General features: G+C 71.1%; 626 protein-coding genes, 7 tRNA genes, 4 pseudogenes and 2 riboswitches. Of the genes and pseudogenes, 292 read left to right on the forward strand and 345 right to left on the reverse strand.

Annotated features, from left to right (window positions below; all coding sequences use genetic code 11):
• The 4 genes from ACBJ59_RS15795 to ACBJ59_RS15810 all read right to left on the reverse strand — a co-directional run.
• Nucleotides 1-452 (reverse strand): ATP-binding cassette domain-containing protein (locus tag ACBJ59_RS15795; protein WP_375110954.1); only part of this gene is annotated, 452 nt, incomplete at its 3' end.
• Nucleotides 452-853 carry a DUF1048 domain-containing protein gene (locus ACBJ59_RS15800; RefSeq protein WP_375110955.1) on the reverse strand — a complete coding sequence of 134 codons (402 nt, stop codon included), beginning with the start codon at nt 851-853 and terminating at the stop codon, nt 452-454. The genes ACBJ59_RS15795 and ACBJ59_RS15800, both read right to left, overlap by 1 nt.
• Nucleotides 854-855: 2 nt before the next feature.
• Nucleotides 856-1,185 (reverse strand): PadR family transcriptional regulator, encoded by a 330-nt coding sequence (locus ACBJ59_RS15805; protein WP_375110956.1) that lies wholly within the window; start codon nt 1,183-1,185, stop codon nt 856-858.
• Nucleotides 1,186-1,482: 297 nt separating this feature from the next.
• Nucleotides 1,483-2,346, reverse strand: a complete 864-nt coding sequence (locus ACBJ59_RS15810; protein ID WP_375110957.1) for an alpha/beta fold hydrolase — start codon at nt 2,344-2,346, stop codon at nt 1,483-1,485.
• 330 nt (nt 2,347-2,676) lie between these two features.
• Here ACBJ59_RS15810 and ACBJ59_RS15815 point away from each other — a divergent pair, with 330 nt between their 5' ends.
• From ACBJ59_RS15815 to ACBJ59_RS15825, 3 genes are read left to right on the forward strand one after another with little or no spacing between them, the layout of a single operon-like run.
• Nucleotides 2,677-3,609 carry a patatin-like phospholipase family protein gene (locus ACBJ59_RS15815; protein WP_375110958.1) on the forward strand — a complete coding sequence of 311 codons (933 nt, stop codon included), beginning with the start codon at nt 2,677-2,679 and terminating at the stop codon, nt 3,607-3,609.
• The gene (locus ACBJ59_RS15820; RefSeq protein ID WP_375110959.1) at nt 3,606-4,829 is read left to right on the forward strand and encodes a macrolide family glycosyltransferase; all 1,224 of its coding nucleotides are present in this window, start codon (nt 3,606-3,608) and stop codon (nt 4,827-4,829) included. The genes ACBJ59_RS15815 and ACBJ59_RS15820 overlap by 4 nt, the downstream gene beginning before the upstream one ends.
• 3 nt (nt 4,830-4,832) lie before the next feature.
• Complete coding sequence (locus ACBJ59_RS15825; protein ID WP_375110961.1) at nt 4,833-5,327, forward strand: hypothetical protein; 495 nt, start codon at nt 4,833-4,835, stop codon at nt 5,325-5,327.
• A gap of 920 nt (nt 5,328-6,247) precedes the next feature.
• Here ACBJ59_RS15825 and ACBJ59_RS15830 read toward each other — a convergent pair.
• Both ACBJ59_RS15830 and ACBJ59_RS15835 read right to left on the reverse strand, forming a co-directional pair.
• Nucleotides 6,248-7,567, reverse strand: a complete 1,320-nt coding sequence (locus ACBJ59_RS15830) for an MFS transporter (protein ID WP_375110962.1) — start codon at nt 7,565-7,567, stop codon at nt 6,248-6,250.
• 179 nt (nt 7,568-7,746) lie between these two features.
• Nucleotides 7,747-10,500 carry an AAA family ATPase gene (locus ACBJ59_RS15835; RefSeq protein WP_375110963.1) on the reverse strand — a complete coding sequence of 918 codons (2,754 nt, stop codon included), beginning with the start codon at nt 10,498-10,500 and terminating at the stop codon, nt 7,747-7,749.
• A 260-nt stretch (nt 10,501-10,760) separates the two neighbouring features.
• Between ACBJ59_RS15835 and ACBJ59_RS15840 the strand changes: the two genes are divergently transcribed.
• A complete protein-coding gene (locus tag ACBJ59_RS15840; protein WP_375110964.1) occupies nt 10,761-13,541 on the forward strand; it encodes an AAA family ATPase in 2,781 nt (926 codons plus the stop codon).
• Between the two features lie 98 nt (nt 13,542-13,639).
• Here ACBJ59_RS15840 and ACBJ59_RS15845 read toward each other — a convergent pair whose 3' ends face one another.
• The 10 genes from ACBJ59_RS15845 to ACBJ59_RS15890 form a co-directional block, all read right to left on the reverse strand.
• Complete coding sequence (locus ACBJ59_RS15845) at nt 13,640-16,471, reverse strand: TIM-barrel domain-containing protein (RefSeq protein ID WP_375110965.1); 2,832 nt, start codon at nt 16,469-16,471, stop codon at nt 13,640-13,642.
• Entirely contained in the window at nt 16,468-19,740 is a 3,273-nt protein-coding gene (locus tag ACBJ59_RS15850) for a TIM-barrel domain-containing protein (RefSeq protein ID WP_375110966.1), read from the reverse strand. The genes ACBJ59_RS15845 and ACBJ59_RS15850 overlap by 4 nt, the downstream gene beginning before the upstream one ends.
• 30 nt (nt 19,741-19,770) lie before the next feature.
• On the reverse strand, nt 19,771-22,092 hold the full coding sequence (locus ACBJ59_RS15855) for a TIM-barrel domain-containing protein (protein ID WP_375110967.1): 2,322 nt from the start codon (nt 22,090-22,092) through the stop codon (nt 19,771-19,773).
• On the reverse strand, nt 22,089-23,204 hold the full coding sequence (locus tag ACBJ59_RS15860) for a glycoside hydrolase family 15 protein (protein WP_375110968.1): 1,116 nt from the start codon (nt 23,202-23,204) through the stop codon (nt 22,089-22,091). Before ACBJ59_RS15860 ends, ACBJ59_RS15855 begins: the two co-directional genes overlap by 4 nt.
• Before the next feature lie 36 nt (nt 23,205-23,240).
• Nucleotides 23,241-24,506, reverse strand: a complete 1,266-nt coding sequence (locus ACBJ59_RS15865; protein WP_375110969.1) for an ABC transporter substrate-binding protein — start codon at nt 24,504-24,506, stop codon at nt 23,241-23,243.
• Between the two features lie 12 nt (nt 24,507-24,518).
• Complete coding sequence (locus ACBJ59_RS15870) at nt 24,519-25,325, reverse strand: carbohydrate ABC transporter permease (RefSeq protein WP_364132028.1); 807 nt, start codon at nt 25,323-25,325, stop codon at nt 24,519-24,521.
• Nucleotides 25,318-26,259 (reverse strand): carbohydrate ABC transporter permease, encoded by a 942-nt coding sequence (locus tag ACBJ59_RS15875; RefSeq protein ID WP_375110970.1) that lies wholly within the window; start codon nt 26,257-26,259, stop codon nt 25,318-25,320. Before ACBJ59_RS15875 ends, ACBJ59_RS15870 begins: the two co-directional genes overlap by 8 nt.
• A gap of 40 nt (nt 26,260-26,299) precedes the next feature.
• Nucleotides 26,300-27,649 carry an ROK family protein gene (locus ACBJ59_RS15880; protein ID WP_375110971.1) on the reverse strand — a complete coding sequence of 450 codons (1,350 nt, stop codon included), beginning with the start codon at nt 27,647-27,649 and terminating at the stop codon, nt 26,300-26,302.
• 120 nt (nt 27,650-27,769) lie between these two features.
• Entirely contained in the window at nt 27,770-28,423 is a 654-nt protein-coding gene (locus tag ACBJ59_RS15885) for a response regulator transcription factor (protein ID WP_364132032.1), read from the reverse strand.
• Entirely contained in the window at nt 28,401-29,606 is a 1,206-nt protein-coding gene (locus ACBJ59_RS15890; RefSeq protein WP_375110972.1) for a sensor histidine kinase, read from the reverse strand. The genes ACBJ59_RS15885 and ACBJ59_RS15890 overlap by 23 nt, the downstream gene beginning before the upstream one ends.
• Before the next feature lie 167 nt (nt 29,607-29,773).
• Here ACBJ59_RS15890 and ACBJ59_RS15895 point away from each other — a divergent pair, with 167 nt between their 5' ends.
• Nucleotides 29,774-31,639: a serine hydrolase domain-containing protein gene (locus ACBJ59_RS15895; RefSeq protein ID WP_375110974.1), complete on the forward strand. Its 1,866-nt coding sequence runs from the start codon at nt 29,774-29,776 to the stop codon at nt 31,637-31,639.
• 18 nt (nt 31,640-31,657) lie between these two features.
• Here the strand turns inward: ACBJ59_RS15895 and ACBJ59_RS15900 are convergent, their stop codons facing one another.
• From ACBJ59_RS15900 to ACBJ59_RS15910, 3 genes are all read right to left on the reverse strand, one after another.
• Nucleotides 31,658-32,476 carry a transglutaminase domain-containing protein gene (locus tag ACBJ59_RS15900; protein WP_375110976.1) on the reverse strand — a complete coding sequence of 273 codons (819 nt, stop codon included), beginning with the start codon at nt 32,474-32,476 and terminating at the stop codon, nt 31,658-31,660.
• Between the two features lie 99 nt (nt 32,477-32,575).
• Complete coding sequence (locus ACBJ59_RS15905) at nt 32,576-32,896, reverse strand: multidrug efflux SMR transporter (RefSeq protein ID WP_364132038.1); 321 nt, start codon at nt 32,894-32,896, stop codon at nt 32,576-32,578.
• 41 nt (nt 32,897-32,937) lie between these two features.
• Nucleotides 32,938-33,282 (reverse strand): DMT family transporter, encoded by a 345-nt coding sequence (locus ACBJ59_RS15910; protein WP_375110977.1) that lies wholly within the window; start codon nt 33,280-33,282, stop codon nt 32,938-32,940.
• 108 nt (nt 33,283-33,390) lie between these two features.
• On the opposite strand from ACBJ59_RS15910, the gene ACBJ59_RS15915 reads away from it, so the two are divergent.
• Entirely contained in the window at nt 33,391-33,852 is a 462-nt protein-coding gene (locus tag ACBJ59_RS15915) for a MarR family winged helix-turn-helix transcriptional regulator (protein ID WP_375110978.1), read from the forward strand.
• A 9-nt stretch (nt 33,853-33,861) separates the two neighbouring features.
• Here the strand turns inward: ACBJ59_RS15915 and ACBJ59_RS15920 are convergent, their stop codons facing one another.
• Both ACBJ59_RS15920 and ACBJ59_RS15925 read right to left on the reverse strand, forming a co-directional pair.
• Nucleotides 33,862-34,512, reverse strand: a complete 651-nt coding sequence (locus ACBJ59_RS15920; protein WP_375110980.1) for a response regulator — start codon at nt 34,510-34,512, stop codon at nt 33,862-33,864.
• A complete protein-coding gene (locus ACBJ59_RS15925) occupies nt 34,509-35,618 on the reverse strand; it encodes a sensor histidine kinase (RefSeq protein WP_375110981.1) in 1,110 nt (369 codons plus the stop codon). The genes ACBJ59_RS15920 and ACBJ59_RS15925 overlap by 4 nt, the downstream gene beginning before the upstream one ends.
• 112 nt (nt 35,619-35,730) lie before the next feature.
• Between ACBJ59_RS15925 and ACBJ59_RS15930 the strand changes: the two genes are divergently transcribed.
• The 8 genes from ACBJ59_RS15930 (at nt 35,731) to ACBJ59_RS15965 (ending at nt 42,085) form a co-directional block, all read left to right on the forward strand.
• Complete coding sequence (locus ACBJ59_RS15930) at nt 35,731-36,729, forward strand: ABC transporter ATP-binding protein (protein ID WP_375110982.1); 999 nt, start codon at nt 35,731-35,733, stop codon at nt 36,727-36,729.
• Nucleotides 36,726-37,490, forward strand: a complete 765-nt coding sequence (locus ACBJ59_RS15935) for an ABC transporter permease (RefSeq protein ID WP_375110983.1) — start codon at nt 36,726-36,728, stop codon at nt 37,488-37,490. The genes ACBJ59_RS15930 and ACBJ59_RS15935 overlap by 4 nt, the downstream gene beginning before the upstream one ends.
• A gap of 112 nt (nt 37,491-37,602) precedes the next feature.
• Complete coding sequence (locus tag ACBJ59_RS15940; protein ID WP_375110984.1) at nt 37,603-38,121, forward strand: MauE/DoxX family redox-associated membrane protein; 519 nt, start codon at nt 37,603-37,605, stop codon at nt 38,119-38,121.
• Complete coding sequence (locus ACBJ59_RS15945) at nt 38,121-38,669, forward strand: TlpA family protein disulfide reductase (protein WP_375110985.1); 549 nt, start codon at nt 38,121-38,123, stop codon at nt 38,667-38,669. Before ACBJ59_RS15940 ends, ACBJ59_RS15945 begins: the two co-directional genes overlap by 1 nt.
• Nucleotides 38,666-40,477 (forward strand): ABC transporter ATP-binding protein, encoded by a 1,812-nt coding sequence (locus ACBJ59_RS15950; protein ID WP_375110986.1) that lies wholly within the window; start codon nt 38,666-38,668, stop codon nt 40,475-40,477. Before ACBJ59_RS15945 ends, ACBJ59_RS15950 begins: the two co-directional genes overlap by 4 nt.
• A gap of 5 nt (nt 40,478-40,482) precedes the next feature.
• Nucleotides 40,483-40,926 carry a S26 family signal peptidase gene (locus tag ACBJ59_RS15955; protein ID WP_375110988.1) on the forward strand — a complete coding sequence of 148 codons (444 nt, stop codon included), beginning with the start codon at nt 40,483-40,485 and terminating at the stop codon, nt 40,924-40,926.
• Nucleotides 40,927-40,967: 41 nt separating this feature from the next.
• Nucleotides 40,968-41,198, forward strand: coding sequence for a hypothetical protein (locus tag ACBJ59_RS15960; protein WP_375110989.1), 231 nt, complete (start codon nt 40,968-40,970; stop codon nt 41,196-41,198).
• A 152-nt stretch (nt 41,199-41,350) separates the two neighbouring features.
• Nucleotides 41,351-42,085 carry a BTAD domain-containing putative transcriptional regulator gene (locus tag ACBJ59_RS15965; RefSeq protein ID WP_375110990.1) on the forward strand — a complete coding sequence of 245 codons (735 nt, stop codon included), beginning with the start codon at nt 41,351-41,353 and terminating at the stop codon, nt 42,083-42,085.
• Nucleotides 42,086-42,138: 53 nt separating this feature from the next.
• On the opposite strand, the gene ACBJ59_RS15970 is transcribed toward ACBJ59_RS15965, so the two are convergent.
• Genes ACBJ59_RS15970 through ACBJ59_RS16000 form a run of 7 tightly spaced genes read right to left on the reverse strand, consistent with a single transcriptional unit; the run spans nt 42,139 to nt 50,707 of the window.
• Nucleotides 42,139-42,324, reverse strand: a complete 186-nt coding sequence (locus ACBJ59_RS15970) for a hypothetical protein (protein WP_364132054.1) — start codon at nt 42,322-42,324, stop codon at nt 42,139-42,141.
• Nucleotides 42,325-42,348: 24 nt separating this feature from the next.
• On the reverse strand, nt 42,349-42,510 hold the full coding sequence (locus ACBJ59_RS15975) for a hypothetical protein (RefSeq protein ID WP_375110991.1): 162 nt from the start codon (nt 42,508-42,510) through the stop codon (nt 42,349-42,351).
• A 30-nt stretch (nt 42,511-42,540) separates the two neighbouring features.
• Nucleotides 42,541-44,379, reverse strand: a complete 1,839-nt coding sequence (locus ACBJ59_RS15980) for an ABC transporter ATP-binding protein (RefSeq protein WP_375110992.1) — start codon at nt 44,377-44,379, stop codon at nt 42,541-42,543.
• A complete protein-coding gene (locus ACBJ59_RS15985; RefSeq protein ID WP_375110993.1) occupies nt 44,369-44,800 on the reverse strand; it encodes a S26 family signal peptidase in 432 nt (143 codons plus the stop codon). Before ACBJ59_RS15985 ends, ACBJ59_RS15980 begins: the two co-directional genes overlap by 11 nt.
• Nucleotides 44,797-45,021: a hypothetical protein gene (locus ACBJ59_RS15990; protein WP_375110994.1), complete on the reverse strand. Its 225-nt coding sequence runs from the start codon at nt 45,019-45,021 to the stop codon at nt 44,797-44,799. The genes ACBJ59_RS15985 and ACBJ59_RS15990 overlap by 4 nt, the downstream gene beginning before the upstream one ends.
• 59 nt (nt 45,022-45,080) lie before the next feature.
• Nucleotides 45,081-47,663: an FtsX-like permease family protein gene (locus tag ACBJ59_RS15995; RefSeq protein WP_375110995.1), complete on the reverse strand. Its 2,583-nt coding sequence runs from the start codon at nt 47,661-47,663 to the stop codon at nt 45,081-45,083.
• A complete protein-coding gene (locus ACBJ59_RS16000; RefSeq protein ID WP_375110996.1) occupies nt 47,660-50,707 on the reverse strand; it encodes an FtsX-like permease family protein in 3,048 nt (1,015 codons plus the stop codon). Before ACBJ59_RS16000 ends, ACBJ59_RS15995 begins: the two co-directional genes overlap by 4 nt.
• 242 nt (nt 50,708-50,949) lie before the next feature.
• Here ACBJ59_RS16000 and ACBJ59_RS16005 point away from each other — a divergent pair, with 242 nt between their 5' ends.
• Together ACBJ59_RS16005 and ACBJ59_RS16010 are read left to right on the forward strand one after the other, a co-directional pair.
• Nucleotides 50,950-51,612: a TetR/AcrR family transcriptional regulator gene (locus tag ACBJ59_RS16005; RefSeq protein WP_375110998.1), complete on the forward strand. Its 663-nt coding sequence runs from the start codon at nt 50,950-50,952 to the stop codon at nt 51,610-51,612.
• 263 nt (nt 51,613-51,875) lie between these two features.
• Nucleotides 51,876-53,837 (forward strand): helix-turn-helix domain-containing protein, encoded by a 1,962-nt coding sequence (locus ACBJ59_RS16010; RefSeq protein ID WP_375111000.1) that lies wholly within the window; start codon nt 51,876-51,878, stop codon nt 53,835-53,837.
• Here the strand turns inward: ACBJ59_RS16010 and ACBJ59_RS16015 are convergent.
• From ACBJ59_RS16015 to ACBJ59_RS16035, 5 genes are read right to left on the reverse strand one after another with little or no spacing between them, the layout of a single operon-like run.
• On the reverse strand, nt 53,749-54,798 hold the full coding sequence (locus ACBJ59_RS16015; protein WP_375111002.1) for a branched-chain amino acid ABC transporter permease: 1,050 nt from the start codon (nt 54,796-54,798) through the stop codon (nt 53,749-53,751). The genes ACBJ59_RS16010 and ACBJ59_RS16015 overlap by 89 nt on opposite strands.
• Nucleotides 54,795-55,658 (reverse strand): branched-chain amino acid ABC transporter permease, encoded by an 864-nt coding sequence (locus ACBJ59_RS16020; protein WP_375111003.1) that lies wholly within the window; start codon nt 55,656-55,658, stop codon nt 54,795-54,797. The genes ACBJ59_RS16015 and ACBJ59_RS16020 overlap by 4 nt, the downstream gene beginning before the upstream one ends.
• Nucleotides 55,659-55,667: 9 nt before the next feature.
• Nucleotides 55,668-56,909, reverse strand: coding sequence for an ABC transporter substrate-binding protein (locus tag ACBJ59_RS16025; protein WP_375111004.1), 1,242 nt, complete (start codon nt 56,907-56,909; stop codon nt 55,668-55,670).
• Between the two features lie 59 nt (nt 56,910-56,968).
• Nucleotides 56,969-57,682, reverse strand: a complete 714-nt coding sequence (locus ACBJ59_RS16030; protein ID WP_375111005.1) for an ABC transporter ATP-binding protein — start codon at nt 57,680-57,682, stop codon at nt 56,969-56,971.
• The gene (locus tag ACBJ59_RS16035) at nt 57,669-58,466 is read right to left on the reverse strand and encodes an ABC transporter ATP-binding protein (RefSeq protein ID WP_375111006.1); all 798 of its coding nucleotides are present in this window, start codon (nt 58,464-58,466) and stop codon (nt 57,669-57,671) included. Before ACBJ59_RS16035 ends, ACBJ59_RS16030 begins: the two co-directional genes overlap by 14 nt.
• 300 nt (nt 58,467-58,766) lie before the next feature.
• Between ACBJ59_RS16035 and ACBJ59_RS16040 the strand changes: the two genes are divergently transcribed.
• On the forward strand, nt 58,767-60,146 hold the full coding sequence (locus tag ACBJ59_RS16040; RefSeq protein WP_375111007.1) for a tannase/feruloyl esterase family alpha/beta hydrolase: 1,380 nt from the start codon (nt 58,767-58,769) through the stop codon (nt 60,144-60,146).
• On the opposite strand, the gene ACBJ59_RS16045 is transcribed toward ACBJ59_RS16040, so the two are convergent.
• Entirely contained in the window at nt 60,139-61,035 is an 897-nt protein-coding gene (locus ACBJ59_RS16045; RefSeq protein ID WP_375111008.1) for a LysR family transcriptional regulator, read from the reverse strand. The genes ACBJ59_RS16040 and ACBJ59_RS16045 overlap by 8 nt on opposite strands.
• 110 nt (nt 61,036-61,145) lie before the next feature.
• On the opposite strand from ACBJ59_RS16045, the gene ACBJ59_RS16050 reads away from it, so the two are divergent.
• Together ACBJ59_RS16050 and ACBJ59_RS16055 are read left to right on the forward strand one after the other, a co-directional pair.
• Entirely contained in the window at nt 61,146-62,333 is a 1,188-nt protein-coding gene (locus ACBJ59_RS16050; protein ID WP_375111009.1) for a CaiB/BaiF CoA transferase family protein, read from the forward strand.
• A gap of 18 nt (nt 62,334-62,351) precedes the next feature.
• The gene (locus ACBJ59_RS16055) at nt 62,352-63,845 is read left to right on the forward strand and encodes an SLC13 family permease (RefSeq protein WP_375111011.1); all 1,494 of its coding nucleotides are present in this window, start codon (nt 62,352-62,354) and stop codon (nt 63,843-63,845) included.
• 624 nt (nt 63,846-64,469) lie between these two features.
• Here ACBJ59_RS16055 and ACBJ59_RS16060 read toward each other — a convergent pair.
• The 4 genes from ACBJ59_RS16060 to ACBJ59_RS16075 form a co-directional block, all read right to left on the reverse strand.
• Complete coding sequence (locus ACBJ59_RS16060) at nt 64,470-64,940, reverse strand: hypothetical protein (RefSeq protein WP_375111012.1); 471 nt, start codon at nt 64,938-64,940, stop codon at nt 64,470-64,472.
• A 263-nt stretch (nt 64,941-65,203) separates the two neighbouring features.
• Nucleotides 65,204-65,611, reverse strand: coding sequence for a hypothetical protein (locus tag ACBJ59_RS16065; protein WP_375111014.1), 408 nt, complete (start codon nt 65,609-65,611; stop codon nt 65,204-65,206).
• Between the two features lie 140 nt (nt 65,612-65,751).
• Complete coding sequence (locus ACBJ59_RS16070; RefSeq protein WP_375111513.1) at nt 65,752-66,981, reverse strand: serine hydrolase domain-containing protein; 1,230 nt, start codon at nt 66,979-66,981, stop codon at nt 65,752-65,754.
• Nucleotides 66,982-67,713: 732 nt separating this feature from the next.
• Complete coding sequence (locus ACBJ59_RS16075) at nt 67,714-68,160, reverse strand: Clp protease N-terminal domain-containing protein (RefSeq protein ID WP_375111015.1); 447 nt, start codon at nt 68,158-68,160, stop codon at nt 67,714-67,716.
• Between the two features lie 258 nt (nt 68,161-68,418).
• On the opposite strand from ACBJ59_RS16075, the gene ACBJ59_RS16080 reads away from it, so the two are divergent.
• Nucleotides 68,419-69,165, forward strand: a complete 747-nt coding sequence (locus ACBJ59_RS16080; RefSeq protein ID WP_375111017.1) for a phosphotransferase family protein — start codon at nt 68,419-68,421, stop codon at nt 69,163-69,165.
• A gap of 161 nt (nt 69,166-69,326) precedes the next feature.
• On the opposite strand, the gene ACBJ59_RS16085 is transcribed toward ACBJ59_RS16080, so the two are convergent.
• From ACBJ59_RS16085 to ACBJ59_RS16105, 5 genes are all read right to left on the reverse strand, one after another.
• On the reverse strand, nt 69,327-70,346 hold the full coding sequence (locus tag ACBJ59_RS16085; RefSeq protein ID WP_375111018.1) for an NADPH:quinone reductase: 1,020 nt from the start codon (nt 70,344-70,346) through the stop codon (nt 69,327-69,329).
• A gap of 92 nt (nt 70,347-70,438) precedes the next feature.
• A complete protein-coding gene (locus ACBJ59_RS16090; RefSeq protein ID WP_375111020.1) occupies nt 70,439-71,332 on the reverse strand; it encodes an aldo/keto reductase in 894 nt (297 codons plus the stop codon).
• Nucleotides 71,329-71,886, reverse strand: a complete 558-nt coding sequence (locus tag ACBJ59_RS16095; RefSeq protein WP_375111022.1) for a TetR/AcrR family transcriptional regulator — start codon at nt 71,884-71,886, stop codon at nt 71,329-71,331. The genes ACBJ59_RS16090 and ACBJ59_RS16095 overlap by 4 nt, the downstream gene beginning before the upstream one ends.
• A 174-nt stretch (nt 71,887-72,060) precedes the next feature.
• Nucleotides 72,061-73,044, reverse strand: a complete 984-nt coding sequence (locus ACBJ59_RS16100; RefSeq protein ID WP_375111023.1) for an alpha/beta hydrolase — start codon at nt 73,042-73,044, stop codon at nt 72,061-72,063.
• A 115-nt stretch (nt 73,045-73,159) separates the two neighbouring features.
• Nucleotides 73,160-74,059 carry a LysR family transcriptional regulator gene (locus ACBJ59_RS16105; RefSeq protein WP_375111024.1) on the reverse strand — a complete coding sequence of 300 codons (900 nt, stop codon included), beginning with the start codon at nt 74,057-74,059 and terminating at the stop codon, nt 73,160-73,162.
• A 161-nt stretch (nt 74,060-74,220) separates the two neighbouring features.
• Between ACBJ59_RS16105 and ACBJ59_RS16110 the strand changes: the two genes are divergently transcribed.
• The 3 genes from ACBJ59_RS16110 to ACBJ59_RS16120 are packed head-to-tail and all read left to right on the forward strand — an operon-like array spanning nt 74,221 to nt 79,060.
• Nucleotides 74,221-75,345, forward strand: coding sequence for a tartrate dehydrogenase (locus ACBJ59_RS16110; RefSeq protein WP_375111026.1), 1,125 nt, complete (start codon nt 74,221-74,223; stop codon nt 75,343-75,345).
• A complete protein-coding gene (locus ACBJ59_RS16115; RefSeq protein WP_375111028.1) occupies nt 75,342-76,997 on the forward strand; it encodes a hydantoinase B/oxoprolinase family protein in 1,656 nt (551 codons plus the stop codon). Before ACBJ59_RS16110 ends, ACBJ59_RS16115 begins: the two co-directional genes overlap by 4 nt.
• Nucleotides 76,994-79,060, forward strand: coding sequence for a hydantoinase/oxoprolinase family protein (locus tag ACBJ59_RS16120; RefSeq protein ID WP_375111029.1), 2,067 nt, complete (start codon nt 76,994-76,996; stop codon nt 79,058-79,060). The genes ACBJ59_RS16115 and ACBJ59_RS16120 overlap by 4 nt, the downstream gene beginning before the upstream one ends.
• Nucleotides 79,061-79,084: 24 nt before the next feature.
• Here the strand turns inward: ACBJ59_RS16120 and ACBJ59_RS16125 are convergent, their stop codons facing one another.
• A complete protein-coding gene (locus tag ACBJ59_RS16125; RefSeq protein WP_375111030.1) occupies nt 79,085-79,828 on the reverse strand; it encodes a GntR family transcriptional regulator in 744 nt (247 codons plus the stop codon).
• A 110-nt stretch (nt 79,829-79,938) separates the two neighbouring features.
• On the opposite strand from ACBJ59_RS16125, the gene ACBJ59_RS16130 reads away from it, so the two are divergent.
• From ACBJ59_RS16130 to ACBJ59_RS16155, 6 genes are read left to right on the forward strand one after another with little or no spacing between them, the layout of a single operon-like run.
• Entirely contained in the window at nt 79,939-81,219 is a 1,281-nt protein-coding gene (locus ACBJ59_RS16130; protein ID WP_375111031.1) for an MFS transporter, read from the forward strand.
• Nucleotides 81,216-82,166 carry a phosphoglycerate dehydrogenase gene (locus ACBJ59_RS16135; RefSeq protein WP_375111032.1) on the forward strand — a complete coding sequence of 317 codons (951 nt, stop codon included), beginning with the start codon at nt 81,216-81,218 and terminating at the stop codon, nt 82,164-82,166. The genes ACBJ59_RS16130 and ACBJ59_RS16135 overlap by 4 nt, the downstream gene beginning before the upstream one ends.
• Before the next feature lie 19 nt (nt 82,167-82,185).
• Nucleotides 82,186-83,568, forward strand: a complete 1,383-nt coding sequence (locus tag ACBJ59_RS16140; RefSeq protein WP_375111033.1) for an acyclic terpene utilization AtuA family protein — start codon at nt 82,186-82,188, stop codon at nt 83,566-83,568.
• Nucleotides 83,561-83,896: a DUF4387 domain-containing protein gene (locus tag ACBJ59_RS16145; protein ID WP_375111034.1), complete on the forward strand. Its 336-nt coding sequence runs from the start codon at nt 83,561-83,563 to the stop codon at nt 83,894-83,896. Before ACBJ59_RS16140 ends, ACBJ59_RS16145 begins: the two co-directional genes overlap by 8 nt.
• Complete coding sequence (locus ACBJ59_RS16150; protein ID WP_375111035.1) at nt 83,886-85,265, forward strand: MmgE/PrpD family protein; 1,380 nt, start codon at nt 83,886-83,888, stop codon at nt 85,263-85,265. The genes ACBJ59_RS16145 and ACBJ59_RS16150 overlap by 11 nt, the downstream gene beginning before the upstream one ends.
• A 39-nt stretch (nt 85,266-85,304) precedes the next feature.
• Nucleotides 85,305-86,201 (forward strand): hypothetical protein, encoded by an 897-nt coding sequence (locus tag ACBJ59_RS16155; RefSeq protein WP_375111036.1) that lies wholly within the window; start codon nt 85,305-85,307, stop codon nt 86,199-86,201.
• An 81-nt stretch (nt 86,202-86,282) separates the two neighbouring features.
• Here the strand turns inward: ACBJ59_RS16155 and ACBJ59_RS16160 are convergent, their stop codons facing one another.
• Nucleotides 86,283-87,020 (reverse strand): SDR family oxidoreductase, encoded by a 738-nt coding sequence (locus tag ACBJ59_RS16160; RefSeq protein ID WP_375111037.1) that lies wholly within the window; start codon nt 87,018-87,020, stop codon nt 86,283-86,285.
• 92 nt (nt 87,021-87,112) lie between these two features.
• Here ACBJ59_RS16160 and ACBJ59_RS16165 point away from each other — a divergent pair, with 92 nt between their 5' ends.
• Entirely contained in the window at nt 87,113-87,976 is an 864-nt protein-coding gene (locus tag ACBJ59_RS16165) for a LysR family transcriptional regulator (protein ID WP_375111038.1), read from the forward strand.
• A 446-nt stretch (nt 87,977-88,422) separates the two neighbouring features.
• On the opposite strand, the gene ACBJ59_RS16170 is transcribed toward ACBJ59_RS16165, so the two are convergent.
• Nucleotides 88,423-89,124, reverse strand: a complete 702-nt coding sequence (locus ACBJ59_RS16170) for a TetR family transcriptional regulator (protein WP_375111039.1) — start codon at nt 89,122-89,124, stop codon at nt 88,423-88,425.
• 78 nt (nt 89,125-89,202) lie between these two features.
• Here ACBJ59_RS16170 and ACBJ59_RS16175 point away from each other — a divergent pair, with 78 nt between their 5' ends.
• Together ACBJ59_RS16175 and ACBJ59_RS16180 are read left to right on the forward strand one after the other, a co-directional pair.
• Entirely contained in the window at nt 89,203-90,090 is an 888-nt protein-coding gene (locus ACBJ59_RS16175; RefSeq protein ID WP_375111040.1) for an alpha/beta hydrolase, read from the forward strand.
• 108 nt (nt 90,091-90,198) lie between these two features.
• Entirely contained in the window at nt 90,199-90,699 is a 501-nt protein-coding gene (locus ACBJ59_RS16180) for a hypothetical protein (RefSeq protein ID WP_375111041.1), read from the forward strand.
• Nucleotides 90,700-90,912: 213 nt separating this feature from the next.
• On the opposite strand, the gene ACBJ59_RS16185 is transcribed toward ACBJ59_RS16180, so the two are convergent.
• Nucleotides 90,913-91,326, reverse strand: coding sequence for a DUF6223 family protein (locus ACBJ59_RS16185; protein ID WP_375111042.1), 414 nt, complete (start codon nt 91,324-91,326; stop codon nt 90,913-90,915).
• A 111-nt stretch (nt 91,327-91,437) separates the two neighbouring features.
• Complete coding sequence (locus ACBJ59_RS16190) at nt 91,438-91,839, reverse strand: DUF6223 family protein (RefSeq protein ID WP_375111043.1); 402 nt, start codon at nt 91,837-91,839, stop codon at nt 91,438-91,440.
• Nucleotides 91,840-92,113: 274 nt separating this feature from the next.
• On the opposite strand from ACBJ59_RS16190, the gene ACBJ59_RS16195 reads away from it, so the two are divergent.
• The 5 genes from ACBJ59_RS16195 (at nt 92,114) to ACBJ59_RS16215 (ending at nt 96,889) form a co-directional block, all read left to right on the forward strand.
• Nucleotides 92,114-93,364: a sensor histidine kinase gene (locus ACBJ59_RS16195; RefSeq protein WP_375111044.1), complete on the forward strand. Its 1,251-nt coding sequence runs from the start codon at nt 92,114-92,116 to the stop codon at nt 93,362-93,364.
• Nucleotides 93,361-94,059, forward strand: coding sequence for a response regulator (locus ACBJ59_RS16200; protein ID WP_375111045.1), 699 nt, complete (start codon nt 93,361-93,363; stop codon nt 94,057-94,059). The genes ACBJ59_RS16195 and ACBJ59_RS16200 overlap by 4 nt, the downstream gene beginning before the upstream one ends.
• A 376-nt stretch (nt 94,060-94,435) precedes the next feature.
• Entirely contained in the window at nt 94,436-94,564 is a 129-nt protein-coding gene (locus ACBJ59_RS16205; RefSeq protein ID WP_375111046.1) for a hypothetical protein, read from the forward strand.
• On the forward strand, nt 94,561-95,814 hold the full coding sequence (locus tag ACBJ59_RS16210) for an MFS transporter (RefSeq protein WP_375111047.1): 1,254 nt from the start codon (nt 94,561-94,563) through the stop codon (nt 95,812-95,814). The genes ACBJ59_RS16205 and ACBJ59_RS16210 overlap by 4 nt, the downstream gene beginning before the upstream one ends.
• A gap of 73 nt (nt 95,815-95,887) precedes the next feature.
• On the forward strand, nt 95,888-96,889 hold the full coding sequence (locus tag ACBJ59_RS16215) for a magnesium and cobalt transport protein CorA (RefSeq protein ID WP_375111048.1): 1,002 nt from the start codon (nt 95,888-95,890) through the stop codon (nt 96,887-96,889).
• Between the two features lie 133 nt (nt 96,890-97,022).
• Here the strand turns inward: ACBJ59_RS16215 and ACBJ59_RS16220 are convergent, their stop codons facing one another.
• Nucleotides 97,023-97,997: a VWA domain-containing protein gene (locus ACBJ59_RS16220; protein ID WP_375111049.1), complete on the reverse strand. Its 975-nt coding sequence runs from the start codon at nt 97,995-97,997 to the stop codon at nt 97,023-97,025.
• Nucleotides 97,998-98,351: 354 nt separating this feature from the next.
• Between ACBJ59_RS16220 and corA the strand changes: the two genes are divergently transcribed.
• Nucleotides 98,352-99,506, forward strand: a complete 1,155-nt coding sequence (corA, locus tag ACBJ59_RS16225; protein ID WP_375111514.1) for a magnesium/cobalt transporter CorA — start codon at nt 98,352-98,354, stop codon at nt 99,504-99,506.
• A 37-nt stretch (nt 99,507-99,543) separates the two neighbouring features.
• On the opposite strand, the gene ACBJ59_RS16230 is transcribed toward corA, so the two are convergent.
• The 5 genes from ACBJ59_RS16230 to ACBJ59_RS16250 all read right to left on the reverse strand — a co-directional run bounded on the left by ACBJ59_RS16230 (nt 99,544) and on the right by ACBJ59_RS16250 (nt 109,874).
• Entirely contained in the window at nt 99,544-101,586 is a 2,043-nt protein-coding gene (locus tag ACBJ59_RS16230; protein WP_375111050.1) for a SpoIIE family protein phosphatase, read from the reverse strand.
• A gap of 298 nt (nt 101,587-101,884) precedes the next feature.
• Nucleotides 101,885-104,281: a DUF4132 domain-containing protein gene (locus ACBJ59_RS16235; RefSeq protein WP_375111051.1), complete on the reverse strand. Its 2,397-nt coding sequence runs from the start codon at nt 104,279-104,281 to the stop codon at nt 101,885-101,887.
• 255 nt (nt 104,282-104,536) lie between these two features.
• Complete coding sequence (locus tag ACBJ59_RS16240; protein ID WP_375111052.1) at nt 104,537-105,469, reverse strand: zinc-binding dehydrogenase; 933 nt, start codon at nt 105,467-105,469, stop codon at nt 104,537-104,539.
• 319 nt (nt 105,470-105,788) lie between these two features.
• On the reverse strand, nt 105,789-108,353 hold the full coding sequence (locus ACBJ59_RS16245; RefSeq protein ID WP_375111053.1) for a LuxR C-terminal-related transcriptional regulator: 2,565 nt from the start codon (nt 108,351-108,353) through the stop codon (nt 105,789-105,791).
• A 345-nt stretch (nt 108,354-108,698) separates the two neighbouring features.
• Nucleotides 108,699-109,874 carry a cytochrome P450 gene (locus tag ACBJ59_RS16250; RefSeq protein WP_375111054.1) on the reverse strand — a complete coding sequence of 392 codons (1,176 nt, stop codon included), beginning with the start codon at nt 109,872-109,874 and terminating at the stop codon, nt 108,699-108,701.
• Between the two features lie 97 nt (nt 109,875-109,971).
• Here ACBJ59_RS16250 and ACBJ59_RS16255 point away from each other — a divergent pair, with 97 nt between their 5' ends.
• The 3 genes from ACBJ59_RS16255 to ACBJ59_RS16265 all read left to right on the forward strand — a co-directional run bounded on the left by ACBJ59_RS16255 (nt 109,972) and on the right by ACBJ59_RS16265 (nt 112,372).
• Nucleotides 109,972-110,649: a TetR family transcriptional regulator gene (locus ACBJ59_RS16255; RefSeq protein WP_375111055.1), complete on the forward strand. Its 678-nt coding sequence runs from the start codon at nt 109,972-109,974 to the stop codon at nt 110,647-110,649.
• 349 nt (nt 110,650-110,998) lie between these two features.
• Nucleotides 110,999-111,562 (forward strand): dihydrofolate reductase family protein, encoded by a 564-nt coding sequence (locus ACBJ59_RS16260; protein WP_375111056.1) that lies wholly within the window; start codon nt 110,999-111,001, stop codon nt 111,560-111,562.
• A gap of 330 nt (nt 111,563-111,892) precedes the next feature.
• Nucleotides 111,893-112,372, forward strand: a complete 480-nt coding sequence (locus tag ACBJ59_RS16265) for an ester cyclase (protein ID WP_375111057.1) — start codon at nt 111,893-111,895, stop codon at nt 112,370-112,372.
• A gap of 44 nt (nt 112,373-112,416) precedes the next feature.
• On the opposite strand, the gene ACBJ59_RS16270 is transcribed toward ACBJ59_RS16265, so the two are convergent.
• A complete protein-coding gene (locus ACBJ59_RS16270; RefSeq protein ID WP_375111058.1) occupies nt 112,417-112,932 on the reverse strand; it encodes a hypothetical protein in 516 nt (171 codons plus the stop codon).
• A 348-nt stretch (nt 112,933-113,280) separates the two neighbouring features.
• Between ACBJ59_RS16270 and ACBJ59_RS16275 the strand changes: the two genes are divergently transcribed.
• The 5 genes from ACBJ59_RS16275 (at nt 113,281) to ACBJ59_RS16295 (ending at nt 115,369) form a co-directional block, all read left to right on the forward strand.
• Nucleotides 113,281-113,484, forward strand: coding sequence for a hypothetical protein (locus ACBJ59_RS16275; RefSeq protein ID WP_375111059.1), 204 nt, complete (start codon nt 113,281-113,283; stop codon nt 113,482-113,484).
• A 32-nt stretch (nt 113,485-113,516) separates the two neighbouring features.
• Nucleotides 113,517-113,723, forward strand: coding sequence for a hypothetical protein (locus ACBJ59_RS16280; RefSeq protein ID WP_375111060.1), 207 nt, complete (start codon nt 113,517-113,519; stop codon nt 113,721-113,723).
• 264 nt (nt 113,724-113,987) lie between these two features.
• Nucleotides 113,988-114,251 carry a hypothetical protein gene (locus ACBJ59_RS16285; protein WP_375111061.1) on the forward strand — a complete coding sequence of 88 codons (264 nt, stop codon included), beginning with the start codon at nt 113,988-113,990 and terminating at the stop codon, nt 114,249-114,251.
• 116 nt (nt 114,252-114,367) lie between these two features.
• The gene (locus ACBJ59_RS16290; protein WP_375111062.1) at nt 114,368-114,832 is read left to right on the forward strand and encodes a winged helix-turn-helix domain-containing protein; all 465 of its coding nucleotides are present in this window, start codon (nt 114,368-114,370) and stop codon (nt 114,830-114,832) included.
• A 264-nt stretch (nt 114,833-115,096) separates the two neighbouring features.
• The gene (locus tag ACBJ59_RS16295; protein WP_375111063.1) at nt 115,097-115,369 is read left to right on the forward strand and encodes a transposase; all 273 of its coding nucleotides are present in this window, start codon (nt 115,097-115,099) and stop codon (nt 115,367-115,369) included.
• A 299-nt stretch (nt 115,370-115,668) separates the two neighbouring features.
• On the opposite strand, the gene ACBJ59_RS16300 is transcribed toward ACBJ59_RS16295, so the two are convergent.
• From ACBJ59_RS16300 to ACBJ59_RS16320, 5 genes are all read right to left on the reverse strand, one after another.
• Nucleotides 115,669-116,649 carry a CU044_5270 family protein gene (locus ACBJ59_RS16300; RefSeq protein WP_375111064.1) on the reverse strand — a complete coding sequence of 327 codons (981 nt, stop codon included), beginning with the start codon at nt 116,647-116,649 and terminating at the stop codon, nt 115,669-115,671.
• Nucleotides 116,642-117,232 carry an RNA polymerase sigma factor gene (locus tag ACBJ59_RS16305; RefSeq protein ID WP_375111065.1) on the reverse strand — a complete coding sequence of 197 codons (591 nt, stop codon included), beginning with the start codon at nt 117,230-117,232 and terminating at the stop codon, nt 116,642-116,644. The genes ACBJ59_RS16300 and ACBJ59_RS16305 overlap by 8 nt, the downstream gene beginning before the upstream one ends.
• Before the next feature lie 191 nt (nt 117,233-117,423).
• Nucleotides 117,424-117,789 (reverse strand): helix-turn-helix domain-containing protein, encoded by a 366-nt coding sequence (locus ACBJ59_RS16310; RefSeq protein WP_375111066.1) that lies wholly within the window; start codon nt 117,787-117,789, stop codon nt 117,424-117,426.
• A gap of 48 nt (nt 117,790-117,837) precedes the next feature.
• Nucleotides 117,838-119,016 (reverse strand): hypothetical protein, encoded by a 1,179-nt coding sequence (locus ACBJ59_RS16315; RefSeq protein ID WP_375111067.1) that lies wholly within the window; start codon nt 119,014-119,016, stop codon nt 117,838-117,840.
• Nucleotides 119,009-119,512 carry a SigE family RNA polymerase sigma factor gene (locus tag ACBJ59_RS16320; protein WP_375111068.1) on the reverse strand — a complete coding sequence of 168 codons (504 nt, stop codon included), beginning with the start codon at nt 119,510-119,512 and terminating at the stop codon, nt 119,009-119,011. The genes ACBJ59_RS16315 and ACBJ59_RS16320 overlap by 8 nt, the downstream gene beginning before the upstream one ends.
• A 328-nt stretch (nt 119,513-119,840) precedes the next feature.
• Here ACBJ59_RS16320 and ACBJ59_RS16325 point away from each other — a divergent pair, with 328 nt between their 5' ends.
• From ACBJ59_RS16325 to ACBJ59_RS16350, 6 genes are all read left to right on the forward strand, one after another.
• Nucleotides 119,841-120,452, forward strand: coding sequence for a hypothetical protein (locus ACBJ59_RS16325; protein ID WP_375111069.1), 612 nt, complete (start codon nt 119,841-119,843; stop codon nt 120,450-120,452).
• Nucleotides 120,453-120,465: 13 nt separating this feature from the next.
• A complete protein-coding gene (locus ACBJ59_RS16330) occupies nt 120,466-121,017 on the forward strand; it encodes a MauE/DoxX family redox-associated membrane protein (protein WP_375111515.1) in 552 nt (183 codons plus the stop codon).
• Nucleotides 121,014-121,529, forward strand: a complete 516-nt coding sequence (locus tag ACBJ59_RS16335) for a TlpA family protein disulfide reductase (protein WP_375111070.1) — start codon at nt 121,014-121,016, stop codon at nt 121,527-121,529. Before ACBJ59_RS16330 ends, ACBJ59_RS16335 begins: the two co-directional genes overlap by 4 nt.
• A 142-nt stretch (nt 121,530-121,671) precedes the next feature.
• Nucleotides 121,672-122,061, forward strand: coding sequence for a hypothetical protein (locus ACBJ59_RS16340; protein ID WP_375111071.1), 390 nt, complete (start codon nt 121,672-121,674; stop codon nt 122,059-122,061).
• A gap of 21 nt (nt 122,062-122,082) precedes the next feature.
• Nucleotides 122,083-122,244, forward strand: a complete 162-nt coding sequence (locus tag ACBJ59_RS16345) for a hypothetical protein (RefSeq protein WP_375111072.1) — start codon at nt 122,083-122,085, stop codon at nt 122,242-122,244.
• An 18-nt stretch (nt 122,245-122,262) separates the two neighbouring features.
• Nucleotides 122,263-122,853, forward strand: coding sequence for a hypothetical protein (locus ACBJ59_RS16350; RefSeq protein ID WP_375111073.1), 591 nt, complete (start codon nt 122,263-122,265; stop codon nt 122,851-122,853).
• A 604-nt stretch (nt 122,854-123,457) separates the two neighbouring features.
• Here the strand turns inward: ACBJ59_RS16350 and ACBJ59_RS16355 are convergent.
• Nucleotides 123,458-124,231: a maleylpyruvate isomerase N-terminal domain-containing protein gene (locus tag ACBJ59_RS16355; RefSeq protein WP_375111074.1), complete on the reverse strand. Its 774-nt coding sequence runs from the start codon at nt 124,229-124,231 to the stop codon at nt 123,458-123,460.
• A gap of 132 nt (nt 124,232-124,363) precedes the next feature.
• Entirely contained in the window at nt 124,364-124,525 is a 162-nt protein-coding gene (locus tag ACBJ59_RS16360; RefSeq protein WP_375111075.1) for a hypothetical protein, read from the reverse strand.
• A gap of 129 nt (nt 124,526-124,654) precedes the next feature.
• On the opposite strand from ACBJ59_RS16360, the gene ACBJ59_RS16365 reads away from it, so the two are divergent.
• From ACBJ59_RS16365 to ACBJ59_RS16380, 4 genes are read left to right on the forward strand one after another with little or no spacing between them, the layout of a single operon-like run.
• Nucleotides 124,655-125,686: a tyrosine-type recombinase/integrase gene (locus ACBJ59_RS16365; RefSeq protein WP_375111076.1), complete on the forward strand. Its 1,032-nt coding sequence runs from the start codon at nt 124,655-124,657 to the stop codon at nt 125,684-125,686.
• Between the two features lie 25 nt (nt 125,687-125,711).
• Complete coding sequence (locus ACBJ59_RS16370) at nt 125,712-126,020, forward strand: helix-turn-helix domain-containing protein (RefSeq protein ID WP_375111077.1); 309 nt, start codon at nt 125,712-125,714, stop codon at nt 126,018-126,020.
• Between the two features lie 9 nt (nt 126,021-126,029).
• Nucleotides 126,030-127,661, forward strand: coding sequence for a tyrosine-type recombinase/integrase (locus ACBJ59_RS16375; RefSeq protein WP_375111078.1), 1,632 nt, complete (start codon nt 126,030-126,032; stop codon nt 127,659-127,661).
• Nucleotides 127,662-127,689: 28 nt separating this feature from the next.
• Nucleotides 127,690-128,169, forward strand: a complete 480-nt coding sequence (locus ACBJ59_RS16380; protein ID WP_375111079.1) for a DUF6228 family protein — start codon at nt 127,690-127,692, stop codon at nt 128,167-128,169.
• Here the strand turns inward: ACBJ59_RS16380 and ACBJ59_RS16385 are convergent.
• From ACBJ59_RS16385 to ACBJ59_RS16395, 3 genes are all read right to left on the reverse strand, one after another.
• Entirely contained in the window at nt 128,066-128,776 is a 711-nt protein-coding gene (locus tag ACBJ59_RS16385) for an ATP-binding protein (protein WP_375111516.1), read from the reverse strand. The two genes, ACBJ59_RS16380 and ACBJ59_RS16385, sit on opposite strands and share 104 nt — an antisense overlap.
• Nucleotides 128,777-128,838: 62 nt before the next feature.
• Complete coding sequence (locus tag ACBJ59_RS16390; RefSeq protein WP_375111080.1) at nt 128,839-129,924, reverse strand: hypothetical protein; 1,086 nt, start codon at nt 129,922-129,924, stop codon at nt 128,839-128,841.
• A gap of 570 nt (nt 129,925-130,494) precedes the next feature.
• On the reverse strand, nt 130,495-130,926 hold the full coding sequence (locus tag ACBJ59_RS16395; RefSeq protein ID WP_375111081.1) for a hypothetical protein: 432 nt from the start codon (nt 130,924-130,926) through the stop codon (nt 130,495-130,497).
• Between ACBJ59_RS16395 and ACBJ59_RS16400 the strand changes: the two genes are divergently transcribed.
• Nucleotides 130,925-131,314 (forward strand): hypothetical protein, encoded by a 390-nt coding sequence (locus ACBJ59_RS16400; RefSeq protein WP_375111082.1) that lies wholly within the window; start codon nt 130,925-130,927, stop codon nt 131,312-131,314. The genes ACBJ59_RS16395 and ACBJ59_RS16400 overlap by 2 nt on opposite strands.
• A gap of 88 nt (nt 131,315-131,402) precedes the next feature.
• On the opposite strand, the gene ACBJ59_RS16405 is transcribed toward ACBJ59_RS16400, so the two are convergent.
• Nucleotides 131,403-132,674: an MFS transporter gene (locus tag ACBJ59_RS16405; RefSeq protein ID WP_375111083.1), complete on the reverse strand. Its 1,272-nt coding sequence runs from the start codon at nt 132,672-132,674 to the stop codon at nt 131,403-131,405.
• Nucleotides 132,675-133,434: 760 nt separating this feature from the next.
• Here ACBJ59_RS16405 and ACBJ59_RS16410 point away from each other — a divergent pair.
• Both ACBJ59_RS16410 and ACBJ59_RS16415 read left to right on the forward strand, forming a co-directional pair.
• Nucleotides 133,435-134,037, forward strand: a complete 603-nt coding sequence (locus ACBJ59_RS16410; RefSeq protein ID WP_375111084.1) for an integrase core domain-containing protein — start codon at nt 133,435-133,437, stop codon at nt 134,035-134,037.
• Nucleotides 134,038-134,154: 117 nt separating this feature from the next.
• A complete protein-coding gene (locus ACBJ59_RS16415; RefSeq protein ID WP_375111085.1) occupies nt 134,155-134,361 on the forward strand; it encodes a hypothetical protein in 207 nt (68 codons plus the stop codon).
• Between the two features lie 573 nt (nt 134,362-134,934).
• On the opposite strand, the gene ACBJ59_RS16420 is transcribed toward ACBJ59_RS16415, so the two are convergent.
• The 3 genes and pseudogenes from ACBJ59_RS16420 to ACBJ59_RS16430 form a co-directional block, all read right to left on the reverse strand.
• Nucleotides 134,935-135,606, reverse strand: coding sequence for a hypothetical protein (locus ACBJ59_RS16420; protein WP_375111086.1), 672 nt, complete (start codon nt 135,604-135,606; stop codon nt 134,935-134,937).
• Nucleotides 135,607-136,702: 1,096 nt separating this feature from the next.
• A pseudogene (locus tag ACBJ59_RS16425) lies at nt 136,703-137,540 on the reverse strand (transposase family protein).
• A gap of 173 nt (nt 137,541-137,713) precedes the next feature.
• Nucleotides 137,714-137,961 (reverse strand): annotated as a pseudogene (locus ACBJ59_RS16430) (transposase family protein); the annotation flags it as partial.
• 257 nt (nt 137,962-138,218) lie between these two features.
• Between ACBJ59_RS16430 and ACBJ59_RS16435 the strand changes: the two are divergent.
• The 3 genes from ACBJ59_RS16435 (at nt 138,219) to ACBJ59_RS16445 (ending at nt 139,882) form a co-directional block, all read left to right on the forward strand.
• Nucleotides 138,219-139,148 (forward strand): hypothetical protein, encoded by a 930-nt coding sequence (locus ACBJ59_RS16435; RefSeq protein ID WP_375111087.1) that lies wholly within the window; start codon nt 138,219-138,221, stop codon nt 139,146-139,148.
• Nucleotides 139,079-139,513: an integrase core domain-containing protein gene (locus tag ACBJ59_RS16440; protein WP_375111088.1), complete on the forward strand. Its 435-nt coding sequence runs from the start codon at nt 139,079-139,081 to the stop codon at nt 139,511-139,513. Before ACBJ59_RS16435 ends, ACBJ59_RS16440 begins: the two co-directional genes overlap by 70 nt.
• 174 nt (nt 139,514-139,687) lie before the next feature.
• Nucleotides 139,688-139,882 (forward strand): hypothetical protein, encoded by a 195-nt coding sequence (locus ACBJ59_RS16445; RefSeq protein WP_375111089.1) that lies wholly within the window; start codon nt 139,688-139,690, stop codon nt 139,880-139,882.
• A 67-nt stretch (nt 139,883-139,949) separates the two neighbouring features.
• Here the strand turns inward: ACBJ59_RS16445 and ACBJ59_RS16450 are convergent, their stop codons facing one another.
• The 8 genes from ACBJ59_RS16450 to ACBJ59_RS16485 all read right to left on the reverse strand — a co-directional run bounded on the left by ACBJ59_RS16450 (nt 139,950) and on the right by ACBJ59_RS16485 (nt 148,692).
• On the reverse strand, nt 139,950-141,170 hold the full coding sequence (locus ACBJ59_RS16450; RefSeq protein ID WP_375111090.1) for a cytochrome P450: 1,221 nt from the start codon (nt 141,168-141,170) through the stop codon (nt 139,950-139,952).
• On the reverse strand, nt 141,074-142,399 hold the full coding sequence (locus ACBJ59_RS16455) for a cytochrome P450 (RefSeq protein ID WP_375111091.1): 1,326 nt from the start codon (nt 142,397-142,399) through the stop codon (nt 141,074-141,076). Before ACBJ59_RS16455 ends, ACBJ59_RS16450 begins: the two co-directional genes overlap by 97 nt.
• On the reverse strand, nt 142,396-142,974 hold the full coding sequence (locus tag ACBJ59_RS16460) for an ATP/GTP-binding protein (RefSeq protein ID WP_345575686.1): 579 nt from the start codon (nt 142,972-142,974) through the stop codon (nt 142,396-142,398). Before ACBJ59_RS16460 ends, ACBJ59_RS16455 begins: the two co-directional genes overlap by 4 nt.
• Complete coding sequence (locus ACBJ59_RS16465) at nt 142,955-143,305, reverse strand: DUF742 domain-containing protein (RefSeq protein ID WP_357892710.1); 351 nt, start codon at nt 143,303-143,305, stop codon at nt 142,955-142,957. Before ACBJ59_RS16465 ends, ACBJ59_RS16460 begins: the two co-directional genes overlap by 20 nt.
• Complete coding sequence (locus ACBJ59_RS16470) at nt 143,302-143,757, reverse strand: roadblock/LC7 domain-containing protein (RefSeq protein ID WP_357892712.1); 456 nt, start codon at nt 143,755-143,757, stop codon at nt 143,302-143,304. Before ACBJ59_RS16470 ends, ACBJ59_RS16465 begins: the two co-directional genes overlap by 4 nt.
• A 7-nt stretch (nt 143,758-143,764) precedes the next feature.
• A complete protein-coding gene (locus ACBJ59_RS16475; RefSeq protein ID WP_375111092.1) occupies nt 143,765-145,426 on the reverse strand; it encodes a hypothetical protein in 1,662 nt (553 codons plus the stop codon).
• Between the two features lie 364 nt (nt 145,427-145,790).
• A complete protein-coding gene (locus ACBJ59_RS16480; protein WP_375111093.1) occupies nt 145,791-146,510 on the reverse strand; it encodes a hypothetical protein in 720 nt (239 codons plus the stop codon).
• Between the two features lie 244 nt (nt 146,511-146,754).
• Nucleotides 146,755-148,692 (reverse strand): BTAD domain-containing putative transcriptional regulator, encoded by a 1,938-nt coding sequence (locus ACBJ59_RS16485; RefSeq protein ID WP_375111094.1) that lies wholly within the window; start codon nt 148,690-148,692, stop codon nt 146,755-146,757.
• A gap of 341 nt (nt 148,693-149,033) precedes the next feature.
• Between ACBJ59_RS16485 and ACBJ59_RS16490 the strand changes: the two genes are divergently transcribed.
• Nucleotides 149,034-152,192, forward strand: a complete 3,159-nt coding sequence (locus ACBJ59_RS16490) for a BTAD domain-containing putative transcriptional regulator (RefSeq protein ID WP_375111095.1) — start codon at nt 149,034-149,036, stop codon at nt 152,190-152,192.
• 145 nt (nt 152,193-152,337) lie between these two features.
• A complete protein-coding gene (locus ACBJ59_RS16495; protein WP_375111096.1) occupies nt 152,338-153,177 on the forward strand; it encodes a response regulator transcription factor in 840 nt (279 codons plus the stop codon).
• On the opposite strand, the gene ACBJ59_RS16500 is transcribed toward ACBJ59_RS16495, so the two are convergent.
• From ACBJ59_RS16500 to ACBJ59_RS16545, 10 genes are all read right to left on the reverse strand, one after another.
• Nucleotides 153,119-153,907 carry a thioesterase II family protein gene (locus tag ACBJ59_RS16500; protein ID WP_375111097.1) on the reverse strand — a complete coding sequence of 263 codons (789 nt, stop codon included), beginning with the start codon at nt 153,905-153,907 and terminating at the stop codon, nt 153,119-153,121. The two genes, ACBJ59_RS16495 and ACBJ59_RS16500, sit on opposite strands and share 59 nt — an antisense overlap.
• Nucleotides 153,908-153,976: 69 nt before the next feature.
• Complete coding sequence (locus ACBJ59_RS16505; protein ID WP_375111098.1) at nt 153,977-155,125, reverse strand: FAD-dependent oxidoreductase; 1,149 nt, start codon at nt 155,123-155,125, stop codon at nt 153,977-153,979.
• Nucleotides 155,126-155,848 carry a leucyl/phenylalanyl-tRNA--protein transferase gene (gene aat, locus ACBJ59_RS16510; protein WP_375111099.1) on the reverse strand — a complete coding sequence of 241 codons (723 nt, stop codon included), beginning with the start codon at nt 155,846-155,848 and terminating at the stop codon, nt 155,126-155,128.
• Nucleotides 155,829-156,071: an MbtH family protein gene (locus tag ACBJ59_RS16515; RefSeq protein ID WP_375111100.1), complete on the reverse strand. Its 243-nt coding sequence runs from the start codon at nt 156,069-156,071 to the stop codon at nt 155,829-155,831. Before ACBJ59_RS16515 ends, aat begins: the two co-directional genes overlap by 20 nt.
• Nucleotides 156,068-159,961 (reverse strand): amino acid adenylation domain-containing protein, encoded by a 3,894-nt coding sequence (locus tag ACBJ59_RS16520; RefSeq protein ID WP_375111101.1) that lies wholly within the window; start codon nt 159,959-159,961, stop codon nt 156,068-156,070. The genes ACBJ59_RS16515 and ACBJ59_RS16520 overlap by 4 nt, the downstream gene beginning before the upstream one ends.
• A 19-nt stretch (nt 159,962-159,980) precedes the next feature.
• Entirely contained in the window at nt 159,981-160,931 is a 951-nt protein-coding gene (locus tag ACBJ59_RS16525) for a TauD/TfdA family dioxygenase (RefSeq protein WP_375111102.1), read from the reverse strand.
• A gap of 62 nt (nt 160,932-160,993) precedes the next feature.
• Nucleotides 160,994-162,268: an MFS transporter gene (locus tag ACBJ59_RS16530; protein ID WP_375111103.1), complete on the reverse strand. Its 1,275-nt coding sequence runs from the start codon at nt 162,266-162,268 to the stop codon at nt 160,994-160,996.
• Nucleotides 162,265-168,681 (reverse strand): amino acid adenylation domain-containing protein, encoded by a 6,417-nt coding sequence (locus ACBJ59_RS16535; RefSeq protein ID WP_375111104.1) that lies wholly within the window; start codon nt 168,679-168,681, stop codon nt 162,265-162,267. The genes ACBJ59_RS16530 and ACBJ59_RS16535 overlap by 4 nt, the downstream gene beginning before the upstream one ends.
• A gap of 46 nt (nt 168,682-168,727) precedes the next feature.
• A complete protein-coding gene (locus tag ACBJ59_RS16540; RefSeq protein WP_375111105.1) occupies nt 168,728-170,365 on the reverse strand; it encodes a PhpK family radical SAM P-methyltransferase in 1,638 nt (545 codons plus the stop codon).
• A 234-nt stretch (nt 170,366-170,599) separates the two neighbouring features.
• Nucleotides 170,600-171,865: a cytochrome P450 gene (locus tag ACBJ59_RS16545; RefSeq protein ID WP_375111106.1), complete on the reverse strand. Its 1,266-nt coding sequence runs from the start codon at nt 171,863-171,865 to the stop codon at nt 170,600-170,602.
• Nucleotides 171,866-172,121: 256 nt separating this feature from the next.
• Between ACBJ59_RS16545 and ACBJ59_RS16550 the strand changes: the two genes are divergently transcribed.
• The 5 genes from ACBJ59_RS16550 to ACBJ59_RS16570 all read left to right on the forward strand — a co-directional run bounded on the left by ACBJ59_RS16550 (nt 172,122) and on the right by ACBJ59_RS16570 (nt 178,224).
• A complete protein-coding gene (locus tag ACBJ59_RS16550) occupies nt 172,122-172,787 on the forward strand; it encodes a hypothetical protein (protein ID WP_375111107.1) in 666 nt (221 codons plus the stop codon).
• Entirely contained in the window at nt 172,697-174,487 is a 1,791-nt protein-coding gene (locus ACBJ59_RS16555; RefSeq protein ID WP_375111108.1) for an amino acid adenylation domain-containing protein, read from the forward strand. Before ACBJ59_RS16550 ends, ACBJ59_RS16555 begins: the two co-directional genes overlap by 91 nt.
• Nucleotide 174,488: 1 nt before the next feature.
• On the forward strand, nt 174,489-176,015 hold the full coding sequence (locus ACBJ59_RS16560) for a tryptophan 7-halogenase (protein WP_375111109.1): 1,527 nt from the start codon (nt 174,489-174,491) through the stop codon (nt 176,013-176,015).
• A 152-nt stretch (nt 176,016-176,167) separates the two neighbouring features.
• Entirely contained in the window at nt 176,168-177,421 is a 1,254-nt protein-coding gene (locus ACBJ59_RS16565) for a cation:proton antiporter (RefSeq protein WP_375111110.1), read from the forward strand.
• 311 nt (nt 177,422-177,732) lie between these two features.
• A complete protein-coding gene (locus tag ACBJ59_RS16570; RefSeq protein ID WP_375111111.1) occupies nt 177,733-178,224 on the forward strand; it encodes a hypothetical protein in 492 nt (163 codons plus the stop codon).
• Nucleotides 178,225-178,455: 231 nt separating this feature from the next.
• Here the strand turns inward: ACBJ59_RS16570 and ACBJ59_RS16575 are convergent, their stop codons facing one another.
• Both ACBJ59_RS16575 and ACBJ59_RS16580 read right to left on the reverse strand, forming a co-directional pair.
• Entirely contained in the window at nt 178,456-178,836 is a 381-nt protein-coding gene (locus ACBJ59_RS16575; RefSeq protein ID WP_375111112.1) for a hypothetical protein, read from the reverse strand.
• On the reverse strand, nt 178,833-179,282 hold the full coding sequence (locus ACBJ59_RS16580) for a hypothetical protein (RefSeq protein ID WP_375111113.1): 450 nt from the start codon (nt 179,280-179,282) through the stop codon (nt 178,833-178,835). The genes ACBJ59_RS16575 and ACBJ59_RS16580 overlap by 4 nt, the downstream gene beginning before the upstream one ends.
• On the opposite strand from ACBJ59_RS16580, the gene ACBJ59_RS16585 reads away from it, so the two are divergent.
• On the forward strand, nt 179,277-179,609 hold the full coding sequence (locus tag ACBJ59_RS16585; RefSeq protein WP_375111114.1) for an IS3 family transposase: 333 nt from the start codon (nt 179,277-179,279) through the stop codon (nt 179,607-179,609). The genes ACBJ59_RS16580 and ACBJ59_RS16585 overlap by 6 nt on opposite strands.
• A 354-nt stretch (nt 179,610-179,963) precedes the next feature.
• On the opposite strand, the gene ACBJ59_RS16590 is transcribed toward ACBJ59_RS16585, so the two are convergent.
• The 5 genes from ACBJ59_RS16590 to ACBJ59_RS16610 form a co-directional block, all read right to left on the reverse strand.
• Nucleotides 179,964-183,401, reverse strand: coding sequence for an alginate lyase family protein (locus ACBJ59_RS16590; RefSeq protein ID WP_375111115.1), 3,438 nt, complete (start codon nt 183,399-183,401; stop codon nt 179,964-179,966).
• An 87-nt stretch (nt 183,402-183,488) separates the two neighbouring features.
• Nucleotides 183,489-185,111, reverse strand: a complete 1,623-nt coding sequence (locus tag ACBJ59_RS16595) for an extracellular solute-binding protein (protein ID WP_375111116.1) — start codon at nt 185,109-185,111, stop codon at nt 183,489-183,491.
• Between the two features lie 30 nt (nt 185,112-185,141).
• The gene (locus tag ACBJ59_RS16600; protein WP_375111117.1) at nt 185,142-186,011 is read right to left on the reverse strand and encodes a carbohydrate ABC transporter permease; all 870 of its coding nucleotides are present in this window, start codon (nt 186,009-186,011) and stop codon (nt 185,142-185,144) included.
• Between the two features lie 98 nt (nt 186,012-186,109).
• Nucleotides 186,110-187,021 carry an ABC transporter permease gene (locus tag ACBJ59_RS16605; protein WP_375111118.1) on the reverse strand — a complete coding sequence of 304 codons (912 nt, stop codon included), beginning with the start codon at nt 187,019-187,021 and terminating at the stop codon, nt 186,110-186,112.
• The gene (locus tag ACBJ59_RS16610) at nt 187,014-188,303 is read right to left on the reverse strand and encodes a polysaccharide pyruvyl transferase family protein (protein ID WP_375111119.1); all 1,290 of its coding nucleotides are present in this window, start codon (nt 188,301-188,303) and stop codon (nt 187,014-187,016) included. The genes ACBJ59_RS16605 and ACBJ59_RS16610 overlap by 8 nt, the downstream gene beginning before the upstream one ends.
• Before the next feature lie 79 nt (nt 188,304-188,382).
• On the opposite strand from ACBJ59_RS16610, the gene ACBJ59_RS16615 reads away from it, so the two are divergent.
• Nucleotides 188,383-189,387, forward strand: coding sequence for a LacI family DNA-binding transcriptional regulator (locus ACBJ59_RS16615; protein ID WP_375111120.1), 1,005 nt, complete (start codon nt 188,383-188,385; stop codon nt 189,385-189,387).
• Between the two features lie 313 nt (nt 189,388-189,700).
• The gene (locus tag ACBJ59_RS16620) at nt 189,701-190,789 is read left to right on the forward strand and encodes an integrase core domain-containing protein (protein ID WP_375111121.1); all 1,089 of its coding nucleotides are present in this window, start codon (nt 189,701-189,703) and stop codon (nt 190,787-190,789) included.
• A 737-nt stretch (nt 190,790-191,526) separates the two neighbouring features.
• Here ACBJ59_RS16620 and ACBJ59_RS16625 read toward each other — a convergent pair.
• Together ACBJ59_RS16625 and ACBJ59_RS16630 are read right to left on the reverse strand one after the other, a co-directional pair.
• Nucleotides 191,527-191,847: a GYD domain-containing protein gene (locus ACBJ59_RS16625; RefSeq protein WP_375111122.1), complete on the reverse strand. Its 321-nt coding sequence runs from the start codon at nt 191,845-191,847 to the stop codon at nt 191,527-191,529.
• Between the two features lie 124 nt (nt 191,848-191,971).
• A complete protein-coding gene (locus ACBJ59_RS16630; protein ID WP_375111123.1) occupies nt 191,972-192,508 on the reverse strand; it encodes a DUF2750 domain-containing protein in 537 nt (178 codons plus the stop codon).
• 381 nt (nt 192,509-192,889) lie between these two features.
• On the opposite strand from ACBJ59_RS16630, the gene ACBJ59_RS16635 reads away from it, so the two are divergent.
• Nucleotides 192,890-193,630, forward strand: a complete 741-nt coding sequence (locus ACBJ59_RS16635; RefSeq protein ID WP_375111124.1) for a tyrosine-type recombinase/integrase — start codon at nt 192,890-192,892, stop codon at nt 193,628-193,630.
• Between the two features lie 221 nt (nt 193,631-193,851).
• Here ACBJ59_RS16635 and ACBJ59_RS16640 read toward each other — a convergent pair.
• Nucleotides 193,852-193,925 (reverse strand) — tRNA-Arg (locus ACBJ59_RS16640).
• 223 nt (nt 193,926-194,148) lie between these two features.
• On the reverse strand, nt 194,149-194,451 hold the full coding sequence (locus ACBJ59_RS16645) for a hypothetical protein (RefSeq protein ID WP_375111125.1): 303 nt from the start codon (nt 194,449-194,451) through the stop codon (nt 194,149-194,151).
• Nucleotides 194,452-194,836: 385 nt separating this feature from the next.
• Here ACBJ59_RS16645 and ACBJ59_RS16650 point away from each other — a divergent pair, with 385 nt between their 5' ends.
• Nucleotides 194,837-195,634: an aminoglycoside phosphotransferase family protein gene (locus ACBJ59_RS16650; protein WP_375111126.1), complete on the forward strand. Its 798-nt coding sequence runs from the start codon at nt 194,837-194,839 to the stop codon at nt 195,632-195,634.
• Nucleotides 195,618-196,571: a cobalamin biosynthesis protein gene (locus tag ACBJ59_RS16655; protein ID WP_375111127.1), complete on the forward strand. Its 954-nt coding sequence runs from the start codon at nt 195,618-195,620 to the stop codon at nt 196,569-196,571. Before ACBJ59_RS16650 ends, ACBJ59_RS16655 begins: the two co-directional genes overlap by 17 nt.
• 150 nt (nt 196,572-196,721) lie before the next feature.
• Here ACBJ59_RS16655 and ACBJ59_RS16660 read toward each other — a convergent pair whose 3' ends face one another.
• From ACBJ59_RS16660 to ACBJ59_RS16680, 5 genes are all read right to left on the reverse strand, one after another.
• The gene (locus tag ACBJ59_RS16660) at nt 196,722-196,955 is read right to left on the reverse strand and encodes a hypothetical protein (protein WP_364129087.1); all 234 of its coding nucleotides are present in this window, start codon (nt 196,953-196,955) and stop codon (nt 196,722-196,724) included.
• 92 nt (nt 196,956-197,047) lie between these two features.
• Nucleotides 197,048-197,845: an exodeoxyribonuclease III gene (locus ACBJ59_RS16665; RefSeq protein ID WP_375111128.1), complete on the reverse strand. Its 798-nt coding sequence runs from the start codon at nt 197,843-197,845 to the stop codon at nt 197,048-197,050.
• Nucleotides 197,846-197,849: 4 nt separating this feature from the next.
• Complete coding sequence (locus tag ACBJ59_RS16670) at nt 197,850-199,001, reverse strand: serpin family protein (protein ID WP_375111129.1); 1,152 nt, start codon at nt 198,999-199,001, stop codon at nt 197,850-197,852.
• 190 nt (nt 199,002-199,191) lie between these two features.
• On the reverse strand, nt 199,192-200,163 hold the full coding sequence (locus tag ACBJ59_RS16675) for an inositol-3-phosphate synthase (RefSeq protein ID WP_375111130.1): 972 nt from the start codon (nt 200,161-200,163) through the stop codon (nt 199,192-199,194).
• Between the two features lie 19 nt (nt 200,164-200,182).
• The gene (locus ACBJ59_RS16680) at nt 200,183-200,809 is read right to left on the reverse strand and encodes a hypothetical protein (protein ID WP_375111517.1); all 627 of its coding nucleotides are present in this window, start codon (nt 200,807-200,809) and stop codon (nt 200,183-200,185) included.
• A gap of 21 nt (nt 200,810-200,830) precedes the next feature.
• Between ACBJ59_RS16680 and ACBJ59_RS16685 the strand changes: the two genes are divergently transcribed.
• The gene (locus ACBJ59_RS16685; protein ID WP_364129233.1) at nt 200,831-201,007 is read left to right on the forward strand and encodes a hypothetical protein; all 177 of its coding nucleotides are present in this window, start codon (nt 200,831-200,833) and stop codon (nt 201,005-201,007) included.
• On the opposite strand, the gene ACBJ59_RS16690 is transcribed toward ACBJ59_RS16685, so the two are convergent.
• Nucleotides 200,983-202,542, reverse strand: a complete 1,560-nt coding sequence (locus ACBJ59_RS16690) for an ABC transporter substrate-binding protein (protein WP_375111131.1) — start codon at nt 202,540-202,542, stop codon at nt 200,983-200,985. The genes ACBJ59_RS16685 and ACBJ59_RS16690 overlap by 25 nt on opposite strands.
• 172 nt (nt 202,543-202,714) lie before the next feature.
• On the opposite strand from ACBJ59_RS16690, the gene ACBJ59_RS16695 reads away from it, so the two are divergent.
• Nucleotides 202,715-204,610, forward strand: coding sequence for a nitrate- and nitrite sensing domain-containing protein (locus ACBJ59_RS16695; protein WP_375111132.1), 1,896 nt, complete (start codon nt 202,715-202,717; stop codon nt 204,608-204,610).
• Entirely contained in the window at nt 204,603-204,959 is a 357-nt protein-coding gene (locus tag ACBJ59_RS16700) for a DUF742 domain-containing protein (protein WP_375111133.1), read from the forward strand. The genes ACBJ59_RS16695 and ACBJ59_RS16700 overlap by 8 nt, the downstream gene beginning before the upstream one ends.
• On the opposite strand, the gene ACBJ59_RS16705 is transcribed toward ACBJ59_RS16700, so the two are convergent.
• A complete protein-coding gene (locus ACBJ59_RS16705; RefSeq protein ID WP_375111134.1) occupies nt 204,937-206,331 on the reverse strand; it encodes an MFS transporter in 1,395 nt (464 codons plus the stop codon). The two genes, ACBJ59_RS16700 and ACBJ59_RS16705, sit on opposite strands and share 23 nt — an antisense overlap.
• Nucleotides 206,332-206,403: 72 nt before the next feature.
• On the opposite strand from ACBJ59_RS16705, the gene ACBJ59_RS16710 reads away from it, so the two are divergent.
• Nucleotides 206,404-206,871 carry a MarR family winged helix-turn-helix transcriptional regulator gene (locus ACBJ59_RS16710; protein WP_375111135.1) on the forward strand — a complete coding sequence of 156 codons (468 nt, stop codon included), beginning with the start codon at nt 206,404-206,406 and terminating at the stop codon, nt 206,869-206,871.
• A 60-nt stretch (nt 206,872-206,931) separates the two neighbouring features.
• On the opposite strand, the gene ACBJ59_RS16715 is transcribed toward ACBJ59_RS16710, so the two are convergent.
• The 7 genes from ACBJ59_RS16715 to ACBJ59_RS16745 are packed head-to-tail and all read right to left on the reverse strand — an operon-like array spanning nt 206,932 to nt 214,802.
• Nucleotides 206,932-207,816, reverse strand: coding sequence for an ABC transporter ATP-binding protein (locus ACBJ59_RS16715; protein WP_375111136.1), 885 nt, complete (start codon nt 207,814-207,816; stop codon nt 206,932-206,934).
• Entirely contained in the window at nt 207,813-208,613 is an 801-nt protein-coding gene (locus tag ACBJ59_RS16720) for an ATP-binding cassette domain-containing protein (RefSeq protein ID WP_375111137.1), read from the reverse strand. Before ACBJ59_RS16720 ends, ACBJ59_RS16715 begins: the two co-directional genes overlap by 4 nt.
• Entirely contained in the window at nt 208,610-209,473 is an 864-nt protein-coding gene (locus tag ACBJ59_RS16725; RefSeq protein WP_375111138.1) for an ABC transporter permease, read from the reverse strand. The genes ACBJ59_RS16720 and ACBJ59_RS16725 overlap by 4 nt, the downstream gene beginning before the upstream one ends.
• A complete protein-coding gene (locus tag ACBJ59_RS16730; RefSeq protein ID WP_375111139.1) occupies nt 209,470-210,486 on the reverse strand; it encodes an ABC transporter permease in 1,017 nt (338 codons plus the stop codon). Before ACBJ59_RS16730 ends, ACBJ59_RS16725 begins: the two co-directional genes overlap by 4 nt.
• A 3-nt stretch (nt 210,487-210,489) precedes the next feature.
• Nucleotides 210,490-212,106 carry an ABC transporter substrate-binding protein gene (locus tag ACBJ59_RS16735; RefSeq protein ID WP_375111140.1) on the reverse strand — a complete coding sequence of 539 codons (1,617 nt, stop codon included), beginning with the start codon at nt 212,104-212,106 and terminating at the stop codon, nt 210,490-210,492.
• A gap of 22 nt (nt 212,107-212,128) precedes the next feature.
• Nucleotides 212,129-213,739, reverse strand: a complete 1,611-nt coding sequence (locus ACBJ59_RS16740) for a hydantoinase/oxoprolinase N-terminal domain-containing protein (RefSeq protein WP_375111141.1) — start codon at nt 213,737-213,739, stop codon at nt 212,129-212,131.
• Nucleotides 213,732-214,802, reverse strand: coding sequence for a DUF917 domain-containing protein (locus ACBJ59_RS16745; RefSeq protein WP_375111142.1), 1,071 nt, complete (start codon nt 214,800-214,802; stop codon nt 213,732-213,734). The genes ACBJ59_RS16740 and ACBJ59_RS16745 overlap by 8 nt, the downstream gene beginning before the upstream one ends.
• Nucleotides 214,803-214,946: 144 nt before the next feature.
• On the opposite strand from ACBJ59_RS16745, the gene ACBJ59_RS16750 reads away from it, so the two are divergent.
• The 4 genes from ACBJ59_RS16750 to ACBJ59_RS16765 all read left to right on the forward strand — a co-directional run bounded on the left by ACBJ59_RS16750 (nt 214,947) and on the right by ACBJ59_RS16765 (nt 220,958).
• Nucleotides 214,947-215,381, forward strand: coding sequence for an RpiB/LacA/LacB family sugar-phosphate isomerase (locus ACBJ59_RS16750; RefSeq protein WP_375111143.1), 435 nt, complete (start codon nt 214,947-214,949; stop codon nt 215,379-215,381).
• Nucleotides 215,382-215,459: 78 nt separating this feature from the next.
• Complete coding sequence (locus ACBJ59_RS16755; protein WP_375111144.1) at nt 215,460-216,698, forward strand: amidohydrolase; 1,239 nt, start codon at nt 215,460-215,462, stop codon at nt 216,696-216,698.
• A gap of 27 nt (nt 216,699-216,725) precedes the next feature.
• A complete protein-coding gene (locus ACBJ59_RS16760) occupies nt 216,726-219,251 on the forward strand; it encodes a Tex family protein (protein ID WP_375111145.1) in 2,526 nt (841 codons plus the stop codon).
• A gap of 675 nt (nt 219,252-219,926) precedes the next feature.
• Nucleotides 219,927-220,958, forward strand: a complete 1,032-nt coding sequence (locus ACBJ59_RS16765) for a hypothetical protein (RefSeq protein ID WP_375111146.1) — start codon at nt 219,927-219,929, stop codon at nt 220,956-220,958.
• Here the strand turns inward: ACBJ59_RS16765 and ACBJ59_RS16770 are convergent.
• Nucleotides 220,955-221,659 (reverse strand): TetR/AcrR family transcriptional regulator, encoded by a 705-nt coding sequence (locus tag ACBJ59_RS16770; RefSeq protein ID WP_375111147.1) that lies wholly within the window; start codon nt 221,657-221,659, stop codon nt 220,955-220,957. The two genes, ACBJ59_RS16765 and ACBJ59_RS16770, sit on opposite strands and share 4 nt — an antisense overlap.
• Nucleotides 221,660-221,761: 102 nt before the next feature.
• On the opposite strand from ACBJ59_RS16770, the gene ACBJ59_RS16775 reads away from it, so the two are divergent.
• The 3 genes from ACBJ59_RS16775 to ACBJ59_RS16785 all read left to right on the forward strand — a co-directional run bounded on the left by ACBJ59_RS16775 (nt 221,762) and on the right by ACBJ59_RS16785 (nt 224,878).
• Nucleotides 221,762-222,982, forward strand: coding sequence for a saccharopine dehydrogenase family protein (locus tag ACBJ59_RS16775; RefSeq protein ID WP_375111148.1), 1,221 nt, complete (start codon nt 221,762-221,764; stop codon nt 222,980-222,982).
• Nucleotides 222,983-223,058: 76 nt separating this feature from the next.
• Nucleotides 223,059-224,708: a dihydroxy-acid dehydratase gene (ilvD, locus tag ACBJ59_RS16780; RefSeq protein WP_375111149.1), complete on the forward strand. Its 1,650-nt coding sequence runs from the start codon at nt 223,059-223,061 to the stop codon at nt 224,706-224,708.
• A 32-nt stretch (nt 224,709-224,740) separates the two neighbouring features.
• Nucleotides 224,741-224,878 (forward strand): hypothetical protein, encoded by a 138-nt coding sequence (locus ACBJ59_RS16785; protein ID WP_375111150.1) that lies wholly within the window; start codon nt 224,741-224,743, stop codon nt 224,876-224,878.
• 176 nt (nt 224,879-225,054) lie between these two features.
• Here the strand turns inward: ACBJ59_RS16785 and ACBJ59_RS16790 are convergent, their stop codons facing one another.
• From ACBJ59_RS16790 to ACBJ59_RS16820, 7 genes are all read right to left on the reverse strand, one after another.
• Nucleotides 225,055-225,948: an RNA polymerase sigma factor RpoD/SigA gene (locus ACBJ59_RS16790; RefSeq protein WP_375111151.1), complete on the reverse strand. Its 894-nt coding sequence runs from the start codon at nt 225,946-225,948 to the stop codon at nt 225,055-225,057.
• A gap of 9 nt (nt 225,949-225,957) precedes the next feature.
• On the reverse strand, nt 225,958-226,344 hold the full coding sequence (locus ACBJ59_RS16795; protein ID WP_364115673.1) for an STAS domain-containing protein: 387 nt from the start codon (nt 226,342-226,344) through the stop codon (nt 225,958-225,960).
• A gap of 41 nt (nt 226,345-226,385) precedes the next feature.
• Nucleotides 226,386-227,363: a phosphotriesterase gene (locus ACBJ59_RS16800; protein ID WP_375111152.1), complete on the reverse strand. Its 978-nt coding sequence runs from the start codon at nt 227,361-227,363 to the stop codon at nt 226,386-226,388.
• A 58-nt stretch (nt 227,364-227,421) separates the two neighbouring features.
• Nucleotides 227,422-228,831, reverse strand: coding sequence for a methionine--tRNA ligase (metG, locus tag ACBJ59_RS16805; protein ID WP_375111153.1), 1,410 nt, complete (start codon nt 228,829-228,831; stop codon nt 227,422-227,424).
• Nucleotides 228,832-228,942: 111 nt separating this feature from the next.
• Nucleotides 228,943-230,220, reverse strand: coding sequence for an APC family permease (locus tag ACBJ59_RS16810; protein ID WP_375111518.1), 1,278 nt, complete (start codon nt 230,218-230,220; stop codon nt 228,943-228,945).
• 67 nt (nt 230,221-230,287) lie between these two features.
• Nucleotides 230,288-230,749, reverse strand: coding sequence for a universal stress protein (locus ACBJ59_RS16815; protein ID WP_375111154.1), 462 nt, complete (start codon nt 230,747-230,749; stop codon nt 230,288-230,290).
• Nucleotides 230,750-230,824: 75 nt separating this feature from the next.
• Nucleotides 230,825-231,445: a DUF998 domain-containing protein gene (locus tag ACBJ59_RS16820; protein WP_364115659.1), complete on the reverse strand. Its 621-nt coding sequence runs from the start codon at nt 231,443-231,445 to the stop codon at nt 230,825-230,827.
• 214 nt (nt 231,446-231,659) lie between these two features.
• Between ACBJ59_RS16820 and ACBJ59_RS16825 the strand changes: the two genes are divergently transcribed.
• Nucleotides 231,660-232,010, forward strand: coding sequence for a MerR family transcriptional regulator (locus tag ACBJ59_RS16825; RefSeq protein WP_375111155.1), 351 nt, complete (start codon nt 231,660-231,662; stop codon nt 232,008-232,010).
• Nucleotides 232,007-232,981 (forward strand): aldo/keto reductase, encoded by a 975-nt coding sequence (locus ACBJ59_RS16830; RefSeq protein ID WP_375111156.1) that lies wholly within the window; start codon nt 232,007-232,009, stop codon nt 232,979-232,981. The genes ACBJ59_RS16825 and ACBJ59_RS16830 overlap by 4 nt, the downstream gene beginning before the upstream one ends.
• A gap of 4 nt (nt 232,982-232,985) precedes the next feature.
• On the opposite strand, the gene ACBJ59_RS16835 is transcribed toward ACBJ59_RS16830, so the two are convergent.
• Nucleotides 232,986-233,918, reverse strand: a complete 933-nt coding sequence (locus ACBJ59_RS16835; RefSeq protein ID WP_375111157.1) for an anti-sigma factor RsbA family regulatory protein — start codon at nt 233,916-233,918, stop codon at nt 232,986-232,988.
• A gap of 181 nt (nt 233,919-234,099) precedes the next feature.
• Between ACBJ59_RS16835 and ACBJ59_RS16840 the strand changes: the two genes are divergently transcribed.
• Complete coding sequence (locus ACBJ59_RS16840; protein ID WP_375111158.1) at nt 234,100-234,654, forward strand: DUF1707 domain-containing protein; 555 nt, start codon at nt 234,100-234,102, stop codon at nt 234,652-234,654.
• On the opposite strand, the gene ACBJ59_RS16845 is transcribed toward ACBJ59_RS16840, so the two are convergent.
• Together ACBJ59_RS16845 and ACBJ59_RS16850 are read right to left on the reverse strand one after the other, a co-directional pair.
• Entirely contained in the window at nt 234,624-235,736 is a 1,113-nt protein-coding gene (locus ACBJ59_RS16845; RefSeq protein WP_375111159.1) for an SRPBCC family protein, read from the reverse strand. The two genes, ACBJ59_RS16840 and ACBJ59_RS16845, sit on opposite strands and share 31 nt — an antisense overlap.
• Before the next feature lie 62 nt (nt 235,737-235,798).
• Nucleotides 235,799-236,890 (reverse strand): FAD-dependent oxidoreductase, encoded by a 1,092-nt coding sequence (locus ACBJ59_RS16850; RefSeq protein WP_375111160.1) that lies wholly within the window; start codon nt 236,888-236,890, stop codon nt 235,799-235,801.
• A 50-nt stretch (nt 236,891-236,940) separates the two neighbouring features.
• Here ACBJ59_RS16850 and ACBJ59_RS16855 point away from each other — a divergent pair, with 50 nt between their 5' ends.
• The 3 genes from ACBJ59_RS16855 (at nt 236,941) to ACBJ59_RS16865 (ending at nt 239,526) form a co-directional block, all read left to right on the forward strand.
• Complete coding sequence (locus ACBJ59_RS16855; protein WP_375111161.1) at nt 236,941-237,504, forward strand: TetR-like C-terminal domain-containing protein; 564 nt, start codon at nt 236,941-236,943, stop codon at nt 237,502-237,504.
• Between the two features lie 89 nt (nt 237,505-237,593).
• The gene (locus ACBJ59_RS16860; protein ID WP_375111162.1) at nt 237,594-237,968 is read left to right on the forward strand and encodes a hypothetical protein; all 375 of its coding nucleotides are present in this window, start codon (nt 237,594-237,596) and stop codon (nt 237,966-237,968) included.
• A 91-nt stretch (nt 237,969-238,059) separates the two neighbouring features.
• The gene (locus tag ACBJ59_RS16865) at nt 238,060-239,526 is read left to right on the forward strand and encodes a DUF2079 domain-containing protein (RefSeq protein ID WP_375111163.1); all 1,467 of its coding nucleotides are present in this window, start codon (nt 238,060-238,062) and stop codon (nt 239,524-239,526) included.
• On the opposite strand, the gene ACBJ59_RS16870 is transcribed toward ACBJ59_RS16865, so the two are convergent.
• The gene (locus ACBJ59_RS16870; protein ID WP_375111164.1) at nt 239,502-240,605 is read right to left on the reverse strand and encodes a glycosyltransferase; all 1,104 of its coding nucleotides are present in this window, start codon (nt 240,603-240,605) and stop codon (nt 239,502-239,504) included. The two genes, ACBJ59_RS16865 and ACBJ59_RS16870, sit on opposite strands and share 25 nt — an antisense overlap.
• Nucleotides 240,606-240,643: 38 nt before the next feature.
• Between ACBJ59_RS16870 and ACBJ59_RS16875 the strand changes: the two genes are divergently transcribed.
• The 3 genes from ACBJ59_RS16875 (at nt 240,644) to ACBJ59_RS16885 (ending at nt 246,066) form a co-directional block, all read left to right on the forward strand.
• Nucleotides 240,644-241,462 (forward strand): PIG-L deacetylase family protein, encoded by an 819-nt coding sequence (locus ACBJ59_RS16875; RefSeq protein WP_375111165.1) that lies wholly within the window; start codon nt 240,644-240,646, stop codon nt 241,460-241,462.
• 50 nt (nt 241,463-241,512) lie between these two features.
• Nucleotides 241,513-242,568, forward strand: coding sequence for a YbhN family protein (locus ACBJ59_RS16880; protein WP_375111166.1), 1,056 nt, complete (start codon nt 241,513-241,515; stop codon nt 242,566-242,568).
• A gap of 81 nt (nt 242,569-242,649) precedes the next feature.
• A complete protein-coding gene (locus ACBJ59_RS16885) occupies nt 242,650-246,066 on the forward strand; it encodes a BTAD domain-containing putative transcriptional regulator (RefSeq protein WP_375111167.1) in 3,417 nt (1,138 codons plus the stop codon).
• Here ACBJ59_RS16885 and ACBJ59_RS16890 read toward each other — a convergent pair.
• Nucleotides 246,035-246,550 carry a hypothetical protein gene (locus tag ACBJ59_RS16890; protein ID WP_375111168.1) on the reverse strand — a complete coding sequence of 172 codons (516 nt, stop codon included), beginning with the start codon at nt 246,548-246,550 and terminating at the stop codon, nt 246,035-246,037. The genes ACBJ59_RS16885 and ACBJ59_RS16890 overlap by 32 nt on opposite strands.
• Before the next feature lie 158 nt (nt 246,551-246,708).
• On the opposite strand from ACBJ59_RS16890, the gene ACBJ59_RS16895 reads away from it, so the two are divergent.
• A complete protein-coding gene (locus tag ACBJ59_RS16895) occupies nt 246,709-247,248 on the forward strand; it encodes a DedA family protein (protein WP_375111169.1) in 540 nt (179 codons plus the stop codon).
• Here the strand turns inward: ACBJ59_RS16895 and ACBJ59_RS16900 are convergent.
• Nucleotides 247,245-247,466 (reverse strand): YegP family protein, encoded by a 222-nt coding sequence (locus ACBJ59_RS16900; protein WP_375111170.1) that lies wholly within the window; start codon nt 247,464-247,466, stop codon nt 247,245-247,247. The two genes, ACBJ59_RS16895 and ACBJ59_RS16900, sit on opposite strands and share 4 nt — an antisense overlap.
• 132 nt (nt 247,467-247,598) lie before the next feature.
• Here ACBJ59_RS16900 and ACBJ59_RS16905 point away from each other — a divergent pair, with 132 nt between their 5' ends.
• Nucleotides 247,599-248,420 carry a serine hydrolase gene (locus tag ACBJ59_RS16905; protein ID WP_364115613.1) on the forward strand — a complete coding sequence of 274 codons (822 nt, stop codon included), beginning with the start codon at nt 247,599-247,601 and terminating at the stop codon, nt 248,418-248,420.
• Nucleotides 248,421-248,434: 14 nt separating this feature from the next.
• Here ACBJ59_RS16905 and ACBJ59_RS16910 read toward each other — a convergent pair whose 3' ends face one another.
• Together ACBJ59_RS16910 and ACBJ59_RS16915 are read right to left on the reverse strand one after the other, a co-directional pair.
• Nucleotides 248,435-248,971, reverse strand: coding sequence for a hypothetical protein (locus tag ACBJ59_RS16910; protein ID WP_375111171.1), 537 nt, complete (start codon nt 248,969-248,971; stop codon nt 248,435-248,437).
• Nucleotides 248,972-249,031: 60 nt separating this feature from the next.
• Nucleotides 249,032-249,211 carry a hypothetical protein gene (locus ACBJ59_RS16915; RefSeq protein ID WP_364115608.1) on the reverse strand — a complete coding sequence of 60 codons (180 nt, stop codon included), beginning with the start codon at nt 249,209-249,211 and terminating at the stop codon, nt 249,032-249,034.
• 72 nt (nt 249,212-249,283) lie between these two features.
• Between ACBJ59_RS16915 and ACBJ59_RS16920 the strand changes: the two genes are divergently transcribed.
• On the forward strand, nt 249,284-250,348 hold the full coding sequence (locus ACBJ59_RS16920; RefSeq protein ID WP_375111172.1) for a LacI family DNA-binding transcriptional regulator: 1,065 nt from the start codon (nt 249,284-249,286) through the stop codon (nt 250,346-250,348).
• A 105-nt stretch (nt 250,349-250,453) separates the two neighbouring features.
• A complete protein-coding gene (locus ACBJ59_RS16925; protein WP_375111173.1) occupies nt 250,454-250,750 on the forward strand; it encodes a hypothetical protein in 297 nt (98 codons plus the stop codon).
• A 3-nt stretch (nt 250,751-250,753) separates the two neighbouring features.
• On the opposite strand, the gene ACBJ59_RS16930 is transcribed toward ACBJ59_RS16925, so the two are convergent.
• The 4 genes from ACBJ59_RS16930 to ACBJ59_RS16945 form a co-directional block, all read right to left on the reverse strand.
• A complete protein-coding gene (locus tag ACBJ59_RS16930; RefSeq protein ID WP_375111174.1) occupies nt 250,754-251,101 on the reverse strand; it encodes an oxidoreductase in 348 nt (115 codons plus the stop codon).
• A gap of 13 nt (nt 251,102-251,114) precedes the next feature.
• Nucleotides 251,115-251,363, reverse strand: a complete 249-nt coding sequence (locus ACBJ59_RS16935; RefSeq protein ID WP_364115600.1) for a DUF4235 domain-containing protein — start codon at nt 251,361-251,363, stop codon at nt 251,115-251,117.
• A gap of 86 nt (nt 251,364-251,449) precedes the next feature.
• The gene (locus tag ACBJ59_RS16940) at nt 251,450-252,265 is read right to left on the reverse strand and encodes a TrmH family RNA methyltransferase (RefSeq protein ID WP_375111175.1); all 816 of its coding nucleotides are present in this window, start codon (nt 252,263-252,265) and stop codon (nt 251,450-251,452) included.
• Nucleotides 252,258-253,028 (reverse strand): DUF4184 family protein, encoded by a 771-nt coding sequence (locus ACBJ59_RS16945; RefSeq protein ID WP_375111176.1) that lies wholly within the window; start codon nt 253,026-253,028, stop codon nt 252,258-252,260. The genes ACBJ59_RS16940 and ACBJ59_RS16945 overlap by 8 nt, the downstream gene beginning before the upstream one ends.
• Nucleotides 253,029-253,169: 141 nt before the next feature.
• Here ACBJ59_RS16945 and ACBJ59_RS16950 point away from each other — a divergent pair, with 141 nt between their 5' ends.
• The 12 genes from ACBJ59_RS16950 (at nt 253,170) to ACBJ59_RS17005 (ending at nt 268,910) form a co-directional block, all read left to right on the forward strand.
• Nucleotides 253,170-253,808: a hypothetical protein gene (locus ACBJ59_RS16950; protein WP_375111177.1), complete on the forward strand. Its 639-nt coding sequence runs from the start codon at nt 253,170-253,172 to the stop codon at nt 253,806-253,808.
• Nucleotides 253,809-254,033: 225 nt separating this feature from the next.
• The gene (locus ACBJ59_RS16955) at nt 254,034-255,716 is read left to right on the forward strand and encodes a substrate-binding domain-containing protein (protein WP_375111178.1); all 1,683 of its coding nucleotides are present in this window, start codon (nt 254,034-254,036) and stop codon (nt 255,714-255,716) included.
• 108 nt (nt 255,717-255,824) lie between these two features.
• Nucleotides 255,825-257,390, forward strand: a complete 1,566-nt coding sequence (locus tag ACBJ59_RS16960) for a sigma-70 family RNA polymerase sigma factor (protein ID WP_375111179.1) — start codon at nt 255,825-255,827, stop codon at nt 257,388-257,390.
• Nucleotides 257,391-257,683: 293 nt separating this feature from the next.
• Nucleotides 257,684-258,055, forward strand: coding sequence for a hypothetical protein (locus ACBJ59_RS16965; protein WP_364115582.1), 372 nt, complete (start codon nt 257,684-257,686; stop codon nt 258,053-258,055).
• Nucleotides 258,052-259,182 (forward strand): GNAT family N-acetyltransferase, encoded by a 1,131-nt coding sequence (locus tag ACBJ59_RS16970; protein ID WP_375111180.1) that lies wholly within the window; start codon nt 258,052-258,054, stop codon nt 259,180-259,182. The genes ACBJ59_RS16965 and ACBJ59_RS16970 overlap by 4 nt, the downstream gene beginning before the upstream one ends.
• Nucleotides 259,183-259,331: 149 nt before the next feature.
• Nucleotides 259,332-260,165: a glycosyltransferase family 2 protein gene (locus tag ACBJ59_RS16975; RefSeq protein WP_375111181.1), complete on the forward strand. Its 834-nt coding sequence runs from the start codon at nt 259,332-259,334 to the stop codon at nt 260,163-260,165.
• A gap of 11 nt (nt 260,166-260,176) precedes the next feature.
• Complete coding sequence (locus ACBJ59_RS16980) at nt 260,177-261,118, forward strand: glycosyltransferase family 2 protein (RefSeq protein ID WP_375111182.1); 942 nt, start codon at nt 260,177-260,179, stop codon at nt 261,116-261,118.
• Nucleotides 261,115-261,918, forward strand: a complete 804-nt coding sequence (locus tag ACBJ59_RS16985) for a polysaccharide deacetylase family protein (protein ID WP_375111183.1) — start codon at nt 261,115-261,117, stop codon at nt 261,916-261,918. The genes ACBJ59_RS16980 and ACBJ59_RS16985 overlap by 4 nt, the downstream gene beginning before the upstream one ends.
• Entirely contained in the window at nt 261,911-263,227 is a 1,317-nt protein-coding gene (locus tag ACBJ59_RS16990; protein ID WP_375111184.1) for a lipopolysaccharide biosynthesis protein, read from the forward strand. The genes ACBJ59_RS16985 and ACBJ59_RS16990 overlap by 8 nt, the downstream gene beginning before the upstream one ends.
• A gap of 1,631 nt (nt 263,228-264,858) precedes the next feature.
• Entirely contained in the window at nt 264,859-266,994 is a 2,136-nt protein-coding gene (locus ACBJ59_RS16995) for a hypothetical protein (protein ID WP_375111185.1), read from the forward strand.
• A gap of 42 nt (nt 266,995-267,036) precedes the next feature.
• Complete coding sequence (locus ACBJ59_RS17000; RefSeq protein WP_375111186.1) at nt 267,037-268,239, forward strand: DUF418 domain-containing protein; 1,203 nt, start codon at nt 267,037-267,039, stop codon at nt 268,237-268,239.
• A gap of 38 nt (nt 268,240-268,277) precedes the next feature.
• Nucleotides 268,278-268,910 carry a GNAT family N-acetyltransferase gene (locus tag ACBJ59_RS17005; RefSeq protein WP_375111187.1) on the forward strand — a complete coding sequence of 211 codons (633 nt, stop codon included), beginning with the start codon at nt 268,278-268,280 and terminating at the stop codon, nt 268,908-268,910.
• A 5-nt stretch (nt 268,911-268,915) separates the two neighbouring features.
• Here the strand turns inward: ACBJ59_RS17005 and ACBJ59_RS17010 are convergent, their stop codons facing one another.
• The gene (locus ACBJ59_RS17010; protein WP_375111188.1) at nt 268,916-269,551 is read right to left on the reverse strand and encodes a uridine kinase; all 636 of its coding nucleotides are present in this window, start codon (nt 269,549-269,551) and stop codon (nt 268,916-268,918) included.
• A 196-nt stretch (nt 269,552-269,747) separates the two neighbouring features.
• On the opposite strand from ACBJ59_RS17010, the gene ACBJ59_RS17015 reads away from it, so the two are divergent.
• Together ACBJ59_RS17015 and ACBJ59_RS17020 are read left to right on the forward strand one after the other, a co-directional pair.
• Nucleotides 269,748-270,620, forward strand: a complete 873-nt coding sequence (locus ACBJ59_RS17015; RefSeq protein WP_375111189.1) for an alpha/beta hydrolase — start codon at nt 269,748-269,750, stop codon at nt 270,618-270,620.
• Complete coding sequence (locus ACBJ59_RS17020) at nt 270,613-271,722, forward strand: acyltransferase (protein ID WP_375111190.1); 1,110 nt, start codon at nt 270,613-270,615, stop codon at nt 271,720-271,722. Before ACBJ59_RS17015 ends, ACBJ59_RS17020 begins: the two co-directional genes overlap by 8 nt.
• Here the strand turns inward: ACBJ59_RS17020 and ACBJ59_RS17025 are convergent.
• From ACBJ59_RS17025 to ACBJ59_RS17035, 3 genes are all read right to left on the reverse strand, one after another.
• Nucleotides 271,694-272,998, reverse strand: a complete 1,305-nt coding sequence (locus ACBJ59_RS17025) for a xylan 1,4-beta-xylosidase (protein WP_375111191.1) — start codon at nt 272,996-272,998, stop codon at nt 271,694-271,696. The two genes, ACBJ59_RS17020 and ACBJ59_RS17025, sit on opposite strands and share 29 nt — an antisense overlap.
• 214 nt (nt 272,999-273,212) lie before the next feature.
• On the reverse strand, nt 273,213-273,965 hold the full coding sequence (locus tag ACBJ59_RS17030; protein ID WP_375111192.1) for an SDR family oxidoreductase: 753 nt from the start codon (nt 273,963-273,965) through the stop codon (nt 273,213-273,215).
• Nucleotides 273,966-274,006: 41 nt separating this feature from the next.
• Entirely contained in the window at nt 274,007-275,032 is a 1,026-nt protein-coding gene (locus tag ACBJ59_RS17035) for a phosphotransferase family protein (RefSeq protein WP_364115541.1), read from the reverse strand.
• Between the two features lie 202 nt (nt 275,033-275,234).
• Between ACBJ59_RS17035 and ACBJ59_RS17040 the strand changes: the two genes are divergently transcribed.
• Nucleotides 275,235-276,272, forward strand: a complete 1,038-nt coding sequence (locus ACBJ59_RS17040) for a GNAT family N-acetyltransferase (RefSeq protein ID WP_375111193.1) — start codon at nt 275,235-275,237, stop codon at nt 276,270-276,272.
• Complete coding sequence (locus tag ACBJ59_RS17045; protein WP_375111194.1) at nt 276,269-277,393, forward strand: DegT/DnrJ/EryC1/StrS family aminotransferase; 1,125 nt, start codon at nt 276,269-276,271, stop codon at nt 277,391-277,393. Before ACBJ59_RS17040 ends, ACBJ59_RS17045 begins: the two co-directional genes overlap by 4 nt.
• On the opposite strand, the gene ACBJ59_RS17050 is transcribed toward ACBJ59_RS17045, so the two are convergent.
• A complete protein-coding gene (locus tag ACBJ59_RS17050) occupies nt 277,329-278,750 on the reverse strand; it encodes a PLP-dependent aminotransferase family protein (protein WP_375111195.1) in 1,422 nt (473 codons plus the stop codon). The genes ACBJ59_RS17045 and ACBJ59_RS17050 overlap by 65 nt on opposite strands.
• 71 nt (nt 278,751-278,821) lie before the next feature.
• Between ACBJ59_RS17050 and ACBJ59_RS17055 the strand changes: the two genes are divergently transcribed.
• The 8 genes from ACBJ59_RS17055 (at nt 278,822) to ACBJ59_RS17090 (ending at nt 287,406) form a co-directional block, all read left to right on the forward strand.
• Nucleotides 278,822-279,460: a pyridoxamine 5'-phosphate oxidase family protein gene (locus tag ACBJ59_RS17055; RefSeq protein WP_375111196.1), complete on the forward strand. Its 639-nt coding sequence runs from the start codon at nt 278,822-278,824 to the stop codon at nt 279,458-279,460.
• An 85-nt stretch (nt 279,461-279,545) separates the two neighbouring features.
• Nucleotides 279,546-281,903 (forward strand): protein kinase, encoded by a 2,358-nt coding sequence (locus ACBJ59_RS17060; RefSeq protein ID WP_375111197.1) that lies wholly within the window; start codon nt 279,546-279,548, stop codon nt 281,901-281,903.
• A 108-nt stretch (nt 281,904-282,011) separates the two neighbouring features.
• Nucleotides 282,012-283,676, forward strand: coding sequence for a protein kinase (locus tag ACBJ59_RS17065; protein WP_375111198.1), 1,665 nt, complete (start codon nt 282,012-282,014; stop codon nt 283,674-283,676).
• 22 nt (nt 283,677-283,698) lie between these two features.
• The gene (locus ACBJ59_RS17070; RefSeq protein ID WP_375111199.1) at nt 283,699-285,057 is read left to right on the forward strand and encodes a hypothetical protein; all 1,359 of its coding nucleotides are present in this window, start codon (nt 283,699-283,701) and stop codon (nt 285,055-285,057) included.
• A gap of 49 nt (nt 285,058-285,106) precedes the next feature.
• Entirely contained in the window at nt 285,107-286,219 is a 1,113-nt protein-coding gene (locus tag ACBJ59_RS17075) for a DUF2510 domain-containing protein (RefSeq protein ID WP_375111200.1), read from the forward strand.
• A gap of 68 nt (nt 286,220-286,287) precedes the next feature.
• A complete protein-coding gene (orn, locus tag ACBJ59_RS17080) occupies nt 286,288-286,881 on the forward strand; it encodes an oligoribonuclease (protein WP_364115515.1) in 594 nt (197 codons plus the stop codon).
• A 68-nt stretch (nt 286,882-286,949) separates the two neighbouring features.
• Nucleotides 286,950-287,025 (forward strand) — tRNA-His (locus tag ACBJ59_RS17085).
• A 186-nt stretch (nt 287,026-287,211) separates the two neighbouring features.
• On the forward strand, nt 287,212-287,406 hold the full coding sequence (locus ACBJ59_RS17090) for a LuxR C-terminal-related transcriptional regulator (protein ID WP_345388833.1): 195 nt from the start codon (nt 287,212-287,214) through the stop codon (nt 287,404-287,406).
• 54 nt (nt 287,407-287,460) lie between these two features.
• Here the strand turns inward: ACBJ59_RS17090 and ACBJ59_RS17095 are convergent, their stop codons facing one another.
• Entirely contained in the window at nt 287,461-288,132 is a 672-nt protein-coding gene (locus ACBJ59_RS17095) for a helix-turn-helix domain-containing protein (RefSeq protein ID WP_375111201.1), read from the reverse strand.
• Nucleotides 288,133-288,294: 162 nt separating this feature from the next.
• Here ACBJ59_RS17095 and ACBJ59_RS17100 point away from each other — a divergent pair, with 162 nt between their 5' ends.
• Nucleotides 288,295-289,515, forward strand: coding sequence for an NAD(P)/FAD-dependent oxidoreductase (locus ACBJ59_RS17100; protein ID WP_375111202.1), 1,221 nt, complete (start codon nt 288,295-288,297; stop codon nt 289,513-289,515).
• Nucleotides 289,516-289,532: 17 nt separating this feature from the next.
• On the opposite strand, the gene lat is transcribed toward ACBJ59_RS17100, so the two are convergent.
• From lat to ACBJ59_RS17120, 4 genes are all read right to left on the reverse strand, one after another.
• A complete protein-coding gene (lat, locus tag ACBJ59_RS17105) occupies nt 289,533-290,801 on the reverse strand; it encodes an L-lysine 6-transaminase (RefSeq protein WP_375111203.1) in 1,269 nt (422 codons plus the stop codon).
• 63 nt (nt 290,802-290,864) lie between these two features.
• On the reverse strand, nt 290,865-291,407 hold the full coding sequence (locus ACBJ59_RS17110; RefSeq protein WP_375111204.1) for an HdeD family acid-resistance protein: 543 nt from the start codon (nt 291,405-291,407) through the stop codon (nt 290,865-290,867).
• A 69-nt stretch (nt 291,408-291,476) separates the two neighbouring features.
• Entirely contained in the window at nt 291,477-292,124 is a 648-nt protein-coding gene (locus tag ACBJ59_RS17115) for a hemolysin III family protein (protein WP_375111205.1), read from the reverse strand.
• Between the two features lie 54 nt (nt 292,125-292,178).
• Nucleotides 292,179-293,639, reverse strand: coding sequence for a penicillin-binding transpeptidase domain-containing protein (locus ACBJ59_RS17120; protein ID WP_375111206.1), 1,461 nt, complete (start codon nt 293,637-293,639; stop codon nt 292,179-292,181).
• Between the two features lie 123 nt (nt 293,640-293,762).
• On the opposite strand from ACBJ59_RS17120, the gene ACBJ59_RS17125 reads away from it, so the two are divergent.
• The 3 genes from ACBJ59_RS17125 to ACBJ59_RS17135 all read left to right on the forward strand — a co-directional run bounded on the left by ACBJ59_RS17125 (nt 293,763) and on the right by ACBJ59_RS17135 (nt 296,035).
• Nucleotides 293,763-294,584 carry a fused MFS/spermidine synthase gene (locus ACBJ59_RS17125; RefSeq protein ID WP_364115702.1) on the forward strand — a complete coding sequence of 274 codons (822 nt, stop codon included), beginning with the start codon at nt 293,763-293,765 and terminating at the stop codon, nt 294,582-294,584.
• Between the two features lie 93 nt (nt 294,585-294,677).
• Entirely contained in the window at nt 294,678-295,442 is a 765-nt protein-coding gene (locus ACBJ59_RS17130) for a MerR family transcriptional regulator (RefSeq protein WP_375111207.1), read from the forward strand.
• A gap of 44 nt (nt 295,443-295,486) precedes the next feature.
• Nucleotides 295,487-296,035 (forward strand): hypothetical protein, encoded by a 549-nt coding sequence (locus ACBJ59_RS17135; RefSeq protein ID WP_375111208.1) that lies wholly within the window; start codon nt 295,487-295,489, stop codon nt 296,033-296,035.
• A gap of 13 nt (nt 296,036-296,048) precedes the next feature.
• Here the strand turns inward: ACBJ59_RS17135 and ACBJ59_RS17140 are convergent, their stop codons facing one another.
• Nucleotides 296,049-297,032, reverse strand: coding sequence for a helix-turn-helix domain-containing protein (locus ACBJ59_RS17140; protein WP_375111209.1), 984 nt, complete (start codon nt 297,030-297,032; stop codon nt 296,049-296,051).
• A 52-nt stretch (nt 297,033-297,084) separates the two neighbouring features.
• Between ACBJ59_RS17140 and ACBJ59_RS17145 the strand changes: the two genes are divergently transcribed.
• Nucleotides 297,085-297,486: a cupin domain-containing protein gene (locus ACBJ59_RS17145; protein ID WP_375111210.1), complete on the forward strand. Its 402-nt coding sequence runs from the start codon at nt 297,085-297,087 to the stop codon at nt 297,484-297,486.
• 15 nt (nt 297,487-297,501) lie between these two features.
• Here ACBJ59_RS17145 and ACBJ59_RS17150 read toward each other — a convergent pair whose 3' ends face one another.
• Entirely contained in the window at nt 297,502-298,182 is a 681-nt protein-coding gene (locus ACBJ59_RS17150; RefSeq protein ID WP_375111211.1) for a DUF4097 family beta strand repeat-containing protein, read from the reverse strand.
• Nucleotides 298,183-298,400: 218 nt separating this feature from the next.
• Here ACBJ59_RS17150 and ACBJ59_RS17155 point away from each other — a divergent pair, with 218 nt between their 5' ends.
• Genes ACBJ59_RS17155 through ACBJ59_RS17170 form a run of 4 tightly spaced genes read left to right on the forward strand, consistent with a single transcriptional unit; the run spans nt 298,401 to nt 301,427 of the window.
• Nucleotides 298,401-299,351, forward strand: coding sequence for an SPFH domain-containing protein (locus ACBJ59_RS17155; RefSeq protein ID WP_375111212.1), 951 nt, complete (start codon nt 298,401-298,403; stop codon nt 299,349-299,351).
• A 4-nt stretch (nt 299,352-299,355) separates the two neighbouring features.
• Nucleotides 299,356-299,613 (forward strand): hypothetical protein, encoded by a 258-nt coding sequence (locus ACBJ59_RS17160; RefSeq protein ID WP_375111213.1) that lies wholly within the window; start codon nt 299,356-299,358, stop codon nt 299,611-299,613.
• Nucleotides 299,588-300,238 carry a GPP34 family phosphoprotein gene (locus ACBJ59_RS17165; protein ID WP_375111214.1) on the forward strand — a complete coding sequence of 217 codons (651 nt, stop codon included), beginning with the start codon at nt 299,588-299,590 and terminating at the stop codon, nt 300,236-300,238. Before ACBJ59_RS17160 ends, ACBJ59_RS17165 begins: the two co-directional genes overlap by 26 nt.
• A 37-nt stretch (nt 300,239-300,275) precedes the next feature.
• Entirely contained in the window at nt 300,276-301,427 is a 1,152-nt protein-coding gene (locus tag ACBJ59_RS17170) for a DUF418 domain-containing protein (protein ID WP_375111215.1), read from the forward strand.
• Nucleotide 301,428: 1 nt separating this feature from the next.
• On the opposite strand, the gene ACBJ59_RS17175 is transcribed toward ACBJ59_RS17170, so the two are convergent.
• Both ACBJ59_RS17175 and ACBJ59_RS17180 read right to left on the reverse strand, forming a co-directional pair.
• The gene (locus ACBJ59_RS17175) at nt 301,429-302,103 is read right to left on the reverse strand and encodes a response regulator (protein ID WP_375111216.1); all 675 of its coding nucleotides are present in this window, start codon (nt 302,101-302,103) and stop codon (nt 301,429-301,431) included.
• On the reverse strand, nt 302,096-303,832 hold the full coding sequence (locus tag ACBJ59_RS17180; RefSeq protein WP_375111217.1) for a sensor histidine kinase: 1,737 nt from the start codon (nt 303,830-303,832) through the stop codon (nt 302,096-302,098). The genes ACBJ59_RS17175 and ACBJ59_RS17180 overlap by 8 nt, the downstream gene beginning before the upstream one ends.
• Before the next feature lie 161 nt (nt 303,833-303,993).
• On the opposite strand from ACBJ59_RS17180, the gene ACBJ59_RS17185 reads away from it, so the two are divergent.
• The 5 genes from ACBJ59_RS17185 to ACBJ59_RS17205 all read left to right on the forward strand — a co-directional run bounded on the left by ACBJ59_RS17185 (nt 303,994) and on the right by ACBJ59_RS17205 (nt 308,793).
• Complete coding sequence (locus ACBJ59_RS17185; protein ID WP_375111218.1) at nt 303,994-305,340, forward strand: serine hydrolase; 1,347 nt, start codon at nt 303,994-303,996, stop codon at nt 305,338-305,340.
• A gap of 63 nt (nt 305,341-305,403) precedes the next feature.
• Nucleotides 305,404-306,873 (forward strand): ATP-binding protein, encoded by a 1,470-nt coding sequence (locus tag ACBJ59_RS17190; protein ID WP_375111219.1) that lies wholly within the window; start codon nt 305,404-305,406, stop codon nt 306,871-306,873.
• 66 nt (nt 306,874-306,939) lie between these two features.
• A complete protein-coding gene (locus tag ACBJ59_RS17195) occupies nt 306,940-307,908 on the forward strand; it encodes a pirin family protein (RefSeq protein WP_375111220.1) in 969 nt (322 codons plus the stop codon).
• A gap of 119 nt (nt 307,909-308,027) precedes the next feature.
• Complete coding sequence (locus tag ACBJ59_RS17200; RefSeq protein ID WP_375111221.1) at nt 308,028-308,543, forward strand: MarR family winged helix-turn-helix transcriptional regulator; 516 nt, start codon at nt 308,028-308,030, stop codon at nt 308,541-308,543.
• Nucleotides 308,544-308,622: 79 nt separating this feature from the next.
• Entirely contained in the window at nt 308,623-308,793 is a 171-nt protein-coding gene (locus tag ACBJ59_RS17205; RefSeq protein ID WP_375111222.1) for a hypothetical protein, read from the forward strand.
• Here the strand turns inward: ACBJ59_RS17205 and ACBJ59_RS17210 are convergent.
• The 4 genes from ACBJ59_RS17210 to ACBJ59_RS17225 form a co-directional block, all read right to left on the reverse strand.
• Nucleotides 308,786-309,115 (reverse strand): hypothetical protein, encoded by a 330-nt coding sequence (locus tag ACBJ59_RS17210; protein ID WP_375111223.1) that lies wholly within the window; start codon nt 309,113-309,115, stop codon nt 308,786-308,788. The two genes, ACBJ59_RS17205 and ACBJ59_RS17210, sit on opposite strands and share 8 nt — an antisense overlap.
• Nucleotides 309,112-310,221, reverse strand: a complete 1,110-nt coding sequence (locus tag ACBJ59_RS17215; protein ID WP_375111224.1) for a low temperature requirement protein A — start codon at nt 310,219-310,221, stop codon at nt 309,112-309,114. The genes ACBJ59_RS17210 and ACBJ59_RS17215 overlap by 4 nt, the downstream gene beginning before the upstream one ends.
• 60 nt (nt 310,222-310,281) lie before the next feature.
• Entirely contained in the window at nt 310,282-310,833 is a 552-nt protein-coding gene (locus tag ACBJ59_RS17220) for a hypothetical protein (RefSeq protein WP_375111225.1), read from the reverse strand.
• 93 nt (nt 310,834-310,926) lie between these two features.
• Nucleotides 310,927-311,202 (reverse strand): 4a-hydroxytetrahydrobiopterin dehydratase, encoded by a 276-nt coding sequence (locus ACBJ59_RS17225; protein WP_375111226.1) that lies wholly within the window; start codon nt 311,200-311,202, stop codon nt 310,927-310,929.
• A gap of 83 nt (nt 311,203-311,285) precedes the next feature.
• On the opposite strand from ACBJ59_RS17225, the gene ACBJ59_RS17230 reads away from it, so the two are divergent.
• Nucleotides 311,286-312,518 (forward strand): alkyl sulfatase dimerization domain-containing protein, encoded by a 1,233-nt coding sequence (locus tag ACBJ59_RS17230; protein ID WP_375111227.1) that lies wholly within the window; start codon nt 311,286-311,288, stop codon nt 312,516-312,518.
• A 3-nt stretch (nt 312,519-312,521) separates the two neighbouring features.
• Here ACBJ59_RS17230 and ACBJ59_RS17235 read toward each other — a convergent pair whose 3' ends face one another.
• The 4 genes from ACBJ59_RS17235 to ACBJ59_RS17250 all read right to left on the reverse strand — a co-directional run bounded on the left by ACBJ59_RS17235 (nt 312,522) and on the right by ACBJ59_RS17250 (nt 316,180).
• Nucleotides 312,522-313,412, reverse strand: coding sequence for a hypothetical protein (locus tag ACBJ59_RS17235; protein ID WP_375111228.1), 891 nt, complete (start codon nt 313,410-313,412; stop codon nt 312,522-312,524).
• Nucleotides 313,409-313,951, reverse strand: coding sequence for an RNA polymerase sigma factor (locus ACBJ59_RS17240; RefSeq protein WP_375111229.1), 543 nt, complete (start codon nt 313,949-313,951; stop codon nt 313,409-313,411). The genes ACBJ59_RS17235 and ACBJ59_RS17240 overlap by 4 nt, the downstream gene beginning before the upstream one ends.
• Before the next feature lie 67 nt (nt 313,952-314,018).
• Nucleotides 314,019-315,236: an aminotransferase class III-fold pyridoxal phosphate-dependent enzyme gene (locus tag ACBJ59_RS17245; protein ID WP_375111230.1), complete on the reverse strand. Its 1,218-nt coding sequence runs from the start codon at nt 315,234-315,236 to the stop codon at nt 314,019-314,021.
• Nucleotides 315,237-315,247: 11 nt separating this feature from the next.
• Entirely contained in the window at nt 315,248-316,180 is a 933-nt protein-coding gene (locus tag ACBJ59_RS17250) for a carbohydrate kinase family protein (protein ID WP_375111231.1), read from the reverse strand.
• A 46-nt stretch (nt 316,181-316,226) separates the two neighbouring features.
• On the opposite strand from ACBJ59_RS17250, the gene ACBJ59_RS17255 reads away from it, so the two are divergent.
• Both ACBJ59_RS17255 and ACBJ59_RS17260 read left to right on the forward strand, forming a co-directional pair.
• Nucleotides 316,227-316,811, forward strand: coding sequence for a TetR/AcrR family transcriptional regulator (locus ACBJ59_RS17255; protein WP_364115430.1), 585 nt, complete (start codon nt 316,227-316,229; stop codon nt 316,809-316,811).
• A gap of 19 nt (nt 316,812-316,830) precedes the next feature.
• Entirely contained in the window at nt 316,831-317,463 is a 633-nt protein-coding gene (locus tag ACBJ59_RS17260; protein ID WP_375111232.1) for a class II aldolase/adducin family protein, read from the forward strand.
• Here ACBJ59_RS17260 and ACBJ59_RS17265 read toward each other — a convergent pair.
• Nucleotides 317,458-319,026 (reverse strand): DUF885 domain-containing protein, encoded by a 1,569-nt coding sequence (locus tag ACBJ59_RS17265; RefSeq protein ID WP_375111233.1) that lies wholly within the window; start codon nt 319,024-319,026, stop codon nt 317,458-317,460. The two genes, ACBJ59_RS17260 and ACBJ59_RS17265, sit on opposite strands and share 6 nt — an antisense overlap.
• Nucleotides 319,027-319,048: 22 nt before the next feature.
• Between ACBJ59_RS17265 and ACBJ59_RS17270 the strand changes: the two genes are divergently transcribed.
• Nucleotides 319,049-320,257, forward strand: a complete 1,209-nt coding sequence (locus ACBJ59_RS17270; protein ID WP_375111234.1) for a DUF4032 domain-containing protein — start codon at nt 319,049-319,051, stop codon at nt 320,255-320,257.
• On the opposite strand, the gene ACBJ59_RS17275 is transcribed toward ACBJ59_RS17270, so the two are convergent.
• On the reverse strand, nt 320,251-320,853 hold the full coding sequence (locus tag ACBJ59_RS17275; protein WP_364115420.1) for an NAD(P)H-binding protein: 603 nt from the start codon (nt 320,851-320,853) through the stop codon (nt 320,251-320,253). The two genes, ACBJ59_RS17270 and ACBJ59_RS17275, sit on opposite strands and share 7 nt — an antisense overlap.
• Before the next feature lie 54 nt (nt 320,854-320,907).
• Here ACBJ59_RS17275 and ACBJ59_RS17280 point away from each other — a divergent pair, with 54 nt between their 5' ends.
• The 5 genes from ACBJ59_RS17280 (at nt 320,908) to ACBJ59_RS17300 (ending at nt 323,388) form a co-directional block, all read left to right on the forward strand.
• Nucleotides 320,908-321,258 (forward strand): winged helix-turn-helix transcriptional regulator, encoded by a 351-nt coding sequence (locus tag ACBJ59_RS17280; RefSeq protein WP_375111235.1) that lies wholly within the window; start codon nt 320,908-320,910, stop codon nt 321,256-321,258.
• Between the two features lie 137 nt (nt 321,259-321,395).
• On the forward strand, nt 321,396-321,770 hold the full coding sequence (locus tag ACBJ59_RS17285; RefSeq protein ID WP_375111236.1) for a roadblock/LC7 domain-containing protein: 375 nt from the start codon (nt 321,396-321,398) through the stop codon (nt 321,768-321,770).
• A gap of 3 nt (nt 321,771-321,773) precedes the next feature.
• On the forward strand, nt 321,774-322,583 hold the full coding sequence (locus ACBJ59_RS17290) for a hypothetical protein (protein ID WP_375111237.1): 810 nt from the start codon (nt 321,774-321,776) through the stop codon (nt 322,581-322,583).
• Nucleotides 322,584-322,612: 29 nt separating this feature from the next.
• Nucleotides 322,613-322,987 carry a roadblock/LC7 domain-containing protein gene (locus tag ACBJ59_RS17295; RefSeq protein ID WP_375111238.1) on the forward strand — a complete coding sequence of 125 codons (375 nt, stop codon included), beginning with the start codon at nt 322,613-322,615 and terminating at the stop codon, nt 322,985-322,987.
• Nucleotides 322,988-323,016: 29 nt separating this feature from the next.
• Complete coding sequence (locus ACBJ59_RS17300) at nt 323,017-323,388, forward strand: hypothetical protein (protein WP_375111239.1); 372 nt, start codon at nt 323,017-323,019, stop codon at nt 323,386-323,388.
• 49 nt (nt 323,389-323,437) lie between these two features.
• Here the strand turns inward: ACBJ59_RS17300 and ACBJ59_RS17305 are convergent, their stop codons facing one another.
• The 4 genes from ACBJ59_RS17305 to ACBJ59_RS17320 all read right to left on the reverse strand — a co-directional run bounded on the left by ACBJ59_RS17305 (nt 323,438) and on the right by ACBJ59_RS17320 (nt 327,114).
• Entirely contained in the window at nt 323,438-324,283 is an 846-nt protein-coding gene (locus ACBJ59_RS17305; RefSeq protein ID WP_375111240.1) for an alpha/beta fold hydrolase, read from the reverse strand.
• Between the two features lie 37 nt (nt 324,284-324,320).
• Nucleotides 324,321-324,932 carry a hypothetical protein gene (locus ACBJ59_RS17310; protein ID WP_375111241.1) on the reverse strand — a complete coding sequence of 204 codons (612 nt, stop codon included), beginning with the start codon at nt 324,930-324,932 and terminating at the stop codon, nt 324,321-324,323.
• Nucleotides 324,933-325,117: 185 nt separating this feature from the next.
• Nucleotides 325,118-325,252, reverse strand: a riboswitch (cyclic di-AMP (ydaO/yuaA leader).
• Between the two features lie 161 nt (nt 325,253-325,413).
• Nucleotides 325,414-325,614, reverse strand: a complete 201-nt coding sequence (locus ACBJ59_RS17315; protein WP_364115399.1) for a DUF5302 domain-containing protein — start codon at nt 325,612-325,614, stop codon at nt 325,414-325,416.
• Between the two features lie 48 nt (nt 325,615-325,662).
• Nucleotides 325,663-327,114, reverse strand: coding sequence for an MDR family MFS transporter (locus ACBJ59_RS17320; RefSeq protein WP_375111242.1), 1,452 nt, complete (start codon nt 327,112-327,114; stop codon nt 325,663-325,665).
• Nucleotides 327,115-327,170: 56 nt separating this feature from the next.
• On the opposite strand from ACBJ59_RS17320, the gene ACBJ59_RS17325 reads away from it, so the two are divergent.
• The 4 genes from ACBJ59_RS17325 (at nt 327,171) to ACBJ59_RS17340 (ending at nt 329,805) form a co-directional block, all read left to right on the forward strand.
• Nucleotides 327,171-327,665: a PadR family transcriptional regulator gene (locus tag ACBJ59_RS17325; RefSeq protein WP_375111243.1), complete on the forward strand. Its 495-nt coding sequence runs from the start codon at nt 327,171-327,173 to the stop codon at nt 327,663-327,665.
• Between the two features lie 72 nt (nt 327,666-327,737).
• Complete coding sequence (locus tag ACBJ59_RS17330) at nt 327,738-328,721, forward strand: rod shape-determining protein (RefSeq protein ID WP_375111244.1); 984 nt, start codon at nt 327,738-327,740, stop codon at nt 328,719-328,721.
• The gene (locus ACBJ59_RS17335) at nt 328,718-329,296 is read left to right on the forward strand and encodes a DUF421 domain-containing protein (protein WP_375111245.1); all 579 of its coding nucleotides are present in this window, start codon (nt 328,718-328,720) and stop codon (nt 329,294-329,296) included. The genes ACBJ59_RS17330 and ACBJ59_RS17335 overlap by 4 nt, the downstream gene beginning before the upstream one ends.
• The gene (locus ACBJ59_RS17340; RefSeq protein ID WP_364115389.1) at nt 329,293-329,805 is read left to right on the forward strand and encodes a VOC family protein; all 513 of its coding nucleotides are present in this window, start codon (nt 329,293-329,295) and stop codon (nt 329,803-329,805) included. The genes ACBJ59_RS17335 and ACBJ59_RS17340 overlap by 4 nt, the downstream gene beginning before the upstream one ends.
• A 28-nt stretch (nt 329,806-329,833) precedes the next feature.
• Here the strand turns inward: ACBJ59_RS17340 and ACBJ59_RS17345 are convergent, their stop codons facing one another.
• Nucleotides 329,834-330,124 (reverse strand): hypothetical protein, encoded by a 291-nt coding sequence (locus ACBJ59_RS17345; RefSeq protein ID WP_375111246.1) that lies wholly within the window; start codon nt 330,122-330,124, stop codon nt 329,834-329,836.
• Nucleotides 330,125-330,184: 60 nt separating this feature from the next.
• Between ACBJ59_RS17345 and ACBJ59_RS17350 the strand changes: the two genes are divergently transcribed.
• Nucleotides 330,185-330,829: a TetR/AcrR family transcriptional regulator gene (locus ACBJ59_RS17350; RefSeq protein WP_375111247.1), complete on the forward strand. Its 645-nt coding sequence runs from the start codon at nt 330,185-330,187 to the stop codon at nt 330,827-330,829.
• Here the strand turns inward: ACBJ59_RS17350 and ACBJ59_RS17355 are convergent.
• Nucleotides 330,823-331,149 (reverse strand): STAS domain-containing protein, encoded by a 327-nt coding sequence (locus ACBJ59_RS17355; protein WP_375111248.1) that lies wholly within the window; start codon nt 331,147-331,149, stop codon nt 330,823-330,825. The two genes, ACBJ59_RS17350 and ACBJ59_RS17355, sit on opposite strands and share 7 nt — an antisense overlap.
• 155 nt (nt 331,150-331,304) lie before the next feature.
• On the opposite strand from ACBJ59_RS17355, the gene ACBJ59_RS17360 reads away from it, so the two are divergent.
• On the forward strand, nt 331,305-331,745 hold the full coding sequence (locus ACBJ59_RS17360; RefSeq protein ID WP_375111249.1) for a hypothetical protein: 441 nt from the start codon (nt 331,305-331,307) through the stop codon (nt 331,743-331,745).
• Nucleotides 331,746-331,758: 13 nt separating this feature from the next.
• Here the strand turns inward: ACBJ59_RS17360 and ACBJ59_RS17365 are convergent, their stop codons facing one another.
• The 4 genes from ACBJ59_RS17365 to ACBJ59_RS17380 are packed head-to-tail and all read right to left on the reverse strand — an operon-like array spanning nt 331,759 to nt 335,376.
• Nucleotides 331,759-332,979, reverse strand: coding sequence for an ABC transporter permease (locus ACBJ59_RS17365; RefSeq protein ID WP_375111250.1), 1,221 nt, complete (start codon nt 332,977-332,979; stop codon nt 331,759-331,761).
• Nucleotides 332,979-333,704, reverse strand: a complete 726-nt coding sequence (locus tag ACBJ59_RS17370) for an ABC transporter ATP-binding protein (RefSeq protein ID WP_375111251.1) — start codon at nt 333,702-333,704, stop codon at nt 332,979-332,981. Before ACBJ59_RS17370 ends, ACBJ59_RS17365 begins: the two co-directional genes overlap by 1 nt.
• Nucleotides 333,701-334,846: an efflux RND transporter periplasmic adaptor subunit gene (locus tag ACBJ59_RS17375; RefSeq protein WP_375111252.1), complete on the reverse strand. Its 1,146-nt coding sequence runs from the start codon at nt 334,844-334,846 to the stop codon at nt 333,701-333,703. The genes ACBJ59_RS17370 and ACBJ59_RS17375 overlap by 4 nt, the downstream gene beginning before the upstream one ends.
• On the reverse strand, nt 334,846-335,376 hold the full coding sequence (locus ACBJ59_RS17380) for a hypothetical protein (protein ID WP_375111253.1): 531 nt from the start codon (nt 335,374-335,376) through the stop codon (nt 334,846-334,848). The genes ACBJ59_RS17375 and ACBJ59_RS17380 overlap by 1 nt, the downstream gene beginning before the upstream one ends.
• Before the next feature lie 163 nt (nt 335,377-335,539).
• On the opposite strand from ACBJ59_RS17380, the gene ACBJ59_RS17385 reads away from it, so the two are divergent.
• Both ACBJ59_RS17385 and ACBJ59_RS17390 read left to right on the forward strand, forming a co-directional pair.
• The gene (locus ACBJ59_RS17385; protein ID WP_375111254.1) at nt 335,540-336,196 is read left to right on the forward strand and encodes a response regulator transcription factor; all 657 of its coding nucleotides are present in this window, start codon (nt 335,540-335,542) and stop codon (nt 336,194-336,196) included.
• Entirely contained in the window at nt 336,193-337,410 is a 1,218-nt protein-coding gene (locus ACBJ59_RS17390) for a sensor histidine kinase (RefSeq protein WP_375111255.1), read from the forward strand. Before ACBJ59_RS17385 ends, ACBJ59_RS17390 begins: the two co-directional genes overlap by 4 nt.
• On the opposite strand, the gene ACBJ59_RS17395 is transcribed toward ACBJ59_RS17390, so the two are convergent.
• The 4 genes from ACBJ59_RS17395 to ACBJ59_RS17410 form a co-directional block, all read right to left on the reverse strand.
• Nucleotides 337,404-337,550: a hypothetical protein gene (locus ACBJ59_RS17395; RefSeq protein WP_375111256.1), complete on the reverse strand. Its 147-nt coding sequence runs from the start codon at nt 337,548-337,550 to the stop codon at nt 337,404-337,406. The genes ACBJ59_RS17390 and ACBJ59_RS17395 overlap by 7 nt on opposite strands.
• Before the next feature lie 50 nt (nt 337,551-337,600).
• Nucleotides 337,601-338,944 carry an MFS transporter gene (locus ACBJ59_RS17400; RefSeq protein WP_375111257.1) on the reverse strand — a complete coding sequence of 448 codons (1,344 nt, stop codon included), beginning with the start codon at nt 338,942-338,944 and terminating at the stop codon, nt 337,601-337,603.
• 241 nt (nt 338,945-339,185) lie between these two features.
• A complete protein-coding gene (locus ACBJ59_RS17405) occupies nt 339,186-339,365 on the reverse strand; it encodes an SEC-C metal-binding domain-containing protein (protein WP_375111519.1) in 180 nt (59 codons plus the stop codon).
• Between the two features lie 143 nt (nt 339,366-339,508).
• Nucleotides 339,509-340,204, reverse strand: coding sequence for a class I SAM-dependent methyltransferase (locus ACBJ59_RS17410; protein ID WP_375111258.1), 696 nt, complete (start codon nt 340,202-340,204; stop codon nt 339,509-339,511).
• A 123-nt stretch (nt 340,205-340,327) separates the two neighbouring features.
• Between ACBJ59_RS17410 and ACBJ59_RS17415 the strand changes: the two genes are divergently transcribed.
• From ACBJ59_RS17415 to ACBJ59_RS17430, 4 genes and pseudogenes are all read left to right on the forward strand, one after another.
• On the forward strand, nt 340,328-341,905 hold the full coding sequence (locus ACBJ59_RS17415; protein ID WP_375111259.1) for a serine/threonine-protein kinase: 1,578 nt from the start codon (nt 340,328-340,330) through the stop codon (nt 341,903-341,905).
• Complete coding sequence (locus ACBJ59_RS17420; RefSeq protein ID WP_375111260.1) at nt 341,902-343,359, forward strand: serine/threonine-protein kinase; 1,458 nt, start codon at nt 341,902-341,904, stop codon at nt 343,357-343,359. The genes ACBJ59_RS17415 and ACBJ59_RS17420 overlap by 4 nt, the downstream gene beginning before the upstream one ends.
• A 75-nt stretch (nt 343,360-343,434) precedes the next feature.
• Complete coding sequence (locus ACBJ59_RS17425; RefSeq protein ID WP_375111261.1) at nt 343,435-343,860, forward strand: VOC family protein; 426 nt, start codon at nt 343,435-343,437, stop codon at nt 343,858-343,860.
• A 44-nt stretch (nt 343,861-343,904) separates the two neighbouring features.
• Nucleotides 343,905-344,615 (forward strand): annotated as a pseudogene (locus ACBJ59_RS17430) (NADPH-dependent F420 reductase); the annotation flags it as partial.
• 115 nt (nt 344,616-344,730) lie between these two features.
• On the opposite strand, the gene ACBJ59_RS17435 reads toward ACBJ59_RS17430, so the two are convergent.
• On the reverse strand, nt 344,731-345,567 hold the full coding sequence (locus ACBJ59_RS17435) for an SDR family oxidoreductase (protein WP_364115353.1): 837 nt from the start codon (nt 345,565-345,567) through the stop codon (nt 344,731-344,733).
• Between the two features lie 60 nt (nt 345,568-345,627).
• On the opposite strand from ACBJ59_RS17435, the gene ACBJ59_RS17440 reads away from it, so the two are divergent.
• Nucleotides 345,628-347,205, forward strand: a complete 1,578-nt coding sequence (locus ACBJ59_RS17440) for an SMI1/KNR4 family protein (protein WP_375111262.1) — start codon at nt 345,628-345,630, stop codon at nt 347,203-347,205.
• On the opposite strand, the gene ACBJ59_RS17445 is transcribed toward ACBJ59_RS17440, so the two are convergent.
• The gene (locus tag ACBJ59_RS17445) at nt 347,200-347,625 is read right to left on the reverse strand and encodes a RidA family protein (RefSeq protein ID WP_375111263.1); all 426 of its coding nucleotides are present in this window, start codon (nt 347,623-347,625) and stop codon (nt 347,200-347,202) included. The genes ACBJ59_RS17440 and ACBJ59_RS17445 overlap by 6 nt on opposite strands.
• A gap of 97 nt (nt 347,626-347,722) precedes the next feature.
• Here ACBJ59_RS17445 and ACBJ59_RS17450 point away from each other — a divergent pair, with 97 nt between their 5' ends.
• Nucleotides 347,723-348,496, forward strand: a complete 774-nt coding sequence (locus tag ACBJ59_RS17450; RefSeq protein ID WP_375111264.1) for a hypothetical protein — start codon at nt 347,723-347,725, stop codon at nt 348,494-348,496.
• 30 nt (nt 348,497-348,526) lie between these two features.
• Here the strand turns inward: ACBJ59_RS17450 and ACBJ59_RS17455 are convergent, their stop codons facing one another.
• Entirely contained in the window at nt 348,527-348,919 is a 393-nt protein-coding gene (locus ACBJ59_RS17455; protein ID WP_375111265.1) for a hypothetical protein, read from the reverse strand.
• A gap of 222 nt (nt 348,920-349,141) precedes the next feature.
• Nucleotides 349,142-349,215, reverse strand: a tRNA-Lys gene (locus ACBJ59_RS17460).
• A 100-nt stretch (nt 349,216-349,315) separates the two neighbouring features.
• Between ACBJ59_RS17460 and ACBJ59_RS17465 the strand changes: the two genes are divergently transcribed.
• Both ACBJ59_RS17465 and ACBJ59_RS17470 read left to right on the forward strand, forming a co-directional pair.
• Nucleotides 349,316-350,155: a MoxR family ATPase gene (locus ACBJ59_RS17465; protein ID WP_364115341.1), complete on the forward strand. Its 840-nt coding sequence runs from the start codon at nt 349,316-349,318 to the stop codon at nt 350,153-350,155.
• The gene (locus ACBJ59_RS17470; protein ID WP_375111266.1) at nt 350,148-351,521 is read left to right on the forward strand and encodes a VWA domain-containing protein; all 1,374 of its coding nucleotides are present in this window, start codon (nt 350,148-350,150) and stop codon (nt 351,519-351,521) included. Before ACBJ59_RS17465 ends, ACBJ59_RS17470 begins: the two co-directional genes overlap by 8 nt.
• A 57-nt stretch (nt 351,522-351,578) precedes the next feature.
• On the opposite strand, the gene ACBJ59_RS17475 is transcribed toward ACBJ59_RS17470, so the two are convergent.
• Nucleotides 351,579-352,346: a nuclease-related domain-containing protein gene (locus tag ACBJ59_RS17475; RefSeq protein ID WP_364115337.1), complete on the reverse strand. Its 768-nt coding sequence runs from the start codon at nt 352,344-352,346 to the stop codon at nt 351,579-351,581.
• A 173-nt stretch (nt 352,347-352,519) separates the two neighbouring features.
• Here ACBJ59_RS17475 and ACBJ59_RS17480 point away from each other — a divergent pair, with 173 nt between their 5' ends.
• The gene (locus ACBJ59_RS17480) at nt 352,520-353,110 is read left to right on the forward strand and encodes a TetR/AcrR family transcriptional regulator (protein ID WP_364115335.1); all 591 of its coding nucleotides are present in this window, start codon (nt 352,520-352,522) and stop codon (nt 353,108-353,110) included.
• On the opposite strand, the gene ACBJ59_RS17485 is transcribed toward ACBJ59_RS17480, so the two are convergent.
• From ACBJ59_RS17485 to ACBJ59_RS17495, 3 genes are read right to left on the reverse strand one after another with little or no spacing between them, the layout of a single operon-like run.
• Nucleotides 353,081-354,133 carry an acyl-CoA dehydrogenase family protein gene (locus ACBJ59_RS17485; RefSeq protein WP_375111267.1) on the reverse strand — a complete coding sequence of 351 codons (1,053 nt, stop codon included), beginning with the start codon at nt 354,131-354,133 and terminating at the stop codon, nt 353,081-353,083. The two genes, ACBJ59_RS17480 and ACBJ59_RS17485, sit on opposite strands and share 30 nt — an antisense overlap.
• On the reverse strand, nt 354,130-355,293 hold the full coding sequence (locus ACBJ59_RS17490; protein ID WP_375111268.1) for an acyl-CoA dehydrogenase family protein: 1,164 nt from the start codon (nt 355,291-355,293) through the stop codon (nt 354,130-354,132). The genes ACBJ59_RS17485 and ACBJ59_RS17490 overlap by 4 nt, the downstream gene beginning before the upstream one ends.
• Nucleotides 355,290-356,492 carry an acyl-CoA dehydrogenase family protein gene (locus tag ACBJ59_RS17495; protein WP_375111269.1) on the reverse strand — a complete coding sequence of 401 codons (1,203 nt, stop codon included), beginning with the start codon at nt 356,490-356,492 and terminating at the stop codon, nt 355,290-355,292. Before ACBJ59_RS17495 ends, ACBJ59_RS17490 begins: the two co-directional genes overlap by 4 nt.
• Nucleotides 356,493-356,618: 126 nt before the next feature.
• Between ACBJ59_RS17495 and ACBJ59_RS17500 the strand changes: the two genes are divergently transcribed.
• Genes ACBJ59_RS17500 through ACBJ59_RS17510 form a run of 3 tightly spaced genes read left to right on the forward strand, consistent with a single transcriptional unit; the run spans nt 356,619 to nt 360,261 of the window.
• On the forward strand, nt 356,619-357,209 hold the full coding sequence (locus tag ACBJ59_RS17500; protein ID WP_375111270.1) for a GNAT family N-acetyltransferase: 591 nt from the start codon (nt 356,619-356,621) through the stop codon (nt 357,207-357,209).
• 21 nt (nt 357,210-357,230) lie between these two features.
• Nucleotides 357,231-359,621: a hypothetical protein gene (locus tag ACBJ59_RS17505; protein WP_375111271.1), complete on the forward strand. Its 2,391-nt coding sequence runs from the start codon at nt 357,231-357,233 to the stop codon at nt 359,619-359,621.
• A gap of 22 nt (nt 359,622-359,643) precedes the next feature.
• Nucleotides 359,644-360,261, forward strand: a complete 618-nt coding sequence (locus ACBJ59_RS17510) for a VOC family protein (RefSeq protein WP_375111272.1) — start codon at nt 359,644-359,646, stop codon at nt 360,259-360,261.
• Between the two features lie 94 nt (nt 360,262-360,355).
• Here the strand turns inward: ACBJ59_RS17510 and ACBJ59_RS17515 are convergent, their stop codons facing one another.
• Nucleotides 360,356-360,958 carry a TetR/AcrR family transcriptional regulator gene (locus ACBJ59_RS17515; RefSeq protein ID WP_375111273.1) on the reverse strand — a complete coding sequence of 201 codons (603 nt, stop codon included), beginning with the start codon at nt 360,956-360,958 and terminating at the stop codon, nt 360,356-360,358.
• Nucleotides 360,959-361,042: 84 nt separating this feature from the next.
• Here ACBJ59_RS17515 and ACBJ59_RS17520 point away from each other — a divergent pair, with 84 nt between their 5' ends.
• Nucleotides 361,043-362,179 (forward strand): FAD-dependent monooxygenase, encoded by a 1,137-nt coding sequence (locus ACBJ59_RS17520; RefSeq protein WP_375111274.1) that lies wholly within the window; start codon nt 361,043-361,045, stop codon nt 362,177-362,179.
• On the opposite strand, the gene ACBJ59_RS17525 is transcribed toward ACBJ59_RS17520, so the two are convergent.
• The 3 genes from ACBJ59_RS17525 to ACBJ59_RS17535 form a co-directional block, all read right to left on the reverse strand.
• Nucleotides 362,106-363,071 (reverse strand): DMT family transporter, encoded by a 966-nt coding sequence (locus ACBJ59_RS17525; protein ID WP_375111275.1) that lies wholly within the window; start codon nt 363,069-363,071, stop codon nt 362,106-362,108. The two genes, ACBJ59_RS17520 and ACBJ59_RS17525, sit on opposite strands and share 74 nt — an antisense overlap.
• A 177-nt stretch (nt 363,072-363,248) precedes the next feature.
• The gene (locus ACBJ59_RS17530) at nt 363,249-363,623 is read right to left on the reverse strand and encodes a VOC family protein (protein ID WP_375111276.1); all 375 of its coding nucleotides are present in this window, start codon (nt 363,621-363,623) and stop codon (nt 363,249-363,251) included.
• 95 nt (nt 363,624-363,718) lie between these two features.
• On the reverse strand, nt 363,719-364,063 hold the full coding sequence (locus tag ACBJ59_RS17535; protein WP_364115313.1) for a PRC-barrel domain containing protein: 345 nt from the start codon (nt 364,061-364,063) through the stop codon (nt 363,719-363,721).
• A gap of 149 nt (nt 364,064-364,212) precedes the next feature.
• Between ACBJ59_RS17535 and ACBJ59_RS17540 the strand changes: the two genes are divergently transcribed.
• The 4 genes from ACBJ59_RS17540 (at nt 364,213) to secA2 (ending at nt 369,635) form a co-directional block, all read left to right on the forward strand.
• Nucleotides 364,213-365,292, forward strand: a complete 1,080-nt coding sequence (locus ACBJ59_RS17540; RefSeq protein ID WP_375111277.1) for an acyltransferase family protein — start codon at nt 364,213-364,215, stop codon at nt 365,290-365,292.
• 90 nt (nt 365,293-365,382) lie between these two features.
• A complete protein-coding gene (locus ACBJ59_RS17545) occupies nt 365,383-366,198 on the forward strand; it encodes an SAM-dependent methyltransferase (RefSeq protein ID WP_375111278.1) in 816 nt (271 codons plus the stop codon).
• A gap of 178 nt (nt 366,199-366,376) precedes the next feature.
• Nucleotides 366,377-367,312: a DMT family transporter gene (locus ACBJ59_RS17550; protein ID WP_375111279.1), complete on the forward strand. Its 936-nt coding sequence runs from the start codon at nt 366,377-366,379 to the stop codon at nt 367,310-367,312.
• Nucleotides 367,313-367,454: 142 nt separating this feature from the next.
• Nucleotides 367,455-369,635: an accessory Sec system translocase SecA2 gene (gene secA2, locus ACBJ59_RS17555; RefSeq protein ID WP_375111280.1), complete on the forward strand. Its 2,181-nt coding sequence runs from the start codon at nt 367,455-367,457 to the stop codon at nt 369,633-369,635.
• Nucleotides 369,636-369,643: 8 nt separating this feature from the next.
• On the opposite strand, the gene ACBJ59_RS17560 is transcribed toward secA2, so the two are convergent.
• A complete protein-coding gene (locus tag ACBJ59_RS17560; protein ID WP_364115303.1) occupies nt 369,644-370,240 on the reverse strand; it encodes a nucleotidyltransferase in 597 nt (198 codons plus the stop codon).
• A 70-nt stretch (nt 370,241-370,310) separates the two neighbouring features.
• Here ACBJ59_RS17560 and ACBJ59_RS17565 point away from each other — a divergent pair, with 70 nt between their 5' ends.
• Nucleotides 370,311-370,796, forward strand: coding sequence for a DUF1360 domain-containing protein (locus tag ACBJ59_RS17565; protein ID WP_375111281.1), 486 nt, complete (start codon nt 370,311-370,313; stop codon nt 370,794-370,796).
• A gap of 7 nt (nt 370,797-370,803) precedes the next feature.
• Here the strand turns inward: ACBJ59_RS17565 and ACBJ59_RS17570 are convergent, their stop codons facing one another.
• Nucleotides 370,804-371,757, reverse strand: a complete 954-nt coding sequence (locus ACBJ59_RS17570; protein WP_375111282.1) for a TIGR03557 family F420-dependent LLM class oxidoreductase — start codon at nt 371,755-371,757, stop codon at nt 370,804-370,806.
• Nucleotides 371,758-371,828: 71 nt separating this feature from the next.
• Here ACBJ59_RS17570 and ACBJ59_RS17575 point away from each other — a divergent pair, with 71 nt between their 5' ends.
• A complete protein-coding gene (locus ACBJ59_RS17575) occupies nt 371,829-371,978 on the forward strand; it encodes a GPGG-motif small membrane protein (RefSeq protein WP_165959640.1) in 150 nt (49 codons plus the stop codon).
• 134 nt (nt 371,979-372,112) lie between these two features.
• Nucleotides 372,113-373,894 (forward strand): PP2C family protein-serine/threonine phosphatase, encoded by a 1,782-nt coding sequence (locus ACBJ59_RS17580; protein ID WP_375111283.1) that lies wholly within the window; start codon nt 372,113-372,115, stop codon nt 373,892-373,894.
• Between the two features lie 22 nt (nt 373,895-373,916).
• Here the strand turns inward: ACBJ59_RS17580 and ACBJ59_RS17585 are convergent, their stop codons facing one another.
• The 3 genes from ACBJ59_RS17585 to ACBJ59_RS17595 are packed head-to-tail and all read right to left on the reverse strand — an operon-like array spanning nt 373,917 to nt 376,002.
• Complete coding sequence (locus tag ACBJ59_RS17585) at nt 373,917-374,672, reverse strand: metallophosphoesterase (RefSeq protein ID WP_375111284.1); 756 nt, start codon at nt 374,670-374,672, stop codon at nt 373,917-373,919.
• Nucleotides 374,656-374,904, reverse strand: a complete 249-nt coding sequence (locus ACBJ59_RS17590) for a BON domain-containing protein (protein ID WP_364115293.1) — start codon at nt 374,902-374,904, stop codon at nt 374,656-374,658. The genes ACBJ59_RS17585 and ACBJ59_RS17590 overlap by 17 nt, the downstream gene beginning before the upstream one ends.
• A gap of 45 nt (nt 374,905-374,949) precedes the next feature.
• Nucleotides 374,950-376,002, reverse strand: a complete 1,053-nt coding sequence (locus ACBJ59_RS17595; protein ID WP_375111285.1) for a DNA topoisomerase IB — start codon at nt 376,000-376,002, stop codon at nt 374,950-374,952.
• A gap of 54 nt (nt 376,003-376,056) precedes the next feature.
• Between ACBJ59_RS17595 and ACBJ59_RS17600 the strand changes: the two genes are divergently transcribed.
• The 3 genes from ACBJ59_RS17600 (at nt 376,057) to ACBJ59_RS17610 (ending at nt 379,244) form a co-directional block, all read left to right on the forward strand.
• The gene (locus tag ACBJ59_RS17600) at nt 376,057-376,314 is read left to right on the forward strand and encodes a hypothetical protein (RefSeq protein ID WP_375111286.1); all 258 of its coding nucleotides are present in this window, start codon (nt 376,057-376,059) and stop codon (nt 376,312-376,314) included.
• Nucleotides 376,315-376,321: 7 nt separating this feature from the next.
• Nucleotides 376,322-377,335 (forward strand): SDR family oxidoreductase, encoded by a 1,014-nt coding sequence (locus tag ACBJ59_RS17605; protein WP_375111287.1) that lies wholly within the window; start codon nt 376,322-376,324, stop codon nt 377,333-377,335.
• 79 nt (nt 377,336-377,414) lie between these two features.
• A complete protein-coding gene (locus ACBJ59_RS17610; RefSeq protein WP_375111288.1) occupies nt 377,415-379,244 on the forward strand; it encodes a transketolase in 1,830 nt (609 codons plus the stop codon).
• Between the two features lie 195 nt (nt 379,245-379,439).
• Here the strand turns inward: ACBJ59_RS17610 and ACBJ59_RS17615 are convergent, their stop codons facing one another.
• Both ACBJ59_RS17615 and ACBJ59_RS17620 read right to left on the reverse strand, forming a co-directional pair.
• Nucleotides 379,440-379,823 (reverse strand): ChaB family protein, encoded by a 384-nt coding sequence (locus ACBJ59_RS17615; RefSeq protein WP_364115283.1) that lies wholly within the window; start codon nt 379,821-379,823, stop codon nt 379,440-379,442.
• A gap of 13 nt (nt 379,824-379,836) precedes the next feature.
• Complete coding sequence (locus tag ACBJ59_RS17620) at nt 379,837-380,118, reverse strand: hypothetical protein (protein WP_364115281.1); 282 nt, start codon at nt 380,116-380,118, stop codon at nt 379,837-379,839.
• Between the two features lie 62 nt (nt 380,119-380,180).
• Between ACBJ59_RS17620 and ACBJ59_RS17625 the strand changes: the two genes are divergently transcribed.
• The 3 genes from ACBJ59_RS17625 to ACBJ59_RS17635 all read left to right on the forward strand — a co-directional run bounded on the left by ACBJ59_RS17625 (nt 380,181) and on the right by ACBJ59_RS17635 (nt 385,353).
• Nucleotides 380,181-380,666 (forward strand): shikimate kinase, encoded by a 486-nt coding sequence (locus tag ACBJ59_RS17625; protein ID WP_375111520.1) that lies wholly within the window; start codon nt 380,181-380,183, stop codon nt 380,664-380,666.
• A gap of 12 nt (nt 380,667-380,678) precedes the next feature.
• Nucleotides 380,679-381,233 (forward strand): GNAT family N-acetyltransferase, encoded by a 555-nt coding sequence (locus ACBJ59_RS17630; protein ID WP_375111289.1) that lies wholly within the window; start codon nt 380,679-380,681, stop codon nt 381,231-381,233.
• Between the two features lie 97 nt (nt 381,234-381,330).
• Nucleotides 381,331-385,353 (forward strand): protein kinase, encoded by a 4,023-nt coding sequence (locus tag ACBJ59_RS17635; RefSeq protein ID WP_375111290.1) that lies wholly within the window; start codon nt 381,331-381,333, stop codon nt 385,351-385,353.
• Between the two features lie 11 nt (nt 385,354-385,364).
• Here ACBJ59_RS17635 and ACBJ59_RS17640 read toward each other — a convergent pair whose 3' ends face one another.
• The 4 genes from ACBJ59_RS17640 to ACBJ59_RS17655 form a co-directional block, all read right to left on the reverse strand.
• Entirely contained in the window at nt 385,365-387,308 is a 1,944-nt protein-coding gene (locus tag ACBJ59_RS17640) for a serine/threonine-protein kinase (protein WP_375111291.1), read from the reverse strand.
• Between the two features lie 48 nt (nt 387,309-387,356).
• Nucleotides 387,357-388,358, reverse strand: coding sequence for a hydroxyacid dehydrogenase (locus ACBJ59_RS17645; protein ID WP_375111292.1), 1,002 nt, complete (start codon nt 388,356-388,358; stop codon nt 387,357-387,359).
• A gap of 46 nt (nt 388,359-388,404) precedes the next feature.
• Nucleotides 388,405-389,436 (reverse strand): substrate-binding domain-containing protein, encoded by a 1,032-nt coding sequence (locus ACBJ59_RS17650; RefSeq protein ID WP_375111293.1) that lies wholly within the window; start codon nt 389,434-389,436, stop codon nt 388,405-388,407.
• A gap of 84 nt (nt 389,437-389,520) precedes the next feature.
• Nucleotides 389,521-393,024 (reverse strand): AAA family ATPase, encoded by a 3,504-nt coding sequence (locus tag ACBJ59_RS17655; protein WP_375111294.1) that lies wholly within the window; start codon nt 393,022-393,024, stop codon nt 389,521-389,523.
• Nucleotides 393,025-393,234: 210 nt separating this feature from the next.
• Here ACBJ59_RS17655 and ACBJ59_RS17660 point away from each other — a divergent pair, with 210 nt between their 5' ends.
• The 6 genes from ACBJ59_RS17660 (at nt 393,235) to ACBJ59_RS17685 (ending at nt 399,131) form a co-directional block, all read left to right on the forward strand.
• On the forward strand, nt 393,235-394,230 hold the full coding sequence (locus ACBJ59_RS17660) for a hypothetical protein (protein ID WP_375111295.1): 996 nt from the start codon (nt 393,235-393,237) through the stop codon (nt 394,228-394,230).
• Nucleotides 394,230-395,780, forward strand: a complete 1,551-nt coding sequence (locus ACBJ59_RS17665; protein ID WP_375111296.1) for a clostripain-related cysteine peptidase — start codon at nt 394,230-394,232, stop codon at nt 395,778-395,780. Before ACBJ59_RS17660 ends, ACBJ59_RS17665 begins: the two co-directional genes overlap by 1 nt.
• An 82-nt stretch (nt 395,781-395,862) precedes the next feature.
• Nucleotides 395,863-396,975, forward strand: coding sequence for a winged helix DNA-binding domain-containing protein (locus ACBJ59_RS17670; protein ID WP_375111297.1), 1,113 nt, complete (start codon nt 395,863-395,865; stop codon nt 396,973-396,975).
• A 127-nt stretch (nt 396,976-397,102) separates the two neighbouring features.
• Entirely contained in the window at nt 397,103-397,813 is a 711-nt protein-coding gene (locus tag ACBJ59_RS17675) for an IclR family transcriptional regulator (RefSeq protein ID WP_375111298.1), read from the forward strand.
• A complete protein-coding gene (locus ACBJ59_RS17680) occupies nt 397,810-398,766 on the forward strand; it encodes a sugar kinase (RefSeq protein ID WP_375111299.1) in 957 nt (318 codons plus the stop codon). The genes ACBJ59_RS17675 and ACBJ59_RS17680 overlap by 4 nt, the downstream gene beginning before the upstream one ends.
• Nucleotides 398,767-398,861: 95 nt before the next feature.
• On the forward strand, nt 398,862-399,131 hold the full coding sequence (locus ACBJ59_RS17685) for a DUF1876 domain-containing protein (protein WP_375111300.1): 270 nt from the start codon (nt 398,862-398,864) through the stop codon (nt 399,129-399,131).
• Here ACBJ59_RS17685 and ACBJ59_RS17690 read toward each other — a convergent pair.
• From ACBJ59_RS17690 to ACBJ59_RS17710, 5 genes are read right to left on the reverse strand one after another with little or no spacing between them, the layout of a single operon-like run.
• A complete protein-coding gene (locus ACBJ59_RS17690) occupies nt 399,123-400,055 on the reverse strand; it encodes a dihydrodipicolinate synthase family protein (RefSeq protein WP_375111301.1) in 933 nt (310 codons plus the stop codon). The genes ACBJ59_RS17685 and ACBJ59_RS17690 overlap by 9 nt on opposite strands.
• Nucleotides 400,052-401,041 (reverse strand): oligopeptide/dipeptide ABC transporter ATP-binding protein, encoded by a 990-nt coding sequence (locus ACBJ59_RS17695; protein ID WP_375111302.1) that lies wholly within the window; start codon nt 401,039-401,041, stop codon nt 400,052-400,054. The genes ACBJ59_RS17690 and ACBJ59_RS17695 overlap by 4 nt, the downstream gene beginning before the upstream one ends.
• A complete protein-coding gene (locus ACBJ59_RS17700) occupies nt 401,034-403,001 on the reverse strand; it encodes a dipeptide/oligopeptide/nickel ABC transporter permease/ATP-binding protein (protein WP_375111303.1) in 1,968 nt (655 codons plus the stop codon). The genes ACBJ59_RS17695 and ACBJ59_RS17700 overlap by 8 nt, the downstream gene beginning before the upstream one ends.
• Nucleotides 402,998-403,957: an ABC transporter permease gene (locus ACBJ59_RS17705; protein ID WP_375111304.1), complete on the reverse strand. Its 960-nt coding sequence runs from the start codon at nt 403,955-403,957 to the stop codon at nt 402,998-403,000. Before ACBJ59_RS17705 ends, ACBJ59_RS17700 begins: the two co-directional genes overlap by 4 nt.
• Entirely contained in the window at nt 403,954-405,558 is a 1,605-nt protein-coding gene (locus ACBJ59_RS17710) for an ABC transporter substrate-binding protein (protein ID WP_375111305.1), read from the reverse strand. Before ACBJ59_RS17710 ends, ACBJ59_RS17705 begins: the two co-directional genes overlap by 4 nt.
• 136 nt (nt 405,559-405,694) lie before the next feature.
• Between ACBJ59_RS17710 and ACBJ59_RS17715 the strand changes: the two genes are divergently transcribed.
• Nucleotides 405,695-406,405, forward strand: coding sequence for a FadR/GntR family transcriptional regulator (locus ACBJ59_RS17715; protein WP_375111306.1), 711 nt, complete (start codon nt 405,695-405,697; stop codon nt 406,403-406,405).
• Here the strand turns inward: ACBJ59_RS17715 and ACBJ59_RS17720 are convergent.
• Complete coding sequence (locus ACBJ59_RS17720; RefSeq protein ID WP_375111307.1) at nt 406,402-406,983, reverse strand: HD domain-containing protein; 582 nt, start codon at nt 406,981-406,983, stop codon at nt 406,402-406,404. The genes ACBJ59_RS17715 and ACBJ59_RS17720 overlap by 4 nt on opposite strands.
• A gap of 50 nt (nt 406,984-407,033) precedes the next feature.
• On the opposite strand from ACBJ59_RS17720, the gene ACBJ59_RS17725 reads away from it, so the two are divergent.
• The 3 genes from ACBJ59_RS17725 (at nt 407,034) to ACBJ59_RS17735 (ending at nt 408,774) form a co-directional block, all read left to right on the forward strand.
• Nucleotides 407,034-407,900, forward strand: coding sequence for a DUF4429 domain-containing protein (locus ACBJ59_RS17725; RefSeq protein ID WP_375111308.1), 867 nt, complete (start codon nt 407,034-407,036; stop codon nt 407,898-407,900).
• A gap of 31 nt (nt 407,901-407,931) precedes the next feature.
• Entirely contained in the window at nt 407,932-408,360 is a 429-nt protein-coding gene (locus ACBJ59_RS17730) for a nucleoside deaminase (RefSeq protein ID WP_375111309.1), read from the forward strand.
• Between the two features lie 81 nt (nt 408,361-408,441).
• Entirely contained in the window at nt 408,442-408,774 is a 333-nt protein-coding gene (locus ACBJ59_RS17735; protein WP_375111310.1) for a hypothetical protein, read from the forward strand.
• Nucleotides 408,775-408,822: 48 nt separating this feature from the next.
• Here the strand turns inward: ACBJ59_RS17735 and ACBJ59_RS17740 are convergent.
• From ACBJ59_RS17740 to ACBJ59_RS17750, 3 genes are all read right to left on the reverse strand, one after another.
• A tRNA-Lys gene (locus ACBJ59_RS17740) sits at nt 408,823-408,899 on the reverse strand.
• Between the two features lie 45 nt (nt 408,900-408,944).
• Nucleotides 408,945-409,871 (reverse strand): nucleoside hydrolase, encoded by a 927-nt coding sequence (locus ACBJ59_RS17745; protein WP_375111311.1) that lies wholly within the window; start codon nt 409,869-409,871, stop codon nt 408,945-408,947.
• Between the two features lie 248 nt (nt 409,872-410,119).
• The gene (locus ACBJ59_RS17750; protein ID WP_375111312.1) at nt 410,120-410,512 is read right to left on the reverse strand and encodes an OsmC family protein; all 393 of its coding nucleotides are present in this window, start codon (nt 410,510-410,512) and stop codon (nt 410,120-410,122) included.
• A 51-nt stretch (nt 410,513-410,563) separates the two neighbouring features.
• Here ACBJ59_RS17750 and ACBJ59_RS17755 point away from each other — a divergent pair, with 51 nt between their 5' ends.
• Both ACBJ59_RS17755 and ACBJ59_RS17760 read left to right on the forward strand, forming a co-directional pair.
• Nucleotides 410,564-411,265 carry a hypothetical protein gene (locus tag ACBJ59_RS17755; RefSeq protein ID WP_375111313.1) on the forward strand — a complete coding sequence of 234 codons (702 nt, stop codon included), beginning with the start codon at nt 410,564-410,566 and terminating at the stop codon, nt 411,263-411,265.
• Nucleotides 411,266-411,334: 69 nt separating this feature from the next.
• On the forward strand, nt 411,335-412,168 hold the full coding sequence (locus ACBJ59_RS17760; RefSeq protein ID WP_375111314.1) for an FAD:protein FMN transferase: 834 nt from the start codon (nt 411,335-411,337) through the stop codon (nt 412,166-412,168).
• A gap of 235 nt (nt 412,169-412,403) precedes the next feature.
• On the opposite strand, the gene ACBJ59_RS17765 is transcribed toward ACBJ59_RS17760, so the two are convergent.
• Nucleotides 412,404-412,685 (reverse strand): hypothetical protein, encoded by a 282-nt coding sequence (locus ACBJ59_RS17765; protein ID WP_364115227.1) that lies wholly within the window; start codon nt 412,683-412,685, stop codon nt 412,404-412,406.
• A gap of 134 nt (nt 412,686-412,819) precedes the next feature.
• Between ACBJ59_RS17765 and ACBJ59_RS17770 the strand changes: the two genes are divergently transcribed.
• Together ACBJ59_RS17770 and ACBJ59_RS17775 are read left to right on the forward strand one after the other, a co-directional pair.
• The gene (locus ACBJ59_RS17770) at nt 412,820-413,200 is read left to right on the forward strand and encodes a phage holin family protein (protein WP_364115225.1); all 381 of its coding nucleotides are present in this window, start codon (nt 412,820-412,822) and stop codon (nt 413,198-413,200) included.
• Nucleotides 413,201-413,209: 9 nt separating this feature from the next.
• Nucleotides 413,210-414,550, forward strand: coding sequence for an aromatic amino acid ammonia-lyase (locus tag ACBJ59_RS17775; RefSeq protein ID WP_375111315.1), 1,341 nt, complete (start codon nt 413,210-413,212; stop codon nt 414,548-414,550).
• Here ACBJ59_RS17775 and ACBJ59_RS17780 read toward each other — a convergent pair.
• On the reverse strand, nt 414,545-415,534 hold the full coding sequence (locus ACBJ59_RS17780; RefSeq protein ID WP_375111316.1) for a LacI family DNA-binding transcriptional regulator: 990 nt from the start codon (nt 415,532-415,534) through the stop codon (nt 414,545-414,547). The genes ACBJ59_RS17775 and ACBJ59_RS17780 overlap by 6 nt on opposite strands.
• Nucleotides 415,535-415,775: 241 nt before the next feature.
• On the opposite strand from ACBJ59_RS17780, the gene ACBJ59_RS17785 reads away from it, so the two are divergent.
• Together ACBJ59_RS17785 and ACBJ59_RS17790 are read left to right on the forward strand one after the other, a co-directional pair.
• Entirely contained in the window at nt 415,776-416,717 is a 942-nt protein-coding gene (locus ACBJ59_RS17785; RefSeq protein WP_375111317.1) for an amidohydrolase, read from the forward strand.
• A 20-nt stretch (nt 416,718-416,737) separates the two neighbouring features.
• Nucleotides 416,738-417,280: a cysteine dioxygenase family protein gene (locus tag ACBJ59_RS17790; protein ID WP_375111318.1), complete on the forward strand. Its 543-nt coding sequence runs from the start codon at nt 416,738-416,740 to the stop codon at nt 417,278-417,280.
• Here the strand turns inward: ACBJ59_RS17790 and ACBJ59_RS17795 are convergent.
• Both ACBJ59_RS17795 and ACBJ59_RS17800 read right to left on the reverse strand, forming a co-directional pair.
• On the reverse strand, nt 417,249-417,917 hold the full coding sequence (locus tag ACBJ59_RS17795) for a hypothetical protein (RefSeq protein WP_375111319.1): 669 nt from the start codon (nt 417,915-417,917) through the stop codon (nt 417,249-417,251). The two genes, ACBJ59_RS17790 and ACBJ59_RS17795, sit on opposite strands and share 32 nt — an antisense overlap.
• Nucleotides 417,918-417,936: 19 nt before the next feature.
• Complete coding sequence (locus ACBJ59_RS17800; RefSeq protein ID WP_375111320.1) at nt 417,937-419,109, reverse strand: CynX/NimT family MFS transporter; 1,173 nt, start codon at nt 419,107-419,109, stop codon at nt 417,937-417,939.
• 68 nt (nt 419,110-419,177) lie between these two features.
• On the opposite strand from ACBJ59_RS17800, the gene ACBJ59_RS17805 reads away from it, so the two are divergent.
• Nucleotides 419,178-420,161, forward strand: a complete 984-nt coding sequence (locus ACBJ59_RS17805; RefSeq protein WP_375111321.1) for a LacI family DNA-binding transcriptional regulator — start codon at nt 419,178-419,180, stop codon at nt 420,159-420,161.
• Here the strand turns inward: ACBJ59_RS17805 and ACBJ59_RS17810 are convergent.
• The gene (locus ACBJ59_RS17810) at nt 420,158-421,357 is read right to left on the reverse strand and encodes an MFS transporter (RefSeq protein WP_375111322.1); all 1,200 of its coding nucleotides are present in this window, start codon (nt 421,355-421,357) and stop codon (nt 420,158-420,160) included. The genes ACBJ59_RS17805 and ACBJ59_RS17810 overlap by 4 nt on opposite strands.
• 59 nt (nt 421,358-421,416) lie before the next feature.
• On the opposite strand from ACBJ59_RS17810, the gene ACBJ59_RS17815 reads away from it, so the two are divergent.
• The 9 genes from ACBJ59_RS17815 (at nt 421,417) to ACBJ59_RS17855 (ending at nt 431,250) form a co-directional block, all read left to right on the forward strand.
• A complete protein-coding gene (locus tag ACBJ59_RS17815) occupies nt 421,417-422,394 on the forward strand; it encodes a DUF5937 family protein (protein WP_375111323.1) in 978 nt (325 codons plus the stop codon).
• Between the two features lie 124 nt (nt 422,395-422,518).
• Nucleotides 422,519-423,484: a sugar-binding transcriptional regulator gene (locus tag ACBJ59_RS17820; protein ID WP_375111324.1), complete on the forward strand. Its 966-nt coding sequence runs from the start codon at nt 422,519-422,521 to the stop codon at nt 423,482-423,484.
• Between the two features lie 131 nt (nt 423,485-423,615).
• Nucleotides 423,616-424,713, forward strand: coding sequence for a sugar ABC transporter substrate-binding protein (locus ACBJ59_RS17825; protein ID WP_375111325.1), 1,098 nt, complete (start codon nt 423,616-423,618; stop codon nt 424,711-424,713).
• Nucleotides 424,713-425,480, forward strand: a complete 768-nt coding sequence (locus tag ACBJ59_RS17830; RefSeq protein ID WP_375111326.1) for an ATP-binding cassette domain-containing protein — start codon at nt 424,713-424,715, stop codon at nt 425,478-425,480. The genes ACBJ59_RS17825 and ACBJ59_RS17830 overlap by 1 nt, the downstream gene beginning before the upstream one ends.
• 5 nt (nt 425,481-425,485) lie before the next feature.
• Entirely contained in the window at nt 425,486-426,709 is a 1,224-nt protein-coding gene (locus tag ACBJ59_RS17835) for a sugar ABC transporter permease (RefSeq protein WP_375111521.1), read from the forward strand.
• On the forward strand, nt 426,709-428,184 hold the full coding sequence (locus ACBJ59_RS17840) for an FGGY family carbohydrate kinase (RefSeq protein WP_375111327.1): 1,476 nt from the start codon (nt 426,709-426,711) through the stop codon (nt 428,182-428,184). Before ACBJ59_RS17835 ends, ACBJ59_RS17840 begins: the two co-directional genes overlap by 1 nt.
• On the forward strand, nt 428,181-429,629 hold the full coding sequence (locus ACBJ59_RS17845) for an FGGY-family carbohydrate kinase (protein ID WP_375111328.1): 1,449 nt from the start codon (nt 428,181-428,183) through the stop codon (nt 429,627-429,629). The genes ACBJ59_RS17840 and ACBJ59_RS17845 overlap by 4 nt, the downstream gene beginning before the upstream one ends.
• The gene (locus ACBJ59_RS17850; protein ID WP_375111329.1) at nt 429,626-430,249 is read left to right on the forward strand and encodes a histidine phosphatase family protein; all 624 of its coding nucleotides are present in this window, start codon (nt 429,626-429,628) and stop codon (nt 430,247-430,249) included. The genes ACBJ59_RS17845 and ACBJ59_RS17850 overlap by 4 nt, the downstream gene beginning before the upstream one ends.
• Entirely contained in the window at nt 430,246-431,250 is a 1,005-nt protein-coding gene (locus ACBJ59_RS17855) for a 2-hydroxyacid dehydrogenase (RefSeq protein WP_375111330.1), read from the forward strand. The genes ACBJ59_RS17850 and ACBJ59_RS17855 overlap by 4 nt, the downstream gene beginning before the upstream one ends.
• Here ACBJ59_RS17855 and ACBJ59_RS17860 read toward each other — a convergent pair.
• The 5 genes from ACBJ59_RS17860 to ACBJ59_RS17880 all read right to left on the reverse strand — a co-directional run bounded on the left by ACBJ59_RS17860 (nt 431,240) and on the right by ACBJ59_RS17880 (nt 437,964).
• Complete coding sequence (locus ACBJ59_RS17860) at nt 431,240-432,100, reverse strand: carbohydrate ABC transporter permease (protein WP_375111331.1); 861 nt, start codon at nt 432,098-432,100, stop codon at nt 431,240-431,242. The genes ACBJ59_RS17855 and ACBJ59_RS17860 overlap by 11 nt on opposite strands.
• A complete protein-coding gene (locus ACBJ59_RS17865; protein WP_364115191.1) occupies nt 432,097-432,984 on the reverse strand; it encodes a sugar ABC transporter permease in 888 nt (295 codons plus the stop codon). The genes ACBJ59_RS17860 and ACBJ59_RS17865 overlap by 4 nt, the downstream gene beginning before the upstream one ends.
• Nucleotides 432,985-433,048: 64 nt before the next feature.
• Nucleotides 433,049-434,350, reverse strand: a complete 1,302-nt coding sequence (locus ACBJ59_RS17870) for an ABC transporter substrate-binding protein (RefSeq protein ID WP_375111332.1) — start codon at nt 434,348-434,350, stop codon at nt 433,049-433,051.
• 154 nt (nt 434,351-434,504) lie between these two features.
• Entirely contained in the window at nt 434,505-435,278 is a 774-nt protein-coding gene (locus tag ACBJ59_RS17875) for an AMP-binding protein (RefSeq protein WP_364115187.1), read from the reverse strand.
• A 331-nt stretch (nt 435,279-435,609) separates the two neighbouring features.
• Nucleotides 435,610-437,964 (reverse strand): LuxR C-terminal-related transcriptional regulator, encoded by a 2,355-nt coding sequence (locus ACBJ59_RS17880; protein ID WP_375111333.1) that lies wholly within the window; start codon nt 437,962-437,964, stop codon nt 435,610-435,612.
• Nucleotides 437,965-438,047: 83 nt separating this feature from the next.
• Here ACBJ59_RS17880 and ACBJ59_RS17885 point away from each other — a divergent pair, with 83 nt between their 5' ends.
• Nucleotides 438,048-439,910: an ABC transporter ATP-binding protein gene (locus ACBJ59_RS17885; RefSeq protein WP_375111334.1), complete on the forward strand. Its 1,863-nt coding sequence runs from the start codon at nt 438,048-438,050 to the stop codon at nt 439,908-439,910.
• A 4-nt stretch (nt 439,911-439,914) separates the two neighbouring features.
• On the opposite strand, the gene ACBJ59_RS17890 is transcribed toward ACBJ59_RS17885, so the two are convergent.
• Both ACBJ59_RS17890 and ACBJ59_RS17895 read right to left on the reverse strand, forming a co-directional pair.
• Complete coding sequence (locus ACBJ59_RS17890) at nt 439,915-441,366, reverse strand: penicillin-binding transpeptidase domain-containing protein (protein ID WP_375111335.1); 1,452 nt, start codon at nt 441,364-441,366, stop codon at nt 439,915-439,917.
• 36 nt (nt 441,367-441,402) lie between these two features.
• Nucleotides 441,403-441,756: a MerR family transcriptional regulator gene (locus ACBJ59_RS17895; protein WP_375111336.1), complete on the reverse strand. Its 354-nt coding sequence runs from the start codon at nt 441,754-441,756 to the stop codon at nt 441,403-441,405.
• A 96-nt stretch (nt 441,757-441,852) separates the two neighbouring features.
• Between ACBJ59_RS17895 and ACBJ59_RS17900 the strand changes: the two genes are divergently transcribed.
• Nucleotides 441,853-442,776, forward strand: a complete 924-nt coding sequence (locus ACBJ59_RS17900; RefSeq protein ID WP_375111337.1) for an aldo/keto reductase — start codon at nt 441,853-441,855, stop codon at nt 442,774-442,776.
• 46 nt (nt 442,777-442,822) lie between these two features.
• Here the strand turns inward: ACBJ59_RS17900 and ACBJ59_RS17905 are convergent, their stop codons facing one another.
• The gene (locus ACBJ59_RS17905) at nt 442,823-443,461 is read right to left on the reverse strand and encodes a TetR family transcriptional regulator (RefSeq protein ID WP_375111338.1); all 639 of its coding nucleotides are present in this window, start codon (nt 443,459-443,461) and stop codon (nt 442,823-442,825) included.
• Between the two features lie 91 nt (nt 443,462-443,552).
• Between ACBJ59_RS17905 and ACBJ59_RS17910 the strand changes: the two genes are divergently transcribed.
• Nucleotides 443,553-444,866 (forward strand): GH1 family beta-glucosidase, encoded by a 1,314-nt coding sequence (locus ACBJ59_RS17910; RefSeq protein WP_375111339.1) that lies wholly within the window; start codon nt 443,553-443,555, stop codon nt 444,864-444,866.
• Here the strand turns inward: ACBJ59_RS17910 and ACBJ59_RS17915 are convergent.
• Nucleotides 444,848-445,744, reverse strand: coding sequence for a coiled-coil domain-containing protein (locus ACBJ59_RS17915; RefSeq protein ID WP_375111340.1), 897 nt, complete (start codon nt 445,742-445,744; stop codon nt 444,848-444,850). The two genes, ACBJ59_RS17910 and ACBJ59_RS17915, sit on opposite strands and share 19 nt — an antisense overlap.
• 202 nt (nt 445,745-445,946) lie before the next feature.
• Here ACBJ59_RS17915 and ACBJ59_RS17920 point away from each other — a divergent pair, with 202 nt between their 5' ends.
• Nucleotides 445,947-448,970: a M14 family zinc carboxypeptidase gene (locus ACBJ59_RS17920; protein ID WP_375111341.1), complete on the forward strand. Its 3,024-nt coding sequence runs from the start codon at nt 445,947-445,949 to the stop codon at nt 448,968-448,970.
• Between the two features lie 143 nt (nt 448,971-449,113).
• Nucleotides 449,114-450,547 (forward strand): aldehyde dehydrogenase, encoded by a 1,434-nt coding sequence (locus tag ACBJ59_RS17925; RefSeq protein WP_375111342.1) that lies wholly within the window; start codon nt 449,114-449,116, stop codon nt 450,545-450,547.
• Nucleotides 450,548-450,784: 237 nt separating this feature from the next.
• On the opposite strand, the gene ACBJ59_RS17930 is transcribed toward ACBJ59_RS17925, so the two are convergent.
• The 5 genes from ACBJ59_RS17930 to ACBJ59_RS17950 form a co-directional block, all read right to left on the reverse strand.
• Entirely contained in the window at nt 450,785-451,522 is a 738-nt protein-coding gene (locus ACBJ59_RS17930; RefSeq protein ID WP_375111343.1) for an alpha/beta hydrolase, read from the reverse strand.
• A 37-nt stretch (nt 451,523-451,559) separates the two neighbouring features.
• Nucleotides 451,560-453,986 carry a LuxR C-terminal-related transcriptional regulator gene (locus ACBJ59_RS17935; RefSeq protein WP_375111344.1) on the reverse strand — a complete coding sequence of 809 codons (2,427 nt, stop codon included), beginning with the start codon at nt 453,984-453,986 and terminating at the stop codon, nt 451,560-451,562.
• Between the two features lie 88 nt (nt 453,987-454,074).
• Nucleotides 454,075-454,455 carry an AMP-binding protein gene (locus ACBJ59_RS17940; RefSeq protein WP_375111345.1) on the reverse strand — a complete coding sequence of 127 codons (381 nt, stop codon included), beginning with the start codon at nt 454,453-454,455 and terminating at the stop codon, nt 454,075-454,077.
• Nucleotides 454,456-454,533: 78 nt separating this feature from the next.
• Complete coding sequence (locus tag ACBJ59_RS17945) at nt 454,534-456,948, reverse strand: LuxR C-terminal-related transcriptional regulator (protein ID WP_375111346.1); 2,415 nt, start codon at nt 456,946-456,948, stop codon at nt 454,534-454,536.
• A 52-nt stretch (nt 456,949-457,000) separates the two neighbouring features.
• The gene (locus ACBJ59_RS17950) at nt 457,001-457,744 is read right to left on the reverse strand and encodes an AMP-binding protein (protein WP_375111347.1); all 744 of its coding nucleotides are present in this window, start codon (nt 457,742-457,744) and stop codon (nt 457,001-457,003) included.
• Between the two features lie 248 nt (nt 457,745-457,992).
• Here ACBJ59_RS17950 and typA point away from each other — a divergent pair, with 248 nt between their 5' ends.
• Complete coding sequence (gene typA, locus ACBJ59_RS17955; RefSeq protein WP_375111348.1) at nt 457,993-459,843, forward strand: translational GTPase TypA; 1,851 nt, start codon at nt 457,993-457,995, stop codon at nt 459,841-459,843.
• A 231-nt stretch (nt 459,844-460,074) separates the two neighbouring features.
• Nucleotides 460,075-462,588: a hypothetical protein gene (locus tag ACBJ59_RS17960; protein ID WP_375111349.1), complete on the forward strand. Its 2,514-nt coding sequence runs from the start codon at nt 460,075-460,077 to the stop codon at nt 462,586-462,588.
• A 61-nt stretch (nt 462,589-462,649) separates the two neighbouring features.
• Here ACBJ59_RS17960 and ACBJ59_RS17965 read toward each other — a convergent pair whose 3' ends face one another.
• From ACBJ59_RS17965 to ACBJ59_RS17975, 3 genes are read right to left on the reverse strand one after another with little or no spacing between them, the layout of a single operon-like run.
• Complete coding sequence (locus ACBJ59_RS17965; RefSeq protein ID WP_375111350.1) at nt 462,650-463,300, reverse strand: DUF2461 domain-containing protein; 651 nt, start codon at nt 463,298-463,300, stop codon at nt 462,650-462,652.
• 42 nt (nt 463,301-463,342) lie between these two features.
• A complete protein-coding gene (locus ACBJ59_RS17970) occupies nt 463,343-464,137 on the reverse strand; it encodes a polysaccharide deacetylase family protein (protein ID WP_375111351.1) in 795 nt (264 codons plus the stop codon).
• A 30-nt stretch (nt 464,138-464,167) separates the two neighbouring features.
• On the reverse strand, nt 464,168-464,473 hold the full coding sequence (locus tag ACBJ59_RS17975) for a hypothetical protein (protein ID WP_375111352.1): 306 nt from the start codon (nt 464,471-464,473) through the stop codon (nt 464,168-464,170).
• A gap of 334 nt (nt 464,474-464,807) precedes the next feature.
• Here ACBJ59_RS17975 and ACBJ59_RS17980 point away from each other — a divergent pair, with 334 nt between their 5' ends.
• Nucleotides 464,808-465,716 carry an anti-sigma factor RsbA family regulatory protein gene (locus ACBJ59_RS17980; protein ID WP_375111353.1) on the forward strand — a complete coding sequence of 303 codons (909 nt, stop codon included), beginning with the start codon at nt 464,808-464,810 and terminating at the stop codon, nt 465,714-465,716.
• Here the strand turns inward: ACBJ59_RS17980 and ACBJ59_RS17985 are convergent.
• Nucleotides 465,713-466,297, reverse strand: a complete 585-nt coding sequence (locus ACBJ59_RS17985) for a sigma-70 family RNA polymerase sigma factor (protein WP_364118007.1) — start codon at nt 466,295-466,297, stop codon at nt 465,713-465,715. The two genes, ACBJ59_RS17980 and ACBJ59_RS17985, sit on opposite strands and share 4 nt — an antisense overlap.
• Before the next feature lie 248 nt (nt 466,298-466,545).
• Here ACBJ59_RS17985 and ACBJ59_RS17990 point away from each other — a divergent pair, with 248 nt between their 5' ends.
• Nucleotides 466,546-467,619, forward strand: coding sequence for a PLP-dependent cysteine synthase family protein (locus ACBJ59_RS17990; protein WP_375111354.1), 1,074 nt, complete (start codon nt 466,546-466,548; stop codon nt 467,617-467,619).
• Here the strand turns inward: ACBJ59_RS17990 and ACBJ59_RS17995 are convergent.
• Nucleotides 467,616-468,593 (reverse strand): ABC transporter substrate-binding protein, encoded by a 978-nt coding sequence (locus tag ACBJ59_RS17995; protein WP_375111355.1) that lies wholly within the window; start codon nt 468,591-468,593, stop codon nt 467,616-467,618. The two genes, ACBJ59_RS17990 and ACBJ59_RS17995, sit on opposite strands and share 4 nt — an antisense overlap.
• 101 nt (nt 468,594-468,694) lie before the next feature.
• On the opposite strand from ACBJ59_RS17995, the gene ACBJ59_RS18000 reads away from it, so the two are divergent.
• From ACBJ59_RS18000 to ACBJ59_RS18010, 3 genes are read left to right on the forward strand one after another with little or no spacing between them, the layout of a single operon-like run.
• A complete protein-coding gene (locus tag ACBJ59_RS18000) occupies nt 468,695-469,729 on the forward strand; it encodes a FecCD family ABC transporter permease (RefSeq protein ID WP_375111356.1) in 1,035 nt (344 codons plus the stop codon).
• On the forward strand, nt 469,729-470,772 hold the full coding sequence (locus tag ACBJ59_RS18005; RefSeq protein WP_375111357.1) for a FecCD family ABC transporter permease: 1,044 nt from the start codon (nt 469,729-469,731) through the stop codon (nt 470,770-470,772). Before ACBJ59_RS18000 ends, ACBJ59_RS18005 begins: the two co-directional genes overlap by 1 nt.
• Complete coding sequence (locus tag ACBJ59_RS18010) at nt 470,769-471,560, forward strand: ABC transporter ATP-binding protein (protein WP_375111358.1); 792 nt, start codon at nt 470,769-470,771, stop codon at nt 471,558-471,560. Before ACBJ59_RS18005 ends, ACBJ59_RS18010 begins: the two co-directional genes overlap by 4 nt.
• 64 nt (nt 471,561-471,624) lie before the next feature.
• Here ACBJ59_RS18010 and ACBJ59_RS18015 read toward each other — a convergent pair whose 3' ends face one another.
• The 6 genes from ACBJ59_RS18015 to ACBJ59_RS18040 all read right to left on the reverse strand — a co-directional run bounded on the left by ACBJ59_RS18015 (nt 471,625) and on the right by ACBJ59_RS18040 (nt 480,267).
• On the reverse strand, nt 471,625-473,301 hold the full coding sequence (locus ACBJ59_RS18015) for a tetratricopeptide repeat protein (protein ID WP_375111359.1): 1,677 nt from the start codon (nt 473,299-473,301) through the stop codon (nt 471,625-471,627).
• A gap of 267 nt (nt 473,302-473,568) precedes the next feature.
• Nucleotides 473,569-474,744, reverse strand: a complete 1,176-nt coding sequence (ftsY, locus tag ACBJ59_RS18020) for a signal recognition particle-docking protein FtsY (protein ID WP_375111360.1) — start codon at nt 474,742-474,744, stop codon at nt 473,569-473,571.
• A gap of 53 nt (nt 474,745-474,797) precedes the next feature.
• A complete protein-coding gene (smc, locus tag ACBJ59_RS18025; protein WP_375111361.1) occupies nt 474,798-478,511 on the reverse strand; it encodes a chromosome segregation protein SMC in 3,714 nt (1,237 codons plus the stop codon).
• Between the two features lie 168 nt (nt 478,512-478,679).
• On the reverse strand, nt 478,680-478,874 hold the full coding sequence (locus tag ACBJ59_RS18030) for a hypothetical protein (RefSeq protein WP_090938435.1): 195 nt from the start codon (nt 478,872-478,874) through the stop codon (nt 478,680-478,682).
• Between the two features lie 190 nt (nt 478,875-479,064).
• Nucleotides 479,065-479,355 carry an acylphosphatase gene (locus tag ACBJ59_RS18035; RefSeq protein WP_364117990.1) on the reverse strand — a complete coding sequence of 97 codons (291 nt, stop codon included), beginning with the start codon at nt 479,353-479,355 and terminating at the stop codon, nt 479,065-479,067.
• A gap of 9 nt (nt 479,356-479,364) precedes the next feature.
• On the reverse strand, nt 479,365-480,267 hold the full coding sequence (locus ACBJ59_RS18040) for a LysR family transcriptional regulator (protein WP_375111362.1): 903 nt from the start codon (nt 480,265-480,267) through the stop codon (nt 479,365-479,367).
• A gap of 93 nt (nt 480,268-480,360) precedes the next feature.
• On the opposite strand from ACBJ59_RS18040, the gene ACBJ59_RS18045 reads away from it, so the two are divergent.
• Nucleotides 480,361-481,536, forward strand: a complete 1,176-nt coding sequence (locus ACBJ59_RS18045) for an MFS transporter (protein WP_375111363.1) — start codon at nt 480,361-480,363, stop codon at nt 481,534-481,536.
• Here ACBJ59_RS18045 and mutM read toward each other — a convergent pair.
• The 8 genes from mutM to ACBJ59_RS18085 all read right to left on the reverse strand — a co-directional run bounded on the left by mutM (nt 481,484) and on the right by ACBJ59_RS18085 (nt 489,508).
• Entirely contained in the window at nt 481,484-482,329 is an 846-nt protein-coding gene (gene mutM / locus ACBJ59_RS18050) for a bifunctional DNA-formamidopyrimidine glycosylase/DNA-(apurinic or apyrimidinic site) lyase (RefSeq protein ID WP_375111364.1), read from the reverse strand. The genes ACBJ59_RS18045 and mutM overlap by 53 nt on opposite strands.
• 212 nt (nt 482,330-482,541) lie before the next feature.
• Nucleotides 482,542-483,261, reverse strand: coding sequence for a ribonuclease III (rnc, locus tag ACBJ59_RS18055; protein ID WP_364118032.1), 720 nt, complete (start codon nt 483,259-483,261; stop codon nt 482,542-482,544).
• A 211-nt stretch (nt 483,262-483,472) separates the two neighbouring features.
• Entirely contained in the window at nt 483,473-483,652 is a 180-nt protein-coding gene (rpmF, locus tag ACBJ59_RS18060) for a 50S ribosomal protein L32 (protein ID WP_033409409.1), read from the reverse strand.
• A 1-nt stretch (nt 483,653) separates the two neighbouring features.
• Entirely contained in the window at nt 483,654-484,223 is a 570-nt protein-coding gene (locus tag ACBJ59_RS18065) for a DUF177 domain-containing protein (protein ID WP_375111365.1), read from the reverse strand.
• Between the two features lie 54 nt (nt 484,224-484,277).
• The gene (gene coaD, locus ACBJ59_RS18070) at nt 484,278-484,754 is read right to left on the reverse strand and encodes a pantetheine-phosphate adenylyltransferase (RefSeq protein ID WP_364117981.1); all 477 of its coding nucleotides are present in this window, start codon (nt 484,752-484,754) and stop codon (nt 484,278-484,280) included.
• Nucleotides 484,755-484,768: 14 nt separating this feature from the next.
• Entirely contained in the window at nt 484,769-485,335 is a 567-nt protein-coding gene (gene rsmD / locus ACBJ59_RS18075; protein ID WP_375111366.1) for a 16S rRNA (guanine(966)-N(2))-methyltransferase RsmD, read from the reverse strand.
• Nucleotides 485,336-485,654: 319 nt separating this feature from the next.
• Complete coding sequence (recG, locus tag ACBJ59_RS18080; protein WP_375111367.1) at nt 485,655-487,841, reverse strand: ATP-dependent DNA helicase RecG; 2,187 nt, start codon at nt 487,839-487,841, stop codon at nt 485,655-485,657.
• A gap of 122 nt (nt 487,842-487,963) precedes the next feature.
• Nucleotides 487,964-489,508: a DAK2 domain-containing protein gene (locus ACBJ59_RS18085; RefSeq protein ID WP_375111368.1), complete on the reverse strand. Its 1,545-nt coding sequence runs from the start codon at nt 489,506-489,508 to the stop codon at nt 487,964-487,966.
• A 243-nt stretch (nt 489,509-489,751) separates the two neighbouring features.
• Here ACBJ59_RS18085 and rpmB point away from each other — a divergent pair, with 243 nt between their 5' ends.
• Nucleotides 489,752-489,937, forward strand: a complete 186-nt coding sequence (gene rpmB, locus ACBJ59_RS18090) for a 50S ribosomal protein L28 (protein WP_043618345.1) — start codon at nt 489,752-489,754, stop codon at nt 489,935-489,937.
• 177 nt (nt 489,938-490,114) lie between these two features.
• Here rpmB and thiD read toward each other — a convergent pair whose 3' ends face one another.
• The 3 genes from thiD to ACBJ59_RS18105 all read right to left on the reverse strand — a co-directional run bounded on the left by thiD (nt 490,115) and on the right by ACBJ59_RS18105 (nt 493,793).
• Complete coding sequence (gene thiD, locus ACBJ59_RS18095; RefSeq protein WP_375111369.1) at nt 490,115-490,918, reverse strand: bifunctional hydroxymethylpyrimidine kinase/phosphomethylpyrimidine kinase; 804 nt, start codon at nt 490,916-490,918, stop codon at nt 490,115-490,117.
• 8 nt (nt 490,919-490,926) lie between these two features.
• On the reverse strand, nt 490,927-492,555 hold the full coding sequence (locus ACBJ59_RS18100) for a hypothetical protein (protein WP_375111370.1): 1,629 nt from the start codon (nt 492,553-492,555) through the stop codon (nt 490,927-490,929).
• Nucleotides 492,556-492,824: 269 nt separating this feature from the next.
• Complete coding sequence (locus ACBJ59_RS18105; RefSeq protein ID WP_375111371.1) at nt 492,825-493,793, reverse strand: thiamine-phosphate kinase; 969 nt, start codon at nt 493,791-493,793, stop codon at nt 492,825-492,827.
• A gap of 47 nt (nt 493,794-493,840) precedes the next feature.
• On the opposite strand from ACBJ59_RS18105, the gene ACBJ59_RS18110 reads away from it, so the two are divergent.
• A complete protein-coding gene (locus tag ACBJ59_RS18110; RefSeq protein ID WP_106249262.1) occupies nt 493,841-494,074 on the forward strand; it encodes an Lrp/AsnC family transcriptional regulator in 234 nt (77 codons plus the stop codon).
• 13 nt (nt 494,075-494,087) lie between these two features.
• Nucleotides 494,088-494,519 carry a DUF3515 family protein gene (locus tag ACBJ59_RS18115; protein ID WP_364117968.1) on the forward strand — a complete coding sequence of 144 codons (432 nt, stop codon included), beginning with the start codon at nt 494,088-494,090 and terminating at the stop codon, nt 494,517-494,519.
• Here ACBJ59_RS18115 and ACBJ59_RS18120 read toward each other — a convergent pair.
• The 3 genes from ACBJ59_RS18120 to ACBJ59_RS18130 form a co-directional block, all read right to left on the reverse strand.
• Nucleotides 494,502-495,596, reverse strand: a complete 1,095-nt coding sequence (locus tag ACBJ59_RS18120; protein ID WP_364117966.1) for a D-alanine--D-alanine ligase family protein — start codon at nt 495,594-495,596, stop codon at nt 494,502-494,504. The two genes, ACBJ59_RS18115 and ACBJ59_RS18120, sit on opposite strands and share 18 nt — an antisense overlap.
• A gap of 65 nt (nt 495,597-495,661) precedes the next feature.
• Nucleotides 495,662-496,672 (reverse strand): NAD(P)H-dependent glycerol-3-phosphate dehydrogenase, encoded by a 1,011-nt coding sequence (locus tag ACBJ59_RS18125; protein ID WP_364117964.1) that lies wholly within the window; start codon nt 496,670-496,672, stop codon nt 495,662-495,664.
• A gap of 4 nt (nt 496,673-496,676) precedes the next feature.
• A complete protein-coding gene (locus ACBJ59_RS18130; RefSeq protein WP_375111372.1) occupies nt 496,677-497,336 on the reverse strand; it encodes a lysophospholipid acyltransferase family protein in 660 nt (219 codons plus the stop codon).
• A 130-nt stretch (nt 497,337-497,466) separates the two neighbouring features.
• Here ACBJ59_RS18130 and cofC point away from each other — a divergent pair, with 130 nt between their 5' ends.
• Entirely contained in the window at nt 497,467-498,102 is a 636-nt protein-coding gene (gene cofC / locus ACBJ59_RS18135) for a 2-phospho-L-lactate guanylyltransferase (protein WP_375111373.1), read from the forward strand.
• A gap of 3 nt (nt 498,103-498,105) precedes the next feature.
• Here the strand turns inward: cofC and ACBJ59_RS18140 are convergent, their stop codons facing one another.
• Together ACBJ59_RS18140 and ACBJ59_RS18145 are read right to left on the reverse strand one after the other, a co-directional pair.
• A complete protein-coding gene (locus tag ACBJ59_RS18140; RefSeq protein ID WP_375111374.1) occupies nt 498,106-498,273 on the reverse strand; it encodes a hypothetical protein in 168 nt (55 codons plus the stop codon).
• Nucleotides 498,261-499,313: an MFS transporter gene (locus ACBJ59_RS18145; RefSeq protein ID WP_375111375.1), complete on the reverse strand. Its 1,053-nt coding sequence runs from the start codon at nt 499,311-499,313 to the stop codon at nt 498,261-498,263. The genes ACBJ59_RS18140 and ACBJ59_RS18145 overlap by 13 nt, the downstream gene beginning before the upstream one ends.
• A gap of 53 nt (nt 499,314-499,366) precedes the next feature.
• On the opposite strand from ACBJ59_RS18145, the gene ACBJ59_RS18150 reads away from it, so the two are divergent.
• Nucleotides 499,367-499,573: a hypothetical protein gene (locus ACBJ59_RS18150; protein ID WP_375111376.1), complete on the forward strand. Its 207-nt coding sequence runs from the start codon at nt 499,367-499,369 to the stop codon at nt 499,571-499,573.
• 47 nt (nt 499,574-499,620) lie between these two features.
• Here the strand turns inward: ACBJ59_RS18150 and ACBJ59_RS18155 are convergent, their stop codons facing one another.
• The 4 genes from ACBJ59_RS18155 to leuC all read right to left on the reverse strand — a co-directional run bounded on the left by ACBJ59_RS18155 (nt 499,621) and on the right by leuC (nt 502,287).
• Entirely contained in the window at nt 499,621-499,920 is a 300-nt protein-coding gene (locus ACBJ59_RS18155) for an HU family DNA-binding protein (protein WP_355428372.1), read from the reverse strand.
• Nucleotides 499,921-500,019: 99 nt separating this feature from the next.
• A complete protein-coding gene (locus ACBJ59_RS18160) occupies nt 500,020-500,259 on the reverse strand; it encodes a hypothetical protein (protein ID WP_364117955.1) in 240 nt (79 codons plus the stop codon).
• Complete coding sequence (leuD, locus tag ACBJ59_RS18165; protein WP_375111377.1) at nt 500,238-500,825, reverse strand: 3-isopropylmalate dehydratase small subunit; 588 nt, start codon at nt 500,823-500,825, stop codon at nt 500,238-500,240. Before leuD ends, ACBJ59_RS18160 begins: the two co-directional genes overlap by 22 nt.
• A gap of 76 nt (nt 500,826-500,901) precedes the next feature.
• On the reverse strand, nt 500,902-502,287 hold the full coding sequence (gene leuC / locus ACBJ59_RS18170; RefSeq protein ID WP_375111378.1) for a 3-isopropylmalate dehydratase large subunit: 1,386 nt from the start codon (nt 502,285-502,287) through the stop codon (nt 500,902-500,904).
• Between the two features lie 62 nt (nt 502,288-502,349).
• On the opposite strand from leuC, the gene ACBJ59_RS18175 reads away from it, so the two are divergent.
• Together ACBJ59_RS18175 and ACBJ59_RS18180 are read left to right on the forward strand one after the other, a co-directional pair.
• The gene (locus tag ACBJ59_RS18175; RefSeq protein ID WP_043618626.1) at nt 502,350-503,066 is read left to right on the forward strand and encodes an IclR family transcriptional regulator; all 717 of its coding nucleotides are present in this window, start codon (nt 502,350-502,352) and stop codon (nt 503,064-503,066) included.
• A 58-nt stretch (nt 503,067-503,124) separates the two neighbouring features.
• Nucleotides 503,125-504,834: a hypothetical protein gene (locus ACBJ59_RS18180; protein ID WP_375111379.1), complete on the forward strand. Its 1,710-nt coding sequence runs from the start codon at nt 503,125-503,127 to the stop codon at nt 504,832-504,834.
• Nucleotides 504,835-505,225: 391 nt separating this feature from the next.
• Here the strand turns inward: ACBJ59_RS18180 and ACBJ59_RS18185 are convergent.
• The 5 genes from ACBJ59_RS18185 to ACBJ59_RS18205 all read right to left on the reverse strand — a co-directional run bounded on the left by ACBJ59_RS18185 (nt 505,226) and on the right by ACBJ59_RS18205 (nt 508,311).
• Nucleotides 505,226-505,298 (reverse strand) — tRNA-Glu (locus ACBJ59_RS18185).
• A gap of 18 nt (nt 505,299-505,316) precedes the next feature.
• Nucleotides 505,317-505,392, reverse strand: a tRNA-Glu gene (locus ACBJ59_RS18190).
• Nucleotides 505,393-505,473: 81 nt separating this feature from the next.
• Nucleotides 505,474-506,052 (reverse strand): hypothetical protein, encoded by a 579-nt coding sequence (locus ACBJ59_RS18195; protein WP_375111380.1) that lies wholly within the window; start codon nt 506,050-506,052, stop codon nt 505,474-505,476.
• 238 nt (nt 506,053-506,290) lie between these two features.
• Complete coding sequence (locus ACBJ59_RS18200) at nt 506,291-506,905, reverse strand: response regulator transcription factor (RefSeq protein WP_364117945.1); 615 nt, start codon at nt 506,903-506,905, stop codon at nt 506,291-506,293.
• A gap of 107 nt (nt 506,906-507,012) precedes the next feature.
• On the reverse strand, nt 507,013-508,311 hold the full coding sequence (locus ACBJ59_RS18205; RefSeq protein ID WP_375111381.1) for a sensor histidine kinase: 1,299 nt from the start codon (nt 508,309-508,311) through the stop codon (nt 507,013-507,015).
• 109 nt (nt 508,312-508,420) lie between these two features.
• On the opposite strand from ACBJ59_RS18205, the gene ACBJ59_RS18210 reads away from it, so the two are divergent.
• Nucleotides 508,421-509,365 (forward strand): alpha/beta hydrolase, encoded by a 945-nt coding sequence (locus ACBJ59_RS18210; RefSeq protein ID WP_375111382.1) that lies wholly within the window; start codon nt 508,421-508,423, stop codon nt 509,363-509,365.
• A 38-nt stretch (nt 509,366-509,403) separates the two neighbouring features.
• On the opposite strand, the gene ACBJ59_RS18215 is transcribed toward ACBJ59_RS18210, so the two are convergent.
• Nucleotides 509,404-509,475: transfer RNA gene (locus ACBJ59_RS18215), tRNA-Gln, on the reverse strand.
• 165 nt (nt 509,476-509,640) lie between these two features.
• On the opposite strand from ACBJ59_RS18215, the gene ACBJ59_RS18220 reads away from it, so the two are divergent.
• Nucleotides 509,641-511,611, forward strand: a complete 1,971-nt coding sequence (locus ACBJ59_RS18220) for a M3 family metallopeptidase (protein WP_375111383.1) — start codon at nt 509,641-509,643, stop codon at nt 511,609-511,611.
• Nucleotides 511,612-511,645: 34 nt separating this feature from the next.
• On the opposite strand, the gene ACBJ59_RS18225 is transcribed toward ACBJ59_RS18220, so the two are convergent.
• From ACBJ59_RS18225 to ACBJ59_RS18240, 4 genes are read right to left on the reverse strand one after another with little or no spacing between them, the layout of a single operon-like run.
• On the reverse strand, nt 511,646-512,329 hold the full coding sequence (locus ACBJ59_RS18225) for a hydroxylase (RefSeq protein WP_375111384.1): 684 nt from the start codon (nt 512,327-512,329) through the stop codon (nt 511,646-511,648).
• Nucleotides 512,260-512,484, reverse strand: a complete 225-nt coding sequence (locus tag ACBJ59_RS18230; protein WP_375111385.1) for an NmrA family NAD(P)-binding protein — start codon at nt 512,482-512,484, stop codon at nt 512,260-512,262. Before ACBJ59_RS18230 ends, ACBJ59_RS18225 begins: the two co-directional genes overlap by 70 nt.
• A gap of 40 nt (nt 512,485-512,524) precedes the next feature.
• The gene (gene gltX, locus ACBJ59_RS18235) at nt 512,525-513,898 is read right to left on the reverse strand and encodes a glutamate--tRNA ligase (RefSeq protein WP_375111386.1); all 1,374 of its coding nucleotides are present in this window, start codon (nt 513,896-513,898) and stop codon (nt 512,525-512,527) included.
• The gene (locus tag ACBJ59_RS18240) at nt 513,891-514,667 is read right to left on the reverse strand and encodes a fumarylacetoacetate hydrolase family protein (RefSeq protein ID WP_375111387.1); all 777 of its coding nucleotides are present in this window, start codon (nt 514,665-514,667) and stop codon (nt 513,891-513,893) included. Before ACBJ59_RS18240 ends, gltX begins: the two co-directional genes overlap by 8 nt.
• A 180-nt stretch (nt 514,668-514,847) precedes the next feature.
• Between ACBJ59_RS18240 and ACBJ59_RS18245 the strand changes: the two genes are divergently transcribed.
• The 7 genes from ACBJ59_RS18245 (at nt 514,848) to ACBJ59_RS18275 (ending at nt 517,951) form a co-directional block, all read left to right on the forward strand.
• Nucleotides 514,848-515,354 (forward strand): Asp23/Gls24 family envelope stress response protein, encoded by a 507-nt coding sequence (locus tag ACBJ59_RS18245; protein ID WP_375111388.1) that lies wholly within the window; start codon nt 514,848-514,850, stop codon nt 515,352-515,354.
• 146 nt (nt 515,355-515,500) lie between these two features.
• Nucleotides 515,501-515,794: a hypothetical protein gene (locus tag ACBJ59_RS18250; RefSeq protein WP_375111389.1), complete on the forward strand. Its 294-nt coding sequence runs from the start codon at nt 515,501-515,503 to the stop codon at nt 515,792-515,794.
• A complete protein-coding gene (locus ACBJ59_RS18255; RefSeq protein WP_364117929.1) occupies nt 515,791-515,979 on the forward strand; it encodes a hypothetical protein in 189 nt (62 codons plus the stop codon). The genes ACBJ59_RS18250 and ACBJ59_RS18255 overlap by 4 nt, the downstream gene beginning before the upstream one ends.
• Nucleotides 515,976-516,374 carry an Asp23/Gls24 family envelope stress response protein gene (locus ACBJ59_RS18260; RefSeq protein WP_375111390.1) on the forward strand — a complete coding sequence of 133 codons (399 nt, stop codon included), beginning with the start codon at nt 515,976-515,978 and terminating at the stop codon, nt 516,372-516,374. Before ACBJ59_RS18255 ends, ACBJ59_RS18260 begins: the two co-directional genes overlap by 4 nt.
• Nucleotides 516,371-517,006, forward strand: a complete 636-nt coding sequence (locus ACBJ59_RS18265) for a DUF6286 domain-containing protein (RefSeq protein ID WP_375111391.1) — start codon at nt 516,371-516,373, stop codon at nt 517,004-517,006. The genes ACBJ59_RS18260 and ACBJ59_RS18265 overlap by 4 nt, the downstream gene beginning before the upstream one ends.
• Entirely contained in the window at nt 517,003-517,590 is a 588-nt protein-coding gene (locus tag ACBJ59_RS18270) for an alkaline shock response membrane anchor protein AmaP (RefSeq protein WP_375111392.1), read from the forward strand. The genes ACBJ59_RS18265 and ACBJ59_RS18270 overlap by 4 nt, the downstream gene beginning before the upstream one ends.
• A 16-nt stretch (nt 517,591-517,606) precedes the next feature.
• Nucleotides 517,607-517,951 (forward strand): antibiotic biosynthesis monooxygenase, encoded by a 345-nt coding sequence (locus ACBJ59_RS18275; protein ID WP_364117921.1) that lies wholly within the window; start codon nt 517,607-517,609, stop codon nt 517,949-517,951.
• 5 nt (nt 517,952-517,956) lie between these two features.
• Here ACBJ59_RS18275 and ACBJ59_RS18280 read toward each other — a convergent pair whose 3' ends face one another.
• On the reverse strand, nt 517,957-518,553 hold the full coding sequence (locus ACBJ59_RS18280) for an HD domain-containing protein (protein ID WP_375111393.1): 597 nt from the start codon (nt 518,551-518,553) through the stop codon (nt 517,957-517,959).
• A 151-nt stretch (nt 518,554-518,704) separates the two neighbouring features.
• On the opposite strand from ACBJ59_RS18280, the gene ACBJ59_RS18285 reads away from it, so the two are divergent.
• Nucleotides 518,705-520,333, forward strand: coding sequence for a heparinase II/III family protein (locus ACBJ59_RS18285; protein ID WP_375111394.1), 1,629 nt, complete (start codon nt 518,705-518,707; stop codon nt 520,331-520,333).
• Here the strand turns inward: ACBJ59_RS18285 and cimA are convergent.
• Together cimA and ACBJ59_RS18295 are read right to left on the reverse strand one after the other, a co-directional pair.
• A complete protein-coding gene (gene cimA / locus ACBJ59_RS18290) occupies nt 520,330-521,907 on the reverse strand; it encodes a citramalate synthase (RefSeq protein ID WP_375111395.1) in 1,578 nt (525 codons plus the stop codon). The two genes, ACBJ59_RS18285 and cimA, sit on opposite strands and share 4 nt — an antisense overlap.
• A 222-nt stretch (nt 521,908-522,129) precedes the next feature.
• On the reverse strand, nt 522,130-522,777 hold the full coding sequence (locus ACBJ59_RS18295) for a DsbA family protein (protein WP_375111396.1): 648 nt from the start codon (nt 522,775-522,777) through the stop codon (nt 522,130-522,132).
• A 59-nt stretch (nt 522,778-522,836) separates the two neighbouring features.
• On the opposite strand from ACBJ59_RS18295, the gene ACBJ59_RS18300 reads away from it, so the two are divergent.
• A complete protein-coding gene (locus ACBJ59_RS18300; RefSeq protein ID WP_375111397.1) occupies nt 522,837-523,481 on the forward strand; it encodes an O-methyltransferase in 645 nt (214 codons plus the stop codon).
• Nucleotides 523,482-523,523: 42 nt separating this feature from the next.
• Here ACBJ59_RS18300 and ACBJ59_RS18305 read toward each other — a convergent pair whose 3' ends face one another.
• Together ACBJ59_RS18305 and ACBJ59_RS18310 are read right to left on the reverse strand one after the other, a co-directional pair.
• Nucleotides 523,524-524,621, reverse strand: coding sequence for a branched-chain amino acid aminotransferase (locus ACBJ59_RS18305; RefSeq protein WP_375111398.1), 1,098 nt, complete (start codon nt 524,619-524,621; stop codon nt 523,524-523,526).
• A gap of 249 nt (nt 524,622-524,870) precedes the next feature.
• Nucleotides 524,871-525,917 carry a 3-isopropylmalate dehydrogenase gene (locus ACBJ59_RS18310; protein ID WP_375111399.1) on the reverse strand — a complete coding sequence of 349 codons (1,047 nt, stop codon included), beginning with the start codon at nt 525,915-525,917 and terminating at the stop codon, nt 524,871-524,873.
• A gap of 99 nt (nt 525,918-526,016) precedes the next feature.
• A riboswitch (cyclic di-AMP (ydaO/yuaA leader) is annotated at nt 526,017-526,158 on the forward strand.
• Between the two features lie 198 nt (nt 526,159-526,356).
• Between ACBJ59_RS18310 and ACBJ59_RS18315 the strand changes: the two genes are divergently transcribed.
• Nucleotides 526,357-526,761, forward strand: a complete 405-nt coding sequence (locus ACBJ59_RS18315; RefSeq protein WP_375111400.1) for a C40 family peptidase — start codon at nt 526,357-526,359, stop codon at nt 526,759-526,761.
• 72 nt (nt 526,762-526,833) lie between these two features.
• Here ACBJ59_RS18315 and ACBJ59_RS18320 read toward each other — a convergent pair whose 3' ends face one another.
• The gene (locus ACBJ59_RS18320) at nt 526,834-527,223 is read right to left on the reverse strand and encodes an SSI family serine proteinase inhibitor (RefSeq protein ID WP_375111401.1); all 390 of its coding nucleotides are present in this window, start codon (nt 527,221-527,223) and stop codon (nt 526,834-526,836) included.
• A 420-nt stretch (nt 527,224-527,643) separates the two neighbouring features.
• Between ACBJ59_RS18320 and ACBJ59_RS18325 the strand changes: the two genes are divergently transcribed.
• Nucleotides 527,644-527,766 (forward strand): hypothetical protein, encoded by a 123-nt coding sequence (locus tag ACBJ59_RS18325; protein WP_375111402.1) that lies wholly within the window; start codon nt 527,644-527,646, stop codon nt 527,764-527,766.
• A 427-nt stretch (nt 527,767-528,193) separates the two neighbouring features.
• Here ACBJ59_RS18325 and serA read toward each other — a convergent pair whose 3' ends face one another.
• Entirely contained in the window at nt 528,194-529,783 is a 1,590-nt protein-coding gene (serA, locus tag ACBJ59_RS18330) for a phosphoglycerate dehydrogenase (protein WP_375111403.1), read from the reverse strand.
• Between the two features lie 241 nt (nt 529,784-530,024).
• Between serA and ACBJ59_RS18335 the strand changes: the two genes are divergently transcribed.
• From ACBJ59_RS18335 to ACBJ59_RS18355, 5 genes are all read left to right on the forward strand, one after another.
• Nucleotides 530,025-530,879 carry a hypothetical protein gene (locus ACBJ59_RS18335; protein ID WP_364117899.1) on the forward strand — a complete coding sequence of 285 codons (855 nt, stop codon included), beginning with the start codon at nt 530,025-530,027 and terminating at the stop codon, nt 530,877-530,879.
• 59 nt (nt 530,880-530,938) lie between these two features.
• Complete coding sequence (locus ACBJ59_RS18340) at nt 530,939-532,300, forward strand: MFS transporter (protein ID WP_375111404.1); 1,362 nt, start codon at nt 530,939-530,941, stop codon at nt 532,298-532,300.
• Between the two features lie 103 nt (nt 532,301-532,403).
• On the forward strand, nt 532,404-532,952 hold the full coding sequence (locus tag ACBJ59_RS18345; protein ID WP_364117896.1) for a DUF1707 and FHA domain-containing protein: 549 nt from the start codon (nt 532,404-532,406) through the stop codon (nt 532,950-532,952).
• Between the two features lie 99 nt (nt 532,953-533,051).
• Nucleotides 533,052-534,599, forward strand: coding sequence for a D-alanyl-D-alanine carboxypeptidase/D-alanyl-D-alanine-endopeptidase (dacB, locus tag ACBJ59_RS18350; protein WP_375111405.1), 1,548 nt, complete (start codon nt 533,052-533,054; stop codon nt 534,597-534,599).
• Nucleotides 534,600-534,734: 135 nt separating this feature from the next.
• Nucleotides 534,735-535,625, forward strand: coding sequence for a CAP domain-containing protein (locus ACBJ59_RS18355; protein WP_375111406.1), 891 nt, complete (start codon nt 534,735-534,737; stop codon nt 535,623-535,625).
• A 349-nt stretch (nt 535,626-535,974) separates the two neighbouring features.
• On the opposite strand, the gene ACBJ59_RS18360 is transcribed toward ACBJ59_RS18355, so the two are convergent.
• From ACBJ59_RS18360 to ACBJ59_RS18420, 13 genes are all read right to left on the reverse strand, one after another.
• A complete protein-coding gene (locus tag ACBJ59_RS18360; protein ID WP_375111407.1) occupies nt 535,975-536,901 on the reverse strand; it encodes a hypothetical protein in 927 nt (308 codons plus the stop codon).
• A 39-nt stretch (nt 536,902-536,940) separates the two neighbouring features.
• The gene (locus tag ACBJ59_RS18365; protein ID WP_375111408.1) at nt 536,941-537,342 is read right to left on the reverse strand and encodes an ABC transporter permease; all 402 of its coding nucleotides are present in this window, start codon (nt 537,340-537,342) and stop codon (nt 536,941-536,943) included.
• A 151-nt stretch (nt 537,343-537,493) separates the two neighbouring features.
• On the reverse strand, nt 537,494-537,775 hold the full coding sequence (locus ACBJ59_RS18370) for a hypothetical protein (RefSeq protein ID WP_375111409.1): 282 nt from the start codon (nt 537,773-537,775) through the stop codon (nt 537,494-537,496).
• Between the two features lie 261 nt (nt 537,776-538,036).
• A complete protein-coding gene (locus ACBJ59_RS18375; RefSeq protein WP_364117886.1) occupies nt 538,037-538,318 on the reverse strand; it encodes a hypothetical protein in 282 nt (93 codons plus the stop codon).
• A 397-nt stretch (nt 538,319-538,715) separates the two neighbouring features.
• Nucleotides 538,716-539,483, reverse strand: coding sequence for a type I methionyl aminopeptidase (map, locus tag ACBJ59_RS18380; protein ID WP_375111410.1), 768 nt, complete (start codon nt 539,481-539,483; stop codon nt 538,716-538,718).
• Between the two features lie 63 nt (nt 539,484-539,546).
• A complete protein-coding gene (locus ACBJ59_RS18385; protein WP_375111411.1) occupies nt 539,547-540,275 on the reverse strand; it encodes a siderophore-interacting protein in 729 nt (242 codons plus the stop codon).
• Nucleotides 540,272-540,784: a PadR family transcriptional regulator gene (locus ACBJ59_RS18390; RefSeq protein ID WP_375111412.1), complete on the reverse strand. Its 513-nt coding sequence runs from the start codon at nt 540,782-540,784 to the stop codon at nt 540,272-540,274. The genes ACBJ59_RS18385 and ACBJ59_RS18390 overlap by 4 nt, the downstream gene beginning before the upstream one ends.
• 213 nt (nt 540,785-540,997) lie before the next feature.
• A complete protein-coding gene (locus tag ACBJ59_RS18395) occupies nt 540,998-541,975 on the reverse strand; it encodes an NAD(P)-dependent alcohol dehydrogenase (RefSeq protein WP_375111413.1) in 978 nt (325 codons plus the stop codon).
• 160 nt (nt 541,976-542,135) lie between these two features.
• Nucleotides 542,136-543,119 carry a ketol-acid reductoisomerase gene (ilvC, locus tag ACBJ59_RS18400; RefSeq protein ID WP_375111522.1) on the reverse strand — a complete coding sequence of 328 codons (984 nt, stop codon included), beginning with the start codon at nt 543,117-543,119 and terminating at the stop codon, nt 542,136-542,138.
• Between the two features lie 23 nt (nt 543,120-543,142).
• Complete coding sequence (ilvN, locus tag ACBJ59_RS18405) at nt 543,143-543,667, reverse strand: acetolactate synthase small subunit (RefSeq protein WP_364117873.1); 525 nt, start codon at nt 543,665-543,667, stop codon at nt 543,143-543,145.
• Nucleotides 543,660-545,399 (reverse strand): acetolactate synthase large subunit, encoded by a 1,740-nt coding sequence (locus ACBJ59_RS18410; protein WP_375111414.1) that lies wholly within the window; start codon nt 545,397-545,399, stop codon nt 543,660-543,662. The genes ilvN and ACBJ59_RS18410 overlap by 8 nt, the downstream gene beginning before the upstream one ends.
• A 204-nt stretch (nt 545,400-545,603) precedes the next feature.
• Entirely contained in the window at nt 545,604-548,222 is a 2,619-nt protein-coding gene (locus ACBJ59_RS18415; RefSeq protein ID WP_375111415.1) for a putative bifunctional diguanylate cyclase/phosphodiesterase, read from the reverse strand.
• Nucleotides 548,223-548,458: 236 nt separating this feature from the next.
• Nucleotides 548,459-549,367, reverse strand: coding sequence for a 2-hydroxyacid dehydrogenase (locus ACBJ59_RS18420; RefSeq protein ID WP_375111416.1), 909 nt, complete (start codon nt 549,365-549,367; stop codon nt 548,459-548,461).
• A gap of 38 nt (nt 549,368-549,405) precedes the next feature.
• On the opposite strand from ACBJ59_RS18420, the gene ACBJ59_RS18425 reads away from it, so the two are divergent.
• Nucleotides 549,406-550,476, forward strand: a complete 1,071-nt coding sequence (locus ACBJ59_RS18425; protein WP_375111417.1) for a PQQ-dependent sugar dehydrogenase — start codon at nt 549,406-549,408, stop codon at nt 550,474-550,476.
• Between the two features lie 211 nt (nt 550,477-550,687).
• Here ACBJ59_RS18425 and ACBJ59_RS18430 read toward each other — a convergent pair whose 3' ends face one another.
• The 3 genes from ACBJ59_RS18430 to ACBJ59_RS18440 all read right to left on the reverse strand — a co-directional run bounded on the left by ACBJ59_RS18430 (nt 550,688) and on the right by ACBJ59_RS18440 (nt 555,014).
• On the reverse strand, nt 550,688-552,694 hold the full coding sequence (locus tag ACBJ59_RS18430; RefSeq protein ID WP_375111418.1) for a VanW family protein: 2,007 nt from the start codon (nt 552,692-552,694) through the stop codon (nt 550,688-550,690).
• A gap of 92 nt (nt 552,695-552,786) precedes the next feature.
• Nucleotides 552,787-553,443, reverse strand: a complete 657-nt coding sequence (locus ACBJ59_RS18435; protein ID WP_375111419.1) for a response regulator — start codon at nt 553,441-553,443, stop codon at nt 552,787-552,789.
• Nucleotides 553,440-555,014, reverse strand: coding sequence for an ATP-binding protein (locus tag ACBJ59_RS18440; RefSeq protein ID WP_375111420.1), 1,575 nt, complete (start codon nt 555,012-555,014; stop codon nt 553,440-553,442). Before ACBJ59_RS18440 ends, ACBJ59_RS18435 begins: the two co-directional genes overlap by 4 nt.
• A gap of 136 nt (nt 555,015-555,150) precedes the next feature.
• Between ACBJ59_RS18440 and ACBJ59_RS18445 the strand changes: the two genes are divergently transcribed.
• The 3 genes from ACBJ59_RS18445 to ACBJ59_RS18455 are packed head-to-tail and all read left to right on the forward strand — an operon-like array spanning nt 555,151 to nt 558,114.
• Nucleotides 555,151-556,116 (forward strand): tripartite tricarboxylate transporter substrate binding protein, encoded by a 966-nt coding sequence (locus tag ACBJ59_RS18445; protein WP_364117859.1) that lies wholly within the window; start codon nt 555,151-555,153, stop codon nt 556,114-556,116.
• Nucleotides 556,116-556,601, forward strand: a complete 486-nt coding sequence (locus tag ACBJ59_RS18450; protein WP_375111421.1) for a tripartite tricarboxylate transporter TctB family protein — start codon at nt 556,116-556,118, stop codon at nt 556,599-556,601. The genes ACBJ59_RS18445 and ACBJ59_RS18450 overlap by 1 nt, the downstream gene beginning before the upstream one ends.
• A gap of 1 nt (nt 556,602) precedes the next feature.
• Nucleotides 556,603-558,114: a tripartite tricarboxylate transporter permease gene (locus ACBJ59_RS18455; protein WP_375111422.1), complete on the forward strand. Its 1,512-nt coding sequence runs from the start codon at nt 556,603-556,605 to the stop codon at nt 558,112-558,114.
• Nucleotides 558,115-558,206: 92 nt separating this feature from the next.
• On the opposite strand, the gene gatB is transcribed toward ACBJ59_RS18455, so the two are convergent.
• The 7 genes from gatB to ACBJ59_RS18490 form a co-directional block, all read right to left on the reverse strand.
• The gene (gene gatB / locus ACBJ59_RS18460) at nt 558,207-559,712 is read right to left on the reverse strand and encodes an Asp-tRNA(Asn)/Glu-tRNA(Gln) amidotransferase subunit GatB (protein ID WP_375111423.1); all 1,506 of its coding nucleotides are present in this window, start codon (nt 559,710-559,712) and stop codon (nt 558,207-558,209) included.
• Between the two features lie 55 nt (nt 559,713-559,767).
• Complete coding sequence (gene gatA / locus ACBJ59_RS18465; protein WP_375111424.1) at nt 559,768-561,264, reverse strand: Asp-tRNA(Asn)/Glu-tRNA(Gln) amidotransferase subunit GatA; 1,497 nt, start codon at nt 561,262-561,264, stop codon at nt 559,768-559,770.
• Nucleotides 561,261-561,560, reverse strand: a complete 300-nt coding sequence (gatC, locus tag ACBJ59_RS18470; protein ID WP_364117850.1) for an Asp-tRNA(Asn)/Glu-tRNA(Gln) amidotransferase subunit GatC — start codon at nt 561,558-561,560, stop codon at nt 561,261-561,263. The genes gatA and gatC overlap by 4 nt, the downstream gene beginning before the upstream one ends.
• 97 nt (nt 561,561-561,657) lie before the next feature.
• Nucleotides 561,658-563,097, reverse strand: a complete 1,440-nt coding sequence (locus tag ACBJ59_RS18475; RefSeq protein WP_375111425.1) for an ATP-binding protein — start codon at nt 563,095-563,097, stop codon at nt 561,658-561,660.
• An 83-nt stretch (nt 563,098-563,180) separates the two neighbouring features.
• The gene (locus ACBJ59_RS18480) at nt 563,181-565,247 is read right to left on the reverse strand and encodes a putative bifunctional diguanylate cyclase/phosphodiesterase (protein ID WP_375111426.1); all 2,067 of its coding nucleotides are present in this window, start codon (nt 565,245-565,247) and stop codon (nt 563,181-563,183) included.
• Nucleotides 565,248-565,501: 254 nt separating this feature from the next.
• Nucleotides 565,502-567,691 carry an NAD-dependent DNA ligase LigA gene (ligA, locus tag ACBJ59_RS18485; protein WP_375111427.1) on the reverse strand — a complete coding sequence of 730 codons (2,190 nt, stop codon included), beginning with the start codon at nt 567,689-567,691 and terminating at the stop codon, nt 565,502-565,504.
• A 64-nt stretch (nt 567,692-567,755) separates the two neighbouring features.
• Nucleotides 567,756-568,748 carry a methionine synthase gene (locus tag ACBJ59_RS18490; RefSeq protein ID WP_375111428.1) on the reverse strand — a complete coding sequence of 331 codons (993 nt, stop codon included), beginning with the start codon at nt 568,746-568,748 and terminating at the stop codon, nt 567,756-567,758.
• Nucleotides 568,749-568,772: 24 nt separating this feature from the next.
• On the opposite strand from ACBJ59_RS18490, the gene ACBJ59_RS18495 reads away from it, so the two are divergent.
• The gene (locus tag ACBJ59_RS18495; protein WP_375111429.1) at nt 568,773-569,405 is read left to right on the forward strand and encodes an MBL fold metallo-hydrolase; all 633 of its coding nucleotides are present in this window, start codon (nt 568,773-568,775) and stop codon (nt 569,403-569,405) included.
• A gap of 28 nt (nt 569,406-569,433) precedes the next feature.
• Here the strand turns inward: ACBJ59_RS18495 and mnmA are convergent, their stop codons facing one another.
• Complete coding sequence (gene mnmA / locus ACBJ59_RS18500) at nt 569,434-570,552, reverse strand: tRNA 2-thiouridine(34) synthase MnmA (RefSeq protein ID WP_375111430.1); 1,119 nt, start codon at nt 570,550-570,552, stop codon at nt 569,434-569,436.
• A 66-nt stretch (nt 570,553-570,618) separates the two neighbouring features.
• On the opposite strand from mnmA, the gene ACBJ59_RS18505 reads away from it, so the two are divergent.
• On the forward strand, nt 570,619-571,671 hold the full coding sequence (locus ACBJ59_RS18505) for a DUF695 domain-containing protein (RefSeq protein ID WP_375111431.1): 1,053 nt from the start codon (nt 570,619-570,621) through the stop codon (nt 571,669-571,671).
• Nucleotides 571,672-571,767: 96 nt separating this feature from the next.
• Here the strand turns inward: ACBJ59_RS18505 and ACBJ59_RS18510 are convergent, their stop codons facing one another.
• On the reverse strand, nt 571,768-572,931 hold the full coding sequence (locus ACBJ59_RS18510; protein ID WP_375111432.1) for a cysteine desulfurase family protein: 1,164 nt from the start codon (nt 572,929-572,931) through the stop codon (nt 571,768-571,770).
• A gap of 54 nt (nt 572,932-572,985) precedes the next feature.
• Here ACBJ59_RS18510 and ACBJ59_RS18515 point away from each other — a divergent pair, with 54 nt between their 5' ends.
• The 7 genes from ACBJ59_RS18515 (at nt 572,986) to ACBJ59_RS18545 (ending at nt 579,418) form a co-directional block, all read left to right on the forward strand.
• Nucleotides 572,986-573,501 (forward strand): TetR/AcrR family transcriptional regulator, encoded by a 516-nt coding sequence (locus tag ACBJ59_RS18515; protein ID WP_364117832.1) that lies wholly within the window; start codon nt 572,986-572,988, stop codon nt 573,499-573,501.
• Nucleotides 573,502-573,700: 199 nt separating this feature from the next.
• Nucleotides 573,701-574,888 (forward strand): MFS transporter, encoded by a 1,188-nt coding sequence (locus tag ACBJ59_RS18520; RefSeq protein ID WP_375111433.1) that lies wholly within the window; start codon nt 573,701-573,703, stop codon nt 574,886-574,888.
• A gap of 12 nt (nt 574,889-574,900) precedes the next feature.
• Nucleotides 574,901-575,398 (forward strand): HIT family protein, encoded by a 498-nt coding sequence (locus ACBJ59_RS18525; protein ID WP_375111434.1) that lies wholly within the window; start codon nt 574,901-574,903, stop codon nt 575,396-575,398.
• Nucleotides 575,399-575,516: 118 nt separating this feature from the next.
• Complete coding sequence (locus tag ACBJ59_RS18530) at nt 575,517-576,416, forward strand: ABC transporter ATP-binding protein (RefSeq protein ID WP_375111435.1); 900 nt, start codon at nt 575,517-575,519, stop codon at nt 576,414-576,416.
• Nucleotides 576,413-577,177 carry a hypothetical protein gene (locus ACBJ59_RS18535; protein ID WP_375111436.1) on the forward strand — a complete coding sequence of 255 codons (765 nt, stop codon included), beginning with the start codon at nt 576,413-576,415 and terminating at the stop codon, nt 577,175-577,177. The genes ACBJ59_RS18530 and ACBJ59_RS18535 overlap by 4 nt, the downstream gene beginning before the upstream one ends.
• Nucleotides 577,178-577,214: 37 nt before the next feature.
• A complete protein-coding gene (locus tag ACBJ59_RS18540) occupies nt 577,215-577,919 on the forward strand; it encodes a response regulator transcription factor (protein WP_375111523.1) in 705 nt (234 codons plus the stop codon).
• Nucleotides 577,916-579,418: an ATP-binding protein gene (locus tag ACBJ59_RS18545; protein ID WP_375111437.1), complete on the forward strand. Its 1,503-nt coding sequence runs from the start codon at nt 577,916-577,918 to the stop codon at nt 579,416-579,418. Before ACBJ59_RS18540 ends, ACBJ59_RS18545 begins: the two co-directional genes overlap by 4 nt.
• 122 nt (nt 579,419-579,540) lie before the next feature.
• On the opposite strand, the gene ACBJ59_RS18550 is transcribed toward ACBJ59_RS18545, so the two are convergent.
• The 12 genes from ACBJ59_RS18550 to ACBJ59_RS18605 all read right to left on the reverse strand — a co-directional run bounded on the left by ACBJ59_RS18550 (nt 579,541) and on the right by ACBJ59_RS18605 (nt 592,861).
• Nucleotides 579,541-580,494 carry an electron transfer flavoprotein subunit alpha/FixB family protein gene (locus tag ACBJ59_RS18550; protein WP_375111438.1) on the reverse strand — a complete coding sequence of 318 codons (954 nt, stop codon included), beginning with the start codon at nt 580,492-580,494 and terminating at the stop codon, nt 579,541-579,543.
• Nucleotides 580,495-580,513: 19 nt separating this feature from the next.
• Nucleotides 580,514-581,293, reverse strand: coding sequence for an electron transfer flavoprotein subunit beta/FixA family protein (locus tag ACBJ59_RS18555; protein ID WP_375111439.1), 780 nt, complete (start codon nt 581,291-581,293; stop codon nt 580,514-580,516).
• A gap of 240 nt (nt 581,294-581,533) precedes the next feature.
• On the reverse strand, nt 581,534-582,748 hold the full coding sequence (locus ACBJ59_RS18560; RefSeq protein ID WP_375111440.1) for a serine/threonine-protein kinase: 1,215 nt from the start codon (nt 582,746-582,748) through the stop codon (nt 581,534-581,536).
• 36 nt (nt 582,749-582,784) lie between these two features.
• The gene (locus ACBJ59_RS18565; RefSeq protein WP_375111441.1) at nt 582,785-584,581 is read right to left on the reverse strand and encodes a serine/threonine-protein kinase; all 1,797 of its coding nucleotides are present in this window, start codon (nt 584,579-584,581) and stop codon (nt 582,785-582,787) included.
• Between the two features lie 16 nt (nt 584,582-584,597).
• Entirely contained in the window at nt 584,598-586,610 is a 2,013-nt protein-coding gene (locus ACBJ59_RS18570; protein WP_375111442.1) for a serine/threonine-protein kinase, read from the reverse strand.
• Between the two features lie 132 nt (nt 586,611-586,742).
• The gene (locus tag ACBJ59_RS18575; protein WP_375111443.1) at nt 586,743-587,255 is read right to left on the reverse strand and encodes a YbaK/EbsC family protein; all 513 of its coding nucleotides are present in this window, start codon (nt 587,253-587,255) and stop codon (nt 586,743-586,745) included.
• A gap of 61 nt (nt 587,256-587,316) precedes the next feature.
• The gene (locus ACBJ59_RS18580) at nt 587,317-588,870 is read right to left on the reverse strand and encodes a flavin monoamine oxidase family protein (RefSeq protein ID WP_375111444.1); all 1,554 of its coding nucleotides are present in this window, start codon (nt 588,868-588,870) and stop codon (nt 587,317-587,319) included.
• Nucleotides 588,863-589,705, reverse strand: a complete 843-nt coding sequence (locus ACBJ59_RS18585) for a M55 family metallopeptidase (protein WP_375111445.1) — start codon at nt 589,703-589,705, stop codon at nt 588,863-588,865. Before ACBJ59_RS18585 ends, ACBJ59_RS18580 begins: the two co-directional genes overlap by 8 nt.
• A 31-nt stretch (nt 589,706-589,736) precedes the next feature.
• Complete coding sequence (locus ACBJ59_RS18590) at nt 589,737-590,945, reverse strand: DUF6395 domain-containing protein (protein ID WP_375111446.1); 1,209 nt, start codon at nt 590,943-590,945, stop codon at nt 589,737-589,739.
• A complete protein-coding gene (locus ACBJ59_RS18595; RefSeq protein ID WP_375111447.1) occupies nt 590,936-591,298 on the reverse strand; it encodes a hypothetical protein in 363 nt (120 codons plus the stop codon). The genes ACBJ59_RS18590 and ACBJ59_RS18595 overlap by 10 nt, the downstream gene beginning before the upstream one ends.
• 99 nt (nt 591,299-591,397) lie before the next feature.
• Complete coding sequence (locus ACBJ59_RS18600) at nt 591,398-592,171, reverse strand: enoyl-CoA hydratase/isomerase family protein (RefSeq protein ID WP_375111448.1); 774 nt, start codon at nt 592,169-592,171, stop codon at nt 591,398-591,400.
• A 33-nt stretch (nt 592,172-592,204) separates the two neighbouring features.
• On the reverse strand, nt 592,205-592,861 hold the full coding sequence (locus ACBJ59_RS18605; protein ID WP_375111449.1) for an endonuclease: 657 nt from the start codon (nt 592,859-592,861) through the stop codon (nt 592,205-592,207).
• Nucleotides 592,862-592,997: 136 nt separating this feature from the next.
• Between ACBJ59_RS18605 and ACBJ59_RS18610 the strand changes: the two genes are divergently transcribed.
• The gene (locus ACBJ59_RS18610; RefSeq protein ID WP_364117798.1) at nt 592,998-593,282 is read left to right on the forward strand and encodes a Fe-S cluster assembly protein HesB; all 285 of its coding nucleotides are present in this window, start codon (nt 592,998-593,000) and stop codon (nt 593,280-593,282) included.
• A gap of 50 nt (nt 593,283-593,332) precedes the next feature.
• Here the strand turns inward: ACBJ59_RS18610 and ACBJ59_RS18615 are convergent, their stop codons facing one another.
• Nucleotides 593,333-594,022 carry a rhodanese-like domain-containing protein gene (locus tag ACBJ59_RS18615; protein WP_375111450.1) on the reverse strand — a complete coding sequence of 230 codons (690 nt, stop codon included), beginning with the start codon at nt 594,020-594,022 and terminating at the stop codon, nt 593,333-593,335.
• 82 nt (nt 594,023-594,104) lie between these two features.
• Here ACBJ59_RS18615 and ACBJ59_RS18620 point away from each other — a divergent pair, with 82 nt between their 5' ends.
• Entirely contained in the window at nt 594,105-596,120 is a 2,016-nt protein-coding gene (locus ACBJ59_RS18620) for a CehA/McbA family metallohydrolase (protein ID WP_375111451.1), read from the forward strand.
• Between the two features lie 75 nt (nt 596,121-596,195).
• Here the strand turns inward: ACBJ59_RS18620 and ACBJ59_RS18625 are convergent, their stop codons facing one another.
• Complete coding sequence (locus ACBJ59_RS18625) at nt 596,196-596,630, reverse strand: PaaI family thioesterase (RefSeq protein ID WP_375111452.1); 435 nt, start codon at nt 596,628-596,630, stop codon at nt 596,196-596,198.
• Nucleotides 596,631-596,910: 280 nt separating this feature from the next.
• Between ACBJ59_RS18625 and ACBJ59_RS18630 the strand changes: the two genes are divergently transcribed.
• Nucleotides 596,911-597,567 (forward strand): TetR/AcrR family transcriptional regulator, encoded by a 657-nt coding sequence (locus tag ACBJ59_RS18630; protein ID WP_375111453.1) that lies wholly within the window; start codon nt 596,911-596,913, stop codon nt 597,565-597,567.
• Between the two features lie 97 nt (nt 597,568-597,664).
• On the opposite strand, the gene ACBJ59_RS18635 is transcribed toward ACBJ59_RS18630, so the two are convergent.
• The 4 genes from ACBJ59_RS18635 to ACBJ59_RS18650 form a co-directional block, all read right to left on the reverse strand.
• Nucleotides 597,665-597,949: a hypothetical protein gene (locus tag ACBJ59_RS18635; RefSeq protein ID WP_375111454.1), complete on the reverse strand. Its 285-nt coding sequence runs from the start codon at nt 597,947-597,949 to the stop codon at nt 597,665-597,667.
• Nucleotides 597,946-598,611: an HNH endonuclease family protein gene (locus ACBJ59_RS18640; protein WP_375111455.1), complete on the reverse strand. Its 666-nt coding sequence runs from the start codon at nt 598,609-598,611 to the stop codon at nt 597,946-597,948. Before ACBJ59_RS18640 ends, ACBJ59_RS18635 begins: the two co-directional genes overlap by 4 nt.
• Before the next feature lie 74 nt (nt 598,612-598,685).
• On the reverse strand, nt 598,686-599,570 hold the full coding sequence (locus tag ACBJ59_RS18645; RefSeq protein ID WP_375111524.1) for a 2-hydroxy-3-oxopropionate reductase: 885 nt from the start codon (nt 599,568-599,570) through the stop codon (nt 598,686-598,688).
• 28 nt (nt 599,571-599,598) lie between these two features.
• The gene (locus ACBJ59_RS18650) at nt 599,599-600,405 is read right to left on the reverse strand and encodes a hydroxypyruvate isomerase family protein (RefSeq protein WP_375111456.1); all 807 of its coding nucleotides are present in this window, start codon (nt 600,403-600,405) and stop codon (nt 599,599-599,601) included.
• A gap of 162 nt (nt 600,406-600,567) precedes the next feature.
• On the opposite strand from ACBJ59_RS18650, the gene ACBJ59_RS18655 reads away from it, so the two are divergent.
• The gene (locus ACBJ59_RS18655; protein ID WP_364117779.1) at nt 600,568-601,323 is read left to right on the forward strand and encodes a hypothetical protein; all 756 of its coding nucleotides are present in this window, start codon (nt 600,568-600,570) and stop codon (nt 601,321-601,323) included.
• On the forward strand, nt 601,316-602,458 hold the full coding sequence (locus tag ACBJ59_RS18660; RefSeq protein ID WP_364117777.1) for an XRE family transcriptional regulator: 1,143 nt from the start codon (nt 601,316-601,318) through the stop codon (nt 602,456-602,458). The genes ACBJ59_RS18655 and ACBJ59_RS18660 overlap by 8 nt, the downstream gene beginning before the upstream one ends.
• A gap of 141 nt (nt 602,459-602,599) precedes the next feature.
• Here ACBJ59_RS18660 and ACBJ59_RS18665 read toward each other — a convergent pair whose 3' ends face one another.
• From ACBJ59_RS18665 to ACBJ59_RS18675, 3 genes and pseudogenes are all read right to left on the reverse strand, one after another.
• Nucleotides 602,600-602,779, reverse strand: coding sequence for a hypothetical protein (locus ACBJ59_RS18665; RefSeq protein ID WP_375111457.1), 180 nt, complete (start codon nt 602,777-602,779; stop codon nt 602,600-602,602).
• Nucleotides 602,719-602,952 (reverse strand): annotated as a pseudogene (locus tag ACBJ59_RS18670) (Rrf2 family transcriptional regulator); the annotation flags it as partial. The pseudogene ACBJ59_RS18670 and the gene ACBJ59_RS18665, both read right to left, overlap by 61 nt.
• An 18-nt stretch (nt 602,953-602,970) precedes the next feature.
• Entirely contained in the window at nt 602,971-604,035 is a 1,065-nt protein-coding gene (locus tag ACBJ59_RS18675) for a serine hydrolase domain-containing protein (protein ID WP_375111458.1), read from the reverse strand.
• Nucleotides 604,036-604,265: 230 nt separating this feature from the next.
• On the opposite strand from ACBJ59_RS18675, the gene ACBJ59_RS18680 reads away from it, so the two are divergent.
• The 5 genes from ACBJ59_RS18680 to ACBJ59_RS18700 all read left to right on the forward strand — a co-directional run bounded on the left by ACBJ59_RS18680 (nt 604,266) and on the right by ACBJ59_RS18700 (nt 611,646).
• On the forward strand, nt 604,266-604,988 hold the full coding sequence (locus tag ACBJ59_RS18680; RefSeq protein ID WP_375111459.1) for a helix-turn-helix domain-containing protein: 723 nt from the start codon (nt 604,266-604,268) through the stop codon (nt 604,986-604,988).
• 99 nt (nt 604,989-605,087) lie between these two features.
• Nucleotides 605,088-606,065: a zinc-binding dehydrogenase gene (locus ACBJ59_RS18685; RefSeq protein WP_375111460.1), complete on the forward strand. Its 978-nt coding sequence runs from the start codon at nt 605,088-605,090 to the stop codon at nt 606,063-606,065.
• Nucleotides 606,066-606,112: 47 nt separating this feature from the next.
• A complete protein-coding gene (locus ACBJ59_RS18690; protein WP_375111461.1) occupies nt 606,113-607,858 on the forward strand; it encodes an ABC transporter transmembrane domain-containing protein in 1,746 nt (581 codons plus the stop codon).
• A complete protein-coding gene (locus ACBJ59_RS18695; protein ID WP_375111462.1) occupies nt 607,855-609,645 on the forward strand; it encodes an ABC transporter ATP-binding protein in 1,791 nt (596 codons plus the stop codon). Before ACBJ59_RS18690 ends, ACBJ59_RS18695 begins: the two co-directional genes overlap by 4 nt.
• 87 nt (nt 609,646-609,732) lie before the next feature.
• Nucleotides 609,733-611,646, forward strand: a complete 1,914-nt coding sequence (locus ACBJ59_RS18700) for an N-acetylmuramoyl-L-alanine amidase (RefSeq protein ID WP_375111463.1) — start codon at nt 609,733-609,735, stop codon at nt 611,644-611,646.
• Here the strand turns inward: ACBJ59_RS18700 and ACBJ59_RS18705 are convergent.
• Nucleotides 611,609-612,505, reverse strand: a complete 897-nt coding sequence (locus tag ACBJ59_RS18705; RefSeq protein WP_375111464.1) for a MurR/RpiR family transcriptional regulator — start codon at nt 612,503-612,505, stop codon at nt 611,609-611,611. The two genes, ACBJ59_RS18700 and ACBJ59_RS18705, sit on opposite strands and share 38 nt — an antisense overlap.
• A 21-nt stretch (nt 612,506-612,526) precedes the next feature.
• The gene (gene glgP, locus ACBJ59_RS18710) at nt 612,527-615,109 is read right to left on the reverse strand and encodes an alpha-glucan family phosphorylase (protein WP_375111465.1); all 2,583 of its coding nucleotides are present in this window, start codon (nt 615,107-615,109) and stop codon (nt 612,527-612,529) included.
• Nucleotides 615,110-615,353: 244 nt separating this feature from the next.
• On the opposite strand from glgP, the gene ACBJ59_RS18715 reads away from it, so the two are divergent.
• The 3 genes from ACBJ59_RS18715 to ACBJ59_RS18725 all read left to right on the forward strand — a co-directional run bounded on the left by ACBJ59_RS18715 (nt 615,354) and on the right by ACBJ59_RS18725 (nt 620,569).
• The gene (locus tag ACBJ59_RS18715) at nt 615,354-617,462 is read left to right on the forward strand and encodes an alpha-1,4-glucan--maltose-1-phosphate maltosyltransferase (protein WP_375111466.1); all 2,109 of its coding nucleotides are present in this window, start codon (nt 615,354-615,356) and stop codon (nt 617,460-617,462) included.
• Between the two features lie 71 nt (nt 617,463-617,533).
• Entirely contained in the window at nt 617,534-619,234 is a 1,701-nt protein-coding gene (treS, locus tag ACBJ59_RS18720; RefSeq protein WP_375111467.1) for a maltose alpha-D-glucosyltransferase, read from the forward strand.
• 3 nt (nt 619,235-619,237) lie between these two features.
• Nucleotides 619,238-620,569 carry an aminoglycoside phosphotransferase gene (locus ACBJ59_RS18725; RefSeq protein WP_375111468.1) on the forward strand — a complete coding sequence of 444 codons (1,332 nt, stop codon included), beginning with the start codon at nt 619,238-619,240 and terminating at the stop codon, nt 620,567-620,569.
• A 27-nt stretch (nt 620,570-620,596) separates the two neighbouring features.
• On the opposite strand, the gene ACBJ59_RS18730 is transcribed toward ACBJ59_RS18725, so the two are convergent.
• Nucleotides 620,597-621,463 carry an NAD(P)-dependent oxidoreductase gene (locus tag ACBJ59_RS18730; protein ID WP_375111469.1) on the reverse strand — a complete coding sequence of 289 codons (867 nt, stop codon included), beginning with the start codon at nt 621,461-621,463 and terminating at the stop codon, nt 620,597-620,599.
• Between the two features lie 77 nt (nt 621,464-621,540).
• On the opposite strand from ACBJ59_RS18730, the gene ACBJ59_RS18735 reads away from it, so the two are divergent.
• On the forward strand, nt 621,541-624,696 hold the full coding sequence (locus ACBJ59_RS18735) for a BTAD domain-containing putative transcriptional regulator (RefSeq protein ID WP_375111470.1): 3,156 nt from the start codon (nt 621,541-621,543) through the stop codon (nt 624,694-624,696).
• Here ACBJ59_RS18735 and ACBJ59_RS18740 read toward each other — a convergent pair.
• Entirely contained in the window at nt 624,681-624,983 is a 303-nt protein-coding gene (locus tag ACBJ59_RS18740; protein ID WP_375111471.1) for a DUF4328 domain-containing protein, read from the reverse strand. The two genes, ACBJ59_RS18735 and ACBJ59_RS18740, sit on opposite strands and share 16 nt — an antisense overlap.
• Here ACBJ59_RS18740 and ACBJ59_RS18745 point away from each other — a divergent pair.
• The 4 genes from ACBJ59_RS18745 to ACBJ59_RS18760 all read left to right on the forward strand — a co-directional run bounded on the left by ACBJ59_RS18745 (nt 624,973) and on the right by ACBJ59_RS18760 (nt 631,162).
• Entirely contained in the window at nt 624,973-625,251 is a 279-nt protein-coding gene (locus ACBJ59_RS18745) for a hypothetical protein (RefSeq protein WP_375111472.1), read from the forward strand. The genes ACBJ59_RS18740 and ACBJ59_RS18745 overlap by 11 nt on opposite strands.
• 68 nt (nt 625,252-625,319) lie before the next feature.
• Entirely contained in the window at nt 625,320-627,482 is a 2,163-nt protein-coding gene (gene glgB / locus ACBJ59_RS18750; RefSeq protein ID WP_375111473.1) for a 1,4-alpha-glucan branching protein GlgB, read from the forward strand.
• 99 nt (nt 627,483-627,581) lie between these two features.
• Entirely contained in the window at nt 627,582-629,576 is a 1,995-nt protein-coding gene (locus tag ACBJ59_RS18755; protein ID WP_375111474.1) for a S8 family serine peptidase, read from the forward strand.
• A gap of 194 nt (nt 629,577-629,770) precedes the next feature.
• Nucleotides 629,771-631,162: a S8 family serine peptidase gene (locus ACBJ59_RS18760; protein ID WP_375111475.1), complete on the forward strand. Its 1,392-nt coding sequence runs from the start codon at nt 629,771-629,773 to the stop codon at nt 631,160-631,162.
• 144 nt (nt 631,163-631,306) lie between these two features.
• Here ACBJ59_RS18760 and ACBJ59_RS18765 read toward each other — a convergent pair whose 3' ends face one another.
• The 3 genes from ACBJ59_RS18765 to ACBJ59_RS18775 form a co-directional block, all read right to left on the reverse strand.
• Complete coding sequence (locus tag ACBJ59_RS18765) at nt 631,307-631,480, reverse strand: hypothetical protein (RefSeq protein WP_375111476.1); 174 nt, start codon at nt 631,478-631,480, stop codon at nt 631,307-631,309.
• A gap of 86 nt (nt 631,481-631,566) precedes the next feature.
• A complete protein-coding gene (locus tag ACBJ59_RS18770) occupies nt 631,567-631,938 on the reverse strand; it encodes a hypothetical protein (protein ID WP_375111477.1) in 372 nt (123 codons plus the stop codon).
• Between the two features lie 58 nt (nt 631,939-631,996).
• Nucleotides 631,997-632,386 (reverse strand): hypothetical protein, encoded by a 390-nt coding sequence (locus ACBJ59_RS18775; protein WP_375111478.1) that lies wholly within the window; start codon nt 632,384-632,386, stop codon nt 631,997-631,999.
• A 388-nt stretch (nt 632,387-632,774) separates the two neighbouring features.
• Here ACBJ59_RS18775 and ACBJ59_RS18780 point away from each other — a divergent pair, with 388 nt between their 5' ends.
• Nucleotides 632,775-634,130, forward strand: a complete 1,356-nt coding sequence (locus ACBJ59_RS18780) for a S8 family serine peptidase (protein ID WP_375111479.1) — start codon at nt 632,775-632,777, stop codon at nt 634,128-634,130.
• 71 nt (nt 634,131-634,201) lie between these two features.
• Here ACBJ59_RS18780 and ACBJ59_RS18785 read toward each other — a convergent pair whose 3' ends face one another.
• The gene (locus ACBJ59_RS18785) at nt 634,202-634,939 is read right to left on the reverse strand and encodes a dienelactone hydrolase family protein (RefSeq protein ID WP_375111480.1); all 738 of its coding nucleotides are present in this window, start codon (nt 634,937-634,939) and stop codon (nt 634,202-634,204) included.
• A gap of 329 nt (nt 634,940-635,268) precedes the next feature.
• On the opposite strand from ACBJ59_RS18785, the gene ACBJ59_RS18790 reads away from it, so the two are divergent.
• Both ACBJ59_RS18790 and ACBJ59_RS18795 read left to right on the forward strand, forming a co-directional pair.
• A complete protein-coding gene (locus ACBJ59_RS18790) occupies nt 635,269-636,426 on the forward strand; it encodes a sensor histidine kinase (protein WP_375111481.1) in 1,158 nt (385 codons plus the stop codon).
• A 119-nt stretch (nt 636,427-636,545) separates the two neighbouring features.
• Nucleotides 636,546-637,190, forward strand: coding sequence for a response regulator (locus tag ACBJ59_RS18795; protein ID WP_375111525.1), 645 nt, complete (start codon nt 636,546-636,548; stop codon nt 637,188-637,190).
• On the opposite strand, the gene ACBJ59_RS18800 is transcribed toward ACBJ59_RS18795, so the two are convergent.
• Nucleotides 637,080-637,943 carry a DUF2306 domain-containing protein gene (locus ACBJ59_RS18800; RefSeq protein ID WP_375111482.1) on the reverse strand — a complete coding sequence of 288 codons (864 nt, stop codon included), beginning with the start codon at nt 637,941-637,943 and terminating at the stop codon, nt 637,080-637,082. The genes ACBJ59_RS18795 and ACBJ59_RS18800 overlap by 111 nt on opposite strands.
• A 181-nt stretch (nt 637,944-638,124) precedes the next feature.
• Here ACBJ59_RS18800 and ACBJ59_RS18805 point away from each other — a divergent pair, with 181 nt between their 5' ends.
• The gene (locus ACBJ59_RS18805; RefSeq protein ID WP_375111483.1) at nt 638,125-639,114 is read left to right on the forward strand and encodes an NAD(P)-dependent alcohol dehydrogenase; all 990 of its coding nucleotides are present in this window, start codon (nt 638,125-638,127) and stop codon (nt 639,112-639,114) included.
• Here ACBJ59_RS18805 and ACBJ59_RS18810 read toward each other — a convergent pair.
• Nucleotides 639,104-640,555, reverse strand: a complete 1,452-nt coding sequence (locus tag ACBJ59_RS18810; RefSeq protein ID WP_375111484.1) for an ATP-binding protein — start codon at nt 640,553-640,555, stop codon at nt 639,104-639,106. The two genes, ACBJ59_RS18805 and ACBJ59_RS18810, sit on opposite strands and share 11 nt — an antisense overlap.
• A gap of 84 nt (nt 640,556-640,639) precedes the next feature.
• Between ACBJ59_RS18810 and sppA the strand changes: the two genes are divergently transcribed.
• Nucleotides 640,640-642,337, forward strand: a complete 1,698-nt coding sequence (gene sppA, locus ACBJ59_RS18815) for a signal peptide peptidase SppA (RefSeq protein ID WP_375111485.1) — start codon at nt 640,640-640,642, stop codon at nt 642,335-642,337.
• A 24-nt stretch (nt 642,338-642,361) separates the two neighbouring features.
• Here the strand turns inward: sppA and ACBJ59_RS18820 are convergent, their stop codons facing one another.
• The 5 genes from ACBJ59_RS18820 to ACBJ59_RS18840 all read right to left on the reverse strand — a co-directional run bounded on the left by ACBJ59_RS18820 (nt 642,362) and on the right by ACBJ59_RS18840 (nt 646,316).
• Nucleotides 642,362-642,850, reverse strand: a complete 489-nt coding sequence (locus ACBJ59_RS18820) for a flavin reductase family protein (RefSeq protein WP_375111486.1) — start codon at nt 642,848-642,850, stop codon at nt 642,362-642,364.
• Nucleotides 642,851-642,926: 76 nt separating this feature from the next.
• Nucleotides 642,927-643,856 (reverse strand): ABC transporter substrate-binding protein, encoded by a 930-nt coding sequence (locus ACBJ59_RS18825; protein WP_375111487.1) that lies wholly within the window; start codon nt 643,854-643,856, stop codon nt 642,927-642,929.
• A 39-nt stretch (nt 643,857-643,895) separates the two neighbouring features.
• Nucleotides 643,896-644,588, reverse strand: a complete 693-nt coding sequence (locus ACBJ59_RS18830; protein WP_364117729.1) for an ABC transporter permease — start codon at nt 644,586-644,588, stop codon at nt 643,896-643,898.
• Nucleotides 644,585-645,265, reverse strand: a complete 681-nt coding sequence (locus tag ACBJ59_RS18835; RefSeq protein ID WP_375111488.1) for an ABC transporter permease — start codon at nt 645,263-645,265, stop codon at nt 644,585-644,587. Before ACBJ59_RS18835 ends, ACBJ59_RS18830 begins: the two co-directional genes overlap by 4 nt.
• Entirely contained in the window at nt 645,258-646,316 is a 1,059-nt protein-coding gene (locus ACBJ59_RS18840) for an ABC transporter ATP-binding protein (RefSeq protein ID WP_375111489.1), read from the reverse strand. Before ACBJ59_RS18840 ends, ACBJ59_RS18835 begins: the two co-directional genes overlap by 8 nt.
• Nucleotides 646,317-646,621: 305 nt before the next feature.
• On the opposite strand from ACBJ59_RS18840, the gene ACBJ59_RS18845 reads away from it, so the two are divergent.
• Nucleotides 646,622-648,145: a hypothetical protein gene (locus ACBJ59_RS18845; protein ID WP_375111490.1), complete on the forward strand. Its 1,524-nt coding sequence runs from the start codon at nt 646,622-646,624 to the stop codon at nt 648,143-648,145.
• 132 nt (nt 648,146-648,277) lie between these two features.
• The gene (locus ACBJ59_RS18850; RefSeq protein WP_375111491.1) at nt 648,278-648,724 is read left to right on the forward strand and encodes a carboxymuconolactone decarboxylase family protein; all 447 of its coding nucleotides are present in this window, start codon (nt 648,278-648,280) and stop codon (nt 648,722-648,724) included.
• Between the two features lie 3 nt (nt 648,725-648,727).
• Here the strand turns inward: ACBJ59_RS18850 and ACBJ59_RS18855 are convergent, their stop codons facing one another.
• Genes ACBJ59_RS18855 through ACBJ59_RS18880 form a run of 6 tightly spaced genes read right to left on the reverse strand, consistent with a single transcriptional unit; the run spans nt 648,728 to nt 655,052 of the window.
• Nucleotides 648,728-649,891, reverse strand: a complete 1,164-nt coding sequence (locus ACBJ59_RS18855) for a lipid-transfer protein (protein WP_375111492.1) — start codon at nt 649,889-649,891, stop codon at nt 648,728-648,730.
• Complete coding sequence (locus tag ACBJ59_RS18860) at nt 649,891-650,274, reverse strand: MaoC/PaaZ C-terminal domain-containing protein (protein ID WP_375111493.1); 384 nt, start codon at nt 650,272-650,274, stop codon at nt 649,891-649,893. The genes ACBJ59_RS18855 and ACBJ59_RS18860 overlap by 1 nt, the downstream gene beginning before the upstream one ends.
• Nucleotides 650,271-651,236 (reverse strand): bifunctional MaoC family dehydratase N-terminal/OB-fold nucleic acid binding domain-containing protein, encoded by a 966-nt coding sequence (locus ACBJ59_RS18865; RefSeq protein ID WP_375111494.1) that lies wholly within the window; start codon nt 651,234-651,236, stop codon nt 650,271-650,273. The genes ACBJ59_RS18860 and ACBJ59_RS18865 overlap by 4 nt, the downstream gene beginning before the upstream one ends.
• Nucleotides 651,233-652,387, reverse strand: a complete 1,155-nt coding sequence (locus tag ACBJ59_RS18870; protein ID WP_375111495.1) for an acyl-CoA dehydrogenase family protein — start codon at nt 652,385-652,387, stop codon at nt 651,233-651,235. Before ACBJ59_RS18870 ends, ACBJ59_RS18865 begins: the two co-directional genes overlap by 4 nt.
• Nucleotides 652,387-653,454 (reverse strand): acyl-CoA dehydrogenase family protein, encoded by a 1,068-nt coding sequence (locus ACBJ59_RS18875; RefSeq protein WP_375111496.1) that lies wholly within the window; start codon nt 653,452-653,454, stop codon nt 652,387-652,389. Before ACBJ59_RS18875 ends, ACBJ59_RS18870 begins: the two co-directional genes overlap by 1 nt.
• A complete protein-coding gene (locus ACBJ59_RS18880; RefSeq protein WP_375111497.1) occupies nt 653,454-655,052 on the reverse strand; it encodes an AMP-binding protein in 1,599 nt (532 codons plus the stop codon). The genes ACBJ59_RS18875 and ACBJ59_RS18880 overlap by 1 nt, the downstream gene beginning before the upstream one ends.
• Nucleotides 655,053-655,239: 187 nt before the next feature.
• Between ACBJ59_RS18880 and ACBJ59_RS18885 the strand changes: the two genes are divergently transcribed.
• The 8 genes from ACBJ59_RS18885 (at nt 655,240) to ACBJ59_RS18920 (ending at nt 663,331) form a co-directional block, all read left to right on the forward strand.
• The gene (locus ACBJ59_RS18885; protein ID WP_375111498.1) at nt 655,240-655,890 is read left to right on the forward strand and encodes a TetR family transcriptional regulator; all 651 of its coding nucleotides are present in this window, start codon (nt 655,240-655,242) and stop codon (nt 655,888-655,890) included.
• A 77-nt stretch (nt 655,891-655,967) separates the two neighbouring features.
• Nucleotides 655,968-656,909, forward strand: a complete 942-nt coding sequence (locus tag ACBJ59_RS18890) for an NADP-dependent oxidoreductase (protein WP_375111526.1) — start codon at nt 655,968-655,970, stop codon at nt 656,907-656,909.
• Nucleotides 656,910-657,010: 101 nt separating this feature from the next.
• On the forward strand, nt 657,011-658,000 hold the full coding sequence (locus ACBJ59_RS18895) for a sigma-70 family RNA polymerase sigma factor (protein ID WP_375111499.1): 990 nt from the start codon (nt 657,011-657,013) through the stop codon (nt 657,998-658,000).
• 42 nt (nt 658,001-658,042) lie between these two features.
• On the forward strand, nt 658,043-659,158 hold the full coding sequence (locus ACBJ59_RS18900; protein ID WP_364126017.1) for a steroid 3-ketoacyl-CoA thiolase: 1,116 nt from the start codon (nt 658,043-658,045) through the stop codon (nt 659,156-659,158).
• Nucleotides 659,159-659,201: 43 nt separating this feature from the next.
• Nucleotides 659,202-660,224 (forward strand): MBL fold metallo-hydrolase, encoded by a 1,023-nt coding sequence (locus tag ACBJ59_RS18905; RefSeq protein ID WP_375111500.1) that lies wholly within the window; start codon nt 659,202-659,204, stop codon nt 660,222-660,224.
• Nucleotides 660,225-660,249: 25 nt separating this feature from the next.
• Entirely contained in the window at nt 660,250-660,930 is a 681-nt protein-coding gene (locus ACBJ59_RS18910) for a FadR/GntR family transcriptional regulator (protein WP_375111501.1), read from the forward strand.
• Nucleotides 660,931-661,024: 94 nt separating this feature from the next.
• On the forward strand, nt 661,025-661,972 hold the full coding sequence (locus tag ACBJ59_RS18915) for a DNA polymerase ligase N-terminal domain-containing protein (protein WP_375111502.1): 948 nt from the start codon (nt 661,025-661,027) through the stop codon (nt 661,970-661,972).
• Nucleotides 661,973-662,074: 102 nt separating this feature from the next.
• Nucleotides 662,075-663,331 (forward strand): ATP-binding protein, encoded by a 1,257-nt coding sequence (locus tag ACBJ59_RS18920; protein ID WP_375111503.1) that lies wholly within the window; start codon nt 662,075-662,077, stop codon nt 663,329-663,331.
• 48 nt (nt 663,332-663,379) lie between these two features.
• Here ACBJ59_RS18920 and ACBJ59_RS18925 read toward each other — a convergent pair whose 3' ends face one another.
• From ACBJ59_RS18925 to ACBJ59_RS18960, 8 genes are read right to left on the reverse strand one after another with little or no spacing between them, the layout of a single operon-like run.
• Entirely contained in the window at nt 663,380-664,504 is a 1,125-nt protein-coding gene (locus ACBJ59_RS18925; RefSeq protein ID WP_375111504.1) for an aldo/keto reductase, read from the reverse strand.
• Complete coding sequence (locus ACBJ59_RS18930) at nt 664,504-665,493, reverse strand: ABC transporter permease (protein ID WP_375111505.1); 990 nt, start codon at nt 665,491-665,493, stop codon at nt 664,504-664,506. The genes ACBJ59_RS18925 and ACBJ59_RS18930 overlap by 1 nt, the downstream gene beginning before the upstream one ends.
• On the reverse strand, nt 665,490-666,968 hold the full coding sequence (locus ACBJ59_RS18935) for a sugar ABC transporter ATP-binding protein (RefSeq protein ID WP_375111506.1): 1,479 nt from the start codon (nt 666,966-666,968) through the stop codon (nt 665,490-665,492). The genes ACBJ59_RS18930 and ACBJ59_RS18935 overlap by 4 nt, the downstream gene beginning before the upstream one ends.
• Complete coding sequence (locus tag ACBJ59_RS18940; protein ID WP_364125998.1) at nt 666,968-667,990, reverse strand: sugar ABC transporter substrate-binding protein; 1,023 nt, start codon at nt 667,988-667,990, stop codon at nt 666,968-666,970. Before ACBJ59_RS18940 ends, ACBJ59_RS18935 begins: the two co-directional genes overlap by 1 nt.
• Before the next feature lie 7 nt (nt 667,991-667,997).
• The gene (locus ACBJ59_RS18945) at nt 667,998-668,741 is read right to left on the reverse strand and encodes an SDR family NAD(P)-dependent oxidoreductase (RefSeq protein WP_375111507.1); all 744 of its coding nucleotides are present in this window, start codon (nt 668,739-668,741) and stop codon (nt 667,998-668,000) included.
• 31 nt (nt 668,742-668,772) lie between these two features.
• The gene (locus tag ACBJ59_RS18950) at nt 668,773-668,997 is read right to left on the reverse strand and encodes a hypothetical protein (RefSeq protein ID WP_375111508.1); all 225 of its coding nucleotides are present in this window, start codon (nt 668,995-668,997) and stop codon (nt 668,773-668,775) included.
• A gap of 33 nt (nt 668,998-669,030) precedes the next feature.
• Nucleotides 669,031-670,332 (reverse strand): enolase C-terminal domain-like protein, encoded by a 1,302-nt coding sequence (locus ACBJ59_RS18955; RefSeq protein ID WP_375111509.1) that lies wholly within the window; start codon nt 670,330-670,332, stop codon nt 669,031-669,033.
• The gene (locus tag ACBJ59_RS18960) at nt 670,329-671,126 is read right to left on the reverse strand and encodes a fumarylacetoacetate hydrolase family protein (protein ID WP_375111527.1); all 798 of its coding nucleotides are present in this window, start codon (nt 671,124-671,126) and stop codon (nt 670,329-670,331) included. Before ACBJ59_RS18960 ends, ACBJ59_RS18955 begins: the two co-directional genes overlap by 4 nt.
• Nucleotides 671,127-671,563: 437 nt before the next feature.
• Between ACBJ59_RS18960 and ACBJ59_RS18965 the strand changes: the two genes are divergently transcribed.
• Both ACBJ59_RS18965 and ACBJ59_RS18970 read left to right on the forward strand, forming a co-directional pair.
• On the forward strand, nt 671,564-672,748 hold the full coding sequence (locus ACBJ59_RS18965) for a cytochrome P450 (RefSeq protein ID WP_375111510.1): 1,185 nt from the start codon (nt 671,564-671,566) through the stop codon (nt 672,746-672,748).
• 313 nt (nt 672,749-673,061) lie between these two features.
• The gene (locus ACBJ59_RS18970; RefSeq protein ID WP_375111511.1) at nt 673,062-673,358 is read left to right on the forward strand and encodes a hypothetical protein; all 297 of its coding nucleotides are present in this window, start codon (nt 673,062-673,064) and stop codon (nt 673,356-673,358) included.
• 83 nt (nt 673,359-673,441) lie between these two features.
• Here the strand turns inward: ACBJ59_RS18970 and ACBJ59_RS18975 are convergent, their stop codons facing one another.
• Nucleotides 673,442-674,278, reverse strand: a complete 837-nt coding sequence (locus ACBJ59_RS18975; RefSeq protein WP_375111512.1) for a DUF559 domain-containing protein — start codon at nt 674,276-674,278, stop codon at nt 673,442-673,444.
• Nucleotides 674,279-674,380 lie beyond the last annotated feature (102 nt).

The raw sequence follows: 674,380 nt of genomic DNA on the forward strand, positions 1-674,380 counted from the left end.
ATCAGGCTCATCGCGATGTCCAGCCGGCGCCGCATGCCGCCCGAATACGTCGCCACCTTCCGCCCGCCGGCATCGGTCAGCGAGAACCGGCGCAGCAGCTCATCGGCGACCTGGCCGGGATTGTTCAGGTGCCGCAGCCGGGCCACCAGCACCAGGTTCTCCCGCCCGCTGAGGATCTCGTCCACGGCGGCGAACTGCCCGGTCAGGCTGATCGACTCACGCACGTCCGCCGCCTGCCCGGCCACGTCGAAACCGTTCACGCGGGCCGTGCCCGCGTCGGCCTTGAGCAGCGTGGACAGGATCTTCACCACCGTGGTCTTACCCGCCCCGTTCGAGCCGAGCAGCGCGAAGATGCTGCCCCGCGCCACGGTGAAGTCCACCCCGCGCAGCACCCGCAGCGTCTTGTACGCCTTCTCCAGGCCCTGCACCTGAATCACGTGCTGTGTCGTCATCAGAGTCTCCTGTCCTCTTCGCCCGCGGCGCGCGCGATGGCGTCGGTGTAGCGGTTGCGCTCGCGGGTCCTGTACTGGCCGAGCGGGTAGTTGGCCATGAACGCCTCGACGAACTCCACGGGGTCCTCGCCGAAGATGTCCCGGATCGGGGTCCCGTCCGCCGCGCCCTGCTCGAACAGGTCGGCGAGATCCTCGTACATCACCATCGCGCCGGCGCCGTCCGCCGGCCCGAAGTGCATCAGGTAGCGCTCCAGCGCTTCGACCGCCGTGCGGTAGTTCTCGGGAAGCGCTCTGGTGCGCGCCTTGTACCGCCGCCAGCGCTTCTTGTCCTCCAGCGGCCCGGTGACCACCTCCAGGTACTGCCGGTAGCGGCCTTTGGGCTCGTTCGGCTCTGTGGCCATGTCTAGTTGCCTCCTTCGCGGAGCTGCTGGAGCCGTTCGGTGAGGAAGCTCCAGGTCCTCCAGAACTCGTCGAGATCCGCCCGCCCGCGTGCGTTCAGGGAGTACACCTTGCGCGGCGGCCCCTTCTCCGACGGGACCTTCTCCACGTCGACCAGGCCGCGCCGCTCGACGCGGACCAGCAGCGCGTAGATGGTGCCTTCCGCGATGTCGGAGAAGCCCCGATCCCGCAGCCACGCCGTGATCTCGTAGCCGTACGCGGGCCGGCCGGCCAGGAACGCCAGGACGATGCCCTCCAGCGTCCCCTTGAGCATCTCGGTCAGCTGCCTGCCCACGGAACACCCCCTCAGCTACTTGGTGTCGCTGACTACCGGTACAAAGTAACACCGACTACTGGTACATAGCAACGTTGAATAGCTGAGGTACCACCCGGAACCGCACATCCTGACCGCCCATGGCATCCACCATCGCCGACCACCCTGATACCGGGCTGTCGCCGTGCTGACACGGCCGCTGACACGGCGACCGGCAGCACGAAATCGAGGCGCGGCATCTGCCGCGCCTCGATCTCGTGCTGCCACGAACCGCCAGGGCACCGACCCGCGACGGTCGATGTCCCGGCCGGGATCCTGCTACTGAGCGGTCGCCCTCGCGGCCTGCTCGATCACGTTCGTGACGGTCCTGGGATCCGTCATCAGGCCGACATGCCCGGCGTCGTACTCGGTGATGGTGGAGCCGGCCCGCTTGGCCATGGCCCGCTGGGCGCTGCGCGGGATGATCAGGTCCTTGGTGCCGATCACGCTCCAGGACGGGATCGTCCGCCAGGCGGGGGTGCCGGACGGCTCGTTCAGTGCCCCGACCGTGGCCGGTCGCTGGGTGGCCGCCACCAGCGCCTTGTCATCGGGGCTCAGCCCGCTCGCGAACGACGTCAGGACCGTCGACTTCTTGAGGTACAGATCGGTGTCCGCGGTGGGCGGAAGGGCGGGGGGAACGAGGTCGAACACCGTCGTCGGGTCCGGGGCCGACAGGGCGGAGTCCGGCCCCGCGAGTGCGGTCGCGGACTCGCCGGCGTCGGGGGCGAAGGCGTTGACGTAGACGAGTGCCTTGATGTCGGGGTTCCCGGTGGCCGCGTTGGTGATCACGGCCCCGCCGTAGGAGTGGCCGACGAGGACGATCGGTCCCGTCAGCGTTTCCAGGAAGGCCCTCACGGACGCGGCGTCACCCGACAACGATCGCAGCGGGTTGGCGAGCGCCCGAACCGTGTATCCGTCGTCCTGGAGCCTGGCGACCACTCGGCTCCAACTCGAGGCGTCCGCCCAGGCACCGTGCACGAGCACGATGGTGGGCTTCGCCGTACGCGACCGGCTGTCCTGGGCGGCGGCGCTCTGCGCCGGGTTGAGGCTCGCCAGGATGAGGGCGACCGCGGTAAGGAGGGGCACCGCGGTGACGGGCCATCTCATGGTGTGGCGGGCCGCCTGAGCAAGGGGACTGACCATGGTTCTGTCCTGTTCTACGTGGGATGAGCGGCCCCGGCGTACGGGAGAGCGGAGACGGTGCGCGCCGGAGCCGCAGCCGAGCGCGTGATGCTCGACCCGTGTCCTAAGACCGGACACCGGCCCGCCGTGTGACGCCCGGCCCCAGACCGCCCACGAAGCCGCGCGGGGTGTCACATGTCCGGTGGCTGTCCTGTCTTAGGTGAGGCACCTATCCGATTCAGCGCGCTGGTGAGAAGGGCGGGTCATGTGGGTGGCACATCGCCGGAGATCGGCCTCCTCGGCTTTCCACGGTTCTTGGCCGGATGGCCGCGGCCACGGGAGGCGCAGGCCATGACACGCGATGAGGGGATGCACGCGCCCTCGTCGGACCGACCGGAATCGGCGGGCCTGGGCGCCCTGCCCCGCCCCGTGGCGGCGGTGATCGGCGGCGGGGGCGTGCTCGGGGCCGCTCAGGTCGGCATCGGGTACGCGTTGGAGCAGCGCGGGTTCGTCCCGGACATGATCATCGGAACCTCGGTCGGGGCCCTCAACGGCGCGATCGTGGCCGCCCACCCCGGCACGGCGGCGTCGCGGCTGGACCACGTGTGGACCCGCGTCCGCCGCCGCGAGGTGTATCCGCTCGACTTCCTGTCCTCGCGGGCCAGCATCGTCGCCGATCGCGGCCTGCGCAGGCTGATCGCCCGGGCCGAGCTGCCGCGGCGCATCGAGCAGCTGGAGATTCCCTTCACCGCGGTGGCCACGGATCTGGCCACCGGCACCGAGGCGTTGCTCAGCGAGGGAGACCTGGAGTCCGCGCTGCTGGCCAGCGCGGCCATTCCGGGGGTCCTGCCCCCGGTGGATCGGGACGGCCGGACGTTGATCGACGGCGGGGTGATCGCCTATGTCCCCGTACGGGCGGCGCAGGAGGCGGGGGCGGCCAGCGTGGTGGTGCTGTCGGCCGGGCCGGAATGGCCGCTGAGCCCGGCCCTGCCGCCCCGGCGGGCCGACGCGGTCGCCGCCAGGGCGGCGCTGCTGCTGGGACACCGTCAGATCGAGCGCGATCTGCGCGAGGTGTCCACCCGGATCCCGACCGTCGTGCTGCCGACCGGCATCAAGACCTGGCCCGCTCCGTGGGACTTCCGCCAGTCCCAGCGGCTGATCATCACCGCCGCCCACGCGGCGGGCCGCTTTCTCGACGGGCTGCGCGTCAACGGGCCCGGCCTCTACGGGGTGAACGGTGCCTCGGCCGGCCTGCCCGCCCCGGCAGCGGGGGCCGGCCGATGAGCACCGTCGCGTTCCTCAGCATCCCGATGCACGGGCACATCAACCCGACGCTGCCGGTCGTGGCCGAGCTCGTCCGGCGCGGTCACGCCGTCACCTACCACATCTCCGCCGAGTTCTCGGCGGAGATCGCGGCCACCGGCGCGACCGTGCGCCTCTACCCCGAGGCCGACCGGCCGCTCGCCGATCCGCCGATGCCGGTCACGATGCTGGAGGGGATCGCGCGCACCACCGTCGGCCTGCTGCCTCAGGTGCTCGCCGAGCTGCGCGACATCCGGCCCGACCTGATCGTGCACGACTCGGCCTGCCTCTGGGCCGCGGTCGCCGCCCGCGAGCTCGGCGTGCCCGCGGTATCGCTGTTCACCACGTTCGCGTACAACCGGCATGCGCCCAGCCCCACCCGCGTCTCGTGGAAGCTGCTGGCCCAGGCGGCGGCCCATCCCCGCAACACCCGCGACTACCTGCGGTGGCGGCGCAGCCTGCGGCGCCGCTACGACACCCGCGGACTGCCGCGGTTCGATTTCCCGAACGTACGCCAGCCGCTCAACCTGGTCTTCACCTCACGCGACTTCCAGCCCGGCGCCGGCACCCTCGGCGAGTCGTTCCGGTTCGTCGGCCCCAGCCTGGGCTCCCGCCCGCCCGACCCGTCGTTCCCGCTCGATCGCCTGCGGACCCCCGTGCTGTACGCCTCGCTGGGCACGGTGTTCAACGCGGGCCCGCAACTGCTGCGCAACTTCGTCACCGGTCTCGCCCCGCTGGGCGGCACCGTGATCGTCTCCACCGGGGAGACCGATCCGGCCGCGCTGGATCCGCTGCCGGACAACGTGATCGCGCGCCGCTTCGTCCCGCAGAACGAGGTGCTGGCCCGGGCCGCGCTGTTCGTCACGCACGGCGGCATGAACAGCGTCAACGAGGCCATGTACGCCGGTGTCCCGATGCTGGTGATCCCCCAGGGCGCGGATCAGCCGCTCGTGGCCCGCCGGATCGTCCAGCTCGGCGCGGGCCTGTCGATCAGCCCCCGGGACGCCGGCCCGGGAATCGTGCGAGCCCTGGCCCGGCGCCTGCTCGACGAGCCGCGCTTCATGGCCGCGGCGGACCGCCTGCAGGTCGCCCAGCGCGACGCCGGCGGCTACGCGCGCGCCGCCGACGAGCTCGAGCGCTACCTGCACCGCAGCGGCCGGGCCGACCGGCCGGCCCCGGCGGATTCGCCGCAGGAGCGGTGAGCGATGTCACCCCTCGTGATCATCCTGCTGCTGCTGGCCGGGCTGTCCGAGGCCATCGGACGGCTCCTGCCCCTGATCGCCCGCCGGCCCCGCACGTCGCGGCCCCAGCTGATCCCGCTCCTGCTGATCGGCGCCGTCGTCGAGGGCTCGGTGTTCGCGCTGTGGCCGCTGACCGCGTGGACGCTCGCCGAGCTGATGCTGTCCGCGCCCCTGTCCGGCGGCGCCGCGTTCACCTGGACACCCGACCTGGTCGTTCCACTGCTGCTCGCCGCCGTCCTCGCGTTCCCGCTGCTCGGGCCGCTGCTGCACCTGCTGCTGCTCGTGGCGGTCGGCGCCGGCCTGGTGGCCCCGCTCGCCGCGGCGACGGGGCTGGGCTGGTGGGCCGCCGCGGGCTGCGTGGCCGTCGCCGGATTCGGGCTCGGCATCGCCGTCGAGGTGGTCCGTCGCCTGGTGGTGCAGATCAGCGCCATCACCGGGATGCGGGAGCCGGTCACATGACGGAGTTCCCGCTCCTGGTCCTGGTGCTCGGCCCGGTCCTGCTCGCCGAGGCGCTGCTCGCCCGGTACGAGGTGCTGGCGTACGCCGCCGGCTGGCGGGCTCCCACCACCGAGCTCCCGCAGGGCATGCCCTATGCCCGCGGTGCGGACCCGGACCGCCCGCCGGCGGCGTACCTGGTGTATCTGGACGGCATCGGCAAACGCCGCTTCCGCGACACCCGCGACGGGGGCAAGCTGGTCGAGGCCCTGATCGCCGGGGCGCCGGAGCTGCGGGCGCTGGGGCAGGTGCAGCCCTACTCCCCGGTGGCCGCCCCGCTGGTCAACCGGCCCGTGTGGGAGTGGCTCCGCCACCACATCGAGCTGCTGCTGTTCCTGCACAACGTCGTGCAGATCTTCGTCGCCGCCGACCACCGGTACCGTCCGCTGTACAACCGCGCCGTGGGCGTCCAGATCGCCGACCAGCTGCGCCGGGCCGGCTACCGGCCCGGCAGCGGCATACCCGTGGTGCTGCTCAGCTACAGCGGCGGCGCGCAGGTCGCCATCGGCGCGGTCGCCGAGCTGCACGCCCGGTTGCGTGCCCCGCTGCTGCTGATCACTCTCGGTGGGTTCCACAACGGCGCCAACGATCTCACCCACGCCGACCACCTGTACCAGCTCACCAGTGACCACGACTGGATCGAGCGGGTGTGCACCTGGCTCTTCCCTCAGCGCTGGCAGCTGTTCCGCCGCAGCGCGTGGAACAGGGCCCGCCGCGACGGGAGAATCACCACGCGGTCGCTCGACCCGGCCACCCACGTCGGCCGGCACAGCTACATCAGCCCGGAGGCGCGACTGCCCGACGGCCGCAGCCACCTGGACCGCACCACCGACACCGTGATCGCCCTCATCCGCGCCCACTGCGGAGCCCGGAACGCGGCCCGGTCAAGGACTGGTCAGAGCGGTTCGCGCGGCGGCGGGGTGCCGATCGTGCCCGGCGCGGCGGGCGAGCGCGAGCACGCAGCCGAGCGTGAGGACGAGCAGGGCGATGTAGTACCCCACGACCGGCCAGTGGCTGCCGCCGCCGCTGATCAGCAGCCACTGGGCGACCAGCGGGGTGGAACCCCCGATGATCGTGCTGCAGAGCTGGTAGGCGACGGAGATGCCGGTGTAGCGGACGCGTACGGGGAACGCCTGGGCCAGGAAGCCGGCGAGCAACGCGTAGTACGAGGCCCCGGTGACCACGCTGAGCGCGAGCGCGACCCCGATCAGGAATCCGTCCCGGGTCGTGATGAGCAGGAACATCGGGACGGCGACCAGGATGTTCGCGGTCAGGGCGCCCGCCATGACGCGTACGGCGCCGGCCCTGCGGGCGATGAGGGCGGCGACAGGCTGCCAGAGGAACTGCAGGACGAAGGTGACCAGCAGGATGTCCAGCATCATCTGCCGGGGAATGCCGAGGTCGGTGGTGGCCCACGACACGAGGAACGTGTTCGTGAAGTAGGCCGCGGAGATCCCCAGCGCGCTCGCCCCGATGCCGAGCGCGACCAGCGGCCACGCCGTCCGGAACAACGTCACGAGAGGCAGCCGGACGGCCGGCTCCGCCTCGCGAGCCGCGCGGAACTCGGCGGACTCGTGCACCGTGATCCGGATCACCAGTCCGATCACCACGAGGAGCGCTGACAGCAGGAACGGCACGCGCCAGCCCCACTGCAGGAAGGCGTCGTCGGGCATCCGCCCCACCACGAGGAAGGCCAGGGTGGCCAGGATGGCGCCGGCGGGCGAGCCCTGCTGCACCCACGCGCCGGCCATGCCGCGGCGGCCCTGGGCGGCGTTCTCGGTGGCCATCAGGACGGCCCCGCCCCATTCGCCGCCCACCGCGATGCCCTGCAGCGCGCGAAGCAGGACGAGCAGCAGCGGCGCCGTGTACCCGATGGACGCGTACGTGGGCAGGACGCCGATCAGCGTGGTGGCCGATCCCATCAGGATCAGCGTGACGACCAGGACGTTCTTGCGCCCAATGCGGTCACCGAGGTGCCCGAACACGATGCCGCCGAGCGGACGGGTCAGGAAGCCGACCCAGAACGTGGCGAACGCCGCCAGCGTCCCGGTTCCGCTGTCGGCCTCGGGGAAGAACAGGGTGCCGAAGACCAGGGCCGAAGCGGTGCCGTAGATGAAGAAGTCGTACCACTCGACCGCCGTGCCGATGAACGAGGCGATCGTGGCGCGTCGGCTCTGACGCGAAGCGAGCGTGCCGTCGGGCATGGGAGGGATCCTTCTGAGGAGGGCAGGGGGGAACACCGGGCGCGGCAGGTGCGAGCACGTCCATGGTGTCGACGCGCTCCCCCGGAGCACGGCAGCCTGACCGGTCTGTGCGGTCTGCATAGTCTGCGCGACCCCAAGCGACACAGTCCAGTACCTGTCGCACCCGGGGATCCCGGACGTCAGGTCGCGGCCACGACGTCCTCCAGCAACGACGTGCGGATCTGCTTGCGGGACACGATGCCGAGCTTCACGAACACCTTGCGCAAGTGCCATTCGACCGTGTGCGGGCTGATGAACAGCTGGGAGCCGATCTCGAGGTTCGTCAGCCCGTCACCGGCCAGGCGGGCGATCTGCGCCTCCTGAGCGGTCAACGTGGTGCCCACCCGGGCGGAGCGCCTGCCCGCCTTCTCGCCCGTCCCCTGCAGCTCACGGCAGGCACGTTTCGTGAACCCCTCGGCGCCCATCTGGCAGAACATCTCATACGCGCTGCCCAGCTGCTCGCGCGCGTCGGCCCGGCGGTTCTCCCGGCGCAGCCACTCACCGTAGAGCAGCCGGGCGCGGGCGTGGGCGATCCGGACCTCGGTGCGGCCGAGCCGCTCGATCGCCTCCTGGTACAGCGCCTCGGCGGCAGGTCCCTCGCTCACCTGGGCCCGCACGCTCGCGGACGTGCCCAGGGCCCAGTCGGTGCCACTGGCCCGGGCCAGCTCGTCGAGCCGCTCGGCGGCCTGGGCCGCGCGGGCCGGTCTTCCGCTCCGGGTCGCGGCCTCGACGAGCTCGACCAAGGACCTGATGAACGCTCCCCCGAGCTCCTGCGGGTGCTCGCAACCTCGCTCGGCCGCGGCGTACGCCTCCTCGTAGCGGCCCAGGCCGTTGCTGAGCACCGCGGTCGCCCACTGGGTGGCGGTCGCCACCTTGCCCTCCCCGCGCAGGGCGGTCTCTCGCGTGACCGCCTCGATCGCCTGCCGCGTCGCGATCTCCCGGCCCCGCCACGGCTCGAACACCAGGGCCGCGTACTGGGCCAGGAAGCGGCTGCCCGTCACCTCACCGATCGCCTGCGCCTCGGCGACCAGCGCGTCGGCGTCGGCGAACTCGCCGGCGAGGGCCCGGTTCGACACGCGCAGCAGGAGAGCCGACGGCAGCACCGACAGCGTCCCCGTCTCGCGGGCCAGGTCGACCAGCCGGGCCGAGAGCACCGACCAGCTGTCGAAGTCCCAGACGTTGTGGGCCAGGCGGCAGGCGAACGGGAGCCAGCCCAGCCCCTCTTCCCGGGAGACCTCGTCGGTACGGAAAGCCTCAAGAGCCCGCAGCGCCACCGGCACGCCCGCCGCGTAACCGTCAGTGGCGACCAGGGCCAGGGCGTTCAGGAGCAGGTCGGCCCGCTCCGGCGCGGGTCCGGGAGGCGCGGCCAGGGTCGCCCTGGCGACGTCCGCCAAGCGCGGGCCGTCCGGCAGGCGGCCGGCCGTGATGACCGCGAGCAGCGCGTCGCGGTAGGACTCGCGGGCCAGCCCCGGGTCCAGCGGCTCGAGCCGCCCGGCCGCTTCGAGCAGCAGCGGCAGGGCGGTACTGGCGCTGGTGGAGGCGAACATGATCTGACCGCGCAGGAGGTGGGCACTGGCACGTTCGCGCTCGTCCAGGGGGCTGAGCGTCGCCGCGTCGAGGAGTCCGAGCGCGGCGTCGTACCCGCCGGCCCGGTACTTGGCCCGGGCCGCCGCCAGCGTCCTGCCACCGCGGCGGGCGGGATCGGGGGTGAGCTGGGCCGCCCGTTCCAGGAACGTCGCCGCCGCCGCGACGCCGCTGCGGGCCTGCGCCCGCTCGGCCGAGCGGGCCAGCTCGGCGGCCACCGTCTCGTCGGGACCGGCGGTGGCGTTGGCCAGGTGCCACGCCCGGCGTTCGGGGTCGGCCCGCGGATCCGTCGCGTCCGCCAGCGCCTGGTGCACGCGCTGACGGTCTTCCGGCGTCGCCGCCCGGTAGGCGGCCGAACGCACCAGCGGATGGAGGAAGCGGACCCGGGTCCCGATGGTGATCAGCCCCGCCGACTCGGCCGGCGCGGCGGCGCTCTCCTCGATGCCCAGTGTCTCGACGGCCCTGGCCAGCAGGGTCACGTCGCCCACGGGCTCGGCCGCCGCGACCAGCAGCAGCTGCCGTGTCCGGGCCGGCAACGACTCGACCTGGCGCAGGAAGCTCAGCTCGATCCGGCCGGCCGATGGTGCGTCGGGCCGGCCGTACCCGGCGGCCAGCTCCGCCGGCGCCAAGCCACGGGGCAACTCCAGCAGGGCCAGCGGGTTGCCCTGCGACTCGGCGACGATCCGGTCCCTGACCCGCCCGTCCAGCCGCCCGGGAGTCACGGAGTCGAGCAGGGCGCGGGCGTCGCCGTCGCTCAGCCGCCCCACCTCGAGCTGCGGCAGCCCCGCCAGCACCTGCCGCAGGCCGGGCTCGCGCACCGCGATCACCAGCCCGATCCGCTCGGCGAGCAGGCGACGCGCGACGAACGCCAGGGCCTGCGCCGAGACCGGGTCCAGCCGCTGGGCGTCATCGATCAGGCAGACCAGCGGCTCCTTCTCGGCCACGTCGGCGAGCAGGCTGAGCACCGCCAGCCCGACCAGGAAACGGTCCGGCGGCGAGCCCGCGCTCAGCCCGAACGCCGTCTCCAGCGCGTCGCGCCGCGGCTTCGGCAGGCGATGGAGGCGGTCGAGGAACGGGGCACAGAGCTGGTGCAACCCGCTGAAGGCCAGCTCCATCTCCGACTCCACGCCCGCCGCCAGGGCGACCCGGCAGCCGGCCGCGCTGCCCCGCGTGTACTCCAGCAGCGCCGTCTTCCCGATGCCGGCCTCGCCCCGCAACACCAGGACCGCACTTGAGCTGCGCCCGGCCTGCACCGTGGCCACGAGCTGATCCAGCCTCTCGCACTCGAACTTCCGGCCATACAGCCGCACCTGGGTTCACCCCTCCCTCGGCCCGCCGTCGGACGCCCACCGCCGACACCATGTACTGTGGCCGGGCAGGTGCCGCGCTCGCCTCGGGGTGACCCTGGTCCGATCCCTAGTGGGCACTGGGGCACCCCCCAGGGATACCGGCCGGCGCGCTGAAACTCGTGTCCCCTGACCGGATCGTCCGCACCGCGTCCACGTGATGCATAATTGCGACAGCCCAAAATGACCGGGTCTGGCCCACTTGACCTGCGCGGTGGTGGTGAATGTCGAGCAGCGCTCCTCGACACGAGCTGCTTGGCCGGCGTGACGAGTGCGAGACGCTCGACCGGTTGCTCGCGGGCGCCAGGGCGGGCGAGAGCCAGGTCATGGTGCTGCGCGGCGAGGCGGGGGTCGGCAAGTCCGCGCTGGTGGACTACCTGGTGGCGAACGCGACGGAGTGCCAGACCCTGCGCGCCGCCGGCGTCGAGTCGGAGATGGAGCTGGCGTTCGCCGGGCTGCACCAGCTGTGCCTCCCGCTGATGGGGCAGATCGACCGCCTCCCCGGCCCGCAGCGCGATGCCCTGGCCGTCGCGTTCGGCCTCAGCGCGGGCAGCGTGCCGGACCGTTTCCTGGTCGGGTTGGCGGTGCTCAGCCTGCTGGCCGAGGCGGCGGAGGAGCAGCCGCTCGTCTGCGTGGTGGACGACGCGCAGTGGCTCGACCAGGTCTCCGCGCAGACGCTGGCCTTCGTCGCGCGCCGGCTGCTCGCCGAGCGGGTGGCGCTGGTGTTCGCGGTGCGGGTGCCGACGCCCGGTCCGGGCGCTGACCGGTTCCGGGGGCTGCGGGAGCTGGCGGTCCGGGGGCTGCGCGACGACGACGCGCGGGCGCTGCTGGACGCGGTGGTCCCCGGGCGGCTGGACGTGCGGGTCAGGGACCGGATCGTCGCCGAGACGCGCGGTAACCCGCTGGCCCTGCTGGAGTTGCCGCGCGGGCTGACGGTGGCCGAGCTGGCCGGTGGGTTCGGGTGGCCCGACGCGCGGCCGCTGGCGAGTCAGATCGAGCAGAGTTTCGTGCGGCGTATCGGGGCGCTGCCGGGTGCGGCGCAACGGCTGCTGCTGGCGGCGGCCGCCGAGCCGGTGGGGGACGTCCTGCTGTTGCGGCGGGTGGCCGAGCGGCTCGGCATCGGGACGGACGCCGCGACGGCGGCCGAGGCGGCGGGCCTGATCGAGTTCGGCACGCTGGCGCGGTTCCGTCATCCGCTGGTGCGCTCGGCGGCTTACCGGGCGGCGGATCCCGGAGAACGCCAGGACGTGCATCGTGCGCTGGCCGAGGCCACCGATCCCGAGTCCGATCCGGATCGCCGGGCCTGGCATCGCGCTCACGCGGCGGTCGAACCCGACGAGGCCGTGGCCGGTGAGCTGGAGCGCTCGGCCGACCGGGCCCAGGCGCGCGGCGGTGTCGCGGCGGCGGCCGCGTTCCTGAAGCGGGCGACCGAGCTGACGCCCGATCCGGCCAGGCGCGGCGCGAGGGCGGTGGCCGCGGCGCAGGCCACCTTCGAGGCCGGGGCCCCGGACGCGGCGCTCGACCTCCTCGTCGCCGCGGAGCTGTGCCCGCTGGACGAGCTCCAGCACGGGCGGCTGGCCCGCCTCCGCACCCAGATCGTCTTCGCGCGCAGGCGCGGCGGCGAGGCGGTGCCGTTGCTGCTCGACGCGGCCGACCGGCTGGAGCGGGTGGACGAGGGACAGGCGCGCGAGGCGTACCTCGAAGCCATCGGATCAGCGGTCTTCGCCGGCCGGCTGGGCGAACGCGGTGCACTCCGGAAGGTGGCCGAGGCCGCCCGCGCCGCACCGCCGGGACCGCGACCACCGCGGCCGGCCGACGCACTTCTCGACGGCCTGGCGACACGCTTCGCCGAGGGCTACGTCGAAGGGGCGCCGCTGTTGAAGCGCGCGCTGCGGGCGTTCCGGAAGGAGGCCGGGAACAACGGGGACGACGTCATGCGCTGGCTCTGGCTGACCTGGCTGGTCGCCGGTGACATGTGGGACGACGAGGCGTGGCACGAACTGACCACGCACGCGGTCCGGACGGCTCGCGAGACCGGCGCGCTCAACTTCCTCCCCCTGTCCCTCACCTACCGCGCGGCCGTGCACGTGCACGCCGGGGAGTTCGACGCGGCCGCGACGCTGGTCGAGGAGTCCACCGCGATCTTGAAGGTGACCGGTAACGCGTACCTCGGTTACGCCTCGATGCTGCTCCTCATCATGCGTGGCGAGGATGCCCAGGCGTGGACAGTGCTCGACGCCCGTGCCGAGTGGGCGTCGAGCAGCTGGGGTGAGGGGCGATCGATCGGGGGGCGGCACTACATGAACGCGGTGCTGTACAACAGTCTCGGTCAGTACGAGGCCGCCCTGGCCAGTGCGGAAGGGGCGTGCGAGCACGAGGATCTGGGGGTCTACGGTTTCTCCCTCGTCGAGCTCGTCGAGGCGGCCGCCCGCTCCGACGCCCCGGAATCGGCCGCGACCGCCCTGCGGCAGATCGAGGAACGAGCCACCGCCAGCGGCACGAATTGGGCCCTCGGCCTGCTGGCCCGCTCGAGGGCGCTGCTGTCCGGCGGCCAGGCCGCCGAGCCGCTGTACCGCGACGCCATCGAGCGCCTCCAGCGCAGCCGGAGCACCGTTGACCTCGCCCGCGCCCACCTGGTGTACGGCGAGTGGCTGCGTCGCGAGAACCGGCGCGTGGACGCGCGCGAGCACCTGCGCATCGCCCATGAGATGCTGCAGCGGTTCGGCGCCAAGGCCTTCGCCGAGCGCGCCGGTCGCGAGCTCCTGGCCACCGGCGAGACCGTCCGCAAGCGCACCGCCGACTCACCGGACCGGCTCACCGCTCAGGAGGGCCAGATCGCCCGCCTGGCCCGGGCCGGCCTGTCGAACTCCGAGATCGCCGCCCAGTTGTTCCTCAGCCCGCGCACCGTCGAGTACCACCTGGGCAAGGTGTTCACCAAGCTCGCCATCACCTCCCGTCATCAACTCCCGCAGGCCCTGCCCGACCAGGACCAGAACCGTCCGTGAGCCCGGGGAGCACGTCATCCGGCTTTCACGGCGTTCCCGGCGGGTGCCCGCGCTGGGGCCGGGACGGCGTGACCGCCGCCCCGGCCCGTCGCGAGGCGTCAGAACGTGCCGGTCGTGGTGCCGGCGCTGCCGCTCGCCGGGGTCGTGAGCACGGTGTTGCCGCCCGGCTGCCACTGGTCGGCGGTGTCGGGGAAGTTCGCCTCCTGCCGCTTGACGCACTTCCACTCGATCGTGGTGTTGGGCGGGAGCTTGCCGATCGTGCCCGTCCAGGTCGGGTAGGCGGTCGGCGACAGCTTGACGGCGCCGGCCACCGACCACGCTCCGAGCTGGGGCGCGCCGCCGACCGCGTAGACCGACTGGCCGGGCGTGGTGGTGCCGTTGTGGCAGGTGAACGTGGCCGACACCGGCGCCTGGCCGAGCGTGAACGCGAACGTCTTGGCCGTCGTGACGGCCGTGCCCGCCGACTTGGCGACGACGAGGTTGCCGCCCGCGTTGTACCAGCCGCTGGCGGCCGCGTCGAAGGCGGCCTTGGTGGCGTGCTGGGTCAGCGGGCTGCCGTTCAGCGTGACGGCCGAGGCCTGGGTGTCGGTGACGAGCTCGACGACGTTCTGCCTGCTGCCCGGAGCGCCGGTGTAGGTGCCGCTGGAGGCGGCCACCGTGACGGTCGCCGTGCCGCCGGTGAGCTGCTGGCTGATCTGCGTCGTCCGGACGGCGCCGGACCGGTACCCCGTCGAGGCCCCGTCGTCCTCGTAGAGCGTGAAGCTCGTGGCCGCGGCGTCGGGGTGGACGCGGGCGATCAGCTCGTTCCTGGTGGTGGCGTCGGTTCGCCTGCCCACGACGTTCATGGTCTTGTCGTCCACGTGCATCTTGGGCAGGATCGCGCCCGCCCGGGCGAAGGCCGGCAGCCGGAAGACGCCGTTCACCCACAGCGGCCGGTCGGTGAACCACTGGCCGGTGCTGGTCAGCTTCTCGCCCGTGGCGTAGTCGTACCAGGTGCCGGCGGGGAGGTAGACGTCCCGCGCGCGCTCGCCCGCACCCGCCACCACCCCGACCAGCAGGTCGCGGCCGATGAGCTTCTCGTGGCCGGCCTCGCGCAGGTTCGGGTCGTTCTGGTAGTAGTACGCCGGCGGCGGCACGACGGGCTCGCCGAACCGGTGGGCCCGGTGGGCCAGCGAGTAGTAGTAGGGCGCCAGCTCGTAGCGCTGCCGGAGGTTGGCGAGGTTGCTGGCGGTATGCCCGATCTTGTCGGGTGAGGTCTGCGCGCAGTTGCACAGGTTCTCGGTGTGCGGGCGCACCGGCACCTCGAACCACGCGCCGTTGGCGAACCACTGCGTGTAGAGCTCGTTCAGGTCGGAGTCGAGCATCTCCCGGCGGAAGCCGCCGATGTCGGAGCCGTAGTAGTCGATACCCGACATCGACATGTGCAGCTGCGCGTTCTGCTGCTGGGCGAGCGCGGTCAGCTTGGAGCCGATGTCGGCCGACCACATGGCCACGCCGTGCCGCTGCATGCCCGCCGCGCCGGAGCGGGCCAGCATGAACGGGCGCTTGGTGCCGGAGCTGTAGCCGCGGGCGATGCTCTCGGCCCACTTGAGGTTGTAGACGTTGTGGTAGTCGGCGTGGGCGTGCTTGCCGGGCAGCACGCCGGAGGTCCAGTCGCCGGCGTCGTACATCTCCGGCTCGCCGAGGTCGAGCCAGTGGCCCTGCACCCCGGCGTCCACCAGCGGCCGGCGCTTGACGGCGTGCCAGTGGTCGCCCGCGGCGTCCTGGGTCCAGTCGATCATGCCGCCCCGGCCCCACCAGTCGTTGGTGGTCAGGTAAACGGGCGCGCAGGCCGCGCACCCCGCCCGCACGAGATACCCGCGGGAGGCCAGGTCGGCGTGCTCGGGCAGGTTCCTGCCGACGTAGGACTCCTCGATCGTCATCAGGCCGACGCCCTTGTTCGCCTGGAAGTCGGCGATGGTGGCCGACGGGTTGGGGAAGGCGGCGGTGTCCCAGGTGAGGGAACCCATCCTGGTGTTGTCGGAGCCGGCCGTCACCCCGCCGAACCACGGCAGGTCGAGGACGAAGCCGTCCACCGGGAACTTCGCCGCGCGCAGCCCCGAGAGCCGGTTGTCGATCTCGGCCCAGTTGTCGTAGCCGAACTCCGACACCCACAGGCCGAACGCCTTCTTCGGCGGCACCGGCGGCCGGCCCGTCAGCTCCATGTAGTCCTTGCGCAGGTCGGGGAGGTCCGGCCCGGTCATGGTGTACCACCTGAGCTGGTCGCCCCAGGTGTCGACCGTCCACGGGTCGCCGGTCAGGTTCCACTCCTGCTTGTAGACCTGGTCGAGCAGCAGGCCGTAGTTGAGGTTCGCGCCTCCGACCGCGAAGAGGACGGGGATCTGGGCGTTGCCCACCGGGCCGTTGTCGCCGTCGTACACCATGGCGTTGCCGTACAGGCCGCCCGGGGTGCGGCTGCGGCCCACCCAGTCGCCGTCGGCGCTGCCGCCCGTGAAGAACTGCTCCCCCAGCCCGTACGCGTGCTGGATCGAGCCCTTGCTGATCGACAGGCCCTTCCACGCCTGGGCCAGGTTGCGCGGGCACGCCTCGTACAGCAGCCGGGCCGGGTCGGACACCTTCACGCACAGCGTGCCGGCCGTCACCTCGACCTTCATGGCCGCCGTGGTGAGGGTGTTGCCCGACTGGTTGAAGGTGGAAGGCCCGGTGTAGTCGGTCTTGGCCACCTGCGGCGTGGTGAAGAGGGGCGAGCCGGTGCCCGGGGACGTGCCGCCGGCCAGCTCGAAGTGCACCAGGTCGTCGTCCAGGAACTCGACGATCAGGTAGGTGGAGCCGCTGGTGAACTGCACCCGCTGGACCGCCGCCACGGCGGGCGGCGCGACCAGCAGGGGCAGGAACAGGGCGGTCAGCAGGACGATCGCACGTGTTGTCATGGCCGGGCCACCACCAGGTTGTCGAGGTTGATCCCACCGGTGTTCGAGGCGTCGTACGCGATCTTGACGGTGTGGGCGCCCGTGGTGAGCGAGGTGGTCAGCGCGGCCGTGCCCCAGGTGTCCCAGTTGGCGAGGGCGGGCAGCGAGAGCGTGCCCGCGGCGACGCCGTCCACGTAGACCGTCCGGGTGGCGGCCACCGTGCTGGAGTAGCGGAACCTGAGCTGATGGCTGCCCGCCGCGTCCGCCTTGACGTGGAACGTCACCGCGTCCCCGGAGGTGGCGAACCCGTCGGTGAAGCCGGTTCCGGTGTAGCCGGCGTGGTCGGTGTTGGTGGAGGTGCCGGTGCCGGTGGCGAACTCGGACTCGTAGGCCGCCTTGTCCACGCCGTTGAGCGTGACGGTGCGGCCGGCCGCGGCGCTCGCCAGCTTGACGTGGGTGAGCTGCTGCACCGGGTCCCACCACCAGCCCTCGGACGCGGCCTTGAGGTCGGCGAGGCTCGCCCGGGCGGTCGCGCCGGTCACCGACGCCGGCTTCGTGCTCGCGACCTGCAGCGTGCTGGTCGTGATGAGCGCGGGCACGGTGACGGCCACCGTGTGAGCGGCCCAGTTCTCGGCCGAGGTGATCGTGCGGGTGGCGTTCGCGGAGTCCTCGAAGTAGGCGTACGACGTCGAGCCCGAGGGATAGATGCGGAAGGTCAGGTTCGGGTAGGTGTCCACGCTGTTGCCGATCTCGCCGCCGAGCTGGTAGTCGGCGTTGAGGTTGAGCGGGACGATCGCGCCCGGCCTGGCGTAGACCGGGATGGTGTCCAGGCCGGCGTTGTAGGTCTTGGTGCCGGGCCCGGTGAAGCGGCCCCCGTTCCACAGGTCGTACCACTCGCCCGCGAGCAGGTAGACGTTCTTGGCGGTGGCGCCCTGCGTGGTGATCGGCGCCACGAGGAACTGCGACCCGAACAGGTACTGCTGGTCGTGCCCCGCCGCCGCCGCGTCGCCGGGGAAGGCGAAGCTCATGGCCCGCATCATCGGCACGCCCGTCGTGGAGCCGGCCCTGGCCTCGGTGTAGAGGTACGGGATGAGGTTCATCCGCACGTTGGCGAACTTGCGGAAGGTGGGCACCACGCTCGTGTTCCCGGTGCGGGCCTGTACGTTCCACGGCGTACGGGCCTCCGAGACGCCGGGGTTGGCCTTCTCCGAGTGGTACTGCATGATCGGCGAGAACGTGGCCTGCGCCGTCGAGCGCAGGTAGAGCTCGGCGCCGGGGAAGTCGCCGGTGAAGCCCGCCAGGTCCCACGCCGTGTACGGCACGCCCGACTGCCCCGCGCTGAGCTGGGCCCGCACGGCCTCCTGGAAGGCGGAGAAGCTGGAGTTCTGGTCACCCGCCCAGAAGATCGACGTGGTCTGGGCGCCGGTCGTGCCCGCCCGGCTGAAGATCGTGCCGCCGGGCTTCTTGCCCTTGACGTAGGTGTTGTAGGCGCCGGTGTAGCTGTTGGGGTAGGCGTTGTGCATCTCGTCGCCCTTGCGGCCGTCGGCGAACTGCACGCCCCTGCCGAAGACGGCCTCGCTGCCGTCGGTCTTGAAGCCGTCCACGCCGACCTCGTCGATGAGGTAGTCGCGCTTGCTCATCCACCAGTTCGTCGCGGCCGCGCTGGTGAAGTCGGGGATCATGCTGTCGCCGAACCACTGGCCGGTCGGGATACGGTAGGGGCCGTTGGCCGCGTTCTTGGCGACGTATCCCTGCGCCTGCGCGTACGCCTTGTCGTTGAGGTGCTGCTGCGGCGCGGTGGGCGGGTTGGTGTCGAAGTTCTCCTTGAGCACGGGGATCTGCCAGAGGATCATCCTGATCCCCTTGCTGTGGGCATTGGCGACCATGGCCTTCGGGTCCTGCCACGCGCTGCCCGCCGGGAACGTCAGGTCCCCGTACGCCGGCTTGCCACTGCCGGGCTTGGCCGTGTACGTGGCGCCGTGCCAGAGGTAGAACGTGGCCTCGTCGCTCCACTGCTCCAGCACCATCGCGGTGTGCGGGATCTTGTACGTCTCCACGTTCGCCAGCTCGGCGTTCACCTCGGCCTGGGTGTTCCACTCGTTGGCCGACATCCACACCCCGAACGCCCACTTCGGCGGGAGCTGGGGCCGCCCGGTGACCGCCGTGTAGTCGTCCACGATCTCTGCCGGGGTGCCGGCGAAGAAGTGGTAGTCGAGCGTCGAGTTCAGCCCGCCGCCGGTGTCCACGGTGAAGCCGGCCAGGTCGTTCAGGTGCGTGCCGAGATTGAAGCTCGCGTAGCGGGTGCCGGTGACGTGCACGCCGTACCCGGCCGAGTTCAGGAAGAACGGCACGCTCAGGTAGGTGCGCCGGGTGGCGCCCTGGTCCCGGTACTGGTTGTAGACGTAGTTGTGCACGTCGGTGCCGCGCTGGTCGAGCCGGTCGTAGCGCTCGCCGAAGCCTTCGAAGCGCTCGCCGGGCGGCGACAGGAAGTGGTCCTCGATCTTCGTGATCGTGGTGGCGCCGTCGCTGGCCCAGCCGATGTTGCGGAACGTGGCGGGGTCGTACTGGCGGGTGATCAGGGTCGTGCCGTCGCCCTTGTAGACCGCCAGCCGGTACGGCGACTTCTGGATCTTGAGGACGAGCGAGCTGGTGGAGATCGTCAACGTGCTCGCGGAGTTCGTCACCGTGTAGCCGGAGACGCCGGAGATGTTGAGGCCGGATCCGCTGGGGGCGATCTGCGTGCGGAACCGGTCGAGCGCGGGGAAGGCGAAGCGGATCTTCGGCGTGAAGCTCCCCGCGCTGTCACCGGTCGTGACGTCCACCGACGTGCCGTTGTTCACGAACCCGGTCACGTTCGTCACCGTGCTCCACGAGGTGACCGTGAACGCGAACGGCCCGACGCTCTTCTGGCCGCCCCCGTTCACGTCGGCGTTGACCGTGTAGGAGATCTTGTCGCCCCGGGCGAACGTGCCGAGGTTGATCCTCCAGTAGCTGTTGTTGCCGCTGTTGTGGTCCCACGCGGCGCCCACCGGGGTCTGGCCGATCCCGTTCCTGGTCCAGGTGACCCAGACGGTCTGGCCGGGCTCGATCGGCCAGGTCGTCGCGTTGATCTGAACCGGCTCACCGGCCATCGGGTCGCGCGGGACCCGTTCGGTGGGCTCGCTGGAGTAGAGGTCGTCGATTCCGGTCGGGTTGTGGTGGATGCCGTCCAGGGCGTAGGCGGGGACGGACACCAGGGAGGTGAGCAGGACGAGCGCCGTGACGGTGGCGACCGACCGTAACCAACTCATCGGGGTGTGCTCCTCTCAAGCAGCGACCACTCAGTCGGTGAACACGGGGGACAGACGGGTCCAGTGCTCCGCCGCGCACAACACGGGCGGGCGGTCGAGGGGTGCGGACAGGCTCACCGTCCGCCCGCCGGCCAGCTCGCGCCCGGTCCAGACGTCGACCCAGCCGCCCTCCCTACCGGGGAGGTAGACGGACGTCTCGGTGATACCGGGCTCGGTCACGGGCGCGACCAGCAGCGCGTCGCCGAGCTGGTACTGCAGCGGGTGCCGCCACACCTCCGGGTCGTCCGGATGGTCGAAGAACAGGCCGCGCATCAGCGGCGCCCCGCCGGCCGTCGCCGCCCGCGCCTGCTCGGCCAGGTACGGCACCAGCCGCTCCCGCAGCTCGGCCAGCCGCCGGAACACCGGGATCACCCGCTCGTCCCCGGTCTGGGCGGCCACGTTCCAGGGCGTGCGATCCCTGATGGGCGTGCGGTGGTGGTTGAACTCGGAGTGGTACTGCATGATCGGCATGAACGCCGAGGCCCCCGCCGCCCGCAGGTAGAGCTCGGCGTCCGGCACGGACCCCGAGAAGCCGGCCAGGTCCCACCCCCAATAGACGATCCCGCAGGCCGAGGCCGTGATCCCGGCCCGGATCGAGGAGCGGAACGCCTCCCAGGTCGAGTCCTCGTCCCCCGCCCAGAAGGCGCCGTGCGGCTGCGAGCCCGCGAACCCGGCCCGGCTGAACGTCACCGGCGCCTTGCCGCAGGCGCGCAGCAGGTCGCCGAACGCCCGGGCGTAGTGCACGGGGAACAGCCCGTTGCCCGCCGCGCCGTCGCGCCCGTCGGCGTAGCGCAGGTCGTGGCCCCAGGCGTGCTCGCCGCCGTCGGTCTTGAACCCGTCCACGCCGACCTCCTCGACCAGGTAGCGGCGCTTGGCCGTCCACCAGTGGCGGACCTCCAGGGAGGACAGGTCGGGCATGAGCGCCAGCGGGAACCACCAGCCCCGGTTGCGGTAAGGGCGGCCGTCGGCCTCGCGCACGCCGTACCCGCGTTCGACGAGCTGCCGGGCGTCCACGGCGGCCTGATGGCGGGGGTGGGGGCGCATCTTCTGCAGCGGGATCTGCCAGAGCAGCACCTTGACGTCCCTGCGGTGCAGCTCGTCCACCATGCCCTTGGGATCCGGCCACGGCCCGTCGGCGGGGAAGGTGTAGTCGGCCAGCCGGTGGGGCTCCTCCGACGGCTCGTACTCGGCCCCGCGGAACGCCGTGAACGTCGTCTCGTCGCTCCACGCCTCGATGACCAGCGCGCCCACCGGGATGCCGTGCTCGCGGTGCCGGTCCATCTCGGCCAGCACGCGCTCCTGGGTGTTCCACTCGTTGCCGCTGGCCCACAGCCGGAACACCCACGACGGCAGCTCGGCCGGACGCCCCACGTCGTCGAGGAAGGCGCCCAGCACGTCCGCCGGGCGCTCGCCGTCGTAGAAGCGCACGCCCAGCTCGCCGTCCGGGCCGGTCTCGGCCTCGACCACGATCCGGCCGGGCCGCGACGCGCCGACGTCGTACCAGGTGCGCCGCGAGGTCCGGACGTGCCAGCCCCAGCTCGCCGGGCCGCCCACCACCATGGCGTACGGCATCGGCAGGTACGTGCGCCCGTGCCGGCCCTGCGCCTTGTACTGCTCGAAGACCACCGCGTCGAGGGCGCGGCCCCGCTGGTCCACGGCGTCGAACCGCTCGCCGAAGCCCACCACGTGCTCCTGCGGCCCCAGCGCCAGCTCGAAGCGCACCCGCAGCGGGCCGTCACCGTCGGAGAGCCAGCGCACGCTGCCCGGCACGACCCGGTCGGCACCCGTGACCTCCAGCTTGCCGCCCGCGCCGGACCAGCTCGCCGCCGTCACCTCGAACCACCGGGTGGCACGGGTCGCGCCGTCGGCCGTGGTCGCCCGGAAACGGTAGGTGTAGCGGCTGCCGGCACGCAGGGACGGGGTGCGCACGCTCCAGGCACCGGCGGCGGCGCGGGCGGCGCGCGCCTGGGCGGCGGCCAGGTGCCCGCCGTCCGCCGCCCCGGCAGCGCCAGTTCTCTCTGTGCCGGTCGTTTCTGGGCCGGTCGCTTCCGGGCCGACCCCTTCTGGGCCGGTCGCTTCCGCCGTGCCGGTCACGTCCGCCGTGCCGGCCGGCGACGGGTCGTCCGGCCTGGCCAGGGACAGCTCGGCGGGCGCGGCCCCGTCCACGGACCAGTCGCACACGACGGAGACGACCCGCGCCGACGCGCGCACGCGCAGCTCCACGCTCTCGCCGTCCAGCGGCCTGGCCGGGACGCGCTGGTCCTCCGTCTCCGCGTACGGGTGCCCCGAGCCATGGGGACGGTGCCGGATCACGCCGTCACCCCCAGCTCGTCGGCGAGAATCAGGTACATGCCGTGCGACCACAGCAGCGGCGTGGCCACCGGCCCCCACCGGTCCAGCCACTCCTGCCGCCGGTCGGGTGCCAGCAGCAGGTCGGACACCTGCTCGGGCAGGTCGCCGTCGGACGTCGCCTGCGCCGCCATCCACTCCAGGTAACGCACGGCCTCCTCCCGCCGCCCGGCGCGGGCGTGGTTCCAGCCGAGGAACCCGGCCAGCAGCAGCCACCGCCCGCCGCCGTAGAAGGTGTCGGCGAGATAGCGGTACACGCCGCCGTCGCGGGCGAGCTGCCGCTCGACCTCGGCGACCGTGGCCTCGCCGACCGGATGCCCGGCCGGGTACAGCCCGAACGGCTCGACGCAGGCCAGCAGGCTGCCGTCCACCGCGTCGCTGCCGAGCCACTTGCGCAGGTGCCCTTCCCCGCCGGCCCCTTCCCCGCCGGCCCCCTCCGCGCTGACGCCCTCGCGCGCCACGAGCCCGGCGATGCCCTCGGCGGCCTCGACCGCCGCCGCCGACTCCGCCGCGCTCAGCACGCCGAGCGCGACGGCGGCCCGCAGGCCCGCGTGGATCGAGCCGAGCGTCGCCACGTGGCGGTGCTCGACGTGCTCCTCCCACCAGTCGTAGCAGGGCACGTGCCAGAACGCGGTCAGGTAGCGGGCCGCCGTCCTGACGCCCTTCTCTACGCCGGGCACCGCCCTGCCGTGCCGGACGACGTGCTCGCGCAGCGCCCAGAGCCACGTGCCGTACCCGTCGAGCTGGAAGTCCCACCAGTCGTCGTCGCCGTCCACGCCGTCCAGCGTGAACCGGGTCGGCAACATCTCGGCAGCCGTGACCGCCTCGCCGCGCCCCGCGCGGGACACCAGCACGTCCACCTGGCCCGCGCGGTCACCGACCACCCGGGCGCACCACGCGTGGAAGGCGTCCGCGCCGGCCACGTCGCCGTGCCTGCTCACCCCCTCGGCGATGAACGCGCCGTCGCGCAGCCACGAGTAGCCGCGGTAGGCGGAGAAGGTGGGCGAGGCCGGGTAGGCCCCTGACGGTGCCTGCAAACTCTTGATCACGTCGAGGCTGTGCGCGACGAGGGACAACGAATCTCTCCTGAGTGCGTAGAAAAGAGGGAACGGCTAGCCGAGCAGCGCGTCGACTTCGGTGGCGGCCGCCTTGAGCGCGTCCGCCACACTCTTGCGCCCGGCCGCGGCCTCGCCGATCTCCTTGGTCACCGCGTCCTGCATCTCCTGCTGGCGCTTGATCACCGGGGGTAGGGCGATGGACTTGAGCGAGTCGAAGACCGCCTGCCGGTTGGCCGGCTTCGGATCCTTGAGGTAGCCGGACAGCACCTGCTGGTCGGAGATCGGCGGCAGCTCCCACGACGACTGGATGCGGGTGGTGGCCGCGGTGCCGGACGCGGACAGGAACCGGGCCCAGGCCCAGGCCTCCTTGCCGTGCTTGGTGGTCGAGGAGGCCGCCACCGCGTTGTGGAAGACCGCGCTGGCCTTGGCCGAGTCACCCGGCTCGACGACGACGTCCCACTCGAAGGGCACGTCCTTCAGGCCGGCGAACTGCCAGATGCCGTTGTGCCACATGGCGAGCTTGCCGGACTTGAAGAGGTTGGTGTCGTAGTCGGCCGTGCCGCCGATCTCAGCCTCGGTCGGCATCGTCTTGCCCACCTTGGACACCAGCCAATTGGCGGCCTTGACGCCCTGCGGGCTGTTGAAGGCCGACTTCTTGCCGTCGGCCGACAGGAACTCGCCGCCCGCCTGCTTGAGCGTCTTGTAGAACTCGAAGAACTGCACCGGCTGGAAGTCGCCGTACACGCCCTTCTTCTTGTCGGTCAGCTTCTCGGCGGCCGCCTGCTCGTCCTCCCACGTCCAGTCCGCCGTCGGGACGGGCACGCCGGCCTTGTCGAACAGGTCCTTGTTGTAGAAGAGCACGACCGTGGAGAACGAGGCGGGCAGCGCGTACTGCTTGCCGTCCCGCTTGAAGGCGTTGAGGGATTCCTGGGCGTACACCGAGGTGTCGACGTCGCCCGCCACCGTGCCGAGGTCCAGCAGGGAGCCGGCGCTGGCGTAGGTGACGAAGTTCTCGTAGTTGAGCTCGAACGTGTCGGGCGCGGTGCCGCCGGCGATGCTGGTCTGCAGCTTGGTGAAGTACTGGTCGAAGGGCGCGGTCTCGACGACCACGTCCACGTTCGGGTTCTCCTTCTCGAAGGCCTTCTCGATCGTGTCGAGGTCCTTCACGTGGTCGGGCGCGGCGGAGAAGGTGAAGTACCGCAAGGTCACCTTGCCGCCGGCCTCGGCGGTGGTGCCCCTGGTGGCCGAGCCCTGCGAGCAGGCGGTGGCGAGCAACGCGGCCGCCGCCACGGCGCCGGCGATCTTGATGTGTCGTGACATGGGGGGATTCCTTTACTTGAGCCCGCTCTGCGCGACGCTGGCGATGACGTGCTTCTGCGCGAAGACGTACAGGATGAGGATCGGGACGACGCTGACGACCGAGCCCGCCATCACCACGTCCCACTGCGTGGTGAACTGGCCGTGCAGGGTCGCCAGGCCCAGCGGCAGGGTCATGAACTCCGGCGACTTGATGATGATCAGCGGCCAGAGATAGCTGTTCCAGCTCGCCATGAAGCCGAAGATGGCGAACGTGGCCAGGGCCGGGCGGATCAGCGGCAGCACCACGTACAGGAAGATGCGGAAGTGCCCGGCACCGTCGAGCACGGCCGCCTCGTCGAACTCGCGGGGCACCTGGTTGATGGCCTGCCGCAGCAGGAACACGCCGAACGCCGAGGCGATCGTCGGCGCGAGCAGCGCGAAATACGTGTCGACCAGGTTGAACGTACGCATCTCGATGAACAGCGGCACGACCAGCACCGGCAGCGGCATCATCAGCGTCGCGAGGTAGACCGCGAACAACGCGCCCCGTCCGGGGAAGGGCAGCCTGGCGAACGCGTAGGCCGCCATCGCGCTGGTGACGAGCTGCAACGTGGTGGAGGCGGCGCCGATCCAGGCGCTGTTGAGCACGATCCGCCAGAACGGCAGCGTCTCCAGCAGCCGCCCGTACGCGTCGAGGCTCGCGCCCTCGGGGGTGAAGTCGGGCGGTACGGACAACACGGCGTCGCTCGGCGTGATCGAGGTGATCACCGCCCAGGCGAACGGGAACAACATGACCACCGCGCCGATCCCCACCAGCAGGGCACGCAGGACCTTACCCATAGGTCACCCACCGCCTCTGGCCCCGGATCTGCACGATCGTGACGAGCAGCACGAGCGCGAACAGCAGCCACGACAGCGCCGAGGCGGCACCCGCCCGGCCGTAGCGGAAGGTGAGGTCGTAGATCTGCGAGACCACCACCTGCGTCGCGCCGCCCGGCCCGCCGCCCGTCATGATCTGGACCTGGTCGAACACCTGGAAGCCGTTGATCAGCGAGATCACCACCACGAAGAAGGTCGAGGGCGACAGCAGCGGCAGCGTGATGTGCCGGAACCTGCGCCAGGCCGTCGCGCCGTCCACCATGGCGGCCTCCTGGTACTCCCGGGGGATCGCCTGCAGCCCGGCCAGCAGGATGATCATCACGAACCCCAGGTCCTTCCAGGCCGAGGCGAGGATGATCGACGGCATCGCCCAGTCGGGATCGGTCCACCAGCCGGGCCCGCTCACGCCCACCAGGCCGAGCGCCCAGTTGACGATGCCGCTGGCCGGGTTGAGCAGCCACTTCCACATCAGCGCGACGACCACCCAGCTCGTGATCACCGGCAGGAAGTACACGCCGCGCAGCAGGCCGCGCGCGGGCATCACCCGGTTGAGCAGCACCGCGAGGCCCAGGCCACCGAGGTAGACCAGCGGCAGGTAACCGGCGATGAAGTACAGCGTGTGCAGGAACGCGGCCCGGGTGTCGGGGTCGCCGATGAGCTCGACGTAGTTGCCGAGGCCCACCCAGCGCATCTCGGTGATGAGATCCCACTCGTGCAGGCTGGTCCAGAAGGAGGCGACCATCGGGATCAGCGTGTAGAGGATCAGCGGCACCAGGCTCGGCAGCAGGAACAGCGCGACCGTGCCGGCGTAGCGCCACCCGCCGCGCCGCTTCGGTCGCGCGTGGGTGACCGGCGCCTTGGGCGCGGCCTCGGGCAGGACCTGCCGGACGCTCACGACCCGGCTCCGATCAGGCGGGCGCGAATCGAGAGGGCGCTCATGACGAGGCCCCGATCAGGCGGGCGCGGACCAGGCGGCCCTGCTCACCCGCCGCTCCGGCGGAGTCGAACGGGGTGGCCAGCACGAGGGCCGCCGCCCCCTGCGCCCAGCTCGTGTCGTCCCAGCTCTCCACCTCCACGGAGATGTCACGCCGCCCCGGGTACAGCTGCGCGCGCAGGGCCGGCTCGAAGCCGGTCCGCCACAGCGGCCAGTCGGCCGTGCCCTCGCCCAGCACCACCACGACCTCCGGGTCCACCACGTTGATCAGCCCCGCCGTGGCCCGGCCCAGGATCGTCCCGGCCTCGGCGAACACCTCCCGGGCGGCCACGTCACCGCCCGCCGCGGCCCGGCCCAGCGCGGCCACCGCGCCGAGCGGGTCACGCGCGTCCGCCTCCGCCCGGTCCGCGTCCCGCCGGCCGTCCCCCGGCCCCTGCTCCGCACCCGGCCGGCCGTCCCCCGACCCCGGTCCCGCGCCCGGTCGGCCGGCCCCTGAGCCGCGTTCCGCGCCCGGCCGGCCGGCCCCCTGGGTCAGGGCCTCCCTGGCGCGGGCGGTGGCCAGCAGGCCGGCCGAGCCGACGAACGCCTCCAGGCACCCCCGGGCACCGCACCCGCAGGGCGGCCCCTCGGGGTCCACCTGCAGGTGGCCGAACTCGCCCGCGCCGCCCCGCGCGCCCCGGTAGACCCGGCCGTCGGCGACGATCGCCGCGCCGACGCCGCGCCCGATCGTCAGCACGAGGAAGTCGCTGTGCGTACGCCCCCGGCCGTACAGGCGCTCGGCCGCGGCCAGCGCGTTCACGTCGTTCTCGACCAGGACGGGCAGGTTGAGCCGGCGGCGCAGCCGCTCGCCCACCGGCATGGCCTGCCAGCCGAGCGTCGGCGCGTTGACGGTGCCGACAGCCTGGTCGTCCACGCTCCCCGGCACCCCGACCCCCACGCCCAGCAGCGGCGGCACCCCGGAGATCTCGCGGACCACGGACTCCACCGCGTCCGCCAGGTGCTCCAGCGCATCGGGCGCCGCCGGGTCGTGGGGTCTCTCCCAGGAGCCGAGCACCTCGCCGTCGAGCCGTACGTCCACCAGCACCAGGTGGTCGGCCGTCACCTTCACCCCGAGCGCCCGCCCGGCGCTGCCCACCAGCCCGAGCCGCTGGGCCGGACGGCCGCCGCGGGACGGCTTCAGGTCCAGCTCCTCCAGCATTCCGTGCCCGATGAGCTCCTTGGTGAGTTGCGTGACGGTGGCGGGGCTGAGATCGAGCCCGCGGGCTATCTCGCTGCGGCTCAGCGGGCCGCCCGTGCCCAGGAGGGCGAGGATTGCCGTTCTGGTGAGGTCGCCGCGGTCCGTGCCTGCCATATGAGAGGACTTTCTTTAGACATAAAGTTAGTGGTGAAGATACTGAGGCCCGGCCATCCTCCTGTCAAGAGTCCGAAACCTCCCCGAAACCGAAAGCCCGCCGACGGGGAGCGGGACCGGTCAGTCCACCAGGCCGGCGCGGTAGGCGGCGATGGCCACCTGGACCCGGTTGGTGACGCCGAGCTTGTCGAACAGGTGGGAGATGTGGCTTTTGACGGTCGCCTCGCTCATGTGCAGGCTGACCGCGATCTCGGTGTTGGAGCGGCCGAGTCCGACCTCGGTGAGCACCTCACGCTCGCGGCGGGTGAGGGTCTCCAGACGGGCGAGCGCGTCCCGGCGCCGCCGGATCGGCGCGTCGGTGGTGACCCGCTGGATCAGCCGCCGGGTCACCCGCGGGGACAGCATCGAGTCGCCACCATGCGCCAGGCGTACGGCGTGGATCAGGTCGTGCGGCGACGTGTCCTTGAGCAGGAACCCGCAGGCCCCGGCCTCCAGCGCGCTGAAGACGTGCTCGTCGCTGTCGAACGTGGTGAGGATCACGACCGCGGGCGGCCGGGCGAGCCGGCGGATGGCCTCGGTGGCGGCGAGGCCGTCGGACCGCGGCATCCTGATGTCCATCAGGACCACGTCCGGCCCGAGGCGGCGCACGGCGTCGATCGCCTGGTCCCCGTCCTCGGCCTCCCCCACGACCTCCAGGTCGGGCGCGGAGTCGAAGATGAACCGCAGTCCGGCGCGGATCAGCGACTCGTCATCAACCAGCAGCGTCCTGATCATGTGTTTCCCTCGCGGAGGCATTCCACGGCAACCGGCCCTCGAGGCGCCAGCCTCCCGCATCGTCGGGCGCGCCGCGTACCGTTCCGCCGATCAGCCGGAACCGTTCGGCCAGGCCCACGAGCCCGGCACCGGCCCCGCTCCCGGCCCCTGCCCCTGCCCCTGCCCCGGCCCCGGCCCCGGCCCCGGACGGACGTGCACCGGGCCGGCGCGATCGCTCGTTGACGACCGTGATCGTGACGCCGTCCTTCGGGCTCCCCGCGACCGAGACGGTGACGGGCGCTCCGGAGGCGTGCTTGTGCGCGTTGGTCAGCCCTTCCTGGACGAGCCGGTAGGCGGCCCGGGCCGTCGCCACCGGCAAAGCGCCGAGGTCGCTGATGTCGCCGCGCAGCGTGACGGCGTTGCCGGCCGACGCCCAGGACCGCACCAGCCGCCGTAGGTCGGGGCCCCGGTCGTCGTGTCCGGCACGCAGCACGCCCACGATCTTCCGCAGTTCCTCCAGGGACTCCTGCGCGGTGACCCGGATCAGTAACGCCTCCCGCTCGATCCGCGCCGGTTCCGCGCCGGCGTTGACCTCCAGTCCGCCGGCGTGCAACGAGATGAGGGTGATCTTGTGTGCGAGCACGTCGTGCATCTCCCGTGCGATCCGGCCGCGCTCGGCGGCCTTCGCATGTTCGTCGCGCAGGAGCCGTTCGGCCTCGGCGCGCTCCGCGCGTTCCCGCAGCGATCGGGTGAGCTCGCGGCGGGTGGCGGCGTACCCGCCGGTCACCAGCACGGCACCGGTGGCGGCGAGCGCGGGGACCAGCGCGTCCGCGCTGAATTTGCCGTCGTCGACCCACTGCTGTGCGACGAACCCCGCCACGCCGATGCTCGCCAGTGCCGCGAACCGCGGGCCCAACCGCGCCCCGGCGCCGGAGAACAGGCCGATCAGCAGCGGCCCGGGGTTGCCCGACAGCGCGTACGCACCCGCCCCGACGGCGGCGACCGCGGTGGGCCACCGCTCGCGGAACCACACGGAACCCGAGGCGACCAGCCCGGAGACGGCGATGACCGCGCCCGGCAGCGGCGCCCACGGCGTCTTGACCGCCATGGCCGTCAGGATCAGGCAGAACGCCACGGCGACCGAGCTGATCGCGTTCGGGCCGAGTGTGATGATCCGTCGTAGCACGCCCCGGTACGACACCATCGATCCAGCGTAGCCAGGGTGGCATCGCGTCACCTCAGACGAGCGTTGGTGTCAGCTGTCCGGAAATCTCCGACTTTAGTGTGATGCAGCCCTAGCCGTGATGGCGATGCGGCCGTGGCCACACAGGCCGCACCGTTGATGACCCCGACAAGGTCAGGAGTCACGCCGTGTGGCCGTTCACTCTCCCGCGTCTGCTGCTCGTCGTCGCCCTGGTGCTCGCAGCCGTCTGGCCGCCCATCCCCGCTTCGGCGACGCCGGCGCGCATTCCCGACACCCGTGAGCTCACGGACTTCTTCGACGCCGCGATGGCGAGCGGGCTGTCGGCCAACCACGTGCCGGGCGCGGTGGTCTCGGTGGTGGGCGCCGGAAGGACACTCTTCAGCAAGGGGTACGGCCTGGCCGACCTCGAGCACCGGACGCCGTTCGACCCCGGCACCTCGTTGGTGCGGATCGCCTCGATCACCAAGCTGTTCACCTGGACCGCAGTGATGCAGCAGGTGCAGTCGGGACGGCTGGACCTGCACGCTGACGTGAACCGCTATCTCCCCGCCTTCCGCGTCCCAGCGACGTACCCCCAGCCGATCACGCTGGAGCACTTGATGGACCACACAGCCGGGTTCGAGGACCGCACCATCGGCGTGGGCGCGCGGCGCAGGGCCGACGTTCCGCCCCTGGGCACGTACCTCGCCGAGAACATGCCGGCGCGGATTCGCCCGCCCGGGGAGGTGTCGGCCTATTCGAACTATGGCGCGGCGCTGGCCGGACACATCGTGGCGCAGGTGAGCGGGCAGCCGTACGACCAGTACGTACAGGAGCACATCCTCGACCCACTCGGCATGCGGCACACCACCGCCGCCGAGCCCGTCCCGGCCCCCTTGGCCGCCGGCCTGGCCCGCAGCTACGCCCACGAAGAAGGGACGTACCAGCGCAAGCCCTTCGTCTTCGACAACCTCCCGCCCGACGGATCGATCAGCGCCACCGCGAACGACATGGCCCGCTTCATGATCGCTCATCTGTCCGGCAGGCCCCTCCTCGACCAGCCCACCGCCCGTCTCATGCACCAGCGGTCCTTCGCCGCCGACCCCCGCATCGACGGGTACGCCCACGGGTTCAAGGAGCAGACCCTCAACGGGCATCGCGTGATCATGCACGACGGCAGCTGGGAAGGCTTCCAGAGCGTGCTGCTGCTCGTGCCCGACGCCGGCCTCGGCCTGTTCGTCTCCACGAACAGCGTCGGCGGCATCGATGCCGTCACACGACTCATTCCCGCCTTCTTCGCCCGTTTCCTCCCCGGCGACCGCGCTGCGCCCTCCGCCCCTCCCGGCAGGACGGGCACGCCCGTAGCGGGCTTCTACAAGCCGGCCCGAACCGTCGAGTCGACCATCGAGAGGGTGCTCACCCTCACCAACTCCTCCCGGCTGCGGGTCGAGGACGGCGGGAGGATCGCCTTCAAGGGCGCGACATGGCGCCCCTTGGGACCGGGGCTCTACCAGCAGGACGGCGGCTCCCAGCGACTGGCGTTCGTCACGAACGGCGCCGGGGTCACGTACGCGGCCACCGACGGTCCCGCCTACGAGCTCATCCCCTGGTGGGACACCCCTCCGGTCAATCTCGCCATGGTGCTGCTGTTCGCCGTCACCGCCCTGACGGGCGTGCTCGGCCTGCCGCTGGCCGCCGGGGTCCGGCGACTGCGGAAACGCCCCTCGCGGACGCCTCGCGCCTGGCGGGCCGGCCGCCTCCTCTCCGGCCTGGCCGGCGCCGTCGGGCTGGCGTTCGTCGTCATGTTCGCGCTGACGCTGACCGGCGACACCAGCATCCTGTACGGCGTGCCGCCGACGCTCCGGGCCCTGCTGCTGCTTCCCCCGCTGCTCCTCGCCCTCACCGTCGCCGCGATCACCACCACCGTGATCGGCTGGAGGCAGCGGCACGTCGGCGTGCTGGCCCGCGTCCACCAGGTGACCCTCCTGGCCGGGCTGCTGCTCCTCGTCTGGTTCTGCCAGCACTGGAACCTGCTCGGCTGGCGATTCGGCTGACCCACGGGGCCGGCGCCGCTATCGGATCCCGTCGGGGACCTGGAGCTCCGCGCTGCGGTAGAGGCGGTCGACGGCGTCCGGGGCGTCGGCCGCGCAGACGGCCGCCACCTCGTCGATCAGCAGATCGTAGTCGGGGCCGGTCTTGCCCTCGTAGGAGGCGGTCATGCGGCCCCACTCGTCCCAGGGCAGTGTCTCCATCGTCGCCAGCGCGGCCAGGTCGCGAATCGCGTTGCCGCGGATCTCGGCCACGCCCCACGCGTGCGTCGTGCCCAGCACCCCGAACGTGTCCGGGTCCACCGCTCCCTTCCGGTAGAGGGACCAGGCCTCGCCGCCGGTGAGGAACTCGCCCGGCGCCAGGTCCTCGGGCCGCGCGACCGGGTGCTCGTCGATGATCTGGCTGTCGATGCGCACCCAGCGCCCCTCGCCGGCGGACCGGTATTCGGTGATCCAGTGGTCGACGCTCTTTCCTGGGGCAAAGTAGGTGCTGAAGCCCGCCCGCGCCCGGGCCTGGATGCCGCGCAGGCGGAGCAGGGCGACGCTCAGCGCGGCGAAGTGGCGGCAGGTGCCCACCACCCGCAGGTGCGGCGGGCGGGGCACGTCGAGTGGCGCCGGGTCGAGCCGGGTGAGCGCGCGGACGATGGCGCTCGCGGGCCGCAGGTTCTTTTCCGCCATGCGATCCTCGGGGAGCTCCAGCATGGCGGTCTCTCCGGGATGGACGACGAGCCCGCGCACCGCCCGGCAGATCTCCACCGGATCGGACGGCAAGGCCTCGGCCAGCGGTAACTGGTCGGCGTCGAGCGTGGTGAAGATCCCGGGACGCGCGTAGTCGATCGGCATGGCGGCAGCCTAACCAGGCTCACCGACAAGATGCCTGCCGCGCCTGGCCAGGCCGGGTGGGACGGTACCCGGCGACCGGCGCGGCCCGGCCATCGCGGATCAGATCCCCGCGGCGATCTTGAGGAGGGCGACGCCACCGATGATCGCGGCGAACGAGCCGAGCTTGGCGGGGGTGATCTTCTCCTTGTAGATGAGGGCGCCGAGGATGACCGTGCCGATGGAGCCGACGCCGGTCCAGATGGTGTAGCCGACGCCGACGTCCAGCGTCTTGAGCGCCAGGCTCAGGGTGAAGATGCCACCGGCGGCCGACAGCAGCGTGAAGACCGACGGCCAGAGGCGGGTGAAGCCCTTGGTGGCGTTGGTGCCGAGGGCGAAGCCGATCTCGAAGACGATCGCGATGGAGAGGTAGATCCAGGCCATGATGACGTTTCCTTCAGGCGCGAAGTGACAGAGCAGGGTGTTCAGGCCGCGGACGGCTTCTCGGAGGCCAGGCGGTCGGAGAGCTTGAGGCCCAGCACGCCGCCGATGATCAGGACGAAGGCCAGCGCCTTCCAGATGGTGATCTCCTCGCCGAAGATCACGGAGCCGAGCACGACCGTGCCGACCGAGCCGATGCCGGTCCAGATGGTGTAGCCGACGCCGACGTCCAGCGTCTTGAGCGCCAGGCTCAGGAAAAAGATCCCGCCGGCCGCCGCGGCGGCCGTGAGCAGGGACGGCCCCAGCTGGGTGAAGCCCTCGGTGGCGTTGGTGGCCAGGGCGAAGACGACTTCGAAGACGGCCGCTATGAGCAGGTAGATCCAGGCCACTGGGACACTCCTATTTGTATGTATGTGCAAGCTGTTTTCTCGGGAAGGAATGTTGCATGTACATGTATACTTCTGTCAAGCCGGTCCCCGTACGCACGAAGAGGTTCCATGACTCCCGCAGCCCCCGCCCCGGTCCCGGCGCCACCCGTCTCGGACATCGCCGCGACCTGGCAGCGCATCCTCCTCCTGCACGCCCACGTGGAGAGCAAGCTCGCCACCGCGCTGCAGCGACGGCACGGCATCGGCCTGTCCGAGTTCCGCGCGCTCGGCCACCTCGCCGCCTCCCCCACCAACGAGCTGCGCATGCAGGAGCTGGCCGACAAAGTCGGGCTCAACCAGAGCTCGGTGACCCGCCTGGTGTCGCGGCTGAACGCGGCGGACTTCGCCTACCGGGATCTGTGCCCGGACGACAAGCGCGGCGTCTACACGGTCATCACCGAGACGGGCCGGGCCAGATACGCCGAGGCGAACCGCACCTACGAGGAGACGCTGAACGCCGCCTTGGAGGAGGCGGGACAGGCGGACCCGCGACTCGCCGCCGCCCTTGCGGCGCTGGGCGCCGCGCGCTGAGAGAGCGCGTCAGCCCAGCACGTTCTCGTGCAGGGCCCGTAACACGGCGTTGGTGCGGTCGCGGGCGCCGAGTTTGAGGAGGACGGTCGAGACGTGGTTCTTGACCGTGCCCTCGGCGAGGAACAGAGCGCGGGCGATCTCGCGGTTGCTGTAGCCCTCGGCGACCAGCCGGAGCACCTCCAGCTCCCGTTCCGTGAGCGGCTGGATCGGGGCAAGGCCGGTGTCGGCCGGGGGGCGGCGGCGGTGGACGGCGCGGAGGAGGCGGTCGGTGATCGACGGGGAGATCAGGGTGCCGCCGTCGGCCAGGACCCGGATGGCGTGGGTGAGCTGTTCCAGGGTGACGTCCTTGAGGAGATAGCCGCAGGCACCCGCGCGCATCGCGTCGAGGACCAGGGTGTCGTTGTCGAACGTGGTCAGGACGAGGACCGGGGGCGCGTCCGCGGTGCCGTCGTGCAGGGCGGTGAGGGCCCAGATGCCGTCGTGGCGCGGCATGCGCAGGTCGAGGAGGACGACGTCGGGGGTGTGCTCGGCGATGGCCGCCAGCGCCGTCATGCCGTCGTCGGCCTCCCCCACCACCTCGATGTCGTCGGTGAGGTCGAGCAGGCTGCGGATGCCCTGCCGGACGAGAGTCTGGTCGTCGACCACGAGCACGCGGATCATGGCACGGGCATCCGGGCGGTGACGCGGAAGCCGTCGCTGCCGTCGAGCCGTACGTCACCGCCGACCGCGGCGATCCGCTCCGTCAGGCCGCACAGGCCGTTGCCGGGCCTGATCTCGTACGTGCCGCGGCCGTCGTCGACGGAGGTGAGCCGCAGGGTGCGATCCGGAGCGGTCTCGATGCGGATCCGCAGGCGGGTCGCGTCCGCGTGGCGGATGGTGTTGGTGACGATCTCCTGGACGACGCGGGTCAGCGTCATGGTCAGCTCTTCGGTGGTGTGCACGTCCTCGTCGACGTGGACGCTGATGTCGAGGCCGGGGATGTCGTGCACCACGGCGGTCAGGGACTCGCGCAGGTCCGGCGCGTCGGTGCGGAGCCGGCCGACGGTCTGCCGTACGTCGCCGAGCAGGTCCCTGACCACCCGGTTCGCGCGCTCGATGTGCTCGCGCGCGGCGGGGCCGTCGTGGTGCCGGGCGACCTCCAGTTCGAGGGTGAGCGCCGTGAGCTGGTGGCCGATGAGGTCGTGGAGTTCGCGGGCGATGCGCAGGCGCTCGTGGGCGCGGGTGGAGTCGGCGAGCACGACGCTGGCCGCGCGCAGGTCGACGTGCGCCTCGGCGAGCTCGCGGCGCATCCGCTGCTCCCGGATGATCGTGACCGTGCTCAGCAGCGTCGCCGACTGGATCAGCAGGTAGAGAGTCGCGCCGAGGAGCACCCCGGTCGCGGTGGCCTCGGTGCGGCTCGCGGCCAGGCCGATCACGAGGGTGTTGAGGGCGATCACCACCGGCCCGGCCCACCACGGCAGGACGTACGCGCTCAGAGCCGCGGTGAAGACCAGCAGGATCGGCAGCCATCCGGCACCGGGAGCCGCCAGGACCGTGAGCCAGCTCAGGGCCACGGCCGCGCCGTAGGAGATCCGCGCCGGCCACCGACGGCTCTCCACGCTGAAGGCGGCGACCAGCAAGGTGGCCAGCAGCCCGGCGAACAGCACGGCCCACAGGGCGCGGGGGATGGCGGTCTCGGTCCCGCCGAGCAGCGTCGGCGTCCCCACCGCGACGCACATCAGGAGCACCGCCAGACCCGCCCAGGTGTCCGGCCCGATTCGCCGCATGAAATCACTCTAATCGGGCGGTGGACGGCGCCGGGGGTGCCGAAAGTCATGGGTGCGCGGGCTGACGATCGGCACAGGCTCCGGTGGCCCGCCCGCTCCTAACGTCGGGGACATGCCTGGGACATCACTGGCCGTCGAAGCGGACGGCCTGCACAAGCGCTACCGCTCGAAGGTCGCCGTCGACGAGGTCAGCCTGTCGATCCCCACCGGCGAGATCTTCGGCATCCTCGGACGGAACGGGGCCGGCAAGACGACCACCGTCGAGTTGGTCGCCGGCCTCCGGCGGCCCGACCGGGGCACCGTCCGCGTGCTCGGCCTGGACGCGCGACGCGACCGGGCCCGGCTGCGGCAACTCCTCGGGGTGCAACTGCAGGAGAGCCATCTGCACGCCGCGCTCACGGTCACCGAACTGGTCCGCCTGTACGGGACCTTCTACCGCGACCCGCTGGACTCCGGCGAGCTCATCGAGTCGGTCGGCCTGACCGGCTCCCGCGACGTCCGCTTCCAGAACCTCTCCGGCGGCCAGCAGCAGCGGCTGTCCATCGCGCTGGCCCTGGTGGGGCGGCCCCGGGTGGTGATCCTCGACGAGCTCACGACCGGGCTCGACCCGCAGGCGCGCCGCCAGATGTGGTCGACCGTCGAGCGCCTGCGTGACGGCGGCGTGACCGTGCTGCTCGTCAGTCACGCGATGGAGGAGGTCGAGCGGCTGTGCGACCGGGTCGCGCTGCTCGACGCGGGGCGGGTCGTCGCCCTGGACTCGCCCTCGGGGCTCGTCCGCCGGGCCGGGTTCGCCCAGCGGGTCACCTTCGTGGCGGCGGAGCCCGTACCGGAGGGGCTGCTGGAAGGGTTGGACGAGGTCGAGCGGGTGCGCGCCGACGGCGGCCGGGTCGTGGTCGAGGGCCGCGGCGACCTGCTCCAGGCCGTGAGCGTGGCGCTCGTACGCGCCGGCGTCGTGGTGACCGAGACGCGGGGCGAGCGCGCGAGCCTGGACGACGCCTTCGTCGCCCTGACCGGACGCCGCCTGGACAACGACCGCCACGACGACGACCGCGACGACGACGGGCGCATCGACGACGGGCGGCAGGACGACGAGAAGGAGGCGCTTCGATGACGGACATCGCCGTGCACCGCCCCGGGCTCCGGTCCTGGGCCGCGATGCTGACCTGCGAGCTGAAGATGGTCGTCCGCGACACCGCCGGGCTGATCGTGCCGATCGGCCTGCCCATGCTCATCCTGGTGATGAACGCGTCGGCGGCCGGCAATGAGGTCGTCGCGAACGGCCGGACGGCGCTCGACGTCCACGTGCTGCCGCTGGTGTTCACGATGGTGGTGGCCACGACCGGCATCGTGAACATGCCGTCCTTCCTGGCCTACTACCGCCGCAGCGGGATCCTGCGGCGGCTCGCGGTGACACCGGCCTCGCCCGCGATGGTCCTCGTCGCGCAGGTGACCGTGGGCGTGCTGCAGACGGGCCTGGGCATCGCGGCCGCGTGGCTCCTGGCGATGGTGGCGTTCGGGGCGAAGCCGCCGGTGAACGCCGGCGCGGCGATCGGCGTCCTCGCGCTGTCCACGGCCACGATGTACGCCGTCGGGATGATCGTCGCCGCGCTCGCGCCCACCCCGAACTCCGCCGTGGCGATCGGCCTGGCGCTGTTCTTCGCGCTCGGCGCCCTCGGCGGCATGTTCGGCGGCCGCGGCAGCCTTCCCGACGTGGTCGCGTCGGTGGGCGCCTGGCTGCCGTTCGGCGCCTCGGTCCAGGCCATGTCGGCCACCTGGGTGGGCGCGCCCGTGCCACCCGCCCACCTGATCGGCCTGGTCGTGAGCCTGCTGCTCGGCGGTGTCGTCGCGGCCGCCTGTTTCCGGTGGGACTAGCCGGCGGGCCGGCCGGACACGACCAGCCGGCCGCCGGTCGTCGGCACGCGCCGCAGGCGGCGCTACCGGCGCGCTATCGCCGGGCTAACCGGCCGGAAGAGCATCTGGGGTCATGGTTCACGTGCTGGTGGCGAGCCAAGCCCTGCTCGCCACGGTCTTCGTCGTCTCCGCGTACTCGAAACTGCGCAGCCGTGCCGCACTACGGTCTTTCGCCGCCACCCTGCGATCGCTGCCCGGCCCGGCCCGGTTCCCGGCTGCTGGGGCGACGGCGGCCATGGAGGTCGTCGCCGCGGTGACCTTGATCGTGTTTCCATCTGTGGGGCTGGCCGCCGGCGGGGTGCTGCTGATCGCGTTCTCCACGTGGATCGCTGTTTCCCTTCGCCGGGGGCAGCGCGAGGCATGCCAGTGCTTCGGCGCGTCCGTGACCCCGCTCGGCCCGGTGCATCTGGTCCGCAACGGGCTTCTGCTGCTCGTTGTCGCGCTGGGTTCGGTGGCGCTGATGTTTCCCGGCGGCCCGGCAACCGTGGCCGGCCTCGCCCTGGCGGTGCCGGTCGGGCTGGTCGCCGCCATTCTCCTGATCGTCTTTGACGACATCGCCGATTTGTTCATGGAAGCTTCGGGGAGTGCGTGATGCCGTATCTGATCGTTGCCGTCGTCCTGGTCGGCGTGCTGTGCCTGCTGAACCTCCTGCTGACGGTCGGAGTGATCCGCCGGCTGCGGAAGCAGGCCGCGTCAGCGGCATCCCTGCCTCCCATGGAGGACGGGCTCGCCGTCGGGGAGGAGATCCCGGAGTTCGCCGCCACGACCACCGATGGCGAGCCGATCTCCGATGAGCTGATCGACGGGCCCGCCCTGATCGGCTTCTTCTCCCCGTCCTGCGAGCCCTGCAGGGAACTGATGCCGCGCTTCATCGAGCACGCCCGCCGTACCCCGGCCGCCGTGCTCGCCGTCGTCGTCACCGACAGCGACAGCGACAGCGACAGCGACAGCGACAGCGACCAGGAGGCCGTCGCCGACGTCGAACGCCTCGCCGAGGTGGCACGGGTCGTGGTCGAGGCGCCTCATGGCGCCATTCAGGGCGCCTTCCGGGTCGCCGGCTATCCGACCGTCTTCGAGATCGGTGCGGACCGCAGGGTCGCCGACAACAATCCCGTGTTGCCCGCCACGGTCCGCGCATGATCGGAACGGCGAGGGCCGCCGCGGGGGTCGCCCTGCGCGCGGCCCCGGGGCTGATGGCGGTCTATGTCCTGGTGATGATCGTTGAGGCGATCGCGCCGATCGCGGTGGCGTGGCTGACCAAGCTGGTGGTCGACTCCCTGGCGGGACAGGGATCGGCGGCCGAGCTGAGCACCCTCGCGGTGGGGCTGGCCGCCGCGGGCATCCTGCTGACGGTGCTGCCCCAGCTCATGCAGTACCTCAACAGCGAGATGGGCAGGCGGTTCACCACCCAGACCACCACCCAGCTGTTCTCCGCGACGCTGCGGTTCGCCGGGCTGCGACGGTTCGAGGACCCCAGCTTCCACGACCAGCTGCGGTTGGCGAAGAACAGCCTGTCGACGGGACAGGAGGTCGTCACCGGATGCCTGGCGGTGGCGAGCGCGGTGATCACGCTGGCCGGAATGGTCGGCTCCCTCCTGATGGTCAGTCCGGTCCTCACGGGGATCGTCCTGGCGACCGGGGTTCCCGCGCTGGTGGCGCAGTTGCGGCTGTCGCATCGTCGCGCCGCGATGATGTGGGACATCGGCCCGGCCGAACGACGCCAGATGTTCTACGGCGACCTGCTCACCACGATCGCGGCGGCGAAGGAGATCCGGCTGTTCAACAGCGGCCGCTTCCTGCGAGGCCGCATGATGACCGAGTTGCGCACGTCCAACGCCGCGCGCCGCCGGATGGACCTCAAGGAACTGTCCGTCGAGGGCCTGCTGACGCTGCTGGGCTCCGTGGTCGCGGGCGGCGGGCTGATCTGGGCCGTCATCTCCGCCGGCTCCGGCGCGTTGAGCATCGGCGACGTGTCCCTGCTGATCGCCGCCATCGCCGCGGTCCAGGCCGCCCTCAACGGGCTGATCATCGGTATCGCCACTCTCCACCAGGATCTGCTCATGTTCGGCCATTACGTGGCCGTGACCTCGGCCGAACCCGACCTGCCCATCCCCGCCGAGCCCGCGCCCCTGCCCCGGCTGCGCCACGGCATCCAGCTGACCAACGTGTGGTTCCGCTACAGCGAGGATCATCCCTGGATCCTGCGCGGCCTGAACCTGTTCATCCCGGCCGCCGCGTCGGTCGCCGTCGTCGGCCTGAACGGGGCCGGCAAGTCCACCCTCGTCAAGCTCCTGTGCCGGTTCTACGACCCGCAGCACGGCAGCATCACGTGGGACGGCGTCGACATCCGTGACGTGCACCCCGATGATCTGCGGCACCGCATCAGCGGGGTGTTCCAGGACCACATGGCCTACGACATGTCCGCGGCCGACAACGTCTCCATCGGCTTCGTCCCCGCCCGCGAGGACGAAACCCGCATCCGCGGGGCCGCTCACGAGGCCGGGATCGACGACAAGCTCTCCTCCCTTCCTCGCGGGTACGACACCCTGTTGACGCGGACGTTCTTCAGCGAGGACGACAAGGACGACCCCGACACCGGTGTCGTGCTCAGCGGGGGGCAATGGCAGCGCACGGCCCTGGCCCGCGCGATGTTCCGCGGTCACCGCGACCTCGTGATCCTCGACGAGCCCTCCGCCGGGCTCGACCCCGAGGCCGAGGCCGACGTGCACTCCCGGACCCGGCGCCGCCGGCACGGCGCCACCAGCCTGCTCATCTCTCACCGGCTCAACACCGTGCGCGACGCCGACCTCATCATCGTTCTGGAGGACGGCGCCATCCGGGAAGCCGGAAGGCACGACGCTCTCATGGCCGCCCGCGGCCCCTACGCACGGCTCTTCAACCTCCAGGCGACCGGGTACCGCGAGCCGGAAGAGGCGGTGACCCTGTGAGGTGGGTGCTGCTCGCCGCGAGCTGCGCGCTGGCCCTGTTGATCGTGCGGCTGCGCGCGACGTATTCCGTGATCCGGGTCGACGGCGACAGCATGGCCCCCACGTTGACCGACGGAGACCGGCTGCTGGCCCGGCGCGTGACCGCGTCGGCTCTCCGACGCGGTCAGATCGCGGTGGTCCGCGCACCACGATTCGTCGGCGTGACCTTCCTCGTCAAGCGGATCGCCGGATTGCCGGGCGATCCTGTTCCGCCCTCGGTGGCACCGGTGGTGGCCGAAGATCGGGTCCCCGTCGGAAATGTCGTCCTGCTCGGCGACAACAGCGAGGGCAGCTACGACTCGCGGGACCACGGCTACTTTCCGCTCGCCGACATTCATGCCATCACTCGCCGAAGGCTGTCCCCTGGATATGCGGGGCTGTCAGTAAAGGAGACGGCACAGATCAACTGACCGAGTTTCCGAGACCGTGAACGAAGAAATGGAAGAAAAGCGTGAAGATCATAACCGGGCTCGCGGACGTCGCCCTGTCCCTGGTCCTGCCCGAGGACTCTGCCGGCGCCGTCATCAAGTGCTACAACCGACCCATTGGCGGCTACTGGTGGGGGCGGTGCTATTACAACCCCGCCTGCGGCAGCAGGTCGATGAAGGACAAGTACGCGTGCAACTGGGGGCCGGGCAGCACCTTCGGGGTGCGGACCACTCTCGAGCGCAGATGTTGCTAGCCGCGTAGCGACCACACCGGGGCCGGACAGTTCCCTTCAACAGGAGCTTGTCCGGCCCTTTCATGTGCGCAGCTGCTGTACGCCGCCTGCCATACCTGGAACATACCGGCGATCAGCACAATGTCGATCGGAGGTGCACGATGTTCCAACTGTTGGGACGCTTGGCGGTGGTCGACGGCGGGGGCCGCGCGATCAACGTCCGAGCCGCGAAGCAGCAGGCGATCCTCGCCGTTCTCATGCTGCGTCCGGGCGGAGTGGTCAGCGTGGATCGGCTGATGACGGAGCTCTGGCCGGACGAGCCGCCGGCGACGGCGAGAGCGAGTCTGCAGACGTACGTCTACCGCCTGCGACGCACTCTGGCGCCGCTGGCCGCCCACGGCGTCGACCTGACCACTCTCGGGAACGGCTACACCCTGGTCGTCCCGGACCGGGCGGTGGACATCAGGGCCTTCGAGCAGCGCTTCACCCGGGGATCGCAGGCGCTGACCGCGGGCAGTCCGGCGATGGCGGCCGGGCTGCTGCGGGAGGCGCTGGACATGTGGCACGGCCCGCTGGCGCCGGAGATCGACGTCGAGACCGTCCGCTGCGAGCGCCGCCGCCTGGACGCGATGCACCTGACCGCATCCGAGCTCTGGGTGGAGGCCGAACTGCGGCTCGGCCTCCACACCGGGGTCATCCCGGAGCTGGAGCGCCTCGTCGAGGCCCACCCCTTCCGCGAATCCCTGTGGGAGATGCTGCTGCGTGCCCTGGCCGGGCGCGGCCGCCGGGCCGAAGCGCTCGCCGCCTACCGGCGCATGCGTGACATCCTCAGCACGGAGCTCGGCATCGAGCCGGCCGACCACCTACGCCGGCAGCATCAGGAGATACTCCGAGGCGCGTCGCTCTAGCAAAGAAAGTGCCCTCTGGCCGGCGCCGGCCAGAGGGCTATCCCTTTACCTACCTAGGCGCACTGCTTTTTCCAGTAGGGCGAGCAGTCGCTCCTCCAGCACTTGAAGTAGGCACAACAAATGCTGCCGGTGCAGGTTGTGTGGTCGAGAATGCAACGTGCGGTGCACGCGGCCTGCGCATCGCCGGCCGGTACGACGAAGGCGACGATCCGGTCCGCCAAGGCAGTGATGGATTTCACGTGTCTCACCTTCTCTCCGCCCGGTTATTCGCACATGGTGACCGTGCGATAGGTGCAGTCCCTGTTGTAGCACCGCATCTTGTAGCACCCGGTGTTCGGGTCGTAGCTGATCTGCACGCACCTCGGGACGCACGCGGCGTCAGCCTTGACCGTGGGAATCAACCGGTCGATGAGCTTGTCCAGCATTCCGTTTCACCTCCTTTCCTGTCTCGGGGTTCAGTGGGCGCGGATTTCACGGGGAGTTGTCTCGTGATATCCGCGGGCTTGTAGACGGAAGAGACGGGCGTAGGTGCCGTCCACCGCCATGAGTTCGTCGTGGCTCCCCCGCTCGGCGACGACCCCGTCCTTCAGGACGACGATCAGGTCGGCGTCCCGCACCGTGTTCAGCCGGTGGGAGATGAGCAGGCTCGTCTGGCCGGAGCGGTGGTGGCGCATCCGGGCGTGCACGTCGGCCTCGGCTTCGGGGTCGAGACCCGAGCTCGGCTCGTCGAGGATCATCAGGTCCCGTCCGTCGCGGAGGAAGGCTCTGGCCAGGGCGGTTCGCTGCCACTGGCCGCCGGAGAGCACGACGCCGGTCGAGGAGTCCTCGCGGTCCTCCTCGCTGGTGAACATCCGGGTGAGCAGCGTGTCGTAGCCGCGGGGAAGGAACGCCAGCAGCTCGTCCACCCCGGCCTTCCGCGCGGCGGCGCGGATCCGGTCCAGGTCGTCACGGGCACCGACGTCTCCCACGCCGATGTTGTCGCGGGCGGAGAAGTCGTAGGCCATGTGGTCCTGGAAGACGCCGCTGATCCGCTCCCGCAGCGCCTCCGGCCGGACCTCGCGCAGGTCGGCCCCGTCCCAGAGGATCGCTCCCCGGCTCGGGTCGTAGAACCGGCAGAGCAGCTTGACCAGCGTGCTCTTGCCCGCGCCGTTGAGCCCGACCAGTGCCACGGCCGCGCCGTACGGGACGAGCAGGTCGACGCCGCGCAGGATCCAGGGATGGTCGTCGCTGTACCGGAACCACACGTCGCGCAGTTCGATCCCCCGGCGCAGCGGCGGCAGCGGCGCGGGGCCGGGCGGCACGACGAGGTCGGGCTCGGCCCTGACCACCGCCACGTAGTGGCCGAAGAGCCGCAGGTTGTGATCGGTGATCGCGATGCCGTTGACCAGGGTGTCGAGCCCGCCCTGGACGGCGACGACGGCGACGGTGAACATCGACACGTCCCCGACGGTGAGCATGCCGGTCCGGGCCGCGGCGATGGCCCAGACGAGCCCGCCACCGGCCACCACGGCGGACAGCAGGGCGAGCGCCCCCTCCGCCGACAGCTCCTTGCGGTCCATCCGCCGCTTGGCCGCCTGAGCCGTCGACAGCTCCGCCATGAGGCGGCCGCGCAGGAATCCGCCCAGGTTGAAGAGCCTGATCTCCTTGGCCGCCTCGATCGTGCCGAGCAGGGTGCTGTAGAAGAGCTGCCGTCTTTCCGCGGGGCCGATCTCCCACATCATGGTCGTGCGCCGGCGGGACAGCTTCAGCTGCGCGATGAGTGCCGGCACGGCGGCGCACAGCACGATCAGCGTCATGGCCGGGCTGATCACCAGCATGGACCCGACGAAGCCGATCACGGTGACAGCGGAGCGGACCAGGCCGAATGCCTCGGTGACGATGCTGTCCGCCCTGGACGTCCCCTCCTGGGCCAGGCGCAGCCGGTCGAGGAAGCGGGGGTCCTCGAAGGGCCGGAGCCCGGGAAATCGTGCCGTGGCCGCGAAGAGCCGGTCCGTCGTGGTGGCCGCCATGGCGCGGCTGATCTCGCTGCCGAGGTACCGCGAGGCGTGCGGCAGGATCGCGGCGGCGACACCGGTACCGGCCAGCCCGGCGGCCAGGCCCAGCAGCTCCGGCAGGGAGGCCGTCCCGGTGAGGCCGTCGATGACCAGCTTGGTCAGCCAGGCCACCGCGACCGGCGTCGTGGCCGTGCCCAGCAGGGTGAGCGCATACCCGATCATGGGACCGGCGGCGCCGCTCCAGCAGATGGCCGCCGCCGCACGCGCGGAAGCGGTCAGGCGCACCCCGTCAACGGCCATGCTGCCGCTCCAGCTTCCTGACGGTGACGGCTTGGAGGTCGCCGGCGTGGAAGAAGCCGTGCTCGCGGGAGTCGAAGCTGACCTCGGTGTTGTCACCGATCAGGACGAACCTGCCGGCCGGGACGACGTCGTCGGCGACGACCCTCCGTACCCGCTCCGGGACCGGATCGCCGGGCAGGGCGGCGACACGTTTGATCAGGAAGTCGCCGCCGATTGGGTGCGGGCTCGAGACGACGGCGATCTGCCCCTTGCGCAGCGCCGCCAGGTCCGTGCGCCGGGCCAGCAGCCGGTCCCCATGGGTCAGCGCCGGGGCCATGCTGTCGCCGCTGACGCGGATCACCAGGTACGTCGCGCGCAGCCGTACGGCCAGCAGGGCCAGACCCGCGAGCCCGCCCGCCGCCGCGAGGAACGCCGGCCTCACGACGCCTTGACCTCGGCGGGCAGGGTGTGCGGCAGGGTGTGCGGCATGGTGTGGCCGCCGCTGACGACCGTGTCCCCGGCGTCGATCGTGACGACCGTCGGGTACGCGTCGACCTTGGGCGCGAACGGGAGCAGGCCCGCGCGGCTGCGCGGCCTGGCGAACGCGGCATCGGCGAGCACTGCCCCGACAGGGACGCGGCACGCGACGATCAGGAGATCCACGTCCTGGATATTTCGTGATCCCGCTAGCCCTGCCCTCGCGCGCCGCTAGCCCGGCCGGGTCAGGGGTCGCCCACGCGGAGGGCGGCGTCGAGGTTGCGGCGGCGGCTCATGGCCGTGTGCACGTACGCCCCGAACACGGCGCACAGGCCCAGCCCGGCCGCCAGCGCCACGGGCGCGAGCAGGCCCGGCGTGTGATCGGCCACGGGCAGGCCACCGGCGAATGCGGACATGTCCACACCTGGCCCGAGCGCGGCCGGCAGGCCCATGCCCAGGGCCATGCCCACCGGCGCCGTGACGAGGACGACGGGCAGCAGCTCCAGCAGGGTCAGCCGCCGGGCCTGCCGGTCGGACAGCCCGAGCGTACGCAGGAGCGAGACCGCCCTGGCCCGCCCGTCCGCCCCGGCGGCCAGCGACAGGACGATCGCGACCAGTGCGTACGCACCCAGCGCCACCATCACCACGACCATCGTCGTGCGGACCGTTCCGGTGAGCGGGTCTGCCCGGATGGCCGCCAGCGCCGCCTCCTGCGTCTCGACGGTGGCCGACGGGACCAGCCGCGCCAGCTCGGCGGGCGGGATGTCGCCCTTGATGAGCAACGTGTTGGCCGCGGGCCAGGGCAACACCTCCTGCGGCACGAGGAGGAACTGCCCGCTGGAGTAGAACCCGGGCACCGCGTCGATCACGCCCTGGGCGGTGAGCCGTACCGGTGACAACCACCTGATCTCGAAGGCACCCCGGCTGCCCAGCGCGGGCGAGACCAGCGCGGACGTGCCTCCGGACAGCGCGGGCAGGCTGATGGGCGCGTCCTCGTTGACCCGCCGCCACTGCGCTAGGTCCACGGCGACGGCGTACGGCCACTCCCCCGTGGCCCCGATCTGCACCCGGCCCGTCAGTGCGAGCGCCACCTTCTCGACGCCGGGGGTTCGGCGGACCCGCTCGATGGCGTCGGGCGGGATGTTCGCGACCGACGTCAGCTTGATCGGCGCACCCACCTTCTGCCAGGACGCCAGCCGCTGCGTGGTGGTGATCCCGTCGTGGACCACCGCGGCGAACACCGACAGGCTCAGCGCGGGCAGCAGGATCAGCACCGGCAGCGCGCCCACGGACCGCTCCCTGGCAGCCCTGGTCAGCCCCAGGAACGGCACGGCCGCCCGCCCCCGAGCGGCCAGCCGGACGAGCAGCCGCAGCGGGTACGGGTAGCACCGCAGGGTGATCAGCGCGGCCGCGAGCGTCAGCGCGACCGGGATCAGCAGCAGGAACGGATCCTGCTGCGCGGTGCCGGACGGCCCCCGGGCCCGCAGCAGGTACGCCCCAGCCGACGCGAGCACGACGACCAGCGCCTCCACCGTCACCCGCCGCGCGGACGGCCGGACGGTGACCAGATCGGCACGGCGCTCCCGCAGCGGCGTGCGATGCGCGAGCACCAGGCGCACCACGGCGGAGGCCACGGCGATGACGACCACGACCGCCGGTCCGAGGTGCACGATCGGCAGCACGGGCCCCGGCAGGAGGAACGACAGGGCGTACCCGGCAAGGGCCGCGGGCCCCACCGTGAGCGCGGTCAGCGCGGCCCCGGCCGCCACCACCTGCCACAGCGCGGCGCCGCGCGCCCGTGCCAGGGCCAGCGTGCGCTCCATCCGGTCGGTCAGCAGCCGCCCGGCCAGCGCGATCACGCCGAGCGCGACCGCGAACAGGCCGCCGAGCACCAGGTACATGACGGTCTGCGCGGCGGACAGCACGGCCAGGAAACCGGCGAGCAACTGGGGCAGCCCGGTGACCATGCGGTAGCCGGTGGTGCCCGTCCCCTGGACGTCCACCTGCCGCTGGAACTCGGCGACCGCGGCTTCGACGTCCGGCACCTCCAGGGCGCTCGCGGCCCGCCCGTCGAGGGGGAGGACCCAGCGGTAGGTCAGGGTACGGGCCTTGTTGGTCAGCGCGCTCAGCCCGTCGTCCGACATCAGCGTCGTGGTGTGGAGCTCCTCCGGCCCGTCCGTCGGCACGACCCTGGTGACGTGCAGGACGTCGGCGTCGTGGCTCCAGGAGCGGTCGGCCGGGTCCTTGGCCCGGAAGACGCCGACGATCTTGGCGGCGGTGTGCACGCTCTCGCCGAGCATCCTGGTCTGGCCGACGCGCAGCCCCATCCGGGCCACGGCCTCCTCCACGACGCCCACCTCGATGACCGGGATCGTCGCCCCCCGGTACCGCATGGTGGACGGCTCGCCGGGCGCGCGGCCCCGCACCCAGTCCACGCGCCGGGCGGCGTCGGACAGCCAGCCGAGATTGACGAAGGTCCGGATCCCGCTCGTCCCGCCGGCGGGCGTGCGGTAAGTCTTGGCGCTGAGGTGGCCGCCGGGCCCGATCAGGGGCCGCAGCGCCGCCGGGATGAGCCGGCGCCAGTGGAGGTCGCCGCTCTCGAACTCCGCGCGTGAGTGCAGCTCACCGGCGGGCAGGGCCGGATCCCCGGCGACGGTCAGGTCGGTCCGCACCGCCTCGGCCTCGGTCAGCGACCGGCGCAGCGCGTCGTCGAACGACGCCTGCATCGTCCTGGGCAGCCCGGCGACGAGCAGGCAGGCGACCGCCGTCAGCACGACGAGCAGCGCCGACGTACCCGCGTGCGCCCGGACGCCCAGGGGGATTCTCACCGTTCCTCCATGGTCTGCCCCCGCCACATGCGCCGGGCCAGCCCGGCGACGATCGCGACCAGCACCGCCGTCACCAGGGCCAGCATCGCGGCCACGGCCGCCCACGGGAGGTGGAACAGCACGCCGGGCGTGACCGCCGACGCCTGCCCGGTCAGTACGACCCGCGGGACCACCAGGTTCCCGACCACCACGGCGAGCCCGGTGCCGGACGCGAGCGACAGCCCGATGACGAACGCCTGCTCCGTGGCCAGCATCCCGAACACCTGGCGGGAGCCGGCGCCCAGCGCCCGCAGCACGGCGAACTCGGCCCGCCGCTCCCGCGCCGCGACCACGGCGTTCACCAGGAACCCGAGCACCGCGAACCCCAACGCCGCGGCGAACCCCAGCGTCAGCCCGCCCTGCAGCGCGGCGGCCAGCGGATCGTCGCGCAGTTCGGCCGCCAGCTCCCGCCGGTCCACCGTGGTCACGTCCCATTGGGGGTTGCGGCGGAGGATCTCCCGCGCGGGCGCGGAGTCGGCGGTGGCGAGCCACCATTCGGTGGCGGGCCGGGACGGCTGCGCCGCGGCCAGCTCGTGCGCCTGCAGCGTCTCCCAGTCGGCGAGCACGGCCTGCTGGTCCGGGGCGCTCGTGGGCATGCTCGTCACGATGCCCACCACCTCGATCCGCAGGACCCGGCCGGCGAAGCGGACGGACCCGCCCTGCCCGACGTCCAGCTCGAGAGCGGCGGCCAGGCCGGAGGTGACCACCACGGGCAGCGGCCGGTGCTCCCGCGACGGCCCGAAGGCGATCACGCCACGCGGATGAGCGACGGCCCCGGCCACCGGCACGTCCCGGCCGTCCGCGCTCAGCCCGGTCAACCTCAGCCCGGTCGACCCCAGGCCGGGCTGCTCGCCCGCCACGAGGCCGCGTACCGACAGCGGATAGGCGATCGTGCCGGCCCGTCCGGCCAGCGGAGCCAGGTCGAGCCCGATCCGGTTGCCGCCCTCCCGCAGCTCGCCGAGCGGCAGGTCGCGCCACACGCCCAGCGCGTCGGACAGCACCAGCCGGGCCGGCACGGCGGCGGGTGAATCGGCCCGCACGGTGAGGGCACGCGGCCGTCCGGGCAGCTCCAGCCGGCCCGCCCGGTCGCCGGCGAGGGCCACGGACAGCTGCGCGACCGTCCGCGCCGACAGGTCGGGGCGCAGGCGGAACAGCTCGCCGAACCGGCTCGCGTCCAGGGCGAGAAGCAGCGCGCTCTCGCCGCCCACCTCGGTCGGTGCCCGGAAGGCGGGCGAGGCGGCGGTGACGCCGGGCAGCGCCGTGAACGCCGTGCCGCGGCCGAGCACCCCCAGCTCGGGCCCCTCGGACGGCCCCGACAGGCGCAGGTCGGCCGCCGCCTGGTGATCGGCCTGATCGCGTTGCGAGGCCTGCCAGGTGGAGGTGGTGGCCATGGAGACGACGCCGATCGCGATGGCCAGGGTCAGCAGCAGCGCGGGGCCGGCGTACTTGAGCGGCCGCCTGCTGACCTGCCAGGCGCCCAGCGCGGGGGCGAGGGTGGGCCGGTGCGAGGTCAGCCGCTCGGCCATCCGCGACACGCGCGGCACCAGCCGCAGCCCCAGCAGGCCGCCCGCGAGCAGGGCCAGGGCCGGGCCGGAGATGATCAGCGGGTCGATGCCGAGCCCGCCCGCCGCCGTCGCGGTGACCGGCGCGCCGTAGCGCTGGAGCTGCCAGATCGCCAGGGCGGCCACCGCCAGCAGCGCCAGGTCCGCGCCCGCCCCCTGGACCAGGCCGCGCCGGCCGCCACGGCCGCGCGCCGACTGCTCCTCCACGTACGTGCGCCGCGCGCCCGCCACGGCCGGCAGCGCCAGCAGGACGGCCGCGGCCAGCGCCACCCCGAACGAGACCAGGAACGTCCCCACGTCCGTCACCGGCGTCAGCCGCACCCCCGAGGACCTGATCCAGGGCAGCAGGCTGATCAGAGCGAGCACCGGCGGCCCCAGGAACGGCGCCACGACCGCGCACGGGACCGCGACCAGCAGCGCCTCGCCGCCCGCCAGCGCCGCCAGCCGAGCCGTGCCCGCGCCGCGCGAGCGCAGCAGCGCCATCTCCATGCGGCGGTGGTCGGCCAGCAGCCGAGCGGTGAGCATCAGCGCGTACCCGGCCAGCACCAGCAGTTGCAGCACCGGGATCAGCATGGTCGAGCGGGCCACCAGGGACGCGGTGTCGAGCTGGGTGAGGAGCTCGGGCAGGTCGCCGGCGGTCAGGCAGGTCGCGCAGCCGGCCGCCGACAGCCGTTCGCCCACCCGGCCGGCGGCCTCCGCCAGCGGGCGCAGCCGCTCGGGCGTCAGCGCGCCGAGATCCGGCTCGGCCGCCCAGACGGCCCTGACGCTGGTGGCGAAGCGCGCGACGAACGTCTCCTGCGCCACCATCAGGGGCCCGTACGTGGTGTACTCGCCGCGCTCCATGCCCCGGCTCAGCAACTCCTCACCGGCCCACCGCTCGCCCACGGGGTCGTCGAGCCGGAAGACGCCGACGACGCGGACCCGGACCGGGCGCCCGTCGAGCCGGGCCTTCGTGACGAACTCCCCGCCGAGCTCGAACCCGGTGGCCGCGGCCGCCGACTCCGAGATCGCCGCCTCCACGGCCTGCCCGCCGGTCCGCGGCCACCTGCCCTCGACCGGCCGGGCGTGCCGGTCGAGCCCGTCGTGGCTGCCGAACCGCAGCAGCTCGGGCAGTTCCTTGCCGTCCTGCCCCGGCATGACGTACGAGTCCGAACGCAGGCTGGTGGTGACGGCCGGCGGCGCTCCATAGGTGGCGGCGAGCTCGTCGCGCACCATCCGGTCGTACCGCGGGAAGGTCGTGGCGTCGACCTGGGCGCTGATGGTGGTGGTCGTCTGGCGGTACGAGGCCGTCTCCATCGCCCTGCGCACCCCCGCGCCGGCGATGGCGGAGGCGTACATCGTCAGCGCCACCAGCGTGGTCGTCGCCAGCAGGATCGACCCGAACGCGGCCAGGAGGAGCAACGGCTCGTCAAGGGCCCGCTTGACGACCAGCGGCACCCGCATTCCTTCCCTCCTTCCCCCGCTGATTAGACCTTCGGCGGCGGGCAGGGTCGCGGCAAGGGCGGTGACGCACCTGATACGCGCATGTGATCACCGGTGGCCGATGACTAAGCGCATAGTCAGCCTTAGAATGCGAGTACCAAGACTCGCGGCGGGCCACCGATCATCGTGGCCGGCATGTCCGGTGGGCAGCGCGGGCGGCATCGAGACCACGCACTCGGAGTCGGAGGGGGCGAGGATCGCGGATGGCCCGACGGCAGGCCCGATTCACCGCGCAGGACCTGGCGGACGATTCCCGGCTGCGGGACCACTCTCCCGATCTGTGGAGAGAGGACCTGGGGGAGGTGCAGCGCCGGCTGCTGTCGTCGGCGGTCCGCTGCTTCGCCGCGAACGGATTCCACGCCACGACCACGCGCGACATCGCCGAGTGCGTCGGGCTCAGCCCGGCCGCCCTCTACGTCCACTTCCCGTCGAAGGAACTGGTCCTGTTCGAGATCATCCGGGCCGGCCATGAGCGGGTGCTGGCGCATGTCCGCGATCCGTCCATCCTGGCCCTGGACGGTTCGGCGGAGCGGCTGCGCGCCATCGTCTCGGCGTACACCGTGTGGCACGCCCGCCACCACGTGACCGCGCGGGTCTGCCAGATGGAGCTGAACGGTCTCACGCCCGAGCACTACGGCGAGATCGTGGAGCTGCGCCACCAGACCAACGGGTACTTCAGGGGCGCGGTCGCGCGCGGGGTGGCCGACGGGGCGTTCGCGAAGGTCGACGTCAAGCGGGTCACGCGCGCGATGTTGTCGCTGACCATCGACCTGGTGCGCTGGTACCGGCTCGATGGTCCCGACTCCCCCGAGCAGCTCGGCGAGTTCTACGCCGACCTCGCGCTGAAGCTGCTCGCCCCCGTCTAGGACGCGGCGGGCGGGCAGTCCGAGCCCCGTCACCGGTTGACAAGCGACCGCTCACAGCCTGACTATGCGCTTAGTAACCTCGGCGGACTCCGATCAGACCCCTGCCCGTTGTGCTCTGGAGGCCCCATTGCATGCCCTGACGCAGGACCTGACCACCACCTCATGCGGACGGCCTGCCGTTCCTCGTCCGCATGCGTGACCATGCCGTGCCCGCGCCCCGAACCGCAGGAGCGCCGACCCACCGCACATGGACGGATGCACCGATGACCGTGCGATCACCCCTCACATCGTGCAACGTCTTCCTCGATCTGCTGGCCCGCGAGGCCGCGCCCGTCGAGTTCGAGGAGCCGGTGGTCTCGGCCCGCGCGGCGGGCGCGGCACCCGAGACGCTGGCGCAGCTGGAGGCCGCCAAGCTCGCGGCGCTGCGGGTGAGCGCCGGCATGCGGCGGCAGGCCCGCCGCGAGGCCGAGCTGACCGCGCTGTTCGACCTGGCCGGCGACCTGGCCGCGCTCCGCGACCTGGACGCGATCCTGGAGGCGGTCGTGCGCCGGGCCCGGCGGCTGCTGAACGCCGACATCGCGTACGTGACGCTGAACGACGACGAGCGCGGCGAGACCCGCATGCGGATGACCGACGGATCGATCTCGGCGGCCTTCCGGCGGCTGCGGATCCCGCTGGGCGACGGGCTGGGCGGGCTGGTGGCGCAGACGGCGATGCCGTACAGCACCGACCACTACGCGGCGGACCCGCAGTTCCGGCACCGCGCCCACATCGACGCGGCGGTGGCCGAGGAGGCGCTGGTGTCGATCCTGGGCGTGCCGATGCGGCTGGGCAGCCGGGTGATCGGCGTGCTGTACGCGGCCAACCGCAGCGAGCGGCCGTTCGCCCCGGAGAAGGCGGTGCTGCTGGGCTCGCTGGCGGCGCACGCGGCCCTGGCCGTCGACAACGCGCGGCTGCTGGCTCGGACCCGCACGGCGCTGGAGGAACTGGACGCGGTCAACGGGCGGATCCGGGCGCGCGGCGCGGCGATCGAGCGGGCCGCCCAGGCGCACGACCGGATGACCGCCCTGGTCGTCAGGGGCGGGGACGCCGGTGACGTGGCCGCGGTGGTCACCGAGGTGCTGGGCGGAACGCTGCACGTCCTTGACGCGGACGGCCGCTGCCTGGCCACGTCGGGCGACCAGGTGCCGCTCGCCGAGGACGAGATCTCCGCCGTCATGGCCGTCGCCGGTGCCGTCCACAACCGGGGCGGCACGACCCGGCACGGCGACCTGTGGATCTCGCCGGTCGCGACCCCCGGCGAGGTGCTCGGCACGCTGGTGTTACGCACCGCGGCGGAGCTCGGCGACGCCGACCGGCGCATCCTGGAACGCGCCGCGCTGGTCACCGCGCTGCTGTTGCTGCTGCGGTCCAGCGCGGCCGAGGCCGAGGCACGAGTGCAGGGCGAGCTGCTGGACGACCTGCTGGACGGCAGAGCGGACGGCAGGGTGGACGGCAGGGCGGACGGCAGGGCGGACGGCAGGGCGGACGGATCCGCGGCGCTGGAGGCGCGGATGCGCCGGGCGAATCTGGAGGCGGATGCCCCTTACGTGGTGCTGTCGGCCCGGTACGCCTCGCCCAGGCATCGCGGGCGTGCCGCGTTCTGGGCGGCCTCGCACGCGGCGGCGGCACACGGGCTGGCGGCGGCCCGCGGTGAGGAGATCGTCCTGCTGCTGCCGGGGGACGTGCCGGGCGAGACCGCGCGCCGGGTCGCCAAGGAGCTGGGCGCGGCGCTGGCGGCGCCCGTGACCGTCGGCGCGGCCGGGCCGATCCGCGATCTCACCCGCGATCTCACCGGGGTCCCCGCCGCGCACCGGGAGGCGCGGCGCTGCGCCGACACGCTGCTGGCCCTCGACCGGCTGGACGACGGCGCCGACGCCCGCGAGCTCGGATTCGTCGGCCTGCTGATCGGCACCCACCGCGACGCCCGCGGTTTCCTGGACTCGACGCTGGGCCCGGTGCTCGACTACGACGCCCGCCGCGGCACGTCCCTGGTCAGGACGCTGGAGACGTACTTCAGCAGCAGGTGCGGGCCGTCCAGGACCGCCGAGCGCCTGCACGTGCACATCAACACCGTCCACCAGCGGCTGCATCGCGTCAGTCGCCTGCTGGGTGCGGACTGGCAGGAGCCCGAGCGTGCTCTGGAGATCCAGCTGGCTCTCCGCCTGCACCGTCTGCGGGGCTGAGCGGCGGACGCGCCGCGCGCCGGGAGGCCGCCAGGTGGCGGGCCGTTCCCCAGATGCCGCGGCGGAACAGCAGCACGATCACGATGAAGATCGTGCCCGTGACGATCCCGATCCCCTCGAACCCGGCGGTCGCCAGGAAGTCCTGGAGCTGGACGACCAGGCCGGCGCCGATGGCCCCGCCCCACAGCGTGCCGATGCCGCCGAGGATGACCATCATCACGACCTGCCCGGAGGTGGTCCAGTAGAGCCCGTCGAGCGAGGCGAAGCCGTGGCCGATGGCGAAGACGCCCCCGGCCGTCCCGGACAGCGCGGCGGACAGGACGAAGGCCAGCAGCCGGTAGCGCTCGACGGGGTAGCCGAGGGCACGCGCGCGGGCCGGGTTGTCCCGGATCGACACCAGCACCCGGCCGAACGGCGAGCGGACGATCCGCCAGGCGGCGAACAGCCCGGCCAGCACGAACGGCAGGCCCGCGTAGTAGAAGAAGAACGGGTCGGACAGGTCGAGGCCGAACAGCTCGCGGGGGATGCCCTGCAGCCCGTTCTCCCCGCCGGTGACGTCCCGCCACTGGTTGGCCACGAAATAGATCATCTGGGCGAAGGCCAGGGTGACCATCGCGAAGTAGATCCCGGTCAGCCGTACCGACAGCAGGCCGATCGGCAGCGCCAGCAGCGCCGCGAACACCGCGCCGCCGACGATCGCGACAGGGAACGGCACCCCGCCGTGCAGCACGATCAGGCCGGTGCAGTACGCCGACCCGCCCCAGAACGCGGCGTGCCCGAACGACAGCAGGCCGGTGAAACCCAGCAGCAGGTCCACCGCCGCGGCGAACAGCGCCCAGCAGGCGATGTCCAGCGCGACCGGCGGGTAGACCAGCCACGGCAGCACGAGGGCGGCGAGGAGCCCGAGCACCAGGAGCACGATCCCGCCCCGACCCGAGCGGGCCAGCCTGGACAAGATCACCGGTACGCCTCCTCACGTCCGAACAGCCCGGCCGGGCGCCACAGCAGCACGGCGGCCATCAGGATGAACACCGTGATCTGGGAGAGCGCGGGCACGTACAGGTTGCCCAGCGCCGACACCAGCCCGACGGCGAACCCCGCGGCGACCGAGCCGAACACCGAGCCAAGGCCCCCGATCACCACCACGGCGAAGACGGTGATGATCAGGTCGGCGCCCATCAGCGGGTTGACCGCGCGCATCGGCGCGGCCAGCACCCCGGCGAACGCGGCCAGCGCGATCCCGAAGCCGAACACCGGGGTCACCCAGCGGCCGACGTCGATGCCCAGCGCCCGGGTCAGCTCGGGCCGCTCGGTCGCGGCTCTGACGATCATCCCGATCCGGGTCCGGGTGAGCACCACCCACACCGCGACGCACATCAGGACCGACACCGCCAGCACGAACACCTGGTAGGCCGGGTAGGTGAACAGCCCGAGGTCGACCGTGCCGGCCAGCTCGGGCGGCCGGGGGTAGGGCTGGGAGTTGACCCCGTACTCCCGCCGCACCAGGTCCTGCAGGATCAGCGCCAGCCCGAAGGTGAACAGGAAGTTGTAGAGCGGGTCGAGCGGCGTCAGCCGCCGGACGAACAGCCGCTCCAGGACGGCGCCCGCCACGCCCAGCAGCATCGGGACCAGCGCCAGTGACACCCAGAAGTTCAGGTCGAACGCGTCGAGCGCGATGAACGCCCCGAAGGCGCCGAGCATGTAGAACGCGCCGTGGGCGAGGTTGACCACGCCGAGCATGCCGAAGATGACGGCCAGGCCGAGGGCGAGCAGGGCGTAGAACGCCCCGCCCACCAGTCCGTTGAACGCTTGCTGGAGCACTCCGGCCGCCTACAGCCTGCACGCCGGGTCGGGCTGCGGCTGGAACGCCTCCGCGGCCGGGATCGTCTTGAGGACCTTCTCGTAGTCGTACGGCTCCTTGACCTCGCTGGACGGCTTGACCTGCGCCAGGTACGCGTCGTGCAGCAGCAGGTGGTCCTGGGCGCGGATGGTGCCGTTGCGGACGAACATGTCCTCGACCGCGTGGCCCTCCAGCTGCGCGACCACCTTGTCGGAGTTGTCGGTGCCGGCGCGCTGCACGGCCTCCAGGTACTGCAGGCCGGCCGAGTAGTTGGCGGCCATGTTGGAGGTCGGCCGCTTGCCCGTCTTCGCCTGGAACCTGTCGGCCCAGGCCCGGGTCTGCTCGTCGAAGTTCCAGGACCACATGGTGGTGTAGCGGGTGCCGGCCAGGGCGTCGGGCCCGAGCGAGTGGATGTCGCTGAGCGCCAGCAGCCCGAGCGCGAGCTGCACGCCCTTGTCGCGCAGCTTGTACTCGTTGTACTGCTTCACCAGGTTGACCAGGTCACCGCCGGCGTGCATGGTGCCGAGCACCTGCGGTTTGGGATCGAGGCCGGGCGCCTTGAGCAGGAACGTGGAGAAGTTGTCGTTGGGGAACGGGGTCGGGTCGGCCTCGACCACCGCGCCGCCGGCCGCCTGGATCGCCGTGCTGAAGGTCTTGTTCATGTCCTGCCCGAACGCGTAGTCGGGGTAGACGATGTACCAGTTGCTGGCGCCGGACCTGGTCACCTCCGTGCCGGTGCCGTGGGCCAGCATGTAGCTGTTGTAGCCGTAGTGGAAGGTGTACTTGTTGCACGCCTTGCCCTCCAGCTCGGTGCTGGCGGCGCCGACGTCGATGAACACCTTCTTCTTGTTCTTGGCGACGGTTGCGACGGCGAGCGCGGCGGACGAGGTGGGCACGTCCAGGATCACGTCGGCGTGCTCGCGGTCGTAGAGCTCCTGCGCCTTGGAGTTGGCGATCTCGGGCTTGTTCTGGTGGTCGGCGGCCACCACCTCGACCTTCTTGGCCACCGCCTTGTCGCCGTACTTGGCCCGGTAGTCGTCCACCGCCATCCTGACGGCCTCGACCGTGCTGCGGCCCGAGGTGTCGGCGTAGATGCCCGACTGGTCGTTCAGCACGGCCAGCACCACCCCGCCGTCACTGATCGCTCCCCCGCCGCCGCCCGGCCCGCCCCCGCATCCGGCCAGCAGCAGCCCCGCGGCGGCCAGCCCGCCGCTCCAGCCCGTGATTCTCATTACGGCATCTCCTCTGTTCCCGGGGCGCTCGGCCGTTCTGTCGCTGGGGGTGGCGGTCGTCAGATTCCGAGGTATTCGAGCAGTTGGTGCTCGCGTTCGCGTACCTGGTCGCGGTCCAGCGATTCGACGATCCGCCCCTCGGCGAGCAGGTAGTGGCGGTCGGCGACGGCGGCGGCGAAGTGCACGTTCTGCTCCACCAGCAGCACCGTCGTCCCCGCCGCCCGCACCTCGCGCAGGATCTCGCCGATCCGCTGGACGAACAGCGGCGACAGGCCCTCGGTGGGCTCGTCGCACAGCAGCAGCCGGGCGCCCGTCCGCAGCACCCGGGCGAGCACGAGCATCTGCTGCTCGCCGCCCGACAGCGTCGTCCCCGGCGACCGGCGCCGCTCCTTCAGGTGCGGGAACGTCTCGTACACGCGCTCCAGCGACCACGGCTCAGGGCCGCCTCCGGCCTTCCCCACCGGCGCGAGCGTGAGGTTCTCCTCCACCGACAGGGTGGCGAAGATGCCGCGGTCGTCCGGAACGTAACCGAGCCCGCGGCGGGCCCTGGCGTGCGGGGGGAGCCCGGTGATGTCGCCGTCGGACAGGGAGATCGTGCCCGCGGTTCTGCCGTACGCGCCGTGCAGGCCCATCAGGCAGCGCAGCAGCGTGGTCTTGCCCGCGCCGTTGCGGCCGACCAGCGTGACGATCTCGCCCTCGTCGACCCGCATCGACACCTCGCGCAGCGCCTGCGCCTCGCCGTACCAGGCGGACAGCCCGTCAACGCGCAACATCGGAGTCCCCCAGGTAGGCGGTGATGACGCGGGGGTCGCGGCGGATCTCGGCGTAGCGCCCCTCGACCAGCACCTTGCCGTGCTGCAGCACGGTCACCCGGTCGGCGAGGCTGGCGACCACGTTCATGTTGTGCTCGACCATGACCACGGTGCGGCCCGCGCGGATCGCGCGTACGAGCTCGATGGTGCGCTCCACGTCCTCCGCGCCCATCCCGGCCGTCGGCTCGTCGAGCAGCAGCACCCTGGGGTCCAGCGCCAGGGCGAGCGCCAGCTCCAGCGCCCGCTTGCGCCCGTACGACAGCGAGCCCGCCGGCACGTCACCGTGGCCGGCCAGCCCGACCCGGGCGAGAAGTTCCGCGGCGGGCGCGGTGAAGTGGGCCAGCGCCCGGTCAGAGCGCCAGAACCGCCAGCCCAGACCGGTCGGGCTCGCCAGCGCCAGCTCCACGTGCTGGAGCGGGGTCAGCTCGGCGAACAGGCTGGTGATCTGGAACGAGCGCGCCAGGCCCAGACGGCTGATCGCCTCGGGGCTGCGCCCGACCAGCTCCCTCCGGCCGTCGATCACGACGCTGCCGGCGGTCGGTCTCAGGAAGCCCGTGAGCAGGTTGAACAGGGTGGTCTTGCCGGCGCCGTTGGGTCCTACCAGAGCGTGCACGCTGCCCTCGGCCACGTCCAGGTCGACGCCGTCCACGGCCCGGAAGCCGCGGAACTCCCTGACCAGCCCCCGCGCCCGCAGGACGGGGACGGATCCGGCATCGTGCGGGCCTGCCGTGGGACCTCCTCCCATGCACCCTCCTCACGCATCACAAGGTGACCCGGGACACCGTGAACGCTAGGTGGCGGCCCGGACGGCGGACCAGGTGACGTGCCTCCACATTCCGGCGGCCCGATATGCGATGGCACACACCGAATCCGCGATCGGACGTCCCCATGACGCTTCGGGCCGGGCCGGAAGACTCGTCGGCTGGAAAGCGGTGGATGTCGTGTCCACAGGTCGCCGGCGAACAGTGGCGAGCGCATACGTCGCCGTGCCGGACGCCGTCGATCACCATGGCGTCCACCACGGCCTGACCGATGGGAGTCGCACATGCCCCTTCTTCTTCGCAGATCCGCTGTCCTCTCGGCCCTGCTGGCGTCACTCCTGGCCTTCCCCCTGGCGCCGGTGGCCTCAGCCGCGCCGGCGGACGCCCGCTGCGCCCGCATCGGCAAGATCCACGTACCGGGCGCGCAGCACCAGGTCGCCGCCTGCCTGGACGATCTGACCACCGCCGGCACGTCCGCCTCAGGGCACACCGATCCGGCCGACTGGGCGGGGCTGCACTCGGCGGCCACCCGCAACCCGAGCGGCGTGCCGGGGATCCAGATCGACGGCTACTTCCAGGACACCTCCACCGCCAACCCCACCCACGGCTGGAACCACGACTCCCAGTTCGTGATCCGGCTCCCCGAGAAATGGAACGGCGGCCTGGTGATCGCCGGGGCGCCGGGGAACCGCCGCCAGTACGCCAACGACTTCACCATCTCCGACTGGGTGCTGGCCAAGGGCTACGCCTACGCCTCGACCGACAAGGGCAACGTCGACCTGCAGTTCTACAGGGACGGCAGGCGGCCGGGCGACGCCATCCTCGAGTGGTACCACCGGATGACCCAGGTCACCGTCGCCGCCAGGACGACCGTCGCCCGCCACTACGGCAGGAAGCTCCACAAGACGTACGCGATGGGCATCTCCAACGGCGGCCAGCTGGTGCGCTGGGCGCTGGAGAACCACCCCGAGCTGTACGACGGCGGCGTCGACTCGGAAGGCACGTTCTGGCCGCCGGACAACCGGCCGAACGCGCTGACCTACCTGCCGGTGGCGCTGCGCGAGTACCCCAAGTACGCCGCGACCGGCGACCGGGAGGCGCACGCCGCGATGCTCCGGGCCGGCTTCGCCCCCGGCTCGGAGTTCCTGTGGGACTTCAACTACCGCATCCTCTGGGACGGCACGCAGCGCCGGTACCGCGAGGAGGTCGACCCGGACTTCGACGGCGACCTGGACGCGGGCATCCCGTACTGCCAGAGCGGCACGCCCGGCTGCGACGCCGACTACGACTACTACGCGCGCCCGAAGAGCGTGCACCAGGCGGTGCGGCGGGCCTCGCACACCGGCCGCATCGGCAAGCCGCTGATCACCGTGCAGGGGACGCTGGACACCCTGCTGCCGATCAAGGTCCACGGCGACGCGTACGCCGCGTCGGTGCGTGCGCAGGGGATGGCCGCGCGGCACCGCTACTACCGGATCGAGGGCGCCTCCCACCTCGACCTCGAATACGACATGTTCCCTGACCGGATGCGGCCCCTGCTCCCCTGCATGCGCACGGCGTTCGAGGCCCTCGAACGCTGGTCGTCCGGGCAGCAGCCCCCGCCCAGTGCCACGATCCCCCGCCAGACCGCCGGCGACGTGGCCAACACCTGCGCCATCAGCTGACGGCCGCACCGCCGGCCAGCTCGCCGGCCCGGGCGCGGATGAGCCGCCGGACGATGAGTGCGGACGGCGAGGGCCGGCTGTCCTGACGCTGCGTCAGGCACAGGTGGACGGGGTCCGCGTCGGACAAGGGAAGCCAGACCACATCGGCGATGTCGGCCGAGGTGTCGAACCGGGCGAGGATGCCGACCCCGGCACCTTGGCCGACCATCACCTTGACGGTCCGCGCCGACATGGCCTGCACGACGACGTCGGGGGCCGCCACGTGCCGGTGCAGCGTCTCCCACAGCACCGTGCCCGCCCGCATGGTGACGATCGGCCAGGTCTCGAGATCACGCCACTGGATGTGGTCCCGCCCGGCCAGTGGATGGTCCGTACGCGCGTACGCCCCGACGGGGGCGGAGATGAGCGGTATCCGGCGCAGCCCCGGCGCGGCCGGGCTCGACGGCATGGTCACCACCCCGAAGTCCAGCGCGCCGTCGAGCACGGCGGCCTCGATGGCGGCCGACGCCCCTTCCCGGACCGCGAACCGCAGCCCGGGATGATATTGGCGCAACCGGCCCACGACCGGCGCGATGATGGTCTCCACGGTCACCGTGACGCCGCCGATCTGCACCCGCCCCCGATACGCGCCGCTCGACTCCATCGCCGACTCGCGCACCGCCTCCTCGGCCGCCACCAGCCGGCGCAGCGGCTCGATCAGGGCCTGGCCCGCCGGTGTCGGGCGCACGCCGTGCCGGCTGCGGGTGAGCAGGACGACGTCGAGCTCCTCCTCCAGCAGCGCGATCTGCTGCCCGACGGTGGGCTGGCTGACACCGCACCGGGCCGCCGCCCCACGCAGCGAACCCGCCTCGACCGAGGCCAGAAAGTACCGCGCCCGTTCCACCCGCATCGCGCCACCATAAAGGCAGAACCTTTCACCTGTGAACTGCTTCCACGTCTTCCCGTCGCTCCGACGGCGCGGAATCGTGACCGGTGGTGTCGAGGTGAAAGGAATACCAAGTGTCTGACCGCCCGCTCAGCGGTGTGCGAGTCCTGGACGTGTCGACGATCCTGGCCGGGCCCCTGGCGTCCGCGCTGCTCGGCGAGTTCGGCGCCGAGGTGATCAAGGTCGAGCATCCAGTCACGGGTGACCCGGCGCGCCACTACCCGCCGCTGGAGGACGGCGAGTCGGCCGCCTGGTCGATGATCGGCCGCGGCAAGCGGAGCGTCACCATCGACCTGCACCACGCCGAGGCGGCCCAGCTGGTCGGCCGGCTGGCCGCGGCCGTGGACATCGTGGTGACCAACTTCCGCCCGGCGACGTTGCGCCGGTTCCGCATCGACTTCGACGACCTGCGGGCGTACCGGCCGGATCTGGTGATGATCCAGGTGAGCGCGTTCGGCCGCACCGGCCCCTACGCCGACCGCCCCGGCTTCGCCCGCGTCGCGGAGGCCTTCGCGGGCCTCACCCACCGCACCGGCACCCCCGAGGGGCCGCCGGTGTTCGCCGGCTATCCCGTGGCCGACGGTGTCACCGGCATCTACGCCGCCTTCGCGGCCATGCTCGCGCTGCGCCAGCGAGACCGCACCGGACAGGCCCAGCTGGCCGACATCCCCCTCTACGAGCCGTTGCTGCGGATGATGGAGGACTTCATCGTCGAGTACGGCGCGTCCGGCGAGACCCGCGAGCGCCAGGGCAACCGCAACCCGCACATCAGCCCCAACGACCTCTACCGCACCCGCGACGGCCGCTGGCTGGCCCTGCCCGCCTCCACCGAGCAGATGTGGCGCCGCCTGGTCAAGGTGATGGACGCGGGCGACCTCGCCGTCCACGACTCCATGACCGCCCGGCTGGAGCACCGCGAGGAGATCGAGGCGCGGGTCGCCGCCTTCGTCGCGGCACACGACCTCGAACCGCTGATGTCGCTGCTCCACGACGCCGGAGTGGCCGCCGGGCCGGTGAACTCGGCGGCCGACATCTGCGCCGACCCGCACATCCGCGCCCGCGGCTCGGTGGTGGAGGTGCCGGACGGCAGGACCGGCCGCCCACGGCTCATGCAGGCTCCGGCCGGGCGCTTCTCCGGGTTCGACGCCACGATCGGCGGTGCCGCGCCGGCCCTCGGCGAGCACACCGCCGACGTACTGCGGGACCTCGCCGGGCTCGCCGAGCCGGAGATCCATGACCTGCGCCACCGAGGAGTGGTCTGACCCGGAAAGAGCGTGCTCATGACCATGGCAACCCTGTCCATCATCGTGCTGGCCGTCCTGCTCGCGGCGACCCTGATCCCCGGCTTCGACCTCGGCCTCGGCGCCCTGGCGGCGGCGTTCCTGCTCGGGCTCGCCGCCGGCGTCCCGACGAACGACGTGACGGCGTTCTTCCCGGCCGACTTCTTCGTGCTCATCGTCGGGGTGACGGCCCTGTTCGCCGTCGCCCAGCTCAACGGGACCCTCGACTGGCTACTCGACCTGCTGCTCCGGCTGGCCGGCGGCCGGCTCGTCCTGATCGCCCTGGCGCCGTTCGCCATCGGCGCCGTACTGACCGCGGCCGGCACCCTGCCCGCGGCCGCGACCGCCATCGTCTCCCCCATCGCCCTCGGCTTCGCCGCCCGGTACCGGATCTCCCCCATGATCGCCGCCGTCCTGGGCGTCACCGGTATCATCAGCGGGCTGCTCTCGCCGCTCGCCGTCTACGGCGTCACCGCCCGCGAGCTGGGCACCAAGCTCGACCTCGGCCTGCCCGGCTCGGCCCCGGTGACCTTCCTGGTCGGCGGGCTGCTCGCCGGGCTGGTCGTGTGCGCGGGCTGCCTGGCCGTCGGTCGGTTGAACGGCGGCATCCCTCGCGGCCGCGCCGCCACCCCGGCCGATTCCCCGGCACCCCCGTCCAGCACCACCGCACCAGCCAGCCCCGCCTCCGACCCCACACCCGCGTTCAGCCCCGGCCCCGCCCCCGCGTTCAGCCCGGCTTCCGCCCCCGACCCCGCACCCGCCTCCGACCCCGTTCCCGCGTCCGACCCCGTTCCCGCGTCCGACGCCACCGCCGGCACCGCCAGCACCGTCGGTGCCAGGACGGCAACGGCCGACCTCGCCGACTCGTCCGACCGGGCCGACCCGGCCGCGCCCGCGGCAGGGGCGCAGCGCCCCGGAGCACGCGCCTTCACGCTGCTCTGCATGGCCGCCGTCGTCATCCTGTCCGTCGGCTTCGACATGAACGTCGGCTATCTCGGCCTGACCGCGGCGCTGATCCTGCAACTGGCCTTCCGGCTGCCGCTCGGCGCCATCGTGTCCAGGATCCCGTGGAACGTGGTCCTGCTGATCGGCGGCCTGCTGACCTACGTGGGCCTGATGCAGCACCTGGGCGCGTTCAAGCAGATCAGCGAGCTCCTCGGGGTGGCGGGCTCGCCGCTGCTCAGCCTGCTGGTGCTGTGCTACGTCGCCGGCATCACCTCCTTCGCCGCCAGTTCCATCGCGGTGTTCGCGACCGTCATGCCCCTCCTGCCGCCACTGGTGGCCGCCGGCGTCTCCCCGGTCGGCGGCGTGCTCGCCCTGGCCCTGGCCTCGGTGCTGGTCGACCTCAACCCGCTCGGCATCACCGGCGGCCTCATCCTCGGCGCCGCCGAGCCCTCGGCCAGATCCCGCCTGTTCCGCCAGTTGCTCATCTACGGCCTGATCTCGATCGTCGTCGCCCCCGTCCTGACCTGGGCCGCCTTCGGCTGGTGGTGAACCGGCAGGGACAGAAGGCAGGCGTACGGCCTTCAGACGGTGCAATCGGCCCCAGGCGACGTACGCGCCCGTCAGGGAAACCGCCCTTACGTAAAGCGCCGTTATTGGACGGCGAATAAAAAGCAACTTCGCAAATCGAGCATCGACCGGCTCAAGAACTTCCGGGCGTGGCAATCCGATACGGCAAGCGTGCCTACATCTTTCCCGGGCTTTCTCAAGCGCTTTGAGCACTCATTTGAGTCAGCGTAGGAGCCATGGCGTTCACCGCAGTTCACGACGAGATTTAAATCGGTACAGGTCGTTCCAGTGCCCGCCCCGACGGCGGCTTACGCCGCTCCTACTCGGTGCTCGTCAAGTCACCCCGTCCCTCACTGACGATGTACGGCCGGGCGCCGTCGCGGTCGTAAGCCTCGTAAACGACGCCCTGCCCCCCTGCCCCAGGCGGCGAATGGTTCGGCCGCCCACCTGGTCGCTCCTCACCTGCCGTCGAGCTGAACCCGGGCCGGCGCTCCGACCGAGCACGCGCAAGATCGAGTCGACCAACAGTTGGATTTCCTGCCGCTCAACCAGGAGGATCCGATCGGCTTGCGGCCCTGCTCATCGCGATCTTCCGGGAGACACGGCTCAGTAGTCGGCGACCGTGATCTTCACGCGGACGGAGCCGTCGTTGTCGCGCAGGCAACCGTCGGCGTCGTTGACGCGCAGCTCGAGGAAGCCTGCCTGGCGCGCCTGGATCAAAGCACTCCTGCCGACCTTGTAGTGGGCGCCGTTGATCTTCGCGATCATCGAGCCGTACGGGTGCCTGTTGAGGATCTTGCACCCCTGGTAGATCCTGCGGTCGATGTGCCTGGCGTAGCCGGCCGAGGACACGTAGGGGAACTTGCGGTAGTCGACCGTCCACCGGCCGGTGACGTAGTGGATCCGTACCATGTCGCCTGGCTCGACGTACACGCCCGCGTGCTGCCAGCCGCTCTCCGAGTTGATCCATTTGCTTTTGCCGTAGGACGACGTGGCCGAGGCAGGCGAGGCGCCGGCGAGGACGCAACTGCCGGCGGTGAGTGTGGCGAGGAACAGGGTGGTCAGCTTCGATCGCATCTGTGGATGCCCTTCCGGAGTCTGTTTTTATGTTCCTTGTACATTTGGGTTGGATAGCGCCAGGGGAAGGAAGGTTCGCGGCCTTACGATCTTTTTTCCGCCGCCGCTCACGTGTACCCCGCCTCGAAAGTCATTCGGATCAGATCTCACCAGGACAATGAGGTCCTGGCGCGGGAAGATGCGTTAAGCGGCTGATCCCAAAAAGGTGACCTGCGCCCGGCGCAGGCCACCCTCCAGCGAAAGCCGCGCCGGCCGGCATCCCGTCAAGCGGCGTCGAGCGCTTCGGTGATCTTGCGGCTCATGTCCGTCACGGTGGGCCTTGGCCGGCCCTGGTGGGTGCGGGCGGACGCTTCGACGGCGACGAGGACGGTGCGGCGGAAGTTGTCGGCCTCTTCCGGGGCCTGCTCCTTGAGCAGGGCCATGGCCGCGGTCAGGGCCGGCAACACCTGGTCGGCGATGGCGGCTACGGACTTGCTGTCCAGCTTCAGTTCCTTGGGGTACGTGGCGAGCACGTGCCCGACCAGCCCGGTCGCGGAGGACAGGGCGATGGAGCCCTCGGTGGCGGCCTTGTGGGGCGAGCCGGCGGCATCGGCGGCGGACATCAGCGTGACGGCGCCGTACGCGGCGGTGCGCAGGGTGAGCTTGTCCTGGTCGGTGAGGGTGACGGACATGGTCGTGTGCTCCTTGATCGTGTTCTGACGTTCGATGGATCGGATGAGGGGTGGAACGCGGTCCTGGTGGGTGCCAGGGGTGTCTGGATGGCTGAGGCGGGGGTCGCCGAGGGAGTCCCGCCCTCGGCGGCCCACCGGAGTCAGTCGTCGATGGCCTGGTAGAGAGTGGTCCAGAAGTCGTTCATCAGGTGCGCCGGGTTCGGCACGGTGTAGCCGAGCTGGCAGAGCAGGATGCCGGTGAGCTGGTTGGCCGGGTCGGCGTAGGCCGAGGTGCCGCTGCCGCCGTCCCAGCCGAACTGGCCGATGGGGGCGTAGTCGCCGCGGTAGGTGCGGACCGCCATGCCGTAGCCCCAGCCGCCGTGCTGGCCCTGGCCGAAGGAGATGTGCACGTTGTCGGTGGCCATGGCGTGGCGGGCGGCCTGCTGCTCGGGCGTGAGCCGGTTGGTGGTCATCAGCTCGACGGCGGACCGGGACAGGATCCGCCTGCCCTGGTGGGTGCCGCCGTTGAGCAGCATCCGGAAGTAGGCGTGGTAGTCGTCGGCCGTGGAGACCAGCCCGCCACCGCCGCCCTGGAACGCCGGCGGCCGGCTCCAGCGTCCGCCCTTGGCCTCGTCCCAGACCAGGAACTCGCCGGTGGCCGGGTCGGGCGCGTACAGGGTGGGCAGCCGGTCGATCTTGTCAGCGGGCACGTGGAAGCCGGTGTCCTTCATACCGAGGGGCTCGAAGATGCGCTCGCGCAGGAACTCCTCGAACGACTGGCCGGTGACCCGGGCCACCAGCACGCCTACCAGGTCGTTGCTGAGGTGGTACTGCCAGCGCTCCCCGGGCTGGTACTGCAGCGGCAGCTCGCCCAGGCGGCGGATCCACTCGTCCGGCCCGGGCTGCGGCTCCGGTCCCGAGGGAGTGAGGTTCTGCTCGAAGATCGCGTTCATGATCGGGGTGCCCAGCGATGTCATGTCCATGCCGAGCCCGAAGGTGGAGGCCAGCACATCCCGTACGGTGATCGGCCGGCGCGCCGGCGCGGTGTCGTCCAGCGGGGCGTCGGGCCGCGTCAGCACCTGACGGTTGGCCAGTTCCGGCAGCCACGCATCCACCACGTCGTCCAGCCGCAGCCGGCACTCGTCCAGCAACACCATCGCCGCCGCCATCGACAGCGGCTTGGACGTGGAGGCCATCCGGAAGATCGTGTCCCGGCGCATCGGCGCGCCACCGTCGTGCCGCATCGTGCCGAGCGCCTCGACGTGCGTCCGGCCGCCCCGGCTGACCAGGGCGACCAGCCCGGGGATCTTCCCGGACTCGACATGCCGCGCCAGCACCTCACGCAGCCTGCGCAGCCCCGCTGCGGAGAAGCCGCTGTCGCTGTGTTCCATCATGAATCTCCTTGCCGACAGTGTTCGATCTTGCGAAAACCGCGTCCCGGTGCGCCGTTCATGGGTGTCCATGAGCGGCGCGTGCGGGCCGGGGGTGAGCTCGGCGTGGCCCGGTTCGCGACCCGAGGCCGGGAGCGGTGGGCCTTGCATGGGGTCAACCATCGCCGAACGCTCTGATACCGGGCTGTCGCCGTCCTGACACCGCCGCTGACACGACCCCTGCGGGCGATGACGTTGCCGGGGTATGGGGGCGGCGCTGCTGTCGGCTCGGATCCGGGGGCCGAGGAAGAGGCGCCCGCGCGTGCGCGCGCCGCCCGCTACTTCACCCGGCCTGACATCGCATCCGTCCATGCGCGGCGCCCCTCCGGCGCGATGGGCGCTGATCTGGTGCACAGCCGTCGAGAGCAACCTCATCCGGGCTCGCGCTCGCCCGGGTTCAGGCTCACTCGACACATCGGCCCCGTGGAGGTGGTCAGGCCGGTCGTCGTCTTCCCCGGGCCCACCCGGACCGGCCCTGAACGGTCACCGGCCCGCACCTGCAGCGAGATCGCGCGGGCCGTCCACGTCGACCCCCACGTTGCGGTGCCGCGCGCCTCGAAGGCTGCTGGGAATGGTCGGCGATTCCCTCGCGCCATCGGTCCCTCAACCGGGGGGTACCGCCGACCGACGTGGCGGCAGCCGCCTCACATCAGTGAACTTCTGATCGATTCCGGAGCTGACACTTCCGAGCGCCTATTTGGCCACGTACTGCTGGACGAGCTCGTCTGTGGCCCGCGCGACATGGTCGAGGTCGGCCCCGAGCGTGACCAGCACCTGGGCCGCCGCACTCGCACGATCGCGGACGAGCCCGAGCAGGAGGTGCTCGGTCCCGATGTAGTCGAGGCCGCGCTGCAAGGACTCCTGGTCCGCCGACTGGAGGACTTCGCCGGCCGACGGGGTGAACGGAAGGTGCCCCGACGCAGCGGTCTGGCCTCGGCCCTGGCTCTCCTCAACCTGACGGCGAACGCCGTCAAGGCTCAGGCCCAGGTTCTTGAGAACCGTGGCGCCCACGCCCCCATCCTCGCGGATCAGACCGAGGAGAACATGCTCGGTACCGATGTAGTCGTGGTTGAGCATCCTGGCCTCGTCCTGGGACAGGACGACCACACGCCGCGCCCGGTCGGTCAACTTATGGAACATCCCGCAGCTCCTCGCAAAGCAGTTGGTCAGGCCGATGACTTGGTTTCATCGATACGCATGCTAGGGAGCGACCGACAAATGATCAAAGTTCGCTGTTGCTCGCGGGTGGAGCTGCCGGTGACCGAGTGTTGGCGCCGGTGTTCGGGATCGAGCCGGGTGATCCGCGATCGGGCTCAGCGGTCGGTGGGCAGCGGGACGCGGTCAGCCGCGCGGGCGCACGCGATAAACCAGGCGACGTCATTGGTCGCTCCCGCGATAATGGCCGACGTGAAGCAGGTCGAGGTCGTCGTCGCCCATCACGAGTGCGCGACCCTGCGCGTCGGCGACGTGTTCCTGAAGGTCGACGCTGATCAGACGCGCACCGACGTCGAGGTCGAGGCGATGGCCATGGCGCCGGTCCCGACACCGGAGGTCCTGTGGCGGAAGCCGCCCGTGCTCGCGCTCGCCGCCCTCCGAGGGACGGCGCTCGGCCGCCTCGGCAAGCCGTCGATCGCGTCGCCGGCGGCGTGGGCCGCGGCGGGTGCCGCCGCACGGATGCTGCACGACGCGCCGCTGCCGCCATGGCCCGGTCGGAGCATCGACGAGATCGCATCGCGCCTCGACGGCGAATGCGAGTGGCTCATTACGAACGGCGTCCTTCCCACCGACCTGGTCACGCGCAACCGCCGGATTGCCGAGGCCGCGCTCCGGCCGTGGACACCGGTGTTCACGCACGGCGACCTTCAGGTCAGCCACGTGTTCGTCGACGGTGACGAGATCACCGGCGTGATCGACTGGTCCGAGGCGGCCCAGGGCGACGCCCTGCACGATCTCGCCATCTTGACGCTCGGTCACGAGGAGCACCTTGGCGACGTCGTCGCCGGCTACGGCACCCACGTCGACCTCGACGTGATCCGCGCGTGGTGGTCGTTGCGAAGCCTGCTGGCGATCCGCTGGCTGGTCGAGCACGGCTTCGACCCGTTCCTGCCCGGCTGCGAGGTCGACGTGCTGAGAGCCCGGATGTGAGGCTGCACGAGCCCGACGGGCGCCTCAGCCGAGGACCAGCGACTGCGCCGGGTTGGCGGAGCGTACGAGCACGCACCGAGCACGTCCGCGACCACTGCTCCCTTCGGCGCGCGCAGAGTCCCCAGGACGGCCGCGGCGTTCGTACGGTGGCCGACCGGACGCTACGACGTGACGTCCACCACGACCTTGCCGACCGCGCCGCTCTCCACCGCGCGATGCGCGTCGGCGGTGCGCTCGAGCGGAAAGCGGATCAGCGGCAGGCCGTGCTCCTCGCCGACCGGCAGCGCGCCGGCGCGGACGGCGGCGGCGACGTCCTCGACGGCCGCGGCGCGCGCCTCCGGACCGACCGTGTAGAGCACCAGGAACTGCAAGCGTGTGTTCAGCACCATGTTCTGGAGCACGTCCAGTTCGACCGGCTTGCCGCCGTCGTTGGCGTAGGTCGAGATCGTGCCGCGCGTCCGCAGCACGGCGAGGTCGAGTGCGAGGTTCGCGCCCAGCGCCACCTCGGCGACGATGTCGACGCCATGCGGGGCGATCCTGCGGATCTCAGCGGCCGGGTCGCCCTCGCGATAGTTGATCACGTGATGGGCCCCGGCGGCGGTGGCCAGCCGGGCTTTCCCCGGGCTGCTGATGGTGCTGATCACGGTGGCGCCGGCCCATCGGGCGAGCTGGATCACCGCGTGCCCGACCGCTCCGGCCCCGCCCGCGGCGAGCACCACTTTGCCGTCGAGCGCCCCGGGCCGCAGCCGGCCCGGGCCGTCCTCGGCGACCGTGAGCGCGCGGTGAGCGGTGAGCGCGGGGACGCCGAGTGAGGCGCCGACGTCGAAGCCGGCCTCGTCGGGCAGCGGCACGGCCTGTTCGGCGGGCACGACGGTGAACTCGGCGGCAGTACCGGTGGGCCGCCCGGCGGCGGCCATGAACAGCCAGACCCGCTGACCGACCCGGCTCCGGTCGATCCCCTCACCGACGGCGTCGATCGTGCCGGCGCCGTCGAGGTGCGGGGTGACCTCGGGGAAGTGCTTGGGATGGGAGGCGCCGGAGCGGGCCTGCCAGTCGGTTGGATTGACCCCGGAGACGGCGACCCGGACCCGGACCTCGCCGGGGCCGGGCGCGGGCAGGTCACGGTCGACAAGCTGGAGAACGTCGGGGGCGCCGTTGTCGCGGTAGATGATGGCCTTCATGATCCGTCCTTTTGGCCTGGTGGAGCGGGGCCTCCCGGCACGGCCCGGCGTTCCGTCAGGGTGTGTGGTGGGCCGGGTCGCGTTGGTTCCGGTCAGCCGAGAGGGACCTCGTTGGAGCGGGACTCGATGGCATCGAGGGTGGCGAGGGTCGCGGCGTCGAAGGCGATCTCGCTGACCGCCATGTTGGCCTCCAGGTGGGCGGGGTCGGCGGTGCCGGGGATGAGCAGTACGTTCGGGGCGTGGTGCAGCAGCCAGGCGAGGCCGACCTGGGAGGGCGTGACGCCCAGGGCCCTGGCCACGGCGTGCACCGCCGGCTCGTCGCCCGCCTTGGGCAGGCCCGGGAAGGCCCCGCCGAGCGGGAAGAACGGCACCCAGGCGATGCCCTCGGCCGCGCACAGCCGCAGCAGCTCCTCGTCGTCGCGGGAGACGAGACTGTACGCGTTCTGCACGCAGACGATGCCGGCCGGCAGGGCGCGGCGCAGGCCGTCGAGGGTGACGCTGCTCAGGCCGATCGCGCCGATCTTGCCCTCGTCACGCAGGGCGATCATCATCGCGAGCTGGTCGTCGAGGTCGACGACCTGGTCGCCCTCGGGACGCAGCCCCGGGCCGGTGTCCAGGCGGCGGAGGTTGACGACCGCGAGGCGGTCGACGCCGAGGCTGCGCAGGTTGTCCTCGACACTGGCGCGCAGCTGCTCGGGCCGCTGTGCCGGACGCAGCGGCGCGCGCCCGCCGGGGTCGGGGTCAGCGCCGACCTTCGTGACGACCAGGACGTCGTCCTCGGGACGCAGTGCCTCGCGGATCACGTCGTTGGCGAAACCGAAACCATAGAACTCGGCGGTGTCCACGTGGTCGACGCCCAGCTCGACCGCGCGGCGCAGCAGCGCGACGGCCTCCTCGCGGCGATCGTGCAGGCGCTCGAGCTGCAGCGCGCCGTACCCGATCCGGTGAACGGAGCGGTCGGCGAACGACGCGGTCGCGGTGGTCATGACGCTGTCTCCTCGGTCGATGATCGCAAGGCGATGTACAGCAGTTCGGCCTGGTAGAGCGCCATGAGCCGGTGGGCGATCGGGGCGGCGCGCTCCCGGGCCGCGGCCGGCTCGTGGCGCTCGACCTTGACGAGCCAGGCCGTGACGCAGTCGTGCAGCATCGCGCGCATCCGCTCGGTCATGTCGACGACGATGTCGCGGACGTCCGGGTCGGTGGTCGCCTCAGCCCAGGTCTGCACGCCGACCCGGGCCTCGGCGGGGTCGACCGCGGCGATCAGGCGGGAGAGCAGCTCGTCAGGGCCGGGCGGGGCGTCGCCCGCGGCGTACTCGCCGAGGACGTCGGCGCGCTTGGCGAGCACCTCGCGGGCGGCGGCCCGGACCAGGTCGGCCTTGTCGCGGTAGTGCGCGTAGATCGAGCCGGCCGAGAGGCCGGACTCGGCGGTGATGTCGGCGATCGAGGTCCGCTTCAGGCCGTTACGACCGAAGCAGCGTACGGCGGCCTCGGCGATCTGGGCACGCCGGAGTTCCTTGCGCGCGTCGGTGAGCCGCGGCACCACACCTCCACAAAGAGAATGACGGTTCTGCTTGCGGAGCACACTAAAAGAATGCTCGTTCTTTTTGTGTGGAGCGCCCCGAACAGGCCAGGTCGTGGCGACCTGTCCGGGATGGAACCTCGGCGCGCCGGCTGACCGAGCGCCGCACGAGCTGGAGCGCCTACCGGACCGGCGTCATCGGGGTGGCTCTTCGCCGCAGAGCGCTCGGCGGAGGGCATCGTGCCGGTAGCCGCGGACTCGAACGCTCAGCCCGGCGTCGGGCGCGAGGGTTTCACCGCCGTGGATGCCGCCTGGATAGACGTGCAGTTCGACGGGCACGCCGGCCCAGGACAGCCGGCGTGCGTAATCGATCGCCTCGTCGCGCAACAGGTCGAGGTCGCCGACGTCGACGTACGCCGGCGGCAGGCCGGAGAGATCGCCGGCGCGCGCCGGCGCGGCGTACGGCGGCACCCGGTCTGTGCCGAAGTCCTCGCCGAGCAGCGCCCGCCAGGCCTGGATGTTGGCCTCACGACTCCACGCGCCGAAGCCGGTGTTGGCCGTGGCCGAAGGGGTCGACGACAGGTCGTCCAGCATGGGGGACACCAGCATCTGGTGGGCGATGGCCGGGCTGCCGCGGTCGCGGGACAGCAACGCCACCGCCGCGGCCAGCCCGCCGCCCGCGCTCGTCCCGTAGAGACCGATCCGGCCGGGGTCGATCCCGAGCTCGCGGTGCCGGTCCGCGACCGCCACGAGTCCGGCGTAGCAGTCGTCCAGCGCCGCGGGGTACGGGTTCTCCGGTGCCAGCCGGTACTCGACCGAGACGACGACGAGGCCGGTCGCCCGGGCCAGCCCGACGGCCTTCGCCTGATCGCCGTCGACGCTGCCCGCCACCATGCCGCCACCGTGAACGTAGTAGACGCAGGGCGACTGCCGGGTGCTCGCGTGCGGTCGGTACACGCGCACCAGCACGGGCACCGCCACACCATGAGTGATCGGCAGGTCGTACACCTCGATGTCGTCGGGCACGGCAGGGGCGGCTCGCAGGGCGGACAACTCGGCCTGCCGCCTGCGTCGCTCGGGAATGTCGCTGACACCGCTCAGACCTTGGGGACCGACCAGCCGCAGGTACTGATCGAGGCGCGCGCGGACCTGGGGATCGATGCGCTCGGTGATGTCCACGGTAGGCAACCTAGGAATCGGGTGGCGGTTGGACAACGCCGTCGACGGCAAAGCGACCTTTCTCCACGGGAAAGCGCCGTCCCACCGGAGCCGGCGATCCCGTCCGGCGATCCGGTCAGGCGATCCGGTCAGGCAGGCGTGCGGCCAGATGGTCGACCAGCTCGCTGATCCGTCGGGGCACGTGGACGTCGTCGGACAGGAGCGCGTAGATGTCGGCAGGCGGCGTCGGCACCCCGGGCAGCACGCGCACCAGGGCCCCGCTCTCGAGGTGAGACCGGATCTGCCACTCCGACCGCATGATCACCCCGCGGCCCTGCAGCGCCCAGTCGGTCACGATGTCCCCGTCGTTGCTGGACAGGCGGCCGTGCACGCGTATCTGGCGCGGGTTCCCGGCGTCGCCGAAGCGCCACAGGGCGAAGTCGCCCTCGTTCTCGCGGAGCACGATGCAGTCGTGGTCGGCCAGGTCCTCCACGCGTTCGGGCCTTCCGCTCCGTTCCAGGTAGGAGGGTGCGGCGCAGGGAACGCGGCGGTTCGCCGCCAGCCGGCGCATCCGCAGGGAGGAGTCCGGGGGCGTGCCGACGTGGACGGCCAGGTCGAACTCGCGGCGGTGCGGCCGCAGGGGCAGCGCCGTCGTGCGCAGCTGGATGCTCAGCCGGGGGTGCCGGGCGGTGAACTCGCCGAGCAGCGGCGCCACGTGCGCGCGTCCGAGGCCCAGGGTCGCCTGGACCACGACGGAGCCCCGCAGGTCGCCGGAGCGATGCGTGACCAGGTCCTCGAGTTCGCGGACCTGGTCGAGGATCGTCTCCAGGCGCGCGGCGTAGACCTCCCCCTCGGGGGTCAGCGCGAGCCGGCGCGGGCCGCGGTGCACCAGACGTACGTCGAGCCGGCGTTCCAGGGCGCTGAGGCGCTTGCTGACGACAGGCAGGGAGCAGTCCAGCTCGCGGGCGGCCGCCGTGAGCGTTTCGCTGGAGGCGACCACCTGGAAGAAGTGGAGGTCGTCCATCGAGGTGGTCATCGCGTCGTACCGCGGCGGGATTGGCGCCGGCGTCTTTCCATGAGCGAAAGGATAGGTTGCTCCAGGCGTTCTTGTTGCGGCGTTTCCCGCCGACGAAGGTGGAGGCGCACCCGCCGGCCGGACCGGGTGCGCGCACTGTCGACGAGGCCGGAGGAGCGCCTGTGTCCCACCGTCACCGCATCGCGGTCATCCCGGGCGACGGCATCGGAGGTGAGGTCGTCCCGGAAGGGCTGCGGTGCCTGCGGGCCGCCGCGGAGGCCCATGGATTCGAGCTGGAAACCGTCGAGTTCGGGTTCGCCTGCGCCGACTACTGGGTGCGGCACGGCGAGATGCTGCCACCGGACTGGCGGGAGGTGCTCGGCGGCTTCGACGCGATCTTCTTCGGCGCGGTCGGGTGGCCCGAGGTCGTGCCCGACCACGTGTCGCTGTGGGGCAGCCTGCTGAAGTTCCGCCGCGAGTTCGACCAGTACGTCAACCTGCGTCCGGTACGGCTGCTGCGCGGGGTGCGCAGCCCGCTGCGCGACCACGAGCCGGGCGACATCGACTTCCTGGTCGTCCGCGAGAACACCGAGGGCGAGTACTCCGACATCGGGGGCCGGATCTTCGAGGGCACCGACCGCGAGACGGTCGTGCAGGAGACCGTGATGACCCGAACCGGGGTGGACCGGGTGCTGCGGTACGCGTTCGAGCTGGCCGGCTCGCGGCCACGCAGGCACCTGACGTGGGCGACCAAGAGCAACGGCATCTCCATCACGATGCCGTACTGGGACGAGCGCGCGGCCGCGATGGCGGAGCGGTACCCGGACGTGGTCGCGGACAAGGACCACATCGACATCCTCGCGGCCAAGTTCGTCCTGCGCCCCGAGCAGTACGACGTCGTCGTCGCCAGCAATCTCTTCGGCGACATCCTCTCCGACCTCGGGCCGGCGTGCGCGGGGACGATCGGGATCGCCCCGAGCGCCAACATCAACCCGGACCGCACCTGGCCCAGCCTGTTCGAGCCGGTGCACGGCTCGGCTCCCGACATCGCCGGACGCGGGATCGCCAACCCGGTCGGTCAGATCTGGAGCGGCGCCATGATGCTCGACCACCTGGAAGAGCCCGCCGCGGCGGCGCGGATCGTGGCCGCGATCGAGACCGTGCTCGACGAGCGGCCGGAGGTGCTCACTCCCGACCTCGGCGGCTCCGGGACGACCGCGGGTCTCGGCACGGCGATCGCCGCCGAGATCGCGACCGGGGCAGCCGGGCGACGCGGTTCGCGGCCGAAGGCGACCACGACGTCATGACACCATCCTTCTCCGACCCGATCGGCCTGGAAGTGCGGTGGGACCGGCTCGCCGCCGCGACCGACGAGGCCGCCTCGACAATGCTGCGCACGGCCTTCTCGACCATCATCCGCGAGTCCAACGACTACACCGTCGTCCTGATGGACCGCCAGGGACGCACCATGGCGGAGTCGCGCGCCGGCATCCCCGGTTTCGCGGCCCTGATGAGCTCCCTCTGCGCCGTGGTGCTGGACAGGTTCCCGGCCCGGGAATGGCGAGACGGCGACTGCGTCATCACCAACGACCCATGGATCGCGACGGGGCACCTGCCCGACATCGCCATGATCACCCCGATCTTCCACAGAGGCGCGCTCGTCGGCTTCGCCGGGACCGCGGCGCATTCCCCCGACATCGGCGGCACGCCGTCCATGGGAGCCACCGAGCTGATCTCGGAGGGCATCCTGATCCCGCCGTTGCGGCTGTTCCGGGCCGGCGGGGTGGAGCAGGGGGTCAAGGACCTCCTGCTGGCCAACGTCCGCCTCGCCGACCAGCTGTGGGGGGACCTGGAGGCGCAGGCCGCCGCGCACGCGGTGTGCCGGCGGCGGGCGCGGGAGTTCCTCGACGACTTCGGCGAGCCGGACTTCGAGCGGTTCGCCGCCGAGGTGCACGCGCTGGCCGATGCCGCGCTGCGGGCGGCGATCCGCGACCTGCCGGACGGCGTGTACCGGGCGGGCGTCGACGCCGACGGTGTCGAGGGGCACCCGACGCACATCGAGTGCGCGGTCACGGTGAGCGGGGACCGGATCGGGATCGACTACGCCGGGAGCTCGGCCCAGGTGCCGTACTCGACCAACTCCACGCTGAACTACACGCGCGCGTACTCGATGTATCCGCTGAAGATCCTGCTCGATCCGGCCACGCGGACGAACTGGGGCTCTTACCAGGCGATCACCGTGACCGCTCCGGCGGGCACGATCGTCAATCCCACGTTTCCCGCGCCGGTCGTGGCGCGCCACCTGACCGGGCACCTGCTCTCGTGCGCGATCTACCAGGCGCTCGCGCCGGTGCTGCCCGACCGGGTCATCGCCGACAGCGGCGGGGCGCCCGCGCTCCGCGTCCGATTCGCCGGTGTCGACGACGACGGTCGCCCCTTCTCGCAGATGCTGTTCGCCAACGCCGGCATGGGGGCCTCCAGGGACAAGGACGGGCTTTCGACCACCGCGTTCCCGACCAACTCCGGGAGCGGGAGCGTCGAGGCGATCGAGGTCGCCTCTCCCCTGCGGTTCGTGCGCAAGGAGCTCCGGGCTGACTCGGGCGGTCGCGGGCGGCGCCGCGGCGGGCTGGGGCAGGACATCGAGGTGCACAACCCGACCCGTCGTCCGGTGCAGATGGTGCTGCTGGGGGATCGCGAGCGGCACCCGGCCCTCGGGCTCGCCGGAGGGGAGCCGGGGGCGACGGCGTACGCGGTGCTGGACACCGGCGAACGCCTGTCCCTGAAGTCGATCTCCCAGCTGGCCCCGGGTTCCTCGGTGGTCATCTCGTTCCCCGGCGGCGGAGGGTTCGGTGCGCCGGAGGAGCGGGAGCCGCACCTGGCCGTGGCCGACGAGCTGGGTGGCTATGTCCGTCCACCTGCGGTGGGACGGGAACAGACGGGTGAGGAGTCTCATCGATGAGTCGTACGGTCCGGATCGGGGTGGACGTCGGTGGCACGTTCACCGACCTGCTGCTGCACGATCCGGCACGCAACCTGACATGGCCCGGCAAACTGCCCTCCACGCCGCACGCCCCCAACGAGGCGATCACCGCGGGCATCGCGCGTCTGCTGGCGGAGACCGCCACGCCGGCCGGTGACGTCGCCGGGGTGGTGCACGGCACGACCCTGGTGACCAACACGCTGCTCGAGCGCACCGGCGCCGTCGTGGGACTGCTCACCACCAGGGGTTTCCGCGACACCCTGGAGATGGCCCGGGAGATCCGGTTCGACACCACCGACCTCCTCGCCCGCCCGGCCGATCCGCTGGTCCCGCGGCACCTCTGCCGCGGGGTGCGGGGGCGCATCGCCGCCGACGGCACCGAACTGGAGCCGCTGGACGAGGCCGAGGTGCTCGCGCAGGTGCGGGAGCTCCTCGATCGAGGCGTCGAAGCGGTGGCGGTGGCCCTGCTGCACTCCTACCGCGACGACAAGCACGAACGGCGGGTGCAGGAGCTGCTCGCGAGGGAACACCCGGCGCTGCCGGTCACCGTCTCCAGCGCGGTCGCTCCCGTGATCGGCGAGTACGAACGGGCGAGCACCGCATGCCTCAACGCCTACGTGCAGCCCCTGGTGGTGCGCTACCTCGACGCGCTGCGTGGCGACCTGCTCGCGATGGGCATTGGCGCGCCGCTGCACGTCATGCTGTCCGGAGGCGGGGTCACCTCCTTGGAGGAGGCGAAGGCGTTCCCCTTCCGCCTGCTCGAGTCCGGTCCGGCCGCGGGTGCGATCGCCGCTGCCGCCGTGGCACGCCGGCTGGGTGAGCCGGATGTCGTCTCGTTCGACATGGGCGGCACCACGGCCAAGATCGCGATCGTCGGCGGCGGTGAGCCTCGCCGCAAGCACGACTTCGAGGCGGGCCGCGTCGACAAGTTCAAGCCGGGCTCGGGCCTGCCGTTCAGGCTGACCGTCGTCGACATGATCGAGATCGGCTCGGGTGGCGGCTCGATCGCGGCGCCGGACCCGCTGGGGTTGCTCAAGGTCGGCCCGCGCAGCGCCGGGTCCGTGCCGGGGCCCGTCGCCTACGGCAGGGGCGGGGACCATCCGACCGTCACGGACGCGGATCTCGTGCTCGGCTATCTCGATCCGGCCGCCTTCCTCGGCGGGGAGATGGTGCTGCGGACCGCCGAGGTCCACAAGGCGGTGGACCGGGAGGTGGCGGGGCCACTCGGCCTCGACCGGGTCGGCGCCGCGTCGGGCATCGTCGAGGTGGCCACCGCGAGCATGGCGGCCGCCGCCCGGATGCACCTGTCCGAGCACGGCAGGGACCCCGCCGACTTCGCCCTCGTCGCGTTCGGCGGGGCCGGCCCGGTGCACGCGTACGGTCTGGCCAAGCAGCTGAAGATGTCACGGGTCATCGTCCCGATGCGCGCCGGCGTCATGTCCGCCTACGGGTTCCTCGTCGCCGCACCCACCGTGGACCAGGCGCGCAGCCTGCCCTCGGCCCTCGCCGGCGTCGAGTGGGACCGCGTCGCCGCCGTCTATGACGAGATGGCCGCGCACGCCACCGCGGTGCTGCGACCGGACCGTCCCGATCTGGTGCGGATCCGGCGGTCAGTCGACATGCGGTACGTGGGGCAGGGGTTCGAGATCGAGATCGGGCTCCCCGGGACGGACGTCGCCCGCACCGACGTCGAACGCCTCCACCGGGCCTTCGAAGAGACCTACCGCGCGACGTTCGGTCGCTCCCTCGACGGACCCGCGGAAGTCGTCAACTGGCGGCTTTCGGCACAGCTGCCCGGCCACGACATCCCCATGGGATGCGCGCCCGTGGCCGGCGACCCCCGGCGCGGGGTACGCGAGGTGTGGCTCCCCGGGCACGGCCGGCTCCGGGCGACGGTCTGGGACCGGTACCGCCTGCGACCGGGAATGGAGATCACGGGACCGGCGGTCTTCGAGGAGCGCGAGTCCTCGTGCTGTTTCGGACCGGAGTGCCGCATCCGGGTCGACCGCGATCTGACGCTCCTCGTCGACCTCGCGCGCTGACCTCGAGCGGCCGGGCATGGTCCTTCAGAACCGGGCGGCGGAGGCCGCCGCGGGTGTCGTGGGCGCGGCGAGCAGGTCCCCGAGCCCGCCACGGGCGTCCTCGATCACGAGCGCCTCGGCCGCCGCCGAGTCACGCGCCCGCAACGCCCGGACGAGCGCCCGATGGCTCGTGTAGCGGTGCAGGCCGAACTCGGCGTCGTGGCTGATCCGTTCGATCAGCCTGGCCCGGCGCTCCGGCCACGAGAACACCCGGGTCTGGTCGAGCAGCCGCACGAGGACCGGGTTGCCGGCGCAGGACTCGACGACCTCGTTGAAGCGCTGCATGGCGTCGAGCAGCCGGCCGAGGTGCCGCGACAGCTCCTGCCCGGCCTTCTGCCGCTGCTTGATGAGGATCAGCAGGTCGTCGGCCTCGTCGAGGATGGCGTCGAGCTGGTCCAGCTGCTCCGGGGACGCGTGCCGGGCGGCGAAGCGGGCCACCATCCCGCGCAGGGCCACCTCGACCTCGGCGAGGTCCTGGATGGCGACGTCGCCGAACGTGGCCACCTGCACCGTCCTCGGCCCCGTCCGTTCGAGCAGGCCGTCCTGCTCCAGGCGCCGGATGGCCTCGCGCACCGGCGTCGGGCTGACCGACAACCGCTCGGCGAGCCCCCGTTCGGTGACCTTCTGCCCGGGACGTAGCTCCCCGATCGTGATCGCGTCGCGGATGGCGCGGTACGCGCGGTCGGCCAGGGTGCCGGCCGTCAGGCCCCTCAACGTCTCATCCGCCATGCGATCAGTCTAACTGCCATGGCAAAGCTAACTTGAGACTATTGACCGTCTTGCTATAGCAACCGTAGCGTTGTGCTCGCCACAACGGCGAAGTGAAGGGAAGGTGTCCAATGTCCACGACGATGAGCGGGCAGCCCACGCGAGCGGGACGCATCACCTTCCTCGTCTCCCTGGCGGTCTTCGCGCAGGAGTCGACGTGGAACCTCTACGACTCGCAGGTGCCGCCGTTGCTCCGCGAGCACATCGGCAGTGCCGCGCTCATCGGCCTGCTCATGGGGATGGACAACCTGCTCGGCATCTTCATCCAGCCGTGGATGGGCAACCGGTCGGACAACACCCGCACCTCGTGGGGAAGACGTATCCCGTACCTCGTCGTCGGGATGCCGCTGGCGGCGCTGCTGTTCCTCGTCATCCCGCATGCCGCGGCCTCGTTACCCCTGCTGATCCTGGTGATGTTCGCCTACGCGCTGGTCGCGAACTCGTTCAAGCCCATCGCCGAGTCCCTGCTCCCGGACTTCATCCCGCCGCAGCGCCGGAGCCGGGCCAACGCGGCGGTCAAGATCGCGTCGAGCCTCACGGTGATGGTCGCGGCGCTGATCAGCATCTTCCTGATCGACGACTTCCCGAGATTGTCGTTCGCGATTCCCGCGGTCCTGATGGTGGCGTCCGTGGCCCTGCTCGCCGCGAAGCTGCGGGACAGCCGGTCCCCGGCCTACCGGACGGCACTCGAGGAGGACCGCGAGCGGCAGGGTACGGCGGCGGCGAACGTGCGGGTGCGGGTGCGGGACGTCGTGCTCGACATCGTGCGGGATCCGAACCGCAGCAGGTTGCTGCTCATCGTGGCCATCCTCCTCTTCGGCGGTGCGTGGGCCGCCTCCCGGGCCCTCATGACGCCGTACGGCATGGAGGTGCTGGACCTGTCCCGCGGCGAAGCGGGCGGGCTGACCCTGCCCAGCGGGGTGGCCTTCATCGTGGCGGCCTACCCGGTGGCGATGCTCGCGGAGCGCTTCGGCCGGCTGCGCGTGATGATGGCCGGGATGGCGGTGTTCGCGGCCGGCCTGGTGCTCGGCACCGTGGTGCAGACGCCCACCGGCGCGGTGGTCGGCCTGTGCGTCGCGGCGGCGGGCGCGTCCTCGTTCCTGGTCAACGCGGTCGTCGTCCTGTGGAACCTCGCCCCGTCCGACGGAGTGGTCGGGACCTATACCGGTCTCTACACCGTCGGATGGGTGGGCGGCGGCTTCCTCGGGCCGGCGGTGGTCGGCGGCATGGTCGACCTGACGAGCTGGTCCCTGCTGCTGGTCCACGTCGCGATCATCGCGGTCGTCGCCGTGCTGACGGTCGCGCGCGTCAGCGCCCTGCAACGACGCTCCTCCTCCGGACGTGTGCTGTGACGGCGACCCGCGTGCTGATCACCACGGACTACCTCCGCCCCGGCGACGAGGTCGACGAGTTCCTGAGACTCTCCGGGCTGGAGACCGTGCACCTGCCCATGGTCGGCCGGCGCGACCCCGAACAGCTCGTGGCGGCGCTCGCCGGGATCGACGCCGCGCTGGTGGCCAACGAACCGCTGACGGCCGACGTCCTCGCCCGCGCGCCGAGGCTGAGGGTCATCGTGCGGACAGGCGTGGGCTACGACTCGGTCGACGTGGCCGCCGCGGCCCGGCTGGGGATCAGCGTGAGCAACCTGCCCGGCATCAACGCCAACGCCGTCGCCGAGTACACCATGGGTCTGTTGCTCGCGGGCGCCCGACGCCTCGTGCAGTCCGCACACGGTGTGGCCCGGGGGGCCTGGCCGCGCGAGGACGGACGTGAACTGCGCGGGTCGACCCTCGGGCTCATCGGCTACGGCGCGTCGGCGCGGGCGGTGGTGCCGCTGGCTCGCGCCTTCGGCATGAACGTGGTCTGCTCCACCGGCGTGCCGGCCCGGCTGCGCAGCGATCCGTCGGTCGCATTCGTCGACCTGGCCGAGCTGCTGGCCACCGCCGACTACGTCTCGGTGCACACCTCGCTCACGGAGCGGACCCGAGGCCTGCTCGGCGAGTCGGCGTTCAAGCGGATGAAGCCGACCGCGCTGCTGGTCAACACCGCGCGTGGTCCCATCGTCGACGAGGACGCGCTCGTCGCGGCCGTACGGGCGGGACAGATCGCGGGCGCCGCGCTCGACGTCGTGAGCGAGGAGCCGCTTCCGCCCGGCAGCCCGTTGCGCGGCGTCGACGGCATCGTCGTCTACTCCCACATGGCCGGGCAGACCGCCGAAGCACGAGCCGCCGCGGGGCTCAGAGGGGCCGAGGAACTCGTGGCGGCGCTCGAAGGCCGAGCACGGTTCCCGGTGAACTGACACCGAGAGAAAGAGGGACATGGACAGCGAACCCGTCAAGCCGGTCCGGGTCCTGTCGCCGAGCGGCATGCTCGGCGCGGGCTGGGACCACGCGACGATCGAGCGCGGCATCGCCCTGGGTGCCGACGTCATCAGCATCGACGCCGGGTCGACGGACTCCGGCCCCTACTACCTCGGCTCCGCGACCCCCAAGACGACGGCCAAGGCGGTGGCACGCGACCTGCGCAGCCTGCTGACGGCCGCGTCCGGAGCGGGCATACCCGTGATCGTGGGCTCCTGCGGTACGAGCGGGACCGACAGCGGCGTCGACTGGGTCGCCGGGATCGCGGCCGAGGTGATGGCGCAGGAGGGCCTGGACCTGAAGGTCGCCCGGATCTACAGCGAGCAGGACGCGACCCGGTTGAAGGAGCACCTCGACGCGGGCCGGATCCACCCGCTGCCCCCGTTGGGACAGCTGCGCGCCGAGACCCTCGAGAGCTGCACCCACATCGTCGGCGCGATGGGCCACGAACCGATCGTCGAGGCACTCCGGGCCGGTGCCCAGGTCGTGCTCGCCGGCCGTGCCACCGACACGGCGGTGGCCGCCGCCTACCCGCTCATGAAGGGGCTGCCCGCCGGGCCGACGTGGCACGCCGCCAAGATCGTCGAGTGCGGCGGTCAGTGCACCGGCAACCCGCGCGCGGGCGGCGTCCTCGCCACCATCGACGCCGACGGCTTCACCATCGAACCGCTCGACCCCGCGGTGTCGTGCACGCCGATCTCGGTGGCCGCCCACATGCTCTACGAGACCGCGAACCCGTTCGAGATGCGGGAGCCCGACGGCACCCTCGACGTCCGGGACGCGCGCTACACCGCGGTCGACGACCGGATCGTCCGCGTCGAGGGGTCGCGGTTCCACGTCGCCGACCAGTACACGATCAAGCTGGAGGGCGCCCGGATCACCGGCTACGAGACCATGTCGTTCACCGCGATCCGGGACCCCCTCATCCTCGCCGACATCGACGCCTGGGCGGACCTGATGCGCACGATGATCAAGCGGCGGGTGGGCCAGACGCTGGAGCTGGCGGACCACGAGTACGCCTTCGACCTGCGCCTCTACGGCCACAACGCGGTGCTGGGCGACCTCGAGCCCGAGACCGGGCCGCCGCGGGAGGTGGGCGTGATGCTGCTGGTCAACGCGCCCGACCAGGCGACGGCCACGGCGATCGCCAAGGTCGCCAACCCGCTGATGCTGCACCTGCCGACGCCGGCGATGGACTACCTGCCGAGCCTGGCGTTCGCGTCCTCGCCGGCCGAGGTCGAGCGCGGCGCGGCGTACGAGTTCGTGCTGAACCATGTCGTCGACTGCGCCGACCCGACGAGCCTGTTCCGCATCGAGACGGGAGACGACGCCGATGCCTGAGACCACCCTGGCGGACCTCGCCCACGAGGTCCGGTCCAAGAACGCGGGCCCGTTCTGGGTCACCATGGAGCTCTTCATGCGCGACGCCGACGGCTACCGGATCGCCGCGGACGAGTCCTTCCTGAACGAGCGCGTGATCGCCGAGCTCTACCGGGTCGAGGAGAGCACGGTCCAGATGTTCCGGATCCCGTCGCTGAACGTCGTGAAGATCTCCTTCCCGCGTCCCATCAGCCAGGGATCGCTCCGGGACCGCGACATGCACGCCGGCCAGCACCACGTCCCTCTCGCGCGCATGCCGATCAGGCGGCCGGCCGACCATGATCGCTGACGACCTCGGCACCTGGGCGGCCGCGCTGCGGTTCGACGACCTCAGCGAGCACGCGGTCCACACGGTCCGGCAACGCCTGGTCGACACCCTCGGCTGCGGGCTCGGCGCGTTCGACGCCGAGCCCGGCCGGGCGGCGCGACGTCTAGCACGCGCCCTTCCCCCGGGCCCGTCGACGGTACTGGGCACGAGAAACACCGCCACCGCGGACGTCGCCACGTTCGTCAACGGGACGATGGTGCGCCACCTGGACTTCAACGACGGCTACCTCGGGCTCGAGCCGGGACATCCCAGCGACAACATCGCGGCGTGCCTGGCGGTCGCCGAGGCCGAAGGGCGCTCCGGCCGGGACCTCGTCACCGCCATCGCGCTCGCCTACGAGGTACAGGTCCGGTTGCAGGACGCCGCGAACCTCTACCGCCGCGGCTGGGACCACGTGAACTACGTGCTCGTGTCCGCCACGCTCGCCGCGGGCAAGCTCATGGGCCTGGAGGCGCGGCAGCTCACCCAGGCGGTCAACATCGCCCTGAACGGGCACATCGCGATGCGCCAGGTCCGGGCAGGCGAACTGTCGTCGTGGAAGGGTTCCTCCGCGCCGAACGCCGCCCGGAACGGTGTCTTCTCCGCCTGGCTGGCCAGGGAGGGGTTCACCGGCCCCGCACCTATCTTCGAGGGCGAAATGGGGTTCATGCGGCAGGTGAGCGACTCCTTCGTGCTGGAGCCACTGGAGTTCCCCCGCACCCCCGGCAGCACGTACGCCGTGTCCCGGACGCTCACCAAACTGCTGCCGACCAACGGTGAGATGCAGACCGCGGTGTGGGCGGCGCTCGACCTGCGCGAGAAGATCGCCGACCTCGCCGAGATCGACCGCGTCGTCGTCGACACCACGCACATCGGCTGGACGATCCTGGGCAAGGACCCGGAGAAGTGGCGCCCCACCACGCGCGAGACCGCCGACCACAGCCTCCCGTACACGGTGGCCCGCGTGCTCGTCGACGGGGAGCTGACGGCGTCCTCGTACGAACCGGACGCGCTCGCCGACCCCGCCGTCGCGGCGTTGATGGCCCGCGTCGAGGTTCGCGAGGACCCGGTTCTCACGGCGATGCTGCCGACCCGCATCCCCAATCGGGTCACCGTCCGCCTCAGGTCCGGTGAAGAGCTCGTCCGCGAGGTCCACGACGCCCCCGGTGGCCACCGGACCCCGATGACCGACGAGCAGTTCGCGAAGAAGTTCGTGGCCCTGGTGGAACCGCTGACGACGGCAGCGCGGTGCGGCCGGATGCTCGACGAGATCTGGAACGTCGACCTGGCGCCGACCGTCACCACCCTCATGCGGGCCCTGGTCGTCGACGACGAGCCCGATGGCGGATGAGCCCGCCTGCTCTCGCCTCGATCCGAAAGGGGAGCTCTCGTGATCCGTCTCGCGGACCTGCCTGCCGCACACCCCGGCCGCCGGCTGCTGACCGGCCGTACCCCGTTCTTCGCCGCGCCGGCCGAACCGCGCTGCGGCTACTGCGCCTACGTCCCCAGGACCTGGACTCCCGATGCCCGGATGCCGGTGCTGGTGGCCGTGCACGGCACCGGGCGCAACGTCGGCGCGTTGCGGGAGGGACTCATCCCCTTTGCCGACCGGCACGATGTCATCGTCGTGGCACCGCTGTTCCCGGCCGGCATCGACGATCCGGACGACGTGCACAACTACAAGAGCATCGACGCCCACGGCATCCGGTTCGACCTGGTGCTGCTCGATGTCCTGGAGCAGGTCCGGGTCCGGTGGAACGCGCGGGTGGACACGGTGATGCTGTGCGGGCACTCCGGCGGTGGCCAGTTCGCCCACCGGTTCCTCTACCTCCACCCGGAGCGGCTCGCCGCCGTCGCGGTGAGCGCGCCGGGCAGCGTGACCCTGCTCGACCACTCGCTCGCCTGGCCGGCCGGCATCGGCGACACCCGGGAGCGATTCGGGATCCCGGTCGACCCCGCCGCGGTCGCCCGGGTGCCGGTGCTGCTGGTCATCGGCGGTGACGACGACGGGCGGGCCGACCTGGCCGCCATGGGTCATCCCGGCCGCAGCCGGCCGGAGGAGCTCGACCGCCTGGGCGGGAGCCTGGCACGGCACCGAACCACCGTCCGGAAGGTCGAGGTGCCGAAGGTGGGCCACGATGCCGCGGGAACGCAACCGCCGATCATCGACTTCTTCGACGACCTGCTCACCGGCCACGCCGACTCCGGGATGCGGTCGGAAGCCCGTTCGCCCGGGCGCGACGCGCCGCCGGCACAACAGCGCACCCCGGTCCACCGCGAGCGGTGAACTCGAAGACGCCCCCGGCCGAGGCGACGGCGCTGACGGCGGAGCTCACGTTTCGCTGATCGTGTCGCCGCAGGTTCGGGGTCACCAGGGGATGACGCCGTCGTCCTCGAAGAACGAACCGGTCGGGCCGCCGTCGGGCAGCGTGGCGAGCCGGATCGCTGTGGCTGCGCCCTGTTCGGGCGTGCGGGGTCCTTGGAAGCCGGTGAAGTCGGTCGCGACCAGGCCCGGGCAGGCGGCGTTGATCAGGATGCCGGTATCGGCGAACTGCCGGGCGTACTGCACGGTGACGGCGTTGAGGAACGACTTCGACGGCGAGTAGGCCGCCATGACAGGGCCGATCTCGATGTCCGGGTCCGCCTGCCGGGTCAGGGACGCGACGCTGCTGGAGACGTTGACGATGCGTGGCGAGGCCGAGCGCCGCAGCAGCGGCAGCATCGCGTTGGTCACCCGGATGACACCGATGACGTTGGTCTCCACGACCGTGCGGACCACGTCGAGGTCGAGCGTGGTCGGGTCCTGCACCCACCCCGGACCCACCTCTCCCGAGATGCCGGCGTTGTTGACCAGGGCGTCCAGGCGCCCGGCCTGCCGTTCGACCAGTTCCGCGGCATCGGTGACGCTTCGGTCGCCGGTCACGTCCAGCGGCACCCCGAACGCGTTCACCCCGCCGGCGCGCAGCTTCTCGACGGCGGTCTCGAGCCGGGCCCCGTCTCGGGCTCCCACGCCCACGCGGTATCCGAGGGCGCCCAGCCCGGCCGCGATCGCGTAGCCAATCCCCTTGTTCGCGCCGGTCACCAGCGCGATCCTCGTTTCGCTCATGCCGTTGATGTTCGCTGCCGGACGAGCGGGGCAGCCAACACCGATCCGGTGCCCTGTCATACCCGGTAGGTATCACTGGCTATGCTGTGGCCGTGGACACCTTGGAGACCCGCGAGCTGAGGTACTTCATGGCCGTCGCCGAGGAGCTGCACTTCGGCCGCGCCGCCGAGCGCCTCGGCATGGCCCAGCCGCCGCTGTCCCGGGCGATCCAGCAGCTCGAGCGGCGCCTCGGCGTCTCCCTGCTCGAACGCAACCGCCGCGGCGTCTCCCTGACCGGCGCCGGGGAGGTGCTGCTGCACGAGGGCCGCGCGGCCCTCGACGCGACCACCGCTGCCGCTCGCCGCACCCGTCGCGCCGGTGGCGCTGACCGTTCGGGCAGCCCCCGCCATCGCCTGGTCCTGGCGGTGAAGGCCGCCGGGTCTCACGAGCTGCTGCGGAAGATCCTCGACGCCTACGCGGCCGAGCCCGACGCCGCCGAGATCGAGGTGCTGCCGTGCGGCATCTGTGAGCAGGAAGAGCTGCTGCGCGACGGCCGCGCCGACGTGGCGCTCATGCACGCGCCGTACAACTCCCTCGCCGGGTTCGACAGCGAGGAGCTGATGACCGAGGGGCAGATCGCCATCCTGCCCGCCCGGCACCCGCTCGCCGCGCGCAGGACGTTGTCCCTGGCCGACGTCAGCGACGTCCCCGACCTTCCGCTCGCCCGCTGGCCCCACCACGGCACCTACCCACCCGGCCCGGGCCCCGAGGTCCACGACCAGACGCAACTGGCCCAGCTGATCGCCCTCGGACGCACCGTGGCCGTCCTCCCCGACTCCGCCCGCGCCTGGCTGTGGGCCGAGCACACCGCCGTCCCCTTGACCGACGCGCCCCCCGTCGTCACCCACATCGCCTGGCCCGCGCACAGCCGCTCCCTCGCCCTCGCCGGACTGATCCGCACGGCCACACAGCTATGACCCTCTCTTGCCGTTCATACTGGAACGCACCTCCAAGAGCGGTCTCTTAGTGGTCCGGCTCGCCTGCTGTACCCGGCTCGTGCCACGGGCGGCCGTTCCGATGTTCCTGCGGGAGGGGTCACTCGGCCTCCGGCTGGTCGTCAAGGGGTTCAAGCCCTCCCCTCACCGCCGCCATGGTCGCGCCCGGCACGCCCTGACCCGCGAACCACCGCGTGGAAGACGCCGCGGCGGGCGCCGGGCGGTTGAGGCCGGGCGGGCCAGAACTCGTGAATCAGAGGTCGCGCGGCGAGACGGTCTCCATGGCCCGCTTCTAGCGATCTCGGAGGGGGTGGTCAGGATCATCGCCCGTGGTCGGGCTCGGAACCCGGCGCGATCTCGATGGCGTGGGTGGCCATGGCCAAGGCCGAGATCGGCGCGCGCCATCTCAGAATCAAATCTCACTAACATTAGTTTTTGAGATGGCGATAGATGGTCGCTCTGGAGACCTCGAAACGGGCGGCTAGCTCTTCGGCGCTGCGGCCCGCGGCGTACAGGGAGCGTGCCTGGGCGATCTGTTCTTCGGCCAGAAGGGCTCGTCGTCCGCCGTTGCGTCCCCGGGCGCGGCCACGCGCGCGGGGCGCGGCCGGTTCGTTCAGCAGCGCCCTGGCGCCGTCCAGGATCAGGCCGCGCAGCCGTTCGGCCGGCTCGTCCCGGAACAGCACCACCGGATCGGCCAGCCCGGCGACCACCTGGCAGGCGCGCACCCGCTGCTCGAGCCCGCCGCCCGGACCGGCCACCAGGTCGTTGGCCAGGGCGATCGCGGTGCGGAAGCGGTCGGCGATCGGCGCCTGTACAAGAAGCGTCATGTCCTTGACCAGCATGGTGAGCGTCTGACGGTGGCGCAGGTGCACGTCGACATAGCCCTCGATCGCCCGCCACCGCACCTCCTCAACGCTGTCGCACGACTCGGCCCGGGCCAGTACCGCCTCCAGTTCGTCCAGCAGCGGCAGGGTGAGCCGGCGGAGGATCTCCTCCTTGGAGTCGAAGTGGTAGTAGAGGGCGGCCTTGGTGATGCCCACCTCGTCGGCGATGGCCTGCATGGAGGTGGCGCGGTAGCCGCGGGCGGCGAACAGGGCACGCGCCGCCTCCAGGATCCGCTCGGATGTCATGGATCTCACTTACCTGCGGTCAGTTTCTTCGCTAGAGTACTTACCGGCAGTCAGTCTATTGCCGCAGGGATGATCTGTATGCGAACCAAGGTGTCCTTCACCGCTGACGGCGTCCGCTGCGCCGGCTACCTCTACCTGCCCGCCGGGTCCGGACGGGTGCCGTGCGTGGTGCTCTGCCACGGCTTCAGCGGGACGATGGACCGGCTCTTCGACTACGCCGAGCGCTTCGCCGCCGAGGGCTTCGCGGCACTGGTCTTCGACTACCGAAGCTTCGGCGAGAGCGACGGCGAGCCCCGCCAGGTCCCCGACATCGACGGCCAGCTCGTCGATGTCCGCGCCGCCGTGGCCTTCGCCCGGCGGCACGAGCGGGTCGACCCCGGCAGGGTGCTGCTGTGGGGCAACTCGCTGGGCGGCGCGCACGCCATCACCGTGGCCGCGAGCGATCCCCGGATCGCCGTCGTGGTGGCGCAGATCCCGTTCAACGGATTCCCGAAGAAGGTGGAGGGACGCTCGACCGGTGAGACGCTGCGGCTGCTGGGGGCGATCGTCTGGGACGCGCTACGCGGCAAGCTGGGCCTGCGGCCGTACTACATCCCCATGGTGGGACGGCCGGGAGAGCTCGCCGTCACCGCGACTCCCGAGGCCGACCAGCACATCCAGACCCTGACCGGCGGGCAGACGACGTTGTGGCGCAACAGCGTCGCGCCCAGAGGGCTGCTGCAGATGATGCGCTACCGGCCCGCCGAGGCCGCGGCCCGCCTGGCCTGCCCGCTGCTGGTCTGCGTCGCGGCCGAGGACCGGGAGACGCCGCTGGAGACCACCCGGGTGCTGGCCGACCGCGCGCCGCGCGGCGAGCTGCGTGTCTACCCCGGCAGCCACTTCACCTTCTACACCGACCCCAGCTTCCGGGATCGTGTGGTCGCCGACCAGATCGCCTTCTACCGCCAGACTTCCGCGACCGTGTGACGGAGGACGCCAGTGAGCGAAAAGGATCATGGCCGCCGAAAGTAAGCGTCTCGGAACCCGCATCGAGCGCTTGATGCAAAATGACAAGTACTTGCTATCGTCCGTCAAGTGAACCACGCAAGTACGGCAGCACACGTCGAACTCGCCGGCGAACTCCTCCGGCTGGTCGAAACCCGGGTCGTCGACCCGCTGGAGATCCTTCTCGAGTCGGATGACCAGGTCCGGCCGATACGGGAACGGCTGCGCACCGAGGCCGAGGTGTGGGCGGCACAGCTGCTCGGCCCGGACGACGCCCTCGCGGTCCGTACGTCGGCGCGCCTGATCGCGGCGGCCTTCCCCGGCGACGGGCCGTTCGACCCGCCGGAGGCGTGGTGGCGTTCGGCCTTCGGGCAGGCCGTCGCCCGCCGCGTGGGCCACCCGGGGGCGGTCGCCGTGTCGTACGCCACGGCCGCGGCCATGCTCGGCATCACCCGCCAGGGGGTTCACGACCTCGTCAAGCGCGCCAAGCTCGTACGCCATCCCGACGGCGGGGTGACCACCGAGTCCGTACGCGCCCGGCTCAACCAACCGAAGGAGCAGCGTGCCCCCTCAGGACATCACCCTCGCTGACCACGTCATCCCGCCCGCGGCCCGCGACCACGGCGGCGCCGGCTCCGCCGTACTGCGCCTGCATGGGTTGGGCGGGCGCTCGAAGCGCGGGACACCCTCGCACCGCTCCAGGCCCGAAGGCACCGGATCGTCACCGTCGACCTGCGCGACCTCGCCGAGCTGAACGCCCGGTTCCCCGCGGAAGGGTGAGCAAGCGCAGGCCGGCCCCTGGCGTCAGGCGGTGCGGCGGGAGCGGGCCAGAGCCAGCCCACCGGCGACCATGGCGATCGGCCCGACCACCAGGTCCACGTAGCCCCCGACGATTCCGTAGCCGGCGCCGGGACCGCCCTCGGCGGCGGCCACGACCAGCCCGCCGATGACCGTGCAGGCCAGCCCCGCCGCCAGGGCCACGACGGCTCCCCTCCTCCCCCCGTTGCCGATACGGCCGGCGGAGCGGGCCAGAGCCAGGCCGCCGATGACGACGCCGGCCAGCCCCAGCAGCGCGGCCACCGCGGACCACAGACGCCCGGCGGTCAAGGCGTAGGCACCGACAGGCTGGGCCACAACGTGCGCGGCTGCCGGTGTGGCGAGCCCCACGATTCCTGCGAGGGCGGCCGCGGCGGTGGTCAGCAGGTTACGGACGGACATGGGGATCCCTTCTGTAGAGCTGTCTGCCTGTACGCACACACGTACAAGATCACGAGAGGATCGAGGGGTACGGTCATCGGGGCCTCGATCGCGCGCTTGGATTCGCTGCGGTCAGCCGCTCGGCTCGGTGCGCCGGGAGCGAGCCAGAGCCAGCCCGCCGAGAACCGCACCGACCAGCCCGAGCATCAGGGCCAAGGCTGCCCCGAAGACTCCGTTGCCGGTGCCGAGACCGCCGTCGGCGACAGCCAGTTTCACCGCGCCGTTGAGCCCGCCGGTCAGCGCCACCACCAGGGCCACGACGGCTGCCCTCCGCCCGCCGTCGCCGACACGACGGACTGAGCGCAGCGCCAGCCAGCCGATGGCCACGCCGCCCAGCGCCACCAGTGCGGCCACGCTGGCCCAGATCCGCTCAGGGGTTCCGAGGAACGTGTCGACACCCTGGCCCGCGCATTCCGCCGCCGACGTACACACGGGCGAGGCCGCCTGTGCGGCAATCACATACAGGACGGACATTGAGCTTCCTTTCGGTCGCATGACGGGCGTCGGCAGCGTGTGCAGCGCGGTGACTCGGCCGATGCCGGCCGAGGTGCCGGTGACGAGCGCGAGCGCCTGGGAGGGGTTTCACGAATCGATCGTCGCGCCGTCGAGGCGGCCACGGCCTCCGGCAGCGGACGGCAGCGTCTACGCAGCTCCGCGTACACGGTTCGTGCCTCGGTACGCCCGTCGTCGTAGGCGGCCGCGCGTCTGGGCGGAGTGTTCTCGCGGGCGGCAACCGTAGGATCGCGGCATGGAACACCGCGTGGTGTCGTTGCGCCTGCCCGCGCCGGCGCAGGACCTGTTGCTCGCGCTCTTCATCACCGTGATGCAGGTTCAGGGCACGATAGTCCGCAATGCCGGCGAGGTGGTGCAGCGTCCCCTTACCGACCTCGGGAACCTGGGATATGTCCTGCTGGTCGTGAGTGGCGTGGTCGTTGTCGCCCGCCGCCGGTGGCCGGTTCCGGTGTTCGTCGTCACCGCGCTCACCAGCCTGGTGTACTACGGCCTCGACTTCCCGGACGGGCCCGGTTGGCTCGGGCTCTTCGTCGCCCTGTACGCCGTCGCCGCCTACGGTGACGGGCGCCGGTCGCTGGTGATCGCGGGCGTGGGCACCACGATGCTCGCCATCGCCTGGCTGGTCGCCGCGGCCGACATCGAGCCACGCGCCGCCATCGGCTGGGTGTTCTTCCGGATCGGCGCGTCGGTCATGAGCGCGGCCCTCGGCGAGTCGGTGCGGTCCCGGCAGGTCATCGCGGCCGAAGCGCAGGAGCGCGCCGCGCTGGCCGAACGGACCCGCGAGGAGGAGGCGCGGGCGCGGGTGGACGCCGAACGGCTCCGGATCGCGCGCGAGGTCCACGACACCGTCGCGCACGCCATAGCGATCATCAACGTCCAGTCCGGCGTCACCGCGCACGTGCTCGACAAGCGGCCCGAGGTGGCACGCGAGGCGCTGCGGGCCATCGAGCAGACCAGTTCCCGGGCGCTGCAGGAGATGCGGGCCATCCTCGGGGTGCTCCGTGACGACGACGGTGACGGCGGGCGCGTGCCGTACCCCGGGCTGGGGCAGATCGACGAACTGGCCGCCAAGGCACGCGAGGCGGGACTCGACATCCAGCTAGAGGAGACGCCGCCCCCGACCCCGCTGCCGAGCGCGGTGGGAAGTGCCGCGTACCGGATTGTTCAGGAATCGATCACCAACGTGGTCCGCCACGTCGGCCCGACTCGGGTGACGGTCGCGCTCAACCCCGGACTCGAGGCCTTGGAGATCCGCGTGACCGATGAGGGCCGCCGTGCCGCCCCAGTTCATGGCCCCGCGGTCCCGCGCCCACCGGCCCCGCATCCGGCCGGCGCCGGCGGCTCGGCCAAGCCCGGTCGCGGCATCCTCGGAATGCGCGAGCGCTGTCAACTGCTGGGCGGAGAGCTCGACGCCGGGCCGCTCGCGGGTGGCGGGTTCGAGGTCAAGGCACGACTGCCCCTCGCGCCGACCGGGGTGCGCCTGTGAACGCGGCGGTCGCGTCACCGCTGACCAACGCGCCGATCAAGGTGCTGGTCGCGGACGATGAGCGTCTCGTACGTTCCGGGTTCAAGGTCCTGCTCGACCTCGAGGACGACATCACGGTGGTGGGAGAAGCCACCAACGGCGCCGAAGCCGTCGAGCGGGCCCGCGCCACCCGCCCCGACGTCGTCCTCATGGACATCCGCATGCCCAAGCTGGACGGGATCCAAGCCACCGCCCAGATCGCCGGGACGCGCGGGCTGGAGCAGGTCCGAGTCCTCATCCTCACCACCTACGACACCGACGAGTACGTCTTCGACGCCTTGCAGGCCGGTGCCAGCGGCTTCCTGCTCAAGGACGCCGGGCCGGCCGAGCTCCTGCAGGCCATCCGGGTGATCGCCGCCGGAGACGCGCTGCTCGCGCCGCGGATCACCCGACGCCTCATCGGCCAGTTCACCGCGCGCCGAACAGCCGCCCGGGACGCGGACGAGCGGCTCGCGGTGCTGACCGAGCGCGAGCGCGAAGTGCTGGCCCTGGTGGGACAGGGCCTGAGCAACCACGAGATCGGTGCCGAGTTGTTTCTCAGCCCGGCCACCGCGCGCACCCATGTCAGCCGCGCGATGACGAAACTGGGTGCGCGCGACCGTGCGCAACTGGTCGTCATCGCGTACCGAACCGGACTGGTCAGCCCTGCGACGTAAGGCAGGGGCCGCTTCGAGCCCCCACCGACGGCTGGTGGGCTCATCAGCGACTACCAGCGGGCCGGCTTCTGAGCCGAGCTCAGGGCCGCTGCCGGAACGGGGCCGGCGTGGCGCGCACGAGGTCGGCGGCGCCCCAGCCGGGGTCGAACTGGGCGCCGGGGGTGCCCCGCGGTCGCGGCGCAGCACCGGGTAGGCTACGGCAGCCGGCGGACCGGGACGGTGGTGGACCGGTTCTGGCTGGACGGCCCGCTGAGGAGCTCAGCGGTGGAACAGGCCGGGTTCATGGAGCGGCCGGCCACCCTGCGCCCGCCCGCCTCGCGCGCGCACCAGCGCGCCGTCCCGCGACCTGATCGAGCAGGAGAAGAAGGACGGGTACGTGCTGTACGCCAAGTCAGGCCGGCAGAACGCCCTCGGCCCCGGCACGGGCTGGCGGGCCGGGTGGGTCGAGCGCGCCACGCTCGCGCGTGAACCGCTGCACCGGCTGAACGTCCCGCCCACGGCGTGAGCGTTTCCCACAAGGACCCCTCCGACCACGGCGACCGTCGCACGGTCGCCGTGGTCGTCGCCATCCAGGCGGCCATCTCGCTGGGCTACTTCGCGGCGATGACGCACGTCGTCATACACCTCAGAGTCGACCTGGGGTTGGCCGCCGGGCTGATCGGCCTGGTGCTGGCGCTGCGCAATCTCGTGCAGCACACGCTCTCCCTGCCGGTCGGCGCGCTGGTGGACGTGCTCGGCCCGGTGCGGATCGGAATGGTGGCGTGCCTGCTGCGCGCGGCCGGGTTCGCGCTGCTGGGCACCGTGTCCTCCCTGCCCTGGCTGGTCGTCGCGGCGGTGTTGCTGGGCACGGGCGGGGCGCTGTTCCATCCGGCGGCGCAGTCGCTGCTGGCCGGGCTCGCCGAACGGCGAAGGGCGCGCGGATACGCGGCGTACGCCATGACGTTGCAGGTCGCGGCGGTGCTCGGCCCGGTCCTTGGGCTGGCGCTGCTGAGCGTCGGCTACTGGCTGGTGGCGCTGACGGCGGCGGCGCTGTGGGCCGGCGCGGCGTTCCTGTTCTCACTGGTGCGGCACGTCCCGCGCGTCCGGGTCGGGAGCGGGGTCGTCTCCGGGGTGCGAACGGTCCTGCGGGATCGGGTCTTCCTCTGGTTCGCGGCCGTGTCGACGCCCGCGGTGCTGCTGACGGACCAGTCATCGGTGGTGGTGCCGCTCGGCGGCGTGGACGCGGGGCCGGTGACCGTGTTCTCCTGCGTGCTCGCCATGGTGTCGGCGGCGGTCCAGCCGTGGTACGCGGTGCCCGGCCGCGCCGACCGGCCCCGCGTGCTGCGCGTGGGGCTGTTGTTGGCCGCGGGCGGCCATCTGCTGCTGGCGGCCGGCGCGGGCGGCGGGTTGACGGGCCTGGTGGTGGTGGCCGTGTTGCACGGGCTCGCCGACGGCCTGCTGCAACCGGCGGTGTTCCAGACGATCGCCCGGCTCGCTCCGCCGGCGCGTTTCGGGGCTTACCTGGGCGTGCAGACGTTCCTCTCGGGTCTGTTCGCGTTCGCCGGCGGCATTGCCGTGGGCTGGTCGTTCGACCGGGGGCCGAGCGGGGCGACGGCGGCGCTGGTCGTTCTGGCGTTGACCGGTTGTGCCGCGGCGGCCTGCACCCGCTCGCTCCCCGGGCAGGGGGCCGACGCCCGGGGCGTGGGGCAGGCGGTCAAGAGCGACAGCGGCTCATCCGGTTCCCAGGAGCACCAGCAGCCGGCCGAATCCCGGTGACGCCGAGGCTGATGGGCCGGGACGGTGGCCACATTGCGCGAGGCAGATGGGAGGGTTGTTCGGATACGCGAGAATGCCCGGTGTGATTGTGAACAAGGCGATCTACTGCAACGGCGTGCGTGAGACCATCAGCGGCGACATCAGCGATGCCTTCAACGCGGCTCGGGCCAGGGGCGACTGCTTCCTGTGGATCGGCCTGCACGAACCCACGCAGGAGGAGTTCGATCTGATCACCAGCGAGGTGAAGCTGCATCCGCTGGCGGTGGAGGACGCCATCCATGCCCATCAGCGGCCCAAGCTCGAACGCTACGACGACACCCTGTTCGTGGTGCTCAAGCCCCTGATGTACGTGGAAGAGACCTCCGACATCGAGGTCGGCGAGATCAACATGTTCCTGGGCGACGACTTCTTCATCAGCGTCCGCCACGGGCAGGCCAACCCGCTGAGCGGGGTGCGCAGGCGCGTCGAATCCGATCCCGACCTGCTGGCGGCCGGTCCGGCCGGGGTGCTGTACGCGGTCTGCGACCAGGTCGTCGACACCTACTCCCAGGTCTCCCACGAGGTCGAGCACGATCTCATCGCGCTCGAACGCCGCGTCTTCAGCGGCGAGAACACCGATGTCACCGCCGACATCTACTCCCTCAAGCGCGAGGTCCTGGAGTTCCGGGCCGCCCAGGACCCGCTCGTACCGGTCCTGGAGGAGATCGTCAAAGGCCGGGTGGCATTGTGCGCCGGCACCCGCGACCAGTTCCGCGATGTCCTGGACCACCTGCTCCGCGTGGACGCCCAGGTCGACGAGCACAACGAGCTGCTCACCAGCGCCTTGAGCGCCCACCTGGCCCTGGTCGGCCGTGAGCAGAGCACGGTGGCCATGCAGCAGAACGCCGACATGCGCAAGATCTCGTCATGGGCCGCCCTCATCGCCGTCCCCACCATGATCGCCGGCATCTACGGCATGAACTTCGACTACATGCCCGAACTGCACTGGCTGCTCGGCTACCCCTTAAGTCTCACCGTCATGGTCATCGCCGTGCTCATCGTCCACCGGCTGCTGCGAAAGAGCGGATGGCTATGAGAACGCCCAATCTCCCCCGCAGACCCTCCCCGAGCAGACTTGTTCTTGCCGCGGTCGTCGCCTGGATCGTCCTGTTGACCGTCATCATCCTGCTCGATCCCCACGGCTCCGGCCCGTGAGTCCGCACCCGCTGTCAGCCACCGCGGGCAGGGCGGCGTGACCAGGCCGGCTTGATCGGGGCCAGCAACGACAGGCCGGCCAGCGCGAACGCCGGCACGAGCGCCCAGCGCAGCACCACGGACCCGACTTCCTGCGTTCTGGCCATGGTGCCGAGCGAACTGCCGATGCTGCGGTACACCTCGTCCAGCGAGTCGGCCGTCTGAGCGTCGTAGGTCCGCCCGGCGGTGCCCTCGGCCAGGGTGCGCAGCGTTTCGGTGTTCGGCGGGACCGGCAGTTGGCGGCCGTCGATCTCCACGGTGCCGTTCGGGGTGCCGAAGGCGATGGTGGAGACCGGCACCTTGCTCCGGGCGGCGTCCTGGGCGGCCTCCGGCACCGTCCGGCCCGCGGTGTTGTCGCCGTCCGACAGCAGCACGATGGCCGCCGGCGGCGGGTCGCTGGCCGCCTGCTGGTCGAAGGAACGGATGGCGTCCAAACTGGAGAAGACCGCCTCGCCGATGGCGGTGCCCGACGCGGGCTGGAGCGTCTCGATGGCCTGAGCCACCGCCTCGTGGTTCACCGTGGGCGAGACCACCACGGCCGCCGATCGGGCGAAGGACACCAGGGCCACGTTGAAGCGCTCAGGCAGGCTGGTGATGAACGTCTTCGCCGAGGACTTGGCCGCCTGCAACCGGGACGGCGGGATGTCGGTCGCCACCATGGACAGCGACACGTCGATCGCCACCACGATGGTGGCCCGGTCCCGGGGCACGAGAACCGTGGCGGTCGGGCGCGCGGCGGCCACGACGAGCAGCCCCATCACCAGCGCGAACAGCCCCGCGGCGACGTGCCGCGACCAGGTCGCCCGGTTCGGTGCCACCAGGTCCAGCAATCTCAGGTTCGTGTAGCGCGCGGCGTAACGCGGCCGAAGGAGCTGCACGACGAAGTATCCGGCCACGGCGGCGGCCAGGACCACGAACAACCACAACCATCCGGCGGCCTGAAAGCTCATCCTGCCTCCCCGCGGACAGCACCGGCGCCCCGGAGCGGCGCCCGCGGCCTGACTTCTCCTCGGCGCGCCCGTCACATGCGGACATCCGCAGGTCTACCCCCGGCCGGCGGACACATGCGCCGCATGAGACATGTCTGCCGGTACGAAGGAGTGTGCGGTATCTTGAGCAGGTTCTTCCGGATACCGCCGGGACCGGCGGCCAAGGGCGAGGAGGTGAGGCTGCATGAGCAGTCAACCTCCCAGTCCGGCTCGCTGAGCGTCTCATCCCTTTCTGACCAGCGCCGCTCTGCGGCTCGTTCGGCTGTGCCGCCGTGCTGGTGACCCTTGAGGTGTCTCCGGAGGTCCCCCATGATGATGTCCGATTGGCGTTCGCGCGTCCTGCGCCCGGTCCGGCGAACCGAATCAGCAACGGCCAAGGAGCGGGAGCCCTCCCCCGAGCAGTCGATGGACCCGCGTGGCCACCGCCCCGTACGGTCGGCCGACGGCCAGGTCGTGGATGCCGCTCTCTACCGGCACGGCAAGCGCCTGGACAGCCCGTCCACCCCCACCGAAGTCCGCGCGCGCCTGAGCGAGCAGTCCGGCGGCATGGGCTGGATCGGTCTCTACCAGCCCGACGAGGCACACCTCGCCGCGCTCGGCGAGGAGTTCGGGCTGCACGAGCTGGCCATCGAGGACGCCATCGTGGCCCACCAACGTCCCAAACTGGAACGCTACGGCGACACCCTGTTCGTCGTGCTCCGCGCCGCCCGCTACGACGACGACGCCGAACAGGTCGAGTTCGGCGAGATCCACCTGTTCGTCGGCCCCGACTTCGTGCTCACCGTCCGGCACGGCAACGCGCCCCCGCTGCATCCGGTACGCGAACGCATGGAAGCCGACCCGGAGCTTCTGGCCCGCGGCTCCGAAGCCGTCCTGTACGCCGTGCTCGACCACGTCGTCGACGGCTACGCCCCCGTCATCGCCGGGCTGCAGAACGACATCGACGAGATCGAGACCCAGGTTTTCGGCGGCGACCCCGGCGTGTCCAGGCGCATCTACGAACTGTCCCGTGAAGTGATCGAGTTCCAGCGCGCCACCCGTCCCCTGCTGGTCATCCTGAACAGCCTGACCGCGGGCTTCGACAAGTACGGCACCGAGGAGGAGCTCCAGCGTTACCTGCGCGACGTCGCCGACCATGCGACCACCGTGGCCGAGCGCGTGGACGGCTTTCGCCAGATGCTCGCCGACATCCTCACCGTCAACGCCACCCTCGTCTCCCAGGCGCAGAACGAGGAGATCAAGCACATGACGGAGGCCAGCCTCGCCCAGAACGAGGAGATCAAGAAGATCTCCTCCTGGGCGGCGATCCTGTTCGCCCCCACCCTCATCGGCACCGTCTACGGCATGAACTTCGAAGCCCCCGGCATGCCCGAACTCCGCTGGCCCTACGGCTACCCCTTCGCTCTCGGCCTGATGGCCCTGACCTGCCTGGGCCTGTACCTGATCTTCAAGCGCCGGGACTGGCTCTGACCGCACCTCCCAGGCAGCATGTCCTCCGAGGAGATCCTCACGGTCTCGGCAGGCGGAGCGCTATCACCGCGATGTCGTCCAGCCCGCTGGTCGGGAGCCCGCTGACCACTGTGTCGCAGAACCTGTCCGCCGGCTCGTCGGCGACCGACTCCGCCAGGCTGCGCAGCCGTTCGAGGCCACGGTCGAGATGCTCGCCCGGCCGCTCGACGAGGCCGTCGGTGTACAGCAGGAGCGTGCTGCCCGGCGGCAACGGCTCCACCTGCGAGACGCGCGCCCCCTGATGGGGGAGGCCCAGCAACGGGCTGACGGCGCCCTCCAGGAAACGTCCCCGGCCTTCGGCGGTGACCAGCAGCGGCGGCGGATGACCGGCCGCCGCGTACCACAGCCGGTAACCGCCGTCGGACTCCTCCACGCGGGCGTACACGCACGTGGCGGTGACGTCGTCCGCCAGCGACTCCATCGCGATGTTGAGCCGGGTGAGGATCTCCCCCGGCGGTTCGCAACGATCCATCGCCAGCGCGCGCAGCATGTTCCGCAGCTGGCTCATCGCGACGGCGGCGCTCAGATCGTGGCCGGCCACATCGCCGATCACCAGGACCGGGACACCGTCGGGCAGGACGAAGGAGTCGTACCAGTCGCCGCCCACCTCCGCCGCCGCCGGGCTCGCCCGGTAGCGGGCCACGATCTGCAGACCGGGCAGGCGTGGTGGCTCGGCGAGCAGGCTGTACTGCAGGGCGAGCGCGATCTGCTGTGCGCGCTGGAAGCGGATGGCCCTGCTCAGGGCGTCATGGGCGTGGTCGAACATGCGGTTCAGCAGGCTGATGTCGGCTTGGCTGATCGGCGGGCGGTCGCCGCACGTCACCACGCAGACCACGGCGGGCACCGCACCGTCGACCACGACCGGCAGGACCAGCGCGCTGTTGGCGTCGTTCGTCGTCAGCCACGGCAGCGTGCCCGTGGGGACGAGCGCCGGTGGCGGCGAGCCGGCGGGGAACCGCTTCAGCAGGGGCCGCCGCCGCCGTACGGCCTTGACGAAGGCGTTGCCGGCGGGAAGCTGCTCCTCGCTGTAGGGCGGCAGCCGCTTCAGGCCGGGGCGCGCGGCGGTGGCCAGCCGCTCGATGACGAACGGAGCGCCGCCATGGCGCTCGTCGGTCAGGTCGGTGACCAGATAGACACCGCAACCGTCGCCCAGTTCCGGCACGATGACGTCGGCCAGCGCGCCGAGCATCTCCTCCAGGCTGTGCAACTGCGTCGTGACGGCGGCGGCACGGTCGAGCAGGCGCTGGCGCCGCTGCTCCTGCCACTGCTGCTCGACGTCGGTGGACGTGCCCACCCACTCCACCACCTGGCCGTCCACGCAGATCGGCACCGCGCGGAGCTGGAAGTGCCGGTAACCGCCGTCGACGGTGCGCAGCCGGTAGACGTGCTCCCACATCTCGGTGGTCTCGGCGACCGCCCGTGACCAGGACTCCACGGTGGCCGGTCGATCATCAGGGTGGACCGCCCGCAGCCAGCCCTGCCCGCGGTAACTCTCCCACGGCTGCCCGGTCACCCGCTCCCAGCTGGGGCTCGGCTCGGACACGTAGCCTTCCCTGCTGGTCACCCAGAAGATGTCCGCGCTGACGCGCATCAGGCTCTCGTAGCGCCGCAGGATGCGGTGGCGCTCCTCGGCGTTGGCCGTCAGCCGGTGCGCGGCGGTGGTCTGCTCGGTCACGTCCATCACCACCACGAGCACCCCGTGGTCGCCGGGCCCGAAGACGACCAGCGACAGGCTGAAGGTGAAGAACCGCTCCCCCAGGTCCCGGCGGCCGCGTATCGGCACCGCCGGCTCGGCCGTGCTGATGACCGGCTCGCCGGTGGCGTACACCTGGTCGAAGAGCGGAAGGTAGTGCGGCAGCACGGATTCGGAGAAGGCCTCCTCGACGGACACCCCGCCCCCGGGATCGCTGACCAGCGACTGGTACACGGCATTGCTGTAGATCAGCCGGTGCCCCGAACCCCGGGTCACCGCCACCCCCACCGGCGCGGGATCCAGCATCTCGAACGACAGCCCGCTGCTTCCGCGATCTACGACATCCATCGTGACCTCCCCCGACGGTCACAAGCACCCTCAGCCCTACCCATGGATGGCAGAGCACGAACTCGACCTCGCCTTCAGCGCGCTGTCTTCGAGGTGGCCAGGGCGCCCCCTCCCGGCCCGATCACGGATCCCGAGCGAATCACCGACCTGAACGTACGCCGACGAGACCGGCTCGGCGGCGTACTCCACGCGTGTTCACATGCCGCTTCCCGCACCACTACGCCGAACACGACGGAGGGCTTCGGGCCGAAGTGGTCGCGCGACCGGGACCGCGCCTCCACCCTCGAAGGCAGCGGGCCTAGGTGGTCACGAGCTGGCGGGTGATGCTGGGATCGCTGATCCTGGTGTCGTCCGCCAGCAGGAACGCCTTCGACAGGATGACCGACAGCATCCCGCCGTCCTCCTCGAACGGCAGGAACACCGATGCGGCGGAGCGGTCGCGGCCGGGGACGATGCACAGGTAGGCGTCGTTCGGCTCCATCAGGATGTTGCCCGACCCCAGATGAATCCGATAGGTACGCAGTTTCCCGCGCACGCGCAGGAACCGGTCGGTCAGCTCCGCCCGGTCGGCGATCTTCAGCCGGGGCAGCAGCCGGGCCAGCGCGTCACGCCGCGTGCGAGCGGTCTCGCTCAGTTCGCCGAACCCGTACGAATGCCAGTAGCCGTCGTACCCGACCGCCGCCTGCTGGTCGAGCCCCAGGGACCCGACCCCCACGGCGAGGTCGGCGTCGCGCAGCAGCTCCGACAACACCAGCGGCGGCACTTCGGTGAGCGGCGCGTCGCCGGGCAGATCCGCGCGGCGGAACCGGATCGCGTCGGTGGCGGCGCAGGAGGCCGTGCCCCAGGCGTCCTGTTGGGGGTCGGAGGCGACCTGCATGCCCCAGCTCGCCTGCCAGCCGGCGAGCGTCTTGACGGCCGCCCCTACGTCGCCGCCGCACTCGTAGTCCCAGTGACCGATCGACAGCCCGCTCCAGCCGCGCTGTTCCAGCAGGGCCTTGGCCTGCCCGTAGCGCACGAAGTGACCCTTGAACCGGTCGGAGTGGGTGCGGGTGCGCTCCTCGGCCGGGGTGAGCAGGTAGACCTCGCGGAACGCCTGCTTGAACGGCTGCCTGATCCCCCGCTCCAGCAGGTGGTCGCGCCAGCCGCGCACCCCCTCGGCGCTCTCCTGGACAGGGTGCCACAACCGGACGGGCGTGTCGGCGCCCGGACGCACGGATCTGCCGCTCGCGCCGGCCAGTGCCCAGCCGCCGCCGCTCCTGACCGGCAGCCCGGCGAACCCGTCGGGGAGCCGCCAGATGAGGGCGCGGGTGTAGGGGCCGGTGACGGGATGGTCGAAGAAGTATCGCTCGGCCTCCTGCCAGGGCAGCTCCCGTTCGACGATGAGCATCTGCTCCAGGCGCAGCCGCTCGGCGGCCTGCGTACGTTTGAGGTCTTTCAGCGTGGCCTTGAGATCGGCGAGCACGGGATCCTTGCGGATGGACTGGGGCGCCGTCTTGACGACGCGCCCGGACGCGTTGACGAACCGCAGCACCGGCCCGTCGACGTCGAGCCGGACGACGCAGTCGCCGGCCTGCTCCTCCCGGACCCCGTCGGGGCCGAGCCCGAAGGCCGGGACCGTCCGGTCGACGAGCTGTTCGTGGCTCAGCCCCTCTTGCACGGCCACCGCGTCGAGGGCATCGGCCGCCTTCGCCAGCAGGGCCGGTCGGCGCAGCTTGGCTCGCACGCGCGCGAGCACGCCGACCGTGTCGAGGCCGCCCCGCTCGGCCAGCACGTTCAGTGCGGCGTTGGCCAGTCGCTCGTTGCGGCAGACGGCGGCGCCGCCGGTGCCGTTGCGCCCGATGCCGCAGTTGATGGCGACGTCGCCGAGCAGCGTGGACACCCAGGGCGCGTCGATCACCTCGCAGGTCCACAGCATGCCGCGCAGCGGGAGAGCGGTGTGGCAGGCGAGGAAGACCCTGCCGCCGGGCTCGCGGCTCTCGCGGTGGGTGGCCAAGCGGGAGAGGATCTCGCGCAGCACCGCCACGCCGTCGTCGGTGAGCAGCATGCGGACCTTGGCGAGCCAGGGCTCGCTCGGCCTGTTGGCCTTGGCCTTGCGCCAGTGTTTCAGCAGGGGCAGCACGGCGGGGTGAGCCAGCCGGGCGGCGTATTTCCCTGCCATGGCGCGGGCGATGGGGTCGCCGTCCCAGACCAGGCTGCGCACGACCCCGGCCGGCCCGTGCTCCGGGGGCTCGGTCAGGACCCGCTCCAGGTCCTTGCGTAACGCGGCCCGGCCGGGGCTGCGGTGGGCCGGGTGCCACGGCGGCGCGTCACCAAGGATCTGACGGCGCTCGGGGTGTCCGAGCGTCGCGATGGCGGCCAGCGGAATCCGGTACACCTCGGCGTGCCCGGTGTGACCGGAACTCGACAGCGCGTCGGCGATCTCCCACAGAGAGCGCGTGTCCTCGAACGTCCAGGGGATGTCGCCGCCGGCCACCTCGCGCACCAGCCGGAGCACCTCCTCGGGGTGCTCGTGGCCGCCCTTGTCGCCCAGGCTGAGCCGCAGTTGCGCCCATAGGCCGAACGCCCTGCGCCCGGCCTCGTCGGTGCCGGGCCGCCCGCCCGCGTCGTAGCGGGCGAACAGCGCACGCGGCAGCCCCTCGAGGCGGTAGTTGAGCAGGTGGCTCTGGGACCGGGGAAAGTTGTCGAGGACGCCCATGTCAGCCTCCGGCCCTCGGCACGAGGCGGACGAGCTCGCGCGCCGGGCTCGCGCCGGGCCGAGCGGGAGGCGGGATCTGGACTGAGCACCTGCCGGCAGCGCTCTCGTCTCTGAAGATGGCCGTGGCCATGGGGGGGCTCCATCGTCGTCGGTCGGTCAACGTGACAGGCCATAGGTATCAACGGGCACCGACAATCAGCCTCACTCGCGGAGCCGACCAAGATTTTTTCCGTTCCCGGACACCTGACCCGGTGATCAGGGCTCGACGACCACCTTGATCGCGCCGGCGCCGCGGTCGGCCGCGACGCGGAACGCTTCCCGAGCCTCCTGGATCGGGAACCGATGCGTGATGATCGTCCGCGCGATATCGGGCTTCTTGGCCAGCATCGACGCCACTTCCTCGACTTCGCGGACCCCCTCGTGCCTGCCGTAGGCGATGCTGTTGACGTAGGTCAGCTCCTTGACCAGGCTCTGGGTCCCCGGGATCGGCAGCGTCGTCCGGTACACGCCCAATGCGACGATCCGGCCTCCCGGACGTGCCGCGTCCGCGGACCGAGCCAGGCTCGACTCGCTGCCGGCCGCATCGATCACCACGTCGTAGGTCCCCTCCGGCCGCCCTAATCCAAGTCGCTCGGCGGCGGTCAGCTGATGGTTGTGCCGGGTGTCCACATCGGCGTCCAATCCTTGATACTGGGCTGCCGCACCTGTCAGGAGCCCGATCGACCCCCCGCCGACCACGAGAATGCGCTCTCCTGGTTGCGCCTGCGCGCGGCGCAACGCGTGCCAGGCGACGGCGCCGGGTTCGATCAGGCACGCGTCCTTCACGTCCAGCTGCGGGGGCAGGGCCAGCAAGGTGTATTCCGGCACCACGACCGCCTCGGCAAGGCCGCCGTCCCGGTACATCCCGAGGTTCCCGTGGCCGGCCTCGGTGCACCGCTGTGGATTACCGGCACGGCATTCCGCGCATTCCCCGCCGTAAATGGTCGGTTCGACGAAATAGGCGTTGCCGGTGTCATCCACTCCGGCGAATTCATGGCCGTAGACGAAGCTGGTGACGCCGAGGTTGGCGAACATGACGTCGGTGCCGCAGATCCCGGCGGCGGCGACCGACAGCCGTACCCCCGCTCCACCAGGTTCATCGACCTCGACGGTGCGGATTCCGTCATCGGTGTTCACTACCGCGAACATGTTGCGTCTCCCCGCTCTTCAACCACCGTCTCGGTTCTCCTGCTTCAACCTGGCGGGTGACAGGGTGAGGGGACGTCACCTCATCAGGGTGATCAGCCCGAGCTGCGCACCGCGCGGCTGGTGGCCACCGCGGCGACCTCCAAGGTCCTGAGCGCGCGCACGATCGACACCGTGCGCCCGCGCAACATCTTCGACGAGCTCGGCATCACCTCCCGCCGACAGCTCGGCGACCTGCGGCTTCCCTCACCCCAACCGGCGTGCGCCACACCCCCGAGAGACGGTCGAGTCGAACGTCCGGCTCCGTAAGGAACTGCCCGGGTCAGCGGCGGCGAGCGAGCGGTGCGAGCAGGCCAAGGGCGCGGGCACGGGTGACCGCCTCGGCCCGGCGGTTGATGCCGAGCTTGCGGTAGAGGTTGCGCGTGTGGGTCTTGACGGTGTTCGGCGAGAGGGACAGTTCGTCGGCGATCTCCGGTGCCGACAGATTGGTCGGCAGGTACCGCAGCACACGGATCTCGCTGTCGCTGAGCGGCTCGAGCGGCGGCGGAGGCGCGGTCCGCCCGGGAGCGGGGCTCCTTCCGGCGAGCAGGCTCTGGATCTCGGCGATGAGGGAGGCGTGCCGGGTGCGGTGTGCGCTGTGCCTGCTGAGCAGGTGCTGCGTCGGCTGCAGCAAGAACCAGATCAACACGCCGCCCGGTTCGGCCAGATCGAGAGCGCGTTCGAGGGCGCGCTCGGCGGCGCCGGGGTCGCCGAGCGCGTCCCTGGCGATCGCCTCCAGCAGGAACGCCTGTTCCAGCCAGTCCGGCCAGGGCACCGATGCGGAACCGTCCAGGACCGGCGCCAGGGCGTCGGTCGCGGCCCGTGGGTCGGCCTGGGTGAGCCGCAGCATCGCCAGCGCTATCCGCATCTCCCCGCGGTCGCGATCGTGCTGGTCCAGGTCGGCGAGGGCCTGGGCGGCGCGCCTGGTCTCGCCGGAACGCACGAGAACCTGAAGCCGGAACGCGTGCATCGCCATGCCCATCGGATTTGGCGCGGCCAGCAGTTCGGACAGCGGCTCGGCCGCGTGGAAAGCGGCCAGTGCCTCGACGTGCCGGCCGCGTGCCATCTCCAGCATCGCGCGGACCAGGCAGATCCCTATCCCGGCCAGGGGCTGGGCGTTGGCCACGAGGGTGCGTTCGGCGCGCTGGACCCAGGCTTCCGACTCGTCCAGCCGTCCTTGCCAGACCCGTACCGCCCCGAGCGTCATGTATGCCACCCCAGCGGCCGGCTCCTCGGTCCAGCCGTGCCGCCGGGCCAGGTCCACCGCCTGCATTCCGTGGTCGGCCGCCTGCTCGAAGGAGAGGAAGAACTCGTTGGCCGCCTGGTAGGCGAGGCTGCTGAACTCCAGGTACGGTCGCCGGATTCGCCGGGCCAGCGCGCGGCTCAGTTCAAGGTCCCGTCGTGCCTGCGCGAATTCGGCCATCCAGTACTCGGTGCTGTCCAAGCTGATCAACGCGAGCGCGCGCAGCTCCTCGCCGAGCCCGGGCCGCATCTCGTTGCGCGCCGCGGCCATCTCCTGCAGGTTTCGTGCCTGCTCGGCCGCCGCCGGCAGGTCCGCGCGCCGGCGGGCCAGCATCAGCCGGACGATCCCGAGCACGAGACGCGCGTGTTCGCGCCGTTCGGCGGGCACGGCCGGGAAGTTCCGCTCCGCCAGGCCGAGATGTCGCTGCGCGGCCTCCACCGATCCGTGCGCGAGTTCCTCCGCGGCGAACAGGGCCGCGAGTTCGCCGTCGGTCGCCACCACATCGTCGGGGAATCCCTTGAGCAGGTCGCGAGTGGTGGCGGCCTGACCGTCGAGGCACAGGACGGGCCAGTGGTCGGCGAGCTGCCGGGCGGCCAGGTTCCAGTCGTGGGCGGCCTGGCTGTGCCGGATCGCGCCAACCGGGTGCCCGTGCGCGGCGAGCCATCCGGCGGCCGTCCGATGCAGTGCGGTGAGTTCACCCGGCGCGGTGCGGCGCAACTCCAGCCGCAGCAGGTCGGTGAACAGCCGGTGGTAGCGGAACCACGACCGTGTCGCGTCCAGGCAGACCACGAACGCGTTCGCCTGCTCCAGGTCCTGCAGGATGCGCTCCCCGCCGCTGCCACCGGTGAGCAGGTCGGCGAGCTCGCCGTTCACCTGCTCCAGGACGGACGTCCGCAGCAGCAGCTCCCGCACCTGGCCGCTCTGCCGCTCCAGCACCTCGGCCAGCAGGTACTCGGCCACCGTCCGCTCGCTCCCGGAGAACTCGGCCACGAACCGCTCCGGAGCCTGATGTCCGGCCAGTGACAACGCCGCCAGGCGCAGCCCCGCCACCCAGCCCTCGGTGCGCTCCAGCAGCAGCGTCAGCGCGGGCTCGGGCAGCCGCACCCCGGCGCCGTCCAACAGCTCCCGCGCCTCCTCCAGCGTGAAGCGCAGATCGGCCGTCCTGATCTCGGTCAGTTCGCCGTCCAGCCGCAGGCGATGCAATCCCAGCCGCACGTTCTGCCGGGTGAGGAGAACGAACCGCAACGCGGACGGTGCCCGCATCACCAGCAGCTCAAGTTGCCGGCGCACCTCTGCCGAGCCCAGCTCGTGCACGTCATCGATCACGAGCCAGGTCCGGTCCGCCAAGGGCGCCAGGTCGGTCAGCAGCCGCTCCACGATTCCCCAGCCGTCCAGATCGGGTGCCGCCGTCAGTGCCCGCACCAGCGCCGACCCCGGAACCGTCCCACGCAGCGCGTCGAGCACCGACAGCCAGAACCGCTGCGGGTCACCTTCGTCGTGTCCGACCGCCACCCAGGCGACCCGCTCGTCGATGCTCGCTTCATCGATCCACGACTGGACCAGGACCGTCTTCCCGCTACCGGCCGGCGCCGCTATCACGGTCACCCGACCTGCGGCTGCCAGCCGTCCGAACAAGACCGGTCGCGGCACGAATCCACCCAGGCGAACGCGGGGGACCCCGTCGTCAGGTCGCATAGCCCAGATCTAATCACCCGGATGAGGTGATGTTCCCTCACCTCTTCTGTTGCGCACTTTCAAGATCGCGACGCGACGTCCCGCCCCGAACCCGATCACCGGTCCGGCCGCAACCGTCGTCCTGAACGTACGCCGACCGGTCGTCATGAGCCGGCGTCCGGTCACGGCCACCCGAGCGGAGGTCCTCATGGGCGGTGGGATGGCCACTGGATCGTGCTGCGGCACGACCTGGCCCGCGGCGCCATCCACGGTCTTTCACATGGTCGGGTCCCAGGTGACGGGCAGCCCGTACAACCCGTAGATCAACATGTCGTCGCGCAGCGGAACCTCCCCTTCCGGTACGGCGAGCCGCAACGTGGGGAACCTGTCGAACAACGCCGGCAGTGCCACCTCCATCTCCACCCTCGCGAGCTGCTGCCCCAGGCACTGGTGGATGCCGTGCCCGAAGGCCACGTGCCCGGAAGCCGACCTGTGCAGGTCGAGTGTGTCCGGCTCGGCGAAGTGCTGGGGGTCGCGGTTGGCGGCGGGGATCGAGACGGTGACCGACTGGCCCGCCTTGATCTGGACCCCGCCGAGCTCGAGGTCCTCCAGGGCGGCGCGCACGCCGGCGGGGATGATGCTCAGATATCTGAGCAGTTCCTCGATGGCGCCGCGCCGGCGCAGGGCGGGAATCTGGTCGCGGTGGCTCATGAGAGCGTAGGCGCCCAGGCTGATCATGTTGGCTGTGGTGTCGAGTCCCGCGCCTACCAGGATGAACCCGATGGTGGCCAGCTCGTCGTCGGTGAGGTCGGAGCTGCCGGCCAGGCCGCTGAGCAGGTCGTCGGTGGGATTGGCGCGTTTGGCGTGGATCAGCTCGGCCACGTACCCGCGTAGGGACATGAAGGTGGCGGCTTTGTCTTCCGGCGAGACGTCCATGCGTCCCAGGACGGCCATTTCATCGTAGAACCGGCTCCTGTCGCCGTCGGGCACCCCGAGCAGTTCGCACATCACCTGGCCGGGGATGGGCACGGCGAACGCCTGGACGAGATCCACGGGCGGGCCCTGCTCCTGCATGGCGTCCAGCCGCTCTGCGGTGACCTGTTCGATCCTTTCGGTGAGCCGGCGCATCCGGCGGACGGTGAACTGGCCGGTCAGCAGCTGCCGGTAGCGGGTGTGCTCCGGCGGGTCCATCGCGGTGAAGGCCCCCGGCGGCGCCGGTTGCGGCTTGTCGCTGATGCCCACTCCTGTCAGCGGGTTGTGGAGAAGCTCGGCCTTGTGGCTGAGGCGCGGGTCGGACAGCACCTCACGGACCAGGGCATGGCTGGTCACCAGCCAGCCCTCGTGTCCGTCTGGATAGGTCAGTGGGGAGACGGGTTGCTCGGCGCGCAGGCGCGCGAGCTCCGGTGCCGGGTCGAAGGGGCAGCCGGCCTGGCGTTGTGTCAGCAAGGACATCTGTTCGCCTCTCTTTGATGCCTTCACTTCCGAGATAACACCACTATGAGTAAAAGTACAACTTATGTAAGTTTAGTGATGATGTAAGATGTCGCCCATGGAGGACGGCAGGCGCGAGCGCAAGAAGCGCCAGACCAGGAAGTTGCTCGTCGACACCGCGTTCAGGCTGTTCGCCGAGCAGGGTTACGAGCGCACCACGATCGCGCAGATCGCCGCCGCGGCCGACGTGGCGATGAAGACCTTCTTCAACTACTTCCCGAGCAAGGAGGACGTCGTCTTCGGCAACGCGGGCTCCTACGTGGAGGCGGCGCGGCGGCTGATCGCCCAGCGCGAGCCTGACGAGAGCGTTCCCGACCTGCTGATACGGCTGTACGACGGGGAAATCGTCAACTACTTGACCGAGGGGCCCACGGCAGGCGACGTCGAGCGGATGGAGGTCTACAAGCACATGGTGATGACCGTGCCCGCCGTGCAGGCCAAGGGGCTGCAAGTGCTTTTCGACATCCAACGGGGGATGGCTGAGGCGCTGGTCGAGGCGTACCCTGACGAGCTCGACCCGATCAGCGCGGCGGCAGCGGTCGGCTCGATGATCGGCGCGGCGCAGGCAGCGGCGATGGCCAGCTACGAGCGGTCCGGCCCCGTGGAGCAGGAGCAGCTCAAGGCGGCCAGACGCGGCCTCGACCTGGCGATGAAAGGGCTCAACACACTAGGCCGTGGCCTCGTACGACCAGTGAAACCGTCTGCACCGCTTCCTCCCTCCTCGCAGGGTGCTTGATCTGCGGTTTCGACCTTCAGCGCCCGTGGGTGCAAGATCGTGATCGAGCGCTCCTGACGGCGCCGGCCCGCTTCCTCCCGATGGATCGTTGACGTTGCGAACGCATCCCGCGCTCGTGCCGAAACAGGCCGGCTCCCCGCCGCCTCGTGATGGAGGTGGCGACGCGGCGCGTTCACATTCTGGCAACCGGTCAATTGACCGGGCACCGATGACTTCCGGGCGGCATTGGCGTCTAAAGCCCTGGCGACAGGCCACGGCCGCCGCGGCCACGCGAGCCCTGCGGCACGGGACACGCACGTCCCCCAGCAAGCACGGTCCCCAGACGATCCGAGACCACGGAGATTCGATCATGCGGAAACTGATAGCGACGGTGTTCAACTACTCCCTCGACGGCCTGCTCGCCGACGAGGGCACCGAGTTCTGGAAGTTCTGCTTCGACCTGCCCGAGAATCGTCAGCCCGACGACCCGGCGCACCTCGACTTCCTCCAGAGCGCCTACGCGCACATCATGGGCCGCACCGCCTACGAGGGCATCGCCGAGGGCATGACAACCTCCACCGACCACCCGTTCGCCGACATCCTGACCGCCGCGCGCAAGGTCGTCTTCTCCCGGACCCTGAAGACAGCCGACTGGGCCAACACCACCATCGCCGCCGGTGACACGACAGAAGAGATCGACAAGCTCCGGCAGGGCGGCGACGGCCACATCGTGGTCTGGGGCGGCGTCAGCCTCTGGCGGTCACTCATGCGACTCGACCTGATCGACGAGCTCCAGCTGAGCATGTTCCCTTACGTCGCGGGCGAGGGCACCCGGCTGTTCGACGGCGTCCCCAAGTCCTACCAGCTCGACCTGGTCTCCAGCACCGCCTCCAGCAACGGGATCATGTATCTGCAGTACCGGAGACCCCTGTGACCCAGCGGCCGGCATGCACGACGAGCACCGGTCAGACGACCGCCGCCACCTGTCCGAGGAGTCCACGACCCCACTCGAACCGACCAGCGGTACCGGCGGCATCGCCGCGATCGACAGCGCTCCTGCTTCTCACCGACATTCCGGGGCCGCCTGGCTCCCCGAAGCGGTGACACCTCCCGGCGGACGCCGCGCCGGGGCCTGCCCTCCCTCAGCTCACCGTCTGCCCCGCGCTCACAGGCGGCTTCAGGAAACCAAGCCCATTCCAGCCGATGAGGGGCCGGTGACGAGCCGTTGGCCCTGGGCTGTCCCGGCCTCGATACGCTGCGTGGAATGGAACAGGCGCCGCAATCGACGCACGCGGTCGTGCACCGGCTGCTCGACGCTGCCAACGCCCATGATCTCGATGCGGTGTTGCGGTGTTACGCGCCGGGCGCGGTCGTGGTGGGACCTGAGATGGAGGCGGCCGGCCCCGAGGAGATCGGCTCCTACTACACGCAGATGTGGGACGGCTTTCCCGACCTGCGCTTCACACAGTGGGAGACGATCACTGTCCGGGACACGATCGCGACCGAGCTGACGGCGGCCGGGACACACACCGGCCCGTACCTGGTGGCCGGAGGCGACGTCCTGGCCCCGACTGGCCGTCACGTCAGCGTACGGGTCTGCTGGTTCTGGCACCTGCGCGACGGCCTCGTCTCCAGCCAGCGCTTCTACTACGACCAGCTCGAGATCTACGCGCAGCTCGGCCTGCGGACACCCTTGTCCTTCGGAGCCGGCGGCGTCGAGAACGGCGCCGAAGGCAGGCAGTGATCAGACTGCCGTTCTGGACGGCCCGCGTTCCGCGCCGAATCGGCTCAGGCCCGGGGAATCGCCACCGTCTTGCTCCGGCTCGCGGGCAGTACGGCCGTCAATACCGCGAGGACACCGCAAAGACCGATCACCCCGGTGACTGGTTGCCAGGGTACGTCGATCGCCACGGGCCCGGACAGTTGCGCAGACCAGCAGAGCCCAACTCGCCGGCCTCGACCTGACCTGACCTGACGATCACCTCGTCGCCCGCCGAGATGCGTATGTGCAGGACAGGGCCAGGCGGCGCGGCGATCCACCAACCAGGGCTGGCGCGGCGCAAGGACCGCGAGCGCCCGATCCTGCTCAGAGAGCGGTACGCGAGTTGATGCCCCTTTGATCGCTTGCGCCGGATGGGGAGGGCTGGTCATGGGTTCGTTGCCGGGCAATGGACCCGGCTCAATCTCCACCGGAATGCCCAGGCTGACCAGGCGTTTGAGCTTGGCGCGGGCGTCCTCGAAGTTCTTACGCTCCAGGGCCGAGCAGAGATCCCGCGCTCGTGTGGGCCGGCCGGTGCCGGTCATAGGGCGAGAATCTGCTGGTAGCCGGGATGGCCGCATGCGGTGAGCACTGGCTCGATCAACGCCCATCGCTCATCGGACAAGTCGCTCGCGTACGGCTTGCGCTCACTCACCCGGCTACCCCAGCACATTCGGCCCGCCCGTGCTCGATCCATGCGGCGACTTGCAGCACTTGGCAGGTGTCCGGATCACGAGCGCCACCATCTGAGCGGTCGCTCAAATCGAAGCGCCGGAATTTCAGCGTGTCGAGCGAACCCACCGATCACAGGCGGTGACTGCATATTCGAACCCCACTGGGCTGCCGCACGGAACCCCGGTGACGAGCCGCTGGACGCGGCGTAGCGTCAATACGTGGAAGAGGACTCTGAAGCGCGCCGCCTCCTCTATGACGTGCAAGGCGCCTACGCGCACGTGAACTCCGCACGCGATCTGGACGGCATGCTGCGGGCCGTGACCCGGCTGAGGAGGCAAGCACGGTTCGCCTCGTGGAAGTTGAGGAGGTTACGGCGCCTGCGCAGGGCTGCGGCGCGGAAGGCCGCTCAGCAGGGGCAGTGACGAGTCGGCCACCCCCGGCGTAACGTCAGGTCGTGGATGAAGAATCCGAGATCAAAACCGCCATGATGGGGCTGCGTTTCGCGATCGACCGGCTAACGCCCGGCATGGGCGTCAGCGACCTGCTGATCGCTGTCGCCAACATCGAGGCAGCGGCCAAGGACGCACAGAAGAACCTGCGGGACATCAGCACCCAGCGGGCCATTGACGACATCAACCGGGGCAAGAAGCCCTTCCTCTGACTTGCCTGGTGGCTGTGAGACTGTTTCGACGAGCAGCGCGCGAGCATCGCCGAGATCCTCCGCCCGTCATGGACGCCGCCCTGACTTTGGAGGCGTCGAGGACTTGGACGTGGCGTTGCAGAGGGTCCGGCAGGTGGAGGTCGCCGTCGGCTTGGCCATGGACCTACTGATGCGGAACAGGAACGCCCTGCGCCGTGAGCTCCTGGACAGCATCCTGATCCCTGTCCCGCGCGAAAACACGGTTCCGTACTGTGAGCTGGGGTTTTGCTGCGCGATCAGAACGGCGGCTGCCACCATCGCAGGGTGTTGTTGTCATCGGTCTACCGGTTGGTGAGGGGCTTGTTCGGCCTGCTGGCGGTGCTGGTCCGCGCTGATCTATCCAAGGACGTTGAGCTGCTGGTGCTCCGTCACGAGAGTCAGGTGCTGCGCCGCCAGCTCGGTGACCGGCTGCGGTGGGGTCACCTCGACCGGGTCTGGCTTGCGACATTGTCGAGGCTGGTTACACAGATTGAATGCGTAGAGTCTTAACCTCGTGACGGATCGCTTCGGGTGAGGTCCGACCGGAGCATGCGGTATGGGCAAAAGGGTGGGTACACGCCTGCGGAGCAGGAGCGGCGCGAGCGTGTGCGGCTGCAGGTGGCCGAGTGGTTCGAGGCCGGGGAGTCGACCAGGGCGTCGCGGTGCGGTTGCGGGTGCATGAGCGGTCGGTGACGCGGTGGCGGAAGGCCTGGTTGGAGGGCGGCACGTCGGCGTTGCTGTCGAAGGGGCCGGTCTCGGTGGAGAAGTTGTCGGCCCGGCAGTGGGCGCGGCTGGATGCCGAGCTCAAGCGTGGGCCGCTGGCCTGGGGCTACGTCGAGGATCAGTGCTGGACGCTGGGCCGGGTCAAGACGCTGATCGGGCGGCTGTTCCACATCGGTTACACCATCGAGGGGGTGGGCAAGCTGCTGCATCGCCACGGCTGGTCGGTACAGATGCCGGCCCGGCGCGCTCTGGAGCGGGACGAGGAGGCCATCGCGCTGTGGAAGGCCGAGGTGTGGCCGGCGGCAAAACCACCGCGGCGGACCTGGGTGCCTACCTCTGCTTCGAAGACGAAGCCGGGCAGGGACTGAGGCCGCCGAAGGGACGCACCTGGGCGCCGGTCGGTGCCCATCCGGTGGTGACGGTACGCGTCAGAGGCTCCGGCCGGATCAACATGGCCGGCGTCGTCTGCTTCCGCGACGGTGAACGACCGCACCTGTTCTACAAGCTGCACATCTACCACGGCCGCAAGGGCGAGCCCAAGACGTTCTCCTGGATCGACTACCGGGACCTGATCGTGGCCACCGACCAGCAGCTCGGCGCACCACTTGTAATGGTGCTGGGACAACCTCAACGTGCACCTGGCCGGACAGTTGGCCGACTTCGCCGCCGAGCACACCGACTGGCTGCGCATCGTCCAGCTCCCCACCTACGCACCCGAACTCAATCCGGCCGAGGGCGTGTGGTCGCTACTCCGCCGCTCCCTGACCCACTTCGCCGTCACCGACCTGCCCGGCCTGGCGCGGATCATCAAACGCAAGCTGAAGAAGATCCAGTACCGGCCCCACTTGCTCACCGGCTGCCTGACCCAGACCGGCCTCACCCTCGATACCCCGACAAAACCATGACCGACTCTACGAATTCCACCTGTGTAGCATCTCCGGCATCGTGCGGCAGCAGATCGCTGAAGGCCGGCAGATCGCCTCCGGCCGGCTCTGCCAGCTCGCCCCCTTCCTACGCGCCCACATCAGCCGCTTCGGCGCCTACGCCACCGACAACCTGTGCTGCCGGCCCGACCCGCTCGACCCCCTCCTGAAGGAGGGGTCGACTTCACCGACGTCGGCATGGACGCCTGATCGTCAGCGACCCGGGAACGACATGATCAAGGACGTGGTGCCGTCGGTCTTCACGCCCGCGCGATGGGCGCTCAGCTCCGCTGGCCGGGACGGTCGACGATCACCGATGCCAATAGGGCTGTGCTCCACACCGCTCCCTTGCGGGCGAGGGGTTCCGTCATGCCGGGCCGCACCTCATCCTGCAGCCAGACTGTCCGGCTACCCAGATAGCGGTAGGTAGCGGGGTCCAAAATCTCATATTTGCGGTAAGGCCATGCATCACCGGCTAGCTCCCGCCAGACGCCCAGCCCGCTGCGGCCGGCGGCGTCGCTCACGCCCTGCTCGATCCGGACGCCGGGAATGAGAGCGAGAGCGCGGAACATGGCCGCCTCCAGCCGCGGTGGCATCGAACCGTACCTGCTCAGGTAGAGCATGATCACGTTATACGCCCGAACATCGGCGGGCACGACGGTCTTGGGAACCCCCTCCTCACGGGCTCCCTTGATCCAATGGCGGTCCCCCGTGACCTTGGCCAGCAGTTTCCTCGGGTCGGTCGGCAGCTCGCGCAGCTTGGCGTCGTACTTCTGCGGCGACAGGTCGTCGTCGCCGGAATCCAGGGGATTGCCCTCAGGGCCGACGTGCAGTTTTCCGTCCTCACCGAAATTAGCGGCCTGCATGCCGTCATAGCGCGTCCAGTGCTCACGAGTCTCGATCGTGTCCGAGTTCGGTTGCTTGTCCAGGGTCTTGGTGTAGTGCCACTGCGTCGGCAGCGGCACCGGGGTGCTCTCGCGCCTGCTTGCCACCTCGGCGGCGCGGGCCAGCACCACATCGGAGTCAAGTTGGACGACCGAGGGTGTAGCCGCCGGCTCCTGAGCGGGAGGTTGCGGCCGAAAAGTCGCCACGGCGACCGCGGCGGCGGCCCCCAACGCCCCAACCACGAGCAGGCGACGCCCCAGTGCCCGCCTGCGCCCCCGCATCCGCTTCAGCAGCCGCCGCCGCTCCGGAATGATCCAGTCCTGGCCGGGCTCGGGCACCTCGGCGCGCCACTCGCGCAACGATCGCAGCTCATCCATCCGAAGACTCCTTTCGCGTCATCGCGGGGTCTGATCCACCGAGCGCCTGGCGTGTCCTGGTCCGGGCCCGGTTCAGGCGGGATCTGACGGTGCCGACCGGAATGTCCAGCGCACGGGCCACGTCCTCGTACGACATATCGGCCCAGGCCACGAGTAACAACACCTCCCGGTCCCCGGGTGACAGGTGCATCAGAGCCGCCGCCAGCCCGGCCTGCTGCGCGGCGACCCGGTCGTCGACGCACTCGGCATACGGCTCGACGATCTCGTCGACGCCGCTGCGGACCAGCGCCCGGTAGAAGCGGATCTCCACCCGCCGATGCCGGCTGACGAGCCGGGCGGCGATGCCGTACAGCCAGGGCCGCGCGTCAGGACGGCTCAGGTCGTAGCGGCCGCGACGCCGGAAAGCGGCCAAGAACGCGTCGGAGACGATGTCGTCGGCCAGGGACGGGCCCAGCCTCCGGGCCACATAGCGCCGCAACGCGGGTGCGTGCCTCTCGAACAGGTCGGCGAAGGCCTCCGGATCGCGCTCCGAGCGCCGTATCAGCTCGGCGTCATCGGCCCTGCCGGATTCGTTGGCGATCACATGCTGCTCCCGTCCCTACGCGTCGATTCGCCAGCTTTCGCCCGGACGGCCGACGCGAGTTCACGTTATGAGATGTGATCTGCGTCACCTTGCGATGGATCGCGGTAAAGGAGGATGCGCCGATGCCCGTCAGCCCGGACCCAACCTCCTTGAGAACCTCACCCACCGGATCACTTTTACTGAAGACAGCTTCAACCCCCTAGGGGTATCAAGCCCGGTCGGGCCGGAGCGTGAAGACGTTGTCGGGGGCGGCAGCCTCGTTCCCAGCGTTCGTGCAGGTAGGGAAGAAAAGCATCGAGGATCGTCTGACGTTGTGCGCGCTCGTCGCTGATCAGTTCGTCGGCGCCGGCGGCGGTAGCGTAGCGACGCAGAGTCTTGCGAGAGAGTTGCAGCGCACGGCCGATCTGAGTGATGGTCATCCCCTGCGAGCGGAGCTGGTGAATCTCAGCGTGCCGCGCCCTGGTCCGAGCCGCCGAAGCCCCTTCCTCGCGGGCCGGCTCCGACGCCTCGGCAGGCGGTTCGGTTGTCTCGGGCTTGGCCGGTTCGCGCAGATGCACACGGTTTTGAGAGACCGCCCGCCGCAGCGCTCGCCCCGGTGCTCACGGCTACCCGGCCACGCGGGCCAGCGAGTACGCATCGCGCTCGCGCCACAGCAGCCACCCGTCGGCGGCGTAGGCCTCGGCGGCCAGCCGGACCGTGTCGCCGGTGCGCAGGTCGTACACCAGGGCCGCGTAGTGGCTCGGGTCGGTCTCCGCGGGCCTGGCCGCCAGCACGACCAGTCGGCCGCCGACCGTCAGGTCGGTGGCCTGCGCCGCGAGCGCGCTGTCGAGCGAGACCTGCCGGCGCTCCCGCCCGGCCAGCACCGTGAGAACCCGCCCCGCGACCCAGGTCACCGTGTCTCCTGCGGCGGCGAAGATCACGGGCCGGTCCTCGACGGAACCGTCCGGCAGCTCCGCCACCGTGCTCTCCGCGCCGCCACCGCGCACGTCGACCCGCAGCAACCGGCGGCCGTCGGCCACGTAGGCGTAGGGATGGGAAAAGGCAACCGCACGGCCGGACCGGCGGAGTTCGCGCGGCTCCCCGGCGCATCCGGTCGCTGCCCGCACCACGTCGGTCTCGTCGGTCCACACAAGCACGTCGCCGGAGATCCGGATCGGGTGCGGCCAGCCCTTCGTGACTCCGGTCGTGCCCACCTGGCGCGGTGTGGAGCCGCTCTGGACGCACATCAACTGGTAGTCGTAGGCGCCGCCGCGCGGCTCCGCCCAGGCGTGCAACTCGCTTCCCGCCGCCCGGGCCCAGGACTGCGGCGCGGTGGCGGCGGCGACCGCCGGGACGGGGTCGGAGGGCGTCGCGAGCCACAGGCGGTCGTCCGTGGCCCGGTACGGATCCGCGTCGAACCCCGTGCCGCCGAGCACCGTTCCCATCTCTCCCAGGGCGTCTACACGGAAGTAGCGGCCGTCGCGGGTGCGCACCGGGATGCGGGCGGGCGGGTCCGGGCGCAGGAAGGCGTGCAACTCCTTCGGCGCGTCGGGTGCGATGAGCCCCGGGGGCTCGGTCGGAGTCCGTACGGCGGCGATTTCGTCGGGCTCCGTACGCGGGGCGAGAGAGGGGAGCAGAACCGCGGCCACCAGGAGTGCCGCCGCACCGGCGAGGATCCCGTACCGCCGGCTCCGGCGCCGCGCGGCCGCGGCGGCGATGATCCTGGCGTGCAGGCCGGGTGACGGGGACGCGTCGCCCGTCATCGCCTCGAACCGCTCCCTCAGCCCGTACGGGTTCTCATCCATGACGTTCCTCCTCGTCGGCCAGTGCGGCGCGCAGCTTGGCGAGCCCGCGCGCGGCCTGGCTCTTCACGGTTCCCTGCGAGCAGCCGAGCGCCTGGGCGATCTCCCTCTCGGTGAGCTGCTCGACGTATCTGAGGAAGATGACCGCCCGCATGCGCGGCGGCAGCAGCGCGAGGACACGATCGACGCCGTCCATGCCGGGCAGTCGGGCGAAGGACGGGTCGTCCACGGCCCGCTCGGGCAGCTCGGCCACAGTGATCTCTCGACGGCCTCGGCGCCAGCGGTTGCTCATGATGTTCGTCATGATCGTGCGGACGTAGCGCTCGGGGTCGTCCTTGCGGCGCACCCGCCACCAGGCCGCGCCGGTGCGCGTCAGCGCCTCTTGGACCAGGTCCTCGGCGTCGCGGGCGTCAACGGCGAGGACGAGCGCATAGCGGAACAGCGCCGGCAGCCGGTGTTTCACGAACTCGCCGAATTGCAGTCTTTCAGAGTCGTCCATCCTTCCTCCGCCTCCTAAGGACACCTGGTGCCCGGAAGAGGTTGCATGGGCGCCGAGAATATTCGGGCGACATTACCGCATGAAATTCCACCGTCGCTCTACGTTTCAGATCTTGGCTACATTGCTCCAGCATATTGCCGTCCTGATAGAACGCCATTATGTTGGAGCGATCAGACCCGCAGCTTGCCGATCGAGGTACAGCCATGGCAGTGGTCGCACAGCAAGAAGTCGTACACAGACTGCTCGACGGAAATCGCGTCGCATTGTCCGGAGAAGTGGATCTCTCGCGGCCTTACAGCTCGGTAATTGAATTTCCATTGACGGTCATGTGCATGAGTTCACGGCTTCGACCGCCGGCTTCGCCCGTTCTTATGCGGTCCAGGCCGGGGTCAAGGGGTTCGACGAGACGTTCTCGACGCAGGGCGGGCAACTGTCGGTCGGCCGTCTGGACATGTCCCAGTCGGCCGTCCCGCCCCCGGACGGGTTCCCGCGGATTCCCGAGATCTATGTGGCAGTCGTCTGGGAGGGGCAGCGCTCCTCTCTCTACACCCGGCTGTACAACACAGGCACCGCGCAGGCCGTGGCCCTGATCGAGGCCCTGGAGATCACCGAGCACGCCGACGGGCTCTCCGTCGCGCCCCGGCCGGGCACGGGCGGCGCATACAACGCCCAGGCCGTGGCGCTCAAGGAGGTTCCCTCGGTCGGGCTGCTGGAGATCGCCCTGCTGACGAAGGAGATGTCGCGCAGGGTCCCGCCCTGGGCGGGCACGCGGACAGCGGCCGGCGCGGAGCTGTTCCGCGACACGCTGTCGGACGGCAAGCCCTACTACGTGCTGGTCACGGACTCGGCGATGGCCACGGTGATCCCTGACCCCGACGGCAAGAACGTGGCCGGGCTCGCGGAAGGACTCGATCGGCTGACCCTCCGGGCCCCGGGCTAGCTCCGTGCAGGCGATGCTGGCCGGCACCGTGGTGTCGGCCGTCACCCTGATACTGGCCATCTCCCTGGTCCAGCACCTGATGAGACCGTCGGAACTGCTGCGCGCGCTCAGGGCGCAGGCCGTGATCCCGTCTTCCGTCGCGCCGCTCGCCGCCGCGGCGCTGGTGCTGTCCGAAGGTTGCTGGGCATTCCTGCTCGCCGCCGGGCTGGTCCGGCCGGAGGCGGGCTGGCTGATGCGTCCCGCTTTGGTGGGCTGCGCGGTCCAGCTGGCGGGGTATGCCGCGTACCTGTTGTCACTGCTCAGGAGATATCCCACGCGGGAGATCCCGTGCGGGTGCTCGGGCGGCGACGTTCCGGTCTCGCGGTGGGTGGTCTACCGGGCGGCGAGTGTCTCCCTGCTGGCGGCGGTGGGCGCGACCTGGGCAGGGGAGATCGTCCGGCCCGTCGCCGACGTACGGTTCTGGGTCCCGGCAGCGGCGGGGCTCACCTTCGCCCTGCTGCTCTGGCACCTTCCGATGGCCATGGCCGATCCCCTGCGTCGGAATGAGGAGGCATTGGTACCGTGAGTTTCGAGTTGACGGCACTGCTGGTGACGTGGGTGGCCATCGCGCTGCTCAGCCTGGTGGTGGCCGGCCTGATCCGGCAGGTGCACGCCCTCACGACAGGTCCGCGCACTCGGGAAACCGGTACGCCGGTCGGCTCCGTCGCGCCGGAGATCGACCGGATCGCGCCTGGCAGGGACGGGACTGTGCTGCTGTTGTTCCTCACCGACAGTTGCCCGAGCTGCGCCTTGATTTTGGACGAGGCGTCCCGTGCGGTGCGCGAAAACATCGTACGCCCCGAGCTTTTGCACGCAATATTTCCCGGTGAGGCGCGCGACGGCGTGACTCTGCCGAATGTACACGCCGGCGAATCCGACCTCTTCCCGCAATATCGCATCACCACCGCTCCTTTCGCGGTGGCGGTGGACGCGGACGGGCACGTACGGGCCTCAGAACCGGTCGGCTCCCCGGCCGCATTCGAGGCGATGCTGTCGAAAATCGCACAGCCCACCCTTACCCGGGACCGAACAATCTGATCGGAGTCGTGAAATGCTCGACCTGGAGAACACGCCTCCCCTGCGCGGGCCGCGCCCGGACGGATCGACGCGGGTAAGACGTCCGGTCCCGAAATTCCCCGGCATCCCCGTGCACCTGACTCGCCGGTCCATTCTGGGCGGAATGCTGGTCGCGGGTTCGGCCATCGGGGTCACGGTCCTGGGCATCTTCCCGCCGGCGCGCAAGGCGCTCGCCGACGGCTACGACATCAAGGGCCTGCCGTGCCCCTCGTACGCGGCTGACCACAACTGCTCGCCCGGCTGCGGCCCGAGCGAGACGTGCGCTCTGACCGGCTGGTGCTGCTCCTCCTCCGGCTATCACCGGGGCGACGCGGAATACCGGCTGCGGCCGAACCAGTGCTTCGGCGGCACGGCGGACGGCTGGCTGTGGCGCTACACCAGCTCGTGCGGCGGCTGCTCCGCCGTCACCTTCCGATGCCACGACGGCTACACGGTCACCTGGGCCGGGCCGTGGGTGAAGACCATCTGCCGTTACCGGACCGCGTGCGGCTGACCTCGGGACGAGGCCACTGCGATGCCCGCCCCCACCAGGGTCCGCAGCACTGTCACCGATCCCCTGCTGGCAGCCGCCGCCCTGGCGATGCTGGCGATCGCCGCCGCCGCGCTCCAGCAGAGCGTGCTGTGCTGGGCGGCGGTCGGAGCCATGGCCGGCTACTCGCTGTCCGGTTCGGTTTGAGCGCGTAACAGCAACTTCGTGTTGTTCTCGCCAGGTTGGCGAGCACTGACAAGCCAGGGAGCAGTCCTGGCCGCCTTCACCGCAGGGCTGGTCCTCGGCGGCGTCACCAGCGCCGGCGTTCTATGGCTGCTGTCCGGCCTGACGGCTCCCGTCCCCGACGTCTGGAGGCACCCTCTCATCGTCGGCGTCGCGGTGCTGGGCGTGCTGAACGAGACGCGGATCGTCCGGCTGCCGCTTCCGCAGAACGCCCGGCAGATCCCGCAGGACGTGCTGCGCCGCCGTGCCCGGCTGGGTGCCGCGCAGTTCGGCTTCGAACTCGGCACGGGGGTGCGCACGTACGTGTCCACGACTGCGCCATACGTGGTCGCGGCCGGCCTGCTGCTCAGCCATCCCACCCTGTCGGCGGCGCTCCTGACGGGCGCGGGCTTCGGCCTTGGGCGCGCGCTGACAGCCGTCCTGAGTTACCTCGCGCGAGACGCGGGCTGGGACGCGAGGATGCTCGCCAGGCTGCGGACGATCGCGATCGGCGGCTCCGCTGTCATCTTGGCCGCCCTGGTAGCGCTGGCTGTGCTGGCTTTGCTGGCTGTGCGCGCGACAGGTCGGCTCTGATGACAGGTGCCGGCAACTGGACGCGATCCCGCGCCGTTTCCTGGGTGCATCTGCTTCGACGGCTGGGAGCGGGTCTCGGCGGGCGATGACGGGAAGGAGATCACTTTCGAACGCGGGTCCCCCACGCTGCGAGGGAGATGGCTTTCCGGTTCTGTCGCTCAGGTGATCCGATGGTCTGCAGGCCGAGGAAGGCCGGCCCCCAGGCGCCCGCTCGGGCGCCGGTGGTTTCACGAACGAGTTTTGGGACCGCGATTCGTATGAGTTTTGGTACCAGTTCGCGATCTTCGAGATCGGTTCGGCGAACGAATTCCGGTGCCAGTCCTCAAGGGCACCAGGTCTCTCGCCAGTTGGTGTGTAGCTCATGGGTAAGGCGAGGCCGCCGAGGAGGTGCCGGGTATTGATCGCGTGGGCTCGCTTGACGCCTGCAGCGCGCCGCTCGGCTCGAAGGCGACTTCATCAGCAGGCTGATCGTCAGCGGTCGTGTCGGGGCGCTTGGCTATCAGCGCTCGTCTAATCGAGCCGGGCAACGATCACGGAATTGAGCCACCCGACGTCGTCCGTCCGTCCGCATAATCTGTTCCATGATGCGTCACAAGTGCGCGTTTTACGCGTTCGGGTCCCAGTTTGCGAGCTGCTCCATCGGCTCGGTGTCGCCGCTGGTCTCCAGACCGTCGAGCGGGACGCGCTCGTAGAAGTAGAGGACCAGTTCGCTCGCTGCGCCTCGCATCGCCATGTCGCCCGGCTCCGCGTCAGCGGCGAGGTCGTCGCAGCGGACGCCGTCGGCGTTGAGGGTCAGGCGCCAGGAGCGGCCCTCGGTCGTGTGCAGGTCGATGGTCGCCGGCTTGAACGGCCAAGGGACGGTCGTCGCCGCGACGGTCGTCAGGAACTCGTCGACCCCCTCGACCGCGACGTCCGTCGGCAGCGGCTGTGCGGCCCCCTGGGTGAGCTGGGCGTCGTGGGTGTGGACGGCGATCTCCTGGATCTGGTGCCGGGCCACGGCTCCGCTGGTCTCCGGGGCCTGCGAGCGACCCCACCAGGTCCAGCAGCCGCGGTCCGGGCCGGCCTCGCGCATCGCGTCGAGCATGAGCTCGGTCGACTCGGCGAGCCAGGCGTCCAGGGCTTCGCGATCGCGGGGCGCGGTCGGGGCGCCCTTCGGGTCCGTCCTCGCCGGGGGCTCAGCGCCCGGGCCCGCCGCGACGATGGCGGCCTGGCGGCGGCGGCCGTCGCCGAGGTGCTGCGCCAGTTCGCGCAGCGTCCAGCCCGGGCAGGTCGGGACCTGGACGTCAAGGTCGGGGGCGGACGCGATCGCGGCGCGGAACGCCGCCGAGCGGTCTTCGATCAGCCGCAGGACCTCGGGGAACTCCAAGATGTTTTGCACCTCGGTTGTCTATCACGGCGCTCCGGCCGCCAGGTACCTGGCCACGGTGTTATGCGCCACGCCCAGGCTGTTGGCGGTCTCTCTGACGGAACGGCGTGACGAGGTTATGGGTCATGGATGGATAGCCAATGGTCAGGCTGTGTCGCCGGTCTGTGTCTTGGCTCGGCCGTGGGCCATGCGATAGAAGCTGGTTTCGGTCTCGATGATGGTGGCGTTGAAGGTGAGCCGGTCGACGATGGCGGCGCAGAGGCGGGGTCCGGTGAAGGTCTTGGTCCAGCCATCTGGGGCTGGCACATGTTCGTTGTGGCGGATCTTCCCTGCTGCCTGGGTGTATGGGGTTCTTCCTCGTTTCCAGGATCTTTGAGGTGTAAGGGTCGTATGTTAGGCAGCACCTTAATCCTTCAGGTGTGAGGAAGGTGTGCCGTGGGCTCGTCGCGGTTCCGTGTGGTGGAGGGCGGTGCGGTCCCGGCCGCGCCGTTGGCGACGGATCCGTGGGAGTACCAGGCCGAGTGCGTTGAAGCGTTCGTGGCGTCGTGGCGGGCTCGCGGGTTCAGCCCTGTGACGATCGATAACGACATCGGCCTGCTGGACCGGACGTTGCGGGCGCTGGGCCGGCCGGCGTGGGAGGTGACCCCGGAGGACATCGACCGGGTCGTCGGTGACCTTGCTGTGCTCGGCCAGGCGTCGTCGACGCGTCGGGAGTATGTGCAGATCTTCAAGGGGTTCCACCGGTTTTTGCAGGTCCGCAAGGCGGTGGAGATCGAGGCCGCGTTCGGGGTGCGGCTGGTGTGCCCGGTGGATGAGTTCAACGCCTCCCGCCATGTCGGCGACGATTCTCCGGCTGAGCTTCCGCCGCCGACTCCGGAGCGGGTGGAGGAGTTCTTTGACTTCCTGAAGACCAGGATCGCCACCGCCCGCAAGTACGCACCCGCGGCCCGCGATTACGCGTTGTTCCGGACGCTTTATCACGCTGGTTTGCGGTCGGAGGAGTCCGCGCTGCTGGACCAGCCGGACGTGCATTTCAACCGCGGCCCGTTCGGCAAGCTGCATGTCCGATTCGGGAAGGGTGCCCGAACGTCGGGGCCGCGGCCGCGGTGGGTGCCGATGCTGGACGGCCTGGACCTGGTGCTGCGCTGGTTCCTCGATGATGTTCGGGGCCGTTTCCCGGACTCGCCGGTGCTGTTCGCCGACGAGTCGGGCGGCAGCCTGCATCCGGGGACGATCCGGAACCGGCTGCGGTATCTGATGCAGATAGAAGGCCGCCCTCCCGTCGAGAGGTTCAGTCCGCACGCGCTGCGGCGGGCATGCGCGACTCACAACTATGAGCGAGGCGTGGATCTGGTGGCGATCCAGCAGCTCCTTGGGCATTGGACCGTCAGTTCGACGATGCGGTATGTCCCCCGTCCGCGACGTTCATCGAGGACGCCTATCGGCGCGCAGTCACCAGCACGTTGAGCGAGCTCACCGAGGAGGGTCCGGCGTGAACATCCGGTGGAAGCTGCGGATGGCCGCGGCGCAGCGCGAGGTATGGACCGGCAGCCAACTGCGGCGGCTGCTGGCCGAAAAAGCTGGCCTGGAGATGTCGGCCGCGTCGGTGTCGGCGCTGTTCACCAAGGAGCCATCCCAGGTGAAGCTGTCGACCCTCGCCGCGTTGTGCACCGCCCTGGACTGCACTCCCAACGACCTGTTCGAAGTCGACACCACCCCAGTCGAGCAGCCTGCCCGGCCACCGCAGCCTGTCCAGGAGAAGAAGACCGCCTCCGGCGGCCGGTCGATGCCGCCCCTGTGACGGCCGAGGATGGGCAAGCGACAACGGGACTGCGTCACCTGCGGTGCGCCGGTCGGCTATCTGAACCGGGAACACTGCTGCCTGTGCTGGCGGCGCCTCAAGGAGCAGGAAGCGAAGGCGTCCTGCCCGGGCTGCGGCAAGCAGCGGATCCTGGAGTCCGAGACCGGCAAATGCGTGCTGTGCTCGCGCGTCTGTCTCCAGTGCGGGCACCCCGTCCGGAAGGCCGACGAGACGGCGTGCCGCGACTGTCGGCGCAAGACCCGTCAGGAGGCCGCCAAGCAGGACTGCCCGCGGTGCGGGCGTCCGGGGCTGCTGCGCGAGACGACCGGCTGGTGCGGGCCCTGCTCCCGGCCCCGCCCGAGCAAACAGCCGCCGCGCATCTGCCGAGCATGCGGCCAGCTTCGCAAGCACGGTGGCCTAGGCCTGTGCAGCGCCTGCGTTCAAAAGCACCCCGACCGAGCGTTCATCCGAGGCGCGGGGATCGCCGCCCGTCTGGGCGACCCGCCCGTGTGGTTTGAGGGGTTCGTCACGTATCTGGCTGCCCGCCACGGCCCAGCGCGAGCCTGCACGATGCTCACCGAGCTGGGGCGGATCCTGGAAGACCCGAACCCCAACCACCCGCAGGCCGTCCTGGACAGATCACGCCGCCCGGGCCGATCGATGGGGTCGCTGGCCCGAGCTCTCGAAGGGTTCTTCACCAGTCAGGGCCTGGCATTGCCCACCGACCAGGCCGAGCGGTTGGCCGCCGGGAGACGACACCGTCGCGTCACCGCGGTCCCCGAACCGCTGCGTTCGGCTGCCGCGGCGTTCTGCGACCACCTGCTCCGCTCACGTGAACGCGCCCTTCGCGCCGACACCCGGCCCCGCACCGACGTGACCATCGAAGCCGCCCTAGCCACCATCCGCGACCTCGGCCAGTTCCTCGCCGCCGAACGGGGCAAGCTCGACTGGGCCGTTGTCGACGTCCACGACGTCGAGGCATTCCTCGCTATCCTGCCCAAAGCACGAAAACGACGACTCACCGTGCTCCGCCAGTTCTTCGCCTTCGCCCGCCGTCGGCGAATCGTCCTGGTCAACCCCACCACTGGCTTGACCGCCAAACAGCCCAGCGGGTTCATCGGGCAGACGCTCGGCCTCGACCAGCAGCGCGCCTTGTTCCGCCGATGGACCAGCAGCGATGACGCCCATCCCCACGAGGCGCTCCTGGGCATCCTCGGGCTCATCCACGGCCTGTCGAGCCTCGAAGTCCGCAACCTCAAGATCGACGACGTCGATCACGCATACCGCGCCATCCATGTCGCGGGCAGGCCTCGCCCTATCCCGCTCGACCCCGCAAGCTCGGACGTCGTCCAACGATGCCTCGGCCACCGACGAACACAAGCCACCGCCAACCCGCACCTCATGGTCACCCGCGGCACCAAAGCCGGCACCCGGTCAGCCTCGGGAGCATATGTCAGCCACGTCCTGGACCCCTGCGGCGTCCCGCCCCGCATACTCCGCAGCACCCGCCTGGTCGACCTCGTCAACACCCTCGACCCCAAAGTCGTCGCCGCCGCGTTCGGGATGACCGCCGAAAGCGTCATGATCTATCTCGCTGACCAGGTCGACGCAGGGCGCCTGCCGCCCGGCAACACCCGCTGAGCCGACCGGCCCTGACTATCCTGCTCACGTGGACCACAAAGATCACGATGAACAGGCCAGGTCGCCCGACGTGCTGGTTCGCTGCTCGCAAGACCCCGATCTCCTCATTCGGCTCAGCAACAGGCAGTTCATCGATAGCGACGAGACCGTCTTCTCCATCGAGGCCAAGGCCGACGGACTGCGCGCGGCGATCCCCGACGTGACCGTCGCGATCTGGGACGGCGCCGGCGACCTGGCCGCCTTCCTGCAACAGCTCGCCGACGACTTCCGCGGATGGCCCGGAAAGCGCACTTGGCATACCAACCAGCTCACGCTCGAAGCCGACTTCCACTCCGGCGGTCACGTCGAGCTGACCTGGAAACTCCGCCCCTGGTCCTCACGGCAAGCAGCATGGGAGACCTCCATCACCACCTGGATCGAGGGTGGGCACCAACTGACCGCCCTGGCCTCTGACGTCCAGGCATTCCTCGCCCGGCCCCGAAACCCGTGCAGTTTCGGTGGCACCTGACACACGTTCGCGCGAACATATGCGCTTTGCCGAAGCTCTCGTTGGAGGCGATAGCGACACTGGCGGTTTCCTCGCGATCGGTAGGTACCTGAAACAGCAGGTCAGCGCCGCGTTTGTCGAGCTCCATGTAGCCTAGTTCATCGATGCAGAGAAGATCGAAGTGCCGGTAGCGGGCGATGGTCTTGTTGAGGATCAGTTCGTCGGCGGCTTCGACGAGCTCGTTGACGAGCTTGGCGGCCAGCACGTACTTGACCCGGTATTCGGCCATCGCGGCTTCGGCACCCAGGGCGATGAGCAGGTGTGACTTGCCGGTTCCTGAATCGCCGATGAGGCAGAGCGGGTGCCCGTTCTTGACCCATTCGCATTTGGCGAGGGTGTGGATGACCGCGGGCGGGATGCTGCGGTTGGCGTCGAAGTCGAAGCCCGACAGCCATTTTTGACGCGGGAACCCGGCGGCTTTGATGCGCCGCTCGGAACGGCGCCGCTGGCGATCGTCGCATTCGGCCATTAGCAGCTCGGCAAGGAAGCCGCGGTAGGTGAGCTGTTCGCGTTCGGCGGCGTCGGCGGTGGGGATGAATTGGCCGCGAATGGTGGGCAGTCGCAGCAGTCAGCAGGCCTGGTCGATGGCTGTCTCGGCGGCGGGCTCGGTCAGGCCTCGTTGGCGGGTGGTCATGATGCGTCTCCCTGGCTGGTGGCAGGTGGTGCAAGAGCACGTCGGCTGGGCAGAAGCCCGTCGTAGGCGGCCACCGAGGGCAGCGGTCGGGTGTCGACCGGCAGCGTGGCCAGCCGCCGCTGAGTCAAGGAGGCGATGTCCTCGGGCAGCTGCACCGGCGTTCCGATCGGGCGGGGCCCGGGATCGGCGGTGGTGGGCTGTGGGTCGCTGTGGGCGGCCTTGCGAGCTTCGACGGCGACCGCGTCCGCGGTCATCGCGACGACCTTCAACGCCGTCGCGATCCCGGCGACGACGTGCTCGTGGGCCATGCTGCGGTGCAGGAGCAGCACCTCGATCAGGGCGCGGGTGCCGGAGGTGTCGCCGTGCGCTTCGCGCACAGCCGCCCACCAGGCGTCGTGCACGGGGGTGAAATTGCCGCCTTGACGGGCCTGATCCAGCGCGGTGGCCCCAGGCAGCGCGCCCGGCTTGCGCAGGAGCACCTCCAGGAAGTGGTCCAGCTCCAGGCGGGAACCGGTCTTGGCGATCAGCCGTTCATGCCGGGCGACCTCCACCGCCTTGTGGTAGATGACCAGGTGGGAGGCGTGTAGGAGCGCTCGGACCGGGTGGCCGATCAGCCGGACCGGCACCGAGTATCGGACGGAACGGACGGTGATCTGCGAGCGGCCATCCACACGCAGGTGGAAGACCCGGCCGGTCTCGAAGTGCTCTTCGGGCAGCGGCTGCAGCAACGGCTGCTCGGTGGCGAAGTCCTCACCGACGGTCCGGATCCGAGACCCGATCCTGCGCTGGTCGTCTTCTCGATCCCATTGCTCGATCGTGGCGTTCAGCTCCGCCAGTGAATCGACGCGCGGGACTGGGACCAGGCGATTGTGATGAAACCGGCCGACCTCGCCCTCCACCCCGCCCTTCTCGTGGGCGCCGTCCTTGCCCGGCCGGCAATGGAAGGCGTCCAGGCCGTAGTGCGAACGGAAGGCCACCCATCGCTGGTTCTCCACCCGTGCTCGGGCAAAGCCAACCACCTGGGCGACCGCGGCCTTCAGATTGTCGTAGCGGACCTTGCCGGACGGCACCCCGCCCAGCACGCTGAGAGCATGCGCGTGCCCCTCGAAGAAGGCCTCCTGACCGCAGATGCGGTGACGCGGTGCACCGCCTTACCCGAGTACGACATCCGGAACACGAACAGGTAGCAGGCGGTCCGCACCCCGGCAAGATCGACCCACACGTCTCCGAAGTCGACCTCGGCCTCGACTCCCGGCTTGTGGATCTGGTCGATCGGCACTTCCGGCAGAGGGCCACGACCCGCCTCCTGCAAGATCACGGCTGGGGCCACGCCGACGTCAACGCCTCAGTCACCATCCGGCGATGCACCCCATATTTGGCGGCCAACGCCCGCTGCGACAGCCCCTCCAGCCGAGAGTCTCTCCGGATCGCGGCGAACAACTCCACCTTGGTCATCCGCACCGCATGCGCCCCCTCACGCCTCAGAGCACACCGAGCGTCTCACTACAACTCGGGCAGTGGCACCAAAACTCGCTGAACCGTCACCACCCGGCTACACGCTGGTACCAAGACTCACGCGGCACTGGTACCGAAACTCACGCGTAGAACCAGGCGCGGAACAGCGCGCCTGCCGGAAATTACATCCGCCCAGGTCATGACTCTGCGAGGGCTTCGCGGGGCGTATGCGAGCTCCGGTCACCCGTGAGACGGAAGCGCGTACGGCAGGATGATCCGCTGCGCTCCTTCGCCTGGCCGACCTCACCGTCACCAACGCGTTCGCCGCGCTGCGGTTGCTCCCCATGGGCGCTCGGGACAAGGACGTGGAGATCCTCGTCCTGCGTCACCGGATCGCCGTCCTTGAACGTCAATTCGGCGCTGACACCAGAGTGCGATTCGCGCCCGAGGACCGGGCCTTCCTCGCCGCTCTTCTGACGTCGCTGCCTCGCGAGGTTCTGCGCCGGCTGCGGCTTCTCATCCGGCCGGACACTGCCCTGCGCTGGCACCGCGACCTGCTGCGAGGGCGTCACGCCCGTACCGGCTCGGCGGCATCCTCCACGAGTACTCGCAAGCGGCTTGACCTGCATGGATGTGATTTTCGGCAGGCGCAAAGCTCCCGAGCCAATCGTGGACGGCAACACGATCTCTTACCGGGACGCGGTGGCCAAGGGTGCCGACCTGGTGCTCACCGCCCGCCCGAACGGGTTCACCCAGGACGTGGTGCTGCGTGCCCGCCCTCAGGGCCTGGTCAAGGTCAGCCTGCCCGTCACCCTGCCTGAGTCAGAAACGCCTCAGCATCAGGGACGAGAGTGCTGCCGGCCACAGGCGATCGGCTGGTTCGTAGCGCACCCGTGGGACCTGACGGCGCAGGACCGCGTTCTCGTGCCTGAGCACCAGCAGGTCCGCCTTCGTAGAGACCTCGCTCCGCGAGTCAGCCGCTCACCGACCTGGGGAGCACCCGATCCCACATGGTGAAGGCCGGCGCTGGCGATGATTCGTGTTCCTGAGCCCCTCAGACACGGAACCATCGCCGGAGCCGGAAAGCCTCGCTGAAGGGAGCCAACTACTTGCCCTCTCTGGGCAGCACCATCCTGGACGAGTCGACCAGGAGGAGGCCGGCGATCCCGGCGATCGGGAGCAGGGTGAGCTGCCAGAGGCCGGCGCCGTCCCAGCCGAGCGCGCCCACCAGGCGGGCGAACAGCAGCCCGGAGAAGGCGGCGGCGACGTAGTACGTGAGGATGAACAGGCCGGCGCCGCGGCCGACGTGGTGCGGGCGGACGGCCCGCTGCATGGCCGTGCTGCAGTTGGTGAACAGGAAACCGCTGGCGAACGTGCCCAGCAGGAACGACAGCAGGTACTGGGCGGGGGCCGAGGTGGCGATCTGGTACATCAGGTACGCGGTGACGCCGGTGGCGACCATGGCGAACATCAGCAGGCGGGCCTGGTTGTACCGGTCGCCGAGCCAGCCGGCCGGCAGGGCCATCATGGCGCCGAGGCCGCCCATGGACACGGCGAACGCGGCCTGGTCGGGTGCGAAGCCGAGCGCCTCGCGCAGGAACGTCGGGTAGAGGCCGAGGTAGCCGTAGAAGACCAGGCCGGAGACGGCGCAGGCGATGCCGATGCCGAGCGTGTTGCGGTTGTACGGGGACGCCGGCACGTGCTCGTACGACGCCCCGGTCGTTTCCGTGGCGGTGCCGGTGACCGCCTCGGTCATCCTGCGTGACACCGTCGCCGCGATGAGCAGGCTCATGACCAGGCCGACGGCGGCGAACAGGAAGAACGGCGCCCGCCAGGTCCCCCAGCTCGCGGCGAGCCCGTTGCCGAAGAGCGGGCCGAGGAAGACGCCGAGGCCGAAGGCCACGCCGACGACGCCGGCGGCCAGCGCGCGGCGGTGGAAGAAGAACGCGCCGAGCACGGCGTACATGGCGGTGGCCTGGATGCCCTCGCCGACGCCGGAGACCAGTCGGTAGATGCTCATGTCGACGAATCCCACGGCCAGCGGGATGGCGAGGGTGCCGAGCGAGTAGACGAGCACGCTGACGACGACGATGGCCTTGCGGGAGAGCCGGTCAGACAGGTAGCCGGCCGGCGGTCCGGCGAGGGCGAGGCCGAGGGTGAAGCCGGTGGCCAGGAGTCCGCTCTGTTCGAGGGAGAAGCCGAGCTCGTTCCGGATCTCGGGCAGGAGGGGGTAGAAGATCTGCCGGTCCATCGCGTTGAGCATGTACGAGGCGCACAGGACCGCGAAGCCGATCGCGACGGAGGTCTTCGTCAGCTGGTCGGAGTTGGAGTTCGTACGGGCGCCTCCGCCCTCGGGCCGCTCGGTGGCGCTGCTCATCAGATGGCTCCTCTGTGGCGCAGGGGGGTGAACTCATGTCCGGCTCACATCTATCGGACAATCGTCCGTAGAGCGGTCGTCATGAATTGGCCTCAGAATGATGCGTGGTGCGGCACCTGTCAAGGGGGTGCTGGGGCTCGTGAGGGGAGCGGGGAAGCAAGCGCGGACGGATGTCCGTCCCGTGGCTAGGGCGAGGGCGGGAAGGGGGCGGCCATGGCGACGCGCGGGCGGGAACCGGCTGGTCCCGCCCCCGCGACAGGTCGAGGGATGAGCGCTACAGCTCCGAATGGTCGAGGAAGTGAGCGCTACACCTCCGACGCGAGCTCGCGCGTGTGGATGACGAATATTGTGTCGCCTCATGCGACCTGGGCGTATTCGTGTAGGAGGCCGCCGAGCCGGTCTCGTCGGGAGACTTCGATGTCGGCGTCGACCGGATCGGGTAGCGCCTGCAGCGGGTTGGCCTGCTTCAGGGTCCGATGCGGACGATGCCCATTGAAGTAGGTCTCCTACTCAGCAAGGACCTTGCGCAGGTGGCGTTCGTTCATGATGAGGATCCGGTCGAGTAGTTCGCGGCGTACTCTGCCCTGTCCCGCTCGAAAACACGGCTTCGTGCTCTGAACTGGGTCGAGCCCCACACGCTGGGGCCACCGGCGTATCCACGGTGAACTGACCCGCCTCGGCCACAAGATCTCGGCTTCCACCGTGTGGAACATCCTGAACCGGCCGGGATCGACCCCGCTCCGCGCCGCAGCGGGCCGACGTGGAAGCAGTTCCTGACAGCCAGGCCGAGCACATCATCGCCGTCGACTTCCTGCATGTGGACACCGTCAACCTCACACGCCTGTACGCCCTGATCACGCTCGAACACGGCAGCCGCCACACCCACCTGCTCGGCGTCACCACCAACCCCACCGGCCCATGGACCGCCCAGGCTGCCCGCAACATCCTGATGAACACCGACACCGACACCGACACCGACACGACAAAGCTGAAGTTCCTGATCCGCGACCGCGGCGGCCAACTCACCGATGCCTTCGACGCCGTCTTCGCCGACGCCGCCCTGCGCGTCATCAAGAGCCCACCGCAGGCCCCGAAATTGAACGCACACCGCGAAAGGATCATCGGCACCCTACGCCGCGAACTCCTGGACAGAGTGCTCATCCTCAACAAGCAGCATCTGCGCCGAACTCTCACCCGCTACCTGGCGCACTACAACACGGCCCGACCTCACCGCGGCTTGGGGCAGTTGTCCCCAGCGCAAGCCGAAACACGCCCACCAACCCCCATCGACCTGGCCGACCACCGAGTCCACCGCAGAGCCATCCTCGGCGGCCTCATCAACGAGTACCGAATCGCCAGCTGATCAGATGGCCAGCTGACACACCCGAGAAGCGGCAGGTCAGACACCGCACCCTATTTATGAGCCCCACAGGGTCTGCGCAACCTGCCCAGCAAGGACTGGACTGTCCACGCCGGCTGGATGCTGGCCGCCAACCTCGGCCACGACCTGGACTGCTGGCTGCGCCTGCTCACCCTGCACGACCAGCCCAGACTGGACCGCGCCGAGCCGGACACCATGCGCTACCGGCTCTACCACCCGCCCGCCCGGCTGGCCGCTCACTCCCGCCGCCGCCACTTGCGCATCGACCGCACCCGGCCCTGGGCCGGGACGTCCGTCCTGGCCTGACAGCGCCTCACCGACCTGCCCGCTCTCACCTGAGAGTCGGACCCGACCACGACGATCCAGGAAGGAGCCTCCTCCGGGCCCGTGGAACCCGGCGCCCCCGCAGCGTCATGCGACGGCCCGTCCCAACCGCATCGGGGACATTACGGGCGAACCGCGGAGCAGCTCACGCAACTCAACCAGCTGAAGAATCGAGGCTGGCAGGAGGGGAAACGGGCGCCAGGCCGTCTACGGGATCACCGGAAAAGGGTCGCACACACTTCCGGAAGCTCCTCAGTGGATCCAGAAAGGGTGTCAGATCTGGCCCGAGTCGCCAGCTTTTCTGAAGCCATAGAACGCACAGCTCGGTATTAAGACTGCGAAAGCGATATCGCTAAAGGTCGCAGGATGCGCGGGGCCCTGTGTCGCTACTAGTCTCGATCGAAGCCTTCGAGGGGCGATCTACATCGTGATCTGCCTTCTCCATTCTGGGGTTTGCAGCCGAGAGACGGCGTACCGCCCCTCGGCGCCCTTCCTGGCTGCCGTGGCTGTTGTGGCTTGGCGTTGTTTGGCATCTCACTGGTTACCTGCTCGCGCTTACTCCAAGGCCGAGCGTTGGTCGCTCAGCACCCACAAGAACTCCCAGAGCGCCAGCAAGCACACTGTCACGAGCCCCGATACCTTGATGACCATAAGGATGTTGAACGAACTGGGCGGGCTCTGGAGCACGTCCCATAAGAATGCGATGACCACCGTGACTGCGCTGACGATGGGGCCGAGAAGCTCGTCTGCGTTGCTGATGCCGAACACCCACCGCAGGCAATACCACTGCATCGAGCATTGGAAGAGGAATGCCCACAGGTATATGATGATCCCGATGAACGGGATCATCATGATCTCCCATCCGTAGTCACGCCAGATCACGTAAAGAATGGCGGTGATCATCAGGCTCACCATCGATCGCCCGAGTGTGAATGCTATGCCGTCCTGCTGCTCGTGTGGTAGCACCTGGCGACGTGTGCTGATCCAGTAGCTGATTACGGTGGCGAACGTGACGAAGGCGCCGGCGACCATGCTGATGTAGCCGTTCTGCGCAAAGTAGTTGATGAGGTAGAACGGGTTCTGGGGATCCGGGGGCAGAAGGAAGATGATGAAGAGGGCGCCGACTCGCGCTCGCGTGTCAGAGAGCAGTTGGAATGGCCGGGCCCAGTTCGCCGCTTTCGGCTTGAAGATGATCCTGGCGAGGACGAAGGGGAATAGGTAGCGCATCTGCGACCATCCTGGCTGGGGGATTTCAGAAGAACTCTTCCCAGTTGCGCGCTACTTGCAAGGTGCTTACCGTCGGCGCCCAGTTTCCTCGGTTGTGAGGCGAAGATCGGGCAAGGCATGTCGTTCGCGCATCTGTCCAGGTAAAAACGCACTCTCGCGGGCGCGATGGACACCAGTGGTCCATCGCCAAGGAAGCACCGGTTGAAGTCGGAGGTCCGGGCTGAACATGATCAGCTGTCCTGGCTCACTCTGGCGGTCGTTGAGAAGTCCAATCTCTTTGCAGGAGGGTGGATACCCTCCTGCTTCCGCTTTGAGAGTCAATCCACTCCCATGTGGCAAGGACGGTATGCGGGATCTTCCGAGTCAGAGTGAGGCGGTAGGTCTCGACTGTGCATACCTTGCTCTTTTTCACGGTTTCAATGAGAACGAGCTCGACATTGTTACGCGACAGTTGGCCGAACGTTCCCTGGCAGGGAACTTCACTGATAGGGGAAGCATCCCTTCCGGTGACCACTCCATCTGGGCCTTCGCGCAGTCGCAACAAGATATGCATGGGCTGTGCGTCGGCACGCTTGACCGTTCCTTTCCATGAGCCGGACCAATGGCCCATGACTATTTCAGCTTGCCGGGCTTCCCAATTCGCTTGACTGGCGGCTTCCTGGCAAGAATAGGCCAGGTAGAGTAGCGCGCCGAGTATGGCGAGCAGAGCGACGCAGCCGATGGCGCCGCAACCCGAATCGTTTGACTCGCCCGAGTTCTGTAACTGTGGTTGTCGATCTGAATTGAGGACGGGATTGTCGGACCACCCTACGGGAAGCCCTTGAGGAGTGAGGTCTCGTGGATCTATCGGCATATCGCCACACCTCGTCTGCGCACTCAGAGCTACAAAGTCGGTGGTCCCTGGAAAATTTGCGGAAGACTCCGTGGCTAGGTTGGAGGCCCACCGCCGACCACGCTACGCGGCATCGTCCATGAAATCCAGAACAGCCTCTCTTGTCGCGATGACCGCTACCAGGATTAGCATTATTTTCGTGCGGGGAAGATGAGGAAATTGAGGATGGTGAGTCGGTTTCTCCTGCCATTCACTGAGGTGATCTCAGCGAATTTCGGGTAGCCAGTTGTGCTCGAAATGAGTCAGGACAAGGGCTGCTCGGGCAATGTCGCCGATAGCGCTGGGGCTGGCGGTGATGTGCTGGAGGATCCGCCAGCGGCCTTTGAGCAGGGCGAACCCGCGTTCCCCGAGACAACGCAGGTCACGCAGGAGTTGGTTGTAGGTGCGATTGTCCGGGCTGAGGATCTGGTTTTCCTGAGGTTGCTTGATCGGGGTGTGAACGCCGATGCCTGCACCGTCGTAGCCGCCGTCGGCCAGCGTGAGCAGGCCGCGGACGGCAGCGGCGTACAGTGCGCCCAGAACGTGCGTGCGGGCGGCGGTCAGATCGTGTACCGAGCCGGGTTCGACGCCGGAGACCCAGAGCGGAAGGCCGCTGGGTGCCGACAGTGCTTGCAGATTGCCGGCGTGCTGGTGAGCTTTGCCGGAGTACCAGGCGTCGATTGGCTCGCGCTTGATGCTCAGGATCTGCTCGGCGCAGCGGTCGATGGCGATCAGGGTGCCGTCCAGGATTACATACGCCAGCCCGTCGGCTTTGGCGCGGTCAAGAGCCTCCTGTAGGTTTGGGGGCTTGAGCTGCGAGGACGTCGATTCCTTCGTCGATGTAGCGATAGGCGGTGGCCCGGGATACGCGATGATCGCGGCCGAGCTTGGGGATGTCGTGCTCACCGCGGAACCAGCGCAGAACCATCACCGCGTGCCAGAACGGGGTCAGCGCTCGGCTGCCTTTGGGAGTGCCGCGCCGACGGCGTTCGGCGTACAGCAGTCGGGCGACGTGGCGAACGAGTGCACGGGAGACGTCGAGCGTGGCACGATGAGCAATCACGTGGAGCCTTCTGGCCGATGGGGATTCTTGTGGTGAGAACTCATCTACCGGAGGCTCCACGTCTGTCTCCGGCCTTCGACGACTTCTCCCGAAAGGCCCGAAACGCCACCACGAGCGTCCCAAAAATCCCAATCATCCCGATTATTCTTTGAGATCACCTCACTGAGTGCTTTTCATCCCGCCTCGCGGAGCTGAAGAACGAAGATCGCTTTGACGAACTGACTTGCGAGAGTGGGCAGCAGCGGAGTTTGCGCGGGATACGCCAAGTCTTCAGCTGCGCATTGGCCCGTCCGCCCGGTCCGCGGAGCTTGGCGTGGGCAGCGTTGACGGCCTTCTGTGAGGCGGGCTTGTAGCGGCCCTTGTAGGGCACGCGTACGTGCTCGCCAGCACCGACGTAGCCCTTGTCGGCGAGGGTGACCAGTGCGCCTGCCGAAAACTCCATCCACGCAGTTCAAGCCGCATGTGAGTAATCGTGAAGGACGCCGCCGAGAGGGTTTCGTCGGCGTACGTTCAGGTAGATGATTCGCCCGCGATCGGTGATCGGGTTCGGGGCGGAACGTAGCGGGGCGGCTTGGTTCAGGGCTTGATGGGCTCGGTGCTGGTTGTAGAAGCGTTCGTGCTCGCGCAGGGCATGCCGCAGGTGGTGTTCGTTCCATACGGGCAGCGGTCGAGGAGTTCGTGGCGGCACGACTGCACCCATCGCTTCATGATCGAGTTCTTCCGCGGCACCTGGATACCGGTGATTATGGTCTTGATGCTGGCCTCGGCGACCTCGTCCATGAGGGTGGGGAACTTCCCATCCCTGTCCCGCTCGGAAATCCGGTTTCGTACTGTGAGCTGGGATTTTGCTGCGCGCTCGGAACGGCTGCTGCGACCATCCCAAGGGTGTTGTTATCGCTTGCCTACCAGTTGATGAGGGGCCTGTTCAACCTGCTGACAGTACTGGTCCGCGCTGACCTGTCCAAGGACGTTGAGCTGCTGGTGCTCCGTCACGAGAACCAGGTGCTCCGCCGTCAGCTCGGCGGCCGGCCGCAGTGGGGTCACTCCGACCGGCCCTGGCTGGCGGCGTTATCGCGGCTGGTCCACCGCCGCCAGTGGGCGGAGATGTTCCCGGTCACCCCGGCGACGATCCTGCGTTGGCATCGTAGCCTCGTGGCGCGTAAGTGGACCTTGACGGACAGGAGGCGCCCGGGACGGCCAGGCACCCGCCCGCCGGTCAAGGCACTGATTACTCGGATGGCGCGGGAGAACCCGACCTGGGGACATCGGAGGATCCAAGGGGAATTGGCTCGCCTGGGCTACCCGATCGCGGCCTCCACGGTGTGGGAGATCCGGCACGCCGCCGGCATCGATCCCGCGCCGGGCCGGGCCGGGCCGACTTGGCGGCAGTTCCTGACCGCCCAAGCCCACGCGATCATCGCCTGCGACTTCCTGATGGTCGAGACGCTGCTGCTCAAGCGGCTGTATGTGCTGGTCTTCATCGAGCACGGCACCCGGCGACTGCACCTGGCCGGAGTAACCGCACACCCGACCGGAGCATGGACCGTGCAGCAAGCCGCAACCTGGCCAGGAACCTGGATGCCCGCATCGCCGGGCTGCGGTCCCTGATCCACGATCGAGACCCGCTCTACACCTCCGCATTTCGGGAGGTCTTCAAAGCCGAAGGGCTGCGGATGGTCACAACGCTGCCGCGGACGCCGAGGATGAACGCCAGCTGCGAGCGCGTCATCAGCACCCTGCGCCGCGAACTCCTGGACCGGATCCTGATCCTTGATGAACGCCATCTGGCACTCGTGCTCCAGGCGTATCTGATCCATTACAACGGGCACAGGCCGCACCAATCGCGGTACCAGCGTCCCCCGAACGTCACAACGCAGCCCGCCCGCGACGTTACCGAACTCAACGACCTGCGATCCATCCGCCGAAAACCCGTCGTCACCGGCATGATCAGCGAATACCAACCCGCCGCTTAACCGCAGCTCAGACCCCGTAACTCAATATTCGAGCGGCACAACCTCCGGCTGCCCGCCGGGCTGGCCCCGGCCGAGGCGCTGACGCTGCAGATCACGGTCCAGACGGCCTTCCTGGTCCTCGGGACGATCGTCGCGGGCCCGCTCGCGGACCGGCTGAACCGGCACAAGCTGTTCGTGCTCATCTCCTCGCTGATGGTCACCGTGTCGGTCGCGCTGCCGCTGGTCTCACCGACCTGGCCCGTCCAGCTGGCCGGCGCCGTCATCGGCGGGGTGGGCTTCGGCGCCTGTCTCTCCGTCGACCAGGCACTGGTCACGCTGGTCCTGCTCTCGCTCGTCGGAGCGCTCATCCGGGTGCGGAGCGGCCGGTAGGACCCCGTTCGCACCACCTCCTTCGCGCCGAAGTCACGCGGAGGAGGTGGCGCGTCGCGGGTGAAGGTCAGCGGTGCAGCGTGAGCGGCAGGCTGCTCCACCCGTGCGCGATGAACGACGGCACGTGTCCCACCTCGCTCGCGTCCACGGCCAGCTGAAGGTCAGGGAACCGGGCGAACAGGGCGGGCAGGGCGGCCAGCGCCTCCTGGCGGGCGAGCGGAGCCCCGATGCAGCGGTGCACGCCGATGCCGAAGGCCAGGTGCTCGGCGCTCTGCCTGGTCGGGTCGAACCGGTCGGCGTCCTCGCCGTGCTGGTCGGGGTCGTGCCCAGCCGCCAGGTAGCTGGTGATGATCGCGTCGCCCGCCTCGATCCGGACGCCGCCGATCTCGATCGGCTCGATGGCGAAGCGCAGCGGCAGGTTGGCGATCGACGGCGCCCAGCGCAGCGTCTCCTCGATCACCGCGTCCCAGGAGATCTCCCCGGCCAGCACCCGGCGGAGGTGGTCCGGATGGGTGAGCAGGGCGTGCACGGCATTGCCGATCAGGTTGACCGTGGTCTCGTGCCCGGCCGCGATCAGCAGCAGCAGGGTGTCGCACAGCTCGGTCTCGCTGAGCGAGTCACCGCTGTCACGGACGTTGATCAGCTCGGTGGTCAGGTCGTCACCCTGGTGCTCGCGCTTGTAGGCGACCAGGGCGGGCAGCACCGTGGCGATCTTGGCGGCCGTGGCCGCCGCCTGCTCCGGGGTGGCGGTGGTGTCCATGATGGCCTCCATGACCTGGGCCATCTCCTCCCGCATGTGCGCGGGAACGCCGAACAGCTCGCAGATCACCCGCATCGGCAGCGGGTGGGCGTAGGCGGCGCGCAGGTCGACGGGCTGACCGGGCGGCTGCGCGGCCATCGCGTCCAGCAACTCCGCGATGATCTGCTCGACGATCGGCTGCATGGCCTTGCTGCGGCGCGCGGTGAAGCTGGGGGCGATCAGCTTGCGCAGCCGGCGGTGTTCGTCGCCGTACGCGCTCAGCATGTTGGACACGCCGATCCAGGTGATGATCCAGGACCAGCCCGGCGTGGCGAACGCCCGCTCCAGCTGCCCCCAGTGCCGCTTGTCCTTGCTCACCCGTGGATCGAGGATGAGCTGCTTGAGCAGGTCGTGCCTGGTGACCGCCCAGGCCGGGATGCCTCCGGCGAGCTCTACGAGGACCAGGGGGCCGAGGTCGCGTAGTCGCCGGACCTCCCCTGGGAGGTCGGTGCCGAAGGGGTCGAGGACGACGGGGGCTGAACTGCCCAAGGGGATTCTCCTGGCTGATCAGGTCGAATGGGAGTGAAACGCACCGGCAGATGTGCCAGCGCGCGGTGGAACGGGCCCGGCCGCCACGAGAGCTCCTCGCGCGGCACGGTCAGTTCCAGGTCACACAGGTGAGAGGTCAGGCGCTCGATCGCGGTCATCGCGATGATCATGGCCGGGTCGCTGGCCGGGCAGCGGTGCGCCCCGGCGCCGAAGCCCAGGTACGCGCCGCCGTCGGAACGCAGCTCCTCGGGCACGTTGGTGGGCTCGGTGTTGGCCGCGGCGTAGGAGACGAGGACCAGTTCGGCCGGCTGGATCCAGGTGCCGTGGAAGTGCACGGGCTGACGGACGAAATAGGGCCCGTAGTTCGACATGGCGGGCTCGGCGCGCAGGGCTTCCATCAGGGCGTCGTACGTGCCGAGCGCGCCGTTGGTCAGCGAGCTGTAGTAGCGGTCGTCGCTGACCATCCGGGAGATCGTGTTGGAGATCAGGTTGGCCGTGGGCTCGTACGCGGCGGCCATCACGAGCACGAGGGTCTCGGCCAGCTCGTTGGGCTGGAGCGCGGCCGGATGGTCGATGAACCACGACGTCAGGTCGTCGCCCCGCTGGGCGTGCTTGGACTGGACCAGCTCGCCGATGTAGCGGCTGAACGCGTCGCTGCCCCGCTTGCCCCTCTCGCCGTCGGCCTCCATCAGGTCCGCCATGGCCTTGATCAGGCCGGCGCTGTCGGAGTCGGGCCGGCCGAAGAGCGAGTTGAAGATGCGGGCCGGGATCGGCTGGGCGAACTCGGAGACCAGGTCCGCCTCGCCCTTCGCGGCGAACTGGCTGATCAACGAGTCCGACGCCTCGATCACCATCTGGCGCAGCTTGTGCGGCTGGACCAGGTCGAAGCAGTCGGAGATCACCTTACGGAACCGGGCGTGCTCGGCCCCGTCCGACATCAGCGCGTTCGGCCGGTAGCCGAGCATGGCGACGGGTCCCGCGGCCTCGGGGGTGTCGGGGACCCGCGCCTGCCAGGCACTGCCGTTCTTGATCCAGACGCCGCCGACGTTGGTGAGCACGTCGAGCGCGGCCTGGTAGCCGATCACCAGGTGGGCCTCGATGCCGGGGGCGATCTCCACGGGCGCGACCGCGCCGTGCCGCCGGCGCAGCTCCGCGTAGACGGCCTGCGGGTCCCTGGCGTACTCCGGCCCGTAGAGGCGGCCCGCGTCGGGCATGTAGCGCAGAGTCATGACAGCACCAGCTCTCTGATGTGCTCCACCAGCGCGATCAGCGAGGCACGGGCGGAGACGGGGTCACGTGCGTCGCACACCACCAGCGGCGTGCTCGGCTGGAGGTCCAGCGCCTGGCGCAGGGCGTCCGGCGGGTAGTCCGGCGAGTCGGGGAAGTGGTTGACGGCCACCGCGTAACGCAGGCCGGCACTCTCCACCAGGTCGAGGACGGCGAAGCTGTCGTCGATCCTGCGGGTGTCGGCCAGCACCAGGACCCCCAGCGCGCCACGGACCAGCTCGTTCCACAAGACCTGGAACCGGGTCTGCCCCGGCGCGCCGAACAGGTACAGCACCACCCCGGGCATGGTGAGGCGGCCGAAGTCGATCGCGGTGGTCGTGGTCGTCTTCTCGTTCACCCCGGTGAGGTCGTCCACCAGCGTGCCCGCCTGGGTGAGCACCTCCTCGGTGTTGAGGGGCTTGATCTCCGAGAGAGCGTCCACCAGGGTCGTCTTGCCCACGCCGAACGGCCCGGCGATGACCAGCTTGACCGGTATGTGTTCGGTACTGATACGGCTTTCAGAGAGCGCGGAGGCCACTGAGCACCAACTCCAAGATCTCAATGTCGGGCAGGTCGGTGGCTGGCGGATCGCGGGTCAGCAGCGTTCCGCTTCCGACCAGCCCGGCGACCAGCAACCGCACCACGCAGTACGGCAGGCCCAGGTGCGCGGCGCACTCGTACACCGACAGCGGCCCGTCCCGCAGCAGAGTCAGCAGATGGGACCCCGGGGGGTCGAGCCCGTGGGTGGCGGCGTCGGGCGCGATGTAGACCAGGGTCGTGCGCTCGACGTGGATGTGCTCGGGTACGGTCAGTCGCGCGGCGGCCATGTAGTCAGGGACGACCCGCCGCCGTTGTCGTCCGGAGGTCATGCCCGGACGCCTGGCGCCCTGGCCGCGCTGGCCTCGTCGAGAGCCTTGATCAGTTTCTGCACCTGGAGCTGCACCTCGTAGGCCAGCGTGCCGATGTTGACGCCGCCGGTGGCGGCGACCACGATGGCGGCGCGGTCGCCGGCCGGGGCGACGTAGTAGTAGCCGTTGCCGGCGGAGATGACGATGTCCACCACCTCGTCGTCGGCGCCGTTGCTGAGGCCCGCGCACAGGGCTCGCGCGGCCCCGAGCACGGAGCTGGTCATGGCGGCGGCCCGCTCGCCGCTCTCGGTGGTCACGTTGGCCGAGCCGCCGAGGATCAGCCCGTCACGGCTCAGCACCACGCCGCTGGCGACACCGGGCAGCGCGAGCAGGGGTGAAAGGACCCAGGACACGTCGAGGGGCAACGGGCGACCCTTGGCCTGAACCCGGCCGGAAGCGCTGTGAGCGTCCATGGAACGGTCATTTCCCTTCGGTTGCGTCGTGCTGCTCGGTGGGGAGCGCTTCGCGGCGGCCCGCTTCGGCTCCGACCTGGAAGTCGCCCCATCGTTTCTGGGCCTCTTCCGGGGTGGTGAGCAACCTGCCGCCCGTACCGCCGGAACCGCTGCCCGTGGTGGCCGGCGGAGGGCTGGTGTCACGCGGCTGCTGGCGGCGGCGCTGTGGCAGCGGCGCCAGTTCCTCCGCCGACCGCTGCAGGGGCGCCGTGACGGGCTGAGGCCGTGCCGAAGAGGTGGCCGGCTCGGGCCGTGCGGCTGAGGTGGCCGGCTCGGGCCGTGCGGCTGAGGTGGCCGGCTCAGGCCGGGGGGCAGGGGCGACCGGCTCGGGCCGGGGGGCCGCCGTCGGCTCCCGACGGGCGGTGGGAACGGACACGGGCTCCGGCCGGGCGGCCATGGCGGCGGGAATGGGATCCCGGCGGATGGCCGTGGCGGCGGTCGGGGCGGCCGCGCGCACCGGCTCGGGCGCGAGCACCGACGGCCGGCTGTCCTCCGGCATCTCCACCAGCAGCGCGGTGGGGATGTTCAGCACGGCTTGCACCCCGCCGAAGGCGCTCTTCTTGACCGTGACCTGCATGCCGTAGTGCGCGACCTGGCGGCCGATCGCCGCCCAGCCGGTGCGGGGCGGGTTGCCCAGGTCGACCAGGCGGACCGGATGGTTGCCGCTGAGCAGGCGGCTCGCGCGGGCGTACTGGTCCTCGTTGAGGCCGACGCCGGCGTCGTCGATGACGATGGCGGCGCCGTTGTTGGTCTCGTGCACGGCGATGGTCACCTTGAGCGTGCCGTGGGAGTGGTGCACCGCGTTGGCCAGCAGCTCGGCGGTGATGAACAGGATCGACTCCGCGGCGCGGGCGGCGACCCCGATCCGGCGGCGCAGGTGGTTGGCCGGGCCCTCGATGCGCAGCTCGAAGTTCTCCACCCGCGAGACGGCGCCCACCACCAGGTCCACCAGGTAGGTGTCGTCACGCGACAGGCCGGGGGTGGCGCCGCAGGCGATGCCGGTGACCTGCATCCGGCGGATGATCAGCTCGTTGAACATGTCGAGTCCCAGCACCTCGCGCAGCAGCGCCGTGTGCTCGTCGCCGCTGTAACGCTGCTGCACGCCGGCGAGCAGGTCCTGGGCGCGCAGGGCCTGGCTCTGCACGCGGGACATGGCGCCTCTGATGACGGCCTGGGCGCTCTCGTCGATGCGTTCGGCCTCCTCGCGGATGCCCCGGGTGAGGGCGTCGAGGACGGCGCGGTGCTGCCGGTCGATGTCCGTGCCGGCGAGCGCCTGGTTCTGCATGCCGGGCACGATCACGTGCGGGGCGCGCAGGTGGGACAGCAGGGCGGGGATCCGCTTGTTGATCAGATGGTCGGTCTCGGCGCGTACGAGGTCGTGCTGGGCGCGGGCGTCGCGCACCTGGTCCGCGTTCTCCTGGACCTTGCGCTCCGCCTGAAGCAGGCGCTGGCTCCAGGCACTGGACTCTCGGGTCAGGTGGTCCTGTACCTGACGGTTCTGCGCGAGTTGCCCGCGGGCCTGGGCGAGCTGGCCGCGTACACGCAGGTAGAGGATCAGGACGCCCGCGAGGGCGAGCACGAGGACGGCGATGCCGATCACCGTCGGGACGCTGAAGGAGTCTGGCGGCATGAAAGTCCTGGGGTCGGGGGGAGTCGTCGGGATCTGTCGACCGCCGCGAAAGGCACGCGCTAGCGGTGAGTGCCGGTCCCGTCTGGTGGCCGGTCGGGGCCGCGCCGATCTGGCGCGTGCCTTTCCGCGTCGTCGGCGTCGCCGGAAGCCTGGTGCGGCTCTGCCCGGTGCGGCTTCGCCTGGTACGGCTCCGCCTGGCGTGGCTCTGCCTGATACGGCTGTGCCTGATACGGCTCTGCCTGAGGCATCGCGAGGCCGAACGACGACATGGGAATCCTCGTCTCACTAGAACGACGGCCCAATCGGGTGACCAGTATTCCGCTTAAGTCGCGTTAGTCAACTGTGTGTAGTTCCGTCACTCCGCTCACAGCACCTCAGCGGACGGGTGCGGCGCTCCGCCCCGCATGCGCCGCCCGCTCACGACCTGCGCCTCCTCGCCAGGCGGGCACGACCGGACGTCAACTGCCAACCTGACCGAATGTTGTGGCACCAGTTCGCGAGACCCGCCGCGGAAGACGCCCTCGGGGCCGTGCGCCGCCGGCGCCGCCGCGATCGCGCCGTGCGGAGTGGCGTCGTCGGGCAGCCGGAGGTGACGCTCGTCCGGCTCGTCGCCAGCGAGCACCACCAGCATCACCAGCACCAGGCCCACCATGAAGGCGATATAGTTCGGGGAGTCCGTCCCCCGGTCCGCCGGCAGCGTCGCGCCGATGGCGCCGACCACGAGCAGCATGAGCACAGTGACCACGAGCATCAGGCAGCCGAGCTTGCCCCTGCCCTGCCGGAGCGCGGCGGAACGCACGTCGAAGGCGGTCCCGTCGGGCGGCTGCCGGACCACCCGCACCGCGACCGTGGGCAGGCTCCACCGCTGCACCTCACCGCGACTGAGCAGCACCCCGGCGAGGATCCCGCGGCCGAGCAGTGCGGTGACGCGGTCGATGGCCGAGGCGTAGGCGCGGTGGGTGTTCGGGTTGGCCGTGCGCGGGATCGCCAGGAAGGCGTCGGCGGCCTCGGCGAGGGTGATGTAACCGCCGCGCAGGGGAGCGACCTTCGGCGCCGAGCCGATGCCGGCCTGTGGGTGCAACATTGTGTCGCCTCATGCGACCTGCGCGTACTCATGCAGGAGGCCGCCGAGCCGGTCTCGTCGGGAGACCTCGATGTCAGCGTCGACTGGATCGGGCAGCGCCCGCAGTGGGCTGGCCCGCTTCAGAGCTCGGTGCGGACGATGCAGATTGAAGTAGGTCTCGTACTCGGCGAGGACCTTACTCGAGGCAGATCTTGTGCGAGCTGCAAAGGGCCTTCGACGAGGCGCCTCTCCGCCCTGGGCCCGGCTATGTGCTGCAAGTAATGCCGGCCCTGGAACCCCACAGGCTCCCGGCCCACCGATCCGCCTCCTCGTCCTCTTCGAAGGCACGTTCCCAGGCGTAGGCACGAACGAGGTCGTCCATGCGATAACACGGCCAGCCGGTCTCGTCCAGGCCCGCTGAGCCGATCATGTGCAAGCCCATCAGGTCGTCCACGATGAAGGCGCCGCGATCGGCGACCGCCGTGCGATCGCCGGACCGGCGCCGTCCGCCGTCGGCAGTGCCGGCGTTCGCCGTAACCTCCTGGGGCGCTGCGGCGCCGAAAGCCCAGACAGGGACGTCCCCCAGGGGGAGCATACTGACCTTGCGGAGCGCGCGCCGGGAGTCGGGTGGTAACGCACGGTACGACAGACCGATGCTGGCGCGTACGTCGAGATCTCCGCTGGCGAGCAGGTCCAGCCGCCGGTTCGAGCCCGCCAGCTCCGCCGCCACCGCTGCCAGCCGGCGTTCCGGGCGAGTCTGGATGCGGCTCGCCACGGCGCGCACGGCCAGCGGGAGCCCCGCGCTGTACCGGACAATGTCAGCGGCCTGCGCCGGCTCGCACGCCAGCCGCTCCACGCCGATGACGGATCCGAGCAGGCGCAGCGCCTCGTCGTCAGAGAACGAACCCAGCGCCAGCCGGTGAGCCCCCTCCAGGCCGGACAGCGGGCGACGGCTGGTGATCAGCACCGCGCTGCCGGCGCCGGGAAGCAACGGCCGCACCTGCGCCTCGTCCGCCGCGTCGTCGAGCACGAACAGATAGCGGCGATCGACCGTGAGAGACCTCAGCAGTGCTGAGCGCTCATCGATGTCGCGGGGAAGGGCGCCGCGCGGCACGCCCAGAGCCCGCAGCAACTGCCCCATGGCGTCCGCCGGGGTTCTCGGGGCCGAGAGCCCGGCCAGGTGCAGGTAGAGCTGTCCGTGCGGGAACGCGGCTCGAAGCCTGTGCGCGACGTGGACGGCGACTGCCGTCTTGCCGGCACCGGCCGCGCCGGACAGGACGACCATGGCACGCCCGCCGCTGGGCCCGCCCCTCTGGCACTGCTGTTCCAGCTCGGCGATGGCGTCCTCACGACCGGTCAGGTCGGGAATGCCGGCGGGCAGGGTGCAGGGCGGCGGCGACGCCGGCCTGAGGCCGGCCGCGGACCGCGGTCGCGCCACTGATGGGCGGGCCCTCTGGAGTGATGCGGGGCTCACAGCCGGTGCCGCTCCCCCGTCAAGCTCTCCACGCAGCACCGACTGATAGATGGAGCACAGCTCCGATCCCGGCTCTGTGCCCAGTTCCTCGACGAGCCGTCGCCTGGTCGTCGCGAAGACTTCCAGGGCTTCGGCGTTACGTCCGGCCGCGTGCAGCGCACGCATCAGACCCGCGGCCAGCGGCTCCGCCAGCGGGTACTCGCTGATCAGCGCATGCACCTGGGGGATGACCCTTTCGTGGTTGCCCAGATCCACTTCGAGCCGGGCCCAGGCCACCACGGCTTCCACCCGGTAGAGACCGAAGTGTGCCCGGGCCCATTCGGCCCACGCGCCGTCCACACCTTCCAGCAGGCGTCCCCGCCACAGGCCAAGCGCCTCACGCAGCAGCGCCACTCTCGCCCTGTCGTCGAGGCTCTTGTCCAGCGCCAGCTCAGCCAGCCGGCGGAAGCGCAGCAGGTCGACCCGGTCAGGATCGACGTCGAGGAGATACCCGCCCGCGTGGCGCTCCAAGCTCATCCGGACGCCGTCGGCCTTCTCCGCCGCGGTCAACAAGCGGCGGATTCGCGTGATGTGGGCGTACACGGCACTGCGCGCTTCTGCCGGTATGAACTCGCCCCACACCCTGCCCACGAGGGTGGGCACCGATACCGGCCGGCCGGCATCCACGGCCAGCGCCGCCCAGACGGCACGCCGCTGCGGTGGACCGAGATCGATGACCTGGTCACGCATCCTCAGCTCTACCGACCCGAGTAACCGAAGTTCCGCCACGCCACCTCCGGACGAGTCCGTTCAGCCGATCCCCTGCCGTCGTGTTCCTGCGCCTCCGGGTGGGGCGAGCCGGGGCGGACGCGCGTTCCTCTCGGTGAGGCGTCGTTTTGATCGCGCGTCTTATGAGATACCGGTCAGGGCGCAATCGGCAGTCCTATTTCGAGGCGTCCTATTTCTAGGACCGGTCTCCGGGCATGGCCGATGTGCTCGCCGAGTGGCGGGACGAGACCGCCGTACGGGGTGCGCCGGGCACCTTCGCCGACTTGACACACGCCCTCTCCGTGAGCGCCTAGTGTTGGATCATGGCAACGTACGTCCGGTCCTTTCGCGTCCTGGGAGCGGTCACGGTGACGGTCGAGGGAGTGGAGGCTTCCCTCCCGTCACAACAGGCCATGGTGCTGGCAGTGCTGCTCCTGAACGCCAACAAAGTGGTGCCGGTCGATCACCTCGCGCACGTCCTCTGGAGCGACTCGCTTCCCGGCAGCCACCGATCCCGGATCCGCATGCTGGTCTCGAAGCTGCGGGCGGCCTGCCACGCCGGTCCCGACGAGCTGATCGTGACACGCCACTCCGGCTACCTCCTGCACCTGCGGCCCGACCAGCTCGACTCCGACCTGTTCGCCGACCTCGTCCGGCAGGCGCGTGCCGCGGCGACGGACGACCGTCGCGAGGAGGCCGTCGCCTTGTACGGCAAGGCACTGTCCCTCTGGTCCGCCCCGCCGTTCCCGGGCATCGATCACCCCTCTGCCGAAGCCGCGAAGGCCCGCCTCGAAGAACTCCACATCGCGGCCATCGAAGAGCGCGCCGAGGAACTCCTGGCGCTCGGGCGAGCGGCGGAGGTCGCCGGCGACCTGAGCGAGGTCGTGGTGAACAATCCGCTACGCGAGCGCACGCACGGCCAGCTCATGCGAGCCCTGTCCGCCACCGACCGGACCGCCGAGGCCGTGGAGCTCTACCATCAGTTACGTCTGCGCCTGCGCGAGGAGCTCGGCCTGGAACCGGCGGCGCCGTTACGCGAGCTGTACGACCGGCTGATCAAGGGAAAGCGGCAGGCAGGCCCGCGGCACCTGCCGCCGGCCACGGGCAGGTTGATCGGCAGGCATGCCGAGCTCGGCAGGATCACCGCGGCCTGCCAGGGGCCGGTCAGGACCGTGACCGTCGTGGGGCCGGCCGGCGTCGGCAAGACCAGCCTGGCCCTGCGGTGGGCGCACGAGCACGCGGCTGACTTCCCTGACGGGCAGCTCTTCCTCGACCTTCGCGGATTCCAGCGCAATCCGAAGACCACCGACCCGCTCACCCGCCTCCTGTGCGCCCTCGGCCACGCGCCGAGGGACGTGCCCGAGGACCTGGATGCTCGCCTGTCCCTCTACCGGTCCTCGCTCGCCGGACGTCGCATGCTCATCGTTCTGGACGACGCCGTCGACGCCGCGCAGGTGCGTCCGCTCCTTCCGGGTGAACCGCACTGCCTCACCCTCGTGACCAGTCGCGACCGCCTCAGCGGCCTCATCGCGCGCGACGGAGCCGAACGCATCACGCTCGACGTCCTCTCCCTGGAGGACTGCCTCGCGCTGCTCGCCAGCTCGACCGGAGAGCGCAGGACCGCGGCCGAGCCGGAGGCCGCAGCCCAGCTCGTCCGCTTGTGCGGACGCCTGCCGCTCGCACTCCGGATCGCGGGAGTCCTCCTGTCCGACCATCCGAACTGGACGATCGACGACTTCGTGACGCGGCTGGCCGACCATGGACGGCTTGCCGGGCTGCGCATCGAGGGGGACGACGGGGTGGCCGTGCGGCAAGCGCTCGAACAGTCGTACGCCGTGCTGGCGCCCCCGGCGCGCCGGATGTTCCGGCTGATCAACCTGATCCCCGGAGAGGGCATCACCGTCGGAGCCGCGGCCGCGCTCGCGGACGTGGGCAAGGACGAGGCGGAGGACCTGCTCAGCGAGCTCGCCCGCGTCCATCTCGCGACCGAGACCGGCGTCGGCCGCTTCGCCTGCCACGACCTGCTCGCCGAGCTCGCGGGCGAGTTCAACGCCGCCGGCGACCCCGCCGAGCGAGAGGCGGCCGCCGACAGGCTGATGAACTACTACCTGCACAGCATCGCCGCTGTCGCGGGACTGGCGTACAACCGCCCCGTCGACCTGCTCACGGAGCCGTCCGCCGTGGCGCCGGAGGTCTTCGCTTCGCGGGAGGAGGCGGAGGCGTGGATCACGGCTGAGTGGGAGAGCGTGATGGCGGCGGCGGAACACGCTGCCCGTCACGGGCTGGCGGGTATGGCGTGGCGACTGGCCCACGCGCTGCGCATCGTTCTCTACCGGCGGCGCTGGATGCTCCCGTGGCTGCACCTGGCGCGTCTCGGGCTGGAGGCGGCCCGGCGGGACGGCAGCCTCGTGGGGCAGGCGGCGATGCACCTGTCGCTGGGGCTGGCGCACTACTGCACCGGCGACTACTTGCTGTCGGCCAAGGACCTGGAGAAGGCTGCGGCGCTGTGTCGTCGCGCCCAGTGGCTGAGCGGGGAGGCCGACGCCCTGCGCGCCCTCGGCTCCGCCCTGGCCATGCCCGGCCGCCACCGGGCGGCCGTGGGCAGGACCCGTCAGGCGTTGAAGATCTACGAGTCGATCGGCGACCGCGACCGGGCGGCCTCCAGCATCAACAATCTCGCCTATATGCTGCGTCACCTCGGCCGGCTGGGGACGGCGGAGGAATATCTGGAGCGCGCGCGAACCATGATGGCCGAGACGGAGAGCGCGGAGTTGCACATCCTGACGCTGGCCGGGCTCGGTCTGGTCAGGCAGGAGCAGGGCCGGCTCGGCGAGGCGATGAGCGTTCTCAGCCACGCGCTGCGGCTGGCCCGAGCGGCCAAGGTGCGCTACGGCCAGGTGGCCGTGCTGGACTCGGTTGCCGCCGTGTACAGCGACGCCGGGCGTGACGAGGACGCGCTGGCCGCCCGGCAGCAGATGCTCGACCTCGCCGTGAGCATCGGCGACCACGGCTATGAGATCCTCGCGCTCATCGGCCTGGCGCGGGCCGAGATCCGGTTGGAGCGGCCGGTCACCTTCCAGCTCCACGTCGCGAGCCGGGAAGCGGAGAGCATCGGACACCGCCAGGGCTGCGTGGAGGCCGCGCTGGGCTCGTCGGAGCTGGCCATGCGCGAGGGACGGCTCGAAGAGGCCCGCGCATACGCCGGATCCGCGCTGGAATGGGCGACGGCGGGATACAGCCCGGGCATCGGCAAGGCGGAGGTCGCTCTGGCCGTGGCCGATCTCGGCCTGGCGGAGCTCGAGCGGTGCACGAAACATTGCGAACGGGCCCTGCGCGCCTTCGGCAGGACCGGTCAACGCCTGGGCTACGCCCGCGCACTGGACGTTCTGGGACAGGCACGCGAGCGGAGCGGCGACGAGCGCGGGGCGCGGTCGGCCCGGCGGCGGGCACAGGTCGTCATGAACGGCATCAGCCTCCTGTAAGGACCCTGAAGGCACCGGCGAGCGCCGTCCATGCCGGAGGCGTTCGCGGTACCGGCTCACCTGCCGAGACGTCGTGACCCTCCTGGAGCATGCGCCCGGGATGCGCTGCGTATGCGCCCGGGCAGAAAAATGATCGGCCGTGTAGGTGCAGTCGCTCGGCTCGGTCTGCTCACTGGCCGGAACCGGTCCGGCTCGCCTGCGTCGCCCTGGAACGACAAGAGCTGACGCGACTGAACAGGGGGCCACCCGGATGTATCCGCCCAGCGGCCGAGTTCCTGCCACGGTGCTCGCCAATATCGTGATCGACGAGTCCATCGCCATGCGCGGGGCCATAGCCTCGGCGGCTGAAACGCCCGGCATCGTCCTGCGCACCTTCACCAGCTTCGACAGCGCGTTCACGAGCCTGACCGGCGACGGGAGCAGATTTCCCGGAGTCGTCGTGCTGAATCCGCTCGGTCTCACCCGTCATACAGAGCGGGTGAGAGCGCTGTGCGACCGCCTCCACGTACTGGCGTTCTGCCCGCCGGTCAACGCGTCGGATCTCTTCCGCCTGATCAAGCTGGGTGTGGCCGGGCTGGTCGACTGGTCCTCACCGCCGCGGATGCTCATCGAGGCGCTGGAGGTGCTCTCGTGGGGCGGTTCCTACATGTCACAAACGCCGGTCGTGAAGCCGTCACACTCGCCTCACGGCAGTTCCCGAGTTCCCCACGACGCCCAGTCGCTGACCTCCCGGGAGCTCGACGTCCTCGGCCTCCTGGCGCAGGGGATGACGCACAAGGAGATCGCGCGGTCGCTCAGCCTGTCGAAGACCACCGTGGACACGTACGTGCAGCGCATCCGCCGCAAGCTCAAGGTCGGGAATAAGGCGCAGCTCACGCTGGCCGCGTACACCATGGGGCTGCTCAAGCCCGGTCAAGACCCTGACGTCACATCGCACGAGACGCCCCGGCAGGAGCCGCGTCCGGGCTGCCCAGCGCCGATCTGATGATGTCGAGCACCGCCTGCCGTTGCGTGTCCAGGTAGAAGTGCTCGCCGGGCAGCAGGTGAGTCTGCACCCTCGCACGTGACAGCTCGGCCCAGGCGGCGAGCCGTCGAGGATCCACCAGTGGATCCTCGCGACCCGCCAGGGCCGTTATCGGCACAGGCAGCGGCGGCCGCGAGCGATACCGGTAGGCTGCCGCCGCCGCGAAGTCGGCTCGAATCGTGGGCAGGAACAGGGACAGCACCTCGACGTGCCGGCGCTCTTGCGAAGAGATCCCGCCCAGCCGCAGGACGTACTCCAGCAGCTCGGGATCGGGCAGTTCGTGCACCTCGGCGGGGGCCGGCGCCCGGTGATGTGCCGCTTCCAGCCCGGAGACGAACAGCTCCGCCGGAGGACGTCCCCGCCGTACCAGCTCATGCGCGACCTCGAACGACAGCAGTGCCCCCAGGCTGTGGCCGAAGAGCGCGAACGGCCGATCGGCGCGCTCCAGCAACGGTCCGGTCACCTGCTCCACGAACAGCTCGACGGTCGGCAGCGGACGCTCGCCGATCCGGTTCTCCCGGCCGGGCAGTTGTACGGCGATCACTTCGAAGGCCGGGCCCAGCGCTGCCTGCCAGTTCCGGTACGCCGACGCGCCCATGCCCGCGGCCGGGAGGCAGAACAACTGCACGCGGGCATCCGTCAGGTCATCGTGCGACTGGAACCAGCGCGCATCCGCAACGCCTTCACTCATGGTCAAGCTCCTACGTCTCTCAGAGTGCACGCAGCCCGAGATCATGCGGTGAACGATCACCGGGTTCTGCTACGGCACCGCCAGCAGGGGGCCGTAGAGGCGCCGATACCAGGCGGACGCGTCCACCGGCGGCTTGATCGGTGCAGAGTCATCGAGCCCTTCCGGTCCAGGCACCCGGCGTGCGGCCACTGCCTCCATCAGCGTCACCTGCTGGGTCGCGATCGCTTGGAAGGCGTTCACGCGAGCCTGCCGGCGCCGTTCGAAGGCGGCCAGGGCCTCAGGACGGCAGCCATGTGTGCCGATCTCCTCACCGAGCACGGCCGCGTCCTCGACGGCCAGACCGCCGCCTTGAGTCGTCGCAGGGGACACCGCGTGCGCCGCATCCCCGATGAGAACCACGCGACCGGCCACGAATCGGCTGGTGGTCAGCGCGAAGGCGGACCGGGTCACCAACTGCTCGTCCAGGCGCATGGAATCCACGAATCGGCGCACCTCGCCCGGCATGTCGCCGCACCCGTTGCGCAGGACTTCGAGCGGATCGGGGAGCTCGGAGCGCAGGGGCTCGGAGGCCGCGATCTGGAAGAAGACGGCCATCCGTCCCTGACCGATCGGCATGAGGCCGAACGTGTGCGGGCCATGCCGCCACGTGCGCCATTCCGCGGAGGAGGACGGTGTCAGGGGTAGCACCGTCGTTCGGATGAACGTGTGCCCGGTGAACCTCGGCTGGGCATCCGGATCGACCATGTGCCGTGTCCACGAGTTGATCCCATCGGCTCCGACGACCACCTGATAGGTCTCGCTGTCCCCGGTATTGAAGGTGACACGCACTCCCTCCGGCTCCTGTATCAGCTTCAGGGGTGCCGTCGACCAGTGGATCGTGTCGGGGTCGAGCTGGGAGAGCAAGAGCTTTCCCAGCGTCCGGCGGTGGACGGCCAGGGGAAGCTCCGGCCAGACGCTCTTCCATTCCACTACGGTCTCGCTGCCGTCACGATCCATCGCGACGTTCCGCTCAATACGGCTTCCCTGTTGATCCAGAGCCCCGCGCAGGTGGTCCAGGCAGGCGAGCGCGTTGGGATGCAGCACGATGCCGGCGGTAGGAACGCGAAGCGCCTCCGCCTGCTCGACGACTTGTACGGACACGCCGCGTCGCTGCAACTCCCCCGCCACGGAGAGCCCGGCGATGCCGGCGCCGACTACGAGTACCTCAGGCGGCTTCATCTACACCCCTTTCATGGCCTGCGCCGACAGCGGAGAGCTCCCTTCCGGCCGGTCGAAGAGGACCAGCCGGCGTGCTTGCTCCTGTTCGAGCAGATCCAGATACCGTTCCCTGGCCATGACCCGGGCGCCGAGCCGGTCGAACAACGGGGAGGTCTGCTGCAAGTCGACCCACCGAGCTCCGCCGGCGGCCAGGTGGTCGACCAGATGCAGGAAGGCGAGCTTGGATGCGTCCGGCCTCCGGTAGAACATGCTCTCTGCCGCGAACACGCCACCGCAGTCCACGCCGAGCACGCCCCCGACCAGCTCACCGCCGTCCCAGGCCTCCACGCTGTGCGCCCTGCCCGCGGCGTGGAGACGCCGGTACCCCTCGGCCAGGTCATCCGTGATCCAGGTCGGCCGGCCGCCCGGCCGGCTCGCACGGGCGCACCCGTCCACGACCCCGGCGAAATCGCGGTCGATCGTCAGGGCATAGGGTCGCCGGCTCGCCAAGGTGCGCAGGGACCGTGGCAGATGCAGCCGATCGAACTCCAGGACCGCCCGGTCCTTGGGGCACAGCCAGACCAGAGTCGGCGGATCGCCCATCATGAACGGAAAAATCCCCTTCTGATACGCGACCACAAGGTTGTCCACGATCAGTTCACCACCGACCGCAACGGCGGAGAGGGCGGAGTTGCGGGGGTCGGCGAATTCGATCCGGCTCCGGCTATCTGCTGAGACCTGCATCGTTGTGCTCTCCCTGCGGGTCATCCATCCGCAAGCGCAGGCTCAAGGGCCGCATGTCCGTCCACAGCTCGGTGATGTAGTCCAGACAGTCGCCTTTCGGTCCGGTCTTGCCCACCGGCCGCCAGCCGCCGGGCAACTCCTGCTGGGCGGGCCAGATCGAGTACTGCTCCTCGTGGTTGACGACCACCTGATAGATCTGGCTCTGCGCGTGCGCGTCCGTCATGGCGCGTTTACCTCCAGTCGGTCCATTGAGTGATCGAGGAAAGCGGTGAGGCGCTCGGCCACCTGTTCGGCCAGGTCCGCGCGCAACATCGTGTGGTGGTCGCTCGGTACGGACCCCACCTCGACGAGATCCCCGTACAGTGCCGCCCAGCCCAGGGTGTCGTCCAGCTCGGGCCACAGCGGATCCTTCTCGGCCTTGATCAGCAGCACGGGGAACCGTGCCACGGCGGCCGGCTGACCGCGCCGGATGTACTCATCCGCGGCGCGCAGATTGTGCCCGTAGACGGCGAGAAGCCGCGCCAGGCGTTCGCTGCCCGCGTCCACCGGAAGGACACCGGCCTGCCGGGCCCGCTCGAGAAGGTGCGCGAAGCGGCCCTCGCTGTCCATGGCCGGGAGCTTCGCCCCGTCCAGGACGAGCTGGTAGTGCCACGCGAACCGGGCCAGCAGCTCGAGCTCCTCGTCCGCGTCCTCGCCGGCGTCCGTCTGGACCTCGACCGTCTCGTCCGACAGCGACTCGGACGGCGCGGCGCTGTCCAGGACGACGAGTGCCGCCACCGTCTCTCCCTGGCGTACGAGTTGCTGAGCCACCTCATGGGCGATGATGCCGCCCAGACACCAGCCGCCGATCAGATAGGGCCCGACCGGCTGCTGCGCTCGGATCTCCTGCGCGTAGGTCCGTGCCATCTCCTCGAGGCCGGCGGGCATCGAGCCGTTCGGCCGCAGTCCTGCGGCCTCGATCCCGGCCAGCCGACGTCCGGGCTCCATGGCTCGGGCCAGTTCGGTGTACGCCAGCACGCCACCACCGCCCGCGTGCACGCAGAAGAAGGGAGCCGGCGAATCGGCCTGATGACCCGGCGGCGCATCGCCGACCGACCGCTCCTGGATCCGGCAGGCCAGTGCCTCCACGGTGCTGGCCTCGAGCAGAGCCGAGAGCGGGAGGTTGGCGCCCGTGCCCTTCTCGATCTCCGACATCAGCCGGATCGCCAGCAACGAGTTGCCGCCGCTGCGGAAGAAGTCGTCGGTCACGCCGATGGCGGGTTGGCCGAGGACGTCGCGCCAGATGCGCAGCAGGCTCCGTTCCGTGGCGTCCGCCGGTTCACGACCGGCGCCAGAGCCCGTCACCGGTGCCGGCAGCGCGGCTCGGTCGACCTTTCCGTTCGCCGTGAGTGGGAGCCGGCCGAGCACGACGACATCGGACGGCTGCATGTAGACAGGCAGTCGTGCGGCCAGGTGGGTGCGCAGGTCGTCCACATCCAGCGGCCCGTCGCCCGACGTGACGTAGAGGACCGTGCCGGTGTGACCCTCACGCGGATCCAGCACGGCCACACACTGACGGGCGCCGACGTACTGCGCGGCGACCGCCTCGATCTCGCCGAGTTCCACCCGATACCCGGAGACCTTGACCTGCCCGTCCTCGCGCCCGACGAAATGGAGCTCGCCGGAGGGCAGCCTTCGGGCCAGGTCTCCCGTGCGATACAGCCTCCCGCCCGCCGCCGTGCCGTACGGATCGGGCAGGAACCGTTCCGCGGTCAGGCCGGGACGGTTGTGGTAGCCGTGCGCCACGCCTGTTCCGCCGATGAGGACCTCGCCGGTGACCCACGCCGGCACCTCGTGCATCGCGGGGTCCACCACGTAGACGGCGGCGCCGCCGAGGGGTCCGCCGATCGGCGCCGTGGCGAGCCGCTCATCCAGCGGGCCCGGCGCGACCCGGTGATAGGTGGCGCCGACCGTGGTCTCGGTCGGCCCGTAGTGGTTGATCACCTCGCACGGGGGGTCCAGGGCTCGGATGCCGTCGAGCAACTCGCGGTCGAGCGCCTCGCCGCCGGTGATCAGGTAGCGGCGAGGCATGAGGGTCGCCGGCGACCAGGACGCGTGCATGAGCGCCCTCAGATGAGACGGAACGATCTTCAGGACGTCGACGGCGTTGTCGCGGATGAGACGCCCGAGCCGGTCGGCATCGGTCATCTCGTCCCGGGTGGCGATGATGAGCCGGCCGCCGGTGCACAGCGGGGGGAAGAGCACCGAGTTGCCGAGGTCCGCGGCGAAGGTCGAAACGTGACAGTAGGTCAACGGCTCCTCGAGTTCGAGGGTGTCCACCAGACCTGTCACATAGTCGGTCAGACTCGGCTGCCCGACCAGCACGCCCTTGGGGGAACCGGTGGTACCCGAGGTGTACATCACGTACGCGGTATCGGCCGGGACCACTGTCCGTGCCTCGATCGCGTCGCCGAGCTGTTTGCAGCCACCGGACCGCAGCACGATCGCGGGCAGATCCGCTGGGATGCGGGACGACCACTCGACGTCGGTGAGCACTGCGCAGGCGGCGCTGTCGTCGAGGAGGAACCTGATCCGTTCGTTGGGAAGTGCGGTGTCGATGACGGTGTACGCGGCGCCAGCCCGGAGGCAGGCCACAATCGCCGCCACCAACGCGGGTCCCCGTTCGAGCAGCACCGCGACAACCGTGCCGGGCGCCGCGCCGAGCCGCCTCAGCGTTTCCGCCGCGCTGCCCGACCACCGGTCCAGGTCGCCGAATGTGAGCCGCTCGGCGGCGTGCTCGACCGCGGTCGAGGCCGGCCGGCGGCGGGCGGCCTCGGCGAAACGGTCCCCGATGCTCGCTCGCCTGGCCACCGAGGCGGTCGGGCGGCATCCGCCCGCCTGCGACACGGCCATCAGGCGCAGCTCGCCGATCGGCCGCCCAGGGTCGGCCACCATCTCGCTCAACAGCACGTTCAACGCCGCCACCAGGCCGGACGCGTCCTCCGAACGCACCCGGCCGGCGTCGTACTCGACGAACGCCTCCACCGTGTCCTCGGTACGCAGGCAACGCAGCCGGATCTCGAACAGATCCGTGGCATCGTCGATGTGTCGGATCGCGAAGGTGCATCCGTGTCCGGCGGCCAGCGCGGGCATCACGTGGTAGTCGAAGCCGACGTCGAGTTCGGCTGTGGAGTCCGGCCGGAACCCGGCCCACATCTCGCGGGTGAAGTAGTCCTGGTACTCGGCTCCTTCCGCATCGGCGTTGGCGACCCTGCGGATCACGTCGTCGGCCGTCGCGTCAGCCGACAGCGTCACAGCCATGGGCACATAACGCGTGAAAGCCCCTATCGCATCTTCCAGAGAAGCGTGCCGCCGACCGGGGTGTGCCACGGCGAGGAGCGACTCCTCCTGCCGGCCGTATCGGTACAGGAGGATGGACCACGCGGCCAGCAGCAGCGATCGCGCATCATGTTCCGGGGAGTTCGTGATGGTCGCGACGCGAAGCCGCTCCGGCTCGAAGGTACGTCGGCCGCCGTGGTCGCCCCGCTCACGGAACGGCAGCCGTATCGGGAGCCCCGGGCCCGCGGCCAGCCGCCGCCAGTAGTCCCGGCCGGCTGCGGTGTCGTCGGCGTGCAGGAGCTCGTTCAGCCACTCGGCCAGGTCAGCGTACTGTGGTGCGTCGCTGTTGGCCGAGGTGTCGCCGTCACGATATCGGCGTGCGATCTCGGCCGCGACCCGCGTGATGCCCGAGAAGTCGAGGCTCGGCCCGGGCCCGTGCAGCCGCAGCAGGTGCACCTCCTCGCCCTCCGCGATCAGGCTCGCCTGCAGGGGCTGTTCGATGGCCGCCATGTCGAGCGGTCCGGGTGAGCCGGGGCCGCTGTCCAGCGCGAACGGCTTCGATGCTCCGATGACCTGGACCGGGGCGTCGAGACCAGCGACCCGCCTGTACGTCGTACGCAGGATCTCATGGCCTGCCGTGAGCGCCCCGATCACGTCCTGTAGCCGCGTCGCGTCGACTGCACCGCGGATCTCGAGGTCGCACAGCCAGCGCCAAGGTGTACCGTCCACGGTGTGCCGCGCCAGCCACGCACGCCGCTGCTGCGGCGACAGGGCGAATCCGGTGTCGGTGCTCATCCCTACTCCCTACGACGATCTAGTTTTCGCTGGTCATGCCGGACATCGCGACCAGCACGCGGCGGCTGCCGCCGTACGGTCGACGTCCGTGCGCGACGAGCATGTTGTCGACGATCAACACGTCACCAGCCACCCAGTCGAAGGAGCGCGTCTCTGCTTCGTAGGCCCGGCGGACCTCGTCCATCTCCGCGTCGCCGATCGGAGTGCCGTCGCCGTAGCACACGTCCCGGCTCAGCCCGATGTCGGATGACAGCAGCGATTCCCGGACGCTCCGCGGCAGGGTGGACGGATGGAACATGTGAGCCTGGTTGAACCAGACCCGTTCGCCGGTCACAGGGTGCTCTGCCACGGCCTGGCAGACCTGGGTGGTACGCAGGGTGTCGTTCGGTCCCCACTCGGCCCGGATCCCGTTGCCGGCGCAGAAGCGCTCCACCGCGTCGCGATCCGTGGTCTCGAACGCCTGCTGCCATGCCAGGCCGACGCCCAGCCCGAACTCACGTGTGTACGTAACACCGTGCCGCTCGAACCGCTCCCGCGACTGCGCGGAGATGCGCTCCAGCACCCTCCTGCTGTCGGCCAGGGGCGTCTGCCCTCCGTGGCCGGCCGGCACCAGACAGCAGAACCACAGCTTGGCCGGCCACGCGCTGGCGTACGACAACTCGTTGTGCTGCGCGATGGTCTGATCCGCTGGGTACTCGGTGGAGGTGTAGACCTTGTCGAGCTCCCGGGTCCGCGGTGTGCCCCCGTACACGTAGTCCAGCAGGTCGTCGGCGTCGACGGCCACGACCTCGGCGAAGTCCTCGGCGGTCCCGACCGCGAATCCCCGGCACAGGACCGCCCCGGTCTGGTGCAGATGGGTCTGGACGGCCGCGGTGTTCGACCTCAGCCAATCGCCCAGCTTGAGTCCGGAATGCCGTGCGGTCACCACGACCGGCTCGGCTGGTCGCGCGGACGGCGTGAGGTCGGTCAAGTCGGCGAGGGTGGCTCCAACCGCGCGGCGCCGGCTCACCCCGGGCGCAGGAATTGCGTCTGTCATGCTGCACCAGTCCTTTCCATATGCGACATTCGCCTGATCGGCGACAGCCACAACACCGCCAGCGGAAGCAACAGACCGATCCCCGCGACCAGCACGCTCCCCCTGAGGCTCAGGGCCGTCGCGAGCAACCCGCCCAGCAGGGCTCCGATGGGGATCGAGCTCCAGATGAAGAACCGCATCGTCGCATTCGTCCGGGCCAGCAGCTGCTGGGGCGTGACCACCTGCCGGACAGTGATCGCCGCGACGTTGAACACCGGCCCACCGAGCACGTACACGAAGTAGCCGGCGATCAGGACTGCCGGGCCGGCGAACGCCCCGTGAGGAGCCACGGCGGCGATGAGCACGCCGACCGCCACCGCGGCACCACCGAGAACGAAGGCGCGGCCGAGGCCCGCTCGTTCGATGAGGCGACCTGCCACCACGGAGCCGAGCACCCCGCCCACTCCTCCGGCTGCGAGCACCAGGCCGACCGTGGCCGGCGCCATGCCCAGAGTGTTGATCATGTAGAGGTGCTGGATCGCGAGGAAGACGAAGGCGAACAGGTTCATGAGGCAGGCCGCCACCGCGTTCCACAGCAGCAAGGGCGTGCACACCACGAACGTCAGGCCCTCACGGATCTGCCGCACCAGCGAGGCGGGTTCGTCCTGCTCAGCGGTCACGGCCGGCCGAACCGGACGCACCCTCAGCATCAGCAGGCCGGACACGGCGAAGGCTAGCGCGTCGGCGAGCAGGGCGAACGGCGCCGAGAGCACCTGGACGAGAAGTCCTCCGAGCCCGGGCCCGAGCACATCCGCACCCGAGTGTCCCGCCTCGAGTTTGCCGTTGCCGTCCGCGAGCCGGTCCGGCGGCAGGAGCACGGGAAGGACGGACAGCCCGGCGACATCGCTGAATACGCTCAGCGCACCGACCAGTATCGCGATCACGTACAGGTGGCCGATGGTGAGCAGACCCAGCGCCGCCGCAAGGGGCACTGTGAGGATGAGGACTGCACGAAGCACCGCCGAGGCCACCAGAACTCGGCGCAGGTCCCAGCGGTCGATGAGGGCTCCGGCCGGGAGTGACAGCAGGACGAACGGGACCCGCTCCAACGCGGCCAGCAGGCCGACCTCGAACGCGCTGGCGTGCAGGAAGGCCACCGCGGTCAACGGCAGCGCCACCATCGTCACCTGCGTGCCGAGGAACGACGCTGCCTGAGAGCCCCAGAAGGAGGTGAACGAGGCCTGCCGCCAGAGTGATCTCTGCCTCTCCCGGCCCGCATCCGCCATGGTCATAGCGCGCCTCCGGCTGCTGAGACGGGAGAGCGCTTGGCCAACACCCGATCCAGCTTCGCGCGGCCGGCATCGTCCAGCAGGACGCGCTGGCTCGCCCGCCGCTTGGCCAGAGCGTCGTCGACCAACACTTTCAGTTCGCCGACGGTCGCCGTCTCCGAGGCGATGGCGTGGAGGATGCACTCGAACTCCACAGCGATCTCCTCCACCGTGGCCGGGTCGAAGAGATCCGCCTTGTAGAGGATCTCGCCGCGCAGACCGCGGCTCTCCGGCCAGAGGTCGAACTGGATCTCATAGTGAATCGGCCAGTCGAAGACCTCTGTGTACGCCGCCTCCAAGCCTGCCAGCGCCGGCTCGGCACCGGCGATGTTGATGAAATCGAGCCATGCCTGGACCAGCGGCGGACGGGCCGGACCGCGCTCCGCACGGGCCGCGTCGATGAGCCATTCGAAGGGAACATCCTGGTGGGCGAACGCCTCCAGCATGGTGTCCCGAGTGGCGCGCAGGAACTCCACCAACGTCATGTCAGCGGCCGTCCGACTGCGGATGACCAGCGTGTTGACGAACAATCCGATCAACGGCTGCAGCTCTGTCCGCGTGCGGCTGGCGATCGGCGTACCAATCAGGAGGTCATCTTGTCCCGTCCGGCCATGCAGGGTGAGCGCGTACCCGGCCAGCGCGACCATGAACAAGGTCGCTCCTTCCCGGTGCGCCAGCTCTTCCAGCGCGCGGGTGATCGATTCCTCGATGCGGAAGGCGACGCAGCCTCCGGTGAAGGTCTGCGTCGAAGGCCGCGGTCGATCCGTCCGCAGCTGGAGCTCGGTGGGAGCGCCGGCCAACTGCCGTTCCCAATAGGCCAGTCGCTGCGAGGCGTGCTCCGGCGTAAGCCACCTCCGCTGCCACGCGGCGTGATCGACGTACTGCACCGACAGCTCGGGTACGGCCCGATCACCGCTGTACAGCGCGCCGACCTCCTCGACCAGCAACCCCAGTGACGAACCGTCCGAGACCAGGTGATGAACGGTCAGCACCAGGAGGTGATCCGTCGGGCCGAGTACGTAGAGCACGGCGCGCAGCAGCGGCCCGCGCTCCAGATCGAACGGCCGGCAGGCGTCCTGCCCGGCCCTCGCGCGCGCCTGGTCCTCACGGAGGGCCTCCGGCCCGTCGGACACGTCCACGATCTGCAAGGGCACGGAGATCTCCGGCAACACGCGCTGGATGGGCGGATCTGTCGTGGGAAAGACGGTACGCAAGGCTCCGTGGCGGGCCACCACGGACTGCACAGCGCGCTCCAGCCGATCCGCGTCGAGCCTGCCGCTCAGGCGCAGGCCGATGGGGATGTTGTACACCGCCGTGCCCGGATGCCACTGCTCCATCAGCCACATGCCCTCTTGGTCGTAGGACAGGGGTGCCTGGGACGCACCGGTGGCGGCCAGTTCGGGCAGTGCCGACGTGACCGAGCCCTTGGCCTTCTCCTCCTCGATCTTGGCTGCCAGGGCGGCCACCGTGGACTCCTGGAAGATCACCGGCAGGGAGAGATCGACCCGGAAGGCGTCGTTCAGGCGGGCAACCGCCTCCGTCGCGAGCAGCGATTGGCCGCCGAGGGCGAAGAAGTTGTCGTGCAGGCCGATCCGGTCGACGCCCAGCACCCGGCCCCATACCTCCGCGACGGTTCGTTCCGTCCCGCTGATCGGCGCGGCCCCTTCGGTGACCGCCAGATCCTCCTGGCCCGGCGCCGGCAGCGCCGAACGGTCGACCTTCCCGTTGGCCGTCAAGGGGAAGCCCGGCACGCGTACGAACGCCGCGGGCACCATGTACTCCGGCAAGCTCCCCTGGACCAGGGCGCGCAGCTCCGCCGGCGAGGCCGCCTCCCGGGCCGCCGACCGTACGTAGGCGACCAGCCGACGATCGCCCGGCCGGTCTTCGCGCACCATCACCAGGCACTCGGCCACCCCCGGATGGCTCGCGACCACGGCCTCGATCTCGCCCGGCTCCACCCGGAAGCCGCGGATCTTGACCTGCTCGTCGAGCCGGCCGACGAATTCCAGGACACCGTCCGGGCGCCACACGCACCGGTCACCCGAGCGGTACAACCGCTCGCCGGAGCCGCCGAAGGGGTCGGGCACGAACCGTTCCGCCGTCAGGCGCGGCTGGCCCACGTACCCTCGAGCCAGCCCTGACCCACCGATCAGCAGCTCTCCCGGCACTCCGACCGGGACCTGGCGCAGGTTCTCGTCCACCACGTGGACCCGCACCCCGCCGATCGGCACGCCGATCGGCACCACGCCGTCCCCGTCGGCACCCGCATCCACCTCACCGACGACCGCCGTGATGGTCGCCTCTGTCGGACCGTAGACGTTGAGGTGGCGGGCCTTGGGGAAGACCGACCGGGAACGGACGGCGTCCGCACGGGTCATCTGCTCGCCGCCCACGATGACCAGCCCGATGTGGTCGGGGCGCGACTCCGGAGAGGACTCGAGCAGGCCGACCAGGCCCTGCCAATGGGACGGCGTCAGATGCAGGACGGTTATGCCGTGGTAGTCGATGCGCCGGACCAGATCGCCGGGCGACCATCGATCGTCGCCGCGCAACACCAGGGTGGCCCCACAGGCGAAGGTGGTGAACACCTGCTCCAGCGACACGTCGAAGCCCTGCGCCAGGAAGTGCAGCACCCGGTCGCGTGGTTCGAAGGCGTAGACCTCCCGCATGGCCGCGGTGTGATCGTCCAGCGACCGCCTGGACACGGCCACGCCCTTGGGCCGGCCGGTCGAACCGGAGGTGAAGATGATGTACGCCGTCTCGTCGGGATGGCCGGCCGTCGCGGGATCGGTCAGGGGCAGGCTCCCGTCGTCCCGGACGTCGTCGAGGTGCAGAGCAGGGATCTCGGCGGTCATCGCCGGGGGAAGCTCATCGTCCGTGACCACGAGCGACGCCCGCGCGGTGGACAGCATGTACGCCAGCCGTTCGGTGGGCAGCTCCGGATCCAGGGGGAGATAACCGGCACCGGCCTTGAACACGGCCAGCATGCCGACGACGAGGTCCGGCGAGCGGCGGACACAGACGCCGACCGTGTCCGTGGGCCTGATCCCGCGCCTGCGCAGAGCATGGGCCAACTGGTTGGCTCGCTCGTTGAGCTCGCGATAGCTGAGCGAGTCCTCCTCGCACACGACCGCGGTCGCCTCGGGGCGGGCGGCCGCTTGGAGCTCGAATCGCCGATGTACGAACCCGCACCCGTCAGGGAGACGCGGGGCCGTCCCCTGCGCGAGGAGCTGCTCGTGGTGCTCCGGCGCCAGGACGGAGACCTTGGCCAGCGGAAGCTCCGGATCCCGCGCCATCGTCCGCAGGACGGTCCGGAGAGCGGCGGCGAACTGGGCGATCAGCCGCTCGTCGAACAGATCCTTCGCATAGAGGATGCGTCCGCGCATTCCACTCGCGTTCTCCATGAACTCGACCGTCAGGTCGAACGGAGCGATCTCGACCGGGACGTCGTACTCCTCCACCTGCAGCCCAGGCAGGTCCGGGGTGGGCTGGGCCGGGTTCTCCAGGACGCACATGAGCTGGAAGAGCGGGGTCCTGCTCGGATCCCGATCGATGGACAGCTCCTCCACGAGCTTGTCGAAGGGCAGTTCCGCGTGGTCGTAGGCGGACAGGGAGGTCGCCCGCGTCTGCCGCAGCAGGTCCGCGACGGTCAGGTCCTGCTCGACGGTCAACCGGATGACGAGGGTGTTGACGAAGAACCCCAGGAGATCCTCCAGCTCGCCGCGGTCGCGGCCGGCGATCGCGGTGCCGAAGGCCACGTCGCTCCGGCCGGTGTAGCGGGACAGCGTCAGACCGACGGCGGACATCAGAACCATGTGCAGAGTCGCGCCGTGCCGCTGGGCGAGATCCTTGAGAGCGTGGAGGAATTCGGGCTCCAGCCGGAAGTCGTGGCTCATGCCTCGCGTGGATCGCACCGGTGGCCGGGGGCGGGAAGGCCGCACCTCCGCCGCCTCGTATCCGGCCAGCTGGGTACGCCAGTACTCGAGGTGGCGCTCGGGTTCGTCGCCGGCCATCCACTGCTGTTGCCAGGCGGCGTAATCGGCGTACTGGAGCTCGGGCCTGCGCGGATCCGGCGTCTGTCCCTCCAGGCGTGACCTGTAGATCGCGGACAGCTCGTCGAGCAGCTTCCCCAGCGACCACCAGTCCGTCACGATGTGATGCTGCGCGATCGTGATGATCCACTCGGCCGGGCCCAGCCGGATGGCCAGGACGCGCAGCAGCGGAGGCCTGCCGATGTCGAAGGGGCGGGCCATGAACTCCTTGACCCGCCGCTTGGCCTCCTGTTCTCGGGTCGGCACCTTGCCGAGCCACCGCAGGTCCACCGGCTCCCAGGGCACCTGCGCCTGGTCCACCACGTGCAGCGCGGGACGGCCCTGCGCCTGGAGGAACCCGGTACGCAGCACGTCGTGCCGCTCGATCACCGTGTTCAGGGCGTCTTTCAGCAGATCCTCACGCAGCTCACCCCGGATGCGGAACGAGACGGACACGTTGTACTGGCCGTTCTCCTGCTCGTACCGGTCCAGGAACCACAGGCGTTGCTGGGCGTAGGACAGCCGGCCGTCCTGGTTGCGGACATCCGCGACGGCCAGGGTCTTCCCGGCGTTCTCGACACCGACCAGCGCTGCGAAGTCCCGCAACCTCGGCGCTTCGAAGATCGAGGACAGGGGGATCGCGGTGCCGTACGCGCGGCGGACGTCGGAAAGGACCCGGGTCGCGGCGATGGAGTCGCCTCCCAGGGCGAAGAAGTCGTCGTGCGAACCGACGCGATCCACGCCCAGCACCCGCCTCCAGGTCTCCGCGACGCTCCGCTCCACCTCACTGACCGGCTCAGCGCTCTCCGAGACCGCCAGGTCCTCCTGCCGAGGCGCCGGCAGAGCCGGCCGATCGACCTTCCCGTTCGCGGTCAGCGGGAAGCTCGGGACGCGTACGAACGCCACCGGCACCATGTGCTCCGGCAAGCTCCCCTGCGCCAGGTCACGCAGCTCCACCGGCGACACCGGCTCCCCGCCACCGGCCACCGGCCGCACGTAGGCCACCAGGCGGCGCTCACCCGGCCGGTCCTCACGGGCTGTCACCAGGCACTCGGCCACTCCCGGATGGCGCGCGAGCACGGCCTCGACCTCACCGGGCTCCACCCTGAAGCCGCGGATCTTGACCTGCTCGTCGACCCGCCCGAGGAATTCCAGAACGCCGTCCGCACGCTGCACGCACCGATCACCCGATCGGTACAACCGCTCACCACGACCGCCGAACGGATCCGGCACGAACCGCTCCGCCGTCAAACCCGGCTGACCCGCATACCCTCGCGCCAGCCCTCCGCCACCGATCAGCAACTCCCCCGGCGTCCCGGCAGGGACCGGACGCAGGTCCTCGTCCACGACATGAACCCGGACCCCGTCCACCGGCACCCCGATCGGCACCGTCCCGTCCTCATCAGGGGCCGGTCCCACCACACCCGCCACCGCGGTGATCGTCGTCTCCGTCGGGCCGTAGGCGTTCATGATCCGGGCGCCTTCCGGCAGGAACCGGCGCCAGGCGCGGACGTCGCCCGGTCTGACGGCGTCACCGCCGAGCAGCAGCAGACGGACGGAGTCCAGCGTCCCCTCGACGTCGCTCTCCAGGAGGTGCTGGGCGTATCCGGGCAGCAGGTCCATCACCGTGGGCCGGGTCCGCCTGATCTTCTCGATCAGCTCTGACGCGCCCCACCGGCCGACCGGCACCACGACGCTCGCTCCGCGGACGAGCGGAGTGAGGCTCTGCTCAATGGCGACGTCGACCCCGGGGCGGGCGGCCTGCAGTACGCGGTCGGCCGCCGAGAGCTCATACCGGCCGGCGATGGCGGAGACATGGCTGGAGATGGACCGGCGGCTTACGCCGACCGCCTTCGGCCGCCCGGTCGAGCCACTGGTATAGATGACGTACGCCAGCTGCTCGGGGAACACGACCGGCTGCGGCCGAAGAGCCTCGGCGTCACCCCGCACGGACTGCGAGACCGGGACGGCGCTGACGTCGCTGAGAGGGAGTGCGGCGTGCCCTTCGGGCACGATGGCGACGCGTACCCCCGCGCCCACGAGCAGGTCCGTCTTCCTGCGCTCCGGCTGTTGCGGATCGACAGGCAGGAACGCGCCGCCACTCTTGAGTACGGCGAGATACGCGACGAGGAGATCGGCGGCAGGCTCCAGAATGGTCGCGACGACGGAATCCGTCCCTGCCCCGGCCGCGATGAGGGCATGGGCCAGGCGATTGGCCCGGAGGTCCAGCTCCCGGTAGCTCAACACCTGATCACCGTGGACCACCGCAGGCGCGTCCGGGGCGACATCGACGCTCCGCTCGAACTGGCCGACGATGTCGATGACGTCTGCGTTCTCGATGACCATCAAGCCTCTCCTGTTTCAACCGGCGACGGACGACGGGGTTCCTTGCCTAAGCGGTGATCGCCCCAGGAAGGGGAGCACGGTCGGCGCCGTTCGGCTCGAAGGTGGCACTCTCGATCAGCCGGTTCACCGCGGCGGCGCTGACGTCCACCGGGGTCGAGCGTCCGACGTTCTCCGCGACTGCGGCGTTGAAGGCACGCACGTACTGCTTGACCTGGTCGAGAGCCATTCCTCTGCGCATCAGGTAGAAGACGCTCCACAGCTCGAATCCGCTCTGCGGCAGCCAGATGGACTCGCGCGTGTTCAGGAACATGTCATCGATCACGTCGGCGGCCTGGCCGGCGGTCATCGTCCGGTGTCGCCAGTTGAACATCGAGCCGGACACGTCGAACTCAGCGCGCCGTTCCCAGATGGGCGTGATCGGGTCGGCGTACCAAAGTTGCGGCCGGAAGAAGTCCGGCTGGGCCTCGGCCAGCAGGCTGCGCGTCTCGTCCACGGTTTCCCTGGTCTCGCCGGGAAAGCCGATGATGAGATTGGCGTGCGTGACGATGCCGACCTGCCGCAGCCGCGGGATCGCCCGGAGATAGTCACGCCGGCGCGCGGTCTTGTTCATCGCCTTGAGCATCTGGTCCGAGCCGGATTCCACCCCGAGGAAAACTCCTTCGCAGCCCGCCTCGGCCATCAACTCGATCGTCTCGTCATCACCGTGGTCGCTGCGATAGAACGAGTTCCACCGGAATCCGTAGTTCTTCCGGATCATCATCCGGAGTATTTCTTTGAAGCGCACCTTCGGCACGTTGACCGTGTCGTCGATGATGGTGAGATTCGTGACCGACGTGTGCTCGCGGATCCGGTCGAGTTCCAGCTCCACCAGCTCGGTCTGGAGATAGACGTATTTGCCGGAGCGCGCGGGGAACCCACAGAACGAGCAGGAGAAGGGGCAGGACTTCGCGGTGCGCAGCGTGACGAAGTTCCCCAGCGGGCTGAACAAGCTGTAGTCCACCATGTTCTGCTCGAGCGGGTTCCGCTCGATCTCCTCGTCGTTGAAGACCCATTCCCCGTTCTCACGGAAGATGACGTTCGGGATCCCGCGCAGCGACTTGCCCTCCCGGAGCGCGGCCAGCACGTTCACCAGCGTGTTCTCGCCTTCGCTGCTGACCACGTAGACATCTGCGCCGACCAGGTTCAGCACCTGGCTGAAGGCGGGGCGTGAACTCTGCCGTGCGTAGTTGGCCACGAACGGGCCACCGACGATCACCTTCGTCTTGGGGCTGTGCTCACGGACGAACCGCACGACCTCGACAGCGGGATCCGGCATGACGTACAGAGTCGTGGTGACCGCCACGGAGAGCGGCTCGTCGGCGAGCACGGCCGCGAACCGTTCCTTCTCGTCCTGGAACAGGTTGACGTAATCGAAGGAATAGCCGTGCCGGTGCAGGAAGGAACCGAGATAGGTGATGGTGGGCCACAACATCTCGAGATTGTGGTAGCGGCGGTCGTCACCGTACCCGTCCACCACGCGTTGCCGGGTGAGAAAGTCCAGGGCCCGGGTGGGCACGCCTTCCCACTGCATGAAGGCGAGCGACAAATCGCGGTACGCGCCCGAGTCACGACCCATTCCCGCGACCATCTCGACCTGCGTCGGAAAGTCACCGTCGTTGTGTCCGACGATTACGCAGTCCAACATCACAGCCTCCTCCGAGTCACACAACCCCTGAGACCGCAACTGGCCGAAGTTGGCGAGGTATACGTGACCGACACGGATTGGTTACGGCGATCATTGCGGTGTCGTAAGTGCGACGCAATCCGGAGCGAACCAGATACGCGACCCTTGACAAGCCCCGCGCTTTTGCCGTAATGAAATCAACCACTTGCTCAGGCTCCGGCGAGATCCGCTCGGTATTTCCGCACGCTGCCGCCTTCAGCCCCGTTCACGCTCGTCCGGGGCGTCCTTCCGCCAGACCACGCTGCAGGGCAGAGACATGAAGCCGCGCTGGTGCGCCGAGTGCACACGCCGGGAGCCGGCCATGTCGAGGTCGTACTCGGCCACATGCCGGGCGACCTCCTCCAGCACGGTCGGTATCTCCAGCGTCGACAGGGCGGCACCGAGACAGAAATGAGGGCCGGCGCCGAAGCTGATCATTTTTCGCGTGTCGCGGTCGAGGTCGAAGCGGTCCGGGTCGTCGAACACTCGGTGGTCGCGGTTGCCGGAGGCGTGCAGAAGCACCACGCGGCTTCCTGCCGGGACGGTCGTGCCGTGCAGCACGAGGTCACGGGTCGTGGTCCGTGAGGTCATCTGGCTGGAGGAGTCGAATCGCAGCGTCTCACTCGTCCAGTCCCTGAACCGACCGGCGAGTCCGGCTCTCTGCACGCCGGGCACCCGCCAGCCGTGATACCAGGCATTGCCCACGAGCTTGCTGGTCGACTCGTTCCCGCCGCTGACGATGAGGAAGATGAAGGCGATGATCTCTTCGTCCCTGACCGGCCTGCCCTTGATCTCTGCTTGGGTGAGCATCGAGATGAGGTTGTCGCCAGGACGGCGGCGCATGTCGGCGACCAGCTCCTTGTAGTAGGTGCCCAGCCGGAAGGCGGCGGCGAGATTCGCTGGCGTCCGTTCGTCCGAGTCGTGCTTGCGGGTGTTGAGCAAGTCGGAGTCCTGCCGGATGGTGTCCCAGTCCGATTCCGGGATGCCGAGCATCTCGCAGACGCCGTCGGTGGACACAGGGGTGGCCAGGTCGGCGGCGAAGTCGAAGGTGTCCCTGTCGAGCAGGGGCCGCAGCCGTCTCCGGGTGAGCTCTCGGATGCGCGGCTCGCGCCGGACGACGGCGCGCGGCGAGAACACCCGCTGGATCAGGCCGCGTACGACGGTGTGATCCGGCGGATCGAGGGCGAGGAAGAAGACGTTCTTGTACGCCTGTGGCCCCGACATGGTCGGCTCCAGCGATATCCCGTCGCGGTTGGTGAACGTGGCCGGGTCGCGCATCGCGGCCAGAACGTCGGCATGCCGGGACAGCGCGAAGAAGTCACGCTCCTCGTTCCGGTAGACGGGGGCGTGTTCCCGCATCCAGGCGTAGAAGGGGTAGGGGTCCTCCTGCACCTGGTACGAGAAGGGATCGTACGGGCCGGGCAGAGCCTCGGCCGCCCAGGGGTCACTCGCGGCGGCACCGCGCGCACCATGCATCGACATTCGCCGAGTGTCCCGGCACCGTCTGGTCGGCAACCTTGTCAGAACCTTGCGAACCTGTCGCCCGACGACAAGATCGCGATCAGGCCGTGCGCGCGAGACTTCGGGGCAACCGATGGACGGAGGAGGGGTTGTGCCCGCGGTCGTTACTGTCCAGGCGCCGAGGAACGAAGACGGCAAGCCAGGACAAATAGATCTCCACAATGGCGAATCAGGGACCTTTGGCACCTGCGCATGTGGGCAGTGCAGTCTCGATCTGGTGCTCGCCCCGCAGGAGATCTGGTTCTCCGGGGAGATCACAGCCACTGACGGCCACTGGCTGCTGACGAACTACTGCCCGAGCGAGGCTCTGCTGGTGGAGAACCTCGAGAACTGTTACGAATACCTGACTGTCGGCCCAGGCCGGCACCAGACTCCTGTGCCGTTCGAGCTGTGCCGGGTCAGTGTCGCCGAGCACACCCATGGCCCGCATCTCACGGTGTTCGGTCCGGAGCCGAAACACGCGAAGGCCCGGTCGGCGCCATGCACGGCCGTACCAGAGGCGCAACCGGCACTCAACCGGCAGTCCACGTATTTCGCTGTGTTGTGGACACTTTGTGAACCCCGTCTGCGTGGCTCGAGCTGCTGCCCGCTGCCCACCTCGGGACAGATCGCACGCCGACTCGGAAACATGACCGCCCGCGCCGTCAACGCTCACATCGAGTATCTGATCAGCAAACTGGGACTGGCCCCAGGCTGCGGCCGCGAGGCGCTGGTCGAAACCGCCATCCGGCATTGCATGGTCTCACTCGATGGCCAGCCGACGAGATGGTCAACGCCCAGGAGGGAAGACCTTTGCAGTACGCCAGCCAATGCATCCACGACCTTGTCTCCAGCGCGGCACGGCGACAGGGCAACGCCCCGGCCGTGGTGTCGGAAGGGCTGACGCTCACCTACGCCGAGCTCGACCAGCGCGCCAACGCCCTCGCGGGCGAACTGCAGAAGCGCGACGTCGGGCCCGAGGTCCTGGTCGGCGTGCACATGCCCAAGTCGTTGGCCATGGTCGTCGGCATCCTGGCCGTCCTGAAGGCCGGTGGCGCATATGTGCCCATGGACCCGGCGGCCCCGGCCGATCGCCTGTCGGACGCACCCGTGCGGCTGGTGCTGAGCCAGCGCGCTCTGGCCCAGCAGCCGATGATCGCGGGAGCCCAGGTGCTGCACCTGGATGGCGACTGGGATCTGACCACCGGTCAGCCCGAATTCGTCCCCTCGCAGCCGGCCGGCCCCGACAACCTCGCATACGTGATCTACACCTCCGGATCGACCGGCCGCCCCAAGGGGGTCGCCGTGACGCACCGATCCCTTGTCGGCTCGACGCTCGCCCGGCACGCCTGGTACCAGCCGCCCCAGGCCTTCCTGCTCCTGTCCGCGATGGCCTTCGACAGCGCCGTTGCGGGGATCTTCGGCACGCTGAGCCGCGGTGGCGCGCTGCACCTGCCCCCGCCCGGCGCGGAATCCGATCTGGCCATGATCGGCCGACTCGTCCAACGCGACGGCATCGACACGATCCTGACCCTGCCCTCGCTGCTCGAGCTGCTGTTGGACACCGCGGCGCCTGAAGCACTCGCCTCGTTGCGCACCGTCACGGTGGCCGGCGAACGCTGCCCGCCCGGCCTTCCCGCGAAATGCCGGTCCCGTTTGCCCTCGGCCGACCTTTACAACGAGTACGGCCCCACCGAGGCCACCGTGTGGAGCACGGTCTGGCGGGCCTCCGGGAAGGGCCTTCCTGAGGGTGGGACCGTGCCGATCGGGCGTCCCGTCGACGGCATCCGGGTCAGCGTGGTGGACGCGACCGGCGCGCTCGTACCCGACGGGACGCCCGGCGAACTCTGTCTCGGAGGCACCGGCCTGGCCCGCGGCTACTACGCGCGGCCGGACCTGACGGCGGCCGCCTTCGAACCTGACCCGACGGGACCGCCGGGTGCGCGCCGGTACCGCACCGGCGACCTCGTCCATCGCCGGGAGGATGGCGACCTGGAGTTCCTCGGGCGGATGGATCGTCAGGTGAAGATCCGCGGCTATCGGGTCGAACCAGACGAGATCGAAGCCGCGATGCAGCGGCATCCGAGCGTCCGGCAGGCCGCCCTGGTGACGTCGGCCGGGACCGGTGAGGCCACGCTCGTGGCGTTCGTCGCGGGTCCGTCCGTCGACCTGGCCGGCTTGCGGGCCTTCCTCGGCGAGACACTGCCAACGTACATGGTGCCGGGCGAGATCCGCGAGATGGACCGACTGCCGCTCACCCCCAACGGCAAGGTCGACCTGCGCGCGCTGGAGACGCTCCTCAGCACTCCTGCCGACGTCCCCGCCGCCGACGCACCGCGTGGTGCCGTCGAACAGGTCGTCGCGGCGGTCTGGTGCGAGATCCTCGGCCTCCCCTGCATCGAGCGCGATCGCAGCTTCCTCGAGATCGGCGGATCGCTCGCCGTCGCGCGCGTCGCGCTGCGGCTCTCCCAAGTGTTCGGCGGGCATGTGCCGCTGCTGTGGGTCTACGAGGCGGAGACGGTCGAGCAACTGGCCAAGTGGCTGGAAGTCAATGTCGCGGACGCCTCGACGACAGCAGAGGCACACTACCGAAAGGCTGAATGACATGAGCGGGACGACAGATCAGCAGTTCGACGTCGTCGTCGTAGGCGGCGGACCGGGCGGATCCACCACCGCCACTCTCGTGGCCAAGGCGGGACACCGGGTGCTCCTGCTGGAGAAGGAGCGTTTCCCTCGCTACCAGATCGGCGAGTCGCTCCTGCCGTCCACGGTGCACGGCGTGTGCGCGATGCTCGGCGTGACCGAGGAGCTGGAAGCGGCCGGCTTCCCCGTCAAGCGCGGCGGTACGTTCCGCTGGGGCAGTAACCCCGATCCCTGGACGTTCACCTTCGCGTTGTCCCGCAAACTGGCCGGGCCGACGTCGACCGCCTACCAGGTCGATCGCGAGCGCTTCGACTCGATCCTGCTCGGCAACGCCCGCCGCAACGGCGTCGACGTGCGGGAGGAACACGAGGTCGTGGCGCTGGAGGAGGAGGACGGCCGGGTCTGTGGGGTGCGGTTCCGGGATGCGGCCGGCGCGGAGCACATCGTACGGTCTCGTTACGTCGTCATCGCCGCAGGCAACACCGACGGGTTGTACAAGAGAGTCGGCACGAGGGAGCTGTCCCCCTTCTTCCAGAACGTCGCCCTGTTCGGCTACTACGAGGGAGGCAAGCGGCTGCCGGCGCCGAACGAGGGCAACATCCTGTGCGCCGCGTTCGCCGACGGCTGGTTCTGGTACATCCCGCTCTCCGACACGCTCACCAGCGTCGGAGCGGTCATCTCACGCGACCGGATCGAGGTGATCCAGCGCGGCCAGGAAGCCGCCATGGCGCAGTTCATCGCATCATGTCCGCTGATCTGCGACTACTTGTCCGACGCGCGCCGCGTGACCGAGGGCATGTACGGCAAGCTGCGCGTCCGCAAGGACTACTCGTACTGCAACACCTCGTTCTGGCGACCCGGCGTCGCGCTGGTCGGTGACGCGGCCTGCTTCATCGATCCCGTCTTCTCCACCGGCGTGCATCTGGCCACCTACAGCGGCGTCCTCGCCGCCCGATCGATCAACACGCGGCTCGACGGCGAGCTGACCGAGGAGGCCTGCTTCACCGAGTTCGAGAACCGCTACCGGCGCGAGTACAACCTCTTCTACCAGTTCCTCCAGTCGATGTACGAACTGAATCGCGACGAGGCGTCGTACTTCTGGGAGGCCCGCAAGCTGCTCGGCACCGAGCAGAGCGACGCCCAGGCGTTCGTCGACCTGGTGGCGGGCATCTCGGGCCCCGACCGGGAGCTCTTCGAGACCACGGGCCGGCATCCCACGAGCCAGTTCGGCGCGGCGCTCGCGCAGGCGTCGCGCCCGGAGGTGATGGACGACGGCGACATCGTCTTCCAGGGCACCGGCACCCGGCTCCTCGGCGCCGTCCTGAACGAGGCGACCGACCTCCAGGTCCGCGCGGCGATGGCCGACACACCGGAGCTGCTGCCGGAGCCGCGCCCGCAGTTCGCCGGCGGCCTGGTCCCGTCGCTCGATGGACTGTACTGGCGGAATCCGACCACGGTCGACGCGGCGGCGCAGCCCGCCGCCCGCTGAGCGGACAGCCGCGGCGCGGGTTCCGCGGGCCCCGCTGCGGCGACCTCGCCCCGTGAAAGGCGCGGGCCCGTGGAATCGGCGTCCCGCCCTGGTGCAACGATCCTCTGCCTTCCGACGGCCACGCGCCGAGAACGGGCTCTGCCATACCTCCCATGCATATTCTGCTGCTGGATCTCGCGCTGATCCTGGCACTGGCGAAGGTCATGGGCGCGCTCGCCCAGCGGCTCGGCCAGCCCGCCGTCGTCGGCGAGATCGTCGCCGGTGTCGTCCTCGGTCCCACGCTGCTCAGCCCCGCCCTCACCGCCGCGATCTTCCCCGGGGAGGTCCGGCCGGTGTTGAACGCGCTCGCCCAGGTCGGGGTGGCACTCTTCATGTTCGTCGTCGGCACTGAGCTGGACCTCGGCACCATGAAGGGCGGTGGGCGGTTGACGGTGTGGACCTCACTCTTCGCGACCGCGGTGCCGCTGGCGCTGGGCGGCCTGCTGGCCGCGACACTCCTGTCCGGATATCAGAGGGGTCCTTCCGCCGGGTTCGTCCTGTTCTTCGCGGTGGCGATGTCGGTGACCGCCTTCCCCGTCCTGGCCCGGATCATCGCTGACCGAGGCATGACCGGCACCCGGATGGGATCCACCGCGCTGACCTGCGCGGCCGTCTGCGACCTGCTGGCCTGGTCGCTGCTCGCGCTCGTGGTCGCGCACGTCACGGGCGCCCGGTTCCAGTGGTGGCTCCTGCTGCTGGTGCCGTACGTCGTCGTGATGGTCACGATCGTACGGCCGCTGTTGCGCCGGGCGAGCGAGTTCTGCCCGCGCGGCGAGCCGGCGGGAGGATTCTTCTTCGCCGTCGTGCTGGGCGGGCTCCTCGTGTCGGCCGCCTTCACGGAGTGGCTCGGGCTGCACTACATCTTCGGGGCGTTCCTCTTCGGCGCCCTCCTGCCCAGAGGCGCGGGCGATCAGGTGCGCAAAGGCATGATCCGGCAGGTGGAGCCGCTGTGCGCGACGCTTCTGCTTCCCGTCTATTTCGTGATGGCGGGACTCAAGATCGACCTGTCCGGGCTGACCGTGACCCAGCTCGCGGAGCTGGCTCTCATCCTGGCCACGGCTGTGATCGCCAAGTTCGGCGGCACGTACGCCGGTGCTCGCATCGGCGGCCTGGACCGGCGTGGGGCGATCACTCTCGGCGCACTGCTGAACACGCGCGGCCTGACGGAACTCGTCGTGCTCGGCGTCGGCCTGGAGCTCGGCGTGCTGGACGACCGGCTCTACTCCCTCATGGTGGTGATGGCCGTCGTCACCACCGTGCTCGCCGGGCCTCTGCTGAGCCGGCTGCACCCGCCGTCCGCGAAGCCGGAGCCGGAGCCGGAACGCACCGCCGTCTCCCGTACCGGCGCTGACACCCGCGCCGGATAAGACTGGACGCACCGTCGGATGGGACGGCACGGTCAGGCGTCCCGCGGCTCGATGGTGCGCTCGGCAACCACCGCGTTCACGCTGTTCGGCGATGGAGGGGCCTGGACAGAACGAGGCTGGGGTGAGCGTCCGATCAGGACCGCGCCTGCATCTCAGCCACCAGACGCCCGGCACAAGGCCGCTCCCCAGCCGGGCATGTGTGGCCGGATGTTGGCGCGGATGCGGGCGCGACGGTTGCGCAACGTCGCACGACACGATCGAAGCGTCGTCGGGCGGAAGAGCGCCGCCCCGGATGCGAGGAGTGATGCGGAATGTCTGCTGCGATTCTCAAGAAGGTACGCGGCCGGCGAGCGATCTGGGTGGCGGCGGTGGCTACGCTCGCCGGAATCGGCTTGACGGTCCCGGCGTCCGCCGCGGTACCGCCTGAAGTGATCATCGCCGACACCTTCGCCACACGTACGGCGACGGGCGCCGCGAACATCTTCTTCGACTTCGCCGTCCCGGCCGGCAGCTGGACCGCCGAGGCCACGCTCACGGGCCGCAACAACACGGCCGTGGCATCCGGCCTGGCCTGCACGCTGCTGATCATCAGCGAGAGCAGCACCAACAACAGCCGCACGGTCGCCTCTTTGGGCCCCAACGGCCAGCTCGCCAGCCTGGCAGCGGTCACGGCGCGCACCGTGAGCACCTCCGGGACCGTGCGGTTGTCGTGCAACGCGACCACGACCTCGAACATCTCGGTGTTCAACGTGAGCATCATGGCGACGCGCGTCAACTCCCTGACCCGCGTGAACCTCGGCTGAGCTCACGGCGGCCCGGTGGCTCCAGCGCCCGTGAGCGAGCGCCGGGCCACGTCATGACAGGGACAGCGATGTCCCTGAGGTGACCTGGGCGGTGCGGTTCCGCGTCGTTCGCGCTCGATGGGGAGGAGCGACGGATCCTCGCCACATCAGATGAGAACGTGCCACATGCTTCGCCAGATCGCCTGAGAACTCGCCACTCCGGCGGAGAACCCACAGCCGGGGCGGCGGAGGTCACGACGGTGACGGTACGCCGAGGCCGGGCTGGTCCGCAGTGTCAATAGTGAAACGGCGTAACTGCCAATCGTCGCCGAGACGCTGACCTGCGGTAGCCGACGCCACCGCGGCGGCCGCGAAGGCCTCGCCGGTGCCGAGCTCGGCACCGTGGTGCCCGCGTTGAACTGGGGTGACGCTTATTGACACCGTCACGGGGTTGTCGTGCTGGGGTACCACGATGACTCGCCGTGGATGGAGCGGCTGGATACGTCCGGTTCCCCACCCGGTCACCGTGCGGCCGGCCAGGTCCTCGACGGCGGCCGCCGCGGCGGCCTGGGCGCCGCGCACGTTCCGCGCGGCGATCGTACCGAGGAAGCCGAACCCGTCCACCTCGATCACGCCGTCCGGGCCCTGCAGGCTCCACTCCCCGTCCTCCCGCGCCACAGGCACAGGTCGCTGTCGTCCCAGTCCCGCCCCGCGGGCCCGGGGACGGCCACGCCGGCCAGGACGTCTGGCCGGACGTCCTGGACGTCTGCGGGGACGTCCTCGCCATCCTGGGTGCCGGCCTCGCGGTCGCGGGCGGCCTGCAGGAGGCGGGCGTGACGGCGCTGAGCGGCGCGGCGATCACCCACCCGCAGCACGGGTGCCAGGGCCTTCCAGGTGACGTCGGCGTCGCGGGCGGCGGCGATCAGGTCGGGCTCGACGTCGGTCAGCCAGTCGCGCAGATCGGCCGGCAGGGTCAGCGCGGCCAGGGCCTCATCGCCGGGCGGCCGGGTGTCGTCGAACCGGTACGGAGCGGTCAGGTTGCGGACGTTGGTGATCTTCCTGGCGTCGTGCGCGTGCACCCGTTCATCAAGGCGGAGAAGCAGGGCGGTCACAGCGTCAAGCGGGCGTGTGAGCTGCTGGGGGTCTCCCGTGCCGCCTTCCATGCACGCCGCGACGCCGCTCCCGGGCTGCGTGCGATGCGCGATGCCGAGCTGGCCGGGCAGATCGCCGAGGTGCACGCGCGCTCGCAGGGCGGTTACGGCGCGCCGCGAGTGCACGCGCAGTTGCAGCGGGACGGGCAGCGGTGCGGCCGGCGGAGGGTGGCCCGGCTGATGCGCGTCCTGGGCCTGGCCGGGCGGTATCGGCGCCGCCGGCGGCAGACCGGGTTTGAGCAATCGCTCAGGTAGTGATCGAAGGATCGATAAAAGTACCTGGTCAGAGCGATGGCGCAATTTTCGGCACCCACAGCATCTTCACACCGTGCTGGACGAATACGCCCATCATTACAATCGTCACCGGCCCGCTGCCGGCGGGTCGGATCGAGCGTCGCGTAGTTCTCGGCGGGCTGATCAACGAGGCGCCGTCACGAATAAGCAGGTCAGCGCCATGGGCCTGGTTTTGACACCCATCAGGCTACGGATGGTGGGAACAACGCACAGCTCCTTCGTAATCGGGCTGAGTGGGAAAGGCCTTGCCGTGCCGGCGGTGGGGTTGGTGGGCCGCCCATACATACGGCGCCCACCAACCCTCATGCTTTGCCGCTATATGCCAGTTCCGTCGTTGTGGTTCGGGCGGTGGCTGGCGCCAGGAGCAATTGGCCGGAGGCGCTCCCGCCCGCAGGACTGAGCGACAGTGACGTTCTCGAACGAGCTCTCCGTGGATGCGTAAAGCCCGACGCCGCCGCTGCGGACAACGGTGTCGCGACCCTTCAGGACCTGAACGCCGTTCAACGTCACGGTGATGCGGTCGCCGTGAATCGCCGCACCCAGTCGCACGGGACCTGTCAACGGGTTGCTGATGGATGCCGTGGCCACTGTGACGGGACCCGACGCGTGAGCCTCGCGGATGATGCTCGCGTACTGGGTTCCGTTGCCCGTCTTGCCGACGTGGATCCGATACCCGTACGCGTCCGTGGTGTCTCGCAGCGAGACTCCTGCGTTACCGACGGATCCGTCGATCGTGACCGTGGTCTCCACGACATAGTCGCACGCCTCGGAGAAGCGCGACGGCAGTGTCGAGTCGGCCAGTACGTGCGCCCGGCCACCGGCAGGCGGCGTGAGGTGCAACTTGCCCGAGGCGACGGACACAGACCCTGTTATTCCTCGCCAACCGGCCTGATCGAGCCCTTCCCTGATCACGATGTTGTCGAAGGTCGCGGCCCGCCGATGCGTAAAGGCGGCGGCACCACCCGTCGGCAGCTGTCCGTCGTCCGCGGAGATCGACGTATCGCCGACTTTGGCGCTCAGATGCCTCCCGATCGCGGATACGACCAGCTTGTGCGGGACGTTGGCGCCGATCGGCAGTGCGGTCTCCGCGAGAACCGTGGTCGTCGAGTTGTATATCTTCACGAGCTGCAGCGTCGCTCCCGACGTGGAGTTGAGCACTTCGGCCCGGTAGTAGTTGCGGGAATCGTGGTAGCGGAACGCGAGACCGGTACGGGCCGTCGTCTGGCCGCGTACCCCGGGAACGATGTCCGCGGCCATGACCACGTCATCGGGTACGTCCTGCAGCGCCGCGAACGACACCATGTCCGCAGTCGAGGTCTGTGCCAGCTGCGTGTCCGGCTGTGCGCCGGTGAGCGCCCAGGTCCCCTGGACCGGCGCCCAGCCGCCAAAGGATCCGTTGAAGTCATAGACGTCACGGTCCAGGCCGGCATCGTCGAACTCGTCGTTGAGCACGGGTGCCGGGGCAAAGTGTTCCTCGACCGACACGGTGATGAGGTTGCCCGCGCGGGTGAACGCGATCGGGGTGTCGTTCACCGTCACCGCGTTCGCGTTCGGCGCGTTGATGGAGAGCGTGCCGGTGAACGGGTCCCCAAGCGAGATCCGGGCGGTCGAGCCGCGCAGTTTCACACTGACATCGGACACCGGTGCGGATGCGCTGATAACGGTGTTGTCTTGGTCGATCAGCGACGACCCTCGGGTCAGCGCGTACCTGGTAAGCCCGCCGCCCGAAGCACGCTCGAGGTACGCGGTCTCGGCGTTGGTCGTGGCGGCCCCGAACGCCCTCGACGAGGGAGTCGCCTCGCGCGAAAGGTAGAAGCGTCCGGTCGCGTCCGGCAGGGCGATCTCCATCGCCGTCGCCACGGAGTGACTCACCCCGGGCATGGCGATGCGCTTCGCCGTCACCGAGGGCGCCGCGCCGGCCTTGCCGGGAACCACGACCGTGTCCAGTCCCGTCGGCCCGGTGGAGGACCAGTCGTACGACAGGTAGTCGACGTCGGTGAGTACCTGCTCGCCGACGCGTACGGCGCCATCCTCGTGGACCCTGGGGGTTACCGCGGCGCCGGCCGTTGCCACCGGGATGAGCTGCACGCCGGCAACGGGTGCGGCTCCGGGCACGGTGTCGAACCCGACCGTGGCGACCTTCGTGGTCGGATTGACGGTCACCGGATCACCGGGGAAGTGCCAGAGCTGCCGGTAGTTGTGCGCGGCGGTGTCACCGGTGAGGTCGTCGGAGACCACCCAGAAGCCGGGCTTGACGAAGTAGACCGCGCGATCGTGCGCGACCGGCCGGTAGCCCATCGCCGCACCGCGGTAGATGTCGAGGCCCGCGTTCGAGCGCCACAGCGACGTTGTGCGGGGGACGCCGGCGGTCTGCGGGAGTCCGTCGACCTCGATGGTGTTGTGCGCCTCGGTCGTGCGGCGCATCCAGTCGTTCGTCGGAGTCGCGCTGTAGTCCCCCACCCCGGAGTCGACGATCAGCGGACGCCCGTACGCCGCCATCACCAGGCTGAGGTCGTCCGGATGCCGATGCGAGGCAGTGTAACTGGAACTCTGGTTGTTGATCAGCATGTACCGGGCATAGGCGTCCCACCCGGAACGCTGAACCGCGAAGCTGATCGGAAACACCGTGGACGACAGCGTCGGGGCGGTCCCCTCCGTTCGGCCGGAGGCGACCCAGGTGAAATCGGGCCAGGAGTTGCGTACACCGCTCCTGCGAATGGCCGACGTACCCGCGTAGTTGTTCGGCGTGTCGCCAATCGCCGCGGGTTCAAGATTCGGCTGACGGGTCGCGAACAGCGAATCCGCGATCCAGTCCGCCGCCTGGACGAGATAATCGGGAACGGTTCGCCCGTTGGCATTCGCGACTGCTATGACGGAGTTGAGCATATCCGCCACGTATGCCTGATAGTTGAACGCCGGCTCGCGGTACACACCGTCGCCCTTCAGGTACGCGCGCAGGAACCGCTCGGCCGAGCGCACCGCGAACCACTCCCAGCCAGGCGATGACGAGAACTCGGGCAGAAACACGGCTGCCGCGTGGACGGAGCGGGCCATCGACACGTACCAGTTGTTTCCGACATGTATCTGCATCACGCCGACGAGGAAGTCCGTCGTGGCGTGCACGCCGGACAGGTACGCCACGAGATCGCTCGCGTCGATGCCAGGATCGGTCCGGAACACGGAAAACGCGCTGACCAGCTGGGCGAGCCGCTTGGCTGCCGACAGGTTGCGGCCCTGCGGCCAGCTCTGATTGTCGGCGAAGAAGTCCAGCGAGATGTCCATCCACGCCGCCGCGTACGCCGCACGCTTTGCCGGGTCACTCTCGGACACGTAAGCGAATGCCAGTTTGGGCATGAACGTGAAGTCGCTCATCAAAGTCTGCGCGCTGCCCGGGGTGGTCTGCGTCCCACCCCAAAGGTCCTGCCAGTCGATGTCGATCCGCTGCTCGGCGCTGTTGTAGAAGTTGCGGGTCTCGGAGCCGAACCGGAAGATCCCCGCCGCGAGCTCGTCGGGGCCCGAGTCGCCACCGCCCAGGCCCTCGGCCGGAGCCGGGTACTGGACGTCGGCGCGGCCCGCGTAATACACCTTGAGCTCCCTCGCGGCGCCCGCTTCATCACCGGCGGCCAGCTTGGCCGCCACCGCGCCGAGCCCCGGGCGCGTCAGGTCGAGCAGCCCGCCGAGATCCGACATGTCGGCGACGGCGGCACTGCCCGGCGACAGCACCGCCGCCACCAGAGCCAGCACGACCGCCACACGGGCCCGACCACGCGTGTACCAACGTAACTTGCTCCGTCTCACTGTCTTCTCCCTAACCCCGTGAGAGTGTCGGCTGAGTCCACCTCAACCACCCGCCTGCTCCTCGTACTCGGCCTTGATCTTGTTGCCCACCCGGTCCATGAACTTCTTGATGGCCGGCTGCCACGCCGAGACGGGCTTGTTCCCCAGCTGGATCTCCAGCAGCACCGAGTCCAGCTCCTGCTGCTCGCTGGCAGCCTTGCTGGCGGCGGTCTCCGAGTACAGCCCGAGGGTCGGGTCCGCGACGGCAAGCGGGACGCCGGCGACCTGGTGGTCGTGCTGGTCCTGTACGGCCTGGCGGTTGCCCGGCTCGTAGATGACGGGCGATGCTTCGGCGAGGTACCGCACCGGCAGGAATACCTGGCTGCGCCCGCCCTCGGTGAGGGTCGGGTCGGAGCCGTTGCGGGTGAACGTCTGGCCCTCGACGCCGTACCGGAGGGACAGGTACTCGCTGCTGCCGAAGGGTGAGCACAACCAGTCGAGGACCTTGAGGATCTGCTTGATCCGGTCGGCGTTGTCGGTCTTGGCTACAGCGGTGAAGCTGGACAGGGTCGGGCCGGGCGTGCGTACCTGCGTCCCTGTGCCGTCGCGGGTGGGCGAGAGCATGCCGGTCAGGCGGAAGCCGGGCACGTCTTTCGCCTGGCCGTAAAACTTGCCCCACCCGGCGTACCCGCCGATGGTGAACGCGGTCGTGCCGGCCAGCATCCACGCGTTGCGCTTCGTGTTGGGCGCGCCCGCGTGGTCGGGATGTATCACCCCCGACTTCACCAGCTCGACCGTGTCCTCGAGGGCCTGCATGAACTGCGGTGTCGTCCCGGAGTAGGTGAAGACGCCACCTTCGGCCCGCCAGGCGCCGGCGCCGCCGGGCCAGTTGCCGGTGATCCCGTTCATCTCAAGGATCGTGTTGAACGGGATCTGTCCGAACGCCCACCGACCGGCCCGCTCGTCGGTCAGCGCGACCGCCATCTCCTTGAACTCGGCCCACGAATCGGGCTGGAGGCTGAGTCCTGCCCTGGCCAGCAGGTCGGCCCGGGTGTACAGCACGGTGCCGATCCGTGCCCGCGGCACGGGGATGCCCCAGATCCGCTGGTCGTAGACGGTGCTGCGCCAGGCATCGGTGGGCAGGGCGGCGAGGTTCGGGTAGGCGAGGACCGCGTCCCCGGACAGATACTCGGTGAGGTCGGTGAATGCCGCCTTCAGCATGGCCGGCATCTGCTGGACAACGCCCTGGATAGCCACAATGTCGGGCAGATCGCCACCGGCGATGGTCGTGGCGACCTTGCTCTTGTAGTCGGTCGAGGGGACGTACGTGATCTTCAGTTCGGTGCCGAGTTTGCTGTTGAGGTTCTGCCAGTAGGGGTTCGAGCCGAGCGCGGGGGCGATCGGGTCGTAGGTGTAGGTCAGTGCCGTGATGGCTTCGCCCTGCACCGGTTGTGATGCGGCGCTGGAGGCGGTCGGGTAGGTGAAGTATCCCGGCGACACCCCGGCCGGCTCGGCGGCCAGGTCGGGCGTGGCCGCGGTGACGGGCTTGTAGGTGGGCAGCTTGACCGACCCGGTCGAGCTGTTCGGCGAACTCGGGCTGCCGTCGCCGCAGGCCCCGAGCAGCGGGGCCAGCCCCGTTGCCGCGCCGAGTGCCAGGACGTGGCGGCGGCTGAAGGTGGGTGCCATGACGTCTCCTTGCCACGCGTGGACGACCGGTCAGCCCTTGACGGCGCCGACCATGAGTCCCTTGGCGAAGTGCTTTTGGATGAAGGGGTAGATGAACAGGATGGGCAGGACGGAGATGACGAGAATCGCCATCTGGACGGAGATCTGTGGTGGCAGGTTCTCCAGGTTCGAGCTGAGCTGGTCGGACCCGATCGGGGTGTTGTTGACGACGTAGGTGCGCAGCACCAGTTGCAGCGGCCACTTTTCCGACGACTGGAGGTACAACATCGCGGAGAAGAAGGCGTTCCAGTACGCCACTGCGTAGAACAGCCCGATCACGGCGACGACCGCCTTCGACAGTGGCAGGACGATCCGCAGCAGGATGCGCATCTCCCCGGCACCGTCCATATAGGCGCTTTCCCGCAGCTCGCGTGGGATTTCCTGGAAGAACGCGCGCATGACGATGACGTTGAACGCGTTCACCAGCACCGGCAGGATCAGTGCCAGGTAGCTGTCCAGCAGGCCAAGCTGTTTGACCGCCAGGTACATCGGGATGATGCCCGGGTTGAACAGCAGGGTGAACACCGTCATCAGCAGGATCGGCTTTTGCAGCAACGAACCTGGCCGCGACAGCGCGTACGCCAGAGCGATCGTGGTGATGAGGCTGAGTGCCGTGCCGACCACGGTGATGCCGGCGCTCACCAGCAGCGCACGGGTGACGATTCCTCCGGACAGGACGGCCCGGTAGGAGTCCAGCGTCGGTTCGTTCGTCCACAGCACGAAGCCGCCCGCCCTGTTGATCTCCTCCGGGGAGGCGATGCTGGTCATGAGCACCGCCCAGAACGGAACCAGAACCGCCAGGCAGCCCAGGCCGAGCACGAGTCCCCGCGCACCGAACCCCAGCTTGCTGGGCTCGCCCATCCAGACCGGACGCTGGCTGCGGCCCGAGCGTGGCCGCCGCGGCCCTGTGCCCGCGGCGGGGCGCGCCACGGACACCGCAGTCGGCACAGGTCGGCTCGTCACTTGGCGTACACCCCCTGCTCGCCCAGGGCGTGGGCCAACCGGTTGGCGCCGAGCACGAGCGCGACACCGACAATGCCTTTGATCAGCCCCACCGCGGCCGCGGTGCCCCAGTCGCCACCGACGATCCCGTGGTTGTAGACGTAGGTGTCGAGTACTTCGCTGGCACCGGCACCGACTTGTGCCTGCTGCAGGATGATCTGCTCGAACCCGACGGACAGCGAGTCACCGAGCCGCAGAATCAGCAGCAGGACGATCACCGGGCGGATGTAGGGCAGGGTCACGTGCCACAGGCGGCGAGCTGCCGAGGCGCCGTCCACCACCGCGGCCTCCATCTGCGCCGGATCCACTCTGGACAGTGCGGCGAGGAAGATGATCGTCGACCAGCCGGTGTCCTTCCAGATCACCTGTGATGTGATCATGAGTTTGAACAACTCGGGTACGCCCACGATGTGGAACGTGGACAGGTCGGCCGAGCGCAGCCAGGCGTTGAGCATCCCGCCGTTGCCGAACATCTGCTGGAACAGGGCGACCACGATGACCCAGGACAGGAAGTGCGGCATGTAGAGGATCGACTGGGTGAGGCGTTTGAGCCGTTCGCTGATGGTCGCGTTCAGGATCAACGCGAGGCAGATCGGCAGCGGGAACACGAAGACCACCTGGATCAGCGTGATGATCAGTGTGTTGACGAGTGCGTTGAGGAACACCGGGTCGCCGGTGAGCACCGGCTCGAAGTTGTCCAGCCCGACGTACGGGCTGTGCCAGATTCCGAGGAACGGCTGGAAGTCCTGGAACGCGATGACGTTCCCGCCGAGCGGCAGATAGTGGAACAGCAGCAGCGCCGTGACCCCGGGAAGCGCCAGCAGCAGCAGGACCCGGTCGCGCCGCCAGCGGTCGCGCAGGCTACGCATCGCCGGTCTCCACCGGTGCAGGCAGGCCGATGGGCCGGCCCGCGACGCAGGCTTGCACCGCCGCCCGCAGCCGGTCGTCGGCATTGGCCGCGACCCTCCTGCTCCGGGCGACCGCGGGCGCCGGGTCGGTGGCGATGTCGGTGACCGCCGCGACGACCGTCGCCGCGGCACGATGGTCGAGCTCGATCACCAGGTCTGGGGCGCCGAGGTCGGCGAACATCTGAGATTTCGTGGTCTCGGTCGGCTGCCGAAGGTAGACGGTCGGGATCGCATGTCGTGCGGCCAGGATCGGCGAATGACACTCCATGCTGACCACCAGCGACGAGACGGCGTAGACCCCGGTCGCCTCCTCCAGCGGCCAGTACCGGTCCAGGAGCCGGACCTGACCGAGCGTCTGTGGACTGAGCAGGCTGGGAAGCTGCTCGTGAGCGAGCTCGACGGCATAGCTCATCTCGGGCACCACGACGGCCGGCAGGCCGCTGACGCGTACCCAGGTCTCGATCGCCGCCGCCAGCACCGCCAGGTCGTGCGTCACGGTGGCCCGGTTGACCGCGTCGCGCCGCATCTGCTCGCGGGTCGGTTCCGTGCCGTAGATCTTCGCATAGGGGGCGTAGCGCAGCCGCGGAACGAAACAGGCGAACCGACCGGGCTGCAGGCCGAAACCCTCCAGCAGGCGAGCGGCGGCGGCGGCGTCAGTGTGGTCGAACGCGAACGTGCCATCCGGCCCGAAGGCGAGGTCGGGCCCGGTTATCTTCTGGCCGCGCAGGGTGGCCAGGGTCAGCGTTTCGCGGCAGTACACGAAGTCGGCGCTGTCGAAACGGTCCTTGACGTCGTCCTCGAGATAGGACGGTGGGAGCAGATCGACCATCTGTGCCAGCTCCGGCAGCGTCGCCATGGTCGGTGGGCACAGCGGATCCACGGTGACCCCGAAGTACCCGTACGGGCGGCCCACGTGCTCGCGCCACCAATCGATCTCGGTGCTCTGGAAGGCGTCGGCGCCCGATCCGTGCATCAGGACGTCCGCGCCGTCGATGGCGGCGGCCAACTCCGGGGTGCTCGGCCCGTCCCCGCCGAGAGTGCCATCGACGACGCGCACGTCGGGAAACGCGTGCCGCAGCATGGATCGTTCGCGCTCCTCCAGCCGCACCGGCCAGAGGATGACCTCGACCTCGGGGGCGAACCGCTGAAACGCCCGCACCACGCCAGGAGAGTGAGCCACGTCGCCGATGTTCACCGTCGCCCAGGAGGACCGCAGGAGGACGGTGCGACGTGTCGATGTCATATGTGCTCCTTGTTGACGTAACGTTAATTCAAAATAGGGATGGTGAGACGTTACGTCAAGAACCGAGTAGGCTTGCACCATGGCAACGCAACGTGACGTCGCACGGGCGGCTGGGGTGTCGCTCGCCGTGGTGTCGGCGGTGGTCAACGGCACGAGCCACACCCGGATGAGGGAATCCACCCGCACCCGGGTGCTCCAGGCGATGCAGCAATTGGGCTACCAGCCGAACCAGACGGCGCGCTCGCTGCGGCTCAACCAAACCGACATGATCGCGATGATCCTCAACAAGATCGACAACCCGGTCTACGGACCGCTGCGGCATGGGGTCCACGAGGCGGCGGCGGAGCACGGCGCGACGGTCCTGCTGGGCGATGCCGAGACGATGCGCTCCGGCAGCCAGTTCCTGACCCGGCTGCTCAGCCAGGGCACGGTCGACGGTATCTTGATCCGCGGCGAAGGGCTGCTGGACGACGACGCGATGGCCGAACTCCGCTCCCACCCCAAGCCGATCCTCGTCCTGGAACATGCACTGGACCATCCCTGGATCGACGTAGACGATCGCCGCGCGGGCGAGATCGCGACGCGGTTCCTGGTCAACCTCAGCCACCGCCACATCGTCTTCGTCGGGGGTTCGGGATACCTTTCCCAGCAGCGCTACCTGGGCTACCAGCAGGCGATGGACGCCGCCGGCCTGACACCGGCTCCGCACCTGGACACCGGGTTCGGCGAGCAGGCCGGCGCCGACGGGCTCCGGCAGGCCATGCAGGCGCCAACCGCGCCGACCGCCATCGTCGTCAACAACATCATGAGCGCGGTCGGGGTCCTGGCCGCCGCACGCGACCTCGGCATCACCATCCCCGACCAGCTGTCGGTGGTCGGCATCCACGACGTCGACCTGATGCAACACCTGCGCCCGGCCGTCACCGCGGTCCGGATGCCCATGTACCAACTCGGCCGGGCCGGCGTCGAGGCGCTTTACGACCTGATCGCGGGGCGGCCAAGCGCAGGCGGTGTCATCACCGACCCCGAACCCGAACTGGTGATCCGTGACTCAGCGACCGCTCTGACCCGGATCCGCGATTAGCGTTCGCATGATCGCCCGCGGCTCATATCGATTGTCGTCAGCCTATGTGATGGGGCCCGGCTGGCTATGATCGGTGGCGCTGTAACTGCGGGCATGCTGCTGCAGGGGTGAGGTGCCCAGAAGATTCCGGACAGTCGGCTACATAAGCTGACGGAAGTCTGGAAGAGGTAGGTACGTGACGAGGCGTCGTAGGCAGTTCTCGCCGGAGTTCAAGGAAGAAGCCGTCCGCCGGGTGGCGCTCGAAAATACGGTTCGTGCTTCTCTGAACTGGGGATTGCCGCATGATCAAGGCAACGGCTGCGATCATCGCTAGGTGTTGCCGTCGCTTGTCTACCAGGCGGCAAAGGGCTTGTTCGGCCTGCTGACGGTGCCGGCCCGCTCCGATCTGTCCAAAGATGTTGAGGTACTGGTGCTCCGTCACGAGAACCAGGTCCTCCGCCGTCAGCTCGACAGCCGGCCTCGGTGGGGTGGCGCCGACCGGCTCTGGCTTGCGGCGTTGTCGCGCCTGATCCACCGCCGCCGGTGGGCGGAGGTGTTCCCGGTCACCCCGGCGACGATCCTGCGTTGGCATCGCAGTCTCGTGGCACGTAAGTGGACCTTCACGGACAGGCGGCGTCCGGGACGGCCCTGCACCCGCCGACCGGTCAAGGCGCTGATTGTGCGGATGGCGCGGGAGAACCCGACCTGGGGCCACCGGAGAACCCAAGGCGAGTTGGCCCGGCCGGGCTACCCGATCGCGGTCTCCACGGTGTGGGAGATCCTGCACACCGCCGGTATCGATCCGGCACCCCGCCGAGCCGGGCCGACCTGGCGGCAGTTCCTGACCGCTCACGCCCACGCGATCCTCGCCTGTGACTTCCTCGTGGTCGGGACGATCATGCTCAAGCGGCTCCACGTGCTGATCTTTATCGAGCACGGCACCCGACGCCTGCACCTGGCCGGAGCAACCGCACACCCGACCGGAGCATGGACGGCCCAGCAAGCCCGCAACCTGGCGATGGACCTGGGCGACCGCATCACCCGGCTACGGTTCCCGATCCACGATCGGGATCCGCTCTTCACCTCGGCGTCCAGGGAGGTCTTCACAGCTGAAGGGCTGCAGATCATCACCACGCTGCCGCGGACACCGAGGATGAACGCCATCTGCGAGCGCGTCATCGGCACGCTGCGCCGTGAACTCCTGGACCGGATCCTGATCCTCAACGAACGCCACCTGGCCCGCGTGCTCCAGAAGTATCTGATCCACTACAACCGGCACCGGCCGCACCAGTCCCGGCAGCAACGTCCCCCGGCTATCGCAGCTCAGCCCGCTCACGACGTGACCGACCTCAACGGCCAGCGGATCGTCCGCCGACAACCCGTCGTTGCCGGCATGATCAACGAATACCACCACGCCGCTTAACCGCAGCTCAGAACCCGTAACTCAATATTCGAGCGGCACAGGCCTCCCGCTGCCTACGGGCCAACGGGGCCGATCATGCAAAAGACCGGGTCAACCCGTAGATTAAGCCTGGTCTCGATTGCGCGCCCTGCAGGATTCGAACCTGCGACCGTCGGATTAGGAGTGGAGCGACAGTAAGAATGAGCATGTGGCTCTGACCTCAGAGGATGAGCCCTGTGTGCTGCGGGTACGCGAAGATCGTTCCGCATATGGTCCGGATCTTGATAGCCCCCTCAGGTCTCCGCCATCCGAATGCCGACGGTTTTACAGCGGATCAACGGTTCAACCGAGCAACATCCCCTGAGCTGCGTGTACGGTTCCCACCTCCTACCCAACACCTAAGATCATCCCGCACATATACCGGATCTTGGTTCTCACTGAGACCCAAGAACCGAAGCGCATCCAGAGGCGGCGCACAAGAGGCGGGCGCATGCCCGAGGGTGCCGTGTACGGCGGCCAGCCGGCCAAGTTGGGCAACCTCTTCCGATGGAGCGATTATCGCCCATCGTCCTGACTGGAGGGGTGAGCTGGTCTTCCGATCTGTGGCTGTCCGCCGCCGACACGCAGTCGCCAACTTCCGGGCCGCAGTCGCGTACGGCGCCGGGCTACCCGGCTACCCAAGCAAAGACGAGATCCGGCGCGATCTCACTGGCAAGGACCTGGCCTGCCGGTGTGTGCACCCCGCAATCACCCGGCGGTCACGCGCCAGGAGCCCGGTATGCCACCTCCATCCGCGCGGCATCGTCGATCTCCTCTGGCGTCAGCAGGACAGCCGTCTTCGTTCGTACCGCCCCAGACGCCGATATTGTGAGACTCACAGCGGCCGAAGCCGCATTGCTCGGCAGGTCGACGATCACATATGTGTCTGCCTCGCCGAACGCGAAATACATCTGCTCGACCCGGCCGCCGACGCTTTCCGCCATGCGCTCCACCGCTTGCCGGCGTCCGGTGCCGCCATCTTGCAACACTCCTTTGAGGCCGTCTGCGGTGTAGGTCGCCTGAATCAGGTACTTGGGCATGGTCGAGTCCCTCTTCTCGTCTCGCCACCCTGTGCTGGGGCGGCATTACGGTCACGGGGTCGAAGTTCTCGGCTCAGGGTGACGGTAATCCCCCCCGCTGTACTGGTTTTCCCCTGTCGCAGTCTTACGCTGCGAAGCCCGCAGCGGTTTTACAGCTCGTAGCTGTTCCGGCTGATAGTTGGCCTCCGACCTGCAGCGGGGCAGCATCCCGCCCGCCTCGATGCCCAAGATCATTGCACGCATATGGCACAGCGCTCGCGGGGGAAGCACGTGGTACTCCCCCGACCTGCTTGATCTTGAACGGTTGCAGTTCCCTGTGCGGCTTCGAGCCGGGCGATGACGTGATCCACCTCGAAGTCCCAGCCCACCGCTCGCCCCCCGACCAGTTAATCCCAATCAGCAGGCCATCCCTCTTGAGACCAGGGAGCCACTCGCGCATCCAGTCGTCGACGTCGATCTCTCTGGGCTCCATAGCGGCATAAGCGGGAGCCGTCCGGATGATCTTTTCCACTCGGGAAAGCGAAGACCAGAACGGCATGCTCCGTCGTCCGCTCGAAGTCATCGGAGCCGGACAGCCGTTCTCATCTTGAACTGTCCACACTGTGCGGTGGGGTGCGACATCGCGAAAGAACGCCGCCGCCTGCGCCCCGCTCTGACTCATGCCGACACGGTATCTACAGAGGAAGTCGCGTGGAACGCACGCCCCCGTCCCCTGATCATCCCGCCGAGCAGGGCTGCCGTGCCGGGAGCAGACCGCAACCACGTCACTCAGTGAGCCGTGCTGAGGAACGAAGCACGGATCGTCGATCGCCCCCAGAACCTACGGCGACCGACCATGCAGTGGCGATCGTAGGGCTGCATGTGTCTGGCGGCGCGGCAACCCCGGTCGGTGCGTTCGGATTGGTACGGCGGGGCCGTCGCACGGTGGCCGGCCCGGTGTCCCGCCGCCGTCCGGGACCGGCCCCCAGGCCGCACGCCCGGACGGCGGGCGGGCGGAGGGCCGGGGGTACGGCGGCGCGCCGCGCCGCCGCTTGAGTACGCCGTGGAGCTGGAAGAGCTTTCGACAAATCCGCTGCACAAGGTCAAGTTCCGCAAGGCCAAGGTGAGCGGCGAGATCGATCGGCGCTCGGTGGTCAGCCCCAGGCAGGCGCGTGAACTGCTCACCGCGGTGACCTACGTCGGGCGGTCGCGCGGGCCGATGCTGGCCGCCATGTTCGCCTGCATGTACTTCGGCGGTCTTCGCCCGGCAGAGGCTGCGGGACTGCGGCAGAAGGACTGCCGGCGTCCAGAGAAGGGCTGGGGGCTGCTGACGCTGGAGAAGACCAGGCCACAGAGCAACAGGCGGTTCACCGACTCGGGGCAGGCCCACGACGAACGCGGGCTGAAGCATCGGGACCTGAAGCACACGCGCACTGTGCCCATCCCGCCCGAGCTGGTGGCCATCCTCCGGGATCACATCGCGGCGTTCGGAGTCGGCGAGGATGGCCGGCTCTTCCGTACGCGCACGGGCGGCGTGATCTCGGGTTCGGCGTACGCGAAGGTCTGGCAGGAAGCCCGGACGTATGCCTTCACCCCCGACCAGGTCGCCTCTCCCCTGGCGGGCAGACCGTACGACCTCCGGCACGCGGCCGTCTCGCTCTGGCTCAACGCGGGCGTGCACGCCCCAGAGGCGGCCGAGAGAGCGGGACACGGCGTGGACGTGATGCTCCGCGTCTACGCCAAGTGCATCGACGGCCAACAGGAGATCGCCAACCGGCGGATCCTGGAAGCACTCTCGGCGTGACTCGCGAGCTACGGCAGGACCCCGGGACACCTCGGGGTCCTTTCGCCGTTCCGGGCCTCAAACTCCCGTGCCGACCTGGGAAAACGTGGCGGCGAGCATTCCGCGTATGTTCCGCGAGCAGTGGCACAGGGCTGCTTTCGGCGGCCTCCCCCTGCGTACGGCGCAACCGGGGCGATCATGCAGAAGACCAGGTCAACCCGCGGATTGCCTGGTCTCGATTGCGCGCCCTGCAGGATTCGAACCTGCGACCGTCGGATTAGAAGTCCGGTGCTCTATCCAGCTGAGCTAAGGGCGCTCCCGCCTTATTGTGCATGATCCGGCGACATGTCACGCACACGTTTTCCCCGTGTCAGCCTGTCAACCCGGTCACACCCCACATGAACAGCGTCCCCAGCACGGTAGCTGACCGCGTCCAGCCCGTGGCGTGTCTCGGCGTGTGGGTCTCAGGGAGGATATCGGACGTGGCCAAGTAGAGGAGGAAACCGGAGAAAAGCCCGAGGTACGCCCCCAGGACTCCGTCAGGGATGGTGGGGAGGGCGGTGAGGGTGGCTCCCGTGACCGGGGGCGAGGGGGTGCAGGGTCAGGAGGGTGAGGGCGCGGCGGCGGGCGTTGCCGTACAGGGACGTGATCGTGTACGTGTTGTAGCCGTCCGTGAAATCGTGAGCGATTACTCCGATCGCCACCGCCGCGGCCAGCGGCGCGTCCGTCTGGTAGGCGGCGCCGATGACGGTTCCGTTCAGGAGGCTGTGGATGATCAGGGCCGAGCCGGTGGTGAGGCCGACGCCGGCTCGGGAGTGGCGGTGGGCGGCGTGCATGCCCATCGAGCGCCCACGATGTGAATGCCCAGGAACGCCAGTGCGACCATGAGCATGGGCAGGAGGTACGCCGTGCACCCAGGGTGAGGCGAGGGGCAGGGCAAGGCCGGGCCGAGAGCCAGGGCGAGGGCGAGAGAGAGTCAGGGCGAGGGCTTCGGGGAGGGGCCCCAAGGCGACCACGCGCAGCATCATGCCGGCCGCGTACCCCAAGGCGAGGTGGCGGCGCGTGCCGACGCGGTCGGTGACCAGCGCCCGCCGAGCAGCGTCATGAGGAACGCCGCCGGCGACAGCAGATCGGCATGAATCGCCAGGCCGGCGGGCCGGAGGCGCGGTTCTCTGGTTGGAAAAAGGCGGGGCGGGGGTGGGGCAAACAGGTCTAAGCTGTCTTGGCATGTTCGCGACGCTCCTGCATGAGATTCCGCTGCAGGGCGGGGACGTGACAGACGGGGTGGTGCGCGTCGGAGACACCGTGCGCAGACCGGCCAGTACGTCGACACCCGCCGTGCACGCCCTGCTCAGACACCTGGAAGCGGCCGGGTTCGACGGTGCTCCCAGGGTGATCGGCACGGACGAGCTCGGTCGCGAGATCCTCACCTTCCTCCCGGGTACGACCGGGCTCCGGCTCGAGACGGTGACCGATGAGGCGCTGGCCGGGCTGGCCGGGTTGCTGCGCCGGTATCACGATGCGACGGCCGGGTTCCCGCTGACGCGGGAGGGGTGGGAAGGCGGGTCGAATGACGACCGAGCGCCGGAAGTGATCGGGCATTGTGATTTAACGCCGGAAAACGTGATCTTTCGGGTCCAGGGGCGCCACTCCCCCACCCCGTACGCGATGATCGACTTTGATCTGGCCCGTCCGACGACCCGGCTCTTCGACATCGTCACCACCCTCCGCCACTGGGCCCCCATCTCCGACCCCGTCGACCGCGCCCCGCTCCTCCGTACCGTCGACGTGGGCGCCCGTCTGCGCCTGTTCTGCGACGTGTACGGGGTGCCGCCCCGCGAGCGCCGCCGCCTCCTCGAGCTGGCCAGGCTGCGCTTCCACCGCTCCTACACCGTCATGCGCACCCGCGCCACGGCCGGCGGCAACTGGGCGAAGATGTGGGCGGGCGGCGCCGGCGAACGCATCCGCCGTGCCGGCGCCTGGCTGGACGTGCACGAAGATGAGCTTCATGCCCATCTGGTATGACCCCCTGGGGCTCGCCCTCGGCGTGGCCCTCGACCGGCTCCTCGCCGACCCGCAGAGCTCCGCCCACCCCGTCGCGCTGTTCGGGCGCGCCGCGGGCAGGCTGGAGAAGTCCCTGTACGCCGACGGCAGGCCATCTGGCGTGCTGCACGTGGCCGTGTGCGTCGGCGGCGTGGCCGCGCTCGGCGTGCTGGCCGTGCGGAAGGCCGGCAACCCCGTCGCCCGTACGGCGATGACGGCCGTGGCCACCTGGGCCGTGCTCGGCGGCACCACGCTCGCCCGCGAGGGCGACCACATGGCCGACGCCCTCGAACACGACGACCTGGAACGCGCCAGGGCGCGCCTCCCCCACCTCTGCGGCCGGGATCCCCGCCATCTGGAGGCGCCCGAGCTGGCACGGGCCACGGTGGAGTCGCTGGCCGAGAACACCTCGGACGCCGTCGTGGCACCGCTGTTCTGGGGTGCGGTGGCGGGGGTGCCGGGGTTGCTGGCGTACCGGGCGATCAACACGCTGGACGCGATGATCGGGCACCGCTCCCCCCGCTACGAGCGTTTCGGCTGGGCGGCCGCGCGGCTCGACGACGTGGCGAACTACGTACCGGCGCGGGTGACCGGCGTGCTCACCGTCCTGACCGGGCCGGATCCGGAGCGGGCGCGGGCCGTGCTGCGCAGGGACGGGCACCGGCACCCCAGCCCGAACGCCGGCCGGTGCGAGTCCGCGTTCGCCGGCGCGCTCGGGGTGACGCTGGGCGGGCGGAACGTCTATGGCGGACGGACCGAGGAGCGGCCCACGATGGGCGATGGGCCCAGGCCGGACGTCAAGGACATCCGGCGTGCCGTCCGCCTGACCCGCGCGGTGAGCCTGGCCGCGGCCGGCGCGGCCGTCGCGACCGCCTGGGCGCTCCGGGCTCTCCGTGGTACGGCGGCGGCTTCCCGATGATCCGTCGCAAGGGACGGCAGTAGGCCATGGGAGCGCGGCGGCCGGCTGACTCGGGCTCATGGGCCGACCCCCGGCTGACGCGGGCCGCCCCGTCACCGTACGCGGCGCGAGTGAGGACTCCCTCGCAAGGTCCTCCTCACCGCCCCGGCCTCACATGACCCGGTTCAGGTTGAGCACGAGCCAGACCACGAACACCGCGACCAGGGTGATCCCGATCATCGACTTCGCGGCGTTGTGGGCGACTTCTTTCCTGGCCGTGACCTGCCTGGCGCTCTGCTTCCACACCTGACGCATGAGGATCATGGTCTGGAAGCGCCGCCCCAGGGCGAACACGGCGAGCCCGATGATGATGAACAGGATGACGCGGCCGTCGGCAGGTTCCACGGGAATCCCCCCTGTGGTCCTCGAAGCTACCCAATGCCCCCCGAATGGCTGAGAACACAGAATACGCGCACGACAGCGGTTTGTGACGGTAATTATGGCTCCAGGTCCACCACGATCGGCGCGTGATCGGACGGGCCTTTCCCTTTGCGGGCCTCGCGATCGACGTACGCCGACCGCACCCGCCCCGCCACGTCCGCGCTCGCGTACACCAGGTCGATCCGCATGCCCTTGTTCTGGTGGAACATCCCGGCCCGATAGTCCCAGTACGTGAACGGATGCGGCCCCTTCATCGGCGTCGGCACCACGTCCACCAGCCCGAGAGCGCGCAGGTCGGCCAGCGCCTGCCGCTCGGCGGGCGTGACGTGGGTGGCGCCGACGAACAGGGTGGGATCCCAGACGTCGGCGTCGGTGGGCGCCACGTTGTAGTCCCCGCACGCCACCACCGGCCCGGCGGCCAGCTCGGCGGCGAGGGCGTCACGGAGCGCGGCGAACCAGTCGAGCTTGTAGGCGTAGTGGGGCGAGTCGACCGTGCGGCCGTTGGGCGCGTACAGGGACCACACCCGCATCCCGCCGCAGGTCGCGCCGAGCGCGCGGGCCTCGGGACGGGCCGCGCCGATCCCGTCGAGCTCCCCGAAGCCGGGCTCGCCGGGGAAGCTCGGCGTCACGTCCGACAGCCCGGCCTTGGACAGCAGCGCGACGCCGTTCCAGCGGCCGTCGCCGTGGGCCGCGACCATGTAGCCCAGCGCGCCCACCTCCGCGACGGGGAACGCCTCCGCGGGACACTTCGTCTCCTGCAGGCAGACGATGTCGGGCTCGATCTCGGCCAGCCATTCGAGCAGGCGGGGCAGGCGGGCCTTGACCGAGTTCACGTTCCAGGTTGCCAGGCGCATTCCCCTAGCCTGCCACCGGCTCCGCCGGTTGAGGGTCCGCGACCCAGCCCGCGGTCAGGATCAGGCCGGTACGCCGCTCGGCCGCGAGGAAGCCGAACGGCCGGTCGAACACGACGTGCACGTGCCTGGCCCGGTACGGCAGGCGCGGTATCCCCCCGCCCACGGCGCCGAAGGCCGTGATGGTGGCCGACTCGAACCCGGTGGCGCTGAAGTCGGCCACGGTGACCTGCGCGGCGTCTTCGATCGCCAGCGGCTCGGGGCTGATGCCCGGGAAGTGGCCGCGGTTCGTGTCGGTGACCGTGGCCAGGCCGAAGACCTCGGGCAGGCTCAGCAGGTCGTGCCTGGCGGAGATGGTGAAGCGGGGCACGGTGACCTTCAGCCGGTCGCCGGGCTCGGAGGCAGGCTCGCGGACGACGGTCACCCCGGGGCCCTCCTCCGGAGGCATGACAACGGGCCGGCCGCCGTCCAGGACGCCGATGCCGCCGGCGAGCACCTCGCCGGGCGCGTCCCGCTCCCCGAGCACGAGGTGCATGTCGATGCCGCCCGTGCCCATCACGCGCAGCATCGTGAGCGGCCCCGACGGCGTGGCGACGACCCTCAGCCGGTCGACCACCGACGTGCTGCGGTACAGCATCGCCACCTCCGTCCCCGCCCAGGGCCCGCTCCAGAACGTCCCGACCCCGGCCTGGAACGGCCGAAGCCACGCCGTCCTGACGGTGAGCGCGCCGGCCAGCACCAGCTCCGTGTCCTCGGTGACCTCGACCGGCATGGCGGGGACGAGCCCGCCGGTCCGCTCCGCCGCCCAGGCGTCGAGCCGGAGCTGGTCCACGGCCGGGTCACCGGACAGCTCGCCGCGCAGCCCGTCGGGCAGGGCGGACAGCCAGGACGGGTTCAGCCGTAACGAGCGGGCGAACCACAGCCCGACGGCCGAGCTGACGGCCGGCCCGGTCAGGCTCCGCAGTACGCCCGCCGCCGCCTGGGCGGCACGGCCGGCGTCGATGCCGATGGCTTCCTGCAACTCCGCCCGCCCGGGCCCGTCGGCGGCGGAGGCGAGGTACGCCAGCAGCGGCCACACCCCCGCCCCCGACATGACGACCGATTCGCCCGAGCAGGCCGCCGCCCACCGGGCGGTCAACGCGTTCACCGGATTTCGCATCCGCCCAGCATCCCGCAAGAAATCCGCCCAGCATCCCGCAAGGAAGCACGGTCAGCATCCCGCAAGGAAGCGCGGTCAGCATCCTGCAAGGAAGCGCGGTCAGCGACCGGGTCCACGCGGCGCCGCCCGTCGCGCACCTCGACCGGGCCGGGTGCGCGGATGTCCACCGCGGCCGTGCATGCATGAGGCGTCAGACCGCCTTCATCAGCGCGCCGGACACCTCCTCCAGCAGCCCGCCGACGCCCCGGTCCATGGCCGCCCTGGCCTGCCGGGCGGCGTCCAGGGCGTTGCCGGCGGCGCTGGGCGAGTCCTCCACGACCATGCGCAGCTCCAGCTCCAGCGGGGAGCCGCCGAACCCCTCCCCCGCCAGCCGGATGTAGGCGATCTTGCGGTCCTCCATGAAGGGCATGTACTGGGCGCCGACGTGCGTGGACATCCCGCCACCCGTCGCCTTCGTGGCCTTCTTGCTCTTCATCCGGTCGGCGTCCTCCAGGTTGACGAAGTCCATGTTGCCGCCGCCGAGCAGCTGGTAGCCGTCGGCGAGCCGGACGCCGCTCCCGGTCAGCGCCTCGACCAGCGCACGCTGCACCAGCGTCGCCCCGAACGAGCTCTTCAGGTCGTCGCCCACCAGCGGTAGCCCGGCCTCGGCGAAGCGGCGCCGCCATTCGGCGGAGCGGGCGAGTACGGCGGGCATGCAGTTCACGAAGGCGCAGCCGGCCTCGATGGCGGCCTCGGCGTACAGCTCGCTGGCCCGCTGGGCGCCGGCCGGCAGGAAGTTCAGCACGACGTGGCTCTCCGTGGCCCTCAGGTGGGCGGCGACCTCGGCGGGCGTCGAATCGCCCCGCGGGTCGATCGCCCCGGCCGAGCCGGGGCCCACGCCGTCGGCCAGGATGCCGTCCGCGACGGGCACCCCCAGGTGAGGTACGCCGGCGAACCTGCGCGCGTTGTTGGGCGCGGTCCAGATGGCCTCCGACAGGTCCCGGCCGAGCTTGCCCGCGCCGACGTCGAAGGCGGCGGTGAAGCGCACCTGGGCGATCGCGTAGCCGGCGCAGACCGGGTGGCTCAGCCCGGGGGCGTCGCCGTCACGGTAGTACTCGACGCCCTGCACCAGGGAGGACGCGCAGTTGCCGACACCGACCACGGCGACGTTCACAGAAGTCATGCCCGAATTAGATCCCGGATCAGACCCGGCGCGTGCGCTCGACCCCCACGGTGATCTCGTTGCCGAGCCGGCGACCCAAGAGGAGCTCCAGGTCGTCGCCGCTCCAGAACCTGCCCGGGTCGTACCAGTTGGGGCGGCGCCCGGCGGGGAGCAGCCCCATCTCCTCGTAGGTGACGGCCACGACCTCTGCGCAGTAGGCGCTCTCCAGCGTCTGCTCCTTGCGGTTCCTGCGCGGGACGCGCCCCTTGGCCCAGCGGGCCGCCAGCCGGGCGGTGGAGGGGAACGGGGTGCCGTCGAGCCTGGCCACCGTGCGCAGGGCGGCGTCCTCCATCTCCTGCGTGGCCTCCGGCTCCAGCTGGCGCAGCCAGGGGCGCTGGTCGTAGCGGTCGGCCCACGTCGTCACCGCCGCGCGCAGATCGTGCAGCTGCACCCCGCGGTGGTGCGTGCCCGCCCACAGGTCGGGCAGCGACTTGCCCAGCTCGGCGTGCCACATCATGGGTGGCAGGTCCTCGATCACGATGGCCATGCCCACGTGGTTGACCGGGCTGTTGGTCATCGTCTGGATGGCGCGGTCGGGCACGGAACGCCCGCGGAACACCCACAGGTCGCCGGTCCTCGTCACCTTCACGGCCTCGTCGAGAGTCAGCACAGGGCTAGCCTAGGCAACATGCGCTGGTGGAAGATGCTCGGTCTGGCGGGAATCATGGGAGTGGCGGCCACGGGGGTGGTGATCGCGCGCGCCGAGCGGCGCCGCCGGGCCTACACCCCGGAGGAGATCAGGTCGCGGCTGCGCGAACGCGTCGGCGAGCAGCAGGACGATCACGCCGAGGGCCGCAGGTCGTAGACGAACACCACGTCGGGGTAGGCGGGGTTGTCGTCGTAGCCCTGGATGCCGCCGAGATAGGCCCGCTGCGACTTGGCCACCCACGGCAGCGCGGCGGCCGCCCGCTGGTCGATCACCCGGGTCGTGGCCCGCTCGTAGGCCTGCTGCGCCGTGGGCTTGTCGGTCACGGTCAGCTCCGGCACCGGGTCGAGCAGCGCGTCGAGGCCCTGGTCCTTCAGGTACGACAGGTTGAACACGGGCGGATCCGCGCTGCGGAAGACCTGGCCGAAGTAGGAGTAGCCGTCGGCGTAGTCGGGCCACCAGTACATGACGAAGATGTCCTGGCCGCGCTTCTTGCCCAGCTCCCACTGCGCGTTCCAGGGCATCGCCCTGGCCTCCAGGGTGACGTTGAGCGTGCGCAGCGTCGCCCGTAGCCGCCTGACGAGCACCTCCTGGTCGGCCTCGCCCTCGGCGTAGGTCAGGCGAAGGCGCAGCGGCCGGCCGCCGGGCCCGTAGCCCGCCAGCCGCAGCAGCCGGGAGGACACCGCCAGGTCCTGCTTCGGCACGTCGTCGGGCACGTGGCCGAGCAGCCCCTCCGGGATGACACCGCTGGCCGGCATGACGGAGCCCTTGAGCGCCTTGACCAGGCCCCGGTAGTCGACGGCCCGCTGCACCGCCTTGCGCACCCGTACGTCCTTCATCGGCCCGGCGGCCGTGTTGAAGAGCATCATCGCCGTCGTGAACGACGGCCGGTCGGACGTGCGCAGGCCGGGCGCGGCCGAGGCCAGCGCGAACAGCTTCGGGTCGAGCCGGTTCACGAAGCTCGCCTCGCCGCGCTGCAACATCCGGTACGCCCGCTCCCGGTCGGGCACGGCCCGGTACTTGATCGTGTTGTAGTGCGGCCGCCGCCAGCCACCCCAGTACCGGTCGTACGCCTTGAGCGTGAGCTCGTCCTCCTTGCCCTTGTCCCACTTCACCACCGTGTACGGCCCCGACCCCGCGTCCCTGCCCTCCTGGAACCACTTCCCCAGGTCAGGGGCCGCCTTGGTGTCGTAGATGTAGGCCGCGTACCCGGCGGAGGCCACCAGGTCCAGCGGGACCGGGTACTTCAGCGCGAACGTCACCGTGCGCGGCCCCTCGACCCTGATGGAGGAGACGGCGTCCCAGATGTAGGAGGCGCCGGTCCTGGCCTGCATGGTGCGCTCGATCGACGCCTTGACCGCCTCGCCGTCCAGCGGCCGGCCGGTGTGGAACGTCACGCCGGGACGCAGGCTGAACGTCCAGGTCCGGCCGTCGGCCGACGACCGCCACGACGTGGCCAGCCGGGGCACGGACTTCTTGGTGACCGGGTTCCAGAGCGTGAGGGTCTCGTACACGTTCTGGAAGGCGATGATCTCGTTGGAGTAGGAGCGGCTGGGGTCCCACTCGGTGACGACGTCGGTGTTCTTGACGTAGACGAACGGCGACTCCCCCGAGGGAGCCTGCTGTACCTCCGCAGGCGCCGAGCAGGCCGCGAGGAGGACCAGCGCGGCGGCCGCTGCGAGTCGACGGCGCAACGCGTCTCCCTCTGTCGCCGATGTATCCGGGAAACCTACTCCAAGATCAAGCCGAGGAGCGCCCAGGTGTCCAAAAGTCCCGAAAAATTGGGCATTTTGGTGATCGAATTGCTATCCTCGGGGCTTGTCCCGTCCGGGGTTGCCAGCAGGGGACCGACCGGAGTGAGGTGCCATGGGTCGTAGCCGAACGATCCGCATGAAGATCATCGGACTACTACTGGTGCCGCTGGCCTCCATGGTGGTGTTGTGGGGGGTCATCACCGCCGTCACCGCAAGCGAGAGCTTGGAGCTCCGTCAATACAAGACGGACTGGACGAACCTCCGTCTTCCCGCGTACAAACTGATCAGCGAGATCCAGCGTGAACGTCTAATCTCGGCCAGACTCCTGCGTAACACGGCGGACAAGACCGCGGTGGCCACGCAGCGCACCCGCACCGATGCCGCAAGTGACGCGTTCAGGCAGCTCTCCAGCAACTCCAAGGACAGATCGGAAGAGATCCGCACACAGGTGGACGCGGTGTACACAGCAATCGACAGGCTCGACGCGGTCCGAGGTGAGATCGACGCGGGCCTGTCCGACCGTCTGCACTCCGTCGAGACCTACAGCTCGATCATCGACACCCTGTTCGGCCTGCACCGGCGGGTCGCGCTGATCGACGATATCCCGATCTACGAGCAGTCCCGCGTGGTCATCGACATGGGCTACGCCAAGGAGTTGCTGACCAGGGAGCAGGCCATCGGGCTCGGCGCGCTGACCGCCGCGGAGCGCAGGCTGTTCACCCGGCTGGCCGGGAACCGGCGCTTCCTCCTCGACCAGGGCCTGGCCGAGCTCGACCCGGTCCTGCGCGACCCCCAGGTCGCCCTCATCACCTCCCCCGCCTACCAGCGGATGCGGATGTTGGAGGACCAGATCATCGCCGGCGGCATGCCGCAGGGCTGGCTCACCATCACCGAGGCGCTGGCCAAGTCGTTCAACGAGGCCCAGATGCGGGCCAGCACGATACTGAACGAGCGCGCCGACCCGGTGGCCGACGAGGTGCTGTCCAGGGCGTTCCTGCTGGCGGGCACGGCCCTGGGGCTGGTGATCGTGTCGATCGCGTTCTCGCTGCGGATGGGCGGCCGGCTGTCGAAGGAGCTCGGCGCGCTCCGGCTGACCGCCCTGGAGGTGGCGCAGGAACGGCTGCCGCACGTGGTCGCCAAGCTGCGCAAGGGCGAGACGGTCGACCTGCCGGAGCTGTCGGTGGCCAGCACCACGGTCGAGATCGACGACGTGGGCCAGGCGTTCTCCACCGTGCAGCAGACGGCGGTGGAGGCCGCGGTCGGCCAGGCGCAGCTCAGCGAGGGCGTCGGACACGTCTTCCGCAACCTGGCCAGGCGCAGCCAGACCCTGCTGCACCGCCAGCGCATCCAGCTGGCCGACATGCAGCACCGGGCCACCGACCCCGAGGCGCTGGACGACCTGTTCAAGCTCGACCACCTCACCACCCGCATGCGCCGCCACGCCGAGGGCCTGATCATCCTGTCGGGCGCGACGCCGGGACGCGGCTGGAGCCGGCCGGTGCCGCTGCTGGACGTGGCCCGCGGCGCCGCGGCCGAGGTGGAGGACTACCAGCGGGTCGTCGTCGAGCCCATGTCCGGCCAGCGCCTGGCCGGGACCGTGGTCGGTGACGTGATCCACCTCATCGCCGAACTGATCGAGAACGCCACCGTCTACTCCCCCGCGCACACCTCGGTCATCGTGCGCGGCGAGGCGGCGGCCCGCGGCTTCGCCTTCGAGGTCGAGGACCGCGGGTTCGGGATGAGCGCAGAGGAGCTGGCCGACTACAACGAGCGGCTGGCCAGCCCGCCGGAGTTCGACCTGGCCGACAGCGACCGGCTCGGCCTTTTCGTCGTCTCCCGCCTGGCCGCCAGGCATGACATCCGCGTGACGTTGCGCGGTTCACCATATGGAGGGACCACCGCGATCGTGTTGATCCCGGAAGAGCACGTGGCCGCACCCGAGGCCGAGGCTCAGAGCCCGGCTCCGAAGGAGCCCGATCGCCCCATGCGGGTGGTGCGAAGTGAGTGAAGAGCGCTGGCTGGACGAGGACGCCGGTCCGATCGTCCCCGCCTACCTGCTGACCAGGGGCCGTACGGTGCCCGCGAGCGAGGCCATCGACCTCATCGCGGTGATCATCACGGCCGGTGGCCTGACGCCGCCGCGCGGCCTCGACCCCGAGCATCTGATCATCCTGCAGAAGTGCACCCAGCCCACCCGGCTCGTGGACGTCGCGGCCGAGCTGAACCTGCCGATCGGCGTGGTCCGGGTGCTGGTCGGCGACCTGCACGCCCAGCAACTCGTACAGGTGGAGCTGCCGCCGCCCGCCCCGGACGCCAAGGTGCTGCTGGAAGTGATCAGCGGGCTGAAGGCGCTGTGACGACCCGGCGATTGAGATATCCGAACACGGCCGCGAACAGCGCGGCGATGACGCCCGCCCCGGCGGCTGTCCCGAAGACCCACTGGTAGCCGCCGGCGCCGGGCGCGGCCGCCAGGATGGCCGCGATCGCGGCGCCGGCCGTGCTGCCGCCCACGATGCGCACGAGCGCGTTCACCCCCGCGGCCAGGGCCGTCTTGTCCGGGGCCACGTGCTCGACGGCCATGGTGCCCAGCGCCGCGTAGCTGACGCCGAGGCCGATGCCCATGAGCGAGGACGCCACGTACAGGTGCGCGGGGGCGTCGTTCTCGATCACCAGCCACGCCGCGGCCAGACCCGTGATGAGCGAACCCGCCGCCACGGCGGACGAGGCCGGGAAGCGGCGCATGATCCGGCCCGCGAAGAGCGAGATCACCAGCATGAACAGCGTGCTCGGCAGCAGGTAGAACCCGACCTCCAGGGTGGTGGCGGAGAAGCCCACCGGCGCCTGGGCGAAGCTGGACATGCCGGTCAGCAGGGTGAAGAAGGTGAAACCGAGCAGCATCGAGGACACCGTCGCCCCGACCGTGCCCCGGTGCACCAGCATCGCCATCTCCACCAGCGGCTCGGCCACCCGGCGCTCGACCAGCACCCAGATCACCGCCAGCACGACCGCCGCGCCGAGCAGCCCGAGCACGCCCGGCGAGGCCCAGCCCCAGGAGCCGCCCTCGCTGATGGCCAGCAGGAGGGCGACCAGCCACGCGGTCAGCAATGCGGCCCCGAGAAGGTCGGGGCGGCCCTTGACCGGCGGGGCGGCGTCATGGACGAGGAAGGCCACGACGATCGCGGCCACCAGCGAGACGCCGCCGGTGATCCAGAACACCAGGTGGAAGTCGCCGGAGGCGAGCCCGGCCAGGATCATGCCGCCGCCGCTGCCGAAGCCCATCGTGGCGCTCAGCACGCCGATGCCGGTGGCGAGCTGGTTCCTGGGCAGAGTGTCGCGCACCACCCCGATCGACAGGGGAACGAGCGCGGCCACGAAGCCCTGCAGCACGCGTGCCACGATCAACCAGGTCAGCGAGGTCGCCAGGGCGGCCATGACGGAGCCGATCACCAGGAGGGCCAGGGCGCCGAGGATCATGGGGCGCCTGCCGTACATGTCGCCGAAACGCGACAACAACGGCGTGGACACCGCGCCGACCAGGAGGCTCAGCGTGAGGGTCCACGACACGGCGGTCAAGGAGGTGTTCAGCTCCCGTTGCAGCACCGGAAGCAACGGGACCACCGCGGTGTTCTGCAAGGCGGCGATGGAGGCGGCGAAGGCCAGGGAGACCACTGCGGGCCAGGGGTTCTTGCTCGACGTCTCGCGCGACGCGGGCGCGACGACTGTCGCCATGTCGGCTCCTTTGGATAACTTAGGTAAGTAACAGGGCACGATAATACATACGTAAGTTAGGTAAGCAAACGGATGGACGAAGATCTCAACTCGACGGTGGCCGCCTTTCGCAGGCTCGTGACCACGATCAACCGCGGCAAGACGCACGAGCGGCTGACCGAGGCCGCGGGCGTCCGGCTGGACCGCCCGGACGTCCAGATCCTCGTCCACCTGCTGGACGCCGGTGAGCCGCGCAGGATCGGCGTGATCGCCGAGAACCTGCAGGTGGAGAGCCCGCACGTGACGCGGCACGTGGCCGCGCTGGAGCAGCGCGGCCTGCTCGAGCGCGTACGCGACCCCGACGACGGCCGGGCCTGGCAGATCGTGCTCACCGAGGAGGGGGCCGAGGTGGCGAGCCGGTGCCGCCGGGTCACCACCGAGTGGTTCGAGGGCGCCCTGGCCGACTGGTCCGCGGCGGACCGGGCGGAGCTGTCGCGGCTGATGGGCAAGCTCTCGGACGACCTGTGCGAGCACATGAGGGCCCGCCTCGTCATCAAGTGAGCGGGGTCATCAAGTGAGCGGGATCGTCACGGGGGCGGCGTCGTCACGTGGGCGGGGTCGTCACGTGCGCAGGACGTCCTCCGCGCGGTGGCAGGCCACCTGACGGTCTCCCACGTCCCGCAGCGCGGGCGGCCGCTCGCACTCCGGCACGGCCAGCGGGCAGCGCAGCCGGTACGCGCAGCCGGTCGCCGCGGGCACGGCCTCCGTCCGGCCCCTGGCCTCGGGCGGGGCGCCGCCCAGCTTCGGCACGGCGTCGCGCAGGGCCCGCGTGTAGGGGTGTGCGGGGTTGTCCAGGAGGCCGGAGGTGGGGCCCGACTCGACGACGCGGCCGGCGAAGAGCACGTGCGAGGTGCGGCAGAGCCGCTCCACGACGGCCAGGTTGTGGGTGATGAGCAGGCGCTCGGTGTCCAGGGAGGCCAGCAGGTCGAGGATCCTGGCCTGGACGGTGACGTCGAGCGCGCTCGTGGGCTCGTCCAGGATGAGCAGGCGGGGGTCCACGGCCAGGGCGCGGGCGATCACCACGCGCTGGCGCTGGCCGCCCGAGAGCTGGTGGGGGCGGCGGGTGGCCAGGTCGGGGTCGAGGCCGACCTGTTCGAGCAGCTCCTTGACGCGGGGGCGGGCGGCGCGCGGGAGGGCCTCGGCTATGGAGGTGCCGACGCGCATCCTGGGGTCGAGGGCCTCGGCCTGGAAGACGGGCTGGACGTCCTTGCGGAACTTCCGCATGTCCGTCTTTTTGAGGGTTTGGTCGCCGTACCAGATATTTCCGGACATGGGGGTGAGGAGGCCCAGGAACGCGCGCGCCAGCGTCGTCTTGCCCGAGCCGCTCTCCCCGATCAGGCCCACGCCGCCCTCGGTGATGTCCAGGCTGACGTCGTGGACGACCGGGCGGCGGGCGTACCCGAGTGTCACCCGCTCGGCCCTCAGCAGCGCCTCCGGCTGGGTCACGGCAGTGCCTCCAGGAGCTCACGGGTGTAGGGATGGGCGGGCTCGGCCAGTACGGCGGCGGCGGGACCCGACTCCACCACCGCGCCGTCCTTCATGACGAGCACCCGGTCGGCGATCGTCGAGACCAGGGCCAGGTCGTGGGAGACCAGCAGGAGCGCCAGGCCCCGCTCCTCCCGCAGCCTGCGCAGCACGCCGACCACCTCGGCCTGTACGGTCACGTCGAGCGCGCTGGTGGGCTCGTCGGCCAGGATCACCTCGGCGCCCAGGGCGATGGCCAGCGCGATGGCGAAGCGCTGGGCCTGGCCGCCGGAGATCTCGTGGGGATAGCGGCGCAGGATCTCGCGGTCGAGCATGACCGCCTCCACGGCCTCCGCCACGGCCCGCTCCACGCCGGGCCTGCCGTGCAGCTTGAGCGCCCGGCGCATCAGGACGCCCAGGCGGGTGGCGGGGCTGAGCGCGGCCTGCGGCGACTGCATCACCAGCGCCACCCTGGCGCCCCGGATCTCGCGGAGCGCGCGCGGCGAGGCCGTGAGCACCTCCACCCCGCACACCCTGATGTGTCCCGAAATTTCGGCATCCTGGGTCAGGCCCAGGAGCGAGAGCAGCGTCGTGGACTTGCCCGACCCGCTCTCCCCCACGATCGCCACGCACTCCCCCGGGCCCACGTCCAGCTCCGGCACGTCCGCGACCAGCCGCCCGCCGTAGCTCACCCGCAGATCGCGCACCTCGATCAATTGACCGCCCTCGTGCTCATGGTCGCGACCGCTTCGGCGCTCGCCGGCTCCTTCGTCGCTCACTTCCGCCGAGCTCCTTCGCTCCGGGGATCCAGCGCGCTGCGCAGCCCCTCACCCAGCACGTTGAACGCGAACGCCGTCACCAGGATCGCCAGCCCGGGGAAGGTCACCACCCACCAGTTCGTGGTGAACAGCGACTGCCCCTGCTGCACCATCAGCCCCCATTCCGCCGTCGGCTCCTGCGCGCCCAGCCCCAGGTACGACAGCGCCGCCGAGGTCAGGATCACCCCGCCCGCGTCCAGCGAGAGCTGGACCAGGACCGGAGTGAGCGAGTTGGGCAGCACGTGCCGCAGGATGATCAGCGGCGCCGGCACGCCGAGGCACCGGGCGGCGTCCACGTAGCTGCGGGTGGAGATCGAGGCGGCCACGGACGCGGCCAGCCGCGTGTACCAGGGCCACCAGGTCACCGCGATGGCCAGGATCACGGTGTTCACGCTGGGCTGCAGCACGACGGCCAGCGCCAGCGACAGCAGCAGCGCGGGGAAGGCCAGGAACACGTCCGTCACCCGCATGATCACGTCCCTGACCCAGCCGCCCGCGTACCCGGCGACCACGCCGAGCGTGACCCCGACCACGGCCGAGACGGCCAGCACGGCCACCGCGATGAACAGCGAGGTGCGCCCGCCGTACAGGATCCTGGTGAGCACGTCCCGCCCGACCTGGTCGGTGCCGAACCAGTGCGCGCCGCTCGGCGGCAGCAGCCGCTCCAGCGGCCTGGGGTCGTCCATCGGGTACGGCGCCAGCCACGGTGCCAGGATCGCCGCCAGCACGATGAGCACGATGAGCACCGCGCCCAGGGCGGCGAAGCGGTCGGGGATCCGCGGCAGGGTCCGGCGCAGCGGCGCGGGTCGCACGTCGGTCATCGGGCCCTCGCCCGGGGGTCGACGAAACCCTGGAGGATGTCCACGACCAGATTCGCCAGCACGTACACCAGGGCGACCAGCAGCGTGACGCCCGCGATGGCGGGGGTGTCCAGCGAGCGGATCGACTCGGCGGCGTAGCGGCCCAGGCCCGGCCAGTTGAAGACGGCCTCGACGAGGAAGCCGTTGACGATCGCGTACGCGAAGACCAGCGCGATCAGCGACAGGACCGGGTTCAGCGCCGGCCTCAGGGCGAACCTGGTCAGGATGGCCGTCTCGCCGAAGCCGAGCGCGCGCTCCAGCCGGGCGTGGTCCTGGCCGGACTCCTCGATGAGCGCCGCCCTGGCCATCTGGGCGATGACGCCGGCGGGGTAGGCGGCCACGACGAGGGCCGGCAGGACGAGGTGTTCGAGGGTGCTGGTGAAGATGGGCCAGTTGCCGGTGATGAGGGCGTCGACGACGGTGATGTTCGTCCAGAGGGTGAGGGGGCTGGTGGTGTCGAGGGCGGAGTCGTATTCACCGGCGATCGGGAACCAGCCGAGGTTGCTGGCGAAGACCGTCTGCAGGGCCAGGGCCAGCCAGAAGACCGGTACAGAGACGGCCAGCATGCTGCCGAACCGTACCCCGAAGTCCGGAAATCTCGTCTTGTAGCGGGCGGCGAGCACGCCGAGCGGGATGCCCACGACGACCGCGATCACCAGCGCCGCCCCGACCAGCTCCAGCGAGGCCGGGAAGGCGAGGTAGAGGTCGTCGCGCACGGGCTGCCGGGTGCGCAGGCTGACTCCCCAGTCACCGGTGACCAGGTCGCGCACGTAGTTGAGCAGCTGCACCGGCAGCGGATCGTCCAGCCCGAACCGCGCGCGGGCCGCGGCCAGCTGCTCGGGCGTGGCCTTCGGCCCGGCGAACGCGACCGCCGGATCGCCGGGCACCAGCCGCATGACCACGAACGTGAGCACGACCACGCCGGCCACGACCAGGAGGGCCTGGCCGAGCCGGCGGGCCAGATAACGCGCCATTGGCTAGCTTGCGCGCTTGAGGTCGTAGAAGAAGACCACGTTGGGATAGGCGGGGTTGTCCGCGTAGCCCTGGACGTCCGAGGAGAGGGCGCGCTGATACTTCTGCACGTACGGCACCGCCACCGCCGCCTCCTCCTGGATGATCTTCTGCTGCAGCTCCTTGTACTGCTGGTCGGCCGCGAGCTGGTCCGTGGCCGTCAGCTCGGGCAGCTTGTCGATGGCCGCGTCGACGCCGGGGTTCTTGAGGTAGGACAGGTTGAACTGCGGCTTGTCGGCGCTCTTGAACACGTTGAGGAACCAGGAGTAGGCGTCCGGATAGTCCGGGTACCAGTACATGACGAAGATGTCCTGGCCCTGCTTCTTGCCCAGGTCCCACTGCGCGCTCCAGGTCATGGGCTTGGCCTGCAACGTCACGTTGAGCTTGTTCAGTGCCGAGCTGAGCAGCGTGACCAGCAGCTTCTGGTCCTCGTCGCCCTGGCCGTAGGTCAGGGTCAGCTTGAGCTCGGGGTTGTCGGGGCCGTACCCGGCCTCGGCCAGCAGCTCCTGCGCCCGGGCCAGGTCCTGCTTGGGCTCCATGCCGGAGGCGTGGCCGAGCAGGCCCTGCGGCACCAGGCCGCTGGCCTTCTGTCCCGAGCCCTCCAGCGCCGCCGCCAGGCCGTCGTAGTCGATCGCGAGCTGCAGCGCCTGCCGCACCTTGACGTCCTTGGTCGGGCCCGCGGCCGTGTTGAACAGCACCAGCAGGTTCTGGAACGACGGCGACTGCGTGGTCTGCACGGTCCCCGTCGTCCCGGCCTGGGCGAACAGCTGCGGGTTCAGGCGCTCGACGAAGTTCACCTCACCCTTCTGCAGGAGCTGCCAGGCGGTGGTGATCTCGGGTGTGACGCGGAAGGCGACCTTCTTGTACTGCTCCGGCTTCCAGCCGCCCCAGTAGTCCTCGTACGCCTTCAGCGTGAGCTCGGTCTCCTTGCCCTTCTGCCAGGAGTCGATCGTGTACGGGCCGGTGCCGGCGGTCTTCTTGCCGTCGGCGTCCACCGCGTCCACGTCGTAGATCCAGGCGGCGTAGCCGGAGGAGGCGACCAGGTCGAGCGGGGCGGCATACTTGAGCGTGAACTTCAGCGTGCTCGCGTCCACGGCCTCGATCGAGTTCACCGGGTCCCAGATGTAGGCCGCGCCGCCCTTCTTCTCGATCGTCCGCTCGATGGCCTTCTTGGCCGCCTCGGCGTCCATCGTGGCCCCCGAGTGGAACTTCACGCCCTGCCGGAGCTTGAACGTCCACTCCTTGCCGTCCGCCGCCGACGTCCATTCGGTGGCCAGGCGCGGCATGGCCTTCTTGGCCTCGGAGTCGTACCTGGTGAGGCCCTCGTAGATGTTCGACAGGGCGACGATCTCGTTGGAGTAGGAGGTCGCCGGGTCCCAGTCGGTGACGACGTCGAGGTTCGGCGCGTAGACGAACGTGCTGTCGTTCACCTGCCCGGTGGCCTGGTTCGCCGGGCTGCCGCCGCTCGCCTGGGGCTGCGGGGTGCCACCGGCGCCGCGCACCTGTCCGCCCGCGCACGCGGATGCGGTCAGGGCCAGCGCGCCGGCGACACCGGCGACGAGCAGACGCTTGTGCCAGCGCATGGTGGGGGGTCCTTTCGATGTGTCACCGGGCGAGGGGTCCGGCTGCTTTGACGTGTACCCGCACGGCGGGCTCGGAGAGGTAGCTCAGCGGCACCTCGAGGAGGTCCACGATCTCGACGCCGGAGGGATCCGCCCCCGCCGCCACGGCTCGCGCCCGCGCCTCCTCCTTGGCGCTTTCGATCGCTTGTGACCGGCTTTCTCCTGCAGGCAAGATCGTATCGACTCTGCCGCTCGCGAGTGCGATGGCGGCGCCCACGGCGTTGGCCACCTCGGCGTGCTCCGGCCGGATCACCCTGCTCACGCCGGGGATGTGATCAGGCAGCAGGAACGCCCCGCCACCCACCGCCACCAGGGGACGGTCGGCCCGGCCGAGCGTCATCCGGTCCACGGCGTCGATGACCATCTCGTCCGCCAGGGTGACCGCGCTTTCCAGAATGTCGCCGATTCTTTCCGACATGTCACCCACCTCCCCGGGCGTGTGCTCACGGGGGTCCTGCCCGCCGGTCCCGAGCGCCAGGATGGCCGCCCGCAGGCTCTCGCGCCAGCCCTCGGCCCCGGGCGGGATCCGGCCGGCCGCCACGGCCGCGTCCGTCATCGTCGCCGTCGCCCCGCCGAAGACCAGCGCCTCCTGAGCGATCCGGTAGCCGACCGAGTCGGGCCCGACGCCGCCGCCCCGCACCACGGTCCCGCCGCCGAGCGCGATGGCCAGGATGTCGGGCATGCGGAAGTTGGTCAGCACCCCGCCGATCTCGACCGCCGCCGCCGACTCCCTCGGGAAACCCCCGGCCAGCACCCCCAGATCGGTGGAGGTGCCGCCCACGTCCACCACGACCGCGTCCGCCACGCCGGACAGGTACGCGGCGCCGCGCAGGGAGTTCGCCGGCCCGGACCCGATCGTGGAGACCGGCAGGCGCGCGGCGTGCTCCAGGGTCATGAGCGTGCCGTCGTTCTGCGCCAGGTACGGCCGCGCGCCGAGCCCCCGCTCGGCCAGCGCCGTGACCAGGGCACCGGTGACGTGGGCGGCCACGCCGTACAGGGCGGCGTTCAGCACGGTCGCGTTCTCGCGTTCGAGCAGGCCGAGGGAGCCGATCTCGTGGCTCATCGACACCGGCAGGCCGTACTCGGCCCTGACCAGCTCCTCGACCGCCTGCTCGTGCTCGCCGCCGGCCGGGCTGAACACGCTGGTGACGGCCACCGCGTCGGCCTGCACGCCGTCCAGGAACCGGCGCACGGCGCCCAGGTCCAGCGGGCTGATCTCGCGGCCGTCCACGTAGTGGCCGCCGGGCACGATCGCCTCGCCCGCCGAGACGGCCTTGCGCAGCTCGGCGGGCCAGTCGGAGAGCGGCGGCACGGCGGTGGTGGCGGGCGCGCCCAGCCGCAGCACGGCGACCCGGCCGAGCCCGCGCCGCTCGAGGATCGCGTTCGTGGCGTGCGTGGTGCCCAGCATGACGCGGCCGACGCCGGTCCTGTCCCCCACCTGGGCGAGTACGGCGTCCAGGGCGGCCCGCAGGCCACCGGTCACGTCGGAGGTGGTCGGCCGCTTGGCCTTGGCGATCACCCGGCCGCCGGCGTCGAGCACCACCGCGTCGGTGTTCGTGCCGCCGACGTCGATCCCGATTCGCAGGTCAGCCACGCGCCATCAGCTCCTCGACGGGTACGTAGTCCAGGTCGTATCCGAACGCCCTCGGCCCGGCCGTCTCCAGGCCCTTGGGGGTGCGCCAGAGCGCGTCGCAGGGCCAGGCGAGCACCGTGACGCGCTGGCCGTACCTGAGGGCCTCGGTCTGGATCGCGGCGGCGGTCTCGGTGTCCACGACGGTGATGAGGTCGGGGACCATGGCGCGGACCCGGTCCTCCTCGACGGCGACCAGGTTCTCGTTCTGCAGCTCCAGCGTGAGGCGACGGCCCCGGTCAGCGCCGGTGCCCTCGATCGTGGCCGTTCCCCGTACGAACCCGCCCGTGGTGCGCCGCTCCACGTCGGTCAGCTTGCCGGTGATCAGCCTGGCGGCGCCGAGCCGGTCCTGGAGAGCGCCGAGCGGGTCCGCCGTGCCCTCGGTGGCGCGGCCGATCTCCAGGGCGCGGGTGACCGTACCCTCGATGACCGCGCCTCTGGCCCGTTCGGCGGTGAGCACGTAGTCGGCCATCAGCGCGTGCGACCCGGCCGCCACGCAGACGGCGCGGGCCAGGCGCTCCGACCAGAGCCCGTCGATCGGGCGGATGGTCACCACGTTGCCCGCGACGTCGGACATGACCACGAGGTCGGCGGGGAGCCCCGCCACGTACATCGAGACCATCTGGACCTCGGGGAAGGCCCGTCCCATGCCGTCAGCGTCGAGCAGCGGCAGCCCCAGCTGGGCGGCCCAGGCGACGGGCGCGACCCCGTTGGCGCCCCCGATCTCGGAGGACATGATCGCGCTCGGCGGCCGGCCGAAGATCCGCTCGACCTCCTCGGCGATGCGTTTGGGCTCGTCCTCGCCGTGGATCATCTCGTGGCTGACGGTGGGCGCCCCGATGCCGGACAGCGGCACGACCAGCGCGTCACCGGGCAGATCGCCCAGCTCCACCAGCGGCACCGGGCCGTGCTCGCGAATCGCCCGCACGGCGGCCAGCGATCCCGTACGCACGTCGCCCCCGCCACCGGTGCCCAGAACGGCACATCCCCGGGCGAGGGCCGAAATGTCATTTACGTCAATACTCATATGGCGCCACAACCAAGCACATACCAGCCCCTCGCGCCAGTCCCACCCTCCCTCCCGCCCCCACCGCGACCGCGGAGAGAGCTTGAGGGAGGCCGATCGGCCGGGCCAGGTGGTAGATGTGAAGGAGATCGACCGGGAGGGCACATGCGGATTTCGGTGGCCGCCGACAGCAGGGACGGGGTGGCCGAGCGGGTCGTGTCGGAGCTGCGCAGGCGGGGGCACGAGGTCGTGACCCACGGCGCGCTCAACGACGACGAGCGGGACGACTGGGCGTGGGCCTCGGAGCTGGCCGCCAGGGACGTGAGCGAGGGGCGCGCGGAGCAGGCGGTCGTCTGCTGCTGGACCGGGACGGGCGCGTCGATCGCGGCGAACAAGGTCCCCGGGGTGCGCGCGGCCCTGTGCGTGGACGCGTACACCGCCGACGGGGCCCGCAAGTGGAACGACGCCAACGTGCTGGCCCTCAGCCTCCGCCTCACGTCGGACGTGGTGCTGGACGAGATCCTGGACGCCTGGCTGGCGGGCCGGCCGAGCACGGATGACGCGGACGTCGCGAACGTCACCCACCTCAGTGACATTTGACCGCCTCGCGGCTGTTGTTCCAGAACCGTCACAGCGGAGGCGAGGAAATCGTCGGTCGCGCCCTTTAGGGTGCTGGGCATGACCGACGTGCTGCTCCGCGGCGGACTGCCCTGGAGACCCGGACCACCCGCCGCCCAGGGCCCGGCGGCACCCGCCGCCCAGCAGCGGCGGCCGCCCGCGACCCCGGAGCCGGGCGCGCCCGCCGACATCCTGGTCCGCGACGGGCGCATCGACCGGATCGCGCCGGGCATCGAGGCACCGCCCGACGCCCTGGTCATCGACGTGGCGGGGCAGCTCGTCCTGCCCGGCCTCGTCGAGGCGCACTGCCATCTCGACAAGACCCTCCACGGCGGGCCGTGGGTGCCCCACTCCGCCGACGACACGCTCGCCGGCCGCATCGGCAACGACCTGGGCCGCCGGGCGGAGCTGGGGGTGCCGAGCGTGGCGCGGATCGGCGCGCTGCTGGAGCAGATGAGCGCGGCGGGCACGACCCACGTCCGCACCCACACCGACATCGACCCGGCCGTCGGGCTGCGGGGGGTGGAGGCCGTGCGCGAGGCCGCGGCCGGCTCCCCCGTCGACGTGCGCCAGGTCGCCTTCCCCCAGCACGGCGTGCTCACCAACCCGGGCACGGCCGAGCTGCTGGAGGCGGCGCTGAAGAGCGGGGTCGAGGCGGTGGGCGGCCTCGACCCGGCGGGCATCGACCGCGACCCGGTGCGCCATCTCGACCTGATCTTCGGCCTGGCCGGGAGCTACGGCACGCATCTCGATCTCCACCTGCACGACGGCGGCTCGCTGGGCGGGTGGGAGCTGGAGCTGATCATCGAGCGCACCAGGGCGCTCGGGCTGGGCGGCCGGGTGGCGGTCAGCCACGCCTACGCGCTGGGCCAGCTCGACGAGGCCTACCAGGACCGGCTGATCCAGGGCTTCGCCGAGGCGGGCGTGGCGGTGGTGACCGCCGCCGTCTACAGCTTCCCCGTGCCTCCGATCAAGCGGATGCGGGCCGCGGGGGTCACCGTCGCCTGCGGGCACGACGGCATCCGCGACCTCTGGGGCCCGTACGGCAGCGGCGACATGCTGGAGCGGGCGATGCACGTCGCCTACCGCAGCACCTTCCGCAGGGACGAGGACATCGAGCTGGCGCTGGAGGCGGCCACCCACGGCGGGGCGCGGGCGCTGGGGCTGGAGGGCTACGGCCTGGCCCCGGGCAACCGGGCCGACCTGGTCGTGGTCCCCGCCGGTGGGCCGGCGGAGGCGGTGGTCGTTCACCCTGCGCGCACTCTGGTCATGAAGGACGGCGTCGTCCTGCACAATTGACCGGCGGGACCATCGAAAGGCAGGCAAGTGCTCTCTATTCACCAGCGGATCGCGGCAGAGCTCGACGTACGCGACGGGCAGGTGCAGGCAGCCGTCGATCTGCTCGACGGCGGCGCCACCGTGCCGTTCATCGCCCGATACCGCAAAGAGGCCACCGGCGCCCTCGACGACGCGCAACTGCGCACGCTGGAGGAGCGGCTGCGCTACCTGCGGGAGCTGGAGGAGCGCAGGACGGCGATCCTGGAGTCCATCGAGTCCCAGGGCAAGCTCACCGACGAGCTGCGCGAGCAGATCATGGCGGCCGAGACCAAGGCCAGGCTCGAGGACATCTACCTGCCCTACAAGCCCAAGCGGCGCACCAAGGCGCAGATCGCCCGCGAGCTGGGCCTGGAGCCGCTGGCCGACCAGCTCCTCAGCGACCCCACGCTCGACCCCACGGCGACGGCCGAGGGCTTCGTCACGGAGGGCGTCGCCGACGCGGGCGCGGCCCTCGAAGGGGCCAGGGCGATCCTGATCGAGCGCTTCGCCGAGGACGCCGACCTCATCGGCGGGCTGCGCGAGCAGCTCTGGAGCCGCGGGCGGCTGGTGTCGAAGGTCCGGGAGGGCAAGGAGGAGGCGGGGGCCAAGTTCTCCGACTACTTCGAGTTCGGCGAGCCGTTCACGAAGCTGCCCTCGCATCGGATCCTGGCCATGTTCAGGGGCGAGAAGGAGGAGATCCTCTCCGTCACCCTGGAGCCCGACGACAGCCCCGACTACGAGTTCCGCATCGCCTCCCGGTTCGGCGTCTCCGACCAGGGCCGCCCGGCCGACAAGTGGCTGGGCGAGACCGTGCGCTGGGCCTGGCGCACCCGCATCCTCGTGCACCTCGGCATCGACCTGCGGATGCGGCTGTGGCAGACGGCCGAGGAGGAGGCGGTGCGGGTGTTCGCGGCCAACCTGCGCGACCTGCTGCTCGCCGCCCCGGCCGGCACCCGGCCCACGATGGGCCTCGACCCGGGCCTGCGCACCGGTGTGAAGGTCGCCGTGGTGGACGCCACGGGCAAGGTCGTGGAGACCGCGACCATCTACCCCCACGAGCCCAAGCGGCAGTGGGCCCAGTCGCTGGCCGTGCTGGGCGCGCTCGCGCAGCGGCACGGCGTCGAGCTGATCGCCATCGGCAACGGCACGGCCTCCCGCGAGACCGACAAGCTGGCCGGCGAGCTGGTCGAGCACATGCCGTCGATCACCAAGATCGTCGTTTCCGAGGCCGGCGCCTCGGTCTACTCGGCCTCTCCCTACGCCTCCCAGGAGTTGCCCGAGCTCGACGTGTCGCTGCGCGGGGCGGTCTCCATCGCCCGGCGGCTGCAGGACCCGCTGGCCGAGCTGGTCAAGATCGACCCCAAGTCGATCGGCGTCGGCCAATACCAGCACGACCTGGCCGAGTCCAAGCTCTCCCGCTCGCTCGACGCGGTCGTCGAAGACTGCGTCAACGCGGTGGGGGTCGACGTCAACACGGCTTCGGCACCCCTGCTCACCCGCGTGTCGGGCATCGGCGCCACGCTGGCGGAGAGCATCGTCCGCCACCGCGACTCCAACGGCCCCTTCCGCACGCGTTCCGCGCTGAAGAGCGTGCCCCGGCTCGGCCCCAAGGCGTTCGAGCAGTGCGCGGGCTTCCTGCGCATCCCGGGCGGCGACGACCCGCTCGACGTGTCGAGCGTGCACCCGGAGTCCTACCCGGTGGTCCGGCGCATCCTGACCTCGGCCAAGACGGACCTCAAGTCGCTGATCGGCAACACCGCGGCGCTGCGCTCCCTCAAGCCGCAGGACTTCACCGACGAGACGTTCGGCCTGCCTACGGTCACCGACATCCTGCGCGAGCTGGAGAAGCCGGGCCGCGACCCGCGTCCCGCCTTCAAGACCGCCACCTTCAAGGAGGGCGTGGAGAAGATCTCCGACCTGACGCCCGGCATGATCCTGGAGGGCGTGGTCACGAACGTGGCCGCGTTCGGCGCGTTCGTGGACGTCGGCGTGCACCAGGACGGCCTGGTGCACGTGTCGGCCATGTCGCGCAACTACGTCAAGGATCCGCGTGACGTGGTCAAGCCGGGTGACATCGTCCGCGTGAAGGTCCTCGACGTCGACATCCCGCGCAAGCGCATCTCCCTGACCCTGCGCCTGGAGGACGAGACGACCGCCCAGCCCGGCGGCGAGTCCCCCCGCCGCGGCGCCGGCCGCCAGGCAGGCAACCGCGGGGACAGCCCTCGGGGCGACGGCCAGCAGCCCCGCGGCCAGGGCGCCCGCGGCGAAGGCGGCCGCACCGGCGGCGGCCGGGGCGAAGGCCAGCGTGGTGACGGCCAGCGCGGCGACGGGGCTCGGGGCGACGGGGCTCGGGGTGACGGCGGCCGCGGTAACGGCGGCCGCGGCCGGGGTGACGGCCAGCGCGGCGGGGACGCCGCCCAGCGTGGCCGCGGCGACGGGCAGCGCGGCGGCCAGCGCCGCCAGGACCGCCCCGCTCCGACGGGCGCGATGGCCGAGGCCCTCAGGAAGGCGGGCCTGGGCGGCGACAACCGATAGCACCGAAAGCGCGGCCCGGTCCGCCCCATCCGCCGGACCGGGCCGCTCCAGTCGGTGGACCGGGCCGCTCCATGCGCGCCAGCCCGCGGACCGCGTCTGCCCCAGTAAGCGCGCCAGCCCGCGAGCTCGCCGAGGAGGCGGCGCACCAGCCCAGGGACCGACCCACCGGACCTGACCCACCGCAACCGGCGCCCCAGCTCGCGGATCGAGCCAGCGGACCTGACCCATCGCAACCAGTGCTCCAGCGCTCCAGCTCCCAGCCCACGGGCTGAGCCCGTCACGTCCCACCCTCAACAGCCGGTGCACCAGATCCACGGGCCGAGCCGTCATGTCCCGCCCTCAACAGCCCGTGCTTCGGCGCGCCGGGCCCCGACCGCGACGCAGTCGGGGCCGCCAGGAAGACGACAAGCGCGCAGCGGGCGCGACGGCCACCCAGCTGGGCCCGGCGGGCAGGCGGGTGCTCCGTCAGGGAAGCCCCGCGCGCCGAGAACTCGCCCCCATGGGCACCGGGCCCGTACGTGTGCCGCGCCGACAACCACGGGCGGGCCCTCGTCATACGCCGGGCGTGCAGCGCTCGGCGCGACCCGAAGCCCCACGCCACGCCCCACGTCTGGAGGACCGACGCCATGCAGCGCCTCCCACTGCGCTGATCCCTCCTGGCGATACGGTCTAAGGGTGAGTACGACTGCGTTCGACACGGCGATCACTCAGGCCCGAGACCTGCTCAGGTGGCGTTCCCCGCTGCGGACGGAGCTCTGGGCCGCCCGGCTGGCGGCGGAGCTGGAGGCGGCCGGGGAGACGGAGGCGTTCCTGCGGCGGGCGGAGGAAGACGGGCGTCAGGAAGCGCGCCTCGCCCTCACCGCCCTGGCGGCGGTCGGCGCACTGGACGCACGAGACGCAGCGGCCCGGGAGCCCGAAGAACTGGCCCCGGAGTCCGGCGTACCGGCCCCGGACTCCGGAACACCGACGCCGGGGGCCGGGGAGGTGCTCGGGTGGATGCGGCGGATGGGCCGGGTGGTGTGCGAGGGGGCCTGGTACGGCAAGGCCGACCCCTACGGTGAGCAGGTCCTGGCGGTTCTGGCCTTCCGTTACGAGAACGGCAAGGAGCCCCACATCCTCGTCATCGGCATCGACCAGCCCCAGGGCGGCCTCGCCGTCGACGGCCTGGTGGAGGAGCTGAAGTTCCTCGACGACCTGGGCCTGCGGGAGGCGGAGCCGGGGGTGGTCGGGGGCCGGATCCTGGACGCGTTCGAGCTGGGCGAGACGGTCATGGGAGCGGCCGTGGCGGAGACGCTGCCCGCGATCCGCCCGCTGGCCGTCGCCCGCGCCCGGACCGTCCCCGGCCTCGTACGCGGCGCCCCCGACGAGACGCTGACCGAGTTCGAGGACGTGCCGGACCTGCCGGGGGCGCGGGAGGCGTTCGGGAAGCTGGCCGAGTTCGTCGGGAACCGGCCGCTGTGGTGGAGCCCGGGAAGGGTGCGGCAGTTCCTGACGTCGTGGCTGCCCCGCGAGGCGATCCTGTCGGAGGAGGCGATCGCCGCGATGCCCGAGGTGGTCCGGGCCTGGAGCCGCTACCGGGGCGACCAGCCGGCGGTGCTGCGCCAGATCGACGAGGACGCGCCCCGCCTGCCCGCGCTCATGGCCGACGACTCGCTGGCCGGGCTCGGCAAGCGGCTGGCCCGGAACCTCCCGGCCGACGACGCCTAGATCGCCCGGGCGAGCTGCGCCGACACGCTGGACAGCAGCATGTCGAGCGCCGTCGGGTACGCGCTGTCGTTCATCCGGGCGACCAGCAGCGGCGCCGTGGCCGCGATGTTGGGGTGCGTGCTGGCCGGCAGCCGCGCGTACGTGTCGCGCCACACCTCCTCGTCGGCCTCCCGCGCCGCCTTCGGCAGGGCCAGCGTGGCCGCGTCGAGGATGGCGAAGGCCAGGCTCTGGTCGATGAAGGCGTGGTAGATCCGTACGGCGTCGGCGTCGGCGAACCCCGCCCCGCGCACGATCCCGAGGATCGTCTCGTCGCCGGCCACCTCGTTCGGCCGCCCCGTGACCCGGCTGGCGGTGAGCACGGCGGCCTGCGGGTGGGCCAGGTACGCGTGGTGGATGCGCAGGCCGAGATCCCGCAGGTCGCCCCGCCAGTCCCCGCTGGGCCGCCAGTCCGCCATCGCGTGCCGGAACAGCTCGTCGGCGATCGCCAGGATGAGGTCGTCCATGCCCCGGAAGTACCGGTAGATCGTGCTCGCGTCGGCGCCGAGCGCGAGGCCGAGGCGGCGGGCGGTCAGCCCGGCGGCCCCGTGCTCGCGCAACATCCGCAGCGCGGTCTCCACGATGAGCCGGTGCGTCAGGACCTGCCCCTGTTTGGTGGGACGCCGCCGCCGGCGTGCCGCCTCCGCCACCACCCGCTTGGCCATGCAGCTCGCTCCTTATGCCAACGCCATTGACGTTGATGAGCCTACGGGCGTTTGATGAACGACAACAACCCCCCAAAAGCTGTCAAAAGGGGATTTATCGTCATGCGTATCCTTCTTGTGGGAGCCGGCGGCGTGGGAACCGCCATCACCCGGATCGCCGCCCGCCGCCCGTTCTTCGAGCACATGGTGGTCGCCGACTACGACCTTCCCCGCGCCAAGGCGGCCGTCGCCGCGCTGGGCGAGTCCGCCGGCCGGTTCACCCCGGTCAAGGTCGACGCCGCCGACGCCGGGGCCGTCGCCGAGTTGCTGGCCGAGCACCGCTGCGACGTCCTGCTCAACGCCACCGACCCGCGTTTCGTGCTGCCGCTGTTCGACGCGGCGCTCACGGCGGGGGCCGACTACCTCGACATGGCCATGTCCATGTCCAAGCCGCACCCCGACCGCCCGTACGAGGAGGTGGGCGTCATGCTGGGCGACGAGCAGTTCGCCCGCGCGCCCGAGTGGGCCGCGAAGGACAGGCTGGCGCTGGTCGGCATGGGCGTGGAGCCCGGCCTGGCCGACGTCTTCGCCCGCTACGCCGCCGACGAGCTGTTCGACGAGATCGAGGAGATCGGCATCAGGGACGGCGCGAACCTCACCGTCGACGGCTACGACTTCGCCCCCTCCTTCTCCATCTGGACCACCATCGAGGAGTGCCTCAACCCGCCGCTCATCTACGAGAAGGCCCGCGGCTGGTACACCACGGAGCCGTTCAGCGAGCCCGAGATCTTCGACTTCCCCGACGGGATCGGCCCCGTGGAGTGCGTGAACGTCGAGCACGAGGAGGTCGTGCTCGTGCCCCGCTGGATCCCGGCGCAGCGGGTGACGTTCAAGTACGGCCTCGGCGAGGAGTTCATCGGCACCCTGAAGACCCTGCACGCGCTGGGCGTCGACCGCACCGAGCCGGTCGCGGTCAGGACCGACCAGGGCACCGCCCGGGTGTCCCCGCGTGACGTGGTCGCCGCCGTGCTGCCCGACCCGGCCGAGCTCGGCGACCGCATGCACGGCAAGACCTGCGCCGGCACCTGGGTGAAGGGCGTCAAGGACGGGCAGGCGCGCGAGGTGTACCTCTACCACGTGGTGGACAACCAGTGGTCGATGCGCGAGTACGGCTCCCAGGCCGTGGTCTGGCAGACCGCGGTCAACCCGGTGATCGCCCTGGAGCTGCTGGCGAGCGGGGCCTGGACGGGCGCGGGCGTGCTGGGGCCGGAGGCGTTCGAGCCGCGGCCGTTCCTGGACCTCCTGGTCGAGTACGGCTCACCGTGGGGCATGCGCGAGCAGTGAGGGGGGCCGGGGACCACCGGTGAAACCGGGCACTGGATCATTGAGGTGCCGAGAACCGTACATCGGAGGAATCCCTTTGAGCATCGCCGACGATCCCGACCGCGCACCGGCCCGCTCCCATCTGTACGCCATGGGCATGTCGGAGGAGGAGATGCGCCGCCCTGTGGTCGGCATCGCCTCCACCTGGACCGGCACCATGCCGTGCAACCTGACCCACCGCGAGTTGGCCGCCCACGTGGCCGAGGGGGTGCGGGCGGCGGGCGGCCTGCCGATGGAGTTCAACACCATCGCGGTGTCCGACAACCTCACCATGCACACGCCCGGCATGCGCACGTCACTGATCAGCCGTGAGGTCATCGCCGACTCGATCGAGCTCATGGGCCGCGCGCACGGGTTCGACGCGCTGGTGGCGATCGTCGGCTGCGACAAGACCGTGCCCGCCGCGATCATGGCGCTGGCTCGGCTGGACGTGCCGTCGGTGGTCCTCTACAGCGGCAGCATGATGCCCGGCCGCTGGCGCGGGCGCGACGTCACCATCCAGGACATGTGGGAGGCGCTCGGCGAGCGCGAGGTCGGCCGGATGGACCAGGCCGACCTGGACGACCTGGCCAGGCACGCCTGCCCGGGCGCCGGCACCTGCGCCGCCCAGTACACCGCCAACACCATGGGCGCGGTCGCCGACTTCCTCGGCCTGGCGCCGTTCGGCGTGGGCGACATCCCGGCGGTGGCGGAGGAGAAGAACGCCGCGGCCCGGCGCGTGGGCGAGATCGCCATGGAGGCGCTGGCCCGCGACGCCCGCCCCTCGCGCGTGCTCACCGAGGACGCCCTGCACAACGCGATCGTGTCGGTGGCGGCCATGGGCGGCTCCACGAACGCCGTCCTGCACCTGCTGGCCATCGCCCGCGAGGCGGGGCTGCCCCTGGAGATCGACCGGATCGGCGAGGTCTGCCGCGAGGTCCCGATCATCACCGGGCTCAAGCCCAGCGGCGGCGACCACACGGCGCTCGACCTGTGGCGGGCCGGCGGCACCTCGCTGGTGGTGCGCCGCCTGCTGGAGGCGGGGCTGCTGCGCGAGAACGTCACGCTGGTGGACGGCCGCACCCTCGCCGGCGTGGCGGCGGACGCGCGGGAGACGCCCGGCCAGCGGGTGGTGGCGAGCGCGGCGGAGCCGTTCAAGCGGCGCGGCGCGCTGGCCATCCTGCGCGGCTCGCTCGCGCCCGACGGCTGCGTGCTCAAGCTGGGCGGCAAGGACGACTTCCGCCACGAGGGACCGGCCAGGGTGTTCGACTCGGAGAACGACTGCTACGTCGCCATCCAGGAGGGCCGGATCGTGGCCGGCGACGTCATCGTGGTCCGGTACGAGGGCCCGGCGGGCGGCCCCGGCATGCGCGAGATGCTCTCGATCACCGGCCCCCTCGTCGGCCGGGGGCTCGGCTCCTCGGTGGCACTGGTCACCGACGGCCGCTTCAGCGGGGTCTCGCACGGGCTGGTGATCGGGCACGTGGCGCCGGAGGCGTACCACGGCGGGCCGATCGCGCTGGTGCACGACGGCGACACGGTGGTGATCGACAGCGCGGCCGGAACCCTCGACCTGCTGGTGCCGGAGGCGGAGCTGGCCCGCCGTCGGGCCGCGTGGCGCCGCCCGGACCGGGCGGTGGAGCGGGGGGTGCTGACCAAGTACGTGGCCACGGTCGGCTCCGCCGCCGACGGCGCGGTCACGGCCTGAGGCCCTGGATCGGACAGGTCGCGGGGACGGCTATGCTGCGCAGTGACGTTTCCCGTGCCCCTCACCTGAAGGAGACCTGCGCGATGTACAAGGAGTTCGCTGTCGAGGCCGTGATGTGGGTCGTCCCGGTCGTGGTGCTGATCGGGGTAGCGCTCCTCGTCACCGCGTGAGCGTCAGGGGCCGAGCCACGGCACGGCCCCTGCCCGCATCTCACCGGTAATGCCTGCATGGTGAACGGCCGGTAGCGGCCCTCTGGCAGGACCTCCCAGGTCCCGTGTCGCGCGTCTCCCGCCACCGGCCGTTCGGGGAGATCCAATCCCGTCCCCTGTTTCGGCGCCGTTTCCGTTCACGAAGCCCACGCCAGCAGTGGCCCCCCTTGCCTGAGCCGTCTCAACGCCTGCTTCTCCAGCTGCCGGATCCGCTCCCTGGTGAGACCGAGCTGCTCCGCGATCTCGGTGTAGCTCTGCGCCCGGTGACCGGCCAGGCCGTACCGGAGCCTGATCACGAACGCCTCCCGCGGCGGCAGCGTCGTGACCACCTGGTTCAGCTCGGCACTGAGGGCGCGGAGCTCCGTGAGCTCCTGCACCTGCAGCCCGTCCTCGTCGGCGATCAGGTCGCCCATCCGGCCCTCGCCGTGCTCCCCCACCGGGATGTCCAGGCTGACCATCTCCTGGCCGAGCCGGCGTAACGCCGAGACCTGCTGAGGCGACCGCTCGGCCGCCTCGCCCAGCTCGGCGTCCGTCGGCTCGCGGCCCAGCTCGGCGGCGAGCTGCCGCTCGACCCGGATGAGCCGGGACAGCTCCTCCGCGACGTGGATCGGCAACCGCACAGTACGGCTCTTGTCGTGGATGCCGCGCTCGATGGCCTGCCGGATCCACCACATCCCGTACGTGGAGAACTTGTATCCCCGCGTGTAGTCGAACTTCTCGACCGCCCTGATCAGTCCGAGATTCCCCTCCTGGATGATGTCGAGCAGCGGCAGCCCCCGGTAGGAGTAGCGCCTGGCGGCGGCCACCACCAGCCGGAGGTTGGACCTGATCAGCAGGTCCTTGGCGCGCCGCCCGTCGAGTGCGACGCGTTCGAGTTCTGGCGTGCCCTCACCACGCTCGATCAGATGGCCCGCGTACAGGCCTGCCTCGATCCGCCGGGCGAGATCCACTTCGTCCGCGGCGGAGAGCAAGGGGGTCTTTCCGATCTGTTCGAGGTACGTACCGAGCAGATCGGGCTCATCGGCCGACATGCACGGGGACTACCCGGTAAACGGCGGCGAATTCCCCGGTTCGTTGAGTTCTGCGATGGCCAGCTCGGCCGTGGTGCGGATATCGAAGAACTTGTCCAGCGCCGTGATCGCGAACAGGTGCTTGCACCGGCCGTTGAGCCCGGACAGCAGCAGCCGCCCGCCGGAGGCGGTGACCGCCTTGTGCAGGTAGACCAGCACCGACAGGCCGGAGGAGTCGCAGACGCTGACCGCCTGCATGTCGATGACGAGCATCGGCGGCTGGGTGAGGTCGAGCGCCTTGGTGACGCGGTCGCGGACCTCCGCGGCGGAGCCGAAGTCGAAGTCCCCCGTCAGCCGCGCGATGACGCAGGGTCCCTGGAGCCCGAGGCTTATCGACAAGGCCTGCTCCGAAGTCACCCAGCTCCACCTACCCGCGTTGCTCACCCGATCCAACTACTTTACGAGAAGTAGCGCTTCGGGTTGAACACCAGCATCTGCTCAATCTGGTCATCGGTCACACCCGAGTCCAGCAGTGCGGCCAAGACATCGTCGTGAATGTGATCGTAGCGCCAGTTCGGCGCCAGCGTGCTTCGGGTCTCGTCCCAGGCACCGCCGAAATAGTCCATGAAGCAGGCCGTGTCGTGGCTCAGCACCATGCGATCGGCGTATCCCCGCTGGCAGAGCGCCGCGATCGTGGCCACGCGCTGCGCGGTCGGGTTGTAGACGTCCAGACCGAAACGGTCCATCCCGAGGATGGCGCCGGTGTCGGCCAGGCGCATGAGGTAGTCGAGGTCGTTGCTGTCGCCCGCGTGCCCGACGACCACCTTCGTGAGGTCGACCCCCTCCTTGGCGAACAGGTCGAGCGCGACGATCCCGCTGTTCTCCAGGGCGTTCGTGTGGACGGTGATCGGCGCGCCCGTCCGTACGTGCGCCCGCGCGACCGACCGGCAGATGCGCTCGACGCCGGGCGTGAGCGCCTTCGTCTCGACCGCGCACTTGAGGAAGGCCGCCTTCACCCCGGTGTCGGCGATGCCCTCGGTCAGGTCGCGGACGAAGTCGTCGATCATCGGGTCCGGGCCGTCGATGATCAGCCCGGGCCCGCGGAAGTTGTAGGTGTGGGGCATCTCCAGGTAGGCGTAGATGCCGGTGGCGACGATGATGTTGAGGCCGGGCACCTGCTCGGCGACCCGCTGGACGCGCGGGATGTGCCGGCCCAGCCCCCACACCGTCGGGTCGACGATCGTCCGCACGCCCTTCGCGGTCACCGCGTCGAGCTTGGTGACCGCGTCCGCCACCCGGTGTTCCTCGTCCCACCAGGCACCCTTGCCGTAGTTCTCCAGGTGCTCGGTGGCCACCACGAAGACGTGCTCGTGCATCAGCGTCTGCCCGAGCTCGTCGACGTCCACGGGGCCGCGAAGGGTCTCGACGGTGGGCATCCACGCCTCCATACCGGTCGGTCTGTCGGGCCAACCTAGGCGCCCGCACGAACCCCCGTCAACCGGCGCGCCGTGGGAGGAGCCGGGGAAACAGCGGCGCGGGCCGCGACAACCGCTCCCCGCCCACCGCCGCCGCCACGCGCGCCGCCGCCGTCGGCAGAAAGGGCTCCAGCTGTACGGCCAGCGCCCGGCAGGCGTGCACCAGCCTGCCCAGCGACGCCTCCTGCTCCCGTCGCGGCTGCTGCCACGGCCGGGTCCGCTCGATGTGCTTGTTGGCCGCCTCGACGATCTCCCACACGGCCAGCGCCGCCCGCCGGAAGTCGAAGGCCGCCAGCGCCTCGTCCACCCGAACCTCCACCAGCGGCTCACCGGCGGGCGGCACGTGGCCGTCCAGGAAGCGGCAGACCATGGTGGCGACCCGGTTGACCAGGTTCCCCAGGCCGTTGGCGAGGTCCTCGTCGTACCGGGCGACCAGCCGCGCCTCGGTGAAGTCGGCGTCGCCCACGCGCGGCACCTCGCGCAGCAGCCACCACCGCACGGCGTCGACCCCGTACGCGGCCACGAGCGCCGCCGGGTCGGCGCTGTTCCCCGACGACTTGCTGATCTTGCGCCCGCCGGCGGTGAGGTAGTCGTGCACGAAGATCGACGTGGGCAGCGGCCGCCCGGCGGACAGCAGCATCGCCGGCCAGTACACCGCGTGGAACCGGATCACCCCCTTGCCCATGAGGTGCACCTTGGCCGGCTCGCGGACCCACCAGCGCTCGTAGCCGCCGCCGTCGAGCGCGGTGACGTAGTTGGCCAGCGCGTCCCACCACACGTAGACCACCTGGTCGGGGTCGCCGGGCACCGGGATCCCCCACCCCCTGGCCCTCGTGGCCGACCGGGAGACGCTGATGTCGTCCAGCCCCGCCCCGACGAAGGCCAGCACCTCGTTGCGCCGCGCGGCGGGCTCGATCGTCAGCCGCCCGCTCCCGATGAGGTCGAGCAGCTCCTCCTGGTAGCGGGAGAGCCGGAAGAACCAGTTCTCCTCCGACACCCGCTGCAGCGGCGCCTCGTGCCCGTCCGGGCAGGGGCCCTCCGGGTAGAACTGCTCGCAGCCCACGCAGTAGAGCCCCTCGTAGTGGCGCTGGTAGAGGTCGTGCGCGGTCTCCCGCCAGATCCGCTCGACCCCGGCGCGGTGGCCGGGATGGGCGCTGGTCCTGACGAAGGAGTCGAAGGACAGGTCCAGCGTCCCCCGCAGCGCCTCGAACTCGGCCGCGTTCCGGTCCACCAGCTCCCGCACCGGCACGCCCTCGGCCTCGGCGGCCAGCACGTTCTTCAGCGAGTTGTCGTCGGTGCCGGTCTGGAACCGTACGGGCTCGCCGCGCCGCCGGTGGTGCCTGGCCAGCACGTCGGCCTGGACGAGCTCCAGCGCGAACCCGAGATGGGGCCGGGCGTTGACGTAGGGGATGGTCGTCGTGATGTACATCGGATGCCTCCCGAGGGGCCCCGGACACGACGAGAGGCCCCGGCTAGCAGGGCCTCAACGTGGACGTGCCGAGTGAAACCCCCTAGGGGGCCATCATCGCCAGGCACGTCGTCATGCGCCCATCGTACGCCTCCGGACCAGATAGATCACCACTCCGGCCGCGAACACCGCCAGCCCCGCCACCACCGACGCCACCGGCAGCGTGGCCGCCAGCAGCAGGCACAGCGCCAGCCCGATCACCGGGACGGCGCGGTGCGGCGCGCCCTCGTCGCGGCGCAGCGTGAACGCGCTGGCATTGGCGATGGCGTAGTAGACCAGCACGCCGAACGAGGAGAACCCGATCGCCTCCCGCAGGTCGGCCACGAGCAGCAGGACGATCACGGCGCCGCCGACCGCGAGCTCCGCCCGCCTGGGCACCTGTCGCACCGGGTCCACGACGGCCAGCACGCCCGGCAGGTCCCGCTCGCGCGACATGGCCAGCACCGTGCGGGAGACGCCGAGCAGCAGCGCCAGCAGCGCGCCGAGCGCCGCCACCGCGGCCCCGGCGCCCACCACGGGCGCCAGCCAGCCGAACCCCGCCTCGCCGACCACGTCGGCCAGCGGCGCCTTGGCCGTGGCGAGCAGCTCGGGCTTGAGCGCGCGCAGCGCGGCCAGGGCGACCAGCGTGTAGACGACGAGCGTGATGCCGAGCGCGATGCTGACGGCCCGGGGAATGGTGCGGGCGGGGTCGCGCACCTCCTCGCCGAGGGTGGCGATCCTGGCATATCCGGCGAAGGCGAAGAACAGCAGCCCGGCTCCCTGCAACACCCCCCACATGTCGTACGACTGCGCGGGGGCCGCCACGTACGTGACGAACGACACCCTGTCATCGCCGAACAACCCGGCCACGATCACCACGGCCAGCACGGCCAGCACGAAGGCCACGATCACCCGGGCCAGGCCCGCCGAGCGCTGCACCCCGAACAGGTTGAGCAGCGTCAGCGCGGCCACCGCGGCGACGGCCAGCGGCCGCTCCAGCCCGGGCAGGACGTAGGCGCCGAACGTGAGGGCCATGGCCGCGCAGGAGGCGGTCTTGCCGACCGTGAAGCCCCAGCCCGCCAGGTAACCCCACAGCGGGCCGAGCCGCCGCCGGCCGTAGACGTATGTGCCGCCCGACTCGGGATAGAGGGCGGCCAGGCGGGCCGAGGAGGTGGCGTTGCAGTAGGCCACGACCGCGGCGAGGGCGAGCGACAGCAGCAGCCAGTGGCCCGCGGCCGCGGCGGCGGGGGCGAAGGCGGCGAACACCCCCGCGCCGATCATCGCGCTCAGCCCCACGACCACCGCGTCGGTGGTCCCCAGCCGCCGCGCCAGCTCCTCCGGCAACGCTTCCGCCCCCTCTCGCACACCCAGGAGGCACCCACTCTGCCGCACGCGGCCGACAGCCCGCACCAACGGCCAGGTGAACGCTCGGGTGGAGCTACTCGGCGCGCTTCTCCGGGGCGGGGACCACCAGGACCGGCCGGTGCGCGTGGTGCAGCACCCGGTCCGACGTGCTGCCGAGCAGCAGCGAGCGCACCCCGCCCAGCCCTCTGGTGCCTGTCACGATGAGCTCGGCCGCCAGCTCGTCGGCCACGTCCACGATCGTCGACCAGACGGCCACGGAGTCCACGTCGCAGCGGGGCGTCGCGTCCAGGCCCTCCTGCCGGGCCAGCTCCGCGCCGTGCTGGGCCAGCTCCCGCATCGCCTGCCCGATCGCCTCGTCCTCGACTCCCGACTGGTCGATGGCCACCATGAGCCCGGCCGAGGCCCTGGTCGAGGTCATCGCCACCCGCTCCCACACCGTCAGCACGACCGCGGGCCTGCCGCGGAACATCCGGCCCGCGAAGGCGATCGCGGCCTTGGCGTCGTCGGAACCGTCGTACGCGATCAGAATCGTCATCTCAGCCACTCCCAAGAGGTAGGGGTAGGGGACCTACCTCTTTCCTGAGCAGCGGGTTTCACGCCTGGCGACGCGTCAGGCCAGGGCCGGCGCCACGCCCCGCCGGGCCGACGGCCTGAGCATCGACAGCCCGGCCAGCGCCAGCACGCCCAGCTCGGTGACGACCACGGCCCGCTGGGTCAGGCCCGCCGGGATGTCGTCGTTGGTCAGGGGGATGCCGAACATGCGCACCACGTACGGGATCACGACCAGCAGCAGCGCGCCCAGGGCCAGCCCGCTGAGGATCCGCACCGCCTTCGCGTACCGGATCCGGGCCCTGGCCAGCAGCAGCCCCGCCACCGGCATCACCAGGAAGGCGGCGAAGGCGGCGTAGCGGTGGATGCCGCCCGACATCGACAGCGGCACCCCGGGACGGTCGGTGGGGAAGGCCCCGATCAGGAACATGCTCACCCCCCACGCCAGCAGCAGCGCGACGATCCAGCGGCTCATGCCGGCCCGGCGCAGCGCCTCGGCGATCAGCGCGGAGCCCACGGCGAACAACGTCAGCGAGGCGGGCAGCAGCCAGCCGGCCGACTGCCAGACGTACTCGCTGATCACACTGTGCAACGGGTCCAGGTCCGATCCGGCGTGCAAAGTGAGCATGGCGCCGGTGCCGGCGCCGATGGCCGCGAACCCACTGACGAGCAATTCCTTCATGCCTCAAAGCTCGTGGAACGCGAGCTTTGCGAACATCGGAGATCGGCCCGAACCGGCCCTGAAGGAACCCCTAATACCTTGGTCTGGGACTTCCCTGAGATGGGCCGCCCACCTGCGCGTTCGTGACCCTGGGTAGGGTCTGCCCCCTCAGGGTGGGGGTGGTGGGCCGCCCCGGATTTGACTTAGAGCGCACTCGAAGGGTGAACCTGGACGCATGACGATCCAGGAGGCCGCGCAGCGGTCGGGCCTGAGCGCTCACACGCTGCGCTACTACGAGCGTATCGGGCTCATCCACTCCGTCGGCCGCAACAGCAGCGGGCACCGCGACTACGCCGAGAGCGACCTCCGGTGGCTGGACTTCCTCACCAAGCTGCGCACGACCGGCATGCCGATCGCCGACATGTGCCGCTACGCGGAGCTGCGGCGCAAGGGCGAGGAGACCTCGGACGAGCGCCGGGAGATGCTGGAGCTGCACCGGGAGCGCGTCCGGTCCAGGATCGCCGAGCTCACCCAGGACCTGAAGGTGCTGGACACGAAGATCGACTCGTACAGGGGGCTTTCATGAACAGGCGCACGCTGGGCAAGGACGGGCTCCAGGTCTCGGCTCTCGGTCTCGGCTGCATGGGCATGTCCGAGTTCTACGGCCAGGGCGACGAGAAGGAATCTATCGCCGTCATTCACCGCGCCCTCGACCTTGGCATGAATTTTCTGGACACCGCTGACATGTACGGCAAGGGGGCCAACGAGGAGCTGGTCGGCCGGGCCATCAAGGACCGCCGCGGCGAGGTGGTGCTGGCCACCAAGTTCGGCATCAAGCGCGAGGGCGGCACCCGTACGGTCGAGAACAGCCCCGAGTACATCAGGGCCGCCTGCGACGCCTCCCTCCGGCGCCTCGGCGTGGACCACATCGACCTCTACTACATGCACCGCCGCAACCCCGACGTGCCCGTCGAGGAGTCGGTCGGGGCCATGGCGGAGCTGGTCCGCGCCGGCAAGGTGGGCCACCTCGGCCTGTCGGAGGTGAGCGCGGACACCCTGCGGAGGGCCTCCTCCGTGCACCCGATCGCGGCCCTGCAGAGCGAGTACTCGCTGTTCACCAGGGGTCTGGAGGCGGAGATCCGGCCGGCGGCCAGGGAGCTGGGGATCGGGCTGGTCGCGTACTCGCCGATCAGCCGCGGCCTGCTCTCGGCCACGATGCCGAGCGCCGAGGAGCTGCCCGCCGACGACTTCCGGCGCCACATGCCGCGCAACACGGGCGAGAACGCCGAGCACAACAGGGCGCTGGCGGCCGAGGTGAAGAAGGTCGCCAACGACGCCAGCCTCACGGCGGCCCAGATCTCCCTGGCCTGGCTGCTGGCCCAGGGCGAGGACATCGTGCCGATCCCGGGCACGAAGCGGCTGAAATATCTGGAGGAGAACGCCGCCGCGGCCGACGTGACGCTGACGCCGGAACAGCTCGACGCGCTGGTGACCGCCGTGCCCGCGGACGCCGTGCGCGGGCCCCGCTACCCCAGCATGGGAGAGGTCGAGCTCTGACCGCTCACCGCTCGTGCCGGTGGGCGTCGAAGTAGACGCGGATCGAGGTCGTGCCGGCCCGGGTGTGGATGCGTACGAGATCGCTGAGGAGGTTGACGATCAGCAGGCCGCGCGAGCCCGCGTCGCGCGGATCGACCGGCCTGCGGCCCACCAGCGGGTCGGTGATGTGGCCGGAGTCGCTGATCTCGCAGACCAGCCGGCTGCCCTCGGCCCACACCCGGAGCAGGCCCGACCCGCCGCCGTGATCGAGGCTGTTGGCGCCGAGCTCGGCCACCGCCAGCCGGATGTCGTCGAGGCGGTCACCGTCGAACCCCATCACGGCGGCCTCCTGGGCCGCCAGGATCCGCACCGCCGACAGGTTGGTGTGGTCGAAGCGCAGCGAGACGCTCTTCTCCGGCTCGTCGAGCGGCCGGTTGTGCCCGTCGACCACCAGCTCGGGCGCGTAGTCGGCGCTCGCCCACTCCCCCGAGACGTCGCGTAGCACGGGATGGGTCCGCGCCGCCTCGCCGATGACCTCCGCGGTCAGGTTCACGGCGTCGTACGGGCACAGGATCGTCACCCTCCGGCCGGTGAACGACAGGTTGATCAGCGCCTCGTGCTGGGCGCAGGCGGGATATTCGGTCGCGGTGCGGCCGGGCCAGATCGGCTCGCCGATGATCCGCACGTGGTGGTCGGGATGCCGGTCGGCGAAGGCGCGCAGCACGCCGGGGATGATCCGCCCGGGGTTGCGCCCGGCCTCCGTCATGTCGAGCAGGAGCACGTCACCGGCCGCCCGGCCGAGCGCGGCCGCGATCAGCGCCAGATTCGCGCCGGGGACGGCGACCGCGACGGGCTCGCCCGCGGCCAGCCCCGCGCGGATGAATGCCGTGGTGGCAGCCACGTATTCCCGGTCGCCCCGATAGAAGAGCGCCGGGTGAACGAACGGTTCTGCCAGCATCAGCCCTCACGCTACCCAAGGACGATGACTTCAAGGCAATCCTCTGGGTACCTAATATGTTGTGAAGAGAGTCCAGGTCATCCGCCGCCCCCGCCCCGGACCCCGTCAGATCCCGCTCGATCTCCGCACGCCTTCCGGCCGCCGCCTCCCGTTCTGAGCGCCACGAACCTATGCTCAGGACATGTCGGAATTGCAGATGCGGGTCTCCGAGGAGGACCGGGAGCGCACCGCGCAGCAGCTGCAGCGCGCGTTCGCCGAGGGCCGCCTCAACCAGCTGGAGCTCGAGGACCGGCTCGAGATCGCCCTGACCGCGAAGACCTACGGCGACCTGCTGGGCCTCATCGACGACCTGCCTGTTGATCAGGCCCAGGTCAACGACGTGGTCGAGCTGGAGTCCAAGAACGGCAACCTCAAACGCTCGGGCGACTGGGCCGTGCCCAGGAAGCTGCGGGTGAGCTCCAAATACGGCAGCGTCGAGCTCGACCTGTCCGAGGCCGTCGTCTCCCATCCGGTCGTCGACATCGAGCTCGACCTCACCTACGGCTCCGCCAAGATCATCCTGCCCGAGGGCGCGGTGGCGAACGTGGACGCGTTCCAGAGCGACTGGGGCAGCACCACCACCTCGGACGTGCCGAGCAGGCCGCGGCCCGGCGCCGTCAACGTGGTGATCAGCGGGCGGGCGAAATACGGCGGGCTCACCGTGCGCTACCCGCGCAAGCGCTGGTTCACCCACTGATGGAACAGGGAGATGTGGTGCTCGCTGGGCACGAGCACCCCGCCCTCCCGGTAGGCCCGTGACGACATGCCCGGCTGGGTCCGCTCGCAGGCGTCGAAGTCCTGCTCGTTGACCCGGTGGAACAGCTCGACCGACAGCGACACGTCGGCCCCCGAGGCGACCACGTCGGGGTGGTAGAGCCAGTCGCACTCCACCACGGTCCGGTCCACGGCCATGGGGAACATCCGGTGCAGGATCACGTGGTCGGGCACCAGGTTGACGAACACCTGGGGCTTGACGGTGATCGCGTAGTAGCGGCGGTCCTGGTCCTGGGACACGTCGGGCAGCCTGCCGAACCCGGGGCTGCCGTCCACCGTGAACCCCTCGGCCCGCTCGGCGAACTCGGCGCCGTGGCCGACGTAGTACTGCGCCGCGTACCCGCCCGCGAACTCCGGCAGCACGGCGGTCAGCTCCGGGTGGATGGTCGCGCAGTGGTAGCACTCCATGAAGTTCTCGACGAGCAGCTTCCAGTTGGCCTTGACGTCGTAGACGATGCGGCGGCCGAGGGCCAGCTCGTCCACGTGGTAGTGCTCGATGGCGGCGGGGTCGCCGAGGCGCTCGGTGGCCGCGTACGTCACGCTCTCCTCGAACGAGGGCGGCTCCGCGGCCAGGCACACCCAGGCGTAGCCGAGCCACTCGCGCAGGTGCACGGGGACCAGCCCGTGCTCCACGCGGTCGATGTCCGGCATCTTGGCAAGGTTGGGCGCGGCGGCCAGCCGGCCGTCGAGGTCGTAGGACCAGGCGTGGTACGCGCACCTGATCGTCCTCCTGACCTCGCCCGCCTCCTCCAGGCACAACCGGGCGCCACGGTGCCGGCAGACGTTGAGGAAGGCCCGCAGGCGGCCGTCGCGCCCGCGCACGACGATCACGCTCTCCCTGCCGATCTGGACCGTCCTGAACGCGCCCGGCTTCGGCACGTCCCCGGCCCTGACCGCGCAGAACCAGAGGGTTTCGAAGATCTTGGCCTGTTCCTCGGCGAAGATCTCCGGGTCGGTGTAGGAGCGGCCGGGAAGGGTGGAGATCAAGCTCGACGTGGTGGTCAACCGACACCCCTTGTTGCGTATTACGCACCGAGTTGCTCTATATGCGACATCGTCAGACGGCCTCAGGGGGCTGTCAAGAGGTAGTTGCTGTACCGGCGGAGCATGGCGGCGTACATCTTGCTCATGGGCCCGTCGGGCAGCAGCCCCGCGATCGGCCGCTGCATGTCGGTGAGCTCGGTCCCGGCCAGCCGGGACGGCCGGCGGGCCACCTTCGACCGGGCGCGCTCGTAAGCCCGCAGGTCGCCGATCGACCGGCAGAGCAGCCAGGCGTCCTCCAGCGCCTGGTTGGCGCCCTGGGCCATGGTGGGCGGCATGGTGTGCGCGGAGTCGCCGGCCAGCGTGGTCGGGCCCTTGCCCCAGACGGCGGGGATCGGCTGCCGGTGGTGCGGGAAGAAGTCGACGTCCGTGAGCGTGTCCAGGATGCCGCGCACCGGCTCCGCCCAGCCGCCGAACCGCTCGCGCAGCCGGTCGACCACGTCCGGGTCGTCGGCCCAGAACGGCCGGCCGGGAGCCGACCTGACGTCGAACCACCACAGCAGCCGCCCCCGGCCCGCCGGGATCAGCCCGCACAGGCCCTTCCCGCCGGCGATCATCACGGCCCTGCGCTCCTCGGTCAGCGCGGTGGGCATGGTCGTGAACCCCTGCCAGGTGACGAACGGGCTCAGCCGGGCCCGGTCGTCGCCCCACAGGGCCGCGCGCACCACGGAGCGGCGGCCGTCGGCGCCCACGAGCACGTCGCCCCGCACCGTACGGCCGTCGGCCAGGCGCACCTCGGCCCGCTCGGGCACCACGTGCTCGACCCGCGCCCCGTACGTCACCGGCACGCCGTCGGCGAGCAGCTCGACCAGCTCGTGCCGGGCCACGTGCACGACCGGGTGGCCGTAGCGGCGCTCGGCCACGGTCAGGTCCAGGGTGAGCAGCCGCCGCCCGTCGGCGGCCCACGACTCCAGGGTCTCCAGCCGGCGCCCGACGCCGGTGTAGTCGGCCTTGAGGTCCTCCAGGATGCCCGTGCTGCCGGGCCAGAGCGTGACGGAGCCACCGGCCGTACGCAGCTCGGGTGCCTCCTCGTACACCTCGGCCTCGTGGCCCGCGTTGAGCAGGCCGCGCGCCAGGGCGAGCCCCGCGACGCCCGCGCCGACGACGATTACTCTCATTACGACCCCTGATATTGAGACTCGGGATATCAGATACTAGGAGTATCACAATGTCTGCGCGCGGCCGCAAGCCCGACCCCACGGTGGACCACCGCATCAGGCAGGCCGCGGCCGGGCTGGTGCTGTCCCACGGCCTCGACTTCACCATGGACGACGTCGCCGCAGCCGCGGGCGTGGGCCGGGCGAGCGTGTTCCGCCGATACGGCAGCAAACGCGACATGCTGCTGGAAACCCTCGGTGGCATCATGAACACGCACGTCGCCATCCCCGACACCGGCTCGCTGGAGGGCGACCTGCGCGTGGTGGTCGCCGACACGCTCGCCCTCTGGCACGTCCCGGGGGTGTCCCGCATGGCCAAACAGGTGTACGCCGAGGCCGGCCGGGACCCCGCGGTCGCCGAGATCATCCGCACCAGCATGCGCACCCGGATGGAACGGTCGTGGGTCGTCTACGAGCGCGCGATCGAGCGCGGCGAATTGCCCCCTAATGCAGACCTATGGCTACTCACGGATATGTTCGCCGGTTTCGTTGCCTACCGGGGGCTCCTGGATCTTCCGCTGCCGGAACCGGAAGAGATTGTGCAGGTCCTGCTGCACGGCTTTACGCCGGCTTGATACCCGTGGTGTTACTGGGGTGCAAGCGACGGTCAAGTTGAGGCCCATAATGTTCCCTTCGTTCGCTAAACCTACGAAGGGCACGGAACATGACACCCCCTCGTCGTCGCCTGGCCGTCGCGGCCGCGACGCTGACTCTTGCCGTCCTCACCACCGCCTGTGGTGCGATCGGCCAGGCCGTTGACTGCAACACCGCCGCAACCGAGGCGAGCAAGATCGCGACCGATTGGAGCACCGCGGTCACCAAGGACGCCGGCGACACCAAGGCCGTGCAGACGGCGTCGAAGACGGCGGCCGACAAGACGAAGGAGCTCGCGGGCAAGTACGACGGCGAAGTCGCCGCCGCGCTGAACGACCTCGCCGACGGCTTCGCGTCCATGGAGGGTGGGGACCTCAGCAGCGTGAGCGAGTTCAGCGGCAAGGTGAACGGCTTCACCAGCAAGATCACTTCCGCCTGCTCCTAGTGAGCCCGCGGTCGCCGTCGCCACCTGTGGGGGGCAGGCTGGGGCGGCGGCCGCGTCACGTCCGGGCGGAGTCGTTCTAGTCTTGCTGCCCGTGACGGGTGAGACGATTGTGGCGCGCGCGGGGGTGGGCGCCGGCGCCTCTCCATGGCGGATCCTCTCCGGCCACCGCGTACGCGTGGGAGCGATCGCGCTCCTCGCCGCGGTGGCCTACGCCGTGCTTGGCCTGGTCAGGCTGGGCACCTTCCGGGCCACCTCCTTCGACCTGGTGATCCTCGACCAGGCCGTGCGCAACTACGCGAGCCTCCGCCCGCCGCACGTCCCCGTGCTGGGCATGTTCCACGGGCGCGGCATGGACTACCTCCAGCTCGCCGACCACTTCTCCCCCGTCTACGCGCTGCTGGCCCCGCTCTACTGGATCCACGACGGGCCCGCCTCGCTGATCGTCGCGCAGGCGGTGCTGTTCGCCGCCGCGATCCCGTTCCTGTGGCGGTTCACCCGGCGCGTGCTGGGGGTCGTGCCCGCCTATCTCGTCTCCGTGGCGTACGCGCTGTCGTGGCCGATCGCGCAGGCGGCCGCGTTCGACGCGCACGAGGTCATGTTCGTCCCCCTGCTCACCGCGATCATGATCGAGCGCTACCACGCGGGCCGCGTCCGGGCGGCGTTCCTGGCCATGCTGGTGCTCCTGCTGGTCAAGGAGGACATGGGGCTGATGGTGATCGGGGCCGGGTTGTGCCTGATCGTCATCGGCGACCGCCTGCGCGGCCTGATCACCGTGACGTTCGGACTCGGCACCGTCCTGCTCGTGCGCGGGCTGCTGGTCTCCGCCTTCGGCGGCGATCCGAAGGACTTCTGGGCCTACGGCCACCTCGGTCCCGACGTGCCGGGGGCGATCCTGGCGATGCTGCGCGACCCGGTCGCCGCCGTGCTGCTGCCGTTCGGCGAGGAGGCCAAGGTCGACACGCTGTTCCTGCTGGTGTGGCCGACGCTGCTGCTGTGCCTGCTCTCGCCGCTGTCGCTGATGGCGCTGCCGCACGTGCTGGAGCGCATGTTGTCCGACCGCGCCCAGTGGTGGCAGTCCGACTTCCAGTACAGCGCCTTCACGGTGATCATCCTCTTCTGCGCGGGCGTGGACGGGCTGGCCCGGCTGCTGCGCCGGATCAGGCGGCCGGACGACGCCTCGCTCAAGCTGGCCTGGTCGGCGGCGGCGCTCGCGATCGCGATCACGCTGGTGCCGAGGTTCGCGCTCGACCAGCTCTACCATCCGGCCTTCTACCGGGAGCCCAAGGCCGCCGCCGCGGCCGAGGCGGTCGCGAAGGTGCCCGCCGGGGTGACCGTCGAGGCCGCCAACTCCCTCGGGCCCGCGCTCACCGGCAAGGCCACCGTCCTGCTGTGGACCGGTCAGTCGCACGGCTCGCCGTGGGTGGTGGCGGACGTCGCGCGCGTGGAGTTCCCGTTCGGCTCCCCCGCCGATCAGCTCGCCAAGGTGGCGGAGCTGCGGCTGCGGGGATATGTGACGGTGTTCGAGCGCGACGGCTATGTGGTGCTGCGCCGCGGCTGACCCTCGCGGGCCTGCGCGTACGCCCGGTCGAACCCGTCCAGCACCGCGGGCCACGAGCCCGCGCCCGGCGGTGTGCTCCTGTTGTGCGCGGCGATCGACTCGCGCAGCTCCGTCTCCACGCACAACCGCGCCACCGCCCGCGCCAGGTCGCCGAGCGTGCGGCCGAGCAGGCCCTCGGTGCCGTCCTTGACGAAGTCGGCGACCCCGCTCTGCGTCCTGGCCACCACCGGCAGGCCCGCGGCCCGCGCTTCGAGCGCCGCGATGCCGAACGACTCGCGCGGCGCGGGCGCCACGAACACGTCGGCCGACTCCAGCACCTTGGCGATCTGCTCGCGGGTGTAGCGGCCGGGCAGCGAGACCCAGCCGGCCATGCCGTGCCGGGCCAGGAACCGCGCCATCTGCCCCCGAGCCGGCCCGTCGCCGACGATCGTGGCCCGGACGGGGATCTCGGCGGGCACGCGGGCGCGGACCGCCTGGAGCAGCTTCAGCAGCCGCAGCGGCTGCTTGCGCGGGGCCAGCCGGCCCACGGCCACGATGTGCACCTCGGCGCGCCGGTCGGGCGTGCCGGGAGGCGGCGCCCAGCCCGACAGGTCGAGGCCGTTGGAGACCACCCGCACCGGGATCTCCGGCCCGGCCACGCGGCGGATCGGCGCCGCGGCGGCGTTGCTGACCGTGGTGCCCACCAGCCGCCAGCGCTGCCAGCCGAACACCAGCCGCAACAGGCGGTAGATCCCGCGCGTCACCGGGTCCCACATGCTGTGCACGGTCACCACGCAGGGCACTCCCGCCCGGAACGCGGCGCGCACGCCCATCCACGCGAACGGCGAGACCGCCCCGGTGTGGACGTGCACCACGTCGGGACGCGCCGAGGTGATCCAGCGCGTGAGATGGCCCACTCCGAACGGGTGCACCGGCAGGTCGAACGGCATCTTCGCGACGATCCTCCGCACCCCGGGCAGCGGCTCCCCCCTGGTCGCGGTGGCCACGGACACCTCGTGTCCGGCCTCCCGCTGCATGCGCACGAGATCGGCCACCTGGACCTCGATCCCTCCGAGTCGAGGCAGGTAACAGTCACTCACGTGAAAGATCCGCACCCCTCCCAGACTAATCTGGGCGTGTGCCTCCACGTACCGCTGTCTTCTTCCACGCCCATCCCGACGACGAGGCCCTGCTGACGGCCGGCACCATGGCGATGCTCGCGGCCGAGGGACACCGCGTGGTGCTCGTGGTGGCCACCGCCGGCGAGCGCGGCCTGGCCGAGATGGAGCCGGGCGAGGCGCTGGGCGAGACCCGGCTCAAGGAGCTGTACGAGTCGGCCGCGCTGCTCGGCTGCGCCCGCGTCGAGTGCCTCGGCTACGGCGACTCGGGGCTGAGCCCCAAGGGCGGGGTCGCGGACGAGCGGCCCGACAACGCCTTCATCGACGCCGACACCGAGGAGGCCGCCAAGGCGCTGGCCGCGATCCTCCAGGAGGAGGAGGCCGAGCTCCTGGCGATCTACGATCCGGCGGGCGGCTACGGGCATCCCGACCACGTGCAGGTGCACCGGGTGGGCAAGCGGGCGGCGAAGATCGCGGGCACGGAGATCGTCCTGGAGGCGACGGTCAACCGCGACCCGCTGGTCAGGCTGCTGAAGCTGGCGGGCCGGTTCTACCGGTTCCCGCCGGAGTTCGACGTACGGACGTTCGAGAGCGCGTACTCGTCGGGTGAGACGATCACCCACCGGGTCAATGTCCGGAAATATACGAAACAGAAGCGGGCCTCGATGGCCGCGCACGCCTCCCAGGCCAGCGGCGGTGACAGCGACCGCACGCTCGCCGTCATGCTGAAGGTCCCCCGCCCCCTCTATCGCTTCGTCTTCGGCACCGAATGGTACGTCCGCCGCGACCTGCCCCCCGGCGCCCGGCTGACTCATCCCTTCGACCGGTGGCCCAAGTAATACTTCAGGACGACGAGGCCGCCCGCCGCAACCCGGCAGACTGGACTCCGATGAAGAACAAGTGGCTCCAGATCGCTCTTTCCGTGCTGTCGCTCGGCCTGGCCGTGCTGCTCGTGATCTACCTCCCGCAGATCGTGCGCTCGCTCACCGGCAAGCAGGTCTCCTGGGCGGGGATCGGCGCCTCGTTCGCCACGCTCGACGCGGGCGAGATCGCGCTGATGGCCGCGGTGTGGCTGCTGAGCCTGCTGGCGTACACGTTCGTGCTCACCAACTCCCTGCCCGGCCTGAACAACCTGCAGGGCCTGACGCTCAACGCGGCGGGCAGCGCGGTGAGCAACCTGCTGCCGTTCGGCGGGGCCGTGGGCGTGGCGCTGTCGTTCGCCATGACCAGGGGCTGGGGCTTCGGCAACCGGGCGATCGTGGTGATGACGCTGGTCAGCGGGATCTGGAACACGTTGTTCAGGTTCGTCCTGCCGGCCGTCGGCATCATCGCGCTGCTGATGGCGGGCCAGGCGCCCAACGCGACCGTGGCCAACGCCGGCTGGACGGGCGCGATCTCCATCCTCCTGCTCTGCGCGATCGTGGCCGCGGCCCTCTACTGGCAGCGCGCCGCCGACGTGCTCGGGCGGGCGCTCGACGGCCTCACCCGGCTGCTGCGGCTGAAGGTGCGGCCTTCCGGGGCGTTCCACCGGCTGCGCGCCGACACCGCGAGCGTCGTCAGGAGCCGGTGGCCCGGGCTGTCGCTCGGCATGGTGTTCTTCCTCGGCTTCCAGTGGGCGATCATGGCCGTCTGCATGCAGGCCACCGGCGCCTGGCCGGGCCTGGCCGAGTCGATCGCCGTCTTCGCCCTCTCCAGGATCCTGACCAGCGCGCTGATCACGCCCAGCGGCGCGGGGATCATGGAGACCGGCGTGGCCGCCTTGCTCATCGCCTTCGGCGTGGCGGAGACTCCGGCGATAGCCACCGCATTGCTTTTCGGCTTCTGGACTTACACTATCGAGATCCCGTTCGGCGGCCTGGCACTGGGCGCATGGGCGCTCCTGCGCAGGCGCAACGGCCGGAACGCCGGCGCGGAGCCCCCGTCCGCGATCTCGAAGGCCACCTAGTGACAATCCCAAACCCATCTCGTGCTAATCAACCACGGGCCTTGTGCGTGATTCGCAGGCCCGCATAGCGTGGCGGCTGACATGGTGGCGTTCCGAGTTCTGGGGCCAGTCGAGGCGTACGAACACGACGACGAACTCGACCTCGGCGGGTTGCGGCAGCGGGCCGTCCTCGCCCGGCTTCTCGTGGCCAGAGGTCAGGTCGTGCCCGTTGACACACTTCTTTACGATCTGTGGGACGACGACGCGGCAAAGGGCGCGCAGTCGGGGCTGCAGGTCTACATCTCGCGCCTGCGCCGGGTGCTGGAGCCCGGCCGCCCGCGTGGCGGCCCCAACCGGCTGCTGGTGACGGTCGCGTCCGGCTACGCCCTGCGCGTGGCCTCCGACCAGGTCGATGCGCTCAGGTTCGAGCAACTCGTCCGCGCGGCCGGCGAGCACCTCGAGGAGGGCGACCCGCAGTCCGCCCGCGGCCGCCTGGAGAAGGCGCTGGGGTTGTGGCGCGGCACGCCCTACTCCGACTTCGCCGACCAGGCGTGGGCCGAGGCCGAGGTCAACCGGCTGACCGAGCTGCGCCTCGTGGCGCGCGAGCGGCACTCCGACACTGGGTTGCGGCTCGGCCTGCACGCCGAGACCGTCCCCGATCTGGAGGCGCTCACCACCGAGCACCCGCTGCGCGAGGAGGGCTGGCGGCTGCTGGCGCTCGGCCTCTACCGCTGCGGCCGCCAGGGCGACGCGCTGGCCGCCCTGCGCCGGGCCAGGAACATCCTGGCCGACGAGCTCGGCATCGACCCGGGGCCCGCCCTGCGCAAGCTGGAGTCCGACATCCTGGCCCAGGCGCCCGAGCTGGAGCTGGCGCCGCCGCCCGCGCGCGCCCCGAGGTCCTCCGCGCCGGTCACCGACACCTGGCCGCCGAGACCGGCCACCCCCGTCGAGCCGCCGCCGCTGGAGCCCGAGCCGTTCGTCGGCCGTGACGCCGAGCTGTCCAGGCTGACCAATGCGGCCTCGCGCACGGGCAGGTTCCAGGTGGCGATCGTGACCGGGGTCGCCGGCGCGGGCAAGACCACGCTGCTGCGCCAGCTGGAGAGCAGGCTCGGCACCGACGGCTGGATCACCGCCTCGGGCGCCTGCCCCGACTCCAGCGCCACCCCGCCCGGCTGGGCCTGGGTGGAGATCCTGCGCACGCTCGTCGGCATGACCGGCGCGGGCGAATACGCCCAGCTCCTGGCGCCGCTGCTGGACGACGCGGCGCCCGATCCCGACGAGGACGAGGTGTCGGGCGGGTTCCGGCTGCACCGCGCGGTCGGCGGCTATCTCGCCGGGGTGGCGCGGCGCTCGCCGGTGCTGCTGACGCTGGAGGACCTGCACTGGGCCGACGACCAGACGCTCGCCCTGCTGCGGGCGCTGCCGAGCCTGCTGGCCACCAGCCGGGTGCTGCTCGTGGTGACGTGCAGGGAGAGCGAGCTCGACGACCGCCAGTCCGACGTGCTGGCCGCGCTGGCCCGGCTGGGGCCGCTGCGGGTGGGCCTGTCGGGGCTGGACCCGAAGGCCGTGGCCGAGCTGGTCAAGGCGACCTGCGTACGCGAGATCGACGAGGACGCGGTCGAGTCGATCGTCGAGCGCACCGGCGGCAACCCGTTCTTCGTCCGCGAGACCGTGCGCCTGCTCGACTCCGAGGGCGCGGCCGACCGGGCCAGCGCGACGGAGGTGCTCTCGCAGGTGCCCTCCGGCGTGCGTGACGTGCTGCGGCGGCGCATCTCGCGGCTGCCCGCCAGGGCGCAGCAGATCCTGCTGCAGGCCGCGGTGATCGGCCGTGACGTCGACCTCGACGTGCTGGTCGCCGTGGCGGTGGACGAGGAGGCGGTGATCGAGGCCGTCGAGGCGGCGCTGCTGGCCGGGCTGGTGACCGAGCCGGGGCCCGGGCTGCTGCGGTTCGACCACGACCTGGTCCGCGACACGATCTACTCCGACGCCTCCAGGCTGCGCCGCACCAGGCTGCACGCGGCCGTGGCGGCGGTCATCGAGCAGCGCACGCCGTCCGACGTGGCGGCGCTGGCCCATCACTACTTCCAGGCCGACGCGTCCGACAAGTCCGTCCACTACGCGGGGCTGGCGGCCGAGCAGGCCGAGCGGCGCTTCGCCCACCGCGAGGCGGCCACGCTGTGGGAGCAGGCCATCGCCGCCTTCGACCGCTCGCGGGGCGAGGAGCCCCGCAAGGACGAGCACAGCGGCGAGCAGCGGCCGGAGCGCGCCAAGGAGCGGCTGCGGCTCCTGCTGCGCCAGATCCGCGCGCTGGCGCTGTGCGGCGACATGCACGCCGCCCGGCTGCTGCGGCGCCAGGCCATGGACGCCGCGCTGCCGCTGGGCGACCTGGAGATCACCGCGAAGGTGGCGGCGTCGCTGGCCGTGCCGCACAAGGGCATGGCGCGCGACTTCACCCGCACCGCGTGGGAGATCGTCGACGTCACCGAGCGGGCGCTCATAGAGCTGCCGGCGGGCGAGCAGCGGCTGCGGGCCAGCCTGCTGACCACGCTGGCCCTGGAGCTGGAGGGCTCCTCCTCGCCCGAGCGGGGGCGGCAGGCGTCGCTGGAGGCGCTGGAGCTGGCCCGGCAGAGCGGCGATCCGGCGCTGATCGCGGCGGCGCTGAGCGGGCGGCTGCGGCAGTCCTACGACATCCCCGCCGTGGACACGCGCGAGAGCATCGGCAGGGAGCTGCTGGAGGTGGCCCAGCGCTCGGGGCAGATGGCCACGCAGGCGCTGGCCCACCTGGTGCTGCTGGAGTGCGCGGCGGCCAGGGGCGAGTTCGCGGTGGCCGACGAGCACGCGGCGGCGGCCGACCAGCTGGCCAAGCAGTACGACCTGTCGGCGCCCGCCGCGGTCGTCGTCTGGTACGCCGGCCAGCGGCTCATGATCGCCGGCGACTACGAGGGCGCCGAGCGGGCCTACGGCGAGGCGGCCAGGATGACCGCGCGGGTGGGCATGCTGGAGGGCCGCCAGGACCTGCCGCTGATCACGACGTTCTGCCTGCACCTGGTGGCGGGCCGGGCGGCCGAGACGGTGGACCTGCTGGCCGATGCCCACATGCGCGGCGCCAAGTGGACGCTCGACGCCTACGCGCTGGCCCTGGCCTCGGCCGGGCACCTCAACGACGCCAAGGCCGTGGCCGCCACCCGCCCGCCGGTGCGCCCCGACTTCCTGTACGAGCTGGCGATGACCTGGCGCGCGCTGGCCGGCATGCTGCTCGACGACCGGGAGCGGATGGTCGACTGCTACGACAAGCTCAAGCCGTTCGCCGACCGGGTGGCGGGCGCGGGCACCGGCGTGGTGGCGCTGTGGCCGGTGGCGCTGACGCTCGGCGACCTGGCCATCCGTCTGGGGCAGCCCGACGCGGCGCGCGAGCACTACAAGAAGGCCCTGGAGGTGGCCGAGCGGGTGGGCGTGCCGCGCTGGGTGGAGGCGGCGCGGCAGTCGGTCAGCAGCTCACTTGGAAACGGTCGCTCTTGACGGTCTTGGCGCCCTCGGCCGACAGCTCGATCCGGTACCAACCGGGGTTGCCGGAGATCTGGGGGCGCCACTCGACGGCGCGCTGGGCGCCGGCGAAGCCGTCGTAGTCGACGACATAGGTGCGCCAGGTCTTGCCGGCGGAGCTCCAGCGGGCGAGTCGCCAGTGGTAGAGCACGGTCGCGTCGGGGTCGGGGCTGATGAGCAGGCTGCGGGCGACGTACGACCTGGCGCAACCGGCGGCGCCGTCGACCAGCGCGTTCACGGTGACCTTGCCTGCCTGGGCCGCGGTGGTGACCTCCTCGGCCGGGGCGGCGATGGGCACCTCGCGGGCCGACAGGGTGATCGGGGTGGGACCGGGCGCGGAGCTGGCGTTACTGTAGGCGGAGAAGCCGACGTACGCGCTGGTGAAAGCAAGGGCCGCCACGAACAGCTTGGCGGCGTTCGCGGTCCCGCTGGCGAGGACGGCTGCGCTTCTGGTCGGCATCTTCAACACCCCTTTTGGTTCACTCATAGAGTGGAGCCGGGTGGTTGAGTGCGGGTTGTCGACTGGTTGCACCTTTTACGAGGGGGCTTGCAAGCCGGTGTGGCACGAACTTGCACCTTGAACTAAGGTAAGGCTGACCTAAGGTTTGTGGAGGGGTGGTGGGCCTGCGGATGTGGCATGCGACGATCGCCGTCCCCGCTCCCACGGAGCCGTTCTTCCTCGGCATGCCGTACTGGCTGGTGGGGGCCATCCTGATCCTGGCCCTTTTCGGGGCCTTCCAGGTGTACTACTGGGTCGGGCGCAAGCTGGGCGAGAAGCTCTACGAATCACGCATCGGCGTCAAGCTGGGCCGCAAGCGGATCGCCAAGATCGAGCACGTCGTCGAGCGGTGGGGCGCGCTGGCCGTCTACGGGTGCTTCTGGGTGCCCATGCTGCGCCACACGCTGCCCTGGGTCGCGGGGGCGCTGCGGGTGTCCTACCCCTGGTACGTGGTCGCCAGCGCGCTGGGCTGCCTGACCTGGGCGCCGATGTGGTGGTTCGGCCTCACGGCGCTCGTGTGGGGCTGGCTGGAGCTGGCGGCGCGCTCGCCCGCCACGGCGGCGGTCGCGGCGGTGCTGGCCGTCGGGCTCGTGGGCTGGCTCACGGTCCGGCGCAGGCGCAGGCGGCGCGCCACCGAGGACGAGGCGCTGGTCTCCTAGGCGCCGTGCCCGCTCTGGTCGTCGATGGTGGCCTCCGGAGCGTTCCTGCGTACGGTCTCGATGCCGTTCACGCAGGCCACCTTGCTCGGGAAGCCCTCCCCGACCGCGAGCGTCTGCCCGTTGTTCGCGACGAGCGCAAACCGGTATCCGCCCCGCTCGTCCTCGCTGATCACGAACCGTCCCGCCGCCGTCACCGTGCTTGTCACTACGTTGGTCACTACGCTGTCACCCGCCCCGCCATGTCCGATCTATGAATGATTTACCCCCATCTGATGATGCTGTATGGCGCGGTTAGGCAAACGAACCCTTGATCTCCTGCCAACATGATTGGCATGCGTATTGGGCGTTTGATGAGCTCTGCCGTAGTCGCCTTGGTTGTGGGGTTCTCGTCCCCTGCCCAGGCCGCCGCGGACGCTCCGGCCGTGGGGGCCAAGGAGGCGTACGTCGTCGACTCGGGCGGAACGGTCCACTTCGGCAAGCGGGAGACCAGGCGGGTGCCGGTGGCCAGCCTGGTCAAGATCATGACCGCGTACGTCGTGCTCCGGGAGGCCCGGCTGAGCGACACGATCACGATCACCGCGACGGACGTCAAGTACGCCGCCCGCGGCGGCGCCGCCACGGCCGGGCTGCGGAAGGGCGAGCGGTTCACGGTCAGGGACCTGCTGTACGCCCTCATGCTCCCCTCGGGCGCCGACGCCGCCAACGCGCTGGCCCGGCACTACGGCCCCGGAAAGACGGCCTTCATCGCCAAGATGAACCGCACCGCCCGCTCCCTCGGCCTCACCGACACCCGTTACACCAACGCGGACGGCATGCCCACGCCGGGCAACGGCGGCTACTCCACGGCCGTCGACCAGGCCAAGCTGGCGCTGCTGGCGCTGCAGAACAGCACGTTCACCACCGTGGTCGGGAGCGAGGTGCACAAGGTGGGCAAGACGGCCGTGCACCGGTCGCACACCTGGCGCAACACGAACAAGCTGCTCACGCGGGCCGACGAGGTGCTGGGCGTGAAGACCGGCTACACGAACGCGGCCGGGTACTGCCTGCTGTTCGCGGGCGAGCGGAACGGCCTGCGGGTCGTGGGCGTGCTGCTGGGCGACCAGAACGAGCGCCGTTTCTCCACGGCCGAGCGGCTGCTCGACTACGCGGGCGAGCAGATCGCCCTGGGCTGATCAGCGGCCCAAGCTCAGGAGAAGGTGATGCGGCCGCTGCCCGGCAGGGCTCCCATGCCCCGGGTGGCGCAGCCGAGGATGGCGGTGGCCGGGGTGATGCCGCCGCGGACGCGCTCGCCGGGGAGCAGGCCCGCGGTGACGGTGCCGTTCAGCAGCGTGTCGGCCGGATGCTGGGCCACGAGACGGTCCGCCCTGATCCGCACCCTGGAGGTGCCGACGGGGCGGCCGGCCAGGCCGAACCAGGTGATGACGGCGCTGCCCCGGACCCGGCGGGCACTGGCACAGGAGGCCTGCGCGGTGGCCCGCACGCTGACCCAGCCCGAGCTCAGGAACGTGGCCGAGCCGTCGGGCGAGGTGCACCCGGTGAGCTCCAGGTTGCCGCGCGCCGCCACGTGCCGCGGCGTCAGCCCGACCCCGGGCGTGAAGGTCAGCGGCCGGCTGGAGGGGGTAGAGACGGCGCAGGTCAGCGCGGCGGTCCGGGCCGGAGCCGGGCCCAGGGGCCCCAGGGGCCCCGCCACGGCGGCGGCTGCGACGATCCAGGCCAGGTTCATGGTGCCCCCTCCAGCCTTGCGCTGGTCACCTCGGTAATCGGTCGGTCACATTCTGCATCATCAGACGGGCCGGCAGGCCGGATCCAGCCGGTCGGCCGTCCACCTGAGCGAGTGCGCCAGCCGCACCCGCACCCTGGCCGCCGGCCGGTGCGCGCGCCGCGGCGCACCCGGCAGGGCCTCTTCCAGGGACTCGCGGTATCCCATCGCCGTCTGGTGGGCGAGGACTTGCAGGGCGTCCATGACTCCTCCTTAATCAATTAAGAACTTAATTGATTAAGAACATCGGGTCAAGGCGTTCGATACGGTTGGACGATGGCCAAGGTCACGCTCCAGACGATCGCCGACCGCCTCGGCGTGTCCCGGGCCACCGTGTCCTACGCCTTCTCCCGCCCCGACCAGCTCAGCGACGGGCTGCGGCGGCGGATCCTGGAGGTGGCCGACGAGCTCGGCTACGCGGGGCCCAACCCGACCGCGCGCTCGCTGCGGCTCGGCCGGGCGGGGGCGCTCGGGCTGCTGTTCAGCGAGACGCTGGCCTACGCGTTCGCCGACCCGTACGCGATCGGGTTCTTCCAGGGGCTGGCCACCGCGGCCGAGGACGCCGGCGTGGGGCTGCTGATCCTGCCGCTGCCGCACGGCGACCGGCGCAGCGACACCGTCAGGGACGCCGTGGTCGACGCGTTCTGCGTGATGTCGCTGCCGGACGGGCATCCGGCCCTGGCGGAGGTGCTCGGCAGGAAGCTGCCGGTCGTGGTGGTGGACGAGCCGTACGTGCCGGGGCACCCGTTCCTCGGGATCGACGAGCCGGCGGCCGCGGCCACGGCGGCGAGGCACGTGCTGGAGCTGGGGCACCGGCGGATCGGCGTGGCCATGGTCGGGCTGCACGACGACGGCCACACCGGCTGGGCCGACCCGGCGCGGCAGGAGGGCGCGGTGTTCGAGGCCATGCGGCGGCGGCGCGGCGGCTACCAGCTGGCCTGCGAGGAGGCCGGCATCGACTGGGCCGGGGTGCCGTTCTACGAGGTGGCGCGCAACTCGCGCGAGGCCGGGCGGCGGGCCGGGCACGCGCTGCTGGGCCGGCAGCCGCGGCCGACCGCGATCCTGACCAACACCGACGTGCTGGCGCTCGGCGTCCTCGACGCCGCCGCCGACCTGGGGCTGGCGGTGCCCGGGGAGCTGTCGGTGATGGGCTTCTCCGACAGCGCGGCCGAGGAGGCGGGGCTCACCACGATCCGGCAGGCCAAGCAGGAGATGGGAGCGGCGGCGGGTCGGCTGCTCCTGTCGGGGGGCGCGGCCGGGCCCGAGCGGCTGCTCTTCCCGTACGAGCTGGTCGTTCGCGCCTCCACTGCCGCACCGCCGCTACGGCCTGACCGCCCCTGACGCGGGCTGCGCCGCGAGCGCTCGGTGAAATCCCGGCGAATTCCGGCCCCTCCTTCGTTTCCGCAGGTAGGGTGAGGCCGAAACCCCTCCACTAAGGACAACGTCATGGCGGAATTCTTCGAGGTCCGCACGACGATCGAGAGCCGTGAGAGGGCGGCCGGGCTCGCGCACGGCATCCTCCTCGCGGGTCTCGCCACGTCGATCGACATCGCCGAAGTCCCCCACCCGGCGCCCCACCGCGACGACACCGCCTGGCAGCTCACGCTCATCACGACGGAGCGGCAGGTGTGCACCCTGGAGCGGCACATCAGGGAGACCGGCGAGGAGACGCCCATCGACAGCGAGCCTGTCACGCACGACATCGACCGCTATCCCGACTGGCTCACCGACGACCGGCCCTGACCCCTACTCCCACCCCCAGCGGGGCACCTCCCGCAGGGGGTGGAGCTGGTCGTCGGTCTCGGCGTGGGAGTTCTGCATCGCCACCTGCGTGCCGAACTCCACGTGCGAGCGCAGGGCCGCCCGGAACGGCTCGTCGCCGGGCAGCCCCGCCAGGTCGGCGGCCGCCATGTACAGCTCGACGAACCGCAGGCGCTGCTCCTCGTTGATCTTCAAGCCCCGGTGGGCGTCGATGAGCAGCGGGAACCCGCCCATCTCCGTGGAGAAGGTGTCGGGACCGCCGAACGTCTCCGCCGTGAAGGCGGCCAGGTTGCCGACGTGGGACGGTTTGCCCGCACCGAAGAGCGGCCCCACAGGCGTACCAGGCCTATCTTCGGCCCCTGCGCTGGAAGGTCTGGGCGCCCGTGCGGTGCACGGCGGCCTTGACCAGGCCGAAGACCGCGCCCTGCACGGCTGCGGCGACGAGGACCTCGGTCCAGCCCCGCTCCAGGTCGTCGGCGTCGGGGGCGTCGTCCTGGCCGGAGGCCAGCTTCCACACCCGCTTGAAGAGCGCTGCCGCCAATGCGCCGCTCAGCAGGCTCATCCCCAGCGATGCGGCTTTCTCTACGGGCTGCATCCCATCTCCTTACGATGACGTGGTGTCTGCCCGTTGCCCCGTGGCACGCTCTTAAACTCCCACGGCGCCCTTCCCGGCCCGGCCGGCTACGAGGCCGCCTCCCGCATCAGGCCATGGCAGGCGATCGCCGCGGCCGCCACCACGTTCAGGGAGTCGACCCCGGCCGTCATCGCCTTTGCGCTCATCGGGATGCACACCGTCAGATCGGCCTCCTCCAGCCAGCGGGACGACAGCCCATCCCCCTCGGCGCCGAGCAGCAACGCCACCCGCTCCGCGAACTCGACCTCGTCCATGGGGGTGGCCGCCTGGTCGGGGGTCAGGGCCAGCGTCTGGAAGCCCGCCGACCGCAACTGCGACAGCCCCTCGAACCAGTCGTCCATGCGCGCGTACGGGATCGAGAACACCGCCCCCATCGAGACCTTCACCGCCCTGCGGTAGAGCGGGTCGGCGCAGCGGGGCGACAGGACGACGCCGTCCACCCCGAGCGCGGCGGCCGACCTGAAGATCGCCCCGACGTTGGAGTGGTCGACGAGATCCTCCAGGACCAGGAGGCGCCGGGCGCCGCCCTTCAGCAGGGTCTCCACGGCGGGCAGCGGCAGGCGTTCCATCGAGGCCAGCGCCCCGCGATGCACCTGGAAGCCCGCGATGCCGGTCATGACCTCGTCGCTTACCACGTAGACCGTCGCGCCGCCGAGGACGTCCTCCAGGGAGGCCAGCCAGCGCGGGGTGGTCAGGACCGAGCGGATCGGGTAGCCGACGCCGACGGCCCGCCTGATCACCTTCTCCCCCTCCGCCAGGAACAGGCCGCGCTCGGCCTCGAGGCTCTTGCGCAGCTCCACGTCCCTGAGCCGGGTGTAGTCGGAAAGGCGCGGGTCGTCGGGACCGGTTACGTACTCAAGCACGTTCCGATACTGCCATGCGCCGCCTGACCTGCCAGACCACCGAGTAGCAGGCCAGGACCAGGCACAGGCCGATCACCGTGCCCGCGCCCGTCTTGGTGATCACGCTGGCGATCCCGAACTTCGGGTTCGGCTCGTCCACGAGGGGCCACAGGAGGGCGCCGGCCAGGATGCCGGCGGCGGCGGCCGCGATGACGGCCAGGCGGGCGCGGGGCGAGGTGCGCAACCGCTCCGGTACGGGCGCCGCCGCCATCCTGGACAGCCCGCGCCACCCCCACCACACGACCACGGCCAGCCCGATCACGGACGAGGTGTACTGCAGCAGGCGGAAGAGACGGATCACCCCGAAGACGGAGACGGACAACCAGGGACCCCATTCCGCGGGTCCCGTGGAGTGGGTGAAGGAGTCCCACGTCACGTGGGTGGCGGCGCCGATCACAGCTCCGGCGGCCATGGGCAGGAATCGCAGCCGGTCGGGGACGAGGCGGGCGGCGCGGCCCGCCAGCGGGGGCGGGAGCAGCGCGATCAGCGGGTCGCGCAGGACGGCGTGGAAGAGGGGCAGCAGGATCAGGACCGCGAGCGGGTCGATCGTCACGACGCCCAGCCAGGAGTGCCAGTTGGTGTAGTCGGGCAGGAACGGCAGGAAGATCGGCAGGTCCGGCACCATGGCGCCCAGCGCCAGCGCCCATGGGTCGACGAAGCGGCGTACCCGCTGCGACGAGACGAGCGGCAGCACGGCGGCGATATGGCTGGGCGTGAACGGCACGACGACTCCCCCTGGTCGATCAAGGATCATTATGCGGCCGAAGCTTGACACTCCTTTGCCGTCGCCATTCGCGGTCACGATCCGTAGTGGGTACGGTACGTATCGCTGTCGACGGCCGGATAGCCGGGGGTTCGGGGGTTCATGGTGCCTGATCAGCGGATTCAGGAGCATCCGGCCGCGTCAGCCGAATGGCTGCGTGCCGCGCGCGCCGCTCGTTCGCTCTCCGTGGCCACGCTGGTCTGGCTGGGCGTGGAAAGCACGCTCGGCCTGGCCGCGGGCCTGGCCGCGCACTCGGTCGCGCTCATCGGATGGGGCCTGTCCGCGATCGTGGAGGCGGCGGCCAGCCTGATCGTGGTGTGGCGGTTCACCGGCGCCCGCACGTTGTCCGCCAGCGCCGAGAGCACCGCGCGGCGGGCGGTGGCGGTGAGCTTCTGGCTGCTGGCCCCCTATCTCGTCATCCACGTGGCGCACGACCTGGACGCGGGGCATCGGGCGGAGCCCAGCGTGCTGGGGATCGTGGTGACGGCGTTCAGCCTGGTCAGCATGCCGATTCTGGGCGCGGCCAAGCGCCGGCTGGGGGCGCGGCTGGCGTCGGCGGCGACCTCCGGCGAGGGCACGCAGAACCTGCTCTGCGGGGCCATGGCGGCCGGTGTGCTGGCCGGTTTGTGGCTCAACACCATGGGATGGTGGTGGGTGGATCCGGCGGTGGCGGTGGCACTCGCTATGGTGGCTGTACGCGAGGGAAAGCGCGCCTGGCACGGTCACGCATGTTGCCATTGACCGCCACAGTGGGTAATCGCCGCATCAAAAGGGCTGTTTTGCCACACTGACCGCACCGAGTATCGTTCCCGGAGTATTGCGGAGCATCTCCCGCTAGGGTCTCCGGAAGGTCTCAAGCACACCTAAGAGGACATCGTGGGGCGACACCGCACAGACGAGCTCGACGGCGGATACAGAGCGAACGAACCCCCACCGCGCAGGCGGTCCAGGGGCGGTCGCGGCAGAGTGCTCGTACCGCTGGCCGGGGCCGTTGCCCTGGCCGTGCTCCTCGGTGTGGCCGCGTTCGTCATCTTCAACCGCGACCACGACTGCTCGGGCGGCAAGCTGCCGCTGCGCGTGGTCGCCACCCCCGACATCCAGCCCGCGCTCAACAAGATCGCCGGTAATTACAACAAGGCCATGCACTCGATCGACAGCAAGTGCGTCGAGGTGACGGTGGCCAAGGAGGCGGCGGCCAGGACCGCGAACGCGCTGGCGGCGGGCAAGGTGAGCGCCGACTTCTGGGTGGCCGACTCCAGCCTGCTCATGGAGAGCATGCGCCAGACCCCGGCGGGCGAAGCGCTCCCGCAGGTGGAGGGCTCGATCGCGAACTCCCCCGTGGTGCTGGCGGCGGCCAAGTCGGCCGCGTCGAAGCTGTCCGGGACGCTGCAGCCGAGCTGGGCCGCCATGATCGCCGCGGCGAACGTGGCCAACGTGGACGGCCCCGGCCGGAAGGTCCGCGTGCTCGCCCTCGACCCGCAGAAGAACTCGGCCGGCCTGGCGGCGCTGCTGGCCGCGGCCGGCACGGCCAAGGAGGCGGGCCAGGACAAGGCGCTCGTGGGCGCGCTGAAGGAACTGTCGGGCCAGCTCGCGTCCGACTCGACGGCGCTGCTGGCCAGCCTCACCGTCAAGTCCGGCAGCAAGGTGCCGGTCGGCGTCACCTCCGAGCAGGCCATCTACGCGCACAACACGAAGAAGCCGGAGTCCCCGGTCGTCGCCCTCTATCCCAAGGAGGGCACGCTCAGCCTGGACTACCCCGTCACGATCCTGGCCAAGGACCCCCAGGTGCTGAAGGCGGCGGCGGACTTCAAGCAGGACCTCGCCACCGAGTCGGCCAAGAAGACCCTGCGGGACGCCGGCTTCCGCAGCACGGACGGCAAGGCCGGTGACGCCCTCTCGGAGGCCAAGGGCTTCACCCCCGAGACCCCGGCCGCGCTGGACCCGCCGGACGGCGCGACCGTGACGCGGATGGTGCAGACCTGGACCCGGCTGAACCTCGGCACCCGCCTGCTCACCCTGCTCGACGTCTCGGGAACGATGGCGTTGCCCGTGCCCGGCACGAACATGACCCGCATGCAGGCCATCAACAAGATCGCCACCGAGGGCCTCGGGCTCTTCCCCGCCGGGTCCGAGATGGGCCTGTGGTCGTTCTCCACGCATCTGGACGGCCAGGGCAAGGACTGGAAGGAGCTCGTCTCCGTCGGGCCGCTCGCCGAGTCGCTCGACGGCGCGCTGCGCAAGGAGGTGCTGGTCAGGACGTTCGCCCAGCTCCGGGCCAGGTCCACCGGCGACACCGGGCTGAACGACACGATCAAGGCGGCGTACGGGCAGCTCACCAAGACCTACCAGCAGGACAAGGTCAACACGCTGCTGATCCTCACCGACGGCGCGGGCAACGACGATCCGGACGGCGGCGTCGGCAACGCCGAGATCGTCCAGTACCTCAAGAAGACCTACAACCCGAAGCGGCCCATCAGCATCCTGCTCATCGCCTTCGGCCCGGACGCCAAGAAGGGCAAGCAGCAGATGGAGACGCTGGCCAAGGCCACGGGCGGCGAGGCGTACATCGCCGAGAACGTCCTGCAGGTCCGCGACTTCTTCCTGCAGGGCATGGAACGCCGCCTCTGCACACCCAACTGCGACGGGTGATCCCGCGCTCCCCATGCCTGTTGGGCATGGGGGGCGAACCTGGCCGATCGAGGCCGCGTCCTCTCCGCGTGGGGCTTGAGTGCCCGTCCAACCTGCGGGAGGGAATCCGTGCCTGGATGGCCGACCATCGATCGCGCCGGGGATCAGGAGCTGGTTGAGGCTCTGCTGCGCGCGGACACCGATGCTCCCGCCAAGCTCTACGACTCCTACGCCGAGCGGCTGTACGACTACGCGGTCTCCCTGGCCGAGGAGGGAGACCTGGCCGCGGACGCCGTGCACGACGCGCTGGTCACCGCGCAGGGGTGCGTCGAGCGGCTCAGGGAACCGGCCAGGCTGCGGGCCTGGCTGTACGCGCTGACCCGGTTCCAGGTACGCGCCCGGCTGGCGCGCCGCCCCGGCACCCCCGCCGGGGGCCTGCCGCTGCCCGAGGTCGACGGACACGACGACCCCGAACTGGCCGACCTGGTGCACGAGACGCTGGGTGAGCTGAGCAGGGGCGAGCGCGAGGTGCTGGAGCTGTCGCTGCGCCACGGCCTGACCCCGTCGGAGGTCGGGGCGGTGCTCGGGCTGACCTCCCGGCAGTCGGCGGCCCGGCTCGGCCGGGCCCGTGACCAGCTGGAGAACGCCGCCGCGGCCGTGGTGCTGGCCAGGATCGGCCGGGCGCACTGCCCGGACCTGTCGGCGATGGTGGACTCCTGGGAGGGGCCGCTCACCCCGCTGCTGCGGCGGCGGCTGTCCGGGCACATCAGCGGGTGCGAGGTGTGCACCGAGGGGCGGCACCGGCAGGTCTCGGCGGGGCGGCTGCTCGACATGGTGCCGGTGGCGTACCCGGCGATCTCGCTGCGCCGCCGGGTGATCGACACCTGCGTCAACCCCGAGTTGGACCAGACCCGCGTGCTGATCACCGATCGCGGGGACAGCTTCGACCGGACGGGATTCCCCGTGGCCGTCGAGCACGGCCGCTCGCGCCGGCGCCGGCCGCGCCGGCTGGCGCCGCTCATGCTGGCGGGCGTGTGCCTGCTGGCCGCGACGGGCGCCATGGTCGTGATCAACGGCCAGGGCGCCTCCGACACCACCACGCTGCGGCCGGCCCCCTCCCCCACGCTCCCGGTGGAGGAGGACCCCACCCCGGAGCCGGTGATCGTGGAGGACGAGCTCACCCCCTCCCCGACGCCGACGCCGAGCCGCACGCCCTCGGCCAGGACCACGCCGAGCCAGCCGCCGACCGCCTCGCGGCCGAGCACCCGGCCCGCCACCCGTGCTGCCACCCGCCCGACGCCGGGGCGCAGGCCCGCCCCCGGTGCCCGGCTCGGCGCCTCGTGCCCGCAGTCGATCAGCGGCGTGGCGAAGATCGGGCTCAGCGCCCGCAACGCCGCGGTCTCCTGGGTGGCAACGGCCTCGCAGGGGCTGGACGTGTTCCCGGCGAGCGGGTCGGTCAAGGCCGGCGGCTCCGTGTCGATCTGGGTGACGGTCGTCGAGCCGAACGACTCCGGCAGCGGCCGCGTCTCCTTCACCTCGAACGGCGGCACCGCGACCTGCTCGCTGTCCTGGCAGGGTGACGGCCCCCGGATCCCCGATTCGCCGACCGACGAGCCGCCGGCCACCGAGGAGCCGACCCAGACGCCGAGCTCCGGGGTCGCGACCTCGTCCGAGGAAGAGCCCGCGGCCGAGTGAAGTGGCCAAGATCACGTCAACTCGCAATAGATCCACAGATTTAGACGACAAACAGGGATAAATCGGACCCTGACTCGTAGATCCCCGGCTACATAGGGCATTCTGGTGTGCTTGGGGACCGTTCGGGGTTGGCGATTACTTGACCGTGTGTTGAAAGTCACACGAGAAAACTCCGCCTGCCGGTAAACCGGAGCGCGTCGCCAAGCGTCGGCATTGACGTGTCCAGGCACGGATTGGTCCCATGAACTGGATCAACCGTGCTTTAACCAGGAAGAGCAGGAGAGAAGAAGGAGATGCTGAAGCAGCACCGCAGAGCGCTGGCCTGGCTGGTCGCGCTCGCCTGCATCGCAGGGGCGGTCGTCGCGCTGTTCGATATCGAGACACCGCTGCGCCCGTTCTTGATCTCCTTGTTCCTTCTCGTCGTTCCAGGGGCGGCGGTGGTGGGACTGTTGCGTGATCGTGACCCCCTGGCCGCCCTATCCGTAGGAGCTGCGGCAAGTCTCGTGCTCAACGTGCTCCTCGCCGAGGCCATGTTGCTCTTCAACGCGTGGTCGCCACGAGCCGGTGTCGCGACTGTCGCCGTGCTCGGCGGGTTCATGTACGTGCTTCGGGTCTTGTACCGGGGGAAGAGCATGCAGACCGAACAGGGGGCCAGGGCAAGGTGAACATCCAGGTAGTTCGGCCAGGAGAGCTCGGGGACTCCGAGCGGGCACGATGGCGGGAGCTGCAGAAGGCTGACCGCAGTCTGGACAACCCGTTCCTGTCGGTCGAGTTCGCGGTGGCGATGGACCGCTTGCGTGACTACGTGAGGGTGGCGGTCATCTCCGACGGGGGCGGCATCGCGGGATTCTTCCCGTACGAGCGGCACAGCTTCGGCATCGGCAAACCGCTCGGCGGCTTCCTCACTACGTGTCACGGTTTGATCTCAGTTCCGGACCTGAAGCTCGACGCCAAGGCCCTGCTGCGCGCGTGCAAGCTCAGCGTGTTCGACTTCGATCACCTGGTCGCGGGGCAGCCGACGTTCGCCCCGTACGAGGCCGACGTCCGGCCCGCGCCGGTCATGGACTTCACCGCCGGCTTCGAGGCGTGGATCGAGCAGGTCAAGGCCAACTCGCCGAAGAACCTCAAGACCGTCCGCTACAAGGAGCGCAAGCTCGGCCGCGAGCACGGCGAGCTGCGCCTCGAGTGGTCCTCGCCCGACCCCGAGGTCCTGCGCACCCTGCTGGCCTGGAAGTCGGACCAGTACCGCAGGACCGGCCGGGTGGACAGGTTCGCGCAGCCGTGGATCGTCGAACTGACGGACATGATGCATGCCGAAAACTCATCGGACTTCGCGGGTGTCCTGACCATGCTTTATGCCGGGGACGTACCGGTCGCTGGGCATTTCGGCCTCCGTACGGCGACCACGCTTGTAGGGTGGTTCCCCGCCTACGACACCGAGTTCGGCCGCTACTCGCCGGGCATCGTCCACCACCTCCAGATGGCCGAGGCCGCCGCGAACGCGGGCCTGCACATGGTGGACATGGGCAAGGGCGGCAAGGAGTACAAGGACTGGCTCAAGAGCGGGGTCCTGTACGTCGCCGAAGGCCGTATCTCGCGACCGTCCCCCACGGCGGCGGTTCACTGGATGGGCCGAACTCCTTTCAACAAAGCCCGAACAATTGTCATGGATCGGCCGTCTCTTTATAGAGCGGCCGACCGTGTCCTGAAGGGCTTCGGTCGGGTGCGCACCTCGATGCAACAGCAGGAGTCACCCAACGCAGTAACCCAGGAACCGACGGGAGCGCGCTGAGCGCCCCCGAATACCCCCCGGCAGCAGCACCAACCCTCACTCTCCAAGGACCCTTCGATGCACCGTTCGCCGGTTTCGCCATTCCCGCAGCACCCGGGGGTGGTCCCGTCCGGTTCGCAGCGCGGGGTCCCGGAAGGATTTTCCTCGCCATGAGTCCCGAGATAACCAAGCACAACGGCAAGGTCCACTCCTCGCCTCTCCGCTCGATGCCGCCGCCCTCGAGCTTCACCCCGGTGACCCCGCACCTGGCCATCTCACCGACGGTCAGCGTGGTCGTGCCGGCGATGAACGAGGCGGAGAACCTGCCGCACGTCTTCGCCACCATCCCGCAGTGGGTCGATGAGATCGTGCTCGTGGACGGCAACTCCGTCGACGACACGGTCGCCGTGGCCAAGCGGCTGCGGCCGAACGTGAAAGTGGTGATGCAGACCGGCAAGGGCAAGGGTGACGCCCTTGCCGCCGGCTTCGCCGCGTGCACCAGTGACATCATCGTGATGATCGACGCCGACGGGTCGACCGACGGCCGCGAGATCATCAACTTCGTGGGCGCGCTGGTGACCGGCGCCGACTTCGTCAAGGGCTCGCGCTACGCCGCCGGCGGCGGCAGCGACGACCTGACGATCAACCGGCGTCTTGGCAACAAGGTCCTGACCGGCATCGTCAACGTGATGTACCGCACCCAGTACACCGACCTGTGCTACGGCTACAACGCCTTCTGGGCGCGCCACCTGGACGTGCTCGACCTCGACTGCGACGGCTTCGAGGTGGAGACGCTGATGAACGTGCGCGCCGCCAAGGCCGGGTTGAAGGTGCACGAGGTGCCGAGCCACGAGCGTAACCGCATCCACGGCGAGAGCAATCTTCACGTCGTACGAGATGGCTTCCGCGTGCTCAAGACCATCCTGAAGGAGTGGCGTCGCCAGCCCACTCAGCCTCAGCCTGAGCCCGCTGCCACTCCTGCCGCTGACCGAGGCGTCGCTTAAGAAGGAACGTTGTGAACACGTCTGTTGTCATCTGCGTCTACACCGAGGAACGGTGGGAGGACATCAGGCAGGCTGTCGAGTCGGTCGAGAACCAGACGCGCCCGGCACACGAGCTGATCCTGGTGGTCGACCACAACCCCGACCTGCATCTCAAGCTCAAGCACGAGTACCCGCAGGCCATCGTGGTGGAGAACACGCACGAGCAAGGGTTGTCCGGCGGCAAGAACACCGGTGTGGCCACGGCCAACGGTGAGATCGTCGCGTTCCTCGACGACGACGCGGTCGCCGACGCGGGGTGGCTGGAGGCTTTGGAGGAGGGCTTCCAGGAACCCGGCGTGGTGGGCGTGGGCGGCCGTACCGACCCCCTGTGGGCGTCGGCGAAGCGGCCGCGGTGGTTCCCGTACGAGTTCGACTGGACGGTCGGCTGCACCTACCGCGGCATGCCCGCGGTCAGGGCGCCGATCCGCAACGTGATGGGCGGCAACGCCGCCTTCCTGCGGGACGCCGTGTCCGAGGTGGGCGGCTTCCACAGCGGCATCGGGCGCAGTGTCCAGGGGCGCAAGTCGCGCCCGCTCGGGTGCGAGGAGACCGAGTTCTGCATCAGGCTGAGCCAGCGCAGGCCGGGCTCGGTCATGCTGTTCGAGCCGCGCGCGGTGATCGGGCACAAGGTGTCCAGGCAGCGCGAGCGGTTCGCCTACTTCAGGTCCAGGTGCTACGCCGAGGGCCTGTCGAAGGCCCTGGTGACGCGCGAGGTCGGCACGCAGGACGGGCTGTCCAGCGAGCGGGCGCACGCGATGAAGACGCTGCCGCTCGGCGCGCTGCGCGGCGTCCGGGAGGCCCTGAGGGGTGACGTGGGCGGGCTCGGCAGGGCGGCCGCGATCGTGATCGGGCTGGCCTGGACGACCTGGGGTTACGTCGTCGGTTCCGTACGGCTGAAGGTGGCACGATCATGATTCGCGTACCGATCCTGATGTACCACTCGGTCACCGACAACCCCAACGACGAGACGCGCCCGCACGCGGTGCGGCCCTCCGACCTGGCCGAGCAGCTCGCGTACCTGTCGGAGAGCGGCTTCACCCCGCTCACGCTCGGCGACCTGGTGGCCTCGCTCAACAAGAACAACGGGCGCTCGGTGCCGGCCAAGCCGATCGTGGTGACGTTCGACGACGGCTACGCCGACTTCCACAGCCACGCGCTGCCCCTGCTCGAGCGCTACAACTTCCCGGCCACGGTCTTCCTGACCAGCGGCTGGGTCTCCGACGCCGGCAAGGACGCCGCGGGCCGGCCGCTGGACGGCATGCTGTCCTGGGGCCAGGCCCGCGAGGCCGCCCAGACCGGCATCGAGATCGGCGGCCACAGCCACAGCCACCCCCAGCTCGACCAGCTCCGCACCGAGGAGCTGCGGCAGGAGCTGCGCAGGAACAAGGGCCTGCTGGAGGAGAAGATCGGCGCGCCGGTCGCCACCATGGCCTATCCCTACGGTTACTCCAGCGCCCGCGTACGCCACGAAGTACGCAAGGCCGGATATTTCGCGGCTTGTGCCGTCAGCAACACGATCGCCGCGGACCGGCACGACATGCTCGCCATCCCCCGGTTGACGGTCGGCAAGGGCACGACCATCAACATGTTCAAGCGCGCCGTCGAAGGCAACGCCGTACCTCTCATCTACCTGCGCGAGCGCATCCTCACCAAGGGGTACGCGGTCGTGCGCAGGACGAGGTACGGGCTGCAGCGGGTGCGCGGAAATGTCTAGCGTCTGGGGGAAAGTCCTACGCGACCTGCGTAACCCGCTGTTCCGCCAGGGCTACGCGCTCATGTCGAACACCGTGATCACCGGTGTGCTCGGCATGGGCTACTGGTTGCTGGCCGCCCACTACTACTCGCCCGAGGAGTTCGGCCGGGGGCAGGCGGTCATCACGGCGATGCGGCTGTTCGCGTCGCTGACGGCGCTGGGGTTCGTGGGCGCGCTGGCCCGGTTCCTGCCGGTGGCCGGCCGCCGCACGCCTGAGCTCATCCTGCGCGGGTACGGCCTGGCCGCCGCCACGGGCGGGGTCGCGGCGCTCGGCTTCCTGCTGACGCTGCCCATGTGGGGGAAGACGTACTCGGTGCTGGCCGGGTTCGGGCCCGGGCTGTTCTTCCTGGCGTCCGTGGTGGTGTGGGCCGTGTTCACGCTGCAGGACGTGGTGCTGACCGGGCTGCGGCGGGCCACCTTCGTGCCGCTGAACAACCTGATCTTCGGCCTGGTCAAGATGGGCCTGCTGGTCGCCCTGGCGGGCGCGCTGCCCACGGGCGGCGTCTTCGTCTCGTGGGTGATCCCCACCGCGCTCGCGCTGATCCCGGTCAACTGGCTGATCTTCGGCGTGGTCGTGCCCCGGCACCTCAAGCACGCCGCCCCGGTGCAGGAGCCGCCCCGGCTGCGCGAGATCGGCCGCTTCCTGGCCGGCGACTTCCCGGGCACGCTGTCGATCCTGGCGATCGTCTACCTGGTGCCCGTGGTGATCGCCACGCAGGTGGGCGAGGCCACGTTCGGGCGCTTCTCGATGGCCCACACGCTGGCCAGCATGATCGAGCTGCTGGCGATGAACATGGCGGTGTCGCTGACCGTCGAGGGCTCCTTCGACCGGGGCAGCCTGGCCCACAACTGCCGGCGGGCGCTGCGGCGGGCGTTCATGATCGTCACTCCGATCATCGTGGTGGTCTTCCTCGGGGCGCCGCTGATCCTGCGCATCTTCGGGTCCGAGTTCGCCGAGGAGGGCACGATGCTGCTGCGGCTGATGTCGCTGGCGGTGCTGCCCCGGGTGCTGATCGAGGTCTATCTGAGCGCGCTGCGGGCGCAGAGCCAGGCGCGGCTGCTGGCGATCGTGCAGATCGGCCTGGCGGTGCTGGTGCTGGTGTCCACGGTGGCACTGTTCCCTCGCTTCGGGGTGAACGCCGTCGGGTACGGGCTGCTGCTCAGCGAGGTGCTCGTCGCAATTTTGATCTTTGGAAATCTACGTAAAATTCTCAGAACCGGCGAAACTGGTAGGTCGGCTGTCACCCAGGGGTCGTCCGGGGCCGCATGATGGTCAACGTGAGGCAACGGGACGGCGATGGCATGACAACGGGGATCACCGGCTCCTCGGACGTGCGTGGGGACAAGGAGGAGTCAGACGTGCCCTTCGATCCGGAAGCTACGGGAGTCATCCCGAAGCTGACGTTCGAGACCCCGCCCTCGGGCGAGGGTTCCGGCTCGGCTGAGGACTCCGCGAAGAGCGCCGCCGAGGAGGGTGCCCCCGAGGAGGGTGCTGAGCCGAACGCGGACACGACCACCGCGTTCCGGCTCCCCGTACACATCGGGCACCCGCCCACGGTGGAGGAGGCGGACGCCGCGTCCGCCGGGACGGTGTCCACCCCCGTCCAGCGGGACGAGGACGCCTCGGCCGCCCCGGAGACGGCTCCCACCAACCCCGGCCTGCGCTCCCAGCCCGCCAGTGGCCCCCAGCCTGCCAGTGGCCCCCAGCCGGGCCCGGGCCCCCGCCCTCAGCCCGCCGGGGGCCCCCAGCCGAGCGATGGCCCGCGCTCTCAGCCAGCCGGCGGCCCTCAGCCCGCTGGTGAGGCGCGGCCCGGGGCGGCGGCCGGTGCGAAGCCGGGTGCCACCGGTGCGAAGCCGGATGCGAGGTCTGGTGCGACGTCCGGGCCGGCTGCCGGGACGTCCGGCACGGGCACGTCTGGCGCGCCTTCGGCGACGGGCTCGTCGGGTGACGCTTCCCCGACGGGAGCGGTGGCGGCCGGGGCGGTGAGCGCGGCATCCCCCGCCGACGCACCCGCCAAGGGGTCTGGGCCCGCCAAGGGGCCTGGACCCGCCAAGGAACCTGGGCCCGCCAAGGAACCTGGGCCCGCCAAGAAGCCGTCCGCAGCCGGACAGCCCGCGAAGGGGTCGTCCGACGCGGCGTCGTCTCGCGGTGCTTCCCCCGTTTCGGGGACCCAGCCCATGACTTCGGCCGCGCCATCCGGCTCGGCCTCCACCGGCGCGCCACCCGCGGGTGAGCGACCGGCAGGCGAGCGACCGGCAGGCGGGCAGCCCGCCGGCGGGCCGTCCAGCGGTACGGCACCGGCCGGAGGGCGGCCAGGCGGCGGGCCGTCCGGCGGTGCGGCGTCGACGGGAGCACCTTCTCGCGGTGCGGGATCGGCAGGGGCCACGGGCACCGAAGCGCCGGCCGCCGGAGGACCGGCGCCCGCGGGCGGGTCGTCCAAGGGTGCGGCGGACACCGGGGCATCGGCTGGCCGGCCGGGCGCTGGCGGGGCGGCTTCGGAGCGGACGCCCGCCGTTGGGGCGGGCGCGGGAACGCAGCCCATGGAGACGCACGGTGCTGGAGCACCGACCAAGGGGACGTCAGGCACCGCAAGGCCCGCCGCTGGTGGGTCCGCGACCCCAGGGACGGCCGCAGGAAGGCCCACCACCGGAAGCCCCGCGGCCGGAGGTCCTGCCGCTGGAGGTCCCGCCGGTGGAGGTCCTGGCGGTGGCGGGACGGCTGCTGGAGGGGCCGGGGGTGGGGCTTCGGGAGGGGCGCGGGGGCTGGGGAGCCTTGTGCAGCCGCCGCCTGCGCCGGCCCAAGGGGTCGGGGTGCCGTTGCGGGCCCCCGGCGGGCCGCAACCCGGCGCGCGGCCTCAGCCGCAGAAGGCGGCGGGGAAGCCGCGTGGCCTAGGTGCTCGCGTGGGGCAGCTGGTCTCCAGCGCGCCCACATGGCTGCCCGTGCTGCTGGTCCTCGAGGGCCTGCTCATGTACATCCTCGCCCTCAAGGTCCCCCCGGGCCCCCTGCGCGGCGTGGATCCGGCCGAGATCGACGGCCTCGGGCTGATCTCGGCGCTCCCGGCCACCGCGTTCATCGCCATCCTGATCATGATCGTGTCGTTCTTCATCACGGTCACCCAGAGCACCGATCGCAAGTTCCTGCTGCTGTTCCAGATCGCCGCGATCACCTTCGCCCTGCACGGCGCGGGTGCGCTGGTGGCCGAGGAGCCGCGGTTCCCGACCGCGTACATCCATGCCGGTTTCGTGGAGTTCATCGGCAGGACCGGCGAGACGGCGATCAACATCGACGCCCGCATGGGCTGGCCGGGCTTCTTCGCGTTGTTCGCGTTCGTGACCAAGGCCGCCGGCATCACCGACATGACGACGATCCTGCAGTGGACGCCGCTCCTGTCGAACCTGCTCTACCTGCTCCCCTTCGTGCTGATCCTGCGCCAGGTGGTGGCCACCACGCGGGCGCGGTGGTTCGCGGCGCTGCTGTTCGTGCTGGTGCAGTGGATCGGGCAGGACTACTTCTCGCCCCAGGGATTCACCTTCGCCCTCTATCTGGCGTTCGTGGCGATCCTGTTGCGATGGTTCGGGCGGGTGGAGCCGCGTACGAAGCCGGTCCCGCCCAAGGGCCTGCGCAAGCTGCTCGGCAAGCTGGACGCGATGACGCCGGGCGAGCTGGCCAACACCGGGACGTTCCGGGCCGACAAGCTGCTCATGCTGATGATGCTGGTGGCGCTGTTCGTGGCGTCGGTGGCCTCGCACCAGATCACGCCGTTCATGATGCTCGGCGTGGTGACGGCGTTCCTGATCTTCCGGCGGACCACGCTCACGTGGGCGCTGCCGTTCTTTCTCGGCCTGATGGTGCTGGCCTGGATCAGCTACATGACGGTGGGCTTCTGGGCCAGCCAGATCGACACGATCTTCGGCGGCCTGGGCAACATCCTGCAGAACCTGCGCAGCAACACCGGCGACCGGATCGAGGGCAGCGACCCCGCGCACGCGATGGTGCTGCAGGCTCGCCTGGGCATCCTCGCGGTGATCCTGGCCTGCGCGGCGGCCGGGCTGTTCCGGCGGTTGCGGCGCGGGGTGTTCGACCGCTCGGCGCTGATCCTGCTGTGCGTGCCGGTGCTGGCGCTGGGGCTGCAGAGCTACGGCGGCGAGATCGGGCTGCGGATCTACATGTTCGCGCTGCCCGGGGCGTGCCTGCTGGCCGCGTACGCGTTCTTCCCCAACCTGCCCGCCGACAGCGCGGACGTGCGCGAGGAGACCGTGCCGCTGCGCAAGCGGAACGTGCGGTTCAACCCCGAGCTCACGAAGAAGGTCTCGCTGGTGCTCGCGGCGTGCTTCGCGGTCATGTTCGCGATGGCGTTCCTGGTGGCCAGGTACGGCAACGAGAAGTTCGAGCGGGTCACCAGCGGCGAGGTGGCCGCCCTGCACTACGTCTACGACCACGACAAGCCCAGCGCCCGGGTGCTCTACCTGGTGCCCAAGGAGGGGCCGGAGGTCACCCCGACGCTGCCGTGGGGCGAGCGGGACGTCGAGCGGGTCAGCTTCGGCACGCAGGCGCTGGTGTTCAAGGACCCCACGCAGATCGCCAAGGCGGTGCAGAAGCTCAAGGAGCAGCCGCGGAACTCGTACCTGATGGTGAGCCGCGGCCAGGTGAGCTACCTGCAGCTCAACGAGGGTTATCCGGCCGACTGGGGCGAGAGGTTCCGTGCGGCGCTGGACAAGTCGCCGGATCTGAAGCGGGTCTTCTCCAACGAGGACGCGGCGCTCTACACCTGGAAGACGTTCGTCAGGGGCACCGAGATCCCGGAGCCGAACCCGTACAAGGGGCGCGGCGACCCCACCTCGCCCTGGACCCCGGTGGGCATCGGGGCGCTGGGGGTGACCTGGGTGGCGCTCTTCGGCTACGAGATCATCCGGCTCAACGGCCCGAACCGGGCGCCCAAGGCCCGCAGGCGCCTGTTGTTCCTGGCGGTGCCGGCCTTCGTGGTGGCGCTGGCGGTGATCATCGAGCGGTTCATCTATATCGCGCAAAATAACTGAATTCACAGGAAACACTCAGCTTGTGCGGGATGATGTCCTCCGATGAGGGCACAGCAGACACATCCCGCCAGGCCGGACACACGACTCACGGCAGCGAGAATCGCCTCCGTCGACGCCTTACGGGGTTTCTCGCTGCTGGGCATCCTCGTCGTGAACATCGCCTTCCTGGCCTCCGGCTACCGGATGGCCGGGATGGCGGAGCCCGCCTTCGACTCGTCCCTGGACTGGGGCGTGCGGTGGGTCGTGACGCTGTTCCTGGAGAACAAGTTCTACCTGCTGTTCTCGTTCCTGTTCGGCTACAGCTTCACGCTGCAGGTCGACTCGGCCAGGCGGCAGGGGCGGCCGTTCGTGCCGATGTTCCTGCGCCGGCTGGCGGGGTTGTTCCTGCTCGGGCTGGCGCACGCGGTGCTGCTGTTCCCCGGCGACATCCTGACGACCTACGCGGCCGTGGGGCTGGCCCTGCTGATCTTCCGCGCGATCCGGCCGCGGACGGCGGTGCTGCCGGCCGTCGCGCTGACGCTGCTGCTGGCGCTCGGTTTCGTGCTGCTGGCGGTGCTGGCCTCGGCGGGACTGGACATGTCCGGCCGGTTGGCGGACGAGTCGGCGCAGGTCGCCGCGTCGAACTCGGCCCTGGGCGGCGGGTTCTGGCAGATCGTCTCCGAGCACCTCAGGAAGCTGTCGCTGATCATCGTGGCGCGGGTGTTCTTCCAGGGGCCGGCGGTGCTGGCGGCGTGCCTGGTCGGGCTGGCGGTCGGCAAGCTGGGCGTGCTGCGCGACGTGGCGGCGTACACGGGGACGCTGCGCAGGCTGCAGTGGATCGGGTTCCCGGTCGGGCTGGCGGGCGCGTTCTTCTACACGCTGTCGGCGTGGACCGGCTCGGTGCACAAGTTCTGGGGCGAGGCGGTGGACCTGGTGACGGCTCCGCTGCTGGCGGCGGCGTACGCGGCCACGTTCCTGCGGGTGCTGCCGTACGCGCCGCGGGTGGCGCGGGCACTGGCCGCGCCCGGCCGGATGGCGCTGTCGAACTACCTGGCACAGTCGCTGATCTGCGCGCTGATCTTCACCGGATACGGGCTGGCGCTGCTGGACCGGGTCAGCCCGCCGCTGGAGGTGCTGATCGCGCTCGGCATCTTCGCCGCCCAGGTCCTCTACAGCCGCCGATGGCTCAAGCGGCACCGGTACGGCCCCGTGGAGTGGTTGCTGCGCTTCCTGACCTACTGGCGCAGGCCGGCGGCCGGTAAATGAGGTGAGACCGGCGGCGGGCATCGGAACAATGGACTGGTATGCGCCACTTGCCCGTGCTCGACCTGCGCCTGACCACGCCCCGCCTGGAGCTGCGGCTGCCCACCCTCGACGACCTCGACGAGCTGGCCGACCGGGCCCTGGAAGGCGTCCACGACCCCGAGCGGATGCCGTTCGGCGTGCCGTGGACCGACGTGCCCGCGGCGCAGCTGCCGGGTGACGTCATCCGCTACCAGCTCGGGGTGATCGCGCGGTGGCGGGCCGAGCAGTGGTGCTGCAACTTCGTGGTCGTCCACGAGGGGCGGGTGATCGGGGCCCAGGACCTGTCGGCGCACCAGTTCGCGGTCACCCGCGAGGTGCACACGGGCTCCTGGCTGGGCCGCGCCCACCAGGGCAAGGGGCTGGGCACGGAGATGCGCGCCGCCGTGCTGCACCTGGCCTTCGCGGGGCTGGGTGCCCTGACGGCGATCTCCAGCGCCTTCCTGGACAACCCCGCCTCGCTGGGCGTCTCGCGCAAGCTCGGCTACCGGCCCAACGGGGTCTCGGTCCACGAGATACGCGGGCGGCGGGCCGAGCAGCAGCAGCTCCGGCTCGACCGCGCCGGCTTCACCGCTCCCGTCCCGGTCGAGATCCACGGCCTGGAGCCGTGCCTGCCGCACTTCGGGCTGGCCTGAGGTCCTCAGGGCTTGAGGAGGCGGGGCGCGGCGAACGTGGTGTTGTCGATGATCGCGTCCATCCGCCCGATCGGGTCCGCCTCGCGCAGATAGACGCGCTCGGCCACCAGGTACCGGTCGCGGTGGACGGACTCGGCGTCCGAACCGGCCCAGTCCTGGTCGCGGGCGGCGCCCCGGCGTACCGACAGCTCGGCGTCCACCTCCAGCCAGATCCGGAAGTCCCAGTAGCCGTCGATCTCGGGACGGAACGCGAACACCCCGTCCACGATCAGCACCGAGTCCGGGGCCAGCGGCGTCGTGGTCGCCGAGTGGTCGACCTGCGTCAGCGGGTCGATGGAGCACAGCGCGCAGGACGTGGCCTCCGGCGAGCGGCCGGGCGCCAGCAGCAGGCGCTCGACCGACTCGTAGTCGTAGGCGTTGCGGTAGTAGCCCTCGCCCGACTCGCGGTCGTACAGGTGCCGGTCCTTCCAGGGCCGCTTGAAGTCGTCCAGGGTGGCGCGGAGCACGGGCCGGCCCGACGCGGCGATCCGCGCGGCCAGCTCGTGCCCGAAGCTGGTCTTGCCCGCGGCGGTGAACCCGTCGATGCCGACGAGCAGCCGCCCGGCACCGCCGTCCAGGACGCGGCCGGCGAGCTCCGCCACGAGCGCGGTGCGCTCCGCGGAGGCGGCGGGAGGACACGGCTGCCGCCACGTCGAGACCGAACAGTACACTTGTGCCGAAGAAGGACCCACGCGCACAACCTATCCAGGGGTCGACCCCGTCATACTCCGGGGTTACACCGCAGGTCCACTCTCCGGTGGGACGCCGGTTACGGGGTGCCGTCCATACGTTCGGCACATGCCTTTCCGCCCGTTTCGCGCCCTGCTCACCGCGCTCGTCGCCACCTCGGTGGCCGCGCCGATGTCGAGCTCGGAGGTCCCGGCCCCCGCGCCGGTCCGGCCGCCGGAGGGTCTGACCGAGGCCCGGTACGCCGCCGTCCGCCAGGACATCCGCGCCGCCGGGCGGATGGCCGCCGAGCACGGCCACGCGCGCCGGGCGCAGGCGCTGCGCGCCATGGCGGATCCGGCCCGCCGCTTCCTGTTCTTCGACGGCCGCGACGGCGGCAGGACCGCGGAGGTCTTCGGCGACCTGGCCGGGGCCGAGCGGGTCGCCGTGCTCGTGCCCGGCTCGGACACCGGCCTCGACCGGTACGCCCGGTTCCGCGCCGGCGCGCAGGCCCTCCATCGGGAGCTGGGCGGCCGGGCCGCCGTCGTCGCCTGGCTGGGCTACAGGACACCGGAGACGCTCGGCGCCGCCGTCCTCTCCACGCACCGCGCCGACGAGGCCGTGCCCCCGTTGCGGGCGCTCGTACGGGAGCTGGGCCCCGCCCGGGTCTCCCTGCTGTGCCACTCCTACGGCGCGGTCGTCTGCGGCCGGGCCGCCCCCGGGCTGGGCCCAGTGGCGAACATCGTCCTGTACGGCGGCGCGGGCACCGGCACCACGACCCCGCTCCGCACGTCCGCCCCCGTCTGGGCCGCCCGCGCGAGCGGCGACTGGATCGCCTACGTGCCGCACGTGCACTTCCTGGCCCTGGGACCCGGCCTGGACCCGCTCTCGCCGGAGTCCGGCACCCGGACCTTCCCGGCGGGCGACGGAGGCCACAGCGACTATCTGAGGCCCGGCTCCCTGCCCCTGCGCAACATCGCCGCGATCGTCACCGGCCATGCGTGACCTCCTCGACCGGATCGACGCGGCCACCCCGGCCGGCCGCGACCGGGGGCTGGACGGGCTGCGCGCCCTGGCAGTCCTGGGCGTGGTGCTCGGCCACTGGCTGGTGACGGCCCTGGTGGTCGACAGCGGCACGGTGCGCGCGGCCAGCCCGCTGCGTGAGCTGCCCCGGCTCGCCCCGGTCTCCTGGCTGTTCCAGACGCTGGCGGTGTTCTTCCTGGTGGGCGGGCTGGTCGCGGCGCGCGGCCGGGCCGGCTCGGACGGGGGCTACCGGAGGTGGCTCGGCGGGCGGCTGGCCAGGCTGTTCAGCCCGGTCGCCGCCGTGCTGGCGGTGTGGGTGGTGATCGCGGTGGCGATGCTCGCCGCCGGCGCGGGGCCGGACACCGTGCGCACGCTGGCCGAGCTGGTGTGGTCGCCGCTGTGGTTCCTGCTGGTCTTCGCGGTGCTGACGGCGGCGACCCCGGTGGCCGCCCGGCTGCACCCGGCCTGGCCGCTGGCCGCCGTGGCGGTCGTGGACCTCCTCAGGTACGGCCTGGGCGGCCCCGCCTGGCTCGGCTGGGCGAACGTCCTGGCCGGGTGGCTGGTGCCGTACTGCCTGGGCGCCGCCTGGGGCCGCGACGGCGGCCCGCCGGGGCGCGGGACGGGATGGGCGCTGCTGCTCGGCGGCATGGCCGCCACCGCGGCGCTGGTTCTGTGGGCCGGTTACCCGGCGGCCATGGTGGGCGTGCCCGGCGCGGAGATCTCGAACCTCGACCCGCCCACGCTCGCGGCCGTCACCTTCGGCCTGGCCCAGTGCGGGGCGGCGGTGCTGCTGCTCGGCCCCCTGCGCCGGGCCCTGCGGCGGCCCGCGGTCTGGGCCGCCGTGGCACTGGTCAACCTCTCGGCGATCACGATCTTCCTCTGGCACCAGACGGCGATGATCGCGGTCACCGCCCTCGGCCTGCTCGGCGGCCGGGCGCTCACCGGGCTGCACACCGCTCCGGACTCCGCCGTCTGGGTGCTGGCCCGCCTGGCCTGGCTGCCGGCGTTCTGCGTGGCTCTGGCGGCCTGCTGGGCGGCCTTCCGCGGGTACGAGGTCAGGCGCCGCCGCGCCCGGACCACTTGATCTCGTACGGCGCCAGGGTGACCTGCCGCCCGTCCACGGTGGCCGTGACGTCGCGGTCGGAGGTGTTCACCATCACGACCTGGCGCTCCTGCCCCATCGCCTTGATCTTCGGGTCGGAGGACTCCACCTCCTGCACCTGCACCCCGGCCGGGAACCACTTGGTGAAGCCGCTGAGCAGCCCCGCCATCGGCAGCTCGCCGCCGACCTTGGGCGACCAGAGGCAGCCGGGGCAGTCACCCTCGTCCTTCAGCTGCGGGTTCCAGTAGAGGGCGGTGTTGACCCCGCTCTTGGCGAACTCCATCAGCGCGGTCGCCTGCACGGCCGTCCGCTTCTCCTCGGTCCACTGGGAGTTCTCGGGCTCGACGTACCATTCGGCCCACCACACCGGCAGGTCGTCGCTCTTCTGCCGCAACCAGGTGGTGATGGCGCTGAACTTGGCCTGGGCGGCGAAGTCGTTGGGCACGTTGCCCTTGTCGTTCGTCATGGAGGCGCCGTCGACGACGATGAAGTCCGCGCCCTTCTTGTTGTCGATCCAGTACTGGATGGCGTCCAGCGCGCGCTGGTCGATCGTCCCCCACGGCCCGCTCAGGTCGGACGGCCCGCCGCGCGCGTTGCTCTCGACCGGGATGTACGGCCCACCGACCTGGATGTCCTTGTTGACCTTCTTCAACGCCGTGTAGACCTTGTTGTACATCTCGGTGTAACCCTCGGCGTCCCACCGGTTGGTCGTCGGGTCCCAGAAGCCCTTGAACTCGTTCCACACCATGTAGTGCTTGACCGTCGGGTACTGCTTGGCCACCCGCGTCGCGAGCTTCGCGAAGTCGTCGAAGTGCTCCTTCTCGGGGGCGACCGTGTGGTTCTTGCTCCAGTCCGTACGCCCGGCCTGCCCGCCCTTCATCCAGTCGGGCGCGCAGCAGAGCGTGATCACCGGCACGGCCCGCGTGTCCGCCATGAACGTCAGCCGCCGGTCCAGGTCACGGAAGTTGAACTGCCCGGGGCTGGGCTCCGGGTTGCCGACGCCCCATCCCATGATGTGCTGGTTCTGCAGCATCGGGACCCGGCCGAGCACGCCCTTGGCCTCCTCCACGACCTGCTGCGGCTCGTTGTCCGCGCTGTACTGCGTGTGCGTGATGCCCCAGCGCGGCCAGTTCGACAGCGCGGGCGGCTCCTCCAGCTTGGGCGCGGGCTGGGTGGGCACCGTCGTGGCCACGTCGCTGCCCTTGAACTCGCTGCGGGCCTGGGTGCGGATCGCGGCGTAGACCATGATGCCCGCCACCAGAACGACCGCGAGAATCCCTGCTCCAAGTGCGATCGGCCATGGCGATCGCCTGCGCGCGTGTCGGCCGTCGGTCGGAATCACTGGACGCTCCTCATCCTCGCGAGACGTGTGAAGGGGGGATCACGAACTTACAAGGTTCGCCAACGTGCAAGGGCTGGGCAGAAGCCCAGCCCTTATTACGCTAATCGTCCCGCTTGCAAGCCACTTGCCGTCAATCTGCAGCTGGCGGCCGCTGTCCCCCCGCGGGACCGGGCACCCCGGCGTAGCGGTAAGGCACGGGTTGCCGGCCCGGCTGCACGATGAGGAGCGTGCCGGGAGTCTCGGAGTAGAAGGCGGATTCGACGGCGGCGGCCACGTCCTCGGCCGTCAGCAGGGGGAAGCCCGCGTTGACGAACATCTCCCGTGCCTCGGCCACCAGGGGCGTGTCGGTGAAGCCGGGGCAGACCGCGCCGATGCGGATGTTGTCGGCGGACAAAGGCTCGGCCAGCGCCCTGACCAGACCCACGACGGCATGCTTGGTCATCGTGTAGATGGGGTCGCCGGCGAAGCCGACGAGCCCGGCCAGCGACGCGGTGACCACGATCGCCCCGCCGCCGGAGCGGACGAGCAGCGGGACGCTGGCGCGCACGCCGAACACGACGCCGTCCATGTTGACCCCGACCACCTGGCGGTAGCGCGCGAGGTCGAAGTCCGCCAGGTCCACCCGCCCGGTGATGCCGGCGTTGAGGTGGACCAGGTCGAGCCGCCCGTAACGCCGCTCGGCCAGCGCGACGGCCTCCAGCGAGGCCTCCTCCGTGCTGACGTCGGCGGCCAGCCAGGCGCCGTCCACCTCCTTGGCCAGCCGCTCCGCGCCCTCACCGTCGAGGTCGACGAGGACGCACTTGACGCCGCCCGTCGACAGGCGCCGGGCCACGGCGGCCCCGATGCCGCTCGCCGCTCCGGTGATCAGTGCAACTGTGCTCATAGCGCTCCTTACGGGGGGGTCGATCCCGTGGTCGAGGCGGTTCAGGGCTGGTCGAGCATGCGATGCGCGCGGGAGATCAGGGTGGGTACGGCGGAGCCGATGCGGTCGAATCCCTCTCCGACGGTCTTACCCTGCCGGAAGCGGGCGTGGATACCCTCCACGATGACCGCCAGCTTGAAGTTACCGAAGGCCACATAGAACCCGAGGTCTGAGATATCCCGGCCTGACACCTTGGTGTAGTGGCTCGCGAACTCGGCGGCGTTCATGAACCCGGGCGCCACCGTCACGTCACCGGCCACCGGGATCGCCGCCCGCTCGTCGTCCCCGCGATCGTGCCAGTAGGTGAGCGTGAGCCCCAGGTCGGCCAGCGGGTCCCCGAGCGTGGACATCTCCCAGTCCACCACGGCCGCGATCTCCAGGTTCCCGAGCCGCAGCAGCGTGTTGTCCAGCCGGTAGTCGCCGTGCACCAGCGTGCCGGCGGCCTCGGCGGGCAGCCGCTCGCGCAGGCGCTCCACGAGCCGGTAGTAGTCGGGCAGGTCGGCCGTCTTCGACCGCTCCCACTGCTGGCACCACCGGTCGAGCTGCCTGGCCATGTAGCCCTCCGGCCGCCCGAAGTCGGCCAGCCCCACCTCGCGGTAGTCGACCGCGTGAATCGCGGCCAGCACCTCGGCCAGCCGCTCCGACAGCCGCCGGGTCTGCTCGGGCGTCGGGTCGCCGAGCTGCTCCCTCGTCCGCACGGCCGCGCCGTCCACGTACCCCATGAGATAGAACGGCGCCCCGATCACGTCCTCGTCGGCGCAGAACGCGACGGGCTCGGGCACCGGCACGGGCGTCGGCGCGAGCGCCGAGATGACCCGCCACTCGCGCCGCATGTCGTGGGCGGTGGGGAGCACGTGACCGAGCGGCGGCCGGCGCAGCACCAGCCGGGGGCCGGCCGTCTCGACCAGGTAGGTCAGGTTCGACCTGCCGCCCGAGATCAGCGAGACGGACAGGGGCTCGCCGGCGTCGGGGACGTTCCGGCCCATCCACGCGACCAGGCTGGGGTGGTCGATGCCAGGTACGGTCATGGACACACATTAGAACGTCACTCGGTCCTGAACACCAGCTGGGAGTTCTGTAACGTTCCCAGAGCTGCGGCTATGGCATCCGGCGAGATCCTTTACCCTGTCAGTACACCCCTGGCCACGTTGCTGGACAGAGAGTGCTTGCTGACAGTAGGAGCCCATGCGCGTCACCCTTGCCCTACCTCGTGAACTGGGCCGATCCGAAGTGAGCCGATGGCGCGCCCTGCAGGAAGCCGACGCCGCCTTCGACAATCCCTTCCTGTCACCAGAATTCACCCTCACGGTGGGCGAACTCCGAGATGTCGTACGCGTCGCCGTCCTCCACGACGGTCCGGAAATCGTGGGCTTCTTCCCCTTCGAGCGGCATCCGATGGGCATCGGCAAGCCGGTCGCCGCCGGGCTGACGGACGCGCAGGGGCTGGTGTACGTCAAGGACCTCGAGATCGACCCGAAGCGGCTGATCAAGGCGTGCGGGCTGTCGGTCTACGAGTTCGACCACCTCGTGTCCGGGCAGCCGCTGCTGAGCTGCCGTGACGAGAAGCACCCGTCGCCGATCATCGACCTGCGTGACGGCTGGGAGCGCTACACGGAGACGCTCAGGCGACACTCCGGCAAGACCTACAAGTCCACCCTGGCCAAGTCGCGCAAGCTGCAGCGCGAGGCGGGGCCGATGCGCCACGACTACGCGACCACCGACCTGGCGCCGCTGCGCACGCTGCTGGGCTGGAAGACCGACCAATACCGCCGCACCGGCCGCACCGACAGGTTCGCGCACCAGTGGATCGTGGAGCTGGTGGAGCGGCTGCTGGCCACCCAGTCCGAGAGCTTCGCCGGGGTGCTGGACATGGTCTACGTGGGCGACCGGCCGGTGGCCGGGCACTTCGGGCTGCGCACGCGCACGACGCTGGCCGGCTGGTTCCCCGCCTACGACACCCACTTCGCGAAATACTCCCCCGGCCTCATCCACCATCTGGCGATGGCCGAGCGGGCCGCCGAGTCCGGCATCGCGATCATCGACATGGGCCGGGGCCAGAAGGAGTACAAGGACAAGCTCAAGAACGGCGAGCTGGAGGTGGCCGAGGGCCGGGTGGCCCGGGTCGGCGCGGCGGCGGGCGTCCACTGGATGATGCGGGTGCCGGTCCGCAAAACTCGGGCAACCGTGATGGCCAATCCGTTGTTGCTCAAAACTGCTGACAAGGCATTGAAAACATACGGAAGACTGCGTACTGTCCTACAAGGGTGAAACGCATCGCAGAGCGCACGGGCCGTCACTGCCTGTCGCTACCGTCCAACCGGCTCGGCCTCTACCTGGCACTACGCCACTGGTGCCCGCCGGGTCAGCGGCTGCTGATGTCCCCGATCTCGGCCGACGAGATCCTCTTCCTCGTGCTGGCGGCCGGGCTGCGCCCGGTGATCGCCCCGCTGTCCCCCCGTGACGGCAACATCGACGTCTCGCGGGTCGACCTCGCCGCGGTGGACGCGGTCCTGACGACCAACCTGTACGGCCTGCCCGACGACGCCCCCGCCTTGGGCGGGAAGACGCTGATCGAGGACGTGGCGCACGCGATGGAGACCGACCTCGGCGGACGGCCGCTGGGGACCTTCGGCCGGGCCGGGGTCTTCAGCCTGTCCAAGCACCCGGGCGCCGGCTCGGGCGGCGTGCTGGCCGTCGAGGACGAATCCGACCTGAAGGCCCTGACCCGGGCCCGCGACGAGCTGCTGACCCGGGGCTCGCTGCGGGCCGACCTGATGAGCGTCGCGACCTCCATGGCCCGCCAGGCGGCGCTGAAGCTCGACCTCGTACGCCCCGCGCTCAGGCTCACGCGCCGCCTCGGCCTGCAGGAGGAGCGCGAGGGCTTCCGGATCGCCCTCGACCCGGAGAGGCTGGAGCTCGCGCTCAAGCAGGTTCCCGCGCTGCCGCCCTTCGACCCCTGGGTACGCGCCGACCTCCACCGCTACCGCGCCCGCCGGGGCCGCCTGGTGCGCTGCTACCAGCGCCGGCGCCTGACCACCGTCCCCGGCGACCGGGCGCGCCGGCTGGCGGGCGTGCAGCGCCTGGCCGAACTGCCCACGGTCGCGCCGGCCGTGCTCGACGACCTCTCCCGGCCGCTGTTCCGGGTGCCGCTGCTGGTGCGCGACCGGGACGCGGCCATCGCCGAACTGGAGCGGAACGGGGTCTCGACGGGCTACCTGTACGACCCGCCGTACGACGACTACGCCCCCGCCTTCGCCGAGCCCTCCCCCGACCCGCGCCCGGCGCGCTGGTGGGCCCGCCATGTGCTCCCGGTGGACCCGATGTTCACCGCCCGCTCGCTGCCCGTGCTGCGCCGCCTGGAGCCGCCCCGGACCGGGCCGTACGGATGAGCCCGGCCAGAGTCCGGCAGCCGCGCCGGATGTCGGGCAGGGAGGCGGAGCCGTACCCGATCACCACGCCGTGCAGGCTCAGGTCGCCGTGATGGTGGCGGCCGGTGGAGTCGAGCAGGACGCCGCGCTCCCTGGCCCGCTCGACCAGGCCGGGCACCACGGCGGCGGGCAGCTCGGCCAGGACGTGCAGCCCGGCCGTGTCACCGCGCAGGCGGCAGACCGGGCCGAGGATCTCGACGACGGCGGCGCGGCGGCGGGCATATTCCAGGCGCATCCGGCGCAGGTGCCGGTCGATGTCGCCGCGCTCCAGCAGGGTGGCCACGGCCTGCTGCACGGGGCCGCTGGTGCGGTCGCCCACCGCGCGGCGCAGGCCGGCGATCCGGCCCAGCAGCCCGGGCTCGCCGACCAGCCAGCCCACGCCCACGTCCGGCGCGAGGATCTTGGACAGCGTGCCGAGCAGCACCACCCGGGAGGGGTCGAGGCCGTAGAGCGCGGGCAGCGGGGCGACGTCGTAGCGGAACTCGGCGTCGTAGTCGTCCTCCACGATCGTCGCGCCCGTGGCCCCGGCCCAGGCCAGCAACCGCTCCCTGCGCGGGATCGGCAGCCGGCCGCCCAGCGGGTACTGGTGGGCGGGCGTGGTGTAGAGCACGCGCAGGTCGCCGGGGAGGCCGTCGACGATCACGCCGTCCGCGTCCACCGGGCACGGCACCACCTCGGCGCCCCTGGCCGCGAACACCGTGCGTGCCACGTGGTAGCCGGGATCCTCCACCCCGGCCCTGGCACCGGGGCCGAGCAGGGCCAGCGCGCACAGGTCGAGGCCGTTGCCGGTGCCCCGGGTGACCAGGATGTTCTCCGGGCCGACGGCCATGCCCCGGGCGCGCCTGAGGTGGTCGGCGAGCAGCTCGCGCAGGTGCGGCAGGCCGTACGGGTCGGGTGAGTCGCCGGGCGGCAGGTCGGCGGCCCGGCGCCAGGCCCGCTTCCACGCCGCGCGGTCGTAGTCGCGCACCCAGGGCTGGCCGGGCCGCAGGTCGATCCAGTCGGCCGGGGGCGGCGGCGGGGCGGGGACGTACGCGCTCTCCCTGGGCGGCCTGGGCGTCGCCTCCATCTCGGCCACGAACGTGCCCGAGCCGTGCCGCCCGTCCAGCCAGCCCTCCGCGTAGAGCTGCTGGTACGCCTCCGTCACCACGGTCCTGCTCACCGCGAGCTGGGCGGCCAGGGCCCGGGTGGAGGGCAGCCGCTCGCCGGGGGCCAGCGTGCCGTCCAGCATGGCGTGGCGCAGCCAGCCGGCGAGCTGCGTGGTGAGCGGTTCGGCCGTATCCCGCGACAGGGACACCGGCAGGTCAACATGGGTGCGCACGAAAGTGGTCTCTATGAAGGGGCTGGTAGTGGCCCTACAGGATAGGTCCACTTCGTCGTTACGGTCGAATCATGCTCTCCACCACACCGCGCACCACCCTGGGCCGCGAGAAGCAGCGCGGCAGCACCGACAGGAACGACCTCTACGAGGTGCTCGACACCGGCCTCATCTGCCACCTGGGTGTGGTCGTGAACGGCCACCCCATGGTCGTCCCCACCGGCTACGGGCGCGTCGGCGAGACCCTCTACCTGCACGGCTCCACCGGCGCGACGTCGCTGCGCGCCGGCGACGGCACGGACGTCTGCGTGACGGTCACGCACCTGGACGGCATCGTGCTGGCCCGCTCGATCTTCCACCACTCCGTCAACTACCGCTCGGCGATCATCTACGGCCCGGCCCGGCTGGTGACGGACCCCGACGAGCGCATGGAGGGGCTGCGGGCCCTGGCCGAGCAGCTCGCGCCGGGCCAGTGGGACTACGTGCGCAAGCCGTCGCGCAAGGAGCTGGCCGCCACGGCCGTGCTGGCGCTGTCGCTGGAGGAGGCATCGGTCAAGATGCGGCACGGCGGGCCGAAGGACGAGGAGGAGGACTACGACCTGCCGGTGTGGGCCGGCGTGCTGCCCCTGGTCACGTCGTGGGGCGCGCCCGAGCCCGATTCGGTGCTCCCAGAAGGTATCGACGCGCCTGTTCACATCCTCCATCGGGAGTAGTTCCATGAATCCGGAACCACCTGGAAAACCCGACTCCTTGATCGCACGTCTCATCAGGTGGGCCGGCTCCTGATGGGAGAGGCATATGGAGTGGAGCGCTCCCGGTTATACAGAGATCAAGCAGCTCGGGACGGGCGCCAGCGGGCGCGTGACGATGGCTGTGCACGACGGGACCGGCGTCAAGGTCGCGATCAAGTACTTGTCCGAGGAACTGCGGCACGATCCCTCCGCCCTGGCCAGGTTCCAGTCGGAGGCACGGCTGCTGACCACGTTGCGCGATCCGAACATCGCCACGATGTGGGAGTACATCCAGGAGGCCGGTGGCGCGGCCATCGTGATGGAGCTGGTCAACGGCGTCTCACTGCGCGCGCTGCTGCGCGAGAACGGCACGACCGAGCCCGAGGCCGCCCTGGTCGTGCTCAAGGGCTCGCTGCTGGGCCTGGCGAAGGCGCACCAGCTCGGGCTGGTGCACCGGGACTACAAGCCCGAGAACGTGCTCGTACGCGACGACGGGATCAGCAAGCTCGTCGACTTCGGCATCGCGGTACGGCAGGGCACGACCGCGCACCCCGAGGGCACGCCTCCCTACATGGCGCCCGAGCTGTGGGAGGGGCTGCCGGCCTCGCCCGCGACCGACGTGTACGCGGCCACGGCCGTCTTCTTCGAGTGCCTGACCGGGCACCGGCCGTACCGGTCCACCGAGCCGAGCGTCCTGGGTTACCAGCACGTGCACGCCCCGGTGCCCTTCCACGACGCGCCCGAGCCGGTGCGCGAGCTGGTGCGGCGCGGGCTGGCCAAGGACCCTGCGCGGCGGCCGGAGAGCGCGCCGGCGTTCGTGGCGGAGCTGGAGGCCGTGGCGCGCGCGGCGTACGGGGAGGACTGGGAGGAGCGGGGCAGGCGGCGGCTGGCCGCGCTCGTGGCCCTGCTCGCCCTGCTGCTGCCCACGCCGCAGCCGGCCCCGCCCGAGGTGAGCACGTCACTGGCCAGGACGGTGTTCCGCGGGCTGCGCTCGAACGCGCGGCGGGTGGCGATGGGCGGCGCGCTGACCGCGGCGGCGGCCGTGGCGGTGGTGGTCGTGCTGGTCAACCGGCAGCCGCCGCCGGAGCAGGCGTTCGGGGCGGCGGCGGCCGTACCGCCGAGCGAGATCACGACGGCGCCGGTCTCCGGCCCGCCGACCACACCCGAGTCACCGCCCGAATCCACGCCCGAATCCACGCCCGGATCCACACCGGAGAGCACGCCGGAGACCGAGCCCGGGACCACGCCGCAGGTAGTGCCGCAGAGCTCTCCCGAGGCCACCGAACCCGAGGCCGAGCCCGAGACCACCGAGCCCGGCGAGCGCCCCGCGACCTCGAAACCCCCGGCCACCACCAAGAGCCCCACCCCGACCAGGACCCCCACCGCCAAGACGCCGACGCCGACCCCCACTCCCACACCCACACCCACACCCACGCCGACCCTGACGCGGACGATCACGGACGAGCCGCCGCCACCGGTCACCTCGGTCCTCGCGGTGAGCGTGGGCGACATCACGATCGGCGCGGACGCGGTCGCCCGCAGCACGGTCACCCTGCGCACGAGCGGCACCGACGCCGTCACCGCCACCGCGACCTGGGCGGCCCCGGGCGCCGACGGCCGCACCCAGCGCGTACGGCTGAGCGGCGCCAGGACCTACACCCGCACGCTGACCTGGTCCATGGGCGAGCGCCCGTGCGGCAGGACGGTCACGCTGACCGTCACCACCTCCCCCGCGGCCTCCGGCGGCGCCAGGACGGCGTCCCTGTCCGTGCCACCCTGTCCGACCAGGGTGACCGGCCTGAACGTCAGTCTCGACCTGCCCGCCGCGCCCGGCCGCACCGCCACCGCCCGGGTCAGGGTCACCGCGAGCGGCACCGGGGACATCCCCGTCCGGGCCCGGTTCACGGTCGACGGCGAGGCGGTCGGCACGCGTACCACGAACCTGTCCGGCCGGACCTCCTACAGCGAGTCGTTCGCCCACACCTTCAGGGCCCGCCCCTGCGGGTCGACGCTGTCGGTGCAGGTGAGCGCGGGCGGCAGGACCGACACCGCGCGGACCTCGGTGCCCTGCCCGCCGCAGGTGCGGCAGGTCTCGATCGTCGAGGCGGGCGCGGGGGCCGGGATCGTCGCGCAGGTCAGGGTGAGCACGGCGAACACCCAGCCGGTACGGCTCACCGTGCGGTTCGCGGCCGGCGAGGGCGGGGACACGCAGACGGTGACCCTGTCCGGCGAGACCTCCTACAGCCAGAACTTCGCCTACCGCGAGAAGCTGCCCTGCGGCACGAAGTGGTCCGTGACGGCCTCCACCGACCCGGCGGCGGCCAACGGGAGCGACAGCCGCAGCGGCAGCACCCCCGCGTGCCAGGAGGAGGAACCGCCGCCGAAGGAGACGCCGAGCCCTGACTCGCCCGGCACTGTTGAGTGACATTTATCCGCATGTCGGGATATCAGTAGCGGGAAAGCGGTTCCCTCTGGTTAAGCTACGGACCGTTTGATGAGGGTGGGGGCCCACTGAACTCCAGAGGAGACCGTTATGTACGGTGATGGGCCATGGGGGGTCCCCGGCTACACCGAGATCCGCGAGCTGGGCTCGGGTGCGGCCGGTCGGGTGGTCCTGGCCAGGCGCGACTACGACGGCGTCGAGGTGGCCATCAAATATCTCAGTGACGAGCTGAGATCCGATGTCGGGTTCGTCGCCCGGTTCCGGCACGAGGCGCGGTTACTGGGCACGCTCCAGAGCGCGTACCACGCCCGGCTGATCGACTACGTCGAGGCCGGGCAGGGCGCGGCGATCGTCATGGAGCTGATCAACGGCGTCTCGCTGCGCGAGCTCCTCAGGTCCGAGGGGCCCACCGGCCCCGAGGCGGCGCTGGCCGTGCTCAAGGGCTCGCTCCAGGGCCTGGCCTCGGCGCACGCGATCGGGGTCGTGCACCGCGACTTCAAGCCCGAGAACGTCATGGTGCAGGGCGACGGCACCAGCAAGCTCGTGGACTTCGGCATCGCGGTCCGGGCGGGCGAGGGCGCCAGTGCCGCGGGCACACCGCCGTACATGGCGCCCGAGCAGTGGTCGGGCGGGCCCGCCGGACCCGCGACCGACGTGTACGCGGCCACCGTCGTGTTCTTCGAGTGCCTGACGGGCATGCGCCCCTTCCGCTCCCCCAACCTGGCGGCGCTGGCCCGCCAGCACCAGAGCACGCCCCCGCCCGTGGAGGAGGTGCCCGCGCCGCTGCAGGGGCTGGTCCAGCGCGGCCTGGCCAAGGACCCGGCCGAGCGCCCGCCGTCGGCGGAGGCGTTCCTGACCGAGCTGGAGGCCGTCGCGGCCGAGGCGTACGGCCCGGACTGGGAGGAGCGCGGGCGCCGCCGCCTGGCGGCCCTCGCCGGCCTGCTGGTGCTGCTCTTCCCGAGCGCGCTCGACGAGCCGGCCCAGACGGAGACGGCGCTCGCCGAGACCCGCTTCAAGGAGCCGTCGCGCATCCTGAGCAGGCTGCCCGCCAAGCTCACCATCGGCGCCGTCTCCGTGGGCGTGCTGGTCGCCGCCGTCGTGATCATCGCCAGCTCGGGACCGGACGAGCCGGAGCTGGCGGCGCAGACCAGCCAGGTCACGCCGACCACGGCGGTGCCCGCCACGCCCGAGCCCGTGGACCCCACGGAGGAGGAGCCTGAGCCCACCCTCGACGAGACCACGCCGGAGCCCACCCCGACGGCCACGGACAGCGACGCGCCCCCGGCCGTCCAGCCCACGGGCACCCAGCCCACCAAGACGAAGACGCCCACGCCCACCCCGGTCAAGACGCCGCCCAAGACCAAGAAGCCCACACCGACCCCCACTGCCACGCCGACCCCTGACCCGCAGACCAGCGGCAAGATCGGCGAGCCCGAGGGCGACGACCCGCCCGCCACTCCCACCCCGACCCCTACCGCCACGCGCCCTCCGACCCGCCCGCCGGCCACGGTCACGGCCTCGCCGACCCGTGGCGAGCCGACCCCCAGCGGCAGCGAAGGGCCGGGCAGCGACCAGCCGACCCTGAGCGAGCAGCCGACTGGCGGGGAGCCGACGCAGGAGGGTCCACCGAGGCTCGACGCCGTGGGAAAGGCCCAAGCCGCACTGGTTGCCCTCGGCCTGATGACGACGGGCGCACTACCCGTCACACTTGCGGTGAAGCGCCGTATGGCGGGACGGCACAGAAGGAAGCGCTGAACGCGCCGGGGGGCAGACGGCGATGAACAACCCTGTGAACGGTATCGCCGGATTCCGGCTCACCGAGCACACCTGGATGACCGAACTCGGCAACTGGATCGACGCCATCTCACCTGACGGGCGCAGGGCGGGGGCGCTGCTCTTCGATCCCAAGATCGTCGGCCTGCCCGGCGTGCGCGACCGCGTCGTGCAGGCGGTCATGACCGACCAGCGGCTGGTGCTGGCCGGGCTCACCGGGCTGATCCCGGTGGCCGACGTGGTGGCGGCGGGCGACCAGGTCTGGCTGCTGACCGCGCAGGCGGTCAGCCCCACCCTGGCCGACCTGCTCGCCGCCGGTCCCGTCGACCCGGGCGGGGCAGCGTCCGTGCTGGTGGAGACCGCACAGACGCTGCTGGCGCTGCACGCCGCCGGGGTCACGCACGGCTCGGTGCACCCCGGCACGGTGGTGATCACCGCGGAGGGCGTTTCGCTGCTCTCGGAGCGGGGGCTGTCCGACGCCATCCGCGGGCGGAAATCGCCGCGCGAGCGCGACGCCGCGGGCTGGGCGTCGCTGGCCCGGGGCATGGCCGCCGCCTTCGGGCAGAGCGCGCCCGAGGCGGCCGGGCTGTTCGAGCGGGTCGCGGCCGCCGCCGGCACCCTGGGGCTGGGCACCGCGCGGGACACGCTGGTCAACGAGCGCGGAACGCTGCCCGGGGGCCGGATCAGCAGGGACGGGCTGGCCCGGGCGGCGCGCGGGAGGTCGGCGTTCGCGCAGCCGCCGGCGTACGCGCAGCCGCCGATCGTGCCGCCGCGGGACGAGGGCGACATCGTCACGCTCCTGCACGTCCCCGGCCGGTCGGCGGGGCCCGTCCGGTTCGGGCCCGGGGTCGGCACGCAGGCGCAGCAGCCCGAGACGCCGGCCGAGCGGATCTGGCGGGCCGGGCGCGACGAGGCGTCCACCGTGCACCGGCCCGGCGGGCGACTGGCCAAGGCCTCGCGGGCGCGGCGGCGGCGGACGATCCTGTCCAGCGCCGTGTTCGCGGCCGTCATGGCGGGGGCGATCGTGGCCTGGTTCACGCTGGGGAACGCGCCGGACCTGGCGGTCAAGTCGATCAACGTGGTGGCGCCGAAGAAGACCCAGGGCTGCAACAGCGCCGTCCTGATCACGGGCACCGTCGTCACGAACGGGGCGCCCGGCGAGATCACCTACGAGTGGCGCAAGAACTTGGACAAGGAGGTCGTCAAGGGGACGCTGCGCACGAACTCCGATCAGACGTCGTACTCGGTGCCGCTGCGGTGGACGCTGCGGGGGAAGAGCAGCGTCAAGGCCACGGCCACCCTGAAGATCATCACCCCGGGTCCGGCGCGCACCGACAAGGCGAGCTTCACGTACAAGTGCTGATCTCCGCCCAGCAATGCATATCAAAGCGGTTCTTACTAATCTGGCGAACATGACCACGCAGACCCCCGCGGGCTGGTACCCGGACCCCTACGGAGAGCCCCAGCTCCGCTGGTGGGACGGCAACCAGTGGACCGACGCCACCCACGCCCAGGAGCAGGGACCGGCCCAGCCCCAGCAACCGGCCTCAGGGCCCCAGCCGCAGCCCCAGCCGCAGCCCCAGCCGCAGCCCCAGTCCGGCCCCGGCTGGTCGGCGACGCCGGCGAACCCCACGCTCCAGTTCGGCCGGCCCACCTACGGCCAGTCCGCCTACGGCCAGCCCGCACCGCCCACTCAGCAGCAGCAGCAGCCGCCGCAGCAGCCGTGGAGCGGCGCCCAACTGCCGGGGCCCGGCTACGGGCCGCCGCCCAAGCAGGGCAATCCGCTGCCCTGGGTGTTCGGCGGGCTGGCGGCGCTGGTGGTGGTCGCGCTCATCGTGGTGGCCGGGATCTTCTTCATCAACCAGGACGGCACCACGACCGCGTCGCGGCCCACGCCGACGGACACGTTCGAGTCGCAGGAGCCGCCCAGCAACGACCCGCCGTCCCAGGAGCCGCTGCCCAGCCAGGGCGGTGAGTTCCCGCAGCCGGCGGGCGACGTCGTCACCGATCCGCGCAGCGGCATCTCGTTCCAGGTGCCCGAGGACTGGACGGTGCCGCCGTACACCGAGATCAACAACGGTAGCCCGACCGAGCAGCAGTGGACGGCCGCGGTGAAGGCCGTCTCGCACGCGAAGTACGACGGCAAGGGCGACTGGATCGGCAACGTCTTCACGGGGCTGCTCAACGAGCTCTACCCCTATTCCGGCGCCTCCGGGCTGGGCGACACGGCCAAGGCCGTCTTCGTGGACTTCACCACCAGGTACTACGCGCTCGCGCACGAGAGCAAGGTCGTCCAGGACAAGGCGATGAAGATCGGCGACCGGGACGCGTGGGTGCTGCAGTTCGAGCTGGACTTCACCAAGGTCTCGGAGGAGAACGGCTACAAGTGGAAGAAGGAGAACGGGGCGATCGTGCTCATGGATCGTGGCGAAGGCCAGAGCCCGGCCATTGTCTACATCTCCGTTCCCGACAATTTGGGCACCGACGTGGTCAGCCAGGTTCTCGGCTCGCTCAAGCCCGCGTAACCGGTGGCACTAGGCTGGTGAGGTAACAAGCGGGCGGATTGCTCCGAGCCGCTGGGCGAGGAGATCGTATGAGTGACTTGCTGGTGTGGATCGACTGCGAGATGACCGGGCTCGACCTCAGCCGGGACGCGCTCGTCGAAGTGGCGTGCGTCATCACCGACAGCGAGCTCAATCAGCTGGACGAGGGCGTCGACGTGGTCATCAAGCCGCCGCCGGAGTCGCTGGAGCAGATGTCGCAGGTCGTGCGCGAGATGCACACCGCGTCCGGGTTGCTGCCCGAGTTGGCCGGCGGGGTGACGCTGGCGGAGGCCGAGTCCCTCGTGCTCGACTACATCCGCAGGCACGTCCCCGAGCCGAAGAAGGCGCCGCTGTGCGGCAACTCGATCGGCACCGACCGCACGTTCATCTCGCGCGACATGCCCGGGGTGGATGCATATCTGCACTACCGGATGATCGACGTGTCGTCGATCAAGGAGCTGGTGCGCCGGTGGTACCCGCGGGTCTACTTCGCCGCGCCCGAAAAGCAAGGCGGGCACAGGGCTTTGGCCGACATCACGGAGAGCATCAGGGAGCTGCGCTACTACCGCGCGGCCATCTTCGTGGGCCAGCCCGGACCCGATTCGACGACCGCGAGAGCCCTGGCAGAGCGTGTCAGCGGCTAAAGGAGTGGCGTAAAGACTCCCGAATCCCGCTACACTTTTCCTGTGCCGCTTCACCGCAGGCGGCCATGGTGGGTGTAGCTCAGTTGGTAGAGCGCCAGGTTGTGGTCCTGGATGTCGAGGGTTCAAGTCCCTTCACTCACCCCAGCGCGAACGGCCGGTCCTTCGGGACCGGCCGTTGTCGTTTTCTCCCGGCAACGGCCCCAAAACATGACAATGCGGGTTATGCTCGCTGTCTACCGCTAACGCCGGAAGCACGGGGGCCATCGGCGATCTGACCGTCTGCGCGCCCCCGGAGGCCGGATGAGAGTCGACGACGCAGCGTTCGATAGCGTGTTCACGTCCCTGAGCAAGCGTGAAGCCGAGGTCATGGACCTGATCGCGACAGGCCAGTCCAACGGACAAATAGCACAACGGTTGTTCCTCAGTGAGAAGACCGTCAAGAACCACGTCAACCGCATCTACGCCAAGCTCGGCGTCGACTCCAGGGTGACGGCCATCGGGTTATGGCTGTCCCGCCAGGAGTAGCCGCCGTCACCCACGGCCTTCTCGCCGGCGGCGAGAAGGCCTTCCCGCGTACGCTCAGCCGGGCTTGATGCGGCGGCCGGTCAGGCGGCACGGGATGATCTTGAGATACTGCTGACGCTCCCCTCCCGCCCAGGGCTCCACCCCGGTGGCGGCCGCCGTCGCGCGCTCCTCCTCCTCGGTGACGTGGTGCAGCGACCCCTGGACGAGCACGCTCCAACCGCCGCGCGTCAGCTCCTCGATCCGGTCCACCTCGAAGGCCACCATGTACTCGACGTCCTGCATCCCCGTACGCAGGTCCTGGTCGGTGGTGCCGCCCGGGGCGGTGCGGAAGACGATGGCCCCCTCGCTCAGCCGGAAGTTCACCGGCAGCACGGTGGGCCCGTAGCGGCCCTCGAAGGCGATCCTGCCGACACCCCCGGGCTCCAGCAGGCGCCGGCACTCGCCCTCGTCCAGCGCGACCAGCTCGGGGTGCGCGGCGGCGGGGCCGGCCCCGGCGGGCGTGTCGGCCACCTCGCCGAGCAGGTCCTCCATGGTCGTGTCCAGCGCCTGGGCGAGCCTGGTGAGCGCCTCGCGCACCGACGGGCCCGGCTCCCCCTCGATGTAGGCGACGTAGCCGGCCTCGAGGCCGGAGCGTTCCGCCAGGTCCTCGCGGGTGAGGCCCAGCGCGTCGCGCCGCTGCGCGATCCGGCGGCCGAGGCGTTCGATGGTGGTCACTTGCAGAGACATGCGGCAGTTCCTCTCGCGGGCTCCTCTCCCGGGTCAACGTAACCGCGTTTCGCCCCCGCATGCGGGACCCGGCCTTTCGGGCGCTTCGCGGCCGGCGGGGTTTAAGAGATGCTGGCGGTGCCATAGGCATCCATGACGCCCTTGTGGGGGAAGGAGACTGGCATGGTGAAGAGAGCGCGGGTCGTGGTCGTCGGAGCGGGTTTCGCCGGGCTGGCCGCGACGCGGGAGCTGGCCAAGAGCGGGGCGCTGGTGACGCTCGTCGACCGCCACCCGTACGCGACGTTCCAGCCGCTCCTCTACCAGGTCGCCACGGCCGGGATGGGCACCTCCGACGTGTCCTACCCGATCCGGACCTTCGCCGCCAGATGGCCCAACGTGCGGGCCCGGCGGGCCGCGCTGAGCAAGGTGCTGCCGGAGGAGCGGCGGGTGGAGTTCGACGACGGCACCGGGCTCGACTACGACTACCTGGTGCTGGCCACCGGCGTCACCACCAACTGGCTCAACGTGGCGGGCGCGCGGGAGAACTCGCTGCCGATCTACTCGCTCGGCGACGCGGCGCGGCTGCGCCGGGAGATGCAGCACTACCTGGAGGACACGGCGGCCGGGCGGCGGAAGAGCACCCACGTCGTGGTGGTGGGCGCCGGGGCGACCGGGGTGGAGATGGCGGGCACGCTGGCGGAGCTGCGCCGGTACACGATCCCGCTGACGCATCCCGAGGTGCGGTCCGACCAGACGAGCGTGACGCTGGTCGAGCGGTTCGACTTCGTGCTGGCGCCGTACAAACCGCGGCTGCGGGACTCGGCGGCCGAGGCGCTGGCCAGGAGGGGCGTACACCTGCGGCTGGGCTCCACGGTGGCCGCCGTGGAGCCGGACGCGGTGGTGCTGGAGGACGGCACGCGGCTGCCGAGCGACGTGACCGTGTGGGCGCTGGGCGTCACCGCGCCCCCGGAGGTGGGGGCCTGGGGCCTGCCGCAGGGCAAGGGTGGCCGGATCACGCTCACCGAGGCGCTGAACGTGCCCGAGCACCCGGAGATCTTCGTGGCCGGCGACCTGGCCGGGCCGCCCGTCCCGCTGCCGCAGCTCGCCCAGCCGGCGATCCAGATGGGCAAGCACGTGGGGCGGCAGATCGCGGCGGCGGTCCAGGGGCGGCCGGTGCGGCCGTTCTCGTACCGCGATCCGGGGATCATGGCGACGGTGGGCAAGGCGGAGGCGGTGCTCCAGCTGTCGCACGGGCTGACGATGCGCGGGCTGCCCGCCTGGCTGGTGTGGATCTTCGTGCACGTGGCGTACCTGCTGGGCGGGCGCAACCGGGTCAGCGTGCTGCTCAACTTCTTCTGGCGGTACGCCGGGCCCCACCGCAGCAGGGCCAGCGTCACGCAGTAGACCTCACAGCGCCGCCCTCACAGCGCCGCGGAGAGCGCCGCCAGGCCGTGGTCGAGGTCGGCCTCGGGGATGTTCAGGGCCGGGCGCAGGCGTACGGACCTGGGTCCGCAGGGCAGCACCAAGACCTGGTGGTCCTCCCTGAGCCGGGTCACCAGGGCGTCGCGGGCCGCCTGGTCGGGCAGGTCGAAGGCGCACATCAGGCCGCGGCCCCGTACGTTCGCCATGGCCTCGGGGCGCTCGGCCTCCAGCTTCGTGAGGCGTTCGAGCAGCACGCCGCCCACGGTGCCGGCGCGGTTGATCAGCCCGTCGCGCTCGATGATCTCCAGGATGCCCCGGCTGCGCACCATGTCCACCAGGCCGCCGCCCCACGTCGAGTTGATCCGGCCGCTCTGCTGGAACACGTTGTCCGGCACCTGGTCCACCCGGCGGCCCGCCATGATCCCGCCCACCTGGACCTTCTTGGCGAACGCCACCACGTCGGGGGCCAGCCCCAGCTGCTGGTACGCCCACGGCGTGCCCGTCGTGCCGCCGCCGGTCTGCACCTCGTCCAGGATGAACAGGGCGTCGTGCTGGTGGCACAGATCCTGCATGGCCTGCAGGAACTCGGGGCGCATGTGGTTGTCGCCGCCCTCCCCCTGGATGGGCTCGGCGATGAAGCAGGCGATGTCGTGCGGGTGGCGGTCGAACGCCTCCCGCGCCTGGGCCAGCGCGCGCTCCTCGGCGGCCTCGACGTCGCCGAAGTGCACGGCGGGCACGTCGATCCGCGGCCAGTCGAACTTGGGGAAGCGGTCGGTCTTGCCCGGCTCGGTGTTGGTCAGGCTGAGCGTGTAGCCGCTGCGGCCGTGGAAGGCCTTGGTGAGGTGCATGACCTTGGTGCCCAGGTCGCGCGACCTGCCCGCGGCCTCGTTGCGGCGGCTCTTCCAGTCGAAGGCGGTCTTGAGCGCGTTCTCGACGGCCAGGGCGCCGCCCTCGACGAAGAACAGGTGCGGCAGCTCGGGGTCGCCGAGCACGCGGGCGAAGGTGTCGACGAAGTCCGCCAGGTGCTCGGTGTAGATGTCGGGGTTGGCCGGCTTGTTGCGGGCGACCTGGCCGAGCAACTGGGTGAAGTCGGGGTCGAAGGGCGGGTTCACGCCGAGCGGGGCCGAGGCGAAGAAGGTGTAGAAGTCCAGATATCGGCGTCCGTTTCGGGCGTCAACGAGCCAGGAGCCGCGGCTGAGCTCGAGATCGAGCACGAGGCGGTATCCGTCGACGAGCAGGTGGCGGGCAAGGCGGGTGTGTACGTCCATGGCGCCTCCACAGCGGGTCTTGCCTGACGTTCCTTCTGAAGAACGCCGGTATATATACAAAATTTACGGCACCTCTGCCCCTGGAGTGAAGTTCTTCACGCGTAGCGACAGGGCGATCATGGCGATGCCGTACAGGATCGCGAAGACGCCGATCAGCCAGACGACGCTGAGCAGCCCCGCGCCCGGCCAGACGAGCAGCAGGATGCCGAAGATCACCGACAGGGCTCCGCCGACGATGAACATCCACTCGTTGTCGATGACCTTGCGAAGCTGCACGCCGGCCACGATCTCGGACACGCCGGTGACGACGGCCCAGAAGGCCACCAGGTAGAGCAGGGCGAGGGAGGTGATGCCCGGCCAGACGAGGGCCACGATCCCAGCCACAATGCCGATAATTCCGGAAATGATGAGCCAGGTTCTGGACCGTGCCCCGTGCCGGAACCCGGCGAGCAGCTCGAACACGCCGCTGACGAGGGCGTACGCGCCGAAGAAGGCCACCAGGACCAGCAGCGTGATCTTAGGCCAGATGAGTGCCAGGAATCCGAAGACGACGGCCGCCAGCCCGCGTATGAGCAGCAGCCACCAGGATCGAGAGATTTCTCCCATGCTGGTCTGCCTTTCCGGGACGTACCCGAAAACAGACCAGCACCGGGTCAAATGTCGGTGATCCGCGACTCACCCGTGGGAGTAGACCACGATCGACACCGCGATGTACTGCACCAGGTAGGCGGCGACGGTGAAGGCGTGGAAGACCTCGTGGAAGCCGAACCAGCGGGGTGAGGGGTCGGGGCGGCGCAGGCCGTACACGACGGCGCCGGCCGAGTAGAACACGCCGCCGACCGCCACCAGCACGACGGCGGCCACCCCGGCGCCCTCGAGGAGCTGCGGCATGACGAAGACCGCGGTCCAGCCGAGCGCCAGGTAGAGGACCGTGTAGAGCCAGCGCGGCGCGTTGATCCAGAACACCCGGAACAACACCCCGGCCAGGGCGCCGCCCCAGATCACGGACAACACCACCACCCGGGCCACTCCGTCCAGCGCCAGCAGCGCGAACGGGGTGTAGGTCCCGGCGATGATCAAGTAGATGTTCGCATGATCGATCCTGCGCAGGAACTCCGCCAGCCGGGGACCGAGCTCGCTCCGGTGGTAGGTGGCGGAGATGCCGAACAACAGGGCCGAGGTGACGGCGTAGATCGCGGAGGCCGCGCGCGCCTGCAGAGTGGGGCCGAGTGCCACGAGCACGAACCCCGCGACCAGCGTGACGGGCAGTGCTCCAGTGTGCAACCAGCCTCGCAGCCTCGGCTTAACGGTGATGGTCGTCATGTAACCTACGGTACCGTAGGTTCGAGTTTCGTCACCTATGCGGTCCGCCGGAGGTCACAGGCCGTTGAGGAAGCGGGCCGCGACGGGAACGGCCGCCGACCGCCCCGATCCGCCGTGCCGCACGAACACGCAGAACGCCAGGTCGTCGCGGTACCCGATGAACCACGCGTGCGAGGTCTCGCCCTCCACCTGGGCCGTGCCGGTCTTGCCCGAGACGCCCTCCGGGAGCCCCGCGTCGCTGGCCGTCCCGTAGTCGACCACGGCCGTCATCATGTCCCTGAGGGCCGCCACGATCCCCTCGTCCATGACGACGTCGCCGTGCGGGACGCCGTCGATCCGGCGTACCTGCTCCTTCGACAGCAGCCGCGGCGAGCGCCAGGTGCCGTTCTGCACTGCGGCGGCGAGCGCGGCCATGCAGAGCGGGGTGGCGACGACCTCCCCCTGGCCGATGGCGTCGGCGGCGAGCATGTCCAGGTCGTCGGTGCCGGGGACGGTGCCGCAGGTCCCGCCGATGCCGGTCGCGATGGGCCGGCCGAACCCCCACTCGTCCGCCGTGCGGCGTAACTCCTCCGCGGTGAGCCTGGTGGTGGCCTGCTCGACGAAGGTGGTGTTGCAGGAGTGGGCGAACGCGTCGGCGAAGGTGACCGGGCCGCGATCCACCTCGCCGTCGTTGACGAAGAGCCGGTGGAAGGGGATCTGGTAGCTGCCGGGGCACTGGACCGGGGCCGCCGGGTCGAGCCCGCCCTTGAGCAGCGCCGCAGCGGTGATCACCTTGAAGACGGAGCCAGGCGGGAAGACGTCGCGCACGGCGCTGTAGTTGTCCATGAGCCGGTCGGCCAGCGCGAGGATCTCGCCGGTGCTGGGCCGGATGACGATGATCGTGGAGTCCTCCACGCCGTCCAGCGCCCGCGCGGCCGCCGCCTGCACCGACCGCGACAGGGTGGTGCGCTCGACGTTCGCCTCGGGCGCGCGGGTCATCAGCTGCCTGTCAGGCTGGCCGGGCACCTTGGACACCAGCGCCCAGCCGTGGTTGGCCTGCTCGAACTCGGGCTTGAGCGGGTCGAGGTAGGCGTCGGCGTAGCTGTCGTTCGGGATCCTGTCGCCCTCGCTGGTGACCAGCTCGGCGGCCGACGCGTCGATCTCCCCCAGCTCCAGCGTGCCGCCGTCCTTGAGCAGCGGGTGCAGCGTCTCGGGCGCCCACAGCACCTTCCAGGCCCGATCGCGTACGCCCAGCCGCAACGTGCTGTCGAACGGCCACGCCCCGAACTCGCTGAGCTCCCGCACCCCCGCGAACGGCACCTCGGCGGCCCCCTCCCCCGTGCTCCTCAACTGCCCGGGGGTGAGCTGGATGGACTCGACGTGGAGCTCGTCGCTCAGCTGGCGATGCCGTACGACGAAGTCGGCCGGAGCCCGGTAGACCAGCCGTGCCATGGCCGACACGTCGCCCTTGCGCCAGGCGGCGAAATAGGCGGCGGCCGTCTGGGAGGCGCTCCCTTTGATCCGGTTCGACGCCATGAACGCGAAGGCACCCGCCCCGACTACCGCGACAAGTGCGATAACGAGCACAATCAGCCTTCGTCGTCGCATACGGTTTCTCCCAGGAGGGGATCAGACGTGGCACGTGGACAGCGGGAACCGATGCCCGGCCTGTATCCGGTGACGTTCGGCGAGGTCGAACTTCTCCGGGACCTGGACAGGCAGGACGGCTGGGTGCTGTCCAAGGATGGCGTACCTCAGTCGTATGTAGATCTACAAGACCCGACATTTCTGGAATTTGAGTATGTACGGCTCATGGCGGATGTGATCGACCTTTTGTCAGACGGGCCGCTGAGCTGTGTCCACGTGGGCGGCGGCGCCTGCACGATCCCCCGCTACGTCTCCGCCACCCGCCCCGGCTCCCGGCACATCGTGATCGAACCGGACGGCCTGCTGGTCAACCTCGTACGCGAGCAGCTCGGCCTGCGATCGGTGCCCCGGCTGAAGGTCATCGTCGCCGGGGGCCGCGAGGGCACCGCCAAGGTCTGGGACGCCACGGCCGACCTGGTGGTGCTGGACGCGTTCACGGGGGCGACGATGCCGGTCGAGCTGGCGACGGCCGACTACATGGGGGACATCGCACGCATCCTCCGCCCGGACGGCACCCTGCTGATCAACATGGCCGACGGCAAGGGCCTCGCCTTCGCCAAGCGCCTGCTGGCCACGGTGACCGGCACCTTCCGCCACGTGGCCCTGCTGGCGGAGCCGGGCATCATGCGAGGGCGCCGCTTCGGCAACCTGATCGTGGCCGCCTCGCGTACCGAGCTGCCGGTGGACCTGCTGTCCCGGAGGGCGGCGGGGGGCCTGACGCAGGCGCGGTGCGTACACGGGGAGGCGCTGACGAACTTCATCGCCGGCGCCGCCCCCATCAAGGACGGCGACCCCGTCCTGGCCCCGGTGCCACCCCCGGCCGTCTTCGGCTGACGCGCTTGACCTTCTCGTTGCGGCAACTTCTACGGTCGTGAACGAGCCGGAAACGCACCGGCTCGGCGATGGACGAGGAAGGGTGAGCCGGGCATGGAGTGGTCGATCGCGCAGGTGGCCCAGATGTCGGGCGTGACGTCCCGTACGCTGCGCCACTACGACGAGATCGGGCTGCTCCCGCCCGCACGGGTCGGCGCGAACGGCTACCGCTACTACGAGGAGCACCAGTTGCTGCGCCTGCAGCAGATCCTCGTGCTGCGGGAGCTGGGCCTCGGCCTGAGCGAGATCAAGGGGATCGTCGAGCGGCACACCGATCCCGTCGCGGCGCTGCGCGAGCACCACCGGCGCCTGCTGGCGGAGCGGGACCGGCTGGACGGGGTCGCCCGCATGGTCGAGCGCACCATCGCCGAACTTCAGCGCGACGAAGGGAAGACGATGTCCAGGATCAGCCGGCCGGAGAACCTGTTCGAGGGATTCGACAGCGCCCGCTACGCCGCCGACGCTCGTGAGCGGTGGCCGGAGCACTGGCAGGAGAGCGGGCAGCAGGAGCTCCTGAACGATCGCACCCCGCAGGAGCTGGAGCGGATGCAGCGGGAGGCGACGGCGGGGATGGTCCGGCTGGCCGAGCACATGCTGGCCGGCACCCCCGCCGGCGCCCCGGAGGTCCTCGCCGAGCTCGACGTCCACTACCGGCACCTGACCGAGTCGTGGACGCCGACGGTGGCCCAGTATCTGCACCTGGCCGGGATGCAGGCCGAGGAGGAGCGGTTCCGGGTGAACTACGAGCGGATCGCCGAGGGTCTGGCCGCGTACATGCGCGACGCCATGACCGCCTACGCGCACGCCCGGCTGAGCTGAGCCCACGCCAGCGCACCGGCCGTCCGGCGGTGACACTGGTCGGCATGAACTCGTTCGCGACGCAGGAAGTCCTGCTCATCGGAGGCCGGGCCGGGGTCGGGAAGTCCACGACGGGCTACGAGGTCTCGCGGCTGCTGCGGGCCGCGTCCGTCTCCCACTGCCTCATCGAGGGCGACAACCTCGACGAGGTGCACCCGGCCCCCGAGGGTGACCCGCACCGGAGCAGGATCACCGAGCGGAACCTGACCGCCGTCTGGGCCAACTACGCCGCCCTCGGCCACCGGCGGCTCATCTACACGAACACGGTCAGCGTGCTGGAGAGCGAGCTCGTCACCCGTGCCATGGGCGGCCGTACGCGGGTCGTCGGCGTGCTGCTCACGGCCGGCGACGCCACCGTGGCGGCGCGGCTGGGCGCGCGGGAGCGGGGGTCGGGGCTGGCGGAGGAGACGGTGCGCAGTGCCCGGGGCGCCCGGCTGCTGGAGCGGGAGGCCGCCGGATGGGTGGTGAGGGTGGCGACGGACGGGAAGGGCGTTGTCGAGGTCGCGCGGGAGGTGGTGGCCGCGACCGGGTGGCTCGACGGGAGCTCTCGGTAGCCGGGTCGCCGGGTCAGGTCGCGCGGACCGACGGGCCGAACCGGCGGCGGTAGGCCGTGGGGTTGAGGCCCGTGCGCCGCCGCATCTGGGTCCGCAGGTTCGAGGCCGTGCCCAGGCCGGCAGCCCGCGCGACCGCGTCCAGCCGCAGCTCGCCGCGCTCGATGAGCCGGCAGGCCAGCGCCACGCGCTCGGCGGTGAGCCAGGCCAGCGGGGTGGTGCCGAGCTCGGTTTGGAAACGCCGGTGCAGGGTGGCCTGGCTGACGGCGGCGCGGGCGGCCAGGTCGGCCACGGTCAGCGAGCGGTCCAGGTGCTGCTGGGCCCAGGCGAGCACGGGCGCGAGCGAGGTGTCGGGCACGGGCGGCACCGGGCGCTCGATGAACTGGCGCTGGCCGCCGTCGCGGTGGGCGGCGAACACCAGGCGGCGGCTCACGGCGTTGGCCACCTCGGCGCCGTGGTCGCGGCGGATCAGGTGGAGGCCCAGGTCCAGCGCCGCCGCGCTGCCCGCGGCGGTGAGCACGTCGCCGTCGTCCACGAACAGGACGTCCGGCCGCAGCAGGACCTCGGGGTGGCGGGCCGCGAACAGCGCGGCCCAGCGCCAGTGGGTGGCGGCCGGCCGGCCGTCGAGCACGCCCGCCGCCGCCAGCGTGAACGCTCCGGTGCAGAAGCTCACCAGCCGCGCGCCGCGCCCGGCCGCCCGCCGCACGGCGTCGAGCACGGCCGGGGAGGGATGGGTCTCGGGATCGGGGCGGTTGGGCACGATCACCGTGTCGGCGCCGTCCACCGCCTCCAGGCCGGCGGTGCCGGAGAGGGTGAACATGCCGCCGTGCATCCGTACGTCCGGGTGCGGGGCGCAGATCGTGAAGTCGTACCAGGGGCGGTCGAGCTCCGGGCGGCGCAGGCCGAACAGCTCGGTCGCCACGCCCAGCTCGAACGGGTTGGAGCCCTCGTCGGCGATCACGACGACGTGGTGGCGCCAGTGCGAGGATCGATGCGACATGTGCAATTCCTAGCACTCGCGCGGGCCGGCCGCCAACCTCGACGATAGGCCTGTGACCAGCCAACCCATCGATCTGACGACCGCACTGAGCGCCTTCGACGCCCTCTGGAGCCCGCGGATCGTCACCCGTGTCAACGACTATGACGTCCGCATCGCCAAGGTGGCGGGCGAGCACATCTGGCATGCCCACGACGACACCGACGAGTTCTTCCTCGTCCTGGACGGCGAGCTGCGCATCGCCCTGCGGGAGGCGAGCGGCGAGCGGGTCGTCACCCTGCCCACCGGAGCGGTGTACGTGGTGCCGCGCGGCGTCGAGCACAAACCCTCGTCGGCGGGCGGGGCCTCGATCCTGATGTTCGAGCCGACCGGCACCCCGTCCGTCGGCGACCGGCACGAACCCGTACCCGGCCACATCGACGCCACCACGGGGCACGAGCTGCACCGCCCGGCCTGAACCACGTCCCCGCCGTCAGGGGGTGGCGACCTCGAAGTCCCCCGAGTCGCTGGACATCTCGATCGAGCGCCGGGCCGAGGGGTCGCCGGCGGCGCTGATGTCCTTGTTGCCCGAGTCGGTCTTGGCCACGATGTTGTACGGCCCCTGCGGCACGTGGATCTCGGTCCTGCCCGAGTCGGTGGCGGTCGTGACCTTGTCGGGCTGCCCGGCGAAGGTCAGGGTCATGTCACCGGAGTCGGTCTTCGTGACGACCTGCCTGACCGTCAGCCCGCTGGCCTCGATGGCCCCGGAGTCGCTCGTGGCCTCCAGCTCGCCCGACAGATCCCGCAGCACGAGGTCCCCGGAGTCGGAGCCCACCTTGACGCGAAGGCCCTTGGGCACCTCCACCTGGTAGCTGACGTCGCAGGACGTGGCCGCGGCGGCCAGCCCCCACGTGGTGGGGCAGTCGAAGCCCAGCTCCAGCGTGTCGCCCCGCACCTCGTGCCGGGTCTCCGGCTTGTTCTTGCGCCAGGTCAGCCGCTCGGTCACGTGGATGCCCGCGCGATCCGACTCGACCACCTCCACGGTGCCGGAATCGGCTTGGACCTGCAGCCCCGCCACCTTGTCGGTGACGTCGTACGACGCGGTGTCCTGCTCGGTGGGGCCGAGGCCGCATCCGGTCAGCACCGTCGCGAGCCCGAGAAGACCCGCGGTCATCGCCGTTCTCTTCCTCATCATGATGCTCAATTCTGTGTGATCCGGATTACCGAGCAGACGGCATGTAACAACCCTAGAAAGCCGCGCCCCGAAGGGCATTGCCGCCGACACCCCGATCCCTGGTGGGGCCAGCCCTACCAAGACGGGGCTTCCCGCACCGCCCAAAAAGTGATATCACTTTGCTAGCAAGGTGAAGTCACAACAGAAGGGTGATGCCGATGACGAACACATCGGGCGGGGTCGCACTTGAGGGGACCGTCGTGGACATGCCCGCGCCGCACACGAGCGAGCGCCCGGTGCGCGCGGCCAACGGGTTCGTGATGGCGAGCGTGGCGACGGCGCTGGAGCTCATCGGGATCGCGGGGATCGTCGCCGGGATCGTCATGCTCGCCACGGGGGCCGGGCAGGGCGGGCTGTGGGTGCTCCTCGCGAGCTGCCTGGTGGCCGTGATCGGGTTCGTCATGTTCTTCGGGCTCACTGCGGTGGCGCCGGGCGAGGCCAGGGTGGTGCAGCTGCTCGGCCGGTACGTCGGCACCCTGCGCACCCCCGGCTTCCAGTGGGTCAACCCGATCACGGTGCGCCGGCGGGTGTCCACCAGGATCCGCAACCACGAGACGGACGTGACGAAGGTCAACGACGCCGACGGCAACCCGATCCAGATCGCGACCGTGGTGGTCTGGCAGGTGCGCGACACCGCGCAGGCGGTCTTCGAGGTGGACGACTTCGTGGAGTTCGTGGCCATCCAGGCCGAGACGGCCGTGCGGCACATCGCCGGCAGTTACCCGTACGACGCCCACGGCGAGCCGAGGCTGTCGCTGCGGGACAACGCCGACGAGATCAACGAGCGGCTGTCCGCGGAGATCGGGGCCCGGGTGTCCTCCGCCGGGGTGAAGGTCATCGAGTCCCGCATCATCCACCTGGCGTACGCACCCGAGATCGCCCACGCGATGCTCCGCCGCCAGCAGGCCGGCGCGGTGGTGGCGGCCCGGCAGCGGATCGTCGAGGGCGCGGTCGGCATGGTGGAGATGGCCCTGGCCAAGCTCGCCGAGCACGACGTGGTGGAGCTGGACGAGGAGCGCAAGGCGGCCATGGTGAGCAACCTGCTCGTGGTGCTGGTCGGTGACCGCGACACCCAGCCCGTGGTCAACGCCGGCACGCTCTACCAGTAACACCGTGGAGCGCAAGAAGATCCTGTTGCGGCTCGACCCGGTGGTGCACGACGCGCTGGCCAGGTGGGCGTCCGACGAGCTGCGCAGCACGAACTCCCAGATCGAGTTCCTGCTGCGCAGGGCGCTCTCCGAGGCCGGGCGCCTGCCGGACGGGGTGGGGCGGATGCGTCCCCGCGGGCGGCCCAGGAAGGGCCCGGAGGACTCCGACCAGGAAGATCAGGAAGAGGAGCGGGCGGATGGAGACGCTGGTGACACCGGATGAGACGCTGACGAGGTCGGCCTTCCTGCTGGCCTTCGACCTGCGGAAAGAGAAGCTGACCGGCCGCGGCGAGCTGGGCTACCTGCTGCGCGCGGCCGCGCTCGCCGAGTTGCTGCTGGCGGGCCACCTGGCGGACGAGTCGGGCAAGGTGCGGGCGCTCACCGCCCCGCCCGGCGCCGGCTCCGGCACCCTGCCGGCGATCGTCTGGGAGCAGATCTCCGCTTCGCCGCGGGCCCGCTCCTGGCAGCGGTGGGTGCAGAAGCACAACGGCAAGGCGGTCGGCGTCGTCCGCGACGAGCTGGCGGCCGCCGGGCTGATCCGCGTGGAGCGGCGGCGGATCCTGCTCTTCCCGGTGGAGCGGATCACGCCGCGCAAGGCGTACCTGTCGCGCAGGCTCGCCGAGCGCGTCGGCCGGGCCATCCGCGGCGGCCAGCCGGTCGCCCGCCTGGACCAGGACGTCCGCGTCCTGGCCGCGCTGGCCGCGACGGCCCGGCTCAATACGGTGGTGCAGTCCCGCCGGGAGCTGCGTACGGACCGGATCCAGCAGTTGTCCGGACCCGTCGAGCCGATCACCGTCGCGTTGCGCAAGAGCCTGCAGGCGGCCAAGGCGGCGGCCGAAGCGGGTTGACCCGACGAATCACGGCAACCCTTGGGGAGGGAACCACATGACCACGTCCATCGAGGCACCGGCCGGGCCACGCACGGCCGGGCGCGCGCTGGCCCCTGACCTGGCCCGCGGCGCGATGTTACTGGCCATCGCCTTCGCGCACGCACCGCTCTTCGTGACCGACGTCCATCGCGGCCCGGCCGCGGCCAACGCGATCACGGACTTCTTCCACCTTCTCTTCGTCAACAACCACGCGCGGCCGCTGTTCGCGTTCCTGTTCGGGTACGCGCTGGTGCAACTGCTCGACCGCCGGCTGCAGGGGGGCGACGGCTGGGTGAGCGCCCGCAAGCTGCTGCGCCGGCGCGGCTGGTGGCTGATCGCGATCGGGATCGTCCACACGGTGGTGCTGGTCCCGATCGACATCCTCGGCGTGTACGGGCTCGCCGCCGTCCTGCTGGTCGGCCTGCTGCGGCGCGGGGACGCGAGCCTGCTGTGGACGGCGGGGCTCACCCTGGTGCCCGCCACGCTCATCGTCGGGGCCGGCATGTGGTTCGCGCTGGGGCGGGACATCTCCACCTACACCGCGGGAACCGTCGCCGCCGGCGGCCGGGGTTTCTGGGAGCTGCTCCCAGAGCGGCTGATCGCCTGGCCCTTCGGCCTGGTCGTGGCCGTCGTCGCGGTCATCCCCGGGGTCGTGCTGGGGATGTGGGCGGCGCGGCGCCGCTTCCTGGACGAGCCCGTACGCCATCGGGGGTTCCTGATCCGCGCCACGGTCATCACCACCGCCGTGTCCGTCGCCGGCGGCGTCCCGGCGGCCCTCATCCAGACCGGCGCGTGGGCCGAGCCGTCGCAGGCGGCGCTGTGGGCGGCGGTGCTGGCGCAACCCCTCACCGGCTACGCCGGCGGCATCGGCATGGCGGGCCTCGTCGCCCTGGTCGCGATCGGGGCCGCCCGCCGCCGCAACCGGCTCACCACGATGGTCGAGGCCCTCGGCCGGCGCTCGATGAGCCTGTACCTCTTCCAGTCCGTCGCGTTCGTCCTGGTCTTCTACCCGTTCGGCCTGGGGCTGGAGGACGAGCTCGGCCTCGCGGGCGCCACGGCCGTGGCGGCGGGCACGTGGCTGGTCTCGCTGTACCTCGCCGACCTGATGCGGCGCGTCGGTCACCGGGGCCCGGCCGAGATCCTGCTGCGCCGCCTGGCCTACCGCTGAGTCACGGCTCCGGCCCGAGGTAGGCCAGGACCGCGGCGACCCGCCGGTGCACGTCGCCGCTGTTCTCCAGGCCGAGCTTGGTGAAGATGGCGTTCACGTTCTTCTCCACCGACGAGATCGACAGGTGCAGGGCCCGCGCGATGCCGGAGTTCGACCGGCCGTGGGCCATCTCCCGCAGCACGTCCCGCTCACGGGCGGTCAGCGCCTCCCGCTGTCCCCGCACGTCGCGCCGGGCGAGCAGGCCCTCGACCACCTTCGGGTCGATGACCGAGCCGCCCGCCGCCACCGCCCTGATCGCCCCGAGCAGCTCGTCCAGATCCCCCACCCGGTCCTTGAGCAGGTACGCGTAGCCCGCGGTGCCGTGCTTGAACAGCTCGAACGCGAACAGCGCGTCCGCGAACTGCGACAACACGACCACCCCGACCCGCGGGTGCGCGGAGCGGATGCGGTGGGCCGCGTCGATGCCCTCGAAGCCCTGCCGCCACTCCCCTCCGGGCATCCGGATGTCGGTGATCACGACGTCGGGGCCGAGCCGGCGTACGGCGTCCAGGAGCTCGTCGGCGTTGCCCACCGCGCCCACGACCGTGACCTCGCCCGACGTCTCCAGCAGTTGCCGAGTGCCCTCGCGCACCAGGTAGTGGTCGTCGGCCACCACCGTACGGATCCGCTCACCCATCGACCGGCACCCACGCGTTCACCCGTGTCCCCTTCCCCGGCTCGCTGTCCACCGTCAGGCCACCGCCGAGCGCGTCGAGGCGGTCGGCGAGCGTGGCCAGTCCTCTGCGGGCCGCCGCGCCGGGGTCGAAGCCCTTGCCGTCGTCGGCGACCGTCGCGCGCAGGCGGCCGCCCTCCTGCGACAGTCGTACCTCTATGGTCGCCGCGCCCGCGTGCTTGAGCGCGTTCGCCACCGCCTCGCTCACGGTGAAGTACATCGCGCCCTCGACCTGGTCGGCGAACCGCCTGGCGCGCAGCGGCGGGGGCGAGGTCACCGTCGTGCGCACGGGCAGGCGGGAGCAGCGCTCCTCCACGGCCTCCACCAGGCCGCCCTGGCTGAGCGAGGAAGGGTGGATGCCGGCCGCCAGCTCGCGCAGGTCGGCGAGCGTCTGGCGGGCCTGCTCGCGCAGGTGGGCCAGCATGTCGGGGCCCGCGCCCGTGGCCCGGGCGAGTTCGAGGCCGGCGATGAGGGCGACGAGCTGCTGCTGCACGCCGTCGTGGATGTTGCGCTCGATGCGGCGGCGCTCGGCCTCCTGGGCATTGACCAGGCGGCTGACCAGGCCGGCGCTCTGGATGGCCAGCCCGGCCGGCACGGCCAGCGCCTCCAGCAGGCACCGGTCCACGCGGGTCAGCGGGCCGGCGTCCCTGGGGCCGCACTCGATGCGCCCGAGGCCGCCGCGTACCGGCATCTCCAGCACCGCCCGCCCCTCCTCCCGGCCCGAGACCACGCGCGTGCCGTCCGCGAGCGTCACCGCCGCCCACCTGACGTCCAGCCCGGTGCGCACCGCGGCGGCCAGCCGGCCCACCTGCTCCACCGGCTCGGGGGCGTCGTCGAGCGCCGTACCAAGGTCGGACAGCACCTCGTCCACCGTCGGCCGGATGTCGAACACCAGGTGCAGGCGTGACCCCCGGATGCCGACGCGCAGGTCGAGCAGCCGGTGCCGCACGACCGCCACCCCGATCGCGGCGGGCAGCGAGCCGACCACCGCCAGGACCCCGAGTATCCCGACCGCCCCGACCTGCACCCCGCCGAAGTTGAAGAGCGAGAGCAGCACCCCGCCGGCCAGGGTCGCGGTCGTGCCCCCCACCATCCAGGCGTACTGCCCGCGCTCGCCGGAGCCGCTGCGCCGCCAGCGCACCACGAGCCCGCAGAACACGATCGCGGCCATGACCCACGTGACGAGCTGCCCGCCTGCCGACGCGAGCGCCGCGACCACACCCGCCGGGGACAGCGGCCCGGATGACCGGTACGGGCCGAGGCCGCTCACCAGGTATCCCCCGGCGTGCAGGGCGACCGCGATGCCCGAGATCCACGCCACCGCCCGCCAGCGCCGCGTCGGCAGCTGCCCGTCGGGGAACAGCAGGGGCACGAAGATCCAGGTGAGACCGTAGAACACGGCGAACATGGACAGGAGGAACGAGACGAGGAGATCGGGGGCGCCGCGCACCCCCAGCCCCGCGCCGAGGCTGCCGAGCCCCAGGCACAGGCCGGCCGCGAGGAGCAGCCAGCCGTAGCGGAGCGCGGGACGCCTGGCGGCCAGCAGCCAGCCCAGCGCGGGCAGGAGCAGGGCGAGGACGATGTACGCCCACTGCGTCGCCGGGGCGGGCAGGCCGCTCTCCAGCAGCGCGCCGCTCACGGTGCCGGCGGCCGCGATCAACGCCAGCGGCCCGGCCACCAGCCTGAACCTCATAGGGCCCCATCGTGACGAGCGTGCGGGACGGCGTCTACGAGGTTATCCGCATATTTCCTACGGCCAGCCGCACCGCCGAAACGGCGGCCCCCTTGGTGGTCCCGATCTTGCTCCCGGGGCTTTGCTGAAGCCACGAGTCGATCCTCGATTGGAGCCCTTCCATGAACACTCCGTCGAAGCCCGCCCGGTTCCTCGCCGCGGCCGCGGTGGCGATCACCATGTCGGCCTGCGTGAGCGCGCCCGCTCCCGTACAGGCCACGACCGCCCCCACCACCGCCACGACCGCCGCCCCCGGGGTCCCCGACACTCCGGTGGGCCGGCAGCTGGGCTGGCTGCTGGAGGCGACCGCCCGCACGCCGATCCCGGAGAGCGAGCTGGCCGGGCACTTCGCCGCCGGCTTCCTCAAGAAGATCCCGCCCGCGCAGGTCAACCAGGTCCTGGCGGGCTTCACGGGCATGCGGCTGGAGCGGCTGCTGCAGTCGCGGGACACCGCGCTGGCCGCCCGCGTCGTGGTGGGCACCGCGGCGTTCGAGGTCGTGCTCAGCGTGGACGCCGCGGGGCTGATCGACGGCCTGCTGTTCCGCCCGCCCGCCCCGCGGAGCTGGGCCGAGGCGGACGAGCGGCTCCGGGCGGCCTCCCCGCAGGCCGGCTTCCTGGCCGCCGAGCTGACCGCGGACGGCAGGTGCCGCCCCGTGCACGGCCTGGCCGCCGACCAGGCGCGCCCGCTGGGGTCCATGTTCAAGCTGTACGTGCTGGGCGCGGTGGCCGAGCGCGTCAGGAGCGGCGCGTTCGGCTGGGACACCGAGCTCACGATCACGCCCGAGCTGAAGAGCCTGCCGTCCGGCGAGCTCCAGGACCGCCCCGACGGCAGCAAGGTGTCCGTCCTGGAGGCCGCCAAGCTGATGATCTCCATCAGCGACAACACGGCCACCGACCTGCTGGTCCACAAGGTCGGCCGCAAGGCGGTCGAGCGGACGATGCGGGCCTGGGGCGCCCGCGACAAGCGCAACGTGCCCCTTCTGACGACGAGGGAGCTGTTCGTCCTCAAGGGTGTGGACTATCCGCGCCACGCCAGGCGGTACCTGTCGCTCAGCACCGCCGGCCGGCGCGCCTACCTGGACCGGGTCGTGGCCAAGGCGCCGCTGTCGGAGTTCGAGCCGTGGACGGCGCCGCGCGAGCTGGACACGGTCGAGTGGTACGCCTCCCCCGCCGACATCTGCCGGGCCTACGCGGGGCTGGTGAAGCTGGGCGACCCGCGGATCGGCGAGGCCATGTCCATCTCCGACGCGGGACTCGGGCTGGACCGGGCGCAGTGGCCGACCGTGTGGTTCAAGGGCGGTTCGGAGCCCGGGGTGTCGGACCTGGGCTTCCTGGCCCGTACGTCGGGGGGCAGGACGTACGTCGTCACCACGATGGCCGTCGACCCCAAGGCACCGATCAAGCAAAAGACGGGACCGGAGCAACTCGCCGTCGCCCGCGGCGCCTTCACCCTCGCCAAAGAATCCTGACCCGACGATCCCGCCTTTTAGGAGTCCACTTCTTATAATTGGGCTCCTAAAAGGAGGCGAGTCATGCGGATTCCGAAGCCCACGGACATGTTCGACCGCACGTGGGAGTGGGCACAGCTGACCAGATTCGTCTCCGACGACGAGCCTGGAGCGAGCCTCGGTGTCGTCTCGGGCCGGCGGCGCCAGGGCAAGACGTTCCTTCTGGAGGCGATGTGCGAGGCCACGGGCGGCTTCTACTATTCGGCGACGGAGGCCGTCCCGCGGCAGGAGGCGCTCAGGCAACTCGGCGACGCCGTGGGGCGTCATACCGGCGCACCGGGCAGGGTCCACTTCTCTCACTGGGAAGAAGCCCTTGACGCCCTGCTCTCGCTCGGCACCGACCGTCCCGTGCCCGTGGTCATCGACGAGTTCCCCTATCTCGTGCACGGGGCGCCGGAACTGCCATCGTTGATCCAGCGGGCGCTGTCGCCCCGGCGCAGGGAGCGCATCGAGTCCCGGGCGCGGATCCTGCTGTGCGGCTCGTCGATCTCGTTCATGGGCAACCTCCTCATGGGCAGCGCTCCGCTGCGCGGCCGGGCGTCTCTGGAACTGATCGTGCCGACGTTCGACTATCGTGCGGCGCGTGAGTTCTGGGGGCTGGACGACCTGCGGCTCGCGGCGCTCGTCTACCTGATCGTGGGCGGAACACCCGCGTACAAGTCCGAGTTCCTGCGCGGCGCGACGCCGGCGCGTCTGGAGGACTTCGACGACTGGGTGACGGAGCATGTCCTCAGCCCCGCGAGCCCGCTCTTCAGGGAGGTGAGAGCCCTGCTGGCGGAGGATCCGACGCTCACGAACACCGGTCTCTATCACACGGTGCTCGCCGCGGTCGCCGAAGGGAACTGCACGCGAGGCTCCATCGCGAGCCGGATCGAGCGCAAGGCGACGGACATCTCGCACCATCTGACCGTGTTGGCCGACGCGGGACTGCTGACCGTGGAGCCGGACGCGTTCCGGCAGAACCGCTCGGCCTACCGCATCACCGAGCCGCTGGTCCGCTTCTACCACTCGGTCATGAGACCGGTGTACGCCCAACTCGAGCAGGTGCGTCCGGGCCGGACCGAACGCCTGTGGGAGGCCGCTCAGCCGCGCTTCCGCAGCGCCGTGGCAGGCCCGGTTTTCGAGTACATGTGCCGGACCTGGGCCCACACCATGGCCGCCGACGAGACGCTCGGCGGCATGGCCATGCGGGTGCTGTCGGGCGTCGTCCACGACAGCGCCGCCCGCACGGGCCACGAGGTGGACCTCGTCTCGATGGACGCCGACGGCAACGTCCTGGCCATCGGCGAGGCGAAGTGGGGGGACACGATCGGACTGGCTCACCTCGAACGCATGGAGAAGGTCGCGACGCTCCTGCGCGCCCAAGGCCGGGCTCCGAACGTCATCACCCTCTTCAGCGGCACCGGGTTCATGCCCGCCCTGCGGGAGGCCGCGCGGAAGAGCGGTGGCCGGATCCAGCTCGTGGATCTCGAACGGCTTTACCACGGAGATTGATCCGGCCCGGAATAGTTGAAAAGTAAATCGGGTTGTGGAGGGCAGACCCGCTGGAAGGAGCGCGAGATGCCCGCCGTCACCGTAGAGAACCCGTTCACCCTCCCCCGTCTGCCCGAGCCCGTGACCGGGACGCCCGGGCGCAAGGTGCTGGCCGTGGAGACCGCGCCCAGCGGGTTCGAGGGCGAGGGCTTCCCCGTACGCCGGGCACTGGCCGCCATCAAGCCCGAGTACCTGGACCCCTTCGTGATGATGGACCAGATGGGCGAGGTGGACTACGCGGCGGGCGAGCCCAAGGGCACGCCGTGGCACCCGCACCGGGGCTTCGAGACCGTCACCTACATGATCGACGGGGTCATGGACCACCTCGACTCCAACGGCGGCGGTGGCACGATCACCAACGGGGACACCCAGTGGATGACCGCCGGGGCCGGGATCCTGCACAAGGAGGCGCCGCCGGAGTGGCTCGTGCAGCAGGGCGGGCTGTTCCACGGGATCCAGCTCTGGGTGAACCTGCCGGGGTCGAAGAAGATGATCGCCCCGAAATATCAGGACATCGGGGGGTCCAGTGTCGTGCTGCTGAGCAGCCATGACGGCGGGGCGCTGGTCCGGCTCATCGCCGGGGACCTGGGCGGGAACGTGGGCCCGGGCAGCACCCAGACGCCGATCACGCTGCTGCACGCCACCGTCTCTCCGGGGGCGAGGCTGGTCATGCCGTGGCGCAAGGACTTCAACGCCCTGGCGTACGCGCTGTCCGGCCGGGGCACCGCGGGCGCCGAGCGGCGGCCGTTCCACGGCGGGCAGCTGGCCGTGTTCGAGGGGTTCGGCAACCGCCCGGGGCTGGCCACCACCGCCGAGACCATCACGATCTCGGCGGCCAAGGAGCCGCTCGAAGTGATCGTCCTGGGCGGCGAGCCCATCGGGGAGCCGGTGGCGCACTACGGGCCGTTCGTCATGAACACCAAGGCCGAGCTGGTGCAGGCGTTCGAGGACTTCAAGGCCGGCCGCCTCGGCACCGTCCCCGCCCACCACGCCTGACCCCGGCACTTCTCCTCCTCCCAGAGGCCCGCGCCATCCCGGCGCGGGCCTCTTCCCATTTATGGAAGTAGGTAATAAAGTAGGGCTTCATTATGAAGCTTGAACATGATGACGATGAGTTGATCTACGATGCCGACGTCCGGGCGGCCATGAAGGAGTTCACGGGCGGCGACGACACGTCGGCGTTCGAGGCGGCGGCCGCCGTCCGCACGGCTTTCCAGGCCGTCGAGCGCATGCGGTCCCACGGCAGCGAGGGGCGGGGCCTCAGCTCCGGCGCGATGGACATCCTGCTGCGGCTGAGCTCGGCCGGCGACGGCGGTGCCAGCATCGGCGAGCTGGCCCAGGCGGCGGGCGTGAGCCCCAGGAACGTCACCGGGCTGGTGGACACCCTCGAACGCGACGGGCTGGCGCGGCGGGTCCCCGACCGGAACGACCGGCGCTCGGTGCGGGCCCAGATCACGCCCGAGGGGCGGTCCTGGATCGAGGCGTTCAGGAAACCGTCGCAGCTCGCGATGGCGGCGATCTTCCGGGGCTTCACGCCCGCCGAGCTGGCGACGTTGCGCCACCTGTGCCTGCGGCTGGCCGCCGATCAGGAGCGGCTGGCCGAGCACCTGAAAGGGATGAGCGCCGAATGAGCACCAGAGACGTCGTCAGGGGTTATCACGACGCCCGGTTCCGGGGGGACGTGGCGGGGGCGGTGGCGCTGGTCGCCGAATGCTGTACGGGGAGTCGGAGGCGACGCTCGTGTACGACGTGCACACGGCGACGCCCGCCGGCGTCCAGCGGACGGCCGAGCACTTCCGGCTCCGCGACGGGAGGATCGCCACCATCATGCTGATCTTCGACGCGGCCCCGTGGCAGCCGATGGCGTCCGTGATCAGGTGAGCGGGAGGGCGGCGGCGGTCTGGCGCCAGATCCGGCCGTCCTTGAGCACCAGGGTGCCGTACGTGGCGACGCGGTTCCCCCCGACGGTCATCAGGGCGTTGTAGAAGATCACGTCCTCGGTCACCCGGCTGGAGACGATCTCGTCAACCTGGGGCTTGGCGGAGAGATAGGCGGCGAACAGCTCCCCGATCTCAGCGGGGCCCCGGGCGACGCGGTCGAAGCGGACGACCTCGGCCTCCTCGTGATACTGGGCGAGCAGGGCCTCCAGGTCCTGGCCGGCGATGGCGGCGAGCTGGCGGTCGAACACATCCTGGGCGGTCATGCGGCACCTTCCGCGGGGAGCGGGCGGGACAGGTCGTAGGCCACCTGCGCCGCGGCGACCAGCAGGATGGCGGGCAGCGCCACCACCACCGGCAGCAGCGAGGCGGCCAGCACCAGCGCGGCGGCGGCCAGGCGGATGACGCCCGCGCGGCGGCCGCGCGAGCACAGGTGCTGCACTCCGAGCACGGCCAGCGCGAGCGCCGCGGGCACCGCCACCGACCCGCTCGTCCGGGACGGATGCGCGATCGCGTGCTCGATGCCGATCCCGAACGCCACCAGGCCGAGCGACAGCGGCAGGTGCGAGTAGACCCACACCTGCCCGGCCAACCGGGTACGCAGGACGACGGACTCGTCGAGGTGGCCGAAGTAGAGCCACCAGAAGCCCATCGCGATCGCCACCCCGGCCAGCGCGATGAGCAGCGCCCCCGGCGTGACGTCGTGACCCTTCAGACCGATGACGACGGCCGCGACGACCTCGCCGAGGACGATCACGACGAAGAGTCCGAACCGTTCGGGCAGGTGCTCGGTCTGCGGTGGCAGCTTGCCCTGGTGGCGCCGGGCCAGCAGGGGCGTGGCGAGGTCGATGACCAGGGCGACGGCCCACAGCGCGTACCGCTGGGGCGGCTCCACCGCCAGCGAGGCCAGCCAGATGACCACGGCCACGGCGAACCCGGTGGCGTAGCGGTCGGTCAGCGGCCTGGCCTCGGGCACGTGACGGCCGGCCCGTACGTAGGCCACGATGAGCAGCACCCGCGCCGCGGCGTACGAGACGGCGAAGAGCCCGGAGCGCTGCTCGATGTCGCCCACGCTCGCCGCCATGGAGGCGACGGCCAGGATCTGCGGCAGCGCGAGGAGCCGGTGGCTGACGTCGTCGGTGTCGAACCGGTTGGCGTAGAAGACGTATCCCGCCCAGGCCCACCAGACCGGCACGAACAACCCCACGAACGTGAGGATCCCGGCCGTGCCCGCACCCTGGGCGAGCACGGCGGCCAGCTCGGCGACGGCCACGACGAAGACCAGGTCGTACAGGAGCTCCAGCCAGGTCGCCCGGCGGTGCGCGGCTTCGAACAGCCGTAATCGGGGTGGCTGCCACTGGCGACTCGTCACGAGGCCCCTTCCAGTATGTAATTGTGTAATTATGCCCGCCTTGCGCAGGGCTCGCGACACCTATTTCAGGGTGAGGCAGGCGACGCGCTCGCCGGCCGTGCCGACCTCCGGGCCCGAGGTCTTGGTGCCCTGGGAGTGGATCACGAGCGAGCCCGGCAGACTGGCGCTGCGCAGCCCCCAGGGGTTGCGGGCGCTCGACCGGCCGGCGCCGTTGCCGTCGGTGGTGAAATCGAGCCAGACCTCGCTGGTGGCGTCGATCTGGCCGGGGTTGTGCTGGTAGTGGGGGCCCGACTCGTCAGGCTTCTTGCCGCAGGGCTTGGTGTGCAGGTGGGCGCCGTAGTGGTGGTTGGGCACCAGGCCCTCGACGACGAGCGAGGTGCGCGTCTGCCCTCCGGACGACTCGACGGTGACGCTCGCCTGGGAGCCCTGGGGGGCGAGCTTCCGGTCGTAGGCGATGGCTCCGGTGTCGTCGGTGCTGAACTCCCCTGCGGAGTTGAGGTTGACCGTCTCGTCCGGCGACGTCTTGGCGTTCTGGACCGGGACGGGTGGCCCCGCGCAGCCCGCCACGACGGGCGCGGTCAGAAGGACGAGCAGGACTGCGGGCACGCGCATGAGACCCCCATGGTTCGAGCCCCTCCGGCATGAGGGCTCCGAGAGAGCACCACTCTAACGAGTGACCGGCCTGTTACGTACGGTTATTACGTCCTAGGCGCCGTGTTTCGCCGCGATGTCGTCGATCAGGGCGGCCAGCGTGAAGTCGAGGTCGGTGAGCCCGCCCTGGTCATGGGTGGTGAGGGCCAGGTGGAGCGCGCGCCAGCGGATGTCGATGTCGGGGTGGTGGTTGAGCTCCTCCGCCTTGACCGCGATCTCGTCGACGATGCGGATGGCGGTGGGGAAGTCGGGCGCGGTGACCGTGCGCCGGATCTCGTCGCCCTCGCGCCGCCACTCGGGCAGGTCGCTGAGCTTGCTCTCGACGTCCATGGGACCCACATTACGCCAGCGCCCCGAGCCGATCCCGGCGGGCATCTTGCCTAGAACGAGGTTCTAGAAGCAGAGTGGGGCACATGATTGTCGAGTATGCGGACCGGGTCTGGCACGGCGAATCGGACGACAGCATCGTGGACGCGGGCATGCAGGGCAAGGGCGTCCTGACGATCGCGGACGGCCTTGGCTGGTGGTCCGGGTTCGGAAACGTCATCACGTTCGAGACCGACGGGGAGCTGCTGCTGTTCGACACCAGCAGCCCCTTCTCGGCGGCCCGGCTGCACGAGGACGTACGCGGCTGGACGCGGGCGCCGCTGACCACCGCCTTCTACTCGCACGGGCACATCGACCACGTGTTCGGGACGGCACCGTTCGAGGAGTCGGGCCCGCGGGCCACGATCTACGCCCACAGAGCCGTGGCCGATCGGTTCGAGCGATACCTGCTGACCAACGGCTACAACGCGATGATCAACCAGCGCCAGTTCCAGGCGCCCCAGCTCCGCTGGCCGACCTCCTACCGCCACCCCGACGTGACCTACACCGACACGCTGACCGTGCGGCGCGGCGGGCTGACGTTCGACCTGCTGCACGCCAAGGGCGAGACGGACGACGCGACCGTCGGCTACGTCCGCGAGCACGAGCTGCTGCTCCCCGGCGACCTGTTCATCTGGGTCACGCCCAATTGCGGGAACCCGCAGAAGGTGCAGCGCTATCCCCGGGAATGGGTGCACGCGCTGCAGCGGATGGCCGCCATGAACGCCGAGATCATGCTGCCCAGCCACGGCGCTCCCGTCTTCGGCCGCGACCGCGTCCGCCAGGCGCTCCTGGAGACGGCCGAATGGCTGGAGTCGCTCGTCACGCAGACGCTCGGCCTGCTCAACGCGGGCGCCCGGCTCGACGAGATCGTCCATGCCGTGCGCCCGCCGGCCCACCTCTCCGACCGGCCCTACCTGCGGGCCCGCTATGACGAGCCGGAATTCGTCGTACGCAACCTGTGGCGGCTCTACGGCGGCTGGTACGACGGCAACCCGGCCAACCTCAAACCCGCCCCCGACGCCGTGCTGGCGAGATCCGTGGCCGAGCTCGCGGGCGGCCCGGCGGCCCTCGCGGACGCCGCGCTCAAGGCCCTCTCCGACGGGGACGAGCGGCTGGCGGGGCACCTCGCGGAGATGGCCGCCCTGGCGGCCCCGGACGACCCGGGCGTGCATCGCGTACGCGCGGCGGTCTTCTCCGCCAGGGCGGCGAACGAGCTCTCCCTCATGGCGAAGGGCGTCTTCACCTGGGCCGCCTCTGAGTCCGAGCGGCGTTCGTGAGGGTCAGTCCTGCCACCAGTCGGACAGCGGCGGCTGGATCATGGGCAGTGAGTCCTTGGGCACGTCGGCGGGGGCGTCGATGGTGAGCGTGACGGCGTCGGACGCGATGCGCTGCGCGTGCTCGACGATCCAGTCGTCCTTGACGTGGGCAACGTCTACGTTGTATCCGCTGCCGCTGCCGTCCGGGTTGCTCCACTTCACCAGGTAATGGATCTTCATCCCGGCCCGCTCCATGGTGGCTCTGACGTCGGCGACCGGCTTGCCGCGGGCCTGGTACCCCTCGATCACCCCGCCGCCCGGGTCGACGTCGACCTGGATCGGGGTGGCGTAGAGCTCCCCTGGCGCGGCCGGCCTGCCGATGCCGAAGACGATCTTCCCGGGGACGCCGACCGGTATGGAGATCTTGCCGCACCAGGCGGAGCCGCAACCCTCCATCCGCGTGCTGATCGTCACGCGCGTTCCGACCGGGAACTTCCCGTCCATGAGCGCGGGGCCGATCAGCTTGCCCACGTCCTGCGGTGCCACGGGGGCCTTCTTCACCTCCGCGTCCAGACCGACCGCGCGGAACGCCTCGGTGAACTTCGCGGCCTCGGCCTCGGGGTCGTTGACGGTGACCTCGATGAAGTCGTCGCCGGCCCTGAGAGAGACGGCGGCGTTGGCGTACTGGGTGGCGGGGCCGCCGAACGGGGTCCACACGACGAGGGCGGCGGCCAGCGCGGCGGACACCACGCCGAGCCCGGCCAGGCGCCGCACGGGCAAGCGCCGGCGTACGGGCTCGCGCGCCTCGGCCATGATCGACTCCAGCAGCGCCCGCGCGCCCGCCCCGGACGCCTGCCCCAGGGGCTCCCCGGCCAGGTCCTCGTCGCGCACGCGTGCGAGATCGGCGATGTTCACAGGTTGCTCCCTTCGGCGGCGACGGCGCGCGAGTGCTCGATCCCGGCCTCGGCCAGGCCCCGGGCGAAGCGCTTGCGGGCGCGGTAGAGCCTGACCCGCACGGTGTTGGCGGAGACGCCGAGGACCTTGGCGATCTGGCGCGGGTCCAGCTGCTCCCAGGCGACCAGCGCGAGCAGCTCCCTGTCGCTCTCGGGCAGGGCGCGGAACACCCGCCCCATCTGGGAGAGGTCCTCACCGGGCGGCCGGGCGACGAGCGGCGTGGCGGCGAGCTGCGCGCGCAGGGCGGCGGTGCGCCGCTCGTGCCGCCGCTCGCCGCGCCGCTGGTTGGCCAGCACCTTCCGGGCCACGCCGAAGAGCCACAGCCTGGCCCCGTCCCCCTTGGGGATCTCCTCGACCCGGCGCCAGGCGATCATGAAGGTCTCGGCCACCACGTCGGCCGCGTCGTCCGGATCGGGACAGCGGCGCAACGCGTACCCGAGCAGCGGCCGGTACGAGGATCCGTAGATCTCCTCGAACCGGCTTTCGGGATCGAGTCCCACGTGGGCTCCTCACTTGAGTGCGTCAACACTCAAGCGCATGTCCGGAATGTCGCCAGCATTACCGGGGTCAGCCGAAGTGGGCGCGAGTCTCCGCGAACGCCTGGTCCGTGCCCTCCAGGGCGGCCGCCACGTCGGCCTCCGTGTGCGCGGCCGACATGAACCAGTTGTGCCACGGGTGCAGGTAGACCCCGTGCCGCAGGCAGGCGTCGCTCCAGTGCATCGCCACGGACAGGTCGGCGTCCCCGTCGAAGCTGAGCCACGGGATCGTCACCGGCCCCGTCTGGTTGACCACGAAACCGTGCGACTTGGCCTGCGCGTACAGCCCCTCCCTGAGCTGCGTCCCCGCGCGTTCCATGGCCGCGATGCCGTCGGTGTCGCGCAGCGTCTCGATGGTGGCCTTGGCCGCCGCCATCGCCACCGCCGAGAACCAGAACGACCCCGTCGAGTACAGCGTCTGCGCGGGCCCGCGCAGCGCGTCGGTGCCGGTCACGGCGGCGATCGGGTAGCCGTTGGCGATCGCCTTCGACCAGGCGGTCAGATCGGGGCGCACACCGTACGGCTCCCACGACCCCCGCAGGTCGATGCGGAACCCGGCGCGCACGTCGTCGATCACCAGGGCCGCGCCGAGCCGGTCGGCCAGCGCCCGGGCGCCCCGCGCGAAGGCGGGCTCCACCAGCTCCTGGTCCTCGAACGAGTCGTGCCTGAAGGGCGTGACGATGATCGCCGCCACGTCACCCTCCACGGTCGCCGCCGCGGCCTCCAGGGACTCCAGGGAGTTGTAGGTGAACTCCACCAGGTCGGCCCGCTCGTTCGGCGTCGTCCCCGACAGGGACGGCGTGCACCAGGGGTCGGCCCCGTGGTAGGCCCCGTGGGCCATCAGCACCTTCGTCCGCCCCGTCGCGGCCCTGGCGACCATGAGCGCCTGCGTGGTGGCGTCGGTGCCGTTCTTGGAGAACATCGCCCAGTCCGCGCTCGGCACGGTGTCCACCAGCAGCTCCGCCAGCTCCACCATGATCGGCCCCGGGCCGTTGAGGCAGTCGCCGAGCGCGGCCTGGCGGGCGGCGGCCTCCTCCACGCGCGGGTGCCGGTGCCCGAGCACCACGGGGCCCCAGCTGCACATGAAGTCGATGTACGCGCGGCCGTTCACGTCCCACTGGCGGCAGCCGTCGCCGCGCTCGAAGAACTGGGGGAAGCCGGGGGCGAAGAGGGCGGCGTTGAGGTGGCCGTACATGCCGCCGGGCACGACCTTGGCGGCCCGCTGACGGAGTTCTGCGTCGGTGGTCATGGAGGGAAGTCCTAGTGGGAGAGGAGGCTGAGGGTGGAGTCGAGGTCGGTCAGCCCGGCGTCGGAGCCGAGGCCGGTGGCGACGCGGGCGGCGGCGGCCGTGCCCCAGCGGGCGGCGGTCAGGACGTCCCGGTCGTGGAGCAGGCCGGTGAGGAAGCCGGCGCAGTAGGCGTCGCCGCAGCCCGTGGTGTCGGAGACCTCCGTCTTCAGCGCCGGCACGTGCTCTGACACGTGATCCGGGCCGTCCGGGGTCACGACCAGGCTGCCGGCCGCGCCCAGGGTGACCAGCACGCCGCGCGGCCCGTCGGCGAGCAGCGCCCGCGCGGCGGCCTCGACGTCCTGGGCGCCGGTCATGAGCAGCGCCTGGGACTCGTTCGGCAGCACGTAGTCCACGTGGGGCAGGAACGCGCGGGCCATGCCCAGCAGGTCGGGCATCTCCGACAGCAGGTCCATCGTGACGATGGTGCCGGCGGACCGGACCGCGTCGAGGAGGGCGAAGAAGGCCGGATCGCCGAGGCCGAACGTGACGTCCATGCCGCCCAGGTGGATCGCGCGGGCCGAGCGCAGCACGTCCGTGTCCAGGTCGGGGTAGGCGACGGTCAGGTTCGCCCCGGGCACGTGGAAGCTGGGGCGCCCGCCGTCCGGCCTGATGGGCAGGATCGAGGCCGCCGTCTGCTCCCCCGCCCTGCGGACCAGCCGCGTGGCGTCCACGCCGCGCTTGGCCAGCACCATGAGCAGGAAGTCGCCGAGCTCGTCGTCGCCGATGGCGCCCATGGTGACCACGTCGTTGCCCAGCTTGACCAGGTCCACCGCCGTGCCCGCGGCGGCTCCCGCGGCGGTGAGGCGGATCTGGTCGACCAGCACGGTGTCCTGGCCCTCGGGGATGTGCTCGACGGGCCTGGTGAGGATGTCGACGATGTGGACGCCGACGGTGACGACGGTCATAGTCTAAATAGACAGACGTCCGAATAAAAAGTCAACGGAGGATTCGATGCCGAAGATCGTCGATCACGACGAGCGCAGGCGCGAGGTCCTGTCAGCGGCGCGCCGGGTGATCGTCAGGGACGGCATCGACGCCGCCACCACCCGCGCCATCGCCAAGGAGGCGGGCTACTCCAACGGGGTGCTCGCCCACTACTTCGCCGACAAGGACGAGATCCTGCTGTCCGCGCTGCGTCAGTCCCACCAGCGCATCCGCACCCGGCTGACCCGCAAGGTGGACGGCGTCAGCGGCCTGGCCGCGCTGCGCGAGGTGCTGCTGGACAACCTGCCGCTGGACGGCGAGCGCAGCCAGGAGACCCGGCTGGAGGTCAGCTTCTGGAGCCGCAGCCTGGCCTCGGAGCGGCTGGCCGAGGTGCAGCGGGCGGAGGCGGGCGAGCTGCGCGCCGCCGTACGCGACCTGCTCGGCCGGGCCCGCGCGGCCGGCGAGCTGCGGACGGACGACGACCTCGACGACGTCACCGAGCACCTGCTCGCCCTCGTCGACGGCCTCAGCCTGCACCTGATGCTCTACCCCGGCCGCCTGACCCGCGCGGACGTCGAGCGGATCATGCTGCGCGCCGTTGATCGCCTGTGATGGACTACATTCCACACATATGAGCCCCCGTGAGCAGTTGTGCGAGTACGGCCGCCGCGCCGTCGACCTCGGCCTGGTGATCGGCACCTCGGGCAACCTCAGCGTGCGCGAGGGTGACCTGGTCGCCGTGACGCCGTCGGGGGTGGCGCTCGACCGGCTGACGCCCGAGATGTGCCCGGTCGTGGACGTGGCGGGCCACCTCGTGGAGGGCGATCTCCAGCCGTCCAGCGAGACCCCCATGCACCTGGCCGTCTACGGCACCACGGACGCGCGGGCCATCGTGCACACGCACTCGGTGTTCGGGACGGTGGTGGCCACGACGATGACCGAGCTGCCGCCCGTGCACTACAACGCGCTCATGCTGGGCGGGGTGGTCAAGGTCGCCGAGTACGCCACGTACGGCACGCCCGAGCTGGCCGCGAACGTGCGTGCCGCCCTGGAGGGCAAGCGCGCCGCCCTGATGGCCAACCACGGCGGGGTGACCATCGGGGGGACGCTGGAGGAGGCGTTCGAGCTCACCCGGCTGCTGGAGTGGCTCTGCGAGGTGTACGTCCGGGGGCTCGGCGTCGGCAAGCCGACCGTCCTGACGGATGAGCAGCTCGCCGCCGTGGTGGACCGGGCTCTCAACCCCCCGGAGTTCCCCCGGCTATGAGAGTGCGGCCTGCTCGGCCAGCCCGAGGGGCAGCCCGCCGGATCCCGCGATCCGGTCGTGGAACTCCTTCAGCGGGCCATGGAACGACTCCCGGATGCGGTCGATCTCGATGGCGCCGGTGAGGTAGGACGGGGCCTGGGTGGGCCAGGCGCAGTAGCGGTTGACCTCGCCCTGGGCCGTGCCGGGCGACAGCGACGCCTTGGTGGCCATGAACGTCTCGGCCTCTTCGATGGACATGTCCTCGCAGTGCAGGGCCGTGTCGACGACGATCCTGGCGGCGCGGAAGATGCGGCAGTCCAGGTGGGCCAGCTCGGTGGCGGGGGTGTCGAAGTAGCCCTGCTCGTGCAGCAGCTTCTCGACGTACAGGGCCCAGCCCTCGGTGAAGTACGGGGTCCGGAAGACCTTGCGCACCGTACGCGGATTGCCCGCCATGTACGACAGGTGCCAGTGGTGCCCGGGGTAGGCCTCGTGGACGGCGATCGACGGCATCTGGGCCCGCGAGTTGGTGCGCAGGCGCTGGCGTACCTGCTCGGGGGTGAAGTCGTCGGGCGTGTACGGGACGAAGAAGATGCCGGTCCGCGAGGTGCTGAGCGGCGGCGGGGACAGGTAGTGGGCCACCGACAGGACGGGCCGGGTGTACTCGGCCGACGGCAGCACGTGGCACTCCTCGCCGCCGGCGAACGTGACGAGGTCCCGCTCGCGGACGAACTCGCGGGCCCGCAGGGTCTCCGCCTCGTACTCGGCCCGCATGTCGTCGAGGGTCGGCGGGTGGTCGTCCATGAGGAACTCCATGGCCGCCCGCCAGTCCTGGGTGCCGTTGACCCGGACAGCGACCTCGCGCATGCGCGCGTCCAGCTCCGCCCAGGCGGCCTTGCCCTTCTCGTGCAGCTCGGCGGCGCCGTACCCGAGCAGCTCGCGCTCGCGCAGCAGCGTGGAGTAGAGCCGCTCCCCCATGCGCCAGGTGCCGCCGCACTCGAAGCCCTCCAGGAAGGCGACGAGGTCGTCGAACGCCCGCGCGGCCGGCTCGGCCGCCGCGGCCAGCCGGGCACGCAGCTCGGCGTCCTCGACCATGGACGGGATCGTGCGGGTCAGGAAGTTGCGGCCGGTGCGCGCCTGGCCCAGCCCCCGGGTGACCAGGAGCGGGGCGGCCAGGTCGGGGTCCAGGTTCGCCCGGCAGGCCGCCAGCACGCCGGGCACCTCGGCCAGGCGGGACAGGGCGGAGGCGACCAGCTCGGGCTCGGGCTTGAGCCGGCGCTGGAAGGGCGTGTACAGCGAGGTGAAGACGGCGCCGAGGTAGACGCTCGGGTCGCGCCGCCACTCGGGCCAGGACGCGAGCACGATCGAGCCCTTGAGCTGCGACAGGACGAGGTCCCTGTCGATCGCGTCGTCCGGCGACGGGGCCTCGGTGGCCGAGAGGCGGTCGTACCAGAGGGCCTGCTCGCGCTCGCGGGCCTCCCAGCCGGAGGCGGTGAAATCGCCGAGGGTGTGATCGTAACCGTCGGCCCCGAGGGAGGCGGCGACGACGGGACGGTCGGAAAAGTACCACTTGAGAAACTCGTCCACCGATGCACCATATCCTGAGCAAATGCCCCTGCAGATCACTGGCGCGCTAGGCGACCCTGACCTGATCCGCCTCCCCTGGGAGGTCCCCCTTCAAGACTGGCCCCAGCACCATCTGGTGGACCTGCCGCGGGGCATCTCGCGGCACGTCGTGCGCTTCGCCCGGCTGTCCGGGAAGGTGTACGCGATCAAGGAGATCAGCGAGCGCTACGCCAAGCGGGAGTATCAGCTCCTGTGGGACCTGGCCAGGCTGGACGCGCCCGCCGTGGAGCCGGTCGCGTACGTCACCGGCCGCGAGGACGGGCTCGACGCGGCGCTGATCACCCGGCACCTGCAGTTCTCACTCCCCTACCGCGCGGTCATGTCGGGCACCCTGCGCCCCGACACGCTCACCCGGCTGCTGGACGCGCTGGCCGTGCTGCTGGTGCGGCTGCACCTGAACGGCTTCTACTGGGGTGACTGCTCGCTGTCCAACACGTTGTTCCGCCGCGATGCGGGGGCGTTCGCGGCGTACCTGGTGGACGCCGAGACCGGTGAGATGCACCCGATGATCAGCGAGGGGCAGCGGCTGGGCGACATCGACACCGCGCACACGAACATCTTCGGCGAGATGCTCGACCTGGAGGCCGGCGGGCTGCTGCACCCGTCGATCGACCCCATGGAGACCGCCGAGGACGTCGTGGCCCGCTACCACCGCCTGTGGAACGAGATCAACGAGAGCGAGATCATCGAGGAGGTCGACTGGCACCGCGTGGAGCAGCGCATCAGGCGGCTGAACCTGCTGGGCTTCGACGTGGCCGAGATGATGGTGCGGCGCAAGGTCGGCACCGGGCGGCTGATCGTACGGCCCAAGGTCGTGGACTCCGGGCACCACCAGCGGCGCCTGCTCCGGCTGACCGGTCTCGACGTGGAGGAGAACCAGGCGCGGCGGCTGCTCAACGACCTCGACGGGTTCCGGGTGGCCAAGGGGCTGCGGCACGAGGACGAGGCCATAGTGGCGCACCGGTGGCTGGCGGAGGTGTTCCAGCCGACGGTCGAGGCCATCCCCGCGGACCTGCGCGGGAAGCTGGAGCCCGCGCAGCTCTTCCACGAGATCCTCGACCACCGCTGGTACCTGTCGGAGCAGGAGGGCGCCGACGTCGGGCTGACCACGGCGGTGAAGTCGTACGTGAACAACGTGCTGGTGCACAAGCCCGACGAGCGGGCGCTCCTGCCCGACGAGCCCGTTCAGTAAGCCACGGAGATGCGCCGGCGCGGATGGGCGTTGCGCTCCACCTCGTCCGCGATCGCGACCGCGTAGTCCTCGGCGGTGATGAAACTGCGCCCCTCGGGGTCGCTCATCAGCGTGTCGCCGCCGAGCCGGTAGCTGCCCGTCCGCTCCCCCGGCGCGATCTCCGCCGCCGGCGAGACGAACGTCCAGTCGAGGTCCTCGACCTCCTGGTAGAGCCGCAGCGCCGCCCGCCCGGCGAGGGACTCCTTCTTGTAGATCTCCGGGAAGCCGGGCGTGTCGACCAGGTCCTGGCCGGGGGCCACCTGCAGGCTGCCGGCCCCGCCCACGACGATCAGCCTGCGCACGCCGGAGGCGCGCACGCCGTCGATGAGCGCGCGGTTGGCGGCGAGGAAGGGGGCCTCCGGCTCGGTGCCGTCGCGCGGCGGGGCGATGGCGGAGATGACGGCGTCATGACCCTCGGCGAGCGTGGCGGCGTCACCGACGTCGCCCTTGACGGGGCCCCTGCGGCTGACGCCGGTCACCTCGTGGCCGCGGGAGGCGAGTTCGGCGGCGATGCGCTGCCCGATCATGCCGGTCGCGCCAAAGAGAAGGATCTTCATGTCGCCAAGAGTATCCATCGGATACTGGTTACTTCATCGTGCTATAAGTACCTTATGGATACCGGTGATGTCTTCGACCCGAACTGTCCGACCAGGGTGGTTCTCGATCGGATCGGCGACAAATGGTCGGTCCTTGTGCTGCTCTGCCTCATCGCCGGGCCGATGCGCTTCACCCAGCTCAGGGCGCGGATCGGCGGGGTCACGCCCAAGGTGCTGACCCAGACGCTGCGCGCCATGGAGCAGGACGGGCTCCTGACGCGGGAGGTGTTCGCGGAGGTGCCGCCGCGGGTGGAGTACACGCTGACGGACCTGGGCCGGTCGCTGCACGACCCGATCTCCGTGGTGGCCACGTGGGCGGAGCAGAACGTGAACGAGATTCTTCGTTGCCGCGAAAAGTATTCATAAATCGTACAGTTATGCGCAACGGTGTTGTTTTTCTACTTCGTAGCCGTATAAAAGCTCAACGCCCGCCTTCGGCGGCCTCTCCGGTGTGATCCCACCCCCCTACGCTGTCCCCGTCCCAAGACGGCGAGGGAGGTCACGTGCTCGGAATCGACACCTGCCTGGCAGAGGTCATGTCCATACCGGGGGCGCTGGACGCCATGCTGGTGGACCACACGAGCGGTATGGCGGTGGCCTTCAGCAGCGCGTCAGGTGTGGACGCCGACCGGTCGGCCGCCGCGCTGACCGAGGCCCTGCGCGCCACCACCGACGGCCTGGCCCGCTCGTGCCCGGGCGAGGTCGTACGCATCGACGACATGCTCGTCACCACGGACAAGGGCCACCACCTGCTCCGGATGATGGAGACGGTGTTCGAGGGCCCTCTCGTTCTGTACGTCCGCCTTGACCTGGAGCGATCCAACCTGGCCCTGGCCAGGCACCGCCTGCGGTCCCTCTCCGGCCTCCTGACGACGTGACCCATGACGCGGCTCGACACACTCCTGGCCGGGCTCGCCCGCGAGCGCTCCACGGGCGCGCTCCGGGTCGGCAGGAACGGCACGATCTTCCTCGCGGACGGGCGCGTGACGTACATGGAGTGCGCCCAGGCCCCCAGCGTCGAGCGGCTGCTCGCCGCCAGGGGGCTGACGACGGAGGCGGCGCTGCGCGGGCTGCAGGCCGACGGCGGCTGCGAGCGGCTGCTCGCCGAGGGGCCGGTCACGGCGGGCGAGCTGCAGTACGCGGTGCTCGGCGGGGTCCTCGACGCGGCCTTCTTCCTGCTGCCGATCAGCGGGTCGCGGCCCAAGTTCCGCCCCGGGGAACGGCACTGGCTGGGCGGGCAGTGGTTCTTCGACGTGCCGGGGCTGGTGCGGGAGTGCGCGCGCCGGCGGGCGCAGCTCGCCCAGGCCTGGCCGTCCGCCGACGTGGACACCCTCCCGGTGCGGCCGCTGGGGCGGCTGCCGGGGCACGCGGTGACGCTGAGCCGGGTCCAGTGGGAGGTCCTCGTCCGGGCCGACCACAAGGCGACGCCCCTGGAGCTGGCCAAGCAGATCGGGCGGCCGGCGTACCCGGTGCTGCTGGCCGTCCGGCGGCTGGCGGCCTCGGGCCTGCTCGCCGAGCCGGACCCGGCCCCCGCTCCCGGACTGCCCAAGCGCGGGCGGCAACCGGCCGCGGAGCACCCGCCGCACGACCCCAAGGCCGCGGCCCTGCCGCTGGGACCGCCCGTGACCGGGAACCCGACCGACCTGGCACTGCTGATGCGGCTGAAGAAGGCGCTGGAGGAACTGTCGTGAGGTTCCCCTCACTCAGGAGGAGGCCACCGGTGGAGCTACGACAAGAGGTTCTGGAGGAGATGGCGCTCCTGCGTGAGCGCACCCCGGACGTGAACGGGAGCGTCGCCTGCACGGTGGACGGCCTGCCGATCGCCTGCGACCTCGAAGGGAAGACGGGCGAGCAGGCGGCGGCGCTGTCGGCGGCGCTGGTCGCGATGAGCAGGCGGATGCTGAGCATGACCGGCCAGGGGGCGTTCGAGGAGACGCTCGTCTCCGGCTCCGCCGGATTCGTGGCCTTCTACGCCGCCGGCCCCACCATCGTCCTCACGGTCCTGGCCGGACCCGGCGCGAACGTCGGGCTGCTTCGGCTGGAGGGCAGGAAGACGGCCGCCGGAGTGGCCGCCGTCGCAGCACGGAAGCACTGATCCAGCCCCGCTGAGAAGGAGGAGGAAGCATGGCCGGCATGGACGTCTCTCTCAAGGAGATGATGCAGATCGACGGCTCGATCGGAGCCGCGATCGTCGATCACGGCAGCGGCATGGCGCTGGGCACGCTCGGCGGCTCCAAGGACCTGGATCTCCAGGTCGCCGCGGCGGGCAACACGGAGGTGGTCAAGGCCAAACTCCGCACGATGGACTCGCTGGGCCTCAAGGACGCCATCGAGGACATCCTGATCACGCTGAGCGGGCAGTACCACATCATCCGCCCGATCACCGGGCGCGGCGGCAAGGGGCTGTTCCTCTACCTGGCGCTCGACCGCGGGCGCGCCAACCTGGCGCTGGCCCGGCACCAGCTCAAGGGCATCGAGGGGAAGCTGGAGGTCTGACCGCCCTCATGGTGGCCCGCTCCCCGGCGGGGGGGGCCACCGGCGAGCGTCAGGCGGAGGTCAGCTTGGTGATCTCGGTGACGAAGTCGGGCCAGAGCGCGCGCGGCAGGTCGTGCCCCATCCCCGGGTACGTCACCAGCCGCGCCCCCGGGATGGCCGCCGCCGTCGCGCGACCGCCGGCCACCGGGACCAGCGGGTCGGCCTCCCCGTGCAGCACCAGCGCGGGCACCGCCACCGAGGCCAGCAGCTCCGTACGGTCCCCCGACCTCATGATGGCGGCCAGTTGCCGGGCCGTGCCGGCCGGGTCGAAGCAGCGGTCGTAGGCCAGCCCGGCCATCGCGGCGATCCTCTCCCGGTCCAGCTCGTAGCCGGGCGAGCCGATGACGGACCAGGTCTGCACGGCCTGCGCCAGCACCGCCTCGCGGTCGGCGGCCGGCCGGCCCATCAGCACCGCGGACGCGGCCTCCGTGGGCGGGGCGACGGAGGGGCCGGGCGTGGACATGATCGAGGTCAGGGTCAGCACCCGCGCCGGATGCCGGATGGCCAGCGTCTGGGCGATCATCCCGCCCATCGAGGCTCCCACCACGTGGGCGGCCGGCCAGCCGAGGGCGTCCATGAGGCCCGCGGTGTCGTCGGCCAGGTCGTCCAGCAGGTACGGCGAGGGCGTGCCCATCGCGGGCACCCCCAGGTCGTGGAAGTGCGTCGACAGGCCGACGTCGCGGTTGTCGAACCGTACGACGTGATGTCCCTGCTCCGCGAGCAGCTCGCAGAGCCCTTCGTCCCATTGGATGAGCTGGGCGCCGAGCCCCATGATGAGGAGCAGGGGACGTCCCGACGGTGAGCCGAAGCTCTCGTAGGCGATTTCGATGCCGTTTGCGGCTACGCGCGTGGTCACGACGACCAGAATGACATTCTGGTCAGCCCGCGTAAAGTCAGTGCTCGGCGGGAACGGGGCCCGAGAGGAGCACGCCGCCCTGCGACGAGGACTCCTCCGCCTGCGGCGGGGTGGCCGGGTTACGGTCACGCTCGGCCCAGGCGCCGGTCGAGAACGCGACCGGGTAGTTCTTCTTGCCCACGCCGTCACCCCACTTGGTGATGACGTAGTCGACCTCGATGTGCCCCTGGCCGCCGACGCCGTCCACTCCCAGGGTGTCGGAGTTGAACTCGCCGCCGGTCAGCTCGGCGAACGTCTTGGCGTCGAGGTCGAGCATGATGCCGCGGTTGGAGGGAGCGCCGGGGCCGCGGTCACCCACGAAGAAGGGCATCTTCTTGCCCTTGTAGACCACGTAGCCCTCGGTCAGCAGCGGCCAGCTCGGGCTGGCGGCCAGCCCCTTCTGCATGGGCTTGCCGCTGGCGGGCAGGCCGGTGTCGCCGGCGCGGCCGGAGGAGTCGTCCCAGAAGTACGACGCCGTGGTGGAGCCCTTGAGCAGGACCTTCTCGTCTGTGTCGGTGTCGGCGTGGGCGGGAGTGCCGACGATGGTCAGCGCTGCGATGGCGGAGGTGGTGAGGAGGGTGAAGGAACGCAGGCCAAATCGAGCAGACATGAAAAAGTGAAACCCTTCGCGAGGGGACAGGGAGTTGCGCTCACAGGGGGAGCACGCGCAGCGGAGCTAGAGCACCTGACGATGCTGCGCGGAGCGCAAAATACGAGCCTTGAGGAAGGGGACCGCTCAGTGGGCGGCCGGCACGGCGCTGTCTGGGGGTACGACGCGGTGGTGCATGGGGTAATGTTTCCTCTCCATCACGCCTACCGGGTTAGCTGACGGGTTCGGGCGTGGAGATGCCCTACCGGCACGCGGCCGGATTCACCCCAGTGAGGTGGTTCCCCGGTTCCCGATGGTTCGGGATTCGGCGCCAACCGGTGGTCCATCTTGGGTAAGGACTAGGTCACCGGCTGGTAATGGCGATTACTCTAACTACCGATTCGGACAAACGCAAACGAATCGTATGAAAGAGTCGAAGATCTACCTTCGAAGGTAAAGAGAAAGGGGGCACGGCATGCCGTACCCCCTGAGAAATCCAGCCTCAGCCGCCGCTCTTGCGCCTGAACGATCTCTTACTCGTAGCCGGACCGTGCGCCCCGTGGATCTTCGATGGGTCGACGCCCCTGCCACCGGCGCCTGAGCCCGCGGCCTGGTCGCGCTTGCGCTCCAGCGCCTCGCGGAACTTGCGCTTCATCTCGTCCTCGGGAGTTTCGCTGACTTCCGGCTCCGGTGTATCCGCCATGAGGACCTCCATGGTGTTGGGGACAATCACAGCTTCGCATGGAGCCGCTTATGACGCGAAACCGGCCTCAACCTTGTGTTGCGGCACGGACGGCGCCTCCAGCCGCTTGTTCGGCATGGCCACCAGCGCCACCAGGGCGATCATCGCCCCCACCACTCCCAGCGACGGGATGACCACGGCCGCCGCGGAGGCGTGCGCGGCGGCCATCCCGTGCGCGGGCGCGCTCGCGGCGACCTCCGCGGTGTAGAGGGTGCCGCCGACGGCCAGCGCCACCGAGCCGCCGATCTGCCGGAAGAAGGTCAGGTTGGCCGAGGCCACGCCGAGGTGCCGCGGCTCGACCGACTGCTGTGCCGCCACCGTCAGCCCGGACAGCATCGGGCCCATCCCCAGCCCCAGCGGCAACATCCACAGCGCCAGCGCCAGGCCGCCGGTGGCCGGCGTCAGGCCGAGGCACAGCACCGCGCCGGTGACCAGCAGGAACGGCGAGGCGACCAGCCACGGCTTGTACACCCTGGTCCTGGACATCAGCGTGCCCATCAGCACGCTGCCCGCCACCATGGCCAGCGTCATCGGGTAGATCCGCAGCCCTGACTCGGTGGCGCTGACACCCAGCGCCTCCTGGAAATAGCGCGGCAGGAAGACGACCCCGGCGTACATGCAGAACGCGGTGCAGAACGAGGTCAGGTTCACCAGCGTGTACGTGCGGTTGGCGAACAGGCCCATGGGCATGATCGGGCTCGCCGCCCGCCGCTCGACGGCCACGAACACCGCCAGCAGCACCAGCGCGAGCAGGATCGGCCCGGCCACGGCGGCGTCCGTCCACGTGTGGCCGTCCAGGCCCTTCTCGGTCAGCCCCAGCAGCAGCGCACTGATGGCCACGGTGAAGACGGCGATGCCCGCGTAGTCGGGGCGCCCGCCGCCCGTTCCGGGCCGCCTCGGCAGGCGCAGCGCGACGATGGCGATCAGCACGGCCCCGAGGGGCACGTTCACGTAGAAGGCCCAGCGCCAGCTCGCGTGGTCGGTGAACAACCCGCCCAGGAACGGCCCCGCCAGGAACGTCAGCCCCATCACCCCGCCGATCGCCCCCTGCGCCCGGGCGCCGTTCGACCCCGGCGGGAACATCTCCATCATCAACGCGATCGACAGCGGCAGCAGCGCGCCCGCGCCGAGCCCCTGCACCGCGCGGAACACGATGAGCTGCACCATGTCCTGAGCCACCCCGCACAGCGCCGAGCCCAGCACGAACACCACCATGCCGATGAGCAGCAGCGGCTTCCTGCCGTGCTGGTCGGACAGCCTGCCGTAGAGCGGCACGGTCACCGTGGAGGTGAGCAGATAGGCGGTCACCACCCAGGTGTAGAGCCCGCTGCCGCCCAGCTCCGCCGTGATGCGGGGCAGCGCCGTGCCCACGATCGTCTGGTCCAGCATCGCCAGGAACATCCCGCCGAGCACGGCCAGGAGCACCAGCCCATTGCCCCGCGCCTTAGTGTCAGTTTTCACATGTGAGAACTTATATGTAACTTCTGACATGTCAAGGCTTCGATATGCTGGCCCTCATGTCCCTACGGATCGCACTGCTCGGGTTGCTCTCTGCCGTCGGCCCCGCGAGCGGCTACGACCTGGCCAAGAAGTTCGAGCACTCGCTCAACCACGTCTGGCAGGCCGGGCACACGCAGATCTATCCGGAGCTGGTGAAGATGGCGGCCGACGGGCTCGTACAGGTCGAGTCGGAGGGCGCCCGGGGGCGCAAGATCTACGCGATCACCCCGGAGGGGGCGCGCGAGCTGGACGAGTGGATGGGCGAGCACACGCCGTCGGTGACACCCCGCAGCGAGGTCGCGCTCATGGCGTTCCTGCTGCCGCTGATGGAGCGGGACCGGGCGGTCGAGGTGGTCGAGCGGATCAAGGCCCGCTACCAGAAGCGGCTGGCGGTGCTCGGCTGCAAGCCGGCGGGCGAGTTCGGCCGGTACGCGCTCGACCTGGGCCTGGCCCAGGCCAGGACCGTCATCCAGTGGGCCGACGAGACCGTGGCCGACCTCAGGCGGCGCTGACCGGCCAACGGTAAAGGGGACTGGCTCTGTTCCTGGTGTTGTGTTGGAGCGACCCAGGAAATAGATCCCGCGATGAGTCTCCTCGGTCGTGACCTGGCGATAGATCTGGGGGCCGCGAGCACGCGCATCTACGCCAAGCGCAAGGGCATCGTGCTCGACGAGCCCTCCGCCGTCATGTGCGACGGCCGCACCGGCAAGGTCATCGGGTACGGCGCGGAAGCCGCCGCCCTGGGCGCCGGCGGCCGGACGTGCTGGCCGGTCAGCGGCGGGCTCCCGGCCGACGCCGAGCTCGCCCGGCGCATGATCCGCCATTTCCTGCGCAAGGTGCACTGGCACCCGTACGCCCGGCCGCGCCTGGTCCTGGCGCTGCCCGGCGACTCCACCCCGATCGACCGGGCCGCGCTGCGCGACGTGGCGTACGAGGCCGACGCCAGGACCGTGCGGCTGATCCCGCACCCGCTGGCGGCGGCGCTCGGCGCGGGCCTGTCGCTCACGGACTGCACCGGCCACATGGTGATCGACATCGGGCGGGACTCCGCCCGGATCGCGGTGCTGTCCGGCGAGTCCGTGGTGGCAGCCGGCTCCGTCCCGTACGGGGGGCGGGCCGTGAGCAGGGCCATCGCCCGCTACGTCGAGCGCGAGCACGGGCTGCAGCTCGACGACGCCGAGGCCGAGTCGGCCAAGCGGCGCGCGGGCGGCGGGGAGGCGGAGGTCGTGGTGCGGGCCCGCGATCCGGACACCGGCCGGGAGCGCGACCTGGCGCTGCCCGTCCAGCGGATCTTCGAGGTCACCGCGCAGCCGATCGAGTCCATCGCGCGGGCGGCGGAGGAGACCGTCGAGCGGTGCCCGGCCGAGCTGGCCGCCGACCTCGGGGTTCGCGGCGCGGTACTGGTCGGCGGCGGGGCGCTGCTGCGCGGGCTGGGCCGGCGGCTGCGCGAGGCGCTGTGCATGCCGGTGCACCGGGCGGAGCGCCCGCTGGAGTGCGTGGCGCTCGGGCTGGGCAGGTGCGTGGACGAGCTGGGACTGATCGGGAGGTTCCGGGGCGGCCGTACATGACGGACGACCTCTTCCACACCGGGGTCTCACTCGCCGACAAGGCCATCAGGACCGTCGCCGTCTACCTGACCGTGGCGGCGCTGCTGCGGATCGGCGGCAAGCGCGGCATCGCGCAGCTCAACAACTTCGACTTCGTCGTCATGCTGCTGATGAGCAACGTCGTGCAGAACGCGATCATCGGACCCGACAACTCCCTGGCCGGCGGCCTGGCCGGGGTGGTGATCCTGATGGCGGTCAACGCGGTGGTGGTGCGGTTCGCCGCGGCGGTGCCCATGGTCGGCAGGCTCGTCGAGGGCAACCCGGTGGTGCTGGCCCGCGACGGGCGCTACCTGACCTCGGCGCTGCGGCGGCTCGGCGTGCGGCAGGCCGACCTGGACGTGACGATCCAGCTCAGAGGCGGTACGACCGTGGCCGACACGAGCCTGGTACGCCTGGAGCCGGGCGGCGCCGTCCTCGTCCGGCTGCGCCCCGAGGAGGAGACCGCCGAGCGCGGCGACGTCCAGGAGCTGCACACCCGGCTCGACCGCATCGAACGCAAGCTCGACGCGCTGTCCAGAACAGGAGGCAGTCCATGACCGTCCGCGGCATCGACCACGTCGGGGTGACCGTGCCCGACCTCGACGCGGCGACGAAGTTCTTCGCCCGCGCCTTCGGGGCCGAGGTGCTCTACGACACCCTTCCCCGGGAGCAGGGACCCAAGGGCGGATGGGCGACCGAGCGGCGGCTCGGCGTGCCCCAGGGAACCGTCGAGGTCGCGGTGCGCATGTTGCGCCTGCCGAACGGGCCCGGGATCGAGCTGTTCGAGTTCAGCGGGCCGCGGCAGGCCGACGCGGTGGTGCCGTGCGACCTGGGCTGGCAGCACGTCGCCCTGTACGTGGACGACCTGGAGGCCGCGCTGCGGCTGGTCACCGAGGCGGGCGGGACCGAGCTGTCCGAGCCGGTGCCGCTGCCGGGGCCGGAGGCGGGCGAGCGCAACCGGTTCGCCTACTGCCGGACGCCCTGGGGCGGGACGGTGGAGCTGCTGACCTATCCGGACGCGCAGCCGTACGAGAAGGACACGGACCTGCGCCGATGGCGGCCCTAGGGAGGCGCGCTCCCAGGGCCGCCCCGGCTCATCGCTCGTCGACGATCTCGCCCTCCTGGCTGGTGATGTCCTTGACCAGCGCGAACGCCGGCTCGGTCTCCGGCATGGAGTGCGCGGCCGCGACGGCGGCCTCCAAGGTGGCCTTCGACTCCCAGCGCCAGGAGTCGGTCCACGTGCGGTCGTCGACCCTGACCATCCTGGTCTCGATGAGACCGGGGAGCTTGGCGCGGACCGCGGCGATGAGCGCGGCGCGCCTGGCGAGGAGCAGCTCGGCGTCGGAGGGGTCGGCGGTGTAGCTCATGATGCGGAGGTAGGCCATGACTGGACTCCATCTCTAGAGTTGGCATCTAGTAACGATGACTAGAGTTAAACTCTAGCTATGAGCGATGTCAAGAGGGTCAGCAAGCGCACCCAGAAGGCCCGCGAGACCCGGGCGCGGATCCTGAAGGCGGCCGGGGAGCTGTTCGTCCGCGACGGCTACGGCACCACGAACCTGCAGGACATCGCGGAGCTGGCGGGCGTGGCCGTGCAGACCATCTACTTCGTCTTCGGCAACAAGCGCACGCTGCTGAAGGAGCTGGTGGACGTCACCGTCGCGGGTGACGACGAGCCGGTCGCGACCTTGGACCGGCCCTGGTTCCAGGCGGCCATGGCGACCGGGGACGCCGGGACGCACCTGCGGGCCCACGTGCGCGGCACGCGGCCGGTGCTCGAGCGGGTGGCGCCGATCATCAAGGTGCTGGACACGGCGGTGGCGATGGACCCCGAGGTGTCGGCGCTCTGGCCGCTGGGCACCGATCCGCGCCACGTCGTGCAGAGCACCACGGCCGCCTCGCTGATGGCCAAGCCGGGCGCGCGGCCGGACGTGCCGGTGGAGGTGGCGGCCGACGTGCTGTTCGCACTGCTCAGCCCCGAGCTCTTCCTGCTGCTGGTGGCGGAACGGGGCTGGTCACCCGAGCGGTATGAGGAGTGGGTGTATCGGACGCTGGCCGTCCAGCTCCTCACCGAGCCGGGGGATCAGTGACCCACCCGCAGGCCCGGCGCGTCCGCCCAGCCGGTCACCTCGAGCACGCGGCGCACCGTGCGCGAGACCGGGTCGAGGACGATCTCCCGCTCCGAGGATAATCGCGCGGCAGCGGCGACGATCAGGCGCATCCCCGCCACGTCGATGAACGTCAGGCCGGACAGGTCGAGCCGGATGTCGTTGCTGCCCGCGTTGATCGCCCAGTCGAGGGCGTCGCCGAGCAGGTGGCGGTTGCCGCGGTCGATCTCGCCGGTGATACGCAGGCCGAACGGGTGCGCAACGAGGGTGACGCGTGCCTTGTCGTCAGTTTCGAAGGTCATCCGGCTCCGGTTGGGGGCGCCTGCCGTACACCGTCATGATCTGCCCGCAAAAGACGGCTTTATGCTGAGGCCCGCCGCGGCCACGCGCCGCACACGTTTGTGCCTTTTGTGTGATTTGCCCGTTAGCCGGTGGAGACCTTCGATAAGGTCCGGTCGTGCGCGCCCGCCGTCACGCCTTTTCCGCGGTGCTCTTCTGTGTCGTGGCGGTGACGGCCTGCGCGGCGGCGGCCGAGCCGCCCACCCTCGAAGAGGCCGCCCGGCAGCTCGACACCGACGCCACCAGCCTGCTCAGCGCCGCGGAGCTGCACCTGTCGGCGGTGGAGTCGGTGGCGGACGACGCGTGCGGGCAGGGACGGGCACGGCACTTCTTCCGGGCGGAGAGCGACCTCGTGGACGCCACGGACGGGCTGCTGGAGCGGTTGCAGGCCATGGGCTACCACAAGGTCGTCGACGACCTGGACCTGCGGGATGAGGCCCAGGCCGTGGCGGTGTTGCGCAATCCGCGGACGCGGGTGACGTTCGAGCTGACGGTGCTCTCCGGGGACGAGCCCGGGGTCCAGGTCGTGGGTAGGACGATCTGCTACGCGCCCGGGTAGGCGCGCGTCCTCCCTACGGTGTGGACAGCGCCTCCGTCGGGGACAGGCGCGAGGCGCGGATGGCCGGGTAGAGGCCGGCCACGGCGCCGATGCCCAGGGTCGCGGCCAGGCCGCCGATCGTGGCCCACGCGGGCACGACCGAGGGCCACCCGCTGTAGAACGCGTACCCCATCGTGACCCCCGTCCCGAGCAGGATGCCGCCGAGGCCGCCCATCGCGGACAGCAGCAGCGACTCCGCCAGGAACTGCGTGCGGATCTGGCCCCGGGTCGCACCCAGCGAGCGGCGCAGGCCGATCTCCGCGCGGCGCTCCAGGACCGAGATGACCATCGTGTTGGCCACACCGACCCCGCCCACGAGCAGGGCCACCGCGCCCACGCCCAGGAGCAGGTTGGCGAACGCCTGGCTGGTCGCCTGCTTGGCGGCCAGCGCGTCGGACGGGCGGGAGATGTCCACCTCGTTCGGCGCCTCCGGGTTGGCCGTGCCGGCCAGCACCTGGCGTACCGCCTCCAGCTGGGCCTCGTCCGACCGGGTGTAGAGCGTGGTCGGGTGCCCGTCGAAGTCGAGCTCCTTCTCCGCCACCGGCCAGCCGACCATGACGCCGCTGTCCAGGTCCGTGGCCAGCGCCACGGGCTCCAGGATGCCCACGACCGTGAAGCGGATGCCGCCGACGACGATCTGGGTGTCCGGGCCGGCCGACCCGATGCCGAGCCGCTGGGCGGCGGCCCAGCCGAGCACGGCGGCCGGGAAACGTTCGGTGGCCGCGTTGAGCCACGTCCCGCTGCGCAGGGTCGCGCCCACCGTGGCGGGCAGGTCGAGGCGGGCGGCGTAGGTGTTGATGCCGCCGGTCTGGGCCTCGGGGATCTGCTCCGAGCGGTACACCTTGGCCTCGGCGACCTTCCCGATCGACGAGACCGACTCGACCGGGCCGATCCGCTCGATCATCGCCTCCGCGTCCACCGGCATCTGGGCGGCCTCGCCCATGAGCGTGGTGCCCGACGACACCGTGAGCAGGTTCGTGCCCAGCGCGGAGAGCTGGCGGTCGAGCTCGGCGCCCGAGGAGGACGAGAGCCCGACCACGCCGACCATGGCCGCGATGCCGATGGCGATGCCCAGCGCGGACAGGAACGCCCGCAGCGGGCGCGTACGCAGGCCGACCGCGCCGACCCGCATCACGTCGCGCGGCCGCATCCTGGCCGGCGCCAGCTTCGGCCGCGGCACCTCGATGACCGCCATCACGCCACCCCGGATTCCATGGGTTCGGGCCAGGGCTCCCCGCGGGAGCCGTCGGCGGAGTCGGAGATGATCTCGCCGTCGCGCATCCGTACCTGCCTGGGCAGGCTGGCGGCGATCTCCCGGTCGTGCGTGATGATCACGATGGTGGTGCCGCTCGCGTTCAGCTCGTGCAGCAGCTCCATCACCCCGTTGCCCGAGACCGAGTCCAGGGCGCCGGTGGGCTCGTCGGCCAGGAGCAGCGGCGGGTCGCCCGCGACCGCCCGGGCGATGGCCACGCGCTGCCGCTCGCCGCCGGACAGCTCGTGCGGCTCGTGGTCCAGGCGGTGCTCCAGCCCCACCCGCTTGAGCGCCGCGGCCGCGCGGCGGCGCCGCTCGGCCCTGCTCAGGCCGGTGTAGACGAGGCCGTCGGCCACGTTGTCCAGCGCGGGGACCTTCGCGGCCAGGTGGAAGGACTGGAAGACGAACCCGATCGTGGTCGCCCGCAGCGCCGAGAGCTGGTTGTCGGACAGCTTCGAGACGTCGTACCCGTCGATGTGGATCGATCCGGACGACGGCCGGTCGAGGGTGCCGACCACGTTGAGCATGGTCGACTTCCCCGACCCGGACGGGCCGACGATGGCGATGAGCTCGCCGTGGTCGATCCGCAGCGACACCGACTTCAGCGCCGCCACCCCGCCCGGGTACGTCCTGGACACGTCCGTCAGGGCGATCATGGGGTACGTCATTTCGGTATCCCCACGGTCATGCCCTCGGTGAGCCCGCCCCCGGAGACCTCGACCCGGCCCCCGGCGAACATCCCGGTCTCCACCGCGATGTACCGGGAGGTGCCGCCTTCGACGACCTCCAGGCCGTACCCGCCCTCCTGCAGCGCCACGAGCGCCGCGACCGGCACGGTCAGGACGTTCTTGCGCTGCGAGGCGGTGAACGTCACGTCCACCGAGGCCTTGTCGAGCCCGCGGGCGGACTTGGCGTTCCCGATCGAGACCAGTGCCTCCACCCGCGTCTCCGGCTCGGCGTTCTGGCTCTCGCCCGGGACGATGACCGTGGCCACCTCGGTGATCTTGCCATCGACGCTCTTACCGTCCGGCAGCGTGACCTCGACCTTGGCGCCCTTCTTGGCCATCCGCTGGTCCTCGGCATCGAGCTGCACCGTGATGACCTTGTTCGTGCCCGTGTAGGTCAGGACCTTCTGGCCGGGTTGCGCCGGCTGGCCCTCCTCGCTGTCGAGGCTCTCCACGCGCACCTTGTTCGGGGCGAAGACGACCCGGCCCAGCTCCACCACGCCGGTCTCGTCCAGGCCGCGGTCGTCCTGCCATTCCATGACGGCCTCGGCCGTGTCCCAGGTGAACTCGTCGTCGACCGTGAAGCCGTCGTAGCCGAGCTTGCTGAGGTTGCGCTCCAGGTTCTCGACGTCCTTGCCCTCCAAGCCGTTCTTGAGGTCGCGGTAGGCGGGTGTGTCGCCGTACATGAGCGTGACCGGCTTGTTGTCCACGCGGTACAGCGACTTCCCGCGGCTGATGGTCGCGCCGCTCTCGGGCAGCCAGGTGATCGTGCCCGGCTGCCGGCTCACGGCCGTGGTCACCGGGCCGTAGCCGAGCTCCCCGTCGGCGTCCGTGGTCTCGTTGAGGGTCTGCCTGTTCACCGTGGTGGTGGCCGGGGGGACGGCGCTGGCCGACCGGGTCGGGCCGGCGCCCCCGTCCAGCATGCCCGTGCTGTTCACCGCGACGAACCCGCCTCCCGCGGCGGCCACCACGACGAGGAGCCCGGCCACCAGTTTCCCCCGGCCGCGCCGGCGTCGCGGCCGGGACGGCGCCGTCTCCGGCTCGGCCCGCCCGTCCAGGGTGGTCCCGTCCTTCACTGGGCCCATCAAGAACCTCCCATACCGGCCTCAGCGGACTCCTTCTGGCACTTCTCCTGCGCCGACTTGAAGTCGGGGTCCTCGCCGACCTCGGGGGTGATGCGCATCATGCCGCCCTCGGGGTCGGGGTAGCTCTCGACGCCGTTGTCGCGCATGCACTGGGCGAGCTTGCGCAGGTTCTCGGCCATCTTCGGGTCGCCGCCGCCCTGGCGCGTGCCGCTGGGGGCGTACTGCTTGCACGCCTCCTGGGCCGCCTGGACCTTCTCCTGCGGGGTGTTCTTGTCGAACTTCATCATGAATTTGCCGCTCGAGTCGGGGTCCGGCACATCGATCCCGTTCTCGCGCATGCACTGGGCGAACTTGAGCCCCTTGGCCTGCGGGTCCTCGCTCGGCTTGGCGCTGGCCGCGGCCTGGGTGCCGGTCCCTCCGCTGACCGAGGCCACCCCTGTTCCGCCCCCGGCGTCCGAGCCGCAGCCGGTCAGGGCCAGGGTGAGCGCGAACGGCGCTGTGACCAGGGCACTGAGGATTCGTCCTCGCATGAAAGATCTCCTCCGTCGTACGAACCGTCTGATGAACGTCGTCGAGGGGAGATGCAATAGGGCCCGCTGTTTCCTCAGCGTTTCCGTCGGCGGCTTATTTGCAGCAAATGCCCCCTAGGTCACACTCGGCTCTGTAAGCGGATAGAAGGGCCTGAGGTAAGTCATGCGGGTGCTGGTGGTTGAGGACGAGCCGATGCTCGCCGACGCGATTGCCGAGTGGCTGCGGGAGGAGACCCACGCGGTCGACCTGGCGCACGACGGCGCGGCCGCGCTGGAACGCATCGCGGTGAACGACTATGACGTGGTCGTGCTGGATCGCGACCTGCCGCGCGTGCACGGCGACGAGGTCTGCCGGGAGATGGTGGCCTCCGACTGCGACGCTCGGGTGCTGATGCTCACCGCCGCCGCCCAGCTCGACGACCGGATCACCGGGTTGTCCCTGGGGGCCGACGACTACCTGCCGAAGCCGTTCGCCTTCCCCGAGCTGGCCGCCCGCGTCCTGGCGCTGGGCCGGCGCTCGCGGCCGGCCGTACCGCCCGTGCTGCGGCGGGCCGGGATCACGCTCGACCCGGCGCGCAGGGAGGTCTTCCGGAACGGGCGATTCGTGCCGCTGTCGAAGAAGGAGTTCGCGGTGCTGACCGAGCTGATGCGGGCCGACGGCAACGTCGTCTCGGCCGAGCAGCTCCTGGAGAAGGCGTGGGACGAGCACGCGGACCCGTTCACGGGCGCGGTCCGGCTCACCATACTCAAGCTGCGCCGCAAGCTCGCTGACCCGCCGGTCGTGGAGACCGTGGCGGGAGTGGGGTACCGGATCGCATGAACCTGCTGCCGCCGTTGCCACGCGGGGTGCGGCCCACACTGCGGGTCCGGCTCACCTTCGTGTACGGCGCCCTGTTCTTCCTCGCCGGCCTGACCTTGCTCGCCGTCACGTATCTCCTGTTCAACCAGCAGCTCAACCAGACCTTCGAGGACCGGTTCAAGCCCGAGCCCGGCCGGACCAAGCAACTCTTCCTGATGAAGGACGGCGTCACGGTGTACGGCGACGCCGCCGTCGAGTGGATGCGGCAGCAGGAGCTGGAGCTGCGCAGCGCCGCCATCACCTCACTGCTCGCCCAGGGCGCCATCGCGCTCGTCGTGGTCGGTGGCGGGGCCGTGGCGCTGGGCTGGGTGGTGGCGGGCCGGGTGCTGGCCCCGCTCAACCTGGTCACCGACACCGCGCGCCGGATCGCCGCCGCCCCCATGGCCGAGCGCGGCCTGTCCGAGCGGATCGCGCTGGACGGGCCGGCGGACGAGGTCAAGGACCTGGCCGACACGTTCGACACCATGGTGGAGCGGCTCGACCACTCCTTCGACGGGCAGCGCCGGTTCGTGGCCAACGCCTCGCACGAGCTGCGTACGCCGCTGACGCTGAACCGGGCGCTGGTCGAGCTGGCCATGCACCGGCGTACCGCCTCGGCCGACGTCAAGGAGCTGGGCGAGAGCCTGCTGGAGATCAATACCCGCCACGAGCGCCTCATCAGCGGCCTGCTGCTGCTGGCCAGGTCCGAGCAGGAGATCGCGGACCGGTCGCCGGTGGACCTGGCCGACGTGGTGACGCACGTGGCCGCGCAGATCGCCGGGGACGCCTCCGACGCCAAGGTCATGGTCTACGAGGTCACCGCGCCCGCCCCGACCACCGGGGACGCGCTGCTGCTCGAACGGCTCGTGCACAACCTGGTGGAGAACGGCATCCGGTACAACGTGGACGACGGCAGCGGGTGGGTGCGGGTCGTGAGCCGTACCGTGTCCGGGGGGAAGGTCGAGGTGGAGGTCAGCAACACCGGGCCGGCCGTGCCGCCGTACGACATCCCGCTGCTGTTCAAGCCGTTCCACCGGCAGGCGTCCGACCGCACGGTGACGGGGACGAGCGCCGGGCTGGGGCTGTCGATCGTGCGGTCGGTGGCGATGGCGCACGGCGGGGACGTCCGGGCACGGCCCCGGGAGGGCGGCGGGCTCATCGTCGCCGTCGCCCTGCCCCGCGCCCGGGACTACTGACCGCCGTTCCCGATCAGCCCGCGCAGGGTGTCGTGGACCCGGCCGGCCAGGATCACCCCGCCGAGGTCGTCGGGAACCGTCTGACCGGACAGCAGGAAGGTGCCGTCGGCGGGCCGGCGCTCCAGGAGCACATGCATCATGTCTTTCCTTATATATAGGTGCATATAGAGATGCGCTCACCGCTCCCGCCTCACGACAGGCGCCGAGCCGGGTCGGAGGACGAGCCGGACGCCAGATCGGGACCCGGATCGGGGGCGGTTGGCCGTCGGCGGTGGCCACGGACTCGCCACACCGCCGGCACCAGCAGCACGGCGGCGGTCAGAAGTATGGCGAAGGCGGCACACCCCACCAGGACGGGACGGGTGCCGAGCGCCGCCGCCACCGGACCCGCCAACCCCATGCCGAGCGGCGCGGCCACCAGCGAGCCAACCATCACCACGGACGTCACCCGCGCCACGTACTGTTCCGGCACGTTCTGCTGGACGACGGTGGTCTGCAGCACGTTGTGGACGACAAGCTGCATCCCGGCCGCTGCACCCGCGAGCGCCAGCAACCAGAGGTCGGCGGGCAGCGCGAGCAGCGCCGGGAGCGGCGCCATCAGCAGGAAGAACAGCACGGCCGCCACGATGGGACGCGCGGGCCGCCATCGGGCACCGAGCAGGCCCCCGGCCAGGCCACCGACGGCGTACGCGATGCCGATCGCCGACCAGGCCGGTGCCCCGCCGAGCTCCCGGTCGGCAACGTACGGCCCGAGCACCAGGATCGGGGAGACCACGATCACGTTGGCGAGCGCGACGTGGATGACCCACACCCACAACCACGGGCGCTTCCGCACCTCCACGAGCCCATCCCCGATACTCGCCACCAACCCGCCACCACCGACCCACTGCGACCGCCCGCCTCTGCCCGAGTGCGACCGCTCATCACTGCCCGACTGCGGCCTCTCGCGGGCGGGGACCCGGGGCAGCAGGGCGAGGAACGCCGCGCTCACCAGGAACGTCAGCGCGTCGATCAACACCGCCCACCCGGGCCCGACCAGCGCCACCAGCGCCCCTGCGGCACCCAGCGCCAGGATCGAGGCCGCGCTCCGGGAGATCGAGACCAGCGAGTTGGCCGCCTGCAGGTGCTTCTTGCCGGCCAGCGAGCCGACAAGTCCCACGGCGGCCGGATTGAAGAAGGCCGATCCCGCACCGGCGACGAGTTGCAGGACCACCAGCGTCCAGATCTGCGCCGTGCCGGTGAGCAGCAGCACGGCCGTGACGCCATGTGCCCCGAACCGGACCAGGTCGGCCAGCAGCATGACCGTACGGCGCGCGAAACGGTCGCCCGCCGCGCCGCCCACCAGGGTCAGCACGATGACGGGCAGGCGGGTGCTGAGGACCACGATCCCGAGGTCCACCAGGGATCCGGTGAGGTGCAGGACGGCGAACGCGATGGCGAGCGGGGTTAGTGAGTCACCGAACGCGGAGGCCGTCTGGCCCAGGTAGTAGCGGCGAAAGTCCCGGATCGCCAGTGGCGAGAAGATGGCGCACACCCCTTTCCTTGACGTTTGCCCGCCTGACGGATGACCGTCCTCCGTCGCCACTGGCCGGTCGGTTCCGGTGGTGGCACCGCACCCGGAGGCGGTGGCGCTCGCCGGGCACCGCGGCGGAGCCTGCCCCCGGCCGTCGCGCCTTTGCCGGGGGTTCAGGACTCGGAGATCAGGAAGCCACCATGGCAGGCACCACCGACAAAACCGCGTGCCGCCCGCTGGCGACGTTCCCAAGGGGCCGCGATCACGAGGGACGCGCCGGCGAAGGCGCCCTCGTGCGGGCCCGGGGGGTCAGGTGTCGCGGTCGCGGACGTAGTAGTGGCCGAGTGTGTCGTCGTAGCGGCCGCTGGAGCGGCAGCAGCGGCGGAAAGCGGCGTCCGGAGCCGCAGGGGCACGGGTCGTTGCCGCCGAGCTTCTCGATCAGCTCCTTGTCGCGGCCGGCGCGCCGGTCGCCCCGCTTGACGTGGGTCTCGCTAGAGGGAACCCCCGTCGGCGCTTGCTGGTCGGCTCAAAAGGACATCTCGTCGCGGTGCATGGTGGCCTCCTCGGGTCCGGGGTGGACGAAGGTCACGATAGGTCGCCGGTGCTCGGGGGCGCGACGGGTTTTCCCTGTGCCGCGTAGTAGGAGTCGACGGCGGGCTGGCCGGTGTAGTTGGGGCCGGCCTGGTCGTTCGCGCCGAGGTAGCGGTACGGGAGGTCGACGGCGCGGCGGCCGGTGTGGCGGATCCGCCTGGTACGGGCGTCGTACAGGAATCCCTGCGACCGCAGCGCGGAGGTCAGGCGGCGGCCCGCCGGGGTGCCGTCCGGCAGGCGGATGCTGCGGACGTCGAAGTTCGCGGCGAAGAGCCCGCCTTCGGTGAGCCAGCCGGGGATCCTGGCCAGCAGGGCGAGCTTGTCGCCGATGTAGTGCAGGCCGTGTACACAGGTGATGAGGTCGAACGGGGCGTCCGGACGCCAGGTGAGGGCGGAGGCGGTGACCAGGCGCAGGCGTGGGGGGTCCGGCGGGCAGGCGAAGTAGCCGACCAGGTCCACGCCGACGATCTCGGCGTCGTCCCCGAGCAGGTGGGTGGCCTCGCCGAGGGCGTACGCGGCCCCGCAGCACAGATCGAGCCAGCGGGCGGGCCTGGTGCCGGCGGCGCGCAGGACGGCGGCGATGTCGATGCCGAGTTCGCGACCGTAGCTGGTGAGGCGGCGCTCGCGGTTCATCAGGCGGTTGGCGACGACCGTCGACCGTTCCAGCTCGGCGTCCGTGGTCAGTTCCATGATCTCGCCACTCTACGGGCAGCCGGCAAGGGTTCGAGAGATTCGAAAGTTCCCTACATATGTGGATGTGGGTCGCTATCGTACGCAACATCCACCAAATCAACCTCAGGAGTCACTTCTCTCATGGCGCATGTCGAACCGCTGCGGGAGGACGATCCGGCGACGGTGGGGGCGTACCGGCTGCTCGGCCGGCTCGGCTCGGGCGGGCAGGGCACCGTGTACCTCGGGCAGGCGCCCGACGGGCGGGCGGTGGCGGTCAAGGTGCTGCGGGGCGGTCCGGGGTTCGACGAACGGTTCGCCAAGGAGATCGAGGCGGCGCGGCGGGTGGAGCCGTTCTGCATCGCGCAGGTGCTGGACGCCTCGCCGGGCGCGCGGCCGTACATCGTGACCGAATACGTCGACGGGCCCTCGCTCCAGCAGGCCGGGCGCCACACAGGGGCCGATCTGCAGCGGCTGGCGGTCGCCACGGCCACGGCGCTGGCCGCCATCCACCAGGCGGGCATCGTGCACCGGGACTTCAAGCCCGCGAACGTCCTGCTCGGACCCGGCGGCCCGCGCGTCATCGACTTCGGCATCGCGCGGGCCATGGACGACGCCGTCACCCACACCAGCGGCATCGTGGGCACGCCCGCGTACATGGCACCCGAGCAGTTCGCGGGGCAGCCGGTGGGGCCGGCGGCGGACGTGTTCGCGTGGGCGTCGGTCATCGTGTGGGCGGCCACGGAGACGCCGCCGTTCGGGCAGGACACGCTGCCGGCGATCATCAACCGCATCCTGCACAACGAACCCCAGCTCGGCGACCTGCCCCAGCCGCTGCGCTCGATCGTGTACGCCTGCCTGGCCAAGGATCCACGGGCCCGGCCGACCATGCGGGACGTGATCCTGCGCCTGCTCAGCGGCCACAACCCGGCTCCGGGGACGGGGCTCGGGCCGGCTCCCGGAGTGTGGCAGGGGGCGACGGCCGGTGCGGCGCGGGGGCCAGGACCCGGACCGATGGCAGGACCGGGACCGGGGCCGGGACCGGGGCCAGGACCGGGACTGAGGCCGGGACCAGGGCCGGGGTCGGGGCGTTGGGGGCGGGTCGGCGTGCCGGTGGTTGCCGGGGTGTCCGGTGTCCTGGTGGTCGCGCTGGTCGGCGGGGTCGTCTGGCTTGCCCCGTGGTCCGGCAGGCCGGGCTCGGCACCGCTTGCCGCCGCCTCCCCCAGCTCCGCCCCCACCACCGCCGAGGAGACCGCACACAAGCCGACGACGCCGAAGCCCCGCAAGACCCCTCGCAGGACCCCTCGCGAGACTCAGAAGCCGACCGTGACCCCCACCCCTACCACGAAACGCCCCACCCCCACCCCCACCCCCACCAGGAAGCCGGCCGTGGCGGCCAGGGTGAGCATTCTGGCGATCGAGCTGTCCGGCGGCCCCGGACAGTCCGAGTCGAGCGGCTGCTACATGCCCCCGGTGCACTTCCAGACCAGGGTGGAGTCGAGCCGCCCCGGCGTGTGGATCTCGTACGCGTGGGAGGTGGACGGCAGGACCCGCGAGAGCAGGAAGTCCTGGGTGCCGGAGGACGACTACACGGCGTTCGTGACCGCCGGACAGTACATGCTGGACGCCGGCAGCCACACCATAGCCCTGCGTGTCACCGCGCCCTCCGCCGCGCGCAAGAGCATCTCGATCAACGTCTGCGACCTGGACGACTACCAATGACACCCGAGGCCATCGGCCCCTACCGGATCGTCGAGCAGCTCGGGGAGGGCGGCCAGGGAGTCGTGTACCTGGGCTCCTCCCCCGACGGCACCCCCGTGGCCGTCAAGGTGCTGCGCGAGGGGGTCGCCGGTGACGGCCGCTTCGCCAAGGAGATCGCCGCCGCCCGGCGGGTGGAGCCGTTCTGCGTCGCGCAGGTGCTGGACGCCTCGCTGGGCGCGCGGCCGTACATCGTGACCGAGTACGTCGAGGGCCCCTCCCTCCAGCAGGCGGGCCCGCACACCGGGGCGGACCTGCAACGCCTGGCCGTCGCCACCGCCACCGCCCTGGCCGCCATCCACCGCGCCGGGGTCGTCCACCGCGACTTCAAGCCCGCGAACGTCCTGCTCGGCCGCGACGGGCCGCGCGTCATCGACTTCGGCATCGCACGGGCCATGGACGACGCGGTGACCCGTACCAGCAGCATCGTGGGGACGCCCGCGTACATGGCGCCCGAGCAGTTCCTGGGCGCGCCCGCCGGGCCGGCCGTGGACGTGTTCGCGTGGGGATCCGTGATCGTGTACGCCGCCACCGGCGCCCCGCCGTTCGGCAACGACTCCCTGCCGGCGGTGATCAGAAGGATCCAGTACGACGAGCCGCGCCTCGGGAACCTCCCCGAGCCGCTGCGCTCGATCGTGTACGCCTGCCTGTCCAAGGACCCCGCCGCCCGCCCCGCCATGCAGGACGTCCTCTTCCAGCTCATCGGCGGCCCGCCCCCACCACGTCCGGCCCCCGGGCACGTCATGCGGACCGGCCCCGCCCGGGCGGCGTCCCGCAACCGGCCGGCCATCGCGCTCCTGGCCGGAGGCGCGGCGATCGTCGTGGCCGGGGCCCTGACCGCCGCCTGGCTGTGGCTGCCCGCCTCGCGCGGCGAGACCAGCACCGCCACCGCCACCGTCACCACGCGGGCCACCACCTCCGGCCCGGCCACGACCCGCCCGCCGAGCCGCGCGAAGGGGTCGGCGAGAGCCCTGCGCCCCACCACGACGGCCGAGCGCACCACGACGACCGAGCCCACCGGGACGGCCGGGCCCACCACCACACCGACCGCCGGGCCCAGCGCCTCCCCCACCAGGACGCCGACCGGACAGCCGACCCCGAAACCCACCACGACCAGCGGCGGAGGCGGTGTGAAGTCGGTGGCGTTCACGTACGAGGGCATCAGGCTGGGCGACTGCTGGCGCTACGACATGAACATCTGGGCCAGGGTCTCCGCCACCGGCCCCTACAGCTACCGCTGGCTGGTCGACGGGCAGAACCAGGGCAGGCAGGCGGGCACCTCCTCCTCCAGGCCCCTGCTGCCCTCCATCACATGGAAGCGGGCCGGCACGTATCGCGTGGTCTTCGAGGTGATCACGCCCGTCCGCAGCCAGAAGAGCGTCACGGTGAACATCTGCGACTTCGACAAGGGCTGGTGACCCGGCGGGCCCGGATTCAGGGGAGGGCTTCCGGGTACCTAACGATCACCGTACGACCCCGGAAGGAATCCCCACATGACCGAGGCCCGCCTCCCCCGCTTCCACCTCGCCGTCCCGGTGGACGACCTGGACGCCGCCCGCCACTTCTACGGCAAGCTCATCGGCTGCGCCCAGGGCCGCAGCTCGGAGCGGTGGATCGACTGGAACCTGTACGGCCACCAGTTCGTCACCCACCTGGCCCCCGCCCGCCGGGAAAGGGCGCACAACCCCGTGGACGGCCACGACGTGCCGGTCCCCCATTTCGGACTGATCCTGACAATTCCGGAATTTCATCAGCTGGCCGAGCGATTCCGCGAGGCGGGCACCACGTTCGTCATCGAGCCGTACCTCCGCTTCGAGGGGCTCCCCGGCGAGCAGTGGACGATGTTCCTGCTCGACCCGGCGGGCAACGCGCTGGAGTTCAAGGCGTTCGCTGACGACGCGCAGGTGTTCGCCGTCTAGGCCGGGCGGCAGAGGTCCGCGCCCGGTCCTACGACCAATGGCGGAGGGCGCACCCGGCCGTGGCAGGAGGCGGCGACGGGCGCGACCGCCATAGCGTCGACACCATGAAGATCGGAATTCTCGGAACGGGGAACGTAGGACGGGCGCTGGCCGCCGGCTGGGCCGGTGCGGGCCATGACGTCGTCCTGGGATCGCGGCGGCCGGACGACACGGAACTGCGGGCCGAACTGGCGGCCGCGCTCGGAGAGGCCGTGCCGGTCGTGGACGTGTCCTCAGCCGTCGCGGGCGCCGACGTGGTGGTCAACGCGACGCCCGGCACGGCGTCCGTGCCGCTGCTCGCCGAGATGGGCACGCCGGCCCTGGCCGGGAAGGTGCTGCTCGACGTGGCGGTCGGCTTCACGGAGGACGGCGCGCTCTCCCATCCCGGAGAGAGCCTCGGCGAGGAGATCCAGCGCACCTTCCCGGACACGACGGTCGTCAAGACGCTCTGCACCATCGACTCGGAGCTCATGGTCGCGCCGGACTCGCTGGAGGGCCCGAGCACGATCTTCCTGTCAGGGGATGACGCCGAGGCCAAGCGTACGGTCGGCGATCTGCTGAACGACCTGGGCTGGCCCGCGAAGTCGCTGCTCGACCTGGGAGGCATCGCCACGGCGCGGGGCCAGGAGCACTACAGCCTGCTCTTCCTGGGGATCGCCGGCGCCATCGGCGCCCACGGTTTCGGGATACGGGTGGTCCCACCGGCCCGGAGCTAGCCTATTTCGCCGGGAAAACCTCGATGTCGAGCCATATGTTCCCGTTCTTGGGCGGCGGATTGATTTTCCGCGGGAACCGAAACGACGGAAACAATGACCTTCTCTTCGGATTTCATCAGCGCTTGAGCAATTCCTCCAGGCTCGTGGCGGGGTGCCCGGTGAGGAGGGGAATGGCGTCGGTGACCCCTTCGAGCTCCCCGGCGGCGATCGCGAGATAGGTGGACACCCACGCCTCCACCTGCCATCCGGGCGCGCCGTAGACCCGGCGGGACTCGTACGCCTCCGCCTCCGTCTCGGGGTGGTAGGTGATCGTGCGTCCCGTCGCCCTGCTCAGCGTGGCGGCGACCTCGTCCAGCGTGAGCGCCTGGGGACCGGTGAGGTCGTACGTCACCCCCTCGTGCTCGCCGGGCCGCAGCAGCACGGCCGCGGCCGCCTCCGCGATGTCGTCCTGGGCCACGGCCGCCACCCGCCCCTGCCCGGCCGGCCCGCGGATCACGCCGTCGTCGCCGGCCATGCCGGGCAGGAAGTCGGCGTACAGGTTGTCGCGCAGGAAGGTGAAGGGCAGGCCGCTGTCGCGGATGTACTGCTCGGTGGCCCAGTGGTCGCGGGCGAGCGTGAACGTCGCCGCCGGGGCCGCGCCGTAGAAGGAGATGTACACCAGGTGCGCGACGCCGGCGTCGCGGGCGGCGGCGACGAACGTGCGGTGCTGTTCGAGACGGTCGGAGCTCTCCGACGCCGAGACGAACAGCACGGTCGAAGCCCCTTCGAGCGCCCGCCGCATGGCCGCGCGGTCGCCGTAGCCGGCGTCGACGGCGGTGGCGCGGTCGAGGCGGGGGGCCTGGTCGGTGGCGTGCCGGGAGACGAGCCGCTGCTCGACACCGGCTGAGGCGAGCAGCGCGGCGACCCGGCCGCCGAGCCGGCCGGTGGCGCCCGTGGTGACGGTGAACGACATACCGGCACCCTATTGACCGCCGTCCGGGATTTGTCGGAACCATGCCATAGGGTGCCGCGCATGATCGGCTTACGTCGGCTGCCTCCCGTACGACTGGGCCTGGTGGCGATCCTCCTGATGGGCGGCCTGGCTGCCAGCGCGCCGGCGGCCGCCGAATATCACATGTGCTCCTTCGTCAACTCCTCGATCTCCTGCGGCGACCCCGCGTTCGAGGCGGAGATGAAGGCCCAGGCGATGACGGACGCGGAGGCCCGCTCCATCGGCTGCCCCCCGCTCACCTGGGGCGACGAGGACGTGGCGGCCGAGCCGGAGCCGTACCCCGCTCCCACGTACGCGACCCGCTCCCCCGACGCCGCCGTCGCCGCCCGGGTCGGACGTGCCTGGGACCGCATCGAGAAGTGGCTCGGCGCGCACGCCTCGGCCACGCTGCGCAAGCTCCAGTTCGGCATCGAGCCCGATCGCGTGGCCGAGTGGGAGCACTACCAGGAGCGCCGGCTGCCCGACGACCTGTACGCGTCCTTCCTGCGCCACGACGGCGCCGACGGCAACCTGGGCTCGGGGTTCCAGCTGCCCGGCGCGTACGGCCTGACCGATCTGTCCACCATCTCCTACCTGAACTGGGGCAACTGCCACGAGGTGGTGCTGGCGGGCGACATGGAGCTGGCCGACCCCGAGGACGGCGTCTGGCACGGCAGCCTGCTGCCGATCGCCTCCACCGGGCGCGGCCAGGAGCTCGTCGTCGATCCCCGTACGGGCCGGATCGGCGAGGCCGAGTCCGGCGAGCGCCTCCGCTACGACGGCCCCATGGGCTGGCCCTCGTACGTGGCGATGCTGGAAGCCATGGCCGGCGCCCTGGAGAGCGGGACCGCGCTGCGCGACTGGTACCCTACGGTGACCGTCGGCTGCGAGCTGCGCTGGGCCGAGGAGCCCGCCGAACCGCGTACGGGCTGCGCCGGCGGCCCCCGCCCCACGCCGACCCCCACGGCCGAGCCGACCCCGGAGCCGCCCACCGCCGAGGAGATCAGCGCCACCGGTTGCCGTCCCGCCCGTAAGAAGCCCGTCGTACGCGTGCCGGGCCCGCGCGTCACCGCCGAGGTCGGCGCGGTCTGGCGGCGCATCGAACGCTGGCTCGCCCGCAGGGCGCCCCGCACGTACGAGCTGCTGCGGCCCCCGGCCGACCCGGCGGCGATCGCCCGGGCGGAGGCCGCCATCGGGGCACGTTTCCCCGACGACCTGCGCGCCTCGCTGCTCCGCCACGACGGCGGCGGCTCCTGGGGCTTCGGCCCCGCCCCGTTCTACGCGCTGATGTCGGTCAAGGCCATCCGCTCGGACTGGAAGATGATGTGCGGCCTGGTGGTGCACGAACCGGAGCTGGCCATCGACTGGTGGCACGGCCGCCTGATCCCGTTCGCGACCGCCCACGACGGCGGGAACCTGTTCATCGACCCCGACACGGGCAAGACCGGCGAATACTTCAACGAGACCGGCCTGACCTTCGAGGGCGATCCGGTGTGGCCCTCCTACCTGGCCCTGCTCAGGGCGACGGCGAGATCGCTGGAGACCGGCAAGCCGATCCGCGGCTGGCGGCCCCGCGTCGTCAAGGGAGAGCTGGACTGGAAGAACACGAGCCGATCATGACCCCGCCCGGCCGGCCCCGGTGATCACCGCGACGGCCTCGACCTCGACGAGCTGGTCGGTGTAGCCGAGCACGGTGACGCCGAGCAGCGTGCTGGGCACGTCGTGGGCGCCCATGTACTCCCGGTACACCTCCCAGGCCGTCCCCAGGTCGGCCTGCTTGCCGGAGGCGACGTACACGGTGGTCTTGACGACGTCGGTCAGTGACGCGCCCGCGCCTTCCAGGGCGGTGATGAGGTTGTTCATCACCTGATGGGTCTGCCCGGCGTAGTCGCCGACGGCCACCGTCTCGCCGTCGAGGTCGAGCGGGCAGGCGCCCGCCACCCAGATCGAGCGGAGGGGCACCTCGACAGCCGCCGCGTACGCGTATTCGACCCGCTGGGTCAGCTGGTCGTTGCGAATGAGTCGAACACCTGTGGTCATGACTATCTTCTTACCCGGCCGAAGTGGACAATCGTGTCAACCAGGTGTCCTCCAGCACCGTCTCCTCTTGTGCACCATCCGCCGCAAGGGAGCCGCCATGCGCGCCAAGCCGGCCGTCTTAGCCGCCGCGATCCTGTCGTGCGTCGTCCTTCCCGCGGCTCCCGCCGCCGCCGACGTCGTGGGATATCAGTGCACCACCACCGCCACGGGCGAGAAGCTGGACGTCAACATCGACGTCGTGCTGACGGTGCCCGCCCAGGCCACGGTGGACGAGGAGATGACGATCGGCTGGCGCGGCACCTATGTCACCGGCGCCGAGCTGATCGTCCCCGCCACGGGCCTGGAGGGCGAGATCAACATGTACGTGTACGCGGGCATCAGCGGCATCGAGGACCTGACCTCCGCCACGGGAGTCGCGCCCCTCGGCACGGTCATCCCCGGGGAGACCGTCCCGCTCCCCGAGACGGCCCAGCTGAAGACGACGCCGCGGAAGGCGGACGAGGGCACGGTGCACGCGGCTTCCATCAACTTCGGCCCCCGCCCTCAGGAGCGCCTGATCGAGTGCGAGGTCAAGAACAAGGACGCCCTGACGGAGTATCCCCTCACCGTCGTCGGCGCCGGCGGCGGCACCCCCACCGCCGACGACAGCCCCAGCCCGGACGGCACCGGCACGGAAACCTCGGACCCCGAGACCTCGGACCCGGAGGCCACCGAGGACCCGGAGACCACCGACACCCCGTCCGGCGGGGTGTCCACGGGTGGCGGCGGGGAGGCCGGGCCGGACGGGCGGGCGGTGATGGTGACCGGCCTCGTGGTCGTGCTGGCCGCGGCCATCGGCCTGCGCCTGCGCCGACCCCGCCGCACGACGTAGCCGCCGGGGAAGCCGCGCCCGGCGCTCGCGTCAGCCGCCGACCAGCGGCACGAGCTTGACGAACGACACGACCGGATCCACGGTGAGGTCGATCGACTCGGCCAGGTCGTCGACCTGCCGATCCCCCACCAGCAGCAGGAATCCGTTGCTCTGGAACGCCCGCTCGGCGATGTCGGCCTGGCGCTCCCAGTCGATGCTCCGGGTGGCGCCCATGCGGTAGCCGTTCAGCTCCACCTCGGCGCCCACCGGCCGCACCAGCCCGCGGAACCGGGCGGTCGGGACCGCGTTGTAGCGGGCGACCTCCTCGCGGACGCGCAGGCGGACGAGCTCGCGCGCCGAGATGCGCTCCGGCAGGTCGGGCAGCGTGAACTCGTCCAACGGCTTACCGGTGGCGCTCTCGTCCCTGAAGGTGACCGTGGCCATGTCGCGGCTCCATCGTTCGTGGTCGTCAACGTGTCAGGCCATGGATAGCAGGCGCGGCCGACAGTCAAACCATTGAACTCCGGCGCGGCAAAGAGGGCTTCGGCCGCGCATGGGTGCGGGACTGGAACAGGAACCTCACCCTGGACGGGATCGGCCCTCGCTGATCCGGCCCGGAAACGACTCCGGGCATCCCCGCGTCTCGCGAGGATGCCCGGATGCCGGTGCGCCGCCAGGGACTCGAACCCCGGACCCGCTGATTAAGAGTCAGCTGCTCTAACCAACTGAGCTAGCGGCGCTGGCAGGAAGGAATATACCGGTGATCCGCATCCTGGTCGAATCGGAATCAGCTGGACACGACCCGCTAGAATAAAGTTCGGCCTTCAGACAGGAGCATCGATGTTCGACACGCCAGCCGACGTGACGGAGCGGCTCGCCGCCGTGGACTACCTCTCCGACGACGCCATCTCCACCTCGGTGTTCCTGGCCGCCGCGCTGGGCAAGCCGCTGCTGGTCGAAGGGCCGGCCGGGGTCGGCAAGACCCAGCTCGCCAAGGCGGTGGCCCAGGCGACCGGCGCCGACCTGATCAGGCTCCAGTGTTACGAGGGGCTCGACGAGGCCCGGGCCCTGTACGAGTGGAACTACAAGAAGCAGCTCCTGCGAATCCAGGCCACCAGCGCCGACGACGACATCTTCAGCGAGGAGTTCCTGCTGGAGCGGCCGCTGCTCAAGGCCATCAGGTCCGAGCGGCCGACCGTGCTGCTGATCGACGAGACCGACAAGGCCGACGTCGAGGTCGAGGGGCTGCTGCTGGAGCTGCTGTCCGACTTCCAGGTGACGATCCCCGAGCTGGGCACCATCGCCGCGACGCGCAGGCCGTACGTGGTGCTGACCTCCAACGCCACCCGCGAGCTGTCGGAGGCGCTCAAGCGGCGCTGCCTCTACCTGCACATCGAATACCCGACCCCCGAGCGCGAGCGGGACATCGTGCTGGCCCAGGTGCCGACCATCCGGGCCGAGCTGGCCGAGCAGCTCGCCAGGACCGTGGCCACGCTGCGGGCGCTGGAGCTGAAGAAGGCGCCGTCGGTGGCCGAGACCGTCGACTGGGCCAACACGCTGCTGGCCCTCGGGCGGGAGGAGCTGGACGAGGCCACCGTGGCCGGGACGCTCGGCGTGGTGCTCAAGCACGCCTCCGACCACGTGCGCGCGGTCAAGGAGCTGGGGCTGCCCGATGCCTGAGCGCGGGTCGCTGGTCGACCGGCACGTCGGCTTCGTGCACGCGCTGAGGGAGGCCGGGGTGCCGGTGTCGGTGGCCGAGGGGCTGGACGCGGCGAACGCCATGCGGGTGATCGAGCTGGCCGATCGGGAGTCGCTGCGCGCGGCGTACGCGGCGACGCTGGTCAAGAAGCCCGCCTACCGGCCGGGGTTCGACGTGCTGTTCGACCTGTGGTTCCCGCCGTCCACCAGCGGGCTGTCCCTCGCGCGGCCGCGCGGCGGGATCGACCTGGACAAGGCCGAGGTCAAGGAGCTGCGCGCGCATCTGGCGGGGCTCCTGACCGGCTCCTCCGAGCAGGAGATGCGCGAGTTCGCCCGGGCCATGGTCGAGCGCTTCGGCCGGCAGGAGGCCGGGCCCGGCCGGCAGAACTGGTTCTCCTACAGCGTCATGCGGGCCCTGTCGCCCGAGACCCTGATGGCGGGCATCCTGCGCGAGGTCCTTCAGGGCCGCGAGCGCGGCGGGCTGGCGGAGAAGACCGTCCGCCAGCGCGTCACGTCCGGGCTCAGGCGCTTCGAGGACGCCGTCGCCACCGACGTGCGCCGCCGCATCGCCGAGGACTCCGGGATCGAGCGCATCGCCCGCTCCGCCGTACGCCCCCCGCTCGATCAGATCGACTTCCTCCGCGTCACCAAGGCCGACCTGGCCAGGCTGCGCAGGGAGGTCCACCCGCTGGCCCGGCGCCTGGCCGCGCGGCTGACCATCAAGCACAGGAAGGGCCGGCGGGGCCGCCTCGACTTCCGCCGGACCATGCGGGCCTCGCTGCAGAGCGGCGGCGTGCCGCTGACCACGCACTTCAAGCCGCCCCGGCCGCACAAGCCCGAGCTGGTCATCCTCTGCGACACCAGCGACTCGGTCTCGTCGTTCGCGCACTTCACGCTGCTGCTCACGTACGCGCTGCGGGAGCAGTTCACGAAGGTGCGGGCGTTCGGCTTCGTGGACACCGTGGACGAGATCACCCGGTTCTTCCTGCCGGGCTCGGACGTGGTCGAGGCCATGACCAGGCTGGCGAACGAGGCCGACATGGTCCGCTTCGGGCGTACCAACTACGGGCACTCCCTGGAGCGCTTCGCCGAACGGTACGCCGACGCGATCGGCCCCAAGACGTCCCTGCTGATCCTGGGCGACGCCCGCTCCAACTACCAGCCGACCGCCCTGGACGTGCTCAAGTCACTGGTGTCCAGGTCCCGCCACGCCTACTGGCTCAACCCCGAGCCGAAGCCGCAGTGGGACACGGGAGACTCGATCGCGAGCGACTACGGCACGATCGTCCCCATGTACGAGTGCCGCAACGTCGCCCAGCTCACCGCGTTCATCGAGACTCTTGCATGAGTCGCGGACCCGGCGACATCAGAAGTCGCGGATCCGGCGACGACGTCAGACGCCGTATCAGACCTTCTGCAGCTCGCGGGCCGCGGTGCGGGCCAGGAGCTCGATCTGGGCCTCGTTCAGCACGCCGCCGTCGGAGTCCTTGATCAGCCTGGCCGCCAGCCCCGGCTTGAGGAGCGTGAGCCCCTCGGCCATCACCATGCCGCCCTTGGGCAGCAGCCCGCAGTGCACCACGAGCACGGGCGTGATGGCCACCGGGACGCCGGTCTCCCGCGTCAGCAGCTCGGCGAACGCCTCGGCCCGCTCCACCAGCGGCTTGGCGACCTTGCTGCCGTACTTCTCGCCGAAGAACAGCCGCCCGGCGTAGCAGGCGATCTCGGTGTCCGGGCTCCAGGACTCGTTGTCGATGATCCAGACGCCGCCCGGGCCGATCACGAGGTGGTCGATGGAGGCCTGGCCGCGGATGGCCCGGCCGTCGAGGACGCTGTAGCCGTGCCGGCCGAGCGACCGGCGCAGGATGCGCCCCGTGATCGCCTCGCCGCGGCGCGCCCCGCGCCACACGGCGGTCTTGTGGAAGGCGTGCCAGTAGAGGAACCAGTCACCCCCGGCCACGATCCCCGCCAGCAGCAGGCCGAACAGGACGGACGCACCTGCCGCGTCGAACCTCAGCGCCACCGCCACGCCGATCACGAACCCCACAGCGGCCTTGGCGTACCTGAACTTGCGCCGGGTCGGAGCATCCTCGCGCCAGAACTTCTCGTACCACCACTGCGGGGATGAGCCAGTGTATTTCTCGTTGGGCTGCACGTAGATAGAGCCACCGGGCACGGCAAACTCCCCGAAAGAGTAGATGTTGTGCAGGATCTGCCACGCCGAAGATCCCTCGCCGATCAAGAGATACCCGCTCTTCAACCAAGGCGAGCCTAAGGTGACGGAATTAGTACCCGCAAGCCCATCAACCGACCAGTCGGTATGCTAAGGCGGTGACCAAGGGGGACCATGTGAAAGAGGAACCGGTCAGGCAGCGACTGCTGGCCGAGGCGACGCGGCTGTTCGCAGAGCGTGGCTTCGAGAGCACCTCGGTGCAGGAGGTCGTGATGGCCGCCGGCGTCACCAAGGGCGCCATGTACCACTACTTCGACTCCAAGGACGATCTGCTCCACGAGATCTACGCCCGGGTGCTGCGCATGCAGATGGACCGGCTGGCGCAGATCGCCGACGGCCCGGGCACGCTGCGGCAGCGCCTGCACCGGGCGGCGGCCGACGTCGTGGAGACCACGGCCGCGAACCTCGACGACTCGAAGATCTTCTTCCGGTCGATCCACCTGCTCGCTCCCGAGACGCAGAAGACCGTGCGCGCCGAGCGCCGCCGCTACCACGAGCGCTTCCGCGCGCTCGTGGCCGAGGGGCAACGCTCGGGCATCTTCAGCGACCGCGTCCCCGCGGAGCTGGTCGTCGACTACTTCTTCGGCTCGGTGCACCACCTGGGCACGTGGTTCCACGCGGACGGCCCGCTGACCGGCGCCCAGGTGGGCAGGCACTTCGCCGACCTGCTGCTCGCCTCACTCGGGGCCGGGGACTCCGACGAGTGAGGCCAGCGCCTCCCGGTGGTCGCCGGGCGTGCCCAGCGCGATCTCGGTGGCCTTGGCGCGCTTGAGATAGAGATGTACGGGGTGCTCCCACGTCATCCCGATCCCGCCGTGGAGCTGCAGGGCCTCCTCGGCCGCGTGCACGGCCACCCCGGCGTTCCACGACTGGGCCACGGCCACGGAGACCGACGAGCTGTCGGCGACCGCGTTCCGCGCGGCGGCCCGAGCCCTGACCACGTCCAGCCACAGGTCGGCCAGCCGGTGCTTGATCGCCTGGAACGAGCCGACCGGCCGGGCGAACTGGTGGCGCTCCTTGACGTAGGCCAGCGTCGTGTCGAGACACCACTCGGCCACCCCGAGCTGCTCGGAGGCCAGCAGCCCGGCCCCGAACCGCAACACCCCGGCCAGGTCGCACGCGCCCACGCGGCGGGCCGGCGTACGCGCGAACGTGACGGTGGCCACCGGCCTGGTCAGGTCGAGCGAGGGCACGACCTCGACCGAGGCGCCCTCCACCGCGTACAGGTCGCCGGCCACCGGCACCAGCAGCACGTCGGCCACCTCGGCGCCGGCCACACCGGTGAGGGTGCCGGACAGCCGCCCCTGGTCGTCCACGCTCACGGACGAGCCCCGGTCCGGCCGGTAGGGCGACGCGGCGAACGACACGGCGAGCGCGGCCGTGCTGCGCCCCTCGGCCAGCTCGCCGAGCAGCGCGTCGCGGGTCGGCAGCAGCGCCTGCGTGGCCAGCACCGAGCTGGTGAAGAACGGCACCGGCGCCACCGCCCGGCCCAGCTCCTCCAGCACCACGGCCACCTCGCTGGCCGACGCCCCGGCCCCGCCCAGCTCCTCGGGGACGAGCAGCCCGGCCACCCCGATCTCGCCGGCCAGCGTCTTCCACAGGTCCAGGTCGTACACGGAGTTCACGGACTCGATCCGCTTCAGCACCGCGGCGGGCGGGCAGCGGTCGGCGAGCAGCCCGCGCACGGCGGACCTGAGCTCCTCCTCGACCTCGGAATAGAGCAGCGTCATCGCGGCAGGTCCTTCCAGGGCACGTCCTTGTCGACACGGGGTTCAGAGGGCAGGCCGAGCACCCGTTCGGAGATGATGTTGCGCAGGATCTCGGAGGTGCCGCCCTCGATGGAGTTGCCCTTGGCCCGCAGATAGCGATAGCCGGGGCCGCGACCGTAGAAGTCGACGTTCTCCGAGCGGCGGAACGTCCAGTCGTCGTAGCCGAGATCCCGCCGGAACTCGACGTCGAAGCCCGTCAGCGCCTGGTTGAGCCGGGCGAACGACAACTTCATCCCCGAGCCCTCCGGCCCCGGCTGCCCGGCGACGAGCTGCTCGCGCAGGCGCGCCCCGGACAGGCGGGTCACCTCGGCCTCCACCCACAGCGACAGCAGCCGCTGGTGCAGGTCGTGGGTGCGCAGCTCGGGCTGCTCCCGCCAGGCCGCGAGCGCGGCCGCCACCGCGCCACCACCCCGCCGCGTCGGCGCGCCGCCGATCGCGACCCGCTCGTTCATCAGCGTGGTCTGCGCGACCCGCCAGCCGTCGCCCACCTCACCGAGCCGCAGGTCGTCGGAGAGCCGCACGCCGGTCAGGAACACCTCGTTGAACTCCGCCTCACCGGTGATCTGCCGCAACGGCCGCACCTCCACGCCGGGCGCGTGCATGTCACAGATGAAGTACGTCATCCCCCGGTGTTTCGGCACGTCCGGGTCGGTACGGGTGACCAGGATGGCCCACCTGGAGTGGTGGGCGCCGGACGTCCACACCTTCTGGCCGTCCACCACCCACTCGTCACCGTCCCTGACCGCCCGGGTCGCCAGCGTGGCCAGGTCGGACCCGGCGCCGGGCTCGCTGAAGAGCTGGCACCAGATCTCCTCACCGGTCCACAGCGGCCGCAGGAACCGGCGCTTCTGCTCCTCCGTGCCGAACGCCAGGATCGTCGGCGCCGCCATCCCCAGGCCGATGCCCTGGACCCCGCCGTTGATCTGCGGCGTGTCCGCCAGCTCCCGCTCGACGACCTGCTGCAGCTCCCTGGAGGTGCCGAGGCCGCCGAGCCCCTCGGGGAACCACACCCAGGCCAGCCCGGCATCGAACCTGGCCCGCAGGAACTCCAGCCGGTCCCCGCTCGGATCGTGCTCGCCGAGGAACGCCGCCACGCGCTCCTTGATCTCCGCTTCGTTCACATGTACCTCTTCAACTCGCGATAGGCCAGGGACCGCTTGTGCACCTCGTCGGGGCCGTCCGCCAGGCGCAGCGAGCGGGCCCCCGCCCAGAGCGCGGCCAGCGGGAAGTCCTGGGAGACACCGCCGGCGCCGTGCACCTGGACGGCCTTGTCGAGGATCCACTCCACGGTGATCGGAGTGGAGATCTTGATGGCCTGGATCTCGGTGTGGGCGCCCTGGTTGCCCACCGTGTCCATGAGCCAGGCGGTCTTGAGCACGAGCAGGCGGGCCTGCTCGATCTTGATGCGGGACTCGGCGATCCAGTCCTGGATCACGCCCTGCTGGGCGACGGGCTTGCCGAACGTGGTCCTGGCCAGGGCCCGGCGGCACATCAGCTCGACCGCGCGCTCGGCCATGCCGATCAGGCGCATGCAGTGGTGGATGCGGCCGGGGCCGAGCCTGGCCTGCGCGATGGCGAAGCCGCCGCCGTCCTCGCCGATGAGGTTCTCCGCCGGCACGCGTACGTCCTCGAACACGATCTCGGCGTGCCCGCCGTGGTCGGCGTCGGTGTAGCCGAACACGTGCATGCCGCGCTTGATGTGCAGGCCGGGGGTGTCGCGGGGGACGAGGATCATGCTCTGCTGGCGGTGCTTGGGCGCGTCGGGGTTCGTCTTGCCCATGACGATGAAGATCTTGCAGTTGGGGTTCATCGCGCCGGAGATGAACCACTTGCGGCCGTTGATGACGTACTCGTCGCCGTCGCGGACGATGGAGGTCGCGATGTTCGTGGCGTCGGAGGAGGCCACGTCGGGCTCGGTCATCGCGAACGCCGAGCGGATCTCCCCGTCGAGCAGCGGCCGCAGCCACTCCTTGCGCTGCCACTCGCTGCCGAACATGGACAGCACTTCCATGTTGCCCGTGTCGGGTGCCGCGCAGTTGGTGGCCGTGGGGGCGATGGCCGGACTCCGGCCCATGATCTCGGCCAGGGGTGCGTACTGGAGGTTGGTCAGCCCCGCGCCGTGGTCGCCGGGCAGGAACAGGTTCCACAGGCCGCGCTGCCTGGCCTCGTCCTTCAGGTCCTCCAGCAGCGGCGGCGGGCTCCATCCGCTTGCCGCGGCCTGTTCCTCGAAAGCGGGCTCGGCGGGGTAGACGCAGTCGTCCATGAAGCGGAGCAGTCGCTCCCGCAGGTCCTCGGTGACTTTGTCGAAGGCGAAGTCCATGCCGAGAGCCTACCGACCGGCCGGTATGAGTGTCGACAGGTGGTTCCCCGTAAAGACAGGTGGTTCCCCGTAAAAGGGTGCAGGTGGCCATGAACGTGACCCGAGTGGCCTCATAGGGTTGCCGCCATGACCGCGAAGCTGCCCTTTCCCGTGGTGCTCGAGAACGACGTCGTCCGGCTCGAGCCGCTCACCATGGACCACGTGCCCGACCTGTTCGCCGCCGGCGGCGGGGACGAGGACGTCTGGCGCTGGCTGCCCAGCGCCGCCCCGCGTTCGGAGCAGGAGCTGGGGAAGGTCGCCCGAGGGCTGATCGACGACTCCGTGCACGTGCCGTTCGCGGTGGTGCTGAAGGACAGCGGGCGGGCGGTCGGCTGGACCACGTACGCCGACGTGCCCGGCTTCGAGGCCAGCGTGGAGATCGGCTGGACCTGGTACGGCCGGGCGGTCTGGCGCACAGCCGTGAACACGAGCTGCAAGCTGCTGCTCATCGACCACGCCTTCTCGCTCGGCTACAACCGGGTGCTGCTCAAGACGGACAATCTCAACCTCAGGTCGCAGAACGCCATCAAGCGCATCGGCGGCCTGCACGAGGGCACGCTGCGCCGCCACCGCAAGAGGCCGGACGGCACCTGGCGCGACACCGTCTATTTCGGCATCCTCGAAGAGGAGTGGCCGGAGCACCGTAGCCGGTTGGGGGGCCGCTCGAACCTTTCCTAGAAGGGCGGAGTCTCATCCCGCATGACTGATCGGCTGGGGGGCTACTGGCTCGGCGCCCGGCTCGACGGCGGCGGGCAGGTCGTCGTGCGCGAGGCGTACGACGAGTCCGGCACCCGCCACGCGCTGGGCGTGCCGTGCCTGCTGGACGACGGGGCCAGGGCCCGGCTCGCCGCCTCTGCCGCGGCCGCCGGGCACGTCCGCTCGCTGTCGGTCGCCAAGCTGACCGAGGCGTGCCTGGACGGCGACCCTCCCTACCTGGTCAGCGAGTACATCGAGGGCCCGACCCTGCGCCAGGTCGTGGACCGGCACGGCCCGTACACCGGCGACGACCTCTACCGGCTGGCCGCCGCCACCGCCACCGCGCTGGCGGCGGTGCACGAGGCGGGCGCGGCGCACGGGGCGCTCACGCCGGACAAGGTCGTCCTGGGGTCCGAGGGGCCCCGGCTGGTCGGGCTGGGGCTGGCGGGCGGGGGTGGCGGGCCGCCGGACGACGTACACGCCTGGGGGCGGCTGCTGGTCTTCGCCGCCTACGGCGACGACGAACGATTAGGCGGCGGCGAGCGGCTGGACCGCCCGTTACGCGGGCTCGTGGCCGCCGCCCTCGACCGCGATCCCGACCGCCGCCCGAACGCCCGCCAGCTCCTGATGTCCCTGCTCGACGCGCCCCAGTCCCAGCAGGGCCGGCTGCTTCCCCCCGAACCCGTCGACGACCCGCCGCTCGGAGCCCGCGCCGAGGCCGTCTACCTGAAGCTCAGCCCGGCGGAGCAGGACGTGGTGCCGGAGGTGTTCCTGCGGCTGGTGGGCCTCGACTCCGACGGCGCCGACACCGTCGTGAGCGCCTCCAGGGACGAGCTGGTCGCCGGGCGGGGCGCCGACGTGGTGGCCGCGATCGACGGGGTGCTGGCGGCGTACCGGGAGGCGGGGCTCCTGAGCGACCGGGCCGCACCCGCCATCGCGCACGCGGCGTTGTTGCGGGCCTGGCCGCGGCTGCACGAGTGGCTGGACGGCGAGCGCGAAGGGCTGGCCGTGCACCGGGAGCTGGTGGCGGCGGCGCGGCGGTGGGAGGCGGGCGGACGGCCGGAGGGGCGGCTCTTCCGGGGGGAGCCGCTGGACCGGGCGCTGGCGTGGGCGGCCGGCGGGCGGCGGCGGGTGACGTTGAACGCGGGCGAGCAGCGGTTCCTCGACGCGGGGATCGCCACGGTGCGGCGGCGGGCGCGCCGGCGGCGTACCGCCATGGCGGGGCTGCTGTCGGTGGCGATGGTGGCCGCGCTGCTCGCGCTGTGGCAGCGCGGCGTCGCCGACGGGCGGCTGGACGAGGCGATGGCCAGGGTGGCGGCGTCCCGGGCGGAGGTGCTGCGACCGGCCGACCCGGTGACCGCGCGCAAGCTGAGCCTGGCCGCGTGGCGGCTGGCGCCGATCCCCGAGACCCGGCGGGCGCTGGCGGTCCAGGACGCGGCGGTGGGGGTGTTCGCCGACCCGCACGCGGGGCCGCGCACGCTGCACGCCGTCACCGACGACGGGTCCGTGCTCGCCGCCCTGGAGGAGGGCACGCTGCGCCTGTACGACCTCGCGTCGGGCCGGACGCTCACCACCACGGCGGGGCCGGTGCAGAGCGTGCGCGCGATGGCCTGGTCACCCGACGGACGCACGCTGGCACTGGTCGGGGTCGACCGGTCCTACCTGTACGACCTGCGCACCCGTACCCTGGGCCGCCCCTTCGGCCGGGGACTCGGCGCGCCCGGGGAGCAGTCGGCGTGGTTCAGCCCGGGCGGCGGCCTGCTGTTCGCGGCCGCCCGGCAGTCGGGCGAGCGGTGGGCCTGGGACCTGCGGGCGGGGCGGGCCGCGTACGTGGGCGAGTACGCCGTGGTCGGCCCGGGCGACCGGGTGGCGCTGGTGTTCGACGGGAAACGGTCGGAGATCAGGCGGGCCGGCCGGTCGTCGCCCGCGCCCTGGCTGGACCGGATGCCGTGGGAGTACACGACGTTCGCGCCCGACGGGGAGCGGGTGGCCATCGCCGAGGAGACCGGCATCCAGGTCTACGGCCTCGACGGCGTCCCGGCCCGCTACACCAGGCTGCGCCCCTCCCCCGGCCACCTGCGCTTCAGCCCGGACGGGCGGCTGCTGGTCAGCACCGACAGCGACCGCGTGCGGGTCTGGCGGCTGGCGGAGGGGACGCTGCTGGCCGACCGGCAGGTCCCGGCGTCCGCCGACCGGCCGGCGCAGGCGGCGCTGTCCGGGGACGGCCGGTGGCTGCGCGTGCTGGCCGGACGGGGCACGGTCCTCACCATCGACCTGGCGCGGCCGGCCGCTCCCGCCGACCCGGGCGCGTGGGTGTGCGAGCACTACGGGCCGCTCTCGCCGGAGGAGTGGCGCGAGCACCTGCCGGAGGTGCCCTATCGCGAGGCGTGCTGACGCGCCCGGCACAATGCACGGCATGACTGTGGACCATCTCGTCTATGCCACCCCCGATCTGCGGCAGACCGTGGCCGACCTGGAGCGGCTGCTGGGCGTGCGAGCCGCCGTGGGCGGGCGCCACCTGGGCCTGGGCACCCGTAACCACCTGCTCGCGCTGGGCGGCCGGAGCTATCTGGAGATCGTCGGGCCCGATCCCGAGCAGGAGGCGCCGGCCGGGCCCCGGTGGTTCCGGATCGACTCGCTGGCGGCGCCGGCGCTGGTGAACTGGGCGGTGGCGGTGACGGGCATCGACGCGGTGACCGCCCGCGCGCGGGAGCGAGGCTACGACCCCGGCGACCCGGCGGACATGTCGCGGCGCACGGCCTCCGGCGACCTGCTGAGCTGGCGGCTCACCCCGCCGCAGCGGGCCGGCCACGAGGGGCTGGTGCCGTTCCTGATCGACTGGGGCGCCACGCGGCACCCGGCGGAGAGCGGGCTGCCGGCGGTCGAGCTGGTGTCGCTGCGCGGCGCGCACCCCGACCCCGGGGCGGTGCGGCGGGACCTGGCGGCCGTGGACGTACGGCTCGACCTCGACGAGGCCTCCCGGCCGGGCCTGACCGCCGTGTTGTCCGGGCGGTACGGTCCCGTGACGCTCTGACCGGCTCGGGACAAGTCCCGGAGGGCGAGATGCGCTGCCGTGGCCCAGGGTCGCCGCTCAGGATGCGGAAGGTCATGGACGCGGTGGCCGAGCTTCAGGTCGCGACGGGCGACGATCCTGCTGGTGGGTCCCCTTGTCGCGCGGGGCCGCCGAGCATGCCGGTCAGGAGTTCGTTCAGGGCGTCCTTGAGGTCCTGGAGGGTGGGGACGGTGCCGGCGCCGGCGATGGCGTCGAACATCAGTCCCTCGCCGAACGCCACCAGGTTGCGCGCGTGCCGGACCGGGTCCGGGGAGCCGAGGGCCGTCAGGATGGCGACGGCCGGGTCGCGGAAGCGCCGTCCGGCCTGGTCGTAGATCTCGCGCAGCTCGGGCCGGCGGGTCGCCTCCAGGGCCAGCTCGTAGCGGGCCAGGGTGCGGCGGCGGTCGGAGAGCTGGGTGTGCAGCGCCTCCGCCATGCGCGCGGGCAGGGCCGCCAGGTCGTACGGCCCCCCGTACGCACCGGACAGGGCGCGCATCTCCAGGTCGGTGAGCCGTGACAGGGTCAGCTCCAGCAGCGCCGCCCGGGTGCGGGCCAGGTTGGAGGTGGAGCCGGGCGGCAGGTCGGCGGCCTCGTCCACGGCCCGGTGGGTCAGGCCGCGCATGCCGCGCTCGGCCAGCAGGGTGATGGCCGTGTCGGCGACCAGGTCAGCGCGCTTCACGGAGCCTGATACTACAGCGGTAGTGAGACCTCACTACAGGCGTAGTAGGGTGGCACTACAGACGTAGTTGAAGGGGAGGCGGCCATGGCCAGGGCTGTGGTGATCGGCGGGGGTGTCGGCGGGCTGACCGCCGGGGTGGCGCTGCGCCGCAAGGGGTGGGACGTCACCGTGCTGGAGCGCGTGCCGCAGATCGAGCCCGTCGGCTCGGGGCTGGCGATCGCCGCCAACGCGCTGAAGGCCCTCGACTCCCTCGACCTGGGCGACCGGATCCGCGGGCTCGCCACGGCGGAGGGGCCCTTCGGGTTGCGCCGGTCGAACGGGAGCTGGCTCACGCACACCACGGAGGCAGCGGCGGGCGACAGGTACGGCGACTCGGTGGTGGTCATGCTGCGGGCCACGCTCATGGAGGTGCTCATGGACGCCCTCGGCCGGGACCGCCTGCGCCTGGACACGGCCGTGTCCGGGGTGGACGCCGAGAAGGGCGTGGTCCGCACGGCGGCCGGTGATCTGGACGCCGACCTGGTCGTGGCGGCCGACGGCATCCATTCGGCCACCCGGCGCGCGTTGTTCCCGGAGCATCCCGGGCCCGCGTACTCGGGGGTGACGGCGTGGCGCGCCCTCGTCCCGCGCGGCGGCCTGGCGATCCCCCGGTCGGAGAGCTGGGGCCGCGGCACGGTGTTCGGCATCCACCCGCTGGCCGGCGACGTCGTCTACGTCTACGCCACCGACGTGCTGCCCGCCGGGACCGTGTACGCGGACGAGCGCGCGGAGCTGCTGCGCAGGTTCGGGGACTGGCACGAGCCCATCCCGGCGCTGCTGGCGGCGGCCGACCCGGCCAGGATCATCCGGAACGACATCTACTCCTACGCCGAGCCGCTGCCCGCCTACCACCAGGGCCGGGTGGCGCTGGTCGGCGACGCGGCCCACGCGATGACGCCGAACCTCGGGCAGGGCGCCTGCCAGGCGATCGAGGACGGGGTCGTGCTGGCGCACCTGGCCGGCGGCGACCTGGCCGCCTACAGCGCCGCCCGCAGGGAGCGGACCATGAAGATCGTGCGGCGGTCGATGACGCTGTGCCGGATGACCATGCTGCGCAACCCGCTGGCGGTGCGGCTGCGCGATCTCGGCCTGTCGGCCGCGGCCCGGCTCAGCCCAGATCTGATGTTGCGGTCGATGGACGAGATGTTGCGGTGGCGTCCACCGGCGGAGCCTGGACGGTGACCGTGCGCTCCACCGCCACGGGCGCCGGGGCGGGAGCGGGGGCGATGGCGGGGGCGGGGGTCGCCGGTTTGGCGTGGTGATCGGGGGCCAGGCGGCCCAGCGTGATCGTGCCGGCGATGGTCAGCGCACCGGCCATCAGGGCCGGCACGGCCGTCGAGGGAGAGGTGGGCAGCGGCTCGCCGAGCAGGATCGCCCCGGCCATCACGGAGGTGATGGGGTCGATGACCTGTACGCCGGCGTAGGCGATGCCGAAGTAGCCCACCGCGTACGAGCGCTGCAGCAGCACCACCGCGCAGACCAGCAGCACGGGCACGGCCAGGGTGAACCAGTGGAGCAGCCGCCCCCAGTCCCCCTCCATCCCGCCGCCCACCACGCGCACGAACGTGGACACGCTCGCGGTCACGGCGCCCGCCCCCACGGAGAGCAGCAGCGCCTTGGACGCGCCGTGGACCCGGCTGGCGAGCACCTGCGTGACCAGCGTGACCACCGCGATCACGGCCACGAACCCGAGCGCGGCGCCATCGCTCAGCCTGGGCGTCACGTTGTGCGTGGGCACCAGCAGCATGAGCCAGAGCAGGCCGACCGCCACGGCGATCGAGCCGAGGATCTCCGCGCGGTACGGCTTGCGGCCGTACATGAACGCGGCCAGCGGCACCGCGAACACGAGCGTGGCGACGCTGATCGGCTGCACGGCGACCAGCGGCGCGAAGCTCAGGGCCACGGCGTGCAGGCAGGCGCCGGTGAAGGAGATGATGCCGCCGACCCACCAGCGAGGGCGTTTCACGAGGCTCAGCGAAGCGCCCTCGGCCACCACCTCGTACTGCTGCAGCGCGGCGCCGAACGCGTATCCCAGCGCCCCTGCCAGGGCGATGAGCATGCCGACCCACGTCATCGCGGCCCACGCAGGAGCAGGGATCCTTTCAGGAGCATTGCTCCAGCTTAAGAGCCCAGCGAAGCCCCAGAGTCATCCTTTAGGCTGATAAATGGCCTTAAGGCCGCTCTGACCAGCACGGACATGTGGCGCATCCTTGATGCCGAGCTGAGGTACCGGACCGATCGGTTACCGCGATCACGACTGCTCGGGGCAGACGCAGAACAGGTGCCCCTGCGGGTCCCGCAGCACGATCCAGCGGGTGCCCTCGTCCGTGACGCCGGGCTGGAACTCCGGCCTGGTGGCCCCCAGCGCGACGTACTCCTTCGCCGCCTTCTCGATGTCCGGCACCCGGAAGTCGAGGTGGAACTGCTTGTCGGGGCTCGGCCACACGACCGGCTCGCGCTCCGCGACGCGGCCGAAGTAGATGCTCGTGGTGCCGTCGGTGATGGCGGCGTACTCGTCCTCGGCGTACGTGATCTCCATCCCGGTGACCTCGGAGTAGAACGTGGCCAGCGCCCGGGGGTCGGAGCAGTCGATGGTGAAGGCCAGCAGCTTCGCTTTCGTTGTCATGCCGTCGAGCCTGCCAGGCATACCTGCCATCTTCTGTCAGGAACGCAAGAAGGGCCGCGCCCGATCGGCGCGGCCCTCCTCTTGCGACACGTGAGTCACCCGGGGAAGCGGCCGTAATAGTCCCCCAGCCGCGTACGGTACTCGGGCTCCTTGAACGTGCCCTCGTCGAATTCGGGCGCGTCCTTGATCTCGGCCTTGGTACGGGCCACGAACACGTTGCGTTCCTGGGGATCGATGTTCGTGATCACCTGGGCCGGGAGCATGACCTTCTTACCGAAGATCCAAGGACCGGTGTCGACGATCACGTAGCTCTCGCCGACCTCGTACGTCGCCTCATCGACGGACCCGATCTTCCCGTCGGTCGCCTGGACGTGGTAGCCCACGAGGTCCAGGGCGTGCCCGCGGTCATAGACGTCAGGACGATAGTTCCAGAGCTCCATCGGGCTCTTCCTCTCTCTTCCGTCTTTTCTCGGGCAAGCCATCAACTACCCGTGGATTTTCGTGTAAACCCGTAACAATGCGTTTGACGATCCTTAACCATCCTTCAAGCTGATGCCGCCACCCTCTTGACTACGGAAGGGAGCAAGCCATGCGAACCAGGGCAGAACGGTTATACGAGATCGACGGGCTGCGCCTGCTGGCGGCACTGTGCGTGGTGCTGTACCACTACGTCTTCTCCGGCTGGGCCGGCGGGAAGACCACCGTGACGTTCGTCACGGAGAGCGCGTGGGCCAAGTACGGCTATCTCGGCGTGGACCTGTTCTTCCTGATCAGTGGCTTCGTGGTGCTGATGAGCGCCTGGGGCAGGACCCCCAGGCAGTTCGTGGTGTCGCGGATCGTCCGGCTCTATCCCGCGTACTGGGTGGGCATCGCGGTCACCGCCGTGGTGACCGTGGCGCTGGGGCAGGGCCTGTTCCAGGTGTCGTTGCCGCAGGTGCTGGCCAATCTGACGATGTTCCAGGCCATACCGAACATCGAGAACGTGGACGTCGTCTACTGGACGTTGTGGGCCGAGATGCGGTTCTACCTGCTCATACTGGTCTTCACCTGGATCGGGATGACACGGGGCCGGATCATGGCCGGCCTGTGGGGCTGGCTGGCGCTGACGCTCCTGGTCGAGGTGGGAGTGCTGCCCGGGATCGCGGACCTGGTCGTCCAGTCCGAGTTCTCGCACTACTTCATCGCCGGGATGGCGCTGTTCATGCTCTACCGGTTCGGGCTGGACTGGCAGATCGCGCTGCTGGTGCCGATCTGCCTGGGCAACGCGGTCTACCGGGCCATCGGGTACGCCGAGGCGGTCGGCGAGCGGTATTCGGTGACGTACTCGCCGGTGGTCATCACCGCCGTGGTCGTGGTGATCTTCCTGATCATGACGTTCGTGGCGCTGCGGGTCACGAACGTGCTGGCCCGGCCGTGGCTGGTGACCGCGGGGGCGCTCACGTACCCGCTGTACCTGCTGCACGCGCACGTCGGGTTCATCCTGTTCGCCCGCCTGGAGGGCATGGTCAACAAGTACGTGCTGCTCGTGGGGGTGATCGCGGTCATGCTGGGGGCGGCGTACCTGGTGCACCGGTTCGTGGAGCGGCCGCTCGCGCCCTGGCTCAAGCGGCTGCTGTCGAAGCGGCAGCCCGCGCACGCCGCGCCGCCGGTGGGGAGCCCGACAGGCTGACGTGACTTTCCTGACAACCCCTCGCCAGGTCGGGCGTAGGAGCCCCAGGTCTGGATACGATCCGCGCACGGACTGCGAGAGGGAGGCCGGATGGGTCTCAGCGCCGAGCAGGAGTGGGCTCCCCCAGGGGTCGATCGGGAACGACCGAGTGTGGCCCGGGTGCACGATGCCCTCCTCGGCGGCGTGGAGAACTTCGCCTCCGACCGTTCCGTCGCGCGCAAGCTCAAGGCCGCGGTGCCGGAAGTCGTCGACCTCGTCTGGTGCAACCGCGCCTTCATCGGGCGGGTCGTCGACTACCTGATCCGCGAGACGGGCATCCGGCAGATCATCGACCTCGGCGCCGGGCTGCCCACGGTCGAGAACACCCATGAGGTCGCGCACTTCGCCGACCCCCGCTCCAGGGTCGTCTACGTGGACATCGACCCGATGGTGGAGCCGCACGCCAAGGCCATACTCAGCGGCAACCCGTACGCCGACGCCATCACCGCCGACGCGCGCGACGTGGACGCCGTGCTCGGCCACCCGTCCCTGCGCCGCCTGATCGACCTGTCGCAGCCCACCGCGATCCTGGCGGTCGGGCTGCTGCACCTGTTCTCCGACAAGGAGGACCCGCACGCGCTGATGCGGCGCTACATGGACGCGCTGGCGCCGGGCAGCCACCTGGCCGCCTCCAACTTCCTGGCCTCGGACAACCCCAAGGCCAAGGCGCTGGAGGTGATGCTGCAGGCCACCATGGGCACCGGCCACTTCCGTGACAGGGCCGCCATCGCGCGGTTCTTCGACGGGCTGGTGCTGGTGGAGCCGGGCGTGGTGCACTTCCCCGAATGGCATCCGGACGAGCGCATCCCCGGCCCGCTCACCTCCTGGGAAGAGGTGCTGCTGGGCGGGGTCGCGCGGAAACCGTGAGGCGGCCCCGGTCCGGCGCCCGATAGGGTGAGGCCCATGCCGCGACGTCTCATCTGCTCCCCGCCGCCGGCCCGCTAGCGGGCGGCCTTTCCTGAGATTCCGGGTCTGACCGATCCGGGGGTGGTTGCTGCCCGCACACCGGGCCCATTCCGACCACTCCATCCGGAGAACTCCTGTCATGACCCATGTCTCCGCCCGGCGGGGCGCCGTTTACGTGTCCGTGGCCGCGACCGCCTGGGGCACCGGCGGCGCCGCCGGATCCCTGCTCTTCGAGACGGGCGGGCTCGGCCCCGTCGGCGTGTCCCTGTGGCGCTACCTCCTCGGCGCCGCCTTCCTCCTGCTCCTCGCCAACGGCCGCACCGCGGCCCGCACCGCTGCCCGCACCGCTGCCCGCATCTCCGGCGGCGCCCGCGCGGCCGGAGGTCTCGGCGGGCACCTCAACGGGCGTGTCCTGGTCGTCGGCGCCGGGATGGCCGTCTACCAGACCGCCTACTTCGCCGCCATCGCCCACTCCGGCGTGGCCGTGGCCACCGTGGTGACGATGGGCGCCACCCCCGTCTTCACCGCCCTGGGCAGCCGCTTCCTGCTCCGCGAGCGTCTCGGCCGGGTCGCCCTCGTCGCGCTGGCCGTCGCGCTGGCCGGGCTCGTCCTGCTCACGGCCGAGACCGTTGCGCAGGCCCGCATGTCCTCCGTCGCCGGCATCGCCTTCGCCCTGGCCTCGGCCGCCGGGTACGCCGGGGTCACGCTCTACTCCCGGCGGCACCGGGACGGCGACCCGCAGGCCATGGCGATCGGCGGGTTCGTCGTCGGCGCGGCCTGCCTGGCGCCGTTCGCGCTGGCCGAAGGGGTGGTGCCGGAGGTGACCTGGACGTCCGTGGCACTGCTGGTCTACCTGGGCGCGGTGCCGACCGCGCTGGCGTACGGGCTGTTCTTCCGCGCGCTGACCGCCCTGCGGGCCACCACGGTGTCGATCATCTCGCTCGGCGAGGCCGTCGGCGCCGCGCTGCTCGGCGTGGTCCTGTTCGGCGAGCGGCTCACCCCGCTCGCCTGGTCGGGGTGCGTGCTGCTGCTCGCCGCCGTCGCGGTACTCGCCGCACGTGCCGAAGCGGCGTGATGTGACGGCGCGGGCGGCCGGATGAGTTAAGGTCCGGTACGGCGACGCTTGCCGAATCGTCGCTCCGCACCCCTCCTCTGGCAGCGGGAACGGTGTCGGCGATGCGTGCGTTGGAGGAACTGTGGCCTCGCTCAAGGGAATAATGAGGAACCTCCTGGATCGTCCGGGAGGCGTCCCGCTCACGCCCTATCAGAAGATCGTCAAGGCGGCGGACGCCCGGGCCGACCGCATCCGCGGGCTCGACGAGCTGCCGGCGCCGGACATGAGCGACCTTGCCGAGTTCTGTGCCGTCGCGCGCGAGGCCGCCGACCGGACGTTGGGCCTGCGACCCTACGACGTGCAGTTGCTGGGGACGCTGGCCCTGCTCGACGGCAAGGTCGCCGAGATGGCCACCGGCGAGGGCAAGACCCTCTCCGGGGCCATGGCGGCGGCCGGCTACGCCCTGCAGGGCAAGCGCGTGCACGTCATCTCGGTCAACGACTACCTGGCGCGGCGCGACGCCGAGTGGATGGGCCCGTTCTACGAGGCGCTCGGCGTCAGCGTGGGCTGGATCGACCAGAACTCCTCGCCCGAGGAGCGGCGCGAGGCGTACGCGAAGAGCGTGACCTACGGGCCGGTCAGCGAGATCGGGTTCGACGTGCTGCGCGACCGCCTGCGCACCGACGCGGCCGAGATCATCGTGCCCGCGCCCGAGGTCGCGCTGATCGACGAGGCCGACTCGGTGCTGGTGGACGAGGCCCGCGTGCCGCTGGTCATGGCCGGGGCCGCCGACCCGGGCAGCGCGGTGCCGGAGATGGCGGCGCTGGTCAGGCAGCTGGTCCGCGGCTACCACTACGAGATCGACGAGCAGGCGCGCAACGTCTACCTCACCCCCAAGGGCGCCGACAGCGTGGAGAACCTCCTGGGCGTCGAGCTCTACGACGAGCACGAGCCCGGCGCGCTGATCGAGCTCAACCTGGCCCTGCACGCCCACGCGCTGCTGGCCCGCGACGTCGACTACATCGTGCGCGACGGCAAGGTGCAGCTCATCAACCCCTCGCGCGGCCGGGTGGCGCTGCTGCAGCGCTGGCCCAACGGCCTCCAGGCGGCCGTGGAGGCCAAGGAGGCGCTGCCGCCGAGCCAGAAGGGCGAGATCCTCGACTCGATCACCGTCCAGGGCCTGATCCGCCGCTATCCGCACATCTGCGGCATGACCGGCACGGCCGTGGCCGTCAGCGAGCAGCTCGGCGAGTTCTACGGGCTCAAGGTCGCGGTGATCCCGCCCAACCGGCCGTGCGTGCGCACCGACGAGCCGGACCGCGTCTACCCGACCGTCCCCGACAAGGACGCGGCGCTGGTCGAGGAGATCCAGACGGTCCACGAGAGCGGCCGGCCCATCCTCATCGGCACGCTCGACGTCGCCGAGTCGGAGAACCTCGCCAAGCTGCTGCAGCGGCGCGGCCTGGAGCCGGTCGTGCTCAACGCCAAGAACGACGCGGAAGAGGCCGCGATCATCGCCCGGGCGGGCGAGCGCGACGCCATCACCGTCTCCACCCAGATGGCCGGGCGCGGCACCGACATCCGCCTCGGCGAGGGCGTGGCCGAGCTCGGCGGCCTCTACGTGATCGGCTCGGGCCGCCACGCCAGCAGCCGCCTGGACGACCAGCTCCGGGGCCGCGCCGGCCGCCAGGGCGACCCCGGCGGCTCGGTCTTCTTCGTCAGCATGAAGGATGATCTGATCACCCAGTTCGTCCCCGACGAGCGCCCGCCCGCCGCCGACGCCGACGGCCTGGTCCGTCACCGGCGCGGCGCCTACCTCGTCGGCCACGCCCAGCGCGTCGCCGAGGGCGTCAACCTGGAGATCCACCGCAACACGTGGCGCTACACCCGGCTGCTGGAGCACCAGCGCGAGCTGATCCTCGAATGGCGGGACAAGGTCCTGCACGGCGACGCCGCCGCCAAGGCCCTCGAGACCGCCGACCCCGAGCGCTGGGCGGCCATGCCGGAGGACACCAGGGACGAGACGGCCCGCCAGATCGTGCTGCACGCCATCGACCGCTGCTGGACCGAGCACCTGGCGTTCCTGACCGACCTGCGCGAGGGCATCCACCTGCGGGCGCTGGGCCGGATGAGCCCGATCGACGAGTTCCACCGGGAGGCGGTGGCGGAGTACAAATCGCTGCTGGCCGAGGTGGAGCGGCGCTCGCTGGAGTCGTTCGAGGCTCCGGAGCCGGATCTCAAGCGGCCGACGGCGACCTGGACGTACCTCGTGCAGGACAACCCGTTCGGCACGGAGTGGGACCGCATCCTCAAGCGGGTCACCGCCGCGACCCGCCGCGGCTGATCAGCTGATCAGGGCCACTTGGGCTCGCCGCACGCCACGACGGGCCCGTCCAGCACGCCCAGCCTCTCCAGCAGCGTGATGAACGTGGTCGCGTACGGCGACTTGGCCGTCACGGCTGCCACCCTCGGCCAGTCCACCTGCTCCCGCAGCGCGCGCACCTGCGCCAGCAGCGCGCCGTAGTCGCAGGCGTGCTCCGACAGCGGCAGCAGCCAGGAGATGACCAGGTCGGTGGCCTCCAGCACGGGGACGATCACCGCCGACGCCTTCAGCGGCTCGGCCCGGTCGAGCAGCTCGTCGGTGATGGGCAGGTCGGACACCCGGAAGATGAGGTCCACCAGCCGCCCCTCGTCGTACGCCTTGACCAGCCAGTCCTCCGGCGGCTTGGCCGTCTGGAAACCCAGCCCGCGCAGCGCCTCCAACGCGGCGGGCACGTCGTGCTCGGTGAGGACGAAGTCCACGTCGTGCAGCGAAGGGGCTGCCCCCCGCGCGTACGCGGCGCATCCGCCGGCCAGCGCGAACTTGACCCCGGCGTCCTTGAGCCCCGAACTCGCGCGCTTGAGCGTGTCGAGGATGGCGTCGGTGACCGCGTGGCCGTGGCTACTCATGTGAACGGGCTACCCGAACGATGGTCGGCTAGACGTTGGATGCGAGGCCTTCCGGGTAGCGCCTGAACCTATGACCGAAATCCTCGAGAAGACCGAACAGTCCTACAAAGGCGATCATGACCGGCCGCTGGGCGGTTACGCCGGGATTCTCAGCGCGTACGGCGGGACTGTCGGCGTGGCCACCGTCGCGGCGCTGCTGGCCGGGCGGCGGCTCCCCGACCACGTCGGGGTGATGGACCTGCTGCTGATGGCCGCGTGCACGCACAAGGTGTCGCGCCGCCTGGCCAAGGATCCCGTGACCAGCCCGCTGCGCGCGCCGTTCACGCAGTACGAAGGCCCCGGCGGCCCCTCCGAGGTTCAGGAGAAGCCGCGCGGGGCGCTGGGCGAGCTGCTCGCCTGCCCGTTCTGCCTGGCGCAGTGGGTGGCCACCGGGTACGCCGCAGGCCTCGTGCTGGCTCCCCGTGTCACCCGGCTCGTGGGCGCGACCATGACGGCGGTGGCGATCTCGGACTGGCTGCAGCTCGCCTACGCGAAGCTGATGAAGTCGGCCGAGTAGTCCCCGGTCACCGGACCCGTGGCAGGACCTCGCGCTCGTAGAAGTCGAAGAACGCGTCCTGCTCCGGGCCGATCTGGTTGACGTAGACCTCGTCGAACCCGGCGTCCACGTACTGCCGGATGGCGCGGGCGTGGACCTCGGGGTCGGGGCCGACCGGGCTGCCGTTCACGGCCTCGTCCTCGGTGACCGACTCGGCGAGCTGCTCGAAGTGGCGGGGCAGCGGCAGGATCTGGGAGGCCTCGCCCTTGATGCCCTGCGTGGGCCACAGGCGGTGCACGGTCTTGCGGGCCGAGCCCTCGTCGGCGGCGTAGCAGGCCTTGAGCCCGCCGAGCGCCGGCTTGCCGGCGCCGCCCGCCTCGCGGAAGGCCCGTACGGAGTCGGCGTCCGGCGCGGTCGAGACGTAACCGTCGGCCAGGCGGCCGGCCAGCTCCGTCGACTTCCGGCCCAGCCCCGACATGAGGATGGGCGCCGGCTCCTCCGGCAGCGTGTAGAGCCGGGCGGTGTCCACCTGGTAGTGGCGGCCCCGGTGGGTCACCAGCTTGCCGGTGAACAGCTCCCGCATCAGCTCGACGGCCTCCTCCAGCATCTCCAGCCGCTCGCTGAGCGGGGGCCAGCGGGACTCGATCACGTGCTCGTTGAGCGCCTCGCCGGTGCCCACGCCGAGCCGGAAGCGGCCGCCGGTCAGCGCCGCCGTGGTGGCCGTGGCCTGGGCGATGACCACCGGATGGGTACGGATCAGGGGGCACGTCACCGCGGTGGTGATGGGCAGGGACGTGGCCTCGGCCAGCGCGCCGATCACGGACCAGACGAACGGGGACTGCCCCTGCTCGTCCAGCCAGGGATGGAAGTGGTCGGATATCCAGAGGGCCTCGAAGCCGGCGCGCTCGGCGGCCTTGGCCTGGCGTACCAGCTCTTTCGGGCCGTGTTCCTCGCACGACAGGAAATAACCGAAGGTCGTCATAACTTTTCCCCTGCCCGTCGCCCCGGGGGGAAACATGTTAAGCGCTCGTTCCTGGGGGCAGTTGCAGGCCCATGGCTACTTTGCTCTGGATCATCGCGGTTATTCTCGTCATCTCCGGGATCTACGTGATCCTGGCCAGGCGCGACCTGCTCTGGGGGATCGTTCTCATCGTCCTCGGATTCCTGGTCGGCCCGGGCGGGGTCAGCATCTTCAATGTCTAAGGGGACCATTCACCCGGTTCCCCACCCGTTTCGCCGCCGGGCCGATCCCCGAGAACGGTCCGGCGGTGCACTAGTTTTGTCGAAATATCCGTAGTGACGCCCCTCCTTTCCCCTTCCAGGGGAATGAGGAGCGGGTGAGCCAATATCCGCCGTTCAGCCGCTACGAGACCGGGGCTGCCTCGGCGAGAGTCCGTGACCAGCTCCTGCGGCTGCGTCATCAGATGCGCGACCAGGCCATCCTGGACGAGGCCACCGCCCGCCTCGCGACCGAGCTGAACATCCGCCCGGTCGAGGCGGCCGAGCAGCTCGCCAGGATGGCCCGGCACAGCGGGCTGGCCCCGATCGAGGTCGCCAGGGGCATCGAGCGCCCGTCCGAGGAGGCCGTCGGCCCGCTCGACGTGCCCGTCCGGGTGCGCGGCATGCTGGAGGCCGTCCACGCCTCCGCCCTCTACCTCACCCCCGTCCACGACGCCACGGGCCGCGTCGTGGACTTCCTGATCCTCGCGGCCAACCGGCACGCCAGGACCGTGGCCGGCCGTACGGCCGCGGAGCTGGCGGGGCGGCGGCTCATGACGGCGAGCCCGGGGGTGGCCGGCTCGGGGCTGCTCGACGACTGCATCGCGGTCTACGAGAGCGGCGAGCCCGTGCACCGGGAGGCGCTGGAGTTCGTGGAGGTGCTGGACCACCTGCTCTGGCCGGCCACGCTCAGCGTGCGCGCGGCCCGGGTGGATGACGGGCTGCTGGTGAGCTGGCGGCCACTCGACGACGAGGAGTTGCTCGTCTCCGGCTGGGAACGCGCCCAGCGCCTGGCCGAGCTGGGCTGGGGCGAGTGGAACCTGGCCACGGAGCGCACGCTGTGGACGCCGCAGATGTACGAGATGCTCGGCCGCGACCGCTCCGACGGGCCCATGTCGCTGGAGGAGCTGCCGGCCTCGGTGGTGCCCGACGACCTGCCGATCGTCGAGGAGCACCTTCGCTCGCTGCTGGAACACCGGGAGGCGGTCGAGAACGAGTTCAGGATCCAGCACCGGCACGGCGTGCGGCACCTCTGCGTGTACGGCGAGCCGATCCTCGACACCGACGGAGTGCCGGTCAAGGTGCGCTTCCTGGTCCAGGACGTGACCAGGAACCGGCGCAGGGAGCGGGCCCTGGCCGTGGCGCACGAGCAGGCGCTCTCGCAGCGTCGGCGGGCCGAGGAGGAGCACGACGTCACCGTCCGGCTGCAGGACACGATCCTGCCGTTCCGCCGCGGGCTCATCCAGATGCCGGGGCTGACGATCGGGGTGCGCTACCTGCCCGGCGAGGAGCTCATCCGGCTGGGCGGCGACTGGTTCAAGGCCCGCCACCTGCCCGACGGCCGGGTGCTGCTGGCGATCGGGGACGCGATGGGGCACGGGCTGACGGCGGCCAGCCTCATGATCCAGATGCGGGCGGGCCTGGCCGGGCTGGCCTACACGGGGGCGTCCGCGGACCAGCTCGCCACCTGGCTGAACGACCTCATCGTGCACTCCAACCAGGGCGTCACCGTGACCGGCACCGCGATCATCGGCCACTTCGACCCGGCGGAGCGCACGTACCGCTGGACGAACGCCGGCCATCCGGCTCCTGTGCTGATCAGGGACGGCCGGGCGCGGCTGCTGGACCCGGCGCCGGGGCTCATGCTGGGGGCCTTCGACGTCACCGAGTACGACCTGACCACGACCCGGCTGGAGCCCGGCGACTTCCTCATCCTCTACACCGACGGGATCGTCGAGCGGCGCGGGCAGGACATGGCGGCCCGTATGGACGCGCTGATCCAGGCCGCGCACTTCTGCTGCGGCGACGATCCGGAGGAAGTGATCGCCTGCCTGCTCAAGCGTCTGGGAGGCGAGGCGGCCGAGGACGATGTGTGCGTCCTCGCCGTACGGGTGCTCTAGCCGCCCTCGCTCGTGGGGATGGTCAGCCGCCCTCGCCGCGATAGCCGTCCTCGCACTCGAGGCAGTAGACGGCGTAGGCCTTGCCGAGCACCGGCAGCGCGACGTTACGGACCCTGATGCCGCCCGGCGTCATGCCCTTCTCGCTGCCCTTGTGCGCGTGCCCGTGCAGGATCAGGTCGGCCCCGGCCGTGTCGACCGCCTCGGCCAGCAGGTAGCTGCCGAGGAAGGGGTAGATCTCGTGCGGCTCGCCCTCCAGCGTCTCCTTGATCGGGGAGTAGTGCGAGAGCACGACGCGCTCGTCGGCCACGATCTCCTTCAGCGCGACCTTCCACGCCTCGGCGATGTAGCGCGTGTGGGAGACGAAGTTCTTGATCTCGCGCTCGCCGAACTCGCTCGCGCACTTGCCCGCGTACCCGCCGCCGAACCCCTTCCCGCCGACGACGCCCAGCTTCTTGTCGCCGCACTGCACCACGACGCCGTCGTCGTCGAGCACGATGACGCCGGCGTCGCGCAGCTCGGCGGCGATCTCGTACTGCAGGTCGGAGTGGTAGTCGTGGTTGCCGAGCACCGCGACCACCGGTATCGGCAGGCCGCGCAGCTCGTCGGCCACCACCCGGCCCTCCTCCAGCGTGCCGTGCCGGGTCAGGTCTCCCGCCAGCATGAACACGTCCGCGCGGTCCTCGATGCCCTCGAGCCTCTTCCTGTACTGGCCTTTGACGTCCTCGCCCAGGTGAATGTCACCCACGGCCGCAATGCGAAGGTCAGTCAAGATGCTCATCCTCCCCTGGCTCGGTGAGGTCCACCACGTTGATCTCGTTGTGCACGTGGAGCTCGGGCGCGGCCTCGTGCGCCACCTGGCCGAGCCGCTCGCGCTGCTCGGGACCGCTCACCTGACCGCGTAGGAACAGCTGGTCGCCTCTTATGTCGACGCGGATTCCGAGCTCGTGGGTGCGTCCGTCCTCGGCCAGCGCCTGCTGGACACGGGCCGCGACGTACTGCGGAGCTTCCATCGCTCGCCTCCTTCTTCTGTCGCCGCATGCCCGGGTATGAACAGCTCAAACGGCACGTATCAGCTCAATGACCGCGCGTTCCACCGGGCCCGCCGTGGCGAGCTGCCCGAAGTCGGCGTCCGCTCCCAGCTCGGTCAGCGCCGCCGCGATGGTCCTGTCCTGGTCGTACGCCTCCACCACGCGCGGGTCCACGTACGACGCCCTGGCCACGCTGGGCGTGTTGCCCAGGTATTCGGCGACCTCGCGCATCACCCGGGTGACGGCCCGCTGCTTGCCCGTCCGCCCCGCGTGCCGGGCCGGCCGGGACACCGCCAGCCCCACGGCCGCCAGGACGGTGGCGTGCCAGGTGCGGAAGTCCTTGGCGGTGACCTCGTACCCGATGATCTCGCGCAGGTACTCGTTGATGTCCTCGCTCCTGATGTCGCTCCACCCGCCCGCGTGCCGGTAACGCAGCAGCTCGCCCTGCTCGCCCAGCGCCTTGAGCGCCCTGAGCACCTTGCACGCCCCCGGATCGGCCACCTCGACCTCGCGCTCCACGTCGCCCTTGGCCTGGTAGGAGCACGTGACGATGCCTCCGGCGCAGGTCACGTGCTCCATCCTGAGCGTGGCCAGCCCGTAGGTGTCGTAGCTCTCGCCGCCGATGCGGAAGAAGCCGATGTCGAGCAGCCGGGCGGCGGCGGCCAGCACCCGCTGCCGGGTCAGCCCGCGCCCCTTGAGCTGGTCGTCCACGGCCTTCCTGAACGCGGGCAGCCGCTCGGCCACCTCCAGCACCCGGTCGAACTTGGCGCGGTCCTGCTGCTCGCGCCACACGTCGTGGTAGCGGTACTGCCGGCGCCCCGCGGTGTCCGTCCCCACGGCCTGCAGGTGCCCGTCGGGCGACGTGCAGATCCACACGTCCTGCCAGGCCGGCGGGATGGCCAGCGCCTTGATCCGCGCGAGCGTGGCGGGGTCGCGCACCGGGCGGCCGTCGGGCCCGGTGTAGCTGAAACCGCGCCCGCGCCGGCGGCGCGCGATGCCGGGCTCGCTCTGGTCGCTCGGGCGCAGGTCGACGCAGGGGTCGCCGGCCGGCGACGCCGCGTGGGGATCTGGCTCGGGCACGGAGGGGCGCTACCCAGGACGTTAGGCACCAAACGGGACGGGCAGGTGAGCGGCATGGTTGACAAAGGAGAGTGGCACGAGGAGCGGGACCGCCAGGGCCATGCCATGGTGCCCGCCACCCCGAGCGACGTGGTGCACATCAGGGTGGGGTCGTTCATCCTGGTGTTCCTGTTCGCGTTCACGGTACTGGGGCTCATCACCGGGGCGCCCGTCCTGGCGGGCATCGCCATCCTGCTGGGCATCGCCACGGTGGTCGACATCACACTGGCCGTACGCCGCCAGAAGCGGCGCCACGACGGAGAGGCGGGCTGATCTCGGCATGGCACCACTTCGAGGGCGGGTAGTCGTGGTGACAGGAGCGAGCGGCGGGGTCGGGCGCGCGGTCGCCCGCGAGCTGGGCGCGCGGGGTGCCAAGGTGGCCCTGATCGCCCGGGGCACGACCGGCCTGGGCGCCGCCGCCGTGGACGTCGGGACGGAGGGCGGGACCGGCAAGGTATACGAGGCCGACGTGGCCGACTACGAGCAGGTACGGCACGCGGCCGAGCGCATCGAGACGGAGATGGGCCCGATATCCGTCTGGATAAACACCGCCTTCTCCTCCGTGTTCGCGAAATTCACCGACATATCCCCAGACGAGTACGAACGCACCACCGCCGTCACCTACCTGGGCTACGTCTGGGGCACCAAGGTGGCCCTGGACCTCATGCGCCCGCGCAACGCCGGCGCGATCGTCCAGACGGGCTCGGCCCTGTCACACCGCGGCATCCCGCTGCAGTCGGCCTACTGCGGCGCCAAACACGCGATCAAGGGCTTCTCCGAGTCGGTCCGCACGGAGCTCATGGGCGACGGCAGCAACGTCCGGGTCACCCTCGTACAACTCCCCGCGGTCAACACCCCGCAGTTCGACTGGGTCCTGTCCAAGCTCCGCCGGCACCCCCAGCCCGTCCCCCCGATCTACCAGCCGGAGGTGGCGGCCAGGGCCATCGTGTACGCCGCCGAGCACCCGGAGCGCAAGGAGTACTGGGTGGGCATCAGCACGGCGGCCACCCTCCTGGCGCAGCGCGTGGCCCCGGCCCTGGTGGACCGCTACCTGGCCAGGACCGGCGTGCAGTCCCAGCTCACGGACGAGAAGGAGCCCAGCGGCGTGTCGAACCTGTGGGAGCCGGCCGACGAGTCCGCGGACTACGGCGCCCACGGCTCGTTCGACCACCGCTCGCACGCCCGCAGCCCCCAGCTCTGGCTCTCCCAGCACCGCCGCCCGGTCCTCCTGTCGCTGGCCGGGGGCGCGGCGGCGGCCGGCGTCGCCGCCCTGCGCCGCCTCAGGCGCTCCTGACCCCCTTCTCCCGGGACGTCCGCGCCGAGTTAAGCGCGGGCGTCGGGGTAGGCGGGGCAGAAACCGTCTCGAGGAGGTCATGATGCCTGAACGCGATCTTCAGTACCTGGCCGAACTGGCGGCGCAGTTGCGCGTCGATTCCGTACGTGCCGCCGCCGAGGCCGGTTCCGGCCATCCGACCTCGTCCATGTCCGCCGCCGACCTGATGGCGGTGCTGTTCGCCTGCCACCTCCGCTACGACTTCGACGACCCTGACAACCCCGCCAACGACCATCTGATCTTCTCCAAGGGGCACGCCTCTCCCCTGCTCTACTCCCTCTACAAGGCGGCCGGCGTGATCAGCGACGAGGAGTTGCTGTCGTTCCGGCGAAGAGGCAGCCGTCTGGAGGGCCATCCCACGCCCCGGCTGCCCTGGGTGGACGTGGCCACCGGTTCGCTGGGGCAGGGGCTGCCGGTGGGAGTGGGGGTGGCGATGGCCGGGCGGCTGGAGCGGGTGCCGTACCGGGTCTGGGTGTTGTGCGGTGACAGCGAGCTGGCCGAGGGATCCATCTGGGAGGCCGCCGAGCACGCGGGCGACGAGGGGCTGGCCAACCTGACGGCGATCGTGGACGTCAACCGGCTCGGGCAGCGGGGACCCACCCGGCACGGATGGGACACGGGGGCCTACGCGCGCAGGTTCGGGGCGTTCGGCTGGCACACGATCGAGATCGACGGGCACGATCCCGGGCAGATCGACTACGCGCTCAGCGACGCCCGCAACACGCGCCGGCGGCCGACCGTGATCCTGGCCAAGACCCGCAAGGGCGAAGGGGTGCTCGAGGTCGAGAACCGCGAGGGCGCCCACGGCAAGGCGCTGAAGGATCCGGACAAGGCGGTGGAGGAACTGGGCGGGGCCCGGACCGTGCGGGTCGAGGTGCACGGGCCCGAGCAGGGTTCCGCGCCGTACCGGTTCGAGAGCAACGGGATGGAGCTGCCCTCCTACCCGGTGGGCGAGAAGGTCGCCACGCGCACGGCGTACGGGGAGGCGCTGGCGGCGCTCGGCGCCGCCCGGGGGGACGTCGTGGCGCTGGACGGCGAGGTGGCGGACTCGACGAAGACCGAGACGTTCGGCAAGGAGTTCCCCGAGCGGTTCTTCGAGATGTACATCGCCGAGCAGCAGCTCGTGGCGGCCGCCATCGGGCTGCAGGTGCGGGGCTGGAAGCCGTACGCGGCCACGTTCGCGGCGTTCCTGACCCGGGCGCACGACTTCATCAGGATGGCCGGCGTGAGCCGGGCCTCCATCCGGCTGGTCGGCTCGCACGCCGGGGTGGCGATCGGCGAGGACGGCCCGTCGCAGATGGGCCTGGAGGATCTGGCCATGTTGCGGACCGTGCACGGCAGCACCGTGCTCTACCCGTGCGACGCCAACCAGACGGCCGCCCTGATCGCCGAGATGGCCGACCTGGAGGGCGTGTCGTACCTGCGGACCACGCGGGGCGACACGCCGGTGATCTACCAGCCGGGTGAGCGGTTCGCGGTGGGCGGGTCGCGGGTGCTGCGGCACACGCCCGGCGACCGGGCCACGATCGTGGCCGCCGGCGTGACCGTGCACGAGGCGCTGGCCGCGGCCGACGCGCTGCACGAGTCCGGGATCCCGGTGGGGGTGATCGACCTGTACTCGATCAAGCCCGTCGACACGGCCGTGCTGGTCGAGGCGGCCACCACCACGGGCAACCTCATCACGGTCGAGGACCACCGGATCGAGGGCGGGCTGGGCGACGCGGTGATGGACGCGGTGAGCGAGCTGGGGCCGCGGGTGGTGAAGCTGGCCGTGACGGGGCTGCCCGGATCGGCGACCCCGGAGGAGCAGCTCGCCGACGCCCGCATCGACCGCACCGCCATCGCCGAGGCCGTCAAGCGGCTGCTGTGACTTCCCCTACGGTGGCTTCCCCTACGGTGGTTTCCCGTGCGGTGACTTCCCCTGCTGTGACTTCCCCCGTGATTTCCGCGGAAGTGACGTCGGGCGGGCATGGATGAGGGCCGACGAAGCTCGCCGGCCCTCTGATCAGCGCGACGGTCCGCGCCATGGTCCCTGCCACGGTACGCGCGGCGGGCCGCGCGACGGTCAGCGGGACTTCGCCGTGGCCTTCCTGTTCGCCTTCTTGATGGCACCCACCAGCTCCTGCTTGGTCATCTTCGACCGGCCGCGCACGCCGAGCTTGGCGGCCACGCCCTGCAGGTGTTCCTTGCTGGCGTTGGCGTCCACGCCCTCGGCCGTCCGGCCGGACCGGTCGGTCGCGCCCTTGTCCGAGGGCCCCTTCTGCGCCTTCGGCTCCCAGTGGTCGCCCACCTTCTCGAAGGAGTGCTTGAGCGCGGCGAACGCGGTCATGTGCGCGCGCCGCCCCTCGCCGTACTCCTTGACGGCCGAGTCGTGCGCCTTGATCCACGTGTTCTGCGCCTTCTTGGGCGAACGCTTGATGGTCGACGGCAGCTCTTCAACGGCTGGCATGTCGATTCACCTCCTACAGCGGTGGTTCGTCGTAGTGGCGGCGCTCCTCGTACACGGCGGTCCGGCGGGTCTCAGGCTCTTCGTAGACCTCGTGGCGGTGGACCGGCTCGTCGATGGGGCCGACCGCCCTGCGGGTGACGCTGATCCTGTATATGCCGAACAGGAGTCCGGCCAGACCACCGAGCATGAGGATGACGCCCACTACGTTGATGTCGAGACCGGCGAGGTCGAACTCGACGGCCCAGGTGAGGATCGCACCGAGCATGATGAGGATGATGCTTCCGGCGATGGTCATCAGATTTACCTCCTTGACACGAAGGAACCTCTATCCACATGTCGAAAAACAAACCAGTCGTGATGATCGGACTCATGGGCTCCGGCAAGACGACCTCCGGCCGCCTGATCGCCGAGGCTCTCGGGCTGCCGTTCACCGACAGCGACCAGTACCTCGAGGAGAGGCACGGCGGCACCTCCGCGCCGATCGCCGCCAAGGAGGGGAAGGAGGCGCTGCACCGGTACGAGGCCGAGCACGTGCTCGACGGGCTGGCGGGCGAGCCGAAGGTGATCGCGGCGGCGGCCAGCACGGTCGAGAGCCCTCAGGTGCGCGAGGCGCTGGGCGGCGCGTTCGTGGTCTGGGTGGACGCTGCCGACGAGGTGCTGGCCGAGCGGATGCGCACCAGCACGCACCGGCCGGAGTACGCCCCGGCGGCGATGCGGGCCCGCCGCGAGCCGTACTTCCGGGAGGTGGCGGACCTGGTCTGCGACGTCGGCGTGATGAGCCCCGAGCAGGTGCGGGACGCGGTGCTGCGGAAAATGGGTTTGCCCGAGGTTGATCGCGACTGATAGCCAGAGGGGATGTTCGCCGAGAAACCCACCCTGAAGGGTGAGCGCGTGACGCTGTGCCCGGTCGGCCCCGAGCACCTCGCGGGCCTCATCGAGCTCGTCTCCGACCCGGAGGTGCACCGGCTGACCGGCTCGCACGGGGAGTTCGACGAGGCGCGGCTGCGCCGGTGGTACGCCACCCGCGGCGACCACGCCGACCGCCTCGACCTGGCGATCACGGCGGACGGCGAGTTCGTCGGCGAGATCGTGCTCAACGAGCTCGACGCCGGCAACCTGTCCTGCAACCTGCGCATCGCGCTGATCGGCCCGCGGGCCTTCGGCAAGGGCTACGGCACCGAGGCGATCGAGCTGCTCCTCGACCACGCCTTCGGCACGACGCCGCTGCACCGGATCCGGCTGGGCGTCTACGCCTTCAACGACCGGGCGCGGCACGTCTACAAGAAGGTCGGCTTCGTCGAGGAGGGCGTCGAGCGCGACGCGCTGCTGTGGGACGGCGAGTGGCACGACTCCGTGCTCATGGCCGTGCTCCGGCCGGAGTGGCAGGCGAGATCCCGGAGCCTGGCATAATGATCATGACACATGGGTCCCCCGAGGCGCGCGGGGGACCTGTGGCGTCATTCCGGACAACCAATGGGCGGTGTCGTGCATCTAAGCATCAGTGACGATGCGCTTGGTGCCCGGTGACCCCGAGAGGCTCGGCGGCTACTGGCTGTCGGCCAGGCTCGGCGCGGGCGGGCGCGGCATCGTCTACGACGCCTACGACGACGAGGGCCGAAGGTTCGCCGTCACCGTGCCGCGGGGCGAGGTCGGGCGCCGGTTCGAGCGGGTGACCTGTCGCCACCTGGCGGAGGTGGTCGCCGTCGGGTCCGACGAGGGCGTCCCCTACGTGGTGAGCGAGTACGTGAACGGGCCCGACCTGCGGCAGGCGGTCGAGCTGAACGGGCCGTACGCGGGTGACGAGCTGGTCGCGCTGGCCGGCGCGCTGGCGGTCGCGCTGGCCGCGTTGCACGAGGCCAAGCTGACCCATCGGGGGCTGAACCCGGAGAGCGTGCTGCTGGCCGACGACGGGCCCAAGGTGATCGAGCTGGGGCTGCCGGCCGCGGCACCGGTGGGCGGGACGTGCACCTACCTGGCTCCCGAGGTCCTGACCGGGCAGGCCGCCGAGGCGGCGGCCGACGTGTTCGCGTGGGGCGCGGTGGTGCTGTTCGCGGCCACCGGGCGCGATCCGTTCCGCGGTGACAGCCTCGGCGGGATCATGCACCGGCTGCTGACCGTCGACCCCGATCTGAGCTGCCTGCCGGACCCGCTGTGCGAGCTGGTGGGGCGGGCGCTGGCCAAGGATCCCGCCGACCGGCCCGCGGCGGCCGAGCTGCTGGTCGAGAGCGAGGCCGGGCTGCGGCCGCCCGAGGCGTACGCGCGGACGCGGTCGCTCGGCGAGGTGGCCGAGGCGGCCTACCTCTCCCTCACGCCCCGCCAGCAGGAGGAGGTGCCGGGGCTGCTGCTGCGCCTGCTCGACGGCGACAGCCCGCACGACGAGGGCGACGTGCTCGGCCCGCTCATGGAGGCCGGCCTGCTGGTACGCCGCAGCGTACGCGTGCCGCCCGCCGAGACCGCCGTGGGCAAGCTCGTGGCCGTCAGCGACAGCCGGGTGGCCCCGGCCAGCGCCGCGCTCTACCGGGCCTGGCCCCGGCTGCGCGGCTGGGTGGCCGACGAGCGCGAGGGCATGCCGGTGCACCGGCGCATCCGCGAGGCCGCCCGGCACTGGTCCGAACACCGGCGCGGCCGGAGCCACCTCTTCCGGGGGCGGGAGCTCGACACGGCGCTCGGCTGGGCCGCGACCAAGCGCCGCCACGTACGTCTCAACCAGCTCGAACGCGACTTCCTCAACGACAGCGTGGCCCTGTCCAAGCAGCGCAGGAAGCTCCTGATCCCCTCGCTGGCGACGGTGGCGGGCGTGCTGGCGGTCGCGGTGACGATGACGGTCGTGTCCGTGCACGGCCAGAACGACCTGCGCGGCCGACTGATCGACGCCGACGCCCGCGCCGTGGCCGCCCGGGCGGAGGCGATGCGGACGTCCGATCCGCGCACGGCGATGCGGCTGAGCGTGGCCGCCTGGCGGATGTCGCCGGTGTTCGAGGCGCGGGCGGCGTTGCAGGCGTCGCTGGTGCAGCCGGAGCTGGGCGTGTTCACCGACCCCGGGGCGGACGCGCGGGCGCGTTACCTGCTGCGCGGGGACGAGCTGGTCCGGTGGGACACCGGTTCCGTCACCGTGTGGGACGTCGCCGGGGGTCGGCAGGTGGCCTCGTACGCGCTGCCCGCGGGAAGCACGGCGCTGAGCGACGACGGCCGCTACGCCGAGCTGACCGCCGGCCGGACGTTCGACGTGACCACCGGGCAGGCCCCCGCCGAGACCGTCTACGCGATCAGCCGGGGGAACCGGACCCGGGTCTACCGGGGCACGCGGGTGCTGTTCGACGTGACCGACCGGAAGGTGGCCCTGTCTCCCGACGGGACCCGGGCGGCCCTCTCCGGCCTGAACGGGCGGGTCGAGCTCTGGGAGCTGGCGCCGCGCCGGGTCAGGACGGGGGTCGTGAAGGTCGAGCCGCTCACAGGTGCGGACGCGGCGGCGCCCGCCCTTGCGTTCAGTCCCGACGGGGTCACGCTGGCGGTGGCGGGGCGCGACGGGGTCACGCTCGTGGGCCCCAGGGACGCGGCCCGCACGGGACGGGCGAACACCCTCGACGCCCCCGACCCGGCCGGCACGCCCGCTCCCCCCGGCACGAACGACGTGCTGGCCAACGGCCTCCCGACACCACCCCCCGACACGGCGGCCCGGCCGGCCGCGTCCCAGAACCCTGGCGCCACCGCCGCGTCCCAGAACCCTGGCGCCACCGCCGCGTCCCAGGCCCCGGACGCCGCCACGGGTGCGCCGCCGAGCTCCGGGGTGGTCGCCATGCCGACCCCGGGAGCGTCCCAGGGCCCGCGCGCTACCGCACCGCAGACCGCCGACACCTGGGTGCCCGCCGCCACCGGCTCGGACCGTGTGCGGACCTTCCGCGTGAAGGGCGGCCCGTCCGCCGACGCGGGACCACCGGAGACGCGCACCACCATCGCGGACACCCGCGGCCCCGCCCCCACGACCGGGCGAACCCGCCCGACCGGCACCACGGGGCCGACCCGCTCCGACGGCCGCGCCACCGGACCCGACACCCGCCCGACTTCGGCCGACAGCCACCGAACGTCGGCGGACAGCCACCCGACCGGGGCGGACACCCGCCCGACCGGAGACGCCAGCCACCCGGCCTCGGCGGACAGCCACCCGACCGGACCCGACAGCGGTGTGACCGGAGTCGACGGACGGGCCACCGGGGCCGACAGCGCCACCCGAGCCGACGGCAACAGGATCGGGGCCGTCGGCGGGAAGACGCGGGAGCCGCAGGTGGGGCGGCCGGGCAGTGGCGAGCCGGAGGCAGGACGGTCCGCAGGGCGCGACCCCGGGGAGCCGAAGGATCGGGCCTGGGGTGTGGAGGTCGTGGACGGGCTGGAGGCCACCCCGGGCTCGTCGGCCGGCCCGCTCGTCTTCAGCCCCGACGGCCACCTGCTCGCCCTCCCCGGCGAGGGCGAGGTACGGGTCTGGAACGTGGCCGAGCGCCGCCTGGCAGGCTCCTACCCCCTGAAGGACCCCGGCCACGGCCTGGCGTTCTCCACCGACGGCCACTCCCTCCGCTACCTCAGCGGCATCGGCTCGGTGGTCTCGCTCGACGTCGCCGGCCTGCCGGTCCCGTCCGACGACGGCCACATCGCCGCCTTCTCCGGCAACGGGCGCGTCGCGGCCAAGGAGGTCGGCAACACCATCGAGCTCACCGACACCGAGGAGCGCAGGAAGCTGGGCCGCGTCACCGCCGCCGGCGACCTGGCCTTCGACGCGGCGGGCCGGCTGCTGGCCGTGGCGGGCGACCCGGTGACCGTGTGGGAGGTGACCGGCGGCAGGCAGGTGACCACCATCGAGGCGGGCGGCGACGTACCGGCCGTGGCGCTCTCCCCTGACGGCGGCACGGTGGCCACCGCGCGCGGCCACACCCTGGAGACGTGGGACGTGCGCACGGGGCGGCGGATCAAGGTGTACGAGGGCGCGGGCGACCTGGCGCTGGCCTTCAGCCCGGACGGCTCGACGCTGGCGGCCGGCGCCAAGCTGCTCGACCTGCGTACCGGCCAGGTCACCCCGCTGGTCCTGGCGGCCAGGGCCGGCGACGGGGCGGCCGCGACCGCGCTGGCCTTCTCGCCGGACGGGCGCAGGCTGGCGTTCGGGCTGGAGGGCGGCCGGGTGCTGCTGTGGGACGTACGCGAGCGCGTGCCGCTGGGCACGATCGAGACCGGCACGGCCCCGGTGGACGAGCTGCGCTTCTCCCCGGACGGCGGCCTGCTGGCCATCGACGCCACCCGTACCTCGCTGTGGGACACCAGGTCGCTGCGCGAGGTCGGCCAGGTCGGTTCGTGGGCCGCCGGGCCGGCCTTCAGCCAGGACGGCCGGCGGCTGCGCGGCGTGGCGCTCGACGGCACCGTACGCGAGATCGCGGTCGACCCCGCGCTGACCGCGCAGGAGGTGTGCGCCAGGGCGGGCGGCCAGCTGAGCAGGGCGGAGTGGTCGCGGCTGATCCCGGAGAGCGGCTACCAGGACGTCTGCTGACCGGCGGGTGCCTAGCTGTCCGGGTAGAGCTTGAGCACCTTGCCCTGCGGGCTGGCCACCAGGTAGCCGCCCCGGTGGTAGTCGTCGGAGACGTAGACCAGGAGCACCTGCCGCGTCGAGGCGAACGAGTAGTCGGGGTCCACGATGACGTAGCGCGAGGTGGGCTTGGGCACGCCGAGGTCCTTGTTCGCCCTCTTGATCAGCGCGGGGAGGGCGTCCCAGTTGAACTTGGCCAGATCCACCAGGGGCGTGTCCACCTTGCCGCCGGTCCGCGAGCCGGAGACCGCGCCGTCGCGGTAGTCGTAGCTGTCGTAGAGCTCCGGGTCTCGCTTGAGCGGGGCGTCGATGGAGGCGTAGGTCGGGTACACCGTCATCTTGACGATCTTGGTGCCGCCGATGGCCGGCTTCACCTTGGCGATCATGCTCCGGATCCCGGCGGGGGTGAGCAGGTTCTCCTCGGCGGGTTCCCCGGTGTCGTCCGTGGGTTCCCCGGTGGCGTCCGTGGGTTCGCCGGTGGCGGAGGCGCGCGGGGTCCCGGTGGCGGCGGGCACGTCGGTCATCGTCAGCCGGTTGGTCTGGGGCTCGCCGCCGTCGTCCCCGGAGGGGGGAAGCAGCCGCCACACCAGCACACCCGCCACCACGACCGCCGAGAGGGACACGGCCAGCCCCGCTCCCCTGACGCCCTTGCGCCGGGAGCGGCGGGTGTTGAGGGTGCCCGCATGCGAGACCGGCTCCTTGCCCCACGGGGGCGCTCCCCCGTAACCGGGCGGCACCGTGTGCCCGGCGGCCGGCGGCCCGGCGTAAGGGGGCTGCCCGCCGTACCCCTGCTGCCCGCCGTACCCCGGTTGCCCACCGTAACCCGGTTGCCCGCCAGGCCCCGGTTGCCCGCCAGGCCCCGGTTGCCCGCTATGCCCCGGTGGCACGGTGTGCGCAGGCGGCACCGGCCCGGACGGCCCGGATCCGCCCGGACCCGCGCCCATCGGCCCGGCCCCGACCGCGCCCGGCCCCATCTGCGCGGAGCCCATCCGACCGGAGCCCATCGGGCCCGGGGCCAGGTGCGGTGGGGGCGGGGTCATCGCGGGGCCGGGCGCGTACGGCCCCGCCTGGGGCATCGGGGGCGCGACGGCCCCCGGTTCGCCGGCCGCCGCCAGCATCCGGTCCAGGGTCTCGGCGTCCGGCCTGCCCGCCGGGTCCTTCGTGAGCAGGGCCGACAGCACGGGGCCGAGCGGCCCGGCGTGCTCCGGCGGCGGCACCTCCTGGTTGAGCACGGCCGCCAGCGTCGCCAGCGTGGTGCTCCGGCGCAGCGGATGCCGCCCCTCCACCGCCACGTACAACATCATGCCCAGCGACCACAGGTCGGAGGCCGGGTCGCCCTCGACGCCGTTGATGCGCTCGGGCGCCATGTACTCGGGCGAGCCGATGAACGACCCGGTGGCCGTGAGGCTCGTGGACTCGCGTACGGCGGCGATGCCGAAGTCGGTCAGCACCGACCGGCCGTCCTCGCGCAGCAGGACGTTGGCGGGTTTGACGTCACGGTGCTGGATGCCGACCGCGTGCGCCGCCCGTAACGCGGACAGGACCTCACGGCCGAGCCGGGCCGCCTCCATGGGGGTCATGGGGCCGCGCTGGATGCGGTCCTGCAGCGAGCCGCCGGTGACCAGCTCCATGACGATCCACGGGTAACCCTGCTCGCCCGGGTCCACGATGTGGTGGATCGTGGCCACGTGCGGATGGTTCAGCCGGGCCAGGGCGCGGGCCTCGCGCAGCACCCTGGCCCGCAACTCGCGCGCGCCGGCCGGGTCCTGCTCGTCCATCGAGGGGTCCGGCGGGCGTACTTCCTTGAGCGCGACCTCGCGGTGCAGGGCCACGTCCCAGGCCCGCCACACCAGGCCCATGCCCCCGCCACCGAGCCGCTCCGCGAGCTCGAAGCGCCCGTCGATCACCCGTTTGTGCATGCAGAGCAGCGTAGGGCCGATCCGGGGCCCCCGTCATCAGAGCGTTGATCAGGCGATGGTGGCGAGCTCCTCGACCGCCACGCCGTGCGCGAAGGGCAGGCCCGCGGCGTACCTGGCCAGCTCGTCCACGGCCAGGTCGGCGATGCGGGCCAGCTCGCCGCCGAGGGATCCGGCGATGTGCGGGGTGAGCAGCACGTTCGGCAGGTCGTAGAGGGGTGAGCCGGGGGGCAGCAGGTCGGGCTCGGTGACGTCGAGCACCGCGTACAGCCGCCCGGAGGCCAGCTCGGCGATGAGCGCGTCCTGGTCGACGAGCGCGCCGCGGGCCGTGTTGATCAGCGTGGCGCCGTCGCGCATGCGCGCGAGGCGGGCGGCGTTCACGAGGTGCCGGGTCTCCGGCAGCGCGGGCGCGTGCACGCTGATCACTTCGCACCGCTCGAACAGCTCGTCCAGCTCGACGTGCGGCACGCCCAGATCCTCGGTCAGGTACGGGTCCGCGACCAGTACGTCCAGCTCGAACGGCCGCAGCAGCTCGATCACCCGCCGCCCGATCTTGGACGCCCCGATGACGCCCACCGTGCGCCGGTAGTTGCCGAACCCCGGGAAGAGACCGTCCAGGTCCAGCGGCGCCCGCCGCTCCCGGTAGAGCCGGGCGATGTCCGGCACCCGCTTGTTGGTGAACAGGATGGCGGCCAGCGTGTACTCGGCGACGGGCTCGGCGTTGGCCGCCGCCGCGGAGGAGACGAGCAGGCCGCGCCGCCAGCACGCCTCGGTGACGTGGTGCTTGACGCTGCCGGCCGCGTGCACGATCGCCCGCAGCCTGGGCGCCCGGGCCAGCACCTCTTCCGTGACGGGCGGGCAGTACCAGCTCGTGTAGAGCACCTCCGCCTCGGCCAGCGCGCCGGCCACGGCCGGGTCCGCGAAGTCGGCGGCCACCAGGCCGGGGTCCACGTCGGCGACGGCGACCAGCCGCTCGCGCACCGGGCCGGTGACGAGCCGGGAGGCGATCTCGGGCCCCATCGCGAGCAGGGTCTTCGGCCGGTTCTCCGTCATTTCGCTCCCCCGAAGGTCAATACGATCAATTCGATCATAACGAAAGCTACGCCGTCGACTCGCGTACGCGTAGCTCGGGCAGGAGGGACAGGTGGTGGACCACCGCGCCGGGGCCCTCCGCCAGCCGCCGGAGCAGCAGGTCCACCGCGCACCGGCCGACCTCCTCCTTGGGCGGCGCCACGGCCGTGAGCGAGGGTGAGCAGAACGCCGCCACCTCGTCGTCGTACGCGATCAGCGACACCTCGCCCGGGATGTCCACCCCCGCCGCGCTCAGGTGCCTGACCAGGGAGAGCGCGTCCTCGTCATTGTGCACGAGCAGGCCGGTCGCGCCGCCCTCGCGCACCAGCCGCAGCACGTCGGCCACCAGCTGCTCCGGCGGCCGCGCGCGGTCGATGGCGAGGTGCCCCGGGGCGTTCAGGCCCAGGGCCGCGGCGCCCGCCCGCGCGCCCGCCTTGATCCCCGGCGCGGTGGGGCTCGGGGCGGCCACGACGGCCAGCCTGCGGTGGCCCAGGTCGGCCAGGTGGCGTACGGCCAGGTAGGCGCCGTGGGCGTGGTCGGAGGCGACGGAGTCGAGGTGGGACTCCGGTCCGGCCGGCTCGGCCCGCCGCTCCACCAGCACGGCGGGCACGCCCAGCCCGGCCGGCCATGGCGCCCGCGCCGCGCCGGGCTCCCCGCTGGGGGTCAGCAGCAGGCCGTCGGCGCCCTCCTCGACGAGCTGGCGCACCAGGGCGCGCTCCTCGGCGGCCTCGTAGCGGGAGATGGCGAGCACCAGCCGTGCCCCCGCCCTGGCCGCCTGCTCCTGGGCCCCCTTGATCACGCCCGGGTAGTAGTAGTGGGCGGTGGGGACGAGCATGCCGATGGTCGGGGGCGGGCCGGCCAGGGCGGGCGTGCGGGCCTCGGCCGGGAGCGTGACGCCGCCGTGCACGCGGGTGAGCAGGCCGCGGGTGGCGAGGTGCTCGACGTCCCTGCGCAGGGTGACGGCCGAGACGCCCAGCTCCTCGGCCAGGTCGGCCAGCCGGGCCGAGCCGCGGTCGCGTACCCGGCTGAGGATGAGCCTGTGGCGCTGATCGACGGACACGGAAGCTCCTTCGGGATGGTGGTCCCGATCCTAGCTTCGTTCTGAACGTTTCCTTTCGTTCGATCACGAGGAGGCCAGGGTGTCCTACTCGCCGAGATCGCTCAACCTCCCGATGAGCGCCGTACGGGAGGTGATGCCGAGCTTGGTGTAGATGTGGCTGAGGTGGTACTCGACGGTCTTGACGCTCAGCACGAGCTTCCGCGCCGCCTGCCGGTTGGTGAGCCCCCTGCTGATCAGCACCGCCACCGTGTGCTCCTGCGGCGTCAGCCCCAGCCTGGCGGTGTCCTGCGGGCGCAGCACCGCGCGCCCGCTCGCGGCCAGCTCCAGATCGCACTGCTCCAGGTACGGCAGCGCGCCCAGCCGGGACAGCGTGAGCTGGGCCGCCTCGAGCTGCTCGGCGGCCGCCGACCTGCGGCCCCTGCGGCGCAGGAACGTTCCGTACGCCAGCTGGATCCTGGCCTCCTCGAACGGCATGTCGACCTTGGCGGTGTGCTCCAGGGCCACCTGGTAACAGGTCTCCGCCTCGACCGGCTCGTGCCTGGCGGCGTGCAGCCCGGCTCTGGCGCGGGCGGCGGCGGCCAGGACGCTGCGCCGCTCCTTGTCCAGGGCCAGCAGCTCGCACGGCACCAGGACCGCGTCGGCCTCCTCCGGCCGCCCGGCGTTGACCAGGGCGTCGGCCAGCAGCGTACGCCAGAGCACGACGACCGGCTCGTCGGGGAGGTTCGTGCGGGTGAGCGGCATGAGGGCGGTGACGGCCGCGTCGTGGTCGCCGCGTGCCGTGGCGACCAGTGCCTCGGCGGCGGCCGTACTGACCTGGGCGGAGGTGTTGTCGGGCGAGCAGGCGGCGCGGGCGGCCCGTACGTGCGTGGTGGCCCGCTCCCACTCGCCCCGGGCGGCCGGCACCAGGGCGGCCACGGCGTGGGCGTAGCTCGCCAGCCACGTCTGGCCGAAGTCGTCGGCGGTCGAGACGCCGACCTCGGCGTGCCCGACCGCCTCGTCCCAGCGGCCGAGCCGGTACTCGGCCTGGGCGAGCGCGACGGCCACCAGGAGCTGGAAGGGCGCCGACCGATCGGCCCCGGCGGCGAGCAGTCCGAGCAGGTCCGCGTGGGCACCGGCGAGATCGTCCGCCCAGAGCCGCAACACGCCCCGGCCCAGCAACGCACCGAGCTCCCCCGCCGACGCCTGACCCGGCACCGGCAACTCACCGCAAGCCGCCACCCCCTCCTCGACCCGCCCCGCCAACCCCAACCCCACAAGCCACGCAAACCTCCCAAGCTCCCCACCAACCCCGTGCCCACCCTCGAACGACCCCGCACACCCACCCACCGCTCCCCCGCCCGACGGCGGCGCCACCGAACGCGACTCCCCCGCCGAAGGCAGCGCGTCGCGCGAAGACCGCCCACCGTGGGACGGCAGCGTGCCCGCGGAGTGCCCGCCCTCCGCCCCCGGCAACGGGCCGCCCTCCGGCAGTGCCACCCCGCCCCCCAGGAGCTCGCCTTGCGCAGAAGACGCGCGCCCATCCCCCGGGACCCCGCCCGACGGCGATCCCGCCGAGCGCGACGGCTCGCCCCCCGAAGGCGGGACACCGTCCAAAGGCCGGCCCCCTCCCGAAGGTGGGACACCGTCCAAAGGCCGGGCACTCCCCGAAGGCCGGTCACCCTCCACAGGCCGGTGTCCGTCCGACGGCTGGTCCCCTTCCAGAAGCCGGTCGCCCTCCGAAAGCCCGTCACCCCCCGAGGGTCGGTCACCGTCCGGCGGGAGGGGAGCGGGGGGTGGGGTGGTGAGGGCGCGTTCGGCCCAGTGGGCGGCGTCCGGGCCGCGGCCCCGCAGCAGGGCGGCCATCGCCTGGCGCGCCGCCACCCCCGTCCTCAGCCGCCCGTCGCCCTTGGCCTGCGACCACGCGTGGTCCAGCCGCCGCACCGCCTCCCCCACCCGCCCCGCCACCAACGCCACCGACCCCAGCACGTAGTCGCGCACCGCCGGATCACCGCCCGGCGCCACCTGCCCGGCCAGCGCGCCGGCGTCCACCGGCCGACCGGCGGCCAGCAGCGCCTCCACAGCCTCGGCGATCAGCCGGTCCCGTTCCGGGCCCTCCCCCGTGAGCTGCACCGCCCGCGTCAGGCACCCGCACGCGCTCGACCAGCGCCCCGCCGCCGCCTGTCGCCGGCCCACCAGCGCCACCTCCCGCACCAGCTCCCCGTCCACCTGGTCGGCGGCGGCGAGCCGGTGGTGCAGCCGGTGCACGACGTCGCCCACCAGCTCGGCGGCCAGCAGGTGCAGCCGCCGCCGTGTCGCGGGTCCGAGGTCGTGGTAGATGGCGGCCCTGACCAGCGGGTTCGGGAAGCCCACCGAAACCCCGGCCCCCGTACGCCACTCCACGAGCAGCCCCGCGCCCGTCACCTGCTCCAGCACCGGCAGCGGCTCGGCGAGCTCGGCCATCCGGGCCACCAGGTGCAGCGGCGCGGACGTCCCGAGCACGGCGGCCGCCGTCAGCAGCCGCTGCGCCGCCGGGTCGCACTGCCCGAGCCGCCCCAGCACCAGCGTCGTGTACGCCCGCGGCGCCGGCAGCGGGGCGTCCACGTCGGCCAGGGTCTCGGCGCGTACCTGCTGGAGCAGCGCCCGCGCGTGCAGCGGCACGCCCTTGGTGTGCTCGTGCAGCCGTTCGGCGGCCTGGGGCGTCAGCCGTACGGGCCCCAGCCGGGCGCTGAGCGCCTGGAGCTCGCGCGCGCTGAGCCCGCCGATCGGCAGCCGGAGCGCCGCGCCGCTGCGCAGCAGCCGCCGCAGCCCGTCCGGCAGCCGCGGGTGGTCGTCCTCCCTGACGATCACGATGGCCAGCACCCGATCGGTACGCAGCCGCCGCAGCGCGAACGTCAGCGCCTGCAACGACGGCAGATCCGCCCAGTCGGCCCCGTCGATCGCGACGACCACGGGCGCGCTCTGCTGCAGCCTGGCCAGCAGCTCCAGCAGCCCGGCCCCGACCACCAGCGGATCGGGCCACACGAACATCCCGGGCCCGGCCAACCCCGCCAGCGCGTCAGGGAGCCGCTGCACGTGCGCCCCGCGCCCCACCGGCGCGTCCGGGAGTCGCTGCGCCTGGGCCCCGCGCCCCACCGGCGCGTCCGGGAGCCGCTGCGCCTGGGCCCCGCGCCCCACCGGCGCGTCCGGGAGCCGCTGCGCCTGGGCCCCGCGCCCCACCGGCGCGTCCGGGAGCTGCTGCGCCTGAGTCCCGCGCCCCACCGGCGTGTCAGGAAGCGGCCGCAGCTGCGCCCCGGGCCCCGCCAGCCCGGCCAGCGCGTCCGGGAGTTGCTGCACCTGCGCCCCGAGCTGCCCCAGCACGCCGTACGGCAGCTCGGACTCGCCCTCGTCCCCGCTGATCTCCAGCACGACCGCGTTCTCGATGGCGCACAGGAACTCCCCGGCCAGCGCGGTCTTCCCGATCCCGGCCGGTCCCTCCAGCACGACGAGGCCGGACCGCCCCTCGCAGACGCGACCGAGCTGAGCGTGGAGCACCGCGAGTTCGCGGCAGCGGCCGACGAACTGTTCGTCCCGGGAGCGCTCGGGGCCGCTGCGAAGGGCGCGCGTCGCCATCGGTCTCACCCCCTCGCCGGAGTCGCCAGGCCAAAGTTCATCGTGTGCCTTGCTCCGACAACCGTCCAGTGTCCCGTTGACCCGAGTCAGCTCTTTCGGTCATTAGGGAAACGCCCCGGGGTTATCCCCAGGGCGTTCCCTGATGCTCGCGGCACAGAGCGTTCATAGCGTCCAACGTGGACGAATGCCCCCAAATGCCGGGAGAACATCATGCCGTCCTACATCGCAGAGGAGCAGCGGGGAGCGGAGGCACGGATTCTCAACGTGCTGTTCCCCACGATCCTCCAGGGCCTCCAGCTGACCCACCAGGCAGCAGACCAGTTCGGCGCACGTCCGCACCAGCAACACCTGCTGCCGATGGGGCCGCGGATGGAGCACCGGCCCGTCGAGTACCAGCAGCAACAGCAGCGGTACGCCCTCCCCGAGGCCTACGCCCAGCTCGCCGCCGACCGCTCGTTCATGGACGTCGCCGCCGTCCTCATGCCGGTCGTGCAGGCCATCATCCCGCCGCTCGTGGAGCAGCTCCTCTCCTTCGGCCCGCCCAAGGCCGACACCGACCAGAACGAGGAGGAGCGCTTCCTCCAGTTCGTACCGCAGCTCATCGGCACCATCGCGCCGATCATGATGCAGGTGCTCCCCGGCCTGCTGCAGACCATGCACGGCAACCGCTCCGAGCACCCCGTACGCGTCACCGACCGCGAGCTCAACCAGCGCTACTTCGGTCCCATCGTGCAGGCCACGCTGCCCGCGATCATCGCCCAGCTGCCCGACCTGCTCGCCATCGTGCACGGTGACCAGCGCACGCCCATCAGGTACGAGCGCATGCCCGGCCGCGACCCGATCCAGCTCATGAGGATCAGCAGGAGCGACCTGGCCGGCGCCCACCGCCTGCGCGACGGCGACGTCCTCCACCTGACCGAGACCCCCGCGCCCCCCGGCACCACCGAGGTCCGCCTCAGCCTGGCCCCCCACTCCATGTGGTGGAAGGGCATCCAGGTCACCGACGAGACCCACCGGCAGATCTGCTTCGTCGAGACCGACGGCGACCGGTACGCCACCTTCGAGTCCAGGTCCGTGCAGGCCGGCGGCGCCATCGTGCTGTGGAAGGCCAGGATGTTCGGCGAGCACACGCCGATGTACGTCATCCCGATCGGCGACCTGTCGCCCGACGGCAAGTGCCTCAACTTCCACTGGGCCGCCGACTGATGGCCGGGCCCACGCTGCGACTCGGCAGCAGAGGGGAAGAGGTCAGGCGGCTCCAGGAGTCGCTGCGCGCCCGCGGCTACCGCGTACAGGCCGACGGGTACTTCGGCGGCGCCACCTACGGCGCCGTGCTGAGCCTCCAGCAGCGCGAGGGCCTGCCCGCCGACGGCGTGGCCGGCCCGGGCACGTGGCGGGCGCTCGGCCGGACCCGGGCCATGACCGAGGAACGCCGCACGCACTCGGACGAACCGGCCGAGTGGAACTTCATGGTCTACATGGCCGGCAACAACAACCTGTCCGACGCCGCGGGACGGGACCTGGAGGAGCTGCGTGCCGTCCAGTCGTACAACGGCGTCCGGGTCACCGCGTTCGTGAAGCGGCAGGACGCCGGCGGCCGGGCCCAGCACATGGAGATCAGCGCCGGCGGCGCCCCCGACCTGATCGAGGAGCTGCAGCCGCCCGTCGACTCCGGCCACCCGCAGACCCTCCTGGACTTCGTCCGCTGGGCCGCCCGCCAGGCCCCCGCCAGGCGGTACGCGCTCGTGGTCTGGAACCACGGAGGCGGCTGGACCCCGGACGACCTCGACCAGATCTACACCCAGGTCAGGGGCCGCACGGTCCGGCATGACATCGAGACGGGATACGTGCGGCGGGCCCCGCGCATGGCCATGGCCGAGGGCGAGCCCGCCTTCTCCGAGCTGGCCAGGCTGACGGAGACCCCGGAGATCACCAAGGCCGTGTTCACGACGTCGCTGGGCGAGGTGCTCAAGCTGCCCACCGGGCAGGACCGCGCGATCGCCAGCGACGACGGCACGCTGCACTCCCTCGACACCATCGAGCTGCGCAACGTCATGCGGCGCGTCCACGAGGAGCTCGGCCGGCCGATCGACCTGCTGGGCATGGACGCCTGCCTGATGAGCAACCTCGAGGTCTGCTACGAGCTCCGCGAGCACGCCGCCGTCGTGGTGGGCTCGGAGGAGCTGGAGCCCAACGAGGGCTGGCCGTACACCGAGATCCTGGCCGCCATGGCGGCCAACCCGCGCATGGACGCGCGGGAGCTCGGGCGGATCGTGGTGGAGGAGTACGTCAGGTCCTACCGCGGCACGCACCAGACCGTCACGCAGTGCGCGGTCGACGCGACGCGGATCGAGGAGTTCATGGGCGAGTTCCAGTCGCTGGCGGCCGGTCTGCGGCAGCAGGTGCGTGCCAACCGGTCCGTGGTGGACAGCGTCCAGTCGGTGGCCACCCGCTTCCACTTCGACCGGTCGCTGGTGGACCTGCGGACGGTCTGCCTGGCGCTGGTGGCGGACTCGCGGACCGACCCGACGCTGGCCTCGGTGGCCGACAAGCTGCTGGCCGTCCAGATGCCCGGCGGCTTCGTGGTCAACGAGGCACACCAGGGCGACAAGGTGGAGGCGTGCGGCGGGATCAGCGCGTACTTCCCGATGGAGCGCACGATCTCGCGCTTCTACGCGGACCTCCAGCTCGCCCAGCACACAGAGTGGGACGAATTCCTCAGAGATTACGCGAACGCGCGTACCATCAGGCGTTAGGAGGCCACATGCCGGCGATCCGCCGGCGCCGCTGGGGCTATTGCGGCCCGGGACCGGCCGCAATAGCCCCTACCTTTGTGCCATGGATCCCCTCATCAGCCGCAGGGCGCTCAATCGGGCCACGCTGGACAGACAGCACCTGCTGCGCCGCACCGGCCTCTCCGTCGTCGAGGTCGTGGAGCGCCTGGGCGGGCTCCAGGCACAGACCCCGCACACCTGGTACGTCGGGCTCTGGAACCGCGTCGAAGGCTTCGCGCCCGACGACGCCGCCGCCCTGCTGCTCTCCAGGGAGCTCGTCCGCATCGCGCTGCAGCGCTCCACCATCCACCTGGTCAGCGGGCGCGACTGCCTGGCCATGCGGCCGCTGCTGCAGCAGGTCACCGAGCGCATGACGCGGACGACGTTCGGCAAGCGGCTGGCGGGGGTGGATCTGGACGAGCTGGCGGCGACCGGGCGGGCGCTGCTGGCGGAGCGGCCGATGACGTTCGCCGACCTGGGGCGGGCGCTGGCCGAGCGGTGGCCGGACAACGACCCGCACGCGCTGGGCCAGGGGGTGCGCTGGCTGGTGCCGCTGGTGCAGGTGCCGCCGCGCGGCCTGTGGGGCAGGAGCGGGCCGGTCGCGCACACCAGTGCGGAGTCCTGGCTCGGCGCCGAGGCCCGGCGGGCGACGCCGCCGATGACGCCGGCCGAGCTGGTGCGGCGCTATCTGGCGGCGTTCGGGCCGGCGTCGGTGATGGACGTGCAGACCTGGTCGGGGCTGACCCGGCTGGGCGAGGTGGTGGAGTCAATGGACCTGGTCAGGTTCAGGGACGACAGCGGCAGGACCCTGTACGACCTGCCCGACGCCGTACGCCCCGCCGAGGAAGCCCCGGCGCCCCCGCGCCTCATGTACGACTTCGACAACCTCTTCCTCTCCCACGCCGACCGGTCAAGGGTGATCACCGAGACCGGGTTCGCGGCGCTCCGGGGCTTCATGGGCACCAACGTGATGCCGCGCGCCATCCTGGTGGACGGGGTCACGGCCGGCGACTGGACGGTCACGCGGACCAAGGGGACCTCCACCCTCAACCTCCACCAGTGGGAGCCGATCAAGGCCCTGGACGAGGTCGAGGAGGAGGCCCGGCGGCTGCTGGAGTTCCTCGCCCCGGGCGACAAGCATGAAATTTCAGTCTTCGACGGCCCTTCCAAGTCCTGACACCGGCCGCCGCCCCTCGGCCCGGCCTGTTGTGCAGTGCAGAACAACATGTTGCACTGCGGTTTCATCGGTAGGTTGGGCACCGTGCAGGAACGCAACCGGTCCGCCTCGCTCAGGCGCCCTGACCGTGCTGGACCACGTGCGCGGGCACTCGGGGCTGTCGCTGACGCAGCTCTCCGAGGCGGTGGGCCTGTCCAAGAGCACGGTGTTGCGCCTGACCGTGCCCCTCGTCGAGGCCAGGCTGCTCGACCGTGACCGCAGAACCGGCACCTACCGGCTGGGCCACGGCACGCTCCGCCTCGGGCAGGCCTACCTCGCCACCCTCGATCTGCGGGCCGTGGCCGCCGAGGAGTCGCACCGGCTGATGAGCGAGGTGCGCGAGACCGTCCACCTCGTCGTCTACGACCCGCCGCACGTGGTCTACATCGACAAGGTGGAGAACGAGGCCAACGTCCGCATGGCCTCGCGCATCGGCAGCCGCGGCCCCCTCCACTCCACCGCGGTCGGCAAGGCCATCCTGGCCTGGCAGCCCGAGGAGATCCTGGCTGAGCTGGTCCTGGAGCCCAGGACCAGGCGCACGATCACCGACGTCGAGCGGCTGCGCGCGGAGCTGGCGCACATCAGGCGCCGCGGCTACGCGGTGGACGACCGCGAGAACGAGCCCGAGGTGCGCTGCGTCGCGGCGCCGATCTTCAACCACGACGACGCCGTCACCGCGGCCGTCTCCGTCTCCGGCCTCACCTCGCGGATCACCGCCGCGCGGGTGCGCGAGCTGGGGCCGCTGGTGGCCGGGGCGGCGGCCCGGATATCGAGAAAGCTGGGTGGCCGGAGCCGATGACGCGACCGACGACCGATCTGGTGACCTTCGGCGAGACCATGGCGCTGTTCGCCGCCCGCCGCACGGGGCCGCTGCGCTTCGCCCGCGACTTCGACCTCGGCCTGGGCGGCGCCGAGTCCAACGTCGCGATCGGCGTGTCCCGGCTCGGCCACCGCGCGGCGTGGGTGGGCCGGGTGGGGGCCGACGAGTTCGGCGACCTGATCCGGGCGACGCTCGCGGGCGAGGGCGTGGACGTGCACGCGATCCCCGACCCCGGCGCGCCCACCGGCCTGATGATCAAGGGCAGGCGCACGGCCGACCTCATCGACGTGCGTTACTACCGCAAGGACAGCGCGGGCTCGCGGCTCTGCGCCGCCGACCTGGACCCGGAGCTCATCAGGTCGGCCCGGGTGCTGCACGTCTCGGCCATCACGCCCGCGCTCTCGGCGTCGGCGCGGGAGGCCGTCCGCCACGCCATCGCCGAGGCGCGGGCCGCCGGGGTGCCGGTCTCGCTCGACGTCAACTACCGGCGGGCGCTGTGGACGCCGGAGGAGGCCGGGGCCTGGCTGCGCGACACGGCCGGCGACGTGGACGTGCTGTTCGCGACCGAGGCCGAGGGCCGGCTGATCGCCGACGTCGCGGGGGCCGAGGAGCTGGCCAGGGCGCTGGCGGCGCTGGGGCCGCGGCACGTGCTGGTCAAGTTCGGGGCGCGGGGGGCCATGGAGCTGTCCGACGGCGTCGTACGCCGGGCGGAGCCGTACCGGGTGACCGAGGTCGACTCCGTCGGGGCAGGGGACGCGTTCGCGGCCGGCTGGCTGGCGGACTGGCTGGCCGGGGCGGAGCCCGGGCAGCGGCTCGGCACCGCGTGCGCGGCCGGGGCGTTCGCGGTGACCTCGCAGGGCGACTGGGAGAGCCTGCCCCGGCGAGCCGACCTGGACCTGCTGCGGAGCCCCGCCGACGGCGTGAGCCGCTAGAGAGCGACGAGCGGGCCGGCCACGCCGAAGGCCGACCCGCTCACCTTTACGTCCGCCCCTCCCGGGAGGAGGCTGGACGTAGGGAGGTGGTCGTCATGGAGTACAAGCAGTGGAACGTGCAGATCTGGATCAGCGAGGACGACGACGACGCCTTGACCACGGCCACGGCGGTCCTGTTCACCCCGGACGGAAAGCGGCACGAGAGCGTGGCACACGCCCGCCGCAATCCGGACGACCGGCCGGTGCCGGGGATCGGGGACGAGCTGGCCGTCGGGCGGGCGCTGTCGGAGCTGGCGTCGAAGCTGATCGAGGACGGCGCGGAGGACGTGGCCCAGATGGCGAGCCCGGTGGGCAGATCACAATAGCCCGGCGCTCGCCAGGAGCTTGCCGATCCGCCCGACCTCGTCGTCGTTCAGCGGGATCTGCGGGAGCGCGGTGATCGGGCAGTCGATGACGCCGCGCAGGTGAAGTGCGGCCTTGAACGCCCCGAGGCCGGACGAGCTGCCGCCCATGCGCGCGCCGCCGACGCGGACGATCTCGAACAGCCTGACCAGGCGCTCCTGCTCCGCCCTGGCCGCCTCCCAGTCGCCGCGGGAGGCGCAGCGGTACAGCTCGGCGTACCCCTGCGGGTCCACGTTGCCCAGCCCCGGCACCACGCCGTCGGCGCCCATCCACAGCGCGGAGTCCACGGTCACCTCGGACCCGGTCAGCACGCTGAACGGCGCCTCGCGGCCCAGGATGACCTCGCGCAGCCCGCCGTCGTCGCCGCTGGAGTCCTTCACCCCGGCCAGCGCGCCCTCGGCGGCCAGCTCCAGCAGCAGGCCGGCGCTCAGCTTGGTGTGCACGGAGACCGGCAGGTCGTAGGCGTAGACCGGCAGCCCGGTCCGCGCGGCGACGGTCCTGAAGTGGGTGCGGATCTCCTCCGGATGCGTACGCGTGTAGAACGGCGCCGTCACCACCAGCCCCGACGCCCCGGCCCCGGCCGCGACCCGCGCGTGCTCCAGCACCCGCGGCGTGGTCATGTCGATCACCCCGGCCAGCACCGGCACCTGCCCGCCCGCGTGCCCGACCACGGTGTCCAGCACCGTCCGCCGCTGCGCGTCCGTCAGGTACGCCACCTCCGACGACGACCCGAGCACGAACAGCGCGTCCACGCCCCCGTCGAGCAGGTGATCGATCAGCCGGACGAGCGAGGCGGTGTCCACCTCGTACTCGGGGGTCATCGGCGTGCAGACCGGCGGGATGACACCGGTCAGCGTCGCGGACCCGGCGATGTGGGAAGACGTCATACGCGCTCCTGGATCAGTTCAAGATCGGTCGCTCCCGCGGCCACCGGGTGGTGGCAGTGGAAGAGGTGGTCGTCCTCGATCTCCGCCGCCGGCCACTCGGCCGCACAGAGGTCATCTGCCCGCCAGCACCGCGTGCGGAACGGGCATCCGCTGGGCGGTCTGGTCGCCGACGGCACGGCGCCCACCAGCGGGATCGGGTTGATCGGCGAGATCAGCCCGGGCGTGGCCGAGAACAGCGCCCGCGTGTACGGGTGCCGCGCGCCCAGCGGCACCGCCTGCGCCGGGGTCTGCTCGACGATCCGCCCGAGGTACATGGTGACCACACGGTCGCTCATCCTGCGTACCGTCTGGATGTCGTGCGAGACGAACACCAGCGCCAGCCCGAGCCGCTCCTTCAGATCGAGCAGCAGGTTGAGGATCTGCGCCCGCACCGACACGTCGAGCGCGCTGGTCGGCTCGTCGGCCACCACCAGCTCGGGCTCCAGCGCCAGCGCCCTGGCGACGGCCACGCGCTGGCGCTGCCCGCCGGACAGCTGGCTCGGCAGCGCGTCGGCCGCGCTCGCGGGCAGCCCCACAAGGTCGAGCAGCTCCCGCACGCGGGCCTCGCGCTGGGCCGGGGTGCCGCGGCCGTGCACGTTGAGCGGGTCACGCAGCACCTGCCGGATCGGCAGCCGCCGGTTGAGCGCCGTGGACGGATCCTGGAAGATCATCCCCACGTTCGACCCGATCAGCCGGCGCCGCTCCGGCTCCTTCAGCCCCCACAGCTCCCGGCCGCGGAACGTGACGGTGCCCGAGGTCGGCCGCTGCAGGCCCACCAGCACCTTGGCCAGCGTGGACTTGCCGCACCCCGACTCCCCCACGACGCCGACCGTCTCGCCGGGGCCGATCGCGAAGTTCGCCTCGGTCAGCGCGTGGACGCGGTCGCGCGAGAACACGCCGCCCGAGCGGGCCTTGTGCACGACGTGCACGTCCTTCAGCTCAAGCATGCTGCTCACTCTCCACACGGGCCGGGTGATGGCAGGCCACCGCGTGCTCGGCGTCGCCTTCCAGCACCGGCCGCTCGGTACGGCACACGTCCGTGGCCATCGGGCACCGGTCGGCGAACCGGCAACCGGGCGGGAAGTCGGCCGGGGCCGGCACCACGCCGCGGATCTGCGTGAGCCGCTCGGCCCCCGACTCCAGCGACAGCACCGAGCCCAGCAGGCCCCGGGCGTAGTGGTGGGCGGGGTTGCCGACCAGGGTCGCCGTGACGCCGGTCTCGACGATCTGGCCGCCGTACATGACCACCACGCGGTCGGTCACGTCGGCCACCAGCGCGAGGTCGTGCGAGACGAGGATCAGCGCGAACCCCAGCTCCTCGCGCAACCTCAGCAGCAGCTCGATGACCTGCGCCTGCACGGTCACGTCGAGCGCCGTCGTGGGCTCGTCGGCGACGATCAGCTTGGGCTCGCGCGACAGCGCCATCGCGATCAGCACCCGCTGCCGCTGACCGCCCGACAGCTCGTGCGGGTACGCCGACAGGGTGCGGCGGGCCTCCAGGCCGACGAGCTCCAGCAGCTCGGTGGGGCTGCGCCGGCCGCCGCGCCGGGTGAGCTGCTTGAGCTGGGCCTTGATGGTCATGGCCGGGTTCAGCGAGGAGAGGGCGTCCTGGTAGATCATCGCCATCTCGTGGCCGAGCAGGCGGCGCCGGGCCCGCTTCGACTCGGCCAGCAGCTCCCGCTGGTCGAACCGGACGTGGCCGCTGACGCGGGCGTCGCGGGGCTGCAGGCCCATGATGGTCAGCGCGGTCAGGGACTTGCCGCAGCCGGACTCGCCGACCAGGCCGAGCACCTCCCCGGGACGCACCTCGAAGCCGATGCCGTCCACGACGTCCACAGTCGCCGGGTCCGCGACGCTGCCGGCCCTTCTGGGGAATCCGATCCGCAGCCGCTCCACCGCCAGGATCGGCGGGCCCTGCGGCAGCGGGCGGGCCCGCTCGGCCAGCCGGCGCGCGGCCTCGGCCAGGCCGGGCAGCTCGACGACCTCGCCGGAGCCAGGCTTGGCCTGCTCGAACGCGTCGTCCTTGCGCACCTGGGCCTTGCGCGCGGCCGGGGCGGCCCAGGCGTCGGAGATGCCCTCGGCCAGGATGTTCAGGGCGAGCACGGTGATCAGGATCAGCAGGCCGGGGAAGACCGTGGCCCACCAGCCGCCGAGCAGCACCAGGTTCTTGCCGTCGGCGATGACGCTGCCCCAGGAGGGGTTCGGCGGGCGTACGCCGGCGCCGATGAACGACAGCGACGCCTCGAACACGATCGCGTCGGCCACCATCACCGTGCAGAACACCAGCACCGGCGCGGCGCAGTTGATCGCGACGTGCTTGACGAGGATGTGCGGCGTGCGGGCGCCGATGATGCGCTCGGCCGCGACGTAGTCCTCGCCGTACTGGGCGATCACGTTGGCCCGGACGACCCTGGCCACCGACGGCATGTAGAGGAAGGCCATCGCCATGACCAGCACGGGGATGCTGCCACCGAACACCGCCACGAGCACCGCGGCCAGCGCGATGCCGGGGAAGGCCATGATGACGTCGAGCAGCCGCATGAGGGTCTCGTCCACGGCCCGGCGCGAGGTGGCCGCGACGGCGCCGATGATCGCCCCGGTGACCAGGGCCAGCCCGGTGGCGCCCAGGCCGATGATCAGCGACCAGCGGGCGCCGTACAGGAGCCTGGACAGGATGTCGCGGTTGGCGCTGTCGAGCCCCATCCAGTGCGCGGCGGACGGGCCGCCGCCGGCGGCCTCCTGGAAGTACGGCGAGTGCGGCGCGATCCACGGTGCCAGCAGCGCGGCCAGCACGACCACCGCGATGATGCCCACCGACAGCCACGACAGCGGCTTCATCCGGCGGAACCCGATGCCGGGCCGGGACAGGCGCTCCGCCAGTCCCCGCCGCAGCTGGAACTGTCTCATGTGGCGCTCCTGAGGCGGGGGTTGACCAGCAGATACAGGACGTCGACGACCAGGTTGACGACCATGAAGCCGACCGCGATGGTCAGCACCACGCCCTGGACGACGGCCGGATCGCCGTCGCGCACGGCGTTGATCATGAGCTGGCCCATGCCGGGCAGCCCGTAGATCGTCTCGATGACCACGGTGCCGCCGATCAGGTAGCCGATGCGCAGGCCCAGCACGGTCAGCGGGTTGATCAGGGCGTTGCGCAGGACGTTCCGGCCGACGACCACGATCGGCGGCAGGCCGCTGCCGACCGCGGTGCGAACGTAGTCGCGGTCCAGCTCCTCCACCATCGACGTGCGGATGATGCGGGTGAGCTGGGCGGCGATCGGGAGCGACAGCGACAGCGCGGGCAGCGTCATCGACTGCAGCCAGCCGGCCAGCGAGTCGGCCGGGTTGATGTAGCCGCCGGTCGGGAACAGCCCCTCCCCCACCGCCAGCCACTGGATCATCAGCAGGGCCAGCCAGAACGCCGGCGCCGCCACCCCGATCAGCGAGACCATGCGGATCACCTGGTCGGGCCAGCGGTCGCGGAAGATCGCCGCCGTCACGCCGAAGACCAGCGACAGCACCACCGCCACGGCCAGGCCGAGGAACGTGAGCTGCAACGTCAGCGGCAGCGCGGTCGTCACCGACTCGATGACCGGCTTCTTCGTGAGCACGCTGGTGCCCATGTCGCCCTGCGCGAGGTCGGCGACGAAGCGGACATAGCGCAGGGGGAGCGGGTCCAGCAGGCCGTTCTCGAGCTGGAACTGGTGGATCTGCTCGGGGGTCGGGTTCGCGCCCTGGAAGTAGGCGTACTCCGGCTTGCTGCCGGAGAAGCGCATGACGATGAACACGAACGCGACCACGCCGAGCACCAGCGGGATCAGGATGAGGAGCCGCCGCAGCAGCATCCGGGCGACGAGGGTCATGTCCTCTTGGCCTGCAGCAGGTTGATGCCCGGGTACGGCTGGGCGCGGATGCCGGAGATCTTCTTCGGGTCCCAGGCCGTCATCAGCTCGTTGTGCACGACCGGGTAGAGGATGGCCTGCTCAGCCACGAAGTCCAGATATTCGTGGATCAGCTCGGTCCGTTTGGCCTTGTCCGTCTCCTTGCCGGCCTCGTCCATCATCGCGAACAGCTTCTCGGCGTCCTTGGTGCCGTCCCAGTGGCTGTACTTCATCCACAGGCCGCCGGGCACGTAGTTGTAGTGCAGGATCAGGTCGGCGTCCATGCCGAACTGGTTGGGGTTCGAGGCCGCGGCGACCACCTGATAGTCCTGGAACTGGTCCATCTTGGTGAACAGCGCGGCCGTGTCCTGCGGCTCCAGCGTGGTCTTGACGCCGATGGCCTCCCAGGAGGCGGCGATGGTGGGCAGGCAGTCCGCGATCCAGCTCACGTTGACGGCCATGAGGTTGATCGTCAGGTTGCTGACCCCGGCCTCCTTCAGCAGCGCCTTCGCCTTCTCGGGGTCGTGGTCGTAGACGACCGAGGCGCGCTTGTGGTCGGGGTGCCCCTCGTTGAGGAAGGAGCTGGAGGCGGTGCCGTGGCCCTTGAGCGCCACGTCGATCATCTTCTGCTTGTCGATGGCGTAGTGCAGGGCCTGGCGCACCCGTACGTCGTCGAACGGTTTCGTGCCGGTGTTGAACATCAGGAACATGTGGTTCATGCCCTTGCCGCCCTCGACCGTCAGCCCCTGCTGCTTGAGCTGCTCGACGTTGGCGTACGGGATGTTGTCGGCGATCTGCGCCTCGGCGGACCCGCCGGAGATCTTGGCCACGCGGGCGGCGGCGTCCACGATCGTCAGCCAGTTCATCTTCTTGACCGTGGCCGGCCGGGGCCCGTTGTAGCCGTCGAACGCCTCGAACGAGGTGTTGGACTTGGGGTTGTGCGCCGCCAGCTTGTACGGCCCCGAACCCACCGCCTTGCCGCCCTTGGCCTGGTCCCATGCCCCCGCCTGGCTGAACACGTGCTTCGGCATGATCTTCGCGATCGTCAGCCGGGGCGCCGCGTCGGGGAAGGGGAACTTGAAGACCAGCTCCACGTTCCGCTCGTCCACCTTCTTCACCTCCTGCAGCCAGGACTTGAAGAAGTTGCCGGTCAGGACGTTGTCGGGGCCCAGGATCCGGTCGAAGGTGAAGATCACGTCGTCGACCGTGACCGGCTGCCCGTCGTGCCACTTGGCGCCGTCCCTGAGGGTGAACCGCCAGGTGGTGGCGTTCAGGTCGGCCGGCAGCGCGGTGGCCAGCGCCGGGTACGGCTCGCGGGTGACCGGGTCGGTGTCGAGCAGCCCTTCGTAGACATGGCTGATCCCGGCCATCGCGAACGCCGACGCCGTCTGGGTCGGATCCCAGCTCTGGTCGTTGCCGTACCCGATGACGGCGGTGATCAGGTCTTTGTTCGATCCCGCGCCGACCGAACCGGTCGAGGCCGGGCCTCCGGAACAAGCGGAGAGCGTGGCCGCGACGAACGCCGCCGCACCCGTCGCCCCGCTGTAACGCAGGAAGTCGCGGCGACTGAACTCAGAGCTCACGGATGCCTCCTGGAGGGGATATGGAACGTGGGACATCCCATGTCCTATCTTGTGCGTAAAGTGGACGCTAAACGCAGCCGCTGCTTGAGGTCAACAGAAGATTTCCGGAATGTTACCTACGGCGAAAGGATTTTTCATGACCACAGTCCCGCGTCCGGCGCGCCCCAGCCGCGCCGCCGAGGCCCAGGAGGGCGTCAAGGACCTCATCGTCAGGCGCGGGCTGGTGGCCGGGGATCCCCTCCCCACGGAGTCGGAGCTCATGGAAGAGCTCCAGGTCAGCCGCAACTCCATCCGGGAGGCGCTGAAGGCCTTGCAGGCGGTGGGCATCGTCGACATCCGCCACGGCTTCGGCATGTTCGTCGGCCGCATGTCCCTGGCCGGCCTGGTCAACGAGCTGACCTTCCACAGCCGCATCACCCTGCAGAACGGCGCCAACCACCTCGCCCACCTGATCGAGATCCGCGAGATCCTGGAGAGCGGCCTCGTCGAGCGCCTGATCGAGCTGGGCCCGGAGGTCGACCTGGCGCCCGTCGCCGCCGTCATGGCCAGGATGGAGACCGAGGCCGAGGCCGGCCCGGTCTCCCCCGAGACCGACCGCCTCTTCCACGACCTGCTCTACCGCCCGCTCGGCAACCCCTTGGTGAGCCAGCTCCTCGGCGCGTTCTGGGACGTCTACTACCAGCTCCGCGACGCCCTGGGCGCACCCGACGAGCCCTCGGCCGACGTCGCCAAACGGCACCGCGACATCCACACCGCCGTCCTGGCCGGCGACCGGGCCGCCGCCGTGGCCGCCGTACACGCGCACTTCGAGGGCGTACGCAACCGCGTCGCGAAGATCAAAACCTAGCCCGGCCACCTCTCCACCCGCCGCCACCTGCGGCGCCACTCCCCGAACCACTCCGCGAACCACGGGTGGGCCCCGGCCAGCGGCATGATGTACGCGACGGTCTCCAGGTAGTAGCGCCGCTGGAACCGCCACGGCATCCGCTGCAGCTCCTGCACGTTGCTCACCCGGTCGGCGAGCTTGACCAGCACGGCCTTGTGCGGCGCCTTGACCAGCGAGGCCAGATAGTCGGCCTTGACCCCGCCGGGGGGCTTGGTCACCCACCGCACGAGCGCCGCCACCTCGGGGCCGAACCGCCGCGCGAGGTCACCCTCCGTGCAGGAGGTGTCCTCCAGCACGTCGTGCAGCACGATCGCGACCAGCACGTCCCTGTCGCTCACCCCGGCGCCGGACACGGCCACCTCCAGCGCCTCGAGCAGATGCTCCAGGTAGGGCCGCCCGGTGGGCCGCTGCTGCACCCCGTGCTTGCGCCCGGCGAAGGCCAGGGCCTCGCGCAGGGCGCCCACGGTGGCCGGCGGCAGCGCCGCGCGCAGCGGACCTTCCGCATGCGCCCAGGACGGCCAGCCGGTGAAGATCTCCATCCCGCTCCTTCGTAGGTGATCGTGCCGCGAGCGTGTCTTAGGGTGAGAATATGGCCGAGATCGCTGTCGCCGATGGGTCGTGGACGTTCAATGGGGAAATGCTGCGAATCGTCCCGGGCAGCGGCAAGGACGTGGACGAGCTGCGCAGGACCCTCGGCGAGGTGATGGTGCCGCTGGAGGCGATCGCCGGCGTGGCGTTCGAGCCCTCGCGCAAGGGCGGCCACCTGCGCCTGCGGCTGCGGAAGGGAGCCGACGCGCTGTCCGACGCCGCCGCCGGCACGCTGACCGCGCCCGCCGACCCCTACCGGCTGGCGGTCCCGAAGACCCGGGCGGGCGCCGCCGAATACTTCGCCGACGAGATCCGCGACACCCTGCTCGTCTACCAGACCCCCAGCGCCCCCTGCGACGACTACCTGCTCCCGGTCCCGAACGTGCCCATCTCGGCCACGGCCGGCGACGGCACCGCGTTCTTCGACGGGGAGCGGGTGCGGCTGGAGTGGACCGGCTGGGCCAGCACGGAGAAGGAGAAGGCGGGCCCGCAGGAGTTCCCGCTCCCGGACATCTCCGGCGTGGAGTGGCGGCCGCAGTCCGGCATGAGCTACGGCACGCTGCGCTTCCGGATCAAGGGCGAGGGCCCGAGCTCCAGGCCGCCGCAGAAGGACCTGCGCTGCGTGTCCTGGGGCATCCAGCGCTTCGGCGGCGCGACGGCCCTGGTAGCCGCGGCCGTGCTCGCCCGCCTCCCGCGTGACGCGCCCGAGCCGCCCCCTGCCTCCCCGGCGCCGGTCTCCGACGACGTGCACGACGCGGTGCTGCGCCGGCTGGGCGAGCTCGGCGAGCTGCACCGCTCGGGCGTGCTGACGGACGAGGAGTTCGCGACGGCCAAGCAGGCCATGATCCGCCGCCTTCAGGACTCGTGACCATCAACCCGGAAAGACTCCAGGAGCCACAGTGACATATGACGCGGAGAAACTGCTGCGCCGGGCGATCGCCCTGGCCGCCGAGGCCCGGGCCGGCGGCAATCCGCCGTTCGGCTCGCTGCTGGCCGGCCCCGACGGCACCATCCTGGCCGAGGAGCGCAACAGCTCCCTCACCGACCGGGACATCACCGCCCATCCCGAGCTGAAGCTGGCCCGCTGGGCCGCCCGCGAGCTCGATCCCGCCGCCGCGGCCACGACCACGATGTACACCAGCTGCCAGCCCTGCGGCATGTGCGCGGGCGCCATCGCCCGCTCGGGCCTGGGCAAGGTGGTGTACGCGCTGTCCGGCGAGCAGCTCGACGGCCTCAAGCCGCCCGGCAGCTCCTTCACCGACCCTCCGTCCGAGGGCCCCGCCCTGTACGAGGAGGCACGCGTACCCGTCGAGGGCTACTACCGCTGAATAACCGCTTTCAGCTTCGCCACTCCTTGCATACGATCGACTGCGGAAAGTGATGGTCGATCTCTGGTCCTGGAGGGGCAAATGTTCAAGGGAATGCGCATCGCGGCGGCCGTGGCCGGGTCCTTCGCGCTCCTGTCGGCGTGGCCGGCGCCGTCCGCCTCGGCGGCGGCCACGATCCTCGACTGCGACACCTTCGTACACGCCAACGACCGCGACCTCGGCATCGCCTCCTGCCAGAACCCCACGGACCGGACCTGGATCTTCCGGGCCGTGGTGGTCTGCGGGCGGGCGCCGGACGTGGTGGGCGAGTGGGTGACGCTCCCACCGGGCGGCTCCGGTCAGTCCCAGGGCTACTGCGGCGGCATCTTCACCAGCGGCGTCGGCGCCGTCGGCGTGGACGAGCGACCGGCCTGAGAAACGACGACGGGCACTGTCCGGTGGACAGTGCCCGTTTCGCTGTGATGGTGCGCCGCCAGGGACTCGAACCCCGGACCCGCTGATTAAGAGTCAGCTGCTCTGACCAACTGAGCTAGCGGCGCAACAGAAGTAACTCTATCAGCCGCCGGCCAGTGCCCGCGCCCGTGTCAGCCCAGCCGGACGGCCAGCCTCTCGTACGTCCCCACCACAAGGTCCCAGAAGCCCTTCACGTCCAGGGAGGTCGCCACCAGCGCGTTCGCCTCCCGGTCGCCGATCCTGAAGTCCGTCACGGTCATGCCCCTCGTGTACTGCCCGGCCGTCTCCACGTTCACCACGGCCGGCACGCAGGTGAAGAGACCGGGATCCAGCAGGTACGCCACCGCGCACGCGTCATGGATGGCCGGCCCGCCCTCGGCCGACACCACCCCGTAGAACTGCGCGGCGGGCACCAGCAGGTCGGCCAGCCGGCCGAGCGGCCGCATCCGCTCCAGCACCGCCGAGGTCACCACGGCCGACAGCGTCACGTCGAGCCCCAGCATCTTGACCGTCCAGCCGGCCTCGAACACGATCGCGGCCGCCTCGGGATCGGCCAGCATGTTGAACTCGGCGGCCGGGTTGTGGTTGCCGCGGGTGTAGGAGCCGCCCATGATGACCAGGTCGCGGGCCCACTCGACGACGCGCGGCTCGCGGCGTACGGCGAGGGCGATGTTCGTCAGCGGTCCCACGGCCACCAGCGTGATCTCACCGGGCGCGGCCCGCAGCGTCTCCACGATGAAGTCGACCGCGTGCCCCTCCGACGGCCCCCGCACCGGTGCCGGCAACACCACGTCGCCGAGCCCGGTAAGCCCGTGCACGGCGGTGGCCCTGACCGTCCGCCGCATCAGGGCGCCGGCGCTGCCCGGCGTCACCGGCACGTCGCCCATCTGGAGGAACTCCCGCAACGCCAGCGCGTTCGCCGTGGTCAGCGGGAGATCGACGTTCCCGCCCACCGTGGTGACGCCGACGAGGTCGAGGGAGCCGGTGGAGCCGGCGGCCAGGGCCAGCGCGAGCGCGTCGTCAATGCCGGGATCGCAATCAATGAGAACTTTCTTCACGTCCGGAGGATACGCATGGATCGGGCCGGGCAGTTCCCCCAAAGCTGCCCGGCCCGATCGGCGGCGGTCCAGGCCGGCGCTTTCCCCCAAAAACGCCGGCGGTCCCGCACTTGCGAACCGCGGTCCCCCTCCGCGTCCGCATCGGTGAAGGTCCTTCGGTCAGTTGCAGTGCTCCTGACCTGCTCCAACGCTACCGAGACGAATGCAACGGTCGCGTCATAACGGGGTCGAATATCTGTTTAATCCACCTACGGAAGCTCCAACCGAACCTCCGTCCCCTCTTGCAGCGACCTGCTCACCGTGCAGTACTTCTCGTGCACCCGACCGGCGACCGCCCGGAACACCTCGTCGGCCTCCTCGGACGGCAGCTCCACGTCGTACGTGATGGTCACCGGGCCGAGCTTGTTCGACTCGACCTTCTCCGCACCCACCGTCATCGCCAGCCGCACCAGCCGGTGCCCCCGCTTGGCGGTGAGCGGCTCGACGGTGACGATGTTGCACCCGCCCACCGCCGCCAGCAGCAACTCGACCGGAGTGAACACCCCGTCCTCGTCGCCGCCCCCGATCAGAACCTCGGCGCCACGGGCGTTGGTAGCCCGGAATCCGCCCTCTTCAGTCCGCTCGACACGCACGTTAGCCATGTTTCAGACCCTACTCAGAAACCTTTAATGTTCGTTCAGGATCGTGGAGCCATGGCTAGCGAGGCGAATGCTGATCAGGGCCCGATCCTCTTCTGGTGCGGAGTCGCGGTCGCCGAGTTCGGTGCGATCCAGCCGAGTTACGGCTACCCGTGGACTCCGACCGCCTACGCCGCCGCGGCGCTGCTCGTGGCACTCGGCTTCCTCAGCGTGAAGGCCGCCGACTACCTGCGCACCGAGGAGGCCAGGCAACGCCTGCGGCTCGGCGGCTACCTGGCCGGGGCGCTGCTGGTGGCACACCAGTTCAGCTCCACCGCCTACGTGACCGGCCTCAGCCGGGCCGGCTCGCTGCTGCTCTACGCGATGGCGGCGGTGATGGCGGTCTGGAGCCACCGGGTGCCCCACACGACCAGACCGGCGCTCCTGATCGCGACCGGCCTCGACCCGGCCGCGCTGCGCGAGCGGCTGGCGAGCGCGACGGACACGGTGGCCGTCTACCGCACCGAGCGCGTCACCGACGAGCTGCGCGACCTCGCGGCCCGCTACGACCTCATCCTCGTCGTGGGCGCCGAGCACGATCCCCGGGTCAAGGAGCGGGTGAGCGCCTCCGGCCTGAGCCGGGAGATCCCGGACATCGCCGAGCGCGAGGTGCTGGTGGCGGGCCCGCGGCCGTTCAAGCGGTACGTCGCCGGAGCCTTGTCACGCCTTGCTGTCCCGAGGTCACAGATTCATTTCAAATCCGGGCAAAGGGTTTAGGCCTACCATACGCCCGGTCTGGAAGCGTGGGCCCCGTCTGAAAGCGTAGGCGACAGGCAAGGAGGCAAGGTGACGACTTCTGACATCGCCGAGTCCGCGACGACTTCTGATATCGCCGAGGCCGCGATGATGACCTTCCCCGGCAGCGCCCGTGTCGAGATGGTCATGGGCATGCCGGTGAGCGTGGACATCCGCACCGCCCTCCCGGCACGCGAGCTCATCCCCCTGCTGGACAACGCGTTCGCCTGGCTGAGATGGGTGGACGACACCTTCAGCCCGACCAAGGAGGACAGCCAGATCGGCCGGCTCAACCGCGGCCAGACGATCAGGCAGATCCCCGAGCTCGTCGAGGTCCTGCACCGCTGCGACGAGCTCAGCGAGGCCACCGGCGGCTGGTTCGAGGCCCGCATCAACGGCGTGATCGACCCCTCCGGCTACATCAAGGGCTGGGCGCTGGAGCGGCTGTCGCGGGCGCTGTCCAACGCCGGCGCCGGCGACCACCGCATCACCGCGGGCAACGACATCAGGGTGCGCGGCTCGGCCGCCCCGGGCGAACGCTGGCGCGTCGGGGTGCGCGATCCGCGCGACGACACCGTACGCAAGGTCGTCTTCGCCCACGACCTGGGCCTGGCCACCTCCGGCGGCGCGCCCATCGTCAACCCGCACACCGGAGAGGTCCAGACCGGGCTGGGCTGGGTCACGGTGATCGGCCCCGACCTCGGCCTGGCCGACGCCTACGCCACCGCGATCTACGCCATGGGCCCCCTGCCGGGCCGCCGCTTCGCCACCGACCTGGCCCGCTCGGGCCCGTACGAGACCATGATCGTCACCCACGACGGCCAGGAGCTCACCACCCCCGGCTTCGCCCGCTACAGCACCGCCCAAACCCGCCTGGCCGGCTGACCCGCCCACCACCGACACCGCCAGGCCGCCCAGCCCGCCCAGCCCGGCGTGCCGCACCGCGTTCCTCAGCTCCAAGCAGGCGCGCCCCACGAGCCGGCCCGCCGATCCGGCGGGGCCGGCCGGGGCCCCGCGGTGGGCCGACCCCGGCCATCGGGACCGGCACCCGCCGCAGAACCCTGGCCCTGAAGACCGACCCGAAGACGTATGCGCGAAGTCCTCCCTCGAAGCGGCGACGCTAGGCGTCGGGATGTTTGCGCAGATATTCGATGTAGATCGGCCGCAGTGCCTCGCCGAGCTTGCCCTCACCCGCCGCGATGGCGTCGCTGAGCAGCGCGGAGACCTTGCTGAGGTCGTTGGCGGTCTCGTTGGAATGACCGCTGGCGGCCTCCGCCGCCGGGATCACCTTAAGCAACTCCCACAGGAACCCCAGGTCCCCATGGCGCACGGCGTAACGCACCGCCCGATCGTGCAACTCGTCGGCCGGCAGCGACTCGAGCCCGTTCGCGTTCGCGTCCATCTCGATCCCTCCCCTGCACGCCTCTTCCCCCCGTTGGACCGACGATAACCGGCGACTACCGACAGTGACCGAAGGGCATCGTAGTGACTGCGCCCCTATCGCAGCGCCGATCACAAGTGGGAGGATCAACCAGCGTGAGATTCATCATCAGAACCATCGCCGCGGCAGTGGCCCTGTGGGTGGCTATCCAGTTCATCGACGGCATCGATGTGGACGCCCCCACCAACACGGCCAGATACTGGGGCGTCCTGCTGCTCGTGGCCCTGATCTTCGGTGTCATCAACGCCATCGTCAAGCCCATCGTGAAGGCGCTCGGCTGCGCGATCATCGTGCTGACACTGGGACTGTTCCTGCTCGTCATCAACGCGGCCATGCTGCTGCTGACGAGCTGGATCGCCGGCGAGCTGGACATCCCCTTCCATGTCGACAACTTCTACCCGGCCGCGTTCTGGGGGGCGATCATCATCAGCGTCGTGAGCTGGCTGCTCGGCCTGTTCATCCCCGACAACGACTGACCCTTCCCTATGGAGCTCGACGGCGCCGGCCTGACCTGCGCGCAGGTTCACCACGCCGCGTACGACGGGGCCCGGGTCACGATCGCCTCCCTGGATCGGGCCCGGGCCGCGTGGGCCACCGCTCAGGAGCTGACCGGCCCCGTGTACGGCAAGAGCACGGGGGTGGGGGCGAACCGGGACGTCATGCTGGAGGGAGCGGGCCTCGGCCTGCTGCGCAGCCACGCGTGCGGCGCCGGCCCGCCGATCGGGCCCGCCCGGGCCAGGGCGATGCTCGTGGTCCGGCTCAACCAGCTCCTCGCGGGCGGCTCCGGCGTCGATCCGGCCGTCTGCCGGGCGCTGGCGTACGCGATCGAGCACGGCTACACCCCGCCGCTGCGCACGTACGGCGCCATCGGCACCGGCGACCTCACGGCGCTGGCCACCACGGCCCTGTGCCTCCTGGGCGAGCTCCCCTGGCACCGCGACCCCCAGCGAGCCCCCGCGGACCCGCCCCGCCACGACTTCGTCCCGGGCGACGCGCTGCCGTTCATCAGCTCGGGAGCGGCCACCCTGGCCGACGCCGCCATCGCCGGTCACCGCCTGCGCCTCCTCCTCGACGCCGCCGTCGACGTGGCCGCGATGTCGTTCACCGCCGTGGACGCCTCGGCCGAGCCGCTGGCCGCCGCCGTGCAGGAGGCCCGGCCGCATCCCGGCCAGGCCGCGGTGGCCGCCCGGCTGCGCGGCCTGCTCTCCCACGAGCCCACCACCCGCATCCAGGACCCGTACGGCTTCCGCGCCTTCGCCCAGGTGCACGGCGCCGCCCTGGACGCCCTCGCGAGAGCCGTCGCCACGATCGAGGTCGACCTCAACTCCCCCACCGAGAACCCCCTCATCGCCGGCGGCCTGGCCTGGCACAACGGCAACTTCCATTCGGCCCCCGTGGCCCTGGCCCTCGACGCGCTGCGGGCCGCGCTCGTGCAGACGGCCCAGCTCAGCACGGCCCGCCTGGCCACCCTCATGGACCCGGCCTACACCGGTCATCTCCCCTTCCTCGCCGACAGCCCCGGCGCCTCGGGAGCCCTGATCCTCGAGTACGTGGCCCAGGACGCCCTGTCCGACCTCCGCCACCTGGCGACCCCGGTGACGACGGGCACGGCGGTGATCTCGCGGGGCGCGGAGGACCACGCCGGCTTCGCCACCCAGGCCGCCCGCCACACCCTGCGCTGCCTGGAGCCCCTGGAGGTCGTGCTGGCCTGCGAGCGCACCGCCGCCGCCCGCGCACTCCACCTGGCCACGCCCGACCGCCCGCTCACCGAAGACCTGGAGGAATCCCGCCGCGCCCTGTCACGGCACCCGCCGCACCGGCTATGACGCCTGGGCGACCGAGCCGCGCTCCCTGAGCGTGGGCTTCTGCACGACGCGCCGCCGCCGGGTGCCACCGTCCGCGGCCGCCGCGATCAGCCGCACCGCCGCCCGCACGATGCCGTCGATGTCCCAGTCGACGGTCGTGAGCCCCGGCGTGAGCAGGCCCGACATCGGATGATCGTCGTAGCCCATGACGGACACGTCGCCGGGCACGGACATACCGAGCTCCTGCGCCGCCGCGTAGACCCCGTAGGCGATGGAGTCGGCGAAGCAGAACACCGCGCTCGGCTTGTTGCCGCTCAGCAGCTCGTGGGCCGCCGCCGTGGCCCCCGCCAGCCCGTGAGGGGCGGTGGTGACCTCGATGTCCAGGCCCAGCCGCTCGGCCTCGGCCGTGACGTGCACGTCGGCGGGCCGGTCGGGCGTGCTGGCCCGGGTCGGGGTGAGGACGGCGATGCTGCGGTGGCCCAGGGCCCGCAGGTGCTCCAGGGCCAGCGTCACCCCGCGCCGGTTGTCGAAGACGACCTCGCCGGCCGTGCCGGAGATCGAGTCTCCGATCGCGACCACCGGAACCGACTCGCACAGCTCGGGCCAGAACGCGGCCGCCGGGTCGATCGGCTGCACGATCATCCCGTCCACGCGCTGGTCACGGAGCTGCTGGGCCATGGCCCGCTCCCTGGCCGGGTCGCCGACCGCGTCGAGGATCAGGGCGTAGCGATCCTTCTCCCGCAGGCCCCTGCTGATGCCGACCGCCAGGGACTGCTGCCAGAGGTCCTCCAGCGAGCCGCACAGCAGGCCGATCATGCCGGTGCGCCCGCTGGCCAGAGCTCTGGCGATGGGATCGGCCTCGTAGCCGAGCTCGGCGGCCGCGGCACGCACGCGCTCCATCGTCTCCTCCGACACCTGCAGGCCGCGTAGCGCGTAGGAGACGGCCGCCGGTGACAGGCCTGTGGCCTGGGCCACCTCACGGATCGTCGCTCTCTTGCGAGGCATTACGCCAGCCTATTGCGTAGCACCGACAGACGCCGATTTCCCGCCACGATCCTGTCGGGTTCGCCACGCGGTGGGGGACTCGCCGGGCGCGTCACCGTCCGGCAGGGCGACACCCGTTGACAAGCGCCAAGTGAAGCGGTTCACTGAACCGTATCACTGAAGCGTTTCACAAGGGAGACATCACAGCGTGAGGCGTTTACATGTATTGTGAGTAGGAAATAGCGGAAGGAGGGCCGCGACCATGAGCGTCGACGTGCATCAGCACCTGTGGACAGGCGCGTTCGTCGATGCCCTGCGCGCCCGCACCTCCCCTCCCCGCCTCGACGGCTGGACGCTGATCCTCGACGGCGAGCCGCCGTACGAGGTGGATCCCGCCGACCACGAGCACCGCGACACCACCGGCCTGGAGCTGGCGCTGGTGTCGCTGTCGAGCCCGCTGGGCATCGAGTTCCTGCCTCCCGAAGAAGGCCGGCCGCTGATCGACGCCTATCACGACGGGGCCCTGGCGCTGGGCGAGCCCTTCGGGGCGTGGGCGGCCACCTGCCACAGCGAGCCCGACCCGGACCGCCTGGCCAAGGATCTCGACCGCGGTTTCGCGGGCCTGCAGATCCCCGCCACGGCCGAGCCCGACGACCGGCTGCTGGAGGTGCTGACCGCCAGGGACCTGCCGCTGTTCGTGCACCCCGGTCCGGCCGCCCCCATGGCCGGCGCGCCGCCGTGGTGGCCGGCGCTGGTGCCGTACGTGCAGCAGATGCACGCGGCCTGGCACTACTTCCACGCCGTCGTCCGGCCCCGGCATCCGCGGCTGCGGGTCTGCTTCGCGCTCCTCGCGGGGCTGGCGCCGCTGCACTCGGAGCGTCTGATCACCCGGGGCGGCGGCGGGCGCGGCCTGGTCGACCGGGACTTCTTCGTGGAGACCTCCTCGTACGGCCCGCGCGCCATCGACGCCATCGTCCGCGAGCTCGGCATCGACGTCGTGGTCAACGGCTCCGACGCCCCCTACGCCACCGCCCCCGACCCCGGACTCGGCGCGGCCGCCGGCCACGCCATCACGGTCGTCAACCCCCGCCGGCTACTGCGCGGGAGTGCCGCCGACTGGAGGAGCGGCGGGAGCGAAGCGACCGGAGCGGGAGAAGGCGGGGGAATGTGGCGACCGGGCCCGCCGAACGGAGTGAGGCCATGAGCAGGGAAGGAGACTCGTACGTGAGCACCACTGAGCAGATCCAGGACGGGGGCACCTGTGCGGGGCTCCCGGAGCGCACTCTCGACCGCCGTGAGCTGCGCGACCTGGTGGACGAGCTGGCCGCCCGCCCGGAGGAGTGGCGTGACCAGGTGGACTTCCCGGCGGACGGCGGGCGCCACTACGCCTCGCTCTACCGCGACGCGTACGTGGACGTCTGGCTGCTGTGCTGGCGCCCAGAGGACGACACGGGTTGGCACGACCACGACATCTCCTCGGGAGCCGTGCACGTGGTGCGGGGGGCGCTGCGGGAGTGCAACCCGCGCATCGGCGGCGAGCACCTGGAGACCGTGGTGCCGGAGGGGCAGTCGTTCTCGTTCGGGCCCGACCACATCCACCGGCTCACCGGCGCGGTGGACGAGAGCGTCTCGATCCACGCCTACTCGCCGCCGCTGTGGCGGCTCGGCCAGTACTCGATCGACCCGAGCGGCGTCATGCGCCGCGTGTCGGTGAGCTACGCCGACGAGCTGCGGCCTATGGACGACCCGATCGGCTCCGTGGCCTGAGCACGCAGCAGGTTCCGCACGGCTCGACGTCCGGCAGCGTGATCCACAGGCAGCACGTCCTGCGGAAGAAGCCGTCGTCGGCGGGCTCGACGAGCCCGTCGACCGGCCGGCCGACCTCCTTCAGCAGGCTCATGTAGTCGCCGGGCACGATCGAGACCAGCGGGTGGGCGATCGCCTCCGCCGTGGAGCCCCACAGCGTCCGCTCACCCACCTTGGCGACGGAGCCGATGGCCTCGACCAGCGGCCGCTGCGCCTCCTCCAGCGCCCCGGCGATCGCGGAGGCGCCGGTGCCCCAGCTCACCCGCGTGGCCGCGAGCGTCACCCCGGCGTCCGACACCTTGAAGTACGTGTCCGCGAGCCGCATGACCGGCACCCGCCCGTCCAGCGCCCACCCGAGCGCCATCGGCAGCGTGTGCCAGTATCCGAACGTCTTCCAGAACAGCGCCGCGCCGACGTGCCGTGGCGCGTTCCAGCGCGCGGCCGTCTCGTCGATGAGCCGGCACAACAACGTGTACGGCTCCCGCACCAGCTCGCCGACCGGCGTCCAGCTCTCGTCGGGCTCGACGACCAGGCCGGGCTCCACCCCGAACACCCCGCCACGCCCGTCGGCAACACGCTGGAGGGTCTCGGTCAACACGCTGGAACTCCCGGGAAATCTAAAGGTTAGCCTTACCTAAAGTAGCAGGGCGACCGGCGAACCACCCAGCCACGATCTGCGCCGCGATCACTCCCAGCCCCGTCGCCAGCGGCACCGTCCAGCCGCCCGACACCTGCCTGAGGAACCCGAACAGCAGCGGCCCGAGCGCCGCGATCACGTACCCCACGGACTGCGCCACGGCCGACAGAGCGGTCACCGTGGCGGGATCGGCCGGCCGCAGCGCGATGATCAGCAGCGCCAGCGCGAACGAGGCCCCCTGGCCGATGCCGAGCACGACCATCCACAACCATGGGAGGGTCGTCGGGGCCAGCAGCACGCCCAGGTAGCCGAGCACGGTCAGGACGCCGGCCCCGACCACGTACGGCACCTGCGAGGCGCGCCGCCCGGCCAGCACGGGGACCGCGAGCGAGGTGCCGACCTGGACCAGGTTCGTCAGGCTGAGCAGGTAGCCGGCCTGGTCGGCGGGGAGGCCGGCCTCCAGGTAGATCGTCGGCAGCCAGGCCAGCATGACGTAGAAGGTGAGCGACTGCAGGCCCATGAGCGCGGTGACGTACCAGGTGACCCGGCTGCGCAGCACCGTGCGGAAGGGTCTGGGCCCGGTCGGCCCGCCAGGCTGCTTGCGCAGCGCCTGCGGCAGCCAGAGCAGCGCCGCCAGCAGCGCGGGGACGGCCAGGAGGGCCGAGACGCCGCGCCAGCCGTACCCGGTGGCGTGTTCGAGCGGGATCACCAGCGCGGAGGCGGCCGCCGCGCCCGCCACCACGCAGGAGACGTAGACGCCGGTCATGAGGTTGACCTGAGTGGGGAAGTGCTGCTTGACGATGCCGGGCATGGAAACGTTCATCACGGCGATCGCGGTGGCGGCCAGGGCCGAGCCGAGGTAGAGCACGGGAGCGCCGTCGAGTCCGCGCAGCGCGAGGCCCGCCGCGATGACCAGCAGGCCCGCCAGCAGCGTGCGGTCGAGGCCCACGCGCCGGGCGAGCATCGGCGTGAGCGGACCGAATACGCCCAGGCAGACCACCATGACGGTGGTGATCGCGCCGCCGCCCGCGGGCGAGAGGCCCACGTCGTTCATGATCTCGTCGAGGAGCGGGGAGACCCCCGCGATGGCGGGGCGCAGGTTGAGCGCGGCCAGCGCGAATCCGATGACCAGCAAGGCGGATCTCAACGACATAGAGGACCACTCTCGCACAAGCCCTTGACAACGTTGTCTACCCCTCCCGATTAGGAAATGATCCTGGCGTGAGACCGACCATGAAGGACGTCGCCTCGGCGGCGGGCGTGGCGCTGAAGACCGTCTCGCGCGTCGTGAACGGCGAGCCGGGCGTGCACCCGGCCACCGCCGAGCGGGTACGCACGGCCATCGACCGGCTGGGCTACAGCCGCAACGAGAGCGCCCGGGTGCTGCGCAGGGGCACGACCGCCACGATCGGGCTGGTCATCGAGGACGTCGCGGACCCGTTCTACTCGGGTTTGAGCAGGGCCGTGGAGGCCGTCGTGATCGACCACGGCTGCCTGCTGCTGAGCGGCTCGTCCGGGGAGGAGCCCGGCAGGGAGCGCGAGCTGGTCGAGACGTTCTGCGCGCGCAGGGTGGACGGGCTGATCGTGGTGCCCGCCGGCGACGACCACACCTACCTGCGGTCCGAGCTGGAGGCGGGGACGCCCGTGGTGTTCGCGGACCGGCCGCCGGGGGCGGGGATCGACGTGGACACCGTGCTCACCGACAACGTGGGCGGCGCCCGGCAGGCCGTACGCCACCTTCTGGTCCACGGCCACCGCAGGATCGCCTTCCTCGGCGACGACCCGGCGATCTTCACGGCGGCCGAGCGGCTGCGCGGCTACCGGGCGGAGCTGGGCGGGCTCTTCGACGAGCGCCTGGTGGCGATGCGGCCGCCGGCCCTGGAGTCGGTCCGCGCCGACCTGGAGCGCATGCTCGCCCTCGACGACCCGCCGACGGCGCTGTTCACCGGCAACGGCCGCTACACCGTGACCACCCTGCGGGCGCTGGCGGGGCGGCGGCCGGCGCTGGTCGGGTTCGACGACTTCGAGCTGGCCGACCTGCTCGACCCGGGGGTGAGCGTGGTCGCGCAGGACCCGTACTGGATGGGGCGGGTGGCGGCCGAGCTGCTGTTCCGCCGCCTGCGCGGCGACTCGGGCCCGCCCGAGCACATCGAGCTCCCGGTACGCCTCATCGCCCGCGGCTCGGGCGAGACCCTGACGGGCTAGGTCCGGACCTGGGCCCGGGCGGGCCGCAGCACGCCCGCCAGCGCGAGCGCCACCAGGATGCCCGCACCACCGGCCGCCGCGATCGCGTACGAGGGCGCGATCACCTCGCCCAGCACCCCGACCAGCGCCGCACCGGCGGCCTGCCCCGTCATCAGCCCCGCCGACTGCAGCCCGAACGCCTGCCCCCGCACCTCCTCGGGCACCACGTCCACGAACCGCCGCTGCAACCCGAGCTGGTACGACAGCCCGGCCGCCGCCACCGCCGCGAGCACGGCCGCCCAGACCACCCCCGGCGTGAACGCGAACGCCAGCCACGGCACCCCCAGCAGCACCGCCAGCGGCAACGACAGCCGCTCGCGCAGCTCCGGCGCCGCGAAGCGCCCGACCGCGAACTCCCCGACCGCCATCCCGCCGGCCGCCGCCGCGAGCACCACCCCGGCCTGCCCCTGCCCGCCCATGTAGGGCACCACCATGGCCTCCGCCCCCGCCAAGCACACGCACGGCAGCCATGCGGCCAGCAGCAGCCCGCGCACCCGGCCGTCGGCCAGCAAGAGCCGGTTGACCCGCAACGTCTGCCGCACCGCCCCCGCCCCGCCCGGGCCGTCCGCACCCCGCGCCGGCCGGTAGGGCAGCCCGAACCGCAGCACCACCGCCGCCACCACGGACAACCCGGCCGTGGCGGCCAGCGCGCCCGACGGACCGGTGACGGCCAGGAAGGCGCCCCCGACCGCCAGCCCCGCGATCTGCGCGCCCGCCGAGGCCACGTTGAGCACCGAACGCCCCAGCACGAACGCGTCCCCCGGCAGCACCTCAGGCAGCATCGCCGCCCGAGCCGCGAAGAACACCGGCGAGAACAACCCCGTGACCAGCACCAGGACCAGCAACCCCCACACCGGCAGCCCGGCGTAGGCCAGCAGCAGGCAGGTGACCGCCCTGACCAGTTCCCCCACCACCATCAGCGCCCGCGGCGACATCCGGTCGGCCAGCGAGAGCAGGAACAGCCCGCCCGCGATGTACGGGAGCCACCCGGCCATGTACGCGGCGGCCGAGAGCCCGGGCGACCCGGTCCGCGCGTACACCAGCACGGACAGGGCCAGCATCTTGATCCCGTCGGCGCCCACCAGCAGCACGAAGCTGCCGAACAGCACCCGGAACTCCTTGACGGCGAACACCTCGCCGAACGTCGCGCCCTTCACGGTCCCGATGGTGTGGCCCGGTCCCGCATCGGGGCGACTCTTTCGGATATAACCGAAAGATGATGGTGACGATCGAGGTCGTCCCGCAGGACCTGATGGCGAGCAGGTTCGCGATCTCGCCGCTCATCGAGACCATGCACGCGCAGTGGGTGCTCGCGGGCCGCTACCGGGCGGGCGTGAACGGGCCGTGGGTGGCGCGGTGGCGGGAGACGTACGAGGGGCTGGTGCGCGAGCACCCCGCGCTGAGGGCGGCCGCCGCGATCAGCGGCAACAAGGGGGACGCCAACGTCGACTTCATCGCGCCGCCCCCCACGGCCGTGGACGTGCCGTTCGAGGCGGAGCTGGCCGCCATGCGCGCGACGCCGCTGGAGCAGGCGCACGCCGAGATCGCGCGGGTGCTGGCCAAGCGCCCGCCCGTGGCCGGATGGGTCAGGGACCTGCTGCTGGGGCCGGAGGTCGTGGCGCGGTTCGCGGACGCGTACGAGGCGTTGTGGACGTACGTCCTGTCCCACGAGTGGCCGCGGTTCCGCGCGATCCTGCAGCGTGACGTGGCGCAGCGGGCGGGGCGGCTGGCCGCGTACGGGTGGCAGGCGGCGCTGGAGGACCTCAGCCCGCGCGTGCACTGGCGGGCCGGCGGCCGGATCGAGATCGACATGATGTCCACCGGCCGGATCCACCGGCTCGACGGCAAGGGGCTGCTCTTCCTGCCCTCGGCGTTCCTGGACAACATCGGCACCTACCTGGAGGACGCCTGGCCGTACGCGATGATCTACCCAGCCCGGGGCACCGCGGTCCCGGTGCCCGCGCCCGGCGCGGACTTGGCGGCGCTGATCGGCCGCAGCCGTGCCCGCATCCTCGCCGAGCTGGCCGAACCCGCCACCACCACCCAGCTCGCCGCCCTGCTCGGGCAGAGCCTGGGCACGACGGGCGGCCACGTCTCCGCCCTGCGCAGGACCGGCCTCATCACCGGCACCCGCACCGGCCGCAGCGTCCTGTACACCCGCACCCCCTTGGGCGACGCCCTGCTCGGCGGCTGACGCCGTCTCTCGCCTCCCTCGTGGACCTCCGGCGACGTACGACGGGGAGGGACGAGCACACCGGTGTAGTCTTTGCGCATCAGTTCTGCAACTTTGTTCACGCAACGCAACCAGGAGCGCGCGCATGAATGCCGCCGACGTCGCACCAGAGGCGCAGGCCAGGTTCCCCCATGAGCTGATGTACGCGGCGGCCCAGCAGTACTACATGGAGGACGCCACCCAGGGCGACATCGCCAAGCGGCTCGGCGTCAGCCGGGCGACCGTGAGCCGCCTGCTCACCGAGGCCCGCAGGCAGGGCATCGTCGAGATCAAGGTGCACCGCCCGGCCACTCTGGAGGACGGCCCGCTGGCCGCCGAGGTGGCCCAGGCGCTCAACCTGGAGCGCGTCTACCTGGTCCCCAAGGTCAGCGGCCCGGCGCTGGGCCCCTGGCTGGCACCCGGCGTGACCCGCGCGCTGGCCGCCGTCGGCCTGGAGTCGGGCGACGTCGTGCTGGTCTCCTCGGGCACCACGGTCTACGAGTGCGCCCGCCAGGGCCTGGGCCAGTATCCGGGCGTCACGATCGCGCCGGCCGTGGGCGGCCAGGAGGAGCCCCAGCCCTGGTTCCAGACCAACGAGACCACCCGCATCCTGGCCGAACGCTCCGGCGGCGTGCCCGCCTACCTCTACGCGCCGGCCCTGCCCGGCCCCGAGCTGTTCTACTCGCTGCAGCACGAGCCGTCCGTGCGGCGGGTCATGGACCTGTGGGCGCACGCCAAGTGCGCGATCGTGGGCGTCGGCTCGGCGCCGCTGATGCGGCAGATGGTGCCCTCCCTCATGCCGCGCGACGCCGACAGCCTGCGCCAGGCCGTGGGCGACGTGTGCATGCGGGTCTACGACCGCGACGGGGCCCCCATCACGTACCCGGGCAGCGAGCGCCTGGTCGCCACGAAGCTGGAGGAGTTGCGCCGCATCCCGCACACGATCGCCGTCGCGGTCGGCGCGGAGAAGGTGCTCTCGATCGTCGCCGGGGCCAGGGGCGGCTACTTCAACCAGCTCGTCACCGACACCCCCACCGCGGAGGGCCTGGTCGCAGCCGCCCACCAGCTCTGAACACTTTTGCTGGACAAAGTTTCTGACCGCGCGCTAACGTGAGCCGCACCACAGGACGTGCCCTCCTGTGAGGGCATGTCCCTGTCTCGGGGGCAGCGAGCGTCATTGATCAGCGAGTGAGGAATGAACCCGTGAACAGAGCTCAGATGCGGACCACCGCGTTCGCCGCAGTGGCAGTGCTCGCCGGCTCGGTGCTGGCCGCGTGCGGCTCAGGATCCGGCTCCACCAGCGGGGACACCGGCGGCAACCCCGGCGGCGGCGACCTGCAGGGCGCAAAGGTCGCCTTCCTCATGCCCGACCTCGCCTCGACCCGCTACGAGCTGCAGGACAAGCCGCTGTTCGAGGCCAGGATGAAGCAGCTCTGCCCGAGCTGCGAGGTCATCTACCAGAACGCCGACTCCGACGCGGCCAAGCAGCAGCAGCAGGCCAACAGCGCGCTCGCCCAGGGGGTCAAGGCCATCGTGCTCGACCCGGTCGACTCCGCCGCCGCGGCCACCATCGTCAAGACGGCCCAGTCGCAGCAGGTCCCGGTCATCGCCTACGACCGCCCGATCCCGGCCACGCCCGCCGACTACTACATCTCGTTCGACAACGAGAAGATCGGCTCCATGATCGCCCAGTCCCTGGTCGACCACCTCAAGGCCGAGCAGGCCGAGGGCGGCATCCTCCAGGTCAACGGCTCGCCCACGGACGCGGCGGCCGGGCTGATCAAGAAGGGCATCCACAGCGCGGTGGACCCCAGCGGGTTCAAGCTGCTGGCCGAGTACGACACCCCCGACTGGCAGCCGGAGAAGGCGCAGACCTGGGTCAGCGGCCAGATCACCCAGTTCAAGGACCAGATCGTCGGCGTGGTCGCGGCCAACGACGGCACCGGCGGCGGCTCGATCGCCGCGTTCAAGGCCGCCGGCGTGAAGGTGCCGCCGGTCACCGGCAACGACGCCGAGATCGCCGCCGCCCAGCGCATCGTCTCGGGCGACCAGTACAACACGATCTCCAAGCCCATCAAGATCGTGGCCGAGGCGTCGGCGAACGTGGCCTGGGAGTTCATGCAGGGCAAGAAGCCCGCCGGCAAGGCCACGCTGTACAACACGCCGTCCGAGCTGTTCGTCCCCACGGTCGTGACCAAGGAGAACATCAAGGAAGTGCTGTTCGACAGCGGCATCATGAAGGCCGCCGACGTGTGCACGGGTGAGTACGCCAAGGGCTGCGAAGAGCTCGGAATCAAGTAATGAGCGTCCTTTCCCTGCGCGGCATCAACAAGACCTTCGGGGCGGTGGCCGCGCTCACCGACATCGAGCTCGACGTCGACGCCGGCCAGGTCGTCGCCGTGGTGGGCGACAACGGCGCGGGCAAGTCGACGCTGGTCAAGATCCTTTCGGGCGTGCACCCGCCGGACTCGGGCACGATCACGTTCGAGGGCCGCGACGTGGAGATCCCGACCCCGGCCGCCGCCCACAAGCTGGGCATCGCCACCGTCTTCCAGGACCTGGCGCTCTGCGAGAACCTCAACGTCATCCAGAACCTCTTCCTCGGCCAGGAGATCCGCCCGCTGCGGCTGAACGACGTGGCCATGGAGACCCGCTCGTGGGAGCTGCTCCGCCAGCTCTCCGCCAAGATCCCCAGCGTGCGGGTGCCGGTGGCGGCGCTGTCGGGCGGCCAGCGGCAGACGGTGGCGATCGCCCGGTCGCTGCTCGGCGACCCGAAGGTCATCATCCTGGACGAGCCCACCGCCGCGCTGGGCGTGGCCCAGACGGCCGAGGTGCTCAACCTGGTCGAGCGGCTGCGCGAGAACGGCCTGGGCGTGATCATGATCAGCCACAACATGGCGGACGTGAAGGCCGTCGCCGACACCGTGGCGGTGCTGCGGCTCGGCCGCAACAACGGAGTGTTCGACGTGGACCAGGTCTCCACCGAGGACATCATCGCCGCCATCACCGGCGCCACCGACAACGTGGTGTCCAGGCGGGCGGCGCGCGGGCAGGAAGGACAGTCGTGACCGCAATGACGACCGACCGCCAGGACGAGCGGCTGCAGAACCGCGACGGGCTGCGCGGCGCGCTCGCCGACATCGTCGAGCGGGCCCGCGGCGGCGACCTGGGTGTCATCCCGGTCGTGGTCGGGCTCGTGGTCATCTGGACGGTGCTGCAGATCCTGAACCCGATCTTCCTGTCCAGCGCGAACCTGGTGAACCTCACGCTGGAGTCCGCCGCCGTCGGCATCATCGCGCTCGGCATCGTGTGCGTGCTGCTGGTGGGGCAGATCGACCTGTCCGTCGGCTCGGTCAGCGGCCTGTCGGGGGCGGTGCTCGCGGTGCTGTTCGTGAGCGAGGGCCTGCCGGTCTGGCTGGCGATCGCGGCCTCGGTGGTCATGGGCGCGGTCATCGGGTGGGTGTACGGGCAGCTCTTCAACCGCTTCGGGGTGCCCAGCTTCGTGATCACGCTGGCCGGGCTGCTGGCCTTCCTCGGGCTGCAGCTGTACGTGCTGGGCACCAAGGGGTCGATCAACCTGCCGTTCGACTCGGGGCTGGTGAACTTCGCGCAGCTCGACTTCGTACCGGCGTGGTTGTCGTACACGTTCGCGGTGGTCGCGGCCGTCTGGTTGTTCGCCAGCGGTTTCCTGCACGCACGGGGGCGGCGCAGGGCGGGGCTGTCGGCGAGGAGCGTCACCACGCTGGCCGTCAGGAGCGTGGCGCTGCTGGTGGTGCTGGCGTTCGTGGTCTGGTACCTCGGCCAGACCCGCGGCGTCGGCTGGATGTTCGTCTTCTTCGTGGCGCTGGTGCTGATCATGCACTACCTGCTGTCGCGGACGAAGTGGGGCCGGGCCGTCTACGCCGTGGGCGGCAACGTGGAGGCCGCGCGGCGGGCGGGCATCAACGTCAAGGCGATCTACACCTCCGTGTTCGTGCTCTGCTCGACATTCGCCGCGGTCGGCGGCATCCTGGCCGCGGCCCGGCTGGCGGCGGCCAACCAGAGCAGCGGCGCGGGCGACGTCAACCTCAACGCGATCGCCGCGGCCGTGATCGGCGGGACGAGCCTGTTCGGCGGGCGCGGCACGGCGTTCGGCGCGCTGCTCGGGATCATCGTGATCCAGTCGATCTCCAGCGGCCTGACCCTGCTCAACCTGGACTCCTCGATCCGGTTCGTGGTCACCGGGGCCGTGCTGCTGCTCGCCGTGATCGTCGACTCCGTGTCGCGCCGGTCGAGGACCTCCCACGGCAGGGCCTGATGGCGATCATCTGCGTGGACGCGGGGACCACGGTCATCAAGGCGGTCGGGTACGACTCCTCGGGCGCGGAGACCGCCGTCGCCCGGCGCGAGACGGGGGTGTCCAGGCCCGCGCCGGGGCACGCCGAGCAGGACATGGGCGCGGTCTGGGACGCGGTCGCGGCCACCGTGCGCGAGGTCGCGGCCCAGGTGGGCGGCGCCGAGTTCGTGGCGGTCACGGCACAGGGCGACGGCTGCTGGCTGGTCGACGCCGCCGGCGCGCCGACCGGCCCCGCGATCCTCTGGAACGACGCCAGGGCGGCCGCCACGGTGGACGACTGGACCCAGTCGGGGCTCGCGGCGGCGGCCTTCCGCCGCAACGGCTCCTCGGCGGCCTCCGGGCTGCCGCATGCCATCCTGACCTGGCTGCGCGCCAACGACCCCGCCCGCCTCGACCGGTCGACCGCGATGCTGACCTGCGGCGGCTGGATCTTCTCCCGGCTGACCGGGGAGCTGGTGGCCGACGAGTCCGACGCCTCGGCGCCGTTCATGGACCTGCGGGCGCGGGCGTACTCGCCGGAGCTGCTGGGGCTGTTCGGCCTGGAGTGGGCCGAGGGGCTGCTGCCCCCGGTCCGGCCCTGCCCCGTCGCCGAGCTGACCCCGCACGCCGCCGCCGAGCTGGGGCTGGCCGCCGGGACGCCGGTCGTGATGGCCCCCTACGACATCGCCGCCACGGCGCTGGGCGCGGGCGCGGTGGCGGCCGGGCAGGCGTGCGGCATCCTCGGCACCACGCTCTGCACCGAGGTCGTCGTCGAGTCCCCCGACCTGGAGGGCTCACCGACCGGCATCACGATCGCGTTGCCCGGCGGCTACCTGCGGGCCTTCCCCACGTTCGCGGGCACGGAGGTGGTGCAGTGGACGTGCCGCCTGCTGGGGCTGGGCGATCCGGCCGAGCTGGGCGAGCTGGCCCTGCTGAGCGAGCCGGGCGCGGGCGGGCTGGCGTTCCTGCCGTACCTGTCGCCGGCCGGGGAGCGGGCGCCGTTCTCCGATCCGCTGGCCAGGGGGGCGCTGCTCGGCATGTCGTTCGAGCACGGCCGCGAGCACGTCGCCAGGGCGGTGCTCGAAGGGCTCACGATGGTCATCCGCGACTGCCTGGTGGCCACCGGTGCCGCGCCGACGGAGCTGCGGGTGTGCGGGGGCGGCTCGGCCAGCGCCACCTGGCTCGGGCTGATCGCCGACGTCACGGGGCTGCCGGTACGCCGGTCGGCCGACGCCGAGGTGGGGGCGCGGGGGGCGTACCTGGTGGGGCTGGCCGCGACCGGTGCGGAGCCGTCCATCGCCGCGGCGGCCGGCCGGCACGTACGCCTGCGCGACGCGGTCGAGCCCGACCCCGCCCGCCGCGGGTTCTATGACCGCTGGTTCGAGGACTTCCTCGCCCTGCGCGCGACCGACGCCGGCGCCTGGCCGCTGCTCGGCGCCATGAGAGGTCGTACATGAGCGGGTGGATCGGCATCGACCTCGGCACGCAGAGCGTGCGCGCGCTGGCCGTCACCGGCGACGGCCGGGTGCTCGGCACCGGGAGCCGCCCGCTGACCAGCCACCGCGAAGGGCCCCGCCACGAGCAGGACCCCGAGCAGTGGTGGCGCGAGCTGGCCGCCGCCACCCGGTCGGCACTGCGCGACCTGCCCGCCGGCGAGCGCGTCGAGGGCGTCGCGGTGGCCGCCACATCTGGAACGGTCCTGCTCACGGACGCCTCCGGCCGTGCTTTGACCCCCGCCCTCATGTACGACGACCGCCGCGCCGACGCCGGCCGGGTGAACGAGGCCGGCGCGCACGTGTGGGAGCGGCTCGGCTACCGGCGCATGCAGCCCAACTGGGCGCTGCCCAAGCTGCTGTGGCTGCTGCGCGACGCCCCGGCGGGCGCCCGCCTGGCCCACCAGAGCGACTTCGTCAACCGGCGCCTCACCGGGCACGAGGTGGCCACCGACCTGAGCAACGCGCTCAAGACCGGCGTGGACCTGATCGAGGAGCGCTGGCCCGCCGACGTGTTCGACGCGCTGGGCGTGCCCGCCGGCCTCCTGCCCGAGGTCGTCCGGCCCGGGACCCGCCTCGGCGTGATCTGCGCGGCGGCGGCCGAGGAGACCGGGATCCCGGCCGGCACCCCGGTGATCGCCGGCACCACGGACGGCTGCGCGGCCCAGCTCGGCGCGGGCGCCCAGCGGGTCGGGAGCTGGAACTCGGTGCTGGGCACGACGCTGGTGCTGAAGGGCGTCACGAAGGAGCTGATCCACGACCCTCTGGGCGTGGTGTACTCGCACCGCGCCCCCGACGGCTCGTGGTTGCCCGGCGGGGCGTCGAGCACGGGCGCGGGCGTCCTGACCGGCGACCTGCCGGACCGCGACCTCGACGCGCTGAGCACGGAGGCCGCGGCACGCTACCGCCTGGGGCCCGGCCGCGTGCGCGTGCCCCCCGCCGTCACCTACCCCCTCGTCTCCCGGGGCGAGCGGTTCCCGTTCGCCGCCCCCGGCGCCGAGCGGTTCACGCTGGGCGAGCCGGCCGACGACGTCGAGCGCTACGCCGCCATCCTGCTCGGCGCGGCCTTCGTCGAGCGCCTCTGCTTCGACTACCTCGACCTCCTCGGCGCACCCGTGACCGGCGAGATCATCCTGACCGGCGGCGCCACCAGGAGCGCGTACTGGACCCGGCTCCGGGCCGACGTCCTGGAGCGCCCCGTGACCCTGCGCGAGAACGCCGAGCCCGCCCTGGGCATGGCCGTGCTGGCGGGCGGCGACCCGGCCCGCATGATCAGGACCCGCGCGGTCGTGGAGCCGTCCGGGGCCGACCTGCGGGAGCCGTACCTGCGCTTCGTCGCCGAGTTGGAGGGGCGCGGCTGGCTCGACACGAGAGCCGCGGAACACGCCCGCGAGAGGACCGCCACATGACCGACCTCGTGCTCGTCCGCCACGGCGAGACCGTCTGGCACGCCGAGAACCGCTACGCCGGGATCAGCGACATCGAGCTGACCCCGCGCGGCCACGACCAGGCCGCCCAGCTGGCGGGCTGGGCCGAGCAGGCCGGCCTCGACGCCGTGTGGGCCTCCACGCTCAACCGTGCGCGGATCACCGCCGAGACCGCCGCCACCAAGGCGGGCCTGCCCGTGCGAACCGACGCCCGCCTCCGCGAGCTCGACTTCGGCCAGGGCGACGGCCTCACCTCCGCGGAGATGAAGGCCCGCTTCCCCGAGGCCCGCGCCGCCTTCGAGGCCGACCCCGCCGCGCATCCGCTGCCCGGCGGCGAGGACCCGTACGCGGCCGCCGCCCGCTTCGTCGCCGCGCTGCGGGACGTCTCCGCCGCGCACCCCGACGCCCGCGTGCTGGTGGTCGCGCACACGACCGCCATCAGGCTCGCGCTGTGCCGGCTCATCGGGGTGCCGCTGGGCGAGTACCGGCGGCTGTTCCCGCGCCTGGACAACTGCGCCCTGACCGAGTTGCGCCTGACGGGACCCGACGCCGGACAGGTGGCCATGCTGCAGTACAACTCTCCGATTGGAGCCGTTCGTTGACCATCCAAGTCCTTGCCGCAGGCGACCACTTCGTCCAGAACCGCCTGTTCGTCGACGCGCTCAGGCGCGAGGTCCCCGGCGAGGTGGACATCCGCGAGCTGACGCTGCCGTGGCCGGTCGAGCCGTTCGGCCGCGTGGGCGAGGTGGACGAGGCTTCCGACGTGGAGGACGAGCTGATCGAGGCGCTGCGCGGGGTCGAGGTCTGCGTCACCCAGATGGCGCCGCTGACCAAGCGCGTCCTGGACGCCTCGCCCGACCTGCGGCTGTTCTGCGTGAGCAGGGGCGGGCCGGTCAACGCGAACCTGGAGGCGGCCGCGCGGGCGGGGGTAGCGGTGACGTACGCGCCGGGCCGCAACGCCGTGGCCACCGCCGAGCACACCCTCGCCATGCTGCTGGCCGCCACCCGCCGCATCCCCCGGACGCACGCCGACCTGGCCGGGGGCGTGTGGCGGGGCGACTACTACACCTACGACAACGTCGGGCCCGAGCTGGAGGGCAGCACGGTGGGCCTGGTCGGCTACGGCGCGATCGGCCGCCGCGTGGCCCGCATGCTGGCGGGCTTCGGCGCGAACGTCCTGGTGCACGACCCGTACGTGGACGTGCCGGGCCGGGTCGAGCTGCCCGAGCTGCTCGAACGCTCCCGGTTCGTCTCCCTGCACGCCCGCGCCACCCCGGAGACCGCCGGCATGATCGGCGCCGCCGAGCTCGCCGCCATGCCACGGGGCTCGGTCCTGGTCAACTGCGCCCGGGGCGCGCTGCTCGACTACGACGCCATGTGCGACGCGCTCGACTCGGGCCACCTGTTCGGCGCCGCGGTGGACGTCTTCCCGGAGGAGCCGATCCCGCCGGGCTCGCGCCTGCTCACGACGCCGAACCTGGTCATGACCCCGCACCTGGCCGGGGCCAGCAAGGAGACGGCGATGAAGGCGGCCTCGATCGTGGCCGCGGACGTGGCCCGCTACGTACGCGGCGAGCCGCTCGCCCATGTGGCTACCCCTTGAGCGCCCCCGCCATCAGCCCCCGCATGAAGAACCGCCCCAGCACGACGTAGATCACCATCGTCGGGATCGAGGCGAGGATGGCCGCCGCCATCTGCTGGCTGTACGGGGTGGCCTGCGCGCCCGCGATGTTGTTCAGCATCACGGTCGTGGGCCAGCTCGTCGGCCCGGTCAGGAAGACGGCGAACAGGAAGTCGTTCCACAACGAGGTGAACTGCCAGATGATCACCACGGCGATCGCGGGCCCGGACACCGGCAGGACCACCGACCAGTACGCCCGCAACATGCCGGCGCCGTCCACCCGCGACGCCTCGATCAGCTCGTCGGGGATCGTCACGTAGTAGTTGCGGAAGATCAGCGTGCAGATCGGGATGCCGTACACCACGTGCGCCAGCACCAGCCCCGGGATGCCGCCGTAGAAGACGCCCTGCAGCCCGGTCAGCTCGTTCAGCCCCACGAGGAGCTGCACCAGAGGGATCATCACCCCCTGGTAGGGGATGAACATCCCGAACAGGAACAGCGTGAACAGCACGTCCGCCCCGGGGAAGCGCCACTTGGACAGCACGTAGCCGTTCATGGAGCCCAGCACGCACGACAGCAGCGACCCGGGGACCGCCAGCAGCACGCTGTTCCACAGGCCGGGGGCCAGCTTCTCCCAGGCCACCCGCCACGCCTCGGTCGTCCACGTCCGCGGCAGGTTCCAGGCCTGGCCCGGATCCGCCTCGGTGAGCGGCTTGAAGCTGGTCGCCAGCAACACGTAGATCGGGATGAGGAAGACCACCACGAAGAGGATCAGCAGCACGAACCGGGCCCACGCGAAGCCCACCGACCTGCGCCCGGCCACCGCCGTCATGAACGCCTCTCCTTACGCACCGACCAGACCAGGTACGGGATCACGAAGATCGCCACGCTGAGCACGATGTAGGACGCGATCGTGGCGCCCTTGGCGGGATCGTGCGAGTCGAACACCGCCACCCACATGAACACCGCGGGCACGTCCGTGACGATCGCCTTCCCCGACACGGCGACGATCAGGTCGAACACCTTGAGCGAGATGTGCCCCAGGATGATCAGCGCGGACAACGTGACCGGCCTGAGCAGGGGCAGGACCACGTGCCGGTAGACGCCCCACTCGTTGCAGCCGTCCACCCGGGCCGCCTCGCGCAGCTCCTCGGGCACGCCACGGAACCCGGCCAGGAAAAGCGCCATGATATATCCGGACATCTGCCAGACCGCCGGCAGCGCCATCGCGGCCATCCCCCAGTCGGGATCCCGGAACCACTGCCACTGCGGCAGCCCGAACCAGTCCAGCAACCGGTTCAGCCCGACCGCCCGCTCCTCCGTCCCGGAGTTCATCAGCCACCGCCACACGATGCCGGTCGCCACGAACGAGATGGCCATCGGGAACAGGTAGATGGCCCGGAACGTCCCCTCGCCCCAGATCCCCTTCTCCATGAGGAACGCCAGCAGCCACCCGAGCACCAGCGCCCCCGCCACGAAGACGATCGTGAACACGATCGCGTGCCGCACGGAGAGGTGCCATCGGGGCAGGTCCCAGATGTCCACGAAGTTCTGCAGCCCCACGAACTTCCCCTCGGACACCTCATCGTGCTGGTCGGTCATGGCCAGCCGGAAGTTCCAGCCGAGCATGCCGTACACGAAGACGCCGATCAGGATGATCGACGGCGTGACGAGGAGGAGTCCGGGCAGCCACGTGCGCGCCCGCCTCACAACCATTCCCTCCCGCGGACGCGGCAGGCGCGCTCCTGCGCCTGCCGCACCCGGCAGTTACGTGCCGTATCTACTGGGCGTTGGCCGTGGCGGCGTCGGACAGCCCCTGCTGCAGGGCCTTGACGTCCTTGGTGCCGATGAACAGCCCGACCGCCTCGTTGATCGAGGCCAGCCACGGCTGGTTCACCGACACGCCGTGCTGGATCGACCCGGCGAGCTTGTTGCCCGACCAGTCCTTCAGCGCGTCGGCCAGGTAGTCGGTGTAGAGCGACTGGTCGGCGTCCTTGCGGGCGGGGATGGAGCCCTTCTTCGGGTTGAAGGCGTCCTGGCCCTCCTTGCTGGCGGCCACCTTCAGCCAGGCCATGGCCCCCTCGCGGTTCTTCGCGCCCTTGGGCAGGGTGAAGCTGTCGGACAGCCACATGTAGGTGCCCTCGGTGCCGGGCGACGGCGCCCAGTCGAAGTCCGTCTTCGAGGTCTTGCCCAGGCCGCCCTCGGGCGGGTTGTGGAAGTAGCCGTACGCCCAGTCGCCCATGATGTTGAACGCCGCCTCGCCGTCCGCCACCTGCTTGGCCGCGGGCTGCCAGTCGTCCTGCGGGTCGCCCGCGTACGTCATGATCTTGGCGAAGTTCTGCAGCGCCGTGGTCACCTGCGGGCTGTTCCAGTCGGCGCCCGGCTTGAACAGCGCGTTGTAGGCGTCGGTGCCGAGCGAGCCGAGCAGCACGCTCTCCAGCAGGTGGGTGACCGTCCACTCGGACCCGATGGACAGCGGGACCTTGCCCTTGGCCTTGACCTTCTCCAGGGCCGCGATGAACTCCTCGATCGTCTTGGGCGCGCCCGTGATCCCGGCGTCCTTGAGCACGGTCGGGTTGAACCACATGACGTTCGAGCGGTGGATGTTCACCGGCACGGAGTAGATCTTGCCTTCCACGCTGATCTGCTCGACGAGCTGCGCGGGGAAGACGTCCTTGAGCTTCAGCTCGTCATAGAGCGAGGTCAGGTCCTCGAGATTGCCCGCCTTGATGTAGCCCTGCAACTCGGCGCCCGCGTGCCCCTGGAAGGTGTCGGGCGGGGTGTTCGCCTGGAGCTTCGACTGCAGCAGCGCCTTGGCCTTGTCGCCCGAGCCACCGGCCACCGCGGCGTCGAAGAAGGTGTAATTCGGATTCTGCTGTTCGAAGATCTTTCTCATGGCCTGCAGGCCGTCGGCCTCACCGGGGCCCGTCCACCAGGAGAAGACCTCAACCTGCTGTTTCTCGCCGCTGCCGCTGGCTGCGGGCGCCCCTGTGGCCTGCCCACCGCCGTCGCCGCTGCCACAGGCCGCCAGGCCCAGCACGCTCACCATCGTGATCGATAGGGCCGCTAACCACCGTCGCATCCCACACCATCCCTTCGAAGCCCCCCGAAGTTGGTGATTCTGACAACGTTGTCAACAACGGCTATCAACCCACTTTCCGCCGCACGTCGTCAAGGGATGGGCGGTAACAGCTCCGCATATTCGGGATATTCGGCGCCTTCGGTAGAGAGCGCTCTCAGCCGCGCCGCTCCAGCGTCCCGCCGGGGCCCGTCACCACGGTGACACCGAAGTCGTAGCTGGTGCCGGGAAGATCGCCGCCGTCGGCGGCGACCACCAGCGCGCCCTTCGAGACCCCGAGCCCGACCAGGGCCAGCAGGTCGCAGCCGCCGTCGGGCAGCCACGTGGTCAGCACGACGTCGGACTCGGCCAGGCGTACGGGCAGGTCGAGCTCCGCCATCCTGGCCAGCAGGTCGGCGTGCGACAGGCGGCGGCCGCCGGCGAGCAGGAGCGCGTCCTGGCGCTTGGCGTCGAGCGCGGGCAGCGCGGTGGGCTCCAGCGTGAGCAGGCAGCGGAAGTCGATCGTGTCGAGCGCCGGGCCCAGCGAGACGACCTGGCGCACGCGGGACCGCTCGGCCGCCAGGATCGCCGTCTCCGCGAGGTCCGGCGTGGTGATCAGCGTGCGGGCGTCGCACTCCAGGAGCCACGCCGCCACCTCGGCCGCGCCCAGGGCCGGATCGATCGGCGTGGCCACCCCACCGGCGGCCACCACCGTGTGCGCCGCCAGCGTCTGCGCGCCGGCCGTGGAGACGTGCACCCCGACCACCTGATCCCGCCGGGCGCCCCTGCGGACGAGCCCGGAGGCCGCCCTGGTCACCTCGGTCACCAGCCTGCGGTAGCCATAGACGTGGCCGCCCCGCAGATCGATGAGGGCAGGGCGGTCGCCGCGCTCGTAGGCCCGGCGGAACACTTCGTGGATCACGGTGCCGGTGGTCGAGGCGGTGGGCTTCATGCCCGACAAGGTACGGCCGCCGGGGCGGCCGCAACATCCACCGATGTATGTAGGCGGTTGTGCATTCGCGGGTGGGGCGGGCCCGAGCCCTGCGCGACTCGAGCCCGCTGTCACGCGCCCGGAGCCAGGCCCCCACCCCTCCGAGAAGGCCCGGCTCCGCATGGACGCGTGACGTCCCCGACCGATCGGCCGCGGCGACCCCGTCGCGAGGGGCGAGGAACGCGCGGTGCGGTCGATCACAGGAAGAACGGTAGGCGTGCAGAGGGCCACGGCACATGCGCTGACATGGCCATTCGACGATGTAACCGGGATGTGTAGACAGGCAGGTGATTCAGCGGCTGCCGATCACCCATGCGGCGATCTGTGTACGCGTGGAGAAGCCCAGCTTGGCCAGGATGTTGGCCACGTGGCGGGCGACCGTGGCCGGGCTGATGACCAGTTCGTCGGCGATCGCCCGGTTGCTGAGCCCTCTGGCCACCAGCTCGGCGATCTCCCGTTCCCGGGCCGTGAGCCTGCTGTCCTGGTTGACCGGCACGACAGGCACGGCCGGCGGCGCGGGCAGCGCGCCGTCGAGCGCGCAGGCCACCGCCTGGTCGGCGGTCAGGTTGGTGCCCTCGGCCCACAACACGCCGACGACGGCCTCGCCGAGACTCTCCCTGGCGGGCCGCAGCACGTCCTCGGTACGCGCGTCCGGCTGCCGCCCGCCCAGCGCCACCGAGGCCGCCGCCAGCAGGACCGCCCGCCGGTGGTCGCCCTCGGCCGTGACCAGGCCGGCCCACGTGCTCAGCCGCCTGGCGATGCCGGCGCGCAGGCCCGCGTCCCGGCTCAGCACCAGCGCCTCGGTGAGCCGGGCCCTGGCCTCCACCAGGTCGCCCTGGTCCAGCGCCACCCGGCCGAGCCCGGCCAGGCAGCTCACGATGTGCTGCCTGGCGTCCACGTGCCGCAGCAGGCGCAGCCCCGACTCGTAGTGCCGCCTGGCGGCGGCGGGGTCGCCGGTCCGCCTGGCGACCTGGGCCAGGCCGATGTGGCCGAAGGTCTGGCCGTAGTGGTTGTCGAGCTCCTCGCTGATCGACAGCACCTCCTGGAACCCCCGCTGGGCCTCGTGCAGGCGTCCCTGGTCCAGGCCGAAGCGTGCCCTCGTGCCGTGGGCCAGCGACTCCAGGATGAGGTCGCCGGACCGCCTGGCCGTCTCCAGCGCGCGGTTCAGCGCCTCCTGCTCACCGGTGAGCTGGGCCAGCACGATCGTGCCCACGGCCTCGCCGTACACGTCCTTGGCGGCGGCGCACAGGTCGAGCCCGGCGCGGGCGTGCCGCAGGGCCGGTTCGACGTCGCCGGCGGCCAGCGCCAGCTCGCCGCGCAGGATCGTGGCCTGCCCGCGCAGCGCCTGGGGCACCTGCGGGGCGTCGAGGGCGAGCAGCCGGTCGAGCCGCTCGGCCATGTCGAGCTTGCGACCGCTGCCGATCAGCAGGAAGCGGAGGTCGGTCAGCAGGCCGAGGGCGGCCTCCGGCATGCCGATGGCGATCGACCAGTCGCAGGCGGAGCTCACCTCGGCCTTCAGCCCGTCGAACAGGTTGATGTAGCGCTCGACCACGGGCCACGACGTGCGCGCTCCCGGGGCCAGCGCCTCCCTGACCCGCCCCGACAGCCTGGCCAGCGCCGTCAGGTGCCGGCGCCGCAGCTCGGCCTCCTCGCCGGACTCGACGAGCTGCTCCAGCGCGTATTCGCGGACGGTCTCCAGCAGCCGGTAGCGCGCCTGCCCGGCGACCTCCCCGTCGAGGGCCACCAGCGACTTGTCCACCAGGTCGCACAACCTGGGCAGCACCTCCTCCTCCGCCAGCCCCGGGCCGGAGCAGACCCATTCGGCCAGGTCGAGGGTCCAGGAGGAGCGGAAGGCGGCCGTACGGCGCAGCAGCAGCCGCTCCTGCGGGGAGAGCAGCCGGTAGCTCCAGTCCACCGTGGCCCTGAGCGTACGGTGCCGGGCCGGAGCGGTGCGGGCACCGCCCGCCAGCAGCCTGAACCGGTCGTCGAGCCGCTCGACCAGCTGCCCCACGGACAGGACCCGGACCATGGCGGCGGCCAGCTCGATCGCCAGCGGCAGCCCGTCGAGTGCCTGGCACAGCTCCACGACCAGCGGCCGCGTCTCCTCGGTCAGCTCGAACGCGGGCCTGGCGGCGGTGGCCCTGGCCACGAACAGCCGCACCGCCTCGCTCTCCGGCCCGCTCACCGAGAGCGGCGGCACCCGCCACACCGTCTCTCCCGGCACCCGCAGCGGCTCGCGGCTGGTCGCCAGCACCGTCACCCCGGGGCAGGCGCTCAGCAGGTCGCGGCACAGCTCGGCGCACTCCCCGATGACCGGCTCGCAGTTGTCGAGCAGCAGCAGCACGCGCCGGTCGCCGATCGTCTCGGCCAGGTCGCCCGCGATGCCGAGCGCGGCGGCGACGTGCCCCCTGAGCGCGCCCTTCTCCAGGTCGGCCAGCTCGATCAGGCAGGCGCCGCCCGGATGGGAGGAGGCGATCCTGGCGGTGAGCCGCAGGGCCAGCCGGGTCTTCCCGATGCCGCCCGCGCCGCACAGGGTCACGGCGCGCGAGACGCGCATCAGGTGCACGAGCTCATCCACATCGGACTCCCGGCCCACGAAGGTGTTCGGCTCGGCCGGCAGGTTGGCGAAGTCCACGGATCGCAGCATCACTGTGAGTGTGTCACCAACTACGCGCCGCGCCCAGACATATTCGATGGAGAAGTGTCAGCACCGGTGGGCACACTCAAGGCATGGCCGATGAGCCGCTCGAGCTCGGTGAGATCTCCTTCTCCGACTGGCACGCCCATACGGACAAGCTGGCCGAGGTCGGCTTCCTGACCATCGCCAGAAGGCTGCCCTCCCTGGTCGGCCAGGCGATGAGCATGGCCTGGCGGGCCAGCCCGCGCGACGCGGTGGCCACGGTCGTGCTCAACCTGCTCGGCGGTGTGTTCACCGCGTTCGGCCTGCTGGCCACCACCGGCGTGCTGACCGCCCTGTTCAGCGAGGGCCCGACGCCCGACCGCGTCATGGCGGCGCTGCCCAGCCTGGCGCTGGTCGGCGCGGCGGCGGTGCTGCGCACGGCGACGCAGGCCGGGGCCGGCTGGGCGCAGTCGCGCCTCGACCCGCAGGTCACCCGCCTGACGGAGGAGCGCCTCTACGGCCTGACCAGCCGCGTCAGCCTGGTGTCCTACGACGACCCGGAGTTCCACGACGCGCTGCAGCGCGCCAGGCTGCGCGGGGTGATGATGGCCGACTCGGTGGTGAGCGCGGCCGTCGACGTCGTCACAGCCGCCGTCGGCATCGTCGCGGTGGCGGGCGTGCTCGGCGTGCTGCACCCGGTGCTGCTCCCGCTCCTGCTGCTGGCCGTGCTGCCCGACGCCTGGGCCATGGTCCGCAGCGCCAAGATGCGCTACGCCACCCTCTACGCCCTCATCCCGGCCAACCGCCGCAAGTGGATCATCGGCGAGCTGCTGGCGGAGCGCGAGCCGGCGGCCGAGGTGCGCTCGTTCACGATGCGCGGCTTCCTGCTGCGCATGTACGACGCGGTGGCGAAGGCCGAGCAGGACGTCATGCTCGGCCTGGCCAGACGCCAGATGCTCGCCCGCCTGGCCGGGGAGGCGCTCGGCGGCCTCGGCGCGGCCCTGGTCTACGGCGCCCTGGGCGTCCTGCTGGCCGTCGCCGCGATCCCGCTGGCCGTGGCGGGCACCGCGGTGCTGGCCATCCGCTCGGCCCAGACCTCGCTGGGCAACCTGATGTACGCCACGAACCGCCTCTACGAGGAGGGCCTCTACTTCACCGACTTCCTGGAGTTCTGCGCCGACGCCGAACACCGCCTCCCCTGCGACCGCCACGAGCCCATGCCGGAGACCTTCGACCGCATAACGGCGGAAGAGGTGACCTTCACCTACCCCGGCGCCGAGTCACCGGCCCTCAGCGGCGTCTCGATCGAGCTCAAACGCGGCGAGGTGATCGCGTTCGTCGGCGAGAACGGCTCCGGCAAGACCACCCTCGCCAAGATCCTGTCGGGCCTCTACGAACCCGACACCGGCACCGTCCGCTGGGACGACACCGACCTGCGCCAGGTCAACCCCGAAGAGCTCCGCCTGCGCACCGCCGTCATCGCCCAGGACCACACCCGCTGGCCCCTCACCGCCCGCTACAACATCACCATGGGCACCGGCAAAGGCGAACCCGCCCTGCACGCCGCCGCCGCCGTGGCCGGCGCCGACGACGTCATCGCCGAACTCCCCCACGGCTACCGCACCCTGCTGGACCGCCGCTTCAAAGACGGCCACGAGCTGTCCGGCGGCCAATGGCAGCGCATCGCCGTCGCCCGCGGCTTCCACCGCGACGCCGCCCTGCTCATCTGCGACGAACCCACCGCCGCCCTCGACGCCCGCGCCGAACACGCCCTCTTCGAACGCATCCGCGCCCACTCCGACGGCCGCACCGTCCTGCTCATCACCCACCGCCTGGCCAGCGTCCGCTACGCCGACCGCATCTACGTCCTCGACCACGGCCAGATCACCGAACAGGGCGACCACGACACCCTGATGTCCCTCGACGGCCTCTACGCCGACCTCTACACCCTGCAGGCCACGGCCTACCGCTGATCCTTCACGACAGCTCCGCCTCGATGATCCCCCGGGCGATGGCCGACACCGCGTCCGCCCGCTCCCCCGGCCGCTCCAGCACCACCCCCACGGCCACCTCGGGCGCCTCCGCCGGCGCGAAGGCCGTGACCAGCGCGTGGTCGCCCGTCCCCGGCACGGCCTGCGACGTGGCCGCCTCCGCGGCCACCAGCACCCCGGGGATCGCCGCCCCCGCCCCGGTGCCGCCCGCGTGCGTCACCATCGTCATCATCGCCGCCAGATACCGGGCCAGCTCCGGCGACACGGCCGTCCGGTACGGCACCGGACCCGCCCGGTTGATCACCGAGCCGTCCGCCAGCCGGACCTCCTCCACCAGATACGGCCGCATCAGCACCCCGTGGTTCGCCACCGCCGCCGACAGCATGGCCACCATCAGCGGCGTCACCCGGTTGTCGTGGTGGCCGATGGCCGCCAGCGCCGTCTGCGACCGGTCCATCGTCGGCGGGTAGTGGCTGGGCGTCGCGGTCAGCGGGATCCGCAGGCCCGTCGCGTTGAACCCGAACGCCTCCGCCTGGTCCCGCAGGAGGTCCTGCCCGACCTGCAGCCCGATGTTGGCGAACGCCGTGTCGCAGGACATCTGGAAGGCGTACATGAGGGTCGGGCGCGCGCTCCCGCAGTTGCTCGCGTTGTGCACGTAGGTGGGCGTGCCCGGCAGCCGCAGCCGGGCCGGCGCGTCCACCAGGGCGGACGGGGTGTACTCGCCCGACGCCAGCGCCGCCGCCGTGGTGACCAGCTTGAACGTGGACCCGGGCGGATAGAGCTGGTTCAGCGCCCGGTTGAGCAGCGGCTGCGCGGGCGCCCGCCGCAGCCGCCGGGTCTCCTCGGCGAGCCGGGCCCGGTCGAACGTGGTCAGGCCGTTCGGGTCGTACGACGGGTACGTGGCCAGCGCCCGGATCGCCCCGGTCGCCGGGTCGATGGCCACCGCCGCCCCAGGGACCCCGGTCGCCGCCAGTCCCTCGTACGCGGCCCGCTGCGCCCGGTCGCTGATCGTCAGCCTGACGTCGGCCCCCTCGACGCCTCCTTCCCGGACCATCGACCTGACCTTGACCTTGGCGTCGTCCCCCGACAGCACCCCGTCCTGCGCCTGCTCGATGCCGGTCGAGCGATGCAGCGACACGTGCCCGGTGACGGCCGCGTACTGCTCGCCGTGCCGGTAGACGCGCCGGTAATGGTACGGGCCGCCGCCGCTCGGCAGGCTGGTGGCGATGGGCGTGCCGTCGTAGGTGAGGATGTCGCCGCGCGGGTGGGCGTACCTGTCGATCAGCGGCCGCTCGTTCCTGCGGTCGGCGTTGAGCGCGGACGAGCCGAACGCCTGGATGAGGGTGACGTGCGCCAGCAGCACGAACAGCATCGCCGCGCACAGCCTGGCGACGCGGAGCAGCGGGACGTTGATCCATCTCGCCCTCGATGCAGCCATGGATCTTGGTTTAGCAACCTGGCCGCAAAGGCGGGGCTAGAGGACGCTGCGGTAGTAGGAAATCTTGTGGTGGATGTAGCGCTGGCGCTCGGCGAGGTTGTCGATCTGGGCCTGGACCTGCCGGTCGTGCTCCTCCAGGAGCTTGATGCGGTCGGGGATCGTGTGGTCGCCGGCGCGTACGAGCTCGGCGAAGCGCAACATCGTGGCGATGGGCATGCCCGTGTCGCGCAGGCAGCGCACCATGCCGAGCCAGCCGACGTCCTCCTGGCTGAACCGGCGCTGTCCGGCCGCGTTCCGGCCGATGCGCTCCAGCAGCCCGATCTTCTCGTAGTAGCGAAGGGTGTCGATGCTGAAGCCGGTTTCCTCGACGACTTCCGCAGGTGTGTACACGCTCACACCCCTCAGGATCCCACCTGGAGTGCACTCCAGGTCAACCGGAAAGAGAGGCTTGACATGGAGTGCGCTCCAGCTCTCAGAGTCGGCCCCATGAACATCGCACTCGGCACGATTCCGTTCGGCACCACCGTCGGCATGCAGGAGACCTTCGCCATCCTGGACCGGTTCCAGGAGGCCGGCGGCACCATGCTCGACACGGCCAACAACTACCCGTTCTGGGTGGCGGGCCGCTCGGGCGACGAGAGCGAGCTGGCCATCGGCGCGTGGCTGGCCGCCCGCGGCAACCGGGAGGAGGTCTTCATCAGCACGAAGGTCGGGGCCCGGCCCACCATCCCCGGCGACACCACCCTCGACTCGGCGGAGGGGCTGTCCGCGGCGACCGTCGCCAGGGGCGCGGAGGGCAGCCTCAGGAGATTGGGGACGGACTACATCGATGTGTATTGGTCGCACATCGAGGATCGTTCCGTCCCGATCGAGGAGACTCTGGGGGCGTTCGACGAGCTGGCCCGGGCGGGCAAGATCCGTAGCCTCGGCGCCAGCAACATGGCCGCCTGGCGGCTGGAGCGGGCCAGGAACGTCTCCGCCGCGCGCGGCTGGATGCCCTACACCTACCTCCAGCTCCGCCACACCTACCTGCGTCCCCGGCCGAACACCAGGCCTGCCGAGGCGGGGCACACGCTGGTCTCGGACGAGACGCTCGACTACCTGGCCGCGGAGCCGGACCTGACGCTGTGGGCGTACAACACGCTGATGTTCGGCGCCTACACGCGACCCGACCGGCCGATCGCCGACATCTACGACCACCCGGGCACGACGCGGCGCCTGGCCGTCCTGCACGAGGTGGCGGACGAGCTGGGCGCCACCCCGAACCAGGTCGTCCTGGCCTGGCTCATGGCCGGCGGGGTCGTGCCCATCGTGGGGGTGTCCACGATGGAGCAGCTGGAGGAGGCCATCGGGGCGTCGGGCCTCAAGCTGGACGCCGAGCTGCGTGCCCGCATGGACGCCGCCTGTTAGACGCCGCCTGTTCGGTCGCCGCCTGTCCGGACGCCGCCGGCGGCGATCAGGGAAGGTGGTCGGCCAGGTAGCGGCGGACCAGCAGCTTGCACTCGGCGATGAGCTCCGGGGCGCCGCCCGGGTCGGCCCGGAAGGCCAGCTTGAGCACCGCGTCCGTGGCCTCGACCGCCACCAGCAGCGCCCGGTCGAGCCCCGGGCCCACGGGGGCGTCCAGGAGCTCCAGCGTCAGCGCGCGCAGGCGCTCGGCCACCACGACGTTGTTCTCGTGCGTCTCGTCGAGCGCCCGCTTGCTGCCCTCGACGCTCGGCCCGCCGGGGGCGGTGAGCACCTCGCCGAAGTCCACCACCGCGAACCCGGGCGTGGTGCGCTTCATGTCGACGAACTCGTCGATGGCGAGATCGACGAGGTCGGTCCAGTGGCCCAGGTCGGCCAGCGGGATGCGTTCGATGATCCGCTGGAGGAACGCCTCGAGGTTGCGCCGCGCCAGCGCCCGCACCAGGCCCTGCTTGTCGCGGAAGAACTGGTAGAACGTGCCGATCGGCACCTCCGCCCGGCGCGCGACCTCCTTGGTGGTCAGCGCCTCGTAGCCGACCTCGTCGAGCAGGAGCGCGCACTCGTCGAGCATCCGCTCGACGCGCTCGACACTCCGGCGCTGAGCGGGGCGGCGGCGCAAGGTACTGGTCATGTCCCCATCCTGACGCATTTCCGGGAGCTGAAGTCAGGGACTTTGACCTCAGTTAACATGAGCCTTACTCGCGTAGCAGTGGAGGCCAGGGATGTTCCTGTGGGGTACGGCCACGGCCGCGTACCAGATCGAGGGGGCCACCGGCGAGGACGGCAGGGGCGAGTCCGTCTGGGACACCTTCGCCCGCGAGCCCGGCCGCACCAGGGACGGGCACACCGGGGACGTGGCGTGCGACCACTACCACCGCTGGCGCGAGGACGTCGCGCTCATGTCGGGCCTCGGCGTGAACGCCTACCGCTTCTCGATCGCCTGGCCGCGCGTCCTCCCGCTGGGCTCGGGCGAGGTGAACGAGCGGGGCCTGGACTTCTACGACCGCCTGGTGGACGCCCTGCTGGCGGCCGGGGTGCAGCCGGTGCCCACGTTGTTCCACTGGGACCTGCCGCAGGCCCTGGAGGACCGCGGCGGGTGGCTGAACCGCGACGTCTGCGAGCTCTTCGCCGACTACGCCGCCACGGTCGCCGCCCGCCTGGCCGACCGCGTCCCGCTGTGGATCACGCTGAACGAGCCGTTCGTCCACATGGCCTTCGGCTACGCCATGGGCGTCCACGCCCCCGGCCGGTTCCTCATGACCGACGCCCTCCCCGCCGCCCACCACCAGTTGCTCGCCCACGGCCGGGCCGTCCAGGCCCTCAGGGCGGCGGGCGCGCGCCAGGTGGCGCTGACCAACAACTGCACGCCGGTCTGGCCGGCCTCGCAGGAGGAGCCCGACCTGAAGGCGGCCGACGCGTACGACGTCCTGCACAACCGCCTGTTCAACGACCCCATACTTCTCGGCAGATATCCGGACCTGTCGGCTTACACCCCGAGCCTGGACTTCATCCGGGACGGCGACCTGGCGACCATCGCGGCCCCGCTGGACGCCCTGGGCATCAACTACTACAACCCGACCCGCATAGCCGCCCCCACCGGCGACGGGCTCCCCTTCTCCGACGCGGGCATCACCGGCCACCCCACCACGGCCTTCGGCTGGCCGGTCGTCCCCGACTGCCTGCGCGAGCTGCTGACCGGCCTCAAGTCCCGCTACGGCGCCGCGCTCCCGCCGATCCTGATCACGGAGAACGGCTGCTCCCAGCCGGACACCCCCACGGAGCACGGCACGATCGAGGACGAGGCCCGCGTCGACTTCCTCGACCGGCACATCGCCGCCATGCGGCAGGCCATGGCCGAGGGTGTGGACGTGCGCGGCTACTTCGTCTGGTCGCTGCTGGACAACTTCGAGTGGGCCGAGGGCTACCACCAGCGGTTCGGCCTCGTGCACGTGGACTTCGCCACCCAGCGGCGCACCCCGAAGCGGTCCTACCACTGGTTCAAGGAGTTCCTGAAGGGTCAGAACACCGACACGTGAACGTGGTCGTAGTGGTTGGCGGTGGCCCCGCCGCGGTTCGACATCGGGTCCCAGCCGCCGCCTGACCGGATGTCGTAGTAGCGCTGCTTCCAGATGATGTACATCACGCCGAGCCGGGGGCCGTTCTTGATGAGCCAGGCGGCCAGCGCGTCGCCGTTGGCGGCGTCGGCCCCGCCGGCCACGGTGCCGCCCCTGGACATCATGAAGTCGCAGGCCCGGCCCTTGCCGTGCTCACCGGGATCGCCCGGGCGCAGGCAGCCGACGCCGTACCTCATGGGGAAGTTCCGCATGATCTCCGCGCGGACCGAGATCATGCGCGGCGTCAGGCCCTCGGAGCCGCCGGGCTGCTGGAAGCCGTACTTGTTGAGCAGCTTCTCGATCTCGTCACGCTTGCCCTGCATGACCTTGATCTCTTTGCGCAGCTTCTCGATCTTCTCGCTGGCGTTGACCTTCGCATCTTTGGACTTGTCGATCAGCTTCTTGATGCTCTCGACGCGTTTGGCCCGCTCGTTGGCCATGTAGGTCATGTTGGCGGCCTGCCCCAGCATCTTGTACGGGTCCGTGCTGGGCGCGAGGAGCTGCATGCCGTCGATGGGGCCCACCATGTAGGAGGTCTGGGCGATGCGGGTCACCTCGGCCTGGGCGGCCCTGAGCTGGGCCTCCAGGTTGCCGGAGGTGTCGGTGGCCTTCTTCGCCTGGAGCTTGATGTCCTCCAGGCTCTGGATCTGACCCCGGTAGAGCTCCTCGAGACGCTCCGCCTGCTTGGTGAGTCTGCGCAGCTCAGCAGGGCTGGGATCGGCCGCGGCGGGCGGTGGGGTGGGCAGTGCGACCAGCCCGGCGAGGACGGCGACAAGAACGGCGAGCCGCCAGATTCTCACACCCGTCCCCTCCCCTCATAGACGGACCGAAACTATAGAAGATGATCTTGATTCCTGTCATCTGAACGCCCGAACTGCCGCACCTTTGGTGAGGTTTTTAGGCTTTTGTCCAAATTGGGGTGCGGCGAAAAGTTGGGCCTTGTATAGATCGCTCCAAAGGTCTGAGATGGCGATCGATTCCGTCTCTGCGAAGGGGCAGACCGTGTCTCGATCATTAACCCTCGCCGCGGCCGTCATCCTCGGCTTAGGCACCTCTCTCGTGGCCACGACCGCCGAGGCGTCCGTGGACCCCCTGCCGGCCCGCGACCGCATCGAGCTGTACCAGCTAGAAAGCCCGCCGGGCACCGCCCAGACGCTCAGGGAGAAGGGCTTCGACGTCGTCCAGCAGCAGTCCAAGGGCGACAAGGAGCACATCGAGCTGACCGCCGCCCAGGCGGACCTCGACGTCCTGGAGAAGCTCGGCCACAAACCGGAGCCCGTGCGCAACCCGCAGGGCCAGACCCAGCTCGAAGCGGCCAGGGCCCAGGCGGCCGGCGGCTACACCGTCTTCAAGTCCTACTCCGAGCCCGGCGGCATCGCCGACCAGCTCAAGGCCATCGCGAAGGCCAACAAGGACGTCGTCAAGCTCCAGTCGATCGGCAAGTCGCTGCAGGGCCAGGACATCCTGGCCGTCAAGGTCAGCACGGGCGCCAGGCTGCTGCCCGACGGACTCAAGCCCTCGACCCTCTTCTCGGCCACCCAGCACGCCCGCGAGTGGATCTCCACCGAGGTGGACATGCGGCTGCTGAAGCACGTGGTCGCGAACAAGGGCGCGCTCAGGGACCTGCTCAACAAGACCGAGCTGTGGTTCGTGCCGGTGGCCAACCCCGACGGGTACGACTTCACCTTCACCGAGGGCAACCGCCTGTGGCGCAAGAACCTGCGCGACAACAACGGCGACGGCCAGATCACCCGCGGCGACGGCGTGGACCCGAACCGGAACTTCCCCACGAACTTCCACTACGACGAGGAAGGCTCGTCGAGCATCCCCAGCAGCGACACCTACCGCGGCACCGGCCCGGCCAGCGAGCCGGAGACGAAGGCCATGGACGGCCTGCTCCGGCGGGTCAAGTTCGAGATGCAGCTCAACTACCACTCGTACGGCCCGCTGCTGCTCTACCCGATGGGCGTGCAGATCGCCACGGAGACCGCGGACAACCCCATCTACGAGGCGCTCACCGGCGACGACGCCAACCCGGCCGTCCCCGGCTTCGACCCCGACCTCGGCGCCGAGCTGTACACCACCAACGGCGACACCAACGACCAGGCCCACTTCCAGTACGGGACGCTGTCGTGGACGCCCGAGCTCAACGAGGGCTGCGACGGCTGCGGCTTCGTCTTCCCCGACGACGAGGCGCTGGTGCAGGCGGAGTTCGAGAAGAACCTGCCGTTCGCGCTCGACGTGGCCAGGTCCGCGGTCAACCCGGTCGAGCCGGTCACCCATCTGGGCAACAGGACTCCCGACTTCGAGCTCGACCCGTTCGAGTTCAGCTACGGCCGGGACCAGGTCGTCCAGGTCAACGCCAAGCGCAAGCTCGGCCCGGTCTTCCTGAACTACCAGGTCAACGGCGGCCGGACCAAGACCGTCCTGACCGGCGAGTGGAAGGGCGGCGAGCGGTACGGCAAGGGCTACAACCGCTACTACCACCGCCTGCGCGGCAAGATCACCGGCACCCGGCCGGGTGACAAGGTGAAGGTCTGGTTCAGCTCGATCGGCAAGAGGAGCGCCGACTTCACCTACACGGTCGCCACGGACATCGGCGGCAAGGTGCTGATCCTGGCCACCGAGGACGTCACCGGCCTGAGCCCGGCGCAGGGCGTGACCGAGGCCAAGTACGCCGACGAGTACGCCGCCGCCCTCCAGGCCGCCGGCTACAGCTCCGACGTGTACGACATGGACAAGATGGGCCGCAAGGCCCCGCACCCGCTGGGCGTGCTCAGCCACTACGACGCGGTGGTCTGGGAGACCGGCGACGACATCATCCCGAGGTCGCAGGGCCAGGTGCCGGGCACGACGTCCAAGGGCGGCGTGGACACCGAGCTGGCGGTCCGCGACTACCTGAACGAGGGCGGCAAGCTGCTGCACGCCGGCAAGTACCCCTCGTACGCGGCCAACTTCAACGGCTCCTACTACTACGAGCCCGACCAGCCCGAGAACCCCGAGTGCACGGTGGACGACGACCCGCCCTGCATCCCGGTGTTCAACGACTTCCAGCAGTACTACCTGGGCGCCTACGTCTTCTTCGACGACGCGGGCACCGACCACGCCACCGGTCAGCCGTTCGCGCTGCAGGGCAGCGGCGGGAAGTTCGACGGCTTCAGCGCCACGATCGAGCCGAGCCACACCAACTCGTTCGTCGCGACCTCGGCCATCCTGCCCGCCCAGCAGTTCCCGCTGTTCAGCAGCTCGGCCCAGGTCAAGTGGGCACGCCCGGGCGGCCCCTTCGACCCGCACACCGGCTCCTGGGACGTCTACAGCGGCATCGCCGACGTCTCGTGGAAGCGGCTGACCAAGACCATCGACCTGACCGGCCGGACCAGCGGCGACCTGTCGTTCTGGACCTCGTACGACACCGAGGCCGCCTGGGACTTCCTGACGGTCGAGGCCCGGACGGCGGGCGGCGACGACTGGACCACGCTGCCGGACGCCAACGGGCACACCACCCAGGAGGCCGGCGACAGCTGCCTGACCGAGAACAGCGGCGGCTGGCGCACGATCCACCCGTTCACGCAGCGCTACCAGGGCGTGAACTGCGAGCCGACCGGCACCTCCGGCGCGTGGCACGCGGCCTCCGGCAACTCGGGCGGCTGGCAGCAGTGGAAGATCGACCTGACCCCGTACGCGGGCAAGCAGGTCGAGATCTCCATCTCCTACATCAGCGACTGGGCCACCCAGGGCGCGGGCGTCTTCCTGGACGACTTCGCCGTCACCCTGGACGGCACGGCGGCCGAGTCGACCTCGTTCGAGTCGGACCTGGGCGGCTGGGCCGTCGGGGCACCGCCTGAGGGCTCCTCGCCGTCGATCAACAACTGGTTCCGTACGGACCAGCTCTTCGAGGAGGGCGGCGGCATCGTCACGGAGGACACCGTCTACCTCGGCTTCGGCGTCGAGACGGTGAGCGACCTGGCCAAGCGTACGGACCTGGTCAAGCGTTCCATGCAACACCTGCTCGGCGATTCCCGCTGACGCCCGCGAGGGGTGGGGGGGGGGGGGGGGGGCGGCCCCCCCCCCCCCCCCACCCCTCTTGCGTGTCCGGACAGAACATGGTTCGGTCACCTTGAGGCATACCGGTATCAAGCAAGCATTCGGTCAAGCAGGAGGCTCACGACATGCGCCAGCACGACACGCTGTTCATCGGGGGCGAATGGGTGGCCCCCGCGGGCACCGGGACGATCGACGTCATCTCCCCCCACACCGAGGAGGTCGTCGGGCGGGTGCCGGAAGGCACGGCCGAGGACATGGAGCGGGCGGTCGCCGCCGCGAGGGAGGCGTTCGACCACGGGCCCTGGCCGCGGATGTCCTTCGCCGAGCGGGCCGAGGTCGTCGGCCGGCTCGCCGCGATCTACAACGAGCGGCAGGCCGAGATGGCCCAGCTCATCACGGAGGAGATGGGCTCGCCGATCACGTTCTCCAACCTCGCGCAGGCGCCGCAGCCGCTCGGCATGCTGCAGTTCTACGCCGAGCTGGGCAGGACGTTCGAGCAGGAGGAGCAGCGGCCGGGGCTGTTCGGCCCGATCACCGTGCGCAGGGAGCCGGTGGGCGTGGTGGCGGCCGTGGTGCCGTGGAACGTGCCGCAGTTCGTGACCATGACCAAGGTCGCGCCCGCGCTCCTGGCCGGGTGCACGATCGTGCTCAAGCCGGCGCCCGAGACGCCGCTGGACGCGTACCTGCTGGCCGAGTGGGCGGCCGAGGCCGGCGTGCCGGCGGGCGTGCTCAACATCGTGGTCGCCGGCCGCGAGGTGGGCGAGCACCTGATCTCGCACCCGGGCGTCGACAAGGTGGCCTTCACCGGCTCGACGGCGGCCGGCCGGCGCATCGCGGCCATCTGCGGCGAGCAGCTCAAGCGGGTCAGCCTGGAACTGGGCGGCAAGTCGGCCGCGATCATCCTGGACGACGCCGACCTGGCGGCCAGCATGGGCTTCCTGTCGATGGCCTCCCTCATGAACAACGGGCAGGCGTGCGTGGCCCAGACCCGCATCCTGGCCTCCCGCCGGCGCTACGACGAGGTCGTGGACGCGATCGCGGGCATGGTCAGCTCCCAGGCCGTCGGCGACCCCGCCGACCCGGGGACCGGCATCGGCCCGCTGGTGGCCAAGCGGCAGCAGGAGCGGGTCGAGGGCTACATCAAGATCGGCATGGACGAGGGCGCCAAGGTCGTCGTGGGCGGCCTGGACCGGCCGTTCGACCGCGGCTGGTACGTCTCGCCCACCGTCTTCGCCGGGGTCTCCAACGACATGCGGATCGCCCGCGAGGAGATCTTCGGGCCGGTCCTGTCGGTGATCCCCTACGAGGACGAGGCGGACGCCGTACGCATCGCCAACGACAGCGACTACGGCCTGGCCGGCACGGTGTGGACGGCCGACACCGAGCACGGCATGGACGTGGCCCGCCGGGTGCGCACGGGGACGTACGGCGTGAACTGCTTCATGCTGGAGACCAACGCCCCCTTCGGCGGCTTCAAGGCCAGCGGCATCGGCCGCGAGCTGGGCCCCGAGGGCCTCGGCAGCTACCTCGAGTACAAGACGATCGCCCGCCTGGGCTGAGACGGAAGGGCCCCGCAAGAATCTGCGGGGCCCTTTTGTGCACGGATGCCACCCAGCGCGCCCCCGCGACGCTAGGTGCCAACCTCGCTGCCCGCAGCGGCCTGCTGGACGCAGGCCACTGTGGGCAACCGCCTGACTACAGCAGTATGTCCCACGTCCACCGCATCGACGGTTTCCTTCCCCAGGGACTTTCTCCCGGCGGTTTCCTTCCATCCGCCCTAGGTAGACGTCTTTCCTTCAGGAAAAGTTCGAGGAGATCCATTTGCCGATCCGGCGGACGAGTTCGGGGGTGGCCGCGGCCTCCGCGTGCCCGTAGCCGGGCTCCACCCAGAGCTCCTTCGGCTCCCGCGCGCCGGCGTAGAGCTGCTCGGCGTGGTCCAGCGGGAAGAACGTGTCCGCGTCCCCATGCACGATCAGCAGCGGCGTCGGCGAGATGAGCGCGGCGGCCTCGTGCGGCGGCATGGGGATCGGGTCCCACCGGCCCCGCGCGATCCTCGTGCGCTTGGCCACCCTGGCCGCCAACCGGCCGACCGGCTGCTCGATGGCCCAGTGCACCTGGCGCATCGGCCTGGTGCCCCGGTAGTACCAGCGGGCCGGACCGCTCACCGCCACCACCGCGTCCACCCCGCCGCGCAGCCCCGCGTGCCGCAGGGCCACCGACGCCCCCATGGAGAAGCCCACGACCGCCACCTTGGTGTAGCCGATCACGCGGGCGTGCCGGACCGCGGCCTCCACGTCGAGGATCTCCAGGTCGCCCACCGTGGTCTCGCCCCCGGAGCGCCCATGGCCACGGAAGTCGAACGCGATCACCCCGCCGTACCCGCTCAGCACGTGCACGATGCGGCGCGCGGTGCGTTCCCGCCAGGAGCCGGTGAAGCCGTGCGCGACGACGATGCCCACGTCCGTGCGGCCGGACGTGCGGGTCGCCGGGGTGTGCGAGGCGTCGATGCGGACCCCGTCCTCGGTTCTGAGCATGACGGGAAAGTTGGGCGCGAAAGGCATGGATATGAGCTTAGATACGCCCGGCGTCGATCCCGTGCTCGGCCGCCCACACCGCGATCTGCGAGCGCGCGTCGAAGCCCAGCTTGTCCATGATGTTGGCGATGTGCCGGGCCACGGTGGCCGGGCTGATCACCAGTTCCTGGGCGATGGCCCGGTTGCTGAGGCCCCGGGTGAGCAGCGCGGCGATCTCCCGCTCCCTGGCGGTCAGGCCGCCGTACCGGGGGCCCGCCACGGAGACCGGCAGCGGCGCCTGCCCGGCCTCGCTGTCCAGCACGCGCCTGGCCACCTCCTCCGGCGGCCACTCCATGCCCCGGGCCCACAGCAGCGTCACCCGGCCCGCGCCGAGCCTGCCGCGGGCGAGCGCCAGAAGCTCCTGAACGCGCCCAGGAGTGCCGAACTGCCCGATGGACTCCCGCAGGGCGGTGGCGGCCGCACCGGCCAGCACGGCGCCTTCCAGGTCGTCCTGAGCACGGGCCAGGGCCGACAGGGCCATGAGCGCGCGCATGATCCCCCTGCGCTGCCCCGACTGCCTGCTCAGCTCCAGGCTCGCGGCCACGTGCTCCCTGGCCGTGGCGTGGTCGCCCAGCCCGGCCGCCACCCGGCCGATCTGCGCCCGGCAGCGAGCCAGCTCGACCACGTTGCCCATGCCCTCCAGCAGCGGCAGCGCGGCCGCGTGGTAGGACATGGCGGCCTCCAGGTCGCCCGCCGCCTCGGCCACCGCGCCGAGGTGGGTCAGCGCCCTGGCCTGCGTCCAGTGGTGACCCGCCTCCCGGCCCAGGGCGAGCGCCTCCTCGCCGTAGCGCTGCGCCCGGCGCAACCGCCCGTGGAACAGCGCCACGTTGAGCTGGGCGATCCTGACGGTCGCCAGGTTGAACAGGTCGTCGTGGGCGGTGGCCGCCGCCTCCAGCTCCTCCAGGCAGAGCTGCGCCCGCCGGCTCTGCCCCGTGCGGAAGAACACGGTCAGCGCCACGCCGTAGGTGATGCCCAGCCAGTGCGTGTACGGGTGGCGCCGCTGCTCCTCGATGGCCTGCACGATGAGCTCCTCGGCGCGGCCCAGCTCGTCACCGGCCTCCAGCCCGTACGCCAGCGCGCCCCTGGCCACCGCCAGGAGGTCGGCGGGCACCTGCGACACGTCCAGCGCGAGCAGCCGCTCGTGCCAGCCGACGCTCTCGGCCAGGTCGCCCCGCACGGCCAGGATCGCCAGCGCCGCGCGGGCCAGGCGCAGCCCCGGCACCGGGTTGCCGGACTCCACCGCCCGGTCGATCGCGGCCCTGCAGTCGTCGAGCAGGGTGCGGCCCCTGGCGAAGTACGCGAACCGCTCCGGCCACGGCATCCGGGGGTCCAGCGAGCCGCCCTCGTAGCAGCGCTCCATCTCCTCGCAGATCACCCGCAGATGCCGGTCACGCAGGCGCGCGACCTCGTCGACCTCGGCGAGGCGGTCGGCGGCGTACTGGCGGATGGTCGTCAGCAGGCGGTAGCGGCCGACGCCGCCATGGTGCAGCACCAGCGACTTGTCCACCAGGCCCGCGAGCAGGTCGAGCAGCTCGGCCCGGCGCAGCACGCCCCCGTCGGCGCACACCCTCTCGGCCAGCTCCAGATCGAACAGCCCCGCGAACACCGACAGCCGGCGCAGCAGCACCCGCTCCTTGGGCATGAGCAGGTCGTGGCTCCACTCGACGGCCGCCAGGAGCGTGCGCTGCCTGACGGGAGCCGTGCGGGGGCCGGTGGTCAGCAGCCTGAACCGGTCGCCGACGCGGTCGGCGATCCGCCCGGGGCTCAGCAGGCTGGTGCGGGCCGCCGCCAGCTCCAGGGCCAGCGGCAGGCCGTCGAGCGCGCGGCACAGGCGTACGACGTCGTCCATGCTGCCGGTCACCCCGCGCGCCCCGGCCGCGAGCGAGCGCTCCACGAACAGCAGCACCGACTCGGCGTCGGGATGGTCGGCGTCGGGCAGCTCCAGGGGCGGCACCCGCCAGATCAGCTCGCCCGGGATGCGCAGCGGCTCCCGGCTGGTGAGCAGGAACCGCAGGCCCGGGCACTCGGCGATCAGCTCGGCCACCAGCTCGGCACAGTGCTCGACCAGGTGCTCGCAGTTGTCCAGCACGATCAGCGTGCTGGCGTCGCGCAGGCGTACGCGCAGGCCGTCGAGCAGCCGCCCCGGGATCTCGTCGCGCACGCCGAGCACCCCGGCCAGCTCGCCGGCCACCAGCGCGGGACTGCCGAGGCGGGCCAGCTCCACCAGCCACACGCCGTCGGCGAACCAGGGCCGCGCCTGCGCCGCCACGCGCAACGACAGCCGGGTCTTGCCGATGCCGCCCACGCCGCTCAGCGTGATCACGCGTTCCTCCCGGACCAGCGCGCTCAGCTCCGACACGTCACGCGCGCGTCCGATGAAGCGGTTGGGCTCTGCGGGGAGGTTGTGGGGGGCTTGCACGGTCATGTCGGGGCCCAGGTGCTCGCGGGAGGATAAGCTTTCGCGCCAAGTCTCCCCCGCCGGGCGGGCCGATGCGATCACTTTGCGTGCAGAGTCAGCGACCGGCTGGATACGAATGTGAGGCGCTCAGGTCGGCGACGCTCATGATGATCCGTACGCGTGATTCGTCCGCCGCGTCCAGGGCCTGCCGGACGTTGGAGACCATCACCCGGGCGCCGCTCTCCTGGATGCGATCCCGAAGCGTGGCCGCGTCGAGATCGGCGGGCAGGGGCCAGACGACGCCGCCCGCGGCGATCACCGCGTCGGTCGCCACCAGCAGGTCGGGCCCGACGGGCAGGCAGATGAGCACGGTGTCTCCAGCGCGCACTCCCCTGCGCCGCAACTGGACGGCCGCGACCGCGGACCTCTCGTCCAACTGCTCCTCGGTGAGCTTCAGGCCGGTGCCCGAATCCACCATCACGATGCGCTCATCCATGTGGCCCACGGTAAGGAGGGCGTCTCGTGCACACATGGGGCGGAATATGCAGATCCCTATGCAGAAGCGTGCCGCTCCCTACCCGGAGGTGCCCGGATGCTCGGCCGCCCAGACCGCGATCTGGGCCCGCGAGGTATAGCCGAGCTTCTCCATGATGTTGGCGATATGCCGGGCGACCGTGGCGGGACTGATCACCAGCTCCTCCGCGATGGCCCGGTTGGACAGCCCCCGGGTGAGCAGACCGGCGATCTCCAGCTCGCGGGCGGTCAGCAGCGTGTGCCGGACGGGCTCGGCCGCCACGGGCGTCCGCGGGGCCAGCCGCTCGCCCTCCAGCACGTGGCGGGCGGCGTCGTCGGGGCTCATCGCCCGGCCCCGCGACCACAGCGAGGTCGTGCGGCCGTCGCCCAGTTTGGTCCGGGCCCGGCCGAGCAGCTCCTCGATCCTGATCGTGGCGGAGTGCTGGCCGATGGACTCGCGCAGCGTGGCCGCCGCCGCGGCCGCCAGCACGGCGCCCTCCAGGTCGCCTTCGTACTCGGCCAGCACCGACAGCCCGACCAGGCAGCGGGCCACGCCCTGCCGCTGACCGGTCGCCCGGCCCAGCGCGAGGCTGGCCGCCAGCCGCTCCCGCGCGACGCCGAACTCGTGCAGCATCGCCGCCACCCTGCCGATCCGGGCCAGGCAGCGCGCCAGCTCCAGATCGCCGCCCAGCTCGCGCAGCCAGGGCACGGCCCGCTCGTACTGAGCCTTGGCGGTCACCAGGTCGCCGCGGGCCTCGGCCACCGAGCCGAGCTGCGCGGCGGTCCTGGCCATCAGCCAGCGGTGACCGTGCTCGCTCGCCCGGGCGAGCGCCTCCTCGCCGGACCGCTGCGCCTCGCGCAACCGGCCGCGGGTCAGGGCCACCGCCGACAACCCGGCCAGCCCCGCCGCCTGGTTCCACAGGTCGCCGGAGCGTACGGCGGCGGCCAGGCCCTCCTCCGCGTGGTGCAGCGCCTCGTCGGCCCGGCCCATGCGCAGCAGCACCACGACCACGAGGCTGTGCATGACGCAGCGCGGGAACACGTTGCCCGGCGCCATCCCGGCCAGGCTCTCCTCCGCCACCTCCAGCGACCGGCTCAGCTCGTCTCGGGCCTCCAGCCCGTAGGCCAGGTAGGCCTTGACGTGCGCGACCTCATCGCCGGACACCCCGGTGGCATCGAGCGAGAGCAGCCGCTCGATCCAGCCGACGATCTCCGTCAGGTTGCCCCCGATGGGCAGCAGGCCCGTGCTGGTCCGGCACAGGTGCAGGCCCAGGGCCACGTTGCCGGACTCGGCGGCCCATTCGAGCGCCACCCGCTGGTCGTCGACCAGGGCCCGGCTCGCGGTCAGCGCCTCTAGCCGCCGCGACCACGGCACGCCGGGCTCGACCATCTCCCGGTTGAAGTGGCGCTCCTGCAGCTCGCAGAGCACGTTGAGGTGCCGCTCGCGCAGGACCTCGCGCTCGCCGGCCTGTTCGAGCCGCTCGACGGAGTAACGCTTGATCGTCTCCAGCAGCCAGTAGCGCCTGCGGCTCTCGTCGCACAGCACGAGGGACTTGTCCACCAGGCCGCCGAGCAGGTCGACGATCTCGCTCGCGCCGATCGGCCGCTCGGCGCACACCTGCTCGGCCAGGTCGAGGTCGAAATCGCCGGCGAACACCGACAACCGGCGCAGCAGCACCTGCTCCTTCGCCGACAGCAGGTCGTAGCTCCACTCGACGGCCGCCAGCAGCGTGCGCTGCCGGACCGGAGCGGTGCGGCCGCCGGTGGTGAGCAGCGAGAACCGGTCGTCTATGCGGTCGGCGATCTGCCCGGGGCTGAGCAGGCTGGTGCGGGCCGCGGCCAGCTCCAGCGCCAGCGGCAGCCCGTCGAGCGCCCGGCACAGGCGCACCACGTCGGGCAGGCTCTCGGGGCCCAGCCGGGTGCCGGCGGCCGCCGCCCGGTCCATGAACAGCTGCACCGACTCGGCGTCCGGCGTGCCCGGGTCGGGCAGGTCGAGCGGCGGCACCCGCCAGATGAGCTCGCTGGCGATGCGCAGCGGCTCCCTGCTGGTGGCCAGGACGCGCAGCGACGGGCAGGCCGCGACCAGCGCCGCGGCCACTTCGGCACACCTGTCGACCAGGTGCTCGCAGTTGTCCAGCAGCAGCAGGCAGCGCTGGTCGCGGAGCCTGGCCGTCATGGTGTCGAGGAGGGGGCGGCCGGCCTCCTCACGCACGCCGAGCACGCCGGCGATCTCCTGCTCCACCAGCTCCGGGCGGCCGAACCTGGCCAGCTCGACCAGCCAGACACCGTCCGGGAAGGCGGGCACCAGCCTGGCGGCGACCTGGAGGGCCAGCCGGGTCTTCCCGATGCCGCCGACCCCGCACAGCGTCACCACGCGCGTCTCGCCGAACAGGTCGTGCAGGTCGTCGAGATCACGCTCGCGGCCGACGAACCGGTTGGGCTCTGCCGGAAGGTTGTGCCGGGGGGAATCTGGCATGTGCTCACCCTGCGTCGCGGAAGGATCACACTCTCCCACAGTGTCGCACTTTTCACAGGCCAAGCGAGCTCACGACCGCCCTTTCGTCGACGACGCGCAGGATGGGGTCACCGAGCAGCCTTCTGGCGAGGTCATACGGTGCGACGACCATCGTGGCCCGGCGTTCCTGGGCCAGCACGCGGCAGCCGACCAGGCTCGGCTCATGGGCGACCACGACGCGGGCGCCGGACATCATGGCTAAATCGATCACCCGCAGGCCACGGAACGGCTCGCTCACCGCGCTGATCACGACGTCGTCCTTGCCGATCACCAGCCGGGCGGCGAGCCTGCGCAGGTCGGTCGCCAGCTCGGTGTTGTCGAACACCCGCTCGCCGCCGAGCGTGAACGCGGGCCCCGCCAGCGGCCCGAACTCGACCGCGCCGCTGGACAACAGCTCGGCGAAGGGCCTGGCGCCCGGCGCCGGCCGGAAGGAGAAGACCTGGTCCACCTTCACGGCCGCGGGATCGTAGTGGTCCTGGGCGATCATCATGCGGGCCTCGCCGGCGGCCCCGAGCACCGCGACCCCGCCGGCCCAGGCCACGGCGTGCACCGCCACGGGCAGCGTGGCGCCCAGGGGGACGTTGACCAGAACGGGGTCGCCGTAACGCAGGCCCTGGGCACGCAATCCCTGTGCGGCCCGGGTGACCCGTCTCCCGAATGCCGCGTAGGACAGCACCTCGCCGGTCCTGACGTCGCTCACCGCCGGCTGATCGCCCTGCATCGGTGCCGCAGCCATAACCAGCTCTGTCCAGGTCATGCCGCCAATCTAAGGACGCGGTCCACGATTGCCATGCGCACAATTGTGCAACCGGCTATGTATGTAGGCCAGCCCACGACGTCGCCCGGCGCGATCCCGGCCCTGAGGAGCCCCTCCTTAACTACGCGGACGCCCGCGCGTACGCTCACCGCCATCTCGCCCCGCTCCTGCCATGAGGGGGGATCAACTAGACTTATGAGGTCGCGACTTCGCGCGGCCGACCCCACGACACAGAGCGAGACGTCATCATGCCTTTGAACAGCCGCGACGACCTGCGGAACATCGCGATCATCGCGCACGTCGACCATGGCAAGACCACGCTGGTCGACGCCATGCTCTGGCAGTCCGGGGCATTCCGCGCCAACCAGGATGTCGACGACCGCGTCATGGACTCCAACGACCTCGAGCGCGAGAAGGGCATCACCATTCTCGCGAAGAACACCGCGGTCAAGCACGGCGGCATGACCCTCAACATCATCGACACGCCCGGCCACGCCGACTTCGGCGGCGAGGTCGAGCGCGGCCTGTCGATGGTCGACGGCGTCGTGCTGCTGGTCGACGCCTCCGAGGGGCCCCTCCCGCAGACCCGGTTCGTGCTGCGCAAGGCGTTCGCCGCCAAGATGCCGGTCATCCTGTGCATCAACAAGGTCGACCGCCCCGACGCCCGCATCAAGGAGGTCGTGGACGAGGTCTACGAGCTGTTCATGGACCTCGACGCCACGGAGGAGCAGATCGACTTCCCGATCGTCTACGCCTCCGCCAAGGCCGGCCGGGCCTCCCTGGAGCGCCCGGCGGACGGCGGGATGCCCGACTCCGAGGACCTCGAGCCGCTGTTCGACATCATCAAGTCGACGATCCCGGCGCCCACCTACGACCCGAACGCGCCGCTGCAGGCCCACGTCACCAACCTCGACGCCTCCTCCTACCTGGGCCGCATCGCGCTGTGCCGGATCCACCAGGGCGTCATGCGCAAGGGCCAGCAGGTGGCCTGGTGCCGCACGGACGGCTCGATCCAGCGCGTCAAGATCACCGAGCTGCTGATGACCGACGCCCTCGAGCGCAAGCCGGCCGAGGAGGCCGGCCCCGGCGACATCATCGCCATCGCCGGCATCCCCGAGATCATGATCGGCGAGACGCTCGCCGACCCCGAGGACCCGCGCCCGCTGCCGCTGATCACGGTGGACGAGCCGGCCATCTCCATGACCATCGGCACCAACACCTCGCCCCTGGTCGGCAAGGTCAAGGGCTCGAAGGTCACCGCCCGCATGGTCAAGGACCGCCTGGAGAAGGAGCTCGTCGGCAACGTCTCGCTGCGCGTGCTGCCCACCGACCGGCCCGACGCCTGGGAGGTGCAGGGCCGTGGCGAGCTGGCGCTGGCCATCCTGGTGGAGCAGATGCGCCGCGAGGGCTACGAGCTGACCGTCGGCAAGCCCCAGGTGGTCACGAAGGTCGTCGACGGCAAGGTGCACGAGCCGGTCGAGCGGCTGACGGTCGACTGCCCGGAGGAATACCTCGGCGCGGTCACCCAGCTCCTGGCCGTGCGCAAGGGCCGCATGGAGCACATGACCAACCACGGCACCGGCTGGATCCGGATGGAGTTCGTGGTGCCGGCCCGCGGCCTGATCGGCTTCCGCACCGAGTTCCTGACCGAGACGCGCGGCACCGGCCTGGTGCACCACGTGTTCGACTCCTACGAGCCCTGGTTCGGCGAGCTGCGCACCCGCAACAACGGCTCGCTGGTGGCCGACCGGTCGGGCCCGGTGACCGCGTTCGCGATGCTCAACCTGCAGGAGCGTGGCACCCTGTTCGTCTCCCCGACGACCGAGGTCTACGAGGGCATGATCGTCGGCGAGAACTCCCGGTCCGACGACATGGACGTGAACATCACCAAGGAGAAGAAGCTCACGAACATGCGCTCCTCCACCTCCGAGGAGACGGAGAAGGTGATCCCGCCCCGCAACCTGTCGCTGGAGCAGGCCCTCGAATTCATCCGCGAGGACGAGTGCGTGGAGATCACCCCGGACGCCGTGCGCATCCGCAAGGTGGTGCTCGACGCCTCCGTCCGGGGCCGCGCCGCCGCCCGCGCCAAGCGTGGATGACGGGAATTTCACAAACCGGCCGCGTTTGCTCGCTTTTTGCGAGCAAAACGCGGCTTTCGGGTAAGTACGGGCGGTAAGCCCGCCAGCTCCGCCACGTGCGATGGATGGACTCTCCCGTGTCACACCGTAAAGAAAACTTGTCATGGGAGCAGCTGTAATCACACCGTGACCCCGCGACATTAGAACAATCGCGTATGCCGGAGAATCATCCAAATTGTGGGAAAGCTCCGGATGGCAATCGCGTTCGGGCTGGCTCTGGTGTCTTTGGGGGCGATCGTTTGGTGCACCATCGCAGCCAGACCGGTGGCGGGGCCTGCGCCGCCCAAGGGCACCGCAGCGCCCAACCCCTGGGTGGCCGCCGCCGCCCGCGCCGACCAGACCCTGAAGTGGGCCAGAAGGGCCGCCTCCGAGGTGACGGTCACCAGAGCGCTCGAGGACGACCTGGAGCCGGTGCCTGAGGGGCGGCTCGACCCCCGGCAGCGGCAGCTCAAGGTCACCGTCCTGCACCGGCTCCGGATGAGCCGCGAGGACCCGCTCATCGAGGCGTTACGCCAGGGAGCCGGTTTCCCCGGCACGCTCCAGCAGGTCGTCGACGCCGCGTTCGGCGCCGTCAAGGTGGACGGCACCGGCCTGGCGCCCACCACGCGGCTTGCGCCCGTCCTCACCACCGACGGTGCGGTGACCACGGCCAGGTTCACGGTGACGCTGCTGCGGCAGCTGGAGAGGGACGAGTTGCTGAAGGTGCACTTCAGCAAGCCCGGCGCGTATCCCCCGATCGTGACCGGACGCTCGATCACCGTGCTGCCCGGCGAGTGGACCGTGCTGCGGCTGGAGGGCATCACGCCGGACTACGAGCAGGAGGAGCGGCTGACGTTCGCGGTCGGGGTCTATCCGGTGAGCATGACGCTGGCCCCGGACTCGTACGGGTTCGCCGACGTGGTCGTGGAGGAGGACTTCTCCTGGGCCACCGCGCTCGGCGTGCTGACCGCCATAGCGCTCGCCGTCTTCCTGCTGCGCTCGCTCGGCCGGGGCTGGTGGACCCGGCTGCCCAACAGGGAGCTGGTCATCGGGCTGGCGCTGGCGGCGCCCACGCTGCTCATCCCGCTGTTCGCGGAGGACTGGTCGCCGGTGGCGTACGTCATCCTCTTCGTCGCCGTTCCGCTGCTCACGCTGCGGCACGCCGGGCGGGTGCTGCCCACCAGCCCGCCGTGGAACAGCCGTGACCTGCTGCTGGTGACCGGGCTGGGCCTGCTGGTCGGGCTGGGCATGCTGATCTGGTCGTGGCTGCACGGGCAGCTGTCGGGCCAGGCCCTGATGGCCGGCGGGGCGGTGGCCGCCGTCGCCGCGGCGGGCTCGGCCATCGCGTTCAGCGTGGACCTGGGCGTGCGGCCGGTGATCGTCCGGCTGGCCGTGCTGTCGGCCGAGGCGGCGATCGGGCTGCTGGCCCTGGCCCTGTGGCTGCGGGCGCTGCTGGGCGGGGTGTACCCGCCCGACAGCATCCGGCTGGTCCTCGCGCTGAGCTGGGCCCTGATCCCGATCTCCGCGATGGCGGTGGCGACCAAGCAGTGGAAGCGGCAGGCCGTCGTGGGCGCGGTGCTCATCAGCCTGCTCGTCCAGGGGTGGCCGACCGAGTGGCTGGACTCCGGGTCGTGGAGCCTGGCGAACCTGCGGCCGGAGCCCGCGATCGGCAGCCTCACCCTCACCCCGATCGTGCGCGGGGTGCTGGGGCTGTTGCTGCTCGGGTTCGTGATGCTGGTGCTGCGGCTGCGCCGGCTCGGCGGGCACCTGTCCACGATCGACAGCCCGGTGGCCGAGTCCACCATGATCGCGGTGCTGATGGTGCTGTACATCACGCCCGGCGGCAGCACGACCCTGGCCGACATCGACGTGCCGCTGCCCCTGCTGGCCATCACCTCGCTGGTCGCCTGGGCGACGGCCCGCTGGCTGCTCACCGGCCCGCGCCTGACCGTCGTCGAGCCCGGCGACCAGGAGGAGCACCGCAGGCTCGTCAGGGCCGCCCTGCACAAGCGGCTGCTGCTCGTCTCCGAGCAGGAGCTCTACCGGATCGGGCGGGGCAGGATCGGCGCCGGCGAGCTGACGATGGCCGACTTCGAGCAGCAGCGCAACGCCCTGGAAGGGGCGATGAACCGGCACGGCGGGCACCCCGAGACGGCCTTCGCCACGGCCGCCGGGTGCACGCCCTGGCACAACGGCGTGCACGCCTTCACCGTCAGCCTGCTGCTGAGCCTGCCGTTCGCCCTGGTGTACGGCTGGCCGGAGGGCGTGGACCTGACCAGCTTCGTCTTCGACGGGCGCTACCTGATCACGCTGCCCGCCTTCGGGTTCCTGTTCGGCTATTTCTATCCCCGTGTCCGCGGCACCCAGCCGATGACCAAGGCCCTGCACCTGACGGCCGCGGCCCTGCTGACCGAGCTGTCGGGCTATCTGTCGACGCTGGCGGAGCCGGACATCGGGGCGGTCGACAAGGCGCAGGTGGTGGGCATCGTGGTGGGGCAGGTGATGATGGTGTGCATCGGGCTCGGCCTCTTCTGGGAGTGGCGCCTGATGCACCTGGCCGGGGAGCCGTGGGCGCGCGTGCGCAACCTGCGCAGCGTGCGGAGCCTGGCGGCGCCGACGCTGGCCCTGGTGCTGGCGGCGGGCACCACGGCGGCCTCCTCGGCGGCCGGGCAGACGGTGGACCGCATCCTGAAGGGCGACCAGATCACCACCCTCCAGCAACGCTGACGGCCGTGCCCGGCGCTCAACGGCCCGGCTCTCGACGGCCCGGCTCTCAGCGGCCCGGCCCTCAGCGGCGGGGCAGCTCGCTGCCCCGCACGTGGGTGCACAACCACTCCACCAGCGGCCCGCAGGCCCGCCACGTGCGCTCCACGCGCTCCCGCACCTGCGCCGTGTGCACCCACTCCTCCGGCTCGAACCGCATCCCGGCATAGAGCGACTTGTGCCGCAGCAGCTCGATCCGCGGATGGTCCTCCTCGAACCCCCTCGGCCGCGTCTTGAGCCGCTCCCCGCCCAGCTCGTATCCCTCGGCCACCAGCGTGCTCGCGATCGCCTCCAGCGGCTTGCCCGACAGGTCCTCGTCCACGGCCGCCCGGTAGCGGGCCAGCTGGTCGGAGGCGGTCGAGTAGACGCCGCCCGCCGTGAACAACCCCGCCGCGCTGATCTCCACGTAGAGCCCGATCGCGGGCATCAGGTCCACGAAGGCACCCTGATGCGTTTTGTACGGTGACTTGTCCTTGGAGAAGCGCACGTCCCGGTAGGGCCGGAAGAGCTGGGCGGCCCCGAACTCCGCGGCCAGCTCGTCGGTGAGCGCCAGCATGGGCGCCCGCACGGCGTCCTCGTAGAGCTGCTTGTGCCGGGCGAAGTAGGTCTTCGAATTGTCCGCCTCAAGCCCCTCGTAGAAGAGGAACGCCTCGTCGGGGAAGCCGGTGAAACCCATGTCACCAGGGTGCCACGCCGCACCGACAACCCGTGAAGCGGATCACCGCTCGGTGTACGTCCGGCCCGGCGCGGGCGTCTTGCCGTACAACTCCGACACCGTGACGAACGTGTAGCCCTTCTTGCCGAGCGTGTCGAGCATCTTGGGCACGGCGTCCACGGTGGTGCGGTGGATGTCGTGCAGGAGGATGATCGAGCCGGGCTTGGCCTCCCCCGCCCGCTTGGCCACGGTCGAGGAGACCCGGTCCCGCCAGTCGAGGGTGTCGACGTTCCACAGGATCTGGGCCAGGCCCTCCCGCCGCGTCTCGGCCTCGACCTGGGCGTCGGTCGACCCGTACGGCGGCCGCATCACCCGCATCCGCACCCCCGTGAGCCGCCGCACGATGTCCTCGGTGTGCTTGAGCTGCCGTTTGAGCTCGTCGTGCGGCACCTCGGCGAGCGGCGGATGGCTCCAGGAGTGGTTGCCGATCTCGTGCCCGTCGTCCACGATGCGCCGGACGGTGTGCCCGCCCTTGTCGGCCGCCACCATCTGCCCGATGACGAAGAACGTGGCCCGGACGTCCCGGCTGCGCAGCAGGTCGAGCAGCCGGCCGGTGTGCTCTCCCGGGCCGTCGTCGAAGGTCAGGGCCACGCATTTGAGCCGCCCGCAGTCGAACTTGCGGCTGCGCGGCCAGCCGGACTGCATCGACACCAGCCGTTTGGCCAGGGCGGCAGGATCGATGACGATCGGCCTGAACGGGACGACCGGCGCCTTGGACTGCTGCTGGCGATGCGACACCGACTGGGTGACACAGCTCACCAGGGCGAGCAGGGCCAGCGGCAAGGCCCACACACGCATGCTTCCCCCCGAAACACCGCATGCGGGGGCCTACGGATAATCCTGGACCGGTGCCCCCCGCAGCTCCCTGGCCAGGTCGTCCCACCAGATTGGGATATCCGTCTGCAATTCCTGGTAGCGGCGCGCCACGCGCATGGCACATCCGACCGGATCCGTACCCAGATGCCGACGTTTCACCGGTCCTTCCTGCCACCGGTAAAACCCGTCCCTATAGCGGACGACCAGCCCGATCCATACCGAGACGGTCTCGTCGTCGCCCACCTCGTAGGCGGTGGTGACGCCCAGACCATGGAGCTCCACCTGGAGCTTCTCCGTCGCCGCTCTGGCCTCACTCACACGCCACCCCCTGCCGACGTCTCACCGTGCGCGCACAGCGCGGTCACCGCATACAAGGGATGTACCCAGCAACGGGCATCAGCCGTCCAAGACATGGAGTAATCATGAAACTCCGCCGGGTGATCCCGTGGGCGTTCCGGCTTATTCGTCGTGCGATCGGCGGTGAAGAGCCCGCCGGGCGGGCGGATGCTCCGGGGAGCGGCCGCGGACCGTCCAGGTGGCCGGCGTGGCGTGCGCGCTCACCACGGTGGCGCTCATAGCCGTTGCACAGCATCTCCAGCCTTGCTACGTTTCGCCCGTGCGCCCTGACCGGGCACGTTCCGATGGTGAGTCGTTGAAGCACGTCGCGGTGCCGTACGACTCGGATGAGTCCTTTCTCGACCTGACCGTGCCGCGCGTGCGTTCCGCGCTGGACGAGGGCAGGCAGGTGCTGGTGATCACCCGCCCCGCCAAGCTGGCCCTGCTGACCGGCGCCCTGGGCCGCGACGCCGGGCGCATCGACAGCCGCGCCCCCACCTCCTGGTACGACCACCCGTACCGGATGCTGGCCGCCTACCACGAGTACACCCGCGGCCGCCGCACCCTCGTGATCGGCGAGCCCGGCTGGGCGGACAGGAGCGAGCGGGGCGTCAGGGAGCTCATCCGCTGCGACTCCGTGATCAACGCCGCGCTCCGCGCGGCGGCCACGATCATGCTGTGCCTGTACGACGTCAGGAACGTGCCCGAGAGCGTGCTGGAGTTCGGGCCGGTCAACCACCCCGTGCTGCTCGGCACGGACGGCGAGGTGACGAGCACCCGCTTCGTCGAGCCCCACGAGCTGGTGCTGAGCGACGACCACGCCCCGCTCCCCGCGCCGGGGAGGGACGCCGAGACGATCCGCTTCACCGCCCGCGAGCTGAAGCGGTTACGCCAGAGCGTCGGCGACTACGCCCGGGCCGCCGGGATGGACCGCAACCTCATCACCTCGCTGGTGATCAGCGTGTCCGAGATCGCCGCCAACAGCGTCGAGCACGGGGCCGGCTACGGCACGATCGCGATGTGGGTGGACGGCGGCGAGCTGATCTGCGAGATCGCCGACCCCGGGGGCGCGCTGGACGACCCCTTACCCGGCTATATACCACCGGAGCCCGAGTCCCCACGGGGATACGGGCTCTGGATCAGCAGGCAGCTCTGCGACCTCGTGGAGCTGCGCACGGAAGGCGGCGTGTTACGCGTCCGCCTTCATCTCGACATGGGGGCCTAGGCGGCACGCTGGGCGGGGAGGCGGACGGCGCCCTCCTCGCGGGCGTACTCCTCCAGCATCACCCGGAGCTGGCGGCGACCACGGTGCAGCCGCGACATCACGGTGCCGATGGGAGTGCCCATGCGGTCGGCGATCTCCTTGTAGGCGAACCCCTCGACGTCGGCCAGGTAGACGGCGACGCGGAAGTCCTCCGGAAGGGAGCGCAGGGCGTTCATCACGACGCTGTCGGGCAGCCGGTCGAGCGCCTCGGTCTCGGCCGATCGAAGGCCGGTCGAGCTGTGCGACTCCGCGGCGTGCAGCTGCCAGTCCTCGATGTCCTCGGCGGCGGACAACTTGGGCGAGCGCTGCTTCTTCCGATAGTCGTTGATGAAGTTGTTGGTCAGGATCCGGTGCAGCCACGCCTTGAGGTTGGTCCCCTCACGGAACTGGTGGTACGAGGTGTACGCCTTGGCCACCGTCTCCTGAACCAGATCCTCCGCGTCGGCGGTGTTACGGGTCAGGCGCATGGCGGAGGCGAACAGCTGCGACGTCACGGGCACGACATCGCGCTCGAACCAGTCCTGACGCTGCTCATCGGTCATAGTGATCAATTCATTCCCCCTTGCGCTATCCCCCGTTTCGGCACAAGCCGCCTGACGGCGGTTCCATCATCGCAAGACCCAGGTAAGGGACGCGTTAGGGAGGTTCCGTCTTGGCCAGAAGGGGCTTCCGTCCATCTGCTCGCGGCGTGCGTGGTCACGTCCACGGCCGGACAAGTCTCAGTATCATAACACTACCCACCCAATATTGCAGTAATAGTGGCGAGGGTCACATGGGATAGCGTATGAGGATGAGTTTCGTGGACCGTCACGACACGGGCACACGCCGCTGGGTGGCTGAGGCCATACGCAAGGTCGAGGCCGACGCCAACCGTAGTTGCGACACACATCTGCACGTCTTTCCGCTTCCCTCGCACTGGGGAGTAAACCTCTACCTGAAAGACGAGTCAGTGCACCCAACAGGTTCACTGAAACACCGACTTGCCCGGTCCCTATTCCTGTACGGCCTGGCCAACGGCTGGATCGGCCCGGCCACGACCGTGGTGGAGGCGTCGAGCGGATCCACCGCCGTCAGCGAGGCGTATTTCGCCCGTCTGCTCGGCCTGCCCTTCATCGCGGTGATGCCCGCGTCCACGTCGCCGGAGAAGATCCACCTCATCGAGTTCTACGGCGGGAAGTGTCACCTGGTCGACGATCCCGGTGCGATCTATGACGAATCTCACCGCCTGGCCGCCGAGACCGGCGGCCATTTCATGGACCAGTTCACCTACGCGGAGCGGGCCACCGACTGGCGCGGCAACAACAACATCGCCGAATCCATCTATTCCCAGATGTCCTTGGAGCCCCACCCGGAGCCGGCCTGGATCGTGGTCGGGGCCGGAACCGGGGGCACCTCCTCCACGATCGGCCGCTACATCCGCTACCGCCGCCACCCCACGCGCCTGGCCGTCGTCGACCCGGAGGGCTCGGCCTTCTACCCGAGCTGGACGGCGGGCGACACCTCCGTCACCGCCCCGGGCTCGCGCATCGAGGGCATCGGCCGCCCCCGCGTGGAGCCCTCGTTCCAGCCCATGGTCATCGACCGCATGATCGCCGTGCCGGACGCCCGCTCGATCGCGGCCATGCACTGGACGCGCGAGGTGACCGGCCTGGACGTCGGGGGCTCGACGGGCACGAACATGGCGGCCTGCGTGGACCTCATCTCGGAGATGCGCGCGGCGGGCGAGCCGGGCAGCATCGTGACCCTGGTGTGCGACCGCGGCGACCGCTACAAGGGCACCTACGGCGACCCTGGCTGGCTGGCCGCCAACGGCCTGGACATCGAGCCCCACCTGGCGGAGCTGCGCGCGTTCCTGACGGGTTAGGAGGCCGGCGTGGCCGGGTCGACGCCGAACAGCCCGGCCACGTCGTCCAGGATCGCGTGCGCGCCCTGGATGCCCACCGCGCTCATCCACGTCAGGTCGCTGACCTCGTGCTTCTCGCCCTTGAGCGTGCCCCACAGCGGGTTGCCGACGAACTTCTCCTTGGGCCCCTCGGACGCGGGGTCCGGGTAGGTCGCGACGAAGATGTGGTCGGCGTCCAGGTCCGCGATGCGCTCCTGGCTCACGTCGACCGCGATGGCGTCCTGCTTGGTCGGCTGGCCCTCGGGACGCGGGAAGCCGACGTCCTTCATGACCACCCCCGAGTAGGAGTTCTCCACGTACAGCCGGGTCGTCGGCTCACCCGCGAAGCGCACGATGGAGATCGTCGGCAGCTCGCCGTCCTTCTCCTTGATCGCCGTACCGATCTTGCCCGCCCGCTCCTCGAACGCCTTGATCCTCGTGTCGGCCAGCTCCTCCTTGCCCAGGGCCTGGCCCATGAGGCGGAGGTTCTCCTTCCAGATGGCCCCGGTGGTCTCGCTGAAGACGGTCGGCGCGATCTTCGTGAGCTTGTCGTACAGGGCCTCGTGCCGGACCTTCGCCGAGACGATCAGGTCAGGCTTGAGCGCCATGATCTTCTCCAGGCTCGGCTGCTCCAGCGTGCCGACCGGGGTCGCCTCCTTGCCGTACTGCTGGGCGACCGTCCCGAGGTAGTCGGGCAGCTTGGTGTCGATCGACCGGTACGTGGTGTAGCCCACCACCGGCGTCTCAAGCGTCAGCACCGCGTCGACGAAGCTCTGGTCGAGCGCCACCACCCGCTTGGGCTGCGCCGGGATGACCGTCTCGCCCATCGCGTGCTTGACGGTCCTGAAGGGGGCCGCGCTCGCGGAAGGGGCGGCCTCGCCCGCCGGCTCCGCCGAGCCGCAGGCGGCCAGTCCCATCACGAGGAGCGCCCCGACCAGCGTGCGCAACGGTCTCATCAGATCCCTTTCCCGAAAAAGTAAGGCAAACCTAAATTAGGTTAGCCCTGCCTAAGCTGGCATACTTCACCAGGATCGGGCAAACGATGAGGAGGACACGGGTGAGCGCAACCGCCATCGCCCCGCGTCTTCATGGCATCCGGCACCGCCGGCTCACCGTCCTGCTGGTCCTTTTCGCCGCCGTGGCGGTCGCGGTGGTGCTGAGCATCACCATCGGCTCCAAGTCCGTCCCGCTCGCCGACGCCTGGCACGCCCTCACGGACCCGACCGGCACCGAGAACGACATCGTCATCCGCTCGCTCCGCGTCCCCAGGACCGTCCTAGGAGTGCTCGCCGGGGTCGCGCTCGGCGTGGCCGGCGCGCTCATGCAGGGCCACACGCGCAACCCGCTCGCCGACCCCGGCCTGCTCGGCGTCACGCAGGGGGCGGCGTTCGCGATGGTGGCCTCGATCGTCCTGCTCGGCGCCTCCAGCCTGCTCGCCTACATCTGGTTCGGGCTGGCGGGCGCGCTGGTGGCCAGCGTGGCGGTGTTCGCGCTGGGGATGGTGGGCGGCCGGGGCGGGCCCACCCCGGTCACGCTGGCGCTGGCCGGGACCGCGGTGAGCGCCTTCCTGTACGCGCTGACCTCGGCCATCGTGCTGCTGGACGAGCAGGCGATGGACGTGTTCCGGTTCTGGCAGGCGGGCTCGATCGCGGCCAGGGGCGCCGACGTGGTGTGGCAGGTGCTGCCGTTCATCATGGTCGGGCTGGTGCTCGCGATGGTGAACGCCCCCGGGCTCAACGCGCTCTCCCTGGGCGAGGACGTGGCCAGGAGCCTCGGCCAGAACATCCCCCTGACCCGGACCGTCGGCGTCGCCGCCGTCACGCTGCTGTCGGGCGCGTCCGTCGCGGCCTGCGGCTCGCTGGCGTTCGTGGGGCTGATCGTGCCGCACCTGGCCCGCCCGCTGTCGGGCACCGACCATCGGTGGCTGCTGCCGTACTCGGGGCTGGTCGGCGCGGCGCTGCTGCTGATCGCCGACGTGATCGGCCGCGTGGTCGCCCCGCCCGGCGAGCTGGAGGTGGGCGTGGTGCTCGCGCTGCTGGGCGCCCCCTTCTTCGTCGCCCTGGTACGCCGCAGGAAGCCCGTACGACTGTGATGACCACTCTCCCCCTTCGCGTCGGCGGCCTGTCCTGGCAGGTACGGATCCGCGGCGTCGCCATCTCGTCAACCGGCCTCGTCCTGCTCGTCCTGCTCATGGCTCTGAACATGCGCATCGGCGACATCGAGATGACGCTGCCGGAGGTGGTCGCCGGCACGTTCGACGCCAACAGCGCCGCCCACTTCGTCATCATGGAGCTGCGCCTGCCGCGCGCCCTCACCGGCGCCCTGGTCGGCGCCGCGCTGGCCCTGTCGGGCGCGATCATCCAGTCGATCGCGCGCAATCCCCTGGCCAGCCCCGAGATCCTCGGCGTCACCACCGGCGCCTCGGTCACGGTGGTGGCCGGCGTCGTGGCCACCGGCAGCGTGTTCGGCGGCGCCAGCGGCCTGCTGGCCACTCTCGGCATCCCCGCGCTCGCCCTGCTCGGCGGCCTGCTCGGCGCGGCCGTCGTGTACGGCCTGGCCTGGCGGCGCGGCCTGGACGGCTACCGCCTGGTGCTGGTCGGCATCGGCGTGGCCGCCGTGTTCACGAACGTCAAGTTCTGGCTCCTGACCATCGGCGACGTGAACGACACCAGCCGCGCCATGGTCTGGATCAGCGGCTCGCTCAACGGCCGCGGCTGGGAGCACGTGACGCCCACGGCGCTGGCCCTGATCGTCCTGGTGCCGCTCACCCTGCTCGGCACCCGCTCCCTCGACGCCCTGCGCTTCGGCGACGACACGGTCACCGCGCTCGGCGTGCGGGTCAACCTGGCGCGCGCCCTGATGATCCTGGCCGCCGTGCTGCTGGCCGCCGTGGCGACCGCGTCGGCGGGCCCGATCGCGTTCGTGGCCCTGGCCTCGCCGCAGATCGCGCTGCGGCTGGCCCGCTCGGCGCAGCCGCCGCTGCTGTGCTCGGCGGTCATCGGCGGCGTGCTCACCACGGCGGCCGACCTGATCGCCAGGACCGCGTTCTCCCCGCTCGAACTGCCCGTCGGCATCGTCACGGCCGTCCTGGGCGCCCCGTACCTGATCCATCTGATCTGGAGGTCGCGAAAGTGAGACTGCAGGCCGCCGGCGTCAAGCTCGGGTATGGCGATCGCGTCATCGTGGACGGACTCGACCTCGGCATCGAGGCGGGCACCGTGACCACCATCATCGGCCCGAACGGCTGCGGCAAGTCCACGCTGCTGCGCGCCCTGGGCCGGCTGCTCAAGCCGCAGGGCGGCGAGGTGCTGCTGGACGGCAAGCGCATCGACAAGATCCCCACCCGCGAGGTGGCCAAGATCCTCGGCGTGCTCCCCCAGGCGCCCACCGCCCCCGAGGGGCTGACCGTGGCCGACCTGGTGGCCAGGGGGCGGCATCCGCACCAGACCTGGTACCGGCAGTGGTCCTCCGACGACGAGGGCGCGGTCGCCGCGGCGCTGGACATGACCGGCCTGGCCGACCTGGCGGAGCGGCCACTGGAGGAGCTGTCGGGCGGGCAGCGGCAGCGGGCGTGGATCTCCATGGCCCTGGCCCAGGGCACGGACCTGCTGCTGCTCGACGAGCCGACCACGTTCCTCGACCTGGCTCACCAGGTGGAGGTGCTGGAGCTCGTCCGGCACCTGCACCAGGAGGCCAGCCGCACGGTCGTCATGGTCCTGCACGACCTCAACCTGGCCGCCCGCTACGCCGACCGCCTCGTGGCCATGCGCGCCGGCCGGGTGATCGCCTCCGGCACCCCGCACGAGGTGCTGACCGAGGAGCTGCTGCGCGAGGTGTTCGAGCTGGACGCCAAGATCATCGCCGATCCGGTGGCCGGCACTCCCCTGGTCGTCCCCATCGGCCCGCTCTCCCCTCGCACCTGACCGCTCGGCGAGAGCCGCCGGGCCCCGCGCGCCCGGCCGGGCATCCCTGGGCTCATTCCTCGGCTCATTCCTCGGACAGGGCGTGGGCGACGTCCTCGTCCTCGGGGGCCAGCTCCGCGGCCCTGAGCAGGTCCTGGCGGGCCTGCCGGACCAGACCCGCCGCCCGGTACACCAGGGACCGGTTGAACAGCAGCTCGGCGGTCTCCTCCAGCTTCAGCGCCCGCGACAGGTCGCCCAGCGCCGCCTCGTTGTCACCGCGCTCGAAGGCCAGCTCCGCCCGCCCCGCCCAGGCCGCCACCAGCTCAGGATCGAGCTCCAGGGACTGGTCGAAGGCCACCCGCGACTCCGGGTAGCACCCCTCGGCCAGCTCCACCTGCCCGAGCACGCACAGCAGGTGGGCGTCGCGGGGGGCGAGGGCCAGGCCACGCTCCACGTCCCGCCGGGCCCGCACGTAGTCGCCGGCGGCCACGTGCAGGCCGCAGCGGTTGACGTACGCGGGCGCGAACTCCGGGTCCAGCTCCAGCGTGTGGTCCAGGTCGGCGCGGGCGCCCGGCAGGTCGCCGGCGGCGTAGCGGAGCTCGGAGCGGTTGTAGTACGCCTCGGGGAAGGGCGGGCTGAGCCGCATGACCGCCTCGTAGTCGGCCAGCGCCGCCTCCGACCGGCCCAGCTCGTGCAGCAGGTTGCCCCGGTCGAGGTAGTAGTCGGGGTAGCCGGGGTCGGCCTCGATGGCCCGCGTGTAGTCGGCCAGCGCCGCCTCCCGCCGCCCGGCCAGGGCCAGGAGCTGGCCCCTGTTGGCATACAGGACCAGCCGGTGGATCGGGTGCTCGTCGGGCAGGTGGGTCTCGGCCAGCTCGATGGCCTGCCGTACGAGGTCCATGGCCGCGTCGTGGCGGCCCCGGCGCACCTCGACCAGGGCCTTGCCGTTGAGGTCGAACCCGAGGTGGAAGGCCCGCTCGCGGGGATCGGGCAGCAGGGACGTGATCGTGATGGCCTCGTTGATCCAGGCCAGGGCCTGCTCGGGGTCGCGGCGGGCGTGGTCGTGGTGGCGCACGAGGATCATCGCGGTGGCGTACGCGGCGGTGGCGCGGTGCTTGGGATCGGTGCTCACGCGCCTGGCCCGGTCGTAGAGCTCGCGGGCCTCGTCCTCGCGCTCGATCGCCTCCAGGGACGCGGCGACCCGCTGCAGCAGGTGCTGCCACCGCTCCGGCCCGTCCTCGTACGCCAGCCCGCGCAGCGCCTCCAGCCCCGACTCGGCCATGGCGTGGTGGAAGCCCTCGTCGCGGTAACGGTCGAAGTCGGCCGGCAGGGATCCCGTGCCGGGGGCCGAGGGCCCTTCCTCGATCGTCAGGAGGTCGGGGTCGATCCGGCGGCGCAGCACGGTCACCAGCTCGACGTCGGTGTGGTCGGCCTCGCCGAGGTTCGAGACGGTCAGCGTGAGGGGGCCGGTGCGGGCCAGGTGGTCGTGGACGAACTCGGCCAGCCCGTTGGCGATCCGCAGGCTGCGGCGGGCGCCCGGCACGAGCACGCGCTGCTCCCGGGGCAGGTCGTCGGCCAGCGACCGGCGGCGGGCGGGCACGATGTCGCGCAGGCCCGGCGCGGCGGCCCGGATCTCGATGTCGTGTGCGGCGACCAGGTCGGGCCTGCGCTCCAGCGCAGGGGGGACCACGTGGGTGAGCAGTGCCGCACCCAGCGTGTAGGGGCCGCCGATGCGGCGGTCCGCGTCAAGAATGATCGTGTCCACGCGGGCTGCTCTTCCGTGGTGCGGCGGCCGGCGCCCCGCGGGGGACGCCGGCCCTTGGCGGTTCAGGCGTTGTGCCTAGGCGCCGCGGCTGCGGCCGGCTTCACGGTTCCTGGCCGGTGAACGACGATCTTCTTCATGGGCGGCCTTTCACGTACATGCGGGACCGAACGATCATTGATGACCGATACATGTCAACACATTGAAAAGTCGCCGATCAACATTTATCTGGTAAGGGCTAATTCAACGGTAATTACGGCGCAACCGGAACTACTCGCCCAGGATCGCGTCCACGAACACCTCGGGGTCGAAGGGCGCCAGGTCATCCGGCCCCTCACCCAGCCCCACCAGCTTGACGGGCACCCCCAGCTCCCGCTGCACCGAGATCACGATGCCGCCCTTGGCGGTGCCGTCGAGCTTGGTCAGCGCGATGCCGGTGATGTTGACCACCTCGGCGAACACCTGGGCCTGGCGCAGGCCGTTCTGGCCCGTGGTGGCGTCGAGGACCAGCAGCACCTCGTCGACCGTGGCCTTCTTCTCGATGACCCGCTTGACCTTGCCCAGCTCGTCCATGAGGCCGGTCTTGGTGTGCAGGCGGCCGGCGGTGTCGACGATGACGGCGTCGACCTTCTCCTCGATGCCCCTGGCGACCGCGTCGAACGCCACGGAGGCCGGGTCGCCGCCCTCGGGCCCGCGCACGGTGTCGGCACCGACCCGCTCGCCCCAGGTCTGGAGCTGGTCGGCGGCGGCGGCGCGGAAGGTGTCGGCCGCGCCCAGCACGACCTTCTTGCCGTCGCCGATGAGCGAGCGGGCGAGCTTGCCGGTGGTGGTGGTCTTGCCGGTGCCGTTGACGCCCACGACGAGGACGACCGCCGGCCGCTCGCCGTGCTTCTGCACGTGCAGCGTGCGGTCGAGGTCGGGGTTGACCTGCGCGAGGAGCTGCTCCTTCAGCAGGGCGCGAACCTCCTGGTGGGTGCGGCTGCCCAGCACCTTGACCTTGGTGCGCAGCTCCTCGACCATCATGCGGGTCGGCGCGACGCCCACGTCGGCGGTGATCAGGCTCTCCTCGATCTCGTCCCACACCTCGTCGTCGAGACGGTCGCGGGACAGCAGCTCCAGCAGCCCGCGCCCGAGCGCGCTCTGCGAGCGGGCCAGCCGCGAGCGCAGCCGGACCATCCGGCCCGCGGACGGCGGCGGGACCTCGATCTCGGGCTCGACGACCATCGGCTCGGCGGGCTTGACCGGCGGAGGGAGCGTGGTGGTCGCGCCCTCGGCCTCCTCGCCCGCTCCCGCGGGCCGCTTCCCCTCCTCGGGAAGCACGGGGGCCTCTGGCGGCTTGACCGGCGGGGGTGCCTTGCGCCCCGGCCTGAACAGCAGGAAGAGACCGCCGGCCGCCAACAGGGCGACGACGGCCACGATCACGATGACGCCGAGGTAACCATCCACAAGATGTCAGTTTTCCAGATCGACCGGCATGCTCATGCCCAAGGCCACACCGATCAGGCGGACTCGCGCTCCCGGAGCCGCTGGCTGACCACCTGCGTCACGCCGTCACCGCGCATCGACACGCCGTAGAGCGCGTCGGCGATCTCCATCGTGCGCTTGTTGTGGGTGATCACGATGAGCTGCGAGCTCTGCCGCAGCTCCTCGAACAGCCTCAGCAGCCGCTGCGTGTTGGTGTCGTCGAGCGCGGCCTCGACCTCGTCCATCACGTAGAACGGCGACGGCCGCGCCTTGAAGATCGAGATCAGGAACGCCACCGCCGTCAGCGAGCGCTCCCCGCCCGACAGCAGCGACAGCCGCTTGACCTTCTTGCCCGGCGGCCTGGCCTCGACCTCGATGCCGGTGGTCAGCATGTCGGAGGGCTCGGTGAGCACCAGCCGCCCCTCGCCGCCCGGGAAGACCCTGGTGAAGATCTGCTCGAACTCCCTGGCCACGTCCTCGTAGGCCGAGGTGAACATCTGCTCCACCCGGTCGTCGACCTCCTTGACCACGGTCAGCAGGTCGCGCCTGGTCTTCTTGAGGTCCTCCAGCTGCGAGTTGAGGAACGTGTGCCGCTCCTCCAGCGCCGCGAACTCCTCCAGCGCCAGCGGGTTGACCTTGCCCAGCTGGTTCATCTGCCGCTCGGCGGCCCTGGCCCGCTTCTCCTGCTCCTCGCGCACGTACGGGACGGGCGGCTCGCCCGGCACCGGGGCCTCCGGGCCGTATTCGGCGATGAGGGCCTCGGACTCCACGCCGAACTCCTCCAGCGCCCGCTGCTCCATCTGCTCTAGCCGCAGCCGCTGCTCGGTGCGGGCGACCTCGTTGCCGTGCACCCGGTTGACCAGCTTGTCCAGCTCCTGGCCCAGCTCGCGCACCCGTAGGCGGACCTGCTTGAGCTCGGCGTCGACGGCCACCCTGGCCAGGTCGGCCTCGTCGCGCTCCCTGGAGGCCAGCTGGACGGACGCCGAGAGCGCCCCGAGCACCTGCTTGGCGCCCTTGCTGACGGCCTCCGCCACGGCGGCCTGCCGCCTGCGCCTGGCGCGCTGAGCGGCCGCCTGGGCGCGTTCCTCGCGCTCGCGCCTGGCGGCCCGCAGCAGGCCGTCGGCGCGGCCCTCGATGCCCTTGACGCGCTCCTCGGCGGTGCGGACCTGCAGCCGGGTGTCCATCTCGCGCTGCCTGGCGGCCTCGCAGGCGCTCGCCAGATCGTCGCGCAGGTCGGTGGTGGGCTCGGACTCCAGCTCCTGGGCGTATTCGGCCTCGGCCAGGCGGATCTCCAGCTCGGCCAGCTCCTCCAGCCGCTCGGCGCGCCCCTCCTCCGCCCTCGCCACGCTCGCGGCCAGGCGCTCGCCCTCGTCGCGGGCCGCGTTGGCGGCGGCCTCGATCTGGGCCAGCCGCTTGGCCGCCGCCGCGTTGCGCTGGTCGGCCTCCCGCTGGCGGCCCCTGACCTGGTCGAGCGCGCCCTGGGCGGCGCTCACGCCGGCCTGGGCGGTGGTGACGGCCGTCTGTGCCTCGCTGACGTGGGCCTGGGCGGCCTCCAGGGCGGTCTGCGCGGCCTGCTCGCCGGCGATCGCCTCGTCCAGCGCCGTGGCGCTCTCCTCGGCCCTGGCCTCGGCCTCCTCCAGGTCCCTGACGGCCTGGTCGAGCGCCGCCCGCACCTGGAGCACGGAGGTGCCGCCCTCGGACCCGCCGGTGGTCACGTGGGCGCCCACCAGGTCGCCCTGCGTCGTGACGGCACGCAGCCGGGGGTGGCGGTCGACGACGGTGCGGGCCGTCTCCAGGTCGTCCACCACCACGACGTCGGCCAGCACGTGCTCCAGGGCAGGACGCAGGTGGTCGGGCACCGTCACCAGGTCGGCCGCCCACCGGCCACCGCCGGGAGCCGCCGCGCGCGTGCTCTGCCCCCGGCCGGGAGCCGCCGCGCCTCCTTCACCGTCCGTGCCGCCGCCGAGCGCCACCAGGAGGGTGGCCTGGCCCGAGCCCTGGGTGCGGAGCAGCTCCAGGGCCTCCACGGCGGTGTCGAGGGTCTTGACCGCGATCGCCTCGGCGACGGGCCCCAGCACGGCCGCCACCGCGGGCTCGGCCCCGGGCGTCACCTGCATCGAGGCCGCCAGCGGCCCCAGCACCCCGCCCAGGTCGGCCTCCAGCAGCGCCGCCCCGCCGTCGCCCTTGGCCAGCCCCAGCTCCAGCGCGTCACGGCGGGCGGCCAGGGCCGCCACCGAGCGCTGCGTCTCCTGGTCGGTGGCGCGGGCGGTGCCCACGCCCGCCTTGGCGGCCTGCAACGCGGCGCGCGGCGCGTCGAGGCCGGACTTGGCCTCCTCCAAGGCCGCCCGCGCCTCGTCGGCCGCCGCCCTGGCCTCCTCGACCACGGCCTGCGCGGTGGCCAGCTCCTCGGTCAGCGCCGGATCGACGGCCGGCTCCTCCAGCCGCTGGGCCTCCAGGTCCTCCCTGGCCCGCCGCTCGCGCTCGGCCGCGCCGGCCACGGCCTGCTGGAGCCGCCCGATCTCCTCCTCGGCGGCCCGGGCCCGGCTGCGTACGGAATCGACCTGGCCGCGCAGCTTGGCCAGGCCCTCGCGGCGGTCGGCGGCGGCCCTGGCGGCCAGCGCGAGCCGCTGCTCCTCGGCGCTCAGCCCGGCCTCGGCCTCGGCCCGCCGCTGGACGGCCTCCTCCAGCAGCTCCTCCGCCTGCTCCAGCTCGGCCTTGAGGATCAGCTCCCGCTCGCGCACCTCGGCCGCCTCGCGTTCGAGGTCCTCGGGATCGCGGCCGCGGCGCTCGATGGCGGCGGCGTCGAGAGCGTGCCGGTGGCGCTCCGAGGCGAGCTGCTCCAGGCCGGTGATGCGCTCGCGCAGGGACGAGAGCCTGAAGTAGGTCTCCTGGGCGGCCGCCAGCCGCGGCTGGGTCTCGGCCTCGGCGGCCTCCAGCGCCGCCTCGCGCTGCTGCCCCTCCGCCAGCTCGGTCTCGACCTGGTGTCGCCTGGCCGTGATCGCGGCCTCGTCGGCCGCCTCGCGCTCCAGCGTGGCGCGCAGGATGCACACGTCGTCGGCCAGCAGGCGCAGGCGGGCGTCACGCAGGTCGGCCTGGATGACGGCGGCCTTGCGGGCGATCTCCGCCTGGCGGCCCAGCGGTTTGAGCTGGCGGCGCAGCTCGGTGGCGAGGTCTTGGACCCGGGTCAGGTTGGCCTGCATGGCGTCGAGCTTGCGCAGCGCCTTTTCCTTGCGCTTGCGGTGCTTGAGGACGCCCGCGGCCTCTTCGATGAAGGCCCGCCGGTCCTCGGGGCCCGCGTGCAGGACGGCGTCGAGCTGACCCTGCCCGACGATCACGTGCATCTCTCGGCCGATGCCCGAGTCGGACAGCAGCTCCTGGATGTCGAGCAGGCGGCAGGTGTCGCCGTTGATCGCGTATTCGCTCTGCCCCGACCTGAACATCAGCCGGCTGATCGTGACCTCGGTGTAGTCGATCGGCAGCGCGCCGTCGGAGTTGTCGATGGTCAGCGTCACCTCGGCGCGGCCGAGCGGCGGCCGGGAGGAGGTGCCGGCGAAGATCACGTCCTCCATCTTGCCGCCGCGCAGCGACTTGGCGCTGTGCTCGCCCATGACCCAGGCCAGGGCGTCGACGACATTGGACTTGCCGGAGCCGTTGGGACCCACCACACAGGTGATGCCCGGTTCGAACCGCAGGGCGGTCGCGGAGGCGAAGGACTTGAAGCCGCGCAGGGTGAGGGTCTTCAAATACAAGCGCGACCCCCTTCTCCCTGAACGGACTTCGGAAAAGCCTACTGGTCATCACTGCCCCACGTGGGCATCTACAGTCGCGACCACGCTTGACCAGGAATTTCCGTTTTCAGGGCAAATAACAAGGGACGCCTCTCAGAGACGTCCCTGGGTCTTGCGCTCCGATCACTCTCAGGTGAGTGCCGGCTCGCGCTCTTGCATGCGGCTTAGCGCCTCGTCGCGGGTTTGCGCCGCAAGAGCGTCATTGGTGGCCTGAAGTCGGATGAGTTCTGCCTCCAGATCCCGGATACGCTGCTGCAGGCGGCGCATCTCCGAGACCATTCGAGGGTCAGGACCGCCGACGTGGCCGAGTAGAGCCTTCGCCATGGTAAAGGGTCCTCCACGCTGAGTGACCAGACTGGTTCGCGCACTTCTATTCCGCGGGAGGGGTGCGCGTGGTACCTAACAAGAGTCGCACCGGCAGTGTGGGCGGTCAAGTCGAACGAACCGCTGCGCCCTACTGATGGGCACTCCCGACATACAACTATACCCTATTTGGGCGGTTTAACGAAAGCGGCTACCTCTCTACAAAACCGGCCAAACTACCTCGTGGTTCGCTCCAGCGTTCCACTACTCCATCCACCCTGCCCGGCGTGTCGCAACCTCTGAGCAGCTCCAGCAGCTTGACGCACGACTCACGGGGCCCCTCCGCGACCACCTCGACGCGGCCGTCGGTGGTGTTGCGGGCCCACCCGGTCAGGCCGAGCTCCAGCGCCCGCGCCCGGGTCCACCAGCGGAAGCCGACCCCCTGGACCCGGCCCCGCACCCAGGCGGTCAGCCGGGCACTCTCCCCGTCGCTCTCCGGCATCTCGTCTCCTCACGCCACCAGGGCCTCGACCGTGGCCGCCTGCCCGACGGCCGCCTCGTTGAACGCCCGGACGGCGGCCGTCTCCCGGCCCTTGACCCAGGCCAGCCCGAAGATCGACGCGGGCAACCCGGTGACGGGCACGAAGCTGATGTCGGGCCGGCTGTGCTGGGCCGCCGTGGGCGTGCAGAACAGCATGCCACCCCTGTTCAGCGCCACCTGGGTCAGCCCCTCCTGAGTGGTGGCCACCCTGCCCGCCAGCGGGATCGGGCGTCCTGAAGGGGTCACGGAGGGTGCGATCCGCTCCTGCCACGAGCGCGGCGCCGGGCCGTCCAGCCCGATCAGGGGTACGGAGGCCAGCTCCTCCACCCCGATGCCCGCCCGGCCGGCCAGGGGATGGCGGACGGACAGGCCGAGCCGGTGGGAGACGTGGTTCAGGCCCCCGCCCGTCGCCAGGTCGGGCTCGTCCACCGGCAGGAGCGTGAACGCGATGTCCACCTGCCCCGCCCGCAGCCTGCTGAAGGGGTCGGCGAGCGGGATCTCCACCAGCTCGACCGCGCAGCCGGGGTTGCGGCGCTCGAACGCGCGTACGCTGCCCGTGACGACGTCCGTCGGCGTGGCCAGGAACCCGACCCTGAGCACCCCTGTGACCTCGCGGGCGGCCGCCTTGGCCCGGCTCACGGCGCCCGCCAGGCCGTCGTAGGAGGGGCGCAGGTCGGCCAGGAAACGCTCGCCGAGCGGGGTGAGCCGCACCCGCCTGCTCGTCCGGTCGACGAGCCGCCCGCCGATCCTGATCTCCAGGGAGCGCATGAGCTGACTCACGCGGCCGGGCGACAGGTAGAGGCGCTCGGCCGTACGCGCGAAGTGCAGCTCCTCGCTGAGCACGATGAAGCACTCCAGCTCCCTGAACTCCATCCCCGCCTCCGGCTCGATCGCTTAGCTCACCTAAACCAAGCCTTCGGCCTTCGCCATTGTTCCCGCGCGGGGACCGGCAAGAGGCTGGGCCGCATGACCATGACTGACGTTTCCAGCCCCCTACGGGCGCGCTGGCTCGCCGTGACCTCGGTCGCGGTGGGCACCTTCACCGTTGTGACCAGCGAGATGCTGCCGGTCGGCCTGCTGACCTCGATCGCCTCGGACCTCGGGGTGTCGGCGGGCACGGCCGGGCTTTCCATGTCGGCCCCCGGGCTGGTGGCCGCCGTCTCCGCGCCCGCGCTGGCGGTCACCGCGCGCCGGCTCGACCGGCGCGCCCTCCTGCTGGGGCTGATGGCGCTGCTGGCGGTGGCCAACCTGGCCGCCGCGCTCGCGCCGAACCACCCCGTCATGCTGGCCGCCAGGGTGCTGACGGGGGTGAGCATCGGCGGGTTCTGGGCCTTCGCGGCCGGGATCGGGACGCGGCTGGTGCCCGGGCGGTCCGTGGGGCGGGCCACGTCGATCATCCTGGCCGGGGTGTCGGTGGCGTCGGTGCTGGGGGTGCCGGCGGCGACGTTCGTGTCGTCGTTCGCGGGGTGGCGCAGCGCGTTCGCGGCCACGGGGGTGCTGGCGCTCGCCCTGCTGGCGCTGCTGGCGGCCACGCTGCCGCCGTTGAGGCCGCCGTCCGGGCCCGAATTGTCCCCCGCGCCGGAAAAGCGCTTCTCGTGGCTCTCAGGGCCGCTCAAGGTCGTCCTCGTCCTGACCACCCTGACCGTCTCCGGCCACTTCGCGGCCTACACCTACGTACGCCCGTTCCTGGAGCAGGTCTCGCACGCCGGCCCCGCCCTCGTCGGCACGGCGCTCCTCCTGTACGGCGCCGCGGGCGTGGCGGGCAACTTCGCCGCCGGGGCGCGGGCGGCCAGGAGCCCCCGGGCCACGCTGATCGTGCTGGCCACGCTCATGGCGCTGGCCACGGCCGCCCTCGCGCTGACCGGCCTGCCGCCCCTGGCCGCGCTCGTGGTGTGGGGGCTGGGCTACGGCGGCGTCGGCGTGACCCTGCAACTGTGGATCATGCGGGCGGGCGGGGGCGAGCTCGGCACCGCGCTCTTCGTCGGCGCCTTCAACGTCTCCATCGCGCTGGGCGCGTTCGCCGGGGGCCGGATCGTGGACGGCGTGTCGATCTCCGCCGTCATGTGGACGGGTGCCGGGCTCGCGGTGCTCAGCGCGGCCGTCGCTGGCATCTGGGGCAGGAGTAGGACGACCGGTTCATGAACGCCTCGCGCATGATGGCCGTGCCGCAGCGGGAGCAGGGCAGGTCGCGGCGGCCGTACGCTTCCAGCGAGCGCTCGAAGTATCCGCTCTCGCCGTTGACGTTGACGTACAGGCTGTCGAACGACGTGCCCCCCTGCTCCAGCGCCGCCGCCATGACCGTGCGTACGGCGGCGAGCAGCTCGGCCACCTTGGGCCGGGTGAGCGTCTCGGTGGGCCGGGCCCAGTGCAGCCTGGCGATCCACAGGGCCTCGTCGGCGTAGATGTTGCCGACGCCGCTGATCAGGGACTGGTCGAGCAGTGCCCGCTTGATCTCGGTGCGCTTCGCCCTGAGTTTGCGGGTGAACTCGGCCTCGTCGAACACCGCCTCGAACGGGTCGGGCGCGATGTGCGCGATCGGCTCCGGCACGCCGTTCACCAGGGGGCTGAGCATGATGTGGCCGAACGTGCGCTGGTCGATGAAGCGCAGGTCGGGGCCGCCGTCCTCGAAGCGCAGGCGTACCCGCAGGTGTTTCTCCAGCGGCGAGTCGGAGTCCACGACCAGGAGCTGGCCGCTCATCCCCAGGTGGGCCATGAGCGCGTCCTCGCCGCCGGACAGGGGGAGCCACAGGTATTTGCCGCGGCGCTCCGCGGACAGCACCGCGCGGCCCTTCAGCCGCGCGGCGAACTCCTCGGGACCGGGCACGTGACGCCTGATGGCGCGGGGGTGCAGCACCTCCGCGACGGCGATCTCGCGCCCGACCACCCATTGCGCGAGGCCGCGCCTGACGACCTCGACCTCAGGCAGCTCAGGCACTTCGGACCTCGCCCTCTGAAGAACTCTGGGGGAACCTGAATCTCACCTTTTGGACAACGTTCCGCGGCCCTTCCCGCTTCCGGGATCGCGCGTCCCGGGCGGTGCCTCCGTGACCGCCCGGAAGGCCCTTGACGGACACTTCCGGACCGCTGTCTCCGCGGCTTCGCCGGCTGTCCGGCCGAAGGGATCGCGCAGAGTCTCCGGACGGGCGTTCAGCCCGCCGGCTGGCTCTCGCGCTGCTCCCGGCGGGCCCGGATGCGGGTCCACGCCGCCTCGGCCGCCTGCTGCTCGGCCTCTTTCTTGCTGCGGCCGGTGCCGGAGCCGTAGGACTCGCCGCCGACCCGCACCATCGCCGTGAACGACTTGGCGTGGTCGGGCCCGCTCTCCTCGACGTGGTATTCGGGCACGCCGAGCGCCTCGGAGGCGGTCAGCTCCTGCAGCGAGGTCTTCCAGTCGAGCCCGGCGCCGAGCGAGGCGGAGCGCACGATCAGCGGGTCGAACAGCACGTGCACCACCCGGAACGCCTCGTCGAGGCCCTTGTCGACGTAGATCGCGCCGATCAGCGCCTCGAGGGTGTCGGCCAGGATGGAGGACTTGTCGCGCCCGCCGGTGCCCTCCTCGCCCCTGCCCAGCCGCAGGAACCGGCCCAGGCCCAGGTCTCTGGCCACGTCGGCCAGCGCGCGCATGTTGACCACCGCGGCGCGCAGCTTCGCCAGCTGGCCCTCGGGCAGGTCGGGGTGGTTGCGGTAGAGGGTGTCGGTGACCACCAGGCCCAGCACCGAGTCGCCCAGGAACTCCAGGCGCTCGTTGGTGGGCAGGCCACCGTTCTCGTACGCGTAGGAGCGGTGCGTCAGCGCCCGCTCGAGGATGTCGGAGTCCAGGCCGACCGACAGGACCCGCTCCAACTCGTCTCTGGCGACCTCGACGGCCACCGGCTTAGGACCTGCGCCCACGTGCTTCCTCCTCGGACATCTTCACATGGCGCGTCGGCTGCGAATGATGCCCGAAAACGTGGTGGGCGTCGGGGTAACGCGTAGCCCCGGCGTCCACCACGACCGCGGGCGAACCGCGCCGCACGCATCTGAGACGGTAACGCCGACCGAGGCACTTTGGCACCCGGTCGGCATCACGTCAACTGGCGGATCAGGCGGACGGCTCGATGACCTGACGACGGTTGTAGGTGCCGCAGGTGGGGCACGCGATGTGCGGCTGCTTGGGCGAACGGCACTGCGGGCAGCTCACCAGGGCGACAGCAGTCGTCTTCCACTGGGAGCGACGGGCGCGGGTGTTGCTCCGCGACATCTTTCGCTTCGGGACGGCCACGTCACTTCTCCTGATCGTTATCTTTGTCGGAAATCAGACCCTGCAACGACGCCCAGCGGGCGTCGATCTTCTCGTGCCGGTGGGCTTCGCCGGCCTCGGCCAGCTTGACCCCGCATTCCGTGCAGAGCCCCGCGCATTCCTCGCGGCACACGGGACTCAGCGGCAGTGCCAGCACCACCGCGTCGCGGAACGTCGGCTCGAGGTCGAGCAGCTCACCGTCGAGCAGTGAGTCCTCCTCCGAGGCGTCCTCGTCGGAGTAGAAGAACAGCTCCTGCAGGTCGACCTCGATCTCCGAGGTGACCGGGTCGAGACACCGCGCGCACTCCCCGGCGAGCGGGGCCTGCGCCGTGCCTGACACGAGCACGCCTTCCATCACTGCTTCGAGCCGGAGATCCAGCTCGACTTCGGCGTCCTTGGGGACACCGATCATGTCGACGCCGAGATCCGCCGGTGCCGGGAGGGTCAGGGTCATCTGCCGCATCGTCCCCGGCCGCTTTCCCAGGTCGTGGGTCGAGATCACCCAAGGGGAGCGGGGGTCGAGGTGCTGAGTCATCCTGCTCTCGCTAGGCATGGCGAAAACGATCGCCGTCTTACAAGGCCGAAATGAAAGGATAGCAGGTCGCGCTCAGCCCCTGAGCCGCTCGATGAGCAGCTTGTGGACGAGATCGGGCACGAGGCCCGAGACGTCCCCACCGTATCGGGCGATCTCTTTCACCCGGGAGGAGGAGAGGAACGAGTATTCGGGGTTCGTGGGCATGAACAGCGTCTCCACCCCGGACAGGCGGTAGTTGAGCTGCGCCATCTGCAGCTCGTAGTCGAAGTCGCTGACCACCCTGATGCCCTTGACGATGGCGGGGATGCCGTTCTGCCTGCAGAAATCGACCAGCAGGCCGTGGAACTTCCGGACCTTGACGTTCGGAAATTCCTTGGTCACGGTCTGCAGGATCTCGATCCGTTCGTCCACCGTGAACAAGCTGCTCTTCTCGACGTTGATGAGGACTGCCACGGTCACCTCGTCGTACAGCCGTGCTGATCGGCCGATGATGTCGAGGTGGCCATTGGTGATGGGGTCGAACGACCCCGGGCAGACTACGCGGCGCAAGACGCCTCCCAGGTCTACGGGTTCCCGGCGGCGCGACCGTACCAAACGGACGCTTCGCCATATCGACGGACCCTCTCCTCAACGTACCCTTCAGGCCACATCAGCGGCTTTCCCCTGGTTTCCCTCTCGAATGCCACCAAGCCCCCATCAACCAGCCACCCGTTGTCCCGCAGCAGCTCAAGCGCCCTCTGGACCTCGTCGTCGGACACGGCGTAGGGCGGATCGGCGAAAACGATGTCGTACGGCGCGTCGGGCGCCTTCCCGAGCATCCGCTCGACCTTGTCGGCCACCACGCGGGCGCCTTCGAGGGCGAGCGACTGGACGTTGGCCTTGATCGTGCGGACCGCCTTGGGGTCGGACTCGACCAGCACGGCCTCGGCCGCGCCACGGGACAGCGCCTCCAGGCCGATCGCGCCCGAGCCGGCGTACAGGTCGAGGACGCGGGTCTCGTGGAGTCCGTACAGTGAGTCGAGCGTCAAGAAGATGCCTTCTCGCGCCCTGTCGCTGGTAGGTCTCGTGCCGCGCCCAGGTGGCACGGCCAACCGCCGCCCACCCGCCGTGCCTGCGATGATCCGCGTCATGTGACCCATTGTTCCGCATGTTCGCGCAGGTCAAGAGTGGACAAGTGTCTGCCTCGACTACGCAAGGGTGATTCACATCGGGCCGGTGGGCCCGCATGATGAGTCTGCGGCCTTCAAGGTGACCCACATGAAGGCCGACCGGCGTGATCGTGAGCCCTTCCGCACGCCGGTTCCCTCGGCACCTGACCCGAGGGTGGGCCCAGCCGGGGACGGCATTCGGGGGGAGGCCGTCCCCGCGGCTGGGGCCCATTTTTCTTTGGCGAGCCCACCTTGACCGGCCCCGCACCCGCCGCGAGGTCCCGGCGCTCCGCCGCGCCCGTCAGGTCTTCTCCAGGTATTCCGCCCGCTCGTCCTCCAGCAGCCGGTCGATCTCCGCCCGCAGTCCCGCGTTCCCGGTCAGCTCCGGGTCCTCGGCCAGGAGCTCCGCCGCCTCGTCCCGGGCCGTGGCGATCACGTCCTCGTCGCGGAGGAGCTGCAGCAGCTTCAACGACGACCGCTTGCCCGACTGCGCCGCCCCCAGCACGTCGCCCTCGCGCCGCTGCTCCAGGTCCACCCGCGACAGCTCGAACCCGTCCAGCGTGGCGGCCACCGCGTCGAGGCGGGCCCGGGCCGGGGTGCCCTCGGGGAAGTCGGAGACCAGGAGGCAGAGGCCGGGCAGGCCGCCGCGGCCCACGCGGCCGCGGAGCTGGTGGAGCTGGGAGACCCCGAAGCGGTCGGCGTCCATGATGATCATCACGGAGGAGTTGGGGACGTCCACGCCGACCTCGATGACCGTCGTGGCCACCAGGACGTCGAGCTCGCCCCGCGTGAACGAGCGCATGATCGCGTCCTTCTCCTCCGGCGGGAGCTTGCCGTGCAGCGTGCCCACCCGCAGGTCGTGGAAGGGGCCCTGGGTCAGCAGGTCGGCCACGTCGAGGACGGCCAGCGGCGGCCTGCGCTCCTCGCCCGCCGTCGTCTCCGAGGCCGCCGCCAGGTCTCCCTCGTCACCCTCCAGGTCGCCGATGCGGGGACACACGATGTACGCCTGCCGGCCCAGCGCCACCTCCTCCCTGACCCGCTGCCAGGTGCGCTCCAGGTAGTGAGGCTTCTCGGCGGCCGGGACGACGTGGGTGGTGATGGGCGCGCGGCCCGACGGGAGCTGGGACAGCGTCGAGACCTCCAGGTCGCCGAACACCGTCATGGCGACCGTGCGCGGGATCGGGGTGGCGGTCATGACCAGGACGTGCGGCCGGCCCCCGCCCGCCTTCTCGCGCAGCGCGTCACGCTGCTCCACCCCGAACCGGTGCTGCTCGTCCACCACGACCAGCCCCAGGTCGGCGAACTGCACGTGCTCCTGCAGCAGCGCGTGCGTGCCGACGACGATGCCCGCGGTGCCCGAGGCCGCGTCGAGCAGGGCCGAGCGGCGGGCCGCGGCGCCCATCGAGCCGGTCAGCAGCGTGACCGCCGTGCCCCCGAACATGCCTCCCTGGGCCAGGTCGCCCAGCATGTTCGCGATCGAGCGGTGGTGCTGCTGGGCCAGCACCTCCGTGGGCGCCAGCAGCGCCGCCTGCCCTCCGGCGTCGACCACCTGGAGCATCGCGCGCAGCGCCACCACCGTCTTGCCCGCGCCGACCTCGCCCTGCAGCAGCCGGTGCATCGGGTGCTCGAGAGCCAGGTCTGCGGCGATCTCCTCGCCCACCTGCGCCTGCCCCTCGGTCAGCGAGAACGGCAGGCGCGTGTCGAACTCGGCCAGCATCCCGTCGGAGCGCCGGGGACGGGCCTTGGCGGGCCAGGCGGTGGCGGCCTGGCGGCGCTGGAGCAGCACGGCCTGCAGCACGAACGCCTCGTCGAACTTCAGCCGCCGCCGCGCCCGCCCCACCTCCGCGAACTCCTTCGGCCGGTGGATGGCCACCAGCGCCTCACCCAGGTCCTGCAGCCCGTGGCGGGCCCGCAGGTCCGCGGGGAGCGGATCGTCCAGGGGCCCGAGCGTGTCGAGCACGACGCCGACCGCGCGCCTGATCGCCCACGGCGTCAGGTCCTTGCCCGCCGGGTAGATCGGCACCGGCGCCGACGCGAACTCCTCCGCGCTCGCCTCGCTCTCCTCGAACAGCTCGAACTCCGGGTGCGCGAGCTGCCAGCGCGGGCTGGTGCGCGACCCGAACAGCCCCACCTTCCCGGCGAACATCCCGCGCCGCCCCGGCTTGAGCCGCGACTCGGCCACGTGGGAGCCCTTGCCGAAGAACGACAGGTAGATCTTGTTGCGGTTGCCGTCGACGACCTCGACCTCCAGCCAGGTGCCGCCGCGGTTGCGCATGGGTTTGCGCATGAGCCTGGTGACCTCGCCGACCACGGTGACGTGCTCGTCGACCTCCAGCGCGTCCAGCGAGGTCAGCTCGCCGCGCTCGGCGTAGCGCCGCGGGTAGTGGCGCAGCAGGTCGCCGACCGTCTCCAGGTCGAGCACGCTGTGCAGCAGCTTGGCGGTCTTCGGGTCGAGCGCCTTCGTCAGAGGCTCGTCGAAACGGCTCACGGCAATAAGTTCTACCGCCTGCGGCCGACAGGAATCCCCGATGACGCCGCCGGTGTCGCTCGGGGTCGCCGAAGAGCGGGTGGCGGCGGCTCAGGAGCCACGGCTCATGGGGGTGGGCGCCGTCACTCCACGCCGATCAGGAGCGGGTAGCCGCCCTGCTCGCCGTCGTACACGACCAGGTCCACGTCCGGCCGCGTACGCCCGAGGTGCTCCTCCACGAGACCCGCGAGCCCCTCCGGGGCCTTCACCCCCGTGACCAGCGTGACCATCTCGCCCCCGCCCGCCAGCATCCGGTCCACCACCGTGACGGCCACGCCCTCGACCGACCCGCCGATCAGCGCCACGTCCCCGTCGATCATGCCCAGCACGTCACCCGGCCGGCACACCCCGACGCTCGTGAACGCCGCCCTGTCGGTCACCGTCACATGCCCGTACCGCGTGTGCCCGGCCGCGTCCGTCATCGCCACCACGTCGTCGTCGAAGCGGCGCAGCGGGTCGTGTACGGCCAGGGCGGCCAGGCCCTGCACGGTCGCCTTCGTGGGCAGCACGCTGACCGCCACCCCGTCCTCGCGGGCGACCTCCGCCGCCGCGGCGGCGACCGAACGGACGCCCTCGTCGTTCGGCAGGACCGCGACCTCGGTGCCCGCCTGCCTGATCGCGACCAGCATGGCGGGGAGCGTGGGACTGGTGCCGGGCGCGCGCCGTACGACGACCGCGCCGCACTCCTCGAACAGCGCCGCGATCCCGTCCCCCGCGGCCACCGCCACCACGCCCCGGCCCGCGCTCGCCCGGTGGGTGCGCTCGGCCAGGTACGTGATCCTGATCCGGTGCGGCCGGCCCGCCCGGATCCCCGCCTCGACGGCCGGACCCGCCTCGGGGACGTGGACGTGCACGTTCCACAGCCCCTCGCCGCCGACCACGACCAGCGAGTCGCCCATGGCGTCGAGCTCCTCGCGCAGCCCCGCCACCGCCCGGTCGTCGGCGTCCAGCAGGTACATCACCTCGTAACCCGCCCCGACCTCGGTCATCGGCGAGACCCGCGCGGTCGGCGCGGGCACGTCGTAGTGGCCGACGCCGGAGCCGGTGATCACCGCGGCCAGGGTCTCCAGCACGATCGCCGCCCCGGCGCCGCCCGCGTCCACGACGCCGCTGCGGGCCAGCACCTCCAGCTGGTCGGGCGTACGGCGCAGGGCCGCCCGCGCCTCCCCCGCCGCCTGCCGCGCCACCTCGGGCAGGTCGCCCTCCACTCCCTGCACGGCCCGCGCCGCCGACTCCAGCACGCTCAGCACCGTGCCCTCGACCGGCCTGGCGACGGCCTCCCTGGCCAGCAGCGCCGCCCTGAGCAGCCCGGCCCGCAGGTCCTGGCCGTCCTTCAGCACCTCGGCGAGGCCGCGCAGCGCCTGGCTGACGATCACCCCGGAGTTGCCGCGCGCGCCCACCAGCGCCCCGTACGAGAGCGTCTGCCACACCACGGCGACGTCCACGTCCTCGGGCAGCGACTCGACGGCCTCGGCCGCGGACAGCATGGTCAGGTGCAGGTTGGTGCCGGTGTCGCCGTCGGCCACCGGGAAGACGTTGAGTGCGTCGATCTCCGTCCTGGCCTGGCCGAGCGCGTCGGCGGCCAGGCGGGCCCAGCGCCGCACGGCGGGTGGGTCGAGGATCTTCATCTGCGCCCTCCGACTGTCTCCCCGACCGAACCGGGCCAACCGGGCCGACCGAACTCCAGCCCCGGATGCGCTACCGTTGTCCGAGGAGGATATCCCCGCTCGGGGCCCGGTCCAGGTGCTCTGGTTCGCGCCCATCGGGGTGGATCAGATATTCTCGTCTGGCTGGCCGGTTGTCCCGGCATGCCCTCCGCCCGGAAAGCATCAGCGGACAGGGCTACATCGACTGTTTTAAGGAGCGATACCGTGGCTTCCGTCTGCGATGTCTGCCGCAAGGGGCCGACCTTCGGCAACAACGTTTCCCACTCGCACCGCCGCACCCGCCGTCGTTGGAACCCCAACATCCAGACGGTTCGCGCGGTCGTCGGCGGCACGCCGAAGAAGCTGAACGTGTGCACCTCGTGCATCAAGGCGGGCAAGGTCACCCGCTAGTTCTCACTTCCACGAAGGCCCGCCTCCCCCTAGGGAGTAGCGGGCCTTCGTCATGCCCGGAGGCTCCTCCCTCCCCCACCGGATTCCGGTAAAGGTCCTTGGGCAGCAGGGACGGCCGATGGACCACGAGCGGCCAAAGCCCCTGCTGCTGACCGTGGTGGGCCGGGGCCGTCGGGGTCAGCGCCAGCGCCAGGCGTGGTCCACCGGGCCGATGCCGGCGCCCAGGGGGAAGCCTCTGGCGATCGCGCCCGTCACGTACTCCTTGGCCTTGCCCACCGCCTCCGGCACGTCGTCGCCCTGGGCGAGACGGGAGGCGATGGCCGAGGCGAGCGTGCAACCCGTGCCGTGGGTGTGGCGGTTGTCGAGGCGGTCGGCGGCGAAGCGGTATTCGCTGGTGCCGTCCGTGAGCAGGTCGACCGGCGGTCCCGGCAGGTGCCCGCCCTTGATGAGCGCCCACGCGGGCCCCAGCTCCAGCACGGCGTCCGCGGCCCGCCTCAGGTCGTCCTCGCCCTCCACCTTCACCGACGTGAGCTGCTCGACCTCCCACAGGTTCGGCGTCACCACGGTGGCCAGGGGCAGCAGGCGGGTCCGTACGGTCTCGACGGCCTCGGGCGCGAGCAGCGAGTCACCGTGCTTGGACACCCCGACCGGGTCCACGACCAGCGGAGCCGCGTACGAGGCCAGCACGTCGGCGACCGTCTCCACGAGCGCGGGCGAGGCCAGCATGCCGGTCTTCACCGCCTGCGCGCCGATGTCGCCGAGCACCGAGTCGAGCTGCGCGCGCACGGCCTCGGGCGGCAGCTCCCAGTAGCCCTGGACGCCCAGCGAGTTCTGCGCCGTCACCGCGGCGATGACGCTCATGCCGTGGACACCCATGGCCAGCATGGTCTTCAGATCAGCCTGGATGCCCGCGCCGCCCCCTGAGTCGGAGCCGGCGACGGTCAGCACGCGTGGAGGGGTCGAAACCGTCATGTACCCCATCCAACCACTCAGATGACGGCGCACTCCCCGCTGACCAGCCCGCAGTTCTGGGCCTTGGAGCCCCTCCCCGTGGCCGTGAACGTGACCTGGACCGAGTCCCCGGCCGCCACCGACGCCGTGAGGTCCAGGATCAGCAGATCACCGTCCTGCGTCCATTCGGCGCCGTCCACGTCCACGACCGTGCCGTCCACGGGCACGGAGACCGTCGGGGCCGGCAGGGTCTCGGCGGAGGTGTTGGAGAGCGTGAGGTCGGCCTTGTAGGTGGTCAGGCGCTGCCGGATCGTCTGCTTGACGTTGACGGAGGCGCCGCTCGCCGACTCGATCGTGCCCGTGGCGGTGGGGACCGGGGTGGGCTCGGTGCCCGACGCGCCGCCCGTGTCGTCCTCGTCCAGCGTCGAGGCCTCCTCGCTCGGCGCCTCCGACGCGGTCTGGTCGGCCGGCGGCTCGTCCGTCGGGTCCTCCGTGGGCTCAGCCTGCTTCTTCACCCGGGTCTTGGTGGGCGTCGGCGTGGCGGAGGCGGTGCGGCTCGGCTGGCGGGCGCTGAACGTGGGCGTGGGCGTCGGGGTCTCGGCGGCGGGATCGCCCTCGCCTTCCTCCGACGGCTCCTCCTCGGGGGCGGCCTCCGCCTCCTCCTCGGCGGGGTCGGAGACGCTGGGACCGGGCTGGCTGGTGGTCGCCTGTACGGCCGCGCAGCTCGTGCCCTCGCACTTGGCGGGCTCGCCGGAGCTCATGAACTTGACGCCGGCCACGGTGCCGCCGAGCACGACGGCCACGGCGGCGACCGAGAGCAGCGCCACCCGGCCCTTGCCGGCTCCCGAGGGAGCGGCCAGCACGTCGTCGCCGCCTCCGCCGCCGCCTCCGCGTCCCGACCTGCGGCGGCCGCGGCGGCCCCGGGGCTCGTCCGGCTCGTCCGCGCCGTCGTTCGACCAGCCGGAGCCGAGGAAGCCGGTCTCGGCGTCCGCCCAGGCCGGGGCCTGCACGGCCGTGGGCTCGCCGGCCACCTTGATGTCGCCCGGCTCGGGCGGCACGCCGTGGACGGGGTTGGGGCCGGAGGGGGCGTCGAACCTCGCGGTACGGTCCGCGGGCCCGTCGAAGGAGTCGGGGCGGCCGAACGGGTCGCCGAAGGGCTCCTGGCGGCCGAAGGGCGCGTCGAACCGCGCCGTGCCGTCGGCGGGCCCGTCGAACCGCGCCGTCTGATCGGCAGGCCCGTCGAACCGCGCCGTCTGGTCCGCGGGTCCGTCGTACGGCCCGCGCCGGCCCGGCTCGTCGAACAGCCCACGGTCGCCCGGCCCGTCGAAGGCGCCGGGGCGATCGGCGGGGCCGGCGAAGAAGCCCGTCTGGTCGGCGGGGCCGTCGAAGAAGCTGTTGTGGGGGCCGGGGCCGTTGAAGGGGCCCGGTTCGCCGAAGGGGCGGTCCGAGGGCTGCTCCCACTCGGGTGGGCGGGCGAACGCGCCCGTCGTCTCGAACGGCCCGGCCTCAGGACCCCTGGGAGCCGGCGGTGGCGGGAAGGCGCCCGCTGGGTCGTTGGCCGGTGGAAAGCCGCTGGCGGAGTCGGTGGGCAGCGCGAAGGCCCCGGTGGTCTCGTACGGCTCCGACTGCGGCGCGCGCGGCGGCGGCCCGTCGGTGCGCCGGGGCATCGGAGCCCACTGGCCCGTCACCTCGGGCCGGTCGGGCAGCGAAGGCCAGCCCGGTGCCTCGTCCGGCTCGTCAGGACCCCAGAATGCGCTGCCGTTCCCCCGTTCGTCCCCGTCGTCGGATCCACCTGTGCCGTGGCGGCCCATGGCTGCCCTTTCTGCCGGTTACAGTGGCCGCCAATCTTCATAACACCTTTGCTACGCCGTTGTCACAGCAATCCCACTAGTCATACCCCAAACGGGGAAAATATCACGTAAATCGGGACATCTCATCACCGAAAGTGATCCCATCCGCGTTGCCCGATTTCGCGCCCATACACCACAACTCCCGCACCTTCGACCACACGGCCCACCACCTGCCAGGCCGCCGGCAGCCGTACCTCCGCCGGGAACACGGCCGCCAGGGCGTGATCCTCGCCACCCGTGAGCACCCACTCCAGCGGGTCGGCCCCCAGCTCCTTGGCCGCCGCCGCCACCGGCTCCCCCACCGCGAACGCCTGGGGATCCAGCTCCACGCGTACGCCGCTGGCCTCGGCGATGTGGCCGAGGTCCTGCAGCAGCCCGTCGCTGACGTCCAGCATCGCGCTCGCGCCCAGCTCGGCCGCCGCGGGCCCCATCGCGTACGGCGGGCACGGCCGCCGATGCCCGGCCACGGCCTCCTGGAGCGCGGGCGTCTCCACCGGCACGCCGGCCTCCAGCAGCGCCCATCCCGCGGCGGCGTACCCCAGCCGGCCCGCCACCGCCACCACGTGCCCCGGCCTGGCCCCGGAGCGTTTGACGGGAGCCCGCCCGCCCAGGTCGCCCAGCGCGGTCACCCCGATGACGACCAGGTCGCAGCGGGTGACGTCGCCCCCGGCCACGCTCGCGCCGACCGTCGCGCACTCGTCCCTGAACCCGTCGGTCAGCGCGTCCAGCCAGTCCAGCGGCAGGTCGGCCGGGATGCCGAGCCCGACCACGATGGACGTGGGCGCCGCGCCCATGGCCGCCACGTCGGACAGGTTCTGGGCGGCGGCCTTGCGGCCCACGTCATAACCGCTGGACCAATCGCGGCGGAAGTGCCTACCCTCGATCAGCAAGTCCGTTGAGACCACCACGCGCCCGTCGGGCGCGCCGATGAGGGCGGCGTCGTCACCCGGGCCGAGCATTACCGCGGCCCCTTGGGGCAGACGTCCGGTAATACGATTTACCACACCGAATTCGCCGAGATCTCCGACTGTGATGACGCACCTCCTGACGCACACAGGGTACGGTGGCCCTTCGGCGTGATCGAATCGCCCGGGAGGACGTGATGGTGCAGGCCTACATCCTTATCCAGACCGAGGTCGGCAAGGCCGCCGCCGTGGCCCGCGAGATCTCCGGGATTCCGGGGGTCACACAGGCGGAAGACGTGACGGGGCCCTACGACGTCATCGTGCGCGCGGAGGCCAACAACGTCGATGAGCTGGGCAAGCTGGTCGTCGCGCAGATTCAGGCGGTGGAGGGCATCACGCGTACTCTTACGTGTCCGATCGTCCACATCTAAAGGTAGTCGTCGCATGCGTGCCGCCGCCGTCCTGCTCGTTCTCCTAGCACTCGCCGGTTGCGGCGGCACCGTACAGGTCGATCCGCCCGTCCCGCAGGGCGAGGCGGTCGCGGCCTGCGACAAGCTGGCCACCTTGCTGCCCTCGACGCTCGACGGCGACGAGCGTGGGACGTCCACGCCCGAGTCGCCGTACGTGGCCGTCTGGGGCTCCGGCACCATCGCGCTGCGCTGCGGGGTGGGCCGTCCGGTCAGGATGGCGCCCACCGACACCCTCCAGGAGATCAGCGGCGTGGGATGGTTCGCCGACCCCGACAGGCCCGCGCTGTTCACGGCCGTGACCGACACCGCCTACGTGGAGGTCACGGTCGGCGGCGAGCACGTCGCCGCCGAGGTGCTGGCCGACCTGTCGAAGCCGATCGCCGAGATCTCACCGCAGACCCGGTGACCGCCGCAGCGCGAGCTGGACGAGCCGGTCCACCAGGGCGGGGTAGGAGAGGCCGGAGGCCGCCCACAACTGCGGGGCCACCGACAGCGACGTGAACCCCGGCATGGTGTTGATCTCGTTGAAGATCACCTTGCCGTCGGGGGTGTAGAAGAAGTCGACCCGGGCGAGGCCCTCGCATTCGAGCGCCTCGAACGCGCGCACGGCCATCGCCCGCAGCTCCTCGGCCGTCTCCTGCGGGATGTCGGCGGGCACGGTGAGCGACATCTGGTCGGGGTAGTACTTCGCCTCGAAGTCGAAGAACTCCTGCCCACCCTCGACCTTCACCTCACCGGGCATCGACGCGGTCGCGGGCTCGTCGCCGAGCGACTCCAGCACCGCGCACTCGATCTCGCGGCCGACGATCGCTGCCTCGATGAGCACCTTGGGGTCGTGCTGCCTGGCGAAGTCCACGGCCGCCTCCAGCTCGGCCCGGTCGGAGGCCTTGGAGATGCCCTGCGAGGAGCCCGCCCTGGCCGGCTTGACGAACACCGGGTAGCCGAGCTCTTCGGCCTCCTTGACCACGCACTCGCGGTTGAGGCGCCAGTCGCGGTCGCGTACGACGACGTAGCGGCCCGTCGGCAGCCCCGCGGCGGCCATGACCGTCTTCATGTGGGCCTTGTCCATGCCCACGGCGCTGGCCAGGACGCCGGAGCCGACGTAGCGCACCCCGGCCATCTCCAGCAGCCCCTGGATGGTGCCGTCCTCCGCGAACGGCCCGTGCATCACGGGGAACACCACGTCCACCGAGCCGAGCTCCACCGGGATGCTGCCGGGGTCGTAGGCCACCAGCGAGCTGCCGCCCGAGGGCAGCGCCAGCGCCGCGCCCGTGGTGTCGACGACCGGCAGCTCGCCTTCCTCGATGGCGAACCGCTGGTCGGAAGCGGCCAGCACCCACCTGCCGTCCTGGGCGATCCCGATGGGGATCACCTCGTACTTGCTCCTGTCGATCGCATCCAGCACGCTGCCCGCGCCCATCAGGGACACGGCGTGCTCCGAATTGCGACCTCCGAAAACGACGGCGACGCGTGGCTTGCTCATGGTGTCCGAATCTACCGGGGTGTCCCTGTCAACAGCGAGTCGAGCACGCCGTATTCAGGTCTTTCTCACAACCCGTACCGCTCGGGTTTGGGCGAGCGGGACATGAGCAGCATGCCCGCTTCCGACGGAGACATGCCGTCGTGGACGACTCCGACGACGACCTCGGTGATCGGCATCTCGACGTCGTGTTTTCTGGCCAGTTCGAGCACCGACTCGCAGGACTTCACGCCCTCGGCGGTCTGCTTGGTCGCGGCGACGACCTCGGCCAGGGTCATGCCCCTGCCCAGGTTCTCCCCGAACGTACGGTTGCGCGACAGCGGGGACGTGCACGTCGCCACCAGGTCGCCCATGCCCGCCAGCCCCGCGAACGTGTGCGGATCGGCTCCCAGAGCCGCGCCCAGACGGGAGATCTCGGCCAGGCCCCTGGTGATGAGCATGGCGCTGACGTTGTCGCCCATGCCCATGCCCGCGGAGACGCCCACGGCCAGGGCGATCACGTTCTTCACCGCGCCGCCCAGCTCGACCCCGACCACATCGGGGTTGGTGTAGGGGCGGAACCACGGCGGCAGATGACAGATCGCCTGCAGCCGCTCGGCCACCGACGCGTCGGTGGCGGCCACCACGGTCGCGGCGGGCTGGCGCTGGGCGATCTCCAGGACCAGGTTCGGCCCCGAGACGACCGCCACCCGCTGCTCGGGCACCTCCGCAACCTCGCGGATCACCTCGCTCATCCGCTTGGTGGTGCCGAGCTCGATGCCCTTCATCAGGCTCACCAGCACCGCCTCGGACGGGATCAGCTCCCGCCAGGCCCCCAGGTTGGTGCGCAGCGTCTGGGACGGCACGGCGAGCACCACGAAGTCGGCCCCGTCGAGGGCCTCGGCCGGGTCGGTCGTCGCCCGCAGGCCGGCCGGCAGCACCACGCCGGGCAGGTAGTCGGGGTTGGTGTTCGCGTCGTTGATCGCGTCCACCACCTCCTGCCTCCGGCCCCACAGCGTGGTCCGGTTGCCCGCCTCCGTGAGGATCATGGCGAACGTGGTGCCCCACGAGCCCGCACCGAAAACGGCCACCTTTGTCATGCCATCACCGTCCGGCGGGGTCGTAGGGAGTCTCCGGGGCCTTCTCGCCCCGCAGCTCGGCGAGCTGTTCGGTGACCGCCGCCATGATGTCGGCGGTCGCCTCGCGCAGCACGTCGCCGTGCGGCGGCCGGCCCGCGTATTTCGACAGGTCCACCGGCGGCCCCACGGTCACGTGGAACGTCTTGCGCGGGAACAGCCTGGGCTTCTTCTCACCGTACGGCAGCAGCTCCTGTGCCCCCCAGTGGGCCACCGGGATGACCGGCGCGCCGCTCTCCAGCGCCAGCCGGGCCGCGCCCGTCTTGCCCACCATCGGCCACAGGCGGGGATCGCGGGTGCAGGTGCCCTCGGGGTAGAACAGGATCGCGCATCCGTCGCCGAGCCGCTCGGCCGAGATGCGCAGCGACTTGGCGGCCTCGCTGCTGCCCCGGTCGACCGGGATCGCCAGCAGGCTCGACACGGCCCGGCCCAGGAAGGGCACCCTGAACAGGGCCGACTTCGCCAGGATCACCGGCCAGCGGCCGTTGTTGTACAGGAAGTGCGACAGCAGGACGGGGTCGGCCCAGGACAGGTGGTTGGCCGCGATGATCACCCCTCCGGTGCGGGGGATGCGGTCCCCGTTGCGCCAGTCCTTCCTGACCAGGAGCCGGGACAGCGGCTTCACCACCGCTACAGCGAAGGTTTCCCAGGAACGCGATGGTCGCGTGGGGCGGCTCATGGTCTCCTCCAACACGTACGGGATGCGCCCCAAGTCTCCCGGTTGGCCGCGTGGGATGTCGAGGCGCGATGCTTACCCTATGAGCATCCGCTGGTCCCTGGTCATTCCGGTGAAGACGCTGGTCGCGGCGAAGACCCGGCTGGCCGCCGCCACCGGCCCCCATCGCACCCGGCTGGCCGTGGCCGTGGCCGGCGACACCGTGGCGGCCGCGCTCTCCTGCCCCCGGGTCGCGCGGGTAATCGTGGTCACGGCCGACCCGGCCGCCGCGGGGCCGCTGTCCGCACTGGGCGCCGACGTGGTGCCCGACCCCGACCGGGGGCTGAACACGGCCCTGCGTACGGGGGCCGCGCATGCCGTACGCCTGGCGCCCGGCGACGCCGTGGGCGCGCTCCAGGCGGACCTGCCCGCCCTGCGGCCGGCCGAGCTGGCCCGCGCGCTGGAGGCGGCGGCCGAGTTCGACCAGTCGTTCGTGCCCGACGCGCTGGACGTGGGGACGACGTTCTACGGGGTGTTGCCCGGAAGGCCGTTCACGCCGAGGTTCGGCGGCGAGTCGCGGGCCAAGCACCTGGCCGGCGGGGCCAAGGAGCTGTGCGTGCCGGGGATCGACTCCGTCAGGCGCGACGTGGACACGCCCGACGACCTGCGCGCGGCCATCTCGCTGGGGCTCGGCCCGCACACGGCCGCCGTGGTCAGGGAGCTGTGGCCGGACACGTGAGCCTCAGCCGCTCCGCGTGCGGCCGAGGCGGGGAGCCGTGACGACCGCGAGGTACGACAGGCCGAGCGTGGCGACGCCGGCGGCGAAGGCCCCGTAGCCGCCCAGCCACTCCCCCAGCAGCCCGCCCGCCAGCCCGCCCAGCGGCATCGCGCCCCACATCAGGAAGCGCATGCTGGCGTTGACGCGGCCCAGCAGGCGCTCCGGGGTGATGCGCTGGCGGTAGCTGAGCTGGGCCACGTTGAAGACCGTCCCGGCGGCGGCCGCCAGGGCCGAGGCGGCCGGGAAGGCCAGCAGCCGCCATCCGGGGCCGGTGGCCAGGGCGGGCAGTTGCAGGGCGGCGGTGAGCGCGCCGAGCCGTACAGGGTGGGGCCGATCCCGTGGCGCGCCGTCACCCGGGCCGCCAGCACCGCCCCGGCCAGCGCGCCGACCGCGGAGGCCGACAGCAGCAGGCCGTAGCGGGTGGCGTCGACGCCCAGGTCTACGACGAGGTAGAGCGGGTAGCCGACGGCGCAGACGCCGAGGGCCACGCGGGTGAGCGCGCCGCCGACCGCGACCCGGCGCAGCACCGGATCGCGTAGCACGAACCCGATCCCCTCCCCCGCCTCCGCCCGCAACCGCCCCCGGCCGGCCGGCGCGGCAGGCCGCTCCCCGGCCCGGACGCCGGCCAGGAGCAGGCCCGAGGCGAGGTAGGCCACGGCGTCGGCCAGCAGCGCGAACGCCGCCGTGAACGCGGTCACCAGCCAGCCGCCCAGCCCGGGCCCGGCCAGTACGGACACCTGCCGGGTGACCTCCAGCCGCCCGTTGGCCCGCTCCAGCCGCTCCTTGGGCACGATCGCGGGCAGGAAGCTCATCTGGGCCACGTCGAAGAACACGGTGCCCACGCCCAGCACCAGCGCGACCGCGTACAGGTGGGGCATGGTGAGCACGCCCAGCCAGGCGGCGACGGGGACCGTCAGCAGGGCCGCGCCCCTGACCAGGTCGGCCCCGACGAGGATCGGGCGGCGGCGCCACCGGTCCACCCAGACCCCGGCGGGCAGGCCGATCACCAGGAACGCGGCCATCTGGACGGCGGACAGCACCCCGAGCTGGAAGGCGCCCGCCCGCAAGGTCAGCACGGCGGTCAGCGGCAGGGCGACGACCGTGACCTGGGTGCCGAGCTGGGTGATCCCGTTCGCCCAGGCGAAGCGCCAGAAATCCCCCCGCGGGCCCATGACGTGATCGTGCGCTCTCGTCCGGCGCGCGGCAAACGGTTTAGGCTGGTCGCGTGCAGGCGACGGTACGCAGCTTCGACGAGAGCACTCGCTCGGGCACGGTCTTCCTCGACGACGGGACCGTGCTGGAGTTCGCCACCTCCGCCTTCGACGCGGGCCCGCTGCGGCTGCTGCGCACGGGCCAGCGGGTCAACCTCGGCATGTCCGGAGGGGAAATCAGCTACATCACGCTGTCGACTTTCCCGGTGCCGGACGCCTGAAATGCGGACGCCCGGGCCGTGGCCCGGGCGCACTTGGTCCGCTGCGTTTACTTCTTCTTGCCGATTTTCTTGCCGCCCTCGTTCACCAGCTCTTTGAAATCGGAGCCGGGACGGAACTTGGGCGCCCAGCTCTCGGCGACGTTGATTTCCGCACCGGTCGACGGATTCCTGGCCGTGCGAGCGGGCTTGTTCACCATCTCGAACGCGCCGAAGCCCGTGATCGAGACCTTGTCGCCGCCGGCCACGGCCTTCTGGATGGCGTCGATGACCGCGTTGACGGCCTCGGTGGCCGTCTTCCTGTCGCCCACCCGATCCGCGATGGCCTCGACGAGTTCTCGCTTGTTCATGAAAGTCCTGCTCCCCCAGTTACGGCACGGGGTTCCAGCTCACGACTTCGACGTAGAAACCCCTTACGCGCTCGAAAGTAGGCGGGATCGCGGGGGAACTCAATCACCCAGCGTGTTTTCCTCCTTTCGTGGCGTGTCGAACGCGTCGTCAAGGGAGGCCAGAAACGCCTGGAGGCGTACCGCCGCTCTTTCCGGATCGCGTTTGGCCAGGTCACAGATCGCAAGATAGCGGCGCGAAAGGCGTTCTTTCTCGGTGGCGGGGAGCATGCGGACGCGGCGGTGCGCCTCGCGCAACCGCCGCGCCAGTTCGTCGTCTTCTAGACGGTCGTCGGCAGCCATGGCTGCCGACCATTCTCGTACGCCACCACGTCCTCGGCGTGACGCAGGGTCAGGCCGATGTCGTCGAGGCCCTCCATGAGCCGCCAGCGCGTGTAGTCGTCGATCTCGAACGGGATGACCTCATCGGCCCACCGGACCTGGCGTTCGGCCAGGTCGACGGTCACTTCCAGCTTCGGGTCCGCCTCGACGGCCGCCTGCAGGGCCTCGACCTTGTCAGCGGGCAGGACGACCGGCAGCAGGCCCATCTTGGTGGAGTTGTTGCGGAAGATGTCGCCGAAGCGGGCGGCGATCACGGCGCGGAACCCGTACTGCTGCAGCGCCCACACGGCGTGCTCGCGCGAGGAGCCGGTGCCGAAGTCGGGGCCGGAGACCAGGATCGAGCCGCCCTCGTAGGCGGGGTCGTTCAGGACGAAGGTCGGGTCCTCGCGCCAGGCGGCGAACAGGCCCTTCTCGAAACCGGTGCGGCTGACCTGCTTGAGCCAGACGGCCGGGATGATCTGGTCGGTGTCGACGTTGCTGCGGCGCAGCGGCACCGCCGTACCGGTGTGGGTGGTGAAGGCTTCCATCTGCGTTGTCTCCTTACAGGTCGGCATAGGGCGATCACGTCGGTGCGGCGGCCTGGCCGCCTCACCGGTGACCGCGCTAGAGGTCCGCGGGGGCGGTGAGGCGGCCGGTGACGGCGGTCGCGGCGGCGACCTGCGGCGACACCAGGTGGGTGCGGCCACCCTTGCCCTGGCGGCCCTCGAAGTTGCGGTTGGAGGTGGAGGCGCTGCGCTCGCCCGGCTGGAGCGTGTCGGGGTTCATGCCCAGGCACATCGAGCAGCCGGCCTCGCGCCACTCGGCGCCCGCGGCCTTGAACACCTCGTGCAGGCCCTCCTGCTCGGCCTGCAGCTTGACCAGCATCGAGCCGGGCACGATCAGCGTGCGGGTCCTGACCTGGCGGCCGCGCAGGATCTCGGCGGCCGAGCGCAGGTCCTCGATGCGGCCGTTGGTGCACGAGCCGACGAACACCGTGTCGACCTCGATCTCGCGCAGCGGCGTGCCGGCGGTCAGGCCCATGTACTCCAGTGCCCGCTCGGCGGCCGAGCGCGCGACCGGGTCGGCGAAGGACTCGGGGCTCGGGACGGACTCGCCCAGCGGCAGGCCCTGGCCGGGGTTGGTGCCCCACGTGACGTAGGGGGTCAGCGTCGAGGCGTCGATCTCCACGACCTTGTCGAACACGGCGTCGTCATCGGTGCGCAGCGACTTCCAGTATTCGACCGCCTGGTCCCAGGCGTCGCCCTGTGGCGCGTGCGGGCGGCCCTTCAGGTAGTCGAACGTGATCTCGTCCGGGGCGATCATGCCGGCCCGCGCACCCGCCTCGATCGACATGTTGCAGACGGTCATGCGGCCCTCCATGGAGAGCTTGCGCACCGCCTCACCGCGGTATTCCACGATGTAGCCCTGGCCGCCACCCGTGCCGATCTGGGCGATGATCGCCAGGATCAGGTCCTTGGCCGTGACGCCCGGGGGCAGCTCGCCGGAGACCTCGATGGCCATCGTCTTGGGACGGTAGGCCGGCAGCGTCTGCGTGGCCAGCACGTGCTCGACCTCGGAGGTGCCGATGCCGAACGCGATGCCGCCGAACGCGCCGTGCGTGGAGGTGTGGGAGTCGCCGCAGACGATCGTCATGCCGGGCTGCGTCAGGCCGAACTGCGGGCCGATGATGTGCACCACGCCCTGGCCGGCGTCACCCATCGGGTGCAGCCGGATGCCGAACTCGGCGGCGTTCTTGCGCAGCGTCTCGACCTGCGTCTTCGACACCGGGTCGGAGATCGGGCCGAGCACGGTCGGGACGTTGTGGTCCTCGGTGGCGATGGTGAGATCGGGTCGTCGCACCTTCCGGCCGGCGAGCCGCAGCCCGTCGAACGCCTGAGGGCTGGTCACCTCGTGAATGAGGTGCAGGTCGATGTAGAGCAGGTCCGGTTCACCCTCCGCGCGACGGACTACGTGTTGCTCCCAGACCTTCTCGGCCAGTGTGCGACCCATGATCTCCTCCTTGAGAATCCTCCGACTTGCTTTCTCATATGTCGAGACTGCAGTATCGGTGTATGGACAACTCTAGCGGAGTCGGAGTACTCGACAAGGCAGTTCTTGTACTCAATGCCCTCGAAGCGGGACCCGCTTCACTTGCCCAGCTCGTCCAGGCGACCGGCCTGGCCCGGCCCACGGCCCATCGATTGGCCGTCGCCCTCGAGCACCACCGAATTGTGAGTCGTGACACGCAGGGCCGGTTCGTGCTGGGCCCGCGGCTTTCCGAGTTGTCCACCGCGGCCGGCGAGGACCGGCTGCTGGCGGTGGCCGCACCCGTGCTGATGCAGCTCAGAGACCTTACCGGCGAGAGTGCGCAACTCTACCGCCGCCAGGGCGACGAACGCGTGTGCGTGGCCGCGGCGGAGCGGGCCAGCGGCCTGCGTGACACGGTTCCCGTCGGATCGGCGCTGCCCATGACGGCCGGTTCGGCGGCGCAGATTCTGCTGGCGTGGGAGGAGCCCGACCGGCTGCACCGCGGGTTGCGCGGGGCCAAGTTCACCGCCGCCACGCTGGCCTCCGTACGCCGCCGGGGCTGGGCCCACAGCGTGGGCGAGCGCGAGCAGGGGGTGGCCAGCGTCTCCGCGCCGATAAGGGGCAGCGGTGGCAAGGTGATCGCGGCCGTGTCCGTCTCCGGGCCGATCGAACGCCTGACGAGGGCCCCCGGGCGGCTGCACGCGGTGCCCGTCATGGCGGCGGCCGAACGGATCACCGAGGCGATGCGTCGCACGTCATGATCAGCAAAAGGATGTATTTGGGGAGCCGAGTGCCTCGCGGGCGCACTAGCCTGAGTGCGTGACAGATCGCATCGAGGTAGCCGCCACTGAGCTGCGACCCCTGCTCGAAGAGTTCATCATGTGGGCGCGTGCGAACGCCCCCGGAAGCGACCCCGAGCTCGTGGGGCCCGCCGCCCTGTGGCACCGTCTCGCCTTCTCGCAGGACCTCGGCACGTGGAAGCGCGCCGACCTGCGTAACCTGCTGCTCGACCGCATGCCCAAGGTCGTGGAGGATCCCGACGCCGCCGCCGACGGGATGCTCCCGGCCGTCGACGCGTACCTGACGTTCCTCTCCCAGACCGGCCGGCTGGCCAACGGCTCGGACTCCCTCGCCGATCTGCAGGCCGAGCTCGACGACGTCGAGGACGAGTTCGTCGATCTCATGGAGGAGTTGCTGGACGACGCTGACGGCGACGAGGAGGAGGACGAGACCGGCGACCTCGGCGATTTCGAGCAGTTCGCCGACGAGCTGGCCGAGCTCGACACGATCAGGCTGCGGCCCGACTCGGAGCTCGCCGCGGCGGCCCGCCAGGTGCCGTTGGTGGCCAAGGCCCGCGATCTGGCCGTGTGGGTCGGCTCCGGCCGGCGGGTGGGCGAGGACACCCTGCTCACCGACGCCGAGGTGGAGGAGGCGCTGACGGCCACCGGGCTGCCCAGGCCCGAGACCGACGGGCCGGTCTCCGAGGCCGTGCCCCAGCTCTGGAACGTCTGGAACCTGGCCGTCGACCTGGAGTTCCTGGAGCCGGGCGAGGGCGGCACGGTGGCGGTGCAGGACGACACCGCCGAGTGGCCGTTCGACGACGACGAGGACGTGCTCGACGCCTGGATGCTGGGGCTGCACTCGGTCGACTACGGCGACCCGGAGCTGGACGACGACGACCTGACGATGGCCCTGGCCGGCCTGACCCGGGGCCTGCTCGTCCGGCTGCTGCTCGCGGGCGGCTCGCGCGACCTCGCCGAGCTGGCGCAGGAGCTGTCCGAGGCCGCCGCCGAGCTCGACGAGCTGGGGACCGACGCGTGGGAGGCGGCGGGCGACCCGCTGGCGTCCTCGATCGACTGGCTGACCGGCTACGGCATGGTCGAGGTCGAGGACGGCACCATCCGCCTCACCCCGCTCGGCACCGAGGGCGTCGTCCACCTGGTCGACGACGCCGACATCGAGGTCGACGCCCGCCCGGCGATCGAGTCCATGAGCGCCCACGAGCTGCTCGCGCTGAGCGCCGAGCTGCCCGAGGAGGAGGCCGACGCGGAGTTCGCGGCGTGGATGCAGCTGCGCGAGCCGAGCAAGGCCGCCGAGGAGCTGCTGGACGCCGCCGCCGAGGACGAGAGCGACGCGCTGATCAGGGTGCAGGCGGCCAGCGTGGTCGGCACGCTGGGTGAGGCCGCCGTCCCGGCCTGGCAGTCGGCGCTCAAGCAGGCGTCGCTGCGGCCGTACGCGGCGACGCATCTGAGCCAGCTCGGGGTGGAGGGCGCGCCCGAGCCGACGCAGGACGACACGCACTGGCTGATCCTCGACATGTGGACGATCTCGGCCGGGCTGGGTCGCTCGGAGTTCGTGAGCAGCCTGCGGGACATCGGGCCGGACATGGTCAACAGCCTGCTCGAGGTGATCTGGAAGATCCCGCACGCGCATGTGGAGGAGCTGCTCGACCTGATCTCGCAGGTGCACCCGGACAAGCAGGTGGCCAAGGCCGCCCGCCGAGCCCTGTTCAAGGCCCGCTCGATGTGACGCGGTGCTTTGAATCGCTTAGGTGGTTTGCTTTGCATCGCTGGGTCTGGCGCGCGGGAGTCGGGCGCCGGATGTGAGACGCCTCCGCCGTTCGTGGCGGGGGCGTCCAGCTTTTACGCCGACGGCGGGCGACCCCACCCGCCGCACATGGCCGGGCCCCGTCCAGGGAAACGCTCCTCCGGTTCACAGGGCCGGGCGCCGTTACGTGCGCACCGCCGGCCGACGACGTGAGAGTCGGGAACCAGCGAGGAACGAGAGCGCTGTTACCCGCGGGGCGACTACCCGCAGGGCGACACGAGGGCCGGCAACAGGCGAGAAAACGGAAGTCCCAGCACCCATGGAAAAGCAAAGCGCCCCGGGCGCGGAGCGCACGGAGCGGTAGTTGCAGACGTAGTCCCGACCGGATTCGAACCGGCGCTACCGCCTTGAGAGGGCGGCGTCCTGGGCCACTAGACGACGGGACCTTCGCAAGCTTGTGACAGTGGTAGTCCCGACCGGATTCGAACCGGCGCTACCGCCTTGAGAGGGCGGCGTCCTGGGCCACTAGACGACGGGACCCTGTCCACAAGCTGGTGTGCCGGGCCTCCCCGGCAACGCAGGTAACTCTACCGCACCCGGAAGACCACACCAAACCGCTTATCAGCCCACCAGATCGGCTCTGTAGCGTCGTACCCAGTCCCCCATCGGCCCGCGTTCCCAGAGCGGATCGAACTCCCCGAGCGGGATCGCCACCTCCGGCCTGCCGGTGACGGGGTCCACGGGCACGCGGCCCAGGCGGTCGCGCATCCAGCCGGGGATCCGGGGCGGCACCGTACGCTCGCCCCAGCCGATGAGGCCCACGGAGCGCAACGGCTGAACGCGCGCCCGCATCGCACCCGGCCGGCCGAGGCGGCGAGGGTTGGCGAGCTGGGTGTCCACGACATCGACCCTGGTGATGTCGGGCCAGCGGAGGCGGACGCGGAAGCCGTACGAGTCGGTCAGCTCGACGCCGTCGGCGGAGAAGCGGACGACGGTGCCCGAGGCCAGACGGCGGTGCTTGGCGGCGAGAACGGCCACCAGGACGCCGGTGGCCAGCGCACCGAGGACGGCGCCCAGCGGGGTGCTGCCGGTGAGGATGGCGCCCAGGAGGAGGCAGACGGCGAAGAACAGGACGAGCGGGGCGATGAACGGGGCGAGGAAGCGCGGGAAGCTGCCCGCGCGAATACGGAATTCAGCCATAAGTGCGGCGGGACTCTACCCGATGCTCTGCCCCACAGGCAGGGGCGCACCCCCCAGGCGAGCGACGTCCGACAGGCGCCCGGCCTCAAGCGCCCAGCCTCAGGCGGAGGCGGCCTCAGGCGGAGGGCAACCTCCAGACGGGTGGGGCCACTGGGTGGAGCCAATGGGTGGAGCCAGCGGGTGGACTCGGGTGCGCCGGCTCGGCTGGCGATCCCAGGGGGCGGGCTGAAGGCTGGGGTTAGTCGGTGAGGAGGCCGCGGCGGTAGGCCTCGCCGACGGCGGCGGCCCGGTCGCGGACGTCGAGTTTGGTGTAGATGTGCAGCAGATGTGTCTTGATGCTGGCCTCGCTGATGAACAGGCTGGCCGCCGCCTCCTTGTTCGTGGCTCCTCCGGCCACCAGGCGCAACACCTCCAGTTCGCGCTTGCTCAGCCTGCCCCTGGCGGGCCTGCGCAGGTGGTCGGCCAGGCGGCCGGCTACGGCGGGGGCGAGGACGGTCTCGCCGCGGTGGGTGGCGCGCACGGCGCTGACCAGTTCCTCCGGCCGGGCGTCCTTGAGCAGGTAGCCGCTGGCGCCCGCTTCGAGCGCGGGCAGGACGTCGGTGTCGAACGTGGTCAGCACCAGCACTCGCGGGCCGGTGCCGCTGAGCCGGCGGATGGCGCTCACCCCGTCCAGGCCGGGCATGCGCAGGTCCATGAGGACGATGTCGGGGGTGAGTTCGGCGGCCAGGCGCACGGCTTCCTCCCCGTCGGCCGCCTCTCCGACGACCTCGATGTCCGGCTCGCCGTCGAGGGCCGCGCGCAGGCCGTCGCGCACGATCGGGTGATCGTCGGCTATCAGGAGCCGTAGTGGCATCGAGCCTTCCCCTCCGAACGAACCTTCCCCTCTGAGCGGGTCTTCCCTTCGGGACGGGCGTCCCTCTGAACCCCTCTGAACGGACGCCCCCTCCGAACGGGATCGTCTCATCCCTCGTCGTCCGCTGGGATCGCGGGTACGGCGGCGGCGATGGTGGTGCCGTGGCCCGGTTCTGACTCGATCTCCAGGGTGCCGCCGACGCTGCGGAGTCGTTGGCGCATGCCGTCCAGGCCGAAGCCGTCAGCGGGCTCCTGCGGGGAGAAGCCGGCTCCGTCATCCCGGATGTCGAGAAGGACGTTTTCGTCCGTGTACGACAGGGTGAGCGCCGTCCTGGTGGCTCTGGCGTGCTTGGCGACGTTGGCCAGTGCCTCCTGAGCCACGCGGAAGAGGGCGGTCTCCACGTCTGCGGACAGGGCGACCGGGGTGCCGGTGATCTCGAGCCGGAGTTCCACGCCGGCCGCCTCGGCCCACGATCGGGCCATGTGGCCGATCGCCTCCGGCAGCCTGGCGTCCTCCAGCGGCCGGGGGCGCAGCGCGCGTACGGATCTGCGGGTCTCTGCCAGGCCGCGACGGGCGAGTTCGGCGGCGCGGTCGAGGTGACCGCGGCGGGACTCGTCCCGGGTGGCGCGGCCGGCGGCGTCGAGCTGGCCGATCAGCGCCACGAGGTCCTGCGCGACCGTGTCGTGGATCTCGCCGGCCACGCGGTGCCGCTCGTCGAGCACGCCCGCGCGCCTGGCCTGGTCGAGGAGCCTGGCGTTGAGGTCGGCGTTCTCGTCCATGGCGGTGCGCAGCCGCTGGACCAGGCGGCGGCGCTTGTCGTGCTCGGCGGAGACGTACCAGCCGGCCACGATCAGCGGCAGGGCGACGCCGGCGATCACGGTGAGCAGGGCCGTGCGGTCTCCAGGGGCGGACTGGGCGGCCACGTTGACGATGGCGGTGACCGTCACGCCGGCCATGACCAGCCGGGCGGGGAGCAGGGCGATGGCGAGCGGGTAGCCGACCGAGGCGAACAGGATGAAGGCCGCGTTCTCGGCGGTCAGCGCGCCGGCGAGGGCGATGAGGACGAGGTAGTGGGCCACGACGAGCACGCTTCGGGTGTCGCGGCGGGGGTGGAGCCAGGCGATCGGGGCCAGCCATACGGCGGCGGCCACGGCGAGTACGGGCCAGGGCAGGCCGGTGATCAGCGAAACGATCCCCGTGGCGGGTCCCGCATCAGGTCCTGTGGTGGGTTCCGAAGCAGGCCCGGTGGTGGGGTCGGTCAGCCAGGTGAGGATCGGGTCGGCCAAGCTGCGCAGCGCGGCGGGGCCGCGCCCCTCGATGAGGGCGGCGGCGATCGAGGAGACCGCGAGCAGGGCGTAGGCGAGTCCCAGGAAGGCCCAGCGTTCGCGGCCGTCGAGCCGGCTCATGGGGTCCAGCCTGGCACGGCATCCACCGATCGGTTGATGTCCGGCGTCAACCGCTTCTCCGTCCGGGCGGGCGATGTGGGGCGACCCTGGCCTCGGCGAGCATCGAGGCATGAACGAACTGACCCGCAGAACCGCCTTCCAGCTCGCCGCCGCCGGAGCCGCCGGCACAGCCGGTGCAGTCACCGCAGCCGGGGTCGCCGGCGCCGCCAGGCGGAAGGAGGTGACCACGTTCGTCTTCGTGACCGGCTCGAACGGCGTGGCCACCGGGGACTCGGAGCTGTCGCTGCGCGGCCACCGCACCGTGGGCGTGAGCCTGCCGGGGCACGGCCCCGAGGAGCAGCTCCACCGGGCCTACCAGGCCCCGCAGGACCTGGCGAAGCTCGCCGCGCTCCCCTCCCCGATGGCCGGGGTGACGCTGGACGACTACGTGGAGGCCACGGTGGACGTCGTGCGCCGGGTCTCCCGGTACGGCCCGGTCATCCTCGTGGGCGGCAGCCTGGGCGGCTCGACGATCACCAAGGCGGCCGACGAGGTGCCCGACCTGATCGACCGCCTGGTCTACGTGGGCGCCTACTGCTGCACGAAGCTGAGCTCGCCGGCCGCGTACCTGGAGACGCCGGAGGGCAGGACGAGCCTCGGGAGCGCCATCCTGCCGGGTGTCATCGGTGATCCGCGGGTGCTCAAGGCGATCCGGATCAACTGGCGTACCAACGACAAGAAGTTCCTGGACGGCGCCAAGGCGGCGTTCATGGCAGAGGGGACCGACGGGGAGTTTCTCGCGATGCTCAACTCGTCGCTGCCGGACGAGAGCCTGCAGGTCTCCAGCGCGGACGCCCGGGGCCGCAAGGACGCCTGGGGGCGGGTGCGGCGGGTGTATGTCAAGCAGACGCTGGACCGGGTGATCCCGCCGGCCCTGCAGGATCGCATGATCAGGGAGGCGGACGAGGCGACGCCGGAGAACAGGTTCAAGGTCTTCACGGTGGAGGGCCCGCACGCGCCGACCCACCGGACCTATCGGCAGATCACCGAAATCCTCGACCGGCTGGCGAAATGAAAAAACGGACGCCTCCATGAGGAGACATCCGTTAAATGCTGGGGTACCAGGACTCGAACCTAGACTAACTGAACCAGAATCAGTCGTGCTGCCAATTACACCATACCCCACCGTTGCGATCTCCTCGCGGAGCGCGCTTGGCGACGTCCGAAAGAATAGCCCAGCTCGGGGGGTAAGACCAAAACGATTGCTGAACCCGCGCTCCGCCGCGTCAGGGAGGCACTCGGTCGTGCCAAGCTGAAGGGGACAAAACACCACGTGGAGGAGCCCGAGCGTTGGCCGAGAATCCGTTCTTCGCACCAAGCGACCTGCCGTACGAGCTGCCCCCCTTCGCGGACGTCCGCGAAGAGCACTACCTGCCGGCGTTCCAGCGCGGCATGGCCGAGCAGCTGGCCGAGGTCGACGCGATCGCGAGCGGCACGGAGCCGCCGACGTTCGCCAACACGATCGCCGCGCTGGAGCGATCCGGCCGGATCCTCGACCGCACGGCCACGGTCTTCTTCAGCATCGCCGCGTCCGACTCGACCGACGGCATCATGGAGATCGAGAAGGAGATCTCTCCCCAGCTGACCCGGCACAGCGACGCCATCCGGCTGAACCGGGCGCTGTGGGCCCGGATCAAACAGGTGACCACCGAGGACGCCGAGGAGTCGTGGCTGCTGGAGAAGTACCGCGACGACTTCATCAGGGCCGGGGCCGACCTGTCCGAGCCGGAGCAGGAGCGGCTGCGCGCGCTCAACGAGGAGCTGTCGAAGCTCTCCACGGAGTTCGCGCAGAGCCTGCTGAAGGCGTCCACCGAGTCGGCGCTGGTGGTGACCGACCCGAAGGAGCTCGACGGCTTCGACGAGGCCAGGATCGAGTCGCTGCGCAAGGACGACGGCACGTACGTCCTGCCGCTGCTGAACTACACCGCCCAGCCCGGCCTGGCCCAGCTGACCGACCGTGACGTGCGCCGCCGGCTGTACGAGCTGAGTGTCGGCCGGGCGCCCGGCAACTTCGACCTGGCGGCCAGAATGGCGATGCTGCGGGCCGAGCGGGCGGCGCTGCTCGGGTTCCCCAGCCACGCGGCCTACTCGGTGGCCGACCAGACGGCCAAGACCGTCGAGGCGGTCGAGGAGATGCTCGGCCAGCTCGTCGGCCCCGCCGTGCGCAACGCCAAGAAGGAGGCCGAGGCGCTGGCGGAGCAGGCCGGGTTCGCGATCGAGCCGTGGGACTGGTCCTACTACTCCGAGAAGGTGCGCCAGGCCCGCTACGAGTTCGACGGCTCCGCGATGCGGCCGTACTTCGAGCTGAACCGGGTCTACCGCGACGGCGTGTTCTTCGCGGCCACCAAGCTGTACGGGATCACCTTCGCCGAGCGGCCCGACCTGGGCGGCTACCACCCCGACGTGACCGTGTTCGAGGTGTTCGAGGAGGACGGGAGCCGGCTGGGGCTGTTCGTGCTCGACCCGTACGCCAGGGACAGCAAGCGCGGCGGCGCGTGGATGAACAACCTGGTCGACCAGTCGTTCCTGTTCGGGCTGCGGCCGGTGGTGATGAACAATCTCAACGTCACCAAGCCGGCCTCCGGGCCGACGCTGCTGACGTACGACGAGGTGAACACGGCCTTCCACGAGTTCGGCCACGCGCTGCACGGGCTGTTCTCGCAGGTGCGCTACCCGCGCGTGTCGGGCACCAGCGTGCCGCGCGACTTCGTCGAGTACCCGTCGCAGGTCAACGAGATGTGGGTGACCTGGCCGGAGATCCTGGCCAACTACGCCAAGCACCACGAGACGGGCGAGCCGATGCCCGCCGAGCTGGTGGAGAAGCTGCAGGCGGCCGAGAAGTTCAACCAGGGCTTCCAGACCGTCGAATACCTGGCCGCGACGCTGCTCGACTGGGCCTGGCACAAGCTGGCCCCGGGAGAGATCGTGGCCGACCCCGAGGCGTTCGAGGCGACCGCCCTGGAGGCCGCCCAGATCGCCTTCCCGCTGGTCAGGCCGCGCTACCGGACCAACTACTTCGCGCACATCTTCTCCGGGGGCTACAGCGCCGGCTACTACTCCTACATCTGGAGTGAGGTGCTCGACGCGGAGAGCGTGGAGTGGTTCAAGGAGAACGGCGGGCTCACCAGGGAGAACGGCGACCACTTCCGCCGCGAGCTGCTCTCCCGGGGCGGCAGCATCGACCCGCTGACGGCCTTCCGCAACTTCCGGGGGCGCGAGGCGAGCATCCAGCCGCTGCTCGCCCGCCGCGGCCTCATCTGAATCCTGTACGGCCTCAGCTGGTCCTTCGCCGGCCTCAGCTGAACCGGTCGACGTGTTCGGCGGCCCACTGCGCGAACGTGCGCGGTGGCCGCCCCGTCACCTGCTCGACCGTGGGCGTGACCCGGTAGGCGTCCGCGGGCACGTTGCCGAAGACCTCGATCTGGAACTCGATCATCTCCTCCGGCACGCCCTGCGCGCGGTAGCGCTCGCGCATCTCGTCCACGGTGAGCTCGACGAAGGCGATCTCGCGGCCGATCGCCTCTGACAGGATCCTGACCTTGGCCGGCACGTCGAGCAGCTCGGGGCCGGTGAGGCCGTAGGAGTGGCCGCGGTGGCCGTCCTCGGTGAGGGCGGTGGCGACGACGGCGCCGATGTCGGCCTCGTGCACCATCGCGGTCCTGGTGGCGCCGAACGGCTCCTCGACCACGCCCCGCGTACGCACCGGCTCGGCCCAGGCCAGGGCGTTGGCCATGAACTCGGTCGGCTGCACGTACGTCCAGTCCAGGTCGCTCCCGATCACGGCCGGCTCCAGCGTGCCCGCCGACCAGCCGCTGAGCAGCGTCACCTTGCGCACGCCCGCGTCCCGGACCAGCTCGACGATCTCCCGGCAGTTCTGGAGCGGCGCGTACGCGGAGTCGGCGACGTCGATCAGGTGCACGCCCGTGACGCCTTGGAGGGCGGGGACGAGGGTGTCGGTACGGCCGAGGTCACCCCGCACGACCTCGACCTCCCGGGGCAGCCGGGCCCTGCCGGGTCCCGGGTCAGGGCGCGTACCCGGTGGCCGGCCCGCAGGAGGTGGGCGACGACGTGCCTGCCTACGGAGCCGGTGGCTCCCGTCACCAAGTAAGTCAAGACGGTGACGTCAGGAGCCATCGCGGAACGTCTGGTTCCGCGATGGCTCGGCGATCGAAAGTCAGCCGCGCAGGCGGGCCAGGGCGGCGCGCAGGCGGTCCTGGGCGCGCTCGCGGCCCAGCACCTCGATCGACTCGAACAGCGGCAGGCCGACCGTCCGGCCGGTGATCGCCACCCGCACCGGGGCCTGGGCCTTGCCGAGCTTGAGCCCGTGGGCCGTGCCGACCTCCTCCAGCGCCTCCTTGAGCGACTCCGGGTCCCAGCTGACGGCCTCGAGGCGCTCGAGGTAGCCGGAGAGGATCTCCTCCGGGGCGTTCTTCATCGCCTTGTCCCAGGACGCCTGGTCGAAGACCGGCTCGTCCAGGAAGAGGAAGTCGACGTTCTGCCGGATCTCCGACAGCACCGCGATGCGGGTCTGGGCCAGCGCCGCGACCTTGCTGAACAGCTCGTGGTCCCAGGAAGGATCGAGGTAGGAGGCGCAGCGCTCCTCGAACGTCTCCAGCGGCAGCGCCCGGATGTATTCGCCGTTGAACGCGCGCAGCTTCTTCTCGTCGAAGAACGCGTTGGACGGGTTGACGTCCTCCAGCCTGAACAGCGGCACCATCTCCGACCACGGCAGGATCTCGCGGTCCTCGCCAGGGCCCCAGCCGAGCAGCATGAGGTAGTTGACCATGGCCTCGGGCAGGTAGCCCTCCGCGCGGTAGTCCTCCAGCGCCACCTTGTCGCGGCGCTTGGACAGCTTCTTGCGCTGCTCGTTGACGATCACCGGCAGGTGCGCCCAGACCGGCGGGGTCGCGCCCAGCGCGGGCCAGAGCAGCTCCTGTCTGGCGGCGTTGGGCAGGTGCTCCTCGCCGCGCGCCACGTGGGTGATGCCCTGGGTGATGTCGTCGACGGCGTTGGCCAGCACGTAGAGGGGCGAGCCGTCGCTGCGCGCGATGACGAAGTCCTCCTGCGCGTTGTTGGGGAACTCCACCCGGCCGCGCACGAGGTCCTCGACCACCGTGACGCCCTCGTCGGGCGTGCGGAACCGGACGGCGCCCGCGCTCAGCCCGCGCTCGCGGCAGTGGCCGTCGTAGCCCTTGTCCTTCGAGCCGGTGCGCTCCTGGACCTGCTCGCGGGTGCAGTCGCAGTAGTAGGCCTTGCCGTCGGCCAGCAGCTTGGCCACGGCCTCGCGGTGCTGCGGCTCGTAGGCCGACTGGAAGTAGGGGCCCTCGAAGACCGGGTTGGTGCCGTTGATGCCGATCCAGTCGAGCGCCGAGATGATGCCCTCGGTCCACTCGGGCCGGTTGCGGGTGGCATCGGTGTCCTCGATGCGCAGGATGAACCGCCCCTTGGACTGCTCGGCCACAGCCCAGTTGAACAGCGCGGCGCGGGCGCTGCCCACGTGGAACATGCCGGTTGGTGACGGGGCGAACCGCACCCGTACGTCAGTCACGGGAGACCACCTTGTTCGTGAGTGTGCCGATGCCTTCGATGCCGACGCTGACCTCGTCGCCGATCTCGAGCGGGCCCACGCCCGCCGGGGTGCCGGTCAGGATGACGTCGCCGGGGATCAGCGTCATGACCGCGCTGACGTGGGCGACCAGCGCGGGGATGTCGTGGATGAGCTGGCTCGTGCGTCCGCTCTGCCGGATCTCGCCGTTGACCGTGGTCGTCAGCGCCAGGTCGCTCGCGTCGAGGTCGGTCTGGATCCACGGCCCGAGCGGGCAGAACGTGTCGAACCCCTTGGCCCGGGTGAACTGCACGTCCTTCTTCTGCAGGTCGCGCGCCGTGACGTCGTTGGCGCACGTGTAGCCGAAGATGACGTCCTTGACCCGCTCGACCGGCACCTCCCGGCAGAGCCTGCCGATCACCACGGCCAGCTCGCCCTCGTAGTCGACGCGGTCGGACAGCGACGTGGGGTAGGCGATGTTCTCGCCGTGGCCGATGACCGTGGTGGACGGCTTCATGAAGATGAGCGGCTCCTCGGGCACCTCGTTGCCCAGCTCGGCCGCGTGCTCGGCGTAGTTTCTGCCGATGGCGACCACCTTGCTCGGCAACATCGGGGCCAGCAGCTTCACCTGGGACAGCGGGAACCGCTCGCCCGTGAACTGCACCTGGCCGAACGGGTGGCCGGAGACCGTGGAGATGAACTCCTCGCCGGGGCCGCCCTCGACCACGCCGAACGAGACGCCTTCGCCTGTGGAGAACCTCGCTATACGCACCCGACAAGGCTATCGCCGCCGCCGGAACGGTCCGCCCACCTCTGGCACCCCCTGCCCCGGACAAGTCAGGAACCGTCCATTAATGGACCTAGAGTCCGTTTTGTTAGGCTTCAGTCGTTTAGCAGCGGTTATCTGCCTTCTAGTGAGACATCTAGGGGGTGACGGATCGTGTCGGACACGATGTCTAATCGGCCCACGGGAGCCGGTGCGACGGGAACCGTGCCACGGGCCAGGACCCAGGAGGGCGCCGGCTCGGCGACCTCGCTGGTCACGGACAAGGGCACCACGAGCATCGACGACGGGGTCGTCGCCAAGATCGCCGGGCTGGCGGCCCGGGAGGTGTCCGGCGTGTACGCCATGGGCGCGGGCGCGGCGCGGGCGCTCGGCAGCATGCGCGGCATCGTCGGCGGGGACCCGAGCGTCTCCCAGGGCGTGACGGTCGAGGTGGGCGAGCGGCAGGCCGCCGTCGATCTCGATCTGGTGGCCGAGTACGGGACCGCGATCCCGGACCTGGCCGCCGCCGTGCGGAAGAACGTGATCGGGGCGGTCGAGCGGATGTGCGGCCTCGAGGTGACCGAGGTCAACATCCGGGTGGACGACGTCCACCTGCCCGACCAGGACAGAGACAGAGATCGGGGGCACGACGGGCAGAGGACGGACGCGGGGCAGGAGCCCCGGGTCCAATGACAGGCGGCCCGGCCGACGCCGGCGCCCACCCCGGCGCCGGGGGGCCGTCCCATGTCGGGGGGCCGTCCCACGCCGGGGGGCGGTCTCGCGCCGGAGGGCCGTCCCACACTGGGAGGCGGTCTCGCGCCGGTGGGCCGGGCGGGGCCGTGGGTGAGGCGCGGCTGATCGCCGAGCGGGCGCGGGGGTGTCCGGGGGTGGCCGGGCTGTCCGGCGGGCCGTTCGGGACGGTGGCCACGTACCTGCCGGGCGAGCGGGTTACGGGCGTGTCCGTGGACGAGCGCGAGGTGGAGATCGCCATCGTCGCGACGCTGGCCCGCCCGCTGCCGGAGACCGCCGAGGGCGTCCGGCGGGCCGTGGCGGACCTGGCCGGGGACCGCCCGGTCAACGTGCGCATCGACGACATCATCGACGGCGCCATCGACATCGTGGAGGGATCATGAACAACATCCAGTGGACGCCGCTGATCGGGATGGCCGTCGGCATCGTGCTCGGGCTGGTCGGGGCGTTCGGCGGGCTGGGCCCGTTCCTGCTCGTCCTCGTGCTCGGCGCGATCGGCTTCCTGGTCGGACGCATCGCCGAGACCGGCGAGGTCAACCTGTCGGGCCTGTCCGTGAGGCGGAAATGACCGCCCTGTCCACGGTTCCCGCGCAGCGCCCCGCTCCCCTGCCGGCTCCTGAGGGACGCGGGCGCACCGAGGTCGCCGACCGGGTGGTCACGAAGATCGCCTGCTGTGCCGCCAGGGAGGTGCCCGAGGTGCGTGAGGTGAACCTGCGCGCGCTGCCGTGGGCGCCCGCGTCGAGCGGCGAGGTGCACGGCGGGCAGGCCGTGGTCCGGCTCAACGTACGCGTGGCCTACCCGGCGCCGCTGCGCGCGGTGGCGGGGCGGCTCAGGGAGCACGTGATGCGGCGCGTCGCCCTCCAGACCGGCCTGCGCGTCACCCGCCTGGACATCACCATGACCGACCTGGACGTCACCACGTCCGGACGAGGCGTCGTCCCCACCGGCCGGGAGTTGCCATGAGCGCGCAGGAGGTGTGCGCGGTGCCGCCCGAGCCGTCGGGCGCGCATCGGGCCGTGGTCGAGCCGCCGCGTTCGAGGGCCGCCGACCGGGCCGCGATGCGGGCGTTCCGGCCCCAGCGGAGGACGCCGGCGATCATCGTCGCCGCCCTGCTCGCGCTGCTCGGCCTGCTCGTGGCCGCCGAGACGATCTCGGCGCTGGCCGGCCGGCCGCTGCGCTGGATCCCGTACGACGGCCTGCTGTCCTGGGCCTCCTCGACGCTGTGGTCGGACCCGCTGGTCCTGCTGGGCTCGCTGGTGGTGACGCTGGTGGGGCTGGCCCTGCTGCTGACCGCGCTGGTGCCGGGGCGGCCGAGCATGGTGCCGGTACGCAGCGGCGACCCGGACCTGATCATCGGCCTGCGCCCGAAGAGCGTCACCCGGGCCCTGGCGCACGCGGCCGAGGAGGTGCCCGGCGTGCGCTCGGCCCGGGCCACCCTGCGCGGCCACACGGTCGCCGTCACGCCCACCACGTACGGGCACGACCCCGACAGATTCGGCCAGGACGTACGCGGTGCCGTGCTGGCCCGGCTGGCCGGGCTGGACCTCGTGGAGCCGTACCGGGTGGCGGTGAACGTGAAGGAGCGGACGCGATGAACAGGAGGACGGGCCGGGGCAACCGGTGGGGGCTGGCCCTGGTCGGCCTGGTGCTGACGCTCCTGGGAGGCTCCGCCCTGGCCCGCGGCCTGGGCGCGTTCTCGCAGGACTGGGCCGCCGCGCGGACCCCGGTCGTGGACGGCAACGTGGTGGGGTTCTTCGCCCGCAACAGCCCCTGGATCTGGTGGCTGGCGGCCCTGGTTTCCCTGGTCGTCGCGCTGCTGGCGTTGCGCTGGCTGTTCGCGCAGGGACGCAGGCAGACGCGCAGGACGCTGCGCGTCGAGGACGGCCCGACCGGCGTCACGGAGGTGTCGGCGGGCGGCATGGCGCAGGCGGTGGCCGCCGACGTGGAGTCGAGCCCCGCCGTGCTGAGCGCCGACGCGAACCTGGTGGGCCCGCAAACCCGCCCCGAGGTACGGCTGCGCGTGGTCGCCGACGAGTCGGTGCCGATGGGCGAGCTCAGCCGGCACCTCTCCACGGTGGCGCTGCCGCACATGCGGGACGCGCTGGACCGGGATCAGGTCCCGGCGGTGGCCCGCGTTAGCCTGGAGCCCGCACCTTCACCGCACCGAGCCGTGCGCTGACGAGAGGGGTCCTCTGTTGTCCGTCGTGAAGATCAACGTGCTGACCGTGCCCGCCGGGATGCGCGAGGAGCTCGAGAAGCGCTTCTCCAACCGGGCCGGGATGGTCGAGTCGGCCGACGGGTTCGAGTGGTTCGAGCTGCTGCGGCCGGTGGAGGGCACCGAGCGCTACCTCGTCTACACGCGCTGGCGCAGCGAGGCGGACTTCCAGAAGTGGCAGGAGGGCGAGGCCTTCCGGCGCGGCCACGCGCAGGCCGCCCAGGCCGCCGGCGCCCAGGGTCACGGGCACGGGCAGGGGCCCGCGGCGACGGGCTCGGAGGTGTGGACCTTCGAGGTCGCCGAGAGCACCGGCCCCAAGGAGTAGCGGCCTCAGCCGTCGAGCGGGTTGCGCAGGATGCGGTCGACGATGCCGTTGCGGACGAACGCGGCCGCGAAGCTCGACTCCTTGCGCGCGCCCTGGTCGGCGATGCACACGCTGAACTCCTTGACGATGTCCAGCCGCGGATGGCGCTCCAGCACCTCCTCCCGCACGAGGGCGGGGAGCTCGTCGGTGCGGCGGCCGGAGATGTCCATGCCGGTCGAGAGCTCCAGCAGGTGGCCTTCGGGGTCCTCCTCCAGCGGGACCTCCTCCCACATGTGCCTGATGATCACCTCGCAGGCGCGTGACCGCCGCTCGGGCGACCAGCCGGCCCCGGCGCAGAACGCCCAGGCCACGTGCCCCCCGGCCTCCTCGTAGGGCACCGTGTGGCTGTCGAACTCGGGCACCAGCCCGATGTCGTGCAGCATGGCCGACACGTACAGCAGCTCCGCGTCGAACGCGATGCCGTTGCCCTGCGCGTACGCCGCCGCCCACAGGTAGGCGCGGATCGAGTGGTTGAGCAGCGAAGGCGTGTGGTAGCGGGTGGCCACCTCGAGCGCGCCGCGGCAGGCGGGCGTGTCGGGGATCACCAGGTCGTCGAATCTCACGTGTACCAGCATGTCGCGGCGGACACGCGCTCGCCAGCCGGGGTGCGGCACAGCATCGGGCGGCTAACGAATCGGGAACTCAACTTGACCAGTTGATCGCGATTCCGAAAGCATGTCCCGCCCTCGTCTTTTTGTCCCGGAAGGAACTGGCGTGCGCCGGCTCGCGATCCCTCTTGCCCTCACGCTCGCACTCGGCGCTTTCGTGAGCCCCGCGCAGGCCGACAAGGTGGCCCGCACCGCCGAGTGCCAGGGCGACTGGCTGCCCGGCACGCCGACGGCCGAGGACGTCATGAAGGGCGAGATCTCGCTGGTGGGGCTGCCGGCGTACAAGCTTGGCAAAGACATCAACTGGGACGCGAGCCCGTACAAGAACCGGTCGTGGGAGTTCGTGTTCCAGTCGCTGCGCTGGATGGGCACCCTCGTCGTCGAGTACGAGAACACCGGCGAGCGCCGCTACCTCGACCGCGCCACCGAGATCGCCAAGGACTGGGTGGCCGGCAACAAGTACGGCGCCCGCGGCACGCAGCCGTACGTCTGGAAGGACCACCCGGTCTCGCTGCGCACGCAGCCGCTGCTCTGCCTGAGCAGGCACGTGAACGAGGGCTGGCTCAAGGACAGCCTGGCCGTGCACGCCAAGCTCCTCTCGGACGCCCGCCTGTACAAGAAGGGCCACAACCACGGCATCGACCAGGACATCGCGCTCATGGGCATCGGCTGCCGGTACGGCCGCAAGGACTGGGCGAACCTGGCCTCCAGCCGGTTGACCGGCACGGTGAAGCTGGACGTGGACGCGCAGGGCGCGCTGATGGAGCAGGCCCCCCGCTACGCCGTCTACGTGTACGGCCGGCTCCAGGTCGCCATGACCAACATGAAGGCGTGCGACCGCAAGGTGCCCGGTGAGATCGCCGAGCGCGCGGAGGCCCTCAAGGACTTCATCGCCCACTCGACCATGCCCAACGGCTACATGGTGCCCATCGGCGACGGCAGCGCCGAGACCGAGCCGAAGATGGACACGGGCACCCCGAAGGAGGAGGTCAGGGCCTACCGGGCCGGGTACGTCTTCGGGCGCACCGCGTGGGGCAAGCCCGAGTCGGCCTACTACTCGATCCGGTTCGGGCCGGGCATGAAGTTCCACGGTCACGAGGACCACCTGGGCGTGACGTACTACGCGCAGGGGCGCGACATCCTGGTGGACGGCGGGTTCCACTCCTACGAGAAGAGCTCCTACCGCTACTGGACGCTCTCGCCCGAGGCGCACAACGTGCCGACCGTGGTGGGGGCCGGGTTCAGGCCGCGCACGGCCAGCAAGCTCGTCGAGACCGACTACGGCAAGGACCGGCAGGCGTTCAAGCTGACCGACAAGGCGTACGGGGTGAGCCGTACCAGGTCGGTGCTGGTGAACCACGGCGAGGACCTGATGGCGGTGCTGGACACCGCGTCGGGCGGCAAGAAGGTCCGGAACGTGTGGCGGTTCGCCCCGTCGCTCAAGGTCGTCTCCAAGGGCGGCGGCAAGGTGGTCCTGGCGGACGGGAAGTTCAAGGTCACGCTGCTGCAGCTAACGTCGTGCGACCGGGCCGGCGGGCAGAAGGTGGAGCGGGGCGGCAAGCTGGGCTGGGTGTCGCCGACGTACCTGTCGAAGCAGGCGACCAACGTGGTGGTGTCCCCGGCGGCGAAGTCGCTGCTGACGATCGTCGTGCCGGGGACGGACTCGCCCAAGGTGTCGTGCTCGGGCGGGAAGGTCACGGTGGACGGCGTGACCTTCTCCGCCGGGCTGATCTAGCCGCAGTCCCGGCCGGCGCGGAGCAGGCCGTACGTGACCGCCTGCTCCAGGGCCTGCCACGACGCGTCGATGATGTTCTCCGCCACCCCGACCGTGGCCCACTCCGTGGTCTCGTCGCTGGAGGTGATGAGGACCCTGGTGATGGCGTCGGTGCCGTGCGTGCCCTCGAGTATGCGGACCTTGTAGTCCACCAGCTCCAGCTTCGCCAGCTCGGGGTAGAGCTTCTCCAGCGCCAGGCGGACGGCCTTGTCCAGGGCGTTCACCGGGCCGTTGCCCTCGCCGGTGGCCACGATGCGCTCGCCCTTGGCGTGCAGCTTGACCGTGGCCTCGCTGACCAGCTCGCCGCCCTTCGTGCGCTCCACGATGACGCGCCAGGACTCGACCTCGAAGTGGCGCCTGCGCTCGCCCTCGACGGTGTCGCGCAGCAGCAGCTCGAAGGAGGCGTCGGCGGCCTCGAACGTGAAGCCCCTCGACTCCAGGTCCTTGACCCGCTCCACGAGCGTCTTGGTGTGCTCGGGGGTCAGCTCGTAGCCCAGCTCGCGGCCCTTGAGCTCCACCGACGCGCGGCCCGCCATGTCGGAGACCAGCATGCGCATGTCGTTGCCCACCTGGGCGGGGTCGATGTGCTGGTAGAGGTTGGGGTCGACCTTGATGGCGCTGGCGTGCAGGCCGGCCTTGTGGGCGAAGGCGGACATGCCGACGTAGGGGGCGTGGGAGTTGGGGGTGACGTTGGTGACCTCGGTGATCGCGTGGGCGATGCGGGTCATGTCGGCCAGCGCGCCCTGGGGCACGAGGTCGAAGCCGCGCTTGAGCTGCAGGTTCGCCACGACCGTGAAGAGGTTGGCGTTGCCCGAGCGCTCGCCGTAGCCGTTGGCGCAGCCCTGTACGTGCGTGGCGCCCGCCTTGACGGCGGCCAGCGTGTTGGCCACGGCGCAGCCCGTGTCGTCGTGGCAGTGGATGCCGACCCGGGCGCTGGTGCGTACGGCGTCGAGGACGATCTCGGCCAGCTCGTCGGGGAGCATGCCGCCGTTCGTGTCGCACAGGGCGATGACGTCGGCCCCGGCTTCGGCCGCGGTCCTGAGGACCTCCAGCGCGTAGGCTGGGTTGGACTTGTAACCGTCGAAGAAGTGCTCGGCGTCGAGGAAGACTCGCTGTCCCTCCGCACGGAGGTGGGAGACCGTGTCGCGGATCATCGCGAGGTTCTCCTGGAGAGTCGTGCGGAGGGCCAGCTCCACGTGCCGGTCGTGACTCTTGGCGACAAGGGTCACGATCGGCGCGCCGGATTCGCGCAACGCGGCTACCAATGGGTCGTCGGCTGCCTTGACACCTGCCCGGCGGGTCGCGCCGAACGCGGCTAGTTGCGCGTGCTTCAGATCGAGCTCTGTTCGAGCTCGTCTGAAGAACTCTGTGTCCTTGGGGTTGGCGCCCGGCCAGCCCCCTTCGATGAAGCCGACGCCCAGGCTGTCCAGGTGACGCGCGACGGCGAGCTTGTCGGCGACCGTGAGGTTGAGTCCCTCTTGTTGTGCGCCGTCACGCAGCGTCGTGTCGTATACGTGGAAGCGGTCGTCGGCCATGAGTCTCTCTTCTCTCTGGAAGAAGGTTTGTGGTGTCCGGGAAAACAAAAAGACCCCTCACGGACGTGAGAGGTCTGCGCGCTGGCGGTGTCCCTGTGTCAGCCAGCGCGCCTGCCGATAATGAGCAGACCGTAGAACATGGTGCCGCCCAGTCTGCCACATGAATTCACCATTCGGCACACCGGTCTCACGTCCTGGGACACCGCACGTCACACCTGGGCCTCAGACCTGGACCCCGTCGCCTCCCGTGATGGCCTGCTCGAGCGCCACCGGGTCGAACGCCTCGTTGCCCAGCAACCGCCCGTCGAGCAGCACGGTCGGCGTGCCCTCCAGCCGGATCTTGGCCGTCTCCGCCACGTGCGCCTTCGCGTACGACTGCGACGTCACGCACGAGTCCACCGAGGCCCCGGCCTTCCTGGCGGCCTTGGCCAGCTCCTCGACGGTGAACCCGGAGGCCTCGCCGTGCGGCGCGGGCTGCATGGCGTACACCTCGTCCCTGAACGTCAGCCAGTTCGCCTCCGGGACGCAGCGGGCGGCCGCCGCGGCGCGGATGGAGTTGGAGCGCATGGGCTCGTCCTGGAAGATCGTCACGGCGTGGAAGACGACCTTGACCTTCCCCTCCCGCGCCAGCTTCTGGATCGTGCCGTCCACCTTGGCATGCATGTCCTTGCAAATGGGACAGTCGAAGTCCTCGAACACGTCCAGCACGGGAGCCTCGCTCGCCAGGTCGGCCAGGATCATCGAACCGTCCGCCTGCCGGGTCAGCGTCACCCCCTCGGACGACACACCGGTCCCCGAGAAGAACGACAGCGCCCCGAGCACGACGATCGCCACGAACGCCGCCGCCACCGCCATCAACCGCTTCATCATCAGCCCACTCTCACCTCGTCGATCGCGCAGACCCTATCCGAAGGGGAAACAATGGCCGCATGAAGGCATACCTCCTTGACTCTGCCGTAGCGAGATACGTGTTCGAGCACACCACTCCGCCCGACCCCCTGCTGGAGCAGCTGGAGAAGGAGACGGCCGAGATCGCGGGCGAGAACGCGGCCATGCAGATCTCCCCCGACCAGGGCCGATTCCTCACCATGATCACGCAGCTCATGGCGCCCCAGGTGGTCGTGGAGGTGGGCACGTTCACCGGATACTCGTCCGTGTGCATCGCCCGCGGGCTGTCCGGCGGCACCCTGCACTGCTTCGACATCAGCGAGCGGTGGACGTCCGTGGCCCGCCGCTACTGGCACGAGGCGGGGGTGGCCGACCGGGTGACGCTCACGATCGGGCCCGCCAAGGAGACGCTCGCCACCTTCGACCAGACGGTCGACCTGGCCTTCATCGACGCCGACAAGGGCAGCTACCCCGCCTACTACGAGCTGCTGATGGACCGGCTGCGGCCGGGCGGGCTGCTGCTGGCGGACAACACGCTGCGCAGGGGCTGGGTGGCCGACCCGGCGCACGAGGAGACCACGACGGTCGAGATACGGCAGTTCAACGACCTGGTGATCGCGGATCCCCGGGTGAGCGTGCTCATGCTGCCCGTGGCCGACGGGATGACGATGATCAGGAAGAACTAGCGCGGGCCCTCGGGGCGGGCCTGCCGCCCCGAGGGAACACGATCAGACGATCTTGTGGATCCAGTTGTGGGCGTCGGGGCGGGCGCCGTACTGGATGCCCACCAGCTCCTCGCGCACCCGCATGGTGACCGGGCCGGGCGTGCCGTCGGCGACGGTCCAGGAGCGGTCGGCGCCCTTCACCACGCCCACCGGCGTCACGACGGCGGCCGTGCCGCACGCGAACACCTCCGTGAGCTCGCCCGACTCGCACGCGGACTGCCACTCGTCCACCGAGACGAGGCGCTCCTCGGTCTCCAGGCCCAGGTCGCCGGCCAGCTCCAGGATGGACTCCCTGGTGATGCCGGGCAGCAGCGTGCCGGTGAGCTCGGGGGTGACGAGCTTGTTGCCGAAGACGAAGAACAGGTTCATCCCGCCCATCTCCTCGACGTACTTGTGCTCGCCCGCGTCCAGCCACACCACCTGGTCGCAGCCGTTCTCCACCGCCTGCCGCTGCGCGACGAACGCCGCGGCGTAGTTGCCGCCGCACTTGGCGAAGCCGGTGCCGCCCGGGGCGGCCCGCGTGTACTCGGTGGACAGCCAGACGGAGACGGGCTTGATCCCGCCGGTGAAGTAGGAGGCCGCCGGCGAGGCGATGACCATGTACTTGTACGTCTTCGACGGGTAGTTGACCCCGAGCCCCGCCTGGGTGGCGATCATGAAGGGGCGCAGGTAGAGGCTGTGACCCTCGGTGGTGGGCACCCACTCCTTGTCGGTCTCGACGAGGAGCTCGAGCGAGTCGACGAACGTCTCCTCGGGCAGCTCGGGCATGGCCATGCGCAGCGCCGAGCGGTTGAAGCGGGAGGCGTTCGCGTACGGGCGGAACGTCACGATCGAGCCGCTGATCTGGCGGTAGGCCTTCAGGCCCTCGAACAGCTCCTGCGCGTAGTGGAAGACCGAGGTGGCCGGGTCGAGCGAGAGCGGCCCGTACGGCATGAGTCGGGCGTCGTGCCAGCCCTGCCCCTCGGTGTAGTCGATCGAGATCATGTGATCCGTGAAGGTCTGCCCGAAACCGGGGTTCGCCAGTACCTGCTCCCGCTCGGCCGCGGTGCGAGCGTGGTCGGATAGCTGCACGTCGAAGCTGAGCTTCTGAGCGATGGTCATGACGGAGGTCCTTCTCTCTGCGATCTACCGAAATCTACCGGAATCTGCCCACTGTCTGCGGATCTGCGAGCCGGTGGCGGTGAGCGGCCGTGGCCGGGAGGGCAGTCCGTACTTCCTATTGTCTCGCCATATGGGATGGCAAGCGGCCAATGGGGGTGATAAGCCCATTCCACGACCGGAACGCGGACGCGAAAAAGCGCCTGGCGAGTCCTCTCGGACCGCCAGGCGCTGTTTCGGGGCTAGGCGGTCCTAGCCGGATACTCGCGCGGTGATGTCGTCGCCGATCTCGGTCGTGGTGCGGCCGGCCCAGCCGGCGAGGCGCTCCACGATGTCGTCGGCGACCGCCTGCTCGACCCTGGCCGCCTCGGCGTGCAGGCCCAGGTGGTCGAGGAGCATGGCGACGGACAGGATGGTCGCGGTGGGGTCGGCCTTGCCCTGGCCGGCGATGTCGGGCGCGCTGCCGTGGACCGGCTCGAACATGCTGGGCGTGGTCCGCTCAGGGTTGATGTTGCCGCTGGCGGCCAGGCCGATGCCGCCCGCGACGGCCGCGCCGAGGTCGGTGATGATGTCGCCGAACAGGTTGTCGGTGACGACCACGTCGAAGCGCTCCGGCTGGGTGACGAAGAACATCGAGGCCGCGTCGATGTGGCTGTAGTCGGTGGTGACCTCGGGGTATTCCTCGGCCACCCGGTTGACCGTGCGCTGCCACAGGTCGCCGGCGTAGGTGAGGACGTTGGTCTTGTGGACGAGGGTCAGCTTCCTGCGCGGCCGCGACTTGGCCTTCTCGAACGCGTAACGCACCACGCGCTCGACACCGTGGGCGGTGTTGAGCGACTCCTGGGTGGCGATCTCGTGCGGCGTGCCGCGCCGCATGGTGCCACCGGTGCCGGCGTAGAGGCCCTCGGTGCCCTCGCGGACGACGATCATGTCGATGTCCTCGGCGGGCGTGTCGGCCAGCGGGGTCTCGACCCCGGGGAACAGCTTGACCGGCCGCAGGTTGACGTAGTGGTCGAACTCGAACCGGAGCCGCAGCAGCAGGTCGCGCTCAAGGACGCCCGGCGGCACGCTGGGGTCGCCGATGGCGCCGAGCAGGATCGCGTCGTAGCCGCGCAGCTCGTCGAGCACCGCGTCCGGCAGCGTCTCGCCGGTGCGGTGATAGCGTGCGGCGCCCAGGTCGTAGTGCGTGGGCTCGATCTTCGTGCCTACGGCCTCCAGGACCTTGAGTCCTTCGGCCACGACCTCGGTGCCGATGCCATCCCCGGGGATGACGGCCAAGCGGATGTTACGCGACTCCATGGGCGGTACCTTACCGGCTCGTCTCGTCTGACGAACACATCATCTCATTTTTCGGACGTCCGGTTTTGAGGCATTTGCGACCTTTTGACCGTTTCGTTAGAGTCCGTCTGGCCTAATCCACGCAGCCGCTGCGTGGAGCCGGGGACCCAACTTTCCCCCAGGGGCGAATCGGCACCGCCGTAGGGCCGTCTTCCAGGCCCGAGCCCGTCAGCTAACCCGGTCGGCCGCATGGAAGGACAGTGTTCTGTCTCGCATCGCCATTGCCCTGGCGGCCGGTGTCGCCGGGCTCATCCTGGCCACCCCAGCCGCCCAGGCCGCCACCGACGGACCCCGGGCCACCACGGACAAAGACACCACCACCCTGACCGGCGCCGAGATCAAGCGCATCCAGGAGGCGCAGGCCCCCACGCCCGCCTGGAAGATCGCCCTCGACTACGCCATGGACAAACGCGGCACCCCGTACGTCTGGGGCGGGACCAGCAGGAGCGGGTACGACTGCTCCGGGCTCATGCTCAGGTCCTACGAAGCCGCGGGCATCGAACTGCCGCGCACCGCCCGCGAACAGTACGGGGCATTTTCCAGGAAAATCGCATGGAACGATCTAGAGCCCGGTGACCTGGTGTTCTTCAGCAACCTGGGTCACGTGGGGATGATCTCGAAGCCCGGCTACATGGTGCATGCGCCGCGCACGGGCGACGTCGTGAAGGAGGAGAAGCTTTCGACCTGGCGCAGACAGGCGTTCGTGGGAGCGGTCCGGCCGGATCCCAAGGGCGTGCGCCAGTGGACCGAGGTGCTGAAGCAGCGCCGGTCCTCCGCCCCGGCCACGCTCACCGCCACCCTCTGAGAAGCCGAGAGCGGCCCCGCGAGCCCGGGGCCGCTCTCTTTCAGGTCGCCTCAGGGGCTCTCTTCCAGGTCGTCAGGGCACGATCGGGGCGGCCAGGCGCTCCACGAAGCAGGGGTTCGGGTACTGCTCGGCGAGGTCCAGCGGCTCGCCGTGGAAATGACCGTGGATCTGGACATCGACGGGGTCGAAGATCCGCGGGCACGGGACGTCCGGGCGGAACCGGATCTGGTCGAGGTCACCGCCGATCTCGCGCAGCCTGTCGCAGGCGGCGAACGGGTCGGGGTGGTTACCGTCGTCCGGGTCGCAGATCAGGACCCAGCGCTGGGCCACACCACCGTGGTACTTGGTGATGGTCAGCTCGGCCGCCTGCGCGTGGGCGGGAGCGGCGAGCAGGGCCGCGGTGGCCAGCGCGGGGACGGCGACGGCGACGGCGCGGCGGATCGCGGTCAGGGAAGCGTGCATGGGGGGAACCTCCTCATGGAATGGATACGCAGCGCGACGCTACCAGCACTCTCCGTATCCACAACGGCAGGTGTCCGTACCCCCTGTCCCAGGCGTAGCGTGGCGGCGGATCGACCACGACTTCACCGGGACGGGCATCGGACCCGGCGGCGCCAGGCCGTGGCGCTCAGCCGCCGTCGGTCAGCTGGTACGACGTGGGCTACTCGGAGGTCATCGAGCTGCGCGACAGGCTGTTCCCCGGGCGCGCAGGCCACGCCACGATCGGGTCATCGGTCACCGATCTGGCGTGGCTGGAGCGGGTCCCCGGCGACGCTCCCGCGCTGGTGGTCACCGAGGGCCTGCTCTACTACCTCGACCCGGCCGAGGGCGCCGCGCTGCCGCGGGCGATCGTGGAGCGCTTCCCGGGCCGGGCCTGTGGCGGTGAGCGCGTTCGACCTCGACGGATTCGACCGCCTGTCGATCACGCACCGCATCTCGGCCTGGATCGTCGGCGCCCTGCCGGCGATGAGGCGGACGGCCGTGTTCTACCGGCTGGAGTTCTGAGGGGCGCCGCCGTTGTCGCGGCGGTCCAGCGCGGTCTGGACGGCCTCGGCCGCCTCGTCGTCGTGGTCTTCGGCACGGTTCCAGGCATACATCTCGTACATGGGATTCATCTCTTCTCGCGGGCGCGTTCCAGAATTCCTGAAGGGGGAAGCCGGACTCCGGTCGCGAATCCGACCGGGCCTGATCTCGTGGTCCGGGTCACGGACCGGACGAAGGGACTTAGTGGCCGACGCCAACGCCGCTCTCCGCGGCGGGTCGTCGACCTGCCCTAACAGGCCCCGCCGCGGCAGGTAATGAGTACGAGAACCTGGCGCATTACCCGTCACAGTACCCGAGCATGCTGCTTGGATGTCCTACTATCTCGCATCGTGAGACGCAAGGGGGCCGTCACCCAAGACGGGTGACGGCCCCCGGCCGGTGTGGGAGGTCAGTCCTCCAGGTCCACCGAACGGCCGCTCTCGGCGCCGATCTCGGCCCCGATCTGCTCGACGACCTCGGCGGGGATGGCGGAGTCGACGGTCAGCGCGATGAGCGCCTTGCCGCCCTTGACGTCACGGGCCACCTGCATCGAGGCGATGTTGATGTTGTGCTCGCCGAGCAGCCTGCCCACCACGCCGACGATGCCGGGACGGTCGGTGTAGGTGTAGAAGCACAGGTGGGCCGTCGGCTCGATCTCCATCTCGTAGCCGTTGACCTCGACGATCTTGGTGATCTGGCGCGGCCCGGAGAGCGTGCCGGAGACCGAGACCGTACGGCCGTCGGCGAGCACGCCGCGCACGGTCACCACGTTGCGCCAGTCGGGGCTCTCGGAGCTGGTCACCAGCTCGACGGTGATGCCGCGGTCCTTGGCCAGCAGCGGGGCGTTGACGTAGGTGACCTGCTCCTCGATCACGTCGGCGAACACGCCCTTGAGGGCGGCCAGCTCGATCACCCGCACGTCCTGGGAGGCGATCTCGCCGCGCACCTCGACGTCGAGCTTGGTGGCGACCTCGCCGGCCAGCGCGGTGAAGACCCGGCCGAGCTTCTCGGCCAGCGGCAGGCCCGGCTTGACGTCCTCGGCGACCGCCCCGCCCTGGACGTTGACGGCGTCGGGCACGAACTCGCCCGCCAGCGCCAGCTTCACGCTCCGCGCGACCTGGGTGCCGGCCTTCTCCTGGGCCTCGTGCGTGGAGGCGCCCAGGTGCGGCGTGGCGACGACCTGGTCCAGCTCGAACAGCGGGCTGTCGGTGCACGGCTCCTTGGCGAACACGTCCAGGCCGGCTCCCGCGACCCGGCCCTCCTTGATCGCCGAGTAGAGCGCGCCCTCGTCCACGATCCCGCCGCGCGCGACGTTGACGATCCGGACGGACGGCTTGACCTGGTGCAGCTCCCGGTCGCCGATGAGCCCGAGCGTCTCCTTGGACTTGGGCAGGTGAACGGTGATGAAGTCGGCCTGCTTGAGCACCTCTTCGAGGCTGAGCAGCTTGACGCCCATCTGCGCGGCGCGGGCCGGCGGCAGGTAGGGGTCGTAGGCGATCAGCTCGACGCCGAACGGCTGCAGCCGCTGCGCCACGAGCTGGCCGATCTTGCCCAGGCCCAGGATGCCGACGACCTTCTCGTCGAGCTCGACACCGGTGTACTTGGAGCGCTTCCACTCCCCGTTCTTCAGCGCGGCGTGGGCCTGGGCCGTGTTGCGGGCGCTGGCCAGGATGAGGGCGATGGTCTGCTCGGCGGCGCTGGTGATGTTGGAGGTCGGCGCGTTGACGACCATGACACCGGCCTTGGTGGCCGCCTCGACGTCGACGTTGTCGAGGCCGACGCCGGCGCGCGCGACCACGCGCAGCTTGGGCGCCGCGGCGATGGCCTCGGCGTCGACCTGCGTGGCCGAGCGGACGATCAGCGCGTCCACCTCGGCGAGGGCGGGCAGCAGCTGGGAACGGTCGGCGCCGTCGGTGTGGCGGACCTCGAAATCAGCTCCGAGTACGGCGAGGCCAGCCTCGGACAGCTCCTCTGCGACCAGAACGACGGGCTTGTTCACTGGTGTGGATCCTTAAGGCACGGCGGGCTTGGGGGGGACACGTCCACGGATCCCCCCGGCGGTCCCACTGAGTCTATCCGGCGCTTGTGAACGCGTTCACGAGGGACTCACGATGTGAGACGAGGACCGCCGTACCCAGCGCTCGGCAAACTCATCCACTCTGCGCACATCTTTGTCTTGATCGGGAGATTTATTCGCCATTAGCCTGATAAGCCGTGGCCGACTACCTATGGTTCGTCATATGAGCATCGGGAATCCTGCGCTTGCCGACGTGCTCGCTCAGCATGGCACGCCGCACCGCCTGCTGGGCGCTCTTGCCGACGGTGGAGTCCTGGTGGCAGTGCGACCAGATCGTTCCGTCGTCCTGGGGACGACCCAGGCCGGTGACCGGGTGCTGCTCGGATACACCGGCCCCGCTACCTATGCCAGGCACCGCGGCAGCCATTCCCTGTCGGCCTGCGACGCCGACACCATCCTGGACATCCAGCGCGTCACCGGGGTGCGCGAGATCGTGATCGACGCGGCCGGACCAGCCGCCGCGGCCGTGCCGATCGACGATCTGCAGCGCTTCCTCACCACGACGCGCACGGGGCCCACGCCCGTCCTGTCGGGGGCGGTGCCCGCCGCCTACGCGACGGGGGCGATGGCCACCGTGTCGCGCGGTGCCGCGCTGGCCCAGGTGGCTCCCCCGGCTCCGGAGGCTCCCACGTTCCCCTGGGTGCCCGCGCCCAGGCCGCATCTGTCGGGGCCGATGCAGCAGGTGGACCCGGGCTACCGGCGGTGCACGCATCCGATCCTGCCCGCGCTGCGGCAGGCGATCGCGTACCTGCTCATGGACTTCCCGCTCGTGCACCACGTCTGGATCTCCGAGGCCCGCACGGCCTCCGGGGCGCCGGGGATCATGCTGCACGTGAAGGTGCACATGTCGGCCGCCGAGGACGTCGTACGCGACCTGCACCGCCTGGTACGCGCCCGGCTGCCGCAGTTCGCCGCCTCCGGGGCGCCGATCCTCATGGCCAGGGTGGCGGACGCGCGCAGCGAGCGGCGGATGATCGAGATCGGCGCCCACGTGGTCTGCGCGAACGTCAGCGACTGAGGGAGGGCCCGCGAAAGTGGGCCCTCCCGAACAAGCCCTCGCTCCGCTTCAATGAGGGCATGATCGCACCGGCGGTGCCCGCGACCACCGTCCCCAGGGGCGTGCGGGTCGGCTACGGGGTGGGCTCGTTCTGCACGGCCACGGTCAACGCCGTGCCCGGACTGCTCCTCCTGTACTACATGACGAACTTCCTGGCCGTGCCCGCGTGGCTGGCCGGGGTGGTGGTCACCGCGCCCAAGGTGTGGGACCTGGTGATCAACCCCCTGGTGGGGCGGTGGTCGGACCGGACCCGCTCGCGCATGGGTCCGCGGCGGCCGTGGATGCTGGCGGGCGCCTGCACGTTGCCGATCGCGTTCTTCCTGGTGTTCGCCGGCCCGCCGCTGACGGGCTACGCGGCCGCCGCGTACGTGGGCGTGTGCTTCCTGGCGACGGCGACGGCGTACGCGCTGTTCGAGGTGCCGTACAAGGCGATGCCCGGCGAGATGACGCACGACTACCACGAGCGCACGTCGCTGCTGCAGTGGCGGATGGTGTTCATCGGCGTGGCCACCGCCATCAGCGGCGTGCTCGCGCCGGCCATCGCCACCGGCGAGGGCGAGGACGGCACGCTGGGCAGCTACCGGGTGATGGCGCTGACGATCGCGGTCATCCTGCTGCTGGCCATGCTCGGCTCGTTCTTCGGCACGGCCCGCGCCCCCATGACCGGCGCCCCCGAGCCGGATCGCGGCGGGTGGCGTGAGCAGCTCGCCGCGATCAGGGGCAACCCGCCGTTCCTCTGGCTGACGGTGCTGGCCTGCACGCAGATGCTGGCCGTCAGCATGATGCTGGCCGCGGCGCCGTACTTCGCGACGTACACGCTCGGGTCGGCCGGGGCCACGCAGACGCTCTTCGCCGCGCTCGTCGGCCCGATCCTGCTGACGATGCCGCTGTGGGTGCGGCTGGCCAGGCGGTTCGACAAGCGCGGCGCGATGGTGCTGGCGGCGGCGCTGTTCGGGGCCGGAACGACGGCGGCCATGGCGACGCCGCTGTTCGGCCCGGTGTGGGCGCACGTGATGATCCTGCTGGTCGGCATCGGGTACGCGGGCGTGCAGCTCATGCAGTTCTCGATGCTCGCGGACGTGATCGCGGTGGACGCGGCGCGGACGGGCAAGCGGCGGGCCGGCGTGCTGACCGGGTTGTGGACGGCCATCGAGAGCGGGGTGAGCTCGTTCGGGGCGCTGATCTTCGGGGTGATCCTGTCCATCAGCGGCTTCATCGAGTCCGAGCCCAGCACGCCCGTCCAGCAGCCGGACAGCGCGGTGACCGCGGTCCTCATCGGGCAGACCGCGCTGCCCGCGGTGATCATCTTCGCGTCGGTGCTGATCACGCTGAAGTACCGCCTGCCGCCACCCGTCCCGCCGGTGCCGGACACGTCCGCGTGAACAGCCCCCGCCAGGGCGGCGGCGGGCCGGGCACGACGCATGCCTATCGCAACTGATCCGCGTATTCTGGACACGAGGCGAGGTTCAGGCCGATACTCGCTACATGAGCTCCACGCATCCGCCCTTTCGCGCCTCCGATGGGGAACGTGACCGTGCGATCGACGAGCTCAGAGACCGTGCCGTGGAGGGCCGGATCTCACACGACACGTTCGTGGGCCGGGTGGACCAGGCGCTGCGCGCACGCAACCGGCACGAGCTCGACGAACTGGTGGCCGACCTGCCGCAACGGCAGACGTTCCGGCAGCGGCTGACCGACGCGGTGGCGTCGGTCTCCGAGTTCACCACCCGGCTGCAGTCGGCGTGGCGGCGCCCGCGCCTGCCCCGGCTGGCCCTGCCCGACGACGACCGGCTGCGTTACGTGGTGGGCCGCGGGTCGGCCTGCGACCTCGTCCTGTCGGACCTGACGGTCTCCCGCGTGCACGCCGAGCTGCGCCGCGAGGGCGACGGCGGGTGGATGCTGGTGGACCTCGGCTCGCTCAACGGCACCCGGCTCAACGGGTGGCGACTGGTGGGGCCGGCCAGGGTGAAGTCGGGCGACGAGATCTCGTTCGGCGACTGCGGGTTCATGGTGACGTCGCACCAGCCGTCCTGACAGCTCCCGCCACACCCGATAAATACGGATATTTGCGGATTACAGGCTGACTGCGCTGATCCATGCTCTCATGCGATCCCCCAGTCACTTGGAGACCCCATGCGGCGCACCTCAGCCTCCCTCGTCGCGGGCGCGCTCGTCGCGGCCCTCGCGTGGGCGTCCGGACCCTCCTCCCCGGCCGTCGCGCTCGACCCCTCCGTGGGCGTGGCGGACCTGACCCAGGACCTCAACCAGATTCTCAGCGACTCGCGGCTCACGATCGCCAGGGCCGGTGTCGTGGTCAAGAGCGCACAGACCGGCGAGGAGCTCTACGCCACCGACGCCGGCAAGCTCCTGCTCCCGGCCTCCAACACCAAGCTGTTCACCTCCGCCGCGGCGGCGGAGACGCTCGGCCTCGACTACCGCTTCCCCACGACCGTGCTCAACACCGGCCGCAAGGCGGGCTCGGTGCTGGCCGGCGACCTGGTGCTGCGCGGCACCGGCGACCCGACCATGCTGGCCGCGGACTACGACGCGCTGGCCGCCGAGGTCGCCGCGGCCGGCGTGAAGGTGGTCACCGGCAAGCTGGTGGCCGACGACACCTGGTTCGACACGCAGCGGCTCGGCAACGACTGGGCCTGGGACGACGAGACCGCGTACTACGCGGCGCCGATCTCGGCCCTGACCGCCTCGCCGGACCGGGACTACGACGCCGGCTCGGTGATCGTGGCCGTGGCGGCCGACGGGGACAAGGTCAAGGTGTCCACCACGCCCGAGACCGACTACCTGAAGATCGTCAACCGGGCCACGGTGGGCGCCGAGACCGACGTGCTCATCGAGCGGCAGCACGGCACCCGGACGGTGGTCATCACAGGCACGGTGGCGGACCCGTACCAGGAGTGGGTGGCGGTGGACGACCCGACGGCGTACGTGTCGGCACTGTTCCGCAAGGCGCTGGCCGGGCACGGCGTCAAGGTGCTCGGCCCGACCGTCGCGGGCGCGGCGCCCGCGGGGGCCAAGGAGCTGGCCAGGCACGAGTCGATGACGCTGGGCGAGTTGCTGGTGCCGTTCATGAAGCTGAGCAACAACATCCACGCCGAGATCCTCACCAAGGCCATGGGCCGCAAGGTCGCGAACCAGGGCACCTGGTCGGCCGGGCTCAAGGTCAGCACCGACTTCGCCAGGGCGAACGGGGTGCAGGTGATCAACATGCGGGACGGCTCCGGGCTGTCGCGGCGCGACGGGTTCTCGCCGGGCTCGATCGTGCAGCTCCTGTCCGCCGTACGGGGCAAGCCGTGGTTCACCACCTGGTACGAGTCCCTGCCCATCGCCGGCAACGCCGACCGGTTCACGGGCGGCACCCTGCGCAGCCGGATGCGCAACACGCCCGCGGCGAACAACGTCCACGCCAAGACCGGCTCGCTGACCGGGGTCACCGCGCTCTCCGGCTACGTCACCAGCGCCGACGGCGAGCCGCTGATCTTCTCGATCATGCTCAACCAGTACCTGTCGGCCTCGCCGAAGGACATCGAGGACAAGATCGCGGTCCGGCTCGCCCAGTTCTCCCGTACGGCGGCCGCCGGCGACGCCGCCGCCCAGCTCCGGGCCGCAGTCCCAGGTGCGGCGGGCGATCTGGAGTGCTCGTGGCTCAAGCCCGCGCAGTGCTGACGGCCCGCTGACCCACCTTGCGGCCCCCTGACGCTCAGGGGGCCGTTCTGGTTTACCGGGTCTCAGACCAGGTCATATTACGATTCAGCGACTTGGAGCTCCAGGTAACGGCGGGAATTTCCGTACAAAGCCGACTTGGGCGGGCCAGAATTCGGGTTCGACGCAGTGTCGAGCCCCAAACCGGAGGACATGATGCGCGGACAGCTCAAGGCGATGGCCTGCCTCGGGAGTCTGGCGGCATTGAGCATCCCCGCGCCCGCCACGGCCTCCAGCGCGGCCGTACAGCCCGCCGTGCGACCTGCCGTACGACCCGCCGCCCAGCCTGTCACGCAGGGCGCGCGGCTGGCGTGCCGCGTGGTCGCGTCCAAGCCGTTCGTCTCCAAGGGCACCGTACGGGGCACGGTCGCCCGGACGGGCTGCGCCGACCAGGCCCGGCTCAGGGTGCGCGTCCAGGTCGCCGTGAAGGGCACCGACCCCGTCGCCAAGAGCGGCTCCAAGGTCATCGGCAACGGGCGGATCACCGCCAACGTGCGCTGCACCAGCACCCCGCGCCGCTACTACGTGGTCGCACTCGACTCGCAGGGCCGGGTCGACACCTCGCGCTCGGTGAAGCTGTCGTGCGGGCGCCCGGCCTCGGCCGGGGGCTTCGCCTCCGCCCCCGAGACGGCGGTCGTCACCCTCACCAACCAGGCCCGCGCCAAGAACGGCTGCCGGCCCCTCGTCCACGACGCCAAGCTGCACCTCGCCGCCGAGCGCCACTCGTCCGACATGGCGCGCAACAACTACTTCTCGCACGACTCGCGCGACGGCCGCACGTTCGACCAGCGGATCAAGGCAGCCGGCTTCGTCTTCCGGATGGCCGGCGAGAACATCGCCAAGGGCCAGCCCAGCGCCGCCGCCGTGGTCAAGGCCTGGCTCAACAGCCCAGGTCACCGGGCCAACATCATGAACTGCTCCTACACCCACATCGGCGTCGGTCACAACGCCAAGGGACCCACCTGGACGCAGGACTTCGCCGCCCGCTAGGGCAGCCCCCCGAACCAAGGGAGCGTCGGGCTTCCACCGGCCCCACCCCGAGCCGGTTTCCCACCGCACGCCCAAACGCTCCCCTCCGGGCGGACCCGGTCGCGCCTCCCCCCGCACACAGGACCGCGACCGGGTCCGCACAAACCAGCCCGCCACCCCGCGCCTTCCCACCGCACTTCGGCTGAGGTCCCTTTGAGGAGCGGTCAGGTTCATGCGCAGGCTCCCGTGCTGGCGCCTCGGGAGGACCCGGGCGTCGAGCGTAGAGGCGAAGCTCGCGCAGGACCAGTCGCCGAGCGCAGGGAGATAACGCGCGCGGGACCGGGCGCGGGGACGCCGAGGGGCAGGGCGCTCAGGACGGGGTCGCGTCGGAGGTGGTCAGGGTTGTGCGGAGGCGGTCGTAGCCGGGGGCGAGGCGGCGGAGGGTGGCCGCGACGGCCGGGTCGTCGCCCGTGACCAGCGGGTGCTGGAGGGCGCCGAGCAGGCGGGCCTGGTCGGCGGCGGCGGTGGCCGCTGCCGGTAGGCCCAGGTTCTGGAGCCAGGTGGCGGCGTCGGCCAGGCGCCGCGCGCCCACCCGTACGCCGAAGTGCACGAGCGTCCCCCGGACCGCCTCGTCGAGGCCGGCCTCCACCAGCTCGGCCAGCCGCAGCGCCGCGGCGGCCCCGCCCAGCGTGCCGGGCGGCACCGGCAGGTCGTCCCGGCCCGACAGCCAGCGGACGGCGGCGGGCAGCGAGGCGCGCAACGCCCGCGGCACGGACGTCCGCCTCGCCCGTACGAAGCCGGTACGCATCACGTAGGACGTGTCCAGATACTCCACCGCGTCAGCCCGCCAGGCGGCCAGGAAGTCGGCGGTGGGCAGCGTGGCCCAGGGGTGCCCGTGCGGGTCGTGCAGCACGACGGTGTCACGCTCGACGGCCAGCGCCACCAGGTAGTGGTCCCCCGCCCCGCCGGGCACGTACGACAGCAGCGCCATGTCCACGGGCCCGACGAGCACGGGCCCCCGCGCGCACGCGGCGCGCAGCCGGTCGAGCGCCTCACCGGGCGGGCCCCCGTGGCTGCGCTCGCACCGCCACCCGAGCAGTTCGACGGCGGCGTCGAGCCCGAGCTCCGGGTCCCAGCCGTAGGGGTCGAAGAACGGCCGGGTGCCGCCGACGAGCCGCATCCCGAACGGCGACCCCGTCAGCGTCTCGATCACCCCGACCTCGGGCGACGCGGGGCCGAGCACCATGGCCAGCGAATGGGCGTAACAGTAGGGTCCTGAACCCAGGTAGGCGAGCATGGTCGCCAGTGAACGGCCTGACACGGTGTCAGGCGCAACTCACTCCGCGGGCCGGTCCGAGAAGCGGGCCAGGACGAGCGGCTCGACGACGCCCACGACCGCGTACGCCAGGATGAACACCCCGGTGACGAGCACGATGTCCGCCCACACCTCGTCATGGCGGAACCCGCCGATCGCCCGCAGGATCTCGGCGCCGATGCCCTGCCCGGTGGCCAGCCGCTCGGCGATCAGCGCGCCGATGATCGAGGCGGGCACGGAGATCCTGGCCGAGGCGAAGACGGAGGGCATCGCCGTCGGCACGGCGACCTCGCGCAGGACGGTGAGGCGGGTGCCGCCGTACGCCATGATCAGGTCGGTGGCCTGCGGCGAGGCGGATCTCAGGCCGAAGGCGATGTTCACCAGCGCGGGGAAGAACACCACCTGCACATCGCAGGGCACCATCGAACCCGAGCCCGTCGTCGAGCTGGCCAGGCGTAACCGGATCGACCTGCCGACCTTCGACGCCTCTTTCGCGTACGAAGCGTGAGCACGCGGAAGGGCCCGCCCTGCAGGCGGGCCCTGGGTTGGGCTTCTCGGCCGCTGAGGATCGACGTCAGCCGATCGAGCAGTTCCGCTCTTCGCCCTTGATGCCGAGGATCTGGCTCAGGATGTCGCCGGTCTTGAGGACGATGACGCCGCTCGTGCCCTGGTTGACATCGCCCTTCGCGAGGGTGAGGTCGCCGTTGGAGCAGATGTCGACGGTCTTCACGCTGCTCAGAGCAGCGCGCGCGTGCTCCTGGTCGATCTCGGTCTGGTCGTCGTTGGCGAACGCGGCGCCGCCGGACATGAGCAGCCCTCCGACGAGGCCGGCCAGAATGAGCTGTTTCCTGTACATATCGATTCTCCTCTGATAACTCTCGACTACTCTCCGTAGCTACCGGAGAAAGATCTGCCCCTCGCCCAAGTTTGACAAACACCTATATTTCGCTCTTGACCCGCGGAATTACCGGATCCGGGAGAAAAGATGACGAAGATCGTGCTACTTGGCGATCAGCTGCGGACGGCAGGAGAATCGGCCGCCCCAGTGAGCGCGGGGAAGGGGCCCGCCCTGCAGGCGGGCCCCTGGGTTACGCTTCCCGGCCGCTGAGAATCGACGTCAGCCGATCGAGCAGTTCCGCTCTTCCTTCTTGATGCCGAGGATCTGGCTCAGGATGTCGCCGGTCTCAAGGACGAGAACGCCCTCCGTGCCCTGGTTGACGTCGCCCCCGGCGAGGGTGAGGTCGCCGTTGGAGCAGATGTCGACGCTCCTCAGGCTGCTCTGAGGAGCGTGCGCGCGGTCCTGGTTGATCTCGGTCTCGTCGTCGTTGGCGAACGCGGCGCCGCCGGACATGAGCAGCCCTCCGACGAGGCCGGCCAGAATGAGCCGTTGTCTGTACATATCGATTCTCCCCTGGATAACTCTCGACTACTCTCCGTAGCTATCGGAGGAAGATCTGCCCTCTGCTCAAGTTTGACAAACACCTATATTTTCGCTCTTGACCTGCAGAAATGCACGCATGGTCGAACGGTGGATGAAGATCGCTCAACTTGACGATTATGTGTGCGCAGGGGGAAAACGACCGCCTCGATCCTTACCAGTCCATGACCCTGGATCACGCTCTCGTGCGGCGTCACACTGGTGCGCGTCACGGGGAAGGCAGAGGATCATAACCACACATATCGGACTATTCGTTATTTCCAAACGTCGCCCCGAACTCGACGCGATGCGCGGGCGGGGTTCCGCCCGGCCGGGCGCGGCGAGCAGGGGCACGAGGTTCCCGTTCGGATGCGCGAACCTACGGCAAGGTCAGGATGACCGGGCCGTCCGCGGTGATGGCCACCGTGTGCTCGACGTGCGCGCTCCTGCTGCCGTCGCCCGAGCACACCGACCAGCCGTCGTCGGCCATGTAGTAGTCGTCGCCGCCCCCGGCCATCAGGCTGGGCTCGATCGCGATCACCAGCCCCGGCCGCAACCGCAGCCCGCGGTCCCGGCGGGCCTCGTTGGGCACGAACGGCGACTCGTGCATGGCCCGGCCGATGCCGTGGCCGCCGAAGTCGTTCTGCATGCCGTATCCGGCGCCGCGCCCGACCGTGGACATGGCGTGCCCGATGTCGCCCATCCGGCCGCCGGGCAGGGCCGCTTCGATGCCCGCGGCGAGCGTCTCCTCCGCGACCCTGATCAGCTTGAGGTCCTCCGCGCGGGCCTGCCCCACCGCGAAGCTGACCGCGCCGTCGGCGTGCCACCCGTCGACGTACGCGGCGCAGTCCACGCTGATCACGTCTCCGTCCCGCAGGCGGTACGGCGTCGGCAGCCCGTGCAGCATGACCCCGTTGACGGACGTGCAGATCACCCCCGGGTACGGCATCGCCCCGAACGACGGGTGGTACCCGAGGAACGACGCCCCCGCTCCCGCCTCCTCGATGACCGTCCTGGCCACCTCGTCGAGCTGTTTCAGCGACACCCCGACCGCCGCCCGGTCCCGCACCGCGGCCTGGACGGCGGCCACGACCCTGCCCGCCTCGCGCATCGCCGCTATCTCACCGGCTGACTTGAGCTCGATCACGACCCCTCCTCGTCGATAACTATACCGGTATTATTATCACGGATCGACGAGTCCCCGCCCCGGTCAGTCCATGCCCTTCCTCCCCGGGGTCCAGAACGGCTTCGTCCGCACGTCCCTGCGGTTCCACCCGCGCTCGCCGACCAGGTGGGCGCGCACGGCCTGGATCGTACGGGCCTCCCCCGCCAGGTACGCCACTCCCCACCCGGCGGGCAGGTCCAGCTGCCTGACCGCGTTCACCAGCACCTCGGAACGCGCCGCGGGCGCGCCGTCCCGGTTCACCCGCACCAGGCCGCCGCCGGGCAGGTCAAGATGCTCGCCCGGCCCCTCGGCCTCCACCACGCCGCACGCGCGCGCACCCTCGGGAAGGGCCCGCAACATCGCCCCGAACGCCACCGACGCCGTCTCCTCGCCGGCGAACAGGTGATAGGAAGCCTCGGGCCGCACCACGAAGCTCCCGTCCGGGCGGGTGAAGGCGACCTCCTGGCCCGGTCGCGCGTTCCTGACCCAGGAGGCGCCCGGCGCGTCGCCGCCGTGGTCGTAGCCGATCAGCTCGACGGCCTCCCAGGCGGGGTCGTACTGCCAGATCGAGTAGGTGCGCAGGACACCGCCCAGCGGGCCGCTCCCGTCGCCGACCAGCAGCCGCACATGCTGGCCCGGGGTCCACCGCAGGTTCGACAGGTCCCCGCCGCCGATCCGGACCCGCCGCATGCGGGCGGTGAGCTGCTCGACCTCGACGACCTCTCCCGTGAGGAACATCCGGTCGAGCAGCCTGCGGGCAAGAGTGCGCCTCACACCTGCCTCCTGAGGTCCTCGATCCGGTGGCGGGCGTCCACGAAGATCTCCTGGATGCTCTCGATCACCCGAGGATCCCCGTGGGAGTGGGCGAGCGTCTTCACGGCCGCCTTGACCAGGCGCAGCGCGGGGCCGATGATCTCCGCCGCCTCGGGCTCGCGGAACATCCCCCACTCGCCCCTGCTGGCCGCGCGACCCCACAGTCGCGCGATCTCCGCCGCGTGCTCCTCGGCCACGCGCCTGCCCTCGTCGGTGACGTGGTGGACCTTGCGGCCGTCCACGGGCTCGACCCGGACGAGGCCCTCGTCCTCCAGGAGTTGCAGGGTCGGGTAGATGGAGCCGGCGCTCGGCTCGTAGGTGCCGTTGAAGCGGTCGGCGAGGCGGCTCATGACCTGGTAACCGTGGCCGGGCTGCTCGGCGATCAGGGCCAGGACGGCCAGGCGCAGCTCGCCCGGCCCGAAGAAACGCCCCGTGGGGCCCGTCCCTGGACTGCGACGTGCGTTCATCATGTATCGCAGGCTATATCGAACGATATATCGGAGTAAACACGTCGTATCGTGAGTTTCGTGAAACGGCGGCTTCAGAGCTCGGGACCACCAGCGTGTGCCCCTGGGTGGCCTGGGCGATCCGGCAGAAGACACAGCTCATCGGGCGATGATCACCGCCGGCCGCACGGCGCTCGACAGATTTTCACCCGTCGAACAGCCGATGCGGGTGGGGTGTCAGACGGTGATGACGACCTTGCCTCTCGCGTGCCCCCGCTCGACGTGGCCGATGGCCTCGGGGACCTCGCTCAGCGGATGAACCCGGTCGATGACCGGGGTGAGCCCGCCCGCCTCGACCAGCTCGCGCAGGGTGTCGAGATCGGCCGCGTTCTCGCTGGTCATGAACGTCAGGAGCCGGTGCCGGACGAAGGCGGACGTCGCCTTCACCCGGATGATGCGGCCAATGACGCCGAACACGCGACCGCCGCCGGAGCCGCCGTTGGGGATGTACGCCCCGTCCGGGGTGAGCACACGCCGGCAGTCCGTCAACGAGCGGTTGCCCACATTGTCGAGGACGAGGTCGTAACGCCGCCCGGTGCGGGTGAAGTCCTCCTTGGTGTAGTCCACGACGTTGTCGGCGCCGAGCGAGCGGACCAGCTCCACGTTCCCGCTCCCGCACACGCCCGTCACCTCGGCCCCGTACGCCTTGGCGAGCTGCACCGCGAACGTGCCGATCCCGCCCGAGGCGCCGTTCACCAGCACCTTCTGCCCCGCCTTGAGCCGCCCCTTGTCACGCAGGGCCTGCAGGGCGGTCAGCGCCGACGTGGGCACGGCCGCCGCCTGCTCGAACGTCAGCCCGGCCGGCTTCCTGGCCACCGGGCCGCCCTCGGGCACGGTGACGTATTCGGCGAAGGCTCCGGGGGCGCAGCCGTACACCTCGTCGCCGGGCTGGAAGGCGGTGACGTCCTTGCCCACCGCCTCGACCTCCCCCGCGAAGTCGGCGCCCAGCCCGTGGGCCTTGGGCCGGGTCAGCCCCGCCATGGCGCGGAAGATGTAGGGGCTGCCTCTGAGCAGGTGCCAGTCCCCCGGGTTGACCGAGGCGGCCCGTACGCGGATGAGCACGTGCCCGTCACCGGCCGTGGGCTTGCCGACGTCCTGCAGCTCGATGACCTCAGGCGGTCCGTAAGCGTGGTAGCGGATGGCCTTCATCGTCATGGCGCTCCCTCTTACACCTGAAAGAAATTCCTGACATATGAAAACCATACCTCGCACCACCCTTCGGCGAGCGCCCCGCGAACGGGTCACCGCATTCCCCGCCCGGGCATGAAAAAGCGCGACGGGCGGGAGCAACTCCCGCCCGTCGCGCGTGTGAAACTCAGGCCTTGAGCCAGCTCATCATCGGACGGAGCTTGGCACCGGTCTTCTCGATCGGGTTCTCGGCCAGCTCGTCGCGGTAGCGCTGGAAGTCCTTCTGGCCGCTGTCGAACTCCTCGACGAGCTGCTGGGCGAAGGTGCCGTCCTGGATCTCACCGAGGATGCGGCGCATCTCCTGGCGGGCCTGGTCACCGACGACGCGCGGGCCGCGGGTGTAGCCGCCGTACTCGGCGGTGTCGGAGACCGACCAGTACATCTTGGAGATGCCGCCCTCGTACATGAGGTCGACGATCAGCTTCATCTCGTGCAGGCACTCGAAGTAGGCGACCTCGGGCTGGTAGCCGGCCTCGATGAGCGTGTCGAAGCCCGCCTTGATGAGCTCGGAGACGCCGCCGCACAGCACGGCCTGCTCGCCGAACAGGTCGGTCTCCGTCTCCTCCTTGAACGTGGTGCGCAGCGCGCCGGCGCGGGTGCCACCGATGCCCTTGGCGTACGAGAGCGCCAGGTCGAGGGCCTTGCCGGAGGCGTCCTTCTCGACGGCCACGAGACACGGCACGCCGCGCCCGGCCTCGAACTGGCGGCGTACGAGGTGGCCCGGGCCCTTGGGGGCGACCATGCAGACGTCGACGCCCTCGGGGGCCTCGATGAGGCCGTAGCGGATGTTGAGGCCGTGGCCGAAGAACAGCGCGTCGCCCTCGACCAGGTTGGGGGCCACGTGCTCGGCGTACAGGTGACGCTGGATGTGGTCCGGCGCCAGGATCATCGTGAGGTTGGCCTCCTCGACCGCCTCGGCCGGGGTGACCACGCGCAGGCCGTCGTTCTCCGCCTTCTCGCGGCTCTTGGAGCCCTCGGGCAGGCCGACGCGCACGTCCACGCCGGAGTCACGAAGGGAGAGCGCATGGGCGTGGCCCTGGCTGCCGTACCCCAGCACGGCCACGTGGCGTCCCTGGATGATCGACAGGTCGGCCTGGTCGTCGTAGTAGATCTCGGTCACTTGCTCAAAACCTTTCAGGCGGTACGGTCCAGTGCCCTGAGGGACCGGTCGGTGATGGAGCGGGCGCCGCGGCCGATGGCCACCATGCCCGATTGGACGAGTTCTTTGATCCCGAACGGCTCGAGGACCTTGACGAACGCCTCGAGCTTGTCGGGAGTGCCGGTGACCTCGATGGTCACCGCGTCGGCCGCCACGTCGACGCAGCGGGCGCGGAAGAGCTGGACGAGCTCCAGCACGTGGGAACGGCTCTCGGCGTCGGCCTTGACCTTGATCAGCATCAGCTCGCGCTGCACCGACTGCGACGGGTCGAGCTCGACGATCTTCAGCACGTTCACCAGCTTGTTGAGCTGCTTGGTGACCTGCTCCAGCGGCAGCTCCTCGACGCTGACCACGATGGTCATGCGGGAGATGTCGTCGTGCTCGGTCGGTCCGACCGCGAGGGAGTCGATGTTGAACCCCCTGCGGCTGAACAGCGCCGACACGCGCGCCAGGACACCGGGCTTGTTCTCGACAAGCACTGACAGCGTGTGCCTACTCATCCTCGTGCTCCCACTTCGGCGCCATGTCACGGGCGATCTTGATGTCGTCGTTGCTGGTGCCTGCCGCGACCATGGGCCAGACCATGGCGTCCTGGTGGACGACGAAGTCGATCACCACAGGCACGTCGTTGATCTCCATGGCCTTCTTGATCACGGCGTCCACGTCCTCGGGACGCTCGCATCGCAGGCCCACACAACCATAGGCCTCGGCCAGCTTGACGAAGTCCGGGATGCGGCGCGCCTTCTGCAGATCCGTGTTGGAGTAGCGCTCCTCGTAGAAGAGCGTCTGCCACTGGCGGACCATCCCGAGGTTACCGTTGTTGATGACGGCGATCTTGACCGGCACGCCCTCCAGGGCGCAGGTGGCCAGCTCCTGGTTGGTCATCTGGAAGCAGCCGTCACCGTCGATGGCCCACACGGTGGCGTCGGGCCGGCCCATCTTCGCGCCCATCGCGGCCGGGACGGCGAAGCCCATCGTGCCGAGGCCGCCGGAGTTGATGAACGTGCCGGGGTTCTCGTAGCCGATGAACTGCGAGGCCCACATCTGGTGCTGCCCGACCCCGGCCACGTAGTAGGCGTCGGGGCCGGCGATCGCGCTCAGCCGCTCCATGACGTATTGAGGCGCCAGCGAGCCGTCCTCGAACGTCTCGTAGCCCAGCGGGTACGTCTGCTTGTAGCCGTTGAGCACCGTCCACCAGTCGGCGTAGTCGCCCTTCTGCCCGGACGCCTGGATGGCGGCGATGAGGTCGCTGATGACCTCCTTGCAGTCACCCACGATCGGCACGTCGGCGTGGCGGTTCTTGGAGATCTCCGCCGGGTCGATGTCGGCGTGGACGACCTTGGCGTACGGCGCGAACGACGGCAGGTGGCCGGTCACCCGGTCGTCGAACCGCACGCCCAGGCCGATGATCAGGTCGGACTTCTGCAGCGCGCCCACGGCCGAGACGCTGCCGTGCATGCCCGGCATGCCCATGTGCTGCGGGTGGCTGTCGGGGAACGTGCCGCGCGCCATCAGGGTGGTGATGACGGGGATGTTCGTCAGCTCGGCCAGCTGCAGCAGCTCGGCCGAGGCGCGGGCCTTGTGGACGCCGCCGCCGACGTACAGGATCGGCCGCTTGGCCTCCGCGATCAGCTTGGCGGCCTCGCGGATCTGCTTGGAGTGCGGCCGGGTGACGGGGCGGTAGCCGGGGAGCTGCATGGTGGGCGGCCAGCTGAAGGTGGTCTCGGACTGCAGCGCGTCCTTGGAGATGTCCACCAGGACCGGCCCGGGACGGCCGGTGGAGGCGATGTGGAAGGCCTCCATGATCGTCCGGGCGATGTCGGCGGGGTCGGTGACCAGGAAGTTGTGCTTCGTGATCGGCATGGTGATGCCGGAGATGTCGGCTTCCTGGAAGGCGTCCGTGCCGATCATCGGAGCGGCCACCTGGCCCGTGATCGCCACGATCGGCACCGAGTCCATGAAGGCGTCGGCAATCGGCGTCACCAGGTTCGTGGCACCGGGGCCGCTGGTCGCCATGCACACACCGACCTTGCCCGTGGCCTGCGCGTAGCCTTCGGCCGCGTGCCCCGCGCCCTGCTCGTGCCGTACAAGCACGTGCCGGACCTTGGTCGAGTCGTAGAGAGGATCGTAGGCCGGCAAAATGGCACCGCCCGGGATCCCGAACACGGTGTCGACTCCAACATGCTCCAGCGCCCTCACCAGGGCCTGTGCACCTGTCATCCGTTCGGTCATCGGCTCGTTCCTTGCGTGGCTACTCGCTTAAGGACATAAAAAAGGCCCCTTCCCACCAGGTGGCGGGTCTGGGGCGGCGCGCAGGTCGTCGTGCTTCGCTATCGGCCTGCGCGCCGGCGAAGTACTACGAGAATCTCACTGCGAAGCATGGCTTACACCATAGCCGCTCGGAACGCCCCAGTGTCAACTTGCTGGACACAAGTCTCAAACAGTGAGACTCGTCCGCCGCAAGGAGTCGACCCCGCGCGCCGCCATCGGCCGTGCCACCAGGAAGCCCTGCCCCCTCGTGCAGCCCATCTGCTTCAGCAGTTCGAGCTGCTCGGGACGCTCTATGCCCTCGGCCACCACGATAAGCCCGAGGTCGTGCCCGAGCCGGACGATCGTGCGGGTGAGCAGCGTCAGCGTGTCGTCCCTGCCGAGGCCGGAGACGAAGGACGGGTCGATCTTGATCATGTCCACGGGGAGCTGCCGGAGGAAGGCCAGCGACGCGTAGCCGGTGCCGAAGTCGTCGATCGCCAGGCGTACCCCGAGGGCGCGCAGCTCGGACAGCCGCTTCATCGTCTCCTCGGCGTCCTCGACCAGCATCTCCTCGATCACCTCAAGGGTGAGCGCGGAGGCGGGCAGCCCGCTCTCGCTCAGCGCCTCCTCGACGGTCTCGACGAACCTGGGCGCCATGATCTGGCGCGCCGACAGGTTCACCGACAGCCCGATGTCCCAGGACGAGGCCCGCCAGGCGGCCACCTCGCGGCACGACTCGCGCAGGATCCACTCGCTCAGCGGCACGATCAGCCCGGTGTCCTCGGCCGGGCCGAGGAACTGCTCGGGTGGCACGAACACCGACCCGCGCCACCACCGCACCAGCGCCTCGACCGCGGTCACCCGCGACGTGGCCAGGTCCACGACCGGCTGGTACTCGATCGCGAACTGCTGCTCGATCAGCGCCCGCTGCAGGTCGGCGGCCAGCTCCAGGCGGCGCACCACGTCGGCGTGCATCTGCGCGGCGAACACCTCGACCCGCCGCCCGCCGAGCTCCTTGGAGCGCGCCATCGCCACGTCGGCGTTGCGCATGAGGTCGCCGGCCGGCATGTCGTCCTCGGTGAAGGCCACGCCCACGCTCGCGGTCAGCGCCACGTCGCGGTCGGCGACGCGGAACGGCTCCTGCGAGACCGCGCGGACCAGCCGCTCGGCCAGGTCCACCGCGACCTGCGCCTCGCCGCCGGTCTCCACGAGCACCGCGAACTCGTCGCCGCCCCAGCGGGCGAGCGTGTCGTCGGCGCGTACGGCCCCGCGCAGCCGGCGGGCCGCCTGCCCGAGCAGGTAGTCGCCGCTGGCGTGCCCGACCGAGTCGTTGACCGAGGTGAACCCGTCGAGGTCGAGGAAGATCACCGCCACGTTCCCCGACGTGCGCCCCGAGAGCACCTCGCGGGTGCGCTCCTCGAAGTAGGCGCGGTTGGGCAGCCCGGTGATGCCGTCGTGGAAGGTCAGGTGGGCGACCTGGTTGCGCAGCGCCTCCTCGTCGCTGACGTCCCTGGTCGTCACGAGCATCAGCTCGTCGCCGCCGACGTGGCGGGTGGCGACGGACTCGGTGGGCCGCCAGGTGCCGTCGGCCGCGCGTACGCGGCAGGCGATCAGGCAGGCGCCGGGGGCGGCGTTCTCCTCGTCCTGGTGCATGGCGCGCATGGCTTCCTGGATGCCCGGCACGTCCTCCGGGTGGATGTAGTCGAAGATCGACCCGCCGACCAGGTCGTCGGGGCGGTAGCCGTAGGTGACCTCGACCCCGGCGCCGATCTCCCGGACCTCACCCTCGTAGTCACAGGTGAACACCACGTCGCCGGTGCTCTCCGCCAGCTCCCTGAGCTGCCGGGCGCCCAGCCTGACCAGGCCGCGCATGCGTACGTTGGCGACCGAGACCACGAACAGCCGGACCAGCAGGAGCAGCACCACGGAGGCGGCGACCACCACGACCCCGGACACCGGCGGCCCGGCGTTGCCGCCCGCCTGGTGGGCCAGCAGCGTGATCGTGGCCACGCCGACCAGCGCCAGCGGCGCGAGCCCGACCACGTGACCGGCGGCCGGCCGGCCGCCCTCCCCGAACCGCGGGCCCCACGGGACGGCGGCCACCAGCAGGAAGGCGACGGGAGCGAGCATGACGCTCCAGAGCTGCGGGTCGCCGTCGAGGAGCCGCGCCACCGCCGTGCCCACCCCGGCCAGGGTCATGGTGGCCAGCACGCCCACCCCCGCCAGGCCGAGCAGCCACGAGGACGACCGGCTCATGATCACCGACGGGATGACGGCGCACGTCACGAGCAGCGCGATCATCGGCGGCAGCATGACGAGCGTGAACGTGGGCGGGTCGGCGGACTCGGCGTAGACGTGCCGCAGTGCCACGACCCAGCCGATCATGAAGAGCGAGGCGGCGCACAGGTAGGCGTCGGTGAGATGCCGTAAGGCGACCCTGGCCGGGAACCTGCGGTCGGCGGCGATCAGCGCCCCGCCCGCCGTGATCACCGTGCCGAGCAGGACGAACATGTCGGCGAAGCTGACCACGAAGCCCTCGGCGAACGACCTCAGCGCCACTCCCGCGGCCCAGATGACGGCGCCGCCGCCCATCCAGCGCGCGCCCATCGCCGTCGGGCGATGCGTGGCGACCTGCTTCACCGAGGCGACCAGCAGAGAGGCAGCGGCGATCACCGCCGCGAGCCCTCCGGCGACCGCACCGGTGATCGTGGCCGGGGCCTGCGCCAGAAGGACGGCGGCGAACGCCACCGCACCTGCCGCCGCCGCGGCGGCCGGCGGCACCCGTGGATCACGCCAGCGGATCACAGTCGTTGCCCATCCCGTCTCGAACTCTGCACCAGCGACCGCCGAAGCCCGGTCGATCACTTCGCCAGTGTGTGCTGTCGCGGGTGCGCGGGTGGTGACAACGGCGATGTCGTCACCGATCTGATAACCAGACAGACCAATTGCCGCCAAGAGCTCCTTGACAGTGAGTCAGGAACTCCCTGCAAACGCAACCGTACGCACCGGAGGTCACGGACCAGCCACGTTCAGGAATCCTCTCAATACGAGTCGGTTATGACGTTGATCAGCGGCTCACCTGCGAGGTAACGCTCCAACTGAGCCCGGATGAGGCGCAGCATGCGCCGCCCGGACGCGGGGGTGCTGCCCGCGATGTGCGGAGTGATCAGCACGCCCGGCGCGCTCCAGAGGGGGTGCCCCTCGGGCAGCGGCTCGGGCGCGGTCACGTCGAGCGCGGCGCGTAGCCTACCCGTTTTGAGCTCCGCGATCAGTGCGTCCGTGTCGACGATCCCGCCCCTGGCGGCGTTGACCAGCACGGCGCCGTCCTTCATCCGCGCGAGGAAACCGGCGTCGACCATCCCGGCGGTGTCGGCGGTGGCGGGCACCAGCAGCACGACGACGTCCGCCCCGGGCAGCAGCGCGGGCAGCTCGTCCATGGCGTGCACCCCGTCGCGGGCGCTCCTGGCCACGCGTACGACGTCCACCTCGAACCCCTCCAGCCGCCTTTCGAGCGCGGCGCCGATGGAGCCGTAGCCGACGATGAGGACGGTCGAGTCGGCCAGCACGTCGGTGTGGTGGTAGGTCCACTCACCCCTGCGCTGCGCGTCCACGAACCCCGGGAACTCCCTGAGCACCGCCACCATCGCCCCGACCGCCCACTCGGCGGTCCCCGCGTCGTGCACGCCGCGCGCGTTGCACAACAGCGCGCCCTCGGGCATGTGCGGACGGTACGGATCCACCCCGGCCGTCACGGTCTGCACCAGCCGCAACGAGCTCATCCTGGCCAGCGTCCCCGGCACGTCGGGCACGGTGACCAGCGGCGGGACCCATACCTCTACCTCGTCCACCCCTTCCGGCATCGAGGACGTGCCGTCATAGACAGCACATTCGACGCCGGGAAGGTCGGACAGTACATCAGCCACCGAATCGGACGGAACCCAGGTCTTCATGCCGAGAACCTTACGACTCCAGGGGAAGTATGGAACACATGAAGAAGCTCCTGACGATCATGCTTCTGACCACCCTCACGGCCTGTTCCGGCGGCGGCTTCGGCGGCGGCTCCAGCGGCGGTGAGGTGCTCCCCACGGCCGCCGTGACCGCCGGCGCCGCCCCCGGCGATCCGAAGGACGTGGCGACCGGGCTGTCCGTGCCGTGGGCGATCGCGTTCCTGCCCGGGGGCGACGCGCTCGTGACCGAGCGGGACTCGGCCCGGCTGCTGCGGGTGAGCCCGGCAGGCAGGGTGACGGAACTGGCGACGATCGAGGGGGCGCGGCCGGACGGCGAGGGCGGCCTGATGGGCGTGGCGGCCAAGGACGGGCAAATATTCCTTTACTACACCGCCGAACAGGACAACCGGATCGTCCGCTACCGCCTGTCCGGCGACAGCCTTTCCGACGAGCGACTCCTCGTGCGGGGCATCCCGAAGGGCGGCATCCACAACGGCGGCCGGCTCGAGTTCGGCCCCGACGGCTACCTGTACGCCACCACCGGCGAGACCGGCGACCGCGACCTGGCCCAGCAGCGGGACTCGCTCGGGGGCAAGATCCTCCGCATGACCGTGGACGGCGCCCCAGCGCCCGGCAACCCGTTCGGCACCCTCGTCTACAGCTACGGCCACCGCAACGTCCAGGGCCTGGCCTGGGACGGCTCCGGCCGCCTGTACGCCTCGGAGTTCGGCGCCAACGCCTACGACGAGGTCAACCTGATCAGGCCAGGGGCCAACTACGGCTGGCCGGAGGTCGAGGGGCGCGGCGACGACCGGCGCTTCGTCAACCCGATCCTCACCTGGCCCACCGGCGAGGCGTCGCCGTCGGGGATGGCGTACGCGAGCGGCTCGCTGTGGGTGGGCGCGCTGCGCGGGGCCCGGCTGTGGCAGATCCCCCTCGGGGAGGACGGCTCGGCCGGCACCCCCGCGGCCCACTTCACCGACCGCTACGGCCGCCTGCGCGCGGTCACGGCGTCCCCTGACGGCACCCTGTGGGTCGGCACCAGCAACAAGGACGGCCGCGGCTCCCCCCGCCCCGGCGACGACCGCATCCTCTCGGTCCCCCCGTCCTGACCCGATCCCCGAAGCCCTACAGCGCGACGAATGACCTCAACCCGCTACGCCGCCGTAGCGAGCTGAGGTCCTTCGGGTGGAGTCGTGCGTTGACGCGCCGGAGTCGCGCTGCAGCGCCACACCACACCCCACCCCCGAGGAACCCCGGCGCCCCACGGCGTCGCACCCCTGAGAGACCCTGCGCCCCACAGCGCCGAAACCCCGAAGGACCTCAGCGGGTTACGGCGGTGCAGGTCATCTGGGCCTGGGGGCGGTACTTGGTGGTCAGCTTCTTGTCCTTCTTGACCACCTTGCCGTCCTGGTGGAAGACCCGGGTCACATCGATCGTGAACCCCTGCTCCCCCACCGTAGGCAGGCAGTCAGCCGCAGAGCTGCTCTCCCGCCGGAACGGCGTGAAGTTCCGGCGCTCCGACTCCACGACCGTGATCTCGTCGTACCGCTTCGTGCTCCACAACGTCACCGTCACCGACGTCTCGGTGAAGGCGGTCTTGATCAGCACACCGCTCTCGGAGTCGTTACGCCACTTCAGGTCCAGGTCCGGATACAGCAGCGCCGCATCGCGCCCGGCCGGATAACGCGGCGCGTAATAGTCCATCGGCTGGTGCGCCACGTCCTCGAACCCGCCGAAGAACGCCGCGTTGTACATGGTGGTGGCGAACTGCGAGGCCCCGCCGCCGATGATGTTCACCATCCGCCCGCCGACGATCTGCCCCGCCTCGACGTACCCGTCCTCGGCCGTCCGCTCGCCCACGACGTCGTTGAGCGAGAACGTCTCCCCCGCCTTCACCACATGGCCGTCGAGCTCCTGCGCCATCCGCTGGATGTTCTTCACCCGGGGCTGGCAGCAGTCGAAGTTCGTGGTGAACGTGCTGACGAGCTCCTTGATGCCGAGCCCCTGGATCTCCGAGGTCTCCACGAGGGGCGCGACCGTGCCCAGCCGGACCGGGATCGTACGGCTCCCGCCCTGGTCGAACACCTTCTCGGCATCCCTGGCCAGCAGCTTGTCGTTGACCCCCCGCCCCGCGCGGGCGGGCACGAGGACCGGCTTGCCGTCCACGATCTCGTACGTGGCGTCGCGCGGCTGCTGCGCGGCGTCCACCAGGCTGCTCTCCACGACCTCCAGCACCGCCTTGGCGTTGAACTGGGGCACGAGGCCGCCGTCGCCGTCGGCGATGTACGTCAGGTTCGCGGCGATCATGGCCGGGGAGATCTGCGCCTGCTTGGCGCCGAGGGTCAGCGTCAGGGGGGCGGAGACCGCGGCCCTCGCCTTGGTCAGCGCGGCCTCGACGGCCTCGGGGGTGGTGGCGGGCTTGGCGGGCCTGAGGGTGAGGACGACCGTGCCGCCCCCGCCGAGGAACGCGGCGCTGATCCTGCGTACGGCGTCGTCCCTGTCGAGCAGCACGCCGTCCTCGGGCTGCCGGGCCCTGGGCTGCAGCCCGATGAAGGTCACCCGGCCCTCGTGCGCGCGCTTGTCGGCGGCCTCGGCCATGCCCTCGACGGTCCTGGTGAGCTGGGAGGAGTCGACGGTGGTCTTCGGCTGGAGCTCGGTGGTGCCGGTCAGGCCGCGCCACACCTCCTCCGGGCTGGGGAAGCCGCTGGGCGCCTGCCCGATCGTGCCGACCACGTCGAGTTCGAGCCCGGCCTCGTCGGCCTGGATGGTCTCCTTCTTGCCGCCGATGTCCACCACGACGGGCTTGCTGAGCTTGGTGGCCAGCTCGCCGCGCAGCTTGTCGGCCGCCTGCGTCACGGTCAGCCCGCCGATGTCCACACCGGAGACGCGCGTGCCGCGTAAGACCGATCCCGACATGAGCACGGCCGGGATCACGTACGCCAGGGCCGCCAGCAGCAGCACGAACACGATCAGGCCGGGCAGCAAGCGCCGGCGCCGGGGCGACTCGGGCTCGTACGAGGAGGGCCGCTCCGGCGAGCCGCCCCCGCCGAACACGGGAGCGGGCGGGATCGGCGGCTCCTTGCCGGCCATCGGCCAGGGCTGTGCGGGCGCGGCCACCGGCGGCAGCGCGCCCTTGCCCGACGAACCGCCCTGGTTGCTCGGGCCCTGGCTCCCCCGGGACTCCTGCCGGTCCGGCGGGCCGAAGATGTCCCGGGAGACACCTGGAGGCAGCCCTTCGATCCGCGGCTTCTTGGAGACACCCGACGTGGGTAACGGCACCGAGGCGAACGGGTCGGTCGGTGACTCGATCGGTCCGGCGTTTCGCACGCCTCAATCTCCTCCCGGTCCGCAGCCAAGTCTCAGGCAACAGTAAGGCACGGGGATCCGCATATGTCACGGAAAATGACTACGGAAGTGTGTCAACCTAGCCACCGGTAGCGATGTTCCGGTCGGCCGGCCGTGCCGTAACGCGGCCGGAGCTCGGCCTGCCCGGCCGCGCACAGGTATTCGAGATAGCGGCGGGCGCTCACCCGCGACAGGCCCGTGAGCTGGGCGGCCTCGGCGGCTGACAGGTCGCGGCCCGCCTCCCGCAGGGTATCGGCGACCAGCGCGCACGTGGCCGAGGACAACCCTTTCGGCATGGGGGCGGCGGTCATGAAGGTGCCGAAGAGCCGGTCCACGTCGTCCTGGCGGGCCTCGGGGCCGATGGCGGTCAGGCGCTTGCGGGTGTCGGCGTACTGCTGGAGGCGTTCGGTCAGCGCGGCGGCGGTGAACGGCTTGATGAGGTAGTTGACCGCGCCGCCGCGCATGGCCTCCCTGACGGTGGGCACGTCGCGGGCGGCACTGATCATGATGACGTCCACGTCGTGGAGCGACTTGAGCACCTCCAGGCCGGACATGTCGGGCAGGTAGATGTCGAGCAGCACGAGGTCGGGCCGGAGCTCGGTGACCGCGGCCAGCGCGTCGGCCGCGCTGTGCGCGACGGAGACGACGCTGAACCCGGGCACGCGGCTCACGTAGCCGCTGTGGATGCGGGCGACCATGAAGTCGTCGTCGACCACCAGCACCTGGATCACGGGTGCCCCCTGACCGGGAGCAGGGCGGTGAAGACGGCGCCGCCCGAGTTCCGTACGCGTACCCAGCCGCCCCTGCGCAGGCACGCCTGCCTGGTCAGCGCCAGGCCCAGCCCGCGCGGCCCCGAGTGCGCGGCCTTGGTGGTGAACCCCTCCCTGAAGACCTCCTCCACCAGGTCGGGCGCGATGCCGGGGCCGGAGTCGCCGACCCGTACGTGCAGCCCGCCGTCGTCGGCCCGCACCGACACCTCGATCGTGCCCGCGGCCCCGTCGAGGGCGTCGATGGCGTTGGCGACCAGGTTGCCGACCACCAGGACCGCGTCCCTCGGGTCGCCGAGCAGGCCCGAGGGCACCGAGGAGTCCTCCGACAGCACGAGCGTGGCCCCGCGCTCGGCCGCCTCGGCGGACTTGGCCAGGAGCAGCGCGGCGAGGGTGGGGTCCTGGATGCGTTCGGGCAGGTCGGTGGCGTACGCGCCGCCGGTGGTGCGGGTGATGAAGGAGATGGCCGCATCGTGCTCGCCCAGCTCCAGCAGGCCGACGACGGTGTGCATGCGGTTGGCGAACTCGTGCGCCTGCGCCCGCAACGCCTCGGTGGCGCTGCTGCTGTCGTCGAGCTCGCGGGCCAGCCGGACCAGCTCCGTACGGTCGCGCAGGGTGACCACCCAGCCGCGGTGGCGCCCGCGTACCCAGACCTGGGTGCGGTTGAGCACCAGCACGCGATCGCCGTGCAGCACCACGCGGTCCTCGCCCGGGTCGGCGCCGCTGAGCACGTCGCGCATGCGCTCGGAGACCGGCATCTGGGTGAGGTCCTCGCCGACCTCGCCGAGCAGCTCGCGGGCGGCGTCGTTGACCAGGGTCACCCGCCCGGCCAGGTCGAGCGCGAGCACGCCCTCCTTGACGCCGTGCAGCACGCCCTCGCGCTGCTCCAGCAGCGCGGCGATCTCGCGCGGCTCCAGGCCGAACGTCTGCTTGCGCACGCGTGCGGTGATCAGCGCGGCCAGCGCGAGCCCCGCGAGAAGCACCGCCAGCGCGGTCCAGACGAGCGGCGGCAGGGCCCGGGAGACCTGGCCGATGACCGTGGTCTCCAGCACGCCGACGGAGACGAGGCCGATGACGGTGCCGTATTCGTCGCGGATGGGCGTCTTGCCGCGGACCGTGGTGCCGATCGTGCCGGTCTCCGTGCCGACCCAGCTCCGGCCCGTACGCAGGACCGTGGTGCCGTCGGTGGACAGCTGCTTGCCGATCAGCGAGGCGTTGGGGTGGGCGTAGCGCTTCTGGTCGATGTTGGCGATCACGACGTAGTCGGCGCCGGTCTCCTGCTGGACGCTCATGGCCAGCGGCTGCAGCACCGTCTCGGGATGCTCCAGCTCGAACGCCTCGCGGACCTGCGGCAGCCCGGCCACCGACTGGGCGATCGCCAGGGCCCGCTGCTGGTGCAGCGAGTCGAGCTGGTCGCGCGTGTGCTCGGCCCACACGCCTCCGGTGCCCCCCACGGCGAGCAGCACGATCACCATCTGGAGCACGAACAGCTGGGTCCCGAGGGAGGCGTCACGAACCCGTCTCACCCTGCACATGGAAACAAACGGAGGTCACGTCCAGGTCGCGACCAATACGACCACTACGACGGCAACCGCGCAAAGCCTCGACGCCGCGGGGAAGGAACTTCACCATGCCAGTTCCATAGACGTGAAATCCCCCCTTGGAGTGATCATGCGCTTGCGCGTATTCGCCGCCCTCGCGGCACTCTCCCTCGGCGCGCTGACGGGTTGCGGCGAGTCGGGCACCTCCGCCAACGCCTCGTTGCGCATCATGGCCCCGGCCGCGCCCGGTGGCGGCTGGGACCAGACCTCCCGTACGGCCGAGCAGGCGTTCAAGGCGGCCGACCCGAAGCGCAAGGTCGAGGTGTTCAACGTACCCGGCGCCGGCGGCACGATCGGCCTGGCCCAGCTCGCCGGCGAGAAGGGCAACGGCAACCTGCTGATGACCATGGGCCTGGTCATGGTGGGCGCCATCGAGCAGAACAAGTCGAAGGTCACGCTGGCCGAGACCACGCCCATCGCCAAGCTGACCGAGGAGTACGAGATCGTCGTGGTCCCGGCCGCCTCCCCGTACAAGTCGCTGGCCGACCTGGTCGCGGCCTGGAAGGCCGACCCGGCGAAGGTCTCCATCTCGGGCGGCTCGGCGGGCGGCACCGACCACATCGTGGCCGGCCTGATGGCCAAGGCCGCGGGTGTGGACCCCAAGCAGGTCAACTACATCGCCCACTCCGGCGGCGGCGAGGCGCTGAACGAGCTGCTCGGCAACAAGGTCAGCGCGGGCATCTCGGGCGTGGGCGAGTTCGCGGAGCACGTGAAGTCGGGCAAGCTGCGCGCCCTGGGCGTGAGCTCCGGCGAGCGGCTGCCCGACCTGGACGCGCCCACGTTGAAGGAGGCCGGACTGGCCGTCGAGCTGGCCAACTGGCGCGGCTTCGTCGCCCCCGGCGGGATCTCCGACGCCGACAAGAAGGCCCTGACCGACCTGGTCACCAAGATGCACGACTCGCAGCCGTGGAAGGACGCGGTGGCCAAGAACGGCTGGATCGACTCCTTCCAGACCGGCCAGCAGTTCGCCGACTACCTCAACTCCGAGCAGACCCGGGTCAAGGGGATCATCGCCGAGATGGGGCTCGTCTCCTGATGACTCGGTGGTGGCGGCCCGAGCTCGGGCTGGCGGTCGTCGTGCTGGCGCTGGGCGTGCTCGTCGTGGTCGGGACGCTCGACGTCTCCGCGGCGGCCTCCCAGCTCGGCATCGGGCCGCGGTTCTTCCCCATGCTGGTGGGCGGCGCCATGGTGCTCATCGGCCTGTTCTACGTCGCCGACGTCGTACGCGGCGGGCACGGCGACCCCGAGGAGAGCGAGGACGTGGACGCCGCCGCGCCCACGGACTGGCGCAGCGTCGGCCTGGTCAGCGGCATCTTCCTGGCGTTCGCGGCCCTGCTGAACGTGCTCGGCTGGATCATCGGCGCGAGCCTGCTGTTCTTCGGCCTGTCCGTGGCCCTGGGCGCCGAGCACAAGCTGCGCGCGGCGGGGATCGCGGTGGTCATGGGGGTGGCGACGTACCTGCTGTTCGTCAAGGGCCTCGGCGTGACGCTGCCGGGCGGGCCGCTGGAGGGGGTGATCTGAGGTGACGTCGTTCCAGCTCCTGCTCGACGGGTTCGCCGCCGCGCTCACCCCGGTCAACCTCCTGTACGCGCTCATCGGCGTCACGCTCGGCACCCTCGTCGGCGTGCTGCCCGGCATCGGTCCGGCGATGACCGTGGCGCTGCTGCTGCCGATCACGTTCACGGTGCCGTCGGCCAGCGCGTTCATCATGTTCGCCGGGATCTACTACGGCGGCATGTACGGCGGCTCCACCACCTCCATCCTGCTCAACACGCCCGGCGAGTCGGCGTCGATGATCACGGCGCTGGAGGGCAACAAGATGGCCAGGCGCGGCCGGGCCGCCCAGGCGCTGGCCACGGCGGCCATCGGCTCGTTCGTGGCCGGCACCATCGCCACGGCGCTGCTGGTCGTGGCCGCGCCGGCGGTGGTCAGCTTCGCGATCTCGTTCGGTCCCGAGGACTACTTCGCCCTGGCCGTCCTGGCGTTCACGGCCGTGTCCTCGGTGCTGTCCCGCTCGATCGTGCGCGGCCTGGCCTCGCTCGGCCTCGGCCTGGCGATCGGCCTGGTCGGCATCGACCAGCAGACCGGCCAGGCCCGCCTGACGCTCGGGATCCCGCAGTTGCTCGACGGCATCGACGTGGTGATCGTGGCGGTCGGCCTGTTCGCCCTCGGCGAGGCCCTGTACGTGGCCTCCCGGCTGCGTCACGTACCGCCCGAGGTGATCCCGGTGGGGCGGGCGTGGATGGGCCGGGCCGACTGGGGGCGCTCCTGGCTCCCGTGGCTGCGCGGCACCGCGCTCGGCTTCCCGTTCGGCGCGCTGCCGGGCGGCGGGGCGGAGATCCCCACGTTCCTGTCGTACGCGGCCGAGAAGCGCCTGGCGCGCGGCGTGGCCCGCGAGGAGTTCGGCAAGGGCGCCATCGAGGGCGTCGCCGGCCCGGAGGCGGCCAACAACGCCTCGGCGGCCGGCACCCTGGTCCCGCTGCTCACGCTGGGCCTGCCCACGTCCGCCACGGCCGCGATCCTGCTGGCCGCCTTCCAGCAGTACGGTCTGCAGCCCGGCCCCCAGCTCTTCGACCACAACCCGGCGCTGGTCTGGGGCATGATCGCCTCGCTGTTCATCGGCAACGTGATGCTGCTGGTGCTGAACCTGCCCCTGGCCCCGCTCTGGGCCCGGATCCTGCACATCCCCCGCCCGTACCTCTACGCCGGGATCGTCCTGTTCGCCGCCCTCGGCGTCTACGCGCTGAACGGCACCGTGGTGGACCTCTTCGTCCTGTACGTGCTGGGCCTGCTCGGCTACGCCATGCGGCGCTTCGGCCTGCCCGTCGCCCCCGCGGTGATCGGCATGATCCTGGGCCCGATGGCCGAGATCCAGCTCCGCCGGGCGCTGGCCATCGGCGCGGGCGACGTCAGCGTGCTCGTACGCAGCCCGATCGCGGCCGTGCTGCTGGTGCTGGCGGCCCTGGCGCTGCTCACGCCCCTGTTCAGGAAGCTCCTGGCCCGCCGGGGACTCGCACCCTCACGTGAGGAGTAACCGCGGCTCCGGCCGGGAACCCCGATAAGCGGTTCTTGGCTGACTGGCCCCGCCGATTTGTCCGAATCGGCGGGGCCCACCGGACGGCCTGCCTACTCGGAGACGCCCAGCTTCTCCAGGATGAGCTGCCGGGCGCGGCCCGCGTCGGCCTTGCCCTTGCTGGCCCGCATGACCCCGCCCACCAGCGCACCGGCGGCGGCGATCTTCCCAGACCGCACCTTCTCGGCCGCGTCGGCGTTGTCGGCCAGCACCTGGTCGATGATCGCCGACAGCTCGCCCTCGTCGTTGACGATCTGCAGCCCGCGCCGCTCGACCACCTCGTCGGGCGTGCCCTCACCGGCCAGCACGCCTTCGAGCACCTCGCGCGCCAGCTTGTCGTTGAGCGCGCCCGAGGCCACCAGCTCGGTCACCCTGGCGATCTGCTCCGGGGTGATGGGCAGGTCGGCCAGCGGCGTGCCGGTCTCGTTGGCCCGCCGGGCCAGCTCGCCCATCCACCACTTGCGCGCGTCGGCCGCCGGCGCGCCGGCCGCGACCGTGGCCTCGACCAGGTCGATCGCGTCGGCGTTGTGCATGGCCTGCATGTCCAGGTCGGACAGCCCCCACTCGGCCTGCAGCCGCTTGCGCTTGACCGACGGCAGCTCGGGCAGGGCCGCCTTCAGCTCGGCCACCCACGCCGTGTCGGGCGCGATCGGCACCAGGTCGGGCTCGGGGAAGTAGCGGTAGTCCTGCGCCTCCTCCTTGGACCGGCCGGACGTGGTGGTGCCGGTGTCCTCGTGGAAGTGGCGGGTCTCCTGGACGATCTTCCCGCCCGCGGCGAGGAGGCCCGCCTGCCGCTCGATCTCGCTCCGCACGGCGCGCTCGACGCTGCGCAGGGAGTTGACGTTCTTCGTCTCCGTACGGGTGCCCCACTCGGACGAGCCGCGCGGCATCAGCGAGACGTTGACGTCACACCGCAGCGAGCCCTCCTCCATCCGCACGTCGGAGACGCCGAGCGAGCGCATGATCTCCCGCAGCTCGGTGACGTAGGCCTTGGCCACCTCCGGCGCGAGCCGGTCGGTGCCCGGGATGGGCTTGGTCACGATCTCGACCAGCGGGATGCCGGCCCGGTTGTAGTCGACGATCGAGTAGTCGGCCCCGTGGATGCGCCCGGTCGCGCCACCCACGTGCGTGGACTTGCCGGTGTCCTCCTCCAGGTGCACCCGCTCGATCTCGATCCGCACGGTCTCGCCCTCGACCTCGACGTCGACGTAGCCGTCGAAGCAGAGCGGCTCGTCGTACTGCGAGATCTGGTAGTTCTTCGGCATGTCCGGATAGAAGTAGTTTTTCCGGGCGAAGCGGCACCACTCGGCGATCGAGCAGTTCAGCGCCAGGCCGATGCGGATCGTCGACTCGATGGCCGCGGCGTTGGCCACCGGCAGCGCCCCGGGGAACGCCAGGCAGGTCGGGCAGACCTGCGTGTTGGGCGGGGCGCCGAAGGTCGTCTTGCAGCCGCAGAACATCTTCGACTTGGTGCCCAGCTCGACATGCGTCTCCAGGCCGAGCACCGGCTCGAACCGGTCGAGCGCTTCGTCGTACGGCATGAGCGTACCGGCAGTCATGGTGAGGTCCTTAGTTCAGATCGTTGCGTTTGCGTGAGCACGCCGCAGTCCCCTCTTACCCCTGCAGCTCCGGCGCCTTGGCCAGCAGCCCGCCGCCCCAGCGGCTCTCCAGGGCCTGCTCCACGGCCGCGCCGACGCGGTAGCAGCGGTCGTCGGCCAGGACCGGGGCCATGATCTGCAGGCCCACCGGCAGGCCGTCCTCGTCGGCCAGGCCGCACGGAACGGACATGGCCGCGTTGCCCGCCAGGTTGGACGGGATCGTGCACAGGTCGGCGAGGTACATCGCGATCGGGTCGTCCGTGCGCTCGCCGAGCGAGAACGCCGTGGTCGGCGTGGTCGGCGACACCAGCACGTCCACCTGCTGGTAGGCGGCCTCGAACTCGCGGGAGATGACCGTGCGGACCTTCTGTGCCTGGCCGTAGTAGGCGTCGTAGTAGCCGCTCGACAGCGCGTACGTGCCCAGCATGATGCGCCGCTTGACCTCGGGACCGAACCCGGCGGCCCGGGTCAGCGCCATGACCTCCTCGGCGCTGCGGGTGCCGTCGTCGCCCACGCGCAGGCCGTAGCGCATGGCGTCGAAGCGCGCCAGGTTGGAGGAGCACTCCGAGGGGGCGATCAGGTAGTAGGCGGGCAGCGCGGTCAGGAACGACGGGCAGGAGACCTCGACGACCTTGGCCCCGAGCGACTCCAGGAGCTGGACGGCCTCGTGGTAGCGGGCCAGCACGCCGGCCTGGTAGCCCTCGCCGGCGAACTCCTTGACGACGCCGATCCGCATGCCGGCGATGTCGGCGTTCTTCGCCGCCTCGACCACCGAGGGCACGGGCGCGTCGACCGAGGTGGAGTCCATCGGGTCGTAGCCGGAGAACGCCTCGTGCAGCAGCGCCGCGTCGAGCACGTTGCGCGCGAACGGGCCCGGCGTGTCGAGCGAGCTCGCGAACGCGATCAGCCCGTAGCGGGACGAACCGCCATAGGTCGGCTTCATCCCCACGATCCCGGTGACCGAGGCGGGCTGCCGGATGGAGCCGCCCGTGTCGGTGCCCGTGGACAGCGGCGCCTCGTAGGCGGCCACGGCGGCGCTCGAACCGCCCGACGAGCCTCCGGGCACCTTCGTCAGGTCCCAGGGGTTGCGGGTCGCGTGGTAGGCGGAGTTTTCCGTGGAGGAGCCCATGGCGAACTCGTCGAGGTTCGTCTTGCCCAGGATGACCAGGCCGGCCTCGCGCAGGCGCGCGGTGACGGTCGCGTCGTAAGGAGGCCGCCAGCCCTCGAGGATCTTGGAGGCGGCGGTCGTGGGCATGTCGCGCGTGGCGAAGATGTCCTTGTGCGCGATCGGCACCCCGGCCAGCGGGCCGAGCCGCTCACCGGCCCTGAGCCTGGCGTCCACGGCGCGTGCCTGCTCCAGCGTCGTCTCGCGATCGACGTGCAGGAAGGCCTTGACCTTGGGCTCGACCTCGGCCATGCGGTCGAGATGCGCCTCGGCCACCTCGACGGCCGACACCTCGCCACCGGCGATCATCGAACCCAGCTCGGCGGCGGTCTTGCGGATCAAACTCATGCCTCCTCCCCGAGGATGCGCGGCACCCGGAATCGGTCGTCCTCGACGGCGGGAGCGCCGGAGAGCGCCTGGTCAGGCGTCAGGGACTGTCGCACCTCGTCGGCACGGAAGACATTGGTCAGCGGAAGCGCGTGCGACGAAGGCGGCACGTCCTCGGCGGCGACCTCGGCCACCTTCGCGACCGCCTCGATGATGGCATCGAGTTGGGTGGCGTAGTGATCGAGCTCGTCGCCGGTGAGCGCCAGCCTGGACAACCGGGCCAGGTGTGCGACCTCGTCGCGGGTTATGGCGGACATGAGTCGTTGAACCCGTTTCGTGGATGGAGTCTTTGGACACTGCCATCCTAGGGGCCTTGACCGAGCAGCCCCGAACCATTAAGCCCCTGGGGCCACCTCACCCGTAGAGCTCGTCCAGCCCCACCGCCCGCACGTCCCGCTCCCCGGACAGTGAGGCGTCGAACCCCACGCCGCTGTAGCAGGTGAGCACGGTGTCGCGCACGTCGTACCCCTTGGCGTCGAGCAGGTCCCTGGCCCTCCTGAGCCGCGCCACATGCCCGGAGCCCATGGCCTTGCCCCACTTCACCTCTCCCAGCGAGAGGACCCGCCGCTGCTCGCCGGGCATGGCAGGCGCGAAGACGACGACGTCTACTTCAATCTGCTCGCGGCGTACGGGGTCCGTGACGATCCCCGAGCCCACCTCTCCGGGGAGGCCGCCGAAGTAGTCCGGCTCCAGCATCACGAACTGGCGGCACATCTCCTCGAAGTGAGGACCGAGCACTTGATCGCGAAATCTGGCCCCGGAGTCGGCCCAGACGTTTTCCGCACGGCCGCTCTCCAGAAAGCCCCAGCGCGGCCGCATGATCACCTCATAGAAAGTGACCAACGGCTCGCAGATGCGGTAGATCGACCGGGAAGGGCGGAATGCGTCGGGCTCCCTTCGCAGCAGGCAACAGTCCTCCAACACGTTCAGATGGTGGCCTATGTCGGTGGCCTTGCGTCCGACGTAGGAGGAGATCGCACCTCTCGTGCGGTTGCCCGCGGCCACCGCCGCCAGCACCGAGTGATACATCGCGGAGTCTCGCATCTCCGCCTCTTCGCCGAGGAGATAGCGCGCCTCCCTGAAGAGAGGGGTCCCGGGATCGAGGACCGTGCGCCGCACCCAATCGTCGAAGTCATCGGGCCCCTTCGGCACGTCGTCCTCCACAAAGGGCAGATACGCCGGGGTGCCGCCCACGATCGCATGGGCCTGCACCGCCAATCGCCGATCAGTTATGCCCCAGTAGCGGGCGGCAAGGCGGAAGTCGAAAGGACGCAGCACGAGCTCCAGCACAGCCCGGCCACGCAACGGGGCGTTACCCGCCAGAAGCCGCCCCATGACGGACATCGCCGACCCGCACAACAGCAGGGACACAGGCGAGTTCCGCGAGACCGCCCGGTCGATCTCCCGCTGGATGATGGACGGCAATGCCGGCGCGGCCTTGCTGAGGTAGGGAAACTCGTCGATCACCATGAGCTCTCGCCTCTCGGCGCTGGTGGCGAAAAGCTGCTGGATCGCCACATCCCAGCTCGGAAAGCTGAACGGAGCCGATGCCCCGACATGCTCGGCCAGGGCCGAGGCGAACAGGTGCAGCGATTCCGTCTCCGTGGCCTCCGTCGCACTGAAGTAGAAGCCACCCGTCTGCTGGGCGAGCGAGACCATCAGAAAGGTCTTTCCCTGCCGGCGCCGCCCGCTGACGACACCCAGCTTGGGACGCATGCTGGAGCGCTCGGCGAACCTGGCCAACCGCTGCCATTCGAAGTCGCGAGCGAAGACCTCACCGGGCTTCGGCAGCATCGGCATCCCCTGCGCACAGAAGTAGATTCCTGAGAAGTGTACTTCTAAGAACCATACTTCTGCTTGCAATCAATGACAGTCGGTCAGGCCGAGCTGCTGACCTCGGGCTGGTAGCCGTACTCGACCGCCGTCCCCGCCTGCTCGCGCAGCCACACCGCCGCCTCGGCGGCCGGCATCGGCCGGCCGAACAGCCAGCCCTGGCCCACCTCGCAGCCCATCTCCACCAGCCGCATCGCCACGTCGTCCGACTCCACGCCCTCCGCGACCGACCTCAGCCCGAGCGAGCGGACCAGGTCCACGATCGAGCGGACGATCCGGTAGTCGTCCTCGGACTCGGCGATCCGGCGGACGAACGAGGCGTCGATCTTGACCTCGGACACCGCCAGCCGCTGGAGCCGGATCAGCGAGGAGTAGCCGGTGCCGAAGTCGTCGAGCGCCAGGGGGACGCCGAGCGTGGCCAGGGCCTTGATGGTCTCCTGGGTGTAGGCCTGGTCGCCGGTCAGGATGCGCTCGGTGACCTCCAGCTGGATGGCCGCGGGCGGCAGGCCGTACCGGGCCAGTCCCACTTCCAGTTGCTCCGGCAGGGCCGAGGCGAGCAGGTCGCGGGCGGAGATGTTGACCGAGATCTGCACCCGCAGCCCGGTGTGCCACCAGGCGGCCGCCTGCTCCAGGGCCTCCTCGACCACGTACGCCGTGAGCTGCCGCATCAGGTACGACTGCTCGGCCAGCGGCACGAACTCCGACGGCGGGATCGGCCCGTGCACCGGATGCCGCCAGCGCAGCAGGGCCTCGACCCCCTGCACGTCGCCGGTGCCCAGGGCGACCTTCGGCTGGTAGTGCAGGCGCAGCTCGCGGTTGTCGATGGCGCGGCGGAGGTCGCCGAGCAGGGTGAGGCGTTCGGGGGAGTTGCGATCCTTGTCCGGCTGGTAGAGCTCGACGCCCGTACGGCCCTCCTTGGCCAGGTACATGGCCACGTCGGCGCGCTGCAGCAGCAGCTCGAAGTCGGGGGCGTGGTCCGGATAGAGCGCTATCCCGACGGAGCCGTCGAGGTCGAAGGTCATGCCCTCCAGCCGCACCGGCTCGGTCAGCGCCGCCCGCAGCCGGGCCGCCACCTCCCTGGCCGCGTGGGCGTCCCTGATGGACGGCAGCAGCACCGCGAACTCGTCGCCGCCGAGCCGGGCCACGACGTCGCCGGGCCGTACGGAGTGGGTGAGCCGGTGCGCCACCATCTGCAGCAGCCGGTCGCCCACCGGATGGCCCATCGTGTCGTTGACCTCCTTGAACCGGTCGAGGTCGAGCAGGAACAGGCCGACCCGCTCGTCCTGGCGCACCTCCGCCAGCGCCTCCTCGGTGCTGACGATGAGCATCTTGCGGTTGGGCAGGCCGGTCAGCTCGTCGTGCAGGGCCTGGTGGTCGCGGCGCATGGAGAGCGTGGCGGTGAAGTAGACGGCGGCCAGGGGGGCGACGAAGAGGGGCACGAGCCCGGGAGAGTGGTTCATGACCACGACGACCAGGGGGGCCAGGCCCAGCAGCCCGGTGTAGACGAGACCCTGCGGGCCCACGGTGGCCTTCAGCACGCGCATGATCGAGCGCCGCTCGTGCAGCGCGACCGCGCCGGAGACGAGGGTGGCCCTGGTGACGAAGTAGGCGACCCCGGCCAGCGCGATCGCCAGCAGGTCGGCCCCGCTCGGCACCCAGGGCGCGGCCGGGCTCGGAACGATCCCGAACGTCCCCAGCACCACGGCCGCCGCGGTCAGCGCCAGGGTGGACTGGGCGATGTTGAACATGACCCGGTGCCACGCCTTGCGCGTCACCACGCCGTTCATGGCCACGGCGACGGCCTGCATCAGCACCGCCACCGGCAGCCCGAAGTGCAGCAGCACGGCGAAGGTGAACATGGTGGACGGATATGTGCCGCCCACGGCCGTCGCGGACGACACCATCACGGGCCGCAGCTCACCCAGGACCACCAGCACCCCGAGCACCCAGAACAACGGCATGCGGGCGAGCTCGACGAGACCGGCCGGGTCCAGCCTGAGCATGGCCACCACCAGGGCGGTGAAGCCGATCACGGTGATGCCCGCGAGGAACGCCCACAGTGGCGTGCCGACGCGTGGTCCAGTGTCGCGGGTGTCGGTTGGGTCAGTCATCGGTAACAGAACCCCCATTAGGTCACTATGGGAGGGTACGACCTTCACCCCACTTCGCGAAACCAAGCGCGTACGTTCCGTCACTTCTCCTTTCCGACATATACCCAAAAAGCACCCTCAGTAGCAAACCATGCACGCTAAGACCCGAGCGGTCCGCGACACGACGCATGACGCGGCACGCGGCGGAGCACACGGCGGGGCACACGACAAGGGGGCCCGCTCGTCCACACGAGCGAGCCCCGGTAGAACGGAGATCAGGCCTCCGGAGTGACCACCGCCCCGGCCGCGGCCTCCGGCCCCTCCTTCAGCAGCACCTCGAACCCGGCCCCGTCGAGGATGGGCACGCCGAGACTCACCGCCTTGTCGTATTTCGACCCCGCGTTCTCCCCCGCCACCAGGAACGAGGTCTTCTTCGACACCGACCCCGACACCTTGCCGCCCCGGCTGGTGAGCGCGTCGGAGGCCGAGTCACGCGTGTAGCCCTCCAGCGTGCCGGTCACCACGAACGTCAGCCCTTCGAGGGTCTGCGGCCCCTTCTCGGGAGCCGGCTCGTCCTCCATCCGGACCCCGGCGGCCCGCCAGCGCTCGACGATCTCCCGGTGCCAGTCGACCTCGAACCACTCCTTGACCGTGGCCGCCACCCTGGGCCCGATGCCCTCGACCGCGGCCAACTCCTCCTCGGAGGCGTTCATGATGGCGTCGATCGACCTCATGGCGTCGGCCAGGGCGCGGGCCGTGGGCGGGCCGATGTGCCGGATCGACAGGGCCACCAGCACCTGCGCGAGCGAGGACTGCTTGGCCCGCTCCAGCTCCTCCATCAGCCGCAGCGCGTTCTGGCTGGGCTCGCCGCTGATGTTGGAGAAGAAGGTGACCACCTTCTCCTCCCCCGTCTTCGGGTCGATCTTGGGCAGGCCGGTGTCCTGGTCGCGGACCACCGACTTGATCGGGATGAGCTGCTCCAGCGTCAGGTCGAACAGGTCGGCCTCGGTGCGCACGACCGGCTCCTGCGGCGGCAGCGGCTGGCTGAGCGCGGTGGCCGCGACGTAGCCGAGCCCGTCGATGTCGAGCGCGCGCCGGCCGGCGGCGAAGAAGATGCGCTCGCGGATCTGGGCCGGGCAACCGCGGGCGTTGGGGCAGCGCAGGTCGGCGTCACCCTCCTTCTCGTACGCCAGCTCCGTGCCGCACTCCGGGCAGTGCGTCGGCATGACGAACTCCCGCTCGGACCCGTCACGCAGCGCCGTGACCGGCCCGACGATCTCGGGGATGACGTCGCCCGCCTTGCGCAGCACCACGGTGTCGCCGATGAGCACGCCCTTCTTGACCACGATCGCCGCGTTGTGCAGCGTGGCCCGCACGACGGTCGAGCCCGCCACGACGACCGGCTCCATCACCGCGAACGGCGTGACCCGCCCGGTGCGCCCGACTCCCACCTGGATGTCGAGCAGCTTGGTGTTGACCTCTTCCGGCGGGTATTTGTACGCGATCGCCCACCGCGGTGCCCGCGAGGTCGAGCCCAGCTCCCGCTGCAGCCGGAAGTCGTCGACCTTGACCACGACGCCGTCGATCTCGTAGGGCGGGTCGTGCCGGTGCGCGTGGTAGTGCTCGATGAACTCGTTGATCTGGTCGAGCCCCGGCAGCACCTGGTAGAGGTCGCTGACCGGCAGGCCGAACTCCCGCAGCCGGTCGTAGACGTGCGACTGCGCCCGCGGCTCCGCCGCGCCCTCCCAGAGGCCGATGCCGTGCACCAGCATCCGCAGCGGCCGCTGGGCCGTGATGCGCGGATCCTTCTGCCGCAGCGTGCCGGCCGCGGAGTTGCGCGGGTTGGCGAACGGCGTCTTGCCCTGCTCTATCAGCTGCTCGTTGAGCTTCTTGAAGTCCTCGACCGGGATGTAGACCTCGCCGCGCACCTCGACCAGGCTCGGGATGTCGTCGCCCTTGAGGCGGTGCGGGATGCCCTTGATCGTGCGTACGTTGGCCGTCACGTCGTCGCCCGTGCGCCCGTCGCCGCGCGTCGCGCCCCGCTCCAGCTTCCCGTCGCGGTAGACCAGCGCGATCGCCAGCCCGTCGATCTTCAGCTCGCACAGGTAGGGGCCGGGGTCACGCTCGGCCAGCCGCTCGGCCCGCGCCTGCCAGGCCGCCATGTCCTCGGCGTTGAAGGCGTTGTCGAGGCTCTCCATCCGGTTGAGGTGCTGAACCTTGGCGAAATCACCCGAAACCGGCGCGCCCACCTTCTGAGTGGGCGAGTCGGGCGTCTGGAGCGTCGGATGCGCCGCCTCCAGCGTGAGCAGCTCCTTGAACCACTCGTCGAACTGGGCGTCACTCACCGTGGGCTGGTCGAGCACGTAGTAGCGCCAGCGTGCGTCCTCGACCAGCTCGCTCAGCTCCGCATGCCGCTTGAGCGCGGTCACCGGCACGCCTCCGACCTCGGTGTCAGCCTCACTCACGCCGACCCTCCTTCCATCCGACAACCTGAGCAAACGCTACCGCCGGGCACCGACGGTGACACGCTCAGTCGCCCGGCATCCCGTTCGCCGGATCGTCCCTGAGCACCTGGGCCGCCTTCCTGCAGGCCGCCAGCGCCGCCCGGGCGTACGCGGGAGAGGCCCCCGCCAGCCCGCACGCCGGGGTCAGCACGACCTGGGTGGCCAGCCGGTCCGGCTCGAACCCCAGCCGCCGCCACAGCTCCACCGCCGGCTTGGCCACCACCCCCGGACCGGCCAGCCGCACGTCCCTGCCCGGCACGACACCCAGGAACAGCGCCATCCCCGCCTCGAACAGCTCCCCGAGCGCGTCGTCGTCCCTGCGCCGCAGCAGCGCGGCGTCCACGGATACCCCGCGAACCCCGGCCCGGCGCAGCACGGCGAACGGCACGGCGGGGGCGCAGCAGTGCACCACGGGCTCGTCGAACAGCCGCAGCGACTCCTCCACCCGCCACTCCTCGACCGCCGCCAGCCGCCCGAACCCCGAGGCGGTCGGCACGTTGCCCGCCAGCACGCCCGGCAGCCCGGGCTCGTCGAGCTGCAGCACGATCTCCGTCACCCCGGGCACCCTGCGCCGCACCTCGGCGCAGTGATCCGCGACCCCCTGCGCCAGCGAGGCGGTCAGGTCGCGTACGGCCCCGGCGTCGGAGAGCATCTTGTCCCCGTACTTGAGCTCGATCGACCCCGCCAGCGTCCACGGCCCGCAGACCTGCAGCTTCAGCGGCCCCGAGTGGTCGTGCCCGATCTCCTCCAGCCCGTCGAGGTCGCGCCGCAGGTGGTCGACGGCCCGCTGGTGGTCGCGCCCCGGCCGGTCGCTCAGCCGCCACCCGGAGGGCTGCACCTCGACGTGCAGGTCGACCAGCAACCCCGCCGTACGCCCGACCATGTCGGCCCCGACGCCCCTGGCGGGCAGCTCTGGCAGGTACGGCAGGCCGGGCACCTCGCCGAACACGATCCTGATCGCCTCAAGATGATCCTCACCCGGATGCGAACCAACCCCGGTGGCTTCCCACGTAGACATGGGCACCAGCGTAGGCTCTGCCGAATGAAGCTCACGAAACTCGACCACGCCTGCGTCCGGTTGGAGAAGAACGGCAAGGTCCTGGTCATCGACCCCGGCACCTTCAGCAAGGGTCCGGTGCTCGACGGCGCCGACGCGGTGCTCATCACCCACCAGCACTTCGACCACGTGGACGTCGAGAAGCTGAAGGCCGCCTCGCCCGACCTGGAGATCTGGACCTGCGAGGGCGTCGCTGCGGAGCTGACCGAGGTGCCGGGCAAGGTCCAGGTGGTACGGCACGGCGACGGGTTCGAGACGGCCGGTTTCGGGGTGAAGGTGTTCGGCGAGTGGCATGCCAAGAACCACCCCGACATGAGCATCGTCCAGAACGTCGGTTTCCTGCTCGACGACGAGCTCTTCTACCCGGGTGACGCGCTGACCGTGCCGGACGTGGAGGTCTCCACGCTGCTGGTGCCGACCGGCGCGCCGTGGCTGAAGCTGATGGAGATGGTGGAATACCTCCGTACGATCCGCCCGGCGCGCGCATATTCCACCCACGACGCCCTCTACAGCGAGATCGGCCTGGCCCTGGTCGACAACTGGCTGCGGATGGAGGCGGAGAAGCAGGGCGCCGACATCCGCCGCCTCGCGGTCGGCGAGTCGACCACCCTCAGCTAGTCGGCCACCCTCAGCTGGTCAATCAGCTTCAGCCGGCGGACACGATGGTCGCCGATCCGATGACCGTCGAGCCGGAGTAGAGCACCGCGGCCTGGCCGGCGGCGACGCCCGTGGCCGCCCGGCCCAGGTCGATCCGCAGCCCGCCCGCGATCTCCTCGAACGTGCACGGATAGACCTCGCCGTGGGCCCGCAGCTGCACGGTCACGTCGTCGGAGGCGGCCGGCCCGTTCCGGACCGGCCCGTTCGAGACGGGCCCGTTCGAGATGGGCCCGTTCCAGACGGGCCCGTTCCAGACCGGGCTGCCGCAGACGATCGAGGTGACCTGCAGCGCCGCACGCGGGCCGACCGTGACGGTGTTGGACACCGGCTCGATGGACAGCACGTAGCGCGGCCGGCCGTCCGCGGCCGGCCGGTCGATGTGCAGGCCCTTGCGCTGCCCGATCGTGAACCCGTGGGCGCCCTGGTGGCTGCCCACGACCGCGCCGCTCTCGTCGACGATCGGCCCCTCGGCCGAGCCGAGCCGCTCGGCCAGGAAGCTGCGCGTGTCGCCGTCGGCGATGAAGCAGATGTCGTGGCTGTCGGGCTTGTCGGCGACGGTCAGGCCACGCCTGGCGGCCTCCTCTCGCACCTCGGCCTTGGTCGAGTCGCCCAGCGGGAAGATCGCGTGGCCGAGCTGCTCGCGGGTCAGCACGCCGAGGACGTAGGACTGGTCCTTGCCCTCGTCGACGCTCCTGGACAGCACCCCGTCGACCAGCTTGGCGTGGTGGCCGGTGGCGACCGCGTCGAAGCCCAGAGCCAGCGCCCGATCGAGCACCGCCGCGAACTTGATCTTCTCGTTGCAGCGCAGGCACGGGTTGGGGGTGCGACCGGCGGCGTATTCGGCCACGAAGTCCTCGATCACGTCGCGCTGGAAACGCTCGGCCATGTCCCAGATGTAGAACGGGATGCCGATCACGTCGGCGGCGCGGCGAGCGTCGCGCGAGTCCTCGATCGTGCAGCAACCCCTGGCTCCCGTGCGATGGGATTGGGGGTTGGCGGACAGGGCGAGATGGACACCAGTGACGTCGTGACCGGCCTCGGCTATCCGAGCGGCGGCCACGGCGGAGTCGACGCCGCCCGACATGGCGGCAAGCACACGCAGTCCCATGACCTTTCCAGCCTACTGTCCGGACAGGAGTGCACGACCATGGCCCGGGTCTGCGAGGATTCGGGCATGCGACTGTTCGGGCGCAAGGACGCAGACGAAGGGGCCGAAGGGCCTGACGAGGCCATCGCCGGTTTCTGGGCGTGGTGGCAGGAGACCAGGCCGCAACTCGACTCGATGGTGGCCGCGGGCGAGCCCGAGGGGCTGGAGGAGCGGCTCACCCCCGCGGTCGCCGCGATCGACCCCGGCCTGGCCTATGAGGTGGCCCCCGGCAAGGAGGCCGCGCACGCCCTGGTGGTGACCGCCGCGGGCGACGCCGAGCTGCGCTCGCTCGCGCACCGCTGGGCCAAGGCCGCGCCCCCGTCCGACCTGCTGTGGGAGTTCCACCCGTCCCGTCAGGCCAACCCGATGGCGATGGAGCTCACCCTCGACGTGGGCGGCTTCGAGTTCGCGCTCGACAAGTTGCAGCTCGGCCTGCGCGTGCCGCGCAACCAGCCCCGGGTCGACGTGGCCGCCTACCACCCGATCTTCGGCGAGCTCGACGAGGAGTCCAGGCTGGAGGCCACGCTGCTGGCCCTCGACTGGCTGCTGGGCGAGGACGACGTGGCCAGGTGGGTGGGCGAGATCACGGCGGTCACGTTCGAGCCGATCGACTCCGTGGCGGCGGTGCACCTGCCGGCCGTGGTCGCCGACGTGGCCTCGGGCTACACCGAGGAGGAGTGGCTGCTGCTGGAGGGTCAGACCGCCGGCGGCGCGCCGCTGGTCGCCACGGCCCGCCACCCGCTGCGGCCGGTCGACCATCCGCTGTTCGACCAGCACATCCAGATCACGCTCCCCTACGCGCACCGCGACGAGAACGGCCTGCCGGTCGGCGACTCGCTGGCCGCGCTGCGCGACTTCGAGGAGCGCCTGGCCGCCCGCCTGCTCAAGCTGCGCGACGACGCCGTGCTGGCGGCGCACCTGAGCTCCCAGGGGCATCGCGTCATCCACGTGTACGCCGACCCGACCGGTGACGCCGCGATCCACGCCAAGGAGCTGATCGTGGGCTGGGAGGAGGGCGAGCCGAGGGTCGACGTCTCCGCCGACCCCGCCTGGACCGCCGTCGCCCCCTTCCTCACCTGAGCCCGGCCTCCCGACCTGAGGCCGCCCGGCTCACGGGCCTGTCGCGGGTGAGCCGGGCCTTCTGCGGTCTGGGCTCAGCCTTCTGACGGCCTGGGGTCAGCCGAGGCCGGCGCGGCGGGCGCGCTCGACGGCGGCCGGGAGCACCTCGATCAGGCGGTCCACGTCGTCGCGCGTCGAGGTGTGGCCCAGCGTGAACCGCAGCGACCCGCGCGCCGCCGCCGCGTCCGCGCCCATGGCCAGCAGCACGTGGGACGGCTGCGCCACGCCCGCCGAGCAGGCCGAGCCGGTCGAGCACTCCACGCCCTTGGCGTCGAGCAGCATGAGCAGCGCGTCGCCCTCGCAGCCGGGGAAGGAGAAGTGAGCGTTGCCGGGCAGCCGGTTGCCGGGGTCGCCGTTGAGCACCACGTCGGGAACGGCCTCGCGTACGCGGTGGATGAGCTCGTCGCGCAGCGACGCCAGGTGGCGGCCGAGGGTCTCCTGCTCGCGTACGGCGGTGCTGACGGCGGCGGCGAGCCCCGCGATGGCGGGCGCGTCGAGCGTGCCCGAGCGCACGTCGCGCTCCTGGCCCCCGCCGTGCTGCACGGAGACCGGCGTGAGCCCCCTGGTCAGCAGCAGCGCGCCGACCCCCATCGGGCCGCCGACCTTGTGGCCGGTCAGCGTGAGCGCGTCGGCCCCCGAGCCGCTGAACGACACCGGCAACTGCCCGATCGCCTGCACCGCGTCGGTGTGGAACGGGATGCCGTGGTCGTGCGCGATGGCGGCCAGCACGTGGATCGGCTGGATGGTGCCGACCTCGTTGTTGGCCCACATGATGCTGATCATGGCCACGTCGCCGGGGTCGCGCTCGATGGCGGCGCGCAGCGTGTCGGGGTGCACGCGGCCGTGCTCGTCCACCTCCAGCAGCTCCACCTCGGCGCCCTGGCTGTCGGCCAGCCACTGGGCCGGGTCGAGCGCGGCGTGGTGCTCCACGGAGCTGATCAGCACCCGCTTGCGTGGGCGGCGCGCCCAGTAGAGGCCCTTGATCGCCAGGTTGTCGGCCTCGGTGCCGCCCGAGGTGAACACGACCTCGCTGGGCCGGGCGCCGAGCGAGTCGGCGATCGTCTCGCGTGACTCCTCGACCACCCTGCGCACCTGACGGCCGGCCGCGTGCAGCGAGGAAGCATTGCCGACGCGTTTGAGTTGCTCCGTCATGGCCTCGATCGCTTCGGGCAGCATGGGGGTGGTCGCCGCATGATCAAGGTAGGCCGACGGTCTGGTCACGTGCTCAGGGTATCTCGTTTGCAACTGTACCGTCCGGACGGTACAGTTGATCGTATGCGAAGGGACGAGCTTTTGGACGCGGCGGAGGATCTCCTCTGCGACCTGGGCTCGGGCGCGCTCACCCTGGCCGCCGTGGCGGACCGGGCGGGCGTGAGCAAGGGCGGCCTGCTCTATCACTACGGCTCCAAAGAGGCCCTGATCAAGGGCATGGTGGAGCGGTTGATCGAAGACTTCGACGTGCTGGTGGCCGGGCAGCCGGGCGAGACCTACACCGAGCGCTACCTGGGCGCGACGCTGGCCGCCGTCCGATCCGGCCGCCTGCGACGATGGGCCGTCGTCACCGGGGCGTCGGGCAACCTCTTCCTGCTCGCACCGCTGCGCGAGGCGATGGCCCGCTGGCACCGCGAAGGGCTGAGCGAGGAGCCGGACCCGGTGGCCGCGCAGATCGTACGGCTGGCGTGTGAGGGGCTCTGGGACGTGGCGAGTCACGACCCGGAGCTCAACTCGGAGGACGACCTCCAGGCTCTGGAGCTCCGCCTCAGGGCGCTCATCTCGCCCGCCCCCGCCTGATTCCATCCCTTTTCGCCCTCCGCGCCACGCGCCGAGGGCCACTTCTGACTCCCCCCGAACCCCCGACATCACGCCGGGCCCGCGCCGCCGCGCGCGCTGTCCTGCGTTGCCCTGTGCCGTCCGCTGCGGTCGGCGGGGGGCGCCCCGGCATGTCCGGATTCACCGCGAAGAACTACGAACTTGTGAGAGGTGTGGCCTTATGACCCGCGAGCTGAGGAGTGCCCGTTACGGGGCGGTCCTCACCTTTGTCCTTGCCGGCCTGATGGTGGGCACGATGACCGTGCGCATCCCGGCCCTGACCGACAAACTCGGCCTGACCGAGGCCACGGTCGGGGCGATCCTGCTGGTGTGGGGCCTGGGCGCTCTGGTGACGATGCAGTCCATGCGACGCGTCATGGCGCGCGTGGGCAGCCGGGCGGTACTGCGGGCAGGCGGTCCACTGACGGCGCTCAGCCTCCTCGGCGTGGCCGTCGCCCCCGACCTCCCGCTGCTCCTGGTGGCCGTGGCGCTCTTCGGCATGGCCTTCGGCACCGTGGACGTCGCCATGAACGCCCAGGGTTCGGCCGTCGAGCAGGCGTACAAGCGGCCGCTGATGAACGGCATGCACGCCGGCTGGTGCGTGGGCGCCATCTCGGCGGGCGGGCTGGGCAGCCTGGCCATCGCCGCCGACCTGCCGTTCACGCTGCACGTGACGCTGATCGCGCTGGTCTCGCTGCCGGTCATGGTGCTGCTCGGCCGTACGTACCTGCCGGAGCCCCCGGCGGCGGCCACCGCGACCGCCGGGCGGCGCCGCATGCCGCCGATCGTCTACCTGCTCGGCGCGATCATGTTCTTCGCCTTCATGGTCGAGGGCACGGTCGCCGACTGGAACGGCCTGTACATGCGCGACGAGCTCGGCGCCCCCGAGGCCCTGGCGGCGCTCGGGTACCCGGTGTTCGAGGCCGGCATGCTGATCGCCCGGCTCACCGGTGACCGGCTGCGGGTCAGGTTCGGGGTGCGCGGGATGCTGACCGTGTCCGGGGTGGCCACGGCCGGCTTCTTCGCGGTCGTGCTGCTGGCGCCGGCGGCGCTGGTGGCGGTGGCGGCGATGTTCTTCGTCGGGCTCGGGGTGGCGACGATCTCGCCGCTGACACTGTCGCTCGCGGGCACGGCCACCGACGCGCCGGGTCCCGCGATCGCCCAGGCGGGCGCCATGGGGTACGCGGGCCTGCTGCTCGGCCCCGTGGTGATCGGCTTCCTGTCGGACGCCACCTCCCTGCGTACGGCGCTGGGCATCGGCGTCGTCCTGGGCGTGCTGATCGCCCTGGCCGCCCGCCTGCTCCCGCGCGGCGAGCCGGCCCGGGTGAGCCCCCTCCCCGCGAGGGAGCCCGCCAAGGCCGCCGCCTGAGACCATCGCGGGATGGATCTCGAACGAAACGTGCTCTTCGACGTCGAGGCGTATGAAGCGCGGGTGCGGTCCCGCCCGTGCTTCATCTGCGCGATCGTGGCCGGCGACCCCGACTACGCCCTCGAGCAGATCGTCTACGAGGACGACCGGCACCTCGCCTTCCTGGCCCGCTACCCCACGATGCCGGGGTACGTCCTGGTCAGCCCGAAGCGGCACGTCGAGCACGTCGTACGCGACCTCGACGAGGACGACTACCACGCGATCATGGGCGTGGTCAGGAAGGTGGCCTTGGCCGTGGAGGCGGTGGTGCCGTCGGAGCGCACCTACCTGCTGTCCCTCGGCAGCCGTCAGGGCAACGCCCACCTGCACTGGCACGTGGCCCCGCTCCCGCCGGGCACCCCGTACCGGAAGCAGCAGTTCCACGCGCTCATGTCCGAGAACGGCACGATCTCCTGGAGCCAGGCCCAGGCCGAGGAGCTGGCCGCCCGCCTGCGGGCGGCCCTGGCCTGAGAGTTCCCTGTGGATCGGCGCGGGCGGCGCGGCGCGACCCCACGTGGCGCCATCCCGCTCACAGAGACCTCACAGAACCCCTCAGAACGCCTCCAACGAGCCACCCCACGCTGGACCCATGATCCAGCTCAACGGACTGTCCAAACGCTACGGCGAGCGGCTCGCCGTGGACGACCTCTCCTTCACGGTACGGCCGGGCCTCGTCACCGGCTTCCTCGGCCCGAACGGCGCCGGCAAGACCACGACCATGCGCATGATCCTCGGCCTCGACCTGCCCACCTCCGGCACGGTCACGATCAACGGCCGTGGCCCCCACGACCTGCCGCACCCGCTGCGCGTGATCGGCTCGATGCTGGACTCGCAGGCCGTGCACCCGCAGCGCACGGCGTACAAGCACCTGCTCTACCTCGCCCAGACCAACCGCCTCCCGGTCTCCCGCGTCGAGGAGGTGCTCGACCTGGTCGGGCTGACGGACGCGGCGGGCAGGAAGGCGGGCGGGTTCTCGCTGGGGATGAGCCAGCGGCTGGGCCTGGCCGCCGCGCTGCTGGGGGATCCGCCGGTGCTGCTGCTGGACGAGCCGGTCAACGGGCTGGACCCGGAGGGCGTCCTGTGGATCCGCACGCTCGTCCGGGAGCTGGCCGCCGAGGGGCGTACGGTGCTGCTCTCCAGCCACCTGATGAGCGAGATGGCGCTGACCGCGAACCGGCTGGTGATCATCGGGAAGGGCCGGCTCATCACCGAGGCCGAGATCGGCGAGTTCACCGGCGCCGGGGCTCCCGTCCTCGTCCGCACGCCCGAGGCCGGCTCCTTCGCCCGGCGCCTGGAGCTGTCGGGCGCCCGCGTACGAGCCGGTTCCGGCGACGAGCTGCTGGTCACCGGCATGAGCGCGCCCGACGTGGGGCGGCTGGCGGCGGCCGAGGGCGTCACGCTGCACGAGCTGACCCTGCGGCCCGCGTCCCTGGAGGAGGCGTTCATGGAGCTGACCCGCGACGCCGTGGAGTACGGAGGGGCACGATGATCGAGGCGGGCGTGCTCAGGGCGGAGTGGACGAAGTTCAGCAGCATCAGGGCCACCATGGTGCTGTCGCTGGCGATCGTCGTCGTGTCCGGGCTGTTCGGATGGCTGTTCGGCAACGCGTCGGCCGGCGACTACGCCACGGCCACGGCGCAGGAGCGGCTGGACTTCCAGCCGCTGGACATGGGCATGCGCGGGCTGTTCGTGGTCCAGCTCCTGGTCTCGGCGCTGGGGGTGCTGGTCGCCACCTCCGAGTACGGCTCCGGCACGATGCGCGCGAGCGTGGCCGCCGTGGGCCGGCGCGGTCACCTGATGGCCGCCAAGGCCGGCATGACCGTGCTGACCGCCCTGCCGGTGAGCGTGGCCGGGGTGTGGCTGATGTACACCACCGGCCAGACCGTCCTCGCGGCGAACGGCGCTCCGTACGTCATGCCGGGCGAGCCGGGCGCGCTGGTCCTGCTCCTGCTCGGGCCGGTCGTGTTCACGCTGCTGGCACTGTTCGGGCTCGCCCTGGGCTTCCTGCTGCGCGGCACGGCCTCCGCCGTGAACGTCAGCACCGCCTTCCTCCTGATCCCCGTCCTGGCCTCGAGCGCGCCCGGCGGCCTGCGGGAGTTCATGCACACCTACTGGCCGAACACGGCCGCCTTCCAGGCCGTCTCAGGGACGTCCGAGCTGCCGCCCGTGGTGGCTTTCGGGGTGCTCGTCGGGTTCGTCGCGGTGCTGCTGGTCGCGGCGTTCGTCCAGTTCAAGAACCGGGACGCCTGACTACCCTGGACCTCGGGAGGTGCCTCACGTGGCTCACATGGGCGAACGGCTGCTGGTGGTCGACGACGAGCCCACCGTCAAGGAGCTGCTGTCGGCGACGTTGCGGTTCGCGGGCTTCACCGTGAGCTCCGCCGACAACGGCACCCAGGCGCTGGAGGAGGCCCGGCGTGACCCGCCCGACCTGGTGCTGCTCGACGTCATGCTGCCCGACCTGGACGGCTTCGAGGTGCTGCGCCGCCTGCGCGGCCTGCCCAGGGCCGGCGGGCGGCCGGGGCCGGTGCCCGTACTGTTCCTGACGGCCCGCGACACCACGGCCGACAAGATCAACGGTCTCCGGCTGGGCGGCGACGACTACGTGACCAAGCCGTTCGACCTGGAGGAGCTGCTGGCCCGCATCAGGGCCATCCTGCGGCGCACGGGCGCGATCCCCGACGACCACACGCTGGTCGTGGGAGACCTGGAGGTCGATCCCGACGGCCACCAGGTGACCAGGGCGGGCCGCCCGGTGCGCCTGTCGCCGACGGAGTTCCGGCTCCTGCACCACCTGGTGCTCAACGCCGGGCGGGTGCTGCCCAAGTCGCAGATCCTGGAGACCGTGTGGCGCTACGACTTCGCCGGTGACACGAGCATCGTGGACACGTACGTGAGCTATCTGCGGCGCAAGCTGGACACCGGCGAGTCACCCCGGCTGATCCACACCGTGCACGGCGTCGGCTACCTGCTCCGCAAGCCGAAACCATGACCAGCCGCCTGCCACGACCCGGCGGCGGGCGCGCCCGGCTGCCGCGCATCGGCAGGGGGCTGTCGTTGCGCGCCCGGCTGCTGGCGATCACGGTCGCCCTGCTCGTCGCCGGCCTGGCAATGATCAGCTCGGTCCTCGTCCGGCAGCTGGAGACCCAGCTCAGGGCCCGCGTGGACGCCCAGCTCAGCCCGATGGGCACGGCGCTGTCGTCGGTGCCGCCCGAGCTGGCCACCGCGCTGGCGGCCATGCTGGAGAAGCGGGCGAGCCAGACCCCGCTCGTGCTGGGCGAGCCCGACCTCGTCACCAAGGGGTACGCGGCGTACCTGTCGCCCGGCGGCGCCGTGCTGCGCGCGTACGGCGACATGCCCGGGCCCGGCCTGCCCCGCCTCGACACCGCCGCCGTCGCGGCCCGCGGCGGGCGGCCGTTCACCGTGGAGGGGGCGGACGGCGAGGAGTGGCGCGCCGTGGCGCTGCCCGCCAAGCGCACGAGCACGGAGTTCGCGCACTCCAGCGTGGTGGCGGCGGTGTCGCTGGAGGCCATGCACACGACCGTCAACCGGATGCGCGCCGCCTGCCTCGTGGCCGGATCGTTGCTGCTGGCCGTGCTGGCGCTGGTGGGCGGGTTCGCGATCAGGGCCGGTCTGGCGCCGTTGCGCCGGGTGGAGGAGACGGCGGCGGCCATCGCGGACGGCGACCTCACCCGCCGCGTGCCCGAGCCGGCCCCGCCGGGCACGGAGGTCGGGCGCCTGGCACGCTCGCTCAACAAGATGCTCGCCCAGATCGAGCAGGGGGTCGCGGCGAAGGTGGAGTCTGAAGCCCGCATGCGCCGGTTCGTCGCCGACGTCAGCCACGAGCTGCGCACCCCGCTGTTCGGCATCAAGGGCTTCTCGGAGCTGTACCGCATGGGAGGCACGGAGGCCGGGCCCGCGCTGGCCCGCATCGAGAGCGAGTCGGGCCGCCTGGCCAAGCTGGTGGACGACCTGCTCCTGCTCGCCGGCCTCGACGAGAGCGACGGCCCGGGGCTGGAGCTGACCCCGATGGACCTGCGTACCCTCGCCGCCGACGCCCGCCACGACTTCACCGCCCTCGACCCGACCCGGCCCATCGCCTTCACCGGCCCGTCCGGCGGTCCGGCGGCCACCGCCCCGGTCCTGGGCGACGAGGCCCGGCTGAGACAGGTCGTCAGCAACCTCGTCGGCAACGCCGTCACCCACACACCCGCCGGCACCCCAGTCAGGATCGGCGTGGGCACGGACGGCGGGGAGTCGGTGCTGGTCATCGAGGACGAGGGGCCGGGGCTGGGGGCGGAGGAGGCGGCGCGCGTGTTCGACCGCTTCTACCGCGCGGACGGCTCCCGTGCCCGCGCCACGGGCGGGGCTGGGCTGGGGCTGGCCATCGTCCGGTCCATCGTGGCCGCTCACGGGGGGCGTGTGGAGCTGCGCTCGTCCCCGGGTGAGGGCGCTTGCTTCCAGATCAGGCTTCCCATCACCGACCGCTGACCGACCCTCGGCTCCCGCCCAGGCTTGTCGAGGACGTCTGGGGGGCGGTGCCCCCCAGACGTCACTGCCTGAGCTCCCCGCGCGGAGAGCGCCGAGAGCGGAGACCGTGCTCCCCGGCCGGCCTACTTGCGCTTGTCGATCTCTTCGGTGAGCTGGGGCAGGACCTGGTGGAGGTCGCCGACCACGCCGTAGTCCGCCAGCTCGAAGATCGGGGCCTCCGGGTCCTTGTTGATGGCGACGATCGTCTTGGCCGTCTGCATGCCGGCCCGGTGCTGGATGGCCCCCGAGATCCCGGCCGCGATGTACAGCTGCGGCGACACCGTCTTGCCCGTCTGGCCCACCTGGAACTGGTGCGGGTACCAGCCCGCGTCCGTGGCGGCGCGGGAGGCGCCCACGGCCGCACCCAGGGAGTCGGCGAGGGTCTCGATGACCGAGAAGTTCTCCGCCGAGCCCACGCCGCGCCCGCCGGAGACCACGATCGCGGCCTCCGTCAGCTCCGGCCGGGCGCCCTTCTCCTGCTTGACCCGCTCCACGACTCGGGTGGCCTTGGCGGCGTCGGACAGGGTGACCGAAACCTCCTCCTCGACCCCGGCGCCCGCGGCCGCCACGGGGGCGGTGGAGTTGGGGCGTACGGCGATGATGGGCGTGCCCTTGCGCACCTTGGAGTGCACGTTGACGCCGCCGCCGAAGATGGACTGGTCGGCCACGAAGCCCTCGCTCAGGCCCACGGCGTCGGTGATGACGCCGGAGTCCGTCTTGATGGCCAGGCGGCCGGCGATCTCCTTGCCCTCGGCCGTGGCCGCCACCAGGACGGCGGCCGCCGAGGCGGAGGCCACGAGCTGGGCGAGCAGCTCGGCCTTGGGGGCGACCACGTGGTCCACGATGTCGCTGGAGCCGGCGACGTAGATCTTCTCCGCGCCGTACTCGGCCAGCCGGGCCTTGGCCTCGGCCGAGATGCCGGGGCCGGCCCAGACGGCGGCGGGGGTGCCGAGGGTGCGGGCCAGGGTCAGCAGTTCGAGCGTGACCTTCTTGACCTCGCCTTCGGCCTGCTCAACGAGAACGAGAATCTCCGACATTTCCGTAAAACCCCCGTTCTCAGATGAACTTCTTGGACGCCAGGAACTCGGCGGCGCTCACGCCACCGTCGCCCTCGTCCTTGACGATCGTGCCGGCCGCCCGCGGCGGGGCCGGGGCGAAGTCGACGACCTCGGACCAGGCGGCGGCCAGGCCCACCTGCGCGGCGTCGATGGAGGCGTCGCCGATGGCCAGCGTCTCGACCGGCTTCTTCTTCGCCGCCATGATGCCCTTGAACGACGGGTAGCGGGGCTCGTTGATCTTCTCGACCACGGACACGACGGCCGGCAGCGACGCCTCGACCCGGTCGAAACCGTAGTCGGCCAGCCGCTGGACCTTGATCGAGGTGCCCTCGACCTCGACCTTGTTGGCCAGCGTGAGCTGGGGCGTGCCGAGCCGCTCGGCGAGCATGGCGGCGAGCATCCCGGTGCGCGCGTCGGTGGACTCCGAACCCAGGATGACCAGGTCGAACCCGATCTTCTTGAGCACCTGGGCCATCGCGTACGAGGTCGACAGGGCGTCGGAGCCGTGCAGCGCGTCGTCGCTGAGGTGGACGGCCTTGTCGGCGCCCATGGCCAGCGCCTTGCGGATGGTGTCGGTGGCCTTGCCGGGACCCATGGTCAGGACGGTCACCTCACCGCCATGGGCCTCCTTGAGCTTCAGCGCCTCTTCGACCGCGTATTCGTCAAGCTCGTTGACCACGCCGTCAGCGGCGTCGCGGTCGAGCGTGTTGTCATCGGACCGCAGCTTGCGCTCGGTCGCCGTGTCGGGGACCTGCTTCACGCAGACGACGATGTTCATGGCCGGTGGCCGACCTCCCGTAGTTCGCGTGCGCCCCCGCCACGCTGGCGGTGGGCGCCGAATGCATCTGTCCAGACTGCCAGGTGCCCTGCGGGCCCCCGACAGAGGGTCTGCCGTGGTTCAGCGGTTATGTTACCCGTGGGTAGCTTACGCGCAAACCGGCAGCCAGTGCGATTGGCACGGAAACCACTACCACCCTCTCTACCATACCGAACTTTATTCGGTCGTCAGCTGCGAGGGCTACGCCGACAGCAGGAAAACGACTCCCAGCACCAGTGCCGTACCCGCGAACAAGGCCAGTGTGAACGTGCTGAACAGCGCTGCCAGCCCGAAGCACAGCCCGGCCGCCCCCGCCACGCAGACCGCGTCCGTGATCAGGCGGCTGCGTTTGTACGGGCCGCGGGAGAACAGCGCCACCCCCGCGTCGGAGACCAGGGCCAGCGCGTACGCCGCCAGCAGGAACAACGACACCTCGGGCAGCGGCTCGCGGGCGGCGGCCGCCAGCAGCGACACGAACAGGCCCGAGCCGATCAGCCAGCGCCGGCGCACCTTCTCCCGGTGCCTGGCCCGCGACTCCGCCACCGAGCGCCGATGCTGCTCCTTGCCGGACCGCCACTCCCTGGTGCTCATGTCGTCGGCCGCCGACCGCGGGCGTACGACCGGAGCGCTCAGGTGAGGCACGTGGGAGACGGGCGCGACCTCCAGCCTGGCGCAGATCTGCGCCGCCGTCGGCCGCGCGGCGGGGTCGGTGGACAGGCACTCGCGTAACAGCGGCTGCAGCCACTCCGGCGCACCCTCGAGGTCGGGCGGGTGGTGCACGACCCGGTAAGCGACCGCGGAGGCGGGCCCCTGCCCGTACGGCTGCCGCCCGGTGGCCGCGTACGCCAGCGTCGCCCCGAACGAGAACACGTCGGCCTCCATGCCCACGGGCCGCCCCTCGAGCACCTCGGGAGCCAGGTAGCCGGGCGTGCCCACCACCGCGCCCGAGGCCGTGACGGACAGCGAGTCGAGCGCGCTGGCGATGCCGAAGTCGATGACGACCGGCTCGCCCTCGGTCATCATCACGTTGGCCGGCTTGAGATCGCGGTGCACCACCCCCGACTCGTGCATGGCCAGCAGCGCGTCGGCCAGGCCCGCGGCGAGCCGCCGCAGGTCGGCGACGGGCACGGGGACGGAGCTGAGCGGCCGGCCCTGCACGTAGCGGGTCACGAGGTAGGGCCTGGCGCCCTCCAGCGAGGCGTCCAGCACCTCCGCCACGTGCGGCCCGCCGACCATGCGCATGGTCTCCACCTCGCGCGCCAGCCGGGCCAGGGCCATGCCGTCGGCCGCGACGTGCGGGTGCAGCACCTTGACCGCCACCGTGCGCCCCTCGGGGTCCAGCGCCAGGTGCACCTCGCCGAATCCACCGGCCCCGAGACGGGAGAGAAGCTCGTACGGGCCGAGGTGCTCGCTCATACCTTCATCTCTCCCCCCGAGCGGCGGCGGGGACACTCAGGACCAGGGATTCAGGAACCCCAGCCCCAGACCGTCCAGCAGGCTGCCGATCAGCCCGGTGATCAGGCCGATCGTGCTCTGCCTGGCATCGCCGGCCAGATCGTTGATCACCGTCTCCGGCTCCTGCCACGGCGCCCACACCGGGTCCTGGCTCAGCGCGTACATGACCGCGAACAGCGCGGCCGTGCCCACCAGCACGACGGCGACCAGCGCCGCGCCCGGGCTGCGCAGCACCCCGGTGAACGTGCGCGTGACGGCCTTGCGCGGCGCGCCGCCGCCGGGCAGCACGAACAGTCCGGCGGCGAAGGCGCCCGCCGCGTAGGCGGCCGCCTCGTTGACGCCCGCCTGGCCCGCCCAGTAGAGGAAGCCCCAGACGCAGATCCCGAACAGCAGCGCCAGCGGCACGTGCACCAGCGTCACGAGGGCTGACTTGACCAGCGCCCACGGCGTGCCGACCACGATGAGCAGCGGATCGGCCGCGCTGCTCCCGCGCACCTGACGCCGCTTGACCATGTCGCCGAAGAGGTATTCGCCGAGGCGCAGCACCAGAGCGAGCGCCACGGCCACCGCGCCCGCCATAACGGGCCTGGCCACGGTCAGCGCCACCAGCGTGACCAGCAGGAGCAGGCCGACGACCTGGCTGCCGAACAGGTATCTCTTGCGCTCGGACGGCGGACTGTACTGGGACGGCGGGGTGTAGGGCCTGACCTGGGACGGCGAGGTGGGCTGCGGCGCCGGGTAGCCGGCCACCCGCTGGTCCGGGCGCGGCATCGGCGGCCTGGCGGGCATCGGCGCGGGCACGTAGGGTGGCGGCCGCTCCTCCCTGCGCGGCGGCGCGGTGCGCGCCTCGCGGCGCGGCGGCGCCGGCGGGGGCGCCGGCTTGCGGTATTCGACCGGCGGCAGCAGGTCGGAGAACGTGTCCATGGTCCGCGTGCGGTCGGCCAGCCGCTTGGTGCCGGTCGGCCCCTCGAAGGACGCCTCGTTGAACGTCGTCACCGACGGGTCGAGCGCCCTGGCCATCCGGAGCAGCTCCTGGGCGCCGGGCCGGACCGACGGCTCGACCTGCAGGGCCCGGTTGAGCCAGCCGCGCAGCCACGCGGGCGCCTTGTCGAGCTGCGCCCGGCCTTCCATGATGTTGAAGCAGACCGCCTCGAACGTGCCCGTGCCGAACGGCGGCGCCCCGGTCGCGGCGAAGAACACCGTCGAGGCCAGCGCGTGCACGTCGGCCGCCTGGGTGATCTCCGAGTCGCGGATGATCTCGGGCGCCAGATAGCCCGGCGTGCCGACGAACATCCCCGTCTGCGTCAGCCTGGTGGCGTTCACCAGGTGGGCGATGCCGAAGTCGATGACCAGCGGCTCGCCGTCGACGAGCATGACGTTGGACGGCTTGAAGTCGCGGTGGATCACGTCGGCCGCGTGGATGGCCACCAGCGCCTGGCAGAGCCCCTGGGCGAGCCTGATGAGGTCGCGCGCCTCCAGCGCGCCCTCGGCCAGGACGGTGTCCTCCAGCGTGCGGCCGGGCGCGAAGCGGGTCACCACGTACGGCTGCCCGCCCACGAGCTCGGCGTCGATCACCTCGGCGACGTGCGGGCTGCGCACCCTGCGCATGGTCTCGACCTCGCGGGTGAGCCGGTCGCGCGCCTTGAGGTCGGCGGCCACGTGCGGGTGCAACACCTTGATGGCGACCTCGCGGCCCTCGCCGTCGAGACCGAGGTGGACGACCCCCATGCCACCTTCGCCGATCTTCCTGACCAGACGGTACGGGCCCAGACGTTCTGGTGCTTGGGTGCTCATCGCCACCTTCCCCGCGTCATCCCCCGGAATTCCCCCTCAGACCTTTCAGTTGCTCGACCACTGGATCGACGTTCAGCGGAGTCCATACGGCCTCCCCCTTAGGCTTGTCCCCGAACGTGCCGTAAGCGAGGATCAGCGAGAGCGCGGCACCCGCCGCGAGGATTCCCGCCGTCACCATCGCCGCTGTTCTCGAGGGTACGAGCGATGAGAGCGTTCTGCGCATCTGTTTGCCGGGACCCTCCACGCCGGGGCCTGCGCAGACGGTCCAGAGCGCGATCGCGGCACCCCAGGCCAGGGCGTTGGACGGGTCCATCCGCGCCACCACGGTGAGCAGCAACGTCACCGGGAGACCGAGGATGAGCGCGTAGAGCACGAGCGCCAGCGTGATGCCGGCCGATTTGGCCAGCGCCGCCGGGTAGGCGAACACCCTCAGCACGTCGAGCGCCGCGGCGCCCGCCGCCCTGCGGGCCGTGAGCTGCGGCTGGGCCAGGTCGGCCGCGCGCAGCAGGATCGCGAGCGGGACCGCGACGACCGCCACGAGCACCGGCGCCTGCACGGCCGCCACGATCATCAGGATCAGCAGCATCGCGCTCGCCACGCCGTACGCCCTGGAACGCTGCAGTACCTTGCCCGGCTGGACGCTCGGGATGTAGGGCTCGCGCTTGGTCGACAGGTCCGGCTGCGGGTATTGCTGCTGGGCCGGGATGTAAGGGGGCGGCTGCACCGGGATCGGGTTGGGCCGGCCGTAGTCGGGCAGGTCGGGACCAGCACCCGGGCGGCCGTAGTCGGGCAGGTCGGAGCCCGCGCCTGGCCGGCCGGAGTTGGGGGTCTGCTGCTGCGGCGGGTTGACCCTGCGGTAGTCGGGCGAGTCGGGGCGCACCCGCCTCGTGGGCACGTCGGCCTCGGGGTGCGGCGGGACCGCGGGGCCGTTGCCGGCCGCCGGCGGCGGGTAGCCGAACGCCTCGCGCTGGATCTGCCGCAGCTCCTCCGGCGGCACCCTGCGGGTCGGCCACGGGTCGGGCTGGTTGGGCAGCAGCGAGACGTACTGCTGGTCCTGCGGTGGTGGGGCAGGCTGCTCCTGGCTCTCCAGCAGCCGCTTGGGCGTCACCGGCGGCGTGGAGACGTCGTAGGACGGCTTGTCGGCCAGCCGCGGCGGGGTCGGCAGGGCGGCCGGCGGCGGCGCGTCGGGACGCGGCACCGTCGAGACCTCGTCGGGCGAGGAGCTCGCGCCCGCCACCGGCTTGGGCAGCAGCCTGGCGGCCCGTTCGGCCAGATCGGCGGCCTTGGGCCGCTTGGCCGGGTTGCGCTGGAAGGCCGCCTTCAGCAGCGGCTGCAGCTCCGCGGGGGCGGCGCTGATGTCGGCCTTGCCCGCGGTGATGTTGTAGAAGATCATCTCCAGCGTGCCCTTGCCGAAGGGCGGCTGGCCCGTGCCCGCGTAGAGCAGCGTGCCCGCCCACGCGTGGATGTCGACCTCGGGCCCCGCCTCCTGGCCCTCGATGATCTCGGGCGCGAGGTAGCCGGGCGTGCCGATGAACATGCCGGTCTGCGTGAGCCGCGTCGCGTCGACCGCCTGGGCGATGCCGAAGTCGATCAGGACGGGCTCGCCGTCGAGGATCAGCACGTTGCCGGGCTTGAGGTCGCGGTGGATCACGCCCACGGAGTGCACGACGGCCAGCGCGGAGGCCACGCCGTGCGCGACCCTGACCAGCGCGGGCAGGTCGAGCGGCCCGTCGTCCTTGACGATCTCGTCGAGACCGCGGCCGGGGACGTAACGCGTGACGATGTACGGGCGATGACCGGTCACGTCGGCGTCGAGCACCTCGGCGATGTATTTGCTGCGCACCCTGCGCATGGTCTCGACCTCACGCGAAAGCCGCCGCCTGGCGACCTCGTCACCGGCGACCTCTCCGCGCAGGACCTTGACCGCCACCTGCCGACCCTGCGGGTCGACAGCGAGGTGGACAACGCCCATCCCGCCTTCACCGAGCCGCCTGAGCAGCCGGTAAGGGCCTAGTCGGTCATCGTTCATGGCATGAAGCACCATACCGGCTTAATCCCCGCCCACGAGATGAACCATGAGGCCACATTCCCACTCGTACAACGTCCAGAACGGCCTCATCGGTTTCCCATCCAACGGTCTCGAATCGGCTTCAGTTTTGCCTCAACCGGTCAAGGAGAGGACCTCGGCCCTCTTCAGCCCGGCCAGCGTGGCACCGGAGACGGCGAGCTTCGACCTGCGCAGGCCACTTCCGATCACCACCCTCGGGTGCTCCGCGACGTGCGTGTCCGCCAGGACCGGCCACTCCTCGGGCAGGCCGAGGGGCGTGATGCCGCCGTATTCCATGCCGGTGAGCTCGACCGCGTCGGCCATCGGCGCGAAACTGGCCTTGCGGGCGTCGAGGTGTTTGCGTATCACGCCGTTCACGTCCACTCGCATCGTCGCGAGCACCATGCACGCCGCGTAGCGCGTCTCGCCGCCCCGTTTGGCCGCCACGACGACGCAGTTGGCCGACTCGTCGAGAGTCACGCCGTACTTCTCGCAGAACGCCGCCGTGTCGGCCAGATCCGGGTCGATCTCGGCCACCTCGACGCCCTCCAGGTTCGGTACGGCACGGGCCACCGGATCGGCCAGCAGGTCGATCCGTTCGGTCGCGGGCACCCAGTGCAACGTCATCCCATCTCCTCGATCGCTTCTCCCACGAGCCTAATTGCCGTCATGGGAGCAGCGGGCGACGTCACGGAGACTGCAACACTCGCTGATGCAGCTGGGTGACGGCGCCGCGGGCGGACTCCATGGCCCCCGCCTGCCAGGCGATCAGATGGGTGAGCCAGTCGCCCGCGAAGTACACCCTCCCGGCGGGGCGTTGCAGAAGAGTGAAGGACGAATCAAAGGACGGCCAGCGCACCCATGCCCCCTGGATGTGCTCCTGGCGTTCCCAGGCGATGGAGGTGCTGGACAGGAGGTTCTGGCGGTACTTCTCGCCGTGGATCTTCTTGCCCTGGGTGAGCGCCCGGCGCCTTCTGTCCTCCGGGGTGAGGGCCGCGTACAGCTCGGCGTCGCGCTCGGTGTTGTAGTAGCCGACGAGGAGGCCGCGCTCGGAGTGGTAGCCGTGGGAGGGGTACCAGATGTGGGCGATGTCGAGGTCGGTCTCGGTGATGCCGCCGTAGATGCGGTCCTCCAGCTCCCACCAGCGGCGGCCGTACTCTAAGCCGATCTTGCCGGCGGCCGCCGGGACCGGGGTGGCCAGGGCGGCGGTGACCGGGGCGCCGAGGTTGTGCGGGATCCTGGCGAGGAGGTGGGGCGGGAGGGTGGCGATGCAGTAGTCGGCCTTGACGGTCCCGCCGGTGTAGGCGACCTCGACCCCGTCGGCCAGCGTGGTGATCTTGGTGACCTTGGCGCCGGTCGTGATCCGGTCCTGGCCGACGGCCTCCTGGAGCTTGGCGACGATCGCGTCCATGCCGCCGACGGGCTGGAACATGGGGGTGGCCTGCTCGTAGCCGAAGTCGTTGGTGATGGCGCGGCCGGTGCCGGCGGCGAGGATCTGGTGGAGCGTGCCGGGGGCGGGGACGGGGATGCCGGTGTCGATGGCCGGAAATTTGGTGAAACCGCGTCTCGGGGAGCCCTCGTACTCGAGCTTCGGGCCGAGGTCGCCGAACCGCCGCAGGAACTCCAGGAGCCGGTCCTGGTCGTCCTCGGTGACGGCCTTGTCCAGGGCTCCGAGGTTCGTGGCCTTGGCCAGGAGTTCGGCGACGTAGCCGTACATGTCGGCTCGGGCCGTCCGGGCCCTGACCGTCTGGCCATTGGTGTGGACGTAGGCGGCGGCGTTGTTGTTGATGAAGGTCTCGATGGGGACGCCCAGCTCGCGGCAGTAGTCGAGGGTCACCATCCAGGGGGCGATCCGGCCCGGGCCCGCGTTGAAGTAGACGCCCTCGCCGAACGTCACGTCCTGTGCGGGGCCGTTCAGCTCGGTCAGGCGGTCGCCGCCGCGCAGCGTGAGGTTCCGGCCGCCCGCCTTCTGCCTGGCCTCGAGCAGCGTGCAGTCGTAACCGGCCTTGCCCAGCTCGTACGCGGCCGTCAGCCCGGCCACGCCCGCGCCGAGGATCACCACCTTGGCCGTGCCCTTGCCGCGCAGCGTGAAGTCGCCCGGCCGCGGGGGTGTGAACTCCTTGTCCTGGTCGGCGGGGGCCAGGCCGAGCGCGCCCATGGCGGCGTACATCGCGCCCGCGCCGCCGGCCGCGCCGATCCCGACGAGCAGCCCCCGCCGGGTCAGGGTCGCCCGGTCAGCCATAGGGGCCGCTGCCGCACGCCACCTGGCCGCCGATCGTGGCGAAGATGCCGAACAGGGCCATGATCTGGGTGAAGTCGTCGGTCGTGAACTCCGTGTGCCGCGATCCCGCCGCCTTCACCCCGGGAACCAGCGACACGGCGGCGGCGATGGCGGTGGAGTTCCACTCCACCCCCAGCGTGTACGGCGCCGGCACCACGTACGGCGTGAAGTCGGTCAACCGGCCGAGCCCCCGCTGCATGGCCTCACGGATGCGGGCCTGGGCCACGATCGGCGGCAGCAGCTCGGCCGAGAACTTGTCGATGCCCTTCTTGACCGCCACCGTCTCCACGTCCCCGAGCAGCTCCCGGGCCTCGTCGCCGACGGCCTCGTCCCCGGTGACCACCACGACCGGCACCCCGTGGAACCCGGCGCACGCGGCGACGAGCCGGGTCTCGCCGCACAGCTCGCCGTTGAGGTAGACGTTCTGGATCTCCTTGCCCATCCAGGTGTGGTTGAGCACGCCGTGCGGCACGCCCGCGCGGGCGTGGTAGCCGACGAAGCACGCCGCCTGGAACGACCCGTCGAGCCCCTGGGCCATCCGCTGCGCCTTGCCGGGGCCCCTGATCAGGCTCGCCCGGGGGTCCAGCAGGTCGATCCGGAGGTTCTTGGTGGACCCGTGGGCGTCGTTGACCAGCACGCCGCTCGCCCCGGCCGCGAACGCGCCCTCGATCGCGGCGTTGGCGTCGGCGGTCATCAGCTCGCAGCCGCGTTCGTAACCCCGCTTGCCGGCGTGCATCTCCTCGGGGTCCGTCAGCCCCGTCACGCCCTCCATGTCCACCGACAGATAGACCTTCACGCCGCCACTCCATTTCTCGCCCGTCGGCAGATCAGGCGCCCCACGACTCCACCTTGCGCACCTCGTCCCCGCTCATCAGCCCGACGTTCGCCTCGACGAACGCGCGCGCCTCGGCCCGCCACCGCTCGGGGATCTCCTCCAGGGCCGGCGGGTAGCAGTGATCCAGCCAGCTCGTCGACTCCTCCGTGACGTCGAAGTAGTCGAGCACGGGGGCGAACAGCGTGTTCTCGATCCCCGGGACGCGCGCCAGCCCGTACTGGATCATCTCCTGGCCCCCGTACGGCGGCTTCTTGAGGTATTTGCGGGCCACGGCGCGGTCGGCGGTGATCGGGGTGTCGAGCGGGCGGCGCTCCACGGCCGCCTGGATGAGCTCCTTGTACAGGCACTTGCCGCAGTTGCGGCACGGGCCGTCGGTGCCGCGCAGGCACCAGCGGACCTGCTCCTTCAGGGGCGAGCTCAGGGCCAGGCGCATGGTGACCGCCTCGCTCACCCCGCCGACGGGCAGCACGATGTGCACGCCGGCGGCCGCGAACAGGCGGCCCCACCTGCCGTGCGGCGACCACATCGGGTTGTCGGGGGTGAAGCGCCACAGGTAGCGGCCGCCGCCCAGCCAGCGGGAGCCCAGCTCGTAGCCGAAGCCCAGGCCGCCCAGGTCGAGCTGGTCGGCGAGGAGCAGCGCGCCCGCCGCCACCGCGTGGTGCTCGGGGTAGCCGGGGCGGGGCTCGGCGAGCGTGTACTCCAGGTCGGAGGTGACCGTGCTCAGCTCGCGGCCGGTCTTGGCGGCCAGCTTGGCCAGGACGTCGGAGCGGTAGTGGGGCCAGCGGTTGGGCACGCGCGGGTGGGCGACCCGGCGGAAGTGCACGAACGGGGCCTCGGGGAAGATCGTGGCCGCCGCCACCGAGTCCGCCCCGCCGCTGTACGAGATCGCGAGCCTGGCTCCGGGCCGCCGCGGCTCGGCCCCCACCGGGCCGGCGTCGACGCCCCACCCCGCGTGCAGGGCCTGGGCCACCTCCGCCGAGACGGCCCGGTCGAACGTGATCCGCTTCCTGGTCCACGGGGCCACGACCGTCCAGGCGGCCACGGCGTACAGGTCGGGGTGGGCGTCGCCCGGGACCCCGCCGACGGAGCAGGAGTTGATCGCCAGCTTGATCGGGTGCTCGTCGGACGCCTTGCCGGTGATCCCGTCCTCCGGGTCGAGGCGGAAGTCCAGGTTCGCGCCGCCGGTCCAGGTCACGCGCACGGCTGCTCCTCGGGACGGCCCGGCTCCCCGCGACCGGCGCGCAGCTCGTCGATGGCCTGCCAGACCAGGACCTCGTTCTGCAGGACCCCGTCCAGGGCCTTGGCCGTCTCCTGCGCGAGCCGGTGGGTGTCGTCGATCTTCGCCTTGTCGACCACGGGCCCGGGCGCCGGCGGCCGGGCCTTCCGCAGCCGCTCCACCTCGCTCTGCAGGGTCGCCACCTCGCGCCTCAGGGTCTGGACCTCCCAGAGCGCGTCCCTGATGTCCTGGCGGTGGTCGGCGATGGAGATGTAACGGGAGTCGAACCACGTGCGCACGGCCGTGCGGAGCCGCGCGGGGACCAGGACGCGCATCATGAAACGCCACCATAGTGGCAAACCAACATCGGTAAGGACGAGCCTTACCGAATGTGTTGACTTCTCGTTGCAGGTTGCCGGCGCCGCCCAGGCGTGGTCCTACCGGCCGGTGAACTTGGCCTTGGACTTCTCCGCGAACGCCCGCATTCCGATCTTGGCGTCGTCCGTGGCGAACAGGCCGGCGAACTGCAGCCGCTCGATCTCCAGCCCCGTGTCGAGGTCGGTCTCCAGGCCCTGGTCCACGGCCTGCTTGGCGGCCCGCAGGGCGACCGTCGGGCCGCCCACGAAGGTGGCCGCCCATTCGAGGGCGGCGGTGTAGACCTGCTCGTCGGGCACCACCCGGTCCACCAGGCCCATCGCGAGGGCCTCCGGGGCGGGGACGTGGCGGCCGGTGAAGATGAGGTCCTTGGCGCGGGCCGGGCCGATCAGACGGGGCAGTCGCTGGGTGCCGCCCGCGCCGGGGATGAGGCCGAGCAGGATCTCCGGCTGCCCCAGCTTGGCCGACTCTCCCGCGACCCTGAAGTCGGCGCAGAGGGCGAGCTCGCAGCCGCCGCCCAGGGCGTAGCCGGTGATGGCGGCGATGACGGGCTTGCCGATGCGGGCGATCGCGGCGAAGCAGTCCTGGAGGGTGCGGGAGTGGGCGGACATGTCGGCGTACGACATGTCGGCCATCTCCTTGATGTCCACGCCGGCCGCGAACACCCGCTCCCCGCCGTACAGGATCACCGCCTGCACCTGCGGATCCGCGTCCACGATGGCACCGGCCTCGGCGATCTCCAGCTGTACCTGCCCGCTGAGGGCGTTCATCTTCGGACGGTCAAGACGGATCGTGGCAATCTGGTCGGCCACCTCGACGCTCACAAACTCACCCATGTGCCCGAACCTAACAGCCCGTCCGTTTCATGGTCAGCGCGCCGCCGCCGACTTGACCTCGTCCACGGACTTCTTGCTGCGCGAGACCCGGACGAGGGCGGCGGACAGGCGTGCCAGCTCGTCGCCGGAGTGGGTCAGCTTCGCCAGCGGTCCGGCCTGGCGCGGCAGCCCGAGCTTGCCCGCGCCGTCCAGCACCCGCTTGTCCAGGTGCGGCGCGACCTGCGGCCAGACGGCCTGGACCTCGCGCAGGAAGATGTCGGCCCCCGTCGGCCCGATGCCCGGGAACTCCATCAGCAGCGACGCGATCCGCCGGTCGTCGCCCTCGGCCTCGTCGCGCAGGCGGCGCAGGTCGCCCTTCCACCGGTCGATGAGCAGGTCGGCGCCGTCGCCGAGCATCGTGGCGGTGCGCTCGTCGTAGCGGCGGTAGTGGCCACGGCCCAGCGCGTCCACCCGGTCCTGCCAGCTCGCCTCGCGCATGCCCTTGGGCGTGGCGTATCCGGCGGCGAACAGCTCCCTGGCCGCGGCGACGGCGACCTCCGCCGAGATGCGCGCGCTCAGCAGGGTGGCCAGGACGAGCAGCTGGTAGAGCGGTTTCGGCTGGTCGGACAGCTTGATGCCCGCCTCGCGGGCGAACGTGCGGCCGTAGCGGTCGAGCAGGGCGTCCAGTACGGCTCCATCGGTCTTACCCATGCGGCCTCCGCTACCCGGGAGTCACCCCGGCATTCGGGCCGGTGTTCGGGCCGGTGTTCGGGCCGGTGTTCGGGCCGGTGTTTGGGCCATGAGGCCGGGGGGAGGCGGAGGGTTCCACCGGACAAAGGAGCAGGTCGTGCTGACATTGACCGACAACGCCGTCGTCGCCATCCGTGACCTCATGGTCGGAGAGGACGTACCCGCCGACGCGGGGCTGCGCATCGCCCCGAAGGCGGACGAGGCCGGGACTCTGGAGGTCTCCCTGGCGAGCACGCCGCAGGCGGGAGACCAGGTGGTCGAGAAGGAGGACGTGCGCGTGTTCGTCGCCGAGGACGCGGTGCCGATCCTCGACGACAAGTCGCTGGACGCCCAGCCGGGCAGCCCTGGGCACCCGATGTTCCGGCTGGACCGGCGAGGCTGAGCGCGCCTGCCGGCCGTTCCGTCCCGATCGGGACGGGGGCTGAGCGGGCCTCAGCCCCGGTCGGACTCGTTCTCGGGCGGGCGGGAGTCGCCGAGGCCGAACAGGCCCACCAGCGTCCCGTCCGCCTGGGTCACCACGACGTGGTCCACCTTCGCCCGGTCCATGCGCTGGACCAGCGGTTCGAGCTCCTCGCTCGGGCGTACGGTGGTGGTGCCGAGCCGCATGGCGCTCTCGGCGGTGTCGTCGAGGTCGGCGCCCTTGAGCTCGCGCGAGCCGATGATCCCCTGGACGACGTCGTCCTCGTCCACCACGACGGCCAGCCCGGCCGGGTCGGCGATGATGCGCTCGGTGAGCGAGCCCAGCGGGTCGTCCAGCACGGCGGTCACCGGGTCCCGGCGCACGTTCTGGGACACCAGGGCGGCGTGGCCGTCGTACGGCAGGTCGGCGGACAACCAGTCCATCTTGCCCACGCCGTAGTCGTACACCTCGCGAAACCCCAGCCGTTCGAGGCGGTGGGCGGCGCGCGGGCTCAGGTCGCAGAGCCAGTCGTGGCAGTAGACGATGACCGGGCGCTCCCGGTCCAGCGTGCCGGCGGACCGGTCGAGGCCGCGCAAGGGCAGGTTGACCGCCTGTGGCAGGTGCGCCCACGCGTATTCACGCTCGGGCAGCACCTCGACGAGCTGTGCGTCGCGGGTGGCGAGCAGGTCCTGTACGGCTTCGCGATCGATGATGTGCGTCATGACCTCCCCGTACCCCGAGATGGGGGACGCAGCGGACGATTCGTGTCACGATGACGGCGCGTCCAATTCCAGGGAGTGTCCGATGTGTGACGATCCGCTGCTTCCCGCCCCCGTGGCCGCCGCGCTGGCCGAGTACCGCGCGTTGCGTGACGCCAACGACGCCCGCTGGGGTGAGCCGCCCCTGTCGTACGTCGTCCAGGCCTGGGCCACCGTCTTCCTGTCCGGCCACCACGGCTACTGGGCCACCGCCCTGCGCCAGGTCGCCGAGCGCCACCCCGACCTGCCCGCGGCCGAGCTCGAGGACCACCTCGGCGAGGTGGATCCCGATCGGGTCGTGCGCGACGCGCTCGCCGGCGACGTGCCGGACAACCTGCCCGCGCTGCGCCTCACCCCCGAGGGGTGCGCCCTGGAGGCCGGCACGCGGGTGGTGCTGGGCGACGGGCCGTTCCGTACGGCGTTGCTGCTGGATTCGAGCCGGGACGAGCCGGTGACGGTGGTCGTGGACGGCACGCCGTACGTGGTGGCGCCGCGCGGGGCCAAGGTCGTCGAGGTGGGCGAGTCCGTCCTGGTGGGCGGGGAGCCGGTCGATCTGTCCCCGCTGAGCAGGCGGGCCCCGGCGGCCACGGTCCGGGTGCGGGCCGGGTTCCCGTGCCGGTGGAGCGTCACGGGGGCCAACGGGCAGGGCTGGTATCCGGAGGGCGCGCCGCCGAAGATCGACGGGCTCCGGCGGCCGTACTTCCATGGGGACGACCTCGTGGTCGCCGTACCCGCGGAGCCGGTCACCGTGGCCGTGACCAGGGGGATGGAGTACACCTTCGCCGAGGTGACCGTGACCCCGGAGGCCGGCGCCGAGACGCTGGTCGAGCTGGCGCCCGAGCGGCTCTACGACGCGGCCGCCCGCGGCTGGTACGGCGGTGACCTGCACGTCCACCTCAACTGGATGGGCGAGGAGCCGGCCGCGCCCGCCCTGGCCGCCGCCGCGCAGCACGGCGAGGATCTGCACGTGCTCAACCTGGTGGCGGGCAACGTGGCGAGCGAGCGCGTCTACGACGTGGAGGCGCTGAGGCACTGGGCGGGCAAGGACCTGCCGTGGTCCGACGACCGGCACCTGGCCAGGCTCGGCGTCGAATATCGCAACGACCTCATCGGGCACCTGACCGCGTTCGGGCTGCGCGAGCCGCCGCGGCGCTACCACACGGGCTTCCAGGGGACGGCGGACTGGCCGCCCAACTCCGTGGCGCTGGAGGAGTTGCGGGCGCTGGGCGGGATCACCGGTTACGGGCATCCGTTCCACACGCCGTTCGGCGACGACGACCCGCCGGACGTGGTGCTCGACCGCGGGCGCTCGTGCTCGGCCAGGGAGATCGTGGCCGACGCCGCGCTGGGCCTGATCGACACCCTTGACGTGCTCAACCACTCCTCCGTCGCGGCCACCGCCGCCGTCTACCGCCGCCTGATCGGCGCCGGGAACCGGCTCGCCGTCACCGCCGGGACCGACGCCGTGCTGTCGTTCTGCCGCCGCGGCACCGCCTCCGGCCCGCCCGGCTGGGAGCGGGTGTACGCGAACGTCGCGGGCCCGCTGACGGCCGAGTCCTACGCCGAGGCGATCCTGCTCGGGCGCACGTTCGCCACCACCGGGCCGTGGCTGGAGCTCACCGTCAACGGGTACGGGCCGGGCGACACGCTGGAGCTGGCCCCGGGGCAGCGGGTGGAGATCGTCGTCTCCTCGATCGGGCCGGAGGTGGAGTCGCTGGAGATCCGCACCGCGGACGGCGTGCTGGCGCAGGGGCCTCCCGGGCGGCTGGTGGCCACGACGGTGGCGGGCGAGCCGACGTACGTGGTGGCCGTGGCCACCGGCGGGCCGCACCCGCGCACCATGCACCGCGGCGCCTACGCCCACACCAGCCCGGTGTACGTGAACGTCGCGGGCGGGCACGTGGCCAGGGAGGCGGACGTGCGGTGGTGCCTGGCGTGGCTGGACCGGCTGGAGGTGGTGCTGCGGGAGTTCGGCACCTTCGAGACGGCCGAGCAGCTCGGCGACCACCTCGACCTGTACGAGCGGGCCAGGAAGGTCTACCGGGGGCGCCTGACCTCCTAGTCATGAGGTGAGACCGGCCGGTCATGGGGCAGGTCGGCCGTCGGTGGCGGCGTGCGTGCGCGGGAAGGCCCGCGCTCAGTCCTGCTTGGTCGGCTGGATGTGTGCCGTCGCGGTCGCCACGGCCACCGGCTCGCCGTCGGGTCCGAGCAGCTCACCGGACATGAAGCAGACCTGGCGGCCCCGGCGCACGACCCGGCCCCGGCCGACGAGCCTGCCGGGACGGGCCGGACGCAGGAACTGGACGTGCAGGTCGAGCGTCGGGGCGAAGTGGCCCGGCGGCAGCGTGGCGACCAGCGCCGGGCCGAGCGTGTCGTCGAGCATCGCGGCCAGGAACCCGCCCTGGATCGCGCCGACGGGGTTGGTGAAGCTCTCGCCCGCCTTGAAGGCCACCTCGATCGTCCCCTGGTCGGGGTCGACGCTGAGCAGCTCCCAGCCCAGCGTCGTGGCGGCCGGGGGCTGCGGGACCCTTCCGGCGAGCACGTCCCAGAACGGGCCTTGTCGGGTTTCCATGAGGGCGATTCAACGCCACGCCACCGACAATCGCCGGGCCGTGCCCCACGCCGGTAGGTGCCCGTCGAACGCCACCAGCTCCACCGGGCCCTAGGGCCTCGGCGGCAGGGGCATGGGAGCCGGCGAAGACGGGTGAAATCCTCGGGCGGTCCGTACGCCCGCGCGACCAGGTCTTTCATAGTGATCACCCTTCAGTCAATCAGTAAGCGGAGAAAATCTCTCCGGTTTCTGACGTTAGGCTGCAGCGAGAAGTGAAGTCGAGCGAGAGGCGGCTGACCGCATGGGCGCGCCGGGCCAACTGAGAGCGGACGCCAGAAGGAATCGAGAGCTGATCGTCGACACGGCCCGGGGGGTGTTCGCCGAGCAGGGCCCCGGCGCGACGATGGACGAGATAGCGCGGCTGGCCGGCGTGGGCGCCGGCACGCTCTACCGGCACTTCCCCGACCGCGACAGCCTGATCCACGCCGTACTCGCCGACGGCCTGGACCGCATGATCGCCCTGGCGGAGGAGGCGCGGGCGGAGGAGACGTGGGCCTGGGACGCGCTCAGCCGGTTCGTGCGCGGCTGCGCCGGGCTGCGGCTGGACCTGCTCGTGTCGGTCGCCGGCGCGCAGGTGCCGGACGTGGCCGCCACGCCCGAGATCGACGCGAGCCGCACCCGCCTGCTGGAGGCCCTCGACCGGGTCGTGAACGCCGCCCACGCCGAGGGGGCGCTGCGTCCCGACGTAGGAGCGGGAGACGTCATGGGGGTGGTCGGGCTGCTCATCCGGGGCCTGCCCACGCTGCCCGCCGACCTGGGCGAGGAGCTGCGGGAGCGGGCGGTGCGGCTGGTGCTGGCCGGCATGCGCGTCCATCCGGCGCCGGCGCCGCCCGGCGAGGCGATGACCGCCGAGGAGCTGATCCGGCGCCTCTCGGAGAAGGAGAAGGCCGGGAGCTGAGCTGCGAGGGCCCCGGCGACACGGGGTCGCCGGGGCCGTCTTCAGCCGGCCGGGGCGCTTTCGGGCCACCGGGGCTGGTTTCCCGGTGCCGGGCCGTTCAGGTGGCCGGGCGGAGGTCGGCGAGGCCGTTGGGCATGCCGCGCTCGACGGCCTGGACGATCTCCTTGTGGAGGTGCGGTCCTGGATCGGCGGCGGGGCCCAGGGGGCTGCCCTCGATCTCGTACCACTCGTCGGCGTCCAGGTACTGGATGCGTACCGTCACCTGGTCGCCGGCCATCTCCGTGCGCACGGTCACCTCGCCGGTGATGACGCCGACCTCATCCGTCATCACCCCGCCGGGACCGGCGAGGACGCTGCTCTCGTACGTTTCGGCGCCACTCACGCGCCTCCATCCTCGTGGCAGGTCGACACCATCTCCAGGAGCGCGTCCCGCTCGGCGTCGGTGATGGTGAGCTGGTAGCGGGCCTTGATGTCGATCCAGGCCCGGCTGTACGTGCACCAGTAGCTGCGCAGCGGCGGCCGCCACTGGTCGGGGGACTGGTCGCCCTTGGACCGGTTCGAGGCGGCCGAGACCGCGATGAGCTGGGGCCCGTCCAGGTCGTTGGCGAACTGCTTGCGCTGCGCGTCGGTCCAGGCGTTCGCGCCCGAGCGCCACGCCTGGGCCAGCGGCACCATGTGGTCGATGTCGAGGGCGGAGGAGCTGGTGAACTCCTTGCCGTCGTACTCGCTGTACCAGGTGCCCGAGATGGCGCGGCAGCTCTCGTCCTGCTTGACGTCCACGCCGTCGCGGGCGAGCACCGTCTCGCGGGTGTCGCAGGAGTAGCCCTGCCGTGCCCAGTGCGGGAAGCGGGCGCGGCTGTAGCCGGCCATCGGGCGCGGCTCGGCGACGACGAGCTGCTGGAGCTCCGCGTACGCGGCCGGGACGGACAGGGGAGGCGGGAGTTCGGCGGGAGCGGCGCTCGCGCCGGCGGCCGGAACCAGGGCGAGGAAGGCCGCGGTCGCGGCGGTCGCCGCCCGGGAGGGCCATGATCCAAATGAGAACATGGCCAACAACTAACAGCGATGATTACTCTACGTAATCATACTTGTCACTTAGAGTGACGGATCTGGCACTCCCTTTACTCGGTCCCCGAGAGCCGCTCCACGCCGCGCAGCAGCGCCGAATGGTCCAGCGCGCCGTCGCCGGTGGCGTTCGCCGAGGCCACCAGCTGGGCCACCAGCGCCCCCAGCGGCAGCACCACGCCCGCCTCGCGGGCCGCCGAGGTGACGATGCCCATGTCCTTGTGGTGCAGGGCGATGCGGAAGCCGGGCTCGAAGGAGTGGGCGACCATGTTGGCGCCCTTCTGCGCCAGCACGGCGGACCCGGCCAGGCCGCCCCCGAGCACCTCCAGCGCCGCCTCCAGGTCCACCCCGTACGCCCGCAGGAACACCACGGCCTCGGCCAGCGCCTCGATGTTGGCGGCGACGATCAGCTGGTTGGCGGCCTTGACCGTCTGGCCGGAGCCGCTCGGCCCGACGTGCACGACGGTCTTGCCGACCGCGTCGAAGATCGGCCTGACGGCCTCGAAGGCGTCGGCCTCGCCGCCCACCATGATCGACAGGGCCGCGTTCCTGGCGCCCGCCTCGCCGCCCGAGACGGGGGCGTCGAGGTAGCGCAGGCCCCGCTCCCCTGCCTGCTCGGCCAGCTCGCGCGTGACGTCGGGGCGGATCGAGGAGAAGTCGATGATCAGCGTGCCGGGCGCGGCGTGCGCGAAGACGCCGTCCGCACCGGTCAGCACGTCCTGGACGTCGGCCGAGTCGGGCACCATGAGCGCGACGACCTCCGCGCCGGTCACGGCGTCGGCGATCGACCCCGCCACCCGTCCGCCGGCCTCGGCCAGCGGTCGGGCCTTGTCCGGCGTGCGGTTGTAGCCGGCCACGGCGTGCCCGGCCCTGACCAGGTGCACGGCCATGGGGCTGCCCATGATGCCGAGGCCGATGAAGGCGATGGCGGTCACGTCGATGATCCTTCCGAGCTGCGGGCGAAGTCGGTCACGCCGGAGGTCCTTCCGGGTCTGCGGCGCGGGCCTCCCGGGGGAGCCAGGCGAACGCGTCCGGGCCATCCGAGCGGTATTCGAGGCCGATGTACCCGTCATATCCGGCGGCGCGCACGTCGTCGATCCACTGCCGGAGCGGCAGCTCGCCCTCACCGGGGGCACCCCTTCCCGGGGCGTCGGCGATCTGCACGTGGGCGATGCGCCCGGCGTACCGCTCGATGGCGGCGGGCACGTCGTCGCCGTTGACGGCAAGGTGGTAGAAGTCGGCGAGCAGCCCCACATCGGGCACCTCGCCCAGCCGGTCGAGCACGGCGACGGCGTCGGCGGCGGTCAGCAGGGGGTAGCGGGGCGCGCCGCTGACCGGTTCGAGCAGCACGGTGCCCCGTACGCCCCGCGCGCAGGCCGTCAGCAGCTCCACCGCCAGGTCGTCCTGCTCCTTGGGGTCGGCCCCGTCGATCCGGTTGCCGTAGAGGGCGTTGAACGCGCGGCAGCCGAGCCGCTCGCCGATGGCCGCCACAACCGGGATGTTGTCGAGCAGCTCGCGCGTGCGGCCGGGCCACGACACCAGGCCGCGCTCGCCGGCCGGCATGTCGCCCGCGAAGAAGTTGAGCCCCGTGAGCCTTACGCCCGCGTCCTCGACGGCGCGGACGAACCCCTCCACCTCCCGGTCACCGGGCACCGCCACCGGCCACGGCCACCAGAACTCGACCGCCGTGAACCCGTCGGCCGCCGCCGCGGCCGGCCGCTCCAGCAGTGGCAGGTCCGTGTAGAGGATGGAGCAGTTGACGGTCCACCTGGTCACGCGCGGGCCTCTTCCGATCGTTCGCGCAGGCACCCTGGGCCTGGTCGAGGCGCATTGTCATACAGATGTGCGAAGTGGACAAGTCACGGGTGTGTCGCACGGGCATCATGAAGCCGGAGCGGGTCTATGATGTTGGAAAATAAAGCGGCGGGAGGGTCGGGCATGCGGGTGTCCCAGTGGGCTCACGAGACGTTCGGGCAGCGCGTCCCCCTGATCAGGCAGGGTGTCGCGGAGGCGCTGTCGGTCGCGCTGGAAAACGCCCGCGACGCCCAGAAGGTCGCGCAGACCGACCACCTGCACCCGTTCGGGTTCACGCTCATGTCGCGCAAGTTCGAGGCGCTGGCCGAGGCGTTCGGCGACCAGGGCGACGTGCGGATCGTGAAGCCCGGCGGCTCCCAGCACGAGCTGGTGGTGGTGAACGGCAAGCTGCTGTTCCCGTTCCGCTACGCCAAGGACCGCTCGGTGAGCGTGATGAGCGCCCGCATCGGCGACGGGCGGCCGTCGGCGCTGGTGCAGGCGCTGTTCAACCGGTTCGGGCCGGAGCCGCGGATGCGGCAGCTGGCCCTGCACGACGTCGCGCCGCACGCGGTCCCGGTCGCCGAGGCGCTGGGCGACCTGCCCGAGGACACCAGGCTGGTGCTGATCGCCTATGCCTGCAACGCGCACGCCGGGCTGCTGGACGCCTGGTGGGGCGAGGCCGAGCTGCTCGACCGCCTCGGCAGCCTGCGCTGGCACCACTGCGAGGAGATCCCGCTGCTGCAGGAGGCCCATTCGCCCGCCCACGGCGACAGCGCGGCGGCGTTCGACCAGGGCGTCCTGCCCGCGCCCGAGCTCAATCCGCGCACCGGCGCCGCCCGGCTCGCGGCGCCCGTCAGCGAGGCCACCCCGATCAGGCCAGAAGCCGCAAGCGGTGCGTGATTCCCGGCCGGGCGGGCTGACTCCGCAGGCCGTCGCCGACGCCTTCGACGCCACGCGCCTCACCCAGGCCCGCCATCTGGCCGCGCTCACCAAGAAGGAGGTCGCCGAGCACCTCGGCGTCTCCCCCGCGGCGGTCGGGCAGTACGAGGCCGGCGTCACCCGGCCGCGGCCCGATCTGATCCCGCTGCTGTCCGAGGTGCTGTCGGTGCCGATGGCGTTCTTCCTGCCGGGGCGCCCGCACGGCAAGCTCGACGGCTCCATGGCCCATTTCCGCAGCCTGCGCTCCACCCGCGCCTACCAGCGGGCCAAGGCCGTGGCCTTCGTCGAGCAGGTGTGGGAGCTGGCCTACGCCCTGGAGAAGCGGGTCCAGCTCCCCGCCGTCGACCTGCCCGGCTTCGCGGGCGGCGAGATGCACTCGGCGCTGCCGCGCGACCCGGCGGGCGCGGCTCGCGCGCTGCGCGCCCACTGGGGGCTGGGCACCGGCCCGATCAGCCACCTGGTGCGCCGCATGGAGGCGCACGGCATCGTGGTGGCCTTCCCCCGCCACGACCCCGACGCGGTCACCGTCGACGCCTTCTCCACCTCCAGCCTGCCCCGGCCGATCGTGGTGCTGACCCCCAACAGGTTCGACGACATCTACCGCCACCGCTTCACCGCCGCCCACGAGCTGGGCCACCTCGTCCTGCACGGCGACACCGCCGCGGGCGACACCCAGCAGGAGCGCGAGGCCGACGCCTTCGCCGCCGAGTTCCTCACGCCCCGCGACAGCATCCTGCCCCAGCTCCCGCCGCGCGCCGACCTGCGCAGGCTGGCGGAGCTGCGGCAGACCTGGGGGGTGTCGGTCGACTCGCTGCTCTACCGCTGCCGGGAGACGGGGTTGCTGTCCGACTCGGCCGCCGGCCGGGCCTACCAGCGCCTCAACGCGCTGCGCGAGCAGCCCGGCTTCACCAACGAGCCGGTCTCCGGCTATCCGGGCGAGCAGCCCGTCCTGCTGGCGCACGCCTTCGAGCTGGCGAGCGGCGGGAGCGGCCTGAGCGCCGCGACCCTGGCTCAAGAGCTGGCCTGGCCCATCGCCCGGGTGCGCGAGCTGATCGGCCTGCCCGACCAGCGGCCCTCCCTGAAGCTCGTCCCCTAGCCCCGTTTGACCCGTCCGACCGCGTCGCCGGTCTCGGTGCCCAGATACCACCCTGCCCCGAGCCAGGCGGACGACCCCGGCCGGCCGGTCGTTGGGCGCGTACGGACCGGTCAGGCCCGGATCCCACGCGACCGGGTGAGATCAGCTGTCCCGGTGGAGGTCGGCGATGGTGGTCGCGGCCAGGGTGGCCTTCATGGCGTCCTCGGCCTGCCGCAGGTTGTCCGCGACGCGCCGGCGGATCACGTCGGGCCGCCCGCCGGTTAGCGCGTGGTCGATGTCCGTCCTGAACAGCGGGCGTTCCTGCTCGCCGGCCTGGAGCACGTCCAGCAGCGTGACCTTCTCGGACGGCCTGGCCGGCCTGTGCCGCCCTTGGCACCTTCGCGGGTCTCGATGAGCCCCGCCCTGGCCAGGCTCTGCACGATCTTGGTAGCCGTCGGCGGCGCTGTGCCGAGCGCCGCCGCCAGCTCCCTGGTGGAGACAATTTGATATCTAGTACGTTGAGTTAACCTTCGTCAACGGGTGTCACCGGGGCAGAACTCGGCCTGGAGCAGCTCGGCGAACGTGGCGATCAAGTTGCCCCAGTCGCCGTTGACGTTGCTGACGACCAGGTGCTCGCCGTCGCGGCTGCCCATCGCGTACGTCCAGGAGCCGTTGATCGCGCCGCCGCCGCCCCAGACGGTCGCCCCGCCGGGCAGCTCCTGCCAGAAGACGCCCAGCCCGTACGTGGTGTTCGGGATCCACTCGGAGCCCTCGGTGGAGACGCCGGTGAACATCTCCTCCTGCAGCGCGGGCGGGAGCAGCCGGCCGCCCAGGAGGGCGCCGAGGAACCGGTGCAGGTCGTCGGCCGTCGACACCATGCCGCCGGCTGCCCAGGCGCCGGAGGCGTTCAGCTCGGTGACGTCGTGGATCTCGGCGTCGGGCTCGGCGAGCATGAGCTTGGAGTAGTGGCGGGAGTGGGGGCCGCGCAGCTCGGTGTCGTCGCCGGGGACGTACGTGCCGGCCAGGCCGAGCGGGCGGGCGATGCGCCGCTCGACCTCCTCCGCGTACGTCCGGCCGGCGACCCTCTCGATGATCAGCCCGGCGAGCACGAAGTTGGTGTTGGAGTAGCCCCAGCCCTCACCCGGCGCGAACGCGGGAGCGTGACTCGTGGCGATCTTGACCAGCTCCTCGGGCCGCATGCGGTCGAAGCGGCGCTCCAGGACGGCCGGGCCGACGTACTGGCCCATGATCTTCTCGTCCATGGTGTAGTTGAAGATCCCGCTGGTCTGGTTGAGCAGCCGCCTGACCGTGATCCCGCCCCCGTTGGGGATCGCGCCCGGCAGCCATCGTTCCACGGTGTCGTCGAGGCTCAGCGCGCCATCGGCGGCGAGTTGCAGCACCACGGTCGCGGTGAACGCCTTGGTGAGGCTGCCGATCCTGAACCGGTCCTGCGGGCGGCGCTCGCGGCCGGTCTCGATGTCGGCCACGCCCGCCGTACCGAACCAGCTCTCGCGCCCGTCGCGCACGTCCGCGAGGATCCCCGGCACCCCGCCGTCGGCCACGGCCCCGTCGAGCACCTTCTGCACTGCGTTACTCATTCGCGTCTCCCCTGCTTCGCGATACTACGTGTTCGGACAAGTCCAAAAGCTACGTTGCATTCATACTTGTCGTCAATCCGCCTTCGGCGGCACGAGTGGCATATCAGCAGGTAGATCGAGGTGAAGATTGCAATGGGTCTAGGGGCGAACGCAATGGAGAAAGTTGCAATGGAGTGGGTTCGAACGCAATACTGGCCGGGAACGATCGAGCGAGTGGGAGGCGGGCGACGATGCCGGGAGGCAGGCTGACCCACGAGGACCGGCGGCAGATCGCGGCGGGCCTGGCAGAAGGGCTCGGCTACGCCGAGATCGCCAGGCGGCTCGACCGGCCGACCTCCACCGTCAGCCGTGAGGTGCTGCGCAACGGCGGCCCCCAGGACTACCGGGCCGATCGTGCCCAGCAGGCGACCGGCCGGCGCGCCCGGCGTGGCAAGCCGGCCCCGCCGCCCGCCCGGCGGGCCACCCCGACGGCCTACGGGCGTGACCCCAGGGCGGTGCGGGCGTTCGAGGAGCGGATGACCGAGGTCCTGATGCTGACGGGGCTGCCGCGGATGACGGCCCGGGTCCTCACCTGCCTGTCCACCACCGACACCGGGGCGCTCACGGCCCGGGAGCTGGTCGAGCGCCTGCAGGTCAGCCCGGCCTCGATCTCGACCGCCGTCGCCTTTCTGGAGGAGCAGGAGCTGATCAGGCGCGAGCGCGACCCCCGGCGGCGGCGTGACCGTTACGTGGTGGACGACGACGTCTGGTACCGGTCCTACCTGGCCAGCGTGGAGCGCAACGCCCGGCTCGCGGAGGCCGCCCGCGACGGGGCCCAGGTCTTCGGGGCGACCACCCCGGTGGGCGCCCGGATGGAGACCGTGGCCAGGTTCCTGCACCAGACCAACCAGGACATGATCCGGGCGGCCGAGCGCTGGAGGCACCTGTTCGGGCCGAACCGCCCAGCTCGATAGGCGCCTCGGCGCGGGCGAGCTCGACGCGAATCTGAGAGGGTTGACCTCAAGCATGGTCGAGGTTGCAGGCTCGGAGTACGCGACCTTCGGGAGAGAGCCATGCACGCCGTCGTCCTGCACACCTTCGGCCCCGCCGAGAACCTCAGCTACGAGATCGTCCCCGACCCCGAGCCCGGTCCCGGCCAGGTGCGCATCGCCGTGCACGCGGCCGGCGTGCACCTGGTCGAGACGATGATGCGGGCCGGCCTGTCGGGGGGGTCGACGCCGCCCCTGCCCGAGCTCCCGTCGATCTTCGGCGGCGAGGTGGCGGGAGTCGTCACCGCCGCGGGCCCCGGGGTGGACCCCGCCTGGATCGGCCGCGACGTGGTGACGTCGGCCGGCCGCCCGGGCGGGTACGCGGAGCTGGCGGTGGCCGACGTGGCAGCCCTGCACCGCATCCCCACCGGGCTCGGCCACGAGACGGCCGTCGCCATGATCGTCACCGGCTGCACCGCGCTGCAGTTCCTGGACGCGGCCGAGCTGACCTCCTCCGACGTGGTCCTGGTGACCTCGGCGGCGGGCGGCATCGGCCGGCTGGTCGTCCAGTACGCGCGCCGCCTCGGCGCGACGGTGGTCGGCGCGGCCGGCGGTCCCGCCAAGGTGGCGGCCGTCCGCGAGCTGGGCGCGGACCTCGCCGTGGACTACGACGAGCCCTCCTGGCAGCGGGCCGTCGCCGACCGACTCGGCGGCCGGACGGTCACCGCCCTGCTCGACGGGGTGGGCGGGGACAGGGCGCGGGCGGCGTTCGAGCTCCTGGCCGACGGCGGCCGGTACGTCACCATCGGCAACGCCTCCCAGCAGGACTTCACGCCGGACCCCGAGGAGCTCAAGGAGCGCGGCCTGACCGCGACCAACGCCCTGCTGCTCCTGCTCGGGCGGCCGGAGGAACGGCCCGCGTACGAGGCCAGGGCGCTGGCGGCGGCCGCCGACGGCACGCTCGTCCCGGCGGTGCAGGCGTTCCCGCTCTCCGAGGCGGCGGCCGCCCACGCCGCGCTGGAGACCAGGCGGACGACGGGCAAGGTCGTCCTCGTGCCCTAGGGACCCCCTTCCCGGTCCACCGCGGCCGGGTCGTTAGTGTGCTGGACATGGCAGAGCGGATCATGGATCCCGGAACCCCCGACTGCCGTGGCGCGGGACGGTACCTGTGGTGGCTGGTCACGCGGCAGCGCGGCCGGGTCCTGCTCGGCGCGGTCCTGGGGACGGCCTGGATGGTGTGCCTGACGCTGCCGCCGTACTTCCTGTCCCGCGCCATCGACGACGGCCTGGCGACGGGACGCCTGCCCGTGCTGGCCTGGTGGGTCGCCGCCGTGCTCGGCACCGGCGTGCTGAACGCGTGGCTGGCCATCATGCGCCACCGGACCATGACGAGGGTGCGCATGGACGCCGCGTTCCGGACCGTGGAGGTGGTGGTCCTGCACGCGACGCGCCTGGGAGCGGCGCTGCCGCGCAAGGTGACGGCCGGGGAGGTGGTCACGATCGGGTTCGGCGACGCCGCCATGCTGGCCCAGACGCTCACCATCACCGGCCCGGGCGTCGGCACGGTCCTGGCCTACCTCGTCGTGGCCGGGCTGCTGCTGTCCGTCTCGCCGCCGCTGGCCGCCGTGGTGCTGCTGGGCGTGCCGCTGCTCGCGGTGCTGCTCGGCCCGCTGCTGGGGCGGCTGCGCGGGGCCGAGACGGCCTACCGGGTGCGGCAGGGGGAGCTCGCCGCGCGGTTCGCGGACATCGCCGGAGGGCTGCGGGTGCTGAACGGCATCGGCGGCAAGGACGTGTACGCGGAACGTTACCGGCGCGGCTCGCAGGAGCTGCGCGAGCAGGGGTACCGGGTCGGGGCGGTGACGAGCTGGATCCACGCCCTCGGGGTCGGCCTGCCCACGCTGTTCCTGGGCGCGGTGACGTGGCTGGCGGCCCGGATGGCCGTGCAGGGGGACATCACGGTCGGGGAGCTGGTGGCGGTGTACGGGTACGCCGCCGTGCTGGTGGTGCCCGTCGCGTTCTTCACCGAGGGCGGCTACGACCTCAGCCGTGGCCTCGTCGCCGCCCGCCGGGTGGTCCACTTCCTGAACCTGGAGCCTGCCGCCGAGGGCGGAGCCACCGAGGCACCCGGGTCGCCGGCCACGCTGCGCGACCCCGCGTCCGGCGTGGAGATCGCGCCGGGGCGGCTGACCGCGCTGGTCAGCGCGCGACCGGCGGAGGCGGCGGCCGTCCTCGACCGCCTGGGCTGCTTCACTGAGTCGGCCGCCACCTGGGGCGGGGTCCGCCTCCGCGACCTCGGCCGGGAGCGGGTACGTGACCGGATCCTGGTGGCGGACAACGAGGCCGACCTGTTCGCGGGGGCGTTGCGCGAGGTCATCGCGGGCAGCCGGGACCCGGACGACGAGGCACTCCTCCGCGCCGTGCGCGCGGCCATGGGCGAGGACATCGTGCGGGCGCTCCCGTACGGGCTGGACTCGGTGATCTCGGCCCAGGGCCGCAACCTGTCCGGCGGGCAGCGGCAGCGCGTCCGCCTGGCCCGCGCGCTGCTCGCCGACCCGGAGATCCTCCTGGCGGCCGAGCCCACCTCGGCCCTGGACGCCCACACCGAGGCGGCCGTCGCGGACCGGCTGCGCGCCGCGCGGGCCGGCCGCACCACCGTCGTCACCACCACCTCGCCTCTCGTGCTGGATCGGGCGGACACGGTGTACTACCTGGTGGACGGCGTGGTGGCGGCCACGGGCGAGCACCCCGGCCTGCTGCGCGACGAGCCCGGCTACCGCCTGCTGGTGTCCCGTGGCGAGGAGGACGACGGGCCGGCCGATGGGACCGGCGTCCCGCCTCAGGAACTCGCCCGATGACCGCCATCCCCGATTCCGCCGGCGACGGCCGGTTGCCGGTCGCCGAGCCGGGGCGGACGCGCCGGGCGGCGTGGCGGCTCGTCCGCCTGGACGGCCGCGCCTTCGCCGCCATGCTCGCGCTCAACGCCCTGGCCGCCGGCGCGGGGCTGGCCGCCCCGTGGCTGCTCGGCCGCATCGTCGACGAGGTCAAGTCCGGCGCGACCGTCGCCGCCGTGGACCGGCTGGCCCTGGCCATCCTCGTCTGCGGGGTGGCCCAGCTCCTGCTGTCCCGCTACGCGAGCTTCGTCGGCCACCGGTTCGGCGAGCGCACGCTGGCCCGCGTCCGGGAGGAGTACACCGAGCGCACGCTCGCCCTGCCCGCCTCCGTGGTCGAGCGCGCCGGGACCGGCGACCTGACGACCCGGGGCACCACGGATGTCGCCTCGGTCGGCGCCACGCTCCGCGACGCCGGTCCCGACGTGGCCATCGCCGCCGTCCAGGCCGTCTTCATCCTGGCCGCCGTCTTCGCGCTCGACCCGCTCCTGGGCGCGTGCGGGGTGCTCGGCCTCACCGGCATCTGGTTCGCCTCCCGGTGGTACCTGCGCCGGGCGGTCGGGGCGTACCTGGCCGAGGGCGCCGCCAACTCGGCCCTCGCCGAGGAGCTCGCCGCCACCACCGGCGGCGCCCGTACGGTGGAGGCGCTCAGGCTCGAGCACCGCCGCATCACGGCCGCCCGGCGGGCCATCGACGAGTGCCGCCGCACCCGTACCAGGACGTTGTTCCTGCGCAGCGTGCTCTTCCCGGTGGTGGACGTCTCGTACGCCATCCCCGTCGCCACCGTCCTGCTGCTCGGCGGCGCGCTGATGACGCGGCAGCCGGGCGCCGTGACGCTGGGCACGGTGGTCGCCGCGGCCCTCTACCTGCGCCGGCTCGAACAGCCGCTGAACACCGTCCTGGAGCAGCTGGAGCGCCTGCAGAGCAGCATCGCCTCCTTCTCCCGCGTGGAGGGCCTCGCCACGGCTCCCCGGAGCACGCCGGCCGCTTCCCCGGAGCCGGCCGGCGACCGGCTGGAGGTCCGCGGCGTGCGCTTCGCCTACGACGGCGGCCCGGACGTGCTGCACGGGGTGGACCTGTGCGTACGCCCCGGCGAGCGGCTGGCGATCGTCGGCCCCTCCGGCGCGGGCAAGACGACGCTGGGCAGGCTGCTGGCGGGCGTGGACGCCCCGCGGACCGGCTCCGTCACGGTCGGCGGCGTCCCCGTGGCCGGCCTCGACCCCGACCGGCTGCGCGAGCGCGTCGTCCTCGTCACCCAGGAGCACCACGTGTTCCTCGGCACGGTACGCGACAACCTGCGGATCGCCGCCCCCGCCGCCACCGACGCGGACCAGCGCGCGGCCCTGACCGCCGTGGGCGCCGACTGGATCGACGACCTCCCGGACGGCCTGGACACCGACCTGGGCCACGGCGCCCACCGCCCGGACGGCGCGCAGGCCCAGCAGCTGGCCCTGGCGAGGGTCGTGCTGGCCGACCCCCACACGCTGATCCTCGACGAGGCCACCGCCCTGCTGGACCCGGGAACGGCCCGCCACACGGAGCGCGCCCTGGCCGCCGTCCTCGGCGGGCGTACCGTCATCGCCATCGCCCACCGCCTCCAGACGGCGCACGACGCCGACCGGGTGGCGGTCATGCGGGACGGGCGGATCACCGAGCTGGGCACGCACGAGGACCTGGTCGCGGCCGGCGGCGGGTACGCGGACCTCTGGCATTCGTGGCACGGGGACCGGCCGCGACCCGATCGCCAAGGGTGAAGAATATCTTCGCAAAGATCTCGCCAGCGAAGGAAAATGTTGAGACGCTGAACTGCACGACGCACCCCCCAGTCCGAGGAGTGGTTCATGCGCAGACTGCTGGCGATCTCTCTGGTCGCCCTGCTGCCCTTAAGCTATGTGAGCGCAGCTCACGCCGAGGAACCCGCCGACCGGCAGCAGGCCTTCGCGGCCGCCGCCGAGGAGTTCCAGGTGCCCGCGAGCGTGTTGCTGGGCGTCTCCTACCTCGAGTCCCGCTGGGACGCCCACGCGGGCCAACCCTCCAGCGACGCCGGGTTCGGCCCCATGCACCTGACCGACGCCGCCGCCTTCACCTCCGCCAACCACCACAGCGAGGGCGAGGAGGACGCCCGCGGCGACGACGGACGCCCCCTGCCCCCGCCCGCCGAGCAGCCCGCGCCCACGGACATCCCGGCCTCGCTGCGCACCATGGAGCGGGCCGCCGCGCTGACCGGCGAGAGCCACGAGCGGCTGCGTACGGACGACGCCGCCAACATCCGGGGCGGCGCGGCGCTGCTGGCCGACTACCAGAAGGCGCTCGGCGCGCCGCTCAGCGATGACCCCGGCGAGTGGTACGGGGCCGTGGCCAGGTACTCCGGGGCCGAGGAGGCCGGGGCCGCCAAGTTCTTCGCCGACGAGGTCTTCGCAACGATCAAGGAAGGGGCCGAGCGGACGACGGACGACGGCGAGCGGGTCGCCCTGACGGCCGTGCCCGGCCTGGAGAAGATCGAGAAGTGGCTGGAGAAGCTCGGCCTGCGGCCCACCCGCCCCGACGGCGTGGAGTGCCCGGCCTCGATCTCCTGCGAGTGGATCCCGGCCGCCTACCAGGAGCTGCCGGACAACGACTACGGCCACTACGACCTGGCGAACCGGCCGTTCAGCCAGAAGGTCGACTACATCATCATCCATGACATGGAGGGATATTTCCTGCCCTCCATCCGCCTCAACCAGGACCCCAACTACGGCGCGAGCTGGCACTACTCCATCCGCTCCTCCGACGGCCACATCGCCCAGCACATCAAGACCAAGGACGTCGGCTGGCAGGCCGGCAACTGGTACGTCAACGCCAAGTCCATCGGTCTCGAGCACGAGGGCTTCCTGGCCGAGGGCAGCACCTGGTACACCGAGGCGATGTACCGCTCGTCGGCCCGCCTGGTGCGCTACCTGGCGCTCAAGCACGGCGTGCCGCTGGACCGCGCCCACATCCTGGGCCACGACAACGTCCCGGGCACGCTCCCGACGACCGTGCGCGGCATGCACGAGGACCCGGGGCCGTTCTGGGACTGGGCGCACTACTTCCAGCTCATGGGGGCGCCCCTGCACCAGTTCGGCGGGCCCCAGGCGGGATCGGTCATGATAAAGCCGGACTTCGCCACGAACAAGCCGTACTTCTACGGCTGCGACCGCAAGAACCCGTCAGCCGCCTGCCCGCCGCTTCCCTCCGGCACCGTCTGGCTCCGCACGGAGCCGCGGCCGGACGCGCCGCTGGTCAAGGACATCGGCAAGCACCCGACCGGCGACTCCCTCTACAGCGTGTACGACCACAGCGCCCGCGCGAGCACCGGACAGCGCTTCGCCGTGGCCGACCGCCAGGGCGACTGGACGGCCATCTGGTATCTCGGCCAGAAGGCCTGGTTCCACAACCCGGCCAGCGCCCCGACCGCCGTCCCGTCCATGGGGCTCGTGGTCACCCCGAAGCCGGGCAAGGCGACCGTCCCGGTGTACGGGCGGGCGTACCCGGAGCAGGAGGCCTACCCGGAGGGGATCCCGTACCAGGCGGTGACCCCGCTGCAGTACACGTTCTCGGCCGGGGAGAAGTACACCCTCGCGGGTCCGGCCGCCACCGAGTACTACCGCGCGGTCACCTTCAACCTGGAGGACCACAAGGTGGTGCGGGGCAAGACCAGATACCTGGAGATCCAGTTCGGCCACCGCGTGATGTTCGTCAAGGCTGACGACGTGCAGGTGACGTTCTCCGGGTGAACTCCCTGACGGCGCGCCTGGTGCTCGCGAGCGCCTCCTGAGAGGCGTCGAACGTGCGCTGGGCGACGCCGACGAACACGCAGTCGACGACGAGGAGCTGGCTGATCCGGCTGGCCAGGGCGCCGGGACGGAACTCCGTCTCGCGCCCGGCGGAGATCAGCACGTGTTCGGCCAGCTCCGCGATGGACGAGCGGGGGTTGTTGGTGATCGCGACCGTGGTGGCCCCGGCCTCCTTGGCCCGGCGCAGCGGCTCGATCACGTCGGGGGTCTCGCCGGAGGTGCTGATGCCGATGGCGACGTCGCCCGCCCTCAGCAGCACCGCGCTGGTCAGCGCCAGGTGCGCGTCCTGGAAGGCGTGGCTGGACAGGCCGATGCGCATCAGCTTCTGCGCGACGTCCTCGGCCACCAGCCCGGAGGCGCTCACTCCGTAGGCGTCGATCCGCCGGGCGCCGACGATGGCGTCCACCACCAGCCCGAGGCGCTCGGAGGTGAGCTGGGCGATGGTGTCGTTGATCGCCTCCGACTCGGCCCGCGCCACCTTCTGGATGACCTCCGACAGGGGGTCGTCGGGGGCCAGGTCGCCGGGCACCAGTCGGTCAGGCTGCGCGGCGGCCGCGGCTAAGGCCAGCCTGAGCTGCGGGTATCCCGCGAAGCCGAGCAGCCTGGCGGTGCGTACGATCGTGGCCTCGCTGGTGCCCGAGGCGGCGGAGAGCTCCGTGATGGTGCTCCGGGCCACCGTCGCGGGGTCCTCCAGGATGAGGCGTGCGACGGTCTGGGCAGCCGGCGTCAGGGACGGCAGCACACCTCGGACCGTGGCCACCAGAGTGTCAGCCCGCAGGCCGTTCCCGCTGTCGTCCACCCCCTGATTATGCCCGGTTGTTTACCGCAGAGTTCCGTTCGTCATACCCGCAGGTTCCTCGGGGACGGCTATGAGCCCGAGCTCCGCGGGCGTGGCGAGGAGCGGGTGGTACGGGACGACCCGCACGGTGTAGCCGAAGGCACCCGTGCGGTCGAGCGGGACCGTGCCCGTGTAGTGTGCCCGCCGGTCGTCGTCCACCGACTGCGCCAACAGCTTGGCGTACGCCGGGTGCACCAGCTCGTCGTGCGGCCCGACCTTGCCGTAGGCGACCTCGACCAGCACGTCGTCCGGCTCCAGGTCGCCCAGCGCGATCGTGGCGTGCAGCTCGATGGCCGCCCCGACCTCCGGCATGTCCCCTACGCCGGCCGCCTCGACGTGCTCGACGCGCACCCCCGGCCAGGCCCTGGTCACCCGGACCCGCCAGGCGGCGAACCCCTTGGCCGGCGCGTAGGACTCGGCGCTCAGCGCGCGGGCGGAGGCGGCGGCCGGGTTGTACAGGGTGACCACGTAGTCGCGCAGCATGCGCCCGGCCAGCACCTTGGGCCCGAGCGAGGCCAGTGTGTGCTTGACCATCTCCATCCAGCGCCGCGGCAGGCCGTCGATCGCGCGGTCGTAGAACCGGTCGGACACCTCGTGCTCGATCAGGTCGTAGAGGGCGGCGGCCTCCAGCTCGTCGCGCCGGTCGGCGTTGGTCACCCCGTCGGCGGTGGGGATGGCCCAGCCGTTGGTGCCGTCGTACCACTCGTCCCACCAGCCGTCGCGGATCGACAGGTTGAGGCCGCCGTTCAGCGCGGACTTCATCCCCGACGTGCCGGACGCCTCCAGCGGGCGCAGCGGGTTGTTCAGCCAGACGTCACAGCCCTGGACCATGAGCTGCCCGAGCGCCATGTCGTAGTCGGGCAGGAAGACGATGCGGTGCCGGACGTTCTGCTGGTCGGCGAACTTGACGATCTGCTGGATCAGCTTCTTGCCGCCCTCGTCGGCGGGGTGGGCCTTGCCGGCGATCACGATCTGCACCGGTTTGTCCGGCGACAGCAGCAGCTCGGTCAGCCGCTCGGGGTCGCGCAGCATGAGCGTGAGCCGCTTGTACGACGGCACGCGCCGCGCGAACCCGATCGTCAGCACGTCGGGGTCGAGCGCGTCGTCGATCCAGCCCAGCTCGGCGTCGGAGGCCCCGCGCTCGCGCCAGGACCTGCGCAGGCGTACGCGGGCGCCGTCGACCAGCCGCTTGCGCAGCGTGCCGCGGATCTGCCAGATGTCGGCGTCGGAGATCTTCTGGATGCCCTCCCAGCCGCGGGCCCGCTCCAGCAGCGAGGGCAGCTCGCGCCCGGCCAGCTCCATGAGCTCCCTGCCGACCCAGGTCGGCGCGTGCACGCCGTTGGTGATCGACCCGATCGGCACCTCGTCCAGGTCAAATCCCGGCCAGAGATTTTTGAACATCTCCCGGCTGACCTCGCCGTGCAGCTTGGACACGCCGTTGACGCGCTGGGCCAGCCGCATGCCCATGACGGCCATGTTGAACCGGTGCGGGTCGGACTCCGCGCCCAGCGCGAGGATCCGCTCCACCGGCACGGTCGGCCAGGCGTTCGCGCCGCCGAAGTGGCGCTCGATCATGTCCACCGGGAAGCGGTCGATGCCCGCGGGGACGGGGGTGTGCGTGGTGAACACCGTGCCGGCCCGCACCGCCTCCAGCGCCTCGTCGAACGACATCCGCGCCTCGGTCAGCTCCCGGATCCGCTCCAGGCCGAGGAAGCCGGCGTGGCCCTCGTTGGTGTGGAAGACCTCCGGGTCGGCGTGGCCGGTGATCTTGCAGTAGGCCCTGATCGCGCGTACGCCGCCGACCCCCAGCAGGAGCTCCTGCATGAGCCGGTGGTCGGTGCCCCCGCCGTAGAGCCGGTCGGTGACGTCTCTGGCGGCGGTGTCGTTGTCGGCCACGTCGGAGTCGAGCAGGAGCAGCGGCACCCGTCCGACCTGTGCCACCCACACCTGCGCGTGCAGCACGCGCTCCTCGGGCAGGGCCAGGCGGATCTTGACGGGCGTGCCCTCGGCGTCCTTGAGCAGGCTCAGCGGCAGCCCGCCCGCGTCGAGCGACGGGTAGTGCTCCAGCTGCCAGCCCTCCGGCGAGAGCGACTGGGTGAAGTAGCCGTGCCGGTAGAGCAGGCCGACGGCCAGGATGGGCACGCCTAGGTCGCTGGCCGCCTTGAGGTGGTCGCCCGCGAGGATGCCCAGGCCGCCCGAGTATTGCGGCAGTGCCGTGGCGATGCCGAACTCGGGCGAGAAGTAGGCGATGGCGCGCGCGCCGTCGGGCAGCGTCTGGTACCACCGCGGCGAGGTCATGTATTCGCGCAGGTCGTCGGCGGCGTCGGCGAGCCGCCGCAGGAAGCGGCGGTCGGCCGCCAGCTCGGCCAGCCTGGCCGGCGTGACGGCGCCGAGCAGCGCCACGGGGTCGTGTCCGACCTGCTCCCAGAGGTCGGCGTCGACCTCCGCGAAGAGGTCCATCGTCTCCGGGTGCCATGACCAGCGGAGATTGTGGACGAGCTCGCCGAGGGCGGCCAGCTCCGCGGGCAGGACGGTGCGGACGGTAAACCGGCGGATAGCTCTCACGTTTCTGCACCCTACGGGCTAGGAGGGACCTCTGAGTCCTTCACCCCCACGAAGCCCCTTCAAACCCCTTCCGGGAACAAGCATGAAGAGGGACTATTGGGGCAACTTTCCTCATTGTTGGGCTCTCCCGCAGACACTCTCGGGAGGTCTATCCGCTGCTGTCCACAATTTACATGCAAGGATCGTTCCTGCCAGGGAAAGCCTCCGGCGGCACCGGGAGTGCCGCCGCAAACCCTTGAATGCGATGATCGGACGAATTCCCATCACGGACATCTCCCCCGTCGTCGACTGCGGGCAGTGGCCCGCCAAGGCGGTCGCCGGCGAGACCTTCCAGGTCTCGGCGACCGTCTTCAGAGAGGGCCACGACGCCGTGGCCGCGGGCGTGGTGCTCACCGCGCCCGACGGGCAGCGCGGGCGCCTGAGACCGATGCGCGAGCTCGCCCCCGGCACTGACCGCTGGGGCGTGGACGTGTGCCTGCCGGCCGAAGGTGACTGGCTGTTCCGAGTGGAGGCATGGAGCGACCCGATCAGCACGTGGCTGCACGACGCCGAGATCAAGATCCCGCGCGGCATGGACGTCGATCTCATGTGCGAGGAGGGCGCCCGGCTGTTCGAGCGCGCGGCCAAGGCCGTACGCCCGGCGGACTGCCCGAACGGCCAGCCCGCGAAGAACGGCGCGAAAACCGGCGCCAAGAACGGCAGGTCCAAGCAGAACGGCACCGGCAACGGCAACGGCGACAGCGCCTGCGGCCACCGGGCGGCGCTGCTGTCGATCTCGGCCACGCTGCGTGACGAGGACCTGGACCCGCGGGCCCGGCTGTCGATCGCCCAGCTTCCCGAGACCGCCGCGCTGCTGGACTCCCATCCGTTCCGCGAGCTGGTGACCAGGTCCAAGTCGCACAAGGTCAGGGTGGACCGGCGCCGGGCGCTGTACGGCTCCTGGTACGAGTTCTTCCCGAGGTCCGAAGGCGCGATCGTCAACGAGCTGGGCATCTCCAAGTCCGGAAATTTCCAGACTGCTGCCAAGCGGCTGCCCGCCATCGCCAAGATGGGCTTCGACGTCGTCTACCTGCCACCGATCCATCCGATCGGCACCACCTACCGCAAGGGGCGCAACAACACGCTCAGCCCCGAGCCCGACGAGCCCGGCTCGCCGTGGGCCATCGGCTCGGAGGACGGCGGCCACGACGCCGTGCACCCCGATCTGGGCACCCTGGACGACTTCGACGTGTTCGTCGAGCGGACCAAGGCGCTGGGGATGGAGATCGCGCTCGACTTCGCCCTGCAGTGCTCTCCCGACCACCCGTGGGTCAAGGAACACCCCGAGTGGTTCACGATCAGGGCCGACGGGTCGATCGCGTACGCCGAGAACCCGCCCAAGAAATACCAGGACATCTACCCGATCAACTTCGACCGGGATCCCGAGGGGATCTACATCGAGGTCAGGCGGGTGCTGCGGCACTGGATGGACCACGGGGTGCGCATCTTCCGGGTGGACAACCCGCACACCAAGCCGGTGGCGTTCTGGGAGCGGCTGCTGGCCGACATCCACCGGACCGACCCCGACGTGATCTTCCTGTCGGAGGCGTTCACCAGGCCGGCGATGATGCGCACGCTGGCCAAGACCGGCTTCCATCAGTCATACACGTACTACACCTGGAAGAACTCCAAAGGTGATGTGGAGACCTACCTCACGGAGCTCTCCCAGGAGACTTCCTGTTACCTGCGACCGAACCTGTTCGTGAACACGCCCGACATCCTGCACGAGTACCTGCAGCACGGCGGCGTGCCGGCGTTCAAGATCAGGGCGGTCCTGGCCGCGCTCGCCTCGCCGACCTGGGGCGTCTACTCCGGCTACGAGCTCGGAGAGAACGTGCCAGTACGCCCCGGCAGTGAGGAATACCTAGATAGTGAGAAATATCAGTACAAACCTCGCGATTGGGTTACGGCCGAACGTGAAGGAAGGAGCCTGGCTCCCTTCCTCACCCACCTGAATTTGTTCCGAAGAGCGCATCCTGCGCTGCAGGAATTGCGTAATCTACGGTTCCACAGGGTCGACCAACCGGACATCGTTTGCTTCTCGAAACGGCTCCCGGGCGCCTATGACCCGGCCACACGAAGGCACGGACTGGGCGACGTCGTTCTGGCGGTCATCAACCTGGATCCACACCACACCCACGAGGCGACTGTTGATCTGGACCTGCCTGCAATCGGTCTCGACTGGACCGCGGAGTTCGTCGTGGACGACGAATTGTCAGGCGAATCGTACCGCTGGAGGCAGAGCAACTATGTACGCCTCGACCCCCACATCCAGCCTGCCCACATTCTCACCGTACGAGCCGCGCCACGGTAGAACTGAATTCAGCGGGGAGTCTTCAACGTGTGTGAAAGCGCCTCCCTCATGAGCCCCCAGCGGGGCGGCTCATGAGCTCCACACCCATTCCCAACACCTTTGACGAGGAAAAGCCGCGCGATCCCTACTGGTACAAGCGGGCGGTTTTCTACGAGGTCCTGATCAGGGGATTCGCCGACTCCAACGGCGACGGGACCGGCGACATCAGAGGTCTCATCAGCAAGCTCGACTACCTGCAATGGCTGGGCGTCGACTGCCTCTGGCTGCTGCCGCTGTACGAGTCGCCACTGCGTGACGGCGGCTACGACATCGCGGACTTCATGAAGATCCTGCCCGAGTTCGGGGATCTCGGAGACTTCGTGAAACTCGTGGACGAGGCACACAAACGGGGCATGCGCGTCATCGCCGACCTGGTCATGAACCACACCAGCGACGCCCACCCCTGGTTCCAGGCGTCCCGGCACGACCCCGAGGGGCCGTTCGGCGACTTCTACGTCTGGTCGTCCACGGATGAGAAGTACCAGGACGCCCGGATCATCTTCATCGACACGGAAACGTCCAACTGGACCTACGACCCCGTGCGCGGCCAGTACTACTGGCACCGTTTCTTCCACCACCAGCCGGACCTCAACTACGAGAACCCGGCGGTGCAGGAGGCCATGCTCGAGGTCCTGCGATTCTGGCTGGACCTGGGCATCGACGGGTTCCGGCTGGACGCGGTGCCCTACCTCTTCGAGGAAGAGGGCACCAACTGCGAGAACCTGCCGAGGACGCACGAATACCTGAAGCGGATCCGGACCGAGGTGGACCGGCTGTTCCCCGACCGCGTGCTGCTGGCCGAGGCGAACCAGTGGCCGTCCGACGTGGTGGAGTATTTCGGCGACCCGGTCGGCGGTGGGGACGAATGCCATATGGCCTTCCATTTCCCACTGATGCCCCGCATCTTCATGGCCGTCCGCAGGGAATCGCGCTACCCCATTTCCGAAATCTTGGCGCAAACGCCGAAAATTCCGGAGCATTGCCAATGGGGCATCTTCCTCCGCAACCACGACGAGCTCACGCTCGAGATGGTCACGGACGAAGAGCGCGACTACATGTACACCGAGTACGCCAAGGACCCCCGTATGCGGGCGAACGTCGGCATCCGCCGCCGCCTGGCGCCCCTGCTCGAGAACGACCGCAACCAGATCGAGCTGTTCACCGCCCTGCTCCTGTCGCTGCCCGGCTCCCCCGTGCTCTACTACGGCGACGAGATCGGCATGGGCGACAACATCTGGCTGGGCGACCGTGACGGCGTCCGCACGCCCATGCAGTGGGACCCCGACCGCAACGCCGGGTTCTCCGACTGCGACCCCGGCCGGCTCTACCTGCCGGTCATCATGGACCCGATCTACGGCTACCAGGGCATCAACGTCGAGGCCCAGCAGAAGAACGCCGGCTCGCTGCTGCACTGGACCCGGCGCATGATCGAGATCCGCAAGCGGCACCCGGTCTTCGGGCTGGGCGGTTACGCGGAGCTCAACTCCTCCAACCCCAGCGTGCTCGCGTTCGTCAGGGAACTGGGCGACGACCGGATGCTCTGCGTGAACAACCTGTCACGCTTCCCGCAGCCGGTCGAGCTCGACCTGCGCAGATTCGTCGGCGTCTCCCCCGTGGAAACCATGGGAGGCGTACCATTCCCGGCAATTGGCGAACTTCCGTATCTTTTGACGCTTCCCGGGCATGGGTTCTATTGGTTCACACTCCCGCCGGCCATCATCCAGGAGGAGTAGGACGTGCTTGACGAGCTCCTTGCCACGTGGATCGGCCGCCAGCGTTGGTTCGGTGGCAAGGGGCGCCCGATCGACGCTCTGTCGGTCGATTCGGACGTCGAGCTGACGCCCGGTCTCAGACACCTGATCGTCGCCGTCTGGCAGGAGGGCTCGCGTGACCGGTACCAGGTCCTGCTGGGCGAGCGACACGAGATCCCCGACCGGCTGACGCACGCCCTCATCGGTACGGTCGGCGATACCTATCTCTACGACGCCGTCCACGACTCCGACCGCGCGAGCTGGCTCCTGGACGGCATGGCCCACGACGAGACACGCAGCGGCCTGCGCATGCGCCACGTGCCCGGGGTCACCATCGACACCTCCCCGCGCAGCCTGGTGCTCGGCGCGGAGCAGTCCAACACCTCAATCGTGTTCGGGGACGCGTACATCTGCAAGCTCTTCCGCCGGCTCATCCCGGGCGTCAACCCCGAGCTGGAGATCATCACCGCCCTGGCCGCCAGGAACGCGCCGCACATCGCGCAGCCGTACGGGTGGATCGAAACCGACCTCGACGGCACGGACACCACGCTCGCGATCATGCAGGAGTTCCTGACCCCCGCGAACGACGGCTGGGACCTCGCCCTGGCCAGCGTGCGCGATCTGTACGCCTCGCTGCCCGAGCTGCCGGCGTCCGACGCGGGCGGGGACTTCGCGGCCGAGGCGCTGCGGCTGGGCGGCGCCACCGCCCGCGTGCACCACGAGCTGGCCGCCGCCTTCCCCACCGACGTCATCGAGATCCACGAGCTCAAGCGGATGGCCGAGTCCTTCAGGCGGCGGCTGGGCCGGGCCGTGGCGGAGGTGCCCGAGCTGCGGCAGCACGTGAACGCCATCGAGGACGCCTACCACCAGGTGGAGCTGCTCACCAACGAGGTGCCCGTGCAAAGGGTTCACGGCGATTACCACCTCGGCCAGGTGATGCGCACGCCGACGGACTGGGTGGTGCTCGACTTCGAGGGCGAGCCGGGGCAGCCGCTGGCCGAGCGGCGGGCGCTGTCGTCGCCGCTGCGGGACGTGGCGGGGATGCTGCGCTCGTTCGACTACGCGGCCAGGCACCTGCTGGCCGGCCACTCCCAGGCCGCCGAGCTGGAGCCCCGGGCGCAGGAGTGGGCCGACCGCAACCGGGCCGCCTTCCTCGACGGGTACACCGAGGGCGGCGGGGTGATCACGCGGGCGGACGCGGCGCTGCTGCGGGCGTTCGAGCTGTCGAAGGCCGTCTACGAGGTCGTCTACGAGGCCCGCAACCGGCCCACCTGGCTCCCGATCCCCCTGGCCGCCTTCCGCCCCCGCCCCGCCTGACCCCCGGCGGCACATCCGCGAGGACGGTCAGAGCAGTTCCTCGACGAGGCCGGACAGGCCCTCGTGGCCGAGACCGCGGGCAGTGCGCTGGTCGACGATGGCCTTCATGGGCAGCAGCAGGTCCGGCTTGACGCCCTGCTCGCGGAACGTGCGGACCAGGTTCTCCAGGCCCGCCCGGTTGACCTCCAGGTTGGAGACCTCCGTGCTGTGGTCACCGGACTCCATCTTCGCGGCCCAGGCCGGCTGCTGGGCGGCCATCGCGTTCAGCCACGGGACCAGCAGCGACTCGACGAACTCCCCGAGCGGGAACTTCGCCGACGTCACCAGGGCCGCCGCCTCCAGGAGGCCGGCGATCTGGCCGTACATGCCGGTCAGCATGGCCAGGTCCAGCAGCGGCGCCATCCCGGGGTCGTCGCCGGTGAAGCGGGGCTCGGCCATGGCGGCCAGCGCGGGCTCGTACCGGTCGAAGGCCCGCTGGGAGCCGCTGTAGAGGATGAGGGCGCCCGGCTGGGCGATCATCGGGGGCACCGCCATGATGCCGCCGTCGAGGTAGTCGCCACCGCGCCCGGCCACCCACGACGCCGTCTCACGGGCCTCGGCGGGCCGGCCGGTGGTGAGGTTCGCGATGACCCGCCCCTCCAGCGACGCCTGCTCCAGCACCCCCTTGACGGACGGGTAGTCGAGCAGGCACACGATGACCAGGGGGCTCGCCTCGACGGCCCGCGCCGGGGTGTCCGCGAGCGTGGCACCCTTGGCGACCAGGGGTTCGGCCTTGGCCGGCGTACGGTTCCACACGGTCACGCGGTGCCCGGCCGCCAGGAGGCTGCCGGCGAGCGCGGAGCCCATGAGCCCGAGGCCGAGAACGGAGATGTTTTCCGGCATTTCAGCGTTCATTGTTGGTGTTCCTTGGTGCAGGAGGATGATGCGTCCACCTTCTCCGTGGGCGGTTATGGTCTGGTTCGGAGTCGGTTATGGGCGGGGATGGGCAGATGCGGTTCGGGGTGCTGGGGCCGATCGCGGTGTGGACGCCCGACGGGCAGCCGGTCCAGGTGATCGAGGTCAAGGTCCGGGCGCTGCTCGCCGGCCTGCTGATCCACGCCGGGCGGCCGGTCTCCGCCGACCGGCTGATCGAGGACCTCTGGGGTGACCGGCCGCCCGCCGACGCGCCCGCCGCGCTGCGGGTGAAGGTGTCGCAGCTGCGCAGGGCGCTGGGCGATCGGGAGCTGGTGGCGTACCGGGCGCCCGGGTACGTGCTGCGGGCCGAGCCCGGGTCCGTGGACGCCGGGGTGTTCGAGGCGCTGCTCGGGCGGGCCCAGCGCGCCGACGACCTCCAGGCGCGCGCCTCGCTGCTGCGCGAGGCGCTCGGTCTCTGGCGCGGGAGCGCGTACGCGGAGTTCGCCGACGAGCCGTTCGCGCGGGCGGCGGTGGCCCGGCTGGACGAGCAGCGGCTGATGGCGGTGGAGGAGCTGGCCGAGGCCCGGCTCGGGCTGGGCGAGCACGGGCTGCTCGCGGCCGAGCTGGCGGACCTGGTGGCCGAGCATCCGCTGCGGGAGCGGCTGCGAGGTGTGCACGTACGGGCTCTCTACCGGGCGGGGCGGCAGAGCGAGGCGCTGGCCAGCTACGGGGAGCTGCGGCGCCGGCTGGCGGACGAGCTCGGGCTGGATCCCGGGCCGGAGCTGGCGGCGCTGCACCAGGCGATCCTGGAGCAGGACCCGGCCCTGGACGCGCCGGCGGCGCGGCCCCGTACGAACCTGCCCGCCCCGCTGACACCCCTCGTCGGGCGGGACGAGGCGGTGGCCGAGGTGCGGGCGCTGCTGCGTACCGACCGCCTGGTCACCCTCACGGGCCCGGGCGGCGTGGGCAAGACCCGCCTGGCCCTCGCCGCGGCCTCTGCGCCCCTTGTGACGGAGGGCTTCGAGGGCGGGGTGTGGCTGGTGGAGCTGGCCTCGCTCGGCGCCGGGGCGCAGGCGGTCGAGGTGGCCGAGGCGATCGCGGGCGTGCTGGGCGTGCGTGACGACTCGCCGGGCTGCATCATGGAGCGCCTGCCCAGCGCGCTGCGGGCCAAGCCGACGCTGCTCGTGCTGGACAACTGCGAGCACGTGGTGGAGCAGGTGGCCACGCTGGCCGGTCAGCTCCTGCGGGCCGCCCCCGAGCTGCGTGTCCTGGCCACGAGCCAGGAGTCGCTGCGGATCGAGGGCGAGGCGCTGTGGAGCGTGCCCCCGCTGGGGCGGGAGGCGGCCGTGGAGCTGTTCGCGGCGCGGGCGGGCATCGCGCCCGACGCCGACGTCGAGGAGATCTGCGCGCGGCTGGACGGCATCCCGCTCGCGCTGGAGCTGGCCGCCACGAGGATGCGGGCGCTGACCCCGAGGCAGCTGGCCGAGCGCCTCGACGACCGCTTCCGCCTGCTCGCCTCCGGGCTGCGCGGCGCGCCGGCCCGGCAGCAGACGTTGCGGGCGATGATCGACTGGAGCTGGGAGCTGCTGACGGACGCCGAGCGGGTGGTGCTGCGGCGCCTGGCCGTGCACGCCGACGGCTGCACGCTGGAGGCGGCCGAGGAGGTCTGCGCCGAACCCGGCCTGGACGTGCTCGACCTGCTGGCCCGCCTGGTCGACCGCTCCCTGGTGGTACGCACGCCGGTACGCGCCCCCGCCCCCGGAGGCCGGCCGGCGCCCCGATACCGGCTGCTGGAGTCGGTCGCCGCCTACTGCCAGGAGCGGCTGGCCGAGGCGGGCGAGCTGGCCGGGGTGCGGCTCCGGCACGTCCGCCACTACGCCGGACTGGCCGAGCGGGTGGAGCCCGGCCTCCGCGGGCACGGGCAGCGCGGCGCCCTCGCCCTCCTCGACGCCGAGCACGCCAACCTGCGCACGGCCCTGGAGACGGCCGTGGCCGAGCGGGCGCCGGGCGAGGCGCTCCGGCTGGTCAACGCCATGGCCTGGTACTGGGTGCTGCGCGGCAGGCTGGGCGAGGGCCGCCGCGCGCTGGAGTCCGCCCTGTCCGTCGCCGACGCCTCGACCCCGGGCGCGGCGGAGGCCCAGGTGTGGCTGCACGGGCTCACCCTGCTGGCCGGGCGGCTCGTGGAGCTGGACGGCGGGCTGTTCGAGGCCATCGAGGACCCGCGGACGAGGGCGCGGGCTCGGTGGTTCGCCGGGTTCGCGCTGTTCGGTTACGACGACCTGTCGGCGAGCAGGGACCTGATCTCGACGGCGCTGGCGGAGTTCCGCGCGCTCGGGGACACGTGGGGCACGGCCGCCGCGCTCACCGTGCTGGGCCGGTACGCCGCCATGCGCGGCGACCTGACCACCCTGCGCGAGCACGCCGAGGAGAGCCTGACCCTGTTCGGGCGGATCGGCGACCGGTGGGGCGAGCTGCGGGCGACGGAGAACCTGGGCACGCTGGCCGAGATCACCGGCGACTACGAGCGGGCGGCGGCGCTGCGCACGGAGGTGCTGGGGATGGCCGAGGAGCTGGGCCTGTGGAGCTCGGTCTCCGACGCGCTGTCCCGCCTGGGCCGTATCGCCATGCTGACCGGCGACCACGCGCGGGCCGACGACTACCACGAGCGGGCCAGGCGGCTGGCGGCGGCGCAGTCGAACCGCCCCGCCGAGGAGTTCGCCGAGCTCGGCCTGGCGCTGGGGGCCCGCAGGCAGGGCCGGCTGGACGAGGCGGAGCGGCGGCTGCGGGCCTGGCTGGACTGGGTCAAGGACGTGGCGGGTGACCCGGGCGCGGCACTGATCCTGGCCGAGCTGGGGTTCGTGGCCGAGCTGCGCGGCGACGCCGCGGGCGCGCTGGAGCTGCAGCGCCAGGGGCTGGCGGTGGCCCGCAAGGTGGGCGACCCCCGGGCGACGGCGCTCGCGCTGGAGGGCCTGGCGGGCGCGCTCGCCCTCGACGCGCGGCACGAGGAGGCGGGACGCCTGCTGGGCCGGGCCGCCGCCCTCAGGGAGTCGGCGGGCGCCCCGCTGCCATCGGGCGAGCGGGGCGACGTGGACCGGATCGCGGCGTCGGTGACCCGCGCTCTGGGCGAGGATGCCCTGGCAGCGGTCATGGCCGACGGGGCGGCACGACCGCTGGAGGACGCCGTGCGGGATGCCGGGCAGCCCTCGCCGAGTACCGGTCAGTACGCCGGGTAGCCGCCCGGGACGCCCGGCACCGGGGCCGGGAGCGAGCGCTGCTGTTCCTGGACGTCGGTGATCCTGCGTACGACGCCGATCGCCAGCACGGCCGCGACCAGCATCAGCGCGATGCTCACCACGTCGAACCGCGCGGCCGCCGCCAGGCTGTCCAGCTCCTCGGCGTTGAACAGCAGCCGCCCGGCCACGTTCGACACCGTGCTGCCCACGAGCCAGGCCGCCCACCAGGCGTTGATCAGGCCCGTCGAGCCGCCGGTGCGCGTGGAGGCGGACCAGATGTCGTCCACGATCTGCTTCGCCGGACAGGCCGTAGACGAGGTCGCCGGTGCCGATCTCCGCCTCGGACACGGAGTCGATGTCGGTGATCATGCGGTCGACGAGTCCCGCGTACCGGAGGTCGATCACCGCCGCGACGACGCCGACGGCGGCGGCGCGCGCCTTTCCGGAGGGGGACGCGAGCAGCGAACCAGTATGGCGAGCCAAGAACCCGGAAAGGATCTGTTGGCCACCCCGGCATCTTCTTGTGATAAACCCGGGATTTTGCACATCCGGTGATTGTCGCGGTGAAAGCGGGCAGTGCCTGGGATGGACGCGCATCATAGGGCAGTGTTGGGAGCATGCCGATGAGGACAGAGCTCGACCGCCTTGCGGGCGGGGCACATCACGATCCGCACTCCGTGCTCGGAGCGCACCCCGGCTCCGGCGGGGTGATCTTCCGCACGCTGCGCCCGCTCGCCGAACGGGTGCGGGTGGTGCTGGAGGACGGCTCTGCCCATGACATGAAACACCAGGCACACGGGGTGTTCGAGGTGACGGTTCCGGGCCTGGACAAGGTGCCCGGCTACACGTTGAGCGTCAAATACGCCGGGGCGGACCCGTACGAGGTGCGTGACCCCTACCGGCACTGGCCCACGCTCGGCGAGGTGGACCTGCACCTCATCGGCGAGGGGCGGCACGAGCGGCTGTGGGAGGCGCTCGGCGCGCGCGTGATGGAGCACGAGGACGTCCAGGGCACCGCGTTCGCCGTCTGGGCGCCGAACGCGCGCGGCATCAGGGTCGTCGGCGACTTCAACCACTGGGACGGCACCGCCTACCCGATGCGGTCGCTGGGCCGGTCGGGGGTGTGGGAGCTGTTCGTGCCGGGGCTGGGGGCGGGCCAGCGGTACAAGTACCAGGTGCTGGGCGCCGACGGCGTGTGGCGGGACAAGGCCGACCCCATGGCGCGGCGGACCGAGGTGCCGCCGATGACGGCCTCGGTGATCGACAAGTCCGACTACAGCTGGCAGGACGACGCCTGGATGGTCGAGCGGCGCGAGCAGCAGCCGCAGACCGGGCCGATGAGCGTCTACGAGGTGCACCTGGGGTCCTGGCGGCCGGGGCTGTCGTACGTTGAACTGGCCGACGAGCTGTCCGAGTACGTCGCGGACATGGGCTTCACCCACGTCGAGCTGCTGCCGGTGGCCGAGCACCCGTTCGGCGGGTCGTGGGGCTACCAGGTGACGTCCTACTACGCGCCGACGGCCAGGTTCGGCACGCCCGACGAGTTCCGCCACTTCGTGGACCGCCTGCACCAGCGCGGCATCGGCGTGCTGCTGGACTGGGTGCCGGCCCACTTCCCGATGGACGACTGGGCGCTGGCCCGCTTCGACGGCACCCCGCTCTACGAGCACGCCGACCCGGCCAGGGGCGAGCACCCGGACTGGGGCACGTACGTCTTCGACTTCGGCCGCAGGGAGGTGCGGAACTTCCTGGTCGCCAACGCGCTGTTCTGGCTGAAGGAGTTCCACATCGACGGGCTGCGGGTGGACGCGGTGGCCTCGATGCTCTACCTGGACTACTCGCGGCGCGAGGGCGAGTGGACGCCCAACGTCTACGGCGGCAGGGAGAACCTCGACGCGGTCGAGTTCCTCAAGGAGATGAACTCGGTCTGCTACCGCGAGGCGCCCGGCATCATCACCGTGGCCGAGGAGTCGACCGCCTGGCCCGGGGTGTCGCGCCCGGTGCACCTCGGCGGGCTGGGGTTCGGCTTCAAGTGGAACATGGGCTGGATGCACGACACGCTCGAATACCTGCGCCACGAGCCGGTCTTCCGCCAGTACCACCACCATCAGCTGACGTTCTCGCTGCTGTACGCCTACTCCGAGAACTACGTGCTGCCGCTGTCCCACGACGAGGTCGTGCACGGCAAGGGGTCGCTGCTGGGCAAGATGCCGGGCGACGAATGGCAGCGGTTCGCGCAGTTGCGGGCGCTGCTGGCGTTCATGTGGGCGCATCCGGGCAAGCAGCTGCTGTTCATGGGCGGCGAGTTCGGCCAGGGCTCGGAGTGGTCGGAGGAGCGCGGGCTGGACTGGTGGGTGCTGGAGTTCGACGGGCACCAGGGCGTGCAGCGGCTGGTACGCGACCTGAACCGGATCTACCGCGAGACGCCCGCCCTGTGGGACCAGGACGCCCGGCCCGAGGGGTTCCGGTGGATCGACGCCGACGACGCCTCGGGGAACACGTTCTCCTTCGTCCGCTACGCGAACGACGGGTCCGCGGTGGCGTGCGTGGTCAACTTCAGCGGCGGGCCGCACGAGAACTACCGGCTCGGGCTGCCCTACGCGGGCCAGTGGACGGAGACCGTCAACACCGACGCCTACGACTACTGGGGCAGCGGCGTGGGCAACATGGGGGCGGTCGTGGCCGGGGACGAGCCGTGGCACGGGCTCCCGTACTCGACGACGCTGCGGGTGCCGCCGCTCGGCGCGGTGTGGCTCACACATGAGGGGAGCACGCTGAACGTTTGAGGTGCGTCCCCTGAAAGTTCGGTGAGAAACCGGCCCAGGGGCCTGTGCGCGTCGGGCAAATCACCCTAAACTCCGAGATCATCCCCCCTCGGAGGACGCGTGCGATTCCGCCCCTTGATCGTGAGCTCGATCGCGATGGCTCTGCTGCCGCTCTCGGCTCCGGCCTACGCAGACGACCCGACGCCCAGCCCCACCCCGGGCATCACCCAGACGCCGGTCGAGCAGCCTCCGGCCGAGGAGCCCGCCCCCGAGGAGGCCGCTGCCGAGCAGGCCCCGGCCGAGGAGACGGAGACACCGGCCGGGCCCGCTCAGGGCAAGGTGGAGGAGGGCTTAGGCGTCGACGGCGGCACCGAGCGGGCCATCGTCGAGCTGACCGACCCGGTCGAGAACGCCCCCGTCGCGAGCCAGGCGGCGGCCGAGAGCGTGGAAGTGGTGCTGCAGCCGCAGAGCCAGTCGTTCATGGTCGTGGAGGGCACGGCCGAGGAGCTGGCCAAGCTCGCCGAGGACCCCCGGGTCTCCTCCATCCGCCGCGACCGCACGTTCACCCCGACGCAGGTCGCCCCGAACCTCACCCTGATCGGCGCCGACCAGGTGCACGCCAAGAACATCACCGGCACCGGCCAGGCCGTGGCCGTGCTCGACACCGGCATCGACGTGGACCACCCGTGGTTCCAGGGCCGGATCCTGGCCCAGGCGTGCTTCTCCGCCGTGGAGGACGCCGGCGTCGAGTCGCTCTGCCCGAACGGCCTGCCGCAGCAGACCGACGGCAACGCGGCGGACGCGACCACGGCGAAGTGCCTGGCCGACGGCGTGAACCTGTGCGACCACGGCTCCCACGTCGCGGGCATCGCGGCCGGCACCGGAGGCGTGGCGCCGGGCGCGGGCATCGTCGCGGTGCAGGTGTTCAGCCGGGTCAACGACGAGGACCTCTGCGGCGCGTCGGCGTGCCTGCTGGCGTACGAGTCGTCGCTGCTGCAGGCCATGGAGTACGTGACCACCCTGAACCAGCCGGTCGCGGCGGTGAACCTGAGCCTGGGCGGCGACCTGTCCGAGACCGACTGCGACGCCACCGCGGAGGGCGCGACCTTCAAGACGAAGATCGACGCACTGCTGGCCAAGGGCGTCGCGACCGTGGTGGCCGCCGGGAACGAGTTCTTCGAAGGGACGTCGTACCCGGCCTGCGTCTCCACGGCGGTGACCGTCGGGGCGAACGACAACTCCGACGGCATCGCGGACTTCTCCAACCGGGGCTCGCTGCTCGACCTGTTCGCGCCGGGTGTGGACGTCGAGTCCTCGGTGCCGGACAACTCCACGACCGTCTACAGCGGCACCTCGATGGCGACCCCGCACGTGGCCGGCGCGCTGGCGCTGATGAAGTCGGCCTCGCCGCAGGCGCCGATCACGGAGCTGATCGACAAGCTGAAGACCTCCGGCCGGCCGTACATGTACGACGCCAACGGCGCCCAGGTCACCACGCCGCGCCTGGACCTGGCGGCGGCCCTGGCCGGGGCGGGCACGCAGCCGCCCATCACGCAGACCCCGTCGCCCCTGCCGCCGGACGACCCCACGGACGGCACCGACCCCGCCCCCGGCGACCCCGGCGACCCGACGGACCCGGACCCCCAGCCCGAGCCCGAGCCCACGTCGTCCACCAGCCCGGTTCCGCTGCCGACCGTCACGGTCACGGTGACCGTCACGCCGACCCCGGCGGCGACGACGGCCACGGTCTGCAAGCGCGGCACCGCCGCCACGAAGCTGTCGGCCAAGAAGTGGGCCGTGGAGATCCACCGCAGCAGCGGGACCATCCCGGACGCCACGCTCACCTGCTACCTGAAGCTGATCAGCAAGTCGAGCAAGGTGTTCCCCGAGCTGACGAAGGCGTCGTCGCTGGGCAAGGCGTACCGCGTGCTGAAGAACGCCAAGACCGGCAAGGCCAGGCTCGACAGCGCGCTGCTGACGTCCTGGCTGAACTGGGCGCACGGCACGAACGGCACCAAGATCCTGACCGCCGCCGAGAAGGTGCGGATGAGCAGCAAGCCGTCCACGGCCGCGCTGAAGAAGGCCACGAACAACGTCCTCAAAACCGGCAAATAGCGAGATATACGAAAAAGGCCGGTCACTTCTGACCGGCCTTTTCTCTTCCGCCGCTTTAAAGCAAAAAAGCCTCCAACGTTTCTCTGAACTACATACGTCACTGACATCACAGTTGTCGCAGGTGGGGATGTATGCGGCTGTAAGCAGCCGGGAGCCGGAAGCGCTTCACGGCTCCAGCCTCCGGGAGGAAACAAGTGAGGCTACGGTCTCTGCTGGTCGGCGCCACGACGCTGGCCTTGACAACCGCCGCGCTCTACGCGGCCCCGGCACTCCAAGCCGACACCGCTGACACCGGCGACCCGGTCATCAGCCCCGCACTCGTCTCGGAGATCCAAGCGAAGAGCCGGGTCCGGTCCATCATCCAGCTCAAGCCAGGCCAGAGCGTCCAGGCCGTGGCCAGCGACCTGGAGCAGGCCTCCGAGGGCAGCCGCGTCCTGGAGGCGGCCCAGTCGGAGCACTTCTTCGTCGCCGAGGTCGACGGCCGCACGCTGGACAAGCTCAAGAAGGACGCCCGCGTCCAGGCCGTCTACAAGGACGAGCTGAGCATGCCCTTTCTCGACGCCAGCACCGCCCTGATCCGCTCGGACCGGGCGAACCAGGCCGGCTGGAACGGTACGGGCACCACCGTCGCCGTGCTCGACACGGGAATCGACCGCGACCATCCGTTCTTCGCGGGCCGGATCGCGGACGAGGCCTGCTTCTCCTCCTCCGACGCCAGCGACGGCACCGTCTCGCTCTGCCCGAACAGCCAGCCCAGCCAGACGGGCCCCGGCGCGGCCGACGCCGAGACCACGCAGTGCGTCGTCAACGGCACCAACGCCTGCTCGCACGGCTCGCACGTGGCGGGCATCGCGGCCGGCAGGATGGTCGCGGGGGCGCCCGCCAGCGGCGTCGCCCCCGAGGCCCGGCTGCTGCCGATCCAGGTCTTCAGCCGCGTGGACAACCCGCTGACCTGCGCGCTCGGTGGCACCACCGCGCCCTGCTTCCTCAGCTACACCTCGGACCAGAAGCTGGCGCTGGAGTACGTGGCGCGGGTGGTCAGGACGCACAACGTCGCCGCGGTCAACATGAGCCTCGGCGGCGGCCGGCCATGGGAGGAGGCGTGCGACGCCGACCCGACCGCGGCGGCGGTGAAGCCGGAGTTCGACACGCTGGTGGGCCTGGGGGTGGCCCCGGTGGTCGCGGCCGGCAACAGCGCCTACCCGAACGCCGTCTCCGTACCCGCCTGCATCTCCACGGCCATCACGGTGGGGGCCACGGACGACTCCGACGCGCTCGCCGCGTTCACGAACCGGGGATCGCTGCTCGACCTGTTCGCGCCGGGCGTGGGCATCAGCGCCTCGATCCCGGACGACGCCTACGGGGACAAGAGCGGCACCTCGATGTCCGCGCCGCACGTGGCGGGGGCGTTCGCGCTGATGCGGCAGGCGTACCCGGAGTTCACGGTCGCGCAGAGCCTGCAGCGGCTGCGGGACACCGGCACGCCCGTCCAGTTCGACGCCTCCGGAACGCCGATGATCACGCCGCGCATCGACCTGGAACGTGCCACCACCGCGGCCCGCACCACCACGAACCCCCGCGCCTGACGGGACCCTGAAGGGGGGCCGGTACCACCGGCCCCCTTTCCCATGCCCGCGTGCGACGCCGGTCAGAACAACGGGTGCAGCCGGAACGCGACGGAAACACGCCGCCCACCCCGACGGCCGATCGTCAGGGTGGGCGTCGTCGCGCTAGGCGCTGAAGCTGCCTGACACGGGCGGGATGTGCGAGCCCGTGGGGTTGTCCCAGGTGGTCAGCTCCTGCACCTCGATGGAGAAGACGACGACCTGGCCGGTGGCGGCCTGGGCGGGCAGGGCGGTGCCCAGCAGCCCGAAGGCGGCGGCGGTCCTGTGACGAGGCATCATGCGGCGCTCCTGACTGTTCCTAGAAGGGCAGCAGAAGGGCGGCCGGGGGCGGAGTCGCGAGGATCCGCCCCCGGCTTGGGCCTTCGCTAGAGGATGGCGAGGTCGAAGCTGCCGATGGCGGGCCTCTCCTGCTGGTAGATGCGGACGGTGACACCGCTGGGGTCGTCCCCGCAGGCGTCGCCCGGCCCGTGGGCGCTGATGGTCCGGTCGTCGTGGCGCAGGGTCGCCACGATGGCTGAGGTGGCGGGGTCGATCTCGGGGGTGAAGCGGACGCAGTAGGTGCCGGTGCTGATCATTTCCGACGAGACGACGTTCTGGCCGGCCAGCAGGCTGCCGTCCACGTCCACCCGGGCCCAGGCTTGGGCGTAGTAGGAGTCGGCGAGGGCGGCGGCGGGTGCGAACAGGCTGGCTGCTGCGAGTGCTGCTGCGATGCGGATACAGATCCTGGTGTTGATCACTGTCTTCCCTTTCATCCTCTTGCTCGCGGTGGGGCGTTACTGGCCGATGTGGTGCCTGTCAGGGGATGAAGAGGTAGAACGCGCCGTCGATCTTGGCGCCGGACGGATTGCTGATGACGACGCGCACGGTCTGGGCCGCGCTGCTGCAGTAGCCGCTGAGCCCGAGGTAGGCGCCCGCCATCTTGCCGGGATCGATGGGGGTGACGCTGACGACCGCGGTGGTCAGATCGATCTTGTCGCTGACCTTGACGCAGTAGTACCCGGCCTGGGGCTTGCTGACCGAGACGATGTTCTTGCCGTGCGCGAGGGCACCGCCGGCGTAGACGTACCCGGCGGCTCGCGCGTAGGGAGCGAAGGTGTCGGCGTGGGCGACGGTGCTCGGCAGGGCGACGGCGGCCAGGGCGAGCGCCGCACCGGCGAGCAGGCATTGGCGAGTGAGACGGGGCATGCGGCGTTCCTCCGGTGATCGGACGGATGGTGAACGTGCCTGACGGCCGCCGGACGGGGATTTCGGCCGGTCAGGTTCCCCGTCCCGTGTGCGCCCACCCTTGAGCCATCACTGAACGTATCCGTACGATCACTTTAAGTGACGTAGCGTGAGAGTAAGGTCACCCTGTCTTGTGACACAGAAGTTCAAGCATGTGTGGAGACTCCCCCGTACCCGTCGTGGCCTTCCCCGCCGCCCAGCCCGGCATGGGCGGTCCCGAGCAGCCGATCGCCGCACACTCCGGCCACACCGAACAAGAACCGATAACGGAACCCACCACCCCCTCTGACATCAATTGTCCGATTACTACACTTCTGTCGACAAAGCCCCCCGACCCCCGGAGGAACAGTTGAGACTCTCGTCTCTGCTGGCCGGCGCCATCGCGTTAGCCGCCACCTCGGCAGCGCTGGTGGCCACACCCGCCCTCGCCGACCCCGAGTCCAAGATCGACCCCACGATCACCGAGAGCGGCGAACACCGCGCCATCGTCCGCGTACGGCAGCCGGCCCAGGTGAAGTCCGTCCAGGCCGGCGCGGAGCAGGTCGATCAGGACCGGAAGAACGTCAACGCGGAGCCGCCCTCCGAGGTGGCGGGCAAGCTGGACTTCTTCGTCTACCGCGGCACCCGCGCGGAGCTGGAGCAGATCGCCGAGCAGTCCGACGTGGTCTCGATCCGCAAAGACAAGCTGAACGAGCCGGCGCTCGTGGAGAGCATCCCGCTGATCGGCGCCGACCGGGCCCACCGGTCCGGCTACACCGGCAAGGGCACGGCGGTGGCGATCCTGGACTCCGGCATCGACAACGACCACCCCGCCTTCGGCAACCGCATCGTGGCCCAGGCCTGCTTCTCGGCCGCCGACCCGGTGGACGGCTCCACGCCGCTGTGCCCGAACGGCAGCCAGTTCCAGATCGGCGACGGCGCGGCCAACGCCGAGACGGAGGCGTGCATGACGGGCGCCCCCCAGCCGCAGTACGGCCTGTGCTACCACGGGACGCACGTGGCCGGGATCGCGGCGGGCCAGCGCACCGCGGAGTTCGCGGCCAACGGCGTCGCCCCGAAGGCCCGGATCGTGCCGGTGCAGGTGTTCAGCCGCTTCGACAACTCGCCGTACTGCTCGGGCCGCCCGGTCTGCATCCTGGCGTACGACTCCTCGGTCCTGACCGGCATGGCCTACGCCGACCTGCTGGCCGACCAGTACAACATCGCCTCGGTGAACCTCAGCCTGGGCGGAGGCCAGTACGACACGGCCTGCGACACCGGCGACGGGGCCGACTTCAAGGCCGAGGTCGACAAGCTCCAGGCCAAGGGCACCGCGACGGTGGTGGCCTCGGGCAACAACGGCTTCGACGCCGCGGTGTCGTGGCCGGCGTGCGTCTCCAACACGATCGCGGTGGGCGCCACGGACAAGCAGGACGCGGTGGCGAGCTTCTCGAACCGGGGGACGCTGCTGGACGTGTACGCGCCGGGCGTGGCCATCACGGCGGCGATCGCGGGCAACACGTACGCGGCCCTGAACGGCACGTCGATGGCCACCCCGCACGTCGCGGGCGCGCTGGCACTGCTGCACCAGAAGCGACCGCGCGCGACGGTGGACCAGCTGCTGGCGTCGCTGCAGCGTACGGGGAAGCCGATCACCTATGTGAGCGCGGGCACGAACGTCACGACCCCCCGCATCGACGTCTGGTCGGCCCTTCGCGGCCGGTAGGTAGATAGACCTCAGTCCACCTGCCCGTTACCTGATTTCGGGGTGGGCCGACAGGAGCCCATCCCGAATCGCTACTCGAGGTGCCGAGCGAAGAACTGCAGCGCATGATCCGTTTCATACGCCGGGATCCCCCCGTGATCACCCGGGTTGGCGTGCAGCGTCTTGTCGCCCGAACCCAGAGCCTCGAACAGCGCCAAGGCCTGATCCCGAGGCACCCGCGTGTCATCCCATTGGACCAGGAACTGCACCGGCACGGTGACCCGAGCGGCGGCCCCGCCCAGCCCGTGGACGCCGAGCAGGCCCAGCACCGCGGCGCGGACCCGAGGTTCGGCGGCGATCAACTGCACGCCGAGCCCACAGCCCATCGACACACCCCAGTACCCGACCGGCCCCACCCCCACGTGGTCGAGCCCTTGGACGGCGGTCACCACCGCCTGCCAGTCGTCGACGGCCTGTCCGGCGAGCAGGTCGTGCATGGCCGCGACCAGCTCGGCCGGATCCTCTCCGGCGGCCATGCGGGCCCGCATGTCGCCGGCGAACTGGACGAACCGTTCGTCTTTCGGCCGGTCGCCGTGGTTAGGGGCATCGATCGCGACGACGGCGAAACCCCCGTCTGTGGCGAACCGGTACGCCCCGGCCAGTACGCCAGGGGCCTTCTTGTGCTGGCCGCCGCCGTGCCCCATCAGGATCAGCGGGCGGGGGCCGGTGGCGCCTCGCGGCGTGAACAGCACGCCGGGGATGTCGCCGAGGGAAAAGGACTGTTCGGTGACGCCGTCGGTCGACGTCTCAGAGGTCACGCTGAAGCGCATAGCGTTGCAAAGCCTTTCGGGATGCCTTGTGCGGGCGCTCCCTAGACCATGCACGCGAGGGAGCCCCGACCTGTCACAGCGTTGATCGGTCTCACCTCCTCCAGTCGTGGTGCCGTACGGCGCCGCCGAAGATATCACAGACCTCCCCGGCCCACACGCCGGGCAATTCCCCTTCCGCCTCCGATCGGCCGGCGCACGATCCCTTCATCGATGACGGGCCGCATACATCGGCGACGCGGCCGGCCGGAAGATGGACCGCCTCGCCCTGGTGCCGTTCACACCGAATGGGCCACTTCGGACCGATCCATACCAGCACCCTCTCTCGTACGATGAGGGACGTGCACGGCCTTCTCCGCTCCGTGTGGGATGAGCCCCGTCCGCCCCACGCCCCCCGCCGGTTGTGGCGGGACTGGCTGCTCGTCGGGCTGCTCGCCGTCGCCGTCGTGCTCGAAGGAGCCCTGCGGACGGACCTCCAGTGGCGGCCGTTCTCGGCGATCTTCGCCGCGGTGATGCTGCCCACGCTGTTATGGCGCCGTACGAGGCCGCTCCTCGCCCTGGCCGTCCCCGTCGTCACCTCGAGCGTGATCCAGCTCCTCACCGGCGCCGATCCGGCAGAGATGTCCGCGTCGGCCTACCTGCTGATCCTCCTGTACGCGCTGTCCCGCTGGGGGTCGGGCCGCGAGGCGCTGCTCGGGCTCGGGCTGATCAGCGCCGCGATCGTCTCCGCCGTGGTCGCCGGGCACATCGTCTCCGCCGACATCGTCGGCGCGTTCACCGTCGTCTTCGCGGCGTTCGCGCTGGGCGGCACCTTCCGTTACCGGGCCAGGGCCAGGATGCGGGAGCTCGATCAGGTCAAGCTGCTCGAACGCGAGCAACTGGCCCGCGACCTGCACGACACCGTCGCCCATCACGTCTCCGCGATGGCGATCCGCGCCCAGGCGGGCATCGCGACGGCGGCCTCCAGCCCTGACGCCGCCGTCGACGCGCTGCGGGTGATCGAGGCCGAGGCCTCGCGTACGCTCACCGAGATGCGCGCCATGGTCCGCCTCCTGCGCCGGGACCAGCCGCCGGAGCAGGCCGAGCTGGCGCCGAACCCGCACCTCGACGACCTCCGGCAGCTCGCCGGGCAGACCCGCGTCGGGCCGTCCGTGAACGTGGAGATCGACGGGGACCTCGACGGCGTTCCGGCGTCCGTCGGGGCCGCGATCTACCGGATCGCGCAGGAGTCGGTCACGAACGCCAGGCGGCACGCCAAGCACGCCACCAGGATCGAGGTCCGCGTGGCGGCCGACGACACCTCCGTGCGCCTGCGCGTGAGCGACGACGGTGACAGCACCGCCGCCCGTACGGCCGTCACCCCCGGGTACGGCCTGCTGGGCATGATCGAACGCGCCGACCTGCTGGGCGGCACCTGCGAGGCGGGCCCCAACCCCGGCCGCGGCTGGACCGTGACCGCCGAACTGCCCCGAACGGGGGCCGCCACATGACCACGAACGGGACGAGCGGAAGCGGCCACATGACCACGAACGCGACCGACGGCAGCGGCCACACGACCACGAGCGCGACGGAGGGCGGGGCCGGCCCGGCGCCGGAGGCCGACATCCGGGTGATCGTGGCCGACGACCAGGAGATCGCCCGTACCGGCCTGCGGATGATCCTCGACGCCCAGCCCGGCATCGAGGTGGTCGCCGAGGCCGGAGACGGCGTGCGGGCGGTCGAGCTGGCCCAGCGCCTGCGGCCGGACGTCTGCCTGTTCGACATCCGCATGCCGCGCTGCGACGGCATCGAGGCCACCCGCCGACTGGCCGGGCCCGACGTGGCCGACCCCATCGCCGTCGTCGTCATCACCACGTTCGACCTGGACGAGTACGTCTACTCGGCGCTCCGGGCGGGGGCCCGCGGCTTCCTGCTCAAGGACGCCGGCCCCGACCTGCTCTCCCAGGCGATCCGCGCCGCCGCCGCCGGTGACGCGCTCATCGCCCCCAGCATCACCGCCCGCCTGCTCGCCTCGTTCGCGGGCACCGGCCCCGCTCAGCCCCGGGTGCAACCGATCGAGCCGCTCACCGAGCGGGAGGAGCAGATCCTGGTCACCGTGGCGCGCGGCCGGACCAACAGCGAGATCGCCGACGAGCTGCACATCTCACTGAGCACGGTCAAGAGCCACGTCGCCAGCCTGATGACCAAGCTCGGCGTCCGCAACCGGGTCGAGATCGCCATGTGGGCGTACGAGACCAACCGCGTCCGGCACTGACCGGCCCCCGGGGCGACGCCCCCTGCGGATGATCCATTCGGCCACGACGACGTTGATGACCCAGGCCGCACCCAGGAGCAGCGACCGGGTGAGGTGGTCGGGCGGGCCGTAGATCGCCAGCCAGATCGCCTGGGTCACCGCCTGCGTACCGGCGCCGAGGGCGATCGCGTACGCGCGCATCATCCAGGCGCGGTGGCGGCGGACGTCCCGGCGGAGGATGGCGGCGAGCCCGAGCACGATCGAGACCAGCATGGCCGTCCCGAACACCAGCCGGAACGCGCCGAGCAACCCCTCGTCACCGGGCGGGAGCGCGGAGAACAGCGTCATCCACAATCCCGACAGCGCCGCCGCCAGCCCGCACCCGACCAGGATCCGTCCGGCGCGGCGATGCCACCCGGGCCTGCGCCGCCGGAACCGGGGCGCGAACTGGAACGCCCCGAGCACGCTGTAGACGCTGACCGCCACGATGTGCACCAGCACCGGTACGGGCGAGGCGACGAACCGGGCGTTGGCCGCCGTGATCTCGGCCCCGCCGACCAGCTCGGTCATGCGGACGGCGCCGGCCACCACCGGGACGAAGCTGAGCACGATCAACCCGGTCGGCACGAGCCACCCCGCCCTGGAGCCCCGGGCCGCACCGGCCTCGGATCGGGCCCGGGCCGTGCGGGGCGCGGGACGGGACACCTGAGCGCCGGGACGTCGGGGGGTCGGGGTCGTGCTCTCGCCGCTGCTCATGCTCTCGTCGCTGCTCATGCCCCGATGGTGACCGCCGCGCCCCCGCCGCCTCATCGCCCCAACGGCCCGAACCGGATGGGCCGATCAGCCAGGCGAAAGCTCGTACTTTCGGCCGTTGAGCCTTCCCGCAGGTCATGCCCACACTGATGCCCGTCGGCACAGCTTCAAGCAGCAGCCACCGGAATGAGGAGAGACTGCCATGAAAGCGTTCGTCCTACGGTCGTACGGCTCCCCCGACGCCCTCGAGCTCACCGACGTCGACAAGCCCGCACCCGCCCCGGGCGAGGTGCTGGTACGGGTCCGCGCCACCAACGTCCAGCCCTGGGACTGGCACCTCATGCGAGGCGAGCCGTACGTGGCCCGCGTGATGCCCGGCGGCCTCGGCCTGCGCAAGCCGAAGATCACCATCCTGGGCGCGGACGTGGCCGGGGTCGTGGAGGCGGTCGGGAAGGGGGTGACGGAGTTCGGGCCCGGCGACGAGGTGTTCGGGATGCCGCCCAAGGGAGGCGCTCTCGCCGAGTACGTCTGCGTAGCGGAGAGCGAGGTGGCGCCCAAGCCGGAGAACCTGTCGTTCGAGCAGGCGGCGGCGGTGCCGCTGGCCGCCATCACGGCCCTGCTCGGCGTGCGCGACCACGGCCGGATCAGGCCGGACCACCGGGTCCTGGTCAACGGGGCCTCGGGCGGCGTGGGGACGTTCGCGGTGCAGCTGGCCAAGGCGTACGGCGCGCACGTCACCGGTGTGTGCAGCAGCCGGAACGTGGACCTGGTCCGGTCCCTCGGCGCGGACGAGGTGATCGACTACACGAAGGAGGACTTCACCCGCGGCGGCCGGCCCTACGACGTGATCATCTACAACGCGGGCACCCGCTCGTTCTCGGAGTGCCGGCGCGTGCTGAAGCGGAAGGGGATCTGCGTCCTCGTCGGCGGCTCGGCCAGCCGATGGCTGCAGCCGGCCGGCCGCATCTTCGCCACGCTCGCCATGTCGGCGTTCGTCCCCCAGAAGGCGGCGATGGCGGACGTGGTCGGGAACAAGGAGACCAGGCGGAACCTGATCGAGCTGACCGACCTCATCGAGGACGGCAAGGTCACCCCGGTGGTCGACCGCACGTACCCGTTCGAGGACGTCCCGGCGGCGCTCAGGTATTCGGAGGAGGGCCACGCCCCGGGCAAGATCGTCATCACGATGTGACGGGCGCGTACAGCTCCTCGACGCCGACCAGGCGGACATCCCCGGGAAGCTCCGCCTGGAACCCGGCCCCGCTGTAGCAGGCCAGCACGGTCTCGCTGGTGTCGTACCCCTTCACCGACAACAGGTCCCGCACCCGCCGCAGCCGCTCCACGTGCTTGCCCGTCATGACCTTGTCCCACTTGACCTCCCCCAGCGACAGAACCCGGCGCCGCCGGCCGTGCTCCTCCTGCGCGAGCACGGCGACGTCCACCTGGATCTGCGTCCGGTTGTGCGGATCGGCCACCGTGCCCGCCGCCACCGTGCCGGGCAGCTCGCCGAACACATCGGCCTCCGCGGACAACGCCCATTCCCTGCAGACGGCCTCGAAGTGCGGCCCGACGACCTGCGACAGAAAAGTGGCACGGGAGTTGCGCCACGCCGCTTCCGGCTGGCCGCGTTCGAGCCGGGTCCACTCGCGGCGCATCACGGCCTCGTAGAAGACGATCAGCGGCTCGCAGATGCGGAAGACCGACTGCCCCTTCCTGAACGCGTCCGCCTCACGCGTGATCAGTTGCGAATCCTCGAGGACCGCCAGGGGATGCCCGATGTCCGGAGATTTCCGCCCGATGTGGTTGGCGATGCCCCCGCGCGTGGCGTTCCCCGAGGCGATGGCTCCGAGCACGGCGTGGTAGACGGCCGTGTCCCGGATATCCGCCTCTTCCGCCAGCAGGTAGCGGGCCTCACGGAACAGCGGGATCTGGGGATTGAGCACGGTACGCAGGACCCAGTCGTCGAAGTCGTCCATCGACTCCGGGGCATCGCCCGCCACGAATTCCCGCCGGTAGGCCGGCGTGCCTCCGACGATGGAGTGGACCAGCACCGCGAGCCGCGGATCCGTGATCCCCCAGAACCTGGCAGCGGCCTGGTAGTCCAGTGGCCTGACCACCAGTTCCAGGCTGGCCCGCCCGCGCAGGGGCGCGTTGCCCGCCAGCAGGCGGCCCATCACTCCCAAGGCCGAGCCGCACAGCAGCAGACGCGACTTCTTGCCCCGCGCGTAACCGCGCGGATCGAGAGCGAACTGGATCAGTGACGGCAGCGAAGGGGACGCCTTGATCAGATAAGGGAACTCGTCGATCACGATGAGCCCGTCCGGGACGTCGATGAACAGCCGCTCCAGAGCTTCGTGCCAGTCGGCGAACGCGTATCGCCCGCCGCCGGTGTGTGCGGCCAGGGCCCTGCCGAAGCGGGCCAGCGCTTCGACTTCCGTCTCGTCCGTGGCGGTGAAGAAGAACCCGCCGACCTCCCGCACCAGGGCGTCGAGCAGGAACGTCTTTCCCTGCCTGCGCCTGCCGCTCACGATGCCGAGCCGCACATCCGCGCTCGGTGAGGTGGCGAACCGGACCAGCCCGGCCCATTCGCGTTCGCGGTCGAAGACATGGGCGGGCTTGAGCACGGATTTCACAGTAGAAGTATACAGCTAAGGTCTATACACCTTAGCTGTATACCCCTAAGCGCATTTCGAATTGTGTCGCTTAGGGTGGCTTCTATGGACGCAGGCAAGGCGATCTTCGAAACCGTCGACAAGCTTCGCCAGCGGCGCACGGCCCCGCTGGTGCTGGAGCTCGATCTCACAGAGGGCCTCACCGAGGGGCCGCCGGCGGATCCGCTCGCCGCCGTGCTGTCCATGCGCAAGACGCGGCTGGCCGACGTCCTGTCCGGGCTCAAGCGGGCCAGGCAGGATCCCCGGGTCAAGGCGCTGGTCGTGAAGATCGGCGGCAACCCGCTGGGGCTGGCCATGGCGCAGGAGTTGCGGCAGGCCGTGATCCAGTTCCGGGCCTCGGGCAAGCTGACCGTCGCGTTCGGCGAGACGTTCGGGGAGTTCGGCGGCGGCACCGTGCCCTACTACCTGGCCACCGCCTTCGAGCGGCTCTACCTGCAGCCGAGCGGTGACGTCGGGCTGACGGGCGTGGCGCTGGAACAGCGCTTCGTCAAGGGCGCGCTGGGCAAGCTGGGCGTCGGCTACGAGGTGGGCCAGCGGCACGAGTACAAGACCGCGGCCAACACCTTCACCCAGGACCACATGACCGACCCGCACCGCGAGTCCATGGCCCGGATCGTCGAGTCGGTCACCGAGAGCCTCGTCGCGGGCATCGCCGACGGCCGCCGGCTGGATCCGGGCAAGGTGCGCGAGCTGATCGACCGCGGCCCGTTCACCGCGACCGAGGCGGAGGAGGCCGGGCTGGTCGACGGCCTGGCCTACCGGGACGAGGTCTACGACGAGGTCAAGCGGGCCGCGGGCGAGGAGGCCCACCTGCTGTACGTCTCCCGCTACGCCCGGAGCGCGGCCGTGCGCAAGCTGCCGCAGCCGATGGCCGACGGGGTGGCGCTCGTCCACGGCATCGGCATGATCAGGACCGGCCGCAGCGGGCGCAGCCCGCTCGGCGGGAGCGGGGCGATGGGCTCCGACACGATCAGCGCCGCGCTCCGCGCCGCCAGGCGGGACGACCACGTCAAGGCCGTGGTGTTCCGGGTCGACAGCCCCGGCGGCTCGTACGTGGCCAGCGACACGGTCTGGCGCGAGGTGACGCTGACGCGCAAGGTCAAGCCGGTGATCGTGTCCATGGGCGACCTCGCCGCCTCCGGCGGCTACTTCATCTCGATGGCCGCCGACGTGATCGTGGCCCAGCCGGGCACGCTGACGGGCTCGATCGGCGTGTACGGCGGCAAGCCCGTCCTTTCCGAAATGCTCGAAAAGATCGGCGTAAATTCGGAAATGGTGTCGGAGGGCGCCAACGCCGGCATGTTCTCCACCTCCCGCGGCTTCTCCCCCGAGCAGTGGGATCGGGTGAACGCCTGGCTCGACCGCATCTACGACGACTTCGTGGGCAAGGTGGCCAAGAGCCGCGACCTCACCCGCGACCGCGCCCACGAGCTGGCCCGCGGCCGCGTCTGGACGGGCGCCGACGCCCACGCCGGCGGGCTGGTGGACGAGTTGGGCGGCCTGGAGGACGCGCTGGCCCTGGCCAGGAAGCGGGCCGGCCTGGCCGACGACGCCCCGGTGCGTACGTATCCGCGGCTCAACCCGCTCGAACGCCTGCGCGGCCCCGAGTCGAGCGAGGACAAGTCCGCGGCGCTGGCCCGGATCCGGCTGGACGCCTGGGGGCCGCTCGCCCGCCTGTCGGCCGAGCTGGGCCTGCCCGCCGCCGGCCCGCTGATCCTGCCCGAGTGGTACGTCATCCGCTAGGCCAGTGCCCCGGGCTCAGGAGGCTCAGGAGGTGGCGGTCGAGCGGTAGCGGCCGCGCAGGCGTACCAGGGGCTGGCGGGAGGGGTCGACGTAGGCGACCGCCAGCACGGCGGCGATGAAGATCGTGTGATCGCCGGCCGGGACCACCTTGGTGGTCTCGGCCTCGATCGCGGCCACCCCGCCCTCGATCACGAGGGCCTCGGTGTGCGCGCCCCGGTGGTGCGGGGTGCCGGCCACCAGCAGGCGGGCGCTCGGCCGGCCGGCGGTGGCGAAGCGGCTGGCGACGGCGGCCTGGCCCGACGACAGCAGGGAGGCGGCCCAGCGGTCCTGCCGGAGCAGGACCTCGTTGAGATAGCCGCGGCTGGCCAGGCTCACCAGCACCAGCGGCGGCTCCAGCGAGACGGACATCAGGGCGGACACCGTGGTGCCCAGGTCGTCGCGCCCGTCCCGCGCGGTCACGACGGCCACCCCCGCCGCCAGCTGGGCCATCGCCTCCGTGAGGAGCTCACTCATGGCGAAGGATCCCTGGTGGGGGCAGAGCGGGGCGAGGGCCTCCAGGGGATGGAGACCCTCGCGGGAGCGCCCTGTGTCAGCCCAGGCCGTTGGTGGTCAGCCATTCCTTGGCCACGGTCGCGGGCTCGTCCTTGTTGACGGAGATCTTCTGCATCATCTCCAGCAGGGACTCCGTCGTCAGCTTCGCCGAGATGCCGTTCAGGGTGGTCCTGATCGTGTCGTTGGCGGAGGCCTTGTGCAGCAGCGGGGTCACGTTCTGGGCGGGGAAGATGTTCTTGGTGTCCTGCAGCGGCACCAGGTTGTTCGCCGTCATCTTCGGGTCGGTGGTGAAGACGTTGCCGACCTGGATGGAGCCGTCCTTGATCGCGTCAGCCGTGGTCGGGCCCGTGGGCTTCCACTCCTTGAACTCCAGGCCGTAGACCTCCTTGAAGCGCGCCTCCCACCGCTTCTTGAACTCGGGCGGCCCGCCGACGGTCATGGTCTTGGAGACCTTGGCCAGGTCCTCGATCGAGTTCAGCGACTGCTTGGTCTGCGTGTCCTTGGAGATGGACAGGCTGTCCTTGTCCTCGGCCGGCGAGGAGTCGAGGACTTCCAGCTCGGCGGGCAGCTTCTCCTTCAGCGCCGTGTTCACCTCGTCGGTGGTCGCGGCGGTGGCCTTCAGGTCGACGAAGGCGAGCAGGTTGCCGTTGTACTCGGGGACGATGGTCAGCCCGCCGCCCTTGACCTGGTCGTAGACGGCCTCACGGCTGCCGATGCGCGGCTTCTCCTCCACCTGCACCCCCTTGGCCTCCAGTGCCTGGGCGTAGATCGAGGCGAGCAGCACGCTCTCGTCGAAGTCGAAGGAGCCGACGACGGCCTTACCTCCAGCGGCCGAAGCCGAGCCGGTGGGAGCCGCGCTCGTCGTGTCGAGCGGGTTGCCCCCGGTGCCGCCACCGCCACCACCACAGGCGGCCAGCGTGAGCATCGCCGAAAGGAGGACTCCCGCGATGCCGTACTTGCGTCTCATCTTGCTTTTTCCCTTCTAACCGGGAGGTAATACAGGAGACTATCGGACCTTCAGTCGCTGGCTCACCCCCGGAGAGACCGTCACTCTCTGGACGAGCGCGAACAAGACCTGCACCACGAGCGCGAACAGCACAATCAGTACTGAACCGCCGACGACGCTCGCGTAATCCTTGGTCGCGAAACCGTCGATCACATACCGGCCGAGGCCACCGAGCCCGGTGTAGGCGGCGACCGTGGTGGTGGCCACGACCTGGATGGCCGACAACCGGCAGCCGAGCAGGATCAGCGGCAGCGCGACCGGCACCAGCACCCGCCCGAGCACCTGGCCGCCGCGCAGGCCCATCCCGTACGCGGCGTCGCGCAGCTCCGGGTCGACCCCCTTGATGCCCTCGAACGTGTTGACCAGGATCGGCGGCACCGACAGCAGCACCAGCGGGATGATCACCGGCCAGATCGACGACGTGCCCAGCAGCAGCACGAACATCACCAGCAGGCCCAGCGTGGGCAGCGCCCTGGCCAGGTTCGCGGAGATGACCACGACCAGCTCGCCGCGGCCGGTGTGCCCGATCAGCAGGCCCAGCGGCACGGCGATCAGCACCGCCAGCAGCAGCGCCAGGGCCGAGAACTCCAGGTGTTCCAGCAGGCGCGCGGGGATGCCGCCGGGGCCCGACCAGTTCTCGCCGGTGCCGAAGAACTCGCCGAGCCAGCCGAGGAAGTCGGTCAGCCAGCTCACGACGCCGCTCCCTTCCGTGCGCGTACCCAGGGGGTGAGCAGCCGCTGCGCCAGGACCAGCAGCCCGTCGGCGACCAGCGCCAGCGCCACGATCAGCACGATGCCGACGATCACCGGCGGCATGAACGGGTTCTGGTACGCCCGCGTGAACAGCCCGCCGAGCCCGCCCTGCCCGATCAGCGCGCCCACGCTGACCAGGCTGATGCTGGAGACCGCGACCACCCGCAGCCCGGCCAGCACGACGGGGACGGCGATCGGCAGCTCGACCAGCAGCAGTCGGCGCAGCGGTGTGAAGCCCATGGCGACGGCCGACTGGCGTACGTGGTCGGGCACCGAGTTCAGCCCGTCCACCACGGCCGGGATCAGCACGGCCATGCCGTAGAAGGTCAGCGGGATGATCACCGTGGTCTGCGAGAGCCCGGTCACCGAGATCAGCAGCATGAAGACCGGCAGCGACGGGAGCGCGTACACGACGTTCATGAGGCCCGAGGTGGGCTGGTAGAGCCAGCGCCAGCGCACGGAGGCCAGGCCCAGCGGGAGCGCGACGACCAACGCGAGCACGATCGGCACGAGCGACATCGTGAGGTGGTCGGTGAGCAGGTTCCTGATGCTGTCGACCCGCCCGGTGTCCCAGTTGCGCCCGATCCACTCCCAGATGGAAGGAGGACCATCACCCATCTGCCGCCTCCGCCAGCGCCTCGTCGAGTGCCTCTCTGGTGGCCACACCGACGACCTTGCCGTCCTCGTCCACGGCCACGGCACAGCCGGACGGCGACAGCAGCGCCGCGTCGAGGGCCGTGCGCATGGTGTCGCGGCCGTGCACGAACGTGCCGTACGGCTCCAGCTCGCCGCCCCCCGCCCCGGTCCGCCAGCCGACCGGCCGGCCGTCGCCGGTGACGACCAGCAGCCACGGCTCGGCCGAGCCGCCGCCGGAACCCTCGGGGACGGTCAGGTCCGTACGCAGCCGCAGCCCCCCGGTGGAGATGAACTGCAGGCGCCTGATCCCCCGGTCGTGCCCGAGGAACTCGCGCACGAAGTCGTCGGCCGGCTCCGACAGCAGCGTCTTGGGGTCGGCGAGCTGCGCCAGCCGACCGCCCACCCGCAGCACCGCCACGCGGTCGCCGAGCTTGATCGCCTCGTCGATGTCGTGGGTGACGAACACGATGGTCTTGTTCAGCTCGCTCTGCAGCCTGAGCAGCTCGTCCTGGAGGCTGGTGCGCACGATGGGGTCCACGGCGCTGAACGGCTCGTCCATGAGCAGCACGGGCGGATCGGCGGCCAGCGCCCTGGCCACGCCCACGCGCTGCTGCTGCCCGCCGGAGAGCTGGAACGGGTAGCGCCCGGCGAAGGCCGGGTCGAGCCCGACGCGCTCCAGCAGCTCCATGGCCCTGGCGCGGGCCTTCTTCCGGTCCCAGCCGAGCAGGTAGGGCACGGTGGCGATGTTGTCGACGATCTTCCGGTGCGGGAAGAGGCCGGCCTGCTGGATGACGTATCCGATGCCGCGCCGCAGCGTCGGCGGGTCGATGCCCTGCACCGGCACGCCGTCGAGCAGGATCTGCCCCTCCGACGCGTCGATCATGCGGTTGATCATCCGCAGTGAGGTCGTCTTCCCGCAGCCGGAAGGCCCGACGAGCACGGTGATCTCACCCGTGGGCGCCTCAAGGCTGAGGTGGTCCACGGCGACCGTTCCGTCCGGATAGCGTTTGGTGACAGACTCGAATGTGATCACGCGCGAACTCTCGCTTCGGGCTCCAGGTGGCAGGGCCGCAGCCCCCCTGCCACGACCGCCGCATGATCTCTTGAACCCACAGACTACGGCGATCCCGACCGCCGTGTCCCCCCGGGCATTCCTTAAACGCTTCACTTGACGTTTCCGATTGATCTGCAGATTCACATGAAAATCCGCATCTGGTAGTGCGCCGGACCATCGTGTGTTGGCATGATTACCCTCACCATTCCTGACGCATCAGCTCACAACTTCCTGACGCGCCCCCTCACCCTCAGCGTCCGCAAACTGCAAGAGGATCCGGCCCCGTGTCTCAGCCGCTCACCGATCAGCGCCAACGCGCCGACCTGATCGCAGAGCTCTACGACCTCTATGCCGCCGGGCTGTTCGCGTACTGCGCTGACCAGCTCGGTGACCTCGGCTCGGCCTCCGACGTCCTGGTTTCCGTGCTCACCAGCGTCCCGGCCGCCGCGCCGCCCCGCGCCGCTCTCTACGCCTTCGCCCGCCGCGAGATCCACCGGCGGGACATCGTCTACTCTCCCCCCGCCGTCGATCCGCTCATCGACCCGGCCACGGCACTCGTCGAGCGCTCCCTGCGCGAGCTGCGCCCCCACCAGCGCGAGGTGCTGGTGCTGTGCGCGGTCTGCGGTCTGAGCAAGGCCGAGCTGGCCTGGGTGCTGGACGTCGCGCCCGACACCGCCGAGGAGCTGGCGGTGGGAGCGGGGCACAGCTTCAGGCAGTCGCTGGGTGCGGCGCTGGCCTCGACCGGGGTCCGCGTGCCCAAGCCGGTGGCGGACGTGTACGGCGCGCTGCGGGTCTCACCGCTGCCGGACGTGCTCGGGCGGCTCCCCTGGCCGCTGCCGCCGGCCGCGCTGCGCATCCACTTCGCGGGCTCCCGTACGGCGGCGCCCGGGCCGCTGTTCGTCAAGCCCCGCTGGCCCAGCCCGCCGATCTGGCCGCAGCCGCTGGCGGAGTCCGACCCGGCGACCAGCACGGTGATCTTCCCGGCCGAGCTGCTGACGCCGCCCCAGCCGTCGCGGGTCGCCGAGCACGAGGCGACCACGGCCCCGATGCCCAAGCTCCGCGACGGGCTGTCGCTGCCGAGGGACGTGCTCGACCCGGCCCTGCCGCTGCGCGACCCGCTGGGCTCGACCCGGGCCTTCAAGAACCCGCCGGCCAGCGCCCAGGAGCGGCCGTTCTTCATGGCGGCGCCGGAGGCCACGGGGGCCGAGCCGTTCGCGACGGGCGACGTGATCCTGCCGAAGGACGCGCCGGACCCGTACATGACCGGCGACGTCCTCGTCCACAAGGGCCCGGCCCGCCCCCTCCCCCCGCTGGAGCGGGTCGAGCGCCGTCCCGCGGCGCCCCGGCCCAAGCCCGCGCCGGAGGAGTTCCGGCGGCCGCCGTCGCTGTGGAAGAGCGGATCGGTGTCCCGGACGGAGGAGCCCGTCCGCGAGCCCGCGGCCCCGCTGTTCCAGCCGCGCTCGAAGGCCGCCCCCAAGGGGGCCCCCAAGGCCGCTCCCCGGGTCACCGAGGCCGCCGAGGTCCCCGAGGCCGATCCCGTCACCGAGCCCGTCTACCGGCTCCCGGAGCTGGAGAAGAGGCTCTCCGAGGCGGACGCGCGACCCGATCCGTCGTCCTTTATGCTGGCCCCGCGCCCGGTGCGCGCCCGGCCCGCCCCCAAGCGGCGCCCGGAGACGGGCCGCCCGCAGAAGGTGCGCCGCCGCCAGGACCGCCACTACGACTGGGTGTGGGAGCTGATCGGGTTCCTGCTCTGCGTGGCGATCGCGATGATCGTGTTCTTCTCCATGCCGATCTTCGTGGACCCGTGACCGGCCTCGCGTGAACGGCGCTCGCGGCGCGTGCCGCGAGCGCCGGGCATCTGTCACATTCCTCCGCCCCCGTCCGTCATGGCAGTGACCCATGAAACCGGGACCCCTTCGGAGGACACGATGGAACCACGTATGAAGCACCCCGCCTTCGTCCTGCCCGACGCCGTGCAGGCCCTGAACGCGCTCGGCAGGAGCATCGCCACCGGCGGGGTGTCCAAGCAGCTCCTCGACCTGGTCTACCTGCGCGCGAGCCAGATCAACGGCTGCAGCGTCTGCCTGGAGATGCACGGCAGCGACCTGAAGAAGAACGGCGAGAGCGACGAGCGGATCTGGACGGTGGCGGGCTGGCGCGACGCCCCCTACTTCACCGACGCCGAGCGCGCCGCGCTCGCCCTGACCGAGGCGGTCACCCGGCTCAGCGACCGGTCGGACCCGGTGCCCGACGAGGTGTGGGACGAGGCGGCCGACCACTTCAGCGAGACCGAGCTGGCCGCGCTGCTCCTGGGCATCGGCACGATCAACATCTGGAACCGGCTCAACGCCGCCACCCGACAGGTGGCCGGCGCCTGGAAGGGCTGAGCCTCAGCCGGCGGACAGGATCAGGCCGCTCGTCGGCACGCCGGTCCCGGCCGTCACGAGGACGTTCGTGACGGCCGGGACCTGGTTGGCGGCGGTGCCCCTGATCTGCCGGACGGCTTCGGCTATGCCGTTCATGCCATGGATGTACGCCTCCCCGAGCTGCCCGCCGTGCGGGTTGACCGGGAGGCGGCCGTCCAGCTCGATCCCCCCGTCCTGGAGGAAGCCCGGCGCCTCGCCGCGCCCGCAGAAGCCGAGCTCCTCGAGCTGCGCCAGGACGAACGGGGTGAAGTGGTCGTACAGGATGGCTGTCTGGATGTCCGCGGGCGACAGCCCGGACGTCTCCCAGAGCCGGCGGCCGACGACGGACATCTCGGGCAGGCCGCTCATGTCATCGCGGTAGTAGCTGGTCATCATCATCTGGCCCGCGCCAGCGCCCTGGGCCGCCGCCGTGATCACCGCGGGGGATCTGCGCAGGTCGCGGGCCCGCTCGGCGGACGTCACGACCAGGGCCACCGCCCCGTCGCTCTCCTGGCAGCAGTCGAGCAGGTGCAGCGGCTCCACGATCCACCGGGACGCCTGGTGCTCCTCCAGCGTGATGGGACGCCGGTAGAACCAGGCCGCCGGGTTCGTGGCCGCGTGCCTGCGCATGGCCACCGCCACCCGGCCGAAGTCCTGCGAGGTGGCGTCGTACGCGTGCATGTAGCGCCGCGCGAACATGGCCACCCAGGCCGCCGGCGTCATCAGCCCGAACGGCACGTGCCAGCTCATCTCCAGCCCCTGGGAGGTCGGCTGGCCGGTCAGCCCCGCGTTGGGCTGGCCGAAGCGGCGGCCCGAGCGCTCGTTGAACGCGCGATAGCAGACCACCGTGGTGGCCATGCCCGTGGCCACGGCCATGGCCGCGTGCGCGACGGTGCCGCAGGCCGCGCCGCCGCCGTACTCGACGCGGGAGAAGAAGGTCAGGTCGCCGATGCCGGTCTCCCTGGCCACCGCGATCTCCTGGTTGGCGTCCTGGCTGTAGGTGACCAGGCCGTCCACGTCGCCGGGCGACAGGCCCGCGTCGTCGAGCGCCGCCAGCACGGCTTCGGCGGCGAGGCGCAGCTCCGAGCGCCCCGACTCCTTGCTGAACTCGGTGGCGCCGATGCCCGCGATGGCCGTACGTGACCGCACTACCCCTCCCCATTGGTGAACGTGACGGTTCCGGTGGCGTGGTCGCCGAGGCTCACCCGGCCGCGTACCTCGACCGTGAGCCGGTCGCCCGCACTGGCCACGAGCGTGCCGGAGAAGGTGAGGCGGTCGCCCGCGTACGCGGGGACGCCCAGCTTGACGTCGATGCTCCTGATGACGGCCCCTGGGCCCGCCCAGTCGGTGACGTAGCGCTCGACCAGGCCCATGGTGGTCAGGATGTTGAGGAAGATGTCCTTCGAGCCCTGGGCGCGGGCGAGCGCCGTGTCGTGGTGCACCGGGGTGAAGTCCATGGTGGCCAGGGCCGTGGAGACGACCACGGTGGGCGTCAGGTCGATGGACAGCTCCGGCAGGGTGGTCCCGATCATGACGCCTCCGGCGCCCACATGGGCAGGACGAGCCGGTCGTCCATGGCCCGATACGTCACCTGCAGCGGCATGCCGATCTCCACTTCCTCGACGGGGCAGTCCACGACGTTGCCCACGACCCGTACTCCTTCGGGCAGCTCCACCACGCCCACCACGAACGGGGTCTCGCGTCCCGGCACGGGCGGGTGGTGGTGCACGACGTAGCTGTAGAGGGTTCCCGTGCCGCTCGCGACCGTGTGGGCCCGGTTGGCCGAGCGGCAGTGCGGGCACAGCGGGCCCGGCGGGTGGCGCAGCTCGCCGCAGTCGGCGCACGTCTGGATGCGCAGCTCACCCCGCTTGACGCCCTCCCAGAAGAAGGCCGTGTCCTGGTTGATCGCCGGTTGCAGCGGGTACGGCGGGAGCTTGGCGGTCTCCGGTGGGCGAAATTTCAGGACCCGGAAGAGCATCTCGGCGACCGGCTCGTCGTCCTCGCCGTACCAGGTGACGTTCCACGTCGCGAAGAAGCCCACGCCGAGAGCCGTCCGCTTCGGGCCCGCCAGGTCGGAGAACCTCGTGGCCGGGGTGAGGCGCTCGCCGATCCGGACATAGCGGTGGTAGGTCTGCTCGCAGTTCGTCGCCACCACGCCGGTGTAGCCGCTGTCGTTGAGCGCGGCCATCAGGTCGTCGACCGGCGAGCGCTCCTTGCCGGGCTGGGTACGCGGGCCCTGCATGGTCCACACCTGCGCCATCGCGGGCGGGGCGACGCCCCGTTCGAGGTAGGCCGGGTTCGTGTCGCCCATGGCGGCCAGCCAGTGACGGATCATGGGCGCGTTCACCGGGTCGGCGGCCGGGGCGCCGCGTACCTCGCCCAGCGCCACCTGCTTGGCCGCCAGCTCGCGCAGCTCCTCGTCCGTCATCGCGCGCCCGCCCGTCGTCGCGGCGGCGTCCGTCGTCTCAGCGCCCGTCGTCTCAGCGCCCGTCATCGTGGGGGCCTTGGGAGGCTCAGGCCGAGCATGGCGATCAGCTCCCGCTGCACCTCGTTCACCCCGCCGCCGAACGTCAGCACCACCGCCCCCTTCACCCCGTGGTCGACGCGTTCGAGCAGCTCGGCCGTCTCCGGGTCCGAGGGGTCGCCGTACCTGGCCAGGGTGTCGCCGACGATCCGGCCGATCTCCTGCATGCGCTCGGAGCCGTAGATCTTGGTGGCCGACGCGTCGGGGGCGCCCAGCCAGCCGAGGTCCATGTTGGCCGCGACCTGCCAGTTGAGCAGCTCGTTGGTGCGGAAGGCGGCCCACACCCTGGCCAGCGCCCGCCGTACGTCGGGGTTGCCGTCCAGGCCCGTGCGGCGGGCCCATGCCAGGAAGCGGTCGTAGGTCTGGCCGAGGTTGCCGGCCGGGCCGAGCGTGACGCGTTCGTGGTTGAGCTGGTTGACGATCAGGTCCCAGCCCCGGTCGACCTCGCCCACCACCATGTCCGCCGGGACGCGTACGTCGGAGTAGTAGGTGGAGTTGGTGTGGTGGCGGCCGTCCATGGTCACGATCGGGGTCCACGAGAAGCCCGGGTCGTCCGTGGAGGCGATCATCATGGTGATGCCCTTGTGCTTCTTGGCCGTGGGGTTGGTGCGGGCGGCCAGCCAGATGTACTGGGCGTAGTGGGCGCCGCTGGTGAAGATCTTCTGGCCGTTGACGACGTAGTGGTCGCCGTCGAGCACCGCCGTCGTCCGCAGCGAGGCCAGGTCGGTGCCCGCCTCGGGCTCGCTGTAGCCGATGGCGAAGTGGCACTCCCCGGCGAGGATGCGCGGCAGGAACCGGTCCTTCTGCTCCTGGGTGCCGTACTGCATGAGCGTGGGCCCGACGGTCTGCACGGTGATGATGGGGTACGGCACTCCGGCGCGGGCTATCTCGTTGGCGAAGATCTGCTGCTCCAGGGGGCCGTAGCCGCCTCCGCCGTACTCCTTGGGCCAGCCGAGGCCCAGCTTGCCGTCGCGGCCGAGGCGGCGGCAGTGCTCCATGTACGCCTCGCCGAACGGGTCCTGGGCGATCTTCGCGCGGTCCTCGGCGGTGAGGCAGCCGCGGAAGTACTCGCGCAGCTCGTCGCGGAGGCTGCGCTGCTCGGGAGTCAGGTCGATGAGCATCAGACGAGCGCTCCGATCAGGTCGAGCTGGGCGTCGGCGCCGCCGAGCAGGTGGGACAGGTGCTTGGCCTGGGCGAAGTAGCGGTGCAGCGGGTAGGTCACGTCGAGCCCGAGGCCGCCGTGCAGGTGCTGGCAGGTGTAGAGGGCCTTGACCGCCTCACCGACGTGGTACGCCGCCAACGCCAGGTCCTGCTCGGCCGGCAGTCCCTCGCCCAGCCGCCAGACCGCCGACCACATGGCCACGTCCAGCGCCCGGCCGGCGATGTAGACGTCGGCGATCTGCATCGTCACCGCCTGGAACTCGGCCAGCGCCCGGCCGAACTGCCTGCGCTGCCTGATGTAGCCGGTGGTCAGCTCCAGCGCCCCCGCCAGGACGCCGCTGGCCTGGGCGGCGACGGCGGCCGTGAAGATCCGCCGCGCGTCCTCGACCGCCTCGGGCCCCGCCACGTGCTCGGCCGGGGTGTCGTCGAGCACCATCGTGGCGGCGGGCTCCCCCGTGGACGCGAACTCGGCCGTCGTGGCCGGCGACGCCACCAGGAACAGGCCCTCGTCGGCGGTGACCAGCGCCACCGCCCCGGGGTGCGGCACCGACACCTTCCGCCCGTTCAGCACCCACCGGCCCCCGGCAGAGCCCGGGCGGTCGGCCGTCGCGGGCGGTCCCGCCGGGCCGGCGGCGGTCGCGGGCGCGTCGGCCAGGCGGGTGGTGGTGGGCGGGTCGGCCAGGCGGGCGGTGGTGGTGGGTGGGTCGGCGAGGTCGTGGCCGGGCTCGCGGAGGGCGAGGGTCACCCGTCCCGTGGTGCGCCGCTGCTGGTCGGGGCTGCCGTGCCGGGCCAGGGCGAGCGTGCCCGCGAGCGTCGGCAGCGCCGGCACCGGCGCCGCCCGGGCGCCGACCTCCCGCAGCACCACGGCCATCTCCACCGGGCCGAGCCCGGCGCCGCCCGCCTCCTCCGGCACGCAGACGCCCATCAGCCCGGCCTGCCACAGCCGCTCCTCGTCCCCTTCTCTGGCCAGGACCTCGGCCGCGAGCTTCTTCAGATCCTGCTGGGTTTCGTCCAGGTTGAAATCCACTACGTCTCCAAGAGGTGTTGCCTGCCGTGCCGTACGAACTCCTCCTCGATGCCCTTGACGTCCGCCTCGGTCAGCGGCCGTAGCCCGCCGGGGGCGCGCCACCAGACCGGGTCGGCGGCGCGCCATGCCTCGCGGGCGAGGTGCCGCTTGATGACCTTGTGCGAGGGCGTCAGGGGTAACTCACGACAAATGCGGATATAGCGGGGTAATGACTTGGCGCCCAGATCGCGCCGGCCGGCCAGGAACCCGTCGAACGCCGCCGCGTCGAAGGCCCCCTCCAGCACGAGCGCCGCCATCACCTGGTCACCGGCCGCCGGATCCGGCACCGGGTACACCGCCGCCTCCACCACCCCGCCGAACTCCCGCAGCGCGGCCTCGATGGGCGCGACCGCCAGGTTCTCGCCGTCCACGCGCAGCCGCTCGGTCCCCCGCCCGGCGAAGAACACGTAGCCGGCCGGGTCGGCGTAGGCCAGGTCGCCCGACCAGAACGCGCCCTGCCTGATCCGCTCGCCGTCCGCCTCCGGGTCGTTGTAGTAGCCCTCGAACAGCCCGAGCCCGGCCGTGTTGACCAGCTCGCCGACGGCCTCCTCCGCGTTGAGCAGCCGGCCGTCCTCGATCACGCCCGGCGGGCAGGGCAGGCCGGTGAAGGGGTTGAGGATCCGTACGCCGTCGGGCAGGCGGCCGAGGCACCCGGGGGGACCCGAGGGGTCGGGCGTGAGCGAGATGGCCGTCTCGGTGGACCCGAAGGCGTCGATGACCAGGCACCCGAACCGCTCCCCGAACCTTCTGACGGCCACCGCGCTCCCCTCGTTCCCGAACGCGATCTTGAGCGGGTTGGCGGCGTCGTCGGGACGTTCCGGGGTGGCCAGGACGTAGGAGAGGGCCTTGCCGACGTAGTGGAGGTACGTGCAGCCGTATCGCCTGATGTCGGGCAGCAGTCCCGAGGCCGAGAACCGCCGCCGCAACACCAGCGCGGCCCCCGACGCCACGGCCGGGGCGTAGGCGGCCATCAGGGCGCCGGAGTGGAACAGCGGCATCGAGCAGTAGACGACGTCGTCCGGGGCCAGCATCGCCGCCAGGCTCACGCCGGGGACGGCGAGCTTGCGCTGCGTGACGCGTACGGCGCGGGGGCGGCCTGAGGTGCCCGAGGTGAAGATCAGCATCACCAGGTCACCGGGATCGGCGGCACTCTCCACGTGCGCGTCGGCCGCCGGCTCGACGGCGAGCGGCAGCGCCGGCACCCCCAGGTCCGCCGAGACCTGCCGGGCCACCTCCGCGAAGCCATCACCTGCCAGGAGGAGGTCCACGTCCGTCGCGCGGGCGTCGCGGGCCAGCTCCTCGACCCCCCGCGTGGGGTTCAGCGCGACGACCACGTGCCCGGCCAGCGCCGCGCCGCCGACCAGGAAGACCAGCTCGGGAACGTTCTCGCAGAGCACCCCGACGTGCAGGCCGGTCCCGCGCGCGGACAGCCACGCCCCGGCGGCCCGGCAGGCGGCCACGTGCTCCCGCCACGACCACACCCTGTCCTCGAACACCAGTCCGGGCCGGTCGTCCTCGGCCCGGGCGAGCAACAGGGAGCCGAGCGTGTCCGCGGTCATCGCTCCTCCAGCAAGCGCTAGGTAAGCCGAATCGCAAACTAGAACAGATTCTAATATCTGTCCAGAACCCGGCCCGGTCAACAAGTCGCGACATGTGCCCGTAACGCCAAAGACATGGGCCTATACGGCTTGTTTGTGACCCGCGAGTAACAAGCCGCGTAATCGAGAAATCAGATAACGTGTTCTTATGCGTACCACGGACGCGTCGACCGCGGCGCCCTCCAGCGACACCGAGGGGACCATGGAGAGCCACCCCACCCCGGGCGGGCACAGCGTCCGAACTCGCAGCCAGCACCAACGCCGCAAGCGCATCGTCCAGGCCGCCGCCGCGCTGGCCTCGCGCGGCGGGGTCGAGGCCATGCAGATGCGCACGGTGGCCGAGCGCGCGGGCGTGGCGCTTGGCACGCTCTATCGATACTTTCCCTCCAAGATGGACCTCGTCGTGGCCGTGGTCGGCGAGGAGATCGACCTGCTGGAGAGCAGCATCGAGCGCCGGCCGCCCGGGGCCTCCACCCCGTCGAGCCGCGCGGTCGACGTGCTGATGCGGGCCACCCGGGGGCTGATGCGCGAGCCGGAGCTGGCCGACGCGCTCATCCGGTCGCTGATCATGGCCGAGGTCCAGACCCCGTTCGGCGACCGCATGACGGGGCTGCTGCTGCGCGTCTCGGCCAGCGGGCTGACGCTGGAGCAGGCCAGCGAGGAGCAGATCGACCTCGCGGGGTCGTTGGCGAGCGTGTGGGTCCAGGAGTTGCTGGAGATGTTGCGCGGGCGGCGTACGTACGACCAGATCCAGCGGCGCATCGAGACCGCCGCCGCGCGGCTGCTCGCCGACATCTGACGGCCCGATCTTTACGCCTCTTGGCCGCCGGCCCACTCGCGGGCCGGGCCCCGGGCGAGCAGGCTGGACACATGAAGATGAGAGCGATCAGCCAGGACGCCCTGGGCGGCCCGGACGTGCTGAAGACGGTCGAGGTGGACAAGCCGGTGCCCGCCCCGACCGAGGTGCTGGTGCGGGTGGAGGCCGCCGGGCTCAACCCCACCGACTGGAAGACCCGCGCGACCGGCGGCATCCTGCGCATGGCGCCACCGTTCGTGCTGGGCTACGACGTGTCGGGCGTGGTCGAGGGCTCCGGTGTCGGGCAGGCGCTCTACAAGCCGGGCGACGAGGTGTTCGGCATGCTGCGCTACCCGCAGGGCCACGGCGCCTTCGCCGAATACGTGACCGCCCCCTCGCGGCACTTCGTCCGCAAGCCCGAGGGCGTCGACCACGTCCAGGCGGCCGCGCTCCCGCTCGCCGCGCTGACCGCCTGGCAGGCGCTCGTGGACGTCGCCGGCCTGAGAGCGGGCCGGCGGGTGCTGATCCACGCCGCCGCCGGCGGGGTCGGCCACCTGGCGGTGCAGATCGCCAAGGCGCGGGGCGCCTACGTGATCGGCACCGCCAGTGCCGCCAAGCACGACTTCCTGCGCGGGCTGGGCGCCGACGAGCTGGTCGACTACCGGACGACGGACTTCGCCGAGGTCGTACGGGACGTGGACGTGGTGCTGGAGACCATCGGCGGCGACTACGGGACGCGCTCGCTGCGCACCATGCGCGAGGGCGGCACGATCGTCTCGCTCGCCCTGAGCCTGCTCGACCCCGGCCTGCACGCGCGGGCGGCCGAGCTGGGCATCCGGTCGGAGGCCATCCTGGTCGAGCCGGACCAGGCCGCGATGCGGGCGCTGGCGGCCCTGGTCGAGGCGGGCCGGCTGCGGGCGGAGATCGCCGCCGCCCTGCCGCTGGCGGAGGCGGCCAAGGCGCACGAGCTGGGCGAGACCAACCGGACCACGGGCAAGATCGTCCTCACCGTCCCGCACTGATCAGGCGTGTCATGAATGGTGAGTCAAGAGAAACGCACTAATTGCCGGGGCCGGGGGAAAAACTCGTCGATCTGTCGGTGGCGCCGTCTATACAGGGAGGTATGACCGACAAGCCGATTAATGAGGACTTCCTCCGGCTGGCTGATCCGATGCGGCGGGAGCTGCTGGCGCACTGCTACCGCATGATGGGTTCGGTGCACGATGCCGAGGACCTCGTGCAGGAGACCTATCTGCGCGCGTGGCGGGCGTATGACAACTTCGAGGGGCGTTCGTCCCTGCGTACGTGGCTCTACCGCATCGCCACCACCACGTGCCTGACCGCGCTCGACAGCCGCTCCAGGCGACCGCTGCCGACGGGGCTCGGCGCGCCGAGCCTCGAGGCGAGCGCACCCCTGGTGCAGGACCGCGAGGTGCCCTGGCTGGAGCCGATGCCCGACGCCATGGCGGGCGCGGGCGGCGACGACCCGGCCACGATCGTGACCTCGCGCGAGAGCATCAGGCTCGCGCTGATCGCCGCGCTGCAGCACCTGCCGCCCCGGCAGCGCGCGGTGCTGATCCTGCGCGACGTGCTCAAGTGGAAGGCCGCCGAGGTGGCCGAGGCGGTCGGCACCTCCACGGCGGCGGTCAACAGCATCCTGCAGCGGGCCCGGGCCCAGCTCAACGAGGTCTCGCCGAGCCTGGACGACCCGGTGGAGCCGCTGACGCAGGAGCAGCGGGCCCAGCTCGACCGGTATGTCGCGGCGTTCGAGAACTACGACATCGACAGCCTGGTCGACCTGTTCACCAAGGACGCGGTCTGGGAGATGCCGCCGTTCGTCGGGTGGTACCAGGGGCCGGAGACGATCGCCGAGCTCGTCCGTACGCAGTGCCCCGCCAAGGCGGCCGGCGACCTCAAGCTGGTGCCGATCGCGGCCAACGGCCAGCCGGCCTACGCCCTCTATCACCGCCAGGACGGCGTGTACGGGCAGTTCGCGATCATGGTGGTGACGTTCTCCGGCGATCGGCTCGGCCACGTCGGCATGTTCTTCGAGGAGTCGCTGTTCGAGACGTTCGGGCTGCCCGCGAAGTGGGAGGGTTCCGAAACAAAGTAGAACGCGTTACAGTCGCGCCAGAGTATCGTTCTGGAGGCGGCTATGGACACCCCTGTGATCGTCGAGGCCGTTCGCACGCCCATCGGCAAGCGGGCGGGATGGCTGTCAGAGCTGAAACCGCAACAGGTTCTGGCCGGCGCGCTGAACGGGCTCGTCGAGCGGTCGGGCATCGATCCGGCGATCGTGGAGCAGGTGTTCGCCGGGTGCGTGACCCAGGCCGGTGAGCAGGGCGGGCACGTCGGGCGCCATTCGTGGCTGTACGCCGGGCTGCCGTACCGGACGGGCGTCACCACCGTGGACGCCCAGTGCGGCTCCTCGCAGCAGGCGGTGCACCTGGCGGCCGCGATGATCGGCGCGGGCGCGATCGAGGTCGGCATCGGGTGCGGCGTCGAGGTCATGAGCCGCGCGCCGCTGGGCAGCAACGTTCTGCCCGCCCGGCCCAGGCCGGACGACTGGAGCATCGACCTGCCCGACCAGTTCACCGCCGCCGAGCGGATCGCGCGGCGGCGCGGGCTCACCCGCGAGCGGCTCGACTGGTTCGGGGCGCGCTCGCAGCGGCTGGCGGCCAAGGCGTGGGCGGACGGGCGGTTCGAGCGGGAGATCGTGCCCGTCGGGGACGTGCGCAGGGACCAGGGGTTGCGCGAGACCACCGTCGAGGGCCTGGCCAAGCTCAAGCCGGTGCTGGAGGACGGGCTGCACACCGCCGGCACCTCCTCCCAGATCTCCGACGGCGCCGCCGCCGTGCTGGTCATGAGCGAGCGGGCGGCGCGGCGGCACGGGCTGCGGCCCCGGGCCCGGATCCTGGCGCAGGCGCTGGTCGGGGCGGAGCCGTACTACCACCTGGACGGGCCCGTGGAGGCCACGGCCAAGGTGCTGGCGACGTCCGGGATGACGATGGGCGACCTCGACCGGTTCGAGGTGAACGAGGCGTTCGCCTCGGTCGTCCTGTCGTGGGCGAGCGTGCACGAGCCCGACCTCGACCGGGTCAACGTCAACGGCGGCGCGATCGCGCTCGGCCATCCCGTCGGCGCCACGGGCGCTCGGCTGATCACCACGGCGTTGCACGAGCTGGAGCGGTCGGACTCGGCGACCGCGCTGGTCACGATGTGCGCGGGCGGGGCGCTGTCCACGGCGACGATCCTGGAGCGGATCGGCTGACCGCGGCCGGTCCAGCAAGATCGAACACGCGAATCGGGGGAACATGAAGACCAGGCGCAGGCCGTACGCCGAACAGCGGCCGCAGGACCTCGGCGGCGGGGTGTGGAGCGTGCCGGTGCCGATCCCCGGCAACCCGCTCGGCTACACCCTCGTCTACGCCGTCGAGTCGCCCAAGGGCCACGTGCTGGTCGACGCCGGGTGGAACCACCCCGACGCCTGGGACGCGCTCAGCGGCGGCCTGGCGGCGCTCGGGATCGACGTGACCACGGTGAGCGGGGTGGTCGTCACCCATTTCCATCCCGACCACGCCGGGCTCGCCGGTCAGGTCAGGGAGGCGTCCGGCGGCTGGATCGCCATGCACGAGAACGACGCGGCCCTGGTCAGGCTCATGACCGAGTACGCGGCCGGCGAGCACGACGCCTTCCAGACCGACATGCTCAGGCGGGCGGGAGCCGACCCCGGCGAGGCCAGGCAGGCGATGGGCGGCCGTCCCACCCCGCCGGCGCTGCCCGACCGCGAGCTGCGCGACGGCGACCTGGTGGACCTGCCGAGCCGCAAGCTGCGCGCCGTGCACACCCCCGGTCACACGCCGGGGCACATCTGCCTGCACCTGGAGGACGCCGACCGGCTGTTCACCGGCGACCACGTCCTGCCTGACATAACCCCGCACATCGGGATCTATCCCTATGACCGGGACGACGTCGATCCCCTGAGCGACTTCCTGGAGTCGCTGGACCGCGTCAGCGACCTCGGCTCCCTCGACGCCCTGCCCGCCCATGAATGGATATTTCCCGATGTAGCCGCGCGAGCCGCCCAGATCCGACACCATCACGAGGAGAAGCTCGAACGGCTGCGCGCCCTCCTGGCCCAGCGGCCGGAACCGCTGACCATCTGGGAGGCCGCCGCGATGATGACCTGGAACAAGCCGTGGGACGAGCTGGCCCCCATGCTGAGAGGCATGGCGGCCGGCGAGGCCGCCGCCCATTTGCGCACGTTGGAGGCCAGAGGGCAGATCCGCCGCCTGGCCGGTGTCGAACCGGTCCGCTTCCACGCCCTAGACTCCTAGACATCCGATGTCTAGGGAGAAGAGCGTGGCGGTCACCGACGCGGCCATCGACAAGATCAAGCAAATGATCGTCTCGGGCGAGCTGGCCCCCGGCGACCGGCTGCCGAAGGAGGCCGACCTCGCCGAGCGGCTCGGCCTGTCACGCAACTCGCTGCGCGAGGCCGTGCGCGCGCTGTCGCTGATCAACGTGCTCGACGTGCGGCAGGGCGACGGCACCTACGTCACCAGCCTGGAGCCCCGGCTGCTGCTGGACACCATGTCGTTCGTGCTCGACCTGCACCGCGACGACACGGTGCTGCAGTTCTTCGAGGTCCGGCGGATCCTCGAGCCGGCCGCCACGGCGATGGCGACCGAGCAGATGAGCGAGGCCGACATCGAGGAGCTGCGGGTGATCCTGGAGTCGCTGCCCGCCCGGCCCACGGTCGAGGAGCTGGTGGCCAACGACCTGCAGTTCCACCACCGGATCGCGCAGGGCTCCGGCAACAGCGTGCTGTGCTCGTTCATCGAGAGCCTGTCGGGCCCCACGACCCGGGCCCGGATCTGGCGGGGTCTCACGCAGGAGGGCGCGATGGAGAAGACGCGGGAGCAGCACACCGCGATCTACGAGGCCATCGCCGCCCGCCAGGCCGACGTCGCCCGCTCCTGGGCCACCGTGCACGTGGCGGGCGTGGAGTCGTGGCTGCGCAAGGCGCTGGAGCTGGACTGATCACCGGGGCGGCGCGCACGTCGGAGGACTCCGGCATGTCCGGCGCTTCCGGCGCTGATGATCGGGGAGAGCCCGGAAGGGTAGTACCGGTCTTGTGTCCGACAAACTGAAGAAGTATCGGAGCAAGCGCGACCCGGACCGTACCCCCGAGCCCGTCCCCGACGCCTCCCCCGCCCCCTCCGATGGCCGGGCGTTCGTCATCCAGGAGCACCACGCGCGCTCCCTGCACTGGGACCTGCGCCTCGAACGCGACGGCGTCCTGGTGTCCTGGGCCGTCCCCAAGGGCCTGCCCGCCGACCCCGGCACCAACCACCTGGCCGTGCACACCGAGGACCACCCGATGGAGTACCTCACCTTCCACGGCGAGATCCCGAAGGGCGAGTACGGCGGCGGCACCATGACCGTCTGGGACACCGGCACGTACGACACGGAGAAGTGGTCGGATCGCGAGGTCAAGTTCGTCCTGCACGGGGAGCGGGCCTCGGGCCGGTTCGTGCTGTTCCGGACGCGGGGCAAGAACTGGATGATCCACCGCATGGATCCCCCGGTCCGCGACCCGTTCCCGGCCCTGGAGCCCATGCTGCCCACCTCGCGCGCCAGACCCCCGAAGGACACCTCCTCCTACGCCTTCGAGTTCGCCTGGGGCGGCCGCCGCCTCCTGGTGCCCATCGACGGGGGCCGCACGGACGCCGCCCGGGAGCATCCGTGGCTGCGGGGGCTGGCGGAGTCGTTCGGCAGCCGCACGGCGGTGCTGGACGGGGAGCTGGCCACGCTCGGGGGCGCGGAGATCCTCGTCTTCTACGACCTCCTGTACGACGACGGGCGCTCGCTGGTCGAGGAGCCGTACACGGCCCGGCGGGCGGCGCTGGAGGCGCTGGAGCTGACCGGCGCCCACTGGCAGACGGCGCCGTCCTGGCCGGGGGAGGCGGGGCCGGTGCGGCAGGCGGCGCGGGAGCAGGGGCTGCCGGGGGTGGTCGCCAAGCGGCTGGACTCGACGTACGAGCCGGGACCGTCCAAGTCCTGGCTCCTCATCCCACCCTGACCGGCCAACCTGAATACGGCGACCAGATCATCAGGATCATGGCGGCCAAGCAACCAAACTAGCGGCGACCATCGCGTCAGCGATGTGTGCCATGCTGGGGATATGGCCACCTCTCCGATGGGCGCCCTCCTGCCCCGACACGCCGAACGGACCGTGGCCGAGGCACTGCGCGACACCAGGGTCGTCCTGATCAACGGTGCCCGCCAATGCGGCAAGAGCACGTTGGTGCGGCTGCTGGCGAAGAACCAAGAGGCGGAATGGCGAAACCTCGACACGGCGGTGACGAGGCAGTCGGCTCTCGCCGACCCGGACGGCTTCGTGTCCTTCCCCGACCTCATGGTGATCGACGAGATACAAAGAGTCCCCGATCTGGTGCTGGCGATCAAGGCGCAGGTAGATCAAGACCCGAGGCCGGGCCGCTATCTGCTCACCGGGTCGTCCCGGCTCTTGGGACTGAGAGATCTCCCCGACACTCTGCCGGGGAGAATGGAGACCATCGAGCTGTGGCCGTTCGCGCAAGGCGAGATCGACGGCACGGCGGATCGCTTCGTCGACGCGATCTTCTCGGAAGGGTCCATGCTCCGGCACAACTCCCAGGTCACCCGAGTGGATTACACGGAGCGGCTCGTCCGTGGCGGTTTCCCGGAAGCGGCCTCCCGCGACAGCTCGCGTCGCAGAGGACGATTCTTCGACTCCTACGTCGGTGATCTGATAGCACGTGATGTGCGGCAGCTCGCGGAGATCGAGCGTGGCCCCCAGATGCAGGCGCTCATCCGCCTCCTCGCGGCCCGTTCCGGCCAATTGCTGGTCGCGAACACGTTGAGCACCGAGCTCGGCGCGTCCGCGAGCACGGTGAACCGATATCTCGTCCTGCTCGAGGAGGTGTTCCTGATCAAGCGGATCCCGGCTTGGTCCAGGAATCTCAGTAACCGCGCCGTCGGCACGCCGAAAGTGGCGTTCGTGGATTCCGGTGTGGCGGCGAACATGCTGGGAACCGACGCTCGCGGGCTGGTCCGCCCTGGCGGCGCCTTCGGGCCGCTGCTCGAAGGGTTCGTGCTCATGGAGCTGGCTCGGCAGCTCACCTGGTCGGACGAGCTGGCCGAGCTGTATCACTACAGGACCAAGGACGGCACCGAAGTCGATGCCGTGCTGGAAAACCGGCAAGGCCGCGTGGTCGGCGTCGAGGTCAAGGCGGCGTCCACCGTACGAGCCGACGACTTCAAAGGTCTCAAGCACCTCGCCGACCGGCTCGGAGACGACTTCGTCGCAGGCGTGGTGTTGTACACCGGCACACAGACCCTGCCCTTCGGCGACCGGATGCGCGCCATGCCGGTCAGCGCACTCTGGGAGGTCGGCTGAACCGCCGGCCCGCCGGGCTCGTCGGAGGCGGCGGGCCGTGCGGATGCGCTACCCCTGGCCCGGCAGCAACCCCTCCGCCACCAGCTCCGCCCACAACGCTTCCGGCACCGGCCGCGACCACAGGGCGGCGTTCTCCACGACCTCCTGCGGTGCCCGCGCGCCCAGGACGATCGTGGCGATCGCCGGGTGGCGCAGCGGGAAGGCCATGGCCGCCTGGGGCAGCGTGACCCCGTGGCGCTCGCACACCGCCGCGATCCTGCGCGCCTTGTCCACCAGGTCGGCCGGTGCCGGCTGGTAGTTGTAGGTGCCCGACGGCTCGTGCGTGGCCAGGATGCCGCTGTTGAACACCCCGGCGGCCAGCACCTTGACGCCCCGCTCGGCGCACTCCTCCAGGAGCGGCAGGCCCGACTGGTCGAGCAGGGTGTAGCGGCCCGCGAGCATGACCACGTCGATGTCGGTCTCGCGGACGAAGCGCAGCGGCGCCTGCCACTGGTTCATCCCGACGCCGATCGCCTGGATCCGCCCTTCGGCCCTCAGCTCGGCCAGCGCCGGGAACGCCTCCCCGATCGCCTGCTCCACGTGGTCGTCGGGGTCGTGGATGAGGGCGAGGTGCACCGCCGGGAGCCCGAGGCGGGCCAGGGACTCCTCCAGCGAGGTCCGTACGCCGTCGCGGCTGAAGTCCCACACCCGCTCCAGCTCGGCGGGCACGTCGAAGCCCTCGTCGTCGCGGCCCGCACCGGACGCGCCGCCCGTGGCCACCGGGCCCGCACCGGACACGCCCGCGCCGTCACGGCCCTCACCAGACGCACGCACGTCGTCGCGGCCCGCACCGGACGCGACCGCGCCGTCGCGGCCCTCACCCAGGGTGCCCGCGCCGCCGTGGCCCGCACCGGACGGGCCCGTGTCCCCGTGGGCGGGCCTGGTCGGCTTCGGTCTGAGCAGGCGGCCGACCTTCGTGGACAGGAGGTAGCCGGAGCGGCCGGCCAGGGCCACGCCCAGGCGGCGCTCCGACAGGCCCAGGCCGTAGTGGGGCGCGGTGTCGTACAGGCGTACCCCGCTCTCCCAGGCGGCGTCCACCGTGGCGCGGGCCTGCTCCTCGGCTACCTCGTCGTACAGGTTGCCGAGGGGGGCGCCGCCGAAGCCGTACCGTGGCAGGTCGATCCCGCGTCGCATCAATCTTGTGCCTTTCCGCCTGCTATCCGGCTGATCATCAGGGCTATGAGGATGATCGCACCGTAGATGACCGGCTGCCAGAAGCCCGAGACTCCGATGAGGGTGAGGATGTTCTGGACCAGGCCGATCACCAGCACGCCGGTGAGCGCGCCGAGGATCGTGCCCTTGCCGCCGTCCATGCTGACGCCGCCGATGACGGCCGCCGCGAACACCATGAAGATCCAGCCGACGCCCTGGTTGTTGCCGATTGCCCCGAGGCGTCCGGTCTCCAGGATGCCGGCCAGCGCCGCCAGCGTGCCGCCCAGGATGAACACGCCGTACAGCACCCGGTCCACCCGGATGCCGGCGGCGCGGGCCGCGTCGGTGTTGCCGCCGATCGCGTACAGCGACCGGCCCAGCCTGAGGTAGCCGAGCCCGAAGATGCCCGCCGCGAACAGCACGCCGGCGATCCAGATGGCCGCCGGCAGGCCGAGCCACATGGCGCTGCCCAGGTAGAGGATCGAGCTGGGGAGCTCGAACAACGTCTTGCCCTCCGTCGGCCCCTGCAGGAAGCCGTGCACGATGATCAGCATGGCCAGCGTGACGATGAACGCCGACAGCTGGAACCTGATGATCAGGAAGCCGTTGAACGCCCCGATCGCCGCCCCGATGAGCAGGGCCAGCGGGATCACCAACATCCCGGGCAGCCCGATGCCGAATCCGCCCGCCGACGCCGGGATCACCAGCATCACCGCGATGGCCGGCGCGGTGCCGACCGTGGACTCCAGCGACAGGTCGAACTTGCCGGCGATCAGGATCATCGCCTCGGCCAGCACGAGCAGCGAGATCGCCGCCTGCTGCTGGAGCACGTTCGTCAGGTTGCCCGCCGTCAGGAAGGTCGGGTCCAGGAACGCGCCCACCACGAGCAGGATCACGATCACCGGAACGAGCGTCAGGTCGCGGAACCTGGTCAGCCGCAGCCGGGGGGCCGGCGCAGTCAAAGTGGTCACTCCTCTATGCCTTCCATCACGGCCACGAGCTCGTGGTCGGTCCAGCCACGTGGCACGTCCTTGACGACCCTGCCGTGGAACATCACCAGCACCCGGTCGCAGATCCGCAGGTCGTCGAGCTCGTCGGAGACCACGACGGCCCCCGCTCCCCGCTCGACCGCGTCCTCGACGGCGCCGAGCAGGGCCTGCTTGGCCTTGACGTCGACGCCGGCGGTCGGGTTGATCACGACCAGGACGTTCGGGTCGTCCACGAGCGCCCGGGCGAACACCACCTTCTGTGCGTTCCCTCCGGAAAGGTCACCGACGGGCTGGTCAGGCCCTTCGGTCTTGATGTCCAGAATGCCGATCATCTGCTCCGCCTTCGCCCGGCGCCTCGCCGGGGAGACCACGCCGTAGCGGCCCAGCTTGCGGGCGATCGGGAACGTCGCGTTCTCCCCCACCGACAGCAGCGGGACGAAGCCCTCGTGGTGGCGGTCCTCCGGGACGAACCCGAGCCCGGCCTTCATGGCGGCGGGCACGTCGCCGGGCCTGACCCGGGTGCCGTTGACCATGACGGTGCCGGAGTCGGGCTTACGCAGCCCGACCAGGGTCTCGGCCAGGCCGACCTTGCCGCTGCTCGCGGAGCCGGCCAGGCCGACGACCTCGCCCGACCTGACGGAGAGGTCGATGTCCGTGTAGCGGCCGGCCAGCGTGAGGCTCTCACCCGACAGCACCACGGCGTCGGAGGGGGTGCGGGAGCGGGACTCGTACGCCGCCGTGGCCTCCCCCGTCATCGCGGCGACCAGCTCGTCGTGCGGCAGGTCGGCCACCGGCCTGGTCGCGACGTGCCGGGCGTCGCGGAAGACCGTGACGCTCTGGCAGATCTCGTAGACCTCGTCGAGGTGGTGGGAGATGTACATCATGGTGACGCCCTGCTCGCGCAGCGACCGCATGCGCGCGAACAGCCGCTCGATCGCCGGCCCGTCCAGCCGGGCCGTGGGCTCGTCGAGGATGATGAACCTGGCCCCGAACGACAGCGCGCGGGCGATCTCCACGAGCTGGCGCTGCTCCACGCTCAGGTCCCCGGCCAGCGCCTGCGCGTCCACGTCCACCTCGTACGTGTCCAGCAGCTCGCGTGCCCTGACCCGCAGCGCCCGCCAGTTGATCGTGCCCCTGGCCGACTGGCGGTTGAGGAACAGGTTCTCGGCGACCGTCAGCGCCGGGATGATCGTGGACTTCTGGTAGACACACGCGACGCGCTGCCGCCAGGCGTCGCGGTCGGCGAGGGCGGGCGCCGCCTCTCCCGAGAACCGCACCTCGCCCTCGTCCGGCCGCTGGAGCCCGGTGAGGATCGACACCAGGGTGGACTTCCCCGCGCCGTTCCTGCCGACGAGCGCGTGGGTCTCACCCTCCGCGATCGCGATCTCCGCGCCGTTCAGCGCGGTGGTGGGGCCGAAGCGCTTGACGACGTTTCGGGCTTCGACGTGAATGCTCATTACTTGACCTGGTTGCCCCAGAGGGCCTTGTCGTCCACGTTCTCCTTGGTCACGAGGGGCGCGGGGAGCTGGTCCTCCAGGCCGTTCGGCAGCTGGATGATCGTGCTGTCGTGGTCGGTCGGGCCCGGCTTGAACGTCTTGCCCTCGGCTGCGGCCTTGGCGTAGTAGAGGGCGTACTTGGCGTACAGGTCGGCCGGCTGCGACACCGTCGCGTCGATGTCACCCTTCCGGATCGACTCGAACTCCTGCGGGATCCCGTCGTTCGAGATCACGAAGATGTGCTTGGGGTCGCTCGGCGGGACCAGCAGGCCCTTCTGCTTGAGCACCTGCAGTGTCGGGGCCAGGTGTACGCCGCCTGCGTGCAGGTAGATGCCCTTGATGTCCGGGTTCTGCTCCAGGCGGGTCTGCAGCATGGACGCCGCCTTGCTGCCCTCCCACTCGGTCGGCTCGCTGAACACCGTGATCCCGGGGAACTTCGCCTTCATGCACTCCAGGAACGCCTCCGACCGGTCACGGCCGTTGATCGAGCTGAGCGCGCCCTGGAGCTGCACGACCTTGCCCTTGCCGCCGAGCTTCTCGCCGAGGAACTCGCACGCCTTGGTGCCGTACGCGCGGTTGTCGGCGCGTACGACCATGTAGACCTTGCCCTTGTCCGGCCGGGTGTCGACGGTCACGACGGGGATCTTCTTGTTCTCCAGTTGCTGGAGCGTATTGGCGATCGCGCCGGTGTCCTGCGGGGCCATGACGATGACCTTGGCGCCCTGGCCGGTCAGCGCCTGCACGTTGTTGACCAGCTTGGCCACGTCGTTCTGCGAGTTCGTGGCGGGCATGAGGTCCACCTTGAGCTCGCCGGCCATCTGCGGGACGTATTTGATGTAGGAGTTCCAGAAGTCGGAGTCGGCCCGGGGGTGATCGATCCCGACCTTCCCGCCGCCGCTCCCTCCTTCCGTCGTGGTGCCTGAGCCACACGCGGTGACGACCGTCAGCAGGGCCGCGACCGCGGCCACCCGTCCGAACTTCATGGGGGGATTACCTTCCTTGGTTGCCTGGCCGGAGCCGCAGCCCCTGCATGCCGCCGTCCACCGCGAGCGCGGTCCCGGTGGTCGAGCCGGCCTCGGGGCTGGCGAGGTAGGCGATCGCGGCGGCGACCTCCTCCGCGCTGACCAGGCGGCCCATCGGCTGCCTGGCGTTGAGCGCCGCGCGTTCCGCCTCGGGGTCGTCGGCCGCGTCCAGCAGCCGGGCGACCCACGGGGTGTCGGCGGTGCCCGGGTTGACGCAGTTGACCCGGATGCCCTCACGGATGTGGTCCGCCGCCATGGCGAGCGTCAGCGACAGCACCGCGCCCTTGGTGGCGCTGTAGAGCGCCCGCTGCGGCAGCCCGGCGGTGGCGGCGATCGAGCAGGTGTTGACGATCGCGGCGTGCTCGGACCTCCTCAGGTACGGCAGCGCCGCCCGCGCCACCCGGACCATGCCGAGCACGTTGACGTCGAACACCTTGTGCCACTCGCTGTCCGGGTTGTCCTCGATCGTTCCTTGTGCGCCGATGCCCGCGTTGTTGACGAGCACGTCGATGCCGCCCAGCCGCTCGGCGGCCTCGGCCACCGCAGCCCGCACCCCGGCGTCGTCCGTCACGTCGGCCTTGATCCCGATGAACGGCTCGCCGGGCGGGTTGAGGTCGAGGCACGCGACCTTCATGCCACGTCCGGCCAGCGCGGTGGCCGCGGCCAGCCCGATCCCGGACCCACCGCCGGTCACGACCGCTTTCAAACTCACACGCCCCTCCAACCCTCGATCGCCTTGCCCTTCACGGGCCCGTCTGTCCCTCGCCGACCGCCGGCCCGCTCGCCACGCGCCCGATCGGCACGAGCCCGCTCACCACGCGCCTGATCGGCACGTCGGCCCAGCTCCCGGCCCGGACGCCCTCCTTGACTCCGGTCCGGACGCCCTCGCAGGCCGCGGCCCGGACGCCCTCCCAGGCCGCGACCTGGACGCCTTCCCGGACCTGGGCCCGGGCATCTTCCCGAGTCACCGTCCGGGTGTCGGTCACCGCATGCCGGCCTGGTCATGTGTCGTCCCTCCAGACCTCACCGTCGGGGAAGGTGTGGGCGGCGATCGACTCCGCGCGCATCTCCGCGCTGAAGCCGGGCCTGGACGGCGCCACGTACCGGCCGCCGCGGATGACGACCGGGTCCACGAAGTGCTCGTGGAGGTGGTCGACGTACTCGATCACGCGGCCGTCCATGGTCCCGGTGACCGCCACGAAGTCGAACATCGACAGGTGCTGCACCAGCTCGCACAGCCCGACGCCGCCCGCGTGCGGGCACACCGGCACGCCGAACTTGGCCGCCAGCAGCAGGATCGCCAGGTTCTCGTTGACCCCGCCGACGCGGGCGGAGTCGATCTGCACGTAGGAGATGGCCTCGGCCTGCAGGAGTTGCTTGAACACGATGCGGTTCTGCACGTGCTCGCCGGTGGCCACCGGAACGGGCGCGATGCCCCGGGCGATGGCGGCGTGCCCGAGCACGTCGTCCGGACTCGTCGGCTCCTCCACCCAGTGCGGGTTGAACTCGCGCAGCGCGTTGACCCACTCGATGCCCGAGCCGACGTCCCAGCGCTGGTTGGCGTCGATCGCGATCGGGAAATCGGCCCCGCACACCTCCCGGGCCACCCTGAACCGCCGCCGGTCGTCGTCCAGATCGGCGCCGACCTTGAGCTTGATCTGCCCGAACCCCTGGTCGAGCGCCTCCTTGCAGAGCCGCCGCAGCTTCTCGTCGTCGTATCCCAGCCACCCCGGGGAGGTCGTGTACGCGGGATAGCCCGTCTCCACCAGCTGCTCGATCCGCGCCTGCTTCCCCCCTTCCTGGCTCTTCAGGATCCGGAGGGCCTCGTCCTTGGTCAGCGCGTCGCTCAGGTAGCGGAAGTCGATGAGCTCGACGATCTCCTCGGGCGACATCTCGGACAACAACCGCCACAGCGGCTTGCCCGCCCGCTTGGCCTTGAGGTCCCACAGGGCGTTGACCACGGCGGAGATCGCCATGTGCATGACGCCCTTCTCCGGCCCCAGCCAGCGCAGCTGCGAGTCGTTGACCATGTCCTTGTACAGAGCGCCGAGGTCCTCGACGTCCTTGCCGAGCACGTACGGCTCCAGCGCACTGATGGCCGTGGTCTGGATGTCGTTCCCGCGCCCGATCGTGAAGGCGAACCCGTGCCCCTCGTACCCGTCGTCCGTCTTGAGCACCACGTAGGCGGCGGAGTAGTCGGGATCGGGGTTCATCGCGTCAGAGCCGTCGAGTTCGCGGGAGGTCGGGAAGCGCACGTCGTGCGTCTCCACCCCCACGATCCGGTACGTGCCCGCGGCCGTCATGCCTGTCCCACCGTCTGGCGCTGCCGCCCCAACCCCTCGATCTCCAGCTCCATCACGTCACCGGCCCGCAGGTACGGCTGCCCCGCCATCCCCATCGCGACGCCGGCCGGCGTGCCGGTGTTGATCACGTCGCCCGGCTCCAGCACCATGAACTGGCTCAGGTAGCGCACGATCTCGGCCACATCGAAGATCATGTTCTTGGTGTCGCCGTCCTGGCGCAGCTCGCCGTTCACCCACAGGCGCATGGGCAGGCTCTGCGGGTCGCCCACCTCGTCGGCCGGCACCAGCCATGGGCCGAGCGGGTTGAACGTCTCGCAGGACTTGCCCTTGTCCCACTGCCCGCCGCGCTCGAGCTGGAACTCGCGCTCGGACACGTCGTTGGAGATCGCGTACCCGGCGATCACGCCGAGCGCCTCCTCCTTGCTGCCGAGGTAGCGGGCCTGCCGTCCGATGACCACGGCCAGCTCCACCTCCCAGTCGGTCTTCACACTGCCTCGAGGCACGAGCACCTCGTCGTACGGGCCGACCATGGTGTTGCTCGCCTTCATGAACACCACCGGCTCGGCCGGCACCTCGGCCCCCGACTCGGCGGCGTGGTCGCTGTAGTTCAGCCCGATGCAGACGATCTTCCCCGCACGCGCGATGGGGGCGCCGATCCGCAGCCCTTCGGCCTCGACGACGGGCAGGGCACCGCGCTCCAGCGCGTCGCGGACGCGCGCCACTCCCCCAGAGGCGAGGAAAGCACCGTCGATGTCGGGCTCCCCGATGTCGCGCAGGTTGCCGGCGTCGTCCATGACCACCGGTCGCTCCTGGCCGACAGGTCCTACTCGCAGCAGCTTCACACCGCACCCTTCAGCTATACATCCGATGTCTCGTGTCTCGATGCTGGTGCGACGAGACGGAGTGTGTCAAGGGCGCCGAGATGGATACATCCGATCCGTGACCTCGAAATACACCCTTTGGAGGACCTTGTCCACTGTGAACCGAGTTAACCGCTCCGACCGCTGGATTCACCCGGCCGAAATCCTCTCCAGCAAAACATCGGACGACAAACAAACCCCATTGATCCGGCGCATGGTCGCCACGAAGCGGCTTCGGCCCACGCCGGACCCATATCCGGACCCTGATGGACCAGGAACGATCCACCGCCGTCCTTGACGGCCGTACAGACACGTAATAGAACACGTTTCAGTACAGCGTAACCAAGCGCTTGATCAAGAGGTGAAACCGCGTGCACATCGACCTTGTCGACAGGGACCTTTACGCGACAGCCGGCCCACCCCACGACCAACTCGCCTGGCTGCGCGCGAACTCCCCCGTCCACTGGCACGAGGGCGAGCCCGGGTTCTGGGCCGTGACCCGATACGAGGATGTCGTGCACATCTCGCGGCACTCCGACCTCTTCTCCTCCCACCGTAAGCTCGCCCTCTTCGACGACCTGCCCGAGGACCAGATCGCGTTGCAGCGCCTCATGATGCTCAACCAGGACCCGCCTGAGCACACGAGGCGGCGCTCCCTGGTCAACCGGGGCTTCACCCCGCGCACGATCGGAGCCCTCGAACAACACATCCGCGACATCTGCGACGACCTCCTCGACAAGCTGACCGGCGAGATCGACTTCGTCACCGAAGTCGCCGCGCCCCTGCCCCTCTACGTGATCTGCGAGCTCCTCGGGGCCCCGGTGACGGACCGCGACAAGGTGTTCAACTGGTCGAACCGCATGATCGGCGCCCAGGACCCCGACTACTCCTCCTCCCCCGAGGAAGGCTCGGCGGCCGCCATGGAGGTCTACGCCTACGCCAACCAGCTCGCCGCCCAGCGCAGGGTCAACCCCAGGAACGACATCGTCACCAAGCTCCTCCAGCCGGACGAGCACGGCGAAACCCTCGGTGAGGACGAGTTCGACCTCTTCGTCCTCCTCCTGGTGGTGGCCGGCAACGAGACCACCCGCAACGCGGCCTCCGGCGGCATGCTCGCCCTCTTCGAGCACCCCGACCAGTGGGACCGCCTGGTCGCCGACCCGGCCCTGGCGAAGACGGCCGCCGACGAGATCGTCCGCTGGGTCTCCCCGGTCAACCTCTTCCGCCGTACGTCGACGACGGACCAGGTGCTGGGCGGGCAGGAGATCAAGGCCGACGACAAGGTCGTGGTCTTCTACGCCTCGGCCAACCGCGACACCTCCGTCTTCCCCGACGCCGACACCTTCGACATCGGCCGCGACCCCAACCCCCACATCGGCTTCGGCGGCGGGGGCGCCCACTTCTGCCTGGGGAACCACCTGGCCAAACTGGAGCTCCGGATCCTCTTCGAGCAACTGGCCCGCCGCCACCCCCGCCTGCACCAGTCCGGCGAGGCCCGGCGACTGCGCTCGAACTTCATCAACGGCATCAAGGAACTGCCGGTGACCATCGGCTGATCGCCGGCGCTGCCCGGGCCCCAGCGACGCGTCGGACAGCCGCGTCGCAGCGACGGCCCTGACGACGCAGGCAGCCGGCGCCGCTGAGGGTGACGCGGCAACGGTGGCCACAGCTGCCGCGGCGGCCGTGACGACAGCCGTGACGACTGCCGTGGCCGTGGAGTCGGCGGTGGCGGTGGCGGTAGTCGTCGCGTAGCTATGGCCACCGCCGTCATCACCGCCGTCGCCGTCGCTGTCGCAGGCCGTCGCCGCCACGTAGCCATGCCCATCGTCGCCGCGCCGTCGCTGCTGTTGCCGTCGCCACCGCGTAGCCGTGGCTGTGGCTGTGGCCGTCACCGTGGCCGTCACCGTGACCGTCACCGTCACCACCACCGTGACCGTGGCCGTCACCGTGGCCGTCACCGTGGCCGTCACCGTGGCCGTCACCGTGGCCGTCACCGTGGCCGTCACCGTGGCCGTCACCGTGGCCGTCACCGTGGCCGTCACCGTGGCCGTCACCGTGGCCGTCACCGTGACCGTCACCGTGACCGTCACCGTCACCGTCACCGTCACCGTCGCCGTGGCGATTGCCGTTGCCGTCGCCGTGGCGATTGCCGTGACGGAGACGTGAAGGGGCCGTGGCCGTGGCGGAGCGTGGCCGACGGACGGGGCGGTTTGTCGGTGTGGTTGGCCGTGCCTGGTGATGAGGGAGCGTCAGCGGCGTGAGCGAGCGGGTCCCGACCAGGTCCTGGTCGGTACCCGGTTGGGTAATCGGTAGCGGGGTTTGCGGCGGGCTGCGCGGATGCGGGCGAGGATGCGGTTGGTGCGCTCAGGGCCCGGCTGCCAGCCGCTTTCGATCAATGCGTCGGCCACGTGGTGGAGGAGGTCAGCGATCTGGCCGGGGATGACGTCCCTCCGGACGGCGATCACCCGCCAGCCCCGCCGCCGTAGCTCCTCCCGCCGGTCGGTGTCGTGCTGCTGGTCGGCGATCGAGGTGTGATGCTCCCGCCCGTCGTACTCGACCGCGACCTTGAACTCCTCCCAGCCCAGGTCGAGGTAGGCGGATCGGTCCTCTCCCAGCTCCACCCGGATCTGGGTGGTGGGCCTGGGGAGGCCGCCGTCCACCAGGATGACCCTGAGCCAGCTCTCCCTCGGTGAGGCGGCTCCCCGGTCGGCGAGGCTGAGCGTGTCGCGCAGGCGCCACGTGTTGAGCGGGCGATGCCACAGGGCTTCCAGGTCGACTCCCCGGCGGGCGAACTGGTCGAGGGCGGCCACGGCTTCCATGCGCGGCAGCCAGCGGGCGCAGTCGAGGGCCGTGCGCTCCATCGTGGTGATCCGAATGCCCTTGTTCTCGGTGACGTCCTCGCTGGGGAGAGGGGCCACGTAAGTCACGCAGCCTGGGATGGCGAGGTGGTCGGAGGCGGTCAGCTCGACGGGCCAGTCGGCTTCCGGGATGGGGAGGACCTGGAGGCCCCAGATGTGCGCCGCCGTCTGGCGGGAGGCTACGGCCTGCGGGACCACGCGGGTGATGCGGCCGACGCGTGCGATCAAGGATGCGGTGTCTGAGGTCGAGGGCGGTTGCACGCCGGGCCACGAATGACTTGCCGAAGCGTCCGATGGCGCCGTGGGAGCACCTGGAGGGCGGGTCGGGGT

Origin of the sequence: Nonomuraea sp. MTCD27 (genome assembly GCF_041950495.1) — a bacterium.
GTDB lineage: Bacteria > Actinomycetota > Actinomycetes > Streptosporangiales > Streptosporangiaceae > Nonomuraea.

Excerpts from the sequence above, each read along its gene's own strand:
- ACBJ59_RS15800 (WP_375110955.1), bottom strand. The coding sequence starts at position 853 with ATGGCCACAGAGCCGAACGAGCCCAAAGGCCGCTACCGGCAGTACCTG.
- ACBJ59_RS15810 (WP_375110957.1), bottom strand. The coding sequence starts at position 2,346 with ATGGTCAGTCCCCTTGCTCAGGCGGCCCGCCACACCATGAGATGGCCC.
- ACBJ59_RS15815 (WP_375110958.1), top strand. The coding sequence starts at position 2,677 with ATGACACGCGATGAGGGGATGCACGCGCCCTCGTCGGACCGACCGGAA.
- ACBJ59_RS15820 (WP_375110959.1), top strand. The coding sequence starts at position 3,606 with ATGAGCACCGTCGCGTTCCTCAGCATCCCGATGCACGGGCACATCAAC.
- ACBJ59_RS15825 (WP_375110961.1), top strand. The coding sequence starts at position 4,833 with ATGTCACCCCTCGTGATCATCCTGCTGCTGCTGGCCGGGCTGTCCGAG.
- ACBJ59_RS15830 (WP_375110962.1), bottom strand. The coding sequence starts at position 7,567 with ATGCCCGACGGCACGCTCGCTTCGCGTCAGAGCCGACGCGCCACGATC.
- ACBJ59_RS15840 (WP_375110964.1), top strand. The coding sequence starts at position 10,761 with ATGTCGAGCAGCGCTCCTCGACACGAGCTGCTTGGCCGGCGTGACGAG.
- ACBJ59_RS15845 (WP_375110965.1), bottom strand. The coding sequence starts at position 16,471 with ATGACAACACGTGCGATCGTCCTGCTGACCGCCCTGTTCCTGCCCCTG.
- ACBJ59_RS15850 (WP_375110966.1), bottom strand. The coding sequence starts at position 19,740 with ATGAGTTGGTTACGGTCGGTCGCCACCGTCACGGCGCTCGTCCTGCTC.
- ACBJ59_RS15865 (WP_375110969.1), bottom strand. The coding sequence starts at position 24,506 with ATGTCACGACACATCAAGATCGCCGGCGCCGTGGCGGCGGCCGCGTTG.
- ACBJ59_RS15870 (WP_364132028.1), bottom strand. The coding sequence starts at position 25,325 with ATGGGTAAGGTCCTGCGTGCCCTGCTGGTGGGGATCGGCGCGGTGGTC.
- ACBJ59_RS15880 (WP_375110971.1), bottom strand. The coding sequence starts at position 27,649 with ATGGCAGGCACGGACCGCGGCGACCTCACCAGAACGGCAATCCTCGCC.
- ACBJ59_RS15885 (WP_364132032.1), bottom strand. The coding sequence starts at position 28,423 with ATGATCAGGACGCTGCTGGTTGATGACGAGTCGCTGATCCGCGCCGGA.
- ACBJ59_RS15890 (WP_375110972.1), bottom strand. The coding sequence starts at position 29,606 with ATGGTGTCGTACCGGGGCGTGCTACGACGGATCATCACACTCGGCCCG.
- ACBJ59_RS15900 (WP_375110976.1), bottom strand. The coding sequence starts at position 32,476 with ATGCCGATCGACTACGCGCGTCCCGGGATCTTCACCACGCTCGACGCC.
- ACBJ59_RS15905 (WP_364132038.1), bottom strand. The coding sequence starts at position 32,896 with ATGGCCTGGATCTACCTCTCCATCGCGATCGTCTTCGAGATCGGCTTC.
- ACBJ59_RS15915 (WP_375110978.1), top strand. The coding sequence starts at position 33,391 with ATGACTCCCGCAGCCCCCGCCCCGGTCCCGGCGCCACCCGTCTCGGAC.
- ACBJ59_RS15920 (WP_375110980.1), bottom strand. The coding sequence starts at position 34,512 with ATGATCCGCGTGCTCGTGGTCGACGACCAGACTCTCGTCCGGCAGGGC.
- ACBJ59_RS15925 (WP_375110981.1), bottom strand. The coding sequence starts at position 35,618 with ATGCGGCGAATCGGGCCGGACACCTGGGCGGGTCTGGCGGTGCTCCTG.
- ACBJ59_RS15930 (WP_375110982.1), top strand. The coding sequence starts at position 35,731 with ATGCCTGGGACATCACTGGCCGTCGAAGCGGACGGCCTGCACAAGCGC.
- ACBJ59_RS15935 (WP_375110983.1), top strand. The coding sequence starts at position 36,726 with ATGACGGACATCGCCGTGCACCGCCCCGGGCTCCGGTCCTGGGCCGCG.
- ACBJ59_RS15940 (WP_375110984.1), top strand. The coding sequence starts at position 37,603 with ATGGTTCACGTGCTGGTGGCGAGCCAAGCCCTGCTCGCCACGGTCTTC.
- ACBJ59_RS15945 (WP_375110985.1), top strand. The coding sequence starts at position 38,121 with ATGCCGTATCTGATCGTTGCCGTCGTCCTGGTCGGCGTGCTGTGCCTG.
- ACBJ59_RS15950 (WP_375110986.1), top strand. The coding sequence starts at position 38,666 with ATGATCGGAACGGCGAGGGCCGCCGCGGGGGTCGCCCTGCGCGCGGCC.
- ACBJ59_RS15975 (WP_375110991.1), bottom strand. The coding sequence starts at position 42,510 with ATGCTGGACAAGCTCATCGACCGGTTGATTCCCACGGTCAAGGCTGAC.
- ACBJ59_RS15980 (WP_375110992.1), bottom strand. The coding sequence starts at position 44,379 with ATGGCCGTTGACGGGGTGCGCCTGACCGCTTCCGCGCGTGCGGCGGCG.
- ACBJ59_RS16000 (WP_375110996.1), bottom strand. The coding sequence starts at position 50,707 with ATGCGGGTGCCGCTGGTCGTCAAGCGGGCCCTTGACGAGCCGTTGCTC.
- ACBJ59_RS16005 (WP_375110998.1), top strand. The coding sequence starts at position 50,950 with ATGGCCCGACGGCAGGCCCGATTCACCGCGCAGGACCTGGCGGACGAT.
- ACBJ59_RS16010 (WP_375111000.1), top strand. The coding sequence starts at position 51,876 with ATGACCGTGCGATCACCCCTCACATCGTGCAACGTCTTCCTCGATCTG.
- ACBJ59_RS16025 (WP_375111004.1), bottom strand. The coding sequence starts at position 56,909 with ATGAGAATCACGGGCTGGAGCGGCGGGCTGGCCGCCGCGGGGCTGCTG.
- ACBJ59_RS16030 (WP_375111005.1), bottom strand. The coding sequence starts at position 57,682 with ATGTTGCGCGTTGACGGGCTGTCCGCCTGGTACGGCGAGGCGCAGGCG.
- ACBJ59_RS16035 (WP_375111006.1), bottom strand. The coding sequence starts at position 58,466 with ATGGGAGGAGGTCCCACGGCAGGCCCGCACGATGCCGGATCCGTCCCC.
- ACBJ59_RS16040 (WP_375111007.1), top strand. The coding sequence starts at position 58,767 with ATGCCCCTTCTTCTTCGCAGATCCGCTGTCCTCTCGGCCCTGCTGGCG.
- ACBJ59_RS16045 (WP_375111008.1), bottom strand. The coding sequence starts at position 61,035 with ATGCGGGTGGAACGGGCGCGGTACTTTCTGGCCTCGGTCGAGGCGGGT.
- ACBJ59_RS16055 (WP_375111011.1), top strand. The coding sequence starts at position 62,352 with ATGACCATGGCAACCCTGTCCATCATCGTGCTGGCCGTCCTGCTCGCG.
- ACBJ59_RS16060 (WP_375111012.1), bottom strand. The coding sequence starts at position 64,940 with ATGCGATCGAAGCTGACCACCCTGTTCCTCGCCACACTCACCGCCGGC.
- ACBJ59_RS16065 (WP_375111014.1), bottom strand. The coding sequence starts at position 65,611 with ATGTCCGTCACCCTCACCGACCAGGACAAGCTCACCCTGCGCACCGCC.
- ACBJ59_RS16070 (WP_375111513.1), bottom strand. The coding sequence starts at position 66,981 with ATGGAACACAGCGACAGCGGCTTCTCCGCAGCGGGGCTGCGCAGGCTG.
- ACBJ59_RS16075 (WP_375111015.1), bottom strand. The coding sequence starts at position 68,160 with ATGTTCCATAAGTTGACCGACCGGGCGCGGCGTGTGGTCGTCCTGTCC.
- ACBJ59_RS16080 (WP_375111017.1), top strand. The coding sequence starts at position 68,419 with ATGGCCGACGTGAAGCAGGTCGAGGTCGTCGTCGCCCATCACGAGTGC.
- ACBJ59_RS16085 (WP_375111018.1), bottom strand. The coding sequence starts at position 70,346 with ATGAAGGCCATCATCTACCGCGACAACGGCGCCCCCGACGTTCTCCAG.
- ACBJ59_RS16090 (WP_375111020.1), bottom strand. The coding sequence starts at position 71,332 with ATGACCACCGCGACCGCGTCGTTCGCCGACCGCTCCGTTCACCGGATC.
- ACBJ59_RS16105 (WP_375111024.1), bottom strand. The coding sequence starts at position 74,059 with ATGACCACCTCGATGGACGACCTCCACTTCTTCCAGGTGGTCGCCTCC.
- ACBJ59_RS16115 (WP_375111028.1), top strand. The coding sequence starts at position 75,342 with ATGACACCATCCTTCTCCGACCCGATCGGCCTGGAAGTGCGGTGGGAC.
- ACBJ59_RS16120 (WP_375111029.1), top strand. The coding sequence starts at position 76,994 with ATGAGTCGTACGGTCCGGATCGGGGTGGACGTCGGTGGCACGTTCACC.
- ACBJ59_RS16125 (WP_375111030.1), bottom strand. The coding sequence starts at position 79,828 with ATGGCGGATGAGACGTTGAGGGGCCTGACGGCCGGCACCCTGGCCGAC.
- ACBJ59_RS16130 (WP_375111031.1), top strand. The coding sequence starts at position 79,939 with ATGTCCACGACGATGAGCGGGCAGCCCACGCGAGCGGGACGCATCACC.
- ACBJ59_RS16140 (WP_375111033.1), top strand. The coding sequence starts at position 82,186 with ATGGACAGCGAACCCGTCAAGCCGGTCCGGGTCCTGTCGCCGAGCGGC.
- ACBJ59_RS16145 (WP_375111034.1), top strand. The coding sequence starts at position 83,561 with ATGCCTGAGACCACCCTGGCGGACCTCGCCCACGAGGTCCGGTCCAAG.
- ACBJ59_RS16150 (WP_375111035.1), top strand. The coding sequence starts at position 83,886 with ATGATCGCTGACGACCTCGGCACCTGGGCGGCCGCGCTGCGGTTCGAC.
- ACBJ59_RS16160 (WP_375111037.1), bottom strand. The coding sequence starts at position 87,020 with ATGAGCGAAACGAGGATCGCGCTGGTGACCGGCGCGAACAAGGGGATT.
- ACBJ59_RS16170 (WP_375111039.1), bottom strand. The coding sequence starts at position 89,124 with ATGACATCCGAGCGGATCCTGGAGGCGGCGCGTGCCCTGTTCGCCGCC.
- ACBJ59_RS16175 (WP_375111040.1), top strand. The coding sequence starts at position 89,203 with ATGCGAACCAAGGTGTCCTTCACCGCTGACGGCGTCCGCTGCGCCGGC.
- ACBJ59_RS16185 (WP_375111042.1), bottom strand. The coding sequence starts at position 91,326 with ATGTCCGTCCGTAACCTGCTGACCACCGCCGCGGCCGCCCTCGCAGGA.
- ACBJ59_RS16190 (WP_375111043.1), bottom strand. The coding sequence starts at position 91,839 with ATGTCCGTCCTGTATGTGATTGCCGCACAGGCGGCCTCGCCCGTGTGT.
- ACBJ59_RS16195 (WP_375111044.1), top strand. The coding sequence starts at position 92,114 with ATGGAACACCGCGTGGTGTCGTTGCGCCTGCCCGCGCCGGCGCAGGAC.
- ACBJ59_RS16215 (WP_375111048.1), top strand. The coding sequence starts at position 95,888 with ATGCCCGGTGTGATTGTGAACAAGGCGATCTACTGCAACGGCGTGCGT.
- ACBJ59_RS16220 (WP_375111049.1), bottom strand. The coding sequence starts at position 97,997 with ATGAGCTTTCAGGCCGCCGGATGGTTGTGGTTGTTCGTGGTCCTGGCC.
- corA (WP_375111514.1), top strand. The coding sequence starts at position 98,352 with ATGTCCGATTGGCGTTCGCGCGTCCTGCGCCCGGTCCGGCGAACCGAA.
- ACBJ59_RS16230 (WP_375111050.1), bottom strand. The coding sequence starts at position 101,586 with ATGGATGTCGTAGATCGCGGAAGCAGCGGGCTGTCGTTCGAGATGCTG.
- ACBJ59_RS16235 (WP_375111051.1), bottom strand. The coding sequence starts at position 104,281 with ATGGGCGTCCTCGACAACTTTCCCCGGTCCCAGAGCCACCTGCTCAAC.
- ACBJ59_RS16240 (WP_375111052.1), bottom strand. The coding sequence starts at position 105,469 with ATGTTCGCGGTAGTGAACACCGATGACGGAATCCGCACCGTCGAGGTC.
- ACBJ59_RS16250 (WP_375111054.1), bottom strand. The coding sequence starts at position 109,874 with ATGTCCTTGCTGACACAACGCCAGGCCGGCTGCCCCTTCGACCCGGCA.
- ACBJ59_RS16255 (WP_375111055.1), top strand. The coding sequence starts at position 109,972 with ATGGAGGACGGCAGGCGCGAGCGCAAGAAGCGCCAGACCAGGAAGTTG.
- ACBJ59_RS16260 (WP_375111056.1), top strand. The coding sequence starts at position 110,999 with ATGCGGAAACTGATAGCGACGGTGTTCAACTACTCCCTCGACGGCCTG.
- ACBJ59_RS16265 (WP_375111057.1), top strand. The coding sequence starts at position 111,893 with ATGGAACAGGCGCCGCAATCGACGCACGCGGTCGTGCACCGGCTGCTC.
- ACBJ59_RS16270 (WP_375111058.1), bottom strand. The coding sequence starts at position 112,932 with ATGACCGGCACCGGCCGGCCCACACGAGCGCGGGATCTCTGCTCGGCC.
- ACBJ59_RS16300 (WP_375111064.1), bottom strand. The coding sequence starts at position 116,649 with ATGGATGAGCTGCGATCGTTGCGCGAGTGGCGCGCCGAGGTGCCCGAG.
- ACBJ59_RS16315 (WP_375111067.1), bottom strand. The coding sequence starts at position 119,016 with ATGGATGAGAACCCGTACGGGCTGAGGGAGCGGTTCGAGGCGATGACG.
- ACBJ59_RS16320 (WP_375111068.1), bottom strand. The coding sequence starts at position 119,512 with ATGGACGACTCTGAAAGACTGCAATTCGGCGAGTTCGTGAAACACCGG.
- ACBJ59_RS16330 (WP_375111515.1), top strand. The coding sequence starts at position 120,466 with ATGCTGGCCGGCACCGTGGTGTCGGCCGTCACCCTGATACTGGCCATC.
- ACBJ59_RS16340 (WP_375111071.1), top strand. The coding sequence starts at position 121,672 with ATGCTGGTCGCGGGTTCGGCCATCGGGGTCACGGTCCTGGGCATCTTC.
- ACBJ59_RS16345 (WP_375111072.1), top strand. The coding sequence starts at position 122,083 with ATGCCCGCCCCCACCAGGGTCCGCAGCACTGTCACCGATCCCCTGCTG.
- ACBJ59_RS16375 (WP_375111078.1), top strand. The coding sequence starts at position 126,030 with ATGGGCAAGCGACAACGGGACTGCGTCACCTGCGGTGCGCCGGTCGGC.
- ACBJ59_RS16400 (WP_375111082.1), top strand. The coding sequence starts at position 130,925 with ATGGATGTGATTTTCGGCAGGCGCAAAGCTCCCGAGCCAATCGTGGAC.
- ACBJ59_RS16395 (WP_375111081.1), bottom strand. The coding sequence starts at position 130,926 with ATGCAGGTCAAGCCGCTTGCGAGTACTCGTGGAGGATGCCGCCGAGCC.
- ACBJ59_RS16405 (WP_375111083.1), bottom strand. The coding sequence starts at position 132,674 with ATGAGCAGCGCCACCGAGCGGCCCGAGGGCGGAGGCGCCCGTACGAAC.
- ACBJ59_RS16415 (WP_375111085.1), top strand. The coding sequence starts at position 134,155 with ATGCTGGCCGCCAACCTCGGCCACGACCTGGACTGCTGGCTGCGCCTG.
- ACBJ59_RS16420 (WP_375111086.1), bottom strand. The coding sequence starts at position 135,606 with ATGCGCTACCTATTCCCCTTCGTCCTCGCCAGGATCATCTTCAAGCCG.
- ACBJ59_RS16440 (WP_375111088.1), top strand. The coding sequence starts at position 139,079 with ATGGACCGTGCAGCAAGCCGCAACCTGGCCAGGAACCTGGATGCCCGC.
- ACBJ59_RS16455 (WP_375111091.1), bottom strand. The coding sequence starts at position 142,399 with ATGACTCTGCGCTACATGCCCGACGCGGGCCGCCTCTACGGGCCGGAG.
- ACBJ59_RS16465 (WP_357892710.1), bottom strand. The coding sequence starts at position 143,305 with ATGACCTCCGGACGACAACGGCGGCGGGTCGTCCCTGACTACATGGCC.
- ACBJ59_RS16470 (WP_357892712.1), bottom strand. The coding sequence starts at position 143,757 with ATGGACGCTCACAGCGCTTCCGGCCGGGTTCAGGCCAAGGGTCGCCCG.
- ACBJ59_RS16475 (WP_375111092.1), bottom strand. The coding sequence starts at position 145,426 with ATGCCGCCAGACTCCTTCAGCGTCCCGACGGTGATCGGCATCGCCGTC.
- ACBJ59_RS16480 (WP_375111093.1), bottom strand. The coding sequence starts at position 146,510 with ATGTTGCACCCACAGGCCGGCATCGGCTCGGCGCCGAAGGTCGCTCCC.
- ACBJ59_RS16485 (WP_375111094.1), bottom strand. The coding sequence starts at position 148,692 with ATGCGTGACCAGGTCATCGATCTCGGTCCACCGCAGCGGCGTGCCGTC.
- ACBJ59_RS16490 (WP_375111095.1), top strand. The coding sequence starts at position 149,034 with ATGGCAACGTACGTCCGGTCCTTTCGCGTCCTGGGAGCGGTCACGGTG.
- ACBJ59_RS16500 (WP_375111097.1), bottom strand. The coding sequence starts at position 153,907 with ATGAGTGAAGGCGTTGCGGATGCGCGCTGGTTCCAGTCGCACGATGAC.
- ACBJ59_RS16505 (WP_375111098.1), bottom strand. The coding sequence starts at position 155,125 with ATGAAGCCGCCTGAGGTACTCGTAGTCGGCGCCGGCATCGCCGGGCTC.
- aat (WP_375111099.1), bottom strand. The coding sequence starts at position 155,848 with ATGCAGGTCTCAGCAGATAGCCGGAGCCGGATCGAATTCGCCGACCCC.
- ACBJ59_RS16515 (WP_375111100.1), bottom strand. The coding sequence starts at position 156,071 with ATGACGGACGCGCACGCGCAGAGCCAGATCTATCAGGTGGTCGTCAAC.
- ACBJ59_RS16520 (WP_375111101.1), bottom strand. The coding sequence starts at position 159,961 with ATGAGCACCGACACCGGATTCGCCCTGTCGCCGCAGCAGCGGCGTGCG.
- ACBJ59_RS16530 (WP_375111103.1), bottom strand. The coding sequence starts at position 162,268 with ATGACCATGGCGGATGCGGGCCGGGAGAGGCAGAGATCACTCTGGCGG.
- ACBJ59_RS16535 (WP_375111104.1), bottom strand. The coding sequence starts at position 168,681 with ATGGTCATCGAGAACGCAGACGTCATCGACATCGTCGGCCAGTTCGAG.
- ACBJ59_RS16540 (WP_375111105.1), bottom strand. The coding sequence starts at position 170,365 with ATGTTGGACTGCGTAATCGTCGGACACAACGACGGTGACTTTCCGACG.
- ACBJ59_RS16545 (WP_375111106.1), bottom strand. The coding sequence starts at position 171,865 with ATGTCGATGCATGGTGCGCGCGGTGCCGCCGCGAGTGACCCCTGGGCG.
- ACBJ59_RS16560 (WP_375111109.1), top strand. The coding sequence starts at position 174,489 with ATGAGCGGGACGACAGATCAGCAGTTCGACGTCGTCGTCGTAGGCGGC.
- ACBJ59_RS16565 (WP_375111110.1), top strand. The coding sequence starts at position 176,168 with ATGCATATTCTGCTGCTGGATCTCGCGCTGATCCTGGCACTGGCGAAG.
- ACBJ59_RS16570 (WP_375111111.1), top strand. The coding sequence starts at position 177,733 with ATGTCTGCTGCGATTCTCAAGAAGGTACGCGGCCGGCGAGCGATCTGG.
- ACBJ59_RS16595 (WP_375111116.1), bottom strand. The coding sequence starts at position 185,111 with ATGGCACCCACCTTCAGCCGCCGCCACGTCCTGGCACTCGGCGCGGCA.
- ACBJ59_RS16600 (WP_375111117.1), bottom strand. The coding sequence starts at position 186,011 with ATGGGCGAGCCCAGCAAGCTGGGGTTCGGTGCGCGGGGACTCGTGCTC.
- ACBJ59_RS16605 (WP_375111118.1), bottom strand. The coding sequence starts at position 187,021 with ATGCGTAGCCTGCGCGACCGCTGGCGGCGCGACCGGGTCCTGCTGCTG.
- ACBJ59_RS16610 (WP_375111119.1), bottom strand. The coding sequence starts at position 188,303 with ATGACATCGACACGTCGCACCGTCCTCCTGCGGTCCTCCTGGGCGACG.
- ACBJ59_RS16615 (WP_375111120.1), top strand. The coding sequence starts at position 188,383 with ATGGCAACGCAACGTGACGTCGCACGGGCGGCTGGGGTGTCGCTCGCC.
- ACBJ59_RS16625 (WP_375111122.1), bottom strand. The coding sequence starts at position 191,847 with ATGCCCAAGTACCTGATTCAGGCGACCTACACCGCAGACGGCCTCAAA.
- ACBJ59_RS16630 (WP_375111123.1), bottom strand. The coding sequence starts at position 192,508 with ATGAGTCAGAGCGGGGCGCAGGCGGCGGCGTTCTTTCGCGATGTCGCA.
- ACBJ59_RS16645 (WP_375111125.1), bottom strand. The coding sequence starts at position 194,451 with ATGGGCATGCACGCCGCCCACCGCCACTCCCGAGCCGGCGTCGGCCTC.
- ACBJ59_RS16650 (WP_375111126.1), top strand. The coding sequence starts at position 194,837 with ATGTTCGCGACGCTCCTGCATGAGATTCCGCTGCAGGGCGGGGACGTG.
- ACBJ59_RS16655 (WP_375111127.1), top strand. The coding sequence starts at position 195,618 with ATGCCCATCTGGTATGACCCCCTGGGGCTCGCCCTCGGCGTGGCCCTC.
- ACBJ59_RS16665 (WP_375111128.1), bottom strand. The coding sequence starts at position 197,845 with ATGCGCCTGGCAACCTGGAACGTGAACTCGGTCAAGGCCCGCCTGCCC.
- ACBJ59_RS16670 (WP_375111129.1), bottom strand. The coding sequence starts at position 199,001 with ATGCGAAATCCGGTGAACGCGTTGACCGCCCGGTGGGCGGCGGCCTGC.
- ACBJ59_RS16675 (WP_375111130.1), bottom strand. The coding sequence starts at position 200,163 with ATGACTTCTGTGAACGTCGCCGTGGTCGGTGTCGGCAACTGCGCGTCC.
- ACBJ59_RS16685 (WP_364129233.1), top strand. The coding sequence starts at position 200,831 with ATGCGCTGGTGGAAGATGCTCGGTCTGGCGGGAATCATGGGAGTGGCG.
- ACBJ59_RS16695 (WP_375111132.1), top strand. The coding sequence starts at position 202,715 with ATGGGTCGTAGCCGAACGATCCGCATGAAGATCATCGGACTACTACTG.
- ACBJ59_RS16705 (WP_375111134.1), bottom strand. The coding sequence starts at position 206,331 with ATGGCGACAGTCGTCGCGCCCGCGTCGCGCGAGACGTCGAGCAAGAAC.
- ACBJ59_RS16710 (WP_375111135.1), top strand. The coding sequence starts at position 206,404 with ATGGACGAAGATCTCAACTCGACGGTGGCCGCCTTTCGCAGGCTCGTG.
- ACBJ59_RS16725 (WP_375111138.1), bottom strand. The coding sequence starts at position 209,473 with ATGACCGACGTGCGACCCGCGCCGCTGCGCCGGACCCTGCCGCGGATC.
- ACBJ59_RS16730 (WP_375111139.1), bottom strand. The coding sequence starts at position 210,486 with ATGGCGCGTTATCTGGCCCGCCGGCTCGGCCAGGCCCTCCTGGTCGTG.
- ACBJ59_RS16735 (WP_375111140.1), bottom strand. The coding sequence starts at position 212,106 with ATGCGCTGGCACAAGCGTCTGCTCGTCGCCGGTGTCGCCGGCGCGCTG.
- ACBJ59_RS16745 (WP_375111142.1), bottom strand. The coding sequence starts at position 214,802 with ATGAGTATTGACGTAAATGACATTTCGGCCCTCGCCCGGGGATGTGCC.
- ACBJ59_RS16750 (WP_375111143.1), top strand. The coding sequence starts at position 214,947 with ATGCGGATTTCGGTGGCCGCCGACAGCAGGGACGGGGTGGCCGAGCGG.
- ACBJ59_RS16755 (WP_375111144.1), top strand. The coding sequence starts at position 215,460 with ATGACCGACGTGCTGCTCCGCGGCGGACTGCCCTGGAGACCCGGACCA.
- ACBJ59_RS16770 (WP_375111147.1), bottom strand. The coding sequence starts at position 221,659 with ATGGCCAAGCGGGTGGTGGCGGAGGCGGCACGCCGGCGGCGGCGTCCC.
- ACBJ59_RS16775 (WP_375111148.1), top strand. The coding sequence starts at position 221,762 with ATGCGTATCCTTCTTGTGGGAGCCGGCGGCGTGGGAACCGCCATCACC.
- ACBJ59_RS16785 (WP_375111150.1), top strand. The coding sequence starts at position 224,741 with ATGCTGCGCAGTGACGTTTCCCGTGCCCCTCACCTGAAGGAGACCTGC.
- ACBJ59_RS16790 (WP_375111151.1), bottom strand. The coding sequence starts at position 225,948 with ATGTCGGCCGATGAGCCCGATCTGCTCGGTACGTACCTCGAACAGATC.
- ACBJ59_RS16800 (WP_375111152.1), bottom strand. The coding sequence starts at position 227,363 with ATGCCCACCGTCGAGACCCTTCGCGGCCCCGTGGACGTCGACGAGCTC.
- metG (WP_375111153.1), bottom strand. The coding sequence starts at position 228,831 with ATGTACATCACGACGACCATCCCCTACGTCAACGCCCGGCCCCATCTC.
- ACBJ59_RS16815 (WP_375111154.1), bottom strand. The coding sequence starts at position 230,749 with ATGACGATTCTGATCGCGTACGACGGTTCCGACGACGCCAAGGCCGCG.
- ACBJ59_RS16820 (WP_364115659.1), bottom strand. The coding sequence starts at position 231,445 with ATGAAGGAATTGCTCGTCAGTGGGTTCGCGGCCATCGGCGCCGGCACC.
- ACBJ59_RS16825 (WP_375111155.1), top strand. The coding sequence starts at position 231,660 with ATGACGATCCAGGAGGCCGCGCAGCGGTCGGGCCTGAGCGCTCACACG.
- ACBJ59_RS16830 (WP_375111156.1), top strand. The coding sequence starts at position 232,007 with ATGAACAGGCGCACGCTGGGCAAGGACGGGCTCCAGGTCTCGGCTCTC.
- ACBJ59_RS16835 (WP_375111157.1), bottom strand. The coding sequence starts at position 233,918 with ATGCTGGCAGAACCGTTCGTTCACCCGGCGCTCTTCTATCGGGGCGAC.
- ACBJ59_RS16840 (WP_375111158.1), top strand. The coding sequence starts at position 234,100 with ATGTCGGAATTGCAGATGCGGGTCTCCGAGGAGGACCGGGAGCGCACC.
- ACBJ59_RS16850 (WP_375111160.1), bottom strand. The coding sequence starts at position 236,890 with ATGAGAGTAATCGTCGTCGGCGCGGGCGTCGCGGGGCTCGCCCTGGCG.
- ACBJ59_RS16855 (WP_375111161.1), top strand. The coding sequence starts at position 236,941 with ATGTCTGCGCGCGGCCGCAAGCCCGACCCCACGGTGGACCACCGCATC.
- ACBJ59_RS16860 (WP_375111162.1), top strand. The coding sequence starts at position 237,594 with ATGACACCCCCTCGTCGTCGCCTGGCCGTCGCGGCCGCGACGCTGACT.
- ACBJ59_RS16880 (WP_375111166.1), top strand. The coding sequence starts at position 241,513 with ATGAAGAACAAGTGGCTCCAGATCGCTCTTTCCGTGCTGTCGCTCGGC.
- ACBJ59_RS16885 (WP_375111167.1), top strand. The coding sequence starts at position 242,650 with ATGGTGGCGTTCCGAGTTCTGGGGCCAGTCGAGGCGTACGAACACGAC.
- ACBJ59_RS16890 (WP_375111168.1), bottom strand. The coding sequence starts at position 246,550 with ATGCCGACCAGAAGCGCAGCCGTCCTCGCCAGCGGGACCGCGAACGCC.
- ACBJ59_RS16905 (WP_364115613.1), top strand. The coding sequence starts at position 247,599 with ATGAGCTCTGCCGTAGTCGCCTTGGTTGTGGGGTTCTCGTCCCCTGCC.
- ACBJ59_RS16910 (WP_375111171.1), bottom strand. The coding sequence starts at position 248,971 with ATGAACCTGGCCTGGATCGTCGCAGCCGCCGCCGTGGCGGGGCCCCTG.
- ACBJ59_RS16915 (WP_364115608.1), bottom strand. The coding sequence starts at position 249,211 with ATGGACGCCCTGCAAGTCCTCGCCCACCAGACGGCGATGGGATACCGC.
- ACBJ59_RS16920 (WP_375111172.1), top strand. The coding sequence starts at position 249,284 with ATGGCCAAGGTCACGCTCCAGACGATCGCCGACCGCCTCGGCGTGTCC.
- ACBJ59_RS16925 (WP_375111173.1), top strand. The coding sequence starts at position 250,454 with ATGGCGGAATTCTTCGAGGTCCGCACGACGATCGAGAGCCGTGAGAGG.
- ACBJ59_RS16935 (WP_364115600.1), bottom strand. The coding sequence starts at position 251,363 with ATGCAGCCCGTAGAGAAAGCCGCATCGCTGGGGATGAGCCTGCTGAGC.
- ACBJ59_RS16950 (WP_375111177.1), top strand. The coding sequence starts at position 253,170 with ATGGTGCCTGATCAGCGGATTCAGGAGCATCCGGCCGCGTCAGCCGAA.
- ACBJ59_RS16965 (WP_364115582.1), top strand. The coding sequence starts at position 257,684 with ATGCTGAAGCAGCACCGCAGAGCGCTGGCCTGGCTGGTCGCGCTCGCC.
- ACBJ59_RS16975 (WP_375111181.1), top strand. The coding sequence starts at position 259,332 with ATGAGTCCCGAGATAACCAAGCACAACGGCAAGGTCCACTCCTCGCCT.
- ACBJ59_RS16985 (WP_375111183.1), top strand. The coding sequence starts at position 261,115 with ATGATTCGCGTACCGATCCTGATGTACCACTCGGTCACCGACAACCCC.
- ACBJ59_RS16990 (WP_375111184.1), top strand. The coding sequence starts at position 261,911 with ATGTCTAGCGTCTGGGGGAAAGTCCTACGCGACCTGCGTAACCCGCTG.
- ACBJ59_RS17000 (WP_375111186.1), top strand. The coding sequence starts at position 267,037 with ATGAGGGCACAGCAGACACATCCCGCCAGGCCGGACACACGACTCACG.
- ACBJ59_RS17005 (WP_375111187.1), top strand. The coding sequence starts at position 268,278 with ATGCGCCACTTGCCCGTGCTCGACCTGCGCCTGACCACGCCCCGCCTG.
- ACBJ59_RS17015 (WP_375111189.1), top strand. The coding sequence starts at position 269,748 with ATGCCTTTCCGCCCGTTTCGCGCCCTGCTCACCGCGCTCGTCGCCACC.
- ACBJ59_RS17020 (WP_375111190.1), top strand. The coding sequence starts at position 270,613 with ATGCGTGACCTCCTCGACCGGATCGACGCGGCCACCCCGGCCGGCCGC.
- ACBJ59_RS17030 (WP_375111192.1), bottom strand. The coding sequence starts at position 273,965 with ATGAGCACAGTTGCACTGATCACCGGAGCGGCGAGCGGCATCGGGGCC.
- ACBJ59_RS17035 (WP_364115541.1), bottom strand. The coding sequence starts at position 275,032 with ATGACCGTACCTGGCATCGACCACCCCAGCCTGGTCGCGTGGATGGGC.
- ACBJ59_RS17055 (WP_375111196.1), top strand. The coding sequence starts at position 278,822 with ATGCTCTCCACCACACCGCGCACCACCCTGGGCCGCGAGAAGCAGCGC.
- ACBJ59_RS17060 (WP_375111197.1), top strand. The coding sequence starts at position 279,546 with ATGGAGTGGAGCGCTCCCGGTTATACAGAGATCAAGCAGCTCGGGACG.
- ACBJ59_RS17065 (WP_375111198.1), top strand. The coding sequence starts at position 282,012 with ATGTACGGTGATGGGCCATGGGGGGTCCCCGGCTACACCGAGATCCGC.
- ACBJ59_RS17070 (WP_375111199.1), top strand. The coding sequence starts at position 283,699 with ATGAACAACCCTGTGAACGGTATCGCCGGATTCCGGCTCACCGAGCAC.
- ACBJ59_RS17075 (WP_375111200.1), top strand. The coding sequence starts at position 285,107 with ATGACCACGCAGACCCCCGCGGGCTGGTACCCGGACCCCTACGGAGAG.
- orn (WP_364115515.1), top strand. The coding sequence starts at position 286,288 with ATGAGTGACTTGCTGGTGTGGATCGACTGCGAGATGACCGGGCTCGAC.
- ACBJ59_RS17095 (WP_375111201.1), bottom strand. The coding sequence starts at position 288,132 with ATGTCTCTGCAAGTGACCACCATCGAACGCCTCGGCCGCCGGATCGCG.
- ACBJ59_RS17100 (WP_375111202.1), top strand. The coding sequence starts at position 288,295 with ATGGTGAAGAGAGCGCGGGTCGTGGTCGTCGGAGCGGGTTTCGCCGGG.
- lat (WP_375111203.1), bottom strand. The coding sequence starts at position 290,801 with ATGGACGTACACACCCGCCTTGCCCGCCACCTGCTCGTCGACGGATAC.
- ACBJ59_RS17110 (WP_375111204.1), bottom strand. The coding sequence starts at position 291,407 with ATGGGAGAAATCTCTCGATCCTGGTGGCTGCTGCTCATACGCGGGCTG.
- ACBJ59_RS17115 (WP_375111205.1), bottom strand. The coding sequence starts at position 292,124 with ATGACGACCATCACCGTTAAGCCGAGGCTGCGAGGCTGGTTGCACACT.
- ACBJ59_RS17120 (WP_375111206.1), bottom strand. The coding sequence starts at position 293,639 with ATGGCGTCGAACCGGATCAAAGGGAGCGCCTCCCAGACGGCCGCCGCC.
- ACBJ59_RS17125 (WP_364115702.1), top strand. The coding sequence starts at position 293,763 with ATGCCCGGCCTGTATCCGGTGACGTTCGGCGAGGTCGAACTTCTCCGG.
- ACBJ59_RS17130 (WP_375111207.1), top strand. The coding sequence starts at position 294,678 with ATGGAGTGGTCGATCGCGCAGGTGGCCCAGATGTCGGGCGTGACGTCC.
- ACBJ59_RS17135 (WP_375111208.1), top strand. The coding sequence starts at position 295,487 with ATGAACTCGTTCGCGACGCAGGAAGTCCTGCTCATCGGAGGCCGGGCC.
- ACBJ59_RS17140 (WP_375111209.1), bottom strand. The coding sequence starts at position 297,032 with ATGTCGCATCGATCCTCGCACTGGCGCCACCACGTCGTCGTGATCGCC.
- ACBJ59_RS17150 (WP_375111211.1), bottom strand. The coding sequence starts at position 298,182 with ATGACCGCGGGTCTTCTCGGGCTCGCGACGGTGCTGACCGGATGCGGC.
- ACBJ59_RS17155 (WP_375111212.1), top strand. The coding sequence starts at position 298,401 with ATGACGAACACATCGGGCGGGGTCGCACTTGAGGGGACCGTCGTGGAC.
- ACBJ59_RS17165 (WP_375111214.1), top strand. The coding sequence starts at position 299,588 with ATGGAGACGCTGGTGACACCGGATGAGACGCTGACGAGGTCGGCCTTC.
- ACBJ59_RS17170 (WP_375111215.1), top strand. The coding sequence starts at position 300,276 with ATGACCACGTCCATCGAGGCACCGGCCGGGCCACGCACGGCCGGGCGC.
- ACBJ59_RS17175 (WP_375111216.1), bottom strand. The coding sequence starts at position 302,103 with ATGGGTGAGCGGATCCGTACGGTGGTGGCCGACGACCACTACCTGGTG.
- ACBJ59_RS17180 (WP_375111217.1), bottom strand. The coding sequence starts at position 303,832 with ATGAGGTTCAGGCTGGTGGCCGGGCCGCTGGCGTTGATCGCGGCCGCC.
- ACBJ59_RS17185 (WP_375111218.1), top strand. The coding sequence starts at position 303,994 with ATGAACACTCCGTCGAAGCCCGCCCGGTTCCTCGCCGCGGCCGCGGTG.
- ACBJ59_RS17190 (WP_375111219.1), top strand. The coding sequence starts at position 305,404 with ATGCGGATTCCGAAGCCCACGGACATGTTCGACCGCACGTGGGAGTGG.
- ACBJ59_RS17195 (WP_375111220.1), top strand. The coding sequence starts at position 306,940 with ATGCCCGCCGTCACCGTAGAGAACCCGTTCACCCTCCCCCGTCTGCCC.
- ACBJ59_RS17205 (WP_375111222.1), top strand. The coding sequence starts at position 308,623 with ATGCTGTACGGGGAGTCGGAGGCGACGCTCGTGTACGACGTGCACACG.
- ACBJ59_RS17210 (WP_375111223.1), bottom strand. The coding sequence starts at position 309,115 with ATGACCGCCCAGGATGTGTTCGACCGCCAGCTCGCCGCCATCGCCGGC.
- ACBJ59_RS17220 (WP_375111225.1), bottom strand. The coding sequence starts at position 310,833 with ATGCGCGTGCCCGCAGTCCTGCTCGTCCTTCTGACCGCGCCCGTCGTG.
- ACBJ59_RS17225 (WP_375111226.1), bottom strand. The coding sequence starts at position 311,202 with ATGGACGTCGAGAGCAAGCTCAGCGACCTGCCCGAGTGGCGGCGCGAG.
- ACBJ59_RS17230 (WP_375111227.1), top strand. The coding sequence starts at position 311,286 with ATGATTGTCGAGTATGCGGACCGGGTCTGGCACGGCGAATCGGACGAC.
- ACBJ59_RS17245 (WP_375111230.1), bottom strand. The coding sequence starts at position 315,236 with ATGACCACCGACGCAGAACTCCGTCAGCGGGCCGCCAAGGTCGTGCCC.
- ACBJ59_RS17250 (WP_375111231.1), bottom strand. The coding sequence starts at position 316,180 with ATGACCGTCGTCACCGTCGGCGTCCACATCGTCGACATCCTCACCAGG.
- ACBJ59_RS17255 (WP_364115430.1), top strand. The coding sequence starts at position 316,227 with ATGCCGAAGATCGTCGATCACGACGAGCGCAGGCGCGAGGTCCTGTCA.
- ACBJ59_RS17260 (WP_375111232.1), top strand. The coding sequence starts at position 316,831 with ATGAGCCCCCGTGAGCAGTTGTGCGAGTACGGCCGCCGCGCCGTCGAC.
- ACBJ59_RS17270 (WP_375111234.1), top strand. The coding sequence starts at position 319,049 with ATGCCCCTGCAGATCACTGGCGCGCTAGGCGACCCTGACCTGATCCGC.
- ACBJ59_RS17275 (WP_364115420.1), bottom strand. The coding sequence starts at position 320,853 with ATGAAGATCCTTCTCTTTGGCGCGACCGGCATGATCGGGCAGCGCATC.
- ACBJ59_RS17280 (WP_375111235.1), top strand. The coding sequence starts at position 320,908 with ATGGATACCGGTGATGTCTTCGACCCGAACTGTCCGACCAGGGTGGTT.
- ACBJ59_RS17290 (WP_375111237.1), top strand. The coding sequence starts at position 321,774 with ATGACGCGGCTCGACACACTCCTGGCCGGGCTCGCCCGCGAGCGCTCC.
- ACBJ59_RS17300 (WP_375111239.1), top strand. The coding sequence starts at position 323,017 with ATGGCCGGCATGGACGTCTCTCTCAAGGAGATGATGCAGATCGACGGC.
- ACBJ59_RS17310 (WP_375111241.1), bottom strand. The coding sequence starts at position 324,932 with ATGTCTGCTCGATTTGGCCTGCGTTCCTTCACCCTCCTCACCACCTCC.
- ACBJ59_RS17315 (WP_364115399.1), bottom strand. The coding sequence starts at position 325,614 with ATGGCGGATACACCGGAGCCGGAAGTCAGCGAAACTCCCGAGGACGAG.
- ACBJ59_RS17325 (WP_375111243.1), top strand. The coding sequence starts at position 327,171 with ATGTCCCTACGGATCGCACTGCTCGGGTTGCTCTCTGCCGTCGGCCCC.
- ACBJ59_RS17330 (WP_375111244.1), top strand. The coding sequence starts at position 327,738 with ATGAGTCTCCTCGGTCGTGACCTGGCGATAGATCTGGGGGCCGCGAGC.
- ACBJ59_RS17335 (WP_375111245.1), top strand. The coding sequence starts at position 328,718 with ATGACGGACGACCTCTTCCACACCGGGGTCTCACTCGCCGACAAGGCC.
- ACBJ59_RS17340 (WP_364115389.1), top strand. The coding sequence starts at position 329,293 with ATGACCGTCCGCGGCATCGACCACGTCGGGGTGACCGTGCCCGACCTC.
- ACBJ59_RS17345 (WP_375111246.1), bottom strand. The coding sequence starts at position 330,124 with ATGGCCTACCTCCGCATCATGAGCTACACCGCCGACCCCTCCGACGCC.
- ACBJ59_RS17350 (WP_375111247.1), top strand. The coding sequence starts at position 330,185 with ATGAGCGATGTCAAGAGGGTCAGCAAGCGCACCCAGAAGGCCCGCGAG.
- ACBJ59_RS17355 (WP_375111248.1), bottom strand. The coding sequence starts at position 331,149 with ATGACCTTCGAAACTGACGACAAGGCACGCGTCACCCTCGTTGCGCAC.
- ACBJ59_RS17365 (WP_375111250.1), bottom strand. The coding sequence starts at position 332,979 with ATGGCGGTCATCGAGGTGCCGCGGCCGAAGCTGGCGCCGGCCAGGATG.
- ACBJ59_RS17370 (WP_375111251.1), bottom strand. The coding sequence starts at position 333,704 with ATGACGTACCCCATGATCGCCCTGACGGACGTGTCCAGGACGTACCCG.
- ACBJ59_RS17375 (WP_375111252.1), bottom strand. The coding sequence starts at position 334,846 with ATGGGCCCAGTGAAGGACGGGACCACCCTGGACGGGCGGGCCGAGCCG.
- ACBJ59_RS17380 (WP_375111253.1), bottom strand. The coding sequence starts at position 335,376 with ATGCGAGGACGAATCCTCAGTGCCCTGGTCACAGCGCCGTTCGCGCTC.
- ACBJ59_RS17385 (WP_375111254.1), top strand. The coding sequence starts at position 335,540 with ATGCGGGTGCTGGTGGTTGAGGACGAGCCGATGCTCGCCGACGCGATT.
- ACBJ59_RS17390 (WP_375111255.1), top strand. The coding sequence starts at position 336,193 with ATGAACCTGCTGCCGCCGTTGCCACGCGGGGTGCGGCCCACACTGCGG.
- ACBJ59_RS17395 (WP_375111256.1), bottom strand. The coding sequence starts at position 337,550 with ATGATGCATGTGCTCCTGGAGCGCCGGCCCGCCGACGGCACCTTCCTG.
- ACBJ59_RS17410 (WP_375111258.1), bottom strand. The coding sequence starts at position 340,204 with ATGGAACTGACCACGGACGCCGAGCTGGAACGGTCGACGGTCGTCGCC.
- ACBJ59_RS17415 (WP_375111259.1), top strand. The coding sequence starts at position 340,328 with ATGGCGCATGTCGAACCGCTGCGGGAGGACGATCCGGCGACGGTGGGG.
- ACBJ59_RS17420 (WP_375111260.1), top strand. The coding sequence starts at position 341,902 with ATGACACCCGAGGCCATCGGCCCCTACCGGATCGTCGAGCAGCTCGGG.
- ACBJ59_RS17425 (WP_375111261.1), top strand. The coding sequence starts at position 343,435 with ATGACCGAGGCCCGCCTCCCCCGCTTCCACCTCGCCGTCCCGGTGGAC.
- ACBJ59_RS17435 (WP_364115353.1), bottom strand. The coding sequence starts at position 345,567 with ATGTCGTTCACCGTCACCACGGGCGCCACCGGCCGGCTCGGCGGCCGG.
- ACBJ59_RS17440 (WP_375111262.1), top strand. The coding sequence starts at position 345,628 with ATGATCGGCTTACGTCGGCTGCCTCCCGTACGACTGGGCCTGGTGGCG.
- ACBJ59_RS17445 (WP_375111263.1), bottom strand. The coding sequence starts at position 347,625 with ATGACCACAGGTGTTCGACTCATTCGCAACGACCAGCTGACCCAGCGG.
- ACBJ59_RS17450 (WP_375111264.1), top strand. The coding sequence starts at position 347,723 with ATGCGCGCCAAGCCGGCCGTCTTAGCCGCCGCGATCCTGTCGTGCGTC.
- ACBJ59_RS17455 (WP_375111265.1), bottom strand. The coding sequence starts at position 348,919 with ATGGCCACGGTCACCTTCAGGGACGAGAGCGCCACCGGTAAGCCGTTG.
- ACBJ59_RS17465 (WP_364115341.1), top strand. The coding sequence starts at position 349,316 with ATGTTCGACACGCCAGCCGACGTGACGGAGCGGCTCGCCGCCGTGGAC.
- ACBJ59_RS17470 (WP_375111266.1), top strand. The coding sequence starts at position 350,148 with ATGCCTGAGCGCGGGTCGCTGGTCGACCGGCACGTCGGCTTCGTGCAC.
- ACBJ59_RS17485 (WP_375111267.1), bottom strand. The coding sequence starts at position 354,133 with ATGACGCTGCTCTATTCCGAGGTCGAGGAGGAGCTCAGGTCCGCCGTG.
- ACBJ59_RS17495 (WP_375111269.1), bottom strand. The coding sequence starts at position 356,492 with ATGGACTTCGCCTTCGACAAAGTCACCGAGGACCTGCGGGAGCGACTG.
- ACBJ59_RS17500 (WP_375111270.1), top strand. The coding sequence starts at position 356,619 with ATGACCGCGAAGCTGCCCTTTCCCGTGGTGCTCGAGAACGACGTCGTC.
- ACBJ59_RS17505 (WP_375111271.1), top strand. The coding sequence starts at position 357,231 with ATGACTGATCGGCTGGGGGGCTACTGGCTCGGCGCCCGGCTCGACGGC.
- ACBJ59_RS17510 (WP_375111272.1), top strand. The coding sequence starts at position 359,644 with ATGACTGTGGACCATCTCGTCTATGCCACCCCCGATCTGCGGCAGACC.
- ACBJ59_RS17520 (WP_375111274.1), top strand. The coding sequence starts at position 361,043 with ATGGCCAGGGCTGTGGTGATCGGCGGGGGTGTCGGCGGGCTGACCGCC.
- ACBJ59_RS17525 (WP_375111275.1), bottom strand. The coding sequence starts at position 363,071 with ATGACGTGGGTCGGCATGCTCATCGCCCTGGCAGGGGCGCTGGGATAC.
- ACBJ59_RS17530 (WP_375111276.1), bottom strand. The coding sequence starts at position 363,623 with ATGACAACGAAAGCGAAGCTGCTGGCCTTCACCATCGACTGCTCCGAC.
- ACBJ59_RS17535 (WP_364115313.1), bottom strand. The coding sequence starts at position 364,063 with ATGGAGCTCTGGAACTATCGTCCTGACGTCTATGACCGCGGGCACGCC.
- ACBJ59_RS17540 (WP_375111277.1), top strand. The coding sequence starts at position 364,213 with ATGCGAACCAGGGCAGAACGGTTATACGAGATCGACGGGCTGCGCCTG.
- ACBJ59_RS17545 (WP_375111278.1), top strand. The coding sequence starts at position 365,383 with ATGGGTCTCAGCGCCGAGCAGGAGTGGGCTCCCCCAGGGGTCGATCGG.
- ACBJ59_RS17550 (WP_375111279.1), top strand. The coding sequence starts at position 366,377 with ATGACCCATGTCTCCGCCCGGCGGGGCGCCGTTTACGTGTCCGTGGCC.
- secA2 (WP_375111280.1), top strand. The coding sequence starts at position 367,455 with ATGAGGAACCTCCTGGATCGTCCGGGAGGCGTCCCGCTCACGCCCTAT.
- ACBJ59_RS17560 (WP_364115303.1), bottom strand. The coding sequence starts at position 370,240 with ATGAGTAGCCACGGCCACGCGGTCACCGACGCCATCCTCGACACGCTC.
- ACBJ59_RS17565 (WP_375111281.1), top strand. The coding sequence starts at position 370,311 with ATGACCGAAATCCTCGAGAAGACCGAACAGTCCTACAAAGGCGATCAT.
- ACBJ59_RS17570 (WP_375111282.1), bottom strand. The coding sequence starts at position 371,757 with ATGACGACCTTCGGTTATTTCCTGTCGTGCGAGGAACACGGCCCGAAA.
- ACBJ59_RS17575 (WP_165959640.1), top strand. The coding sequence starts at position 371,829 with ATGGCTACTTTGCTCTGGATCATCGCGGTTATTCTCGTCATCTCCGGG.
- ACBJ59_RS17585 (WP_375111284.1), bottom strand. The coding sequence starts at position 374,672 with ATGAGCATCTTGACTGACCTTCGCATTGCGGCCGTGGGTGACATTCAC.
- ACBJ59_RS17590 (WP_364115293.1), bottom strand. The coding sequence starts at position 374,904 with ATGGAAGCTCCGCAGTACGTCGCGGCCCGTGTCCAGCAGGCGCTGGCC.
- ACBJ59_RS17600 (WP_375111286.1), top strand. The coding sequence starts at position 376,057 with ATGGTTGACAAAGGAGAGTGGCACGAGGAGCGGGACCGCCAGGGCCAT.
- ACBJ59_RS17605 (WP_375111287.1), top strand. The coding sequence starts at position 376,322 with ATGGCACCACTTCGAGGGCGGGTAGTCGTGGTGACAGGAGCGAGCGGC.
- ACBJ59_RS17610 (WP_375111288.1), top strand. The coding sequence starts at position 377,415 with ATGATGCCTGAACGCGATCTTCAGTACCTGGCCGAACTGGCGGCGCAG.
- ACBJ59_RS17615 (WP_364115283.1), bottom strand. The coding sequence starts at position 379,823 with ATGCCAGCCGTTGAAGAGCTGCCGTCGACCATCAAGCGTTCGCCCAAG.
- ACBJ59_RS17620 (WP_364115281.1), bottom strand. The coding sequence starts at position 380,118 with ATGACCATCGCCGGAAGCATCATCCTCATCATGCTCGGTGCGATCCTC.
- ACBJ59_RS17625 (WP_375111520.1), top strand. The coding sequence starts at position 380,181 with ATGATCGGACTCATGGGCTCCGGCAAGACGACCTCCGGCCGCCTGATC.
- ACBJ59_RS17630 (WP_375111289.1), top strand. The coding sequence starts at position 380,679 with ATGTTCGCCGAGAAACCCACCCTGAAGGGTGAGCGCGTGACGCTGTGC.
- ACBJ59_RS17635 (WP_375111290.1), top strand. The coding sequence starts at position 381,331 with ATGCGCTTGGTGCCCGGTGACCCCGAGAGGCTCGGCGGCTACTGGCTG.
- ACBJ59_RS17640 (WP_375111291.1), bottom strand. The coding sequence starts at position 387,308 with ATGCACAAACGGGTGATCGACGGGCGCTTCGAGCTCGCGGAGCGGCTC.
- ACBJ59_RS17645 (WP_375111292.1), bottom strand. The coding sequence starts at position 388,358 with ATGACGGAGAACCGGCCGAAGACCCTGCTCGCGATGGGGCCCGAGATC.
- ACBJ59_RS17655 (WP_375111294.1), bottom strand. The coding sequence starts at position 393,024 with ATGGCGACGCGCGCCCTTCGCAGCGGCCCCGAGCGCTCCCGGGACGAA.
- ACBJ59_RS17660 (WP_375111295.1), top strand. The coding sequence starts at position 393,235 with ATGCCGTCCTACATCGCAGAGGAGCAGCGGGGAGCGGAGGCACGGATT.
- ACBJ59_RS17665 (WP_375111296.1), top strand. The coding sequence starts at position 394,230 with ATGGCCGGGCCCACGCTGCGACTCGGCAGCAGAGGGGAAGAGGTCAGG.
- ACBJ59_RS17670 (WP_375111297.1), top strand. The coding sequence starts at position 395,863 with ATGGATCCCCTCATCAGCCGCAGGGCGCTCAATCGGGCCACGCTGGAC.
- ACBJ59_RS17680 (WP_375111299.1), top strand. The coding sequence starts at position 397,810 with ATGACGCGACCGACGACCGATCTGGTGACCTTCGGCGAGACCATGGCG.
- ACBJ59_RS17685 (WP_375111300.1), top strand. The coding sequence starts at position 398,862 with ATGGAGTACAAGCAGTGGAACGTGCAGATCTGGATCAGCGAGGACGAC.
- ACBJ59_RS17690 (WP_375111301.1), bottom strand. The coding sequence starts at position 400,055 with ATGACGTCTTCCCACATCGCCGGGTCCGCGACGCTGACCGGTGTCATC.
- ACBJ59_RS17695 (WP_375111302.1), bottom strand. The coding sequence starts at position 401,041 with ATGCTTGAGCTGAAGGACGTGCACGTCGTGCACAAGGCCCGCTCGGGC.
- ACBJ59_RS17700 (WP_375111303.1), bottom strand. The coding sequence starts at position 403,001 with ATGAGACAGTTCCAGCTGCGGCGGGGACTGGCGGAGCGCCTGTCCCGG.
- ACBJ59_RS17705 (WP_375111304.1), bottom strand. The coding sequence starts at position 403,957 with ATGACCCTCGTCGCCCGGATGCTGCTGCGGCGGCTCCTCATCCTGATC.
- ACBJ59_RS17715 (WP_375111306.1), top strand. The coding sequence starts at position 405,695 with ATGACCACAGTCCCGCGTCCGGCGCGCCCCAGCCGCGCCGCCGAGGCC.
- ACBJ59_RS17720 (WP_375111307.1), bottom strand. The coding sequence starts at position 406,983 with ATGGAGATCTTCACCGGCTGGCCGTCCTGGGCGCATGCGGAAGGTCCG.
- ACBJ59_RS17725 (WP_375111308.1), top strand. The coding sequence starts at position 407,034 with ATGGCCGAGATCGCTGTCGCCGATGGGTCGTGGACGTTCAATGGGGAA.
- ACBJ59_RS17735 (WP_375111310.1), top strand. The coding sequence starts at position 408,442 with ATGTTCAAGGGAATGCGCATCGCGGCGGCCGTGGCCGGGTCCTTCGCG.
- ACBJ59_RS17750 (WP_375111312.1), bottom strand. The coding sequence starts at position 410,512 with ATGGCTAACGTGCGTGTCGAGCGGACTGAAGAGGGCGGATTCCGGGCT.
- ACBJ59_RS17755 (WP_375111313.1), top strand. The coding sequence starts at position 410,564 with ATGGCTAGCGAGGCGAATGCTGATCAGGGCCCGATCCTCTTCTGGTGC.
- ACBJ59_RS17765 (WP_364115227.1), bottom strand. The coding sequence starts at position 412,685 with ATGGACGCGAACGCGAACGGGCTCGAGTCGCTGCCGGCCGACGAGTTG.
- ACBJ59_RS17775 (WP_375111315.1), top strand. The coding sequence starts at position 413,210 with ATGGAGCTCGACGGCGCCGGCCTGACCTGCGCGCAGGTTCACCACGCC.
- ACBJ59_RS17780 (WP_375111316.1), bottom strand. The coding sequence starts at position 415,534 with ATGCCTCGCAAGAGAGCGACGATCCGTGAGGTGGCCCAGGCCACAGGC.
- ACBJ59_RS17785 (WP_375111317.1), top strand. The coding sequence starts at position 415,776 with ATGAGCGTCGACGTGCATCAGCACCTGTGGACAGGCGCGTTCGTCGAT.
- ACBJ59_RS17800 (WP_375111320.1), bottom strand. The coding sequence starts at position 419,109 with ATGTCGTTGAGATCCGCCTTGCTGGTCATCGGATTCGCGCTGGCCGCG.
- ACBJ59_RS17815 (WP_375111323.1), top strand. The coding sequence starts at position 421,417 with ATGATGGTGACGATCGAGGTCGTCCCGCAGGACCTGATGGCGAGCAGG.
- ACBJ59_RS17820 (WP_375111324.1), top strand. The coding sequence starts at position 422,519 with ATGAATGCCGCCGACGTCGCACCAGAGGCGCAGGCCAGGTTCCCCCAT.
- ACBJ59_RS17830 (WP_375111326.1), top strand. The coding sequence starts at position 424,713 with ATGAGCGTCCTTTCCCTGCGCGGCATCAACAAGACCTTCGGGGCGGTG.
- ACBJ59_RS17835 (WP_375111521.1), top strand. The coding sequence starts at position 425,486 with ATGACGACCGACCGCCAGGACGAGCGGCTGCAGAACCGCGACGGGCTG.
- ACBJ59_RS17840 (WP_375111327.1), top strand. The coding sequence starts at position 426,709 with ATGGCGATCATCTGCGTGGACGCGGGGACCACGGTCATCAAGGCGGTC.
- ACBJ59_RS17845 (WP_375111328.1), top strand. The coding sequence starts at position 428,181 with ATGAGCGGGTGGATCGGCATCGACCTCGGCACGCAGAGCGTGCGCGCG.
- ACBJ59_RS17850 (WP_375111329.1), top strand. The coding sequence starts at position 429,626 with ATGACCGACCTCGTGCTCGTCCGCCACGGCGAGACCGTCTGGCACGCC.
- ACBJ59_RS17860 (WP_375111331.1), bottom strand. The coding sequence starts at position 432,100 with ATGACGGCGGTGGCCGGGCGCAGGTCGGTGGGCTTCGCGTGGGCCCGG.
- ACBJ59_RS17865 (WP_364115191.1), bottom strand. The coding sequence starts at position 432,984 with ATGGTTGTGAGGCGGGCGCGCACGTGGCTGCCCGGACTCCTCCTCGTC.
- ACBJ59_RS17870 (WP_375111332.1), bottom strand. The coding sequence starts at position 434,350 with ATGCGACGGTGGTTAGCGGCCCTATCGATCACGATGGTGAGCGTGCTG.
- ACBJ59_RS17875 (WP_364115187.1), bottom strand. The coding sequence starts at position 435,278 with ATGAAGCCCACCGCCTCGACCACCGGCACCGTGATCCACGAAGTGTTC.
- ACBJ59_RS17880 (WP_375111333.1), bottom strand. The coding sequence starts at position 437,964 with ATGCTGCGATCCGTGGACTTCGCCAACCTGCCGGCCGAGCCGAACACC.
- ACBJ59_RS17885 (WP_375111334.1), top strand. The coding sequence starts at position 438,048 with ATGGCCGATGAGCCGCTCGAGCTCGGTGAGATCTCCTTCTCCGACTGG.
- ACBJ59_RS17890 (WP_375111335.1), bottom strand. The coding sequence starts at position 441,366 with ATGGCTGCATCGAGGGCGAGATGGATCAACGTCCCGCTGCTCCGCGTC.
- ACBJ59_RS17900 (WP_375111337.1), top strand. The coding sequence starts at position 441,853 with ATGAACATCGCACTCGGCACGATTCCGTTCGGCACCACCGTCGGCATG.
- ACBJ59_RS17905 (WP_375111338.1), bottom strand. The coding sequence starts at position 443,461 with ATGACCAGTACCTTGCGCCGCCGCCCCGCTCAGCGCCGGAGTGTCGAG.
- ACBJ59_RS17910 (WP_375111339.1), top strand. The coding sequence starts at position 443,553 with ATGTTCCTGTGGGGTACGGCCACGGCCGCGTACCAGATCGAGGGGGCC.
- ACBJ59_RS17925 (WP_375111342.1), top strand. The coding sequence starts at position 449,114 with ATGCGCCAGCACGACACGCTGTTCATCGGGGGCGAATGGGTGGCCCCC.
- ACBJ59_RS17930 (WP_375111343.1), bottom strand. The coding sequence starts at position 451,522 with ATGCTCAGAACCGAGGACGGGGTCCGCATCGACGCCTCGCACACCCCG.
- ACBJ59_RS17935 (WP_375111344.1), bottom strand. The coding sequence starts at position 453,986 with ATGACCGTGCAAGCCCCCCACAACCTCCCCGCAGAGCCCAACCGCTTC.
- ACBJ59_RS17940 (WP_375111345.1), bottom strand. The coding sequence starts at position 454,455 with ATGGATGAGCGCATCGTGATGGTGGATTCGGGCACCGGCCTGAAGCTC.
- ACBJ59_RS17945 (WP_375111346.1), bottom strand. The coding sequence starts at position 456,948 with ATGCCAGATTCCCCCCGGCACAACCTTCCGGCAGAGCCCAACCGGTTC.
- ACBJ59_RS17950 (WP_375111347.1), bottom strand. The coding sequence starts at position 457,744 with ATGACCTGGACAGAGCTGGTTATGGCTGCGGCACCGATGCAGGGCGAT.
- typA (WP_375111348.1), top strand. The coding sequence starts at position 457,993 with ATGCCTTTGAACAGCCGCGACGACCTGCGGAACATCGCGATCATCGCG.
- ACBJ59_RS17960 (WP_375111349.1), top strand. The coding sequence starts at position 460,075 with ATGGCAATCGCGTTCGGGCTGGCTCTGGTGTCTTTGGGGGCGATCGTT.
- ACBJ59_RS17965 (WP_375111350.1), bottom strand. The coding sequence starts at position 463,300 with ATGGGTTTCACCGGCTTCCCCGACGAGGCGTTCCTCTTCTACGAGGGG.
- ACBJ59_RS17970 (WP_375111351.1), bottom strand. The coding sequence starts at position 464,137 with ATGCGTGTGTGGGCCTTGCCGCTGGCCCTGCTCGCCCTGGTGAGCTGT.
- ACBJ59_RS17985 (WP_364118007.1), bottom strand. The coding sequence starts at position 466,297 with ATGACCGATGAGCAGCGTCAGGACTGGTTCGAGCGCGATGTCGTGCCC.
- ACBJ59_RS17990 (WP_375111354.1), top strand. The coding sequence starts at position 466,546 with ATGAGTTTCGTGGACCGTCACGACACGGGCACACGCCGCTGGGTGGCT.
- ACBJ59_RS17995 (WP_375111355.1), bottom strand. The coding sequence starts at position 468,593 with ATGAGACCGTTGCGCACGCTGGTCGGGGCGCTCCTCGTGATGGGACTG.
- ACBJ59_RS18005 (WP_375111357.1), top strand. The coding sequence starts at position 469,729 with ATGACCACTCTCCCCCTTCGCGTCGGCGGCCTGTCCTGGCAGGTACGG.
- ACBJ59_RS18030 (WP_090938435.1), bottom strand. The coding sequence starts at position 478,874 with ATGGCGAAGGCTCTACTCGGCCACGTCGGCGGTCCTGACCCTCGAATG.
- ACBJ59_RS18035 (WP_364117990.1), bottom strand. The coding sequence starts at position 479,355 with ATGCCGGAGAGCGACGGGGAGAGTGCCCGGCTGACCGCCTGGGTGCGG.
- ACBJ59_RS18040 (WP_375111362.1), bottom strand. The coding sequence starts at position 480,267 with ATGGAGTTCAGGGAGCTGGAGTGCTTCATCGTGCTCAGCGAGGAGCTG.
- ACBJ59_RS18045 (WP_375111363.1), top strand. The coding sequence starts at position 480,361 with ATGACCATGACTGACGTTTCCAGCCCCCTACGGGCGCGCTGGCTCGCC.
- ACBJ59_RS18065 (WP_375111365.1), bottom strand. The coding sequence starts at position 484,223 with ATGCCTAGCGAGAGCAGGATGACTCAGCACCTCGACCCCCGCTCCCCT.
- rsmD (WP_375111366.1), bottom strand. The coding sequence starts at position 485,335 with ATGACGCGGATCATCGCAGGCACGGCGGGTGGGCGGCGGTTGGCCGTG.
- ACBJ59_RS18085 (WP_375111368.1), bottom strand. The coding sequence starts at position 489,508 with ATGAAGATCCTCGACCCACCCGCCGTGCGGCGCTGGGCCCGCCTGGCC.
- thiD (WP_375111369.1), bottom strand. The coding sequence starts at position 490,918 with ATGGGGTACATGACGGTTTCGACCCCTCCACGCGTGCTGACCGTCGCC.
- ACBJ59_RS18100 (WP_375111370.1), bottom strand. The coding sequence starts at position 492,555 with ATGCCCCGGCGCACCGACGGGCCGCCGCCGCGCGCGCCGCAGTCGGAG.
- ACBJ59_RS18110 (WP_106249262.1), top strand. The coding sequence starts at position 493,841 with ATGGTGCAGGCCTACATCCTTATCCAGACCGAGGTCGGCAAGGCCGCC.
- ACBJ59_RS18115 (WP_364117968.1), top strand. The coding sequence starts at position 494,088 with ATGCGTGCCGCCGCCGTCCTGCTCGTTCTCCTAGCACTCGCCGGTTGC.
- ACBJ59_RS18120 (WP_364117966.1), bottom strand. The coding sequence starts at position 495,596 with ATGAGCAAGCCACGCGTCGCCGTCGTTTTCGGAGGTCGCAATTCGGAG.
- ACBJ59_RS18125 (WP_364117964.1), bottom strand. The coding sequence starts at position 496,672 with ATGACAAAGGTGGCCGTTTTCGGTGCGGGCTCGTGGGGCACCACGTTC.
- cofC (WP_375111373.1), top strand. The coding sequence starts at position 497,467 with ATGAGCATCCGCTGGTCCCTGGTCATTCCGGTGAAGACGCTGGTCGCG.
- ACBJ59_RS18140 (WP_375111374.1), bottom strand. The coding sequence starts at position 498,273 with ATGCGCTTCCTGATGTGGGGCGCGATGCCGCTGGGCGGGCTGGCGGGC.
- ACBJ59_RS18145 (WP_375111375.1), bottom strand. The coding sequence starts at position 499,313 with ATGGGCCCGCGGGGGGATTTCTGGCGCTTCGCCTGGGCGAACGGGATC.
- ACBJ59_RS18155 (WP_355428372.1), bottom strand. The coding sequence starts at position 499,920 with ATGAACAAGCGAGAACTCGTCGAGGCCATCGCGGATCGGGTGGGCGAC.
- ACBJ59_RS18160 (WP_364117955.1), bottom strand. The coding sequence starts at position 500,259 with ATGGCTGCCGACGACCGTCTAGAAGACGACGAACTGGCGCGGCGGTTG.
- leuD (WP_375111377.1), bottom strand. The coding sequence starts at position 500,825 with ATGGAAGCCTTCACCACCCACACCGGTACGGCGGTGCCGCTGCGCCGC.
- leuC (WP_375111378.1), bottom strand. The coding sequence starts at position 502,287 with ATGGGTCGCACACTGGCCGAGAAGGTCTGGGAGCAACACGTAGTCCGT.
- ACBJ59_RS18175 (WP_043618626.1), top strand. The coding sequence starts at position 502,350 with ATGGACAACTCTAGCGGAGTCGGAGTACTCGACAAGGCAGTTCTTGTA.
- ACBJ59_RS18195 (WP_375111380.1), bottom strand. The coding sequence starts at position 506,052 with ATGGCTGAATTCCGTATTCGCGCGGGCAGCTTCCCGCGCTTCCTCGCC.
- ACBJ59_RS18200 (WP_364117945.1), bottom strand. The coding sequence starts at position 506,905 with ATGCCACTACGGCTCCTGATAGCCGACGATCACCCGATCGTGCGCGAC.
- ACBJ59_RS18205 (WP_375111381.1), bottom strand. The coding sequence starts at position 508,311 with ATGAGCCGGCTCGACGGCCGCGAACGCTGGGCCTTCCTGGGACTCGCC.
- ACBJ59_RS18210 (WP_375111382.1), top strand. The coding sequence starts at position 508,421 with ATGAACGAACTGACCCGCAGAACCGCCTTCCAGCTCGCCGCCGCCGGA.
- ACBJ59_RS18230 (WP_375111385.1), bottom strand. The coding sequence starts at position 512,484 with ATGGCTCCTGACGTCACCGTCTTGACTTACTTGGTGACGGGAGCCACC.
- ACBJ59_RS18245 (WP_375111388.1), top strand. The coding sequence starts at position 514,848 with ATGTCTAATCGGCCCACGGGAGCCGGTGCGACGGGAACCGTGCCACGG.
- ACBJ59_RS18255 (WP_364117929.1), top strand. The coding sequence starts at position 515,791 with ATGAACAACATCCAGTGGACGCCGCTGATCGGGATGGCCGTCGGCATC.
- ACBJ59_RS18260 (WP_375111390.1), top strand. The coding sequence starts at position 515,976 with ATGACCGCCCTGTCCACGGTTCCCGCGCAGCGCCCCGCTCCCCTGCCG.
- ACBJ59_RS18265 (WP_375111391.1), top strand. The coding sequence starts at position 516,371 with ATGAGCGCGCAGGAGGTGTGCGCGGTGCCGCCCGAGCCGTCGGGCGCG.
- ACBJ59_RS18270 (WP_375111392.1), top strand. The coding sequence starts at position 517,003 with ATGAACAGGAGGACGGGCCGGGGCAACCGGTGGGGGCTGGCCCTGGTC.
- cimA (WP_375111395.1), bottom strand. The coding sequence starts at position 521,907 with ATGGCCGACGACCGCTTCCACGTATACGACACGACGCTGCGTGACGGC.
- ACBJ59_RS18295 (WP_375111396.1), bottom strand. The coding sequence starts at position 522,777 with ATGATGAAGCGGTTGATGGCGGTGGCGGCGGCGTTCGTGGCGATCGTC.
- ACBJ59_RS18300 (WP_375111397.1), top strand. The coding sequence starts at position 522,837 with ATGAAGGCATACCTCCTTGACTCTGCCGTAGCGAGATACGTGTTCGAG.
- ACBJ59_RS18305 (WP_375111398.1), bottom strand. The coding sequence starts at position 524,621 with ATGACCATCGCTCAGAAGCTCAGCTTCGACGTGCAGCTATCCGACCAC.
- ACBJ59_RS18310 (WP_375111399.1), bottom strand. The coding sequence starts at position 525,917 with ATGGAGTCGCGTAACATCCGCTTGGCCGTCATCCCCGGGGATGGCATC.
- ACBJ59_RS18315 (WP_375111400.1), top strand. The coding sequence starts at position 526,357 with ATGGACAAACGCGGCACCCCGTACGTCTGGGGCGGGACCAGCAGGAGC.
- ACBJ59_RS18320 (WP_375111401.1), bottom strand. The coding sequence starts at position 527,223 with ATGCACGCTTCCCTGACCGCGATCCGCCGCGCCGTCGCCGTCGCCGTC.
- ACBJ59_RS18335 (WP_364117899.1), top strand. The coding sequence starts at position 530,025 with ATGAGCATCGGGAATCCTGCGCTTGCCGACGTGCTCGCTCAGCATGGC.
- ACBJ59_RS18340 (WP_375111404.1), top strand. The coding sequence starts at position 530,939 with ATGATCGCACCGGCGGTGCCCGCGACCACCGTCCCCAGGGGCGTGCGG.
- ACBJ59_RS18345 (WP_364117896.1), top strand. The coding sequence starts at position 532,404 with ATGAGCTCCACGCATCCGCCCTTTCGCGCCTCCGATGGGGAACGTGAC.
- dacB (WP_375111405.1), top strand. The coding sequence starts at position 533,052 with ATGCGGCGCACCTCAGCCTCCCTCGTCGCGGGCGCGCTCGTCGCGGCC.
- ACBJ59_RS18360 (WP_375111407.1), bottom strand. The coding sequence starts at position 536,901 with ATGCTCGCCTACCTGGGTTCAGGACCCTACTGTTACGCCCATTCGCTG.
- ACBJ59_RS18365 (WP_375111408.1), bottom strand. The coding sequence starts at position 537,342 with ATGGTGCCCTGCGATGTGCAGGTGGTGTTCTTCCCCGCGCTGGTGAAC.
- ACBJ59_RS18370 (WP_375111409.1), bottom strand. The coding sequence starts at position 537,775 with ATGTACAGGAAACAGCTCATTCTGGCCGGCCTCGTCGGAGGGCTGCTC.
- ACBJ59_RS18375 (WP_364117886.1), bottom strand. The coding sequence starts at position 538,318 with ATGTACAGACAACGGCTCATTCTGGCCGGCCTCGTCGGAGGGCTGCTC.
- ACBJ59_RS18390 (WP_375111412.1), bottom strand. The coding sequence starts at position 540,784 with ATGATGAACGCACGTCGCAGTCCAGGGACGGGCCCCACGGGGCGTTTC.
- ACBJ59_RS18395 (WP_375111413.1), bottom strand. The coding sequence starts at position 541,975 with ATGACGATGAAGGCCATCCGCTACCACGCTTACGGACCGCCTGAGGTC.
- ilvN (WP_364117873.1), bottom strand. The coding sequence starts at position 543,667 with ATGAGTAGGCACACGCTGTCAGTGCTTGTCGAGAACAAGCCCGGTGTC.
- ACBJ59_RS18410 (WP_375111414.1), bottom strand. The coding sequence starts at position 545,399 with ATGACCGAACGGATGACAGGTGCACAGGCCCTGGTGAGGGCGCTGGAG.
- ACBJ59_RS18420 (WP_375111416.1), bottom strand. The coding sequence starts at position 549,367 with ATGAAGACCTGGGTTCCGTCCGATTCGGTGGCTGATGTACTGTCCGAC.
- ACBJ59_RS18425 (WP_375111417.1), top strand. The coding sequence starts at position 549,406 with ATGAAGAAGCTCCTGACGATCATGCTTCTGACCACCCTCACGGCCTGT.
- ACBJ59_RS18440 (WP_375111420.1), bottom strand. The coding sequence starts at position 555,014 with ATGTGCAGGGTGAGACGGGTTCGTGACGCCTCCCTCGGGACCCAGCTG.
- ACBJ59_RS18445 (WP_364117859.1), top strand. The coding sequence starts at position 555,151 with ATGCGCTTGCGCGTATTCGCCGCCCTCGCGGCACTCTCCCTCGGCGCG.
- ACBJ59_RS18450 (WP_375111421.1), top strand. The coding sequence starts at position 556,116 with ATGACTCGGTGGTGGCGGCCCGAGCTCGGGCTGGCGGTCGTCGTGCTG.
- gatB (WP_375111423.1), bottom strand. The coding sequence starts at position 559,712 with ATGACTGCCGGTACGCTCATGCCGTACGACGAAGCGCTCGACCGGTTC.
- gatA (WP_375111424.1), bottom strand. The coding sequence starts at position 561,264 with ATGAGTTTGATCCGCAAGACCGCCGCCGAGCTGGGTTCGATGATCGCC.
- gatC (WP_364117850.1), bottom strand. The coding sequence starts at position 561,560 with ATGTCCGCCATAACCCGCGACGAGGTCGCACACCTGGCCCGGTTGTCC.
- ACBJ59_RS18475 (WP_375111425.1), bottom strand. The coding sequence starts at position 563,097 with ATGCTGCCGAAGCCCGGTGAGGTCTTCGCTCGCGACTTCGAATGGCAG.
- ACBJ59_RS18480 (WP_375111426.1), bottom strand. The coding sequence starts at position 565,247 with ATGACTGACCCAACCGACACCCGCGACACTGGACCACGCGTCGGCACG.
- ACBJ59_RS18490 (WP_375111428.1), bottom strand. The coding sequence starts at position 568,748 with ATGTCTACGTGGGAAGCCACCGGGGTTGGTTCGCATCCGGGTGAGGAT.
- ACBJ59_RS18495 (WP_375111429.1), top strand. The coding sequence starts at position 568,773 with ATGAAGCTCACGAAACTCGACCACGCCTGCGTCCGGTTGGAGAAGAAC.
- mnmA (WP_375111430.1), bottom strand. The coding sequence starts at position 570,552 with ATGGGACTGCGTGTGCTTGCCGCCATGTCGGGCGGCGTCGACTCCGCC.
- ACBJ59_RS18505 (WP_375111431.1), top strand. The coding sequence starts at position 570,619 with ATGCGACTGTTCGGGCGCAAGGACGCAGACGAAGGGGCCGAAGGGCCT.
- ACBJ59_RS18515 (WP_364117832.1), top strand. The coding sequence starts at position 572,986 with ATGCGAAGGGACGAGCTTTTGGACGCGGCGGAGGATCTCCTCTGCGAC.
- ACBJ59_RS18520 (WP_375111433.1), top strand. The coding sequence starts at position 573,701 with ATGACCCGCGAGCTGAGGAGTGCCCGTTACGGGGCGGTCCTCACCTTT.
- ACBJ59_RS18525 (WP_375111434.1), top strand. The coding sequence starts at position 574,901 with ATGGATCTCGAACGAAACGTGCTCTTCGACGTCGAGGCGTATGAAGCG.
- ACBJ59_RS18530 (WP_375111435.1), top strand. The coding sequence starts at position 575,517 with ATGATCCAGCTCAACGGACTGTCCAAACGCTACGGCGAGCGGCTCGCC.
- ACBJ59_RS18535 (WP_375111436.1), top strand. The coding sequence starts at position 576,413 with ATGATCGAGGCGGGCGTGCTCAGGGCGGAGTGGACGAAGTTCAGCAGC.
- ACBJ59_RS18540 (WP_375111523.1), top strand. The coding sequence starts at position 577,215 with ATGGGCGAACGGCTGCTGGTGGTCGACGACGAGCCCACCGTCAAGGAG.
- ACBJ59_RS18545 (WP_375111437.1), top strand. The coding sequence starts at position 577,916 with ATGACCAGCCGCCTGCCACGACCCGGCGGCGGGCGCGCCCGGCTGCCG.
- ACBJ59_RS18550 (WP_375111438.1), bottom strand. The coding sequence starts at position 580,494 with ATGTCGGAGATTCTCGTTCTCGTTGAGCAGGCCGAAGGCGAGGTCAAG.
- ACBJ59_RS18555 (WP_375111439.1), bottom strand. The coding sequence starts at position 581,293 with ATGAACATCGTCGTCTGCGTGAAGCAGGTCCCCGACACGGCGACCGAG.
- ACBJ59_RS18560 (WP_375111440.1), bottom strand. The coding sequence starts at position 582,748 with ATGAGCGAGCACCTCGGCCCGTACGAGCTTCTCTCCCGTCTCGGGGCC.
- ACBJ59_RS18565 (WP_375111441.1), bottom strand. The coding sequence starts at position 584,581 with ATGAGCACCCAAGCACCAGAACGTCTGGGCCCGTACCGTCTGGTCAGG.
- ACBJ59_RS18570 (WP_375111442.1), bottom strand. The coding sequence starts at position 586,610 with ATGAACGATGACCGACTAGGCCCTTACCGGCTGCTCAGGCGGCTCGGT.
- ACBJ59_RS18575 (WP_375111443.1), bottom strand. The coding sequence starts at position 587,255 with ATGACGTTGCACTGGGTGCCCGCGACCGAACGGATCGACCTGCTGGCC.
- ACBJ59_RS18580 (WP_375111444.1), bottom strand. The coding sequence starts at position 588,870 with ATGGCTGACCGGGCGACCCTGACCCGGCGGGGGCTGCTCGTCGGGATC.
- ACBJ59_RS18595 (WP_375111447.1), bottom strand. The coding sequence starts at position 591,298 with ATGATGCGCGTCCTGGTCCCCGCGCGGCTCCGCACGGCCGTGCGCACG.
- ACBJ59_RS18600 (WP_375111448.1), bottom strand. The coding sequence starts at position 592,171 with ATGGGTGAGTTTGTGAGCGTCGAGGTGGCCGACCAGATTGCCACGATC.
- ACBJ59_RS18605 (WP_375111449.1), bottom strand. The coding sequence starts at position 592,861 with ATGGGTAAGACCGATGGAGCCGTACTGGACGCCCTGCTCGACCGCTAC.
- ACBJ59_RS18615 (WP_375111450.1), bottom strand. The coding sequence starts at position 594,022 with ATGACGCACATCATCGATCGCGAAGCCGTACAGGACCTGCTCGCCACC.
- ACBJ59_RS18620 (WP_375111451.1), top strand. The coding sequence starts at position 594,105 with ATGTGTGACGATCCGCTGCTTCCCGCCCCCGTGGCCGCCGCGCTGGCC.
- ACBJ59_RS18625 (WP_375111452.1), bottom strand. The coding sequence starts at position 596,630 with ATGGAAACCCGACAAGGCCCGTTCTGGGACGTGCTCGCCGGAAGGGTC.
- ACBJ59_RS18630 (WP_375111453.1), top strand. The coding sequence starts at position 596,911 with ATGGGCGCGCCGGGCCAACTGAGAGCGGACGCCAGAAGGAATCGAGAG.
- ACBJ59_RS18640 (WP_375111455.1), bottom strand. The coding sequence starts at position 598,611 with ATGTTCTCATTTGGATCATGGCCCTCCCGGGCGGCGACCGCCGCGACC.
- ACBJ59_RS18655 (WP_364117779.1), top strand. The coding sequence starts at position 600,568 with ATGCGGGTGTCCCAGTGGGCTCACGAGACGTTCGGGCAGCGCGTCCCC.
- ACBJ59_RS18675 (WP_375111458.1), bottom strand. The coding sequence starts at position 604,035 with ATGAGTAACGCAGTGCAGAAGGTGCTCGACGGGGCCGTGGCCGACGGC.
- ACBJ59_RS18680 (WP_375111459.1), top strand. The coding sequence starts at position 604,266 with ATGCCGGGAGGCAGGCTGACCCACGAGGACCGGCGGCAGATCGCGGCG.
- ACBJ59_RS18685 (WP_375111460.1), top strand. The coding sequence starts at position 605,088 with ATGCACGCCGTCGTCCTGCACACCTTCGGCCCCGCCGAGAACCTCAGC.
- ACBJ59_RS18690 (WP_375111461.1), top strand. The coding sequence starts at position 606,113 with ATGGCAGAGCGGATCATGGATCCCGGAACCCCCGACTGCCGTGGCGCG.
- ACBJ59_RS18695 (WP_375111462.1), top strand. The coding sequence starts at position 607,855 with ATGACCGCCATCCCCGATTCCGCCGGCGACGGCCGGTTGCCGGTCGCC.
- ACBJ59_RS18700 (WP_375111463.1), top strand. The coding sequence starts at position 609,733 with ATGCGCAGACTGCTGGCGATCTCTCTGGTCGCCCTGCTGCCCTTAAGC.
- ACBJ59_RS18715 (WP_375111466.1), top strand. The coding sequence starts at position 615,354 with ATGATCGGACGAATTCCCATCACGGACATCTCCCCCGTCGTCGACTGC.
- treS (WP_375111467.1), top strand. The coding sequence starts at position 617,534 with ATGAGCTCCACACCCATTCCCAACACCTTTGACGAGGAAAAGCCGCGC.
- ACBJ59_RS18730 (WP_375111469.1), bottom strand. The coding sequence starts at position 621,463 with ATGAACGCTGAAATGCCGGAAAACATCTCCGTTCTCGGCCTCGGGCTC.
- ACBJ59_RS18735 (WP_375111470.1), top strand. The coding sequence starts at position 621,541 with ATGGGCGGGGATGGGCAGATGCGGTTCGGGGTGCTGGGGCCGATCGCG.
- ACBJ59_RS18745 (WP_375111472.1), top strand. The coding sequence starts at position 624,973 with ATGTCGTCCACGATCTGCTTCGCCGGACAGGCCGTAGACGAGGTCGCC.
- glgB (WP_375111473.1), top strand. The coding sequence starts at position 625,320 with ATGAGGACAGAGCTCGACCGCCTTGCGGGCGGGGCACATCACGATCCG.
- ACBJ59_RS18765 (WP_375111476.1), bottom strand. The coding sequence starts at position 631,480 with ATGATGCCTCGTCACAGGACCGCCGCCGCCTTCGGGCTGCTGGGCACC.
- ACBJ59_RS18775 (WP_375111478.1), bottom strand. The coding sequence starts at position 632,386 with ATGCCCCGTCTCACTCGCCAATGCCTGCTCGCCGGTGCGGCGCTCGCC.
- ACBJ59_RS18785 (WP_375111480.1), bottom strand. The coding sequence starts at position 634,939 with ATGCGCTTCAGCGTGACCTCTGAGACGTCGACCGACGGCGTCACCGAA.
- ACBJ59_RS18790 (WP_375111481.1), top strand. The coding sequence starts at position 635,269 with ATGAGGGACGTGCACGGCCTTCTCCGCTCCGTGTGGGATGAGCCCCGT.
- ACBJ59_RS18800 (WP_375111482.1), bottom strand. The coding sequence starts at position 637,943 with ATGAGCAGCGACGAGAGCATGAGCAGCGGCGAGAGCACGACCCCGACC.
- ACBJ59_RS18805 (WP_375111483.1), top strand. The coding sequence starts at position 638,125 with ATGAAAGCGTTCGTCCTACGGTCGTACGGCTCCCCCGACGCCCTCGAG.
- sppA (WP_375111485.1), top strand. The coding sequence starts at position 640,640 with ATGGACGCAGGCAAGGCGATCTTCGAAACCGTCGACAAGCTTCGCCAG.
- ACBJ59_RS18820 (WP_375111486.1), bottom strand. The coding sequence starts at position 642,850 with ATGAGTGAGCTCCTCACGGAGGCGATGGCCCAGCTGGCGGCGGGGGTG.
- ACBJ59_RS18825 (WP_375111487.1), bottom strand. The coding sequence starts at position 643,856 with ATGAGACGCAAGTACGGCATCGCGGGAGTCCTCCTTTCGGCGATGCTC.
- ACBJ59_RS18835 (WP_375111488.1), bottom strand. The coding sequence starts at position 645,265 with ATGGGTGATGGTCCTCCTTCCATCTGGGAGTGGATCGGGCGCAACTGG.
- ACBJ59_RS18850 (WP_375111491.1), top strand. The coding sequence starts at position 648,278 with ATGAAGCACCCCGCCTTCGTCCTGCCCGACGCCGTGCAGGCCCTGAAC.
- ACBJ59_RS18860 (WP_375111493.1), bottom strand. The coding sequence starts at position 650,274 with ATGATCGGGACCACCCTGCCGGAGCTGTCCATCGACCTGACGCCCACC.
- ACBJ59_RS18865 (WP_375111494.1), bottom strand. The coding sequence starts at position 651,236 with ATGACGGGCGCTGAGACGACGGGCGCTGAGACGACGGACGCCGCCGCG.
- ACBJ59_RS18870 (WP_375111495.1), bottom strand. The coding sequence starts at position 652,387 with ATGCTCATCGACCTGACTCCCGAGCAGCGCAGCCTCCGCGACGAGCTG.
- ACBJ59_RS18880 (WP_375111497.1), bottom strand. The coding sequence starts at position 655,052 with ATGACCGCGGACACGCTCGGCTCCCTGTTGCTCGCCCGGGCCGAGGAC.
- ACBJ59_RS18885 (WP_375111498.1), top strand. The coding sequence starts at position 655,240 with ATGCGTACCACGGACGCGTCGACCGCGGCGCCCTCCAGCGACACCGAG.
- ACBJ59_RS18890 (WP_375111526.1), top strand. The coding sequence starts at position 655,968 with ATGAGAGCGATCAGCCAGGACGCCCTGGGCGGCCCGGACGTGCTGAAG.
- ACBJ59_RS18895 (WP_375111499.1), top strand. The coding sequence starts at position 657,011 with ATGACCGACAAGCCGATTAATGAGGACTTCCTCCGGCTGGCTGATCCG.
- ACBJ59_RS18900 (WP_364126017.1), top strand. The coding sequence starts at position 658,043 with ATGGACACCCCTGTGATCGTCGAGGCCGTTCGCACGCCCATCGGCAAG.
- ACBJ59_RS18905 (WP_375111500.1), top strand. The coding sequence starts at position 659,202 with ATGAAGACCAGGCGCAGGCCGTACGCCGAACAGCGGCCGCAGGACCTC.
- ACBJ59_RS18920 (WP_375111503.1), top strand. The coding sequence starts at position 662,075 with ATGGCCACCTCTCCGATGGGCGCCCTCCTGCCCCGACACGCCGAACGG.
- ACBJ59_RS18925 (WP_375111504.1), bottom strand. The coding sequence starts at position 664,504 with ATGCGACGCGGGATCGACCTGCCACGGTACGGCTTCGGCGGCGCCCCC.
- ACBJ59_RS18935 (WP_375111506.1), bottom strand. The coding sequence starts at position 666,968 with ATGAGCATTCACGTCGAAGCCCGAAACGTCGTCAAGCGCTTCGGCCCC.
- ACBJ59_RS18940 (WP_364125998.1), bottom strand. The coding sequence starts at position 667,990 with ATGAAGTTCGGACGGGTGGCCGCGGTCGCGGCCCTGCTGACGGTCGTC.
- ACBJ59_RS18955 (WP_375111509.1), bottom strand. The coding sequence starts at position 670,332 with ATGACGGCCGCGGGCACGTACCGGATCGTGGGGGTGGAGACGCACGAC.
- ACBJ59_RS18960 (WP_375111527.1), bottom strand. The coding sequence starts at position 671,126 with ATGGACGACGCCGGCAACCTGCGCGACATCGGGGAGCCCGACATCGAC.